We start from the raw sequence: 803,854 nt of genomic DNA on the forward strand, positions 1-803,854 counted from the left end.
GTCCGGTTCGTCGGCGGGCGGCCCGGCGTGTGCGCGCCGCCCGCGTGCGGTCGCCGGCGGCGCGGGCGCCACGGCGTCCTGGTTCTTGCGGGGAGTTCGCATGGGCTCCTCGTTCCGGCTGGGGTGGAGGTGTCGGGCCCCCGGGAGGGGCGGGGGTCAGCGGGTCGGGGTACGGGTGGGGGCGGGGGCGGGGGTCCGGGCGGCGCGGAAACCGGGCGGGGCCACGTCGACGGCGCGTTCGTCGGGTTCGGTGAGGCGTTCGGCGGAGGCGTACGCGGCCCGTTCCCCGGCCGTCGGGGAGAGGGCCACGAAGGCCGAGGTGATGAACAGGTACGAGCCGAGGCCGACCGCGAGCGGGAAGATGAACTGCATGACGGTGGCGCCGGAAAGGGCCTCGGAGGAGGGGGTGACCTCCACGCCGACCGCGAGCATGCCCGTGTAGTGCATGCTGCTGACGGCCGCTCCCATGACGAGGGAGGCGAGCGCGACCGCGATCGGGGCGTGGATGTTGAGGGCCGCCCAGAGCGCCGCCGTCGCGGCGGCGACCGCGATGAGGACCGAGAGGGCGACGAGCAGCGGGTCGTAGTGGACGGTGCCGTGGAGGCGGAGGGCGGCCATGCCCATGTAGTGCATGCTCGCGACGCCGATCCCGGTGGTCAGTCCGCCGATCAGAAGCGATCGCACGCGGTCGCGTCCGTAGCCGACGGCGAACACGCCGACTCCCACGACGCCCATCGCGATGAGGAGGCTGAGGACGGTGAGCGGCACGTCGTAGCGGATGTCGGTGCCGGTGACGCCGAAGCCGAGCATCGCGACGAAGTGCATGGTCCAGATGCCGGTGCCGAGTGCGGAGGCGGCGGTGAGCAGCCAGTTCCGCCGGGAGCGGCCGGTCGCGTCGAGCGCGCGTACGGTGCAGCGCAGCCCGAGGGCGGCGCCGGTGCAGGCCATCGCGTACGACAGCACAGGTGTCAGCCAGCCGAAGGTGGCGTGGTCCAGGTGTCCCATGACTCGGGGACGCTAGTGCGCACGCGGGGGCGCATCGGGGGCGCATTTCGAAAGCTGCTGGAATATGACGGGGAGAAGTTTCAGATCGGTCGTGCGATTTTCGAACGTGGCCGAGAACGTTCACTCCACCGGGTGGGCGATCATGGGCTCATGAGCGACGACCCCACAGACGTACGAGCGTTCTTCGCCACCCGCGCGGCCGGTTGGGACAGCCGTTTCCCCGACGACGGGCCCGCCTACGCCGCCGCCGTCGCCGAGCTGGGCCTGCGGCCCGGCGACGCCGTGCTCGACGCGGGCTGCGGCACGGGCCGCGCGCTGCCCCCGCTGCGCACCGCCGTCGGCCCGGCGGGGAGCGTGATCGGCGCCGACCTCACGCCGGAGATGCTGGCCGAGGCGGTACGGGCCGGGCGGCGCGGCCCCCGGGGCGCCGGGACGCTGCTCCTCGCCGACGTCGGCCGGCTGCCGCTCCGGGACGGCGGTCTCGACGCGGTCTTCGGCGCGGGCCTCGTCTCCCACCTGGCCGATCCGGTCGCCGGCCTGCGCGAACTCGCCCGGGTGGTGCGGCCGGGCGGCCGGCTGGCACTCTTCCACCCCATCGGGCGCGCCGCGCTGGCGGCCCGGCACGGACGGCGGATCACCCCGGACGACCTGCGGGCCGAGCCCCGGCTGCGCCCCGTGCTCGCGGAGGCGGGCTGGCGGCTCGTCTCGTACGTGGACGAGGACGCCCGCTATCTGGCCCTGGCGGTACGGGAGGGCTGACGCGCCACCGCGTCGCCCCCGCCCCGCCGCGCCCCTCGCGTCGCCCGCCCCGTCCCGCTCCGGGGCCATGCGGAGCACTCCCCCGCCCCGACACCCCGTCAGACAGGGTGACTCTTCCGACGATCAGGTGATCACACCTTCCGGCCGAGGAATCCTCCGTCTCGTTCCAGCAGGTCAACCCGGCGAACCGCGGCCGACGCGGCCGCCCCGGGGAAACAGGAGGAAGAGATGGCCCGCTACAGATGGACGGGCGGTGCGGCCCTCGGAGCGATGGTCCTGGGCGTCACCACCGTCACCGGTTTCGCGCCACCGGGCACCGGCGGCGGTTCCGGGACGGCCGCCCACGAGCGCGCGGCACGCGCCGCCGAGGCGGCGGGGGCCTTCAGCCCCGACAGCGGCGAACGCGTGACCAACAAGGGCGCGGCCCGGTCCCGTACGGGACCCGACGGCGACGCGGGGGAGGCTTTTGGCGCCGAGTTCGTCCGTGGCCGGATCGCGCGGGTGATGCCGGCCGCGCTGGCGCCCGTCTGCGGAACCGGCCACGGCCGCGAGGCGACCTTCCCGCTCTTCGGCGACGTGGTCGTCCAGGCCGTGGAGGCCACCCGGAGCACCCTCGGATCCACCCTGGTCTGGCACGGCAGGGTCGCGGGCGCGGCCGACCAGAACGTGGTCCTCACCCTGGACGGCGGCTGCGACAGGACCCCCGGGAACGAGATCCTGAGCGGGCAGTTCATGCTCGGCGGCGACCTCTACGCGATCCGGCCGGTCGGCCCCGGCCGCGTCCTCATCTCCCAGGGCACCCCGCTCACCGACGAGGACGAGGACCGGCCCGCCCTCCCCCCGGCCGCCGCGCGCACCGCCGCCGTGCCCGCACGGGACCGGGCGGAGGACCGGAAGGACACCCCGGCCTCGCGGGCCGCCGCGTGCAAGGGCGGCGCCGGGTACTCCCTGATCGACGTGCTGGTCGGCTACACCCCGGGGGCCCGCACCGAGGCCGGCGGCGACGCCCAGATCAAGTCGCTCGCCGCGCAGGGCGTGGCCCTCGGCAACGACGCCTTCGCCGCCAGCGGCACCAAGGTGCGGCTGCGGCTCGTGGGCACCGCCCTGGTCTCCGTCCCCGCCTCCCTCGACGGCGTCACCAACAACCTGCTGAGCGCGGTCGCGCTCCCCTCGGACGGCGTCGCGGACGCCCTCGCCGCCCAGCGCGACCGGTACGGGGCCGACGTCGTCTCCGTCCTCGCCGCGGGCCGGCGCGCCGGCGGACTCGGCTACACCCCGCCCGACCCCGGCCCCGCCACCGCGCCCTGGGGCTACAACGTCGTCGGCCGGGCCGCCGTCGCCAACTACTCCATGGGCCACGAGATCGGCCACAACATGAGCGCGGACCACGACCGCGTCACCCAGCCCGTGCAGCCCGACAACGGCGCCACCGGCTACTTCCCCGCCAAGGGCGACTGGTCGACCGTGATGGCGTACGAGTCGAGCTGCCGCAAGGCCACCAAGGGCACCTGCACCCGCATCAACCGGTTCGCCAACTCCCACCAGACCTACCGGGGCGAGCCCCTCGGGGTCCCGCTGAGCAAGCCGGACGCCGCCGACACCTCCGACGTGCTCAGCACCACCGGCAAGGCCGTCGCCGCCTACCGGGCCGCCGGGAACTCCGACGCGCTGTGCGCCGTGACCGCCTCGGTCACCCCCAAGGGCGCCGGCACCGTCAGGGCCGCGCAGCCCGGCCCGTACCCCCAGGGCACCCAGTCCACCCACACCGCCGCCGCGGCGAAGGGATACGTCTTCAGCGGCTGGAAGCTGGACGGGAAGGCCGCCAAGGGCGGTGCCGCCGGCTTCCGCGTCCCGGCGGGCGACCACACCCTCGTCGCCGTCTTCAAGAAGGGCACGACCCCCACCTCCAAGGTCACCACCGCCACCAGCGGCCGCGGCACCGTCACCAAGGCCCCGGCCAGGCGCGCCGAACGGGAGGGCGCCGACCTGCTCTACCAGGCCGTCCCCGCCCCCGGCTGGGACTTCGCGGGCTGGCGCCTCGACGGCTCGCACGCCGGGGACGACGACAGCCTCGGCCTCACCGTCGGCGAGGACGACATGCACCTCACCGCGCTCTTCGAGGAGCGGCGCCACGAGCTGAGGGTCGAGCGGCGCGGGCACGGCAGCGTGGACCTCTCGCAGGCCGGCCCGTACTCCGACGGCGACACCGTCACCGCGACCGCCGTGCCCGCGCCCGGGTACGTCTTCACCGACTGGCTGCTCGACGGCGAGCCGTACGGCGGCGACGAGGAGAACGCCAAGGGCGAGACCGCCGTCTCCTTCGAGGAGACCGGCCACACCCTGACGGCGGTCTTCACCCGCGCGCCGGGCCACCCGGACGCGGGGCACGACCCCGGCACGGAGCACGACCCCGACCCGGGCTACGGCTCCGACGCCCGCGCCGGACGCTAGGCGGTCCCGACCGCGCCGCCGGCGGTCCGCGCCGGTGACGGCGGCGCGGTCGGGGCGAGGCCGGGCCGACGTGGGGACGCCCGGGCTCCGGAGACCGGCGCCCTCGCCGCCCGCGTCGTCGGCACCCTCCCGCACGGCGTCGCGCCCCGGACGCCGTACGGTCGCAACGCCCCCTTCTGCCACGGCACTTCACTGTCTACCGTGGAAGTGCCGGGCAGCCGTGCCCGGGGAAAGGCGGACCGCCGTGGCAGGGATAGCGGAACGCGTGCGCAGGCTCCTCCCCTCCTCCCGGCGCGCGGCCGGGACCGACGCCTCCCCGCCCCCGGCCCGCGCCGGGCGGCAGGGCCACAACCTCTTCGAGGCGGCCGCGGTCTACGTGGCCGCCCGCGCCGAGGACGACCACGAGCGGATGGAGGAGGCCGCCACCTGGGTCTCCCCCGGTCAGCTCGGCTTCGGCGTGGACGAACTGGCCTCCCGGGCCCTCCTCGCCCTCGCCCGGGAGCGGAACCAGACCCCCGAGACCGTCGCCCGGGCGCTGCTCGGGGTGCGGAGCCGCTGACGTCCGTCCCGGTGGAACCCTCGACGCGCAGGTTACTCACTGGTTAAGGTGCGCCGACGATCCGATGGGGAGCGAGACGAGGAGGAAGCCGTGACGGCTACGGATCCGGCGGCCGGGGACGACTCGCTGTTCATCCTGACCGCCTGCCTGCTGACGCCCGCGCGCTTCCCGAGCGTGCTCGGCGACGACTACCCGGCGGCCTGCGCCGCGCTCGGCCTCGAACCGTACGAGGAGGGGTACGGGCTCGTCCTCGGCCAGGACGGGGCCGGCGCGCGCTGGACGGTCGTCGTCGACGACGTGTCGCTGGTCGCGGTGGCCATCGCCTCCTGGGACTGCGGCATGGCCTACGACCTCTCCCCCGGCGAGGACTCCGTCGTCGCCGGGCTGCCGGGCTGGCCGCTCGCCGTCGTCACGCAGGCCCCCGGCGTCCCCGACCCGCACGACCCCGAGCCCGAGGAGGGCGACCCGGCGCCGCTGTCGCCGCCCGCCGAGGGCGCGTGGGGCCCCGCCCACCGGCGGCTCGGCGCCGACGAGGTGGCCCTGCGGTGGAACGAGTGGCGTGAGCGGATGGACCCGGCGGACGCCCCCGACCCGGAGTCCCCGGGGTCCGGGACGGCTCCGGAGGCTCCGGAGTCCCCCGGGTCCCCGGCGTCCTCGGGTCCCGATCCGTACGACGGGGTGCGCGCCGCCCTGGAGGAGCTGCGCGGCTATCTGGTGGAGCCGCCGCCGGTGGGCCGGGTGCGGTCGTCCGGCCTCGGCGGCGGGGAGGCGCGGACGATCCGCGCGGACGGGTCCGACTGGTCGCTCGCCGCCCGGACCGACGACATGGCCTTCGTGCTCCTCGACGCCCGTCCGGGCGAGGTGTTCCCGGTCGCCCGGGGCCCCCGCCTGCCCGCCCTCCTCGAAGCGCTCGACGCGCTGGCCGTACGGCCCTCCTAGGGCCGGACCGCGGGCGCCCGGGAGGTCAGACGCGTTCCAGCGGGCGGTGCGGGCCGGCCGGGAGTTCGACGCGGATCGGGTCGCCGGGGCGGACCTCGCCGCCGGTCAGCACGACGCCCATGATCCCGGCCTTGCGGACGATCTCGCCCCGCTCGTCGCGGCCGACGACCTGCTTGAGCAGGCCGTGGCAGAAGTCGTCGATCTGGGCGCAGGGGTTGCGCAGGCCGGTGACCTCGACGACGGCGTCCGCGCCGAGGTGGAGGAGGGCCCCGGTGGGCAGGGCCAGCAGATCGAGGCCGCGGGTGGTGACGTTCTCGCCGAGGTCGCCGGGGGCCACCTCGAACCCGGCGGCGGCGACCTCGTCGAAGAGCTCGCCGTGGATGAGGTGGACCTGGCGGAGGTTGGGCAGGGTGGGGTCCTGGGCGACGCGGGAGCGGTGCTTGACCGTGACGCCGGCGTGGACGTCGCCCTCCACGCCGAGGCCGGCGAGGAGCGTGATGGACGCGCGGTTGGGCTTGGTGAAGGAGTAGGTGCCGTTGCTGCTGACGGTGGTGACGGTGCCGTCGCTCATGCGGGTCCCCCTGGTACGTCGTGACCGAATGCGGGTTCGACCCTACTCCGGGCGTCCGGCGTGCTCCTCGCGGAGGGTGGCGCCCACCTCGTGGAGGTGGCCGAGCGCCTGCCGGTAGGAGTCGACGAAGCCGGTCTCGGTGTACGGGATGCCGAGGGCCCGGCAGTGGGCGCGGACGGCGGGCTGGGCGAGCCGCAGGTGGGGGCGGGGCATGGACGGGAAGAGGTGGTGCTCGACCTGGTAGTTGAGGCCGCCGAGGAACCAGTCGGTGAGGGCGCCGCCGCGGATGTTGCGGGAGGTCAGCACCTGCCGGCGGAGGTGGCCCCAGCTGTCGCCGTCCTCGTGCTCGTCGGGCCGCTCCATGCCCTTGTGGTTGGGGGCGAAGGCCAGGCCCAGGTGGACGCCGAACAGCATCTGGTGGACGAGCGCGAAGACCAGGGCCTGGGCGGGGGCGAGGGCGGTCAGGAGCAGCGCCGCGTACCCGGCGAAGTGGAGGAGGAGCAGGGCGCCTTCGGTGCGGCGCTCGCCCCGGGTGCGGTACGGGCCGTCCTTCGCGAGCAGCGCCCGGACGCCGTACAGCTTGAGCGCGAGGCCCTCCAGGGTGGTCAGCGGGAAGAAGAGCAGGGCCTGGTGGCGGGTGAGGAAGCCGCGCAGGCCGGTGCGGCCCGCGGTCTGGTGCTCGGCGAAGACGAGGACGTCGGCGGCGACGTCCGGGTCCTTGTCGAGGTGGTTGGGGTGGGCGTGGTGGCGGTTGTGCTTGTCGTTCCACCACTCGCGGCTCATGCCGAGGAGGAAATTGGCGTGGACGAGCTGGACGGCCCGGCCGGTCCGGCGGTCCGCGGTGACCTGGGAGTGGCCGGCGTCGTGGGCGGTGAAGGCGGCGCGGGCGGAGAGCAGCGCGAGGGGGACGGCGAGGAGCACGCTCCACCAGACCGGTCCGGCGAGGAGGAGCCCGGCGGCGACGGCGGCGAAGCCGAGGAGGGTGAGGGCGATGTCCCGGGCGTACCAGCCGGGGCGGTGGTCGAGGAGTCCCTGGCCCTTCACCAGGCGCAGGAGCGGGGCGAACTCGCTGCCGCCGCCCCGCGACCGGGAGGCGGGCGCCGGGGCGGGGGCGAGGGCGGTGGCCTGGGACATGGGGCGCTCCGGCTTCTGTGAGAGGTGGGGGCCGCCGTCCTCGGCGGGGTGCGGCGGCGGTCTCCACGGTAGGGAGCGGTGACGGTCCGGAACCATGGCGTCACCACCCGGCCGGGGGCGGGGGCGGGCCGGGGGCAGGGGGTGGGGCGTTCCCCACCCCCCGGCCGGAGCGGCGCTCCTGTGTCGGGCGTCACGTACGGATGTGCGCTTCCGGGGGCCCGGGTGGGGTATGGTCGGCCGCTCCGTCTCGCAGGTAGTCATATGTGGGGAATGTGTTGACGTCGTCGTTCCGCTCCTCCGGCCCCGGTCCCGAACCCTCCGTCCCGCCCGTCCCGGCTCCCGGTGCCACCGCCCCGGCCGCCGTCTTCCTCCCCGCCGACCCGCCCCGGGCCGGCCGGATCGCGCTCTGGTCGCCCGCCGGGGAACCGCTCTCCGGGCCGCCGGGGGCGGCGGAGGACGTGATCACGGTGGTGGACGGCGCGGACCTGCGGGTCGTGTCCGTGCCCGCGCTGCTGCTTCCGGTGCGGGAGGCGCTGCCGTTCCTCGCCCGGGTCCGGCTCTCCGGCGTCGGCGACCCGGCGGCGGCCTTCTGGGGCGGTGCGGCGCTCCTCGCCCTGGACCTCACGGCGCGCGGGCTGCTGCTGCCGGGGGTGACGGCGGCCGGTCACGACGCGTGGCGGGCCGGGCCGTTGGGGCCCGAGGAGCTGGACCGGCTGCGCACGCTCGCCGCGTCGATGCCGCCCACCGCGCACGCCGTGCCGCTGGAGCCCGCCGGCCCCGACGAGGCGGAGGAGCCGCTGCTGCCCGAGCCGGAGGTGCTGCTGCGGGCCTTCCTCGACGCCGTCGCCGACGCCCTCCCCCGTACCCCGGCCGCTCCGATCGCCGCGGGCGGTCCGGCGTTCGCCGCCGAGGAGCCGCGGGCCGTGCCCGAACAGCGGGCGTGGGCCGCCGACCTGGCGGCCGGTCACGACGCGGGCGTACGGCTGTCGCTCCGCCTCGAACTGTCCGGCCCCACCACCGGCGCGGCGGAGGCGCCGGGCTTCCGGGCGGTGCTCCAGCTGCACTCGGCGGCCGATCCGGCGGTGGTCGTGGACGCGGCCGACGCCTGGTCGGGCGCCGGGCCCGCGGCGGTGTCCGGGCCGCGCGCCCGGATGGACGCCCTGCTGGCGCTGCGGCGGGCCGCGCGCGCCTGGCCGCCGCTGGCGCCGCTGCTGACGGCCGCGGTGCCGGACTCCGTGGAGCTGGCCGACGAGGAGATCGTGGAGCTGCTGGGCCCGGCGTCCCGCGCGCTGGCCGCGACCGGCATGCGGGTGCACTGGCCGCGCGAGCTGGCGGACCGGTTCACCGCACGGGCGGTGATCGGGCCGGTGGAGCCGGCCGGGGCGGACGTGCCCGGGGACGGCGCGGCCGGAGGCGTTTCTTTCGCGGGTGCCGAAGAGGGTTCTTTCGCGGGTGCCGGGGACGGTTCCTCCGGGGGTGCCGGGGGCGGGGTGCCGTCGTTCCTGTCCGCCGACGCGCTGCTCGCCTTCAACTGGCGCTTCTCGCTGGGCGACCGGGAGCTGACGCGGGCGGAGCTGGACCGGCTCGCCGAGGCCGGGCGGCCGCTGGTCCGGCTGCGCGACCGGTGGGTGCTGGTCGACCCGGCGGAGGTGCTGCGCGCCCGGGAGCGGCAGGACCGCAAGGTGACGCCGGTCGACGCGCTCGCGGCCGTCCTCACCGGCACCACGGAGGTCGACGGCCGGCCGGTCGAGGTGGTCGCGACCGGCGCCCTGGAGCGGCTGCGCGAGCGGCTGGCCGACCCCGAGGGCGGGATCCGGGAGGTGCCGCAGCCCGCGGCGCTCGCCGCCACCCTGCGCGACTACCAGCTGCGCGGCCTGAACTGGCTGCACCGGATGACCTCGCTCGGCCTCGGCGGCTGCCTCGCCGACGACATGGGCCTGGGCAAGACCATCACCGTCATCGCGCTCCATCTGCACCGGCAGGGCGACCCGGCCACCGCCGGTCCCACCCTGGTCGTCTGCCCGACCTCGCTGATGGGCAACTGGCAGCGGGAGTTCGAGCGGTTCGCGCCCGGCACGCGCGTGCGGCGCTTCCACGCCGCCGCGCGGGACCTCGAAGGGCTCGGGGACGGGGACGTCGTCCTCACCACGTACGGCACCATGCGGCTCGACGCCGAGCGGCTCGCCGAGCGGCCGTGGGGGCTGCTGGTGGCCGACGAGGCCCAGCACGTGAAGAACCCGTACTCGGCGACGGCCCGGCGGCTGCGGACGATCGGGTCCCGCGCGCGCGTGGCGCTGTCCGGGACCCCCGTGGAGAACAACCTCTCCGAGCTGTGGGCGATCCTCGACTGGACGACGCCGGGGCTGCTCGGCGGCCTCGGGGCGTTCCGCCGCCGGTACGCCGCCGCCGTCGAGGGCGGCACCGACCCGGCCGCCGCCGAACGGCTCGGCGCGCTGGTCCGCCCCTTCCTGCTGCGCCGCCGCAAGGCGGACCCGGGCATCGCGCCGGAGCTGCCGCCGAAGACCGAGACCGACCGGGCCGTCTCCCTGACACCGGAACAGGCCGGTCTGTACGAGGCGGTGGTGCGGGAGAACCTGCTGGCCATCGGGGCCGCCGAGGGCATGGCGCGGCGCGGTCTGGTGGTGAAGCTGCTGACCTCGCTGAAGCAGGTCTGCAACCACCCCGCGCAGTACCTGAAGGAGGAACGGCCCCGGATCGCGGGCCGTTCGGGGAAGCTGGAGCTCCTCGACGAGCTGCTCGACACGATCCTCGCCGAGGGCGCGAGCACCCTGGTCTTCACCCAGTACGTGGAGATGGGCCGGCTCCTGGAGGCGCACCTCGCCGCGCGGGGGGTGCGGACGCAGTTCCTGCACGGCGGCACCCCGGTCGCCGCGCGGGAGGAGATGGTCGCCCGCTTCCAGGAGGGCGAGGTGCCGGTCTTCCTGCTGTCGCTGAAGGCGGCGGGGACGGGGCTCAACCTCACCCGGGCCGAGCACGTGGTGCACTACGACCGCTGGTGGAACCCGGCCGTGGAGGCACAGGCGACCGACCGGGCCTACCGGATCGGGCAGACGCGGCCGGTGCAGGTGCACCGGATCGTCGCCGAGGGGACCGTCGAGGACCGGATCGCCGCCCTGCTCGACCGCAAGCGCGAGCTGGCCGACGCGGTGCTGGGAGCGCCGGGCGGCGCCCCGGCGGAACTGACCGAACTGACCGACGCGGAACTGGCGGAGCTGGTCCGGCTGCGCGAGGACGGGGACGACCGATGAGCGGGTACGCGACGGGCCCGGAGGCCGGGGAGCTGACCTTCGCGGCGCTGCCGCCGGTGCGGGGCGGGGCCTTCACCCGGACCTGGTGGGGCCGGGCCTGGCTGAAGGCGCTGGAGGACACGGCGCTCGACGGGCAGCAGGTGAAGGAGGGCCGGCGCCACGCGCGCGCCGGGGCGGTCGGCGCGGTGTCGGTGCGGCCGGGGCGGATCACCGCCGTCGTGCAGGACCGCGACGGCACCGCGTACCGCAGCGACGTGCTGGTGCGGGTCCTCACCGACGAGGAGTGGGACCGGCTGCTCGACCTCGCCGTGGACAGCGCGGGGCACATCGCCGCGCTGCTCGACCACGAGATGCCGCCGCACCTGGTGGAGGACGCGGCGGGGGTCGGCGTGGACCTGCTGCCGGGCATCGGCGACCTCGACCCGGAGTGCGGCTGCGAGGCGTGGGACCACTGTCCGCACACGGCGGCGCTCTGCCACCAGCTGGCGCGGATCCTGGACGAGGACCCGTTCGTGCTGCTCCTGGTGCGGGGGCGGGGGCAGCGGGCCGTGGTGGACGCGCTCCAGGAGCGCAGCGCGGCGCGCGCGGGCGGCGGGGACGCGGCCGGCGGTCCGGCGGACGCCGGGGACGGGGACGGCGGCGGGCCGCGGGGGGTGTCGGCGGCGGAGGCGTACGCGCTGCGGGACATCCTGCCGCCGCTGCCCGCCGTGCCGGTGCCCGCGCCGGGGCCGGGCGAACCTCCGTCGCTGGACACGGAGACGGATCCGGAGCCGGGCGTGGAGCCGGCGGCCCTGGAGTTCCTGGCGGGCGACACGGCGGCCCGCGCCCACCGGCTGCTCGGCGAGCTGCTCGCCGGGCAGCCCGTCTCGCCGGGCGCCTCGGCCGCCGGCCTGACGGTCGGCGAGGACGCGGTGCGGCTGGCGGCGGGCCGGCCGCCGTCGTGGGTGGCGGGCCGGCTCGCCGCCCGGACCGGCCGGTCGCGGGCGGGCCTGGAGGCCGGCGTGCGGGCGTGGCGGTGGGGCGGGGCCGCGGCCCTCGCCGTCCTGGAGGAGTCCTGGACGCCCGGCGAGGAGGCCCTGGCGCGGGCGGCGGCGCGGCTCGCGGAGGCGTGGGAGGACGGCGAGCGGCCGGAGCTGAGGCGGTCGGGGGCGCACTGGACGGCGGTGGCCTCGGGGGCACAGCTGCGGCTCGGCGAGGACGGCCGGTGGTGGCCGTACCGGCGGGGCGCGGACGGCTGGGAGCCGGCGGGTCCGGCGGACCGGGACCCGGCGGCGGCCCTGACGACGGCGACCGCGTGGGACGCCGAGCGGGGGGACTGACCCGCTCCCCTTCCCCGCTTCTCCGGACCCCCTCTCCGGTCCGCTCTTCGGTCCGCTTCTCCGGTCCGCTTTTCGGTCCGGCTTTCCCCGGCGTCGCGCTCGCGCGGCGCCGGGGTTCGTGTGTGCGCTCCCACTCTGATCATTTGATGTCAATTTTCGAACGCATTGGCGTTCTTTTTTGCAAGTGAATTGACCGATAGAACGCTTCCTTCCCTCGCGGTCACATGCCAATGCCTAACTGACTATGCTCCGCAGGTGTGTTGCTCCGCTCACAGCGAGTCATGACCGCTGGGAGCGGGCACCGTCGAGCACGTGTGCGCGACCGGTCGCCGGCCCGTTTTCCCGCCGGTGCGTCGCGCCACTCCAGTCCGCTCCCGTTCCAGACCGTTGAGGGAAGCCGTTGATGGTTCGCGCAGGTTCAACTTCCAGAGCCAGGCCCGGTGCGATGGCTCCGGTGTGGCTGGTGCCGCCGGGGGTACTCGCGGCCCTCTTCGCCATAGGGCTGCTCTTCGCGCCTGCGCAGATACGGACTCCGGTGGCCTGGTACGGCTTCGCGGCGGTCTCCCTCACGGTCGGCAGCACCGCCCTGACCGCGCGCCTGGCGCGGAAGGCCGAGTCCGCCCGGCACGTGCGCACCGTGCAGGCCGCGCAGCAGGCCCATGCGGAGCGCGAGGCCGCGCTCCTCGCCCGTCTCGCCGACCAGCGCACCACCACCGTGTGGATGGCGGAGAAGCTCCTCCCGGCGGCCGTCGCCCGGCTCCAGAAGGGCGACCCGTCCTCGGAGATCCTGCACTCCGTCCGCTTCGGCGACCACCTCGACCCGGGGTTCACCGACGCGCTCAAGGGCGCGCTGCGCACGCTCCTGGAGGCCGTGGAGGCCGAGGAGAACACCCGTGACTCCTCGCAGCGGGCCCTCGTGGCCGTCGCCCGCCGCGTCCAGGCGATCGTGCACCAGCTCGCCAAGGACCTCCGGGAGATGCAGATCGTCCACGGCACGGACCTCGTGCTGGCCCGCGGCCTCCAGGGCGTCGACCACCGCAACGCCCTGATCGGCCGTCTCGCCGCCAGCATCGCCGTCCTCGGCGACGCCCGCCCGGGACGCCAGTGGTCGAAGCCCATCCCGCTCTACGACGTCCTGCGCGGCGCCATGTCGCGCATCGTGGACTACCCGCGGGTGAAGCTCCAGTCGGTCACGGAGGCGGCGGTGATCGGCCCCGGCGCCGAGCCGCTGATCCACCTGCTCGCCGAACTCCTCGACAACGCCACCACCTTCTCCCCGCCCCACACGCCCGTGGAGGTGAGCGCCGTCGAGGTGCCCTCGGGCATCGCGATCGAGATCGAGGACCGCGGCGTCGGCCTCACCGAGGAGGTCCGGGGACGCATCAACCGCGTGATGACGGAGTCGGCCTCCGGCATGTTCCTGGCGGGTCTGGGCGAGGTGACGCAGCTCGGCCTGCCGGTGGTCAGCCGGCTGGCCCGCGAGCACGGCTGCGACGTCGACCTGCGTCCCTCCGCCTACGGAGGCGTACGGGCCGTGATCCTCGTGCCCCGGCGCCTGATCACCACGGTGGAGAAGCCCCTCGTGAGAACCCCCGACCACGGCCGGAAGCGCGCGGCCGGACCGGCCCGCCCCCTGCCCTCGCGCACCGGCAACCCGCCCGTGCCGCCGCAGGCCCCGGTGCCGCCGCCCGCCCCCGTACCGCCGCAGACCCCCGCGGCGCCGCCCGTGCCGTCCTCGCCGCTCCTCCCGTCCCTGGACTCCCTGCCGTCCCTCGACGGCGATCTGGACCCGTTCATCGACGGGAAGACCCTCAACGGGCTGCCGCGCCGCCGCCGTGACTCGCCCGTCCCCACGCCGGTCCTCCGCACCGGCCCCGAGCCCACCCCTCCGCCCCGGACCACCCGTCAGCCCGGTCTGATGTGGGAGGCGTTCAACGGCGACAAGCGCTCGGGCACCACCTCCTCCACCCCGCACAGCCAGCCGTCTGATGAGGTCGAATAACATGCAGCCACTGCCCAACATCGACTGGATGCTCACCGAGCTCGTGGGCGGCGTTCCGCACGTACGGCACGTGGTCGTCCTTTCCGCGGACGGCCTGAGCATCGGCCAGGCCAACACCGCGCCCGACACCGCCGACGCGATCGCGGCCGCCTGCTCCGGCATCCAGAGCCTCGCCCGGGCCATCGCGCAGATGTTCCCGCACGGGAACGGCACGACCCACATGGTCGGCATCGAGGCCGACGGCGGCTACTTCTCCCTGATGGCGGCCGGCCCCGGCGCCTACCTCGCCGTCCTCGCCGACGAGGAGGTGGACGCCGGACTGCTCGGCGACCGCATGCGGACCCTCGTGGTCAGGATCGGCCGGCACATGACCAGTCCGCCCCGTGAAGACGTCGTCCGGCAGGCGATGTGACCTCGGACAACCCGCACCCCCCGGACGGTTCCCGGCCCTGGGACGAGGGCACCCCCGTCCCCTTGTACGTCATCACCGGCGGCGAGGACTCCTCGGCCAAGACCTTCGACCTCGTCACCCTCATCGCGACGAGGTCCCAGCCGGAACCCTCGATGCAGCCCGAACAGGCGGCGATCCTCTCCATGTGCGAGTACCCGCTGTCGGTCGCCGAGGTCTCGGCCTATCTCAGCCTTCCGTTCAGCGTCGTCACCGTGCTGCTGTCCCAGCTCGTCGACGACGAACGCGTGGAGGCCATTGCACCTGTGCCCGTCGCGGCCTTCCCCGACCGCGGCCTATTGGAGGCGGTGATCCATGGACTTCGGAGACTCTGACACGCTCAGGGCAGGCCCGCGCGACACCGACCTGCTGCTGCCCCACGGCGCCCGGGGCGTCAAGGTCGTGATCGTCGGCGGCTTCGGCGTCGGCAAGACGACCATGGTCGGGGCGGTGAGCGAGATCCCGCCCCTGACCACCGAGGAACGCATGACGCAGGCCGGCGTCGGGATCGACCACAATCCCGGCGCGTCGGGCAAGAGCACCACGACCGTCGCGATGGACTTCGGCCGGATCAGCATCAACCAGGAGCTGATCCTGTACCTGTTCGGCACGCCGGGACAGGAGCGCTTCTGGTTCCTGTGGAACGGCATCTTCGAGGGCGCGCTCGGCGCCGTGGTCCTCGTCGACACCCGCAGGATCGAGGTCTGCTTCGAGGTCATCACCCGTCTGGAGGACCGCCGCGTCCCCTTCGTCGTCGCCGTCAACACCTTCCCCGAGGCCCCGCAGTACCCGTTGGATGAATTGCGCACGGCCCTGGCCCTCAGCGACTCCGTCCCCCTCGTCACCTGCGACGCCCGCGACCGGGCGTCCTGCCGGGACGCCCTGCTCTCGCTGATGGTCTACCTGTGCACCCTCGCCGTCCAGGAGACCGTATGACCCTCCCCGCCCACGAGCACGCACTGCCGCAGACCGGACTCGTCCCGCCGCCCGGCTGCCCGGCCCACGCGGCCACCGGGCCCGACGGCACGGCCCGGCTCTACGGCCCCGCCGCGGAGACCGACCCGATGGGGCTGTACGAGGAGCTGCGCGCCGCCCACGGCCCGGTGGCGCCCGTCCTCCTCGACGGCGACGTCCGCGCCTGGCTCGTCCTCGGCTACTCCGAGAACCGCGACGTCGCCACCCGCTCCACCCAGTTCTCCCGCGACCCGCGGGTCTGGCACGGCTGGAGCACCGGCGAGATCGACCCCGCCACCTCCCCGCTGATGCCGATGATCGGCTGGCGTCCCGACTGCGTGTGCGCGGACGGCGAGGAGCACCAGCGGCTGCGCAGCGCGGTCACCGCCTCGCTCGACCAGTTCGACCACCGCGGCATCCGGCGGCGCATCAACCGCTTCGCGCACGAGCTGATCGACACGTTCTGCGAGGCCGGCGAGGCCGAACTGGTCGACCGGTTCACCGAGCACCTGCCGATGCTCACCCTCATCCATCTGCTCGGCATGTCCGACGAGGAGGCGCCGAAGCTCGTCCAGGCGGCCCGGGACCTCTTCAAGGCCACCGAGACCTCGCTCGCGAGCAACGCGTTCGTGGTGCAGAGCCTGGAGCAGCTCGTCCGGGACAGGCGGGTGCTCCCGGGCCCGGACATCGCCTCCGCGCTGATGTCCCACCCGGCGGGCCTCAGCGACGAGGAGGTCGTGCACCACCTGCGGCTGATCCTGCTCGCGGGCTACGAGACCACCGCCAACCTGATGTCGAACGTGCTGCGGATGGTGGTCACCGACCCGCGGTTCCGCGGCTCGCTGGCCGGTGGCCAGATGACGCTGCCGGAGGCGGTGGAGCAGGTCCTGTGGGACGAGCCGCCGCTGATGGTCTGCCCGTCCCGCTACGCCAACGGGGACACCAACCTCGGCGGGCAGCAGATCCGGGCGGGCGACATGCTCCTGCTGGGCCTGGCGGCCGGGAACATGGACCGGGCGGTCCGCCCGGACCCCGACGCGCCCGTGCACCACAACCGCGCGCACCTGTCGTTCAGCGCCGGCAGCCACGAGTGCCCCGGCCAGGACATCGGCCGCATCATCGCCGACACCGGCATCGACATCCTGCTGACCCGGCTGCCGGACATCGTCCTGGCCGTCCCCGAGGAGGACCTGTCCTGGCGCTCCTCGACCTGGGCGCGGCACCTGACGGCGCTGCCCGTCACGTTCGCCCCGCGCGCGCCGCGGACCCACCAGTTCGAGGCGCCGCTGCCGACGGCCCCGGCCCCGCACGCCGTCGGGGTGCCGGCGCCCGCTCCGGAGCCGGAGGCCGCGCCGGCGGCCGTTCCCCCCGGTCCGGCCGGCCGGGCCGGGCGGTCGTGGTGGGAGCGGCTGCTGCGGGCGCTGCGGCTGCGGTAGTCCCGTCATGGCTCGGCGTCGACGCCGAGCCCCACGACCGAGGGGGGCGTCGGCGCGTGTCCGCCGGCGCCCCCTCCGTACCACTGCTCGGCGGGGGCGGCGGGCAGGCGCTGTTCGGGGAAGGCCGGGTCGGCGGGCACGTACCGGGGCGCGCCGGTGTACCAGGCGTGGAGGCCGGAGAGGAAGCTGCACGCCCCGCCCAGCCAGGTGTCCAGTTCGGCTCGCTCCTCGGGGCCCAGTCCGGCCCGGCGGGCCAGGGCGGGGACGTCCTCCTCGCGGAGCTGCTCGAAGTCCCGCATGCGGGAGTTGACGAGGTGGACGGAGGCGGGGACGGCCTCGCGGAGGGGGATCCCCAGGGAGGTGCCGAGGACCACCACGAGGTTGTTGACGTCGTTCTCCTCGTGGACCTCCCGCTCGTAGGAGGCGATGTCGTTCGCGAGGCCCATGACGTCCATGAAAGCGGCGGTCAAGCCGCGGACGGTGCGGCTGCGGCGGATCCGCTCGGGTATTCGGGCGCCCGTGGCGAGTTCCACGGAGTAGGGCGCGGTGTGGGCGGCGAAGCTCTCGCGCCGGAAGGGCGCATAGTCGATCAGGTGGGGGACGCGGCCGGTGCGGCTGTTGGAGAGTTCCTCGACGCCCGCGTCGATGTAGCGGGCCAGGGCCCGGTTGAACTCCTGGCGCCAGTGCGCGAGGCGGGGCGGGAAGAGGTGCCGCTGGAGGTCGGCGATGCCGCGCTCGACGGCGTTCACCGGCTCGGGCAGGCGGGCGTCCTCCTCGGGGCGGAGGAAGGCGTGGAGGCGGGCGGTGAATTCGTGGGCGCCCTGGAGGTCGCTGGTCCGCTTGAAGGAGTGGGCGAAGTAGTCGTCCCAGGCGAGGGCCCAGATGTTGAAGCGGTGGTTGAGGCGGAGGGCCTCGGGCGTGGCGTCGGGGAGGGTCCAGGCGGTGAGCAGGTCCACGGTCATGGCCCGGTACTGCTTCCCGGTCCAGATGGGCTCCTGGCCCGGCCGGTCCTCGACGGCGTCCAGCATGCCCATCTCGCGTGCCCAGGTCTCGCTCTCCGCGCGCAGGCCCGCCAGGTGCGGGTTGACCCGCAGCGGGTGAGGCATCCACAACTCCGGGAGTTCGACCGCGTGCAGACGCATGGTCGCTCCACCTCCTTCTCTCCTCGACGGCCGGTGGACCGTGCCACTGTCACTGACGCCCGACAATTCCCGCCACGTGACGGTGCAAACCTGCCCGCCGGGCCCGGTCCACAACCCCGGGCCCCGGTGGGGTCGGATCACCGTAAACCCTAGTGTCTTGCTGGGAAGTTGTGTTTTCCTGAACTCATGAGCCTGCTCGTGACGCGCCGACACGTGGACTACGTGCGCGTGACGACCATGGCCTGTTCCGGCTGACACCGAGGCCCCGCCCGGCGTTCGCCGCCCCTTCGCCGTACGTCCGCCGTACGCCCGCGGTCCGGAGTTCCCGGGTTCCCCTTCCGGCCTCGTGTGCTGCCCCCCGCGGCCCGTTCCCCGGCGCCGTCCATCTTCAGCAGCAGGAGGAGACGCATGAGCGTCAGCGACGTTCCCGGCACCCGCACCACCGGCGGCCTTACCGCCGAAGACCTTTCCGCACAGGAGGAGTTCGCCGCCCGGTGGGAGGCGTGGCACCGCGAGCGGGACGCCCGGCTGGCCTCCGAGCACGGCTGGCTCACGCTCACCGGCCTGCACTGGCTCTCCGGCGAGCCGCAGTCCGTCCCCGGCGTCCCGGGGCTCTGGTCGACGGGGCCCGAGGGCGTCGTCGTGGAGCTCGGCGCGGAGGAGGAGCTCGTCGTCGGCGGCGTGCCGGTCGGCGGGCGGCACCTCTTCGGCGTCGTCCCGGAGCGCGGCGGCGTCGACGCCGTCTGGGGCGACACGGTGATCGAGGTGGCCAAGCGCGGCGGCCACGACGTGATCCGGCCCCGGCACCCCGGGCATCCGCTGCGGGCCACCTTCACCGGGACGCCCGCCTACGCGCCCGACGCGCGCTGGGTGGTGACGGGCCGTTACGAGCCCTTCGACGTGCCGCGTCCGACGACGGTCGGCGCCTCCGTGGAGGGGCTGCGGCACGTGTACGACGCGCCCGGCCGGGTCGTCTTCCGGCTGGACGGGCGGGAGTTGTCCCTGACCGCGTTCAACGGGCACGAGCCGGGCACCCTCACCGTGCTGTTCACCGACGCGACCTCGGGGGTCACCACCTACGCCGCCAACCGGGCGCTCACGGTGGAGCTGCCCGGCGAGGGCGGGGGCGACGCGGTGGTGCTCGACTTCAACCGGGCCGTCAACCTGCCGTGCGCCTACACGGACTTCGCGACCTGCCCCCTGCCGCCCGCCGAGAACCGGCTGCCCGTCGCGGTCGAGGCCGGCGAGCTGATCCCCCGCGAGCGCGGGCGGGCCGCCTGACGCGGCCCGCCCCGGTCGCCCGCCGCGGTCACCCGGTCGCGGCCTCCTGCGCGGACAGCTCGCCGAGGAGCTTCCAGGTGCGGCTGCGGGCGGCCTCGCCGTCCAGGTCCGTGGCGGTGAAGACCACTTCGGTGGCGCCCGCCTCGCGGTAGCGGCGGACCTCGGCGGCGACGGTCTCCTCGTCGCCGAGGACGGCCAGTTCGGCGGCGCCGGCGGCGCCGGAGAGCTCGATGACGCGCTGGTACGAGGGGATCCGCTCGTAGAGGGCGAGGGCCTCGGCCGCCCGGCTCCGCAGGCCCTCGGGGTCGGCGGTGACCACTCCGGGGACCAGGGCGACGATCCGGGGCGCGGGGCGGCCCGCCGCCCGTGCCGCGGCGGTCACGGCGGGCACGATGTGGTCGGCGAGGGCCCGCGGTCCGGCGAGGAAGGGGAGGATGCCGTCGGCGAGTTCGCCGCTGACCTTGAGGGCCTGCGGTCCCATCGCGGCGACCAGGACCGGCACCGGCGGCTGCGCGCCCGGGACGGCCGCCGGGTACGGGGTGGTCGCGGTGAGCAGTTCGCCGTGGAAGTCGGCCTCGCCGGTCTCCAGGAGGGGCCGCAGGGCGGTGAGGAACTCCCTGAGCAGGCCGATGGGCCGCCGGTACGGCAGGCCGAAGCCGGTCTCGGTCAGGTGCCGGGTGCCGAGGGCGAGACCCAGGTGGTAGCGGCCGCCGGTGGCGGCCTGGGCGGTCTGTGCCTGGCTGGAGACGAGCAGCGGGTGGCGGCCGAAGACGGGGAGGGCGGCCGAGCCGACCTGCAGGCCGGGCACCTCGCGGCCGACGATGGCGGCCAGGGACGGGGAGTCGTACGCGAAGGTCTGGCCGAACCACCCGGAGTGGAGGCCCGCGTCCCTGGCCTCACGGGCGAGTTCCACGGTGGTGTCGAGGGGGAGCTGCCGGGACGTCGAACTGAGAGTCACGCCTAGGGTCATGTAGGTCGCAACGGGCCTCGGGACGGGCGGAATTCCGGCTTCTCGTGAACGGCGTGTGACGGTTCGCGGAGCCGGGGAGGGATGATGGGGGCATGCTGACCCTCGCCGAGGTGGACGCCCTGGCCGACCGCGCGCACGCCGGTCAGACCGACAAGATCGGCGTCCCGTACGTGGAGCACGTCCGGGCCGTCGCCGCCGGGCTGGTGCCGTTCGGTCCCGAACTGGTCATGGCCGGGCTGCTGCACGACGTCGTGGAGGACACGGAGTGGACGGCCGACGGGCTGCGGGCCGCCGGGGTGCCCGAGCGGGTCGTCCGCGCGGTCGAGGCCGTCACGAACGGTCCCGGCCGCTCCTACGAGGAGAAGATCCGGGACATCGCGCGGAACCCCGACGCCACCCTCGTGAAGATCGCCGACAACGCGCACAACAGCCGTGCGGACCGGGCCGCTGCGCTGCCGCCGGACCGGCGGGCCCGGCTCGCCGCCAAGTACCGGACGGCGCGCCGGGTGCTGTGGGCGGCGGCGGACCCCGCGGCCGTCGCGGCGATCCTGCGCGTGGTCAATCCGGAGCTGCTGTCCGAACTGCCGGACGCCGGAACGGACACCGGAGCGGACGCCGGAGGGGACACGGGAACGGATGCCGGAGCGGGGGCCGGAGGGGCGCGGGAGGCGGGAGGGACGGAGGAGGAAGGTCGCTAGAGGTCGCGCGCGGCCGTGGCGCATCGGTTCGCGCGGGCGCGCGCGACGCCCTCCGCACGCCGTTGCGCGCCTCCACACGTCCTCCGTGGGGCTCGACAGGCGAGATGAAGATGTCCACATGACGGAACACGTTTGGCGGCGGACGGGTCCCGCCGTCAGGATGCGGACATGCGCCCCGACCTCATCCGCCGCCGACACGTGGACCTCATGCGTGTCTCCGGGATGCTGTGTCGGTCCTGTCGCCGTACCGCCGCCCGTCACTGACCCCTCCCCCGTCACGGACGACCGTCGCCCTCTCGCGCCACGGTTCCTGACGGGGCGTCCGTGACCGCGCCGACGCCCTCCGCCGCGTCGGCCCGGCGTCGCTCCCCCTCCCGACCCCGTGGGCGCGGCCGTGCGCCGCCGTCCCGCCGGCCCCCTCCGGACGCGTTCCGCCGTCCCCGGGGACCGCCCCGCCGGCGTCCTTCCGCGCCCCTTCTCCTCCGAGGTGTCCCCCGCATGCCCCCGTCCGACCTTCCCGTCCTGCACTGGTTCCTGCCCACCGGCGGGGACGGCCGCGATCCGGGCGGCGTCACCGCCGTCCAGGGCCGTACGGCCGCCGCCACCCGGCGCCGGGCCGACGTCGGCTACCTCGCCCAGGTGGCCCGGGCCGCCGAGCGGGCCGGCTTCGCCAAGCTGCTGACGCCCGTCGGACTGGGCTGCGTCGACCCGTGGGTGCTCACCCCGGCCCTCGCCGCCCTCACCGAACGGATCGGCTTCCTCGTGGCGTTCCGCGCCGGCCTCACGCAGCCGACGCTGATCGCCCAACAGGCCGACACCTTCCGGCGGCTGTACGGCGACCGGATCGCGCTCAACGTCGTCACCGGGGGCGACCCGGCCGAGCAGCGGGCGTACGGCGACCACCTGCCGAAGGACGAGCGGTACGCACGCAGCGGCGAACTGATGCACGTGGTACGGGAGTTGCTGGAGGGTCGGCGGGTCGACACGAGCGGGCCGCACGTGCGGGTGACGGACGCGCGGCTCCACGAGCCGACGCTCACCGCACCGGTGCCCCTCTACTTCGGCGGCGCCTCCCCGGCCGCCGAGGAGGTCGCCGCCCGGCACGCGGACGTGCAGCTGCTGTGGGGCGAGCCCCCGGCCGCCGTCGCCGAACGGATCGCCCGACTGCGGGAGAAGGCCCTCGGGCACGGCCGCGTCCCGCGCTTCGGGCTGCGCCTCCACGTCATCAGCCGCGACACGGCGGACGAGGCGTGGCGCGAGGCCGGCCGGATCCTGGCCGGGCTCGACCCGGAGGCGGTCCGGGCCTCGCAGGAACGGTTCGCCCGGATGGACTCCACCGGGCAGGCCCGGATGACCGCCCTGCACGGCGGTTCGGCCGACCGCCTCACCGTCGCACCGAACCTGTGGGCCGGGATCGGGCTGGTCCGCGAGGGCGCCGGGACCGCGCTGGTCGGCTCGCACGACGAGGTCGCCGCCCGGCTGTGGGAGTACCGCCTGCTGGGCATCGACGAGTTCGTGCTCTCCGGCTATCCGCACCTGGAGGAGGCGTACCGGGTCGGCGAGGAGGTCGCGCCCCGGCTGCGCGCCCTCGCCGAAGCCGCGGCGGCCTCCGGACCCCGCGCGGCGGCGGAGCCCGTACCGGCCGAGGGGGCGGCGGCGTGACGCTCCTCGACGCGCCCCGGAAGGCCGCACCCGCGGCGAAGGCCCGCGCCGCCGCCCGTCCGGCGCGGCGGGGCGGGCAGGTGCTGCGGTGGACCGCGCTGCGGCTGCTGGCCCTGGCGGTGCTGGTCGCCGCCTGGCAGGCGGTGGTCGCGGCCGGGGTCTGGCCCCGGGTCCTCGTCCCGGCCCCGGCCGACGTCTGGCGGGCCCTCGTCCGCGCCTCCACCGTCCACGAGGGGGTACGGGGCGTCAGCGGGCACCTGCTCGCCGAGCACCTGGCGGTGTCCCTGCGGCGGATCGCGACCGGCACCGGCTACGCCGCCCTCGCGGGCGTCCCGCTGGGCCTGCTCATCGGCACCGTCCGTCCGCTGGCGGTCGTCCTGGAGCCGGCCGTCACCTTCCTGCGGACGCTGCCGCCGCTCGCGTACCTCTCGCTGCTCGTCATCTGGTTCGGCATCGACGAGTCGCCCAAGATCTGGCTGCTCGTCATCGCCGCCCTCCCCCCGATCACCGCGGCCACCGCGGCGGCGGTGCGGGGCGTGCCGGGCGACCTCGTCGAGGCGGCCCGCGCGCTGGGCGCCGGGCCGGTGTCCACGCTGTTCTCGGTGCGACTGCCGGCGGCGCTGCCCGAGATCCTGACGGGGGTGCGGATCGCCGTCGGCATCGCGTACACCTCCGTCGTCGCCGCCGAGACGATCAACGGGGTGCCCGGCATCGGCGGCATGATCCGCGACGCCCAGCGCTACAACCAGACCGATCTCGTCGTCGCCGGACTGCTGGCCATCGGGGTCTCCGGCATCGTCCTCGACGCGCTGTTCCGGGGCGTCGAGCGGGCCGCAGTGCCCTGGCGGGGCCGCGCCTGACCGGCGACCGGCCACACCCCCTCCCCCTCCCCCTCCCCCTCCAGCCGTATCCCCACTCACAGCCGAGGAAGTCCCATGTCCCTGCATCCCCGCCGCACCGTCCTGACCGCCGGCACCACCGCGCTGCTCGCCCTCGCCGCGACCGCCTGCGGCTCCGCCACGGCCGACGGGAAGGACCCGGGCAAGGTCCGGGTGCGGATCGCCTACCAGTCCGTCCCCAACGCCGACCTGGTCGTCAAGAACCAGCGGCTCCTGGAGAAGGCGCTGCCGGACGCCGAGGTCCGCTGGGTGCGCTTCGACTCGGGCGGCGACGTGAACACGGCCGTCATCGCGGGCGCGGTGGACCTGGGGCTCGTCGGGTCCAGTCCGGTCACCAAGGGGCTGTCGGCGCCGCTGGACATCCCGTACAAGGTGCTGTGGATCCACGACCTGATCGGCGACAACGAGGCGCTCGTCGCGAAGAAGGAGATCGGTTCGGTGGCGGCGCTGAAGGGCCGGAAGGTGGCCACGCCGTTCGGGTCCACCGCGCACTACTCGCTGCTCGCGGCGCTGGAGGCGGCCGGGCTCGGCGCCTCGGACGTGACGCTGGTCGACCTCCAGCCGCAGGACGCGCTCGCCGCCTGGCAGCGCGGCGACATCGACGCCGCCTACGTGTGGACGCCCAGCCTGACCGAGCTCCGCAAGACCGGGAAGGTGCTGGTCACCAGCCGGGAGATCGGGGCGGCGGGGAAGCCGACCGCCGACCTCGGCGTGGTGACGGACGCCTTCGCCGCCGCGCACCCCGAGGTGGTCGACGCCTGGCTGTCCGCCGAGGACCAGGCCGTGAAGCTGGCGAAGAGCGACCCGGCGAAGGCCGCGCGGGCGATCGGGGCGGAACTGAACCTGACGCCGGAACAGGCCCGCGCCCAGCTCTCGGAGCTGGTGCTGCTCACCGCGAAGGAGCAGCAGGCGCCCGCGTACCTGGGGAAGCCCGGCGCGCCGGGGGCGCTGGCGGGGAACCTGCGGGACGCGGCGGTGTTCCTGCACGGGCAGAAGGCGGTCGACGCGGTGCCCGAGCGGTCCGTCTTCGAGAAGGCGCTCGCGGTCGAGGAGCTGTCCCGTGCCGCCCGCTGACGCCGCCGGGGCGGTGGACTCCGGGGCCGTCGGCACCGGGGCCGGGGACGTCGGAGCTGTCGGCGCCGGGACCGTCGGCGCCGGGGCGGTCGACGTGGAGCTCGTCGGGGTGAGCGTCCGGTACGGCTCGGCGAAGGCGCCGGTGACGGCGGTGGAGGACGTGTCGGTGACGGTGGCGCCGGGCGAGTTCGTCGTCCTGGTCGGGCCGTCCGGATGCGGCAAGACAACCCTGCTGCGGCTGGTCGCGGGCTTCGAACGGCCCGCCGCGGGGACGGTGCGGGTGCACCGCAAGGCCGGGGTGGTCTTCCAGCAGCCGCGGCTCTTCCCGTGGCGGACCGTGGCCGGGAACCTCGGCTTCGCCCTGGCCCGGCACGGGGTGCCGCGCGCGGCGCGGGCCGCGCGCACCGAGGAGCTGCTGGCCCTGGTGGGTCTGCCCGGCATGGGCGGGCGCCGCACCTGGGAGCTGTCGGGCGGTCAGCAGCAGCGGGTGGCGATCGCCCGGGCGCTCGCCGCGGAACCGCAGGTCCTGCTGATGGACGAGCCGTTCGCCGCGCTCGACGCCCTCACCCGGGAGCGCCTCCAGGAGGAGGTCCGCACGCTGGCGGCGGTCACCGGCACGACGGTCGTCTTCGTGACGCACTCCGCCGAGGAGGCCGTCCTCCTCGGCTCGCGGGTCCTGGTGATGGCGGCGGGCCCGGGCCGGGTCGTCGAGGAGCTCGCGGTGCCGCTGCCGCGCGGCCCCGGCGTCGACGTCGCGGCCCTGCGCGGCTCCGCCCGCTTCGCGTCCCTGCGCGCGGACCTGGCACGGGCGACGCGGGAGGCGGCGGCCTGAGCCGGGGGTGCAGGTCGTCGTCGGCCCGGCGTCCGCACGGGGTCCGGCGGGTTCAGGTGTCGGTGCGGCGCAGGGCGAGGAGGGTGACGTCGTCGGAGCGGTGGGGGCCGTCGAGGCGGGTCATCAGGGCGTCGGCGTACGCCTGGAGGCCGCCGTGGTCGCGGACGGCGGGGTGGTCGCGCAGGACCTGCTCGGCGGCGTCGAGGAGGCGGGCGGCGTCCTCGTCGGGGTCGGTGTCGCGGCGTTCGACCAGGCCGTCGGAGTAGAACAGGACGATGTCGTCCGGGGCGAGCGGGGTCTCGGCGGCGGCGTACGACTGGCCGGGGAGGACGCCGAGGGTGAGGCCGGGGCCGCCGGGCGGGGCGGGGAGGAGGGCGGCGCGGCCGGCGCGGAGGAGGACCGGCAGGGGGTGTCCCGCGCAGGTCCAGCGGAGCACGCGGCGTTCGGGGTGGTAGCGGGCGATGACGGCGGTGGCGGTGGATTCGATGCCGTCGTCGCAGGCCATGTCGTTGAGCCAGTGGGTGAGGCTTTCGACGGGGGCGTCGGTGTAGGCGAGTCCGGCGAGGGCGTAGCGGAGCTTGGCCATGAGGGTGACGGCTTCCAGGCCGTGGCCGCGGGCGTCGCCGAGGGCGAGCAGGAGCCGGCCGCCGGGCAGCCGGCGCGCCTTGTACCAGTCTCCGCCGACGCCGGAGCCGGTGGAGTCGGGGCGGTAGACGGCGGCGGTGTCGATGCCGTAGGGGGCGAGGGCGCCCGAGGAGCGGGGCAGGACGGCGTCGCGGAGGGCGCCGGCGAGTTCGCCGAGGGCCTCGGCGCGGGCGCGCTGGCGTCGGGCCTCGGCCCCTGCGGCCTCGGCGAGGGCGCGGCGGCGGGTGTCGTCGGTGATGTCGACGAGGACGGCGCGGACGGCCCAGACGGGTCCGCCGCGGGGCCGGACGGGTTCGGCGACGACCCTGATGACCCGCTCGTGGCTTCCCTTGAGGCGCAGGGCGCACTCGGAACGGCGCTTGCGGAGGAAGACCTCGTAGAGGAGGCGGTAGAGCTCGGGGAGGCTCGCGGGGGCGAGGAGGTCGGCGAGGCCGAGGAGGTCGGCGGGGGCGGGGACGCCGGGGGCGAGGCCGAGGACGTGGCCGAAGCCGAGGGAGGGGGCGACGGTGCCGTCGGCGACGTTCCACTCGGCCCAGCAGGTGCGGACGAGCTTCTGCGCGGCGACGGCCATCCGGACGCGGTGGCCCGGTTCCCAGGTGACGAGGAGGTGGTCGCCGCAGGGGGCCACGACGACGTCGTTGCTCAGCCGGGCCGGGGGGCCTCCGGCCCGGGGGATGAACCACTCCACGATCTCGGGGCCCTGGGGCACCCGTTCGTGGTGGGCGTCGGCGAGCATGCGGGGCAGGCCGGTCTCCTCCAGGACGGGGAAGCGGTCGAAGAGCCGGACCGGGCCGGACCAGCGGGGCACCGACGCGGCCGGGACGTGGGCGCGTGAGTAGGCGACGGCGCGGGTGTTCTGGGTGAGGTAGAGGAAGTCGGTGATGCGGCCGTCCGCGTCCAGGAGGGGCGCGACGAGGAGCGCGGCCATGGGGAGGGCGTCGAGGAGTTCCTGGACGGCGGCGGGAACGGGGGCGGGCGGGACGGGCGCCGGAGCGTCGGAGTCGTGCGGCCGGGGGCGGTGGGTCAGGGCGTAGACCCCGATGCGGTCGCGCTGGGCGGCGAGGAGCTCACGGAGGGCCTGGTGGTCCAGGGCCGCCCGGGAGGGCTGCCCGGCGGAGGCCCGCGGGGCCGGGCCCCGCCCCGCGGAGTCCTGCGCCGCGGAGCCCTGCGCCATGGAGCCCCGCCCCGCGGAGCCCTGCCCCGTGGAAGCCCGGTCGGCGGAGCCCCGGTCGGTGGGGTCCTGTCCGCTGGGGGCGTGCTCCATGGGCGGGCCTTTCCGGGGAGACGGGCGGGGAGGGGAAGGGAGGGCCGTGGGCTCCCCCGCCGGGCCGGAGAGCCGTACCGCAAGGGGATTCCGGCCCGCTGTAGAGACCGAGATCACACTGTAACGTGCACCATATGTCCGAAATATTCGATTCCTCGGAGGCGACCGACCCGGGAGGCGCCGTTCCCGTCCCCCTCGCCGGGACGCACGTCCTCCTCGGCGAACGGGACCCCGGGACCGCCGAGCGGCTCGCCGCGGCCCTGCGCGAGCACGGCGCATCCTCGGTGCACGTGGTCGACTCGCCGGAGGCGTTCCTGCGTGCGGGCGGCGCCCCGCCCGCACCCGTGCGCTTCTGGGACGCGGCCGTGTGGTACAGCGGCTTCGGCGGGGGCGAGGGCTCACTGGGCCCGTTCCTGGAGGAATGGCGGGCCCGGCACCCCGGGATCCCCGTGGTCGTCACCGACGACGCGCCCAGCGCCCGGCTGGCGGTCGCCGCCCTGCGCGGCCGGGCCGCCGACCTGGTCGAGCGCTCCGACCCGGACGGGCTGGCGGTGGCCGTCGCCCGGGCCGTCGCGGAGCGGGCCGACCCGCTCGGCGTCGAGGGCTCCGGACAGGGCTCCCTGCGCATGCTGGTGGTCGGCGCCCACCCCGACGACGTCGAGATCGGCCTGGGCGGCACCATCCACCGCCGGGCGCACAGCGGCTGGGAGGTCACCGTCCTCACCATGTCCGGCGGCGGGAACGGCGGCGACCCCGCGCTGCGCCGGAAGGAGGCGCACCGCGCCGCCGAGGTGCTGGGCGCCCGGCTCCTCATGGAGGACCTGCCGGACGGGTCCATGGCGGACGACCGGAGCACCGTGGAGGCCGTCGAGCGGGTGGTCGCCGAGGTCGCGCCGGACGTGGTCGTCGTCCACTCCGAGAGCGACACCCACCAGGACCACCGGGCCGTGCACCGGGCCACGCTCGTGGCCTGCCGCAAGGTGGCCCGGCTGGCCTGCTACCAGTCGCCCTCCGCGACGGTGGCCTACCGGCCGAACCGGTTCATCGAACTGAGCGAGGTCGACGTGGAGGCCAAGCTCGCCGCCATCGCCGCGCACCACTCGCAGGCCGCGAGCCGCTGGTACCTCGACGAGGACCTGCTGCGCTCCACCGCCCGGTACTGGGGCCGCTTCTCCCAGACCCGCTACGCCGAACCCCTGGAGCTCGTCCATGAACGCAACCCCCTCCTCTTCTGAGCCCGAGCTCTCGCGGCCCCTCGGCCGGCCGCCCCGGGTGCTGGTCACGGGCGCGGGCGGGCCGTCCGGGGTGTGCTTCCTGCGGGCGCTCGACGGGGCGGCCGAGCGGTACGCGGCCGACCTCGACCCCAACGGGGCGGGCCTGTACCTCGTGCCGCGCGCCTACCGGATGCTGCTGCCGCCCGGCGACGCCCCCGGCTACGCCGAGGCCGTGCTGCGGCTGTGCGAGCGGCACGCGATCGACGTCCTGGTGCCGACCGTGGACGTGGAACTGGTGGCGCTGGCCCGCGCGCGGGGTGCCTTCGACGCCGCCGGCGTCCGGGTGCTGGTCTCCCCCGCCGAGGCGCTGGAGAACTGCCTGGACAAGTGGCGGCTCGCCGAGGCGTGCCAGGGGGCGGTACGGCTCCCGGACACGCGGCTCGTCGGTTCCCCGGGGCCCGTCGAGCCGGTGGGCGGCTTCCCCGCTATCGCCAAGCCGCGCAGCGGCTCCGGCTCGCGCGGCATCGTGCTCGTCCGCTCCGCGACCGAGGTCGCCGGGCTCCCGCAGGACGGCACGTACCTCCTCCAGGAGTTCCTGCCGGGCACCGAGTACTCCGTCGACGTGCTCACCGACGGCGACGGCCGGGTCGTGGCCGCGGTGCCGCGCGCCCGGGACAAGACCGACTCCGGCATCGTCGTCGCCGGCCGCGTCCTCGACCTGCCGGAGCTGGCCGGCCTCGCCGAGGACACCGTCCGCACCCTCGGGCTGCGCGGGGTGCTCAACGTGCAGGTCCGCGAGGACCGCTCGGGCAAGGCGGCGCTCCTGGAGGTCAACCCCCGGCCGCCGGGCGGCCTCTCCCTGTCGGTCGCCGCCGGGGTGGACATGCCGCGGTGGGCGGTCGCCGCGCTGCTCGGCGTCCCGCTGCCGGAGCGGATCGCGCACCGCGAGACCGCCGTCGTCCGGCACTGGCAGGACGTGGTGCTCGCCCCGCGCGAGCTGGGCGACCTCGGCGACGTCACCGAGGCCGTCCGGCCGGGCGGCGAGGAGGACCGGGAGGCGGCGGCGTGACCGGCGCGGAGGAGGACGGGCCGGGACCGGGCCCGCTGCGCACCGACCTCCACGCGCACACCGACTTCTCCGACGGGCGCGACCCCCTCGGCGTCGTCGTGAAGGCCGCCGAGGCCGCCGGGCTCACCACGCTCGTCCTCACCGACCACGTCCGCGCCGACACCACCTACCTCCCGGGGTACGTCGCGGCCGTCCGCGCCGCACAGTCCTCGACGCCCGTGCGGCTGGTGTGCGGCGTGGAGGCGAAGATCCTCGACACCGAGGGCCGGATCGACCTGCCCGGGGACCTGACGGGGATCGAGCACGTCGCGCTGGCCGACCACCGCTTCCCGCTGCCCGACGGGCCCGCCCACCCCGACGCCGTACGGGCGCTGCTCGACGAGGGGCGGCTCGCGCCGGACGAGGCGCTGCGGCTGCTGGTCCTCGCGACGGCGCGGGCGGTGGAGCGGGTGCCGGAGGGTCGGACCGCGCACGTGGCGCACCTGTTCAGCGTGCTGCCGAAGACCGGGCTCGACGAGTCCGGGGTCGACGCGGAGCTGCTGGAGCCGCTGGTCCGGGCCTGCCGCGCGCACGGCACCGCCGTCGAGCTGAACGAGAAGTGGCGGTGCCCCTCGGTCCGTACGGCCCGGCTGCTGCACCGGGCCGGGGTGCACCTCGCGGCCGGCAGCGACGCCCACCGGGCCGAGGCGGTCGGCCGCTTCCCCTGGGTGTCCGGGGCGCTCGCCAAGGCCACGACGGAGGCCCCGTGGACGTCCTGAACCAGATCCTCCACGTCGTCGCGACCGTCCTCGTCCTCCTCGGCGCGGTGCCGCTCGTGGTGGCGGTGCTCCAGTTCCTGCTGGTCGGCCTCCAGAGGTTCCGGCACCTGTACGTGGACCGGCCGCCGCACCTGCCGAGGACCGCCGTCCTCATCCCCGCCTGGAACGAGGCGCCGGTCCTCACGGCCTCGGTCGAGGGGCTCCTCGCCATGCGCTATCCGGAGGACCGGCTCCGGGTGGTCGTCGTGGACGACGCCAGCACGGACGGGACCCCCGGGGTGATGCGGGAGCTGACGGCCCGCCACCCGGGCCGGGTCGTGCACCTGCGCCGGGAGGACGGCGGCCAGGGCAAGGCGCACACCCTCAACCACGGCCTCGCCCACGTCCTCGGCGACGACTGGGCCGAGGCCGTGCTCGTCATGGACGCCGACGTCGTCTTCGACCGCGACGCCCTGCTGCGGATGGCCCGCCACCTCGCCGACCCGGAGGTCGGCGCCGTCACCGCGTACATCAAGGAGGGCAGCGGGAAGCAGGGCAACTACCTGACCCGCTACATCGCCTTCGAGTACATCACCGCCCAGGCCGCCGCCCGGCGCGCGCAGAACGTCCTCGGCGTCGTCGCCTGTCTGGCCGGCGGGGCGCAGCTGCACAGCCGGGAGAGCCTGGAGGCGATCGGCGGCCGGATCGACACGACCACCCTGGCCGAGGACACCGTCACCACCTTCGAGACCCAGCTGGCCGGCCGCCGGGTCGTCTTCGACGGGTACGCCACGGTGCTCGCCGAGGAGCCGGGCGACCTGGCCGGGCTGTGGAAGCAGCGGCTGCGCTGGGCGCGGGGCAACCTCCAGGTCAGCCACCGCTACCGGCACCTGTGGTTCCGTCCCTGGAAGCGGCGGGAGGGACACCGGCTCGGATCGGTGTTCTTCGGCCTGATCTGGTACTCGCTCCTGGCGACCCCGGTGCTGCTCACGGTCTGCTCGGCCTCGCTGCTCTACCTCTACTTCACCGACTCCGGCCGCTCGTGGGAGCTCTTCCGCTGGCTGTGGGTGATCAACCTGGTCTGCTACCTGCTGATCATCCTGATGTCGGCGGCCGTCGACGGGAGCACCTTCCGGCGCTGCTGGCGCGAGGCGCTGGTCTATCCCGGGATCGTCTCGGCCCTGATCCTCGTGCTCACCGCCTTCCCCGGGTACTTCCTGCCGCTGCTCGAACGGCACGGGTGGCTCGCGGAGGACGGCTCGCCGCGCCTCCTGATGGTCGTGGTCTACGCCTGGCTGGGCCTGGCCCTCCCGCTCGCCTGGCTCGCGAAGCTCCTCACGGGCACCAGGTTCCGTTTCCTCGCCCCCGTGCTGCTGCACCTGGTGGGGTACGGCTCGCTGCTCGCCGCCTGTCTGGTGGCGGCCTGGGTCCAGGAGCGCAGGAAGAAGGAGCTGAAGTGGGACAAGACGGAGAAGACCGGGAAGGTGGCGGCGGGACGATGACACCGGAGGGCACCGCCCCGGGGACCGGACCCGGCCCCGGTTCCGATTTCGGTTCCGGTCCCGGTTCCGGCTCCGGTTCCGGCTCCGGCTCCGGCTCCGGCGAGGAGCTGCGGCGGCACGTCGAGGAACTGACCGGCGACGACCGGCGGCGGGACCGGCAGCTCTTCTGGACCGAGCTGCTGGTGGTCCTGGTCGTGGCCGCCGCCCTCACGGCCCGCGAGCTCTGGCTCACCTGACCCGCGCCCGGGTCACTCCGGGAGGAACGGATCGGCCCCCAGTGCGGCGAGCGCGAACCAGGCCGTCGTACCGGTGTGCAGACTGGCGTACAGCGTGTCGCCGTCTCCGGTGCGGAGCCCGTCCGAGGAGGCGGCGACGATGCCGTACCCGTCGGCGTTCGGGGCGTGGGCCTGGGCCGCGCGGAGGGTCGCGAGGAACCGGTCGGCCTCCTCCCGGTCTCCGTCGCCGCCCCGGCGGCGGAGGGCCGCCGCCAGGTGGGCGGTGCCCTCGAACCAGACCTTGGAGGTGTCGGCGTCGCTGACCGACACCCCGCTGAAGCCGCCGTCCTCGGCGGCCAGGTGGGTGAGGGCCCAGTCCAGCGATCCGGCGTGCCGGGCGTCGCCGGTCGCCAGGTAGGACCAGCTCTGCGGGTCCTCCGGGACCGGGGAGCGGTTGACGGTGGCGCCGTCGGTGCCGGTGCCGGTCCAGAAGGCGGGGCCGTCCTCGTTCCACAGGGCGTCGAGGAAGCCGGTCGCGACCGCCGCCCGGTCGGCCCACGCCCGGTCCCCCGTGACGTCGGCGAGCCGGCCGAAGAAGGCGGCGACGTCGATGTTGTGCTCGGTGGACTTCCAGGTGAGGGCGGGGCCGGAGGCGGGGAGGCCGCCGGTGTGGCCGGGGATGCCGGTGGCGGAGGCGGTGCGGTCCTGGATCCAGTCGGCCAGCCGCAGCGCACCGGCCCGGTACCGGGCCCCGTCCGTGGCCCGGTGGACGTGGAGGAGGGCCAGACCGGTCCATGCCTGCGCGCCGGTGAAGGAGTCGGCGGCGGCGACGGCCGGCAGTCCGTCCGCCCCGGTGACCTTCCCGGAGGCGTACGACTGGCGGATCCGGCCGTCGCCCGCGGGGTCGCCGTCCTGGAGGGCGAGCAGGGTCCCGGCGAGGGCGCCGGCCCGCCGCAGGTCGGCGTCGGTGCCCCGGGCGCAGTAGGCGATGACGGTGAGGGCGACGTCGTAGGTGAAGGCGACGGTGGAGTGGTGGGTCTCCATCCAGCCGCCGGTGTAGCTGCGCGGCAGTCCCTGCCGGGTGCCGCCCGCCGCCTCGTCGACCCGGCGGTCGAGGAAGGTGTACGCGCGGGCGACCGCCTCCTCCTCATCCACGCCGGTCTCCGCGCCCGGCCCGGCCGGTTCCGCCCGTGCGCAGCCGCCGAGCGCCACCACCGCCGCGCCGCCCGTCAGCGCCGCCGTGAACGCGCGGCGGCTCACCGGTCCGCGCAGGTCCTCCGAAATACCCATGCCCCTTCACTTAGACGATCCTGGCCGGTCCCCGGGCGGGGACACACCGGGACACGCCGGACGTCCGGAAGAGGGAACTTCCGGGTCGGCGGTTCGCGGCCCGGTCGCGGACCGCGCGGGGCCGGAGGCCGAACTCGGCGCGGAAGACCTTGCCGAAGTGGCCGGCGTCGCCCAGGCCCCGGCGGGCCGCGAGGGCGTACGCGGGGAGGCGGGCGAGGGCGGGGTCGACGAGGTTGGTCGACCCGGGAGTGGGGCGGCGTCCTGAGGCCGGGGCCCCGAGGGGGCGGGGGCGGCGGCGGGCCGCGTCCGCCCCCTCGGGGGGGGCTGGGGTGCCGGTCAGGCGCGGCAGCGGAGGAGTTCGAGCGGGGGGTGGGCGCGGAGCTCGGACCAGAACTCCTCGCCGTAGGTGCGCAGTCCCTCCTCGGAGATCGTGAGCGGCACCCATTCCACGTCGCGGAACCCGGCCGCGGCAAGGGATTTCTCGTATGTCTGCCGGCTGGGGACGGCGGTGACGAAGCTGATGGGGCCGGCGTCGAGGAGGGCGGTGATCCGGACCTTCGGGCCCACGCCGTTCTCCTCGCCGACGGGTTCGCAGCGGAAGCCGTAGTCCTCCAGGGAGGCGCAGTCGAAGGCGTAGTCGGGGTTCTGGGCGAAGACGTAGAAGGCGCCGCCGGGGACCAGGTTGCGGTGGATGCTGCGGCACATGCGCTCCAGTTCCTCCACCGTCTCCGCGTAGTTGAGGCACTGGATGCCGAGGGCGATGTCGAACGGCCGGTCCGCGGGCTCCAGTTCGGCGGCGTTCCCGACCTCGTAGCGCACGCCCAGCGGGTCGCGGGCCTCGATGGCGCGCGCGGCGTCGATCATGCCGGAGGAGATGTCGACCCCGAGGACGTCCGTGGCGCCGCGCCGCTTGAACCGGCGGCTGTAGAAGCCGGTTCCGCAGGCGACGTCGAGGACGGACCTGCCGGTGACGTCGCCGACGAGCTCCAGGACGCTGGGCACCTCCGCGTAGCGCATGATCGGCAGGGCCTTGAAGCCCTCGAACGCCTCGCCGATCGCGTCGTACTGCTGCACCGTCATGTGCCGCTCCCTCGTGGGTTCCTGTGCCGGCGGGCGCGCCGGCGCCGGGACGGGGGCGTCCACGGCGCTCGCGGGACGCGGCCGTGACACCGAGTCTGCGCCGCCCGTGTCCGACCGCCGTACGGTCGGATCGTACGAGAAACCGGTCGGTCCTTCTCCATATCGTTCAAGGGAAGCCGCTGTTCAGGCGCCCGGCGTCGAGGACTGCGGTGGGGGCGGGCCCCGGGGAGGGAAGGGGGTCAGCTCGCGTCGAGGGCGCCGACGAGGCTCGCGACCGTCACCGTGTTGAAGACGAAGGCGATGGCCGCGTTCGCCGCGACGGTGCGGCGCATCTCGCGGGAGGTCACGTCCACGTCGGTGGTGCCGAAGGTGGTCATGACGGAGAGCGCGAAGTAGACGTAGTCGGCCCACAGCGGTGGATCGTCGCCGGGGAAGCCGAGGGCGCGCTCGTCCTCCACGAGGTTGTCGGCGTGGAAGGAGACCGCGAAGGCGGTCAGGACGCAGACCCAGGCGGTCGCGACGAGCACGAGGGCCGCCGCGACGCGGACGCCGCCGGAGAGGTGGCTGCCGAGGTGGCCGGGGCGCCAGACCACGGCGACCAGCAGGGCGGCCGTGGCGACGAAGAGGGAGACGCCGGGGCCGGGCGCGCTGCCGAGGAGGTACCGCTGGAGCACCGTGCCCCGCTCCTCGCGCCGGCCGGCCCAGGCGCGGATGTCCGCCGGGTCGGCGGTGGAGAAGGCGGTGAGGGTGACGACCAGGTAGGTGAAGAGGTAGGAGAAGAGCACCAGGACGCCGGCGTCGGCGGTGGAGAGCCCCACGATGTCGTCCGGCAGCAGGAGGAGCAGGGCCGTGACGCAGCCCGCCACGGTGCCGCTCGCCCCCGACCGGGGACGCTCGGACAGCCAGGAACGCACCAGGGGCACCGGGAACCCTCTCGCCGCGACGGTGACGGGCCGACCGGCCGGTCGACCCTTCACAAGCTATGACATTCCGGAACCGGAATCCGGAAGGCCGGGCGAAGGCGGGGCGAAGGGCGGGCGGCGAGCGGCGGGGTGTCAGGCGCCGGGCGTCCGGTCCGTGCCGGGGGCACCGGAGGCGCCGGGCGCCCCCTCCGTCCCGGCCGCGCGGAGGTCCGCGAGGAGTTCGGCCTGTCCGGCGAGGACGCCGGAGAGGATGGCCCGGGCGACCGCGAGGAGGTCCACCACCCGAGGGTCGGTCAGCCTGTAGTGGACGGCCGAGCCCTCGCGGCGGGCGGCGACCAGATCGGCCCGGCGGAGCACGGCGAGCTGCTGCGAGAGGTGCGCGGGCGGGGCGGCGATCTCGGCGAGCAGTTCGGAGACGGCGTGCTCACGCAGGCTCAGCAGTTCCAGGACGCGGATGCGCACGGGGTGGCCGAGCGTCTTGAAGAACTCCGCCTTCAACTGGTAGAGCGGCGCCGTCCTGGACGTGGTCACGGTGCGGTCAGACCTTCTTGACCACGCTCGACTTGAGCTGCATGGGGCCGAAGCCGTCCACCTTGCAGTCGATGTCGTGGCCGTCGACGCCGTTCACGAGCCGGATGTTGCGGACCTTGGTCCCGGCCTTGATGCCGGTGGGGCTCCCCTTGACCTTGAGCGTCTTGACGACGGTGACCGTGTCGCCGTCCGCGAGCACGTTGCCCACGGCGTCCTTGATCACCGGGGCGCCCGCGGGCTCGCCCTCGGCGGCGGCCTCGCCCGACGCGGGCCACTCGTGACCGCATTCGGGGCAGACGAGCAGGGCGCCCATCTCGTAGGCGTAGACGCCGGAGCACTCGGGGCAGGGGGGCAGGTTCTCGTTCACCCCCCGATCTTATGAGCACTATCGTAATTGCAAAAATCGGCAAGTCGCTCCGGAGCGGTCAGGCGGCCCCGACGACGATCAGGACGTCCCCGGCGGACCAGACCCTGACCACGTCCTTCGGGGGGTTGAGCCGGGGCCGGGCGGAGCCGTGGGGGCGGTAGCCGACGGCGCTCGCGCCGTGCCGGGCGGCGGCCGCCACCACCTCGGCGAAGGAGGCCGCGGTACCGGTGCGGACGAAGTCCGCGGCGGGACGGAGCCGGACGCGGACGCCGTCCCCGGTGGGGGCGAAGAGCGTGTCGAACGCCGCCGCCAGCCGGTCGTTCTGGGACACCTGCGCCATGAGCAGGGCGGCGAGCCGGCCCGTGACCAGGAGGTCCGTGCGGGGTCCCGCGGGCGCCAGGGGCCGGTTGCGGGCGTCGGTGAGTTCGGCCACGGCCGGGACGGCGCGCCCCGACTCCCGCTCCCGGGCCCGGAGGTGCAGCAGCGCGACCAGGGTCCGGCCGTCGGGGTCGGCGGGCTCGCCCGGATCCGCCGGAGCGCCGAAGCCCTCCGCGCCACCGGGGCCGCCGAGGTCCCCGGGGCCGCCGGAGACCTCGGGCGCCCCCGGGCCGTCCTCCGGCCCGGCGAGGACGATCACGCGGTCGTACGCCTCCGGTTCCGCCGGTGTGCGGACTCCGTCGCCCCGCACCGCCGTGACCCCGCACCGTGCCAGCCCCTCCACCACCCGCGCGCCCCGGCGGTTCCAGCCCAGGACGAGCACCCGGCGGGGAAGGACCTTGGCCACGGGGACCGGGGCGGGGGCCGGGACCGGGGCCGGAGCGGCGGCCGGGGCCGGAGCCGGGGCCGGAGCGGTGGCCGGGGCCGGGACGGCAGTCGTGACCTGGACCGGGGCCGGGGCGCGGGGCGGAGGCGAGGCTCGGGCCGGCGGCGGTACGCGGGCCGGGGGCGGTGGGAGGACGGTCGCCCGGTGGTCCTCGGCCAGGACGACGAGGGCGTCGTCCGGGGCCAGTTCGGTGTCCGGGGGCGGGTTGAGGTGCGGGGTGCCGTCCGCGCGGACGATCCCGACCGCGCACGCGTCCGGGCAGGCGGCGGACAGCTCGCCGTAGCGGCGGCCCGCGAGCCCCGGGGGGCGGAGGGTGTGGAGTTCGGCGCCCGCGAAGTCCAGGAGGTCCTCCAGGACGAGCGCGAGGCCGGGTTCCAGGACGCACTGGACGAGGAGCCGGGCCGCGAGTTCGTCCACGTCGAGGACGACCGCACCGGGGCCCGCGGCCAGCCGGGCGGTCGGCAGGCGGGCGCCGTCCCGGACCGCCGCGACCACCCGGACCGGGCAGCCCTCCCCCACCGCGGCCCGGAGCGCGAGCAGCACCCTGATCACCTGGGCGTCCGCGCCGGGACCGTCCGGCGGCAGCACGAGCACTGCCTCCGCGGCGGCCGGGGTGACCCGGGCCAGCGCGGCGGGGTCGGCCGGGCGGCCCCGACGGCACAGCAGCCGCACCCGGGCGCGGGGCGGCAGCGCGTCCCGCAACTCCCGCTCCATCTCGGTCTTGTCGCGGTCCGCCAGGACCACGACGGCGCCGCGCCGCCGCTGGGCGTGGGCGGCGAGCAGCTCCGCGACGACCGTGGGCGTCTGCTCGGACCAGCCGAGGACGACGGTGTGGCCGCGCTCGACGACGGTGGTCTGCCCGCGCTCCAGTTCCGCCAGCCGGTCGGTGATGGCGGTGGTGACGAGGCCGACGAGGGTGGAGACGTACAGCAGGGACACCAGGGCGAGGAAGACCGACAGGGCGATCCGCAGCGGGGGGCCGACCTCGCCGCCGAGGCGGAGGGTCTGGCCGACGGTCCGCCAGATCGTGGCCGCCTTGCCCTGGAGGGTGTCGGGGGACCTGGCGTCCGTCCACACCAGGAGGGCGCTGACGGGGGCGACCAGGGCCAGGCAGGCGAGGGCGAGCCAGGCCACGAGGGCCGTCACCCCACGCACCACGGTCCGGTCCACCCAGTACCTGGCCCGGTCGCGTACGCCCGGGGTCGCCGCCCGGGGCCTTCCGGTCCGGCCGGCCGGTCCGGCTTCCGGGCGGGCCCGCCGGGGCGCCCGCCGGGAGGGGACCGTGATCTCGCGCTCCATCCGCACGGCAGCAGGGTGACGGCGGCTCCGCCGCGAAACGCCGCCGACGCCCGCCGTTCATCCTTTCGGGCAGGCGCACGGGAGGCACACGTTCGAGCCGCTGGTCCGCCGTGCGCCGGTCGCGGCGGGTTTGAACGGGCTCCCGGCCGTGCGGGGGCGCCGCTCGGCCGGGAGGCTCAGCTGCGCAGGTACGAGGCCCCGTTGAGGTCCAGGATCGTCCCGGAGGCCCATTCGGCGGCGGGCGAGGCGAGCCAGAGGACGGCCTCGGCGATCTCGTCGGCCTCCGCGACCCGGCCGAAGGGGCTCTGCGCGCGGATCGCCTCGCCGCCGGGGCCCTCCAGGCGGGGCGCGACCCGTTCGGTGGCGAAGAAGCCGGGGGCGACCGAGGCGACGGCGATGCCGTAGGGGGCGAGGGAGACGGCGAGGGACTGGCCGAGCGCGTGGAGGGCGGCCTTGGTCGCACCGTAGGCGGGGTGGTCGGGTTCGCCCCGGAAGGCGCCCCGCGAGCCGATGTTGACGATCCGTCCGCCCGTGCCCCGGTCGATCATGCGGCGGGCCACGAGGTGGCTCAGGTTGGCGGGGGCGAGGAGGTTGACGGCGGTGTGCCGCCGCCAGAGCTCCGCCCACTCCTCGTAGGGGGTCTCCGCGAGCGGGTGGGGGAGGTTGACGGCGGCGTTGTTGACCAGGACGTCGATGCCGCCGAGCGCGTCGGCCGCCGCCGCGACGACCTCGGCCGCCCCCGCGGGGTCCGCGAGGTCGCCGCCGACCAGGACGTGGCCGGTGCCGTCGAGGGAGTCGAGGGTGGTGCGGGCGTCCTCGGCGCGGGTGCCGTGGTGGACGGCGACCCGGTCCCCCCGCGCGGCGAAGGCGCGGGCGACCGCCCGGCCGAGTCCTCGCGAGGCGCCGCTGACGAGGACGCCGCGGCCTGTGTCGGGGAGCTGCACCGGTGTGCCTTCCGGTCGGGGACGTGCCGTACGGTCCGTCATTCTGCCCGCACCGCCGAGGTGATGGATCCCACGGTCCGCCGTACGGCGCGGGAGCGGAATCCGCGCCACCATTTGGAAGGTTTTGTATCGCTACGCGCCCGGTTCTGATCGTCGAGAGTTCCGAACCGATCAAGAACGCCTCTATAGTGCGGTCGTTCCGAACCTCCCCCGTGTGCCTGCCTCTCGAGAGTCCGGTTGATGTCGGCGTCGCCCACCCCGTTCCGCCCTGCCCTGATCGCCTCCCTGCTGACCCTCGCCGCGGGTGGTGCGCTCACCGCCGCCGCGACGAGTGCCGCACCGGCCGAAGTCCGCCCTTCGCTGGGCTGGTTCGCCGCCTGCGGCGTGCTCCTCCTCGCTGCCGCGACCTTCGCCGTCACCTGGTACGCGCGCACCGCGCGCACCCTGGCCAAGCGCGCCGAGCGGCTGGCCGCCCAGGTCGCCTCCCAGGACACCTACGCCGCCCAGCGCCAGGCCGCCGCCGAGCGCGAGGCCGAGGCCCTGAGGCGGCGTCACGAGGCCGAGGCCGCCGCCTCGGCCGCCGCCCACGCGGCCCGCGCCGACGAACTCGTCCGCGCCCAGCGGGCCGAGTCCGAGCGGCTCGCCGCCACCCACGCCGCCGCGGTCGCCGGCCTCGAACAGCGGCTGCGCCGCGCCGAGTCCGCCCGGTCCGCCGCCCTCGCCGCCGCCGCCAACGCGGCCGGCCGCATGCAGGCGCTGGCCACGAGCATGATGGCCGACCTCCGCGAGATGGAGCACCGGCACGCCGCCGAGGACGTGCTCGCCGACCTCCTCCACCTCGACCACCGCACCGCCCAGGCGGGCCGGCTGGCCGACTCCGTCGCCGTCCTCACCGGTGCCCGCTCCGGCCGCCGCTGGGCCCGGCCCATCGTCATGGAGTCGATCCTGCGCGGCGCCATGGGGCGCATCGCCGGCTACCAGCGGGTCCGGCTGCACTCCAAGTGCGAGGCGGCCGTCGCCGGTCACGCCGCCGAGGGCGTCATGCACGCGCTCGCCGAGCTCCTCGACAACGCCGCCAACTTCTCCCCGCCCAGCGCGGAGGTCCACGTCTACGTGGAGGAGGTCCCGGCGGGCATCGTCATCACCGTCGAGGACAGCGGCCTGACCATGAGCGACGTCCAGCTCCGGCGCGCCGAGGCCGCCGTCGACGCGGCCGCGCAGGACCTGGCCGGGCTCTCCGGCACCCGGCTCGGCCTGCACGTGGTCGGGCGGCTGGCCCGCAAGCACAACCTGTCGGTCTCCTTCCGGCCCTCCGCGCGCGGCGGCACCGGGGTCGTCCTGATGATCCCCCAGGAGATCGTCACCCGGGGCGCCGGGACGACCGCCGTGCCGGCCGCCCCCGCCCGGGCCGTGCCCGCCCCCCGTACCGCCCCCGACGCCGCCGTGGCGGCCGCGGCCCCGGCCGCCCCCGAGGGCGGGGACGAGACCTCCGGCGAGGACGCCGGAACCCTGCTGCCGCGCCGCCGGCGCGGACGGACCCTGGCCGCGCACCAGGAGAGCGGCCGCGGCCCGGCCGACCAGAACCGCCCGGCCTCCCCCAGGCCCGGGGAGGCGGCCCGCGCCTCCGCCCGCTTCGGCGGCTTCCACCGCGCCGTGCGCGGCGACGGGAGCCGGACCGGCGAGACCCCCGTCCCCGGGGACGCCGCCGGGTCCGACGCCGCCGCTCCCCCGGCGGGAGAACCGACCACGCCGCCCTCGAACCACCCCCCTTCGGAAGGCAATCCGCGATGACCGGCACGACCACCGACGACAAGCTGAGCTGGCTCCTGGAGGGCCTGCTGGAACGCACCCCGGGAACCCGGCACGCCCTGGTGCTCTCCCGGGACGGCCTCAAGCTCTGCCGCACCTCCGGGCTCTCCGTCGACCAGGCCGACCAGCTCGCCGCGATCTCCGCGGGCATCCAGAGCCTGTCGCACGGCGCGTCCGTGGAGTTCGGCGACGGCACCGGCGGGGTCCGCTCCGCGATGGCCGAGTTCTACGGCGGCATCCTCTTCATCGTGGAGGCCGGTGAGGGCGCCCACCTCGCGCTCGTCGCCGGCGAGGACGCCGACGCCGGACTCGTCGGGCACAACATGACCGAACTGGTCGAGCAGCTGGGCGAACACCTCGTCGCGAGGCCGCGGGGATGAGCAGCCGCGTCAGGCCGGGCCGCGACGACTCCCCCGACCGCCTCTACACCCTGACGGGCGGCCGCAGCGGCACCGGGTCGACCTCCTTCGACGTGGTCACCCTCGTCGTGGCGGAGAGCGACCCGGTGCCCGGCATGCAGTCCGAGCACGCCGCCATCCTGCGCATGTGCCGCTTCCCCACGGCCGTGGTGGAGGTGGCCGCCGGGCTCGGACTGCCCGTGTCGATCACGAAGATCCTCCTGTCCGACCTGCACGACACCGGCCGGATCAGCGCGCGGCACCCCCGCCCCGCCTCGTACCGCCTTCCCGATCACGACATCCTGGAGCAGGTGCTCGTTGGACTCCGCAATCTCTGAGCAGCGCCAGACCCTGAGCAGCACCGCCGACAACGGACTGAAGATCGTCGTCGTCGGCGGCTTCGGGGTCGGCAAGACGACCCTGGTCCGGTCGGTCAGCGAGATCCGTCCGCTGAACACCGAGGAGACCATGTCGCAGGCGGGCGAGGGCATCGACGACACCGTCGGCGTCGCCGCCAAGACGGCCACCACCGTCGCCTTCGACTTCGGCCGCATCTCGCTCGACGCGCACAACGTGCTGTACCTGTTCGGCGCGCCCGGCCAGGAGCGGTTCTGGTTCCTGTGGGACCGGCTGTTCTCCGGGACCCTCGGGGCCGTCGTCCTCGTCGACACCCGCCGGATCGCGGACTCCTGGTACGCCGTCGACCGGCTGGAGCACCACGGCACCCCGTTCGTCGTCGCCTGCAACGACTTCGGCGGCCGGGCGCACACCGCGGCCGAGATCCGCGAGGCCCTCGACCTCGGCGACGAGATCCCGCTGGTGTTCTGCGACGCCCGGTCCCGGGAGTCCAGCAAGCAGGTCCTCATCTCGCTCGTCGAGCACCTGAAGAACGTCGTCGCCGCCGACCCGGAGAACGGTCCGCGGCCCATCCCGGAGCCCGCCCCGTGACCCCTGTCGAGTCCGCCCCCGTCCCGCTGAGCGGCCCCCGCTTCCACACCGACCCCGTCGAGCTGTACCGGCGGATCCGGCGGGACCACGGGGCCGTCGCCCCGGTCGTCCTCGACGGGGACGTGCCGGCCTGGCTCGTCCTCGGCTACCGGGAGCTGCACCAGGTCACCAGCGACCCGGTGCTCTTCTCCCGCGACTCCGACCTGTGGAACCAGTGGGACGCCATCCCCGCCGACTGGCCGCTGCTGCCCATGATCGGCCGCAAGCAGCCGTCGATCCTGTACACGGTCGGCGAGCGGCACCGCGAGCGGGCCGGGGTGATCTCCGCCGCCCTGGAGTCCGTCGACCCCTTCGAACTGCGGCGGCGTGCCGAGCGGTTCGCCGACGAGCTGATCGACGCGGTCTGCGGCGCGGGCTCGTGCGACATCATCGCCGAGTACGCCATGCTGCTCCCGGTCCGGGTCCTCGCCAGCATCTACGGCTTCGCCGACGAGCAGGGCCCGGCGCTGGTCACCGCCATGAACGACATGATCAACGGCGGTCCCGGGGCGCTGGCCGGGCAGCAGCACCTCGCGGAGTCGATGGGGGCGCTGCTCGCCGCCAAGACGGAGGAGCCCGGGGAGGACGTCGCCTCGCGGATGCTCGGCAACACCGCCGGGTTCACCGTCGAAGAGGTCGCCCAGGACCTGATGGTGATGATGGCCGCGGGCCACCAGCCCACCGCCGACTGGATCGGCAACTCGCTGCGGCTGATGCTGACCGACGACCGCTTCGCGGCCTCGCTCTCCGGCGGCCGGCACAGCGTCGGCGAGGCGATGAACGAGGTGCTGTGGGAGGACACGCCCACGCAGAACGTGGCCGGGCGCTGGGCCTCGCGCGACACCAACCTGGGCGGCCGGCACATCGCCCGCGGCGACCTGGTGCTGCTCGGCCTCGCCGCCGCCAACGCCGACCCGCACGTGCGGACCGACGCCGGCGCCCTCACCGGCGGCAACAACGCCCACCTCTCCTTCGGTCACGGCGAGCACCGCTGTCCGTTCCCCGCGCAGGAGGTCGCCGAGACCATCGCGCGGACCGGCATCGAGGTGCTGCTCGACCGGCTGCCGGACGTCGACCTCGCCGTCCCGGAGACCGCCCTGACGCGTCGCCCCTCCCCCTGGCTGCGCGGCCTGACCGCGCTGCCGGTGACGTACACCCCGACCCCCGCCCTTGGAGGGACCGCATGACCTGCCCCATCGACCACACCGCCGCCGAACCCGTGGTCCTCGACCCCTTCGTCACGGACCTCGACGGCGAGGGCGCCCGGCTGCGCGCGGCCGGTCCGCTGGCCCGCGTGGTGCTGCCCGGCGGAGTGCCCTGCTTCGCCGTCACCCGGCACGCCGAGGCCCGCGCGCTGCTCACCGACCCCCGGCTCGTCAAGGACATCGAGCAGTGGGGGGCCTGGCAGCGCGGCGAGATACCGCTCGACTGGCCGCTGATCGGCCTCGCCAACCCGGGCCGGTCGATGCTGACGGTGGACGGCGAGGAGCACCGGCGGCTGCGCACGCTGGTCGCCCAGGCGCTCACCGCGCGCCGGGTGGAGCGGCTGCGGGCCGGCATCGAGGAGCTGACGGCCGGTCTGCTCGACCGGCTCGCCGAGCGTCCTGCGGGCGAGACGGTGGACCTGAAGGCCGAGTTCGCCTACCCGCTGCCGATGAACGTGGTCGGCGAGCTGATGGGCGTGGACGCCGCCGACCACCCGCGGATGAAGGCGCTGTTCGACAAGTTCTTCTCGACGCAGACGCCGCCGGAGGAGGTGCCGCAGATGATGGCGGACCTCGGCGCGCTCTTCGCCGGGATCGTGGCGGGCAAGAAGGAGTCGCCCGGCGACGACCTGACGAGCGCGCTGATCGAGGCGTCCGAGGACGGCGACCGGCTCACCACCGAGGAGATCACCAACACCCTCCAGCTGATGGTGGCGGCCGGTCACGAGACGACCATCAGCCTCATCGTGAACGCCGTGGTCGCCCTGGAGACCCACCCCGAGCAGCGTGCCCTGGTGCTCAAGGGCGAGGTGCCGTGGGAGAACGTGATCGAGGAGACGCTGCGCTGGTCGACGCCGACCTCGCACGTGCTGATCCGCTTCGCGAGCGAGGACATCCAGGTCGGTGACCGGGTGCTGCCGAAGGGCGAGGGGCTGATCGTGTCGCACGGCGCGATCGGCCGGGACGAGGAGCAGCACGGGGAGACGGCGGGCGCGTTCGACGTCACGCGCTCTCCGGTCCGGCACATCGCCTTCGGGCACGGCCCGCACGTCTGCCCGGGTGCGGCGCTCTCCCGTCTGGAGGCGTCGGTGGCGCTGCCCGCGCTGTACGCGCGCTTCCCCGGGCTGCGGCTCGCGGTGCCGCGCGAGGAGCTGCGGAACAAGCCCGTGGTGACCCAGAACGACCTGTTCGAGCTGCCGGTCGTGCTCGGCTGAGTCCGTCTCCGCCGCCCCTTCGCGGGGCGCGCGCCGAAGAAGCCCGTCCCCTGAAGGGGGCGGGCTTCTTCTCGTGCACGGCGACTCGTACACGGCGACTCGTATACGACCGCTCGTATACGACGACGCGGGGCGGTTCCGCGGAATTGCCCGTGTCCGATGCCTTGACGACCTCCGGACGTCACACCTAGCTTGCTCAAGGTCTTTCTGAAAGTTACGGCAAGTTCTTACAACACTCGTGACCCGCCGCCCCGTTGACCGGTACGGCGGACCACGGTCCCCGCACCCGCATCCGCACCCCCACGAGGAGCACGCCCATGAGGTTCGGCCTCCCCCACGCCTCCGGACGGTCCGTGGCCGGTCTGGCGGCCGCCGCGCTGGCGCTCGGCCTGACGACGGCGCTCGGCGCTCCGGCGCAGCCCGCTGCGGCCGCCCCGACCGCGAACGGCGGCAAGAAGGTCACCGCCGTCCTGTTCGAGTGGAACTTCGACTCCATCGCCCGCGAGTGCACGAACACCCTCGGCCCCAAGGGCTACGGCTACGTGCAGGTCTCGCCGCCGCAGGAGCGCATCCAGGGCGGCGCCTGGTGGACCGCGTACCAGCCGGTCAGCTACAAGATCCAGGGTCCGCTGGGCGACCGCACCGCCTTCCGGAACATGGTGGACACCTGTCACCGGGCCGGGGTGAAGGTCATCGCCGACGCGGTGATCAACCACATGACCTCGGGCTCCGGCACCGGCACGGCGGGCACGAACTACAGCAAGTACGACTACCCCGGCTTCTACTCCGACCAGGACTTCCACGGCTGTCGCCGCCCCATCGGGGGCAACTACTCCGACCGCTCCAACATCCAGGACTGCGAGCTCGGCGAAACCGGCCAGCCCTCGCTGGCCGACCTGAACACGGGCAGCGACCACGTCCGCGGGAAGATCGCCGGATACCTCGACGACCTGCTGTCGATGGGCGTCGACGGCTTCCGGGTGGACGCCGTCAAGCACATCGCGGCCGGCGACCTCGCGGCGATCCGCGGCAAGCTGAGCAACCCGAACGTCTACTGGGTCCAGGAGGCCATCCACGGCGCCGGCGAGGCCGTCTCGCCGAGCGAGTACCTGGCCACCGGCGACGTCCAGGAGTTCCGCTACACCACCGACCTCAAGCGGATCTTCAGCAACGAGAAGCTCTCGTACCTGAAGAACTTCGGCGAGGCGTGGGGTTACATGCCCTCGGGCCAGAGCGGCAGCATGGTCGCCAACCACGACACCGAGCGCAACGGCAGCAGCCTCAGCTACAAGGACGGCTCCCGCTACACGCTCGCCAACGTCTTCATGCTCGCCCACCCCTACGGCACCCCCTCCGTCCACTCGGGCTACGAGTTCGGCAACAAGGACGACGGCGCCCCCAACGGGCACGCGGTGAGCGCCTGCTACAGCGGCGGCTGGTCCTGCCAGCACGCCTGGCGCCAGATCGCCAACATGGTCGGCTTCCGCAACGCCACCGAGGGCGCGGGGGTCACCGACTGGTGGGACAACGGCAACAACGCCATCGCGTTCGGCCGCGGGAGCAAGGGCTTCGTCGCCGTCAACCGCGAGGGCGGCGCGATCACCCGGACCTTCCGGACCTCGCTGCCGGCCGGCACCTACTGCGACGTCCAGCACGGCGACCCCACCGCGGACGGCGGCTGCACCGGCACCACGTACGCCGTGGGCTCCGACGGCACGTTCACGGCCACGGTCGGCGCGAACGACGCCGTCGCCCTGTACGTCGGCGCGAGCGGCGGCGAGCAGGGCGGCGGGGGCGACAACACCGCCACCGTCTACTACGGCACCGACAAGAACTGGCCCGCGTACAACCTCCACTACGCGCCCACCGGCGGCCAGTGGACCACCGCCCCCGGCACCGCCCTGGAGCCCGCCTGCGCCGGCTGGGTCAAGAAGACCGTCGCACTGGGCTCGGCCACCGGCCTGAAGGCCGCCTTCAACAACGGCGCCGGCACCTGGGACAACAACGGCAGCGCCAACTACGCCCTGGGCACCGGCGACGTCACCGTCAAGGGCGGCGTCGTCGGCTCCGGCAACCCCTGCGGCGACGGCGGCCAGCAGACCGGGAACGGCGCTTCCTTCTCCGTCACCGCCACCACCGTCCCGGGCCAGAACGTCTACGTGGTCGGCGACGCCGCCGCCCTCGGCGCCTGGTCCCCCGCCGCGGCCCTGAAGCTCGACCCGGCGGCCTACCCGGTGTGGAAGCTGGACCTGGACCTGCCGGCCGGCACCTCCTTCGCGTACAAGTACGTGCGCAAGGACGCCGCGGGGAACGTGACGTGGGAGAGCGGCGCGAACCGCACCGCGACCGTCCCGGCCTCCGGCCGCGTCACCCTCGCGGACACCTGGCGCGGCTGATCCGCGACCGCACCACGGGTGGGACCGGCCGCGCGCCGGTCCCACCTCCGGCGTTCCCGGGATCCGTCCACCCTCCGGCCCCTTTTCCGCAAGACTTTTCTGAAACCACCTGCAAGATCTTGCCGACTTGATCGGCGGACTGCTTAACTCCTCAGCGATCCGCGGCGGTTGCGGACGCCCTTTCCGAGAGGAACAGCCATGAGCAGCGCGTACGACGTCCTCGTCCTGGGAGGGTCGGGGGTCGACACGATCGTCTACGTCCCCGAGCTCCCGCTCCCGTACGCCGACAGCTACATGATCCGGCCCGGCATCGAGACCCGCGCCGGCCAGACCGGCGACTTCGTCGCCCTCGGCCTCAGCTCCCTCGGCCTGCGCACCCACCACATCGACATGATCGGCGACGACCCCTCCGGCGACCTGATCCGCGCCTTCCACCGCGACCGCGCCATCGACTTCACCGAGGTGCTCCTGCCCGGCGGCACCAAGCGCGCCGTCAACCTCGTCGGCCCGGACGGGCGCCGGCTCTCCCTCTACGACGACAGCCGCTCGCACGAGTCCGACCGGCTCCCCGAGGACACCGTCCGCAAGCTGGCCGCCGCCAGCCGGCACGCGCACGTCTCCATCACCTACCCCTGCGCCCACGCCCTCCCGCTGCTCCACGAGGCCGGGCTCACCGTCTCCACCGACCTGCACAACTGGGACGGCGAGAACCCCTACCACGAGGCGTTCGCGTACGGCTCCGACCTGGTCTTCGTCTCCACCACCGCGCTGCCCGACCCGGAGGCCACCATGCGGCGCGTGCTGGAGCGCGGCCGGGCCGAGGCGGTCGTCGCCACCGCCGGGGCCGAGGGCTCCTACCTCCTCACCCGCGGCGCCGACGCCCCCGTCCACGTCCCGGCCGTCACCCCGAACGGCCCGGTCGTCGACTCCAACGGCGCGGGCGACGCCTACGCCTCCGGCTTCCTCTTCGGCCGCCTCGCGGGCGAGTCCTTCGAGCGGTGCGCCCTGTACGGCGCCGTCGCCGGCGCCTACGCCTGCACCGTGCCCGCCACCGGCAGCGACGCCATCGACCGGACCGCCCTGCTCGCCGAGGTCGCCGCCCTGACCGGGGGCGACGCGTGAGTCCGGACACGTACGACGTCCTCGTCCTCGGCGGCGGCGTCGCCGGCTGCGTCCTGGCCGCCCGGCTCAGCGAGGACCCCGGTCGGACGGTCTGCCTCGTCGAGGCCGGGCCCGACCACGGCCCCGACCCGGCCGGCTGGCCCGCCCCGCTGCTCGACGCCCGCGCCCTGCCGCGCGAGGGCATGTGGGAGCGGAAGGTGGCCGTGCACCGCTTCCGGGCCCGGGTCGTCGGCGGCTCCTCCTGCGTCAACGGCTGCTGGAACACCTGGGGTTCGGAGGCGGACCACCGCGAATGGGTCCGCGCGGGCGGGGAGCGCTGGAGCTCCGCCGCCATGGAGCCGTACCGCGCCGCCGCCGTCGACGCCATGGGCCTGCGCGCCGTCCCCGACCGCGAACTCTCCCCCTGGGCACGGGCCGCCGTCGACGCCGCCCGCGAACTCGGCCACAACGAGGCCGACATGGGCCGCACCGGCGCCCCCGGCTACGGCTTCCCGCTGCTCAACGCGCACGACGGCACCCGCTGGAACGCCGCCCTCGCCTACCTCGGCGCCGACGTCCGCGCCCGCCGCAACCTGACGGTCCTGCCGCACGCCGTCGCCGACCGGCTGCTGGTCCGGGGCGACCGGGTCGACGGCGTCGTCGTGCACGCCGACGGCTCCCCCCGCACCCTGCGGGCCGACCGCTACGTCGTCGCCGCCGGGGCCTTCGGCTCCCCCGCGCTGCTGCTCCGCAGCGGCGTCGGCCCGGCGGACGAGCTGCGCGCCCTGGGCATCGCCCCCGTCGCGGACCTGCCCGGCGTGGGCGCGAACCTCAGCGACCAGCCCGGTGTCTTCATTCCGCTCGCGCCCGCTGCGGAGCTCGACGCGGCGCTCGCCGCCAAGGAACGCGACGGCGAACTGTACGTCAGCCGGGTCCTGTTGAGGACGGCGAGCGAGCACGCCCCCGAGGACGGCTGGGACCTGCACGTCCTGCCCTCGGCCGGGCCGCCGCTGTTCGGCTCGCTGCCGCCCGGCCGCTACGAGGCGGGCGTGTCCGCCTTCCTCATGAAGCCGGTCTCCCGGGGCTCCGTCCGGCTCACCTCCGCCGACCCGCTCGCCCCGCTCGCCCTCGACCCCGGCTTCCTCACCGACCCGGAGGGCCGCGACCTGGCGGTGCTCCGCTCCGGCCTGGAGACCGCCCTCCGGCTCGCCCAGGCCCCCGCCCTCAAGGCGCTCGCGAGCCTCCCCGGGGACACCGCCCCGCACCTCCTGGGCGACGACGAGCTGCGCGCCCGCACCGGCACCTACTGGCACCCGGTGGGAACCTGCGCCATGGGCCCCGCCGACGACCCCGCGGCCGTCGTGGACGGCGGGGGCCGGGTCCACGGCCTCGCGAACCTGACGGTGGCCGACGCCTCGGTGCTGCCGACCGTCCCGGCCGCCAACACCCAGCTTCCGGTGCTCGCCACCGCCGAGCTGCTGGCCGCCGCCCTGATCGCCGGCCCCGGCGCACGCCCGGAGGCCCCCGCCACGAAGGAGCGTCCCGCGTGACCGCACACCCCGCCCGGGGCCGACGCCTGGTCTACGGCTGCATGGGCCTCGGCGGCGACTGGGACCCCCTGCCGTACGGCCCCGCCGACGTCGACCGCGCCGAGGCCGCCGTCGAGGCCGCCCTCGACACCGGCATCACCGTCTTCGACCACGCCGACATCTACCGGTACGGCAAGTCCGAGGCCGTCTTCGGCGAGGTCCTGGCGCGCGCCCCGGGCCTGCGCAAGCGGATCGTCCTCCAGTCCAAGTGCGGCATCCGGCTCCCCGAGGCGGGCCGGCCCGGCCACTACGACCTGCGCGGCCCGAGCGTCCTGCGCCGCGTCGAGGAGTCCCTGACCCGGCTGCGCACCGACCGCCTCGACGTCCTCCTGCTGCACCGCCCCGATCCGCTCGCCGACCCCGGGGAGCTGGCCGCCGCGCTCTCCTCCCTCCACCGGCAGGGCCTCGTCGGACGCTTCGGCGTCTCCAACATGAACGCCGCCCAGATCGCCCGCCTCCAGTCCTTCCTCGACGTGCCGCTCGCCGTCGACCAGCTGGAGATGAGCCTGCACAGCCGGGCCTGGGTCGAGGAGGGCGTCCTCGTCAACACCCCTGCGGGGGCCCAGGTCGGCTTCCCCTCCGGCACCGTGGAGTACTGCGCCGAGCGGGGCATCGAGCTCCAGGCCTGGGGCGCCCTCGCCGGCGGACGCTACTCCGACCCCTCCGCCGGCCCGGCCGCCGCGCTCGTCGGCCGGCTCGCCGAGGCCCACGGCACCACCCCGGAGACCGTGGTGCTGTGGTGGCTCCAGCGCCACCCGGCGGGGATCGTGCCGGTGATCGGCACCTCCCGCCCCGAGCGGATCCGCGCCTGCCGCGACGCGGTGGACCGCGCCCCCGGCCTCGGCCACGAGGAGTGGTACGAGCTCTGGACCGCCGCGCGCGGCGCCCCGCTGCCCTGACCGGACCCCCGCCCGCCCCACCCGCGCCCCCGCATCGTCCGCGCACCGGTTCCCCCGTACGGAGAAAGTCTGTGACATCCACCGGCACGCCGCCGACGGGCCCGTTCGAGTCGGCCCGTTTCTACATCACCTTCCGCTGCAACTCGCTGTGCGGCTACTGCAACGTCTGGCAGGACGACAAGTTCAAGGGGTACGAGGAACTCACCCTGGAACAGGGCCGCCGGATCCTCGACGAACTCCACGGACTCGGCGTCCGCTACGTCGACTTCACCGGCGGCGAGCCGGTGCTGCACCCGCACATCGACGGCATCGTGCAGTACGCGAAGAAGCTCGGCATGACCGTCGAGATCACCAGCAACGGCATCCGCTTCGCCAAGCACATCGACGCGATCGTGCCGTACGTCGACACCATGAACGTCTCCCTGGACACCCTCAGGCCCGAGCGCTACCGGGCCATCCGGGGCGTGCCGACGCTCGACCGGGCGCTCGACGTGATCCGCTCCGTGGTGGCCCGCGGCGACGCCGGGCACCTCAAGCTGATCTGCGTGGTGACCCGGGAGAACGCCGACGAGGTGCCCGACCTGCTGCGCTTCGCGCAGGAGAACCGGGTGACCGTCTACTTCTCCACCATGTTCGAGTACTTCGACGAGCAGGACACCGTCCGGGACGTCAACCGCACCGCCCGCAAGCTGAAGCTGGTGGAGCAGAACGGGCGCCCGGCCGGCGGCGGCTGCGCACCGCAGCGGCCCGCGCCCGGCCCCGACGACGGCTCCATACCCGACCGGCTCCTCGAACTGCTGCACGCCCCCTTCGCCCTGGTCAACCTGCACTTCCGCAAGTACGTGGAGACGCAGGACCCCACGGCGCCCACCCAGTGCTACGCCAACAAGCGGATCCTCACGGTCGGTCCGGACGGGCGGCTCGTCCTGCCCTGCTACCACGCCTTCGACAACTCGGTGACGTGGGAGCGGCCGCTGGCGGAGCTGGTGCGCGACGAGGAGTTCCGGCGGGTGCGGGACGAGGAGGTGGGCTTCCGGCCGGAGTGCCGGGGCTGCACCGTCTTCCCCTACGTGGGGCTCTCGTTCAGCTACCGCTTCGACAAGGTCTTCCTCTACCAGGCGATCTCCGAGGAGATCGCCAAGCTGAAGACCCGCTTCGCGAACCCGCTCTTCCCCCGCCTCACCGTCGAACCCGGCCCGCTGCTCGCGGAGTTCGCCGCCCTGGAACGCTTCATCGACGAGGAGCTCCCCTCCCCAGGAGCACCTCTGACGGAGGATCACCTCTACCGCTTCGACGTCACGGACACCGGGGTCCGCACCGACCTCGGCGCCGGGGAGAGCTCCGTCGAGGAGGTCCTGGCCGACCACGCCGACGAGCAGTGCTGGGGCGTCCAGCGCTCCCCGCACACCTGGGTCCGGCTGCTCTACCGCGAACTGCTGCCGCTGCTCGGCACCCTCGCCGACCGCGAGCTGGTCCCCCGGGAGGCGTACGAGGAGCTGGTCGGCCGGGCGTACGCGGTGCAGCTCGCCTGGTGGCGGGCGTACCTCGGCCGGTACTACCGGGGCGGGGCCGCACTGGACACCCGTGACGCCGACGCGACCGTGGCCCGTTTCCTCGGCTCGACGGCGGCCCTGCTGCCCGAGGCCCCCGAGTCCGGCCGGGTCCGGGAGATCCTGCTGCACGCCGGGTGCGTGCTCGCCCTGCCCGCCGGGGAGCTGGCCCCGCTCGCCTCCCGCGCACCGTTCCCCGAGGCGGACCTGCTCGCCAAGCACCTGCTGCTGCTCGCCCCCGGGCAGCGGCTCGCGGACTACGCGGCGCTGCTCCCGGAACCCGCCGCCGCCGTGCTGCGCGGCGAGCCCCGCGCCGCCGGGGACGACGGGCCGCTCGGCCGGCTCCTGGACGCCTCCCCCGGCACGGACCTGCCCGCCCTGATCGACGCGGTGCGCGCGCTGCGCGCCGAGGTCCCGGCGGAGGAGCTCGCCGCGCTGCTCCTGGCCCGCGAGCTGCGCGACCCCGCCCTGGTCCGGCGGCGCGGCGCCGCGCTGCGCGCCCCCGTCCGGCCCGCCGCGGGCGGTGCGGCGTGAGCGCCCGCGAGGCGGGGAGGAGACCCCGCGCCGCGGTCCTCACCGCCGCCGGGGCGCTGGCCGCGGCGCTCGGCCTGGTCGCGGTGTGGGTGCTGGGCCGGGGCGCGCCGGAGGAGGGCCGGGCCGCGGGGCCCGTGCTGCCGCGCCCTGACCACGTGGTCGTCGTGGTCTTCGAGAACAAGGCGTTCGAGGACGTGCTCGGCAGCGGGGAGGCCCCGTACCTGGACTCGCTGGCGAAGGGCGGGGCGACGCTCACCCGCTCGTACGGCCTGACCCACCCCAGCCAGCCCAACTACGTGCAGCTGTTCTCCGGCGGGATGCAGGACGTCCTGGACAACAGCTGCTACGAGCCGGGGTTCAGCTCGGCTCCCAACCTGGCCTCGGAGCTGATCGCCGCGGGGAAGACCTGGGCCAGCTTCAACGAGGGCCTGCCCGCGCGGGGTTCGACCGTCTGCGAGGCCGGCCGCTACGCCCGCAAGCACAACCCGTGGTTCGCGTTCTCCAACGTGCCGCTGGACACGGCGCGGACGATGGACGAGTTCCCGGAGGACTTCTCCGCGCTGCCCGACGTGTCGTTCGTGGTGCCCGACCTCTGCCACGACATGCACGACTGCCCGGTCCGCGCCGGCGACACCTGGCTGAAGGAGCGGCTCGGCGCCTACGCCGCCTGGGCCCGGACCCACGACAGCCTCCTCGTCGTCACCTTCGACGAGGACGACGGACTGACCGGCAACCGCATCGCGACCGTGCTCCACGGCGGGCCGGTGGTGCCGGGCAGCACCTCGGACGAGAAGTACCACCACTACGACCTGCTGCGGACCCTGGGGCGGCTGGCCGGTCTCGACCGGCACCCCGGGCGGGCCGCCGACGCCCGGGAGATCACCGGCGTGTGGGCGGTCTGAGATGTACCTCGCGGACGGCCGGGACCGCCCCGGCCGCGGATCCGCGACGGACGGCACCCGGCCCCCCGGCCGGGTGCCGTCCGTCGTGTGGGCGCTCGGCGCCGTCAGCCTGCTCACCGACGTCTCCGCCGAGATGGTGACGGCGGTGCTGCCGCTCTACCTGGTGGCCGGTCTGGGCCTGTCGCCGCTCGGCGTCGGCCTGGTGGACGGCCTCCAGCACGGCGTCACCGCCCTCGTCCGGGTCCTCGCCGGCCACGCCGGCGACCGGTGGGGGCGGCACAAGGCGGTGGCGGGCGCGGGCTACGCGCTGTCGGCGCTCTGCAAGCCGCTGCTCCTGGCGGCCCAGGGGCTCGCCTCGGTGGGCGCGGTGATCGCGCTCGACCGGATCGGGAAGGGCGTCAGGACCGCCCCGCGCGACGCGCTCATCGCGCTCGCCAGCGCACCGGAGGTGCGGGGCCGCGCCTTCGGGGCGCACCGGGCCCTGGACACCGCCGGGGCGCTCCTCGGACCGCTGCTGGCCTTCGCGGTGCTCCTCGCCGTCCCGGACGGGGCGGCGGGACCGGGGGCGTACGACGCGGTGTTCACGGTCAGCGCCTGCGTGGCCGCCCTGGGGCTGGCGGTGCTGCTGCTCCTCGTGCCGGGCCGGCCGGTGCCGGGGGCGGGGGCGGAGGCCGGGGCGGCCTCGCGGCCCCGGCTCGCGGAGGCGGCCGGGCTGCTGCGGGACCGGCGGCTGCGGCGGCTCGTGGGCCGCGCGCTGTGGCTGGGCGGCTGCACGGTCGGCGACGCCTTCGTGTACCTGATCCTCCAGCGGCGCACGGGGCTCTCGGACGGCGCCTTCGCGCTGCTGCCGCCGGTGACGGCCGCCGTGTTCCTGCTGCTGGCCGCGCCGCTGGGCCGGTGCGCCGACCGGTTCGGCCGGTGGCGGGTCTTCCTCGGCGGGCACGTGGTGCTGCTCGGCGCGTACGGGCTGCTGCTGGGCGGGGCCGGGTCGCCGGTGCTGCTGGTGGTGGTGCCGGTGCTGCACGGCACGTTCTACGCGGCGACCGACGGGGTCCTGATGGCCGCCGCGTCGGCGCTGCTGCCGGCCGGGCTCGGCGGGACGGGGCTCGCGCTCGTCCAGTCGGCGCAGGCGCTCGCCCGGTTCGGGGCCTCGGTGGTCTTCGGCGCCCTGTGGCAGGCGCGGGGAGACCGGTTCGCGCTCGCGGCCGCGGCGGTGGCGCTCGCCCTGGCCGTCGTCGCCGCGGGGCGCCCCGGCCCGGCGGCTCCCGTTCCCCCTGTCCCTCCCGCTCGTGAAGGTGTCCGATGACCCCGATGACCCCGCCGGTCTCCCGCCGCCGTCTCCTCGTCCTGTCCGCCGTCGCGGCGGGGCTCTCCGCCGTGGCGGGCGTGTCGGTGCTGCGCGGGGGCCGGGCCGGTGCGGGCGGCGCGGCCGGGGGGCCTCCGGTCGCGGCGGGGCCGGTGGCGCTGGCCGGCCCGGGCGGGCACCGGATGGTGGCCCGGAACCTGGTGTGGGGGCCGTACCGCGACGCCCTGTCGGTGGTGCCGGCCGACGGCCGGGACGGTCCCCGCACCGCCTCGGAGGTGCGCTGCCTCCGCTTCCACGCGGCGGCGGGGACCGGGGTGTGCCTCCAGGCGGTGCCGGGCGCGACGGGGGTGGGCTACCGGGCGGTGGTGCTCGACGCGGAGCTGCGGGAGGTGGCCCGGCACGCGCTGCCGGGGGTGCCGAGCCGGGCCAGGGTGGCACCGGACGGGCGCCGGGTGGCGTGGACGGTGTTCGTCGGCGGCGACACGTACGCGGACTCCTCCTTCTCCACCCGGACGGCGGTGCTCGACCTGGGGCGGGGCCGGCTGGAGGCGAACCTGGAGGAGTTCGCGGTGGTGCTGGAGGGGCGTCCGTACCGGGCGCCGGACGTGAACGTCTGGGGCGTCACCTTCGGGACCGACCCGGACGTCTTCCACGCCACGCTGGCCACCCGGGGCACGGCGTACCTGGTGCGGGGCGATCTGCGCGCCCGGACGCTGACCACGCTGGCCCGGAACGTGGAGTGCCCGTCGCTGGCGCCCGGCGGGGACCGGATCGTCCACAAGAAGCGGGTGCCGGGGCTGCCCCCGGAGGCACCCTGGCGCCTGTACGCGCGGGACCTGGCCACGGGGGCGGAGCGCCCGCTGGCGGAGACCCGCAGCGTGGACGACCAGGTGGTGTGGGCCGACGCGCGGACCGTGGTGTACGCGCTGCCGGGCGACTTCGGGGCGGACCTGTACGCAGTCCCGGCGGACGGGAGCGGTTCCCCCCGGCTGGTGGCGCGGTCGGCGGTCTCGCCGGCCTTCCTGGACTGACGGCGGACGGCGGCGCCCCCGGACCTCGTGGTCCGGGGGCGCCGCCGTGTTCCCGGCCGGCGCGGGGTCAGCCGGCCGGGGTGGCGGCCGCTCCCGTGCCGGCCTCTCCGGCGACGGTCACTCCGGTGGCGGTCAGGAGCGCGCCCGCGGTGTTGCGCCGGGTCGCGATCAGCTGGCCGCCGAGAGCCTCCGCGACGCGGTCGCGGTCGCGGGGGTCGACGGTGAAGACCTGGCGTCCGATCAGCTCCGGGTGGGCGGCGCGCTGTTCCTCGGTGAGGGCGGAGGGCAGGAGGCGCAGCCACCGGCCCTCGTCGGTGAGGGCGCCGTCCTCCACGGCGATGCCGCCCTCGGGGCCGTACACGAGCTGCTGGCTGGTGGAGTCGGTGGGCTTGACGTCCCAGACGACGGTGGCGGCGTCGAGCAGGCGCGCCTCGGAGCGGGAGAGGTCGAGGTCGGGGGTGGTGCGGATGCTCGGCAGGACGGGGTCGGTGGTGCCGCCCACGAGCCACACCTCCTTGCCGTAGGTGCCGAAGTCCAGGGAGCGGTCGGAGGGGAGGTCCTTCTCGTCGCCGCGGTGGACGATGTAGCTGAGCGAGGTGGCGCCGTCGGCGAGCGGGACCTCGTAGACGGCGCCGTAGGCGTCGGTGCGGACGGGCGCGAGGGGCTTGGACCAGTCCGTGGGCCGGGCGGCGCCGGTCCAGGTGTGCAGCCCCCAGCCGGTGTAGTCGCCGTCGGGCCGGTAGTAGTGGATGACGGCCGTGCGCTCGTCCTGCGGCGGGTAGACGCCGTCGGGGACGGTCTCCGCCTGGCCGTCCTTCCCCTGGTCGATCCAGACCTCGCCGGTGCGGTTCAGCTCGACCGTGCGGGACGGCCCGTCGGGGGCGCCGTCCTTGGTGACGGTGTAGGCCACGGAGGAGGTGCCGGGGGCGACCGGGACCCAGGCGAAGGCACCGTAGGCGTCGCGGCCGGTGAACGCGGCCTCCTTGCCCTCGGCCTTGAGCGTCCAGCCGTCGTAGGCCCCGTCCGCGCGCCGGTAGTGGACGATCGCGTAGGGGCGTTCGAAGGCGCTGGGACGGGCGGGGACGGGCGGCTTGCCGGTGCTGGTGGCGGCGAGGGCGCTCGCGGTGCGGCCCCGGGCGTCGACGACGACGGCCTTGTAGCGGACCGGGGTGCCCTCCGGGACCCCGGCGGGGATGCGGTGGGTGACCTTGTACGGGGCGTGGTCGGCGCTGCCGAGGGTCTGCCAGGGACCGTCCCCGACCTGGGCGGCGAAGACCACCCGGTTCAGCTCGCCCGCCCCGGGGGCGGCGGTGACCTCGACGGTGCCGGTGGCGCCGGCCGGGGGCGCGGCGAGGCGCACGGAGGGCGTGGCGTGCGGGGTGTCGAGGGGGCGGTCGGCCTTGAGGACGACCGAGGAGAGCGCCGGGACGGTGAGCGTGATCCGGCGGTCGGCGCCGCTGCGGACCGGGCGGGCGTCGCCGTGGAGCGGGGCGAAGCGGGCGCGGGAGGTGCCGGTGGTGAAGGTGACGGTCTTCGGGGTGGTGGCGTTGTTGACCGCGACGAGGTACTCGGTGCGGCGGCGCGGGTCGATCCGGGAGGTGGCGTGGACGCCCGCGCCGGCGGTGTCGGTGTGGCGCTGGATCTGGACGCCGTCGCGCAGGGCGGGGTGTTCGCGGGTGAGCTTCGACAGCCGGGCGATGGCCTTGTAGAGCGGGTGCGTGGTGTCGTACGCGTCGGTGGCGTGGGTGCGGTCGGTGCCGAGCTGGTCGTCGTCGAGGTAGTCGGCGACCTTGGAGGCGAAGAGGGTCTGGCGGGCGTCCTTGTCGCCGCCGGCGCCGGTGAAGCCCTGCTCGTCGCCCGCGTAGACCACCGGGTTGCCGCGCGAGAGGAACATCAGCTCGTTGGCGAGGGTGGCGCGGCGGACCAGCTCGGCGTCGGAGGCGTTCGGATTGTCCTGCTTGAGGAAGGTCCCGAAGCGGCCCATGTCGTGGTTGCCGAGGAAGGTGACCTGCTCGTAGGCGTTCGCCTTGTCGGTGGTGTAGCGGTAGTCCTCGGCGAAGACGTCCGCGAGGGCGGAGGCCGGGCGGCCGAGGGAGGCGACGTCCCGGACGGCCTGCTGGAGGGGGAAGTCGAGGGTGGCGTCGAGCCGGCCCTCGGTGACGTAGGGCGCGGTGACGGAGGGGTCGGAGGAGAGGACCTCGCCGAAGATGAGGAAGTCCTCGCGGCCCTGCTTCTTCGCGTACGCGTCGAGGGCGGTGGCCCACTGCGTCCAGAACTCCATGTTGACGTTCTTCACCGTGTCGACGCGGAAGCCGTCGATGTCGAAGTCGCGGACCCAGGTCTGGTAGATCTCGGCCAGGCCGCGGACGACCTCGGGGCGCTCGGTCCACAGGTCGTCGAGACCGGTGTGGTCGCCGTAGAGGCCGCTCTCTCCGACGAAGGTGGAGTCGCCCCGGTTGTGGTACATCGTGGGGTCGTTGAGCCAGGCGGGCTTCTTGGCGTTCCGCTCGGCCTCGGGGACGACGGGGGTGTACGGGAGGCCGTCGGCGTCCACGGCGGCCGGGACGCGGCTGTCGTCGAAGGGGCGGCCGGTGGTGTCGAGGTACGGGTAGGCGCCCTTGCCCCGGTAGGCGTAGCGGTTCTCGCCGGAGCGGACGACGTCGGCGGTGTGGTTGGTGATGACGTCGAAGAAGACCTTCATGCCCTTGGCGTGGGCGGCTTTGATGAGCTTCCTGAGGTCGTCGTTGGTGCCGAAGTGCGGGTCGACCCGGGTGAAGTCGGTGATCCAGTAGCCGTGGTAGCCGGCGCTGGCGGCCTCCCCGACACCCTGCACGGGCTTGTTCTTGAAGATGGGCGCCATCCAGATGGCGGTGGTGCCGAGGCCCTTGATGTAGTCGAGCCGCTGCGTGAGGCCCTTGAGGTCGCCGCCCTGGTAGAAGCCCTTGTCGGTGGGGTCGAAGCCGGTCTCCAGGCGGGTGCCGGTGAGGCCGCCCCGGTCGTTGGACGTGTCGCCGTCGGCGAACCGGTCGGGCAGCACGAAGTAGAACTGCTCGCGGGTGAGGTCGTGCCGGGCGGGCTGGGCGGCGAGCGCCCGGTCCGACGGGGGCTGCGGCGGGGTGCGGTGCCCGGCCGCCGCCGGGGCCGGTCCGGCGACGGCGGTCGCCACGAGGACGACGGCGGTGGCGACGGCGAGCCGGGCGGCCCGGCGCACGGTCCGGCCGGGGGGCGTCAGGGGGGTCTGGTGCACGTCTGGGTCCCTTCCAGAGGAGCAGGTGTCAGTGCGGGGGCTGCTGGACGCCGGTCGCGCCCAGCAGGGCGCCGTCGGCGGCGCGCTGGGTGGCGATCAGCTGTCCCCCGCGGGCCTCGGCGGCTCGGTCGAGGTCGCGGGGGTCGATCGTGAAGGCCCGCCAGTCGGCGTACGCGGGGTGGGCGGCGCGCTGTTCGGCGGTGAGGGCGGAGGGCAGCAGGCGCAGCCACCGGCCCTCGTCGGAGAGGGCTCCGTCGGCGAGGGTGATGCCGCCGGGGCCGTACACGAGCTGCTGGCTGGCGACTCCGGTTCCAATGCCGCGCCAGACGACGGTGGTGGCGTCGAGCCACACGGCGTCCTGGCGGCCGAGGTCGAGCGGGAAGGCCCCGCCGAGGGAGGGCGAGAGGTAGGCGGGGTCGCCGGCGAGGCGCCAGACCTCCTTGCCGTGGAGGGGGAAGACGAGGGCCTCGTCGCCGGGGACGTCCTTCTCCTCCTTCTTGTGGAGGATGTAGCTGAGCGATCCGGCGCCCGGGGAGAGGTCGACCTCGAAGACGAGGCCGAAGGCGTCCTGCCGGACGGGCCGGACGGGTTCGTTCCACTCGGGCGGATGGGCGGCGCCGGTCCAGGCGTGCAGGCCCCAGCCCTCGTAGTCGCCCGCGGGCCTGCGGTAGTGGATGACGGCCTTCGTGGCGTCCTGCGGGGCCTGCGCGTCGGCGGGGCGGGTGGCGTCGACGAGGGCGCTGCCCTCGCGGGTCCACACCTCTCCGGCGGCCGTGGCGTCGAGGGCGCGGGCGGGCCCGTCGGGGACGCCGTCCTTCTCCACGGTGAAGGAGAGGGGGGCGCCGTCCTCGGGCGGGGCGATCCAGGCGAAGGCGCCGTAGGCGTCGCGTCCGGCGAACTCCGCGGTGACGCCGCCGGAGCGCAGGACCAGTCCGTCGTAGTCTCCGTCGGCGCGCCGGTGGTGGACGACGACGTGCTTCCGTTCGGCCTTGGGCCGGGCGGGCGGCGGGGTGGCCCCGGCGGTGGTGGCGGCGAGGGCGCTCGCGGTACGGCGCCGGGGGTCGACGACGACGGCCTTGTAGCGGACCGGGGTGCCCTCCGGTACGCCCGCCGGGATGCGGTGGGTGACCTTGTAGGGGGCGTGGTCGGCGCTGCCGAGGGTCTGCCAGGGACCGTCGCCGACCTGGGCGGCGAAGACGACGCGGTTCAGCGGGTCGCCGGAGACGGCGGCGCCGATCTCCACGGTGCCGGTGGCGCCGGCCGGGGGCGCGGTGAGGCGCACGGAGGGCGCGGCGGCGGTGCGGGGCAGCGGGGTGCGGGCCCGGAGGACGAGGGTGGAGAGGGCGGGGACGGTGACGGTGGCCTTGCCGTCCTTCGCCGTGACGGTGCCCCGGCCCCCGTACAGGGTGCGGAAGGAGGCGGAGTCGACCGGGACGCTGACCGTCTTCGGCTCGGTGGAGCTGTTGGCGGCGACCAGGTACTCGACGCGCTGCCGGGCGTCGGTGCGGGAGGCGGCGTAGACGGAGCCCTCGGCGTAGCGCTCCTGCTGGACGCCGTCGCGCAGGGCGGGGTGTTCACGGGTGAGCTTCGACAGCCGGGCGATGGCCTTGTAGAGCGGGTGCGTGGTGTCGTACGCGTCGGTGGCGTGGGTGCGGTCGGTGCCCAGTTGGTCGTCGTCGAGGTAGTCGGGCACCTTGGAGGCGAAGAGCGTCTGGCGGGCGTCGGAGTCGCCGCCGGCGCCGGTGAAGCCCTGCTCGTCGCCGGAGTAGACCACCGGGTTGCCGCGCGAGAGGAACATCAGCTCGTTGGCGAGGGTCGCCCGGCGGACCAGCTCGGCGTCGGAGGCGCCGGGGTTGTCCTGCTTGAGGAAGGAGCCGATGCGGCCCATGTCGTGGCTGCCGAGGAAGGTGACCTGCTCGTAGGCGTTCGCCTTGTCCGTGGTGTAGCGGTAGTCCTGGCCGAGGACGTGGGAGAGGTCGCCGGCGGGTCCGCCGCGCGAGGCGTAGTTGCGTATCGCGGACTGGAGGGGGAAGTCGAGGGTGGCGTCGAGCCGGCCCTCGGTGACGTAGGGCGCGGTGATGGAGGCGTCGGCGGAGAACGCCTCGGCGAACATGAAGAAGTCCTCGCGGCCCTGCTTCTTCGCGTACGCGTCGAGGGCGGTGGCCCACTGCGTCCAGAACTCCATGTTGACGTTCTTGGCGGTGTCGACGCGGAAGCCGTCGACGCCGAAGTCGCGGACCCAGGTCTCGTAGATCCGCTTCATGCCCTCGACGACCTCGGGGCGCTCGGTCCACAGGTCGTCGTGGCCGAAGAAGTCGCCGTAGAGGCCGCTCTCTCCGACGAAGGTGGAGTCGCCGCGGTTGTGGTACATCGCGGGGTCGTTGAGCCAGGCCGGGACCTTCGCCGTGCCGGTGGCGACGGGGGTGTACGGGAAGGAGTCCGCGTCCACCCCGGGCGTCACGACGGCGTCGTCGAAGGGGCGGCCGTCCTTGTCGAGGTACGGGTAGGCGCCCTTGGGGCGGTAGCCGTACTCCTTCTCGGCGTAGTCGACGGTGTCGGCGGTGTGGTTGGTGATGACGTCGAAGAAGACCTTCATGCCCTTGGCGTGGGCGGCCTCGATGAGCTTCCTGAGGTCGTCGTTGGTGCCGAAGTGCGGGTCGACCCGGGTGAAGTCGGTGATCCAGTAGCCGTGGTAGCCGGCCGAGGACTCCTTGCCGCCGTCGCGGGTCTGGACGGGGATGTTGGTGAAGACGGGCGCCATCCAGAGGGCGGTGGTGCCGAGGCCCTTGATGTAGTCCAGGCGCTGGGTGAGGCCCTTGAGGTCGCCGCCCTGGAAGAACTTCTTGTCGGTGGGGTCGTACCCGGTCGCCAGGCGGTCGCCGGTGAGACCGCCCCGGTCGTTGGCGGGGTCGCCGTCGGCGAACCGGTCGGGCAGCAGCAGGTAGAACTGCTCGCGGGTGAGGTCCTGGCGGGCGGGCTGGGCGGCGAGCGCCCGGTCCGAGGGCGGCGCGGGCGGCGCCGCCCGGCCGGTGGCGAGGGCGGCCGTCGGGGCGGCCGGGACGAGGGCGGTCGCCAGCAGGGCGGCCGCCAGGGACGTGGCGGAGCGCCGGATGAGTCCGGTCACGGATGTACTGCTCCTTCGGAGCGCGTCGGGCGGGGAGGGAGGAGGTCCGGGGAGAGAGGAGGGCCAGGAGGGAGGAAGGCCGGGAGGGAGGAGGGTGCGGGGAGGCCGGTCAGGCGCGCGCGGGGGCGTGCCGGGAGGCGTACCAGCGGACCGTCTCGGCGAGGGCCTCGGCGAAGTCCGCGCGGGGGCGGTAGCCCAGTTCGCGGCGGATGCGGCTGTCGTCGACCGCGTACCGGCGGTCGTGGCCCTTGCGGTCGGCGGCCCGGGCGATCCGCTCGGGTCCGGCGCCGCAGAGGTCGAGCAGGCGGTGGGTCAGCTCCCGGTTGGTGAGGGAGGTGCCGCCGCCGATGTTGTAGATCCGGCCGGGGCGTCCGGCGGTGCGGACCAGTTCGACGGCGGTCACGTGGTCCTCCACGTACAGCCAGTCGCGGATCTGCGTGCCGTCGCCGTACAGGGGCACGTCCTGCCCCGCCAGGAGGGCGGTGACGAAGCGCGGGATCAGCTTCTCCGGGTACTGGCGGGGGCCGAAGTTGTTGGAGCAGCGGGTGACGCGGACGTCCAGGCCGTGGGTGGTGTGGTAGGCGAGCGCCATCAGGTCGGCGGCGGCCTTGGAGGCCGCGTACGGGGAGCTGGGGCGCGGCGGGTCGTCCTCGCGGGCGGCGCCGGTGGCGATCGAGCCGTACACCTCGTCGGTGGAGATCTGGACGAAGGTGCGGACGTGGTGCCGGACGGCGGCGTCGAGGAGGGTCTGGGTGCCGAGGACGTTGGTGCGGACGAAGGGCGAGCCGTCCTCGATGGACCGGTCGACGTGGGATTCGGCGGCGAAGTGGACGAGGTCGTCGTGGCCGGGCACGAGCCGGTCGACGAGGGCCGCGTCGGCGACGTCGCCGCGGACGAGGCGGAGGCGGGGGTCGTCGAGGACCGGGGCCAGGTGGGCGGTGCTGCCCGCGTAGGTGAGGTCGTCGAGCACGGTCACGGAGACGTCGGGCGGGCCGTCGGGGCCGAGGAGGCGCAGGACGTGGGCCGAGCCGATGAAGCCGGCGCCGCCGGTGACGAGGACGCGTCGGGTCATGGGTGGAGGTGCACCTTGCTGTGGTCGCCCAGCACGAGGCGGTGGGCGTACGGGTGTCGGGGGACCGTCACGACGGCGTCACGGCCGATGAAGGAGCGTTCGATGCGGCCGGCCCGGTCGACGTCGGCGCCGTCGAGGAGGACGGACCCCTCGATGGAGCTGTCGTGGACCCGGCAGTTGGCGCCGATCGAGGTGTAGGGGCCGATGACGGCGTCGCTGATGACGGTGCCGGGGCCGATGACGACGGGGCCGGTGATGCGGGAGCCGCGGACGACGGCTCCCTCGTGGAGGCGGACGCGGCCCACGACGGCGCTGTCGGGGTCGATCTTGCCGTCGAGGCGGCCGTCGAGGCGGTCCAGGACGTGCCGGTTGGCCTCCAGCATGTCGTCGACGCTGCCGGTGTCGCGCCACACGGAGGTGGTGACGTCGGCGCGGACGTCGTGCCCGTGGTCGACGAGCCACTGGACGGCGTGGGTGAGTTCCAGCTCGCCGCGGGCCGAGGGTCGGATCGCGGCGACGGCCTCGTGGACGACCGGCCCGAAGGCGTACACGCCGATGAGGGCGAGGTCGCTGCGGGGCCGGTCGGGTTTCTCCTCGACCCGGTGGACCCGGCCGGCCGGGTCGGCCTCGACGACGCCGAAGGCGCTGGGGTCGGGCACGGGCGTGACGAGCAGCCGGGCCGCGGCGGGTTCGGCGGCGGCGCGGGCGGCGAAGTCGGTGACGCCGCCGTCCAGGTAGTTGTCGCCGAGGTGGAGCAGGAAGTCGTCGTCGGCGAGGAAGCCGCGGGCGACGGACACCGCGTGGGCGAGCCCGAGGGGGCTGTCCTGGCGGATGTAGGTGAGGTCGAGTCCGAAGGCGCTCCCGTCGCCCGCGGCGAGGCGGATGTCGTCGGCGTAGGAGCCCACGACGATTCCGGCTTCGCGGACGCCGGCGGCGGCGAGGGACTCCAGGACGTAGAAGAGCACCGGTTTGTTGGCGATCGGGAGGAGCTGCTTGGTCCCCGTGTGGGTGAAGGGGCGCAGTCGGCTGCCGGTTCCGCCGGCCAGGACCAGGGCCTTCACACCGGCTGCCTGGGGTCGGATACGGCCTGCGGGTGTCTGTGCACGGTCCCTCCTCGCGTTCGAGGCATATGTCGGCGGTCGCACCGGCGACTCAAACAGATCCCCGGCACCGACTGCAAGAGATGTCTGAAAGTTTCTGAAATCTCTTGCTGAAAGCCTCCATAAGATGCTTCACTCGCCCCTCGAAACGATCAACCGATCGGTCAACTGACGGGACGACCGCGTCAGTTCGCACGACCCATGGGGGCTCCGGTGACAGGTCACCAGCGAGAAGTCCTGGCCAGAGAGGCACGGCACCGAGCGCCCGGCCAGTCCGAGGAAGCGGCGCTCGCCCGGCGGGTGTTCGCCGAGGGCCGCGGTCCCGTCCTCACCGACCTGGACGGGAACCAGTACCTGGACTTCGCCTCCGGCACGCTCACCCAGTCACTGGGGCACTCCCACCCCGAGGTGGTGGCGGCGCTGACCCGGCAGGCCGGACGGCTGTGGAACGTCCACGACACCGCCACACCCGAACGGGCCGACTTCTTCGACCTGTTGGCCCGCCTGCTGCCCGAACACCTCGACACCTACGCGCTGTTCTCCACCGGCGCCGAGGTGGTGGAGGCCGCGCTGCGGGTCGTGCAGTCCACCGCCCCGCCGGGCCGCAACCGGATCGGGGCGCTGCGCCACGGCTTCCACGGCAAGACCATGGGTGCCCGCATGCTGGTCCACTGGGACGTCGGCCACCAGTCCTTCGCCGGCAACAGCGTGCTGGGCTACGCCCCGTACTGCTACCGCTGCCCACTGGGACTCGAACGCCCCTCGTGCGGCGTCCGCTGCGCCGACCTCGTCATCCGGCACATCACGAGCAAGCCGAACGTCTCCGCGCTCGTCTTCGAACCGGTCCTCGGCGCCGCCGGGGTGATCGTCCCGCCGCCCGGCTACTGGGAGCGGATCTCGGAGTCCTGCCGGGAGAGCGGCGTCCTGCTCGTCGCCGACGAGGTCGCCACCGGCGGCGGCCGCACCGGCGCCTTCCTCGCCTCCGAACTCCTCGGCGTGGAACCGGACCTGGTGACCCTCTCCAAGGGCATGGCCAACGGCTTCCCCTTCGCCGTCCTCGCCGGCCGCCACGACCTGCTGCACCGCCCCGAGGCCGCCCCGCCCGGCGCGTACGCCTCCACCTACGCCGGCAACCCGCTGGGCATCGCCGCCGCCCGCGCCACCCTGGAGGTCGTCGAACGCGACCGGCTGATCGACCGGGTGCGGGTCCTCGGCGACCGGCTCGGCGAGCGGCTCGCCGAACTCCACGACAAGCACGAGGTGCTGGGCGACGTGCGGGGCCTCGGCCTGCTGTACGGACTGGAGTTCGTCCGCGACCGGGAGACCCGCACGCCCGCCCCCGAGATCGCGCGGGCCGTCTACACCACCGCCCTCGACCTCGGGCTGCGCACCGCGGTCGGCGGCCACCTCGTCCGGCTCGCGCCCCCCTTCACCCTGGACGAGCACCTGCTCGACGAGGGCGTCCGGATCCTCGGCGAGGCGATCGGGCGGGTGACCGCGTGATCGTCGCCGAAGGGCTCACCAAGGACTTCCGGATCGCCGAACGGCGGCCCGGCCTGCTCGGCAGCCTCTCCACCCTGCTGACCCGCGAGTACCGCACCGTGCACGCCGTCGACGGCATCTCCTTCGCGCTGCGCGCCGGTTCGAAGACCGCCTACATCGGCGCCAACGGGGCCGGCAAGTCCACCACCATCAAGATGCTCACCGGCATCATGACGCCCACCTCGGGACGCTGCCTGGTGAACGGCGTCGAGCCCTACCGGCACCGGCGGGAGAACGCCCGCGCGATCGGCGTCGTCTTCGGGCAGCGCAGCCAGCTGTGGTGGGACCTGTCGGTGCCCGACTCCTTCCGGATCCTGCGCCGGATCTACGCGATACCCGACGCGGTGTACGAGCGGAACCTCGCCCTCTACCGCGAGCTGCTCGACATCGACGCCCTCGGCACCACCCCCGTGCGCCAGCTGAGCCTGGGCCAGCGGATGCGGGCCGAGATCGCCGCGAGCCTGCTGCACGACCCGAAGGTCGTCTTCTGGGACGAGCCGACGATCGGCCTCGACATGGTCCTCAAGGAGGCGGTCAGGGAACTGGTGAACCGGGCCAACGCCGAACTCGGCACCACCGTCCTGCTCACCAGCCACGACCTCTCCGACATCGCCGCCATCTGCGACGACGCCCTGGTGGTCGACGGCGGGCGGGTCGTCCACGAGGGGACCCTGACCGAACTGCTGGGCCGGGCCGACCGCCGCTCCGTCGTCTTCGACCACCGGGGCGGTCCCGGCCCGCTCGACGCCGCGCGCGGCGTCGAGGCCGGACTGCCGGGCGCCACCGCGACGGTCACCCCGGAGGGCCGGATCCGGGTCGACTACCCGGCCGCCTCCCTCACCTCCCGGCAGGTCCTCGGCTTCCTCCTGGACCGCTTCGAACTGACCGACTGCTACGCCCCCGAACCCGACCTGGAGACCGTGCTCCGCCAGATCTACCGGGGCGGCGTGCCCGCCGCCCGGAACGGCGGCGGCGCGTGAGACGACCGGACCTCCGCCCCGGCGGCTACCTGCCCTTCGCCACCAGCGGACTGCAGTCGCTGCTCCAGTACCGCTCGACCTTCCTCATCACCGGGATCACCGCCGCGGCCGGCGCGGCCGTCACCGTCTTCCTGTGGCGGGCGGTGTACGCCGACGGCTCGGGCCCCGGCCCCGGCGGCTTCACCCCGGCGAGCATCACCACCTACCTGGTGGTGGCGCAGGTCCTCGCGGTGGTGCACACCAACCGGGTGGACGACGAGGTGGCCGCCGAGGTCTACCGCGGCGACATCGCGGTGACGCTGGTCCGGCCGCTCTCCTACCCGCTGGTCCGGTTCGCCGCCTGCCTGCCGGTGATCGGCGCCAACGCCGTCCTGGTCGGGGTGCCGCTCCTCGTCCTCTTCGCCGCCCTCGTGCCGCTGACCGCGCCCCGCCCGGTGGACGTGCTGCTCTTCCTGCCGTCCGCCGCGCTGTCGGTGCTCATCGCCTTCTGCGTCAACCTGCTGACCGGCATGGCGGGCTTCGTCACCACCAACACCTGGGGCGTCCGGATGGCCAAGCAGGGCGTCGTCGCCTTCTTCGCCGGGCAGATGGTGCCGCTGGCCCTGCTCCCCGGGCCGCTGCACGCCCTCGCGATGGTGCTGCCCTTCCGCGCCATGGCCGACGGGCCGCTGACCCTGCTGCTCGGCCGGTACGAGGGGACCGCCGGCGCGGCCGCGGTCCTCGGCCACCAACTCGCCTGGGGTGCCGGGCTCGTGCTGCTGTGCGCGGCGCTCTGGCGGGCCGCCGTCTCCCGGCTGGAGGTGCTCGGCGGATGAACCGCACCCTCGGCGGCCGGCTGCGCCTCGCCCTCTTCCTCGGCGGGGTCGGCCTGCACCGGCTCGCCGCCTACCGGCTCGACTTCCTCCTCGGCTCCGGGGCCTTCCTCGTCCGGGTCGGGCTCCAGACCGTCACGGTGGGCGTGGTCTTCAGCCACGTCCCGGCCGTCGCCGGCTGGTCCTACCACCAGGTGCTCTTCCTCCTCGGCTGCGCGCTGCTGCCGCGCGGCCTCGACCACCTCTTCACCGACCAGCTGTGGGAGCTGAGCCGCAAGCTGATCCAGCGCGGCGAGTTCTACCGCTATCTGATCCGCCCGGTGAACCCGCTCTTCGCCCTGCTGTCCGAGCGCTTCTTCCACCCCGACGGGATCGGCGAACTCCTCGTCGGGCTCGTCCTGGTGCTGTGGAGCGGAGCCGAGCTCGGGCTCGACCCGACCGCCCTCCAGTGGGCGCTGGCCCCCCTGCTCGTGGTGGCCGGAGCGCTGATCCACTTCTCCGTGAAGCTGTTCTTCGCCTCGCTGTCCTTCTGGACGGTGACGAGCATGCCGGCGCTCCAGACCGTCACCCAGGTCTCCGAGTTCGCCGGCTACCCGCTGGACCTCTACCACGCCTCGCTGCGCACCCTCCTGACCTGGGTGCTGCCCTTCGCCTTCACGTCGTACGCCCCCGCCGTCTACCTGCTCCACGACGACACCGGGCTCCTCCGGTGGCTGCCGGCCGTGACCGGCCTTTCCCTCCTCGCCGCGCTGGCGCTGTGGCGCCGCGGCCTGTCCCGCTACGAGATGACCGGGAGTTGACGAACCGCGTGACCAGCGACACCCCTCTGCGCGAACTGCTGCGCGCCGCCGCCTGGCTGCCGGAGGACGGCCGCCGGGCCGACCGGCACGAGGTGGCCGACGAGGCCGACCTCGGCGACGGGCTGCGGCTCGTCGTGACCACCGCGGTCGGCGGCCCGGCGGACGGCCGGAGGTTCCTCGTCCCCGTCCGCGCGGACGCCGACGGCCGCACCGCGGAGGCCCCGGGCACCGAGCTCTTCGACCGGACCTGCGTCCGGCTCGCCGCGGCCGGCGCCCGGATCCCCACCGCGCGCGGCGGGCACGTCGTCTTCCGCGGCTCCGGCCCGGCCCCGCGGACCGTCCGCAGCCGTCCCTTCGACCGCGGCTGGTCCTCGAACTCGCTCTCCCTGCTGGACCTCGACGGCCGCCCCCACCTGCACAAGACGTACCGGAGCCCCGGCCCTGAGGTGCGGGAGCCGGAGCTGCTGCGCCTGCTGGACGGGGGCGGCCACACCCCCCGCTGGTTCGGCGACTACGCGTACGTGCCGCCCGGCGGCGGTCCGCCGCTGCCGCTCGGCGTCGTGTACGCGTACACCCCGGGCACCGGCATGGACGTCCCGCTCCGGGAGAACCTGCGGGCCCTGTGGCCGAAGCTCGCCGCCGGCGCCCCGGCCGGTCCCGGCGCGCTCGACGACCTGGTCCGCGCCCACCTCGCGCCGCTCGCCGGGACGCTCACCGCCGCCCGCGCCTTCCTCGGCTCCTTCCACGAGGAGCTGCGGGTCCGGCTCGGCGGCGGCACCCCGCCGGCCGCGTACCCGGTGGAGCGGGTGCTCGACGCCGCCGGGGCGCGGACCGCCGCCCTGGCCGCCCGGGGCCGGGACGAGGCGGCGCTGCCGGGGCCGGTGCTCGACGCCGCCTTCCGCGCGCTCGACGCGGAGGCCGCACTGCTGCGGGCCGCCTTCGCGGCCCGCGCGGAACCCGTCCCCGCCGGACCGTGCCACGGCGACCTGCACCTGTCGCACCTGCTCACCGACCCGCCCCGGGTCATCGACGTCTCCACCCCCGCCACCGGCCCCGACCAGCCCGGCTGGGAGGAACAGTCGCCGCTGGAGGACCTGGTGGCGCTCGGCCGTGCCCTGGAGTACTTCTCCGCCGACGAGGCCGCCGACCACTCCGCCCGGCTCCTGGGCGTGGACTCCACCCGGACGATGCTCGCCACGCTCGACGGCGGCGCCGGGCTCTCCCCGGCCGAACGGGCCACGGCGCTCCTCGTGTCCGGAGCGGCGGACGCCTGGCGGCGGCGGGTCGCCGCACTGCTCCTCGGCCCCGCCGAAGCGGCCGACGGAGGCGTGGACGGCGAGGGCGCGGCGGACGGCGGGCGCCCGACGGCCGCCGGACACCCTGCGAACGGACGCCCGGCCGACGGGCGCCCGGCCGACGGCGGCGAGGAGCTGCGCCGCCTGCTCCACCTGCGCCGCCTGCTCCACGAACTCGACTACAACTTCGCCCACGCCCGGCCCTACCACGCGGCCATCGACCTGCGCCACGCGCTGCTCCTGGGCCGCACCCCTCCCCTCGCCCGCACTCTCACCACGAGGATCTGACGTGAGTGACGCGACCGACGGACCCCTGCACATCATCGAGACGTACTTCGAGTGCTGCGGATTCGACCACACCTTCCTCCAGGGCGGCACCTCGGTGTACCTCTGGAACCTCTCCCGCGCCTTCGCCCGCCAGGGGCACCGGGTCTCCATCGTCACCCCGGCGCACGGCCGCCTGGACGACCTGCGCCGCCGGCACGCCGTCGAGGACCTCCCCTACGAGGACGTCCACACCCTCCCCCTGGTCCTCGACCCGGAGGTGTGGCGGGGCTTCCCGCCGGAGGTGCCGGTGGAGCTGCGCACCACGGCCCACCGCATCCGGCTGGAGGGCGTCGACCTCTACTTCCTGTCGAACGACTATCTGGACCGGCTGCCGGACACCTTCTACCCGCCGTACGCGGCGAAGGGCAACGACCTCACCTTCTTCAAGCCGCTGGTCTTCCAGGTGGAGAGCGTCCGCTTCCTGCGCGGCTGGTTCGGCGACGAGCGGGCGATCGTCCACGCCCACGAGCCGTACTACCACTACCTGTTGCCCGCCGCGCTCGCCGGGGACCCGCTGAAGAGCGTGGTGACGACGGTGCAGAGCAACATGCCGATCACCAAGAAGGTGTACGGCCCCGAGGTCCGCCGGCTGCTCGCGCTGCTCGGCGCTCCCCCGCTGCCGCCGGAGCCCGCGGCGCCGCCGGCGGGCGTGCGGGAGGCCCAGCGGCAGTACCAGACCCGGACCCATCTGCACTACGAGTACCCGGAGGACCACCTCACGGTCTACGGCCTGGTCGCGGAGCACGCCGACCGGATCGACTTCCTCTGCCCGGGGCAGCGGGACTTCTACAACGGCTTCCAGGACACGCCGTTCGAGGAGCTGTTCGCCGCGCTGCCGGTCGCGGACACCGTCCGGCGCAACGCCCACAAGCAGTTCGTCGGCGGCTGCGCCGTCTCCGACGCCTGGCTGGCGGGCGACCCGGAGGCGGTGGACCGGGCGGCGGTGCTGTCCGGCCTCGGCCTGGACCCGGAGCTGCCCACCTTCTTCCACAACGCCCGGTACGCGGTGCACCACAAGGGGCAGGTCGAACTGTTCCGCGCGGTGGACCGGGTGCTGTCCGAGGGGCTCGCCGCCAACTTCGTGCTGCGCTGCATCTCCGGCACCGGCATCGACGACCCGTACGTCCACGAGGTCGTCGCCCGGCACCGGGGCCGGGTGCACCTGGAGTGGGAACGGGTCGGCGAGGAGCGGGTGTTCGACCTCGCGTCCGCCGCCGACTTCTGCGTCTTCCCGTCCAAGTTCGAGATGGACACCTTCCTCATCGCCCAGGGCGAGGCCATGGCCTGCGGGGCGGTGCCGGTGGCGACCGCCCAGTGGGGGATGGCGCACTTCCGGCACGCCGACGAGGGCGAGGAGCGGACCGGCTTCGCCGTCAACCGCTCCTTCGCCGAGGACGACGCCCTGCTCGTCGACGCCCTCGCCGACCGGCTGCGCCGGGCCGCCCTGCTGTACCGGGAGGACCCCGGCGCGTACCGGAAGCTGTCCGACCGGGCCCGCGCGGTGGCCCGCTCCTTCACCTGGGACCGCTGCGCCGACCTGCACCTGGAGGTCTTCCGGGAGCTGTGGGACGGCACGGAGCCGGAACCGGCCACCGAGGCGGCACTGCGCCACGGCTGGTTCGGCCTGCTGCCGGACGAGGTGCTGGAGGAGCGGCCGGACGAGGTGCTCGCGGCGGCCGTCGCCGCCGGGGACCTCGCCGTCGCCGAGCGGCTGGGGCCGCTCACCGATCCGCTGGCGCTGCGGTTCTACGACGCCGCCTGGGAGCGGGCCGACTTCGCGGTCTGCGAGGAGGCCGCCGCACGCCGGCCCGGTGCGGTGCCGGAGGGGCGCACCGCCCTGCTGCGGGAGCGCTGCCTGCCGGGCGGGGAGGGGCTGGTCTACCGCCTCGGCCACGCCGAGCGGGTCGAGCTGGTCGTCCCGGGTCCCCGGGAGGAGGGCGGCCGGGGCGAGGCCCGGGTCACCGAGTGGACCCGGACCGCCCCCGGCGAGTTCACCGGAGCGGCCCCGGCGGGGGAGCCCGGCGCGCGCCTGCTCCTGACGCTGTCGAACGGCCGGATCGCCTGGGACGAGGTGCGGCATGGCTGAGCGACCCGCCTCCCCGGACGCCGCCCCGGTCCGGGCCGTGCTGCTGGCCGGCGGGCGGGGCGAGCGGATGGGCCGGCTCGGCGCCGGCCGGCTCAAGCCCCTGGTGCCGTACGGCGGGGCGTGCCGGCTGATCGACTTCAGCCTGGCCAACGCCCGCGACTCGGGCCTGGACGAGGTGCTGCTGCTGTCGCAGTACGAGGAGCGGCTCCTCATGGACGACCTGCACACCGTCTGGAACGGCGTCCGGCCCGGTTTCCGCGTCCACTTCGGGCCGTACGACGCCGCCTACCGCGCGGCGGGCCACGACCTGCCCGACGAACTCCCGGAACGGAACTGGCCGTTGGAGCGCGGCACGGCCGACGCCCTGATCCGCAAGGCCGACCACGTCTTCGGCCCGCGCACCCGGCACGTGATGGTGCTCCACGCCGACCACGTGTACCGCTTCGACTACCGGCCCCTGATCCGGCGCCACGTCGAGGAGCGGGCCGCGCTGACCGTCGCCTACCAGCGGATCGACCCGCGGTACGTGCACCTCTTCGGGATGGTCGAGCTCGACCGCGACGGGCGGCTCACCGCCTTCGTGGAGAAGCCCGAACACCCCACGTCCGACCTGGTGTTCGCGGCCTTCTGCGTCTTCGACGCGGACGTGCTGCGGCGGTACCTGGACGCCCTGGACGGGACGGACTGGCAGCACGACATCAGCCGGGACGTCATCCCCGCGATGCTCGCGGCCGGGGAGCGGATCCTCGGCCACCGGGTCGAGGGGCACTGGGAGGACATCGGCACGGTGGAGCGCTACCACCGCGCCCACCTCGCGATGACCCGCCCGGACGCGACCCTGCCGGTGACGGCCCTGCCGCGCACCCTCGCCCCCGGCGTGTCGCGCGGCCTGGTCGACCGGGCGCCGGGGGTCCACCGCTCGGTGGTGCCGCTGGGCCTGGTCAACCGGGGCCTGGTCGAGGAGAGCGTGGTCTTCCCCGGCGCGCGGATCGGGTCCGGGGCCCGGGTGCGGCGCAGCGTGGTGCTGCCCGGCGCCGTGGTGCCCGACGGGGCCGACATCGACTCCGCCGTCGTCCTGGAGGACGGCTTCGTCCAGCACGTCGAACCGCTGCCGTCCGCGGCACGCTGAGGGAGCCCTCATGCACATCGTCAACTTCGCCTACGAATGCGGGGGGTTCGACCCCCGGCTGATGCGCGGCGGACTGTCGCCGCTCGTGTGGAACCTGTCCCGCGAGTACGCGGCGCTGGGCCACCGGGTGTCGATCGTGACCCCCGCCCACGGGCACCTGGAGCGGCTGCGCGCCCTGCACCCGATAGAGGACCTGGACTACCGCGTCGAGCACGAGGTGCCGCTGGTCCTCGACCCGAAGATCTGGCCCGGCCGGCCGGCCGAGCTGTCGCTGGCGCTGACCACCCGGGCGCACCTGCTGCGCCTGGACGGGGTCGACGTCCACTTCCTCTCCGACTCCCACCTCGACCTGCTGCCGGACCGGCTGTACCCGCCGCCGGACTCCGAGGGCCGGGACCTGTCCTTCTTCAAGCCGCTGGCCTTCCAGGTCGCCGGGCTGCGCTTCCTGCGCGACCGGCTCGGCGCCGGGCACGAGGGGGACGCGGAGCCGGCGATCGTGCACGGCTTCGAGCCCTCGTACCACCACCTGGTGCCGCTGGTGCTGCGGGACGACCCGCGCTGGCGGTGCGTCAGCACGGTCGCGGCCAACGCGCCCGTCACGCACAAGGTGTACCGGCCGCAGACCGAGGCGGTGCTGCGGCTCTTCGGGGTCGATCCGCAGCGGATCGGCGCGGGGAGCGGGGAGCCGTTCGCGCTGGACGCCTGGGAGGAGCCGGAGCCGCCGGAGGACTCCCCCACCGCGGCGATGGTCCGGGCGCTGGCCGCGACCCGGCTGCACACCGCCTTCGGCCCCGACCACGTCACCCTCTTCCCCCAGCTCCTCGCCCACGCCGACCTGGTGGACTTCGTCTCGCCCGGTCAGCTCGACCACCACAGCACCCTCGACGGTACGCCGATGGAGCGGTACGTGTCCGGGCTGCCGGTCGCCCGGCTGACGCGGGAGCGGGCGGGCCGGCTCTTCGACGGCGGCTGCGGGATCTCCGACTCCTGGCTGGCGCGCGACCCGGGGTCGGTCGACCGGGCGGCGGTGCTGCGCGGCATGGGCCTGGACCCGGCGCGCCCGGTCTTCTACCACGCCGCCCGGTACGCGGTGCACCACAAGGGCCAGCTGGAGCTGCTCCGGGCGATCGAGGAGGTGCTCGCGGAGGGGATCGAGGCGTCCTTCGTGCTGCGCTGCGCGACGGGCGCGGCCGGTTCCGCGGCGGCGGAGCCCGCCAACGCGCACTTCCAGCGGATCGCGGACGCCCACCCGGACCGGGTGCGGCTCGACTGGTCGCTGGTCGGCGAGGACGAGCTGTTCACCGAGGCGGCGTGCGCGGACTTCTGCGTCTACCCGTCCAAGTTCGAGCTGGACGGCTTCCTGATCGCCCAGGGCGAGGCGATGGCCTGCGGCGCGGTGCCGATCGGCACGGCCCAGCGGACCACCGCCCACTTCGGGCACGCGCTGCCCCACGAGCACCCGGACGCGACCGGGTTCGCGGTGCGCGGTTCCTTCCGCGACGACGACCGGGAGCTGGCCGGGCTGCTCGCCGGCCGGATCCGGGAGGCGGAGCGGATGTTCCGCGAGGCGCCCGGGGAGTACCGGCGGCTGTCGCGGAACGCGGTCCGCACCGCCCGCGGCTTCACCTGGGGGGAGAGCGCCCGCCGCCGGCTGGGCGCCTTCCGGGAGCTGCTGGACGGCACCCCGCGCCGGCTGCCCGCCCGGGACGCCGTGCGGTACGGCTGGTTCGGGCTGCTCGACCCGGCGGAGTGGGCGGAGCACCGCGAGGAGGTGCGGCGGCGGGCCCTGGAGCTGGGCGACGCCGAGGCGTACGGACGGTGCGCGGAGCTCGACGGGGCCGCGTACGAGGCGCTGTTCGCCGCCGCGTACGGGCGGGCGGACTTCGAGCGCTGCGCCGCCCTCGCGCGAGGCGCGGGGCGCGCGGACCTGATGGCGCCGGTCCGGCACCGCTGCCGGGTCGCCCCGGCCGGCGCGGGCGCCGCGCACGCGGTGGAGTACCGCCACCCCGGGCTGACGGGGGTGGACGTGGTCGTGGACGGCGTCGCCCCGGGCCCGGCGGACGCCGGTGACGCGCCGCTGGAGTCGGTGGCCGAGGCGGCCCGCTCGGACGAGCCGGTGCCCGCGGCGGGCACCACCCGGCTCGTCGCGCTGCGCCGCGGCGGCGACGGCGTCTTCCGGGGCGCGGTGCCGGCCGGCGGGACGCGCGGCGGTCTGGTGCTGCGGCTCACCCTGGAGGACGGCAGGACGGCCTGGGACCACGTGCCGGTGCCCGGGGCGCCGCCGTACCGGGTGGTCGCCACCGACCTCGACGGCACCCTGCTCCGGTCCGATCTGACGGTGTCCGGCCGGACCCGGCGGGCCCTGGAGCTGGTGGCCGCGTCGGGCGCCGCGCACCTGGTGGTGACGGGCCGTCCGGCGACGGCGTGCCGCCGGGTCCTGGACTCGCTCGCGTACACCGGTCTGGCGGTGTGCGGGCAGGGCGCGCAGCTGTACGACGCGGGCGCGGACCGGCTGCTGTCGGCCGAGCGGCTCGACACGGAGCTGGCCCGTTCGGTGGTGGCGCGGGTGGAGGAGCTGCTCGGGCCGCTGGAGCTGGGGGTGGTGACCTCGCCGCCGGAGAGCCGCTTCAAGGTCACTCCCGGTTTCGGCGAGCGGGTGCGGCACGGCTGGGACGTGACCGCCGACCGCGCGCTGCTGTGGGACGCGCCGATCGACAAGCTGGTGCTGCACCACCGCACGGTCGGGGACGACGCGCTGGCCGAGGCCGCGCTGCGGCTCTGCGGCGAGGAGGTGACGGTGGTGCACTCGGTGCAGGGCATGGTGGAGGTGCTGCCCCGGGGGATCACCAAGGGCACCGGGGTGGCGCGGGCGCTGGAACTGCTCGGCCGCACCGGGGCGGAGACCGTCGCCTTCGGCGACATGCCCAACGACGTCCCGATGCTGGAGCTGGCCGGGCACGGGGTGGCCGTCGCGGGCGCGCACCCCGCGCTGCGGGCGGTCGCGGACGAGATCGCGCCCGGGCACGAGGAGGACGGGGTGGCGGAGGTCCTGGAGCGGCTCTTCGGAACGCCGGTGGTGCCGTTCGCCCCGGCCGCCTCCGCCCCCGTCTCCCCCGCCGACTCCGCCTCCGTCTCCCCCGCCTCGGCTCCCGACGCCTCCGCCCCCGTGTCCGCCGGGGGAGGTGCCCGGTGAACGATCCGCTGACGGCGCTCGCCGAGGCGCACGGCGTGGCGGTCTCCTACCGCACCGACCGGGGCCTGGAGGTCCCGGTCCCCCGCGACACCCTGGTCGCCGTCCTCGCCGCGTGCGGCGTGGACGGCTCCACGCCGGCCGCCGCCGGGGCCGCGCTGGCGGCCCACCGCGCCGCCCGGGCCCGGCGGCTCGTGCCGCCGTGCGTGGTCGTGGACGGGCCCGGCGGCCCGCTCCCCCGGCTGCCCAGGGGCGCCCGCGCCGAGGTGCGGTGCGCCGACGGGCGGGTGCGCGGCCTGGCGGACGGTCCGCTGCCGGCCGGCCGGCACGCGCTGACGGTGGAGGCGGACGGCCGGCGCGACACGGCGGTGCTGCTCGTCGCCCCGGAGCGGCCGGGCCCCGCCCCGTACTCCTGGGGCTTCCTCGTCCAGCTGTACTTCCTGCTGTCGCGCCGCTCCTGGGGGATGGGCGACCTCGGCGACCTCTCCTCGCTCGTCTCCTGGGCTGGCCGGGAGCTGGGCGCCGACTTCGTCCAGCTGGGACCGCTGCACGCGATGGAGCCGGGGCCGCTGCCCGACCCCTCGCCGTACCGGCCGAGCAGCCGGCGGTTCCCCGACCCGATGCACGTCCGGGTCGAGTCCGTACCGGAGTTCGCGGGGCTCGGGGACGGTCCGCGCGGCCGGGTCCGGCACCTCGCCGACCGGGCGGCGGAGCTCAACGAGTCCGTCCTCGACGGGAGTTCGCTGATCCGGCGCGAGGAGGTGCGGGACCTCAAGCTGCGGGCGCTGCGCGAGGTGTACGAGGTGCCGCGCACCCCGGCGCGGGAGGCCGCGTTCGCCGCGTTCACCGACCGGGAGGGCGCGGACCTCACGGACTTCGCCACCTGGTGCGCGCTGGCCGAGGTGCACGGTCCGGCCTGGCGGTCCTGGCCGGCCGGGCTGCGCGACCCCCGCTCGCCCGAGGTGGCCCGCGCCCGGCGGGTGCTGGCCGCCTCGGTCGGATTCCACCGCTGGCTCGCCTGGATCACCGACGAGCAGCTGGCCGGCGCCCAGCGCGCCGCCCGGGACGCGGGCATGCGGATCGGCCTGGTGCACGACCTCGCGGTGGGCGTGGCCCCGGAGGGGGCGGACGCCTGGGCGCTGCGGCACTGCCTCGCCGAGGGCATGTCGGTGGGCGCCCCGCCGGACGACTTCAACCCCGCCGGGCAGGACTGGAACCAGCCGCCGTGGCGCCCGGACGCGCTGGCCGCCGAGGGGTACCGGCCGCTCGCCGCGCTGCTGCGGTCCGGGCTGCGGCACGCGGGGGCGCTCCGCGTCGACCACGTGATGGGCCTCTTCCGGCTCTGGTGGGTGCCCGAGGGCCGGCCGCCGTCCGAGGGCACCTACGTCCGGTACGACGGCGCGGCGATGCTGGCCGTGCTGGCGGCGGAGGCCGCCGACGCCGGGGCGCTGGTCATCGGCGAGGACCTGGGCACGGTCGAGGCGGGCGTCCGCGAGGCGCTCGCGGACCGGGGCGTGATCGGCACGGCCGTGCAGCGCTTCGAGTACGAGGGCGGCTCCGAGGGCCGGCTGGGGCCGCTCGCCCCGGAGAAGTGGCGGGAGCACTGCCTGGCCACCCTCACCACCCACGACCTGCCGAGCACGGCGGCCTGGCTGAGCGGGGAGCACGTCGACCTGCGCGACCGGCTGGGCCTGCTGACCCGGCCGGTGGCCGAGGAGCGGGCGGAGGCCGCCCGCGAGCGGGACGGCTGGCTGGCCGAGCTGGAGCGGCTCGGGCTGCTGCCGGACCCGGCGGGCGAGGTCGCCGCGCTCCACGCGTACCTGGGCCGGACCCCGGCCCGCATGATCGGGGTCTGGCTGCCGGACCTGACGGGCGACCGGCGGCCGCAGAACCTGCCGGGCACGGCGGGACCCCACCCCAACTGGTGCCTGCCGGTCGCCGACGCGGAGGGACGTCCCGTCCCCCTGGAGGAGCTGACCGGGGCCCCGCTCGCCCACCACCTGGCCGAGGCGTTCGCCGGTCGGCCGGAAGCACACCGAGACACCATCGAGGAGAGGCATGCCTAGCCGGGTTCTTGCTGACGACGAACGCCTGCCGGGCGTCCGGGAGGACGCCGACGGTTTCAGCCTGCTCGCGCCGGACGGCACCGGATACCGGGCGGAACTGATCTCCGGGGTGCTCTCCCCGGAGAACCCCGCGCTCGCGCGTGCGATCGGCGGACGGCGGGTGGTGGCCTTCACCGGGCCGACCGTCGGCGGTCTGTACGGGGAGGCGCTGCGGCGCTACCTGGAGGCGAACCTCGCCCCGGGCACCTGGACGCTGCACACCGTCCCCACCGGGGAGCGGAACAAGACGCTGGCCGCCGCCGAGCGGGTCTGCGCGCTCGCCAAGGCCGACGGGCTCGACCGGCACGGGGTGATGCTCGCCCTCGGCGGCGGAATCGTCGCGGACGTGGTCGGCTTCGCCGCGTCGATGTACGCGCGCGGCATCCGGCACGTCCGGATCAACACCACGCTGGTCGGCCAGGTCGACGTGGGCGTGGGGGTGAAGACCGGGGTCAACGCCCTGCACACGAAGAACATGTTCGGCGCCTACCACCCGTCGCACGCCTCGCTGAGCGACCCCGCCTTCCTCGCCACCCTCCCGGTGCGGGAGGTCCGCTGCGGCCTCGCGGAGATCGTGAAGATGGCGGTGATCCTCGACGAGGAGCTGTTCACCACCCTGGAGCGGTACCCGGACGCCTTCCGGGCGACGGGGGTGCCGACGCCTCCCGAGGTCGAGACGTACGTGCTGCGCACCTCCATGCGGCTGATGATGGAGGAGCTCTGCCCGAACCTGCGGGAGAAGGACCTGGCCCGGCTCGTGGACTTCGGGCACACCTTCAGCCCGGTGATCGAGACGGCGGGCGACCACCGGCTCGAACACGGCGAGGCGGTCGCCGTGGACATGGCGCTCTCGGCCTGCCTGGCGCTGCGGCTCGGCCTGGTCGACGAGGAGTCCTGCGACCGGATCATCGGACTGCTCGCCCGGATCGGGCTGCCCGTCATCGACCCCGACACCTGCACCCCCGAGCTGATGGACCGGGCGCTGCGGGAGTCGTGGGAGCGGCGGGGCCGCCGGCTGCACCTGGTGGTGCCGACGGCGGTGGGCAAGGCGGTCTTCGTCGACGAACTCTCCGACGTGCCGGGCCCGGTGCTGCGCGACGCGCTGGACGACCTCGCCCGGCGCGCGGCCCGCTCGGGCGCCGGGGAGGTGCGGGGATGAGCGGCGGCGCGCGGCCGGTGGTGAACCTCGGGGAGCTGTTCTCCCCGAAGCCGCACGACCACGGCGGGCGGGGCACGATCCTCGCCCACCGGATCCTCTCCCGGGACGGCGGCGGCCCCGGGGCCTCCTTCATCGACCTGGCGGTGCTGCCGCCGGGCACGTCCATCGGCCGCCACCGGCACGGCCGGGACCGGGAGACGTACGTGGTGCTCAGCGGCAGCGGCGTGATGTACCGGGACGGGGCCGAGTTCCGGGTGTCGGCCGGGGACGTGGTGGTGAACGAGCCCTACGGCGAGCACGGGCTGAACAACGACGCGGACGCGGACCTGGCGCTGCTCGTCTTCGAGGAGGAGGTGCCCGATGACGCTCCCGGGCTCTGAGGGCGGCGCCGCGGCCGGCGGGCGGCGGGTCACCGTGATGGACGTCGGCGGGACGACGCTGCGCGTCGGCACCTTCGACACCGCGTCCGGACGCCTCCTGCCGGGCGTCCGGCGGGTCCCCGTGGACGGCATGGCCCGCTTCCCCGGCGCACCGGTCCCGGTGCTCCAGCGGCGGGTGGTGGAACAGATCGCGCGCGAGGCGGAGCGGCAGGACGCGGGCGGGGACGGCCTGTGCGTCGCCTTCGCCGGCCCGGTCGGCCGGGACGGCACGGTGCGGGGCGCGCCGACGGTGTGGGGCGGGGGCGGCGGACCGCTGCCGCTGCGGGAGCTCCTGGAGTCCCTGCTGCCGGTCCCGGTGGTGGTCGTCAACGACCTGACGGCGGCGGCCTGGCGGTACGGGGCGGACTCCCCCGAGCCGTTCTGCCTGCTGACCGTCAGCTCGGGCATCGGCAACAAGGTGTTCCGGGACGGCGGGGTGCTCCTCGACGACGAGGGGCACGGCGGGGAGCTGGGCCACTGGACGTACGACCGCTCGCCGGACGCGCCGCCGTGCGACTGCGGCGGCCGGGGGCACCTCGGGGCGATCGCGTCGGGGCGGGGCGTGCTGGCCGCCGTGCGGCGGGCCGGGCTCGCGGACCGGGCGGGGTACGCGCGCTCGGCGCTGGCCCGGTCCGCCGCCGATCCGGCGGAGGTGGACAATCCGGCGGTCGCCGCGGCCGTCCGGGCCGGGGACCCGTTCGCGACGGAGGTGCTGCGGGGCACGCTGGTGCCGCTGGCGGCGGCGATCGGCGGGGTGTTCGCCTCGATCGGGATCCGCCGGTACGTCCTGATGGGCGGCTTCGCCCTCGCGGTCGGCGAGCGGTACCGCGAACTGCTGGCGGCGGAGCTCGTCCGGCAGGGCTGCTTCGGGCTGACCGACGACCGGGTCCGGGCGATGGTGGTGCTCGGCGCGGACGACGACGACCACGGCCTCATCGGGGCCGGTCTCCTGATGGACCGCCGGCTCGACGCGACAGGAACGGCCACGGCGGGGGTGGCGGCCGGATGAGCGGGGAAGCGGCGGGCGAGGGGCCCGTCCTCGTGGTCGGCAGCGGTTTCGTCGGCTCGGAGATCGCCCGGCGGCTGGCCGGCGCGGGCCGGGCCGTGACGCTGGCCTCGCGCGGCCGGCCGGGCCGTCCGCCCGAGGCGTACGGGGCGCGCTGGACCTCCCTGGACGCCACCGACCCGGCGGCCTGCGCCGAGGTGGTGGCCGGCGTCGGGCCGCGCGCGGTCGTCCTGGTGCACGGCCCCTCGGACGTCACCTGGTGCGAGGCGCATCCGGCGGAGGCGGCCGAGGCGCACGCGGCGGCGACGGCCTCGTTCGCCGCGCTGCCGGGCCTGGACCGGCTGGTGATGATCTCCACGGACAACGTCTTCGACGGCGCCTCTGCCCACCCCGTGGAGGAGACGCCGACGGCCCCGGCGAACGCCTACGGGAGGGCGAAGCGGCGGGCGGAGGAGCTGCTGCTCGCCCGCGCGGTGTCCCCGGCGACGGTGCTGCGGGTCAGCCTCGTGTACGGGCACGAGCCGGCGGACGGCGGGAAGTGGCTGAACTTCTTCGCGTCCTGCGCCCACCGGCTGGTCCGGGGGGAGCCGGTGGAGGCCCCGGACGACCAGTGGACGACGCCCGTCCTGGTGGACGACGTGGCGGCGGTGACCGCGCTGCTGCTCCGCCCCGGCGCGGCGGTGCCGGAGCTGCTGCACCTCGGGGGCCCGGAGCGGGTCTCGCGCGCCGGGTGGGCCCGGGAGGTCGCACGCGCCCTCGGGGTCCCCCCGGAGCTGGTCCGGCCGGTGCCCCGGGCGTCGGGGCGCTACGCCTCCCGGCCGGAGAACACCTGTCTGGCGAGTACGCGGCTGGCGGCGGTGCCGGGCATGGGGGCCGTCCCGCTCCGGGGCGTGGCGGCGGGTGCCGCGGCGCTGGCCCCGGCCTTCCGGACGCCCTGAGGCCCCGTCCGCCGGGCCGTCGCCCGCGCCCCCGTCAGCGGAGGGCGGCGCCGACGGCCCGGTGGACGGCCCGCGCCAGCCGGGCGCCCCAGAGCGAGCGGGGTCCGGCGAAGGGCTCGGCGGGGCCGCCGGGCCGGGGCGCGGGGGCGAGGACGCAGACCGCGTCCGTGGGGGTGCCCGAGCAGTCGTGGCCGGCGTCGAGCAGCGCCTGCACCTTGGCCTCGGTGGCGGTCGCCACCGCGTTGACGAGCGCCGCGTCGGTGAGCGGTGCCGGGACGGTGACGACGATGTTGATCGTGCCGGGCGGCTGGGGCGCGGGGAGGGCGGGGCCGGGGGCGGCCGCCCAGCCGCGCACCTCGATGCCGGCGGTGGCCACCGCGTCGGCTCCGCCGTCGCGGGCCGCGCCCCGCCGGGCGACCTCGGCGGCGGTCATCAGTCCGACGCCGGGTCCGTCGAGCCCGGCCCGGCGGGCCAGCGCCGCGAGGTGCGCCTCGGGGTCGGTGCGGGTGTAGCCGTGCGCGACCTGGACGTTCATCACCCAGTGCCGCTCGCCGAGCCCGCCGCCGAGGACGGCGCTGCTGACGGCCCGCCAGCCGGGTCCGGGCCGCCAGAGCAGGGCGCCGAGCCGCTGCCCGTCCTCGTCCCGTTCCAGAAGCTCCGGAAGCTCCGGAAGGGCCCGTTCCCTCACCACGGTCACAGCAGCGTGCTCCTCGCTCACCCGTACGTCCCCGGTGATCCTACGGGCGGGCCGGGGAGGACTCCGCGGGGGCGGGCGGATCCGGCACGAGGGTGGCCCCGAGGACCAGTCCGACCGCGATGGCGGTGACGACGAGGACGAGTTCCAGCAGGTCGGAGAAGCCGTCGACGACGTGACGGCCGGCCAGGGTGGTGAGCCCGCGCATGCCGAGCGAGCCGACGGTGAGGGTGAAGAAGCCGGGCAGGACGAGGAGCAGCCGGGGCGGCCGCTCCGGCCCCCGGGACAGCAGCGTCGCCGCCGCCGCGAGCGCCACCGCCGCCACGAAGGTGCCGCCGGTCTCCCCGATCAGCCCGGTGGCGGCCGACTGCACCGCCACCGTCAGGTAGACGAGGACCAGCAGGGGCACGAAGAAGCGGCGCGGGATCGCGAAGGCGAGGACGGTGCCGGCGGTGAAGACCGTCCAGGAGGCGAAGAGCACCCAGCGGGGCAGGTCGGCCCCGGCCGCCGCGTCGAAGAGCGCGTGGGTGGAGGTGCCGGTGGCGTACACCCCGAGGAGGACGCCGACGCACAGCTGGACCAGCAGGAAGGCCGCGTACACCAGCCGGACCGCGCCGGTGGTGAGCAGTCCCGCGCCGAGTTCGGCGGCGGCGGCGCTGAGGTAGTCGCCGGGGACGAAGAAGAACAGCGCGGGCAGCATGAGCAGCACCGGACCGCCGTGCGCCGGATCGCCGGCGAACAGCGCGAGCGTGACCACCGACACGGCCGTCGAGGCGACCAGCGGCAGGACCCGGGCCAGGCGCGGGGCCCCGTCGGACGCCACCGCGAGGAGCGCGGCGAGCGCCGCCAGGACGGCGGTGGAGCCGAGCTCGTACCAGGTGGGCTGCATCAGCGAGGCGAAGCCCAGCGAGAAGAGGACGATCCCGAGGAACTTCAGCCACCGGGGGTACGGCGCCGGTGCCGCCTCGATCCGGTCCAGCCGGGCGTTCGCCTCCGCCGGTCCGGCGCGGCCCGCGCACACGTCGGCGACGAGCGGCTTCAGGGCGGCGATCCGGTCGAGCCGGGCCACCTCGGGGACGGCCCGCACGATGACGGTCCGGGCAGGGCCGCCGGGGACGGCGACGGTCAGGGTGGCGGTCTCCGGGACGAGGAGGACGGACACCTCGGCGCCGAGCGCGCGGCCGGTCTCCGTGACCTGGCGCGCGATCAGCTCGGCGCCCTCGCCGGAGGTGCGCAGCAGCAGCCCGGTGAGCCGGGCCAGGAAGCCGGCGATCCGGTCGGCCCGCTCTCCCCCTCCTCCCCCGGCACCGCCGGCCGCCGGCTCCGCCGGGTCCCCCACGGGTCGTGTCACGGCCGCCTCCTCGCGAACAGGGTGACGAACGCTCAGCATCCCCCACCCGCCCGGGCCCGGCACCCGGCACCGGCCTCTGGCACCGCCCGTCACCCGAACGGCTCCACCGCCCTGCGGCGCCGGTCCGGTTCTCGGAGTCTGGTGCAGATCGTGCCGATTCCCCCAGGGAGGGCCCATGGCATCGATGGACGTGCCCGCCGATCTGCCGAAACCCCGCGCCGAGGTGCGCACCACCGCCCCGCCGACGATCACCTGGGTGACGCTGGCCCTCATGACCACCGCCTCGGTGGCCAGCCTGCGCGCCGCGCCGACGATGGCCGTCTACGGACTCGCCTGCGTGTTCCTCTACCTGCTGCCCGCCCTCGTCTTCCTGCTGCCGACGGCCCTGGTCTCCGCCGAACTGGCCTCGGGCTGGTCGGGCGGTGTCTACCGGTGGGTGGCGGAGGGGCTCTCGAAGCCGCTCGGCTTCCTCGCCGTGTGGTGCCAGTTCGCGATGACGATCTTCTACTACCCGAGTCTGCTGGCCTTCGTCGCCTCGACGATCGCCTTCGTGATCGATCCCTCGCTCGCCTCGAACGGCCTCTACACGGCGATCGTCATCATGGTCCTGTACTGGACCGGCGTCTGGGTCTCCTCGCGCGGCACGAAGGCCCTCGCCGGGCTGTCCAGCTGGGGCCTGATCATCGGCACCCTGGTGCCGGGCACCGTCCTCGTCGTGCTCGGCATGGTCTTCCTCGGCCAGGGAAACCCGTCGGCCGCGCCGATGGACGGCAGCCACCTGCTCCCCCAGTGGACCGGCCTCGCGAGCCTCGTGCTGATCGTCAACAACTTCCTGTCGTACTCGGGCATGGAGATGAACGCGGTCCACGTCTCCTCGCTGAAGAACCCGGCCAAGGAGTACCCCAGGTCGATGTTCCTGGCGATGGGCCTGGTCCTGCTGATCTTCATCCTGCCCGCGCTGGCGATCAGCTGGGTCGTCCCGGCCGACCAGCTCAGCCTCACCGCCGGCGTCATGCAGGCGTTCGACGCGTTCTTCTCGTACTTCGGCGTCGGCTGGATGACGCCGATCGCGGCGGTCATGCTGATCTCCGCCTCGCTCGGCGGCATGCTGACCTGGCTGGCCGGCCCGTCGAAGGGCCTGCTGGAGATCTCCCGCAGCGAGGGGTACCTGCCGCCGTTCCTCCAGAAGCTCAACAGGTTCGGCATCCAGCAGAACATCCTCGTCACCCAGGGCGTCGTCACCTCGGTCATCGCCCTCGGCTACGCCCTGATCCCGAACGTCTCCAGCGTCTACTGGATCTTCTCGACCATCACCACGCAGGTCTACCTCATCGTCTACCTGCTGATGTTCGTCGCGGCGATGCGGCTGCGGAAGCTCAAGCCCGACCACCCGCGCGGCTACCGGGCGCCCGCCCTCGGCCTGATCTGCTCGGTCGGCCTGCTCGCCTCGCTCGCGGCGATGTTCATCGGCTTCGTGCCGCCCTCGCAGTTCGGCAGCGGCAGCGTCTGGTCGTACATCCTCATCGTCGGCGGCGGCCTGGTGGTCCTCGGTCTGCTCATCCCCTGGGCCTTCCTGAAGCTGCGCAAGCCCGACTGGCGCACGGCCGAGGCCGCCGCCCCGACCGAGGGGGACCCCGCATGAGCCCGACCCGCTTCGCCTCCGAGCACAAGTGGATCTACTGGGGCGCGATCGTGCTCCTGCTCGGCCTGCTGGTCACCGGCCTGATCCGGTACGGCAGCTTCAAAAGGACCGCGGAGACCTCCGAGAAGGCGGAACGACTCAGCGAGGAGCTGGTCACGGCGGGTTACCCCGCCCCCGACCAGGAGACCGCCGAACGGCTGCTCGGCACCGACGGCGGCCAGGTCTGCGAGTCCCCCGGCAACGCCCTGAAGAAGGCGCTGTACCAGCTCCAGCAGCTGTCCAACGGCGCCACCGGACCCGGCAGCCGCCCGGTCATCGCCGACTCCAAGGCCGTCGAGGTGGAGCGGATCGTGCTCCAGGTGTACTGCCCGGACCAGGTGGACGAGTTCGACGAGGCGGTCGAGGACCTCAGGACCGACGACACCGTCAAGCGCTGACCGGCCGCCCGGGCCCCGGGCCTCAGGGGGCGTCCGGGGCCGTGCGGACCGGGAAGCTGAAGGTGCGGCCCTGTTCCTTCAGCCACGGCAGCACCTCCCGCAGCGCGGTCACGCTCTGCGAGCGGTCGCCGCCGCCGTCGTGGAAGAGGATCGTCGGGCCGTTGGGCAGCTCGCTCTTGACGGTCGCCACGATGGCGGCGGCGCCCGGCCGCTCGAAGTCCTTGGTGTCGACGTTCCACCCGAGCGGCCGCATCCCGGCCGCCGCGGCGATCTTCCGGCTGTCGGGGGTGAACGCCCCGCCCGGGGCCCGGTAGTACTGGACCTCGGTCCCGCCGGACGCCTCCTCGATCATCCTCAGCGCGTCGAGGATCTGCTGCTTCTGGTACGCGACGGGCTTGCGGTCCATCGTCGTGTCGTGGGTCATGGTGTGGTCGCACAGCCGGTGCCCCTCGGCCACCACCCGCTTCACCAGGTCCGGGTGCCGCTTCGCCTGCGGGCCGATCATGCAGAAGACGGCCTTGACGTCGTTCTCCTTCAGGATGTCGAGCATCTGCGGCGTCCAGCGCGGGTCCGGCCCGTCGTCGATGGTGATGTTGACGGCCCGTCCGCCGGCCTCGGCCGCGTGCGCGATGCCCTCCGGCACCCGTACGGTCGGCTTCGCGGGCCGGTCCGGTCCGGTGGTCCCCCGGTCGGGTGTCCGTGCCCCCGCCGCGGCTCCGCCGTCCGACCCGTCCTCGGCCCCCACCAGCGCGGTCGCTCCCCATGCGGCCAGGCTGATGCCGACCGCCGACGCCAACACGGCCACGTGCGCGGTGTACTTGCCCATCCGGCGCATGCGCCCTCCATCCTCGCGTTCCCGATCCGACCCCGCGCCGTACCGACGCGTTCCCGGGGTTGAGGACGATCCGGACCTCGAACAGGTTTCACCCGTTCGGCGGATGTGACAGAGCTACCGTTCGGCACCGATTCCGCTGCTGTTCGGATGGTGCGCCGGACGGGGTTCCGGTGCAGACTGTGCACCACACCTGGTCGAGTTCCCGTCTGGAGGCCGGAAGAGTGAGCGGCGGCAGCGGCGGACGACGCCTGACCGGCAGGGTCTCGGCCGTGCGGACCTCGGCGGTGCACCGGTCCGCGGCGGTCCTCGCCCGGCGGCGGCGCGCCGCGGACGGGGTTCCGCCCCAGCGGCTGGGCGCGGGGGAACGGCTCGCCTGGCTCAACGCCGCGAGCACCCGCATCGGCACCACCCTCGACCTGGAGCTGACCGCCCGGGAGCTGGCCGAGTTCACCGTGCCCGGCTTCGCCGACGGGGCCGCCGTCGACATTTTGGAGAGCGTCCTGCACGGCGAGGAGGGCTCCCGCTGGACCGGCAGCGGCGTCCCCGCGATGCGGGCGGTCGCGCTCTCCGCCGTCGACACCATGTCCACCCTGGAGGCCGTCCCGGTCGGCGAGACGTACGTGCGCGACCAGAAGCGGCACGAGACGCTGCTGCACCGGTACTGCCTGCGGCAGGGCAAGCCGGTCATGGTGACCCGGATGCGCGAGGACGACTTCGACCGGGTCGCCCCCACCGCGAGCGGCGCGGCGAAGATGCGGGCCCTGGGCGTGCACAGCTACCTCGCGGTGCCGCTGATCGCCCGCGGGCTGCTGCTCGGCAGCGCCGACTTCGTGCGGGGCCCCGGCAGCCCGCCGTTCTCCCCCACCGACCTGGCCCTCGCCGAGCAGCTGGTCTCCCGGGCCGCCGTCTTCATCGACAACGCCCGGCTGTACGGCCGGGAGCGCGAGCACGTCGTCACGCTCCAGCGCAGCCTGCTCCCCCGCGGCACCCCGGACACGCCGGGGCTGCGCGTGCACGGCGAGTACGCGCCCTCGGCGACCCGCCACGCGGTGGGCGGCGACTGGTACGACATCATGTCCCTGCCCGGCGGCCGTACGGCCCTGATGGCGGGGGACGTGATGGGCCGCGGGCTGCCCGCCGCCGCCACCATGGGGCGGCTCCGGGCCGTCGCCCGCACCCTGATGACGCTCGACATGGCGCCCGAGCGGGTCCTCGCCCGGCTCGACCTCGCCACCCGCGACCTGGAGGACGACCAGGTCGCCACCTTCCTCTGCGCGGTCTACGACCCGGCGGACTCCCGCTGCACCCTGGCCGGTGCCGGGCACGTGCCGCCGCTGCTGCTGGACGGGCGCGGCGGGGCCGCGTTCGTCGACCTGCCGGCCGGGGCGCCGCTGGGCGCCGGGGTGATCCCGTACGACCCGGTGACGGTGACCGTGCCCGAGGGCGGCGGTCTCGTGCTGTACACCGACGGTCTGGTGAAGGCGCGGGGCGCCGACCTGGAGGACCAGCTCGGCCGGCTGCGGTCGGCGGCCCTGGCGCTGCCGCCCGGCGCGCTGGAGGACGGCGGGCTGATCGCGGCGGCGCCGGCCGGTCCCGGGCGCTTCGACGAGGCGGTGCTCCTGACGGCCCGGGCCGTGCCGCTCGACGAGGGGACCGGGCTGCGGGTGTGGCCGCTGTCCGGCGACGGCAGGGCCGCCTCGGAGGCGCGGCGCCTGGTCACCCGGCAGCTCGCCGAGTGGGGTCTGGACGACCTGGCCGACGTGTGCGAGCTGGTCGTCTCCGAGCTCGTCGGCAACGCCCTGCGGTACGGCAACGGGCCGGGCGAGCTCCGGCTGCTGCGCGGCGAACGGCTGGTCGTCGAGGTGTCGGACACCGGCCCCGACCTGCCCCAGATCCAGCACGCGGACCTCAGCGACGAGGGCGGCCGCGGCCTCCAGCTCGTCAACATGCTCTGCCGCCGCTGGGGCTCCTGCCGCACCCCCGGCGGCAAGGTCGTCTGGGCGGAGCAGAACCTGCCCGCCTGAGCCGGAGGCCGGCGGGGGGAACGGCCCCCGGGCGTCACACGGGGGCCGCAGGGATTCACGCGGGTCCGCCCCGCGCCACACGGTCCCGCCGGGGCGTCACACGGGCCCCGTCGCACGGGCCCACCGGCCGTCGCACGGGCCCACCGGTCGTGACACAGGTCGTCCGGTCGTCACACGGGTCGTCGGGGTGCCACACGGGTCGTCCGGCCCGGCTTCCCGGTGACCTCCGGCCCTGATCCCGGGGGCGGGGGGCCGGGCATCCTGGCCTTCGAAGGCCGTTGCGACCCGCCGCAGGGCGGGAGCCCGACGAAGGAGAGCCATGTCCGCGGACGCGACCGCGACCGCGCGGCGGACCCCCGCCCGGGGTGCCGCGCACCGCTCCGCCCCCGCCTCCGGCCGCGCCGCGCGCCGGGCGGAACTCCGGTACGCCGCCGGGCGGGTGCTGCCCTTCCTGGTGATCGTCCTCGCGACCCTCGCGGACGTGCTGTCCCCGCCGGAGGAACGGTTCGACCGCTTCCTCATCGCCGCCCCCGCGCTCGCGGCGGCCACCTGGACCGCCCGCGCCACGGCGGCGATCGGCGGCCTCGCGATGGTCTCGACCGCCGGCCTCGCCCTCGCCCGCGACGGCTCCCTCCACCCCTCGCTCCTCGCCAACGAGACGGTGCTCGCGGCCGTCACCCTCGCCGCCGCCGTCTCCAGCCGCGTCCGGCAGCGCCGGGAGGCGGAGCTGCGCCAGGTCAGCGCGGTCGCGGAGGCCGTCCAGTCGGCCGTCCAGCGCCCGCTGCCGCCCCGCCTCGGCACGGTCGAGCTGCGGCTGCTGTACGAGGCTTCCGACGCGTGGGCGCACGTCGGCGGCGACTTCTACAAGGCGCTGAAGGTCCGCGACGGCGTCCGGATCATGCTCGGGGACGTCCAGGGCAAGGGCCTGCCCGCGGTGGAGGCGGCGTCGCTGCTGCTCGGCTCGTTCCGCGAGGCCGCCTACACGGCCCCCGACCTCCCCGCGATCGCCCAGCGCCTGGAGGCCAGCATGGCCCGTTACGCGGAGCGGGCCCCGGAGTCGGAGGCGGCCGACCGCTTCTCGACCGTGCTGCTCGCCGAGATCCCCGACGACCGGCCGGTGATCCGGCTGCTGAGCTGCGGCCACCCGGCGCCGGTGGTGCAGCGGGGCGGGGCCGTGGAGACGGTCGAGTTCTCGGCGCCCTCGGTGCCGGTCCACCTGCCGGTGCCGGTCGACGAGCCGTTCACGGTGGAGGAGGTGCCCTTCGGCCCCGGCGACCGGCTGCTGATGTTCACCGACGGGGTCTCCGAGACCCGGGACGCAGACGGCGCCTTCTACCCGCTGGAGCAGCGGCTGCGGGCCTGGGCGGGCGAGTCCGCCGACCGGATCCCCGAGCTGCTGCGCGGGGACCTGGACCGCTTCGGCGCCCGCGGCCTCGACGACGACACCACGGCCCTCCTGGTGGTCCGGGGCGGGCCGGAGGCGGCGGGCCGGGCCGTCCCGTCCCGGCCGCCGTCCGGCTCCGTCCGCGTCTGACCGGGCCGCCGCGTCCGCCGTGCTCAGCCGCCGGGCGTCCAGCCGCGCAGGGTGCCGCCGTCGGCGAGCCGCCCGTCGAGGACGGTGTCCCCCGGCGCGGCCCGCACCGCGAGGACCCGGCCCCGCGCGGTGGCCCGGACGACGCCGGAGACGGTGATCCCGACGACGTGCCGGCTGCCCGCCGCGAGCAGGTAGCGGGTGCCGGAGGGCGCCGTCCAGGGGGTTCCGGCGAGGACGTCCTGCCCGAACCGCCCGCAGGCGGCGGTGTCGGGCACCGAGGCGACGGGGCGGCCGGGCCCGGGGGCGCGGGCCGGCGCCTCCAGGGTGACGTCGGCCCGGCCGGTGCCCTCCCAGGTCTCGGCGCGGGCGCACACCCACAGGGCCCGGCCGGCCCGCTCGGGCAGCTCCTGCGCGGCGAACTCCCAGCGGTTGACCGAGCGGACCCCGGCGTCCCTGAGCGGGCCGAGGAGGCAGCCGGAGCGCGCCCAGGCCGCGAGGCCGAGCGGGCCGGTGGCCTCGCGGGGCTGCCGGGAGGGGAGGCCGGGGGCGGGGAGCGGCGTCCAGGTGAGGTGGGCGGGGCCGAGGCCGCCGAGGTCGGCGACGAGGAAGGCGTGGTCCTCGGCGATCCGGGAGGAGGAGCGCAGCTGGAGCACGGTGGGCACGGCGCATCCGGCCGCGCCGCCGGAGGCGGGCGGCGGCACGGGCGCGGTGACCCCGTCCCGGGCCACGGGCAGCTCCCGGGCGGGGGCGGCCGGAGCGGCCGGGTCCCGCACCCCGGCCTCGGCGATCCAGGGGGCGAGGAGGAAACGGGTGCCCTCGGCGGTGCGGGCGAGGACGACCGAGGCCGCGGTGGTGACGTCTGCGCCGTCCGCGCGGGCCAGGGTGAGCGCGGGGCGGCCGGCGGCCGGTTCGGTGTAGCGGGCGAGCCGCAGGCCGTCGTGGAGCAGCACCACGGCGGCGCCGCCGGTGTCGCCCGCGTACAGCAGGGCGGGGGGCCCGGCCGGGGGCGCGGCGTCGGTGCCGGGGGTGGTCCGCGTGACGGCGGTGCCCCGGGTCCAGGCGGTCAGCGCCCGGCCGAGGAGGGCCGTGTCGCCGGTGCGGGCGCCCCGGGCGGGCCAGGCGGTGAAGTCCACCCGGGAGGTGTCGGCCCAGCGTCCGGAGTCGGTCCGGGTGAGGACCGCCGGGTCGGCGGCGGCCTCGGCGCGGGCCGGGGCGGGCGGGGGCGCGTCCGGGCGGAGCGGACCGGCGGCGACCGGGACGGCGGCGAGGAGGAGGGCCGCCGCGAGGACCGCGGCCCGGCCCCGGCGCCTGCGGCGCAGCAGGTCGGTGGGGCGCAGGTGGACGGTGCAGGGGTCGAACTCGGGGCCGCGGAGCAGGGCGGCGGGGTCGCCGGGGACCGTCGCGCGCAGCCGCTCCGCGGCCGCGAGGGCCCCCTCGGGGTCCGCCGCGCCGGCCCCGGCCAGCAGCGCCGCGGTCTCCCGGGGGGCCAGTCCTTCGAGGACGGTGAGCGCGAGGGCGGCGCGGGTCTCGGGGGTGACGGCGGCGAGGGCCCGGTCGAGGGCCAGTTCGTCGCCGCCGCCGGCCCGGGGGAAGAGCCGCAGTCCGGTGACGCGGGGCAGGACGAGCGCGGCGGGCCGGAGGTCCCGGGCGGCGAGGGCGCGGGCGACGACCCGGGCCCGGAGCCAGGCGTGGGCCTCCTCGCGGGGCGTCCGGGGCGAGGGCACGGGGGCGGCGGCCCGCTGCGGGCGGCCCCGGGGCAGGGCCCGCTGGACGGTGGCGTGGGCGGTGAGCACCCGTCGCTGGCGGCCGAGCGAGGGCGGCAGGACGAGGTGGGCGAGGCGGACGAGGGCCGGATAGTGCTCGACGAGCGCGGCCTCGGCGGCGTCCCGGGAGGGACGCGGGACGGATATGTCGGCGGCCGGGCCGATGCGGGGAGTACGGAGCTGCTGCACGAACCGAGAACGAGCGGGTCCGCCGGAGCGTCACTCCCGGCGTCCCGGCCCGTCCACATCGCGTGCTAAGAAGGCCGGATGACGTTCACACGGGGCCTGCGGGTCCGCCTCGCGGTCGATCTGAGGGTGGCCGGCACGGTCACGGTGGCCGGGGACCCGGCCGGGGAGCCGGAGGCGGTGGCCGGGGCGCTGCTGCTCGGGGAGGGCACGGAGGGGGTCGTGGAGCGGGTCGACGAGCCGGAGGAGCTCCGGCCGGACCCGCGGGCGGCGGAATACGAGCGGCTGGCCTCGCTCCTGGAGTCGTTCGGCGCCCAGATGCCGACGGCGAGCCGGGAGCGCGCCGAGGAGCAGGTGCGGGAGCTGGCGCCGGCGTGGGAGGCGTACCGCGCCCGGCGGCCGGTGGTGACGGCCCGGGTCCGGCTCGACGGCGGTCTGGTCCTGGAGCGGGTGCGGACGGACGTCCTGACCGCGCTGTGAGGCGCCGGACCGGAGCCGGGGACCGGGCACCATACCAGGACGGACCGGTCTCCCCCGTGAAGTTCGAACACTCTCCACAGCCGGGCGAATTCGTACGGTAGTCATGGGGCCAGGGAGGAAACACCTTGGTCTTCAGTCTGATCCGTCGCCGCCCGGCCGTCCCCGCGGGCGCCGCATGCCCCTACCAGGCCGCCGCCGCGGCCCCCGTCCCCGTGCCGCCGTCCCCCGCCGTGCGCGAGCCGGACCGGGTGGACCGCCGGCGGGCGGAGGAGTTCGTCCGGCAGTTCCACGACGAGTGCCCGGGGTCCGGGGACCCGGAGGGCCGGGTCCGCGAGGTGCGGGCCGAGATCGCCCGTACCGGCACCTACGAGCACACGCCCGAGGAGCTGGCCTTCGGCGCCCGGGTCGCCTGGCGCAACGCGGCCCGCTGCATCGGACGGCTCTACTGGAGCAGCCTCGTCGTGCGGGACCTGCGCGGGGTGTCGTCCGCCGACGGGATCGCCGCCGCCTGCGCCGAGCACCTGCGGGTGGCGGGCAACGGCGGGCGGATCCGCCCGGTCCTCACCGTCTTCGCCCCGGACCGCCCCGGCCGCCCGGCGCCCCGGATCGTCAACGACCAGCTGGTCCGGTACGCGGGCCACCGCACCCCCTCGGGCCGCTGGGTCGGCGATCCGCGCGCGGCGGCGGTCACGTCGCTCGCCCGGGAGCTGGGCTGGAAGCGGGAGGAGGAACCCTTCCAGGTGCTGCCGCTGATGGTGCGGGAGCGGCCGGACGCGCGGCCCGAGTGGTACGAGCTGCCGGACGGGGCCGTGCGGGAGGTGGCGCTGCGGCACCCGGAGCACGCGTGGTTCGCCGGGCTCGGACTGCGCTGGTACGCGGTGCCGGCGATCAGCGACATGGTGCTGGAGATCGGCGGGGTGCGGTACCCGGCGGCGCCGTTCAACGGCTGGTACATGGGCACCGAGATCGGCGCCCGGAACCTGGCCGACGGCGACCGGTACGACCTGCTGCCGCTGGTGGCGGAGAAGCTGGGCCTGGACCGCTCCTCGGAGCGGACGCTGTGGCGGGACCGGGCGCTCGTGGAGCTGAACGTGGCGGTGCTGCACTCCTTCCAGGAGGACGGGGTGACGATGGCGGACCACCACACCGAGTCCGAGCGCTTCCTGAAGCACATCGCGCGGGAGCGGCGGCACGGCCGGCCGGTGCCGGCCGACTGGAGCTGGATCGTCCCGCCGCTGTCGGGCGCGGCCACGCCGGTCTTCCACCGCTACTACGACCCGGTCGACCCGTCCCTGCGCCCGGCGTTCGTCCCGCGCCAGGGGTAGAGGCGGGGGCCGGGGTGCGGGCGCGGGAGGCCGGGCGGGCACGGGGCCTCCCGCGCGCCGCCGTCGCGGTCAGTACCGTCCGCCGCCCGCGCGGTTGCCGCGCCCGCCCCTGCGGGGGCGCCTGGACGGACGGGCGGCCGGGTCCGCGGCGCCGCCGGCGGCCTCCGGGGAGGAGAACAGCACGGGGACGCCGGGGCCGCCGGCCGGGGCGGGCGCACTCCGCGGTTCCGGGACCCGCTCGGGTCTCGGCGCCGCGGCGGGGCTCGCCGCCCGCGCCACGATCCGGGCGTGGGTGATCAGCGGGGCGCAGGCCTCGCAGATCTCGGCGAGCGTCCAGACCTCGGCGACGGCCGGGTTGTGGATGAGGACGAGGAGGGTGCGGCCCGCGCACAGGGCGCGGGCCTGGTGGTGGCGGCAGCCGGCTCCGCCGCAGGCGCATCCGGCGTTCGGGCGCGGGGTCGCCAGGCGGGCGTGCGCCCGAACGTGCTCGGCGGCGAAGGCGCGCAGCGCGCGGACGTCCTTGGAGCGCTCGGGCATGCGGCAGCCCGTGGTGGTGCAGCTGACCCGCGCCGAGTGGTCGGGGTGGCCGGTGAGGCGAATCGTCCAGGTCCTGCCTGGCACGCGGGATCCGAGTGGCATGCTCAACGCGCGCAATTCCGTTCGGGAGAGGGGGCGTTCGATCTCTGTTTACCCCGAAGTCGGGGGTGTGACGCGTCCGCCGTCCTCGGGCCGGGCGGTGACGTCCCCCTTCCGGCGGTCCGGCCGGACCGCGCGGGCGGCCAGGACCGCCGATCCGGTGGCGCCGTTCGGCGTACCGCTCGGCGTTCCCGGGCCGGGGCGGGGTCCCGGGCCGGGGGGTCAGAGGGAGGCGAGCAGTCCGTCGAGCGGGGCCGGGACGCGGGCGGGGTCCAGGGCGTCGGTGAGGACGCGGCCGTAGCGGATCTTCCGGCCGGCGGTCGTGCCGAGGAAGCGGCGCATCCTCGGGAGGGGGCCGCGGTCGCGCTGGGCGGGCTGGTTCAGGAAGGTGCGCAGGGCGCGGCCCTCGCCCTCGGCCCGGACCAGCTCCTCGACGCGGTCCACCCCGAGGGCGCGGATCAGCTCGTCCTCCAGGTCGGCGACGCAGACGAAGAAGGCGTCCGGGTCGGCCCCGGCGGCGGCCAGGCCGCGGGCGTAGTGGGCGCGCTCGGCGTCGTCGCAGAGGCCGGTGAGGCGCAGGCCGAGGCCGGGCGGTCCGAGGAGGCGGGCGTGCCGGGCGGCGTTGGTGGCGCCGTACATGGACAGGACGCAGACGCCCTCGGCGGCGAGGTCGCGGCCCCGGCGGGCGGCCAGCGCCTCGACCGCGGCCACGTCGCTGAGCCCTTCGAGGAGCACGACGGTGCGGACGGGGAGGCGGGCGGCGAGGTCGCGCGCGGTGTCGCCGGTGCCGCCCGCCACCCAGGCGGTGACGGCGGTCCGGAAGTCGTCCATGGAGGTCATGGCAGGAGTCTGGGCGGTGTCCGGGCGGGACGGTAGCGGTTTTCCGCCGGGGCGGGACCGGGGCCGTACCCGCGCTCCGGCGCTCCGGCGCTCCGGCGCTCCGGCGCTCCGGCGCTCCGGCGCTCCGGCGCTCCGGCGCTCCGGGGAGTCTCGCCGGTCCCGCGCCGGTCCGGGCGGGGTCAGTAGCGCAGGGCGGTGGCGACCTCGGGGGTGACCTGACCGTCGAGCTTGTGGGTGCTGCGGGCGGTGCCGTCGCCGTCCTTCCCCGCGGGCACGTCGGAGACGGTGACCACGACGGTGTCGAGCAGCTTGCCGCCGTCGTCCTTGTACTCCACCTGGACCGCGAAGGAGCGGGGCTTGTCGTCGGTGTTGTGGACGGTGACCGGGACGGTGGTGCGGCCGTCGCCGTCGGTGGCGGGGGCGCCGAGCTTCACCTCGTCCTCGGCGTCGACGCCGTCCTTGACCTCGGACATCTGCCGCTCGGCCTTCTCCGCCGCCTCGGAGGCGGCCTCCGAGATCCCCTCGGCGGCGGAGGCCACCGCCGACGCGGCCTCGCTGACCGCTCCCGACACGGGGTTGTCACCGTCGTCCGAGCAGGCCGCCGTGCCCGTCAGGACGGCTCCCGCGAGCAGTCCGCCGGCGGCGGCCCGTACCCAGCGTCCGGTCATGTCGTGCTCTCCCTCGGCTCCCGCGTGGTCGTCCGGTCCAGTCAACGGCAGCGTCCGGGTCCCCGCATCCCGGCGGGCGGCGTCCGGTCGCTCAGTGCGGGCCGAGGGCGATGACGGCGATGTCGTCGGCGAGGTGGTGGGTCCAGTCGCGGACGTCGTCGTCGAGGTGCCGGACTAGGCCGTCGGGGGTCCCGGGGCCGGCGGCGGAGAGCCGCTGGGCGAGGGGGTAGAACTCGCCGGTGGAGTTCCGCGCCTCGCTGAGGCCGTCGGTGTGGGTGAGCAGGGTGGAGCCGGGGGCGAGGGCGACCCGGTGGGGGCGTACGGTTCCGGCCGCGTCCAGCAGCCCGAAGCCGAGCGGGAGCACGGCGGGGACGGGCAGCTCGCGGGCCCGGTCCGGACCGACCTCCAGCGGGGCGAGGTGGCCGCAGTTCACCGCCTGGAGGTCCCGGCCGGAGTGCTGGAGCAGCAGGGCGGTGGCGAAGAGCTCCTCGTCGCCGCGGGCGGCGGCGGCCCGCCGGACCTGCCGGTCCAGGCAGGCGGCGACCTCGCCGAGGTCCTCGGTCTCGTGGGCCCGGCTGCGGAAGCAGCCCAGGAGGTCGGTGACGGTCTGGACGGCCTGGAGGCCCTTGCCCCGCACGTCGCCGATGAGGACGCGGGTGCCGTAGGGGGTGTCGAGGGCTTCGAGGAAGTCGCCGCCGATAGCGGTGCCCGCGGTCGCGGGCCGGTACAGGCCCGCGAGGCGGAGGCCGCCGAGGCGGTCCGGGATCGGGTGGAGCACGGCGCGCTGGAGGGCGGCCGCGGTCTCCCGGGTACGGTTCAGCCGTTCGGACTGCTCGCGGCGCGACCAGGCGACGGCTCCGGCGACGGCCCCCACGCAGAGGGCGACGACCACGCTCATGGGCCGGCTGGTGTCGGCGTCGACCATCACGTACTGGAGGACCGAGGTGACGGCCACGACCAGGGCGACGACCGGCCGGCCGAGGGCGAGCGCGGCGGCCGCGACCACGATCGTGCCGACCCACAGCAGCTCGCGGGCCTCGCCGGGGAGCGGCAGGGGGCCGAGGGCGGAGGTGTAGGGCAGGGCCTGGGCGGCGGCGGTGCCGACGAGGATCGCCGCCGGCAGCAGGGCCGCGTGCACGCCGAGGTGGTGCCGGGGGACGGCGGCGAGGTAGCGGGCCATCTGCGGGGCGGCGGCCAGCATGGTGCCGAAGCCGACGAGGGTGACGACGGCGAAGCCGCCGGCCAGGGCGTGCGAGGCGTGGTCGACGAGGGCGTGCAGCAGGGCGAGGCCGAGGGCGGCGAGCGGCAGTCCGAGGGAGGCGCCGGCCAGCGGGGGCACCGGCCGGTGCCGGAGCAGCAGGCAGGCGGCGGCGCCGCCGGCGCCGAAGGCGGACAGCACGAACGCGGCTGCCCGCGCCGGGAGGCCGACGTCGGTGACGAGGGCGGGCACCGCCATCGTGAGGACGACCTGGGTGAAGCCGAGGACGAGGCCCGCGACGAGCGCCCCGGTCCGGACGGCGCCGGGGACGGCCCGGGCCCGGCTGCGCTCGGTGTGGCGCAGGGCGCGGAAGCGGGCGGCGGCGCCGGCGAGGACGGCCGCGGTGAGCAGGGCGCCGACCCGGAGGTCCTGCCAGCCCCACAGCGGGGCGAGCTGGAGGGCGGCGGCCAGGGCGACCGCGCATCCGGCCTGGCAGAGCGTGCGGACCCGGTCGGGCAGTTCCCGCGGGGCGAGCGGACCGGCCTCGGGGAGCAGCCGGCGGACGAGCAGCAGGGCGGCGCCGGCCGCGGCCGCCATGAGGGCGGCGGTGGGGCGCCAGCCGGTGAGGGCGGCGGCGTGCGGGGCGAGGTTGACGGCCAGGACGAAGCCCGCGGACATCGCGGCGAGCCAGCCGCCCATGATCCGGCGGATCCGGCCGGGCAGGGAGACGGTGGTCATGAAGGCGAGGCAGGAGACGAAGACGGCGGCGAGGGCCGCGGCCACGGCGATCCGGCCGAGCACGTAGACGGCGGGGTGCGGGGAGGCGGCGAGCACCAGGGAGGCGAGGCAGAGCGTCCCGAGCGAGGCGGTGAGCACGGTCCGGCGGCCTTTGAGGTCGCCGGCGCGGCCGGTGGCCACGAGGACGCCGATGGCCAGGCAGGCGCCAGTGATCTGGGCGACGGCGTTGCCCCGGGCGGTCACGCCGAGGTCGGTGTGGACGAGCGGCGCGACCGCCGTGTTCATGGCGGGTGCGACGACGTACAGGGCGGCGACCAGGGCCAGGACCAGCCCGATCAGCCGGGGGGAGGCGGCGTGGCCGCTCCCCGGTGCCGGTGCGGCACCCGCCCCGTACGGCGTGGTGGTGCCGGTCATCGACAGGACCTCCTCGTGGTTCCCCCGTGGGCTTCCCCCGACGATGGTCCCAGCGAGATGTGCACCACTTACAGGGACAAAAGTCCCAGAAGGTCATACCGATGGAGCGGCCCGGCTGCCGGAGCACGAGGTCCCCCGGTGCGGCCGGACTCAGTCGCTCCCGGCCGTGATGCGGGCGCAGGCCCGGACCACCGCTCCCAGGTCGTGCTCCTCCTCGTACAGGTCGCGCTGGCGTCGCGCGCCGCCGCCCTTCGCCAGGAGGTCCGTCAGGCCGCGCCGGACCAGGGCGAGGTCCCCGGCGTCCCGCAGCGCCTCCTCGGTGTGGTCGACGAGGGCGCCGAGGACCACGTCGGTGGGGGCCTCCCGCAGGGTGCGGGGGTCCAGGAGGGGGCCGTCGAGCCCGGAGCGGGCGGCCCGCCAGGAGGCGAGGCGCAGCAGGGCCGCGGGCGGTGCGGGGACCGGCTCCCCTTCCTGCCAGGCGCGGGCGGCGGTCTCCACGAGGCCGCGGACGAGGGCGGCGACGAGCACGGTGGTGTCCGCCTCCAGGCAGACGTCGGCGACGCGGACCTCCACGGTCGGATTGGCGGCGGAGAGCCGGGCGTCGAAGTAGACCATCCCGGGGTCGCGCAGGACGCCCGTCGCGACCATGTCGCGCACGCACGCGTGGTAGGCGGCCGCGCTGCCGAAGGGCTCGTACGCCCCGGCGGAGGGCCAGCGGTTCCAGACCCGGCTGCGGTAGCTGCTGTAACCGCTGTCGTGGCCCTGCCAGAAGGGGGAGTTGCCGCTGATCGCGTTGATCGGGGCGAGCCAGCTGCGGATCCGGTCGAGGACGCCGACGCCCTCCTCGTCCGAGGCGACGGCGACGTGGACGTGGCAGCCGCAGGTGAGCTGCTCCTCGGTGGTGAGGGCGAACTGCTCCGCCATCCAGCGGTAGCGGCGCCCGAGGTTCCGCGAGGGCTGGACCGGCAGCGGCGAGGTGGCCAGCGCCGCGACCAGGGCGCCCGCGCCCCGGGCGTGGCGGGCGACCTCGGCCCGCCGGCGGACCAGCTCCTCGCGGACCGCGTCCATGGTGCCGTGCGGCTGGGTCGCGAACTCCACCATCTCCTGGTGGAGCTCCTTCTCCAGCGCTCGGCCCTCCCCGACCGGCTCGGCCGCCGCGGCGGCGAGGACGGCCGGGGCGAGCGCAAGGGGCTCGCCGGTCCGTTCGCTGACGAGCAACAGCTCTTCTTCCACGCCCACTGTGCGTGCCTGCCGGGCCGGTGCGCCGCCGATGACCGGCCGGACGTCCACCTCGGTGCCGCCGAAAGGTTCCATGGGCGGCGCCTTGCCCGGGACGGCGCGTCGTAAACGGCCGGGAGGCCTCCGACCGGGCACTTCCTTCCCCCTCACTCCTGGTGGGGCGCCGCCGCCACCGCGACCGGAGCCGGGGCCGGGCCGACGACGGTCAGGGGTATCCGGACGTTCTCGCAGAAGCGGCGGACCCGGGAGAGCACGCTCAGGGAGGCGGGCGAGGGGTCGGCGGTGGAGAGCTGGACCCGGACGAGCCGGGGCCGGTGCGCGAGGGCCAGGGCCTGGGCCTCCAGATCGGCGGCGGATCGGCTGGTGAGAGCGAGGTCGCCCGGGAGCGACAGGTGAAGGACGCCCTCCTCGAAGGCGTGGCCGATGAGCATGGCCGCCTCCTTCCGTCGTACGCCGTCCCACCGCCGGGGCGGTGGGACGGACGGTTTCCGTCAAGGCGTTGTGCCGGGCACGCTGGCTCCAGGCTGGCAGAAGCGCAGCGTGTCCGCACCCGCACCGCCCGCAGCCCCGGAGCCAGGGGGCTGCGGAAACCCCCTGGTCGGGGCGAGGGGGCCGCCCCGGGACGGCTCGGTCAGCGGGACAGCGTGGGCTCCGGGCCCGCGGTCCGGTCCCGCGGCGCCCCGCCGTCGAGGAAGCCGCCCGACTGGTGCCGCCACAGCTTGGCGTACGCCCCCTCCGCGGCGAGCAGTTCGCGGTGGCTGCCCTGTTCGGCGATCCGGCCCCGGTCGAGGACCACCAGCCGGTCCATGCCGGCGACGGTGCTGAGCCGGTGGGCGACGACGAGCGCGGTGCGGCCCTCCATGAGCCGCCACAGCGCGTCCTGGACGAGGAGTTCGCTCTCGGAGTCGAGGGCGCTGGTCGCCTCGTCGAGGAGGAGGACCGGTGCGTCGCGCAGGATGGCCCGGGCGAGCGCGACCCGCTGCCGCTGTCCGCCGGACAGCTTCACGCCGCGCTCCCCGACGAGGGTGTCGAAGCCCTCGGGCAGCGCGTCGGCGAACTCCGTGACGTGTGCGGCCTCGGCGGCCCGCCGGACCTCGGCCTCGGTGGCGCCGGGCCGGGCGAAGGCGATGTTCTCCCGCAGGCTGCGGTGGAACATGGCGGGGTCCTGCGGCACCGACGCGATGAGCCCGCGCAGGTCGGCCTGGCGCATGCGGCTGATGTCCTGACCCGCGATCAGGATCCGCCCGGCGTCGACGTCGGTCATCCGCAGCAGCAGCCGGGTGAGGGTGGTCTTGCCGCCGCCGGAGCGGCCGACGAACCCGACCTTCGTGCCGGCCGGGATGTCCAGGTCGAGCCCTTCGAAGAGCGGCTTCGCTCCCCGGTGGGCGAAGTGCACCCCTTCGAAGCGGACCGCCCCGGACCGGCTCCGCAGGGGCTCGGGGTCGGACGGGTCGACCACCCGCGGCGGGTCGAGGAGGAGTTCGGTGAACTGGGCGGCCTCCGTCATGGAGCTCTCCAGCCGCCGGTAGATCTGGTTGAACTCGAACATGATGCGGGTGGCGTTGGCGTAGTAGGTGAACGCCACGATGATCGCCTCGACGCCCCGCTCCCCCGCCCCGAGCATCAGCGCGAGCACCAGCCCGAGCACGTTGGTGAGGACGGAGAGCGGTGCGACCAGGGTGTCGATGCGCAGGTTGCCGTAGTCCCAGGAGCGCAGGGTGATCCGGCGCGACTCGGCGGCGCGGGACCGGTGTTCGGCGGCCTCCCGCTCCTCGGCGGCGAAGGAGCGGACGGAGTCCATGTTGGTCAGCACGTCGGCGACGTGCCCCGACACCCGGGCGATGGCCTCCTCCCGTTCGGCGACGATGCGCTGGCGGCGGCGGACGAGCGGCAGCACGCACACGGCGGTGACGGCGATCATCACGAGCAGGCCGGCGACGAGCAGCGGGTCGTACTGCCAGAGGACGACCGAGGCGAACAGCAGGGGGACGAAGCTGCCCATGACCTGGAAGGTCAGGGTGTCGACGAAGTCCTCGAAGCGGGAGGCGAAGCTGATGACCCGCTTGGTGAGGGAGCCGGCGAAGTTGTCGTGGAAGAACGCCGCGTCCTTGGCGAGGAGTTCGTCCATGCCGGTGGCGTAGAGGTGCTCGATGCCGCGCGCGTCGACCCGGTTGAGGCAGTGGAAGCCGGCCCGCCACAGCGCCTCGCCGAGCAGCAGGACGGCGGCGAAGACCAGGGCGTAGGGCAGGAGCGCGTCGAAGGTGACGGCCCCTCCGTCGGCGACCTTGCCGACGAGCTTGGCGACGACGAGCGGGGCGAGGTAGTTGATGCCGATGTTGCCGAGGGCGGGGAGCAGCAGGGCGGGCACCGCGATCCGCCGGAGCCGCAGCAGCTCCCCTCCGTAGTGGCGGATCGCGAGGCGGACGGGGCTCCGGCCCGGTCCGCCGCCGCGTTGTCCTGAGGGTTCCATCATGACCTTCCGTCGTCTCGTGGACACGTAAGGTGACGGAGTGTGGCGCAGCGCGGCCGGGGCGGTCCACGGATTTTCCGGCCCCGGGCCGCCCCGGCGGCCGCCGGCGGGCCCCGGTCAGCCGCGCAGCGCGGCGGTGAAGGCGACGAGTTCGCGCGCGACCCGCTCCGGGTCCTCCCAGTACACGACGTGCCCGGCGCCCTCGTGGACGAGGAACCGGGAGTCGGGGATCGCGTCGAGGATCACCTGCTGGTCCGAACGGGTGAGGAGGGGGTCGCGGTCGCCCCAGACGACGAGGGTGGGGACGAGGATCCCGGTGAGCGTGGCGGCGAGGTCGGTCTCCAGGAGGCCGCGCAGCGTCTCGCGCCACACCCGGGCCGGGACCTTCAGGCTCTCGCCGACCATCGTCTCCAGGAAGCCGGGTGCCACCCCCGCCACGCCGAGCCCCCGGACGAACCCGTCCGCGAAGTCCCGGTCCACGGGGTCCTCCAGCGCCCGGACGGCCTCCCGGAAGCCGGTGACGCCGGGCTTGTCGGCGAGCAGCGCCGGGACGCCCAGCAGGACGAGCCCGGCGATCCGGTCGGGTCGCCGGCCGGCGACGATCCGGGCCTGGACGCCGCCGCTCGACCCGCCGACGAGGACGGCCCGTTCGACGCCGAGGTGGTCGAGGAGGGCGACGAGGTCGTCGGCGAAGTCCTCGGGGAGGTAGCCCTCCGCGGGCTTGTCCGCGTCGCCGTGTCCGCGCTGGGTGGGCGCGTAGGCGTGCAGCGCGGACGGCAGGGCCCGCAGCACCGGTTCGAAGGTCCACCAGGAGTCGGCGTAGCCGTGGACGAGGACCAGCGGGGGACGGTCGCCGGGGCGCCCGGCCTCCGCGTACGGCAGCGTCGGGCGGCCGCCGCCGAGGACGGCGCGGTGCACGGCGACGACGGCCACGGGGCCTCCTCGTCCTCTCGCCTTCCCGGACCACGGACTTTCCCAGCGTAGGGACGCCTTTCCGGCCGTTCAACAGGAACGCCGTCCGCCGGACGGCGGCCTTTCCGGTGAATTCCGCGCGGCCCGGTCCTGCGTGTTCGCGTGGTCCGGGCGACCCCGGTGCGCGACCATACGGACGCCGTCGCGGAAATCCCCGCCGGCGGCCGGAAAGGCCGAGAAAGACCACGCGCGAAGAACACCCAGACAGGAAGAAGGCCGTACGTGACCGGCAGTGAGAGCGAGAACCCCGCAATTCCCTCCCCCAGCCCCGCGCAGACCCGTCCCCGGTCCAACCGGGACTGGTGGCCCGAACAGCTGGACCTGCGGGTACTCCATCGGAACGACCCCCAGTCCGACCCGCTGGACCGGGGCTTCGACTACGCGAAGGAGTTCTCGGGCCTCGACGTCGAGGAGCTGAAGAGGGACGTCGTCGCGCTGATGACGGATTCGCAGGAATGGTGGCCCGCGGACTACGGCCACTACGGCCCGCTCTTCATCCGGATGAGCTGGCACGCGGCGGGCACCTATCGGATCGCCGACGGCCGGGGCGGCGGCGGAAGCGGCGCCCAGCGATTCGCGCCGCTGAACAGCTGGCCGGACAACGCGAGCCTCGACAAGGCGCGCCGGCTCCTGTGGCCGGTCAAGCAGAAGTACGGTCAGAAGATCTCCTGGGCCGACCTTCTGGTTTTCGCGGGGAACTGCGCGATGGAATCCATGGGATTCAAGACCTTCGGATTCGGATTCGGCCGCGAGGACATCTGGGAGCCGGAGGAGATCTTCTGGGGGCCGGAGGACACCTGGCTCGGCGACGAGCGCTACAGCGGCGACCGCGAGCTGAAGGGCCCGCTCGGCGCGGTCCAGATGGGCCTCATCTACGTCAACCCCGAGGGCCCCAACGGCAACCCGGACCCGCTGGCCGCCGCCCGCGACATCCGCGAGACCTTCCGCCGCATGGCGATGAACGACGAGGAGACCGTCGCCCTCATCGTCGGCGGACACACCTTCGGCAAGTGCCACGGGGCCGTGGACCCGCAGTACATCGGCCCGGAGCCGGAGGCCGCCCCGATCGAGCAGCAGGGCCTCGGCTGGAAGAACGCGTCCGGCACCGGCACCGGCGGCGACGCGCTCACCAGCGGCCTGGAGGGCGCCTGGACCGACCACCCCACCAGGTGGGACAACGGCTTCCTCGACAACCTCTTCCGGTACGAGTGGGAGCTGACCACCAGCCCCGCCGGCGCCCGGCAGTGGAAGCCGGTCGACCCGGCGGCCCAGGACACCGTCCCCGACGCGCACGACCCGTCGAAGCGGCACGCCCCGATGATGCTGACGACCGACCTGGCGCTGCGGACGGACCCGGTGTACGAGCCGATCTCCCGCCGCTACCACGAGAACCCCGACCTGCTCGCGGACGCCTACGCCCGCGCCTGGTACAAGCTGCTCCACCGCGACATGGGCCCCCTGTCGCGCTACCTCGGCCCGTGGGTGCCGGAGCCGCAGCTGTGGCAGGACCCGGTGCCGCCGGTCGACCACGACCTGATCGGGGACGAGGACATCGCCGCCCTCAAGGAGCGGATCCTCTCCTCGGGGCGGACCGTGCCCCAACTGGTCACCACCGCCTGGGCGTCGGCGGCGAGCTTCCGCGGCACCGACAAGCGGGGCGGCGCCAACGGCGCGCGGATCAGGCTCGCCCCGCAGAAGGACTGGGCGGTCAACGACCTGCCCGACGTGACGGAGACGATCCGGGTCCTGGACGGCATCCGGGAGGAGTTCGCCGCCGGCCGGAGCGACGGCGTCCGCGTCTCGCTCGCCGACCTGATCGTCCTGGGCGGCTGCGCGGCGGTCGAGCGGGCCGCCCGGGACGCCGGGCACGAGGTGACCGTGCCGTTCACCCCCGGCCGGACGGACGCCGTCCAGGAGCAGACGGACGTGGAGTCCTTCTCGGTCCTCGAACCGCGCGCCGACGGCTTCCGCAACTACCTGCGCCCCGGCGAGAAGCTGTCGCCGGAGACGCTGCTGCTCGACCGGGCGAGCATGCTCACCCTGACGGCGCCGGAGATGACGGCGCTGATCGGCGGCATGCGGGCGCTCGACACCGGGCACGGCGGGGTGCGCCACGGCGTGTTCACCGACCGTCCGGGCACGCTGACCACCGACTTCTTCGTCAACCTGCTCGACATGGGGACGGAGTGGAAGGTCTCGGAGAAGGACGAGAACGTGTACGAGGGCCGGGACCGGGCCACCGGGGAGCGGAAGTGGACGGGCACCGCCGTCGACCTCGTCTTCGGTTCCCACTCCCAGCTGCGGGCCCTGGCGGAGGTGTACGCGTCGAAGGACGCGGACGGGAAGTTCGTCCGTGACTTCGTCGCCGCCTGGTCGAAGGTGATGGAGCTGGACCGCTTCGACCTGCGCTGACCCCGCCCTCCCGCGGACGCGGACCGGCGCCCGGACGGTCGTGCTGCGACCGTCCGGGCGCCGGGGGGGGCACAGGGGACGCCGGAGCCGTACGGGACGCCGGGCGGGGCGGCCCGGGCGGGCGCGGCCCAGGTGGAGACGGCTCAGGTGGAGACGGCGGGGAGCAGGCCGAGCACCGGCGCCGCCTGGTCGGTGAGCTGGTGCAGCTGGTGGAGTTCGCTGACCCGGCTCAGTCCGCCGAGCTGCTCGCGGAAGCCGGGGTAGTCGGCCCTGGCCTCCTCCGTCATGCCGGTGGTGGCGAGGTCGTCCAGTTCGGCGATCGGGCTGATCGGCGGGCCGAGCGGACCGGCGGGGGCGGCGACGGCCTGTGTGGCGGCGCCGCCGAGGCAGGAGAACGCGGCGGCGACGGCGAGGACCGAGGAGATGCGTCGAGGTGAGGTCACACCCTCACAACGGAACGTTCCGCCCTGGGACACGCACCGCTCGCCGCCGTCCTCCGAACGGGCCACGTCCCCGCCCCCGCCCCGCCCCCTCCGTACCCCCGGAAACGCGCTGTAGGCTGTGCGTTCGAACCGAGGCCGACCCGCGTGCGGAGGGCAAGTGACCGAGCTCGTCCGGGGGACGCCGGGACTCGTGCGGGCGGTGAACGACCGGGCCGCGCTCCATCTGCTGCTCCGGCGGGGGCCGCTCACCCGGCCCGAGATCAGCCGGCTGACGGGGCTGTCCAAGCCCACCGCCTCCCAGGTGCTGGCCCGGCTCGAAGGAGCCGGTCTGGTGGTCGGGAACGGGCTGCGGACCGGGATGCCGGGGCGGGTGCCGGAGACGTACCGGGTCAATCCGGCGGCCGGGTACGTCGTCGCCGTGGACGTGACGCCGGAGTGGATCGCGGTGCGGGCCGCCGACATCACCGGGACGGTGCTCGGCGGGACCGAGGTGCCGGCGCCCGCGGGGGCGGGGCGGGAGGCGCTGGTGGAGGGGCTGCGCGCGGCGCTCGCGCGGGTTCCGGTGCCGGCGCCGCCGAGGCGGGTCGTCGTCGGGGTGCAGGGCGCGGTGGACCCGACGACCGGGCGGCTCGCGTACGCCAGCGAGGAGGACATGGCGGCCTGGCTCTTCCCCGACGTGGAGCGGACGCTCGGCGAGGCCCTCGGGCTGCCCGTGCGGATCGAGAACGACGTGAACCTCGCGGCCGTCGCCGAGCGGGCGCACGCGGCGGCCGACTGCCCGGACTTCGTCCTGCTGTGGGCGGACGAGGGGCTGGGCGCGGCCCTGGTCATCGGCGGGCGGCTGCACCGGGGGCACTTCGGCGGCGCGGGCGAGGTGGGCTATCTGCCGCTCCCGGGCGCGCCGACCGCCCGGGAGGCCGGGGACCGCTACGGGCGGCACGGCTACCAGGAGCTGGCGGGCGGGGACGCCGTACGGGAGGTGCTGCGCGCGCACGGCGTGCCGGGCGCGGACTTCGCGGAGGCGGTCGCCGAGGCGGTGCGCCGGGCCGGGGAGACGGAGGACGGCGACGGGAACGGGGAGCGGGACGGGGGTGCGGCGGCCCGGGCGGGGCTCGGACTGGTGGCGGCCCGGCTCGCCACCGGTCTCGCGTCCATCGTGACCGTGGTCGACCCCGGCCTTGTCGTCCTGGCGGGCCGGCTCTGCGCGGCGGGCGGCGAGCCGCTGCGGGCGCTGGTCGAGCGGGAGTTGCGGGTGCTGTCCCATTCGCGGGCCCGGATCCGGCTGTCGTCGGTGACGGGGAACCCGGTCCTCGCCGGGGCGCTCGACCTCGCGCTGACCGCCGCCCGCGAGGAGGTCTTCGGCGGGCCGCCACCGGTCGGTCCCGCCTTCTGAACTCGCCCGGCGGGCAGTCTTCCTGATGCTCCGTCAGCGACGGGGGAACCACCCCCTGCGCTCGGCCGGGGACGGGCCCTGTCCCTGCCAGGGGTTCGCGGGGCCGCTGTGCGGCTGGACGCGCTTGAGGCGGGCGCGCCACGGGCCGTCCGCCATCTCGAACTCGACGACGAGCGGGCCTTCGGTCAGCGGCACCGTCTCGCGCCGCTTGCCGATCTCGTTGACCACGTTCTTCCTGCGCGGGAGGGTGGCGGAGTCCTCGTGCCCGGCCAGTTCGTAGACGTGGACGATGAGGTTGTCGTCGCCCCGGTAGCGGATCGCGAGGTCGGCGACGCCGCCGGTGTGCAGCAGCACGTCGGGGCCCCGGAAGTCCGCCTCCTCCTCGGTGAGCCGCCGCGCGGAGGCGAGCGGCGAGACCTCCATCCGCCACTGCCCCTCGGCCTCCAGCCGGAGCCGCAGCGTGCCGCCGGCGGGGACGGTGGCGAGCACCCGGCCGAAGTAGCGGTCCTCGGTGCTGTTGACCAGGTTGTCCTTCTTCTTGTTGAGCCGGTCGAGGACCCACAGGCCCGTGTACCCGGCGTCCGGGACCTCCAACTGGACGACGACGGGCCCCGGCGGCAGCCCTTCCACCGTGATCACGTCGTTGTCGCGGCCGGTCTCCGTGTACGGCGGGAACACCGGCCCGTACGTCCACGCGTCGCTCTGACTCGGCGTCAGCGGAGCGACGCGGGCGGGGGCTTGGGCTCCGTGTCCGGGCTGCGGCGGACCGTAGCCCGGCCCCGCCGGATACTGCTGCGGTACGGGAGCCGGGACGGGGGCGGGTACGGGGACGGCCCCGGGCGGTGCGAAGGCGACGGGCGCGGCGGGCGCGGGCGGCGGGGCGAAGCCCGGTACGGGCGCGGCGGGTCCGGGAGCCGGGGGCGGCGGCGCGAAGGCCGGGGCCGAGGGCCCGGGAGCCGGGGCGGGGGCCTGGGGCGCGGCGGCGGGAGCGGCGGGGGCCGGGGCGCCCGCGACGTGGACGCCGTGGTCGGTGGCCAGGCCCTCCAGGCCGCTGGCCCAGCCCTGCCCGACCGCACGGAACTTCCAGCCGCCGGCCCTCCGGTAGAGCTCGGCGAGGACCATCGCGGTCTCCCCCGCCGCGTCCGTCACCTCGTAGTGGGCGACGGAGGTGCCGTCGGGGGCGTACGCCTCCACGGAGAGCCCGGTCGCGTCGCGCAGGGCGCCGTGCTCGGCGGAGCCGACGACGAGGACGCGGGCGACGCCCTCCTCGACCGCCGGGAGGGCGACCTCCAGCCACTCGGTGCCCGCCCGGTCCCGGGTCAGCCGGACGGCGCCGGACGGGTGCGCGGTCCGGCCGTGGAAGACCACGTCGGCGTCGCCCCGCACGAGGCCCTGCCCGGTGAGGAGGAGCGCCATGGCGTCCACGCCCCGGCCGCGCACGGCGATCCGCAGCGGCACCGACGGCACGAAGCCGTTGCCCCCCTTGATCAGCGTCGTCATCCCGCCCCGGCCTTCCCCTCGTGTCCCCGCCCCGGTCGATCGAGGAAGATCCTCCGTGACGTGCGCCCCGGGGACAAGTACCCCCGGTGGCCGCGCCGGAGCGGCCACCGGGGGGCAGCTGTGGCGTGCGTCACGTTACGGGAACCGGTCCGGTCCGGCCGGACAGTCCGATGTCATGGAGACGAGTGTGCGTGCCCGAATACGAGCGGGGGACCCCGATGCGTTCGGATCCCTCTTCGACGACTACGCGCGGGCGGTGCACCACCACGCCTTCCGGCTGACGGGCGACTGGTCCACGGCCGAGGACGTGCTGTCGCTGACGTTCCTGGAGGCGTGGCGGCTGCGGGGGTCGGTGGACCCGGACGGCGGGTCCCTGCGGCCGTGGCTGCTGGGGATCGCCACCAACGTCGTGCGCAACACCCGCCGGGCCGCCCGGCGTCACGAGGCGGCCGTGAGCCGCCTGCCGCGGGAGGAGGCGCTGCCGGACTTCGCCGACGACCTGGTCGGCCGGATCGACGACGCCGAGCGGGTCGCGGCGCTGCGGGCGGCGCTCTCCCGGCTGCGGCGTCCCGAGCGCGAGGTGGTCGTCCTCTGCGTCTGGTCGGGCCTGGACTACGCGGGCGCCGCCGAGGCGCTGGGCGTCCCGGTGGGAACCGTGCGGTCGCGGCTCTCCCGTGCCCGCAAGAAGCTCCACAAGTACGCCGGTTCCGGCCCGTCGCCCCGGGACGGGAACCCGGACCACGGCCGCGGACAGACAGACGGTGACCGCGTTTCCGCGGCCCGGCCCACCCACGAGGAGAACCGATGAGCATCGACCCCAAGCGGCCCGAACCGGCCGAACGGGAGGAGCTGGCACGGCTGTTGCCGCTCGCGCCCGAGCGAGAGCTGTCCGGCCGTCACCAGCGGGCGCTCAGGGACCAGTTGCTGCGCGAGTTCCGGCAGGACTCCGCCGGTGGCGCCCGGCCCCGGCTCAAGGTCCGGCACCTGAAGGTCGCGGCCCTCCCGCTGGCCGCGGGCGCCCTGGCCCTCACGCTGGCGACGAGCGGCGTGTTCGGCCAGGAGGGCGGCACCACCGTGTCGGGCACCGGCACCACGGCCGCCCCCGGCGGGAAGGCGCCCGCGACGACGGCCGCCGCCGTGGTCCTCCTGGACCGCATCGCCACCGTCGCCGCGTCCCGGCCCGCGTTCACCGTCCGCGACGACCAGTACGTCTACGTCGCGAGCAAGGTGGCCTGGTCCGTGCAGACCGACGACGACCCCTTGATGCGCCTGGACACGCCCCACAGCCGGAAGGTCTGGTTCTCGGTCGACGGCAGCCGCGCCGGCCTGCTCCACGAGAAGGGCAAGCGGATCCCGCTCGGCGGCGACCTGGACAAGGACGGGAACCCCGTCCCCGGCGACGAGCCGGGCAACCCCTCGCCCAACCTCAACAATCCCACCTACCGCTACCTGGAGACGCTGCCCACCGACCCCGAGGCCCTCCTGGAGAAGATCTACGACGAGACCGCGGGGTCCGGTCCCGGCCCCGACCAGGAGGCGTTCGTGACCATCGGCGACCTGCTGCGCGAGCAGATCGCCCCGCCGGAGGTCAGCGCCGCCCTCTACAAGGCCGCGGCCCTCGTCCCCGGCGTCACGGTCGTGGACGACTCGGTCGACGCGGCCGGCCGGCACGGCGTCGCCGTGGCCCGGGTGCACGCCGGACAGCGCACCGAGTGGATCTTCGACCGGAGGACCCTGGAGTTCCTCGGCGAGCGGGGCGTCATGCTGGAGGACTCCCCGGAGGGCAGGCGGGGCCAGATCACCGCGACCACCGCGATCCTGAAGCGCGGGATCACGGACCGGCCCGGTGAGCTGCCGGCCCGCACCGGCTGATCCCGGTCCCCGGTCCGCGGCAGCCGGCCGCGGACCGGGGCCCTCGCTTGTGCCCCGCCCGGTGCGGGGCACACGCTGGAGGGGGCGGCGGGTCCCCCGGCCGCCCGAGGAGGTGGCGACGGTGCTGCACGACACGGTCCGGGTGAACGCCCCGCTGCGGCAGGTGTACGACCAGTGGACGCGGTTCGAGGAGTTCCCCCGCTTCATGCACGGCGTGGTGGCGGTGGAGCGCACCGGCGCCCGGCACCTGCACTGGCGGACGAACATCGCCGGCGTCCGGCGGGATTTCGACGCGGAGATCGTCGACCAGCTGCCGGACGAGCGGATCGCCTGGCGGTCCGTGGGCGGCGGGGTCCACCAGCGGGGCGTGGTCACCTTCACGCCGGTCGACGCCCGGCACACGCGCGTGCGGCTCGCGATGGAGGTGGAGCCCGAGGGGGTGACGGAGCGGGCCGCCGCCGCGCTCGGCATCGTGTCCGCCCGGGTCTCCGGCGACCTCCAGCGCTTCAAGCACTTCGTCGAGGACCGCCACGCGGCGACCGGGGCGGAACGCGGCCGCATCCGCCCCTCCGAGGCGACCGGCCCGCAGCCCGCCGGGGGCGGCGCCCCGGAGGCCCCCGGGCGCGGCACCCCGCCCGCCTGAGCGCGCCCTCGTACGCCCGCCCGGGCCCCCCGCCCGAGCGCGCCCGGCCGCTCGCCCGAGTGCGCTCCTCACCCACCCGCCCACTTTTGGTTCGACTTTCAACCACATTTCGGGGGATGATGGGGCCGCGCACCGCGGCAGGCGCGGGACGACGGTGAAGGAGCGGACAGTGAGCGACGCCGTGGAGGCATCGGCCGGGCAGCGGATCTTCGTCGACAAGCAGCACCCCGACGCGTACAAGGCCTTCGTCCGGGCGGCCCAGACGGTCCGGGCCGCGACCGACGCCGCCGGGCTGGACCGGATCCTGGTCGAGCTGGTCAACCTGCGCGTGTCCCAGCTCAACGGCTGCGCCTACTGCCTCGACGTGCACACCCGCGCCGCCCTCGCCGCCGGGGAGACCCCCCGCCGCCTGGGCGTGCTCGCCGCCTGGCGGGACACCCTGCTCTTCACCCCGCGCGAGCGGGCCGCCCTCGCCCTCGCCGAGGCCACCACGCACCCCTCCGAGGCGGACGCGCAGGAGCGGGCGTACGCCGAGGCCCGCGGGGTCCTGGACGACACGGAGCTCTCCGCCGTGATCTGGGTCGCCATCACCATCAACGCCTTCAACCGGGTGTCGATCCTCAGCAAGCACCCGGTGCGGGAGGGCTGACGGGAGACCCCGGGAGGCGAACAGGTGAGCGAAGGAGCGGGCGGGAAGCGGGTAAGGTCTCCGGGGCTCCCTCCCGCCCTCTCGCACGACAGGCCCGTCTCCTTGCCCTCCGCCGCCACCCCCACCCCGACCTCCTCCCCCTCCCCCACCACCCCCGCGCCGCCCCGCCGCCGGCTCCCCGGGCCCGACTGGCTGCGCGACCCGAGGGTGTGGCGCACCGAGGTCCTGGCGGGGCTCGTCGTCGCCCTGGCGCTGATCCCCGAGGCCATCGCCTTCTCGGTGATCGCCGGGGTCGATCCGGCGCTCGGCCTCTTCGCCTCCTTCACGATGGCCGTCACCACGGCGGTCGTCGGCGGCCGCCGGGCCATGATCTCGGCCGCCACCGGGGCCGTCGCGCTCGTCATCGCCCCGGTCAACCGCGAGCACGGCGTCGAGTTCCTGATCGCCACGGTGATCCTCGCCGGCGTCTTCCAGATGGTGCTCGGGGCCCTGGGGGTGGCGAAGCTGATGCGGTTCGTCCCGCGGCCGGTCCTGATCGGTTCGGTGAACTCGCTGGCCGCCCTGGTCTTCCTCGCCCAGCTGCCCGAGACCCGGAACGTGCCGGCGGCCGTGTACGGGCTGATCGCCGCCGGGATCGTCCTGCTGGTGCTCCTCCCGAGGGTGACCCGGGTGGTGCCCGCCCCGCTCGTCACGATCACCGCCCTCACGCTGGTCACGGTCGCCGCCGGGATCGCGGTGCCGACCGTCGGCGACCGGGGCGCGCTGCCCTCCGCACTCCCCGTGCCGGGCCTGCCCGACGTCCCCTTCACGGCGGGCACGCTGGCGACGATCGCCCCGTACGCCTTCGCCGTCGCCCTCGTCGGGCTGATGGAGTCGCTGCTCACGGCGAAGCTCGTCGACGACCTCACCGACACCCCGTCGAACAAGACCCGCGAGTCGATCGGCCAGGGCGTCGCGAACGTCGTCACCGGCCTGTTCGGCGGGATGGGCGGCTGTGCGGTGATCGGCCAGACGATGATGAACGTGAAGGTCGCGGGTGCCCGCACCCGGCTCTCCACCTTCCTCTCCGGCGCCTTCCTGATGGTGCTGTGCGTCGTGCTGGGTCCGGTGGTCTCGCGGATCCCGATGGCCGCGCTGGTGGCGGTCATGGTGATGGTGTCGGTCGCGGCCTTCGACTGGGAGTCGGTCGCCCCGCGCACCCTGCGGCGGATGCCGGTCGGGGAGACCGTCGTCATGCTGGTCACCCTGGGCTGCGTGGTGGTCTCCCACAACCTCGCCGTCGGCGTCGTCGTCGGCTCGGTCACCGCCGCGCTCGTCTTCGCCCGGCGGACGGCCCGGCGCGTCACCGTCACCACGGTCGCCGGACCGGACGGGACGAGCGTGCTCCACCGGGTCTCGGGCGAGCTGTTCTTCGCCTCCTCCGAGGCGTTCGCCGACCACTTCGACCCGGCCGGCGACCCGGACCGGGTGGTGATCGACCTGTCGTCCGCCCGCGTGTCGGACACCTCGGCGGTCGCCGCGCTGGACGCCGTCGAGGCGGCGTACCGACGGCACGGCAAGACCGTCGAGATCACCGGCCTCGACCCCGCCGGCGCCGACCTGCGCGACCGCCTCCACGGCTGAGGCACCGGGCCCCGAAGGCCCGCGGGGCCCGCACGCCGGGGGACCTGCCCGCCAGAGGGCCCGTGCGCCTCGGCCGAGCCGCCCCTCAGGAGGTGCGGGCGCGCGCCGTGACGGCCGTCGCCGTGCGGGGCGGAGCCGTGGTCCGCGCCCTCCGGGAGGCGGCCGGACGCGGAGGCGGGCGGCGGCGGTCCAGGTGTCGTCGGTCACGGCGGGACCCGTCGGACCGGCGGGGGCGCCGGCCCGACGGGTCCCGGAGCCTACCGCTCCGCGTCCGGGAGGTCCTGCGGGTACCAGCGGAGTTCGACGGTGTTGCCGTCCGGGTCCTTCACGTAGACGGACTGGGCCGAGCCGCGGGCGCCCCAGCGCGGGACGGGGCCCTCCACGACGTCGAAGGCGCCGGAGTCGAGGACCTCCTGCCAGTCGAGCGGGTCGACGACGAGACAGATGTGGTCCACGTTGGACTCGCCCCGGGGGCGGGAGAACAGGTCGATGACGCTGCCCTCGTCGATCCGGACCGAGGGGAACGGCACCTTCCCGGCCCGCCACTCCTCGACCCGCTCCGGCGCGAGGCCCAGGGGGCCGGTGTAGAAGGCGAGGGCGCGCTCGACGTCGGTGACGTTGAGGACGAGGTGGTCGAAGGCTTTCACGCGCATGCGGTGTCTCCCGTGTTCCCGTTCGATGATGCGGTGCGTACGGGGTGGTGACCCGTGGACGTCCCCGTACGGACACGCCCTCCGCCCCGGCCCCGCGTCGTGGACGCGCCGGCCGGTCCGCACCTCCCCCGTGCGGGTACGTGCCTATCACGGCAGGGTCGCCCCGCCCCAGCGGTTTGCCGGCCCGACGTCAGGTCCCGGCGCGGGGATCGCGCTTCCCGGTCCTGTCCGATGTCTTGTCAGGCGCTCGCCCCGCCCCTATCGTCACCCCGCAGAAAGCGCTTTCTAGCGCTTTCGGTCCAAGGGACGGGACCCCACGACGACACGTCGCGCGCCGCCACGGGGCGGCGCGGACGCCAACGAGAAGGCAGGCGAGCATGGGACGACGCTCCCCCTCCACGCGACTCCGGGCGGCCCTGGCCGCCCTGGCGGTCGCGGCCGCCACCGGCGCGGTCCTGACCGTCCCCGAGGCCACGGCCGCGACCACCGCGGCGGGCGCCACCGGTTACGCGAGCCAGAACGGCGGCACCACCGGCGGCGCCGGCGGGCAGACCGTCCGGGCCACCACCGGCACCGAGATCCACGCGGCCCTCTGCGGCCGCGCCTCCAGCAGCACCCCGCTCACCATCCAGGTGGAGGGGACGATCAACCACGCCAACACCGCCAAGGTGTCGGGGGACAGCTGCAACACCGCCGCGGGCGTCATCGAGCTGAAGCAGATCAGCAACGTGACGATCGTCGGCGTGGGCGCGGGCGCCGTCTTCGACCAGGTCGGCATCCACATCCGCGAGTCGAGCAACATCATCGTCCAGAACGTCACCGTCCGGAACGTCAAGAAGTCCGGATCGCCGACCTCCAACGGCGGCGACGCCATCGGCATGGAGAGCGACGTCCGCAACGTCTGGGTGGACCACGTCACCCTGGAGGCGTCCGGCGGCGAGGCCGAGGGCTTCGACGGCCTCTTCGACATGAAGGACAACACGCAGTACGTCACGCTCTCCTACAGCGTGCTGCGCAACTCCGGGCGCGGCGGCCTGGTCGGCTCCAGCGAGACGGAGCTGAGCAACGGCTTCATCACCTACCACCACAACCTGTACGAGAACATCGACTCGCGCGCGCCCCTGCTGCGCGGCGGCATCGCCCACATGTACGACAACCACTACCGGCGGCTGAACGAGTCGGGCATCAACTCCCGCGCGGGCGCCCGCGCCAAGGTGGAGAACAACTACTTCGAGGACTCCAAGGACGTCCTCGGCACCTTCTACACCGACGCGGCCGGCTACTGGCAGGTCGCCGGGAACGTCTTCGACAACGTGACCTGGTCGCCCAAGGGCACCGACTACAACCCCGCGGGCCCGAACCCGGTCTCCAACACCACCGTGTCCGTCCCCTACGCCTACACCCCGGACAGCGCCTCCTGCGTCCCCGACGTGGTGGCCCGCACGGCCGGCGCGGGCAAGGGCCTGCTGGTCTCGGACGGCTCCTGCACCCCGCAGACGCCGAGCCCGACGCCGACGCCCACCGCCCCCACCACCGCCCCCACGCCCACCCCGACGGCCACCGCCACCCCGCCGTCCGGCACCAACCTCAGCATCGGCGCCGGCGCGGACGGCTCCAGCAAGGCCGACGGGACCAGCTACGGCAACGTCCGCGACGGCAGCCTCGCCACCTACTGGTCGCCGGCCGGCACCACCGGCTCCGTCTCGGTCAAGTGGGGCGCCCCGACGACGATCTCGTCGGTGCGGATCCGCGAGGCCGCCGGGGCGGGCACCGTCACCGGCTGGCGGCTGCTGAACGCCGACACCGGCGCCGTGCTCTCCACCGGGAGCGCGGCCGGCACGGTCTCCTTCCCCGCGACCTCGCTCGCCAAGGTCACCTTCGAGATCACCTCCGCCACCGGCACCCCGCGCGTCGCCGAGTTCGAGACGTACGCGTAGCGGTCCCGGGCGCGTTCAGAAGTCCACCGGGTCGCGGACGAGGGGGCAGGTCATGCAGTGGCCGCCGCCCCGTCCGCGGCCCAGCTCCGCGCCCACGATGGTGATGACCTCGATGCCCGCCTTCCGCAGCAGCGTGTTGGTCTGGGTGTTGCGGTCGTAGGTGAAGACCACGCCCGGCTCCAGGGCGACGGCGTTGTTGCCGCTGTCCCACTGCTGGCGCTCGGAGGCGTAGACGTCGCCGCCGGTCTCGATGACCCGGAGCCCCGGCAGGCCGAGGGCCTTGGCGACGACGTCCGTGAAGGGCGTGTCGCCCTCGTCGGTGATCTCCACTCCCGGGGCCCGGTCGGAGGGGCGCAGCGAGAAGCTGTGGATCGCGTCCACGATCCTCGGGTAGAGGGTGACGACGTCCCGGTCGGCGAAGGTGAAGACGGTGTCGAGGTGCATGGCCGAGCGGAGCCTGGGCATGCCGGCGACGACGACGTGCTCAGCGGCGCCCCGCTCGAAGAGGGCGCGGGCGACCTGGGTGACGGCCTGCCGGGAGGTGCGCTCGCTCATGCCCATGAGGACGACGCCGTTGCCGACGGGCATGATGTCGCCGCCCTCGAAGGTGGCCTGGCCCCAGTCCCGTTCGGGGTCGCCCCACCAGACGGTGGCGTCCCGGTAGTCGGGGTGGAAGGTGTAGACCGCCTTCATCAGCAGGGTCTCGCCGTGCCGGGCGGGCCAGTAGAGCGGGTTCAGGGTGACGCCGCCGTACAGCCAGCAGGTGGTGTCGCGGGTGTAGAGGGTGTTGGGGAGCGGCGGCATCAGGTACTCGCGGGTGCCGGTCGCCTCGCGGGCGAGCGCCACGTACGGCGAGCGGTGCTCCTCGGGCAGGTCGGCGGTGGACAGTCCGCCGATGAGGTACTCGGCGAGTTCCCGGGGCGCGATCGAGTCCAGGAAGGCCCGGGTGCCGTCGATGAGGCCGAGGCCGACCTCGTTGGCGACGATCTTCCGGTCGAGGAGCCAGTCCCTGGCCTCCGGGATCGCCATCGTCTCGGTGAGCAGGTTGTGCAGCTCGACGACCTCGACCCCGCGCTGGACCAGTTTGTTGACGAAGTCGGCGTGGTCGCGCTGGGCGTTCTCCACCCACATGACGTCGTCGAAGAGGAGGTCGTCGGAGTTGGTCGGGGTGAGCCGGCGGTGGGCGAGGCCCGGTGAGCAGACGAGGACCTTGCGGAGCCGGCCGACCTCGGAGTGGACGCCGAGCGGACGGGCGGCCTGAGGGGTTTCGGGGTTCATCGCCGGCCTTTCCTGAGGGGGGCGGGGTGCGGGGGCGTTCACAGTTCGATCCAGCCGGTGGCGAGGGCGACGACGCCGACGGCGGCTCCGGCGACCGAGACGGCGCAGACGACCGCCTCCCGGGGCGAGAAGAGGCGCCGGCCCTGCTCGCGGCGGGCCTTGGCGAAGAGCAGGGTGGCGGGGGCGTAGAGGATGAGGGACACGAGGACGAACTTGAGCCCGGCCGCGTACAGCAGGAAGGCCGTGTAGAGGGTGGCGGCGGCCGCGAAGACGAGTTCGCGGCGGGTGCCCCTCCCTTCCACGCGGTTCTCCCGGGGCCGCAGCGCGATCTTGAGGGCGAAGGCGGCGGCGAGGAGGAAGGGGATGAGGCTGAGGGCGCTGGTCAGGTCGAGGGCGAAGTTGAAGGCGTCGTCGGAGAAGGCGGTGACGACGAGGACGACCTGGCTGAGGGCGGTGGTCATGAGGAGGGCGGGGACGGGGACGTCGTCGGCGGTGGAGCGGCCGAGGAAGCGGGGCATGTCGTCGTCCCGGGCGGCGACGAAGAGGACTTCGGCGGCCATCAGGGTCCAGGCGAGGTAGGCGCCGAGGACGGAGACGACGAGGCCGACGCTGACGAAGACCTTGCCCCAGGTGCCGACGGCCGCCTCCAGGACGCCGGCCATGGAGGGCTGGCGCAGTTCGGCGATCTCGCTCATGGGCAGGATGCCGTACGACACGATGGTGACCGAGGCGAAGACGGCGAAGACGCTGAGGAAGCCCAGGACCGTGGCGCGGCCGACGTCCTCGCGGCGCCTGGCGTGCCGGGAGTAGACGCTGGCGCCCTCGACGCCGAGGAAGACGAAGACGGTGGCGAGCATGGTGCCGCGGACCTGGTCGAAGAGGGAGCCCGCGTAGTCGGCGCCGCCGAAGTTCTCGGCGAAGACGGCGGGCTCGAAGCAGAAGAGGGCGAGGAGGACGAAGACGAGGATGGGCACGATCTTGGCGACCGTGACGATCCGGTTGATCGCCGCCGCCTCCTTGACCCCGCGCCGGACGAGCAGGAAGAAGCCCCACAGGCCGGCCGAGGAGAGGACGAGCGCGAGGGCGGTGTCCCCGTCGCCGAGGGCGGGCACGACGGCGCCGGCCGTGGACATGATGAGGACCCAGTAGGTGACGTTGCCGACGCAGGCGCTGGCCCAGTAGCCGAAGGCGGAGAAGAAGCCGAGGTACTCCCCGAAGCCCGCCTTGGCGTACGCGTACACGCCGGCGTCCAGGTCGGGGCGGCGCACGGCGAGCGCCTGGAAGACGAACGCGAGCGTGAGCATGCCGACGCCGGCGACGGCCCAGGCGATGAGCGCGCCCGCGACGCCGGTCTCCTGGGCGAAGCGCCGGGGCAGCGAGAAGACGCCGGCGCCGACCATGGAGCCGACGACCATCGCGGTGAGGGTGAGCAGGCTGAGCCTGACCGCCGGCGCGGCGCCGGCGGAGCTGGTCGGGGCACTGGGTTCCGCTGCGGTCATGGGCGTACCTCGCCCTCGTCCTCGCGCCGCGGTTCGGCGCGCGGACGAGGGGGCGTCGGGGCGACCCGACTCTAGCCCGGGCCGACACCTTCCGCCCTTTTTGTCCGGTCGTGTCAGGGGGCTCCCGTACCTGCCGGAGCGCCCGGCCCCGTGAACGGGGCCGGGCGCTCGAAGGGGCAGGGGGGTCAGCGGACCGGGGTGGCGTGGGAAGCCTCGAAGGCGGCGAAGGCGGCCTCCTGACGCCATTCGAGGGACGCCTTCGGGCTGCCCTCGACGAGGCGGCGGCAGGCGGTGGAGCGGACCGGGACGCCGGGGCGCTCGCCGCGGCAGGCGGGGACGGTCCGGTAGCCCTCGGCGGTCGGGTTGCCGCGCCACAGGCTCGGGCCGGGGACGAAGGCGTACTCCAGCGAGGCGCGGGCCAGGTCCTTCAGCTCCGGGTACGACAGGCCGTAGGTGCGGGCCGCGTACCGGTATTCGTGGGTGATGTCGATCCGGGACACGCCCGGGTCGTCGGTCGCGAGCACCACCGGCACGCCGTAGGAGCGGTACGTCTCGAAGGGGTGGTCGGCACCGCTCACGCCGAGGATCTGGGCGTTGCTGGTGAAGGGCACCTCGACGGCGACCTCGCGGGCGGCCATGGTGCGGGCGGTGCCCTGCCAGTCGTCCTCGTGGACGAGGTCCACGCCGTGGCCGACGCGCTCGGTGCGGGCCGTGCCGACGGCGTCGGCGATGTGGAAGGCGAGGTCCTCGGGCTTGACCAGGCCGGGCCACAGCTCGCCCGCGTGCAGGGTGACGTGGGCGCGGGGGTGGACGCCGCGGAGGTGGGCGAGCATCCGCATCTGGAGGCGGTAGTTCTTCAGCGAGCTGTCCCAGTCCTCCGGCTGGACCAGGTTGACGGCGACGAAGCGCTCGTCGCGCTCGGCCAGCCACATGCCGAGCGCCATCTGGGTGAAGACCCGCTCGGGGGAGCTGCCGCGCGAGACCTGGGAGATCCAGCGGACGGTGAGGCCGCAGGCGGGCCGCTCGCGCTCGGTGCCGCAGCGGGCCGCCGCGCGGAACTCGGCGTCGCCGGCGTCGGCCTCCTCGATCGCCTCCTTCACCAGGGCGTCGAGCCGGCCGCCGGCCGTGAGCTTCTTGTACAGGGCGTCGAGGTCCGGGTCCCAGCCGACGTCGGCGGCCAGCTTCTTCGCGCCCTCGGACGCCGGGCTGACCATCGTCTCCAGGTAGGACTGGTTCTGCGTGGCGACCTCGTCGGCGAACGAGGCCAGCAGCTTGCCGCGGTGGCGCCACGTCACCTCGCCGAACTTGCCGAAGGTGTCGAAGAAGTGGTCGTGGCCGTTGCCGCCGGCCGGGAAGTCCTGCATGGACCAGGCGCGGACGAGCGCGTCGTGGAAGGCGCGGTCGGTGCGGGCGTCGGCGGCCGGGCGGGTGCCGGGGCCGCAGGGCGGGGCGACCGCGGTCATCGTGGCGGTGTCGACGCAGAGCCCGTCCTCGGCGGCGAGCTCGATCAGGTATTCGGTGGAGACGGCTCCGGAGAGGTGGTTGTGGAGCTCACCGCCCTTGGGCATCGACCGGAAGAACTCCCCGAGGGAGGCGGGCTGTTCGCGTACGGACCGCAGGTAGGCGTCGGTGCGGGCCTCGCCGGGGGTCGGCACCCGGGGCGCGGCGGCGGGCCCGGCGGCCGGGAGGTCCCGGGCGGGGACGCCGGAGGCGGGGAGGGCGGAGGCGGGGAGGGCGGCGCTCAGCGACAGCAGGCCGAGCGCGGCCACGGCGGCCGGGAGGAGGCGGCGCGCGGCGGATCGAGGGGGTGTGGTCACACGGGCATGATCGTGAACTCCCGGCGGTCTCCGGGGCCGATGCCCCGCGCTGCCGGGCCGGACCACCCGACCGAGTGAGCGGATCCTCCTCGAACGAGTGGTCCCTGTCGGCGCGTTCGAGTGCCCCGGAGGCCGGCGGCGGGGTCCGGCCCGTCCGGGGGGCTCGGCTCACAGGCGGCGGAGGGCTCCGGGGGCGCGCAGGTCGGCGAGGGAGGGGTAGCCGTCGACGGCCATGAGCAGGTCCGCCTCGGCGAGGAGGGAGCGGAGGACGTGGACGACGCCGTCCTCGCCGCCGACCGCCAGGCCGTACGCGTACGGGCGGCCGACGCCGACGGCGGTGGCGCCGAGGGCGAGCGCCTTCACGACGTCCGCGCCGGTGCGGACGCCGGAGTCGAAGAGGACCGGCAGTCCTCCGGCGGCCTCGACGACGCCGGGGAGGGCGTCCAGGGCGGGCAGGCCGCCGTCCGCCTGCCGGCCGCCGTGGTTGGAGCAGTACACGGCGTCCACGCCGCCGTCGCGGGCCCGGCGCACGTCCTCGGGGTGGCACAGGCCCTTGAGGATCAGCGGCAGGTCGGTGAGGGAGCGCAGCCACGGCAGGTCGGCCCAGGTGAGGGGGTTGCCGAAGACGCCGACCCATTCGAGGATCGCGGCGCCGGGGTCCTCCTCGGGCGTCTTGGCGAGGCGGGCCCGGAAGACGGGGTCGGAGGTGTAGTTGGCGAGGCAGTGCCCGCGCAGCTGCGGGAAGTTGCTCGTGGCGAGGTCGCGGGGGCGCCAGCCGGTGACCCAGGTGTCGAGGGTGACGACGATCCCCCGGAACCCGGCGGCCTCGGCCCGGCGCACCAGGCTCTCGGCGAGGTCGCGGTCGGTCGGCGTGTACAGCTGGAAGAAGCCGGGGGTGTCGCCGAACTCCGCGGCGACCCGCTCCATCGGGTCCACGCTCAGCGTGGAGGCGACCATGGGGACTCCGGTGCGGCGGGCCGCGCGGGCGGCGGCGAGGTCGCCGTGGCCGTCCTGGGCGCAGAGTCCGAGGACCCCGACCGGTGCCATGAACAGCGGGGAGGGCAGGCGGAGTCCGAAGAGGTCGACGCCGAGGTCCCGCCGGACGGCGCCGACCATCATCCTCGGGACCAGGCCCCACTTCCCGAAGGCGGTGACGTTCGCCCGCTGGGTGGACTCGTCGCCGGCGCCGCCCGCCACGTACGACAGCACGGACGGCGGCAGCGCGGCGGCGGCCCTGGCCTCCAGCTCGGCGTGGCTCATGGGGAGGGAGGGGAGGACGCCGCCGAGTCCGGCGAGGTAGATCTCGTTCTGGTAGTCGCCGTAACGCCCGCCGAACGCGCCGCTCATCGTGGCCCCGCCTTCCCTCGCCGCCTCCGACCGGGCCCGTCCCGGCCGCCGGTGGCGCCCACGGTGCCAGGCCGGGGGCCGCCGCGCCATGGCCGGGCGTGCGGCATATTCCGGTGCGTCCGGGAGGGGGCGGGTGGTGCAATCGCGGGATGCGGACGAACGGCGGACCGGCGGCGGGGGCAGAGGGCGTGGAGACGGTGGTGGACCGGGGGCGGTTCCCGGACGCGGTGACCCCGTGGGACGACGGGGAATGGCGGCGGGAGACGCTGGGCTGGGCCGGGGAGGTCCTGGCGGGGCACGGACTCGCGGAGACCGGTCCGCGCGAGGTGCGGGTGCGCCCGTGGTCGGTCCTGGTCCGCTTCCGCACCGGCGGCGGCGGGCGGGACGCGGTCTGGCTGAAGGCGGGCGCCCCGTCCAACGCCTTCGAGGCGGGGCTCGCGGGGGCGCTCGCCGCGTGGGTGCCGGAGCACGTGATGGCGCCGCTGGCGGTGGACGCGGGGCGGGGCCTGGCGCTGCTGCCCGACGGCGGGCCGCTGTTCCGGGGGCTCCTCGACGAGGGCGCGGCGGGCCCCGGGGCGTGGACGGCGGCGCTCGGACGGTACGCGGAGATGCAGCGGCGGCTCGTCCCGTACGCGGACCGGCTCGGCGGCCTCGGGGTGCCGGGGGCGCGGACCCGGGACCTCCCGGACGCCTTCGACGCGCTCGTCGCCGCCAACCCCCTCTTCGACGCCGACGAGCGCGCCGCGCTGCTGCGGCGAAGGCCGCTCCTCGTCGAGCTGTGCGCCGAGCTCGACGCGTACGGGCTGCCGGACTCGCTCGACCACTGCGACCTGCACGACGGGCAGATCCTCTCCCCGGCGCCCGGCCGCTTCACCTTCTTCGACTGGGGCGACGCCTCCGTGGCGCACCCCTTCGGCAGCCTCCTGGTCCCGTTCCGCGCGGTGCGGGAGCGGTACGGCCCCGGGCACGCGGCGGCGATGGTCGACGCGTACCTGGAGCGGTGGTCCGGGCTCGGCCCGTCGGCGGCGGAGCTGCGGCGGGCCGCGGCCCTGGCGGTCCGGCTGGCGGCGCTGGGGCGGGCGGGCACCTGGTTCCGGCTCTTCCCCGGGACGCCGCTCGCCGACAGCCACGAGTCGAGCGCCTACTGGCTGCGGGAGCTCTTCGCCGGGGAGTGGCCGCCGGTCCTGTGACGGTCACAGGCCGACGTCCCGGGCCCGCAGGTCCTCCAGGGTCTCCCGCCGGACGAGCAGCCGGGCGGCGCCGTCGCGGACGGCGACGACCGGCGGGCGGCCGACCAGGTTGTAGGAGGAGGCCATGGAGAGCTGGTACGCGCCGGAGACGGGCACCGCGAGCAGGTCGCCGGGGCGGGTGTCGGCGGGCAGGGCGACGTCCTCGGCGAGGAGGTCGCCCGCCTCGCAGTGCCGTCCGGCGACCGTGGTGCGGACGGCGGGGGCGGTGGAGCGGCGGCCGGCCAGGCGGGGGGCGTACCGGACCCCGTACAGGGCGGGGCGCGGGTTGTCGCTCATGCCGCCGTCGACGGCGACGAAGGTGCGTTCCGGGGTCGTCTTGACGGCGAGGACGCGGTAGAGGGCGATGCCGGCGGGACCGATGACGGCCCGGCCCGGTTCGACGACGAGGCGGGGGACGGGCAGTCCGGCGGCGGCGCAGTCCTCGGCGAGGGCGGTGCGGAGCCGGCGGGCGAGGGTGGTGGGGTCGAGGACCGGTTCGCCGGGCCGGTGGGCGATGCCGTGGCCGCCGCCGAGGTCGAGCTCCGGCAGGACGGCGCCGTGCGCGTCCCGCAGCCGGGCCATGAGCCCGACGAGCCGGCGCAGCGCGGTCAGATAGGGCTTGACCTCGGTGATCTGGGAGCCGAGGTGGCAGTGCAGGCCGGTGAGTTCCAGTCCCGGCTGGGCGAGGACGCGGGCGGCCGCGTGCTGGGCGTGGCCGTCGCGCAGGGAGAGGCCGAACTTCTGGCCGTCCGTGCCGGTGCGGATCTTGGCGTGGCCGCCGGCGCCGACGCCGGGGGTGACCCGGAGCATGACCTTCTGGTGGCCGCGCGGGCCGACGGCGGCGGCGAGCCGGGCGATCTCGGCGGGGCCGTCGATGACGATCCGGCCGACGCCGAGGCGCAGTGCGGTGTCGAGGTCGGCCGGGGACTTGGCGTTGCCGTGCAGGAGGATCCGCTCGGGCGGGAAGCCCGCGGTGACGGCGAGTTCGAGCTCGCCGGCCGAGCAGACGTCGAGGCCGAGGCCCTCCTCGTCGAGGAGGCGGACGAGGCCGCGGCAGAGGAACGCCTTGGCCGCGTAGTGCACGTCGGCCTCGGCTGCGGGGAAGGCGGCCCGGTAGGTGCGGCAGCGGTCGCGGACCTCGGCCTCGTCCAGGACGTAGACGGGGGTGCCGTGGGCGTCGGCGATGTCGGCGAGCGGCACCCCGGCGAGGAGGACCCGGCCGTCGGGCCCCTCGGCGGCGGTGGCGGGCCAGACGGAGAACTCCCGGGCCCGGTCGGTCGCTTCGGCGGCCGACGGGTCCGTGTCGGGGGCGGTGGTGGTCACGCGGCGGTCTCCCTCGTGGTCGGTCCGGTCCGGCGGGCGCACGGGGTGCCGGGGCGCGGGGCGCCGGGGTACGGGATCGCGGGGACGGGTCCGTCGGGGGCGGGGCCGCGGGTGAAGGGGGCCGTGAGGACGGGGTCGACGGTCAGGGCGTGGACGCCGAGGGGGTGGGCGAGGGCGCGCAGCGCGGGCTCGGAGAGCGGGACCCAGGGCCGGCCGGCGCCGAGGGTGGCGCGGAGGCGTTCGGCGCTGGTGAAGGCGACGGCCGTGCGGCCGCCGACGGGCGTGCGGAAGAGGCGGAGCGTGACGCCGTGGGCTCCCGGCCGGACGGGCACGCAGAGGTGTCCGGCCGGGGCGGGTTCGACGGGTTCCGGGTCGTCGGCGAGCGGGGTGCGGGTCATGGGGTTCCTCCCGGGCGGTCGGCCCCCGCGGTGGTCCGGCGGGGCGCGTCCCCGCAGCCTTTCCCGGCGCGGACCGCCCCGTCCGCCCCCCTGACGCGCTCCTGACGCCGAACCCGCCGACTCTTGACGCGATCGTCACGCGGGGCGCCCGCGGCCGTGCTCCTGTCCGCTCCCGCTCCCGCGGCGTCCGGCCCTTGCGACCGGTTCTCCGGGGCGCTGGGCGTTTACGAGCGCGCGCCGCTCGGCGCGGCCTGGCACTTCGTGTCTCCGTGTCGGCTGCGGACCCGGCCGCGAACCCCTCCTCCACATACCTGGCCGGGGTATAAAAGATCCCTGGCGGTAAGGGTCCCCGGCTCCCCCTCCCGCCGGACCGGTCCGGTGGCACCGCGTGCCGGGCGGGAGGGCAGCGGGACGTCGGCTGGACGGGGGCCCCACGGAGCTGGAAACCTCGGCGATCGAGGACCCGATCACCGGTCCCGTACGTGCGCCGCCGCGAGGGGAGCGTGGCCCGGGCCCGTGGTCGCCGCGTCCTCGAAGGCGCGTCCGCCGCACCCGGGCGCGCCGGAACAGCGAGGAGGAGGACCACCGATGACCGCCGCCCGGGAAGAACGGCTGCCGCTCGACGCCGCGAGCGTCGACAACGCGAGGACGACGCTGCTCCAGCTCCTCGCACGGGCGGGGGTGTACTCCGGCGACGCCGAGGAGCTGATCGCGCTCGTCGAGGCCGGCGCGCTCGCCCTCGCGCACGAGGAGCTGGCCGGCACCGGACGGCAGGCGCCGCCGGGCAGCGGCGAGCCGTACGCCACCGGCTGGCGCGACGGCTCCCGCGCCGTCGCCGAGGGGCTCGCGGGCCTCGCCGACCGGGCGCTGCGGGCCGCCGTCGCCGCCGGGCCCGCCGAGGAGCCGGACGCCCGGCAGCCGGTGGGCCGGATGGAGGTCGAGCGGGCCAAGGTGGCGGTCGTGCCGCTGTACCTCTCCTTCTCCGAGGAGTCGGACCTCGACCCCGAGGTCACCGAGCAGGTGCTCGCGGCCTCGCTCGCGACGATGGACGCCCGGCGGCGGGCCGCCTATCCGGGCCGGCTGACGGAGTTCGCCGGGGACCACCGGTCCCACCTGGAGCGGCTGTACGCCACGTACGGGCCGGGCAGCGCGATCGCGATCCACGGCCGCTACACCCTGGTCCACTCCCCCACGAGCCTCGCCGTCCTGGAGCGGCTCGCCGCGCGGCCGGAGGAGCTGCGGGAGGAGTGGGACGCGGCCGAGCTGCCGCCCGCCTGGCTGGACGGGCTGACCCGCGCCTGGGACGCGACGGCCTGACGGTCCCTCACGGCCCCGGGAGGGGACGGAGCCGTACGGGGTGGGGCCCGGCCGCCGCGTGCCGTTCGGCCCAGGCGGTCACCGCGGCGCGGCAGGCGTGGTCGAGGTGGTGCAGGCCGGACAGGTCCAGCTCGACGGGCCGGTCGCGCGGCAGCGCTTCGAGGACGTCGAGGAGCTTCGGCAGCCGCAGGAAGGTGGCACCGCCGCTGAGCCGGACGCGGAGCAGGGCGGGGTGCCCCGCGTCCTTGGCGCGTTCGGTGTGTTCGGTGCGGTCGGGGCGTTCGGTGTGCTCCGCGTGTTCCCTGTGCTCGGTGCGGTCGGGGTGCTCGGTGCGGTCGGGGTGCTCCGTGTGCTCCACTCGGAGGTGGGACGCCTCCCAGGCGGCCTTCGCGACGGCGAGGGCGAGGCCGGCGAGGACCCCTTCGAGCATGCCGGTGGCGAAGATCGCCGCCGCCGTCACGGCGAGGATCGCGGCCTCGCCCCGGTGCGCCCGCCAGAGCGCGGCGAGCCCGCGGAACGGGATGAGCTTCCAGCCGGCGTGCACGAGGATCCCGGCGAGCGCCGGCAGCGGGACGTACGCGAGCGCCCCGGGCAGCAGCGCGGCGAAGACCAGCAGCCACGCGCCGTGCAGCACCCGGGAGGCGCGGGTGCGGGCGCCGGCCCGGACGTTGGCGGAGCTGCGGACGATCACGGCGGTCAGCGGCAGGGCGCCGAGGAGGCCGCAGACGGTGTTGCCGACGCCCTGCGCGAGCAGTTCGCAGTCGTAGTCGGTGGCCGGGCCGTCGTGCAGCCGGTCGACCGCCGCCGCCCCGAAGAGGGACTCGGCGGAGGCGATGAGCGCGAAGGCGAGGACGGTCCCGAGGACGGCGGGCTCCGCGAGCGCGGCGAAGGCGTCCGGGCCGGGCGGGCGGACCGCGTCCAGGACGCCGCCGACCCGGATCGTCTCCACCGGGAGCCCGCCCAGCGCCGTCACGAGCGCGGCGAGGAGGACGGCGACGAGCGCCCCCGGCAGCGCGGCTGCCCGGCCGGGCAGCCGGGGCCAGCCGACGATCACCAGGACCGTGCCCGCGGCGAGGGCGACGGAGGCGGCGGCGCCCGGTTCGTGGAGCGCCCCGGCGAGCGCGCCGGGCAGTCCGGCCAGCCGCGCGAAGCCGCCGTCCGGGGCGACGGCGCCGGCGGCCGCGTACAGCTGCCCGGCGACGATCACCAGGCCGATACCGGCGAGCATCCCCTCCACGACCGCGAGCGAGATGGCCCGGAACCAGCGGCCCCAGCGCAGCAGGCCCAGCACCGTCTGGACCAGTCCCGCGGCCAGCACGACGACCCCGAGGCCGGCCGCGCCGAAGGTCCGCACCGTCTCCAGGACGAGGACGGTGAGCCCGGCGGCGGGCCCGGAGACCTGGAAGCTGCTGCCGCGCATGGCGCCGGTGACGAGGCCCCGACGATGCCGGTGACGAGGCCGAGTTCCGCGGGGACCCCGGAGGCGACGGCGATGCCGACGCACAGCGGCAGCGCGACGAGGAAGACGACGAGGGAGGCGGCGAAGTCCTGGCGGAGGTGGGGAGGCAGGGAGCGGGGAGGCGGGAGCTGGGGAGGCCGGGGGCGGAGTCTCCGGCGCGGCACGGGAGCGGAGGACGGCATGCTGAGGACCCCTCACGGTGGGATGCGATCGGGTGCAGTGCGGTGCGGTGCGATGGGGCGCAGTGCGGTGCGATGGGAGCGCGGTGCGGTGGGATGGGAGGGCGGTGCGCCGGGGCGCCGGGTGGGGGGAAGCCGAGTGGGGAACGCCGGGCGGGCCGGACCGGGGCGGGGTGACGGAGGGCGTCGGCCTCGGGGTGTTGGCCGCAGGGTAGTGGGGGCGGCGGGCCGGGCCGGCGGGGTGCGCTGCGGGGGCCGGTTTCCGGCCGGAAGCGAGTGGTACGTGACGCGAACCGCCGCCGGAGCGGCGCGGGGGCGCTCCGGCACGGAGGGCGCGTCGGACGCGGGCGCCGCTCACGCGGGCGCCGGAGGGCGCGCGGGGCGCGGGGACGGGCGCACCCGTCGCACGGGGCGGAGACGGGACGGAGGGCTCCGCTCAGCGGTGACGGCGCACCGCTCAGGGCACGCGGACTCGGCGAGCACTCGTACGGGTTCCCCCTTGAGGGTGCGATCGGTCACAGAAGGGGCTGGTGGGGCGGGATCCGGTAGCGCGGAGCACCGGTCCCGCACATAGGGTGGTGGCATGCCCAGAACCTCTCCGGCCCTTGCCCTCGAAGCCCTCCTCGCAGGCAACCGTCGTTTCGTCTCGGGCACGCCCGAGCACCCGAACCAGGACGCCGCCCGCCGCACGGAGCTCGCACCCGGTCAGGACCCGTTCGCCGTCATCCTCGGCTGCTCCGACTCCCGGCTCGCGGCCGAGATCATCTTCGACCGGGGCCTCGGCGACCTGTTCGTCGTCCGCACCGCCGGCCACGTCCTGGGACCCGAGGTCCTGGGCAGCGTGGAGTACGCGACGAGCGTCCTCGGCGCGCGTCTCGTGGTCGTCCTCGGCCACGACTCCTGCGGCGCGGTCGCCGCGGCCCGCGCGGCCGTGGAGGACGGCTTCGCCGCGAGCGGTTTCGTGCGGGACGTCGTGGAGCGGGTGACGCCGAGCATACTGGCGGCCAGGACCGCCGGTCTGACCGAGGACAGCGAGATCATCGACGAGCACATCCGGCACACCGCGGACCTGCTCCTGGACCGCTCCCGGCTGCTGTCCGACCAGGTGGCGGCGGGCGAGATCGCCGTCGTCGGACTCGGCTACGAACTCGCCGGCGGCAGCGCCCGCCTGGTCACCACGCACGGTGTCGTCGCGGAGGAGGGCACCCCGGCGTGACCGCCCGTTTCGACTGCTCCGACCCGGCGGCCCGCGCGGCGGGCCTCGCCGCGGCCGCGGCCGCCGTGCGCCGCGGCGAACTGGTCGTCCTGCCCACCGACACCGTGTACGGGGTCGGCGCGGACGCCTTCGACCCGAAGGCGGTGGCCGCCCTGCTCGCGGCGAAGGGCCGCGGCCGGCACAAGCCCTCCCCCGTCCTGGTCGACTCGGCCGCCGCCCTGGACGCGCTGACGGACGGACTCCCGGACGCGGCGGGCGCGTTGATCGACGCCTTCTGGCCGGGCGGCCTCACCCTCGTGGTCCGGCACCGCGCCTCCCTGGACTGGGACCTGGGCGAGACCGGCGGAACCGTCGCCGTCCGCATGCCCGACCATCCGCTCACCCTGGAACTCCTCGCGGCGACGGGCCCGTTGGCCGTCTCCAGCGCCAACCTCACGGACCGCCCGTCCCCCCAGGACTGCGACGCGGCCCAGGGCATGCTGGGCGACTCCGTGGCGGTCTACCTCGACGGCGGCCGGACCGCGGGCGCCGTCTCGTCCTCGATCGTGGACCTGAGCGGCGAGGTCCCGGTCCTCGTCCGCGACGGCGTCCTGCCGGTGTCCGAACTCCGCGCGCTCGTACCGGACCTGGTCGTCCGCTGACCGCTCTCCCCTCCCGCTCGTTCCGCCCCCGTCGCCGGCACCGGAAATCCGTTGCCCGGCGACGGGGGCGCTGTCTACTGTCGGTGTCCTTCGACGTGTAGCTCAACAGCAGAGCGCCGGGCTCCGGACCCGGAGGGAGCGGGGGCGGCACCCGCCACGTCGGCTCATGAACACGCACGCTGGTCAGCAGCCTCCGACGTCCCCGCCCTCCCCCGTCCCCGTCCCCGTCTCCGTCTCCGGTGCCTACGCCGACCGGCAGCTGGCACGGGCCTTCACGACCGCCCTCGCGCACCCCGATCCGGAGACCCGGCAGCGGGCCCAGGAGCGGATGCGCGGCTGGCGGGAGGTGCTGGCGGGAATGGCCTCCGGCACGCTGCGGATCGGTTCCCGCACACCGGTGGAGGGGCTGCCCGCGTGGGTGACGCCCCAGGTCCTGCACGGCGGTTTCGCCACCGGCGCGGCACGGGCCGGCGGTCCGCTCCGGGAGCACGAGACGGAGGCCGCGCGCCGCGCCGGGGTGCCCGCCGAACGGGCGGCGCTCTTCGCACACCACCTGACCGAGCCGGGGCTCGCCGCCCTGTGGGAGCTGCTCGACTCGGGACGGTACGAGGTGACGGTCCCGGAGGAGGCGGCGCTGCTGACGGTGGCCTGGCTGGTCCGGGCCGGCGAGCCGGAAGCCGCGCTCGAACTCGTCGGCGCGCTCCGGCCGTTCGCGGACCGACTGGGCTTCCTGCCGCGTCCGGCGGACCGGCCCGCGCCGGCGGCCGGCGCGGTCCACCGCCGTACGGTGGGGCAGGTGCGGGCCGCGCTGGCCGGGCGGGGTCCGAACGGCCGGGTGGAGGCGCAACGCGAGGCCCTCGCCGTGTGGCGGCCCTTCGCTGACGAACTGCTCGTCCACTGGCTGGAGTTCACCGGTCCCAAGGGGGTCGTGCGACCGGGCGCGGCGCCGGACGCCGGATGGGTGGCGCGGGGCCGGGCACTGCTCGACCGGTACGAGCGGCTGGCCGCCGAGCACCCGCTGACCGGACGGCACCGGGACCCGAAGGGCAACGAGGGGATCCTGCGCGGGGCGCTCGCCGAGCTGGTGGCCGGACGGGCGCTGGACGCGCGCCGCGCCGGGCTGGTGCGGGTGGCGGTCACGGGGATGGTGCGGAAGCGGGGGCTGCCCGGTTCCGAGCGGCACGCGGCCGTGCGGGACACGCAGGCCGCGCAGGCGGCCCTGCCCGCGCACCACGCGCTGGCGGCGGTGGTCGCCGACCGGCTCGGCGGGCTGCCGCAGGAGAGCGGGACGGTCGAGGTGGCGCCCTTCACGGAGCCGGTGACGGCGGCCGAGGCGCGGCGCGGAGGGCTTCCCGAGGGAGCAGAGGTGCCGCCGTCGCTGCGGCGGCTGGTCGGGTCGGCGCGCAGCGCGCCGCTCGGCGAGCTGGTCGCGACCGGGGTCGTCCCGTCCGCGGAGGCGATGGCGGAGCTGGTGCCCCAGCTGGTCGCGGCCGAACACGCCGCGGTCCACCGGGACCCGGGACTGCGGGAGCTGATGGCGGCGAACTACCGGGCGTTCCGCGACCGGCGGTCGCTGCTGCTGGTCGACCTCGCGCGCCAGGTGCGGCCGGAGGAGCTGCCGTGGGTGCGGGCCGTGGCCCGGCACGCGGCCGGGAACGACAGGACCCGGGCCGCGGCGCGGGCGGCGGCGCGGACCCTGGCGGAGACGGCGGTGGAGCACTTCCCCGGCACCCTGCTCCCCAACCCGCTCGTACGCGAACTCGGCTCCCTGGCACGGGTGTCGGATCTCGGCGCGCCGCTGGTGGAGGAGCTGGCGGCGGACATCTTCATGGGCCGGTTCAGCCCCAAGTTCCTCGCGTCGGCGGGGATCGCGGCCGAACTGCTGGGCGGGGGCTCGCTGTACGAGCGGTACTACGGCGTCGACTACGCGGCGGTGCGGGAGCTGGCCGAGACGGGACGGAGCACGCGGCGGGGCGCGGCGGACGGGGCGCTCTCGGAGTTCGCCCGGCTGTGCCGCACGCGGGCGGGCCGGGGCCCGGGATACGACTCCGTCGCCGGGAACGGCATGGTGATCGAGCAGGCGCAGATCCTCACCACGCACAACCTGGCCGTGCTGGTGCGGGAGTTCGGGGTCGTGCCCGGCGGCGGCTGGGCGGCGGCGGCCCGGCGCGCCTTCGGCACGGTGCACCGGACGACGGAGCGGGCGGGGCGGAGCCCGTACCCCCTGACGGGGCTGAAGGACGCGGCGTACGCGTGGCGGCAGATGGTCTTCCACTTGTCGCTGTGCGGCGAGGAGGAGCGGGCGGAGGTGCTGAAGTGGCTGCCGGGCGAGGCGGCACGGCGCCCGCTGGTCGCGTCCCGGCTTGCGCCCGCGCTGCTGGGCCTGCGGCACGTCGCCGGGGGCGGGACGTTCGACGCGGAGGGCACCGCCCGCGCGGGCCGGGCGCGGCGGCTGACCGGCTGGACGGACGTGGGGCACTGGATGCGGCTCGATCCCTGGAAGTGAGGGTGGGGTCGTGGTGATGGTGGTGGTGGGGTGGTGGTGGTGATGGCGCGGCCGTGCCCCGGCGTCCGGGTGGGACGCCGGGGTGCGGTCGTGGGGGGGGTGACTCCGCCTGGATCCGTGATCCGTCTGGATCCGACATCCGGTATCCGGTATCCGATATCCACGATCTTTGATCCGGGATCCTTTATCCAGGATCCCGGATCCGTTATCCGGGCTCCATGATCCGGGATCCGGGATCCGTGACCTCTGATCCGGGTTACGGAACGAGGCGGAGGAGGCGGTTCGGGGAGCCGCTGCCGGGCGAGGTCACCTTGTTCGGGGTGGCGGCGTTCACCAGGGCGGTGGAGACCTGGGCGGGGGTGGCGGTGGGGTGGCCGGCGAGGTAGACGGCCGCCGCGCCGGCGACGTGCGGGGTGGCCATGGAGGTGCCGGAGATGGTGTTGGTGGCTGTGTCGCCGGTGTTCCAGCCCGCGGTGATGGAGACGCCGGGGGCGAAGAGGTCGAGGACGGCGCCGTAGTTGGACCAGCTCGCCTTCGCGTCGGTGTTGCTCGTGGCGCCGACGGTGAGGGCCTCGGTGACGCGGGCGGGCGAGGAGTTGCGGGCGTTCACGCCGGAGTTGCCGGCGGCGACCGCGTAGGTGACGCCGTCGGCGATCGAGCGCTTGACGGCGTTGTCGAGGGTGGTGGAGGCGCCGCCGCCGAGGGAGAGGTTGGCGACGGCGGGGGCTCCGGCGGCGTGGTGGGCGGTCACCCAGTCGATGCCGGCGACGACGCCCGCGGTGGTGCCGGAGCCGTTGTCGTCGAGGACGCGGACGGCGACGACCTTGGCGGCCTTGGCGACGCCGTAGGTGGAGCCGGCGATGGTGGTGGCGACGTGGGTGCCGTGGCCGTTGCCGTCCTGGGCGATGGTGTCGCCGTCGACGGCGTCGTAGCCGTTGACGGCCCGGCCCCCGAGCTCGGCGTGGCTGACGCGGACGCCGGTGTCGATGACGTAAGCGGTGACTCCGGTGCCCGCGCTGTCGGGGTACGTGTAGGTGCCGGAGAGCGGCAGGTCGGCCTGGTCGATGCGGTCGAGGCCCCAGGGGGCGTTCTGCTGGGTGGCCTCGGCGCGGACGACCTGGTTCTGCTCGACGGTGGCGACGGCCGGGTCGGCGGCGAGGCGGCGGGCGGCCGCGGCGTCGAGGGTGACGGTGTAGCCGTCGAGCGCGGCGCCGAAAGTCTTGCCGACCTTGCCGCCGTAACCGGCTATGAGTCCGCGGCCCTCGGCGGAGCCGGCGGTGAAGCCGGCGTCCTTCCTGAGGGTGACCAGATAGCTGCCGGGGACGGCGTCGGGCGAGCCGGCCGCGAGGACGACGCCCTCGGCGGGGGCGGGGGCGGCCTGCGCGGGGGCCACGGCGAGGCCGGTGGCGAGGGCGGCGACGGTGGCGGCGGAGGCGATCAGCGTCCGGCGGGCGGTGCGGTTCTGCGGGAGTGCCATGGTGAGGGGTTCCTCCTCTTGGCGGCGCGCCCGGTGTCGGGCGGGCACGGTACGTGGGGGTCGCGTGCGGTCGCACGCACCGCCGGGGAGGGGGTCCTCCGTTCGGCGTGAGCAGAAGCCTGTTGCCCACCGGCCGTACGGATCAAGGAAGTTGAATCGTTGTCATGCATCCGACATACAGGAGACACGGAGACTCCCCCGATCCCCTCCCGAACCCTCGCGAACCGCCCCTCCCCCGCCACCGTCACGATCCGGCCGCCACCCCCGAGGACCGGCCACCGAAAGGCGGGAAGGAGCCGGACGGGGAGGCGGAACGGGGACGGGCGAGGGGCGGGACGGGGAGGTGGGACGGGGGCGGGCGCGAGTCCGGCGGCCGGGTTTTGCCATGATCGGGGGATGCGAAGGAAGACCGCGCCCGAGACCGGCGCCCCCGCCCTGTCCCCCTACCAGGAGGGTCTGCGGGCGCGCCTCCTGGCCGCCCCGGTCGTCCCGGCGCCGGAGCCGTGGCGGAACGTGTTCGGCGGCCGCGCAGCCGTCGGCGGGCTCACGGGCATCGGCTTCGGCACGGACTCCGGCACCGGCCACGACCTGGTGACGGTCGTCTCCGGCGCCGGGTACGGCGTCTTCGACGCGGTGACGGGCGAGCGGATCGCGCGGGACCGCGACCCGGAGGACGACGGGCCCGACGGCACGGCCGACCTCTCGTGTCCCGGGATCGGCCCGCTCGCCGGGCGACGGGTGCGGATCGCGGGGCTGTTCGGCGGCGGGGCGCACAGCACGAGCGGCGACGGCTGGACCGTGGACGTCGAGGCTCCCGACTGGCCGAACCACCGGGTCCTGCTCTCGTCCAACGGCGGCGACTGGCACCGGCCGCCGCACACCGAGGGCTGGTGGCACGTCTTCCACTCCACCTGGTCGACGCTGCGCGCCGCCGGCTTCTCCCCTTCCGGGCGGACCCTCGCGGTCGCGACGAGCAGCGACCTCACCCTGTGGACGCGCGACGCCTGACGCAGGGTGCCAGGGCCGGCCCGATCCGCCGCGCGGTCAGCTCGCCGCTTCCACGGCGACGTGGGGCCGCGGCCGGGTCCGCATGCCCCAGCGGGCGAGAGACGGGCCGACGGCGCCCAGCGCCGCGAAGAACAGCGCCAGCAGCAGCCAGCCCGCCGTGCCGAGGCCGAGCACCACCGTGGTGAGGATCGCGGGGGCGAGGGCCTGGCCCGCGCTGAAGCCGAGTCCGAGGACGCCCTGGTACTGGCCCTGGGCGTGGTCGGGGGCGAGGCCGAAGCCCAGGGCGAAGCACGCCGAGGACTCCCAGACCTCTCCCAGGCTGTGGACGAAGATCGCCGCCAGGACCAGTCCCGCCGCCGCCCAGACGGGGGCGTACGCCGCCAGCGCCATCATCGGGCAGCTGACGAGGAAGAGCAGCCCCGCGGTGCGGAACGCCCTGCCGCCGTCGTACGGGGTCTCGATGCGGGAGCCGATCCTCGTCTGCATCAGGACGCAGAAGGCGGAGTTGACCGCGAACAGCGCGGCCACCGTCCAGCGCGGCGATTCGGTGTGCTCGGAGATCCAGATGGGCAGGAGCAGGGAGACCACCGGGTACTGCAGTCCCATGGCTCCGTAGAGGGCGGTGAACACCAGGAACGGGCGGTCCGCGAAGGCGATCCAGCGCCGCTGCCGGGGAGGCGCCGCCAGCACCGGGTAGCGGGGCAGCAGGAGCAGGAGCGCCGCGCACAGGGCGAAGCTCGCCGCGTTGCCGAGGATCAGCGCGACGTAGGCGCCGCGGGTGTCCGCGGCCAGCGCCAGCCCTGCGCCCAGCGTCCCCAGGACGACGCCCAGGTTGACGAAGGTGCGCAGCTTCGCCCGGAACACGGCCGGGCGCTCGCCCCCGACCCGGACCACCAGCGCTCCCCACGCCGCCCCGCCGACCGCCGCGGCGATCTGGTCGACCGTGGCGATGACCGTGAGCGCGGTCCAGCTCTCGACGAGGACGAGGGACGCCATCGACGCCGCCTGGACCACGAGGGCCAGCATCATGATCACGCGGGCGCCGCGCCGGTCGGCGAGATGGCCCCCGGGGATCCCCGCGCACAGGCCGATCAGTCCGGCGATGGTGAGCGCGGCGCCGACCTGTGCCGCGGGCAGGCCCACGACCAGGGTGAAGTAGAGCGCCGACGCCGCGTTGAACAGACCGTTGCCGACCCGGTTGACGAAACTGGCGGCGACCAGCACGCGCTCCGGCCCGTTGTTCCCCGCCATCCGGCCTATTCGGCCCGCCACCCCGTCTTTGATCATGGCCGCAGGCTAACAGCGCCGCGGAACCCGCCAGAGGGGGGCTAGGAGGGCCGCGGCGCCGGTGCCCTCAGAGGACGGCGGCGACCGCCTCGACCTCCACGAGCTGGTCGGGGTAGCCGAGCACGGTGACGCCCATCAGGGTGCTCGGCACGTCGTGCTCGCCGAAGGCGTCCCGGACGACCTGCCAGGCGGCCACCAGGTCGGACCGGGAGGTCGTCGCGACGAGCACGCGGGTGCTGATGACGTCCTCGATCCCGGCCCCCGCGTCCTCCAGGGCCGTCCGCAGGTTCGCGACGCAGGCCGCCGCCTGTCCGGCGACGTCCCCGGCGGCCACGGTGGCGCCGTCGGCGTCGAGCGGACAGGAACCGGCGAGGAAGATCAGCCGGGCTTCGGCCGGCGCGGTCGCCGCGTACGCGTACTCGGCGACGTCGGACAGGGAGGCGGAACGGATGAGGCGGACGGCGCTGGGCACGGGGATCGGTCCTCTCGGCGGCCCCGGTCGGGGGCACGGTCACGGTCACGTCCCCCCGGACCCGGCTCCGGCCGACGGCTCGCATGCCACGGCCGGCGACCTCGGGGAGAACCGGAGAAACCGAAAGAGCCCGGAGAAACTCCGGGAAGTCCGGGGAGAACGCGGAGACCCGGGAAGCCCCGGGGACACCTCACCCTCTCAGGCTTCGCCCGGCGTCTCGACCGCATTTCCGGCGTTCCGGGGCCCGCGCCCGTACCGCACGGGGCCGAGGCCGTCGGGCAGGAGGCGCAGCGCCTCCGCGACGGCCTCGCGTGCCGTGCCGAAGACCGCGCCCCGCTCCGACATCAGCTCCGCCGCCCGGAAGCCGTCGTCGGCGCACCACAGGACCGGCCCCACGACGTCCATGTACGGACGGGTGGCGGAGGAGAAGCGCAGCGCCCAATGGCTGGTGAAGGGGTAGAGCTCACTCAACTCCGTTACGGCCCCGGCCGCTTCGACCAGTTCGCGGTACGCGTGCGCCCAGGGGGTGGCCAGTTCGGCGGCTTCCGTGCGCAGGGCCTGCCACTCGTACGCGACCATGCGCGCGGGGTCGGGCCGGTCCAGTTCGAGGCGGCCGGTGGGGCGGACGAAGGGGGCGGCGGCGTGGACGTCCTCCGGCGGCTCCCCGTCGTGCCACGCGCGCACCGCCCGGGCGACCTCGGCCAGGTCGTCCGTCTCGCCGCGGAGCACGGGCAGTTCCGTGAGCCGTTCGTCGGCGGAGGCCGACCACATCCGTTCGTACTTCCACGCGGAGATGCGGAGCGGCTCCCGGTGGGGCAGCACGCTCCTGACGGACGCGGAGTAGAGCGGTTCGGCGGCCGGCGAGGTCAGCGGTACGCCGTCGAGGGCGCCGGCCGCGACGGCCCGGAGAGCGGCGGCGAGGCTTCCGGCGGCGGCGATCTCGGGGTACAGGGTGGCGGGTTCGGGTGGCTGGGGCATGCCGGGGATTCTGCCCCGGTCCCTCCCCTTCCTCTCGCCCCGGCCCGGCCCGGTCGGATGCCTGATGCCGGGCGCGGGGGTTCAGCCGGTGGCGGCGGGGCCCGTCCGGCCCGGCCAGCGGCGGTGCAGGGCGTCGATGCGGAAGGCGTGGACGTGCCGGCCGCCGGGGCCGGAGCCGGTGGCCGTGTGGGGGTGGCCGGCGGGGAGTTCGGGGTGGGTGTGCTCCAGTTCCTCGGGGTCGCCGCGCGGCCAGAGGCGGGCGGCCGCGCAGGCGGCGGCGAGGGCGACGGCGGTGAGGGCGGCGGCGGAGGCGGCCGGGCCCGCGCGGGAGGCGAGCCAGCCGGCGAGCGGGTAGGTGAGGAGCCAGAAGCCGTGGGAAAGGGAGAAGCGGGCGGCGAAGAGCGCGGGCAGGTCGGCGTCGGCGGCGGACCTGCGCAGCAGCCGCCCGCCGGGGGTCAGGACCGCGGAGGCGGCGGCGCCGAGGCAGCACCAGAGGGCGAGCAGCGCGGGCCAGGCGGCGGCCCGGTGTGCCTCGGCCCAGCCGGAGGCGAGTCCGCAGGTCGAGGCGGCGAGCCCGGCGGCGAGGACGGCGGCGGCGGGCAGCATCAGGGGCCGGTCGCCGGTGCGGCCGAGGAGGCGCGGGAGCAGCAGGGCGGCGGTCATCGAGCCCGCCCCGTACGCGGCGAGGGCGAGCGACACGTCGCCGGGAGGGCGGCCCAGGCCGTCCCGTACGAGGACGACGGTGTCGACGAGGACCATCGCCCCGGCGGCGGCGACCGCCAGGTCGAGGGCGAGGAGGGCGCGCAGCCGCGGGGTGGCGAGGAGGAGGCGGACGCCGGAGGTCCGCCCGGCGGCCGGGCCGGGTCCGGCGTCCGGCGGGAGGCGGAGGGTCAGGACGAGGAGCGCGGAGAGGAGGAACCCGGCGGCGGTGCCGGCGAACAGCCGGTCGTACGGGACGAGGGCGAGGAGCGCGGCGGCGAGGACCGGGCTGACGAGGCTCTCCAGGTCGTAGGCGAGCCGGGAGAGGGCGAGGGCCCGGGTGTAGTCGCGCTCCTCGGGCAGGACGCGCGGGATGACGGCCTGGTAGGCGGGGGTGAAGACGGCGGAGGCCGCCTGGAGCAGCAGCACGAGCGCGTACACCTGCCAGACCCGGTCCACGAAGGGCAGGGCGAGCGCGGCGGCGAACCGGACGAGGTCGGCGCCGACGAGGAGGGTGCGGCGCGGCACGCGGCGGGCGAGCGTCCCGGCGAGCGGCGCCAGGCCGACGTACGCCGTCATCTTGAGCGCGAGGGCGGTGCCGAGGACGGCGGTCGCGTGCGCGCCGGCGAGGTCGTACGCGAGGAGGGCGAGTGCCACGGTCGCCAGGCCGGTGCCGGTGAGGGCGACGGCCTGGGCGAGGAAGAGGTGCCGGTAGGTGCGGTCGCGCAGGACGGACAGCATGGGGACGCCCTCGATCGGCTGCGGGTGCGGGGCTCCACCGTAGCGGACATGTGCACGTGTGCGCACATGTTGATCGGCAGTGGGCGGGAGGGCCGTGGCGGCGGTCCGGTCGCTCAGTCGTGCCAGGGCTCTCCCGTGACCACGTGGTCGGCGCGGTTGAGGGCCTCGACCACCAGCCGCCTCAGGTGTCCGTCCGGCAGTGCGTACACGACCCGACGGCCGTCCTTCCGCGTCTGTACGAGTCCCCCGAGCCGGAGCTTCGCCAGGTGCTGGCTCACCGCCGGGCGCGCGGCTCCGCACGCCGCCGTCAGCGCGCCGACGTCGGCCTCCCCGTGGGTCAGCAGCCACAGCAGGTGCAGCCGGGTCGGGTCGCCGAGCAGCCCGAACACCTCGGCCGCCGCGGCGAGCTCCGCCGGTCCCGGCGTCCGGGGGTGGACGGGGGACACGGGCTGTTCGCGCTGTTCACGTACGGGATCCGCCATGCGCTCCATCGTAGGGAGCGGAGGGAGGAACCACTCCCCTCCACTGATCGTCATGTCCATGGGGACCGCTGGAGAGCCGGTCCCCTTCCGCTCTTCACCACCGAGGTCCGAGGAGATCCATGGCCGACACCCTCAGCTCGCTGGCCGCCCGCGTGCACGAACTGCTGGTGGACCTCATGACCGGCGGCCCCTCCCCGACGGCCCTCGCGGGCTTCCACGACGCCGTCGCGCGCGCCTCGGCGCTCGGCCCCGACGGCGCGTGGCTCGCCGCGACGGCCCTCTCCACCCTCGGCACCCTGGACTGCGTGCAGGGACGGACCGAGCAGGGCCTCCGGAACCTCGACGCGGCGGTGACGGCCGGCTTCAACGACTGCGTGTCGTTCCACGTCCCCCATCTGCGCCCGCTGTACGGCGACCCCCGTTTCCAGGCCCTGTACCGGCGGATGCGCATCACGGCGGCGGACCTCGACGAACTCTTCTGGCTGCACCAGGAGATGCAGGTCATGTCGAGGGAGGCCCAGGACGCGAACGTCGACAGCATCGGCCGCCTCGACACCGGCGTGACGCTGCTCCCGAAGGCGCCCCTGCCGACCCGCGAGCCGGACACCCCCGGCATCCTCTGCACCCGGCTCGAACTCGCCGCGGTGCAGACCGCCCTCCAACAGGCCGCCCTGAAGGCCGACTTCCAGCGCAGCTCCGGCAACACCGCCCTCGGCCTCATCGACGGCCCGTGGGACCTCCCCCGCGCCCGGTACGACGCCCGGCACGCCGACGAACTCGACGAGCGGCGCCAACGGGCGGCCGAGGCACGGGCCTTCGTCGAACGCCCCGGCGCGGACCGGACGCTCGCACCGTGCCCGCCACTGGGCTCGATCACCTACCCGGCCTGAGGGCCCCCTGCCCGGATCCGTCCGCCGGCGGACGGATCCGGGCAGGGGGGCTCGGTGACCGCCGCTCAGGACCCGGACAGGAAGCCCTCTTCGACGCCGGCGAGGACGAACCCGTTCTCGAAGCGCACCCGGTAGGTGGTCCGGACCTCGCCCCCGCCCGCGTGCGCTCCGTACATGACCATCTGCCGACGGAGGTCGTCCATCAGCGCGGCCACGTGCCCCGGGAACCGGCCGGAGCGGAACTGGCTGTCGAACTCGGCGAGTTTCTCCCCGAGCACCCCGCCCTCCTCCCGCGCCGATCCCAGGACGACGCCCCTCAGCCCCTCGGCCAGGAACAGCGGCCCGGCGAACCCCGCCCCGCCCCCGCCCTGGGTGATCGGGACGTCCTCGGTCAGCCGCACCTGCGCACCGGTCTCGTACGGCATGGCGTACCCCCCTTCGCTCGACCTCGCCCGTGACCTCGGTCGCGGCCACGGCGCCGGCCAGCGTAGTCCGGCGCCGGAGGTGCGTCCCCCGATTCGGGAACTCAGGAGACACCAGAGGAACTCGTAGGACCTTGGGGGTACTTGGGGAAGCCCGGCGGTCCTCAGGGGTGCGCAGCCGCGCGTTCCGATGCGCTGCGGAGGACGCAGAACTCGTTGCCCTCGGGGTCGGCGAGGACCGCCCAGCCGGTGCCGTCGGGATCGCGGTGGTCGGCGAGGAAGGTCGCACCGAGGGCCAGCAGCCGTTCCACCTCCTGGTCGCGCGAGGTGTCGGGGCGCAGGCAGAGGTGGAGCCGGTTCTTGTCCCGCTTGGGCTCGGGGACCTGGTTGAAGTAGAGAGCGGGGCCCTCCGCCAGGAGCACCCGGGTCTCCCGGTCGCCCGGCGCGCTGTCCGGGTCCAGCGGGCGGCCGGTCACCCCGCTCCAGAAGAGGGCGAGCCCGTAGGCGTCCGCGCAGTCGACCGCCACGTTCTGGAGCACCGAGACCATGTGCGCCGCCCTTCCTTCTTCCGTCCGCGAAACCACCGAGTCTCGCACACGGAATCCGGCCGGGGAGGACCGTCGGACGGGGGCCGTGCGGGAGATCGTGCGTGCGCGTGGGGGCAGCCGCGCCCGGACCTCGGCTTTCGCCCGGGGACGTCCACGTCTCGGGACGGGTGACCGATCCGTGGACCGCCGTGCGCGGAAGCGGACTCTCGGGTGAGGATGCTGCGGACGGCCAGGGACGTGGCCGGGAGCGAGGAGAGAGACGACGATGACCATCGAGTGGCGCTACACCATCCACCCCGGCCTCGGTGTGCTCTCCCTGGCCGGGTTCCTGGGGCAGGAGGCCGTGGGCCGGTTCCAGGGGGCCGTCGGCTGGGCGCTCGCCCGGGGCACCGGGCCCGTGGTGCTGGACCTGACCGGCCTGCGCGGCTGGTCCGACGGCGGGCGGCTCGCCGTCTCGGAGGCCGCGTCGCGGCTCGCCGCCGAAGGGCGGGGCCTCGAACTCGCCGCCGTGCCGGAGCGCGGCACCCTCGCCCCCGACGGCCGCTTCGTCTGCGACGCCCAGGTGACCATCGCCGTCCACGGCGACCTCGCCGCCGCCCTGGCCGCCCACCGCGACCGCGGCGCCGAGGAACGCGAATGGCGCAGCGACGCCTGGCCGGGGAACGGCTGAGGCCGCGCGAAAACCACTGTCCGATCACCGGGCCCGGTGATAGACACCCCGCGTGGAAAAGAATCCCGAGTTCCCCGAGCTGTTGCGATGGATCGACGAACGGTCGGCCGCCTTCCGCGCCGTGATCGCCGCCGCGCCCGGTCTCGACGCACCAGTGCCGACCTGCCCCGGGTGGACGCTGCTCGACCTGGTGAGGCACCTGGGCGGGGGAGACCGCTTCTGGGCCGCCATCGTCGGCGCGGGACCCTCCGACGCGCCCCCGGCGGAGGCCGTCGCCGCGCGCGCCGCGCTGGAAGTGCCGGGGGAACGCGAGGCCCTGTCGGCCTGGCTGGACGCTTCGACGCGGCTTCTGCTGGACGCCCTGCGCACGGCGGGGCCGGAGAGCGGCTGCTGGACGTGGTGGCCCGCGTCGCAGTCGCCGCAGACCGCCGGCGGCACCGCCCGGCACCGGGTCCAGGAGACCGCGGTGCACACCTACGACGCCCAGCTCGCCCTGGGCGCCCCGCAGCCGCTGCCGGCCGCGCTCGCGCTGGACGGCGTGGAGGAGTTCCTGCTCACCGTCTGCGCGACGCCGAGCGGCTGGCCCCACAGGCCCACGGCCTTCGACTTCCACGCCTCCGAGGGCCGCTCCTGGCGCCTCACCGTCGACGGCGACGGCGCACGCGCCACCCGCGTCCCCGCGCCCGCCGCCGGGACCGGCGAGGCCCCGGACGCGGCCGGCGCCTCCGTGTACGGCACGGCGAGTGAGCTGGTCCTCTACCTGTACGACCGGATCAAGGCCGACTCCTTGCGCGTCGACGGGGACGCGGGGCTGCTCGACCTGCTCCGCGCCTGGGAGCCGGAGGAGAAGTAGGACGGCAGGACGCAGCGGGGGCGGCCGGCCACGCCCCGCCCGGCGGGACACGGTTCTTCGCCGGGTCCGCCGGTCGCGGCACCGGCCCCGGGCCCGCGAAGCGGCCTCGGCCGGCGACCCCGGGGCGGTCACCCCGGGCTGGCCACCTCAGGCTGGCCACCTCAGGGCGATCACCTCAGGACTGTACCGACCCGGCCGTCCGCCGGGAGGAGCCTGCGCATCCGCCCCACCCCCCACGACCACAGCCACGCCACGCCGCGCTCCGCAGGCGACCGGAGACCCGTTGCCGCCGCACGACACCGGACGTGATCCACCACCTGGCCGACAGCAGCCTGGAACGACAGCCCACACCCTCCGGCTCCCCTGGGACCGGCCCCGGACATCACTCCTCCCCCACCCCCCTCATTCACGTACACGAACTTCCCTGTCGAAGATCCCCGAAATTCCCCTCCTCCACCCTCCCTTGCGTTCAGATCCATGAACAACAACCACACACCCGCATCTTGACGTGCCTCCGACACCCGCCCTAGCGTCACCCTCCAGAAAGCGCTTTCTCCGTGTCCGAGCCGCCTCCCCCACCAGGAGACACCGATGCGCACCACACCCCTCGCCCTCAGTCTGGGTCTCGTCGCCGGCACGATCGTCGCGTTGTCGGCGGCGGGGGGCGCCCAGGCCGCCACCGGGCGGTACGAGGCCGAGGTCTCGCCCGCCGTCTGCGACGGCACGATCGACTCCGACTGGTCCGGGTTCTCCGGGAGCGGGTTCTGCAACGGGACCAACGCCGTCGGGGCCCACGTGCAGTTCGCCGTGTCGGCGCCCGCCGCCGGGACGGCGACCCTCACCGTACGGTTCGCCAACGGGACGGCGACCGCCCGGCCCGCCGATGTCGTCGTCAACGGCACGACGGTGGCGGCGGGGGCCTCGTTCGAGTCCACCGGCGTCTGGACCGGGTGGACGTCGAAGACGTTCACCGTGCCCGTCGCCGCCGGGGCCAACACCGTCCGGCTCAGCCCGACGACCGCCGCCGGGCTTCCCAACGTCGACCACGTCGAGCTCACCACCGCCGACGCCCCCGCCCCCGCCGGGCCCGTGCTCTACGTGTCGCCCGCCGGGACCGCGGGCGCCTCCGGCAGCCAGGCCGATCCGACGACGCTGGCCTCCGCGATCACCCGGATCGGCGCGGGCGGCACGATCTACCTGCGCGGCGGGACCTACGACCACGCACAGACGGTGACCGTCGCGCCGGGCAACGACGGCACCGCCGCCGCCCGCAAGACGATCGCCGCCTACCCGGGCGAGACGCCGGTGCTGGACTTCTCGGCGATGGCGGAGTCCTCGTCCAACCGGGGGCTCGCGCTCAACGGGAACTTCTGGCACGTGAAGGGGCTGGTCGTCCAGCGGGCCGGCGACAACGGCATCTACGTCGGCGGCAGCGACAACGTCATCGAGCGCACGGTCACCCGCTTCAACCGCGACACCGGCCTCCAGCTCGGCCGGATCGCCTCCGGCACGCCGCGCGCCCAGTGGCCGGCCCGCAACCTCATGGTGAGCGTCGAGTCGCACGACAACGCCGACGCGGCCGGCGAGAACGCGGACGGCTTCGCCGCCAAGCTGACCACCGGCCCCGGCAACGTCTTCCGGTACGCCGTCGCCCACCACAACATCGACGACGGCTGGGACCTCTACACCAAGCCGGACACGGGCGCCATCGACCCGGTGACGATCGAGAACTCCCTCGCGTACACCAACGGCACGCTCTCCGACGGGACCGTGAACGCCAACGGCGACCGCAACGGCTACAAGCTGGGCGGCGAGTCCATCGCCGTCGACCACGTCGTGCGGCGCAGCATCGCCTACCGCAACGGCAAGCACGGCTTCACGTACAACAGCAACCCGGGTTCGCTGAAGGTCTCCGAGAACATCTCGGTCGACAACGCCCAGCGGAACTACACCTTCGAGGCCGGTACGTCGGTCTTCCGGGGCAACACCTCCTGCCGGAGCACGAGCTCCGGGACCAACGACAAGCTCGTGGGCGACGCCGACGCGTCGAACCAGTTCTGGTCCGGTACGAACGGATCCCGGTGCGCGAACCACTCCGGCGCGCTCGGCTGGTCCTTCGCCTCGAACGGTTCGCTGGCCGTCACCTTCGGGGGCCGTCCCGTCACCTGGTGAGCCGGTGGACCGCGCGCCCGTGCCCGTTCGCTCGGGTGCGGGCGCGCAGTTCCCTGCCGAGGGCGTACGCGGCCCGCAGGTCGTCGCCCTCGTACCCGGCGCCGGCCAGTGCGCGCAGCGCCGGGGAGGCGTTGACGGCCACGGTGTGGCGCAGGACGGAGAAGAGCGGCACGTCGGAGCCGGAGTCCCCGTAGGCCACGCAGGAGTCGCGGTCGAGACCGAGGGCGGTACGGAGGCGGTCGACGGCCGTCACCTTGTCCTCGGGGACGAGGATCCCGGCCGGGTCGGGCGCGGAGCGGAACGGCGGGGGCGGGAAGGCGGAGGCGACCACGTCGTCGACGCCGAGGCCGCGCAGCCGGGTGGCGAAGAAGTCCGGCGACATGGTGACGACGACGGCCCGGTCGCCCCGGCCACGGATGTCCGCGAGGACCTCGGCCAGTCCGCCGATCCAGGGCGCCGCGTCGAAGGTCTCGGCGACGACGGCCGGGGTCAGCTCCCGCCACAGCCCGTACAGGGCTGCGGCGAAGCCGCGGGTGTCGATGGCCCCGGCGGCGAACTCGGCTTCCAGGGAGCGCAGTTCGTCCAGGCAGTCGAGCCGGGCGGCGATCTCCAGGGCCGCCGAGGTGTTCCTCAGCAGCGTGCCGTCCATGTCGAAGACGTGCAGCAGCCGACCGTCCATCGCCCCTCCCCTCCGGGTCCTGATCCCGGTCCGGGTCCGGATGCGGGTGCGGGGGTCAGCGTACGCCGCGGACGAAGAAGACCGACACGGCGCCCGCGAGGGTGATGAGGGCAGCGATGACGTACAGGCCGTCGTAGCCGAGGGCGCCGACGATCGCCGAGGCCAGGAAGGGGGCGAGGATCTGCGGTCCGGCGTTGGCGACGTTGAGGACACCCATGTCGCGGGCCGCGTCGCCGGCGGACGGCAGGACGAGGGTGACGAGGGCGGTGTCGACGGCGAGGTAGGAGCCGAAGGCGAGGCCGATGAGGACCGTGAAGACCAGCATGCCGGTCCAGTCCGGACTGACGACCGGCACCAGCATGGCGACGGCGCACAGCACGGAGGAGACGAAGACCAGCGGTTTGCGGCGGCCCGTCCGGTCGGACAGCACCCCGCCGAGGACGGTGGCGAGGAGGGTGACGCCGGCGTCGATGGGGGCGATGAAGGCGACGGCCTCCTCGGACTCCAGGCCCGCGGGCAGTTCGATGTGGTCCTGGAGGATGTACAGCTGGAAGAGGGAGACCGCGAAGAAGCCCAGCATCATCAGGAAGCGGCCGATGAAGACCCAGCGGAAGTCGGCGGACTCCAGGGTGCGGGCGAAGGCACTGAACCGGCCGCGCGGCGGCTCCGGTTCGGCCCGGGGGCGGCGGTGGTCGCGGACGACCGCGGTGAAGAGGACGGCGGCACCCGCGATGACGGCTCCCATGACGAGGTAGCCGAGGGCGAGGTCGCCGGGGACGAAGAGGGCGGCGGTGGAGATGCCGACGGCGGTGCCGATGGGGGTGCCGATGCCGACCATCGCGGAGGCCAGGCCGCGGCGTTCGACGGGCACGCGGTCGGGGACGACCGCGGTCAGGGCCGCCTGGTAGACGTTCATCATCGCCTGGACGAGGCACCAGCCGATGGTGACGAGGAGGACGCTGCGGGCCTGGCCGAGCAGGGCCAGGGCGCCGAGGGCGGCGAGTCCGCCGCCGAGGATCCACGGGTTGCGCCGCCCCGACCGGTCGGAGAGCACGCCCGCGAGGGGGTTGAAGAGGGTCGCGAAGATCGCCGCGACGCCGGAGACCAGACCGAAGTTGGCGACCTTGTCCGCCGGGTCGACCAGCTCGACCTGGACGGGGAGGAGCACCGCCCCGATGCCCATGTAGACCATGTACATCGCCGCGTTGGCGACGGTCAGCATGGGCATCAGACGCAGCAGGGGACCCTTGCCGATGGGGGCGGTCCCCTCGGAGGCGGTCGTCGGCGGGGCGGTCATGGCGGTGCTCCTTGCAGAGGTGGTGCGGGTGGTGCGGGTGGCGTCGGCGGTCAGCTGCCGAAGCCGAGGCCGAAGCGGTCGAGGGCGCGCAGCCACAGGTCGCGGCGGCCCTCGTTGCGGTCGGACCGGGTGAGCGAGCGCTGGGTGATGCCGATGCCGATCGAGCGGACGGGCTCGGGCGGGAAGGGCAGCGGCTTGCGGCGGACGAGGGCGAGGGAGGTGCGCTCGGTGCGCTCGCCGGCCAGCAGGTCGAGCATCACCTCGGCGCCGAAGCGGGTGGCGCCGACGCCGAGGCCGGTGAAGCCGGCGGCGTACGCGACCTTGCCGTGGTGACTCGTGTCGAAGAAGACACAGAAACGGGTGCTGGTGTCGATGGCCCCGCCCCAGGCGTGACTGAACCGGAGCCCTTCCAGCTGCGGGAAGGTCGTGAAGAAGGTGCGGGCGAGGGTGGCGAAGGTCTCGGGCCGCCGCTCCCGCTCGGCGCTGACGCGGCCGGCATAGTCGTAGACGACGTCGTAGCCGCCCCACAGGATCCGGTTGTCGGCGGAGATCCGCACGTAGTGGAAGTGGTTGGCGGGGTCGGACCAGCCCTGGCGGTTCTTCCAGCCCACGGCGGCGAGCTGTTCCTCGCTCAGCGGCTCCGTCATCAGTGCGTAGTCGTAGACGGGGACCGTGTAGAGGCGGTGGCGGCGCAGCAGCGAGGGGTAGGCGTTGGTGGCGAGGGCGACGCGGCGGGCGGTGACCCGGCCGTAGGGGGTGCGGACGGCGACGACGGCGCCGTGCTCGTCGAGGGAGAGGCCGGGGGTGTGCTCGTGGATGCGGACGCCGAGGCCGAGGCACGCCTGCTTGAGTCCCCAGGCGAGCCTGGCCGGGTTGACCATGGCGGTGTCGCTCTTGTTCCACATGCCGCCGAGGAAGGTCGGGGAGTCGATCTCGGCGCGGACGGCGTCGGCGTCGAGGAGGGCGGTGTCGGCGCCGTACCGGGCGGCGGTCTCGGCCTCCTCGGCGAGCCATTCGACCTGGTGGGGTTCGGTGGCGACGGTGAGGGAGCCGGTGCGTTCCCAGTCGCAGTCGATGCCGTAGCGCCGGACGGCGTCCTCCATGGCCCGGAGGTTCTCGCGGCCGAGGCGTTCGAGGGTGCCGATCTCGTCGGGCCAGCGGTCGAGGCCGTTGCCCAGGCCGTGGGTGAGGCTCGATTCGCAGAAGCCGCCGTTGCGGCCGGACGCCGCGTGGCCGATCTCCTCGCCCTCGATGAGGACGACGTCGGTGGAGGGGTCGCGTTCCTTGGCGACGAGGGCGGTCCACAGGCCGGCGTAGCCGCCGCCGACGACGAGGAGGTCGCAGGTGGTGCCTTCGACGAGGGCGGGTTCGGCCTGGGGGCGGCGGGGATCGTCGAGCCAGAACGGGGCCGGCGCGACGTCCCGCAGCGCGTGCAGGTGGTCCATGGGGATGTCCTTCGGATCGCGGAGGAGCCCGGTCGCGGAGCTCCTTCCGAGGTGCCGCCCATGAGACCCGGCGCCGCGACACAAGGTCAATGGTGTTGACGTAAGGGTCCGTGCGCCCGCCCCGGCCCGCCCCGGAGGGGGGCCGGCCCCCGGCCGCGGCGCGGCGGCCCGGCCGCGGAACGCCCTGATACGGTCCCCGAACCCGAGGGCCGCCGCGAGGGGTCCGACGCCCATGCGGCTGGGGGCCGTCCGACGCCAGGCAGCCGGGGGCCGCCTGGCGTCCACCCGGCCGGGGCTCCCGGCCTGCTCCGGAGCAGGCCGGGAGCCCCGGCCGGACGAGCCGGGAGCGCAGGTCGTGGCGGTGCCGGCCCAGGAGACCCCGGGCGACCGCGCGGGTCGGGGTGGAACGGACGGCGTCCTCGGCGGCACGGCCGAGGGCGCCGCTGAAACCCACCGAGGAGACCCCGGGGCGGTGCCGCACACATGGATGCCGAAGAAGCCCGGCACCAGGGAGCGGGGGCGGGCCTGCGGAGCCGGGGCCGTCCGCCCGGGTGCGGTACGGGAGGGCGGGGCGCGGCGGGCGGGACGGGCAGGGACCCCCCGGAAACAACATTCGGCACTTTCTTGACCGTGGACGAGAAGTTGCCTAGCTTTGGCGCCGCCGGTGCGTGTGCGAGGCGGGGATCCCGCGCCCCGCCCCCGGCGCCCCTCGACTCACGGGAAGGACCCCGTCCATGACTTCTCCCCAGGTGAACCCGGTGGATCTCACCGGCAAGGTCGCCGTCGTCACCGGCAGCGGCCGGGGCCTCGGCCTCGCCTACGCCCGCTCGCTCGCCGCCGCCGGCGCGGCCGTCGTCGTCAACGACGTGGACGCGGAGGCCGCCGAAGCGGCCGTGAAGGAGATCACCGGGGCGGGCGGCCGCGCCGTCGCCGAGGTGGTCCCGGTCGGTTCGGCCGAGGCCGCCGAGGCGCTCGTCGCCCGCGCGGTCGACAGCTTCGGCCGCATCGACACGATGGTCACCAACGCGGGCGTGCTCCGCGACCGCGTGCTGTGGAAGATGACCGACGACGACTTCGACACCGTCGTCCAGGTGCACCTGCGCGGCACCTTCACCTGCGTCCGCGCCGCCGTGGAGCGCATGCGCGCGCAGGGCGACGGCGGCCGGATCGTCGTCGCGGGCTCCCCCGCCGGGCAGCGCGGCAACTTCGGCCAGACCAACTACGCCGCCGCCAAGGCCGGCATCGCCGCCATGGTCCGCACCTGGGCGATGGAGCTGGGCCGCGCGGGCATCACCGCCAACGCCGTCATCCCGGTCGCCGCCACCGCCATGACCAAGACCGTCCCGGTCTTCGCCCCGCACATCGAGGCGCTGGAGCAGGACGGCACCCCCTTCCCGGACAGCCTGCGCAAGGGCGAGGGCTTCGGCACCGCCGAGGACGTCGCCGGCCTGGTCGCCTTCCTCGCCTCGGACGCCTCCGCCGGCGTGACCGGCCAGTGCATCGGCATCGGCGGCGACAAGCTGGCCCTCTGGTCGCACCCGCAGGAGATCGCGGTGGCGTACGCGGACGGCGGCTGGAGCGCGGACGCGATCGCCGCCGCCTGGCCGGTCTCGGTCGGCCGCGCGCCGGAGACCTACGGCATCCCCGCCCCGGTCCTGTGAGCGGCGCCGTGATGGACCTCGACGCGCTCGTCGCCATCGACGTGCACGCCCACGCGGAGGTCTCCGCGAAGGGCGGGGCGTCGCTCTCGGCCGAGCTGGACGCCGCCGCCGGCGCCTACTTCAAGGCGGAGCACCGGCACCCGACGCTCCCGGAGATCGCCGCGTACTACCGCGAGCGGTCGATGGCCTGCGTGGTCTTCACCGTGGACGCGGAGTCCGCCACCGGCACCGTGCCGGTGCCAAACGAGGAGATCGCCGAGGCCGCCGCCGAGAACCCGGACGTGATCATCCCCTTCGCGGGCGTCGACCCCTTCAAGGGCAAGTCGGCGGTCCGTCAGATCCGGCGGCTGGTCGAGGAGTTCGGGGTCAAGGGCTTCAAGTTCCACCCGAACATCCAGGCGTTCCACCCCAACGACCGGATGGCCTATCCGCTGTACGAGGCCATCGAGGACGCGGGCGCGATCGCGGTCTTCCACACCGGGCAGACCGGCATCGGCGCGGGCGCCCCGGGCGGCGGCGGGATCCGGCTGAAGTACTCGAACCCGATGGACGTGGACGACGTCGCCGCCGACTTCCCCTGCATGCGGATCGTCCTCGCCCACCCGTCCTTCCCCTGGCAGGACGAGGCGCTCGCGGTGGCCACCCACAAGCCGAACGTGCACATCGACCTGTCCGGCTGGTCCCCGAAGTACTTCCCGCCGCAGCTCGTCCGCTACGCCGACAGCCTGCTCCAGGACAAGGTCCTCTTCGGCTCGGACTACCCGCTGCTGACCCCGGACCGCTGGCTCGCGGACTTCGCCGCGCTGCCGATCAAGGACGAGGTCCGGCCGAAGATCCTCAAGGAGAACGCGGCCCGGCTGCTCGGCCTCACCACCACCTGAGGGAGAGACCCCATGCGCAACCAGGGCATCGGGTCCTGGCCGGCCCGCCGGGGCCGCAGGACTCCCCGCCGCACCGCCCTCCTCCACGAGGGACGGTCCTTCGACTACGCGGCGCTGCACGAGCGTTCCACCCGGCTCGCCCACGCCCTGCGGGGCGCGGGCGTGGGGCGCGGGGACCGGGTCGCCTTCCTGGGCCCGAACCATCCCGCCCACCTGGAGACGCTGTTCGCCTCCGGGATCCTCGGGGCGGTCTTCGTCCCGCTCAACAACCGCCTCACCGTGGCCGAACTCGCCTTCCAGCTGGCCGACTCCGGCAGCCGGGTGCTGGTGCACGCCCGGCAGCCGGACGGCAAGGCCGCCGAACTGGCCTCGGCCGCAGGCCCCCTGACCCTCCTCTCCGTCGAGGGCGAGGGACCCGGGCAGGGGTACGAGGAGCTGCTCGCGGCCTCCTCCACGGAGGAGATCGACGAGGAGGTGGGACACGACGACGCCTGCCTCATCATGTACACCTCGGGCACCACGGGCCGGGCCAAGGGCGCCGTCCTCACCCACGGCAACATCGTCTGGAACAGCCTCAACGTCGTCGTGGACACCGACGTCGCCGGTGACGAGGTCGCCCTCGTGAGCGCCCCGCTCTTCCACACCGGCTCGCTGAACATGAGCTGCCTTCCGACCCTCCTCAAGGGCGGCACGGTGCTCCTGGAGTCCGCCTTCGAAGCGGAGCGGGCCCTGCGCCTGATCGAACTCCACGGCGTCACGGCGCTGTTCGGCGTCCCCACCATGTACGACGCGATGGCGTCCGCGCCCGGCTGGAAGGAGGCGGACCTGACCAGTCTGCGCCTCCTGCTGTGCGGCGGCGCACCCGTCCCCACCCGCACCGCGCGGACCTTTCTGGAGCGGGGGCTCGCCTTCGTCCAGGGGTACGGCATGACCGAGGCGTCGCCCGGGGCGCTGGTCCTGGACCGCGGCGACTCGGCCCGCAAGGCCGGCTCGGCGGGCGTGCCGCACTTCTTCACCGACGTGCGGGTGATCCGCCCGGACGGCACGGAGACGGCACCCGGCGAGAAGGGCGAGGTCGTGGTCGCCGGACCGAACGTGACCCCGGGCTACTGGAACCTCCCGGAGGCGACCGCCGCGGCCTTCCGCGACGGGGGGCGCTTCCGGTCCGGTGACGTCGCCACCGTCGACGCCGAGGGGTACGTCACGCTCGTCGACCGCCTCAAGGACATGATCATCTCGGGCGGGGAGAACATCTACCCCGCCGAGGTCGAGGACGCGCTGCTGCGGCACCCCGACGTCGCCGAGGCCGCCGTCATCGGCGTCCCCGACGCCCGCTGGGGCGAGGTCGGGCGGGCGGTCGTCGTGCTGCGCCCCGGCACCGCGCCCACCGCCGAGGAGCTCCTCGGTCACCTGGAGGGCCTGCTGGCCCGCTACAAGCTCCCGCGGAGCTTCGTCCTCGTCCCCGAACTGCCCCGCAACGCCACCGGAAAGCTGCTGAAGGGCCCGATCCGGGACCGCTACGGCAGCACCCCCGCCCCCACCGACTGAACCTCCTGGAGAAACCCATGTCCCTCACCGTCCACGGCGTCGACGAGATCCGCGCCCGGGCCGGCGCCGACCTCGGCCACAGCTCCTGGGTCGAGATCGCCCAGTCGCGCGTGAACACCTTCGCCGACGCCACCGACGACCACCAGTGGATCCACGTCGACGAGGAGCGGGCCGCCACCGGCCCGTTCGGCGGCACCATCGCCCACGGCTACCTCACCCTCTCCCTCCTCATCCCCATGTGGAGCGAGCTCCTCCAGGTCGAGGGCGTCTCGATGGCCGTCAACTACGGTCTGAACAAGGTCCGTTTCCCCTCCCCCGTCCGCGTCGGCTCGAAGATCCGCACCCACGGCCGCATCGCCACGGTCGAGGACGTCCGGGGCGGCGTCGAGGTCGTCGTCGACCTCACCGTCGAGATCGACGGCGCCGACAAGCCTGCCTGCGTCGCCCAGGCGGTCTACCGCTTCTACGCCTGATCCCCACCCTCTCCCAGGGGCGGGCGCCCCGCGCAGGCGCCCGCCCCTGAGGCATGCCCGCGCGCCGGGTACGGTTCTCCCGCATCCGGCACGGAGAGGGGAGGGCCATGACGACGAGGCCGGTCGAGGCGGTCGGGCCGCTGGAGCGGGGACTCGCCGTGCTGCGGGCCGTGGTCGCCGGGGAGGGCGGGCGGCGGGGCGTCGGGGAGGTGGCCCGGGAGACGGGGCTCGCGCGGGCGACGGTGGACCGGATCGCGACCACGCTCACCGTCCTCGGGGTGCTGCGGACCGAGGGGCGCGCGCTGCTGCTGGCGCCCGGGGCGGCCGGGCTCGGCAACGCCTATCTGGACTCCTGCGGGCTGCCCGCGCTCCTCGGGCCGCACGCCGCCGCGCTCGCCGAGCGGCTCGACGAGCCGGTGTCGCTGGCCGTGCCCGACGGCGACGGGGTCCGCTTCCTCGCGCAGGCCGACCGGCGGCGGGCCCTGGCCTTCGCCTTCCGGCCCGGGGACCTGCTGCCGGCCGAACGGTGCGCGCCCGGCGCCCTGTTCGCCGCCGAGGACGGCCGTCCGGCCGGGGACGAGGCGTTCGCGGCGCGGGTGCGGGAGGCGCGCGAGCGGGGCGTGGCCGTCGACGACCAGCTGATCGAGCCGGGGCTCGTCTCCGTCGCCCTGCCCGTACGGGACCCGGCGGGGGCCGTCGTGTGCGCGGTGAGCGTCGCCGGGCACACCCGCCGGCGCGACGCGGCCGCCCTGGAGGCGCTGGCCCTGGCGCCGCTGCGGGAGACGGTCGCGGCGATGGAGGCGGCGCTCGCCCTCGGAGCCGTACCGCCGAAAGAGACGCCCGCCCCCGAAACCGTACCGCCGGAAGAGACGCCCTCTCTCGGAGCCGTACCTTCCGGGCAGACGGCGCACGCCCCCGGAGCCGTACCGCCCGAGGAGGGGGCGCGCGGAGACGTCCTGAAGGAGGAGCTGGGGGCCGGGTTCCTGCGGTCGCTGGCCCGGGGGCTCGACGTGCTGCGCGCCTTCGGGGCCGTACGCGGCCCGGCCCGGCTCACCGATCTCGCGCGGCTCGCCGGGCTGCCCCGGGCGACCGCCCGGCGGTCGCTGATCACCCTGTGCCACCTGGGGTACGTGCGGGAGGACCCCGGGGGCTTCGTGCTCCTCCCCCGGGTCCTCGGGCTCGGCCACTCCCTGCTCTCCGCCCTGACCCTGCCCGACATCGCCACCCCGCACCTGGTCCGGCTGGTGCGGACGGTGCGCGAGTCGGCGTCGGTGGCGGTGCTCGACGGGGACGACATCCGCTACGTGGCCCGGGTGGCGGGCAGCCGGCTCCTGCGGATCGACATCGTGGTGGGCACCCGGCTGCCCGCGTACGCCACCTCGATGGGGCGGGTGCTGCTCGGGGCCCTGCCGGAGAACGAGCGGGACGCGCGGCTCGGCCGGATCGTCCCGGAGGCCCTGACGCCCCGGACCCTGACCGGGTCCGGCGCGCTGCGGGAGGCCGTGGCGGCGACCGCGGAGCGGGGGTTCGGCTGGGTGGAGGAGGAGCTGGAGGAGGGGCTGCGGTCGGTCGCGGTGCCGGTCCCGGACGGCACGGGCCGGGTGGTCGCCGCGCTCAACGTCGCCCTCGGCGCGGGCCGTTGCACTCCGGAGGAGAGCCTGGCGGTGCTCCTGCCGCAGCTGCGGGAGACGGCCGGGCGGATCTCGGCGGACCTGGCCGCGGTGGGCCGTCACGCCCCCGTGCCGACGGCGTGACGGGCGCCGCCCCTCGCCGCCCCGAAAGCACGACGGGTCGCCCCCGCGCCGCGCCGAAAGCGTGACGGCCCGTCACTTCCTTTTCGTGTGGCCCTTCTCCGCTCCTCCCCCGGTGTCCGGGTGCAGGGCCTCCAGGGCCGTCAGCATGAGTTCCAGGGCGAAGGGATAGCCGCTGCCCTGCATGTCGGCGGCGAGGAGGGGATAGGTCGCGGCGATGTGCGGGTGGGTCTCGGCGGGGAGTCTGCCGTAGACCTCGCCCCAGACCTCGGTGTCCGCCTCGCCCGCGGCCTCCGGCAGCGCGGCGGCGGCCGCGTCCTGGGCGGCGAAGGCGAGGGCCTGGTCGACGAAGGCGTGGTAGACGCGGACCGCCAGGGGGTCGGGGAAGCCGCCGTCCCGCAGGATGCCGAGGATCTTCTCGACCGCCCGCGTCTCGTGCGGGCGGCCCGTCGTCCGGTGCGCCGCCAGCAGGGCGGCCTGCGGCTGCGCGAGGTAGGAGCGGTGGATGCGCAGGCCCATCGCCCTGAGGTCGGCCCGCCAGTCCCCCGTCGCCTCCCAGCCCTCCTGGGCACGGCCGATGAGTTCGTCGGCGATCGCGAGGAGCAGGGCGTCGGTGTTGCGGAAGTAGCGGTACAGGGCGCTGGGGTCGGCGCCGAGGGCGGCACCGAGCCTCCGCACCGAGAGGGCCTCGGCGCCGTGCTGGGCCACCAGGCGCAGCGCGGTGTCGACGATGAGCCGTTCGGACAGGACGGCGCCCTGCTTGGTCGGCCGGCGACGCTGCCGGCTGCCTTCGGGTACGACACGTGCGGACATGGCCGGGACCTTACGTCAACACCATTGACGTGTAAACGGCGCACCGGCTTCGATGACGCCCGTCACCCGAACGACGGCGCCGGTGCCCTCCGGCCGCCGCAGCCGGTACGACCCCGTCCGACAGCCGCCGCGCGGCGCCCCCGCGCCCCGGCCGGCCGTCGTCCGTCCCGCGCCCTCCGGCGCGACCGCAGCAAGGGAGCCGCGCATGCCCCACGCCGATCTCGTCTTCACCCGAGGCCCCGTCCTCACCCTGGACCCGGCCCGCAGCCGGGCCACCTCCCTCGCCGTCACCGGCGACCGGATCACGGCCGTCGGCCACGACGAGGTGCGCGAACTGATCGGTCCCGGCACCGAGGTGGTCGACCTGACCGGCAAGCTGCTGCTGCCCGGCTTCCAGGACTCCCACATCCACGCGGTGGGCGGCGGCTGCGAGCTCGCCGAGTGCGACCTGACCGAGAGCGTCGACGTCACGGAGTACCTGGAGCGGATCCGCGCCTACGCCGAGGCGCACCCGGACCGGGAGTGGATCACCGGCGGCGGCTGGTCGATGGAGAGCTTCGAGGGCGGCCTGCCGACCCGTCAGCTCCTCGACTCGGTCGTCCCGGACCGTCCGGTCCTGCTGTCCAACCGCGACCACCACGGCGCCTGGGCGAACACCCGGGCCCTGGAGCTGGCCGGCCTCACCGCCACCACCCCGGACCCGGCGGACGGCCGGATCGAGCGGGAGGCCGACGGCACGCCGAGCGGCATGCTCCAGGAGGGTGCGACCGGCCTGGTGGCACGTCTGGTGCCGGACAAGACGCCGGAGGACCGGGTCGCCGGCCTGCTGCGGGCGCAGCGGCTGCTGCACTCGCTGGGCATCACCGGCTGGCAGGACGCCCTGCTCGGCTCCTTCAACGGCATGTCCGACCCGGCGGACGCCTACCGGGCGGCGGCCGGGGACGGCTCGCTGACCGCCCGGGTGACCGGCGCGCTGTGGTGGGACCGTGAGCGCGGCGCCGAGCAGATCCCCGAACTGGTCGCCCGTCGCGAGCAGTTGACCTCGGGCCGGTTCCGGGCCACCTCGGTCAAGATCATGCAGGACGGGATCGCGGAGAACTTCACGGCCGCGATGCTCACCCCGTACCTCGACGGCTGCGGCTGCGCGACCGGCAACACCGGTCTCAGCTTCGTCGACCCGGTGGCGCTGCGCGGCCACGTCGCCGCGCTCGACGCCCTCGACTTCCAGGTGCACTTCCACGCGCTCGGCGACCGCGCCGTGCGCGAGGCGCTGGACGCGGTCGAGGCGGCGGTCGCGGCCAACGGGCGGCGCGGCAACCGCCACCACCTCGCCCACCTCCAGGTCGTCCACCCCGACGACCTGAACCGCTTCGCCGCGCTCGGCGCCATCGCCAACATCCAGCCGCTGTGGGCGGCGCACGAGCCTCAGATGGACGAGCTCACGATCCCCTTCCTCGGCGAGGAGCGGGCGGCCCGGCAGTACCCCTTCGGCTCGCTGCTGCGGGCCGGCGCGACCCTGGCCGCGGGCAGCGACTGGCCGGTCTCCAGCCCGAACCCGCTGGAGGGCGTCCACGTCGCCGTGAACCGGCGCGACCCCGGCTCCCCGGACGAGAAGGTCTTCTATCCGGAGGAGCGCATCGACCTGCTCTCCGCGCTCACCGCGTACACCGCGGGCACCGCTCACGTGAACGGCCACGACGACGCGGGCAGCCTGCTCCCGGGCCACCTCGCCGACCTCGTGGTGCTCGACCGGGACGTCCTGGCCGCCCCGGCGGACGAGATCGCCGAAGCCCGGGTGGAGCGCACGTACGTCGGCGGCGAGCTGGTGTACGAAGCCTGATCCGGCCTTTGGCGTCAGGGGCCCGGCCGCACCGAGGAGGCCCGGACGTCGAGCCTGACCGGTACGAGCGCTCCGCCGGTCTCCCGCAGGCCCCGCTCCAGGACGGCGACGAGGTGGGCGATCCCCGCCTCGGCGACCGCGTCGGGGCGCAGGCTCAGCGTCGTCACCGGAGGTTCGGTGTGCAGGGCGGTCTCGTCCTCGCTGACGCAGACGAGGAGGAGGTCGCCGGGGACGGCGTAGCCGTGCCGGCGGGCCGCGTCCAGGACCAGCGGCGGACTGGCCTCGGCGACCAGCAGCAGGGCGTCGGGGCGGTCGGGGCCGCTCGTCAGGGCGGTCTCGACGGCCCTGATCACCGGCCCGTTGCCGGGCTCGGCGGCCCGTACGGTCCGCTCCGGCACGCCGTGCGCGGCGCACCACGCGCGGTGCGCCTGCGTCACCTCGCGGTGGAAGCGGGTGCTGCTGTCGGGGACGACGAGGACGGGCCGCCGGGCGCCCTGGGCGTGGAAGTGGTCCAGGGCCTGGCCGACGGCGGCCGCCGCGTCGACGTCCACCCAGTGGGCGCCGGGGCGGCCCTCCACGGACCGGTCGCTGAAGACCGGGATGCGGGCGGCCAGCAGGTCCTCGACGATCCGGTCGTCGGCGACGGGGTCGGCGACGACCACGGCGTCCAGGGGCAGCGCCGCCCACTCGCTCTGGAGCGAGCCTGCGGGCAGCAGCACCACCGCGTAGCCGCGCGCGAGCGCGGTGGCGGCGGTGGCCCCGGTGAGGCGGGCGAAGTACGGCGACTCCAGGAAGGTCCAGGGGGTGTCGGCCAGCTCGCCGACCACGTAGCCGATCAGCCGGGCGCGCCCCGCGCGCAGCTGGCGGGCGGTGGCGTTGGGCCGGTAGCCCATGCGGCGCGCGGTCTCCCTGGCCTTCTCCCGGACCTCGGGGGAGAGCCGTCCGGTGCCGTTCAGGGCCGCCGACACGGTGGTCTTGGACAGGCCGGCCTCGCGGGCGACGTCGACGAGGCGGACGCGCGGGACGGCCTGCCCGCCCGGTCCGCCCCGTGCCGCAGGACCGCCCGGTCCGCCCCGCGCACCCGGCCCGGGAGGACGTCGCCGGCCTTCGGTCCCGTCGTGCCCCGCGATGGCCGGGTGATGCTCCGGGGTCGCTCCGTCATGCTCTGAGGCTTCGGTCATGGGGCTGATGCTGCCATCCCTCTGACCATTGGAAAACCGTTCCCGCAAAATTGCCGGAACCCTTGTGCGGGAACGTTCCCGCATCAATACTCGCTCCATCCCCCAGCGCCCGTCACTACACCCGTAAAGGGGTGGGTCTGCATGCGCACGCCCAGATTCATCGCACTCGCCTGTACCGCCGCCGTCGCGGCCTCCCTCACCGCCTGCTCCGGCGCCACCCAGCCCCAGCAGGGCGTCTCCGGCGGAGCCGACTTCAAGGTCTCCCCCACCTCGCCGGCCGCCAAGGGCCCGCTCGACTCCTTCACCTGGTCGCTGTACGCCGAGCCGTACACCCTCGACTACGCCCTCGCGTACGACTACCCGCCGAACACCGTCCTCGCCAACGTCTGCGAGCAGCTGCTGCGGGTCACCCCCGACCTGAAGATCGAGCCCGGCCTCGCGGTGAAGTGGAAGCGGCCCGACGCGCGCACCCTCGTCTACACCCTGCGGCCGGACGTGAGGTTCCACGACGGCACGGTGATGACCGCGGACGACGTCGTCGCCTCGCTCAAACGCCAGATGGACCCGGCCACGGGCTCCCCGTGGGGCTCCGCCTTCAAGGCGGTCGACACCATCGAGAAGACCGGCCCGCTGGAGGTGACGATCCGGCTCGGCAAGGCCGACGCCCTCTTCCACGAGATGCTGGCCGCCTCCCCCGGCACCGTCGTCAGCGCCGCCTCCCTGAAGGAGGAGGGCGAGGACTACGGCACCCCCAAGGGCAAGCTGAACTGCACCGGCCCCTACTCCCTGGAGAGGTGGGCGCAGGGCGACAGCATCACCCTCAAGAAGAACCCCGACTACTGGGACGCCAAGCTCGCCCCGAAGTCCGGGTCCGTGAAGTTCACCTTCGTCGAGGACGCCTCCGCCCGCGCCAACGCCTTCCTCTCCGGCACCGCCGACGGCGGCTACATGGTGCCGTCGAGCTCCTTCGCCCAGCTGCGCGGCAGCGGCAAGGGCTCGCTCCTCTTCGGCCCGAACACCGCCGCCGCCGACCTCGCCGTCACCAATTTCAAGGGCACCCTCGGCGACCTCCGGGTCCGCAGGGCCCTGTCGATGGCGCTCGACCGGAAGAACATCGTCAAGGCCGCGGCCGGCGGCGTCGGCGTGCCCGCCAAGGCCCCCGCCGCACGCGGCGCCTGGTCGCTCGTCCCGGAGAAGACCGCCGCGCTGTACGACACGCTGCCCGAGCCCGCGTACGACGTGGCCAGCGCGAAGAAGCTGATCGAGGAGGCCGGCGCCACCGGCAAGAAGGTCGTCGTCGCGACCAGCTCGATGGCCCCCGAGATCAGCGTCGTCGCCAACGCCGTGCAGGCCGCGGGCCGTCAGATCGGCCTGGAGGTCGAGCTCAAGCCGGTCTCCCCGGACGCGTACAGCAACATCTTCGTCGACCCGGCCGCCCGCGACGGACTCGACCTGATCATCACCAACGGCTACGACAACACGCCGGACCCGCTGGAGTTCTACCAGTACCTGCGCACCGGCGACTTCGGGAACTACGGCAACTGGTCCGAGCCCGAGTACGACCTCGCCTTCGACCGCGCCAACACCGAGTACGACCCCGCCAAGCGGACCGAACTGACCGCCGAGCTCCAGAAGATCGCGCTGCGCGAGCTTCCCGTCATCCCGGTCTACGAGGCGCCGTACTCGGTCTTCCTCGGCAAGCGGATCACCGGCGCGCCGACCGGCATCGCCCAGCTCTACTACCCGTGGGCCGCGACGATCGGGGCCGCGCAGTCATGACCCGCTTCCTCCTCGGCCGGTTCCTCGGCCTGGTGGCGGTGCTGTTCGTGACCTCGGTCGTCGTCTTCGGCACCATCCACCTCGCCCCCGGCGACCCGGTCACCTTCCTCCTGCACGGCCGCCCCGCGTCCCCCGAGACCGTGGCGGCCCTGCGGGCCGAGCACCACCTCGACGACCCGCTCGTGGTCCAGTACGCCACGTGGCTCGGCGGCGTCCTCGGCGGCGACCTCGGCCGCTCCGCCCAGTACCACCAGGACGTCACCGCGCTCCTCGGCTCGCGGCTGCCCGGCACCGCCCTGCTCGTCGGGTACGCGGCGGTCCTCGTCGCCGTCCTCGGCGTCGGCGCCGGCATCCTCGCCGCGCTCCGCCCCGGCCTCCTCGACAAGACCGTGCTCATCGGCACCGGCGTGGCCACCGCCACCCCGTCCTTCGTCACCGCGATCGCGCTCGTCTCGCTCTTCTCGGTGCAGCTCGGCTGGTTCCCCGGGCCGGGCGGCGGGGCCGCCGAGGGACTCGGGCCCCGGCTCCACCAGCTGACCCTGCCGGCCCTCGCGCTCGCCCTCACCTTCGCGGGCCTGCTGGCCCGGGTCACCCGCTCCGCGATGCTCGACGAGATGGGCCGCGAGCACGTCGAGGTGGCCCGCGCCCGGGGCGTCGCGGGACGGACCGTGGTCCGCCGGCACGTGCTGCGCAACTCCCTGGGCCCGGTCGTCACCGTCGGCGGCACCATGCTCGCCGGTCTGCTCATCAGCACCTCCATCGTGGAGACCGCCTTCGACGTGCCCGGCATCGGCTCGCTGCTCGTGCAGTCGGTCACCGCCCAGGACTTCGCCGTCGTCCAGGCGATCACGCTGCTCAGCGTGGCGGCCTTCGTCGTCGTCAACCTCGCGGTCGACCTGCTCGCCCCGCTCATCGACCCCCGTCTCTCCCCCGGGGAAGGCTCCTCATGACCACCACCCTCACCACGGTGCCGCTCCGCAGACCGGGCCTGCGGAGGCTGCGCCTCCTCGGGCAGGGTCCGCTCTTCGCGGTCTCGGTCGCCGTCCTCGTCCTGCTCGTCCTCGTCGCCGCGTGCGCGCCGCTGCTCGCCCCGTACGACCCCGAGGCCCTGGACCTGGGCGCGAGCCTGGTCGGCACCTCCGGCGACCACCTCCTCGGCACCGACCAGTCCGGGCGCGACATCCTGTCCCGGCTGCTGCACGGCGCCCGCACCGGTCTCCTCGGTCCGCTCCTGGTCGTCGGCGTCTCCACCCTGCTCGGCACCCTGCTCGGCGTGGTGGCGGCGTGGCGCGGCGGCTGGGCCGACGCGGTGCTCTCCCGCGCGATGGACCTGGTCTTCTCGATCCCGGGCCTGATGCTGGCGATCCTGCTGGTCGCCGTCACCGGGCCGGGCATGACGGCCCCCGTCGTCGCCATGGCCGTCGCGTACACCCCGTACGTGGGCCGGCTGGTGCGCGGCATCGCGCGCCAGGAGAAGGCCCGGCCGTACATCGAGGCGTACGTGGTGCAGGGCTGGTCCGGCTGGACGGTGTGCGTCCGCCACCTGCTGCCCAACATCGTGCCGACGGTCTTCGCGCAGTCCGCGATGAACTTCGGCTACGCGCTGATGGACCTGGCCGCGCTGTCCTTCCTCGGCTTCGGCGTCCAGCCGCCGACCGCCGACTGGGGCGCCATGATCAACGAGGGCCAGGGCGCCGTCCTCCAGGGCGCGATGCTGCCGGCCCTCGCGCCGTCCGTGTGCATCGTGCTCGCGGTGGTCGCCTTCGGCATCGTCGGCGAGGGCCTCGCCGACCGCATCGCCCGTCGGGAGAAGTAGACGCCATGAACCACTCCACGCCCCCTCCCTCCGCGCGTCCCTCCGCGCCGCCGCCCGTCCTGGAGATCGACGGGCTCGAACTGCGGCTGCCGGCCGGCCGGGCCGCCCGGCCGATCCTCGACGGCGTCAGCCTGACCGTGCGGGCCGGGGAGACCGTCGGCCTGGTCGGCGAGTCCGGCTCCGGCAAGTCCGTGGCCTGCCGCAGCGTCCTCGGCCTGCTCCCCAAGGGCTCCCTGACGGCCGGACAGGTCCGGGTGAACGGCGCCGACGTCCTCACCATGGACCGGGCCCGGCTGGCCGCGCTGCGGGCCCGCGAGGTCGCCATGGTCTTCCAGGACCCGCGGGCCTCCGTCAACCCGCTGCGCCGCGTCGGCGACTTCCTCACCGAAGGGCTGCGGGCCTCCGGGACCCCGGCCGCCGAGGCCACCGCCCGCGCCGGGGAACTCCTCGCCGCCGTCGGCATCCGCGACCCGCGCGGGGCCCTGCGCCGCCACCCGCACCAGTTCTCCGGCGGCATGCTCCAGCGCGTCGTCATCGCCGCCGCGCTCGCCGCCGAACCGGCGCTGCTCGTCGCCGACGAACCGACCACCGCCCTCGACGTCACCACCCAGGCCGAGGTCATCTCGATCCTGGCCCGGCTGCGGGCGGAACGCGGCACCGGCATGCTCTTCGTCACCCACGACCTGGAGCTGGCCTCGGCGATCTGCGACCGGGTGTACGTGATGTACGCGGGCCGGATCGTGGAGACCCGGTCCACCGGCGAGCTGTTCGACCGGCCCCGCCACCCGTACACCGCGGGGCTGCTCGCCTGCACCCCCCGGATCGAGGCCGGCGCGCCCGCGCCCCGCCCGATCCCGGGCCGCCCGGTGTCGCTCGCCGAGGCCCCGCCCGGCTGCGCCTTCGCCGCGCGCTGCGCGCACGCGGTGGCGCGCTGCACCGAGGAGACGCCCGCACTGGCACGGCACGGCGAGGGCCTCGCCGCGTGCCACCGCGCCGACGAAGGGATCCAGCTGTGACCGCCGGGGAGAAGGGCCTCGTCGTCGAGGGGCTGTGCAAGCGGTACGGCGACCACACGGCCGTGGACGGCGTGTCGTTCGTCCTCCCGCCGGGCGGTTCGCTGGCGATCGTCGGCGAGTCCGGCAGCGGCAAGACGACCACGGTCCGTATGCTGGTGGGCCTGGAGCGCGCCGACGGCGGCACGGTCCGCCTCGACGGACACGACCGATCGGCCCGGCCCCGCGGCCGCGAGGAGCGCCTGGCGCGCGCCCGGGCCGTCCAGATGGTCTTCCAGGACCCGTACCTGTCGCTGGACCCGCGGATCACCGTCCGGGGCTGCCTGGACGAGGTGCTGCGGCTGCACACCGCCCTGGACGCGGCGGGGCGCGCGGCCCGGGTCGCCGACCTCCTCGACCGGGTCGGGCTCGGCGCCCGGGAGGCCGACGCGCTGCCGCGCGGCCTCTCCGGCGGCCAGCGGCAGCGCGTCGCCATCGCCCGCGCGCTCGCCGTGGAGCCCCGGGTCCTCGTCCTCGACGAGGCGGTGGCCGCGCTCGACGTGTCGATCCAGGCGCAGATCCTGGACCTGCTGCGGGAGATCCGCCGCGAGGCCGGCATCGGCTACCTCTTCGTCACCCACGACCTGGCGGTGGTGCGGCACGTCGCGGACGACGTCCTCGTGCTCAGGTCGGGCACGGTGGTGGAGTCCGGCCCGGTCGACCGCGTCCTCGGCTCCCCCGAACACCCCTATACCCGGCTCCTGTTGAGCTCCGTTCCCCGGCGGGGCTGGGACCCGGCGGAGGTGACCGGACGGGGGTGACCGGACGGAGGTGACCGGGCGAGGGCGACCGGACGGAGGTGACCGGGCGAGGGCGACCAGCCGGGGTCGGCCGGGCCGATCGGCCGGACGGCCGGACGGGGTGACCGGACGGGCTTGGTCAGGGCGGGCTCGGCCAGGGCGGGCTCGGCCAGGGGCTCACTCCTCCGCGCCCGGCCGGCCCACCGCCCCCGCCGGGTCGGCCGGGCCCGCCACCGTCTCGACGGGCGGGAGGGAGCGGCGCCCTTCCGGGCGGGTGCGGGCGGCGAGTTCCTCCGGGGGCTCCGCCCCGTCGCGCACCGCCGTGACGTACGCCTTCGCCTCGTGCGGGCCGAGGCGGGGAGCCCGTCGGCGCAGATGGCCCATGGCGGCCACGACGCCCCGGGTGCGGGCGAGTTCGCGCACGGAGGCGGCCAGCGGGTCGGGCGGGCGGACGCCCCGGACCTGGACGAGGTACTGCTCCTCCCAGTCCTCGTCGCCGCTCTGGACGGCGGGGACGAAGTGGAGGCTGCCGTCGTGCCGGTCGACCAGGTAGTGGCCGCCGACGAAGCTGCCGCGCGGGCCGCCGCCCCGGGCCTGCTCGGCCGAGCGCCAGAACACGAGCCAGCCGACCGCCCGTTCCTCCACGCGACAGAGGTCGGGCGTGGGCGGGGGCCCCGCCCACCGCCACGTCGGCAGCTCCCGGGCGAGGAAGTCCCCGACGAGTGCGAGCGCGCGTTCCCTGGAGATCACCACCCCATCATCGCCCGCCCGTCCTCACCCCGTCCCCGCCCCCGCCCGCCGTCACCTCCCTCCCCTCCCCCCTTCCCTCCCTTCACCGCCCGCCCGTCACCCGGTGCAGCACGGCCCGGACCGCGCGGTCGACGGCCTCCCGGGACGCTTCCGTGCGGTCGAGGGCCTCGAAGCCGTGCCGCCCCTCGGGCACGTCGACCGTCTCGACGTCCGCCCCGTGCTTCCCCGCGGCGGCGAGGAACTCCTCGACGGTCGCCGCGAACGCCGGGTGTTCGCGGCCCGCGCGGACGAGGACCAGCGGCAGCGCGCCGCTGCCCGCGACCGCCTCCGCGGGCCGGAAGCGGGACTCGACCGCCTCCCAGCCGGGCGGGGCGGCGAGGACCGGGTACGAGAGGGCGAGGCAGCGCAGCCACGGCGGGGGCGCCGCCAGCCAGTGCGCGGCGAGGAGCCCGCCGCCGGAGAAGATCCAGAGCGCGATCCGGTCCGGGTCGACGCGGGGATGGGACCGGAGCTCCTCGACGGCCTCGGCGATGTCGCCGGCGGCGCGGCCGTAGTCGGTCAGGGCGTGCAGCCGGTGGTCGACGACGGCCCCGACGGCGCCGAGTCCGGCGAGGTGGCGGGCGTATCCCCGGTAGAAGGGGGTGTCGCGCGGGGTGGGGACGCGGTCGGCGTCGACGGGACCGCCGTGCACGAAGAGGACGGCGGGGCGGCGCTCCTCGCCGTCCGGGGCGTACACGTCGACGCGTCCGTGCCGCTCGCAGGGGATCTCCCGGGTCGGGAGGAGGAACTCCAGGGTCTCGTAAGAGGGTTGCTCCTCGCCCAGGGTGAGGCGGCGGCCCTCGCCCGCCGCCGCCCGCAGCAGGAGACCGGCGAGTTCGGCCGGGTGGGAGAGCATCGGCCAGTGCCCGGCGGGGAGTTCGAAGAAGGCGTAACCCGGTCCCGCCAGCTTCCGCAGGCTCACGGGGCCGGTGCGGACCATCATCTCGACGGCGTCGAGGTCCGGCCCGTCGGCGGTGCACATCACGGCGGCGGCCGGCACCCGCTCCAGGGCGCCGTCGAGGCGCAGGGGTTCGGTGAGGGTGCGGGCCGGCTGCGGCACCGCCAGCCGGTCGAGCCGGTCGAGGTCCTCGCCGGCGAGTCCTTCGAGGCTCCCCCAGCGGGCCCACTCCCCGCCCCGGGGCGCCGGCAGCGGCGTCGTGTCGTGCCCGAGCCGGGCGCGGACGGTCTCGTCGCGGACCAGGAGCAGGGCGGGGTCCCCGTCCTGGGGCAGCCCGGCGGCGACGTGCACCACGCGCGCCACCCGGTCCGCCCGGCGGCCGGCGGCGGCGAGCACCGGGTGGATGCCGTAGTCGTGCCCGACGAGCACGACGTCCGGCCCGTCGATCCGGTCGACCAGTGCCGTCAGCTCCTCGGCGTGCGTGCCGAGTCCGGCGCCGGGTGCGGCGTCCAGGGTCACCGGGTGCACCTCGGCCCCGGCCGCCCGCAGCCGCTCCGCGACCCCGTCCCACAGCCATCCCCCGGTGAACGCGCCCCCCACCAGAACGAACGCCGTCATCGTCGCCTCCTCGTTCTCCCTCGGCCCCTGCGGCCACCGGCAGGCTAGGAACTCCCCCTGGGGGAGGTTCCACCCCCGGGCCCGTGGTTAGGGTCGGGAGAGCAGAGGAAGGGGGGTTGGGGTGGCGGACGCGGACGGGACCTGGAGCATCGGGGAGCTGGCCGGGCGGGCCGGGGTGACGGTCAAGACGGTGCGGTACTACTCGGACCGGGGGCTGCTCCCGGAGGCGGGCCGCAGCGGCGGCGGGCACCGGCGGTACGGCCCGGGGGCGCTGGCGCGGCTGCGGGAGATCCGGTCGCTGCGCGGCCTGGGGCTCGGGGTGCCGGAGGTGGCGCGGGCGCTGGAGGGCGACGGGCCGCTGGCGGACGTGGTCGCCGGGGAGCTGCGGGACGTCGCGCGGGAGCGGGCGGCCCTGGCGTGGCGGGAGGCGTCGCTGCGGCTCCTGTCGGAGTGCGAGGGGGCCGAGCGGGCCGAGCTGCTGCCCCTGCTGGGGGCGGCGGAGCTGCCGCCCGCGACGGACGCGGTGGTCCGGTTCTGGCGGCGGTCGCTGCCCGTCCGGCTGCCGGGTCCGCTGGTGGCGCGGGTGCTGGACGAGGTGGTTCCGGAGCCGCCCGCCGATCCGTCGCCGGGGGAGGTACGGGGCTTCGCCCGGCTGGGCGCCCTCGTCTCGGACCCCCGCCCCGGCCGGGCGCCGCGCCCGCCGCTGCCGGGCGAGCGGTACCGGGCGGCCGTCCTCTACGAGGGGCTGGCCGAGGCGTACGGCCTGGCGGGCGCGGAGGTGCGGGCGGGACGGCCGCCCGGCGGCCGGGAGGCGCTGGAGTGCTTCGCCGAGGCGTACGCGCGGGCGCTCGGCGAGCGGGACTCGGCCGCCTTCCGGCACCGGCTCACGGGGCTCCTGGAGCGGGAGGAGACGGCGGTGATGGCCCGGTACTGGAAGCTGGCCGCCCCGCTCCTCCCGGCGGACCGGCCCGCCCTCGGGCTCCTGCACCACCACCTCACCCGGGCGCTGGAGGAATCCGGGGCCGGCTGAGGGCGTGCCCGCCCGGACCGTTCGGATCGTGGGCGGCCGACCGTCCGACTGGTGGGCGGGGGGTGGCGGATCTCCGTCGACCCGCCGCGTTTTCACAGGTCAAAGGCGTGCGTGTGCTGTCCGGGGTGGCGCAATGTTGTGGCAACACCATCCGGGGCGGACCGCCGCTACGTTCCCTGCCATGCCCGCCGAACGCACCCCCGCCGCCCTCCCGGTCGCCGCCGCCCGCCGCCGCCGGCTGCGCGCGGACCGGGCGCGGCAGCTCGCCGACCTGCTGCGGCACCAGATCCTGACCGGCGCCTTCCCCCGGGGCGTGCTGCCCCTGGAGGACGCGCTGGCCGCCGACCACCACGCCAGCCGGAACACCGTCCGGCAGGCCCTCGACCTGCTGCGCGGCGAGGGCCTGGTGGAGCGGCAGCCGGGAGTGGGGACGGTGGTCGTCGGCGAGAAGTACCCGCACGGCCTGGACCGGCTCCAGGGGCTCGCCGAGACCCTGCGCGAACACGGCAGGGTCACCAACGAGGTGCGCAACCTCGGCCCGGTGCGGGCGCCCGGCCCGGTGGCCCACCGGCTCGGTCTGCCGGACGGCGCCGACGTGCTGTGCGTCGAGCGGCTGCGGCGGCTGGACGGGCTGCCGCTCTCGCTCGACCTGTCGTACCTGCTGATGGACGTCGGCGGCGAACTCCTCGGCTGCGACCTGGAGAACACGGACGTGTTCCGGCTCCTGGAGGAGCTGACCGGCGGGCCGCTCGGGCACGCCGACATCACCCTGGAGGCGGTGAACGCCGACGCGCACGCGGCGGCCGTGCTCCAGGCCCCGCGCGGCGCGGCGCTGCTGATGCTGGAACGGCTCACGCACCTGCCGTGCGGCCGGCCGGTGGACCTGGAGTTCATCCGCTTCCGCGGCGACCGGATCACCATGAGCGGCGTGCTGCGCCGCTCCCCCTGACGCTTCCCCTGACGCTCCGCACACCCCCTTCCCTCCTTCCCCCTCCCTCTCCCCGGAGTCCGCCATGCCCCTCGTGCCCCAGCGCGCCGACGTGCCCGTGACGATCGACGAGTCCCGCTGCATCGACGGCTGCACCCTCTGCGTCGACATGTGTCCGCTGGACTCCCTCGCGATCCGCGAGGAGGACGGCAAGGCGTACATGCACGTGGACGAGTGCTGGTACTGCGGCCCGTGCGCCGCCCGCTGCCCCACCGGCGCGGTGACCGTCAACATGCCCTACCTGCTGCGGTGAAAGGCACCGAACCCCGATGAAGAAGAAGAGACTCGCGGTCCCGTCGGCGGCGCTGGCCCTGCTGCTCCCGCTGGCCGCGGCCTGCGGCGGCCCGGCGGGCGCGGAGGACGACGGCACCGTCACGGTGACGGTCGGCTACCAGTCGAAGACCATCAACACGGTCACCGCCGGCACCCTGCTGCGCTCCCTCGGCTACTTCGAGGAGGAGCTGGCGGCCCAGGGGAAGAAGGACGGCACCCGCTACCGGGTGGTGTGGCAGGACTACGCGACGGGGGCGCCGATCACCGCCCAGATGACCGCGGGGAAGATCGACATCGGCTCGATGGGCGACTTCCCGCTGCTCCTGAACGCGGCCCGCGGCAAGCAGCTGAAGGAGCCCACCCGGCTCGTGTCGGCGACCGGCTACAACCTGCGCGGCGGCCTCAACACCGTGGTCACGGCCCCCGGTTCGCAGCTTCGGACGCTCGCCGACCTGAAGGGGAAGCGGGTGTCGACGAGCGTCGGGTCCGCTGCCGACGGCACCCTCGTCCGGGCGCTGCGCCGGGCCGGGCTCGATCCGGCGAAGGACGTCCGCAAGCTCAACCAGCAGCCCAGCGTCGGTGCTTCGGCGCTGGCCGCGGGCAGCGCGGACGCGCTGTCGCAGTTCGTCGCCTGGCCCGGCCTGCTGGCCTTCCAGGGGAAGGCGGAGGCGCTGTACGACGGGGCCGAGCTGGACCTGCCGACCTTCCACGGGGTCACCGTCCGCGAGGAGTTCGCCCGCGAGCGGGCCGGGGCCCTGGACGCGTTCCTGCGGGCGCAGCGGCGGGCCACCGACCGGCTGCGGGCCGAGCCGGTGGCGTCGGCGGAGTCGGTGGCGAAGGAGACGGGGCTGCCGGCGGAGGTGGTGTACCTCTACAACGGCGCCCAGGGCATCGCGACCTTCGACCCGGCCCTGCGGCCCGAGCTCCTCGCGGCGCTGGAGGAGGACGTGCCGGTGCTGCGGGAGGCCGGTCTGGTGGAGGACGTCGACGTGGCCGCCTTCGTCGACCCGGCGCCGCTGAAGCGCGCGGTCACCGCCCCGGCGCTGCCGCGGGCGGGCGCGGCGAAGGCGGAGCTGTGGCTGCGCGGACGGTCCGGGACCCTGGCCTTCGCCACGGCCGGGGAGCTGCTGGCGGCGGTGGCGAAGGCCGCGCCGGGGAGCGTCCGGGCGGCGTACGTGCCGGACGCGGTGACCGGGACCCCCTGGTTCGCGGACCGGGCGGTGTGGGTCGGGGACGGCTCCTCGTGGCGGGCCTTCGTGACGCGCGCGGCGGCCGAGCGGTGGGTCGCCGGCCATCCCGGATCCCGGATCGCGGCGTACGCGGACGCGGTGCGGGCGGCGGCCCCGTGAGCGCGGGGACGTCCCTGGGGCGCCGGCTGGTCCGGGCCGGGTCGCTGGCCGCCGCGCTCGGGGCGTGGCAGCTGCTGACCGCGTACGACGTGGAGCTGTGGCTGCGGTTCGCGCAGTTCCCGACGGTCGGCGAGGTGGCCTCGGCGCTCGCCGACCGGGTGGGCACGGCCGCCTACTGGCAGGACCTCGGGCACAGCCTGCGCCGGATCGTGACGGGCTTCCTGCTGGCGGCGGTCCTCGGGGTGGCCGCGGGGACCGCGATCGCCCGCTCGCGGTGGGCGGCCGACCTGCTGGGGCCGCTGGTGGAGGTGGTGCGCCCGGTCCCGGCCATCGCCCTGGTGCCGGTGGCGATCCTGCTGCTGCCGACGAACGAGCAGGGGATCGTCTTCATCACCTGCGCGGCGGCCTTCTTCCCGGTGCTGGTCTCGACCCGGCACGCGGTGCGGGCGCTGAGCCCGGTGTGGGAGGAGGCGGTCCTCACGATGGGCGGCGGACGGGTCCGGGTGCTGTGGTCGGTGGTCCTGCCGGGCGCCCTGCCCGGGGTGTTCGGCGGCCTTTCGGTCGGCGTCGGCGTGGCGTGGATCTGCGTCATCTCCGCCGAGATGATCTCCGGCGAGTACGGGGTCGGCTACCGCACCTGGCAGGACTACACGGTCGTCGACTATCCGGGCGTCTTCGTCGGCATGGCCACCATCGGCGCGCTCGGCCTGCTGACCTCGACGGCGGTCGAGGCGGCCGGCCGCCGGGTGACCTCCTGGCTGCCGCACGCCACCGCCGGGGCCCCGGTCCCGGACGCCGCCCCGCCGGGCGCCCCCGCGCCCCGGCCCGTACCCGTGCCGGAAGCGAAGGCCGCACCGGACGTGGGGACCGCGTCGGAAGCGAAGGCCGCACCGGACGCGAAGGCCGTCCCGGGCGAGGAGCCCGCACCCGCCGCCGGGGGACACCCCGCAGCCGAGAAGGAGTCCGTCGCGTGAGCGTCCCGAAGTCCCCAGCCGCTCCTCCGCGCACCACGCCGCGGCCGGCCGGGCCCGAGGGGGCCGAACTGGCCCTGGAGGGGGCCCTGCTCGGGCATCCCGGCGGGGCCGCGCCGGTCGGCCCGCTGGACCTGCGGGTCGCGGCCGGCGAGGTGCTGGCCGTGGTCGGCCCGTCCGGCTGCGGCAAGACGACCCTGCTGCGGACCCTCGCCGGGCTGCTGCCGCCGCTCTCCGGGCGCGTCCTGCGGGACGGCGTGCCGGTGCGCGGGCCGGGCGCCGACCGGGCGCTGGTCTTCCAGCACGATGCGCTGCTGCCGTGGCGGTCGGTGCGGGCCAACGTGGAACTGCCGCTGGCGATCCGGGGCGTGGACCGGGCCGGGCGCCGGCGGGCCGCCGAGGAGTGGCTGGACCGGGTGGGCCTGGCCGGTCACGCCGCGGCGTGGCCGCACCGGCTGTCGGGCGGCCAGCGGCAGCGGGTGCAGCTGGCCCGGGCGCTCGCGGGCCGGCCGCGCGCGGTGCTGATGGACGAGCCGTTCGGCGCCCTGGACGCGCACACCAGGACCGGGATGCAGGACCTGCTGACCGGCATCCTGCGGGGCAGCGGCGCGACCGTCGTCTTCGTCACCCACGACGTGGACGAGGCCGTCCACCTGGGCGACCGGATCGCCCTGCTGCCGTCGGGCCGGGTGCTCGACGTGCCGCGCCCCCGGGACCGGGCGGCCCACGGCGCGCCGGAGACCCGGGCGCTGCGCCGCCTCGTCCTCGACTCCCTCTGAGCCGCCCCGCCCTCCGTCCCCTCCGCGCCCCCTCCGACTCCCCCTGCCAGAAAGGCCCGTCGTGTCCTCCCCCCTGACCTCCGTCCCCGCGCTCGCCGACGCGCGCGAGCTCTCCTGCGACGTGCTCGTCGTCGGCGGCGGCACCGCCGGCACGATGGCCGCGCTGACCGCCGCCGGGCGCGGCGCCGACGTCCTGCTCCTGGAGAAGGCGCACGTCCGGCACTCCGGCGCGCTGGCCATGGGCATGGACGGGGTGAACAACGCGGTGATCCCCGGCCGGGCGGACCCGGACGACTACGTCGCCGAGATCACCCGCGCCAACGACGGCCTCGTCGACCAGTCGACGGTCCGTCAGACCGCCGTGCGGGGATACGACATGGTGCGGCGCCTGGAGTCGTACGGGGTGAAGTTCGAGAAGGACGAGCACGGGGAGTACGCGGTGCGGCAGGTGCACCGCTCGGGCTCGTACGTGCTGCCGATGCCCGAGGGCAAGGACGTGAAGAAGGTCCTGTACCGGCAGCTGCGGCGGCGGGAGATGCGGGAGCGGATCCGGATCGAGAACCGGGTGATGCCGGTGCGGGTGCTGACCCACCCGGAGGACGGCCGGGCGGTCGGGGTCGCCGGGCTCCACACCCGCACGGGCGAGTTCGTGATCGTCCGGGCGGGCGCGGTGATCCTGGCGACGGGCGCCTGCGGCCGGCTCGGGCTGCCCGCCTCCGGCTACCTCTACGGCACGTACGAGAACCCCACGAACGCGGGCGACGGCTACGCGATGGCCTACCACGCGGGGGCCGCGCTCACCGGCATCGAGTGCTTCCAGATCAACCCGCTGATCAAGGACTACAACGGCCCGGCCTGCGCCTACGTGGCCAATCCGTTCGGTGGCTACCAGGTCAACCGGCACGGCGAGCGGTTCGTCGAGTCGGACTACTGGTCGGGGCGCATGATGGCCGAGTTCGCGGCCGAACTCGCCTCCGACCGGGCGCCGGTCTACCTGAAGCTGAGCCACCTCCCGGAGGAGACGATCGGGGCGGTCGAGTCGATCCTGCACTCGACGGAGCGGCCCACCCGGGGCACCTTCCACGCGGGCCGGGGGCACGACTACCGCACCCACGACGTCGAGATGCACATCTCCGAGATCGGACTGTGCGGCGGTCACTCGGCCTCCGGGGTGCGGGTGGACGCGCACGCCCGCACCACCGTGCCCCGGCTCTACGCGGCGGGCGACCTGGCGTGCGTCCCGCACAACTACATGATCGGGGCGTTCGTCTACGGCGACCTCGCGGGCGAGGACGCGGCGCGGTACCGGGCGTACGAGGGCGAGCTCGACCGGGCGCAGCTGGAGGCGGCGCACGCGCTGGTCTACCGGCCGCTGCTGCACCCGGACGGTCCGCCGCAGCCGCAGGTCGAGTACAAGCTGCGCCGGTTCGTGAACGACTACGTGGCGCCGCCGAAGTCGGGGGCGAAGCTGTCCCTGGCGGTCGAGGCGTTCGAGCGGATGTCGGCGGAGATCGCGGGGATGGGCGGGCGGACCCCGCACGAGCTGATGCGGTGCGCGGAGGTGTCGTTCATCCGGGACTGCGCCGAGATGGCGGCCCGCGCCTCGCTGGCCCGGACGGAGTCCCGGTGGGGGCTGTACCACGAGCGGCTCGACCACCCGGAGCAGGACGACGCGAAGTGGCTGTACCACCTGGACCTGCGCAGGTCGGCCGCCGGGGCGATGGAGTTCACGGCGCGGCCCGTGGAGCCGTACGTGGTGCCGGTGCCGGAGTTCGCGCCGCCGGGCGGCCCGGAGCGGCCGCTGGGCGAGGTGGAGCTGGTGCCGGTCGCGACGGCGGGTCCGCGCGAGGCGCCGCCGACGGCCCGGCCCGCCCCGGAGCCCGCCCCTGCCGCCGCTCCCGCCGCGCCCGCCGGCCCCGGCCCGCGTCTGCTGAGCCTGCTCGCCCTCGTCGAGGAGTCTCCCGAACTGGGCGCCCTGGAGCCGTACTTGACGGACGCCGAGCCCGAGGTGCGGGCGGCGGCGGTGACCGCCCTGGCCGAGACCGTGCCCGCCGGGACGGGCCCCGCGCTGGCCGCCCGGCTGCGGGACGCGGACGCGGCGGTGCGGTCCGCCGCCGCCGGGGCGCTCCGGGAACTGGCGGAGGTCCTGGACGGGGACGGGGAGCTGGGCGCGGGGCTGCGCGCCGCCCTGGACGTGCCCGACGCGGCGGTGCGGGCGGTGGCGCTCGACGTGCTGCGGGCCCGCCGGCTGGGCGACGCCGGGACGTACGCGGCGGCGCTGGCGGACGCGGCGACGGAGGTGCGCCTCCAGGCGGTGCGGGCGCTGGTGTCCGTGGACGCGGTCGGCGCGCTGGCCGGTGCCGCGGCCGATCCGGCGCGCGAGGTGCGGGTGGCGGTGGCCCGGGGGCTCGCGGCGGTGTCCGCACCGGAGCCGGGGCCGCTGGTCCCCCTGCTCGGCGACCCCGACCCGCTGGTGCGGGGCGCGGCCTTCGGGGCGCTCGGCACGGCTGGCTGCCCCGGGCCGCTGGCGAAGCGGGCGGTGGCGGCGCTGGACGACCCGGCGTGGCAGGTGCGGGCGGGCGCGGCGGCGGCGCTGCGGGCGGCCGGTGCGGGGCACGCGGTGCCGGCGCTGGCGAAGGGACTCGCGGACCGGAACGCCGACGTGCGCAAGGCCGCCGTGCTCGCGCTGCTCGGGCACGCCCCGGCGCCGGAGGCGCGGGCCGCGCTGGCGACCGCGGCGGCCGACCCGGACGCCGACGTGCGGGCGTACGCGGCCCGGGGTCTCGCCCCGGCGGCCTCCTGACGCCGAAGGGGCCGGTCGGGTGAAGCCGGGTGTGCCGGGCGGCGGGCCGGGGAAGGCGCGCGAGGTGGCGTCCGGCCGGCGGACGCTCGGTCGAGGAGGTGGTCCGGTGACGGGGCCGACGACGGCACGGGCGCTGGGCGCGCCGTGCTGGCTGAGTCTGGCGGCGCGGGATCTGGGCGCGGCGGAGCGGTTCTACGGCGCGGTGCTGGGCTGGACGTTCCGGCCGGGCGAGCTGGGGACGGGCTCGGCGTACCTGGTGGGCGAGCGGGACGGCACGCCGGTGGCGGGGATCGCCGCGCTGGCGGCCGAGCTGGCGCTGCCGGTGGCGTGGACGGTGTTCTTCGCGGTGGAGGACGCGGACGCGGCGGTGGCGCGGATCCGGGAGCGGGGCGGCACGGTGGGCGTGGGTCCGGTGGCGTATCCCCCGCAGGGTCGGGCGGCGCTGGCCACCGACCGGGACGGGGCCGCGTTCGGGGTGTGGGAGGGGCGGCTGGTGTCCCGCTGGCACGTGGGCGAGCGGGGTGCCCCGGCGTGGGTGGAGCTGCACACCCGCGACGCCTTCGACGCGGCCGTGTTCTACGGCGGGGTGCTGCGCTGGGCGGAGGGCGGCCCGGAGGGGTGCGAGACCTCGTACGAGGAGGACCGGGTGGTGCTGCGCCGCGCGGGGACGGCGGTGGCGCGGCTCGACGGCGGTCCGGTGGAGGCGGCCTCGCCCCGGCCGCAGCTGCGGCCGCGCTGGCTGGTGCGGTTCCGGGTGGCGGACCTGGCGGCCTCGGTGGCGGCGGTGACGGAGCACGGCGGCACCGTGGTGCCGGACGGCGAGTGGGGCGGCGCCCGGAAGCCGGAGGAGGACCGGGTGGTGGTGCGGGATCCGGAGGGGGCGCTGTTCACGCTGGAGGCGGACTAGACGGCACGAGCGGTACGGGTACGGGTGCCGGGTCGGCGGCCTCGTGCCCGTACCGCTCGTGCGGTCGGCGTGCGGGGGTCAGGCGGCGCGGGCGGCCTGCGGGGCGGGGGCCTCGGCGGGGGCGCCCTCGGGAGTGTGCCGGGCCGGGATGAGGGCGGCGACGGCCGCGGCGAGCAGGGCGACGCCCGCGCCGATGAGCATGGCGGCACGGAAGCCGTCCTCGGAGGGCAGCACGTGGCCGCCGAGGGTGGTGGTCATCTGGGCGAGGACGACGCCGATGACGGCGGCGGAGACCGAGGTGCCGATGGACCGCATGAGGGTGTTGAAGCTGTTGGCGGAGGCGGTCTCCTCGGCGGGGACGGAGCCCATGATGAGGGCGGGCATGGCGCCGTAGGCGAGGCCGACGCCGGTGTTGCAGATGAGGGTGACGACGAGGACGCCCCAGGTGGAGCCCATGAGGGCGAGCGAGGAGGCGTAGCCGGCGGAGATGACGAGGGCGCCGACGGAGAGGGTGACCTTGGGGCCGCGGGCGGCGGACAGCTTGGCGCCGAGCGGGGCGAGCGCCATCATCGCGAGGCCCGCCGGGGCCATCCAGAGGCCCATCGCCATCATCGACTGGCCCAGGCCGTAGCCGGTGGCCTCGGGCAGCTGGAGGAGCTGCGGGACGACCAGCGACTGGGCGTACATGGAGAAGCCGACGAGCACCGAGGCGAGGTTGGTGAGCAGGACGACCGGCCGGGCGGTGACGCGGAGGTCGACGAGGGGGTCGCGGGTGCGCAGCTCCCAGAAGCCCCAGGCGAGCAGCACGACGGCGGCGGCGGCGAAGAGGCCGAGGGTGGTGGCGCTGCCCCAGCCCCAGCCGGCGCCCTTGGAGACGGCGAGGAGGAGGGCGACGAGGCCGGCGCCGAGGCCGAGGGCACCGGGCAGGTCGAAGCGGCCGGGGTTCGGGTTGCGGCGGCCGGCGGGGACGAGGCGCCAGATGAGGAGGGTGACGACGGCGCTGAGGGCGGCGGCGACCCAGAAGAGGACGCGCCAGCTGGCGTGCTCGGCGACGGCGGCGGAGAACGGCAGGCCGAGGGCGCCGCCGACGCCCATGGAGGCGCTCATGAGGGCGATGGAGCCGCCGAGCCTCTCGGGCGGCAGGACGTCGCGCAGCAGGCTGATGCCGACCGGGACGACGCCCATGCCGAGGCCCTGGAGGCCGCGGCCGACGATCATCGGGACGACGGAGTCGGCGAGGGCGCAGACGACGGATCCGGCGATCAGCGGGACGGTGGAGGCGAGCAGCACGGTCCGCTTGCCGAGGGTGTCGCCGAGGCGGCCGGCGACGGGGGTGGCGACGGCGGCGGCGAGCAGGGTGGCGGTGATGACCCACGAGGCGTCGGAGGCGCTGGCGTGGAGGAGCCGCGGCAGGTCGCCGATGAGCGGCACCACGAGGGTCTGCATGAGTGCCGCCACGATGCCGGCGAAGGCGAGGACACCGACGACACCTCCGGGGCGTGCGTCGGTCTGGGCGCGGTCCACGGGTCTCTCCCTGGTTCGTGAGGCTGAGGCTTGTGCATGATGCACATAAATTGCATGATGCACAAGTTATGCATGATGCACATCGGATCGCCGCAGGGGAGAATGGCCCCATGGACAAGCCGCTCGTGGACCAGCCTGTGGACCAGCCCGCCGACTCATCCTCCGACCCGTCCGTCGGCCGGTCCGTCGACCCGCCCGTCGGCCCGTCCGTCGACCGCGTCGAGTTCGAGACGATGCTGCTGAGCCGGCACTCGCACCTCCACGCGCCCCGGACCCGGGTCGGCGCCGGCGGGCTCGACCGGAGCGCGTACGTGCTCCTGACCCGGATCCGGATGCACGGGCCGATGTCCATCGGGCAGCTCACCGACGCCTTCGGGCTCGACGCCTCCACCCTCAACCGGCAGACGGCCGCGATGCTGCGGGCCGGGGTCGTGGAGCGCATCCCCGACCCGGAGGGCGGCATCGCCCGCAAGTTCCGCATCACCGCGGAGGGCGAGCGGCGCCTGGAGGCCGACCGCTCCTTCAACGTGGACGGACTGGAGCGGATCATGGAGCACTGGTCCCCCGAGGACGTGGCCGTCTTCGCCGGGTTCCTGGAGCGGTTCAACCGGGACATCGAACGCCTGGAGGGCCGCCCCTGGCCTCGGCCCTGACCCCTCCGGCGCCCCCGGAAGGCCCGGTCCGCTCACCCGTCCGGCCCCGCGGGCTCGCCCCCGGGACCCGGCCCGGCCAGGCTCGTCGGCAGGACGCCCACGAGACGAGGTGCCGCCGATGCCCGCCGCCGCCCGCCTCCGCCGTCGCCTGGCGCTCGCCCCGGCCGCGGCGCTGCTCGCCGGCTGCGCGGCGACCCCGGCGGCCCCCTCCCCCACCACCGGGACCGCCACCGGGGCCGGACGGCTCGTCGTCGCGTACGAGGCGGCCCGGACCCCCGAGGACCGCACGGCCCGCGCCTTCCTGCGCGCGCACCGGGTCCTGGAGGACGCCGCCGCCTACGCGGACGCGAGGATCGCCCTGCCCCGGGACGTACCGCTGCGCGCCGCGAGCTGCGAGGCGCCGAATCCGTACTGGGACGAGGCCGCCGGGCGGATCACCTACTGCTACGGGCTCGTCCCCGAGGCCCGGCGGCTCTTCGCCCGCGCCGGCACCGACGGCACCGGCGGCACCCCGGCCCGGCGGCCCGCCGCCGCCGTCGACGAGGACGTCGTCGGGCTCTCGAACGGCATCCTCTTCCACGAGCTCGGGCACGCCCTCGTCGACCTCTACGACCTGCCCGTCACCGGCCGCGAGGAGGACGCGGTCGACCAGCTCGCCGTCCTGCTCCTCGCCTCCGGCGACGAGCGCCACGCCGGCTACGCGATCTCCACGATCGACGCCTGGGGCGCGCTGTGGAAGGCGGCCGAGGGCGGCGATCCGGGCGTGGCCGCGTACTCCGACGTCCACTCCCTGGACGGGCAGCGCTTCTTCAACTGGGCCTGCTGGCTGTACGGCTCGGACCCCGGACGGTTCGCCGACGCGGTGGACGCCGAGGGCAATCCGGACGGGGTGCTGCCCCGCGACCGCGCCGCGCTCTGCCCGGCCGAGTTCCGGCGCATCGAGTCCTCCTGGCGCACCCTCCTCGCGCCCCATCTGAAGCAGCCCTGAGTCCCACCCCTCGAACCGCTTCGACGCGAACCCTTTACGCGCGCGCCGCACGGCGGTAACTTCCCGCCGACGCAAGAAGTTTCCGCAATTTTCCGAATGCGCTTCCACGGGGGCCGGTCCCCGCTGTCCCCTCCCGGCCCCCGTTCCGGCGCGCGCCCCCGTCTGGAGTCCCCCATGGCCCCCACCCGCATCCGGCCGAGAGCGCGCGCCCTCGCGCTGCTCGGCGTCGCCGCCGGTCTCACCGGCCTGCTGGCCCCTCCCGGCACCGCCGCCTCCCCCGTCGACGCCGTCCCGGCAGCGGCCGTCGCCGACAACACGGCGACGGTCTACTACTGGACGAAGACGAAGAACTGGTCGGCCTACAACCTGCACTACGCGCCCGACGGCGGCTCCTGGACCGCCGTCCCCGGCACCGCGATGGAGGCCGCCTGTACGGACTGGGTGAAGAAGACCGTCACCCTCGGCTCCGCCACCGGCCTCCAGGCCACCTTCAACAACGGCACCGGCACCTGGGACAACAACGGCGGCAAGAACTACGCCCTCGGCACCGGGAACATCACGGTGAAGGACGGCGTCGTCGCCCACTCCGACCCGTGCGCCGGCACCCCGCCCACCGGTTCGAACAAGGCGACGGTGTACTACTCCTCGGCCTCGCTCGGCTGGTCGACGGTGAACGTCCACTACCAGCCGGCCGGCGGCGCGTGGACGGCCGTGCCCGGCCTCGGCATGACGGCCGCCTGCACCGGCTGGTGGAAGCGGGAGCTCGACCTCGGCACCGCCACCTCCCTCAAGGCCGCCTTCAACAACGGCAACGGCACCTGGGACAACAACGGCGGCTCCGACTACGCCATCGGCGCCGGCACCTCCACCGTCCGGGACCGGACGGTGACCGCGAACGCCGCCGACCCCTGCGCCGCCACCCCGCCCGACACCCAGGCGCCCACCGCCCCGGCCCGGGTCACGGCGAGCGCCGACGGCGTCTCCGTGCTGCTCGCCTGGGACGCGGCCACCGACGACCGGGGCGTGGCGAAGTACCAGGTCACCCGTACCGGCGGCACCACCGGTACGGTCGTGACGGACGTCGCCTCGACGGTCTTCTCCGACACGAACCTCGCCGAACGCACCGCGTACACCTACACGGTGAAGGCCGTGGACGGCGCCGGGAACGTCTCGGCCGCCTCCGCGTCCGCCACCGCCACCACCGGCGACAGGCCGGCCGCCCCGGCGAACGGCAAGCCGCTCGGCACCGACCCGCGCAAGGACCCGATCTACTTCGTCCTCACCACCCGCTTCTACGACGGCGACGCCTCCAACAACCGGGGCGGCAGCCAGCACGTGAAGTCGGGCAACGCCGCGAACGACGACCCCATGTTCCGGGGCGACTTCAAGGGCCTGGTCCAGAAGCTCGACTACATCAAGGGCCTCGGCTTCTCCGCCGTCTGGGTCACCCCGGTGGTCCTCAACCGCTCGGACTACGACTACCACGGCTACCACGGCTACGACTTCTACAAGGTGGACCCGCGCCTGGAGTCGGCCGGCGCCTCCTACCAGGACCTGATCGACGCGGCCCACGCCAAGGGCATGAAGATCTACCAGGACGTCGTCTACAACCACTCGTCCCGCTGGGGCGCCAAGGGCCTGTTCACGCCGACCGTGTACGGCGTCCGGGACACCCAGTGGAGCTGGTACTACGACGAGAAGCAGCCCGGCTTCGAGTACGACGGCCTGACCGTCGACACCAAGAGCGGCAAGTCGTACTACAACGGCGACCTGTGGTCGACGGCCGAGCCCGCCGGCAACACCTGCGTCAACTGGGGCAAGCCCACCGGGGGCAAGAGCGCCGAGGGCTACACGGTATACAACTGCCAGTGGCCGAGCCCGACTTCGGGGATGTTCCCGAAGGCGCTCTACCACCAGTGCTGGATCGGCAACTGGGAGGGCGAGGACTCCCGCTCCTGCTGGCTGCACGAGGACCTGGCGGACTTCAACACCGAGAACGCGACCGTCCAGAACTATCTGATCGGCGCCTACAACAAGTACATCGACATGGGCGTGGACGGCTTCCGCGTCGACACCGCCGTGCACGTCCCGCGCACCACCTGGAACCGGCGCTTCCTGCCGGCCATCCACGACCGGGTCGCCCAGCGCCACGGCGCCGAGGCCGCGAAGAACTTCTTCGTCTTCGGCGAGGTCGCGGCCTTCGTCAACGACAAGTGGAACCGCGGCTCGGTCAACCACTCCGCGCAGTTCTACACCTGGAAGGAGCGCAAGGAGTACGACATCGACGACGCCAAGGCCGCCCTGGAGATGTACGACTACGAGCAGCAGCAGGGCACCGGCAACCAGCCCACCTCCACCAACGCCTTCCTGAACGGCAACGCCTACCACGAGCCCGACCACAGCCGCTTCTCCGGCATGAACGTCATCGACATGCGCATGCACATGAACTTCGGTGACGCGTACAACGCCTTCTCCAACGGCAAGGACTCGGACGACAGTTACAACGACGCCACCTACAACGTCGTCTACGTCGACAGCCACGACTACGGGCCGAACAAGTCCAGCGAGCGGTACACCGGCGGCACCGACGCCTGGGCCGAGAACATGTCCCTGATGTGGACCTTCCGAGGCATCCCGACGCTCTACTACGGCTCCGAGATCGAGTTCCAGAAGGGCGCGAAGATCGACTGCGGGCCCACCTGCCCGCTGGCGACCACCGGCCGCGCCTACTACGGCGACCACCTCGCCGGCACCGTCACCGCCTCCGACTTCTCGAAGGTCTCCGGGGCGAGCGGCCAGGTCGCGACCACCCTCCAGCAGCCCCTGGTCAAGCACGTCCAGCGGCTCAACGAGATCCGGCGGGCGATCCCCGCGCTCCAGACGGGCCAGTACTCCACCGAGGGCATCTCGGGCGGCATGGCCTTCAAGCGCCGCTACACCAGCGGCTCGACGGACAGCTTCGCCCTCGTCACCGTCTCGGGCGGCGCCACGTACACCGGCATCCCCAACGGCATCTACACCGACGCCGTCACCGGCGACGTGAAGACCGTCACGGGCGGCACCCTCTCGGTCGGCGCGCCCGGCAAGGGCAACCTGCGGGTGTACGTGCTGAACGGTCCCGGCAGGATCGGCACCGCGGGCCCCTACCTGAAGTAGCCCCGGCTCCGGGCACGCCCCGGAACAGGGCCGCCGCGAGGGGGCGGGTGGAGGGAACCCGCCCCCTTTAGGCATGTTCAAGTCAAGATTTTGTTACGCGAACGGGCTTGTCGGACAGAAGACTTCCTTCCGCGCCGCCCTTCTGGGATCTTGCGTCCACCCCACACATCACAGGGCCCGGCCGGCGCCACCCGCGCCACCGGGTCATCGGAGGACGCATTGTTTTCCCACATATCCGGCCGGACGAGACTCGCGGCGGCCCTTCTCGGCACGGGCCTGGCACTCGCCGGTCCGGTCTCGCTCGCCCAGGCCGCCCCGCTCGACAACGAGCCCCTCTCGGCCTACACCGCGAACGCCCGCGCCGCGCAGCAGGCCCCGGCGGCCCCTGCCGCCTGGGCCGCCGGCACCCGCGCCTACCTGGTGATCACCGCCCCCGGTGACACCACCGCGGTGCGCAACGCGGTGGCCGCCAACGGCGGTTCGGTCTTCTCCTCCTTCGACGCCATCGGCGTCGTCGTCGCCCACTCCACCTCCGCCTCCTTCGCCGCCACCATGCGCGGCGTCGCGGGCGTGCAGAAGGTCGGCGCGACCCGCACCTCGGACGTCCCGGCCGACGCGTACAACCCGGCCCTGCCGTCCAGTCCGTCGCAGGCCGCGGCCCCCTCGACGGAGCCCGTCCGCTCGGACATGACCCAGATCAAGGCCGACCAGGCGTGGGCCGTCAACCAGGGCTCCGCCACCGTCAAGGTCGGCATCCTGGACACCGGCGTCGACGACCAGCACCAGGACCTGGCGCCGAACTTCAACGCCGCCGACTCGGTCTCCTGCGCCTACGGCAAGCCCGACACCCGCGCCGGCGCCTGGCGCGACGTCGACCGGCACGGCACCCACGTGGCCGGCACGGTCGCGGCGGCCAAGAACGGCAAGGGCGCCATCGGCGTGGCCCCGGGCGTGAAGATCTCCTCGGTGCGCATCGCCGAGCCCGGCAGCACCCTGTTCTTCGCGGAGAACACCATCTGCGGCCTCGTGTGGGCCGGCGACCACGGCTTCAAGGTCACCAACAACAGCTACTACACGGACCCGTGGCAGTTCAACTGCCCGAACGACCTCGACCAGGCGGCCATCCTGGAGGGCGTGGGCCGCGCCCAGGCGTACGCCGACGGCAAGGGCTCGCTCCAGGTCGCGGCGGCCGGCAACTCCAACGTCGACCTGGCCAACAAGACCAGCGACACGTCGAGCCCCAACGACTCGACGCCGGTGTCCCGGACGATCACCAACGACTGCCTCGACATCCCGGCCGAGCTGCCGGGCGTGGTGACGGTCGCCGCCAACGGCACCAGCGGCACGTCCAAGGCGTCGTTCTCCAACTACGGCCGTGACGTCATCGAGGTCTCGGCGCCCGGCGAGTCGGTCTACAGCACCGTCCCCGGCGGCACGTACGCCTCGCTGAGCGGCACCTCGATGGCCTCCCCGCACGTGGCGGGCGTGGCCGCACTGCTGGTCAGCGCCAACCCGGCGTACACCCCGGCGGACCTGCGGGCCAAGCTCGGCGAGCAGGCCACCGACCTGGCCTGCCCCTCGGACGCCCGCTGCACCGGCACCACGGCGAAGAACAGCTTCTTCGGCGAGGGCCGGGTGGACGCGCTGAAGGCGGTCGGCGGCTCGACCACGCCGCAGCCCGGGAAGTACTTCGAGAACCTCACCGACGTGACCGTCCCCGACAACACCACCGTCGAGAGCGCGATCACCGTCAGCGGGGTGACCGGCAACGCCCCGGCGACCCTCAAGGTGGGCGTGGACATCAAGCACACCTACATCGGCGACCTCAAGGTCGACCTCGTCGCCCCCGACGGCTCGGTCTACAACCTGCACAACCGGACCGGCAGTTCCACCGACAACATCGTCCAGACGTACACCGTCAACGCCTCCTCCGAGGTGGCGAACGGCGTCTGGAAGCTCCGCGTCGGCGACAACGCGAGCGCGGACACAGGGAAGATCGACGCCTGGAACCTGACCTTCTGATCCCGGCGATCCCCCAGGGGGGCCGGAGCGACCGCGCTCCGGCCCCCCTTCGCGTGTCCGGCGCAGAAATTCCGTACCGGGGGGTAGCCCGCGCGACCCCCTTGCTATACGTTCCGTCTAACAAGCTTGCTAGACGCGACGTCTAACAAGCGAGGGGACGACCACGAGCCGACCGCGTGACCAGAGGAGCCGCAACCATGGCCAGCAGCACCGTCCGCCCGGACGACCACGACCAGGACGACGTCGCCGAGCGGCTCCTGAGGTCCGCCGCCAAGCTCAGCTACGACCCCCTCGTCGAGGTCGACTGGGACGCGCCGCTCGACAAGGACTTCCACGGCCAGAGCCCCGAGTGGAACAGCCTCTACGGCACCGCCTACTGGAACGAGATGACCGAGGAGCAGCGCAAGGAGCTGACCCGCCAGGAGTCCGCCTCCGTCGCCTCCACCGGCATCTGGTTCGAGATGATCCTCCAGCAGCTGGTCCTGCGGGACATCTACCGCACCGACCACACCGACCCCCGCTTCCAGTGGGCGCTCACCGAGATCGCCGACGAGTGCCGCCACTCGATCATGTTCGCCCGCGGCTCCCAGAAGCTCGGCGCCCCCGCCTACCGCCCCAAGCGGTCCGTCATGGAGCTCGGCCGGGTCATGAAGACCGTCGGCTTCGGCGAGGCCGCCTACGCCGGCATCCTCGTCGCCGAGGAGGTCCTCGACGTCATGCAGCGCGACTGGATGCGCGACGAGCGGGTGGTGCCCTTCGTGCGGACCATCAACAACATCCACGTCGTCGAGGAGTCCCGGCACATGAAGTTCGCCCGGGACGAGACCCGCCGCCACCTCGCCCGCGCGAGCCGGGCCCGCCGCCACTTCCAGGCGCTGATCGTCGCCATCGCCGCGTACTACATCATCACCAGCCTGGTGAACCCCGAGGTGTACGTCCGGGCCGGCCTCGACCCCGAGCGCGCCCGCCGCGAGGCCGCCGCCAACGAGCACTACAAGGCCCAGCTGCGGGCCAGCTGCTCCGGCCTCATGGAGTTCCTCGGCGACGTCGGCATGCTGACCCGCCCCGCCGTCTTCTTCTACCAGCGCGCCCACCTCCTCTGACCCCGACGAGCCGAGCCGAGCCGCCGCCATGACCTACGCCATCACCCAGACCTGCTGCTCCGACGCCACCTGCGTCGCCGTCTGCCCGGTCAACTGCATCCACCCGACGCCCGAGGAGCCGGACTTCGGCACCACCGAGATGCTCTACGTCGACCCGAAGAGCTGCATCGACTGCGGCGCCTGCGCCGACGCCTGCCCGGTCGACGCGATCTTCCCCGTCGACCGGCTCACCGAGCCCCTCAAGGCGTACGAGGGGATCAACGCCGCCTACTACGAGGGCCGCGAACCCGCCCCCGTCCTCGCCTCCCCCACCTTCCACCCCTGGGGCGAGCCGTCCTTCACCCGCTCGCTGCCCTCCGACTTCGCCCCCCTCCGGGTCGCCGTCGTCGGCACCGGCCCCGCCGGCATGTACGCCGCCGAGGACCTGCTGCTCCACACCAACGCCGAGGTCACCCTCATCGACCGGCTCCCGGTGGCCGGCGGCCTCGTCCGCTACGGCGTGGCCCCCGACCACCCCGGCACCAAAGGCGCGGGCGACGCCCTCGCCCGCTTCCACACCCACCCCCGGGCCACCGTCCGGCTCGGCGTGGAGATCGGCCGCGACGTCACCGCCGAGGAGCTGGCCGCCCACCACGACGCGGTCGTGTACGCGGTCGGCGCCCCGTCCGACCGGCGCCTCGGCATCCCCGGCGAGGACCTGCCCGGCAGCCTCTCCGCGGCCACCCTCGTCTCCTGGTACAACGCCCACCCGGAGACCGCGCCCGGCTCGGTCGCCCTCGGCACGGCCGAGCGGGTCGTGATCGCCGGCACCGGCAACGTCGCCCTCGACGTGGCCCGGATCCTCGTCGCCGACCCCGCCGCCCTCGCCGCCACCGACATCGCCGACCACGCGCTGGCCGCCCTGCGCGGCTCCCGGGTCCGCGAGGTGGTGCTGCTCGGCCGGCGCGGCCCCGAGGACGCCGCGTACACCGCCTCCGAGCTCCTCGCGCTCGGCCGGCTGCCCGGCGTCGACCTCGTCCTCGACACTCACGACCCGCGGATCGCCGCGGCCGTCGACGCCGCCGCGCCCGGCGACAAGGCCGCGCTCCTCAAGGACGCGGCGCGCGAGGCCGTCGACTGGAGCCGCGGCCCCGGCGCCGGACGGCGCCGGATCGTGCTCCGCTTCCACTCGGCGCCCGAGGAGGCCGTCGGCCCGGACGCGGTCCGCGCCGTCCGCGCCGGGGGCGCCGGCGGAGCGGTCGAGATCCCGGCCGGACTGCTCGTCCGCGCCGTCGGCCACCGGGGCGTCCCGCTGCCGGGCCTGCCCTTCGACGAGGCCACCGGCACCGTCCCGCACACCGCGGGCCGGGTGGACGGCATGACCGGCACCTACGTCGTCGGCTGGATCAAGCGCGGTCCGTCCGGCGGCATCGGCGCCAACCGGAGCTGCGCCGCCGAGACCGTCGGCAGCCTGCTCGCCGACGCCGTCGACGGGCGCCTGACCCGGCCGGCCGGCTCCGCGAAGGCCTTCGGGCGGCTCGTCCGCAGCCGCAGCCGGAGCCTGGTCGACGCCCGCGGACTGGCCGCCATCGACCGCGTCGAACGGGCCCGGGGCGCGGCGGCCGGCCGTCCCCGGGTGAAGCTGGCGACCGTCCCCGAACTGGTCGCGGCGGCCCGCCGCAGCCGGCTGCGCGGCGCCGTGGGCTGACCGGACGGGGTGCGCGGAGAAGACGCACCCGGACGGGGAGGGGCATGCGGGGCGGGCGCGGGGGCACCCGCCCCGTATGACCACCGCCGACAACGGCCGGCACGACGACGGACGGGGGGAGAGTCCCGCGCAGCGGGCCGACCGCCGCTGGAACGAACTCCTCCAGGAACTGCGGGTGGCCCAGACGGGCACCCAGATCCTGTTCGGCTTCCTGGTCGCCGTCGTCTTCCAGCCGCGTTTCGCGGAACTGGGCGCGGTGGACCGGGGGATCTACGTCGTCACGGTGTGTCTGGGAGCGGCGACCACGGGCGCGCTCGTCGCGCCGGTGGCGGTGCACCGGCTGGTGGCCGGGCGCCGGATGAAGCCGGAGGCGGTGTCCTGGGCGGGGCGCCTGACGCTGGTGGGGGTGGTGCTGCTCTACCTGACGATGGTGTCGACGTTCCTGCTGATCATGCGGATGGTGCTGGGCGACGGGCTCGCACTGTGGCTGGTCGCCCTGATGGCGGTGTGGCTGGCGCTCTGCTGGTTCGCCGTGCCGCTGCTCACCCGGCGCAGCGCGAACGGGAACGGCAACGGGCACCACAGGGCCGAGGACGGTTACGGACCGTGGCCGCGCTGAGGGTCCGGCCCGGGACGGCGGGCCGGCGGACGCAGCCGGTACGGCGCGGGGTCAGGCCGCGACGGGGAGCGGGCGGCGCAGCACGATCGCGTTGAGCCCGACGGCGAACGGCGCCGTGTCCGTCAGGGCGAGGCCGAGCACCTGCTCCTCGGGCAGCTCCACGGTGACGTCCACGCAGAACGCGAGGGCGTGCAGGGCGTCGCCCGAGCCCTCGTCCTGGAGGGCGAAGAAGAGGTCGCGGTAGTAGCGGGTGCGGTCCGCGGACTGTTCGTAGAAGGACAGTCCGGGCTGTCCCCGCTGCTCGCCGAGGCCGGTGAAGGCGGCGATCAGCTCCCGCTCCACGGTCCCCCAGAAGCCCGCCTCCGCGCACTCGGGCGGCAGCGCCTGGCGGACCGCCTCCTTCAGCGAGAGCACCATGACGAGCAGCGGGGCGTGCTCCTTGAGCCCCCAGCCGCGCACCATGCGGACGACGGTGGTGTCGGGGACGGCGGCGGCCGCCGCCCGGATCGCCTCGAAGTCGAAGTTGACGGTGGCGGGGGCGATCGCCTCCTGGAAGACCCGGTCCATCGAGCGGGCCTCGTCGAGGTGGGCGGGTGCCACCTCGATCACGGTCCTGAAACTGGCGGCCAAAGGGCGCTCCTGTTCTCGTGGCCCACCGCGGTGGGCGCGTGATCATCAGGAGGAGTATGCCGAGGGGGCCGGTCAGCGGCCGCGGCGGGGCTTCCCGCTCCGGCCGGCGGCGCCGCCGGCCTTGCCCCGGGCGGGCTTCGCGGGCCTGCCCCCGGCGGTCTTCTTCGCGCCGCCGGCCTTCGCACCTCCGGTCTTCGCGCCCTGGGCGGGCTTCTTCGCGGGCTTCGGAGCCGTCTTCCGGCCCTTCTCGGCCTCCGCGCGCCGGCCCCGGGTGCTGTTGACGGTCCGGCCCCGGACGATCCCGATGAACTCCTCCACCAGGTCGGGGGTCTCCTCGGCCTTCGGCCAGGAGAGCGCCACGCGGGACCGGGGGACGCCGGTGATCGTGCGGTAGGTGAGGTCCTTGCGGTGGTGCAGCCGGGCCAGCGACTGCGGGACGACGAGCACGCCGACGCCCGCGGCGACCAGCTCGATCGCGTCGCCGGTGGTCTCGGGCCGCTGGAAGGCCGGCCGGCCGGGCGGCGCCGTCCAGTCGAGGGTGTCGTCCAGCGGGTGCAGGACCAGCTCCTCGGCCAGGTCCGCCGGGGACAGCTCCTCGGCCGCGGCGAACAGGTGGTCCTTGGGCACGACCACCACGGTGGTCTCCTCGTACAGCGGGATCGCGCTCAGGTCCTCGCCGTCGACGGGCAGCCGCAGCAGCGCGGCGTCCACGTCGCCGGAGCGCAGCGCGCCGCAGGACTCGCCGGGGGCGACCTGGACGAGGTCGAGCCGGACGTCCGGCAGCCGTTCGATCCAGACCCGCACCCACTTCGCGGGGGTCACACCGGGCACGTAGGCGAGCCGGAAGGTCGTGGGGGCCGGGGCGGAGTCTGTCACCCGGCCAGGTTACCCGGCGGCGGACGGCCCGTCGGCCCAGGTCGGAGGGCGGCCGTGGTCGGGAGGGGCCCGCGCGCTCGATACCCTGGACCCCATGACGTCGCACCAGAACGCCCAGACGATGAAGCCGGCCACCGCGGCCAAGAAGCTGGGTGTGTACCTCGAGGCCACCCCCGCCGATTTCCAGGAGGGTGTCGTCTCGCGCTCCGAGCTGAACGAACTCCAGGCGAACCCGCCCGCCTGGCTCAAGGAGCTGCGGCAGAACGGCCCGCACCCGCGCCCCGTGGTCGCGGCCAAGCTCGGCATCTCCATCTCCGGCCTCGCCCGGGGCGGGATCACCGACCCGCTGACCACCGAGCAGATCGAGGCCCTGAAGGCCGAGGCGCCGGAGTGGCTGGTCAAGGAGCGCGCCACCCAGTCCGAGGTCCGCAAGGAGACCGTGCGCATCAAGGAGCGCGACGCCCGCCGCGCGGCCGAGCGGGCCGCCCGCGGGCAGGACGCCTGACCGGCGGCTGACCGCGGACCGGCCCGGCGGATCGGTCCGGCCGGCCCGCCCGGGCGGTACCGGCGTGGCGCGGCGCCGGACGCGGGAGGGATCCCCCCATGAATCCCGAGAGCCGCAGGAACCACGAGAGCGCCGGGCGCGAGCGGCCGGTCGTCGCCGCCGTCGACGGCTCCGCGCACAGTCTGCGCGCCCTGTCCTGGGCGCTGGGCGCCGCGGAGGCCCTGGACGTCCCCCTCGTCGTGGCACACGTCCGCTCCGACGCCCTCCAGCTGGGCGCCGCCCGGATCGCCTCGCTGGGCACGGAGCCGGAGCTGCCGGACACGGTCCTGGACGCGGTGCGGACCGTGGTGGAGGACCGGGGCCACGCGGTGCCGGTGCGGTACGCGTCGCTGGACGGGACCGTCACCGAGGCGCTGCCCCGGGCCGCCTCGGACGCCCGGCTGCTGGTGACGGGGTCCCGGGGGCACGGCGGTTTCGCCAGTCTGCTGCTCGGTTCCACCGGCCGGACGCTGGCCGCCCGCTCGCCCTGCCCGCTGGTGGTGGTCCCGCACGAGGCGCGCACCGCCTCCCTGGAGAGCGGGCCGCGGGCCGGGCGGGTGCTGCTCGGGCTGCATCCGGAGGAGACCCCGGACGAGGTGGTGGAGTTCGCCTTCGGGGCCGCGTCGCTGCGCCGGGTCCCGCTGGAGGCGCTGACCGGGCTGCGGCTGCCGCCGAACCCGGCGGCGCTGGCCGCGGCACCCTCCCCGGCCCTCCAGGTGCCGCCGCCGCTGCCGCTCGCGGACGACACGGAGGAGCTGCTCGCGGAGGCGCGCCGGGAACAGGAGGCGCGGCTGCGGCCCTTCGCCGAGCGGTGGCCGGGGGTGGAGCTGACCGGGACGGTGGCGCCGGGGGACGCGGCGGGGCTCCTCGTGGACGGGTCGCGGGAGGCGGCGCTGCTGGTCGTGGGGCGGCACCACCGGCACCGGATCGCGGAGCTCCTGGTGGGGTCGGTGGCGCACGCGGTGCTGCACCACGCGGGGTGCCCGGTGGCGGTGGTGCCGCCGGCCGCCGGGGCGTGAGGGCCGGGCTGTCGGCGCCGGCTGGTAGACAGGGGCCATGAGCCCTCTCCCGTACGCCTCCGATCCCGCCGCCGCCTCCCGCAACACCCGTCCGCCGGTCCCGCGCGCCGCGCTGGGCGCCGGGGTCGTGGTGCTCGACGGGCGGGGCCGGGTGCTGCTCGGCCTCGACCGTTCGGGGGTGTGGGAGCTGCCGGGCGGCGGGGTCGAGCCGGGCGAGTCGATCGAGGAGGCGGCGGCGCGCGAGCTGGCCGAGGAGACCACGCTGGTGGCCGGCGCGGCCGACGTGGAGGTGCTGGGGCTGCTGCTGGACACGGTGACCTCGGCGGAGCTGACCCGGATGACGGCGGCGACGGTGGTGCGGGTCTTCACCGGGACCCCGGCGGTGGCCGAGCCGGAGAAGATCGAGCGCTGGGAGTGGACCGACCCGGAGCGGCTGCCGTCGGCGCTGTTCCTGCCGTCCGCGCAGGTGCTCGGGGTGTGGCGGCCGGGGCTGGCGGTCCCGGAGGCGCCGTTCCACCGGTACGCGCTCCGCCGCGCGGGACGGCCGGGTCGTGACTAGCGTGGGTCACGGACTCCCTGCCGTCACCGACCGGAAGCGAGAGCACGTCATGGCCGCACGACCCGAGGGAACCCCGGTCTGGACCGACGCGATGTTCACCGACGCCGAGGGCGCCAGGACCTTCTACGGCGACGTGCTGGGCTGGACCTTCGGCGAGGCGTCGACGGAGTTCGGCAACTACACCCAGGCGTACAAGGACGGGAAGGCGGTCGCCGCCGTCGTCCCGCCGATGCCCGGCGGCGAGGAGCCGCCGCAGTCCGCCTGGTGCCTCTACCTCGCCTCGGACGACGTGGAGGCCGCCGCGGGGCGGATCCGGGACGCGGGCGGCGAGGTGCTGATGGAGCCGATGCGGGTCGGCGACTTCGGCTCGATGTGCATCGCGCGGGATCCGGCGGGCGTGGTGTTCGGCCTGTGGCAGGCCGGGGTCCACGAGGGCTTCGAGCTGGAGGGGGAGTCCGGCGCGTACGTGTGGGCGGAGGTCTTCACCCGCGATCCGGCGGCGTCCGACGCGTTCTTCACGGCCGTCTTCGGCTACGGCGCGAAGCGGATGGCGGACGACGCGGTCGACTACAAGGTCTTCGACCTGGGCGACGGGCCGGTGCTCGGCCGGATGCGGCTGACGGACGAGGACCTCCCCCCGGAGGTCCCCTCCTACCTCCAGGTCTACTTCGCGGTCGACAACTGCGACCTGGCGGTGACCGCGGCCCGGCGGCTCGGCGGGACCGCCCTGTTCGGGCCGATGGACAGTCCCTTCGGGCGGTTCGCCGCCCTGCGCGACCCGCAGGGCGCGGTGTTCGCGGTGATCGACGTCCGCACCACGGTCGGCGAGATGCCGCCCATGGTCTGACCGCCGGGCTTCACGGACGCTTCACAGTGCCGGAACGCTCACGGCCGCAGGCTGGAGACGATCTCGGCGGTGGAGGCGACCCCGTCCTGGATGGTGGGGGCCATGCTCGTGCCGGCGAGGAAGAAGCCGAGCAGGGCGCAGACCACGGCGTGGGAGACCTTCAGTCCGCCGCTGCGGAGGAAGACCACGGTCAGTACGAGCAGCAGCACCACGACGGAAACGGAAACGACCATCGCCCTCACGTCCTTCTTCTGCCGCACCGGAATTGCGGCGTTCGGCGGACAGTGTGGCGGAATGTACGGTCCGTCCGGGGGAACGGCGGGGCGGCCATCCGGGTGAGACCGGCGCCTCAGCGCCCCGGGGGCCCCTCGGCGGGCAGACAGTCCCGCCATTCGACCGTGCGGTCGCACCAGCGGTTCAGGAGGACCCGGTCGTGGCCGACGGCGAGCAGTCCGGCGCCGGTCTGCTCGCGGTAGGTCTCCACGGCGGCGACGAGGGCGGCGGTCGTGGAGGCGTCGAGCATGGCCGTCATCTCGTCGCAGACCAGCCAGCGGGGCCGGAGGCTGAGCGCGCGGGCGAGGCAGGCGCGCTGGAGCTGGCCGTCGCTGACCGCGTGGGGGCGGCGGGTCAGCAGTTCGGGGGTGAGGCCGACGGCGGGGGCGAGTTCGGCGACCCGGTCGGCCGCCTCGCCCTTGCGGCCGGTGGCGCGCAGCGGTTCCGCGATGAGGTCGGCGAGGGTGAGGCGGGGGTCGGCCGCGGTGCGGGGCTGCTGGAAGACGACGCCGACGGCGGTGCGCAGCGCCCGGGGGGCGCGGTGGCGCCAGGCCGTGACCTCGGTGCCGTCAAGGACGAGCCGTCCGGCGTCGGGCCGGTGCAGCAGGGCGGCGACCCGGGCGAGGGTGGACTTGCCGCAGCCGCTGGGCCCGAGGAGTCCGACGGCCTCACCGGGCGCGACGGTGAGGGAGGCGCCGCGGAAGACCGGCCTGCGGGGCTCGTAGCCGGCGGTGACGGAGGCGAGTTCAAGCACGGGGCCGCTCCGGGTGGTGGCAGGCCACGCCGGCGCGGAGGGCCGGGACGGTGGCGCAGAGGTCGGTGGCGCGCGGGCAGCGCGGGGCGAAGGCGCAGCCCTCGGGCAGGTCGGAGAGTTCCGGCGGCATGCCGGGAATCGGGGTGAACGCCCGCTCGGGCAGGGCGTCGAGGAGGCCCCGGGCGTAGGGGTGGTCGGGGCCGGTGGTGCCGAAGAAGCGGTGGGCGGGGGCGATCTCGACGATCCGGCCCGCGTACATGACGGCCACCCGGTCGGCGATGCGGGCGGCGGCGGTGAGGTCGTGGGTGATAAGGAGCAGGCCGCGGCCGTCGTCGGCGTGCCGGCGCAGTTCGTCGGCGGTGCGCTCGACGAGGTCGCGGTCGAGGCCGGTGGTGGGTTCGTCGGCGAGGAGCAGGGGCGCGTCGCCGATGAGGGCGAGGGCGGTGGCGGCGCGCTGGGCGAGGCCGCCGGAGAGCTCGTGCGGATGGGCGTCGAGGTGGGTGGCGGGGAAGGCGGCGCGGTCCGCGGCCTCCTCGGCGGCCTTCCGCCGCCCGGCCCGCGGGGTCCGGGTGAGGGCCCGGACGGTCTCCTCCAGGTGCGCCCGCACGGTCCGCACCGGGGTGAGGTGCGCGGCCGGGCTCTGCGGCACGAGTCCGACGCGCCGTCCCCGTACGGTGCGGGCGAGGGTCTTCTCGTCGGCGGCGAGCAGGTCGGTCCCGTCGAGCAGGGCGCTGCCGGAGGTCTCGGCGTTCGCCGGGAGCAGTCCGAGGAGCGCCGAGGCGAGCACCGACTTCCCGCAGCCGGACTCCCCGACGAGCGCCAGGCACTCCCCCGCCGCCAGGTCGAAGTCGGCGCCGGTGACGGCGGCGACGGTCCGTCCGCCGCGCAGCCGGAAGCGGACGGTGAGGTCCCGGACGCTGAGCAGCGCGTCCCCGGCCCGCTCGGCGGTGACGGCGTCCAGGGCGCGGGCGACGCGGGCGTTCACAGCATCAGCTCCGATCGGCGGCGGGGGTTCAGTCGGTCGCGCCAGACGCCGGCGAGGCCGGCGAGGGCGAGGGTGGGGACGATGAGGAAGAGGCCGGGGAAGAGGGTGGGCCACCAGTCGCCGGCGAGGAGGGAGGAGCGGGCGGACTGGACGAGGTTGCCGAGGCTGGCCTGGTGGCTGGGGAGGCCGAGGCCGAGGAAGGAGAGGGCGGACTCGTGCCACATGGCGTGCGGGACCATCAGGACGGCGGCGAGGCCGGCCTGCGGGAGGACGGCGGGGAGCAGGTGGCGGGTGGCGACGCGGCGGCGCGAGGCGCCGCCGGAGATGGCCGCCTCGATGTGGGGGCGGGTCCGCAGGGAGAGGACCTCGGAGCGGACGATGCGGGCGGTGGAGAGCCAGTGGGTGACCGCGACGGAGGCGATGACCGGCCAGACGCCGGGGCGGAAGAGGGCGACGACGAAGATGCCGAGGAGCAGGTGCGGCACGGAGGAGAAGGCGTCGACGAGCCGCATCAGGGTGCGGTCGGTCCAGCCGCCGAGGGCACCCGCGGCGGCGCCGACTGCGGTGCCGAGGACGGTGGCGACGAGGGCGGCGACGAGGCCGACGAGCAGGGAGATCCGCAGGCCGTAGACGCAGCGCAGGAGGAGGTCGCGGCCGACGTCGTCGGTGCCGAAGGGGTGTTCCCAGGAGGGCGGGAGGAGCTTGCGCGAGAGGTCGACGGCCTGTTCGTCGAGCTGGACGAGCGGGGGGACGAGGAGGACGGCGAGGACGACGGCGCCGACGACGAGCGCGGAGGTCCACAGCCGGAGGCGGTGGGTGCGGGGGTCAGCCATCGAAGCCCACCCTGGGGTCGGCGAGTCCGTAGAGGAGGTCGGAGAGGAGGTTGCCGAGGAGGACGGCGGCGGTGGCGAGCACGGTGAGCGCGGCGAGCAGCGGGAAGTCGACGGCGGTGGCGGCCTGGACGGTGGCGGCGGCGATGCCGGGCCAGCTGAAGACGGTCTCCACGAGGAGGGCTCCGGTGATGACCTCGGGCACGCGGGAGCCGATGAGGGTGAGCATCGGGAGCATGCCGGAGCGCAGGGCGTGGCCGGTGAGGACGGTCCGTTCGGCGAGGCCGCGGGCGCGGGCGCCGCGCACCGGGTCCTCGTCGAGGGCGTCGCCGACGCCCTGGCGGACGTAGAGGAAGAACCACGGCAGCTGGGAGACGCCGAGGACGAGCGCGGGCAGCACGAGGTGGCGGGCGACCTGGTCGAAGGTGACGGTGTCGCTGGCGGTGTCGGTGAGGCCGCCGGCGGGCAGGACGCCGAGCTTCAGGGCGAAGAACCAGATGGCGAGGAGGCCGAGCCAGAAGGCGGGGGCGGCTTCCAGGGTGTACGCGAGGGCGCTGACGGCCCGGTCGAGGAGGCCGCCGCGGCGGCGGCCGGCGAGGACGCCGAGGAGGGTGCCGAGCGCGATGGCCAGGGCGAAGGCGGTGACGGCGAGGAGGACGGACCAGCCGAGGCGTTCGGTGACGACGTCGGCGACGGGGCGGCGCATCACGGAGGAGTCGCCGAGGTCGCCGGTGACGGCGGCGGTGAGCCAGTCCCACCAGCGGGTGAGGAGGGGCCGGTCGACGCCGAGGTTGTGGCGGAGCTGGTCGAGGTTCTCCTGGGAGGCGGTGAGGCCGGCGGTGCCGGCGTACGCCTTGACGGGGTCGAAGGGGGAGGCTTCGGCGACGGCGAAGACCGCGAGGGTGACGCCGAGGAGGACGGGGACGGCGGCGAGGGCGCGCCGTCCCGTCATCCGGGCCATGGCCCCCCAGGGGAGGCGGCGGCTCACTTCTGGGCGTCCCCGGTCTTCTTCGGCTGCCAGGTCTCGACGTTCCACCAGGGTCCGGCGGCGAGGCCGTGGTCGTGGGGCTCGGTCTGGGTGCTCAGGCCGTCCCAGGAGTCGTTCACGACGTAGAGGTGGTCGATGTGGGTGAGGAAGGTGTAGCCGGGGTCCTTGGCGAGTTCGCGCTGGACGGTGTCGTACGCGGCCTTGCGGCGGGTGTCGTCGGCGGTGCGGCGGCCGTCCTCCAGGGCGCGGTCGACGGTCTTGTTGTCGTACCAGGCCATGTTGTTGAAGCCGTCGCCGGCGAGGGTGGACTTCAGGAGGAGGTACTGGTCGAAGTCGGGGTCGCCGGGCGAGCCGCCGCCGGCGAGGACGGCGTCGGTCTTCATGCGGGGTTCGATGACCTCCCAGGTGCCGGCCTGGGTGGTGATCTCGATGCCGGCCTTCTTGGCGTCGGAGGCGTAGGCGAGGGCGTGGTCCTGGCGGAGCTTGTCGCCGGAGAGGTACCAGAGGGGGAAGGCGGCGCGGACGCCGTTCTTGACGCGGACGCCGTCGGGGCCGGGCTTCCAGCCGGCCTCGTCGAGGATCTTCTGCGCGCCGGCGAGGTCGTGGCGGCGCTCGGTGCCCTCGGCGAACCAGGGGTCGTCGGTGGGGACGGGGCCGTAGGCGGGCTTGCCGGCGCCTTCGAGGATCTTGTCGACCATGGCCCGGCGGTCGACGGCGACGTCGAGGGCGCGGCGGACGGCGGTGTCGCCGGCGACGGGGTTGTGGGTGGGGAGGGTGACGGTGCGGTAGTCGTAGGTCTTGGCCGCGTAGGTCTTCTTCCCCTTGTCGCCGTCGAAGCCGGCGGCGAGGTTGGGCGGCAGGATGGCGCCGTCGAGGTCGCCGGCGCGCAGGCGGGTGGCGCGGACGTCGTCGTCCTTGACGATCGCCATGGTGAACTTCTTGATCGCGGGGGCGCCGTTCCAGTACGTCGGGTTGGCCTCGAAGGTGAGCTTCTCGCCCTTGGACCAGCCGGTGAGGACGTAGGGGCCGGTGCCTATGGGCCTGGTGGTGAAGGCGCCGGTGTTGACGTCCTGCTTCCCCGCGACGTGGGCGGGGGCGATGGCGTGGACGGTGCGCTCGGCGAAGGGCGCGTAGGGGTACTTGAGGTGGAAGACCACGGTGTCGTCGCCGACGGCCTCGACGCTCTTCAGGGCGTCGAGTTCGGTGCGGGAGGGGTTGTTGGTCTTCGGGTCGAGGATCGTCCGGTAGGTGAAGACGACGTCCTCGGCGGTGAAGGGCTCGCCGTCGCTGAAGGTGACGTCGGTGCGGAGGGTGTACGTGTAGGTCAGTCCGCCGTCGCCGACGTGCGGGAGCTTCGCGGCGAGGGCGGGCTTCAGCCTCATGTCGGCGTCGAGGGCGAGGAGGCCGTCGAAGATCTTCGAGTTGCCGTCCTTGCCGTAGCCGAGGAGCGGGCTGAGGGTGTCGGGTTCGTAGGCGATGCCGACGACGGCGGAGTCCTTGGGGCCGGCGGAACCGCCGGGGCCGGCTCCGGGGTTCGTGCAGGCCGCGGTGGCGAGGGCGAGGGCCCCGGTGACGGTCGCGGCGGTCGCGCGGCGGACGGTTCGGGCGGCCATCGTGCCCACACCCCTTTTGAAGATCGTCGGTTGTTGCGAACGACTCGCAATTAAACCGTACGTAAAGGGGTGCGGACACATGGGCCCCTTACTCCGGCGCCCGGGGGCGGTCCGGGGCCGGAGGGCGGAGGCCGGACGGGTCGGGCCGGAGGGGGCCGGCCGGACAGGTCGGACAGTAAGCGTCAGGCGGGGGCGGGCAGCTCCGCCAGGTCGGCGACGACGTCCTGGTGGTGCCCCGCCGTGCCCAGCGCCACCTGATCGGCCTTGGCCCGCTTGAGCGCCAGGTGGGCCGGGTGCTCCCAGGTCATGCCGATCCCGCCGTGCAGCTGCACGCACTCCTCGGCCGCGCGGACGGCGACCCCGGAGCAGTACGCCTGGGCCACGGCCACCGTCAGTTCGGCGTCGGCCGCGCCGGCGGCGAGGGCGTCGGCGGCGGCGCGGGCCGCCGCCCGGGCGCCGACGAGGTCCAGCCAGAGGTGGGCCATCCGATGCTTGAGCGCCTGGAAGGAGCCGACCGGCCGGTTGAACTGGTACCGCTCCCGGGTGTGCCGGACGGTCTCCTCCAGGCACCACTCGGCGAGGCCCAGCTGTTCGGAGGCGAGCAGCCCCGCCCCGGCGAGCAGTCCGCGCCGCACCGCCGCCCGGCTCTCCCCGCCGCCCGCCAGCCGGGTGCCGGCGCTCCCGCCGGCGTCGACGACGGCGAGCGGACGGGTCAGGTCGAGCGGGGTGACGGGGGTGATCACGGCCTCGGCGGCGGGCACGGCGTACAGCCCGTCGGGCCGGGGCACGAGGAGGACGTCGGCGGCTGCCGCGTCGGCGACGGCCCGCACCGGGCCCGTGGCCTCGAAGGCCGTGCGGGGCGCCGTGGTGAGGGGGACCGCCAGGACGGCGGTCCGCTCCCCCGCCGCCATCGCGGCGAGCAGCCCGGCCGCCGGGCCGTCCCCCGGGCCGAGGGCGAGCAGGGTCTCGGTCGCCACCACCGCGCTGGTCAGGTAGGGGGCGGGGGCGACGGCCCGGCCCAGCTCCTCCAGGACCACCGCGGCCTCGCGGTGGCTCGCGCCCTGGCCGCCCAGCTTCTCGGGGACGAGCAGCCCGGCGGCGCCGATGCCGGCGGCGAGCGCCTGCCAGAGGCCGGTGGGGTACGGGTCGCCGGTCTCGATCCGGTCGAGGACCGTCTGGTGCCCGGCCCGGTCGGCGAGCAGGGAGCGGACGGCGTCCCGCAGGGCGTCCTCGGTGTCGGAGTAGAGGAGGTCCGGCTCGTGCCCCCGGAGGGCGTCGGGGCTCCCGGGGCCCTGAAGGCCGTCGGGGCTCGGGGGACTGTCGGGGCCGTGGGGGTTCCGGGGGCTCTCGGGGCTCATCGGGCGAGGTCCTTCCAGGGGACGTCCTTGTCGTTGCGGGGCTCCGGCGGGAGGCCGAGGACCCGCTCGGCGACGATGTTGAGCAGCACCTCGCTGGTGCCGCCCTCGATCGAGTTGCCCTTGGAGCGCAGGTAGCGGTAGCCCGCGTCGCGCCCGGTGAAGTCGACCAGCTCCGGCCGGCGCATGGTCCAGTCCTCGTAGAGCAGGCCCTCGTCGCCGAGGAGTTCGACCTCCAGGCCGCTGATGGCCTGGTTGAGGCGGGCGAAGCCGAGCTTCATGGCGCTGCCCTCGGGGCCGGGCTCGCCGGCGACGAGCTGCTGGCGCAGCCGCTCGCCGGTGAGCCGGGCCACCTCGGCGTCCACCCAGAGGCCGAGGAGGCGGCGGTGGAGGGCGTGGGTGCGCAGGCCGGGGCGGTCGCGCCAGACGGCGGCGGCCTTGCCGATCATGCCGCCCTCGCGGGGGATGCGGGCGCCGCCGATGGAGACCCGCTCGTTCATGAGGGTGGTCTGCGCGACCCGCCAGCCGTCGCCGACCGCGCCGAGGCGGTGGGCGTCGGGGATGCGGACGCCGGTGAGGAAGACCTCGTTGAACTCGGCCTCGCCGGTGATCTGCCGCAGCGGGCGGACCTCGACGCCGGGGTCGGTCATGTCGCAGACGAAGTAGGTGATGCCCCGGTGCTTGGGCAGGCCGGGATCGGTGCGGGCGATGAGGATGGCCCAGCGGGCGGTGTGGGCGCTGGAGGTCCACACCTTCTGTCCGTCCACGATCCAGTCGCCGGTGGCCTCGTCGCGGACCGCGCGGGTGGCGAGGGCGGCGAGGTCGGAGCCGGCGCCGGGCTCGCTGAAGAGCTGGCACCACACCTCCTCGCCGGTCCACAGGGGGCGCAGGAAGCGGGACGCGACCTCGCCGGAGCCGTGGGCGAGGAGGGTGGGGGCGGCCATGCCGAGACCGATGCCGATGCGGCGCGGGTCGTTGTCGGGGGCTCCGGCGGCGGCGAGTTCGGCGTCGACGACGGCCTGGAGGGAGCGGGGGGCGTCGAGTCCGCCGAGGCCCGCCGGGTAGTGGACCCAGGCCAGTCCGGCGTCGAAGCGGGCCCGGAGGAAGTCGGTCCTGCCGGTGGTGGCGGGCGGGTGCGCGGCGAGCAGGGCCCTCGTGCGCTCCCGGAGTTCGGCGGCGTCGGTCATGCGCGGGCTCCTTCCGGGAGGACGACGAGGCGGCCGGTGGTGGTGCCGTCGGCGACGCGCTGGACGGCGTCGGCGGCGCCCGCGAAGGGGACGCGTTCGGCGACGAGCGGCTTGATGCTCCCCTTGGCGGCGAGTTCGGCGAGGGTCTCGTGGCAGCGGAGGACGGCGGCCGGGTCGCGCTGGGCGTAGAGGCCCCAATGGAGGCCCAGGACCGAGTAGTTCTTCACCAGGGCGTGGTTGAGGGCGGGCGCGGGGACGGTGCCGCTCGCGAAGCCGACGACGACGATCCGGCCCTCGAAGGCGACGCACTTGGCGGACTGCTGGTACGCCTCGCCGCCGACCGGGTCGTAGATCACGTCGGCGCCGCGGCCGCCGGTGGCGGCCTTGACGGCGGCGACGACGTCCTCGGCGCGGCGGTCGATCACCAGGTCGCAGCCGAGGGCGCGGGCGACGGCGGCCTTCTCGGGGCCGCCGACCACGCCGATGACGGTGGCGCCCGCGGCCTTGCCGAGCTGGACGGCGGCGCTGCCGACGCCTCCGGCGGCGGCGTGCACGAGGAGGGTCTCGCCCGCCCGGAGGGCGGCGCGCCGGTGGAGGCCGAACCAGCCGGTCTGGTAGCCGATGTGGAGGGCGGCGGCCTCGGCGTCGTCGAGGGCGTCGGGGGCCGGGAGCAGTGCGGCGGCGTCGGCGAGGGCGTGCCCGGCGAAGCCGCCGTGCGGGAGGGCGGCGGTGGCGATGACCCGCCGCCCGTCCTCGGTCTCGCCGCAGATCTCGACGCCGGGGGTGAAGGGCAGCGGCGGCCTGACCTGGTAGTGGCCCCGGCAGAGCAGCGCGTCGGGGAAGTTGACGTTCGCGGCGCGCACCCTGAGCCGGACCTGGCCGGGGCCGGGCTCGGGGACGTCCACCTCCTCGCGGCGCATCACCGCGCCGGGTTCGCCGTTCTCGTGCACTCGCCATGCCTGCATCCGTCGAGCCTCCGTCCGTACCGAGCGGTCGGCCGCATACTAAGCGGTCGCTTGCCTTCGGGGGAACCACTCAGCCGGACTTCTTGGGCCGCGCCCGTACGTGCATCCGCTCGCCCTGCGGCCCGTACAGGCTCAGGAACTCCACCGGCCCGTCGGCGGTCGGCCCGAACCAGTGCGGCACCCGCGTGTCGAACTCGGCCGCCTCGCCCGCGCCGAGCACCACGTCGTGCTCGCCCAGCACCAGCCGCAGCCTCCCCGAGAGCACGTACAGCCACTCGTACCCCTCGTGGACCCGGGGGTCCGGCTGCTCGGACGCCTTCTCCTGGATCACCTTGTACGCCTGGAGGCCGCCGGGCTGGCGGGTGAGCGGGTACATCGTGCGGCCGTGCCGGACGATCGGCCGGGCCCGCACCCGGGGGTCGCCCACCGGCGGGGCGCCGACCAGCTCGTCCAGCGGCACCTGGTGGGCGCGGGCGAGCGGGAGGAGCAGTTCGAGGCTGGGCCTGCGCTGCCCGGACTCCAGGCGGGAGAGGGTCGAGACGGAGATGCCGGTGGCGGCGGAGAGCTCGGCCAGGGTCACCCCCCGGTCGCGGCGGACCCGGCGCAGCCGGGGGCCGACCTCGGTGAGGACGGCGTCGATGCGGTCGTCTTCTGTCATGCCCCCAATGTTGCAGAACCGGCAACTTTCCTTGCGGTGACGGCACGTCCCGGGTGACCCTCGCGGCATGAACGCACCCACAGGAGACAACAACTACGAGGTCGTGGTGATCGGCGGCGGGGCGGCCGGGCTCAGCGCCGCGCTGATCCTCGGCCGGTCCCGGCGCCGCGTCCTGGTCGTCGACGCGGGCGCACCGCGCAACGCGCCCAGCGCCCACATGCAGGGGTACCTCTCGCGGGACGGGATGAGCCCGGCGGAGTTCCTGGCCGCCGGACGGCGCGAGCTCGTCCCGTACGGGGTGGAGGTCCGGACCGGCGAGGTGACGGCGGCGGAGCCGGACGGCGACGGCTTCGCCCTCGCGCTCGCGGACGGCACGGCGCTCACCGCCCGGCGCCTGGTGGTCGCCACCGGGCTCGTCGACGAGCTCCCCCGCGTCGAGGGGCTGGCCGCACGGTGGGGACGGGACGTGCTGCACTGCCCGTACTGCCACGGCTGGGAGGTCCGCGACCGGCCCGCCGGCGTCCTCGCCCATCCGGCGATGCCCGCCCACCAGGCGCTGATGGTCTCGCAGTGGTCCTCCGACGTGACCCTCTTCCTCGACGGAACCGCGCTCGCGGAGGGGGACGCCCGGCTGCTCGCGGCGGCCGGGGTCCGGACCGTGGCGGACCCGGTCGCGGGGATCGCCGTCGAGGACGACCGGCTGACCGGCGTCCGGCTCGCCGACGGCCGGACGGCCGGCTGCGAGGTGGTCTTCGCGGCGGCGACCCGGCTCGTCGCCCGGGACGGGGTGCTGCGCGGACTCGGCGCCGAGCTGTACGAGACCCCGCTCGGTTCCTTCGTGAAGACCGACGGGACGGGCCTCACGAGCGTCCCGGGCGTCTGGGCGGCGGGCAACGTCACCGGCCCGAACGAACAGGTCGTCCACGCGGCGGCCGCGGGCTACCGCGCGGGCACGGCGATCAACGCGGAACTGCTGATGGACGACCTGACGGCGAGGGCGGACGCGGCCGAGGGCCGGACCGGCTGAGCCCGCGCGGCGCCCGGCACTCCGCACCCCGCACCCCGCACCCCGCACCCCGCACCCGGATACCGGTGCGCCGGTCGGATGAACCGCTCCGGCAGCGGTCGCGCCGGGCGGGCGGAGGACCGAGGATCGGCCGTGGTGGCCGGAAGGCGCCGGTACGACGGAAGGACGGCACCAGCACCATGCTCGGTACGCAGTACACCCACGGGTCCCCCTGCTGGATCGACCTCGGCAGCCCGGACCCCGCCGCCGCGGCGGACTTCTACGGCACCGCGCTCGGCTGGGAGTACCGCCCGGCGGGCGGCCCGGAGACCGGCGGCTACGGCTTCTTCCACCAGGACGGCGCCACCGTCGCCGCGCTCGGCCCGCTCACCGAGGACGGCGCCCAAAGCGCCTGGACCGTCTACTTCCGCAGCACGGACGCGGCCACGACCCAGATGGTGACGGCCGCCGAGGGCGGCCGGGTCCGGGTCCGCGCCATGGACGTGATGGACGCGGGCAGGATGGCCGCCCTCACCGACCCGGGCGGCGCCGAGTTCGCCGTCTGGGAGGCGGGCTCCGTGCGCGGCCTCGACCGCACCTCCTCCCCCGGCACCCTGGTGTGGGTGGAGCTGCACACCTCCGACCCTGAGGCCGCGCTCGGCTTCTACGGCTCCCTCTTCGACTGGCGCTCGGCGACGATGGAGGCGCCCGGCATGACCTACCGGGTGGTCTCCACCGCCAGGGGCGACCAGGAGACCGCCGCCTTCGGCGGCGTCGCCGAACTCCGGGGCCCCGGCGAACGGTCCCGCTGGATCCCCTACTTCGAGGTCGCGGACGTCGACGCGACGGCGGAGGCGGTGACCGGGGCGGGCGGCACGGTCCTGCTCCCGGCCGCCGACATCCCGGACGTCGGCCGCCTCGCCTGGTTCGCCGACCCCTTCGGCGCCGAGTTCGCCGTCCTGAGGCCGACGCCGACGGGCTGACGACGCGCCTCCGGCCGCGCCGGCGCGGAGGACCGGACGAGCCGGACGCCGACGTCCGGCTCCACGGACGGAACGCTCCCGGGGCGCCCTCAGCCGTCGGCGCCGCGGCGCGGGGCGAGCGCCGGTTCGGGGGCGGAGGAGCGGAGTTCGGGTTCCAGTCCCTCCTCGGCGGGGTCGGTGCGCCGCAGGCCGGCGTCGGTCCGCCACGTCTCGAAGACGAGGGTGGTCGCCGTGACCACGGCCAGTCCGAGCAGCCAGCCCCCGACGACGTCGCTGACCCAGTGCACGCCCAGGGCGACGCGGGTGAAGCCGACGCCGATCACACTGAGCACCGCCAGGCCCCAGGCCAGGAACCGCCGGGACGGCGGTACCAGCGGGAGCAGGACGAGCAGCAGGACGGCGCAGGAGGTGGTGGCCGTCATGGCGTGCCCGGACGGGAAGGAGAAGCCGGGCGCGTGGGAGACGGGGTCCGGCAGGTGGGGACGCGCCCGCTCCACCATGTTCTTGACCAGCAGACCGGTCAGCCCGCCGGCCGTGGCCGTGACACCGGCCCAGGCCGCCAGCCTCCAGGCCCGGCGGGTCAGGAGCCAGACCACCAGGGCCGCCACCGCCAGCCGCATCGTCACCGGATCCCACACCACACCGGTGAGGAACTCCAGGACGCGCACCACCACCGGCCGGTCGAGGACGGCCCGGTGCATGCCCTCCGCCGCCTCCAGGTCGAGCCGGTGCAGCGGCGGCCACCCGGAGGTGACGAGCACGAGGGCGAGGGCGAAGGGCACCGCCGCCACGGCCGTGGCCGTCACCGACAGCACCAGTCTGCGGCCGAAGGCCGCGTCGGACCCGGCGCGGCGGAACAGGAGTGTCCGGACGGTGCGCTGTGGCATGGCGGCGCAGCCTCCTTCGTGATCGTGGTCGTGGTCGTGGTCTTGATCGGCATCGGGACGGTGACGGGGACGGAACGGGTGGGAGCGTGCGGGCGCGTCAGACTCCCGGGTCGCGGCTGACGGGCTCGCGCGCGCCGGCGCGTACGGCTTCGAGCTGCGCCGCGAAGGAGAGGCCGAGGAAGAGGGCCAGCGAGGTGAGGTACGACCACAGCAGCAGTGACATGACGGCGCTCAGCGGCCCGTACACGCTGGTGAAGGAGCTGCTCGCGCCGACGTACAGGCTCAGGGCCCACGTCGCCGTCAGCCAGAGCAGCAGGTGGACGACGGCGCCGAAGGCGAGCCAGGTGTAACCCGGTTGGTCACGGCGCGGCGAGAGGCGGAAGATCGCGCTGGTGGCCAGCACGGCCAGCAGGATGCCGATCGGCACGCGCAGCAGGCCCCACGCCCGGGTGGCGGCCGGACCGACGCCGTACACCTCGGCGACGGCGTGGGTGAGGTCGGCACCGAGCACGATGAGGACGAAGCTCAGCCCCAGCGGGAGTCCGGCCAGGACGGCCATGACCAGGCCGCGGGAGTACTTGTGCAGGAACGGTCGGTCGCGTTCGTTGCCGTATATGCGGTTGGCGCCCCGCTCGACCTGGCACAGGCCCGTCGTGACGTTCAGGACCGAGAACAGCAGGCCCAGCCACAGGGCGGCCTGCCCGCCGCCGCCCGCCTGCCGGCGGCTCTGGGCGAGCGCCTCGTCGACCATTTCCTGGCTCGGCCCGCTGGTGAGGCGGCTGATCGTCAGTTCGGCGACGCGGCCGATGCCCTCGGTGTGCAGCACGCCCGACAGGCCGATCGCGGCGATGGCCAGCGGCACGATCGACAGGACGGTCTGGAGGGCGAGGGCGCGGGAGTGGCTGAAGCCGTCAGCGTAGCGGAAGCGGACGAAGGAGTCCCGGACCAGCCGCCAGCCGCCGTAGCGGCGCAGCGCGGCCCACGCCTCGTCGCCGGACAGCTCCTCGCCCCGCACGTCGCGTCTCTGCGGTACCCGGGTGGCGGTTCCCATCGTTCTCCTGACGGTGTGGTGGTTCAGCGGTCGGCGGTACGGGAGGCCCGGAGGCGCGGGGGTGCCGGCGCGTCGGCGGGCGGGGGCACGGGGGGCCGGGGCAGCCGGACGCGCAGGGCGGCGGGTTCGACGGCGGCGGTCAGCCGGACGCCGTCGGCGAGGACCTCGCCGTCGATCTCCCGGGCGCGGGGCCGCGTGAAGCGGATGTCGATGCGGCTGGCCGTGAAGTACTCCAGGGCCCCGCCGGCGACGGGACCGTCCGCTGCGGCGGGGGCCCGCCGCAGCGTGCGGCCGGCGATGTGGGCGGCGGCGGCCAGCCAGCCCGCCGGGCCCTGGGGGTCGAACAGGACGAGTTCCAGGCGCCCGCTGTCCGGCCGGGCCCGCGGCAGCAGCCGCAGGCCGCCCTGGAGCTCGCCGACGTTGCCGATGACGGCCATCCGGGCCCGCCGGCGGATCCGGCGGCCCCCGTCGAGCCGCACCGTCAGCCTCGTCCGGGGGTCCGTCAGGTGCCGGGCGCCGGACAGGGCGTACGCGGGCCATCCCAGGCTCGACTTGAGGGCGGGCGAGGCGTCGCGGACCATGGCGGCGTCGAAGCCGGCGCCCGCCATCACCGTGAACAGGGCCGGAGCCAGGCCGTCGCCCCCGACCCGTCCGACGTCGACGGGGAACTCCTCGCCGTCCAGGGCCGCGTCGAGGGCCTGGACGGGGTCGGTGGGGAGGCCCAGGTTGCGGGCGAGGAGGTTGCCGGTGCCGCAGGGCACGAGCACGAACGGGACGCCGGACCCGGCGACCGCCTCGGCGCAGGCGCGGACCGTGCCGTCACCGCCGCAGGCCACGACCAGGGCGGCGCCGCCGGCGGCCTGCTCCTCGGCGAGGTCCCCGCAGGGCCGGTCCGGAGCGGTGAGGATCCACCGCTGTTCGGTGAAGCCGCGTCGCAGGAGCGTGGCCCGGACCCGCGCGGCCGTGCCGTCGGGGCAGGCGTGGGGGTGGCGGACGACCAGGACGCGCCCGCCACCGGAACGTCCCCCGGCGGCCGGCGTGCCGGCCGGGCGGGCGGCCGCCGCACCGGCGGCGGCCGGGGCACGGCGGCCCGCGAGGACGACGGCGCCGATCACGAGGAGCGTGAGGGTGCCGTTGAGCAGGCCGCCCACCACGTCGGAGAGGTGGTGCATGCCCCGGTACATGCGGGAGAGCCCGACCGCGGGCGGCACCAGCAGCAGGACCCCGGCCACGAGGTACCGCAGGCGGCCGCGGGTCCGGACGAGGACGAGGACGGCCAGTCCCCCGTACAGGGCGAGGGAGGCTCCGACGTGCCCCGAGGGGAAGCTGGAGGTGGGCGGGGCGCCGTCCAGCCGCGGGACGTCGGGACGGGCCCGGTCCACGAGGGCCGTGACGAGGAGGAAGACGGCCGACTGCACCGCGACCGATCCGCCCAGGAACAGGGCGTCGGACCGGCGCCGGACCGGCGGCAGGAAGAGCAGCGCGAGAACGCACAGAAGGGTCACGCCGATCACGGCCGGGGTGTTGGCGAGGACGGACAGCCAGTCCGAGATCCGGTCGGCGGCCGGACCGCGGTGCGCGACGAGCGCGCGGACCACCCCGTCCTCCGGCGCGAGGGGCCCGCCGGTCTCGGCCGCGCGGGTGACCAGCAGCCCCGCCGCCACCATCACGGCGGCCTGGACGGCCACCAGGGACAGGATCCTCACGCGTCTCGCGGCCCCGCCGCTGTCGGTCGTCATGGGCCCCTTGTTGCCCGTCGCGGCCCGATGATGCGCCCCGGCTCGGCCCGCCGGTGCCGCACCGTCGGCCGGCCGGGCCGCACGGCCGCGTCCGGCGGTCCGGGGGCGGCCCTCGCTCCCCGCTCACGGGCGAGGGCCGCCAGGGGCGTCGGTGACGTCGCCTCAGGACGCTGCGCGGGGTGGCGCGGTGGACACGACCGGCCGCCCCGCGCGTGAGGGGCGGCCTCAGGCGGGGAGGGGACCCCCCGAGGCCATGCCCGGGAGCGGCAGCCAGGTGACGGGGACGCCGCGCATGAGCAGGACGCAGTCCGGGGTCGCGCTTCCCGGGGGAAAGCGGTCGGGGTCGTCGAAGAACGACGAGGAGACGGAGCTGATCCGGCCGGCTTCCACGTGCCAGGCGTCGGTCCGCAGTTCCATGCCGTCCAGGTGGCGGCCGGAGCGGGTGGCCGAGAACCCCTTCGCCCCGCGCCGGAAGAAACGGGATGCCTCGGCGAGGTCGGCGAAGAGCTCGCTGCCCCGCAGGGCGTCGGCCACCTCGACGGAGACGTCCACCCGGGTGTCGCCGTCCCGGGTTGCCAGCGCGACGCGCAACCGACGGGGCGTCTCGTGCACCTCGAAGTCGGCCCGGCCGTGCTCGCCGGGGAAGACGCGGCCTCCGGCCCAGACGTTGAGCCGCGAGGCGGTGTCACGACGGGGGATGTAGACGCCGGTCTCGACGCCGTCCGGTCCGTCCCACTCGACGGCGATGCGATGGGCCGCGTTCTCGCTCCGCAGGCCGACCGCCCTGGGCGCCCGGACCGGCCGGACCTCGCCCAGGCGCAGCAGGCAGATGCCCGCCACCGCGTGGCCGCGCACCAGTTGCGGGCGCAGGGGGTCGGGGAGCAGGCGTGCCGCGGCGTCCGGGGCGACCCGGTAGTTCACCAGGAGCCGTCGTTCGATGACGCTGGCCAGTCGCGGCTGTCTCATGATTCCTCGCTCCGCGCCCCGGGGCGCCACGCGGTGCGGCGGAGCACGATCTGCTCGGGGCAGACGGCACTGAGGAACCGGCCGACGCCGGTGGCCAGGCGGTCCTGGGCCAGCGTGTAGATGATCCGGTTGCCCTCCCGTCGCTCGGTGACCAGTCCGGCTCCTTTGAGCACGCCGAGGTGCCGCGAGATGGAGGGCGCGCTGATCGCGAACCTGGCGGCGATCTCACCGGCCGCGAGCTCGCCGCCCCTGAGGTCCTCCAGGATCTGGCGTCTCGTCGGATCGGCGAGGGCGCGGAAGACTCCCGCCTCCTGCTGGGCTTCTGTCATTCCTGATGTTTAGCATCTTTGCTAAACATCTAACAAGAGGATTGGATCATGGATCCTCGGCGGTCGGCCGGGGGTTCGCCGGGCGCGCCGGGTCCGGGAGGGCCCGCGGCGCGGCCGGGCCGAGCCCCTCGCTTCGACGCAGTACCGATGCGCGTTGTCCGCACGCAGCGCTTCGCGGACCGTGGAGTGGGCGCGGTCGCCCCGTCGCGCGCACGGAGATGCCGGCCGGCCTCCACGAGGACCGGCCTCCACGAGGAGGGGAGGGAGAACCATGTCGACGCGGTGCAGCGGCTCCCGGGAACGTCCCGTGCCACCGGAGGGGTTCGAGACCCCGGAAGCGGTGTCGGCGACGGGTCCCGGACTGTCCGGAGGCGTCCTCTTCCGCCAGCGGTGGACCGACCTGGTGTTCGTCCACTGGGCGGTGGAGCCCGGTGCCGTCGCCCCTCTGTTCCCCCGGGGGACGCGCCCGGACGTGCTCGACGGAAAGACCTACGTGGGGCTGGTCTTCTTCGGGATGAGGGACCTGGCGTTCTCCCGCGGGCCCGCCCTGCCGTTCGCGGACCGGTTCGAGGAGATCAACGTGCGGCTCTACAGCGTCGACGCCGCCGGCCGGCGCGGGGTCGTGTTCCTCAGCCTGGACTGCGGCCGTCTGCTCCCCGTCGTCGCGGCGAACGGCGCGTTCGGCCTGCCCTACCGCTGGGCCGCCGCCCGCTGCGACCGCTTCGACGAGCGCATCCTCTACTCCGTGCGCCGCAGGGGCCGGCGACGCCCCCGCTCCCGCCTCTGGGCCGCGATCGAAGGACCGGAACGCGGCCCGGACCCGCTGGAGACCTTCCTGACCGCCAGGTGGGGGCTCCACGGCCGGACCCGGGGACGGACCTTCTACTGGCCCCTGCACCACGAGCCGTGGCGGTTCCGCGACGCCGACCTGCTCGACCTGGAGGACGAACTCGTGCGGGCGGCGACGGGCCTGCGGGTCGCCGCGTCCCCGCCGTCCAGCGTGCTGTACTCCCCCGGTCTGCCCGTCCGCTTCGGCCGGCCCCTCCCCCTCCGGTAGGCCACGTGCCGGGCCCGCGGGGCCCGGCACGATCCGGAAAACGCCCCCTAGCCCTCGGGGGCGCTGTCGTCCCGCTCGTAGTTCGCGAGGGCGAGGCCCAGCGCGAAGAAGGTCGGCGCCCACTCTCCGACGAAGATCCCCCACCGGTCGGCGCGTTCCAGGTTCTCGCGCCGGCTGGAGGTGATCCAGGAGGCGAGGGACAGGCCGATCGATCCGACGGCGGCGAGGTAGGCGTGCTCGCTGCGCAGTCCTGCCTCGTGAAGTCGCTTGACGACCATCTCGTACTTCCTCTCGGTCGAGGTGCGGAGCCCCAGCGGGATACGGGAGCCACGACACCGTCTCGAAAAGCGATGAAACGTTCTTGCTTCGGACATTTCGGATGCGACCGCCGACCGGATGCGCCCCCACGGCCGTTGCGGCCGGATGGAGGTACGGGCCCGCCTCCTCCGGCGGCGGACCGAAAAAAGTCACCCGCGAGGTGAAACCGGCGAGCGGCCGGCCGGCGAAGTCCTCCACGACACAGGGTTCGAGACCTTGCTCGAATGCTCGAAGGGATGCTCGCCATGACTTCTCGCTCCGCCGGCGCCACGATGGCCCTGGGCGCCGTCACCCTCCTCACTCTCGCGTCCGGCGCCCCCGCGCTGGCCGCCCAGCAGGCCGACGAGGCCACCGTGTCCGTCCTGCACGCCGTCCCGGGACTCACGGTCGACGTCTACGCCGGCGACAAGGAGCTGCTCCCCGACTTCGCACCCGGGACGCTGACCGACCCCCTCAAGCTGGCCGCGGGGTCCTACGACATCAAGGTCTTCAAGGACGGCGAGGGGCCCGGCGGCACCCCGGCGATCGAGAAGACGGTCGAGGTCCCCGCCGGCGCGAACGCGACCCTGGTCGCGCACCTGACGGCGGACGGCAAGCCGGCCCTCGACGCCTTCGTCAACGACACCTCCAAGGTCCCGGCGGGGAAGGCCCGGCTCACCGTCCGGCACGTCGCCGCCGCACCCGCGGTCGACGTGCGGGCCGACGGCAAGGCCGTCTTCAAGGGGCTGGAGAACCCGAAGGAGGCCAAGGGCGAGGTGGCGGCGGGCACCGTCTCCGCCGACGTCGTCCTCGCGGGCACCGACACCGTCGCCGTCGGACCCGCCACGCTCGACCTCGCCGAGGGCAGCAACACGATCGTGTACGCCTGGGGCAGCGCCGCCGACAAGAACCTCGCGCTGAAGACCCAGACCCTCACCGGCATGCACTCCGCGCCCTCCGGCGTCCCCGCGGGAGAGACGGGGCAGGCGGCCCCCGTCAACGACGCCGCGCAGATCGGCGCGCTCTCCGCGGGCGCCCTGGTGACCCTCGGCGCGGCCGCCGTCCTGCTGCGCCGGCGCACCGACGCCGGCTGACGTCCCCGCACCTCCCGGGCCACCGGCGCCGACCCGACGGCGGCGCCGGTGGCCCGGCGGTCCCCCGGTCACACGCCCCCGGAAAGGCTCCAACGGCATGGGAAGGCCCGCGATGGGACGAAGGCGGTTCCTCGGACTGGTCTCGGCGGTCATCGGTGTGTGTCTGACCGTCCTCCTCGGTCTGACCCTGGCGCGGAACGGTCCCGGGGCGCCGGCCGACTTCGGCGCCGACCCGGTCCGCGCGTCCGCTCCCGCCGCTTCCCCCCGGCCCCCGGGCGGGCGGTCCTCGCACGCTCCGGCCCCGGCCGTCCGCGACCGGGCCGCGGCGATCCCCGCGCCCGTGTCCGTCCGCATCCCCCGACTGCGGCTGGCGGCACCCGTCGAAGCCGTCGGGGTGGCTCCCGACGGCCAGGTGGCCGTGCCCGACGATCCCGCCCGCGCGGGCTGGTACCGCTTCTCCCCCTCCCCCGGCGCCGTCGCGGGATCCTCGGTCGTCGTGGGCCACGTCGACGCCACGGGACGGGGTCTCGGGGTGCTGGCCGCGTTGAGCGAGGTGCGGGAGGGCGACGAGGTCGTGGTGGACCGGCGGGACCGGTCCACCACGACGTACCGCATCACCTCTCGGCGCACCGTCGCCAAGGACGCGCTGGCCGGGTCCGGCGCCTTCCGCCGTGAGGGCCCGCCCGTGCTCACCCTCATCACGTGCGCGGGCCCCTACCTGCCGGAGGCCGGGGGGTACCAGAACAACCTGGTCGTCACGGCCGCGGCGGTGGCGACCGGGTGACGGGGTGCCGGGGCGCCGGGCGGTCACGGGCCGCCCGCGCCACGGCCGTGGCCACGGCGCCGGACGACGACCTCGTCCGGGGCACTCGCGCCGGGGGCGGTCACGGCCGCTTCCACCGGTGGCGCGGGAACGAGCCCCCGGGGTCCACGCGGCACCACCCGCGCCGATCGGTCCCCGCCACTATCTCGGTTGCGCCGGTCCGGATCCACCGGTACCAACGGTGGGGGCCGGCCCCGCCCGGTGATCCCGACGATCAGCGAGCGGCGCCGGCCCCCGAACCGGGACGACGGCCTCGGCGCGCACGGCGTCCGAAGGCAGGACGAAGGACGCTGTGGACAAGACCGAACTGATGGCGAAGGCACCCTCGATCGCGGCCTCCATGGCCGCCGCCGACGTGTCCCCCGGGATCCAGCTGGCCCAGACGCGCTACCGGGCCGCGCTCGTCTCCGGCTGGGGCGTCCCGGCCGGAGCCTCGGTCCTGGAGGTCGGCTGCGGCCAGGGCGACATGACGGCCGCCCTGGCCGAGGCCGTCGGCCCGCGGGGCAGGGTGGTCGCCGTCGACATCGCGGACCCGTCGTACGGCGCCCCGGTCACCCTGGGACAGTCGGCGGAGCACCTCAAGGCGTCGCCGCTGGGCTCCCGCATCGACTTCCGCTTCGGCCTGGACGTCCTCGACGAGGCGGTCGCCTTCCCCGACGACGGCTTCGACCACGTGGTCCTGGCGCACTGCTCCTGGTACTTCGAGTCCCTGGACCGGCTGGGGGCGACCCTCGCCCGGGTCCGCCGCTGGGCACGGAACCTGTGCTACGCCGAGTGGGACCTCACCCCCGGCTCGGCCGAGCAAATGCCCCATCTGCTGGCGGTGCTGATCCAGGGTCAGATCGAGGCGAGCGGATCGCGGGGCGAGGGAAACGTACGCACGCCGTTCTCGCGCGAGAGCCTGCTCCGGGCCCTCCCTGCGGCGGGCTGGGACCCCGCCCCGGCGCAGGCCGTCGACACGACCGCGCTCCAGGACGGCGACTGGGAGGTGGACGCCTGCATGGCACTGCTCGACGACGCGGACCGGATGGCCGGACTGCCGCGGACGGTGAGGGAGCTGGTGCTGAGCCAGGCGGACGTGCTCCGGTCCCTGGCGAAGCGCCGTGGCAACGTGCCGCTGCCGGCCTACTCGCTGACCGCCCGCTGAGCGGACCGCGGCACCGGCACCGGTCCCGGGCCGTGCCCCTCGACCGGTGCGAACGGGGATCGGCCCGGGTCCGGATCCGGCCCGCTCCGGGAGGCGCGGCCTAGCGGGGGAAGACCTCGAAGGTGACCGCCGGGCGGCCGCCGAAGCGGGCGGCGGAGCGGGTCGCGGTCTCGGTGACGAACTCGCGGACATACTCCTCCGGCTTCCGGTCCGTCAGGGCCTCGATGTAGGCGCGGTGGCAGAGCAGCGACTCGATCGCCCGCTCCAGGCCGGGGCCGGCGTCGACGGCGTGGGTGGGGAAGCCGGAGGCGGCGACGGCGACCCACCGGACGCCGTCCCAGGGCGCGAGGCCCTGGTCGGCGAGTTCGGGGAAGATCCAGCGGTTGCCCGCGTCGGACGCCGCGTCGAGGACGGCCCGGCCGACCGCCACGTGGTCGGGGGTGTTGCGGGGCGCGCCCGGCCCGTCGCCCCAGCCGTCGCGGTGGTTGAGGGTGACGACGAGTTCGGGCCGGTGGCGGCGGATCGCGGCGGCGATGTCGCGGCGCAGCGCGGTGCCGTACTCGATGACGCCGTCGCGGTGGTCGAGGAACTCGACGGTGGTGACGCCGACGGCGGCGGCGCTCGCCCGCTGCTCGCGCTCGCGCAGCGGGGCGCAGACGTCCGGGGCGATCGTGTCGATGCCGGCCTCGCCGCGGGTGACCAGGAGGTAGCCGACCTCCTTGCCGGCGTCGGTCCAGCTCGCGACGGCCGCCGCGCAGCCGTACTCCAGGTCGTCGGGGTGGGCGACGACGGCGAGGGCGCGCTGCCAGTCGCCGGGGAGTTCCGGCAGGTCGGTGGCTTCGTTGTCGGTCATGCCCGCAGGATACGGGCCGCGTCGGCGGCGGTCGGGCGGAACGCCCCGGCGAGGATGACGGAGCGCGAGACGTTGCGGGGCCGGTCGGGGTTGAGGCCGCGCCGGTCGGCGAGGGCGACGGCGAGCCGCTGGGCGCGGACCAGGGCGGCGACCGGGTCGACGGCGTCGGCGGTGAACAGGGCGCCGGTGGACTCGACTTCCTCGCGGAGCCCGGCCGGGACGGGACCGACGCACCAGACGAGGCCCGCCCGGTCGCTGACGCTGATGGGACCGTGCCGGTACTCCATCGCCGGGTACGACTCCGTCCACGCGCGGGCCGTCTCGCGGAGTTTGAGGGCCGCCTCGTCGGCGATCCCGACGGTCCAGCCGGTGCCGAGGAAGGTGAACTGGGAGCGCCGCTCCCAGGCGGGCGGGAGCGGTTCGTAGAGGGCGAGTTCGGCGTCGGCCACGGAGGGCGCGAGGTCCACCCCCAGTCCGGCGCGCAGGAGTTGGAGGGCGGTGGTGGCGAACCGGGTCTGGACGACGGAGCGTTCGTCGGCGAAGGAGAGGTCCACGACCCGGTCGGCGAGCCGGGCGGCGGGGCTGCCGGGGACGCCGGTGAGGACGAGGGTGGGCCGCCGTCCGGCGGCGGCCGCCAGCAGGTCGACGACCTCGGTGGTGGTGCCGGAGCGGGTGAGGGCCACGATCCGGTCGTAGCCGCGGCCGAGCGGGGTCGGTTCGGAGGCGGGGAAGGCGTCGGTCTCGCCCGCCCCGAGGGACTCCCGCAGGGCCGCGTAGGAGCGGGCCATCAGGTACGAGGTGCCGCAGCCGACGACGGCGACCCGCTCGCCGGGCCGGGGCAGCCGGTCGGCGAGCCGTCCGGCGAGGGCTGCGGCGCGGCGCCAGCAGTCGGGCTGGCCGGCGATCTCGGCGGTGACGTGTGCGCTCATGGACGAGTTGTAGCGGCCCCCGGCGGGGCCGGACCATGTGCGATCGGAGTCCGGCGCTTGGACTTTCGCGCGCCGGGCCCCGCCGCGTACCGCCGGCCCCCGCCGCGTACCGCCGGGCCCTGCCCCGCCTCCGTACGGGCACCGCCCCCCCCTGTACGGGCACCGCCCCGTCCCCGTGCGGGCTCCGCGTCAGAGTTCGTCGCGGGAGAGGGCGAGGAGCCGGTCGAGGACGCGGGGGCCACCGGCCCGGACGCCGTCGTGCTCGAACTCGTCGGTGACCCAGGTCCGCAGGCCCCGGATCGCGCGGGCGGTCTCCAGGGAGTGGGCGGTGTCCACGTACATGTCGTCGTGGTAGACGGCGGCGGCCACCGGGACCCGGTTGGCGGCCAGCCGCTCGGGGTCGTACAGCGGCGTCCAGTCGTCACGCCGGGCGAGGAGTCCGGCGGTCTCGCGCAGCGGGCGCAGCGCGGGGTCGGTGGTGAAGTGCCAGGGGTGGACGGTCTCGCCGGTGAGCAGGACGGGCGCGCCGGAGGCGAGCGCGCCGGCCGCGTCGAACTCGGGGAAGTCCGCGCGGACCCGTTCGGCGGCCCAGTCGGTGGGGCCCCGGCCCTGGGCGTAGATGGCCTCGTGGAGGAGGGCGTAGAGCGGGTGGCCCGCGTACGAGAGGTGGGCCTGGACCTGTTCCAGGAAGGCGTCGGCGAGTTCCGGTCCGGTGGGGGTCGGCACGAAGGCGCCCTCCAGGAGGTGGTGGAGCTGGTGGGTGCCGTCGCCGGAGCCGAGGAGGATGCCGAGGGACTGGAAGGCCTCGACGGTGAGGAGGCCGCCGCCGGGCAGCACGACCTCGCGCTCCAGGAGGTGGGCGGCGACGGCGCGGACGCGTTCGGCGTCGCGCGGGTAGCGGGCGAAGTGGGCCTCGTTCTTGCGCCGGATCCGGGGGAAGGCGGCCTCGTAGACCTCGTCGGCGGTGGCGTCGAGGGACGGCAGGCCGCCGGTGACCAGGACCCGCTCCAGGCCCTCGGGGGCGGTGGAGAGGTAGTGGACGGCGCAGAAGCCGCCGAAGCTCTGGCCGAGGACGGTCCAGGGGGCGCCGCCGGTGAGCCTGCGGCGGATCAGCTCGCAGTCCCGGACGATGGAGTCGGCGCGGAAGTGCACGAGGTGGTCGGCCTGGGCGGCGGCGTCGCCGCGCAGCGGGAGGGTCTGGCGGTTGGCGGGGGTGGAGCGGCCGGTGCCGCGCTGGTCGAGCAGGAGCACCCGGAACTCGCGGAGGGCCCGGTCGAGCCACGCCTGCCGGCCGATGAAGCGGCGGGCGCCGAAGCCGGGACCGCCCTCCAGGTAGAGCAGCCAGGGCAGCCGCTCGCGCTCGGCGTCGCCCAGTCCGGCGGCGGTGACCTCGCGGGCGTACACCTCGATGAGCTCGCCGTCGGGGCGGTCGTGGTCGAGGGGGACGGGGAAGTGGTGGTCGGTGACGACGACGCCGGGCTGGCGGTAGGTGGTCAACGGTGCTCCTGCGGCTGTTCCTGCTCCGTACTCCCCCAGTGGATCACGGCCCGGCGGCGGTCGGGGTCATCCGGTCTGCATGACCGCGATGACGTTCCCCGCCGGGTCGGTGAACCAGGCGATGCCCCGGGGTCCGCCCTCGCCGGCGTTCCGCACGATGCCCTTCCCGTCGGCGTCGAAGCCGGGGTAGCGCTCGAAGACCGCGCCGCGGGCCGTCAGGTCGTCCACGGCCCGGTCGATGTCCTCGACCTCGAAGTTGAGGATCGTGAAGGAGGCGGGGGCGTGGTCCTCCTTGGGGTAGACGAAGACCCGGGCCCCGCCCGGCAGGGTCAGGAACAGCATCCGCATGTCCCCGGTCCCGGCGTCCTCCACGGTCAGGCCGAGGGCGTAGCCGTAGAAGCGCCGGGCGGCGTCCAGGTCGTCGACCGAGAAACTGCCGTACGCCGTCGTCTCGCCGAACATGGCGTGCTCCCTTCCGGGGCCCCGGGCGCGGGGCCCGCCCTTCCAGGATCCGCCCGCCCGGCGCGGCGCGCACGGGACCGCTCAGGGGGCGATCGGCAGCTGCCGCTTGTGCTCGGTGAGGTCGTAGCGGCGGACGATCGCGGCGCGGGCGGCCTCGGCGACCGGCTTGCCCTCCAGGAAGTCGTCGATGTCGTCGTAGGTGACGCCGAGGGCGTCCTCGTCGGGCTTGCCCGGGTCCAGGGTCTCCAGGTCGGCGGTGGGGACCTTCCAGACCAGTCCGGCCGGGGCGCCGAGCTCGGCGGCGACGGCGCGGACCCGGCGCTTGGTGAGGCCGGTGAGCGGGACGAGGTCGGCGGCGCCGTCGCCGAACTTGGTGAAGAAGCCGGAGACGGCCTCGGCGGCGTGGTCGGTGCCGACGACGAGCCCGTCCCGCGCGCCGGCCACGGCGTACTGGGCGATCATGCGCTGGCGGGCCTTGATGTTGCCGTGCACGAAGTCCTGGTGGTGGGCGTCGCGGAAGGTGACGCCGGCGGCGAGGGTGGCGTCGAGGGCCGCGTCGGAGGCCGCCTTGACGTCGACGGTGAGGACCTCGTCGGCGCGGATGAAGTCGAGGGCGGTCTGCGCGTCGTGCTCGTCGGCCTGGACGCCGTACGGCAGGCGCATGGCGTAGAAGCGGGCCTCGTGGCCGGCGGCGCGGGCGCGCTCGACGGCGAGCTGGCAGAGCCGGCCGGCGGTGGTGGAGTCCACGCCGCCGCTGATGCCGAGGACGAGGGAGCGCAGTCCGGTGGTGGTGAGGCGTTCGGTGAGGAAGGCCACCCGGCGCTCGATCTCGGCGGCCGGGTCGAAGGTCTCGGAGACCTGGAGCTCCCGGGCGATCTGCTGCTGGCGGTCGGTGGGCGCCGGGTCGGTCACGGAAATCTCCTCGTCGGAACGGGTGGGGACGACGGGTCCGACTCTACGGGGTGGCGGGCGGGTCCCGTCGCTCCGGCTCCCGTCCGGGGGCGGGCTCCGGTGCCGGGGCGCAGAGCACTTCGACGCGCTGGACGAGGTTGTTGGCGAAGCCGCCGCGGTTCCAGGGCGCGGTGAGGGGCTGGGTGCGGCCGGTGGCGTCGGTGGCGCGGACGGCGAGGTGGCGCAGGCCGGGGGCGGCGGTCCAGGTGGTGTGCCAGGCGGCCCAGGCCCAGGGGTGGGCGGGGTCGCGGACGACCTCGGCGTCGGTCCAGGCGGCGCCGCCGTCCTCGCTGACCTCGACGCGGACGACGGGGCCGTGTCCCGACCAGGCGCGGCCGGTGAGCGGCACGGGCCCGGGGCGGACGACGCGGGCCCGGGTCATGAAGTCGGGGAAGCCGGGCGGGGCCATGAGGGCGCGGGGCTCGATGAGGGTGACGGGCTCCCCCGCCTCGCCGGGGTCGCGCCGGATCCGGTAGGCGGCGGTCTGCTGGAAGCCGGTGTACGGGGTGGCGGTGAGGGTGATCTCGCGCAGCCACTTCACGTGGGCCATGCCGTACCAGCCGGGGACGACGAGCCGGAGCGGGCTGCCGTGCTGGGGCGGGAGCGGGGCGCCGTTCATGGCGTACGCGACGAGGACGTCCCGGGCGGGGTCGGCGGCGGTGGCGAGGGGCAGGGAGCGGCGGTAGTCCTGCTCGACGCCGCGTTCGACGCCGTGGTCGGCGCCGGTGAAGACGGCCTCCACGGCGTCCTCGGCGGGGCCGGCCTCGGCGAGGAGGGCGGCGAGCGGGACGCCGGTCCACTCGGCGGTGCCGACGGCCTCGACGAGCCAGGGCTGGCTGACGGGGCGGGGGGTGAGGCGGGCGCGGCCGTTCCCGGCGCATTCGAGGGTGACCCGGCGGGTGACGGCGGGCCGGGCGCGCAGGGCGTCGAGGGTGAGGTCGAGCGGGCGCAGGACGCGGCCGCCGAGGGAGAGGTGCCAGCCGTCGGGGTCGGTGTCGGGGATGTCGTAGTGGACGAGGAGGTAGTGCAGGCCGGGCGGGGTGAGGTCGTGGCGGAGGGCTTCCAGCGGGAGTCCGTGGTTGCGGGTGGCGAGGGCCAGTTCGTCCGGGGTGAGGGCCTCGTCGGGGTCCGCGACCCGTGCCGGCGTGCTGAGGGCGGTCAGGTCGCCCGGCGTTCGGTCCATGTCTTCATGGTGCGCCGCCGGACGCTTCGCGGCCTCCGGTGCCGAGGGCGCGGTCGAGGCCGGCCTGGGGGAGGTCGGTGAGGGAGCGGAGGAAGATCTCCTCGTAGACCGGGTCGCCGAGGGCGGCGCGGACGGCGGCGGTGTGGTGGGCGTGGAGGGTGCGCAGGCCGGGGAGGCCGCGGCGGGGCTGGCCGGTGACCCGCCAGTACGCCTCGCCGGTGCCGGAGACGTCGGCGGCGCGTTCGCCGTCGCCGGCGGCGGCGTGGGCGGTGGCGAGGACGTCGAGGCCGAGGGCGACGCCGAGGCTGGCGCCGAGGGCGCGGGTGCCGGCGAGCATGGCGCGCGCGTGGGCCGCGGCGGCGGCCGGGTCGCCCTCCAGGAGGCCGGTGAGGGCGAGCTGGTACTCCAGGGCGGTGCGGGTCCAGTGCTCGTCGAGGCGCTCGCAGTGGGCGCGCAGGGCGAGGGCGTCGGCGCGGGCGTCGGCGAGGAGGCCGAGGCCGGTGAGGGCGAAGACGCGGACGAGCCGGCAGCGGAGGACGGCGGCGGAGTCCGCCGGGCCACCGCGGGCCGAGGCGAGGACGTGGTCGACGACGACGAGGGCGGTGCGGGCGCGGCCGGTGGTGAGGGCGAGGAGGCCGGCGAGGGCGGCGGCGTCGAGGGTGAGGTCGCCGGGGCGGTACGGTTCCGGGCCCGCGTCGGCGGCGCGCAGCGGGTGCTCGGTGTGCCGGGCCTCGCGGGCGCAGCGTTCGCTGACGTCCTGGGCGGGGCCGAGGTCGCCCTGGAGGGCGAGGGTGACGCCGAGGGCCCACAGGGCGCGGGTGCGGGCCCGGCCGCGGGCGTCGCTGAGCAGGAGGGCCTGTTCGAGGCCGTCGCGGGCCTCGCGGAGCCGGCCGCGGCAGGACCAGGCGAAGGCGACGGAGCCGACGAGGTCGAGGGCGGCGTCGGGGTCGGTGCGCAGGAGGCGGTCGAGGGCGGTGCGCAGGTCGGTGTGGTGGGTGTCGACGGCGCGGTACCAGGCGAGCTGGCCGGGGCCGTGCCAGGCGGTCTCGCCGAGCCGGGCGAGGGCGCCGAAGTGGGCGGCGTGGCGGTCGGCGACGGCGGCGGTCTCGCCGAGGCGGTCCAGCCAGTCGGCGCCGTACTCGCGGAGGGTGTCGAGCATCCGGTGGCGGCCGGCGGGGTCGGCGGGGCGGACCACGCTGGCGCGGACGAGTCCGTCGAGGGCGGCGGGCAGGGCGGTCTCGGTGAGCGGTCCGCCGGCGCAGACGGCGGTGACGGAGGCGAGGTCGAAGGGGCCGCGGAAGACGGAGAGCCGGGCCCACAGGAGCCGTTCGAGGGGGCCGGCGAGTTCGTGGCTCCAGCCGATGGCTGCGCGGAGGGTCTGGTGGCGTGCGGGCCAGACGCGTTCGGGGTGGGCGAGGAGGTCGAGGCGGGCGCCGGGCCGGGCGTCGAGGCGGTGGCCGAGCTGGTCGCGGACGGCGGGGGCGCCCTGGAGGCGGATCTGGGCGGCGGCCAGTTCGAGGGCGAGCGGGATGCCTTCGAGGCGGACGCAGATCTCGGCGGCGGGGCCGGTGGCGGGGAGGTCCTCGCCGGCGGCGGTGCGGAGCAGGTCGAGGGCGTCGCCGCCGGTGGGCGGGAGGGGGTCGAGGAAGACGGTGTGCTCGCCGGGGACGCCGAGGGGGCGGCGGGAGGTGGCGAGGACGGTGAGGCCGGGGGCGGCGGCGAGGAGGTCGGCGACGAGCCGGCCGCAGGCGTCGGCGACGTGGTCGCAGCAGTCGAGGACGAGGAGGAGCCGGGTGCCGGCGAGGCGGCGGCGCAGGGCGGTGGTGTCGGTGCCGGGGGTGTGGTCGGCGAGGTCGACGGCGTCGGAGACGAGGGCGACGAGGAGCCGTTCGCCGTCGAGCTGGCCGAGGTCGGTCCACCAGGCGCCGTCGGGGTGGCGGCGGCGGACGTGGTGGGCGGCGCGCAGGGCGAGCCGGGTCTTGCCGACGCCGCCGGTGCCGGTCACGGTGACGAGGCGGTGCTCCGCCAACGCGGCGGACATGCGCTTCAGTTCCGTGCGGCGGCCCACGAAGCCGGGGTTCTCTTCAGGGAGGTGTCCACGCACGGGAGCAGTGTCCCTCATGCGGGCGCCGAAAGCTCCCCGCGGATCCGGTTCGCCGTGCTTCCCGGCCGCGGGGGCCGGGTGCCCGGTCAGTCCCGGCCGGGGGGTGCGTCGGGTCCGGGGGCGGCGAGGTCCTCGACGGCGTCGGCGCCGACGACGGCTCCGGTGGACCTCCGGCCGCGGCGCAGCCGGCGTTCGAGCCGGGAGGCGAGGGTGGTGAGGGCGAGGTTGAGGAGGACGAAGAGGACGGCGACGACGGTGAAGCAGGCGATGGTGTTGGCGCCGTAGTTGGCGCTCATGGGGCGGACGGAGGCGAGGAGTTCGGCGAAGCCGAGCATGGCGCCGCCGAGGGCGGTGTCCTTGACGATGACGACGAGCTGGCTGACGAGGGCGGGCAGCATGGCGGTGACGGACTGGGGCAGGAGGACGTACGCCATGGTCTGGCCCTTGCGCATGCCGATGGCCTTGGCGGCGTCGGTCTGGCCTGCGGGAAGGGCGAGGATGCCGGCGCGGACGACCTCGGCGAGGACGGAGGCGTTGTAGAGGACGAGGCCGGTGACGACGGCGTACAGGGGGCGGGTCTCGGGGCCGACGGCGGTGAACTCGGCGTAGGCGGCGTTGGCGAAGAGCATCAGGATGAGGACGGGGATCGCGCGGAAGAACTCGACGACGGCGCCGGCGGCGGCCCGTGGGAGGCGGTGGTCGGAGAGGCGGGCGATGCCGAGGAGGGCGCCGAGCGGGAGGGCGAGGACCATGGCGAGGGCGGCGGCGACGACGGTGTTCCTGAGGGCGGGCAGGAGGTAGGTCTCCCAGACCCGGGCGTCGGTGAAGAAGGGTTTCCACTTGTCGGCGGTCAGCTGGTCCTTGGCGGCGAGTCCGGCGGTCACCCACCAGACGACGGCGCCGAGGGCGAGCAGGAAGAGCAGGGTCCACAGCAGGTTGCGGCGGCGGGCGCGGGGGCCGGGGACGTCGTAGAGGACGGTGGCGGGCTCGTCCCCGGTGGCGCGCCTCACCGCTTGACCGCCGCTTTCCTGGCGAGCCGCCCGAGGAGGAGGCCGGTGGGGAGGGTGAGGCAGAGGAAGCCGAAGGCGAAGATCGCGGAGATGAGGATCAGCTGGGCCTCGTTCTCGATCATCTCCCGCATGAGCAGGGCGGCTTCGGCGACGCCGATGGCGGCGGCGACGGTGGTGTTCTTGGTGAGGGCGATGAGGACGTTGGCGAGGGGGCCGACGACGGAGCGGAAGGCCTGCGGGAGCACGATGAGCCGCAGGGTCTGGGGGAAGCTGAGGCCGAGGGCGCGGGCGGCCTCGACCTGGCCGAGGGGGACGGTGTTGATGCCGGAGCGCAGGGCCTCGCAGACGAAGGCGCTGGTGTAGGCGGTGAGGCCGAGGACGGCGAGCCGGAAGTTGATGGTGGTGAAGCGGTCGGCGCCGAGGCTGATGCCCAGGGTCTGGAAGAGGCCGAGGGAGGTGAAGACGATGATGACGGTGAGGGGGATGTTGCGGACGATGCCGACGTAGGCGGAGGCGAAGCCCCGCATGAGGGGGACGGGGCCGACGCGCATGGCGGCCAGCAGCGTCCCCCAGAGCAGGGAGCCGAGGGCGGACCAGAAGGTGAGCTGGACCGTCACCCAGAAGGCGCCCAGGAGGTCGTAGCCTTCGAGGAAGTCGAACACGGCGGCCGGCTCACTCGACGACGACGCCGATCTTCGGGGCGGGTTCGTTCCGGTAGCCGGCCGGGCCGAAGTTCTTGTCGACGGCGGCCTGCCAGGAGCCGTCGGCGACCATCTTCTCCAGGGCGGTGTTGATCCTGTCCTTGAGGTCGCTGCCCTTCTGGACGCCGATGCCGTAGTTCTCGTTGCTCAGTTCGAAGCCGCCGAGCTTGAACTCGCCCTTGAACTCGTCCTGGGCGGCGTAGCCGGCGAGGATCGAGTCGTCGGTGGTGAGGGCGTCGATGACGCCGTTCTCCAGGCCGGTCAGGCATTCGGAGTAGCCGCCGTACTCCTGGAGCTGGGCGTCGGGGGCGATCTTCTCCTTGACGTTCTGCGCGGAGGTGGAGCCGGTGACGGAGCAGAGCTTCTTGTCGTTCAGGTCGGAGGGCTTCTTGATGGACTCGTCGTCGGCGCGGATCAGCACGTCCTGGTGGGCGAGGAGGTAGGGGCCGGCGAAGTCGACCTTCTTCGCCCGTTCGTCGTTGATGGAGTAGGAGGCGGCGATGAAGTCGACGTCGCCGCGCTGGAGCATGGCCTCCCGGTCGGCGCTCTTGGCCTCCTTCCACACGATGTCGGACGGGTCGTGGCCGAGCTGTTTCGCGACGTAGGTGGCCACGTCGACGTCGAAGCCGGTGTAGGTGCCGTCGGGGGTCTTGAGGCCGATGCCGGGCTGGTCGAACTTGATGCCGATGGTGATCCGGCCGTCGTCGGAGTGGTCGGCGGGCACGGCGGCGCGGGCGAGCGAGGCGGAGCCGAGGGCGAGGACGACGGCGGTGGCGGAGGCGACGAGGGCCCTGGTGGTCCTGAGCGGGTTCATGTGATCACCCCGTGGGGGCTCGGTGGGATCAGTGGTGGAGGATCTTGGAGAGGAAGTCCCTGGCGCGGTCGCTGCGCGGGTTGCCGAAGAAGTCCTCGGGGGCGGCCTGTTCGACGATCCGGCCGTCGGCCATGAAGACGACCTGGTGGGCGGCGGAGCGGGCGAAGCCCATCTCGTGGGTGACGACGACCATGGTCATGCCGTCGCGGGCGAGATGCCGCATGACCTCCAGGACCTCGTTGATCATCTCGGGGTCGAGGGCGGAGGTCGGTTCGTCGAAGAGCATCACCTTGGGGTCCATGGCGAGGGCGCGCGCGATGGCGACGCGCTGCTGCTGGCCGCCGGAGAGCTGAGCCGGGTACTTGTCGGCCTGGGCGGCGACGCCGACCCGGCCGAGGAGTTCGCGGGCGCGTGCCCCGGCGCTCTTCCGGTCCTTCCCGCGGACCTTGATCTGGCCCAGGGTGACGTTGTCCAGGACGGTCTTGTGGGCGAAGAGGTCGAAGGACTGGAAGACCATGCCGACGTCGGCGCGGAGCCGGGCCAGTTCCCTGCCCTCGGCGGGCAGCGGTCGGCCGTCGAAGCGGATCTCGCCGCCGTCGATGGTCTCCAGGCGGTTGATCGCCCGGCAGAGGGTGGACTTCCCGGAGCCGGAGGGGCCGATGACGACGACGACCTCGCCGCGGTGGACCGTGAGGTCGACGGCCCGGAGGACGTGCAGGGACCCGAAGTGCTTGTCGACCCGGCTCAGGACGACGAGCGCGTCGCCGCCCTCCGGGGCGGGCCCTTCCGGGACGGGCATGTCACCCTCCTGGCTCGCATCCCCTTCGGCCGTTCCTCCTCCGTCTCATGCTCCGCCCCGCGCCGCCCGGACGCACGCCGGGGCGGTGCGGGGCAGGGCCCGTACCGCCCCGGGGGCCGGGTTCAGGAGGTCTCGCGCACGGCGAGGTCGATCAGGTCGCAGACCTCCCGGGGCCGGGAGGCGAGGGAGGCGTGGGAGGCGTCGAGCTCGATCGTCTTCCGGGGGTTCATCCGGGCGGCCATGCGGCGCTCGTTGTCCGGGTGGATCATGCGGTCCTCGGTGGAGACCTGGTACCAGGAGGGCTTGGCCCGCCAGGCGGGGGCGGTGACGGCGTCGCCGAAGGTGGAGCCGAGGGGCGCCTTCTGGGTGACGGCCATGACGAGGGCCTCGTCCGCGCCCAGGTCCTGGGCGAAGCTCTCGCGGAACTTCTCGGGCCTGATCCACAGGTAGCCGTCGGAGTCGGGCGCGATGTTCTCGAAGGCGGCCGGGGGCATCTCCTCGCTGAGCCGGCCGGGGCTCTCGCCGGCGTCCGGGGCGAAGGCCGCGACGTAGACGAGGGCCTTGACGTTCGGGAGGTCGCCGGCCTCGGTGATGACCGCGCCGCCGTACGAGTGGCCGACGAGGACGACGGGACCGTCCGCCTGCCCGATCATCTTGCGGGTGCGTTCGGCGTCGTCCCCGAGGGAGGTGAGGGGGTTCTCGACGGCCCGGATCCTGTCGTGGCCGCGCCTGTGCAGCTCGACGACGACGTTCGCCCAGTGGGCGGCGCCGCCCCAGAAGCCGTGGACGAGGACGATGGTGGGCTTGTCTGCCATGGCGCGCTGCCGTTCTCGCTGGTGGATGTGTGCCCCCGCCCCGGCCGACGCTACGGCCCGCGGGGCGGGGGCGCACCCGCGCGGACTGCGGGCCGGGCGCGGTGGACGGAGACTGGGAGCGGAGACGTACCCACGACGGAGGAGGGTCCGCCATGAGGAGTGCCGCACCCAAGGTCGGCAGCCTGCCCGCGGAGCACCGCGAGCGGCTGATGGCCTTCGCCGAGGACGTCTTCTTCGAGTCCGGGGACCGGCTCTTCGAGGAGCAGCAGCACGCGGACCGGTTCTGGATCGTGAAGACGGGCGCGGTGAACCTGGACGCGAAGGTGCCGGGGCGGGGGGCGCCGGTGATCGAGACCCTGCGCCACGGCGAGCTGGTCGGTCTGTCCTGGCTGTTCCCGCCGTATCTGTGCCAGTCGGGGGCGGAGGCCATGACGCCCGTGCGGGCGCACGAGTTCGACGCGACGGCGGTGCGCGCGATGTGCCACTCGGACCGCGAGTTCGGGTCGGCGGTGTTCTTCTGGGTGGGATCGATCCTGGCGCACCGGCTCCAGGTGACCCGGGTGCGGCTGCTCGACCTGTACGCCCCGCACGGCAGCGGGATCATGGCCTGAGGGCCGCCCGCCGCACGGACGTCGCCCTCGCGCGGCGGGGCCGTACGGTCCGGGCGCGCCGTCCCGCACCGCCGCGCCCCGCACCGCCGCGCCCCGCCCCGCACCGCCGCACCCCGCCCGAGGAGCCCGCACGGTCCGGTCCGACCCGGGCTCCGCGCCGAACGGTCACCGGTCCCCGCGCGGCCCCGGCGGCCGTTCGGCGGGCGCTCGCCCTCGCCCGGTCGCGCGTCCCGGGCCCCGGCGGGCCGTGAGGTGATCTCCGCCGCACCGGGGGCGCGGGCCCCTTCCCGCGGGCCGCCCGGGGGTACGGTGACGGGACCTGGGCGACGGGCGGGAGGCCCCCGATGACAGCACCTGCGGACGCGCGCGAGGCCCTGGCCCTCGTCACGGACGACTTCGCCGAACTCCCCTTCGCCGGGGAGCCGTCGGGCGGTGACGGGCCGCTCGGCTGGACCGGCTACGACCGGGCCCGCGCGGCGGCGGCCACCCGCTCGGGCGAGGCCGAGTCGGTGGTCTGCGGCACCGGCGCGGTGGGGGGCGTGCGGACGGTCCTCGTCTCCTTCGAGTTCGGTTTCCTCGGCGGTTCCATCGGCGAGGAGACCGGCGCCCGGGTGGCGGCGGCCCACGCCCACGCCCGGGAGCACCGGCTGCCGGTGACCGTCCTCCTGGCGACCGGCGGCAGCCGGATGCAGGAGGGGATGCGGGCGCTGCTCCAGCTCCAGCGGCTGGCCGGGGAGTCGGCGCGCACCCGGGCCGCCGGGCTGCCGCAGCTCGCGGTGCTGCGCGATCCGACGACCGGCGGCGGCTGGGCGACCCTGGGGGCGGGTTCCGACGTGGTCCTCGCGCTGCCGGGCGCGCAGGTCGGCTTCGCGGGCTCCCGGGTCCGGCCCGCGGACGCCGACCCGGCCGCGTACACCGCCGGGTCGCAGCTCGCCCACGGGCACGTGGACGCCGTCGTCCGGCCCGAGGAGCTGCGGGCGGTGCTGGGCCGCTGGCTGGGGCTGCTCACGCGGCCCGCCGAGGGTCCGGTCCCGCCGCCGTACGCGCTCGGCGGCACCGCTCCCTCGGCGAGCGGCCGGGAGGCCGTCGCGCGGGCCCGCCGGCCGGAGCGCCCCCGGGCGGACCGGTACCTCGCCGAGGTGTTCACCGAGCGGGCGGAGCTCTCCGGCGACCGCGCGGGCGGCACGGACCCGGGGATGCGCTGTGGCTTCGGCCGGCTGCCGGACGGGCGTACGGCCGCCTACGCCGCGCAGTGCGGGACGGCGACCCGGCCGGCCGGTTTCCGCACCGCCGCCCGGCTGGTGCGGCTCGCGGGCCGGCTCGGCGTCCCGGTGCTGACCCTGATCGACACGCCGGGCGCGGCCAACGACGCGGAGGCGGAGCGGGCGGGCGCCGGGCCGGCCATCGCGGAGCTGTTCGGGGCGGTGGCCGAGGCGCGGGTGCCGGTGACCTCCCTGCTCATCGGGGAGGGCGGTTCGGGCGGGGCGCTGGCCCTCGCGGCGCCCGGGAACACCTGGGCCACCCCGGACGCGTACTTCTCCGTCATCGCGCCCGAGCTGGCCACCGGGATCCTGAAGCGGCCTCCCGAGGAGGCGGACGACCTGGCCGACCGGCTGCGTCCGAGCCCGGAGGACCTGGTCGCCCTCGGGGCCGTACGGGGCGTGGTCGGCGCGCGGCCGGACGGCGCGGGGGCCTGAGCACCCGGGGGTGGCCGGGGCTCAGGGACTCCACCCGCTTCAGTGGCCGAGTTTCCGCTTGAGCTCGGCCTTGTTCATCGTCGACCTGCCGTGCAGGTTGCGGCGCTTGGCCTCGGCGTAGAGCTGGTCGTAGGTCGGGCCCTCGGCTCCGCTGTGCGAGCGCTTCCCGCCGCGCCGCGCGGAGGACATGTCCTCCAGGGAGCTCTTGCTCGCCGTCTTCGACTCGCCCGCCCGGGCCCGTTCCTTGTTGACGGTGCGGGCGGCGATCTCCTCGGCGCGCTCGCGGCTCTCGCCCCGGTCCAGGGCGCTCTCCTTGATGTGCTCGTACTGCCGCTCGCGCTTGGCGTTCGATCCGCGGGGCATCGCGGGCTCCTCTCGGTCGGGTCAGTGGTGGGTGGGATCGTCGGGCGGTGCGGCCGGTCCTGCCGCGTGCCGGCGGGCCCAGCGGACCACCAGGCGCAGCAGCAGGAGCAGGGTGACCACCCAGGCGGCGGCGAAGCCCCAGACCAGGCCGGGGGACGAGGTCGCCACCGCGAGGACGAGCAGGGAGAGCGTCACGGCCCCGAGCGCCGCGGCGGCCGTGGCACGGAGCCACGTGGGCCGCGGGCGCGGCGGCCGGAGGGAGGGCCGGTGTCCGGCCATCCGGCGGGCGAGGCCGGTGTCGGCGCCGAGGTCCTCCTCGATCTCGGCCAGTACGCGCCGCTCGTACGCGGAGAGCCGGGTCTCTTCCATCGCGGCCACCTCCTCCGTCTCCTGGTCCCCCGCCGGGCGGCGGGGTCGTCCTCCGGGGCGGCTACCCGGCCCGGGCGGCTTCAGACGGGCGAGACGCGGCGGCCGGTGCGGCGGTCCGGGGCGGCGGCGGGAAGGCCACCTCGCACCAGACCGTCCGGCCCCGCTCGCGCGGCACCCAGCCCCAGGCCGCGGCGAGCCGCTGGACCAGGTAGAGGCCGTGCCCCGAGGCCCGGCCCGGGTCGTGCCGGGACGCCGGGCAGGGGCCGGCGGAGACGGTGTCGGTGACCTGGATCCAGACGCCGTCCACGGACCGGTCGAGGCGGAGCTCGTACGGGACTCCCCCGCGCCGCACCGCGTGGGCGACCAGTTCGGTGACGAGCAGCAGCACGTCGCCGGCGGCCGTCCTGGCCGCCGGGGTGAGCGGTCCGTACCAGTCCGCGACCGCCCGCGCGCAGAGGTCGCGGAAGGCGCCGGCCGTGCCCGGCCCTCCGCCGAGGACGTACCGCCGGGAGTCCGCCGTGCGGGTCCGCTCTTCTGCCGCCATGGCCTGCTCCTGACCCGGGTCCGGAGAAAAAAACATGAACAAACGGGTCAAAAACGACAAAAGGGGAACTCTTTCCTTGAGGACGCTCAACCGAGGGACCGTGACACCCGCATTCTGCTCCGATCGCGGAGCCGGCCCACCGGAACCGTCGAAAGAAGGGTCATGGCCATCGGACGAGCCGCATACCGTTCCCCCGCGCGGGCCCCCACGCCCCGCGGTCTCCCCGCGTCCGCCGCCGTGCGGCTCCGGGCGCTGGACGGCCTGCCGGAGCCGGAGAACCCCCTCGCGGCCTCCACCGATGACGCCCGCACCCTCTCCGTGGCGCTCTTCGCCCGGCTCCGGGCGCTCGACAAGGGCACCCCGGAGCACGCGTACGTGCGGAACACTCTGGTGGAGCTGAACCTGAGCCTGGTGAAGTTCGGCGCCCGGCGCTTCCGGGGGCGTCCCGAGCCGACCGAGGACATCGTCCAGGTGGGCACCATCGGGCTGATCAAGGCGATCGACCGCTTCGACCCGGACCGGGGCGTCGAGTTCTCCGCCTTCGCGCTGCCGACGATCGTCGGCGAGATGAAGCGGTTCTTCCGGGACACCGGCTGGGCCGTGCGGGTGCCGCGCCGCCTCCAGGAGCTGCGGATCGACCTCGCCAAGGCGTCCGACGCCCTGGAGCAGCAGGCCGGGCACCGGCCGCACCGGGCCGAGCTGGCCGAGCGGCTCGACCTGACCGAGGAGGAGGTCGCCGAGGGCGAGCTCGCCTCCCACGCCTACACCGCCCACTCCCTTGACGCCCCCGTCGGCGGCGGCGAGGACGACGAACGCGCCCCGCGCGGCACCACCGGCCGCCACACCGCCGTCGACGAACCCGCCTACGAGCTGATCGAAGATCTCGACTCGCTGCGGCCGCTGCTCGACCGGCTCGACGAGCGCGACCGGCTGATCCTCTCCCTGCGCTTCGGCGAGGAGCTGACCCAGGCCGAGATCGGCCTGCGGGTGGGCCTCTCCCAGATGCACGTCTCCCGGCTCCTCGCCCGGATCCTGGGCGAGCTCAGGGACGGTCTGCTGGAGGACGGCTCCACGGCGGAGGAGACGGCCGGCTGACCTCCAGCCACACCACCTTGCCCGGCACCCCCGGGCCCCGGTCGGCGGAACCCCAGTCGCTCGCCAGGCGGTCCAGCACCATCAGGCCGTGGCCGCCGGGCAGGGCGGGCGAGCGGGGCGCCATCCGGTGCGGGTGCTCGGGGTTCCGGTCGGACACCTCGACCCGCAGCAGCCCGTCCGCGTGCCGGAGCACGAACTCCTCCGGGCCGCCGCCGTGCAGGCAGGCGTTGGTGACCACCTCCGAGACCATCAGCAGGACGTCGTCGGCGCGCTCGCGGGTCAGGGGGTCCCCCGCGGGGGTCCAGCCCCAGTCGGCGAGGGCCCTGGCGGTGAAGTCGCGGCAGCGGGAGACCGCTCCGGCGCTGCCGTGGAGCAGGAGCCGCCGGATCTGCGCCGGACCTCCGTCGTCCTGGGCCATCCCGTCCTCCCGCACGGCCGGCGGGCCCGTCACGCCCGGTCCCCGGGGCGGGCGCCGCCCGTCCCGTCGGCGGCCAGGGCCTCCTGTACGTCGGCGTATACCCGGAAGACGCGGAAGGCACCGGTGATCTCGAACATCCGGTCCACCGGGGGCCGCAGCCCGGCCAGGTCCAGCTCCCCGCCGGTCTCCACCGCCCGGGCACGGGCCCTGAGCAGCAGGTTCAGACCGGTGGAATCGCAGAAGTCGAGCCCGGAGCAGTCGACGACGATCCGGGGCGCCTCCCCGTGCTTCTCCAGGGCGGTGCGCAGCGGCTCGACCGTGTCGTGGTCGAGTTCCCCCACGGGGGCGACCACGACGGTCTCCGTGCCCCAGGCGGGTTCGACCCGCACCGTGAACCGGTCGCGCCGACCGGGCGGCGGCCCCTCCCCGGACGTTCCCGGGTCCCTGTCCATGCGCACCTCGCCTTCGCCGGGTGAGTCCATTTTGGGTCAGAGCGCCCCGCTCCGCTCTGCGAGGAGGGCGGAAGTCCGCGGGGGCCCGGCCCGGGGGCTCACACGGAGGAGGGGGGCGGGGTCCAGCGGTGCTTGCGGGAGACGCCCGTGCCGACGCCGTACTCCTTCCTGAGGTGCTCGGGGACGGCGTAGTGCATGACCCGGCCCCGGGTGAGGGCGGACAGCTCGAAGACCGAGGTGAGGTGACCGAGCCGGTCGAGGGCCCAGGCGGCGAACGGCGAGGCGTCCTCCACCGACTCCAGGACGCCGAGCAGCGCGGGCAGCGCCTTCACCGCCGTGTCCCAGCGGCTGCGCGGCACGCCCAGCCAGTCGCCGCAGGTGTCGCCGACGAGGTGGCGGATCAGGGCGGAGACGACCGGGTCGAAGAGGGTGCCGGGGACGACCTCCTCGTACAGCTCGATCAGCTGCCGGGTCAGCACGACGCCCTCCTCCGAGGGGCCCATGTGCCGCAGCAGGTACAGGTCGAGGAAGGCCCGGGCCTCGTCGAGGTCCTTCGGCACGGCGGTCTGGTCGACGCCGAGGATCGCACCGACCACCCGCCAGGCGTAGAAGTACGCCTCGGCGCCTTCGACGGACATGTGGACGCCGAGCCGGTGGAGGCTGTCGAGGACGAGCATCGAGAAGAACATCTGCCCGCCGATCATGTCCTCCTGGCAGATCGGCACCCCTTCGGCGGCGGCGTCCCAGCGGTCCGCGCGGACCAGGTGGTGGCGGATGGAGGCGTGCAGGAGGCGGACCTTCTGCGCGGCGGGCACGAACCGGCCGCCGGCCTCGAAGGCGTCGGGCCGCATGAGGTAGGTGGTGAACTGGCCGGTCTCCGCCATGCGTTTGCTCGGGTAGTGCAGTCCGTGGGTGGCGGAGAGCAGCCGGGCCACCGGGGGGACGACGTAACAGGCGGGCATGGAGGCGAAGGAGAGGGCGGTGTTGATGTGGACGTTGTTGTCGGTGAAGAAGAGCCGGGCCCTCTCCATCTCGTTCCAGTCCACCCAGGCGGGCGGGACGGCCGTCGCCTCCAGGTACTCGCGGGCCACCTCGGGGAGCCCGGCGGGGAGTTCCTGCCCGGAGACGGAGACGTACCGCATGAGGGAGTTGAAGAGGCCGACCTCGCCGCGCTCGAAGAGGGTGGCGACGACGGCGTCGGCGAGCGGGTCGCCGTGGTGGCGCAGGGCGTCGAGGGACGCCTCGGTGTACGGGGGCGGGGCGGCGGCCGGAGGGGTGCCGGGTCCGGCGGGCGGGGCGGCGGGGGGCGTGGTCACGAAGGGCGCTCCAGCGGTCAGTGGTGGCGGACGGCCGCGCGGTGGGCCAGGTCCGTGAGGGCGCGGTGGGCGGCGGCGGGCAGGCCGAGTTCGTCGAGGGTGCGGACGGCCTCCTCGACGCGGCCTGCGATCATCCGCTCGACCCGGGCGGGCGCGCCGAGGCCGGCCATGAGGGCGCGCACCTCCCGCAGCGCGTCGTCGTCCGCCGGTCCGTCCCCGCCGAGGACCCGGCGGAGCAGTTCCCGCTGGGCGGGTCCCGCGGCGCGCCAGGTCTCGGCGAGCAGCACGGTGGGCCGGCCGGCGCGGAGGTCGTCGAGGGGCGCCTTGCCGGTGCGGGCGGGGTCGCCGAAGAGGCCGAGGAGGTCGTCCCTGAGCTGGAACGCCTCGCCGAGCGGCAGCCCGTAGCGGGAGAAGCCCTCGCGCAGCGCGGCGGGGGCGCCGGCGAGGAGCCCGCCGAGGAGGAGGGGGTGCTCGACGGTGTACTTGGCGGTCTTGTAGCGGACGACCTTGAGGGAGGTGCCGGTGTCCGGGGGCCCGCCGGTGTGCAGGATCTCCAGGGCCTCGCCGGCGACGAGTTCGCGGGCGAGGGCGGCCCAGAGGGGACGGCCCCGGGAGAGGTACGCGGCGGGCAGTCCGGACTCGGCGTAGAGCCGGCCGGCGAGCGCCATCAGGTGGTCCCCGAGGAGCAGCGCGAGCGCGCGGCCCGTCGCGCGAGGCCCCCGGCGGGGGTGCGGCAGTGCCGCGAAGGCGTGGTGGGCGGTGGGGCGGCCGTGCCGGAGGGGGCTGTCGTCGATGAGGTCGTCGTGGACGACCGCTGCGGCGTGGACCAGCTCCATGGCGGCGGCGGCCCGCATCAGGGCGTCGCTGTCGGGCTGCCCGGCGGCGCGCCAGCCCCAGTAGCAGAAGGCGGCGCGGAGCCGTTTCCCGTGGCGGGCGGCGGCCCGGAGGGCCTCGGCGAGCGGGTCGAGCGCCTCGTCGACGGCGAGGAGCTCGGCGGCCTCCTCGTCGAGGAAACCGGCGAGGACGGCGTCGGTGCGGGCCTTGAACGCCTCCGGCACCCAGACGTCACTCACCGGCGGGGTCCGTCACGACACGGGGGGCCGCCGGGGCGGGGGAATCCGGCGCGGGGGCGGGGGGTGTCGGCGGGGCGGGGTGCGCCGGAGGGACGGGGTGCGCCGTGGGGGCGGGGTGCGCCGTGGGGGCGGGGTGCGCCGTGGGGGCGGTGCGACTCGCCGGGTCGGCGTGCGTCACGGCATCGGCTTCCGCCGCGGCACCGGCGTGCGTCGACGGGGCGGTGTCCGCTGGGGCACCGGCGTGCGTCGACGGGTCGGCGTGCGTCGCGGCACCGGCCTGCGTCGCGGCACCGGCCTGCGTCAGAGGGTCGGCTTCCGCCGTGGCGGAGCGGCGGGCGAGGGCGGCGCGGGCCAGGGCCTCCATGTGGGGCGGGCCGCCGGGGCCGTCCTGGCCGGGGGCGAGGCGGTCGAGGGCGAGCCGGCCGCGGGCGCGGAGGTCGGCGGCGGCCTCCTGGGCGAGGTCGGCGGAGTCGGCGCGGCCGAGGAGGGAGCGGAGCGATCCGGCGGCGGTGCCGATCGAGTCGACGACGAGGTCGGCGAGCCCGGCGACGAGCAACAGGGCCCGCTCCTCGGGGCGTTCGCCTGGGGTCGTGCGGTCTGTCATGCCGGCGGGCTCCTGGGGCGGGAGGCGGGGCGCCCGCTCGGGGCGCGTACCGGGCCAGCATGGACCACGGCCGGGACGCCCCGGCGGTCCGCTCACTCGTTCGGGTGATCATGGGAGGGAGTTCCCTCCGGACGCCTCCGCACCCCTTCCCGAACTTCGCGCTCCCCCGTGAACCGCACGCCCTCCGCCGGACGATCGGCCCCGCACGGCCCGCGTCCCCGGACGATCTCCCCTCCGGCGCGCGTTTCCCCCTCCGGCGCGCGGTTCCGCCTCTGCTCCGACGAGGAGCACCCGGCGCCACCGACCCGGCCGGTTCCGGCCGGGTCGTGCGCGAGCTCTCCGGGCGCCGCGGACCGCGCAGGTCCACTACGCACGGGGAAGCGGTGCGGTCCCCCGTCCGGCGGGCGGACCTCCGCGCCGGTCCCAGGAAGGAGCCGGCGCCCGAGGGGCGGTCCGGAACCTCCCTACGGCACCCAGTGGTTGCCGGAGACCGTGATCATCACCTGGAGCTGGATGCTCGCGGAGAAGTAGCTGTCGGTGCCGATCGGGGTGGCGACCATCTTGTTCCAGAGGGCGTCGAGCCACGCCTGGCTGCCGGAGTCGGTCATGGCGGCGACGGCGAAGGGCGCGAAGAAGGCGGCGTCGCCGTCGGCCGAGAGCGCGGTGCCGTTCAGCTTGTAGCCGTTGACGATCTTGTTGGGGTCGCCGCCGGTCTTCGTCTTGATCCAGCCGTTCAGCTTGCGGGCCGCGGCGAGGGACTTGGCGTCACCGCTGGTGACGGCGTCGTCGGCGATGCGCCAGGGGGTGCGGCAGGCGTTCCACCAGTACTGGCCGTCGTTGGGGTCCTCCAGGACCTGGCCGGGCGCCGGCTTGGGGCTGGTGTTGGTGTCCACCACGAAGTCGGGGAGCAGGCCGGTGCCGGAGGCGTAGCCGGACTGGAGGTTCGCGATCTGCGTCTGGTGGGCGGTGCGGACGGCGTCCCAGGTGGTGTCGCCGGAGGCGGCCCGGAAGGCGCGGAAGTGGTCGACCATCCAGTCCGAGGTGCGGGAGAGCCAGTAGTACTGGTCGCCCGAGCTGGTCCAGTCGCCGAGCTTGAGGAGCTTGGTGGTGGGGTTCACCTCGTCCTTCTTGATGGCGGCGATGTGCTTGAGGGCGAGCGCCTTGTAGTTGTACGTGCCGGCGCTGCCCCACTGCTTGTCGGCGAGGAGCAGGCCGTAGGCCACGTCCATGTCGCCGTCGGTGGCGCCGTCGCCGCCGTTGACGCTGCGACAGTTGACGTCCTGCTCGGCGGCGAGGAGGTCGGGGTTGATCGAGGAGGGGTGGTCGATCTTCCACTTGACCAGGCCGTCGAAGATCTTCTTGGCGTCGGGGTCGGCGCCCGCCATGGTGGCGGCGATGACCATGCCGTAGCCCTGGGCCTCGGCGACGTAGGGGTGGTCGGCGTCGGGCGAGATGACCTGGTACCAGCCGTTGCCGCAGTTCTGCCGGACGAAGGCGGCCTTCCAGCGGTTGTAGTAGTCGACCACCTTCTGGTCGAGGGTCGCCTGGGAGCCAGAGGGCTTGATCGTGCCGGCGGCGTAGGGCTTGAGGTGGCTGCCGAAGGGCACGGCGGGTCCGGTGCCGCCGCCCGTGCCGGTCGGGGCGCCGTAGACCTCGAACTCCCAGAGCGAGTAGCCGTACGGGGTGCCCCGGCCGGTGCCGTACATGCGGACGTACCGGCCGCTGCCGGAGAGCGTCAGGTCGTCGACGGCGCCGTCGCCGGTCGTGGTCGAGTAGACGTCGGTCCAGGTGGAACCGTCCGCAGAGGTCTGGATCCGGTACGTCTTCGCGTAGGCGGCCTCCCAGTTGAGCTTGACCCGGGAGAGGGTGTGGTTCGAGCCGAGGTCGATCCGGAGCCACTGCGGGTCGACGCCCTCCTGGCTGGCCCAGCGGGTGGCGGCGCTGCCGTCCACGGCGAGGGCCGGCTCGAAGCCCGAGCCCTCCACGGACGAGGAGGCGGTGGGCCTGCCCGCGGAGACGAGGCCGTCGGCGGCCTCGGCCTCGGCCCCCGGCAGGACCGTGAGGGGCAGGGCCAGCAGAGCGGCGAGTCCGAGCGGGATGACGCTTCGTCGGCGCATGACAACTCCCATTCTCTTGGGGTCAATCGCTCGTTAGGAAACGTTCCTAACTATCGGCGCGCCGAGCGTAGGGAAGGACGGGGGCCCCGCGCAAGACCTCTGCGGCGGGGCCCGTCGGGCGTGGCGCATTCCGTCCGTTCGCCGGGGACGGCGAGGAGAACGGCGGCGGAAGGCGCGGTGAAGGACGTGACGGAGGACGGTCCGGGGGAAGCTCAGTGAGGGAGCGTCAGGGCCTCGGCGAGGGCCGCGGTGAAGCCGTCCGGGTTGTCGAGCATCATGTTGTGGCCGGCGGCGGGCACCTCCAGGACGGGGACGCCCATCGCCGCCGCCTGCTCCGCCGCCCGGTCCGGCAGGCTCTTCTCCCCCACGAGGAACGCCCGGGGCAGCGTGAGCCCCGCCAGCACGTCGCCGGCCTCCGGGTCGCCGCCCGCGACGAGCGCGACCGCGCTGCGGTGCACGGCCCGGGGGTCGGCGATCCGCAGCCGCGCCGCGTAGTCGGCCCGGTCCGTGACGGCCAGCATCCGCGCGAAGCCGTACCGGACGAAGTCCTCCTCCGGCCTGCTCGCCATCGGCCTGCTGAACGCGCCTCCGCCCGCGTACAGGTTGGGCTCGGCGACCACCAGCCGGGCCACCCGGTCGGGCCGGGCCGCCGCCAGGTGGATGGCGACGGTGCCGCCCATGGAGTGGCCGACGAGGTGGACGCCGGTCAGGTCGAGGTGGTCGAGGAGCTCGGCCACCGCCTCGGCCTGCCCCTCGGGGCGGTAGTCGAAGTCGGCGGGCCGGTCGCTCAGTCCGTGCCCGAGCAGGTCCACCAGGAGGGCGCGGCCGCCGGCCAGTTCGGGGCGGGCGGCGATGTGCGCGAAGTCGGAGGCGGCGGTGCAGCCGAGGCCGTGGACGAAGACCCGTACGGGCCCGTCGCCGGGCAGGTCGATCCACCGCAGGTACGCCTGCCGGCCCTTCAGGAACAGTTCTCTCATGCGGCCACCCTATGAACGGGCGCGCCGGACCCGGAGCGCGGCCGGGAAGAAGCCGGGAGGAGGAGGCGGGGCGGGGGCGGAACGGAGGGGGAGACCGGGGACGGAGGCGGACGGAGAGGAAACGGACGCGGACGGAGAGGGGGCGCGGCCGGCGGTGGGGCGGCTGCGCTACGGTGGCCTTCCATGGCATCGAGCACCGCACTCTGGTCCTTCGCGCTCGTCGTGGGACTCCTCACCCTCACCCCGGGCCTCGACACGGCCCTCATCCTCCGCACGGCCGCGCTCGGCCGCCGCACCCGCGCCTGGGGCGTCGTTCTCGGCATCCAGACCGGCACCCTGATCTGGGGCGCGCTGACCTCGCTCGGCGTGACGGCCCTGCTGACCGCCTCGCACCTCGCGTACGAGGTCCTCCGCTGGGCGGGCGCCGCCTACCTGCTCTGGATGGCCGGGCGGATGCTCGCCTCGACCTTCCGGGGCGACCGTGCCGGGTCCGGCGCCGAGGTGGAGGTCGGCGGCGCCGACACCCTCGCGGGCGGCTGGCGGCAGGGCACCCTGACGAACCTGCTCAACCCCAAGGTGGGCGTCTTCTACGTCGCCGTCCTGCCGCAGTTCATCCCGGCCGGGGCCCCGCACTTCACGATGGGGCTCGCGCTGACCTCCGTGCACGTCGTCCTCGGGATGATCTGGTCGACGGTCCTGATCGCCTCCGCGAGCGCCCTCGGCACGTGGCTGCGGGGCGCCCGCGCGCGCCGAATCCTCGACCGGGTCACGGGGACGGTGATCGGCGCCTTCGCGGTCCGCCTCGCGGTGAGCGACTGACGGACGGCGGGGCCCGGCGCTACTTGTACTCGGCGAGCTGGACGAGGTTGCCGCAGGTGTCGTCGAGGACGGCGGTGGTGACGGGGCCCATCTCCACGGGCGGCTGGGTGAAGCGGACGCCGAGACCGGCCAGGCGGGCGTGCTCGGCGCGCACGTCGTCGACCGCGAAGGAGGCCGCCGGGATGCCGTCGGCCACCAGGGCCGCCTTGTACGGCGGGACGGCCGGGTGGCCGGAGGGCTCCAGGAGCAGTTCGGTGCCCTCCGGGTCCTCCGGCGAGACGACGGTGATCCAGCGGTCCTCGCCGAGCGGGACGTCGTGCTTGGCCGCGAAGCCGAGCACCTCGGTGTAGAAGCGGAGCGCCTTCTCCTGGTCGTCGACGAAGACGCTGGTCAGGTTGATCCTCATGGGGTTTCCTCGGGGGGTGCGGGGGTGAGCCATCGCGTGACGATGTGCTCCAGGGGGCGGGGGTCGAGGTCGTGGAACTTGTAGCGGCCCTCGCGGCGGGCCGTGACCAGTCCGGCGGACTCCAGCACCGCGAGGTGCTGGCTGACCGCCTGCCGGGAGAGGGCGAGACCGTGCCGGGTCGCCAGCCGGGCGCAGATCTCGAAGAGCGACTGCCCGTCGCGCGCGGTCAGCTCGTCGAGGATCACCCGGCGCGTCGGGTCGGCCAGCGCCTTGAACAGATCCCCTTCCATGCCGCCACCATAGGCAAGTCACCGCTTGCCTATCAAGCGGGCGCGCCGACCCGCCCCCCTCCCCCTCCGGCGCCGGTCCGCCCCTTCCCGCCTCTTCCTCCGTCCGGCGCGGGCCCGTTGTCGGACCCCCCGCCTAAGGTGGGTCGGACACCGGTCCCGCCCTGACGAGGGAGAACGCTTTGAGCACGGCCCAGCACGACGGCACGCCTCCGTCCGGCCCGCACCTCGCCGACAGCCACGAGATGATCCGGGTGGTCGGCGCGCGCGAGAACAACCTCAAGGACGTCAGCGTCGAGATCCCCAAGCGCCGGCTGACGGTCTTCACCGGGGTCTCCGGATCCGGCAAGAGCTCGCTGGTCTTCGACACGATCGCCGCCGAGTCCCAGCGGTTGATCAACGAGACGTACAGCGCCTTCGTCCAGGGCTTCATGCCGACGCTGGCGCGCCCCGACGTCGACGTGCTCGACGGCCTGACCACGGCGATCATCGTCGACCAGCAGCGGATGGGGTCCGACCCGCGCTCCACCGTCGGCACCGCCACCGACGCCAACGCGATGCTGCGGATCCTCTTCAGCAGGCTCGGCACCCCGCACATCGGCTCCTCCCGCGCCTTCTCCTTCAACATCCCCTCGGTGAGCGGCGCGGGCGCGGTCACCGTGGAGCGCGGCGGCCGGCAGGTGAAGGAGGCGACCAGCTTCTCCATCACCGGCGGCATGTGCCCCCGTTGCGAGGGACGGGGCCGGGTCTCCGACATCGACCTCTCCCAGCTGTACGACGACACCAAGTCGCTCGACGAGGGCGCGCTCACCATCCCCGGGTACACGGCGGACAGCTGGTACGGGCGGACGTACCGCCTCTCCGGCCTGCTGGACCCGGCGAAGCCGATCCGAGAGTACGGCGCGCGGGAGCTGGACACGCTCCTGTACAAGGAGGCGACCCGGGTCAAGGTCGAGGGGGTCAACGTCACGTACGAGGGCCTGATCCCCAAGCTCCAGAAGTCCTTCCTGGCCAAGAACGTCGAGGCGCTCCAGCCGCACATCCGCGCCTTCGTGGAGCGGGCCACCACCACCCAGGTCTGTCCGGACTGCGACGGCACCCGGCTCAACGAGGGCGCCCGCTCCTCGAAGATCGGCGGGGTGAGCATCGCCGACGCCTGCGCGATGCAGATCAGCGACCTGGCCGCGTGGGTGGCCGGGCTCGACGACCCCTCGGTGGCGCCGCTGCTCGCGTCGCTGCGCGGCACGCTGGACTCCTTCGTGGAGATCGGCCTCGGCTATCTGGCCCTGGACCGCCCGGCGGGCACCCTGTCGGGCGGCGAGGCGCAGCGCGTGAAGATGATCCGCCACCTCGGGTCCTCGCTCACCGACGTCACCTACGTCTTCGACGAGCCGACGGCCGGTCTGCACCCGCACGACATCCAGCGGATGAACGAACTCCTGCTGCGGCTGCGGGACAAGGGCAACACGGTCCTGGTCGTGGAGCACAAGCCGGAGACGATCGCGATCGCGGACCACGTGGTGGACCTCGGGCCCGGGGCGGGCACCGGCGGCGGCACGATCTGCTACGAGGGCACGCTCGACGGGCTGCGCGGCAGCGGCACCGTGACCGGGCGGCACCTGGACGACCGGGCCTCGGTGAAGGACGCGGTCCGGACGCCGGCCGGGGTGCTGCCGATCCGCGGCGCGACCGCCAACAACCTGCGGAAGGTGGACGTCGACCTCCCGCTCGGCGTCCTCGCCGTGATCACCGGCGTCGCCGGTTCCGGCAAGAGCTCGCTGGTGCACGGGTCGATCCCGGCGGACGCCGGGGTGGTCTCGGTCGACCAGACCCCGATCCGCGGCTCGCGGCGCAGCAACCCCGCGACGTACACCGGGCTCCTGGACCCGATCCGGAAGGCCTTCGCCAAGGCCAACGGCGTCAAGCCGGCGCTGTTCAGCGCCAATTCGGAGGGCGCCTGCCCGACCTGCAACGGCGCCGGGGTCACGTACACCGACCTGGCGATGATGGCGGGCGTGGCCACCACCTGCGAGGAGTGCGAGGGCCGGCGGTTCATGGCCTCGGTGCTGGAGTACAAGCTCGGCGGGCGGGACATCAGCGAGGTCCTGGCGATGTCGGTGACCGAGGCGGAGGAGTACTTCGGCGCGGGCGAGGCCCGCACCCCGGCGGCCCACCGCGTCCTGGAGCGGCTGGTGGACGTGGGCCTCGGCTACCTCACCCTGGGCCAGCCGCTCACCACCCTCTCCGGCGGCGAGCGGCAGCGGCTGAAGCTGGCCACGCACATGGGCGACAAGGGCGGCGTGTACGTCCTGGACGAGCCGACCACCGGCCTCCACCTGGCCGACGTGGAGCAGCTCCTGGGCCTGCTCGACCGGCTGGTGGACTCCGGGAAGTCGGTGATCGTGGTCGAGCACCACCAGGCGGTGATGGCGCACGCCGACTGGATCGTGGACCTCGGTCCCGGCGCCGGTCACGACGGCGGCCAGATCGTCTTCGAGGGCACTCCGGCCGAACTGGTCGCCGCCCGCTCGACCCTCACCGGCGAGCACCTGGCGCGGTACGTGGGCGCCTGACACCTGCCGGGCGGGCGGTGTGCGGGCGCCCGGTCAGTCCGTGGCGGGCGCCGCATCGCCGGGCAGCGCCGCGAGCGGCAGCAGGGCCGGCGGGGCGGTGGCCGCCAGGGCCGCCACGGCGGCGCGGGGGCGGTCCGTCCACTCCAGGAGGAGTACGGGCTCCGCTACCGGCGGGCCCGCCTTGAAGCGGGCCTCCGCCCGGACCCAGGCGCGCAGGAGGGCCGGCCCCGGGTCGGGATCCCGGGCCGCCTCCCGCAGCTCCGCCTCCGGGAGCAGGCGGCGCAGGACGGGGAGGGGGCCGGGGCGGCGGGCGGCCGGTTCCACGTCGACGCCGACCCGGCCCGGGCCCGCGGCCGCCGCGACCAGGCCGTCGGCGTGGCTCAGGCTGACGCCGAGACCGGGGTGGCCGGGGAGGCGGGGGCGGCCGTGGCCGTCCCGGCCGCACTCCGGGCAGTGCTGGGCGGGCCCGGCCGCCTCCGGGGGCCGTCCGGTGAGCCGGGCGGCGCAGAGCCTCAGCAGGAGGCGGGCCGCCAGGACGTCGTCGCGGCGGGACGGGACGCGGACGGCGTCGAGGCGGCGGCGCTCCCAGGGGGCGAGGAGGTGCGGTCCGAGACCGGGGCGGTCCAGGACCTCCCGGGTGGTGGCCACGACCGCGAAGGCTCCGGAGGTCACCCGGCGGGCGTGAGGAAGCGCTCCTGGACGCGGCCCAGGGTGCGGAAGTCGTCGATGGTGACCTCCTGGAGGTCGATCGACGTGCCGGAGAGGTCCTCCAGGAGGTCGATGAACTCCAGGAAGTCCATGGAGTCGATGAGCCGGGCCTCGATCAGGTCCTCGTCGGGGTCGATGGGTCCTTCCAGGCCGGGGTTCTTCTCGCGGAGCCAGGCGGCGACACGTTCCACGGGCGGTTCTCCTTGCGGTGCGGATGCGGATGCGGACGACGGTGCGGGGCCGAGCGCGGCCGTGGGTTCGGCCGCGGGGCGGGTGCGTCAGGCGGTGGCGGCGGCGAGGCGGTCGAGGGCCCGCTCGGGGCTGCCGTGGGCGAGGAGCATGGCGTGCACCCAGCGCTCGACGCCGAAGGCGACGCAGGAGCTGTAGGCGGGGCCGTGGCTGCCGGCGCGGATGCCGAGGCGCTCGCCGAAGAAGTTGCGGTGGCGGTTGACGGAGGCGATGGCGGTGCCGTCGGGCGCGCTGTACTCGTGCTTGACGGGATCGAGGGCCATCAGCCGGGCCCGGGAGCCGCCCTTGTCGTAGAAGGGGTCGTCGGCGGTGGCGCGGGTCAGGTCGAGGCCGAGGCGCCCGGCGGTCTCCAGGACGAACTCGCCGCCGCGCTCCAGGTGTTCGACGGCGCCTTCCTTGGTGCCGAGGTAGACGACCTCGCGCATGTGGAAGCCCCAGAGGCGGCGCAGGCCGTCGTAATGGGTCTCGTTGCGGAAGCAGCGGCCGGCGGCGGAGACCCGCAGGCCGTCCTCGCCGACGTCGGCGCCCTCCAGGGAGAGCAGCAGTCCGTAGCAGGTGGCGGAGGGCAGGAGGTAGCCGGTGGGTTCGAGGGGACGGCCGGCGGGGGCCTGTCCGGCGGCCAGGCCGTCGTACGCCTCGGGGGTGAACCGCCCGGCGGAGACGCCGAGATGGGGGAAGTTGCGGAAGTAGTCGAGGCGGGCGAGGCCGTCCGCGGCCAGCAGGGGCGGACCGGTCACCTCGGGGGCGGAGAGCCGGGCGGCGAGCCCGGAGAGCAGCGCGTCGAGACCGCGCAGCAGGGCGGTGTGCGCCGGGTCCAGCGTGATCAGACCGGGACCGGGGCTTCTGAGCCCGGCGAGTCCTTCGGGTCCGGCGGTCGCGGCGGATCCGGTGGCGGGCGGAGTCGTGGCGCTGGGTGTGCTCATGGAACCGTTCCCTCTCGGCGTGGGCGTTCGGTCAAGGGCGTCGGTCGTGCGGGCGCGGGGCGCCCCCGTCCCCGTACCGGTGGAGGCGCGGCGGCGGGCGGGGCCCTGCTCGCGGTCGCCGTCGACCGGGGCGCAGCTGGTCGGGCCGGACCGACCGGTCGAGTCGGTTCCGGCTCTGCGCAGTGGGGACATTAGGCCAGCCTCCCGATGGTTGTCTAGACCATCGATGATGAACAACCTCCATGTCAGGGGCCTGGTTTCGGGCGGATGGCCGACACGCGGGCATACCGGCGGGTCACTTGACACCGGCCATGGTCTACACCAATTCTTTCCCTCGTCCCCGCGGCTCTCCCCCACCGTCGCCAGATCCGCGCCCCGTCCCGCCCGCGCCCCGTCACCCCCACCCCGACGCCCCGCCGCACCGCGTCCGGCACCCGCCGGACGCCCGCGCGGAGCCCTGCCGCGCCCCTCGCCGCGCCGGCGCCCCGCAGCCCCGCACGCCGCCCGAAACCCGTCCGGAGGGACCCATGACGACGACGCCCGCCCCGACCGCCCCCGCCGCCGATCCGGCCCCCGCGCCGCGCCGCCCGCGCGGCCCGTACCTGCACCGCGCGGCCACCGAGCGCCCCTACTTCAGCGACGACGGCGAGTCCTACCTCGCCGCGACGACCCTGCGGGAGCTGAAGAAGACCCGCCCGCTGCGGGTGCTCTCCGAGGAGGACTTCGCGCACTGGCAGACGTACGGCTACGTCATCGTGCGCGAGGCGATCCCGGCCGCCGACGCCCGCCGGCTCCTCGACTTCACCTGGGACTTCCAGGGACTCGACCCGAAGGACCCGGAAGGCTGGTACGCGGACCGGCCGTTCCGCTCCGCCCTCGACCGGCAGCTGCACGTCTACGGCTTCGTCGAGGCCTACCACCACCAGCTGCTCTGGGACAGCCGCCAGTCCCAGCGGGTCTACGACGCCTTCGTCGACGTCTGGGACGCCGAGGAGCTGTGGGTCACCCTCGACCGGCTCAACCTCAACCCGCCCAACGTGCGCAACCGCGACCGGGCCCTCATCGACCCCACCGACCGGGGCTTCGACATCGAGCTGCACTGGGACATCGACACCACCCTCGGCGTCCCCCCGCAGCGCGTCCAGGGCATCATCGCGCTCAACGACACCACCCCGGAGACCGGCGGCTTCCAGTGCTGCCCCGAACTCTTCCGCCGCTTCGAGGAGTGGAAGCTCGGCCAGCCCGGCGACCGCGACCCCATCCGGCCGGACATCGACCGCGCCGAACTCCCCGTCGTCCGACCGGACCTGGCCCCCGGCGACCTCCTCATCTGGAACGGCCTGCTCGCCCACGGCGTGGCCCGCAACACCTCGGCGGACGGCGTCCGCGCGGTCCAGTACCTGTCGATGATGCCCGCCCTGGAGGAGCACGCGAAGCTGCGCCGCTCCCGGGTCGAGTCCTGGCGCCACCTGCGCACCCCGCGCTGGAACCGCACCCTCGTCGGCGACCCCGTGCTGCACGAGTCGAAGCGCTACCCGACCGCCGAACTCTCGCCCCTCGGCAGCAAGCTGCTGGGCCTCACCTCCTGGCACGGGGAGACCGCCGACGCGCCGACCGGGGAGCCCTCGTGCGCCGCGTCTGCCTGACCCTCCCCACCAACCGCGCCTGTACGGCGACGATCGCGGCGGTCGCCGAGGAAGCCGCCTACGGCGCCCGGGAGTTCGGCGTCGAGGTGCACCTGCTCGTGCTGGACTCCTCGGCCCCCGCCGACCTCGCCGCCCACCGGACCGCGGTGGCCGCCCTGCCGCCCGCGCCCGGCGTCGTCGTCCACCACCTCGACGAGGAGCGGCAGCGCGCCTTCCTCCGCGCTGTGGTCACGGCCTCCGGGGCCGCCGAGGCGGACCGGCTGCTCGACCTGATGCTCCCGGCCGGCGTGTCGTACGGCGCCTGCACCAACCGCGCCTTCCTCGTCGCCGAGGCACTGGGCTGCGCGTCGGTGCACCGCCGCGACTCCGACAGCCGCTACCAGCTCCTCGACGGAAAACCGGTCTTCCCCCTCCACCACGAGCTCGCCGTCCTCGGGCGGCGGGCGGCGGACGCGGCGGACGCCGTCACCCGCCGCCGGCTCGACCCCGGCTGCGCGGAGCGGACCGTCGTCCTGGCGGGCGCCTCCTTCATCGGCGAGCCGTCCGTGGACGTCGCGGAGATCCGCGACCTCGACCCGGAGGCGTACGACGAGGTCGTCGGCCTGTCCGTGCCGTCCGGCCACCCGGAGATCTGGCGCCGGAACCTGATCGACGAGGCGTTCCGGGGCGGCGGCACCACGCCGTTCACCACCGACGTCGCCACCCTGACCCTGGTCAGCCCCACCCGCGTCGACATGTGCAACGTCGCCCTCGGCCGCGAGGTCTACGGCCGGGTCCCGCTGCCGCCCGCCACCGACACCATCGGCACCGACTACTTCCTGCTCCACCTCGTCCGCCACGCCCGGCTGCCCGGCGTCCTGCACAACCGGCACATCGTCAACTACTACACGGGTGAGCGCCGTTCGGACGAGGGCTTCCTCGCCTACCAGCTGCGCTTCGCCAAGTACCTGCTCGCCGTCCCCCACCTCGAAGCGGTGTACACGGGCCTCGCCGAGGCCGGGGACGCGCTCCTCGACGCCGGCGGACTCGTGCGGCCGGACGCCGTCGCCGCCCTCCTCCGCGAGAGCGCCCTGATCGACCCGGCCGGCAACGCGGCCCGGCTCGACGTCCTGGACCGCCGCTACCGCTCCCTCGGCGGCCGGTACGCGGCCGCCGCCGACCGGTTCGCCGCGCTGCGGGACCCGCTGCTCGCCGCGGCCCGCTCCGACATGGAGGACTTCGCCCTGCTCGCCGACGCCTGGGGCTCCCTGACCGCGCACGCGAAAGGCACCGCCGTGAACCTCCTCCCGCGCCCCCGGACCGCCCCGGCCGTGACCCCGTGACGGCCGCCGCCACCGGCGTCACGGGCGCCCGCACCCTCACCGTCCGCTACGCGGGCGGCGGTTCCCGCCGGGGCCCCGTCACCATGGGCCAGGCGAACATGATCCGCTGCATCCTGCGGGACGAGCCGGACACCATCAACATCCACGACGTGTGGCCGGTCCCCGGGGGGACGGGGATGGACCGGGCCCTCGACGCCCTCGCGGCGCTCACCGTGCGCCACGAGGCGTTGCGCACCACCTTCCCGGCGACGGGCACCGCCGTCCCCGCCGAGCAGGTCGTCGCCCCCGAGGGCTCCTTCACCGTCACCGTCCTCGACCACGACGAACTCCCCGAGGACACCGACGCGTACGCCGAGGCGGTGGCCCTCGCGGCCCGGGAGACCCGCTTCCGCCTCGACCTCGACTTCCCGCTGCGGCTGCGGATCCTCGCCCTCGCCGGGCGGCCCGTCCGCGTCGCCCTCGCCGCCAGCCACGCCGTCACGGACGGCAGCGCCCTCGGGGTCCTGCGGGACGAATGGCTCGCCCTGCTGGCCGGCGAGACGCTGCCCCCGGTCACCGCGCTCACCCCGCTGGACCTCGCCGCCGAGGAGAACAGTGCGGCCGGACGGCGCAAGTCGGCCGCCTCCCTGGCCCATTGGGAGCGCATCCTGCGCACCGGGCCCCAGGCGATGTTCGCCGAGGACGGCGCCACCGGCACCGACGTCCCCACGCCGGGCCTCGACCTCCGCTCGGCGCGCGGCGCCCGGGCGCTGGCCGCCGCCGCCCGGCGCACCGGCGCCCTCCCCGGCACGGTGCTGCTGACCGCCTGGTGCCTGCTCACCGCCCACCGGACCGGGCAGCCCGTCTGCGTGGCGGCCGTGCCCACCTCCAACCGGTTCCTGCCGAAGCTCGCCCGCTCGGTCTCCACCCTCTCCCAGGACGCCCTGCTCGACCTCGACGTCCGCGCGCCGTCCTTCGACGCGCTGCTCGCCAAGGCGTGGGGCGCCGCGATGAACGCGTACCGGCACAGCCGCTTCGACGCACTCGACCTGTGGGAGCTGATCGGCCGGGTCACCACCGAGCGCGGCAGCCACTTCACCCGCGACGCCGTCTTCAACGACATCAGCGCCCTGCCCAGCACCCTCGCCGGTGCCGCCGCGCGGGACGCGGACGCCCCCGAGCACGAACTCTCCTGGGGCGAGGAGCGGACACTGCCGACCCGGCTCCTCACCTTCGTGTACGAGACGGATCCGGTGCTGCGGCTCGCGGTCTGGGCCGATCCCGCGCTGTTCCCCCGGACGGCGGCCGAGGAACTGGTCACCGGCCTGGTGCGGCTCCTGGAGGCCGTCGCCGAGGCGGACGTGCCGCTCGGCGACCCCGGCCTCCTCGGCGAGGTGACGGGGGTGCGGCCGGTGGCGCGCGGCCCCGAGTGGACGCGGGTGGACGGCTGCTGGGTCTCCCCCGCCGCCGTGGCCGAGGCCCTGGGCGAGGCCCTCGGCGGGCGGCCGGTGGAGGTCGTGGCGGAGGACGGTCCCGGCGGCGGCGCGGACGGCCGGCGGCTGACCGCGTACATCGGCGCCGACGAACGGACCTGGCCGGAGGAGGAACTGACCGACCGTCACGCGCACGCCGCGCTGATGGCCGTCCTTCCCGGGCGTCCCGGGGTGCTGGCCCCGCACCGGTACATGTTCGTCGAGGGCCCGCCGCGGCAGCCCGCCGCGGCGCAGCGGATTCTGAGCGAAGGGACCGGCCGGGGCCGGGAGATGCCACATGACCACCGATGACACCGCCGTGGCGCCCGGGTCCGGGCCGCTGCCCAGCCCGTGGCGGTCGCGTCGCTTCCGGCTGTTCTTCACCGCGCGCAGCGCCTCGCTGCTCGCCGACGGCATGCTGATGGTCTCCATGACCACGTCCGTCCTCGCGGCGGGCTTCGGCGCCACCGGCGTCGGCTACGCGCTCGCCGCCTGGATGACGCCGATCGTGCTGCTCGTCCTCTTCGGCGGGGTGCTCGCCGACCGCTTCACCCCGCAGCTGATGATGGTCGGCGCGGACGGGGTCCGGCTGGTGGCGATGCTCGTCATGGCCGGCCTGTTCGCCGCGGACGGGGTGCGGCTCTGGCAGGTCATGGCCCTCATGGCGGTGAGCGGCGCGGCGACCGCCATGTTCCAGCCGGGGCTCGCGAGCCTCGTGCCGAGGGTCGCCGACGACATCCAGCGGGCCAACGCCCTGTTGCGGATCGCCGAGTCGATGGCCACCCTCATCGGCCCGGGTCTGGCCGGTTTCCTGGTGGCGTACGGGAACCTGGCCGTGTCGTTCGTGGTGATCGCGGTGGCCTACGGCGTCAGCGCGGGCGGCCTGCTCCCGCTGCGGGGGCTCGCCACCGCCCCGGACGAGAGCGGCGAGCCGATGTGGCGGCGGCTCGCCACCGGCTGGCACGAGTTCCGCTCCCGGTCCTGGCTGTGGGGCGTCATCTCGCTGTGGGCGGTGTACGGACTCTTCGTCTTCGGCCCGTCGCTGCCGCTGGGCGCGGCGCTCCTCACCGAGCAGCACGGCTCGACCGGCTACGGCTGGATCGCCTCGGCCGACGGTCTCGGCACCATCGTGGGCGGGCTGCTCGGCATGCGGGTGCGGCCCCGCCGGCCGCTGGTGGCGGGGGTGTGCGCGATGTTCTTCTTCGCACTGAACCCGCTGGCCCCGGCGCTGGGCTGGAACTTCGCCCTCACGGCCGCCACGGGCGTGGTGGCGGGCTGCGGCTTCGCCTTCTGGGGCGTGATGTGGGCGACCAGCGTGCAGTCCCACATCCCGCTGGCGGTGCTGAGCCGGGTCTCCGCGTACGACATCGCCGGTTCGATCATGGTGATCCCGCTGGGCCGGGCCCTGGCCGGTCCCGCGGCGGAGTCCTTCGGCGCGGACCGGGTGCTGCTCTTCTCCTCCGCGGTCTCGTTCGTGCTGCTCGCGGCCATGCTGTGCGTGCCGGCCATCCGCGGCCTGACCCGCCGGGACCACCCCGCGGCGGACGCCCCGGGGACGGATCTCCCGGAGGCGGACCCCTCGGTGGCGGATCCCTCGGCGGCGGGCGCCGGGAAGAAGGGCCGGGGCGGGGAGCCCGCCGCCGTGGAGACGACGGCGGCGCCGTGAGCGCGGGGACCCGGCCGGGCGTCCGTCCGGCCGGGTCCCCGCGCCGTCACTCCCAGTCGTCCCAGGACGGCTCCTGCTCGTCCTCCTCGAAGAAGAGCGGCGCCTCGTCGGATGCGGCCGGGACGGACCGGCCCGCGGGAGCCGCCCGCCGCGAGGCCGGAGCGGAGGCGGGGGCGGAACCGACCGACCGCGCGGCCCGTTCGTCCGCGGCCTCGGCGGCCCGGGCGGGGGCCTGGTCCGCAGCGGCGTCGGAGCCGGCGCCGGCCGTCCCGCCCTGTCCCGCGAACTCGGCCAGGGCCTCCAGCAGGCCCTCCCCGTACTTGGCGAGCTTGGCCTCGCCGACGCCGCCGACCGTGCCGAGCTCGGCCACGCTGCCGGGGAGGGTGGTCGCGATCTCGCGCAGGGTCGCGTCGTGGAAGACGACGTACGCGGGCACGCCCTGCTCCCGCGCGGTCGCGGCCCGCCACGCGCGCAGGGCCTCGAAGACGGGCACGGCGGCGGCGGGGAGGTCGACGGGGACGCGGGCCTTGCCGGACCGGCCACCGCCGCTCTCCTTGCGGGACGCCGGGGCCTTGGCGGCCTCCTTGCGCATCGGGACCTGGCGGCGCCCGCCGAGGACCTCGCCGCTGGCGTCGGTGAGGACGAGGGTGCCGTAGTCGCCCTCCACGGCGAGCAGCCCCAGGGCGAGGAGCTGGCGGACGACGCTCCGCCACTCGGCGGTGCCGAGGTCGGCGCCGATGCCGAAGACCGACAGGGTGTCGTGGTCGAACTGGATGACCTTGGCGGTCTTCTTGCCCTGGAGGATGTCGATGATCTGGCCCGCGCCGAACTTCTGGCGCCGCTCGCGGGCGAGCCGCCACACGGTGGAGAGCAGCTTCTGCGCGGGGACCGTCCCGTCCCAGGACTCGGCGGGGGCCAGGCAGGTGTCGCAGTTCCCACAGGGACCCGACTCCTGGCCGAAGTAGGCGAGGAGCCGGACGCGGCGGCACTCGACGGTCTCGCACAGGGCGAGCATGGCGTCGAGGTGGGCGGCGAGGCCGCGCCGGTGGTTCTCGTCGCCCTCGGAGCCGTCGATCATCTTGCGCTGCTGGACGACGTCCTGGAGGCCGTACGCGAGCCAGGCCGTGGCGGGCTCGCCGTCGCGGCCGGCGCGGCCGGTCTCCTGGTAGTAGCCCTCGACGGACTTGGGCAGGTCGAGGTGGGCGACGAAGCGCACGTCGGGCTTGTCGATGCCCATGCCGAAGGCGATCGTCGCGACGACCACGACGCCGTCCTCGCGCAGGAAGCGCGCCTGGTTGGCGGCGCGCGTGGCCGCGTCCATGCCCGCGTGGTACGGGATCGCGTCGATGCCGTTCTCCGCGAGGAAGGCGGCGGTCTTCTCCACGGAGGAGCGCGACAGGCAGTAGACGACGCCCGCGTCCCCGGCGTGCTCGGCGCGGATGAGGTCGAGGAGCTGCCGGGTCGGGTTGTTCTTGCCGACGATCCGGTACTGGATGTTGGGCCGGTCGAAGCTGGCGACGAAGTGCCTGGCCTCGTCCAGGCCGAGCCGGGTGGCGATCTCGCCGTGAGTGGCCTCGGTGGCCGTCGCGGTCAGCGCGATCCGCGGCACCTTGGGCCAGCGCTCGTGGAGCATGGAGAGCGCGAGGTAGTCGGGGCGGAAGTCGTGGCCCCACTGGGAGACGCAGTGCGCCTCGTCGATCGCGAAGACCGAGACCGTGCCCCGGTCGAGCAGCCGCTGGGCACCCTCGGTGCGGAGCCGCTCGGGCGCCAGGTAGAGCAGGTCGAGCTCGCCGGCGAGGAAGGCCTGCTCGACGGTCTGCCGCTCGTACGGGTCCTGGGTCGAGTTGAGGAAGCCGGCCCGGACGCCGAGGGCGTTGAGCGCGTCCACCTGGTCCTGCATGAGCGCGATCAGCGGCGAGATCACCACGCCCGTGCCGGGCCGCACCAGCGCCGGGATCTGGTAGCACAGCGACTTGCCGCCGCCGGTCGGCATGAGCACGAGGGCGTCGCCGCCGGCCACGACGTGCTCGATGATCTCCGCCTGCTCCCCTCGGAAGGAGCTGTAGCCGAAGACCCGGTGGAGCACCTCCAGGGCGTCGGAGGGACCGTCGGGGCTCGGGCTGGCGGAGGTGTCGGAAGAAGCGTCGATGAGGGCCACCCGAAAAGCCTATCCGCCCGCACCGACGCTCCGGGCCGCCCGCCCGAGCCTGTGGACAACCCCCGGAGCACGAGATTCTTCATACGAATGGACCCGGTGACCGGAAGGGACCGCCCGGCTCCGGTCGGCGGGACGCGGGCACCGGAGCCCCCGCGGTCCTGGATCCCGACCGTCGCGCTCCCGCCCCGACCGTCCCGGCCGCCACGCTCCCCCTCCGGGCCGCCCTGACCGTCGCCCTCCCCGTCCGGCGCGTGCCGGCGTGCGCTCCCTTGTGGCGGGCTCCCCGCCGGTGGAACGATGCCCCGGCACCGGACCACCGACCACTGGAGGGACCACCGTGACCCAGGAGCCCCGCCCCCCGGCCGCCGCCGTGTTCGACGCGCTGGGCGCCGACTACGAGAAGGCGTTCGCCGGTTCCGAGGCGCACCGGCGCTCGCTGGAGTGGCTGCTCGGGCGGCTCGCCCCGGGCTGCCGCGTCCTGGACGTGGGCAGCGGCACGGGCCGGCCCACCGCCGAGGTCCTCGCGGACGCCGGCCACGAGGTGCTGGGCGTCGACGTCTCCCCCGTCATGGTGGAGCTGGCGGCCCGCCAGGTGCGGTCCGCGTCCTTCCGGCTCGCCGACGTCCGCGCGCTGCCCCTCGAAGAGGGCTCGTTCCACGCGGTCTGCGTGTACTTCTCCCTGCTCCAGCTCGACCGGGAGGAGCAGCGGGAGACCGTACGCCGCCTGGCCCGGGCGCTGACGCCGGACGGGTACCTGGTCCTGGCGACCGTGCCGCTGGACGTGGAGGGCGTGGACGCCGTCTTCATGGGCCAGCCGGTGCGCGTGACCAGTTTCGCCACGGCGGACCTCGTGGCCGTGGCGGAGGAGGCCGGCCTCGACGTGCTGGAACACGAGGAGACGCTCTTCACCCCCGCCCACCCGGAGGCCGTACCGGAACCGCACGTCTTCCTGCACTGCCGGCGCCGGCCCCCCGCCGCCTGACCCGCCCCGCCCGGCCCGCCGCGCCACCGGCACCTCCGACCCGGCACTCCTGGCCGGCCGTGGTCTCGGTGACGCTGGGCGTCTTCTCCGTCGTCACCGCCGAGATCCTGCCGATCGGCCTGCTGACCTCGATCGGGTCGAGCTTCACCGTCTCGGACGGCACGGCCGGGCTCATGATGACCATGCCGGGGTTCCTGGCGACGGTCTCGGCCCCCCCCTGGTCACCGCGGCCATCGGGCGCGCCGACCGGCGGCGCGTGCTGGCGGCGCTCGTCCTGCCGCTGGCGCTGGCCGACTTCCTCGCGGCCGCCGCGTCGGACTACTGGCTGGTCCTGGTCTCCCGCGTCCCGGTGGGCGTCACCATCGGGGGCTTCTGGTCCATCGGGGCGGGGCTCGCCGGGCGGCTGGTGCCCGCCGGGTCCGTGGGCCGGGGGGGGGACCACGGAGACCTTCTCCGCGATCCCGCCCGGCTCCGTCCTCGGGGTGCCGCTGGGCACGTACATCGGGGAGGCGGCGGGCTGGCGCACCGCGTTCCTCGCCATGGGCGGCTTCACCCTGGTCGTCCTCGTCCTGCTGCTCCTGGCCGTCTCGCCGCTCCCCTCCGACGGGGCGACGCGCCTCGGCGTCCCCGGCGGGACGCTCCGGAGCACCGGCACCCGCTTCGCCCTGGCGGCGACCCTCCTCGTCACGTCGGCCCACTTCGGCACGTACACCTGCGTCACCCCCTTCCTGGAGCGGGTGACCCACGCGGGCCCCGGCCTCGTCACGCTCTGCCTGCCCGTCCACGGCGCGGCCGGGATCGCCGGCGACTTCCTCGGCGGGGCGGCCGCGGCGCGCCGTCCGAGGGCCGCGTTCGCCACGGCCGCCGCGACGCGACCTCCGGCGCGCCCCTCCTCCTCTCCGTCCTCGGCCGGGAGGACGCGGGGGCGGTGGTCCTGCTGGTCGCCCGGGGCGCCGCCTACGGAGCCCTACCGGTCTGCTCGCAGACCTGGTTCGCCTGGGCCGCCCCCGAGCACCCCGAGGCGGCCTCCGTCCTCTTCACCGCCTCCTTCCAGGCCGCCATCTCCCTGGCCGGAGGGGCCGCCCTGGACCGTTCCTCCCTGCTGGGCGGCGTGACGGCCGTCCTGATGCTGCCGGTGGTCCGGGTCCACCGCTCGCTCGCCCCGTCCGGCCGTCCCGGTCGGACCTGACGCCGGGGACGGCGGTGGGCGCCGGGACGGGGGGCGAAGACGAAGAACTGCCCGACCGCGTCTCCGCACACGGCAGTCGGAGCGCCGCCGCGCCGGGGACGGAGACGCAGGCTCCGGTGCGAACCGTGAGGCTCCGGTGCGTACGGCCGTCGCCTCCGTCCGGCGGCGCCTCGCGTCCCTCGTCCACACCCCCGGCCGCGACCCGGTAACGACCGGCCCCCTTCCGTACCCACAGCGCCCTACCGGAAGGGAACCGGGCGCCCCCGATGCCGTATCGACTCCGGAGGGAGAGGCCCGGATCAGCGCGTCCGTCCCCGCGCCTTGAGCCGGGCCGGAGGGACTTCCGGGGCCGGGAGGCGGTCGCCGTCGTAGCCCTTGACCTCGCCGAAACGGGAGCCGGTCATCCAGTCCTCCCTCGCCACGCGGATCTCCTCGTCCGTGCGGCCGACGAAGTTCCACCACATGACGATCTCCTCCTCGAAGGGTTCGCCGCCGAGGAGCATGAGGCCGGCGTCGGAGGCGGCGCGCAGGGGGAGGGCGGTGCGGCCGCAGCCGAGGTAGAGCATGGAGCCGGGGAGGACGGGGACCCCGTCGACGTGGGCCTCGCCGGACATGGCGAGGACCGCGTACTCGAAGTCCGGGTCGAGGGGGAGTTCGGTCTCGGTCCCGGCGGCGAGGGCGAGGTCCGCGCCGACGATCGGGGTGTACGCGGTGCCCGGCGAGGTCGCTCCGTCGAGGGAGCCGAGGATCACCGTGGCGGTGAGGCCGGGGGCGGTGACCCGGGGCAGGTCGGCGTGGTGCTGGAAGTGCGGTTCGACGTGCCGGTGGGCGTCGGGCAGGGCGACCCACAGCTGGGCGCCGTGGAGGAGGCGGGCGTGCGGGCGGGGGCTCTCCTCGGAGTGGGAGATCGCCCGGCCCGAGGTCATCAGGCCCAGCTCGCGGGGGCGGATGGTCTGGAGGCTGCCGGTGGAGTCGCGGTGCAGGACCTCCCCCTCGTGGAGCCAGCTGACGGTCTGGAGGCCCATGTGGGGGTGGGGCGGGACCTGCATGCCGGGTTCGTCGGCGATGTCGTCGGGGCCGTAGTGGTCGACGAAGACCCAGGCGCCGACCATCCGCCGGCCGAGGTTCGGCAGCAGGCGCCGGACCTCCGTCGACTCGCCGAGCCGGACGTGGCGGGGGCTGAGGAGTTCGCGTACGGGCTCGGCGACGACGAAGCCGCGGCCACCGCACACCGCGAGCTCGGCATGACGGTCGAGGTTGCTCATGGGGGATCGACACCTCTCGGGTGGGGGTCCGGCGGGCGGCTGGGCGTCCGCCGGAATCCGGTGGTGGAATGTTCAACTGATCTTCGGTGTTGACGAGGGCGGACCACCCCACAGGGTGACAGATCCGACACCCCGGAACAGGGAGAGCAAGTGAGCGACACGTACTACGAGTTCGGAACGGCCGCCGACCGCTGGAGCCGGGCGCAGCTGTTCTTCGACGCGAAGGAGTACCAGACCGCCGTCCGCATCCTGCGCGGCCTCGTCGCCGAGCACCCGGACCAGACGGCCCAGCGGCTGCTGCTCGCCCGCGCCTACTACCACTCGGCCCAGCTGAAGCTCGCCGAGACCGAGCTCCGGACCATCCTGGAGCGCGACCCGGTGGAGCACTACGCCCGCCTGATGCTCGGCCGCACCCTGGAGCGCCAGGGCCGGACGGACGAGGCGGGGCCGCATCTGCGGATGGCCGCCGCCATGAGCGGCGACCTGCCGTCCTGACGCGGAACTGATACCCCCACGCGGTATGGTCGGGGTCAGGAGGTCCTGATCATGCCCACACCCCGGCCGAACCGCGGCGAGCGAGCGGGAGGTGCCCTCGCGCACCTCCTGCTCGCCGTCGTGCTCGCGCTCGGGGTGTTCATGATGCACTCCACCGGCCATCCCGAGGACCCGGCCCCCGGCCCGTCCCCGGAAGCGGCCGCCGCGATCGCGCCCCTGGCCGTCACGGCGACGGTGCAAGGGGATGCGCACTCCGCCGTTCCTCACGGCTCCGAGCCGTCCGGCGAAGGACACGCGCCCGGCTCCGGGATGGACATGAGCACGCTCTGCGTGGCCGTTCTCGCGGGCTGGCTGCTCACCGCGCTCGTCCGGGCCGCGCTCCGCCGCCGCCCCGACCGGCTCGTCCCCCTCCTCGCGCGGCTCGCCCCCGCGCTCGGGCCGCACGCCCCGCCGCGCCGTCCTCCCGACCTCGCCCGGCTGTCCGTCCTGCGGATCTAGGCCGTACCCGTCTCGCCGCGGGCCGCTTCACGCTGCCCGTGCGCCCACCGGCACGAGCCCATGACCGTACGTACAGCACCCGAGGAATCACCATGCGTACCTTCCGGAAGCGCGCCCCCCGCGCCCTCGCCCTGACCGGCGCCGTCACCGCGGCCGCCCTGCTCCTCGCCGCCTGCGGCAACGACGACCCCATGAAGGGGATGGACCACGGCGGCAGCCCCGCCTCGTCCTCCGCCGCCGCTTCCGCTTCCGCCGGGGACTTCAACGACGCGGACGTGATGTTCGCGCAGATGATGATCCCCCACCACCAGCAGGCCCTGGAGATGGCGAAGCTGGCCGACGGCCGGGCCGAGGACGCCGACATCAAGAGGATCGTCGCCGCCGTCGAGAAGGCCCAGGACCCCGAGATCCAGAAGATGAAGACCTGGCTGAAGGGCTGGGGCAAGCCCGAGTCTGCCGGCATGGACCACGGCATGACCGGAATGATGTCCGAGCAGGACATGAAGGACCTCGCCGCCGCCAAGGGCAAGGACTTCGACCGCAAGTTCGCCGAGCTCATGATCGCCCACCACAAGGGCGCCGTGGAGATGGCCAGGCAGGAGCAGAAGAACGGCGGCAACGCCGAGGCGAAGGCCCTGGCCGGCGAGGTCGTCCGCGCCCAGGAGGCCGAGATCGCCGAACTGGGGAAGATCCTCGACCGGCTCTGATCCGGCGCATGCCCTGAGAGGGCCCGATCCGCCCTGCGGCGGCTGCCGGCCTGCCTTGTCCTCTGGGGACGGGGCGGGCCGGCCTGGCCCCGGATCCAACATCCAGAACCCTGGATGTTGAAGTTCGGATCCAACATCCAACATCCAACATCCGTGATCCAACATCCGTGATCCGTGATCCCGCATTCGGGATTTTGGATCTCGGAGGTTGGATCCAGCATCCAACCTCCGAGATTCGGCATTCCCTATCCGGGATCCGGGATCCGACCTTCGGGATGTCGGATCCGATCCTCACGCTCTCCTTCCTCGCGCCCCCTTCTGGCGCTCCTTCCCCCTCCCCTCCGGCTCCCTCAGCGAACGAAAGAACAATGACCAAGCTCCGTCTCCCCCGGCCCGCGGCCACCTCCGCCTCCGCCGTCCTCGCCCTCGCTCTCCTCCTGACCGCCTGCTCCCAGAGCACGGACGCGGGCAAGGACGACGGGGAACCGACCTCCGCCCTCACGCACATCCACGGGCTCGGGCTTCTCGGCGAGACCCTGTACGTCGCGACTCATGAGGGGATCCACTCCCCCGGGGAGGGCGGTTCGCCCGTGCTGGTCGGTGAGCGGCGGGACGATTTCATGGGGTTCACCGTCGCGGCGGACGGCACGTTCCTGGCCAGTGGTCATCCCGCGCCGGGGACGGACGGGCCCTCGGACCTCGGGTTGGTCGTCTCCGAGGACGCGGGGCTTACCTGGGAGGTGCGGTCCCTCGGCGGGGAGGTCGACTTCCATGCTCTGGACACGGCGGCCGGCGGGCCGGTCTACGGCTATGACAGCACGAACGGGCGGCTGCGGGTGACGCGGGACCGGGTGGTCTGGGAGGACCGGGCGCGGTTGCGGGCCCTCGACATCGCGGTCTCCCCGGCCGACCCGGACACGGTCCTCGCCACCACCGAGGCCGGCGTCGCCCGCAGCACCGACGGAGGCAGGACCTTCGCGCCAGGGAAGGGGCAGGTTCTCACGCACGTCTCCTGGGGTGCGGCGGACGCGCTCTACGGGGTCTCGCCGGACGGAGTCCTCTTCCGTTCCGGGGACGGTGGTGGCACCTGGGCCCGGGTCGGCTCCGTGCCCGGCGGCGGGCCGCAGGCGCTGACGGCCGTCGGAGCGCGACGGCTGCTCGTGGCCACCGGGGACGGGGTGTACGAGTCGGAGGACGCGGGCCGCACCTTCGAGCGCCGGATGGCGGTGACCGCCGGGGACGACGGGCACTGAGCGGGAAGGGGCGGGGGGAGGGCGGTGCGGGCGGGGCCTCGCGGTTCGCGTCGCGACGACCCCCACCCGTACTGCCGCCCCGGCCTCCACCCGTGCCATCGCCCCCGACCCGGCCCCGCCCGTACCGTCACCCCCGCCCCGCCTCACACCGCGGCGGTCTCCGCCACCACCTCGCCGCCGACGACGACCGTCTCCGCGACCGTGCCGGGGATCTCCTCCGGGGCGATCCGGAGGATGTCGCGGGAGAGGACGACGAAGTCGGCGAGCTTGCCGACGGTGAGCGAGCCGCGTTCGTGCTCCAGGAAGTTGGCGTGGGCGGAGCCCATCGTGTAGCCCTCGACGGCTTCGGTGACGGTGAGGGTCTGGTGCTCCGTCCAGGGGGCGCCGCCGCCGGGCGGGCGGCGGGTGACGGCGGCGTGGATGCCGACCATGGGGTCCATCTCGGCGACGTTCCAGTCGCTGGAGAGGGCGAGGACGGCGCCGGCGTCGCGCAGGTCGCGGAGCGGCCACGCCTTGTGCCAGCGGTCGGGGCCGACGTTCTCGGCCCAGTCCTGGCCGGGACCCGCGATGTCGGGGGCGGCGTGCCGGGGCTGCATGCAGGCGACGACGCCGAGTTCGGCGAAGCGCGGGGTGTCGGCCGGGTCGAGGCATTCGACGTGGACGACCTGGTGGCGGGCGTCGCGCGGGCCGTTGACCGCGCGCGCGTGGGCGATGGCGTCGAGGACGGTGCGGATGCCGCGGTCGCCGGTGGCGTGCACGAAGCACTGGAAGCCGCGCGCGTCGAGGCGGGCGAGCAGGGCGGCGAACTCCTCGGGCGGGTAGAAGGTGTCGCCGCGGTGGTGGGCGCAGCCCGCGTAGGGCTCCAGCAGGGCGGCGGTGCGCGGTTCGACGACGTCGTCGATGTACAGCTTGAGCGGGCCGACGCGGAAGCGGTCGTCGGCGTGTTCCGCGGCGGCCGTCTCGAAGGCGTCCAGGTCGGCGTCGGTGGTGCCGCGCGGATGGAAGAGGGCGGCGACGATCCGGGAGCGGAGCCGTCCCTCCAGGCGCGCGCGGGTGAAGAGGGCGAGGTCGTCGAGGGAGTTCTGGGGTTCGACGACGGTGGTGATGCCGAAGCGGACGGCGTCGTCGAGGCTCTTGGCGAGGCGGCCGTACTGGCGGTCGGGCGAGGCCCAGGGGACGCCGAGGGCGCGCAGCGCGCGGTGCCCGTCGCGGGAGAGGCCCTTGACGGCGAAGTCCTTGACGAAGCCGGTGGGTTCGCCGGTCTCCGGGTCGGTGACGGCGGTGCCGAAGGGCAGGTCGGTGTGGTCGCGGTCGACGCCGAGGGCGCGCAGGGCGGCGGTGTTGAGCCAGGCGGTGTGGACGTCGTAGCTGAGGACGAGGGCTGGGGTGGCGCCGGTGGCGGGGTCGAGGTCGGCGGCGGTGGGCATGCGGCCGCCGGGGATCGCGGAGTAGTCGAAGGCCTCGGCCTCGATCCAGGGGGCGTCGGGGTGGGCGGCGTGCCAGGTCCGCACGCGCGCGTGGATCTCGTCGAGGGTGCGGGCGCCGGCGAGCTGCACGCAGGCGTCGTCGGAGCCGAGCCGGACGTGGTTGTGGGCGTCGATGAAGCCGGGCAGGACGAGGCGGCCCGCGGCGTCGAGGCGGCGGGTGCCGGGTCCGGCCCAGGCGGCGGCGTCCTCGTCGGAGCCGAGCCAGACGATCCGTCCGCCCCGTACGGCCATCGCCTCGGCCTCCGGCAGCGCCGGGTCGACGGTGTGGATGCGGGCGCCGGTGAGGAGCAGGTCGGCGGGTGCGGGGGTGGTGCGGTTCATGCGGGTGCGTTCCTTGTCGTACGGGAGGGGGCGCGGCGGTTGTGGGAGGGGCGGCGGTCGCGAATCGGGCAGCGGTCGCGACGGGACGGGTGGGGCGGGGCGGGGCGGGCCCGGTCAGGCGGCCGGGTGGGGGACGGCGGTGCGGCGGGCCAGGAGGACGTACACGAGTGCGGCGACGGGGGCGCCGAGGAGGGTGAGGTCGGCGCCGCCGAGCGGGGCGACGAGGGGGCCGGTCCAGAGGGCGGAGTCGCAGGTGAGGGCGGAGAAGAGCCCGCCGGCGAGGAGGGCGGCGGCGCCGGCGGGGTGCCAGCCGGCGCGGTACCAGTAGGCGCCCCCGGGGTCGGTGCGGTGGAGGGCGTCGGAGTCGTAGCGGCAGCGGCGCAGCACCATGTCGGCGAGGAAGACGCCGCCCCAGGGGGCGAAGACGATGATCAGGAGGGAGAGGAAGGAGAGGAGCGAGGTGGTGAAGTCGGCGAGGAAGAGGGCGCCGAGGGAGCCCGCGGCGGTGACGGCGGCGCTGACGGCGAGGGCGCGGGCGCGGTTCCAGGGGATGCCGAGGACCTGGAGGTTGAGGCTGGAGGAGTAGAGGGTGATGACGGAGTTGGTGACGGAGCCGCCGAGGACGAGGGCGAGGAAGACCGGGCGGAACCAGCCGGGCAGCAGGCCCTCGGCGCCGGCGACCGCGTCGGTCATGTCCGTCCGCGTGGCGGCGGCGACGCCCGCGACGCCGAGGGCCACGGAGGAGAGGAAGCCGCCGAGGGCGCCGCTGACGGTGACGGCCCGCAGGCTGGTGGTGCGGGGCAGGTAGCGGGTGTAGTCGGCGGGCATCGGCAGGTACGAGAAGGGGCCGGCGAGCATCACGACGAAGGCGAGGCTCCAGCCGGCGGCGCCGGGCCCGGTCGCAGGGGCGGCGGTGTCGGCGCCCGGCACCAGGAGGACGACGAGGACGCCGAAGCCGGCGGCGAGGACGTACGCCATCCAGCGTTCGGCGAACTGGACGGTGGCGTGGCCCCAGAAGGAGATCGCGAAGGTCAGGGCGAGGGTGACGGCGAGGGCCAGGGCGCGGGGCGCGGCTCCGCCGGTCCAGCCGAGGGCGGCGAGGAAGGCTTCCAGGGCGAGGGTGCCGACGACGGTGTTGACGACCGTGTAGCCGATGCTGACGACCCAGTTGAGCGCACCGGCGGGGCGGTTTCCCCGGAGGCCGAAGGCGGCGCGGGAGAGGACGAGGGTGGCGGTGCCGGTGCGGACGCCGCCGAGGCCCGCGGCGCCGATGGCGAGGAAGGAGAGGCCTCCGAGCACGACGACCGCGGTGGCCTGCCAGAAGGAGAGGCCGAAGGAGACGGCGAGGGCGCCGTTGATGACGTAGGTGAAGGTGAGGTTCGAGCCGAACCAGACCCAGAAGACGTCCTTGGCGTCGCCGTGGCGCTCCTCGTCCGGGATGGGGTCGATGCCGTGCTCCTCGACCTGGAAGACCTCGTCCTTGGCGGCGGTCGGCGGTGTCACCGTCTCGTGGTCGAGCACATCGCACTCCTCTTGAATGACGTTCTAACTCCTTGAATGGCATTCAAGATGAGTGACGGGTTCCGGCCACGTCAAGACCCCGGCCGGAATCCGGTTAAGGTCGGAGCCGTACGCGGCGCCGCGCAGGGACGGCGCCGGAGCGAGGGAACGGGGTGCGGCGACGGTGGCAGGGTCGGCACGGCGGCGCGACGGGCACGTCACGCAGGAGCGGATGCTGGAGGAGGCCATGGCGGCGATCGCCGAGGACGGCCTCGCCGCCCTCACCATGTCCGCCCTGGCCGAGCGGCTCGGCACCAGCGGCGGCCACATCCTGTACTACTTCGGCTCCAAGGACCGGCTGCTGCTCGCCGCGCTGCGCTGGAGCGAGTCCGCGCTCGCCGAGGAGCGGCGGGCCCTGCTCGGACGGCGGACCGCCGCCGAGCGGAAGCTCGACGACTTCCTGCGGCTCTACCTGCCGCGCGGGCCGCGCGATCCGCGCTGGACGCTCTGGATCGAACTCTGGGCCAGGACCCCGGGCAACCCCGAACTACAGGAGGCCCAGCGGGAGTTGGACGATGACTGGCAGCGGGACCTGGAGGCGCTGCTCACCGCGGGCGCCGCCCGCGGCCGGTTCGCGCCGCTCGACGCGCCCGCCCGCGCCTCCGAACTCCTCGCCCTCCTCGACGGCTTGAGCACCCGGGTCGTCCTGGGCGAGGGCGCGGGCCCCGACATCCGCCCGGCCCTGGAGGCGGCCCGGGCGGCGGCGTCCCTGCTCGTCCCCCGCGCCTGACGGACACCGGAGCGGACAGCGGGACCCGAGCGGACGTCCGGGCCCGCACGACCGGCGGAACCGGACCGTCACCGAACCCGGCCGCCGCCGAACCCGGCCCGCCCGCCGGTCCGTTCAGCTCTCGTTCCGGCTGCCGTTCCGGCTCTCGCCTCAGCTCTCGTCCCGACTGTCGTCACGACTCTCGCCTCAGCTCTCGTCGCGGTACGCCTCCAGGAGGCGGAGCCAGACCTCGCTGAGCGTGGGGTACGAGGGGACCGCGTGCCACAGGCGGGCGATCGGCACCTCGGCGGTGACGGCGACGGTGGCGGCGTGGAGGAGTTCGCCGACGGCCGGGCCCACGAAGGTGGCGCCGAGCAGGACCTCGCGGTCGAGGTCCACGACGATCCGGGCCCGGCCCTGGTAGCCGTGGGCGTAGAGGCCCGCGCCGGCGACCGAGCGCATGTCGACGTCGACCGCGCGGACCCGGTGTCCGGCCCGTTCGGCCTCGGCCAGGCTCAGGCCGACGGCGGCGGCCTCCGGGTCGGAGAAGACCACCTGCGGGACGGCGCCGTGGTCGGCGGTGGCCGCGTGTCGGCCCCAGGGCGCGGCGTCCGGGAGCGGGCCGCCGGCCGCGCGGGCGGCGATGGCGGCGCCCGCGATCCGCGCCTGGTACTTCCCCTGGTGGGTGAGGAGGGCCCGGTGGTTGACGTCCCCGACGGCGTAGAGCCAGTCGGTGCCGGTCACCAGGAGGCTGTCGTCGACGTCGAACCAGGAGCCGGGTTCCAGGCCCACGGTCTCCAGGCCGATGTCCTCGGTGCGGGGGGCGCGGCCGGTGGCGAAGAGGACCTCGTCGCCCTCGACGGTCTCGCCGCCCTCCAGGACCACGGTGACGGGGCCGCTGCCCCCGTCGCGCACCACCGCCTCCACGGAGACGCCGGTGAGGACGTCGGCGCCGCGCGCCCGCAGGGCCCCGGCGACCCGCTCGCCGACGAAGGGCTCCATCCGCGGGAGCAGCCCGTCGCCCCGTACCAGCATCGTCACGTGGGAGCCGAGGGCGTGCCAGGCCGTGGCCATCTCGACGCCGACGACGCCGCCGCCGACGACGAGCAGGCGGCCGGGCACCCGGTCGGCGCTGGTCGCCTCCCGGCTGGTCCAGGGGCGGGCGCCGGCGAGGCCGGGCAGCGGCGGCAGGACCGCGCGGCTGCCGGTGCAGACGGCGACCGCGTGCCGGGCGGCCAGGACGTGGCGCTCGCCCTCGGGGCCGTCGACGACGACCCGGCGGGGTCCCGCCACGCGCCCGTGCCCGCGGTGGACGCGTACGCCGATCGAGTCCAGCCAGTCCACCTGGCCGTCGTCCTTCCAGTGGCCGACGGTCTCGTCCCGGTGGGCGAAGACGTCCAGGGCGTCCAGCGGGCCGTAGACGGCCTCGCGCAGGCCGGGGACCTTGCGGGCGTCGGAACGGGCGAGGACCGGGCGGAGCAGCGCCTTGCTCGGCATGCAGGCCCAGTAGGAGCACTCGCCGCCGAGCAGCTCGCTCTCCACGATCGCCGCGGTCAGGCCGGCCGCCCGCACCCGGTCGACCACGTTCTCCCCGACCGGTCCCGCTCCCAGGACCACCACGTCGTACGTGTCCTCGTGCTCGTTCGCCCTCGTTCGCGTCATGGGGAACAGTCTGCTGGGTAGGGGCCGGAATAGCGCGGCCCGACAGACCGTTGTGCCGGGCGAGTCCCCAGGGGACCGCGAGGGCACCACCGGAGACCGGAGAGGCGGAAGCATGAGCACCATCGAGCTCACCAAGGACAACTTCGACGAGGTCGTGAGCGGGAACGACTTCGTCCTGATCGACTTCTGGGCTTCCTGGTGCGGACCCTGCCGTCAGTTCGGCCCCGTATACGAGGCGGCGTCCGAGCGACACCAGGACCTGGTCTTCGCCAAGGTCGACACCGAGGCGCAGCAGGAGCTGGCCGCCGCCTTCGAGATCCGCTCGATCCCCACTCTGATGATCGTCCGGGAGAACGTGGCGATCTTCGCGCAGCCGGGCGCGCTGCCCGAGGCCGCGCTGGAGGACGTCATCGGCCAGGCCCGCAAGCTGGACATGGACGAGGTCCACAAGTCCGTCGCCGCGCAGCAGGCGGGCCAGACGGGACAGGCGGAGCAGCCGGGCGAGTGACCCGGCCACCGGCCGACATGTACGCATGAGCGCGTACGCATGAGGGTGAGCCCCCGCTCCGGCGGGGGCTCACCCTCATGCGTACGGACCCCGGCCCGGCGTCAGCGTTCCAGGACCAGGGCCAGGCCCTGACCGACGCCGATGCAGAGGGCGGCGAGGCCGGTGCCGGAGCCGGCGGCGGCGAGCTGGTGGGCGACCGCGCCGGCGAGGCGGGCGCCGGAGGCGCCGAGCGGGTGGCCGAGGGCGATGGCGCCGCCGCGCGGATTGACGACTCCGGGGTCGAGTTCCGGCCACTCGGCGAGGCAGCCGAGGGCCTGCGCGGCGAACGCCTCGTTGAGCTCGAAGGACGTCAGGTCGGCGAAGGAGCGGTCGGCCTTCGCCAGCGCGCGGCGGACCGCCTCGACCGGCCCGAGGCCGAAGAGCTGCGGCTCGATCCCGGTGACGGCGGAGGCGCGGATCCGGGCGAGCGGCTCGCGGCCGGTCTCGCGCAGTCCGTCCTCGTCGACGAGGAGGAGGGCGGCGGCCCCGTCGTTGAGCGGGGAGGCGTTGCCCGCGGTGACGGTGCCGCCGTCGGGCCTGAAGGCCGGCTTGAGGCGGCCCAGCGCCTCCAGGGAGGTGTTCTCGCGGACGCACTCGTCCCGGACGAGCTCCGCGCCCGGGTACGGGACGACCTCGCCGTCGTACAGCCCCTTGGCCCACGCCTCGGCGGCCTTGCGGTGGCTGTCGAGGGCGAAGGCGTCCTGCGCGTCGCGGCCGATGCCGTGGCGGTCGGCGACGAGTTCGGCGCCCTCGCCGAGGGAGACGGTCCACTCGGCGGGCATCCGCGGGTTGGTCATGCGCCAGCCGAGGGTGGTCGAGTGGAGCTGCTGGTGCCCCGCGGGGAAGGCCCTCTCCGGCTTCTGGAGCACCCAGGGGGCGCGGGACATGGACTCGACGCCGCCGGCGACGGCCACGGAGGCGTCGCCGAGGGCGATCGCGCGGGCGGCCTGGATCACGGCCTCCAGGCCGGAGCCGCAGAGCCGGTTCACGGTGACGCCGGGGACGGTGACGGGGAGGCCGGCGAGCAGGACGGCCATCCGGGCCACGTCGCGGTTGTCCTCGCCCGCGCCGTTGGCGTCGCCGAAGTACACGTCGTCGACGCGGGCCGGGTCGAGGTCGGGGGTGCGGTCGACGAGGGCCCTGACGACGTGGGCGGCGAGGTCGTCCGGGCGGACGGCGGCGAGGGCGCCGCCGAACTTCCCGATCGGGGTGCGGACGGCGTCGACGATGTAGACGTCGCGGATGCTCATCGGATCTCTCCCGGGTGACCGGCGGAACGACTCTGTTCGCCTGGTGAAAGATGTTTCGCGCTGCTGCGCGCGCAGAGTCTGGGCCCGCCGGTCCGCCGTGTCAACGCCTGCCCGGGTCGACACCCGCCCGGGTCAATGCCAGCCCGGGTCAACGCCCACCCGGGTCGACACCCGCCCGGGTCAACGCCCGCCGGGCGTGGCTCACGGCGCGGGGGCGTCGCGGACCAGGGCGACGAGGCCGTAGTCGAGCTCCCGGCCGTCCACGAGGAGGGCCTCCACCGTGAGCGTGGCGGGGTCGATGTCGGCGGCGACGCCGTGGCCCTCGTAGCGGGGGTACCCGGACTCGCCGTACCGGCCGGTCCGCTCCACGACCGCGGACCGCACCGCGGTGTCGGCGACCGCGGCCCCGCCCCGGTCCTCGACGTGCGCGGGGACCAGCAGGATCTCGTAACGCTTCGGGTGAGTGCTCATGCACCGACGCTAAGCGCTGGGCCGGGCTCCCGCCGCCCGCCGCCGTCCCCGGCGCGGCGGGCGGCGGGCGCGGGCCACGGGCCGACTGAACTCTCGCCGTGGATCGGCCCGAACCTCACCGCGGGCCCGCTGGAGCCGCGGGTGATCCGCCCCGGGTCAGCTGGACTCGCGCCGGATCACCCGCGAGTCGAGGAGGGAGCGGCCGCCGACCGGGTCGGCGGTGCCGTTCACCGCGCCGTCGACGAGGGCGGCCAGCTCGCCGCCGAGGACCATGTCGATGCGCACGGTGCTCAGCCTGGGGCGGAGCAGCCGGCCGAGGAGCAGGTCGTCGGCGCCGACGACGGCGGTCGCGCCGGGGACGTCCACGCCCGCGTCCTGGAGGGCCCGCATGAGGAGCATGGCGTACTCGTCGTTGTAGCCGAAGACCGCGTCGAGGCCGAGCTCGGGCCAGCGGGCGGCGAGCTCGCCGGCGGACTCCTCGGTGTACGCGAGGGGCAGGGGCACGACGGTGGCGCCGACCGCCCCGGCGGCCGTGCGGGCACCTTCCAGGCGCGGCGCGGAGAACATCTCCAGGCCCGGCTCCTCGGGCACGACGACGCCGATCCGGCGGCGGCCGGTGGCGATCAGGTGCTCGGCGGCGACCCGGCCGACCCGGGGCTGGTCCAGGACGAGGGAGTGGGTGCCCCCGGACGGCCGGGTCCCGACGCTGATCACCGCCTTGACCCCGGAGCGCTTGAGGATGTCCACGGCCGCCGGGGTGACCTCGACCTCCCCGGTCGACACCACGGCGACGGGCCGCAGCTCGGCCCAGGCGCGGGCGGCGTCCTCGGGGTCGAGGCCGATGCTGCCGTACTGGACGACCGTGTAGTCGAGGCGGCGCAGGGCCCACTGGAGGTCGTTGAGGAACCGGCTGTAGAGCGGGCCGACGGGGACGTGGGCGGCGGGCAGGAGCACCATCCGGCTGTGCCCGGCGCGCAGGCTGCGGGCCGCCGCGTGGGGGACGTACCCCAGCTCCTGGGCCGCCTCGCGGACCCGCTTGCGGGTCGGTTCGCTGATGCGGACGGCCGAGGTGTTGTTCAGGACGTAGCTGACGGTGGCCCGGGAGACGCCCGCGAGGCGCGCCACGTCGGCGCTGGTCGGTACGGCACGGGCGGGGGTGCGGTCCCGGGTGCCGTCGGCAGGCTGTTCGATCGACTGACTCATCGCCTCGGCATCTTTCCAGAACAATCCGGCCCGAGGTCTGGCGGATGGCCGGATATGGGTGCTACACAATGCTGACACGAGTCATTGACACGTGTCACTCACCCGAAACATCCACTTACCGCCCCGCACAGGGCGATCTCCCCTGGAGGGCAACGTGGCCCTTTCCTCCCCCGGGACGGGAGCCGGACCGGGCTCCGGATCCGACTTCGGTACGCATACGGGCGCCGGCACGAACACGAGCTCCGGCACGACCGTGGGCTCCGGTACGACCGCAGGCGCCGACACGAGCACAGGCGCTGATACGACCACAGGCGCGGCCACGGACACGGGGGCGGGCCCCGGCTCCCCCGTCGCGCCCCGGCCCACCCGCGGGCTCCTGCCGCTGCTGCTGCTCGGCAACAGCGCGATGTACGCGCTCTACGTCGGTGTGGCGGGCATGCTGCTCGCCCTCCAGATCGAGGCGATCGACCCGGCGGACAAGGTGGCCAACTTCGGTCTCGTCGCTGGCGTGTCCGCGATCTTCGCGACGGTCTTCAACCCGGTGGCGGGGGCGCTCTCCGACCGCTCCGGGCGGCGCAACCCGTGGATCCTGGCGGGTGGCCTGCTCGCCGTGCCGGTGATGCTGCTGCTCGGCAGCGTGCACACGGTCCTGCTGGTCACCATCGCCTGGTGCCTCGGGCAGGCGGTGATGAACGTCTACCAGGCGGCGATCACCTCCGTGGTGCCCGACCGGGTCCCGGTCGCCTCCCGCGGCAAGGCCTCGGCGGCCGTCGGCCTGGGCCTGCCGATCGGCTCCACCCTCGGCGCCCTGGTCGGGGCGGCCTTCTCCGAGGACTACCGCACCGGCTACCTGGTCTTCGGCGCGATCGTCGCGGTCACCTCGGTCGTCTTCACCTCGCTGGCCCGTGAGGAGCGGATGCCGCCCAGGCCGCCGCTGCCGGTGAGGCAGCAGGTCGCCGCCTTCGGCAGCGCGCTGGGGGACCACGACTTCCGCTGGGCGTTCATCGGCCGGGCGCTGCTCGTCCTCGGCTACTTCGCGGTCTCCGGCTTCCAGCTCTACATCCTCAAGGACCACACCGACCTGCCGGCCGGCCTCTCGGCCGAGGAGGCCGTCGCCGTCCTGATGCCGGTCAACTCCGTGGCCATGGTGGTCTCCACGGTCCTCGGCGGCTGGCTGTCCGACCGCTTCGACCGGCGCAAGCTCTTCGTCGGCGCCTCGGCCGCGCTGGCCGCCGTCGCCCTGGTCGTTCCGGCGCTCTCCAGCAGCTGGCCGGCGATGCTCGTCTTCTCGGTCGTCAACGGCCTCGGGTTCGGCTGCTACATGGCCGTCGACACGGCCCTGGTGACGATGGTCCTGCCGGCGGCGGAGGACGCGGCCCGCGACATGGGCGTCCTCAACGTCGCCAACGCCGGCCCCCAGATCGTGGCGCCCTTCGTCGCCTCGGCGGTCGTCTCGATCGGCGGCGGATACACCCCCCTCTTCATCGTCGCGGCCGTCCTGTCGGTCCTGGGCGCGCTCGCCGTCCGGCCGATCCGCTCGGTGCGCTGATCAGGAGGGTCTTCAACCTCCTCCGTGCGCACGGGTTCTGACGTACCGTTCAGTCATGGACGAGTCGATGGACAGCTCGATGGTGGGACTGCTCGGCCGGGTGACCGGGACGATCGGGCCCGGGCTCGTCGGCGAGGTGATCCTGCGGATCCGCGGCGGCGCCGAGCACTTCCTGGCGTACGCGGCCTCGCCGAAGGAGCGGATCGAGGTCGGCTCCCTCGTCACCGTGGTGGAACACCTCCCTCCGCGCACCGTCTATGTCACAGCCGTGTACGGCGTCTGACACGACGTCCGGCACGACCGTTGAGGCCGTGGGCGCCCCGGGCGCACACTCCCTTCACCGGATCCGCACGGCTCCGGTGAAGGGGGACCTTTCCCATGGGCATCGGCATTCTGGCGGGCGCCGTCGTCGGCGCGGTCGTCGTCCTGATCGTCCTGTTCAAGATGATGTGGCGGGTCGCGGAACCCAACGAGGCCCTCATCATCTCCGGTTCCAACCACAAGAACGAGGGCCTCGGCGACGGCATGGGGTTCCGCATCGTGACCGGGCGCGGCACCCTCGTGGTGCCCGGCGTGCAGGCGGTGCGGAAGCTGTCGCTGGACCTCAACGAGACGCAGTTGCAGGTCGAATGCGTCACCCACCAGGGCATTCCGCTCAAGGTCCGGGGCGTGGTGATCTTCAAGGTGGGCGACGACTTCGTGTCGATCGCCAACGCGGCCCGCCGCTTCCTCGACCAGCAGAAGCTGATGAGCGAACGGGTGCACATCGTCTTCGCCGGTCATCTCCGCGCCATCGTCGGCGGGTTGACCGTGGAGGACATGATCCGTGACCGGGAGAAGCTGACCGGGCAGGCGCGTTCGGCCTGTGGCACGGAGATGGAGAAGCTCGGTCTGATCGTCGACTCGCTCCAGATCCACGAGATCGAGGACCCGACCGGCTACATCAAGAACCTCGCCGCCCCGCACGCGGCCGCCGTGCAGCGCGACGCCCGGATCGCGCAGGCGGAGGCCAACCGGCTGGCGACCGAGGCCGAGCAGCAGGCGGCGGCCCGCATGTCGGAGGCCACCCGCGACAGCGAGATCCTCCAGGCCGGCTACCAGGCCGAGCGGGACCAGGCCAGCGCACGGGCCCGGCAGGCCGGTCCGCTGGCCGAGGCCGCCTCCCGCCAGGAGGTGGTGGTCCAGGAGACCCGGGTCGCGGAGCTGGAGGCGCACCGCAAGGAGCAGCAGCTCCAGGCGGACGTCCGCAAGCCGGCCGACGCGCTGGCGTACGAGAGGCGGACGCTGGCGGAGGCCGAGCGCGACGCCCGGATCTCGGCCGCGCAGGCCGAGGCCCGGGAGACGGAGCTGGCCAGCGCGGCGACGGCGACGGCGACCCGGGTCACCGGTGAGGCCGAGGCCGCTGCGGCGCACGCCAAGGGCCTCGCGGTGGCCGAGGCCACGCGGGCGAAGGGCCTGGCCGAGGCCGAGTCGATCAAGGCGAGGGCCGCGGCGCTCGCGGAGAACCAGGAGGCCGTGGTCGCCCAGCAGTTGGCCGAGCGGTGGCCGGAGATCGTCGAGGCCGGCGCGTCCGCCTTCGGGAACGTGGACCAGATGGTCCTCCTGAACGGCGCCGACGGGATGGCGGACATGTTCGCCAAGGCCCTGACGATGGGCGGGACGGGGCTGGGGCTCGCCCGTCAGCTCCTCTCCACGATGGGGCCGAACGGGACCGGCCGGCCCGCCTCCGCGGTGCCGGCCGCCCGGGGCGGGGACGAGGAGGTGACGACGGTCGAGATCACCGTCGGCGACGGCGAGTGACCCCGCGGGCCCCGTACGGCACGCGGGCCGGGCCCGGCACCGTCATGGTGCCGGGCCCGGCCCGTACCCCCGTACCCCGTGCATCCCTCGGGTCCGCGGTCAGTTGTGGCCGAACTTCCGCTCTCTGCGGTGCGACGGCTGCTCGATGACGGACCGCGGCGACTCGGCGGCCGCGGCGGTGCCCTTCTCCTTGGCGGAGGTGGTCTCGCGCGGCTCGTGGCCGCCCGTGCGGGCGCCCTTGTTCACCCGGGTCTGTTTCCTGCCCACGATCGTGCCTCCCGTGCGACGGCTCTCGGACGCGGCCGGGCCGCGTTTCCGTGTCCCTTCAGGCTCGCACGGGAGTACGAAGCACGCATTACGGGACGGAGCGGGCCGTGGGTTCCAGGACCCGGCGGAAGGCGGTGAGGGTCGGGGTGCCGGCGGCCCGGTCGAGGACGGCGAAGACGACCTCGTCGAAGTGGCCGGCGAACCGTCCGTCACCGGTCAGCAGCGCCTTGAAGGCGCCGGCCACCTCGGCCGGGTCGTTGCGGAAGACGCCGCAGCCCCAGGCGCCGAGGACGAGCCTGCGGTACCCCTCGGCGACGGCGGTCTCCAGGACCCGCTCGGCGCGGGAGGCCAGCACGGCGGGCAGCCGGTGGGCCCGGTCGGGGGCCTGCCGGCGGACGACGCCCGCGTTGGGCGCGGGCGAGGTGAGGAAGCCGACGGAGAAGGGGGCGGCGAGCAGGGTGCCGCGGTCGTCGCGGAAGACCGGGACGCCGGGCGAGTGGATCACCCGGTCGGTGTAGAGGGTGTCCCGGTCGGCCCGGTGGTGGGCGTAGTAGTCGGGGGCCCGGAGCAGCGTGGCGTGGAGGGCGGAGGAACGGCACAGGGCCTCCTCCTGGGCCTGGGCGCCGTTGAGGTAGCCGCCGCCGGGGTTGCGGGCGGAGGCGAAGTTCAGGACGGCGACCGGCCGGCCGGGGTCGGCTCCGGTCATCCGGCGGGCGGCGGCGAGGCTGCTCTCGCCGGTGACCTCGATCCGGGCGGCGCCGTCGGTGCCGGGGGTGACGGGGACGGGTTCGGGGCCGTACAGCCGGGTTCCGGCCAGGGCGGCCGCGAGGTCCTCGCGGAGGGAGACGGTCCGCCCGTCGGGGGCGGTGTAGGAACCGGCGGCGACGATCGCCTCGGTCTGCCGCGCGATCTCGCGCAGTCGTGCACTCATGTCCGCAGGATGATCGTTTCGGCCGGTCCCGGACAAACGATTTTTCCTCGGACTCCCCCTTCCCCGCGCCGTTCCCCGCTCCGTCCGCCTCCGGGGGGCGTTTTACGGCCCGCCGGGGGCACAAGGGGCGCATACGGGAGCGCGAAGGCGCCCTTGCACGCCGCCCGGCGGTGGCTTTAGGTGGAAAGCAGCGACTCCCGAACGGTTTCGCGACCAGCACCCGGAGGTGCACGGATGACGCCTGGCGGCACCCCGCGCGGCGGCCCGCCCCTCACCGAAGAGGCGGCGGAGGACCTGTTGCGCTGCATCTGTTTCAAGACCGGCCCGCCCCGGACGGTGGGGGTGGAGCTGGAATGGCTCGTGCACGACCTGCGCGATCCCCGCGAGCCGGTGCCCCCGGCCCGGCTGGGGGCCGCGCTCGACACCGTACGGTCCCTGCCGCTGGTGTCGGCCCTGACCTTCGAACCCGGCGGGCAGCTGGAGCTCAGCTCGCAGCCGGCCGGTTCCCTGATGGAGTGCCTGGACTCCCTCGCCTCCGACCTGACCGCGGTGCGCGGGGTGCTCGGGCCGCTCGGCCTGACGCTGAGCGGGTACGGGGTCGACCCCTGGCACTCGCCCCGCGCGCGGGTCCTGCGCGAGCCCCGGTACGAGGCGATGGAGGTCGCCCTCGGCCGGACCGGTCCCGGCGGCCGGGCCATGATGTGCGAGTCGGCCTCGGTCCAGGTCTGCCTGGACGCCGGCCACGAGGAGCCGGGTCCGCTCGGCTATCTGCGGCGGTGGGAGCTCGCCCACCTCTTCGGCGCGGTGCTGGTGGCGGTCTTCGCCAACTCCCCGCAGCACGGCGGGCGGCGCACCGGCTGGCGCTCCACCCGGCAGGCCCTGTGGGCGGACCTCGACCCCTCGCGGACGCTGGCGCCGCCGCCGGACGGGGAGCCGCGCGCGGAGTGGACCGCGCACGTCCTGGACACTCCGGTGCTCTGCGTGCGGGCCGAGGAGGGCCCGTGGCTGGTGCCGGAGGGGCTGACCTTCCGGGAGTGGCTGCGGACCGGGCTTCCGCGGCCCGCCGACGTGGACGACCTGCGCTATCACCTGACGACGCTGTTCCCGCCGGTCCGGCCGCGCGGCCATCTGGAACTGCGGATGATCGACGCGCAGCCGGGCGCGGACGGCTGGATGGTGCCGGTGGCGGTGACCACGGCCGTCTTCGAGGACGCGGAGGCCGCCGAGGCGGCACACCGGGCGGTACGCCCCCTGGCGGAGCTGGCCGGTCCGGACCCGGCGCCCCGCAACCCGCTGTGGACGCGGGCGGCGCGGGACGGGCTCGCCGACCCGGTGCTGCACGCGGCGGCCCTGGAGATCTTCGCGGCGGTCGGGCCCGCGCTGCGGCGGATCGGCGCGAACGAGCGGGTGCGGCGGGCCGTGGACGCCTTCCGGGAACGGTACGTGGATCCCGGGGGCTGCCCGGCCGACGAACTCCAGGTGACGACCTCATGAGCGGGACGACCGACACGAGCGGGACGACCGGGACGACCGGGACGGCCGGTGCGGGCCCGGTCCGGGACGCGGAGGCGCTGCGGGCCCGGGCACTGGCGGCGCTGACCGCCGCGCGGAGCCGCACCGCCCTCCTCACCGACTGCGTGGGGGACGGTGAACTCACCGCCCAGCACTCGCCGCTGATGTCCCCCCTGGTCTGGGACCTGGCCCACATCGGGAACCAGGAGGAGCAGTGGCTGTGGCGGACGGTCGCGGGCCGGGAGGCGCTGCGGCCCGAGATCGACCCGCTGTACGACGCCTTCGCGCACCCGCGCGCCGAGCGGCCTTCGCTGCCGCTGCTCCCGCCGGCCGAGGCCCGCGCGTACGCCTCCGACGTACGGAACCGGGTGCTGGACGTGCTGGCGGAGGCGCGGCTCGACGGCTCCCCGCTGGTGGACTCCGGGTTCGCCTTCGGGATGATCGCCCAGCACGAACAGCAGCACGACGAGACGATGCTGATCACCCATCAGCTGCGGCGGGGGCCCGCCGTGCTCGACGCTCCCCCGCCGCCGGCGCACCCCTCCGGCCCGCTGCCCGAGGAAGTGCTGGTCCCCGGCGGGCCGTTCACCATGGGCACCTCGGACGAGCCGTGGGCGCTGGACAACGAACGGCCCGCGCACGTCCGCACGGTGCCCGCCTTCCACATCGACGTCCTGCCGGTCACCAACGGCTCCTATCTGGCGTTCATGGCGGACGGCGGCTACACCGACCCGCGCTGGTGGCACCCGGACGGGTGGGCGCAGATCCGCGAACACGGCATCGTGGCACCGTTGTTCTGGCACCAGGAGGGCGGGCGGTGGCTGCGCCGCCGGTTCGGGACGACCGAGCCGGTGCCGGAGGACGAACCGGTGCTGCACGTGAGCTGGTACGAGGCGGACGCGTACGCGCGCTGGGCGGGGCGGCGGCTGCCGACGGAGGCGGAGTGGGAGAAGGCGGCCCGGCACGATCCGGTGGCCGGCCGCTCGCGCCGCTACCCGTGGGGCGACGCCGACCCGGGCCCGGAGCACGCCAACCTGGGCCAGCGGCACCTGCGGCCCGCGCGGGCCGGGAGCTATCCGGCCGGGGCCTCCCCGCTCGGGGTGCGGCAGCTGATCGGCGACGTGTGGGAGTGGACGGCGAGCGACTTCCTGCCCTATCCGGGCTTCCGGGCCTTCCCGTACAAGGAGTACTCGGAGGTGTTCTTCGGGCCCGGGCACAAGGTGCTGCGGGGCGGCTCCTTCGCGGTGGACGCGGTGGCCTGCCGGGGCACCTTCCGCAACTGGGACCTCCCGGTGCGGCGGCAGATCTTCGCGGGCTTCCGCACCGCCCGGTCCGCGGAGCTCGACTGATGTGCCGTCACCTCGCCTACCTGGGCGGCCCGGTGGCGCTCGGGGAGCTGCTCGTACGGCCGCCGCACGCGCTGCTGCGGCAGGCGTGGGCGCCCCGGACGCAGAGCAGCGGAGTGGTGAACGCGGACGGCTTCGGCGTGGGGTGGTACGCGGACGGGGACCCGGTCCCGGCCCGCTACCGCCGCACCGGTCCCATCTGGGGCGACCTGTCCTTCGCCGACCTGGCCCGGGTGGTGCGGAGCGGCGCGGTGCTCGGCGCGGTGCGGGGGGCGACGCTGCCGGGCGCGGACGGGGAGGCCGCGGCGGCGCCGTTCGCCTCGGGGCCGTGGCTCTTCAGCCACAACGGGGCGGTGCCGGGCTGGCCGGGGTCGCTGACCCCGCTGGCGGCGACGCTGCCGGCGGCCGAGCTGCTCGGCCTGGAGGCGCGGACGGACTCGGCGCTGCTGTGGGCGCTCGTGCTGCACCGGCTGCGGGCCGGGCGGGGGCCGGGGGACGCGCTGGCCGGGACGGTCCTGGCCGTGGCGGAGGCCGCCCCCGGGGCGCGGCTCAATCTGCTGCTCACCGACGGCGACCGGGTCGCGGCGACGGCGTGGGGGAACAGCCTGTGGTTTCTGCCGGGTCCCGGCCGGGTGGCCGTGGCCTCCGAACCGTACGACGACGATCCGGACTGGCGGGAGGTGCCCGAGCGCACGCTCGTCACCGCCTGCCGGACGGACGTCGCTCTCACCCCGATCGAGGAGCCGTCCGCGTGAGCGCGTTCCAGCTGACCCGTACCCTCGCCCCGGACGCGGCCGCCGCAGACCTGCGCGCCGACGTGCTGCACGGGCTGACCCGCACGCCCAAGGAGCTGCCGCCGAAGTGGTTCTACGACGCGCGCGGCAGCGAGCTGTTCGACGAGATCACCCGGCTGCCCGAGTACTACCCGACGCGGGCCGAGCGGGAGATCCTGGTCGCGCGGGCACCTGGGATCGCGGCGGCGACCGGTGCCCGGACGCTGGTGGAGCTGGGGTCCGGCTCCTCGGAGAAGACCCGCTTCCTCATCGACGCGCTGCTGCCGGGACTGACCGCGTACGTGCCGGTGGACGTGAGCGAGTCCGCGCTGACCGGGGCGGCCGAGGCGCTGCTCGCCGACCGCCCGGGGCTGCGGGTGCACGCGCTGGTCGCCGACTTCACCCGGGGGATCGAGCTGCCGGACACCCCGGGGCCCCGGCTCGTGGCCTTCCTCGGCGGGACGATCGGGAACCTGCTGCCCCAGGAGCGGCGGTCCTTCCTGGCCTCGGTCCGGGCGATGACGGCGCCCGGTGACGCCTTCCTGCTCGGCACCGACCTGGTCAAGGACGAGGCGACCCTGGTGGCCGCGTACGACGACGAGGCCGGGGTGACGGCGGAGTTCAACAAGAACGTGCTGGCCGTGATCGACCGGGAGCTGGACGCGGACGCGGATCCCGGCGACTTCGAGCACGTGGCCCGGTGGGACCCGGAGCGGGAGTGGATCGAGATGCGGCTGCGGGCCCGGCACGCCCTGACCGTGAAGATCCCGGCCCTCGACCTGGTGGTGCCCTTCGCGGCGGGCGAGGAGGTGCGGACGGAGGTGTCGGCGAAGTTCCGTCAGGAGGGCGTGCGGGCGGAGCTGGCCGACGCGGGGTTCGAGCTGGTGCGGTGGTGGACGGACGAGGAGGGCCGGTTCGCGCTGTCGCTCGCGACGGCGCGGTAGGCGGCGGGGGCCGTGGCCTCCTGCCCGCGGCCGGTGGCCTGCCGCGGGACCGCGGGCCGCCGGAGGCCGGGCCGTCGGAGGCCGGGCCGCCGGAGGCCGGGCCGCCGCGTGGCGGTGGCCCGGGCCTGCCGCGGGGTGGTGAGCGGGGGCGTGGTGGGCTGCTGGACGGCTCGTTGGGCTGCCGCGGCCAGCAGTCTGCGGTCTGGATACTGGATCGCGGATATCGGATCCAGTATTCGGATTTCGGCGGTGAGGCGGGGCACCCGCACGACCCGCCACAGCGACGCGCCGAGCGGGTCCTCCCCCACGTACGCCGCCGCCCCCGTGGGCCGGTAGTCGATCCGTACCGGTCGGACATCGGATCCGGTGTCCACGGCCGCCTGGAAGAAGGCCGGGCGGAACCGCCCGCCGGCCCGGCCGCACCAGGTGGAGCCCTCCGGGAAGACGGTCACCCGGCCGCCGGCCGCGAGCGCCCCCGCGGCCTCGCGCACGGTGCCGGGCAGCCGGCGCAGGCCGTCGCGGTCGAGGAAGAGGGTGCCGCCGTGGGCCGCGAGCGCGCCGAGCACGGGCCAGCCGCGCACCTCCCGCTTGGCGACCATCCGGCCGGGCAGGACGGCGGCGACCACGGGGATGTCGAGCCAGGAGACGTGGTTGGCGACCACGAGCGCGGATCCGGCGCCGGGCGGGGCCCCGGTGACGGTCAGCCGGACGCCGAAGGCACGGACGACCGACCGCGCCCAGAGCCGTGCCAGCCGGAGCCTCCCGGCGGAGGGCAGCAGGGCGGCCGCCGGGAGGAGGGCCACCCCGAGGAGCACGGTCGCGAGCCCGGTCGCCAGGCGGGCGCAGGCCAGCGGCGCGGGCGCGGTCCGCCGGGCGGTCCGGCGGACGGCTTCCGCGTCCGGGTGGGCGGCGCAGCGGCGGCCCGGGACGCAGGGCGCCGTGGGGAGCCACGGCGAGGGGGCCGGGGCCGCGCCGTTCACGCGGCCGGGACGAGCGAGAGGAAGTGGCGCAGGTAGCGCGGGTCGGTCCGGCGCAGGGAGAGCAGGACGTAGAGGTCGGCGACGCCGAAGTCGGGGTCGTGGGCGGGGGCCCCGCAGACCTGGGCGCCGAGCCGGATGTAGCCGCGGAGCAGGGCGGGCAGGGGGGTGCGGCCCTCGGGGCGGGGGACGCCGTCGGAGTTCCACAGCCGGTGCGGGGTGACCCAGTGCTCCTCGGGGGCGAGGTGCTTCGCCTTGACGGTGTCCCAGGTGGCGGCGGCGAGCGCGCCTCCGTCGGCGAGCGGGATCGAGCAGCAGCCGGCCAGCCACTCGTGGCCGGTGCGGGTCATGTAGCGGGCGAGCCCGGCCCAGATGAGGGCGATGACGGCGCCGTTGCGGTGGGCGGGGTGGACGCAGGAGCGGCCGACCTCGACGAGGTCGTGGCGGAGGGGGGCGAGCCGGGTGAGGTCGAACTCGGTCTCGGAGTAGAGGCGGCCCGCGGCGGCGGCCCGGTCGGGCGGCAGGATCCGGTAGGTGCCGACGACCTCGCCGGTGGTCTCCTCGCGGACCAGGAGGTGGTCGCAGTGCTCGTCGAAGGCGTCGGTGTCGAGGCCCGGCTCGGGGCCGTCGAGGCGGGCACCCATCTCGCCGGCGAAGACCAGGTGGCGCAGGCGCTGGGCGGCGCGGACGTCGTCCCGGTCGCGGGCGAGGCCCACGAGGTAGCGGGGGGCGGGCTGTGGGCCGCCGGCCGGGCCGGGCTGCGCGGGGAGCGCGGGCAGCGCGACGGCGGGCTGGATGCCGGCCGGCACGGGGACGGCGGGGGCGGTGGCGTCGGCGAGCGCGTGCGAGGGGGCGGGCATGGCGGTCTCCTCCGGCGTGCGGCGGGTGAGGTTCGGTGCCGGTCCGCGAGCGGTGCGGGCCGGCCCCTCGTTTCTTCCGCCGCCGGCTGGATTCGACATGACCGGCCGGGGGATCGCGGGTGTGGGAAGGCTGAATGCTCCGCGGCGCCCCGCCCCGGGGCGCCCGCGGAGGTGGTCCCGGGACCTACTCGGACAGGGTGTCGGTGATGGCCGCCGAGGCCGTGCGGGCCGCCTTCGCGGCGTCCTTGCCCTCCAGGACGGCGGTCATGAAGGGCTTGATGGGGTTGTCGGCCTCGACGTCGGCCCACTGGGGGGAGTTCGGGGTGGCCCGGCCGTTGGCGGCGCCTGCGGCCATGGCTGCGGTGGCCTCCTGGCCGGAGACGACGGAGGCGAGGCTCTTCTTGTTGGGCACGTAGCCCATGGCCCGGGCGAGTTCCGTCTGCCACTTCTCGCCGGCGAGCGCCTTGGCGACGTCGAGGGCGGCGCCGCGGTCGGGGGCGTTCTCCGGGATGATCAGGTCGGAGCCGCCGGTGAAGACCGCGCAGGGGGTGCCGGCCTTCTTGCCGGGGATGGTGAAGTAGCCCAGCTTGTCCTTGAGGTCGGGGTTGGCCTTGAGGACGGCGGCGACCGCGCTGGGGGTGGCGACGATCTGGGCGACGTCGCCCCGGGCGAAGACCTCGGCCTGCGGCGGGTTCTGCTCGTCGGCGTTCTTCGGGCCGGAGCCGAGGGACTGGAGGTCCTTGTAGAACTGCATGCCGCGCAGGGCGGCGGGACTGTCGAGGGCGCCGGTCCACTGGCCGCCCTTGTCGACGGCGAGTTCGCCGCCCTCGTCCCAGATGAAGCCGGCGAGGGTGTACCAGTCCTGGCCGGCCAGGTAGATGCCCTGGGAGCCCTGCCGGTTGAGCTTCTCGGTGGCCTCCAGCCACTCGGCGCGGGTGGCGGGCGGACCCTCGACGCCGGCCTGGGCGAAGAGGTCCTTGTTGTAGATGACGATGCGGTTGGCGGCGTACCAGGGGATGCCGTACTGGGAGCCGCCGATGCTGCCGGGCTCGGCGAGACCGGGCAGCCAGTCCTCGCTGCCGAGGTCGCGGACGGACTCCAGGGTGAGGTCGAAGAGCTTGTCGGTGTCGGCGTACTGGGCGACCTGGGTGTTGCCGACCTCGATGAGGTCGGGGCCGCCGCCGCCCTGGATGGCCTCGGTGACCTTCTTGCCGATGCCGGTCCAGTCCTGGATGGTGACGTTGAGCTCGACGTCGTCGTGCTCGTTCTCGTACGCCTCGGTGAAGCGGTTGAGGAAGTCCTCGCTGACGCTGTCCCGCATGAGCCACATGTCGACCGTGCGGGTCTGGCCTCCGCCCGGCAGCAGTCCGCATCCCGCCAGGGCGAGTGCGGCGGCCGCGGCCAGCGGACATGCGAGATGGCGGTTCTTCACGGAGGTCACCTTCGGTTCAGCACACGGCGGTGTGACATGGGGGGCTGACCCGACGTGGGGGGACCGAACGGGTTGTTCGCGCGGGTATGTGGCACTGGATTCTGGTCTGGACCAACGAAGTGGTCAAGTCCTTGACCATCTCGTTCCCGGAGCGGGCGGACAATCGGCACCGTTACCCACGGGTACGGGCGAAGGGGGCGGGACCGGCCGCCGCCGTGTCGCGCCGGGCCCCGCCCTGGGGCACGGTGGAGGGAACCCCATCGAGGGCACCGAGAGGAGTCCGGCCCCCATGTCGAACCACACCTATCGCGTCACCGAGATCGTCGGAACGTCCACCGAGGGCGTCGACCAGGCCATCCGCAACGGCATCGACCGTGCCTCGCAGACGCTCCGCGGCCTCGACTGGTTCGAGGTCACCCAGGTGCGCGGCCACCTGGTCGACGGACGGATCGAGCACTACCAGGTCGGCCTGAAGGTCGGCTTCCGGCTGGACGAAGAGGCCTGACCCCGCGGCGGGACCCGACCCGCGCGGGCGGCTCCGCGCGGATCAGGTCCGGCCCTCGCGCTCCTGGGCCTCCCTCAGCTCCTCGGAGGGGGTCGCCCAGCGGGCGCGCACGACCGTGAAGCCGGCCTCCTCGGCGGCGTCGCAGACCAGCACGTCGTCGTCGACCAGCATCCGGACCTCCCGGTCGGCCCCGAGCCGCCGCAGGACCTCCAGCTTCGTCACCCGCGCGGGCCGGAAGTCGCGGGGCCGCCGCATGTGGAGCGTCCCCTCGGGGAGCCCCTGTCCGGCCAGCCAGTCCAGGGTGTCCCGGCGGCAGCGCTCCGGGCGCCCCGTGAGGTAGACCACCTCGCACTCCCCCGCCGCCGACCGGCACAGCGCCACGCCCTCCTCCAGCGGCGGGTCGTCGGGGGCCGCCGCGAAGAAGCCCTCCCAGTCCCGGGGTCTGCGCTCCAGGAAGTGCTGCCGGTGGGCGGTCCCGGCGAGCGTGTTGTCGAGGTCGAAGACGGCCAGCGGCCGGAGGTCACCTGTCACGCGGCCAGCCTAGGAGCCGCCACCGACAGGGCCGCGGGAAATGCCGGGGGCCCCAGGGCGTTGACCCCACATGAGCACTCCGTCCCCGGCCCTCCGCCTCTCGGTCCTCGACCGCTCCCGCATCCGCGAGGGCGAGGAACCCTCCCGGGCCCTGCGCGACACCGTCCGCCTCGCCCGGGAGGCGGAGGCGCTCGGCTACCACCGCTTCTGGGTCTCCGAGCACCACGGCGTGCCCGGAGTGGCCGGGTCCGCGCCGACGGTGCTCGCCGCCGCGGTCGCCGCCGCCACCTCCGCCATCCGCGTGGGGACCGGAGGGGTGATGCTGCCCAACCACCGGCCCCTGGTGGTGGCCGAACAGTTCGGCGTCCTGGAGTCGCTGTTCCCCGGCCGGATCGACATGGGCCTCGGCCGCTCGTCGGGCTTCACCGACGGGGTCCGGCGCGCCCTCGGCCAGGACCGGGCGACGGCCGCCGCCGAGGCCGGGGCGTTCCCGGCGCGGATCGAGGAGCTGCTCGGCTGGTTCACCGGGACCCAGACGTCCCACCCCGGGGTCCGGGCCCGGCCCGCCGAGGGGCTTCGGGTGCCGCCGTTCGTCCTGGCGACGGGCGAGGGCGCCCGGATCGCGGCGGAGGCCGGTCTGCCGCTGGTCGTCGGCGACCTGCGCCACCGCGAGCGGCTGGCCGCCGCCGTGGAGGCGTACCGCTCCGCCTTCCGGCCCTCCGGCTGGGCCCCGGAGCCGTACGTCGTCCTCGCCGGCACGGTCGTGGTCGCCCCGACCGACGCGGAGGCGCGGCGGCTGCTCGTGCCGGAGGCGTGGGCGCTGGCCCACTCCCGCACCCGGGGGGAGTTCCCGCCGCTCCTGCCGCCCGAGCGAGTGGAGGAACTGGTCATGACGGAGCGCCAGCGCGGCCTCTACGAGGACGGCCTCACGGGCCACCTGTACGGCACCGGGGAGCGGGTGGCCGGGGAGCTGGCGCGCGTCGTGCGGGAGACCGGGGCGGACGAGGTCCTGGTGACGACGAGCACGTACGACCGGGAGGCGCTGCTCGGCTCGTACCGCGGGCTGGCGCGGGCGGTGGGACTCGTCCCCAGGAGCGGGGGCGGGGACGCGGGCGGGGTGTCGGAGTCCGTCGCCCCGGGCGGCGGCGGGTGACGAAGCCCGTGCCCCTGGGGTGGCGATGAGCGGCGGAGCCCGTACCCCCCGAGGCGGCGGCAAAAGGGATATTGGATAAAATCTCCGCATGCAGGATCCGGTATCCGCCCTCGACCCCTTCGTCCGCGTCCGCGGCGCCCGCGAGCACAACCTCCGGGGCGTGGACGTCGACATCCCCCGGGACGCCCTCACCGTCTTCACCGGGGTCTCCGGATCCGGGAAGTCCTCCCTCGCCTTCGGGACCGTCTACGCGGAGGCCCAGCGGCGCTACTTCGAGTCCGTCGCGCCCTACGCCCGCCGGCTGATCCACCAGGTCGGCGCGCCGAAGGTCGCCGAGATCACCGGACTGCCCCCGGCCGTCTCCCTCGAACAGCGCCGCGCGGCCCCGAGCGCCCGCTCCTCGGTCGGCACCGTCACGACCCTGTCGAACTCGCTGCGCATGCTCTACTCCCGCGCCGGCGCCTACCCGCCGGGGGCGCCCCGGCTCGACTCCGACGCCTTCTCCCCCAACACGGCGGCGGGCGCCTGCCCGTCCTGCCACGGACTCGGCCGGATCCACGAGACCAGCGAGGAACTCCTCGTCCCCGACCCCGGCCTGTCGATCCGTGAGGGCGCCGTCGCGTCCTGGCCCGGCGCCTGGCAGGGCAAGAACCTGCGGGACGTCCTCGACGCCCTCGGGTACGACGTCGACCGGCCGTGGCGCGAGCTGGATCCGAAGGACCGGGAGTGGATCCTCTTCACCGACGACCAGCCGGTGGTCACCGTGCACCCGGTCCGCGAGGCCGGCCGGATCCAGCGGCCGTACCAGGGCACGTACACCGGTGCGCGCCGGCTCGTGCTGCGGACCTTCTCCGAGTCGAAGAGCCCCGCCCTGCGGGCGAAGGCGGAACGCTTCCTCACCAGCGCCCCCTGCCCGGTCTGCGGCGGGAGCCGGCTGCGGCCCGAGGCGCTGGCCGTCACCTTCTCGGGCCGGACCATCGCCGAACTGGCCGCGCTGCCGCTGACGTCCCTGGCCGGGGTGCTGGCCCCGGCCGCCGTGCCCGGCGGCCCGGAGACCGCCCGGGTGCTCGCCGAGGACCTGCTCGCCCGGATCGCGACCGTCACCGAACTCGGCCTCGGCTACCTCAGCCTGGACCGCACCACCCCCACCCTCTCCAGCGGGGAGCTCCAGCGGCTGCGGCTCGCCACCCAACTCCGCTCCGGCCTCTTCGGCGTCGTGTACGTGCTCGACGAACCGTCCGCCGGTCTCCACCCGGCCGACACCGAGGCCCTGCTGGTGGTCCTCGACCGGCTGAAGGCGGCGGGCAACACGGTCTTCGTCGTCGAGCACCACCTCGACGTCGTCCGGCACGCCGACTGGCTCGTGGACGTCGGCCCGCTCGCCGGGGAGCACGGCGGCCGGGTCCTGCACAGCGGACCGCCCGAACTCCTCGCCCAGGTCGAGGAGTCGGCCACCCGCCGCTTCCTCTTCGACCCGCCGCCCGTGCCCGAGCGGCCCGCCCTCGCCCCGGACCGGTGGCTGCGCACCGGGCCCGTCACCCGGCACAACCTCCGGGGCGTCGAAGCATCCTTCCCCCGGGGCGCGTTCACCGCCGTCACCGGCGTCTCCGGCTCCGGCAAGTCCACCCTCGTCGGCGCGCTCACCGAGCGGGAGGCGGACGGGGGACGGACGGTGACGGTGGATCAGAAGCCGATCGGCCGCACCCCGCGCTCCAACCTCGCCACCTACACCGGCCTGTTCGACGTGGTGCGCAGGCTCTTCGCGGAGACCGGGGAGGCGCGGGCGCGCGGCTACAAGGTGGGACGGTTCTCCTTCAACGTGCCCGGGGGCCGCTGCGAGACCTGCCAGGGCGAGGGGTTCGTCTCGGTGGAGCTGCTGTTCCTGCCGAGCACGTACGCGCCCTGCCCCGACTGCCACGGCGCCCGCTACAACCCGGAGACCCTCCAGGTGCGGCTGCGGGGCCTGACCATCTCCGAAGTCCTCGACCTGACCGTGGAGTCGGCGGCGGGGTTCTTCGCGGACGTCCCGGCCGCGGCCCGCAGCCTGACCACCCTCCTCGACGTCGGCCTCGGCTACCTGCGGCTCGGCCAGCCCGCCACCGAGCTGTCCGGCGGCGAGGCCCAGCGGATCAAACTCGCCTCCGAACTCCAGCGGCCGCGCCGCGCCCACACCCTGTACGTCCTCGACGAGCCGACCACCGGACTGCACCCGGCCGACGCCGAGGTGCTGGTGCGCCAGCTGCGGAGCCTGGTGGACGGCGGCCACACCGTGGTCGTCGTCGAGCACGACATGGACGTGGCCGCCGGGGCCGACTGGGTGATCGACCTCGGCCCCGGCGGCGGCGAGAACGGCGGCCGGATCGTCGCCGAGGGCCCTCCGGGCCGGGTGGCACGGGCGGCGGAGAGCCGCACGGCACCGTATCTGGCGAGGGCCCTGGGCCTGACGGCCGAACCGGGGCCGGGCGGCTGAGAACCCGGTGCCGCCCGGTCCGGTGCGAAAGGCCCTAGCTGCTCCGCCCCGTGGTGGAGCCGAAGCCGAGCCAGGTGTGGCGGTTGTTCCACCAGCACCAGCCGACCTTGGGCGCGCCCTTGCGTTCCTTGCCGTCGCGTCCGGTGCCGTTGCTGATCCAGATGGCCGGGGTGCGGGCGTCGAAGGTGCCGCCGGGCTTGGGCAGGCGGGAGGCGATGGTCATGAAGCACTTGTTGCGCTCCAGGACCTCGGGGCGCTGGAGCAGCCAGTGGATGCCCTCGGTGAGGAGGAGCGGGGTGCGTCCGGCGGCGGTGAGGGCGGGCAGGGCCTCCTCGGGGGACCAGTTGCCCAGGTGGTCGCCCCGGTCGGGGGCGTGGAGCAGGTAGAAGGGGCCTTCGGGGAGTTCGACGCCCTGCGGGGCGAAGGCGTCCACGTCCTCCATGTCGACCACGACGAAGCCGGGCTTGCCCGCGAGGCTGAGCAGCGGGGCGAGGGCCGAGGCGGGGGCGGCGTCGGGGTGGACGGCGAGCAGGGAGCCGGCGGGTGCGCCGGGGGCGGCCTTCTCGGCGAAGGCGCGCAGTTCGCCGGCGTCGATGCCGGTGAGGGCGGGGACGCCGAGGGCGATCAGCCGCTCGGCCTGGTCGGTCAGCGGAGGCAGCGGGAACGGGGCGGGGTCGGTGGCGGCGGACGGCGTGCTGGTGGGCGCGTCGGGCAAGGCTCTCCTCGGTCGGGTCTGCGTCGGCCCGGGAAGAACGGCCCGGGCCGACGCTTTGTTCCCGGCAGCGCGAGGAATCGTCACTTCACCTTGCGCCGGGCCCGCAGCCACTCCTTGTTCATGGCCGCGATCGACGGCAGCGGGATGCCCTTGGGGCAGGCCGTGGCGCACTCGCCGGTGAGCGTGCAGCCGCCGAAGCCCTCGGCGTCCATCTGGGCGACCATGTCGAGGACCCGGGTCTCGCGCTCCGGGGCGCCCTGCGGGAGCACGTTGAGGTGGTTGACCTTGGCGGAGGTGAAGAGCATCGCCGAGCCGTTGGGGCAGGCGGCCACGCACGCGCCGCAGCCGATGCACTCGGCGTGCTCGAAGGCGAAGTCCGCGTCGGCCTTGGGGACGGGGGTGGCGTGGGCCTCGGGGGCCGAGCCGGTGGGGACGCTGACGTAGCCGCCGGACCGGATGATGCGGTCGAAGGCGGAGCGGTCGACGACCAGGTCCTTCACGACGGGGAAGGCGGAGGCCCGCCAGGGCTCGACGTCGATGGTGTCGCCGTCGCGGAAGGAACGCATGTGGAGCTGGCAGGTGGTGGTGCGCTCGGGGCCGTGGGCGTCGCCGTTGATGACGAGGCTGCACGCGCCGCAGATGCCCTCGCGGCAGTCGTGGTCGAAGGCGACGGGGTCCTCGCCGCGCAGGATCAGGTCCTCGTTGAGGGTGTCGAGCATCTCCAGGAACGACATGTCGGGGGAGACGCCGTCCACCTCGTAGGTGGCCATGGCGCCCTCGGCGCCGGCGTTCTTCTGGCGCCAGACGCGCAGGTTGAGCTTCATGCGTAGCTCCGCTGGGTGGGGTGGACGTACTCGAAGGAGAGCTCCTCCTTGTGGAGGACGGGAGCCGTGGGCGTGAACTCCCAGGCGGCGGCGTACGAGAACTCCTCGTCGCGCCGGGCGGCCTCGCCGTCCGGGGTCTGGGACTCCTCGCGGAAGTGGCCGCCGCAGGACTCCGCGCGGTTCAGCGCGTCGAGGCACATCAGTTCGGCGAGTTCGAGGTAGTCGACGATCCGGTTGGCCTTCTCCAGCGACTGGTTGAACTCCTCGCCGGTGCCGGGGACCTTGATGCGGCGCCAGAACTCCTCGCGGATCTCCGGAATCCGGCGGAGCGCGGTGCGCAGGCCCTCCTCGGTGCGGGCCATGCCGCAGAACTCCCACATGACCTCGCCGAGTTCGCGGTGGAAGGAGTCCGGGGTGCGGTCGCCGTCGACGGAGAGGAGGAGGCTGATCCGGTCCTCGGTCTCGGCCAGCACCTCGCGGACGACGGGGTGCTCGTCGGTGAGGGGGTCGGCGTGGGGGTTGCGGGCGAGGTAGTCGTTGATGGTGGCGGGCAGGACGAAGTAGCCGTCGGCGAGGCCCTGCATGAGCGCGGAGGCGCCGAGCCGGTTGGCGCCGTGGTCGGAGAAGTTGGCCTCGCCGATGGCGAAGAGGCCGGGGACGGTGGTCTGGAGGTCGTAGTCGACCCAGAGTCCGCCCATCGTGTAGTGGACGGCCGGGTAGATCCGCATGGGGACCTCGTACGGGTTCTCCGCCGTGATCCGCTCGTACATGTCGAAGAGGTTGCCGTACCTGGCCTCGACGGCGTCGCGGCCCAGCCGCCGGATCGCGTCGGCGAAGTCGAGGTAGACGCCCTGGCCGCCGGGGCCCACTCCCCTGCCCTCGTCGCAGACGTTCTTGGCCGCGCGGGAGGCGATGTCGCGGGGGACGAGGTTGCCGAAGGAGGGGTAGATCCGCTCCAGGTAGTAGTCGCGCTCGTCCTCGGGGATCTCGGCGGCGGGGCGGGTGTCGCCCTGCGCCTTCGGCACCCAGATGCGGCCGTCGTTGCGGAGCGACTCGCTCATCAGGGTCAGCTTGGACTGGTGGTCGCCGGTGCGCGGGATGCAGGTGGGGTGGATCTGGGTGAAGCAGGGGTTGGCGAAGTACGCACCGCGCCGGTGGGCCCGCCAGACGGCGGTGGCGTTGGAGTTCATCGCGTTGGTGGAGAGGTAGAAGACGTTGCCGTAGCCGCCGGTGGCGAGGACGACGGCGTCGGCGTAGTGGGTGGAGATCTCGCCGGTGATCAGGTCGCGGGCGACGATGCCGCGGGCCCGTCCCTCGACGACGATCAGGTCGAGCATCTCGGTGCGGGCGTGCATCTCGACGTTGCCGGCGGCGATCTGCCGGGACAGCGCCTGGTAGGCGCCGAGGAGGAGCTGCTGGCCGGTCTGGCCGCGGGCGTAGAAGGTGCGGGAGACCTGGACGCCGCCGAAGGAACGGGTGTCGAGGAGTCCGCCGTACTCCCGGGCGAAGGGGACGCCCTGGGCGACGCACTGGTCGATGATCTCGACGGAGATCTGGGCGAGGCGGTGGACGTTCGACTCGCGGGCGCGGAAGTCGCCGCCCTTGACGGTGTCGTAGAAGAGGCGGTGGACCGAGTCGCCGTCGTTGCGGTAGTTCTTGGCGGCGTTGATGCCGCCCTGGGCGGCGATGGAGTGGGCGCGGCGCGGCGAGTCCTGGAAGCAGAACTGGACGACGTGATAGCCCTGTTCGGCGAGGGTGGCGCCGGCGGAGCCGCCGGCGAGGCCGGTGCCGACGACGATGATCCGGTGCTTGCGCCGGTTGGCCGGGTTGACCAGCTTCGCCTCGAAGCGGCGGGCGTCCCACCGTTCGGCGATCGGGCCGGCCGGGGCCTTGGTGTCGGCGATCGGCTCGCCGACGGTGAAGTCGAGGTAGCTCATGGTCAGTTCACCACTCCGGTCATGACGCCGACGGGGACGGCGATGAAGCCCGCGGTCAGGGCGAGCGCGAGGACGTTCGCGAGGAGGCGCAGGGCGCGTTCGCGGCGCGCGTTGCCGACGCCGAGGGTCTGCGCGGCGCTCCAGAAGCCGTGCCGGACGTGGAGCCCGACGGCGAGCATCGCGACGATGTAGATCGTGTTGCCGTACCAGGTGGAGAAGGTGTCGATGACGTTCTGGTAGGGCCTGCCCGACTCGAAGCCGGGGTGCACGGTCCCGGTGGTGAGGTCGAGGACGTGCCAGACGATGAAGAGGCCGACGATGATCCCGCCCCAGCGCATGGTGCGGGTGGCGTAGGAGGAACCCTTGCGCCGGTGCACGTAGCGGGTGGGGCGGGCCCTGATGTCGCGGCGGCTGAGCTGGTAGGCGGAGACGGCGTGCGCGCCGACGGCGGCGAGGAGCACGATCCGGGCGAGCCACAGGCCCCACTCGTGGTGCAGGACGGGGGCGCCCATCACGCGCAGCCAGTGCGCGTAGCCGTTGAACTCCTCGGGGCCGAAGAAGACCTTGAGGTTTCCGGCCACGTGCGCGACGAGGTAGGCGAGCATGATCAGGCCGCTCACGGCCATCACGGTCTTCTTGCCGATGGTCGACGACCAGAAGCCGCGGGAGGGGGTGCGGGACGGCGGGCGGGCGGAGGCCGTGCCCTTCACGGACGCCGTGCCTTTCGCGGACGCCGAGCCCTTCGCCGCCGCGCCCTTCGCCGTCGCCGTGTCCTTGCTGGGTGCCAGAGCCATGGAACCGACGCTAGGGCCGAAGGACCCGAGAGGTCCAAGACATGGTCCGGCTGATGTCCATAGGCTGAAGCTATGCCTTTGCCCTAGGCTGGGAACATGCAGTTCCAGCAGCTCCTCTACTTCGTGGCCGTGGCCGAGACCCGTCACTTCACCCGGGCCGCCGAGCGGGTGCACGTCTCGCAGCCCTCGCTCTCCCAGCAGATCAAGGCGCTGGAGCAGGAGCTGGGCGCGGAGCTGTTCAGCCGGGCCCGGGGCAACATCGCCCTCACCGACGCGGGCGAGGCCCTCCTCCCGCTGGCCCGCCGGATCCTCGCCGACACCGAGACGGCCCGCCGGGAGGTGCAGGAGCTGGCACAGCTCAAGCGCGGCCGGGTGCGGCTCGGCGCCACCCCCAGCCTGTGCACCGGGCTCCTCCCCGACGTCCTGCGCGCCTTCCACGACCTGCACCCGGGGATCGAGCTGCTCATCCAGGAGAGCGGCTCGCACGACCTGGTGCGGGAGCTGGCCCGCGGCTCCCTGGACCTGGCGCTCGTCGTCCTGCCGCTGCCCTCGCCGTCACCGGCCCTGACGACGGTGGAGCTGCTGCGGGAGGACCTGGTGGTGGTGTCGGCGGCCTCGGCGCCCGCGCCGCGCCGGCCGGTGCGGATCTCCGACCTCCGCGACCAGCCGCTGGTGATGTTCCGGCACGGCTACGACCTGCGGGAGCTGACGGTCGGCGCCTGCCGGGCGGCCGGTTTCGAGCCGTCCTTCACGGTCGAGGGCGGCGAGCTGGACGCGGTCCTCGGCTTCGTGCGGGCCGGGCTCGGGCTCGCCGTCGTCCCCGCCATGGTCGCCGCCCGCGCCGGCCGCGACCTGCGGGTGACCGCCCTCGCCCGGCCGGGCCTGCGCCGCACGATCGCCCTGGCGCACCGCAGCGACGTCGCCCCGCCCCGGGCCGCGCGCGAGCTCCAGCGGCTGCTGATGGCCTCGCGGCGCGGAAAGCCGGCGCCGGACGCCCCGTGACGGAGCGGGTCAGGGACGGAAAGCCGGGCGCCGGCCCCCGTGACGGAGGAGGTCAGGCGCGAAGGTCCGGGCGCCGGACACCCCGTGACGGACCGGGTCAGGGCTCGATGAGCCCCACCCGGATCGCGTACCGGGTCAGCTCCAGCCGGTCGCGCAGCCCGAGCTTCTGGAGGATGTTGGCCCGGTGCCGCTCCACCGTCTTCGGGCTGATGAAGAGCAGGTCGCCGATCTCCTTGGAGGTGTGTCCCTCGGCGACCAGCTTGAGGATCTCCTCCTCCCGTTCGGTGACCGGCCGCTCGGGCAGCCCCGCGCCGGACCGCGCCCGGTCCAGGTAGCTGCGGATCAGCGCGGTCTCCGCGCCCGGGTAGATGAACGACTCGTCGCGCAGCGCCGCCCGGCACGCCTCGACCAGGTCCCGGTCGGCGACGGACTTCGGCACGTACCCGCTGGCGCCGGCCCGCAGCGCCTCGAAGAAGTACTCCTCGTTGTCGTACATGGTCAGCATCAGGATCCGCAGTCCCGGCCGGAGCCTGGCCAGCTCGCGGGCGGCCTGGAGGCCGGTCATCCGGGGCATCGCGACGTCCAGGACGGCCAGGTCGAGCCCCGCGTCCCGGCGGGCGGCGGCCACGGCCTCCGCCCCGTCCCCCGCCTCCGCGACGACCTCCAGGTCCGGCTCGGCGTCGAGGATGAGCCGGACCCCGCGGCGTACCAGCGCGTGGTCGTCGACGAGGAGGATCCGGGCGGGCGGGCGTACGGGGGAGGTCATCGTTCGTGTCCAGGAGTCGGTACGGGTACGGGCCCCGCGTCGGATGCGGGCACGGCCCCGGGCACGGGCGCAGCACCGGGCGCGGGCACGACCCCCGGCGCGGCCGCCTCCGTCCCGGTCCCGCCCCCCGGGCCCGCGGGGCGCCGGGCCGGCAGGTCGAGGCGCACCTCCGTGCCGCCCGTCTCCCCGGGTCCCACCCGCAGCAGGGCGCCGACGAGCAGGGCGCGCTCCCGCATGCCGCCGATGCCCGCGCCCTCGGCCGCGCCGGCCGTGCCGCGGCCGTCGTCGCGGACGAGGAGCCGGGTGCCGCCGTCCGGCGCCGGGCCGAGGCGCAGCTCGACGTGGGCGGCGCCGGAGTGGCGGGCGGCGTTGGTGAGGCCCTCCTGGGCGACCCGGTAGACGACGAGTTCCGTCGCCGGGTCCAGCGGGGCCGTGCCGGGCGCGAGGTGGGCGGTCACCCGCAGCCGGGCGGTGGAGAGTTCGCCGGCGAGGGAGCGGAGCGCGCTGTGCAGGCCCAGTTCCTCCAGGACCCCGGGGCGCAGCCGCCGGGCGATCCGGCGGATCTCCTCCAGGCTCGCCCGGGTGGTCTCCTGCGCCTGCCGCAGGTCCTCCCTGAGCTCCCGCGGGGCGTGGTCGGCGGTGTGCTTGAGCTGGAGGAGCACGGCGGTGAGGGTCTGGCCCACCTCGTCGTGCAGTTCGCGCGCGATCCGCTGCCGCTCGGCCTCCTGCGCGGTCAGGACGCGGCCGGTGCTGGTGGCCCGCTCGGTCTCCAGGCGGTCGAGCATGGCGTTGTAGGCGGCGGTCAGGTCGGCGATCTCGCCGCGGCCGGTGACCTCGGCGCGGGCGCCGGGCTTGAGGAGGTCGACCGTCGCCATGGCGCGGCCGAGCCGGCCGAGCGGGGCGAGGCCGATCCGCAGCAGCGCCGCGTTGAGGACGAGCATCAGGACGAGGCCGCAGAGGACGACGACGGCCTCGCCGAGGCGGACCGGGGTGGAGACCGTGACGGGCCCCAGGAGGAGACCCGCGGCGAGGGCGAGGACGGCCGCGTTGAGGAGGAGGACCCGTCCGTACAGTGACACCGTCCCGCTCCTCCCGGCTCCGCGCCGAATCCGTTCGTTCCCCCCGTCGACCTGCGCAGGAGCCTACGTCCCCGCCCCATCCTGGGGTCCGGCCGGGGTCCTTGTACATCCGTGCCGGCACCCATGTGCGAAGGCCCCCGGAGATGGCACCATGTTCCGGCCGCGGCCCCGGACCGTCCGCCCGTGCGGAGGGGCACCGGCCTCCTCGCCGCGTGCCTCCGCACCACAGACGACACGAGGAGTCCGGGCCGTGCCCACTTCACGGATGAGCTCGACGCCGCTGCCAGGCATCGGCGTCCAGTACGACCTCACCACCCGGGAACACCGGCACCTGTCGGTGATCGCCCACCGCGACGGCACCCGTACGGTCAACGTCTACCGGTCCGACGACCCCGACGCCTGCCTCCAGTCGCTGCACCTGACGGCCGGGGAGAGCGACGCGCTGGTCGACGCCCTGATGCCCGGCCACCACAGTCCGAACCTGCTGCACACCACCGCGCTGGGGCTCGTCGCCGAACGGATCGAGCTCTCCTCCCAGTCGCACTGGAACGGCCGGACCCTCGGCGAGACCCGGATGCGCACGGAGACCGGCGTCTCGATCGTGGCCGTGCTGCGCCGCGCGGACGCCGTCCCCTCCCCCGGCCCCGGCTTCCGGCTGGCCGGCGGGGACACCCTCATCGTCATCGGTACCCACGAAGGCGTCGACGCCGCCGCCACTATCCTCGGAAGGGAGTGATCGGTGCATTCGTCCGCCGTTTTCCTCATCGAGTTCGGAGCGATCATCCTCGGTCTCGGCCTGCTCGGCCGGATGGCCGGGCGGCTGAAGTTCTCGCCCATACCCCTGTACCTCCTCGCCGGACTGGCCTTCGGCGAAGGGGGGCTGCTACCGCTGGGCGCCAGCGAGGAGTTCGTCGCCATCGGCGCCGAGATCGGCGTCATCCTGCTGCTCCTGATGCTCGGTCTGGAGTACACGGCGACCGATCTGGTCACCAACCTGAAGACGCAGTACCCGGCGGGCCTGGTCGACGGGGCGCTCAACGCGCTGCCCGGCGCGGCGATGGCGCTGCTCCTCGGCTGGGGTCCGGTGGCGGCGGTCGTGCTGGCCGGCGTCACCTGGATCTCCTCGTCCGGGGTGATCGCGAAGGTGCTGGGCGACCTGGGACGGCTCGGCAACCGCGAGACGCCGGTGGTGCTGAGCATCCTGGTCCTGGAGGACCTGGCGATGGCGGTCTACCTGCCGATCGTCACCGCGCTGCTCGCCGGGGCGGGGCTCGCGGCCGGCAGCGCCACCCTCGCGATCGCGCTGGGCGTCGCCGGTCTGGTGCTCTTCGTCGCCGTCCGGTACGGGCGGCTGATCTCCCGCTTCGTCTCCAGCGACGATCCGGAGAAGCTGCTCCTGGTCGTACTGGGCCTCACCCTGCTCGTGGCGGGCATCGCGCAGCAGCTCCAGGTGTCCGCGGCGGTCGGCGCGTTCCTCGTCGGCATCGCGCTGTCCGGGGAGGTCGCCGAGGGCGCGCACAACCTGCTCAGTCCGCTGCGGGACCTGTTCGCCGCCGTCTTCTTCGTCTTCTTCGGGCTGCACACGGACCCGGCGAGCATCCCGCCGGTGCTGCTGCCCGCGCTGGCGCTGGCCGTCGTCACCGCCGGCACGAAGATCGCCACCGGCTACTGGGCGGCGCGGCGCAACGGCGTCTCCGCGAAGGGCTCCTGGCGGGCGGGCGGCACGCTGGTGGCGCGCGGCGAGTTCTCCATCGTCATCGCGGGCCTGGCCGTCTCCGCCGGGATCGAGCCCTCGCTGGGCCCGCTGGCCACCGCGTACGTCCTGATCCTGGTCGTCATCGGGCCGCTGACGGCCCGCTACACGGAGCCGGTCGCGACCTGGCTGACCGCGCGGCGGGCCCGCGCGGCGGAGGGTCCGGGGCCCGCGGAGGAGCGGCTGCCGCTCGCCGAGCCCGTCCGTCACGAGCGCTGAGCGGAGACCGCGAGGGGGGAGCGGTACGGGGGGACGTGCCGGAGCGGCCGATGCCCGTCCTCGGGGACGTCGCCCCGGCGCACCGGATCGCCGCCGAACCGGCCGAGGTGTACCGGCGGGACGTCGTGCTCGCCGCCCCCGGACCGGAGGCCCAGCCGGCCCCGGGCAGGAGGCCCGCCCCCACCGGCGCGGGGGTCCACCCGCCCCCGGGCCGACCACGGGGCCGGGGAGCGAAGGCCGGGGGCCGGTGGCCGGAGGGCCGGTAAATCCGCGTGCGGCCGGGGCGGGCGGGCTGCGAGCATCGCGGGATGGACCCCGTTCTCGCACGCCTGCTCGTCCGGCACACCCTCCGCGTCCCCGTCCCCGCCGGGGAGCGGGGGGACGGCTCCGGTGCCGCCCTGCGGTTCGACGCCGCGCTGCGGACGGCGGGCTTCGCCCTGTCCTCCGCGCTGCTGAGGGAGCTGTCCGGGCGGTCCGCCGAGACCGTCGTCGAGCTGGCCCGATGGGTGCTGCCGGCGGTCCGCGAGCGGGTCGGCGACCACGTGGCGCACAACGCGTACTTCATCGACTTCCCGGCGAACGTCCCCGACACCCGGGAGTTCTGGCTGTCGTGCGTCCTGGAGGCGCTGGAGGACCCGGAGGCCCGGGAGCCGGTCCTGGACCGGCTGAGCGCCGGGGTGCTCGACCTGCTGACGCTCCCCTCCTACGGGCGGTACCGGCACTCGTACGAGGAGCTGCTCGCGGCGCACGAGGAGCTGGTCCCGGCGGCCGGGGACCGGCTGACCGTGCTGCACCCCGGCGGGCCCGCGGAGGAGGAGACCGCCGCGCTGTACGCCGCGCTGGCGGGGTCCGTGACGCCGCTGGGCGAGGAGCACCTGGCCGATCTGGCGGTGCTCGCCGCACACTGCGCGGACGGGCCGCAGCCGGCGGAGATCCCGGTCCGGGAGAACCGGGCCGTGGTCAACGCCGCCCGGCTGCGGGCGGGCGCGGCGCCGCTGCTCGACACCGTCACGGACGTGCTGCGGCTGGCCTGCGCGCTGTCGGGCGGGGACGTGACGCTGCGGGAGCGGACCCGTTTCCGCGCCCTGTCCCGGCCGGTGCGGCGCGTCCTGCTCGCGGGTCTGGACGCCGTGGTGGCGAAGGACCCGGCGAAGGCCGCGGACGTGGGGCCGCACCGGGAGGCGTGGAAGCGGCTCGGGGAGCGGCTGCACCCGCACGAGCACCCGCGGTGGCCGCACGCGGCGGAGGTGTTCGCGGTGGCCCGGGGCGAGCTGCGGGTGCCGTCGCTGGACTCCCGGGCGGAGGCGCTGCTCGCGGACGGCGACGTGCCGGGGGCGGCGGAGCTGCTGGCGTCGGCGGCGCCCGGGCGGCTGTTCCGGGCGCTGGACCGGCTGCTGCGCACGGCGGCGGACGGGGCCGGGCGGGAGGCGGTGCTGGCGGCGGCGGAGCGTGCCGCGCCGCGGGTGGCGGGCCGGGTGGTGCTGTCGCTGCGGGAGCACGCGCAGAACCGGCGGGCCGGAGCGGACGCGGTGCGGCGGGTGTTCGTGAACCGCGCGGGCGCCGCGTGGGTGGCGCCCGACCGGCGCGCGCCGCTGCCGGAGGACGTACGGGAGCGGCTGCTGGCGCTGCTCGACGCGGAGACCCGGCGCAGGCTGCCGGTGCCGGAGCGGCTGCTGGTGGACCCCGACGTCCTGGACGTGGCGCTGCCGCTCAGCGGGCGTGCCTCGACGGGCGGGTTCGGGGTGCTGCCGCGCGGCTCGGTGTCGCCGGTCGACGGCGAGCTGCTGCGGTTCTTCATGTACTGGAAGGAGGCCCGGCGGACCACCGACCTGGATCTGTCGGCGCTGGTACTGGACGAGGAGTACCGGACGGTGTCCTGGCTGTCCTACACGGAGCTGACCGCCGTGGAGGGCGTGCATTCCGGTGACGTCGTCGAAGCGCCGGACGGGGCCTCGGAGTTCATCGAGCTGCGGCTGGGGGCGGTGCGCGGGACGTTCGTCGTGCCGCAGGTGCACGTGTTCTCGGGCGAGGACTTCGAGGAGACGGCGGAGTCGTTCTTCGGGTTCATGCTGCGGGAGGGGGAGCAGGAGGGGCGGCCGTTCGAGCCGCGCACGGTCCGGATGAAGTCGGACCTGCGGGGTCCCGGCCGGGTGGCGCTGCCGCTGGTCTTCCGGCGGGACGCGGAGGGCCGCTGGCACGCGCACTGGCTGCACCTGTGCCTGCGGGGCACGCCGTCGGCGAACCGGGTGGAGGAGCACCGGGTGTCGGTGGCGGTGCTGCTGCGCGGCGCGCTGGGGCGGACTCCGCTGACGGTGCGTCACCTGGTGCGCCTCATGGAGGAGTCGGGGTCGCGGGTGACGGTGTGGGACGGGGGCGCGGTGCCGGCGGGGCCGGTGACGTACCTGGGTCTGGAACGGCCCGAGGGGCTCGCTCCGGGCTCGCGGGTCCTGACCCCGGAAAACCTGCGCGACCTGGTCCCGGCCTGAGTGCTACGGTCTTCCCGGGTCGAGGCCATGAGGGGGCTTCCTTCTCAGGATCCCTTGAAATTAGTCCCTTCGCTCTCCTCGCCCCGCACGGCCGCGGGCCCGGTCCTTCCGAGGACCGGGCCCGCGGCCGTCCGCGCGTTCACACCGCGTCGGCCAGGACCAGCGAGTGGATGCGGTCCGGGGCGCCGGGGCGGGCGTAGTACCAGCCCTGGGCGGTGTCGCAGCCGATCTCGCGGAGGCGTTCGGCCTGGGCGGCGGTCTCCACGCCCTCGACGGTGACGGCGAGTTCGAGGCTGTGGGCCAGGGAGACGATCCCTTCGACGATCTTCAGGTCGACGGGGTCCACCGGGTGCTGCTGCATGCCGCGGGTGAAGGAGCGGTCGAGCTTGAGGACGCTGACCGGGAGGCGGCGCAGGTTGGCCAGGTTGGAGTAGCCGGTGCCGAAGTCGTCGAGGGCGATGTCGACGCCCATCTCGGCGAGTTGGCGCAGGGGCTTGAGGAGGTCCTCGTCGGCGCCGATGAGGGCGGACTCGGTGACCTCCAGGCAGAGCGCGCCGGGGGCGAGTCCGGAGCGCTCCAGGACGTCGACGGTGTCGGCGACCAGCCGGGGGTGGTGGAGCTGGGTCGGCGACAGGTTGACGTTGATGCGGAGCGGGGTGCCGGCGGCGGGGTCGTCGAGCTGCCAGGCGCGGGCCTGCCGGACGGCCTCCTGGAGGACCCAGCGGCCCAGCGGCACGATGAGTCCGGTGTCCTCGGCGAGCGGGATGAAGCGGTCCGGGCCCAGGACGCCGTGCTGGGGGTGGCTCCAGCGGACGAGGGCCTCGGCGCCGTGGACGCTGCCGTCGTCGAGGTGGACGAGCGGCTGGTACTCGATGAAGAACTCGCCGCGCTCCAGGGCGGTCGGCAGGGCCGTGGTGAGGCCGTGCCGGGTGATGGCGCGGGCGTCGGCCTCGGGGTCGGCGAGCTCGAAGCGGTTGCCGCCCGCGGACTTGGCCCGGTACATGGTGATGTCGGCGCTGCGCAGCACCTCGGCGGCGGTGCGCTCGCCGGCCGGGCCCTCGACGACGCCGAGGCTGCCGCGCACGGTGAGTTCGCGGCCGTCGACGCCGATGGGGGCGGCGAGGGCGGCGAGGATGCGGTCGGCGAGCCCGGTGGCGTCCCGGTCGCCGCCGGTGCCGCTGGTGAGGGCGACGAACTCGTCGCCGCCGAGCCGGGCGACCATCTCGCCGGGGCCGGTGGCGCACGCCTGGAGCCGGTCGGCGACCTCCACGAGGAGCCGGTCGCCGACGGAGTGGCCGAGGCTGTCGTTGATGGCCTTGAAGCCGTCGAGGTCGAGGTAGCAGAGGCCGAAGCCGCTCTCCTCGCCTCCGGCGGCGGGGGCGAGGGCCTTCTCCAGGCGCTCGAAGAACAGCGTCCGGTTGGGCAGTCCGGTGAGGGCGTCGTGGGTGGCCTCGTACCGCAGGCGCAGGTGGAGCAGGCGCCGTTCGGTGATGTCCTCCATGAGGGCGAGCTGGTACTGGGGCAGGCCCTGGGCGTCGCGCAGCAGGGAGACGGTGAGGTTGGTCCACAGGACCGTGCCGTCGCCCCGGTAGTACGGCTTCTCCACCCGGTACTGCTCGCGCTCGCCGCGCACCAGCTCCTCGTAGAGCCGCCAGACGTGCGGCCCGTCCTCGGGGTGCACCCACTCGCTGACGTTGCGGCTGCGGACGTGGGCCTCCACGCCGCCGAACATGCGGGTCATCGTGTCGTTGACCTCCACGATGCGGCCGTCGAGGTCGGCGATGCCGATGCCGATGGCGGCGCCGTCGAAGACGGCCCTGAAGCGGCTCTCGGTGGCGTGCAGGGCGATCTCCGCGGCGCTGCGGGCACAGAGCGCGGAGCGGGCGATGGCCTCCTGCTCGACGCGGGTCCGCTCGCGCAGGGCCTGGGCGTAGCCGGTGGCCATGGCGTGCTGGAGGCGGGCGCAGCGGGCCCGCAGTTCCTCGGTGGCGAGCCCGGGGTCCGTACCGCAGTAGAGGACGAGGTACGAGTCGACCACGCCGAGGCTGCGGCCGAGGGCGTCCGGGTCGGTGCAGTGGGCGCCGACCAGTCCGGCCCCGGCCCGCTGGGCGGGGGCGGTGTCGAAGGGCCGGGCGAGCAGCGCGCCGGAGAGCAGCCGGGCGAGCGGCAGCAGGTGGCCCTCGAACTCGGCGCGGGTGAGGGAGGTGGCCGTCACCGGGAAGATGGCCCGGCTCCAGATGGTGACGAACCGCCTGAGTCTGTCCTCCGGCCCGTCGGTCTCCCCGGCGGCCCCGGACGGCTGCGACGGCACCTTCACGCCTTGCGCCCCACACCTGCGAAGCCGGAGAAGGCGTACGGGTCCTCCTCCTCGGCCGGGCTGTCGGGCCGCCACAGGGGCATCGACACGAGGCCGGGCTCGACGAGTTCGGTGCCGTCGAAGAAGCGGGCGATCTCCTCGGGCGAGCGCATCACCAGGGGGCTGCGGGTGGTGCGGTACACCTCGACGGTGCCGCCGGCGCGTTCCTGCTCCACCGGAATGCCCTCGTACGAGGCGTGGGTGACGATCAGGAGGCTGCCGGGGGCGAGGGCGTCGAGGAGTTCGGCGACGGCCTCCCGGGGGCGGTCGGAGTCCTCCAGGAAGTGCAGGACGGCGACGAGCAGCAGGGCGACCGGCCGGTCGAGGTCGAGGAGTCCGGTGACCTCGGGGCTGTGCAGGATGTCGGCAGGCTTGCGGAGGTCGGCGGGGACGACGGCCGCCTGGCCGACGCCCTCCAGGACGGCCCGGCTGTGGGCGACGGCGACGGGGTCGTGGTCGACGTAGACGATCCGGGCGGCGGGGTCGGCGGCGAGGGCGACCTCGTGCACGTTGCCGAAGGTCGGTATGCCGGAGCCGATGTCGAGGAACTGGGTGACGCCGGAGTCGACGGCGTGGCGGACGGCGCGCCGCATGAACGCCCGGTTCGCCTGCATGATCTTGGGGAGACCCGGCAGGAACTCCATGGCCTTGCGGGCCGCTTCCCGGTCCACTTCGAAATTGTGCGAGCCGCCCAGATAGAAGTCGTACATACGGGACACGCTCGGCATCGAAATGTCGATACCCGGCGGAGCCCAGGCGGGACGCTCCATCAATGTCTCCAACAAGTCGCCATGGGGGATGCGGCCCGGTGTTCGCGGCCGTGTTCGAGGTGAGGCTACTGATCGTCCGCCGAGAGAGCGAGTGGAAACGGAAATTCGCGGTCCGTTCTTGGTCACATGCCTTTGGCGCGTGCTGTCGAAACGAAGAGTTCACGCCTTCAGACCGTGCACATTCACGTGCATACGATCGTGCGGCGGCTCTCCGGGCCCTTGTCCGGGGGCACTTCGGCGGTCCGCGGCCCGGTCCGCACCTCGGTGGCCTGCGCGGTCCGGTCGGACCGCCGGTGCAGGATGCCCTGTCGCCCCGGGTCCGCGACAGGGCGACAACCGGACAGTTGTGGCGGGCGGACCCGGGGGCGGGTGTTCCGCGTCCCCGAAGTGCCACTGCGACGGGGATCACTGGGGTCCGCGACAGCAGAACGTCAAGTCCGCGCACCGGAAGAACCCCACCATCCGGGGAATCCGAGCGCATTCGGGCCCCGGTTCGCCGTCCATGTGTTCAAGCTCGTCGGCGTGTCTCTGTTCCGATCACCCTTCACGCGGTCGTTGGCGGCCACCGGACTGGTGTGGCTGCTCACCGCGCCCGCCCCGGCGACCGCCGATTCCTGCGCCCACGCCACGGTCGGACCGGGCGGCTCGCACACCTCGGTCGCGGTCATCGGCCCGGACGCGTGCACACCGCCGCCGAAACCGACCCCGACGAAGCCCCGCCCGACCGAACCCCAGAAGCCCGAACCCACGAAAACCACGAAGCCCACGAAGCCCACGCCGAAGCCTCCGGCGAAGCCGACCCCGCCCCCGCTGCCGAGGCCGCCGGTGATCCCGCCCGGGCCCGTGCCCGTGGTGCCGCCGCCGCCCTCCCCCCTGCGGCCGCCCGCCACCACCCCGGCACCGCGGCCCGTCCCCGTGACACCGGCCCCGACCCCGCCCCCGGCCCCGGCCTCCCCCGCGCCCGGCACCCCGGCGCCCGAGGAGCCGCCGGCCCCCGCGCCGCCGCCCCCGCCCGCCACCACGACGGCGCCGCGGCCGGCGGCCGCGCCCCCGGTGGCGCTCCCGCACTACAAGCGGACGGCCCGGCCCCAGCCGAAGCGCACCTCGTCACCCGTCACCACGATGCTCCTGATCACCGCGCCGGCCGTCATCGCCACCGCGATCCTGCGCCCGCGCTCCCGCTGATCCGGCCCGCACCCTCCCCGAACACCCCACTTGAGGAAGACCGAGGAACCATGTCCGAATGGCTCGTCCTGACCTTGGCGATGGCCGCCGCCTGCGGCGTCGTCCTGGCCATCGTCGTCATCAACCACCGCCGCATCCCCGAGGACGACGACCCCAACGAGACCCCCGACGTCATCGAGTACATGACGATGATGATCGGCGTGATCTACGCGATCGTGCTCGGTCTCGCCATCGCCGGCGTCTGGGAGGGCCGCAGCGCCGCCCAGGAGGTGGTGCGCCAGGAGGCCCAGGCCATGCACGAGATCTCCGAGCGGGTCGAGGTGTACCCGGCGGCGGTGCGCACGCGGATCCGCGCCGACGTCGACGCGTACGTCTCCTACGTCGTCAACCAGGAGTTCGACCACATGGCCGAGCAGGGCTCGACCACCGAGGAGGGCGACGCGCTCCTCGGCAAGGTGCGCCGCAGCGTCACCGACTACGAGCCCGCGAACGACTTCGAGGGGCAGGCGTACCAGCCGCTGGTCGACCAGGTGATGGTCGCCGACGACGCCCGCGGCGCCCGCGGCCAGAGCGCCGGGGAGACCATGCCGGGGGTGGTCTGGTTCGGCCTGATCATCGGGGCGCTGGTCTCGGTGGGGCTGATCTTCACCCTCCAGATCCGGCGCACGGGACGGGAGTTGCTGCTCGCGGGCCTGTACAGCGCGCTGATCGCCTTCCTGCTCTTCCTGATCTGGGACTTCGACGCGCCGTTCGGCCGCGGCCTGGCGGCCACCGCCGCGCCGTTCACCGATCTGTTCCCGCAGGTCACGGGCTGATCGACCGGGCCGTACTGGGCCGGTCGGGGGACATCGGTGCCCCATTCGCGCGTCTGGGATCGCGGCTGTGGTAGTGCGCTCCTAGCGTGGCGGTCAACGAGGTGTACGCAGGCTTCTCGCGGCCAGACCGCCGCGGCCGGCCCTCGGGACCCGGAGGATTCACCATGCGCGCGATACGTGCCGCGTCCACCGCCCTGCTGGGGGCGGCCGCCCTCGCCCTGGCCGCCCCCGTCACCGTCGCCCACGCGGCCGACGGTGCGCCCGCGCCGAACCCGCGGGTGCGGGGCGCGAAGGCCCCGGGCGATTTCGTCGTCTCCCCGTCGCTGGTCAGGGCCGGCGGCCGGGTGACGCTCAGCGCCCCCGGCTGCTCCAGCACGGCGACGGCGACGGCGGGCATCTTCGACACCGTCCAGATCGCGCCGGGTTCGGCGGTCACCGCCACCGTGGACGCGGACGCCAAGCCCGGCGCCGTGTACACGGTGGCGTTCAACTGCTCGGGCGGGGTGCAGGACACCGTGGACCTGACGATCAGCGGGCTCGCGACCCTGACGCCGACGATCGGCGCGACGACGCTGCTGGCCCCGCGCGGGGTCCAGGGCGGTCTCGGCGGTTCGCAGGGCGGGCCGGGAGCGGCCGAACTGGCCGCGGGCACGGCCCTGGTGCTCGTCGCGGCGGCCGGTTCGGCGTACGCGCTCCACCGCCGTGCGGGCTCCCGCCGGCACTGACCGCGTGCGGCCCTCCCGGCCGGGCGTGCGGCGGCGGACAGCCCGCCGCCCCCGGTCCCTTGCGGGACGCGGGGGCGGCGGGCGCGGGGGCCGACCGGGAGGTTCGGCCGGTCAGGCACCCGCGCCGGTCATCCGGCGGCGACGGATCACGAAGAGGCCGCCGCCGAGCGCGGCGGCGGCGACCAGGCTGCCGCCGACGGCCATCTCGGTGGAGCTGGGCTCCAGCGAACCGCCGAGACCGCCCTGGGCGCCGCGGCCCGCGAGCACGCGGAACGGGTGCGTGACGACCTTGGAGTTGTCGCTGCACTTGACGGCCAGGTTGTAGTTGCCGGGGGTGGCGTTGTTGTAGACGCGGGCGATCGCGCTGGACAGGCCGTCGGAGTTGACCGAGAGGTTGGTCTCCGGGAAGGCGTTGGACGTGACGGTGCCGCCGTGGCCGCACCCCTTGGCCGTGATCGTGATCGTCGACCCGGCGTGGACGTCGTAGGGGTTGACGGTGACGTTGACGGGACCGTTGGTGGCGGCGGCGAGGGGCGCGGCCAGGCCGACCGCCGCGAGCGCGGTGGCGGTCACCGCCAGAGTGCGTGCAGCACGCATGGTTGAACCTCCAGTGGAAGACGCCCCGAAGCGGTGCTCCGGGAGATTCGACGAGTACGTCTTCCATGACGAACCATCACAACCTGGACCCCTTCCCGCACCTCGGCGCTGGGCCGGTCCGGTGAGCGCCCGTGTCCGCCGATCGAGTTGTGTCGGCCGTCGGCGCCGCAGGTCAGAGGCGTGCGGGACGATTGTCCGACGAATACTCGGATGGGTCAGCGCTCCGTCACCCGGGGCGACCAGTGGGGCCCGAAGGCCCTCGCCCCGGCGGTTTCTGACGGTGGGTCGGCTCCCGTGCGGGGCTCCGGCCGGGGCCTGCGGGCGCGTCGCCACCCGTCCGGCCGCGCCGGGTTACCCGTTCGGGCCGTCCGGAGCGCGGGAGGACGGGGACGCCCTTACCGTTCACACGTCGCCACGAAGGGAGAACCATGCCCCCGAAGGACTTCCGCGTCCCCGAGCGCAGGAGACGACGACCCTGGGGCGTCCTGGCCCTCGCCATGCTGTCCGGAATCGCGATGATGCGCAACGGCGCGGGCGTCGCGGAGGGGCCGCCCCAACCGGCCGCCGCGGCCCGGCCGGTGGCGCGTCCGGTCGTCGCGCCGCCCGCCGAGGCGTCCTCGGGGGTCCGGCCGCTGCCCTTCGCCCCCGCCTCGCGGATCCGCATCCCGGCGATCGAGGTGGCGGCCCCGCTCATGGACGTGGGGCTCGACGCGGACGGCTGGGTGGCGGCCCCCGACCCGCGGGACGCCAACATGGCCGGCTGGTACCAGAACGGCATCGCGCCCGGCCAGCGCGGCACCTCGGTGATCGTCGGGCACGTCGACAACAAGAGCGGCCCGGCGGTCTTCTACGGGCTCGGCGCCCTGGAGAAGGGCCAGCACGTCGAGGTCGAGCGGTACGACGGCCGGGTGGCGGTCTTCGAGATCTACGGCATCGAGGTGTACTCCAAGCAGGACTTCCCCGGCCCGCAGGTCTACGGGGACACCGGCCACCCGGAGCTGCGGGTGATCACCTGCGGCGGCGGCTACACCAAGGCGGGCGGCTACGACGGCAACGTGGTCGTCTACGCGCGGATGGTCGGCTCCCGCTGAGGCTCCCGCCGGGACGCGCGCGCGGAAGGGCCCCGGGGCGTCCCCGGGGCCCTTCCGCGCGGTCGGCGCGCCCTCAGCGGCGGGGCACGGTGATGCCGTACCCCTCGTCGAGGAGCGCGGGCAGGTAGCGGCGGAGCGCGGCGACGCTCTGGGAGCGGTTCCCGCCGGCGTCGTGCGAGAGGACGACGACGCCGGGCCCCGCGCCGTCGAGGACCCGGCGGACGATGGTGCCGCTGCCGGGCTCGGTCCAGTCCAGGGTGTCCACGGACCAGGCGAAGGGCTCCATGCCGAGGGCGGCGCCGATCTCGAAGGAGTGCCGGTTCCAGGCGCCGTAGGGGGCGCGGTACCAGAGCGGGGCGGTGCCCACGGCGCGCTCCACGATCTCGCTGGTGGAGCCCAGTTCGTCGCGGATGCGGGAGGGGCGCAGCTTCGGGACGAGCGGGTGGGACCAGGAGTGGTTGCCGATCACGTGCCCGTCGTCGGCCATCTCCCTCAGCAGGTCCTGGTTCTCCACCGCCATCTCGCCGCAGACGAAGAACATCGCCCGGCAGTCGTGGCGGCGCAGGGTGGCGAGGATCGCCGGGGTGTAGCGGGGGTCGGGGCCGTCGTCGAAGGTGAGGACCATGGAGCGGCCGACGCCGGTGAGCGAGAGGAAGGGCCGGCTCCGGACCGGGGGCAGGGCGCGGGGGCGTGCGGCGGGGGCGTACGCGGTCATGGGCTGGAGCCGGTACGCGGAGGGGCGCAGCCGGGGCGCGGCGGCCTGCGGTCCCGGGGCGGGGGCCGCGGCGGGGCGCGGGCCCCGGGGGGCGGCGGAGGCCGTGGGGGCGTCGGGGGTGCCGAGCCGGTCGACGGCGAGCGCCCCGGCCGTGACGGTGACTCCGAGGGCGGCGGCGAGGCCCAGCACCGACCTCCGGCCGATGAGCGGCTGATCGTTTTTCATGACCAATGGTTCGTACGGGGAGGGGTGCGGGCCCCTCACCGACACCGGGCCGCCGCCCGATTGCACCCGATGGGCCGATACCCTCGGAAGGTGAGCGAACACCAGCCCCACCGGTTCGAACGCGGCACCGACGGACCCAAGGTGATCATGGCGGGGGTCGACGGCTCGGCCTCGTCCCTGCGGGCGGCGGCCTACGCGGCCGGCCTGGCCCGCCGGCAGCACGCGCTCCTCGCGCTCGTCTACGTGCAGCCGGTGCTGGCGGGCGGCGCGGCGCTGGGCGCCCCGGTCGCCGGCACCACCGGGGAGATCGCCGAGAGCCTGGTCGAGGAGATCCGCACCTCGGCGGAGCGCGTGAAGGGCCTGTGGCAGGTGCGCTGGGAGTTCCACACCTTCCGGGGCGACGCCTACGCGGGGCTGGCGCGCGCGGCGGACGACCTGAAGGCGGACGCCGTGGTGGTGGGCGTCTCGGAGTCGGCGGGGCACCGCTTCGTCGGCTCGGTGGCCGTGCGCCTGGTGAAGGCGGGCCGCTGGCCGGTCACGGTCGTCCCCTGACCGGCCGCCCCGCTTCCCGGGCACCGGCCCGCCCTTCGACCGGTCGCCTCACTTCCCGGCCGTCAGCCCGTCCTCGGCGGCGCCCCGGCCGAGGACGACCTGGCGGATCGTCTCGCGGATGCCGGGGTGGCGGGGGTCGGAGCCGTCGGCGGCGCCGAGGTTCACCACCCGGCCGCGCCCGGTGTCGAACCACTGCGGCACGAACTCGGCCTTCGTCACCTGCCAGCGGGCGCCCTTCGTGCGGGGCGGGACGAAGGTGAAGCGGCCGATGCTGCTCTGGTTGCCCCGGGGGTCGAAGACGCCCTCGTGGTTGATCATGTCGCCGGCGATCTGGTCGCCCATGCCGTAGATCACCCAGGTGCCGTTGACCTTCTCGTACGCCTGCGGCACGTGGGCGTGGGTGCCGACGATCAGGTCGATGTCGGGGCGGCCCCCGGTGGCGGAGGCGGTGAGCGAGCGGGCGAGGGAGAGCTGCCGTTCGTCGGGTTCGGTCTGCCACTCGCTGCCCCAGTGGACGCTGACCACGACGACGTCGGCGCCCGCGGCGCGGGCCGCCCGGGCGTCGGCGATCACCCGGCCCTCGTCGAGGAGGTTCACCGCCCAGGGCCGCCCCTCGGGGAGCGGGTAGCCATTGGTGTCGTAGGTGTAGGCGAGCTGGGCGACGGTGGCGCCGCCCGCCTTGAGCAGGGTGGGCCGGGCGGCCTCGGCGGCGGTGCGGGCCGAGCCCGCGTGCTTCACCCCGGCGGCGTCGAGGGCGTCGAGGGTGCGGCCGAGTCCGGCGGCGCCGTCGTCGAGGGTGTGGTTGGAGGCGGTGGAGCAGGAGTCGTAGCCGGTGGCCCTGAGGGCGGCGGCGACCTCGGGCGGGGACTTGAAGGCGGGGTAGCCGGTGTAGGGCCCGCCGTCCTCCCCGTACACGGTCTCCATGTGGCAGATGGCCAGATCGGCGCGGGAGACGACGGAGCGCGCCCCGGCGAGCATGGGGCGGAAGTCGTAGCCGACGCCTCCCGCGTCCTCGGCGGCCCGGCGGATGATCGAGTCGTGCGGGAGGACGTCGCCGGAGGCCACCAGGGTGAAGCCGGCGGGCCGGGGCGCAGGGGCGGCCGGGCGGGGCGCGGCGGAGCCGCTCGACGGGCCGCCCGGTGCGGGTCCTCCGCCGACGGGGCCGCCCTGGGCACAGGCGGCGACGACGGCGAGCAGGGAGCCGGCGAGGGCGGTGGAGCCGGCGCGGACGATTCTGGCGCGCGCCGGCCTGGTGCCTGCGGTCATGACGACTGCCACCCCGATCATAGGAAGAACATGTGTTCTGCCGAATTGATCCCGTGGGCGGCCCGGGGTCAAGGGACCCGGCCGGGGCCGTGGCCGAACCCCACCGGATCGGACGCACGACCGTCCTTCGCTCGCCGCCCGACCGTTCGGCGTGCCATTCGTCGCTCGTTACGACCGTTCGCCGCAGACCGTTGTCCGTTCCCTGTCCCCTTCCGGCCGGATGCGTTCGGATACGGCGCGGACGACGAACCGCTGAGCGGGCGGGGAAGGGTGGTACTCATGACGACGGCAACGGCGGCGGCGACCGTGACGACCGACGAGCGGACGCTCCAGGAGCTCCAGCGGGAGCACGGGCCCGCCCTGTTCTCCTTCCTCCTGGGGCTGACCTACGGGGACCGCCAGCGCGCCGAGGACCTGGCCCAGGAGACCCTGGTCCGCGCCTGGCTCCACCCCGAGGCCTTCGACGGCTCCTACGCCTCGATCCGGCCGTGGCTCTTCACCGTGGCCCGCCGGCTGGCCATCGACGCCCGCCGCTCCCGGCTGGCCCGGCCCGCCGAGATCGGCGACGGCGTGCTCGCGGTCACCCCGGACCCCTCGGACGCCACCGCGTCGGCCGAGGCGGCGCTCGACGTGCGGGCGGCGGTCCGCGAACTGAGCCCGGAGCACCGGGCTGTGCTGGTCCGGCTCTACTTCCACGGGCTCACCGTCAACGAGGCCGCCGTGGACCTCGGGATCCCGGCCGGCACGGTCAAGTCCCGTTCCCACTACGCCCTTCGGCAGCTCGGCCGCTCGCTGCCGGGCTACCGGCCGCGCCGCGGCGTCGTTGCCGGACCCCGGGCCGCGGCCGCACAATGACGCCGTGACGCTCCCTGACGCCGTGACACCGGCTCCCGCCGTGGCGCTGACCCCCGCCGCCGCCGAGAAGATCCTCGCCGACAACTTCGCCCCCTGGGTGCTCGACCTGGGCCTGACGGTCGACTCCGTCGACGGCCGCGGGGCCGTCCTCCGGCTCCCCTGGTCCGACCGGCTGGCCCGCGAGGGCGGCGGCCTCTCCGGCCAGGCCCTGATGGCCGCCGCCGACACGGCCACGGTGATCGCCGTCTCGGCGGCCCGCGGCGGCTTCGTGCCGATGACGACCGTCCAGCAGTCCACCAGCTTCCAGCGGGCGGTCCTCGACACCGACGTCCTGGTCCGCGCCCGCCTCACCAAGCTCGGCCGGCGGATGGCCTTCGCCGACATCACCCTGACCGCCGAGGGCTCCGACGAACCGGCCGCCCACGCGACCGCCGTCTACGCCCTGCTCGGCTGACGCGCCGCCCCCTCCCCCGGGCTCCCGTCCGGGGAGGACCACGGGGGTCTATGCACTCGATGTATACGCGGTGCGTATAGTCGCGATCATGTCCTCACGACCCCGCACCCCCTCCCTGCCCCGCCTGTTCAAGGCGGTCGTCGTCACCCTGATCGCCGTCGGCGCCTCGCACGTCGTCCTCTCCGACACGCTCCGCTTCTCGCTGGTCGCCCAGGCGTCCTCCGCGCTCGGCGCGCCGACCGGCTACTCCGCCGACCAGGCGTTCACCGCCGCGCTGATGAACACCGCCCTGCTCATGCCGTTCGTGCTGTGGGCCGGGATGCGCCTGGCCGGGGAGCGGTCCCCGGGCGCCATGGTGCTGGTGGGGAGCACCGGGTGGATCGTCACCGTCTGGCGCGGGATCGACGCCCTCGACGACTCCTTCGGCGCGATCCTCCCCCTGCGGTCGCTCGCGCTCGTCGTCGGCGTCACCGCGCTCGCCTCGCTCGTCCGGCGGCGCCCCTCCCCCGCCCCCGCCGCCCCCTCCGCCCCTCGGACCCCACCGGCACCGATCCGGCCGGAGAACGTATCCGAAACCACACCGGCGAGTTGAGCAAAGCGGTCCACGCGGACGCTCCGAGCGGAGGAGGCTCTGCTCCGGGTGCCGAGAACCGAGGGACCCGACGTCCGGGAGAAGGTGGGAGCGTTGCCGCCCGAGAGCACGAACGGCGCCGGCCGCAGGAGCGGCGGCGGTCTGGCCGTACCGATGGCCTGGCTGTGCGCCGAGTACCTGGCCGACCAGTACCTGACCGCCGCCGGGCTCGCCGAGCCCGGCTCGCTGGAGCACCGCGCCTCCCTGCGGGCCCTGGCCCTCACGGTCCACCTGTCCGGGGAGCCCGCGGCCGACGAGTGGCTGCGGCTCACCGTCCACGAGGCGGGCTGGCCCGACTGGGTGGAGGAACGGCTCGCCGCCGAGGCGGCCGAGGACCCCGGCGGGGCCGACCTCGCCCTCGCCCTGGGCGCCTGGCGGGCCCTGCGGGAGACCTGGGTGCACGCCGCCGACCTGGACGGGCCCTCCGCCCCCGGCACGAGCCTCCCGGTGGACGAGGCGTCCCGGACCTGGGTGCCCGCCTGGCGGCTGGGGCTGCCCCTCGCCCACCTCGCCCTGTGGCTCGCCTGATCCGTCACCGCGTCGGCGACGGATGCACCCCCGGACGGTACTTGGGGAAGCGCGCGGTCACCTTCATGCCCGCGCCGACGCCGGTCTCGATGACGAGCGCGTACTCCGCCCCGTACACCTGGCGCAGCCGCTCGTCGACGTTGGACAGGCCGATGCCGGAGCCGCCCGGGTGCTCGCCGCGCAGCACCGCCCGCAGCCGCTCCGGGTCCATGCCCGCGCCGTCGTCCTCGACGGTCACCACCGCCTCCGCTCCGGCGTCCCGCGCGGCGATGGTGACCCGGCAGCCCCGGTCCGTCAGGCCGTGCTTGACCGCGTTCTCCACCAGCGGCTGGAGGCAGAGGAAGGGCAGCGCGACCGGCAGGACCTCCGGGGCGATCTGGAGCGTCACCTTGAGCCGGTCGCCGAAGCGCGCCCCGGCCAGCGCCAAGTACTGCTCGATCGCCCGCAGTTCGTCGGCGAGCTGGGCGAACTCGCCGTGCCTGCGGAAGGAGTAGCGGGTGAAGTCGGCGAACTCCAGGAGCAGGTCGCGGGCCCGCTCCGGGTCGGTGCGGACGAACGAGGCGATGGCGGCGAGGGAGTTGAAGATGAAGTGCGGGGAGATCTGGGCGCGCAGCGCGCGGATCTCCGCCTCCACCACCCGGGTCCGGGAGCGGTCCAGCTCGGCCAGCTCCAGCTGGACCGAGACCCAGCGGGCCACCTCGGTCGCGGCCCGCACCAGCACCGCCGACTCCCGGGAGCCGTAGGCCACCAGCGCGCCGAGCACCCCCTCCTCGCCGGTGAGCGGGGCGGTCACCGCCCAGCGCAGCTCGCAGCCGGGGTCGGCGCAGCCGGTGGGCGCCGAGCGGCTGCGGCCGGTCTCCAGGGTCGCGGCGGCCAGGCCGGGCACGCCCGCGTGGTGGTGCGCCTCGCCGGGCCCGTCCCAGGCGAGGACGGCCGTGCCGTCGGTGAGGCACAGCGCCTCGGTGCCCAGCAGCGAGCGCAGCGGGCGGACCGCCCGTCCCGCGGTCTCCCCGGTGAGCCCGGCGCGCAGCGGCGGGGCGGCCAGCGAGGCGGTGTGCAGGGTGTGGAAGGTGGCCCGCTCCACGGGGGTGCCGAGGTCGGGGTGGGCGGCCCGGCCGCCGCGCCGGGCGGTGAGCCGGCCGAGGACGAAGCCGGCCGTGAGCAGCACGGTGCCCGCGGCGCTCGCCGCGGCCAGGACGATGCCGGTCACCGGCGGGCCCCCCGCTCGGGGACGGGGGCGGTGAACTCCTCCGGCAGGTGCAGCCGGGCGAGGATCGCCGGGGTGCCCGCCGGGACGCTGCGCGGGGTGGCGAGCGAGACCAGGACCATGGTGAGGAAGCCGAGCGGGACGGACCAGACGGCCGGCCAGGCCATCAGGGTGTGCGGCCAGCCCGCCGGGGCGAGTCCGGCCCGGGTCGCCATCACCGCGGCGAGCGCGGAGCCGCCGCCGAGGAGGAGTCCGGCCGCCGCGCCGGGCGGGGTGAGCCGCCGCCACCAGATGCCGAGGACGAGCAGCGGGCAGAAGGAGGAGGCGGAGACGGCGAAGGCGAGCCCGACGGCGTCGGCGACCGGCACCTTGGAGGCGGCGACGCCGACGGCGAGCGGGACGGCGGTGGCCAGCAGGGTCGCGAGCCGGAAGTGCCGGACCGCGCGGGAGGGCAGCACGTCCTGCGCGAGGACGCCGGCGACCGACATGGTGAGTCCCGAGGCGGTGGAGAGGAAGGCGGCGAAGGCCCCGCCCGCGACGAAGGCGCCGAGGAGGTCGCCGAGCGCGCCGCCGGCGATCCGGTCGGGCAGGACGAGCACGGCGGCGTCGGCGGAGCCGGTGAGAGCGAGCTCGGGGGCGTAGATCCGCCCGAGGGCCCCGTAGAGCGCGGGCAGCAGGTAGAAGACGCCGATCAGGCCGAGGACGACGAGGGTGGTGCGGCGGGCGGCCCGCCCGTGCGGGCTGGTGTAGAAGCGGACGGCGACGTGCGGCAGGCCCATGGTGCCGAGGAAGGTGGCGAGGATCAGCCCGTACGTGGCGTACAGCTGGTGTCCGTCACGGCCGCCGGCCAGCGGCTGGGACCAGCCGAGCGGGTCGGCGCCCTCGGCGCGCCGCTCGGGCACCGGGGCGCCCGCCGGGAGGGCGAGGAGGGTGCCGCCCTTCACCTGGTGGGTGCCGGGGGCGAGGGTGACGGCCCGCTCCTCGTACCGGACGGAGTCGACGGTGCCGGTGACGGTGAGGGTCAGCGGGGCGTCGAGCCCGAGACGCACGGTGTCGGCGACCCGGACGGCGGTGTGCTCGCGGAGCACCGCGGGGGCGTCGAAGCGGGCCCGGGGCGCCCCGTCGCCGTACCAGGCGGCGACCAGGAAGAAGGCCGGGACCAGCAGGGCGGTGAGCTTCAGCCAGTACTGGAACGCCTGGACGAAGGTGATGCTGCGCATGCCGCCCGCGGCGACGGTGCCGGTGACGACGAGGGCGACGAGCAGGCCGCCGACCCAGCCGGGGGCACCGGTGAGGATCTCCAGGGTGAGGCCGGCGCCCTGGAGCTGCGGCAGCAGGTAGAGCCAGCCGATCCCGACGACGAGGAGGCTCGCGAGCCGCCGGACCTGCGGGGACTCCAGCCGGGCCTCGGCGAAGTCGGAGAGGGTGTAGGCCCCCGAGCGGCGCAGCGGGGCGGCGACGAGGACCAGCAGGACCAGGTAGCCGGCGGTGTAGCCGACCGGGTACCAGAGCATGGCCGGGCCCTGGACGAGGACGAGGCCCGCGATGCCGAGGAAGGAGGCCGCGGAGAGGTACTCGCCGCTGATGGCGGCGGCGTTGAGCCGGGGCCCGGCGGTCCGGGAGGCCACGTAGAAGTCGGAGGTGGTGCGGGAGACGCGCAGGCCGAGGGCGCCGATGAGGACGGTGGCGAGGACGACGGCGGTGACGGCGACGACCGCGTGGGTCTGGTTCATGCGGGACGGTCCACCGGTCTCAGCGCTCGACGAGGCCGGTGAAGTCGCGCTCGTTGCGCTCGGCCCGGCGGACGTACCAGAGGGCGATCGCCCAGACGACGGGGTAGACGCCGGCGCCGAGCGCGGCCCACACCAGCGCCTCGGGGGCGGGCAGCGCGAGCAGCAGCGGGAGGGTGCCGACGAGCAGGGCGAGCGCGCCGAGGGCGGTGAGGGCGGCGCGGAGCTGGCTGCGCATCAGGGAGCGGACGTAGGTGTGGCCGAGGGTGGTCTGCTCGTCGATCTCGGAGCGGGCGGGCGGGTGCAGGGGCCGGGGCCGCAGGCGCGGCGCGGGCCGGTCGCCGAGGGCGGAGGCGTAGGTGACGGTCTCGCGCCGGGGCCGGCGCGGCTCGGGGTGCTCCGGCATCGGCGTCGCTCTCTGACGGGCCCTGGCGGGCGGGTGGGCCCGTGGAGTGTAAGCGGAAGGGGCCGGGCGCCGGTAGGGGTGTCCGGTCAGCCTCCGGCGCGGCGCATCAGCAGGTCGCGCAGGGGGCGGGCGTGCCGGCGGCTGACCGCGAGGTCGGTGGCGCCGACCCGGACCGAGGTGGTGGTGCCGTCGAGCCGGAGCTCCTCGATGCGGTCGAGGGCGACGAGGTGGCTGCGGTGGATGCGGACGAAGCCCCGGTCCGCCCAGCGCTCCTCCAGGGTGGAGAGCGGGATGCGGACGAGGTGGCTGCCCTGGTCGGTGTGGAGCCGGGCGTAGTCGCCGTGGGCCTCGACGTAGGCGATGTCGTCGACGGCGACGAAGCGGGTGACGCCGCCGAGCTCGACGGCGATCTGCTCGGGCGCGGCGGGGGCCGCGGGCGGGGCGGCGGTGGCGTGCACGAGTTCGTGGACGCGGCGGACGGCCTCGGCGAGCCGTTCGCGGCGGACCGGCTTGAGGACGTAGTCGACGGCCTTGAGGTCGAAGGCGGTGAGCGCGAAGCCCTCGTGGGCGGTGACGAAGACGACGAGCGGCGGGCGGGCGAAGCCGGCGAGCAGCCGGGCCACGTCGAGGCCGGTGAGGCCCGGCATGTGGATGTCGAGGAAGACGACGTCGATCGCCTGCTCGCCGTCGGGGCCGCCGTCCAGCGCCCGCCCGATCCGGCGCAGCGCCGCGGTGGCGTCCCCGGCGCCCTCGGCGGCCTTGACCCGGGGGTCGGCGCGCAGCAGGTAGAGGAGTTCCCCGAGGGCGGGTTCCTCGTCGTCGACGGCGAGTACGCGGAGCATGCGCGGGAGTCTACGGAACCGGGTCCTGGGCGGGCCGGGGCGTGACGGTGAACTCGCACCAGACGCACTTGCCGCCGCCCCGGGGCTCGACGCCCCAGTCGTCGGAGAGCTGGTCGACGAGGAGGAGGCCCCGTCCCGAGACGCCGGCCTCGCCCGCCTCGCGGCGGCGGGGCAGGGCGCTGGAGCGGTCCTCGACCTCGACCCGCAGCCGCCGTTCGGCGCCGGGCAGGATCCGCAGGGTGAGGATGGCCCCGCCGTCGGTGTGCATGAGCGCGTTGGTCATCAGCTCGTCGGCGACGAGTTCGATCTCGTCGGCGCGGTCGCCGGCGCCCCAGGCGCGGACGGCGGCCCGGATCATGTGGCGGGCGGCGCTCAGCGCCTCGGGGTCGCTCTGGGCGACGTGCTGGCGGAAGCGGCCGCCGGTGGGTGCGGGGACGCCGAGGCGGCGCAGCAGCAGGATGGCGACGTCGTCCTCGCCGCCGCGCTCGGCGACGACGTCGCAGAGGTGGTCGGCGAGGTCCTGGAGGTCGGAGGGGCCGCGCCGGACGAGGGACGAGAGCCATTCGAGGCCCTCGTCGAGGTCGGCGCCGGGCTTCTCGACCAGTCCGTCGGTGTAGAGCATGAGGGTCTGGCCGGGGTCGAGTTCGAGGGTGGTGACGGGGTAGTCGAGCCGGCCGAACTCGGCGGAGAGGCCGAGCGGGAGGCCGCCTTCGACGGCGATCCGCCGACACCGGCCGTCCTCCTCGCGGACGAGCGGGTCGACGTGCCCGGCGCGGACGACCTGGACGACGCCGGTGGCCGGGTCGGTCTCGGCGTAGGTGCAGGTGGCGAAGCGGTCGGTGTCGAGTTCGTGGAGGAAGACGGAGGCCCGGGCCATGACGGTGGCCGGGGTGTGGCCCTCGGCGGCGTAGGCGCGCAGCACGATCCGCAGCTGGCCCATGACGGCGGCGGCGTGGGTGTCGTGGCCCTGGACGTCGCCGATGACGGCGCCGACCCGGCCGCCGGGGAGCGGGATGACGTCGTACCAGTCGCCGCCGATGTCCCGGCCGAGGCGGGCGGAGCGGTAGCGGACGGCTATCTGGGCGCCGTCCGCGTCGGGGATCCGGCGGGGCAGCATCGCCTGCTGGAGCCCTTCGGCGAGGTCGTGCTCCTGCTCGTAGAGCATGGCCCGCTGGAGGCTCTGGGCGATGCTGCTGCCGAGGGCGACGAGGAGGGTCCGCTCGTCCTCGCTGAAGCCGGTGCGGTCGCTGTAGAGCAGGCCGAGGGCGCCGATGGGGCGGGCCTGGGCGATGAGCGGCAGGTAGGCGGCGGCGGTGATGCCGAGGCTGCTGATGTGCTGCCACAGGACGGGGAAGGAGGCGGCGAAGTCCTCGGAGGTGTCGATGAAGCGGGGGCGCAGGGTGCGGATGACCTCGCTCATCGGGTAGGGCTCGTCCACCCGGGTGAAGCGGGTGCCCGGGACGAAGGCGCCGTCGGGCCCCTCGGCGACGAGGTGGATGCGGCCGGACTCCAGCAGGCCCATGACGAGGCTGGCGGCGCCGAAGTGCTCCAGGGCGTGCGAGTCGTTGAGGAGGTCGATGACGTCCTGGACGGTGCGGGCGTAGGCGAGGGCCGCGGTGGTGCCCTCGACGACCCCGGCGCGCTGTCTGCGGCCCTCGTCGAGGCCGAGGCGGGCGGCGGACTCGGTGAGTTCGTGGGTGGCGTCCCGGAGGACGCCGATGATCCGCACGGGGCGGCCGGTGGCGTCGCGGTGGACGATGCCCTGGGTGTGGGTCCACTGGTGGGAGCCGTCGCGGCGGCGGATGCGGAAGTAGGCCCCGTACTGGTCGCTGCCGTCCTTGAGGGCCTGGGCCACCAGGGTGTCCAGCTGGCGGCCCTCGTCGGGCAGGACGCGGCTGCCGAGGGTCTCGGGGCGGTCGTCGTACTCGCCGGGCGCGAAGTCGAAGACGTCGAGGGCGGCCTCGTCCATCCGCATGACGCCGGTGGTCAGGTCCCAGTCGAAGCCGCCCATGCGGAAGGCGGCGCCGAACGTGCTGAGGATCGGCGCCGCCGCGCCGCCCGTGGCCGGTGCCGTGTCCGCTCCCCCGCTGCCCGCGCTCATGGGGGCCACGCTAGGGCCGGCGGGGTCCTCGCGCACCACGAAGATCTTCAGCCGGCGAAGGTGTCGGACCCCGGGGGTTCCGGTTCGCCGGGGACCGGACCGGTCGGGTGGCCGCCGTCCGGCGGCGCGTAGGGGTCCGCGTACGGGTCCTCGTACGGCTCGCCGTACGGGTCGGCGCGGGGGTCCGTGTACGGGTCGGTGTACGGGTCCTCGTACGGGTCGGTGTACGGCTCCGAGGGCGCGTCCGGCGTCACGGGCGCGTCCGGCGTCACCGGGGCGTCCGGGGTGGCGGGTCCGTCCGGGACCGCGGGGGTGTCGGGGGCGGCGGGCGTGTCGGGGGCGGCCGGGACGCTGGGCGCCTCGCTGGAGGCGGCGGGCGCGTCCGGCGTCTCCGGCGCGTCCTGGGTCCCCGGCGTGTCCGGCGCGTCCGGGGTTTCCGGCGCGTCCGGAGTCTCCGGCGCGTCCGGGGTGACGGGGTCGCTGAGGGCGCAGGTGGCGGGGTCGCAGTCGGGGACGGTGTCGGGCTTGCGGTCCTGGTCGCCGTCGCTGCCCGTCTTCCGCTCGATCCAGCTGTCGTCGGCGACGTTCACGAGGACGAGGCTGGTGACCACGGTGGTGGTGGGCTTGACCATGATCACGCGGTCGGGGTCGAAGCCGGCCCAGGGGTCGCCCTGGTGGACGGCGCCGGAGACGCTGACGGGCGTGCGGAGGGGGTTGCCGCAGGCGCAGCGGACCCGGGGGGCGCCGTAGGGGTCGACGAGGACGGCGGTGCCGGCCTGGAGGACGGACTGGAAGGCGGCGGCCCGGCCGTCGCGGAAGCCGTGGTTGGTGACGCGGGTGTCGGCGCGCAGCAGGACGGGGGTGAGGTCGCGCAGCCAGTCGGCGACGCCGTTCTCGGGGATGCCGGCGGCCTCGGCGAAGGCGCGGAGCTTGGCGGGTTCGGCGGCGAGGTAGGCGACCTGCTGCTCGACGTCGCAGCTGGCCTCGGCGCGGGTGCCGCCGTAGAGGCCGGGGGCGGAGCCGGTGACCTCGTGGACGCCGGGGGCGCTGGCGGGCTGCGCCGCGGGGCGGGCGCCCGGCAGGGCGCGGAGTCCCGCGCCGCGCGCGGTGGAGGCGGTGAAGGGGTCGGGTCCCTGGTCGGCGACCGGCTGGAGCCGCACCTCGTGGGCGGCGCTCAGGGCGGCCCGGCCCGCTCCGCCGCCGTGCTCGGCGGCGGAGCAGCCGGCGAGGAACAGGGCGGCGCCGAGCGTCGCGGCGAGGGCGGTACGGCCCTGGTGGCGGGCCGTCCCTGGGGCGGGGCGGACGGCGGCGGGGTTGCTCCGCGTCCGGCGCTGCGGTGGGCGCACGTGCTTCTCCCGGTCGTCACGGGTGGGTTCCTCCCGTTCTGTCGCAGGGAGTGGCCGGGGGCAAGCGGAGCGCGTCCGTACGGGCGGACGGGGTGGCGCCGACTCCGGACTTGAACACGTTCAAGAGAGGCCCTACGCTCGGGACCGTCACCGTTGAACACGTTCAAGTCGGGGGTTGGACGCCATGAACACGTTGGACGCCGTCGTGGCTCCGGTCGTGACGATCGGGATGCTCTGGGTCGTGCCGACCGGGCTCGGCCTCGTCGAGGGGCCCCGGCCGCCCGGCTGGGACGCGCTGCGGCGGGCCTGGCCGCTGCTGGCCCTGCCGGGCGCCGTCTCGCTCTGGCTGCCCCGCTCCGGCGCGGCGACCGCGCTCGCCGCCTGCTACGCGCTCGCCACCCTGGCGCTCGCCCTCCTGGCCCCGGCCCGGCTCGCGCTCACGAGGTCGGCGAGGCCCGCCGAGCTCGCCGTCCTCACCGCGCTCGTCTGCCCGTCCGTCGCCGGACTCGCGCTCGTCGCCGAGCGGGCCTCGTACCCGCTCTTCGGCTTCGAGCTCGACCTGCTGGCGCTGACCGTGCCGCACTTCCACTTCGCGGGCTTCGCCGCCGCCCTGGTCGCCGGACTGCTCTGCCGCTCCGCCGGCGGAGGGGTCCTGGCCGGGGCCGCCGCGCTCAGCGTGCCCGCCGGGACCCTGCTGGTGCTCGCCGGGTACTTCGTCGACGACTGGGCCGAACTGGTCGGGGCCGTCGTGCTCACCGCCGGGATGACCGCCGTCGCCGTGCTCACCCTGCGGGAGCGGCGGGACCTCGCCGCCGATCCCGTCACCCGGGCCCTGCTGGGCGTCTCGGCCCTGGTCCTGGCCGTCACCATGGCCCTCGCGCTCTGGTGGGCGCTGGGCGAGGCGACCGGGATCCCGCACCCCACCCTGACCTGGATGGCCGCGACCCACGGCCTCGGCAACGCCCTCGGCTTCGCCGTCTGCTCCCTGCTCGCCCACCGCCGGCTCCGCACCGCGCCCGGCCCCGCCGCCACCACGACCGCCATCCCCCGCACCCTCCCGCGAACGGAGCTCCCGGCATGAGCCGCATCCTCAAGGACCTGGCCCCGCGCCGTACCCTCAGCTACCGCGAGGTCGGGGCCACCCGCACCCCCGGCGCCCTCCCCGCCGGCTACCACCACCTGCGCCACAGCGCCGCCGTCGGCCACGGCCCCGCCGACTTCCGGACCGCCGCCGAGGCCGTCACCACCTGGCGGATGCACCGCGCCACCGGCGCCCGGGTCCGCTCCGCCGCGGACCGCGCGGCCCCCGGCGTCACCCTGGAGGTCGCGCTCGGCATCGGCCCGTTCTCCTACGGCGTGCCCTGCGAGGTGATCTGGCTGCCCGAGGAGGAGCACCGGGGCGGCTTCGGGTACGGCACCCTCACCGGCCACCCGGAGTGCGGCGAGGAGTCCTTCCTCGTGGAGCTGGAGCCCGACGGCACGGTCCGCTTCACGGTGACCGCCTTCAGCCGGCCCGCCGCCTGGTACACCCGGCTCGCCGGGCCGGTCGTCCCCCGCCTCCAGCTCGCCTACGCCCGCCGGCTCGGCACCGTCCTCGCCCGGCTCGTCGCGGAGGGCTGAGCCGGCGCCGATACTGGAGGCGATGGAGTGGTTCACCGCACCGGAGCTGTGGACGGCCCGGACCGTCTTCCAGCGCGGCCTGGCCGTGCTGTACGGCGTGGCCTTCCTGTCGGCCGCCCTCCAGTTCCGGGCGCTCATCGGCGCGCGCGGCATGCTCCCCGTACCGGATTTCCTGCGCCGCACCACCCCGCTCCGCTCGCCCTCGCTCTTCCACTGGCACTACTCCGACCGCCTCTTCGCGGCGGTCGCGTGGACCGGCACCGGCCTCGCCGCGGCGCTCGCCGCCGGGGCGGCGGACGCGGTGCCGCTCGCGGCCGCCATGGCCCTGTGGCTGCTGCTGTGGGGGCTCTACCTGTCGATCGTGAACGTGGGCCAGACCTGGTACGCCTTCGGCTGGGAGTCGCTGCTCCTGGAGACCGGCTTCCTGGCGGTCTTCCTCGGCAACGACGACGTCGCCCCGCCGCTCCTCGTCCTCCTGCTGCTGCGCTGGCTGCTCTTCCGCGTCGAGTTCGGCGCGGGCCTGATCAAGATCCGCGGCGACGCCTGCTGGCGGAGGCTGACCTGTCTGGAGCACCACCACGAGACCCAGCCGATGCCGGGCCCGCTGAGCTGGTTCTTCCACCGGCTCCCCCGCCCCCTGCACCGCGTCGAGGCCGCCGCCAACCACGTCGTCCAGCTCGGCGTGCCCTTCCTCCTGTTCACCCCGCAGCCGGTGGCCTCGATCGCGGCCGGCCTGATGATCGTCACCCAGCTGTGGCTGGTCCTCTCCGGCAACTTCGCCTGGCTCAACTGGCTGACGATCGTCCTCGCCGCCTCCGTCCTCGACCTCACCGCCCTCACCGGCACCCCCGGCGGCAACCCCCGCCCCGACACCCCGCTCTGGTACGCGGCCCTGGTCCTCGCCCTGACGGCCCTGGTCCTCGTCCGCAGCCGCCGCCCGGTCCTCAACCTCCTCTCCCGCCACCAGTCCATGAACCGCTCCTACGACCCCTTCCACCTGGTCAACACCTACGGCGCCTTCGGCACGGTGGGCCGGGTCCGCGACGAGATCGTCGTCGAGGGCACCGCCGACCGGACCCCCGGCCCGGACACCCGGTGGCACGAGTACGGCTTCAAGGGCAAACCCGGCGACCCGCACCGGCTGCCCCGCCAGTTCGCCCCGTACCACCTGCGGCTGGACTGGCTGATGTGGTTCGCGGCGCTCTCGCCCGGCTACGCCCGGGAGTGGTTCGGGCCCTTCGTGGAGCGGCTGCTCGCCGGGGACCGTGACACCCTGCGGCTGTTGGGGCACAACCCCTTCCCGGACGCGCCGCCGGTGCACGTGCGCGCCCGGCTCTACCGGTACCGGTTCTCCACCTGGCGCGAGCTGCGGGACACCGGGGCGTGGTGGCAGCGGCGGCTGGTGCGGGAGTACCTGCCGCCGGTGCGGCTGGGGGACTGAGGCGGACGTGACGGTGCCCCCGTCCGGGAGGGACGGGGGCACCGGGGGCGCAGCGGCCGCAACGGCCGGGGCGACGTCTCGCCTCGGGGCGGCGGTCAGTCGACGCCGGGCAGGATGTGGGGCTCGGCGAGGTCGTCCTCGTAGCCCGCGAGGCGGATCGGGGCCGACCGGGCCCAGACTTCGAGGCTGCCCAGTTCGCCGGTGCGCCGCTGTCGTTCGGAGGGTTCCGACGGTCGCGGTTCCTGCTTCGTCAGTTCGGGTGTCACCGCGCACTCCTTTGTGTCGCGTTCAGATGAGGACGTGGGGCCGGTCGGTCGCGGTGGCGCCGTTCGATCGGGCGGGGCCGCGGCCGAGGTGGGTGGCCAGTCCCCTGGTCGTCCGTGGAGCGGGTGTGGCGCTCCGGTGGCCGACCGTGACCCTCAGAGTAACCAAATGAGCGCGCCCACGCTCTACCGGGCTCAAAAGTGTGACGCGTTCGGGTGACGGAGACCGAAAAGAGCGCCCTCCTGGCGGGAGGGCGCTCTTCATCGGTGCTCCGTGGGGCGCTCTTCAGGCGTGCCGAGGGGGCCTACCACTTGCCGGGGGCGTAGTCCTTCAGGAAGACGCCGTACAGGTCCTCGCCGGCCTCGCCGCGGACCACCGGGTCGTAGACGCGGGCGGCGCCGTCGACCAGGTCGAGCGGGGCGTGGAAGCCCTCCTCGGCGAGGCGCAGCTTGTCGAAGTGCGGGCGCTCGTCGGTGATCCAGCCGGTGTCGACCGAGGTCATGAGGATCTTGTCGGCCTCGAACATCTCCTGGGCGCTGGTCCGGGTCACCATGTTCATGGCGGCCTTCGCCGCGTTGGTGTTCGGGTGTCCGGCGCCCTTGTAGCCGCGGGAGAAGACGCCTTCCATCGCGGAGACGTTGACGACGTACGCCCGGCCGCTCCCCGCCTTCGCGGCGGCCGCGGCCATCGCCGGGCGGAGGGCGCTGATCAGGATGAACGGCGAGGTGTAGTTGCAGAGCTGGGTCTCCAGGAGCTCCACCGGGGAGATCTGGTCGATGGTCTGCACCCAGGTGTTGGAGTCCACCACGTCCGGCAGCAGGCCGCCGGCGTCGATGGCGGTGCCCGCGGTGTACTGCTCCAGGCTCGCGTTGCCCGCGACGAGGGCGAGGTCGGCGACCTTCTGGGCGTCGAGGCCGCTGGTGCCGACGGGCAGCGCGGCGAGGCCGTCGACCGCGCCGGAGTTGAAGGCGCCGATGACGTGGTGGGCGGGCAGCTCGCCGGCCGGCAGCGGGGCGGTCTCGCCGTCGACCAGGGCCGCGTAGGCGGAGGGCAGCCGGCGCACGGTCTGGGTGGCGTTGTTGATCAGGATGTCGAGCGGGCCCGCCTGCGCGACCTGCTCGGCGAGGGCCACGGCCTGGCCGGGGTCGCGCAGGTCGATGCCGACGACCTCCAGGCGGTGGATCCAGTCCGCCGAGTCCTCCATCGCCTTGAAGCGGCGGATGGCGTCCTTCGGGAAGCGGGTGGTGATCGTGGTGTGCGCGCCGTCGCGGAGCAGCCGCAGCGCGATGTACATGCCGATCTTGGCCCGGCCGCCGGTGAGCAGCGCGCGCTTGCCCGCGAGGTCCGCGCGGGCGTCCCGCTTGGCGCGGTTCAGGGCCGCGCAGTCCTGGCAGAGCTGGTGGTAGAAGTAGTCGACCTCGACGTACCGGGTCTTGCAGGTGTAGCAGGACCGGGGGCGCTGGAGTATGCCCGCGATCCGGCCGGCCTCGGTGACGGAGCTGGGCAGGATGCCCTCGGTCTCGTCGTCGATGCGCTGGGCGGAGCCGGTGGCGGTGGCCTCGGTGACGGCCCGGTCGTGGGCGGTCTTCGCGGCCCGGCGCTCCTGGCGGCGGCGCTGCTTGACCGTCCGGTAGATGCCGGCGGTGGCGCGGCGGACGGCGATGGCGTCCGGGTGGTCGACGTCGATCTTGTCGAGTTCGTCGAGCACGCTCAGGCAGACGGCCAGGCGATCGGGGTCGATGCCCGGTCCGTACTCCTGGGTCTCCTCTGTCACCGTCATGGCCTTCGTCGTTCCTCGATCGCTCGCGGGCGGGCGCCACCGGGTCCCCCGGAGAGCGGCCGCCGGGGGTTTTCCGCCGGGTTTTGAAGTGTCAACTTTACGGAGCGGGGGGCCGCCGCTCCAAACCCGTGCGCGGAGGGTGGTCGAACACACAGTCGCCGCAGAGACCGCCGGACGGGCCGCGGTAGTAGAGGCAGCAGGTGGTGCGGCGCAGCGCGGGGCCGGAGAGGGTGCGGGCCAGGTCGGGGTGGTCGAGCAGGCCGCGGACCAGGGCGGCGGCCCGGGCGGCGGCCCGGGCGTCGCCGTGGGCGCGGGCCCGGCGGATCAGCTCGCGCAGGGCCCCGGCGAGGGCGGATCCGGCGTTGCCCCACAGCAGCCGGGAGGAGATCCGCCCGTCCCGGGCGAGGGCGGCGTGCAGCGGGACGAGGTGCGCCTCCTGGACGGCCTCGCGGAGCGCGGCGACGGTGGCGGGGCGGGTGTCCCTCCCGGCCCACCACAGGTCGTCGGGGGCGGACGGGGCGCCGTCCCAGTGCAGGTCGGCGGGGTCGAGGGCGGGGAAACGGCCGTACAGGACGGCGGGGCCGAGCGCCGTCGACCAGAGGCGGGCGGCGAGCCCGAGGTGGGCGACGGAGGCGGCGACCCGCCGCTCGGACGTCCCGAGCCGGCCGGCGACCAGGTCCACGCGTGCGCGGAGGGGCGCGTCGTCGCCCGCGTAGAGCCGGGCGAGGGGGCGGTGGTCGCCGGCGGGCGGCGGGGCGGTCCGCAGCGCGAAGAAACCGTCCAGCGGGGCGGCCGTGCCGTCGTCGGGCTCCACCCTGTTCCCCCCTCGCTCCCCCGCCGGTACGGCTCCGGCGGCGCGGAGCCACCGTATCCCGCGCCCGTACCGGGGATCTTCCGGTCCAAAGTGGACCGCCCGGAGCGGTGATCGGCTCGGAAAGGGGCGCCTCCCCGGGGGACCGGAGCACGTCGAGTACCGCTCCGGGGGTCCGGTTCCTCCGGTTTCCACCCGCTGTGACCTGCGGGTGTGTACGACCGCGGGTGTACGCGGCGGGCGCGTACTGCGTCGGCGGTACCGGATGAGGGGTCCCTGGGCTGACGACGGGAGCGGCCCGGCGCGCGATCGTGGAGGGTATGAGTCCCCTCCTGCTGTCCGTCCTCCTGTCGCTGGTCTCCGCGGTCGCCTACGCGGGCGCGGCGATCGTGCAGGAGCGGGTCGCGGCGACCGCCGCCGGACCGGCCTACGCGCCGCTGCGCAACCCCGTCTGGTGGGGTGCCGTGCTGCTCACCGGGACGGGCGCGGCCCTGCACGTGGTCGCCCTGGCCTACGGGCCGCTCAGCGTGGTGCAGCCGCTGGGCGCCCTCACCATCGTCTTCGCGCTGCCCATGGCCGCCCTCTTCGTACGCCGCCGGGCCGGGCGGCGGGCCTGGCACGGGGCCCTGATGGCCACGGCCGGGCTGGCGGGCCTGCTCGCCGTGACGGACGGCGGCGAGGGCCGCACCCCCGGCGACGGGGAGCGCTGGCTGCTGGCGGGTGCGGCCTTCGCGGTGGTCGCGGCGCTCTTCTCGCTGGCCCGGCTCGCCGGGCGGTCCGCGCTGCGCGGGGTGGCGCTCGCGGCGGCCGCGGGCGTCGCCTTCGGGGTGGCGTCGGTCTTCACCAAGGCGGTCGCCGAGGAGTGGACGGCGAGCGCCCCGCTCGCCGAGTGGGGGCCCGCGCTGGTCCTGTCGGCGCTGGCGGTCACCGGGCTGCTGCTGTCCCAGGCGTCCTACCGGGGCGCCGGGCTGGCGGCCCCGCTGGCCACGGTGACCGTGGTCAACCCGGTGGTGGCCGCCACCGTCGGCCTCACCCTCTTCGGCGAGGGCTTCCGCCACGGGGCCGCGGGCACGGTCGCGGCGCTGGTGTGCGGCGCGGTCGCGGCGGGCGGCCTGGTCGAGCTGACCCTGGACCGGCTGGCCCGTCCCGGGGCGGACGGGCCCTCGGCGTCAGATGGAGACCCCGCGCGCCCTGAGGTAGGCCAGGGGGTCGATGTCGGAGCCGTACCCGGGACCCGTGCGGATCTCGAAGTGGAGGTGCGGTCCCGAGCTGTTGCCGGTCGATCCTGAGCGCCCGATCCGCTGGCCGCCGGTCACCCGCTGGCCCTCGCGGACGGAGAGGGCGGAGAGGTGGGCGTACTGGCTGTAGCGGCCGTCGTCGTGGCGGACGACGATCTGGTAGCCGTACGCGCCGCCCCAGCCGGCCGAGACGATCCGGCCGTCGGAGACCGCCTTCACGGTGGTGCCGGTGGGCACCGGGAAGTCGACGCCGGTGTGGTAGCCGCTGGACCAGGAGGAGCCGGGCTTGCCGTAACGGGTCCCGATGCCGGCGGAGACCGGGGCGGAGTACCGGTCCTCGACGACCGCGACGGGCTTCGGCCTGGGCTTCGGCTTCGCCTGCTGCGTGGGCCTGGGCTGTGGCTTGGGCTTGGTCTGCGGGGCGGGCTTCGGTTCGGTCCTGGTCTGCGGCTCGGACTTCGTCTGGGCCGTGGGCTTCGGCCTGGGGGCGGGCGGCGTCGCGGGCCGGGGCGCCGGGGACTGGGCCGCCCCGGCCGGGGGCCGGGCGGTCGGGTGCGTGCCGGGCTTCGCGGCCGGTTTCGCGGACGGTCGCGCGGACGGCTTGTGGGCGGCCTCGACGGCCGGGGGCGCGTGGGTCGCGGGCGCGCCGGCGGGCGGGGGCTTCGGGGTCGTGGGCCGGGCGGCGGCCGGGGGCTTCGGGGCCGCCGGGCGGGCGTCCGGGCCGGGCGCGGTGCGCGGCGGGGCGGTGATCTTCAGGGTGAGGCGCTGGCCGGGGTGGATCAGGTCCGGGTCGTCCCCGACGACCTTGCGGTTGATCTCGTACAGGCGCTGCCAGCCGCCGCGGACCCGTTCGTCGCGGGCGATCTCGGAGAGCGAGTCGCCGGGCGTGACGGTGTACATCTCGCGGACGGTGGGGACGGTCGTCGGGCCGGGCTTCGCGGCCGGTCCCTGCGGTAAGGCGCGCTGGGCGGGCAGCGAGGTGGTCCGCACGTCGTTCCCGCCGCCTCCGCCTCCCCCGCTCCCGGTGCTTCCGGTGCTTCCCGTGGCGGGGGCGGGGCCGCCGCGGGCGAGCCCGGCGCGGCTGCCGCAGGCGGGCCAGGCGCCGGGGCCCTGCCCCTTGAGGACCCGCTCGGCGACGGCGACCTGCTGGTCCCTGGAGGCCAGGTCGGCGCGGGGCGCGAACTCGCGGCCGCCGTACGCCTCCCAGGTGGACTGGCTGAACTGGAGGCCGCCGAAGTAGCCGTTCCCCGTGTTGATGTGCCAGGTGGAGGAGGACTCGCAGGACGCGACCTTCTCCCAGACGTCCAGCGAGGCCGCCTGGGCGGCGCCCGCGCCGACGAGCGGCAGGGCGATGCCGGCCCCTCCGGCGGTGACGGTGAGCGAAGCGCGGTTGATCCGGCTCGGCTGGTGGCGGCGGTGACGTCCGCGTACGGCCATGGGCCCCCCTAGAACACAGCGACAGCGGTCCAAGTTACGGGGGTCGCACGCTGTGTGACAAGCCGGACGCGGAACTCCGTCGCCGAGACGGACTCCCGTGCGTCACCCGGCCGTTGACGTCCGGGGCGGTCCTGCGGGGCCGGGCTGCGGCTGGGGTTCCGGAGGGGGCACGGGCCCGCCGGGCTGCGGGGGCGCGGGAGGCGGCGGTGCGGGCACCGGGCTCGGCGGCGGGGGCGCGGGCTCCGGCGGCGGCACCGGATTCGGCGGCGGCACCGGCGGGGGCGCGGGCTCCGGAGGCGGGATCGGCGAGGGGGGCAGGGGATCGGGGTACGGAGGACGGGTCATGACGGACCTCCCGGTCGACGGCCCCCCGCTCTCTCCCTCCAGGGTGGCACCGGCGGCGGCGCTCCCGCCCGCGCGCGCCGCCGTACGGGTCATCCGGCGGTCGCGCGCGGGCGGGGCCTCACCACAGTCCGGGAGTGGCGGCCAGCTGCCGCCGGGCCGCCCCGACCACCTCGTCGGAGGGCAGCGGGGCCTCGTCGGGATGGCGCTCGGCCCACTTGGCGGCGTAGGGGCAGAGCGGCACGACGGGAACGCCCTCGCGGGCGGCCATCGCATAGAGCTCGCGGACGAGCGCGCCCGCGATGCCCCGGCCCTCGTGGTCGGCGTCGACGACCGTGTGGACGGCGACGAGGGCGTGCGGCTCCTCGTCGAGGGCGAAGTAGACGATCACGCCGGCGAAGACGCCGTCGACGTGCGCCTCCAGCCGTCCCTCCTGCCGGACGTCGTGGATGGCCGGCTCGGCCGTCTGCCGCTCTGCCATGCGGTGCGCTCCTCGGTCAGACCGGTGCCGGCACCGCGTGCGGCGGACGCACGGTGTCGCTGCCGGGCACGGGCGCCGCGGTGTCGGCGCCCAGTTCCACGATGCGGTTCTCCGCGTCGACGTGCACGACGCGCGGCACGTACGCGCGCGCCTCGGCGTCGTCCATCTGCGCGTAACTGATGAGGATCACCAGGTCCCCGGGATGGACCAGATGGGCGGCGGCGCCGTTGATCCCGACGACGCCCGAGCCCCGCTCCCCCTCGATGACGTAGGTCTCCAGGCGGGCGCCGTTGGTGATGTCGACGATGTGGACGAGCTCGCCGGGCAGCAGATCGGCGGCGTCCAGCAGATCGGCGTCGACGGTGACGGAACCGACGTAGTGCAGGTCCGCCTGGGTGACGGTGGCCCGGTGGATCTTGGACTTGAACAGAGTGCGCAGCACTGTGGACTCCTCTGAGACGGCTCCCTGCCTGCTTCGTGCAGGTCAAGGGCGGCCTCAACCCTACACCGGCGCCCTCGGACGCCTTCGGGGTCCGAGGGCGCGGCATGGCGACCGACCGACTCGGCCGGGCACGGCGGGGATGCGGAATCCGGAGGCGAGCCGGGCGGGGGTGTCACCGCGTCGCGGATGGGCCGGGGCGGGCAGGGCCCGGCGGTCGGGCGTCGCCGTCGGGTACGGGTCTCCCCCGCCGGGCAGCGAGGCGTCCGGCCGGGCGCCGCAGGGTGCGGCGGGGCAGGTCGGTCGACGACGGGCGGACGAGCGCGCGAAGCCCCTGCGCGGGTCGGGCCGGTCACGCTCCGTCCCGCAAGGGCTCCTGACGGGGCTCGGCACCTTTCCGGTCGTCCCCTCCCGCCGGCTCCACCGCCGTGGCTGGATCTTGATGATTGTTAAGATCCGGTCATGGCGGAAAATCATGTGGTGGCCGTGCTGGCGTTCGACGGGATGGCGCCCTTCGAGTTGGGCGTGGTGGTGGAGGTCTTCGGCCTGTCCCGGCCCGAGCTGGGGGACCTGCCCTGGTACGAGCTGCGGGTGTGCGCCGAGGAGCCCGACCGGGACCTGCGGGCGGTCGGGGGGTTCACGGTGCGCGTCGAGCACGGGCTCGACGCGCTGGCCGGGGCGGACACGGTCATCGTGCCGGGGGTGGCCGAAGCCGGGGCGGAGGTCTCGCCCGCCCTGGTCGAAGCGCTGCTGCGGGCCCACGCGCGGGGGGCTCGCCTGGTGTCGATCTGCTCGGGGGCGTTCGCGCTGGCCGCGACCGGTCTGCTGGAAGGCCGACGCGCCACCACCCACTGGCGGTACGCCCGCACGCTTGCCGAACGGCATCCCGGGATCGAGGTCGACCCCGACGTGCTGTACGTCGACAACGGCGACGTCCTCAGCAGCGCGGGCAGCGCGGCCGGCATCGACCTGTGCCTCTACCTGGTCCGGGCCGATCACGGTGCGGCCGTCGCCAACGCGGTGGCGCGCCGCTTCGTCGTCCCTCCGCACCGCGAGGGCGGGCAGGCCCAGTTCATCGAGGCGGCGGTGGGAGACGTCGGCCCCGAGGCCGACGGCGTCGCGCAGAGCATGAACTGGGCGCTGCGCCACCTGCGCACGCCGCTGTCCGTGTCCGCCCTGGCCCGGGCCGCGGGGATGTCGGAACGCTCGTACTTGCGGCACTTCGCCCGCCGCAACGGCGTGAGTCCGATGCGCTGGGTCATCGCCCAGCGGGTGGCGGCCAGCCTGCCGCTGCTCGAGTCCGGCGAGGGCACCGTGGACGAGGTCTCCGCCGCGGTCGGCTTCGACAGCACCGCGACGTACCGGCACCACTTCACCCGCCAGATGCGCACGACGCCGACGGCCTACCGCAAGACGTTCACCCGCGCCCCCGCGCGCCCCTAGGGCCGCTCCGCGCGACTGGCGGGATCTTGGGGACTTCGGGCGTTCACGCCACTCGTGGGACGCGCCCGGGAACCGGAGGATGGAGTCGTCGCCGACCGGGGAAACCCGGCGCGGCTCACCGGAACCCGTCCCGACCAGCGAGAACAAGAGGTGTCCGCCGCATGTCCGCCACCGCTTCCACCGAGATCACCAGTGCCGTCCTGAGCGTGCCCGCCGCCGCTCCGGCCGAGGCCGCCGCCCACTACGCCGCCCGCCTCGCCTTCGAGGCGGACGTCTCCGACGTCCACGCCGACCTGGAGTCCGGCGCACCCGGCGTCGTGGTGGTCGACACCCGCAGCCGTGCCGGCTGGGACCAGGGCCACATCCCCGGCGCCCTCCACATCCCCACCGCGCAGATCGCCGAGCTGGCGCCGCGGCTGATCGACCCGAGCCTGACCGTGGTGACCTACTGCTGGGGCCCCGGCTGCAACGGCGCGACCCGCGCGGCACTGGCCTTCGCCCGGCTGGGCCACCAGGTCAAGGAAATGATCGGCGGCTTCGAGTACTGGGTGCGCGAGGGCTTCGCCTACGACTCCGCCACCGGTGTCGGGCAGCGCCCTGTCGACGACCTGACCGCCCCGCGCTCGGGCATCTCCTGCGCATGCTGAGGAACACCGCACGGCCGGGCGGCGTGATCCGTCCGGCCACCGCGGCAGACCTGCCGGCGGTGGCCCGCCTGTGCGCCGCCCACGCCGCCTTCGAGCGTGCCGAACCCGTCCCCGCCGATCTCGCCACCCGCCTGGAACCCGTGCTGTTCTCGGCACGTCCGAGGGCCTGGTGCCTCGTGGTCGACCACGGAGGCGAACTGATCGGCTACGCCACCTGCTCCCTGGAGTTCTCCACCTGGCAGGCGACCGACCACGTCCACCTGGACTGTCTGTTCGTCACCGAAGCGCACCGGGGAGAGGGGTGGGGGCGCGCCCTGCTCGACGCCGTGAAGGACGCGGCGGCGGCACGCGGAGTCGCCCACGTGGAGTGGCAGACGCCCGACTGGAACACCGACGCCATCCGTTTCTACCACCGCGCGGGAGCCCGGGCCCGGCCCAAGGTCAGGTTCTCGCTCCCCACCCGCCCGGCAGAGACCTGACCCGAGCGCCGGCGGGCGATCACGCCGCCCGGCACCTCGCCGGCATGCGCCACCGAGCGGGCTCCTGGCCGAGCCCGTGGGCGAAGTCCCTTCCGGGAAGGACGTCCCGCCGCCGGAAGGCGGGGACGTCTGCGCCGAGCGCCTGTGCCGCGGTTCGCCGCGGCTCCTACACCAGTTCCAGGAGGCGCTCGCAGGCGTCGGCGCATGCCGTGGCGGCCTGGACGCAGAGACGGCAATGGGCGTGCATCACCTCGTGCTCCCGGCATTCCCGCTCGCAGCGCAGGCAGGCGCTCGTGCAGCTCTGGAGCAGGGCGATCAGGGCGGCGCGGTCGTCGTGACCGCTCTGGCGCAGCAGGGTCGTGGCCGTGAGCGCGCACGTCGACGCGCAGTGCTCGGCGGCCGCCGCGGCTCTGGACAGGGCGGCGGGATCGTCCTCGGAGAGGCAGCCGTCGGCGCAGGCCGTGCAGGCGGCCACGCAGTCCAGCGCCGCCCGCACGGCGCGGGCGAGGGCCCGGCGCCGCGCCTCGGGGGGCGGAGCCGGATGGGCTTCGAGCAGTTCGTCGACGTCGGGCACGGGCGTATCGCTCCTGTCGGGGGGCGGAGGAAGGGGTCATTCGTCGATGACGTGGACGGCGGCCTCCTCGGCGGAGGCCGCGCCGCCGTCCAGGCCGGCGTCCTGGGCTTCCATGGCCGTCCAGTCCTCGCTCCCGGGGTCCTCGTCCGAGGAGACGAGGCGGCCGGCGCGCCGGCCGCCGACCTCGCCGTCCAGGGCCTCTCCGTCGGTGTCCGGGGCGTCGCCGATGCCGTCGCCGTCGGGCACCGTCAGGTCGGGCACTTCCTCGGCCAGGCGTTCGTCGAGGGTCTCGCCCCGCTCCTGCTCCTCGGCGGTCTCGCCGGTGTGACCGGCGCCCCAGGGCCGGTCGGGGGGCGAGTAGCCCGCGTCGTAGGGGTCGTCGAGAGGGCCGTCGAGGGTGTCCCCCGCGTCCAGCAGGCCCTCGTCGTCCTGGGTCTCGCTGCCGTCGGGCTGGTAGACGTCGTCGCCCCGGGCGTCGTTCTCCGTCATGGTGGTCCTTTCTGCCGAGACCCCCGCTCCGTCCGCTCATCGTGGCCGACGCCCCGGGCCCCCGCCACCGGCGGCACCGGGGCCCGGTCCTTCCCGGGGTACGGCTTCCCTCCGCCGTTCAGGTGAGGTCGTCCACCCCGCGCCGGCGGCGATGGGGCGGCGGTCACCGACGGGCAGGTCATGGCTCCCCCGTCCGGTCGGACGGGCTCCAGGACGGGGACGGCGGCAGCGGGAACCGGAAGGCGCCCCGGCCGGTGCCGAGCTGGAGCCAGAGGTGGCCGGGGTGGGTGACCACGCGCAGGGCGAGCTGCGCGCATCCCGGACAGCGGCCGGTGAGACCGGGTTCGGGGCCGTAGACGTGCAGCCCGCCGACCGGGGACGCGGTGCGGCAGTCGGGACACGTCCACCAGGCCGTGGTGGGGTCGAGCGCGAAGACCTGGGCGAGCGGGCCGGCGAGACAGTTGCCGTCGAGGTGGTGGGCAGGGTGCTGGTTCACGGTGGTGTCCCTCGTGGTCGCGGGGGAGGAAGAGGTCGTACGCGCGTGCGCGTGCGGGGTCCGGGCAGCGGCGCGGGCGGCGGCGTCCACCTGGGCCCGTACGTGCGTGCGCGTGGGGCTCAGCCGAAACGTTCGGTGCGGATGGAGCCCGGCGGGTGTCCGCGGGACTGGAGGAGGGCGGTGGCGTGTTCGACGAATCCGGTCGGCCCGCAGACGTAGCAGCGGGTCTCCGGGGACGCGGGCAGGCCCTCCAGGTCGTCGGGGGCGAGGCGGTGGGCCGGGCGGTCCCCGCCCGGTGGTGCCTGGCGCGTGTAGAGGAGGCGGACGTCCTCGGTTCCCGTCGGGTCGGCGAGCTCCTTCGCGTACCAGAGTTCGTCCGGGGCGCGCACCGAGCAGAGCAGCGCGCAGGGATCGCCGGTGGCGCCGGCCGCGCGCCGGGCCCGGAGCATCGCCATGAGGGGGACGACGCCGCAGCCGCCGGCGACGAGGAGCAGCGGGCCCCGGTCCTCCGGAGTCCACACGAACCAGCCGCCCAGCGGTCCCTTGACCTCGACCTCGGCGCCGAGGGGCAGGATCTCGTTCAGGTACGGGGAGACCTCGCCGTCGGGCGCGGTCTGCACGCCCAGTTCGACGGTCTCGCCGGCGGCGGGCGCCGCCAGGGAGTAGCTGCGGACGGCCTGGTAGCCGTCGTCCGCGGTCAGACGGACGTCGAGGTGCTGGCCGGGCCGGTGGCCGGGCCAGCCGGGCACGTCGAAGCGGAGGGTGCGGCCGGTCGTCGTCTGTCCCTCGCGCGAGGTCAGCCGCGCTCTCCACCAGCCGCCCGAGGGGCCCCGGCCGGGCGTCGGGGCGCTCATGCGTCGTTCCAGTAGCGCTGCTCGCGCCAGGGGTCGCCGTAGTCGTGGTAGCCGGCCCGCTCCCAGAACCCCGGCTCGTCCTCGGTGGTGAAGCGCAGGCCCTTCACCCATTTGGCCGACTTCCAGAAGTACAGGTGGGGGATCAGCAGCCGGGCGGGGCCGCCGTGGTCCGGCGACAGCGGATAGCCGTCGAAGGAGTGGACGAGCCAGGCCCTGCCCCCCGTGACGTCCGCACGGGGCAGGTTGGTGGTGTAGCCGTCGAAGGACTCCGCGACGACGAATCCGGCGGAGGTCTCCACCCCGGCGGCCAGGACGTCCAGGGAGACGCCCTCCCACCGGGTGTCGAACTTGGACCACCGCGTCACGCAGTGGATGTCGACGACCGGCTGCTCCTGCGGGAGCGCCCTCATCTCGTCCCACGTCCAGCTCCGGCTCCCGCCGTTCTCGCCGGTGACGGTGAAGGACCAGCGGTCCGTGGGCACGTGCGGGGTGGGCCCGGCGGAGAGCACCGGGAACGACTCCGTGGGGTACTGCCCCGGGGGCAGGCGCTCCACGAGGCTTCGGCTGCCGCGGCCGTGGAAACCGGGGGACAGACTGGCCATCGGGGCTACTCCTCCCGCTCGAAGTCGGCTTCGGCCCGCTCGGCGCCGGGGTACGACCGGGCATGCGCGCAGAGATCGCGGACGAACTCCCGGGCACGGTCGGGCGCGGTGCCGGGGCCGGAGGACGACGGGATCCGGGTCCACGCGTCGTGGGGGTCGTCGGTCATGGTGTCTCCTTGGCGGCCCGGCCGTCGGGCCGGGCTTCGGGACGGGGACGGCTCGCCGGCTCACCGGCTCACCGGCTCACGGCGGGGGCCGGGCCGCGTCGGCACGGCCCGGCCCCCGGGGCCCCGTCCGGGGCGTGGTGCGGTCAGTCGTCGTGGAGGGCGTCGCGCAGGGCGTCGACGGCGAGCTTGCGCGCCACGTTCGCCGCCCGGGTGTCGCGCAGGCTGTCCAGGAGCAGGAAGTCGTGGACCATGCCCGCCACCCGGACCGAGGTCACGTCGACGCCGGCCTCACGGAGCTTGTTGGCGTACTTCTCGCCCTCGTCCCGCAGGACGTCCGCCTCGTCGGTGATGACCAGGGTCGGGGGCAGGCCCCTGAGCTGGTCGAGCGTCGACCGCAGCGGCGAGGCGTAGTGCTGGAGCCGCTCGGCGGGGTCGGTGGTGTACGCGTCCCAGAACCACTTCATGCCGTCGCGGGTGAGGTAGTAGCCCTCCGCGAACTGCAGGTACGACGGCGTGTCGAAGTCCGCGTCGGTCACCGGGTAGAGCAGGACCTGGGCCTTCAGGCCGAGACCGTCCTCGCGCTCCTTGTTCATCAGCGCGAAGACCGCGGACATGCAGCCGCCCACGGACTCGCCGGTGACCGCCACCCGCGAGGTGTCCATGCCGTGGTCCGCGCCGTTCTTCCGCACCCACTGGCCCACCGCGTAGTTCTGCTCCACCTGGGTCGGGTACTTCGCCTCCGGCGCCCGGTCGTACACCGGGAAGACGCCCACCGCGCCCGCTCCCACGACGAGCTCGCGGAAGAGGCGGTCGTGGGTTTTGTCGTCGCCGAAGACCCAGCCGGCCCCGTGGATGTAGACGATGACGGGCAGCGGCCCGGTGACGCCCTTCGGGCGGATGATCCGGGTGCGGACCGTGCCCCACTCACCGGCGTCGACCTCCACCCACTCCTCGTCCACCTCCGGCCGGGACACCCCCTCACCGCTCTGCAGACCGGCCAGGATGTCCCGCCCCTGCTCCGGCGGAACCTCGTAGATCCTCGGATGCGGATCCGTCGCCTCGGCGAGCTCCCTCGCGGCCGGCTCCAGATAGGGCGTGACAGGCGGGGGCAACTGCGTCATGTGCGCTCCAGGCTGTTCGTGGCCCCAGGACGGGGCTCGGCCCCCCTTGGCGATCTCCCCGCACTCCATGGTGCCCGCTCGGGGCGGCGGCGCAAGCCGACGGTCGAACTCGCGTCCGACAGTGAGCCCTTTCCAACCTGGCGTCACCGAAGGGGCGTTGGGCAGACCTACGGAACGGGAAACCCTGGTGGGCGCGGGGGCATACGGTTCGCCCATGCCCTCCGACAGTTCCGCTCCACACCACAGTGCCCCCTGCGGCATCCCCCCTGCCCTGCCCACCTCCGCCAAGCGGGTGATCGCGGGGGCGTCCCTGTGGTGGTCGGCGTCGCCCGTCGCCTTCGTTCTCTCCACCGCCGTCGGCCTCGGCTCGCGCGATCGCGATCCGTTCTGGGAGCTCGTCTCCGTCATGCTGCTGTGGTCGGGCCTCGGCGGCATGGTGGTCGCCCCCGCCGTCGGGCTCCTGGTCGCCTTCCGGTCACGGCAGCGGCCGGCCCGCCGGCGCTTTGCGATCATGGGTGCGGTGTCCCTCGCCGTGTGCGCCCTCGCTCTGCTCTTCTGGGAGTTCGCCATGGAGTGCGCACCCGGCCACGTGTGCTGACAGCGGGCCTTCCTGAGCCGGTTCCGCCGAGCGCGCGTCGGGCGCGTCTGCGCACCAGTGCGCGGCACCGTGGAGGCTTCCGAAACGGCTCCCTGCCTGCTTCGTACAGGTCGAGGGCGGCTCCGCCCCTGCACCGACACCCCCGTCCGGGGCCGGTGGGGAGGATCGCCCCGGTCGGGTCGGACGGCTTCCCGTCCGAGGTGTCGCGCCGCTCCGGGGCCTGGGGGACGCCCGCCCCGTCCTCAGTGGTGGGCGTGGCCGGGGGCCCGCCGGACGCCGACGAGGGCCAGGACGGCGCCGGCCACACAGAGGACTCCTGCGGTCAGGACGGCCGTGTGGACGCCGTTCATGAAGGCGTGGTGGCTGCCTTCGACGATCGCCGACGCGAGCTGCGCGGGCGTGTCGGCGGTGACGGGCGCGACGCCCATGGACACCGCGTCCTTCGCCTCCAGCAGTGCGGTGGCGGCAGGGGCGGGCACTCCTGCGGCGGTGAGTTCGCCGGTGAGGGTGGTGCCGACGCGGCCGGCGATGAGGGACACGAGGACGGAGGTGCCGAGGGCTCCGCCGATCTGGAGGGCGGTGGCCTGGAGCCCGCCGGCGACGCCGGCGTCCCTGACGGGGGCGTTGCCGACGATGGCGTCGGAGGAGGAGGCCATGACCATGCCGACGCCGAGGCCGAGGGCGAGGAACGGCGGCCACATCAGGCCGTAGGCGCTGTGGGCGTCCCAGGCGAGCATGGCGAAGCACGCGACGGCCTGGAGCGCCATGCCGAGGGGCATGGTCAGGCGCGGTCCGTACTTGTCCGTGAGGGCGGCGCCGAGCGGGGAGGCGACGACGGACGCGAGGCTGAGGGGGAGGGTCCGGACGCCCGCCTCGACCGGGGTGAAGCCGCGGACGTTCTGCAGGTAGATCATGACGAAGAAGATCACGCCGAGCAGGACGAAGAAGTTCAGCGCGGTGATGACCGTGCCGATGGTCAGGGCCGGGTTGCGGAACAGGCGCACGGGCAGCAGCGGCGAGGCGACCCGGGTCTGCCACCGGCCGAAGAACACCAGGAGCAGCAGGCCGGCGCCGATGGCGCCGAGGGTGCCGGCGGAGGCCCAGCCCCAGGTCTCCCCCTTGACCACGCCGAAGACGAGCACGAGGAGTCCCAGGGCGAGCAGGACGACGCCGGGCACGTCGAACCTCTCCCGCGCGGCGTGGTCGTTCCGGCTCTGCGGGAGGACGGCCGCGCTGAAGACGAGGGCGATGACGCCGATGGGGGCGTTGACGTAGAAGACGGACTCCCAGCTGACGTGCTGGACGAGGAGTCCGCCGACGATGGGGCCGAGGGCGGTGGAGACCGAGGAGACCATGGCCCAGATGCCGACGGCCATGCCGAACTTCTTCGGCGGGAAGACGGCGCGCAGCAGGCCCAGGGTGTTGGGCATCAGCAGGGCGCCGAAGAAGCCCTGCACGGCCCGGAAGGCGATGACGCCCTCGATGGAACCGGCCAGGCCGATGGCGACCGAGGCCAGGGTGAAGCCGGCCACGCCGACCAGGTAGAAGGTGCGGCGGCCGAAGCGGTCGCCGAGCTTGCCGCCGAGGATGAGGGCGGCGGCGAGGGCGAGGAGGTAGGAGTTGGTGACCCATTGCAGGTCGGAGGTGGAGGCGTGGAGGTCGCGGCCGATCTCGGGATTGGCGATCGAGACGACGGAACCGTCGAGTCCGACCATGAACAGGCCGAAGGCGACGGCGGCCAGGGTCAGCCACGGGTTGGAGCGGCGGTCGCGCGCCTTCGCGGCGGGCGGGGAGTGGGACGGTTCGGCCAGGGTGCCGGCGGGGGCCATGGGTGTGTTCTTTCGTCGTGAGCGTCGCGAGGAGACGCCGGGGCGGCGCACGGCGCCCCCGGGGGGGGCGACCGGCTGTGACCGGCGGGGAGGAAGAAGAAAGGAAGCAGAGACGGCGTGAAGGAGCCGGTGCGCTCATCGGGCACGCCGCGGTCCGGTGGGCACGCCGGGACCCGGGGTCCCGAGGCTCCGAGGCTCCGAGGCTCCGAGGCTCCGAGGCTCCGGAGAAGGGTCAGCGCGCGGTGTGCAGGCGCTCGCCGAGTGCCTGGAGGGACCCCAGGGCGGAGCCGAGGGCGTCGAGTTCGCCGTCGGTCATCGTCCGCAGGGCCTGCGCGGCGCGGTCTCCCATGAGTCGCGTGACCTCGCCGACGCGCTGTCGCGCGGCCGGGGTGAGGTGCAGGTGGGCGATCCGCTTGTCCGCGCCGTCCTGACGGCGTTCGAGGAGCCCCTGCTCGGTGAGCTGGGTGACCAGGGCGCTGACGTTGTTCGGCTTCATCCGCACCGCTTCGGCGGCCTCACGGACCGTGGTGCCGCCGTGGGTCTCGACGTACCGCAGCAGCGCGAGCTGGGCGTCGGAGGGCTTGGGGTGCGGATAGCTCCGGTCGACGTGCCGTTCGAAGGCCCGGGTCAGCGCGGGCAGGCACGCCGCGAGGCCGAGGGCCAGGCGGTCGATGTCCTGGGGGGACGCGCTGTTCGGGGGCACGCGGGGACTTTAGCTATGCAGAAATACCTATGTCAAAGGATTCATTGCCTCGGACAGCTCGGGGAGGGGCCGAGCCGTCCGCACCGGCCCGGTACACGGAGACCCTGCCGCCGCCCCGCGGTGCCCCCTTCCGGCTCCCCCCGTCGGCGGCGGGCCGGGTTCACCCGCCCGGCCGCGCGTGCGGTCGCGGAGACGGGGTACGCGCACGTTCCGGAACGAGCCGGATCGGTACGCGCGCGGAAGGAGACGTCATGTGCCCGGAACCCGGATACAGCCGGACGTCACCGGCCGCGGACGGCGCGGCCGGGGTCCGGCTGCTGCTGGTCCGCCACGCGAAGGCCGTGCGCAAGGACCGGCGGATCGACGACTTCGACCGCGAGCTGAGCGAGCGGGGCAGGGGCGACGCGCCCCGGACCGGGCGGTGGCTCGCGGAATCCGGCCTCGTGCCCGACTTCGTGCTCTGCTCCCCGTCCCTCAGGACCCGCCAGACCTGGCGGCTCGCCGCCGCAGAGCTGGAGGACCCGCCGCCCGTCGTCCACGACGAGCGCCTCTACAAGACGCCGCCCGCCGAGCTGGTCTCCGTCCTGGCCGAGCGGAGCCCCGGTCTTCGCACCGTCGGCCTCGTCGGCCACAACCCGGGGATCCGCGAGCTGGCCGTCGGTCTGTGCGGGAGCGGCCCCCCGGAGCTGCTGGAACGGGTGAGGGCGGGCTTCCCGACCTCGGGCGCGGTGCTGATCGAACTGCCCGGGGGCTGGGAGTCGCCGTCCCCCGGCAGCGGAAGGGTGATCGCCTGCTGGTCACCGGCCGACTGATCCCGCCGCCCGGCCCGCCGAAGGCCGCACGCGCGCCCTCCGATCCCGTCAGAAAGGAAGAATCATGACCCTCTCCTTGGCCGCCGCCTCCGGACTCGCCGCGTCCGGATCATCCTCGCTGTTCCTCATCCTGGTGGGGGTGGTGCTGGTCCTCGTGCTGATCGGCGCCTTCTGGTGGGGTTCGCGACGCGTCGCCCGCAGACGGCGGGACGCCCGTGTCACCCAGCCGCCGCCGGCGGCGGCGGGCCGGGACTCCTGGTCGACCCCGGACGAGGGACCCGAGCGATGAGAAGGGGAGCGCACGCACCGCGGCGGAACGGAGACGGAGGAGGGACCATGGGCGAGCAGAAGCAGCACAGGACGGACGAGGACCCCGCCGGCCGGCCGCGCACCACGCCGGCCGAGGCGCCGGGAGAGAGCGGCGACGAGGAGGCCCGCCGGGAGGCCGACGAGGCGGTGTCCCCCCGGGGCCTCCCCGGCGGCCGGGGCGGGGCCGGCGAGCAGCGGGGGGCCGCCGGCCGTGAGGCCACCGACCAGGAGGGCGCCGGCGGGCACACCGACAAGCACCAGCGCCCCGGGGTGGGACGCGAGGAGCAGACGCACGGACGCGACGGCTGACGGCTTCGTGCCCCCGTACGACTGACGGCGCCGCCCCCGTACGACGGGGGCGGCGCCGCGTCCGGCACCCCCCGCACGCAGGAGCCCCGCGCGGTACGTGGCGCGGGGCTCCTGCGGGGGGCCGCGAGGGCCGGGATGTCAGCGGTGGCGCAGCCTGCCGAAGAGGCGGCGCGCCTGGGCGCGCCTGCGCGGGTCGGCCGCGGCGCGGCGAAGGGACGACGCCGCGCCGCGGCCCTGGGGGCTGCGGGCGAATCGCTTGATGCGGTCCAGCAGTGCGGTCATGGGGTTCTCCTCCGATGTCCGTGTCCTGGCACTCCGTGTTGCCCCGGGAGAACGACTTACACTCCCCCTTTGCTGACGGATCGTCATGACCGTTGCGTGGGGAGGTCGTTCTCGTACGGGAGCGGCGCGTCCAGAGCCGCCGTCCGGGTCCCGTCCACCCCCTGGCCGGCGGGTGCGCTGCCCGGCGAGCCGGTCAGGGCGAGCCCGAGTGCGGCGAGGGTCGCCGCCACCGCCCGCCCCCGGACGGGTCGCCCCGGCCGTGCAGCGGAGGGCGTGGGGGCACGTCCCGCGGTCCGCGGGTCGGCGAGGATCCGGGCGCAGGCGGCGGCGTCCGGACGGGCCCCGGAGGAGCGGTCGGTCATCGCCGCGAGCAGACGGGCGAGCTCCGCCGGGAGACCGGGCGGCAGCGCCGGAGGACGGTCCAGGTGGGCCAGGGCCGCCTCCAGCGGCGTCCCGCCGTACTCCGCCTCGCCCTTGAGGGTTTCGAGCAGTACGAGACCGAGGCTGTACACGTCGGCGGCGGGTCCCGTTCCGCGGCCCAGCGCCTGCTCCGGCGCCATGTAGGAGGCGGTCCCGGCGAGCGCGTCCGCTTCCCCGGAGCCGCCGTCCGCGGCCTCGACGCGGCGGGAGATGCCGAAGTCCGTGAGGAACGGCGTGCCCGACCCGTCCAGGAGGATGTTCGACGGCTTGACGTCGCGGTGGACGACGCCGCGGGCGTGCACGTGGGCGAGGGCCGAGGCCAGGGCGGCCCCCGTCCGGCAGGTCTCCTCGGGCGAGAGGACCCCGCGGGCTATCCGCCGGCTCAGGGTCGTCCCCCGGACGAGCCGCATCACCAGGAACGGCCGCCCGTCGTCGCCGCCCGTGTCGTAGAGGGTCACCAGGCCGGGGTGGTGCATCCGGGCCAGCAGACGAGCCTCCCCGGCACACCGGTCGACGGCCCGGCGGGTGCCCTCCGGCCGGAACAGCTTCACCGCCACGGGGCGGCGCAACCTCAGGTCCAGCGCCTCGTACACGTCCGCCGCGCCGCCCCGGCCCAGGAGGCGGCCGAGCCGGTAGCGCCCGGCGACGGTGCGCGCCGTCCCTGTGGTGTCCGGATGTACGGGCCTCGCTCGGACCTGCATCGGGGGCTCCCTGGGGTGTGGCCGGCCCTCTGCCGACGGCCGGGAATCGAAGTGCGCCGCCCGCCGGTGGGTGTGCGGGGGAGCTGTTCGAGCGCGTGCCCCCTGCGTCCATGAACATCCCCTGGAAGAAAGCGAATCGGCGGACCCGTGGGCTCGACGGCGGGAGGAGCGGGGTCCGGGCGTCTCCGGGGAACGGCGGAATGAAGCCGGGAGACCCGGGTACGCGGACGCTGTCCGGCCCTCAGGGGAGGAGCAACCGGCCATGGGTCCGGGACCGTTCCTCGTGACGATCGCCGTCGGCGCCGTGCTCCTGCCGGCGGCCGGCGGGCAGCCGCGGGGACCCGCTCCGGTCGGCCCGGTCCTGACGGACGACGGCCCGCACGTCCGGCGCCGCGCCCCGCACGAACACAGCGACAGAGGAGTGACAGCAATGACCGAACATCTGTGGTCCTTCAGCACCGAGTCCGGCCATCTGGCGGGCACCGACCTCACCGGGTGGCGCGTCGAGGCGTCCGACGGGCACATCGGCAAGGTGGACAAGCACTCCGACGAGGTGGACGACTCCTACCTGGTCGTCGACACGGGCGTCTGGATCTTCGGCAAGGAGGTGCTCGTCCCGGCGCGGGCGGTGACCCGCGTGGACCTGGAGGAGCAGACCCTCCACCTCGCCCTGTCGAAGGAACAGGTCAAGGACTCGCCCGAGTTCGTCTCCGACAAGCACCTCGCGGACCGTCAGTACCGCGAGGAGATCGACCAGTACTACCGCGCGTCGTGGCGCTTCCCGGGAGGCATGGGCGGCCTGTGACGGGCCCGTCCGCCCCGGTACGCACGACCCCCAGCAGCACGTCCCGACGGGGAGACGGTCCCCGTCCGAGAGAAAGGTGTCGCCATGTCCCAGGTGGAGGAGTCGGTCGAGGTCGCGGTCCCGGTGCGCGCCGCGTACGACCAGTGGACCCAGTTCGAGACGTTCCCCCGCTTCATGGACGGAGTGGAGCGGATCGAGCAGCGCACGGACACGCTCACGCACTGGATCACCGAGATCGGCGGGGTGCGGCGCGAGTTCGACGCCGTCATCACCGAGCAGATCCCCGACGAACGCGTCGCGTGGACGACGGTCGAGGGCGAGGCCCGCCAGGCGGGCGTGGTGACGTTCCACCGCCTCGACGAGAGCCGGACGAAGGTCATGCTCCAGATGGACTTCGCCCCCGAGGGGCTGACGGAACAGGCGGGCGACAAGCTCGGCTTCGTCAAGCGCAAGGTGGCCGGCGACCTCAAGCGGTTCAAGTCGTTCATCGAGGAGCGCGGCGGCCTCCAGACGGGTGGCTGGCGCGGAACGGTCTGAGAACCCTCCGGCACCGGCGCCCCCGGGGACGGGACCCGCTCCCGGTCCCCGCTCCCGTGCCGCGCGTCGGCGCATGCGGCCGCCCCGCCCGGGCCCCTCCCGGTGCGGGGCGGCCGCATGCCCGGCCGTCCCCCGGCGGACCGCGTTCCGGCCCGGAACCGAGGGGCGTGGAACCCTGCCGGCGGGGCAGGCGGGGGGACGAGCGAGGGACATGCTCGCGCCGGCCGATCCACGGTTCCCCCCTTCCCGTGGATCGGCGGCACCCGTGAGTGGCCCGCACCCGTGGGAGGTGCGGGCCACTCCCCTGCCGTCCCGCGCCACCGTGCCGAGGCGTCCTCCCGCACCGCTCCCCCGGTCGTCGCCGCGAGTCCGTACCCGTGCCCGTGCCGCGGAGCGGCGGAGCCTCGGACCAACGGTTCCCGCTCGTCCGAGGGCCGCGACGGTCTTTCCGCCCCGTCGGGGTTTGACCCCGGGAAGAGCGGTAAGCCGAACTCATAGGCCACGGAAGCAGACTGACGGGCGATCGGCCCGAGGAACCCACCAGGAGGTGCTCATGTCGAACCCGGCCCGAGCCCTCGGCCGCGTGGCGCCGTACGCCGCGCCGGTGGGACCGTCCGCCCCCGCGCCGGCCGTCCCCCCGCCGGGTGCCCCCCGTGCACGGCGTCTCCGTGCGCGGCGGCCCGGTGCGGGGACTCCCCGCGGGGACGGGGCCGCGCCCACGGGCTCCGGAGGCCGCAGTCCCGTCCGAGGACCCCAGTGCCCCGGGCCGGAGCGGGGAGGGGCTTGCGTACGCTCCCGCCGCGACACCCCCGGCGCACCGCGCCGACGGGACGGACAGGAGGGGCACGAGGGGCCGGTCGGGCGGACCGGCGGCCCCGCCACCGGAGGCGGTGGCCACGCGCCCCCTCGAACGGCCGGTACGCCGCGGGCCTGACTCCGCACCGTGCCGCGCCGGACGGAAGCCCCCGCACCCGACGGGGGCTTCCGCCGTGAGACGGTGCGCTTCCGCTCCCCACCCGTGTTGTCAAGGAGGATCGATGGACGAACGAGACAGCGGTGCGCCGGAGGACGACCCGAGGGTGCGCCGGCACAGCGACAGGGCGTCGGAGCCGGACCCCGGCACGGACACCGCCACCGGCGGGCACGACGGGCGCGGCGAGTCGGAGAAGGAGCGCGCGGACCGGCGCTGGCAGGAGCTCCTCCAGGAGATCCGGGTGGCCCAGACCGGCGTCCAGATCCTCCTCGGCTTCCTCCTCACCGTGGTGTTCACCCCCCTCTTCCACGAGCTGGAGCAGACCGACAAGACGATCTACCTGGTCACGACCGTCCTGGGATCGCTGGCGACGGGGGCGCTGATCGGCCCCGTCTCCTTCCACCGGATCGTGTCGGGGCGACGGGTCAAGCCCCAGGCCGTCGTCTGGGCCTCCCGGCTCGTCTTCACCGGCCTCCTGCTGCTGCTCGCGACGCTGCTGTCCGCCCTGTTCCTCATCCTGCGCGTGGCGACGCACGACCCGTACGTGCCCTGGCTGGTCTCCGGCGTCCTCGCCTGGTACCTGGTCTGCTGGTTCGCCCTGCCCCTGTGGGTCCGTGTCCGCTACGCCGACCGGAGCTGACCGGAGCTGCCGCAGGACGGCGAAGGAGGGGGCGGCCCGCCACTGGCGGGCCGCCCCCTCCTTCGCGAGGCCGAGCCCCGCGCCTCCGGCGCTTCGGCGCTCAGCGCGCGCCGGAGGGCAGGTTCTCCCTGATCTTGGCGATGGCGAAGCCCCACCCCTGCGACACCGTCGGCTTGCCCGGGACGGCCACCTCCGCCGGGTTGGTCAGCACGTCGAGGAGGACCGGGCCGGGCAGGGCGAGCGCCTTGCGCACGGCCTCGTCCAGTTCGCCCGGTTCGGTGACGCGGATGCCGGTCAGTCCGAGCGCCTCGGCCACCGCGGCGAAGTCGGGGTTGTCCAGCACCGTCCCGAACTCGGGGAGCCCCGCCTGCTCCTGCTCCAGCTTGACCATGCCGAGGCGGCGGTTGTCGAAGACGACGAGCTTCACCGGCAGCCGTTCGGAGCGGATCGTCATCAGGTCGCCGAGGAGCATGCCGAGGCCGCCGTCGCCGCAGAAGGCCACGACCTGCCGGTCGGGGGCCCACAGCTGCGCCCCGATGGCCTGGGGCATGGCGTTGGCCATGGAGCCGAGGTTGTAGGAGCCGATCAGCCGGCGGGTGCCGCGCATCCGCACGAGGCGCGACAGCCACACGGTGGCCATGCCGGTGTCGGAGGTGAAGATCGCGTCGTCGGCGGCGTGGCGGTCGACGGCCGCCGCGAGGGCCTCCGGACGGATGTCCGCCTCCCGGTTGTCGAACATGGCCCGTACGCGGCCGAGCAGCCTCTTGTCGTGGGCGGGGTCGGCGAGGCCGGCCTGCCCCTCCTGCCAGTCCGCGTACCGCTCGCGGGCCCCGTCCAGGTGGTCGCGCGACGCGACGGGCGCCAGCAGCGGCAGCAGGGCCCGCAGCGTCGCGCCCACGTCCCCGGCGAGCCCGACGTCCACCGGGACGCGGCGCCCGAGGTGCTCCTCGCGGGTGTCGATCTGCACGACCCGGCAGTCCTCCGGGTACCAGTCCCGGTAGGGGAAGTCCGTCCCGAGCATGATCAGGGTGTCGCAGGAGTCCATGGCGTGGGCCGCGGCCGGATTGCCGATGAGGCCGGTCTGGCCGACCTCGTACGGGTTGTCGTCCTCGAAGCCCTCCTTGCCCTTCAGGGTCAGCACCATGGGCGCCGAGAGCAGCTCGGCGGCGCGCAGCACCTCCTCGCGGGCCTCCCGGGCGCCGCGGCCGACCAGCAGGGTGACCCGCGAGCCCCGGCCGATCGTCTCTGCCGCCTCGGCGAGCGCCGGGTCGTCGGGGCGCGTGACGGCCGGGCGCGGCAGCGCGAACCGGGTCGGCCGGTCCTCCTCGACCTCCTGGTCGCCGAGGTCGCCGGGGACGGTCAGCACCGCCACGCCCCGTCCGGTCACGGCCGCCCGCACCGCGGACTCCAGCAACCGGGGCATCTGGGAGGGGGAGGTCACGGTGGCCCGGTACACGGCCACGTCCCGGAAGAGGAGGTCGTTGTCGACCTCCTGGAAGTAGTCCCCGCCCATCTCCGACAGCGGCACCTGGCCGCAGATCGCCAGGACCGGCGCGCCGCTCTTGGCCGCGTCGTACAGTCCGTTGAGCAGGTGCACCGAGCCCGGGCCCACCGTGCCCATGCAGACGGCCGGCTCCCCGGAGAGCTGGGCGCGCGCTCCGGCGGCGAAGGCCGCCGCCTCCTCGTGGCGGAAGCCGGTCCAGTCGATGCCCTCGGTGGTCCGGATGGCGTCGGTGATCGGGTTGAGCGCGTCGCCGACCACGCCGAAGACGCGGTCGACGCCGAGCTCCGTGAGCCCGTCGACGATCACCTGTGCGACGGTACGGGACATGGGGTCTCCTTCCTCTGGGGTCGTCGACCGGTTCACCGGAGGGTGAACCGGTCCGGATGGGCCGCCTTCCAGTCGCCTGCCCAGGTGTCCGGAACCGATGCGGGCGACAGGAGCGCTCCGGGTCCGAGCGGCTCGTACAGCTCGGTGTGGGAGCGCACGGCGTCGGGTCCGACCCGGCGCAGCAGCATGCCGGGCTCCAGGTTCCCGGGGCCGTCGGCGCCCATCGCGGCCATGATCTGGAGGGCGCTGCGGACGGTCGCCTCCTGGAAGCGCCGGACCCGCTCCGCCTTGTCCTGGACGTCGAGGGCGCGGGCGCGCCGGGGGTCCTGGGTGGCGACTCCGACGGGGCAGGTGTTGGTGTGGCAGCGCTGGGCCTGGATGCACCCGAGGGCGAACATCATGGCCCGGGCGGAGTTGGTGTAGTCGGCGCCCTGGATGAGCCGCTTGACGATGTCGCTCCCGGTGGCGACCTTGCCGGAGGCGCCGATCCTGATCCGGTCGCGCAGCCCGGTGCCGACGAGGGCCCGGTGCACCGTGGTCAGGCCCTCGGTGAGGGGCAGGCCGACGGCGTCCGCGAACTCCAGCGGGGCGGCGCCCGTACCGCCCTCCGCGCCGTCGACGACGATGAAGTCGGGGGTGAGGTCCTCCTCCAGCATCGCCTTGCAGACGGCGAGGAAGTCGCGGCGCGCGCCCACGCACAGCTTGAAGCCGACCGGCTTGCCGCCGGAGAGCTCCCGCATCCGGCCGAGGAAGCGCACCAGCTCCCGGGGGGTGCGGTAGACGCGGTGGTACGGCGGGGAGATCACCGTGCGGCCCTCGGGGACGCCGCGGACGGCGGCGATCTCCCGGCCCACCTTGGAGCCGGGCAGCACTCCCCCGATGCCGGGCTTCGCACCCTGGCTGATCTTCAGCAGGACGCAGGCGACCTGGTCGAGCGCGGCCTTCTCGGCGAAGAGCCGCGGGTCGAAGCCGCCGTCCTCGGTACGGCAGCCGAAGTAGCCGGTGCCGATCTCCCAGACGAGGTCGCCGCCGGGGGCGAGGTGGTGCTCCGACATGCCGCCCTCGCCGGTGTCGTGGGCGAAGCCGCCGCGCCGGGCGCCCTCGTTCAGGGCGCGGACGGCCGGGGCCGACAGGGAGCCGAAGCTCATGGCCGACACGTTGAGCAGCGCCATGTCGTAGGGCCGGGCGCAATCGGGGCCGCCGATCCGGACCCGGGGCGCCTCGTCCGGCACCGGGCGCGGCGCCATGGAGGGGACGAGGTACTCGGTGCCGGTCCGGTCCAGCTCCAGTTCGGTGCCGAAGGGGTCCTCGGCGTCCGTGCCCTTCGCCCTCTCGTACACGATGGACCGGGTGTCCCGGTCGAAGGGCACGCCGTCGACGTTCCCCTCTACGAAGTACTGCTGCACCTCGGGGCGGATCGCCTCCATCGCGAACCGCAGGTGCCCGAGGACGGGATAGTTGCGCAGGATCGAGTGGCGCCGCTGGACGACGTCGTGCGTCGCGACCGCGGCGAGCAGCAGGGCGGGTCCGGCCGCGCACCACCACCACGGGGACACCAGGACGGCCGCGAGGCCGGTGGCGAGCGCGGCGAGGACGGAACAGACCACGAGCAGTGACGTCACCATGGACGGTCGTCTGTCCCGGACGGGCGCGGTCAAGCACGCGGCCGGGCGGGCCGGACCATGATCCACCAGGTTTAACCGGCGGGACTCCGGCGAGACGGTGCCCATGAGTGCTTCGGAGAACAGCGGCCGGAACCCCGTCCTTCGGACCGGCCCCTACGCCGTCCCGGACCGCCCCGGCCCGACGCGGGTGGACGACCCCGACGTGGACGGGGCGTACGAGCCGGCCGTCCTCGCGGGCCTGCGCCCCCTTCCCGGGGCGTCCCCGGAGACGGCCCCCGGGAGCGGGCCGCGGGCCGTCGTGCGCGCCCACCGGGCGGCGGCGGCCGGTGCCGCGGCCGGGACGGCGGCCGCGCTGGCCCTCGCGTACGGGTGGGGGCGCCGGACCGGGCGCCTGGCCGCACGGCGCGACCTGGGCCCGATGGCGCTGTTCTTCGGGCGCCGCGGCTGAGCGGGCGGCGTCCCCTCCTCCGCACGGGGCCGGCGCGGGCTCGTCCCCGCCGGCCGTGCCCCCCACTTCTCCTTTCCGTCTTTTCCGTCATCCCCTTCATGGAGGTCGACCCACATGGTGCCCCTGCTTCTCGTCCTGCTCCTCGCCCTGCTCCTCTTCGGCGCCGGCTTCGCCGTCAAGGCGCTCTGGTGGATAGCCGTCATCGTGCTCGTCCTGTGGCTGGTGGGCTTCGTGGCCCGGCCGAAGGGCGGCACGGCCCGCTGGTACCGCTGGTAAGCGGGCACGCGGCCGGGCCCGGCACCCTCCCGAGGAGGTGCCGGGCCCGGCCGCGTGCCCGAGGGGCTCAGGCGCTCAGCACCGAGTCGTCCTCGGGGCGGGCGCCCGGCAGGCGGTGGCGGGCCGCGATCAGCGCCGCGTCCACGTCCCGCGTACCGGTGGACACGCACAGCGTGTAGGCGAGGTCGTCCATGCGCCGTCGCACTTCTTCGCCGCCGTTCTCGGCGTTGAGCATCTTGAACGTCTCGTACTGCTCGATGAGCTCGCGCAGGACCGCGGGGTGGGCCATCAGCACGTGCTTCTCCCCTCGTCGTCGGGGCGGGACCGCCCGGTTCGGGGCGCGTGTACCCCGGTCACGGCGCCGCACACCTCCCGTCCCGGGCCCGGGGAGGACGGGTTCCGGCCTGATCAACGGCACCGACCTCCTGCTGTCGATCACGGAGGGGTAATGTCGTCATGATTGCCGTACGGCAACGATCGCGACAGCCGGAGCCGACCCGGGGGAACGGCCGGCCGGCACGCGGCGTGGGCCGGACGGTCCGTGCGCGCACATGGTGGGGAACGAGGATGGGACATGTCTGAGACGACGGCCAGGGGTTCCTCCGGACGGGAACGGTCCGGGTCGGCCGCGGTGGTCGAGCCGGAACTCCGTCAACTGCTGGCCGGGCTCACGGCCGTGCGGGACGGCGACTTCGGCACCCGCCTGCCGGACGAGGCGGACGGGCTGATGGGCGAGATCTCCCGGGTGTTCAACGGGATGGTCGACCAGCTCTCCCTCTTCACCTCCGAGGTGACGCGGGTGGCGCGCGAGGTCGGCACGGAGGGGACGCTCGGCGGGCAGGCCGCCGTGCCCGGCGTCTCCGGCACCTGGGCGGATCTGACGGACTCGGTCAACGCGATGGCCGGCAACCTCACCACCCAGGTCCGTGACATCGCCCACGTGGCGACGGCCGTCGCCAAGGGAGACCTCTCCCAGAAGATCGACGTGGACGCGCGCGGCGAGATCCTGGAGCTGAAGAACACCATCAACACGATGGTCGACCAGCTCTCGGCCTTCGCCGACGAGGTCACGCGCATGGCCCGGGACGTGGGCACCGAGGGAATCCTCGGAGGTCAGGCCGACGTGAAGGGCGTCTCCGGCACCTGGCGCGACCTGACCGACTCCGTCAACTCGATGGCGGGGAACCTCACCGCCCAGGTGCGGGCGATCGCCCACGTCGCCACCGCCGTCGCGGGCGGCGACCTGTCGAAGAAGGTCGACGTGGACGCCCGGGGCGAGATCCTGGAGCTGAAGACGACCATCAACACGATGGTCGACCAGCTCTCGGCCTTCGCCGACGAGGTGACCCGGGTGGCCCGCGAGGTCGGCACCGAGGGCAACCTCGGCGGCCAGGCCACCGTCCGGGGCGCCTCGGGCACCTGGAAGGACCTCACCGACAACGTCAACGTGATGGCCTCCAACCTCACCGGGCAGGTGCGTTCGATCGCCCAGGTCGCCACCGCCGTGGCCCGCGGCGACCTGTCCCGCCGGATCACCGTGGAGGCCAAGGGCGAGGTCGCCGCCCTCGCCGACACCATCAACACGATGGTGGACACCCTGTCCGCCTTCGCCGACGAGGTGACCCGCGTGGCCCGCGAGGTCGGCACCGAGGGCCGGCTCGGCGGCCAGGCCCGGGTGCCGAACGTGGCCGGCACCTGGAAGGACCTCACCGACAACGTCAACTCCATGGCGAACAACCTGACCGGACAGGTCCGGAACATCGCCCAGGTCACGACCGCCGTCGCCAACGGCGACCTGTCGAAGAAGATCGACGTCGACGCCCGGGGCGAGATCCTGGAGCTCAAGACGACCATCAACACGATGGTCGACCAGCTGTCCTCGTTCGCGGCCGAGGTGACCCGGGTGGCCCGCGAGGTCGGCAGCGAGGGCCGGCTCGGCGGCCAGGCCGAGGTCGAGGGGGTCTCCGGCACCTGGAAGCGGCTGACCGAGAACGTCAACGAGCTGGCGGGCAACCTCACCCGGCAGGTTCGCGCCATCGCCGAGGTCGCGAGCGCCGTCGCCGAGGGCGACCTCACCCGCTCGATCACCGTCGAGGCGTCGGGCGAGGTGGCCGAGCTCAAGGACAACATCAACGCCATGGTGGGCTCGCTGCGCGAGACGACGCGGGCCAACCAGGAACAGGACTGGCTCAAGTCCAGTCTGGCCCGGATGTCCGCGCTCATGCAGGGCCACCGCGACCTGGCCGTCGTCGCCGAGCTCGTCATGGACGAACTGACCCCGCTCGTGGGCGCCCAGTACGGCGCGTTCTACCTCGCCGAGGAGGGGGCCGACGGCGTCGAGCTGGGCCTCGTCGGCTCCTACGGGCGTCCCGCCGGCGACCGGGCCCCGGTGCGCTTCCGGCTGGGCGAGTCGCTCGTCGGGCAGGCCGCCCGCAGCCGCCGCACCGTCGCCGCCGAGAACGTCCCCGCGGACTACGTCACGATCTCCTCGGGTCTCGGCAGCACGTCCCGGGGCAGCCTCGTGGTGCTGCCGGTCGTCGTCGAGGAGCAGGTGCTCGGCGTCATCGAGCTGATGTCCTTCAGCCCCTTCACCTCCGTGCACCGGGACTTCCTGGAGCAGCTCATGGAGACCGTCGGCGTCAACCTGAGCACCATCGTCGCCAACGCCCGCACCGACGAACTCCTCGACGAGTCCCAGCGGCTGGCCGGCGAACTCCGCTCGCGCACCGAGGAACTCCAGGTGCGGCAGGAGGAGCTCCAGCGCTCCAACGCCGAGCTGGAGGAGAAGGCGGCCCTGCTCGCCACGCAGAACCGCGACATCGAGGCCAAGAACCTCCAGATCGAGCAGGCCCGGCAGGAGCTGGAGGACCGCGCCCAGCAGCTCGACATGGCCTCCACGTACAAGTCGGAGTTCCTGGCCAACATGAGCCACGAACTGCGCACCCCGCTCAACAGCCTGCTGATCCTGGCCCAGTTGCTGGCCCAGAACCCGACCCGCAACCTCACGGCCAAGCAGGTCGAGTACGCCGGCATCATCCACTCGGCCGGTTCCGACCTGCTCCAGCTGATCAACGACATCCTCGACCTCTCCAAGGTGGAGGCCGGGAAGATGGACCTCAACCCGGAGCGCGTGCCGCTGCGCAGGCTCCTCGACTACGTCGAGGCGACGTTCCGCCCCCTCACCTCGCAGAAGAGCCTCGCCTTCACGGTCTCCACGGCAGCCGGCGTGCCCGTCGACCTCGTCACGGACGACACGCGGCTCCGGCAGGTGCTGCGCAACCTGCTGTCGAACGCGGTCAAGTTCACCGAGCACGGCAGCGTCGAGCTGCGCATCGAACCGGCGTCGGACGGCGAGCTGCCCCCGTCCGTGCACCGCGGCGGCCCCGTCGTGGCCTTCCGCGTCACCGACACCGGCATCGGCATCGCCCCCGAGAACCTGGAGGCCATCTTCGGCGCCTTCCAGCAGGCCGACGGGACGACCAACCGCAAGTACGGGGGCACCGGCCTGGGCCTCTCCATCAGCCGCGAGATCGCCCATCTCCTCGGCGCCGCCCTCACCGTCACCAGCGTGCCGGGCGAGGGCAGCACCTTCACCCTCTACCTCCCCGTCGCCCGCACCGACTTCGCCGAACTGTCCGGATCCGCCGCCCCGCCGGCGGACTCCCCGGCAGGGCTCGCCGTCCCGGCCCCGGCCCCCGGCGGCGCGCTCGCCCTGCCCGGTGCCACGGCCGACCGGCCGACCCGGCGCCTCCTCGTGGTCGAGGACCGTCCGCGCGGCCTCCTCGCCGTGGTGGCCGAGAACGCGGTCGGCCAGCTCGCGGCCGACGGCGGGCACACGGGGCGGACGGACATCGAACTGGTCGCGGTCGTCGGCCCCCAGGAGGCCGCCGCCGCGCTCGCCACCCGGCCGTTCCACTGCGTCGTGCTCGACGTCGACATGGCGAACGGCGACGCCCTGCGCTTCCTGGCCGCCGTGGACGGTGACGAGGCGCTGCGCACCGTCCCCGTCCTCGCCCACAACAACCGCAGGCTCCCCGCCGACGAGGAGGGCGCCCTCCAGGACCTCGCCCGCCGCCGCCCGCTGGAACTCCTCTCCAGCCTCGACGAGTTGCGCGAGCGGATCGCCCTGCACCTGTCCGTGGACCAGCCCGGCGACGTCGTGCCGCTGGTGCGCGGCGACCACTGGGCGCCCGCGCCCCGGGCCGTCGACAGCACCCTGAGCGGCAGGACCGTGCTCGCCGTCGACGACGACGCCCGCAACCTGTACGCCCTCAGCGGCATCCTGGAGCTGCACGGCATCACGGTGCTGCACGCCGAGAACGGGCGGAAGGGCATCGAGACGCTGCTGGCGAACCCGTCCGTCTCCCTCGTCCTGATGGACGTGATGATGCCGGAGATGGACGGCTACACCGCGACCGCGCGGATCAGGGAGCTGCCGCAGTACGCGGACCTGCCCGTGATCGCCGTGACCGCGAAGGCCATGCCGGGCGACCGGGAGAAGAGCATCGCGTCGGGGGCCAGCGACTACGTCACCAAGCCCGTCGACGCCGACGAACTCATCGCCTGCGTCAGCCGCTGGCTCGACGGGGGGACGGCCTCGTGACCACTCCCCCACCCGCCGAGAGCGGCGTCGCGCACCCCGGCGACGGCGTCCCGGCCGTCCCGGACGCCGCGGACGCCTCGGCTGTTCCCGACACCCCGGCCGTCCCGAAGACCCCGGCGGTTCCCGACGCCGCGGACGTCTCGGCCGCCGAGGGCCGACTGGCCGCCACGGTGGAACGGCTGCGGGGCGAGGTGCGGGCCGCGCACGCGGCGGCCGAGGGCCGGGCCCTGATCGAACTCGCCAAGGGGGTCATCGTCGAGCGCCTGGGCTGCGGTCCGACCCAGGCGGCCCGCCAGCTCGCGGAGCTCGCCGACCGGGCCGGGCTGTCCCGGCTGGAGCTTGCCGCGGACATCATCAACCAGGCGGCCCGCGACCGGATGGCCGAGGCGACGGACGAGTTCGTGAGGACGGCGGTCGGCGAGCCTCCGGCCACCGGCGCCTCCACCGGCGCCTCGGTCGCCGTGCGGCTGCGCACGGCGGAGAGCGCGGCGCTCAGCGCCGGCGACACCCAGGCCGTCGCCGAGTCGCTGCTCCGGCACGCCCTCGAACCGCTGGGCGCCGTCGCCGTCGCGATCTGGACCACCGGCCCGGACACCTCGCTGAGCCTGCGCGGCCACGCCGGCTTCGGCCTCGACGAGGCGGCCCGCTGGCACCACGTGCCGCCGGGCGTGACCACCGCGGCCCGCCAGGCGCTCGTCGGCCGCCGGACCGTCCGCTACGCCTCCCTGTCGGCCGCGGGCATCCCCTCGATCGGCCGCGGGCCCCATCCCGACGGCGGCCGGGTCGTCGTCCCCGCCGGGACCGGCGGCCGCATCCACGGCGTCCTGGAGATCTGCTGGCCCGGCCCGCTCGGTCCCCTGCCGCAGGCCGTGGAGCGCCAGATCGAGGCCCTCGCCGAGCTCTGCGCCCACACCCTGGAGACGCTGCCCGAGGCGTCCCCCGACAGCCTCCCGGTGCCCGGCGGGGACGGGGCGACGACGCTGGCCGAACTCTCGGACGGGCTCTACGACCCCGCCCTCGTGCTCACCCCCCACCTGGACGAGACGGGGGCCCTCGTCGACTTCCGCATCCGCCACGCCAACGCGCACTTCCAGGATCCGGCCGGACGGCCCCGCGGCTCGGTCGACGGGGCCCTGCTCCTGGAGGCGTACCCGGCGACGGCGGGCGGCAGCGAACTCTTCGAGCGGATCGAGCGGGTCTACGCCACGGGGGAGCCGTTCCGCGCCCGCCGGGTCCGGCTCACGGCCCTGGTGGACCAGGTGCCGCTCGCCTCCCTCGCCGACATCAGCATCAGCCGGCACGGCGCGAGCGTCCTGTTCATCTGGCGCGTCGAGGACGAGTCGGCGCGCCTCGCCAGCCTCCTCCAGCACGCCCAGCGCCTCGGCCGGGTCGGCGCCTTCGAGGAGGACCTCCTCACCGGCGACATCACCTGGCACGGCCAGCTGTACGAGCTCTTCGGCCGCAGCACGACGGAGCCGCCGGTCGCCCTGCGCGACCTCGCCGGCCTCGCCCACCCCGACGACGCCGACACCATCCGCCGCTTCCTCCAGAAGGTGCTGGAGCAGCGGCGGGTGGGCTCCACCGCCTTCCGCATGCTCCGCCACGACGGCGTCACCCGGCACATCCGGGTGACCGCCGAGCCGGCCCCGGGCAGCGACGGCGGCCTCCAGGCCGTCCGGGGCGCCTATCAGGACATCTCGGCGCAGCACTGGACCGAGGTCGCCCTCACGGCCACCCGGGACCGGCTGGCGGCGACGGAGGAGGCGGCCGAGGAACGCAACCGGCTCACCCTCCAGCTCCAGCACGCGATCATGCCGCCGGCCATGCCGCCGCTCGACGCGCCGGGTCTCGACGTGGCCGTGCGCTACCGGCCCGCGGAGTCCGATTCCCTGGTCGGCGGCGACTGGTACGACGCGGTCGTGCTGCCGTCCAAGAAGGTGCTCCTGTGCGTCGGGGACGTCGCCGGCCACGGCGTGGAGGCCGCCACCGGCATGGTGGTGCTGCGCAACGCCCTCCGCGGCCTGGCCGTCACGGGTGCGGGACCGGGGCAGCTGCTGTCCTGGCTCAACGGCGTCGCCCACCACCTCACCGCCCACGTGACGGCCACCGCCGTCTGCGGCGTGTACGACCCGGAGAGCCGTACGCTGCGCTGGGCCCGCGCGGGACACCTCCCGCCGGTGCTGGTGCGCGGGGAGGAGGCGCTCGACCTGCCGCTCCTGCGCGGGGTGTTGCTGGGAGCCCTCGCGGAGACCGAGTACGAGGAGACGGAACTGCGGCTCGAACCGGGCGACACGGTGCTGATGTACACCGACGGGCTCGTCGAGCGGCGGGACACCGCCGTCCACGATTCCGTCGCCCAGCTGCTCACCGTCGCCCGGCAGCCGTCCGACAGCCTCGAACACCGGCTGGACCAGCTGCTCGCGCGCAGCAAGTCGGACACGGACGACGACACGTGCGTGGTCGGTGTCCAGGTGCTCTGACCCGACCGTCCACCCCGAGACCGGCCCCCCTCACGGAAAGCAGGAGACATGTCCGAGCGTGAACAGAACCTTGATGTCGACGTCGAGATCCGCGACGGCCGCACGGCCGTGCTGACCGTGGCGGGCGAGCTGGACATGGAGACGGCCGACCGGCTCCACGAGCTGCTGGCGGAGCAGTTCGGCCAGGGGCGGCACCGCCTCGTGCTGGACCTGTCCGCCCTCGGCTTCATGGACTCCTCGGGACTGAACGTCCTGATCCAGGCGGTCAACAGGGCGCGGGAGAGCGACGGCGACCTGTACCTCGCCGCGCCGACCCCGGCCGTGCGCCGCATCCTGGAGATCACCGGCGTGATGGCGACCATCCCGCCGCACGACGCCGTGGCCGACGCGCTGGCGGCGGCCGGCGGCAAGAGATAGCGGACGGACGGCCCGGTCCCGTGCACGGGGACCGGGCGCGAGGAAGAGGAAGAGGAAGACCGTGCGCGAGATCGCCGAGATCGAGCAGGCGCTCCGCCGGGCGGCTCCCCACCGGCTCGTGGGAGTCGTCGAGGACGCCCTCAGGGACCACGGGGTGCTGCGGGTGGAGCTCCGCATGGCCGACTACGGCCTGCGGACGCTCCAGCTCGTCGGGCACGTTCCCGGGGCGGAGCCGTCGGTGCCGATCCACGACAGTCCCCAGGGGCGCGCCTTCGGTGCCCAGGAGCCGTACGTGGCCCGGGAGTCCGGGGTGCTCGGGCTCCATCTGCCCGTCACGGTCCGCGGGGACCGGCTGGGGGTGCTGACGGCCGAGCTGCCCCCGCGGGCCGACGTCGGGCCGCTGCTGCCGGGGCTCGCCCAGCTCTGCGAGGCCCTCGGCCACGAGATCCTGGTGGCGGAGCGCGACACGGACCTGTACGTCCTGGCGCGGCGCGCGACCCGGCTCACGCTCGCGGCGGAGATGCAGTGGCAGCTGCTGCCCGGCCGTTCCTGCGTCCGTCCCGAGTTCGCCCTGGCGGCCCATCTGGAGCCCGCCTACGCCATCTTCGGCGACAACTACGACTGGTCGGTCTCGGACGGCCGGCTGACGCTGACGGTCACCAACGGCATGGGAGAGGGCATCGAGGCCGCCCTGCTGACGAACCTCGCGATCAACGCGCTCCGCAACGCCCGCCGGGCCGGTCTCCCGCTGGCGGACCAGGCCGCGCTGGCGGACCAGGCGGTGTACGCCCAGTACGGGGGCAAGTCCTTCGTGTCGGTGCTGCTGCTCGGCTTCGACCTGGCCACGGGCGAGGTGGAGGCCGTGGACGCGGGTTCGCCCCGGCTGTGGCGGCAGCGGGGGCAGGTGGTGGAGGCCGTCGGTTTCGAGGCGCAGTTGCCCCTCGGCATGTTCGAGGACACCGTGTACGTGCCGGAGCGGTTCTCCGTGCGGCCGGGCGACCGGCTGCTGTTCGGGAGCGACGGGGTGTACGCGGCCTCCTCGCCGTCCGGGGAGAGCTACGGGGACCGGGCGCTGGCCCGCGCGCTGCGGGGGACGAGGCTGCTGCCGCCCACGCACGTGCCGCAGGCGGTGCTGCGGGAGCTCGCCGTCCACCACGGTGACGGTCCGCTGGAGGACGACGCCCTGGTCGTCTGCCTCGACTGGCACGGCGCCGCGTCAACAGTTGCCGTGTGACAACTGTATCCTGGGGCAACACCCGGGCGGCGCCCGGAAGAACGCGTCGAACGACCAGAGGTGGCAATGAGGACATGGGGTGTGCGCCCGGCCGGAGCCGGCGTCGCGCGGGGGTCAGGCCGAGCTGACGTCCTTCAGCGGAGTGCGGTGGCCTGACGGGGCGGCCGCCCCGCCCCCTCCCACCGCGTCGTGGAACCCGGTGAGCCCCCGCAGCAGCGCCTTGCGGCTCGTCGGCGACATGTCCGCGATGACCGCGAGCAGGGCTTCCTCGCGCTGGGCCCTGAGGTCCCGCAGGTACGCCTTGCCGTGCGCGGTCAGGTGCAGCTCCAGCTGCCGGCGGCTGACGGGACTGGGCAGCCGCTGCACGAAGCCCAGCGCCTCCAGCCGGTCGCACATGCGGCTCACCGAGGGCGGGGCGGAGCCGAGCAGCTCCCCCAGGGTGCGCAGGCTGATGCCCTCCTCGCGGTCCAGGCTGTACAGGACGCGCAGCTGACTCGCCGAGACGGGTGTCGACGACACCATGTCCCGCCCGCGTTCCCACAGCACCTCCAGCAGCTCGATGAGCTCCCGGGCGGCCTCGGCCGCCCGCTGCGGCTCCCGCGGCGGCGGAGCGGGGTTGCTCGTCATGCCTGCCGGCCCTCCTCGGACGTCCGGGGCCGGGGACAGCGGGCTTGCGACGGACCGGTCATCTCCACATCTCTCCAGAAGGCGGTACGAATCCGGTGGATCGACACGTGACAGTGGAAGGCGCACTGCGCGGGGCGGCACCACACCTCCTCCTGGACTCCCTCCGTACCAGTCTCGCGCAGCTGTACGCCGCGACCTCCGCCGATCTGCTGCTCGTCGACTACGGATGCACGACCCTGCGCCCCGTGGAGCCCGTCCAGGCCCCTGCCGGGATGGCGCACACGCCCGTGGACGCGGGCCCCGCCGGCCGCGTCTTCCGTACCCAGCAACCATATCTTTTCCGTGATGTCGGGCCCACGGCGACCGTTTGCCTGCCCGTCACGGTGCGCGGGGACCGGTTCGGCGTCCTGGTCGTCGGCCTGCCCGCGGACCGGTCGGGGCCGGAAACCACCGCGAGCCTCGCCCGGGTCGCCGAGACCCTCGGCCACGCCCTGCGCGTCGCCGACCGCCACACCGACCTGTACCGCCGCACCCGCAGGGCGCACGCCCTCAGCGTCGCCGGGGAGATGCAGTGGGACACCCTGCCGGGCCGGGCCTGCTCCGGACCCGCCTTCGACCTCCACGCCCACTGGGAGCCCGCCTACACCTCCGGGGGGCACCTGCTCGACTGGAGCGCCACCGAGCGGGACCTGGTGGTCGTCGTCGCCGACGGCACCGGCCCCGGCACCCCGGCCGCCCTGGCGAGCACCCTCGCCCTGATGGCGATCCGCAACGCCCGGCGGGCCGGGCTCGACCTGGTGGCCCAGGCCAGCCTGACCGACCAGGCGCTCTACGGGCAGTACCGCGGCCGGCACCCGCTCTCCGCCCTGCTGCTCCGGATCGACCTGGCCACCGGCGAGGCCGAGGTGGTGGACGCCGGGTCGCCGACGCTCTGGCGCCTCCGCCCCGCCGTGACCGAGCGCATCGACCTGGACCGCCAGCTGCCCCTGGGCATGTTCGAGGACACCGTGTACGCTCCCCAGCGGCTTCGCCTCCTGCCCGGCGACCGGCTGGTCTTCGTCGCCCACGGCGCCGGGGAGCCGACGGCCGGCGGCGGGGACGAGGCACCGGACGGGCCCGTCGCCCAAGCCCTCCACCGCGTGCGCCACCGGAAGGGCGCGGACGTCCCCCGGGTCGTCGTACGGACGCTGCGCGACACCCGCCGTGGCGCGTCGACCCCCGTCCTCGTACTCTGTCTCGACTGGCGCGGCCACGGGGCCGGGTCCCCGGACGGGGGGACCGGGTCGGCATCCCCCTGAGGTGCCGTCCGCCGGAGTGATCCGTCGTGCCCGCGGTGTGGGAACCATGAACAGGGGAAAGGCGGGTACGAGGAACCCAGCCACCGGCCCAGGACGAGGGGAGTACCAGCGCCATGACGGACGCGATCACCGCGGAGCGCGCGGCCCCGGAACCCCTGCTGTCCGCGGGCGTCGTCTACGGCGACGCCTCCCGCGGCGGGGCGATCGCGGCGGCGCGCGCCTTCACGGCCGAGTTCCTGGCGGCCGCCCCGGCCGTGCTGCGCGGACCGGTCGGTGACGAACGCGTCGAACTCGCGCAGCTGGTGGTCAGCGAACTGGTCACCAACGCGATCCGGCACACGGACGGCCCCTGCCGGCTCCTCCTCGAACTGGGCAGCGACGCCCTGGAGATCTCGGTCTTCGACCAGGAGGCCGCCGCGCCCGTGCCCCGCGGACACGACCCCCGCCGCATCGGCCAGCACGGCGTCGAGATCGTCGTCGCCATCTGCGAGAGCCTGACCGTGGAGCCCGCTCCGGAGGGGAAGCGGGTCCGCGCCCGCCTCTCCCTGCCGACCGGGCGCACCGGCCCCGTGGACACGCGGAACGGGCCGACGGGGTGACGCAGCGGCGCCACCTCGCCGGCCCGGGGGACGCGGCACGCCCCCGGGGTCGTCCGGGGGCGTGAACGGCGGGCCGGTCACCCGCGGTCGTCCGCTCGTCGGCGGGACCGGCGTGCCAGGGCCGCCCGCTGGGCCTCGGTCAGGCCGCCCCACACGCCGGACGGCGGGTGCGGCTGCGCCAGGGCCGAGCGCAGGCACGGTTCGCGCACCGGGCAGCGCCTGCAGACCCTCTTGGCCTCCTCCGCCTGCGCGAGCGCGGGGGCGCCGCTCCCCACCGGGAAGAACAGATCGGGGTCGACATCCTGACAGGCCGCGGCCGCACGCCAGCCTTCCATGTGAGCCTCCTGGCACATGAGACGGGAATTCGTGTCCCCGTCCGCCTGACCGTTCGTCCGTCCGTGAAACCCGCGCGGGGCCGCTCCGGAGCTCACCGGGGCCCGCCCCGCGGACCGCGCGGGACGGGCGCGACGCCCCACCACGCCATCGCCACACCGACGCCGAACACCAGGATCAGCAAGACCTGCACGACGGAATCCTTCCGGAAGCGGACCGCGTTCCGGGACCCGCCTGACCCCGAACGCCACGCCGAAACTCCTTCCTCCGTCATGAATCCGGAAGGCCGGGGAACGCGGAAGGGAGGAGCGAGGTCCACACCTGTTCCCGGGGCCGGACCGCCCGCCGAAAAGCGCACACGGAGGAAGTCGAGGGTGTTCTCGGTCGACGTCGGACAGGAGGAGCGGGGCACCATACTGGTGCTCCGGGGCGAGCTGGACTTCGACAGCGCCGTCCAGCTGGACGAGGTGGCGCTCGGAGACCCGGCACACGACACCGCGACGGGGCCCGTCGTGGCCGACCTCGCCGCCCTGACCTTCTGCGACTCCAGCGGCATCAGCGCCCTGCTGAGGCTCCACCGGCGCCTGTCCACCCGGGGCAGGCCCTTCCTGCTCGCCTCCGTACCCCATCCCGTCCGACGGCTGTTCGCCCTGACGGGCCTCGACCAGATCTTCACCGTGCACGCCGACGCGCACGAAGCACTCGCCGCGGGACCGGCCGGACCGGCCCCCGCACCAGGAGCCGGGACACCGGCGCGGCAGAACAGGAAAGAGAGCGCATGAGGCGCGTACCGGGTCAGCACCCCCACCGGCCCGACCCGGCGCAGGCCCCCGGTCGCGCCGCCGTCCATCCCTCGGACGTCGACCTCAGGGTCCTGTTCGGCGAGAGCACCGCCGTCTTCGCCTCCCTCGCCGGCCCCGCGCACCTGGTCGAGAGCGCCAACCCGGCCTTCTTCCGCGCCCTCGGCGCCGGCCCGCGCGTCCGCACCGGCGTGCCCCTCGGACAGCTGCTGCCCGAGCCCGCCGGCCAGGGACTCATCGGACTGCTCGACCGGGTCTACCGGTCGGGGGTCCCCCGCACCGGACGCGACGCCCGGGTCCTCCTCGACGACGGCGCCGAGCCGCGGGAGGCCCTCTTCGACTTCAGCTACGAACCGCGCGTCGACTCCGGCGGCAACGTCACCGGCGTCCGGGTCATCGGGGTCGAGACGACACAGGTCAGGCAGGCCCAGCGGTTCACGGCGGAACACCGCGCCCTGCTGGAGCAGATCGCCCGGCAGGCACCGCTGGACGAAGTCCTGGACGGCATGGCCCGCGCGATGGAGGAACTGTCGCCGGAGGACCTCGTCGTCTCCGTCCTCCTCGCCGACCGGGAGGGCCGGCGCCTCGTCCACGGCGCCGCCCCGAGCCTGCCCGACTTCTACAACCGGGCCGTCGACGGGATCGACATCGCCGAGGGCTCCGGCTCCTGCGGCACCGCCGCGCACCGCCGCGAGACCGTCATCGTCGGGGACATCGCCTCGGACCCCCTGTGGGACGACTTCCGCGACCTGGCGCGGCGGGCCGGCCTGGCCGCCTGCTGGTCCACCCCCGTCCTCGGACGCGACGGCGCCCTCCTGGGCACCTTCGCGATGTACCACCGCACCCCGAAGCTTCCCCAGGCGGCCGACCTGGCCCTCGCCCGCCTCTTCGCCGACACCGCGGCGCTCGCCGTGGAACGGCAGCGGGCCGAGGACGCCCGCAGCGCCGCCGAGGCCCGTGAGCGGGCGGCCCGCGAGGACCTCGCCTTCCTCCTCCAGGCCAGCACCGCCCTCACCGTCGACCTCGACGCCGTCCAGACCCTGGAGCGGCTGGCCGCCTCCTGCGCCCCGCGCCTGGCGCCGCTGTGCGCCGTCGACGTGGTGGAGAACGGGCGCCTGCGCCGCGTCGCCACGGCCGCCCCGGACGAACACCGGCGGCGGGTCCTCGCCTCGCACGCACCGGCCCACGACGGCGACGTCGTCGCCCGGGTCCTCGCGACGCGCGCGAGCGAGGTCGCCCGGCGCGCGCCCGCCGGGCCTGGCCCCTGGCGGGACCTCGGCGTGACGGGCTACCTCTGCATCCCGCTGCTGGACCGGGGCACCGCCTTCGGCACCGTGACGCTGCTCTCCACCGAGGCGGAGCCCTTCGACGGCCACCGCGTGGCCCTCGCCGAGGAACTCGCCCGCCGTGCCGCCTCGGCCGCCCGCAACGCCCGCCAGTACACCCACCGGGTCACCCTCGCCCGGGACCTCCAGGCCGGGCTGCTCATGCCCGAACTCCCCGACGTGCCCGGCGCGGACGTCGCCACCTCCTACCACCCCGCCGGCGAGGGCCTCGACATCGGCGGCGACTTCTACGACGTCTTCCCGCTGGACGACGGACGGTGGGCCTTCCTCCTCGGCGACGTCTGCGGGCGCGGAGCCATCGCCGCCACCACCACCGCCCTCGTCCGCCACACCGCGCGCGCCGTCGCCCCCCTCCTGCCCGGCCCCGAGGAGGTCGTCGCGGCCGTCAACCGGGCCCTCGTCAACCGGCCGGGCAGTCACGGAACCGGCTTCGTCACCCTCGTCTACGGCCGGCTCACCCCCACCGGACACGGACTGGACGTCGAACTGGTGCGGGCCGGCCACACCCTGCCCCTCCACCTCGACGCCCGCCACGGCACCCGTCTCGTCGACGCCCCCGGATCCCTCCTCGGCATCTCCCCCGAGACCGACGTCGTCTCCCGCACCCTCCACCTCGACCCGCACGAGAGCCTGCTGCTCTACACCGACGGCATCACGGAGGCCCGCGACGGCTCGGGCGAGCAGTTCGGGGAGAAACGGCTCGCGGAGGCCGTCGCCGGGACCCCGCCCCGCCCCTCGGCCCAGCAGGTCGTCGACGCCCTCGCCCGCGCCGTGCGCGACTTCACGGGCGGGCAGGACATCGACGACGACCGGGCGGTCCTCGTCCTCACCGCCACCTGAGGACCGCTTCCGGTGAAGCGCCTGTGCGAAAATCGTGGGGATCCTGCGGGGCCGGACGGTAGACGTACCGGAAGAGGGGGGTTCACTTGATGTGCGGAGCCCCCCTGCGCGAGGGTGGGGGGACGAACTGCTGTCGAGTGGGAAGGTGGCGGGCCACGACGCGCGGGCCACGCTTATGACTGTTTTCGAGGACGAGTCCGACCGCTCCCGGGAGACCGCGGACGCGAAGAACCCCTGGTGGCGCGGTTCGCCGCACCCCGCGGTGGTCGCCGACCGGGAGGGCGGCGTCGTGGAGTTCAACGCCGCCGCGGCCGACCTCTTCCCCCGCCTGGGGGTCGGCAAGGGGCTGGACGAGGCCGTCCCGCGGTGGCTCGCCGACGCCCACCGGCGGCTGGCCGGTCCGGTGCGCCCGCCCGCCGCGGCGGCCCCGGCCGGGGCGGGAGCCGCCCCGCTGCGCGGCAGCCACGACGGGAGGCTCCTGAGGGCCCACCCCGCCGAGTCCGGCCACGGCGACGTGGCCTGGTGGCTGGTCGACGACTCCGACCTGACCGCCGCGCAGGACGCCCTGTGCACCGAACGGGAGCGCCACGCGATCCTGGCCGAGGCCTCCACCCAGCTGCTGGCCTCGCTCAACCCCGACCGCTGCCTGGAGAAGGCGGCCCTGCTCGCCGCCGACCACCTCGGCGACGCCGCCCTCGTGATCTCCCCGCCCGGCATGCGGAACCGCTCCACCGTCGTCACCGCCATGGCGGGGGGCTTCGAGCGGACGCAGCTCGCCCTGGACCCGGCCGCCGTGCCCGGCCTCGCCGAAGCGCTCCAGGGCTTCCCGCCGGTGCCCGCCCGCTGGATCGACCCGGCCGCGCTGCCGTCCTGGGCCGTGCCCGAGGGCTTCGGGGGGACCCCCGGGTCCGTCGCCATCGCCCCGCTGCCCGGCCACGGCGTGCCCGCGGGCGCCCTGGTCCTGCTGCGGCGGAGCGGGCGACGGGCCTTCGACACCTCGGAGGAGCACTTCGCCCGGCTGTTCGCCGCCCGCGCCGGCGCCGCCCTCTCGGCCGCGCGCCTCTACGCGGAGCAGGCCCGGGTCACCCGGGCGCTGATCGCCGAACTCCTCCCTCCCCGGCTCCACCACGTCGACGGCGTCGACTTCGCCGGCGGCTACCGCACGTCCCGGGACACCGAGCGGATCGGCGGCGACTTCTACGACGTGCACCCGGGCACCGACGACGGCCGCGACACCCTCGCCGTCCTGGGCGACGTGTGCGGCAAGGGGCTGGACGCCGCCGTGCTCACAGGCAGGATCCGCAGCACCGTGCAGGCCCTGCTGCCCCTCGCCGGCGACCACCAGGACGTCCTGAGGATGCTCAACGGCGCCCTGCTGAACGCCCGGCACACCCGCTTCGCCACCCTGGTCCTGGCCTCGGTGCGGCGCACGGGCGGCCGGGTGCGGCTCCGGCTCACCAGCGCCGGCCACCCCCGTCCGCTCGTCCTGCGGGCCACGGGAGAGGTGGAGGAGGTGGACACCGGCGGGACGCTGGTGGGCGCCCTCCCCGTCGTCACCAGCCGGTCCGCGACCGTGGACCTCTCCCCCGGCGAGACCTGTCTGCTCTACACGGACGGGATCACGGAGGCCCGGGGCGGACCGCTCGGGCCCGCCATGTTCGGCGAGGACCGGCTGCGCTCCGCGCTCTCCGAGTGCGTGGGACTCCCCGCCGAGGCCGTCGTCGAGCGCGTGCAGATGCTCGCCGGGAACTGGGTGGGCGACGGCCCTCACGACGACATGGCGGTCGTCGCCATCACCGCGCCCCACACCACCCATCTGTCCGCGGTGAACGGCCGCACGCGGGGCAGGTACACCGCATGAGCGCGCCCGCCACCGCCCCGACCGACGTCCTCGCCGCCACCCGCCGACGGCTGTGGGCGGCCCTGGAGACGAGGGACGAACAGGCCGCCACCGCCGCCGTCCTCGGCGCCCACGACGCCGGGGTCCCCGCCGAGGACCTCCTCCTCGACGTGATCGGCCCCGTCCAGGCCGAGATCGGCGCGGAATGGGCCGCCGGCCGCATCGGCGTCGCCCAGGAGCACGCCGCCACCGCCATCCAGGACCGGGTCGTCGGAGCCCTCGCCCACCGCACGGCGGACGGGCCCCGGCCGGAGACCGGGGAGGCGCCCCGGCACGTGACCGTCGCCTGCGTCGACGGCGAGTGGCACGCCCTGCCCGCCCGGCTCCTCGCCGAGGTCCTGCGCGGCCGGGGCTTCGTCGTCGACTACCTCGGGGCGCACGTGCCCACCCCCCACCTCATCGCCCACCTGCACCAGACCGGCACGGACGTCGTCGCCCTCTCGTCCTCGCTGCCGGTCCGGCTCCCCACGGCCCACGCCGCCGTCACCGCCGTCCAGGCCATCGGGCTCCCCGTCCTCGTCGGGGGCGCCGCCTTCGGCCCCGACGGCCGCTACGCCCGCCTGCTGGGTGCCGACGGCTGGGCACCGGACGCCCGGGCCGCCGCCCGGCTGCTGGCCGTCGGGCCGCCACGGCCGCGCCCGGCCCGGCTCCCCGTCGACCCGCCCCACCTCGCCGACCAGGAGTACACCCTGGTCACCCGCGCCCGGACCCGGCTGGTCCTCCAGACCCTCCAGGGTCTGGAGGACGCGGTGCCCGCAATGGCCTCGTACACCGACCGGCAGCGGGAGCGGACGGCCGAGGACCTCGCCCACATCGTCGACTTCCTCGGCGCCTCCCTCTACGCCGACGACCCCGAGCTGTTCACCGGCTTCGTCACCTGGACCGCCGGGATCCTCCGGGCCCGCGGCGTCCCGGGCGGCGCCCTGGTCGCCGCCCTCGACCTGCTCGCCGACGCCCAGCGCGACTTCCCCCGCACGCGGGCGCACCTCGTCGCCGGGCGCCGCGCCCTCCTGCCCGTACCCGCCCCACCCTCCCCGGGACCCCACTCGTGACCACCCCCGACCACCTCTTCGGCGTCGAGGCCGACGCCGCGCCCGACGGAATCCTGTACGTGACGCTCGCCGGCGACCTGGCCTGGGAGAGCGCCGACGAACTGCTGGACGCGGTCCGGGCCCGCCTCTCCCCGGGGAACGCCCCGGCGGGCCTCCGCGTCGACTGCGCCGGACTGACCCTCTGCGACTCGACGGGCCTCTCCGCCCTGCTGGCGCTCCACCGGCTCGCCGAGGCCGCGGGCGTTCCGCTGCACCTCGACCGCAGGCCGTCCTTCCTCGACCGGCTGCTGCTGCTCACCGGCACCTACGAGCACCTGACGGGTCGGTCCGAGACCGCGGGACCCGACGCCGACACCCCGAGCGGCACGGTGGAGGGCCCCCGTCCCGGCGGCCCCTGACGGCCTTCACCGAATCGCGACACCATCGACGCATCCGTCACGGCGGTACGAGGTGTAACAGGAACGGGACGGGACAAGCGGACACCGCACCCGCTCGCTGACAGCCCCTCAGCCGGAGGACCTCATGCCCCAGCCCCCCGTCGCACCGCTCCCCGCGCCGCGCGGTCTCGTCAAGCCGATGGCGATGGACCTGTTCACCGCGGACGTGGCGGTGCGGATCGACACCACCGTCGGCTACGACTCCCGCGACCCCCACGCCCTGAGCATCGCCTTCCACCTCCTCGGCGAGGAGCCGGTGGTGTGGCGGATCGACCGCGAGATGCTCCTCGCCGGATCCCTCGGCCCCACCGGCGACGGCGAGGTCCACGTCCGCCCCACCCCCGACGGCGGGCTCCTGCTCCGGCTGGGGCCGGCGGCGCAGTGCGCCGTGGTCCGCTGCGAACAGGAGGCGATCGGCCGCTTCGTGCGCGAGACCTTCGTCCTGGTGCCGCAGGGCACGGAGGAACGCCACCTCGACTGGGGCCCGCTGCTCGCCTCCCTGGGGCACTGACGTGCGGCGGGAAGCGGGGCGCTCAGCCGGGACGGCCGGGGTCGGCCGGACGGAAGCAGGCCGTGACGTCCTTGCCCCGCGGGCAGGGGCGGGTCCGCACGTCGTCGGCGAGGGCGTCGACCAGGAGCAGTCCGCGCCCGCCCAGCGCGCCGTCGTCCGGGCTGCGCTGCTCGGGCACCTTCGGGGAGGCGTCGTGCACGGTGACGTGCAGGCACTCCTCGTCCCAGGTGAGGATCAGCTGCGCGTCGCTGCGGGCGTGCACGTGGGCGTTGGTGACGAGTTCGGAGACCGCCAGCACGACGGAGTCCGCCACGGCGGGGGTGGTACGGTCCCATCCGAGCGCCGTCAGGTGCTCGCGCGTCCAGTCGCGGGCCGTCTTCACGCTGCTGCCCATCGGCAGCGAGCGTGCCCAGCCCACGGCCCTCATCGAGGGATCCTGTGTCATTGCTCTCCTCCTGAGGTTCGGTCAGGGACTCCGTCTGCCCCCGGCACGACGGGAGAAAACCGACCGGAAACTCATGCGGATCCGACAGGTCTGAACGCGAGAAGTCGGGGTAGGCGGCCAGTCTCGGGCCACGCGCGCCCGACGAGGAAAACACGTGAAAGGGGACAGGTGTGACGGTCACCACGATGTCGAAGGCGGGACTCGGGTCCGGGACGCGGACGCTGCCGGAGATCCCGGACACGTCGGCGGTCGCGCCCAGGGACGCGAGGGCCCTGTCGAAGGTCTTCTTCAAGGAGCTCGCGACGCTGGAGGAGGGGACGCACGAGTACCAGTACGCGCGGAACACCCTCATCGAGATGAACATGAGCCTGGTCCGCTACGCCGCGGGGCGCTTCCGGCACCGTGCCGACGAGATGGAGGACATCGTCCAGGTCGGCATGATCGGCCTGATCAAGGCGATCGACCGGTTCGAGCTGTCGCGCGAGGTCGAGTTCACCACCTTCGCCGTCCCCTACATCGTCGGCGAGATCAAGCGGTTCTTCCGGGACACCTCCTGGGCGGTGCACGTTCCCCGCAGGCTCCAGGAGGCGCGCGTGGAGCTGGCCAAGGCGACCGAGGAGCTCAGCACCCGCCTGGGGCGGACGCCGACGGTCAAGGAGCTGGCCGAGCTGATGAGCCTCAGCGAGGAGGAGGTCACCGAGGCCCGGCTGGCCTCCAACGGCTACAACTCCTCGTCGCTCGACGCCGCCCTCAGCGGCGAGGACGAGGACAACGACGCCTCGCTGGCCGACTTCATCGGGACCGAGGACCCCGCCATGGAGCTGGTGGAGGACTTCCACTCGCTGGCCCCGCTCATCGCCGACCTCGACGAGCGCGACCGCCGGATCATCCACATGCGGTTCGTCGAGGAACTGACCCAGGCTCAGATCGGCGAGCGGCTGGGCTGCTCGCAGATGCACGTCTCGCGGCTCCTCTCGCGCACCGTGAAGCGGCTGCGCGAGGGCCTGCTGGGCGCCGGCGTCGACTGATCCGGCCGCTCCGGACGGCTCCGGGGTTCCCGCACCGGACACGCCTCCGGTGCGGGAACCCCGGAGCCGTTCTCGTGCGTGCGGATGCCGGCCCCGGTCCGCGGTCCTCCCGGGAGGGCCGCGGACCGGGGCCTTCAGGCGTCGTCCTGCGGAGCCGGGGCGGGGCCGGGGCCGCCGGGGGTGCGGCGCTCCCTCTGGAGCCGGGCCTCGAAGCGGTGCTCCCGGCCGCCGGACAGGGCCGCGACCGCGGCGCGCTCCAGGCTCCGGAACGGCTCGTAGTAGGTCTCGTTGTAGGAGTCGACGATCTGGTACGTCCAGTGGCCCGGCATGACGTCGCGTCCCAGGATCTCCTTCTCCACCCGCTCCGCCCAGGCGTGGTGCCCGGCCTCCGTGAGGAGCCGGACCGCCCGGTCGAGCTCGAAGTCCGCGGTGCCGGTCAGCTGGTGGAAACCGTACAGGTGGCCCCGGGCGCGCTCCGCGGTCTCCAGTGCCTTGGACAGCGAGCCCAGGGCCTCGACGGTGGTGGCGTCCGGGGCATCGGGGCCGGGGGCGGCCCGGTCGTCGTCGTGGGTGCTCATGGGAGTCTCCTGCCCCGTCGGCGGACCGACATGGGGGTGTCGGTCCGCGTGTCCCCCGGAAGGATGACTTCGGGGCCGGTGGAACCGGGTCAGACGAAGGTCACGGTCACCCGTTCGAAGCCCAGGCCCCGCAGCAGTTCCCGCAGCATCGCGGCGGTGTTCCGTTCCGCCCGGGACGTCAGGTCGGAGGCGCGGGCCGCTTCGCCGATGCGCCGGGCGGCGAGGACGTGGACGGCCTGTTCGCTCGCGGGGTTGTCCGAGAAGAGGTCCCCGAGCCGGTCGAGCAGGCCGCGCTGCTTCGACACGGCGTACGACTTCTCCGGGTCGAGCGCGGGGTCGGCCAGCCGGGCGTGCGGCAGCCGGAGGGTGGCTTCGGTCCGGTCGGCGTCGACGGTCACGGCGCCGTCCCCGAGGCCGCCGAGGTCGACGTACGCGGCGACGCCGCCGGTCGCCACGTACAGGGTGCGGGTGCCCCGGATCGCGTCGGGCAGGAACCGCGCGTCGTGCTCCAGGTCGACCACCACCTGGTAGGTCCCCGCCGCCCCCTCGTACCGGCTCAGGTCCTGGACGGACTTCAGGACGGCGGGACCGGAGCGGTCCCGCGCCTCCGTCCCGAAGACGTCCAGGCCGGGGAGCCGGAGGAACTGCCCGATCAGCATGAGGGCGACGGCGAGCACCAGCAGCACGCCGGCGACGACGCGCCACCGCCCTCGGAGGCGCTGCCGCGAACGGCGGTCCGGTGCGGGGCGGTTGTCCGTTTCTTCTTCTCTCATGGAAGCCGGTTTCCCGAGTCCGCCGCGCGCACACTCAACTCCCCCTCAAATGCGCTCAGTTGTGGCGCCAGGGAAGGTTGTTGCGGAGGTGGGGGCCCTCGGGGGCCGCGGCGCATGCCGCTCCCGGGCGCGGGTACGCGGGGTTCGATCGCACGAGGACGTCCAGGGGAGGAGAAGGCCATGTTCGGCCGAAGGATTCGGGGAAGAGCGCAGAAGGAACGGGACGGCGTCGGCGGGGACGGAGGCGCGGAGAGAGACGTGCGGCGCGTGGACGACGCGGCGCGGGCCGCCGGGAGCCCGGGGACGACGGACCCGGACACCGCCGCGCCCCCCGCCGGGGCCCCGGTCCGGCGCGGGCCGGGCCGCTTCGTGCGGGCGCTCGTCGCCCTCGTCGCCCTCGCCGGCATGGTGGTGTTCGCCGTGGTCCTGGCCCGGCTGACGCTGGAGGCCTCGCCGTCGTCCGTGTCCCTCACCCACGACAACCTGACGCCCGGGCGCTCGATCGAGGCGTACCTCAGCCGGCCCGCCTTCGTGGACACCGTCAAGCAGCTCGGGGGCAACGTCCTCCTCGGCGTCCCCTTCGGGATCCTGCTGCCGCTGTTGTCCCGCAGGGCCCGCGGCTTCCTCCGGGTCGCGCTCCTCACCGCCGCCACCATGCTGTTCGTGGAACTGGTGCAGGGGGCGCTCGTGACGGGCCGCGCCTTCGACGTCGACGACGTCCTCCTCAACACGACGGGCGCGCTGCTCGGGTACGTGGTCGTCGGCCGGCGGCTGGGCCGGGCCGTGCACCCCCGCACCCGTCCCCGCTGGTGGCGGCGTCGGCGTCCGGCCGGCACCTCGGCGTGACGGCCGGGACAAAGGACGCCGACATGGGACCGTCCGGGGCGGGTAACCGCCGGGACATGGCCGAAAGCAGCGTCCCCGGACACCGGATCACCGAACCCCCGACCCCGAGCCCCGACCCCGACCCGTCCGGCGCCGAGGGCGCCGGACCGGGCGCCGCCGTCGAGGAGCGCGCCCCGGATTCGCCCGCCGACCTCCCCGCGTCCTCCTGGCTCGCGGTGCTGAAGGGGTCGGTGCGCGAGTTCACGGACGACGAGCTCATGGACCGCGCGGCGGCGCTGACGTACTACGGCGTCCTGTCGCTCTTCCCCGCACTGCTGGCCCTGGTCTCGCTGCTCGGGATCAGCGGACGGCGGACCACCGACCGGGTGACGGAAAGCCTGCGGGAGCTGGCACCGGGGCCCGCCCGCGACGTCCTGGAACAGGCCCTCCAGGCCCTGAGCGCCAACACCGGCACGGGCGCCCTGATGGCCGGGGTCGGGCTCCTGGTGGCGCTGTGGTCCTCGTCCGGCTACGTCGGCGCCTTCATGCGCTCCGCGAACCGCGTCCACGACGTCCCCGAGGGCCGTCCCCTGTGGAAGCTGCTGCCGGTCCGGCTCGGCATGACGGCGGCGCTCATGGTGACGGCCGCGGCGGGCGCCCTGCTGCTCGTGCTCAGCGGAGACGCGGCGCGCCGGGCCGGGGACGCGCTGGGCGTCGGCGACACCGCCCTGGCCGTCTGGTCGGTGCTCCGCTGGCCCGCCCTCCTCCTGCTCGCCGTGGTCATGATCGCCCTGCTGTACTGGGGCAGCCCGAACGCCAAGGGCCGCGGATGGCGCTGGATCACCCCCGGCAGCGTGCTCGCCCTGCTGATCTGGGCGGCGGCCTCGGCGGGCTTCGCGGTGTACGTCTCCGCGTTCGCCTCGTACAACCGGGTCTACGGCACCATGGCCGGCGTCGTCGTCTTCCTCGTCTGGCTGTGGATCGGCAACCTGGCCGTGCTGCTGGGGCTGGAGTTCGACGCCGAGCTGCTGCGGCGGCGCGCGGTGGCGGGCGGCATGCCGCCGGACCGGGAGCCGTACGTCAGGCCGCGCGACACCCGGGCGTGGAGCGAAGAGGAACGGCGCGAGGCGGGTCTGCCGGACACCGCGCGTCACCGCGGCGCCTGAGGGGCGCGGCGGACACGACCGAGGGCACCGCGACCGCTGTGGCGACCCGCAGCGGCGGTGCCGAGAATGGAAGCACCGGACCGCGTGCCGGACCGGTGCAGCACAGGGATTCAGGTGATCGCAGATGTGTCGGTGGCTCGCGTACCGGGGGACCCCGGTGCTGCTCGAAACGCTCCTCTACCAGCCCGCCCACTCCCTGATCGACCAGAGCCTGCACGCCAAGATGGGCGTGGAGACGACCAACGGCGACGGATTCGGCATCGGCTGGTACTCGGAGCACACCGACACCCCGGCGCTGCTGCGGGAGGTCGGGCCCGCGTGGAGCAACCGCAACCTGCGCGAGCTGGCGGGCCACGTCGCGTCCCCGCTCTTCTTCGCCCACATCAGGGCGTCGACCGGGACCGCCGTGCAGCAGGCGAACTGCCACCCCTTCCGGCGCGGCCGGTGGATGTTCATGCACAACGGCGCCATCGCGGACTTCCCGCGGCTGCGCCGCGACCTGACCCTGCTCGTGGACCCCGCGCTCTACCCGGACATCGAGGGCACGACGGACTCCGAGGTGATGTTCCACCTGGCCCTCACCTACGGTCTCGACGACGACCCGCCCGCGGCCGTCGCCAGGATGGCGGGCGTCGTGGAGCGGGTCGGTCGCGAGCACGGGGTGGAACACCCCCTCCAGATGACGCTCGCCCTCACCGACGGCGAGCGCGTCTGGGTCTTCCGCTACTCCACCGCGCGGGCGTCCCGCTCGCTCTTCTACAGCAGCCGCGTCGACGCCCTGCGCCGCCTCCACCCCGACGTCGCGTTCCTGCGCGGCGTCTCGGAGGAGACCCGCCTCGTCGTCTCCGAGCCCCTGGGAGACCTCCCGGGCGCCTGGAACGAGGTGCCGGAGAACAGCTACGGCGTCGTGCAGCCGGGCCAGGACGAACTCCACCGCTTCGCCCCGGCGGCGGTCTGACCACGGGGCCGGCGGCCGCTCCCGCCGTCCGGAGGACGCCGGGAGGGTGCCTCCCCGGCGACGCACCGGGCCCGGACCCCGCGGGTGTCGCCCGGGGTCCGGGCCCGGATCCGGGTGGACGGTCAGACGCCGGCCGGGGCGGGCTCCGAGGGCTTCGGGAGGTCGATGCGGACCGTCCGGTCGCAGAGGCGCTCCACCTGGGCGGGGTCGTGGGAGACGAGGAGGACCGTGCGGTTGCCGCGGAGGGCGGCGACGGACTCCTCGACCGTGTCGCGGCTGCGTTCGTCCAGGGCGCTGGTCGGTTCGTCCAGCAGCAGGGCGGCCGGTTCGAGGGCCAGGGCCCTGGCCAGGCAGAGGCGCTGGCGCTGGCCGTTGGAGAGGGTCTGGGCCGGGGTGTCCAGGCGGGTGGCGACCTCGTCCCAGAGGCCCGCCTCGCGCAGGGCCCGCTCGGCCCGGTCGCGCAGCTCGGCCTTGGGGGCGCGCATCAGGTGGCGGAGTCCGAAGAGGGCGTTCTCCAGGACGCTGCCGCCGAAGACCACCGGGGTCTGCGGCACCAGGACGACCGTGCTGCGCAGGGCTGCGTCGCCCTTGCCGTACCGGACGGGGCGGCCGAGCACGTCGATCTCGCCCTGCCGGCGGAGCCCGTGGGGCAGCAGGTCGACGAGGGCGCGGAGCACGGTGGACTTGCCGGCGCCGGAGGGGCCGCACAGGCCGGTGGTGGATCCGGCGGCGAGTTCGAAGCTGACGGGTCCGACCAGCCTCTTGGCCCCGTCGAGGATCTGGAGCCCGCGGACGGCGATGACGCTTCCGCCGCCCGCGGGGTCCTCGGGCACGGGGCCGGGGGTCACGTCGTCCATCGTCGTGCTCCTTCGAAGCGGTTGCGCAGCAGGACCGCCAGGGTGAGCAGGCCCGCGGTGATCAGGACCAGGACGAGGGCGCTGCCCCACGCCTGGGCGATCGCCTCGGGGGCGCCCGAGTCCTGCGACAGGGTGAAGATGTGCGTGGGCAGGGCCTGGACCGGGGCGTTCACGACGCCGGTCGGGAAGGCGGGGGCCCCGAAGAACACCGTGGCGGTGAAGATCAGGGGTGCCGTCTCGCCCGCCGCGCGGGCCAGGCCGAGCAGGAGTCCGGTGAGCGTGGCGGGCCAGGTGTAGGGGACGACCACGGAGCGGACGTACTGCGCGCGGGTGAGGCCCAGCGCGAGCGCGGCCTCGGTGGTCTCCGGCGGCATGCCGCGGATCCGGCCGGCGGTGGTGAGGGCGATCACCGGCACGACCACGGGCACCAGGACCACGGCGCCGGCCAGCCAGGAGCGGCCCCAGCCCATGGTGGTGCACAGGAGGACGTAGCCGGCGAGGCCCAGCAGGATGGTGGGCGTGCCGCCGATCGCCACGGTCAGGGTCTCCAGGACGCGGGCGGTCCTCGCGGAGGCGTGCGTGCCGATCACGACGCCCGCCCCGTAGCCCAGCGGCAGCGCGATCACCGCCGTGGTGGCGAGCAGCAGGAGCGTGCCGAGGATCTGGTCGCGGATGCCGCCTCCGGCCGCGCCCTCGGAGGGCGAGAACCAGAAGACGGGGTTGAGCGCCGCTCCGCCGCGCACCAGCAGGATGCCGAGCATGCCGGCGAGGAGCGCGCCCGGCAGCAGGAGCGCTCCGAGCCGTACGGCGGTGGCGGCCCGGTCCTTCGGGACGCGCAGCCACGCCGAGGAGCGCCGCAGGCGCGGGGGGCGCGGGGTCCGGGCCCCGCCGCCCCGGGTGCCCCAGACGGTGGCGGCGGCGACCAGGGCCAGCAGGATGACGCCGAGGCCGCACAGCGCCGCGAAGTACGGTCCGGAGGTTCCGGCGAGCATGGGCTCGGGTCCGGCCAGTTTCGTGGTGAGGGTCTGGCCGGGGCGCGGGAGGGAGTCGAGGAGTTCGCCCGCCGACCGCGGGAGCCGGCCGTCGGCGCGGCCGACCACCATGAAGACCGCGATGGCCTCGCCGAGGGCGCGGGCCAGGCCGAGGAGGACGCCGGCGCGCATGCCGGGGCGGGCCTGGGGCAGGACGGCGGAGCGGACGACCTCACGGCGGGTGAGGCCGAGGGCGTACGCGGCCTCCCGGTAGCGGCCGGGCACGGCCGCCAGGGCGTCCACGCTGACCGCCACGATCGTCGGCATGATCATCACGGCGAGGACGATCCCGGCGGCGAGCAGGCTGTCGCCGCCGGGCACGCCGCCGAGGCCGGCCACGAAGGGGCGGATCACCATGATGCCGATGAGGCCGTAGACGATGGAGGGGACCGCCGCCAGCAGTTCGACGCTCAGGCGCAGCGGTTTCGCGAGGCGGGGCGGCAGGTACTCGGACAGGGCGACGGCCGCCGCCCAGCCGGCGGGGACGGCGAGGACCAGGGCCAGGACGCAGACGACCGCCGATCCGTAGATCATGGCCAGGCCGCCGAAGGCGAGGTTGCCGGGGTTCCAGGTGGCCGAGGTGAGGAGGGCCGGCCAGTCGACGGTGCCGCTCGCGAGGCCCGTGAGCAGATAGCCCAGCAGCACCGCGACGGTGAGCAGGACGGACAGGACGCCGCTGTAGGCCCAGGTCCAGACCCAGCGCGCCCGGCTGCCGCGGCCGCTCCCCCGGGAGGGCCGCGGCACGGCGCGGGGTCCGGGCGCCCGGGCGGGGCGCTCCAGGGTGAGGCCCATGGTCAGAGGCCCATCTGCTCGCGCGTGAGGTAGCCGTGCTTGGGCAGCAGCTTCTGGCCCTCGGCGGAGAGGATGTAGTCGATGTACTGCTTGACGCCGTCCTTCGGCTCACCGTCGGTGATCATGTAGAGGGGCCGGGTCATCGGGTACTTGCCCGAGGCCACGTTCTCCAGGGTGGGGGCGACGCCCTCCAGGGGGACGGCGACCAGGCCGGCGCGTCCCTCGATGAAGCCGGTCGACAGCGGGGCGATGGAGCCGCGGGTGGACTCCAGCTTGTTGCGGGTCTCCAGGTTGCCGCCGACGATCGCGTAGTTGGCGGACTGCGGCGGGGCCGGCGGCTCGCCCTTGCCGTAGAGGAACTTGTCGAGCACCTCGCGGGTGCCGCGGCCGGGCTCCTTGTCGTAGACGAAGACGGGGAGGTCGGGTCCGCCGACCTCCTTCCAGTTGGTGATCCTCCCTTCGAACAGGCCGGCCGCCTGGGCCTTGGTGAGGCCCTTGACCCCTCCGTCGGCGACCTCCTTGGTGATGATGACGCCGACGGCGTCCGCGCCGATCTGCGTGGTGACGAACTTCGCGCCGGGGTGGGCCTTCTGGTCCTTGTCGGACAGGGGCTTGGAGCTCAGCGCGATGTCGATCTGTCCGGTGCCGAGCTGGGAGATGCCGCCGGCGGAGCCGCCCTGGGTGGCGACGGTGATGTTCAGGCCCTCGGCCTTCAGTGCCTCGGCGGCGTCGGACGCGACCGGGGCGACGGTGGTGGAGCCGCTGGCCTGGATGGCGCCCGAGCCGGCCTGCGCGGAGTTCGCGCAGCCGGTCAGGGCGGCGGAGAGGAGCAGGGCGGCGGAGGCGAGGGAGGCGCCGGTGCGGGCGCGGCGTCCGGTGGGACACGGTGTCGTGCCGGGAAGGAAGGACGTGAAAGACATGGCGGTGCCTTTGCGGTGTCGTGGGGTGGGGGATGCCGGGACGGCCGGACGGCGTGCCGGTACGGCCGCACCGTGGCGGTCCGTCCGCCGGGCGGGCGGACGGGTCTCCGGGCGTGCCGGAGGGCTGGTGCGGTGGGAGGGGCGCCGGTGTCGTGCGGACCTGCTGACCCCAGGCCCGGACCGTGCTGCCGGGGGCGAACGCTACCGCCTCCACGCCACCTTGGCGAGGTTTCGCCAGTCGGAATTCATCGACGTCCGGCGATTGAATTTCGAACGACCGCCGGGCCGAAGCGCGCTCCACCGGGCTCCGGCGACGAAATCCGAAGCGCCGGCCCTCCCCTTTCGGCGCGTACCCCCCGTACCGCTGCAACCTGCTCCAAGCGGGACTTGGGGCCGAACGGCACCCCGGCGCAAGCAGCCACAGACACGGGCGAACCGGGGCAGCGGCAGCACACGGCACCGTCTTCCGCGACGGAAGCCCCTCCCCTATTCATCGATCTATTGACATACATCGCTCAACGCTGGCAGGGTTCCGGCCGTCGACCGACAGCGTCGTCATCGATCCGAGGCCCTGACCCGGCCCGCTCCGTCCCCATCACGCCACTTGATCACTCCCTGGGGGGAAGTGTGAGTAGTCCCCGTGTCCTGGTCGCCTCCGCGTTCGAGGCGGAGCTCCAGCCCCTGACGTCCGCGTGCGCCGCAGCAGCACTGCGGCAGCACGGCGCCGACGTCGTCGGCTGGGACGCGCACCTGCTTCCCGACGCGATGCCGGAGGGCCCCTTCGACCTCACGCTCGTCTCCGTCCAGCAGTTCGAGGGCCTGGAGCGCGGCGTCGCCCTGGCCCGGCGGGTGTCGGAGGCGTACGGCACCACCGTCGTCACCTTCGGCCAGTACGCCCAGATGAACCACCGGGAGTTCCTGGAGGTCGCCGACGGCATCGTCATGGAGGAACCCGAGCTCGTCGCCGAGGAGTTGGCACGGCTCGCGGCCGGCACCCTCGCCCTCGGCGAGGTGCCCGCGCTGATGACGCGGAGCGGCATGCGCCCCAAGCCGCCGCGCCGGCGGATCTCCGTCACCAGGCCCGCCCGGGAACTCTTCCCCTCCCTCGTCCACTACCCGGCACACCACTCGCCGTTCGGCCTGATGGGCAACATCGAGGCGTCCCGGGGCTGCCACCACAAGTGCACCTACTGTTCCGTCTACGGCGCCTACGACGGCGGCGTCGCCGCGTACGACGCGGACAGCGTGCTGGCCGACGCGCTCCAGCTGGCGGAGGAGGGGGTGCGCCACTTCTGCTTCATCGACGCCGAGTTCTTCAACTCCCGCACCATCGGCGTGGGCGTGGTCGAGCGGCTGGTGGAGGCCATCGGCCCGATCACCTTCGAGTTCACCACCCGCGTCGACCACGTCCTCGACTACACCAAGGAGCTGGAGAAGCTCGTCTCGCTCGGGCTCCGCCGCGTCACCTGCGCGCTGGAGTTCCCCTCCGACCGCATCCTCCGCATCTTCGACAAGCACATCGACGTCGACCACATGCGGGAGGCGATCGCCGAGGCCGAGCGCATCGGCTTCGAGCTGTACCCCACCTTCATCCCCTTCACCCCGTGGATCGAGTACGAGGAACTCCTCGGCTTCGAGGACTGGCTGGTCGAGACGGGCCTCGCCCGGATCACCGACCCCACGGCCCTCCAGACCCGGCTGCTGCTCTTCAAGGGCTCCCCGCTGCTCTCCTCGCCGTGGATGGAGGACATCGCCACCGTCGACCGCGGCTTCTGGGTGGAGTGGACGCACCCCGACAAGCGCGTCGAGGAGCTCTGGCAGGAGCGCCGGACCGACGCCGAGGACGCGGGCAAGATCCGCTGCTGCGTGAAGTGCTGACCCTCCCGCCCACGAGACAAGGACACTGACATGGGCGGATCGCCCCGCGTCGTCATCTCCACCGGCCAGACGCTCCCCGACATGGACTGGAGCGGCGAACTCGCCGGCCTCACCGACTCCTGGCCGTACCTCGGCCCGACCTGGCTCCGCGCGACGGAGAAGGTGCTCCCCGACGCACAGCCGTGGCACACCCTCGCCCACCGGGCGCGCGGCGAACTCGCCCTCCTGCCCGGCTACGTCCTCACCGCCCCGCCGGTCGTCGACCACGAGCCGCGCACCTACCTCGGCTGGCGGGCGCCGTCCGGGGAGGAGGTGTGCTGCGGCGCCGAGACCGACGCGGCGCGCAGCGCCGAGGTCGACGCGCTCGGCACCGAGCCGTTCTTCCCCACGCTCCTCCTCGGCTCCCCCCTGGGCTACCGCACCGAGGTCGCCTACAACTTCTGGACGCCGACCCTGATGGGCTCCCTCGTCGAGAAGCTGGTCCCCGCCGCCTTCGAGGCCGGCATCCGCTGCATCGTCGCCCCCTGGATCCCCGCCCGGCGCGGCAACGACGCCCTGGTCGACGCGCTCGGCGCGGCCGGCGCGGCCAGCACCTTCTGGGGCTTCGAGGACTTCATGAGCCTCGACGCCCCGGACTGGGAGGGCCACCTCGCCGCCCTGCCGCTCAAGAAGCGGCAGCGCATCAAGGGCGACGTCCGCCGGGCCGAGGCGGCCGGCGTGACCATCGAGCGCGTCGACGGCACCGGCATCCGCCCCTTCGTGGAGCGCATCGCCGAACTCACCTGCCTCAACCGGGAGAAGAACGGTGCGGGCGAGGAGCCCGGCCACATCGCCGGCATCCTCTCCGCGCTGATCGACGAGGGCGCGGACGTCCGCGCCTACCTCGGCCGCAAGGACGGCGCCCTGGTCGCCACCTGCGTCACCATCCGCAAGAACCACCGCCTCTTCCCGAAGTGGGCCGGCTTCGACTACGCCGCGATCGGCGAGCGCAGCGGCATCTACTTCGCGCTCGTCCTCGACGCGCCCGTCCGCGACGCGTACGCCGAGGGGCTGCGCACCGTCGAGTTCGGCGCCGGCGCCCACCAGGCGAAGGCCCTGCGCGGCTGCACCCCGCGCGAGGTCACCACCTCGCTCCTGCTGGCCGACCCGGCGCTCCGGCCCCGCGCGAGCGCCTGGCTCGACGCCTTCGGGAACAGCCGGCGCGTCGCGTTCGGCGCCGCGTCCGCCGCCCCCGCGCAGCCCGCCCCGCTGACCCTGCTCGGCGGTTCCGGCGACAGCGGCTGCTGCGGCTGACCCGCCCCGCTCCACGACAAGGACGAGAAGGACCCCATGATCACCTTCATTCCCCTGACCGGATTCCTCGGGGCGGGCAAGACCACGACCATGACCGCCGCGGCGCTGGCGCTCCAGGCGCAGGGCCGCAAGGTCGCCGTCATCACCAACGACCAGGGCGTCGAACTGGTCGACACCAAGCTGGTGCGCAGCAAGCTGGACAGCGTCGCCGAGGTCACCGGCGGCTGTTTCTGCTGCAAGTTCGAGGACCTCGTCGAGGCCGTCGTCGCGCTCGTCGCCTCGGACGGCGTCGACACGGTCATCGCGGAGGCCGTCGGCAGCTGTACGGACCTCCAGGCCACCGTGGTGCGGCCGCTGCGCCAGTACTACGGCGACGACATGGTCGTCGCGCCCCTGACCACCGTGGTCGACCCGCTGCGCCACCTGGCGTTCGCCCGCGCCGCCGAGCGAGGCGAGCCGGAGTCCGACCTGTCCTACCTCTTCCGCCAGCAGGTCACCGAGGCCGACGTCATCGCCGTGAACAAGCTGGACACCGTGAAGCCGGACCGGGCCGAGGAGCTCCTCGCCACGCTCCGCGCGGGCAACCCCAAGGCGACCGTGGTCGGTTACTCCGCCACCACGGGCGACCGCCTGGAGACCCTGCTCGACGCGTGGCGGGCGCCGGCCGGCAACGAGGACGTCGTCCTCGACATCGACTACGACCGCTACGCCGCCGCCGAGGCCCAGCTCGCCTGGATGAACCAGGAGCTCGACCTCACGGCCACCGGGGACGGCTTCGACGCGACCGCCTGGGCCCGCACCGTGCTGCGTGAACTCTCCGCCTGGGCCGCGGACCACGCGGCCGTGATCGGCCACGCCAAGATCACCGTGGAGACGGCCGACGGGGACTTCGCCAAGCTCAGCCTGACCGAGTCCGGCGCCGAGCCCACCCTCGACCGCGCCGCGGGGGCGACCGCGCCGGCCGGCCGCGCCGTCGTCAACGCCCGGGTGGCCTGCGAGCCCGGCGACCTGGACGCGGCCGTGACCCGGGCGGTGGAGGCGGCCGACCTGGCCGCGTCCGTCACCTCGTCGGCGACCACCCCGGTGTCCTTCAAGCCCTCCTACCCGCGCCCCGTGCACCGCCTCGCCCCCACCGGCGCCTGACCGAGAAGGACCCCCGTCATGAGCGACACCACCACGTCCGGCAGCCTCCAGGAAGAGGTCCGGGAGTACTACCGGGCCAAGGCCGCCGAGGCGGAGACGAGCGGCGCCTGCTGCTCGCCCGACCCGCGGACCTTCGGCCCGGCCGCGTACGACGAGATCGGCCCAGGAACCGCCCCCGACGCCGCCCTCCTCGCCAGCCTCGGCTGCGGCAACCCGAGCGCGGTCGCCGAGCTCCGCGAGGGCGAGACGGTCCTGGACCTGGGCTCCGGCGGCGGCCTCGACGTCATCCTCAGCGCCCGGCGCGTCGGCCCGGACGGACGGGTCTTCGGCCTGGACTTCCTGGAGGAGATGCTCGCCCTCGCCGCCCGCAACGTCGAGGACGCGGAGGTCGAGAACGTCGTCCTCCTCAAGGGGACGATCGAGTCCATCCCGCTGCCGGCCGGCACCGTCGACGTGATCATCTCGAACTGCGTCATCAACCTGTCGCTCAACAAGCCCGCCGTCTTCGCCGAGATGGCCCGCGTCCTCGCCCCCGGCGGCCGGCTCGGCATCAGCGACGTCGTCGCCGAGGACCGGCTCAGCCCCGAGGAGCGGGCCGAGCGCGGCGGACACAGCCAGTGCATCGCCGGCGCCCTGTCCGTGTCCGAGTACCGGGAACTCCTCGACGCGGTCGGCCTGAAGGACGCGGAGGTCGTCTTCACCCAGGAGGCCGCCGACGGCCTGCACGCCGCGATCATCCGCGCCCGCAAGCCCGCCGGCGCCCTCGCCGCCGAGGCCGAGTGCGCCCCGGGCGGCGGCTGCTGCTGACCCGCCGCCGTACGGGGCCCCGGGCTCCGTCGTCGTACGGGGCCCTGAGCTCCGTCGTCGTACGGGCTCCGGCGCCGTACGGGCCTCCGCCGCCGGCGTTCCGGCCGCGGGGGCCCGTACGCGTCCGCGCGGTCGTCCCGCACCACCCCCTGTCCCGTCCCCGGAGGCTGCGTACGCCGTGGTCCGCGAAGGATTCCCATGCCCGAAGCCTCGCTCGACCGGGAGACGGTCGAGGAGTACGCCCGCTGGTTCCGCGCCCTGGCCGACCCCACGCGGATCCGCGTCATGCGGTTCCTGAGCGGGCGGCCGGACCCGGTGCCGGTGGGCGAGATCGTCGCCCACCTCGGGCTCAACCAGTCGACCGTCTCCCACCACCTGAAGATCCTCCACACCGCCCGCTTCCTGACCAGGCGTCGCGCGGGGGCCAGCATCCGGTACGCGGTCAACCCCCGCTGCGTCACGGAGTTCCCCTCCGCCGCCGACATCCTGATCGGCGCGCGGGACCGCTGCGGCGGCGAACGGGACTCCCCCTGACCCGCTCGCCGGCGAGCGTCCCCCACACCTTCAACTATCGATGTCCGGCGATGGATTGAGAGGATGCCGACACCCCGGCGGCGCGGTTGCACCCCTCGGTCCGGAGGTGGACCCCGTTCGGCATCTCGGTGAACGCCTCACGGCGGGCCTCCGACGGGAGATCGTCAAGCGCCTTGCCGAAACAGGGCGCCATCGAATATCATCGATCGATCATGAGCGGTACGATGAATGCCCAGCTGATCGACCGAGAGACTGCCGAGTCCTACGCGACGTGGTTCAAGGCACTCTCCGACCCCACCCGCGTCCAGATCCTGAACCTCCTGGCGCTCGCCTCCGGGCCCATGAGCGTCGGGGAGATCGTGGACCGCATGAACATCGGGCAGTCCACCGTCTCCCACCACCTGAAGCTGCTCGCGGACGTGCGCTTCGTCCTGCGCGAGCGCCAGGGCACCTCGATGCTCTACCAGATCAACGTCGCCTGCGTGGCCTGCTTCCCCAGCGCGGCGGACGCCGTGATGGGCAGGCCCGCGGCCTCCGCCTGACCGCGCCCGCGCACTCCCCCGGAGAACCGGGGAAAGAACCGGCTCCCGGCCGTCACATCCGCCAACGTGACGGCCGGGAGCCGGTGTTCTCGGGGCCCGGCAGGCCGGTTCAGACCGCGCGCTTCGCGTCGATCTCGGCGACGAGGGCCTCGACGAGGGCCCTGATCTCGTCGCGGATCGGACGAACGGCCTCGACGCCCTGGCCGGCCGGGTCATCGAGGACCCAGTCGAGGTACTTCTTCCCGGGGAAGACCGGGCACGCGTCGCCGCAACCCATGGTGATCACGTAGTCGGACGCCTGGACGGCCTCCGTCGTCAGCACCTTCGGCCGCCGGGCGGAGATGTCGACGCCGGCCTCCCGCATCGCCTCGACCGCCGCCGGGTTCACCCGGTCGCCGGGGGCCGATCCGGCGGACCGGACCTCGACGCGGTCGCCGGCCAGGTGGTCCAGGAAGCCCGCGGCCATCTGGGAGCGGCCCGCGTTGTGGACGCAGACGAACAGCACTGAGGCGAGCGGAGCAGGGGACATCGACGCTTCTTCCTTGCGATCCGGAGGTCAGCCCTGACTGGTATCAGCGGCTGATGATGTGACAGTATCAGTCCATGCTGACGTCAGTCGATAGTGATCTGATCCGGGTGCTGGCCGATCCGCTCCGGCTCCGGATCGTGACCCTGCTCGCCCGCGAGACCCTCTGCACCACCCACCTGGTGGAGGAGACCGGCGCCAGGCAGACCAACCTCTCCAACCACCTGAAGGTGCTGCGCGAGGCGGGGGTGGTGGAGACCGAGCCGTGCGGCCGGTTCACCTACTACCGGCTCAGGCCGGACGTCATCGAGCGGCTCGCCGGCCAGTTCGCCGACCTGGCCGCGAGCGCCCGCGCCCACACGGACGCGAAGCGGGCCTGCCCGTGACCACCGCACCCCCCACGACCCCACCTGCGACCCCCTCCATGGACTCCTCCCTCTCCCCCGCTCCCGAGCAATCCACGGTCGTCGGGAAGCTGTCGACGCTCGACCGCTTCCTCGCCGTCTGGATCCTGATCGCCATGGGCCTCGGCCTCGGGCTCGGACGGCTGGTCCCCGGCCTGGGCGACGCGCTCGCGAAGGTCGAGATCGGCGGCATCTCGCTCCCGATCGCCGTCGGCCTGCTGGTCATGATGTACCCGGTGCTCGCGAAGGTCCGCTACGACCGGCTCGACGCCGTCACCGGCGACCGCAGGCTGATGGCCTCCTCCCTGGTGGTCAACTGGGTCCTCGGCCCGGCCGTCATGTTCGCCCTCGCCTGGACCTTCCTTCCCGACCTGCCCGAGTACCGCACCGGACTGATCATCGTCGGCCTGGCCCGCTGCATCGCCATGGTCGTCATCTGGAACGACCTCGCCTGCGGCGACCGCGACGCCGCCGCCGTCCTCGTCGCCCTCAACAGCGTGTTCCAGGTCCTCGCCTTCGGCCTGCTCGGCTGGTTCTACCTCGACGTCCTGCCCGGATGGCTCGGCCTCGGCGAGGGCGAGACGCTCGACATCTCGATGTGGAAGATCGCGCTGAACGTCGTCGTCTTCCTCGGCGTCCCGCTGCTCGCCGGCTTCCTCACCCGCCGCGTCGGCGAGAAGAAGCTGGGCCGCGGGGCGTACGAGTCGAAGTTCCTGCCGAAGCTCGGCCCGTGGGCCCTGTACGGCCTGCTCTTCACGATCGTCGTCCTCTTCGCGCTCCAGGGGAGGACGATCACCTCCCAGCCGCTCGACGTCGCCCGCATCGCCCTGCCGCTCCTCGTCTACTTCGCGGTCATGTGGTTCGGCACCTTCGCACTCGGCAAGGCGATCGGCCTGCCCTACGACCGCACCGCCACCCTCGCGTTCACCGCCGCCGGCAACAACTTCGAACTCGCCATCGCCGTCGCCATCGCCACCTTCGGCGTCACCTCCGGCCAGGCCCTCTCCGGAGTCGTCGGTCCCCTCATCGAGGTCCCCGTCCTGATCGCCCTCGTGCACGTGTCGCTGGCCCGGCGCGGGAGGTTCACCGCCGCCCGCCGGTAGCGCACGTCCCACCCCCACCGGGCGCCCGGCGCCCACCGAGCAGAGGAGAGACGGATGGGCGGGTCCGAGACCGTCGACGTGGTCGTCATCGGCGGAGGGCAGGCCGGGCTCGCCGCCGGCTACCACCTGCGCCGCGCGGGAGCGGACTTCGTGGTCCTGGACGCCGCCCCGGCCCCCGGGGGTGCGTGGCGGCACGTCTGGGAGTCCCTCCGCCTCTTCTCCCCCGCCGCGTACTCCTCCCTGCCCGGCCGCCCCATGCCCCCGCAGCCGGGCGAGACCTACCCGGACGCCGCCCACGTCGTCGACTACCTCACCGCGTACGAACGGCGCTACGACCTCCCCGTCCACCGGCCCGTGCGCGTGGACGGCGTCCACCGCGACGGCCCCCTCCTCCGCGTCGAGACCGGCTCCGGCACCTGGCGGGCCCGCGCGGTCGTCAGCGCCACCGGCACCTGGTCGCGCCCCTTCCTCCCCGCCGTGCCCGGCCGCTCCGACTTCCGCGGCGTCCAGCTGCACACCGTCGAGTACCGGCGGCCCGAGGCCTTCGCGGGACGGAAGGTACTGGTGGTCGGCGGCGGGAACTCCGGCGCACAGATCGCCGCCGACCTCGCCCCCACCGCCGACATGACCTGGGTCACCCTCCGCGAACCCCGCTACCTGCCCGACGACGTCGACGGCCGCGTCCTCTTCGACGTGGCGACCGCCCGCCGGCGCGCCCTCGACGAGGGCCGCGGCGACACCGGCGGCGTCGCGTCGCTGGGCGACGTCGTCGCCGTCCCGCCGGTCCGGGCCGCCCGCGACGCCGGCCTCCTCAAGGCGCTGCCCATGTTCACCCGTCTCACCGCGACCGGCGCGGAATGGCCCGACGGCACCACCGCCGAGGCCGACGCGGTCGTCTGGTGCACGGGCTTCCGCCCGGCCCTGTCCCACCTCGCCCCGCTCGGCCTGCGCGGCCCCCGCGGACACGTCCCCACCGCGGGCACCCGGTCCCTGGACGAACCCCGTCTGCACCTGCTCGGCTACGGCGACTGGACCGGCCCCGCCTCCGCCACCCTCGTCGGCGTCGGCCGCCCGGCCCGCGACGCCGCGCGGCAGATCGCGGATCTGCTCGGCCGTCCCTCCGGCGGGTGAACGGGAAGTGAACTACTGACGGAGATCGCCCCGCGGATTGGCCCGCTCCTCCCGGCGAATCGTAGGATGGCGGGATGGCAACTCCGCTGGTGCGCATACCGATCGAGACCGTGAGCGAGGGCCTCTGCGTACCCGCCTCCCCGGGACCGCTGATCGACCGTGACGAGGTCGAGCTGCTGACGGTCCGGCTGAAGGCGATGGCCGACCAGACCCGCCTCCAGATCCTCCATCTGATCGACCGGTCGCCGACCGGGGAGCTCTGCGTCTGCGACCTGACCGAGTCCCTCGACGTGGCGCAGCCCACGGTCAGCCGCCACCTCAAGATCCTCGCCAACGCCGGGCTGCTGCGCCGCGAACAGCGCGGCACCTGGGCCTGGTTCTCGATCCGCCGGGACGTCCTCCAGGACCTCGGACAGCGGGCCTTCCCGCGCGTCGCGGACAGCGCGTCCACCTGCTCCTGACGGCGGGACCGGCGCGGAGCCCGTACCCGCGAAGCATCGACCGCTTTCGATCGAACCCCACCCGACCACCCGCTCCCCTAGAGGGCTACGGACGCCTCCGGCCTTCATTCATCGATCTATTGACATACATCGCTCGATGCTGGCAGGGTTCCGGCGATCGGCCGCGGTGGCGCCGCACATGCCCGCCGCCACCGGTCCCCCGCCACGCCACACGCCACACGAAGGTTGTCCGCCATGGCCGCCACGCCCGTCCCGCACCCGCCCGCACCCGAGGCACCGGTCCTGCTCCTGATCGGCAGCGGCGACCGCCGCTACCGGGAGTACATCGTGGCCGCCGTCTCCCGGCACTTCCGCCTGTGGCTCCTCGACGCCCACGAGCCGAGCTGGCAACTCCCTTACGTGGAGGGGAGTTCGCTCCTCGACACCAAGGACGTCGACGCGCTGCGCGCCGAGGCGGAGCGGGTCGTGCGGCGGCTGCCGGTGGCCGGGGTGTTCACCTACGACGAGTCCCTGGTGCACGCCGCCGCCCTGCTCGCCGAGGCCCTGGGCCTGCCCGGGAGCGCGCCGGACGCGGTGCTCGCCTGCCGCGACAAGGCGACCACCCGCGCGCGGCTGACCGCCGCCGGCGTGCCGCAGCCCGCCTGCACCCCCGTCTCCACGGCGGCCGAGGCGCGTGCCGCCGCCGACGCGACCGGCTATCCCGTGGTGGTCAAGGCGCGCGGGCTCGCCGGCAGCCTCGGGGTCGTCCGGGCCGACCACGGCGACGCCGTCGAGGCGGCCTTCGCGGCGGCCGGCTCCGCCGACTGGCCGGGCGTGCCCCGCTACGAGGCCGACGTCCTCGTCGAGGAGTACCTCACCGGCCCCGAGATCAGCGTCGACGCGGTCGTCGTCGACGGCGTCTGCACCCCGCTCGTCGTGGCGCGCAAGCAGGTCGGCATGGACCCGTACTTCGAGGAGACCGGCCACACCGTCGACGCCGCCGACCCGCTCCTGCGGGACGCCGGGCTCCTGGAGCAGCTCCAGCACATCCACAAGGCCCTCGGCTTCGAACACGGCGCCACGCACACCGAGTTCAAGCTCACCCCGAAGGGGCCCCGGCTCGTCGAGATCAACGCGCGCCTCGGCGGCGACTTCATCCCCCTCATCGGCATGCTCGCGACCGGCACCGACCCCGCCGTCGCCGCCGCCAGCGTGGCGGCCGGGCTCACTCCCGACACGGCGCCGAAGACCAGGAGGACCGCGGCGATCAGGTTCCTCTACCCGGAGCACGACTGCGAAGCCGTCGAAGTGACCGTGCGCTCCGACCTGTTCGGCCCGACGGTGCACAGCGCGGTCGCGACCGCGGGCCCCGGGACGCGCCTGGCCCTCCCGCCCAAGGCGTACATGAACCGGTACGGCTACGTCATCGCCGTCGGCGAGGAGCACGCCCAGGTGACCGCCGACGCCGACGCAGCCCCCACGCTGATCGAGCTGCGCTCCCGCCCGCTGGCCGACTGACGGCGCCCGGCGGGACGGACCCGCCGGAGCGGCGGGACGGCGGATCGATGCCGGTCACCTCGGTGACCGGCATCCCTCATGTGACGACCGGGCTGCGGCGCTCCACGAGCAGGACGTCCCGCCAGACGCCGTGGTGGCGGCCCACCCGCTCCCGCCGGCCGAGGACGCGGAACCCCACGGAGCCGTGCAGGGCCAGGCTCGCGGTGTTCTCCGGGAAGACGCCCGCCTGGATCGTCCAGATCCCGGCCTTCTCGGTGGAGGCGATCAGCGCCTCCAGGAGCGTGCGCCCCACACCGGCCCCCCGCGCCGCCGGGGAGACGTACACGGAGTGCTCGACCACTCCCGCGTAGGCGGGGCGGGCCGAGACGCGGGACACCGCCGTCCAGCCGACGACCTGCCGCCGCCGGTCGAGCGCCACGTACCGGTGGTCGGGCAAGCGTGAGGCGTCGAACTCGCCCCAGGCCGGGGCGGCCGTCTCGAACGTGGCGTCGCCCTCGTCGATGCCCTGCTGATAGATCGCCAGGACGGCCTGGGCGTGGGCTTCGGTCATCGGGGCGAGCGTGATCTCCTGGGGCGGGGAGGGGAGTTCGGTCATGCGTGGCTCTTTTCTCCGGGGGGATGACGCCGGGTGCGTGCGGGAGCAGGAGCGGGAACGAGTACGGGAAAGGGTACGGCGACGCTCCTGTGGCGTCGGGGGCCGCCACAGGAGCGTCGGTGGGGGGGTGAGGAGGGTGGTTCGGGTGGGGGCCGGCCCGGGGGTGTGGCCGGGGTGCGGGCCGGGGGAAAGCGGTGGACCGGGGGAAGGGCGGCGGGTCAGAGGAGCGGGAGGCAGACGAGGCCGATGCCCACGCTGCCGAGGAGGCCGACGCCGAGGTAGAACGCGAAGACCTTCGCCTTCACGACGCTCTTGACGGCGACCATGGCCGGGATCGTCGTGATGGCGCCGCCGAGGAGGAAGGTGACGCCCGCCGCGGCGACCATGCCCTGGTCGAGGAGGCCCTCGACGACGGGGATGGCGCCGACGCCGTTGAGGTAGAGCGGGACGCTGATGGCCCCGGCGATCAGGACGGAGAGGACTCCGTCCGTGCCGAGGATGCCCGAGACGACGTCGGTGGGCACGTACCGGACGATCACGGCCTCCAGCACGATGGCGAGGAGCAGCCACTTGCCGAGGATCAGCGAGTCGCTGACGATCTCCTTGAGGATCTCGCCGGCCCGGAGCTGCTTGATGTCGCGCCGCACGAGCACGCGCCACGGCGTGCCGTCGTCGTCCGCGTCGCCCTGGGCGGTCCGGGCGGCCGCGGAGCATCCGCCGGACTCCGGGGCGGAGTCCGGTGCCGAACCCTGGAGGGGCTCCTGGGGGGCTCCCCCGCAACCGCCCGCGGACGGGGCGGCAGCGCCGGTGACGGCTCCGCCGCCGACCGTGACGGCGACGGGCTCCTGGACGGCCGCCTTCGCCGCGGAGCACGCGGGCGCGGCGGCGGTCTCCTCCTCCTGCGAGCAGGACTTCGCGGGCTTCTTCTCCTCCGTGGAGTCGAGCAGCGGATCGGCGAACCGGCCGCGCCGTTCGAGCGCCAGGACGATGAGGCCGGCGCCGAAGCTCAGGACCAGGGCGCCGATGAGGCGGGCGGTGGCGATGGGGATGCCGAGCTGCGCGGCGGAGAGCGCGTAGATCTCCGGGTCCATGGAGGGGGACGCGATCCAGAACGACATGACCGCCGAGAGCGGGACGCCGGCCATCAGGAAGCGGCGGATCAAGGGGATCACGGTGAAGGAGCAGAAGGGGCTGAACGCCCCGATGGCCGTGACGACGGCGATGCCGAGGACGCCGCGGCGCCCCTGGGCGAAGCTACGGCGCGCGACCACGTCGATCGACAGTCGCTGCACCGCGATGCCCAGGACGATGGCGAGCAGGAACCACGGGAGGTAGTGCAGCACCTCATCCAGGATGAACAGGCCAAGGGCCCGCAGTTCGTCCACAGGTGAACCTCTCTGAGACGGTGACACGTGAGCGGGCGGCGCCGCGAAGGGGGACGTACGAGGTTCGTGACGGGCCGCACGGGGGGCCAGACGCCCCCTTTATCGAATATCGATGATAGACGATTAATAAGATCTGCCGCAATGGCGTGCACTGGTGGCGGGGCCGCCGGAGGCGAAGAACGAATGAGCCGCCCCGGATCCCAACGCCGGAGGGGGCGCCATCGAATGCCGTCGATCGAGCACGCCGGCCACCCCGGCCCCCGAGGCGCGGGGCCACCTCCGGAGCGCGGCCGGATCAGACCGAGGCGGCCTTGGTCAGGATCGCGCCCATGGCCGCGAGCACGGCGGGCTCGACGCGGTAGTAGACCCAGGTGCCGCGCCGCTCGGACGAGAGGAGCCCGGCCTCCTTCAGCTTCTTCAGGTGGTGGGAGACCGTGGGCTGGGAGACGCCGACGTCGGAGATGTCACAGACGCACGCCTCGCCGTTCCGGTGGGAGGCGACGGCGGAGAAGAGCCGGAGGCGGACCGGGTCGCCGAGCGCCTTGAACATGCGGGCGGTGCGCTCCGCCTCCTCCGCGGTCAGCGGCCGCTCGTCCAGGGGCGGGCAGCAGGGCTCCGCCTCGGACTCCAGTACCGGCAGCAGCTCCGTGTTCGACATGAACCTATTTTGACACATGTCGAACCAACCCCCAAGAGCCTCGCGCGGCAGATCGCCCCCTCCTCTGGATTCGATGTTCATCTATATTGACGACTGTCTCATCGGATGTCACCCTGAGGTGGCAGACATCGATGGACATCGAATCAAGAGGGAATCATCATGAGCGCCGTCTCCACCTCCCCCGCACCGGCCACGGCCGCCGATCTGCCCGTCGTGGTCGTCGGAGCGGGGCCCATCGGTCTGGCCGCGGCCGCGCACCTGCGCGACGCCGCGATCGCCGGGGACCGCGACGCGGCCGGCCGCGTCGAGCTCGTCCTCCCCGAGACGGGGGTCTGCGCGGGCAGCGGCCTCTTCGACACCCCCTGACCCGCCCTTGTCCGCCGACCACTGACGAACACAACCCATACGGAGGAACACGATGTCCCGCATACAGCTCGCCCTGCGCGTTCCCGACCTGGCCGCCTCCGTCGCCTTCTACACCGGGCTCTTCGGTGTCCGGCCCGCCAAACTCCGCGACGGATACGCCAACTTCGCCCTCACGGACCCGCCCCTCAAGCTCGTCCTCATCGAAGGCGCCGAGGGCGAGGACACCCGCCTGGACCACCTCGGCGTGGAGGTCGCCACCACGGAAGCCGTCCGCGCCGCCACCGCCCGGCTGCGCGAGGAGGGCCTCGCGACGACGGAGGAGACCGACACCACCTGCTGCTACGCCCTCCAGGACAAGGTGTGGGTCCACGGACCGGGACGGGAACCGTGGGAGGTGTACGTCGTCAAGGCCGACGCCGACACCCTCGCCAAGCAGCCCGAGCAGCCGGAGAGCACCTGCTGCTGACCCGGCCGGCCTTCCCCTCCCCCGTCCGCCTCCGTTCCGGCGTCAGTCGCGGAGGAGGAAGAAGAGGTGCAGGGGATCGACGCCGGCCTCGGCGAGGAGGGGGCCGAGGTCGCGGCGGGCCTGTTCGTCCTGGGCGGTGGGGCGGGGGGCGCCGCTCTGGAAGGCGGCGAGGGGCGTCGCGGGGGCGAGGATGCGGAAGGCCGTCCACTGCCTGCCCCGCTGGCGGACGAGGAGCGGCCGGTGCCAGGCCATGAAGCAGGGGACTCCCGCGCCCCGCCCCCGGGCGCGGGCGAGCACGGGGCCGGGCCACAGGTCGCCGGGCAGGCCGGCCACCACCGTGACGGCCTTCGCACAGGCCCCCTGCGGGTTGCTGAACTCGCCCGCGAGGTGCCAGACGCCGTCCTCGTAGGTCCCGGGCAGATGGGCGGCGGCCAGGGCGCGGTGCGCCTCGGCGACGGGGTCCGGCACGGAGCGGGCGCGCTCGCCCAGCGCCTCCACGTCGGTCCCGGCGGCCACGGGCGCTCCCCGGCGGCCGGCCGGCAGGCAGAGGTCCGCCGCCCGCTCCGGCAGGGCGCGGGCCACCGCCGTGCGGCCGAGCCGCCAGGCGGCGGCCGCCACCGGGTCCGCCTCCGGGCCCTCGAACTCTCCGTGCAGCCCGAGGAGCGACACGCAGACGGCGATCACCGCGTCGAGCCGTTCCTCCTGGTCCTCGGGGAGGTCGCCGTCCGCCGGACGGTCCACCGCGTGGAGGGCGCCGAGCAGGTCGGCGGTGACGGCGCGCCAGCCGTAGTCGTCCTCGTCCCAGGCGCCCGCGGCGAGCAGGTGCAGGTGGAGGGCGGTGACCAGCAGCGACGTGGGCGGCGACCACGGTCGGACACGGGCGTGGTCGCCCGCCCCCTTCTCGGACGCCAGCCGGTGCGCCAGTCCGCCGATCCACGCACGGGCCTGCTCGCGGGCCTCGTCGGGGAGGACGGCCGGGCCGTCCTCTCCCCCGTGCCCGTCCCCTCTCCCGTCGTCCGCCGCGAGGGGCCCGAAGGCCAGTCGTGTCAGTTCCGGCCCCAGCGTCCACCGGCAGTCGGCCACCGTCGGGAACACCGTGTCCTCGGCGTCGAGTTCGCGCAGCCGGGCGATGTCCTGCTCGAACCGCCGCGCGGTCGCCGGGTCGCCGAACAGGGTCCTGGTCCCGTACTCGCCGGAGAGCGGGGGCGGGGCGTCGGCGGGCCGGTCGGCGGGGAGCCGGTCACGGACGACGGGCGGAGCGGGTGCTGCGAGCGGAGCGGGCGCTGCGGGCGTCCGGGCGGGGGCGGGCGGTTCCCCTTCCGCCGGCCCGGACGCGCGTTCCGCCGGTCCGGACGCGGGCCCGAGCGCGGGGGCGGTGACGGTGGCCAGGACGGCGAGTTCGCAGTTGCGGGCGGGGCCTTCCCCGGTCCCCCGGGCGGCGTCTCCGACGGCGCGGGCGAGCGACTCCGGCGTCAGGCCGGGGCTTCCGGCGAGCCGGTGCCAGACGTCGCCCTCGCGCCACTCGACGAGCGTGCCGTGCGACGATCCGGTCCCGTCGCGGCCTGACGCGTCGCGCAGAACCCCCGGGGTGGTCGTCACCGGCATCAGCCGGTCGCGGAGGAGCTTCGGCGCCTCCCCCGGCGGGTCCATGGAGGCGGCGGGCAGGCGGAGTTCGTCCACCGGGCCGAGGGGGAGCAGGCCGATCAGGGGCCGTCGCAGATTGTGCGCCAGGCGGACGTCCGCGCCCTCCTTCGTCTCCTCGTCGCCGAAGGCGGGCGCCTGGCAGTGGAGTTCGATCAGCAGGTCGGCGACGTGCCGCAGGTGGGCCGCCCACCAGGGGGTCACGGCCACGGCGTCCGGCAGGGCCTCCAGCCAGTCGGCGAGGTCGGCGAGGAGGGGGTGGGACGCCCCTCCGTCCGTGGCGACGACGGTCCACGGCCCGTCCGCGCCCTCCCGGGCCGACCACGCGGGCCCCCCGGGCCCGATGGCGACGCGGCAGGCGTCGTCCCCGAGCAGCAGGACCAGTTCGGGACGGAAGGCGCCGTGGCAGGAGGCGGTGCCGTGGTGGTAGCCGTGCCCGGCCTGCCGGGCCCCGGTCTCCTCGTGCGGGGCGCGCCCGGCGTCCCCCAGGACCGCGACGCGGGCGCCGAGCGCCCGGGCCGCCGGGAAGACGGTGGTCTCCAGGGAGGGGAGGTCAGGGGCGCGGCCGAGGACCAGGAGCTCCCTCAGGGGCGCCTTGTCCGGGCGTTCCCGCCACTCCTCCAGCAGGGAGACCGGTGGGGAGAAGACGCTGTGCACCGTCGCTTTCGCCGTCGCCGTCATGCCGCCACGCCCCGTCTCGTCCCCACCGCTCCGACCAGGATGGGATGCCTCGAATCCGTCCGCACGCCCCCGCCTTCCCCCTCGACCGTCCCGACCCTACATCCGGTACCCGTACGGGAAAGGGCGAGGGGGAAGGCGGAGGACGGGAAGGGGTGCGGGGCGCGGTCGGCGCCCGACAGGAGGACGATCGTTCACGTATATGAATCCGGCGGGAGTGCGGGCTAGGGTGGGGCGGGCCGGACGTGACCGGTCGACATTTCGAACGTGACGACCTGACCAGGCGGTGCGCACATGACCCTGTTCGACATGCCCCTCGACCGGCTGCGGGAGTACCGGAGCGCTTCGGTGGAGCCGGAGGACTTCGACGCCTTCTGGGCGAAGACGCTCGGGGAGGCGCGGGAGCACCCGCTCGACGCGCGGTTCGAGCGGGTCGAAACGGGGCTCGCGACGGTGGAGACGTACGACGTGACGTTCGCCGGGTTCGGCGGCCAGCCCGTGAAGGGCTGGTTCGTCGTCCCGGCGGGGACGGCCGAACCGGTGCCGGCGGTCGTGGAGTTCCTGGGGTACGGCGGCGGGCGCGGGCTCGCGCACTCCCATCTGCTGTGGGCCTCGGCCGGGTTCGCGCACTTCGTGATGGACACCCGTGGCCAGGGCAGCGGTTGGGCGCCGGGCGACACCGCGGACCCGGTGGGCAGCGCCCCCGCGTTCCCGGGGTTCATGACGCGGGGCGTGGAGGATCCGGAGACGTACTACTACCGGCGCCTGTACACGGACGCCGTGCGTGCGGTGGAGGCGGCCCGGTCGCATCCGCTCGCGGACGCGGCCCGCACCGCGGTCACCGGCATCAGCCAGGGCGGCGGCATCACGATCGCCGTCTCGGGGCTGGTGCCGGACCTGGCGGCGGTCTCGCCGGACGTGCCGTTCCTGTGCGACTTCCCGCGCGCGACGACGGTCACGGACCGCACGCCGTACCGGGAGATCGGCAACTACCTGAAGACGCACCGGGGCCGGGTGGAGCGGGTGCGGGAGACCCTGTCCTACTTCGACGGGGTGCACTTCGCGGCCCGGGCGACGGCGCCCGCGCTGTTCTCCACCGCGCTGGAGGACCAGACCTGCCCGCCGTCGACGGTGTTCGCCGCGTTCAACGCGTACGCGCACGAGGACAAGGCGATCGAGGTCTACGACTTCAACGACCACGAGGGCGGCGGCGCCTTCCAGCAGGCCGCGCAGCTGCGCTGGCTCCCGGACCGCCTGCGCGTCCGCTAGCAACCCCCTTCCTTGGTCTGGACCTGTCAGGGGTGGGGCGTCAAGCTGGCGGCATGGACTTGGAGTTGCGGCACCTGAAGACGGTCCGGGCCATCGCCGAGGCGGGCAGCCTCACCCGTGCGGCCACCGCCCTCGGACTGGCGCAGCCCGCCCTGAGCGCCCAGCTGAAGCGGATCGAGCGGGCCCTGGGCGGGGTCCTGTTCGAGCGCGGCAGGGACGGGGTGCGGGCCACCGCCCTGGGCGACCTGGTCCTGGACCGGGCGCGGGTGGTGCTGCCCGCCGTGTGCGAACTCCAGGAGGAGGCCGTGCGGTTCGCCCGGGACGGGGCCGCCGGGCACCGGCTCGGCGGGACCCACGGCCCGCTGCTCGGCGGGCTCGTGGACCGGCTCGCCCGCACCGAGCCGGACGCCCAGGTCACCACGTACACCTCCTGGTCCGAACGGGAGGTGGCCTGCGGGGTGGTGGCCGGGCGGCTCGACTTCGCGCTCGTCGGCGTCTGCGGCGAGAGCTCCCCGCCCGAGGCGGGGCGGCTCGCCTGGACGGAGGTGGCCCGCGACCCGGTGTACGTGATGCTGGCCACCGGCCACCCGCTGGCCTCCCGCCCGCACGTCGCGCTCGCCGAACTCGCCGCCGAGGACTGGACGGACGTGCCGGGCGACGGCTGCTTCGGCGACTGCTTCGCCGCCGCGTGCGTGCGGGCCGGCTTCACCCCGGCCCGGGTGTACGAGACGGACACCGCCTCCTGCGTGCACCTGGTCCAGGTGGGCCGGGCGGTGGGCCTCTGCCGGGCGACCTTCCCGGCGACCCCGGGCATCGTCACCCGTCCCCTGACCGGCTCCCCCCTCCTGTGGCGCCATCTGCTCGGCTGGCACCCCGAGGGCCGCGCGGCGGCCCGCGCCCCCGCCGTCCTCGCCCACGCCCGCGACGCCCACGCGGAGGCCCTGGCCCGCAGCGCGGCCCGGTCGACGGACACCTTCTTCTGACGCGCACTCATGCGGTCTTCCTCGCAAGGTGAGTTCGGGGGCCATAACGCGGGGGGGAGGGGCCAGGTGGAGGCTCCCGCTCCCGGGACGGCGTTCCTACGGTTCTCGGCAGATCCCCCACCGAGAACCGAGGAGACTCCCCATGCTCCGACGACACGCCCGCGCGGCGTGTACCGCGCTGGCCGCCGCCGGGATGGCGCTGGCCGGCCTCCAGGCCGGGTCCGCGACCGCCGCGCAGCCCTCCCCCGGGTCCGCCCCCTCCGTGCAGAGCGCCGCCCGTGCGCTCGGCGCGGACCAGGCGCGGCCCGAGCTGCTCGCCGCGATGGGCCGCGACCTGGGCCTCACCCGCACGCAGGCGGAGCACCGCCTCGTCAACGAGGCGGAGGCCGGCGCCACCGCCGCCCGGCTCCGGCAGCACCTGGGCGGCTCCTTCGCGGGCGCCTGGGTCGCGGGGGCCGAGTCCGGCTCCCTGACCGTGGCCACCACCCGCGCCGCCGACCTCGCCGCGATCCGGGCGGCCGGGGCCGGGGCCGCGCTCGTCCGCCACGACCTGACCGCGCTGGAGCGGGCCCGGACGGCCCTGGACCGGGCGGCGACCGCCGACGCCCCGGTGCGGTACGTCGACGTCCGCGCGAACGTGCTGGTCGTCGAGGAGACCCGGGCCGGCGCGGGGGACCGCCTGGTGGCGGCCGGCGGCGTGCCGCGGGAGCTCGTGCGGATCGTGCGGTCCGCCGGGGCGCCGCGCCCGCTCTACGACCTCCGGGGCGGCGACGCGTACTACATGGGCGGCGGCGGGCGCTGCTCGGTCGGCTTCCCGGTGACCCGGGGCACCACGCAGGGCTTCGCGACGGCCGGCCACTGCGGCCGCGCCGGCCAGTCCACCAGCGGCTTCAACCAGGTCGCGCAGGGCACCTTCCAGGCATCGACCTTCCCCGGCAACGACATGGCCTGGGTCGCGGCGAACACCAACTGGACCTCGACGCCGTACGTGAAGGGCGCCGGTGGCGCGAACGTGCAGGTCACCGGCTCGGTGCTGCAGCCCGTCGGCTCCTCCGTCTGCCGGTCGGGCTCCACCACCGGCTGGCACTGCGGCACCATCCAGCAGCACAACACCAGCGTCACCTACCAGGAGGGCACGGTCTCGGGCGTCACCCGCACGACCGTGTGCGCCGAGCCGGGCGACTCGGGCGGCTCGTACATCTCCGGCAGCCAGGCGCAGGGCGTGACCTCGGGCGGCACGGGCAACTGCTCCAGCGGCGGCACCACCTACTTCCAGCCGCTGAACCCGATCCTGTCCGGCTACGGCCTGACCCTGAAGACCACCGGGTCCGACCCGGGCCCCGGCCCCGGCCCGGGGGAGCCGCAGCCGGGCGGTACGTGGACGGCGGGCAAGGTGTACGCGGCCGGTGACACGGTCACGTACGGCGGTTCGACCTACCGCTGCCTCCAGGGCCACCAGGCCCAGGCCGGCTGGGAGCCGTCGAACGTGCCGGCGCTCTGGCAGCGGATCTGACCGCACCCCGCTCCCTCCGCGTGCGGAGAGCGCCGTCCGCCCCCGCCGGGCGGGCGGCGCCCTCGCGCGTCCCGCTCACCCCCCGGCGGCCTCCTCCGGCGCCTTCCGGGCGTGGAGGGCGTGCGCGCCCAGGGCGAGCGGGGCACTGCCGGCGAGGACGAGGCCGCACTCCCCGAACACCCGGGCGTAGTGGTCGGCGGTGCGCTCCCGGCCCCCGGTGTTGCACAGCATGTGGAGGTCCCACGCGGTGGCGAGGGAGGGGCTGTCGTCGGCCGGCAGGAGGCGTTCGACGACGAGGAGGTCCGCGTCTGCGGGCATGGCGTCGGCGCAGTGCCGCAGGATGGTCCGGCAGCGGTCGTCGTCCCAGTCGTGCAGGACGCGGGAGAGGACGTAGACGTCGGCCCCCTGCGGCACGTCCGCGAAGTCGCCCGGCCGGCAGGAGCACCGGTCGCCGACGCCGAGGGCGGTCAGCCGGGCCCGGGCCGCCGGCAGGACCTGGGGGCGTTCGAGGAGGACGCCGCGCAGGGCGGGGTGGGCGGTCAGGACGCGGCCGAGGAGCTCCCCGGTGCCGCCCGCGACGTCCACGACGGTGCGGGGGCGGCCGGGGGCGGTGGCGGCGGCGGTGAGCACCGGGTGGCCGGGGAGCGGGTCGAAGAGGGGGGCGCTCGACGCCATGGACCGGTCGAAGAGCGCGGCGAGTCCGGGATCGCGGGCGAAGTGGTCGAAGTGGTTCTCGCCGTGGAGGCGGTCGAAGCCGGGCTCCCCGCTGCGCACGGCGTGGGCCAGGTGGGCGAAGGACGCGTAGAAGGGTCCGCCGTACATCAGCGCCAGGGGCCGCATCGAGGCCGGGGCCGCGTCGTCCAGGAGCGCGCCGGTGTCGGTGAGGCGGTAGCCGTCCGGGCCCCGGGAGACCACGCCCAGCCCGGCGAGGTACCGCAGCAGGACGGCGAGGCCCCGCGGGTGGGCGCCGACGGCCCCGGCGAGTTCCGGGACCCGCTTCCCGGCGTGCCGGTCCATGGCCTCCGGGAGGCGGAGCTCCGCGCACGCCGCCAGGGCCTGGGTGGTCCAGGCTCCGGTCAGCAGCCGCAGGAGCGTTTCCGCCGGGCGCGCGGCGTCGGACTGCCGGGGGACGTCGGGCCGGCGAGGGGCGTCGGGCTGCCGCGGGTACCGTGCTGCCGGGGTTCCGGCGAGGTGCTCGGCCAGTACGTCGCGGTGGTCGCCGCCCGCGTACAACTCCACCCGCCGGTAAGGGGTCTTGGTGCCCTCGGGCGCGGTGAGGTAGAAGACGGTGCCGTCCTCGTGCGGGTTGTAGCCGCCGCCGTCCGGGGCAGCGCCGTGCCGGGCGAAGCTCGCGAGCAGTCCCCGCAGCACCAGCGGGTCGGGGTGCTCGACGTCGAAGGCGAGGTGCGCCTCGCGGTCCGCGCCGCGCTCGTCGGCGGCGATCCGGGAGAGTCCGGAGCCGGGCGGCACGCTCAGCGCGAACACCTCGACCGTGCGGCGCTCCTCGGCGGGCCCGCGCACCTCGGGGCGGAGGATCCTCACCTCGAGATCGCCGGGGTGGTGGCCGTGGCGCGCGGCGAGACGGTCGCGGACGACGACGCTGGGCCGCGCGGGCCCGTCGGCGGGCAGGCCGCACGCCGCCAGCTCCGCCCGCAGCGCGCGCTCGTCGGGCGGGAACACCAGGACGGCGGCGTGCGCGAAGCGGCACCGGTCCGTGAGGGCCCGCAGTTCGGGGCCGTCGAGGCCGGGCAGCACGCGCGAGAGGAGCACCGGGGTGTCCTGCTCGCGGACGAAGCGGGCCGCCGCGTCCAGCCGGTCCCGGTCGGCCGGCGCGGGCGTGCTTCTTCCGGGCAGCGCGAAGGAAGGTTCGGAGTGCATGACCTGTCCAGGGAGAGGGTGAAGGAGCTTGGCGAGGAGGGGGAGCGAGGGGTGGTCAGATGCCGGTGTAGTTCTCGGCGAACCAGTTCTGCCGGGCGGCCGAGTGCCGCAGCGAGGCGATGCGGGAGCGGCGCAGGCGCTCCTGGAAGAGGTCCTCGGCCCCGGCGGCCGGGAAGCCGGAAGCGCCCGGCGGGTCCGAGGGGTCCGAGACGTCCGAGGGCTCCGAAGAGCGGTGATCCGCAGGGTGGTTCGGGGGGTCCGAGGGGTCGGCGGTGCCGTGCAGCAGTCGGATCATCCAGTGGGAGAACTCCTGCGCGCGCCAGATGTGGTCCAGGCACCGCTCGGAGTAGCGGTCGAGTCCGCCGGGGTCGCCGTGGACCAGGGCGTCGGCGAGGGCGCCGGCGAGGATCTCCGCCTCCAGCACGGCGAGGTTCGCGCCCTTCGCGGCGGACGGGCTGATCAGCGCGGCGGCGTCGCCGGCCAGGAACAGGGCGCCGTGGCGCAGCGGTTCGAGCACGTCGGAGACGAGGGGGACGACGGCGCGCTGGACGATCCGGCCGCGCCGCAGGGGTCCGTACGCGGGGGCGCGCATGCGCAGGTCGAGCTCGTCCCAGACGCGGTCCTCGCTCCAGTCGCCGGCGCGGGTGCCGCGCGCGCACTGGAGGTAGTAGCGGGTGATGTCGGCGGAGCGGGCCATGTGCCCGGCGAAGCCGCGCGAATGGACGGCGTACCCGACGGCGTCCAGGCTCGGCGGCGCCTCGGCGAGCAGGCCGAGCCAGGACACTCCGTGGTCGCGGTGGTGGCGGCGGACCGCGCCGGGCGGGAGGGAGCGCCGTCCGGCGCCGTGGCGGCCGTCGCAGGCGGCGACGTACCGGGCCCGCCAGCGTCCGGGGCGCCCGTCCCCGTCCCGCACGGCCACCTCGGGCGCCGGTCCGTCCGCGCCGGACACGGTGACGGCCTCGGTGTCGAAGCGGACGCGCCCGCCCGCGCCGAGGAAGTGGGCCAGCAGGTCGGTGACCAGTTCGTGCTGGGGGTAGACGGTGTGGGGTTCGCCGGTGCCGAGCCGCCGGTAGTCCAGGCGGAAGCGGCCGTCCTCGGTGCGGAACTCGCAGACGCCGTGCTCCCGGCCCCGGCGGCTCAGCCCCTCGTCCAGGCCGTGGCGCCGCAGGATCCGCACGGTGTTCGGGGCGAGGAAGCCGGCCCGGGCGCGGTTCTGCACGGCGTCGCGTCCGGCGCGTTCGAGGACGACGCAGTCGACGCCCCGGCGGAGCAGGAGGTTCCCCAGCACGAGGCCGGCCGGGCCCGCTCCGATGATGACCACATCAGCCGATCCACACTCCGTCCGAAAGTCATTACTCTCTGTCACAGAAGTGGATCATAGGCAGGGGGAACCACACGGACGGACCAAGATCACCCGAATGCACCCATGAAAGGGAAAAGGATTCTCCTGGAGAAAACCGCCCGGCCCCGTCCACTCGCCCCGGCCCCGCCCCCGTGTCACCTCGCCCGCCTCCTCTCCGTCGCACCCCTGGACCACCGTCCGGGACGGGCGAAGGGGCCGGGCCGTGACCGGAACAGGGACGAGCGGCAGCGGCGGCGTCCGTGGCGGGGCGGCCTCGCGGTGCTCGAACGCTTCCGCGCGGCGGTCCTAGACGGCGCGGCCCTCCAGGGCCGCCGCGTAGGCGTCGTCGGGGTCGAGGTGGCGGAGTTCCTCGGCGATCAGTTCGGCGGTCGTGCGTACCTTGAGCGCCATGACGCGGCCGGGCTGGCCGGGGATGGCGAGGTGGGCCACCGGGCCCTCGGGGCGGTCGATCCGGATCTCCCCCGCCGGGGTGCCCATCCGGACGGCGGTGACGACCGGGCCCTCCGAGACGATCCGCTCCACCGGGACGCCGAGCCGGAGTTCGAACCAGCGGGCCAGCAACTCGGCGCTGGGGTTGGCCTCCTCCGCCTCCACGGCGGCCGAGACGACGTCCGTCCCGGCCTGGTCGAGGGCGGCGGCCAGCATGGAACGCCAGGGGGTGAGCCGGGTCCAGGCGAGGTCGGTGTCGCCCGGGGCGTACGAGGCGGCCCGGGCGGCCAGCGCGCCGAGCGGGTCCTCGACCGCGTACGTGTCGGTGATCCGCCGCTGGGCGAGGGCGCCGAGCGGGTCCTTGGAGGGGACGGCGGGGGCGTCCACCGGCCACCACACGACCACGGGGGCGTCGGGGAGCAGCAGCGGCAGCACCACCGAGTCGGCGCGGGCGCCGAGTTCGCCGTGGAGGCGGAGCAGCACCGTCTCGCCGGAGCCCGCGTCGGTGCCGAGGCGGACCTCGGCGTCGAGCCGGGTCACGTGGCGTTCGCGGGGCGACAGCGCCCGGCGGCGGATGACCACGAGGGTGCGCGAAGGGTGCTCCTTCGACGCCTCGTTGGCCGCGCGCACGGAGTCGTAGGCGTTCTCCTCGTCGGTGACGATCACCAGGGTGAGGACGACACCAACGGCGGGGGTGCCGACGGCCCTCCGCCCTTCCAGGATCGCCTTGTTGATCGCGCTGGAGTTGGTGTCCGTGAGATCGATCTTCATGGCCCGGCACCCGTCCCTTCCTCTGCGGCGAGCCTAACGCCCCGCACGCGCGCGCGTGCGACTCCCCCCCGGCCCCGGTCCGCCTCCGGTCCGGGAGGCCGGCCGCGGACGGGGGCGGGGCGCACGGGGGTTCAGTGGGTCTCCGGCTCCTCTGCGCCTTCGGCCCCGGTCTCGGCCTCGGCCTCGGCCTCGGTGTGCGGATCGGCCTCGGCTGCCTTCTCGGCCCGCGCCTGGGCCCGGCGGCCGACCACGGCCGCCGCGGCGACCGCCGAGCCGAGGAAGGCGGCGGCCACCACCCAGGGGCGGTCCAGGACGTGCCCGGTGGCGTGGTCCAGGGAGTAGCGGCCGGCGCCGGTGACGCCGATGGCGGCGGCGGTGAAGCCGAGGAACGCCGGGTACTCGTAGCCGCCGCCCTGGGCGAAGAAGCCGGCCGGGGCGTGCACGGAGACGGCGCCCGCCATGGCGCCCGCGGCGGCCGCGCCGGCGGCGGGGGTGGCGAGTCCGAGGGCGAGCAGCACGCCGCCGCCGGCCTCGCCGAGGCCCGCCGCCAGGGCGGACTCGCGGGGCGGGTGGAAGCCCATGGCCTCCATGCCCTGGGCGGTCCCCTCGATGCCTCCGCCGCCGAACCAGCCGAAGAGCTTCTGGGTGCCGTGCGCGGCGAGGACGGCGCCGGTGCCGACCCTCAGCACGAGCAGCCCGAGGTCGCGTCGGTTGGGGTGGGCCATGACGTTCTCCAGGTGCGGGAGGGGACGCGTACCCCTCCACTGTCGCCGCCCGGCCCCTCCGCCGCCGCCCGGGAGGAAGGTCCGATACTCCGGAAGGGTCACGTTTTGCGGCGTTTGCCGGGCGTTGCTTGACTGGGGTGGCCGTTGCCGCACCGGCCGTCCGGGGGCGGCCCGAGGGAAGTGGGTACGCATGACCTCCGAGTCCACCGACACCGCCGCGCTGCGGGAGCGGGTACGGGCACTGATGCCGCGCGCCGAGGAGGACCTGACCGCGCTGGTCGCGATGCGGTCCGTGGCCGATCCGCGGCAGTTCCCGCCCGAGGAGTGCGGCAAGGCCGCCGACTTCCTGGTGCGGGCCTTCACCGGGGCGGGACTGCGGGACGTGCGGCGGGTCACCACCCCGGACGGCACGGACGCGGTGGTCGGGCACGCGCCGGGCCCCGAGGGCGCGCCGACCGTCCTCCTCTACTGCCACTACGACGTGCAGCCGCCGCTGGACGACGACGCCTGGGAGACCCCGCCGTTCGAGCTGACCGCGCGCGACGGGCGCTGGTACGGGCGGGGCGCGGCCGACTGCAAGGGCAACATCGCGATGCACCTGACGGCGCTGCGGGCGCTGGGCGGCGCCGAGGGCGCGGAGTTCCCCGTGCACATCAAGTTCGTGGCGGAGGGCTCGGAGGAGCAGGGCACCGCGGGCCTTGAGCAGCTGGTGCCGCTCCAGCCCGAACTCTTCGAGGCGGAAGCCCTGTTGATCTGCGACACGGGAAACTTCGCGCTCGGCCTGCCCACGACGACGACCTCGCTGCGCGGGCTGGCCAACGTGGTGGTGACGGTGTCCACCCTCAAGGGCGAGATGCACTCCGGCATGTTCGGCGGGCCCGCGCCGGACGCGCTGGCGGCGCTCGTGCGGATGCTGGACAGCCTGCGCGACGAGCACGGCAACACCGCGATCCAGGGGCTGCCGGCGGACGGGCTGTGGGACGGGGTGTCCTATCCGGCCGACCAGTTCCGCGCCGACGCGGGCGTCCTCGACGGGGTGTCGCTGGTCGGCACCGGGTCGGTCGCCGACGAGCTGTGGGCGCGGCCCGCGGTCACCGTCCTCGGCATCGACTGCCCGCCGGTGGTCGGCTCCTCGGCCGCCGTGCAGGCGAAGGTGCGGGCGCGGGTCAGCCTGCGGGTGCCGCCCGGCATGGACGCCGAGGAGGCCCGGAAGGCACTCACCGACCACCTGGTGGCGGTCGCGCCCTGGGGCGCCCGGGTCGAGGTGGAGGCGGAGAGCGCCGGGCAGCCCTTCCGGGCCCGCACCGACGGGCCCGCGTACGCGGCGCTGGGGACGGCGCTGAGCGAGGCGTACGGGAAGGCCATGGTGCAGTCGGGGCAGGGCGGTTCGATCCCGCTGTGCAACGTGCTGGCGGACCGCTTCCCGGACGCGGAGATCGCGCTGATCGGGGTGGAGGAGCCGGGCTGTCTCATCCACGCCCCCAACGAGAGCGTCGACCCCTCCGAGATCGAGCGGATGGCGCTGGCCGAGGCGCTGTTCCTCGGCTCGTACGCCGAGGCGTTCGCGCGCGCCGCCGGTACGTGACGTTCTCCGGCACCCCCGTGACGTGTTCCCGGACCCGTGAGGCGCGCCCCTCCCCCGTGAGGTGTTGCCGGACCGGTGAGGTGTTCCCGGGCCCGTGACGTGTTCCCGAAATTCGAGAGGAGACGGATCCCATGACGCAGACGCATGACAGGCCGCACGACAGGCCGCACGACGGACGGACCGGGAGCGACCTGCCGCCGGGGCCGCTGACGATGCTCGCCGGGGCCGCCTGGCAGGCGCTCCTGATCGCCGGGCTGGTGGCCCTCGTCCTCGGTGTGCTGGTGCTGGTGTGGCCGGGGGCCTCGCTGGTCGCGGCCGGGGTGCTGTTCGGCATCTACCTGCTCTTCAGCGGTGTGATGCAGCTGGTCGCCGCCTTCGGCACGCACGCCAGCACCGGGCTGCGGGTGATGGCCTTCATCAGCGGCGCCCTGTCGATCCTGCTCGGCCTGTTCTGCTTCCGGGGCGCGACGCAGTCGATCCTGCTGCTCGCGCTGTGGATCGGCATCGGCTGGCTCTTCCGGGGCATCACGCAGACGGTGGCGGCGGCCTCGGACCCGGCGATGCCGGCGCGGGGCTGGCAGGTCTTCCTCGGCATCGTCAGCGCCCTCGCCGGAGTGGTGCTGATCGTGTCGCCGCTGGAGTCGGTCGCGGTGCTGACCCTGCTCGGCGGGATCTGGCTGATCGCGGTCGGCGTGGCCGAGATCGTGACCGCCTTCATGGTCCGCTCCCGGGCCAGGAACCTTCCGCCCGGCGCCTGATCCGCCCCACCCGGGCCCGCCCGTCCGGCGCCTGACCCGCCCCCACCCGGCCCGTCCGGCGCCCGGTCCAGCCCGCCCGGCCCGGCCGGCAACCGATCCGCGCCGCCCGGCCCCGTTCCGCCCGACCCGAGCGGCCGGTCCGTGCCGTCCGGTCCGTCCCCGTCGGTCCGTCCCGTCCGGTCCGTCGTCCGCCCGTTCTCCGGGCGGGCGGCGGACCTGCTCGTTCCGTGCGCTAGATTTTGCCGGTCCATGACCGTCGATCGCTCGCGATCACCACTCTCCGGAGCCGGCTTCCCATGACCGACATCGTCAACGGCCTCGGCCGCGCCACCGCCTACGGCGCCCTCGGCGTGGTCCTGCTGATCCTCGGCATCGTCCTGGTGGACGTCCTCACCCCCGGCAAGCTGGGCCGTCAGATATGGGAGGACCGCAACCGCAACGCGGCCGTCCTGCTCAGCTCCGCCCTGCTCGGCATCGGCGGGATCGTCTTCACCTCCATCTGGACCACCTACGACAACTTCGGCAAGGGGCTGCTCTCCACCGCCGCGTTCGGCCTGCTCGGCCTGGTCATGATGGCCGTCGCCTTCCTCGTGGTGGACCTGGTGACGCCCGGCAAGCTGGGGGCCACGCTGGTCGACCCGGAGCCGCACCCGGCGGTGTGGGTGACCGCGTCCTGCAACATCGCCGTCTCCGCGATCGTCTCCGCCTCGATCGCCTGACGCCCTCCCTCCTTCTTCCCGCCGCCCGCTCCGGCCCGGTGCCCGTCCGTTCAGGACGGTCCCGGGCCGGCGGTCGTCCCGGCCGGCTCCACCTCCAGGAAGCGGCGCCCGCGCGGCCCCTTGTAGAGCAGCGCCTCCCAGCCGAGCCGCGCCAGCGCGTCCGCGCAGGCCGTCAGCGCCCCGGGCTCCTCGCGGGCGGCGCCGGAGCCCGGCGGCCCCAGCCACTCGACCACGACGGTGGCCGGCCGCTCCCCCGCCCTCACCCGGTAACCGGCCGCCGTCCGCTCCCCGTCCGCGCCGACCGCCGACGGGGCGAGCCCCGCGGCCTCCAGGGCCAGCGCCACCGCCCGTACCGGCTGCCGGAGCTCCCACGGGGCGGGTACGGCCCCGGGGGCGTCGCCCTGGCCGGTCAGCCGCCGGATCTGCCGCAGCCCTTCGAGGGCGGAGCGCACCTCTCGGGAGCGCTGCTCGGCGTCGCCCGCGAGCGGCGGCCCGTCCCCCGTCGCCGCCTCGAAGGCGCCCTTGCCGGCCGGCTCCCCGCTCACAGCAGCCGCCGGATCTCGCCGCGGACCCGGTAGAAGCCGCCGGCCGCCGGGTGCAGGGCCTCCACCACGAAGCGTGCTCCGGGCTCCCGGATCGCGCGGGGGAACTGCACGTTCCACGCGGGCTCGTAGCCGGGGCTGACCACCCGGACGCGGCTCCGGCCGCCCTCCAGGGCGCACTCGACGACGATCGAGCCGGCCGGGGCCTCGCCCGCCGCACCGACGGACGCCACGGAGGCGACGGCGGAGGCGGTGGTCGCCGGGGTGTACGTGGGCAGCGCGGCGGCCAGCTTGACGTCCCGGGCCACCGGGACGCTGCCCTGCTGGGCGGCCTGGATCGCCGCCTCGCTCGCGTCCACGCAGACCAGCGAGCCGTCGGTGGTGACCAGGTACAGCCGCTCGTCGCGGTACTGCATGGAGAGCGCCGAACCGCCGCCGATGCCCAGCTTCCACAGCCGGGTGCCGTCCTCGGCGAAGCAGTAGACGGAGGAGGCCGAGTCGCCCGCGAAGACGAAGCGGCCGCCGGGCGAGGTGGCGCACGCGTACACCGTCGCGTCGCAGGCGTAGACGGCCTCGACCCGGCCGTCCCGCTTCGCCAGCCGCTGCACCTTGCGGTGGCCCGTGCCCGCGTAGACGGCGGTGTCCTCCTGCCAGCCGAACAGCACCGCGCCGTCGACGGGGGTGTGCCACAGCTCGCCCGAGCCGTCGGCGGCGTACGCGGCGACGCCGTGCGTGTCGCCGTAGTAGACCGCGCGGCCGTCCGCCCGGACCATCCAGGCGTACTCGCCGCGGCCGGAGCGGGACCACTGGTGCTCGTCCTCGTGGTCAATGACGGTGAGCCGGCCGGAGCGGTCGGCCACGTCCAGCACGCCCTCGTGGATGTCGAGCCAGAAGATGTCGACGTCGGCGGCGATGTCGTAGGCGGCGAAGGGCAGCTTGGAGGAGAGGTCGTAGACCTTGCCGTCGTCGCAGCCCGCGTAGATCCAGAAGTCGTCGGCGACCAGGCACTTCACGCCGTCCGGCAGACCGAAGCGGGCCAGCACCTCGCCGCCGTGGTCCAGGGTGAAGACGTCGCCCGCCTGGTTGCCCATCCAGATCCGGTCCTCGTCCACGTGGATCCCGAAGGCGGCGGAGCCGGTGCGGAAGCGCCACAGCACCGGGGCGGCCGCGCGGGCCGTGGAGGGCGCGGAGCCGACCGCGCGGCGGGTGACGGAGCGGGCGGCGCGCCCGCCGGGGACCGCCGCGGCGTAGCCCTTGCGGACCTTCTCGCCGATCTTCTTCGCCGCCGCGGCCCGCGCCTTGTCGGCGGTGGCGAAGGAGGAGCGCTGGGTCTGCCCGGTCGCGCCGATCCGGCCGTAGCGGACGGACACCTCCAGTCCGTCGACGGTCACTTCGTAGAACTTGTGGGCACCGCCGCCGTCCTGCGACAGCTCCAGATAGGTCGTCGTCATGGGGAAAACGCTACGGGCGACCACTGACAACTGCCTCGGTGAGGCCGTGGCCAAGGGACCTAGGTCCCGGGCATTCGGGACCTTCGTCGCGGCATTCCGGACATACACCCCTGTGACGATGGAGCGTGAAGATCATCCGACGCGCCGTCACCTCCGGTACGGCCGGAAGGGCCTCATGACCGAGCGAACCACACGGGCCCTGCCCGTCCGGGTGCACCGGCACGCCGACGGCATAGCCATGGACGACCTCTTCCGCGCCGACCCCTCTCCCGCCCCCGGAACCGGACCCGGCTTCGGCCTCGGCACCGGCCTCGGCGCCGACCGCACCGACGACCCCGACGCCACCGCCGACACCGCCGACACCGCCGCCCGGATCCGCAACGCCTCTCCCCGGCCCCTCCTCGGCGCCGGGGCCCCGCGGCGCCGGAACCCGCCCGCCGAGCCCGACCTGACCGAGCGTCCGGGGCCCGCCGCACCCGGCTGGCTCGCCGTCCTGACCGGCACGGCCGCCCTGGGCACCGCCGCCGCCCTGCTCTGGCGGACCCGCCCGCTGCCCACCGCGCACCCGCACCCCTGGCAGTGGGCCGCGCTCGCCGCCCTCGGCGTCCTCGCCGTGCTCTGCTTCGGCGGGCTCACCCGCGGCCGCACCGGCTCCGCCTGGGTCCTCTCCCTCTTCGGCCGCTACCGGGGCAGCGTGCGCCGCACCGGCCTGACCTGGATCAGCCCCTTCGTGCTGCGCCGCCGGGTCGACGTGCGGCTGCGGCACTGGCGCAGCGAGCCCATCGCCGCGGTGGACGCCGAGGGTTCGGCGCTGCGGGTCGTGGTGCTCGTGGTGTGGTCCGTACGGGACACGGCCCGCGCGCTGTACGCCGTCGACGACCACCTCGACTACCTGCGGGAGCAGGTGGAGGCGGCCACCGCGCGCGTGCTGTCGCAGCTGCCCGCCGACGCCTTCCAGGGCGGGACGCCGACGCTGCGGGACGCGGAGGCGGTCGGCGACGCGCTGACCCGGCTGCTCGCCGCGGAGTGCCGGCCGGTCGGCGTCTTCTCGGCCCAGCCGACCCGCATCGAGTACGCGCCCGAGGTGGCCGCGGCGATGCGCCGCCGCCAGCTCGCGGCGCTGGACGCCCGGCACCGGGACTCGGTGCTCACCGGCGTGATCGACGCCGTCGACGACACCGTGGCCCGGCTGACCTCGCGCGGTCTCGTCGAACTCGACGACTTCGAACGCCAGGCCCTGGTCAAGGACCTGACCGTCGCCTTCTACACCCGGCGGGGCGACCTGCCCCGGCAGGACGGGGAGTGAGGACCGAACCGTGGGGACCATGCGGAAGACACGCGCGGGGGACGCCCCCGACGGCCTGGAGGCGCCCGGCTTCGTCGAGGAGACCCCCGAGGACTGCGGCTGCCCCGGCTGCGCGGCGGGGGCCGTCGCGGCCCGGACGGCGGCCGGGCGGACGGCGCCCTGCGGGGCGTCCCTGCACGGGGTGCGCCGCGCCGTGGTCACGGCCGCCGGACTGGTCGCGCTGACGGCCGCGGGCGCGGCCCCGGCCGCCGCCGAACCCGCCCCGGCGCACGCCGGCCGGGACGGCTCGCGCCACTGGTTCCGCGACGCGGCCGGCGAGTGGCGGTGGACCGGTCACGCGTCCGTCCACCTCCGGCGCACGGGCGGCACGACGGCGCAGGACCGGACCGGGCCCGCGCGGGAGCCGGTGTTCCGGGGACGGCAGGGCTGGGACGCGCGGGACCGGGTCTACTGGTTCCGGTCGGGCGGACACTGGTACTGGACCTCGCACCGCTGGAAGTACGAGCAGCGCACCGGCCGTACGGGGTCCCCCGCCGCGCCTCCCTCGCGGCCCGCCCCGGGCGGCGGGACGGCGGCGCGCGGCTGGACGGCGCCGGTGGAGTCGTACGTCTTCACCGGCGTCTACGGGGAGCGCGGCCCCTGGTCGCGCGGCTACCACACGGGCCAGGACTTCGCGGTGCCGAGCGGGACGCCGGTGCGGTCGGTGGGGCCGGGCCGGGTGGTGCGGGCCGGGTACGCGGGCTCGTACGGCTACGAGGTGGTGGTCCGTCACCCGGACGGCCGCTACACGCAGTACGCCCACCTGTCCCGCGTCGACGTGTCCGCCGGGCAGAGCGTGTCGGGCGGGCAGCGGATCGCGCGCTCGGGGGCGACCGGCCGGGTGACCGGTCCGCACCTGCACTTCGAGGTGCGGACCGGTCCGTCCTTCGGCGCGGACGTGGATCCGCTGGCGTACCTGCGCGGGCACGGCGTCCGGATCTGAACCGTCCGGGCCTCCGCCCCTCCCCGGCCTCCTCAGCCCTCCTTGCCCGCCGGGGCGGGGGTGCCCGCCGCCTTCGGGTTCTCGGTGACCGTGACGCGGCCCTTGCGGAGGGTCGCGAGGCGCGGGGCCCGGCGGGCGAGGGAGCTGTCGTGGGTGACCATCACGAAGGTCAGGCCGCGTTCCCGCCAGAGTCCTTCGAGGAGGTCGGCGATCTCGTCGCGGGTCGTCTCGTCGAGGTTGCCGGTGGGTTCGTCGGCGAGCAGCACCTGGGGGCGCTTGACCAGCGCCCGGGCGATGGCGACGCGCTGCTGCTGGCCGCCGGAGAGCTCGGAGGGCAGGTGGCCGAGGCGCTCGCCGAGGCCGACCGACTCCAGCGCCTCGGCGGCCCGGCGGCGGCGCTCGGCCGCCTTGACGCCGAGCGGGACGAGCGCGGTCTCCACGTTCTCCTGGGCGGTGAGCGTGGGGATGAGGTTGAAGCTCTGGAAGACGAAGCCGATGTACCGGCTGCGGATGGCCGTGAGCCGTCCCTCGGACAGTCCGGCGAGGTCGGTGCCGTCGAGAAACACGCTGCCGGCGGTGGGCCGGTCGAGACCGCCGAGCATCTGGAGCAGGGTCGACTTGCCGCCTCCGGTGGGGCCCTGGATGACGAGGCGGTCGCCCTGCGCGATCTTCAGGTCGATCCCGGCGAGGGCGTCGACTCTCTCCTGGCCGCGCCGGTACTGCTTGGTGACGCCGATGAGTTCGTACATGGGTGGGACTCCTGCGGTACGGGAAGGGGTGGGCGGCTACTCGACGCGGCGCAGCGCGTCGGCGGGGCGCAGCCGGGAGGCGCGCCAGGCGCCGAAGGCACCGGCGACGAGACCGCCGACGAGGGCGAGGAGGACGGCGAGGCCGACGGTGGTGAGGCTGACGGGGGCGGTGAGCGCGATGTCGACGCTGCGGCCGGCGGCGGTGCGCGCCGCGCCGGGCCCGCCGCCGAAGCCCGCGCCGCCGCCCATGCCGCCCATGCCGCCGCGGCCGGTGAACCCGCCGGTGCTCGCGCCGAGTTCGGCGGTGAGGGTGGGGCTGACGGCGGTGACGGCGTAGGCGCCGGCGAGGCCCACGGCGATGCCGAGGACGCCGCCGATGACGCCGTTGACGAGGGCCTCCCCGACGACCTGGCGGGTGACCCGGCCGCTCTTCCAGCCGAGCGCCTTGAGGGTGCCGAACTCGCGGACGCGGCGGCTGACGGCGGCGGAGGTGAGGAGCCCGGCGACGAGGACGGCGGCGAGCAGGACGGCGTACGAGAGCCAGCGGCCGACGCTGGAGGCGAGCCCGGCGGCGGTGTCGAGGGAGCCGGAGACCGTCTGGGAGAGGTCGGCGGAGGTGGTGACGGTGGTGCCGGAGACGTTCTTCTGGATGGCGGTCTTGACGGCGTCGATCTTCGTCGAGTCGGTGGCCCTGACGTAGACGGTGGTGACCTTGCCCGCCGAACCGGAGAGGGTCTGGGCGCGCTTCAGCGGCAGGTACACCTGGGCGGCGGCCTGGCCGCTGTCGGCGGTGGCGATGCCGATGACCTCGAACTTCACGTCCTTGACGGTGAGTTCGTCGCCCACGGCGAGGTCCTTCTGCTGGGCGTAGGCGCTGTCGACCACGACGACGGCCGCGTCGGTCTCGGTGGTCCTGAAGGTGCGGCCGCCGGTGAGCGTGGAGGTGGTGAGGGGGCCGAGGTCGGGGACGGTGACGTCGGTGCCGTAGAGGGTGAAGGAGTCGACGCCGAAGGAGGCGCCGCCCCCGGTGACGGTGTCGCCGGAGCCGCCGCCTCCGGGACCGCCCTGCCCGAAGCCCTGCCCCTGGCCGCCCTGGCCCTGCGTCCGGCCTTCGCCGCGCTGGATCTCGCCGCGCCGGAACTCGCCGTCGATCTTCAGGTCGACGAGGCTGAGGCCGCCCACGGCACGGTCCACGCCGGACTGCTTCGCGACGGTGGCGACGGTGGAGTCGGCGAGGGTCTGGAAGCCCTGGACCATCAGCCGGTCGCTGCTCTGCGCCTCGCCGTCCCCCGGCCCTGGAACTCGAACCGCGGCCGCGTCGGCTGCGCGCCCTCGGCGGGCCGCTCCTGCGCCTTGGTCACCGTGAGGTCCGTGCCGAGCCCGTAGAGGGATTCGAGGACCTTGCCCTGGGCCTGCTTCATGCCCGCCGAGACCGAGGTCACGACGATGACCAGCGCGATGCCGAGCGCCAGGCCGGAGGCGACGACGAGCGCCGCCTTTCTGCGGCGGCGCAGTTCGCGCCGGAGGTAGGTGAAGAACATGGCGCGAAGGTAGGACCGCCGTGTGAGCCCGGGATAAGGCCCGCGTGAGAGCGGGATGAGAGGACGGCGACCTGGGGCGGCGGGGGCGCGGGCGCTCGCGCCCGGCCCCTCGCGCGAGGGGCTCGCGTGAGGGGTCAGGGATGAGGGGTCCGGGAGGAGGCGTCAGGGGTGAGGGGTCTGACGTGAGGGCGGCGCCGGAACGCCTGGGAGCGGGGGCCGGGGGCGGGTGGCCGGGGCCGCTGGGGGTTCCGGCGGCCCCGGGCCGTTCTACGGGGTCAGTTCAGGGCCTTCAGGACCTCGGCGGCGAGGGGGGCGGAGGAGGCGGGGTTCTGGCCGGTGATCAGGTTGCCGTCGACGACGACGTTCGGGGCCCAGGACTCGCCGGCCCGGACGTCGACGCCGGCCTCGCGGAGGCGGGTCTCCAGGAGCCACTTCGCCTTGTCGGCGAGGCCGGCCTGGGTCTCCTCGGCGTCGGTGAAGGCGGCGACGCGACGGCCCGCGAAGGCGTTGGTGCCGTCCTCGCGCACGGCGGCGAGGAGGGCGGCGGGACCGTGGCAGACGACGGCGAGCGGCTTGCCGGAGGCGAGCGCGGCCACGAGCAGGCGGCCGGAGTCGGCGTTCACGGCGAGGTCCTCCATGGGGCCGTGACCGCCGGGGTAGAGGACGGCGTCGTACTCGGCGAGGTCGACGTCCTCCAGACGGATCGGCGTGCGCAGCTGCGCGAAGGCGTCGAGCGCGGCGGTGACGCGCGCGGCGCCCTCGGCCCCGCCGTTGGCCTCGGGGGCGAGGCTGCCCCGGTCGACGGTGGGGACGACGCCGCCGGGGGTGGCGACGACGAGCTCGTGGCCCGCGGCGGTGAACGCCTCGTAGGGGGCGGCGACCTCCTCCGCCCAGAAGCCGGTGGGGTGCTTCGTGCCGTCGGCGAGGGTCCAGTGGTCGGCGCCGGTCAGCACGAAAAGGATCTTCGACATGGGTCTGCGGGGCCTCTCGGTCGGGTGCGGGGCGGCGGGTACGGGCCCCAGGTGCGGGACCGGCTGCCGCCGATGGCTCCGACCGTAGGGGTCGCGACCCATGAGAATCCAATAGGCTCGGACATGTGGACGATAGGAATTCCGATGGGTCGCCGGGAATAGCCGCAGGCCCCGGACCTGGGGCCGGTCCGGGGAACGGGTCGGAAAACGGGGCGGGACCGGAGGCCGGACGGGGAAGCGGTCCGGAAAGCGGGTCGGGGGCAGGGGCCGACACGGCGAACGGTCCGGGGAGCGGGTCGGGGGCGGGGGTCGGTCCGGGGAGCGGGTCGGGGCCGGGGGCCGGCCCCGGGAACGGGCTGCCGGACCTGAATCTGCTGCGGACCTTCCTGGCCGTGTACCGGGCCGGGGCCCTCACCGCGGGCGCCCGCGTCCTGGGCCTGTCGCAGCCGACGGTGACCGCGCAGGTGCGGACGCTGGAGGGGCGGCTCGGCCGGGAGCTGTTCGAGCGCCGGCCGCGCGGAGTGGTGCCGACCCCCTTCGCGGACGACCTGGCGACGCGGATCATGGACCCGCTGGACGCGCTGGTCGCCGCGGCGGGGGCGCCGGACGGCGCACCGGAGGGGGACGGCCCGGCGGAGCCCGTCCATCTGGCGGGCCCGGCCGAGTACCTGTCGCACTCCGTGCTGCCGACGCTGGCCCCGCTGGTGGAGCGGGGGGTGCGGCTGCGGGTCTCCTTCGGCCTCACCGAGGGCCTGCTCGACGAACTGCGGGCGGGACGGCACGACCTGGTGGTGGCGACGGCCCGGCCCCGGGGGCGCAGCCTCGCCTGGCTGCCGCTCTCCGACGAGGAGTTCGTGCTGGTCGGCGCGCCCGCGTGGGCGGAGCGGATCGGCGGCCGGGTCGCCGCCGAGGGCCCGGCCGCGCTGCACGGGGTGCCGCTCGTCGCGTACGCCGAGGACCTGCCGATCCTGCGCCGGTACTGGCGCCACGTCTTCGGCCGGCGGCTGACGGCGGTGCCCGCGGTGACCGTGCCGGACCTGCGGGCCGTGCGGGCGGCGGTGACGGGCGGCGCCGGGGTGAGCGTGCTGCCGCGCTACCTGTGCGCCGCGGAGCTGGCCTCGGGGGCCCTCGTACCGCTGCACCTGCCGGAGGACCCGCCGATCAACACGGGTTTCCTGGTGCAGCGGCCGGGTCCGCCGGCCTCGCCGCACGTGGCGCTGGTCCGGGACCACCTGGTCCGGTGCGGGCGGGAGGCCGGCTGACGCGCCCGGGCCGGCGTCGGCAGGTGACGGTGATCCGGCGGGCGGGGCCGCCGACGCGGACGGTCCCGCCGTACGGGATCACCACCTGCGGATCGGTGTGCCCGAGGTCCACGTCGAGGACGGCCAGGGTGTCCGGGGCGTACGCGTCGAGGGCGCGGAGCACGGCGGCGCGCCGGGCCTCGCGGTGGGTGGCCCGGGCGGCGGCGTCGTTCGGCCGGTCGATGGAACGGGCGCGGGAGGACTTCGGGCGGCCCGGCGGTGGGCGAGAGCACGGCGACCCGGTCACCGGGGCGCGGCTTGGGGGGCGACGAACTCCGTCGCCGCCGTCATCGTCGTTCTTGTCCGCTCCGTCGTCTTCGGCGTCTCCGTCATCTGCGCACCCTGACCGGGGGCCGCCGCGGCCACCCGCCTTTTCCTCGCGGGCCGGCGCCGTCAGCGGGTGTGGGCGAGGGGGTCGGCGAGGATGTCGTGGAGGACGAGGGCGGCGGCGCCCCGGGCGGCGTCCGTGGCCGGGGAGGCGGCGCGCAGCCGGAGGGCGTCGGCGGGCCAGAGGCCGGAGACGACCCGCTCGGCGAGCTCCGCCGTGACGGCGGGGGCCAGCCAGGGCATCAGGCGGGGGTAGATGCCGCCGAGGACGACGGCCTCGGGGTCGAGGAGGTTGACCGCGCCGGAGAGAGCGCGGCCGAGCATCCGGCCGGCCTCGGCGAGCGCCGCGCGTGCCCGGGGGTCCTCGCGTTCGGCGCGGGCCGCGAGGTCGTCCACGTCGGTGGCGTCCGCCGCGCGCAGCAGCGCGGCCTGTCCGGCGTACTGCTCCAGGCAGCCGCGCGAGCCGCAGCGGCAGCGGGGTCCCTCGGCGTCGACGACGAGGTGGCCGATCTCGCCGGCGAAGCCGTGGGCGCCGCGCAGGAGTTCGCCGTGCACGACGACGGCACCGCCGACGCCGGTCTCGCCGGTGAGGTGGAGGAAGGTGCGGGGCGTGCCGGGGGTGCCGAAGCGGAGTTCGGCGAGGGCCGCCATGTTGGCCTCGTTGTCGGAGGCCACCGGGAGCCGGCCGGCGGCGGGCCGCAGCGCGGCCAGGGCGTCGCCGAACAGCTCCTCGGCGGGGACGCCGTGCCAGCCGAGGTTGGGGGCCTGGCGGACCGTGCCGCCGGAGACCAGGCCGGGCAGGGCGAGGGCGGCGCCGGTGGGGTGCAGGCCGAGGGCGGCGGCCTCGGCGAGCGCCTCGGCGGCGACGCCGGCGGCGCGGGCGAGGACCTCGGGGGCGTCGGCGGCGCGGTTGTCGAGGCGTACGGAGCGGCGGATCCGGTCGGCGCCGTTGAGGTCCACGAGGCAGACGGCGACGTATGCCACGTTGATCTCGACGCCGAGCCCCGCGGGGCCGGTCCCGGCCGGTTTGAGGACGGTGCCGGGCCGGCCGGCCTGGCCGCTGAAGGTCTTGCCGGACTCGACCAGGAACCCGAGGTCGAGGAGCTGCTCCACGAGGGAGGAGACGGCGGGCCGGGTGAGGCCGACCCGGGCGGCGACGGCGGCCCGGGTGGTCTCGCCCGCGTCGTGGACGGTCCTGAGGACGAGGCTCAGGTTGTGCCGGCGCACGCCCGACTTGTCGGCCTTGGGTTCCGTGGGCTGGTTCATGGTGAGCGTGAGCCTAGTCGCCCCTTTCGCTCGAACAGAAACGTGTCCGGGGACCGGCCCCCGGGCGCGGAAAAGTTCGGTGACCGAACTCTTTTCGCGTCCTTTCGGCTACGCTGCCGGGCATGACGCTCCTCGCGATCGCCGACGACGCTGCCCCGCGACCACCCATGGCTCCTCCACGGGACCACCGATGACGCTTCCTCGCGACTACCGCGGCCAGACCTGCGCCCTCTCCCGGGCGATGGAGGTCGTCGGCGAGCGCTGGACCCTGCTGATCCTGCGGGACGCCTTCTACGGGGTGCGCAGGTTCGGCGAGTTCGCCGCGCACCTGGCGGTGCCCCGGGCGGTGCTCGCCGACCGGCTGGCCGGGCTCGTCGCGGCGGGGGTCCTGGACCGCCGGCCGGAGCCCGGCACGGGCCGCCGCGAGGCGTACGTCCTCACGGAGAAGGGCCTCGGCCTGTGGCCGGCCGTCCGGGCGCTCACCGACTGGGGCGAGCAGCACGCCCCGGCGCCCGGCGGCCCGCGCCGGCTCTTCCTGCACCACGCCGACGGAGCGCGGGTTGGCCCCGACGGACACTGCTCCGGCTGCGGCACGCCCGTCCCGCCCGGGGACCTCCTGGTCGCCCCGGGGCCGGGGCTCGGCGCCGATGCGGAGGGCGGCGCCGATCCCGGTACCGAAGCCGATCCCGGTACCGTCGTCGATCCCGGTACCGACGTCGATCCCGGTACCGACGTCGATCCGGTGACGGCGGCCCTGGCCCGCCCGCACCGCCTGCTCACCCCCCTGCTCGCCCCCTTGCCCGCCGCGCCGGTCCGGCGCCCCTCGAAGGGAACCCCGTGAAGATCCTGGTCGTCGGCGCCGGTGCCACCGGTGGCTACTTCGGCACGATGCTGGCCCGCTCCGGGCAGGATGTCGCCTTCCTGGTGCGGCCCGGCCGGGCGGCGGCGCTGCGCGAGGGCGGGCTGCGGGTGGCCGGCCGGGACGAGGAGTGGGTGCTCGACGCGCCCCGGCTCGTCACGGCCGGCGAGGAACCCCCGTACGACCCGTACGACCTCGTCCTGCTCGGCGTGAAGTCGACCGCCCTCGGCACGGCCCTGACCGACCTGGCGCCCTTCGTCGCGCCGGGCACGGCGGTGCTGCCGCTGCTCAACGGCATGGCCCACCTCGACGCGCTGGACGCCCGGTTCGGCGCCGGGGCCGTCCTCGGCGGGGTCGCGAAGGTGGTCACGACCCTCGACGACGCGGGCGTCGTCCGGCGCCTCGCGCCACTGGCGCACCTCGCCCTCGGCGAACGGGACGGCGGGGTCTCGCCGCGCGTGGAGGAGATCCGTACGGTCCTGGAGGGCGCCGGGATCGACGCACCCGTGCCCGCGTCGATCGTCACCGCCATGTGGCACAAGTGGGTCTTCATCGCCACGATCGGGGCGGTGACGAGCCTGATGCGCGGCACCGTCGGCGAGGTGTACGACGCGCCCGGCGGCCCGGAGCTGGGCCCCGCGGTCCTGGCGGAGGCGGCGGCGGTGGCCGCGGCGGCCGGACACCCGGTGCCGGAGGAGGAGCGGGCGGCGACCCTCGCGGTCGTCTCGGCACCCGGCTCCCCGCTGGTCCCCTCCCTCTACCGGGACCTGGCGGCGGGCAGGCCGACGGAGGTCGAGCACCTCTTCGGCGACCTGACCGCGCGGGCCCGCGCCCTCGGCGTGCCGACCCCGCTGCTCGACCTCGCCACCCTCCACCTGCGGATCCACCAGCGGCGGATCGACGCCGCCGGGCGCGGTCAGTAGGCTCGGCGGCGCCGGGACGGAAGCAGAGGAGCGACAGAGTGTTCGTCAAGGTGTGCGGGCTCGCCACGACCGCCGACATCGACGTGGCCGCCGGGGCGGGCGCGGACTCGATCGGCCTGGTGATCAGCGGGACCAGCGTCCGCGGACTCGACCGGGCCCGCGTGCCGGCGCTCGTCGCGCACGTGCCGGACGGCGTCGTGTCGGTCCTCGTCGTCAACGACACCCCGGCCGCCGAGGCCGCCCGGATCGCCGCCGACCTCGGCTTCGACGCGCTCCAGCTGCACGGACGCGCCTACGGCCGCCCCGAGTTCGAGGCCGCCGCCGGGATCTTCCCGCACCTGTGGCGGGCGACCGCGCTCGCCGACGGCCCCGACACCCGCGTGGGCGCCCTGGGCGAGGAGATCCTGCTGCTCGACTCCCCCAAGGCCGGCTCCGGCTCCCGCTGGGACCTCTCCCTCCTGGAGACCGCCCGCCCCGAGGGCCGCTGGCTCCTCGCCGGCGGCCTCGCCCCCCACAACGTCGCCGAGGCCATCGCCACCGCCCGCCCCTGGGGCGTCGACGTCTCCAGCGGCGTCGAATCCTCCCCCGGCGTGAAGGACCACGCCCTCGTGCGCGCCTTCGTCAGCGCCGCGAAGGCGACCGCTCAACCTTCCGGCGCCCCCGCTCGTCCCTGAAGGCACAAGCACCACACGCGAAAGACCCAGGGGGCCACCATGGTGGAAGAACTGACCGAGGCAGTCGTACGAGCCGCCGGCGCCGCAGCACGCGGCGTCGCCTCCCTCCTCTCCGTCCCCGAGACCTACTCGGCCGCCGCCGAACTCGCCGCCACCGAGGCCGAACGCCCCCGCGAACGCCCCGCCGACAAGAAGAAGACGGACGACGAGACCGCGAAGAACGGGGAGGACCGCGCGGAGGGCTGAGCCGTGGTCGGCGTCGGAGCCGTCGCCGCCTGCCGCCTGCACGAGTCGCAGGTCGGCGCCGGAATCGTTGCCGCCTGCCGCCGGCGCGAGTCGCAGGTCGGCGGCCCGGCGGATGTCGGTGGACGGTGTGCGGTGGCGGGTGCGGACCGGTGCTCCGTGGCCTGACCTGCCGCGCGAGCAGGGCAGGTGGCCGCCCCGGCCAGGGCCGACCGCCGCCCCGCATCCGTCCGATAATCGGTTGCCTTGTCGGAGGCGTTCCCCAAAGGTGAGGCGGTGACCAAGATCGACGACACGCCTTCCATCGACACGGCCCGCTGGCTGTACCTCTACGAGAACGACTGCCCCGCCCCGGCGGCGGCCGAACTTCCGGCCCTCGTCGCAGAACTGGCCGAGGCCCTCCGCCACCCGGACCCGGACATCCGCGATGGTGCCCCCTACGTGGTGCTGCGCACCTGGATCCGACGGGACGTCATCGACGAGCCGATGCGCGCCCGGCTGGGCACGGTGATGGCCGACCGGTTCGACGACCCCGAGATCCAGGCACGTACCTTCGCCCCGCTCGTGCTCGACATGATCGTCGGCCGCGGCGACTTCGACCCGGCGTGGCTCGCCGCCTTCCGGCGCTGGTTCCCCGCCGAGACGGACCTGCGCGGGTACGACCGCGAACTCGGCTGGCTCCACGCCGTCGCACACGGCGCCGACCTGCTGGGCGCCTTCGGGCTCCACCCGGAGGTCGACCCGAAGGAGGTGCTGGACCTGGCGGCGGAGCGGCTCGTGGCCCCGACCGACGAGATCTTCGCCCAGCAGGAAGACGACCGCCTCGCGCAAGGCATCGCCCGCACGCTGACCCGCCCGGAACTCTCCGAGGCCGAGGCCACCCGCTGGCTGGACGCGATCGAGACGGACTTCGCCGCCGGCCGGCGTGGTGCTCCCACCGTGGCCGCGCACACCTCCAACGCCATGCGCACACTCAGGATGCTGTACCTCCTCGCCGACACCGGCGTCCGGATCCACGGCGCCCCCGCCCCCGTACACCTCCCGCACGCGGAAGGGCTGAAGCGGCGCCTGACGGAGGTACTGGCCCTGGTCTTCCAGGGAGCATGACCGCAGGCGCCGCCGAGGGGTGCCCCTCTCCCAGGCTCCGCCCGGGACCCTGCGGGCGGATGGGCGTCCTGGCGGAGAGGCGCCGGCGGTCCTCCTCATGGAAGATCAGCGCCCCGCCGCCCTGAGGGACGGCCGAGGCTCCGAGGACTGCCCCGGCCCGCCATCCGGCCGTCGCCGGCGTTCGCGGTCACCGTTCGAGGTGGTCGATCAGTTTCGTCTCGCTTCGGTGCAGCCGGGCGCGCTCCTCCGGCGGGAGGGACGCCAGTGCGTCGACGAGGGAACGCGTCCGGGGTACGCGGACCATCGCACCCGAATAGATCCGGCACCCGGAGCACCAGGCCAGGCCGACGCACCGCTCGAACAAGGGGGAATCGGGAGGGTGGAGGCGGAACCGGTACGAGCGGACGGGAGTCCCGCAGGCGGCGCAGAGACGGCGGTCGCCGTCCTCGACCGTGTCCCAGGCCGCGACCTTCGTCCAGTGCCGCCGGCCTGCCGGTGCTCTTCAATTCGTCATGCGCGCCATTGTCCCTGACGGGCGCTACTTGACCAGGTGGAAGTCCGGATGCCGCAGCCATGCCGCCAGGAACTCCGCGTCACCGACGTGCCGGACCCCCCGCCCGCCGTCCCCGGTCTCGTACGGGACTTCCACGACCCTTCCGGGAAGGGCGGCGACCAACGCTCTCGCCCGGTCCGGAGACGCCCCCTCGTCCGTGTCGCCACAGGAGGCGGAGGAGACCAGGACACCGTCGAAGTCGACCAGTGCTTCGAGACGTCGGGCGAGTGCGAGCGCCAGGTGGCCGAGCAGCCGGTGGTTCGCCGGGCCCGAGCAGCCGGCACCGAGCACCAGCCCCTGCACCGGTGACCGGGAGAGGGCCGAGTAGTCCTCGTCCTCCCCCGGCGTCTCCTGGTCCTCCGTCAGGAAGAAGACGCCCACTCCGGTGGGATCCGGCACGGGGAACCCCACGGCCGAACCGTCCTCCACCCAGAAGTCCAGGGTGCCGCCGGCCTTGGCCTCGACCGGTCGGCAGAAGCTCTCCAGCCATGGCACGACGTCGGCCAGGATGTCCTCGAACGCGCGCCGCTCGAAGAGCAACAGTCCCACTGCAGGTCCCGACATGCCGCCCCCGTGTGTGGTGTTCTGGTGCCGCCCGGGTCGGGTGCGCGGTCGGACGCGCGGAGTTCGGGGCGGGTGGACCGTGGATCCAGGATCCAAAATCCCGGATCCAAAATTCCGGACCCTGGATCCAAAGTCTCGGATCTCGGATCCAGAATATTGGATCCAGGATCACGGATCCGACCCCCGAATCCCGACCCCCGGATCCCGGATCCCTGCCCCCCCTGCCCCCGCCCTCAGCCCAACAACCCCTGCCCAGCCGCCGCCAACACCCCCTCCACCCGCCCCCACGTCTCCTCGTCGCGGGCGACGGCCGGAAGGGTCTGACCGGTGCCGGTGCCCCAGGCGGTGGCGAGGGTGACGGGGTTCTGGCCGGTGGCCGCGGCGGCGGCGAGGGCGGCGGCGCCGAGGGCGACGAGTTCGGTGGCGGCGGGGAGGACGAGGGGGCGGCCGGAGAGGCGGCGGACGGTCTCGGTCCAGGTGCGGCCGCGGGCGCCGCCGCCGATGAGGCGGAGGGGGCGGTCGCGGACGGCGGGGTCGGCGGGGTCGAGGCCGCAGGCGGTGAGGAGGCCGTCGAGGGCGCGCAGGAGGGTGAAGGCGGCGCCTTCGTAGGCGGCGCCGAGGAGGGCGCGGGGGTCGGTGGTGTGGCGGAGGCCGGTGACGAGGCCGGAGGCGGCGGGGAGGTCGGGGGTGCGTTCGCCGTCGAGGTAGGGGAGGACGACGGTCTCGCCGCCGGGGAGGGCGTCCTCGCGGTCGAGGCCGAGGAGGCCGGCGAAGCGGTCGACGGCGAGGGTGCAGTTGAGGGTGCAGCCGAGCGGGAGGTACGTGCCGTCGGCGGCGGCGAAGCCGGCGAGGGCGGGGTCGGCGGGGCGGGTGCGGGTGGCGGCGAAGACGGTGCCGGAGGTGCCGAGGCTGACGACGGGGTGGTCGAGGAGGCCGCCGGTGCCGAGGCCGAGGCCGATGGCGGCGGCCATGTTGTCGCCGGTTCCGGCAGCGACGGCGACCGTGCGGGGCAGCCCCAGGGCTTCGGCGGCGGCCGCCGTGAGGCCGCCGACGCGGGTGGCGCCGGTGGGGGCCACCGTGGGCAGGTGGGCGGGGTCGAGGCCGAGGAGGGCGAGGACGTCGGGGTCGTAGGCGCCGTCGGCGGTGGCGTACCAGCAGGTGCCGGAGGCGTCGCCGGGGTCGGTGGCGGCCTCGCCGGAGAGGCGTTCGGTGAGCAGGTCGTGCGGGAGGCGGACGGCGGCGGTGGCCTCGGCGTGGTGGGGTTCGTGCTCGCGCAGCCACTGCCACTTGGCGGCGGTCATGGAGGCGACGGGGACGGAGCCGGTGCGGTCCAGCCAGGCCCCGGGGCCGCCGAGGCGGTCGGTGAGGGCGGCGGCCTGGGGGGCGGAGCGGGTGTCGTTCCAGAGGAGGGCGGGGCGCAGCGGCCGGTGGTCGGCGCCGAGGGCGACGAGGCCGTGCTGCTGGCCGGCGACGGCGATGCCGACGACGTCCTCGGGGTCGATGGCGCCTCCGGGTCCGGTGCCGGCGTCGTGGAGCGCCGCGCGGACGGCGGTGACCAGGGCGGTCCACCACTCCTCGGGGTCGCTCTCGCGGGCGCCGCCGGTGCCGGTGACGGTGTGCGGGGCGCGGCCGGTGCCGAGGACCCGGCCGGTGGCGGTGTCGACGGCGACGGCCTTGGTGGACTGCGTGGAGCTGTCCACACCGATCACGACGGAGCGGCTGACGGGCACGCCCTCACCTCTTCTCGTTCCTGCCGTTCGCCGCCCGGGGCTGGCGTCCCGGGGGCTGGTGGCGTATTAGTTGTCCCGGATTAGTTATCTCAGATAACAAATCCGGCCGCCAGTACCCGCCAGAAGAAGGACCCACCATGTCCGAGCGTTTCTCCCCCTCCCCCGAGGACCGTTTCACCTTCGGCCTCTGGACCGTCGGCTGGCAGGGCCGCGACCCCTTCGGAGACGCGACCCGTCCCGCCCTCGATCCGGTCGAGTCGGTCGAGCGGCTGGCCGCGCTCGGGGCGTACGGCGTCACCTTCCACGACGACGACCTCGTCCCCTTCGGCGCGCCGGAGGCGGAGCGCGAGGCCGTCGTGAAGCGGTTCCGGGACGCCCTCGACCGCACCGGCCTGAAGGTGCCGATGGCCACCACCAACCTCTTCACGCACCCGGTCTTCAAGGACGGCGCCTTCACCGCCAACGACCGGGACGTGCGCCGCTACGCGCTGCGCAAGACGATCCGGAACATCGACCTGGCCGTGGAGCTCGGCGCCACCACCTACGTCGCCTGGGGCGGGCGCGAGGGCGCCGAGTCGGGCGCGGCGAAGGACGTGCGGGTGGCCCTGGACCGCATGAAGGAGGCCTTCGACCTGCTGGGGCAGTACGTCACCGAGCAGGGCTACGACCTGCGCTTCGCCATCGAGCCCAAGCCGAACGAGCCGCGCGGCGACATCCTGCTGCCCACCATCGGCCACGCCCTCGCCTTCATCGAGCGGCTGGAGCGGCCGGAGCTGGTGGGCGTGAACCCGGAGACGGGCCACGAGCAGATGGCCGGGCTGAACTTCCCGCACGGCATCGCGCAGGCGCTGTGGGCGGGCAAGCTCTTCCACATCGACCTCAACGGCCAGTCCGGCATCAAGTACGACCAGGACTTCCGGTTCGGCGCGGGCGACCTGCGCCAGGCGTTCTGGCTGGTGGACCTGCTGGAGTCGGCGGGCTACTCCGGTCCGAAGCACTTCGACTTCAAGCCGGTGCGCACCGACGGCTTCGACGGCGTCTGGGAGTCGGCGAAGAACTGCATGCGCAACTACCTGGTCCTGAGGGAGCGGGCGGCGGAGTTCCGGGCCGACGCGGAGGTCCAGGAGGCGCTCGCGGCCTCCCGGCTGCCCGAGCTGGCCGTGCCGACCGCGCCCGAGGGGCTGGCCGGGCTGCTGGCCGACCCGACCGCGTACGAGACCTTCGACGTGGACGCGGCCGCCGGGCGTTCGATGGCCTTCGAGCGGCTCGACCAGCTCGCCCTGGAGCACCTGCTCGGCGTACGGCGCTGAGCCGGGGGCCCCTCGAAGCCCGGGGCCCGGCTCCCGCCGGAAAAGGGCCGGGGCCCGGGCTCCGAGGGGCGCCGGCGGTCAGCGGGGCACGAGGGTGGAGCGCCGGACGACCAGTTCCGGCTGGAGGACGAGCTGTTCGTGCCGGTGCTCCGCCGCGTCCTCGCCGGTCTCCTCCAGGAGGAGTTCGGCGGCCCGGGCCCCCAGGGTCAGGGCCGGCTGGCGCACGGAGGTGAGCGGTACGGTCGCGGCCGCCGCGAACTCGATGTCGTCGTAGCCGACGATCGCCATGTCCTCCGGGACCCGCACCCCGGCCGCGTACAGCGCCTGGAGGACGCCGAGGGCCAGCAGGTCGTTGGCGCAGAAGACGGCGGTGGGGCGGTCGGCGAGGCCGAGGAGGCGGGAGCCGGCGTCCCGGCCGGAGGCCACGTCGAGCCGGTCCGCCGGGATCTCCCGGAGGGCGCCGGCGGGCAGCCCGGCCTCGGCGAGCGCGAGCAGCGCGCCCTCGCGGCGGTCGCGGACCTGCTGGAGGCGGTCGGGTCCGCTGACGTAGGCGAAGGTGCGGTGGCCGGTGGCGGCGAGGTGGCGGATCGCGAGGGAGCCGCCGGCGACGTCGTCGACGGAGACCGAGCAGCCGCCGCCGTCGCCGCCGACCCGGTCGACCAGGACGTAGGGGATGCCGTGGCGGCGGAAGTCGCGGAGGTTGGCGCCGCTGGGGTCGGCGGGGGTGACGAGGACGCCCCGGACCCGCTGTTCCGCGAAGAGGGAGAGGTAGTCGGCCTCGTCGCCCGGGTTCTGGTCGCTGTTGCAGACCATGACGCCGAGTCCGGCGGCGCGGGCGGCGCGCTCGGCGCCGCGCGCGATGTCGACGAAGAAGGGGTTGCCCATGTCGAGGACGAGGAGCGCCACGATCCGGCTGCGGCCGGCCCGCAGCTGGCGGGCGGACTCGCTGCGCACGTAGCCGAGCCGGTCGATGACCCGGCGGACGTGCTCCAGGGTGGCCGGTGAGACCCGGTCGGGCTGGTTGATCACGTTGGAGACGGTGCCGACGGAGACGCCGGCCTCCCGCGCCACGTCCTTGATCCCGACCGTCCGCGCGGTGCCCGTCACCCGTCCCACCTGCGTCCCACCTGGTCGTCCGTCCTGCCCCGTACCGCCCCGGCCGTCCGGGGCCGCGGTCTGTCGCATCCTATGCGGCTCCGCTCACGCGAGGTGGAAGACCTCGGCCAGCGGGCGCATCGCCTCGTCCGGCCGGCGCCCGTCGAGCTCCTCGAAGAAGCCGACCATCCCGGCCTGCCAGCGGGCGTTGACCTCGGTGGCCTCCATGGCCGCCTTCGCCCGCTCGAAGTCCTCGGTCTCCAGATAGCCGACGAGGAGGCCGTCCTCGCGCAGGAAGAGCGAGTAGTTGCGCCAGCCGGCGGCGGTGAGCGCGTCGCGCATCTCCTGCCAGACCTCGGCGTGGCGGGCCCGGTACTCCTCCGTCCGTCCGGCGCGGACCTTCAGCAGGAAGCAGACCCTCTGCACGGCGGCTCCTCGGATCGCAGAGTCGAATGAAATGTTTCAGATTCCCCTCCACCGGACGCTAGGCCCCTGCCGCTTCCACGGTCAAGAACCTTGACGACACCTTGGTCGCGGACTACGTTCCCTCGCGAATGAATCGATTCATTGAATGCTCTGAACTCACCGAGGTGGACATGCCCGACATCGCCGCCGTGAAGGCCGCCCTCGCCGCCCAGCGGATCGAGACCCCCTCCTGGGGCTACGGGAACTCCGGGACCCGCTTCAAGGTGTTCGCCCGGCCCGGCGTGCCCCGGGACCCGTACGAGAAGCTGGACGACGCCGCCGAGGTCCACGCCCGCACCGGCGCCGCCCCCAGGGTGTCCCTGCACATCCCGTGGGACCGGGTCGACGACTACGCCGCCCTCGCCGCGTACGCGAAGGAGCGCGGCCTGGAACTGGGCGCGATCAACTCCAACACCTTCCAGGACGACGACTACCGGCTCGGCAGCGTCTGCCACCCCGACCCGAAGGTCCGCCGCAAGGCCGTCGACCACCTCCTCGACTGCGTCGACATCATGGACGCGACCGGGTCGAAGGACCTGAAGCTGTGGTTCGCGGACGGCACCAACTACCCGGGCCAGGACGACATCGCCGCCCGCCAGGACCGGCTCGCCGAGTCCCTCGCCGAGGTGTACGCGCGGCTCGGCGACGACCAGCGGATCCTCCTGGAGTACAAGCTCTTCGAGCCCGCCTTCTACGCCACGGACGTGCCGGACTGGGGCACCTCGTACGCCCACTGCCTCAGGCTCGGGCCGAAGGCGCGGGTCGTCGTGGACACCGGGCACCACGCGCCGGGCACCAACATCGAGTTCATCGTCGCCTTCCTGCTCCGCGAGGGGAGGCTCGGCGGCTTCGACTTCAACTCCCGCTTCTACGCCGACGACGACCTGATGGCGGGCGCCGCCGACCCCTTCCAGCTGTTCCGGATCATGCACGAGGTGGTCCGGGGCGGCGGTCTCGACCCGGCCGCGGGCGTGGCCTTCATGCTCGACCAGTGCCACAACGTCGAGGCGAAGGTGCCGGCCGTCATCCGCTCCGTGATGAACGTCCAGGAGGCCACCGCCAAGGCGCTCCTCGTCGACGCCGGCGCGCTCGCCGCCGCCCAGCGGGCCGGTGACGTCCTCGCCGCGAACGCCGTGCTGATGGACGCGTACAACACGGACGTACGCCCCCTGCTGCGCGAACTCCGCGAGGAGCGGGGCCTCGACCCCGACCCCGTCGCCGCCACCCTCCGCTCCGGGCGCCTGGAGCGGATCGCCGCCGAACGCGTCGGCGGCGCCCAGGCCGGCTGGGGCGCGTGACCCCTCCGCCGCCGTCCCCCCTCCCCCGCCCTCCACGAAGGAAGACCGCCATGACATCCGGCCCCCCTCCCGAGGTCGCCGCGCTCCTCGCCCGCGCCCACCGCCTCGGCGCCGACCCGACCGTCACCAACTACGCGGGCGGCAACGCCTCCGCCAAGGGCCGCGCCACCGACCCGGTCACCGGCTCGGACACCGGGCTGATGTGGGTGAAGGGCTCCGGGGGCGACCTCGGCACCCTCACCGAGGACGGCCTCGCCGTCCTCCGCCTCGACCGGCTGCGCGCCCTCGTGGACGTCTACCCGGGGGTGGAGCGGGAGGACGAGATGGTCGCCGCCTTCGACCATTGCCTGTACGGCAAGGGCGGCGCGGCCCCCTCCATCGACACCGCCATGCACGGCCTGGTGGACGCGGCGCACGTGGACCACCTGCACCCCGACGCCGGGATCGCGCTGGCCTGCGCCGCCGACGGCGAGAAGCTGACCGCCGAGTGCTTCGGCGACACCGTGGCCTGGGTGCCGTGGCGGCGGCCCGGTTTCCAGCTCGGCCTGGACATCGCCGCCGTCAAGGCCGCGCACCCGCGGGCCGTCGGCGTGGTCCTCGGCGGGCACGGCATCACCGCCTGGGGCGAGACCTCCGAGGAGTGCGAGCGCAACGCGATGCACATCGTCCGGGGCGCCGCGGCGTTCCTCGCCGAACGCGGCCGCCCCGAGCCCTTCGGACCGGAGACCGAGGGGTACGGGCCGCTGCCCGAGGAGGAGCGCCGGGAGCGGGCCGCCGCCCTCGCCCCGTACGTACGGGCGCTCGCCTCCCAAGGCCGCCCGCAGATCGGCCACTTCACCGACTCCGCGACCGTCCTGGACTTCCTGGCCCGCGCGGAGCACCCGCGCCTGGCCGCCCTGGGCACCTCGTGCCCCGACCACTTCCTGCGCACCAAGGTCCGGCCGCTGGTCCTGGACCTGCCGCCGGCCGCCCCGCTGGACGAGGCCGTGGCCCGGCTGCGGGAGCTGCACGCGGAGTACCGGGAGGAGTACGCCGCCTACTACGCGCGGCACGCCACCGCCGACTCCCCCGCCATGCGCGGCGCCGACCCCGCGATCGTGCTGGTCCCCGGCGTCGGCATGTTCTCCTTCGGCAAGGACAAGCAGACCGCGCGGGTGGCGGGCGAGTTCTACGTCAACGCGATCAACGTGATGCGCGGCGCCGAGGCGGTCTCCTCCTACGCCCCCATCGAGGAGGCGGAGAAGTTCCGCATCGAGTACTGGGAGCTGGAGGAGGCCAAGCTGCGGCGGATGCCGGCGCCCAAGCCGCTCGCCACGCGCGTCGCCCTGGTGACGGGTGCGGGTTCCGGCATCGGCAGGGCCATCGCCCGCCGGCTGGTCGCCGAGGGTGCCTGTGTGGTCGTCGCCGACCTGAACGGCGACAACGCCACCGCCGTGGCCGAGGAGTTGGGCGGTCCGGACAGGGCGGTCGCGGTGACGGTGGACGTGACGGACGAGGAGCAGATCGCCGCCGCGTTCCGGGCCGCCGTCCTCGCCTTCGGCGGCGTCGACCTCGTCGTCAACAACGCCGGCATCTCGATCTCCAAGCCGCTCCTGGAGACCACGGCCCGCGACTGGGACCTCCAGCACGACATCATGGCCCGCGGCTCCTTCCTCGTCTCCCGCGAGGCCGCCCGGGTCATGACCGCGCAGGGCCTCGGCGGCGACATCGTCTACATCGCCTCCAAGAACGCCGTCTTCGCCGGGCCGAACAACATCGCCTACTCCGCCACCAAGGCCGACCAGGCCCACCAGGTGCGCCTCCTCGCAGCCGAGTTGGGCGAGCACGGCATCCGGGTCAACGGCGTCAACCCCGACGGCGTCGTGCGCGGCTCCGGGATCTTCGCCGCCGGCTGGGGCGCCCAGCGCGCCGCCACCTACGGCATCGAGGAGGAGGAGCTCGGCGCGTTCTACGCCCGGCGCACCCTTCTCAAGCGCGAGGTCCTCCCCGAGCACGTCGCCAACGCGGTCTTCGCCCTCACCGGCGGCGACCTCACCCACACCACCGGACTCCACGTCCCCGTCGACGCCGGCGTCGCCGCCGCCTTCCTGCGGTGAGCGGGCGGACGGGCCGTTTCGCGGCGGCCGACCTCGGGGCCACCAGCGGGCGGGTGATCACCGGCCTGGTCGGTCCGGACACCCTGGAGCTGGCCGAGGTCCACCGCTTCCCCAACGTGCCGGTGCGGCTGCCGGACGGGCTGCGCTGGGACGCGCTCGCCCTCTTCCAGGGCATCCTGGACGGGCTGCGGACGGCGGCCCGTCCCGGGCCGGTGGACTCGGTCGGGGTGGACTCCTGGGCCGTGGACTACGGGCTGCTCGACGCGGACGGGGCGCTGCTCGGCGCCCCGTACCACTACCGCGACGGGCGGACCGACGGGGTCGCGGAGGGGGTGTGGGAGCGGGCCGGGGGCGCGACGGAGCTGTACCGGACGACCGGGCTCCAGCACCTGCCGTTCAACACCGTCTTCCAGCTGGCCTCCGCCGCCGGGAGCGCCCAACTGGGTGCGGCGCGGACGCTGTTGCTGATGCCGGACCTGTTCACGCACTGGCTGACGGGGTCGGTGGGCGCGGAGGAGACGAACGCGTCGACGACCGGGCTCCTCGACGTGCGGACCGGCGGCTGGGCCGGGGGGCTGGCCGGCCGGCTGGGGATCGCCCGGGGGCTGCTGCCGCCGCTGCGGTCGCCCGGCGACCCGGCGGGCACGCTGCTGCCGCACGTCGCCGCGTACACGGGACTGCCGGAGGGGACGCCGGTGACGGCGGTCGCCTCGCACGACACGGCCTCGGCGGTGGTGGCGGTGCCCACGACGGAGCCGGACACCGCCTTCGTGTCCTGCGGCACCTGGTCGCTGGCGGGCCTGGAGCTGCCGGGACCGGTGCTGACGGAGGAGGCGCGGGCGGCGAACTTCACCAACGAGCGGGGCGTGGACGGCACCGTCCGGTTCCTGCGGAACGTGATGGGGCTGTGGCTGTGGGAGGAGTGCCGCCGCACCTGGGAGGGGCGGGGACACCCGGTGGACCTGCCGTCGCTGCTCGAACGGGCGGCCGGGGAGCGTCCGTTCGCTTCCCTGATCGATCCGGACGCGCCGGAGTTCCTGGCGCCCGGGGACATGCCGGAGCGGATCGCGGAGTTCTGCCGGCGCACCGGGCAGCCGGTGCCCGGGGGGCCCGCGGCGGTGCTGCGGTGCGTCCTCGAATCACTGGCCGTGGCGCACCGCCGCACCCTGCGGCGGGCCGCCGCCCTCGCCGGGCGGGACCCGCGCCGGATCCACCTGGTGGGCGGCGGGGCCCGGAACGCGCTGCTGTGCCAGTGGACGGCGGACGCGACCGGACTGCCGGTGACGGCGGGCCCGGTGGAGGCGACCGCGCTGGGGAACGTGCTGGTCCAGGCGCGGGCCGCGGGGCTGGTCGGCGACCTGCCCGCCGTGCGTCGCCTGGTCGCCGCGACCCAGCCCCTGCGACACTACGCACCGCGGGGCGACGGCTCCGCCTGGGACCGGGCCGCCGCCCGTCTCGAACCGTCCCCGAGGAACTGCTGATGCGCGTCGCCCTCTTCGTCACCTGCGTCAACGACGCGGTCTTCCCGTCGACCGGGGTGGCCACCGTCCGGCTGCTCGAACGCCTCGGCGTGGAGGTGGACTTCCCCGCCGCGCAGACCTGCTGCGGGCAGCCCCAGTTCAACACCGGCTACCGCGAGGAGACCCGGCCGCTGGTGCGGCGCACGGTCCGCGCCTTCGAGGGGTACGACCACGTGGTCGTCCCGTCGGGTTCGTGCGCGGCGATGGTCCGCCACCACTATCCGGCCTTCGGCCCGGAGGCGGCGGCGCTCGGGCCGCGCACGTACGAGCTGACGGAGTTCCTCGTCGACGTGCTGGGCGTGACGGACGTCGGCGCGTACTTCCCGCACAAGGTCACGTACCACCCGTCCTGTCACGGGCTGCGGATGCTCGGCCTCGGCGAGCGGCCGCGCCGGCTCCTGGAGGCGGTGAAGGGCCTGGAGCTGGTGGAGCTGCCGGGGGCGGAGGAGTGCTGCGGCTTCGGCGGCACCTTCGCGGTGAAGAACCCGGACGTGTCGGCGGCGATGGGCGCGGACAAGATCGCGAACGCGGTCTCGACCGGCGCCGGGGTGCTGTGCGGCGCGGACAACTCCTGCCTGCTGCACGTCGGCGGCATGCTGAGCCGGCAGGGGGCGCCGCTGCGGGCGGTGCACCTGGCGGAGATCCTGGCGAGCACGGAAGAGGAGCCCTTCGCATGAGCGGGATTTTCGTCGGCATGCCGGCCTTCCCGAAGGCCGCGCGCGAGGCCGTGCAGGACGGCACGCTGCGCGCGAACCTGCGGCACGCCACGCACACCATCCGCGACAAGCGGGCGCGGGCGGTGGCGGAGCTGGCGGACTGGGCGGAGCTGCGGGAGGCCGGGAAGCGCATCAAGGACCGGACGCTCCGTCACCTCGACACGTATCTGATCCAGTTGGAGGAGGCGGTGACGGCGGCCGGCGGGACGGTGCACTGGGCGGCGGACGCCGCCGAGGCCAACCGGATCGTCACCGAGCTGGTGAAGGCGACCGGCGAGAGCGAGGTCGTCAAGGTCAAGTCGATGGCCACGCAGGAGATCGGGCTCAACGAGCACCTGGAGGCCGAGGGCATCCGCGCCTACGAGACCGACCTCGCCGAGCTGATCGTGCAGCTCGGCGAGGACCGGCCCTCGCACATCCTGGTCCCGGCCATCCACCGCAACCGGGGCGAGATCCGCGACATCTTCCGCGAGGAGATGGGCAAGTGGGGCCGCCAGGCGCCCGACGGCCTGTCGGACTCCCCCGCCGAGCTGGCGGAGGCGGCCCGGCTGCACCTGCGGGAGAAGTTCCTGCGGGCCAAGGTCGGGATCTCCGGCGCGAACTTCATGGTCGCCGAGACCGGCACCCTCGTCGTCGTCGAGTCCGAGGGCAACGGCCGCATGTGCCTCACCCTCCCCGAGACCCTGATCTCCGTCGTCGGCATCGAGAAGGTCGTCCCCACCTGGCGCGACCTGGAGGTCTTCCTCCAGACCCTCCCCCGCTCCTCCACCGCCGAACGCATGAACCCGTACACGAGCACGTGGACGGGGACGACCGACGGCGACGGCCCGAAGACCTTCCACCTGGTCCTCCTCGACAACGGCCGCACCGACGCCCTCGCCGACGAGGTCGGCCGCCAGGCGCTGCGCTGCATCCGCTGCTCCGCCTGCCTCAACGTCTGCCCGGTGTACGAGCGGGCCGGCGGCCACGCGTACGGCTCCGTCTACCCCGGCCCGATCGGCGCGATCCTCACCCCGCAGCTGCGCGGCACCACCAGCGAGATCGACGCCTCCCTGCCGTACGCGTCCTCCCTGTGCGGCGCCTGCTACGAGGTGTGCCCCGTCGCCATCGACATCCCCGAGGTGCTGGTGCACCTGCGGGAGAAGGTCGCCGGGCAGGGCGGGAAGGGGCACCGGCTGGAGAAGGCGGCGATGAAGGCCGCCGGGTGGGTCCTCGACCGCCCGGACGTCCTCGCGGCCGGCGAACGCCTCGCCTCGAAGACCCGCACGCTGCACCCGAGGAAGCTGCCGGGGCCCGGGGCCCGGCAGTGGACCGGGAGCCGCGACCTGCCCGAGATGCCCGCCGCACCCTTCCGCGACTGGTGGAAGAAGAACCGCACAGGAGACGACGCATGAGCCGGGACTCCCGCGAGCGGATCCTCTCCCGGATCCGGTCCGCCGTCGGCGGCGCCCCCGAGGCGCCGGAGGTGCCCCGCGCGTACCTCTCCCGCCACGCCCCCGAGGACCCGGACGCGGTGCTCGACCTGCTGCACGAGAACCTCGCCGACTACCGGGCCCACGTCCACCGCACCGACGGGGCCGGGCTGCCCGCGCTGATCGGGCGTCTCCTGGAGGAGCGCGGAGCCCGTACGGTCGTGGTGCCGGACGGGCTGCCCGCGCGGTGGCCTGCCGCCTGGGCGGCGGAGCCCGTACCGGACACCGGTCTCACCGCGACGGCCCTGGACGCCGTCGACGCCGTGGTGACGGGGTGCGCGCTCGCGGTCGCCGAGACGGGGACGATCGTCCTCGACGGCGGTCCCGGGCAGGGGCGGCGCGCGCTGACCCTCGTGCCGGACCTGCACGTGTGCGTGGTGCGCGAGGACCAGGTCGTCGCCTCCGTGCCGGAGGCGCTGCCCCGGCTGGATCCGCTGCGGGCGCTGACCTGGATCTCGGGGCCGTCCGCGACCAGCGACATCGAGCTGGACCGGGTCGAGGGCGTGCACGGGCCCCGGACCCTGGAGGTCGTCCTGGTCCGGGGCCCGGTGTAGCGCTCGGCGGGGTCAGGCGGAGTCGCGGACCACCAGTTCCGTGGGGAGGATGACGGTGGCCGGGTCCTCGCCCGCTATCCGGGCCAGGAGGGTGCGGACCATCTCGGCGCTGATCCGGTCCCACGGCTGCCGGATGGTGGTCAGCGGCGGCTGGGAGGAGAGCGCGGCCGGGGAGTCGTCGAAGCCGCCGACGGCGATGTCCTCGGGGACCCGCCTGCCCGTCCGGGCGAGGGCGTCGAGGACGCCCTGGGCCATCAGGTCGGAGGCGACGAAGACGGCGTCGGTGTCGGGGGCCCGCGCCAGGAGGGTGCGGGCGGCCTCGGCGCCGCTGGCGCGGCTGTAGTCGCCGGTGACGACGAGGTCCTCGTCGGCGGGCAGGCCGCACTCGGCGAGGGTCTCGCGGTAGCCGGCGAGCCGTTCGACGCCGCCGGGGGTGTCGAGCGGGCCGGTGACGGTGGCGATGCGGCGGCGCCCGGTGGCGTACAGGTGGCGGACCATCTCGCGGGCGCCGTCGCGGTCGTCGGCGGCGACGTAGCCGATGCGGGTGGTCTGGCCGAGCGGCTTGCCGCAGGCGACGACGGGGACGCCCGCCTCGTGGAGCCGGGCCACGACCGGGTCGCCGGAGTGGCTGGAGACGAGGAGGACGCCGTCGACGTGGCCGGCCTCGATGTAGCGGAGGTTGCGGCGGCGTTCGTCCTCGGTGCCCGCGATCATCAGGATCAGGGGGATGTCGCGGTCGGCGAGGGCCTGGGTGCAGGCGCGCAGGAGGACGTTGAAGTTGGGGTCCTCGAAGAAGCGCTCCTGCGGCTCGGTGAGGAGGAAGGCGACCGAGTCCGACTTGCCGGTGATCAGCGAGCGGGCGTGCCGGTTGACGACGTACCCCGTTCTCCGGATCGCGGCGTCGACGGCCGCCTTCGCGGCGGGGCTGACGTAGTGGCCGCCGTTGAGGACGCGGGAGACGGTGCCCCGGGAGACGCCGGCCTCCCGGGCCACGTCGTGGATGGTGGCGGGGCGGCGCCTGCTCGCTGCTGTGCTCATGCTGTGTGTTTCCCCTCGGTCCCCTGTGCTCAGGACTTTACGGCGCCGGACAGCAGATCGAGGCTCCAGAACCGCTGGATGACGAGGAAGAGCGCGATCAGGGGGACGACGGCGAGCAGGGCGCCGGTGATGACGAGGGTGTAGAGGGCGGGCTGGCTGGCACCCTGCTTGAGGAGGGTGAAGAGGCCGACGGTCATGGGGAACTTCTCGTCGTCGCCGAGCATGATGAACGGCAGCAGGAAGTTGTTCCAGATGGCGACGAACTGGAAGAGGAAGATCGTCACCAGGCCGGGGGCGAGCAGGGGGACGGCGATCCGGCTGAAGATCCGCCACTCGCCCGCGCCGTCGACGCGGCCGGCCTCGACGAGCTCCATCGGGATGGCGGCCTCGGCGTAGATGCGGCCGAGGTAGACGCCGTACGGGGAGAGGATCAGCGGCAGCAGGACGGAGACGTGGCTGTCGGTGAGGTCGGCCTCGGCCATGAGCAGGTACTGCGGGATGGCGAGGATCACCGGGGGCATGAGGACGCCGGTGAGCATGACGTTGAAGAAGAGCTCGCGGCCGCGGAAGCGGTAGACGGCGAGGCCGTAGCCGGCGAAGGCGGAGACCGCGGTCGACAGGAGGGCGCCGAGGCCGGCGTAGAGGACGGAGTTGCCCATCCACTTCCAGTAGATGCCGTCGCGGTAGGCGGTGAGGTCGCCGAGGTTGTCGGCGAAGCCGCTGCCCGGGAGGAAGGTGAAGGTGGAGAAGAGCTCGTCGTCGGCCTTGGTGGCGGCGACGACGACCCAGGCGACGGGGAGCAGGCAGTAGAGGGCGCCGAGGACGAGGGCGGCGGTCGGCAGCAGGGCGGTGCGGCGGGGACGCGGGGGTCCCTGCGGGACGCCGGGGGTGCTGCCGGCGGCCGGGGCGGCCTTGCGGAGCGTCGGGGAGGCGAGCCCGGTCATCGGCTGGCTCCTTGCGTGGTGCGGCGGTTGGAGATCCTGAGGAGGGCGAAGGAGAGCGCGAAGGTGGCGAGGGCCAGGACGACGGCCGTGGCGGAGGCCGCGTGGATGTTCCCGCCGGTGAACGCGTCGTTGTAGACCTTCATCAGGGGGCTCCAGGTGGAGGGGATGCCGTTGGTGAGCGGCTTGAGCGTCATCGGCTCGTTGAAGACCTGGAGGGTGGCGATGATCGAGAAGAAGAAGGTGAGGACCAGGGAGGGCACCACCATCGGGATCTTGATGCGGAGCGCGATCTGGAGCTCGGAGCAGCCGTCGAGCTTGGCCGCCTCGTACACCTCGGCGGGCAGGGCGCGCAGCGCGGTGTAGATGACGATCATGTTGAAGCCGGTGCCGCCCCAGACGGCGATGTTGGACATCGCCAGGTAGAGGGGGCCGCCGTCCATGAGGTCGGGCTGCGGGAGGCCGGCCTTCTCCAGGAGGTGGTGGAAGGGGCTGACGTCGGGGAGGTAGAGGAAGCCCCACAGGACGGCGGCGATGACGCCGGGGACGGCGTACGGGAGGAAGATCGCGAGCCGCGCGAAGGACCGGCCCCGGACGCGCTGGGAGTCGAGCAGCAGCGCGAAGAGGAGCGCGAGGCCGAGCATGACGGGCACGACGATGGCGCCGTAGCCGAGGACCCGCAGGGAGCTGGCGAGGAACTCGGAGTCGGTGAGGGCGGAGGCGTAGTTCTCCAGGCCGGCCCAGACCTCGGACTTGGCGCCCTTGCCGAGGCCCAGCCCCTTGATCTCGACCTTGTGGAAGCTGAGCCAGACCGCGTAGCCGATGGGCAGCGCGAAGAAGAGGAGGAAGAGGACGGCGGCGGGGAGGAGGAAGAAGTAGGGGGCGCTTCGCGCTCGTTCGAGGGCGGTGGTGGGCGACGGGTGGGCGTACGGGGCCGTCCTGGCCCCGTACGCCCGGCGCGCGCCCTTGGGGGGCTGCGTCACTTGGCGACCTCGAAGCCCTGCTTGGTGAGGTCGTTCACCGTGGTGTCCTGGACGGCGGCGAGGGCCTCGCCGAAGGCGGCGGCGGTCTTGGCCTTGGCCGCCTTGCCGAACTCGTCCTTGAAGGCGGTGTAGGCGACGTTGACGTTGGGGCCCCAGGCGGCGGGGGCGGTGGTCTTCGCTATCTCGGCGGCCTCGGTGTAGAAGTCGGGCTGGCCGGCGAAGTAGCCGGGGGCCTTGGCGAGGGCGCCGCTGGTCTGGGCCGCGGTGGCGGCCGGGTAGATGCCGCTCTCCTTGACGAGGGCGGCGAGGGCCTCGGGGTCGGTGTTGAGCCAGGTGGCGAACTGCGCGGCGGCGGCCTTGTGCTTCGAGTCGGTGGTGACGGCGGTGGAGGAGCCGCCCCAGCTGCCGGTGGCGTTCTCGCCCGCGCTCCACTGCGGAAGGGGGGCCATGGCCCACTTGCCCTTGGTGTCGGGGGCGGCGGTGGTGAGGACGCCGGGGGCCCAGACGGCGGAGACCCAGGCGAGCTGTTCGCCGGTGTTGAGGGCGTTGTTCCAGGCGGGGGTGTACATGGGCTGGTTGTCGACGGCGCCCTCGGCGACCAGGCCGCCCCAGAAGTCGGTGACCTTCTTGGTGGCGGCGTCGTCGACGCCGACCTTCCAGGTGTCGCCCTCGAAGGTCCACCACTTGGCGCCGGCCTGCTGGGAGAGGCCGGCGAAGAGGCCGGCGTCGTTGGCGGAGAAGGTGGTGAGGGCCTTCTTCGGGGCCTTCTTCTTGAGGGCGCGGGCGGTCTCGGCGAACTGGTCCCAGGTGGTGGGGACGGTGAGGCCGTACTGCTCGAAGAGGTCCTTGCGGTAGAAGAACATCAGCGGGCCGGAGTCCTGGGGCAGGGCGTAGACGGCGTCGCCGCCGAAGGTGGTCTGCTGCCAGACGCCGGGGGCGAAGTGCTTCTCGGCGCCCTGGACCTCGTCGGAGATGTCGGCGAGGGCGTCGTTGCTGACCAGGGTGGGGAGGGCCTGGTACTCGGCCTGGACGAGGTCCGGGCCCTTGTGGGCCTTGGCGGCCGTGATGATCTTGGTGACGAGGTCGTCGCCGGACGCCTGCTTCTGCACCGTGATCTGGATGTCGGGGTGCTCGGCGTTCCAGAGGGCGGCGACCTTGTCCATGCCGGGCGCCCAAGCCCAGTAGGTGAGCTTCACGGGGCCGCTGTCGGCGCCCGCCTCGCCGTCGGAGGAGCCGCAGGCGGTGAGCGCGGTGGCGCCGAGGAGGACGGCGGTGGCTGCGGCGAGGCTGCGGCGCGTGATCTGGGGCATGGGTGGATCTCCCTGACCGAAAGGGGCCTCTCCTTCGGACGAAGAGGCCGACCATGCATCTGTGAGCGTTCACAGTAGAGAAACGTTCCGGACACTTGTCAATGGTTGTTCCTGTGCGGTTATGTTGCGTTGCCACATCGAAATCTGGTGTGTGAACGTTCCCAGGAACGCACCAGCACGCGCACAGGAGAGACTCATGTCGCCGACGACCCCCAAGGGCCTGACCCGGCTCGCGTTCGGCGGGGACTACAACCCCGAGCAGTGGCCGGAAAGCGTCTGGCAGGAGGACGTACGGCTCATGCAGGAGGCCGGCGTCACCCTGGTGAGCGTCGGGATCTTCTCCTGGGCGCTCTTGGAGCCCGAGCGGGGCCGGTACGACTTCGGCTGGCTCGACCGGGTCCTCGACCTGCTGCACGCACACGGCATCCGGGTCGACCTCGGCACCCCCACGGTCGCCCCGCCCGCCTGGTTCTACCGCGCCCACCCCGAGGCACTGCCCGTCACCGCCGAAGGCGTCCGGCTCGCGTACGGCTCGCGCGGGACGATCTGCCACAGCTCCCCCGCCTACCGCGAGGCTGCCGCCCGGATCACCACCGAACTGGCCCGCCGCTACGCCGGCCACCCCGCGCTCGCCCTCTGGCACGTCCACAACGAGTACGGCGTCCCCGTCAGCGCCTGCTACTGCGACGGCTGCGCCGCGCACTTCCGGCGCTGGCTGGACGGCACGTACGGCTCCGTCGAGGCCGTGAACGAGGCGTGGGGAACCGCCTTCTGGGGCCAGCGGTACGGCTCGTACGAGGAGATCCTGCCGCCCCGCGCCACCGCCACCGTCGGCAACCCGGCCCAGCGGCTCGACTACCGCCGCTTCGCCGACGCCACCCTCCGCGAGAACTTCAGGGCGGAGCGGGACATCCTGCACGAGCTGTCCCCGGGCATCCCGGTCACCACCAACTTCATGACCGCGCTCAGCCAGTGCGACTCCATCGACTACTGGGCCTGGGGCCGCGAGGTCGACCTCGTCACCAACGACCACTACCTGATCACCGACGGCCGGCGCACCCACGTCAACCTCGCCATGGCCGCCGACCTCACCCGCTCCGTCGCCGGCGGCGCGCCCTGGCTGCTCCTGGAGCACTCCACCTCGGGCGTCAACTGGCAGCCCCGCAACCCCGCCAAGCGCCCCGGCGAGATGGCCCGCAACTCCCTCGCCCACGTCGCCCGCGGCTCCGAGGGCGCGATGTTCTTCCAGTGGCGGCAGGGCCGGCGCGGAGCCGAGAAGTTCCACTCGGCGATGGTTCCGCACGGCGGCACCGACACCCGGATCTGGCGCGAGGTCGTCGCCCTCGGCGCGGACCTGGAGGCCCTGGAGGAGATCCGGGGCAGCCGGACCGTGCCCGACGTGGCGATGCTGTGGGACTGGCACTCCTGGTGGGCGCAGTCCCTGGAATGGCGGCCGAACGAGGCGCACGACGCCCGCGAGCGCGCCGACAGCTTCTACGAGGCCCTCTACGACCGGCACCTCACCGTGGACTTCGCCCACCCCGAGGCCGACCTCTCCGCCTACCCGCTGGTCGTCGTGCCCGCGCTCTACCTGATGACGGAGGCCGCGGGGCAGAACCTGCGGGAGTACGTGGAGAACGGCGGCACCCTCGTCGTCTCGTACTTCTCCGGCATCGTCGACGAACACGACGCCGTCCACCCCGGTGCCTACCCGGGCGCCCTGCGGGACGTCCTCGGCCTCACCGTCGACGAGTGGTCGCCGCTCCTGGACCACCAGCGGGTCGGGATCACCGGCCCCGGCGGGGCCGCGCTCACCGGCGACGTGTGGACCGAGTTCGTCCGGCCGCGCGGCGCCGAGACCGTCTGGACGTACGCGGACGGCCCGGCCGCCGGCGGACCCGCCGTCACCCGGCACCGGCTCGGCCGGGGCACCGCCTGGTACGTCTCCACCCGCCTCGACGCGGCCTCGCTGGACGCGATCGTGGCGGCGGCCTCCGAGGACGCCGGAGTGCCCGACCGGGCCGCGCTCCCGCGCGACGTGGAGGTCGTGCGCCGGGCCGGCGCCGACGGCCTGCACCTCTTCGTCCTCAACCACACGGACGCGGAGGCGAAGGTCGCGCTGGACGACCCGGGTACGGAGCTGCTCACCGGAGGTGCGGTGAGCGGGACGCTCGCCGTTCCGGCGGGGGGCGTCCGGGTCGTCCGGCTGGAGGGCTGACGGGCCGGGTCCTGGATCCAAAATTCAGGGCCTAGAAGCCCGGATCCAGAAGGTCGGATCCAAGATCCCGGATCCAAGATCCCGGATCCAGAATCCAAGCTCCGGGATCCGGGATCCCGGAGCTTGGATCCCCGCCCCGGAGCCCCTCTCCCCCATCCTCCCCGGGGGCGGCCCGCACCCGCTGCGCCGCCCCCGGGTGAGCCGCACCACCCCGATCCCCACCCCCGAGGAACAGCGCCACCCGAGCACCACCACTCCCCCGTCCGTCACCGTCGAAGGGACTCGACGATGCGTACCACCAGAGGCCGTTTCCGGCTTCGTTCCGCCGCTCTCGCCGCCGCGCTCGGCGCGGGGCTGTTGCTCGCCCCGCTGCCCGCGCAGCAGGCCGTGGCCGCGAGCACGCTCACCAACACCGGCTTCGAGGCCGACGGCACCGGTACGGCGACGCCGTCCGGCTGGTCGACCTACTCCGCCACCGGGCAGAACGCCGCCTCGTTCACCGAGGCCGGCGGCCGCAGCGGCGGCCATCGGCTCTCGCACTGGTCGTCGTCGGCGTACAAGGTCGAGACGTACCAGTACCTCAGCGGGCTCGCCGACGGCACGTACACGCTGAGCGCCTGGGTGCGTTCCGGCGGCGGGCAGAACGCGGCGTATCTCGCCCTGCGCAACTGCGGGTCCGCCGAGCAGCGCACCGACCTGCCGGTGACCTCCAGCTCCTGGATCCGGGTCGTGACCTCGGTGAAGGTGGCCGGCGGCGGCTGCACCGTCAGCATCAACTCCGATGCCAACGCGGGAAATTGGCTCAACGTGGACGATCTCGCCTTCACCGCGGGTTCGACCGGGCTCAGCGTGAAGGGCGTGGACCTGTCCGCCCTCAAGAAGAACGAGGACTTCGGCGCCGCGTACAAGAACGCCTCGGGAACCGCGGGCGACCCGGTCGCGCTCCTCAAGGGCGCGGGCGCGAACTACGGACGGCTGAAGGTGTGGGTGAACCCGGCCGACGGCTACAACACCAAGGCCCAGGTCCTGGCCACCGCCAAGCGCATCAAGGCGCAGGGCATGAAGCTCCTCGTCGACTTCCACTACTCGGACATCTGGGCCGACCCGGGTGCCCAGACGAAGCCGGCGGCGTGGGCGGGTCACTCGTACGCGCAGCTGAAGACGGACGTGTACAACCACACCTACGACGTCCTCAACGCGCTGAAGGCGCAGGGCACCACGGCCGACATGGTGCAGATCGGCAACGAGATCAACACGGGCATGCTGTGGCCCGAGGGGTCGACGAGCAACTGGACGCAGCTCGCGGGGCTGCTGAAGTCCGGTGTCTCGGCGGCGAAGGCGGTGTCGTCCTCGACGCAGATCGCGCTGCACCTCGCGAACGGCGGCGACAACGCGCTGTACCGCACGTGGTTCGACAACGCCACGGCACAGGGCGTGAGTTACGACGTGATCGCGCTGTCCTTCTACGGCTACTGGCACGGGGCGCTGTCCTCGCTCCAGGCCAATCTGGACGACGTCTCGGCCCGTTACGGCAAGAAGGTGATGGTCGCGGAGACGGCCTACCCCTTCCGTCTGGACAGCAAGGACGCGCACGAGAACATCATCGATCTGCCGTCGGAGCTGGTCTCCGGCTACCCGGCGTCCTCGGCGGGCCAGTCGGCGTGGCTGCGTGACGTGATGAACGTGGTGGAGGCCGTCCCGGGCGGCCGTGGTCTCGGCGTCGTCTACTGGGAGCCGGCCTGGACGGCCGTCACCGGCAACGGCTGGGACCCGACGGACCCGTCGTCGGGCAACGCCTGGGAGAACCAGGCCCTGTTCGACTATGACAGCAGGCTGCTGCCGGCGGCGAACTGGTTCGCGCACCGGTAGGTCGGACCGCGGCCGAAGGGCCGGGTTCCTCGGAGGAGTCCGGCCTTTCCGCGTGTCCTGGGCCACCACTCCGTCAAGGAGCCGTCGTACGCCTCCGCCATGGCCGCGATCCTGCGGGTCTCGGAGATGCCGCCCGCGTGCGAGAGGTCCGGCTGGGCGACGGCGGTGCCGAGCTCGTCGCCGACGGCCCCGCGGATGGAGGCGACCCGGTCGACGCCGCCTCGTACGGGCTGGTCATGGCGGGTTCCTGAGAGGGGTGGCCCCCGGGCCCCGGTGGGGGCGGGTCAGCGGTCGGCGTACGGGGTGGCGGGCAGGCCCGTGACCCCGGGGCGGCAGACGAAGAGGCGGCCGGCGTCGGGCTCGGCGCGGCGGCGCTCCTCGGAGAGACCGTGGGTGGCGGTGGTGATGACGAGGACGTCGAGGTCGGGGCCGGCGAAGGCGCAGCTGGTGACGTGGGAGGCGGGCAGTTCCACGCGCGCGTGGAGGGCGCCGCCGGGGGTGAGGGCGAGGACCTCGGCGCCGCCCCAGACGGCGATCCACACGTTCCCCTCGGCGTCGACGGTGAGGCCGTCGGGGTAGCCGGCGTCGAGGACGGCGAAGGGACGGCGGCCGGAGAGGGCGCCGGTGGCGGGGTCGTAGTCGAAGACGTCGACGCGGCGGGTGGGGCTGTCGGCGTAGTAGAGGAGGGTGCCGTCGGGGCTCCAGCCGAGGCCGTTGGAGATGGTGACGGGCTCGACGAGGGTGGTGAGGCCGTCGCCGTCGAGGCGGTAGAGGGCACCGGCGCCGGGCCGTTCGTCGTAGGCCATGGTGCCGCCGAGGAGGCGGCCCGCGGGGTCGACGGAGGCGTCGTTCATCCGGCGGGGGACGCCGTCGCCGGGGAGGGCGGGCGCCGCGATCTCGGTGGCCTCGGCGGGCGGGCGGCCGTCCTCCAGGCGGGCGAAGGCGGTGCCGGCGGCGACGAGGAGGGCGCCGGAGGCGCAGGGGACGGCCGCGCCCACGGGGCGGTCGAAGCGGAGGGCCGCGGTGGGCGCCAGGTCGGTGCGGCCGTCCTCCCGGGTGAGGGCCGCGCGGTGGACGAGGCCCTCGGTGATGTCCACCCAGAGGAGCTCCTGGCGGGCGGGGTCCCAGACGGGGCCTTCGGGCAGTCGGCCGGGGGCGGGGGTGCAGGGCACGGCCCTGAGCTGGAGCATCGCGGTCTCCTCGGGGAGGACGTCGTGGGCGGCGGATCCTCCGTGGACCGCCGGGAAAAAACTACGGGTTCGTCTAACGGTTGTAAATGTCCATCCCCCCTTCTTCCAACCCTTCGAATAAGATCGGTGGCGACGACCGCGCACCCACGGAGGCAGCAGAGATGATCAGGCGCACCTCGCAGGACATTCGCCGCCTCAACCGCTTCGAGGTGCTGCGCCGCGTCTACGCGGGCCCGGGGGCGATGAGCCGGCAGGACGTCGCGGCCGCCACCGGTCTCTCCTTCGCCACGGTCGCCAACCTCACCGCCGAACTCCTGGAGGCGGGCGTCCTCGTGGAGGCCGGGCACGAGGAGTCCGGCGGCGGGCGCCCCCGCGCCCGGCTCGCCGTGAACGCCGAGCGGGGCGCTCTGATCGGCGTCGACGTCGCCGAGACCTCGGTCCACGCCGAGCTGTTCGACCTGGCCCTGACGGTCCGGCACTCCGTCGAGCGGCCCCTGCCGCCCGGGGACGTCCGGCCCGCCGACGTGGTCGGCCTGCTCGGCGGGGCCGTCGAGGAGCTGCTGGCCGTCTCGGGGACCGACCGCGCGCGGGTCCTCGGCGTGGGGGTGAGCGTGCCGGGCATGGTCGACCGGGAGGGCGGGGTGTCGTCCTTCTCCCCGTACTGGTCCTGGCACGAGGTGCCGCTGCGGGCGCTGCTCGACGAACGGCTCGGGATGCCGCTGTGGCTGGACAATCCGCTGCGGGCCAGCACGGTCGCGGAGATGTGGTTCGGCGCGGGCCGGGAGGTGGACGACCTGGTGGTGCTGACGCTGCGGGCCGGCGTCGGCGCGGGCATCGCGCTCGGCGGACAGCTCCACCGGGGCTTCACCGACAGCGCGGGCGAGTGGGGCCACACCTGCCTCGTCCTCGACGGGCGCCCGTGCACCTGCGGCAACCGGGGGTGCGTGGAGGCGTACGTGTCGCTGCGCGGGATCGCCGGGACCTGGCGCGAACTCGCCCCGGACGACGAGCGGACGGGCGGCCCCGACGACGCGGCGACGGTCGCCGCGCTGGCCCGCGCGGCGGACGCGGGCGATCCGGCCGCCGTCGCCGCCGTGGAGCGCACCGGCCGCTACCTCGGCGCCGCCGTCGCCCAGTTGGTGAACCTGCTCAACCCGCAGGTCGTCGTGGTGGGCAACCAGGTCATGGACCTGCTCGGGGAGCGGCTGCTGCCGGTCGCGTACGAGGCGGTGGGGCGGCATGCGCTCGCGCTGCCGCGCCGGGCGGCGACGCTGCGGCGCAGCGCCGTCCCGCACGACCCGGTGACCCGTGGCGCCGCGACCTTCGCTCTGGAGGGCTTCCTGGAGGACCGGGAGGTCTTCGGCCCGGTCAGCCGGATGCGCAGGGCCGCACGGGGCGGTGGCGGTGCGGGGGCCTGAGCGGAGCGGCGGGAGGAGACGCGGACCGGGGCGCGCGTCCGGGCCAGGGCCGGGGTACGGGGACGGGTACGGGTACGGACCGGGGTACGAGTCCGGCCACGGACCGGGGTACGGGGACGGGTACGGACCGGGGGCCGAGCGGGGGCCCTGGCGTCGGTCCTCCCCCTCCGGGTCAGCGGACCGGGCCGTGGTGGCCGAGGCGGGCGGAGAGGTCGCCGGCGCCGCGGACGGCGAGGGCGGTCAGTTCGTTCTCGCGGGCCTCGTCCCAGCGGACGACGGGGACGGAGATGGAGAGCGCGGCGACGACCCGGCCCGTTCGGTCGCGGACGGGCGCGGCGACGCAGGAGACGTCCGGGTTGGACTCGCGCTGCTCGACGGCGACGCCGAGGACGGCGATCTCGGCGAGCGCGGTCCGCAGGGCGTCCGGGTCGGTGATGCTCCGCGGGGTCATCCCCACCAGCTCGCGGCCGTCGAGGAGTTCGTCGAGCTCGTCGGCGGGGAGCATGGCGAGGAGCATCTTGCCGACGGCCGTGCAGTGGGCGGGGAGCCGCCGGCCGGCCGCCGACACCATCCGTACGGCGTGGGTGGAGTCGACCTTGGCGACGTAGATGACGTCCGCGTCCTCCAGGAGGGCGACGTGGACGGTCTCGCCGCAGGTCTCGGCGATCTCGTGGGCGATCCGCCGGCCCTCCGCCGCGAGGTCGAGCTGCTCGGCGTACCGGCTGCCGAGCTGGTACGTGCGGACGCCGAGGCGGTAGCGGCCGGGCTGCTCCGGCACCGGGACCAGGTAGTTGCGGGCGGTGAGCGTGGAGACCAGTTCGTGGGTCGTGGTGCGGGGCAGTCCGAGCCGACGGGTGATCTCGGGGGCGGAGAGCGTGCCGTCCCCCTGGAGGAAGAGCTCCAGAATGTCGAATGCCCTGGTCACCGCGGGTACGAGTCGCCCCATGGTCCCCCACCCCCTCCTCGCGCCGTTCGATATTTCGCACCACGATCGAAATCGCGGACAGAGACTAGCCGGGCGCCGGGGCGGCGGGCAACGGGCGGCGGCCCGGACGGGCTCCCGTCGGCACCCCGGCGGACCGCCGCCCCCAGCCACGCAGCCTCCAGCCGCGCCGTCCCGGCGGCCGCCGTCCGCGCCCGCGGACGGCCCGCCCCGCCCGGACGTCCCGTCCCCCGCCCCGCCCCTCGTCCCGTCCCGCCCCGTCCCACCGTCGCCCCCAGGGGAGTTCCGCCGTGCGCATCACCCACATCACCACTCATGTCGTCGGCACGCCCTGGCGCAACCTCACCCACGTCCTGGTCCACACCGACGAGGGGCTGACCGGCGTCGGCGAGACCCGGATGCTCGGGCACACCGACGCCCTGCTCGGCTATCTGCGCGAGGCGGAGGCCAACCACGTCGCGGGCTCCGACCCGTTCGCCGTCGAGGACCTCGTGCGCCGCATGAAGTACGGGGACTTCGGGCGGGCCGGGGAGATCGTGATGTCGGGGATCGCCGTGATCGAGACGGCCTGCTGGGACATCAAGGGCAAGGCCCTCGGCGTGCCGGTCTGGCAGCTCCTCGGCGGGCGGGTGACCGACCGGGTCCCCGCGTACGCGAACGGCTGGTACACCGGGGAGCGGACGCCCGAGGCGTACCACGCGGCGGCCCGCGAGGTCGTGGCGCGCGGCTACCGGGCCCTGAAGATCGACCCGTTCGGCGCGGGGCGGCTCGAACTCGACCCGGCCGCCTCGCGGTACGCGGTCTCGCTCATCGAGGCCGTCCGGGACGCGATCGGGCCGGACACGGAGCTGATGGTGGAGATGCACGGCCGCTTCTCCCCGGCCACGGCGATCCGCCTCGCCCGGGACCTCGCCCCCTTCCGGCCCGCCTGGCTGGAGGAGCCGGTGCCGCCGGAGAACCTCAAGGCACTGGCGAAGGTGGCGGGGATGACCGAGCTGCCGATCGCCACCGGGGAGCGGATCCACGACCGGATCGAGTTCCGCGAGCTCTTCGAGTCGCAGGCCGCCGACGTGATCCAGCCGGACGTGGGGCACATCGGCGGCATCCTGGAGGCGCGCAAGCTCGCCGCCACCGCCGAGACCCACTACGTGACCGTCGCCCCGCACAACGTCGGCGGCCCGGTCCTCACCGCCGCCTCCCTCCAGCTCGCCGCCTGCACGCCCAACTTCAGGATCCTGGAGCACTTCAACGACTTCGCGGACGCGGAGATCAAGGAGGTGGTGCGCGGCGCCCCGGAGGTCGATCCGGAGACCGGCTGCTTCACCGTGTCGCACGCCCCCGGCCTCGGGGTGGAGCTGGACGTGGACGCGGCGGCCGAATTCCCGCGGCAGCGGGCCCGCTTCGACCTGTGGGCCGAGGGCTGGGAGAAGAGGCGGCCGAGGTGAGCGGCGACCGCGCCGTGCTCGTCGAACGGCCCGGCGTCCATCGGCTCGTGACCCGTCCGAGGCCCGAACCCGGCCCCGGAGAGGCCCTGGTGCGGGTCGCCGCCGCCGGGATCTGCCTCAGCGACCGGGAGGTGTACGAGGGGCGGCGGGCGCCCGGCTACGCGCGCTATCCGGTGGTGCCGGGACACGAGTGGTCCGGCACCGTGGAGGCGGTCGGCGCGGGCGTGGACCCGGCGCTGCTCGGGCGGCCGTGCGTCGGGGAGGGCTTCCGCTCCTGCGGGTTCTGCGAGCGGTGCCGGTACGGCGAGACGAGCCTGTGCACGGCCGGGTACGCGGAGACCGGCTTCACCGAGCCGGGCGCCTTCGCGGACCGGCTCCTCGTCCCCGCCCGGCTCCTCCACCCGCTGCCCGAGGGGGCGGACCTGCGGGCCGCCGCGCTGCTCGAACCGGCGGCGGTGGTCGCCGCGGCGGTACGGGCCGGGCGGCCGCGCCCCGGGGAGCGGATCGCGGTCGTCGGGGCGGGCACCCTCGGGCTGCTCGCCGTGCAGTGGCTCGCCTCCGCCTCCCCCGCCGAGCTGGCCGTGGTCGACCCGCGCGCGGCGCGGGCGGAGCGGGCCCTCGGCTTCGGCGCGACCCGCGCCCTCGGCCCGGCGGAGGTCCGGGCCGCGCACGGCGGGTTCGACCTGGTGGTGGAGACGGCCGGGGCGCCGACGACGGCGGCCTCGTCGTGCCTGCTGGCCCGCCGGGGCGGCCGGGTGGTGCTCACCGGCATGTTCGCGGAGGGCGCCGCCGGCATCGACCCGGTGCACCTCTCGGTGAGCCAGCTGGAGCTGCGGAGCGTCTTCGGCGCCTCCTCGGCGGCCTGGGCGGACGCCGTCCGGGCCTTCGCGGCCGGCGTCCTGGACCCGGCGCCGCTCGTCACCCACGAGTTCCCGCTCGACCGCTTCGCCGAGGCGCTGGCCCTGGTCGGCGGCGGCGACCCGGCGGTCGGGAAGGTCCTGCTGCGGCCGTGAGTCCCCGAGGGCCGAGCCCTCCGTTCCTCCTGAATCCCTTCGCCACCGGACCACGTCGAAGCGCTTCGATTTCCTCGCGCCGACGGTCTGGACAGGTCAACTCCCCCGCGTTACGGTCTCGCTGGGTCGCCGGAACGATCATCCGGCCGTCTCCGTCGAAGCGATTCACTCCATCACAGTCCTGGCCGCGGGGAGAGCGCATGGTCACGCTTGCCGAGGTCGCCCGGCACGCCGGGGTGTCGGCCAGCACGGTGAGCTACGTCCTCAGCGGGAAGCGGCCCATCTCCGGACCGACCCGGGAGCGGGTCCGGGCCAGCATCGAGCGGCTCGGCTACCAGCCGCACGCGGGGGCGCGGGCGCTCGCCAGCAGCCGGTCGCGGATCATCGCCCTGATGGTGCCGCTGCGCACCGACATGTACGTGCCGGTGATGCTGGAGATCGCGGTCGCCGTCGCCACCACCGCCCGCGCGCACGGCTACGACGTGCTGCTGCTCACCGGCGAGGAGGGTCCTCCGGCGCTGCGCCGGGTCACCGGCAGCGGGCTCGCGGAGGCCGTGATCCTCATGGACGTGCAGCTCGACGACGGGCGGCTGCCGGTGCTGCGCGGGTCCGCGCCCCCGGCGGTGCTCGTCGGGCTGCCCGCCGATCCGGCCGGGCTGAACTGCGTGGACCTGGACTTCGCCGCCGCGGGCGCGCTCTGCGTGGACCACCTCGCCGGGCTCGGGCACCGGGAGATCGCCGTCGTCGGCGGCTCCCCCGGGGTCTACGCCCGGCACACCGGCTTCGCCGAGCGGACGCTGTGCGGGCTGCGCGAGCGGGCCGGGCACCTGGGCGTGGGGCTGCTGCACCGGCCGTGCGACGGCAGTCACGACGCGGTCGCCGGGGTGCTCGCCCGGATCCTCGACGAACGGCCGGGGGTCAGTGCCTTCGTGGTGCAGAACGAGACGGCCGTGGAGCCGCTGCTCGCCCTGCTGCGGCGGACCGGGCGGGCGGTGCCGGAGGACGTGTCGGTGGTCGCGGTCTGCCCCGAGGCGGTGGCCGCCCAGGCGTCGGTGCCGCTCACCTCGGTGGCGATCCCGGCGCAGGAGCTGGGCCGGCGGGCGGTGGAGCGGCTGTTCGCCCGGCTGACCGATCCGGGGGGCCCGGACGCCACCGGGGTGGAGCTGCTCGCCCCGGTGCTGACCGTGCGGGAGAGTTCGGGGCCGCCGCCCGCCCGTCCGGTCACGGGCCGGCGAGCCGGCACTCCGTCCCCGCCCGGAGCGTGAGGCGCCGCCGGAGGCCGGGGGCGCGCAGTTCGACGTCGGCGTCGCGGGCGGGGCGGAGCACCGCCTCGTACTCCCCCGGCGCCCAGTTCAGGTCGAGGCGGGCGCCGAAGCGGGTGCGGACGCCGGTGAGGCGGCCGCGGTCGCAGAGCCCCGGCGGTGGCGCGGGCAGCAGCACGAGCCGGCCGGGGGTGGAGTGGACGAGCGCCTCGATGAGCAGCGCGGGCAGCGCGTGGGCGGCGTCGGCGTTGTAGACGTGCCGCCGCGGGTAGTGCGCGCTCATCAGGGAGGCGTGGAAGAAGTCCCCGGCGAGGACCCGCCGGAGGGCTTCCCCGGTGCGTCCGGCGTCGCCGAGGCGGGCGGCGATCAGGCCCTGGTGGAGGTGGCCGTGGGCGGAGTCGTTCTCGTGGCCGCGCAGGGCGAGGGCGCGGGCGGCGGCGCGGGCCTCGTCGGGGGTGTCGTACGGGGTGATGGCGTCGAGCGGCCAGACGGCGTAGAGGTGGCTGAGGTGCCGGTGGTCGTAGCGGTCCTCCAGGCCGGCTCCGGCCCATTCGGCGAGGGCGCCGTCCGCGTTGACCCGGTGGGGCGGGAGGCGGTCGGCGAGGGCGCGGAGCCGGGCGGCGCGGCCGGCGGGGGCGCGGTCGGCGGCGGCGGTCAGGGCGTGGCGGGCGGCGGCGAGGTCCATGGCGGCGTCGACGGCGACCGGTCCGCCGCCGCCCAGGGGCCGGTTCTCCGGGGAGTAGGAGGGGACGAACACGAGCCGTCCGCCGGGGCCGGTGCGGGTGAGGAAGTCGGTGTAGAAGTCGGCGAGTTCGTCGAGGAGGGCGGTGAGCCGGGGGTCGTGGCGGCCGTCGGCCTCGTCCTGGTGGAGGAGCGGCAGGAGCAGCCAGTCGGCGCCGGCGGTCCACAGGTGGAGGGGGTAGTCGCGGTCGAAGTGGTACGTGTGGCCCGTCGTGCCGTCGGTGTGGGCGGGGGCGACGATGCCGCGGGTGCCGAAGACGGCGCGGGCGTTGTCCCGCCAGTCGGCCGCCTGGCCCTCGATCAGGGCGCGTTGGGCCTCGACGACCTCGGGCAGGTCGGCGGCGACGGCGGAGGCGGTCTGGAGGCCGAGGTTGGCGTCGGTGGTGAAGGCGCCGGACCAGGCGGTGTCCCAGTCGCCGGTCCACAGTCCGCAGAGGCGGGGCGGGAGCATGCCGGAGGCGGAGAGCAGGTGGTGGCGCCCGGCGGCGAAGAGGCGTTCGAGGAGGGCGGGCCCCGCGGGGCGTCCGAGGAGGGCGGAACCGGGCAGGGCGCGGTCCTCGGGGTCGGCGCCGAGGTCGAGGGCGACGCGCCGGTAGGCGGTGCGGTGGAGGGCGGTGTGCCGGTCGAGGAGGCGGGCGTACGCGGCGGCGGGGCCGTCGTCCCCGGCGAGGGCGTACAGGGCGGCGGCCTCCTCGGCGGTCTCCTCCGCGGGGTCGCGGGGGCCTTCGTGGCGGACCGCCCGGGTGAGGAGCAGCAGCCGTCCCGCGCCTTCGGCGCGGACGCCGCGGTCGGTGACGGTGGTGCGGCCCGCGTCGGCGAGGACGAGGGTGACGCCGGTGTGGCCGGGGGTCGGCCCGGGGTGGTCGACGCGCAGGGTGAGGAGGGTGGTGCGGCGGGCGGTGGCGACGCCCCGGCCGGTGCCGAGGCCGGGCGGGGCGCCGTCGAGGCGGTGGTCGAGTTCGAGGTGGACGCGGGGTCCGGGGCAGGTGACGTACTGGACGAGGACGTCGTCGGCGCGGGAGACGAGGACCCGGCTGGTGCGGTCGCCGGAGACGGCGGTGGCGACGCCGGTGGTGAAGTCGACGCTCCGGCGGGTCGCGGGCAGGGGGCGGCCGCTCTCGTCGCGGACGCGGGTGAGGAAGCCGGGGTGGAAGGACGGGACCCGGCGCAGCGGGCGGCCGTCGGTGAAGGTGTCGGCGGCGGTGCGGTCGCCGGCGAGGAGGGCGTCCTGGAGGGCGGGGAGCCGGTCGGCGAGGAGGGGCGGGTCGGTGTCGCCGGGCCGGTGGTGGGGGCGGACGAGGCGGTGGTGGGTGACGATGACCCGGTCGTCGGCGGGGTCGCCGTGGACGAGGGCCCCGTGGCGGCCGTTGCCGGTGAGGAAGGCGTCCTCCCAGCGGGCGGCGGGGGCGGGTTCCCAGGTGCCGTGCACGGGTCCGGTCACGGGTGCTCCTCCAGGACGGCGGCGCCGAAGCGGTCGAGGGTGAGGGTGTCGTCGACGGTGGTGCCGGTGAGCAGGTCGCGGTGGCGGCCCGGGACGGGGACGGTGACCGGTTCGCGGCCGTGGTGGAGCAGGAAGAGCAGGTCGCCGCGGCGGACGGCCTCGACGTCCGGGGGCAGTCCCGGCAGCACGGGGTGGACGCCGGCCTCGGCGGCGGCCCCGGTGAGGAGGGCGCGCAGGGCGTCGGGTCCGGGGAGGGTGGAGAGGTAGCGGGTGCGGCCGTGGCGGAGGACGGCGGGGCGGCCGTCGAGTTCGCCGCCCCGGTAGGAGGCGAGGGTCTCGGCGCCGGGGGCGGGGACGAGTTCCTCGGACCACAGGCTGCCGTGGAAGGTGCCGCAGTCGGCGCGTTCGCCGGGGGCGAGGGGCCACCATTCGTCGATCCGGTCGATGCCGAGGAGGGCGCGGAGGCGGGCGTCGACGCCGCCGGGGCGGACCCGGTCGTCCTGGTCGGCGACGCCGGTGAAGAAGCCGCAGACGAGTCGGCCGCCGCCGGCCGCGTACCGCTCCAGGTTGCCGATCGCGGTGTCGTCGAGGAGGTAGAGGTGGGGGACGACGACGAGGGGGTGGGCGGTGAGGTCGTGGTGGGGGTGGGCGAAGGCGGTGGGCAGGCCGGCGTCCCAGAGGGCGCGGTGCCAGGCGCGGATCAGGTCGCCCTGGTCGAGGTGGGCGGCGAGGGCGCCCTCGTGGCGCTGGGCCCACCAGGAGTGCCAGTCGTGGAGGACGGCGACGCCGCCGGCGGGGAGGCGGCTGCCCGCGGTGCGGGGGCCGAGGCGGGCGAGGTCGGCGCCGGTGCGGACGGTCTCGCGGAAGGCGCGGCCTTCGGGGCCGGAGTGGCCGAGCATGCCGGAGTGGAACTTCTCGGCGCCCTGGCGGGAGGCGCGCCACTGGAAGAAGTGGACGGCGTCGGCGCCGCGGGCGACGGCCTGGAGGGTCCAGAGCCGGTTGAGTCCTTCGGGTTTGGGCCGGTTGACGGGGCGCCAGTTGACGGCGCCGGCGGCCTGCTCCATGACCATCCAGGGGTGGCCGCCGGCCTCGGCGCGGGTGAGGTCGGCGACGAGGGCGTTCTCGTGGGCTCCGGCGCGGGGTTCGGCGGGGTCGGGGTAGACGTCGACGGAGACGACGTCCTCCTCGGCGGCCCAGGCCCAGCCGTCCTGGCCGGACCAGAAGGGCATGAAGTTGGTGGTGACCGGCAGGTGCGGGGTGTGCTTGCGGACGATGTCGCGTTCGGCGCGGTAGCACTCCAGGAGCTGGTCGGAGGTGAAGCGGCGGAAGTCGAGGACGTGGGAGGGGTTGCGCAGGTAGTGGGCGCGGCGCGGGGGCAGGACCTCGGCCCAGGAGCCGTACCGCTGGCCCCAGAAGTCGGTGCCCCAGGCGGTGTTGAGCGCGTCGAGGGTGCCGTGGCGGCGCTGGAGCCAGGTGCGGAAGGCGCGGGCGGCCTCGTCGCCCCAGTCGTGGGTGCAGTACTCGTTGTTGATGTGCCACATCACAAGTGCCGGGTGGTCCTTGTAGCGGGCGGCGAGGTCCTCGGTGAGGGCGGCGGCGTACCGGCGGTAGACGGGGCTGGCGGGGGCGAAGTGCTGGCGGGAGCCCCACCATTCGGTGCGGCCGTCCTCGTCGCGGGGCAGCGTCTCGGGGTGGCGGTGGCCGAGCCAGGGCGGCGGGGAGGAGGTGGGGGTGGCGAGGACGACGTCGACGCCGTGTGCGTGGGTGAGGTCCATGAGCCGGTCGAGCCAGCCGAACTCGCGGGCTCCCGGCTCGGGTTCGAGCCGGGCCCAGGAGAAGACGCCGAGGGTGACGGTGGTGACGCCGGCCCGGCGCATGAGTTCCAGGTCGGCGGTCCAGGTGTCCTCCGGCCACTGTTCGGGGTTCCAGTCGCCGCCGTAGAGGATGCGGGGCGGTCGGCCGGGCGGCCGGGTGAGGTCGTCGAGGCTCGGCATGCGGGTTCTTCCGGTCGTGGTGGTGGCGTCATCCCTTGACGGCGCCGGTGAGCATGCCCTTCTTGAAGTGCTTCTGGACGAAGGGCGAGAGGACGGCGACGGGCAGCAGGGCGAGGACCATGACGGCCATCTGGACGGCGAGCCCGGAGAGGTTCCCGGCCTTGACGGCCTGGCCGAGGCCGACCGGGATCTCCTGTTTCTGGGCGAGCTGGATGAGGACGTTCTGGAGCGGCATCATGTTCTGGTCGTTGAGGTAGATGGAGGCGTTGAACCAGGCGCTCCAGTAGCCGACCGCGTAGAAGAGGGTGATGACGGCGATCACCGCGCGGGAGAGCGGCATCACGATCGTCCACAGGATCCGCAGGTCTCCGGCGCCGTCGATGCGTGCGCTGTCGGTGAGTTCGGGCGAGATGCCCATGAAGAAGGCGCGCAGCACGAGGATGTTGAAGACGCTGACGGCGCTGGGGAGGATCAGTGCCAGGTAGGTGTCGGTGAGGCCGAGGGTCTGCACCAGCAGGTAGGTGGGGATGAGGCCGGCGCCGAAGAACATGGTGCCCATGAGGGTGAAGAGGATGGCGCGGTGGGCGACGGAGCCGGGCCGGGAGAGTCCGTACGCGCAGAGCACCGACACCGTCATGGAGAAGAGGGTGCCGGCGAGGGTGACGCCGAGGCTGACGGCGACGGCGCGGGTGACCTGGCCGCCGCTCAGGAGTTCCCGGTAGGCGATGAGGGTGAGGTCGCGGGGGACGATGACGAGTCCGCCGGCCTCGGTGATCGTCCGTTTGGAGGAGAGGCTGGTGACGACGACGATCCAGAGCGGGAAGAGGACGGCCAGGCAGGCGAGGACGAGGAGGGTGGCCTTGGCGGTGAGTCCGGCGCGGGTGGGTGGTTCCTCCCAGACGGGGCGGGCGGGCGCCGCCCACCAGGAGGGGCGGGCCGCCTCCCGGGCGGGGGGTGCGGGCCGTTCGAGGACGCGCGTGGTCACTTGCGGTACACCCCCTGCTCGCCCATGAGGTGGGCGGCCTTGTTCGCGGTGAGGACGAGGACGAGGCCGACGAGGCCCTTGATGAGGCCGGCCGCGGCGGCGTAGCTGAAGTCCTGGCTGCGCAGTCCGGTCCACCAGACGAAGGTGTCGAGGACTTCGGCGGCGCCGGGTCCGACGGCGTCGCGCTGGAGCAGCAGTTGTTCGAAGCCGACGGTGAGGGCGTCGCCGACGCGGAGCACGAGGAGGAGGGCGACGACGGGGCGGAGCGCCGGGAGGGTGACGTGCCAGGTGCGGCGCCACCGGTCGGCGCCGTCCATGGCGGCGGCCTCGTACAGCGACTGGTCGACGGCGGCGAGCGCGGCGAGGAAGACGATGACGCCCCAGCCGGCGTCCTTCCAGATGCCCTCGGCGGTGACGAGGAACTTGAAGAGGCCGGGGTCGGTCATCAGGTCGAAGCCCTCGTGGCCGCGTTCGCGCAGGGCCTGGGCGATGACGCCGGCGCCGCCGAAGATCTGCTGGAAGACGGTGATGACGATGACCCAGGAGAAGAAGTGCGGCAGGTAGAGCACGGCCTGGACGAAGGCGCGGATCCGGGGCCGGAGCAGGCTGTGCACGAGCAGGGCGAGGGCGATGGGGACGGGGAAGAAGAGGACGAGCTGGAGGAGGAAGAAGACCAGGGTGTTCTCGACGGCGTCCCAGAAGGAGGGGTCGGACAGGACGCGGTCGAACTGGGCGAGGCCGACCCAGGGGGATTCCAGCATGGCGGTGACGCCGTTGGTGGAGACGTACGGGTCGTAGTCCTGGAAGGCGACGACGTTCCCGAGGATGGGGAGGTGGTTGAAGACGAGGACGAGGACGAGGGCGGGGACCGTCATCAGCAGGAGGGTGCGGTCGCGCCGGAGCCGCCGGCCGAGGGGGATCCTCGGCCGGCGGTCGGTGGTGGGGGGCTTCCTCACGGTCAGCCCGCCGCGGAGCCGGTGGTGTCGAGGAGCTTCTTGTACCAGTCGCGGAGCTGGTCGCCGCCCTTGGTCTTCCACTCGGCGACGGCCTGCTGCATGTCGGAGAGCTTCTTGCGGCCGCGGACGATGTCCTTCTCCAGCTGCTCGAAGTCGTTCATGAGGCCGGTCCACCGGCCGGGCTCGGCGACGGTGAGGCCGTAGAAGGAGGACTTGCGGGTGAGGGCGCCCATCCGCTGCTGCCACTCGACCTGGGCCTTGGTGATCTCCGGCATGTCGGGGTGGGCGATGTAGGGGGCGGGGCTGGCGACGAACATCCAGGAGCTGCTGACCTCCTGGTTGCCGGCGTCGGTCTTGACGGGCAGGCCGTCCTTGACCGTGTGGTGGACGCCCTCGACGCCGTAGTCGGTGAGCATGCGTTCCTCGGTGCCGTAGGGGGCGGCGGTGAAGTCGGCGATGGCGAGGGCGTCCTCGATCACCGACTTGGGGGCGCCCTTGCGGACGAAGGACCAGATGTTGGCGGGGTTGGTGGCCCAGAGCTGCGGGGTGCCGCCGGCGTGGCCGGGGATGTCCATGGCGGCCATGGCGAACGTGGGGTTCTGGGCGGCCATCTCGGCGGTCTTGCCGTACCAGTGGGAGAGGTCGTTGTTGTAGATGAGGCACTGGCCGGAGGTGAAGCGGACGCTGGTGTCGCCCTGGTTCTGGGCCTTCTCGTCGGGGTGGACGACGCCGGCGTCGAAGAGCTTGCGGGTCCACTCCAGGGCTTCGAGGTATTCGGGGGTCTCGATGCGGTTGACGAGCTTGCCGTCGACGAGGTGCCAGCCGAGCGCCTTGTCGCTGCCGTTCAGGACGCCGAACATGTTCCAGGCGGTCCAGGTCATGTCGGCGCAGGCCCACACCTTGGCCTTCGCGCTGGTGATCTCCTTGGCGAGGGCGAGGAACTCGTCGGCGCTCTTCGGGAGTTGCCAGCCCTTCGCGTCGAAGACGTCCTTGCGGTAGAAGGGCGCGATGTTGGTGACGTAGGAGGCGGGCATGGGCAGGCCGCGGAGCTTGCCGCCGAAGATGGAGCGCTGCCAGGCGTCGGTGGGGATGGCGGCCAGGTTGGGGTACGCCTTGACCTTGTCGCCGGAGAGGTACGGTCCGAGGTCCTCGAACTTGGCGTCGATGGCGCTGGGGATCTTGCCGCCGAGGTTCCAGCCGGGGACGACGACGAGGTCGGGGATGTCGCTGGAGGCGAGGACGGCGCCGAGCTTCTGGTCGTAGACGTTGCCGTCCTGGTTCTGCCAGGCGGCCTGGACGCCGATGGCCTCGTTCATGGCCTTGTAGTACGGGTTGTCCGGGGCGGGCGGGGTGCCCCAGAAGGGTGCCATGACGGTGAGCGCGCCGCCCTTGCCCTTCTTCTCCGCGACGGAGGGCTTGAGTTCGGCGCTCGGGATGGCGCGGGTGAAGCCGGCGGCGGAGCCGTGGGCCGCGGGGACGTCGGCGGGGACGACCTCACTGGGCACGTACGCGGGGAGGATCTTGGCGGCCTCCTTGCCGCTGGTGGTGCCGTCCTTCCTGCCGGTGTCCCCGTCGGCGCCGCAGGCGGTGAGCAGCGGGGCCCCGCCGGCGATCGCGGCGGCAGCGACGGCGCCGGTGGCGAGGACGCTCCTGCGGCTCGGGGCGGGCTCCCGGCCCGGTTCGGATCCCCGGCCCGGTTCGGTTCTCCGGGAGCCCGTGGAGACGGCGTTCGGCGTCATTGCGTCAACCCTTCATGGCACGCGCCAGGACACACGGCGTCCGAGGGGTCGCCGGCCGGCTGCGGTGGTGGAGGTGGAGCAGGAGCGAGGAGACGAAGCGGAGACTCGGACCAGGAAGGGTCGAAGCGCTTCGATGTTGCTGCGAGGTTAAGTGACGGCCACGGGGGCGGCAAGAGCCGTTCAGGAGTTTCTCGGAGTGACGTACGGGAAGCCGGGATGCCTTCAACTCCTGGGAACAGAAGGGGGAATACCCGAGCAATAAGGGGAAGTTAAGGACCCCGGCACCTTGACACCCACCCGGGAGGGCTTGAGCATCGAAGCGCTTCGAAACTTCCGGCCGCCGTCCGGTGGCCACCGCCCAAGGGACTCGTACGTGACCGCAGACCGGCCGCCCTTCCGTGATCCGGCCCTCCCCGTCGACCAGCGCGCGGCCGACCTCCTCGGCCGCCTCACCCCCGCCGAACGCCTCTCGCTCCTGCACCAGTTCGCCCCCGCCGTCGACCGCCTCGGCCTCGCCGCCTTCCGCACCGGCCAGGAGGCCCTGCACGGCGTCGCCTGGATGGGCCCGGCGACCGTCTTCCCGCAGGCCGTGGGCCTCGGCGCGAGCTGGCACCCCGAGCTGGTCCGCCGGGTCGGCGAGGCCGTCTCCCGCGAGGCGCGGGCGATGCGCGCCGGCGACGACCGGGTCGGCCTCAACGTGTGGGCGCCCACCGTCAACCTGCTGCGCAACCCGCTGTGGGGCCGCGGCGAGGAGGGCTACTCCGAGGATCCCGTGCTCACCTCCGCGATCGCCGTCGCCTTCACCCGCGGCCTGCGCGGCGACCATCCCTCGTACTGGCGCACCGCGCCGGTGCTCAAGCACTGGCTCGCGCACAACAACGAGACCGCCCGCGACACCTCCTCGGCGTCCGTCCGCCCGCGCGTGCTCCACGAGTACGACCTGCGGGCCTTCCGCGGCGCCGTCGAGGCGGGCGCGGTGGCCGGCGTGATGCCCGCGTACAACCTGGTCAACGGCCGCCCCAACCACCTCTCGCCGTACCTGGGGACGGAGCTGCGCACCTGGACGGAGCAGGAGCTGATGGTCTGCTCGGACGCGGGCGCGCCGAGCAACCTCGCCGACTCGCAGGCGTACTTCGCCACCCACGAGGAGGCGGTCGCGGCGGCGCTGCGGGCCGGCGTCGACTCCTTCACCGACCACGGCACCGACAGCTCGGTCACCCTGGGGAGGCTCGAACGCGCCTTCGCACAGGGGCTGTTCACGCAGGAGGACGTGGACCGGGCGGTCCTCAGGCAGCTGACCGTACGGTTCCTGCTCGGCGAGTTCGACCCGGAACTCGACCCGTACGCCAAGGAGGCCGCGTACGACACGGACGAGCACCGCGCGCTGGCCCGCGAGGCGGCGGAGGCGGCGATCGTCCTGCTGCGCAACGAACCGGTCGGCGGGGAAGCCCCGTTGCTGCCGCTGGGCGGGGACGGCGGCGGGCGGATCGCGGTGGTCGGGCTGCTCGCCGACGCTGCCAAGCTGGACTGGTACAGCGGTGCGCTGCTGCACCGCTCCTCCCCGCTGGACGGACTCCGGGAGCGGTTCGGCGCGGACCGGGTGGACTTCGCCGAGGGCGTGGACCGGATCCGGCTGCGGACCGCCGACGGGCGGGCGCTGCGCGCCTGGGAACCGGCGGCGGGCGAGGAGCCAGCGCCCGGCGCCGCGGCGGCGCTCGACCCGGCGCTGCTCGCCGGCCGCACCGACCTGCCGCCGCTCACCGCCGACGCCGAGGGCTCGGTCCTCGACCTGGTCGACTGGGGCGGCGGGGTGCTGACCCTGCGCGCGCCCGGCGGCCGGTACCTGTCGGTGGCCGGGGACGGCCTGCTGCGCGCCTCGGCCGACGAGCCGGGCGGCTGGGTCGTCCAGGAGACGTTCCGCTTCGAGTCCCACGGCGACGGTCACCTCCTTCTGCACCTCGGGACGGGGGGCTACGTCTCTGTCGCCGCCGGGGGCGCGAAGGTTGCCGCCGAGCGCGAGAAAGCCTCGGTGTTCTTCGTGGAGACCGTCGAGCGCGGCGAGGACGCGGTGGCCAGGGCCGCCGCCGGGGCCACCGCGGTGATCGTGGTCGCCGGGAACGACCCGCACGTCAACGGCCGCGAGACCGAGGACCGGACGACGCTGGAACTCCCGCCCCACCAGGACCGCCTGTGGCGGGCCGCGCACGCCGCGAACCCGCGGACGGCCCTCGTCCTCGTCTCCTCCTACCCGTACGCGGTGCCCGACGCGGCGGCGACGCTGCCGGCGCTGCTGTGGACCGCGCACGGCGGGCAGGCGGCGGGCACCGCCCTGGCCCGGGTCCTCGCCGGGGACGTCTCCCCCGCCGGGCGCCTGCCGCAGACCTGGTACGCCTCCGACGCCGACCTGCCGGACCTCCTCGACTACGACGTCATCGGCGGCCGGCAGACCTATCTCTACTTCGACGGGACGCCGCTCTTCCCCTTCGGCCACGGCCTGACCTACACCCGCTTCGGGTACGAGGAGCTGACGGCCGTGGTGGACGCGGAGGAGGTGCGACTGACCTGCACGGTCACCAACACCGGCACGGTCGCCTCGGACGAGGTCGTCCAGGTCTACGCACGGCCCGTCGCCCCCGCCGTGCCCCGCCCCCACCGCGCGCTCGTCGCCCACGAGCGGGTCCACCTCGCGCCGGGCGCCACCGCCGCGCTCTCCTTCGCGGTGCCGCTGTCGGCGCTCGCGTACTGGGACGTGGCGCACGGCCGGTGGGCGGTGGAGCCGGGGGGCCACGAGTTCCTGGCCGGCCCCTCCTCGGCGGACGTCCGCCGGACCGTCCGCGTCGAGCCCGCGGGCGAGGCGCCGGGCCCGCGCCCCGTCCTGGAGGCGGGCCTGGAGGCCGCCGACTACGACGAGCAGACGGGCACGGTCCTCGTCGACCGGTCGAAGACCTCCGGCGACGCGCCGGCCCCGGCCGACCCGGCGACCCCGGGCACCCTCCTCTACCGGTCCTGCGACTTCGGCGACGGGATCACGGAACTGGCGGTGACGGCGGCGGGGTCGGGCGAGGTGACGCTCTATGCCGGTACGGCTCCGAGCCCGCTGGCGCGGCTGGCGGTGGGGCCCACGGACGGCCCGTACGCCTACGTCACCGTGGGGGCGCCCTGCCACCTGCGGGACGTGACGGACCTCCGCGTCGAGCTGCGCGGAAACGTCCGCCTCGCCCGCGTCGACTTCGCCGGCTGACGGCACCTCCCCCGGTCGAGGCCCGGATAGGCTCGCCCGGTCCATGACACGGGGGAGGGACCCACATGATCCACGAGATGTCCGTACGGCGTGCCGCGCTGGTCGCCGCCGCCCTGGCGGCCCTGGCCGTCTCCTGCGGCACGACCCCCGAGCCCGACCGCGCGGCGGCGGGCGCGGGGACGACCGCGACGGCGACCGCCACGCCGGGGGCGCAGGAGACGACGGCCGCCGGACCCACGGCGGAGGCCACGACCGCGCCCACCGCCGCCACCCCCTCGGGCACGCCCGCCGTCCCCGACCCGTCCTCGCCCGCGCCGGTCGAGAAGGTCCGCGACGCCTTCGCCACCCTCCAGGCCACGCTCGACGACTCCTGCGCCACCGACTGCGTCTACTTCCTCACCCGGGTCCACAAGGAGCTCCAGGAGCTGGACATGGCGATGAAGGCCGACCCGAAGGGCCCGGGGCACTTCCCCGAGCCGATCGCGCGGATGGCCGAGCTGAACGAGACGCTGGGCGGCGACAGTTCGTTCGAGAACCTGAAGAAGCACGAGAAGGAGCTCGTCGGCACCCGCGACTTCATCAACACGTGGATGCAGGACCACCCGGACGACTACCGCTGACCAGGGCGAACGCCCCCGCGACGGCGACGAGTCCCGCGCTGAGCAGGAACGGCCCGGTCGGCTCTTCCAGCACCAGCGCCGCCGACGACGGCCCCGCCACGGCACCGGCGTTGAGCGCCGCCGTGGCGTAGGCCCCGGCGAGCGCGGGCGCGCCCGCCGCCTCGTACAGGATCCGGGCGATCAGCGTCCCGCCGAGGGCGAACGCCAGCCCGCCCTGCACGAGGAGCAGGACCAGCAGGGCCGCCGGGCGGTCCGCGAGCGCGGCGAGACCGGCCCACCCGGCGCACAGGAGCGGCCCGCCGATCGCGAGGAGCCGCGCGGAGTGCCGGTCGGCCAGGCGGCCCGCCAGGGCGATCCCGGCGCAGGATCCCGCGCCGAAGAGGACGAGGGCGACGGAGACCCAGGGTGCGGAGAGCCCGGCGGGGCCGGTCACGACCGGGGCGAGGAAGGTGAGGGCGCCGAAGGTCGCGGCGTTCACCAGCGCGGCGAGGACCATGACCCGGACGAGCCGGGGCTCACGCAGCACCCCGAACTCGGCCCGCAGCGAGGCCCGTTCGGGGCGGCTGTCCGGCACGCCCCGCAGGATGCCGAGCGCGGCCGGTACGCAGAGCACCGCGACCGCCCAGAAGGCGGCCCGCCATCCGGCGAGCGTCCCGAGCAGCGCGCCGCCGGGCACCCCGGCGACGGTGGCGGCGGTCGTCCCGCCGAGGAGGACGGCGAGCGCCCGCGCCTTGCGGTCCGCCGGGACCATCGCGGTGGCGGCGGTGAGGGCGAGGGCGAGGAACCCGGCGTTCGCGAGGGCCGCGGCGACGCGCACGGCGAGCAGGACGGGGAAGCTGTCCGTCACGGCGCCGACGACGTGCGCGGCGAGGAAGACCAGCACGGACGCGAGCAGTCCGGCCCGCCCGGACCACCGCCGGGCGAGGACGGCCATGAGCGGCGCGCCGACCACCATCCCGACGGCGAAGGCGGAGGTGAGCGCCCCGGCGGCGCCGACGCTCACCCCCAGGTCGCGGGCGAGGTCCGGCAGCAGGCCGGAGAGCATGAACTCCGAGGTGCCCATGGCGAAGACGGCCAGGGCGAGCAGATAGAGGGGCAGTGGCACGAGGGCTCCGATGTGGGGCGAGAGGAACGGGGGACGTCGTCTCGTCACCACCGTCCGCCCCGGGAGCACACGGGCACACCCGACCGCCGCACGGCACCGGGGCGCCGGGGATCGTCCTCTCCAGGGGATCACCGGCTCAAGGGGCGCGGGCTCTCAGGAAGCGCGGGGGCTCAGGGGCTGACGGCAGGACCGAAAGCCCCCGCCTCTGGATGCCTCGGGGCTGGACATGCCGGGCACGCTACGCCCCCGCCCCGCTCCCCCGCACCCGCTTTTCCCGCGCCCGCACGTCCCTGATCCGCCGCGCCCGGCCGCGCGGCACCGTCTCGTTCGTCATCCCCGGCCCTGGGCCGCGTCCTCCGGAGCCCCCTCGTGGGCGCGTCGGCGTCTCCACCGGCGCTCCGGTGCCGTCGCCCACAGGATCAGGCCCACGAGGCCGTAGATCGCCCCTCCGACGACGGCCACGGGGATGCCCATCATGAGGACGAAGCCCAGGAGGAGCTCTCCCCACGTCGGATCGTCGTCCATCGGGTCCCTTTCCCCTTCCTCGCTGCGTGCCCGTGATGACTCGGCGGGGGCCTGTCCGGTTCCCCGCCCCTGCTCGGGGGTCAGCGGCGTTCGTAGGCGGTGAAGGGCTTGCTCCGGTAGCCGTACGACTCGTAGCGGGCGCCGATGAGGCGGTCCCCGTGGGTGAAGAGGGTGTCCACCGACTCGTCCTCCTCGGGGAAGTCGCGGGCTTCGCGCTGTTCGCCCGTGGCGGCGTCGAGGACGCGGAGGCCGTGGAGGTACGTGACGTCGCCGAAGAGGGGGCTCTCCCGGCGGGAGGTGAGGACGGTGATCTCGCCGTCGTGGGGAAGGATGCGGTAGCCGGCCTCGCCGTCGAGGCGGTCGTCCTCGACGGTGCCGCCCCAGACCGGTTCGCCGGTGGCGAGGTCGAAGGCGGCGAGGCGGGTGGGATTGCCACGGCTGTTCTTCAGCCGGTGGAAGGTCAGGGCGTAGAGCCTGCTGTCGTCCGCCGCCACCGTGAGCCGGTCCTCGCGCCTGATCTCGCCGTAGGAGCCGCTGAAGTCGATCGGCGGGTTGGGGCGGCCGGTGGCGCCGAAGGAGAAGTAGGCCCCGGAGTCGGAGTCGCCCGACGAGGAGGCGGCCACCACCAGGGGGTCGGCGGAGACGAATTCGGCGCGCGCGTCCCAGGGGACGGTGGTCCGGTTCCCGAGGGGGGCGGACCAGAGGAGCGCGCCGGTGGCCGGGGCGAAGGCGGCGGCGAAGAGTTCGGCGTCGCTCGGGACCTTGTCGCCCAGGAGGTGCTCGGTGCCGCCGCAGGCGAGGAGGGCGGCGACCTGGCGCTCGGCCACGGCGGTCGTGCCCGGTACGCAGCCCTTGGGCAGGGCCGCCTTCCAGCGGGTCTTCCCGGTGCGGGTGTCCACGGCCGCCAGGTCGTCCCCCCGGAGGAGCACGGCGAGGCCGGCGCCGGCGGACACCGTGAAGGACTGGAGGCGGCCCGACCAGGAGTCGAGGGCGGGGAGGGCGGTGTGCCAGAGCTCGCGGCCGTCCTCCGTGTCGATCGCGACGACGTCGACGCATCCGTTGTTCTTGGCCGAGCCGGGGGTGCCGTCCCCGTCGCGGGCGAGGACCAGGACCGAGTTGCCGGTGTCGACGGCGGCGTGGCAGATCGCCGAGCGGCCGGGCGGCACGTACTCCCAGTTCCGCTTGCCGGTACGGGCGTCGAACCCGCGCACCGCGTCGAACCGGCTGTGGACCAGCGTGTCGCCGGACAGCCAGGCCCCCCTGTTCGCCTCCTCGGCCTTGGGGTCCGCGGGGGTGTCCCAGGCGACGCCCAGCTCCCCGGGCGCGGAGGAGCACCCGGTGAGGAGCGTGCCGAGGACGGTCAGGGCCGCCACCGCCCCGGCCAGGGTGCGCCCGGCCCGTCCGCGCCGTCCCCTCCGTCCGCCGGCCGGCACGTCGCTCCCCTGCGTGGTCATGTCCGTCTCCCCCGTCCGTGCCGTCCTCGACGGCGATCATCATAGGAGGCCGGTCCGGCGGGCCGGGATCCGCTTCCCCGCGGGCGGGTCCACCGCACCGCCCGGCCTACCGGGGTCGCATCAGGCGCAGGTCCTCGCCCCACGCGTCCAGCACCTCGCCGTGCCCGGCCCGCCGGGCCGCCGCCTCGACCCGGGCGAAGAGACGGCGCTGCGCGGACGTGTCGCCCGTCGCCGCGACGCGGTCCACGGCGTCGAGCAGCGGCCGGGTGTCCCAGCCGGGGAGGGGGAAGCGGGCGAGTTCCCACTCCAGGTACTTGTTGTACGGGCGGGGGCGCCGGTCCAGCGCGAAGAGCGTCTCCAGCAGGAACCCCATGCTGTCGGCGGCGTCGAGCCGGGCCGCGAGGGCGTGTCCGTCGCGGTCGTTCTTCACCGAGCGGTAGAGGGAGTTGGCGTACGCGTCGAGCGCGGCGTCCGCCTCGCGGAATGCCTCGTCGGCGGTGAGCGTCGCCTTGTCGGCGAGGATCCGGGCGATGCCCCCGTCGAGCCGGTCGAGCACGATCCGGGCCCGGGCGAGGGCGTACCGCTCGAAGCCGGGCATCCCGACGGCGCGGAACGCGTCCGAGGAGAGGACGATCAGGTCGAGTTCCGGGGTGCGGTGCCCCGCGAAGCGGGTGAGTTCCGTCGCCGCCCCCTCCGCGAGGACGACGTACAGGTCGTGGTCGGAGTGCTCGGTGGCCATGCCCTCGTGGGCCCGTGAGCCCTTGAGGACGAGGCCGACGACCGCCGGGTCGGCGGTGGCGATCTCCACGAACTCGGCGTAGGAAAGGCGTTCCTGACTGTCCATCTGGTCATTCTCCGCCACCGCCACCGCCACCGCCGCCTCCGCCGGAGAGGGCGCTCGCACCGTACGAGTCGCCCTCGCTCCGGGCGACGGTCTCCCGGAGGGCGCGGCCTCCGAGCAGTCCGGAGCGGGCGGCGAACGCCGGTGCCAGCAGCCGCAGGGCCCGGCGCCCGTGGAGCGCGACGAGGAGTCCGGACTCCTCCGGTCCGGCCGGGGCGTCACCGGGAAGGGGACGCAGCCGGCGCGCCTCCCGCAGCAGCCGGTGCCCGGCCAGCGTCCGCGGCGGGGCGCACAGGACGGCGAGCGCGAGCACGGCCAGGGGCAGCCCCGCCCGGGGAGCCCCCTGCACCGCGACGGCCACGGCCGTGCCGCCCGCCGCGAGGGCCGCCAGACCGGCCGCCGCCAGCCGGACCCGTCCGCATCGCAGGCCGCGCCCGGCCAGTTCGGTGCGCAGCCCCTCCTGGGCCCGCCGCACCGCCGGAGCGGCGGCGGCGTCGGCCACCGACAGCTCCCGCCCGAACACCTGCCACGCGGCCCGGCCCAGCGCCGACGCGTCACGTCCGGGACTCGCGTGCACCACCCGCCGCAGCCGGCCGGCCCGGCCGACGTCGACCACCCCCGCGAGGTGGAGCTCCACGACGGCCACCGCCAGCGCGGCCTTCGGACCGCCCCTCACCCCCGCGACCCCGACCGCCGTCAGCCCTTCCCGCCGCCCCCTGACGGGCAGCCACCGCAGCAGCGCAGCCGCCACGAGCCCGGCCACCGCGCACGCCACACCGATCGTTCCCATCCCGCACCCCCACCGGACGGACTCCAGGACCTCCCCGGCCCTCCTCACGGAACAATGACACGCCCGGACCGTTCTGACCCCCTGCCCGCGACACCCGGCCCCGGGCGGGCGCGCCGGGGCGGCCCGGAGTGTCCGGGTGGTGCGGCACGAGGTGATCTGGAATGCTCCCGACCCCGGCCACCCGGCGGGACCTCCCCCGCCGCCGGCACGCAGAAGGTGAGCGCATCATGCCCGGCGACCGTCTCATGCCGATCCGCAGCGCCGAGTTCCAGGCCATGGCCGAGAGGGTCCTGCGGGTCACCGAGCTCACCTCCCGGCTGAACGTCCTCCCCTTCGAGGACGAGGCGGGCAAGGCGGAGCTGTTCGAGCGGATCCTCGGCAGGCCGCTGCCGGCGAGGACCACCATCTACCCGCCGTTCTACACGGACCACGGCCTGAACCTCGACCTCGCCGAACGCGTCTTCATCAACCAGAACTGCACGTTCCTGGACTACGCCGGGATCCGGATCGCCAAGCGCGTGATGATCGGCCCGAAGGTCACGTTCATCACCAGCGGCCATCCGGTCGACCCCGGGGAACGGCGCCTTTACCTCACCGGCGCGCCCATCGACGTGGCGGAGAACGTGTGGATCGGCGCCGGTGCCACGATCCTGCCCGGCGTCACCATCGGCCGCGACGCCGTGATCGCCGCCGGCGCGGTCGTCGCCGACGACGTCCCCCCGGCGAGCCTGGTGACCGGCGGCAAGGCGACGGTGCGCAGGGAGTGGTGACACCCCGCGGCGGCTGGAACCGCGAACCGGTCGGTGACGGAGACGGCGAACTCCTGGTGATCGCCCACCTGGTCGGCGCGGAACGACCCGGAGGGCCTCCTCTACCGCTCCTTGACCGCGTCGACGAAGGCGGTGAACGCGGCGGCGGAGACGGCGAGGGCGGGGCCGGCCGGGACCTTCGAGTCACGGACGGGGACGATGCCGAGGGCGGGGACGAGGTTGTGGGCGACCTCGACGCAGTTGCCACCGTTGTTGCTGTAAGAGGACTTGAACCAGTGGGGGGAATCGGTGGTCACAGCATGCCCTTTCGTACTTCCTCGATCATGGCGACGGAGTCCGCCGGGGAGAGCGATTCCGCTGCCAGCCGATGGTAGTCCAGAAGCGTGGACGCCACCGTTCCGTTATCCCGCTCCAAATGGCCCTTCGCCTGCGATTCGGCGTAGGCGAGTACGGACCGGTCCGGCAGCGTCACCAGGTTCACGGGAAGGTCGAACGGCCGCCTCTCCCCTATGTCGAACGGCGCCACTTGGAGGACGGTGAGCGGGCGCGTCGCGAACTCCACTAGCTGTTCCAGCTGCGCGGCCATGACCTCGCGCCCGCCGACCACGCGCCGGATACAACTCTCGTCCATCACGACGAAGAGCGCCGGTGGCCTTTGCTGCTCCAGGAGTTGCTGTCGCCCGGCCAGGAACTCCACTCGTTCGGCCGCTTGGCCAGCCGTGATCACTCCGCGGGCGACGGAGCTGGACGCCAGGACCTGTGCGTACTCAGACGTCTGGAGGAGTCCCGGAACGATCCCGATCTCGAACAGGCGCAGCTCCACCGCCCTGCGCTCCTGATGGATGTACTCCGGGAAGCCCTCCAAAAGCACACCGTGCCGTAGCTTCTGCCACTCGCTCTCGTACGACTGTTCCGTTTCCGCGAGGCCGAATGCGACATCAAGGGCTCTTGAGAAGGCGAGAGTTGAAGACCTCCGGCCAGTTTCGACTGCGGAGACGTGCTTGCTGGAGTACCCCGTCCGGACGGCCAACTCCTCCTGTGTCCAGCCCCGCTCTTCCCTCAGCCTGCGCACTCTCGCCCCGTACGCGGCGGCCGGCCCGCCGGCCGGGTCCAGCTCCTTGCGGTTGGCCACAACTCTCCCTCCACATTTCGCACGTTGAAGGCATCTCGACTGTAGGCCACGCTGAGTGCTCCTGGTAGCAGATCGGCTACAGAGAGGAGCCGTCGTGCCCGCAAGCGACCACCCCACCCCCGTTCCGGATCTCGGCACCTACATGGCGGAAGACACCACCGAGGGGACCCCTCGGCTCGGCAAGGTCACCGCCTGGGACGGGGAGCTGGTCCATCTGGAACCGCCCGGCGGAGGGGCTCCGTGGAGCGCCGCGCCGGCCGGTCTGCGGCGGCCGAGCGAGCGGGAGCGCGCGCTGATCCGCGTCCTCACCCGTCCGGTCACGGCGACCCGCTCCGCGGCCCGCGCCCCGCGGACCTTTCCGGAGCCGCCGGTGGTCCTCTCGGTGGAGCCCGTACCGCCCGCCGTGCCGGCGCCCGGGTGCGCGACGTGCGCGCTCGCGGCGGAGCGGGAGCGGCAGCAGCTGCGGGACCGCGACCATTCGGCGGCGGTGGACTCCCGGATCGAGATGCGCGGGCACCCGCACGGACGACCGTGACGACGCCGGTCCACCGGCTGCGCACGCACCCGGGGGCGGAGTGCGAGGTGACCGTGACCGCGCGGTGCATGGACGGCGGGTATACGTGGGAGGCGGAGCCGGCGCCGGCGGAGAGGGCCGTGGGGTGCGAGTCGCACGCGGCGGTCACCGGGCACCGTACGTTCGCCGTGCGCCTGGAGTACATCGCGCTGGTGACGAGCGAGGAGTGAGGGGCGCGGAGCCTTCACGGCGGAGGGCCGGGGTCCGTTCCCGTACGGCCCCGTTCCCGTACGGCCCCGTTCCCGTACGGCCCCGGTCGGCGGGCGCGCAGCACCGTGTGACGGGCGTCGGCCGCCGTCCTCCTCGGCCGGGCGGCTCGTACACTGGCGAAGATGGAGGACCACACGGCCGCCGGGATCGTCGCGCTTCCGGCGCCCGCCCTGCGGGAGTACGTCGACTCGTACGTCGGCTTCGACCTCCGCGGCTTCCCGCCGGGGGTGCACTGCGGGCCGCCGGGCCGCGCGCTCACCGCGGTGATCAGCCTGTCCGAGCCCCTGGAGATGGCTGCGGGCGTCGACGACGGGTCGCCGGTCGCCCGGTTCGGCGGCGTGGCCGGCGGTCTGATGTGCCGGTCCGTCGCGGTCCACCACGACGGGCGCCAGCAAGGCGTCCGGGTGTCGCTGACGCCGCTCGGGGCCCGGGCCGTCTACGGCGTGCCGTCCGCCGAGCTCGCCCACCGACTGGTCCCGCTCGACGAGCTCCTCGGACCGTTCGCCGTCGAGCTGGCCGAGCGGCTCCGGTCGGCGCCGACGTGGGCGGCGCGGTTCGGAGCGCTGGACGCCCTGTTCCTCCGGGCCGTCGGCCGTGGCGCCGGCGGCGACCCCGTGCGCGGGGTGCGTCCCGAGGTGGCCGAGGCGTGGCGCCGCCTCGTGGTCTCGCGGGGGCGCGTCCAGATCGGTGCGGTCGCCGCGGAGCTCGGCTGGAGCCGGCGGTACCTCACCGAGCGGTTCCGCGGCGAGGTGGGCCTGTCACCGAAGAGCCTCGCCCGGGTCCTGCGCTTCGAGTACGCGCACGAACTGGCGGCGGCCCGGGACCCGCTCCCGTGGGGCGAGGTGGCGGCCGTCTCCGGCTACGCGGACCAGGCCCATCTCGTGCGGGACTGGCGGGAGTTCACGGGCCGGTCACCGACGGTCTGGCGCCGCGGCGAAGTCCTCCTCGGAGCCGGGTAGTCGTCGGTCTTCCGTCCGCCCGCCGACCCGTCGCGCCGGTCTCCCTTCCCTTTTCTTCAAGACCGTCCCCTCGCCGCCGTGGACGATCGTCGGCATGAGAATCATCGACGACGCACGCAATGCCATGGACCTGCGGACCACTCCCGTACACCTCGGACTGGGGTCGAGGGCGAAACCCGTCGAGGGCTTCGCCTGGGACCCGGAGGTGCTCCGGGCCTACGGCGCCGCGGTCGCGGCGGACGGCGCCGAGGGCCGGATGGTGATGATCTTCGACGGCGAGGGGGCCGGCGACCACTGGGAGAGCCACCCCGCGGGCGACGAACTGGTCGTGTGCCTCAGCGGGTCCGTGACGGTCACCCGCGACGTGGACGGGGTGACCGACCGCGTCGTGCTCGGGCCGGGCGAGGCCACCATCAACCCGGCCGGGGTGTGGCACGCGGTCGACACGGAGGGGCCGGCGTCCCTCCTGTCCATCACGGCGACCCTCGGCACCGACCACCGTCCGCGGACCGACGCCCGGCCGGCCGGACGCGCCGGCACGCCCGGCCCGGAGGAGGCGCCGTGACGACGCGCGTCGCGTGCCTCGGCGACAGCCTCACCCGCGCGCAGTTCAGCGTCGACTACCTGGACCTCCTCGAACGGCGCCGTCCGCCGGGCGACCTGCGGATCGACCGTTTCGGCGTCAACGGCGACTTCGCCCACAACCTCTTGCAGCGCCTCGACGCCGTCGTCGCGGACCCGCCCGACGTGATCACCGTGCTGATCGGGACCAACGACGCCCGGGCGAGCCTGGACGGCTACCCCGTCGAGCAGGCCGTGAAGCGCAAGAAGCTCCCCGTCCGCCCGTCGGCCGGCTGGTTCCAGGAGTGCCTGGAGGCTGTCGTGGCACGGCTGCGGGCGGAGACCGACGCGGCGATCGGCCTGCTGACGCTGCCGGTGCTCGGACAGCGGCTCGACGGAGCGGCGGCACAGGCGTCGGAGGCGTACAGCCGGATGGTCGCCGAGGTCGCCGCCGGCCACGGGGTGCCCTGCCTCCCGCTCCACGAACGCCAGGTCGAGGAACTGCGCCGGGTGGACCCGCCGCCGGTCCCCTACCGGGAGGTGACGCCCGCGGCGGCCATCGGCGTCCTCGTCGAACACGCGGTGCTGCGCCGCAGCCTCGACGCGATCTCGCGGCGGCGGGGTCTCCTCCTCACGACCGACCACGTCCACCAGAACAGCCGCGGCGCCGCCCTCGTCGCCGAGGTAGTCGACGCCGGTCTGCCGGTCCTGGGCACGTGACCGGTCCCGCGCCTCCGGGCGCGGATCGCGGCTCCCGCCGACGCGCTCGGCGGGGGCCGTCCCCGTGACGAGCCGGGGACGGGCAGGGGGGCGGATCGGGGACGGGCAGGGGCGGACCGGGAACGGCCCGGCACGGGGCCCTTCCCGGTCATGGCCCCGTGCCGGGCCGCCCCACCGGGTCAGTCCCCGTCCGCCACCACGCCTCCGCCGACCAAGAGGGCCGTGGTATAGGGGAGTTCCGTGCCCGTGGCGGTCGCCTCCGGGCCCGTCTCCGTGTGCGTCACCGTGTAGACGGCCGCCGGGGCGCCCTGGTGGTCGGGGACGGTGACGGTGGTCGTCGTGCCGGCGGGGGCGCCGGGGGAGACGAGGAGGGTGAGGCCGTCGGGCCAGTCGGCGTCGGGGCGGCCGGAGGGCGCGGCCAGGGGGAGGACGGCGCCGGGGCGGACGTACAGGGGGAGGCTGTCGGGGGCGTGGGTCTCGCGGCGCCAGCGGGGGCCGGTGACGGTGTCGCCGGTGAGGAGGTGGGTCCAGGTGCCCTCGGGGACGTACACCTCGACCTCGCCGCCGGGGGTCATGACCGGGGCGACGAGCAGGTCGGGGCCGAGCATGTACTGGCGGTCCAGGGTGCGGCAGGCCGGGTCGTCCGGGAATTCGAGGAGCATGGGGCGCATGACGGGGACGCCCGTCTCGTGGGCCTCGGCGGCCGCCGCGTACAGGTACGGCATCAGGCGGTGCTTGAGGCGGGTGAAGCGGCGGGCCGCGCCGACCGCCTCCTCGCCGAACTCCCACGGCACCCGGTAGGAGTCGCTGCCGTGCAGGCGGCTGTGGGAGGAGAGCAGGCCGAAGGCGAGCCAGCGGGTGAAGACCTCCGGGTCGGGGGTGCCCTCGAAGCCGCCGATGTCGTGGCTCCAGAAGCCGAAGCCGCTGAGGGAGAGGGAGAGTCCGCCGCGCAGGGACTCGGCCATGGCTTCGAAGGAGGCCCAGCAGTCGCCGCCCCAGTGCACGGGGAACTGCTGGCCGCCCGCGGTCGCCGAGCGGGCGAAGAGGACGGCTTCACCGGGGCCGCGCTCCTTCTCCAGGAGTTCGAAGACGGTGCGGTTGTAGAGGTGCGTGTAGTGGTTGTGCATGCGCTCGGGGTCGGAGCCGTCGTGCCAGACGACGTCGGTGGGGATCCGCTCGCCGAAGTCGGTCTTGAAGCAGTCGACGCCCTGGGCGAGCAGCGGGCGCAGCTTGTCCTGGAACCAGGCGCGGGCGGCCGGGCTCGTGAAGTCGACGAGGGCCATGCCGGGCTGCCACAGGTCCCACTGCCAGACGTCGCCGTTCGGCCGCTTCACCAGGTGCCCGGCGGCGGCGCCCTCCTCGAAGAGGGCGGACTTCTGGGCGATGTACGGGTTGATCCAGAGGCCGACGCGCAGGCCCCGGGCCTTGAGGCGGGCGAGCATGCCGTCCGGGTCGGGGAAGGTCTCCGGGTCCCAGCGGAAGTCGGACCACTGGTGCTCGCGCATCCAGAAGCAGTCGAAGTGGAAGACGGAGAGCGGGATGTCGCGGGCGGCCATGCCGTCGACGAAGGAGGTGACCGTCGCCTCGTCGTAGGGGGTGGTGAAGGAGGTGGTGAGCCACAGGCCGAAGGACCACGGCGGGGGCAGGGCGGGGCGGCCGGTGAGGGCGGTGTAGCGGCGCAGCACGTCCTTGGGGGTGGGGCCGGCGACGACGAAGTACTCCAGGGACTGGTCCTCGACGCTGAACTGGACCTGTCCGACCGCCTCGGAGCCGACCTCGAAGGAGACCCGGCCGGGATGGTTGACGAAGACGCCGTAGCCGCGCGAGGACAGGTAGAAGGGGACGTTCTTGTAGGCCTGTTCGCTGCTGGTGCCGCCGTCCGCCTGCCAGATGTCGACGCTCTGGCCGTTCTTGGCGAAGGGGGTGAAGCGCTCGCCGAGTCCGTAGACCTGCTCGCCGACGCCGAGGGCGAGCTGGGCGGCCATGTGGTGGGCGCCGTCGGGGGTGGTGACGAAGGCGGTGCCCTTGCGGCCGGCCCGGGTGAGCGGGCGGCCTTCGGCGTCGAGGAAGTCGAGGACCCAGGGCTGCGCCCGGTCGAGGCGGAGGCGGAGCGGGCCGGAGACGAGCTCGACGGCCGTGCCGTCCTCGCGGACCGTCCCCGCGTCCGGGTCGGGGGCGGCGAGCGCGAAGTCGGGGCCCCGGCGGGCCTTGCCCGCGTGGTGGGTGATCCGGACCCCGATCACCCCCTCGGCGGGCGCGTGGCACTCCACCGTGAGCAGGGGCGAGTTGAGGGTGTCGCCGCGGGTCAGGACCCGCTTGACGGAGGCGTACGCGGTGAAGCGGCCGGGCTCCACGCGCAGGTCGCGGACTTCGGTGGCGTACGAGGCGTGCACGCCCTCGCGCATCAGCCAGAAGCCGTCGGTGAACTTCATGGGGGTCCTTGGGGTGGGTGGGGAGGGCCGCGCCGGGAGGGACGGGGGCCCGGCGGGCCGGGGCCGGTCCGGGGAGGGGAGCGGTGCCGGGATCGGGGACGGCACCGCGCCGGGGCGATCACGCCGGACCCCCAATAGTTATCCCAGAAAACAAAACAGGGGAACAGACTCTCCCGCCCCCTTCGGGCGATCGGCCGCAGAAAGCGCTTTCCCTGATCCTGTCCGAAGCATTGACGAAACACGAACGCCCCCTTAGCTTCATGCCCGTTGCACTTCGTACGTCATATATGAGACGCGATACACGAGACGTCGTACGCGAGACGTCATACACGAGATCTGAGAGTGCTCCATGGCCTTCGCCCCCAGCCCCATCCCCTCCCGGACCCAGTACGTCCAGGAGGCGATCAAGCACGACATCCTCACCGGGGGGCTCAGACCCGGGCAGGCCCTCGTGGAAGCCGAACTCGCCGCGCGCTTCGGGGTGTCCAAGACCCCGGTGCGCGAGGCGCTGAAGACCCTCGCGGGCAGCGGACTCGTGGTCATGAGCCAGTACAAGGGCGTCACCGTGCGGATGGTGGACGCGGACATGGCCCGCGCCGTGTACGACGTCCGGCTGCTCCTGGAGCCGGAGGCCGTCCGCCGGGCGGTCGCCTCGGGCGCCCCGCTCGACGAGGCCCGCGAGGCCCTCGCCCGCGCCGCCGGCGCCGAGGACCCGGCCGAGCGCTCCCTGGCCAACCGGGCCTTCCACCGCGCGCTCTACCTCCCCTGCGGCAATCCGCTGCTCGGGCGGATGCTCGACGAGGTGCGCGACCAGGCCGCGCTCGTCTCCACGGTCGCCTGGGCCTCCGTCCCCTCCTGGGACCGGGAGGCCGCCGAGCACGAGGAGATCCTGCGGCTCGCCGCCGCGGGCGACGCCGACGGGGCGCGCCGGGCGGTCCACGCCCACATCGCCTCGTTCGTGGCGCGGGCCTTCCCCGAGAACCCCTGAATCCGCAGATCCGTGAACCTCTGGACCTCCGGATCCCCGAACCCCCTGGACAGTGAGTGACGATGACCTTCGAGACCCTCCGGGCCGCCCTCGCCGACGTCGTGGCCATCCCGGTCACGCCGTTCGCCGAGGACGGCCGGGTGGACTTCGCCGCCCACCGGGCGCTGCTGCGCCGGCTGCTCGACGGCGGGGTGCGCACCCTCACCCCCAACGGCAACACCGGCGAGTTCTACGCCCTCACCCCCGAGGAGCGCCGCGCGGTCACCGAGGCGACCGTCGCGGAGACGGCGGGCCGCGCCACGGTCCTGGTCGGCGTCGGGCACGACGTGCCGACCGCGGTCGAGGCGGCCCGGCACGCCCGGGAGACCGGGGCGCACATGGTGATGGTCCACCAGCCGGTGCACCCGTACGTCTCCGAGAGCGGCTGGGTCGACTACCACCGGGCGATCGCCGAGGCGGTGCCGGAGCTGGGCGTCGTCCCCTACGTCCGCAACCCGCTGCTCGCCGGGGCGCGCCTGGCCGAGCTGGGCGCCGCCTGTCCCAACGTGGTGGGCGTCAAGTACGCGGTGCCGGACGCGGCCCGGTTCGCCGGCTTCGCCCGGGACGCGGGGCTCGACCGCTTCGTGTGGGTGGCCGGGCTCGCGGAGCCGTACGCCCCCTCGTACTTCTCGGCCGGCGCCACCGGTTTCACCTCCGGTCTGGTGAACGTCTCCCCCGCGCTCTCCCTGGAGATGCTCCAGGCCCTGCGGGCCGGGGACCACGGCACCGCGATGAAGGTGTGGGAGCGGATCCGCCGCTTCGAGGAGCTGCGCGCGGCCAACGGCAACGCGGACAACGTGACGGTGGTGAAGGAGGCGCTGGCCTCGCTCGGACTGTGCCGCCGGGACGTCCGGCCGCCGAGCCGCGAACTCCCCCGGGACGAGCGGGCCGAGGTCGCAAAGATCGCGGGCGGGTGGCCGATATGACGGAGGCGCGGGAGGAACTCCCCGGCGGGTCCCCGGAGCCGTACGACCGTCCGGACCACGAGGCGCACGGGGCCCACGACGCGCACGACCGCCCGGACCACGAGGCGTGCGAGCCGTACGACCGCCCCGACCGGCAGCCCCACGAGCTGCGCAGTCACCAGTGGTACGGGACGGAGGGGCTGCGGACCTTCAGCCACCGGGCCCGGACCCGGCAGCTCGGCTACCTGCCCCAGGAGCACCTCGGCAAGCCGGTCATCGCGATCCTCAACACCTGGTCGGACATCAACCCCTGCCACGTGCACCTGCGCGACCGCGCGCAGGCCGTGAAGCGGGGGGTGTGGCAGGCGGGCGGCTTCCCGCTCGAATTCCCGGTGTCCACGCTGTCGGAGACCTTCCAGAAGCCGACGCCGATGCTCTACCGCAACCTCCTCGCCATGGAGACGGAGGAGCTGCTGCGCTCGTACCCGGTGGACGGGGCGGTGCTGATGGGCGGCTGCGACAAGACGACGCCCGCGCTGCTGATGGGCGCGGCCTCGGTGGACCTGCCGACGGTCTTCGTGCCGGCCGGGCCGATGCTGCCGGGGCACTGGCGCGGGGAGACCCTCGGCTCCGGCACCGACATGTGGAAGTACTGGGACGAGCGGCGGGCCGGCACCATCGGCGACTGCGAGATGGCCGAGCTGGAGAACGGGCTCGCCCGCTCCCCCGGCCACTGCATGACGATGGGCACGGCGTCGACGCTGACGGCGGCGGCGGAGACCCTGGGCGTGACCGTGCCGGGCGCCTCCTCGGTGCCGGCGGTGGACTCGGGGCACGACCGGATGGCCGCCGCGTCGGGGCTGCGGATCGTGGAGCTGGTGCGCAAGGACCTCCGGCTCTCCCGGCTGCTGACCCGGGAGGCGTACGAGGACGCGGTCGCCGCCGTCCTGGCGCTCGGCGGCTCGACCAACGCGGTGATCCACCTGATCGCGATGGCCGGCCGGTCGGGCGTGCGGCTGACGCTCGACGACTTCGACCGGATCGCGCGGACGGTGCCGGTGCTCGCGAACCTGCGGCCCGGTGGGAAGTACCTCATGGAGGACTTCCACTTCGCGGGCGGGATGCCCGGCTTCCTCTCCCGGCTCGCGGACGTGCTCCACCTGGACCGGCCCACGGTCTCCCACGCCACCCTGCGCGAACAGCTCGACGGGGCCCTGGTGCACGACGCCGACGTGATCCGGGAGCGGGAGCGGCCGCTGGCCGCCGAGGGCGGGGTCGCGGTGCTGCGGGGCAACCTCTGCCCGGACGGCGCGGTCATCAAGCACGTCGCCATGGAGGAGCGCTTCCTCGAGCACACCGGCCCGGCCGTCGTCTTCGACGACTACCGGACGATGCAGCGGACCATCGACGACCCGGAGCTCGGCATCACCGCCGACCACGTCCTCGTGCTGCGCGGCGCGGGGCCGAAGGGCGGGCCCGGGATGCCGGAGTACGGGATGCTGCCGATCCCCAAGTACCTGCTGGAGCAGGGGGTGCGGGACATGGTCCGGATCTCGGACGCCCGGATGAGCGGGACGAGCTACGGGGCGTGCGTGCTGCACGTGGCGCCGGAATCCCATGTCGGCGGACCCCTTGCCCTGGTCCGCACGGGCGATACGATCACCCTCGACGTCGCGGCCCGCTCCCTCCACCTGCACGTCGAGGACGAGGAGCTGGAGCGCCGCAGGGCCGCGTGGACCCCGCCGCCGGCCCGGTACGAGCGCGGCTACGGCGCGCTGTACATGGAGCAGATCTCCCAGGCCGACACCGGCTGCGACTTCGAGTTCCTGGCCAGGCCGGGGACGACCCCCGAACCGTACGCGGGCTGACCGCCGCCCCTTCCGCCGACCACCGCCCGCGCGGGCCGATCCCCGTCCCGCCCGACCACCGCCCCTCTCGTTCGAGATCTCGAACGCCGTTCGCGAAGCGCTTCGCCCCTTCCGGCGAGCATGATAGAAAGCGCTTTCTAAACGCCTTTCGGACACATCACGAACGCCCGCACCGCCCGCCCGAGAACGGAGCCGCCGTCATGGCCACAGCTGTGACCAAACCGCCCCGAGCCGCCACGGCACGGGGGCGCCGCCGCACGGGAGCGACCCCCCGCCGGCTGCCGTATCTGCTGATCGCCCCCGCGGCCCTGCTGATGCTGGGCTTCATCGCCTACCCCGTGCTGAGCGTCTTCTACTACAGCCTCCAGCACTACAACCCGACCAAACCCTGGCGGAACGGCTTCGCGGGGCTGGACAACTTCACCAAGATCTTCACCGACGACCCGCACTTCTGGGGCACGCTCAGCTTCAGCCTCAAATGGGTCGTGGTGGAGGTGTCGCTCCAGCTCCTCCTCGGGCTCGCGCTCGCCCTCGTCGTCAACCAGACCTTCGCCGGCCGGGCACTGGGCCGCGCCCTGGTCTTCTCGCCGTGGGCCGTCTCGGGCGTGCTCACCTCGGCGATCTGGGTGCTGCTCTACAACTCCCAGACCGGCATCACCCGCTACCTGGCCGACCTCGGCCTCGGCGAGTACGGCACCTCGCCGCTCTCCGACACCGGGACCGTCTTCTGGGCGGCGATCGTCGCGGACCTCTGGCGCGGCGTGCCCTTCTTCGCCATCCTCATCCTCGCCGACCTCCAGTCGATCCCGGGCGACCTGTACGAGGCCGCCGAGGTCGACGGGGCGAGCAGGCTGCGGCAGTTCTTCCACATCACGCTCCCGCACCTCAGGGACGCGATCGTGCTCTCCACGCTGCTGCGCGCGGTGTGGGAGTTCAACAACGTCGACCTGCTCTACACCCTGACCGGCGGCGGACCCGCGGGCGTCACCACGACCCTCCCGCTGTACGTCGCCGAGACCAGCGTCGACGCCCACAACTTCGGTTACGCCTCCGCCCTCACGACGGTGGCGTTCGTGATCCTTCTCTTCTGCTCGATCGTCTATCTGCGCCTGAGCAAGTTCGGAGGCGACAGCAAGTGACCGCCGCAGCCACCCGCACCCGCACCGCGCCGGCCGACGGCGCCGCGCCCCCGGCGGCCCCTCCGGAGGGCCCCGGACCCACCGCCGCCCGCAAGCGGCACCGGGCCTGGGACGAGGTCCCCCGCTGGCAGATCTACCTCCCGCTGGGCGTCTACCTCGTCTTCACCCTGGTCCCCTTCTACTGGATCCTCCTCTTCGCCGTCCGCCCGGCCGGATCGACCTCGCTGCTGCCCTGGCCGATGACGACCGCGCACTTCGAGAAGGTGTGGACGGAACGGTCCTTCGGGGTCTTCTTCCAGAACAGCCTGCTCATCGGCATCGCCGTGCTCGTCAGCACCACGGTGGTCGCGCTGGCCGGCGGCTACGCCCTCGCCCGCTTCGACTTCCGGATCAAGAAGGGCTTCATGCTGGCCCTGCTCTGCTCCCAGTTCGTGCCGGGCGCCCTGCTCCTGGTCCCGCTCTTCCAGATCTTCGCCGAACTGCGGATGATCAACTCCCTCGGCAGCGTCATCATCGCCGAGACCGTCTTCCAGCTCCCGCTGTCGATGATCCTCATCAGCGGCTTCATCAGGAACGTGCCGCCCTCCCTGGAGGAGGCCGCCTGGGTCGACGGATGCAGCCGCTTCACCGCCTTCCGGATCGTCGTGCTCCCGCTGCTGCGGCCCGGACTCGTCGCGGTCGGTTCCTTCGCCTTCGTGCACGCCTGGAACCACTTCCTCTTCGCCCTGATGTTCCTCAGCAGCCAGAGCAAGCAGACCATCCCGGTCGGCCTCAACACCCTCATGGGCGCCGACAGCGTCGACCTCGGCGCGCTCGCCGCGGGCGGCGTCATCGCCGCCGTCCCCGTCGTGATCGTCTTCGCCTTCATCCAGAAGTGGCTCGTCACCGGCTTCAGCGCCGGGGCGGTGAAGGGATGAGCCCCATGTCCGTACGTGATCCCCTGCCCGTCGTCCTCGCGGGCGCCCGCGGCCACGGCCGCAGCCACCTCCTCAACATCCACCGCCTGGAACGCCTCGGCCTGGTCCGCCTCGCCGGCGTCTGCGAGCTGCGGCCGCTCGACGCCGCCGAGCTCGACGGCCTCGGCGACCCCGCCCAGTCCGACGACTTCGAGGCGCTGCTCGCCGCCACCGGCGCGAAGCTGGCGGTGCTCAGCACCCCGATCCAGACCCACACCGACATGACGCTCGCCGCCGCCCGGCACGGCGCGGACGTCCTCCTGGAGAAGCCCCCGGCTCCCTCCTACGCGGAGTTCCGCCGGATGGCCGACGGGGTCGCGGCGGCCGGCGCCGCCTGCCAGATCGGCTTCCAGTCGCTCGGCTCGCACGCCGTCGCCGCCGTCCGCGCGCTGATCGCCGACGGGGCGATCGGCGAGGTCCGGGGCGTCGGCGCGGCCGGCGCCTGGGTCCGCGACGAGGCGTACTTCCGGCGCGCCCCCTGGGCCGGCCGGCGCCGCCTCGACGGCCTCGACGTCGTCGACGGCGCGCTGACCAACCCGCTCGCCCACGCCGTCGCCACCGCCCTCGCGCTCGCCGGGACCACCCGCGCCGAGGACGTGGCCGGCATCGAGACCGAGCTGTACCACGCGAACGACATCGAGTCCGACGACACCTCCGCCGTCCGCGTCACCACCACCGCCGGCTTCCCGGTGACCGTGACCGCGACGCTCTGCGCGGAGCGGACCCGCGAACCGTACGTGGTGGTGCACGGCAGCCGCGGCCGGATCACCTTCTGGTACCGCGAGGACCGGGTGCTGCTCCAGCGGGCCGGGCACGGCCCGGAGGAGACCGTCCACGGCCGCACCGACCTCCTGGAGAACCTGCTCTCCCACGTCGCCGACGGCACCCCGCTGCTGGTCCCGCCGGACGCGACCGGCGCCTTCATGCGGGTCGTCGAGGCGGTCCGCACCGCCCCCGACCCGCTGCCGCTGCCCGCCGCCCACTGGCGGACCGAGCCCGGCGAGAGCGCCGGGCGGCGCGTCGTGGCGGGCGTGGAGGCGCTGGTGGACGCCGGCGCCGAACGGCTCCGGCTCTACTCCGAGCTCGGCGCCCCCTGGGCGTCCCCGGCCCCGGCGGGGGTCCGATGAGCACCGCCACGGCCACCACGGCGCTGCGGGCCGCGGGCCGCACCGTCGCCCACTGCACGACCCGCCCCGCGCTCGCCGCCGACCACTCCCCGCGCCCCTACCTCCACCCGGTGACCACGCTCGCCGGACGGACCGTCACCGAGGTGCTGCCCGAGGACCACGTCCACCACCTGGGCGTCTCCGTCGCCGTCCCGGACGTCGACGGGCGCAACTTCTGGGGCGGCCGGACCTTCGTCCGGGGCCGCGGCCCGGTCGAGCTCGACAACCACGGCGTCCAGCGGCACGACGGCTTCAAGCTGTGCGACCCGGACGGCTTCGTCGAGGAGCTGAGCTGGACCGCCGGCGGGGAGCGGCTGCTCGCCGAGCACCGCACGGTCGCCGCGGTCGCCCTCACCGACACGGCGTGGGCCCTCGACCTGACCTTCTCCGTCGCCAACGTCTCCGGCCGCGACCTGTCGATCGGCAGCCCCGCCACCAACGGGCGCCCGGGCGCCGCCTACGGCGGCTTCTTCTGGCGCGCCCCCAAGGAGGCAGCCCCGCCCGAGGTGTTCGGTCCCGGCGCGGACGGGGAGGAGGCCGTGCACGGCGCCCGTGCCGACTGGGTGGCGATGTGCGGCGACGGCTGGAGCCTGGTCTTCGCCGGGGCGACGGAGACCACCCGGCGCGACCCGTGGTTCGTGCGGGCCGCCGAGTACCCCGGGGTCGGCTCCTCCCTCGCGTACGGGGAGCGGCTCGCGGTCCCGGCCGGCGGGACCTTCGTGCGGCGCGTGGTCACGGTGGTGGCCGACGGGCGGCTCGACCGGGACGCGGCGGCGGCGCTGGTGCGCAGGGCGGTGGCGTCGTGACGCCCGGCCCGCGGATTCCGGAGGTCACCGGCGACCTGGGGGACGGCACGTACCGCAACCCGGTCCTCGCGGCCGACTGGTCGGACCCGGACGTGGTGCGGGTGGGCGGGGACTTCTACCTCACCGCGTCCAGCTTCGGCCGCGCCCCCGGCCTTCCGCTGCTGCACTCCCGCGACCTGGTCAACTGGACGCTCGCCGGACACGCCCTCGAACGGCTCGTCCCCGAGGGGGCGTTCACCGGACCCCGGCACGACCGGGGGGTGTGGGCGCCGTCCCTGCGCCACCACGACGGCCGCTTCTGGATCTTCTGGGGCGACCCCGACCACGGCGTCTTCCAGGTCAACGCGCCTTCTGTCGAAGGGCCTTGGAGCGAGCCTCACCTGGTGAAGGAGGGGCTCGGGCTGATCGACGCCTGTCCGCTGTGGGACGAGGAGACCGGCGAGGCGTATCTGGTGCACGGCTGGGCGAAGTCCCGGGCCGGGTTCAACAACCGGCTGACCGGACACCGGATGCGCCCGGACGGCACCGGCGTCCACGGCGAGGGCCGTACCCTGGTCGACGCCGACCTGATCCCCGGCTGGTTCACCCTGGAGGGCCCCAAGCTGTACCGGCACGAGGGGCGGTTCTGGATCCTCGCCCCGGCCGGCGGGGTCGCCACCGGCTGGCAGGGCGCCTTCCGCGCCGACTCCTTCTTCGGGCCGTACGAGGAGCGGATCGTCCTCTCCCAGGGCGACACCGACGTCAACGGCCCCCACCAGGGCGGCTGGGTGCGCACCGGGGCGGGCGAGGACTGGTTCCTGCACTTCCAGCAGACCGGCGCGCACGGCCGGCTCGTCCACCTCCAGCCGATGCGCTGGGACGCGGACGGCTGGCCGGTCCTGGGCGACGACGGCTCCCCCGTACGCGTCCACCGCAAGCCCGCGCTGCCCCCGGCGCCGGTGTCCCGGCCGGCCGTGGACGACGCCTTCCCCGGCGGCGCCTTCGGGCCACAGTGGCAGTGGACCGCCAACCCCCGCGCGGACTGGGTCCGTTCGCACGGGGGCAAGGGACTGCGGCTGGCCTGCGTCCGTACGGGGCGGGCCGGCGACCTGCGGTCGGTGCCGCACGTCCTGACGCAGCGGCTGCCCGCCGGGGCGCGGACCGTGGAGGTCCGGCTGCGCCTGGAGTCCGACGCGCCCGGGGCGCGGGCCGGTCTGGTCGTGCTCGGCGACGCGTACGCCTGGATCGGCCTGGAGCGCGGCGAGGACGGCGGCGTGCTGCTCGTCCACCGCTTCGCACCGGGCAACGCCGACCGGGAGCGGGACGCGGCCCGCGCCCGCCCCGCGGGCGCCGGGGAGGTGCTGCTGCGGATCGAGGTCACCGCCGACGCCCGCTGCCGCTTCTCCTACGACGCGGGCGCGGGTCCGGTGCGGCTCGGGCCCGAGTTCGCGGCCACCCCCTGGCGGTGGGTGGGCGCCCTGCTCGGCCTGTTCGCCGCCGCGCCGGAGGGCGAAGGGCACGCCGGGACGGGCGTGTTCGACGACTTCCGCACCACGGCCGCCGCCCCCTGAACCGGCGGCCCCGCCGCCGGTCCCGCACCACCCCCCGCACCCCCCTGACTTCCCCACCCCCCTTCCCATCCGCGCACCATCCCCGCACCATCCCAGAGAAGAGAGCCGACGATGACCATCTTCCCCGGCCGGCGCAGAGCCGCCCTCGCCCTCGCCCTCTCCGGCGTCCTCGCGCTGACCGCCACCGCCTGCGGTGACGACGGCAGCGGCGGGGCCGGCGGCGGGGGGACGGAGGGATCGGGCAAGGGCAAGATCACCTTCTGGGACAACAACGGCGGTGTCCGCACCGACGTCTGGAAGGAGATCATCGCCGACTTCGAGAAGGCGAACCCGGACATCGACGTCGAGTACGTCGGCGTCGCCTCCAAGGAGGTGCAGTCCAAGTACGACACCGCCATCCAGGGCGGCGCGCTGCCGGACGTCGGCGGCGTCGGCGCGGCGATGCTCGCCGGGATCGCCGCGCAGGGCGCCCTGGAGCCGCTGGACGAGCGGCTCGAGAAGAGCTCCCTGTTCGGCAAGCTGAACAAGGGCATGGTCGAGTCCGTCAAGGCGGCCGGCGGCCAGGACAAGCTCTTCACCGTCCCGACCTCCGCCAGCAACGGCGTCCTCTACTACCGCACCGACCTCTTCAAGGCGGCGGGCCTCCAGGAGCCGTCGACCTGGTCGGCGTTCTACGCGGCGGCCGACAAGCTCACCCAGAAGGACAAGAACCGCTTCGGCTACACCATCCGCGGCGGCGCGGGCTCCATCGCCCAGGCCCTGGACGCCATGTACGGCCAGAGCGGCATCACCGAGTTCTGGGACGGCGACAGGACCACGGTCAACGACCCGAAGAACGTGGCCGCGCTGGAGAAGTACGTCTCCCTGTTCAAGAAGAACACCCCGGCCGCCGACGTGAACAACGACTTCACCAAGATGGTCGCGCAGTGGGACAGCGGCGAGATCGGCATGCTGAACCACAACCTCGGCTCGTACCAGGACCACGTGAAGGCCCTGGGCACCGAGAAGTTCCGCGGCATACCGAACCCGACGCTCGACAACGGCACCCGCGTGATGGTGTCCAACCCGGTCGACGGCCTCGGCCTCTTCTCCAGCAGCAAGAACAAGGCCGCCGCCTGGAAGTTCATCGAGTTCGCCGCCTCCCACGAGTCCAACTCCAAGTGGAACAAGTCCGCCGGCGCCATCCCCGCCAACACCGAGGCCGCCGGCGACCCGTGGCTCCAGGAGGCCGAGCCCACCAAGCTCGCCGCCGAGGTCCTCTTCAGCGGCAAGGCGTCCATCGTCCAGCTGCCGTACTACCTGCCGGACTGGAACACCATCTCCAAGGCCGACAACGAGGCCAACTTCCAGAAGGTGCTGCTCGGTTCGATGTCCGCGAAGGACTTCGCCGACGACCTCGCCGAGCAGCTGAACGAGGCCCAGGCCGAGTGGAAGCAGCAGCAGAAGTGAGCCTGGGCCGCCGCGAGGCGGTCGCGGCCGGGGCGGGCCTCGCGCTCGCCCTGGCCGCCCGGCCGGCCGCCGCCCGTGCCGAGGCCCCGGCCTCCCGGCTCCCCCGGACCGTCTTCGTCGCCGGGGACTCCACCGCCGCGCAGAAGTACGCCGACGCGGCGCCCGAGACCGGCTGGGGCATGGCCCTGCCGTTCTTCCTGCACCGCGGGGTCGCGGTCGCCAACCACGCGGTCAACGGCCGCTCCACCAAGAGCTTCCTGGACGAGGGCCGACTGGAGCCGATCGCCGCCGCGCTGCGGCCCGGGGACGTGCTGCTCGTCCAGTTCGGCCACAACGACGCGAAGACCGCCGACCCCGCCCGCTACACCGCACCCCGGGGCGCCTACCAGGACAACCTGCGGGTCTTCGTGGAGACCGCCCGCGCCCGGGGCGCGCTGCCGGTGATCGCGACCTCCGTCGAACGGCGCCGCTTCGACGCCGCGGGGAACGCCCAGCGCTCGCTCGGCGACTACCCGGCCGCCGCGCGGGAGGCCGCCGCCCTGTCCGGCGTGCCGCTCCTCGACGTCGAGGCGCTGTCGCTGGCGCTGTGGCAGCGGCTCGGCCCCGAGGCGACGAAGACCTACTTCAACTGGACCGCGACCGAGCAGGACAACACCCACTTCAACCCGCCCGGTGCGATCGAGGTGGCCCGGATCGTGGCCCGCGAACTGCTCCGCACCCGGGTCCTCGCGCCGCGCGAGACCCGCCGGCTCGACGACGGCGTCCCCGCCGACCGGATCACCTGGCCCCCGGCCGATCCTTCCGCATCCTGAGGAGAACCGCGCGTGAACAGAAGCACGAAGCTGGGAGCGGTGGCCGCCGCCGCCCTCGTCCTCACCGTCACCGCCCCCGCCGCCGGCGCCCACTCCGGGCACCGCCCGGACCCGGCCCGCGCCACCCTCCCGGCCGGCGACGGCTGGGCCTCCGAGGGAGCCGGCACCACCGGCGGGGCCGCCGCCGACGCCTCCCGCGTCTTCACCGTCACCACCTGGGCCGAGCTGCGGGCCGCGCTCTCCGTCCCCGGCACCGAGCCGCGCATCGTGAAGGTCGCCGGCACCCTGGACGCCGTCGAGGCCGGCTGCGCCGCCTTCGAGGCGCCCGGCTACGACTTCCAGCGGTACCTCGCCGACTACGACCCCGCCGTGTGGGGGTACGAGAACGAGGTCAGCGGCCCGCAGGAGGAGCTGCGCGCCGCCTCGGCCGCCGCGCAGGGCCGGGCCATCAAGGTCAAGGTGCCCGCCAACACCACCCTGGTGGGCGTGGGCCGGGACGCGGCGATCCTCGGCGGCAGCCTCCAGGTCACCGGCGTCGACAACGTGGTGATCCGCAACCTGAAGCTGGAGAGCCCGCTCGACTGCTTCCCCCAGTGGGACCCGACGGACGGCGCCACCGGCGCCTGGAACTCGGAGTACGACAGCCTGGTCGTGTACGGCTCCACCCACGTCTGGGTCGACCACAACACCTTCACCGACGGCCGGTACCCGGACAGTTCGCTGCCGGAGTACTACGGCGAGGTGTACCAGCAGCACGACGGCGAGCTGGACGTGGTGCGCGGCGCGGACCTCGTCACCGTCTCGTGGAACGTCTTCACCGACCACGACAAGACGCTGATGATCGGCAACAGCGACAGCGCGGGCGCCACCGACCGGGGCAGGCTGCGCGTCACCCTCCACCACAACCTCTTCGACGGCGTGGTGGAGCGGGCGCCGCGGGTCCGCTTCGGCCAGGTCGACGCGTACAACAACCACTTCGTGGTGCCGGACGCGAACTACGTGTACAGCCTGGGCATCGGCCAGGAGTCGCAGCTGTACGCCGAGAAGAACGCCTTCACGCTCGGCCCCGGGGTGCCCGCCGGGCAGATCCTGAAGAAGTGGAAGGACGCGCCCGTCACCACCACCGGCAACCACGTCAACGGGCGCCCGGTCGACCTGCTGGCCGTGCACAACGAGCAGTTCCCGGCGGAGGCGCTGCGCGGCGACGCGGGCTGGACGCCCGTCCTGCGCACCCGGGTGGACCACCCGCGGGCCGTCCCCGCCCTCGTCGACCACCGCGCCGGCGCCGGCCGGCTGCGCTGACCGACCCCCGTCCCCGGGCCGGGGCGGAGCGCGGCACCCCGTCCCGTCGCGCCCGCCCCGGCCCGGTCCCTTCCCCCGTTCCCGCTTCCCCTCCCCCTTCCCTTTCTCTCTTGCGCTCAGCGAAGGAGCATCCGCATGCCCTCGCACCACCCCCGGACGTCCCCCGCCCGCCGCGCACTCCTCGCCGGGGCCGGGGCGGCGCTCGCCGCCCTCGCCCTGCCGGCCGCCCCCGCGCTGGCCTCCGGCCGCCCGGCCGGACCCTTCGGCCGGTACGGCTCGCCCGCCGCGCGGCTCTCCGCGAGGACGCTCTACGTCCACCCCGGCGGCCTCGGCGACCACACCTCCGTCCAGGCCGCCGTGAACGCGGCCTCCGGCACCGGCTGGACGCTGGTCCTCGCCCCGGGGACGTACCGGGAGACCGTCGTGGTGAGCGCCGCCCGGACCGGCATGACCTGGCTCGGGGCGAGCGGGGACGCCAGGGACGTGGTCGTCGTGTACGACAACGCGGCGGGCACCCCGAAGCCGGACGGCTCCGGCACGTACGGCACCAGCGGGTCGGCGACGGTCACCCTCCAGGCGGCGGACTTCACCGCCCACGGGGTCACCTTCGCCAACGACTTCCTCCGCACCGACCTGCCGGGGAACCCGGGCACCCAGGCGGTGGCGCTGAAGGCGCAGGGCGACCGCTCGGCCTTCTTCCACTGCCGCTTCCTGGGCCACCAGGACACGCTGTACGCGGACTCGACGTCCCTGGCGGCCTTCGCCCGGCAGTACTTCGCGCACTGCCACGTGGAGGGGGACGTGGACTTCGTCTTCGGGCGGGCCACGGCGGTCTTCGAGCACTGCCACTTCCGGACCCTGGTCCGCACGGACCTGGCGGGCGCCCCGTACGGCTTCGTCTTCGCGCCCTCGACGGCCCGCGCCAACCCGTACGGCTTCCTCGCCTCCCGCTGCCGGATCAGCAGCGAGGCGCCGGACGGCTTCTACAAGCTGGCCCGCCCGTGGGTGCCCGGCTCCGACCCGACGGCGTGGCCGGCGCTGGTCGTCCGGGAGTCCGTCCTGGGGGCGGGGATCGACGCGGCGGCGCCGTACGCGAACATGCGGGCCGAGCACCCCTGGCAGGACCAGCGCTTCGCCGAGTACCGCAACACGGGCCGGGGCGCGGAGACCCCCGTCCCGGAGAACCGGCCGCAGCTGACCCGCGCGGGGGCCGCCTCCGTCACCCGGGCCGCCTTCCTGGGCGACTGGACGCCCGTGGACCCCGTCCGCTCCTGACCGTCGGTTCAACGGTCAACTGATCATGAATCAACTACATTCATGACGAATCCAGCGTTTTCGCCCTCGATCCGCCGGTTAGTCGCCGGTCGACCGCACCAACGCCTGGAGGGTGAACCATGATCGCCCAGGAACAGATCCCCACGGTGCTGGACCATCCGGTCTACGACACCGAGGGCAAGAAGATCGGCGACGCCAAGCACGTCTTCCTCGACGACTCCACCGGTCGCCCCGAGTGGGTCACCGTCCGGACCGGACTCTTCGGCACGAACGAGTCCTTCATCCCGATCAGGGACGCCTCCCTGGTCCAGGACCACCTGGAGGTCCCCTATCCCAAGGACCGGGTGAAGGGGGCCCCGCACGTCGACGTCGACAGCGGGGGCCACCTCGACGCGAGCGAGGAGAGGCGCCTGTACGAGTACTACGGCATCGCCTGGGACGACGCCTGGCAACGGGCGAACCAGCCCGGCGAGGACGGCTGGGCCCACGGCACGGCCGGCACCGCCGGAACCACGGGAACGGCGGGGGCCGCGGGCACGTCCGGCACCATGGACACGGCGGGCACCGCCGGGATCGCCGGCACCGGACGCACGGCGGGCGCCGCCGACGACGCCATGACCCGGTCCGAGGAGCAGATGCACGTCGGGACCGAGGAGGTCGAGAGCGGCCACGTCCGGCTGCGCAAGTACGTCGTCACCGAAGACGTCCAGGAGACCGTACCGGTCCGCCACGAAGAGGTGCGCGTGGTGCGCGAGCCGATCACGGACGCCAACCGCGACGAGGCCCTGTCCGGCCCCGAGATCACCGAGGCCGAGCACGAGGTGATCCTCCACGAGGAGCGCCCGGTGGTCGAGACCCGGGCCGTCCCCGTCGAGCGGGTCCGGCTGGAGACGGAGGAGGTCGTCGAGGAGGAGACGGTCACCGGCCAGGTGCGCAAGGAGCACATCGAGATCGAGGGGGACGACAACCCCGAGGGACGCGACCGCATGTGACGTCACGTCACCGCAGCCGGGCGGCGAGGCCGCCCGGCTCCGGCGCGCCGGGATCCGGGTCCGGGGCGCTCAGACCAGGAGGTCGACGCAGTCGAGGGCGGTGCCCGCGCTCAGGAAGCCCGTCCCCGTCGAACCGCTGACCACGTTCAGCCGGAGGACGTTGTACTGGGACGGGTCCGTCCGCCACGCGCTCGCGGGGACGCCGTACGTGAAGGTGTGGTTGTTGCCCCGGTACGAGCCGTTGGTGAGGGAGCGGGTGGGGGGCTGGGCGGGCGGCGACGGGATCGCCGAGACCCAGCCGTCGTTGACGGTGACCTGCGGACGCCCGTTGAGGAAGGCGGTGGTGACGCCGATCCGCAGCGTGTGCGCGGCGGCGGCCTGGGCGGCGGTGAGCCGGAAGTAGACCAGGAAGCCGTCGTTGACGTCCTTCCAGAGGTAGCAGGGGACGGCGGCGGAGGGGTCGGCGCCGTCCACGACGACGTTCCCCGTCCAGGCGGCGGCCCGGACGTCGGAGGGGTGGGCGTAGGTCATGAGCCGCGCGTTCTTGAAGCCGGCGGGGGTGCCGTCCCAGTCGCCGAGCCGCCAGACGGCGGGCGCGGTGCTCGGGTCGCCGGTGATCGTGATCGTGTGCAGGGCGGTGGCCGCGCCCGCGGTGACGGTCACCTGGGCGGTGTGCACGGCGAGTTCGCCCTTGTAGACGGTGAGCGTGTACGTGCCGGGCAGCATGCCCCGGCAGGAGTACGCGCCGGTGCCGGCGGCGGCGCGGGTCCAGTACTGGGCGGCGGCGTTGGCGAAGCCGACCGTGTACGGGTGGGCGGGGTCCATGCCCGCCAGGCCGACCCCGGCGACGCGCCCGCGCCCGGCGCTCCCGACCCAGCCGGGGATGCCGAGCCCGTCGGCCCAGGAGGTGTCGTGGGCGCCGGGGAAGAGCGCGGGGTCGGGCGCGGCGCCGTCGGTGAGGGCGAGCACGTACGGCCCCTGGAGCCCGAAGCGCATGGCCTCGGTCTGCGACTGCTCGTAGTGGAGGATCTCGTAGAGGCCGGCGCCGAGTTCGTTGGAGTGGCGGAGCAGCGAACGGTAGAAGGGGCCGCCGGCCGCCTTCTCGTGGTTGGAGCGGACCATCCAGAGGCCGACCGAGCCGGTGGTGTACCCGACGTGGTCGTAGTCCATGACGCGGACGCCGGAGTAGTGCTTGGAGCGGGTCTGCCCGTCCGCGCGCCGCCAGACGTCGCCGGCCTCGATGACCGTGTCGGCGCCCTCGACCCAGGAGTCCGGGCCCTCGTTCGGGAAGACGCCGGGCTTGAGGCGGACGATGAAGCGGGTGGCGGTGAAGGACGTGTCGGCCTTGTCGGTCCACAGGTAGACGTTGTTGAGGCCGGAGCGGACCGCGTAGTAGTGGCGCAGGGTGCCGTGGACGACGGTGACGAGGACGGTGGGGCCGGTCTGCGCGAGGGTGACGGTGGAGGCGCCGAGGCCCGACTCGACGTGGGAGTGCTTGCCGCCGTAGCCCTCGTACTCCTTGCCCCGGTAGAGGATCGAGGTGAGGTCGCCGGTGGCCTTGGAGATCCTGACGACGAGTCCGGCGCCGGTGTCGATCACGTAACTCGTCCCTTCGTCGCTCCAGCCGAAGCCGGCCGCCGCGGCGGGCGCGGCGGCGGTGGCGGCGAGGGCTCCGGCGGCGACGGCCGCACCGAGGACGGTCCTGCGGCGGACGGGGCGGGTGCTCATGGGCGGCTCCTTCGGTGGGTGCGCGTGGGGGGGGCAGCCGTAGGTCGCCGCGGGGCGGGAAAGGGTTGCCCCCTTCGCTCGAAACGTTTCAAGAGAGTTTCCCCGGTATTTGTTATCGATGTTGACTAATGGGGGGCCGGTCCCTACGGTCGACGCAGTTCCATGGAGAAAGCGCTTACTATTCTTCGTTCCCCTGCCGGGAGCGAGGAGGAGGGAGAGCCCATGAGAAGCACCCCGAGACGGGCGGCACGGACCTCGCCGCAGGCGCGGAGGGCCCCGGGGCGGGGCCGGGCCGGCGTCCGGATCGCCCTCGCCGCCGCCGTGGCGGCCGCCCTCACCGCCGTACCGGCCTCGGCGCAGTCCGGGCGGGAACGGCCGTACCCGGACCTGAGCCGGGAGGTCCTCGCGGACGGCGACGGGTGGGCCGCCGCCGACGGCGGCACGACCGGCGGGGCCGCCGCCGCGCCCGCCCGCGTCCACACCGTCCGCACCCGCGCCGAACTCGTCCGCGCCCTCGACGGCGGCAGCTCCGTGCCGAAGGTCATCAGGATCGCGGGCACCATCGACGGCAACGCCGACGACGCCGGCCGCCCGCTCTCCTGCGCCGACTACGCCGACTACGGCTACCGCGTCGAGGAGTACCTCGCCGCCTACGACCCCCGGACCTGGGGTGCGGCCAGGCCGGCGGGGCCGCAGGAGGACGCCCGGCGGGCGTCCGCCGCCCGGCAGGCCGAGCGGATCGTGCTCGCCGTCGGCTCGAACACCACCCTGATCGGCGCCGGGCCGCACGCCGGACTGCGCGGCGTCTCCCTCCAGGTGAAGGACGCCGGGAACGTCATCGTCCGGGACCTCGAACTCACCGACGCCTACGACTGCTTCCCGGTCTGGCAGCCCAACTCAGGCGGCCTGGGCGACTGGAAGAGCGCGTACGACACCCTGTGGCTGCGCGGGGCCCGGAACGTCTGGGTCGATCACGTCACCTTCGGCGACGGACGCCACCCGGACGCCGGCGAACCGACCTACTACGGACGGAACTTCCTCCGCCACGACGGACTCCTCGACATAACCGACGGCTCCGACCTGGTGACCGTGAGCTGGAGCCGCTTCGCCGGCCACGACAAGGCGATCCTGATCGGCAACGGCGACGGGGTCGTCACCGACCGGGGGAAGCTGCGGGTCACCCTCCACCACAACGAGTTCACCGGCATCGTGCAGCGCGCCCCGCGCGTCCGCTTCGGCCAGGTGCACGTCTACAACAACCGGTACGTGGTCCCCGAGGACGCCCACGACTACCGCTACTCGCTGGGCGTCTCCACCGAGTCCGCGATCGTCGCCGAGAACAACTCCTTCACCACCCCCGCGCACGTGGAGGCCGCCGACCTGGTGAAGAGCTGGAACGGCTCCGCCCTCCTGGCACGCGGCAACGTCTTCAACGGCTACCCGGTCGATCTGACGGCCCTCAACAACGCCTACAACTCCGGCAGCGAACGCGACCTGACGGACCGGGTCGGCTGGACACCCGTGCTGCACGGGCCGGTCGAGGACGCCACCGCCGCCGCCCGCTCGGTCGCCCGCCACGCGGGCGCCGGCCGCGCCACCCACTGAATCCCCCTCCCACCCACAGGAGTCCGATCCGTGTCCTCCTCCTCGCGGCCACCCCGCACCGGACGGGCCGGGGCCCGCGCCCTCCTCGCCGGCGCCCTGCTGGCGGCCCTCACCCCCGTCCTCCCCGCCCAGGCGGCCGCCCCGGCCGCCGCCGCCCCCCTCGCCACCATCCGGGCCGAGACCGGTGCCGAGGCCGGATCCGGTGCCGAGACCGGCACCGGAGCCGACACCGGGGCCGACCGCTGGTCCGAGACCGCCCACGGCTTCGCCTCGCTCGCCGGAGGCACCACCGGCGGCGCGGGCGGCGAGGTCGTCACCGTGACGGACGCCGTCGCCCTCGCCCGCTACGCGGCGGCCCCGGAGCCGTACGTCATCCAGGTCTCCGGCGCGCTCACCCTCCAGCCCTTCGGCACCGAGATCACCGTCGCCTCCGACAAGACGATCCTCGGCCTCGGCGACATCGCCGAACTGGTCCACGGCGGGCTGCACCTGAACCCCGGCACCCACAACGTGGTCATCCGCAACCTGACGATCCGCGACACGGCCGTCGAGGGCGACTGGGACTGCAAGAACACCGACTACGACGGCATCCAGATGGACTCGGTCCACCACGTCTGGATCGACCACAACCGCTTCTCGCGGATCTGCGACGGGCAGCTCGACATCCGCAAGGACAGCGAGTACGTCACCGTCTCCTACAACCGCTTCGAGGACAACAACAAGACCTTCGGGATCGGCTGGACCCCGAACGTCCGCACCCAGATCACCGTCGACCACAACCTCTTCGCCCGCACCAAGCAGCGCAACCCCTCCGCCGACAACGCCGCCTACGCCCACCTCTACAACAACCTCCTGACCGCGCAGAACGACCCGGCCGACCCCGTGTGGACGTACGGCAACTGGTCCCGCGGCCGCACCAGGATGGTCATCGAGAACAGCTACTACGAAGACGTGCAGCACCCCTTCCAGGCCGACGAAACCGCCGAACTCGTGCAGCGGGGCTCGATCCTGAGGAACACCAGCGGCCGGCACGACACCCGCGGCGACGCCTTCGACCCGCGCGCCTTCTACGACTACCGGCTCGACCCGGCGTCCGCCGTGCCCGCGCTGGTGCACCGCTTCGCCGGCCCGCAGAAGAAGACCGGGAAGCCCCTTGCCCGCACCGGCGCCCCCTCCGCCTCCGCCCTCGCCGCCGCGGCCGACTGGACCGACGATACCGCCGACGGATTCGCCTCCGTCGACGCCCTCGGCCAGAACGGCACCCACGGCGGCCGGGACGGGCGGACCGTGCTCGCCACCACCCTCGCCGACCTGGAGAAGTACGCCACGGCGGCGGAGCCGTACACCGTCGTCGTCCAGGGGACGATCACGATGGTCCCCAAGGGCCGCGAGATCAAGGTCGCCTCGGACAAGACCATCGTCGGCGCCGGCACCACCGGACACCTCGTCGGAGGCGGCTTCTTCCTCGGCACGGGCGTCCACAACGTGATCATCCGCAACCTGACGATCCGCGACTCCTCCGAGGGGATCTGGAACGACGACGAGCACGACTTCGACGCGATCCAGATGGACGGCGCCCACCACGTCTGGATCGACCACAACACCCTGCGCGACCAGGCCGACGGTCTGATCGACAGCCGCAAGGACACCACCTACGTCACGATCTCCTGGAACCGGCTGAGCGACAACAACAAGACCCTCGGCATCGGCTGGACCCCGAACACCACCGCCGCCCTCACCCTCCATCACAACTGGCTGTACGAGACGCAGCAGCGCAACCCCTCCGCCGACAATGCGGCCCGCGCCCACCTCTACAACAACTACCTCCAGGACGACCCGGCGGGCCCCGTCTCCGTCGCGTACGGCAACTACGCCCGGGGCGCGACCCGGATGGTCCTGGAGAACAGCTACTTCAAGGGGGTGCGGAACCCCGTCACCAAGGACCCGACCGCCGCCCTCGTCCAGCGCGGCAACGTCTTCGACGGCACCTCCGGGCGCAACGAGTCCGGCCCCGACTCCACCGGCGCGGGCGCCTTCGACCCGCGCTCCTCCTACGACTACCGGCTCGACCCCGCCACGGAGGTGCCGGCGCTCGTCACCGCGGGCGCCGGACCGCGCGCCGCGATCGGCGTCCTCGCCCCGACGGTGATCACCGTCGCGCGGGACGGCTCCGGCGACCACACCACCGTGCAGGCGGCCGTCGACGCCGTCCCCGCCGGGAACGCGCTGCCCGTCACCGTCGCCGTGGCCCCCGGCGACTACCGGGAGACCGTCAGGATCCCGCGCACCAAGCGGTTCGTCACCGTGCAGGGCACCGGCCCGAGCCGCCGCGACACCCGGATCGCGTACGACAACGCGGCCGGCACGCCGAAGCCCGACGGCACGGGGACGTACGGCACCAGCGGCAGCGCGACCTTCGCCGTCGAGGCCGACGACACCCGGCTGCGGAACCTGAGCGTGGTCAACTCCTTCGACGAGGCCGCCCACCAGGACCTCTCCGGCCACCAGGCGGTCGCCCTGCGCACCGCCGCCGACCGGATCGACCTGACCGGGCTGATCGTCGAGGGCGACCAGGACACCCTCCAGACGGACTCGGCGTCCCGGGACGTCGTCGGCCGGGTCCGGCTGACCGACTCCTACGTCGCCGGGAACGTCGACTTCCTCTTCGGCCGGGGCACCGTCGTCGTCGACGGCTCGGTCCTCACCCTGCGCAAGCGGTGGGACGGCAGCTCCGCCGGATACGTCACCGCCCCGTCGACCGCCGCCGGCCGCAAGGGCATCCTGATCACCCGGTCGGTGATCGACGGCGACGTGGCGCCGGGCAGCTTCCACCTGGGGCGGCCCTGGCACGCGGGCGGGGACGCCTCCCTCGACCCGCAGACCGTGGTCCGCGACAGCCGGCTCGGCGCGGCCGTCCGCCCGGCGCCCTGGACCGACATGGGCGGCTTCTCCTGGCGGGACGACCGCTTCGCCGAGTACCGCGACCTCGGCCCGGGCTCCGGACCGGCCTCCGCCGACCGCCCGCAACTGACGGACGCGCAGGCCGCCGACCACGAGCCCGCCGACTGGCTGGGCGACTGGACCCCGGCCGGCTGAGCCGGTGCGGGGCCGGTCCCGCACCGGCCGGTCCCGTGCCGTCCCGTCAGCCGAAGCCGCCCCGGAGGGTGGTCCGGGCGCCGCCGGGGGCGGTGAGGACGACGGTGTACGCGTCGGCCGAGGCGTCCCGGATGCCCTCGGCGTGGTTGTACTGGGCGGCGAAGGTGTGCGGGCCCGCCGGGACCGTGCGGCCCGGCTTCAGGGTCCAGCGGTAGACGAGCGCGCCGGACTCCTCCGCGGCCGTGACCGTGAAGTCGTCGGTGGAACGGGTCTGCCAGTGACCGGTGCTGACGATCCCTCCGGTCAGCGCGACCCGCACCTCGACGGCGAGGCCGGTGACCTCGGTCTCCGTGGTCACCGCCAGGTCGCTCTGCGCCCACCAGCGGTTGCTGCCCCGGTCGACGGTGCCGGTCGCGCGGGCCGCCGGACCGGGCACGGCGGGGGCCGGCACGGCCGGGGACGCGGGCCGCTCCCGCAGGGCCGTCACGGCGAGGCCGCCGAGACCGACGGCGGCCACCGCGGTCGCGGCGACGGCGACGGCGGTCGCCGTGGCCGTCCACCGGCGGCCGGTCCGGGTGGCGCGGAAGGGCGCCCGGCCCCGGCGGGCCGGCGGGGCGGCCATCCCGCGTTCGACGCGGGCCAGCATCCGGGCCCGGTCGGGCCGGTGCGCGCGCGCCGCCTCGCGCAGCTCGCCGCGCAGCCGTCTCTCGTCCATCAGCGCCTCCCCGCGGCGAGTTCGGTGGCGGCCCGGCCGCCGAGCAGCTTCTGGAGCTCGGCCATCCCCTTGGCCGTCTGGCTCTTGACCGTGCCGACCGAGACGCCCAGGGCCAGGGCGGTGTCCCGCTCGGAGAGGTCGAAGGCGTGGCGCAGGACGACGCAGGCGCGCTTGCGGAAGGGCAGCGCGCGCAGCGCGGTCCGCACGTCGACGACGGCGGGCACGTCCGGGTCCTCGGTGTGCTCGGGGCGCCGGTCCCAGAAGGCGGCGATCCGGCGGCGCTCGCGGACGGTGCCGCGGATGCGGGTGCGGACGAGGTTGGCGACGACGCCCCGGGCGTAGGCGGCGGGGTGTTCGGCGGCGCGGACCCGGTCCCAGCGGTGCCAGAGGGCGAGCATGGCGTCGGCGGCGAGGTCGTCGGCGGCGTCGGTCTCGCCGGTGAGGAGGTGGGCGAGGCGGGCGAGTTCGGCGTAGTGGCGGTCGAAGAAGTCCCGGAACTCGGCGGCGGCGTCCCCCGTTCCGCCCCCGCCCCGCGTCCCGTGGGCGTCAGACGCGGTCACGGCCGTCCCCCGGTGCGGCGGGCGCGGGCCCGGTGCCGGCCCGGACGGTGAGGCGGGGGGCGAGGAGCTCGGTGCCGCGGGCGGGCTCGCCGCGCAGCCGGGCGACGAGCCGCTCGACGGCGATCCGGCCCATGTCCTGGGCGGGCACGGCGACGGCGGTGAGCGGTACGGAGGCGTGGGCGGCGACCTGGTCGGGGCAGACCGCGACGACGGAGACGTCCTCGGGGACGGCCCGGCCCTGGTGGCGCAGGACGGCGAGGAGCGGTTCCACGGCGGCCTCGTTCTGCACGAGGAGTGCGGTGGTGCCGGGGCGTTCCTCGAAGATCCGGGTGACGGCGGCGGAGACGGCCGCGTAGGTGCCCTCGACGGGCCGGTGGAGCAGGGCGGTGCCGTGCTCCGCGGCGGCGGCGCGGACCCCGGCGAGGGTGCGCTCGGCGTAGCCCGTACCGCGGGCGTAGACGGCGGGGGGTTCGCCGAGGACGGCGACGGCGCGGTGGCCGAGCCCCGCGAGGTGGTCGACGCAGCGGGCCCCGGCGGCGGCGAAGTCGAGGTCCACGCAGTCGAGCCCGGCGGTGTCGGCGGGCAGGCCGATGAGGACGGAGGGCCGCACGGCCTCCTGGAGGCAGGGCAGCCGGGGGTCGTCGAGCTCGACGTCCATGACGATCATGCCGTCGGCGACGGCGCTGCCCTCGACGCGGCGGACGGCCTCGGGCCCCTCCTCCCCGGTGAGCAGCAGCACGTCGTAGCCGTGGGCGCGGGCCGTGGTGGTGACGGCCATGGCGATCTCCATCATCACCGGCACGTAGAGCCCGGTCCGCAGCGGCATCATCAGGGCGAGGATGCTGGTCTGGCCGCCGGCGAGGGCGCGGGCGCCGGCGTGCGGACGGTAGCCGAGCTCGTCGATGGAGTGCTGGATGCGCTCGCGGGTGGCGGTGGAGATGGACCGCTTGCCGCTCAGGACGTAGCTGACGGTGCTGGCGGACACGCCGGCGTGCCGGGCGACGTCGGCGAGGGTGACCACGTGCGCGCTCCTCGACTGGCCCGGGGAGGTTCCGGGAGGGGTGGGGTACCCGTCGACGACAGGGACCCCCGACCCTAAGCGGCCGCTCGTCGGACTGTCCAGGCGGGGTGCGAAGAGTCCAAGGGCCGGGGGGTCGCGCGGGGTTGTGCGGGGGGTGTGCGGCGCGGTGGGATGGAAACCGTCGCGCAAGCGCTTTCTGCGGTGTCCTCCTCCCGCGCATCCCCCGCCTCTCCCTCCATCCCCATCCCCCTCTCCGTTCCCGTTCCCGTTCCCATCCCATTCCCTTCTCCTTCTCCTTCTCCGTTGGGAGCACCATGACCGGCCTGCCCTGGTACACCTCCTTCGCGCCCGAGCGGGGCACCCTGCCGCCGCGCGCCTGGACCGCGGACTCCGACGCCGCCCGGCTCCCGCTCGGCGGCGACTGGGCGTTCCGCCTCTCCCCCGCCGCCGACGCGGCGGACACCTCCTTCGCCGGGCCCGGCTTCGACGCCGGGGACTGGCGGACCGTCACCGTGCCGGGCCACTGGGTGCTCCAGGGGAAGGACGGGGAGTTCGGCGGGCCCGCGTACACCAACGTCGTCTACCCCTTCCCGGTCGATCCGCCGCACGTGCCCGACGAGAACCCGACCGGGGACCACCTGCGCCGGTTCGACCTGCCGGACGGCTGGCCGGACGGCGGCGGGGCGGTGCTCCGCTTCGACGGCGTCGAGTCCTGCGCCCGGGTGTGGCTGAACGGCACCGAGCTGGGCTGGTTCAAGGGGTCCCGGCTGGCGCACGAGTTCGCGGTCGGCCCGCTGCTGCGGGAGCGGGACAACGTGCTCGCGGTCCGCGTCCACCAGTGGTCCTCGGGGTCGTACCTGGAGGACCAGGACCAGTGGTGGATGCCGGGGATCTTCCGGGACGTGACGCTGCTGCACCGCCCGGACGGCGCCCCCGGCGACTTCTTCGTGCACGCCTCGTACGACCACGCCGCCGGCACCGGGGAGCTCCGGGTCGACTGCGACGTGCCCGGCCGGGTCCGGGTGCCGGAGCTGGGCGTCGACGTGGCGGCCGGGGAGTCCGTGACCGTGCCGGTGGAGCCGTGGAGCGCCGAGGTGCCCCGGCTGTACGAGGGCGAGCTGACGGCCGGCGGGGAGCGGATCGGACTGCGGATCGGCTTCCGGTCGGTGTATGTGGAGGACGGCGTCCTGAAGGCGAACGGACGGCGGATCCTCTTCCGGGGCGTGAACCGGCACGAGTTCCACCCGGAGACGGGGCGGGCCCTGGACCTCGGCACCATGCGCGCGGACGTCGAGCTGATGAAGCGTCACAACATCAACGCCGTGCGGACCTCGCACTACCCGCCGCACCCGGCCTTCCTCGACCTGTGCGACGCCTACGGCCTGTGGGTGATCGACGAGGGCGACCTGGAGACCCACGGCTTCGAGGAGCTCGGCTGGCGGGGCAATCCGGTCGACGACGAACGGTGGACGCCCGCGCTGCTCGACCGGGCGGCCCGGCTCGTGGAGCGGGACAAGAACCACCCCTCGGTGGTGCTGTGGTCGCTGGGCAACGAGTGCGGGACGGGCGCGGGGCTCCGCGCGACGGCCCGCTGGATCCGGGACCGGGACCCCTCGCGGCCGGTGCACTACGAGGGCGACCGGTCCTGCCCCGAGGTGGACGTGTACTCCCGGATGTACCCGCCGCACGCCGAGGTCGGGACGATCGGCCGGCGCGAGGACGAGGGCCCGGAGCACCGCCGCGAACTCCCTTTCATCCTCTGCGAGTACGCACACGCGATGGGCAACGGTCCGGGCGGACTCACCGAGTACCAGCGGCTGTTCGAGACGTACGAGCGCTGCCAGGGCGGCTTCGTGTGGGAGTGGATCGACCACGGCCTGGCGCACCCGGTCCACGGATACGGCTACGGCGGCGACTTCGGCGAGGAGCTGCACGACGGGAACTTCGTCTGCGACGGCCTGCTCTTCCCGGACCGCACGCCGTCGCCGGGACTGGTCGAGTACAAGAAGGTGATCGAGCCGGTGCGGATCGCACCCGGCGAGCGGCCCGGCACGGCCCTGGTGAGCAACCTGCACGACGTGGCGGACCTGTCGTCGCTCGCCTTCGTCTGGGAGTTCCTGGCGGACGGGGAGGCGGTGGCGGAGGGCGGTCTCGCCGTGCCGCCGCTGACCGCCGGGGAGCGGGTGGAGGTGGAGCTGCCGCCGGTGCCCGCGCACCCCGCGGGCGCGGAGGCCGTGTGGACGGTACGGGCCGTGCTGGCGGCCGACACGGTGTGGGCGCCCGCCGGGCACGAGGTCGCCTGGGGGCAGCTGCCGGTGTCGGCGCCCCGGCCGCTGCCGGCCGGGTCCGGCGCGGGACCGGTCGCGGACGGCGGCCGGATCCTCCTCGGGCCCGCCGTCCTCGACGCCCGCACGGGCGCGCCGCTCTCGCTCGGCGGGCTGCCGGTGTCGGCCTTCGGGCTCGACGTGTGGCGGGCTCCGACGGACAACGACGAGGGGGCGCCCTGGCAGCCGGACACCCGATGGGGCACGCTCTGGCGGGAGCTGGGCCTGCACCGGATGCAGCACCGCACGGACGCGGTGGCCGTGGACGGCGAAGGGGTGACGGTGCGCAGCCGGGTGGCGCCCGCGGCCCGCGACGTCGGACTGGCCGTCACGTACCGCTGGACCTCGGACGGCACCGGGGTGCGGCTCGGCGTGGACGTGGTGCCCGAGGGCGACTGGCCGGTGCCGCTCCCCCGGCTCGGCGTCCGGCTCGGGCTTCCGGCCGCGCTCGACCGGGCGCAGTGGTACGGCGGCGGCCCCGGCGAGGCGTATCCGGACACCCGCGCGGCGGCCCGCCTCGGGATCTGGGAGTCCACCGTGGCCGGCCTCCAGACGCCGTACGTGCGCCCGCAGGAGAACGGGGCCCGGATCGGCACCCGGTGGCTGGAGCTGACGGGGCCGGACGCGGGCGTACGGGTCGAGGGCGAGCCGTCCTTCTGGTTCACGGCCCGCCGCTGGACGCACGCGGACCTGGACGCCGCCGCGCACCGCCCGGACCTGGTGCCGGGCGACACGCTGTGGCTGAACCTGGACCACGCCCTGCACGGCATCGGCTCCCAGTCCTGCGGCCCGGGCGTCCTGCCGGAGCACCGCCTGGAGGCGGCCCCGGCGTCGTTCTCCCTGTGGTTCACGCCGACGGGCGGCTGAGCCGTGACGGCGGACGGCCGGGTCCCGTGGCTTCGGGACCCGGCCGTCCGGCTTCGGGGAGGGGCGGGCGGTCAGCGCAGGGCGCGCTCCGGGAGGATGCCCCGGGCCCTGAGCTCGGCGGCGACCAGGGCCGCGTACTCGGTGGCGCCGCGGACCGAGGTGTGGGTGTTGTCCCGTTTCTCGGTCGTCAGGTAGAGCGCCTTCGAGCCCTCCGGGCCGAGTTCTTCCACGCGGGCCTTGGTCAGGGCCGTGAGGTCGATCAGCGGGGTGGAGAGGGTGGTGGCGAGGGCGCGGATCTCGGCCGGGTGGTCGACGCCGAGGCCGTTGACGAGCAGGGCGGTGCCGTTGTCGAGAGTGCCGTCCGCGTTGAACCAGCGGCGGACGACGGGGGTGACGAGGACCGGCTCGCCACCCCGGGCCCGTACCCGCTCCACCAGGGTCGTGAGGTTGGCCCGGTAGGTGGCGGCGTCGGTCTGCTTGTCGTTGTGGGCGAGCTGGATCAGGACCGGGTCGCCGGGCCGGATCTCCGTCTCGACCCGGTCGAAGAGGGCCGGGTTCGCGAGGAAGGTGACGGTGCTCTCGCCGGAGTCCGCGTGGTTGGCGACGGCGACGCCGCGCCCCAGGTGGACGGGGAGCCGCTGGCCCCAGCCGGTGTACGGGTCGCCGGGCTGGTCGCAGACGGTGGAGTCGCCGATCAGGAAGAGGCGGGTCGCCGTGGGGGCGGGGGTGACGCGGAGGGCGGCGACGCGCGGGGCGGCGCCGGTGAGCAGGAGGTCGAGGCCGGTGCTTCCGGCGGGGCCGGTGGGCTCGCCCTCGGGGTCGCGGACGTCGACGGTGAAGGAGCGGCGGAGCCGCTCGCCGGCGCCGGTGGGGGTCTCGGCGAGCAGGGCGCGGCGGGTCTCGCCGCTGATCGCGGTCGCTCCGGCGGTGTCGCCGCCGAGGGTGACGGTGACGTCGTACGTGCCGGGCGGGAGGTCGAAGTGGCAGGCGAGGGCGGTGCTCTCGGCGGCCGGGTTGCAGTGGTCGAGGCCCTGGCCGTACGGGGTGTCGGCCTGGGCCGCGGTGGGTGCGGTGGCAGCGAGGAGCGCGAGCAGGCTCGCCGCCAGGACGGTGGTCCTCTTCATCGGAGGTCTCCGGTGGGTCAGTTCGGGAGGTGGTCGCCGACGAGGGCGAGGTTCTGGATGGCGGCGAGGCCGTAGAGGGCGGTGGTGTTGGTGCTGATCCACAGGTGTTCGTAGCCGGGTTCGAGGGCGGCCGGGCCCTGCACGGGCGTCTTGTCCCAGACCATGGCGGAGGTGTAGCCGTCGCTCTTGTCGAACCTGGCCCAGGCCCGCTGGGCGAGCTTGGCGTCGTTCAGCTGGGCGGCGGCGTAGGCGTCCTGGCGGGAGTGGCCCTGGAAGAGGAGGAGGGTACCGAAGTTCTGTCCGTAGCGGGCGGCCTGCTCGGTCTTGGAGGCGTTGAAGTAGCGGCAGTAGTCGAGCCAGGCGTTCTTGAAGGCCGGCATGTCGACGAGGTCGATGAGCTCGGCGCACATCTCCACGAGGCCGAACATGGCGGAGAGGTGGGAGACGCCGACGGCCGGCCGGTCGGCGATCGCGAAGCGGCCGGTGTCGAGGTCGTAGAGGCCGGTGCCCTGGACGAAGCCGTTGGGCTGGGCGGCGATGGTCTCCATCGTGGAGCGCAGCCGGGCCTCGGCCTTGGCGGCCTTGGGGCCGCCGCGCTCCCACTCGGTGAGCCAGCCGGCGGCGAGGCCGCTCCAGTCCGTGCCGAAGCCGACGGAGAGGGCGTGGCGGTCGGGGGTGTAGGGCTCGGTGCGGATCTTGCGGATGGGGTCGAGGACGAGGAAGGTCTCGTCGGAGTCGACCTGGTCGTGCATGAGGTCGCCGACGCGTTCGTCGGCGGTGAGGAAGTAGTAGGGGCGGCGGTAGACGGCGGTGGAGATCCGCTGCTGCTTGGCGCTGTCGGCGAAGTGCTGGACGCCGTGCCGGGTGCCGAGGCCCGCCCACTGCCCGAGGTGGTAGACGTCGACCTCTCCGGTGTGGCGGGTCATGGCCTCGGCGAAGCGGAAGACGTCGGCGCGGCCGGAGCGGAGGTAGGCGTACCAGAGCCAGAGGTCGGGCGAGAGTTCGGAGTTGTCCCAGGCGTAGCCGCCGACGTCGTACCGCCACTGGTGCCGGTCCTCGTCGTAGGTGTGCATGATGTCGCCGTAGTCCCAGAAGCCGTACCAACGGCGCTGCTCGGCCTGGTCCTTGTAGTACGCGAAGAGGTAGTCGAGCCGGTCCTCGATCTTCGCCTTCGCCGGGGTGGAGCGGTCGACGGGCGAGAAGAGGCCGCCGAAGACGCGGGCGCGGACCAGGTCCTCGGGGCTCGCGGCGAGCTGCGGCGGGACGCGGACGGCGGCGGCCTGGGCGACGAGGGCGGCGGCGGTCGGGGTGGCGGCGTTGGCCCAGAACATCAGCTCGCTGGTGCGGGCGATGCCGTAGGGGGTGCCGAAGCCCGGCTCGTGGTCCTCGTAGGTGATGTTGAGGCCCTCCAGCTGCTCCGGGAAGGTGTCCTGGCCCATGCCGTCGTGGTAGAAGCGCAGGTCCATGGGCTGGGCCTCGGGCGACCAGAGCCAGAGGGTGACCTCGGCCTCGTCGCCGGCGGCGCCGCGGATGTCGAGCTGGGCGGGGTGCTTCTGCCAGAAGTCCCGCAGACCGAAGGAGAGTCCGCCGCTCGCACCGCCGACGTATCCGAAGCCGCTCGCGCGGCGGCCGCCGCCCGCGGCGATCCAGCCGTGGCCGGGCCTGGTGCGCTTGCGGAGGGAGAAGCCGTCCGCGGAGAGCTGGGAGAGGGTGTAGTCGCCCCAGGTGGGGATGTACGGGAGGCGGCTGGTGACGCGCTGGTCCCAGGTGGCCGGGTCGGGCAGCTTCTCGCCCTTGACCTGGGCGGCGCGGACGGCGGCGCCGGGGTCGCGGCGCAGTCCCGTGATGCCCCGGACGGCCTCGGTGAGGAAGCCGGAGCCCTCGCCGGCGAGGCGGACGTGCCGGTCGTGGAAGGCGTCGCGCATCGGGACGGTGAAGCGGACGCCGAGGCCGCGGATGAAGTCCTCGTTCTGGTCGCCGTCGTAGGTGATCGTGTGGATCATGCGGAGGGCCTCGGAACCGGCGTAGAAGTAGAGCCGGACCGAGAACGGCAGCCAACTGCGGCTTCCCTTGCGGTGCTTGCCGTCGACGCGGATCACGGCCCGGACGGGTCCGGACTGTTCGACGACGGCGCCGGAGATCTCGCCGTCGAACCGCTCCCACTTGGCGTTGCCCTGGTCGCCGTCGTCCAGGTCGCCCTGCCGCAGCAGCACGAGCCGCCCGTCCGTGGCGATCTTCACGCCGTCGCGGGTGAGGGACTCGACGAGCTTGCCGCCGTCCTTCCGCAGCACGGCGGTGACGGCGCCGGTGTCGACGGTGATCCGGCGGCCGGTCTCGGTGACGGCGACCTCCTTCGCGCCGGCCGCGGGCGCGCCGGGGGCCAGCGAGAAGCGCTCGGCGCCCGCCGCCTCGGGGCCGACCGCGTGGGCGGTCCACTTGAGGGAGCCGTCGGGCCAGCGGGCGGTGGTCCAGGTCTGTACGGGGACGGGGGCGCCGTCCGCGGCGGTGAGCGCGAACTCGCGGTCGGCCGGATGGACCCCCTTGGGCCAGGCGACGCCGAAGGTGGAACCGCCGGCGGCGCCGAGTCCGCCCGGCTCCAGCCAGGAGATGCTCGCGGGCCGCTCCTCCGCGGGCGCCTCGGCGGCGGGCGCGGCCTGCGCCTCGTTCCGCCCGAGCGCCCAGCTGAACTGCGCGGCGGCCCCGGCGACGGCGGCCGCCTTGAGGAGGGAACGGCGGGGTATCGAAGACACGGAAACTCCTTTCGAGGGCATGCCCGTGGCATGCGCGTGGGGAGGGGGAAGGAGCGGAGGGGGAGGGACGACGGCCCAGGGCGCGAAAGGGGCGCAGGGCCCGCCGGGCCGCGAGCCGTGCCGTACGGCCCGCAGGGGACTCGCCGGCCGTACGGATCGCACCGGCCCGTCGACTCGGGGCCCCGCCCGGAAGGCTGGGCGGTCCGGCCCGGGAGGCCGGGAGGTCAGGCCCGGGAGGTCAGGCCGCTCGGGCCGGGGCGGTGGCGGCGGTGCCGGTCGCGCGGTGTTCGACGGCCAGGGCGGCGGCGGTCAGGAGGCCCAGGGCGGGGAGGGCGAGCGGGGCGGAGAACCAGGCCGAGACGGCGACGACCGCGAGGCCGCAGACGACGAGCAGGGAACCGGCCGGGTCCCGCAGGGCGCGGCGGGCCGCCTGCGGGAGCAGGGCCCGCCAGGCCGAGCCCGGCCGCCAGGCGGTGGCCGCCCGGAGCACGGTGACGGTCAGCCAGAGCGCCGCGAGGATCGCGAGGGCCCCGGCCGCCCTGCCGCCGGGCACCGGCAGCGCCCGTACGAGCGCGAGGTCGGCCAGGACCAGGGCGAACGCGGCCCAGAGGCCGAGCCCGGCCGCCCAGCCGCCGCCCCGCAGGGCGGCGCGCAGCTCCGCGGCGAAGGACCGGGCCCCGGTCGCCTCGCCCTCGATCGTGCGCCGCAGGTGCCCCGAGCCGGCGGCGAGCGCCGCCGGCAGGGTGACGAGCGGGAGCGCGGCGACGGCGATCCACACCCCCGTCAGCAGGCACTCGGCGAAGACCGCGAACCGGGCCCGGAAGCGCTCGCCCCTCGGGCGGACCCCGGTCACTTCAGCCCCGAGGTGGCCATGCCGTCGATCAGGTAGCGCTGGAAGGCGAGGAAGAACGCCACCACCGGCAGCAGCGCCACCAGCGACATCGCGATCATGCCGCCGTAGTTGGCGACGCCGTCCTGGTCGACGAACATCTTCAGGCCGAGGGAGACGGTGTACTTCTCGGGTTCGTTGAGGTAGATCAGCGGGCCCATGAAGTCGTTCCAGGCGTTGATGAAGGTGAAGATCGCGCTGGTGATGAGGGCGGGCCGGCACAGCGGCAGGACGATGGACCAGTACGTCCGCAGGTGTCCGCAGCCGTCCAGGCGTGCCGCCTCGTCGAGCTCCCTGGGCAGCCCGCGCATGAACTGGACCATCAGGAAGACGAAGAAGGCGTCCGTGGCGAGGTACTTGCCGAGGAGCAACGGCGTGTAGGTGTTGATTAGTTCGAGCTTCTGGAAGAGCACGTACTGCGGGATGAGCAGCACGTGGTACGGCAGCAGCAGGGTGCCGATCATCAGCGCGAAGAGCAGGTTCCGCCCGGCGAAGTCGATCTTGGCGAAGGCGTAGGCGGCGAACGAGCTGGAGAGCAGCACGCCGATGACCGAACCGACCGCGAGGAAGAGCGAGTTGCCGAAGAAGGTGGAGATGGGGATGTCGGCGATGCCGTCGGCGAGCCGCCGGTAGTTGTCGGTGACGGGGTCGGTGGGGAAGAGGTCCAGGCTGCCGACGATCTCGTCGTTCGGCTTGAAGGAGCCGCCGATCACCCAGACCACCGGGTAGAGCACCACGGCGAGGACGGCGAGGGAGCCGAGGTGCCAGACGAGGGAACCGGTGTTCCACCGGCGCGCCTTGGTGTGGACGAGGCTCATCGGCCCCCCTCCTCGTAGTGCACCCAGCGCCGCTGGGACCAGAACAGGACCGCCGTGACGAGGGCGACGGCGAGCAGCAGCATCCAGGCCATCGCGGAGGCCAGGCCCATCCGGCTGTTCTCGAAGCCCTGGACGTACAGGTAACAGGTATAGACGAGGGTGCCGTCGGCGGGGCCGCAGGCGTTGCCCTGGCTGCCGATGATGTAGGCGGAGCCGAAGATCTGGAAGGAGTGGATGGTCTCCAGGAGCACGTTGAAGAAGAGCACCGGGGAGATCATCGGCAGGGTGATGGACCAGAACCGGCGCCACGGTCCCGCGCCGTCGACCTGCGCGGCCTCGTACAGCTCGCGGGGCACCTGCTTGAGCCCGGCGAGGAAGATCACCATGGGGGCGCCGAACTGCCAGACGGTCAGGGCGATCAGGGCGTAGATGATGCGGTCCGGGTCGCCGATCCAGCCGCCGGGGTCGAAGCCCAGGACCTGCTGCGCCCGGTCGACGGCGGCGCCGTCGGAGAAGAGGGCGCGCCAGACGATGGCGACGGAGACGCTGGCCCCGATGAGCGAGGGGGCGTAGAACGCGGCCCGGTAGAAGCCCTGGCCGCGCCGGCTCTGGTTGAGCAGGAGGGCGACGCCGAGGGCGGCGGCCAGTTTCAGCGGGGTGCCGATGACCACGTACCAGCCGGTGACCTCGACGGAGGTGCGCCAGCGGGCGTCCCCGAACATCTCGGTGAAGTTGTCGAGGCCGATCCAGCGGGGGGCGTCGAAGAGGTTGTAGTCGGTGAAGGCGAAATAGAGCGAGACGGCCATGGGGCCCGCGGTGAGCAGCAGGAAGCCGGCGATCCACGGGGACATGAAGAGGTAGCCGGCGAGGTTCTCGCGGCGGGCGGCGCGGGGCCGGGAGGCGCGGCCCGCGCGGGGCGGGCGCACGCCGCCGGGGGCCGGGGCGGGGGCCCCGGCTCCGGGGCGGGCCGCCTCGGCGGCGGGGGTCGGTACGGTGGTCACGGCGGCGTCCATCAGGAGGAGAGGGCCGTCTTCGCCTCGGTGAAGTACTGCTTCACCGCGTCCTCGACGGTCCGGGTGCCCAGCGACATCTCCTCGGCCAGGCGCAGGAAGGCCGCCTCGCAGACGTCCGCCCCCGCCGGGTGCGGGGTGATGGGCTCCAGGACGCGGCTCTCGACGAGCTGCTTCTCGTAGGCGGCGATCTGCTTGCCGACCGGGTCGGAGGGCACGTAGGCGGCGTTCTGGGCCTCGGTGGCGGGGACGCCCCGGTCGTAGCCCATGATCTTCCCGACCTCGGGGTCGTGGACCATGAAGTCGATGAACTGGGCGACCTCCTTGGGGTGCTTGGTGCGCTTGGAGGCGCTCAGCATGAGGGAGCCGAGGTACTGGCCGGTGCGCTTGCCGTCGGTGGTGGGGATGGGCGCGAGGCCGTAGCGGCTCTTGCCCTCGGCGGTGTAGCGGACGGCGAAGTTGTCCCAGGTGAACTCGGAGCCGGCGAGTTCGGCGGTGACCGCCGACTTGGGCTTGGCCTGGATGGTCTTCTTGGGGTCGGCGTAGACGCCGGACTTCACGCGGGCGGCGGCCTTGGTCCACCAGTCGGTCAGATCGGCCTCGGTGAAGCCGAGTGCGGAGGTGGTGAAGAACGCCTTGCCCTGCTGGCGCAGGTACAGGTCGTACAGGTACATGATCCCGTACGGTCCGGCGTCGCCCGCCCGGCCGGCCGTCTCCTGTACCTTCGCCAGGGCGTCGTGGTACTCGTCCCACGTCCAGCCGGGCTTCGGGGTGACCTTGGCCTTGGCGAGGACGGCCTCGTCGACGACGAGGGCCATCGAGTTGCTGCCGACGGGGACGCCGAGCAGCTTGCCGTCGACCTCGCCGAACTTCTCCAGGCCGGCCCGGAAGCCCTCCAGGCGGAGGTGCCCCTCCTCGACCTGCTCGCGCAGGTCGAGGAGGACGTTCTTGGCGTCGTACTTGCGCAGGAAGCCGATGGCGTTCTGGAAGACGTCGGGCGTGTTGCCGCCGGACGCCTGGGTGTTGAACTTCTTCCAGAAGTCGGCGTACGGCTGGAAGTCGGTCTTGACCTTGATCTTCGGGAACTTCTTCTCGAAGAGGGCGATCGACTGGTTGATCCGCTTGGCGCGGTCGTCGGACCCCCACCAGGTGTACCGGATGGTGACGGTGCCGTCGCCGGCCGAGCCGGAGCCGCCGCCGCAGCCCGCCGCGGTCAGGCCGAGCGCCGCCACCGAGCCACCCGTGATCTTCAGCAGACTCCGACGGTCGACAGTGCCATGAGTACGCACAGTTCGTCCTCCCGCGCGTGATTAGAACGTTTCAGGAAAGCGCTTGCTGGGTCACCGTAGGGTTGCCCGTCAGCCACGTCAACGCTTCGGACAGGATCTTTCGAAGCGCTTCGAACGGCCGCAGCGCGTCTCCGCGATGAAAGGATTCAAAAGGGGCCGGTCAGGCCAGTCGTACGACGTTCCCCGGCAGCGGCTCCGGGACCACCTTCAGCGCCCCGTCCACGAGCTCCGCGCCGGGCACCTCGTGCGGCACCACCCGGCCGGGTTCGGCCAGGGTGTTGCACGCCTCCGGGTCCGGGTCGGCGAGCGCGCCGTGCTCCACCACCCGGTCGAGCCCGAAACCGCGCAGCACCACGTCGAGGGGGAGCGCGCGGGCGGCCTGCGCGGCGAGCCCGCCGCACTCCTCCGCCGCCTTCTGGCCCGGTCTGCCAGGGGCCGTCCGTCTCGTTGCCCAGGCCCAGGCACCCCAGGCGGATTCCGAAGGGGTCCTCGTCACCGTGCTCCGTCCCGAGGTCGGAGAGGGCCGTGCCGCCGGGGTGGTTGGCGTACTCCACCCGGCCCATGGCCTCCGAGATGCCACGGGTGCCGAGGTTCACGGCCGTCATCGGCTCGGCCCGCGGCCCCGGCTTGCACAGGAAACCCATGAACTCGCCCGGCCCGAACCGGTTGGACTCCGTCGTCCGCCACGCCACGTCGAGCCGGCGCGGCCGGTCCTCCACCGGCCCGACGCCGTCCTCCCAGCGGTACCCGGAGACGATGTTGCCGCCCGGGTAGCGCACCGCCGTGACGCCGAGCTCCCGGACCAGGCCGAGGACGTCGGCGCGGAGGCCGTCCGCGTCGGCGGCGGGGCGGCCCGGCTCGTAGACGCCGGTGCAGACGCAGCGCCCCAGGTGCTCGACGAAGGAACCGAAGAGGCGGGGGTCGACGGGGCCGACGGTGAACTCTGGATCGAGGGTGAAGCGGGCGGTGTGCTCGGGGGGTGACACGGTGGATCCTCTCGTTCGAGATATCGACCAACGGCCGCATGTCCGGACGAGAACGTAAGAGGGGGATCGGTGCGGGGTCAATGGATCACCGGGGCGGGCGGGATCGTGGATCCGGTGTCCCGGAGCCTGGATCAGGGATGTTGGATCCGGCATCCAAGATCCAGGATCCGGAAGGTCGGATCTCGGACCCGAGATGTTGGATCCGAGATGTTGGATCCGAGATGTTGGATCCGAGATGTTGGATCCGAGATGTTGGATCCGAGATCCTGCGCTTCGGAGCCTGGAGGTTGGGTCCTGAAGGTTGGATCTCGGAGGTTGGATCCCGGATCCGGCCGTCCGCCGACCGTCGGCCACCGGCCGCCCCCGAAAACCCCGAAGGCCGGGCGGACCCCTAGCGGGGGCCGCCCGGCCTCGTCGTACGCGGAGCCCCTCGCGCGGGGCGGGCTGTTATTCGAGCAGCTCCGCGTACGAGCCCATGGCCAGGGCGATGTCCGCCTGGGCCCAGAACCGGTGGTAGGTGAAGACGGGGGCGGCGCCGCCCGCCAGGTATGCCTCGATCTTCGGCCAGGCCGGGTCGTCCTTGTAGAAGGAGCGGATGGAGGCGAAGGTGGAGGTGTTGTTCACGGTGTCGCCGTTCGGCATGGCGCCGGTCCAGCCGCTCGGTACGTAGACCGGGTCGTCGAAGCGGCTGTAGTCGGCGCGGGTCTCCTCCACGGCGATGCCCAGCGGGTCCTGGTTGTGGTCCCACATGCCGTCGAGGAGGGCCTTGGCGACGCGCTTGGCCTCCGCGTGGCCGGACTTGGCCGCGTAGTAGGTGAGGGTCTTGGCGTAGGCGGCGGCGACGCCGACGTCGTTGGTGTAGTCGGCGACGGTGACGTGCAGGCCGGTGTTGGCGCCGGGGTTCGCCGCGTTCCAGGTGTCGGGTGCGCCGGACCACTGGAGGGTGGACGGGATGCGGAAGGTGCCGTCGGGGTTGATGGTGGTCTTGGACAGCGCCCAGGAGACCCACTTGTCGAGGACGGTCTTCGCCTCGGCGTTGCCGGTCTGCTGGTAGTACTCGGCGACGCGCTCCATGGACCATGCCTGGAAGCCGAACCACTGGTTCGACGCCGGGTCGTGGTAGACGGGCTTCTCGTCGTAGTACATGCCGTGGAAGGTGGGGGTGCCGGCCGGCGGGGTGGCGTAGCGGCCCTGCCAGCTGTTGGTGGCGCCGCCCGCGATGGCGCCCTCGCTGGACTGGAGCCAGCGGTAGAACTCCAGCTGGCGGTCGAGGCTGGTGGCCCAGTCCGCCTGTCCGGTGGCCGACTTGGGCTTGAGCGGGGCGTACTCGCTGAGCGCGTACGCGGCGAGCGGGTTCTGGTAGCCGCTGTGGTTGTGGCTGGAGCCGATCCGCCAGGACCAGCCGGCGGAGGTGTCGACGGCGCCGCCCCAGGCGTAGTACCAGGACATCAGGTAGTGGGCGCTGTCCTTGCCGGTGCCGGCGGGGCAGGCGGTCGGGCCGACGCAGTTCCCGATCTTCTTGAAGTACTTGTCGAACATGGCGTACCGCAGGTAGTCGCCCATCTTGGCGGCCTTGCCGACGGTGGTGGAGACCTGGGAGCCCTTGCCCTGCTCCTTGGCCCAGATGTCGGCCCAGTAGGCGGCCTGGACGGCGCGGGCGTCGGCGTCGGGGGCGTTGGTGTACTTCCACTGCTTGGCGTAGGAGGCGTCCCCGGTGAAGATGTCCAGGTAGCCGTTCTTGCCGCCGTAGGAGAAGTTGTCGCAGGTGGGGTGGGTGACGGTCTCCCAGACGGACTCCTGCGGGCCGCGCTGGAAGGTGTTGATGTACGAGGGGCCGGTCGCCGTCGGTCCTGCGGAGCACTTGCCGGGCTCGTTGCCGAAGCCGTAGACGTTGTCGACGTCCTGGATCCAGTGCATGCCGTAGATGTCGTCGGTGCCGTACGCGCTCTTCAGCTCGGCCGCGATCGGGTCGGATCCGGAGGTGACGCCGGAGTCCAGCTTCGCCGGGTACTGCGAGGGGAGGTCCCACTCGGGGGCGTAGGTGGCCGGCTTCGAGGCGTTGTAGGAGGAGTTCGTGGGCTGGTCGGCGTGGGTCGGGATCATGAATTTCTCCATGGTGTCCCACGCGCCGTTGAACTTGGTCCAGTCACCGGTGATCTTGCCGTACATGGCCTGGAGCCAGATCAGGTAGCTGTACGCCTCCGAGGTCGTCTCGTGCCCGTGGTCGGGGGCCTCGACGATCAGGGTCTCGACGGAGTGGTACGGGATGCCCTCGGGCGAGAAGTAGCCGTTGGCCGGGTTGGTGATCTTCCCGTACAGGTCGAGGAAGCGGGCGTCGTAGGTGGAGTCCGCCGCGAGCTGGGTGGCCTGGACCTCGGCCTTGGCGTGGCCGGGGGCGGTCGCGGTGAAGACGGCGGTGCCGGTGCCGGTGGCGGCCGCGGTGACGGTCACCTTCTGGGCGGTGTTCCAGTTCGCCGGGGTGAAGGTGAGGGTGGCCGGGGAGGCGGTCAGGCCGGTGACGCCGGAGGTGCGGGCGACGGTGACGGTGACGTTCGCGGCCGGGGCCTTCGACAGTTTGAGGTCGAAGGTGCCGGTGGCGCCCTGGCGGACGGCCAGCCGGCCCGGGGTGGCGACGAGGGCCGGTCCCGCGGCCACCGTGATGCCGACGGGGGCGGATTCGCCCGAGGCGCCCTGGCTGTCGTACGCCTTGGCGTAGAGCGAGTGGGCGCCGGCGGGGAGGCCGGACGCGCCGTACGTGAACGGGGCGGTGGTGTCGGTGCCCAGGAGGGTCGTGTCGCTGTAGAACTCGACCTTGTCGACGGTGGCCCCGTCGGCCGCGGCGGCGGTGGCGGCGAGCGGGACGGCGTCGCCCTCGGTGTAGACCGCGCCGGCGGCGGGGCTGGTGAGGACGGCGACCGGCGGCTGGTGGGCGCCGGTGCAGGAGGTGCCGTTGACGGCGAAGCCCACCGGGGCGGCGTTGGTGCCGCTGTAGGTGAACTGGCCGCCCGCCGTGACGGCGGCGCCGGGGGCGACCGTGCCGTTCCAGCCGGCGTTGGTGACGGTGACGTTCTTCCCCGACTGGGTCCAGACGCCGCTCCAGCCGTTGGTGAGCTTCTGGTCACCGGTGTAGGAGTACGTGAGGGTCCAGCCGTTCAGGGCGGCGGAGCCCCGGTTGGTCAGGGTGAGTTCGGCGGTGAAGCCCGAACCCCAGTCGTTCGCCTTGTAGTCGACGCTGCACTGCACGGCGGCGGCCTGCGCGGTGCCGGCTCCGGCTCCGGCGGCCAGCAGGCCGAGGGGGAGCGAGAGCGCCGCGGTCAGGGCGGTGAGGTTCCTGCGTGGGCGTGGTGGTCTCAAGCGTGGCATGCGGGTGGATCTCCTCGCGGCTCGGGAGGTAGGGGGTGTGCGAAGAGCGGGCCGTTCGGGTGGTGCGGGGTCATGCCCGGATGACGCGGAGGTGGTGCGGGGGACGGTGCCCGGTGGTGCGGGGGGCGGGCATGGGGAACAAGCCCTGAACCAGTGGGAGCGCTCCCACTCTGCAAGCGTGACGCAACCACGTCAAGATGTGTGAAGAGTCGAAGGCAAACGACGAGGAATTTGCTCAACTCCTCTTTTGCTTGGCCTGGGTTGCCGCTACGGTCTGCCCCGACCAGTGGGAGCGATTCCATCCAGTCGGCACGCCGCAGAGGCGTGCCCTCGCTGCGAGGACTCGCTCATGCGACATCCCCCACGTCTCACCGCGCTGCTCGCAGGAGCAGCGGTCACGATGGCGAGCAGCGCGCTCGCCGTCGTGGGTACGGCCTCAGGAGCCGCGGCCGCACCCGTCTGCACCGTGGAGTACTCGGTCACCAACCAGTGGACCGGTGGCTTCCAGGGTGCGCTCACCGTCACCAACAACAGCACCGCGCTGAACGGCTGGAGCCTCGGCTTCTCCTTCCCGGCCGGCCAGCAGGTCGGCCAGGGCTGGGGCGGCAAGTGGTCCCAGTCCGGCGCCGCCGTCACCGTGACCAACGAGAGCTGGAACGCCCAGCTCGGCGCCGGCGCGAAGGCGACGACGGGCTTCATCGCCTCGTGGACGGGGACCAACACGGCCCCCGCCGCGTTCACGCTCGGCGGTGTGCCCTGCACCGTGGACGGGCCGACCACCCCGCCCACGACTCCCCCGACCGACCCCCCGACCACACCGCCCACCACTCCCCCGACCACACCACCCACGTCCCCGCCGCCGACGCCCGTCACCGGCGCGCCCGAACTCTCCGTCACCGGGAACAAGTTCACCGACCAGAACGGCGCGGTCCGCCGTCTCCTCGGTGTCAACCGCTCCGGCGGCGAGTTCATGTGCGTCCAGGGCTACGGCATCTGGGACGGTCCGGCCGACGACGCCTCCGTGCGGGCGATCGCCGACTGGAAGGCCAACACGGTCCGCATCCCCCTCAACGAGGAGTGCTGGCTGGGCCTGGACAACGTCAAGCCCGAGTACCGGGGCGCCAACTACGTCGACGCCGTCAAGGACCTCGTGACCAAGGTCCTGGCCCACGGCATGACCCCGGTCGTCGAGCTGCACTGGACGCACGGCCAGTACACCGGCAACTCCGCCGGCTGCGCCGACGTGCACGCCACCTGCCAGAAGCCGATGCCGAGCGCCCAGTACACCCCGGCGTTCTGGACCTCGGTCGCGAACACCTTCAAGAACGACCGGCGGGTCGTCCTCGACCTCTTCAACGAGCCCTATCCGGACCGGGCGACCTCCACCGCGACCCAGGCATGGACCTGCTGGCGCGACGGCGGCACCTGCCCCGGCATCGGGTACGAGGTCGCCGGCATGCAGGACCTGGTGGACGCGGTCCGCGCCACGGGAGCGAAGAACCTCGTCCTCGTGCCCGGCCTCGCGTACTCCAACGACCTCAGCCAGTGGCTCACGTACCGCCCCACGGATCCGGCGGCGAATCTCGCCGCCGCCTGGCACGTCTACAACTTCAACACCTGTGCCGACGAGACGTGCTGGAACAACACCCTCGCCCCCGTGGCCGCCCAAGTGCCCCTCCTCGCGGGCGAGATCGGTGAGAACACCTGCGGACACGCGTTCATCGACCGCGTCATGAAGTGGTTCGACGACCGCGGGCTCTCGTACCTGGGCTGGACCTGGAACACCTGGAACTGCAACTCCGGTCCCGCGCTGATCACTTCGTACGACGGCACCCCCACCGCATTCGGCACCGGGCTGCGCGACCACCTGCGCGCCCTCACCTCCTGAAAGGAACCCCCACTCCCATGAGCCGCACCAGCCGTACCGCCCTCATGGCGGCACTCGGCCTCATCACCGCGACCGGAGCCACCGCGACGGTCTTCGGCACCACGGCCGGCGCAGCCACCCCGGGCTGCAAGGTCGACTACAGCATCACCAACCAGTGGAACACCGGCTTCGGCGCCAACGTCGTCGTCACCAACACCGGTGACCCGACGACCGCGTGGACCCTGGAGTGGACCTACGCCGGGAACCAGCAGGTCACCCAGGGCTGGAACGCCACCATCACCCAGTCCGGCGCCGCCGTCACCGCCAAGAGCCTGTCCTACAACGGCACGCTCGCGACCGGCGGTTCGACCTCCTTCGGCTTCAACGGCTCCTACAGCGGCACCAACGCCGTGCCGGCCGCCTTCAAGCTGAACGGCGTCACCTGCAACACCACCACGCAGCCGACGGACCCGCCGACCACTCCCCCGACCACGCCGCCCACCACCCCGCCCACGACGCCGCCGACCACCCCGCCGGGCCAGAAGGCGGACAACCCGTACGCCGGCGCCAAGGTGTACGTGAACCCCGAGTGGTCCGCGAAGGCGGCGGCGGAGCCCGGCGGCAGCCGGATCTCCAACCAGCCCACCGGCGTCTGGCTGGACCGCATCGCGGCCATCAACGGCGCGAACGGCTCCATGGGCCTGCGCGCCCACCTCGACGAGGCCCTGAAGCAGAAGGGCAGCGGCGAGCTGGTCGTCCAGCTGGTCATCTACAACCTGCCCGGCCGCGACTGTGCCGCGCTCGCCTCCAACGGCGAGCTGGGCCCGACCGAGATCGACAAGTACAAGACGCAGTACATCGACCCGATCGCCGCCATCCTCGGCGACGCGAAGTACGCGGGCCTGCGGATCGTCACCACGGTCGAGATCGACTCGCTGCCGAACCTGGTCACGAACGTCGCCGGGCGTCCCACCGAGACGGCCAACTGCAACGTGATGAAGGAGAACGGCAACTACATCAAGGGCGTCGGCTACGCGCTCAACAAGCTCGGCTCCATCGCCAACGTCTACAACTACGTCGACGCGGGCCACCACGGCTGGCTGGGCTGGGACTCCAACTTCGGTCCCTCCGCCGAGCTGTTCAAGACGGCCGCGACCGCCGAGGGCTCCACGGTCGCCAACGTCCACGGCTTCATCGTGAACACGGCCAACTACAGCGCCCTGAAGGAGGACCACTTCAAGATCGGCGACAGCGTCAACGGGGCCTCCGTGCGCACGTCGAAGTGGATCGACTGGAACCAGTACACCGACGAGCTGTCCTACGCCCAGGCGATGCGCGACAAGCTGGTCGCCCTCGGCTTCGACAGCAAGCTCGGCATGCTCATCGACACCTCCCGCAACGGCTGGGGCGGCACCGCCCGGCCCACCGGCCCGGGTGCGCTGACCAGCGTCGACACCTACGTCAACGGCGGCCGTTACGACCGGCGCATCCACCTCGGCAACTGGTGCAACCAGTCCGGAGCGGGCCTCGGCGAGCGTCCCCAGGCGGCCCCGGCCGCCGGCATCGACGCGTACGTCTGGATGAAGCCCCCGGGCGAGTCCGACGGCGCCTCGAAGGAGATCCCGAACACCGAGGGCAAGGGCTTCGACCGGATGTGCGACCCGACCTACACGGGCAACGCCCGTAACGGCAACAGCATGTCGGGCGCGCTGCCGGACGCCCCGATCTCGGGCCAGTGGTTCTCGGCCCAGTTCCAGGAGCTCATGAAGAACGCGCACCCCGCGCTGTAGGCCCTCCGGGGTGCCGGCGCCGGCCCGGCGGGACCGGCGCCGGCACCCCCACGAGGAAGAACCGGAAGAACAACCGGAAAGAACGCACGAGGCCGGACGGGCCCGGGAACCCCGTCCGGCCTCCTCCCTTTCCCCTTTGCGCCGAGCGGCGTCCATGGCTGCGTCCATGCCTGCGTCATGGCGGCGGCACCAGGGGTGGGGACCGGAACGACGGACGGAACGCGACGGCGGCCGGGCGGGCCGCACGCGTACGGCCGCCGGGGCCGCCGGACGGGCGCCTCCGTGATCCGGCCGGGCGGCCGCGGGGAAGCCCCGGGCCTCAGCAGGACTCCCGGACCACCAGTTCCGTCGGCAGGACGCGCTTCGGGGTGTCCTCCAGGGTGCCGGAGACGTCGTCGAGGAGCATCCGGGCCATGGTGCGGCCCATCTCCTCGATGGGCTGGCGGACGCTGGTGAGCGGGGGGTCCATGAGGCGGGCCACCGGGGAGTCGTCGACGCCGACCAGGGCGACGTCCTCGGGGACGCGGCGGCCGGCCTCGCGCAGCGCCGCGCGGGCGCCCGCCGCCATGACGTCGGAGGCGGCGAAGACGGCGTCCAGTTCCGGGCGGCGTTCCAGCAGGCTGCGCATGGCCGAGCGGCCGCCGTCCTCGGTGAAGTCACCGGCCGCGACGAGGCCCTCGTCGGGGGTGTGGCCCGCCTCGGCGAGGCCGGCGAGGTAGCCGCCGAGCCGGGCCCTGGCCACGTACATGTCCGGGGGGCCGGTGACGGTGGCGATGCGCTGCCGGCCGCGGCCCACCAGGTGGGCGACGGCGGCGCGGCCCGCGCCGATGTTGTCGGAGTCGACGTACGGCACGGGCTCGGCCTCGGAGCGGCGGCCGTTCATGACGACCGGGATGCCGAGTTCGCGGATGCGGTCGGGCAGCGGGTCGTCGCCGTGGACGGAGGCGAGGAGGACGCCGTCGACGCGCTGGGCGGCGAGGTACTGCTCGAAGCGCTGGCGCTCCTGCTCGGTGCGGACCAGGGTGAGCAGGAGCTGTTTGTCGGCCTCGGCGAGCTCGGCGCTGACGCCGCGGATGAGGTCGAGGAAGTAGGGCTCGGCGAAGAGCCGGGCCTCGGCCTCGGGGATGACGAGGGCGATGGCGTCGGTGCGGCTGCCGGCGAGGGCGCGGGCGGCCTGGTTGGGGACGTAGCCCAGTTCGGCGACGGCCCGGGCCACGGCGGCGCGGGTCTGTTCGCTCACGCGCGGGGAGCCGTTGATGACCCGTGAGACGGTGCCCCGGCCGACTCCGGCGCGGGCCGCGACCTGTTCCAGGGTGGGTCTGCTGATCTGCCGTCCGTTCACGCTCGCGGTGCTCCCCTCGTCGGACATCGTGCCGCTCGCCAGGGCCGCGGTGGGGTGGGCCCTCCTGGGTGGAGCGGCCGTGCCGGAGGAAGGGGCCCGCGAGGGGCCGCACCGGGATGGGAGCGCTCCCACCCTAGAGCACCGGCCGCGCGCGGCGCCACGCGCGCGTTCAGGAGATGACGTGAAGACCCGCGTCCCGGCGGGCGGAAACCCGCCGAACACCTTCCGGTAACGAATCCGCCTTCATCTCTTGACACCCCCACCCCCCCGGCGGCAACCTTCCGGCAACGACGTGGGAGCGCTCCCATCAGGGGAAGCCACACAGCCTGCATCAGGTCCCGGCAGGGCCCGCCGAGCCGCGAGCAGTCGGCCGGACCTCTTGGCGCACAAAGAGCACCACCTTGGACGAGGAGAGTGGAATGCGCACTTCCAGCAGCAGACGCGGATACCGCACGGCCGCCGCGGCGGTCGCCGCGGTGGTGACCGGCACGGTCCTGCTCACCGGTTGCGGAAGCGACAAGGACGACGAGGCCGGGAAGGACGGCGGCAAGATCACCCTGCGCGTCGGCACCTTCGGGTCCTTCGGCTACGACAACAAGACCGGCGCGAAGCTGTACGCCGAGTACGAGCGGCTCCACCCGAACATCAAGATCGAGGAGTCGAACGTCTCCGACGGTCAGAAGTACTGGGACACCCTGAAGCTGCGCCTCTCCCAGAACAGCGGCACCGCCGACATCCAGGCCATCGAGGTCGGCTACATCGCCGAGGCGACCGGCCCGACCATGGCCGCCAAGTGGCTGGACGTCGTCAAGGAGGGCGGCGCCGACACCTCCAAGTTCCTCGACTGGAAGGTCAAGCAGGCCACCACCGCCGACGGCAAGGTCATCGGCCTCGGCACCGACATCGGCCCCATGGCGGTCTGTTACAACAAGGACCTCTTCGCCAAGGCCGGACTGCCCACCGACCGCGACGAGGTCGGCAAGCTGTGGAACGGCGACTGGGCGAAGTTCCTCACCGTCGGCGAGACGTACAAGAAGAAGGCGCCCGCCGGCACCGCCTTCCACGACTCCGCCAGCGGTCTGTTCAACGCGGTGCTCTCCAGCGACCCCGTCCAGTACGCGAACTCCAGCGGCCAGCTCGACTGGGAGAACAGCCCCGGCGTGAAGAAGGCCTGGGAGCTCGGCGTCAAGGCCGCCCAGGGCGGACTCACCGCCAAGCTGCGCCAGTTCGACGAGGCGGGCACCTGGAACGCCGCCTTCAAGAACTCCAAGTTCGCCACGGTCGCCTGCCCGTCCTGGATGACCGGCATCATCAAGGACCAGGCCGGTCCCGCCAACCAGGGCAAGTGGGACATCGCCGCACCGCCCGTCGCCGGAAACTGGGGCGGCGCCTTCCTCGCCGTGCCCAAGGCGGGCAAGCACACCAAGGAGGCCGCCGAGCTGGCCGCCTGGCTGACCGCCCCCGAGCAGCACGCCAAGGTCTTCGCGGTGAACGGCAACATCCCGTCCTCGAAGGACACCCTCCTCTCCCCCGCGGTGCAGGACGCCAAGCTGCCGTACTTCGGCGACACCCCGGTGGGCAAGATCTTCTCCTCGGCGGCGGCCGGCATCACCCCCGCCGTCATCAGCCGCTACGACGGCCAGGTGAAGACCTTCCTCACCGACAACGGCATCCTCGACATCGAGCAGCGGGGCACCGACCCGGCCAAGGCATGGGAGAACGTCAAGAAGCTGGTCGACGACAAGATCCAGCAGTAGCGGGGACCGTGCGCCGGCCCGCCGCCACCTGCCGGCGGCGGGCCGGCACCGTCCGCACCACCGCACGCATCGACCTGGAAGGACGCCACCCGTGGCCACCTCCGTACGGGCGACGCAGGACGGCACCCCGCCGCCCGCCGCACCGCCCTCCCCGCCCGCCCCGCACGGCCGGCGCCGCCGCTCCGGCCCGGGCGGCTGGCGCAGCACCCTGTACCGCTGGGACGTCAAGGCGATCCCGTACGTCTTCATCACCCCCTTCTTCCTCACCTTCGCCGCCTTCGGCCTCTTCCCGCTGATCTACACGGGCTGGCTCTCGCTCAACCGGGTCGAGCTCGGCGGCACGCCCGAGTGGAAGGGCCTGGAGAACTACACCGACCTCGCCACCAGCGAGTTCTTCTGGAACGCGCTCCTCAACACCTTCACCATCGGTGTCATCTCGACCGTCCCGCAGCTGCTGATGGCCCTCGGCCTCGCCCACCTGCTGAACTACAAGCTCCGCGGCCGCGGCTTCTTCCGGGTCGCCATCCTCGCCCCGTACGCCACCTCGATCGCGGCGGCGACACTGGTCTTCGCCCAGCTCTTCAACACCGACTACGGGATGATCAACGGCGTCCTCGACTGGGTCGGGATCGGGCCGGTCGACTGGAAGAACTCCAAGTGGCCGGCGCAGATCGCGATCTCCGTCATCGTCACCTGGCGCTGGACCGGCTACAACGCGCTGATCTACCTGGCCGCCATGCAGGCCGTGCCGCAGGACCTCTACGAGGCCGCCTCGCTGGACGGCGCGTCCCGCTGGCGCCAGTTCATCAGCGTCACCATCCCCTCCATCCGGCCGACGATCTTCTTCACGATCATCGTCTCCACCATCGGCGCCACCCAGCTCTTCGGCGAGCCGATGCTCTTCGGCGGCAGCGTCGGCATCAGCGGCGGCAGCGGTCACCAGTTCCAGACCCTGAGCCTCCTGATGTACGAGAAGGGCTGGATCACCGGCGCGCTGGGCTCCGCCTCCGCGATCGCCTGGGTCATGCTGGCGCTCCTGCTGCTCATCGGCGGCATCCAGGCGCTGCTCTCCCGCCGCAACCGCAAGAAGCTGGGGGACTGACCCATGGCCCGCACCCTCGACACCTCCCCGTCCGTCGAGCCCAAGACGCCGGGCGTCCGCCCGGGGCGCCGCCGCTTCCGCCAGACGGCGGGCCGGCAGCACCACGCGGGACCGCTCACCTACGTCCTGCTGATCGTCGCGACGGTGGTCTCGCTCTTCCCGCTGTACTGGAACGTGGTCGCCGCCTCGCACACCGGTGACCGCGTCGTCCAGGCGCCCGCACCGCTGCTGCCCGGCTCCCGTCTGCTCGACAACCTCAGCTTCGCCTGGGACCAGGTCGACATGGGCGAGGCCCTGGTCAACACCACGATCGTGGCGAGCCTGGTGGCCGCCTCCACCGTCCTCTTCTCCACGCTGGCCGGCTTCGCCTTCGCCAAGCTGCCCTTCAAGGGCCGCGGCATGCTGCTCTCCCTGGTCGTCGCCACCATGACGATCCCGCCGCAGCTCAGCGTCATCCCGCTCTACCAGATCATCACCGACCTCGGCTGGTTCGACCAGCTCCAGTCGGTCGTCCTGCCCTCGCTCGTCGCGGCCTTCGGCGTCTTCTTCATGCGCCAGTTCCTCGTGGAGGCGCTGCCCGTCGAGCTGGTCGAGGCGGCCCGGATGGACGGCGCGCACAGCCTGCGCATCATCTGGCACGTGGTCTTCCCGGTGGCCCGCCCGGCCATGGCCGTGCTCGGCATGCTCGTCTTCGTCCAGGCGTGGAACGACTTCTTCTGGCCGTTCATCGCGCTCACCCCGGACGGCAGCCCGACCCTCCAGGTCGCCCTCGCCGGTCTCGGCGCGGGCAACCACACCGTCGACCACGCGATCGTCCTGACCGGCGCGCTGATATCGACCGTGCCGCTGCTGCTGGTCTTCGCCTTCCTGGGCAAGCACATCGTGGGCGGCATCACCGCCGGCGCGGTCAAGAGCTGACCCGCCCCACCCCTCTCCGTACCGCAATTCCCGTCGGCCGTACGGGTCCGCCGCCGTCGCCGGACCCGTACGTGCCGACCCGTACCCCGCGTTGGGAGCGCCCTCCTATGACCGCGTCCGAGACCCGGCCGCTCACCGCCACCCGTTCCTTCCCCTCCGACTTCCTCTGGGGCGCGGCCACCGCCGCCTACCAGATCGAGGGAGCCGCCCGTGAGGACGGCCGCACCCCGTCCATCTGGGACACCTTCTCGCACACCCCCGGCAAGGTCTTCGAGGGCCACACCGGCGACGTCGCCGTCGACCACTACCACCGGTTCCGGGACGACGTCGCGCTCATGGCCGAACTCGGCCTGAACGCCTACCGGTTCTCCGTCTCCTGGTCCCGGGTCCAGCCCACCGGCCGGGGTCCCGCCGTCCAGAAGGGCCTGGACTTCTACCGGTCGCTGGTGGACGAGCTGCTCGCCGCCGGCATCGAGCCGGCCCTCACCCTCTACCACTGGGACCTGCCGCAGGAGCTGGAGGACGCGGGCGGCTGGCCCGAGCGCGCCACGGCCGAGCGGTTCGCCGAGTACGCCGGGATCGTCGCCGACGCCGTCGGCGACCGCGTCAAGCGGTGGACCACGCTCAACGAGCCCTGGTGCAGCGCCTTCCTCGGTTACGGCTCCGGGGTGCACGCCCCCGGCCGGACCGACCCGGTCGCCGCGCTGCGCGCCGCCCACCACCTCAACCTCGGTCACGGCCTCGCCGTCCAGGCGCTGCGCGCGTCCCTGCCGTCGGACCGGCAGATCTCGGTCTCGCTGAACCTGCACGAGGTCCGGGCGCGCGGCAACTCCGCCGAGGACCTGGAGGCGGCCCGCCGGATCGACGCCGTCGGCAACCGCGTCTGGCTCGGCCCGATGCTGGAGGGCGCGTACCCCGAGGACCTGATCGCCGACACCCGGCACCTCACCGACTGGTCCTTCGTCCAGCCCGGCGACACGGCGACGGCGAACCAGCCGCTCGACTTCCTCGCCATCAACTACTACGCGCCCACGCTGGTGGCGCACGTCGCCGAGGGCGAGGAGAAGCCGCAGGACGACGGGCACGGCGACAGCGCCCACTCGCCGTGGCCGGGCGCCGACTCGGTCGCCTTCCACCGCGCGCCCGGCGAGCGGACGGCGATGGGCTGGCCGGTCGACCCGACCGGCCTGTACGACCTGCTGCGCCGGACCGCCGACGCGTACCCGGGCCTGCCGCTGGTGATCAGCGAGAACGGCGCCGCGTACGAGGACACGGTCGGCGACGACGGCGGGGTGCACGACCCCGAGCGCACCGCCTACGTGCACGCGCACCTGGCGGAGGTGCACCGGGCGATGGCCGACGGCATCGACGTCCGGGGCTACTTCCTGTGGTCGCTGCTCGACAACTTCGAGTGGGCGTACGGCTACGCGAAGCGGTTCGGGATGGTGCGGGTGGACTACGACACCCTGGAGCGCACCCCGAAGACCAGTGCCCGCTGGTACTCCCGGGTGGCGCGCTCGGGCGAGCTGCACGCGCCCGACGCGCTCTGACCGAAGGCTCGGGAGCACGGGGAAGGGCCGTGCCGGTGGAACCGGCACGGCCCTCGGTGCTGTCCTGCGGTGGATCAGATGTCGATGACCCGGTAGCCGATGACGTAGACGCCGCCGGAGCCCTCGACGGTGCGCCACTGGGTCTCGGCGCCGACCTCGCTGCCGGTGACGAGGGTGGAGCCGAGCTTGTCGTCGCCGCCGAAGGTGTCCTTGTCCCACAGGGTCAGGGTGCGGGCCTGCTCCCTGCCGAGGATGAGCGCGGCGTTGCCGTTGCCGTCCGCCATGGAGCGGACGTAGCCGGAGCCCATCGTCTGGTAGGTGATGCCGTTGCCGGGCCAGACCTTGACGGCGTTGCCGTTGGCGTCGGTGATCTTGAGGTACGCCTCGTCGTGGTCGCCCTCGCTGTTCTGCTGGCAGTGCAGCTCGAACAGCTCGATCTTCACGTAGTCGATCGGCTCGGCGTGGGCGGTGCCGGCGAAGGCGCCGAGGGTGCCGAGCCCGAGGAGGGCGGTGGCGGCGATGCGTGCGACGCGGTTCTTGCGCATGGTGTGTCTCCCCCGAAGGTGTGCGTTCCGCTGGGTGTCTTCCGTGCCGTTCCCCCGGCACGTCCCTCACTGTGCCGGGTCCGGCCCGCCTCGTTCTACGCGCGTTCCGTTGAACGGAACGCGCGTAGAACGGAGTTGGCGGGCACCCGGTCAGGGGGCCAGCGCGACGGGCGGGACGGCCCGGTGCGGGACGCCTCTGGCCAGGGCGCGGGCCAGCGCGCTCCCGGCGTCGGCGACGGCCTCGGCGAGGGCGTCGAGCCGTCGTCCGGCCGGCACCAGGGCGGTGAGCGCGGCGACGGCCCTGCCGTCCCTGCCTCGGACGGGGAAGGCGGCGCAGCAGACGCCGTCCATCACGTCCTCGCGGTCGAGGACGGCTCCGCCCCGCAGGGGTCCGCGCAGCGCTTGCCCGGCGGCGGTGTCGAGGCGGAAGGCGGTGCCGTCGCGGACCGGCACCAGCGGCTCCAGCTCGCCCGGGGCCGAGGCGACGACGATGGCCTGGTCCTCGCGCAGGACGGCGAGGACGACGCTGGCGCCGGTGGCGGCGCGCAGCCGCTGGACCGGCAGCCGGGCGGCGAGCCGGAGGCCCGGGTGCGGCTCCCACGCCTGGCCGAGGCGGTAGAGCTCGGGTCCGACGCGGTAGCGCGAGCCGCGCCGTTCCACCGCGCCGACGGCGACGAGCTGGTCGAGCAGCCGGTGGGCGCTGCCCTTGGGCACCCCGCAGGCGAGGGCGAGTTCGGTGACGCCCGCCTCGTCGCCGCACCGGCGGAGCGCGTCGAGCAGGGCGAAGGCCCCTTCGAGCACGCCCCGGCCGCGTTCCGGCCGGTCCGGTCCCGCGGTCCGTCGCGGGTCGGCGGCTCTCGGGCTGGTCCCCTGGTCCATGGTGCGTGTCCCCCTCGTTCTTCTCCGCCCGGCCGGTGTCCCCCTTCGGCCCGGCCGCGGGCGCTTCCCCACGATGCCGCAGACCCGGACGAATCACCTAAGGGTTCGGCTCCGGTGCGTCGGGGGCGGGGCACGGCGGAGGGCCGGGCCCGCCGTGAGGGCGGGCCCGGCCCGGTGACCGGCCGCGCAGGGGATCAGACGCGGTCGGCGGCGATCAGCACGTACTGGAAGGAGCCGTCCTTGTACGACTCGATGAACGCCTCTTCGATGCCGGTGACCAGCGACGAGGTGGCGCGCAGCTCCCAGTAGGGCAGCGTGTCGGGCGTCAGGTCGATGACGGCCTGGGGCACCAGGCGGTTGTCGGCCATCGCCTTGAGGTACTCGCGGCGCGAGTGGATGTTGCACTCGAAGTGGGCGTTGATCTGGGAGACCCACTTGGAGGGCTGGCCGTACTTGGGGTTCCAGCAGCCGGTGATGGTGACGTAGCGGCCGCCGACCTTGAGGAAGCGGGAGTGCTCGGCCATCAGGTCGTCGAGGTCGACGTACATGCTGGACTCGTTGTTCCAGGAGGCGGCGATGGAGCCCTTCTCGAACGGGGTGTCGAGCATGTTGCAGACCTGGGCGCGGACGTGGTCGTCGATGCCCAGCTCGCGGGCGCGCCGGTTGCCGAACTCGGCCTGGGTGGAGGAGAGGGTGACGCCCTCGACCTTGCAGCCGAAGCGCTGGTGGGCCATGACGCTCGATCCGCCGCGGCCGCAGCCGGCGTCGACGAGGGTGTCGGCGGCGGTGATCGGGCCGAGGTGGTCGAGGAGGACCTCGGTCTGGGCGGACTCCAGCCGGTGCAGCTCGGCGATGAGCTTCTTCTCGTACTCGCTGTCCTCGGGGGTGCCGAGGGAGGCGTGGTCGACGGCGCCGATGCCGTAGTGGTGGTGGTAGAGGCCGTCCACGTCACCGAGGCGCAGGTTCACGGGCCGGGCCTCGGCGTTCCAGTACCGGGCGATGTCGCCCTGGTACGGGTTGGCCGGGCCGGGGATGAGCGCGGAGGCGTCGGTGGGGGTCAGCTCGGTGGTCACAGAGGAGTCCATTTCTCGCCGGGGTCGGTTACCAGAAGTCGGGCAGGCTGTAGCGGAAGGTGTTGGTCCGGTGCCAGTAGTGGTTGCCGTCGACCCAGGTGGCGACGCCCTTGAGGAAGCGCAGCACGGTGGGGACGGGGAGGGCGGCGGCCAGTTCGGCGGCGGCGGCCTCGAAGGCGTGCATGAGGTCGTTGTGGACCTCGACGGCCTTGAGGTAGGCGTCGCGTTCGGAGAGCTTCTCGCGCTCCGCGAGCACCACCGGCAGGTTCAGGTGGACGCCAGGGCTGGAGAGTTCCTTGGTGTAGGAGTACAGGTCGTTGACGATGGTCGTCGCGTTGCCCGCGAGGGCGATGACCCGTTGCGTCTCCGGCCGGGCGTGGAGGTCCGCCGGCAGTTCGTAGCCGCCGACGGCGTCGGTGATGGTGGGGCAGGGGCGGAAGTTGTTGAACTGGCGCATGGCCAGGTACTCCCACACCTCGGGCATGTGGCCGGTCTCGGCCCAGGCCGCCTCGGCGAGGTAGCCCATGTGGAGCCGGGCCATGTCGTGCCGGAAGCGGTCGGCCTGGGAGGGCGACGCGGCACGGACGAAGTAGTCCATGGCCGAGCGGTAGGCGCGGCGCGGGGCGTCCGCGCCGAGCGAGTCGGCCCACGCGGGGGCGTACTCCGGGACGGTGTGGAGGGGGTCGAGGGCGGTGTGCGCCATGAGGAGGCGTCCGCCGAGGCCGATCGGCGAGCCGCCGTGGTCCTCGCAGTAGCAGTCGTCGACGGCGTTCTCCGCGACCATGAGGCGGGTGGCCAGCATGAGGTGGTCGACGGTGGGGGCGTCGGGGTGGCAGGCCACCATGTAGCGCCCGACGGAGAAGCCGTCGAACTGCCCCTCCCATTCGTCCGGGTAGAGCTGGACCTCGTCCAGGGCCCAGTCCTTGATCCGGCGGCTGACCTCGTCCACCCGGACGGGGTCGGGGTCCGGGATCGGGTGGAAGTAGAGGCCGGGGACGGGTCGGCCCTCCGCCGCCGAGGGGGCGGCGGCCGGTGCGCCGGCCGGGTCGGGCAGGAGGTCCGCCGGCGGGTCCGGTACGGGGGCGGGGCGGGCGAACGAGACGGTGGTGGTGCCGAGTCCGCTGGGTCCGCCGGGGGTCCAGCGGGGTGCGTCCTGGGGCGCGGGGGCGCCGGGGGCCGGGGCGGCCAGGGCGCGGGCGAGGACGTCGGTCCCGAGGCGGGCCGCCGCGGCGGGCAGGCTCGCCGTCAGGGGGGAGGGCCCGGGGTCGGGCATCCGTGGCTCCTTGCGGGGTGGGGTGGGCCGGGGCCGTCGGGCGGGTCCGGCCGGCGGGTGCGGCCGCCGGTTCCGTCCGACGGCGGGGGCCGTGCGGCGGGCGGGTCCGCTCAGTCGCGGCGGCGGGCGATCTGCACGTTCTCCATCACGCCGAGGGCGTCGGGGACGAGGACGGCGGCGGAGTAGTAGGTGGTGACGAGGTAGGACATGATGGCCTGCTCGCTGATGCCCATGAAGCGGACGGACAGGCCGGGCTCGTACTCCTCCGGGATGCCGGTCTGGCGGAGGCCGATGACGCCCTGGTTGTCCTCGCCGGTGCGCATGGCGATGATGGAGCTGGTCTGCTCCTTGGTGATCGGGATCTTGTTGCAGGGCAGGATCGGGACGCCGCGCCAGGCCGGGACGGACTGGCCGCCGAGGTCGACGTGGTCCGGGTAGAGGCCGCGGGCGTTGAACTCGCGCCCGATGGCGGCGATGGTGCGCGGGTGGGCGAGGAAGAGCTTGGTGCCCCGGCGGCGGGAGAGCAGCTCGTCCATGTCGTCCGGGGTGGGCGGGCCGGAGTGGGTCTGGATGCGCTGCTTGAAGTCGGCGTTGTGGAGGAGGCCGAACTCGCGGTTGTTGACGAGCTCGTGCTCCTGGCGCTCGCGCAGGGCCTCGATGGTCAGGCGGAGCTGCTCCTCCGTCTGGTTGTGCGGGCCGTTGTAGAGGTCGGCGACTCGGGTGTGGATCTTCAGGACGGTCTGCGCGACGGAGAGTTCGTACTCGCGCGGCTTGAGCTCGTAGTCCACGAAGGCGCCGGGCAGCACGGCCTCGCCGACGTGGCCGGAGGACATGGCGATCTCGGCCTCGCCGTGCTTGTTCTGCGCCTGCTCGGGGAGGCTGCTGAACGCGTCGATGTGGGCCTGGAGGGCCGGGGAGCCGGCCAGCACGGAGGCGAAGTCGGCGCGGGAGAGGGTGAGGAGGGTGCCGGAGGTCTCGGCGGTGGCCGTGTAGTCCCAGGTGGCGTCGGCGTCGAGCAGCGCGTTCTCGCCGAAGCGGTCGCCGTCGCCGAGGACGGAGACGGCGATGTCTTCGCCGTAGGGGCCCTCGGCGGTCTGGGCGATGCGGCCGTGCGCGAGGAGGTGGATCTCGCCCGCGGCGTTGCCGCGGGTGACGATGACGTCGCCGGCGGAGAAGTCGCGCTGGACGCAGCGGCCGGCGAGCGCGGCGAGCACCTCGTCGTCGTCGAAGCCGCGCAGCAGGGCGAGTTCGCCGAGCTCGCGGGGGATGACGCGGACGGTGGCGCCGTCCTGCACGAACTCCACCCGGCCGTCGCCGACGGTGTAGCTCAGTCGGCGGTTGACCCGGTAGGCGCCGCCCTTGGTCTCCACCCAGGGGAGCATCCGCAGCAGCCAGCGGGAGGTGATCTCCTGCATCTGCGGGGCGGACTTGGTGGTCGAGGCGAGGTTCCGCGCGGCATCGGTGCTGAGGGACTGCTGCGGCGCCGCCGCCTGGGCTTCCGGGCTGGTGTCGACGGTCATCGGACCGGCTCTCCTTAGGAGGGTGGTGACCGGGCACGGCGGCATGCCGGACCGGTCGATGAGGAGGGTGGGGAGGAGGAACGGGCGCTGGTGATCCGGCCGTTCGTCCAGATCCGGGGGAACAGTAACGGTCCGTCAGCGCGTCCCGCCCGGAGAGGCGAGGGCCATTACCTCGATGCGGTGATCTTGTTCGACGGCCGGTTTACCCTTCGAGAGGGCTACTTTCCGCCACCGATCAGGCGCGGAAGGTGACAAGCTGGCCGGTGGAGGCTTCGGGCCCGTCCGGTCGCCCGAACGGACCACGCGCATTCCGGCCAGCTTCACCACGCCCATGCACTCTTGACAACCCGTCCGAGCCGTCACACAAGTCAATCGGGAGCGTCAACCCGGGCTCCCCACGTGTCACGGAAGCCCCGCCCCGCTCCCCCATCCCTCCCCTCTCAGCGGCCAACTCACCTCCTCCGCAGGGCTGTTCGTGGAAGCATGGCAGGGGGGCCGGCAAGGACGGCCACGGGGGACGGGGGGACACATGGGGCCGTGGTGCGCCCGCACGGGGAACGAGGACGTCCGGCGGTGGTCCCGGTGACCCTGCCGCCCGACACCCGCTACTCCAACGCCGACCTCCTCCCCGCGACGAGCCCCGAGTTCCGCTGGCGACGGCGGGACTTCGCGGCGGTCTGGGTCTGCGTCTCGTGGTCCCTGGCCTCCCTGATCCTCGCCGGGATGCCGGGGCGGGAGAGCTTCACCTGGCCGCAGATCCTGCTGATCTGCCTGGTCGCGCAGTTCGTCGTCCTGCTGCCCTCGCTGCTGGTGGAGCACGCGGGCGACCGGTACGGGCTGCCGTTCGCCGTCTTCGCCCGCAGCGCCTTCGGCGTGCGCGGCGCGGCGCTCCCGGCGCTGCTGCGGTTCGCGTCGGCGTGCGTGTGGTTCGCCTTCCAGGCGGACCTCGGGGTGTACGCGATCACGCTGCTCGCCGGGCCGATCGGGATCGGGACCGACACCGGCTCCGGGTTCGACGCCCTCGGTCTGCCCTATCTGGCCTTCCTCGCCCTCCAGCTGTGGATCATCACCCGGGGGCCCCGGGGGCTGCGCAGGTTCGCGGACCGGGCCGCGCCCGTGCTGATGGCGGGGCTGGCGGTGACGTTCCTGTGGGCGGCGGTGAACGGCGACGGGCCGATGCTGCCGGAGCCGGAGCGGGCGGTCGGCTGGGGCGCGGACTTCTGGCTCGCGGCCGCACCCGCCTTCGCCCGGACGACGGCGCTGTTCGCCGCGCTCGGGCTGTGCGTCCCCGATCTGATGCACCTGGGGTCGGGCAGCCGGCGGGAGGGCGGAGGGGAGGGCGGGGACCCGGGCGGAGCACGGACGGCCGTGGGGGTGGTCCTGCCCTTCCTGCTGACGGGGATGTTCCTCTTCACGATGGCGCTGGCGTCCCGGACCTCCTACGACCCTCGCGGGGACGGCTTCCTCACCACGCACGCCCTGGAGGAGATGCCGGGCGGCACGGTGCTGGCCGCCGTGGTCCTGGTCTCCGCCACCCTGTGCAGCAACCTCGCCATGAACCTGGTGCCCGCGGCGTACGACCTGTCGAGCACCGCCCCCTCGCGGATCGGCTTCCGGCTCGGGGCGGTGCTGGCGGCCCTGGCCGGGACGGGGATGCTGTGGTGGGCCCGGAGCAGCGGCAGCGAGTACGAGGTGAGCGCCTGGGCGAACCTGACCGAGGGCTTCTTCGGGACGGTGGCGGGCATCCTCGTCGTCGAGTACTGGATCGTGCGCCGGACCCGGCTGCTCCCGGACGAGCTGTACCGGGCGGGCGGCGCGTACTGGTACGCGGGCGGCTGGAACTGGCGGGCGGCCGTCGCGCTCCTGGTGGGCGGCGTACTGGCGGTGGGCGGTTCGCCGGCCCCGACGGACCAGGGGGGTTCCGGGGAGCCGCTGGTGTCGTTCCTCGCGCCGCTGGACGACTTCGGCTGGGTGGTGGGGATCGTGGTCTCGGGCGGGCTGTACGCGGCGCTGACGCTGCGGGCGCGGGCCGCCGCGGGCGCTTCCCCGGCCGGGTCCGACGCGGCCTGACGGGGTCCGGCGGAGGCCCGTACGGGCGGGCGTCGGGCGTCTGCACAGGCGGGGCGGGGGCAGGACTGGGCCCGCGCGCACAGACTCCGCGGGCGGGCGGCTCCACGATGTCCCTGGCCACGGCCGCGAGGACGCGCGGCCGTACGGACCCGCAGAGGAGTTCCCATGCCCGTCGCCGTACCGGTTCCCCCGCCAGGTCCCGTGCCGGCTTCCGCACCGGTTTCCGCACCTGCTTCCCCGTCCGCCTCCGTCCGCCCCCCGCCGCGAGCGGCCCGACTACCATGAGGCCGGTCGCGGCACGGGGATCTGCGGAGAGGGCGGGGACACGCATGCGTCGGCTCGGGGAGCTGGAGGCGGAGATCATGGACCGCTTCTGGAGGTGGCGGCGCCCGGCCACCGTCCGCGAGGTCGTCGACGACATCAACCGTCATCGCGACGTCGCCTACACCACCGTCACCACGGTGACCGGCATCCTCTTCCACAAGGGCCACCTCACCCGGACCCGCGAGGGCCGGATCTGGCTCTACCGGGCCGCCGCCACCCGCGAGGAGTACGCCGCCGCGCTCATGGAGGACGGGCTCGGCGCCAGTGAGGACCGGACGGCCGCCCTGGCGCACTTCGTGGAGCACCTCGACACCGACGGGCTCGCCGCGCTGCGCACCGCGCTCCGCGAGGCCGACCGGCGGACCGGGGGCTGAACGCGGCTCGCCGCGCGACCCCGGCGCCCGGGGCCCGGACTACGGGGCCGCGCGGCGCAGGGTGCGGACGGCGGGGACGGCGAGGAGGGCGGCGCAGCCGGCCACGCAGGCCGCCGCCGCGAGGAGGAGCAGGTGGTGCGGGGCGGCGAGGGCGGCGGCCGGACCCGCGAGGAGCTGGCCCAGGGCGATGCCGGAGACCGAGCCGGCCAACTCGTAGGCGGTGACGCGGTTCAGGACCTCGGGCGGGGTGTGGGTCTGCACGCTGGTCGCCCACATCACCGACCAGAAGGCGAGGGCGGCGCCGCCGAGGGCGTGGCCGGCCAGCAGCACCGGCAGGTCCGCGCCGAGCGCCACGCAGAGCGGGAGCGCCGTGTAGAGGCCCACCGCCGCCGCGCCGGCGGCGAGCGGACGGGCCGGGCGCAGCCGGAGGGCGAGCAGTCCGCCGAGGACGGTGCCGGCGCCGAGGAAGGAGACCGCGAGGCCGTACGCGTCGGGGCCGAGGCGGGCGCCGATCAGGGCCGCGCCCAGCGGGACCAGCGGGCCGAAGACGAGGACGCCGCAGACCATCCAGACGAGGATGACCGACCACATCCAGGTGCGGGCGCGGAACTCACGCCAGCCCTGGCGCAGGTCGGCGCGGAGCGAACTCCCGCCGGAGCGGCCCGAGTCGGGGGCCGCGGGAGCTGCGGGGGCGATCCTGACCAGGGCCAGGCAGAGGGCGCTGAGCAGGAAGGTGGCGGCGTCGATCGCGTAGACCGCCCCGGCGCCGGTCACGGTGATCAGCAGGCCCGCGAGGGCGGGGCCGAGGAGGTGAGCGAAGGCGTCGGCGACCTTGAGGACGGCGTTGGCCCGCTGCGGTTCGCGGGCGACGAGCGGGACCATCCCGTTCACTCCCGGCAGGAACATCGCGACGGCCGCGCCGGCCAGGGCCGCCATGGCCACCAGCAGCCAGAAGGGCGGCCGGCCGGTGAAGAAGGCGACGGCCAGGGCGCCTTGGGTGCCGACCCGGACGAGGTCGGCGCCGACCATCATCCGGCGGGCGCCGAAGCGGTCGGCGAACACCCCGCCGAACAGGACCAGGAGGACGAAGGTCCCGGTCCAGACGCCGAGGACGAGCCCGACGCCGAGGACGCCGTACAGCGCCCCGACGGCGAGGGCGGTGGCGACGGGCATCATCGCGTCGCCGAGGAGGGAGACCGCGCGGGCGGTGAAGTAGAGGGCGAAGCGCCTTTCCCAGAGCGGGAGTCGGGGCGCCGGAGGGTCCGGGAGGGGGGTCCGCTGTCCGGGCCGGGAACGGTCGGTGGTGGTCACCCGACCGATGCTGGTCCGGACCAGGAGGCCGTCCCAGTGTCCCGAACGACACGATGGGGTACTTTCGCGCCATGACGCCCCGCCCGCAGCCGAAGCCCGGGAAGCTCCCGGTGCCGTCGAAGCCCCCCGCGCCCCCGGAGCCGCACCGGGTGGTGGCGCTGGTCCGGTCCCCGCAGCCGGTCTTCCCGCTGGCCTGCGCGAGCGAGGTCTTCGGGGACCACGGTCCGGCGGTCCCGGTGCGGTACGCCTTCGAGGTGTGCGCCGAGGCCCCCGGGGCCGTCCGCACCGACGCCGGTTACGACATGCTGGTCACCGCGGGCCTGGAGGCGCTGGAGCGGGCCGACACGGTGCTGGTGCCCGGCGGGCGGTGGCCGGCCGGCGAGGAGGTGCCGTCCGCCGTGGTCGCGGCGGTGCGGCGGGCGCACGGCCGCGGGGCCCGGATCGTCGGCGTCTGCGCGGGCGCCTTCGTGCTCGCCGCCGCCGGACTCCTCGACGGGCGGCGGGCCGCCACGCACTGGGAGCGGGCCGCCGAACTGGCCTCCCGCTTCCCCCGGGTCCGGGTCGACCCGGCGGTGCTGTACGTGGACCACGGCGACGTCGCGACGAGCGCGGGCGCCGCGGCGGGCGTGGACCTGTGCCTGCACCTGGTGAGCGCCGACCAGGGCGCCGCGTACGCGACGCGGGTCGCCCGGCGGATGGTGACGCCGCCGCACCGGGAGGGCTGCCAGCTCCAGTACGCCGAACCGCCCGCCGCCGGGCCGGTGTCCGACTCGCTGGCGCCGCTCCTGGACTGGCTGGGCGAGCGGCTGGAGCAGCCGGTCGGCGTCGCCGGCATGGCGGCGCGGGCGGGCGTCTCGCCCCGGACGCTGACCCGTCGCTTCGGCGAGCAGCTGGGGATCAGTCCGGGGCGCTGGCTGCTCGACCGGCGGATCGCCGCCGCCCGGGCCCTGCTGGAGGAGACGGACCTGCCGGTGGAGACCGTCGCGCACCGGGTGGGCCTCTCCTCGGCGGTCAACCTGCGGCGCCGCTTCCACGAGGCCCTGCACACCACTCCGGCCGCCTACCGGCGGGCCTTCCGCGCGGAGCGGGACCGGGCCTGACCGCCCGGTCCCGCCTTTCCTCCCGGGTCCTTTCAGCCCTGGTCGGCGACGTAGGAGGCCATCCAGGCGAGGGCGGCGTTCCAGTTGATGGTGAGTTCGTTGGTGGACCAGGACCGGATGTCGTCGATGTAGCAGAACTGGCCGACGCAGCCCTTCAGTTTCTCCTGGGCGAGGGGGTCCTGGATGCTGGAGTTGGCGCCTCCGGCGAGGGAGCCGGCGGGCGGCCGGGGCGAGGCGGGGTCGAGCTGGCGGGCGTACCAGCGGCTGTGCTGGTTCTGGGCGCTCACCTCGCCGTAGCCGGTGACGTAGGAGACGTTGAGGGCGTTGCGGCCGAGGACGTAGTCCATGGCCTGGACGGCTCCGTCGCGGTACTTCGCGTCGCCGGTGAGGTCGTGGGCGGTGGCCAGGACGACGGCGTTGTTGAGGACCTGGTGGGTGGAGCCCCAGTCGTACCGCTGTCCGGCGGGGGCGTACGGCATGCCGTAGGGGTGGGCCCTGAGGGTGGCGAGGTAGCGGTCGGCGCCGGCGCGGACGGAGCGGCGGACGGCGTCGCGGCCGGGGAGGCGGCTGGGGACGGTGGCGAGGTCGAGGCGGGCGGGGACGGCGGTGCTCGCCCAGTCGAAGGCGACGGGGCCGAAGACGTCGGCGGTGTGGACCGGCGAGGTGAGGACGTGGTCCTTGAACTCCCGCTCCCCGGTGGTGAGGTAGAGCTCGGCGGCGGCCCAGTAGAACTCGTCGGTGACGTTGCCGTCGGGGTAGGCGCCGCCGCCGGTGCCGTCGGCCTCGGAGGCGAGGACGTCGGGGTGGGCGAGGGCGGCGGCCCACGCCTTGCGGGCGGCGGTCAGCGCGGTGGCGGCGAAGCGGCGGTCGTAGGGCTCGTAGAGGCGGGCCGCCTGGGCGGCGGTGGCGGCGAGGTTGAGGGTGGCGGCGGTGGTCGGCGGGTGGAGTTCGCGCTTCTGCGGGTCGGCGGAGGGCAGCAGCGGCAGGCCGGTCCACTGCTCGTCGTGGATCTTGTGGTGGGCCATGCCGGCGAGCGGTTCGCCGTCCGGTACCTGCATCTTGAGCAGGAACTGCAGCTCCCAGCGGGCCTCGTCGAGGATGTCCGGGACCTTGTTGCCGCTCTCGGGGAGGGCGAGGGAGCCGTCGCCGAGCCGGTCGGCGTCGCCGGTGCGGGCGTGGAGGGCGCGCTCGTGGGTGCTGAGGAGCTGCCAGACGGAGATGCCGCCGTTGACGACGTACTTGCCGTGGTCGCCGGCGTCGTACCAGCCGCCGGTGACGTCCAGCGTGTAGTCGCAGACGCCGGGCTGGCAGGGGACGGCGCCGTCGCCCTGGTTGGGCGCGACGTCGACGTGGCCGGCGGCGCGGCCGTAGCCGGGGCGCAGGTCGTCGCGGATCGGGGTGCCGCTGCGCTGGGTGTAGTAGAACTTGGCCGCGTCCAGGCTCAGTTGTTCGTAGGCGGCGGTGCCGATGTCGAAGGGGCGGCTGGTCTCGCCGTCGACGGTCAGGGTGAGGCCGGTGCCGGGGGTGCGGCGGGCACCGAAGTCGATCGAGTGGACGTTCTGGCCGGAGGAGGCGTCCACGCCGCGCGGGACGGTCCGGCCCCGGGCGAGGACGGCGCCGGAGGCGGCGCGGAGCTGCCAGGGGAGGGGGGTGGTCGCCTCGGTGACGAGGGTGGCGTTCTTGGGTCCCCGGGGCAGGTAGGCGATCTGGTTGACCCTCACCCGGGGTCCGGTGTCGGGCTCGTGCTTCTCCGGGGGCACCCCGCCGAGCAGCGAGACGTCGTCGAGGCAGAAGCGCCAGGGGTCGGCGGCGCCGCCGAGCTGGAAGGCGAGCTGGCCCTGGGCGGTGCCGGCCGGCGCGGTGAAGGTGTACGTGTAGGTGTCGCCCGAGACGTCGAGCTGGGGCACGACCTCGTGGTAGGCGTCGTACGGCGGGACCTGGAGGCCCACGACCGCGCGGACGCCGTGCCCGGCGGGGGCGCCCGACGCGCGGAAGGAGACGCGGTACGTCTCGCCCTCGGTGAGCGCGAGGTCGTTCTGGCCGACGGCGGCGTCCCAGCGGTTCACGGTGCCGCCCGGCACGTCGGCGCAGAGTCCGCCGCCGTCCGGTCCGGCGGTGACGCCGCTCGTCCACCAGGACTCGGTGCCGGCGTCGAAGGTGCCGTTCCTGATCCGTTCGACCTCGTCCGCTCCCGCCGGTCCTGCGGGCACCGCGGCGAGTCCCGCCGCCAGCAGGGCCGTCAGGGAGAGCAGGGCGGTTCTGCGTCTGTTCACGTCCGGGCTCCTCGGGGTGGGGGGCGACGCTCCTATGGGAGCGCTCCCATGCGGGTGGTGGACATCCTTGTGGCCGGAACGCGGGGGCGTCAACGGTCCGGACGGGACCAGGCTCTCCCGGCCCGGTTACGGCCAATCGGAGACGGGCGCTCCGGCCGCGCGGACGCCGGGGCCCGAAAACCGTGCGGGGCCTGGGCACCGGGGGCCCTTCCGGCCGCCGCCGTCGCACAGGCATCGCACGGGTGTCACGGCTTCGTCACACTCCTGTCGTCGCCCCATCGAACTCGCGTCCTCCGGCGTGGCCGAAAACTAGGTGCTCCAACCCTGCTCCCCGGGGCCCTCGTTGATCACACCTCACTGACCTCACATACTGCGCTGACCGACAGCGGGCGCCTTCCGCGCCGCTGGCCGGAAACGACCGATCGACATCGTCCCAAGCTCCTGGGGGAGACTTGCGCGCACACGTGCAGAGAGCACGCGCCCTCACCATCGCGGCGGCCACCTCGGTGGCCCTTCTGGCGGGCATGACCGGCCCCGCCGGCGCGATCGCCACGAACGCCACCGGCACCGCGAAGCACACGAAGGACGCGACCGGGGCGGCCGCGTCCGGCGTCGCCCGGGTCGGCGGCGACCGCCGCGTCCCGCTCGTCACCGGCGACCACGTGGTGGTCGACGCCGAGGGCCGGATGGTCCGCTTCGAGGCCGCCGCGGGACGCGAGCACATACCCGTGGAGGTGCGGCGCACCGGCGACCGCACCCTGGTGGTGCCCGCCGACGCGCAGCGCCTGCTCGCCGAAGGCCGCCTCGACCAGCGGCTCTTCGACCTCGGCGTCCTCGCCGACCCGCGGCTGCGGCGCAGCCACGGCTCCGGGCTCAAGCTGATCGTGCGGTACGAGGGGGCCGCGGGCGCCGCGCGGACCCAGCTCCGCTCGGCGGGCGGCGCCGAGGTCCGGCGGACCTTCCCGGCCCTCGGCGCCGACGCCCTCCTCGCCTCCCAGGACGACCTGGCCCGGGTGTGGGAGGCGCTGACCGACCGCCGGAAGGCCGGCGCGCGGACCACCGCGACCGGCATCGGCACGGTCTGGCTGGACGGGGTGCGCGGGGCGAGCCTGGACCGCGGCGTCCGGCAGATCGGCGCCGACCGGGCGTGGGAGTCCGGCTACGACGGCACCGGCGTGAAGATCGCCGTCCTCGACACCGGCGTCGACAGGACCCACGAGGACCTGAGGTCCCGGGTCGTCGGCGAGAAGAACTTCTCCTCCTCCCCCGACGCCGTCGACCGCGTCGGCCACGGCACGCACGTCGCGTCGATCGCCGCGGGTACCGGCGCCCTGTCCGGCGGCCGGTACAAGGGCGTCGCGCCCGGGGCCCAGGTGATCAGCGGGAAGGTCCTCGACGACGAGGGCTTCGGGGACGACTCCGCCGTCCTCGCCGGCATGGAGTGGGCCGTCGCCGAGGGCGCCGACGTGGTCAACCTCAGCCTCGGCAGCAGCGACAGCCCCGGCGTCGACCCGCTGGAGGCCGCCGTCGACCGGCTCTCCGCCGAGAAGGGCGTCCTCTTCGCCGTCGCGGCGGGCAACGAGGGCGAGTCCGGCCCCTCGTCGATCGGCTCGCCCGGCAGCGCGGACGCCGCGCTGACCGTCGGCGCGGTCGACCACGAGGACCGCCTCGCGCCCTTCTCCAGCACCGGGCCCCGGGCCGGCGACGGCGCCGTCAAGCCGGACGTGACCGCCCCCGGCGTCGGCGTCACCGCGGCCGCCGCCCCCGGCAGCGCCCTCGACACCCGCCCCGGCGTCCCGCACCCCGCCCCGGGCTACCTCCAGCTCGACGGCACCTCCATGGCGACCCCGCACGTCGCCGGCGCGGCCGCGCTGCTCAAGCAGCGGCACCCCGACTGGAAGTCCGCCGAGCTGAAGGGCGCGCTGACCGGCTCCGCCGAGGGCGGCGCCCACACCGCCTTCCAGCAGGGCTCGGGCCGCATCCGGGTCGACCGGGCGCTGGAACAGACCGTGATCGCCGAGCCGGTGTCGCTGAACTTCGGCACGGCCCGCTGGCCGCACGCCGACGACCCGACGGTGACGCGGAAGCTCGTCTACCGCAACCTCGGGACGGCCGACGTCACCCTCGACCTGTCGGTGTCCACCCTGGACCCGGCGGGCCGCCCGGGCCCGGCCGGCTTCTTCTCCCTCGGCGCCCCGAAGGTGACCGTGCCCGCCGGCGGCACGGCGGAGGTCGACCTCGTCGCCGACACCCGGCTCGGCGACGCCGACGGCGCCTACTCGGGCCACGTCACCGCGACCGGCGCGGGCCTGTCCGTCCGCACCGCCGCCGTGGCCGTGCGGGAGGCCGAGTCGTACGACCTCACGCTCCGGACGCTGGGCCGCGACGGCGCCGACGCGCAGAACTACACCGCCACCCTGACCGGCGTCTCCGGTCCGGCCGCCGGCTTCCAGCTCCGCGTCGACAGCGAGCCGGGCAGCCGTACGGTCCGCGTGCCCAAGGGCTCGTACACCCTCAACACGGCCGTCTACGAGGACCCTTCGGACTACGCGAAGGGCACCGACTGGATCGCCCGGCCGCGCCTCGACGTCTCCGCCGACACCACCGTCACCGCCGACGCGCGCACCACCGCGCCGGTCGACCTGACCGTGCCCGGCATCGACCGGGCCGACTACGCGGGCACGTACTACGAGCTCGACACCGAGATCGGCCGGGTCGGCAACGGCTGGGTGCTCCGCGGCTTCACCGGTTTCCGGACGGCCCACCAGGGCCCCGCCGTCACCGACGGGTCGCTGCTCCAGACCTGGGACGCGCACTTCCTCAAGGGCGACACCGAGCAGTACGCGGTGGCCTACGGCGGCCCCGTGGAGAAGGTCGCGACCGGCTACACCAAGCACGTGGAGGCCGGCGACCTGGCCACGGTCCGGGTCGGCCTCGGCGCCTCCGCCGCCGGGAAGAAGGCCCTCGCCTCCCCCTACGCCCACCTGCCCGGGGCGCCGGAGGGCAACGGCTTCTCCGCGATGCAGCCGGCGCCGGGCGTCCGCACCTTCCACGTCTCGACCGAGGACGGCGTGGAGTGGCTGACCCGCTTCAACCAGCTGGGCGCGCCCGACGAGTGGGGCTACCCGGCCTTCGAGGGGAGCCACGAGATGGCCCGGCCGAAGCGCTACGAGGCGGGCCGGACGTACCGGGAGGACTTCAACACCGGTGTCGCGGGGCCGCTGCTGGGCGAGGGCATGGGCTTCTTCCGCACCGCGCCCGACCCGGAGACGGGCGAGCAGCGGATCGTCGGCGCGGTGCCGCTGTTCGCCGACGGCAAGGGCCACCCGGGCGCCACGGCGTACACCTCGGCGACGACGACGCTGTACCGCGACGGGGTGAAGGTGGCCGAGAACGGCGACCCGCTGAGCGGCGGGGAGCCCTTCGCGGTCGGCTCCGGCGAGGCCGAGTACCGTCTGGTGACCTCGGTGGAGCGGGCGGCCGACGTGGCCGGGGCGTCCACCCGGGTCGAGACCGGCTTCGCCTTCCGCTCGAAGGAGGTCGCGGACCTCACGGCGCTGCCGGTGTCCACGGTCCGCTTCGCGGCCCCCGTCGACCTCGCCTCGCGCGCCCCGGCGCACGCCTGGGTGACGGTCCCGGTGACCGTGCAGGGCGCGGCCGCCGGTCGCAACCTCAAGTCGCTCTCGGTGTCGGTGAGTTACGACGACGGGAAGACGTGGAAGCCGGTACCGGTCACCGGCGGCCGGATCCTGGTGAAGAACCCGGCGAAGGACGCCGGGATCTCGCTCTCCGCGAAGGTCACGGACAGGCGGGGCAACGTGTCGACGGTGTCCCTCCGGAACGCGTGGCTCGGCAAGTGAGCTGATCCGCACGGGAGTCGCACGACGCACGACCGCCGGGCCGGTGTCACCATGTGGGGTGGTGGCGCCGGTCCGGCGGCTTTCGCGGGCCGGTCAGCCGGAAGCGGTCGTCCGGTCCTCGCGGCCGAACGCCAGGTCGAGCACGCGCCGCCAGTCGACCGCCGGCCGGGGCGGCGCGACGCCCGGCCGGTCGCGCGGGACCACGACCCGCAGGGCGCCCGGCTTCAGGGTGCAGACGACCGGGGTGGGCATCCGCAGGGCCTCGCCGTCGACGGCGACGGGGATCTCGTCCGTACCCTCCGAGGTGACTTCGACGCGGCGGGCGCTCAGGACGCTCAGGCCCGTGGACTGGGCGCCCCGGACGGCCAGGTCGGCGGCCTGGGTCGCGTCCTCCACCCGGACGCCGAGGACGCCCAGTTCGCCGTCGTCCAGACGGGGGCGGCGGGCGCCGCCGATGAGGTCGTCGGGCGAGACGTAGGGGTTGTTGCTGACCAGGACGGCCTGCTGGGCCGTGAGCGCCGTGCCGTCGACGCGGGCGTCGACCCGCTGGACCCGGTCGCCGAAGAGCAGGTCGGGCATGAGGCCGAGGGCGGTGCCGGTCTTGTCCTCGCGGTACTCGGGACGCTGCACGACGTCGGCGTAGACGCCGAAGGAGACGGTGTTGACGAAGGGCCGGCCGGAGACGTCGCCGAGGTCGATGCGGAGTTCCTCGCCGTCGGTGAGCGCGTCCAGGCAGCGCGAGGGGTCGTCGCGGTCGAGGCCGAGGTCCATGGCGAAGTGGTTGCGGGTGCCGGCCGAGATCACCAGGAACGGCAGGCGGTGCTCGGCGGCGACCCCCGCCACCAGCGCCTGGGTGCCGTCGCCGCCCGCGACGCCGAGCAGGTCCGCGCCCTCCCCGACCGCCTCCCGCGCCAGCGCGGCGACGTCGGCGGGGACGGAAGGATCGAGCAGGTACACCCGGGCGCCGAGCTCCTCGGCCCGCTCGACCAGGTGGAAACGGCCGACCTTCCCGTCCCCCGACTTCGGGTTCATGATCAGGAAGGCGTGCCGGGGCCGGGCGGCGGGGACCGCGGGAGTGGTCCGCTCCGGACGCGCCCTGCGCAGCGCCGCCCGCGCGCAGGCCAGCGTCGCGGCCCAGCACAGGACCATGACGAGGGCCGTCAGCCACAGCCCGTCGTACGTGTAGAAGACCAGGACGGCGGCGGGCGCGAGGACCACCAGGAGCGCGCCGAGGAGGCGCACGGCGCCCCGGTGCGCCAGGAACCACCAGACGCCGACGGCGCAGAGGACGACGCCCAGGAGCCCGGCCCCGATGACCGCGAAACCACCCTGGCCCATCGCGATCAGGAGCACGGCCAGCGAGCCGATCGCCGCGAGCACGGCGAGGCGTGCGAGGAGCCGCGCTCCCCGGCCGCTTCCGGAGGCCGATTCCCGCTTCCCGCCCATGACCGCTCCCTCTCCACGCCGCGCGACCCGCGCCCGGCCCCGGGGCACCAGCTTGCCCGCGCGCCCGCCGGAGGGCACTTCGGCGGGGCCGCGCGGGTGAGGTGGAGGCCCGTCCGGGTCAGTTCGGGTTGCGGCGGGGCTTGAGCGGGACGGTGGGGAGCTCGGGGGCGGGGAGGCGGTCGCCGGGGTAGCCGGTGACCGCGCCGAAGCGGTCGGAGGCGGCGGCCCAGTCCTCCCTCGCCTGCCGGATCTCGGCGTCGGTGCGGGCGATGAAGTTCCACCACAACACACCTCGTTACGGCGTCTCCGCAGGTGAAAGCCACATCGAAGCGGCCGAGGTCAGCAAAAGGTCAGCATCGTTCCCACTTCCGACCAGCGCGGCGATACACAGGGCGAGGCCAGCCAGGTTGCCTATCAGCGCCTGCCGGCTTCTACGGGCCTACCGCCAGGGGACCACGCTCGTCTGCGACTGCGCTCGTCCGACACCAGGTCCCCACGGCCCCGAGGGCCCAGAGGGCCCAGAGGGCATCGAGGGCATCGAGGGCATCGAGGGCATCGAGGGGAGGATGTGGGCAAGGGGCCGGCTGTGGAGCGCCGAGGCTGAGCCGAACGGCAGACATCCTGCAAACCGGCGGCGTACGCGCCAGCTGTGTGCCGTCCAGGCCACCCACCGCATTCCCTGCTGCTGCCCCAACGAGTGCAGGTCCTCGCACCCTGACAGGTGCTGCTCGGCGCCGAACTACGCCGCCAGGCCGATGTCCAAGATCTTGGCTGCGCTTCCGATCGACCCAGGCATCAGATGCCTGTAGGTCTTGAAAGTGACCTCGATGCTCTTATGACCCATCCACTCGGCCACGTCGGTAATGGGTATCCCATGGGATAGACAGTTAGAGGCGAAGAAGTGACGGAACCCATAGGGGGTCATCCCTTCCGGGATCTGCACCTTTCCATCGGCCTTAATTCTCCGCCACCGGTTCTGCAGGAAATAAAAAGGGAGGGGCCCAGACGGGTCCTTTGGATTCCTGAGCAGATACCCATCGACAGCCCCGTATTTCTCTACAAAGCCATCGACCGTCGCCTTGACCCTCGCCGGGAGCGGAACATCCCGATACTGCCCCTTTTTCCGATGCTTGAGGGGCGCATAACCTCCTGTCGTCTGATTTACTTGCTCACGCACACGATAGACATCGTCAGCAACGATATTTTTCACGTTAACCGCCAGCGCCTCTCCGTTCCGGAGCCCACACCCGCTCATCATGTCTGCCACGAGCCTGAACACGTCATCGCCGGCGGAGCGGATCTCACGGAGCTCAGCAAGAGAGGGAATGACGGCACGACTGGCGTCACATTGGGGGGGCTTCACACCTTCTAGAGGGCTATCCTCATACAATCCTAGGCGGTGCGCGTCAAGTAGGATCATTTTCAGTTTGTCAAACGCATTCGATTGAGCGGCCAAGCCGACTCCGTTGCGCTCCATGGACCGGATAAACCCCTCTACCACTTTATGGTCGAAGGAATCCATACGCCGACTCGCAAGTGCCGGAAGGAGATGGTGCTGCAGTAGAGACTCGAGGTGACGCACAGAGGAAGGAGAGAGGTGGCGCTGCCCTTCTTTCCACTCCGCAACATATTCCTCAAACCTCATGTCGCCGTACTTTTGAATTCTCTCCAGCTTGCTTTGACCTATACGCCGAGAGTTTTTTGCGTTATAGATCTCGGTAAGGCGATCTATAGCCCTCTTCTGCGTCGGGAAGCCGGATTCTTCGACCTGCCTTCCCGCTGCATTTCGATATCGAATCTTGTACGGGTGCGGACACTTCGGCCAGCCAGACTCGGAGTGGACACACTCCTTGAAGAAGGTCCCCATACCGCGCACTAGCGCCCTGCTCAAGCGGTTACCCCAATCTCATTTTTTCCAGCACCCGAAAGGGTTCACGGCATTCGCCGCTGGTCAGCCCACCGCTTGACCTCATTTACTTCAAACTGGATCTTCGCGTTCCTCCCCGAACCGAATTTGTACCCCCGCAATCCGCACCTAGCCGAGTCGCGATACACCCAGGAAAGTGACATGTTCAAAAATGCAGCCGTCTCACGGGCATCCATGTATCGCCGGTCCATGATTCTCCTTCTCAGTCGATTCAACACAGGTTCGGCTGCGCGTAGCCGACTCAGGAGGTAATGGTCTGCCACCTTCCCCGGTTTCGGAAACCGGGGAAGGTCCGCTATATTGCGCCCAGCGTTCAGCACCCCGTCAGGTCGCGAGGCTGTACCGGCAAACACCACCATGAAGTTGGCGGCGGGACAAGAACCCGTCCTTCGCCAGACGCTCAAGGTCAACCTGGGCTGTCGACGTTGAACAGCCAACAGCCCTCGCTACCTGGCCAGCCGTCACTTCCGGGTGATTCGCCACCCACACAAGGGCCTTCTGGCCGCGCAGCAGAGCCTGCTGCTTCTGGGTAACGACGAAAAGCCCAGCAGCGCAGAGGCAAAGACATAGGGCAGTCGAGACGCTGACGAGGTCGCCCTGCAGCGATGCCGTAACGGCGTTCGTTGCCCCCATCACGAAGAGGACGGGGGCAACGTATCGAAGGCGTCCGAAATGGGTCAGGGGAATCTCCTAAAGGGCTGGGGCCACCAACTGGCGGCCGATAAATCGGAGGTGTGTAGATTGCCATCCGGATGCGCTCTATTCCAGTCCTGTTCCGAGGGTTCCTGTCTGCCGAGAGCGATACCGACTATTGCCCGTTTTCTCCTAACCGTCTGGGGCGATCGCCATGTTCGCCATGTACGTCTCCCTGGCGGTCCGTGAACGTCCCCGGGGCCCGGGGGCGGTCGGCAGGATCGCGGACCGCTGGAGGCCGCTGGCGAGCGGGGAGTGTCTCTACGGATCGTGGACCAGGCGCACGGAACCGCAGGACACCTTGGGCGGCGGTGGGCGGCGTTCCGCGACAACGTGGATCCCTGCGGACTTCCGGCTCTACCTGACTGTAACTCGCAGGTCCTCGCCCCGATCTCACTAAGGGATGTCCCGTATAAGGACGTGAGCTGGGGGGGTTGCCTGACAGTACGGTCGACGCGTGGAGTCGAAGAGGGTGAGCGAGTGCCCGTTGCGCGGGGGCGGTGTGCGTCCTGGCTACCTGGTCGGGCGCCGTCTTGAGCAAGTAGTCGCCTCGTGGTACCTGTACGGCTCAGAGGCTCCGTCCGGCCCGCTGGACGTGTGGCTGATCGACAGCGAAGCGGTCGCCACGCGCATCACGACCGGTTCGGACTGGTGCCTGATCGTGGAGGCATCGGCTCCCTTCGCGGGATACGACATGGCGGAGTCCGGCCGCATCGAGGTGGCGCCGGTCAGCGGCGAGACCCCGTTCGCGGATCACCTCGGCGAGATGGTGCTGGCAGTCAGCGAGGAGAGTGTCCCGGACAGTGGGCGGATCGCTCTGGAGATCACCTTCGACTCCGGCCGTATCCGGTGTGAGACCTGGTCCGGAGATCTCCGCCTGTCCAGCAAGTGATCAACACACCAGCCCCGGCATGAACCGTGTGAGGCTCCCGTCGTGGCTGGTGTGATCACGGCGTCGCAGCCGTCCTGGATAGCCCCGTTCACCGGGTTGAGCCCCCGCTCCTTCGGCACGTTGGTGGCACAGCTGCGGCATGAGGGGGCTGACCCGGTTCGCAGAGGCCGGCCGTGGAGCCTGCCGCTGGAAGACCGGGTGCTGCTGGTCACGGCCTACTGGCGTACCAACTTGACGCTGCGACAGCTCGCCCCACTGTTCGGCGTCTCGAAGTCCGCAGCCAGCCGCATCGTCAGCCACCTCGGCCCCCTGCTCGCGCTCAAGCCCCGCAGGCGATTCCGCAAGAACACCGTCCTCATCGTGGACGGCACCTTGGCCCCCACCCGCGACCACACCATTGCCGAGCGGTCGAAGAACTACCGCTACTCCACCAACCATCAGGTCGTCATCGACGCCGACACCCGACGCGTCGTGATGGTCGGCCAGCCGTTGCCTGGCAACCGCAACGACTGCAAGGCGTGGGAACTGTCCGGAGCCAAGAGCTTGGTCGGCAACACCACCGTGATCGCAGACGGCGGCTACCGCGGCACCGGCCTGGTCATCCCGCACCGTCGAGAACGTGGCCAGACCGAGCTACCGGCGTGGAAGGAAGAGCACAACGCTTCCCACCGCCAGGTCCGCGCCCGTGTCGAGCACGCATTCGCCCGCATGAAGAGCTGGAAGATCCTCCGTGACTGCCGTCTGAAGGCCGACGGCGTTCACCACGCCATGCTCGGCATCGCTCGCGGGACTGTAAATCGTTCGGTGTAACTCCCGATCATGGAGGATGCACCGATGACCAGTGAGAACGTGGCCGAGACCGAGATCAGCGAGGCAGACGGGCCTCAGCCGGCGAAGGCGGTGGACGACCGGCTGATCGACGAGCTGGTGTCCCGGGCCCAGGCCGAGGGAGTGCAGCTGACCGGCGAGGGCGGGCTGCTGCAGCAGCTGACGAAGCGGCTGCTGGAGTCCGCCCTGGAGGGTGAGATCACCGACCATCTCGGCTATGACAAGCACGATCCGGCCGGGAAGAACGGCGGCAACTCCCGCAACGGCACCCGGTCGAAGACCGTGCTGACCGATGTCGGGCCGGTGGAGATATCCGTGCCCCGTGACCGGGACGGCTCGTTCGAGCCGAAGATCGTCAAGAAGCGGCAGAAGCGCCTGACCGGGGTGGACGAGATGGTCATCTCGCTGTCTGCGAAGGGCCTGACCACCGGTGAGGTGCAGGCCCATCTCGCCGAGGTCTATGGCGCCGATGTCTCGCGCCAGACGATCTCCACGATCACCGACAAGGTCCTCGACGGGATGGCCGAGTGGCAGAACCGGCCCCTCGACCCGGTCTATCCGGTGGTGTTCATCGACGCGATCCACGTGAAGATCCGCGACGGAGCCGTCGCCAACCGGCCGATCTATGTGGCTCTGGCCGTCACTGGGGAGGGCCGGCGCGAGATTCTGGGCTTGTGGGCCGGGGACGGCGGTGAGGGCGCCAAGCACTGGATGCACATCCTGACCGAGATCAAGAACCGCGGCGTGAACGACGTCCTCATGCTTGTCTGCGACGGGCTGAAGGGCCTGCCCGACGCGGTCGAGACCGTCTGGCCGAGGACGGTCGTGCAGACCTGCGTGGTCCACCTGCTGCGGAACTCCTTCCGCTATGCAGCCCGCCAGGACTGGGACAAGATCGCCAAACTCCTCAAGCCCGTCTACACCGCCGCGACCGAGGAGGCCGCGCTCGAACGGTTCGCCGAGTTCGCCGACACGTGGGGAAGGAAGTATCCGGCGATCGTCCGGCTCTGGGAGAACGCGTGGGAGGAGTTCACGCCGTTCCTCCGCTTCGACACCGAGATCCGCCGCATCGTCTGCACCACGAACGCGATCGAGTCGGTGAACGCCAGGATCCGGCGGGCGGTCAAGGCCCGCGGACACTTCCCCAACGAGACCGCCGCCCTGAAATGCATCTACATGGCGATCATGTCGCTCGACCCGACCGGCAGGGGGCAGACCCGCTGGACCCTGCGCTGGAAGACCGCTCTGAACGCCTTCGACATCACCTTCGACGGCCGGCTCTCCGCAGTCCGACAGTAACCCCAACCACCCTCGTTACACCGTTCGATTGACAGACCCTCGCTCGCCTCCACAACCTCGCCCTGACCGCGTAGCGGATCTATGTCGATGGTCGATGAGGAGCACGGTCGCGATCACTACGCTGTCAGGAACCTCTGACTCAACCATCGAACCGCCGCCATGGCAGCTGAAGTCGGGAAAGCGGCCGCAGCGCGCTGCGGTGCAGGGCGCCGATCCAGACGTCGGACTCATGGCTGCTGTTCAGCTCGGGCGAGATATGAGCGACCAGGCCCGGTCCGACGAGGAAGTTCGTCGGACCGATGGGCGCCAGGAACGGCCGTAGCGGTACGCGATGCAGGCAGGATTCCAGCTCTGACAGCAACTGCTCGGGCAGATTGCGGAGGAATGCCTTGTACGGGGCGGTCATCGAAGCCTCATACAACGAGAACTGCAGCAGGAACCGGCTTAGTACTCCAGCCATACTTCGCGATCTGGTTCGATGGCCTTCGGGGGCCATGGGCCTCAGCCGGATCGCGGAGGTTGGCGGATGGACGAGCGCACGGTCATGTTGAACGAGCTCGCGCAGGGCCTGCGCCCGATCGGGCAGGGTGTCGAGTGGTTCGAAGCCCTGCCCGCTCAGGACCAGTTCGAGGTCCTTCGGGATCTGGGCGGACATTGCATCCAGGCGCGGGCGACGGTGGAGGACGGGCCCGAGAGCGTGCAGATCGCCGGTATCCGGCCGACCCACACCCCGGCGGTGCTGATCACACGCGGGCAGTTGGCCGGGCAGCTGACAAAGATCATCAATCTGCCGCAGGACGAGCGCGTGAAGGCGTTTCGGCTGCTGGTCGCGCTGCTGGGGGTGGCGGACAAGCGCCGCCGCGAGCGGTTCTGCGCAGACGGATGCACCCATGCCTGGCACCAGCTGGCGGCAGGAGCCGATACGGAAGCGGCCACCGCGTGATCATCAGAGGTTGTGTGGACTTCTGAAGATGGTGCGATGGCCGTGGGCCATAGCGTAGACCCTGCCCGCTGGCGGGCGATGTTCGACCAGGCGATGGCCCGCATCGCGGGCCGGTTCCGCCGAGTGGAACCGAGAGCGACGGCAAGGGCGTTCGTCCTCGGACTGCTGTCCGGTGTCGAACGGAAGAACTGCTGGCAGCTGGCCGAGCAGGCAGGCCATGACCGCCCCGGTGCGATGCAGAGACTGCTTCGAAGCGCACGCTGGGATGCCGACGAGGTGCGCGACGAGGTCCGGTCCTACGTGCTGGACCACCTCGGCGGTGATGGCGTGCTGATCGTGGACGAGACGGGGTTCCTGAAGAAGGGCCTGCGTTCGGCGGGCGTGCAGCGGCAGTACACCGGCACTGCCGGTCGGATCGAGAACGCCCAGGTCGGCGTCTTCCTCGCCTACGCATCGCCGCGAGGACGGGCACTGATCGACCGTCGGCTCTACCTCCCCGAGCACACCTGGTGCCGGGATCCCGATCGCCGGTCGGGCTCCGGGGTCCCCGAGCAGGTGGAGTTCTCCACCAAGCCCCGCCTGGCACTGCAGATGATCGAAGCGGCCCTGGATGCCGGGTGCTCCTCCTCGTGGGTGACCGGCGACGAGGTCTACGGCCAGGACCCACAGCTTCGTTCCGGCCTGGAGGCACGCGGGATCGGCTACGTCCTGGCGGTCGCCTGCACCACCAAGGTACGGATCAACGAGAACCGCACAGTGGTCCAGGCCGACACCCTGGCCGACTCGCTGCCCCGGGACGCCTGGCACCGGCAGAGCGCCGGCGCCGGAGCGAAGGGCCCGCGCTACTACGACTGGGCATGGGTGCAGACCGGAGCCGACAAGAACCGGTGCCTGCTGATCCGCCGCAACCCCGTAACCGACGAACTCGCCTTCTACCTGTGCTGGTCACCAGGCGAGGTTGCCCTGTCCGCGCTGGTGCGCGTCGCCGGGACCAGGTGGTGCATAGAAGAGTGCTTCCAAGCCGCAAAAGGCCAGGTCGGCCTGGATCACTACCAGGTCCGCCACTGGACCTCCTGGCACCGCCACATCACCCTGGCGATGCTCGCGCTGGCCTTCCTCGCCGCTGTCGCCGTCAGCGCGGCGCCCGACCGGAGCACCGACCCGAACCGTCCGGTCCACAGCAGCGATCCGATCGACCTGACCATCCCCGAGATCCGTCACCTCATCGGCAGGCTCTTCAGACCATCGACCACGCCTCCGCACCGCCTTCTGGCCTGGTCAATCTGGCGCAGACTCCACCAGGCACAGGCCAGACGCGCCCACTACCGACGACGACTCACCAGCCACTTGGACACCTAGATCACGAAGTCGCACTGGAGTATTAGCGGCTCCTCCTCGCGGACCGGTGCGTCGTCCTCGGTCAGCCAGACGTCCGGATCGGTGCCGGCAGCGTCGAGCTGCCACGGGATGGACCAGTCCCAGCAGCCCTGATTCTCGATGGCGACGACCAGGCGCTCACCGTGGATGTCGGTCGAGAGCCTTGTGAGCGGTTGGATGGAGTTCTGGCCTCCGAGGATGGCCGGACGCTTCTCGGCGAGACGGTAGAAGTCGGCCAAGGCATAAGGGACGGAGCCGGGTATCGCGATGGTGGTGGGCCGGGTTTCAGTTTGGGCGGGATACCAGCCGGTGACGAAGGATTCCAAGGCCATGCCGGGGTCCGTGCGGACATGGTCGAGCCAGTCCAGGCCGGGCGAAAGGGGCGCAGCTGTTGGCGGCCGAACCGTTTCGAGCAATTCTCGACTCAATGGCGGGTCGATGCGCAGGTGGCAACTGTTGAGTTCGCCGTTGGTCCAGGTGCTTCGCGAGTGGTGGACGGGACCAATGTAGACGGCTAGACCGTCGACCCGGACGAACAAGTGCACCGGCCGGTCCAGATCCGGTTCCGATCCTGCGAACGGCTTTCGACCAGTGAGCCTGGATGCGGCTACTGCAGGCGTAAGACCTCGTAGACGGAACTCCTGGTCGTTCCACACGCCGCCTGCTGCCGGATCGTCTGCTGCATCCCCGATGATCACAACAGCCGCAGCCCCGACCGCGATCGTGGACCTGCCTACGTCGAACACCTTGGGCTCTGCACCCGCGAGATCGAGTGCCACGCTCACGTCTACGGTGGCCGAACGCGTCAGCGACATTCGGCGAGTCTATCCGGGGAACGATCACTGCGGTGCCGGGAAAAGATCTCCAGCGGTCTTGATCGCGGCAGGCCGGACCCACTCGTGAACGCCGGGGAGCAGACATGCTGCAGACTTCCCGGGTGATCGTTCTGCAGCCCGTCCTGGAGGTCTACGCCTCCGACGACTTCACCCTCTGGCCAGTCGCCAAGTCCGCACCGTACGGCTTCCTGCCACTCAGCGGCGCACTCGATCCCGCCGAGGTCGGCACGGCGGTGATGCGTATCGCCGACTGCAACAACATCGATCCCGAGGACGACGGTCGCCCACCACGGCCCGCCGACCTACTCGGGAGCTTCCTGCACGGACTGCTCACCATGGACGACCTTTTCGCATCCGGTGGCCTGCGGATCACCGACACCGCAACCGGCACCACGTTGTTGCCGGGCTGCTGCAATGGGCTGGACGAGAGGCGCGACTGGCTTGAGGTCGTCGACGGCACCGGCTGGGCCTCCTTCGGTCACGACCCATCTCCGCTCGCCGAACGTGACGGCGAAGTCGTCCGGTTGACCGTCGACGCCGAGCACGACAACAGCCCGGTGATGGAGGTACCCGTTACGGACCTGCGTCGCCTGCTCGCCGGCGCAGAGCAAGACCTGATCGACTTCCTCCAGCTGGCCGCTGTCTGGGCCGCTCGGCACATGCCCGCTTACGCCGCTCCGGTCGCCTCCGCCCTCGGCCGTGCTCTAGACCTGCCCGCACCGGTGATCCCGACGAACCCTTAGGGCTGCATGCCGGCGCGCTGCCTCAGGTTCATCGGCAGCGGTCCAGTCAGGAAGCGGCGAGTTGGATCTTTACGGGACAGCCCTTAGAGGTCCCTGATATTCCCCAAGACCGCGTCACAGCAGCCCGCGTGCTGCTGCCCCCTGCCGTCTCCGTTCATTCATCCACTCGGGTGAACGGGTGGCGGCCCGGACCGCGACTCCGCCACGATGCCCTGATGCAGGATGACGAACCGCTGGAGGAGTGGGCTCGCCGGCGCGATGCACGCCAGGCCGCCTCGAAGGGCAGGCGGCGCGCGGTGCCGCTCGGTGACGGCCCTCATCGTGGGGCCCACGTGGACCCCGACGCACCGAGAGCGATCGAGGAGTGGACCGGTACCGAGTGGATGGTCGTCGGCGTCGTCGAGGACTTGGCCGCCGCGAAAGCCTTGTTGTATCCGCCGCCGCCCGTGCAGGAGAAGCCCGCCGAGTGGGACCGGCCTGCCATGGGCAAGGGACGCGGCCGGCACCGGAAGCCGTCCTCGGCTGAGGATCGGGACCAGTAGGTCCGAGGTGTGTCCCGGCCCCGCGCCCCTCGCTCATCTCGAAGCTGCCTTCGATTCCTCCCCTGACCTCGCTCGGCCGCAGCACCTGACCCTCTGATGCGGATAGCTCCGCGTTACGGTCGAAGCGACCTGCACGGCGCCGTTCCGGCGTCCGAGCCATCGCACCGAGGAGACCGACCGTTGGACACCGCCCCCCTGCCCACCGACGGGGACCTGTTCTGGCAGGAGCGCCGGACCTGCTTCCTGACCACCCTCCGGCCCGACGGCTCCCCGCACACGACCCCGGTCGGCGTCACCTACGACCCTGAGACGCGGATCGCCCGCGTCATCACCGACGGCGGCAACAAGAAGGTCCGCAACGTCCGCGCCGCCCTGGCCGCCGGGGGCGAAGCCCGCGTCAACGTGAGCCAGGCCGAAGGCCGGCGCTGGTCCACCCTCGAAGGCACCGCCGTCATCAAGGACGACCCCGCCGCCGTCGCCGACGCCGAGCGCCGCTACACCGAGCGGTACAAGACCCCGCGCGTGAACCCCAACCGGGTCGTCATCGAGATCACCGTCACCCGCGCCCTGGGACCCACCAAGCCTTCCGGCTGGTGACCCCGCCCGGCCTCGGCGCGGGCGCAATATAGGCGAGGATCCCCGGTTTCCGAAACCGGGGATCCTGCGGAGGATGGACGACACCACCGCCACTCCCCCGCCCCTCCGTCGAAAGGCGCCTCCACCACCGAGACCCCCGACCGGTCCAGCGCTACGCCGCGGCGTACGACAGCCGGAACAGCTCCAGCGCCCGCTCCACGTCCTTTTCCGAGCGCAGCTGGACCTCCAGGTCGCCTGTGCCGTGATGGCCCAGTCCCGTCACGTCCCGGGTGAAGCCCGGCACGAGTTCCACCGTGGCCGGCGCGACCTTGAGGTACACCAGCAGCTTGTCCTGCCGTCCAGTGACGCAGGCGAAGTTCCGCAGCCGCTGGTAGGCGTCGTACTGCTTGCGCTCGACCTTCGTCACGCCCTCGCCCAGCCCGAGCAGCACCTCGTCGACCACGGCCGCCAGCTCCGCCATGGCGTCGGTCCGCCGACGCGGTGACGTGCCCCGTCCGCCGCGCAGGCTCTGCCGCCGCGTCCCGCCGCCCTGGGCAGCGATCGACGCGACCGTCTCCAGCGCGATGTGGTGCTCGCCGAGCATGGTGTAGCGCACGAGGTCGATGGACCGCCGGTGCTCGCGCACCGCGTGCAGGTCGTAGCGCGTGAAGCCGCCGGCCACGCAGATCAGCCGGGGCGTGCTCCACAGAACTCCGGCGGCTGCCGCCGGCCCGAGCCGCTCGCGGACCAGGGCCTCGAACTCCTCCCGGTGGTCCATCAGCCAGGCCACGTAGAACAGGCCCTGCGACAGCACGCCGGGGTCGGTCGCCCGCTTGTACTCGACGATCACGGGCGAGCCGTTCTCGTCGAGCCCGAGCGAGTCGATGCGCCCGCCGTGGACGGGGCCGGTGCTGTACTCGGTGGCCAGGAAGCGGACCCCGAGCATGAGCTCCATCGCGCTCTCGACGAGCGCCTGCACATCGGCCTCGGCCTCAGCCAGCCACGGCGTGACTTCGGTCACGCCGTTCGTCGTGTTCCCTGTCAAGTTTTAGTGTTCACGAGCTGCGCCAATGGTCCTGGTTCTGCGCCAGTTGTGAACTGTCTCCTCTGCCGGGGCTCTCGCCTAGTGTCCTCCTTCGGCCGGGGGCCCTCAGCCGCTGGTGTGTGGTGTGGGTTCGACGGGCTGGGGCGTGGCGGCCCAGGAGGCGAGCAAACGCAGTCCTTCTTCGGACGGGGAAGCAGGTTCGGCGGTGTAGATGGTGAGGGTAAGGCCGGGTTCGGCAGCCATCTCCAGCCCCTGATAGGCGAGGGTGAGTTCGCCGACGGCCGGGTGGTGATAGCGCTTGAAGCCGGTGCCGTGGTGGCGGACGTCGTGGGCGCCCCAGCGGGTGCGGAAGGCGTCGCTGCGGGTGGAGAGCTCGCCGACGAGGTCGTGGAGGTCCTTGTCGTGGGGGTCGCGGCCGGCTTCGGTGCGCAGGATGGCGACGGAGATGTCGGCGGCCTGGTCCCAGTCGGGGTAGAAGCGGCGGGCGTCGGGGCTGAGAAAGGTGAAGCGGGCGAGGTTCTGCTGGTTGTGGGGGTCGGCGTAGACGTCGGCGTAGAAGGCGCGGGCGAGCCGGTTGACGGCCAGGAGGTCCATACGGCCGTTGCGGACGAAGGCCGGGCCTTCGGTGACCGCGTCCAGGGTCCATTGGAGGCTCGGATGCGGCTTCCACTGCCGGGCGGCGCGGCGGCGGGGCCGGGCGAGGATGTCGGAGCCGTCGGCGGCCTGGGCAAGGTGGAGCAGGTGGGCGCGTTCGGCGTCGTCGAGCTGCAGGGCGCGGGCGACGGCCTCCAGGACGGTCGGTGAGACGCCGGCGAGGTTGCCGCGTTCCAGCTTGGCGTAGTACTCGACGCTCATGTCGGCCAGGGCCGCGACCTCGCTGCGGCGCAGGCCGGGGACCCGGCGCCGGGGGCCTGCGGGCAGTCCGGCCTGCTCGGGGGTGATCTTCGCTCGCCGCGAGGTGAGGAACTCGCGGACCTCTGCCTGGTTGTCCACACCTCGACGGTACGGCCTGGTCGGCGTCGGAGGGATGTACTGCTGGTACACCCCTTGTCAGTGACTCGCTGCGCACGCGAAGTGCCGGTTACCTGGATGACGTGATGGTTCCTGCCCTGCTCTTCCGGTAGGGCAGGAACGCCGGCACGGGGGCTGTCCTGGACGGTTCGGCCCCTTCTCGTACGTAAGGAAGACCTCTCATGCGCGGCACGATGATCTACGCCCCCGGTGACGTCCGTTTCGAGACCGTGGACGACCCGAAGATCCTCCACCCCACCGACGCGATCATCCGGACGGCCGTGACGTGCGTGTGCGGCTCTGACCTGTGGCCCTACCGGGGTGCGGAGCCGATCGGCGACCCGCACCCGATGGGCCACGAGTACGTCGGGTTCGTGGAGGAGGTCGGCAGCGAGGTCACCTCGGTGCGGCCGGGGCAGTTCGTCGTCGGCTCGTTCGCGACCTCGGACAACACCTGCGCGAACTGCAGGAACGGGTTCCCGTCGAACTGTCTGCACCGCGAGTTCATGTCGACCTGCCAGGCCGAGTACGTCCGCATCCCCAACGCCGGCGGCACCCTGGTCGCTCTCGACGAGACCCCGGACGAGTCGCTGTGGCCGAGCCTGCTGGCCCTCTCGGATGTCATGGGCACCGGCTGGTGGGCGGCGGAGGCCGCCGAGGTGCGGTCCGGCTCGACCGCCGTGGTCGTCGGCGACGGCGCGGTGGGCCTGTCCGGTGTGATCGCGGCGAAGGAGATGGGCGCGGAGCGGATCATCGCCATGTCCCGGCACGAGTCCCGGCAGAAGCTCGCCCTGGCCTTGGGCGCCACCGACATCGTCACCGAGCGCGGCGAGGAGGGCGTCGCCCGGATCAAGGAGATGACCGGCGGCATCGGCGCCGACTCCGTCCTGGAGTGTGTCGGCACCGCCCAGGCCATGAGCCAGGCCCTGCACTCCACCCGCCCCGGCGGCAGCGTCGGCTTCGTCGGCGTCCCCCACGACGTGGCCGTCGACGGGCAGGAGCTGTTCTTCTCCCACGTCGGCCTGCGCGGCGGGCCCGCCCCCGTGCGCCGCTACCTGCCCGACCTGATCGAGCGTGTCCTTTCGGGCCGGATCGACCCGGGCAAGGTCTTCGACCTCACCCTCCCCCTCGCCGAGGTGGCCGAGGGTTACAAGGCCATGGACGAGCGCCGCGCCATCAAGACCCTCCTCGCCCCCTGACCCGTCCCCCGCCCGAAGGAGCGAATCATGCAGATCACCCGCAGCTCGATCGCCACCGTCAAGGGGCCGGTCGACTGGTTCACCGGCGACGTCTACATAGACTCTGTCGCCGCCGCCCCGGCCCCGTCCCGGGTCACCGCGAACCTGGTGCACTTCATGCCCGGCGCCCGCACCCACTGGCACCGCCACCCGCTGGGCCAGACCGTCTTCGTCACCGAGGGCGTCGGCCTGTGCCAGCGCCGCGGCGGACCAGTGGAGGTCATCCGGCCCGGCGACCGGGTGCTGTTCGAGGCCGGCGAGGAGCACTGGCACGGCGCCGCCCCCAACCGGCTGATGGTCCACCTGGCCATCAACGAGGGCGACGCCGACCACGACGTCGTGCACTGGCTGACCCCCGTCACCGACGAGGAGTACGCCGCAGCCCCGCTCACCGACGGCTGACCTCGGCCGACGTCCCGGCCTCGTCTGCCCTCCCTGCACTGCCCGCCCTTTGCCCGGACGACCCCGGAGGCGGCATGCCCGCTCACGTCGCCCTTGAGGAGAATCACCGTGACCACGTTCGCCCTCGTCGGAGCCGGACCGGGCCTGGGCCTGGCGGCCGCCCGCCGCTTCGGCGCCGCCGGCCACCGCGTCGCCCTCGTCTCGCGCAGCATCCAGCACCAGGACAACCTAGTGGCCGAACTGGCCCGGGAGAACGTCCACGCCCGCGGGTTCACCGCCGACGTCCTCGACCCGGACTCCCTCACCGCGGCCCTGCACGAGGCCGCCGAGACGCTGGGCCCGATCGAGATCCTCCAGTTCAGCCCGGTGCCCCGCGGCGACTTCATGAAGGCGGTCCTGGACACCGGCGCCGCCGACCTGGACGACCCGCTGGCCTTCTCCGTCAAGGGCTCGGTGACCTGCGTGAACGCCGTTCTGCCCGGGATGCGGGAGCTGGGCCGGGGCACGCTGCTGTTCGTCAACGGCGCCAGCGCCGTCCGCCCCCACCCCGAGCGGGCCGGGACCTCGATCGCGTTCGCCGCCGAAAGCGCCTACGTCTCGATGCTCCACGACGCCCTTGCCGACGAGAACATCCACGTCGCGCAGCTGATCGTCCCCGGCGCGATCCGCCCGGACGCCGAGCACTCCAGCCCGAAGGCTCTGGCCGAGCGCCTGTACGCCATCCACAGCGAGCGCGGCGCCTTCCGGCAGTACGCCGAGCCGCTGCCCGCATGACCATCCCCAGGATTTCTTTCATGAACTGCGCAGCCCGCCGCCGTCTGCTCCGCGCCGCTCCGGCAGCCGTCCTGCTGCTGGCAGTGACCGCCTGCGCAGGCGACGCGCAGGAAGCCATCCCGGCCGCCCCCTCCTCCGCCTCCGCGTCCCCGGGGCAGCAGGACACCACGGCCCCCACTTCGTCGTCCCCCTCCGAGAAGAGCACCGCCATGGACATCCGGGTCACGCTCGACGGCCGCCCCGTCGAGGCCGCCTTGAACGACAGCCCCGCCGCCCGCGACTTCGCCGCCCTGCTTCCGCTCACCTTGGACCTGGAGGACTTCCACGGCGTCGAGCGGGTCGCCGACCTGCCGCGCAAGCTGGACACCGCCGGTGCCCCCGCACCGGTCGCGGCCCAGGTCGGCGACATCGCTTACTACGCGCCCTGGGGCAACCTGGCCCTCTTCTACCAGGACGGGCCCGCCCCCTCGGCCGACCTGCTCGTCCTCGGCCACCTCGACGTCAGCGCCGACCAGCTCGGCCGGGCGACGCGCATCACCCTCGAAGCCGCCTCCTGACCCCGGCGGCTGCCTTGAATCCCCTAGAGGAAGAGAACCCCCTGTATGCCTTCCGCAGCCAGCACCCGGGCGGGCAAGCTGCCCCTCGTCGTGTGGGTGCTCGCCGCCGGCACGTTCCTGATGGGCACCACCGAGTTCGTCATCGCCGGACTGCTCCCCGAGATCGCCGGTGACCTCGGTGTCAGCGTCTCCCACGCGGGCCTGCTGATCACCGCTTTCGCGATCGGCATGATCGTCGGCGGCCCCGTCATGGCCCTGGCCACCCTGCGCCTGCCCCGGCGCCTGACCCTCGTGGCGGCCCTGGCGGTCTTCGCCCTCGGGCACGTCGCCGCCGCGCTCAGCTCCTCCTTCACCGTGGTCCTGGCGGCCCGGGTGGTGACCGCGCTGGCCACCGGCGCGTTCTGGGCCGTCGGCTTCGTCATCGTCACCGCCGTCGCGGGCCCCGCCCGCGGCACCCGGGCCGTCGGCGTGATGATGGGCGGCCTGACCCTGGCCAACGTTGTGGGGGTGCCGATCGGCTCGTTCGTCGGCCAGTACACCGGCTGGCGCGGCCCCTTCTGGGCCCTGGCTGTCCTCGCGGGACTCGCGGCCGTGTTCGTCGGCCGGTTCATCCCCCGAACGGAGCAGCGGGCCGGGATTTCTGTACGGGCCGAGGTCCGCGCCCTGCGGCAGGGCCGGCTGTGGCTGGCGCTGGCCGCCGCCGTCCTGATCATGGGCGGTGTCCTGGCCACGTACACGTACATCACCCCGCTGCTGACCGACCGCGCCGGCATCCCGGCCGGAGCCGTCCCCCTGGTCCTGATCGTCTTCGGGCTCGGCGCCCTGGGCGGCACCGCCATCGGCGGCCGGCTCGGCGACCGCCGCCCGATGGCCACCACCCTCACCGCCGCGGCGGTCACCGCTCTGGCCCTGCTCCTGCTGATCCCGCTGTCGACCGGGCCCGTCACCGCGGTCGCACTGATCTTCCTCATGGCCTTGGCCGGATTCACCGTCAACCCGGTCGTCACCTCCCTCGCCGTCCGCTTCGCCGGCGACGCCCCCACCCTGACCTCGGCGCTGACCACCTCCGCCTACAACACCGGCATCGCCGCCGGCTCCGCCCTGGCCGGCACCGCGATGAACACCTCCCTCGGCCTGACCGGACCGGCCCTGGTCGGCACTGTCTCCGCCACCCTCACCCTCCTGCCGCTCATCGCCCTCACCCTCACCGGCACCCAGCAGAAGGCCCGGATCGTGGCCCAGCACACCGCCCCGGCCCCCGTACACGACGACACCACCGCACCGCTGCCCACACGGCACTGACCGCCCCCTCGGGTCCTTTGACCACGGCCCGCCCCTCGATGGGAGACGGGTGTGAGTAGTCGGCGTACAGGAAATCCCGGTGAGAACGATCATGGTCGGCTAGCACACCGTTCCGTGGCCTCGCTGAGGTTCACGGAAAGATCGTCGAGCGGGTTCCGGCGCTGGCTACGGTCCGGTCGTGCCGGTGGGGTTTCTGACTGATGAGCAGGCCGAGGCGTACGGAACGTTCACCGAGGTGCCTACGCGCCCGGAGCTGGAGCGGTTCTTCTTCCTCGACGATGACGACCGTGATCTGATCGCGCTGCGTCGTACGGACGCGCACCGGCTGGGCATGGCGGTGCAGATCTGCACGGTCCGCTACGTCGGCCGGTTCCTGGGTGAGGACCCGCTCGCGGTGCCCTGGGAGGCCGTGGAGTACCTGGCCGGTCAGCTCGGCATCGCGGACGCCTCGTGCGTGAAGCGGTACGCCGAGCGGCGCTCGACGGTGTACGAGCACGCGGATGAGATCCAGAGGCGGTTCAAGTACCGGGACTTCGCCGACCGGAAATGGGGCCGGGAGTTCCGCAGCTTCCTGTACGGGCGAGCGTGGACGCACGCCGAGGGGCCGGTGGCGTTGTTCAACCACGCGGTGACGTGGCTGCGGAAGAACCGGGTGCTGCTGCCGGGCGTCTCGGTGCTGGCCCGGCAGGTGTCGGAGGCGCGGACGGCGGCTGAGCGGCGCCTGTACGACGCGGTGGCCAGGGCGACGTACCGGGCCGATGCGGTGCTCGCGCCGGCCTTGGCGGAGCTGCTGGTGGTGCCGGAGGGCAGGCGGGTCTCGGAGCTGGAGCGGCTGCGTACGCCGCCGGTGAAGTCGACGGGCACGGCGATGGTGCGGGCCATGGAGCGGGTGGAGGAGATCTCCGCGTTCGCGCTGGGCCGGGTGAACCTGTCGCGGGTGCCGGTGAACCGGCTGTCCGCGCTGGCCCGGTACGGGCAGCTGAGCAAGGCGCAGACGATCGAGCGGGCGCCGGAGCCGCGGCGGACCGCGCTGCTGACGGCGGTGGTGCGGCAGCTGGAGGCGCAGGCGGTCGATGAAGCGCTGGATCTGTTCGCGGTGCTGATGGCGAACCGGCTGATCAGCCCGGCCCGCCGGGCGTCGGACCGGGAGCGCCTGGCGATGCTGCCGCAGCTGGAGAAGGCGGCCCGGATCCTGGCGAAGGCGTCGAAGATCCTCACCGAGGAGTTGGACCTGGTCGCCGAGCACGAGGCGGACCTGGACGTCGCCGCGCTGTGGGCGGCGGTCGAGGAGGCCGTGCCGCGTACGGCGGTGGCCGGCGCGGTGGCGACCGTCGAGGCCCTGGTGCCCGAGGACGACGGCTCGGCGGAAGCGGCGATGCGGGAGAAGCTGGCCCTGCGCTACAACACCGTGCGCCCGTTCCTGTCCCTGTTGGGCGAGTCGGACGCCCTGGACGCGGCCCCGGCCGGGCGGCGCATCCTCAAGGCCGTGCGGCGTCTGCCCGCGCTCTCCCGGCGCCGGGTCAAGGACCGGCCGCTGCTGCCCCGCGAGGTCGACGCCGAGCTGGTTCCGGCCATGTGGAAGCGCGCGGTGTTCTCCAACGCCAAGCTGCCCCAGGGCGCGGTCGACCGCGACGCGTACGTGGTGTGCGTCCTGGAGCAGCTGCACCGCGCTCTGAACCGGCGCGATGTGTTCGCTGCCCCGTCGAACCGGTGGGCGGACCCGCGCGCCCGGTTGCTGGACGGGCCGCGGTGGGAGGCGATGCGCGCGGACGTGCTCGCGGGCCTGTCCCTGACCGAGGACGCAGACGAGCACCTGGCCCAGCTCGTTCGGGGGCTGGACGCGGCGTGGCGGCAGATGGTCGACCGCCTTCAGGAGGCCGGCGCCGACGCGAAGGTGGAGATCGTCGTCCCGGAGGGCGGGGGACGTGCCCGGCTGTCGGTGGACAAGCTCGGCGCGGTGGGCGAGCCGGAGTCGCTGACCTGGCTCAAGGCCACCACGGAGGCGATGCTCCCGAGGATCGACCTGCCGGACCTGCTGTTCGAGGTCCACTCCTGGACCGGGTTCCTCGACGCCTTCGGGCACGTCTCCGAGCGGTGCACCCGCATGGAGGGCCTGCTCGTCTCCCTGGTCGCGCTGCTGGTGGCGGAGAGCTGCAACATCGGTCTGACCCCGGTCATCGACCCGGAGAACAAGGCGCTGACCCGCTCGCGGCTGTCCCACGTCGACCAGAACTACCTGCGCGCCGACACCATCTTCTCTGAACTAGGGATGCACTCGTATGGCTTCGACAGATGGACATGTAGCGCTGCGTGATCGAAGTCGAACGGCGCGAGTGGAGCTGGGAGCAGGCGTTGACCTGCTCAGAGATGACGGCGATATGCCTGGGGCCCTGTGCTCGTGATCGCCGACCCTACCGATAGCCCGGCTGCCCGGGAGACGGATCCACCGTCCAGAAGCTCTTTCGGCGCTGCCTGCCGCCGAGCGCGACCCAGCGAGCGGTACGCGCCGAAATGCCTCTGAATTTTAGCCAATGAAGTCCCGGTGGAGACGAGCGATGATAGGAGTTTCCAGTGAATCCGTAAGCAGTCTCATTTCGGACGACGTGGAGAGTGAAGAATGCGCAGATTTGCTCGCGTTGCCTGTTCTTCGGCGGTGCTCATGGCCTCGATCGTTCTCGGAACGCCGACCTCGTCTGCGGCTACCTCGCCGCTGGACGCCAGCACGATCACGTTCAGCGGTTCACCTGACGGAACGGTCAAGACCACCCGGAAGGTCAGCGTTCCCGCAGGTGGCGGACTGGGCGTCTACGGCAAGAACACCGACAGCAGCGCGGACCTGTTCCATACCCGGCTCGAATTCGACATCTACAGCGACGATGGCCGGAATGTCACCGACCAGTTCGTGACCGACTACCTCAATATGGGCGAAGTCATCAATCAGCGAGTTCCGGTCTCGAACGCCCACAGCTACTACATTCGGGTCGAATGTAAGGTCATCATCGGCATCGGATATGACGGCTGCGACGGTACTTTCACCATCAGTAGCTGGGCGTAGACCTGTAAGCACACGGTGACCAAAGCGGATGGCTCCGGCCAACAGTCCCATGCGTCTGCGGGGCACCCGGGCTGTACCGCAGAAGGAGGTGAGGTGAAGCACCTTGGCAGCGCGCTTCACCTCACCTCTCCGCTCCTTCACGAGCCCAGGCCGTCTGCGAGGGCTGGGTGGATCGGGTGGCGATCTGGCTGAAGGAGGGCAGGCCGAGGTGGACCACGGTGGATCGGCGGGCGACTTCGGCGTCGAGCTGGTGGAGTTTGTCCTCGGCGGCGGCGAGGCTGACGCTGAGCCCGTCAACTTCGCCGAGCCAGCCTTCGCGCTCGGCTTCGGTGATCCGCGCGATGAGGTTGACCCGGATCTCTTCGAGACGGGGACGCTCGTGCGGGTCGACGCGGAGCATCGCGCACCGGACGCAGGCGTGCTCGTGGACGCACTCGCTGCCGAATGACCGGCCGCAGGTGCCTAGCGAGAGCTTGCGGCGCTCGAAGTGGCCCAGGAACGCCTCCCACTCCTCGCTGGTGGGAACGCGGTATTCCTCGCCGGGCCGCAGACTGCGGCGCCGGGCGATGAACGCCTGGTGAGCGGCGATGGCAGCGCTGGGATAGACGGCGTTGTAGTGCATCGTGGTGTTGATGTCGTCGTGGCCGGCGATGACCTGAGCGATGTGCGGAGGCAGGCCGTTCATGATCGCGTCGGTGATGAACATCCTGCGGAAGTCGTGGGGCTGGTAGTCCAGGAGCTCGCCGGCGGCGTCGGTCAGCTGGGCGGCCTCGATCACCTCGTTGAGCGCCTTGCGGATCGTGTTGACCGACAGGACGTGGTCCTCGCCGTTGACCTGCCACTGGAACAGCAGCGGCATGGGCGGGTTCCAGACCCTCTCGGCCGCGTCGTAGCTGACCACCAGGGGGACGACCCCGCCCGCGCCGCGGATCCGGCAGACGATCGCGCTCAGGACGTCGGCAAGCTCGGGGGTGACCAGCAGGACGCGCTCCTCGTCGGTCTTCGACGGGGTGATCTGCAACAGCGGGACGACCTCGCCGGTCGTGGGCAGCCGGTATTGCAGGATGCTGTGGTGGCTCAGCTCCAGCATCTCCTCGATCCGGATGCCGGTGTGCCGCAGCACCTCGATCGTGGCCCAGGCCCAGAAGGCTCGGTTCTCCGCGGCTTTGAGGTCGATCCGCCGGCCGTCGGGCTGGAGGTAGGCGGTGGTGGTGCGGTGCGGGTCGGCGGCCCAGTTCGAGGTGCGGGCCTTGCGGTAGGTCTCGTCGAGCACGATGAACTCGGCTCCGGCCGGGGCGGCCTCGACGGCGCCGAGGCGGGCCCGAGCGTCCTTGAGGTGCTGGTCGGCGGCGCGGACGAGGGCCGGGAGGTGCGGGAGCCTCTCGCGGGTGCGCTGGTGTGACCAGGACTTTTGCCGCTTCTGGCGCTTCTTGCTGGAGACCGGAGGGAAGGGGCAGCGGACGGCGTGCTGCCCCCAGCGGGCCGGTTCCTCCAGCGCCCACTGGGCCAGGTCGAGGTAGAAGGCCCTCACCGACATCATGAGGGTTGGCGCGTCCTTCCTGGGGACGCTGGCCTCGGTGGCCGTTCCGTTGGGCTGGCGGCGGCGGACGGTCCTGGTGGCCAGGCGCGTCTTCCACGCGTCGGCGACCTCGGGCGCCAGGGCGAGGGAGCTGATGCCGGGGTGGTGTCGCTCCAGGTCGGCCCAAAAGTTGGATGCGAGGACTCGGGACAGGCCCTGGAGGGAGTTGTAGTCCATCGAGGGCTGGCGTTCGGTCAGGTAGTCGACGATGACGTCGCGGACCGGGCGGCAGCGCAGCTGGTAGCGGTCGACCAGGTCGCCGATGCTGACCTGTCCGGTGAAGGTCTCCAGGCGGCTGAGCGAGGCCGGGGCGTCGGGCGGGAACTGTCCGGCTGCTCGCAGCCAGGCGTAGGCCAGCCTCGTGGCGTGGTTCCAGTGTTTGCTGGCGGCCGACCGGATCTCCATGAGGTCGCCGACGGTGCAGTCCTGGATGGTGCCGCCCTTGGTGGCCAGCACCGCGCAGATGACCACGCGGGCGGTGCCGCCCGAGCGGGAGGTCCACTGGTCGGGCGGGACGGCGGCTTCGAGCCGGGCGAAGCCGTCCGGGTCGCGGCCGGCGGACATCGAGAGCATGAAGTGCCGGGAGCGGCGGACCGTGAGCCAGGCCGGGTGCATGCGGATCACGTCCGCGCAGATCAGGGCGAGCATCCCGGCTTTCAGCTCGGGCTCGCGGACGGGCCGCAGGCCGCGGGCGTCGGTCCACCGGATGACCTCGTCGTACCAGGTCTGGTGGTCCGCGGGGCCGGGGCTGGCTCTCCAGCGGGACTGCCAGTTGTTGCCCGGGAACTCCTGGAGCCACTCCAGCAGGCGGCGGGCCCCGCGGAGCCGTGCGGCGAGGGCGCTCTGGGACGCGGGCCGCAGCGGCGGCCGGGCCAGCCGGTCCAGGACCTCCTGCGGCCCGGCGGAGGTGGTCGGCCAGAGGTCGGGGACGGGTCGCGGCGGGAACTTCTCGCGCAGCGCATCCGCAGCGTTGCCCGTGAGGAGGCTGGTGGGCGGTGCCGGACGCGGAACAGCCGGCGCGGTGGTGGATGGGGTCATGCGGGCGGGCCTCCGAACAGGGTGTTCAGCGAGTCCGGGTTGTAGCCAGGGGCGAGCGGAGCGGGCTGGGGTTCCTCGCGTCGCCGGGCGTGGCGGGCGTGGTGGGCGAGCGCGCTCGCGATCACCTCGTCGGCGCTGGGGGTGGTGTAGATCTGCGTGGTGGTCAACCGGGCGTGAGCGAGGACCCACTGCACGTGGGTCAGCGGCATCTCGGGGTCCTCGGCCATCCGGAAAGCAGCTGTGTGCCGGAGGTCGTGGAGGGTCCAGTTGGAGCCCAGCAGCTGGTTGGCCCGGTTGAACATCTGTCGGGCGGCCGGGTAGTTCAGCGGGCGCCAGGGCCGCCGCAGCGTCCACCACAGCGGCTCGTTGCGGCCGTGGGGCGCCCCCTTGGCCCAGATCTCGTGCTGGTAGATCCGCAGCCAGACGAAGGAGTCGGTGGAGGCCGGCAGCAGCTGAACATCGCCGGTGCCCTTACGCGTCACCGAGATCAGCTGTTGGCCCGGCAGTGCGTCACGCTCCACCGAGTCGAGCAGTTCGTCCGCCCGGGCGCCGGTGGAGACCCAGGACGCCAGCAGGGCCCGGTCGCGGTTGGAGCGCAGGCCGGCGAAGATCTCGTTGAACTTGTCGTCCGGGATCCGCTTCGGGATCCGCTTGGGGACCTTGGGGCGGTAGCGGCCGGTGCGGACCGGCGTGAAGACGTCCATCGGGTTGTGGTGCTGATGGGCACGGTTTCCCCGGCGTGAGCGGTCCAGGGGGAACGGGTTGACCAGCACGGTGTCTGTGCCGCGGTCGAGGTGGAAGTCGTAGAAGCCGCGCAGGACCGTCTCGCTGTGCGCGCGGGTGCTGGCCGCGTACTTCCGTCCGGGTGTCGGCTTGCCGGTCACCGGGTTCGGTGTGCCCGGCGCCGGCCGCGGCGCGGGCAACTGCTCGGCCTCCCGACCGGCCTGCCGGTGGCGCCAGTGCACCCGCACCGGCTTGTCGGCCAGCTGCATCCACCGGGCGAAGTCCCGTCCCTCCTCCCGGCTCGCGCGGTCCCAGACGATGCCCACAGCCCACAGGAACCGCCACCACCGCAGCAGGTCCATTCCGTACGACCGCAGCGTCGAAGCGGGGTTCCCAGATGCCTGAAGGTCGGCGAAGTACACCTCCACCGCCTGCACGATCGCGCCGTCGGCGTCGAGCAGCCGGTACGGCTCCCACGCATCACCGGTCTCGGCCAAGCCCCCGACTTCGGGCAGCACGAGCCTCCTCAGATCCCTGCCGGGATCCTCCATGTCCGTCATGCCGGGAAGCTAGCAGACAAGCCGCTGACCTGCGAAAACACCACTTTTAGTTCAGTCAACATGTCGCCGCGGCGAACGCCGCGCTCATCACCGCCCAGTCCCGCATCGAGCTCGCTCAGATGTGGGGCGGCGGCCTGCTCGCCTCCGTCGACGGCCTGCGCTTCGTCGTTCCCGTCAAGAGCATCAACACCGGCCCCTCGCCTAAATATTTTGGGTACAAAAGGGGCGTAACTTGGCTAAATGCTGTCAATGACCAGGTCGCGGGGATCGGCGCGATGGTCGTACGCGGCACCCCGCGCGACAGCCTCTACACGCTGGACACGCTGCTGAACCTGGACGGCGGGGTGAAGCCGGAGATGGTCGCGACCGACAACGCCTCGTACTCCGACATGGCCTTCGGCCTGTACAAGATGCTCGGCTTCCGCTTCGCCCCGCGCTTCCGCGACCTAGTACTGCAACGGTGTTTGCCGTGACTGGTGGCCAGGTCGTTCGTTGGTGTGTTCATGGGTGGGGAACTTGCTGATGCCCGGTCGTGGGCGGGTGAACTGAGGTCTCTGCATGAGCGGTTCGTGCACCGGTTTGCCAGGTCGGAGCCGCGTGAGTCGGCGCTTGCGTATATGCGGGGACTGATCGCTCCGCTGGAGCGGAAGAACGGCTGGACGCTTGCCGAGGAGGCCGGGCATGCGGGCCCGGACCGGCTCCACCGGCTCCTGAACCGGATCGAATGGGACGCGGACGAGGTGCTGGACGACGTGCGCGAGTACGTCGTCGAGTACCTCGGAGACCCAGGTGCGGTGCTGATCGTGGACGACACCGGCTTCCTGAAGAAAGGGGTCCGGTCGGCCGGGGTTCAGCGGCAGTACTCCGGCACGGCCGGCCGGACGGACGGAGAACTGCCAGGTCGGGGTCTTCCTCGCCTATGCCACCGGCCGCGGCCGCACCCTGATCGACCGGCGCCTTTACCTGCCGGCGTCCTGGACCGACGACCGTGAACGGTGCCGGCGGGCCGGTATCGGCGACACGGTTGTCTTCGAGACCAAGGTCGCGATGGCGAGGGCGATGGTCCGCCGGGCGATCGAGGAGAAGATTCCGTTCGGGTGGGTGACCGCGGACGCCGGCTACGGCTACTCGAAAAGCTGGCGGTCCGAGCTGGAGCGGGCGGATGTCTTCCATGTCATGGCCACCACCCGTCACGACACCGTCGTGACCCGCTGGGCCCTGGACCATCCGGTTCACGACCTGTTCCACGACCTGCCCAGACAGAAGTGGAAACGCCGTTCCTGCGGCAACGGGGCCCACGGACCGCGGGTCTTCGACTGGGCCAGGGTCGAGGTGCGGCCCTGGCACCGGGAGGACCGGCGGCACTGGGTGATCGCCCGCCGCAGTGTCCGCCGGCCCGAGGAGATCTCCTACTACATCGCCTACTGCCCCGCCGGCACCACACTTGACCAGCTGATCCATGTCGCCGGCAGCCGGTGGGCGGTCGAGGAGTGCTTCCAGAGCGCGAAGCAGGAGTGCGGCCTGGACGACTACCAGGTCCGCCGCTACCCCGGCTGGCACCGACACATGACTCTGGCCATGGCCGCCCATGCCTGCCTGACCGTGCTGCGGGCCCGCGAACTCGACGCCGGGAAAGCAGAAACGGATCCTCCGGCCTCGTCCCCCTCAGCCTTCCCGAGCTCAGACGCCTGATCCACCGCCTCACCCACCGCCGACCGGTCTCGGTCGACCACGTCCTGCACTGGTCGACCTGGCGCCGCCGACGACAACACCAAGCCCGCATCAGCCACTACAAACAACGCGGCCACACACCCCCATAACCTGGCCACCAGTCACAGCAAACACCGTTGCAGTACTAGTAGTGCTTCGTTAGGTTCTTCGCCTGGTTCTGTTGCGGGGCAGGGGTCGGCCGCAGGTGGTGCAGGTGCCGGTCCAGCACTGCAGCAGGTCCTGGAGGGCGTCGAGGACCTGGTAGAGGGTCAGGCCGGCGTGTGGGCTTTTGGGTCGAGCCGCCGAAGGGTGAGGAAGGCCTGGGCCGCGGTGACGAGAGTGACGTGGTGATGCCAGCCGCGCCAGGTGCGGCCCTCGAAGTGATCCAGGCCCAGGCCGTGCTTGAGCTCGCGGTAGTCGTGTTCGATGCGCCAGCGCATCTTCGCCCAGCGGACCAGGTCGGCGACCGGTGTGGTAGCGGGCAGGTTCGAGATCCAGTAGCCCGTCGGGGTGTCCTGGCCGTGCGGCCACTCGACCAGGAGGGTCCGGGCGGGCAGGACACCGTCCCACCGGTTGCGGCCGCCGCCCGCACTCTGGGCCGCGACCAGGGACCGCTTGCCCGCGGGCCGGATGGTCAGGACGGTGAACCGCGAGGTCATCGGGCCTTTGCTGCCCTGCCGCCAGGTAACCTCGGTGAACTGTCCCGCACCGGTTTCCGCCGCGAGGGCGCTGACGGCTCGGGGCGGGGTGCGGTAGCGGGGCAGGGTCGGTGGCCCGAGCCCGCCATAGGCGGGCCGGTGCGGCTCGGCCTGTTCGGCATGGGCGACTTCCTTGCCGGTCAGCGCGAGGACATAGGACAGCCCGCGTTCCTCCAGGCCGGACCGGAACGGGGTGCTGATGCCGTATCCCGCGTCGGCGACCACCACCGGCGCCTTCAGTTCCCAGCCGGCGAGCGTGTCGAGCATGCCGAGTGCCAGGCGCCATTTCTCCTGGTGGGCAACGGCTTCGTCCGGCACCCCGGCCCGGTGGCAGCGGTCCGGCTCGTCCGTCCATTCCCGCGGCAGATACAACTGCCAGTTCAGCGGGCACGAGCCGGTGTCGGTGGCGGCGTGGACACTGACCGCGACCTGACAGTTCGCCCGTTTCCCTAGCGCTCCGCAGTACTGCCGGGCCACCCCGACCGAAGCGGTGCCGCACTTGGGGAACGACACGTCGTCGATCACCCACACCTCCGGCCGGATCGCCCGGCTTAACCGCTCGGCGATCCGCCGCCGCACCGGCAGCGGATCCCACGGCGACTGGTTCACGAACTGCTGCAGGGCCTGCATGTTGCCGTCCGGCAGCCGCTCGGCCATCGGCTGGATCGACTTCCGCCGCCCGTCCAGCATCAGACCCCGCAGATAACACCCGCCCCACCGCCGCTGATCCCGCCGCGGCAACGAGGCGAACACATCGGCAACGAACTCCGATAACTCACCCCGGAGCCGTTCCACCTCCCCCAATCTCATGACCGGAAGATGCCCATCAACAGGAAAGATCACCCAACGTAACGAAGCACTACTAGGACTTGTCCGGGCGATCTCGGCCATAGGCTGAGTGCGGCACGATCAAGCCGAACAGGGCATGGGGTAGGGGGTAACGGGTTGGGCCGGCAGGAGAGGTATCGCAAGGTATTCAGACCGCTGTTGCGAGCCGGGCTCGAGGTGATACCCGATGCGGTTCCGGGCTCGGCGATACCGCATGTCCTGGGGTACGAACGAGAGCGGGTTTTCGGGTTCTGCCTGGTCGAGTACGAGGACCCGCGATTCGTGGAGCGGCTCAACAAGGCCTGGTACGACCTCGCCACCTCCTCTGGCCTGATCGACGAGAATCGCGAGTTCCTCCTCATGCTGCCCAGGGGAACCTGGACCGCCGTAGAAGACCGTCGGCGGCGCACGATGCACGTCTGGCACCGGGTCCGCCTGCTGGAACGGTGGGACATCATGGGGGCCGGCGCGGCGACGTTCCTCGGCATCCGCGCTGGCCACCCCGGCTTCGCCATGCTGGCCCTGGACAACAGCGTCTGGCTCCTGGCCGACACGTACGAAACGGGTGCGGCCGTGTACGCGGTGCGCGATCCCGCCAACTCTCCAGGGGTCCTGCGCGAGCTGGAGTGGGAGTTGGAGTGGCTCGCTAAGAAGGACGAAGACCTGGAGTTCCGACGTGAAGTCAGCGTTTGGCTGGAGAGCAGGCAACAGCGCTAGACGACAGGTTCGGACATGGTCGGGGAAGAGGCCAACAGTTGCGGTCCGAGTGAGCTCGGGGCAACCGACGCCGAGGTTCTGGACAGGAACGAACGCCCGGCGCCGTGTGGGCGACAGAGGCAGGCCGAGAGCGGTCTCGACCTGCGCCCCGGATCATCAGGTCCGAAGCCAGATGACCACGGCTGCCGCTGTTACGGTGCCAAGGAAGACGTAGCCGCGCTTGTCGTAGCGAGTAGCTATAGCTCGGTACTGCTTCAAGCGGTTGATCGCCCGTTCGACGGTGTTGCGCTTCTTGTACCGCTCCTCGTCGAAGCCCGGTGGCCGTCCGCCGCGTGAACCCTTGCGCTGGCGGGCGGCCTGGCTGTCGGTCTTCTCTGGGATGGTGTGCCGGATACCGCGGCGCCGCAGGTAATCGCGGCAGGGTCCGTTGCTGTAGGCCTTGTCCGCGGCGAGACTGTCCGGCTTCTTGCGGGGCCTGCCCGTCCCAAGCCGGGGGACGCGGATTTTCTCCAGCACCGGCTTGAACTGGGTGCAGTCCGCTCGCTGGCCTGGTGTGACCACCAGGGACAGCGGACGGCAGCGGCCATCCGCACTCAAGTGGAGTTTGGTCGTGAACCCGCCGCGCGAACGGCCCAGGCCCTCACCTCCAGCACCACCTCCGCCAGGCGGGCAACGAGACTCTGCCACGGCGTCTCGTTCTGGTGTTCTGCCGGCACGTCCCCTTTTGAGGAGGGAGGCGGTGGCGGATCGGTGCGCGCGCCGGCGGCATGCTGGTGCGCTCGCACGATGGTGGAGTCGACCGAGATGTCCCAGTCGATCTCACCTGCTGCATCGGCCTCGGCCTGGACCTGCTGGAGCAGGCGTTCCCAGGTTCCGTCGGCCGACCACTGCCGGTGTCGTTCATAGACCGTCTTCCACGGTCCGAACCGTTCGGGCAGGTCACGCCACTGCACGCCGGTCCGCACTCGGTGAAGAATCCCGTCGATCACCTGCCGATGATCCCGCCACCGCCCGCAACGTCGATTGCTGACCGGCAGGAAGGGCCGCAGCCGTTCCCACTCGGCATCACTCAGATCACCCCGCCCCATGTTCACATCAACGATACGAGAACGGACCAGTCACATGATCGCCCGGACAAGTCCTAGTAGTGCTTCGTTACGTTGGGTGATCTTTCCTGTTGATGGGCATCTTCCGGTCATGAGATTGGGGGAGGTGGAACGGCTCCGGGGTGAGTTATCGGAGTTCGTTGCCGATGTGTTCGCCTCGTTGCCGCGGCGGGATCAGCGGCGGTGGGGCGGGTGTTATCTGCGGGGTCTGATGCTGGACGGGCGGCGGAAGTCGATCCAGCCGATGGCCGAGCGGCTGCCGGACGGCAACATGCAGGCCCTGCAGCAGTTCGTGAACCAGTCGCCGTGGGATCCGCTGCCGGTGCGGCGGCGGATCGCCGAGCGGTTAAGCCGGGCGATCCGGCCGGAGGTGTGGGTGATCGACGACGTGTCGTTCCCCAAGTGCGGCACCGCTTCGGTCGGGGTGGCCCGGCAGTACTGCGGAGCGCTAGGGAAACGGGCGAACTGTCAGGTCGCGGTCAGTGTCCACGCCGCCACCGACACCGGCTCGTGCCCGCTGAACTGGCAGTTGTATCTGCCGCGGGAATGGACGGACGAGCCGGACCGCTGCCACCGGGCCGGGGTGCCGGACGAAGCCGTTGCCCACCAGGAGAAATGGCGCCTGGCACTCGGCATGCTCGACACGCTCGCCGGCTGGGAACTGAAGGCGCCGGTGGTGGTCGCCGACGCGGGATACGGCATCAGCACCCCGTTCCGGTCCGGCCTGGAGGAACGCGGGCTGTCCTATGTCCTCGCGCTGACCGGCAAGGAAGTCGCCCATGCCGAACAGGCCGAGCCGCACCGGCCCGCCTATGGCGGGCTCGGGCCACCGACCCTGCCCCGCTACCGCACCCCGCCCCGAGCCGTCAGCGCCCTCGCGGCGGAAACCGGTGCGGGACAGTTCACCGAGGTTACCTGGCGGCAGGGCAGCAAAGGCCCGATGACCTCGCGGTTCACCGTCCTGACCATCCGGCCCGCGGGCAAGCGGTCCCTGGTCGCGGCCCAGAGTGCGGGCGGCGGCCGCAACCGGTGGGACGGTGTCCTGCCCGCCCGGACCCTCCTGGTCGAGTGGCCGCACGGCCAGGACACCCCGACGGGCTACTGGATCTCGAACCTGCCCGCTACCACACCGGTCGCCGACCTGGTCCGCTGGGCGAAGATGCGCTGGCGCATCGAACACGACTACCGCGAGCTCAAGCACGGCCTGGGCCTGGATCACTTCGAGGGCCGCACCTGGCGCGGCTGGCATCACCACGTCACTCTCGTCACCGCGGCCCAGGCCTTCCTCACCCTTCGGCGGCTCGACCCAAAAGCCCACACGCCGGCCTGACCCTCTACCAGGTCCTCGACGCCCTCCAGGACCTGCTGCAGTGCTGGACCGGCACCTGCACCACCTGCGGCCGACCCCTGCCCCGCAACAGAACCAGGCGAAGAACCTAACGAAGCACTACTAGCCGATCAGCGGTTCTGGCGCGCCGACCTGCCCGACGGTGAGGGGCCGGCCGTCGGGTACGGGCCGCTGGAGGCCGTCGCCTGCAACAAGGTGAACCTCAAGAGGATCGCCACGCACTGGCCGGACATGCTCCGCGTCGCCGGGTCGCTCATCACCAACCAGGTCCGGGCCTACGACCTGCTGCGGATGTTCGGCCGCGAGGGCCACCCGACCCCGCTCGGCGCCGCGTTCGCCGAGTACGGGCGGATCGACAAGACCATGCACCTGCTCGCCCTGGTCGACCCGGTCGACGACACTTACCGCCGGCTGATGAACAGGCAGCTCACCGTGCAGGAGTCCCGCCACCGGCTTGCCCGGGCGATCTGCCACGGCGGCCGGGGCCAGATCCGCCAGGCGTACCGCGAGGGCCAGGAGGACCAGCTCGCCGCCCTCGGCTTGGTCCTCAACGCCGTGGTGCTGTGGAACACCCGCTACCTCGACGCGGCCGTCGCCCAGCTCCGAGCCGAGGGCCACGACATCAAGGACGAGGACGTCGCCCGCCTCTCCCCGCTCAAGGACCGGCACATCAACTTCCTGGGCCGCTACCTGTTCAACATCAAGGCCAGCGGCCCCGGTCAGGGCCTGCGCCCGCTGCGGGACCCGGACGCCGTCGAGGACGACGAAGGCGAGGAGTGACTACCTCGCCGCTCTCGCCCTCGCAGGAATCTTCATCTGGGCGGTGAGGTGATCCGCAGGAACGACTCAGCGGTGGCTGCGGCGTCGCGTCGCCTGGGCGCGGATCACGAGGAGTCCTGCTGCTGTGAGTGCGGCGAGGGCGAGGGCGGGGCCGCCGAAGGTGAGGAGGCGTCCGATGGAGTCGGCTGCCGCGTAGCCGGCGCCGGCTTCCGCTGCTGCCCACGCGGGTGCCGCAAGGGCGCTGTAGAGGGCGATGTGGCGGTAGGGGAGTCGGGTGGCTCCGGCGAGGTGGGGGGTGAGGGTGCGCAGGACGGGGACGAAGCGGGAGAGGAGGACGGCCTGGCCGCCGCGTCGGGCCATGAGGGATTCGGCTCGGTGCCAGGCCGGGGCGGGCACGCGGCGGCCGAGGCGGCCGGTGCGTAGGCGGTCTCCGAGGAGTCGTCCGGTGCTGTGGGCGAGGAGGTCTCCCGCGATGGCGGCGATGGTGGAGACGGTGATGACGAGGGGGAGGTCGAGGTGGCCGGTGTGGGCGAGGGCTCCGGCGGTGAGCAGGAGGGCGAGGGTGGGGGCGAGGGTGCCTGCCAGGAGGACGGACTCGGCGAAGACCACGGCGGCGAGCAGTGCGTAGGCTGCCGGTGCGGGGATGTGGGCGAGGGTGTCGGTCAGGAAGTTCATGCCCGTTCTCCGGTGGGGGACAGCGCGGGCCGGGACAGTCGCATGGGGGCGGGGGCGGTGGGGGCGGGCGTGGTGTCCGCGGGGAGGGCGAGCTGCCAGATGTGGGCGGGGGGCAGGTTGCGCAGTACGGTCCAGCGGCCGATGGCGTAGCGGTGGTGGTAGTCGGCGAGGACCTTTTCAACCGCGCGGTGGCGGCGTGCGGCGGTGCGGCCGGCGAGCAGGCGGGCGTGGCGGGTGCCGAGGTAGGCGAAGTAAGTGAGGGTGCCGCCGGGGTGCAGCAGCTCCAGGTAGCGGTCCATGATTTCTGTCACCTGCTCCGGTTCGAAGTTGGTGAAGGGCAGGCCGGAGATGATCGCGTCGTAGTGCACTCCGGTGTTGAGCCGCTCGACGTGGACGGTGTGCACCTGGATGCGGGGGGCGGGGACGGGCGTGTGGGGTGTGGCCTGGGCCAGGTCGCGCAGGGCGGGGGTGAAGTGGGGGTTGGCCTCCACGATGTCCAGGCGGCTGCCGGGGGCCAGGGCGGGGATGAGGGTGCGGGTGACGGCCCCGGTTCCGGCGCCGGCCTCCAGGATGTTCAGCGGCTGTCCGGGCCGGGAGAGCACCGGGTCGGCCAGCGCCCGGGCGAGTCGGCGCCCGCTGGGGGCGATGGCGCCGATGGCGTGCCGGTCACGGAACGCCTCACGCAGGAAGAGTCCCCGGCCGGCGGGACGCGGTGCCGGGGCGGGGCGGGAGTGGGGGGTCGTTTCGTCCATGGCTTCGACGCTACGAACGAGGGCCTGGGTGGTGGATCGGCCGTTCTGCGACGGCGTTCCCCTACGAAAGTAGGGGTGTGTCATCGCTGGTCGTCGGAGGCCGGGGCCGAACCGGTGACCATAGGCTTTCGCCGTGAAGCACAGAGAACGCCCCGCATGGCCCGCCATCGGGCGGTTCGTCACTGTCGTCGGGCTGACGGTCCTGGCGCTGTTCAACCAGTCGCAGGTCTTCGACTCCGGTGACGGCCTGCTGTGGGTACGCAGCGCGGTGCTCGTCGTCTGCGGGTCCTTGCTTCTGCTCGGCCGCAGGCTTCCCTGGCCGATCGCACCCCTGGTGATCACGGCGGCGACGGCCTGGTGGGGTTGGCTGCTGCTCCCTCTGTTCTGCGTGGCGCTCTACGACCTCGCCGTCCGCCGCCGGGCCTGGGTCGCGGTGGGGTGCGCCGCCGTCGCCACCGTGGTCAACCTCCCGGCTCGGCCGAGCGTCTCTCCGGAGGCGCCGGCGCTGGCGAACTCCGTGCTCTTCATGGCCCTGGTGATCTGCGGCGGTCTACTGGTCTCCAGCCACCGCCGGCTGGTGGCCTCGCTGAACGCGCAGGTAGGACATCTACGGACCGAGCAGGAACTGCGGGAGCAGGCCGCGCGGGCGGCCGAGCGGTCTCGGATCGCGGCCGAGATGCACGACGTGCTGGCCCACCGCCTGAGCCTGATCGCCCTGCACACCGGCGTCCTGGCCGCCCGCCGGGAGGCCCTGCCGGACACTGTCGTCGAGCGACTGGGACTGCTGCGTACCGCCTCCACCGAAGCCCTGGCCGATCTGCGGGACGTTCTGGGCGCCCTGCGCGACCCCGACGCGACCGCGCCGCAGACCGTTCCGGCGCCCGCCCTGCGAGACGTACGGGAACTGGTCGAGGAGTCACGCGCCGCCGGGCAGGACATCACCCTCGACATCGAGGGCCTGCCCGAAAACGCCCCCGCCGCCCACCGGCTCGCCGTCTACCGCCTGGTGCAGGAAGCCCTGACCAACGCCCGCAAGCACGCCGCCGGCGCACCGGTCCGCGTCCGCCTCGACTACGGGCCGCCCGCCACCCTCATCGAGGTCACCAACCCACCGGGCACCCCGTCCGCGACTCCGGTCGCCTCCGGGTTCGGCCTCATCGGCCTGCGCGAACGCGTCACCGCGCTCGGCGGCGAACTGCACGCCGGGGCCGGCGGCGCCGGCACCTGGCGGCTGGCCGCCCGCATCCCCCACCCCACCCACAACGAACAGAACGGCCCGCGCTCATGACGTCCACCCCCATCCGCGCCATGATCGTCGACGACGACGCCCTGGTCCGGCTCGGCCTGACCGACCTCCTCGACAACGACCCCGGCATCGAGGTCGTCGCCCAGGCCGCCGACGGCCTGAAGGCCATCGAGCAGGCCACCGCCCACCGCGTCGACGTCGCCCTGGTCGACGTCCGCATGCCCCGCATGGACGGCATCACCGCCACCGCCCGCCTCCGCGCCCTCCCCCACCCCCCGAAGGTGATCACCCTGACCACCTTCGACCTTGACGAATACGTCTACAACGCGCTCGCCGCCGGCGCCGACGGCTTCCTCCTCAAGGACACCGACCCCGCCGAGATCCTGCGCGCCGTCCACCTGGTCGCCGAGGGCTCCGCCATGCTCCACCCGGCCGCCGCACGCCGCCTCATCGACCGCTACCACTCCACCGCCCGCCCCGGCGCCGGCACCGCCGCCGGCCGCCTCGACGCCCTCACCCCCCGCGAACGCGACGTCCTCACCCTGCTCGCCCAAGGCGCCACCAACGCCGACATCGCCACCAGCCTCGGCATGCGCGAAAGCACGGTGAAGGCCCACGTCAGCCGCATCCTCACCGCTCTTGAAGTCACCAACCGCGTCCAGGCCGCCCTCGCCGCCCGCGACGCCGGCCTCGTCACCTGAGCGCCCTGCCTGCTGACCCAGGTCCATCCATCGCTGGAACGGGTGCTGGGGCCACGGTTGCAGCACCCTGCCGTCCTCACGATGCTTCAGCGCACAGATACGCAGGCCGACGGTGGCTGGTCGCCATGTGCGGCCCGGCGGCCGGGCCGCACGACTACGGTCTCCGCACAGAAACGGCCCCGCCATGCTCCGGGTTCACCACTTCCGAGCGGGCGCACCAGGGCGTCAGCGGGTCCGGCCTCTCGCGTCGCGCAGAGACCCGCGGTCCCTGCGCGACGCGAGAAGCCTGCTGCCCAGGCATGCGGCAGTAGCCCCATGGCCGTCTGGGGCGGTCAGTCGTCGAGCGCGTCCATGACCTCGGCGAGGTCAACGAACTTGAAATTGGTGGAGTCGCGGTCGCCGTCACCGGGGGCGTCGTGACCGTCCTGGACGACGAGGAGCCCGTTGGGGTACTTGGAGCCGAGCGGGGCGTTCAGGACCGCCGCGCCGTCGCACTCCTCGGAACCGTCGAGGGTGTCGTCCGCAGCGGCGACCCGGAAGCCGCCCTCGTACTCGTTGGCGTCCTCCAGCTCGCGGTCATAGGCGGCGAAGGTGTTGTCGCCCTGACTGGAGGCGAGGACGTAACCGTCGCCGTCGGGCTCGGTGAGCAGCGTCAGGCCCTCGACGTCCGAGGAGATCCTCGTGCCGCCGAAGCCCGGGTCGGCACCCGCCGCGCACTCCTCGGTCTCCTCGTCGTAGGTGCCGGGGACGCCGTACTCGCGGACCTTGTCGATCAGCTTCGGGGCGCCGGTGAGGTCGGCGCGCATCCGCCAGACGCCGACGTCCTCCTGGCCGGCGTAGAGCATGCCGTTGGCCGGGTCGACGACCATCCCCTCGACCTGCGGCAGTTCACCGGGCTCCGCGCACGGGGACCACGAGGTGCCGTCGGGCAGCTGGAAGGAGGAGGGCAGGTCCAGGGCGCGGACCTTGCGGTACGTGACCTTGCCGCCCACCGCCGGCAGCAGCTCCAGGAGGGCGATGCTGGTGCGCTCGCGACGGCTGACCAGGGCGTAGGACTTCCCGGTCGTCCGGTCCGTCCAGGTCGCCAGGCCGTAGGCGGTCCGCTGCTCGTTGATCTCGGCCTGGTCCTGCGAGAACACCGGCGGCGCGGCCGGGTCGGTGACGTCGCTCAGCGGGCCGCCGGCGCGGTCGCGGTCGATGCGGTAGAAGCGCAGCCGGTCGTTGCCCCGGTCGCTGGTGACGGCCAGATCGGCCTTCCCCGAAGAGAGCCGCAGACCGTGCACCAGGTCCACGTTGTTGAACCGGCCCGGAGCGTCGTCCTCGCCCGCGGCGGGCGGCGCGGCTATCGACTGCACCGGACGCGCGTCCAGGTCGTAGACGCGCAGGCCGCCCTCCTTCGCCGTGGCGACGACGAGACTGCGGCCGGGCGCAGCGGCGTTGCGCCAGATGGCCGGGTCGTCCGCGTCGGCGTTGCCGCCCTCGTCGTCGTCGTGCAGCACCGGCGTCTCCGCCCGGGGCGTCACGGCGGGCAGGGTGTCGGCGTGCACGCGATGCTGGGCCTCGGCGGGCATGGCCAGTGCCGCCGCCGCGAGAGCCGTGGTCACGGTCAGCACTGCTGCTCGGACGATGGTGGAGCGATTCACGCAAGTCTCCTATGCAGGGGGGGTGGTTGGACTCGCGAGAGCCTGGTTCCAGAGAGTGTCGAAACGGCAGCCGCCACCCGGCGGGTAACACGGGGCCCCGGTGTACTCCAGATAAACAAGCATTTGCCGCGTCGGCGCACTCACCCGCGGCTCGGGAGATGAGCGCGCGTCATGTTGCCCGCGCCGGCCAGGGTCCTGGCACCGACGCCCGCACCCTTCCCGTGAACACGGCTGGGGGCAGGCCATGGCAATTCCGTCAGTGCCTTCGTCCGTGCAGAAGGCGGAGTCCCGGACGGAATGTGGAGACGGGCGCCGTCAACCGAGCCGCGCCTGCCTGTCGTCAAACGAACGAATGAAGACAGGGATGGCGAGCGTCCAATGAACCCAGGCTTTCCGGGCCCCACGGCGACACGGATCCAATGAGATCCGATGGCGGCTGATGACAGGGTTTGCTGACAGCTAGGGTCGAATGCGACCACCACCACGGGGAGCGGCATGGCCAACCTGGTCTACAAGAGGGTGTCGACCGACCAGCAGTCGACCGGCCGTCAGAACCTCGTCCTGGACGAGGCAGGGATCGAGGACCCGGTCGTCTTCGAGGAGACCGCGGGCACCTCCAGCCGCCTCCACCCGCTGGAGCGTCCCAAGTTCGCCGAGCTGCTCGCCTACGCGCGGCCGGGCGACACTGTGCACATCTCCGAGATGTTCCGCCTCGTACGCGGCACCGGTCACATTCTCGACGTGCTCGACGTCCTCCACCGCGACCAGGTGGCGCTGCGCATCCACGACGGCGCGTTCTCCGCGATGGACCTCACCGCCCGCCACCCGCGCACCGGCGAGCTGCTGTCCACCGTGAAGTTCATGGTGCAGACCCTCGCCGCCGCCGGCGAACTCCAGCGCGACCTCCAGCGCGAGCTCACGTACGACGGACTGCGCGCCGCCGAGGCCAAGGGCAACAAGGGCGGCCGCCGCCCCGCCGTCCCGGCCGACAAGAGCGACGCCGTCCGCACCGCGTACCTGGAGGGCCGGTCCATCGCCGCCCTCGCCCGTGATCACGGCGTCAGCCGCAGCGCGATCCGCACCGCCGTCGCCGATCTCCTGCCCGAACACACCGCCACCGAGCAGGACACCCCCGCCCCGGAACTGCCGGTCACCCTCGACATGCCGGGCAAGATCGCCGACTTCCTCCGCACCACCGAGCTGGAGCCCGCCGAGCGTGCGGCGCTCGACCAGGGGGTGACCGTACGGCGGGGCCAGGGCTACACCCTGCGCGTCAGTGCCGTCCCCGCCGTGCACCATAGGCTCCTCGCCCGCTGCCAGCCGCTCGACGGCGCCCAGGGCTTCCCGGCGATCCCGGCCCAGCGCAAGGCCCGCCGCGAGTACGAGAACCGGGTCAACGCCCTCACGCCGCCCAGACCATGATCGTTCTCACCGGGATTTCCTGTACGCCAACTACTCACACCCGGACACCGGCACTGCGGTACGGATGCGACGACCTGAGTGCCGCAGGTGGACCGCGTGCGGGGGTCTGAAGCCGGACGGCGGATAGGTGTTCCAGCCCTGTCGGGATGCCCAGGAGAGTGCTGTTAGCGATCGTGACCTGTCAGAGGCCGTACGGGGGCAGTGTGAAGGTGTCGGCTGGCGGTACGAGGAAGCGGTTGAGCGCTTTGGCGACGCGGGGCCGGGAGGCGGCGTACAGGACGGTGTTGAGGGCCCGGATGCCGGCCCGGGTGCGGGGTGAGGCGATGTGAGGAACGCCGGGCGGTAGGTGCTGGGCGCGGGTGATGTAGGGGCGGAGGATGTGCTCGTAGCGGGCGAACGCGTTGCCGTGATGCGCGTGGTGGGCGAGTTCGCCGGCCAGGACGTAGGCGCCGGTGAGGGCGAGGCTGGTGCCCATGCCGCTGAGGGGCGAGGCGCAGTACGCGGCGTCGCCGACGACAGCGATCCGCCCCCGGGACCAGGAAGGCATGCGGACCTGGATGACGGAGTCGAGGAAGAAGTCGTCGGCGGTGTCCATGGCGGTGAGGATGCGTGGGATCTCCCAGCCGGTGCCGGTGAACAGGCGGCGCAGGAGTTGCTTCTGTGCGTCGGGTGCCAGGCGTTCGTCTCCGCGGGGCGGGGAGAGGTAGGACAGGGAGGCGCGGGTGGTGCCCCGGTTGTCGGGGCGCAGGGTCGCCGTGCGTCCTTGGGTGGCGTTGTGCCAGCGGGCCCAGGTGCCGTCCGAGGGCTCGCGGGGGATGGTGAAGTACGCGGTCGTCAGGCCCACGGGGCGGATGTCGGTGGTGTCGCCGAAGATCAGGTCGCGGGTGCGGGAGCGGGCTCCGTCGGCGGCGATGACGAGGTCGAATGCACGGTCCGGCCCGTTGCGGAAGGTGACGTCGACCTTCTTTCCTGTGTCGGACAGTTGTGTGATCTCGTCCCCGAACAGGTACTCGGTGTGTGGGTGGGTGGCCTCGTAGAGGATGCGCGAGAGGTCGGCGCGCAGGATCTCCAGGTCGGCGATCGGTCCCTGGCCGCCGAAGGCGCCGCTGGTGAAGGCGGCTCTGGTGCGGTTCGCCGCGTCGACGAAGCGGATGCCTTCTTCGCGGGTGGCGTGGGCCCGGAGGGTGTGTTCCAGGCCCATCCTGCGGGCGACGTCCCGTCCGGCACCGCGCAGGTCCACGGTCTGTCCGCCCTCCCGCGGGGCGGGGGCCCGCTCGACGAGGGTGGCCTGCATTCCGTGCCGTTTGAGCCAGTGGGCCAGGGCCGGACCGGCGATACCGGCTCCCGCGATCAGCACATTCCGGTGCGTCATGGCGCTCCCTTTCGTTTTCCTGGGCTTCTCCCGCCTCGGGCGGCGGCTCCGGTGCGGTCCCGGCCGGGGCCGCTTGTCGTGCACGGCCCCGGCCGGGGCTCAGATGGCGAGGTGCTGCTTGGTGCCGGAGTCGTCGGCAGTGGTCTCGGGGGTGATGCCGTGCTGCTCGTCTTCGGGGCGGCCCTTCTTGGGCAGCAGGAAGGTGATCGCGAAGAAGACCACCAGCAGGCATGCCTGGACGATCAGCGCGCGGTGGAAGCCGCCGGTGAAGTCACCGGTCTTGGCCTGGGCGAAGAACACCGAGCCGAAGACCGCGACGCCGATGGAGCCGCCGACCGCCTGGACCGCTGTCAGGACGCCGGAGGCGGATCCGATCTCGTCGTCGTCGACCGCGGCCAGGATGAAGCTGAACAGGGCGGCGATCACCATGCCGGCGCCGATGCCCGCCACTGTCGTGCCCGGGACGATGTCCCAGATCGAGAACGAGGCGGAGTCGAGGCCGTCGAGCTCGAACCACAGCACGGCGGCGCCGGCCAGCTGGACCAGCGGTCCGATCTGGAGCACCTTGCGGCCGATCCTGTCGGCGAGGAACGCGCCGCTGATGGCGCCGCCGATCGCGGTTCCCACCGCGAGGGGCAGGTTGCCAAGGCCCGCGTCACCGGCGGTGAAGTGCTGGCCGATCTGGAGGAACAGGGTCAGGACGAGCTGGGTGCCGATGAGTCCGCCGAAGAACAGGGCGATGCCGCCGAGCCCGACGGTGAAGGCGGGCTTGCGCAGCAGGCCGGGGGTCACCAGCGGCTCGCGGCCCGCGGCGGCCGTGCGGCGCTGCTGGAGGGCGAAGAGGGCGAACCCGATCACGGAGGCGGCCATGGACAGCCACGTCCACAGCGGCCAGCCGCTCTCCTGGCCCTGGTTGAGCGGCAGCACCAGCAGAGCGCAGGACGCCACGACCAGGGCGGCGCCGGTCATATCGACCCGGACCGTGTGGTCGCCCGCCTTCTTGGGCACGAATTTCGCGGCGACGATCAGTGCCGCGATGCCGATGGGCAGGTTGATCAGGAAGACCGAGCGCCAGCCCAGGCCGAAGAAGTCGCCCTCGATGAGGAAGCCGCCCAGGACCGGGCCGATGATGCCGCCCAGGCCGAGGACGGGGCCGAAGATCGCGAAGACCTTGGTGAGCTCGGGGCCGGAGAAGTTCTCGCGCAGCAGGCCCAGACCCTGGGGCAGCAGCATCGCTCCGGCGGTGCCCTGCAGCAGGCGGAAGGCGATCAGCGACTCGATGTTCGGCGCGATAGCGCACAGCAGTGATGCAGTGGTGAAGGCCGCGAGTCCGATCAGGAACATCCGGCGCCGGCCGTAACGGTCACCGAGCCGCCCGCCGAGCACCAGACCGGCGCCCAGGGTGAGGGCGTAGCCGCCGATCACCCACTGCAGTCCGACCGAGCCGGCGCCGAGGGACTTCTCCAGGTCCGGTCCGGCGACGTTGACGATCGAGGCGTCCAGGAGATCCATGATCTCCGCGACGATCATCACCGCGAGGATCAGCCACCGCCACCGGTAGGGCTCGGTCGTCTCCTCGGGGGTGGGGGACGGGTCACGCATTCCAGATACCTCCATGGTGAAGTAATTCCATCGTGAAGGTAAAGTGATGGAGGTAGGTTGTCAAAGCGGATGACCGTGCGGACCGTGCGACAGGAGAGAAAGGGCGGAGGCGTGGAGGAAGCAGTGCGTGACGGGGTCGCTCAGCAGCGTGAGCGGCTGATGGAGTCGCTGAGGATCTACGGCGGCCACTACTCCGAGCTCAGCCGGCGCTTCGCCGCCTGGCTGGGCCTGCACTCCACGGACGCGACCGCGGTCCTGGAGATCGCCGCCGCCGAGGAACGCGGCACCCCCCTGTCACCGGCGCGGCTGAGCGAACGGATCTCCCTGTCCACCGGCGCCACCACCGCGCTGCTGAACCGCCTCGAAGCGGCCGGGCACATCACCCGCGCCCGCGAGCACTCCGACCGGCGCATCGTCACATTGCACAGCGGCGAGCACATCCAGGAAAGGGCGGACGAGTTCTTCGGCCCGCTCGCCCACCGCCTCGACGCCGCGATGTCGCCCTACCCACCCCAGTTCCTGGAACAGGTCGAAGCGTTCATTGCCGACCTGAACGCCACCATGGACGGCCACCTCACGGAACAGAACGCAGTGGCACCGCGCTCCCTCCACACTCCCTGATGGACGAACTCCCTGACCGGCTCGCTCCCAGCCGGCTTCGCCGCACCAGCTCACCCTCTTCGCCCGCGCCCCGCCCTACGCACCCGAGGAGCAGCCACCTTCGCGACGGGGCTGACCGGGGCTACTCCTCCTCGTCACCGTTCTCGGGCGCGTCCGGATCACGGAAGGGACGCAGGCCCTGGCCGGGACCGCTGGCAGTGATGTTGAACAGATAGCGGCCCAGGAACCCGCTTCGGCGCTGTCCGGCTGCTCGTCAGGCCGGGGACGTGGCCGGCTCGCCGCTGCGCGGGCCGGGCACCGAAGCCGCCACGGCGGCGACGAGGTCCAGGTGGGAATTCATGTCCAGCTCGAACCGGCCGTACGGGTTCACGTGCGTCCAAAACAGCGGGGACAGGGCCCGCCGGTCGGCGTCGGTGAGCTTCTTCTGCCATTTCTCCTCGGCGAGGATGTCCTGGAGGAGCAGGGTGTTGACGTGCACCAGCGCGGACTGGAGCAGGTGCAGCGCGAGCATCGAGACCTCCTGGGACTCCTTGTCGGAGCCGGTCAGATCACCGTCCTTGCCGTAGAACAGGTCGTGGTTGGCGGAGTTCCAGTTCTCCACGACCTGGAGTCCGTCGTTGATCTCGCGGCGCAGGTCGGCGTCGGCGAGGTAGTCACAGATGAACGCCGTACGTGCCGCCCGGCCGAGTTCCTCGATCGCCCGGTAGGTGGGGTGCTTGGGGCCTCCGCGGGTGAAGCGCCGCAGGACCTGCTCGGCCTCGGCGGTGCCCAGCCGCAGGGCGGTGGTGTACTTCACGATCTGGTCGTACTGCTGGGCGATCAGGTCCCAGTCGATCGTCTTGGTCGACAGCACCGGCGCCAGATGCGGCCAGGTGTCGTCCTCCCCAGCCGCCGGCCGGTACAACCGCGCCGAGCCGACGTTCTTCAACCTGGGGAGCAGGTTGAAGCCGAGCATGTGGGCGAAGGCGAACCCGACGATCGAGGCCCCGTGGGTGTCGGTGTACTGGCGGTCGATCTCCACGTCCGTGCAGTGCCGCAGCACGCCCTCGATCATCGCCGCGACCTCGGAGGCCGAGCAGGACTTGAGCTGGGAGTAGACGCACAGCGACTTCCGCTCGACATGCCAGTAGATCATCACGCCGGGCCCGCGGTAGCGCTGGTGCCACTCGGTCATGAAGTTCGAGGACCAGGACCCGAACTTCTTCGAATCGCTCGCGCAGGCGGTGCCCTCGCCCCACCACGCCTGATCGCGGGCGGCGAAGGTGGCGTTGACCAGGCGGACCAGGGCGGCGCGCAGGTTGGTGCGGTTGACGAACAGGTGCCGCACCCGGCGCAGGACGGCCTCGCTCTCGCCGTGCTTGCCGGTGACCGCGACCCGCTTGATGCCCATGTTCGTGCCCAGCGCGAACAGCACGAGCAGCAGCCGGCGCCGCAGCACCGCCTTCGGGACCGCCTCCCTCGTGGCGACTGAGGCGAACTCGGACGTGAACCCGGTGGCGAACTCGGCCTCCTTGAGGATGTCGATCAGGTCGATGGTGCCCCACCTGCGTTCGATCTCCGCCTTCAGCGCGACGAGGTTCTCCGGCTCTGCCTGCTTGCCCAGCGGCGAGACCTTGATCCACGGCTCGCCGTGCTTGCGGACGATGTCCACGCCGCCCGTGGTGCCCAGCCCCAGCGCGGTGTCGAGCCGGGTCAGGGCCTCCCGCAGCCGCTTCTGAAGGGCCCCGATGAAGGACCCAGGGTCCTGCGGCTGGCGGATCGCGTCGTAGTGGACATCGCGGTTGTCCTCGAAGTCGGGGGGCAGGTCGCCCTCGGGGTTCTGCCACCGGCCCGCGCCCGGGACCCAGATCTCCCGGCGCCGCAGCGCGTCCCGCAGGCTGACCAGCACGCACAGCTCGTACGGGATGCGCTCGACGCGGCCGCGCTCGTCCACCACCGCCTTGCGCCACTCCTCGCGCACCACCCCGGCCAGCGGGATTTTCTCCGACTCGTCGAAGAACGCGCCCTCCTTGGCGATGGGCTGGTCCAGGTACCGCTTCAGCAGGTCGATGGCGTCCATCACCGGCCGGTAAGCGGTGTTGTTGCACTTCAGCTCCAGCGCCCCCAGCAGCGGGGAGAGCATCCGCCGCCAGTGCCCCCGAGTACGACGACCGCAGCACCGTGCGCACCCGGGCCCGGTAGCGGGCCTCGTTCGCCGCGGCCTCCGCCGCCAGGGCCTTCAGCGTGGACTCCCCGGCCACCGGGAAGATCACCTTGCGGACCGTGCCGCCCGGCTCCGCGACTGCGGCCTCCGCCAGTCGCAGCAGGATCCCCTCTTTGCCACGGACCCGCTTGAGATCCTTGGTGAACTCGCTCTCGACCTTCTTCTCCGCCCGCGTGTTGATCCGCTGCACCAGCTGGATGAACAGCTCCACCAGCGAGTCGGTGATCTCCGTCTGCCGCACATGGCACAGCGCGGCCAGCAGCGTATAGCGCACCGGCCCGGCTGCCGCCCGCAGGTCCGAGGGGTACTCCTTCGACGCCCGCGCCCGCCACGCCGCCACCAGCTTCTCCGACACGTCCCCGAACAGCTCCGGCGCCAGCTCCAGCGCACGCACCCGCTGGAGCTTGTTCACCTCCGCCAGCAGACTGTCCAGCCCCAGGGCGCCCGGGTCCGCCTTCAGCTCGGAGAAGAACGACACCCCGCCGCCCGCCGACTCCTCCCCGCCGGCGTCCTCGGCCACCAGGTCGTCCAGCCGGGACCGGGTCGCCGCCGACAGCCGGCCCACCGTGGCCGTACAGAACCGCTCCTCGAAGGTGGTCACCGCCGACCCCACCAGGCGGGCAATGCGTCCCGGCGTCGGCGGCTCCATCCGATCCCCCCGGCAGCGCACGACCACGGCCTCCGCCAGCCGGTCCCGGTTCAGCTCCACCCCACACAGCTCCGCCGCCAGCCACTCGGCGAGCTGGACCTGGTCCTCCGCGGTGCACTCCCGGAACCCGAACGCGCCCCGGATCTCCACCCGGTGCCGCTTGATCGCCCGCCCCGACCAGTCGTATGCGGCCCACTCCTCGGCCGGCACCTTCACCTGCTGGGCTACGTACGACACCGCGGGCACCGGGATCTCCCCGGCATCCTCTGGGAACCGGGCCTCCACCTCGAAGAACTTCAGCAACAACGCAAACCCCAGCCGGTTCGCCCCCGACTTGTTCCGCAGCCGCTCCTGGTCTTCCTCCAGCAGGGTCCAGACCTCGATCAGGTCTTCCGGCTCCCAGTCCTGCCGCACCCCGCGCTCCCTCCGGTCATCGTGACCGGACCAACCTCACGGACCCGCCCCCTCGGCTACCCCAGAAGATCGAAAACCCGGACAAGCACACCCCCGCTTTGCTACAGAGCGCTACTTGTCAATTCGCGGCAGCTTCGGGAGGACAGGGCCAGCACGGCCTGCGTGACGTGGAAGACGCCGAACACGTTGGTCTCGAACTGGTCGCGCAGCTGCTGCTCGCTGACCTCCTCGACCGCGCCGAACTGCCCGTAGCCGGCGTTGTTGACGACTATGTCGAGCCGTCCGAACCTCTCGTGCGCGGCGGACACCGCCTGCCGCACGCCGGCGCGGTCGGTGACCTCCAGGGCCAGCGGCAGCACGGCGTCGCCGTACTTCGCCGCCAGGTCGTCGAGCGTGCCGACGGTGCGGGCGGTGGCGGCGACCCGGTCGCCGCGGCCGAGCGCCGCCTCGGCGAAGGAGCGGCCGAAGCCGCGCGACGCGCCGGTGATGAACCAGACCTTGCTCATGAAAATCCCTTCACGTTCCGAAGGGGAACGCCGGGGGGCAGCGTCCCACCACTCCGACCAGAATACTAGACTCGTCTAAAAATCGACGAGTCCAGCAAGTATGATTCGGTGAGGGAGGATCCATGAGCCTGCGGGAACGCAAGAAACTGGCCGCGTGGCGTGCCATCAGCGAGGCCGCCCTGCGCCTGTTCGAGGAGCAGGGCTTCGAGGCGACCACGATCGAGCAGATCGCGGCCGCCGCCAACGTGTCCCGGGCCACCTTCTTCAACTACTTCGCCAGCAAGGAAGCCGTCGTCTTCGACCAGGACCCCGAAGCCCGCGACCGCTGGCGTGCCCTCCTGGAAGCACGCAGCCCCGGCGAACCGCTGTGGGACTCACTGGCCGCGATCATGATCGAGGTCAACACCGGACTGCGCGACCGCATGCCGCTCATGCGCCGCCTCAAAGCACAGTCCCCGGCCCTCGCCCGGGCCAGCCAGGCATCCGGAGAACAGCTGCGCACCGATCTGCAGACCTGGATCCTGGCCCAGACCCCCGGCGAGGACGCGATGATCGGGATCCTCCAGCTCAACATGGCCCTCGCCGCCGCCGGCACCGCCTACCAGAGCTGGAAGACCGACGAGGACTTCGACACCTACATCCAGCGCCTGCGTACCTGCCTGGACGCCGCCGGCGCCGGCGCCGCGGCCCTCACCACCTGACGAAGCCCTCCCGCACAGTCCGGTTACAGCAGCGTGGGCGTCATCTGCCCGGGCGTGTTTCCGCGGGCCCGGGCCGCAGGACGCTGACGTTGTCCGGCCGGACGCCCGGCCGGATGGAGCGGCCGTGGGTGAGGACGGCAGCGGCGAGGGTAAGGCGGACGACCTGCTGACGGAGCGCGTGGATCTCGGCGTTCTGGTCGGCGACCGTCTGCTTGAGCCTGGTGACGGTCTCCCGCAGGCGCTTTTCGGGCTCCGCTGTCTGGCCGGTCTCGGTACGGACCCGTTCGTAGAAGATGTTCCTCAGGTCGGCGTGCCGCTTCATCAGGGCCATACGGTGGACGCCGGCCTCGATGGCCAGGGCTGCGACGGTCAGGCTGCCGTTGGAGACTGTGGCCTGGCCGGCCAGGAGCCGGTCCATGGCGCTTCGGATACGGGCGCGCTCGTCATGAGGATGCGGATTCATCACAGGTTTCCGGTGTTCTGGGCGGTGGCCTCGTGGGCGTGGGCTGTGTCGCGGAGCCGGTCGGCGTTGGTCCGCAGTCGGCGGGCGATGGGCAGGGGCAGTCGCTGGGCGAGCTGGTCGAGTTCGTCAGCCTTCTCACGGAGCAGGCGGGCGTGAGTATCGGTGCGGACGGTGTTGCCGCAGCCGGGGCGGCAGTCGTACTGGCGGGGTGCGGTGGCTCCGGGGACCGGGTTGCACAGGGCGGTGTCGTGCTGGAAGGCACAGATCAGCAGGGCATCGGGGTTGTCGTAGAGAACGATGCCGTCGCGGGCGAGATAGGCGCGGGCCTTGTGGACGAAGGTCCGCGGGACGATGCGGCCTTCGAAGCGGGAGGTTTGGGCGGCGGCGGTGAGGGACCGGCCGGCGGCGGGGCCGGAGAGGCGTTCGCCGGCGGCGAGCTGGTCGCGCAGCCGGGCGGCGGTGTCGGCGGCGGCCAGGGCGGTCTCGACATCGAGGACAGTGTGGATGCCGCCGCGGCTTCGGGCGCCGTAGCGGCTGGAGGTGCGGGCGTCCAGGACGGTGCGCATGTGGCCGTACTGGACGGCCAGGGCGATCAGGCCGCCGGGGCGGCGGGCGATGTGCCAGGCCAGGGTCCGGCGGAAGCGGCTGACCTTGATGGGGCCGTGGGGGTCGTCGGGGATGTGCTGGCCGGTAAGGCCCTGGGCGGCGGCCTCGTGGTTGACCCAGGCGGTGAAGTCGTTGATCCGCAGGTTCAGGCCCCCGGTCTGCAGGGACCCCCCGGGCCGGCCGCTGTGGTGGGCGGCACTGAAGAGGAGTTCTCCGCCGGGCACCATCTGTTCCAGGACGCGGATGGCGTTGACGACCGGCGTGATGGCCACCCAGGGGACGGCGCGGATCTCGCCGGCGGAGAGGTGATGGCCGTCGGTGTCGGTGACGTTCTTGAAGTGGCGGGAGCGGATCAAGTGCCGACCCGTGGTGTCGTCGGGCTCGGGGTCGGGGCAGCATCCGGAGCGCAGGTTCAAGACCTCCTGGGGACGCATACCGGTCAGGTAGAGGCACACGATGGCAGCGGCTGTGCTGAGGTGGCGCATCAGCTGGGGCACGTCGTGGAAGTCCATGGCCGTACGCCAGGGCCTGCCGTCGAGCGACCCTCGGACGGGAACGCGCATGGGGCAGGGACCGGGTCTCCGCGCCACGAGGTCGCCCAGGCCGTGCTGTTCGGCGAACTGGAGGACCTGCCATCTGCTGGCGCCGGTGACCGCACCGACGTAGGACCTGGCCAGCAGCGGCCGGCCTGTACCCGCGGTGGCCGGCAGCGGGCCGCCGTCACGCACCAGCGGCAGCAGGAACTCTTCCAGTGCGGCCGCGGAGGCCGGGGTTCCCTGGTTGGTGCGGGCGAGACCGAGCAACCGACGGCGTTCGGCCGAGGCGGCGAGGATGTCGCCGGCGAAGTCGTCGACGAACCGCATGGCCCAGATGAGCAGTGGGCCGAGGACCTGCGGGTCGAGGGGCTCGGTGGCGTTCTCGGCCCGGGCGCCGCCGATGGCGGGCAGGAAGTCGTCCACCCCTTCGGTGTCCCACGGCGGGCGGGCGATGCCGGCCGGGGAGGCGGAGAGCCGGTCGAAGGCCCACAGGTCCGTCAGGCGGGCGCAGGTCAGCGCCCCGGTGGCGCGCGAGACCGTGGCCAGGCGCTCGTGGGCGTAGGCCCGCCACAGCGTGTCCGTGCAGCCGGCCAGGTCGGTGATGTTCTGCTGGGCGAGCCAGCGGGCGAGCTTCATCCACTCGGCGCAGGTGGCGTAGAGATCGCCGGCTGAGGTACGGGCCTTGGCCTGCACGCCGCGGGTGTGGAGGTAGGTGGGGCGCAGCCAGCCGTTGATCATCGTCCAGGCGGGCAGCTTCAGCTGACCGCGCAGTGAGGGTGAGCAGTTCTTCCAGTAGATGCGGGGCAGCGCGCTGGCAGGGTTGTCGACGAGCGGGGCGAGCGACCAGACGGGTTCCTGGTAGGTGGAGTTGGGGTGGGTGTTGCCGGGGCTGATCCACTTCGCCAGCACCACCGGGGTTTCCGGCGTGGGCATGGGCAGCGTGTAAGGGTCGTCGTCGGAGCCTTGGGCGGCGGTCATGGCCGGAGGGTTCCCTTCACCAGCAGGTGGACCAGCGTGTGGTCGTCGGTGTCGGCCCGGCTGCTGGCTGTATCCCAGGCGGGCGGGCCGGTCTTGTCGCGCAGGTCGTTCAGGCGGGCGAAGTGCTCTGCCCACCGTGCCTGCCAGACCTCGGCGGGCAGCACGGAGCGCAGACTGCGCAGTCCCTGGTGCAGGTAGGCCAGGCGCGGGTGATGGCCGGGGTGGACGTGAGCGTTGCGGCAGCCCAGGTACAGCAGGAAATCCGCCGCGCAGCCCCCGGCGCCGTCCGGCCAGGGACTGGAGGTTTCGTCCGCGCAGTCGGCGGTGGCGGTCGCGGTGTGGCCGGGATCGGCCGCACCGGTGAGCCGGCCGCCGAACACAGCGGCCCGCGCCTGGGCCAGCGCCTCGCTGGCGCCTTCGGTGAAGACGTCCCGGGATGCGTGCTGGACCTGTTCGTCGGGCAGTACGTACACGCTCTCGGAGGAAGGCGGGCCTGAGCGGGTCGCGATGCGACTTGCTGGGGTAGTTCCGGCGCGCCACCATCAGCCGGTCCGTTCCCGGGGCGAGGACGGCGGCGAGACGGCGGGCGAAGGCGGTGGCCTCCAGCGCCTGGGCGATCAGCCGCCCGGGCGAGCTCGGGCCGGTATCGGCCACGTTCTCCGTCGAGAACCAGCGGCCGCCGCCCTGGCGCCGCTTCTCCACCTGGATCCGGTAGACCGGTGCCGTGCCCGTACCGGCTGACGGCGCCGTGGTCGGTGCGGGCAGACGTTCGTAGACGGACAGGTTCCAGCCGAACCGGTGAGTCAGCAACACGCCGAGGGCAGTGAGCTCCGAGCGGTCCAGATACAGCCGGCCCCAGGTGTCCTCCCAGCTCGTACCGCCCACCACCCTCCGCTCGGAGTTCACTGCACGGTCGTGGTCGGGGAGATGGCCGGTACGGGCCAGGTGGTCGAGAAGCGCACCGAGCCGCGCTTCGCGACTGCCCCGGGGCAGTTCACCGGACCTCCAGCGGTCCAGCAGGAGGGCGTTGTCCCGCACCCGCAGAAGCGCAGCGCGGAACTGCCGTTGCGCGGCCAGCACCACGTGCTGCTGCTCCTGCGCGTCGAAGGCCCGGCGCTTCGAGGGATGGGTGGGCAGACGCCGCAGAAGCTCCTCGGCGACCGGCCCGGCGGCCAGCCGCTCGTCCAGCTTCAACAGCGGCCTGATGTGACGCATGAGGCTGATGCCTCCGCTGGTGGCGATGTTCCGGGCCCGCCACCGCTTGAGCATCGCGGCGGTGAGACCGTCCAGGTCCTCGACCACGTCTGGTTGCTCGGCGACGAAACGGGCGAACGCTCCCAGCGCCGTCCAGTAGGCCGTCGCGGTCTCCAGGCTGTTCCACCGGGCCGACCTGGTAGCGAACAAACGGGCCAGGGAACGCTGCATCGGCTCGGCGACCGGCAGGCCGGCGAAGTCGAACCGGCAGTATGTGTCCTCGCCCGAGGCGATGGTCACCACCAGTTCGTCGGCCGCCAGCGGCTCGGCAGCGCGGTATCCGGCCGGAGGCGTAGCGGCCCGGCGCCCCCGCCTGCTCATCCGTCCGCCCGCCCGGCCAGCAGGATGTCGATGTCCTGGATACCCTGCGACTCGCGGGCAAGGCAGGCGAACACCCCGTCCAGGTCCTCCGCAGGAAGTACCCCAGCGGTGTCGGCGCGTCCTGCGGTCAGGACCGACTCCAGCTCCAGGTGCGCGACCGGGGCAAGGTAATGGCGTTTCGTGGTCTCCACATCGGCGTGTCCGAGCAGGGTCTTCACCAACCACCACGGATCACCGAACAGCATCGCGAAATCCCGGCGGTCCGCCTTCGTCAACCCGAGCCGGGACTCCAGCAGCGTGTTCAGCAGGACCAGCATGTAAAGCGCGTACGAATGCCGGGCGGCCAGCGGCGTCGCGTACGGACTCCGGCCACGAACCTCCGCCAGCCTCAGACCGCGCCCCACCGTCCGCTCCCGGGCGGTGAGCAAAACCTGCTCGCAGCGCTGGTTGGCCTGCCTGAAGATCCCGTTCCACCGCTCCGGCGCCATCGGCAGGCCCTGCTCGGTGAGCCACAACCAGGCCGGCTCCGGTCCGTCCGGGCCGTCGACGAACAGCAACTGCCGCTCCCGCCACCCCAAACGCCCCAGTTCCTGCCGGCCTGCGACACCGTGCCGGTCCACCCACTCCACCACCGGCCTGCGGCCCCGCCTCACTCCCGTGACCAGCCTCAACCCGGCAAGACGCTCGTACCGGCCCTGCTGCTGGGCACGCTGGACGGCCCAGGCGCGCTCCGAGGCGATGTACGCCTCGACCTGCCCGACCGCGTCCACCGTGGCGTAGAAGACCCGGCCCACCTTCGCCCGGGTGACGGCTGCGGCGATCTGCCCGTGGCAGTAGCGGCCATGGCGCAGCCTCTCGACAGGCACCTCGAAGGTGAGCAGCGAGCCGCCCTCCTGGCGCCGCAGACCGGAGCCGAGCAGCAGCTGGACAAAGCTGGTGTTGCGCAGCTCGGTCCTCGACTCCCACCCGGCCGCCGGCAACCCGGGGCCCAGGTGGCCGCGCAGCCCGATGTCCGACCACAAACGCCACGTCCGCGGCGTCAGCCAGAGCACGTTGGAGCTGACAGAGTCCGCGGCCCGGTCCTCGCGCCGTCCGACGTCCACCGGCAGCGGCTCAACCCCCGCCCACCGAAACAGCTTGGTGAACGCGGCCGCCTCCCGGTTCCACTTCGTCCCGCCGATGCGCTGCGGGTTCTCCACCGCCCGGCACCGCCAGTCGCGGTAATCCGCCAGATCCCTGGGGCTCGCCCTTCGCCAGGAAACCCCGCGCGAGGACAGGAAGGTCAGCAGCGGTCGGATGTCCGTCGCGTAGTTCCGCTTCGTCTCCCGCTCCAAGCGCCGGAACGAGTCGGACAGGACGAACTCCAGGAGCCCCGCATCGACGGTACCGTCCGGCCCCACGAACACTGGATCACCAGGCCGAAGACCGATCCGGGCCACCGCTGCCGGCAAGTCCCGAACCCCGAGGACATCCTCATCAGGGAGGACACCCCAGCGGCCCGAATCCGGTACCCACACCACTTGCCACTCGGCCAACCGAAGCCTCCCTGATGCGTGAACTCACAGAATCATCAGGGAAGTCGCGTCGAACAGTTTCAGGTCCAGCCACCCCCACTCAGCAATTGCCGAGCGAAAACGTCGCGGAGGGCCAAGATTATTTCCCGAAAGGCACCCCCGCCCCCGCCGGACAGGACTAGACCGGCATGTGACCTAAAAGGGACATCTAGACCCCCTGGGGCATGCTTGGGACCGCGCCTCTAACGGACTTTCAGATAGGCCGCTGACCTGCGGTAAACGCAGAAAAGAGTGACGGCCTCCGGAGCCGGTGCGGACTCCACCTCCACGGAAAGCCACGCTTTTCACACAGGCGCCCCATCATCACGGAGCGGGCGGGTAGTCCACGATCGCGGCCTCGTACGTCTCCGCGTACACCTTCAGCGCATCCGTCCCGACCGGTCCGCCCAAGACCCCAGCGGAGCTTCGTCGCCGTCCACTCCCACGTACCGACAGTGAGCCTCGGGCAGGGGAACCATCCACTCCGTCGAATCCGGATCGGCCTTCGCCCGATTCGAGCGCGCGGTCACGGCGACCAGCAACGCTGTGGCGTTCTGGCTCAAGGCCGAAGACTGGCGTCGGCCGCTAAACGGTCGAGACCAGTCTTCGGGCTTGCCTGTCCTTCCCGCCGGTCAGTTGATGGTGACCACCCGCTGTGCGGTCATCGTGCGGGAGTCGCGGGCGCTGGCGAAGGTGTAGAGGCCCGGGACGAGCTTCCAGGTGCCGGCGCTCCAGATGGTGAGGTCGTCGGCGGGGATGGTGAAGGTGATGCGCTGGTTGACGCCGGGAGCGAGGGTGATCTTCCGGAAGGCGACGAGGCGGCGCGGTTCCGCCGCTGCCGCGGCCGGGAGGGTCGCGTAGACCTGGACGACGTCGGTGCCCTGGCGGGTGCCGCTGTTGGTGACGGTGACGGAGAGAGTGACCGTCTTCGCGGCGGTGTCGTAGGCGGCTTCCAGAGAGCCGTGGGCGAAGGACGTGTACGACAGGCCGTGCCCGAAGGGGAAGAGGGGCTGCTGCCCCTTGGCGTCGTAGTAGCGGTAGCCGATGGCGGTGCCTTCGTCGTAGGAGACGGTGGCGTTCGCGCCGGGGTAGGTCGCGGTGGTGGTGCCGGGGCCCTGCGCGGCGCTGGCGGGGAAGGTGACGGGGAGTCGGCCTGAGGGGTCGCTGTCACCGAAGAGGACGGCGGCGAGCGCGGTGCCCATGCCGCGGCCGCCGTACCAGGCCTGGATGACGGCTTCGACGTCGCCCAGCCAGGGCATCGCGACCGGGCCGTCGGTGTTCAGGACCACGATGGTACGGGGGTTGGCGGCGGCGACGGCGGTGATGAGCTGGTTCTGGTCCGCGGGGAGGGTGAGCTGCTCGTGGTCCATCGCCTCGCCCGCCATGCGGTTGACGAAGACGATGGCGGCGTCGGCGGTGCGGGCGGCCTGGACCGCTGCCGGGATGAGGGAGGCGGGCTGCCAGCCGAGGGTGAGTCCGCAGGTGGTCTGGCCCATGGCGTCCGGGTCGGCGATGGCGTTGTTGTAGGTGAGTTCGATGGTTGCGGCCTGGCCGGCGGTGAGCTCGATGGTGCCCTGGAGGGGGTAGTCGTGGGTGCCGAGGAAGAAGCGGCGGGTGCCACGGGAGCCGGAGACGACGGTGGTGCCGTTGATCTTGAGGGTGGCGGTGCCGGCGGGCAGGAGGGAGAAGCGGTGCAGGCCGGTGTGGGTCGGGGTGAGGGTGCCGGACCAGGTCGCGGACCAGACGGTGGGAAGGTTCTCGACCGGGGTACTGGTGAAGTCGACGACGGGGTCGGTGCGGGTGGCGACCGGGGTGCCGGTGGGCTGGGCAGAGGCGTAGTAGCGGCCGGTGAGGCCGGCGGTCCCACCGGAGGTGCGCAGGACGGTGGAGGGAACGGTGGTGAGTGGGATGTCACCGATGGTGCCCTGAGCGTGGGTGACGGTGACGGTGCTGCCGGCGCGGGCCTTGATGGCCTGGAGGGGCGTGATCCAGGTGCCGGGGTCGACGTAGGTGGAGCCGGCGACGCCGGTGAGGGCGTCGGGGCCGGCGGGGCCGATGACGGCGAGGGACTTCAGGGTGGCGGGCAGGGGAAGGGCCGCGGCGCGGTTGGCGAGCAGGACGGTGGAGCCGAGGGCCGCCTCGTGGGCGAGGCTCTTGTGTTCGGCGGTGCTGACGTCCTGGGCCGGTGCGGGGAGGGGGTTGTCCACGAGGCCGTTGGCGAACAGGGTGATGAGGATGCGGCGGGCGGCGTCGTTCAGGCGTGCGGCCGGGATGGAGCCGTCGGTGAGTGAGCCGGGGGCCAGCTTGACTCCGCCGGGTCCGAGGCCGGCGAGGTCCATGCCCGCCTTGGCGGCGGCGACCTGGTCGGCGCCGGCCCAGAAGTCGGGGACGGTGTAGCCCTGGAGCCCGAGGTGGTTCTTGACGTCGTCGAAGAGCGCGGGGCTTTCAGTGGCGAAGGTGCCGTTGATCTTCGGGTAGGCCATCATCACCGAGGTGGTGGGGGCCGCGGTGATCACGTGGCGGAAGGGCCTCTGGTAGGTCTCGTGCAGGGCCCGGTCTGACACCAGGGTGTCGGTGAAGAAGCGGTTCACCTCCTGGGTGTAGGCGGCGAAGTGCTTGACGGTGGCGGTGACCTGGCGGCTCTGCATGCCGGTGGTGAGGGCCGCGCCGAGCCGGCCGGCGAGGAGCGGGTCCTCGCCGAGGCTTTCGGCCTGGCGGCCGAAGTGCCAGGTGCGGGTGAGGTCGATGGTGGGGCCGAGGAGGTTGTTGTAGCCCTTGGCACGTCCTTCGGTGCCGATGGCGGTGCCGATGCGGCGGGCCAGGTCCTCGTCGAAGGCCGCGGCCTGCGCGAGGGGGACGGGGAAGGCGGTGACGTTCTGCTCGCCGCGCAGTCCGGCGGAGGCGTCGACCATGGCCAGCGCGGGGATGCCGAGGTGGGCCAGAGAGGCGAAGTCGCATCGGACGAGCGCCTCCTTCTCGGCGGCCGTCATCCGTGCGAGGAGGGCGTCGGCGCGGTCGAAGGCGCGGGGATCGGTGGCGGCGAAGGCCTGAATGGTGGCTCCAGGGGTCAGGGTGGCGACTGCCGCTGTGGCGATGGCGGCGGACAGGAAGGTACGTCGGTTCACGGCGACTCTCCGGACGGTGGGGGCGGAGGGGCTGGCGCCGCAGAATCGACTGCTGCTCTCCAGCCCGTGGGGATACGTCAGGCTGTCAGCACCCTCTCGAAAGCCTTCCCGAGTCCCGCGGGAGCCTCCAGGGATTTCAGGTGCTTCAATCAGCACTTCACGCAAGCCGAAAAATATGACCACGGGCAGCCCCGGTCAACCCGTAGGGTTCTATTAATTCGACGCATGCCCCCTGAGCTGCACAGATACACCGCACATTCAAGAGCATGAAAAATTTAAGCGGCAGCTCTCCGAGGCACCTTCGCGTCACCATGCACATATCGAATAGCCCTCATCGATTGCATGGATGAAGCCGCTCTTTTTTCGTTCCCATACACGCGTTCCCGGCATGGTTGGAAATCCATGCCGGGTACGCTCGAATTTTTGAGGTATCGCTCGCTATTTCGGTGTGATGTCTGAGGAGTAGAGGATGTGCGTGCCTGGGGCGAGCGTGCCGGGTTCGCCTCCGGGCAGGTCGACGACGGCCGTGCAGTTCGCGGGGACGGTGATCTCTGCCTTCATCCCGTCCGCGGTGGCCTCCCAGAACAGGGAGGCGGTGCCGTGCGGGGTCTCGTGGCGGGTGCGTGCCCAGGTGATCCCGCCTCCGGGGCGGGGCCGGAAGACGAGAGTCCGGGCGCCAGGTGCGGTGACTGCGATGCCGCCGACGACCCGGTGGAGCCAGTCGGCGACGGCTCCGAGGGCGTAGTGGTTGAAGGAGGTCATGCCGCCGGGGTTGAGGGTGCCGTCGGGTCGGAGGCTGTCCCAGCGTTCCCAGATGGTGGTGGCGCCCATGGCGACGGTGTAGAGCCAGGAGGGGCAGTCGGTCTGGAGCAGGAGCCGGTAGGCGGTGTCGAGGTGGCCGGTGTCGGTGAGCGCGTCGCAGATGAGGGGGGTGCCGACGAAGCCGGTGGCGATGCGGGCGCCGTCCTGCTCGACGAGCTCGGCCAGGCGGTCGCCGGCGGTCTGGCGTCGGCTCGCGTCCAGGAGGTCGAAGGCGATCGCGAGGGCGTAGGCGGTGGGGCTGTCGCTGGTCAGGCAGCCGTCGGGGCGGACGTACGCGTTCTGGAACGCGGTGGTGATCTCGTCGGCGAGGGTGCCGTAGGCGGTGGCGTCGTCGGTGTGGCCCAGTTCGCGGGCGGCACGGGCGAGGTGGCGTGCGGAGTGGGCGAAGTAGGCGGTGGCGACGAGGTACCGGTCGGTGCGTCCGGCGGCGGGGTCGTCCGGCGGGGCGGCGGGGTCGAGCCAGTCGCCGAGCTGGAAGCCGGTGTCCCAAAGCCGGTTGGGGCCGGCGAGCTTTTCGACGAGGTCGACCCAGCGCTTGCCCATGGGGTAGTGGCGGCGGAGGAGTTCGGGGTCTCCGAAGCGCTGGTAGAGGGCCCAGGGGGTGAGGGTGGCGACGTCGCCCCAGGCGGCTCCGGGCTGGATGGGCGTCCACATCGGTTCGCCGGGAATGACGGGGACGTACCAGGGGATGGTGCCGTCGGGGAGCTGTTCGAGTCCGACGTCGGCGAGCCAGGAGTCGAGCATGCCGGCGCAGTCGTAGAGGAAGCTCGCGGTGGGGGCGAAGACCTGGATGTCCCCGGTCCAGCCGAGGCGTTCGTCGCGCTGGGGGCAGTCGGTGGGTATGTCGACGAAGTTGCCGCGCATGCTCCACAGGACGTTCTCGTGCAGGCGGTTGACCATCGGATCGCTGCACTCGAACCAGCCGGTGCGGCGCATGTCCGTGTGGTACACGCGGGCGGTGACGGCCTGCGGTTCGAGCTCGCCGGGCCATCCGGAGATCTCCGCGTAGCGGAAGCCGTGGAGCGTGAAGCGGGGTTCCCAGGTGCAGGGGCCGGTGCCGGGAAGGACGAGCGTGTCCGTGGAGTGCGCTTCCCGCAGGGGCCGGGTGGCGAGTTCTCCGTCCTGGAGGACCTCCGCGTGCCGGAGGGTGAGGGTGGTGCCCTCGGGCCCGTCGGCGGTGATCCTCAGCCGGCCGACGAGGTTCTGCCCGAAGTCGAGCACGTGACGGCCGTCGGCGGTGCGGGTGACCGAGACCGGGAGGATCTCCTCGGTGCAGCGGACCGGGGGACCTTCGGGGGCGACGAGCGTCCGGGGATCCCGGGTGCCGGTGCGGACGGGGGTCCAGCCGTCGGGCGGTGCCGTCGGGGTGGCCCAGTGGGGGTCGTCGAGGCGGGCGTCGAAGTGTTCGCCCTCGTACAGGCCGCTGGTCAGGATGGGGCCGGGGGCCGCGTGCCAGGAGGCGTCGGTGGCGATGACGGTAGTGGTGCCGTCGGTGTAGGTGATCTCCAGTTGGGCGATGAGCGACTGGTCGGTGCCGTAGATGTTGCGGGTGCCGCCGTCGAAGCCGTACTTCCCGCGGTACCAGCCGTCACCCAGCCAGGCGCCGATGGTGTTGGCGCCGGGCGTGAGGAGGGCGGTGACGTCGTGGGTGCGGTAGCGCAGCCGGTGGGGGTAGACGGTCCAGCCCGGGGCGAGGGTCTCGTCGCCGACGCGGGTGCCGTTGATCTCGGCTTCGTACAGGCCGTGGGCGGTGATGTAGAGGCGGGCGCGCCCGATCGGCTTGTCGTCGGTCCGGAAGTGCCGGCGGACCCGAGCCGGTCGGCGTTCGGCCTCCGGGTCTTCGTCCCAGCCCGCGCCGACGGGGACGGCGGTCCAGTCCTCCGGGGCGAGCAGGCCGGCCTCGACGGTGCTGGGCTCGCTCCACGCGGACGGCTCGCCGTCGTTCGTCGGCCAGGTGCGGACACGGACGACGGCGCGTTCGCGGGAGGCCAGTGGTGCGGCGGGCCAGGCGACGAGGACGTGGTCGGAGCCGGTGACCCGGCCGGTGCGGTGACTGTGGCCCTGGCGTTCGACTTCGATTTCGTAGGCGTGCTGGTCGCCGGCTTCGGCGGCGGGGGTCCAGGACAGCCGGGGGGTGCCGGTTCCGATGCCGAGACCGTCCGTGAGGTGCTCGAAGCGCACCGGGGAGGGCGGGAGGGGCTGCATGGAAGGGGCCTTTCGTGTGCTCGGGCGGTTCGGTGGAGGCGCTGTGTCAGCCCTTGACCGCTCCCGAGGTGAGGCCCTTCATGACCTTCTGGTTGAGGAAGAGGTAGATCACGAGGGTGCCGAAGACGTTGATGCAGATGGCCGCGAACAGGGGGCCGTACTGGGTGGCGCCGAAGTCGCCGGTGAAGTTGAGCAGGCCGACCTGGATGGTGCGCAGGTCCTGGCTGTTGGTGAAGGTCAGCGCGATCAGCAGGTCGTTCCAGATGAAGAAGAACTGGACGAGGCCGACGGTGAGCAGGGCGTTGCGGACCACGGGGATGCTGATGGTCCAGAAGGCGCGCAGGATGCCGGCGCCGTCGAGGGTGGCCGCCTCGAAGAGTTCGCGCGGGACGGTCTTGTAGTAGGTGGCCATCATGAAGACGGTCAGGGGCAGGCCGGTGCCGGTGTAGGTGAGGATGAGCGGCCACAGGGTGCCGGACAGGCCGGTCTGGAAGTAGATGGTGAACAGGGGCAGCAGGATCATCTGCGGGGGGATCATCATGCCGGCGAGGAAGACCAGGAGGGTGAGGCTGCGGCCCTTCCAGACCATGATCTGCAGGGCGAAGCCGGCGGCGGTGCCGAGCAGGAGGATGAGGGCGAGGGCGGGGACGACGGCCAGGAGGCTGTTCTTGACGTAGAGGCCGATGTTGCCGGTGGTCCAGGCTTCGGCGTAGTTGCCCCATTCCCAGGTGGTGGGCAGGCTCCAGGTCGAATTGTTGAGGTAGTCGCTGTTGGACTTGACCGAGGTCAGGAACATCCAGATCAGCGGGTAGACCTCGACGATCAAAAGGATGGTGACGGCGAGGCGGATCCACAGGCGGCCGCCTGCCTTGCGTGCTGCGCGGAGCGGCGGCTGCTTGGCCCGCTTGTGGCCGGCGGTGGCGGTCTTCGGCGCGGTGTCGATGGCCATGGCGTTCAGCTCTCCGTGTTGTCGCGCCGGGAGACGCGGTAGACCGCCAGGCTCACCAGGAGGCAGACGACGGTGAGGAGCAGCGCGATGGTGCTGCCGTAGCCGTACTCGCTGTAGGTGAACGACGACTGGAACATGTACAGGGTCAGCGGGGTGGTTCCGGTGCCGGGTCCGCCGTTGGTGAGGGCGACGACGGAGTCGAAGACCTTGAGGGTGCCGTTGATGCTGAAGATCAGGGACGACAGGAGGACGGGCAGGGAGAGCGGCAGCACGATGTGGCGGATCAGGCGGAGGCCGGAGGCGCCGTCGAGGCGGGCGGATTCGAGGACCTCGTCGGGGATGTCCATGAGGCCGGCGAAGAGCAGGACGGCGTAGAAGCCCATGGAGCGCCAGATGTCCATGATGATCAGGACCCAGAAGGCGCTGCCGGCGCTGCCGAAGAAGTCGATGGACTCCAGGCCGAGGGCGTTGAGGAGGGAGTTGACGGGGCCGGGCTGGGGGGCGACCTGGAAGAGTTTCTGGAAGAGCAGGCCGACGGCGACCGTGGGGAGGATGACGGGGAAGAAGGCCAGGGTGCGGACGAGCGCGGAGGCCTTCTTGAGGAAGAAGACGTAGAGGAGGGCCAGGAGGTAGCCGGCGATGACCTGGCCGGCGGTGACGATCACCGCGTACTTCAGGGTGAACCACAGGGCCTCGTGGACGGCCGGGTCGTCGAGGAGCCGGGTGAAGTTGTCCAGGCCGCTTCCGGTGAACCCTTCGATGGAGTTGCCCTTGGTGAAGGAGTACCCGAGCGACCACACCATCGGGACGAGCATGATCAGGGTGTAGACGAGGAGTGCGGGACCGAGCAGGATCAGGATTGCCCTGCGGTCACCGAGTACGCGGTGCATGAGTGGTGTCCACTTCGTTTCTGGTGAAGGGCCGGGCGGGCGGCGCGCCGGCGGGCGCCCGCCCCGCGGGGTGTCACTGGCTGCCGAGCGCGGCCTGGACGGTCTCCATGAACTTCTGGGGGCTGATGCTGCCGTTGACGAGTCCGGGGGCGCTGGTGTTGCTGAGGGTGGTGGCCTTGGTGCTGAAGAGGGCCTCGAACCACAGGACGTTCTGCTTGGAGCTGCTGATCGTCTTGCGGACGGTGCCGGCGACCTCGCTGGAGTCCTTGACCGGGGTGTTGACCTTGAAGCCGGTGATGGTGCCGTGGTCCTTCAGGGCGGTGCTGCCGAAGTTCTTGGCGATGCAGCTGACCCAGGCGCCGGTCTTGTCGTCGAAGGTCTTCGAGCCGAGGGTGACGGCCAGGCCGATGTTGGAGGGGTACTGGTCGATGGAGCCCTTGCCGCCCTTGACGGCGGGGAAGGGCATGAAGCCGACGTTCTCGGCGCCGATCTTGTTCTGCTTGGGGTCGGCGATGTTGGCCAGGGCCCAGCTGCCCATGTAGAACATGCCGGACTTGCCGGTGAGGAACTGGTTCATCGCGGTGTCGTAGTCGATGGAGCCGACGCCCTTGCCGAAGTAGCCCTTCTTGCCGAGGGCGGCGACCTCTTCGGCGGCCTTGACGTACTCGGGGTCGGTCAGCTGGGCGGTGCCGGCGTCGACCTTGTCGAGGGCGTCGGGGCCGAGGCTGCGGTAGAGGTAGCCGCTGATGAGGCGGGTGAGCGGCCAGCCCTGCGCGCCGGAGGCGGAGAACGGCTGGATGCCCTTGGCGTTCAGCTTCTCCGCGGCGGCCAGCAGCTCGTCCCAGGTGCCGGGGACGGCGATGCCGTTCTCCTGGAAGAGCTTCTTGTTGTAGAAGATCCCCTCGATGTTGTACTCGTACGGCAGCGCCATCAGCTTGCCGCCGTACAGGGCCTTGATCGTGGAGACTGCGGCCGGCTCCAGCTGGTCGAGGACGCCGAGGCGCTCCAGCTCCATCTCGATGTCCGCGACCTTGCCGCCCTTGGCGAGCTGCTTGGTCAGCGCGGGGGCGTTGCCGGCGGCGAACATCGAGGGCAGCGCGTCCTGGCCGGCGAGCAGCTGGAGCTTCTGGTCCAGCTGCGCCTGCGGGATGGTCTCGACCTTGAGCGGAAGGGCGGCGTTCTCGGTCTTGCAGGCGCTCTTGGAGAGCGTGGTCAGTGCCGTGCGCGTGGTCGTGTTCTCGGTGACGCTGAGGTACGTGAAGTCCTTGGGCGCCGCGGAGGTGCCACCGCCGCTGCCACCGCAGGCGGTGACGACGAGGGCCAGGGACAGAACGCCGGCCGAGGCGAGAGCGAAACGGCGGGCGCGGATCGTGCGGTGGGGCACTGGAGACTCCCAGGGATCGTGAGAGAAGAAGGGGCGCTCAGCGGGCGCGAGGAGCGGCGGAGAGACCGGCCGCACAGAGACGGAGTGATGTAGAACGTTCTCCATCTGAACTTGCAACACCATGACGCCATCCCTCTGGCGTCGTCAAGACACAGACGCGTAACATCAGCGTTGCCTAGCCAGATCCGTGGTCTCTCCACAACTCTGGGCGTAGAACGTTGCACCGAGAGTGAGGAGACCGGAGTTCTCATGGTTATGGACAGTTCTTCCAAGAACGCCAAACGGGTGACGATCACCGATGTGGCCCGGCACGCCGGCGTGTCCACCGCCGCCGTGTCCAAGGTCATGCGCAACGCCTACGGCGTGAGTCCGGCCATGCAGGAGCGTGTCCGGGCGGCCATGGCGGAGCTCGGATACCGGCCCCACGCCGCCGCCCGGGGCATGCGGGGACGCACGTACACGATCGGCGTCCTGCTCGACAACGTCCGCAACCCGTTCTTCGCCGACATCCTCGACGGCGTCCACGAGCAGCTGGAGGACAGCGAGTACACGGTCCTCATCGGCGCGGCCGGCTTCGGCGCCGGGGAACAGGCACGTACTGTCCGGGCCATGGTGGACCGTCAGATGGACGGTCTGATCCTCATCGCCCCCGGGACGCCGCGCCCCGAGGTCCTGGCCACGGCCGAGGCCACCCCGACGGTGGTCATCGGCCACCACGACATCTCCGACGTCCACGACTCCGTCGTCGACGCCGACGACCTCGGCGCGGGCCTGGTGGTCGACCACCTTGTCGGACTCGGGCACCGGGACATCGCGCTGGTCTCGGCGGCCGGGAACAAGACCGGCCGCTGGCGACGCCCCCCGGAGATCGTGCTGGCCGACGGCTACCTCCAGGCCATGGAGCGCCACGGACTGGCGGACCACGCCCGCGTGCACCACGCCGCCTACTCCGACGACGGCGGCCACGCGGCGGGCCTCGCCCTGCTCTCCGGCGACGACCGGCCCACGGCGATCCTGACCGGCGCCGATATCGCGGCACTGGGCATCTACCGGGCGGCGGACGACCTGGGCCTGTCCATTCCCGGTGACGTCTCGCTCGTCGGGTACAACAACACCGCCGTCGCCTCCCTCGCCCCGGTCCAGCTCACCAGCGTGGACCAGGCCGGACACACGATGGGCGCGACCGCCGCACGCATGCTGATCGAACGCGTCGAGGGGCGCCGCGACCGGGCCATGCGCACCACGATGACCCCGCGACTGGTCGTACGGCGCAGCAGCGCCGCGCCCGGCGTCCGGTGACCGCAGGTTTCGGGGATGCGTCCTTCGCAGCGTGTCGGAATCAAGGAGGTCGCCCGGACAGCGGGGGTCTCCATCGGAACGGTGTCCAACGTACTCAATCGCCCTGAACTCGTCTCCCCGTCCACCCGGTCCCTGGTCATATCCGTCATCGACTCGCTCGGGTACGTCAGGCTCGCCGGTGCCCGGCAGTTGCGCGGCAGCGCCTCCTCGCAGCTGCTGGCGCTGTACGGCGTGGACGTGGCGGACCCGCGCGACGCGGCCCTCGCCGCCGGGGTAGAGCGGGCGGCCGAGGAGGCGGGACTGGGCGTGCTGATGTGCGGGGGCGGCCGCGAGGCTGGACGAATGCGCCACGATGTCGGGCTGCTCGCCTCTTACCAGGTACGTGGTGTCGTCATCGCTGCCTTCCCCGAAACCGAGCGGGCGGTGGCAGCCTGTATCGAACAGGGGGTGGCCTGTGTAGTAGCCGGTCAGGGCATGGAGGCGGCCGGCATGTGTTCCGTCGCGGTCGACGATCACATCGGCGGCCGGGCGGCCGCGGCGCATCTGCTCGCCCAGGGCCACCGATCCGTCGTGGTCGTCAGCGTGCCGGGATCCGACCCGCTGATGCGCCAGAGGTACCAAGGAGCCATGGAGTGCCTGAACGAGTTCCGCGACGGGGCCTTGCGTGTCACGGAGTTGGCGACCGAGGACGCCTCCGTCGGTGCGGGGCGGGATGCCGGGCAGCGACTTCTCGCGGTGGCTCCCCGGCCGACTGCGGTCCTCTGCTTCCACGACTTGCCGGCCCTCGGCCTCATGCAGGTATTGCACGAGGCCGGCGTACGCGTGCCGCACGATGTCGCTGTGGCCGGGTATGAGGATCTCGCCTTTGCCGCAGCCGCGGCGGTGCCGCTGACCTCGGTCCGCTGGCCTGCCCGCACCCTGGGCATGCGTGCGGGCCGTCTGCTCGTCGAGCACACGGCCCAGGGCACTCACCAACACGTTCACGAGGTGCTGACACCCGAACTGGTCGTGCGCCGTTCCACCCTGAGTACTCCCATGTAACGCCTTGCCCAGTTCACTGCTGCGCGCTTTCGGGCGAGCCGGCGGGAGCGGGACGGCGGGCGGCCAGGAGGAGCGCGGCGGCGAGACCGCCGGCGGTCACTCCCAGAAGAGCGACGGCGGGGGCGAGACCGCCCGCGGGCCCCTTGCCCGCCAGCAGGACGAGGGGGCAGAGGAATTCGCCGAGGAAGAAGGCCGCGGTCCACAGGCCCATGCCGCGGCCCCGGTCGGCGTAGTCCAGCAAGGACATGGCGCGGGTGACCAGCGAGGGCAGGAGCAGGCCGGTGCCGACGCAGTTGACGACGGCTCCGGCGATCAGCAGGGGGAGGCTGTCGGCAAGGCCCATCATCAGGAAGCCGGCCGCGCACAGCGCCAACAGCGCGGGCAGCCGGGGGCGCCGGTCGGGCGTGAAGCGGGTGAACAGGACGGAGCCGAGAACGGTGGCGGCGCTGGCCACCGCGGTGACGGCCCCGATGGCGCTGGTGGAGTCGGTGCCCAGGTCGTCGAGAAGGTAGGCCATCTCGACGGGGACGGTGTAGAAGACGACGGCGCCGAAGACCGTGAGGAGGCAAATACCTGCCATACGGCGGACGGGGAAAGGACTGCGCGGAAGCGCGGCGGCCGCGTCGTCGCGCTTCGCCGGGAGGGGCGTGGGCAGGGTCCGGGCCATGACGGGCGCGAGGAGCAGTCCGACGGCGTAGAGCCAGAAGGGGGCGCGCCAGTCGGCGGCCCCGAGGACTCCGCCGAGAACGAAGAAGAGCGTGGCGGAGGCAGAGGCGCACATGGTCTGCAGGGCGAGGTAGCGGTCGCGCAGGGCGCCGCTGTAGTAGTCGCCGATGAGGGTGGTACAGGCAGTCATGATCGCCGCCTCCGCCACCCCGACCAGGACACGGCTGACCAGGATGGCGTGGAGGGAGTCCAGCCACAGCGGAGCCGTGCCGAAGAGGGCGTAGAGGACGGTGGCGATGATGAGCAGGCGTTTGCGGCCGAGCCGGTCGACGATCATCCCGGCGAAGGGGGCGAGCAGAGCGAGGGAGAGAGCGGGAACGGTGAGCACGACGGGAACCAGCGCCGCGCTTCCCGGCACGTCGGCGAAGTGGTCCTGCATGCGGGGCAGCACGGGTGCGAGGAGCACCGCCCCGAGGACGGGCAGACAGCTGCCGGCCATGAGCACGACGGCGGGAAGACGGCCGGCCGGGGCCGTGCCGTGGTCGTAGTCGTGGGACGGCGGTACGACGGAAGCGGGCATCACAGCGCTCCAGTGCAAGGGGGAAAAGCGAAGACGGTGCCCGGTTGAGGTGGCTGATGGGGGTGGTGCCGAACCGGGGCGGAATGCCCTCGACTATGCGGGGCGATAGCCGTGCTGCCCACCCTTTCCGCCATCCGGTTTGATGATGACTCCTATCCATTGCGTGGATAGGAGTCTGATTCCGCTTCTTGGATCGGCGCTGCGATCAGCAGCGCAAGGGAGAATGTCAAGGCTGGGTTTCGGCGATGCGGCGGCCGACCCTCGCGGCGGTCTCCCGGAGCCAGATGTGGGCGGCATCGTGGGTCTGCACGGGATGCCACCACAGGGCCTCGCGCAGCGGCACGGCCTCGTAGGGCGGCTCGAGGACGCGTACAGCCGCGATGGGAGCGAGCAGCCGCGCGAGGCGGGCCTGCACGAGGGCGATGCGGCGGGTGCCGGCGACGAGCGCGGGCAGGGCGTGGAAGCTGTCGACGGAGACCTCCACGCGCGGTTCGATGCCGAGCATGCCGAGCTGGCGGACGGCGGGGGCGTCGTAGGTGCGCTGGTAGGTGACCCAGGGCAGCCGGGTGAGGTCTTGGCGGGTGAGGCGGTCCTCGACGCTGGGGTGGTCGTCGGCGACGACGAAGACCCAGCGGTCGTCGTAGAGGTCGGTGGCGGGGAAACCGCTGATGACGCCGTGGGGCATCAGCAGCCCGTCGGTGGCGCTGAGCAGGCTCGCGGTGTCGTCGACGACGGTGATCGGGGTGCGGGTGAACCGCAGCCGGATGCCGGGGGCCTCCTCGTGCACGACGCGGGCGAGCTCGACCCCGAAGACGTCGACGGCGTAGTCGGAGGCTATGAGGCGGAACTCGCGGGTCTCGGTGGCCGGGTCGAAGTCGGCCTGGCTGGTGAAGAGGCGTTCCAGCACGTCGTAGGCGGTGGCGGTGCGGTCCAGGAGGACCTGGCCGAGGGCGGTGAGTTCGTACTGGCTCCCCTCTCGGGAGAGCAGTTCGTCGTCGAAGTGGCGGCGCAGCCGGGCCAGCGCGGCGCTCATCGCGGGCTGGCTCAGGCCCACGCGCTGTCCCGCCTTGGTGACGTTGCGCTCTTCGAGGAGGGCACGGAGCGCGACCACGAGGTTGAGATCAAGACGGGCCAGATTCACGAGGCAAACTCCTTTCCGGACCAGTAGACGACCCGCTATTTGCCATACCGATGGCAGTCATCCACACAATCTATTTCCCTGATCGCGGGGGGCGGGTCCAGATTAGTCCCATCGCAATCAGGAGGACATGTCGGTGAAACCTCAATCCGCTTCCGCCCCCTTCGCCGGGCCTTTCGCCCTCGGCACTCTCGCGGCCGCTGACGGCCCCGCCTTCCCCGCCCTCGTCGACAGCGAGGAGCAGGTCCTCGACCTGCGGACGGCCCTGGACGACCCCGCTCTGACGATGCGGGACCTGCTGGAGCGGTGGCCGGCCGTTCTGCCCCGGCTGCGCGCCCTCGTCGCCGATCCCGGGGCCGTCCGGCGCCCGCTGGCGGACTTCCGCGTCCTCGCACCGGTCGAGCCCCGGCAGGTCTTCCAGTCGGGCGCCAACTACCGGCAGCACGTCATCGACCTGCACGTCGCGCACCGGGCCCCGGACGACGAGCGTCCCGAGGAGGAGCGGCGCGCCGAAGCGGCCGAGATCATGGACCGGCGGGCCGCCGAGGACCTGCCGTACGTGTTCATCGGCCTGCCGAGCGCGATCACCGGCCCGTACGACGACGTCACGCTTCCGGCGTGGGCGAAGAAGCCGGACTGGGAGCTGGAGCTGGCCGTGGTGATCGGCCGGCCCGCGTACCAGGTGTCCGCCGAGGAGGCGCTGGAGTACGTCGCGGGCTACACGATCGCCAACGACCTGACCGACCGGGCGACGGTGTTCCGCAGGGACATGCCGCAGATCGGAACGGACTGGCTGCGGAGCAAGAACGCCCCCGGGTTCACCCCGCTGGGCCCGTGGATCGTGCCGACCGAGTCCGTCACCGACACCGGAGACCTGCGGCTGACGCTGAAGCTCAACGGCGAGGTCATGCAGGACGAGTCCACCAAGGACATGATCTTCGACGTCGCCCGGATGGTGTCCTACGCCTCCCAGAGCACACAGCTCCTGCCAGGCGACCTCGTGCTCACCGGCTCCCCCGCGGGCAACGGCATGCACTGGGGCCGACTGCTGCGCGACGGCGACGTCATGGACGCCTCCATCACCGGCCTCGGCGCTCAGCGCACCCGATGTCTCGCGGAGGAGTCGTGAACCGCACCGACCCCGAGGGCGCGATCGCGAAGGCCGCCGAGGAGTGCTCCAACTGGGGCCGCTGGGGCGAGGACGACCGCCTGGGTACCGTGAACTTCCTCGACGACGCCAAGCGGCGCGAGGGCGCCGCGCTCGTACGGCGCGGAGTCAGTTTCTCCCTCTCGCAGCGCTTCGACATCAACGGCCCGCAGAAGGGCTGGCGGCGCAGGACCAACCCCGTCCACACCATGCTGGACACCGGCACGGACGCGGCCCTGGGCAACCAGGGGCTCCCCCACGGCATCGGCGGCGCCGACGACGTGATCGCGATGCCGCTCCAGTGCTCCACCCAGTGGGACGGCCTCGGCCACATCTTCGACCACGGCAAGGCATGGAACGGCCGGCCCGCCGAGCAGGTCGTCACCTCCGACGGCGACCAGGTCACCGGCATCGAGCACATGGCCCCGCACATCGCCGGACGCGCCGTGCTCCTCGACGTCGGCCGCACGGTCGGCGAGGACGGCGAGCTGCCCGACGGGTTCGCGATCACCGAGGAGCACCTGACGGCCACCGCCGAAGCGCACGGGGTCACGGTCGGGCGCGGCGACATCGTCCTCGTCCGCACCGGGCAGCTCGCCCGCGTACGGCGGGACGGCTGGGGCGACTACGCCGGCGGCGCCGCCCCCGGCCTGTCGTTCACCACCGCGTCCTGGCTGCACGACAGCGAGATCGCCGCGATCGCCACCGACACCTGGGGCTTCGAGGTACGGCCCAACGAGTTCGACCACGCCTTCCAGCCGCTCCACCAGGTCGTCATCCCGCACATCGGTCTGCTGATCGGCGAGATGTGGGACTTCGAGGCGCTGGCCGAGGACTGCGCGGCCGACGGCGTGTACGCGTTCTGGCTCACCGCCGCGCCCCTGCCCATCACCGGCGCCGTCGGGTCCCCCGTCAACCCCGTCGCCGTCAAGTAATCCCGGGGCCCACAGCCCGAGGAACAAGGGAGTTCCCCATGAGCACACCCCGCAGAGTCCTGGTCATCGGCGGCGGGGCGGCCGGCAACGCCGCCACGATTTTGCTGCGCCGCGCCGGGATCGACGTCGACCTCGTCGAGGCGAAGGACGACTGGAACGCCACCGCCGGCTCCGGCATCACCCTCCAGGGCAACGCGCTGCGCGTCCTGCGCGAACTCGGCGTCTGGGAGGAGGTGAAGGCGGCCGGCTTCCCCTTCGGTTCGGTCGGCATCACCGCCCCCGACGGCACCGTCCTGCACGTCCAGCGTGACCTGCGCACCGGCGGCGACGACCTGCCCGCCACCGTCGGCATGCAGCGCCCCCGGCTCCAGCAGATCCTGATCGACGCCGTCCGCGCCGCCGGCGCGACCGTCCGCCTGGGCACCACCGCCACGATCCTGGACCAGGACGCCACCGGCGTCACGGTCCGCCTGAGCGACGGCCGCGAGCACCGCTACGACCTGGTGATCGCCGCCGACGGACTCGGCTCCGCCACCCGGGCGCAGATCGGGATCGCCGACAAGCCCGAGCCGACCGGCATGGCGATCTGGCGGGTGGCCGCTCCCCGGCCCGCCGGGGTGCAGCACACCGATCTCGCCTACGGCGGGCCGGCGTTCATCGCCGGCTACTGCCCCACCAGCGACACCACGCTGTACGCGTACGTCGTGGAGAAGAACCGCGACCGCGCCTCCATACCGCCCGAGTCGTACGCCGAGGAGATGGTCCGTCTCGCCTCGGCCTACGGCGGCGCGTGGCCGGAGATCACGGCCACCATCACCGACCCGGCGAAGGTCAACTACACGTGGTTCGACCGGCTGCTCGTCGAAGGGGCCTGGCATCGCGGCCGGGTCGTGCTGGTGGGAGACGCCGCGCACTGCTGCCCGCCCACGATGGCGCAGGGAGCGGCGCTGTCCCTGGAGGACTCCTGGGTCCTGGCCCAGATGCTGATCGCCTCGGACACCTGGGACGACGAGCTGCTGCAGGCCTACTACGAGCGCCGGATCGCGCGGGTCCGCCCGGTCGTGGAGGGCTCGGTCCAGATCGGCCGGTGGCAGCTTGACGGCGTCCGCGACGCCGATGTTCCCGGGCTGATGGCCCGCACCATGACCATGCTCAGGGAGCTGCCGTGACCACGCCGACCGTGGACGTCCACGCCCACGTCCTGCTGCCGCAGATCGAGGCGCTCGTCGCGGGCCTTCCCGGGCACGCCGAGGCCAAGGCGCTCGACGCCCGCCGCAACGGGCCCGACGCGCTCGCGGTCAGCGGCCCCATGGTCCGCGACCGCATCCCGGCCCTGACCGACCCCGCCGTCCGGCTCGCCCGGATGGACACCCAGGGCGTCGACGTCCAGCTCGTGAGCCCCTCGCCGTCGCACTACCACTACTGGGCGGACGCGGACACCGCCGAGAAGGTCTACCGCCTGGCCGACGAGGCGACCGCCGCGCACTGCGCGGCCGCGCCCGACCGGCTCCGCGGCCTGGGCCTGGTTCCGCTCCAACACCCCGAACTGGTCGTCCCCGCCCTGGACCACGCCCTGGAACAGGGGCTCGCCGGAGTGGAGATCTCCAGCCACGCCCCCGGCCGGGAGCTGTCCGATCCGGCCTACGAGCCTCTGTGGGCGCGCGCGGAGGAGACCGGGGCGATCGTGTTCCTGCACCCCTTCGGCTGCACCCTCGACGAACGCCTCGACCGCTGGTACCTGTCCAACACCGTGGGACAGCCCACCGAGAACGCCGTCGCCCTTTCGCACCTGATCTTCTCCGGCGTCCTCGACCGGCACCCCGGACTGAAGATCGTCGCCGCCCACGGAGGCGGCTACCTCCCCACCCACATCGGGCGCAGCGACCACGCCTGGCGGGCCCGGACCGACGCGTCGGCCGGCTGCGCCGAGCTGCCCAGCAGTTACCTGCGGCGTCTGTACTTCGACTCGCTCGTCCACGACCCGCGTGTTCTGCGGGCCCTGGTCGAGGCGGCCGGCGCGGACCGGGTGCTGCTCGGCTCGGACTTCCCCTTCGACATGGGGTCCGACGACCCTGTCGGCGCCCTGCGCGCGGCCGGCCTGCCCGAGGCCGACTTCCACGCCGTCCGCGGCGCCAACGCCGCCGCCCTGCTCGCCCTCTCCCCCGCCTGAGGAGACACCCGTGACGAACAACCGCCTACTCACCCACCTGCGGCACGTCGACCTCGCCGTGCCCGACTACGACAAGCAGCTCGACTTCTACGCCGGCGTGTGGGGCCTGACCAAGGTCGCCGAGGACTCCGGCATCTCCTTCCTCGCCGCCGAGGGCAGCCCCGAGCAGTACGTCGTCCGGCTGCGCAAGGCCGACGAGAAGCGCCTCGACCTCGTCTCCTACGGCGCCGCCTCCCCCGCCGACGTGGACACCCTCGCCGAGCAGCTTCTTGCCGGCGGCGTCCAGCTGATCTCGCAGCCGGGCACCGTCGACACCCCCGGCGGCGGCTACGGCTTCCGCTTCTTCGACGTCGACGGCCGCACCATCGAGGTCTCCGCCGACGTCGCCGTCCGCAAGCACCGCAAGATCGAGGAGAAGGAGGCCATCCCGGTCAAGCTCTCCCACGTCGTCCTCAACTCCCCCGACCTGGACCGCACCCGCGCCTGGTACGAGCGGCACCTCGGCTTCCGCCTGTCCGACACGCTCAGCTCGCCCCACATGGGCGAGGTCATGCACTTCATGCGGATCAGCTCCCAGCACCACTCGATGGCGCTGGCGAAGGGTCCGCACACCTCGCTGCACCACATCTCCTTCGAGATGCGCGGCATCGACGAGTACATGCGCGGCTCGGGCCGGGTCCTGCGGGCCGGCCACACGAAGATCTGGGGGCCGGGGCGGCACATGGCCGGTGACAACACCTTCACCTACTTCCTCGACCCGCACGGCAACACCGTCGAGTACACCACCGAGCTGGAGAACCTCGACGAGGACACCTGGCACCCCCACGTCTACGACTTCTCGCAGCCCGAGGTCACCGACCAGTGGGGCACCGCCAACGCGATGAACGAACTCGTCGCCAAGGAGTCGTTCAACGACCCCGACCGCGGCTGCTTCGTCGCCCCGCCGGTCTGACCCCGGCCGTCCGATCCCCGGGAGCGCGGCGGTCCCTGTCCCGCCCTGACTGTCACCGCAGCGTTCCCGGCCCGGTCCGCGGGACCGGGCCGTCCGAAGAAGGCCGGCAACGGGCCTTCTCTCCGTCCCGGACGGCCCGGCCCCGTGCCCCCTGTCTCTCCATCTGGGAGCCGCACCATGCGCTTCGCCGCTTACGAACACCGGCACCGGAACCGTGTCGCCGTCGTCGAGGACGACGGCACACTGTTCCCGCTGCCCGGAGTCACCTCGCTCACGGACCTGATCCGCGACACCGACGGCCTGCCCGGCCTGCTCGCCGCCGGAGCCGCCGCCCTGGACGTACCGCCCGGACCGCACGTCTCCGAGGTCAGGCTCCTCCCTCCGCTCCAGCCCTCCTCAATCCGGGACTTCGTCACCTTCGAGGAGCACGTCGAAGGCGTGCGCCGCTCCGTCAGCGGCGAGTCCGGGGTGCCCGAGCAGTGGTACGAGGCCCCCACCTACTACTTCACCAACCCGCACGCGGTCTTCGGCCCCCACGACGACGTGCCGATCCCGCCCGGCTCTTCCGTGCTGGACTTCGAGCTGGAGGTGGCGGCGGTCATCGGCCGCGAGGGCCGTGACCTCACCCCGGAGCGGGCGCGGGAGCACATCGTCGGTTACACGGTCTTCAACGACTGGTCGGCGCGGGACCTGCAGTCCGCCGAGATGAAGGTCGGCCTCGGCCCGTGCAAGGGCAAGGACACCGCCACGACGCTGGGCCCGTACCTGGTAACCGCGGATGAACTGGAGCCGTACCGCGACGCCGACGGCTTCCTGCGGCTGGCGCTGACGGCCGAGGTCAACGGCGAGCAGGTCGGCAGCGACCTGCTGTCCAACATGAGCTGGACGTTCGAGGAGATGACCGCCTACGCGTCGCGCGGCACCCGGATCGTCGCCGGCGACGTCCTGGGCTCCGGCACGTGCGGCAACGGCGGCTGCCTGGCCGAGCTGTGGGGCCGCAGCGGCGAGCGGGTCCCGCCGCCGCTGGGGCCCGGCGACACCGTCACGCTCACGGTGGAGGCCCTCGGGTCGCTCACCACCCGCGTGGTCCCGGGCACCGAGCCGGTCGCGCTGCCCAAGGGGCGGCGCCGCGACCGGGAGCGGCCGTGAACGGCGGGCGTCTGGCGGGAAAGGTCGTCGTCGTCACGGGCGCCGCCCGCGGTCAGGGCGCCGCCGAGGTGGCAGCCCTGAAGCGCGAGGGTGCCACGGTCATCGCCACGGACGTGAACAGCGGGGAGGGCGTGCGCCGACTCGACGTCACCCTGGCCGACGACTGGGCCGACCTGGCCGGCCACCTCCGGGAGACCTACGGCGCTGTGCACGGGCTGGTCAACAACGCCGGCATCACCTGGCGTGCCCGGCTGGACGAGGTCACCGCCAAGGACATGAGCTGCGTCCACGCCGTCAACGTCAACGGCCCGCTCCTGGGCATCCAGCACCTCGCCCCGCTGATGCCGCCCGGCTCGTCCGTCGTGAACGTCGGCTCGTCCGCTGCGCTGACCGCCCACTACCCGGTGGCGTACACGACGAGCAAGTGGGCCCTGCGCGGCCTGTCGAAGACCGCCGCCCTGGAACTCGGCCCGCGGGGAATCCGGGTGAACACGATCCACCCCGGGTTCATCGAGACGGAGATGACGGCCTCCGCCGCCCCGGCCTTCCGGGAAGCCAACATCCGCGAGACACCCCTCGGCCGTGTGGGCACGGTCGACGAGGTGACCCCGCTGGTGGTCTTCCTCCTGTGCGACGACTCGTCGTTCATCACCGGCGCGGAGATACCGGTCGACGGCGGTCTCACCTCGCACGGCGGGGTGAAGTCGGTCTCCGACGCGCTGCTCGACGGGGCAGGCCGATGAAGCGGCTGGAGGGCAAGGTCGCCCTGATCTCGGGCACCGCCCGCGGTCTTGGGAAGGCCGCAGCGCTCCACTTCGCCGCCGAGGGCGCCCTGGTCGTCGGCGGAGACCTGCTGCACGACGAGGCGGTGGAGACGCAGCGGCAGATCGGCCGTGAGGGCGGCACCGCGCTCACTCCGGGGCCCTTGGACGTCACCCGGCCGGAGTCCGTCGAGACCTGGGTGGCGGAAGCGGCCGAGGCGTTCGGCGGCGTCGACATCGTCCTCACCAACGCCGGCTCGGTGCGGTTCGGATCCCTGGCCGAGCAGCCCTATGCCGACTACATGATCACCGTACGCTCCGAACTGGACTCGGTGTGGCTCACCGCCCGCGCCGCATGGCCCCATCTGACCCGCAGCCGCGGATGCATCGTCACCATCGGCTCGACGGCCGGAATCAGCGCCTCGCTGTCCAACCATCGCACCGCGCACTCCGCCGCAAAGGGAGGGGTGATCGCCCTGACGCGCCAGCTCGCCGCCGAGGGTTCCGCGCACGGCATCCGCGCCAACTGCATCAGCCCGGGCCTGATCGACACCGAGGGCGCACGCGACAACCTTCTCGCAGAGACCCATCCCCTGCGCCACGCCGCCCGGCACATCCCCCTCGGCCGTCTCGGAACCCCTCAGGACATCGCCCGGGTCGCGGCCTTCCTCGCCTCCGAGGAAGCCTCCTACGTCACCGGCGCTCACCTCGTCGCCGACGGCGGCTGGTCCGCCGTGCTGCCGGGCCCCCTCACCTGAAAGGACACCCGGAACCGTGGACAAGGTCATCCATGACCCCTCCCGCGCCGTCGCCGACATCTCCGACGGCGCCTCGCTCGCCGTCGGCGGGTTCGGCCTCAACGGCATCCCCGAGACCCTGATCCGTGCCCTGCACGCCCAGGGAGCCACCGGCCTCCAGGTCGTCTCCAACAACTGCGGCGTCGACGACCGCGGTCTCGGAATCCTACTGGCGGCCGGTCGCATAGGCCGGGTCACCGGCTCGTACGTCGGCGAGAACAAGGAGTTCGCCCGCCAGTACCTCAGCGGAGAGCTGGAGGTCGAGCTCGTCCCGCAGGGCACCCTCGCCGAGCGCCTGCGCGCCGGCGGCTGCGGCATCCCCGCCTTCTACACCCCCGCCGGTGTCGGCACCCAGGTCGCCGACGGCGGCCTGCCCTGGCGGTACGCGGCCGACGGCAGCGTCGCCCTCCCCTCCCCGGCCAAGGAGACTCGCGTCTACGACGGCCGCCCGCACGTCCTGGAGCACGGCATCACCACCGACTTCGCCCTCGTACGGGCCTGGCGCGGCGACCGGCACGGCAATCTCGTCTTCCGCCGCGCCGCCGCCAACTTCAACCCCCTCGCCGCCATGGCCGGCCGCGTCACCATCGCCGAGGTCGAGGAACTCGTCGAACCCGGCGCCCTCGACCCCGGCCAAGTCCACCTCCCCGGCGTCTTCGTCCAGCGCGTCGTACCCCTCACCCCCGCCCAGGCCGCCGACAAGCAGATCGAGAAGAGGACGGTGCGCGCCTGATGGCCTGGAACCGCAACCAGATGGCCGCCCGGGCCGCCGCCGAACTGACCGACGGCTCGTACGTCAACCTCGGCATCGGCTTGCCGACCCTCATCCCCGCGTACGTCCCGGCCGGCGTGCACGTGGTGCTGCACTCCGAGAACGGCATCCTCGGCACCGGCCCCTACCCCACCGAGGACGAGGTCGACCCCGACCTCATCAACGCGGGCAAGGAGACCGTCACCGTCCTGCCCGGCGCGTCGTTCTTCGACTCCGCCCTGTCCTTCGGCATGATCCGCGGCGGTCACATCGACACCGCCGTCCTCGGCGCCATGCAGGTCTCCGCCACCGGTGACCTGGCCAACTGGATGATCCCCGGCAAGATGGTCAAGGGCATGGGCGGCGCCATGGACCTCGTACACGGCGCACGCAGGGTCATCGTCCTGATGGAGCACACCGCCAAGGACGGCACCCCGAAGATCCTCGACGAGTGCACCCTCCCGCTGACCGGCCGGGCCTGCGTCGAGCGGATCATCACCGACCTCGGCGTCCTCGACGTCACCGCCCACGGCCTCGCCCTGGTGGAGACCGCCCCCGGCGTCACCGTCGAGGACATCCATGCCCGCACCGGGGCACCCGTGCACGTCGGCAGCGCCACAGCTGCCTGTTGACCGCTGCCACGCCCCCGCGGGTCCGCGCGCGGACCCGTGTCGAGGGCCTGCTCCTGCCCCGACCGTCCGTACACCAATGATCCCGACGCAGAACCTCTTGCTTCGGGAGGCGGATCGTTCCCGCCCATCAAGGAGGCACCTGCCCATGACGTCCTCGCCCCTGCACATCGCCGTCGTCGGCGGCGGCATCGGCGGCCTGGCCGCCGCCCTCGCCATGGCCCGCTCCGGTCACCGCGTGACCGTGGTGGAGCGCGCCGCCCGGTTCGGCGAGATCGGCGCCGGCCTCCAGCTCGCCCCGAACGCCTCACTGGCACTGGAGGAACTCGGCGTCCTCGACGCCGTGCGGCGCTCCGCCGTCGCCCCGCCCCAGCTCGTCATGATGGACGCCCTCACCGGCAAGCAGATCACCGCCCTCGACCTACGCGGCGACGCCTACCGCAGCCGCTTCAAGCACCCCTACCTCGTCACCCACCGCACCGACCTGCACGGCGCTCTCCTGGCCGCCGGCGAGGAACACCCCTCGATCACCCTGCACACCGGGCGGACCGTCACCGACGCGGTCCAGACGCCGGCCGAGGTGCGCCTGCACTTCGCCGAGACGTCCGAACGCCTCGCGGCGGACGCCGTGGTGGCCGCCGACGGCCTGCACTCACGGCTCCGGCAGATCCTCGTGGACGACGGCGCCCCCGTCTGCTCGAAGTACGTCGCGTACCGCGGCGCCCTGCCCGTCACCAGCATGACGGGTTCGATGGCGCAGCACGCCACGACGGAGTCGGTCATCGTCTGGGCCGGACCGCGCATGCACCTCGTGCAGTACCCGGTGCGGCGCGGCGAGCTCTACAACCAGGTCGCCGTCTTCGAGAGCGACCACTACGACCCCGACTCCGACGACTGGGGCACCGAGGCCGAGCTGGAGGAGCGGTTCGCCGGTTCCTGTGACGCCGTGCGCGACGCCCTGCCCCTGGTCGCCCGGGACCGGCGCTGGCCCCTGTTCGACCGGCTCCCGATCACGGACTGGGTCCACGGCCGCATCGTGCTGCTGGGCGACGCCGCGCACCCGATGCTGCAGTACCTGGCCCAGGGCGCCTGCCAGGCGCTGGAGGACGCGGTGGCCCTCGGCCGCGCTCTGCGCGACCACGACCGCCCGGAGGACGCGTTCGCGTCGTACGCCGCCCTGCGGACCGAGCGGGCCGCGTCGATCCAGACGAACGCGCGCAGGTTCGGCGAGATCTGCCACCTGGACGGCATGGGCGCCTTCCTGCGCAACCAGCTCCTGGCCGACCGCACCCCCGAGGACTTCGACGACATCGCCTGGGTGTGGACCCCCGCCGGCGACCGCCGGCCCGCACCGACCCCGTGAGCAACCCCCGCGAGGAGACACCATGACCGACGACCCCGCCTACAAGGCCCTCGACGAACTCGGCACAGCACCGCTGTGGCGGTTCTACGGAAACCTGTTCCCCGCCCAGCCCCGCAGCAGGGCCGTCCCCTACCGGTGGAGCTGGAAGGAGCTGCGGCCGCACCTGCTGCACTTCTCGCAGACGCTGTCCCTGGAGGAGGCAGAACGCCGGGTCCTCATGCTCGTCAACCCCGGGCTCACCGACCCGCCCGCCACGGTCAACACCCTCTACGCCGGCCTGCAGATCATCCTGCCCGGCGAGACCGCCCAGGCCCACCGGCACACCTCCAACGCCTTCCGCTTCATCCTGGAGGGCGACGGCGCCTGGACCACCGTCAACGGCGAGCGCGTCTTCATGTCCCCCGGCGACCTGCTGCTCACCCCCGGCTGGCACTGGCACGACCACACCCACGAGGGCGACGCGCCGATGATCTGGCTCGACGCCCTGGACTACCCCCTGGTCAACGCGCTGGAAGCGGGCTTCTACGAGAAGTACCCGCAGCGGCTCCAGCCGGTGACCCGCCCCGACGACGCCGGCAGCCGCCAGTTCCTCCACGGCCGCCTGACCCCCGCCTGGATCACGCCCGACGGGCCGAACTCACCCGTCACCCGCTACACCTGGGCCGAGACCAGCCGGGCCCTGGAGGCTGTCGCGGACACCGCCGAAGGCAGCGACGTCGACGGCATCGTCCTGGAGTACACCAACCCCTGGACCGGCGGCCCCGTCATGCCCACCATCGGCTGCCGGATCCAGCGGCTGCGGCCGGGCTTCGAGGGGGCGGGCCGCCGCCACACCGCTTCCACCATCTTCAGCGTGGCCCGCGGCGAGGGCGCCACCATCGTCGACGGCGAGCGCCTGGACTGGGCCGAGAACGACACCTTCGCCGTCCCGGGCTGGGCCTCCTACCGGCACCTGAACACCTCGAAGTCCGCCAACGCGGTCCTGTTCTCGTACAGCGACGAGCCCGTGATGCGCTCCCTGGGCCTCTACCGCAGCGAGACCGCCGACCCCGGCGCCTGATCGCTCCCCCGCTTCTTCCACACCACCAAGGAGGCCACGATGCGCCTGGCCCTGTTCGACAAGGGACGCCTCGGCATAGTCGACGGCGACACCATCACCGACGTGACCGACCAGGTCACCCGCTCCTCCGCCAGCCCGGCCGGCGTGCTCCAGCAGTACATCGAGACGCTGTCCGACGCCTCCGGCCCGGTGCTCGACCCGGCCGTCGGGCGCCGCGTGGCGCTCGCCGACGTGCAGCTCGAGGCCCCGCTGCCCCGCCCGGGCAAGATCATCGGTGCCCCGGTCAACTACCTGGACCACAAGGCCGAGATGGACTACCCCACGTCCATCGCCGACCTGGGCGTCTTCCTGAAGGCCAACTCCTCCGTGATCGGCCCGGACCAGGACGTCGTCCTGCCCTACTCCGACATCCGCACCGACCAGGAAGGCGAACTGGCCGTCGTCATCGGCCGGACCGCGTCGCACGTCAGCGCCGACGAAGCCCTCGACCACGTCTTCGGCTACACCTGCCTGCTGGACATCACCGTGCGTTCCGGCGAGGACCGGTCCACCCGCAAGTCCTTCGACACCTTCACCCCCATCGGCCCCTGGATCGTCACCGCCGACGAGATCGCCGACCCCGACCGGCTGGACCTGCGCTGCGACGTGGCCGGCGAGACCCGGCAGAACACCAACACCGAGTACCTCATCTTCGGCGTGCGCGAACTGGTCGCCTACGCCTCCTCGGTGATGACCCTGTACCCCGGCGACGTGATAGCCACGGGCACCCCTGCGGGAGTGGGCCCCATCAGCGACGGGGACCGCGTCGTCGTCGAGATCGAGAAGATCGGCCGGCTCGAAGTCGGGGTGGACGGATCCCGGGCCACCCCCTACGCGTCCCGCCCCGGGCACCGCCGCAGCTGACCCGACCACCCCGCGCGGGGCGGTGCCGTACCAGAAAGGTCGGTCCGGCACCGCTCCGCGTAAGTTCGTCCCAACAGGAGCCAAGGATGAGCAGGGCCCTCGACCTGGACCGCTACGCCGGTCACCTGATCCGGCGTGCCGAGCAGGTCCACACCTCGCTCTGGAGCAGGTTCGTCTCCGAGACGGTGACCTCGCAGCAGTTCGCCGTGCTCAACGCGGTGCGGGACAGGGAGGGAATCGACCAGAGCACCGTCGCGCAGCTGACATCGCTTGACAGGTCCACGGCTCACCACATCGTGCGTAGGCTGAGCGACCAGAACCACCTCAGCCGCACGCAGGACCCGGCGGACCGACGGCGGACCCTGCTGGCCCTGACGGACGAGGGAAGGCAACTGCATGCCGCCCTCGCTCCGGCCGCGGAAAGGATCAACGGTGAACTGCTCGCCGTCTTTCCGTACGAGGAGCGAGATGAGGTGATGCGCATCCTTTCCCGTCTCGCCCAGCGCGGGCCCGTGCGGACCGGCGGCACCGCATGACGTGCCGGGGAGAGGGCGAGCAGGATCTGAGATCAGGGCTGCGGGGTGCTCGACCTGCGGACGACGAGCTCCGGCTGGAGCACGATGCCGGTGTGCTGATGGCCGCGCTCCGGGTCCGGCGGCTCGATCTCCTGCAGCAGGAGCCCGGCTGCCAGGCGGCCGATCTCCGCGGCCGGATGGCGCACCGAGGTCAGCGGGATGAGGCTTGCCTCCGCGAACTCGATGTCGTCGTAGCCGATGACGGCGAGGTCGTCCGGGACACGTACGCCCGCGTCGAAGGTCGTCTGCATGACGCCGAGGGCCAAGAGGTCGTTCGTGCAGAAAACAGCCGTGGGCCGGGGTGAGAGGCCGAGGAGTCGTGCTCCGGCGTCCCGGCCGGCGCTGACGTCCAGCTTTTCGGCAGGGATGTCGACGATCGTGTCGATGCCCAGCCCCGCCTCCTCCACCGCGCGGGCAAGCCCCTCACGCCGGTCCCGGACTTGCTGCAGATGGCCGGGGCCGTGCACATATGCGATGCGTCGATGGCCGGCGGCAAGCAGATGCCTGCCCGCCAGACTGCCTCCCAGGACGTCGTCAGCGGCCACTGAACAGGCAGTGCGCGTGTCGACCGCTCGGTCGACGACGACGAAGGGGATGTTCGCGCGCCGCAGCGCTTGCCACGGTTCACCGTCAGATGCGACCGGCGCGAACAGGACACCGCGAAGACGCTGCTCGACGAAGAGCGACAGATAGCCCTGCTCGGCCGCGGCGCTCTCGGCACTGTTGCACACCATCACGCCCAGGCCCGCCTCCGCGGCCACCCGTTCAGTTCCTTGAGCGAGGACGGCGAAGAAGGGGTTGCCAGTGTCCATGACCAGCAGCCCCAGCATGCGGCTGTGGCCCGCGCGGAGCTGCCGCGCCGACTCGCTCCGGACGTATCCCAGCAGGTCGATCGCCGCGTGGACACGGGCACGGATCTCGTGGGAGACGCGCTCGGGCCTGTTCAGGACGTTGGAGACCGTCCCCACGGACACGCCCGCCTGGCGTGCCACGTCCTTGATGCCCACCACTGCTGACCATCCGTTCACGTCGAATCCGTATGCCCGACATCCTAGGCCGACATCACACCTCTTGAGTGAATCCTTTCACATCGGATTACTCACAGCTCCTTGACCATTCATCGGTTCCGTGTTTCGGTATGGATGAAACGATTCACATCGCCGTCGCGTATCGCGCGGCCCTGGTTCCGAGGTTGCCCAATGACTGTCGTACGGGACGCCGCGAAGGCCGCGCTCAAGGCCCAGCGGATCGAGACCCCCTCCTGGGGCTACGGGAACTCCGGCACCCGCTTCAAGGTGTTCGCGCAGCCCGGGGTTCCGAGGACGCCGTGGGAGAAGCTCGATGACGCATCGAAGGTTCACGAGTTCACCGGTGTCGCTCCGGAGGTGTCGCTGCACATCCCGTGGGACCGGGTCGACGACTACGCCGCCCTCGCCGCGTACGCGAAGGAGCGCGGCCTGGAACTGGGCGCGATCAACTCCAACACCTTCCAGGACGACGACTACCGGCTCGGCAGCGTCTGCCACCCCGACCCGAAGGTCCGCCGCAAGGCCGTCGACCACCTCCTCGACTGCGTCGACATCATGGACGCGACCGGGTCGAAGGACCTGAAGCTGTGGTTCGCGGACGGCACCAACTACCCGGGCCAGGACGACATCGCCGCCCGCCAGGACCGGCTCGCCGAGTCCCTCGCCGAGGTGTACGCGCGGCTCGGCGACGACCAGCGGATCCTCCTGGAGTACAAGCTCTTCGAGCCCGCCTTCTACGCCACGGACGTGCCGGACTGGGGCACCTCGTACGCCCACTGCCTCAGGCTCGGGCCGAAGGCGCGGGTCGTCGTGGACACCGGGCACCACGCGCCGGGCACCAACATCGAGTTCATCGTCGCCTTCCTGCTCCGCGAGGGGAGGCTCGGCGGCTTCGACTTCAACTCCCGCTTCTACGCCGACGACGACCTGATGGTCGGCTCCGCCGACCCCTTCCAGCTGTTCCGGATCATGCACGAGGTCGCCAAGAACGGTGGGCTGCGGACCGAGACGAACGTGGCCTTCATGCTCGATCAGTGCCACAACATCGAGGCGAAGATCCCGGCCGTCATCCGCTCCGTGATGAACGTCCAGGAAGCCACTGCCAAGGCCCTCCTCGTCGACCGCGACGCTCTCACCGCCGCCCAGGCCGCCGGTGACGTCCTCGCCGCCAACGCGGTGCTCATGGACGCGTACAACACGGACGTCCGCCCTCTGCTGCGGGAAGTCCGCGAGGAGCAAGGCCTGAACCCCGACCCCGTTGCCGCGTACGCGGCGTCCGGGTGGCAGGAGCGGATCGCCGCCGAGCGCGTCGGCGGCGAGCAGGCCGGCTGGGGCGCCTGAGCGCTCCGCTCCTCCCGCAGGCCCGCCGATCTGAACGGCTCTCGCGCCGAGCAGGCGCCCTCATCTCCTCCTCCGCACGCTTCACACTGAAGGACCGATCTCCCATGGCCACGCATCCCGAAGTCGCAGCCCTCCTCGGTCGCGCACACCGGCTGGGCTCCGACCCCCGCAACACCAATTACGCCGGCGGCAACGCCTCCGCCAAGGGCACCGTCACCGACCCGGTCACCGGCTCCGACACGGAGCTGATGTGGGTGAAGGGCTCCGGGGGCGACCTCGGCACCCTCACCGGGGACGGCCTCGCCATCCTCCGCCTCGACCGGCTGCGGGCCCTGAAGGACGTGTACCCGGGGGTGGAGCGCGAGGACGAGATGGTCGCCGCGTTCGACTACTGCCTTCACGGCAAGGGCGGGGCCGCTCCGTCCATCGACACCGCCATGCACGGCCTGGTGGACGCCGCGCACGTGGACCACCTGCACCCGGACTCGGGTATCGCGCTGGCCTGCGCCGCCGACGGGGAGAAGCTGACGGCGGAGTGCTACGGCGGGAAGGTGGCCTGGGTGCCGTGGCGGCGGCCCGGCTTCCAGCTCGGCCTGGACATCGCGGCGATCAAGGAGGCCCACCCCGAGGCCGTCGGCGTGGTGCTCGGCGGGCACGGCATCACCGCCTGGGGTGCCACCTCCAAGGAGTGCGAGACCAACGCGCTGTGGATGATCCGCACGGCGGAGGCGTTCCTCACCGAGCGGGGCAAGGAGCAGCCGTTCGGCGCCCCGCTGGACGGCTATGCGGCGCTGGACGAGGCTGAACGCCGGGAGCGGGCCGCCGCGCTCGCCCCGGTGATCCGCGCCCTGGCCTCCCAGGACCGTCCCCAGGTCGGGCACTTCACCGACTCCGAGACCGTCCTGGACTTCCTCGCCCACGACCAGCATCCACGTCTGGCGGCCCTGGGCACCTCCTGCCCCGACCACTTCCTGCGCACCAAGGTCCGCCCCCTCCTCCTCGACCTGCCGCCGACCGCACCCCTGGACGAGGCCGTGACCCGGCTCAAGACACTGCACGTCGAGTACCGGCAGGAGTACGCCGCCTACTACGCCCGCCACGCCACCGCCGACTCCCCCGCCCTGCGCGGCGCGGACCCGGCGATCGTCCTCATCCCCGGCGTCGGCATGTTCTCCTTCGGCAAGGACAAGCAGACCGCGCGGGTCGCGGGCGAGTTCTACGTCAACGCGATCAACGTCATGCGCGGCGCCGAGGCGGTCTCCTCCTACGCCCCCATCGAGGAGGCGGAGAAGTTCCGCATCGAGTACTGGGAGCTGGAAGAGGCCAAGCTGCGGCGCATGCCGAAGCCGAAGCCCCTCGCCACACGCGTGGCGCTGGTGACGGGCGCGGGCTCGGGCATCGGCAAGGCCATCGCGCAGCGGCTGGTCGCCGAGGGCGCCTGCGTTGTCGTCGCGGACCTGAACGGTGACAACGCCGCCTCGGTCGCCGAGGAGCTGGGCGGGCCGGACAAGGCGGTGGCGGTCACGGTGGACGTGACCTCCGAGGAGCAGATCAGCGCCGCGTTCCGCGAGGCGGTCCTCGCCTTCGGCGGCGTCGACCTCGTCGTCAACAACGCCGGCATCTCGATCTCCAAGCCCCTGCTGGAAACGACCGCCAAAGACTGGGACCTCCAGCACGCCATCATGGCCCGCGGCTCCTTCCTCGTCTCCCGCGAGGCCGCGAGCGTCATGATCGAACAGGGCCTCGGTGGCGACATCGTCTACATCGCCTCCAAGAACGCCGTCTTCGCAGGGCCGAACAACATCGCCTACTCCGCCACCAAGGCCGACCAGGCCCACCAGGTCCGCCTCCTCGCCGCCGAACTCGGCGAGCACGGCATCCGCGTCAACGGCGTCAACCCCGACGGCGTGGTGCGCGGCTCCGGGATCTTCGCCGCCGGCTGGGGCGCCCAGCGCGCCGCCACCTACGGCATCGAGGAGGAGGAGCTCGGCGCGTTCTACGCCCAGCGGACCCTCCTCAGGCGCGAGGTCCTCCCCGAGCACGTCGCGAACGCGGTCTTCGCCCTCACCGGCGGCGACCTCACCCACACCACCGGCCTGCACGTCCCGGTCGACGCCGGCGTCGCCGCCGCCTTCCTGCGCTGAAGGCCTCTCGACTGCGCCTGGGGGAAGTGACTGACGCACCTGCCCCAGGCGCACCCGCGGACCGGCGGCACGAAGCCGTACGGGAACCGGCCCTGACACCGTGCCCCCGGCGCCGTCGGTCCGCCCTTTCCCTGTCCTTCCCTGACGCCCCATCCGTCGCACAGAGGTATCCACGTGACCACCACTCCCCCGTCCTCCGCCTTCGCGTCCGCGTTCGCCGCGGTCGATCTCGGCGCTACCAGCGGACGGGTGATCGTCGGCCGCGTGGGCCCGGACAACCTCGACCTCACCGAGGTCCACCGCTTCCCCAACACACCCGTGCGGCTGCCGGACGGCCTGCGCTGGGACGTCCTTTCCCTCTTCCAGGGCACCCTCGACGGACTGCGTGAAGCCGCCCGCTCCGGCGGCGTCGCCTCCGTCGGCGTCGACACCTGGGCAGTGGACTACGGCCTCCTCGACGCGGACGGGGCCCTGCTCGGCCATCCGTTCCACTACCGCGACGGCCGGACCGACGGCGCCGCCGCCCGTGTCTGGGCCGAAGTCGGCGCCAAGGAGCTGTACGGCGTCACCGGCCTGCAGCATCTGCCGTTCAACACGGTCTTCCAGATCGCCGCGGGCGCGGACACCGCCCAGCACGATGCCGCCCGCACCCTGCTCCTCGTCCCGGACCTGCTGATCCACTGGCTGACCGGCTCGATCGGAGCCGAGGAGACCAACGCCTCCACCACCGGCCTCTTCGACGCCCGCACCGGTACCTGGTCCAAGGACCTTCTGAGCCGGCTCTCTCTCGACCCTGGTCTTTTCCCGCCGCTTCGCGCCCCCGGCGACCCGGCCGGCACTCTGCTCCCGCACGTCGCCGCGTACACCGGTCTCGACCCGCGCACCCCGGTGACGACGGTCGCCTCACACGACACCGCCTCCGCCGTCGTCGCTGTACCCGCGACCGAGCCGGGCTTCGCCTACATCTCCTGCGGAACCTGGTCGCTGGCTGGGCTCGAACTGGACGCGCCGGTGCTGAGTGAGGAATCCCGGGCGGCGAACTTCACCAACGAGCGCGGCATCGACGGCACGATCCGCTACCTGCGCAACATCATGGGCATGTGGCTCCTGGAGGAGTGCCGGCGCACCTGGGAGAAGGAGAACCTCCCCACGCACATACCCACGCTCCTCGCCGACGCGGCCCGCGCCGAGCCCTTCGCCTCGATCGTCGACCCGGACGCACCGGAGTTCCTCGCTCCCGGCGACATGCCGGCCCGCATCCGGGACTACTGCGCCCGTACCGGGCAGCGTGTTCCCGGCAGCCAGGGCGCGGTGGTGCGCTGCATCCTGGAAAGCCTGGCGCTCGCCCACCGCCGAGCCCTGCGGCAGGCCGCCGAGCTCGCCGGCCGCGACATCACCCGCGTCCACCTCGTCGGCGGCGGTTCACGCAACGACCTGCTCTGCCAGCTCACCGCAGACGCCACCGGCCTGCCCGTCGTCGCCGGCCCCACCGAGGCCACCGCACTGGGCAACATCCTGGTCCAGGCCCGCGCCGCCGGCCTGGTCGGAGACCTCGCCGACATGCGCCGCCTGATCGCCTCCACCCAGCACCTGCGGCACTACACCCCGCGGGGTGACAGCTCCACCTGGCACGCGGCCGCCGCCCGGCTCGACTCTGCCCCGAGGAACCCCTGATGCGTGTCGCTCTCTTCGCCACCTGCGTCAACGACGCGCTCTACCCCTCGACGGCCGTCGCGACCGTCCGGCTCCTCGAACGCCTCGGCGTGGACATCGACTTCCCCGCCGGGCAGACCTGCTGCGGTCAGCCGCAGTACAACACCGGCTACCGGCGGGAGACCGAACCGCTGGTCCGCCGCATGGCCCGGACCTTCGAGGGCTACGACTACGTCGTCACCCCGTCCGGCTCCTGCGTCGCCATGATCCGCGACAACTACCCGCGGATCGGCGGCAAGGCCCGGGCCGAAGGACGCGGAGACACCCTCGCGCAGGCCTCGGACTCCCTGGTTCCCCGGACCTACGAACTGACGGAGTTCCTCGTCGACGTGCTTGACGTGACAGACGTCGGGGCGTATTTCCCGCACAAGGTCACGTACCACCCGTCCTGCCACGGCCTGCGGATGCTCGGCCTGGGCGAGCGCCCCCGTCGGCTGCTGGAGGCGGTGAAGGGCCTGGAACTGGTCGAGCTGCCGGGGGCCGAAGAGTGCTGCGGCTTCGGCGGCACCTTCGCCGTGAAAAACCCCGACGTATCGACCGCCATGGGCGCCGACAAGATTCACAACTCCCTGTCCACCGGCGCCGAGGTCCTGTGCGGCGCCGACAACTCCTGCCTGATGCACCTCGGCGGCATGCTGCGCCGCCAGGACGCCCCGCAGCGAGCCCTGCACCTCGCGGAGATCCTCGCGAGCACGGAAGAGGAGCCCTTCGCATGAGCGGGACCTTCATCGGCATGCCGGCCTTCCCGAAGGCCGCACACGAGGCCGTACGCGATGCCACCCTGCGCGCGAACCTGCGCCACGCCACCCACACCATCCGCGACAAGCGGGCGGTCGCCGTGGCGGAGCTGGCCGACTGGGCAGAGCTCCGCGAAGCGGGCAAGCAGATCAAGACCGAGACCCTGCGCAACCTGGACACCTACCTCGTGCAGCTGGAGGAGGCGGTGACGGCGGCGGGCGGCACCGTGCACTGGGCGGCGGACGCCGCGGAGGCGAACCGGATCGTCACGGAGCTGGTGAAGGCGACCGGCGAGAGCGAGGTCGTCAAGGTCAAGTCGATGGCCACGCAGGAGATCGGGCTCAACGAGGCCCTGGAGGCCGAGGGGATCCGCGCCTACGAGACCGACCTGGCCGAGCTGATCGTGCAGCTCGGCGAGGACCGGCCCTCGCACATCCTGGTCCCGGCGATCCACCGCAACCGGGGCGAGATCCGTGACATCTTCCGCGACACGATGGGGCGTTGGGGGCGTCCCGCGCCGGAGGGGCTCTCCGACTCCCCCGCCGAGCTGGCGGAGGCGGCCCGGCTGCACCTGCGGGAGAAGTTCCTGCGGGCCAAGGTCGGGATCTCCGGAGCGAACTTCATGGTCGCCGAGACCGGCACCCTCGTGGTGGTGGAGTCGGAGGGCAACGGCCGCATGTGCCTCACCCTCCCCGAGACGCTGATCTCGGTCGTCGGCATCGAGAAGGTCGTCCCCACCTGGCGGGACCTGGAGGTCTTCCTCCAGACCCTCCCCCGCTCCTCCACCGCCGAACGCATGAACCCGTACACCAGCACGTGGACGGGGACGACGGACGGCGACGGCCCGAGCGCCTTCCACCTGGTCCTCCTCGACAACGGCCGCACCGACGCCCTCGCCGACGAGGTCGGCCGCCAGGCGCTACGCTGCATCCGCTGCTCCGCCTGCCTCAACGTCTGCCCGGTGTACGAGCGGGCCGGCGGCCACGCCTACGGCTCCGTCTACCCCGGCCCGATCGGCGCGATCCTCACCCCGCAACTGCGCGGCACGACGAGCGAGGTCGACGCCTCGCTGCCGTACGCCTCCTCGCTGTGCGGGGCCTGCTACGACGTCTGCCCGGTCGCCATCGACATCCCCGAAGTCCTCGTCCACCTGCGGGAGAAGGTCGCCGAGGAAGGCGGGAAGGGGCACCGTCTGGAGAAGGCCGCGATCAAGGCATCCACATGGGTCCTGGACCACCCCGGTGTGCTCAGCGCCGGGGAACGCATCGCGTCCGCCACCCGCAAGCTGCACCCGAGGAAGCTGCCCGGACCCGGCGCACGCCAGTGGACCGAGAGCCGCGACCTGCCCGACATGCCCGCCGAACCGTTCCGCGACTGGTGGAAGAAGAACCGCACGTGAAGCAGAACTCCCGCGCACGCGTCCTAGGGCGCATCCGTCAGGCGCTCCTCGACGCCCCGCCCTCCCCGGAACCGGCACGCGACTACCTCACCGCCCACACCCCCGACGATAAGGCCGTGATACTGGACCTCCTTCACGAGAACCTCGCCGACTACCGCGCGAACGTGCACCGGACCACGGAGACCGACCTTCCCGCTCTAGTGGCAGAACTCCTCGACCGGCACGGCGCCCAGACCATCGCGGTGCCCCCCGGCCTGCCCGTCGCTTGGCTGTCCGAAACGACGGCCCAGCAGCACCACGACACGGATTCCCTCCTCACACCGCACGAGCTGGACACCACGCACGCCGTAATCACCAGCTGCGCTCTCGCCATCGCCGAAACCGGCACGATCGTCCTGGACAGCGGCCCCGGCCAAGGCCGCCGCGCCCTCACCCTCGTCCCCGACCTGCACATCTGCGTCGTGCGCGCCAAGGACCAGGTCGTCGGCTCCGTCCCCCAAGCCCTGCCGCGCCTCGACCCGACCCGCCCTCAGACCTGGATCTCCGGCCCCTCCGCAACGAGCGACATCGAACTCGACCGCGTCGAAGGCGTGCACGGACCAAGGCGACTTGATGTTGTGATCGTCACGCGCTGACGAGGCGACGGAACCTTGGCGCGGGGCGTCCGCAGCCTGCTCCCAGCGGGCCGCCAGACTGAGGAGCGGATGGTCAGGCGTAGGGGTTGCGGACAAGGTAGCCGTCGACCCGGCTGATGCAGTCCGAACCGAGGGCGCAGGAGAGTACGAGGCCGAGGTTGTTGGCACGGACCTCGCTGATCCACTGGTCATGCTGGTACTCGTGGTTGATGAGCGCGAGAAGCAGGTGGTTGGCGACGATGGTGAGCTGGGCGAGAGCGCCGACCCGATCCTCAGCGATGCTCCCGGTACGGGTGTGGATGCGTTCGGTGATGGTGTCGCGGAAGGCGGTAAGCCGTTCGACGGTCAGCAGGACGCCGCTGAACTTCTCCGGGTTGGCCGGCCCAGACCATCACCGTGCTCGCCGACACGCTCGCCCGTACCCCCGACGGCCTCGACCTCTTCGACGCCGCTCCGTTCGGCAGCGCGGGCGTGACCACCTATAACGCTGTCCGCAAGGCCGGTGTCAGTCCCAGCGGACGCATTGCCGTCTTCGGGATCGGCGGTTTGGGCCACCTCCCCCTTCAGTTCTCGGCCAAACTCGGGTACGAGACCACCGCCATCGCAAGCTTCGGCGACCGCCCCCGTGCTCAGGGGGTGAGTACGAGACGTCCGCCACTCCCCCAGCGCGGTCACGGGATCCACTGCGCGGGAAAACGGCCATGCCGCGCGCGAGTCAGGCCATGGATCCGGTGTTGGGATTGCCGGGCTTCGCTTAGGGGCAGTTCTTGTGCTTTGACGCGGAGTGGGGGCCGGTGAATGGCGCGCAGGAAGTCGTTGGCAGCGCAGTTGTTGCAGGTGTACCAGGAGCGCCAGAAGGCGAAGGCCGCTGCGGCCAAGCGGGCGGAGGCAGAGCGGGCGCGTCAGGCCCGGGAGGCGGAGCGTATCGCGGCCGCGCGGGCCAGGGAGGATGCCCGCAGGGAGCGTGAGGCTGCGCAGGCGTGGTCGCACACTCAGAAGGAGAAACAGGCGCGGCAGAGTGCCGACGCACGCAGGGCTGAGCAGATCGTGCGGGACCTTGAGAAGCGGAATGCGGCGCGGGCAAAGGAGCTGGAACAGAAGCAACGTGCCGAGGCCCGCGAGAAGGCTGCGGCCGAGCGGCTCGCGAAGCAGGAGGCCGTCGAGGCCATGCGGCGAGAGGCCTCCGAGCGTACGGCCGAGGTGGAGGAGCGACTGAGAATTCTTTCCTCGGTTCTGCATTCACGTCCTGGAGGGCTGCACCAGCTGCGCCTGAAGGCGGAGCAGGTTTTCGGCGAGGGAGATCTCAAGGGATTCACGGTCGGTGTGGAGGAGGCGCTCGGCTCCGTCGGCTATCCGCAGGGGCTCGGCGGGACGCGGCGGGTGGCGTTCGCTCCGGAGTCGCGGGAGCTGGTGGTGGAGGTAGAGCTGCCGGGTCAGGCGGTGGTGCCTTCGGTTGCGCAGTACCGGTTCAAGGCTTCTACTCCCCCGGCGGTGGTTCCGCAGCCGCGCAAGGAGGCGGAGACGAAGGCTCTGTACCGGGACCTGGTGGCGCGGCTCGCATTGCGGGCCATCGATGAGGCTTTCGCTGTGACTCCGCCGGCGCTGGTGGACCAGATCGCGTTCAACGGCAAGGTGCGGGCCAAGGACCGGGCCACGGGGAAGACGATCGAACCGTGCCTGGTCAGTGTGCGTGTCAGCCGGGAAGGGTTCGCGGACCTGGTCCTAGACGAGCCCGAGCTCGATCCGGTCGCCAGTCTGCATCATCTCAACGCGATCATCTCCCAGCACCCCTACGACCTGGAGCCGGTGCGGCCTGTCGTCTCATTCGACCTGTCCCGATACAAGATCGCCCCGGAGCGGGATGTCGTCGCCGGCCTGGACAGCAGGCCTGACCTGGTCGCGATGGACCCGACCGACTTCGAGCACCTGATACGGAGACTGTTCGAGAGAATCGGGCTGAAGTCGTGGGTGACCCAGGCATCGCGGGACGACGGCATCGACGCCGTCGCGGTCAACGAGGAACCGCTGATTGGCGGGCTATGCATCATCCAGGCCAAGCGCACCAAGAACGTCGTGTCCGCCGAGACAGTACGGGCAGTCGCGGGACTCGTCGTCGACAAGGGCGCATCGAAGGGCATCGTGGTCACCACCGCATGGTTCGGCAAGGCCAGCTGGGACTTCGCACCACGCAACCGGGTCGAACTCATCGACGGCCGTCACCTCAAGGCACTGCTCCTGGAACACCTCGGCATCGACGCCCTCATCGGACTGCCCAAGCTGCCGCCCAACTGGCAGGCACGAGACCTGAGCTGACGCCCTCAGGGACGGCTGGGGGCGACGGCACATCGATCACTTCACTGGACCTGGTAACGGCCCTTCACGGGTTGTTTTGAGGACGACTACACCGCGGGAATCTTCCCTGCGGGCGCAGGAGGGAGTTTCGTGGGCGAGGCACGGAAGTACACGTCGGGGACGCATGCGGCGTTGATGTCGCTGTGTCGCGGCTTTTGCTACTGGCCTGGATGCGAGGAGCCGGTCACCCGGTTCGTCGACGGGGAGCACATTCTCAATCTGGAGATCGCGCACATCCGGGCGGTCAGCTCGGGCGGCAAGCGGTTCGATCCGGAGCTGTCGCTGGACGAGAAGAACGCCTTCTCGAACCTGTTGCTGTTGTGCAAGGTCCACCACGTCCGGGTCGACGGCCACGGCAGCGAGCAGTACACGGTGGAGCTGCTGGAGGCGTGGAAGGAGCAGCGGGAGAGTGAGGGGACGGCTCCGCTGCTGGAGCTGCAGGGTCTGACGGAGGAACGGCTGCGGGAGCTGGTGTCGGAGTCGTTCGCGTCGTTCCAGGACGAGACACGCGAGGCTCTGGAAAAGCTCGCGCGGATCGCTCCCGAGGCTGCCGCGACACTTCAGGTCCTGGTGGAGGAGCTTCGCGATCCGCGGGTGCACGGGTTCGGAATCGATCCAGACACGGCGTCGTGGCTGCGGTCCGCTTCCGACGGCCTGGGGCATCTGCAGGACACCGCCCCCCTGCTGTGGAGAACCGCGAGTGCCCTGGGGCATCTACAGGACAGCGCCTCCACCCTGTACGCGGCGGCCGACAGCCTGCGCGGGGCGGAGGACATCGCCAGGGCGGTGCAGGACGGCGCCAGTGAGCTCATGAAGGCAGAGGGTCTCATCGTGCAGCTGAAGCTGGCGGCCGACGAACTCCGAAGGGCCAGAGGCGGGTACTGAGCCGAGTCGTCGTACGCGGTGTGGCGGCCGGCTCGCAGCCCTTCGGGGTCGCCGGCCGCCGTCTGCTCCCCATGGCATGCTCCGCGCCTCAGGTTGAGCAAAGCTCGCCATCCTGACACTCCCCGACGGGCACCGGTGCCTTGAGCGGAGTACTGATCGCCTGCGAGCAGGCGCATCGTGCTGTCGATACGCGCAGGCCGGGTGCTTCGCTCCGAGGCTCTGTGGTCCTTCTCTATTGGGCGGGACCGCACCGCCTCGGAGGTATGAACGTCAGCAGAGGGGGTCATCTGCGACAGGGAGCGGGGCCCTCCTGTGTTCCTAAGATGTCAGTCGGGCGGGCTGTCTGACCGGATTGCATCGTCCATTACGTCTCCGAGCTCCGCTGGTTCGTCTCGAGTGTCCGTACGTGTCGCCACAGGTTCGCATGGCTGCGTTGCGCGTCACGTACCCAGGCAGGAGCAGCGTGCCAGTCGACGGCTACTTCACGCTCTCCCCATGCCACCTGCATGATCGTGCGGTTGCCGGCAAAGCACTCGACGAGGTCGCGGCGCAGGAACAGCATGTGGCCGCGCCAGGGTTTAACCGCACGCACGACCGCGGCGGCTCGGCGTCCGTCCAGGCTCACGAGGTCAACGGTGCCGAGGAGTTGCCGCAGCTTGAACTGGTCGGCGAACTCGTAGGACGGCACGTCGTAGGCCCCGCCGAGCCCAGTCTCCGATGTGCTTTCCCACCCGAATTCCACCGCGAGCTGACCGAACCGGATCCCGTCGTCCTGCCAGTCGCGGCGCAGTGCCCGGTGCGGGACTGCACTGGGATCGTCGTCGTCGAAACGGACGGCCAGTCTGGGACTCCACGGCATCTCAGCAGCCAGGACGTCGCGGATCGTTGGAAGCGAGGGGAAGAATTCGTTCCCCAGATAGGACTGTTCGCTGATGAGCTGTCGTGCGGGTTCCACATCCGCACCGTCGAGCAGGAGGGTGCGGAAGAATCCGAACACGGTACGTCCGGCGAGGCGGTGCTCCAGATACCCCTCGGCCAGGAGCCAGCCGCCTTCCACTTGGTGGATCTCCTGCGGCGACCACAGCGCCTCTGGGAGTTCTACCATTCCCGAGGTCAACCAGCTCCGGCTGTCCGTGCGCTCCTTAGGTGCCCATTCAGGAAGAGGCATAGGGGCCACCGGAGGCACGGTGGGAAACGATGGGTCGATGTCAGGCATCTGCCGTGGAGAGCCCCCGAAGGGGGCCGGTGCGCGGCCAGCATCAACAAGGCGTCCGACCATTTCATGATAGGCGATCCAGCCGTACTTCTTGCCATAACGCTCCACCGGCGCGCGCATGCCGGAGTAGCGGCCGGTTCTCATGACAATGGCCTCTTCGACGGTGCCGAAGTCCGCCTCGCGCCATCCCAACTCCCAGATACGGGCCATGACCTCTGCGCGAGCCTTGCGGTACGCGGGGTGATCGAACTGGTAGTTGTCCCTGCCGTTGATCGCAGCGCCGATGACGTAGTTCTCGAAGTCCATGCCGAAGGTGCGCGCGCACTCTTCAGCGTGAGGGTCGTCGTCGTCCATCTCTGGGGCGGGCGCCGTTGTTGCGAAGGTCAGCGCCAAGGGGTCGACGCCGTCGGGTACAGCGGCCGGGTGAAGGTTGGCAGCGAATTCATACGCTGCGCGGACATACTCGCGCAGTTGCTCGTGCGAGGTGGGTGTGGTGCCGCCGTCGAGGAAGTGGCCACGCAGCTGGTCAAGCCAGGCCTGCAGGGAGTGTTCGAACGGTCCGTCGGGATCCGGCATCTGGTGAACGCTGGCGGCGCCGAATGCGGCTCCCACAAGGCGTTCGGTGATGTAGGGGTCGTCGACGTCGAGCATCCGTGCGACGAGATCGAACATTCGTTTGGGGTGGGGGTGACCGTAGCGCTGGAGTGCTTTCGTCGCCAGGTCGCGTAGGTGCTTGTTCGTGGATGTCAGAAGCCATGCGGTGGCCTGTGCGTCCAGGTCGTCAATCTCGGTGCGGCTGTCGCTGTGGCTCCAGGTGTCGATCGCGCGTTCCAGGTCGGCTGTGAGCTGCTCCGAGGAGTGTCGGACCCATTCGGTCCAGTGGAGGTCTCGTTGCGGGAGGGGCAGGTGGCGCAGGACCCGGTCGAGGAACGTGGCGTTCAGTCGGTGGGGGGGCAGCTCTGCGGACCTCCCACAGGCGGGAGAGGACGTGTCGGCGGCCACTGCCGTCGGGGCGCCTGTGGGCGGCCAGCGGGACGAGTGCGTCGACGGTTTCGTCGTCGAGGAAGCCGGACTCCGTCTCGAGCTCCTGGGCGAGCGTGTCCGAGCGGTGCTCGGCGGGTGCGACGCGCCACAAATGGTGCTTGGTGAATCGCCGCGGGAGCAGGGCGACGAGGCCAACGGTGACGTCTTCGCCGAGTGGGTGGGACTGCTCGCCCCTCAGTGATCGCCATAGCATCGCGTCGGCGAGCTGGTCGTCGACCTGTTCGTAGGTCGTGCGTGCCAGGATCGCGTCGGCGATCAGGTACCCGGCGAAACGGTCGAACAGGAAGCCGCACTCGGTGTCGTCGAATCCCTCGATCTCTTCGCGGAAGAGTACGCCTTCCTCTACGAGGCGTCGGAAGAGGCTCTCGTCCCAGGTCTGCTGGCCGACGTCGAGGATCGCTCGCGCGTCGTCGGACGACAGCTTGCGGACACCTTGTGCCCACATGTGCCTGGCGAGGGCGGCAAGATTGCGTTTGATCTGATCGGCGGGCACCAGGATGCGGGCCGGGTCGTGCTCCAGTCGCTCGGCTACACGGTTGCGGTAGAGCTCGAAAACACCGATCAGGGACTGAGGCAAGGCCTCTGCTCCGACCGTCACCCGGCGCTCGTGGTTCGCTGCCTCGCAGTACATGCGGACGAACAGCGGATTGTGGAAGTTGCCGATGGGAAGCCAGGCGTCCGCTGCGTCAATCCGGTAGTGGTCGAAGTAGACGCGAATGATGTCGGCGACCTCGGGGCGATGCCAAGCGAGGTCGAGGCAGACGGTACCGGCCGGGAGGGCATGCTCAGCCAGCGTATTGCGGAGTGTGACGATCACGGCCACGTAGGGGTAGTCGCTCATTGCCGGCGCTAGTTCGGCGAGGAGCGTTTGCCATTCAGAGGGCCGCTCGGCCTCGTTCAGACCATCGATGATCAGGGGCACTCGGCAGCCGGCGCGGTTGCCAGCCGAATTGAGAGCCTCCAGGAGGTCTTCGAATCGGTCGACTCTCAGACCGGGAACGCGCCGGACGAGGTCGTCGAGTGTCTTCCCAACCCGCAGACCGCTGCCTTGGATGAACAGACCTGCTGTCGGCTGACCTGTCGGCGAAGTCAGCTGCGCGGCGAGGTGCGTCTTACCCTGCCCGGCGGGGGCAACGACAGCGAGCAGCGGTGCTTCGGCACACTTCTGCGCGGTGTGCAGCCATCCGACGATGTCGCGGACGTCTGCGCCGATCCCGGTCACGGCAAGTGCCTCAGGCCGACGCCGATTCCTGAGCTTGATCACCAACCGTCTCAGTGTGCGCGGAGAGGTCGTCGGCGGCTGCTGGCTGGCGAGCCGCTCGCGGACTTCCGAGGGCCGCAGGACGCTTGCGGCGTGGATGATCTCCCGGAGGCCGTCAACGAACCCGTCGAGGTCGTCGGCAGCGGCCATGCCGGCTTCTCGGTCATCGGTGTCGAGGGTGTCCAGGCTGGCGCGCAGTTCCTGGATTCGGGGCCCGATGCTGTCGACATAGTGCTGCAGTGGCAGGAACGCCTGCGGCCGCAGCAAGGCCCGATCAATGGCCCGTTCCACGTGGTGGAGGGTATGGAGCTGCGGTGTCCAGCGGGCTGCGATGGGTGCAACAGAGCGTTTGTGGACGTTGGCGAGCTGGTCTGGTGTGAGGACGAGGTCGTCGAAGAAGGTGGAACGGAGCTCGTCGTGGCCGGAGAGCTCGGCGTCGAAGTTTTCGGTGTACCACTGCCGGATGGTTACCCCGTCCGGGCCGAGGCTGTCGATCCACGTCTCGTCGTCTTTCGCGGGGCGCTGGGGAAGGCAGAGAACGAAGTCGGTGAGATTGTCGACGTACTTGATCGCCTTGGTGACGGAGTCCTCGATCTGCGCCCGTTGGCTCCGGCTGAGCTCGTTCCTGTTGTTGAGGATGAGCCATTTGCAGGACCAGCCCCAGACGCGCCCGGGGTTTCCGAGCTCGCCGGGGTGCTCGACAGGCAGGTAGAACTCGACGCCGGGCTGGTTGCGGCGCTCTCGCAGGGTGCCCAGCGCGCCGTAGCGGCGGGACACGATTGCCCGTGTTAGTGCCTCGAAGGTTTTCTCGACAGCGCCGGGCAGCTTTGCCAGATCAGTCAGATCCACCATCATCCCCATCGCTCGTGTCCGAGGGGGCGGCCGGGTTCGCATCGTCCTCGGAGGCGATCGGGGTCGCATCTTCATCCCAGTTGTGGCGGGAGAAGATCTCGACTTTCGCACCATGGTGGAGCAGCACCTTCAGGAATCCCTGGATCTCGGTGTCGTCTGTCCAGATGCGGATCTTCTCTCCGTCCCGGGTAACCCTGTGATCGAGGGCGTAGGCATCGACGTCGGACCGCCCCATGTCGTAGAGCTGCATGTCGTACAGGGCTTTGCTGATCTCGGGGGGCATGCGCTCATCGCGACTACGCCAGTCGTCGTCGGACCACTCGGCTTCAGCGAGGGCCTCGAGCGCCTTCATACGCTCCGTCACCGCTCTGGCCTCGGCCACGGTCTGGAACTGACCGATCAGAATCAGGTTCATCGAGTGCTCCGATCCGTAGCCGTTCCAGATCCTCATCCTGCCTCCCTCAGTGCCTCTACAGCTTCGATGATGGATTGACCGACAGGTACTCCCATGGACGCGTAGGCGTTGGGGCGTAGTACGCCGGCAGCGTCGACGTGCATGTGCGCGTCGAGGGGGGATTCCTCGGGGATGGCCTCTGCCGTGGGCAGCGCTGCTTCGAAGCCGCTGCGAGAAATTGCGAGCCTGACCTCGGTTGTGACCGTGGTGACCCATTGGACGAGGCGCTCGGCATCACTGTCGCTGATCCCAGGGGTGGTCTTGGTCGGCTGCTCGGGCAGAAGCAAGAGCTCGGATGCGCCGGCCGCGCCGGCGAACTCGGCAAGGCGGTCTAGCTCGCTGACGGTGTCGGCGTTGATGACCGCGTTGATCCCGAAAGGAGCGAGAGAATGGAGCAGCCCGGCTGCTTGAACGAGAGCGGTGAAGGGCCGTCCGCGGAGCCGTTCGTAGGTGGCTCCGACGCCGTCGACTGAAAGGCGGACAAAGTGTACGGACCCTCGCAGGGAGTCGATGAGTGCAGGGGTGAGGCGGTGTCCGTGGGTAGTGAAAGTAACCGGGAGAGATGTGGCCTGGGCGATGTCGGCACAGAGCTGAGGGAACTGTCGGTACGTGGTCGGCTCCCCACCGCCGAAGCCGAGTCCGAGGCACCCTGCGGCATCAAGTTCGACAGCCCACTGCAGCACACGCTCCCTGTCGAGCGAAGCGGCATATTTGGGTGCATAGCAGTATGAGCAACGCAGTTCACAGGCATTCGTGAGCGCTACGGACAGGTACCGAGGGGCTCGAGAAAACTGCTCGACAGGTACAGCCACCTCGTCGAGGAGCACGTTGGTCCCGGACACGCGGTCAAAGAGATGGACGCCCGACGCTGACAAGCGGATCTTACAGGTCACCGACAGCATGATGCACTGCTGCCGGCGGGTTGGGGAGACGATGTAGACATACAGCCCGCCCTAAAGGATGAGGATTCCAGGCTGAGCCGACTAGCCTCTTCCGACGGCTTCCTGCTTCACGGCATCGTGCGGGCACGGATGCTCGTCTTAGCGGCGCTCCCCAGACGTTTGGAGACCCTCTTCCCCATAGTCATAGTCGCCCATGATGCGGCGCGCGAAGGCGCACCATGAGGCTCATCGGCGAGAGTACGGAAGGCAGTGCGACGAGCCCGATGATGTCACCGCGCTGAAGCGGAAGGCTCGACCGGGGCTCGGGCAACGCCTGACGTCGAGCCGAGCCGGCCGGCCGGCCGGCCGGAACAGGCGTACCACCACCTCCTGCCGGGCCTTGAGTCACGCGGGCTACCGCGCCGAGACCGTCATGCCACCAGTCCCTGCTCTACACCCGAGAGCACCTGACGACACGTCAGCGAAGTCAGCAAAAGGTCAGCATTCAGCTGACCAGACCCGCTCGCACACGAGCACACCCTGGAAGCACGCCCGCTGACTGCGCGACTGTGGGAGGGTCTGCGATACGCCCCTCCCGCAGTCGCGGCGACAGCCACAGGCACAGCCGGGCGTCCCTCGTCCCTCCATCGACTCGGCAGAGAAACCGCAGGTCAGCGGCGCGCAGGGTTTTTGCGCGGGGCGATCCGGGCGTTGGGGAGGGCCGGGGCCGGGAGGCGGTCGCCCGGGTAGCCGGCGACCTCGCCGAAGCGGTCGGAGGCCTTCTCCCACTCCTCGCGGGCCTCGACGATGTCCTCGTGGCTGCGGCCGATGAAGTTCCACCACATGACGATCTCCTCCCCGAAGGGCGGGCCGCCGAGGAGGACCGTGCGGGCCCGGCCCGCGGAGGTGTTGACGAGGGTGAGGGTGGCGCGCCCGGGTGCCGTGTAGCCGAGGTCGGCGGGGCGGAGGGCGGCGCCCTCCAGGGTCACGTCGCCCTCGTCGACGAGGAGGCCGTGCTCGAACTCCGGGTCCACCGCGAGGGTCACGGTGGCGCCGGGGTCGAGGAGGACCTCGGCGCCGAGGAGGGGCGTGAAGGTGGGGACCGGAGAGGTGTCGTCGGCCAGGGTGCCGAGGAAGACGCGGAGTTCGGCGCCGTCGACGCGGACCGGGCGGGGGGCGTGGTGGGCGAAGGCGCGCGGGGTGTCGCGGTGGGCGTCGGGGAGGGCGACCCAGAGCTGGACGCCGTGCAGGACGGTGGTGCCGGGGGTGGAGACCTCGGAGTGGGCGATGCCGTGGCCGCCCGTCATGAGGTTGATCTCGCCGGGGCGGACGGCGGCGTGACTGCCGAGGCTGTCGCGGTGCTCGATCTCGCCGCTGAACAGCCAGCTCACGGTCTGGAGCCCGATGTGGGGGTGGGGGGCCACGTCCATGCCGCCGGTCTCGGCGACCGGGTCGGGGCCGTAGTGGTCGGCGAAGCACCAGGCGCCGATCAGCGTGCGGGACCGCTGCGGCAGCGTGCGGCGTACGGTCATGGCGCGCGGGCCGCCCAGCGGGACGTCCCGGGGTGTGAGGATCTCGACCTTCGCGTCGCCCATCTCCGACCCCTCCTCGTTTTAGTTTCAGTTTCAACCATTGTGGGCGACGGTCCGCGCCGCCGCAAGTCCATGATCCACCGGCCGTGCCCGGACCGGTGACCGGGGACGGACCACGGAGGACCCTCGGCCTGCGGCTGTTCCGGCCGGGGGCGGGTAGCCGCCGTACGAAGGCCCCGACAGGGGATCGCCGCGGAGGACCACGACGGAGGGCCCCGGCGGAGGAAGGCGGCGAGGACGATGCGCGGACGCGTCGACGGCAGGACGGCGGACCGGAGCACGGGCTGCCGGCACGCGCTCTCCGACGAGGAGTTCCGGGCGCTGATCCGGGAGGCCAGATCCGAGGCGCGGCGCGGCTTCCTGGGCAGGCCGCCGTCCGGCGAGACCGATTTCTCGCTCCGCACGCAGCACGCCGAGTTCGGCGCGGCGGCCCACTGAGCGGGGCGGTGCGGGCGGAGCGCGATCGGGTGAAGCCGGTGCGGCGGGCGGCCCCGCGTCGCCGGGCCGCCCGCCGCGCGCGGGCAGGGTGGGCCCATGGTGACGGCTTCCGGGAGACGGACGACGACAGGGCCGGGGGACTCGGCGGTGCTCCCCCGCGCGGCCGGGGCGCTGCTGGCCGTCCTCCTGCTGGGCGGGTGCGGGGCCTCCGCGGCCCGCGAGGACGGGGCGGCCGACGCGGGACGGCGGTTCGCCGCCGCGCTCTCCGCCGGGGACTACCGGACCGGCTGCGCGCTGCTCGCCCCCGACACCCGCGAACAGGTCGAGGAGGACGGGCGGACCCCGTGCCGGACCGGGCTGCGCGAGGCCGGCCTGGCGACGGCCGTCCCGGTGCGCGCGGTCGCGGTGTACGGGCAGGAGGCGCAGCTGCGGATGACCGGCGACACCGTCTTCCTGTCGCGGTTCGACGGCGGATGGCTGGTCACGGCCGCCGGGTGCGAGGCGCGCGGCGCGGACGAGCCGTACCGCTGCGCGGTGCAGGGGGGCTGACGGCGTGCGGAGCATGTTCCTCGGGTGCGTGGTGCTGATCCTGGGCGGTCTCGCCTACTTCACGGTGATCGGGGCGATGCACCGGTGAGCGCGGCACGCACGGGCTTCTGGCGGTCCAACAGCCTCACCCTCGTCTTCGGCGGGGCCTTCCTCGTCGTCCTCGCCGCCCAGGCCGTCGCCGGACGGGCCGAGTTCAACGAACAGCTGGCCGTGGCCGGACTCCAGCAGATCGGCTTCGGCGCCTACCTCACCTCCTCCGACTTCGCCGTCGACGTCACGGAGAACTGGCAGTCCGAGTTCCTCCAGTTCTTCCTGTACGTGTACGGGACCGTCCACCTGCTCCAGCGCGGCTCCCCGGAGTCGAAGCCCCTCGACCGGGCGGGCACCGAGAGCGAGCGGGACCAGCGGATGGGCCCGCACGCGGCGCCCGACTCGCCCCGCTGGGCGAGCGCGGGAGGCTGGCGGCAGGCCCTCTACTCCCGCTCGCTGGGCCTGGTCATGGCCGTGTTCTTCCTGCTGTCCTGGTTCGCCCAGTCCGTGGCGGGCGCCGCCGCGTACGACGGCGAGCGGCTGCGGCAGCTCCAGGACCCGATCGGCTGGGGCGCGTACCTCGTCTCGGCGGACTTCTGGAACCGCTCGCTCCAGAACTGGCAGTCGGAGCTCCTCGCCGTCTCCGCGATGGCGGTCCTCTCCGTCTACCTCCGCCAGCGCGGCTCCCCGGAGTCCAAGCCGGTCGGCGCGCCGCACACGTCGACCGGCGTCGAAGGCTGACGTCCCGGCCCCGGGGAGCCGCCGGTCAGTGGGTGCCGTAGCGGCCCACGAGGCCGGCGGGACCGGTCCTCGCGCCGGGGCCGCCGTCCAGCGGGAGCCGGTAGAGGGCGAAGGCGTGGTCGATCACGGGCTGGGCGACGTTCCGGACGCGGACGCCCCCGGCCGTCATGCCGTGCTCGGTGCCGAGGTGGGCGTGGCCGTGGACGGCGAGGTCGGCGCCCTCGGCGTCGATGGCCTCGGCCAGCAGGTAGCTGCCGAGGAAGGGGTGGATCTCCGGGGGTTCGCCCGCGAGGGTGTCCGGCACCGGGGAGAAGTGGGTGAGGGCGACGCGGGCGGCGCAGCCGTGCCGGGCGAGCCCGCCGAGGGCGCCCGCCAGGCTCTCGGCGCTCCGCCGGGTCGTGCGGACGAACGCCTTCATCTCGGGCTCGCCGAACTCTCCCGCGCTGCGCCCGACGAACCCGCCGCAGAAGCCCTTCACCCCCGCGACCCCGACCTTGTGCCCGGCGACCGGCAGGACGACGGAGTCGCCCTCCAGGACGTGGGCGCCCGCGTCGCGGAGCACCCGGGAGACCTCCTCGGGCTCGTCGGAGTGGTGGTCGTGGTTGCCGAGGACGGCGACGACGGGGACGCCGAGCGAGGCGATCTCGCCGGCCACCACCCGGGCCTCGGCGACGGTGCCGTGCCGGGTGAGGTCCCCGGCGAGGAGCAGCACGTCGGCGCAGTCGGGGAGGGCCTCGAAGGCGGGGCGGAGCAGGCCCGCGCAGTCCTCGCCGAGGTGGATGTCGCCGACCGCGGCGACGCGGACGACCGGGCGGGACCCGGCCGGGTCGCCCGGGTCGCCGGCGGGCCGTCCGCTCCGGGAGGGGGCCGGCCGGTCCGGTCCGAGGAGGGTCATGACAGCTCCTCCCCGTGGTCCGGGGCGTCGCAGCCCGCCACGGCGACCTCCGCGCGCACCGCGAACCCGGGGAAGACGGTGCGGGCCAGGCCCAGGATCTCGTCGCGCCGGACGGCGGTGGGGACGGTGCCGGTGAGCAGGACGGCGTTGCCGCGCCGCTCCACCTGGACGCCGAGCTCGGCGTGGCCGTCCTCCGCGAGCCGCTCCCGCAGCAGCGCGACGCGGTACTCGTCCTCGTACGGCTCCGGGTGCTCAGTCACGGTCGTCCGCCCCCTCCCGTGCCGCCGGGCCCCCGGGACCGGGCGCCGGGGTGTGCGGAAGGACGTCGAGGAGGTGCAGGAGATGGAGGAAGGCGACGGCCATCGGGTGGTCACGGGTCTCCTCGCGGACCCGGTCCCAGTCGACCCGCTCGCGCAGGCCGCGCGCCACGGGCAGCAGGGCGCCGTAGTCGCAGTGGTGCTCGGAGAGCGCGGCGAGCCGGCAGATCATGAGGTCCGTGGGGTCGAGCACCGGCAGGTGCACGGAGTCGACCGGCAGGACCCGGGCCCGGTCCAGGAGCTCCCTGGTGACGGCCCGTCCCGCGAGGGAGAAGATCAGGTCGATCTGCTCTCCCCCGCTGCGGGCCTTCACCAGCCAGTCCTCCGGCGGGTCCACGATCTCCATGCCGCGCCCGCGCAGCAGCCGGACGACGGTCTCGGAGTCCTCCGCGAGGAGCGCGAAGTCGGTGTCGTGCTGGAGCCGGACCGGGATGCCGTACGCGTAGGCGGCGACGCTGCCGACGAGGGCGAAGGGGCAGCCGGACGCCTTCAGGACGGAGCCGACCTCCTTGGTGGCCTCCAGGATGGCCTGGGTGTGGTCGGGCGGCAGCGCCTCGGCCGCCCCGCCGTGGTCGTCCCGGGACCGTGTCATAAGGGTCACGACTCCTCCTCCACGGGGGCCAGCAGGGCACTGGAGCCCTGCTCCCAGGCGCTGACGACGGCCTCGCCGAGGGCGTCCTCCAGGAGGACGGTGGCCTCGGCTCCGAAGACGACGTCGGCGGCGAGCTTGGGCTCGTCGGCGAGCAGTCCGCCGACGACCTCGTGCCGGACCAGCTGTTCGTGGACGGCGTCGGCCTCCACGTGCTCGTCGTAGTAGCGGGCGGCGGCCTCGCCGACGCCGCACCGGCGCAGGGCGGCGGCGTGCCAGGACGCGGCCGGCGGGGACGTCGTCTCCAGGACGGCGAAGTGGCCGACGAGGGCGCCCCGGTGGGCCCGGCGGAGGCCGAGCAGCGACATCAGGTTGGTGGGGGCGAGGGCGGCCGCGCCGATGACGGGCAGGTAGTGGCCGTAGCGGGGGTCGAGCCCGAGGGCATCCATCAGGTCGGCGTACAGCCCGGCGTGCACCCGCTCCGGCCGGCCGGCGCCGAACTCGTCGTACAGCACGGTCGCCATGGCCGCCTTGGCCCGGCCGCCGAGCCGGGGCAGCACCCACGCCTGCGGGTCGGACTCGCGGAGCTGGTGCACGGACCGCAGGACGGCGTGCTCCCGCAGGTGCGTCAGGGTGCCGTGGCGGAGCAGGTGGCGGGAGACACCCCGGCCGTCCAGCGGCTCGGTCAGCAGGGCGTCGAAGACCTCGGCGGGCGTCCGGGCGCCCGGGCACCCGTCGCGCAGCGCCTCCTCGAAGCGTTCCTCCAGGAGGGCCCGCCCGCGCAGCAGCTCCGGGTCCCACTCGGCGTCGTCGGGCACGCCGTCGAAGCCCCGGTAGTGGAGTTCGTAGCAGAGGTGCAGGGCCAGCTGCACGTCCTCGCCGTACGGGTCGGCCGCCGCGACCTCGCGGGGCCCGGGCAGCGCGCCGGGGCGTCCGCGGAGCCGGCCGGCGAAGGCGGCGGAGATCTCCCCGCGGGCCGGGGGCAGGACGGGCGCCCGGGGATCCGCGGTGCGCGGGAGGGTGGTCGTCATGGCGTGGTCTCCTCGCTGTCGGAGCTGTCGGAGTCGTCGGAGCTGTCGGAGCTGTGCGAGTTGTCGGAGCTGTCGGAGCTGTCGGTACGGCGGGCGGCCCGGCTGCGACGGCGGTGGCTGGTGTCGCAGAAGGGGTCCCGCAGGCTGCGCCGGCACCGGCAGAGGGCGACGACGGGCCGGTCGCTGCGGCGCACGGTCCCGTCCGGGAGCACGATCTCGACGGGCCCCTCGACCAGCAGGGGGCCCTCCGCGAGGGGCGTGACGCGCGCGCGGGCGGGCGAACGGGCGGGGGCCCCGGGCCCGGAGCCCGCGGACTCCGGACCCGCCGGCTCCGCGTCCGGCCGGGCCGCGGCCTTCGGGTCCGCGGGGCTCATGACGTGCCTCCCGGGGCCGGCGGGCGGGCGAGGGGGCCCGCGTCGATGTGGCGGAGCAGGTCGAGGGGATCGTCGTGGACGAGGACGGCGCCGGCGTCCTCCAGCTCCCGGCGGGTCGTGCCGCCAGTGAGGAGGCCGACGCAGGGGACGCCGGCGCGTGCCGCGGCCTCGACGTCCCACACCGCGTCACCGACGAAGACGGCCTCCTCCGGTTCGGCGCCGACCGTGTCCAGGGCGGCCCGCACCAGGTCGGGGGCGGGTTTGGTGGCGTCCGCGTCGGCGCTGGAGGTGGCCGCGTCGATGACGTCGTCGGCGTCGAGCCGGGCGCGCACGGCGGCGACCTCCTCCTCCGACGCGGAGCTGGCGAGCACGACCCGCCAGCCCCGGGCCGCGGTGGCGCGCAGCAGCGCCGCCGCCCCCTCGAAGGGCTGGAGGGAGTCGTACCAGGTGGCGTAGAGGGTGCCGTGGGCGTCCGAGAGGGCCTCGTCCTCGCCGGTCTCGCGGTCCGGGCCGAGGACGGCGTCGAGGAGCCGGTCGGAGCCCATGCCGATCGCGCGGTGGATCCTGACCATCGGCACGGTGTGGCCGTGTCTGCGCAGGGCCTGCCACCAGGCGAGGGTGTGCAGGTAGGTGGTGTCGACGAGGGTGCCGTCGAGGTCGAACAGGGCCACGCCGCGGGACTGCGGTGCGGGGTGCGGGGTCATCGCGCCTCCCGGTGGCGGTGGGGTGCGGCTGTGCCGGGGCGGTCCTCGGGCTCCGGCACGGGTCGCCTGCCCGGATTCCGCCCTGGCATGCGGACGGAGGACGGGGCGGAGGCGGAGGCCGGGGTGCCGGAGGCCGGAGGAACCGAAGAGGTTACGGAGGCCGTAGAGGCCGTAGAGGCCGTAGAGGCCGTAGAGGCCGTAGAGGCCGTAGAGGCCGTAGAGGCGTCCGACGGGTCCGGTGCCGGGCGGACGGCCCTGATCACCACGAGTTCCTCGGTCCGGGTGCCGGGGGCGACCAGTCCGCGCCGCTCGAACCAGCGGGCCCGCGCCGTCATGACCCGGCCGAACGGCTGGAGGCGGCGGGCGACGACCCTGGCCCGGAGTCCCACCGCGCGCAGGGCGGCGAGGGTGGCGGCGACCCCGCTGAGCGAGGACTGGACGAGCAGCAGCACGCCGCGGGGCGCGAGGACGGCGGGGGCCGCGCGGCAGATCCGGTCGAGGAGGAGCCGGCCGTCGTGCCCGGCGTCCCAGGCGCGGGCGGGGCCGCCGCGGGGCGCCTCCCGTCCGGGGGCGGGGACGTAGGGCGGGTTGGCGGTGACCAGGTCGAAGCGTTCGCCCGCGACCGGCGCGACGAGGTCCCCGCGCACCACGCGGAGCCGGCAGCGGCGCAGGCGCGCGTTGCACCGGGCGGTGGTGACGGCGGCCGCGGCGATGTCGGAGGCGGTCGCCCTCGCGCCCCGGCGGGCCGCGGCGATGGCGAGGACGCCGGTGCCGGTGCACAGGTCGAGGGTGCGGGCGCCGGGCGTCAGGCGCTCGCGGGCGAGGGCCTCCAGGAGCAGGGCCGTGTCGCCCTGGGGCGCGTACACCCCGGGCGGTCGGATCATCCTCATGGGTTTCATCCCGCGCGCTTACCCGGCATGCGGTCCGGCACGCGCGCGCGGACCCGTCCGGGGAGCACGGGCGGAGGGGCGGAGGGGGTGGTGGTTACGGGTTCCGGGCGCGGGTAGCCGCGCGGCGACAGGCCCTCCGGCCGAGGTAGGGAGATGACGGAGATGGTGCACGACACGATCGAGGTGGAGGCCCCGCTGCGCGAGGTCTACGACCAGTGGACGCAGTTCGAGGAGTTCCCCCGTTTCATGGACGGGGTGGAGGAGGTCCGGCAGCTCGACGACCGGCTCTGCCACTGGCGGACCAAGGTCGCGGGGGCGACCCGCGAGTTCGACACCGAGATCGTCGACCAGCTTCCCGACCAGCGCATCGCGTGGCGGACGGTCGGCGGGGACGTGCGGCAGAAGGGCGTCGTCACCTTCGAGAAGGTGGACGAGGCCCGTACCCGGGTCCAGCTCGCCATGGAGGTGGAGGCGTCGGGCATCGCCGACCGGGCCGCGAAGGCGATGGGCGTGGTGGAGAACAGGATCGAGGGCGACCTGCAGCGCTTCAAGCAGTTCATGGAGGAACGCGGCCGGGCGACCGGCGGCTGGCGCGGCAGGCTCCGTCCCGCCGACAGCGCCGGCGGCACCGCGCCGCCCTCCCCCGCCACGCCGTCCCACGACGTGCCGTCCCACGACGTGCCGCCGTACCCCGGCCCCGCGTGACGGGGCCGGCCCGGACACCCGAGGGACGGTGAGCACGATGGACGGCTCAGGCCCAGCCCCCGACGACCTCCTGTCACTGCTGGACGTCTCCCTGCACACGGAGGAACGGGGGCGCATCGGGGTGCCCCTGGAGGACGGGGCCGAGCCGCTGGTCGTCGCGGAGGGCACGGTGGTGAGCCTGGGACTGACCTTCCGGCTCGGCGACGCTGTCGACGGACTGGTCTTCGAGGAGGAGCACACCCGGGACGGCCGGGTGGTCGACCGCACCCGGACCGTGCTCGGCGGCTTCCGGCGCGGCGGCCCGTACGAGGTGTGGCTGCCGCCCCGGCGGCTGCCGATCGGCCGGGCGCACTGCGGTCTCTACCGGGTCGGCGGGCGCCTGACGGACGGCTCGGGCCGGGAGCTGGCCAGGACCGGCCACCGCCTCCGCCTGGTCCACGTGGGCGCGACACCCCCGCCCCGCCCGACGACCCCGCCCCGCCCGGCACCCCCGTCCCGCCCGGCGCCCCTGACTCGTCCGGCCCCCGGCGCCTGATCCGGCCCCGCGGCCGGGGTGGTCTCACCCTCCGGGGGTGCCGGTGCGGGCCCTGCGCAGCAGGTAGGCGCCGGCGGAGGCGACCAGGACCAGCATGCAGGCGATGAACACCAGGCCCGCGCCCTCCAGGCCGAGGGGGTCGGCCAGCAGGCCGACGCCGATGACGGGGATCGAGATGCCCGTGTAGGCGACCACGAAGAGGGACGAGATGACGGCGGCCCGCCGGTCGGGGGGCGAGGCGGCGGCGACGGCGGCGAGCGCGGCCCGGAAGGCGAGGCCCTGCCCGGTGCCGCCCACGAGGGCGGCCAGGACGACGAAGGCGAGCAGGTCGGTGGCGAGGGCGCAGCCGAGGAGGACCAGCCCGGCGAAGAGGACGGCGCAGCCGAGCGGGAGGGAGCGGGCGGGGCCGACCCGACCCGCGGCGACCTGCCCGGCGGTGGAGGCGAAGAAGGCGAGGGCGACGACGAGGCCGGTGACGGCGTGGTTGTCGACGTGCAGGTGGCGGACCAGGAAGGCGGGGCTGACGGAGGTGAAGACGCCGAAGAGGGCGAAGCCCGCGAAGGAGGCGACGGCCGCCGGCACGAAGACGGCCCGGACGCGGGCGGGCAGCGCGGGTTTCCCGGGCCGTACGGCGCGGAGGGGGCGGCGGTCCGCGACCGTCTCGGGCAGCCACTGGAGGACCAGGGCGGAGAGGGCGACGAGGCCGAGGTGGACGGCGAAGGGCAGCAGCAGCGGCTCGGGGGCGTACTCGGCGAGCAGTCCGGCGAGGAGGGGGCCGCAGCCCAGTCCGCCCATGTTGGCGGCCGTGGCGACGAGGGTGGCGCGGGCGGCGCCGCCGGGCGGGGCCAGTTCCATGACGTACGCGGTGGCGGCGCCGGTGAAGAGGCCGGCCGAGAGGCCGGACAGCAGCCGGCCCGCGTACAGCCAGCCCAGGCCCTCGGCGAGGAGGAAGCAGACGGCGCTCGCCGCGGCGAAGCCCAGGCCCCAGCGCAGGGCGGGGCGCCGGCCGAGGGTGTCGGAGGCGTTGCCCGCCAGGAGCAGTACGCCGATGACGCCGAAGGCGTACACCGCGTAGACCACGGTGACGGTGAGTTCGGAGAAGCCGAACTCCTCCTGGTAGAGGGGGTAGAGCGGGGTCGGGAGCGTGGTGCCGGCCATGCACACCGCGAACACCGCTCCGCCGAGCAGACACCGCGTCCATCCGCGTCGATCACCGGGCATGCCGGCGACCGTAACCCGCCCGCCGTCGCCGGCCCGTCCCGCCACGGCCGCGCGCCGGGCCGGCCACACCCCTGGCCGTACGCCGGTGACGGCCGTGCGCCCGGGGGCGGGCGGTGGTCAGGCCGTGTTCAGCCTTCCGCGCCGGGGACCCAGTGGTTGTGCACCTCCAGCACGCGGGGCCCCATCCGTTCTCCGTCGGGCCAGCCGAGGCCCACCGCGACGGGCATCATCTTCTCGGCGAAGACCTGCATCTTCTCCTCCGACTCCCAGACGTCGAAGATCTCCAGGCCGTTGCCGGTGGACACGCAGGCGTGGGTGACGCAGCCGTCGAAGATCTCGGGGGTCTTCTGGAGCTCGGCGTTGAGCGTGTCGTACTGGTCCGTGGTGAGTCCGTCGAGGACGGCGTGGACGAGGATCGCCATGACCCTTCCTCCTCGTGGAGCGACGGTCCGCCCCCTCACCACCAGCACATCACGCCGGGCCCGGTACGGCACCCGCTCCGGGCCCCGCGCGGCGACGTGTCGCAGGCGCCTACAGACCGAGGCCGAGGAGGGCGACCTCCAGCGGGAGCGCCGGGCGCTCCGGCAGCGGCGGCGGCTCCTCGCCCCGGCCCGCGTGGGTGGGGCGCACCGGGCGGAGCGCGGCGAGGCCGTCGGCGGCCCATCCGGCGCCGGTGGCGGGGAGGGAGAGCGTCATCCTCCGGCCGTCGGCCAGGGTCGTCTCCAGCTTGGTCGGGTCGTTCGTCCGCATGGCACCTCGCTCGGGTCGCACACGATGGATCACCGCTTCCGGGAGGAAGGACGCCCGGGCGGGCGGAAAGGTTCCCGGGAGGGATGACCCCCCGGAACGGGACGGGCACCGGCTTCTCCGCGCGCAGGGGCGCCCGGGGCCGGGACGAGGTCCGCTTCCCCCACGACGTCGGGGAGCACGACGTGCCGTGACGCGGCTCCCCTCCGGGTCCGGGTCACCGCGCCGCGCGTGTCCTCCGCCCGGTCCGGTACGGCTCCGACGCAGGGCCCGCACGGACGGCCCGGTCCGCTGCGGCCGGGGGTCCGGCCCGCGCGCCGGGCCCGGACGGCCACCGGCCCGGCGCCCGGCGGGACCCCCGCCCCGGCGGCGCACCGGCCGAACGGCGAGGGCGCGCACGGCGCCGGGGGCGCGGTGCGGGTCAGGGCGTCGGGGCGGCGTCCCCCCGGGGGTCCCCGGTGAACCAGTGGGTGCGGACCGCGTCGGTGGGGCGCGGCTCGCCGAGGGCGTCGAGGCCCCAGGCGGCCAGGGCCTCGACGACGCCGCGGAGTTCGGCCCCGCGCGGGGTGAGCTGGTAGACCGTCGCGTTCGCGGGCGGCTCCAGGCGGCGGCGTTCGACGAGTCCTTCGCCCTCCAGTTGCTTGAGCCGTCCGGCGAGGATGTCGGTGGAGACGCCCGGGAGGTCGGCGTGGAGGTCGGTGTAGCGCCGCGGGCCGCGCAGCAGTTCCCGGACGATCAGCAGGTTCCAGCGCTCCCCCACCGCGTCCAGGGCACGGGCGACGGCGCAGTACTGGTCGTAGCTTCGGCGTGGCATGGTCGCCAGCATAGCCAAAAGGTTGGACTTTCCAAGTGGGAACTTGGTAGAACAAAGCAGCCACAGCGGCACGGATGACGGTGACGGTCGGGAGGCCGCAGATGAAGTTTCGACAGTCCAGCAAGTTGAAGGACGTGTGCTACGAGATCCGTGGCCCGGTGGTCGACCAGGCCAACGCCCTGGAGGAGGCCGGGCACAGCGTGCTGCGGCTGAACACCGGCAATCCGGCGCCGTTCGGCTTCGAGGTGCCGGAGGAGATCCTCCAGGACATCATCCGCAACCTCCCCCGCGCGCACGGCTACAGCGACGCCCGCGGCATCCTGCCCGCCCGGCGCGCGGTGACGCAGTACTACCAGCAGCGGGGCGTCACGGGCGTGACCGTCGACGACGTCTACCTCGGCAACGGCGCCTCCGAACTGATCCAGATGGCCGTGCAGGCGCTGGTGGACGACGGCGACGAGGTGCTGGTCCCGGCTCCCGACTACCCGCTGTGGACGGCCGTGGTGCGGTTCGCCGGCGGCCGGGTGGTCCACTACGCGTGCGACGAGGAGGCGGACTGGTACCCCGACCTCGACGACATCGCCGCGAAGATCACCGACCGCACCAAGGCCATCGTCGTCATCAACCCCAACAACCCGACGGGCGCGGTCTATTCGAAGGAGCTCCTGGAGGGCATCCTCGAACTCGCCCGCCGGCACGGCCTGATGGTGCTCGCCGACGAGATCTACGACAAGATCCTCTACGACGGCACCGAGCACCACTGCATGGCCGCGCTCGCCGACGACGTGGTGACGCTCACCTTCAACGGCCTCTCCAAGTCCTACCGGGTGGCCGGTTACCGCAGCGGCTGGCTGGTGGTCTCCGGGCCGAAGGAGCAGGCGGCCGACTACCTGGAGGGCCTGACCATGCTGGCCGGGATGCGGCTGTGCCCGAACGTGCCGGCGCAGTACGCCGTCCAGGCCGCGCTCGGCGGGCGCCAGTCGATCCAGGACCTCACCCTGCCGACCGGCCGGCTGACCGAGCAGCGCGACGTCGCCTGGCGGGCGCTGAACGAGATCCCGGGCGTGAGCTGCGTCAAGCCCAAGGGCGCGCTGTACCTCTTCGCCCGGCTCGACCCCGACGTCCACAAGATCGTCGACGACGAGCGGCTCGTCCTCGACCTGCTGCTGCGCGAGAAGATCCACCTCGTGCAGGGCACCGGCTTCAACTGGCCCCGCCCCGACCACTTCCGCTTCGTGACGCTGCCCCGGGCCGACGAGCTGGAGACCGCGATCCACCGCATCGGCCGCTTCCTCTCCACCTACCGGCAGTAGCCGGGGCGCCCTCCCGGGGGCGCCCTCCCGGTGGGGGCCTTCCCGGTGGGCGCCCTCCCCGTGGAGCGCCTTCCCGGTGAGCGGGAAACGCCTCCTGCGCGGGGACGGCCCTCCCTGGAAGGCTCCGGTCGCTGAGCTTCCACGCCCGCGACCCGGCCGAGGGGCGGGCCACCGAGGAGGTCGTGACCGATCATGAAGGGCGTATGGACGCTGGCCCGGCTCGCGGACCGGGCGGCACAGGCGTACGGGGACGAGGAGGCCCTGGTCTCCGGCGGGGACCGCTGGAGCTTCCGGGAACTGCGCGACCGCGTGGACCGGGCGGCGCGCGCGGTGGCCGCCCGGGGGGTGCGGCCCGGCGACGCGGTCGCCGTCTGGGCGCCGAACAGCGCCCGGTGGGTGGTGGCCGCGCTCGGCGCGGTCACGGCCGGAGCTGTCCTCGTCCCCGTCAACACCCGCTACCGGGCCGCCGAGACGGCCGACATCCTGCGCCGCTCCCGGGCCCGGCTCCTCTTCACGGAGCACGACTTCCTGGGGACGGACTACCGGGCGCTGCTCGCCGAATCCGGCGAGGAACTCCCGCTCCTGGAGCGGACGGTGGCCCTGCACACGGAGGACTGGGACGCCTTCCTCGCGGGCGCCGCGCGGGTGACCCGGCAGGAGCGGCTCGCCCGCTCCGCCGCCGTCCTCCCCGGCGACCCCGCCGACGTCCTCTTCACCTCCGGAACCACCGGGCGCCCCAAGGGGGTTCCCGCCACCCACGAACAGAACCTCCGGGTGTACGACGCCTGGGCGCGGACGGTCACGCTGCGGCGCGGCGACCGCCACCTCCTGGTCAACCCCTTCTTCCACACCTTCGGCTACAAGGCGGGCGTCCTCGCCTGTCTGCTGCGCGGCGCGACGATCGTGCCCGAACCGGTCTTCGACGCGGGGACCGTCCTGCGGCGGATGGCGGACGAGCGGATCTCCGTCCTCACCGGCGCCCCCACCGTCTTCACCTCGCTGCTGCGCCACCCCGACCGGGAGGCGCACGACCTGGGCGCGATGCGGATGGCGGTGACGGGGGCGGCGAACATCCCGGCGGAGCTCATCGAGCAGATCCGCACCCGCCTCGGCGCCCGCGCGGTCAGCACCGCCTACGGGCTGACCGAGGCCACCGGCGTGGTCGCGATCTGCCCGCCGCACGAGGCGCCCGGCACCCTGGCCCGCACCTCCGGGCCCGCCCTGGAGGGCACCGAGCTGCGGGTGGACGCGCCGCCCGGCGAGCCCGGCGAGATCCTGACCCGCGGCTTCCACGTGATGCGCGGCTACCTCGACGACCCGGCGGCCACGGCCGAGGCGGTGGACGCGGACGGCTGGCTGCGCACCGGGGACGTGGGGGTCCTCGACGCGCGCGGCTTCCTGCGGATCACCGACCGGCTCAAGGACATGTACGTCGTGGGCGGGTTCAACGTCTACCCGGCCGAGGTCGAGCAGGTCCTGCGCGGCCACCCGGACGTCCTGGACGCGGCGGTCGTCGGCGCCCCCGACGGCCGGCTCGGCGAGGTCGGCGTCGCCTACTGCGTCCCGGCGGCCGGCGCCCGGCTCGATCCGGCGGAACTGACCTCGTACACCCGCGAACGGCTCGCCAACTTCAAGGCCCCGCGCGCCTTCCACGCCGTCCCCTCCCTGCCGCACAACGCGGCGGGGAAGGTCGACAAGGGCGTGCTGCGCCGCCGGGCCGCGACCACCACCAGCTGAGGAGAGCAGAAACGTGAACGACGGCACCACCAGCGCCCCGGACGTCGACGTCGTGGTCGTCGGCGCGGGGGTCACCGGACTGTACGCCGTGCACCGGCTGCGCGGGCTCGGCCTGCGGGTGCGCGGTTTCGAGCGCGGCGACGACGTCGGCGGCGTGTGGTTCTGGAACCGCTACCCCGGGGCCCGCTGCGACGTGGAGTCCGTGGACTACTCGTACTCCTTCGACGAGGAGCTCCAGCAGGAGTGGGACTGGAGCGAGAAGTACGCCGCCCAGCCCGAGATCCTGCGCTACCTCGGGCACGTCGCGGACCGCTTCGGCCTGCGCGGCGCCTACTCCTTCGGGACGTCCGTGCGCTCCGCCGAGCTGGACGAGGAGCGGCTGCTCTGGACGGTGCGGACCGACCGGGGCGAGACGGTGACCGCCCGGTTCTGCGTCTTCGCCCTCGGCTGCCTGTCCGCGACCCACGCGCCGGCGATCCCCGGCATGGCGGACTTCGCCGGGACGACGCACCACACGGGGGCGTGGCCGCACGAGGGCGTGGACTTCACCGGGCTGCGCGTCGGCGTGCTCGGGACCGGCTCCTCCGGCATCCAGGCCGTCCCCCTGATCGCCGGGCAGGCGGCGCACCTGACGGTGTTCCAGCGCAGCGCCAACTACAGCGTCCCGGCGGGCAACCGGCCGCTGGACGACGCGGAGCGGGCCCGGCAGAAGGCCGGTTACGCCGAGCGGCGGCGGCTCTCCCGGCTCAGCGGCGGCGGTTCGCCGCACGCCGCGCACCCCGCGCGGACCTTCGAGGTGCCGGAGGAGGAGCGGCGGGCCGCGTTCGAGGAGCGGTGGCGCCTCGGCGGGGTGCTGTACTCGAAGACCTTCCCCGACCAGCTCACCGACCGGGCGGCGAACGCGGCGGCGCGGGCGTTCTGGGAGGAGAAGGTCCGGGCGATGGTGGACGACCCGGCCGTGGCGGACCTGCTGGTGCCCGTCGACCATCCGATCGGCACCAAGCGGATCGTCACCGACTCCGGCTACTACGCGACGTTCAACCGGCCCGACGTGCGGCTGGTCGGGCTGCGGGAGAACCCGGTCGAGCGGATCGAGGCCCGGGGCGTGCGGCTGGCCGACGGCACGCTGGTGGAGCTGGACGCGCTCGTCCTCGCGACCGGCTTCGACGCGATGACCGGCGCCGTGGACCGGATCGAGGTCCGGGGGCGCGGCGGCCGGCCGCTGAAGGAGGCGTGGGCGGCGGGCCCGCGCACGTACCTGGGCCTGGGGACGGACGGCTTCCCCAACCTGTTCCACCTCGCCGGAGCGGGCAGTCCCTCGGTCATGGCCAACGTGGTGCTCTGCGCCGAGCAGCACGTCGACTGGCTGGCCGGCTGCCTGCGGCACCTGGAGGCGCACGGCCACCGGGCGATCGAGGCGCGGGAGGAGGCCGTCGACGGATGGGTCGCCGAGTGCCGGGACCGGGCCGCGGCCACCCTGTTCATGGAGGCGGACTCCTGGTACCTGGGGGCCAACATCCCCGGTAGGCCACGGGTTTTCATGCCGTTCGTCGGCGGCCTCGGCGTGTACGGGGAGATCATCGCGGAGGTGGCGGAGGCCGGGTACGAGGGCTTCGACCTGATCGGCTGAGCGCGACGCGAAGGGCCCCGTTCCACCGGGCGGCGGAGCGGGGCCCTTCGCGTGCGGGCCTTTCGTGCGGGGCCCTTTCGCGTGCGGGGTCAGGAGAGCGCGTCGCGCAGGACCGTGAAGGCGGTCGTGCGGGCGGCCGTCGCCTCGGGGAGGGCGGCGGCCATGGAGAGGAAGCCGTGGAACATCCCCGGGTAGTGGTGGGCCTGGACGGCGACGCCCGCCGAGGCGAGGGCGGCGGCGTACGCCGTCCCGTCGTCGCGGAGCGGGTCGAGGCCGGCGGTGACGACGTGGGCGGGCGGCAGCCCGGCCAGGTCCGCGTGGGCGAGCGGCGCGGCGTAGGGGTGGGTGCGGTCGGCGGGGTCGGGCAGGTAGGCGTCCCAGTACCAGCGCAGGTGGTCGGCGGTGAGGAAGCAGCCCTGGGCGTTCTCGCGGTGCGAGGGCCGGGAGCGCCGGGGGTCGAGCATCGGGTAGTAGAGCGCCTGGAAGGCGAGGCGGGGGCCGCCCCGGTCGCGGGCGAGGAGGGCGAGGACGGTGGCGAGGTGGGCGCCCGCGCTGTCCCCGGCGACGGCGAGCGTCCGGCCCGGGTGGGTCCGCGCCGCCCACAGCAGCGCCGTGTAGGCGTCCTCGGGGGCGGCGGGGAAGGGGTGCTCGGGGGCGCGCCGGTAGTCCACGGAGACGACGGTGGCCCCGGTGGCGGCGGCGACGGCCCGGCAGAAGTCGTCGTGCGAGTCGAGGTCGCAGAGGACGAAGCCGCCGCCGTGGCAGAAGACGACGACCGGGGCGTCCGGGTCGAGGGCGCCCCGGTAGACGCGGACGGGCACCCCGTCGGCGTCCTCGTCGGTGACGGCGGCGACGGGCGGCGGGACGGTCTCGGGCCGGGGGCGGGCGGCGAAGAAGGCCCGGACCTCGGCGATGTCGGTCATCTCCGTGCCGAGCGGCGGGAACTGTGCGGAGATCAGGTCAATGACGGCCCGGACCTCGGGGGTCGGTGGGGTCACGCGTCCGTGTCCTTTCGTTTCGGGGCCGGCATGCGGCCCGCCGACGCGCCGCCGTCGACGGCGAGTTCGGCTCCGGTGAGGTAGGAGGAGTCGTCGGAGGCGAGGAAGGCGACGAGGCGGGCCACCTCCTCGGGCTCCCCCACCCGGCCGAGCGGGGCGGCCGGGTGGGCGGTGGTGCCGAGGTGGGCGGTCATGCCGGTGGCGATGGCGCCGGGGTGGACCGAGTTGACCCGGATGCCGTCCGGGCCGAGTTCGATCGCGGCGGTCTTCGTCAGTCCGCGCAGCCCCCACTTGGCGGCGCCGTAGCCGCCGTGGCCCCAGATGCCCTGGAGGCCGGCCTGCGAGGACATGTTGACGATCGAGCCGCCGCCGGCGGCCCGCATCGCCGGGACGACGGCCCGGATGCCGAGGAAGGGGCCGACGAGGTTGACCCGCAGGAGCGCGTCGAGCCGGGCCGGGTCCTCGTCCTCGATGGGCGACGTGGTGTAGATCGCCGCGTTGTTGACGAGGACGTCGAGGCGGCCGAAGGCGTCGGCGGCGACCGCGGCGGCCGCCCGCCAGGACGCCTCGTCGGTCACGTCGTGGCGGACGAAGCGGGCGGAGTCCCCCAACTCCCGCGCGGCTAGGCGCCCTTCCTCCTCCAGGACGTCGGTGAGGACGACGCGTGCGCCGAGCGCGGCGAACAGCCGTGCCTGGGCCGCGCCGATCCCCCGGGCCGCGCCGGTGACCAGCGCGACCTTCCCGGTCAGGTCCGCGGGCATCAGGGTCCCTCCGGTCCGGTGTCGGCGGGGAGCCGGAACACCGGACCGGTGGTCCAGCCGCCGTCGACGGCGAGCTCCGCGCCGGTGACGTACGAGGCGGCGTCCGAGAGCAGGAAGACGACCGCACGGGCGACCTCCTCCGGCCCTCCGGTCCTTCCCATCGGCGCGCCGGGGAAATCGCCCCGGCCGGTGCCGATGCCGAGGTGGGCGGTCATCGGGGTGTGGATCATGCCGGGGTGGACGGAGTTGACGCGGACGCCCTCGGCGGCGAGTTCCACGGCGGCGGCCTTGGTGAGGCCGCGCACCCCCCACTTGGCCGCGCCGTAGGCGCCGGTCAGGGGCAGGCCCATGAGTCCGGCGGCGGACGAGACGTTGACGATCGCGCCGCCGCCGGCCGCCTGCAGCGCGGGGATCACGGCCCGCATGCCGAGGAAGACGCCGGTGAGGTCGACGTCGAGGACCCGGCGGAAGTCCTCGGGGGGCTGCGCCTCGACGCGGTGGGAACCGCCCGAGATCCCGGCGTTGTTGACGAGTCCGTCGACGCCGCCGAAGGCGTCGGCCGCCGCCGTCACGACGCGGTTCCAGTCGTCCTCGGAGGTGACGTCGTGGCGGAGGAAGCGGGCCGCCCCGCCCAACTCCCTTGCCGTGGAGCGGCCTTCCTCCTCCAGGACGTCGGTGAGCAGCACCCGCGCGCCGGCCGCGACGGCGGCGCGGGCGGCGGCCGCGCCGAGCCCCCGGGCGGCGCCGGTCACGACGACGGTCCTGCCCCGCAGGGCGTCCGGCGGGTGCGCGGCCGTACGGTCCCCCCTCACCGGCCCGCCCCCGTGCCCGCGATGTCGTTGACGGCGATCCAGCTGAAGGTCATCGCGGGGCCGATGGTGGCGCCGGGGCCCGGGTAGGTCTCGCCCATGACGGCGGCGGAGACGTTGCCGGAGGCGTACAGGCCGGGGATGGCGGTGCCGTCCTCGCGCAGCACGCGGGCGGTGGCGTCGGTGACGAGGCCGCCCTTGGTGCCGATGTCGCCGGGGTGGACGGGGACCGCGTGGAAGGGGCCCTTGTCCAGCGGCGCCAGGTTGGGGTTGGGGAGCGTCGGGTCGCCGTAGTAGCGGTCGTAGACGCTGTCGCCGCGGTGGAAGTCCTCGTCGCGGCCGGCGCGGGCGAAGCCGTTGAAGCGGTCGACGGTGGCGCGGAGCCGCTCGGGGGCGGCGCCGATGAGCCGGGCCAGTTCCTCCACCGTGGCGGCCTGTCTGACGAAGCCGCTCTCGCGCCACGCCTTCGGGAACGCCTGCCCGGGGAAGAGTCCGGTGAAGAGGTAGCGGGACCGGGAGGTGGCGTCGAGGATCAGCCAGGACGGTACGGCCCGGGCGCCGCCGCGCGCCTCGTGGGCGTACATCGCGTCGACGAACTCGTGGTAGGGGGCGGCCTCGTTGGCGTACCGCCGGCCCTCGGAGTCGACGATCACCATGCCGGGGATGCCCCGGTCGGCGACGAGGAAGAACGGCCTCCCGTCGGGCGGCACGACGGTCGGCGCGCCCCACACCCGGTCCATCAGGTCGAGGGCGGCGCCGAGGGCGAGGGCCGGTTCGAGGGCGTCGCCGGTCTGGCCCTCGGCGGCGGCGCTCCACGTGGTGGAGGTGGGTCCGGGGAGGTGCTTCTCGCGCAGCGCCTGGTCGTGGGAGAAGCCGCCGGAGGCGAGGACGACGCCGCCGGTGGCGCGGACGGTCGCCTCGCGGCCGCCGCGCGCGATCCGGACTCCGGCGACCCGGCCGTCCTCCTCGACGAGCCCGGTCATGGGGGCGGAGAGCCACAGGTCGCCGCCCAGCCGGTCGAGGGAGTGCCGCAGCCGGGCGACGAGGGCCTCGCCGAGGGAGAGCGACCGTCGGCCGGTGAGCAGGTCCCGGACGGCGCGGGCGCCGACCCTGGCGGCGGTCCGGCGGCCGGCCCGGGTGCGGGCGACCATGTTGAGGTGCCGGAAGTCCTGGGAGGTGATGGTGAGGCCGTACGTGGGGAGGCCGGCGCGGCGCATGGTGGCGCGTTGCTCGGGGCCGAGCCTGCGGAGGTCGAAGACCCGCGGCTCGACGGAACGGCCCCGCGGGTGGCCGCCGAGGCGCTCGGGGTAGTAGTCGGAGTAGCCGTCGGTGTACGTGAAGCGGACGGCGGTCCGGTCGTGGAACTCGCGGACCATGCGGGGCCCGTGGGTGAGGTAGGCGTCCTTGCGGTCGGCGGGGACGCGGTCGCCGACGGTGGCGTCGAGGTAGGCGCGGGCCTTCTCCGGGGTGTCGGCGAGTCCGGCCGCGTCGAGGTGGAGGTTGTTCGGCACCCAGATGGCGCCGCCGGAGAGGGCGGTGGAGCCGCCGTAGCGGTCGGTCTTCTCCACGACGAGCGCGGTGAGGCCGCGCAGCCGGGCGGTGAGGGCGGCGGCCAGGCCGGCGGAGCCGGAGCCGACCACCACCACGTCGTAGGTGTGGTCCCACGGGGTGTCCAACGCGTTCTCCTTGGAAGAGGGGGTCAGCGGCCGGTGACGAGGGCGTCGGTGAGGACGGGGGCGTCGTCGCGGTCGGCGGCGGTGGCGGTCAGCAGGTGGCCGCCGTCGGTGGACCAGAGGCGCAGCCGCAGGGTCTCGCCGGGGAAGAAGACCCCGGCGAAGCGGGTGCGGCAGCCGGTGACCGCGCCGGCGTCGCCGTCGTACAGCCGGTCGGTGACGGCCTTGACGGCCATGCCGAAGGTGCACAGTCCGTGCAGGACGGGCCGGTCGTAGCCGGCTCGGCGGGCGGTCGCGGGGTCGGCGTGCAGCGGGTTCCAGTCGCCGGTGAGCCGGTAGAGCAGGGCCTGCTGGCGGAGGGTGGGGAGTTCCAGGACGAGGTCGGGTGCCCGGTCGGGGGCGGGCGTGCGGCGGGCGGGGCCCCGGTCGCCGCCGAAGCCGCCTCCGCCGCGGACGAAGATCTCGTTGCGCTGGGTGAGGAGGGGTGCGCCGTCCTCGTCGAGGAGGACGGACTCCTGGACGACGACGGCGGCCCGGCCCTTGTCGTGGACGGCGGTGACGCGGGTGACGGCGGTGCCCCGGGCGGCGGCGGGCAGCGGGCGGTGGACGGTGATCTCCTGGCCGCCGTGGAGGACGGAGGCCAGGTCGACGTCGATGCCGGGGTGGTCGAAGACCTGGAAGCCGACGCCTCCGGTGCCGCCCGCGACCACGCCGAAGGTGGGCAGGACGGTGAGGCCCCGCTCGTGTCCCTCGTAGACGTAGCGCAGTTCGCGGGGGTCGGTCTCGCGGGCGCCCGCGCCGAGCGCCAGGTGGTAGAGGCGCACGGCGTGGGCGTCCCAGACGGCGGGGGTCCGCACCGGGGGCGCGGCGACCGCCTTCACGGGGTCGATCGGCATCAGAAGGCCCCGACGGCGTAGCGGCTGCGGTAGTAGAGCAGCGGCCGGCCGTCCTCGCCGGCGTCGAGGGCGAGGACCTGGGCGGTGACCAGGTGGTGGTCGCCCGCCTCGTACACGGAGTGCACCGCGCACTCGACGTGGGCGAGGGCGCCGTCGACGCGGACGGTGCCGTGGGCGCTCTCGTGCCAGGGCACTCCGGCGAACTTGTCGGGGCCGCTGCGGCCGAGGGCGGCGCAGGTGGCGCGCTGGTCCTCGGCGAGGATGTTGACGCAGAAGCGTCCGGCCCCCTCGATCGCCGGCCAGCTGGTGGAGGAGCGGCCCACGGCCAGCATGACGAGCGGCGGGTCGAGGGAGAGGGAGGCGAAGGACTGGCAGGCGAATCCGGCGGGCCTGCCGTCGGCGAGGGCCGCGACGACGGTGATGCCGCTGGCGAAGCGGCCCAGCACGTCCCGGAAGGCGGCGGGGTCGATCAGCCGTTCCACCGGTGGCCCCAGACGCTGTCGGCGGTGATCTCCTTGGCGACCCAGGTGGCCGGGTCCACGACGAGGCCGTCCCAGCCGTACTCGACCTGGAAGCCGCCGGGGGCCTGGGCGTAGAAGGAGACCATGCGGTCGTTGGTGTGGCGGCCGAGGCTGGAGGCGATGGGGACGCCGGCGGCGTGCATGCGGTCGAGGCCGAGGCCGACGTCGTCCAGGGTCTCCAGCTCCACCATGAAGTGGACGATGCCGGGGGGCAGCGCGCCGGGGTAGAGGCCCAGGCTGTGGTGGCGGCGGTTGGGGCTGAGGAAGTGCATCCAGTGGAAGTCGCGCTGTTCGGCGGCGGTCGGCACGGCCTGCGGCGGGAGCTTCATGGAGTCGCGGAGCTGGAAGCCGAGGAGGTCCTCGTAGAAGTCGAGGGCGGCCCCGGTGTCCGGGACGGGCAGGACGACGTGGCCGAGGCCGAGGTCGCCGGTGACGAAGCGGTTGCCGTACGGGGTGGCGAGGGGGGTGTGGTCCTGGGCCTGGCCCCAGTAGAGCTCCAGGGGGTTGCCGCAGGGGTCGGTGAGGTGGAGGAGGCCCTGGACGCGGCGTTCGGCGCACTCGGCGGCGTCGGCGGTCTTCACGGCGACGCCTGCGGCCTCCAGTTCGGCGACGGCGTCGGCGAGGGCTCGGGCGCCGGCGAGCTCCCAGCCGGCGGCGAGGAGCCGGTCGCTCCCGCCGGTGCGGATCTCGATGCGGTACGCGCGGTCGTCGAGGCGCAGCAGGAGGGCGTCGGCGGTGCTGCCGGACGCCTCCGCCATGCCGAGGAGGTCGAGGGTGTAGCGGCGCCACTCGTCGGGGCGGGTGGTCTCCAGGCGCAGGTAGCCGAGAGCGCGGATGTCCATGGGGTGCACCCTTCAGTGCGGGGAGGGATCGGAGTCCCGGTGGGGAAGGGGAAGGGGTGGGGGGCGGGGCTCAGTGGGAGAAGAAGTCGAGGGCGAGGCGGTTGAACTCGTCGGCCCGCTCGGTCTGGGCCCAGTGGCCGCAGTGGGGGAAGACGTGGAGCCGCGCGTCCGGGATGGTCTTCAGGGCGACGAGGGCGCCGTCGAGGGGGTTGACCCGGTCCTCGCGGCCCCAGGTGAGCAGGACCGGCTGGGTGAGCCGGTGGGCCTCGCGCCACAGCATGGCGGCCTCGGCCCACTCGGGGTTGGCGAAGGAGGCGCCCATGCGGGCGGTGCCGAGGCGGGTGTCGGGGTCGGTGGCGGAGGCGAAGCGTTCCTCGACGAGGGCGTCGGTGACGATCGTCCGGTCGTACGCCATCACTTCGAGGAAGGCGCGCATCTGTTCCCGGGTGGGTTCGGCGGCGGCGTTGAAGTCGAAGAGCCGCCGGATGCCCTCGGTGGGGTCGGGGGCGAAGAGGTTGACGGAGACGCCGCCGGGGCCCATGAGGAGGAGCTTTCCGGCCCGTCCGGGGTGGTCGAGGGCGAAGCGGACGGCGGCGCCGCCGCCGAGCGAGTTGCCGACGAAGTGGGCGCGTTCGATGCCGAGTTCGTCCATGAGGGCGGCGACGGCGTGCGCGCTGGCGGTGAAGTAGTCGCGGTCGAGCACGGGTTTGTCGGAGCGGCCGTAGCAGGGCTGGTCGACGAGGAGGGTGCGGAAGCGGCCGGCGAAGACCGGGAGGTTGCCGCCGAAGTTGCTCCAGCCGGAGGCACCGGGGCCGCCGCCGTGCAGCATGATCACGACGGGGGCGCCGGGCCCGCCCTCGGGGCCCGCCTCGTGGTAGTGGAGGGTGAGTCCGGCCGCCTTGGCCGTGCGGGAGGTCGACTCGTAGGTGAGGCCGGTCATCCGGGCACCCCTCTCAGGCCATGGTGTCGTGGACGGGGATGCCGAGCGCGCACTGCCCGTACATGACGAGGGCCCGCTCGGGGTCGTTGGCGGCGTGGCCGCGTCCGGTGTGGGCGTCGCGCCAGGCGCGCTGGACGGGTCCCGGGCCGGTGCGCATGGCGTTGCCGCCGGCGTTCTCCATCAGCAGGTCGACGGCGGCGACGGCGCGTTCGGTGGCGAGGACCTGGTCGCGGCGGGTGCGGACGCGCAGTTCCACGGGGAGTTCCTCGCCGCGCTCCGCGCAGGCGTACAGCTCCCGCATGTTGCGGGTGAGCTGGAGCCAGGCGGCGTCGACGTCGCTCGCGGCGCGGGCGATGCGGACCTGGGCGAAGGGGTCCTCGGCGACCTTCTGGCCGTAGCTGACGCGGAACCTTTCCCGGGTCGCGGCGGCGTAGGACTCGTAGGCGCCCTCCGCGATGCCGACGATCGGAGTGGCGATGGTGGTGGTGAAGACGGCGGCGTACGGGAGGCGGTAGAGGGGTTCGGGGTTGATCTCGTGGCCGGGCACCCGGAGGGCGGTGACCGGGCCGAAGCCGAGGGCGCGGTGCTCGGGGACGAAGGCGTCGTCCACGACGACGTCGTTGCTGCCGGTGCCGCGCAGCCCGACGGTGTCCCACACGTCGTCCACCCGGTAGTCGGCACGGGGCACGAGGAAGGTCCGCATGTCGACGGGGTTGCCGTCGGCGTCGGGGACGAGACAGCCGAGGAGCGCCCAGGAGGCGTGGTCGCAGCCGGAGGAGAAGTGCCAGCGGCCGGAGAGGCGGAAGCCGCCGTCCACGGGCGTCGCCCTGCCGGTGGGGGCGTACGAGGAGGCGATCCGGGTCTTCGGGTCCTCGCCCCACACCTCCTGCTGGGCCCGGGGGTCGTAGAGGGCGACGTGCCAGGGGTGGACGCCGAGGACGGAGGAGACCCAGCCGGTCGAGCCGCACGCCTTGGCGATCTCCTTGACCGCCGTGTAGTGGACCAGCGGGTCGGCCGCGAGGCCGCCGAAGGTCCGGGGCTGGAGCAGCTGGAAGAAGCCGGTGTCCTCCAGTTCCTTGACGGAGGCGTCGGGAACGCGCCGGAGTTCCTCGGCTTCGGCGGCGCGCTCGCGCAGACCGGGGGCGAGGTCACGGATCGCTGCCAGGACGTCTTCGGCCATGGGGCATCCCCTTTTCGGGTCGTCGCGCGGGAAGTGCCAGGACCGTACGACGGGCCGGTGCCGAGTGAAATGCGCGGCTCCCACTGAGCGGGAAGCGGGCCGCCGGGGGGCCTTCGGGGCTTCTCAGGGGCTTCTCAGGGGCGGGGCCGAGGAGGCTGCGGAACCCGCCGGGAGCGCTCCGGGGCTCAGAGCATGGGGTCGCGGACGTCGAGGCCGAGGGCCGTGCGTCCGGCGAGGACGAGGGCCCGCTCGACGTCGTTGGCGGCCTGGCCGCGGCCGGTGCGCAGGTCGCGCCAGGCGCGTCCGAGGACGTCGCCGCCGCTGCGCAGGGGTCCGCCGCCGGCGTCGGCGAGGAGCAGGTCGACGGCGGTGACGGCGCGTTCGGTGGCGAGCGCCTGGTCGCGGCGGACACGGGCGCGCAGGGCGGCGTCCGGGGTGCCGCCGGCCCGGGCGACGGCGTACAGGTCGGTCATGTTGCGCGCGAGCTGGAGGCGGGCGGCGTCGATCTCCGAGGCGGCGCGGGCGATCCGCGCCTGGGCGAAGGGGTCCTCGGCGATCCGCCGGCCGTGCGGGGTGCCGACGGGGACCCGGGCGGCCGTGACGTGGTGTTCGTGGGCGCCCTCGGCGATGCCGACCAGGGCGGTGGAGACGGCGGTGGTGAAGACGGCGGCGTACGGGAGGCGGAAGACGGGTTCGGGGTTGACCTCGTGGCCGGGGCAGCGCAGGGCGGTGACGGGTCCGTAGCCGAGGGTCCGGTGGGCGGGGACGAAGGCGTCGTCCACGACGACGTCGTTGCTGCCGGTGCCGCGCAGCCCGACGGTGTCCCACACGTCGTCCACCCGGTAGTCGGCACGGGGCACGAGGAAGGTCCGCATGTCGACGGGCTCGCCGTCCGGGCCGGTGACGACCCCGCCGAGCAGCGCCCAAGAGGCGTGGTCGCAGCCGGCCGAGAAGTGCCAGCGGCCGGAGAGCCGGAAGCCGCCGTCCACGGCGGTGACGGTGCCGGTGGGGGCGTGCGAGGAGCAGATCAGGGCGGGGCCGGTGCCGGGCTCCGCCCCGCCTCGCACCTCGTCCTGGGCGCGGGCGTCGAGCTGGGCGGCGTACCAGGCGTGGACGCCGAACGCGGCGGCGGTCCAGCCGGTGGAGCCGCACGCCCGGGCGAGCTCGTGGACGGCGGCGTAGAAGACGGCGGGGTCGGCGGCGAGGCCGCCGTGGCGGCGGGGCGCGAGCAGCCGGAAGAAGCCGGTGCCGGCCAGCTCGGCGACGGAGGCGGCGGGGAGGCGCCGCAGCTCCTCGGTCTCGGCGGCGCGCCTTCGCAGGACGGGGGCGAGGGCGCGGACCGCCGCGAGGACGTCCTCGTCGCGCATGCGTGTGCCTCTCGTGCCCGGCCCGCACGGCGGAGTCGCGCGGATGTCCCGGCGTCGAACCTACGCTTTACCGTTCCGAGACGGAACACCCCCTTCCCCCGCCCCTCGGCGCTCTGGCAATCTCCACGCAATCCGGAGAGAGTGGACACACGGCGGGGCCGCGCCCCGCCGTGCCGTCCGTGTGGGAGGTGTGTCAATGACGACGAGCACCGTGGAGCCCGTCGTGGCCGGGGCCGCGCCCCTGTCCCTGCTGGAGAAGGCGGCGAAGGTGCTGAGCGCCTTCCAGAGCGCGGGGCCGAGGCTGACCCTGACCGAGGTCGTGCAGCTCTCGGGCATCCGCCGCTCCTCCGCCCACCGCATCCTCGACCAACTGGTACAGCTGCGCTGGCTGGAGCGGGAGGGCCGGGACTACCGGCTGGGCATGGGGATGCTGGAGCTGGGCGCGATGGCCTCGCACCACAACCGGCTGCGCCGGGCGGCCCTCCCCCATCTGCACGCGCTGCACGAGTCGACGGGCCACCTGGTGCACTTCACGGTCCTCGACGGCTCCGAGGTGGTCTGTCTGGAGCGGATCGGCGGCTCGGACGACTCCGGGGTGCCGTCGCGGGCCGGCGGCCGCCAGCCGGCGTACTGCACGGCGTCGGGGAAGGCGATCCTCGCGTTCGGGGAGGCCGCGGCGGTGGAGCGGGTGATACGCGACGGGCTGCGGCCCCGCACGCCGCGCACGATCACCCGCCCCGAGTCCTTCCGTGCCGAGCTGGCCCTGGTCCGGGAGCGGGGGGTCGCCTTCGACCACGAGGAGGGGCACCGGAACGTGTTCTGCGTGGCGGCGCCGCTGCGCGGGGCGGGCCGGGCGGTCGCGGCGATCTCGGTGTGCGGGCACAACGTCCACCGGGACCTGGAGCGGATCGCACCGCTGGTGCGCGGCTGCGCCCGGTCGGTGTGGCGGTCGATGTTCGGGCCGGGCCGGCAGCCGGAGCGGCAGGTGCGGCCGGCGGGCCCCGGGGACGCGGCGGGGGTGTCGCAGCCGTCGATGGACAACATGATGGCCTGGCTGCGGTTCAGCGACTGGATGTGAGGCGGGAGGGGCCCGGCGAGGAGCGGGGCCCGGGCCCGGGAAACGGGCCCGGGGGTGCCCGCGCGGACGCGGGACGCCCCCTCCGCCGTTCCTCCCTCAGTCGTAGGTGACGCCGACCCGTTCGGTGAGGGCGAGGGCCTGGCAGGCGAGGACGTAGCCGTCGCGGACGTCCCGGGCGTCCAGGACCTCGTTGCGGACCATCTTCACCTCGCCCTCGGTGACCCGGCAGGTGCAGGCGCTGCACGCGCCCTCCCGGCAGGAGTACGGGGCGTCGACGCCGGCCGCGAGGAGCGCGTCGAGGAGCGGGGTGGCGGCCGGCCAGCCGACCGTGCGGGTCTCCCCGTCGAGCTCCACGACGACGGTGCCGCCCGCCGCTTGCGGCACCGGTGCGGGCGGGGGTTCCGGTGTGCCGAAGACGTCGCCGCCCAGGGAGAAGAACCGCTCCCGGTGCACCCGTCCGGCGGGGGCGCCGAGGGAGCGGAGGGCCTGCTCGGCGGCGTCCATGAGCGGGCCGGGCCCGCAGAGGAACGCCTCCCTCCCGGCGTACGGCGCGAGCGCGGCGGCGAGCCGGTCCGCGACGGGCAGGCCCTGGAGCGATTCCAGCCAGTGCAGGACGAGCAGCCGGTCCGGGAAGTCCTCGGCGAGCTCCCGCAGTTCGTCGCGGAAGATGACGGAGCCCTCGTCGCGGTTGGCGTACCAGAGCGCGATCCGTCCCCGGCCGGCCGCCAGGACGGACTTGGCGATCGACAGGACCGGGGTGATGCCGCTGCCCCCGGCGACGAGCAGCAGGTCCCCGTCGAGGGAGCGGGGGGTGAAGGTCCCGGCCGGGGCCAGCACCTCCACCTCGTCGCCGGCCGCCAGGCGGTCGCAGATCCAGTGGGAGCCGTACCCTCCGGCCACCCGCTTGACGGTGACCTTCAGCGGTTCCCCGGTGTGCGGGGAGCTCGCGAGGGAGTAGCAGCGGGCGAGGGACCCGCCGTCCGGGCCGGGCAGCCGCAGGGTGAGGAACTGTCCGGGGAGGTAGGCGAGGCGCCCGGCGCTCTCCGGCGGGACCCGGAAGACCAGGGAGCGGGCGTCGGCCGTCTCCTCGACGACCTCGGCGACGCGGAGCCGGTGGGTGCGCGTCCGGGGGCCGGTCTCCGGCGGCGCCCCGGGGTCAGGCGTCGGTGCGGACATCGTCCACCTCCAGGGTGCCGTCGGCGACCGCGCGGTCGATGCTGCTCCGCAGCGCCCGGCAGGTCCGCAGCCGGGCCGTGGTCCCGCCCCCGCCGCCCGCCCGGTCGCGGAACTCGGCGCAGGAGACGGCCGCTTCGGCGGTCCACTGCACGGAGGTGTGGGCGGGGCTGAACTTCTCGCACAGGACCTGATTGCCGCAGGCCGCGCACTCCACCGGCCGCACGTCAGGACGCCTCTGCGGGGCCGGCCGCGCGGCGGGCCAGGTTCTCGGCGACCTCGGCGTGCCAGGCCTCGTTGGCGCGCCGGGTGTCGACCTCGAACTCGAAGCGGCGGGTCATCTCGTCCTTGACGTCGGCGGCGTCGACGTAGAACTGCTCGTACCAGCGGCGGAGTTGATAGACCGGTCCGTCCTCCTCGGTCAGCAGCGGGTTGTCGATCCGGGTCTTGTTCCGCCAGATCTCCACGTCCTGCTCGAAACCGACGGTGGCGCCCTCGGCGGTCAGGCGGGCGGCGTCGGCGGCCTGTTCGTCGGTCATGCCGGGGAGCCGCTTCACGATCGCCCCGTACTGGAGCAGGAAGCTGTTCTCGTCGATCGGGTAGTGGCAGTTGATGAGGACGATCTCCATCTCCAGGCCGCCGCCGACGTCGCTGTGGAGGTGGTCGATCATGTAGGAGGGGCCGTGATAGGAGGCGTCGGAGCGGAGCCTGCCCGCACTGAGGGTGCCGAGCTCCATGTCGCCGCGGGGACTGCTCTCCATGTACTGGGTGGCGACGTGGCCGTCGAAGACGTTCTTGAAGTACTCGGGGAAGGCGTAGTGGACGTAGTAGAAGTGCGCCATGTCCACGACGTTGTCGACGATCTCCCGGCAGTGGGAGCCTTCGACGCGGAGGGTCTTCCAGGTCCAGTCGCTCCACTCGGCGGCCCCGGGGCCGTGGATTCCCGGGAGTTCGGGGATGGTGACGCCGGGCGGCGGCGGGTTGCCCTCGGGGTCGTTCCAGACGAAGAGCTGCCGGTTCCGCTCCAGGGCGGTCCAGGCACGGGTGCGGGCGCGGGGCGGGACCCGGCGGGCGTACGGGACGCCGGCGCAGCGGCCGTCGCCCGCCCAGCGCCAGTCGTGGAAGGGGCAGGCGACGGCGTCGCCCTTGACGGTGCCCTGGGCGAGGTTGCCGCCCATGTGGGGGCAGTAGGCGTTCAGGACGTGGAGCGCGCCGTCGTCCCGGCCCTGGAAGACCACGAGCCGGGTGCCGAACGCCTCGATCTCGTGCGGCCGTCCGTCCTTGAAGGCGTCGGCGAGGCCGAGGCAGTGCCAGCCCCGGGCGAAGCGCGCGGGTGGCCGGCCGGCGTCGATGACCCTGACCTCGTCGTCGAGTGCAGTCATCTCGTCCCTCCTGGTTTCTGTCGGTCCACTTCCGTGGGTCCGGGGAGGCTAGGCCGCGGCGGCCGGGCGGCGGGAGGACGGTTTCCCGGTGAGCGGGAAAGGCGGAGGGGGCCGGGTGCGTCGCGCACCCGGCCCCCTCGGCCGTACGGCCTCCGGTACGGCTCCAGCGGGTCCTCCGGTACGGCTCCGGCCGGTCCTCCGATACGGCTCCGGCCGGTCCTCCGGTACGGGCTCCGCCCCGCGTGCCCGCTCCGCCCCGTCGCCGCCCCGCGCCCGTACCTCCTCCGTACCGTCCGTCAGCGCGCGCCGTACACCGGCTGCGGGGGTTCGGCGGCGGCGAGGAGGCCGACGACGGCCTCGCCGGCCTCCGCCGGGGTCCAGCGGGCGCCCTTGTCGGCGGTGGGGCCGGGACGCCAGCCCTCCATGACGGTGATGCGCCCGGCCTCCGCCTCGAAGACGCGGCCGGTGACGCCCTCGCCGGCGCCGGAGCCGAGCCAGACGACGAGCGGGGAGACGTTCTCCGGAGCCATCGCGTCGAAGCCGTCGTCCTCGGGGGCGGCCATGGTCTCGGCGAAGGTCCGCTCGGTCATGCGGGTGCGGGCGGCGGGTGCGAGGGCGTTGACCTGGACGCCGTACGGGGCGAGTTCGGCGGAGGCGACGAGGGTGAGGCCGATGATGCCGGCCTTGGCGGCGGCGTAGTTTCCCTGGCCGACGCTGCCGAGGAGCCCGGCGCCGGAGCTGGTGTTGACCACCCGGGCGCGGGGCGTGCGGCCCGCCTTGGCCTCGGCGCGCCAGTGGGCGGCGGCGTGCCTGAGCGGCAGGAAGTGGCCCTTGAGGTGGACGCGCATGACGGCGTCCCAGTCGGCCTCGCCGAGGTTGACGAGCATCCGGTCGCGGAGGAATCCGGCGTTGTTGACGAGGGTGTCGAGGCGGCCGAAGGCGTCGAGGGCGGTGGCGACGAGGGAGGCGGCGCCCTCCTCGGTGGCGATGTCGCCGCCGTGGGCGACGGCCTCGCCGCCGGCCGCCCGGATCTCCTCGGCGACGAGGGAGGCCGGGGCGTCCGGTCCGGGGGTGCCGTCGAGTCCGACGCCGAGGTCGTTGACGACGACCTTCGCGCCCTCGGCGGCGAAGGCGAGGGCGTGGGCCCGGCCGAGGCCGCGGCCCGCCCCGGTGACGACGACGACGCGTCCCGCGCAGAGACCGTTCGCGGGCGGGTTCACGGAGGGGTTCGCGGACAGGTCCGTGGGCGGGTTCGTGGACAGGTCCGTGGGCGGGTTCACGGGCGGGTTCATGGGCGGGTTCCTCGCTTCTCGGTGTGGTTGGCGGTGGCGGCGCCGAGGAAGGCCGGGCGTTCCCCGCCGCCGTGGACGTGGAGGGCGGCGCCGGTGACGTACCGGGCGCGCCCGGAGGCCAGGAAGACGCAGGCGTCGCCGATGTCGGCGGGGTCGGCGAGGCGGCCGAGGGGGACGGTCCGGGCGACGGCGGCGATCCCGTCCTCGTCGCCGTAGTGCAGGTGGGACAGTTCGGTGCGGACCATGCCGAGGACCAGGGTGTTGACCCGGACCAGGGGCGCCCATTCGACGGCCATGGAGCGGGCCAGGTTCTCCAGGCCGGCCTTGGCCGCCCCGTAGGCGGCGCTGCCCGGGGAGGGGCGGGTGCCGCTGACGCTGCCGACCATGGTGATGGAGCCGCCGTCCGGCTGCCGGCGCATCACCTCGTACGCGGCGAGGGAGGCGGTGAGCGGGGCGAGGAGGTTGAGCTCGACGACCCGGGCGTGGAAGGCCGCGTCGCCGTCGCCGAGCAGCCGGAAGGGGGTGCCGCCGGCGTTGTTGACCAGGGAGTCGATCCGTCCGTGGTCGTCCCGGACCCGGCGGAAGAGGGCGTCGGCGGCGTCGGGGTCGCGCAGGTCCGCGGGGAGGAAGCGGGCCGTGCGGCCGGCCGCCTCGACGGGCCGGTCGGGGGGTCTGCGGGCGCAGGTCACCACCTCCGCGCCCGCTTCGAGGAGGGCGCGGGCGATCCCGGCGCCGACGCCCCGGGTGCCGCCGGTCACGACGGCGACGGAGCCGGACAGATCGATGGTCACGGACAAGGGACACCTCCCGCAGCGGGCTCACCGCTGCTATCTTCCACCTAACAAACGTTTGGTGGAAAGGTAGCTGATCTGCTCATGGGTGTCTCCACCTCCGCCCCCGACGAGGGCGTCGCCGTCGTCACCGTCGACTTCCCGCCCGTCAACGCCCTTCCCGTACGGGGCTGGTACGACCTGGCGGCCGCCGTGCGCGCCGCAGGCGCCGACCCGAAGGTCCGCTGCGTGGTCCTGGCCGCCGGGGGCCGCGGCTTCAACGCCGGCGTGGACATCAAGGAGATCCAGCGCGCGGCCGGCCCCGAGGCGATCCTCGGCGCCAACCGCGGCTGTTACGAGGCGTTCGCCGCCGTCTACGACTGCGAGGTCCCCGTGGTCGCCGAGGTCCACGGCTTCTGCCTGGGCGGCGGCATCGGCCTGGCCGGCAACGCGGACGCGATCGTCGCCTCCGACGACGCCGTCTTCGGCCTGCCGGAGCTGGACCGGGGCGCCCTCGGCGCCGCCACGCACCTCGCCCGGCTCGTCCCGCAGCACCTCATGCGGACCCTCTACTACACCTCGCGCACGGTCACCGCCGGGGAACTGCACCGGCACGGCTCGGTGTGGGAGGTCGTCCCCCGGGAGCGGCTGCGCGACGCGTCCCTGGCGCTCGCCCGGGAGATCGCCGCCAAGGACGGGCAGTTGATCCGCCTCGCCAAGGCCGCCATCAACGGCATCGACCCGGTGGACGTCCGGCGCAGCTACCGCTTCGAGCAGGGCTTCACCTTCGAGGCCAACCTCAGCGGCGTCGCGGACCGGGTCCGCGGCACCTTCGGCACGAACCCCGCCACCGACAAGGAGAGTTGAGCCGTGAGCAGGGACAAGACGATGACGGCCGACCAGGTCGTCGCCGAACTCCGCAGCGGGATGACGATCGGCATCGGCGGCTGGGGCTCCCGGCGCAAGCCGATGGCGCTGGTCCGCGCGCTGCTGCGGTCCGACGTCACCGACCTCACCGTCGTCTCGTACGGCGGCCCCGACGTGGGTCTGCTGGCCGCCGCCGGGAGGATCCGCAAGCTCGTCACCGCCTTCGCCACCCTCGACTCGATCCCGCTGGAGCCGCACTTCGGCGCCGCCCGCAGGCGCGGCGACTTCGAACTGGTCGAGCTGGACGAGGCGATGGTGATGTGGGGGCTCACGGCCGCCTCGCACCGGCTGCCGTTCATGCCGGTCCGGGCCGGGATCGCCTCGGACGTGATGACCGTCAACCCCTCGCTGCGGACGGTCACCTCCCCCTACGGCGACCGCGAGGAACTGGTCGCCGTGCCCGCCCTGTCCATGGACGCGGCCCTCGTCCACCTCAACCGCGCCGACGTCCACGGCAACGCCCAGTACCTGGGCCCCGACCCGTACTTCGACGACCTGTTCTGCGAGGCCGCGGAGACCGCGTACGTCTCCTGCGAGCGGATCGTGGAGACCGCGGAGCTGGCCAAGGAGGGCGGGCCGCAGTCGCTGCTGCTCAAGCGGGCCTTCGTCAGCGGGGTCGTGGAGGCCCCGAACGGCGCCCACTTCACCTCCTGCGTCCCCGACCACGACCGGGACGAGGCGTTCCAGCGGCACTACGCCGAGGCCGCCCGCGACCCCGGCGCCTGGCGGGCCTTCACCGAGCGGTTCCTGTCCGGCGACGAGGACGCGTACCAGGCCGCCGTGGCGGCCTTCCACGAGGAGGAGCGGGCATGAGCGGCACGGACGCACGGACGGGATCGGGTACGGGGGCGGGCGACCGGTCCGGTACGGGAGCGGGTACGGGGGCGGGCGCCGGGGCCGGTACGCGGGCCGGCGCCGGGTCCGGCACGGGGACGGGCGCGGGCGGCGGGCCCGGCGCGGGCGCGGCGGTGACCCGCGCCGAGTACTGCGTGGTGGCGTGCGCCGAGGCGTGGCGGGGCGCGGGCGAGGTGCTGGCCAGCCCCATGGGCACCGTCCCCACGATCGGCGCCCGGCTCGCCCGGCTCACCTTCTCCCCCGACCTGCTCCTCACCGACGGCGAGGCGCTGCTGACGGCCGACGTCCCGGCGGTCGGCGCGCCGCCCCGGGTCGTCGAGGGCTGGCTGCCGTACCGCCAGCACCTCGCCCTGGTCACCACCGGGCGGCGGCACGTGATGATGGGCGCCAGCCAGATCGACCGGTACGGCAACCAGAACATCTCCTGCATCGGCGACTGGGAGCGGCCCACCCGCCAGCTCCTCGGCGTCCGCGGCGCCCCCGTCAACACCCTCAACAACCCGACGAGCTACTGGATCCCCAGGCACTCGGCGCGGGTCTTCGTCGAGCGGGTCGACATGGTCTGCGGCGTCGGCCACGACCGGGCCGCCGCGGCCGGACCGGCCGCCACCCGCTACCACCGCATCCCCGAAGTCGTCAGCGACCTGGGCGTCTTCGACTTCGAGACCCCCGACCGCCGCATGCGGCTGCGCTCGCTCCACCCCGGCGTCACCGTCGAACAGGTCCGGGAGGCGACCGGTTTCGCGCTGGTGATCCCCGACGAGGTGCCGTACACCCGCGAGCCGACGGCGGAGGAACTCCGGCTCGTCCGCGAGGAGATCGACCCGAAGGGCCTGCGGGACCGGGAGGTCCGGCCGTGAGCGACGCCACGATCACCACCGCCCTCACCGGACTCGTCGGCGTCCGCCACCCCGTCGTGCAGACCGGCATGGGCTGGGTGGCGGGCCCCCGTCTCGTCTCCGCCACCGCGAACGCGGGCGCGCTCGGCGTCCTCGCCTCCGCGACCATGGGCGTCGAGCAGCTGCGCGGCGCCGTCCGCGAGGTGAAGTCCCGGACGGACGCGCCCTTCGGGGTGAACCTGCGGGCGGACGCGGGGGACGCCGCCGAGCGCGTGGGGGTCATCATCGAGGAGGGGGTGAAGGTCGCCTCCTTCGCCCTCGCCCCCTCCCGCGAGCTCATCGCCCGGCTCAAGGACGCGGGCGTCGTCGTCATCCCCTCCGTCGGCGCCCGGCGGCACGCCGAGAAGGTCGCCGCGTGGGGCGCCGACGCGGTCGTGGTGCAGGGCGGCGAGGGCGGCGGGCACACCGGCAGCGTCGCCACCACCGTGCTCCTCCCCCAGGTGGTGGACGCCGTCGACATCCCGGTGATCGCCGCCGGCGGCTTCCACGACGGGCGCGGGCTGGTCGCCGCGCTCTCCTACGGCGCCGCGGGCGTCGCCATGGGCACCCGCTTCCTGCTCACCTCCGACTCCACCGTCCCCGACGCGGTGAAGGCGCGGTACCTCGGCGCGGCCGTCACCGACGTCACCGTCACCACCGCCGTGGACGGCCTGCCGCACCGGATGCTCCGCACCGAGCTGGTCGACGCCCTGGAGCGCTCCGGCCGGGCCGCGTCGCTGCTGCGGGCGCTCCGGCACGCCGCCGCCTTCCGGCGCGAGTCCGGCACGGGCTGGAACCGGATGGTCCGCGACGGCCTCGCCATGAAGCACGGCAAGGACCTGTCCTGGAGCCAGGTCCTGCTCGCCGCGAACACCCCCATGCTCCTGAAGGCGTCCATGGTCGACGGCCGCACCGACCTGGGCGTGATGGCCTCCGGCCAGGTCGCGGGCCTCATCGAGGACCTGCCCTCCTGCGCGGAGCTGGTCGACCGCGTCATGGCCGAGGCGGCGGCGGTGCTCCGCACGCTGCCGCGCCCGGCCTGACGCCCGGCGGCCCCGCTTTCACCGGCCCCCTCGCGCCGCTCGGCCCGAGGGGGCCTCCCGGGCTTCGGGAGCCCGCGCCGGCCTCCGGCCGGACGGTGGGGGCGCCGCCGCGCCTACAGCCGCTCGATGATCGTCACGTTCGCCTGGCCGCCGCCCTCGCACATCGTCTGGAGGCCGTAGCGGCCTCCGGTGCGCTCCAGTTCGTGGAGGAGGGTGGTGGTCAGCTTGGTGCCGGTGGCGCCGAGGGGGTGGCCGAGGGCGATCGCGCCGCCGTTGACGTTGACCTTCTCCGGGTCCGCGCCGGTCTCCTTGAGCCAGGCGAGGACGACGGGGGCGAACGCCTCGTTGATCTCGACCAGGTCGATGTCGTCCAGGGTCATCCCGGCCTTCTTCAGGGCGTACGCCGTCGCCGGTATCGGTGCGGACAGCATCCGGATCGGGTCCTCGCCGCGGACCGACAGGTGGTGGATCCGGGCGCGGGGGGTCAGCCCGTGCTCGCGGACCGCCCGCTCGCCGGCGAGGAGCAGCGCGGAGGCCCCGTCGGAGACCTGGGAGGAGACGGCGGCGGTGATCCGGCCGCCCTCGACGACCGGCGCCAGGCCCGCCATCTTCTCCAGGCTGGTGTCGCGGCGCGGCCCCTCGTCGGCGGTGACGTCGCCGTAGGGCACGGTCTCGCGGTCGAAGCGGCCCTCGTCGAGGGCGCGGACCGCCCGCCGGTGCGAGCGGAGGGCGAACTCCTCCATGTCCCGGCGGCTGATGTCCCACTTGGTGGCGATGAGTTCGGCGCCGTGGAACTGGTTGACGGGCTGGTCGCCGTAGCGGGCCCGCCAGCCCGCGGAGCCCGCGTACGGGCCCTCGGTCATGCCGAGGGGCGCGGCGGCCTGGCGGCTGGCGAAGGCGATGGGGACCATCGACATGTTCTGGACGCCGCCGGCGACGACGAGGTCCTGGGTGCCGGACAGCACGCCCTGCGCGGCGAAGTGGAGGGCCTGCTGGGAGGAGCCGCACTGGCGGTCGACGGTGACGCCGGGCACCTCCTCGGGGAGGCCCGCGGCGAGCCAGGCCGTGCGGGCGATGTCGCCGGCCTGCGGCCCGACGGTGTCGAGGCAGCCGAAGACGACGTCCTCGACGGCGGCGGGGTCGGCGCCCGCCCGTTCCATCAGCGCCTTGAGCACGTGGGCGCCGAGGTCGGCGGGGTGGACGGCGGAGAGCCCGCCGTTGCGCCTGCCGACCGGGGTGCGGACGGCTTCCACGATGTAGGCCTCGGCCATGGTCACTCCTTGTGCAGAGAGGGGTTCTTCAGGGGCGTACGGCGATCCCGTCGAGGACCATCGACAGGTACTGGCGGGCGATCTCCTCCGGGCTGTGCCGGCCGCCGGGGCGGTACCAGGAGGCGGCGACCCAGACGGTGTCGCGGACGAAGCGGTAGGTGAGCCGGACGTCGAGGTCCGCGCGGAAGACGCCGTCCGCGACCCCCCGCTCCAGCGTCCCCGACCAGGCGCGTTCGAAGCCGAGCCGGGAGTCGGCGAGGTAGCGGAAGCGGGGCAGTGCCGCGAGGTGCCGGGACTCCTTCTGGTAGATGGCGACGGCGGCCCGGTGCCGGTCGATCTCCCGGAAGGACTCCGTCACCAGCGCCTCGATGGTCTCCCGGGGGCCGAGGGAGGCGGCGAGCACGGCGTCGTACCGGCCCCGCAGTTCGTCGAGGAAGGCGCGCAGGATCTCGTCGAGCATCGACTCCTTGGAGTCGAAGTGGTAGTAGAGGCTGCCCGCGAGCAGTCCGGCCGCGTCGGCGATGCGGCGGACGGTAGTGGCGTCGTACCCCTGGGCGGCGAACACCTCGGCGGCCGTGTCCAGGAGTTCGCGGCGCCGCGCGGGAGCCGGTCTCACGGGTGCCGGCTGCTGACGGAGAGGACCTCGCCGGTCAGGTAGGAGGAGTAGTCGCCGGCCAGGAAGACGATGACGTTGGCGATCTCCCACGGTTCGGCGTACCGCCCGAATGCCTCCTGGGAGGTGAGTTCGGCGAGGAGTTCGGGGGTGGTGACCTTCACCAGGTGGGGGTGCATGGCGAGGCTCGGCGAGACGGCGTTGACGCGGACGCCGTACGCGGCGGCTTCGAGCGCGGCGCAGCGGGTGAGTGCCATGACGCCGGCCTTGGCGGCGGCGTAGTGGGCCTGGCCCTTCTGCGCGCGCCAGCCGACGACGGAGGCGTTGTTGACGACGACGCCCCCGGTGCCGGAGTCCCGGAAGCGGCGGAGCGCGGCCCGGGTGCAGCGGAAGGTGCCGCCCAGGGTGACGTCGAGGACCTTGTCCCACTGGGCGTCGGTCATGTCGACGAGGTCCGAAGTGCCTCCGAGGCCCGCGTTGTTGACGACGACGTCGAGCCTCCCGTGCCGTTCCTCGACGAGGTCGAGGAGGGCGGCGACCTGGTTCTCGTCGGTGACGTCGCAGGGCAGGGAGGCGACCCGGTCGGCGCCGAACTCGGCGGCCAGTTCCGCCTCGGACTCCTTGAGGCGGCGGGCGTGGGCGTCGGAGAGGACGACCCGGGCGCCCTCCTCCAGGAAGCGGCGGGCGGTCGCGCCGCCGATGCCGGCTCCGGCGGCGGCGGTGATGACGGCGCCGCGGCCGGCGAGCAGCCCGTGGCCGGGGACGTAGGGGGGCGGGGTGCCCAGGGGGGAGGCGGTCACGGTCGCGGCTCCTTCGGCAGGCCGAGGACGCGCTCGGCGATGATGTTCCGCTGGATCTCGTTGGATCCGGCGTAGATGGTGTCGGAGCGGGAGAAGAGGTAGAGGCGCTGCCAGTCGGTGAGCTCGTACGGCCCGCCCTCGGCGAGCATGCCGCCGGCGCCGCAGACGTCCATGGCGAGTTCGCCCAGCTCGCGGTGCCAGGTGGCCCAGAAGATCTTGCCGATGGAGGCCTCGGGTCCGGGGGCCCCTGCGGCGACGCCGCTCAGCATCCGCAGGGCGTTGAAGCGGATGGTCTCCAGGCCGGTCCAGGCGCGGGCGATGCGGTCGCGGACGAGCGGGTCGGCGGCGGCGCCGTTCGACCGGGCCAGCGCGATGACGGCCTCCAGCTCGCGGCGGAAGCCGACCTGCTGGCCGAGGGTGGAGACGCCGCGTTCGAAGCCGAGGGTCGCCATGGCCACCTTCCAGCCGTCGCCGGGGGCGCCCACGACGTGGGCGGCGTCGGTGCGGGCTCCGTCGAAGAAGACCTCGTTGAATTCGGAGGTGCCGGTGAGCTGGACGATCGGCCGGATCTCCACGCCGGGCGCGCGCAGCGGGACCAGCAGGTAGGAGAGGCCGTGGTGCCGGACGGAGCCGGGTTCGGTGCGGGCGACGACGAAGCACCAGTCGGACTCGTGGGCCTGTGACGTCCAGACCTTCTGTCCGGTGACGACCCAGTCGCCGCCGTCGCGTTCGGCGCGGGTGCGGACGTTCGCGAGGTCGGATCCCGCGTCGGGCTCGGAGTAGCCCTGGCACCACAGTTCGTCGACGGCGACGATCCGGGGCAGGAAGCGCGCCCGCTGGGCGGGGGTGCCGAAGGCGATGAGGGTGGGGCCGAGGAGCTGTTCCCCGATGTGGCCGACGCGCGCGGGGGCGTCGGCGAGGGCGTACTCCTCGTGGAAGGCGACCTGTTCCTCCAGGCTCGCGCCGCGGCCGCCGTACTCCTCCGGCCAGCCGACGCAGGTCCAGCCGTGGGCGGCCATGTGCCGTTCCCAGACGAGGCGTTCGGCGTGCGCCTCGTGCTCGCGCCCGGGTCCGCCGCGGCCCTTGAGAGCCGCGAAATCGCCGGTGAGATGGGAGCGCAGCCAGCTGCGGACCTCTCTGCGGAACTCCTCGACGTTGCTCATGGCCGTACGTTAACCTACCAAACACTTGTTAGGGAAGGAGGGCGGATGTCCGCTGCCCGCACCACCGCACAGGGGCCCCGCACGGGGCCCGGGAACGCCGGAACCGAGGGCTCCGGGGACGGGTCCTCCGGGAAGGGGACCTCCGGAACCGAGGGCTCCGAGGACGGGACCTCCGGAACCGGCGTCTCCGGAACCGGGGGCTCCGAGCCCGTCCGCTACGAGCGGCGGGGCCCCGTCGCCGTCGTCACCATGGACCGGCCCCGCTACCGCAACGCCCAGAACTCCGCGATGACCTACGCCCTGGACCGCGCCTTCTACCGCGCCGCCGCCGACGACGAGGTCAAGGTCGTCGTCCTCGCCGGGGCGGGCGAGCACTTCTCCGCCGGGCACGACATCGGCACCCCCGAACGGGACGCCCACCTGCCGTTCGAGCGCCGGGCAGGGCTCTGGTGGGACCACTCGGACAAGGCGGGCGCCGAGAGCCGCTTCGCCCGCGAGTCCGAGGTCTACCTCGGCATGTGCCGCCGCTGGCGCGAACTCCCCAAGCCCGTCGTCGCGTCGGTGCAGGGCGCCTGCGTCGCCGGCGGACTGATGCTCGCCTGGATCTGCGACCTGATCGTCGCCTCCGAGGACGCCTTCTTCGCCGACCCGGTGGTCCGCATGGGCATCCCCGGCGTCGAGTACTTCGCCCATCCCTGGGTGATGCCGCCGCGGATCGCCAAGGAGTTCCTCTACACCGGCGACCGGATGTCCGCCCGCCGCGCCCACGAGGTCGGCATGGTCAACCACGTCGTCCCGCGCGAGGAACTCACCGACAGGACGATGGAGCTGGCGAACCGGATCGCCGCCATGCCTCGGATGGGCCTCGCCCTGGCCAAGCGCGCGGTCAACCAGGCCGAGGACCTCCAGGGCCTGCACACCGGTATGGACGCGGTCTTCGGACTGCACCACCTCGCGCACGCGCACAACGCCGAGACCGCCCGGGACCCCCTCGGCGGCATGGACGTCCACGCGATGAAGGCGGCGGAATCCTGATGGACCTCGACCACTCCCCCGCGGACGACGCCTTCCGGGCCGAGGCCCGCGCCTGGCTCGCCGCCCACGTGCCCGCCGAACCGCTCCCCTCCCTGGAGACCGGGGAGGGCTTCGCCGCCCACCGCGCCTGGGAGCGGACCCTCGCCGCCGCCGGCTGGTCGGCCGTCTCCTGGCCCCGGGCCTACGGCGGCCGGGACGCCACCGTCCTCCAGTGGCTGGTCTTCGAGGAGGAGTACTACGCGGCCGGCGCCCCCGGCCGGGTGAGCCAGAACGGCATCAACCTCCTCGCCCCCACCCTCTTCGAGCACGGCACCGAGGAGCAGCGCGCCCGCGTGCTGCCCGCCATGGCCTCCGGCGAGGTCATCTGGGCCCAGGCGTGGTCCGAGCCCGAGTCCGGCTCCGACCTCGCGAGCCTGCGCTCCACCGCCGTGCGCACCGACGGCGGCTGGCTGCTCCACGGCCAGAAGACCTGGTCCTCACGGGCCGCCTTCGCCGACCGGGCCTTCGGGCTCTTCCGCAGCGACCCGGGCGCCGCGAAGCCGCACCAGGGGCTGACGTACCTGATGTTCCCGCTCGACGCGGACGGCGTGACCGTGCGCCCGGTGGGCCGGCTCGACGGCAAGCCCGCCTTCGCGGAGCTCTTCCTCGACGGGGTCTTCGTCCCCGACGCGGACGTCATCGGCGAGCCCGGCCAGGGCTGGCGGGTCGCGATGAGCACGGCGGGCAACGAGCGCGGGCTGACCCTGCGCAGCCCTGGCCGCTTCACCGCCGCCGCCGACCGGCTCACCGCCCTGTGGCGGGAGCACGGCGACCCCGCCGACACCGCCCTGCGCGACCGGGTCGCCGACGCCGTCGTCGGCGCCCGCGCCTATCAGCTCTTCACCTGGGCCAACGCCTCCCGGATCGCCGCCGGGGGCACCCTCGGCGCCGAGTCCAGCCTCAACAAGGTCTTCTGGTCGGAGCTCGACATCGCCCTCCACGAGACGGCACTCGACCTCCTCGGCCCTTACGGGGAGCTGGGCGACGAGGCCGACGAGGCCCCGGGGCGAGGGAGTTGGGCGGAGGGCTACACCTTCGCCCTCGCCGGACCCATCTACGCCGGCACCAACGAGATCCAGCGCGACATCATCGCCGAGCGGCTGCTCGGCCTGCCGAAGGGACGCCGGTGATGCGCTTCCTGCCCGACGACGAACACCGCGACCTCGCCCGCACCCTGGACGCCCTGCTCGGCGCGGCCGACACCCCGGCCGCCGCCCGCGCCTGGGCGGCCGGCGACCACGCCCCGGGCCTCGCGCTCTGGTCCCGCCTCGCGGAGACCGGCGTCTTCGCCCTGGCCGTGCCCGAGGAGCACGAGGGAATGGGCCCGCTCCCCGTCGAACTGGCCTTCTCCTTCATCGAACTGGGCCGGCACGCCGTGCCCGGCCCGCTGGTGGAGACGGTGGCGGCGGCGGCCCTCCTCGACCGGCTCGGCCACCCCGGGACGGCCGCCGCCTGGCTGCCGCGCGTGGCCGCGGGCAAGGCGGTCCTGTCCCTGTGCGCGCCGGAGTCCGCCGGCCCGTACGCGCTGGACGCCGACGCCGCCGACGCCGTCCTCGTCGTGGACGGCGACGCCCTGCTCCTCGCGGAGTCCGCCGGCCCCCCGCAGCCCTCCGCCGATCCCGTACGCCGCCTGTCCCGGCCGCTCGGCGGCACGGTCCTGGCGCGCGGCCCCGAGGTGACGGCCGCCGCCGCGCACGCCGCCGGCGTCGCCGCCCTCGCGACGGCGGCGCAGTCCCTCGGCCTCGGCCGGGCCCTGCTCGACCGGACGGTCGCCCACGTCCGCGGGCGCACCCAGTTCGGCGTCCCCATCGGCTCCTTCCAGGCCGTCAAACACCGCCTCGCCGACACCCTCGTCGCCCTGGAGTTCGCGCAACCCCTGCTGTACGCGGCGGCGTTGGCGTGCGCCGCCGGATCCAGAAGCGCCCCGCGCGAGATCGCCGCCGCCAAGGTCGCCGCGGGCGGAGCCGCGTACGCCGCCGCCCGCACGGCCCTCCAGCTCCACGGCGCCATCGGCTACACCGAGGAGCTGGACCTCTCCCTCTGGATCCGCAAGGCCCGCCCCCTCCGCGACGCCTGGGGCACCCCGGCCGCCTGCCGGGCCCGCGTCCTGGCCCCCTGAAGCCCCCGGGTCCCGCCGGGAAGAGAACGGAAGGCACCATGCGACTCGACGAAGAACAAGAGGAACTGCGCGCATCGGTCAGGGCGTTGCTCCGGCGCCACTCCGGTGACGCGGCCTGGCGTCCACTGGCGGGACAGATCGGGGCCGCGGGCCTGGCCGTGCCGGAGGAGTACGGCGGCGCGGGCTGCGGGGCCGTGGAGGTCCACGTGGTGATGGAGGAGCTGGGCCGGGCCCTGAGCCCGGTCCCGTACCTCGGCTCCGCCGTCCTCGCGGTGCGCGCCCTGCTGGCCTCCGGCGACCCGGCGGCCTGCGCCGACCTGCTGCCGGACCTGGCCGCGGGCACCTCGGTGGCGGCCCTGGCCTGGGCGGAGTCCGGCTCCTGGACCCCCGCCGCGATCCGCGCCCGCGCCACCCCCTCCTCCGGCGGCTGGCGCCTGACGGGCACCAAGGACCACGTCCTCGACGGCATCCGCGCCGACGTCCTCCTGGTGGCCGCCCGCACCCCCGCGGGCCCGTCCCTCTTCGCCGTGCGCCCGGACGCCCCCGGCGTCCGCCACGAGGAGACGGTCCCCATGGACACCACCCGCCCCCAGTCCCGTCTCCTCCTCGCCGACGCACCGGCCCGCCTCGTCGGCACCGACGGCGACGCCGCCCGCGTCCTCGCCGAGGTCCTCGACCACGCCTGCACCGCCCTCGCCGCCGAACAGGTCGGCGCGGCGGCGCGATGCCTCGAACTGACGGTGGCGTACGCCGGGCAACGCGTCCAGTTCGGCCGCCCCATCGGCTCCTTCCAGGCCGTCAAACACCGCCTCGCGGACGCCTACGTCCGCGTCGAGTCGGCCCGCTCAGCCGCCCTCGGCGCCGCCTTCGCCGCCGCCGGCCCCACCCCCTCCCCGGACCTGCCCCGCCTCGCCGCCTCGGCCAAGTCGATCTGCTCGGAAGCCTTCTCCGAGGTCGCGGCCGAGACCGTCCAGCTCCACGGCGGCATCGGCATCACCTGGGAACACGACGCCCACCGCTACTTCAAACGCGCCCACGCCACCACCCACCTCTTCGGCCCCCCGCACCACCACCGCACCCGCCTGGCCGACCTCCTGGGCCTGGGCCCCGACCCGGCACCCCACCTGCCCTGACGAACGGAACCCCCTGCGCCGGTTGGTCCCCCGGCGGCCCCGTGGTGTAGAAAGCCCCGTCGCTCCATCATGATCAAGCCACTGGGCTCTCTCATTCGGGGGAATGAAGCAATGACCTCAACTCGCCGTGCCCTCACGGCACTCGCGCTCCTCGCCGCCCTCGGCGGCACCACCGCCTGCGGCCCGGAGGAGACCGCCTCCGCCGGGGCGGCCGGGGACCCCGCCGTCAGCACCTCCGCACCGGCCGCGCCGCCCACCACCGCCTCCGCCACGCCCGACCCCACCACGCCCCCGAGCGGCACGCCGGCCGACGACGTCGACGGCGACGGAAAGGGCGGGGACTGCGGCAACCGCCCGGCCCTGCCCTCCGGCGTCCTCATGGTGAAGGTCACCCTCATGCGCGACGCCGGCGGCTTCGAGGCCGCCGAGGCCGTCCCGCGCTGCACGCCCAACGACTGGATCTACGGCGCCGAGAAGGAAGCCCCCACCAAGCACTACGTCCTCCCCGAGACCGTCGACGCCCGCCTCGCCAACGGCCCCGGCACGTGGAAGAAGGTCGACCACGAACAGCTCGCCCTCCACGTCGACCGCTGCCTCTTCCAGGAGATCGGCGCCCCCACCGACGACTACCCCGAGGTGGAACCCCCCTTCAGCTGCTCCGGCAACGTCTACGAGATCACCCTGGACCCCCGGGGCGCGGTGCGGACGATGAAGGAGATCTGGCACGTCTGACCCCGCCCCGCCGGCCCGTCCGGGACCCGGGTCCCGGACGGGGAATCCGGGAACGCCACTCGGCCGGGGCCCGTATTCGGTTCCATGGGGAGCGGAGTCGTACGAGGGGGAGGAAGCATGCGGACTGTGGTGCGGCCGGCGGTGGTCGCCGGCGTGAGCGCCGTGCTGGCCGGATGGATCTGGGCGGCCGGATCGACCCGGGCGCCGCTGTGGGTGGTGACACTTCCGGCGGTCGGGGCGGTCTGGACGCTGACCCTGTTGCATCACGGTTATCTGACCGGCCGGGAGTGGGCGCACCGGCGACGGCGCCGCGGCAGCCGGGCCCGCCGGGCGGCCTGGGCTCCTCCCGCCGGCGTGCGCCCGCCGATCGACTATCCGAACGTCCTGCGGCGGCCCTCCGGCGGCGCCCCGGTCGACCACCAGGGACGTTATCGGGCCACCGGTGTCCGGCTGGCCGTCCTGCCCCTGCTGGCCGTCCTCTTCCTCACCGCCCACACCGTCTTCCTCCCGGACGGCGGCGCACTCGGCGTCGGGTTCGTCCTCGCCGAGTGCCTGCTGCTCGGTTCCCTCGTGTGGACGGTGTGGACGGAGCAGCACCCGTCCCGGCCCTGGGTCGTCGACCGCGTCCGCGCCGAGTTCTTCCGCCGGGAGATGTTCCTCCTCCTCGCGGGCGTCGGCCCCTACCTGGGCCTGACCGACCAGCAGGCCGCACTGGTCCGGGACGCCCGGCTCGCCCTGCTGGCCGACGCGGGGCCGGCCGCGCTCGACCGGTTCGCCCACCTCGCCGACCAGGACGCGGACGGCGGGGAGCGGGACTGGCGGGACGAGGTGTGGCGCCGGGCGGACGAACCCGCCCTCGCGGCCGGCGGCGACCTCGGGGACCGGATGCGCACCTACCTGGACCACCGCATCCGCCGGCAGCGGCTGTACATGGAACTGGCCGCCGAGAAGTGCGAGCGGTCCGAGGGCGCGCTCGGCCGGACCGTCAAGGGCGTGGTCCTGACCGCCGTCGCGGTCGCCGTCGCGTACGCGGTGCTGCTCGCCGCGGTGCCCGACGGCCACGAGCCGCCGACCGCGACGGTGCTGATCGCGCTCCTCGCCGCCGGCCTGCCCCCGCTGTGCAACTCGGTGCTGGCCGTGCAGAACCTGCTCGCCGGACAGCGGCTGGCCGTCTCCTACCGGGAGGCCCGGCAGGAACTGCTCGGACACGAGAACACGCTGCGCCGGCTGCTCGGGCAGCCCGAGGGGGCCGAACTCGCCCGCTCCTTCCGGGCGCTGGCCATGCGGACCGAGGCGACCCTCACCGAAGAGGTGCGCCGCTGGCGCATCACGGTGGCCAAACCGGAATTCGACGCCGGTTTGTGAAACCTCCCCTCCCACCGGCCCCCGATGGATCACAATCTGCGGTGTGGGGGAAGTCTTCATCAGCCATAGCGCCCGGGGCGACGCCTACGCCCTGGACGTCCTGGAGAAGATCGGGCAGGGGCTGGAGAAGCGGGGCCACCGGCCGCTCGTCGACCAGGCGGCCATCCCGCCCGGCGAGGAGTGGCGGACCGAGGTCATCAAGTGGGTGGCGCGCTGCGACGCGGCCGTGGTCCTGCTCAACGACAAGGCCCTGAAGTCCTCCTGGGTACGCCGCGAGGTCAACGTCCTGATGTGGCGCCGGGCCCTGGGGGCGCCTCTCCTCGTGATCCCCGTCCTCCTGGGCGACCTCACGACCGGCGACGTCAAGGGCGCCGGACTGGAGGAGCTGCGGGCGGTGCAGTTCGCCCGGACCCGACCGGACGCCAAGACCGTCGCCGAGCAAGTACTGGAGCGGTTCGCCGAGTTACCGGACGACCTCGCGGGCAGCGATCCGATGAGGGAATGGATCACCGACCTCGGCGGCTATCTGCAAGAGGCCCGGGCGGACTCGCAGCGGCTGGTCAGAGCCGCGAAGGAGCTGCAGATCGAGGACGCGCACCTGCCCGCCCTCACCGGGCGGCACGACGGTTGCCTCCTCCTGGCGCACCGGCTCCTGGTGGCGCCCCCCGAGCGCATGGCGCGGGCCCTCGGCATTCTCGCCCCCTCGCTGTCCGACCAGACGATCTCGCGCCTCGCCGGATCGCTCAGGTCGACCTGGGTGAACGAGGAGGCGGCGAGGTCCGTGCTGCCTCCTCCAGGCGGCCCGCCCCGCGCGATGACGCTGCTGCTCAACGCCCACTTCCCCGAGACCGCCGGGGACTACGTCCGGCGGGCCACGTTCGGCAACCACGAGGACTACGAAGTGCAGTCGACCGGCGCCCTCCCCCTGGGGGAGGACCGGGTCGGCGAGCGGGCGCGCTCCTGGGAGGACGCGGTGTGGAAGCTGTTCTTCGACGCCGAGGTCCCGGAGGACCGCTGGCTCCCGGACGACGTCGCCGCCCGGACGCACTACCTGATCATCCACGAGCGGCAGTCCCCGGACGAGGACTTCGCCGATGCCGTCGCCCTCCTCCACGGGCTGTTCTCCTGGCTGATCGTCCTGGTGACGACCGGCACCTCGGTCCCCGCCCCCGAGGTCCGGAAACGCTTCGCCAACGCGGTGCTCCTGAAGCCGCTCCTCACCGTCCAGGAGGAGCAGACGGCCCGGATGCGCAACAAGAAGCTCGCCGACCTGCCCGCACGCCTCACCGGAACGTACTAGGAGCCCCCGTGGCGAAACCGATCACGCACGGCCCCGACTCGCGGGACGGCCACGTGTACGACATGCCGGACGACCTCCGGCTGGCCATCGAGGTCGCCCTGGCCGCCGACCGGCCGCTGCTCCTGAGCGGCGACCCCGGCTCGGGCAAGTCGTCGGTGGCCCCGTACTACGCCCGGCTGAAGGGCCTGCGCTACTACGAGCACGTCATCACCGCCCGGACCCAGGCCACCGACCTGCTCTGGACCTTCGACAGCGTGCGCCGGCTGGGCGACGCACAGGCGCACCGCGGCCGGCTGAACGACGGCGACTACGTCGTCCCCGGCGTCCTGTGGTGGGCCCTCGCACCCGAATCGGCGCGCAGCCGGGGCGGTCTCCTCGCGCCTTCCCTCCACCGCGACCCCGCGGAGCGCTTCCACCACCGGCACCACCCGAACGGTGCCGTCGTCCTGATCGACGAGATCGACAAGGCGGACCCCGACCTGCCCAACAGCCTCCTCGTGCCGCTCGCGTCGCACGAGTTCACCGTCGGGGACACCGGTACTCCGGTGCGCCGCGAGGCCGACGCCGGTCCCCCGCTGATCATCATCACCACCAACAACGAGCGCGACCTGCCGCAGGCGTTCCTGCGGCGCTGCGTCACCTTCACCCTGCCCGGCCCGACGCGGGAGAGGCTGGTCAGCATCGCCCGGCTGCACCTCCGGCACGAGAGACGGGGTCTCCCGGAGACCACTCGCGACCTCATCGTCGCGCTCGCCGACGAGCTGATGCGGGTCCGCGCGACCGCGGACCTCGGCCACCAGAGGCTGCCCAGCACCGCCGAGTACCTGGACGCGCTGCGCGCCTGTCTCGCGCTGGGCATCACGCCGGACGACCCGCGGTGGCCCCTGCTGCGCAGCCTGACGCTGGCCAAGCCGGCGGAAGCCGGGCGGTGACCGGTGCGCGGGGAGATCTGGTTCGCCGACGTGCTCCGCGCCCTGGAGGCCGCGGACACGGACGAACAGAGACGAGAAGTCGTCCGCATGCTGGGGTTCGACTCCTCCTCCGTCCTCGCGGGCCCCGTCCCCTCCCCCTCGGGGACGGCGTCTCCCCCGCCCGAACGCTTCTCCCTGCCGTCGCACGATCCGGCTCCCCCGCCCGAGGACGAGCTCCTCGCCCCGCCCCCGGCCGAGGGCCGGGACGAGCCCGACGACGTGCTGACGGGACTGCCCCTGCTCCGGCCCCTGCGGTCCGCCGGCGAGGGGGACACCGTGCCCCGGAGGCCGGTGGAGCCGCTCGCCCGGCCGACCGGTGAGCGCCACCCGCTGCCGCACGAGCCGCTGCTCGTACCGCGCTGGACCCGCGCCATCGTCCGCGCCCTGCTCTCCCGGCCGGTTCCCGAGGGCCCCGTCGACATCGACGGGCTGATCACCGGCATGGCGTGCCGACGTCCCGTCACCCGCCTGCCCCGCCTCCCCGTGCCGACGCTCCGGTACGGCGTCCAGGTGCTGGTCGACCGGGGTGCGGGAATGCAGCCCTTCCGCCGGGACCAGGACGAACTGCTGCACCGCGTCCGGGCGGTGGTCGCCCCGCAGCTGGTGGAGGTCGGCTACTTCTCCGACGTCCCCCAGCGCGGGACGGGGCCCGGCCCCCGGTGGGCCCGGAAGGACTACCGGCCGCCGCGTGCGGGCCGCCGCGTGCTGGTCCTCTCCGACCTGGGGCTGGGCGGCCCGCCCGGCCATCACCGGGGCACCCGTGAGGAGTGGGCGGACTTCGCCGGCCGGGTGCGGCAGGCCGGGTGCGGTGCCGTGGTCCTGTCGCCCTATCCCGTCCACCGGTGGGCGGAGTGGATGCCGAGGGTGCTGCCCCTGGTCTGCTGGGACCGGACGACCCGGCCCGGCCACATCGAAACGAGGCCGGCGTGAGCGGTCCCCCCGACCACCTGCCGCCCGCCCCGCCGAACGGCGCGCTGGAACTGGCCCGGCTGCTCAGCTTCACCACGCGCATCGAGCCCGAGCTCATCCGGGCCGTCCGGCTCCGGTTCCTGCCCCGGCTGGACGCCGGGGCGGAGGCCGACCTCTGGTTCAGCGACTGGGTGGGCGCCCGGACGCCCGAGGCGATCGCCCTGCTCCCGCAGTGCCTGCCCTACCTGCGGGCCGGACTGGCCGAGCGGCTGCGGTCCGAACCGGACCTCGCCGGAGTCCTCGGTCTCGTGAAGACGCACCACCGCGACCTGTCCCCGGCGCTGCTGCTGGAGGAACAGGTCACCTGGCACACGCTGACCGGCGACCTGGACGCCGCCGGCCGGCAGCTCGACCGCGTCCTGCACGCGCTGGTCCGGGAGGAGCGTTCCGGCCTCGCCGGCTGGTTCGCCGAGGCGTGGCACCGGCTGCCGGCCGAGGCCCGGTCGACCCCCACCGCCTGGGGCCTCGCCCACGCCTCCCGGCCCCACGTGCCCGCCTTCGACGCGGAACAGCCGGCGGACCTGGCGCTCGCCGACGTCGCCGCCATCGGCGACGCCGTGGGAGAGGTCCGCCTCGGCGTCCTCCGCGAGGGGGACACCCTGGTACTGGGACGGGTGGGCGGGCGGAACGCCGCGGCCGTGTCCGTCCCGGACACCCGCCCCCGCCTGGTCGAGATCGTCTCCGACACCGGGACGCGGTCGGTGCGGGTGGCCGGGGACGCGGTCGCCGTACGGGTCGAGGTGGGCCACGGGCCGGTGCACCTGCGCACGGGCACGGGGCGGGTCTACCGGATCGAACCCGCGCCGGAGCGGACCGCGCCGGACGTGGACGATCCCCGTATCGCCGACCTGATCCGGAGGCTCCGGGAGGAGGACCCCGGCCGGGCCGCCGCGGAGCTGGCCCCCGTGCTGTCGGACCTGCTCGACCGCTCCCGCACGGAAGAGGACCTCGCCTCCCTGCGCCGGGTGGTACGGCTCAGCAATCAGGTGTCAAAAGCGGGGCACTCACCGGGGGACTTCCCCCTTCTGGGGCTCGTCGCGGCCGAGGCGTACCTGTCGTACGGGATCCTCCAGGAGGACCGCCGGTCGCTCGAACAGGCCCTTCTCGTCAGCGGGCTCGTGCTGGACTCCCCCGGCTTCGCGCAGAACCTGACCGCGCACGCCGTCCGCGGAGCCGCGCTGCGCGGGCTGTTCTCGTACACCGGGGACACCGCCCAGCTCCACCGGGCCCTGGAGGTCGCGGTTCCGGTTCCCGGCAGCTCCGGAACCACCGGTCCGGAGCACCGCAGGCTCGTCGCCGAACTGCTGTCCACCTATGTGACCCTCTACGAGGCGGATCCCGGGAACTCCGTCCTGCGGGACGCGCTGAGCCTGGCCGACCGGGCCTTCGTCACGGCCGAGGACGAGGCGTTCTGGGCGCTCCCCCTGGCCGGCATGCTCCTCGCACGCCACGAGGCGACGGGCGATCCGGCCGTGCTCGAACGGGTCGAGCGCCTCGCGCTGGACGAATGGCCGTCCGACGAACCGAGGGACGCCCGGACCGAGCGTCAACTCCTCCTCTCCCGGCTCTGCCTGGCGCGGTTCCGGGAAAGCTGTTCCCGCGACGATTTCGAGCAGGCCCTGAGGCACGCCCGCTGGGCCGTCTCCCTCGTCCCGCCCCATGCCCGGCTCCGAGGAGTGCGCCCCCGGCTGATGCTGGCGCACGTGCTGCGACTGCGGTTCTCCCTGACGGGTGAGCGTGACGCCCTCGACGAGGCCATCGCCCTCCTCCGGGTGGTGACGGCCGACACGCCCCCCTCGTCGCCCTGGCGCGGGACCGCGCACCACGACCTCGCCCGGTGCCTCGTCGACGGTCACCTCCGGAGCGGGCTGCGGACCGAACTGCAGGAAGCCCGTGCGGCCTGTGCCGCGGTCCTGACCGAGAACAGGGGACGCGGTCCGTCCATGGCCCTCCGGCAGGCGTCACAGGTCCTGGCCGGCGAGTGCCTGCTGCTGGACTACGTGGCGTCCGGGGACCCCGACGTCCTCCAGGAGGCCGTCCTCACGTTCATGACGGGCTGGGAGACACCCTTCCTCCTCGCGCCCCGGTCGCCCTGGTGCCCCATGCCGGAAATCGTCTCCGCCCTGCTGCGGGTGCCGGACCGTGAACCGGAGGGGGGAATGCTGGTCGAGCTGCTCGACGCCTGGGAAGCCGCGGTGCGGGCCTCCGAGGCCGATCTGGGATCCCTGAGGGCGTCCCTGTCGTCCCTCTCCCTCGTCCGGGCCGATCGGCTGTCCCGCCGTCCCGAGCCGTCACGCGTCCACCTGTTCCAGGCGAACGAGGAAATACAGCGCGCGGTCACCTCCGCCGCCCATCCCCTCCTGCGGCTGCGGACCCGACTCTGCCAGACGGAGCTCGCCCTGCTGCTGGGCGACGTCGAGGAGGCGTTCGGCGCTCTGGAGCACGCCACCCGGGACCTGACACCCTTGCTGGTGCTGCCGCCCGCTCCCGCACACCGCGATGCCCTCGCCCTGTGGGAACGGCTGAGCCGCGAGGTCGCGGCCCACGCGATCGGCGCCCGCGAGCCGGGCAGGGCGCTGGCCGTCCTGGAGCGGCGCGGCATCGTCATGACCGAGTACGGTGCGGGCGCGCCGAACGGGCCGCGCCCTCCCGCCGTCACGGAGCTGCGATGGCTGTGGGCGTACCTCCACCTCGGTCTGGACCACGTGTCACGGTCCCGTCGGCGGCGGGAGAGGGTCCTGCGGCTCATGGAAGCGAGCGCCAAGGCCGTTCCGGGAGTCCCCGTCCTCACCGGTTCCACCGCCCCGGAGGTCCTGCACCGGCCGGCCTCGGTGGCGGAGGAGGGCCCCGTCGTCGTCCTCAACGCCGCCGCCCACCGTTGCGACGCCCTCCTGGTGACGCGCCAGGGGGTGTCCGCGCTGCCGCTGGACGTGCGGCTGGAGGACCTGCGGGAGCGCGCCCAGCACTTCCGTTCGGCGAGGCCGCACGACGCGTCGGGCATACGGGCCTCGCTCGGGTGGCTGGCCGAGAGCACGGTGTGGCCGGTCCTCCGGGCGCTCGGTCTCATGCCCCACCGGACCGGCACGCGGTCCCCGGGGTCCTCGAAACGTACGGACCGCGCCGAGGACGAGACCCTGCCGCGCCTCTGGTGGTGCCCCACGGGCCCGTTCAGCGGCCTGCCCCTCCACGCCGCCGGCGGTCCCGAGCGGATGGCCCTGGACCACGCGGTCCACTCGTACGTCCCGAGCCTCCGCACCCTCGCCTCCGCGCGGCACCGCGAACGGCGGACGGACGACGCCGAGCAGCGCATGCTCATCGTGCTGTCCTCCGGGGAACTGCGGTGGGCGAGAGAGGAGGTCGACCGGATCCGGGACATGGTGCCGCACACCCGGGTCCTGGAGGGTTCCGACCTCACCGTGAAGGAGGTCGTCGGCCGTCTGGCCGAGCACACCTACTTCCACTACAGCGGCAGCGCGAGCCGGCGGAACGGCCGGTCGGTGCTCCACATCGCCGAGGGTCTCGGCCGGCAGCACCTGCCGGGCGGCCTCGTCCCGCACGGCGTGCTCGCCTACCTCTCCGCCTGCGACACCACCGGGGACTTCCCCCCGGGGGACGACGGGGGGTGGACGGTCGCCGCGTCGCTGCAATCGGCGGGCTTCCGCCACGTGATCGGCGCACTGGACATGGTGGACGACCGGGCGGCCATGCTGGTCGCGACGGCCTTCTACCGGCGGTTGCGGACGTCCTCCCGGAGGCTGGCTCCCGAGCGTGCGGCGCGTGCGCTGCACGGTGCCCTGCGGGAGGCCCGGCGCGACGGCTTCCTCCTGGAGGTCCTCACCATGGTGCACCTGGGGCCGTGACCCGCACCGGGTCGGCCCGCGTCTCCTCTTCGTCCGGCGCCCCCGTCAGGGGGTCTCCCCGGCGTACTCCACCATGAGCGGGCTCGCCACGAGGCAGCGGGGCACCGCGCCCTGGCCGGAGAGCAGGGCCGTGACGCGGGCGTACCCGAACATCGGGGCGGTGGTGTCGATGTCCTCGCGCCCGGCGTCGAGGGCGCGCAGCAGGTCGCGGATGCCCGTGGCGCTCGGGGCGGGGGCCAGGGGCGAGACCGGCTCCTCGTCGGCCCGGGGGCCGGAGGAGAGCGCCTCGACCACCTGTCCGGCCCTGGTGAGGAAGACGGTGCCGACGCTGTCGCCTCCGACCATCTCGCTCAGCGCGGGGCCTTCGGCGAGCTGGGGCGTCCAGCCCAGCAGGTGCCGGGCGGAGCCGTGCAGCAGCAGTCGGCAGCCGGCGTCCTCACCGGTGCCGGAGGCCGTCCCGGAAACGGTTCCCGAGTCCACGAAGAGCAGCAGGTCCCGGTAGGCCCCGCGGAGCGTGACGCAGCGCATGGGCGCCTCGAACTGCACCCACGTGCCGGGGCGGAGACCGGGGTCCTCGTACCAGAGTGCCGTCTCCTCCAGGTGCTTCTGCACCTGTCGCAGGTGTTTCATCCGCCCCTGTTCGCCGTCGGCCTCCTGCGCGTCCACGTCGACCCCGAAGCCGAACGGCGTGGACAGGCGCACCCCCGCGGTGCGCGGCGCGCGGCGCGGTTCCGGGAGGAACTGCTGCAACTTGCCGGCGGACAGGTAGATGACGTCACGCACTCGGGCCCCCAAGTCCGGTCGCCGGTCCTGCTGGTACGCGACGACCGGTGCCTCCACCATACGGGGCGCAAGGCACCGGACCGGCCTCGATCCGCAGACGGGAGCGGCCCCCGCTCCGGTGGGCCAGCGTGTCACTGGGGGTCGTGGCGGTCACGGCCCCCGGGTTGTTCCTCTCCCGCCACTGCCTGGGCGCGGCATGGGCGGCAGGGAACGGCTCGCCGCGTTCCCCCTGTTGCTGGAGTTCGTCCGGCGCCCGGCGGGCCCCGCGTCACCGCGGTCCGGCGTCAGCGCGTCGCGGTGGCGGCTCGGGTGACGTAGGCGTCGCGGTGGGTCTGGGTGAGGGTGTTGCCGTCCCTGTCGGTGAGTTCGGCGCGGAGGGACACCGTCCGGCCGGGGGCGGGGGTCGTCAGTTCGATGCGGCCGGCGGCCAGGGGGGCCGGGGTCCAGGTGGTGCCGCCGTCCGTCGAGACGGACACGGTCAGCGACCGTACGCCCACCCGGCGGGCCGCGCCCTGCACGGTCACCGCCACGCGGGTGGGGGCGTGGGCGGGGGCGGTGCCGTCGAGGGCGAGGTCGGGGCCGAAGCGTACGGCGCTCAGGGGGAGTTCGGTGGCGGTGGCGGTCGCGGCGGAGGTGAAGGTCCAGGTCGCGGTGACGCTGCCGCGCGGGCGGGTGGCGCTCGCCGTCAGGCGGTAGGAGGCCCGTCCGGCGGGCAGGGTGAACGACGCGTGCCCCGGCGTCTCGCCGCGGCGGGTCGCGAGCAGGGCGCCGTTGCGGTGCAGCGTGACCGTCGAGGCGGTGAACGGGGGCGAGGACGGCACGTGGCCGTCGCCGTCGGCGAGCAGCGGCACGGTCAGGTCCAGGGTGTCGCCGGTGCGCTGGGCGACGGGCCGGGCGCCGGGCGAGGGGTCCAGGGCCGGGCCGTGGACGGGGGTGTCGAAGGTGTGCACCGTGGTGGAGCCGGGCGCGTACGAACGCCCGAGGACGAAGTGGCTGTTGGAGGGGCCCTCCGTCTCGGACGGCACGCTGTACACGAGGTCCCAGGTGCCGCGCTCGGCCGTGAAGTGGAACGTTCCGGTGCTCCCGAACGGCACCGCGAGCGGCACCGCCGGGGAGGGGCCCGGCGACGGCGTGAAGTCGACGAGGCCCGCGCCCGTCCCGGCGCCGGAGGCGGGCACCCCCGCGCGCACCACCAGCGTGGCCAGGTCGCCCGCCGCCGGGCGCCGCACCAGTCCGGTCGGCGCCCGCTCGCCCCGGAAGAGGTAGCCGAGCGCGCAGACGCCGGCCGGGCGCTTCCAGTACGAGTCCGCCCAGGTCCGTACGGCGCCGCGCTCGGTGTCCGGTCCCAGGTGCGCGACGCGCAGGTCGGGCGACCGCGCCATCAGGTTCGCGAACCCGGTGACCCCCTCGTACGTCACCTCGGCGAACAGTCCGGCCTGCTCGAACACGGCGTCGGCGAACGGCGGCCGGACGTCCACCGGGCGCGCGACCCGGGCGTCGAGCACGAGGGTCGTGTCGCGGTCGACGTCCAGCCGGGGCCGGACGAGCCAGTCGTTCCCCCAGTCCTCCTCCCCCACCGGCCTGGTGGAGAAGGTGGAGTCGAGCATGTACCGCCCCGCGGGCACCTGGAGGGTGACGGTGCCGGGCGAGTCCTTCACCTCCCGGCCGCTGCCGGCGTCGGGCCCGGACAGCGCGGTCAGCAGGGTGCGGTAGGCGGTGGTCGGCGCGCCGTCGCGGCCCAGGTGGACGAGGGTCAGGGCGTGGGTCCCGGCGGCGTCGGGGGTGGCGCCCGCGGTGGCGCGGGGGGCGGCGTGGGCCGCGGCGGCCGGGAGGCAGACCGCGGCGGTGCCCGCGGCCGTCACGGCGCCGAGGCCGCGCAGCACGGTGCGGCGCGTCGCCGCGCGGGGGGAGGCATCGGAGGAGGAGGTCGAGGCCGAGGGGGACGAGGATTCCGCGTACACGTTCATGATCTGTACTGGGCCGGGCCCGCCCCGGGTTCCCGTGAGCCGCGTCACACCGCCTCGTACCGCACCCCGCCCCTCCTGGAACGCACCGGTCCCGGCTCCTCCTGGAGGAGCCGGGACCGGTGCGTCGCGAGGGCCTCGGCCGGTGGACCCGGGCGGGCCGGACGGCTCGGCGCTCAGTCGCCGTGGCCGGTGCCTCCGCTGCCGAATCCGCCGCTGGAGATGCCGCCCCACTTGCGCTGCTCCTCACTGGGAGGGGTCTGGGCGGCCTCGCCGCAGTTCCGCAGGTTGTAGGGCATGAGGCGGTGCTGCCCGTCGGTGTGGGGCACCTCGGAGGGCCTGCGGTACTCCGACACCTCACCGGGGTGCCGGTCGGTCACCGGCCGGTGCGGCTGGGTCTCCGGGTCCGGAGGGGGCAGTTCCCGCCGGGAGACCCGTATGCCGAGGGCGAAGGCGCCGATCAGCACGGCGACGACGACCAGACCGCCGACCACCTGGGCGAGGCCGGACTGCCAGACTCCGGCGGCGAGTTGCGGCTCGGCGAGGGCGAGGGTGTACGTGCTCATCGGGGTGTCCTCCATCGTCGGACCGGCGCCCGCGGGCGAGGAACCGGTCGGGAGTGAGTCGGGGAACAGCCGGAAGGCGGCCGGCCGGAGATCCGGGACCGGGAGGGCCTCCGGCGGCCGGTCAGAAGCCGAAGATCCGGAACAGGAAGAAGGAGGCGCCGAGGACGGCACCGAGGACGATGAGGGAGACCCAGACCATCGGGTGTTCCCAGACGCCGCCGTCGGCCCGCTCGGGGTGGGCCGAGGAGGTGCTGCCCTCCACGGGCGGGGTTTCCTCAGGAGGTACGAACGGCACGCTCATGATCGCTCCTTGTGTACGGCGGCCCCACGCCGCCCGTTCTCCACCGTCTCCCCCCGCCCCGGACGGCGCGAGACGCATCGATCGCGCATCGATCTCGCATCGACCGTGCGGGGCGCGGGCCGGGAGCGGGGCCCGGCGGCGCGGCCCCCTCCCTCCTCCCGCGCGCCGCCGCACGTGAGGGGCTGCCCCGGCCCGCGGGCGGCGCTCGGCTCGGAAGCGACGCCCTCGGCGCCTCGCCGCTCACGCTCCAGACGGCCGCAGAGACATCGGACCGCGAGGCGGGGGTCCGGCCGGACCCGGTGGCCACGCACCTCGGCAAGCGCTCGGCCCTCGTGCGGCGGGCGGTCTTCCGGACCTTCGACGAGGTGGCCCGGCACGAGTTCGAGGAGGCGGCGGGCCTCCTCGCCGGCCGCCGCCCGCGCGGACGCCGTCCTCACCACCGCGATTTCCTCGAACGTCTCCACGGCGGCCTGGCTCCGGCCCTGGCGGTCGTCGGGTCACTCGTCGCCGAGGTCCTCGACCGCGGCGGCGACGGCCACGAGCGGATGAAGGGGGCGGAGGAGACCGCCCGGCGCACCGGCCTCTTGTGAGGCGGGCCTCCGCGGCCGGACCACGTCCTCGCGGTGCGCGCGGGGGCGTCTCTCCGCACGAGGCCCTCCACCAGGGCGCGCAGGCGCGTCTCGTCGGCCTGCCGACCGCCGGTGACACGGCGTCCGGCGGTCGGCAGGCCGCGGCGAGGCGGTGGGCGGAGCCGAGCGGGCGAGGGGCCGTCGACGGCTCGAAGGGGTTCGGCCGGAGCCGACCGGCCCGGGCCGCCGCGCGGACGGCGGCGTCCGCTCCGACGACGCCGGAGCGGACCCGGTCGACGGCCCAGGCCGGGTCACCTGACCGTGGCCAGGGGCCGCTCCGCGCGGGCCGCCGCGACCTCGGCGTAGTGCCCGGCCAGGGTCCCCGCCATGGCGGCGGAGGAGAACGTGGTGCGGACCAGCGTCCGGGCCCGCGCGGCCATCTCCGAGGCCGACGCGTCGTCGACGGCGAGCAGGCGGACCAGCCCCTCGCCGAGCGTCTTTGCGCAGGAGGTGTCGATCAGGAGGCCGTTGTGTCCGTCGACGAGGTAGTGGGGCACGCCGCCGCGGAGCGGGCCCGCCGCGAGCAGTCCCGCCTCCATGGCTTCGAGGATCCCGAGGCCGAACTCCTCCTTGGCGCTGGCGCACACGTAGCGCGCGGGGACCCGCCGCGCCGGATCGGCCAGGCCCCGTTCGAGCATCCGGACCTCCGCGTTGGAGAGGGCGGGCAGGAGCACCAGGCGCCGCCGCGCCTCGGGGCAGGCACGGAGTGCGTCCTCGACGCGGGCGCGCACCGCGCGTTCCACGGGGTCGCCGTCGTGCGGGCTGCCGCCGACGAGGACCAGGGCCGCGTGCCGGTGGCATCCGGAGCCGATCCAGGAACGGACCAGGAGGTCCTGCTGCTTGACCGGGTGGAGCCGTCCCACGCTGAGCAGCACCGCCGCGCCGGCGTCCGCGGGCTCCGGGACGGCCGCGACCGCCCGGTCGACCGTCCGGAGGAGCTCCGCGCGCCTGGCCGCCTCCCGAGGGGGCGGCAGGTACGGCGGGATGCCCTCGGGCGGAGCGCTCGGCGCGCCCCCGCCGTCCCGGTCCGCCAGTTGCGGGTAGTACCGCAGCAGTTCCGGCGCGCCGCCGTCCCGGCCCGCGATGCCCACCACGCGGTCGGCGCGTCCCACCAGCCGGTCCGCGACGAACACCCGGTGCAGGTCGTCCCGGAGGGCGGTCCCGTCGGCCGCGGGGGTGTCGTACCGCTCGGTGATCTGCCGGTGCGGGTCCGGGGTCGCCGTGAAGACGACGCGCGTCCCGGCCCTGCGGGCGCCCTCGGCGAGGGCGAGCGAGCCGTCGTCCGCGTAGCGGACGTGCAGGACGTCGACCGGCGCGGCCGACCGGGCGAAGAGCTCGGCGGTCCACCAGGCCATGGCCTCCCGGTGCCTCCCGGACTCGTCGGGGCGGAGCTGGCTCCCGCTGTCCACCGGGATCCTGAGGACCCAGTGGCCCGGGGCACGCCGCCGGAGCAGCACGGGGTCGGCCTCCAGCTCGGGCGTGCAGGCGGTGACGACGGTGAGCACGCGGGCGACGGGGGCGGTGCCCGCGAGGGCGTCTCCGAGGGAGCCGAGGAGGACGCCCAGGCCGCCGCTCATGCCCTCGCCCGGACGGTCGAGCCGCCCCAGCAGCATGGACTGGGCGACGACGACGCCGCGGCGCGGCGCGGCCCGGACCCGGTCGGCCGAGGGGTCCCGGCCCAGCAGCGCGAGGAGCGCGCGCTCGTACGCGTCCCCGGCCGTGCGGACGTCGGGTATGAGGGCCCGCCCGCCGGTCGCGCGGAGGAGCCGCCACGCGGCGTGCCGCGTCCGGCGGCCGGGCGCGGTCGCGGCGGCGCGGAGCTCCGGGCGGGTGAGGGGGCGCAGCCCGGCCGCCGCGGCGAGGTCCAGCATCGCGGCGACCGCCGCCTCCGGAGCGTTCCCGGTCCGGAGACCGGCGCTCAGGGCGGCCTCGGACCTCGTGGGGCCGAACCGCCGGACGACGTCCGGCCACGCGTCGAAGACGGCGCCGCGCGCGTGGTCGCCGTCCTCGAGCAGCCGGACGCACTCGGCCGGCGTCGGGACGCCTCCCGCGCGCACCAGCCTCCTCAGCCGCGCCAGCACGAGGTCACGGGGCGTCGCGAAGACGGCGGGGACCGTCGCGGGGCCGCCTCCCCGGTACTCGGCGCGCACCAGTTCCGCGAGCAGGTGCGGCGTGCCCGGCCAGCCGGGGGAGCCACCGGCCACGGGCGCCCGCCAGTGCGCCGCGCGGACGGCCAGGAACGGCTCGGACGGGTTCTCCCCGGCCGGACGCGGGCCGGCGCGCAGGGGGTGGTGGCCCGCGGGCACCGCGCGGACCCGGGCGGTGTGGGAGCGGTTCATCGCTTCTCCTCGTCGACGACGGTCGGCGGGCAGTTCTTCGCCGGCGGTCCGGGCGGCGGATGCACGGGCGGTGATCCGCCCGCCGGGGGCTGTGAGGACGCCGCCCGGCGGATCACCGCCCGGGGGGAGCGACGGGCCCCCGCCCCCGGCCCGTCCGCCGCTCGCGCATCCGGTCGGCGCGGGAAGGGCGAACCCCTCGGCATGGAGTCATCAGCAGTCGCCCGGGGCCGCCCGCCGCGCGTGGTCGTCGTCAGTCCTCCCTTCGTCTCCCACGCGCAGCCGCTCTCCGTGCTGGCCGGCGCGCTGGCCCGCGAGGGCGCCGACGTGGTCCTCGCGTCCGGCCCGTCCTTCGAGGGCTTCGCGGCCCGCGCGGGCGTAGGGTTCGTACCGCTGACCGTGACACGGAACGCGAACACCGGAGTGGCGCGCAGCACCCGGCAGGCGCCCGGGGAGGCCGAGCGCCTGGAGGAGTTCCTGGACTCCACACGGCGCGGGGCGGTGTCCGCGCTGCTCACGCAGAGCCGTCACCGCGGCCGGGACATGCTGGCCGATCCCGAAGGGACGCTGGCCGCGCTCCGCGCCCTCGACGCGCGGCTGCGTCCGGACTGGTACGTCGTCGACCAGTTGAGCTACCCCGTCACCCTGGCCCTGCACTGCCTGGGCCTGCGCTACGCGACGTTCTGCCCCGGCCATCCCACGTACGTCCCGCCCTCCGAGGACGTGCGGTTCGGCGTGCCCTACGCGTGGCCCCGGGAGATCCGGCCCGGGGAGGACCGGCTGGAAGAGCTCCGGGCGGCGGCGGGAGCCGTGGAGACGGCGTTCACCCGGCGCTTCGCGGAGGTGGCGCGCGTCCACGCCCCGGAGGCCCCGCCCCCGGGCCGCGCCTTCGCGCTGGCCTCCCCGCACGCCGTGGCGTTCGCCTACCCGGAGTTCCCGTGGCTGCCGGACCACCCGGAGAGCGGGCCGTCACTGCTCTACGGAGGGCACTGCGGGCCCGCCGCCGAGCCGGATCCGGGCCCCGGGTGGAAGGAGGTGGTGGGGCGGCTCAGGGCCGGGCACGACCGTCTGGTGCTGATCGCCCTCGGGACGTTCCTCTCCGCCCGTGACGACGTCCTCGCGCTCCTCGTGGAGGGGCTGCGCTCCCGTGTGCCCGGGGCGGCGGCGATCGTGGCGGCGGGCGACCGGGCGGCGGCCCTGTCCGCGCTCGCGGGGCCCGGTGTCCACGTGGAGGCGACCGTGCCGCAGCGGTGGCTGCTGGGGAAGGTGGACGCCATGGTGCACCACGGCGGGAACAACTCCTTCACGGAGTGCCTGGCCTCCGGCACGCCCGCCCTCGTCCTGCCCTTCTCCAGCGACCAGTTCGCCATCGCCCACGACGCCGAGCGGGCCGGTGCCGCCCGGTGCGCCGACCCCTCCCGGCTGGACGGGCGGTCGGCCGGGGAGGCCCTGCGGCGGCTGCTCGACGACCCGCCGCCGGGTGTCGGCCGGTGGTCCCGGTGGGTCCGGCGCCGGGGCCCCGCCTGGACGGCGCGCGGGCTCATCCGGGAGATGTCCGGGGTCGGTGATCCGCGTTCCGCCGCGCCGGCGGCCCCGTGCGTTCGGTGACGACGAGGGCGAGCGTCCTCAGCGCCCTCCTGGTGTGGCTCTTGACCGTGCCGAGCGGCAGCCCCAGGCGCCGCGCGATCTCCGGCTGGGTGAGCCCCAGGTAGTAGGCGAGGAAGAGGATCTCGCGGCGGTCGGCCGGGAGTTCGGCGATGTGGGGGGCGATGCCGAGGCGTTCGACGGCGCGCGCGGCGGCGTCGGGGCTCTCCGGGGCCGGGCCCCGCGCCAGGCGGCGGGCCCCTTCGTGCCGTCGGACCAGGGCCCCCGACGCGTCGGCGGCCTTGTGGGCGGTGATGCCGCGCAGCCACGGCCCCAGGCCGCCGCGGCGGGGACAGTACCTGCGGGAGTGCAGCCAGACGTCCGCGAACACCTGCTGGGCGACGTCCTCCGCGTCGTGGAGGTCGACGCAGCGGTACCGGGCCCACCCGAGGACCCGGGGGTACCAGTCGGTGAAGAGCGCGTCGAAGGTCTCGCGCACGACGTCGCCGTGCGGCGGCCCGTCGCCGCTCCGGTCCTGGCAGTGGGCGCACGCGGGCGTGGGCGGTGTTTCGGGCACCGGTCGTCTCCGGACACATCCGGGGGAAGGGAGGAGGGTCGCGATGCCGACCGCCGTATCGGGTCCCTCGGGACGAGGCGGCGGCGAAGGGGTGCCCGCGGCGCAAGCCGACCACGGACGTCCGCCGGCCGCCACCCGGCGCGGTCCGGACGTGCGCCCCTCCGCCGCCCCGCCCGCTCCGCTCCCCCTCTCCTTCCCTCCGGAGAAGTCCGGCGGGGATCAGGGACGTTGCGCGACGAAGGTGTGCGTGATGCCCGTCTGCCAGCCCGGCAGCGGAAGGCAGCGCACCCGGGTGAACCCCGCGCGCCGCAGCCGGGCGGTGAAGGCGTCCGTCGTGTCGAAGGCGAGCACGCTGCGGTAGAGGTGGCCGTAGAGCTCCGCGTCGCCGTGCAGCCGGGCCCACGGCCTGACGAAGCCGTTCACGACCGCCTTCCAGACGAGCCGGTCGGAGGGCCGTCCGCCGAGGCTGTACTCGTGCACGGCGAGGCGGCCGCCGGGCCGGAGGAGCCGGTGGACGAGGCGCAGCACGGCATCGGGGTCGGCGACGTTGCGCAGGAGGTACGCGGCGAGGACGGCGTCGTACGGTCCGCCGGCCTTGACCTCCTCCATGCTCTCGACCGGGGCGTGGACGAAGGAGACGCGCTCCGGCCACGCCTTGGCCCGGGCGCGCGCGAGCATGCCGGCCGACGCGTCGACGCCGACCACCGTCGCCCGCGGCGCCGCGCGGAGCAGCGCCTCCGTGGACGTGCCGGTTCCGCATCCCAGGTCCAGCAGGGTGAGTCCGGCGCCTCCGCCGGGCAGCCCGAGCCGCCGGGCCGACCGCCGGAGGTGCGCGCGGTATCCGGGGCTGGCGGCCGTCATGAGGTCGTAGGTCGGCGAGGCGTGGTCGAACGCGGCGGCGAGGTCTCCGTCACGCAGCATGGTCGTGGACCTCCCTGGTCCGCGCGGTCCGGGCGTGGTCCTCCCAGGGTTCCCCACCGGGTCCGCCCCGGCCAGCGGACGCGCCGCGGCGCCGGGGACCACCGCCCGCCTGCGTGCGGGAACCCCCCGGTCGGCCCTGTGTCTGCTGCATCCGCGCGCGACCGCGGTACGGAACATGCAGACGCACCGCACTGCCCGACGCACGGCAGCAAGGGAACCCACATGCGCATTCTCGACCCCCGTTCCATCGACAGGGACGTGCCCGCGGCCCTGGACCACGTGATCGACGACCTCCTCGGGCGGCGCCTAGCCGAGGCCCGGGTCGTGGAGGGGACCTTCGCCGCGGACATCGCCGGGCGGGTGGCCGCCTTCGCGGCCGGTGGCGGACGCCGCAGGTCGCAGTTGCTGTGGTGGTCCCTGCGCGCGGCCGGCGGCGGCGCCGACGAGGCCGGGGCGGCCCTGCGGGTGGCGGCCGCCGTGGAGCTCGTCCAGACGTGCGCCCTCATCCACGACGACGTGATGGACGGCTCCCGGCTCCGCAGGGGGAGTCCTTCCGTGCACGTCGCGCTGGACCGCCAGTACGGCGCGGACGGCCCCGACCGGCCGCTCGGGGGCTTCGGCGGTTCCGGCGCGGTCCTCGCGGGCGACCTGGCCCTCGCCTGGGCGGACGACGCGTTCGCGGAGGCGCTCCTGACGACCCCGCACTCCGCCGGTCTCGGCGCGCGGTGGCGGGCGATGCGGACCGAGATGGTCGCCGGGCAGTACCTGGACCTCCAGACGCAGGTCACCGGCTCGCGTTCGGCCGGACGGGCGATGCGGACGGCCGTCCTGAAGACGGCGCGGTACTCCGCCGTGCACCCGCTGCTGCTGGGAGCGCTCCTGGCGGGGGCCGGCGAGCGGACGCTCCGGGGCCTGGGCCGGGCGGGGCTGTGCGCCGGCATCGCCTTCCAGCTGCGGAACGACCTCCAGGGGGTGTTCGGCGATCCGCGGCGCACCGGCAAACCGGCCCTCGAGGACCTGCGGACGGGCAAGGCGACCTACCTCGTGGCCGTGGCGCGGACGCTGTGCGTCCGCGCCGGGGACGCCGAGGGGCTGCGCCTCCTGGACTCCGTGGTCGGCTCCCCCTCCGCCACGGAGCGGGAGCTGTGCCGCGTGGCCGACCTGCTGGAGTCCTGCGGTGCCCGGGCCCACGTCGCCGGGCGCGCGGACCGGCTGTGCGCGCGGGCGGTGCGGACCCTCCGGCAGACGGAGCTGGTGCCGGGCCCGGCCGGGGAGGTGACGCGGCTCCTCCTCGACGCCGGGGGCGGGGGCGCGGAGGCGCGCGCCGGTACGGCGGCGGGCGGCGGGTTCTCCGGGGCGCCGTCCGTGCGCGCGGTGGCCGCGTCGGGAGCGGGCCGATGAGGCGGGTCCGGGGCAGGACGGACCACGTGGTGGTCGTGGGGGCCGGCTTCGCCGGTCTGTCGGCGGCGCTCCACCTGCGGGGCGCCGGCCGGGAGGTGACGCTGGTCGAACGGGATCCCGCACCGGGCGGGCGGGCCGGGCGGCTGGACCTCGGCGGCTTCCGGGTGGACACGGGGCCCACCGTCCTGACGATGCCCGCCCTCCTGGACGAGGCGTTCGCGGCCGTCGGGGACTCGCTGTACGACCGGGTGGAACTCGTACCGCTGCACCCGGCCTACCGGGCGTCGTTCTGGGACGGGAGCCGCGTCGACGTCCACACCGAGGCGGACGCCATGGCCGCGGAGGTGGAGCGGTTCGCCGGGGCCCGCGAGGCCGACGGCTACCTCCGCATGCGCGCCTGGCTGGGCAGGCTGTACGCGGTGCAGGAGCGCCGCTTCATCGACGCGAACTTCGACTCGCCGGCGCAGCTGCTCCACCCGGACCTGGTCCGGCTGGCGGCCCTCGGCGGACTCGGGCGCCTCGACCGGGCGATCGGGTCCTTCCTGTCGGACGAGCGTCTCCGGCGCGTGTTCTCGTTCCAGGCCCTCTACGCGGGCGTCCCCCCGTCGCGGGCGCTGGCCGCCTACGCGGTGATCGCCTACATGGACACCGTGGCCGGGGTGTTCTTCCCGCGCGGCGGCATGCACGCCGTGCCCGCCGCCATGGCGGACGCGGCCCGCCGTTCCGGCGTCGACCTGCGGTTCGGGGAGCGGGTGACGGCCCTGGAACGGTCGGGGGAACGGGTGACGGCGGTCGTGACGGAGGGGGGACGGATCCCGTGCGACGCGGTCGTGCTCACCACGGAACTCCCCCTCGCGTACCGGCTCCTGGGGCGCGCGCCCCGGCGTCCGCTCCGGGCGCGGCACTCCCCCAGCGCGGTGGTCCTGCATGCGGGGACCGACCGCACCTGGCCGGAACTGGCGCACCACACCCTTCTGTTCGGGTCCGCGTGGTCCCGCACCTTCGACGAACTGACCCGAACGGGAGAGCTGATGACCGACCCCTCCCTCCTCGTCACCCGCCCGACGGCCACGGACCCCGCGCTGGCGCCGCCCGGCCGGCACCTCCACTACGTCCTGGCGCCCTGCCCCAACACGGAGATCGGCCCGGGAGCGGCGCACTGGGGCGACCTCGCCCCGGCCTACCGGGACTCGCTCGTCGCGGAGCTGGAGCGGCGCGGACTGGACGGATTCGGCGCGTCGATCGACGAGGAGTGCCTGGTGACCCCGGCCGACTGGGCCGCCAGGGGGCACAGCGCGGGCACCCCGTTCTCCCTCTCGCACACCTTCGCCCAGACGGGGCCGTTCCGTCCGCGGAACCTGGTCCGGGGCACGGAGAACGTCGTGCTCGCGGGCTGCGGGACCACGCCGGGCGTCGGGGTGCCCCCCGTCCTCGTCTCGGGCAAGCTGGCCGCCCGGCGGATCACCGGTGCCCCGCCGGGAGCCGTCCGCCGCGCGGCGCCCGCCGCGGCCGGCCGCCGGGAGGGCTCGTGACGGCACGGGAGCTCGACGCCGCCGGGGTGCGCGACCCGGCGCTGCGGGCGGCCTACGCGGAGTGCCGCAGGCTCAACGCGCGCCACGGCAGGACGTACTTCCTGGCCACGCGCCTCCTGCCGCTGGACCGCCGCAGCGCGGTCCACGCCCTGTACGGTTTCGCGCGGCGCGCGGACGACATCGTGGACGAGACCGCCGCCACGACGCCGCGGGAGCGGGCGGCCGCGCTCGACGCCCTGGAGGCCGAGTGGCACGGGGCCCTGCGCGGCGAGCCCGCCGCCGATCCCGCCGTGGCGGCCGCCGCGCACGCCCGCGGCCGCCTCGGCATCCCGGCGCGGCACTTCGACGACTTCCTCGGGTCGATGCGCAGCGACCTCTTCGTGCGGGAGTACGCGACCTACGACGACCTGCGTGGTTACATGCACGGCTCGGCGGCCGTCATCGGGCTGCAGATGGTGCCGGTCCTCGGCACCGTCGTCCCGAGGGAGCAGGCCGAGCCGTACGCGGCCGCGCTCGGCGTCGCCTTCCAGCTGACGAACTTCCTCCGCGACGTCGGGGAGGACCTGGACCGGGGCCGGGTGTACCTGCCGGCCGACCTCCTCGCCGCGTCCGGCGTGGACCGGGACCTGCTGCGGTGGAGCAGGCTGACCGGACACCGCGACCCGCGCGTCACCGACGCGCTGCGCGCCGCCGCGGACCTCACCCAGGACGTGTACCGCGAGGCGGAGCCCGGCATCGACCTGCTCGACCCGGCGTCGGCGCCGTGCGTGCGCGCGGCCTTCGTCCTGTACCGGGAGATCCTGGCGGTGATCGAGGAGGAGGGGTACGCGGTGCTGCACCGGCGGGCGGTGGTCGGACGGCGGCGGCGGGCGGCGCTCGCGCTGCCCGTCCTCGCGAGGGCGCTGGCCGCGCGCGGCGCGCGCCGCGGGCGCCGCGCGGCCCCGGAGGGCGGTCCCGGCGGAGGGCCGGCGGAGAAGGCCCTCGGGCGGAGCGGGGGCCCCGGACGGAGCGAGGGGACGAGGAGGGACGCGCGGTGAGGAGATCGGCGGGCCGGGACGGCCGGCGCCGGCTGCCCCTGGGCTTCCGGCACGATCCGGTGCCCTGGGAGGAACAGCGGGCGACCTGGCGCCAGGCCCGTCCGGCGGGGATCGCCGCCGGACTGGCACGGGCGACGGCCAGGCCGTCCGGGAACTGGTACGTCGTGGGGGCGAGCGGGGACGTCCGCGCCGACCGGCCGACGGGCAGGACCGTCGCCGGCACGGAGGTGGTGCTCTGGCGCGACGCGGACGGCGAGGTGCGTGCGGGACCGGGCGCCTGCCCCCACCTCGGGGCCGCCCTGGGAGAAGGCGTGGTCCGGTGCGGCACCCTCGTCTGCCGCTGGCACGGTCTGGCCCTGGACGGCTCGCCGACCGCGGGCTGGGAGCCGTGGCCCGCGTACGACGACGGGGTGCTGGTCTGGGTGCGGCTCGACGCGGTCGGCGGCGAGGAGCCGACGGAGCGGCCCGTGGTGCCGCCGAGGCCGCCCGTCGCGGGGGCGGTCGCGGCGGTGTACACCGGCGTGGGCGCCTGCGAGGCCGAGGACGTCGTCGCCAACCGGCTCGACCCGTGGCACGGTTCGTGGCTGCACCCCTACTCGTTCGTGGACCTGGAGGTCCTCTCCGCACCGCCGGACGGCGTCACCGACGAGGAGGACGCGCTGGTGGTCCGGGTGTCGTTCAAGGTGGCGGGCCGCGTGGTGGTGCCGGTGACGGCGGTCTTCACCGCGCCGGAACCCCGGACCGTCACCATGCGCATCGCCGAGGGCGAGGGCGCGGGTTCCGTGGTGGAGACCCACGCCACTCCGCTGACCCCCGCCGGAGCGGCCCGCCCGCGCACCGCCGTGGTGGAGGCCGTCGTGGCGTCATCGGACCGGCGGGGCTTCGGGGCGGCCCGTGCCCTGGCCCCCTTGCTGCGCCCCGCGATGCGGTCGGCGTCGGCGCGCCTGTGGCGGGACGACCTGGCGTACGCGGAGCGCCGCTGGGTGTTGCGGAGCACGGGGCGGTTCCCGGGATAGGGCGTTCCCGGGCGGGGGTTCCCGGGGCGCGGCGCCGACGCGGCGCCCCGGTTCCTCACCCGGCCGGCACGGGGTCCCCGGCCGCCCGGGCGAGGAACCGGAGGACGGCCGAGCGGCCGGCCATGGGCACGGTCCAGAGCGTCTGGCCGCGGAGCCCCCATCTGCGCAGGTGGGCGTTGGCCGCGAGGAAGCCCGTGGTGGCGGCGCGTTCCATGAGGGCCACGGGGTACTCCGTGCGGACCAGGTCCCCGGCGACGGTGACGGTGGGGTCGGGGGTGTGGACCGTGGGGCGGTTCCGGTGTCCCCCGACCTCGAAGAGCGGGCAGTCGGAGCGGAGTTCGTGCCGCTCGTCGAGGATCGCGGCGGCCCTCGTCTCGGGCCAGGCGCGGCGCAGTTGCGCGACCAGTTCGCGGGAGAGCGCTCCGGCACGGGCGGCGGGGTCCACGGCGTAGGCGTGCAGTTCGACCACCGACCCGCCGGTGCGGGCGGCCCAGCGGGCGGCCTCGCCCTCCCAGCGGTCGAGGACGCTGATGTTGTCGAGGGGGCCGAAGCCGCTGGTCCCGAGGAAACCCGGCCGCCGGGGGTCCACGGGCCGGTCGAGCCAGAGCCTGGAGACGAGGAAGGGCGGCGCGGTGCGGAGCGCGCCGATCCTGGCCCGCCAGGGCGCGTCGCACAGCCCGGGGGACGCCCCGGCGATCGCGCGCAGGCCGTCGGTGTCGGTGGCGAGGACGACGGCGTCGGCGTGCCGGGGTCCGTCGTCGGAGAGGACGGTGTGCCCGCCGCCGGGTGCCGGTGCCACTTCCCGGACGCCGGTCCCGGTGAGGATGCGCACGCCGTGGCCGCGCAGGTAGGCGCCGAGGGGGTCCCACAGGGCTTGCGGGTAGGGCTCGTCCGGCACGTCGAAGAGCAGTCCCTCGGAGGAGCCGAGGAAGTAGATGTGGAACATCAGCACCAGTTCGGCGGCGGACAGTTCGCCGGGGTCGGCGAAGAAGCTGCGGGAGAACACCTCGAACGCGAGGTGCTGGGCCGCCGGGGGGAAGCCGATGCCGTGGAGGAAGTCGCGAGCGCTGATGTCGTCGAAGCGCCGGTGGACGTCGGGGGCGCGGACGTCGAGCAGGGGCAGCGCGGCGCGGGCGTCCATGCGGCCGAGGTCGCCCCACCCGAAGCTGGGGCTGAGGGCGACGAAACCGAGCGCGCTCCACGGCGGCGTGCGGGGCACGCGGGCGAAGCTGTCGTACAGGCCGGAGCCGTGCAGCAGCGGGTAGTCCGGGAGGGCGGTGAGCCGGTCGAGGCCCGGGTCGACCCGGCGCAGCAGGCCGCGCAGGTTGTAGTACTGGCGGAAGAAGGCGTGGAAACCGCGGCTCATGGTCACCTCCGAGCCGTCGCCCAGCCGGTCCGCCCACCCCGCGAGGCGCCCGCCCAGGGTGGGTTCCCGTTCGTAGAGGGTGACGTCGACGCCGCGCTCGGCGAGGATCGTGGCGGCCGCGATCCCCGCGATCCCGCCGCCCACGACGGCGCAGGCCGGCCGGTGGCCGGGCGGTGTTCTGGGGCGTCCGTCGTGGGCGGGCACGACGACCGCCCTGCGGTCGCGGCCGCGTGCGGGGGTTCCGTTCCGGCTGGGGCGCATGGCGGGGTCCGCTCTCGTGACGAAGGGGGAGGTTCAGGCCCGGCGGGCGAGGAAGGGCAGTTCCGCGGTGGCGCGGAGCATGGGGAGCACGGGGGTGCGCAGGCCGATGCGGAACTCCTCGGACGGCCGGGTCTCCCCGTCGAGGAACCGCAGGAGCCGTTCGGGAGGGACCTCCTCGAAGAGCCGCGTGAAGAACTCGGGCCCGGAGACCCTGCCGGTGTCGATGCCGCGCAGGAGGACCGCGTCCATGAGAAGCGAACGCCCGGGGTAGGCGGGCGGGGGCAGGGGTTCGCGGCCGGCGTGGAGGAGGGCCGCCACGGCGCGCGTCTGCCGCTGGATCGCCGCGAAGGCGTAGCCGGTGGAGGGCCGCACCGCGCCCCCCGCGGCGCCGATGCGGAAGGTGCTCCGTCCGGCGCGGCGCTCGTACCGGCCGTCCGTCATCGGGATGCGGCCCCTCTCGACGCCGCGCACCTCGAACCCGCCGGTCCCGAGCAGGGAGCCGGCGTAGTGCCGCAGGGCCCGGTCGTACGCCTCGTCGGACAGCGGCTCCCGGCTGAACTCGGTGTACTCGACGAGGGCTTCGTGCCGCGACAGCGGCAGCACGTAGCCGAAGGAGAGCCCCTGCGGGGGCTGCGGGGTGCGGAAGTCCATGAGGTCCACGGTGCCGGGGGCGAAGACGGGGCGTCCGGAACGCAGGAACCATCCCTTGAAGTGCTGGAGCAGGCGGACCCTGCCGGGCGGGAGGGGGGAGGGCGGGCGGGTGTCGAAGACCCAGCGGGCGTGGACGCGCCGCTCGCGGCCGTCGGCGGTGCGGCAGGAGACGGTGGCGCCGCCGGGTCCGTCGGCGATCCCCTCCGCGACGGCCTCGACGCGGTCCAGGCCGGCGAGCCGCGGCCCGACGCCCCGGGCGAACGACTCGGAGGTGAGCATCTTGTAGCGCAGTGCGCCCAGGTCGCACGGGACCGGGCGCCCGTCGGCCCCGTGGAGCCGTACCCGGCGCCAGGAGGCCGTGAGCCAGGCGTCGTACTCCCCGGGCCCCCGCTCCCAGTAGCACCAGGTGCGCGGGAGGGGCCGGAGCGGGCCCGGGGGCGCGTCGACGAGGACGACGGAGGGGGCGGCGGCTCCTCGCGGCGGGCACAGGAGCCGCCAGGCGAGGGACAGTCCCGCCGCCCCCGCTCCGATGATGGCGACGTCGCGGCGCACCGGTCCTGTCTCCTCTCGTCGTCGGGGAAGAAGGGGCGGCGCGCGGGGGCGCGCCGTGGTGAGGGCTGCCCCGCGGGCGGGGCGGTCTACCCTCCGGTGCTCCAGTGGGACCAACGCGCCGCCCTGCGGGCCGGCCCGTCAGGGTGCGAGGCGCCAGTCGGGGTCCCCGCCGTCCTGGCGGGTCGTGCGGAAGTCACGGGGGTCGAGTCCGGCTCCCCGGACCGCGCGCAGGACGTCGGCCGTCCGCGCCGGGTCGAGGCGCGGGGTCCGGGAGAGGACGAAGCCGGAGGTGCGGTCCTCGTCGGTCACCACGGCCCACTCGTACGCGGGTCCCAGGCCCACGACGACGTAGTTGGCCTCGGTGCCGTGCCGGTAGCCGTCCTTGCCGGGGAGGAAGGAGACGTTGAGACGGGCGTTGGTGGCGTCGAGGGGCAGGGCCTCGCCGTTGATCCCGCTCCGGGTGCCCAGCCAGGTCGTGCAGCTGTTGGCCACCGCGACCGTGCCGCGACCGGTCGTGCCGTAGACCGCCTTGACGTTCTTGGCGCACTGGATCTCGAACAGCTGGGGCACGGCGGCGAGTTGCCACCAGGTTCCGGTGTAGCGGGCGAGGTCGACGGTTCCGGCGGCGCGGGCCGGGCCGTCGGGGGCCGCCGTGGCGGTGGGGACGAGTGCCAGGGCGGCGAGGGCCGTGGTGAGCAGGACGGCGGAGAGGCGCTCCGCGGCGGGCGGACGTCGGCGCATGGGCGTGGTGCTCCTTCGAGTCGCTGGTGGGATCCCTTCCGCGCGGGGCGCTCCGGCGGATGCGCCCTCCTCGCGTCCGGGCGCGCCGTTCCGCCTCCGTCGTCACCCGTACGGGGCACGCCGCATCCCTGCCGGGCCGATCGCGGAAGGACCCGTAGCGAACCTTCCGTCCCACCCGAGGAACTCCCGATGTCCGATCAGCACGATCCCGCCCCGTACGACGCCCTGCTGCTGCTCTCCTTCGGCGGCCCGGAGGGCCCGGACGACGTCGTCCCGTTCCTGGAGAACGTGACGCGCGGCCGCGGCATCCCGAAGGAACGGCTGAAGGAGGTGGGACAGCACTACTTCCTCTTCGGCGGCGTCTCCCCGATCAACGGCCACAACCGCGCGCTCCTCGACGCCCTGCGGACCGACTTCACCGCCGCGGGCCTCGACCTGCCGGTCTACTGGGGCAACCGGAACTGGGCCCCCTACCTCACCGACACCCTCCGCAAGATGGTCCACGACGGCCGCCGCCACATCGCCGTCCTCACCACCAGCGCCTACGCCTCCTACTCCGGCTGCCGCCAGTACCGCGAGAACCTCGCCGACGCACTCGCCGCCCTGGAGGCCGAGGGCCTCCCGCTGCCCAGGGTCGACAAGCTCCGCCACTACTTCAACCACCCCGGCTTCGTCGAACCCGTGGTCGAAGGCGTCCTCGCCTCCCTCGCCGACCTCGACGACACCGTCCGCGCCGGCGCCCACCTCGCCTTCACCACCCACTCCATCCCCGACTCCGCCGCCGACTCCTCCGGCCCCGCCGCCGGCCACGGCTCCGGCGGCGCCTACGTCAGACAGCACCTCGACACCGCCAGGACCGTCGCCGACGCCGTCCGCGACAGGACCGGCACCGCCCACCCCTGGAAACTCGTCTACCAGTCCCGCAGCGGCGCCCCCCACATCCCGTGGCTCGAACCCGACATCTGCGACCACCTGGAAGAACTCCACGCCACCGGAGCACCCGCCGCCGTCATGGTCCCCATCGGCTTCGTCTCCGACCACATGGAAGTCCTCTACGACCTCGACACCGAGGCCACCGCCAAGGCCGCCGAACTCGGCCTCCCCGTCCGCCGCTCCGCCACCGTCGGCGCCGACCCCCGCTTCGCCGCCGCCGTCCGCGACCTCCTCCTCGAACGCGCCGCCACCGAACGCGGCACCCCCACCCGACGCTGCGCCCTCGGCACCCTCGGCCCCTCCCACGACCTCTGCCCCATCGACTGCTGCCCCGCCCGCACCGACCACCCCGCCGCCGCCGGCGCCGACAGCCCCTACAGCTGAGGAGCGCCCGGAGTCCCGGGGAGCGCTCCGTGCGGGCTCCCCGGGGCGCCGGCGAGGGGCGCGAGCAGATGCCGTTCGACGGCCGCCGCCGGGTCGGCGCCGGGCGGGAGCTTTGGCGGCGACCCGGTCACGGCCCGGGCGGCGAACCCGCCCTCCAGGTGGGGCAGGCGCACGTCGACGACCCGGACGCCCCGGGACCGCTGCTCCCTGCCGACCACGCCCAGCCAGGCGGCGAGGGCCGTCTTGGCGGCCGCGTAGTCGGCCATGCCCTGCGGGGGCGCGTCCACGACCCGGCCGGTGACGACGGCGACCGCGGCTCCGGCCCCCAGCAGGGGCAGGGCGCCCCTGACCACGGCCATGGGCGCGAGGGCGTTCACGGTCATGAGGTGCTCGGCGGCGGCCTCGTCGACGTCCTCGGCCCGCCCGAAGCCCGCCACTCCGACGGCCACGACGACGCGGTCCAGGAACCCGAGCGAGCGGGCGGCCCACGGGGCGAGGGTTTCGCAGCCGTCGAGGTCGTAGGCGTCGAAGGCGCGGCGGGGGCAGTCGTCCGGCAGGAGCGACCGGTCGGCGAGCCGCTCCGCGTTCCGGCCCGCCAGGGCCACCGCCGCGCCCTGCCGGTGCAGCGCCCGGGCCGCGAGGCCGCCGACCGTCCCCGTCGCTCCCACGACCAGGACCGCGTTCATCGCGGGGGGCCCTGGGGAGCCGCCGGACCGGAGGTGCCGGGAAGCGCCGGGGTCTCGGTGCGGGCGGCGCCGGACGGGAGGGCCGCGGCGGCGAGGCGGCGGCGGCGCGCCAGCGACTCCGCGGCGGCCTCGCGCGGGTGGCGCCGGCGCCAGTAGGGGTTGTCGTGGGACAGCTTGCTGGACACCCGCCCGTACATGCCGAACGTGAGGATCAGCAGCCCCATGAGGAAGCTGAACATCACGTTGGTCATGCCGAAGTCGAGGAAGTTGGCGGGCCGGTCGAGCACGAACAGGTGGTAGAAGCCGCTGAGCAGGAACGCGCCCCCCACGAGCATGTTCACGGTGGAGGCGGTGTTCCCGCCCACGGCCGCGCCGGCCAGGAGGAGGAGTCCGGTCAGCACCGAGATCCAGCTCAGCGCGGTGTTGGTGGTCATCCCGGCGATCCGCTCGCCGGAGGTGTCGAAGGGGCTGAGGGCGTCGGCGAAGCCGAGGCACCCGAACACGATCAGGACGCAGCCGCAGAGCGCGGCGCCCCAGCGGTACACGGTGGCGAGGTGGTGGTCCACGGGAAGTTCGTCTTTGAGCCGCACGGTCGTTTCCCTGTCTGTCCGTGGTTCCGTCCGTCGCCCCGGTCCACCGCCCCACGGGGGCGGGCACCGCACGAACGGACATGTACGGAAGCACCTTTTGCGGTACTTCAATGCCTTTTACGCACGGTGAGAGTGCCCGGATGCACCGGACCGCGCGGCAGCGGAGCGTTCACCCGTCCGCCCCGCCGGGCGGCCCCGTCGCATCCGCGGACCGGCGTGCGGGAGAAGAACCGTCGGAAAACCGCGGCAGAGGGCGAGGAGGTCCCCATGGGCGACGCGGAGCTCCCGCGCCCCCCGGACGGCCCGCGGTCGGCCGGCGAGGGGGCGGCGCCACCGCCGGTGCGCGTCTTCCGGGGCTCCGCACGACCGGCGGGCGACACGGTCCGCCGCCTCGCATGGCCGCGGCGTGGCGCCCCTGTCCCCGCGTCCCCGCTCCGAACGCACCTGCTCACATCGTTTCCGCACCGCACGGTGGTGACTCATGTACGACAGCGATCACGGCATCACCACGGGCGCCGTGGCCCGGCGCCTCGGCGTCTCCCCGACCACCGTGCGCTCCTGGGACCGGCGGTACGGGATCGGCCCCCTCGACCGCGGGGACGGACGGCACCGGCGGTGGACCCCCGCCGACGTGGCGATGCTGGAGGAGATGTGCCGTCTCACGGCGTCCGGCGTCCCGCCCGCCGAGGCGGCGCGGACCGTCCGGCGGGTGCGCGCCTCGCCGGACGCACTCCCCGTGAACCCCGGCGTCCCGGCCTCCGCCGCACCGGACGCCCCCTCCGTGGGGGCCGGACCGGAACCCCCGTCGGCGGCCCGGCGGTCGGGGGCCGGCAGCGGCCTGCCGCTGGGAGACGTGCGGCAGGAGTGCCGCGGGCTGGCGAGGGCCGCCATGCGGCTCGACGCGCCCGCCGTGGAGGAGCTGCTCCGGGCGGCGCTGGCGGAGTACGGCCTCGTCACCTCCTGGGAGGAGATCATGGCGCCGACGCTGCACGCGGTGGGCAAGAAGTGGGAGTCGTCGGACGACCGTTACGTCGAGGTGGAGCACCTGCTCTCCTGGCACGTCTCCACGGCGCTGCGGCGGACGGCCGCCGCCGCGCCCGCGGCCACCTCGCAGGCGCCTCCGGTCGTGCTGGCGTGCGTGCCCTCGGAACAGCACACGCTGCCCCTGGAGGCGCTCGCCGCGGGCCTGGCCGAACGCGGCCTGCCCCTCAGGATGTTCGGCGCGTCCGTGCCCGCCGAAGCCCTGGACGCGGCGGTGCGGCGGTCGGGGCCCGTCGCCGTCGCCCTCTGGTCCCAGGCCCGCTCCACCGCCAACCACGCCCTGGCCCTGCACGTCGCGCGGACGGCGTTCGGGGTGCGGGGGGCGCGCAGCGCGCCCCTGGTCGTCCTCGCGGGCCCGGGCTGGCGCGGCCCGGCGCTCGCGCCCGGCACGGTGCGCCCCGCCGGCCTGCGCGAGGCGCTCGCCGTGATCTCCCGGCTGTACGGGGAGGACGCGGGCGCCGGGTAGCAGGCCGGGCGGGAGCGGGCCGAGCGGCCGGGTCAGGGGCGGTGGCGGAGGGCGCCCGGCCACCAGACGGCGGGGCCGATGTCCCGGACCAGCGCCGGGACGAGGAGCGACCGGACCACGAGGGTGTCGAGCAGGACGCCGAAGGCCACGATGAAGGCGATCTGGACGAGGAAGGCCAGCGGGATGACCCCGAGCGCCGCGAAGGTGGCGGCGAGGACGACGCCCGCCGAGGTGATGACCCCGCCCGTGGCGACCAGGCCGCGCCTCAGGCCCTCGCGGGTGCCGTGCAGTTCCGTCTCCTCGCGGACCCGCGACATCAGGAAGATGTTGTAGTCGACGCCGAGGGCCACGAGGAACACGAAGCCGTACAGGGGCACGGCGGAGTCGGTCCCGGTGAAGCCGAGGAGGTTCTCGAAGACGAGGGCGGAGACGCCCAGGGTGGCGAGGAAGTTGAGCGCGACGGTGGCCACCAGGAGGACGGGCAGCAGCAGCGAGCGCAGCAGGCCGACCAGGATGACCAGGATGATGGCGAGCACGACGGGGACGATGAGCTTCCTGTCCCGCTCGGCCGTGACCTGGGTGTCGTACTTCTGGGCGGTGGTCCCGCCGACGAGGGCGTCGGCCCCGGGGACCTCGTGGAGGGCGGCGCGCAGGGCGACGACGGTGTCCCTGGCGGCGTCGCTGTCCGCGGCGTCCGCGAGGGTGACGTCGATCCGGACGCGGCCGTCGGCGACGAGCGGCCGGTCGGAGCCGGGGGCGGCGAAGAGCGTCGCGGAGTCGACGCCCTCGACGGCCGCGGCGGCCGTCCGCGCCTTCTCGGCGGCGCCGGCGTCGGCGACGACGACGGCGGGGGTGCCCGCACCGCCCGGGAAGTGCTCGCCCAGGCGTTCCTGGGCGGTGACGGAAGGGGCGTCCTTGACGAAGATCTCGTCGAACGGAACGCCCTTGGAGTCGAGCGTGAAGGAGAAGGCGGCGCAGGCGAGGAGCGCGGCGAGGGAGCCGGCCCAGACCTTGCGGGGGGTGCGGTCGACGAGCCCGGCGACCTTGTGCCAGACGGGGTGGGCCGCCTCGCCGTCGGCGGTGGCCTTGGGACGGGCCGGCCAGTACGCGGTGCGGCCGAGCAGCACCAGCACGGCGGGGAGGAAGGTCACGGAGCTCAGCACGGCGCAGACGATGCCGATGGCGCCGACCGGGCCGAGCGCCCGGTTGTTGGTGAGGTCGCTGAACAGCAGGGCGAGCAGGGCGAGCGCGACCGTGGCGGCGCTGGCGGCGATCGGGCCGAAGGACTGCCGGAGCGCGGCGCGCATGGCGGGGACCCGGTCGCCGTCGCGGGCCCCGAGCTCCTCCCGGTAGCGGGCGGCCAGCAGCAGGGCGTAGTCGGTGGCCGCGCCGATGACCAGGATGGACAGGATGCCCTGGACCTGCCCGTCGACCCGTACGACGTCGTGGTCGGCGAGCACGTACACGACGGCGCAGGCCAGGCCGAGGGCGAAGACCGCTCCGAGGATGATCAGCAGCGGCAGCAGGACGCTCCGGTAGACCAGGAGGAGGATCACCAGGACCGTCACCAGCGCGACGACGAGCAGGAGGCCGTCGATGCCGGAGAACGCGTCGCCGAGGTCCGCCTGGGTCGCGGCGGGACCGGCGAGCCACGCCTCGGTCCCCGGTACGGCGGAGACGGCCGCCTCGACCTCGTCCAGGACCGCGGGGAGTTCCTCGCCGAGGTCGGGACGGAGCTGGACGATGCCGCGGAGGGCCTCGCCGTCCTCGGAGGGGAAGGCCGGCGAGGGGGCTCCGACCACGCCCTCGGTGCCCTTCAGGGAGGCCAGGGCACGGCTCGCGTCCGCCTGGACGGCCGGGTCGAGGCGGCCGCCGCCGTCGGCGGTCCAGACGACCAGCGCGGGCAGCGTCTCCTCCTGGCGGAACGCCTCCTGCGCCTTGAGGACCTGGGTCGACTCGGCGCTGCGGGGCAGGAAGGCGGCCTGGTCGTTGGTGGCGACCTCGCCGAGCTTGCCGGCGTACGGGCCGAGCCCTCCCCCGACGGCGAGCCAGACGACGAGCACCAGCAGCGGCAGCAGTCTGCTCGCCCAGCGCGCGGGTGTGGACATGGAGCACTCCCTGAGGATTGTCTCGACAAACAAGCATCTTAATAATCGAGATATATTCAATCACAGGGCGACCGCGGTTCCCCGCGTTCCCCCCGAAGCGGTGCGGACGGTCCCGACACCGCCCCTTCCCCCGACCGGCCCACAGCGGATGCGGATCGGACGCACACGCGAAGGGGACCGTGGGGGCGGCGACTCGACGGCACCGTTCAGGGCTCCGGATGCCCGCGGACCGGGCGGGTCATTCCCGGGGGCCCGGAGCGGTCGAGCAGCTTCTCCTCGATGAGACCGCCCGTGCCCAGCAGGCCGGTCTGCTCGAAGGGCTGCTCCCCCAGGAGCCGGGGAAGCTCGCGGCGGGAGAGCAGGTCCACCGCGACGGGGAAGAACGGCCGCCCGGCCTGGGCGAGCCGGAGCCACGGCGGGGCGTAGACCGAGGCGCGGCGCCGCTCCACCCCCCGCACCAGCCAGGACGCGACGCGCTCCACCGGGTACACGCGGCGGGCGGGGGCGGGCATGTGTCCTCGCAGTTCGCGCAGGACCGCGTGGCGGTCGACGTCCCGGACCATGTCGGTGTCCGTCCAGTGCAGGTACGCCACGCCCACGCCGACCCCCAGATGCGCCACCTCGGCCCGCAGGGAACGCGCGAAGGCCTCGGCGCCCGCCTTGGACGCGCAGTACGCGCTCATCATCGGGGCCGCCCCGAACGCGGCGGTGGAGGCGACCTGGAGGAAGTAGCCCCCGGTGGCCCGCAGCCCCGGCAGGAAGGCGCGCGCGGTGACCGCGCTGCCGACCAGGTTGACCTCCACGACGCGGCGCCAGGTGACGGGGTCCGAGGTCTCGAAGGGGCCGCCCTCCGCGACGCCCGCGTTGGCGATGACGACCGACGGGGCACCGAGGGTCCGCGTCACCTCCTCGGCGGCCCCGTCCATCGCCGCGTCGTCGGTGACGTCGACCTCCACGACGTGGCTCTCGGTGCGGAGCGTCACCGCGACGGCGGCGAGCGTGGCGTGCTCCCGCCCCAGCAGGGCGACGCGCATGCCGCGCGCGGCCAGCAGTCGCGCCAGTTCGGCGCCGAGCCCGCGGGCGGCGCCGGTGACGACCGCGACACGGCCTCCGGGTTCCGGGGAAGGGGGCATGGGGGGCCTCCGGTGAGGAGAGGACGCGACGGGGCCGGCGCCTCGCCGCCTGTCAGAGGAATTCGCCGGACACGGGCGCCCCGGATGCGGGCGACGGCCGCCTCCTCCCCCTGGGGGCCGCGTCCGCCGGCACCCCGGGGCGAATCCCCCGGAGGGCGCACGACGACGGCACGACCGGGCGCCCCCCCGACGAGGCGCGGGGACGGTCGGCGCACGAGGAGGCCGGACCCGTCGCAGGATCGCCTCTCGCCGCACGGCCGCAGCACCGAACAGGCGCCCAGGTTGCCGGTGCCGGGCAGTCGACGCGGACACCGGAGCGTGACAGGCTGCGCGCGGCTCGGAAGCATCGACGCGTGACGGGGGAGCGATGACCGTACTGCCGCGCCAGGAAGACCCGTGGACCGATGGACACATGGTGGTCTGCGGTGACGACGGGCTCGCCCGCCGACTGGCGGCCGAGCTGCGGGAGGTCTACCGGCGGCACGTCGTCCTCGTCGTCCCTCAGGAGCGTGCCGGCGCACCGGGAACGGACCTGCTCGCGGACCGGACGGGGCAGGCGCCCTCCGCCGGACACGGCACCGGAGCGGCTCCGCCGCTCCGGGAGGTGCCCGCCTCCGCCCCGACGCGCGGGGCCCTGCGACGGGCACGGGTGGAATCGGCAGCCGCCCTGGCACTGCTCTACGAGGACGACGAGACGAACCTGCGGGCGGCGCTCGCCGCGCGGAGGCTCAACCCCGGTCTGCGGCTGGTCGTCCGCATGTACAACCGCAAGCTGGGCGACCGGCTGGAGGAACTCCTCGACCAGGCCGTCCTCGTGACCGAACCGGGCGTGGACCGGACCGTCCTGGACGCGTCCACGACGGTGCTGTCCGACGCGGACACCGCCGCGCCGGCGCTCGTCGCCACGGCGATCGCCGACACGAGGAAGGTGGTGCAGGCCGGGGGCCTCCTGCTGCGCGCGGCGGAACGGCCGGCGCCCGGCCGGGGCGAGGTTCCCGACCCGGGGCTGTGCACGCTGGCGCTGCTGTCGTCGAGCACGACCGACCCTGCCGGGTCCGAGGGCTCGGACACGAGCGGCGCGCACGGCCCCGACCTCCTGCCGGACGACCGGGTCGTCCAGGGCTCCCAAGGGCGGGGAACCGTCGTCCTGGAGGCGGTCCGCCGGGCCGGCGCCGCCCTGCCGCCCCGTCGGCTCGCCCGCCGCGGGGCCACCCTCGGCGAGGTGTTCTCCGTCCGCTTGCGGTGGGCGGTCGCCGGCGTCCTCACGGCGGTACTCGCCCTGACCGCCACCACGATCGCGCTCACCGGCGCCGGGCCCGTCGAGGCCGCTCACGTGACCCTGCTCGACCTCTTCTCCATCAACGACCCCGCCCTGGAGGAGCCGGCCACCCGGCAGGTGCTCCAACTGCTGTCCGGACTGGTCGGACTGGCCCTGCTGCCCCTGCTCGTCGCCGGTGGCCTGGAGGCACTGGGCACCTTCCGGGCGGCCGGCGCCCTGCGCCGCCCGCCCCGCGCCCTCTCCGGTCACATCGTGCTGCTGGGCCTCGGCAAGATCGGGGCCCGGGTCCTCGCCCGGCTGCGGGAGCACGACATCCCGGTCGTCTGCGTCGAGCAGGACCCCGACGCCCGCGGCATCTCCCTCGCGCGTGACCTGGGCGTGCCCGTGATCCTCGGCGACGTCACCGAGGACGGCGTCCTCGACGCCGCCCGCGTCCACCGGGCCGACGCCCTGCTCGCCCTCACCAGCTCCGACACCACCAACCTCGAAGCCGTCCTCGCCGCCCGCACCCTCAACGGCGGCCTGCGCACGGTCCTGCGGATCTACGACGACGACTTCGCCACCGCCGTCTACCGCACCCTGCGCTCCGCCCACCCCGACGCCGTCACCCGCAGCCGCAGCGTCTCCCACCTCGCCGCCCCCGCCTTCGCCGGCGCCATGATGGGCCGCCAGATCCTCGGCGCGATCCCCGTCGAACGCAAGGTGCTGCTCTTCGCCGCCCTCCTCGTCGCCGGACACCCCCAGCTCGAAGGCCGCACCGTCGCCGAGTCCTTCCGCCCGAACGCGTGGCGGATCCTCGCCCTCGACACCGCCGACCCCGCCGCCCGCCGCCCCGACCTCGCCTCCACCCCGCTCGACGGAGAACGGTCCGAACTCCTGTGGGACCTCCATCCCGGCTACGTCCTCCAGGCGCGCGACCGCGTCGTCATCGCCGCCACCCGCCACGGGCTCGCCGAACTCCTCGCGACCGGCCCGCAGCCCGCGTCCGAACCGGCCCCCGGATGAGCTGCCCGGCGCCCCGCCGCATCAGGACGTCCCGGCGTAGTCGTGGTCGCCTCCCGGTTCAGTCGACGGGTGAGCGCTCCACGGAGCAACTGGCGGCGCCCGCCTCCGCCCAGCGGTCGGCGACCGGGCCGCGTCGCGCACCCGGTAGCCGAGGAAGACGAGGGTGCCGGTGGCCACGATCGCGGCGACGTTCGTCGCGAACAGGAGTGCGGACTGGTCGGCGTCGTGGTGGCAGTGCACCGTGATCAGCAGTCCGGTGACGGCCGGCGGCGGGACGAGCGAGATGGCGATGGCGACGCCCGGGAGGGTGTCGGAGACGTCGGTCCTGACCAGGGCGAAGGCACCGACCGCTCTCGTGGCCGGGGGGAGGTCTTCCCGACGGGCGCACCGGGAACGGACGGGTCCAAAAGCTCCTCGCCCGGCCCCGAGAACGACCGAGGGCCCGCTTCAGATTGCTCTGAAACAGGCCCTGATCTGCGACTCTTTCGAGTCGGGACGACAGGATTTGAACCTGCGACCCCTTGACCCCCAGTCAAGTGCGCTACCAAGCTGCGCCACGTCCCGGTGCTCGTCGGCGGCGGACTTTCCCCGCGTCGGCGTGCAGGAGAACATTACCCCACTCCGAGGGGGGAGATCACACACCGGGGGACCGGGAGGGCGGGGCGGGCGGAGAATGGCGGGATGAAGGGCGACGAGGCGCGGGACGTACGGGGCGGGCGGGACCGGGACGCCGAGGGGCGGGCGCGGAACGCGCGGCCCCGGGACGGGCTGGGGCGGCCGCTGCCGCACGGGGCGGAGGGGGTGCCCCGGCAGCCCGAGGGGGTCGTGCGGGGGCCTGGCGGGACGGTGCGGGAGGCGCAGCGGCTGCTCGACGCCGGGATGCCGTTCCACGCGCACGAGGTCTTCGAGGACGCCTGGAAGTCGGGGCCCGGCGGCGAGCGGGAGCTGTGGCAGGGGCTCGCGCAGCTCGCGGTCGGCCTCACCCACGCCGCCCGGGGGAACGCCACGGGCGGGGCGCGGCTGCTGCGGCGGGGCGCCGGTCGGATCGGCGGGTACGCGGCAGGGGGCGGGGAGGCGCACGGAATCGACGTCGCCGGGCTCGTGGGGTGGGCCGGCGAGCTGGCGGACCGCGTGGAGGCGGGCGCCTCCAGCGGCGCCGCCCCGCCGGACGCCGCGACCGAGGCGCCCCGCCTGACCTCGGCGCCGTGACCGAAGCACCCCCGCCTGACCTCGGCGCCGCGACCGAAGCACCCCGCGTGACCTAGGCGTCGAGGCCGGGACACCCCGCCTGGGCCCGGCATCACGGCCGAGACACCCCGCCCGGCGCCGCGGTCCGGGCTCCCGGCTGACGCCAGGCCCCCTCCCCTCTCCCCTACCTCCGCTCCCCCGTCAGCCGTTCCCTCAGCACCGTCGTGTGGCTCGTGGCCGGGTCCTTGGTCGCGGTGAGGAGGGTGAGGGTGTGGTGGGCGGCGAGGGCGCGGAGGCGGTCGAGGGCGGTGGCCGCGGCGGGGGCGGCCAGTTCGGTCCCGTAGCGGCGGCGGAACTCCTCGTACGCGCCGTCGGGGCCGTGGAACCAGCGGCGGAGTTCGGTGGAGGGGGTGAGGTCTTTCGGCCATTCGTCGATGCGGGCGTCGGCCTTGGCGAGACCTCGGGGCCAGAGGCGGTCGACGAGGACCCGGATGCCGTCGTCGGGGGACGGGGGGTCGTAGACGCGGCGGACGCGGACGTCGGGGGCGGTGGCGGGCATGGGTCCAGGGTGCGCGCCCCCGGAGCGCGTCACCCGTCGACGCGCAGGACGGGCAGGAGGACGGCGTCGACGAAGGCGCGGGCGGCGGAGGCGTCGGGGAAGCGGTCCTCCAGGAGCCGTTCGATGCGGAGCAGGCCCATGAAGCTGGGGGCGACGAACGCGATGGCGGGGTTGTCGGCGGCGACCTCGCCGCGCTCGACGGCCCGCTGCACGACCGCGTCGATGGCGGCGACCTCGGGGGCGATGACGGTCTCGCGGAGCGCGGTGCGCAGGTCGGGGTGCTGGAGGTAGGCCTGGGCGACGGCCTCCATGAGCTCGGTGTCGCGTTCGTTGCGGGCGGAGGCGATGCGGGCGGCCTCGTGGAGGTCGCCGGCGAGGGTGCCGGTGTCGATGCCGGTGAAGACCGCGCAGCGGCGGGCGGCGAGGGCGGCGGTGACGAGCTGCGGCTTGGTGCCCCACTGGCGGTAGAGGGTGGCCTTGCCGCATTTGGTGCGGGACGCGACGCCCTCCATGGTCACCGCGTCGTAGCCGCCTTCGCGGAGGAGGCAGAGCACCGCCTCGTACAGCTCCGCCTCGCGTTCCGGCGTGATCTTGCTGCGGCGGGCGGCGGCGGTGGCGGCCTGCGTGGACATCGGTTTCCTCCCGGAATCCTCCGGACCTCTCTGCACATACGAGAGTAGGGGGTGCACAATCGAGACGCAAACGTATCGAGACGCTTGCGTCTCGATTGAAACGGATCTAGAGTTCATCCGTTTGTTGCAGATTCGACCGATTGACCTAGGGGCCGTCGGCCGACCGACGTCCAGAGGATTCGAGGACCGCGCCATGGCTACCCGGATACGCGGGACCGGCTGGATCCGAGGGCCGCGCCCCGCCCCCGACGGGGAGGACCGGCGGCCCCCGCTCCTGCGCGAGCTGCTGCTCGTCACCGGCCTCTTCCTCGTCTACAAGTTCGGCCGGCTGCTCGCGAACGGCCACGAGACCCGCGCCTTCGGCAACGCCGAGCGCGTGTGGGACCTCGAACGGGCCCTCCACCTCCCCGGCGAGGGAACGGTCCAGCAGCTCCTGCTGCACGGCGAGGCGCTGATCCGGACCGCGAACACCTACTACGCGGCCGTGCACTTCCCGGCCACGATCGCCTTCCTCGCCTGGCTGTACTGGCGCCGCCCCGCGCACTACGTGTGGTCGCGGCGCGTCCTCGCGCTGGTCACCGGCGCGGCGCTGGCGCTGCACATCCTCGTGCCGCTCGCGCCGCCCCGGCTGCTCGCCCCGGCGGGTCTCGTGGACACGGCGCGGGTCTACGGCCCGTCCGTGTACGGCGCCGTCCCCGAGACGGACTCGATGGCGAACCAGTTCGCCGCGATGCCGTCGCTGCACTTCGGCTGGGCGCTGATGGTCGCGATCGGCCTGATCGCCGCGACCCGCTCGCCGCTGCGCGGGCTGTGGCTGCTGCACCCCGTCCTCACCCTGCTGGTGATCGTCGGCACCGCCAACCACTACTGGCTCGACGCGCTCGCCGCGGCGGTCCTGCTGGGCCTGGCGCTGCTCGTCGTACCGGCCCCCGTCCCCCCGGCCCCGGCCGGGACGCCCACCGTTCCCCGGCAGCGGCCCGCCGCCGCCGACACCGCACCGGCCGGAGCCCCCCGATGACCACCGCCGCCGGCACCGTGCTCGCGGTGCTCCTCTCGCTCGTCTCCTCCGCCGGGTACGCCCTCGCCGCCGTCGCCCAGGCCCGGCTCGCCGCCGCCCCCTCCGCCCCCTCGGGGCGCGGGGCGCTGCGGGCGCTGCTCGCGCGCGGGCAGTGGTGGTGGGCCGTCGGCCTCAACGCCGCCGGGGCCCTCGCCCACGCGGTCGCCCTCCACTACGGCCCCCTGACGCTGGTGCAGCCGCTCGGCGCGCTGACCCTCGTGGCGGCGCTGCCGCTGGGCGCCTACACGGCCCGGCGGCGGGTGACCCGCACCGAGTGGCGGGGCGCGCTGTGGACCCTGGCGGGGCTGGTCGGCCTCGTCGCGGTGACCGGCCCCGCCGCGCCCGGCGAGTCGCTGAGCCTGCGCGAGGCGCTGGCCGTCGCCGCGGCGACGGCGCTGCTGATCGCGGCGCTCGCCGGCGGCCGGCTGCCCGGTGCCGGACGCCGCGCCGGGCGTACGGGGGCGGGCGGCGCGGAGGGAGGCGTACGGGGCGGGGGGCTCGGGCACGCCACCGCCTCCGGGGCGGCGTCCGGCGTCGCGTCGGCCCTCACCCAGACCCTCACCGCCGCCCTGGCGTCGGCCCTGCCGGGCGGGCGACCGGCCTGGTGGCAGACGGCCCTGCTCGCCCTGCTGATATCGGCCTTCGCCATGGGCGGCCTGCTGCTCTCGCAGGCCGCCTACCGGGGCGGGCTCGCCGCCCCGCTCGCGGTGGTGAACCTGGCGAACCCGGCCGCCGCCGCCGTCATCGGCGTGGCCCTCCTCGGCGAGACCTTCCGCGCGGGCGCCTGGGGCTGGCTCGCCGCGGCCGCCGCGTCCCTCGTCGCCGCCCGGGGCGTCGTCCTCCTGACCGCGAGCGCCCCGGCCCCGCCGGAGGCCGTACGGGAAGCGGCCCCACCGGCGGCGACCGCGCCCCCGACCACAGCCACCCCCTCGGCCGCCCCTTCGGCCGAAGGCCCGACGGGCCCTTCTTCGGCCGGGCTCCCCGGACTCCCCGGGGTGCCTTCCCAGGCCCGGCCCGAGGTCGTCCGGGTCCCGGCGGCCTCCGGGCCGCCGGCCGCCGGCCTCTTCCTCCCCGCGCCGGAGGCGGAGCCCGCGCGCTGACCCGGCACGCAGCCGACCCGCACCCGCCCCACCTCGCACCACTCCGGCCCCTCCAGCCCCTCCACCCCCTTTGCGTCACCTTGACGACAACAAGCCTTCCCGCCTATCGTCAAGGTGACACGAAGGGGGTTCTCCCATGGCCGACATCACCCGCCGGGCAGGCTGGCGCCATCTCCGCTCCGCGCCCACCGCCCACATCCGCCACCAGCGGGGCGGCCGGCTCGCGCACGACGGGGCCGGCGTCAGCTTCTGGTTCCGGCCGCGCAGCGCGGCGCTCTCCGAGGTGCCGGTGGACGACCGGGAACTCTCGGTGGCCTTCCACGCCCGGACGGCGGACTTCCAGGACGTGAGCGTGCAGTCCACCGTCACGTACCGGATCGGGGACCCCGAGACCGCCGCCGCCCGGCTCGACTTCTCCATCGACCCCGACACCGGGGCCTGGCGCGGGACCCCGCTGGAGCAGATCGCGACCCTGCTGACCGAGACGGCCCAGCAGCACGCCCTCGACGTGCTCGCCCGCACGCCGCTCGCACAGGCCCTCGTGGACGGGGTGGCGGCGGTGCGGGAGCGGATCAGGGACGGCCTCGCCGCCGAACCCCGGCTGCCCGCGACCGGCATCGAGGTCGTCGCCGTCCGCGTGGTCGCGATCCGGCCCGAGCCCGAGGTCGAGCGCGCCCTGCGCACCCCCGCCCGGGAGCAGATCCAGCAGGAGGCCGACCGGGCCACGTACGAGCGCCGCGCGGTGGCCGTCGAGCGCGAGCGGACGATCGCCGAGAACGAGCTGGCCAGCAAGATCGAGCTGGCCCGGCAGGAGGAGCGGCTCGTCGAGCAGCGCGGCACCAACGCCCGGCGCGAGGCGGAGGAGTCCGCCGCCGCCGACGCGGTGCGGGCCGAGGCCGAGGCCGTGCGGAAGGTGCGGCTGGCGCGGGCCGAGGCGGAGGCCGCGCGCGAGGTCGGCGAGGCCAGGGCCGAGGCGCAGACGGCGTGGCTGCGGGCGCACGCGGCGGCCGACCCGGCCGTCCTGCACGCCCTGGCCCTCACCCGGGCGGCCGAGCAGCTGCCCCGGATCGAGCACCTGACCCTCTCCCCCGACGTCCTCACCGGCCTCCTCGCGAAGCTGGGCGGCGGCAACGGCGGCGGGACGGGGGCGTGAGCCTCGCGCCCCGGGCGGTCCTCGTGCACCGCAGGACGGAGTACGAGGAGCTGCTCGCCCGGCACGGGACGCACGGGCAGGCGGCGTTCTTCCTCGCCGCGCGCGGCCGGTCGGCCGACGAGGTCCGGGAGCGGCACGAGCGCGCACACCGGGCGCTGGCGGCCGTCGCCGGGTCCGTCCCCCTGACGTGGCGGCAGACCCGAGTGGAACGCGCCGATCTGGACCGGTTCCTGTTCGGGCCGGAGGACGTGGTCGTGGTGGTCGGCCAGGACGGGCTGGTCGCCAACACCGCCAAGTACCTCGCCGGACAGCCCGTCGTCGGCATCGACGCCGACCCGGGGCGCAACCCCGGCGTGCTCGTCCGGCACCGGCCCGCGGACGCCCGCCGGCTGCTGCCGCACGCGGCCGGGGCGGGGGCCCCGGCCGACGAGCTCACCATGGTCGCGGCGACCACCGACGACGGGCAGCGGCTGCTCGCGCTGAACGAGGTCTACGTGGGTCCTCCGGGCCACCAGACCGCCCGCTACGTCCTCGGCACGGAGGACCCGGCCGGAGCGGCGGGCCCCTCCGAGACCCAGGCGTCCTCGGGGGTGCTGGCCGGGACCGGGACCGGCGCCACCGGCTGGCTCCGCTCGCTCTGGCAGCAGAGTTCCAGCACGCTCGGGCTGCCCGCGCCGACCGAGCCGCGCCTCGCCTGGTTCGTCCGCGAGGCGTGGCCGTCCCCGGCGACCGGCACCCGGCGCGTCGAAGGGCTCCTCGGCCCCGGGGAGGGCCTCCGGCTCACCGTCGAGTCGGACCGCCTGGTCGCCTTCGGCGACGGCGTCGAGTCCGACGCGCTCGAACTGACCTGGGGCCAGAGCGTCCGCCTCACCGTCGCCGACACCCGTCTCCGCCTGGTGGGCTGACCCGCGCCGGCGGGCCGCACGAGCGAGATCCGGGGGCGGCGGAGGTGGGGCGGGAAGCGGGACCCGGGGGCGTCAGCGGCGAGGGGGGAAGCGGCCGGAAACGATCGGAGGCGCTCCGGGTGGGGGCCCGACAGGCGCTACGGTGGGGCGCTTTGACCGTTTTGACGTAGGACCGCGCACGATCCGCCCGGTGGCCGTACGACTCATGCGACCCGTACGGCCACCGGGCGGCCGGTCCGGCCACGTACCCCCGCAGACCGGCCGCGCCCGTCCCCTCCCCCGCACCGGAAGGAACCCCCGTGACCTCCCTCTCCCCCGGTTCGCTCGTCATCGCCCCCGCCACCCGCGCGGAGTGGGAACTCGTCCGCTCGTGGGCCGCCGAAGAGGGGTGGAACCCCGGACGGGCGGACGGCGACGCCTTCTTCGCGCAGGATCCGGACGGGTTCTTCCTCGGGCGGATCGACGGCGAGCCGGTGTCGGCCGTCTCGGTGGTGACCTACGGGGACGCGTACGCCTTCCTGGGCTTCTACCTCGTCCGGCCCGAACTGCGCGGGCAGGGGCTCGGGCTCGCCACCTGGCGGGCGGGGCTCGCGCACGCGGGCGAGCGGGTGGTGGGGCTCGACGGGGTGCCCGCCCAGCAGGACAACTACCGGCGGTCCGGGTTCACCACCGCCCACCGGACCGCCCGTTTCGTCGGAGAGGTCCCGCCGCCCGAGCGGCCGGTGACCGGCGTGGTGCCGGCCGGGCAGGTCGACCCCGCGCTCCTCGCCGCGTACGACTCCGCCTGCCACCACGCCGAACGGCCCCGTTTCCTCTCCGCCTGGCTCACCACCCCGGGGCACCGCGCCCTGGCCCGGGTCGTGGACGGCCGGGTGACCGGCTACGGCGTCGTCCGCCCCTCGCAGGACGAGGCCCGGGTGGGGCCGCTGTTCGCGGACGGCCCGGCGGACGCGGGGGCGCTGCTCGACGCGCTGGCGGAGGAGGCCCGGGGGTTCGGGGCGCGGTCGGTCGCCGTCGACATGCCGGAGGCGAACCCGGCGGCGGCCCGGCTCGCCGGCGAACGCGGCCTGACCCCGACCTTCGAGACGGCCCGCATGTACACCGGCCCCGTCCGCCCGATCGCCCAGGACCGCGTCTTCGGCGTCACGACCCTCGAACTCGGCTGACGATCCGGCACCCGCGCCGCCCCGGCCGACAGTCCGACGGCCGCCCCACCTCCTTCTCCCGCCCCCTTCCCCCACCCCTGGACCAGACCAACCCACCCCCAAATCCCCCCTCTCCACCCCTCTTCGCCGGTCCCTCGGCGACCCCCTCCCCGCCCCCGAGGGGCGACAAGGGTTTTCCCCGTATCGCGTTCACCTTCCCGTTCCCTACTGTCCTCCGCACCGGCGGATATCATCCCCGCAGCGCACCTGACAGGTGCATGCGGGGAGATCACCGCCGGGGACGGCCTTGACCCGGGCCGTCGGCGCCGGTGGCGGCGCACGGGCCCCCCAGCCCAGGGACCACGGCCGCGACCCCACTTCGCACCGCGACTCCCGCGCCGCCGCCACTGCCCGCAACCACGTCGTGTTTTTCGAAAGGGCCACCCACTTTGAACGGTTCCAGGCGGAGAGTCATATCCGTGGTCGCCACCGCCGCGATCATCGGTGCCGCTGCCACCACCACCGGGGCGTTCGCCGCCGCCCCGGCCGCTCCCACCCCGAAGCCCGCTCCGGCTTCGCAGGCGATGCGGGCGCTGCCCAGCGCCCCGGTCGAGAAGGTCATCGTCACCTACAAGGCGCAGGCCGCGGAGGCCGGTTCCAACGCCGCCGCGAAGACCGACACCGCCGAGAAGGCCGCGAAGACGGGCGAGAAGCTCTCCTTCGAGCGCCGTCTCTCCGGCGGCGGCGCCCTGGTCGACCTGGGCGACTCCGCCTCCCCGCAGGACGTGAACGAGGTCATGGCCGCCTTCCGCGCCGACCCGTCCGTCGCCACCGTCGAGCCGGACGTCCGCGCCTACGCCATGGCCGTGACCCCGAACGACACCGACTACGCCAAGCAGTGGGACCTCTTCGAGGCCACCGGCGGCATGAACGTCCCGACGGCCTGGGACAAGACGACCGGTTCGGGCGTCACCGTCGCCGTCATCGACACCGGCTACGCGGCCCACTCGGACCTGGCGTCCAACGTCGTCGCCGGCTACGACTTCATCTCCACCGCCGCCGACGCCCGCGACGGCAACGGCCGCGACGCCGACTCCAAGGACGAGGGCGACTGGAACGCCACCGCCGGCGAGTGCGGCACCGGCTCCACCGCGTCGAGCTCCTCCTGGCACGGCACCCACGTGGCCGGCACCATCGCCGCGGTCACGAACAACACCAAGGGCATCGCGGGCATCGCGTACAACGCGAAGATCCAGCCCGTGCGCGTGCTCGGCAAGTGCGGCGGCTCGTCCTCCGACATCGCCGACGCCATCACCTGGGCCTCCGGCGGCACCGTGCCGGGCGTCCCGGCGAACCCGACCCCGGCGAAGGTCATCAACCTGAGCCTGGGCGGCGCCAGCGCCTCCTGCCCGAGCGTCTACCAGACCGCGATCAACGGCGCCGTCCAGCGCGGCACCACCGTCGTCGTCGCCGCGGGCAACAGCAACGCCAACACCTCCGGCTTCACGCCGGCGAACTGCTCGAACGTCATCACCGTGGCGTCGACCAACCGCGCCGGCTCCCGGTCGTACTACTCCAACTTCGGCGCCAACGTGGACGTCTCCGCCCCCGGCGGCGAGACCCGCAACGCCACGGACACGCCCGGCACCGTCACCACCCCCGAGAACGCGATCTACTCGACGCTGAACTCGGGCACCACGGTCCAGTCGACCGAGAACTACAAGCCCTACCAGGGCACCTCCATGGCCGCCCCGCACATCGCGGGCCTCGCCGCCCTCCTGAAGTCGGCCAAGAGCACCCTCACCCCGGCCGACATCGAGACGGCGATCAAGAACAACGCCCGCCCGCTGCCCGGCACCTGCACCGGCGGCTGCGGCACCGGCATCGCCGACGCGGCCAAGACCGTGGACGCGGTCACCGGCACCACCCAGCCCGGCACCGTCTTCACCAACTCCACCGACGTGACGATCGCCGACAACGCCACGGTGTCGTCCTCGATCGCCGTCACCGGCCGCACCGGCAACGCCCCCGCCGCCCTCAAGGTCGGCGTGGACATCAAGCACACCTGGCGCGGTGACCTGGTCGTCGACCTGGTCGCTCCCGACGGCACGGTGCGCAACCTGAAGGCTTCCTCCTCCTCGGACAGCGCCGACAACGTCCTCGCGACGTACACGGTCGACGCCTCCAGCGAGGTCGCCAACGGCACCTGGAAGCTCCAGGTCCGCGACGTGGCCACGGGTGACACCGGCTACATCGACTCCTGGAGCCTCACCTTCTGATTCACCGCTCCCCCACGCTCCACCACCCCCCACATCAGCATCTTCGCTGGTCAGCGGCGCCCTCGTGGTCTACACCACGGGGGCGTCGCGGCCGTCGGGGGAGAATTCCCCACCCTCCGTCTGTCCGTATGCCGGACAAGGGGCCTGGACGGAGCCGATCCGCTCCGTATCCTCTGCGCAGGGCTCATGGGCGGGGCCCTCGGGCGGAGGTGACGACCAGGTGACGACGGTTCCGCACGGCCTCCTGCCCGCGCGCGCCCCCGGCGCGGCCGGGCCCCCGGCCCCGGTGGGCCGCGAGGAGCTGCTGGCCCGGCTCGAAGGCGTCCTGCACGCACGCGGCCGGGCCCTGCTGACGGGACCCGCCGGCGTCGGGAAGACCGAGGTCGCGCTGGCCGCCGCCGCCCGGGCCGAGGCCCGCGGCGAGACGGTGCTGTGGCTCGCCGCCCTGCCGGCCGACCGCGCCATCCCCGGCGCCGCCGCGGCCGCGCTCGTCGCCTCGGTGGCGACGACGGTCGTCCCGCCGGCTCCGGACGTCGCGGCGGTCCCCCGCACCGACGCGGCCCCCCTCGCCGTACCGGCCTCGCACGCCGGCCAGTCCCCCGCTGGGGACGGCGCGCCCACCCTCCCCCTCCCCGACGTGCCCGAGGGCCTGACCTCCGGCGTCTTCTCCTCCGGAGTCTTCGACGACCTGCCGGGGCCGCAGCGCACCGCCGTCGCCATGCTCTGCCGCGAGGCGCCGATCCAGCAGGGCGGCTGGGACCCGATCGCGCTTCGCCTGGGCATCGCGCGGATCCTGCGCACGCTGACCCGCCGGGGTCCGGTGCTGCTCGTCGTCGACGGCGCCGAGTTCCTCGACCCCGACAGCACCGACCTGCTCCGCTTCGCCCTCCACCTCGCACCGCCGTCGCTGCGCGTGATCGCGGTCGAGACCCCGGAGCCGTACGGGGACACCTCCCCGGCCGACCGGCCCGAAGCCGGCACCGGCACCCACGGACGGCCGCACGCCGGACACTCCGCGCACCTGTGGGTGCCGTCCGAGGCCGACCTGCTGCTCGTCCCGCCGCTCCAGGCCGACGAGATCGCCGAACTCCTCATCCACCACCGGCTGCCGTCCCGGATGGCGGGCCGCATCCACCGCGCCAGCGGCGGCAACCCCCGGCTCGCGCTCGCCGTCGGCCGCTCCCTCGCCGACGCCCGCACGCCCGTCCACCACGCCGAGGCGCTGACGCTCTCCGGCCGCGCCCGGGACCTCGCCCGGCAGCTCCTGGGCGCCGCGCCCCCGCCGGTCCGGGCCACCCTGCTGCTGGCGGCGCTCGCGCTGCGTCCTTCGGCGACGCTGGTGCGGCGGGCCGGACGGCCCGAGGCGGAGGCGGAGCTCGCGGCGGCCGAACGGGCCGGGCTCGTGTCGCTCGCCGAGGACGGCTCGCTCGTCTTCACCGCCGGACTGCTGCCGTCCACCCTCGTCCACGACGCCTGCTGGGCGGAGCGCAGCGCCGGACACGCGGCGCTCGCCGAGGTCGTGGACGACCCGGTGGAGGCGGTGCGGCACCGGGCGCTGGCCGGCGACCGGCCCGACGAGGAGCTGGCCGCCGAGGTGGCGACGGCGGCGGAGACCGCCCGCCGCCGGGGGAACAACGCGCTCGCCGCCGAACTGGCCCTGCTGGCGGCCGAGTCGACGCCCGGACGGGACGGCGACCGGCGGATCGCGCGCCTCGTGGACGCGGCCGAGGAGGCGGCCAGGGCGGCCCGCGCCGACCTGGCGATGCGGGCCACCACCGACCTGCTCGCCCGGGACGCGTCCCCCGCCGACCGGGTGCGGGCCCGCCTCGCCGTCCTCGACACGGCCGGCCAGGGCCTCACCGACCTCGACGACATGTACGTGCACGCCATGGAGGACTCGGAGGGCGAGACCGCGCTGCGGGCCGCCGTGCAGCTCCGGCTGGCCGTCAAGTACGTGCTGGCGGACGGCGATCCGGAACGCTCCCGGACGGCGGCGATGGAATCCGCCGCGCTGGCCGCGTCGGTGGGCGACCCGCGCACGGCGGCGCAGGCGCTGACCGTGCAGGCGCGCATGGAGCGGGCGCTCGGCACGCCCGACGCGGAGAAGGTCCTCGCCCGGGCCCGGGAGCTGGAGCTGGCGGAGCGCCCGCTCGGCATCCGCAACGCCGCGCAGATCCTGACGATCCGTCACGCCCTCTTCGACGACCGGCTGACCGACGCCCGGGACGAACTGAACGCGCTGCTGCCGCTGGTGCAGCGGCGCGGCTCCGTCGAGGACGCCATCGAGCTCTTCCGCACGCTCTCGGAGATCGAGTCGCGGATCGGCTCCTGCGCGGCGGCCCTGGCGCACGCGGGGCAGTCGCTCGCCCTCACCCTGGAGGCGGGTCTGTCGCCCGGCCCCGCCTGGTACGCGCTGGCGCTCGCCGAGACCGCGGGCGGCAGCCTGGGCCGGGCCGCGAGCTACGCGCGCCGCAGCGTGCAGGCGTCGGAGGAGGAGGGCGACCGGGTCTTCCTCTCCCGCAGCCGGTACGCCCTCGGCCGGGTCCAGCTGGTCAACGGCGACGTGGCGGCGGCCCTGGAGACCCTGCGCCGGGTGCAGGCGGACGAGCGGGCGCAGTCGACGGTCGACCCGTCGATGCTGCGCTGGCACGAGGAGCTGGCGGAGGCGCTGCTCGCGCACGACGCGGTCGAGGAAGCGCTCGCGCTGCTCGCGGAGGTGCGGCCGGTGGCCGAACGGCTCGGCCGGTCCACGGTGTTGCTGGGCTGCGACCGGGCGCAGGCGCTGTGCCTGGCGGCGGAGGGCCGGACGGACGAGGCGGCGGAGCTGCTGACGCGGACGGCCGGCCGCTTCGCGGAGGCGGGGCTGCCGCTGGAGCAGGGCCGGGCGCTGATGGCGCTGGCCCGGGTGGAGCGCAAGCGGCGGCGGCGGTCGGCGGCGCAGGCCGCACTGCACGCGGCGGCCACGGTCTTCGAGCGGGCGGGGGCGGTGCCGTGGCTGGCGCTCGCCACGGAGGCGCCCGCCGGCGAGCTGCCGGGGACGGCGCAGGGCGGCGACGAGGCGCCGACGGCGCTGGCCTCGCTGACGGAGGCGGAGCTGCGGCTGGCCCGCCTGGTGGGCCAGGGCGCCTCGAACCAGGAGGCGGCGGCGAAGCTGTTCCTGAGCGTGAAGACCGTCGAGGCGCGGCTGACCCGCATCTACCAGAAGCTGGACGTGCGGTCCCGCTCCCAGCTGGCGACGGCGCTCCGCCCCTGACCCGGGCGGAGCGCGCCGCGCCCGTCAGCCGCGGTGGACGGTCACGTACGCCCCGCGCGCGGCGCCCCCGGCCGGGGTCCACTCCGCGGTGACCCGGCCGAGGACCTCGCCGTCGGTGTCACCCCCGACCCGCAGCACCCGGTGGAAGCGCAGCACCAGGGGCTCGCCGCCGGACGCGCGGACGCGGACGTCGGTGCGGTCGGCGCCGTCCGAGACCTCCAGCACCTCGACCGCTCCGGCGACGGCCGCCGCCGGGTCGAGGGCGGCGGCGACGGTCGGGTCGGCGGCGTCGCTGACGGACTGCTGCTGCGGGACGGCGCGCCCGGCGAGGAGCGCGTACAACTCGCCGACGAGCACCGGGTCGTGGGCCCCGTCGTAGATCCAGCGGGTGCCGAGCACCCCGTGCTCGGAGGTCCCGATGAGCGCGTCCTCCGCCCCTTCGAGCGGCTTGTCCCGGTACGTCATCGGCACCAGGTACGCGACGGCGTCCGCGCCCTCCCCGTCCGTGACGGCCATGAACTCCACGCCCACTTCGCCCGCGGGGTCGTCGAGCCGGAACCCGCCGGCCCTCACCGGCTCCGGTCCCCGCTCCCCGTCGGCGTACCACGCGCGGGTCGGCAGCCAGGCGGCGAGCAGTTCCAGCTTGGTCGGCCGCATCGTGGTGCGGTGGATCTGGGCCATGGGCGGCTCGCTCCTTACGTCTCCGGACAGGCGACCGCCAACGTAACAGAGCCGTCGGACACGGCGATCAGCCGCCGAGGACGGCCGTCACGGGGCCTTCGGGGCGGACGGTGAGGCCGTAGGCGGTGCGGTCGGGGACGGAGCGGAGGCGGGGGACGGGGCCGGGCAGCAGGTGTTCGAGGAGGGTGACGGTCTCGCGGAGGGCGAACTGGAGGCCGAGGCAGGCACGGGGGCCGAGGCCGAAGGGGAGGTAGGCGCCGGGGTGTCCGGGCCTGCGGCCGGGGGTGGTGAAGCGGGCGGGGTCGAAGTGCTCCGGTTCCGGCCAGAGTTCGGGGTCGCGGTGGGTGAGGTGGGGGCAGACGAGGAGGTCGGTCCCGGCGGGTAGTTCGTGCCCGGCGAGGGTGTCGGCCCCGGGGGCGTGCCGGGGCAGGATCCAGGCGGAGGGGTAGAGGCGCAGGGTCTCGTGGACGAGGGTCTGGACGGCCCGCTGCCGTTCGGGCGAGCCCTCGGGTCCGGCGGCGAGCGCCCGGTCGCGGGCCTCCGGGTGCCGGTCGAGGAGGAGGTACAGCCAGGTCAGGGTGGTGGCGGTGGTCTCGTGTCCGGCCATGAGGAGGGTGACGAGTTCGTCGCGGATCAGCCGGTCGGTGTACTCGGGCCGGGCGCCGCCCGCCTCGACGAGGACGTGCAGCAGGCCGGGGCCCTCCGGTCCGGCGCCGGTGGCCCGGGCGGCGCGGACGGCCCGTTCGGCGACGGCGTCGATGCGGGCGATGTCGGCGGCGACGGCCGCCTGCGCGGCGACCGCGTCCGTGGGCAGGCTCGGCAGCGCGGCCACCACCCCGGCGACGGAGGCGAGTTCGGCCTCGGTGCCGGGGTCCAGCGGATGTCCGGTCAGGGCGCGCCAGACGGTGTCGAGGGCGAAGCGGCGCATCTCGTCACCGAGGTCGAAGACCTCCCCCGTGCGGGCGTACGCCTCCCAGCGGGCGGCGGTCACGCGCGCGGCGGCGGTGATCCGACGCTCGTACCGGCGCATGCCGGTGCCGGTGAACTGGGACTGGAGCAGCCGCCGTTGGCGCTGCCAGGCGTCCCCGGTGGCGGAGAGGACGCCGTCGCCGACGAGGATCCGGGCGCGGTGGGAGCGCTTGACGTACCGGTCGGGGTGGAGGGCCAGGACGTGCCGGACGGCGTCGGGGTCGGTGACGAGGACGGTCGCCCCGCCTCCGGGCCCGGTGCGGAAGGCACCGACCCCGCCGAGCCGTTCCCGGACGAGGGCGAGGAGGTCGACCAGTGCGCCGCCGTCGGCCCGCCACCGCGCGACGAGTCCGGGATCGAGTTCGGGGACGGCCACGGAGCGGCTCCTGTTCGGCGTCCGCACGCCCTGGCGCGCGGGGTGGCGGTGGCACGGTCGTCCCGACCTTAGGGGCGCGACCCCGGTGGGCGACAGCGGCGCTTCGGCCGCGCGGGGCGGCCGTGACGCGAAGTGGACCTTGTTCGGGGCGCGTTCGGATGCCCTCGGGGGCGCACGCGGGGGCGCCCGGTGCGCGTGCGGGCGCGTCCGGTGCGCGTGCGGGGCCTGCCCGGGGTGTGCGTCCTGGCCGTGCGGCGCGCGCGTCCGGGTTCTTCGGCGCGTGCGTGGGGGTGCGGTCCGGGGCGTGTTCCGGCGGGCGGTGCGGGGACGTGCCGCACCGCGCTCGGAGCCGTACGGGATCCGTCCGTTCCGTTGACGCGCCCGCGACCGTAAGGAAGCCTTCCTAACAACCGGATCGTCCGGCCGTCCCCGTCCCGCAGAGGAGACGACCCACCATGCGCAGAGCGATTCCGGGCGCGGCCGCGACGGCCGTCGCCTTCCTGGTCGCCGCCGGGCTGCTGACCCCGTCGGCCCGCGCCGACTCCCCGGCCCTCACCGCCACGGTCGCCCGGGCGAGCGTCTGGAGCAGCGGTTACGGCGCCGACGTGACCGTGACGAACGGCGGGGACGCCCCCGCGAGCGGCTGGACGGTCGAGTTCGACCTGCCGGAGGGCACGGCGGTCAGCAGCCACTGGTCGGCGGTGAAGACCCAGAACGGCCGGCACTACACCTTCACCAACGTCTCCTGGAACGGCACGGTCGCGCCGGGCGCGGCGCAGTCCTTCGGCTTCAACGCGAGCGGCCTCGGCCTCCCGCTCAACTGCACGGTCAACGGCGCCCCTTGCCAGGGCGGCACTCCCACGCCGACCCCCACACCGACCCCCACTCCGACACCCACGCCGAGCCCGACGCCCACGCCCACCGCCACGTCCACGTCCGTCCCGCCCGCCGGGCCCGTCGTCGACGTCGGCACCGCCGCGGAGCTCCGTGCCGCGCTGGCCTCGGCGGAGCCCGGGCAGACGATCCGGCTGGCCCCCGGCGAGTACCGGGGCTCCTTCGTCGCGCAGCGGCCCGGCACGGCGGAGCGGCCGGTGACGCTGACCGGACCGCGCACGGCGGTGCTCGTCAACGACGGGCCGTCCGGCAGCGGCCCGTCCTGCCCTGTCCCCACCGCCGGCTGGGACCCCGGCTACGGCCTGTGGCTGTACCGGGCTCCGTACTGGAACCTGACGGGGTTCACCGTCCGGGACTCCAAGAAGGGCGTGGTCGTCGACGCCTCCCCGCACGTGACGGCGGACGGGCTGTACGTGCACCACGTGGAGGAGGAGGGCGTGCACTTCCGCCGCTCCTCGGCGGACGGCGTGCTCCGCGGCTCGGTGGTCGAGGAGACGGGCCTGGTCCAGCCCGGGTACGGCGAGGGCGTGTACATCGGCTCGGCGGGCTCCAACTGGGGCTGCCACGGCAACGAGGGCGGCGCCGACCGTTCGGACCGGGTGCGGGTGGAGGACAACCGGATCGGCCCGAACGTCGCCGCCGAGGCGATCGACGTCAAGGAGGGCACCTTCGGCGGGATCATCCGCGGCAACACCTTCGACGGGCGCGGGATCAGCGGGCAGAACTCGGCGGACTCGTGGATCGACGTGAAGGGCGTCGACTACCTCATCGAGGACAACACCGGCACCTTCGCCGCGCCGGGCACCTTCGCCAACGGCTACGAGACGCACAACCCGGCCACCACCCCGGCCTTCCCGAACGGCTGCGGCAACGTGTGGCGCGGCAACTCCTCGGACCTGGGCGGGGTCGGCGCGTACGCGATCCGGATCACCTCGACGTCCAAGTGCCCGGGACGGCTCAACGTCGTGCACGCCTCGAACACGGTCCGGGGCGCCACGAGCGGCCTGACCAACATCGCCGTCACCCCGTGAGTCCCCATGGCCCCCGGTCCGGAAGCGTCGGCGGGCGGGTGACGCGCCCGCACGCCGCGCGTCCGGGGCGGACGCCGGGTGACCCGGTCCCGGACGCCGGATGACGCGCCCGGTCGGTACTCCGGCCCTCACGTCCCGGGGAGGGGGCAGCACGCGGGACCCGGCACGTCCGGGCCGTGGCGGGAAAGTCTGAATGGTGGTTCACTCCTTCCATGGCCTACCGCAAGACCCCCGCCGAGGTCCGCCGTCTCGAAGCGGCCCGGGAGCACCTGATCGCCTGCGCCACCTCGGTCGTCGCCGAGGTGGGCTGGTCGCAGGCGTCCGTGACGGCCGTCGCCGACGCCGCCGGGATCGCGGCCGGCTCGGTCTACCAGCACTTCCCCTCCAAGGCGGCGCTCGCCGTGGAGGTCTTCCGGCGCGCCGCCGGGCGCGAGGTGGAGGTGCTCGGCGAGGTCCTGGCCGCGCCCGGCGACCCGGTCGACCGGCTCGGCCGCGGCATCCGGGTCTTCGCCCGCCGCGCCCTGGAGAACCGCGGCCTCGCCCACGCCCTGCTGGCCGCCCCTGCCGAACCCGCCGTCGGCGCCGAACGGCTCGACTTCCGGCGCCGCTACCGCGCGCTCTTCGCCGCGGTGGTCCGCGAGGGGATCGCGGAGGGGGCGCTGCCCGAGCAGGACGGCGAGATCACCGCCGCCGCCCTCACCGGCGCCGTGGGCGAGGTCCTGGTCGACCCGCTCGGCTCCCCCGGCGGCCCCACCACCGAGGCCCTCCTCGACGAACTGACCGCTCTGGCCCTGCGCTGCGCGGGCGCCCCCTGAGCCCCCGCCCCGCCACCCTCCCCGCGTCCGCGCCCTGCCCCTCCCCGCGTCCGCCTCCCGCACCGCTCGCCCCGTCCCGACTCGCCCTCGGAGCAGCCACCGTGACCACCACCGCCGCCACCTCCCCCCTCGCCTCCGCCCCCTCCGCCACGACGCACACCGTCACCAACCAGCCCCCGCCGCTGACCGGCCACGACGCCGCGGCCGACCCGGTGCTGCTCGAAGGCGTCGAGCGGGAGGGCGCCGGATGGCACCTGGAGGACCTGCACCGACTCGGCCGGGTGGTCGGCGGCGAGGAGGCGCAGCACTGGGCGGACCAGGCCAACCGCCACGAGCCCGAACTGCGCACCCACGACCGGTACGGCAACCGGATCGACGAGGTCGAGTTCCACCCGGCCTACCACCGGCTGATGGACCTCTCCGTGGGCGAGGGCCTCGCCGGCGCCGCCTGGGCCGACGGACGGCCCGGCGCCCACGTCGCCCGCGCCGGCGGCTTCATGCTGGCCACGACGCTGGAGGCGGGCCACCTGTGCCCGGTCTCGATGACGTACGCCGTCGTCCCCGCCCTGCGGCACGCCCCCGAACTCGCCGCGGTGTACGAGCCGTTGCTCACCAGCCGGTCGTACGACCCCGGGCTGCGCGCCCCGGCGGGCAAGCGCGGCCTCCTCGCGGGCATGGGCATGACCGAGAAGCAGGGCGGCAGCGACGTCCGCGCCAACACCACCACCGCCACCGAACTCCCGGACGGCACCTGGCGGTTGCGCGGCCACAAGTGGTTCACCAGCGCGCCGATGAACGATCTCTTCCTCGTCCTCGCCCAGGCGCCGGGCGGCCTGTCCTGCTTCCTCGTCCCGCGCGTGCTGCCGGACGGCGGCCGCAACACCTTCCGCATCCAGCGGCTCAAGGACAAGCTCGGCAACCGCTCCAACGCCAGCAGCGAGCCGGAGTTCGACGACACGGTGGCCTGGCTGGTCGGCGCCGAGGGCAAGGGGGTGCGGACCATCATCGACATGGTGACGATGACGCGCCTGGACTGCGTGCTCGGCTCCGCGGGCGGGATCCGCGCCGCCCTCGCCCAGGCCGCCCACCACGCCCGCCACCGCTCCGCCTTCGGCGCCCGGCTGATCGACCAGCCGCTGATGCGGAACGTCCTCGCCGACCTGGCACTGGAGTCGGAGGCCGCCACCACGCTCGGCCTGCGGCTGGCCGGCGCGGCGGACCGCGCCCGGCTCGGCGACGAGGGCGAGCGCGCCTTCCTGCGCCTGGCCACCGCCGTCGGCAAGTACTGGGTGTGCAAGCGACAGCCCGCCGCCGTGGCCGAGGCCCTGGAATGCCTCGGCGGAAACGGTTATGACGAGGCATCAGGCATGCCGCGCATGTACCGCGAGGCCCCGCTCAACAGCATCTGGGAGGGCTCCGGCAACGTCAGCGCCCTGGACCTGCTGCGCGCCCTGGCCCGCGAACCGGAGGCCCTGGAGGCGTTCCGCACCGAGGTCGACGCGGCGGCCGGCGGCGACGCGCGGCTCGACGCCGCCTGGACCGGACTCCAGGGCGAGCTGCGACTCACCGAGGACGCCCCGCTGCGCGCCCGCCGCGTCGCCGAGCGGGCCGCGCTGGTGCTCCAGGGCTCGCTGCTGGTCCGGCACGCGCCGGCGGCGGTGGCCGACGCGTTCTGCGCGTCCCGGCTCGCCGGGGACCAGGGCCTCGCCTTCGGCACCCTCCCGCCGGGCACGGACTTCGCGGGCCTGCTGACCCGCCTCCCGGCCTGACCGGTCAGGCGGTTCCCCCGAAGGCCCCGCCCCCGTCCCGGAAAGTTTTCCGCGGCGGGGGCGAATCCTTTCCGGGACCCGCCGTCTCCTATCCACGTACCGGTCACCCCGACCGGTCCCACCGGAAGGAGACACCATGCTGATCACCGGCCTCGTCGTCGTCGGAGTCCTGCTGACCGGAGCGTGCGCCTGGCACCTGACGCGGCGGTACCGGAGCCGCGCCTGATCCGCACCCGCCCCCGGATCCCGCAGAGTCACGAGGAAGAGCCCATGAACCGCCCCTTCTCCTGGCCGGACGAGCGTCTGGTCAAGGCCGCCCAGGACGGCGACGTCGCCTCGCTCACCACCGTCGTCATGGAATCGCAGCCGCACGTCCGGAAGTTCGCCCTGTCGCTGTGCGCCTCCCCGCAGGACGCCGAGGACGCGGCACAGGAGGCGCTGCTCATCCTCTACCGGAAGATCGGCACCCTGCGGGCCACGGGCGCGCTCGCCTCGTGGATGTTCCGCATCGTGCGCAACGAATGCCTCCGGCAGGTCAGGCTGTTCGTCTCCCGGAGCGAGGAGACGGCGGCGGCCGGACCCGGGGCGGACGCGGAGCCGTCCGCCGAGGAGGCGGTCCTGCACCGGCTGGAGGCCCGGCGGATCGCCGCCGCCGTCGGGGCCCTGCCCCGGGAACAGCGGCAGGTCCTGGTCATGCGGGACGTGCAGGGCCTGCCCGGCAGGACCGTCGCCCGGACGCTCGGCCTGAGCGACGCCGCGATGAAGTCCCGGCTGCACCGGGCCCGCGCGGCCCTCCGCCGCTCCCTGACGGCCCCCGACACCCCGGCCGACCCGGCGGCCGGACACCCGGCCCCCTCCCCCGAAGGAGACCCGCAACCGTGAAGACCCCACCCGCCCTCGACCTCGATCTCGTGAAGCCCTCCCCGGGCTTGGTGAAGTCCTCCCCGGAGCCGGTGAAGCCCTCCCCGGGCCTCGTGAAGTCCTCCCCGGAGAGGCGCGCCGCCCAGGGGCCGGACTTCGCCAGCACGTCCGTCCCGCGCCACCTGGCGCGCGGCGCGATCGGCTTCGGCCTGGTCATCGGCTCGATCGCCCTGGTCCCCGTCGCCGGACCGGCCGCCCTGCTGGCGGCGCCGCTGGCACTGATCGCCTTCCGCGGCTGCCCCACCTGCTGGATGGTCGGCCTGGCCCAGACGATCTCCCGGGGCCGGCTGGAACGCCGGTGCGTGGACGGCGTCTGCACCCTCACCAAGGCACACCCGCACCCGGACCCTGATCCGGACAGCGCGCCCCGGACGTGACCCCCGCCCGCGACCGCCCGTGCCGGACCCGCACCCCGCACGGACGGCGCGGACGGCGCGGACGGCGCGGACGGAAATTCCCCCCGGCTCCACGAGACCGGCTGTTACGCTGGCAGGGACCTTGCACCTTCATCGAGGAGAGCAGCAGACATGGCGGGTGACGACGACATCTCCGGGTGAGATCCGGAGCTGACGGCCACCGGGCGCGCCGAGGAGCGTGCCACCGGAGTGGCCCGTCCCGTCGTACCCCCTTGCCCTTCGTCTGCCCGGGGCGGAGCCCTGTCCGCTCCCCTCCCTCCGAGGTCCCTCCATGTCCCACACCGCTCACGCCACCCTCACCTGCTCGGACCTGTCCTTCTCCTGGCCCGACGACACCCCCGTCTTCCACGAGCTGTCCTTCAGCCTGTCCGCCGGCCGCACCGGCCTGGTCGCGCCCAACGGCTCCGGGAAGAGCACCCTGCTCAAGCTGATCGCCGGCGAGCTGCGGCCCACCGGCGGTTCGGTCTCCGTCGGCGGCACCCTCGGCTACCTGCCGCAGTCCCTCCCCCTGACCGGTGACCTGACCGTCGCCGACGTGCTGGGTGTCGCGGAGGTGATCCGCGCCCTCGACGCCGTCGAGTCCGGCGACGTCGCCGAGGAGCACTTCACCACCATCGGCGACGACTGGGACGTCGAGGAGCGCACCCGTGCCCAGCTCGACCGGCTCGGGCTCGGCTCCCTCGCCCTCGACCGGACGCTGAGCACCCTCAGCGGCGGCCAGGTCGTCTCCCTCGGACTCGCCGCGCAACTCCTCAAGCGGCCCGACGTGCTGCTGCTCGACGAGCCGACGAACAACCTCGACCAGGAGGCCCGGCACAAGCTCTACGACGCGCTGTCGGACTTCGACGGACTGCTCCTGGTGGTCGCCCACGACCGGGCCCTGCTCGGCCTCATGGACGGCATCGCCGAGCTCGGCGCCTCTCGACTGCGCCTGTACGGGGGCGACTTCACCGCCTACGAGGAGGCGGTGCGCGCCGAGCAGGAGGTCGCGGAGAAGAACGTGCGCAGCGCCGAGCAGGACCTGAAGCGGGAGAAGCGGGAGATGCAGCAGGCCCGTGAGCGGGCCGAGCGGCGGGCGAGCAACGCCGCCCGCAACCTCAAGAACGCCGGGCTGCCCCGCATCTTCGCCGGCACCATGAAGCGCGGCGCTCAGGAGTCCGCGGGCCGCGCCGGGCAGACGCACGCGTCCCGGGTCGGCGAGGCCCAGGCCCGTCTCGACGAGGCCGGGCGCGCGCTCCGCGACGAGCAGCGGCTCGTCCTGGACCTGCCGGACACCCAGGTGCCCGCCGGGCGCGACCTCTTCCTCGGCCAGGGGATGCGGGTCCGGCACGGCGGCCGGGAGGTGTTCGCCCCGGGTGGCGTCGACCTGTCCGTGCGGGGCCCCGAGCGCATCGCGCTGACCGGTCCCAACGGCTCGGGAAAGACGACCCTGATGCGGCTGGTCACCGGGGAACTCACCCCGGACGAAGGGGTGGTCAAGCGCGGCGAGGGCCGCATCGCCTATCTGTCGCAGCGCCTGGACCTGCTGGACCTGGACCGTACGGTGGCGGAGAACTTCGCCGACTTCGCGCCCGGCCGCCCGGAGGCGGAGCGGATGAACCTGCTCGCCCGCTTCCTCTTCCGGGGCGCCCGCGCGCACCTGCCCGTCGGCGTCCTGTCCGGCGGCGAGCGCCTGCGGGCCACGCTGGCCTGCGTGCTGTGCGCCGAGCCCGCCCCCCAGCTGCTGCTCCTCGACGAGCCGACGAACAACCTGGACCTGCTCAGCACGGCCCAGCTGGAGAGCGCGCTCGACTCCTACCGGGGCGCGTTCCTCGTCGTCAGCCACGACGAGCGCTTCCTCGCCGAGATCGGGGTGAACCGCTGGCTCCGCCTGGAGGACGGCGTCCTGCGCACCACCGGGGCGCCCGGGGCGTGACCGTCCGCGGGAGCGGGACGCGCCGGCGTCAGGCGACGCGGACCGGCAGCCGGTCCGTCCCGCTCGCGCGCGCGACGCGCCCCGCCTCCCTCTCCAGCGCCCGCAGCGGGAGCCGGGCGGTGCCGGGGAACGGCGTCACCACCAGCTCCCGGCCGAGGACCTCCCACACGCCGACGATCCGGCCCTCCCGCAGGATGACCGGGGAGATCCAGCCGGCGGCGCGGCTCACCGCCGCGCGGTGCTCCTGCGCGAGCACCGCCTCGTCCCGGGTGCCGGGTCCGAGGACGTACTGGTCGAAGCCGCCGAGCAGCCTGATCCCCTCGCAGGGGGCGGTGCCGGCGAGTTCGTCCGCGTGCTCGGTCAGGATCAGGGCCTTGCGGCCCTCGACGTCGACCTCGGTCAGCCGGTCGCCCATGTCCGCGAACCACCTGCGGAGCTGCGGCCTGCTGGTGGCGTTGAGCGACAGCCAGCGGTCGAAGGCGTCCGGCGTGGCGGGGCCGTACGCGCCCAGGTAGGCCGCGATCACCTCGGGGGCGGCCTCGTCGGGTTCGGGCATCGGCCCCCAGGCCGCGCCGAACCGGGAGGCCGGCCCGGTGAAGGTGACCCTGTTGCCCTGGTTCGGGCCGTGGCACAGGACGCCGCGCCAGGCCAGCGGTTTGAGGACGGACCCCCATCCCGACCGCAGCACCCGCTCCATCCCCGCGAACCGCCGGTGGGCGACGAGCCGGGCGACCAGCTCGTCCCGGGTGAGCACCGCCCCGTCGAGGATCTCCGCCACCTCCTCGGTCAGCTCGTCGACCTGCGCCGGGGTGACCCCGGCGGCCCGCGTCCACGACGGCTTGAGCCAGCTCCCCGTGTTCGCCATGAGCGACAGACAGGCGCGCGCGTCCCGGGGCCGCAGCAGATGGAGGGTGCCCCGCATCGCCCAGGTCTTCATCAGCGAGCGCCCGTCGACGTCCCGGTCCACCCCGCCCGGCTCCGGCTTCGCCTGCCGCAGCGCGACGTTGAGCCCGGCGACGCTCCAGACCTGCGCCTGCACCCCGCACAGCCGGCCGACGATCTCACTCGCCCCGGCCTCCCCGAGCGGCTCCAGCAACTGCCGCCGCATCCGCCACGCGAAGACCTGTCCCCACCCGACCTGCACGCCGTCCTCCACCCAACACCCCACGCACCGCACGGAATCGGTAGGCCAACCTACACCGGCCGCACCCCACCCCCCGCGGGAAACGGGAGCCCCTGGAGAACGAGAACGTCCGGGGGCCGTTCCAGATCTCCTCGGAACGGCCCCCGGACGACGACTCCTGCGAGTCGGGACGGCAGGAGGTGAACCCGCGGCTCCTCGGCCCCCGGGAGTGAGGGCCGAGGGCGTTCCGCGGACGTGGCGGACCCGGTCCGGACGCGCACCGTGCTCGTGAAGGCCGGGCGAGCACCGGCGGATTCCGGTGACGGGTCGGCCGTCACAGCGGCGTGACAGGTGATCGGGTGTCCTCGTGGACGGTTCAGCCGGGCCAGGTTCCCGTCAGGCGCCGGACTCCGGTGGCTCCCGCCCGGTCGACGGCCGCCTTGACGATCGCGAAGATCGCGCCTTGCAGGGCGGCGGAGACGAGGACCTCCTGCCAGGTGCGGTTCTCGTCCGTGGCGTTCGGGGCGTCGTCGTCGTGGCCGAGCACCTTCCACGCCTGCTTGAAGGCCGCGCCGGCGAGCAGGCCGCTCGCGGCGCCGAGGGCCGCGCCGAACGGCTTGTAGGCGATCTTCGAGGGTTTCACCGGCGCCTCCGCCCTCGACGCAGGAGCAGGAGGACCGTGAACGCGCCGACCACGGCAAGGAGGGGGACGCGCTTGCCCTTGGCCATGGTCACGGCGGATCCGGCCTTCTCGCGGACCGGCTCCGGGGCCCTCCCGGCGGCGAGGTGCCCGGCTCGGGCCGCGGTCTCCCGGACCTGCGCCGCGGCGTTCGCCGCCTTGTCCAGGACCGGATCCGGGGCCTTGTCCTTGACCAGTCGGGCGGCCTGCGCCGTCTTCTCCCGGATCCGGTCGGTGACGACGGCGGCCTTCTCGGCGGCCTGCTCCTTGATCTCGGCCGCCTTCTCCTTCGCCTGCGCCTTGACGTCGGCCTTGGCCGCCAGCGCCTCCACGGTCATGCCCAGCTCCTCACGGGTGTGCTCGACCTGCTCGCGCAGTTCCTCGGGGGTGGGCGCGGCCTCCCCGTCGCCCTTGGAGGGAGTGCTCATCGGTGTGTCGCCTCCTTGATCTCGGCCAGGTCGGCCCTGACGCTGTCGATGGTCTGTTCCGGCACGGGGGCGCCGGCCTCGGCGATCTGCTTCTTCCCCGCGATGGCCATCACCGCCGCGACGGCCGCCAGCAGGGCGGCGACGATCAGGGCCGAAGCCCACACGGGGAGGAGCAGGGCGAGGGCCGCGATCAGGGCGCCCACCAGAGCCTGCGCGGCCAGGAAGCCGACCAGCCCGGCTCCGCCGAACAGGCCGCCGCCGACGCCGACGCGTCTGCCCTTCCGGGTCATCTCCGCCCGGGCCAGCCGCATCTCCTCGCGGACCAGTTCGGAGATCTGCCGTGACGCCCGGGCGACGAGGTCGCCCACTGATCCCTCGGTGTCGTCAGGGCGCCGTCCGACGGTGCTCATCCACTCTTCACCCTCTCCGTGTCCGTACCCGTCACGTGCCGCGGTGGCCGCACCACGGCCGCCGTTCGTGTCACCTCCGGGGTGCCGTGCCGGCCGGCGGCCCGAAGCGGCACGGTGGTGTCCGATCGGGACCCCGCTTCCCCGTCAGGCCGCGCCTACCCCGCGAACTGCCGTTCACCCGGGCGGGATTTCCGGCCTGCCCCTTCCGTCACGGCCGGCCCGACGAGCGCCGAGGGGGAGACGATGCCCGCCTTGCCCCGGAGCCGCCCGACTGCGCCGCGGGCCCCGCCGGGACCGTCTCCTCCTACAGGTAACGGCGGATGGGGAGCACCGCGGTCTCGCGGGCGCGCTGCAGCAGCGAGCGCCGCTTCCAGCGGCCCGGTCGGATCAGTTCGCTGACCGCGAGGTCCTCGTCGTAGTGCGCGTCGAGCGTGGCGGTGAGCTCGGCGTCCATGACGGCGAGCATGACCTCCTCGTCGTGGTCGAGGGAGCGGCGGTTGAAGTTCGTGGAGCCGATCAGGGACACGACGCCGTCCATGGTGATGACCTTCGCGTGCATCATGGTCGGCTGGTACTGGTGGATGCGGACGCCGGAGGCGATCAGCGCCTCGTAGTGGTGCTGTCCCGCCAGCTGGCACACGCGCTTGTCCGTGTGGGGGCCGGGCAACAGGATCTCGACCGCCACGCCACGCCGGGCCGTCGCGCACAGCAGGTCGACGAAGTAGGTGTCGGGGGCGAAATAGGCGGTCGCCAGACGGAGCCGTTCCTCCGCCGATTCGAGGATCACGCGCATCAGGGTCTGCATGTCCTGCCAGCCGAAGCTGGCCGAGCCGCGGACGACCTGCACGATGGCGTTCCCGCTCGGGCGGTGGCTCACGAACCGGTCGCGCTCGTCGAAGAGTTCCAGATGGCATTCCGCCCAGTTCTGGGCGAAGGCGGCGGCGATGCCGTCCACGGCGGGACCCCGGACCTCGACGTGCGTGTCCCGCCACTCGTCGGGATTGCGCGCGTCACCGCACCATTCCTCGGCGATCCCGACGCCTCCGGTGAAAGCGGTCTGCTCGTCGACCACGAGGACCTTGCGGTGGCAGCGGTGGTTCTGTTTGAGCGGAGAGAGGCTGAGCGGCTTGCGGAACCAGGCGACCTCCACCCCGGCCGCGCTCATCCGGTCCAGCAGGTCCCGCTCTATGACGCGGCTGCCGAAGCCGTCCAGCAGCAGTCTCACGCGTACGCCCGCACGCGCCCGGTCGGACAGTGCCACGGCGAAGCGCCGCGCGATGTCGCCCCGCCAGTAGACGAAGGTCATCATGTCGACGGTGTGGCGGGCACTGTCGATCGCGGCCAGCATCGCGGCGAAGATCTCGTCCCCGTTGCGCAGGGGAAGCACGGCGTTGCCCTCCGTCGCCGCGACGCCGATGAGTCTTTCCAGGCGCCGGCGTATGCGGCGGATCCGTTCGTCCGTGGGGCCGCTGTCGGTGGTGGCTGTCGTCGCACCGCCGAGCGGCGGCTCTCTGTCAGGCATACCGGTAACTCCTCGTTCGGGTCATGGGCGGTCAGGACCATAGTGGACGCCATCGGGAACCAGGGGCGGGGTCCCGACGGCGCGCGGTGAAAGCGGGCAGGCAGGGCGGCACGCGAGCGTCCCGGGACCGGCTCGGTACGGCGCCGAGGACGATCCCGGGGCGGTGCCCCCCACCGGTACCGGTCTGTCCCCCACCACCGGTCGCACACCTGCCCCGGCGCCCGCCGGCGGTGACGCCGTCGGGCACGTCGTGTCGCCGACGGCCCGTTTGCGTCCGGGGCCGTGGGGCACCCGGAGTTCCACGTGTCCCGGCCCCCGATGGACCGGGACGAAGCAGCGTGACCCCGCGGGGGAACGCGAAAGGGGAGAACCGATGCCGACCGGAATCGTCCTGGTCGTCGTCGCGGTCGTGGTCGTGGGGGTCGCCGCCGGCCTGGCGGTGGACCGTCGGCGGCGGGCGCGACTGCGCGACCACGCGGGGCCCGAGTACGCGCGGGTCGTCGCGGCGACCGGCAGCGAACGCGCCGCCGAACGGGAGCTGCACGCCCGCGCCCGGCGCCTCGACCGCCTGGACATCAAGCCCCTGCCGGGTGAGGCGAGGGAGCGGTACACCCGACGGTGGATGCGCGTGCAGGAGGAGTTCGTGGACGCGCCCGAGGCCGCCGTCCAGCACGCCGACGAGCTGGTGACGGAGCTGGTGAGCGACCTCGGCTACCCCGACGAGGGGTTCGAGCAGCGGATGCGCGACCTGTCCGTGCGGCACGGCCGCACGCTGGAGCACTACCGGTCGGCCCTGGAGGTCCACGCGCTGAGCACCTCCCGTGCGGCCACGACCGAACAGATGAGGGGCGCGATGATGGACTACCGCACCCTCTTGGACGACCTGCTCGCCGACGGCGAGCCGACCGGCACCCGCCGGTCCTGACGCGGAGGCAGGAGAGATGCGACACCACGACACGGACGGGCGCGGAACCCGGGCGACGAGCCCGCGACCCCGCACCGACGCGACGGACGAGCGCCCGGAACCCGGGCGAGCGTCGACCCGGCGGGCAGCTCCCGGACACGGGCCCGAACCGCACTCCGTACCCCAGAACCCGCACGCGCCTCAGAACGCCCACGTGCCCCAGGGCCCGCACGCGCCGCAGGACTCGCACGCGCCCCAGTTCCCGCACGTGCCGTCCGCGCCACCCGTGCCCTCCACGTCGCCCGACCCGGCGGCCACCGTCCAGGGCGTCCAGGGCCCCGACGCCACGCCCGCCTCGCGGGTTCCCGAGCGGCACCCGCACGGCGCCGATGCCGGGGAACACCGGCCGGACCGTGTCCGCCCCGTACGACCCGACGACGGCGCGGACGCCGAGGAGGTACCGGACCTCCTCGGCGCCGCGGAGGCAGAGGTCTTCCGGGGGCGCTGGCACGAGGTCCAGGGCCTGTTCGTCGACGACCCCCGCCAGGCCGTGCATGCGGCGGACGTGCTCGTCGGGGACGTGATGAGGACCCTGGCCGACACCTTCGCCCGGCACCGGCACGCCCTGGAGGGGCAGTGGAGCCAGGAACTGGAGGCCGACACGGAGAGTCTGCGCCGTGCGCTGCGCCAGTACCGCGCCCTGTTCCACCGTCTCCTGTCCACCTGATCGCGCCCGGCCCACGACGCCGCCCCGCACCCTGGTCACGAGTCCGGCAGCCTGCACTCTCCCGCCGGAACCGGTGCGCCGCCGCCCGTCGCCCGAAGCGGCTCGCCGCACGGGCGACGGGACGTCGTGCCGAACCCTCCGGCGCTCCCTGAGCCGTGCCGGATCAGAGAAGTTCCTGTGCATACGTTCGAAAAAGGGTGTTTGGCGGCGCCGGATCGGTGCAGACGGAGCTTACGAACATCTCAGGAGAGCAACCGGAGGCGCATCATGGGCATCATCGCGTGGATCATCATCGGCCTGCTGGCCGGCGCGATCGCCAAGGCTCTCATGCCGGGCAGGGACCCCGGCGGCATCATCATCACCATGCTCATCGGCATCGCCGGCGGCCTGCTCGGCGGCTGGCTCGGCAAGGTGATCTTCGGCGTCGACTCCATCGACGGATTCTTCGACCTCTCCACCTGGATCGCCGCCGTCATCGGCTCGATGATCCTTCTCGCCCTCTACCGTCTCCTCGCGGGCGGCCGGCGCCGGCACGCCTGACCCGGCCCCGGGCCGACGCACCCGGAAGGTCCCCCTTCCCGCTCGCGGGCAGGGGGACCTTCCGCGTGTGCGGGGGGGCGACCCGAGCGGCGACGTCCCGGGGGCCGATCGTCGGCCGGGCGGACCAGGCACGCGCTCCCCCGGGCCGTGCGGGCCCGCGCTGTTTCGCGAGCGTGGGCGGGTGTGCGAGGCTGAAGGGACACGAGACCGGCCCGTCCTACGAGCGGCGGCCTTGGGGGATCCGGGAGTTGCCCCCACTCCGGGCACCCGGACCCCACCATCGTCGTGCACCCCCTCTTGCCGAACCGGGGTGTTTCGTCTGTGGTCTCACCAACCCCCGGAAGGGGGCGGATCCCGCATGAACGTCATCACCACCATCACCGGCACCACCGCCCGCGTCACCCCCTACGGAGAGATCGACTTCGACGCCCTGCCCTCGCTGCACGCCGCAGTGGACCGGTTGCCGCCCCTCGTCACCCTCCTGCTGTGGGACCTGGGACACACGCCCTTCACCGACGTGGCCGGTCTGCGCCTGGTGTTCGGCCACGCCCCGGAGAGCAGCCCGCACCGCAGGACGGCGGTGACGAGGCTGCACGACCAGCCCCTTCACCTTCTGCTGCTGGCCGCCGACCTCTTTCCCGCCGCCTACGACATCTCCCGGCTCGTCCCCGACACCCCCGCCGGCCTGATGGGCCCCCGGCCCTGAGCAGCCCCGGGACCGGACTTCCCGACGAGGGCCCCGGAACGGACCGGACCCTGACGGGCGACCCCGCCCCGCCGTGCTCTCAGGCGTCGGTCTCGTGGACGGTGGTGAGCTCGGCGAGGCCCGAGATCGTCAGGACGGGAGTGAGCAGCGGGCGCGCGACGAGTTCGACGCGGTGCGAGTGGGCGAACAGCACGCTCAGGGCGGCGCTGTCGAGGTACTCGACCTCCGTGAGATCGACGACGAGCCGGCCCGCCAGGGCGTCGAGGGAGGCCGCGAGGGCGTCGGCGTTGCTCATGTCGATCTCGCCCACCACCTTCAGGACCGGGGTGCCGTCCGTCCGGCGGCCGGGGGTGAGGGTGAGCGGTGTCGTGGTCATGGGGCGATCCTCGTGCGCATGTCGACGGTGGTCCCGGCCGGCCCGGGGGTGAGGGTGACCTCGTGCATCAGGGCGCGCATGAGGGTCACTCCGCGGCCGCGGTGGGGACGGGACCCGGGATCGGGTCGTTTCCAGCGGCCCGTGTCCTCGACGCTGAGCCGCAGTTCGCTGCCGAGGGCCTCGGCACGCAGGCGCACGGCGCCGCCGGGAGAGTTCCGGTGGCCGTGCTCGATCGCGTTGGCGCACGCCTCCCCGGCCGCGACGAGGACGTTCTGCACCGTCCGCGGAGGCAGGTCGCACCGGCCGAGCCAGCTGCGGAGGGCCCGGCGCACCGTCGCGAGCTGTCCCGATTCCGCGGAGAACGCCACGTCGAGGGGGGCGGGGAGGCGGTGGAGCAGGAGGGCGACGTCGTCGTCGTAGCCGCCCGCCGGAGCCAGCCGGGCCAGGAGGTCGCCGGCGAGGACGTCGAGGTTCGTGTCACGGCCGTCCCGCAGGCCGCGGGCCGCTTCGGCGATGCCGTGGACGAGGGGGACGCGACGGCGTTCGACCAGACCGTCCGTGTAGAGCAGCAGCGTGGCACGGGCCGGCACGGTGCACGTGCCGGTCGGGCGGTCCCTCCCCGGGGCGACGGCGAGGGGGACGGAGCGGCCGTCCTCCAACAGGATCGTGGTGCCGTCCGGGTGGGCGAGGACGCCGGGAGGGTGTCCGGCGCTGGAATAGGTGAGGTTGCCGGTCCTGTCGTCGAGCACGCCGCAGAACACTGTGGTGCACAGCGCGCCGGGAACGTCGACGGCGAAGTGGTCGAGCGCCATGAGGACCCCGGCCGGGTCCGGGTTCCGCAGGAGCAGTGCCCGGCAGGCGCTGCGGAGCTGGCCCATGACCGCGGCGGCTTCGAGTCCGCGGCCGACGCAGTCCCCGACGACGATGCCGATGCGTCCGTCGGGAAGCGGCACGGCGTCGTACCAGTCGCCGCCCACTTCGAGGGGCCGGACGGCCGGTTCGTAGCGCACGGCGAACCCCTCGGGGAGCCGGGAGGGACCGAGTACGGCCCGCTGCAGCGCGAGTGCGGTCTCCCGGTCCCGGTCGATCTGCCGGGCGCGGGTCAGCGCCTGTGCCAGACGGCCCGCCAGCAAGGACAGCAGCAGTCCGTCCTCCTCGGTGAAGGGACGCCGGTGACCGAGGTCGATCCGGAGGACGAGGGGGCCGTCGGGGTGCTCCAGGCGGACGGCGGCGCCGGAGCCGTCCGCGACCGGCGTGAGCGCGGGCCTCCCGCGCAGCCCGGTCAGCAGCAGTCGTTCCTCGGCGGGGAGCCCGTCCCACGTCACCGGCGCCCCCGCCACGGTCAGCTCGGGCCGGTCCCCGTCCGTGAAGACGGCGGCCGTCACCCGGCGCGCGCGCCACAGGCTCCGCAGTTCGTCCAGCGCGTCGGCGAGTGCTTCGGCCGCGCTGCCGGACTCCGACAGACGGGAGCCGAAGGCGGCCAGGGCGCCGTCACGCCGGACGGCCTGGTGCTCGGCGGTGACGTCGCGGAAGGTGCCCACGACGACGCGCCGGCCGGTGTCGGGGTCCTGGACCCGGGCGAGGGCGGCGCTCACCCAGACCCGCCGGCCGTCCCGGTGGGTGAGGGGGACGGTGAAGGAGCCCTTCGTCGTCCGGTCCAAGCGGTCGAAGGACTCCTCGACCTGCCGGCGGGCCTCCGGGTCGAGCTCGGGGTCGGGCCACCACGGAGGGACGGGCGCGTACGGCAGTCCCTCGGGCCCGTGGCCGAGGATGTCGGTGAAGGCGGCGTTGACCTCCACGACGGCGCCCGTCTCGTCGCAGACGAAGAAGCCTTCCTGGAGGGAGTCCACGAGGGCGGTGCGCCAGCGCGCCTGGTGGTTGCGGAGCCGGGCGAGTTCCACGGTGGCGCGCACCCGGGCGAGGAGTTCGACGGCCGCGAAGGGCTTGACGAGGTAGTCGTCGGAGCCCGCCCGCAGACCCTCGACGGAGGCTTCCTGGCCGGCCCGGGCGGAGAGCAGCAGGACGGGGACGGTGGCGGTGCGGGGGTCGGCGCGCAGCGCGGTCACGAGCGCCAGACCGTCCAGGCGGGGCATCATCACGTCGCTGACGACCAGGTCGGGCACCTGGGCGCGGACCGCGGCGAGGGCCGCCTGGCCGTCGGGCACCCCCCGCACCTCGTAACCGGCACCGGACAGCAGACGGGTGAGGTACTCGCGCATGTCCGCGTTGTCGTCGGCGACGAGGACCTTCGCGGCGGCCGCCGCGACGGGTCCTCCCCCCGGCTCGGAGGCGGTCCCGGCACCGGCCCGCGTACCGGCCCCCGCACCGCTGGGGGCCACGGCCGCACCGCTCCCGTCCGGTGCGTCGGCCGGTCCCGGGACCGTCCCTCCGCCGGGCAGCCAGCGCAGTGCCTCCTGGAGGTACGGTTCGGCCGCCCCGCCCCCCTCACCCGGCGGGGCCGCGGGCACCACCGCGTCCGCGGGCAGGTGTGCGGTGCCGAACGGCAGACGGATCGTGAACCGGGTGCCCTCCCCCACCACGGACTCGGCGGTGATGGTGCCGCCGTGCAGTCCGACCAGCTCCCGGACCAGGGCGAGTCCGATTCCGCTGCCCTCACCGGAGCGCGCGCGGGCGTTCTCGACGCGGTGGAAGCGCTCGAACAGCCGGGGGACCTCGTGGGCCGGCACCCCGGTGCCGGTGTCGGTGACCGTCACCACCGCGTCCGTGCGCTCCGAGCGCACGGACACGCCGATCGTTCCCTCGAAGGTGAACTTGAGCGCGTTGGACAGCAGGTTGAGGACCACCTTCTCCCACATGCCGCGGTCCACGTACACCGGGGCTTCCAGAGGGCGGCAGTCGACCACGAGGGCGAGGCCGGCCCTGTCGATGGCGGAACGGAACACTCCGGCCAGGTCGGCGGTGGCCGTGGCGAGGTCCACGGGCTCGTAGCGTCCTGCCAGGCGACCGGCCTCGATCTGGGAGAAGTCGAGCAGGTCGTTGACCAGCCTGCCCATCCGGAGCCCGTTGCGGCGGATGACGTCGAGTTCGTCGCGCACCGCGGGACCGGCGTCCGCCAGACGGGTGCGCAGCTCCTCCACCGGGCCCGTGATCAGGGTCAGCGGGGTCCGGAACTCGTGGCTGATGTTGGAGAAGAAGGCGGTCTTGGCGCGGTCGAGCTCGGCGAGCTCCTCGGCCCGCCGCTGCTGTGCCCGATAGCTGCGCGCACGGGAGATGCCGGCCGCGAGGTGCCCCGCCACGAGTTCGACGAAGCCGCGGTAGTCCTCGTCCAGCGGCCGGTAGCGGTTCAGGGCCGCCACCAGGAAGCCGTACGGTGCGGCGCCCCGGTCCAGCAGGGGCACGACCAGCGCGTGGGTCGGCGGCTCGGGCCAGGCGCCGCCCGGCAGCCCCTCGTGCTCGGGGCCGTCCAGAGGAACCAGGGCGGTCTCCTGCCGGCCGGACGCGCGCGCCGGCCACGGCGCCGACGTGTCGTCGGCCGCCAGCACCTCGGGGGCGGCGGGATGTCCGGCGGCGATGCCGGTGGTCGCCGCCAGCCGGGCCGAGCCGTCCTCCTGGAACAGGTACGTGAGGGTGAACGGCAGGTCCTCGGCGTTGCGCTCCATCTGCCGGCCCGCGAAGACCACCAGTTCCCGCTCGGTCTGCAGGGCGCGGGAGTCCGAGCCCAGGTCCCGGAGCGTGCTCATGCGGCGCTCGGCGATGACGCGGTCGGTCTCCTCGCTGACGACGCACAGCACGCCGACGACCCGTCCGTCGTCGTCGCGCAGCGGACTGTACGAGAAGGTGTGGTAGCTCTCCTCGGGGAACCCGGAGCGCTGCACGAACAGCAGCAGCGCCTCGTCCCACGTGGCACTGCCGGCGAGGACGCTCTCGATCCGTGGACGGACGTCCTCCCAGATCTCCGGCCAGACCTCCCGCACCGGCCGGCCGAGCGCCCACGGGTACTTGCGTCCCAGCGTGTCGCGCCGGTAGGCGGCGTTGCAGAGGAACGTCAGTTCCGGCCCCCACGCCAACCACATCGAGAAGCGGGACGACAGCAGGATGCTCACGGCGGTGCGCAGGCTCTGCGGCCAGTCCTCCGGAGGGCCCAGCGGGGTCGCCGCCCAGTCCACCGCCGCGAGGTCGCGGCCGATCTCCTGGTCGGCGGCGAACACCTCGGGCACCGTCGTCCCCGTCCCGCGGGAGCTCCGGTCCTCACGCTTGACCACTGGCCGCCCTCTCGTTCCCGTGCGGGGGCGTCCCGTTCCGTCCGTGACGGCGGGTCCACGGCCGCGTCGCCCGCGACCACCGGTCCCGCGTCACGGGCCGACACGCCCGCGCCCCACGGAAACCCCTCATGATCCGTAGGATAAGCCTGCCACCGCGCCCACGGACGTGGGCGCCCGGCCCCCGGGGCCGGGGAGCGCACGCCGACCCACGGAATCGCGCGCGGTCGGAGGCCGGTGACACATATTCCGCCGAGCCGTGGAGAGGCGAAGGGTCCAGGGACGACGTCCTGCTCCGCACGCCCGACCGACGCACCGCACGCCCCCAGCCACACAGGAGAACCGGTGGACGACCGCACCCTCACCATCAGCCCCCAGCACCCCGTCCCGGGCGTCACCGTCCTGGTCGTGGAGGGCGAGCTCGACCACCACACCGCCCCGCTCCTCGCCGACTTCCTCGGCGAGGAGGCGTTCGTCCCGGACGCCCGCGTCGTACTCGACCTGGCCGGCCTCGCCTATTGCGACTCCACCGGCGTGACCGTCCTCGTCACCGCCTACCAGAAGGCACATGCGGCGCGGTGCGTCCTGGCGCTCGCCGGACTGAACGACGACCTGTCCCGGGTCTTCGGGATCATGGGCCTGGACCAGGTCTTCACCCTCGTGCCCACGGTCGCGGACGCCCTGGGCCCCGCACGGCCCTGATGGCGGAAGGACCGTGCCACCGGCCCCCCGTCACTCCGAAGGGCCGGTGACGCGGACCGCCATGAGGGCGACGTCGTCCTCCCCGTCGGGCGGGAACGCCGCCAGCAGCCCGTCGCACACCTTCTCCGCGTCGGTCTGCAGCGTGCCCAGAACCTCCGACAACCGCGTCAGCGAGTCGCCGAGGTCCTCGTGGCGGCGCTCGATCAGGCCGTCCGTCGTCATGACGAGTACGGAGCCCGGGGGCGCGGCCACCGGGACCGCCGAGGGCTGCGGGAGCCGCAGCCCGAGAAGGGGCCCGTGTTCCTCGACGAAGCGGACGCTCCCGTCGGGAGTGCGCAGCAGGGGCGGCAGGTGGCCGGCGTTGGCGACGTGCAGCAGCCCCGTCCCGCCGTCGACGAGGACGATGCACAGGGTGAGGGTGAGCTGCGCCTCGACGGCCACGAGGAGGTTCTCGATGCGTTCGAGGATCGCCTGCGGCGAGTGCTCCTCGATCGCGTAGGCGCGCAGGGCGTGGCGGATCTGCCCCATCAGCATCGCCGCGTCGAGGGAGTGGCCGGCCACGTCGCCGACGGCGAGCAGCAGCCCGTCCCGGGTGGGCAGGGCTTCGTAGAAGTCGCCGCCGATCTCCGTGTGCTCGCTGGCGGGCAGGTAGCGCACCGCGAGCTCGGCCAGGGAGGAACGGGGCAGGGTGTCGGGCAGGAAGCTCCGTTGCAGCGTCAGCGCGAGGTCGTGCTCCTCGGTGTAGCTCCGCAGCGCCTCCAGGGCCAGGGCGCACGCCTGGGCCAGTTGGGTGAGCAGCTGCTCGTCGTCCGGTGTGGCGACGGCCTCGGCGGGCACCGCGAGGCAGACCGGAGGGCGTCCCGGCTTCGCCCTGGCGACGCCGACGGCGAGCGTGCCCCCGGGTATCAGGTGGGCCGGGAAGCCCGGCCAGGGCCCGGCCGCGACCCGCAGGAGCCGGGTGCCGGTCCGTTCGCCCAGCCCGTGGTGGGACGGCAGTTCCCGGACGTCGACCTCGCCGGTCTCCACGCCGGGGGACGCCTTCTCGGCCGGCCCCGCCGCGCGGACCGCCGAGGCGGGCTCGCCGTGGGGGGAGATCAGGGCCGCCACCGCCGTCGTCCCCAGCACGGTCGCGGCGCCCTCCGCCGCCGCGCGGGCGACTTCGGTGGCGCTGTCCGCGCTGTAGAGGAGGTGCGTGGCCTCGTTGAGGTGGAGGAGGCGGTCGGCCAGGTGCTCGGCCCGGCGCCGGGCGCGGGCGTAGCGCAGGGCGGCGGTGACCGTGGCGAGGAGTTCGTCCGGGGCGATGGGTTCGGTGAGGTACGCGTCGGCTCCGCGGTTGAGGCCCTGCGTCCGGTCGGTGGCGGTGATCGCCGAGGCGGAGACGTGGATGACGGGGAGGGCCGCCGTGACGGCGTCCGCCTTGATGCGCTCGCAGACGTCGAAGCCGGTCATGTCCGGCAGGCGCACGTCGACGATGGCGACCTCCGGCAGCGGTCCGCCGGACGAGAGCAACGCCAGGGCCTGGGTGCCGTCCTCGGCCTCGACGACCGCGTGCCCCGCCCGCGACAGCGTGGTCCTCAGCACGTAACGGTTCGTGGGGTTGTCGTCGACGATGAGGATGCTCGCCGGCGAGTTGTCGGACGGGGACGGGTCGGGGATCACTCTGTCGTCTTTCCGCTCTCGGCGGGCGCGTCCCCCGCCACCGGGGGAACGGCGGGCACCGGGTCCAGGCCCAGCGCCAGCAGGATGCGCTCCCGGGTGAGGTGGGTCTTGTTCAGCACGGAACGTGCGTGGGTGAGCCGGGTCCGGTCCACCTCGCTGGGGTCGGTGGAGGTCAGCACCACGACCGGGATGCGCGCCGTGAGCGGGTCGCGGGCCAGGACCCCGAGCAGGGTGTAGCCGTCCGGCGCGGGCATGACGAGGTCGATCAGGACCGCGTCCGGCCGACGGCCGCGGATGACGTCGAAGGCCCGCGCACTGACCGGGACCTCGGTGACGTCGTCGGCGATGCGCTCCAGCGTGGGGCGCAGCAGGTCGAGGAACGTCGGGTCGTCGTCCACCACCACGAGGGAGCCGAGCCGGGCGGTGGCTTCGACCGCACGCGGCGCGTCTCCGTCCGCACCCCGCACCTCCCCGGCGGGGGCGTCGAGATGTGCGGGGACGTCCACGCGGACGGTGGTTCCCTGGCCCGGGGCACTGGTCAGGGTGAGGGTGCCCCCGAGGATCGTGGTGAGCCGGCGCGCGTACGGCAGCCCCAGGCCGGTGCCGGGCCGGCCGCGCTGGTGCACGCCGAGAACCTGGTAGAACTCCTCGAACACCCGCTCCTGCTGGTCCAGCGGGATCCCGACGCCCGTATCGGTGGTGGTGAACGCGAACCAGGTCTGCCCGCCCCGCGTCTCGGTCTCGACGGTGAGCCGCACCTCGCCCGTCGTCGTGAACTTCAACCCGTTGGAGAGCACGTTGCGCAGCACGCGGGTCAGCATGACCTCGTCGGTGACGAGCCGGGGGGCATCCGACACGTCGGGGATGTGCAGGCGCACCCCCTCGTGCGCCATGCCGCCGAGCGTCCCGCGGAGCTGATGGAGCAGCGTCCGCAGATCGGTGTCGGCCGGCACGGGCTCCAGCCGCCCCGACTCCGCCTTCGCCACGTCGAGGAGCTCCTCCACGAGGGCGAGGAGGGTGCTGCCGGAGCCGGCTATCAGGGACAGCTGCTGCCGCTGTTCCTCGCTCAGCGGATCGGCACCGGGCGCCATGAGGAGACGCGCCAGGGAGATGACCGAGTTGACCGGGGCGCGCAGCTCGTGGCTCACGTTGGCCCAGAACCTCGTCTTGGCCTCGCTGGCCAGACGCAGCTGCCGGGTCTTGTCCTCCAGCTCGGCGTACAGGGCGACCACGCCCGTGTTCGTCTCCTCCAGCTCCGCGGACAGCTCGCTGTAGAGGGCGACCACTCCTTGGTTGGTCTCCTCCAGCTCCTTGTTCAGCCGCCGCAGCTCCTCCTGCTGGGCCCGTGACTCCTCCAGGGCCCGGAGCAGCTGCCGGTTCTGCGAGCGCAGCTCCTCGCCCATGCTGAGGTCGCCCGAACCGCGGAGCGCCGCGCGGGCCCGCTCGACACGCTGTTCGGGGGGAGTGTTCGTGGAGGGCAGTCGTTGTCCCACCGTCAGGGTGTGCCCTTCGTCCGAGGCACTGTACCGGCTGTGGTCCAGGAGCCGCTGCGCCGCCTGCAGGGTCTCGGCCCCGGGACGACGGTCCCCGCCCCAGGAGAAGGAGGCGAGGACGTGCACCCCATCGGGCTGAGGCGCGGTTCGCAGCCCCACGCGAAGGGCCGGGGATCCCAGCAGGTCACGCCCCACCTCACTCAGTACGGTCACCACGCGGACCAGTTCGTGACCTTCCAGTCCCAAGGCCCTGCACAGCAGCTGTCCCTGTCTGCGGAGTTCAAACACGTCCCTGTCCGCGCTGAGCGGCAGATCGATGAACTCGTGGCTCCCCACGGCCCTCACGAATCGGCCGTCTTGACGACGACGATGCCCGCGTCGTCCCGTCGTACGCCGGCCTGCCCGAGGATCTGCGCGGCGATGAGCGCGGGTCGCCGCCGGAACAGCCCGGGGAAGGAGGCGGGGGACCAGCGGTCGCTCAGCCCGTCGGAGTGGAGGACCAGGACGCCGCTCCGTTCCCAGGGCACCTGGTAGGTCCTCAGGGTCGGCATCTGGTGGCCCACGATCCCGGGGACCGACAGCAGCGCGCTCCGCTTGTCCCCGCTGACCACGCAGGCGCTGATGTTGCCCACTCCGCAGTGCTCGACGGTGCCGCGGGAGCGGTCGGCCCGCGCCACCGCGACCGCCGCGCCGCGGGTCCCCTTCAGCTCGTCGTGCAGCGCCCTCACGATCAGCTCGGGCGGCCTGTGCGCGTTGGTCCTGAAGGCGGCCCGCGCCCGTTCGCCGGCCAGCGCCGCCAGCGGGCCGTGGCCGAGCCCGTCACACATCATGACGGTGACCACGCCCCCGTCGGGCCCCTCGCCGGTGCGCGCGGCCCAGCTGTCCCCGCACACGGTCTCACCGCTGATCGGCCGGGTCAGCCCGGCCACCCACGGTTCGACGTCCGCGAGCGCACCGTCGACCCTGACGGACCAGAACCGGGCGAGCAGTGCCGTGCCGACCCCCGGCACGGAGTGCACGTCGAACGTGTCGGCGCACCGCGCGATGGAGCCCAGGCCCATGCCGAGGGTGCCGCGGCTGGAGACGCCGTCGGCGAGCGCCGCCGAGAGGTCCGGGATCCCGGGACCGCTGTCCAGCGAGAGCAGCTCGACGGCGGCCCGGCCGGGCAGGCGGACGATCCGCAGCGCGAGGGAGCCGTCCTTCGCGTACTTCTGCAGGTTGGTGGCCGCCTCGGTGACGGCGAGCTCCACCTCGGCCACTCGGTCCGCGGACATGCCGACGCGGTGCGCCAGACGCGCGGCCTCACGGCGCGCGACCGCGTCCAGCGCCGCGCCCAGGCGCATCCACACGACGTCCTCGGCCTCGGTCCCGTGACCGTCGGCCACGGGGTTCACCGTGCCCACTTCAGCACCGTCACCGTGGTGCCGACACCGGGCGTCGAATCGAGTTCGAACTCGTCGACGAGCCGGCGGGCACCGCTGAGCCCCAGCCCCATGCCGCTGCCGGACGTCCATCCGTCCGTGAGCGCCAGTTCCGTGTCCGGGATGCCGGGGCCGGTGTCGGCGAAGCGCACCCACACGCCGACCCTGGCCACGTCGCGCACGATCGCCGCCTGGGCGGTGCCCCCGCCGCCGTAGATGAGGGTGTTGCGACCGAGCTCACTGGCGGCGGTGACCAGCTTGGTCTGGTTGACCAGGGAGAGGCCGGCCTGCTGGGCGAGCAGGCGCACCGTCTGGCGGGCCTTCACCACGTCCCCGCTGGCCTGGATCGCCACTTCCTCGCGCGAGGCCTCGTCGGCCGGGTAGTTCCTCACGGGCTCGCCGGAGGTGACACCTGCGCACGACGGAGGTAGCCCAGCCCGAGTTCGAGGTTGAGGGCCGTCCGGACGCCGCCGAGCGACAGTCCGAGCTCCACCAGGGTCATGGCGACCGCGGGCCGCATGCCCACGACGACCGTCTCCGCACCCAGAACACGGGAGATCGCCGCCGTCGTGGCGAGCATCCGCCCCACGAAGGAGTCGACGATCTCCAGGGCGGAGATGTCGATGACCACGCCGCGGGCGGAGGTGGCGACGATCTGCTGGGACAGGTCGTCCTGCAGGTCGAGCACCATCTGGTCCTCCAGGTCGATCTGGATGGACACCAGGAGGATGTCCCCGATCTTCAGGACCGGAACGCGATCGCTCACAGCAGGCCCGCCGCACGCGTCGCGGAGGCCTTGTCGATCTCGACGAGGGCGTGACGCAGGGCGTCCGCCAGGGTGGCCTTGGTCGGGATGTCGCCGAACTCGATGCCGAGCCCCACGATGGTCTGCGCGATCTGCGGCCGGATCCCCGAGATGACGCACTCCGCGCCCATCATGCGCGCCGCGACGACGGTCTTGAGCAGGTGCTGTGCGACCTGGGTGTCCACCGCGGGGACGCCCGTGATGTCGATGATCGCGTGGGCGGAGTTCGAGTCCAGCAGGGCCTGGAGGAGCTTCTCCATGACCACCTGCGTACGGGCGGAGTCCAGGGTGCCCACGAGCGGCACGCCCACGACGCCGTCCCACAGCTTCACGACGGGCGTGGACAGCTCCAGGAGCTGCTGCGACTGCGCGGAGATGATCTCCTCGCGGGTCCGCGCGTACTCCTCCACCGTGAAGAGGCCCAGGTCGTCCAGGAGCCGCGAGAACTGCAGGTAGACGTGGATGTCCTCGACGGACCCGCCGAGCAGGGACTCCAGCACCTCCTTCAGGGCGAACACGCTCACGGCGGTCTCGGTGGGGGTGAAGCCCTGGCGCGCCCTGTTCCGGGAAAGCTCCACCAGGAGACTGCGCACGACCGCGTACTCCGAGCTCCGCCCGGCGAAGCCGCCGGTCGCGAGGGCGTCGACGACGGCGTCGTACAACTCGCTCAGCTCACGGCCCAGCTCCACGGTGCTCAGCCGGCCGTGCAGGGACGCTCCCACGGCCTGCTCCCACTGCGCGATCAACTCGGCGCGGCGTGCCGTGAGCAGTTCCAGCAGCCGCTTTGAATCGCCGCTGTCCATACGCAGTTCCCTCCACGTGTCACCAAGTCAGAACGCTGCCGACCATACGGCACTGTTCAGAGCGCCACTCGAACCCGTCGTCGCGCAGGAATCCGTCCCCCCACGCCCCGACCCGGTGTCCAGCCCCATCGACGGACACCTGCCCCAGGGCGTCCGGCCCACACCCCGACCCGAAACGTGAGAATCGTCACGACGGAGAAGGGCGGGCCCGTCCGCCTCCGGCCCACGCCGGATTCACCCCCGCCGCCCCGGCGGGGCGCCGTCGGCCGTGGGTACGCGCGGTGGCGGGTGGCGAGCGCCGGGGGCCGGCCGACCGGCGGCACGGAGCGAGCGCGGCCGGACGTCCGGTTGCCGCGCGCCGCGTCGACCGGTCCCCAGGAACGACTGAGGGGTCGTACCAGATCCCTCTGGTACGACCCCTCGGTCGACGACTCCTTCGAGTCGGGACGACAGGATTTGAACCTGCGACCCCTTGACCCCCAGTCAAGTGCGCTACCAAGCTGCGCCACGTCCCGGTGCCCGTCTGACCTGGGGTTTCCCCCGGCCCGTCGTGCAAGAGAACCATACCGCACTTCCCCCGGTGGTCACGAACCGCTTTACGGGGGTCACGCGGGGCGTCCGGCGGGGGCACGTTCCGTTCAGAGGGTGGTGCGGAGGGTCATCATGCGGCCGACGAGTTCGGCCGCCGTCGCCTTGACGGTCTCCAGGCCGGCGCGGCCCCAGCGGCGGACGTCGGTGTCGACCACGCAGACCGTGCCGAGGGCCGTGCCGGTGCGGTCGATCAGCGGGGCGCCCAGGTAGGAACGGATGCCGATCTCGTCGACGGCGGGGTTGCCCGCGAAGCGGGGGTAGTCGCGGACGTCCTCCAGGACGAGGGCCTTGCGCCGGACCACGACGTGCGGACAGTAGCCGTGGTCGCGGGGCATGGAGCGGCCGAGGCCGCCGTCGGGGGTGTGGAGGCCGGCGAAGAACTGCCGGGTCTCGTCGATGAAGGTGACCATCGCGTACGGGGCGCCGGTGGTCTCGGCGAGCCGCCGGGCGTACTCGTCGAAGACGGGTTCCGGGCGGTCCCCGAGGCCGAGCGCCCGCAGCCGCAGGACCCGGTCGGGGGCCTCCGTGTCGACGGGGGTCAGGAGGAGGTGGGCGGCCGGGTCGCGGGTCACGGGGTGGCTCCGTAGCTCGGTTCGGCCGGGGACGAGAGCAGGAGGTGCTGGACGAGGGTCAGGAGGGTGCTGACGGCGGAGCTGGAGATGCGGGCGTCGCAGAGCACGATCGGCACCTCCGGACGGAGGGCGAGCGCCTGCCGGATCTCGTCCGAGCCGTAGCGGAAGGCCCCGTCGAACTCGTTGATCGCCACCACGAAGGCCAGGCCCCGGCGTTCGAAGAAGTCGATCGCGGAGAAGCACTGTTCGAGGCGGCGGGTGTCGGCGAGGACGACCGCGCCGAGCGCCCCTTCGGAGAGTTCGTCCCACATGAACCAGAACCGCTCCTGGCCCGGGGTGCCGAAGAGGTAGAGGACGTGGCCGCCTTCGAGGGTGATGCGGCCGAAGTCCATGGCCACGGTGGTCGTGGACTTGTGCTCCACGCCGTCGAGGCTGTCCACGGTGGCGCCGACCGAGGTCAGCAGTTCCTCCGTGCTGAGCGGCGCGATCTCGCTGACCGCTCCGACGAAGGTCGTCTTTCCCACGCCGAAGCCGCCCGCCACCAGGATCTTCAGGGCGGTGGGGAAGGGATCGGCCGTGAAGCCGCCAGGGCGTTCAGAGCCGCTGTCGTAGGCCATCGAGCACTGCCTCCAGCAAGGAACGGTCGGATGGATTGGCGTGGAACCGGGGGGCGCGCGCGGTGAGGGCGCCGCAGTCCACGAGGTCGGAGAGGAGGACCTTGGTGACGACGGCCGGGAGACCGAGGTGCGCCGCGATCTCGGCCACCGAGGTGGGCCCGTCGCACAGCCGGAGGGCCTGGCTGTGCTCGGGGCCCATGTGGGCCTGCGGGGCGGACCCGGTGGCCATCACCAGGGAGAGCAGGTCGAGCGGGGTGGTGGGCCGGGTGCGTCCGCCGCTCACGGTGTAGGGGCGGATCAGCCGGCCGGCCGCGTCGTCGAGCCAGGGCCCTTCGTGCGGAGGGGACGCGTTCACTGAGCGGGGCCGCCCGCCGCCGCGGCCGGCTGTCGGGCGGGCGTCACCAGGTACGGCCGGACGCTCTTGACCAGCATCGCCATCTCGTAACCGAGGACGGCGGCGTCGGCCTCGCGGCCCGCGAGGACGGCCAGGCAGGTGCCGGAGCCCGCGGTGGAGACGAAGAGGAGTGTGGAGTCGAGCTCCACGACCACCTGGCGGACCTCGCCGCCGTCCCCGAACCGGACGCCGGCGCTGCGGCCGAGCGAGTAGAGGCCGGAGGCGAGGGCCGCCATGTGGTCGGCCGCGTCGGGGTCGAGTCCGTGGACGGATCTGACCAGGCCGTCGGAGGAGAGCAGGACCGCGCTGCGGGTGTGGGGCACCCGCTGGACCAGCCCGCTCAGCAGCCAGTCGAGGTCCGAGGAATGGCCGGTCGGCACATTGCTCGCCATCGTGCATCTACTCCTTGTACGCGTCGCCGTGACGCAGCGGTTCCTGGGGGGTGGGCTGGGATTCGGCCAGGCCGATCCCACGCTGGAAGGCGGCCATGAGGCCGGGGTCGTGCAGGGCGAGGTCCTCGTTCTGCCGCTGCTGGGGTTCCTCGCGGAGCTGCGGGACGAGGTGCTCCTGGGCGCGCCGCCGGGGCAGCAGGGGCCGGTCGGCGGGCTGTGCGGGGGGCGCGGGCGCGACCTGTGGGACGAAGTCCCCGAAATCCGTCAGGTCGGTGCCGTGCGCGGGGGTCCGCGGGTACGCGTACGGCTCCGGTTCGGGGAGCGGTACGGGTTCCGGGGCGGGGCCCCCGGCGGACGGCGGGGTCGGGTGCGGGTGCCGCTGCGGCAGCGGGGCGGGGGCCGCGGGCGGCACGGGGGCGGTGAGGATCGCGGGGGTATCGGAGGTCGCGGGGATCTCCGGGGCCGGCGGGAGCGCCGGGGTCTCGGGGGCTTCGGGGAGCCGCTGTTCGGGCGCGGGCTCCGCCGGGTGCCCGGGCGGGAGTTCGTGGGGGCGCTCGTGCGGGGCGCGGCCCTCCGGGTCGGTGCCGAGGAGTCCCTGGGGGAGGACGAGGACGGCCTGGACGCCGCCGTAGATGTTCGCCTGGAGGCGGACGGTGATGCCGTGGCGCCGGGCGAGCGCGGCGACGACGAAGAGGCCGATGCGCCCGTCCTGGAGCAGGTGGGCGACGTTGACCTGGTCGGGGTCGGCGAGCAGGGCGTTCATCTTGTCCTGCTCGGCGGCGGGCATGCCGAGTCCGCGGTCCTCGACCTCGATGGCGAGGCCGGCCGTGACGTACTGCGCGCGCAGCAGCACGCTGGTGTGCGGGGCGGAGAACACCGTGGCGTTCTCGACGAGTTCGGCGAGGAGGTGGATGACGTCGGCGACGGCGTGGCCGCGCAGGGTGCCGTCGATCGGGGGGACCAGCTTGACCCGGGGGTACTGCTCGACCTCCGCGATGGCGGAGCGGAGCACCTCGGTCGTGCTGACCGGGTTCGACCACTGGCGGCGGGAGACGGCACCGCCGAGGACGGCGAGGTTCTCGGCGTGCCGGCGGATGCGGGTGGCCAGGTGGTCGACGTGGAAGAGGCCCTTGAGCAGCTCGGGGTCCTCGGTCTCGTTCTCCAGCTCGTCGAGGATCTGGATCTCGCGGTGGACGAGGGACTGGAGCCGGCGGGCGAGGTTCACGAAGACCTCGACCTTCTGTTCGTCGCCCGCGCTGCCGGAGAACCGGGAGGCCTGGACCACGGCGGCGACGGCGACCTCGTGGGTGTGGGCCAGATCGGCTCCGAGCCGGTCGAACTCGTCCCCGGCGGCCTCGGGGAGGGCGGGCCGCGGGGGCGGCTCCTCCCCCGCGCGCAACTGTTCGACGACGGCGCGCAGTTCGGCCCGGTCCCGGGCGGCTTCGCGGCGGAGGGCGGCGAGGCGGTCGAGGACGGAGCGGGCGGCGCGGTCGGCGCCGAGCGCGGCGGCGGTGACGGAGGCGACGGTGAGGGCGGCGGCTCCGGTGAGCGCGGCCCAGAGGGCGGGGGTCGGGGCGGCTCCGGTGGAGCGGAGCACGAAGAGGAGGGCGGCCGCGCCGCCGAGGGCGACCGCGACGGCGGGCAGGACCGAGGTGCGCAGCAGCTGGGAACGTATGCGGAGCTCGGCGGGGGCCGCCGGTGCGGGCCCGGCCGGGGAGGTCCCGGCGGATGCGGGGCGGCCGCCCGAACGGCCGTGCCGCCCGCCCTCGCGGCGGTCGGACCGCGGTGCGGGTGCGCGAAGTTGTGACATGGGTGTCCTTGGTACGTGCCCGGGAGACCGCCGTACGAGGGGTGTGCAGGAGGACTCGCGGATGGGGGTGTACGGGAGGATCCCGGTGGGGACGGCAGGTTCGGTGACTCTACTGACGATCACCGACCACACACTGTAGTCATCAACCGTTCACGTGCGGTGCTCAGTTGCAAAACTGCCCGCCGAACTGCGGCGTCTGGTAGTGACCTTCGTACGGGCGACCGAGCGGGACCACCCCGACGTTCGCCCGAACGGGTGAAGGTCCTTCAGGCCCTTCTGCTCCGCGCGTGCAGGTGCCCGTCGCGGGGGAAGGCGGGCGGCGCCGCGGGAAGGATCCCGGCGAGGGCGTAGCCGCTCTTCTCCGCCACGCGGCAGGAGGCCGTGTTGTCCACCTGGTGCAGGAGTTCGAGGCGGTCGAGGCCGGCGGGTCCCGCTCCGCCGAAGGCCCAGGCGGTGAGGGCCTCCAGGGCCCGCGGCGCCACGCCCCTGCCGCGCGCGGGGGCCGCCGTCCAGTACCCCACCTCGCCGGTCGGTCCGCCGGGCAGCTTGAGGACGGCGTTCCCCCACAGCGGTCCCTCGCACGCCCCCGGCCCCCCGGGTGCCGCCCCAGGTCCCGCCGCGAGGACCGCGAAGCCGAACCGCGCGCCCGTCTCCCAGCCCCGGCGCTGGTCCTCCACCCACCGCTCCGCCCCGGCCTCGTCCTCGGCGACGGCACCGAGCCGGTGCCTCAACTCGGGGTCCCGGTGCGCCTCGACCAGCGCGGGGACGTCCTCCGCCCGCCAGGGACGGAGGACGAGGGCGGGGGCGGACGCCGTCTCGGGCACGTTCAGGAACACTGTGTCGGCCATCGGGCGATCGTACGTCCGGGGAAGCCCGGGACAGGGGGCGAAGACCGGGCTCCGGAGGCCGGCGCGGATCCCGCGGAAGGCTCGCGGGCCTCGTTCACCCCCGGGTCGGCGCCATCGACGCGGCCGCCGCGGCGGCCCGTTCGAGCTTCGCGCGGTGGGCCGCGCGGGCCTCCTCGTCGATCCGTCCCTCGTGCTCGGCGCGCAGCCCGGTCCGGCCGTCGAGGCCCTCGCGCAGGATGTCGGCGTGCCCGGCGTGCCGGAGGGTCTCGCCGAGGACGTGGACCACGACGGCGAACAGGTTGGTGCGGGAGTGGGGTTCCGGCCACCACGGCACGTGGCCGGGGGCGTCGAGGGGAAGCGCGCCGATCGTCGCGTCCGCGTGCTCCCACGTGCGCCGGTAGAAGCCGGTGATCTGCTCGCGGGTCTCGTCCACGGCCGCCCACCGGTCGCTGCCGTCGGAGTCCTGCCACCGGCACAGCGGTTCCGGGGACGGACGGTCGAAGACCTCGCCGAAGTACCTGGCCTCGACGGTGGCCACGTGCTTGACCAGGCCGAGGAGGTTGGTGCCGGTCGCCGTCAGCGGCCGGCGGACGTCGTACTCGGACAGGCCGTCGAGCTTCCAGAGCAGGGCCTCGCGGTCCCGCCGCAGCCTCCCGTGCAGGTTGTCCTTCGCGAACGAGTCGATCATGCGGTGCGCCTTCCCTGAGGTGGGGTCGTTCGTGCGGTCGATTCCGTCAGGTGTGCCGGAGCGGGGTCCGCGGCCGGGTGCCGGGGGTGGCGCGGCGGGCGTCCTGCGCGGGGCCGGCGGCCGGGGTCGTGCGCCCACCCTCGCCGGGCGCCCGCGCCGCCCGCCAATGATTCGTCGCTGGACGAATCCGGCGGGTGTCCCCCCGTAGCATGGCGGGGTGCTCCGCTTCGAAGTCTCCGTCGACGACCTGCTGCGCAGCCGCTTCGCCCTGTCCCCCGCGCTCGACCTCTGTCTGCTGCTGCGCTCGCTCGCCGGCCTGGACCGGCCGCTGCCGCCGGCCTGGGCGGGCCGGCTCGTGCCGGTCTTCGAACGGCTGCGCCGCGAGACCGAACTCGACGCCTTCCTCGCCCTCCAGACGCCGGAGGGCGGACCGGACTTCGTCGCCCCGCCCCCTCGCGGCCTCGGCCAGACCTGGGCGGACGACCTGGCGTCGATCCGGGCCACCCCGCCGGAGACCGCCCGACCCGCGTGCGCCGCCGCGACCGGTCCTGCCGCCCGTGACCCCCGCGTGCGCACGGTGCTGGACTCGCCGGACGCCGCCTCCCGGATCGCCGGGGCGATGGACCGGGCGTGGCACGAACTGCTCGCGGCGGACTGGCCGCAGCTGCGCGCGGTCTGCGAGCGCGACGTCGTGCACCGGGTGGGGGTGATCGGCGAGCACGGGTGGGCCGCGGCCGTCGAGGGCCTGCACCCGGGCATCGTCTGGCGCGCCGGCGGCATCGAGATCGACTTCTTCCGGGGCGGGACGGTCCGCCTCTCCGGCGACGGCCTCCTGCTGATCCCCTCGGCAGTCGTCGGGCACGTCGCCGCCCACCTGGACGACCCCTGGCCCAGGACCCTGGTCTACCGCGCCCGCGGCACCGCCGCCCTGTGGGGCGAACAGGAGGCCGCCCCCCGCCCGGACGCGCTCACCGCCCTGGTCGGCCGGGCCCGCGCCCGCCTGCTGCTCGCGCTGGACGCCCCCGCCAGCACCAGCCACCTCGCCCGGAGCCTCGCCATGGCCCCCGGCGCGGTGGGCGACCACCTCGCCGTCCTGCGCGGTGCGGGGCTCCTCGTGCGCGCCCGGTCCGGCCGCTCGGTCCTCTACCGGCGTACGCCGCTCGGCGAGGCACTGGTGGCCGGGACGGGCTGAGCGTCCGTCCCGGCCCCGGCGCACCCGGCGCCTCGGACCGGGCCGGCCGGCCACCAGAGGCCCGGCACGCCGTCGACGCGTACCGGTCCACCGTTCCGCTTCCCCTCCCCGAGCGTGCTCCCGTGAACACCCGTCCGACCCGTCGCGGGGCGACCGGATACAGTGCGCGGGACAGCGGCCCGGTCGGGGAGGCAGACGTGACCGACACCAGCGACACCCGTCCCACCGAGGGTGAAACGCCCGTGCGGCGGCAGAGCCTGCCGCACCGCCTGATGCGCTACGTCCCCCTGATCGCCCCCGTCCTCCTGTTCGCCGTGCCCTGCTGGGTGCTCCTGTACGGCGGACAGAACTGGCCGCTGCCCGCCACCTCGATCGGCACCGCCCTGTTCGTCCTCGGTCTCGTCGGGATGCCGTTCGCGATGGCGCGCGGCCATGGACGGCGGCAGCAGGACCGGGCGGCGGTCATCGGCGACACCCTGCTGGGCGCGAGCTGGGTCCTGTTCACGTGGTCCGTCCTGCTCGGCGTCCTCCTGAGGCTCGTCCTGACCGTGGCCGGCGTCGGCGAGGGCCAGGACCGGGCCCGGATCGTCACGTGGGCCGTCCTCGGCGTCACCGCGGTCCTGCTCGGCTGGGGGTACGCCGAGGCCCGCCGCGTGCCCCGCGTGCGCCGGCTGGAGGTGCCCCTCCCCCGGCTGGGCCCCGGCCTCGACGGCTTCCGTGTCGTCCTCGTCACCGACACCCACTACGGCCCGCTGGACCGGGCCCGCTGGTCGGCACGGGTGTGCGAGACGGTGAACACCCTGGAGGCCGACCTGGTCTGCCACACCGGTGACATCGCGGACGGCACGGCCGAACGCCGCCGCGCCCAGGCCGCACCGCTCGGCACCGTGCGAGCCACCCGGGCCCGGGTGTACGTCACCGGCAACCACGAGTACTACAGCGAGGCCCAGGGCTGGGCCGACCTGATGGACGAACTGGGCTGGCAGCCGCTCCGCAACCGCCACCTGCTGCTCGAGAACGGAGGCGACGCCCTCGTGGTCGCCGGCGTGGACGACGTCACCGCCGAGTCCTCCGGTCTCGCGGGCCACCGCGCCCACCTCGCCGGAGCCCTGGACGGCACCGACCCCGACCTGCCCGTGCTGCTCCTGGCGCACCAGCCCGCGTTCGTCGACCGGGCGGCGGCCGCCGGCGTCGACCTCCAGCTCTCCGGCCACACCCACGGCGGCCAGATCTGGCCCTTCCACCACCTGGTCCGCCTCGACCAGCCCGCCCTCGCCGGCCTCAGCCGGCACGGCGCCCGCACCCTCCTCTACACCAGCCGCGGCACCGGCTTCTGGGGCCCGCCCTTCCGCGTCTTCGCCCCCAGCGAGATCACCCTCCTCGTCCTCCGCTCCCCGCGCCCGCCCGCCGCCCCGCAGCACTGAACGGGCCGACGCGTCCGCCGGAGCGGAGCGGGCCGAAGGACTCGCCCCCGGAACGAAGGGCCCGCCACTGGGACGAAGGGGGCCGGCCCAAGCGCAGCCGCCGTGGAGCGGGGGCGTGAGGCGCGATCGTCGCCCCCGTGCCTCCGCGTGCGTCTTCGGCTCGTCCGCCTCGCGTCCCGGGCGCGGGCCCCGGCGGGCAGGGAGCCTTCTCTGAAGTGCGCGGGGCTCCTGTGCCCTTCACCGTGCGCGCGTCGCGCGCGGGGCGGTGCGGGCGACGTGATCACGGCGAACGCCCTCCACCCCGGCTTCATCCTCACCCGGCCGCAGGGGCACCTCGGCGACGACACGATGCGGACGTTCGGGGTGACGGACGGCGGGGGGACCTGACAGCTCCCTCCTTCTCCGAGAACCCCGCCCAAGAGCCGCCACGCAAGGCCATGACCGGGAGCACACGGAGAAATACGAACCCTTGATGAGGCGGACGCGCGTATTCGGCGATTGCATTAGCCAGCGCATGCAAGTATCTTTTCCATACGTAAGGCGCGCTTGCATCCAGATGCGAGTGCTCGTGGGGGCCTCCCGGCCCTCCCCCCACCTCTCGCGAAGGCACCCCCCATGTCGCTCAAGCACATCCTTCCCGGCCGCCTCGGCTTCGGTACCGCCCCGCTCGGCAACATGTTCCGCGCGATCCCCGACGAGGAGGCCGCCGCCACCGTCGAGGCCGCCTGGGACCACGGCATCCGCTTCTACGACACCGCCCCCTTCTACGGCGCCGGACTCGCCGAGGAGCGCCTCGGCCAGGTCCTCGCCGGCAAGCCCCGCGACGCGTACGTCCTGTCCACCAAGGTCGGCCGGGTCGTCCTCGACGAGCACGAGACCGCCGTCCCGGACTTCGGCGAGAAGGGCGGCCTGTTCGAGCACGGCAACCCGAACAAGATCCTCCACGAGTGGACCGCCGACGCCACCGAGCGCTCCATCGAGGGCAGCCTCAAGCGGCTCGGCACCGACCGGCTCGACATCGTCTGGGTCCACGACATCGCGCAGGACTTCCACGGCGACGCCTGGCTCGGCAAGTTCGAGGAGGCCCGCACCGGCGCCTTCCGCGTCCTGTCCCGCCTGCGCGACGAGGGCGTCATCAAGGCGTGGGGCCTCGGCGTCAACAAGACCGAGCCCATCGAGCTGACCCTCGCCCTCGACGAGCCGCAGCCCGACGGCTTCCTCCTCGCCGGCCGCTACACCCTCCTCGACCATGAGCACGCCCTCACCCGCCTGCTCCCCATGGCCCAGGAGCAGAACGTCGACATGGTCGTCGGCGGCCCGTACAGCTCCGGCGTCCTCGCCGGCGGCACCCACTTCGAGTACCAGCAGCCCCCCGCCGAGATCGTCGAGCGCGTCGGGAAGCTGAAGGCCCTGGCGGACAGGCACGGCGTCTCCATCAAGGCCGCCGCCCTGCAGTTCTCCCTCGCCCACCCCGCCTCCGCCGCCGTCATCCCCGGCGCCACCCGGCCCAGCCGCATCGCCGAGGACACCGCCGCCCTGGACGAGAGCGTCCCGGCCGCGTTCTGGACGGACCTGCGCACCGCCGGACTCGTCAGCCCGGCCGCCCCGCTCCCGAACGACGCCTGACCTTCACCTCTCCCCCTCACGCCCCCTCCCCCACAGCATCAGGAGCACCACCATGGCCTCCACCTCCGTCTCCCGCGTCGTCCCCGCCTCCCCCCAGCAGGTCTGGAACCTGATCGGCGGCTTCGACGCCCTCCCGGACTGGCTTCCCTACATCCCCGAGAGCACCGCCCTCGAAGGCGGCCGGGTCCGCCGCCTGACCAACCCCGACGGCGACGTCATCATCGAGCGCCTCGTCGGCTTCGACGAGGCGGAGCGTCACTACAGCTACGCCATCCTCGAAGCGCCGTTCCCCGTCGACGGCTACGTCTCCACCCTCCGCGTCCACACGGTCCCCGGGCACGACGACGCCGCCGAGGTCCAGTGGTCCGGCCGCTTCAACCCCAAGGGCGCCACCGAGCAGGAAGTCGTCGACCTGTTCACCGGTATCTACGCCGACGGCCTCGACGCCCTGCACAAGACCCTCGCCGCCTGAGCCGCCCTGCACCCACGGCCCACCCGTCGCCCGCGGCCCATCCACGTCTCCTCCCAGCCGGAAGCCCCGGGCCGGAGTCGCCCGCGGCGGTGGCGACGAAGACCCCGGCCGCGTTGCGGAGCGCGACCCGTGCCGGGCACCGGTCGTTACGCGAGGACGCTCCGGCCTTCCGGTCGCGGACCGGGACGGGGGCACCGTCCGCGATCCGCAACCGGTCGGCCGCGCCCCGGATTCCGCTTCGGGGGGCGGTGTGCCGTAGCGTGAGCCGAGTAATCGGGTGCGTACTCTCCGTGCCCGGCAGACAGTCGGCATGCCTCTGCCCGCTACCTTGGAGCCGCCGTGAGTTCCGACCGGTACCACTGGGATCGTTCGCACCCGGGCCTGACCCTGCTGCGCGAGGCGATCGAGCCCGTGCGCCGGCAGGTCGTCGGGCACGAGATCTACCGGCGGCTGGACTCCCTGGAGCGGATCCGGACGTTCCAGGAGCGCCACGTGTTCGCCGTGTGGGACTTCATGTCGCTGTTGAAGTGCCTGCAGCGGCGGCTGACCTGTGTGGATCTGCCGTGGGTGCCGAGCGGACCGACTGCGAGCCGGCGGCTGATCAACGAGATCGTGCTGGTCGAGGAGAGCGACGAGCTCGGTGACGGCTACACCAGCCACTTCGAGCTCTACCTCGACGGGATGGTCCGGGCCGGAGCCGACACGGGAGCGGTGGACGGCTTCCTGCGGCTGCTGGGCACCGGGGCCGGGGTCGCCGAGGCGGCGAAGGTGGCCGACGTCCCTTCCGTCTCCGCCGAGTTCATGGCGGTCACCTGGGACATCATCGAGAACGCGCCGGTGCACTGCCAGGCCGCGGCCTTCGCCTTCGGCCGTGAGGACCTGATCCCGGAGATGTTCGAGCAGGTGATCCGGATCGAGGACACGGGCGGCCGGCTGACCGTGTTCAAGGACTATCTGGCGCGGCACATCGAGGTGGACGGCGAGCAGCACACGCCGATGGCCATGCAGATGCTGATCGACCTGTGCGGCGACGACCAGGAACGCTGGAACCAGTGCGCCGACACGGTCCGCCGCGCGCTGTCGGCCCGGGTCGCGCTGTGGGACGGGATCCTCGCGGACTGCGGCGGCTGACACACGAACACCCGCTTCCACAGGGCGACTTCGACGGGCGGCCGTCCTGCGGTACGACTGCCCTTCCCCTGCCTGCGGGGACGAACCGGCAGCGGGCGGGGCCGGCGGACGGTCTCCGCGGCTGCCGCGCGGGGCCCGGCCGCGGACCTTGGTCACCTCGCTCGGGACCGGCCGGGTGCCGGCTCGCGGAGCCCCTTCCCGGGCCCCGGCCGCACGCCGGTGGGCGCGGACGACGGTGGGCACGGACGACGGTGGAATTCCCCCGGCACCGGCCAGCCGGTGCCCGGTGCCCGGCCGGCCCCAGGATGTGGGGCCGGCCGCGGGGTGCCGGGGATGCCCGCGCACCTGTCACCTGGACGGAGTCCGCGCCGTAGGGGTGAGCCGGTGCGGGCCTCCTGCCGGGGGTCACCCGGACGGCACGACGATGACAGGGCGACGCCCGCCGGGCGACGGGCCGGGCATCATCACGCACGTGTCGAGCGTGGTTCACTCGATCCGCAAGGAACAAGGGAGCTTTCGGCGCGTGACCCGTGCGTGGCGCGCATGATCCGGGGAGTCGGCCGTGGACGAGATCGACCGCCACATACTGGGCATCCTCCGCAAGGACGGGCGAGCACCCGTGCCGGAGATCGCACGAGCCGTGGGGCTCTCGGCGGCTCCGTGCGCCCGCCGCATCGAACGCATGGAGAGGGCGGGCGTGATCCGCGGCTACGTCGCGGTCATCGAGGACGGCCGGGCGGGGACGCTCCAGGCGTTCATCGAGATCCGCCTGCTCGGCGCGACCGACAGCGACGAGATCCAGGGCATCTCCGAAAGCATCCCGGAGATCGAGGAGAGCCACAGCATCGCCGGCACCTCCGACGCCCTGCTCAAGCTCCGCGTCCGGGACGTGAAGCACCTTCAGCAGGTGATCAACGCCGTACGCCGGACCGGCAAGGTGGAGGGCACCAAGACCTTCATCATCATGAACACCTGGACACGCGCGACCGAGCAAGCCGTCACCCCGTGACCGCGAGCCGGCATCACGCCCGCGGCCGGTGGCCCACTCGCGTGTCAGGGTGACGGTGTACGCGAGTTGGAAGCGTGAGTGCGGGCCCCGTTCCCGGTGGACGCGGGTGAGGGTCGCCTCGATCGTTCTGACACTGACGGTGACGGTGGTGGTGATGTCGCGGTTGCTCGCTCCGGCGGCGTCGAGTTCGGCGCTCGAAAGACGAAGAAGGAGCCTCGTCAGGGAACGGGCGAGGCTCCTTCGAGTACGTGCTCAAGCAGCCACGAAGCGTGTCCGGACGACAACCGCAGACAATCCCGCTCTGGTCGGCAAGGGCACGAACCCCGGCGTGCACACCGAAGGCTCGCGCCGGGACGGACCGTCCAGAGCACGCAGCACCCGATCACGCTCCTCGGCCGAGAGACGAGCCGGCAGGGCCACGGCCCGGCCCAGCTCGTCCCCGCCCGACGTCACCGATCACCCGCCAGGTCGAGATCACGCTCGGGCTCCTCGGCGGGGGCCGACGCCTGCTTCGGCCGGCGCCACGGACGGGCGATCGGCTGGGACACCCCGCGCCACCACGCCTCCGCGGGCAGCTTGCCCGCCGGCTCGAAGGGCTCGCCGGGCCGGGGGAACGCCGCCGCCTGCCCCGCCTCCTCCGCCGCGTCCTTCGTCCACTCCCCCGGCTCCGCCCACGCGTGCGGCGCCAGGTTGAAGGTGCCCCAGTGGATCGGCAGCAGGACACCACCGGCCCGGCCGCCCTGGAGGTCGAGGTGGGCCCGGACGCCCTCGGCGGGCGTCATGTGGATGTCGGGCAACAACGCGTTACATCGAAATCGTTGAACCGGCCGGCATCACACGGTGCCCCGAGGGACCAAGCGCCCAAGGAGACGACGTATCGGTCCCAGGACCGACCTCTCCAGAGCGGCGCGGGATTCGGCTACGGTCGACGTAGGGGATCGCGTTCACGATCTCTCTCAGATCATGCGCTCAGGCTGCCGTTCCAGGCTCTGAGCTGGCCGCCGTATAGCAACAGGCGCTGCGCCGCTCCCCGCCACATGAGGTGCAATCGGTGACAGGTGCGGGCGTCGCCGCCGGGGCGTGCGGGCCTTCTCTGCAGTGCGTGGAGCGTGGTGGAACAGGGACGGTCTCAGGGGGCCAGAGCTCGTACGGCCAGCCCGAGCCCCACGACGACGACCAGGGCGGAGGTGGCCACCGGTCCGATACGTGAGGCGGTACCTACGAGCCAGCGCAGCCGGGGGCGGTCGCCAGCCTTCTTGATGCGATGTTTGACGTGGAGGAGGAGCATTCCGGCGAGGGCGAGGGTGGCCGCCATGCCGAGGCCGTAGGCGAGGACGAAGAGAATGCCGAAGGCGGTGCGGCCGAGCGCGACTGCTCCGAGGAGGACGACGAGGGCGGAGGGGCTGGGCACGAGTCCGCCGGCGATGCCCATCCCGATCAGGCCTGCTTTCCCGGCAGGACGAGAAGCGTGTGTGTGCTCGGACGGCGCATGCTCGTGCGTTCTGTGCGAGGCAGGGGCCTGGGCTGGAGCGGTGAGGGTGCGCGTGGCGGCAGCAGCGGATTCAGGCGCGCTGGTATGGGGCGCCGTGGAAGGAGCCGGATGGTGGCTTCCCCCGTGCTCGTGTCCGTGCTCGTGAGGGTGGCTGTGCTGGTGATGATGGTGGTGGCTGTGTCCGTGGGAGTGATGGTGGTGGCCGTGGGTGGGCTTGTGGCGGAGGGCTCGGGTCAGAAGCCATAGGCCGATGGCGGTGACGATGAGTCCGCTGGTCAGGCCGAGCCAGGCCAGGATGGTTTCGCCCGCGAGGTGGGTGGCGGTGGGGAGGGCGAGGCCGAGGATCAGGACACCCGCGGTGTGGGTGAGGGTGACGGTCGCGCCGACGGTGACGGCGTCGCGCCGGGTTCCGCGGCGTCCGGCGAGGTAGGCCGCCATGATCGTCTTGCCATGGCCGGGCAGGAGGGCGTGGGAGGCCCCCAGGACGATGGCGAGGAGGAGGGCGAGGAGGCCGACGGGGAGGGTGAGTTCGTGCCGGGAGACGAGGGTGTCGAACCAGTTCGCGATCCGGTTGGCGCTTGTCCCCGCGGGACCGGCTGCAGGTGTGGGGGTGTTGGTGGTGCCGTCGGCGGGGGTGGTGTGCAGTTCGGCGGTGCGCTGGTCCAGTGCTGTGGCGAGGGGATCCGGCGGGTAGCGGCGGAGCTCCTGTGTGGGTGAGGTGGCGGGGAGATCGGTTCCGGTGATGCGCAGTCCGATGCCCTTGGCGGTGATCTCTCGCCACCCGATGCGGGTGGTGTCGTAGCGCGTGTCGACGCTGATGGCGCCGCCGCGCTCCAGTGGGGCGGCGGTGGTGTAGGCGCAGGTGAGTCGGCTGGTCTTGAGTCCTGCTTCGCCGGGCTCCCAGGTGAGCTGCGCGGCCCTGGGGCTCCATCGGGCGGGTCCGGCGGGGGTGCGCAGGGTGAGTCGGTCGGCCAGTGCTGTGCAGGTGGTGCGGGCGTACCGGGCGTTTTCAGCTTCGGTGAGGGTGTTGTTGCGGTCGGCGTCGATGAGAGGGCGCTCTTGGAGTGCGGCGATCTCGGCGCGGTCGACGATGACGGTGGCGTCGATGCGGTCTGGATGCAGGACGAGGCCGGTGTGGTAGTTGACGGTGAAGTTGCCCAGTGGATGGGCCGGTGCGGCCGCTGCGGCGGGGGTGGTCAGGCTGCAGGCAGCGGTGAGCAAGACGGCGGCTGTGACGGCGGTGCGGTGTGCTGGGGTCATGGTTGGGTGCCGATTCGCTGGGACAGGGCACGCGCCTGGGCGGCGTGCAGCGGGTTGAGTGCGGGAGCCTGACCGAGTGCCGACCGCAGGTCGGCGGTGGCGGCCTGGTCGTTGCCCAGGGCGTGGTGGATCGCGGCCCGGTGGTAGTGCCACAGGGCGTTGCGGGTGCCGAGCGCGAGGGCCTGGTCGGCGTGTGCGAGGGCCTCCTCGTTGCGTCCGGCGCGGTGCAGGGCCCACGCGTAGGCGTCATGGACGGCGACGAACGACCTTGTACGCAGGGCCTGCTCGGCCATGGCCACGGCGCGCACGGGATTGCCGTGGTCGGCTTCGAAGAGGATGGCGTCGGTGTCCGGCGAGCCGCCGGCGGAGGTACGCAGGGTGTCCTGTGCCCTGAGCAGGGCGTATGAGGATTCGGCCTGTTCGTCGTGTCCGAGAGCCTGATGCGTCTCGCCGAGGGCGAGCAGGAGGTGCGGCAGGGGTGCGATGTCCGTCGCGTGCTGCCAGTCGGCGCGTGCCTGTTTCGTCTGGCCGAGTGCGGCGAGGGCGCGTGCTCGGGCATCGAGGAGCGCGGGGTCGGCCGGTGCTTTTCGCAGCCCTTGTTCGGCTTCGCTGAGCGCCTGGCGCGCGTCGCCGTCCTCGAGTGCGAGGCCGGACAGGCAGGCGTGGGCGAAGGCGCGCTCGCTGTCGGTGGTGGCCGCGGTCAGGGAACGCCGCATCAGTTCCGCCGCCCGCCCGGTGCTGCCGCGCAGCTCGAACACATAGGAGGCGCGGGCCAGGGAGGCTGCGTCGGGGCGCAGGTCGTTCATCTTCTGCACGGCCCGCTCGGCGTCGCGGTAGTGGCCGAGCTGGGTGTGGGCGTCGGCCAGGACCCCGTACGCGGCCGGGTTGTAGGGGTCGCTGGTGATGGCCTTCTCGGCCCAGGTACGGGCGGCGGTGAACTCGTGGCGGGCGGCGGCGAGTGCGGCCATGCCGGTCTCGGCGCCACTGTTGCCGCCAGGCTGCAAGGAGAGGGAGCGGCGCAGGGCCTTCTCGGCCGCGGCATAAAGGGCGGGGTCAGCGGTAGTGCGGGCCTGCTCGATGCGGGCCATCCCGAGGGCCGTCCAGGTGTTCCAGTCGCCCGGCAGGCGCTCCAGGCGAGCGGTGAGCGCCGCGGCCGGGGCCTCGGGCCGGGCGGCTGTGCCGGTAGGTGCGGAGGCGGGGAAAGGGGGTGTGTTAGGGATGGCGGGTTGGATGAGTACGGCTCCGGCGGCGAACATCGCGGTTCCCAGAGCGAGGGTGACGGCGACTTTCGTCAGTCGGCGTCGGCCGCGGGCGGGCGTGGGCGGGTCAGGGGTCATCGGAGGGTGTCTTCCTGCGTGAGTGACGCGCTCCCGGGGCCGGACCGGGCGTGGTCCGGCCCCGGGAGCCTTGATGGTGCGGTGGCGTCACATCAGGCGCGGTTGCGGCGGCGCATCCGCCATCCGGCCGCCGCGAGCAGGGCTGCTCCCACACCGCCGAGGGAGGCCGCAGACTTTTCCTTGCTCTTGGCCATGCCGGAGGGTCCGCTGTTGACGGACTTGGTGTGGGGCAGGGCCAGGTACGGGAACGAGGTGCCGAACGGGACCTCGTTGGCGTTCACCTTGTCGCCGTCGGCAAGCGCCGGGATGAGCTGTCCGGTCTGGGCGGCGCCTTCGACGGCCTGCAGGGAGATGTCGATGACGTCGTCGGTCAGACGGCGTCCGTTGGGGAACCCGGCCAGGTCGCCGGCGAGGACGCCGTACCGGTTCGGGTTCGAGGCCGGGGGTACGGCCATGTTCAGACGCAGTTCCTCCGCGGGCACGATGCGGCGGAGGTCGGCGTCGCGGTTGAGACGGTGGGCGTTGAGGTCGGCCTGGATCGGCCCGCACGCCTTGCAGATCCCGGTGAGGTAGATCTCGGCGAGGTCGTTACGCGGGGCGGGCGGTGCGGGGACGCCGTAGACCTGCTGGATCAGCTTGGGCAGGATCGGGTCGAGGACCTTGTCGACGACCGGCTGGACGGTGCGGTCCTGGTCGGGGTTGAGGGTGTTGAAGGCGTCCTTGTACTTCAGCGGGACGACGACCTCGTTCACGAGGGGGTTGCCCAGGCGGGAGACCTGCTTCCACTTGTCGCCGTGCCCGGTGCGCGAGTCGGAGACCTGCACGCCCTTGCGGTCGGTGGTCGACCAGATGCCCACGACCGGATTGCGCGACGGGGTGTAGTTCAGCGCCAGGTACTTCTTGGGGATCTGCAGGGCGACGGAGTTGACGTTGTAGCCGGCCAGGGTGTCCTGGCCGCGCTCGGACAGGTTCCCGCCGTAGAGGAGGTCGAAGACCCGCAGGTCGGCGAAGAACGGGTCCTCAGCCTGCCCGGCGAACGCCTTCCCGCCACCCGGGAGACCGCGTACGGCCTGGGCGCGCAGGGAGGCGTAGTTCGGCATCGAGGCGGGGCCGACGCGCGACGGGGCGGCGGGCACGTTGGACAGCAGGGTCCTGCTCGTCTTGCCGCGGGTCTCGATGAGGTCGTAGACCTGTCGGAAGTTCAGGTCCGGGTCGTCCAGGGTGGTCACCTGGCCGGTGTTGTACAGGAACTGGTCGGCCGCGTCGCGGATCTGGTTCTTGAACCGCCAGGTGTAGGTGACGTCGGCGTTGCCGTCACCCGTGTTGTCGATCTTGATGTTGTAGCGGAGGTCCTCGCCGAAGGCGTAGAAGTTCGGGCCGCCGTTGGGCTCCTCGAACGGGATCCAGTTCGCCACCAGGGTCACGGTGTCGGACTTGTCGGGGCTGGTGAACGCGTACACGTCGGTGTTGTCGGCGCGCGGATCACCGGCGATCAGCGGGGCCTCGCGGTGGCTGGAGGCAGAGCTGACGCCGGGGCCGAGGGTGAGGACGGCCATGGCGGTCGCGAGGGCGCCGGAGCCGAGGACGAGCAGGGAGTGGTCCAGCATCCGGCGCCGGCCGGACGCCGTGGAGGTTGCCTTCACGAAGAGGTGCTTCCTTCCCAGCAAGGTGCGTACCAAGCCCGGCCTGATAGGGCGGGCGTCGGTGTCGCTAGGGGGCTTATCGGGTGGCGGTCGGCACCGCGGCGAACGGGGGAGTTCGCACTGCCCGGGCATGGTCAGGAAAGGCAACGGGACTGACCACGTCCAGACACACCATCGCGCAGGGCTGCGCAGGGCGAAGGAAACCACGCCCGGACATCGCCGCGCGCCTGCCCGCCGCCCGCCGCCGACGTGCCCGGGCCCGCGAGGAGCGACAATTGTGCAGGTCAGAGGATTTCTTGTCCCGGCTTCAAGGCGGGCGCGACACGCAGTGCCGCTCTTAGCCCGAATGAGCCAACAACCGCTTGTTGCAACTCAGTTGCAACAGTGCAGCGTTGGTGGTGAGTGTGTCTGTTCAGTTGCCGTTGCCGCGTGGATGACCTCTGGGTCCATAGGGCGAGGGGGTGAGGGTGCTACACGGCGTGGCAGCCGCCGTGTACGCGGGTCGATCGCTGTCACCGGCTCGCCGGCGGCGTGGCGCCGAGGAACCGCTTCTCGCACATCCAGGACCGGACAGAGTCTGTGGCGAAGGAAATCTTCGTTCCCTCGGGCCGGCGCGTGGTCTGTGCGGGCCAGGTGTCCAGGACGGCGGCAAGAGAGCGGGGCAGGGCCTCCTGCCAGCCCAGCAGCCGCAGCCCGCGCACCTCGCTCCCATGACAGCAGATCTCAAGTCCCGCACAGTCAGTGGGCCGCCATGTCTCGTCTCTAGCCACGACCACACCGTCACCACCGGCAGCGTCGCATCCTCCCGTCGGTGGACCGGCGCGCGGCCGGTCCCACCCGGATGGGGCAGCCCGAGGCAGTGCCCTTGGGCCGTGCGGGTGGCCTCCGTCCCTGGCGCCCATCCCCTGCTACGCCGGCGGCGAATTCACCACGAGACCTGGGCCACCTGGGCCCAAGCTCCGATGAAGGAGTGATCATGCGCAACCGGACCGTGACCGCGGCTTCCGCAGTCGTCCTGGCCGCCCTGTGCGCGGCACCCGCGCTGGCGGTGTCCGACACGGCCTCGAAGATGCCGCCCGCCCACGACCACAAGGCCCTGCACGCCATCGGCCTGACCGGCGACCAGCGCCTGGTCGAGTTCGACGTCCACAGGCCCTCCAAGACCTGGTCGCTGGGCAAGATCTCGGGGTTGTCCGGGGACACCAAGCTCGTCGGGATCGACTTCCGCGTCCAGAACGAGAAGCTGTACGGCGTCGGCGACAAGGGCGGCATCTACACCCTGAACACCACCAACGCCAAGGCCATGAAGGTCTCCCAGCTGACCGTGGCCCTGGCCGGCGCGGCGTTCGGCGTGGACTTCAACCCCGCCGCCAACCGGCTGCGGGTCATCTCCGACACCGGGCAGAACCTGCGGCACAACATCGACGACGCGGCCGCCCCGCTGACGACCACCGTCGACGGCACCCTGACGAACCCGACCATGCCGCCGTCGACCGCCATGGGAGTGACCGGAGCCGCCTACACCAACAACGATCTGAACGCGGCGACCGCGACGACGCTGTTCGACCTGGACACGATGGCCGACCGCATCTCCCTGCAGTCCCCGGCCAACGCCGGCACCCTGGCCTCCACCGGCAACCTCGGCGTGGACGCCGCCCTGGACGCCGGATTCGACATCTACTACAACCCGGCCGCCGGCACGAACCACGGCTTCGCCGCCATCGGCAACGGTGGCTCCTACCGCCTCTACGCCGTCGACGTCCTGACCGGCAAGGCCACCGGTGAGGGCGCCTTCCCGGCCAAGTACCAGGTCACCGACCTGGCCCTGCCCATCAACCAGAAGTAGCCCCCGCCCGCAGCCGGCCTGGGCGCGGCACCCTGCCGAGCCCAGGCTCCTGGTACGGCTATCGGCCCAGGGATCATGCCGGTGACCCTGCACCCTTCCGAGGAGGGCTAGTGCAGGGCCACCGTGACGTGCGGACCGTGCGCGAAGCCCTACTTGGGCATGAGGACGGTGTCGATGATGTAGACGTTGGCGTTGGCGGTCTTCACGTTGCCGCAGACCACGTTGGCGGTGTCGTTGACCTTGTAGGACTCGCCGGAGCCGGCGGTGGTGATCATGCCCTTCTGGAGGGTCTCGAAGGAGCCGTTCTCCAGCTGCTTGGGCGTGAGCTTCTGGCCGACGACGTGGTAGGTGAGGATCTTGGTGAGGGTGGCCTTGTCGGCGAGGACCTTGTCGAGGTCGGCCTTCGGGATCTTGGCGAAGGCGTCGTTGGTCGGGGCGAAAACGGTGATGTTCTCGGCGTTGTTGAGGGTGTCGACCAGGCCGGCCTGCTTGACCGCGGTCACGAGGGTGGACAGGGCCGGGTTGTTCGAGGCGGCGGTGGCCACGGGGTCCTTGGCCATGCCGTCGAAGGAGCCCGCGCCCTCCTTCGGCACCCCGGCACAGGCGGGGCCGAAGGGCTGGTCGTCGGTCATCGGCGCCTCGGAGGGGGTGCTCGCCTCCGTCGTCTTCGCGGCGTCCTCGGCACCCGCGCTGGGGGCGGCCTTGGTGTCGCTGCCGGAGTCGGAGCACGCGGCCAGGGAGAAGGGCAGCGCGGCTGCGGCGACGACGGCGATCGCGGTACGGCGGATCTTCATGCTGTTCATGACCAGTTGCTCCTTGGGACTTTCTCTGGGTATCGAGGGGGTTGGTCGTGCTGCCCGGTACGGGCCTTGCGGCCGTCCGGGTGGTCTAGGGGACGGTGACGAAGACGCTGTGCCAGCCGCTCGCTCCGTCGGGGATGGTCCGGGTGCGCTGTTCGGTCTGGGCCTGACCGGTGCCGTCGGTGGCGCGGACGGTGAGGTTGTGTCCGCCGGGGGTGGCGTTCCAGCGGTAGGACCACTGGCGCCAGGTGTCGACGCCTGCCTGTGCGGCGAGGTCGGCGTCCTGCCAGGGCCCGTCGTCGACGCGGATCTGGACGCGGGTGATGCCGCGGTGCTGGGCCCAGGCGACGCCGGCGACGGTGACGGTGCCGGCGGCGGGGCGGGCGAAGGGCTTGGGGGTGTCGATGCGCGCCTGGGTCTTGATCGGCGCCTTGCGGGCCCACTTCCGCTTGACCCAGTACGGGTCGTAGGCGTCGAAGGTGGTGAGTTCGATGTCCTCGATCCACTTGCAGGCAGAGACGTAGCCGTACAGACCAGGGACGAGCATGCGGACGGGGAAGCCGTGGTCGAAGGGGAGCGGCTCGCCGTTCATGCCGACCGCGAGCATCGCGTCGCGGCCGTCCATCACGTCCTCCACCGGGGAGCCGAGCGTCATGCCGTCCACGGAGCGCGCCACCAGCTGATCGGCTTTCCCTCCCCGCGACGGAGGGATCACGCCGGCCTCCTTCAGGAGGTCGGCGAGAGGGACGCCGAGCCAGCGGGCGTTGCCGATATAGGGGCCGCCGACCTCGTTCGAGACGCAGGTCAGGGTGATGTCGCGTTCGATGAGGGGGCGCGCCAGGAGCTGGTCGAGGGTGTAGGTGAGGGGACGGGTGACCCCCTTGCCGTGGATGCGCAGCCGCCAGGTTCCGGCGTCGACCTTGGGCACGGTCAGGGCGGTGTCGACGCGGTAGAAGTCGGCGTTGGGGGTGGTGAAGGCGGTGATGCCGGGCACTTTCAGCTGAACACCGGCCGGGACCGCGGGGGCCGGGGAGGCCGGCTTGGGAAGCACCAGGTTCTCCCGGGAGGCGACGGCGCCCTGGCCTTGCCGGCCGGTGAAGTACCGGCCCAGCGCACCTGCCGAGGTAGCGGCGACGGCGGTCACACCGGCCGCGGCGAGGAACCCGCGCCTGCTCCACCCCCCAGTGCCTGGCTGCCCGTCCGGGGCGTGAACGGGAGCGGCTTTGGTCGCCAGCATGTACAGAGCCACAGCTCCCGCCAGCGCTCCGGCGATCGAGGGCAGTACGTCACCGGTGCCGGTGGAGTCGGGACGGCTGAGAGCCGCGGCAGCGCCGACGATCCCGAACAGCAACACCCCCGCCGCACCGGCGCGTCGGTGCGACAGGGCGAGGATGCCGAGGCCGATGGCGATGAGGGCGAGGATCGCGAGGATCCCCAGTTGGAGAACGATTTTGTCGTTCTCCCCGAACGTGCGGATCGCGAAGTCCTTCACCGGAGCGGGGGTCCGGTCGATCACCGCGCCGCCCACCACCGTCACCGGCCCCGCTGCGGGCCGCACCAGTCCGGCCACCAGCTCGGCCACGGCCAGAGCCGTGAACGCGGCCAGGAGTCCGGCCAGTGCGCCGAAGGCGACGCGGACGAGTTTGCTGCGGAGGCTGCTCACGTTGCTGCATTCGGCATCCTCCGCCCGGCGGATTGGTCCAACCCTCGAAAGAGTGAAATCTCTTGCCGGTGTTGCCTTACAGCGTGGGTGTGGAGGCGGCGGCGCGGCCAGGGGTACGGGTGCGCGGAGCGGAGGCTGTGGCGGGCGGGCGGCGGTCGCCCGGGAGGTGGGTGGGCCACCAGGTGCGGGGGCCGAGGTCGAGGATGAGGGCGGGGACGAGGAAGAGGCGCACGAGGAGGGTGTCGATGAGGACGCCGAGGGCGACGATGCAGCCGATCTGGGCGAGGTAGAGCAGAGGCATCACGGTCAGTGCGGCGAAGGTGGAGGCCAGGATGAGGCCGGCGGCGCTGATAACGCCGCCGGTGGTCACCAGCCCCCGGCGGACCCCCACCGCGGTGCCGTGCCTAGTCGCTTCGGCGCGGATCCGGTGGACGAGGAAGATGTTGTAGTCGACCCCCAGCGCGACGAGGAAGACGAAGGAGAACAGCACCACGGCAGGCTCCGTGACGCTGCTGCCGAACACCAGTTGGAAGAGGAGCGCGGAGGCCCCGAACGCGGTGAACAGGCTGACCCAGGCGGCGGCGACCAGCAGCAGTGGCAGCAGCAGGCAGCGCAGCAGGACGATCAGGACGGCCAGCACCACGGCCAGTGCCAGAGGCATGATCAGCCGATGGCCACGCACCGATGCCTGGTGAAGATCGGCGAGTTGGGCGCTCTGTCCGCCGACCAGTGCCCCGGTCCCGGCCAGCGAGCCGCGCAGCCGGGCCACCGTGTTCCGGGCGGGGGCGCTGTCCGGGCTGTCCGACAGCGTCGCCAGGATCTGCGCCCTCCCACCGGTCTCGGCCGGCGTGGTGGCTGTTGCCGCTACGCCCGGTGTTGAGGCGATCCGGTCGCGGACCTCGGCCGACCGGGCGGCAGGGGCGAGGACGATCAGGGGGCTGGCGGTGCCGGCGGGGAAGTGGCGTACGAGGACGGTGTGCCCGGCAACCGAGGGGGCCTGGGCCGGTAGGGCCTGGTGGAGGGGGACGCCGGTAGGGGCGAGTAGCGGCGCCATAGCCGCTCCGGCGGCGAGGAGGGCGAGGCAGCCGGCCCAGGCCCGGCGCGGCCGGTGCTCGAGCGCCCGGGCCGGCCGTGCCCACCAGTCTCCCGGTGTGCCCGCGTGTGGCCGCAGCACGCGCCGCCCGCACAGTGCCAGTACGGCTGGCAGGAAGGTCAGCGACACGGCGGTGCAGCACGCCATGGCGATCGCCACCGCCGGGCCCAGGGCCCGCTCGGAGGGCAGGTCGCTGAGGACGAGCGTCATCATGGCGCAGGCGATGGTCGCGGCGCTGGCGAGCACGGGCGGCGCGGTGGCGCGGCACGCTGCGGTCATCGCCCGGCGGATGTCCGGCTGTTCGGCGAGTTCCTCGCGGGCGCGGGCGGCCAGGAGGAGGGCGTAGTCGGTGCTGGCACCGACTACCAGGACGAACACGATGCCCTGGGTCTGGCCGTCGATGGACAGCCAGTCCGTCCGGGCCAGTGCGTACAAAACGGCGCAGGCCACCGCGAGGGCCAGGAGAGAACTCACGATCACCAACAGGGGCATGATCACGCTGCGGTAGACCAGCATCAGGATCAACAGGACTCCGCCGAGAGCGACGGCCAGGAGGGTGCCGTCGGTATGCGAGAAGGCTGCGTCGAGGTCTGCTTGAGCGGCCGCGGGTCCTGCCAGGTGCACGCTCGTCCCGCCGACCGAGGCCGCCGCCTTCGCGACGGCGGCCAGGCGGGCGGCCCCGCCGTCGGGTTCGGCGCCGATCACCGCGGTCATGGCGCGGCCGTCTTGGGAAAGCACCGGAGCTCCGGCGGTTCCGGTCAGGCGGACGACGATCTGACGCGCCGCCTGCTGCTGGCGCGCCGTGATCTGTTCGCCCTCCGGGCGGGAAGTCCAGATCACGGCCAGCGGCAGCGCGGCCTGCGCCCCCGCGGGGTTCAGCAGGCGCTCCACCTGGGCCGACTCCGTAGTCTCCCGCAGCGTGACGTCCCCGCCGGCCTGCGCGACCTCGCCGAGACGGACGGTGTAAGGGCCGGCGGCGACCGCCAGGATCAGCCACAGCAGCAACACGATGTACGGCCTTGCACGGTTGAGCCTCAGCACGAAGCCATCCCTCTGTACTGCTGCCGGGGGCGTGCTGCGGGCGCCGGCGGCAGCGGAGCACGGCACCTGATTGCTGTCCTCATCCGCTTCGGCACGGCAGCGGGGCAGGGATGGCAGGCAGCGCTGGAGATCACCTGGACGGCGGCTCGGGACTTTTCCCGGATTCCGGCAATCCATCGCGGCAATCGTCACGAATCGTTACTGAAAGCAGCACTGAATGGCCGGCCGCAGCGTCAGCCACTGGGTTCCCGGACCCTTGGACTGTGACGATGGGTAACCATGCGCGGATTCCACGGCACCATCACAGCCCCACGACGTTCCCCTTCACCCGTTTTCGGTGACGAAGACCACTCACTGCGAGGAATCATCATGGACACCGCCACCGTTCCCTGCGGATGTCCGGTCACGCTGCATCTGCCGCTCCTCTCGGACGAACGCGCGGCCCGCCAGGCCCGCCAAGCCGTGGCACGACTCCTGGAACAGGAGGCGGACGCCTGCCCTCGCGAGGTCGCCGAGGATCTCGTACTGATCGTCTCGGAGTTGGTCGGCAACGCGGTGCTCCACGCCGCCGGACCCTACGCGCTCACCTTGAGCCTGGAACGAGGTCAGGCGGGCATCGCCGTCAGCGACGGGACGGCGGACCTGGCCGGGAGCCATCGAGAAGGGCGGTGCAAGGAGACGGGAGGCCGGGGGCTGAGGATTGTTCGTTCGCTGGGGGCGGACCTCCTCGTCAGCCGCTCCGGCCGGGGCAAGCAGGTCATCGCGGTCCTGACCTGGTAGCCCGGGCGGAGAGGACGTGGTACCGCGGGCGGCTGTGCCGACAGCCGCCCGCGGCCGACCCGCTCGGAGCACACTGCCTTCCGGGCGGATCACCGGTCCGCGCCACCCCGTCTTGAAGGCGGCGGACCGGAGCTCTTCTCGCGGTGCTCGATCAGGCGTTGACGCAGGTGTTGCCGAAGGTCGGGTTCAGCAGCCCGATCACGCTGACGGTGTTACCGCACGCGTTGACCGGGATGTGAACGGGAACCTGCACGAGGTTGCCCGAGCCCACTCCCGGCGAGTGGGCGGCCACGCCCTGGGCACCGGCATCGGCCGATGCCATCGACGCGCCACCGATGACCACCGCACCGGCCGCCAGGGCCACCGCCAGACCATTCCGCACACGAACCATGTGAACTACCTCCCATGAAGGTGCCTCGGCCGAGCAACCCGCGCGGCCGGTGAGGAGAGCGGGAGAACGTCGCTCCGCTCACCTCACGCACCGTCTTCGCCGCCGTCCGCCCTTCGGCTTGGCCCCTGCGCCCGCCTTCCCTCGAACGAGTTACTCGACGATGGCGCGGGTGACGAAGCACCACCCATCCACCCGCCGGTCCGCTACGAAGAATCAACGAAGCACCCACAGGTTTCGCGACCGGGCCGCCGCCGGGCGGCCCGGCACGATCGAGCGACGACACAAGGACCGGCATGCGATGGACGCCCCGCCCCCCGACGGCCGGCCCAGGCCGCCCCTGCGCCTTCTCCCCACGGGCGGAGCGGTGCAGGTGAACCAGCCGCTTCCCTTCGGCGCCGGCCGCAACGGCCGCGCCGCCCCCAGCGACCTCACCGAGACCATGGGCAAGGTGGCGCGCGGTGACAAGCAGGCGTTCTCCGCCCTCTACGACGCACTCGCACCCCTGGTCTTCGGCATCGTCCTCAAAGTGGTGCGCGACCGGGCGCAGTCCGAGGAGGTCGCCCAAGAGGTCATGATCGACCTGTGGCGCCAGGCCGCCCGCTACCGGCCCGACGCCGGCAGCGTGCAGACGTGGGCCGCGACCATCGCCCACCGCCGGGCCGTGGACCGCGTCCGCTCCGCCCAGGCCGCCGCCGACCGCGAGCACGCGCAGGCGGCCCGGGAACACACCACCGCCTTCGACGAGGTCGCCGAACAGGTCGAGACCCGCCTGGAGTCCGAACAGGTACGCCGCTGCCTGCGCGGCCTGACCGAACTCCAGCGCCAAGCCGTGACCCTGGCCTACTACCAGGGGCTGACCTACCGTGAAGTCGCCGAAGCCCTGCGCACGCCTCTTCCCACCATCAAGACACGCATGCGCGACGGGCTCATCCGGCTCCGCGACTGCATGGGGGTGACCACATGAACCACCACACCACCGACGCCCACACCCTCGCCGCCGCCTACGCACTGGGCGCACTCGACGACGACGAACGCAAGGACTTCGACGCCCACCTCCAAACGTGCGAGGCATGCCGCCAGGAAGCAGCCGAGTTCCAGGCGACCACGGCGCGCCTGGCCGCCGCGGTCGCCCAGCCGCCGCCTCCCGGAGCCAAAGCACAGGTCATGGCCGCCGTCGACGGCGTGCGTCAGCTGCCCCCACGCGTCCCCGCCGCCGGTGCGGCACCCGTCCTCGGCGGGATCCTGCGCCGCCGTGCCGTGTCCCTGGCGCTGGCCGCCACTGTGGCCGCCGTCGCACTGGGCGGTGTCGCGGTGTGGCAGACACAGAACGAACAAGAGCTGGAGCAGCAGGCCCGCCAGGCCCAGCAGCAGCTCGACGCGGTCAGTGCCGTCCTGGCGGCCCCGGACGCCCAAACCGTGCACGGCAAGGCCGCCAACGGGGCCCTGACCACCGTCGTCTCCTCCGAGCAGCGGAACCAGGCCGTCTTCACCGCCGCCAACCTGCCGGCGCCCGGCGCCGGGAAGACCTACCAGCTGTGGCTCGACCACGACGGCACGATGCTCCCGGCCGGTCTGATCGACCACGACGGCACCGTCATCCTCGCCGGGAACCCTGCCGACGCGGGCGCCGTCGGCCTCACCCTCGAACCCGACGGAGGATCCCCCCAGCCCACCACCGACCCGCTGCTGCTGATGGCCCTGCCCGCCTGACCGGGCGCTCCGCAACGATCAGCGATCGAGGTACTTCATGGCAAGCATCCCGGAGATCGGGGACATCGTCGGCGACTTCTGCCTGCCCGGCGGACATCTGGACGGCGAAACCTTCCATCGCCGCGACTACACCCTGTGCGAGCAGCGCGGCAAGCCGCTCGTTCTCGTCTTCTACCCCGGCGACAACACACCGGTATGCACCGCACAGCTCTGCTCCTACTCCGACGGCATCGACCAACTCCAGTCCGCCGGTGCCACCGTGTGGGGCATCAGCCCACAAGGGCTCGACAGTCATGAGAAGTTCGCCCGCAACCGCAGGCTGAGCATGCCCCTGCTGTCCGACGAGGAGCGTGTGGTGGCGAAGTCCTTCGGGATCAGCGCACCCCTGATCGGCCTGCGCCGGTCGGTGTTCATCGTCAACGGCCACGGCCGCCTGCACTGGAAGCACGTCACCGCCATAGGCGCCAGCTACCCGCCCGCCGTCACGCTGAGCACGCATCTCGCCGGTCTCACCGGCTGAACCGGCACACCTCTTCGACCGGACCTTCCACCTCGCGGTCACACATCACGCCAATCCGATCGCCCGACTGCTGCGAAGTACGGGTGAAACGCAGCAGTCGGGCGGCGTGTCGAGTGGCGGGAGCGATGGTGGTCGAACAGCGCAAGGCGGCGATCGTGGGCGCCGGCGTGGCGGGCCTGACGGCCGCCTACGTCCTGGCGTCCTCGTACGAGGTCACCCTGTACGAGGCGGACGGGAGGCTCGGCGGCCACGCCCACACCCGTGAGCTGCCCGGCCCCGGCGGTCGGGCACTTGCCGTGGACTCGGGGTTTATCGTCCACAACGAGCGCACCTACCCCACCCTGTTGAGGTTGTTCCGGGAGCTGGAGATCGGCACGCAGGACGCCGAGATGAGCATGTCGGTGCGGTGTGACGGGTGCGGGCTGGAGTACGCGGGTGCCCGGGGCGCTGCGGGACTGTTCGCCTCCCGTGCGGCCCTGCGGGCCCGGTACCTTCGGCTCCTGGCAGAGGTGCCGGTCTTCCACCGGGGTGCCCGGCGGCTGCTCGCGCGGGGGACTCATGCGGGTGTCACCTTCGGGGACTTCCTGCGCGAGGGCGGGTTCTCCCCCTACTTCGTCAGCCACTTCGCCCTGCCGCTCGTCGCCGCCGTGTGGTCCTGCCCGGCCCGCACCGCGCTGGCGTACCCGGCCGCCTACCTGTTCGCTTTCCTGCACCATCACGGTCTGCTGTCGATCACCGGCTCCCCGCAGTGGAAGACCGTCACCGGCGGTTCGTCCGCCTACGTGACTGCCGCTGCCAAACGCGTCCACCGCATCCGCACCTCCAGCCCGGTCGACGCCGTCCGGCGCACGGGCCGAGGCGCCCTCGTCACCACCGGCGACGGCGCCACCGACGCGTACGACGCCGTGGTCATCGCCACGCACCCCGACCAGGCGCTGCGCATGCTCGCGGACCCCACCGCCGACGAGAAGCGGCTCCTGGGCGCCTTCACGTACTCGCGCAACCCCACCGTGCTGCACACCGACACCTCCCTCCTGCCCCGCTCTCCGAAGGCGCGCGCCAGCTGGAACTACCGCATGACCGGCTGCGAGCCCTCCACCGCACCCGTACACGTCAGCTACGACATGGAGCGCCTCCAGCGCCTGCCCGCAGGCTCCGGCTACGTCGTCACGCTGGGCGGTGACACCGGCATCGCCCCGGACCGGGTCGTGGAGCGGATGGTCTACGAGCACCCCGTCTACACGCCCGCGTCGGTCGCGGCGCAGAAGGAACTGCCCCGTCTCAACACCGGTGTGACCGCGTACGCGGGGGCATGGCACGGCTGGGGGTTCCACGAGGACGGCTGCCGCTCCGGTGTCGAGGCAGCCCGGTCCCTGGGGGTGGACTGGTGACCCGCACCGAAGGAGACGTCATATCCGCGGGCCCCCTGGGCGCGGAGCCCGTCGCGGCGCTGTACGACTGCGTGATCACGCACGTCCGCCGCACGCCGCTGCACCACACGCTGCGGCACCGCACCTACCTGTGGTGCGTGGACCTCGACCACCTGCCGGTGCTGCCCCGGCCACTGCGTCCGCTCGCCCGTTTCGACGCCCGCGACCACTTCGCCGGCACCGCCGGCTCCCTCCGCGCCGGGCTCGACGCCTTCCTCGCCGCGCACGACATCGACCTGGGCGGCGGGCGGGTGGTGATGCTGGCGCACGCCCGGGTCTTCGGGTACGTCTTCAACCCGCTGAGCGTGTTCTGGTGCCGCGATGCCTCCGGCGCCCTGGTGTGCGTGGTCGCGGAGGTCCACAACACCTACGGGCAGCGCCACTGCTACCTGCTGCGGACGGACGATGCGGACGAGGCCGTGGCGGACAAAACCTTCTACGTCTCGCCGTTCTTCGCGGTCGACGGCCGCTACCGGATGCGCCTGCCGCTGCCCGGGGAGCGCCTGGCCCTGACCGTCCACCTGGAGAACGACGACGGCAGGGCGTTCACCGCGGTCGTCCGCGGCCGCCGCCGGCCCGCCACCGTGCCCGCGCTGCTGGCCGCGGCCGCGCGCAGACCCTGGTCCACCGCCGCGGTCTCGGCCGGCATCCGCCGCCACGGCGTCCACCTGCTGCTGCGCGGACTCCCCGTGCACCCACGTCCCCGTTCCGCCCCGCAGAAAGGCACGCTGTCGTGACCCGCCCCGCCCTCACCTCCGAAAGCCGCTCCCGGCTCGCCGGCCGCACCCTCGACGTCCCCGAGCAGACGCCGCCGGGCGGCCCCGCGACCGCTGCGCCCCTCAGCCGTGCGGACGTCGACGCCGACCACTGGCCGGACGTGGTCCGGATCCCCTCGGCCGGCCCTGCCCGGACCGCCGTCGCCCGGTACCTGGTGAGCCGGGCCCTGGACAAGTTGTCCCTGACCGGTCCTCCGGCCGGTACGCGTCCTTCGGCGGTGGGCCCGCACCTGACGCTCCACGACTCCGATGCCTTTTACCAGCGCATCGGGCGTGACGGGCTGATCGGCTTCGGCGAGTCCTACCTGGCCGGCGAATGGGACAGCGACGACCTGGCTGGCGTCCTGACCGTCCTCGCCGCCCACGCCGACGAGCTGGTGCCCGCTCCGCTGCGCCGGCTCCGGGGCCTGTGGGTGTCGGCCCGCCCCGTCGCCGACCGGAACACCCGCGACGGGGCCCGCGCCAACATCCAGCGCCACTACGACCTCTCCAACGACCTGTTCGCCACGTTCCTCGACGCCACCTTCACGTACTCGTCGGCGGTCTTCACCGGGTTCCCCGCCCGCTTCGAGTCCCTCGCCTCCGCGCAGCACCGCAAGATCGACAGGCTTCTGGACCTCGCCGGCGTCGGCGAGGGCACCCGGCTGCTGGAGATCGGCACCGGCTGGGGCGAACTCGCCCTGCGGGCCGCCGCCCGCGGCGCGCGAGTCACCACCCTGACCCTCTCCGCCGAGCAGGCGGCCCTGGCCCGCGAGCGGATCGCGGCGGCCGGACTCGCCGACCGGGTGGACGTCCAGCTGCGCGACTACCGCGACGCGGAAGGGCGGTACGACGCCGTGATCAGTGTCGAGATGATCGAAGCGGTCGGCGCGGAGTACTGGCCCGCCTACTTCAGGGCCCTGCGCCGCGCGCTCGCGCCCGGCGGCAGGATCGCCCTGCAGGCCATCACCATGGGCCACCGGCAGATGCTCCACACCGCCGCCACCCACACCTTCATCAGCAAGTACGTCTTCCCCGGCGGTCTGATCCCCTCCCGCGAGGCCATCGCCGCGCACTCGGCCGCCGCCGGTCTGCGCACGGTCGCCGACGACGGCTTCGGCGAGCACTACGCCGAGACCCTGCGCCTGTGGCGGGAACGGTTCGCCGCCCACCGCCCCGCCGTCACCGGCCTCGGCTTCGACCCGGTCTTCCAGCGCATGTGGGAGTTCTACCTCGCCTACTCGGAAGCCGGATTCCGCTCCCGCTACCTCGACGTCCGCCAGCTCCTCCTCACCGAAGGAACCCCCCGATGAAGTCCGCCGCCGACCGACTCGCCCGACTCCTCGGCCACTTCCTCCCGGGGCCGCTCCCCGTGCGCGTCCGGGCCTGGGACGGCAGCCAGACGGGCCCCGCCGACGCGCCCCTGGTGGTCCTCCGCTCGCCCGACGCGCTGCGCCGCCTTGTGTGGCAACCGGGCGAGCTCGGCGTGGCCGAGGCGTACGTCACCGGCGACCTGAACGTCGAGGGCGACCTCGCCGACGCCCTCTCCCGAGCCGGCCGCAGCGTCCGCGACCGGCCCGCGACACGCCCCGGACCCGCGGGCATGGCCGCGGCCACCGCCCTCGCCGTACGCCTCGGTGCCGTCGGTCCGCCCCCGAAGCGGCCCGACGGGCGGGCACGTCTGACCGGTGGTCTGCACAGCGTCGCGCGGGACCGGGCGGGCATCAGCCATCACTACGACCTCTCCAACGACTTCTACGCGCTCCTCCTCGACGAGTCGATGGCGTACTCCTGCGGCTACTGGACCCGGCCCGGCGATCCGGCCTACACCCTGGCCGACGCGCAGCGCGACAAACTCGACCTGATCTGCCGCAAACTCGGCTTGGGCCCCGGGGACCGGCTGCTCGACGTCGGCTGCGGCTGGGGCTCCCTCACCGTCCACGCGGCGCGCGCGCACAAGGCCCGCGTCACCGCGGTCACCCTGTCCCGCGCCCAGCACGAGTTCGTCACCGCGCGGGCCGCACGCGAGGGGGTGTCCGACCTCGTGGACGTCCAGCTGCGGCACTGGCGCGACATCGACGGCGGCGGCTACGACGCGGCCGCGGCCGTCGAGATGGGCGAACACGTCGGCGACGCCGAGTACCCCGCCTTCGCCGCCAAGCTCCACGACGTGCTGCGTCCCGGAGGCCGGCTCCTGATCCAGCAGATGTCCCGCGGCTCCCACGCACCCGGCGGAGGCGCCTTCATCGAGACGTACATCGCCCCCGACATGCACATGCGCCCCGTCGGCCGCACCGTGGACATCCTGGAGACCGCCGGCCTGGAGGCCCGCTCCGTCGAATCGCTCCGCGAGCACTACACGACGACCATCGACGCCTGGCGCTCCACCCTCGAACAGCGCTGGAGCGACGTCGAGGCCCTCGTCGGAACGACCACCGCCCGCGTCTGGCGCCTCTATCTGGCCGGCGCGTCGCTCGCCTTCTCCGAACGCCGCATGGGCGTCGACCAGATCCTCGCCGTACGCCCCACCCGCGAAGGGGCGTCGGCCATGCCGGCGACCCCCGCCGCCTGGTACGCCGAGGAGGGGCCGGCGTGACCGGAACCGACTGGGGCGCCCTCGGCGTCAACCTCGCCGCCGCCGCGGCGACGGCCGGGGCGGTGCTCCTCGCCACCTTCGCGATCGCCGTGCGCCGCGGACTGCACCGCCTCGTCGACATCGCCTGGGGACTCGCCTTCGCCGCCGTCGCCGCCGTCACCTGGCTGCTCTCCGCCGGCCACGGCGACGACGGCCGACGCCTGCTCGTCGCCGCGGCGACCCTCCTGTGGGGGCTGCGGCTGGCCGCCCACATCGCCCACCGCTCCCGCGGACACGGTGAGGACCCCCGCTACACCGCCCTCCTCGACAAGGCGCCCGGAAACCGGACCCTGTACGCGCTGCGCATCGTCTACCTCGGCCAGGCGGCCCTCGTCTGGCTGATCTCCCTCCCCGTCCAGGCCGCCTCCTACAGCTCCGCGCCCCTGGACGCCCTCGCGTACTGCGGGCTCGCGCTGTGGGCGACCGGTCTCGTCTTCGAGGCCGTCGGCGACCACCAGCTGGCCCGCTTCAAGGCGGACCCCGCCAACCGGGGACGGATCATGGACCAGGGCCTGTGGGCCTGGACCCGGCACCCCAACTACTTCGGCGACAGCCTCGTCTGGTGGGGCCTGTACCTCCTCGCCTGCACCGCCTGGCAGCCGGCCCTCGCCGTCCTCGTCTCCCCGGTCCTCATGACCCTGCTCCTCACCATCGGCAGCGGCAAGCGCCTCCTGGAGAAGCACATGGCCCACCGCCCCGGCTACGCCGCGTACACCGCGCGCACCAGCGGCTTCCTCCCCCTGCCACCCCGCAAAGCCGTTCCCGGAAAGCCGGAGCGTATGACATGAGCGGATCCGATCGGAGCAGCGCCTTCCCGGCTCTCCACCTGCCCGAGCCCAGGTTTCTGCCTGCGGCCGGCGCGGTACTGCTGCTGCACGGCGGACGTGCCGACTCCCTCGCACCCCCGTCTGCCCTCAACCTGCCCGACCTGCGGATGAAGGCTTTCGCCCGGGTACTCGGCCAGGACCCCCGCCACGCCGACGTCCTCATCGGTTACGTCCGCTACCGGATGCGCGGCTGGAACGGCGAGCGCGCCGACCCCGTCCACGACACGCGCCGGGCCCTGGCCGAACTCGCCGACCTGGTCGGCCCTCTGCCCGTGGTGCTGCTCGGGCACTCCATGGGCGCCCGGGCCGCGCTGCGCGCCGCCGACGATCCGCACGTCCGTGGCGTCGTGGCACTCGCTCCCTGGTGCCCTCCCGGTGAGCCGGCCACCCACCTGGCGCACCGCACCGTGATCGCCCTCCATGATCCGGCCGACCGGATCACCTCGGCCACCGACACGTGGGCCTACCTCCATCGCGCCGAAGTGGCCGGGGCCCGCGTCCGAGGCATCCGCATGCCCGCCGGCCGCCACGCCATGATCAGCCGCTCGGGTCTCTGGCACAGCCTCGCCGCCCGCAGCACAGCCGAAGCCCTCGGTCTGGATTCCCCGCCCTGTACCTCCGCCCCGGAGACAATGTGGGGGGCAGGACCGCTGGACGCCGCCATGTTCACCCCGTCCGCCGGTGAACGTCACCCGATCCGCCTGCGCCGCAGCCACTGAACGTTTCCCGGACGCCTGCCCCGGCGCCCTTTTGACCGAAGGAACCCCATGTCCCCTGCTCGTTCCGCGCTTCTGCTCGCCGGTCTGATGGCCTCGGCGGGCCTCGCTCACTTTGCCGCGCCCCGGCAGTTCGACGCCATCGTGCCGGGCTCTCTGCCGGGTGGCCCCCGGGCCTGGACCACGGCCAGCGGCGTGGTCGAGCTGGCTCTGGCAGCCGGTCTCGCGCTGCCGGCGACCCGAAGGGCGAGCGCCCACGCGACCGCCCTCTTCTTCGCCGGAGTGTTCCCGGCGAACGTCAAGATGGCCTACGACTGGCGTCACCGCTCGACGACCGCAAAAGCCGTCGCCTACGCGCGGCTTCCCCTCCAGGTTCCGCTGATTCTCTGGGCCCGCCACGCGGGTATGCCGGACGTCAGGCGTGGCCCCGTCGGCGACGACGGGTGAGAAGGAGCACTGAGGTGGCGAGAAGTGTGAGCACTTGGGCGATGACGACGAGATTCTTGTCGGTGAACCAGGCCGGTTCGTACATGCTGGGCAGGGGGCCGAGTTCGCCGATGTCGACGTAGCGATAGAGCAGGAGGGCCGCAAGTCCGCCGGCGGCGACGGTCCAGGCGAAGGCGTCAGCCAGGGGGTGGCGCCAGACAAGGAACAGCAGCGCCGCGAGTGCGGCGGTGGCGGCTTCGATCCTGAAGAGGGTGCCCTGGCTGAGGGTGGCGCTGACGGCGTCGTAGCTTTCGGCGAGACGCGCGTGGAGGTAGGCGTCTGCTGTAAGACCGGCAGCGGCCAGAAGACGGGCAACGGCATGCAGTTTCCGGTGTGTGCTGTTCGACCGCATCGGACCGTGGTGCATGGGATCGCTCCATGGTGAGACGCCGCGCGGCCTGCGCGGGTCAGCGGACGGTGAGGGTGCCGGTCATGGACGGATGGATGCTGCAGACGTAGCGGTACGTGCCGGCAGCGGGCGGTGCGGTGAACGTGGCTGTCTCACCGCCTTTGACGGTGCCGGTATCGAAGGCATCGGCGGCCTTGGCCGTCACGGTGTGGGGAGCGGAGTCCTCGTTCACCACGGACACCCTGGCTCCGGGTGCGACAGCCAGGTCGACCGGCTCGAAACGGAAGTGCTTGATGACGATGCGCTCTTCGCTGACCGATGCGGAGGACGGTGCCGAGGGCGACGGGGAGGTGGGCGCGGGCCCGCCGGAGGAGGAGCAGCCGACGAGGACGATGAGCATGCACAGCCCCGCGATCGTCAGGACCATGTGTGGTGGGCGGGAGCGGAGACGAACGAGCATGGGATTCTCCTGGGTGCGCTGGCGAGACGTCCGACGGGCACAGAGGCCGGATTCTCCGAACGGGGCTCCTCGAACAACCGAGGCGGCGCGCAAACCGGAAGCGGTTGAGGTCTTCAGCTGAGGATGGTGACGGCCTCGGCGTCGAGTAGGCACCGAGGCTGTCGTTCGGGCGGAACGGCTACAGCCCTTACGGCTGTGCCCGTTGGCGTCACCTTCTTGCCGGAGGGCTAGTAGTTGTTGCCCATGGAGGCTCCGGAGTGGCCTTCGATGGTGCCGCAGGTGGCGGGGGCGGTGGCTTCCTGGGGCAGCTTGGGGTCGAGTTCGCTCTTGCCCTTGCCGAAGTCGTACACCCCGTTGCCATTGGGGTCGATGCCGTGCTGAACGACGTGCAGGCGGGTGATGTTGTCGGCGACGGCCTGGGAGACGGCGATCGTCCGCGAGTAGGACAGGTTGCCGTTCTTGTCCGCGACCGGCATCCGGTCGACGGCCAGTCCGCTGGCCTTGGTCGTGTCGCCCTTGGTGGTCAGGGAGATGTTGATGTCCCCGTAGGCGGGCAGTCCCTCGGCGGTGGTGACGATGCCGTCGCCGTTCTTGTCGGCGCTGGCGTCGGGGCAGGTGAAGTCGTGCCCGGTGGTGGAGCCGTGGATGTGCTGGGCGTGGGGCTGGCCGGGGACCAGACCCTGGGCGTTGATCTTCACCGTGAGCTGGCGGCCCTGCAGGGTGAGCTGGGCGGTGCCGCGGGCGCCCGAGTCGTTCAGCTGCCGCAGGTCGACCTTGTAGCTCCGGCCGTGCTGCGTCTGCTGACCTGCGTGGTTGGTGTCATGGGCCAGTGCCGGGGCTGCCACGGCGAGGGTGAGGGCCGCGGGCAGGGCCATGAGGGCGGTCAGACGGGTGGAGCGCTTGACTGTCATCGCGATGCATCCCCTTCCGGGGAGATTTCACCGGCACGAGGCCGGATCGCGTCCGGACGTTCAGTCCCTTTCACCCATCATTCGGTGCGCCCCCGAAGGAGGATTGGGTACTGGTCGCACCACTCTTCACGCGTGAGCGCATCGCAGAGGCTGAACTCACCCCCTTCGCCTTCGCCTGATACAGCCGCACACGTCCAGACGATCAGTGCTGGCCCCGGGGGTCAGGGATGAACGCGCCGACTGTCGTTTCCACGGGCACGGCAGTCAGCACTTCGAGGCCCAGGCGGAGCAGAGGGCGGCCAGCTACTCGGCAGCGCGGCTGTGTGATGCGCGCAGCTCCCATCAGAGCAGGTGGCACCCCCGGCCCCCACGAACCCTGAGGTCAAACCAGTCATCTCCCGTTTGTGTGCATAGCGAACAAACCGTCAGGACAAGAGGTCTGCGGGGCATGTACGACGTAACATGAGAGGGCGAGGTCTCGCCGCATCCCCCGTCGGCGAGACCTCGCCCTCGGACTCGGCCAAGCAGCCGGGCAACTCGCCCCCGACCTCGCCCGCCGCCTGCCGACCCCATAATCACGACTGCAGGAAGCCACCAGGTCACCACATGTCTCCGGGCTGGTTGGACGATGCGGGCTCCAGTGCTCCTCGTTAGCTGTTCCTGGCCCGGGCCCGTTCGACCTGGCGCAACAGCAGGTCGGCGAACTGGATGATTTGGGCCGCCTCGATCGGGTCGGCGAAGTCGACGGTGCGGTGGCTGGAGGGGTTCTTGTAGCGGCCCATGGCGCCGGCGAACAGCGCGGACTCGGCCTCCTGCTCGCCGCCCTCTGCGCCGGCGTCGGCCAGCGGGCCGCCGGGCTTGCCGTTCTGGTGCGGTTGGAACGCCTTGCGCATCAGCGCGACGCCGACGAGGGAGTTGTCGAGCCCAGAGGCGTCGCGGACGGCGACTTCGACGGCCTTCATGGCGGCGAAGCACGCGGTCTCGTAGTCCCCGAGGTCGAAGTTGGTGCGCACCGTCTTCTCCAGGTCCGGATGGAGCGGACCGGCGAGCCGGGTGCGGGCTTCGAACCGGGCCAGGCCCTTCGGGTCCGCCGCCAGCTCCCGGCCGTCACGGGAGAGCCGCCGGAAGTTCTCGGACTGGCGCGGTACTCGGGACAACAGCGCGTGGGCCTCCAGCCAGCTCCACGCGTCGGACAGCCGGTTTGTCAGCAGGTCGACGTCCCTCTCCTCCTGGAAGGCCATGCGGGCACCGCCTATCAGCCCGGCGTACTGAAGATCGCCGCCGCCTTTGGCAAGGTTCTGTAGCAGGAGAAGCGCGGCATCCCGAGTGGGAAGTTTCCGGAGCTGGTCCGCCGGAACCGGCGGCTCGTACGTGAACATGGATGCACGTTACGCGGCAACGCGGACGCCCACTGTCTGATTTCCGACTTCGTCCGGCTCCTCCCCATGGGGCACTGCCGTCCGGCGTCCCGATGCTCATTGCTCGTGCCGGCCTGCAAGGCCAATGCGGCCTCCGACCACGCCCAGGAGCCAGATCAACTCCGTGCCTGGAGGGCGCATCAGGCCGAGCCCGTCAATGGTCAGGCCGCTGAGGAGTCGCGGTCGATCGGTTGCCACGACCAGATGGAGCGGCTCACAGCGTGACCTCCGGCCGTTGCGCTACGGTGCCTTCTGCTGGACGCGCACCGCCACCCGCCGCAGGACGACGCCCACGCCGTCTCCCGCAATCGGCCAAGGCCCTTCGGGGCCCGCGTCGCCCCGACGCCGTTCCTCTGCGTCGACGGGCAGCGTGGGCATGCCCTTCGAGTCCGGAGAAGACCGATGCCGCGTCACCAGAACACCGCCGCCCAGTGTGCCCGGCAAGCCCAGCGCGATACCGGGGGCAAGTACACCGCCGAGCTCCGCAAGACCACCCCGGCCGAAGGCCAGCCCGGGCCGTTCACCCTGGGGAAGTTGCTCACCGCGTGCGGGCCCTCGCCCGACTGGACCGGCCAGCACCCGGTCGTCGACCCCGAACAGGCACCGGAGATGTTCGACTTCACCCCGCTGGGCGAGCCGGTGCCGTACTCGACCGTCATGCTGCTCCTCGGCTTGCTAGCGCCCGCCAGCAGGTCCACCGAGCTGGAGCTGGAGTCCCGTAACGGCTTCCACTCCCTGATCGTGGCGTGCTGCGGCCGCCGCTTCGAGATGGTCCTCACGCAGGACGACTACGCCACCGAGCGGTGCCGCGTCCCGGGCTGCGACTCCGGGCCGGTCTCGGCTCACTCGATCCCCTACTGTGTCCACCGGCACCTCGCCGAGCGTCCTGAGGACGAGCTCGTCGAGATGGCCCGGGCGTGGGGGCACAGCCAGCGTGAGGAGTTCAGTGCCGGTGACCCCGCCGCCGTGGCGCTGGGAAAGGAGGGCGACCGACTGATCGCGGCCGCCGTCGCCCAGGGCGCCTGCTTTCCGGTCAAGACGGCTCTGATCGAAGCGGCCTACGACGAGCCCGAGATGGTCGACGTCGTGTACTGCGGCGAGCAGGCCGTTCATGTGCACTACGCGATGGACACCGAGAACTTCCGGCTGGAACGGGTGGCCCGAGCGGCACACCGCCGCATCCAGAAGCTCGCCAGCGGGCGCTGTGCCTGCGGTGCGGCGCTCCAGATCGGCACGGGCCCAAAGGTGCCGCCGCAGTTCTGCTCGGCAGCGTGCGCCGCCGCAGGGCCGCAGACGCGCGGTGGAAGCGCCCCTGTTATCTGCGGCAAGGCAAGAACGGTGCCCACACTCGTCACACGAGGTGGCCGTGGGTTCGGACGGGCACGTCCAGCCGGTCGCCGACCTCGGCGAGGACGCCCGGGCAGAAGTAGTACCAGCGCAGGCGCGTGATCCCGCCGTCGACGATCTCGGCGCGCAGGACGTCCTCGACCGCCTCGGGGCCACTGCCGTCGGCCGGGGTGGCCCACATCAGGACCAGCGGTTCGCCGTCGAGCTCCCGGACTTCGGCACGCCACCGGACGGAGGACTCCACAACCAGGGTGTGGTGCAGCGAGCCGGCGGCGATCTGCGCCCGTCCGACCTCATGGGCGACGCCGATCACGTCGCTGACCGCGTCCTGGACGAAGAGCTCGGTCAGCCCGTCTAGGTCATACGCGGTGAATGCCGCGGCAAGGGCGTCGAGGGTCTCGCGGTCGGGAGCCGCACGACGGGCGAGCGCAGCTTCCCGCTCCGGATCGGCCAGACGCCCTCGGCCACGGTGCAGTGCGGCCTTGACCGCCCCCTCGGTGGTGCTCAGCATGGCGGCGATCTCCTTCAGCGGCAGGTCGAACACGTCCTTGAGGACGACGGCGGCACGCTCCTGCGGCGCCAGCAGGGTGGCCATCTCCGCGAGCGCATCGCGCACCTCGGCGGGATCGGCGGCGGCAGGGGCGGCCCGCTCCACCGGCTTCACGAGCAGCGGAGCCGGGCGGCGCACCTGGTCGAGGTAGGCGTTGGTTGCGATCCGCACCAGCCACGCCATGGGGCGCTCGACCGGCTGATGGGTCTGTGCCGCCCGCGTGAATGCCCGGGCGAGTGCCTCCTGGGCCAGGTCCTCGGCGTCCCACACGCTGCCGGTCAGGCGCCGGCAGTAGCGGAACAACTCGCCGCGCAGCGGCTCCAGCACGACGAGGAACTCGCGGCGTGCGGCCTGCGCCACCGCCAGCAGAGGCTGCGGCAGTCGGCCGGGGTCGGGGGACAGAGAGGGCTGAGGCATCGCTTCACGGCTCCTTGCAGGGTGAATGGCTGTACACACCGGTACGACGGGACAGCCTTCACGCCAGATACGTAGCCGAAGCGGTGACTTGGCTCACGCCCTCAGCCCCGTGGCGGCACCGGTCACGAGGACGCGTGGCGAGCGCGGCCGGACGCCCCCTCTCGTCCGCGTCGTCGTTGCGGCACCGCCCGCACACCAGCCGTCGCTTCTTGGGCTGCTAGGGAAGCCGTACCTCGTGGGGCAGCGGGGACTCCGTCGGTGAACTTGCGGGGTCGTAGTCGCACTCCGCACGGACCAGCCGCGCGACACGGGCCCTTCTCTGAGCACGGGGCGACCGTCCCGTATACCCAGCAGCCTCCGCACTCGCGTCCTCCGCAGTGACCAACCACATGACCACCATCACTGCCGTCACCCTCACCGGAAGCGTCAGCAACGAAGAGCCTCAACGCTTCAGCTGCACCCGAGTAACCCGATACAGGACGAAAAGGGAGCCTCGCCGCCAAACCGGCGAGGCCCCTCCGGGTTCATGCTCACGAACTTACGATGCATGTTCGGACGACAACCGCGGACGAGGCTGCCCGGGAGGGCAAGGGCACGAACTGCTGGATACTCGCGGAAGGCTTTCTCCGGGACGGACCATCCAGAGCACGCAGCGCACGATCACGCTCGTCAGCCGAGAGACGGGTCAGCAGGGCCACGAGCCTGCCCAGCTCCTCCTCGCCCGACGTCACCGGTCACCAGCCAGGTCGAGATCCCGCTCGGACACCTCGGCAGGAATCTGCGCCGGCTTCGGTCGGCGCCACGGACGGGCGATCGGCCGAGACACCCCGCGCCACCAGGTATCCGCGGGCAGCTTGCCCGCCGGCTCGAACGGCTCACCGGGACGGGGGAACGCCACCGCCTGCCCCGCCTCCTCCGCCGCGTCCTTCGTCCACTCCCCCGGCTCCGCCCACGGGTGCGGAGCCAGGTTGAAGGTGGCCCAGTGGATCGGCAGCATCACACCGGCCGGAGCACCTCCCTGCAGGTCAAGATGGGCCTGAACCCCCTGCGCAGGCGTCATGTGAATGTCTGGCCACGCCCCAGGCATCGGCGTATAGTCCGTGTGGTTCTTGGGCCAGAAGTCCGAGTAGGCGCCGATCTGGATCATGGTGACGTCGAAGGGGCCGTGGGCGGCGCCGATGTCCTCGAAGCCCCGGAAGTAGCCGGTGTCGCCGCTGTGGAAGACGCGGTGGCGGGGGCCCCTGACCGACCAGGAGGCCCAGAGGGTGTGCTGCTGGTTGCGCAGTCCTCGGCCGCAGAAGTGGCGGGCCGGGGTGGCGGTCAGGGTGAGGTCGCCGATCTCGGTGGACTCGTGCCAGTCCAGCTCGCGCAGCCGGGAGGCGGGGACGCCCCAGTGCTCCAGGTGGGCGCCGACGCCGAGCGGGACGGCGAAGAGGGTGTCGGTGCGGGCCAGTGCCTTGATCGTCGGCAGGTCGAGGTGGTCGTAGTGGTCGTGGGAGATCACGACGACGTCGACGGGGCCGAGTGCGGCGAGCGGCGCGGGCACCGGGTGGAGCCGCTTGGGGCCCGCGAAGGCGAAGGGCGAGCAGCGCTCTCCCCAGACCGGGTCGAAGAGGATCCGTACGCCGTCGACCTCGGCGAGCACGCTGGAGTGGCCCAGCCAGGTGATCCGCAGCCCACTGGCCGCCGGGCGGGAGAGGTCGGCGACGGTCGTCGGGTGGACGGGGATCAGGCCGGAGGGGCTCCGGCGCGCGCGGGCCTCCTTCTCGAAGTAGACCCGCGCGAAGTCGGTGGCGGAGCCGGACGGGCTGCGGCGGGCCTGCTCGGGGTTCTGGAAGACGCCGTCGGCGAAGTGCGGCGAGCGGCGGATCCGGGCCAGCCGCTCCCCCGTGGGCTCGGCGCCGAAGGACTCGGGCCGCAGGGTGCGCACCCGGGCCCGCAGCGGGCTGTCGGAGCCGGTACCGGTCACAGGGCCTCCTGGTCTCTGGGGGGGGTCGTTCCATTATGGGCGGCCGGAGGACCGTGCGTCCCGGGCCGCCGCCCGCGGATGGCGGCCCGGGACGTACGGGGAGCGGGCGTCTTCCCCCACGGGAGCATGTGCCTTCCCCACGGGAGCAGGCGTCTTCCCCCTGCGGGGCGGCGTATGCGGGAGGGGACCCCGCTCCCCCGCCCGGCGGCGCGCGCTGCGGTGGCGGGCCCACCCGGCCACCCGGCCACCCGGCCACCCGGCCACCCGGCCACCCGGTGATGATCATGACTCTGTCATGTGCTGTGTAGGCTGCACGGCGTGGTGAGAGTGCGGTTGAGCGTGGCCGAGCGGCGGGCGGAGCTGCTGCGGGCGACCGTCGGGCAGATCGAGGCCCGGGGCGCCACCGCCGTCCGGATCTCCGACGTGGCCGCCGCCCTCGGGGTCAGCAACGCGCTGGTGCTCTACCACTTCTCGACCAAGGAGCAGCTGGTCGCGGCGGCCTTCGCGCACGCGGCGGAGGAGGACCTCGCGCAGCTGCGCCGGATCCTGGGGCGCCGCGCGACGGCGGAGCGGCGGCTGCGCGCCGCCGTCCGCTGGTACGCCCCCACCGGGCAGGCCAAGGGATGGCGGCTGTGGATCGAGGCGTGGGCGGCCGGTCTGCGTGACCCGGAGCTGCGCGGGGTGGCCGCCTCGCTCGACCGGGAGTGGAAGGACGCGCTGACGGCCGTGATCGAGGAGGGGGTCGCAGCCGGCGAGTTCCCCTGTCCCGACCCGTCCGGCGCGGCCTGGCGGCTCACCGCCTGTCTGGACGGGCTCGCCGTCCAGACCACGGTCTACGCGGGCGGCCTGTCCCGCGCCACGATGCTCCGGTGGGCGGACGCGACCCTCGACCGCGAGCTGGGCCTCCCGCCCGCCACGGCCTGAGCCCTCGCCCGCCGGGCGCTGGGCGGAGCCGAGCGGGGCGGAGCCGGGCGGAGTCAGAGCCGAGCGAGGTCAGAGCAGTTCGTAGACGGCCGAGACGGTGACCTGCTCCTCGATCTCGCCGGGGGCCAGCGGGACGCTGGGCTCGTCGGCGGGCATGGACGGCAGCGCGCCGTGGCCGGGCCGCAGCGAGTCGCCCTCGCTGAGCGAGACCAGCCGGCCGAGCCGGTGGCCGCTGAGCCGGGCGTGCTGGGACGCCTTGTCGTACGCGTCCCGGTAGGCGGCCTCGCGGGCCTTGGCGCGCAGCGCGGTCGGGTCGGCCACGTCGAAGACGACCCCGTTGACCCGGCCGGCGTCCCCGGTGGCCTCGTTGACGGCCCCGATGACCTGGCCGGTCCGGTCGAGGTCCCGGACCTTCACGGAGAAGGTCTGGCTCGCCTGGTAGCCGGTCACCTTGGACTCGCCGCCGGTCGTCTGGGTGTAGACGGGGGTGAGGGAGAGGCTGTCGGTGCGGATGTCCCGGTCCTCGATGCCCTCCTCGCGGAGGACCGCGAGGAGCGCCTCGGCGGCGGTGCTCTGCGCCGCCATCGCCTCCTTCGCGGTCGGCTTGGCGACCTCCACGCCCACCGAGAGGATCGCCAGGTCGGGAGCGGCGGAGGCGCTGCCGCTGCCCGTGACGGTGACCGTCGCCGGGGTCTCGGCCCGGGCGGCGGCGCGCGCGGCGGGACGCTCCGGCGTGGCGGCCAGCGCGGGGGTGGCGGTGCCCAGCAGGAGCGCTCCGAGGACGGCGCTGCCGGCGGTGGCGGCGAGCAGCCGGGCGGCGCGGGCGCCGCGGTTCGGGGTGGGTGCGGGGCGGTGCGGCACGGACGGTCCCTTCGACGGTGGGTGCCGGTGGCCCCGGCGGGCACATCCCAGCACCCGGGGCGGCCGCCGTCCGGACGACACTCCTGTCCGGGGCCGCCCTTCACCTCTCCGCACCAGCGGGCGGCCGGTTCAGGTCTGCACGAGGGGCTCGTACGCCTCCGCTCCCAGGCCGAAGGTCCAGGCGACGCCCTCGCGGGCGGTGCGGGTGCGGGGCGGCACGCGGAGCCAGTAGGTGCGGTGGCTGCCGTCCGGCTCCGGCGTCGAGTTGACCACCTCGACCATGACGACGTCCTCGTCGTCGCCGAGCTCGATCCGCCACAGCACGCCCGTCTCGTCGCGGCCCTCGGGGCGGGCCCCTGATTCCTCCAGGTAACGCTCGTAGCCGTGGAACTCCAGCATCACGCGCCGCAGTTCGGCGTTCTCCTCCTCCCGGATCCGCTCCGGGGTCAGGTCGGTGAGCCCGGCGAGGAACTCGGGGGTGACGGGCATGCCGCGCCAGGCGTGGAGGGCGAAGCCGTCGCGGTGGGCGAGCGCGGGGCCGTCACCCCGGTCGAGCCGGCCGGCCTCGTCCCGGTGCAGGGCGACGGGGCGCTCGCAGACGACGACGGCCTTCTCGTACGGCCACCACCAGCCGGCCTGCTGCGCGACGGCCGCGAGTCCGGCGAGCCGGTCGCCGTGCCCGTCGAAGGCGGCGAGCCAGGCGGCGTCCTGCTGTCCGAGGACGGCGTCGCGCAGCAGTTCGCGGCCGGCGGGTTCGGTGAGCGCGCCGGGTTCCTCCCGGTTTCCGAGCACGTCGAGGATCCCGGCTCTGATCCGCTCGGTGAGGGCCCGCGTCGGTTCCCAGAGGCGGGCGCCGGTGGCCTGCCAGTGGGCCGTCCACCCGGCCGGGCCGAGCGCGTCGTGGAGCCGGCGGCGCTCCTCCGCCCAGGGCAGGGTCCGCACCTCCTCCCGCACCGGGCGTCCGCGGTCCGCCAGGCCGGCGACCAGCTCGACCCCGGCGAGCGGCGAGTCCGCCCAGAGCACCCGCTCCGGCGCGGGCAGGCCGGCCGCCCCGTAGGCCCGCCGGATCCCGTCCTCGGCGGCGGCCCGGTCGGCCGGACCGGTGGCCGCCGCGACGGCCCGCCACTTCTCGTACACGTCACCGTCGTTCATCGTCGCGTCCCCCCGCGTGTGCGTCGTCGCCATTCCCGTCCCCGCCATGGTCCTCGTCCCGTCCCGTCTCAGTCCGCCACGATCCGGTAGGCGCCCGGCACGTACTCCCGCTGGCGCACCACCCGGTACCAGCCCTTCGGCAGGACGATCGGCGCGTGCTCCTCGTGCACCAGGCGCCCGCCCTCGGGGAGTTCGAGCAGGAACGGGCCGTACGGCCCCGGCTCCCGCACCAGCCGGCCGGCCCCCGGGACGGCGTGGGCGTGGCCGGTGACCTCGCCGGAGGCCAGCACCAGCCGTCCCCGCGCGTCCCTCGGCTCGCCCCGCGCGTCCCTCGCCCGGGCGGGCACGGCCCGCTCGTCGACGGGCACGATCAGCACGTCCCCCTGCCGGTACATGGCTGTCCCCTTTCCCGTCCGGAGCCCACTGCCCGGACATGGGAACGACGCTAGGGGCCGCCACTGACAACGGGTCCGGACGGGCCCCGCCGGGGGCCGGTGTCGGTGCGGCTTGGTAGAACTCTTGCCGTCAGTCCGTGCGGCCACCGGTCCGTGCGGCCGTCCGTCGTCTGGAGCAGCGCCATGACCATTGGGGTCCACCTGGAGGAGTTCCACGGCCTCCCCGTCCTCGACTTCCCCGACGCCGGGTCGCACGACGAGCTGCCCGACCCGGCGAGCGTGGCCTGGCGGGTGTCGTGCCCGACGTACTGCGACCCGGAGGACGAGCGCTGGGGCCCCGCCTTCGAGCGCTTCCTGAAGACCGTGGACACCAGCCGGGTCCGCGCGCTCGTCGTGGGCGGCTGGGAGGACGCGTACGACACCTCCTCGGCCCCGGCCGTCGCGGCGATCGCCGCGGCGAGCGACCGGCTGACCGCCCTGGAGGCGGTCTTCCTCGGCGACATGACCTTCGAGGACTGCGAGATCTCCTGGATC

The 803,854-nt window shown here is 74.0% G+C and carries 698 protein-coding genes, 3 tRNA genes and 23 pseudogenes (1 of these 724 cut by a window edge); 379 read left to right on the top strand and 345 right to left on the bottom strand.

Annotated elements, in window-relative coordinates; translation table 11 throughout:
- Both IE326_RS35860 and IE326_RS35865 read right to left on the bottom strand, forming a co-directional pair.
- Positions 1-102, bottom strand: partial view of a sensor histidine kinase gene (locus IE326_RS35860; RefSeq protein ID WP_190044564.1) — the 5' end (the start) only. 3,141 nt of this gene lie to the left of the window's left edge; only the first 102 of its 3,243 coding nucleotides appear in the window; it begins with the start codon at positions 100-102; its stop codon lies beyond the left edge, outside the window.
- A 54-nt stretch (positions 103-156) separates the two neighbouring features.
- Positions 157-1,005 carry an MHYT domain-containing protein gene (locus IE326_RS35865; protein ID WP_190044565.1) on the bottom strand — a complete coding sequence of 283 codons (849 nt, stop codon included), beginning with the start codon at positions 1,003-1,005 and terminating at the stop codon, positions 157-159.
- Between the two features lie 150 nt (positions 1,006-1,155).
- On the opposite strand from IE326_RS35865, the gene IE326_RS35870 reads away from it, so the two are divergent.
- The 4 genes from IE326_RS35870 (at position 1,156) to IE326_RS35885 (ending at position 5,713) form a co-directional block, all read left to right on the top strand.
- A complete protein-coding gene (locus IE326_RS35870; RefSeq protein WP_190044566.1) occupies positions 1,156-1,764 on the top strand; it encodes a class I SAM-dependent methyltransferase in 609 nt (202 codons plus the stop codon).
- 228 nt (positions 1,765-1,992) lie between these two features.
- The gene (locus tag IE326_RS35875) at positions 1,993-4,215 is read left to right on the top strand and encodes an InlB B-repeat-containing protein (protein WP_190044567.1); all 2,223 of its coding nucleotides are present in this window, start codon (positions 1,993-1,995) and stop codon (positions 4,213-4,215) included.
- Between the two features lie 265 nt (positions 4,216-4,480).
- The gene (locus tag IE326_RS35880; protein ID WP_229915822.1) at positions 4,481-4,774 is read left to right on the top strand and encodes a hypothetical protein; all 294 of its coding nucleotides are present in this window, start codon (positions 4,481-4,483) and stop codon (positions 4,772-4,774) included.
- A 90-nt stretch (positions 4,775-4,864) separates the two neighbouring features.
- Complete coding sequence (locus IE326_RS35885) at positions 4,865-5,713, top strand: hypothetical protein (protein ID WP_190044568.1); 849 nt, start codon at positions 4,865-4,867, stop codon at positions 5,711-5,713.
- 25 nt (positions 5,714-5,738) lie between these two features.
- Here the strand turns inward: IE326_RS35885 and IE326_RS35890 are convergent, their stop codons facing one another.
- Positions 5,739-6,284 (bottom strand): MOSC domain-containing protein, encoded by a 546-nt coding sequence (locus IE326_RS35890; protein WP_190044569.1) that lies wholly within the window; start codon positions 6,282-6,284, stop codon positions 5,739-5,741.
- A gap of 42 nt (positions 6,285-6,326) precedes the next feature.
- Positions 6,327-7,418: an acyl-CoA desaturase gene (locus tag IE326_RS35895; protein WP_190044570.1), complete on the bottom strand. Its 1,092-nt coding sequence runs from the start codon at positions 7,416-7,418 to the stop codon at positions 6,327-6,329.
- Positions 7,419-7,690: 272 nt separating this feature from the next.
- Between IE326_RS35895 and IE326_RS35900 the strand changes: the two genes are divergently transcribed.
- From IE326_RS35900 to IE326_RS35930, 7 genes are all read left to right on the top strand, one after another.
- The gene (locus IE326_RS35900; RefSeq protein ID WP_373310406.1) at positions 7,691-10,687 is read left to right on the top strand and encodes an SCO1167/SCO6262 family helicase; all 2,997 of its coding nucleotides are present in this window, start codon (positions 7,691-7,693) and stop codon (positions 10,685-10,687) included.
- On the top strand, positions 10,684-12,006 hold the full coding sequence (locus IE326_RS35905) for an SWIM zinc finger family protein (protein WP_190044572.1): 1,323 nt from the start codon (positions 10,684-10,686) through the stop codon (positions 12,004-12,006). Before IE326_RS35900 ends, IE326_RS35905 begins: the two co-directional genes overlap by 4 nt.
- Positions 12,007-12,451: 445 nt before the next feature.
- On the top strand, positions 12,452-14,008 hold the full coding sequence (locus IE326_RS35910) for an ATP-binding protein (RefSeq protein ID WP_170313943.1): 1,557 nt from the start codon (positions 12,452-12,454) through the stop codon (positions 14,006-14,008).
- 1 nt (position 14,009) lies between these two features.
- Positions 14,010-14,420, top strand: a complete 411-nt coding sequence (locus tag IE326_RS35915) for a roadblock/LC7 domain-containing protein (RefSeq protein WP_030761142.1) — start codon at positions 14,010-14,012, stop codon at positions 14,418-14,420.
- A complete protein-coding gene (locus IE326_RS35920; RefSeq protein WP_030761145.1) occupies positions 14,417-14,791 on the top strand; it encodes a DUF742 domain-containing protein in 375 nt (124 codons plus the stop codon). The genes IE326_RS35915 and IE326_RS35920 overlap by 4 nt, the downstream gene beginning before the upstream one ends.
- Entirely contained in the window at positions 14,772-15,392 is a 621-nt protein-coding gene (locus IE326_RS35925; RefSeq protein ID WP_150233905.1) for a GTP-binding protein, read from the top strand. Before IE326_RS35920 ends, IE326_RS35925 begins: the two co-directional genes overlap by 20 nt.
- Positions 15,389-16,846, top strand: coding sequence for a cytochrome P450 (locus tag IE326_RS35930; RefSeq protein ID WP_190044573.1), 1,458 nt, complete (start codon positions 15,389-15,391; stop codon positions 16,844-16,846). Before IE326_RS35925 ends, IE326_RS35930 begins: the two co-directional genes overlap by 4 nt.
- Positions 16,847-16,974: 128 nt before the next feature.
- On the opposite strand, the pseudogene IE326_RS41970 reads toward IE326_RS35930, so the two are convergent.
- Both IE326_RS41970 and IE326_RS35935 read right to left on the bottom strand, forming a co-directional pair.
- A pseudogene (locus IE326_RS41970) lies at positions 16,975-17,085 on the bottom strand (terpene cyclase); the annotation flags it as partial.
- A 63-nt stretch (positions 17,086-17,148) separates the two neighbouring features.
- Positions 17,149-17,988 (bottom strand): annotated as a pseudogene (locus IE326_RS35935) (terpene synthase family protein); the annotation flags it as partial.
- A gap of 408 nt (positions 17,989-18,396) precedes the next feature.
- Here IE326_RS35935 and IE326_RS35940 point away from each other — a divergent pair.
- Positions 18,397-19,269: a DUF1684 domain-containing protein gene (locus IE326_RS35940; RefSeq protein ID WP_190044574.1), complete on the top strand. Its 873-nt coding sequence runs from the start codon at positions 18,397-18,399 to the stop codon at positions 19,267-19,269.
- Positions 19,270-19,297: 28 nt separating this feature from the next.
- On the opposite strand, the gene IE326_RS35945 is transcribed toward IE326_RS35940, so the two are convergent.
- Complete coding sequence (locus tag IE326_RS35945; RefSeq protein ID WP_150233912.1) at positions 19,298-20,239, bottom strand: TIGR03564 family F420-dependent LLM class oxidoreductase; 942 nt, start codon at positions 20,237-20,239, stop codon at positions 19,298-19,300.
- Between the two features lie 92 nt (positions 20,240-20,331).
- Between IE326_RS35945 and IE326_RS35950 the strand changes: the two are divergent.
- From IE326_RS35950 to IE326_RS35970, 5 genes and pseudogenes are all read left to right on the top strand, one after another.
- Positions 20,332-20,826: pseudogene (locus tag IE326_RS35950) on the top strand (HD domain-containing protein); the annotation flags it as partial.
- 609 nt (positions 20,827-21,435) lie between these two features.
- Complete coding sequence (locus IE326_RS35955; protein WP_190044576.1) at positions 21,436-22,599, top strand: LLM class flavin-dependent oxidoreductase; 1,164 nt, start codon at positions 21,436-21,438, stop codon at positions 22,597-22,599.
- Positions 22,596-23,459, top strand: a complete 864-nt coding sequence (locus tag IE326_RS35960) for an ABC transporter permease (protein WP_150233918.1) — start codon at positions 22,596-22,598, stop codon at positions 23,457-23,459. The genes IE326_RS35955 and IE326_RS35960 overlap by 4 nt, the downstream gene beginning before the upstream one ends.
- A 75-nt stretch (positions 23,460-23,534) precedes the next feature.
- Complete coding sequence (locus IE326_RS35965) at positions 23,535-24,572, top strand: taurine ABC transporter substrate-binding protein (RefSeq protein WP_150233920.1); 1,038 nt, start codon at positions 23,535-23,537, stop codon at positions 24,570-24,572.
- 94 nt (positions 24,573-24,666) lie between these two features.
- Positions 24,667-25,404, top strand: a complete 738-nt coding sequence (locus tag IE326_RS35970; RefSeq protein WP_229915896.1) for an ABC transporter ATP-binding protein — start codon at positions 24,667-24,669, stop codon at positions 25,402-25,404.
- Positions 25,405-25,456: 52 nt separating this feature from the next.
- On the opposite strand, the gene IE326_RS35975 is transcribed toward IE326_RS35970, so the two are convergent.
- Positions 25,457-27,313 (bottom strand): PP2C family protein-serine/threonine phosphatase, encoded by a 1,857-nt coding sequence (locus IE326_RS35975; protein WP_268983060.1) that lies wholly within the window; start codon positions 27,311-27,313, stop codon positions 25,457-25,459.
- A gap of 134 nt (positions 27,314-27,447) precedes the next feature.
- Here IE326_RS35975 and IE326_RS35980 point away from each other — a divergent pair, with 134 nt between their 5' ends.
- Genes IE326_RS35980 through IE326_RS36000 form a run of 5 tightly spaced genes read left to right on the top strand, consistent with a single transcriptional unit; the run spans position 27,448 to position 32,071 of the window.
- Positions 27,448-28,548, top strand: coding sequence for a PIG-L deacetylase family protein (locus IE326_RS35980; RefSeq protein ID WP_150233922.1), 1,101 nt, complete (start codon positions 27,448-27,450; stop codon positions 28,546-28,548).
- On the top strand, positions 28,523-29,596 hold the full coding sequence (locus IE326_RS35985) for an ATP-grasp domain-containing protein (protein ID WP_190044577.1): 1,074 nt from the start codon (positions 28,523-28,525) through the stop codon (positions 29,594-29,596). The genes IE326_RS35980 and IE326_RS35985 overlap by 26 nt, the downstream gene beginning before the upstream one ends.
- Positions 29,593-30,354: a PHP domain-containing protein gene (locus IE326_RS35990; RefSeq protein WP_190044578.1), complete on the top strand. Its 762-nt coding sequence runs from the start codon at positions 29,593-29,595 to the stop codon at positions 30,352-30,354. The genes IE326_RS35985 and IE326_RS35990 overlap by 4 nt, the downstream gene beginning before the upstream one ends.
- The gene (locus IE326_RS35995; RefSeq protein ID WP_229915823.1) at positions 30,342-31,835 is read left to right on the top strand and encodes a glycosyltransferase family 2 protein; all 1,494 of its coding nucleotides are present in this window, start codon (positions 30,342-30,344) and stop codon (positions 31,833-31,835) included. The genes IE326_RS35990 and IE326_RS35995 overlap by 13 nt, the downstream gene beginning before the upstream one ends.
- Positions 31,832-32,071 (top strand): hypothetical protein, encoded by a 240-nt coding sequence (locus IE326_RS36000; RefSeq protein WP_190044579.1) that lies wholly within the window; start codon positions 31,832-31,834, stop codon positions 32,069-32,071. The genes IE326_RS35995 and IE326_RS36000 overlap by 4 nt, the downstream gene beginning before the upstream one ends.
- Before the next feature lie 12 nt (positions 32,072-32,083).
- Here IE326_RS36000 and IE326_RS36005 read toward each other — a convergent pair whose 3' ends face one another.
- The 7 genes from IE326_RS36005 to IE326_RS36035 all read right to left on the bottom strand — a co-directional run bounded on the left by IE326_RS36005 (position 32,084) and on the right by IE326_RS36035 (position 39,349).
- A complete protein-coding gene (locus tag IE326_RS36005; protein ID WP_190044580.1) occupies positions 32,084-33,340 on the bottom strand; it encodes a glycoside hydrolase family protein in 1,257 nt (418 codons plus the stop codon).
- Positions 33,341-33,676: 336 nt separating this feature from the next.
- Positions 33,677-34,420, bottom strand: a complete 744-nt coding sequence (locus IE326_RS36010) for a class I SAM-dependent methyltransferase (protein ID WP_190044581.1) — start codon at positions 34,418-34,420, stop codon at positions 33,677-33,679.
- A 239-nt stretch (positions 34,421-34,659) separates the two neighbouring features.
- Positions 34,660-35,334 (bottom strand): DUF1345 domain-containing protein, encoded by a 675-nt coding sequence (locus tag IE326_RS36015; RefSeq protein ID WP_190045019.1) that lies wholly within the window; start codon positions 35,332-35,334, stop codon positions 34,660-34,662.
- Positions 35,335-35,475: 141 nt separating this feature from the next.
- Entirely contained in the window at positions 35,476-35,874 is a 399-nt protein-coding gene (locus tag IE326_RS36020) for an ArsR/SmtB family transcription factor (protein ID WP_190044582.1), read from the bottom strand.
- Positions 35,875-35,881: 7 nt separating this feature from the next.
- Positions 35,882-36,241: a zinc ribbon domain-containing protein YjdM gene (locus IE326_RS36025; protein WP_190044583.1), complete on the bottom strand. Its 360-nt coding sequence runs from the start codon at positions 36,239-36,241 to the stop codon at positions 35,882-35,884.
- Positions 36,242-36,299: 58 nt separating this feature from the next.
- The gene (locus IE326_RS36030; protein ID WP_190045020.1) at positions 36,300-38,363 is read right to left on the bottom strand and encodes a CASTOR/POLLUX-related putative ion channel; all 2,064 of its coding nucleotides are present in this window, start codon (positions 38,361-38,363) and stop codon (positions 36,300-36,302) included.
- A gap of 176 nt (positions 38,364-38,539) precedes the next feature.
- The gene (locus tag IE326_RS36035; protein ID WP_190044584.1) at positions 38,540-39,349 is read right to left on the bottom strand and encodes an SDR family NAD(P)-dependent oxidoreductase; all 810 of its coding nucleotides are present in this window, start codon (positions 39,347-39,349) and stop codon (positions 38,540-38,542) included.
- Positions 39,350-39,547: 198 nt separating this feature from the next.
- Between IE326_RS36035 and IE326_RS36040 the strand changes: the two genes are divergently transcribed.
- The 14 genes from IE326_RS36040 to IE326_RS36105 all read left to right on the top strand — a co-directional run bounded on the left by IE326_RS36040 (position 39,548) and on the right by IE326_RS36105 (position 56,228).
- The gene (locus IE326_RS36040) at positions 39,548-41,098 is read left to right on the top strand and encodes an ATP-binding protein (RefSeq protein WP_190044585.1); all 1,551 of its coding nucleotides are present in this window, start codon (positions 39,548-39,550) and stop codon (positions 41,096-41,098) included.
- The gene (locus IE326_RS36045; protein WP_030760611.1) at positions 41,095-41,496 is read left to right on the top strand and encodes a roadblock/LC7 domain-containing protein; all 402 of its coding nucleotides are present in this window, start codon (positions 41,095-41,097) and stop codon (positions 41,494-41,496) included. Before IE326_RS36040 ends, IE326_RS36045 begins: the two co-directional genes overlap by 4 nt.
- Positions 41,493-41,852 carry a DUF742 domain-containing protein gene (locus IE326_RS36050; RefSeq protein ID WP_150233942.1) on the top strand — a complete coding sequence of 120 codons (360 nt, stop codon included), beginning with the start codon at positions 41,493-41,495 and terminating at the stop codon, positions 41,850-41,852. Before IE326_RS36045 ends, IE326_RS36050 begins: the two co-directional genes overlap by 4 nt.
- Entirely contained in the window at positions 41,833-42,462 is a 630-nt protein-coding gene (locus IE326_RS36055; RefSeq protein ID WP_150233943.1) for a GTP-binding protein, read from the top strand. Before IE326_RS36050 ends, IE326_RS36055 begins: the two co-directional genes overlap by 20 nt.
- Complete coding sequence (locus IE326_RS36060; protein ID WP_150233945.1) at positions 42,459-43,688, top strand: cytochrome P450; 1,230 nt, start codon at positions 42,459-42,461, stop codon at positions 43,686-43,688. The genes IE326_RS36055 and IE326_RS36060 overlap by 4 nt, the downstream gene beginning before the upstream one ends.
- A complete protein-coding gene (locus IE326_RS36065) occupies positions 43,685-44,920 on the top strand; it encodes a cytochrome P450 family protein (protein WP_150233947.1) in 1,236 nt (411 codons plus the stop codon). Before IE326_RS36060 ends, IE326_RS36065 begins: the two co-directional genes overlap by 4 nt.
- A gap of 317 nt (positions 44,921-45,237) precedes the next feature.
- Entirely contained in the window at positions 45,238-47,316 is a 2,079-nt protein-coding gene (locus IE326_RS36070; RefSeq protein WP_190044586.1) for a carbohydrate-binding module family 20 domain-containing protein, read from the top strand.
- Between the two features lie 198 nt (positions 47,317-47,514).
- Positions 47,515-48,438 (top strand): adenosine kinase, encoded by a 924-nt coding sequence (locus IE326_RS36075; RefSeq protein WP_190044587.1) that lies wholly within the window; start codon positions 47,515-47,517, stop codon positions 48,436-48,438.
- Positions 48,435-49,967, top strand: a complete 1,533-nt coding sequence (locus tag IE326_RS36080; protein ID WP_170313945.1) for a GMC family oxidoreductase — start codon at positions 48,435-48,437, stop codon at positions 49,965-49,967. Before IE326_RS36075 ends, IE326_RS36080 begins: the two co-directional genes overlap by 4 nt.
- Positions 49,964-50,905 (top strand): aldo/keto reductase, encoded by a 942-nt coding sequence (locus IE326_RS36085; protein WP_229915825.1) that lies wholly within the window; start codon positions 49,964-49,966, stop codon positions 50,903-50,905. Before IE326_RS36080 ends, IE326_RS36085 begins: the two co-directional genes overlap by 4 nt.
- Positions 50,906-50,976: 71 nt before the next feature.
- Entirely contained in the window at positions 50,977-52,989 is a 2,013-nt protein-coding gene (locus IE326_RS36090; protein WP_190044588.1) for a radical SAM protein, read from the top strand.
- Positions 52,986-53,891, top strand: coding sequence for an alkaline phosphatase family protein (locus IE326_RS36095; RefSeq protein WP_150233955.1), 906 nt, complete (start codon positions 52,986-52,988; stop codon positions 53,889-53,891). Before IE326_RS36090 ends, IE326_RS36095 begins: the two co-directional genes overlap by 4 nt.
- Position 53,892: 1 nt before the next feature.
- On the top strand, positions 53,893-55,197 hold the full coding sequence (locus tag IE326_RS36100; RefSeq protein ID WP_190044589.1) for an MFS transporter: 1,305 nt from the start codon (positions 53,893-53,895) through the stop codon (positions 55,195-55,197).
- Positions 55,194-56,228, top strand: coding sequence for a TolB family protein (locus tag IE326_RS36105; protein ID WP_229915826.1), 1,035 nt, complete (start codon positions 55,194-55,196; stop codon positions 56,226-56,228). The genes IE326_RS36100 and IE326_RS36105 overlap by 4 nt, the downstream gene beginning before the upstream one ends.
- Positions 56,229-56,334: 106 nt before the next feature.
- Here the strand turns inward: IE326_RS36105 and IE326_RS36110 are convergent.
- The 4 genes and pseudogenes from IE326_RS36110 to IE326_RS36125 form a co-directional block, all read right to left on the bottom strand.
- A pseudogene (locus IE326_RS36110) lies at positions 56,335-59,460 on the bottom strand (alpha-amylase family glycosyl hydrolase); the annotation flags it as partial.
- A 58-nt stretch (positions 59,461-59,518) separates the two neighbouring features.
- A pseudogene (locus tag IE326_RS36115) lies at positions 59,519-62,599 on the bottom strand (alpha-amylase family glycosyl hydrolase); the annotation flags it as partial.
- Positions 62,600-62,708: 109 nt separating this feature from the next.
- Positions 62,709-63,671 (bottom strand): dTDP-glucose 4,6-dehydratase, encoded by a 963-nt coding sequence (gene rfbB, locus IE326_RS36120; RefSeq protein WP_190044590.1) that lies wholly within the window; start codon positions 63,669-63,671, stop codon positions 62,709-62,711.
- Positions 63,668-64,732 carry a glucose-1-phosphate thymidylyltransferase gene (locus IE326_RS36125; protein WP_150233959.1) on the bottom strand — a complete coding sequence of 355 codons (1,065 nt, stop codon included), beginning with the start codon at positions 64,730-64,732 and terminating at the stop codon, positions 63,668-63,670. The genes rfbB and IE326_RS36125 overlap by 4 nt, the downstream gene beginning before the upstream one ends.
- A gap of 252 nt (positions 64,733-64,984) precedes the next feature.
- On the opposite strand from IE326_RS36125, the gene IE326_RS36130 reads away from it, so the two are divergent.
- Genes IE326_RS36130 through IE326_RS36195 form a run of 13 tightly spaced genes read left to right on the top strand, consistent with a single transcriptional unit; the run spans position 64,985 to position 82,559 of the window.
- Entirely contained in the window at positions 64,985-66,274 is a 1,290-nt protein-coding gene (locus IE326_RS36130; protein WP_229915827.1) for an aspartate aminotransferase family protein, read from the top strand.
- Positions 66,271-67,293, top strand: a complete 1,023-nt coding sequence (locus IE326_RS36135; protein WP_190044592.1) for an ABC transporter ATP-binding protein — start codon at positions 66,271-66,273, stop codon at positions 67,291-67,293. The genes IE326_RS36130 and IE326_RS36135 overlap by 4 nt, the downstream gene beginning before the upstream one ends.
- Positions 67,290-68,108: an ABC transporter permease gene (locus tag IE326_RS36140; protein ID WP_150233965.1), complete on the top strand. Its 819-nt coding sequence runs from the start codon at positions 67,290-67,292 to the stop codon at positions 68,106-68,108. Before IE326_RS36135 ends, IE326_RS36140 begins: the two co-directional genes overlap by 4 nt.
- The gene (locus tag IE326_RS36145) at positions 68,105-68,905 is read left to right on the top strand and encodes an ABC transporter permease (protein WP_190044593.1); all 801 of its coding nucleotides are present in this window, start codon (positions 68,105-68,107) and stop codon (positions 68,903-68,905) included. Before IE326_RS36140 ends, IE326_RS36145 begins: the two co-directional genes overlap by 4 nt.
- 8 nt (positions 68,906-68,913) lie before the next feature.
- Complete coding sequence (locus IE326_RS36150; RefSeq protein ID WP_190044594.1) at positions 68,914-70,488, top strand: phosphotransferase; 1,575 nt, start codon at positions 68,914-68,916, stop codon at positions 70,486-70,488.
- A gap of 1 nt (position 70,489) precedes the next feature.
- A complete protein-coding gene (locus IE326_RS36155; protein WP_268983061.1) occupies positions 70,490-72,613 on the top strand; it encodes a glycosyltransferase in 2,124 nt (707 codons plus the stop codon).
- Complete coding sequence (locus IE326_RS36160; RefSeq protein WP_190044595.1) at positions 72,606-73,742, top strand: sugar phosphate nucleotidyltransferase; 1,137 nt, start codon at positions 72,606-72,608, stop codon at positions 73,740-73,742. The genes IE326_RS36155 and IE326_RS36160 overlap by 8 nt, the downstream gene beginning before the upstream one ends.
- A gap of 10 nt (positions 73,743-73,752) precedes the next feature.
- Positions 73,753-76,935 carry an HAD-IIB family hydrolase gene (locus tag IE326_RS41775; RefSeq protein ID WP_308440357.1) on the top strand — a complete coding sequence of 1,061 codons (3,183 nt, stop codon included), beginning with the start codon at positions 73,753-73,755 and terminating at the stop codon, positions 76,933-76,935.
- Positions 76,932-78,998 (top strand): 4-alpha-glucanotransferase, encoded by a 2,067-nt coding sequence (gene malQ / locus IE326_RS36175; protein ID WP_190044596.1) that lies wholly within the window; start codon positions 76,932-76,934, stop codon positions 78,996-78,998. Before IE326_RS41775 ends, malQ begins: the two co-directional genes overlap by 4 nt.
- Positions 78,991-80,196: a sedoheptulose 7-phosphate cyclase gene (locus tag IE326_RS36180; RefSeq protein ID WP_190044597.1), complete on the top strand. Its 1,206-nt coding sequence runs from the start codon at positions 78,991-78,993 to the stop codon at positions 80,194-80,196. The genes malQ and IE326_RS36180 overlap by 8 nt, the downstream gene beginning before the upstream one ends.
- Positions 80,193-80,576, top strand: coding sequence for a cupin domain-containing protein (locus IE326_RS36185; protein ID WP_190044598.1), 384 nt, complete (start codon positions 80,193-80,195; stop codon positions 80,574-80,576). Before IE326_RS36180 ends, IE326_RS36185 begins: the two co-directional genes overlap by 4 nt.
- Positions 80,557-81,624: an ROK family protein gene (locus IE326_RS36190; protein WP_190044599.1), complete on the top strand. Its 1,068-nt coding sequence runs from the start codon at positions 80,557-80,559 to the stop codon at positions 81,622-81,624. The genes IE326_RS36185 and IE326_RS36190 overlap by 20 nt, the downstream gene beginning before the upstream one ends.
- Positions 81,621-82,559 (top strand): SDR family oxidoreductase, encoded by a 939-nt coding sequence (locus IE326_RS36195; protein WP_190044600.1) that lies wholly within the window; start codon positions 81,621-81,623, stop codon positions 82,557-82,559. The genes IE326_RS36190 and IE326_RS36195 overlap by 4 nt, the downstream gene beginning before the upstream one ends.
- A 34-nt stretch (positions 82,560-82,593) precedes the next feature.
- On the opposite strand, the gene IE326_RS36200 is transcribed toward IE326_RS36195, so the two are convergent.
- Positions 82,594-83,256, bottom strand: a complete 663-nt coding sequence (locus tag IE326_RS36200; RefSeq protein ID WP_190044601.1) for an adenosylcobinamide amidohydrolase — start codon at positions 83,254-83,256, stop codon at positions 82,594-82,596.
- Between the two features lie 40 nt (positions 83,257-83,296).
- Positions 83,297-84,604, bottom strand: a complete 1,308-nt coding sequence (locus IE326_RS36205) for a threonine/serine exporter family protein (protein ID WP_229915828.1) — start codon at positions 84,602-84,604, stop codon at positions 83,297-83,299.
- 175 nt (positions 84,605-84,779) lie between these two features.
- Here IE326_RS36205 and gadC point away from each other — a divergent pair, with 175 nt between their 5' ends.
- Together gadC and IE326_RS36215 are read left to right on the top strand one after the other, a co-directional pair.
- On the top strand, positions 84,780-86,246 hold the full coding sequence (gene gadC, locus IE326_RS36210) for a glutamate/gamma-aminobutyrate antiporter GadC (RefSeq protein ID WP_150233981.1): 1,467 nt from the start codon (positions 84,780-84,782) through the stop codon (positions 86,244-86,246).
- Positions 86,243-86,683 (top strand): hypothetical protein, encoded by a 441-nt coding sequence (locus IE326_RS36215; protein WP_150233983.1) that lies wholly within the window; start codon positions 86,243-86,245, stop codon positions 86,681-86,683. Before gadC ends, IE326_RS36215 begins: the two co-directional genes overlap by 4 nt.
- Positions 86,684-86,705: 22 nt before the next feature.
- Here the strand turns inward: IE326_RS36215 and IE326_RS36220 are convergent, their stop codons facing one another.
- Complete coding sequence (locus IE326_RS36220; protein ID WP_190044603.1) at positions 86,706-87,518, bottom strand: polysaccharide deacetylase family protein; 813 nt, start codon at positions 87,516-87,518, stop codon at positions 86,706-86,708.
- A gap of 221 nt (positions 87,519-87,739) precedes the next feature.
- Here IE326_RS36220 and IE326_RS36225 point away from each other — a divergent pair, with 221 nt between their 5' ends.
- The gene (locus IE326_RS36225) at positions 87,740-89,542 is read left to right on the top strand and encodes an ATP-binding SpoIIE family protein phosphatase (protein ID WP_150233987.1); all 1,803 of its coding nucleotides are present in this window, start codon (positions 87,740-87,742) and stop codon (positions 89,540-89,542) included.
- 319 nt (positions 89,543-89,861) lie between these two features.
- On the top strand, positions 89,862-91,076 hold the full coding sequence (locus IE326_RS36230) for a PP2C family protein-serine/threonine phosphatase (protein ID WP_190044604.1): 1,215 nt from the start codon (positions 89,862-89,864) through the stop codon (positions 91,074-91,076).
- Between the two features lie 23 nt (positions 91,077-91,099).
- On the opposite strand, the gene IE326_RS36235 is transcribed toward IE326_RS36230, so the two are convergent.
- Positions 91,100-93,028, bottom strand: coding sequence for a hypothetical protein (locus IE326_RS36235; protein WP_229915829.1), 1,929 nt, complete (start codon positions 93,026-93,028; stop codon positions 91,100-91,102).
- Between the two features lie 78 nt (positions 93,029-93,106).
- On the opposite strand from IE326_RS36235, the gene IE326_RS36240 reads away from it, so the two are divergent.
- Positions 93,107-93,505 (top strand): hypothetical protein, encoded by a 399-nt coding sequence (locus tag IE326_RS36240; protein WP_190044605.1) that lies wholly within the window; start codon positions 93,107-93,109, stop codon positions 93,503-93,505.
- A 212-nt stretch (positions 93,506-93,717) separates the two neighbouring features.
- Positions 93,718-94,830 carry a nitric oxide synthase oxygenase gene (locus IE326_RS36245; RefSeq protein ID WP_190045028.1) on the top strand — a complete coding sequence of 371 codons (1,113 nt, stop codon included), beginning with the start codon at positions 93,718-93,720 and terminating at the stop codon, positions 94,828-94,830.
- A gap of 69 nt (positions 94,831-94,899) precedes the next feature.
- Here the strand turns inward: IE326_RS36245 and IE326_RS36250 are convergent, their stop codons facing one another.
- From IE326_RS36250 to IE326_RS36285, 8 genes are all read right to left on the bottom strand, one after another.
- Positions 94,900-95,451, bottom strand: a complete 552-nt coding sequence (locus IE326_RS36250; RefSeq protein ID WP_150233992.1) for a hypothetical protein — start codon at positions 95,449-95,451, stop codon at positions 94,900-94,902.
- Positions 95,452-95,688: 237 nt separating this feature from the next.
- Positions 95,689-96,306, bottom strand: a complete 618-nt coding sequence (locus tag IE326_RS36255) for a TOPRIM nucleotidyl transferase/hydrolase domain-containing protein (protein WP_150233995.1) — start codon at positions 96,304-96,306, stop codon at positions 95,689-95,691.
- Positions 96,307-96,485: 179 nt separating this feature from the next.
- Complete coding sequence (locus tag IE326_RS36260) at positions 96,486-96,974, bottom strand: hypothetical protein (protein WP_150233998.1); 489 nt, start codon at positions 96,972-96,974, stop codon at positions 96,486-96,488.
- Positions 96,975-97,065: 91 nt separating this feature from the next.
- A complete protein-coding gene (locus tag IE326_RS36265; protein WP_190044606.1) occupies positions 97,066-99,324 on the bottom strand; it encodes a SpoIIE family protein phosphatase in 2,259 nt (752 codons plus the stop codon).
- A 150-nt stretch (positions 99,325-99,474) separates the two neighbouring features.
- Positions 99,475-100,638, bottom strand: coding sequence for a glutamate--cysteine ligase (locus IE326_RS36270; protein ID WP_190044607.1), 1,164 nt, complete (start codon positions 100,636-100,638; stop codon positions 99,475-99,477).
- A 71-nt stretch (positions 100,639-100,709) separates the two neighbouring features.
- Entirely contained in the window at positions 100,710-100,994 is a 285-nt protein-coding gene (locus tag IE326_RS36275; protein ID WP_190044608.1) for a hypothetical protein, read from the bottom strand.
- Positions 100,995-101,194: 200 nt separating this feature from the next.
- Positions 101,195-103,033, bottom strand: coding sequence for an ABC transporter ATP-binding protein (locus IE326_RS36280; RefSeq protein WP_190045029.1), 1,839 nt, complete (start codon positions 103,031-103,033; stop codon positions 101,195-101,197).
- A 117-nt stretch (positions 103,034-103,150) separates the two neighbouring features.
- Positions 103,151-103,966 (bottom strand): alpha/beta fold hydrolase, encoded by an 816-nt coding sequence (locus IE326_RS36285; RefSeq protein WP_150234006.1) that lies wholly within the window; start codon positions 103,964-103,966, stop codon positions 103,151-103,153.
- Positions 103,967-104,227: 261 nt separating this feature from the next.
- Here IE326_RS36285 and katG point away from each other — a divergent pair, with 261 nt between their 5' ends.
- On the top strand, positions 104,228-106,417 hold the full coding sequence (katG, locus tag IE326_RS36290; RefSeq protein WP_190044609.1) for a catalase/peroxidase HPI: 2,190 nt from the start codon (positions 104,228-104,230) through the stop codon (positions 106,415-106,417).
- A 143-nt stretch (positions 106,418-106,560) separates the two neighbouring features.
- Here katG and IE326_RS36295 read toward each other — a convergent pair whose 3' ends face one another.
- On the bottom strand, positions 106,561-106,860 hold the full coding sequence (locus tag IE326_RS36295; RefSeq protein ID WP_150234008.1) for a hypothetical protein: 300 nt from the start codon (positions 106,858-106,860) through the stop codon (positions 106,561-106,563).
- 157 nt (positions 106,861-107,017) lie between these two features.
- On the opposite strand from IE326_RS36295, the gene IE326_RS36300 reads away from it, so the two are divergent.
- Positions 107,018-108,253, top strand: coding sequence for an ROK family transcriptional regulator (locus IE326_RS36300; protein ID WP_150234010.1), 1,236 nt, complete (start codon positions 107,018-107,020; stop codon positions 108,251-108,253).
- Positions 108,254-108,286: 33 nt separating this feature from the next.
- Here IE326_RS36300 and IE326_RS41780 read toward each other — a convergent pair whose 3' ends face one another.
- Positions 108,287-109,753, bottom strand: coding sequence for a TerD family protein (locus IE326_RS41780; RefSeq protein WP_190044610.1), 1,467 nt, complete (start codon positions 109,751-109,753; stop codon positions 108,287-108,289).
- 175 nt (positions 109,754-109,928) lie between these two features.
- Here IE326_RS41780 and IE326_RS36310 point away from each other — a divergent pair, with 175 nt between their 5' ends.
- The 5 genes from IE326_RS36310 to IE326_RS36330 all read left to right on the top strand — a co-directional run bounded on the left by IE326_RS36310 (position 109,929) and on the right by IE326_RS36330 (position 114,540).
- Positions 109,929-110,561, top strand: a complete 633-nt coding sequence (locus IE326_RS36310) for an RNA polymerase sigma factor (RefSeq protein ID WP_190044611.1) — start codon at positions 109,929-109,931, stop codon at positions 110,559-110,561.
- A complete protein-coding gene (locus IE326_RS36315) occupies positions 110,558-111,625 on the top strand; it encodes a CU044_5270 family protein (RefSeq protein WP_190044612.1) in 1,068 nt (355 codons plus the stop codon). Before IE326_RS36310 ends, IE326_RS36315 begins: the two co-directional genes overlap by 4 nt.
- A 121-nt stretch (positions 111,626-111,746) precedes the next feature.
- Positions 111,747-112,268 carry an SRPBCC family protein gene (locus tag IE326_RS36320; protein ID WP_229915830.1) on the top strand — a complete coding sequence of 174 codons (522 nt, stop codon included), beginning with the start codon at positions 111,747-111,749 and terminating at the stop codon, positions 112,266-112,268.
- A gap of 169 nt (positions 112,269-112,437) precedes the next feature.
- Positions 112,438-112,917, top strand: a complete 480-nt coding sequence (locus IE326_RS36325) for a carboxymuconolactone decarboxylase family protein (protein WP_170313949.1) — start codon at positions 112,438-112,440, stop codon at positions 112,915-112,917.
- 102 nt (positions 112,918-113,019) lie between these two features.
- Positions 113,020-114,540, top strand: coding sequence for a SulP family inorganic anion transporter (locus IE326_RS36330; protein WP_190044614.1), 1,521 nt, complete (start codon positions 113,020-113,022; stop codon positions 114,538-114,540).
- A 257-nt stretch (positions 114,541-114,797) separates the two neighbouring features.
- On the opposite strand, the gene IE326_RS36335 is transcribed toward IE326_RS36330, so the two are convergent.
- Complete coding sequence (locus IE326_RS36335; protein ID WP_150234021.1) at positions 114,798-115,193, bottom strand: VOC family protein; 396 nt, start codon at positions 115,191-115,193, stop codon at positions 114,798-114,800.
- 377 nt (positions 115,194-115,570) lie between these two features.
- Between IE326_RS36335 and IE326_RS36340 the strand changes: the two genes are divergently transcribed.
- Positions 115,571-117,130, top strand: a complete 1,560-nt coding sequence (locus tag IE326_RS36340; RefSeq protein ID WP_190044615.1) for a pectate lyase family protein — start codon at positions 115,571-115,573, stop codon at positions 117,128-117,130.
- Between the two features lie 15 nt (positions 117,131-117,145).
- On the opposite strand, the gene arcA is transcribed toward IE326_RS36340, so the two are convergent.
- The 4 genes from arcA to IE326_RS36360 all read right to left on the bottom strand — a co-directional run bounded on the left by arcA (position 117,146) and on the right by IE326_RS36360 (position 123,071).
- Positions 117,146-118,408, bottom strand: coding sequence for an arginine deiminase (arcA, locus tag IE326_RS36345; protein ID WP_150234024.1), 1,263 nt, complete (start codon positions 118,406-118,408; stop codon positions 117,146-117,148).
- A gap of 38 nt (positions 118,409-118,446) precedes the next feature.
- Entirely contained in the window at positions 118,447-119,907 is a 1,461-nt protein-coding gene (locus tag IE326_RS36350) for a basic amino acid/polyamine antiporter (RefSeq protein ID WP_190044616.1), read from the bottom strand.
- A 185-nt stretch (positions 119,908-120,092) separates the two neighbouring features.
- A complete protein-coding gene (locus tag IE326_RS36355; protein WP_150234028.1) occupies positions 120,093-121,724 on the bottom strand; it encodes an adenosine deaminase family protein in 1,632 nt (543 codons plus the stop codon).
- A gap of 168 nt (positions 121,725-121,892) precedes the next feature.
- Positions 121,893-123,071 (bottom strand): alpha-hydroxy-acid oxidizing protein, encoded by a 1,179-nt coding sequence (locus tag IE326_RS36360; RefSeq protein WP_190044617.1) that lies wholly within the window; start codon positions 123,069-123,071, stop codon positions 121,893-121,895.
- Between the two features lie 149 nt (positions 123,072-123,220).
- Between IE326_RS36360 and IE326_RS36365 the strand changes: the two genes are divergently transcribed.
- On the top strand, positions 123,221-124,261 hold the full coding sequence (locus IE326_RS36365; protein WP_190044618.1) for an aminoglycoside phosphotransferase family protein: 1,041 nt from the start codon (positions 123,221-123,223) through the stop codon (positions 124,259-124,261).
- A 3-nt stretch (positions 124,262-124,264) separates the two neighbouring features.
- Here the strand turns inward: IE326_RS36365 and lysA are convergent, their stop codons facing one another.
- Both lysA and IE326_RS36375 read right to left on the bottom strand, forming a co-directional pair.
- Positions 124,265-125,623, bottom strand: a complete 1,359-nt coding sequence (gene lysA, locus IE326_RS36370; RefSeq protein ID WP_190044619.1) for a diaminopimelate decarboxylase — start codon at positions 125,621-125,623, stop codon at positions 124,265-124,267.
- Positions 125,620-126,021, bottom strand: a complete 402-nt coding sequence (locus tag IE326_RS36375; RefSeq protein ID WP_229915831.1) for an SAV_915 family protein — start codon at positions 126,019-126,021, stop codon at positions 125,620-125,622. The genes lysA and IE326_RS36375 overlap by 4 nt, the downstream gene beginning before the upstream one ends.
- A 588-nt stretch (positions 126,022-126,609) precedes the next feature.
- Here IE326_RS36375 and IE326_RS36380 point away from each other — a divergent pair.
- Entirely contained in the window at positions 126,610-127,338 is a 729-nt protein-coding gene (locus IE326_RS36380) for a hypothetical protein (protein ID WP_190044620.1), read from the top strand.
- A gap of 7 nt (positions 127,339-127,345) precedes the next feature.
- Here the strand turns inward: IE326_RS36380 and IE326_RS36390 are convergent.
- Positions 127,346-128,979 (bottom strand): annotated as a pseudogene (locus tag IE326_RS36390) (SulP family inorganic anion transporter).
- A gap of 580 nt (positions 128,980-129,559) precedes the next feature.
- Here IE326_RS36390 and IE326_RS36395 point away from each other — a divergent pair.
- The 4 genes from IE326_RS36395 (at position 129,560) to IE326_RS36410 (ending at position 133,339) form a co-directional block, all read left to right on the top strand.
- Positions 129,560-130,192, top strand: a complete 633-nt coding sequence (locus IE326_RS36395) for a carbonic anhydrase (protein WP_150234039.1) — start codon at positions 129,560-129,562, stop codon at positions 130,190-130,192.
- Complete coding sequence (locus IE326_RS36400) at positions 130,189-130,833, top strand: L-threonylcarbamoyladenylate synthase (RefSeq protein ID WP_190044621.1); 645 nt, start codon at positions 130,189-130,191, stop codon at positions 130,831-130,833. Before IE326_RS36395 ends, IE326_RS36400 begins: the two co-directional genes overlap by 4 nt.
- 91 nt (positions 130,834-130,924) lie before the next feature.
- Positions 130,925-130,996 (top strand) — tRNA-Arg (locus tag IE326_RS36405).
- A 3-nt stretch (positions 130,997-130,999) separates the two neighbouring features.
- Positions 131,000-133,339 (top strand): hypothetical protein, encoded by a 2,340-nt coding sequence (locus IE326_RS36410; RefSeq protein ID WP_190044622.1) that lies wholly within the window; start codon positions 131,000-131,002, stop codon positions 133,337-133,339.
- Positions 133,340-133,595: 256 nt separating this feature from the next.
- Here the strand turns inward: IE326_RS36410 and IE326_RS36415 are convergent, their stop codons facing one another.
- Complete coding sequence (locus IE326_RS36415) at positions 133,596-134,816, bottom strand: S8 family peptidase (RefSeq protein ID WP_190044623.1); 1,221 nt, start codon at positions 134,814-134,816, stop codon at positions 133,596-133,598.
- 396 nt (positions 134,817-135,212) lie between these two features.
- On the opposite strand from IE326_RS36415, the gene IE326_RS36420 reads away from it, so the two are divergent.
- Entirely contained in the window at positions 135,213-135,824 is a 612-nt protein-coding gene (locus tag IE326_RS36420; RefSeq protein ID WP_190044624.1) for a hypothetical protein, read from the top strand.
- Between the two features lie 36 nt (positions 135,825-135,860).
- On the opposite strand, the gene IE326_RS36425 is transcribed toward IE326_RS36420, so the two are convergent.
- The 5 genes from IE326_RS36425 to IE326_RS36445 form a co-directional block, all read right to left on the bottom strand.
- A complete protein-coding gene (locus tag IE326_RS36425; RefSeq protein WP_190044625.1) occupies positions 135,861-137,111 on the bottom strand; it encodes an MFS transporter in 1,251 nt (416 codons plus the stop codon).
- Positions 137,112-137,178: 67 nt separating this feature from the next.
- Positions 137,179-137,583 (bottom strand): RidA family protein, encoded by a 405-nt coding sequence (locus IE326_RS36430; protein ID WP_150234050.1) that lies wholly within the window; start codon positions 137,581-137,583, stop codon positions 137,179-137,181.
- Between the two features lie 198 nt (positions 137,584-137,781).
- The gene (locus IE326_RS36435; RefSeq protein WP_190044626.1) at positions 137,782-138,561 is read right to left on the bottom strand and encodes a DUF6193 family natural product biosynthesis protein; all 780 of its coding nucleotides are present in this window, start codon (positions 138,559-138,561) and stop codon (positions 137,782-137,784) included.
- Positions 138,562-138,642: 81 nt separating this feature from the next.
- Entirely contained in the window at positions 138,643-140,001 is a 1,359-nt protein-coding gene (locus IE326_RS36440) for an MFS transporter (protein ID WP_190044627.1), read from the bottom strand.
- Between the two features lie 113 nt (positions 140,002-140,114).
- Complete coding sequence (locus tag IE326_RS36445; RefSeq protein ID WP_150234054.1) at positions 140,115-140,483, bottom strand: ArsR/SmtB family transcription factor; 369 nt, start codon at positions 140,481-140,483, stop codon at positions 140,115-140,117.
- Positions 140,484-140,602: 119 nt separating this feature from the next.
- On the opposite strand from IE326_RS36445, the gene IE326_RS36450 reads away from it, so the two are divergent.
- Positions 140,603-141,373 (top strand): hypothetical protein, encoded by a 771-nt coding sequence (locus IE326_RS36450; protein WP_190044628.1) that lies wholly within the window; start codon positions 140,603-140,605, stop codon positions 141,371-141,373.
- Positions 141,374-141,438: 65 nt separating this feature from the next.
- On the opposite strand, the gene IE326_RS36455 is transcribed toward IE326_RS36450, so the two are convergent.
- Entirely contained in the window at positions 141,439-141,798 is a 360-nt protein-coding gene (locus IE326_RS36455) for a hypothetical protein (protein WP_150234058.1), read from the bottom strand.
- A gap of 161 nt (positions 141,799-141,959) precedes the next feature.
- The gene (locus tag IE326_RS36460; RefSeq protein WP_190044629.1) at positions 141,960-142,343 is read right to left on the bottom strand and encodes a VOC family protein; all 384 of its coding nucleotides are present in this window, start codon (positions 142,341-142,343) and stop codon (positions 141,960-141,962) included.
- Positions 142,344-142,608: 265 nt separating this feature from the next.
- Here IE326_RS36460 and IE326_RS36465 point away from each other — a divergent pair, with 265 nt between their 5' ends.
- The 3 genes from IE326_RS36465 (at position 142,609) to IE326_RS36475 (ending at position 146,038) form a co-directional block, all read left to right on the top strand.
- A complete protein-coding gene (locus tag IE326_RS36465; protein WP_150234062.1) occupies positions 142,609-143,013 on the top strand; it encodes an STAS domain-containing protein in 405 nt (134 codons plus the stop codon).
- Between the two features lie 52 nt (positions 143,014-143,065).
- Positions 143,066-143,866: a maleylpyruvate isomerase family mycothiol-dependent enzyme gene (locus tag IE326_RS36470; protein WP_190044630.1), complete on the top strand. Its 801-nt coding sequence runs from the start codon at positions 143,066-143,068 to the stop codon at positions 143,864-143,866.
- 591 nt (positions 143,867-144,457) lie between these two features.
- Positions 144,458-146,038, top strand: a complete 1,581-nt coding sequence (locus IE326_RS36475; protein WP_190044631.1) for a right-handed parallel beta-helix repeat-containing protein — start codon at positions 144,458-144,460, stop codon at positions 146,036-146,038.
- Here IE326_RS36475 and IE326_RS36480 read toward each other — a convergent pair.
- The 3 genes from IE326_RS36480 to IE326_RS36490 are packed head-to-tail and all read right to left on the bottom strand — an operon-like array spanning position 146,028 to position 149,459.
- Complete coding sequence (locus tag IE326_RS36480; protein WP_190044632.1) at positions 146,028-146,717, bottom strand: HAD family hydrolase; 690 nt, start codon at positions 146,715-146,717, stop codon at positions 146,028-146,030. The genes IE326_RS36475 and IE326_RS36480 overlap by 11 nt on opposite strands.
- A 55-nt stretch (positions 146,718-146,772) precedes the next feature.
- Positions 146,773-148,014 (bottom strand): MFS transporter, encoded by a 1,242-nt coding sequence (locus IE326_RS36485; RefSeq protein WP_190044633.1) that lies wholly within the window; start codon positions 148,012-148,014, stop codon positions 146,773-146,775.
- A 50-nt stretch (positions 148,015-148,064) separates the two neighbouring features.
- Positions 148,065-149,459 carry an NAD(P)/FAD-dependent oxidoreductase gene (locus tag IE326_RS36490; protein ID WP_190044634.1) on the bottom strand — a complete coding sequence of 465 codons (1,395 nt, stop codon included), beginning with the start codon at positions 149,457-149,459 and terminating at the stop codon, positions 148,065-148,067.
- Between the two features lie 749 nt (positions 149,460-150,208).
- Between IE326_RS36490 and IE326_RS36495 the strand changes: the two genes are divergently transcribed.
- The 5 genes from IE326_RS36495 (at position 150,209) to IE326_RS36515 (ending at position 155,776) form a co-directional block, all read left to right on the top strand.
- Positions 150,209-151,120 carry an SDR family NAD(P)-dependent oxidoreductase gene (locus IE326_RS36495; RefSeq protein WP_150236180.1) on the top strand — a complete coding sequence of 304 codons (912 nt, stop codon included), beginning with the start codon at positions 150,209-150,211 and terminating at the stop codon, positions 151,118-151,120.
- An 11-nt stretch (positions 151,121-151,131) separates the two neighbouring features.
- The gene (locus tag IE326_RS36500; RefSeq protein WP_190045031.1) at positions 151,132-152,001 is read left to right on the top strand and encodes an amidohydrolase family protein; all 870 of its coding nucleotides are present in this window, start codon (positions 151,132-151,134) and stop codon (positions 151,999-152,001) included.
- Positions 152,002-152,013: 12 nt separating this feature from the next.
- Positions 152,014-153,549 (top strand): acyl-CoA synthetase, encoded by a 1,536-nt coding sequence (locus tag IE326_RS36505; protein WP_190044635.1) that lies wholly within the window; start codon positions 152,014-152,016, stop codon positions 153,547-153,549.
- A gap of 17 nt (positions 153,550-153,566) precedes the next feature.
- Entirely contained in the window at positions 153,567-154,022 is a 456-nt protein-coding gene (locus tag IE326_RS36510; protein ID WP_190044636.1) for a MaoC family dehydratase, read from the top strand.
- A 107-nt stretch (positions 154,023-154,129) separates the two neighbouring features.
- Positions 154,130-155,776: an IclR family transcriptional regulator domain-containing protein gene (locus IE326_RS36515; RefSeq protein ID WP_190044637.1), complete on the top strand. Its 1,647-nt coding sequence runs from the start codon at positions 154,130-154,132 to the stop codon at positions 155,774-155,776.
- Positions 155,777-155,848: 72 nt separating this feature from the next.
- On the opposite strand, the gene IE326_RS36520 is transcribed toward IE326_RS36515, so the two are convergent.
- Entirely contained in the window at positions 155,849-156,586 is a 738-nt protein-coding gene (locus tag IE326_RS36520) for a TetR/AcrR family transcriptional regulator (RefSeq protein WP_190044638.1), read from the bottom strand.
- A gap of 205 nt (positions 156,587-156,791) precedes the next feature.
- Between IE326_RS36520 and IE326_RS36525 the strand changes: the two genes are divergently transcribed.
- Positions 156,792-158,426, top strand: coding sequence for an amidohydrolase (locus IE326_RS36525; RefSeq protein WP_190044639.1), 1,635 nt, complete (start codon positions 156,792-156,794; stop codon positions 158,424-158,426).
- Positions 158,427-158,440: 14 nt separating this feature from the next.
- Here the strand turns inward: IE326_RS36525 and IE326_RS36530 are convergent, their stop codons facing one another.
- Positions 158,441-159,607: a LacI family DNA-binding transcriptional regulator gene (locus IE326_RS36530; RefSeq protein WP_190044640.1), complete on the bottom strand. Its 1,167-nt coding sequence runs from the start codon at positions 159,605-159,607 to the stop codon at positions 158,441-158,443.
- A 141-nt stretch (positions 159,608-159,748) separates the two neighbouring features.
- Between IE326_RS36530 and IE326_RS36535 the strand changes: the two genes are divergently transcribed.
- The 5 genes from IE326_RS36535 to IE326_RS36555 are packed head-to-tail and all read left to right on the top strand — an operon-like array spanning position 159,749 to position 165,015.
- Positions 159,749-161,386 carry an ABC transporter substrate-binding protein gene (locus IE326_RS36535; RefSeq protein WP_190044641.1) on the top strand — a complete coding sequence of 546 codons (1,638 nt, stop codon included), beginning with the start codon at positions 159,749-159,751 and terminating at the stop codon, positions 161,384-161,386.
- Positions 161,383-162,336, top strand: coding sequence for an ABC transporter permease (locus IE326_RS36540; protein ID WP_190044642.1), 954 nt, complete (start codon positions 161,383-161,385; stop codon positions 162,334-162,336). Before IE326_RS36535 ends, IE326_RS36540 begins: the two co-directional genes overlap by 4 nt.
- Complete coding sequence (locus IE326_RS36545; RefSeq protein WP_150234090.1) at positions 162,333-163,202, top strand: ABC transporter permease; 870 nt, start codon at positions 162,333-162,335, stop codon at positions 163,200-163,202. Before IE326_RS36540 ends, IE326_RS36545 begins: the two co-directional genes overlap by 4 nt.
- Before the next feature lie 5 nt (positions 163,203-163,207).
- Positions 163,208-164,218 (top strand): ABC transporter ATP-binding protein, encoded by a 1,011-nt coding sequence (locus tag IE326_RS36550; protein ID WP_150234093.1) that lies wholly within the window; start codon positions 163,208-163,210, stop codon positions 164,216-164,218.
- Positions 164,215-165,015, top strand: a complete 801-nt coding sequence (locus IE326_RS36555; protein WP_229915833.1) for an ABC transporter ATP-binding protein — start codon at positions 164,215-164,217, stop codon at positions 165,013-165,015. Before IE326_RS36550 ends, IE326_RS36555 begins: the two co-directional genes overlap by 4 nt.
- A gap of 156 nt (positions 165,016-165,171) precedes the next feature.
- On the opposite strand, the gene IE326_RS36560 is transcribed toward IE326_RS36555, so the two are convergent.
- Positions 165,172-165,744 (bottom strand): YrhB domain-containing protein, encoded by a 573-nt coding sequence (locus IE326_RS36560; RefSeq protein ID WP_229915834.1) that lies wholly within the window; start codon positions 165,742-165,744, stop codon positions 165,172-165,174.
- A gap of 82 nt (positions 165,745-165,826) precedes the next feature.
- The gene (locus tag IE326_RS36565) at positions 165,827-167,299 is read right to left on the bottom strand and encodes an alpha/beta fold hydrolase (protein WP_190044644.1); all 1,473 of its coding nucleotides are present in this window, start codon (positions 167,297-167,299) and stop codon (positions 165,827-165,829) included.
- Positions 167,300-167,420: 121 nt separating this feature from the next.
- Here IE326_RS36565 and IE326_RS36570 point away from each other — a divergent pair, with 121 nt between their 5' ends.
- The 8 genes from IE326_RS36570 to IE326_RS36605 all read left to right on the top strand — a co-directional run bounded on the left by IE326_RS36570 (position 167,421) and on the right by IE326_RS36605 (position 176,399).
- On the top strand, positions 167,421-168,329 hold the full coding sequence (locus IE326_RS36570; RefSeq protein ID WP_190044645.1) for a MerR family transcriptional regulator: 909 nt from the start codon (positions 167,421-167,423) through the stop codon (positions 168,327-168,329).
- A 181-nt stretch (positions 168,330-168,510) separates the two neighbouring features.
- Complete coding sequence (locus IE326_RS36575) at positions 168,511-169,278, top strand: GntR family transcriptional regulator (RefSeq protein ID WP_190044646.1); 768 nt, start codon at positions 168,511-168,513, stop codon at positions 169,276-169,278.
- Between the two features lie 64 nt (positions 169,279-169,342).
- Positions 169,343-169,570 (top strand): 4Fe-4S dicluster domain-containing protein, encoded by a 228-nt coding sequence (locus IE326_RS36580; RefSeq protein WP_030497738.1) that lies wholly within the window; start codon positions 169,343-169,345, stop codon positions 169,568-169,570.
- 16 nt (positions 169,571-169,586) lie between these two features.
- Positions 169,587-170,939 (top strand): ABC transporter substrate-binding protein, encoded by a 1,353-nt coding sequence (locus tag IE326_RS36585; protein ID WP_190044647.1) that lies wholly within the window; start codon positions 169,587-169,589, stop codon positions 170,937-170,939.
- The gene (locus tag IE326_RS36590; protein ID WP_190044648.1) at positions 170,936-171,913 is read left to right on the top strand and encodes an ABC transporter permease; all 978 of its coding nucleotides are present in this window, start codon (positions 170,936-170,938) and stop codon (positions 171,911-171,913) included. The genes IE326_RS36585 and IE326_RS36590 overlap by 4 nt, the downstream gene beginning before the upstream one ends.
- Positions 171,910-172,689 (top strand): ABC transporter ATP-binding protein, encoded by a 780-nt coding sequence (locus tag IE326_RS36595; RefSeq protein WP_190044649.1) that lies wholly within the window; start codon positions 171,910-171,912, stop codon positions 172,687-172,689. The genes IE326_RS36590 and IE326_RS36595 overlap by 4 nt, the downstream gene beginning before the upstream one ends.
- Before the next feature lie 61 nt (positions 172,690-172,750).
- Positions 172,751-175,492, top strand: coding sequence for a fumarate reductase/succinate dehydrogenase flavoprotein subunit (locus tag IE326_RS36600; RefSeq protein WP_190044650.1), 2,742 nt, complete (start codon positions 172,751-172,753; stop codon positions 175,490-175,492).
- Between the two features lie 106 nt (positions 175,493-175,598).
- On the top strand, positions 175,599-176,399 hold the full coding sequence (locus IE326_RS36605; RefSeq protein ID WP_190044651.1) for a VOC family protein: 801 nt from the start codon (positions 175,599-175,601) through the stop codon (positions 176,397-176,399).
- 78 nt (positions 176,400-176,477) lie between these two features.
- On the opposite strand, the gene IE326_RS36610 is transcribed toward IE326_RS36605, so the two are convergent.
- On the bottom strand, positions 176,478-177,923 hold the full coding sequence (locus IE326_RS36610; protein ID WP_150234111.1) for an MFS transporter: 1,446 nt from the start codon (positions 177,921-177,923) through the stop codon (positions 176,478-176,480).
- Positions 177,924-178,156: 233 nt separating this feature from the next.
- Between IE326_RS36610 and IE326_RS36615 the strand changes: the two genes are divergently transcribed.
- From IE326_RS36615 to IE326_RS36645, 7 genes are all read left to right on the top strand, one after another.
- The gene (locus tag IE326_RS36615; RefSeq protein ID WP_190045033.1) at positions 178,157-178,576 is read left to right on the top strand and encodes a MarR family winged helix-turn-helix transcriptional regulator; all 420 of its coding nucleotides are present in this window, start codon (positions 178,157-178,159) and stop codon (positions 178,574-178,576) included.
- Positions 178,577-178,694: 118 nt separating this feature from the next.
- On the top strand, positions 178,695-179,564 hold the full coding sequence (locus tag IE326_RS36620) for a DUF4344 domain-containing metallopeptidase (protein WP_190044652.1): 870 nt from the start codon (positions 178,695-178,697) through the stop codon (positions 179,562-179,564).
- Between the two features lie 174 nt (positions 179,565-179,738).
- Positions 179,739-182,720, top strand: coding sequence for a carbohydrate binding domain-containing protein (locus IE326_RS36625; protein WP_190044653.1), 2,982 nt, complete (start codon positions 179,739-179,741; stop codon positions 182,718-182,720).
- A gap of 219 nt (positions 182,721-182,939) precedes the next feature.
- Positions 182,940-184,742: a S8 family serine peptidase gene (locus IE326_RS36630; RefSeq protein ID WP_190044654.1), complete on the top strand. Its 1,803-nt coding sequence runs from the start codon at positions 182,940-182,942 to the stop codon at positions 184,740-184,742.
- Between the two features lie 197 nt (positions 184,743-184,939).
- Positions 184,940-185,845, top strand: a complete 906-nt coding sequence (locus IE326_RS36635; protein ID WP_190044655.1) for an AurF N-oxygenase family protein — start codon at positions 184,940-184,942, stop codon at positions 185,843-185,845.
- A gap of 28 nt (positions 185,846-185,873) precedes the next feature.
- Positions 185,874-187,532 carry an FAD-dependent oxidoreductase gene (locus tag IE326_RS36640; RefSeq protein ID WP_190044656.1) on the top strand — a complete coding sequence of 553 codons (1,659 nt, stop codon included), beginning with the start codon at positions 185,874-185,876 and terminating at the stop codon, positions 187,530-187,532.
- Between the two features lie 76 nt (positions 187,533-187,608).
- Positions 187,609-188,151, top strand: a complete 543-nt coding sequence (locus IE326_RS36645) for a DUF6328 family protein (protein WP_190044657.1) — start codon at positions 187,609-187,611, stop codon at positions 188,149-188,151.
- A gap of 51 nt (positions 188,152-188,202) precedes the next feature.
- Here the strand turns inward: IE326_RS36645 and IE326_RS36650 are convergent, their stop codons facing one another.
- Positions 188,203-188,781, bottom strand: a complete 579-nt coding sequence (locus tag IE326_RS36650; protein ID WP_190044658.1) for a Type-2Aa cytolytic delta-endotoxin — start codon at positions 188,779-188,781, stop codon at positions 188,203-188,205.
- A gap of 72 nt (positions 188,782-188,853) precedes the next feature.
- Positions 188,854-189,657: a LysR substrate-binding domain-containing protein gene (locus IE326_RS36655; RefSeq protein WP_190044659.1), complete on the bottom strand. Its 804-nt coding sequence runs from the start codon at positions 189,655-189,657 to the stop codon at positions 188,854-188,856.
- Between the two features lie 94 nt (positions 189,658-189,751).
- Here IE326_RS36655 and IE326_RS36660 point away from each other — a divergent pair, with 94 nt between their 5' ends.
- The 4 genes from IE326_RS36660 (at position 189,752) to IE326_RS36675 (ending at position 192,626) form a co-directional block, all read left to right on the top strand.
- Positions 189,752-190,162 carry a DUF5997 family protein gene (locus IE326_RS36660; RefSeq protein ID WP_150234125.1) on the top strand — a complete coding sequence of 137 codons (411 nt, stop codon included), beginning with the start codon at positions 189,752-189,754 and terminating at the stop codon, positions 190,160-190,162.
- A 98-nt stretch (positions 190,163-190,260) separates the two neighbouring features.
- On the top strand, positions 190,261-191,220 hold the full coding sequence (locus tag IE326_RS36665) for a universal stress protein (protein WP_190044660.1): 960 nt from the start codon (positions 190,261-190,263) through the stop codon (positions 191,218-191,220).
- Positions 191,221-191,257: 37 nt separating this feature from the next.
- Positions 191,258-191,779 (top strand): NUDIX domain-containing protein, encoded by a 522-nt coding sequence (locus IE326_RS36670; RefSeq protein WP_150234128.1) that lies wholly within the window; start codon positions 191,258-191,260, stop codon positions 191,777-191,779.
- Between the two features lie 49 nt (positions 191,780-191,828).
- Entirely contained in the window at positions 191,829-192,626 is a 798-nt protein-coding gene (locus IE326_RS36675; protein ID WP_150234130.1) for a VOC family protein, read from the top strand.
- A 38-nt stretch (positions 192,627-192,664) separates the two neighbouring features.
- Here IE326_RS36675 and IE326_RS36680 read toward each other — a convergent pair whose 3' ends face one another.
- The 10 genes from IE326_RS36680 to IE326_RS36725 all read right to left on the bottom strand — a co-directional run bounded on the left by IE326_RS36680 (position 192,665) and on the right by IE326_RS36725 (position 202,234).
- Positions 192,665-192,859, bottom strand: coding sequence for a hypothetical protein (locus IE326_RS36680; protein ID WP_190044661.1), 195 nt, complete (start codon positions 192,857-192,859; stop codon positions 192,665-192,667).
- Between the two features lie 116 nt (positions 192,860-192,975).
- Complete coding sequence (locus tag IE326_RS36685; protein WP_190044662.1) at positions 192,976-193,653, bottom strand: ABC transporter ATP-binding protein; 678 nt, start codon at positions 193,651-193,653, stop codon at positions 192,976-192,978.
- Complete coding sequence (locus tag IE326_RS36690; RefSeq protein WP_229915835.1) at positions 193,646-194,638, bottom strand: ABC transporter ATP-binding protein; 993 nt, start codon at positions 194,636-194,638, stop codon at positions 193,646-193,648. Before IE326_RS36690 ends, IE326_RS36685 begins: the two co-directional genes overlap by 8 nt.
- Positions 194,635-195,471, bottom strand: coding sequence for an ABC transporter permease (locus tag IE326_RS36695; RefSeq protein WP_190044664.1), 837 nt, complete (start codon positions 195,469-195,471; stop codon positions 194,635-194,637). Before IE326_RS36695 ends, IE326_RS36690 begins: the two co-directional genes overlap by 4 nt.
- Positions 195,464-196,456: an ABC transporter permease gene (locus IE326_RS36700; protein WP_150234138.1), complete on the bottom strand. Its 993-nt coding sequence runs from the start codon at positions 196,454-196,456 to the stop codon at positions 195,464-195,466. The genes IE326_RS36695 and IE326_RS36700 overlap by 8 nt, the downstream gene beginning before the upstream one ends.
- Positions 196,453-198,069, bottom strand: a complete 1,617-nt coding sequence (locus tag IE326_RS36705) for an ABC transporter substrate-binding protein (RefSeq protein WP_190044665.1) — start codon at positions 198,067-198,069, stop codon at positions 196,453-196,455. The genes IE326_RS36700 and IE326_RS36705 overlap by 4 nt, the downstream gene beginning before the upstream one ends.
- Positions 198,070-198,251: 182 nt before the next feature.
- Positions 198,252-199,427: an acyl-CoA dehydrogenase family protein gene (locus IE326_RS36710; protein ID WP_190044666.1), complete on the bottom strand. Its 1,176-nt coding sequence runs from the start codon at positions 199,425-199,427 to the stop codon at positions 198,252-198,254.
- Complete coding sequence (locus tag IE326_RS36715; RefSeq protein ID WP_190044667.1) at positions 199,424-200,611, bottom strand: acyl-CoA dehydrogenase family protein; 1,188 nt, start codon at positions 200,609-200,611, stop codon at positions 199,424-199,426. Before IE326_RS36715 ends, IE326_RS36710 begins: the two co-directional genes overlap by 4 nt.
- Positions 200,608-201,576 (bottom strand): NADPH:quinone oxidoreductase family protein, encoded by a 969-nt coding sequence (locus tag IE326_RS36720; protein ID WP_190044668.1) that lies wholly within the window; start codon positions 201,574-201,576, stop codon positions 200,608-200,610. Before IE326_RS36720 ends, IE326_RS36715 begins: the two co-directional genes overlap by 4 nt.
- Before the next feature lie 70 nt (positions 201,577-201,646).
- Positions 201,647-202,234 carry a helix-turn-helix domain-containing protein gene (locus IE326_RS36725; protein ID WP_190044669.1) on the bottom strand — a complete coding sequence of 196 codons (588 nt, stop codon included), beginning with the start codon at positions 202,232-202,234 and terminating at the stop codon, positions 201,647-201,649.
- Between the two features lie 67 nt (positions 202,235-202,301).
- Between IE326_RS36725 and IE326_RS36730 the strand changes: the two genes are divergently transcribed.
- Complete coding sequence (locus IE326_RS36730; protein WP_150234149.1) at positions 202,302-203,261, top strand: NAD(P)/FAD-dependent oxidoreductase; 960 nt, start codon at positions 202,302-202,304, stop codon at positions 203,259-203,261.
- A 179-nt stretch (positions 203,262-203,440) separates the two neighbouring features.
- Positions 203,441-204,223 (top strand): VOC family protein, encoded by a 783-nt coding sequence (locus IE326_RS36735; RefSeq protein WP_190044670.1) that lies wholly within the window; start codon positions 203,441-203,443, stop codon positions 204,221-204,223.
- Positions 204,224-204,312: 89 nt separating this feature from the next.
- Here IE326_RS36735 and IE326_RS36740 read toward each other — a convergent pair whose 3' ends face one another.
- From IE326_RS36740 to IE326_RS36760, 5 genes are all read right to left on the bottom strand, one after another.
- A complete protein-coding gene (locus IE326_RS36740; RefSeq protein WP_150234153.1) occupies positions 204,313-205,110 on the bottom strand; it encodes a phosphatase PAP2 family protein in 798 nt (265 codons plus the stop codon).
- Between the two features lie 97 nt (positions 205,111-205,207).
- A complete protein-coding gene (locus tag IE326_RS36745; RefSeq protein WP_190044671.1) occupies positions 205,208-206,161 on the bottom strand; it encodes a YihY/virulence factor BrkB family protein in 954 nt (317 codons plus the stop codon).
- 23 nt (positions 206,162-206,184) lie between these two features.
- Positions 206,185-207,900 carry a bifunctional phosphatase PAP2/diacylglycerol kinase family protein gene (locus IE326_RS36750; protein ID WP_190044672.1) on the bottom strand — a complete coding sequence of 572 codons (1,716 nt, stop codon included), beginning with the start codon at positions 207,898-207,900 and terminating at the stop codon, positions 206,185-206,187.
- 225 nt (positions 207,901-208,125) lie between these two features.
- Positions 208,126-208,866, bottom strand: coding sequence for a DUF2071 domain-containing protein (locus tag IE326_RS36755; RefSeq protein WP_190044673.1), 741 nt, complete (start codon positions 208,864-208,866; stop codon positions 208,126-208,128).
- Positions 208,863-209,195, bottom strand: a complete 333-nt coding sequence (locus IE326_RS36760; protein ID WP_150234160.1) for a metalloregulator ArsR/SmtB family transcription factor — start codon at positions 209,193-209,195, stop codon at positions 208,863-208,865. The genes IE326_RS36755 and IE326_RS36760 overlap by 4 nt, the downstream gene beginning before the upstream one ends.
- Positions 209,196-209,502: 307 nt before the next feature.
- On the opposite strand from IE326_RS36760, the gene IE326_RS36765 reads away from it, so the two are divergent.
- Entirely contained in the window at positions 209,503-210,252 is a 750-nt protein-coding gene (locus tag IE326_RS36765) for a YqjF family protein (RefSeq protein WP_229915836.1), read from the top strand.
- 47 nt (positions 210,253-210,299) lie between these two features.
- Here IE326_RS36765 and IE326_RS36770 read toward each other — a convergent pair whose 3' ends face one another.
- The gene (locus IE326_RS36770) at positions 210,300-210,530 is read right to left on the bottom strand and encodes a hypothetical protein (RefSeq protein ID WP_150234166.1); all 231 of its coding nucleotides are present in this window, start codon (positions 210,528-210,530) and stop codon (positions 210,300-210,302) included.
- A 285-nt stretch (positions 210,531-210,815) separates the two neighbouring features.
- Here IE326_RS36770 and IE326_RS36775 point away from each other — a divergent pair, with 285 nt between their 5' ends.
- The 3 genes from IE326_RS36775 (at position 210,816) to IE326_RS36785 (ending at position 213,613) form a co-directional block, all read left to right on the top strand.
- Positions 210,816-211,643, top strand: a complete 828-nt coding sequence (locus IE326_RS36775) for a DUF4397 domain-containing protein (protein WP_150234168.1) — start codon at positions 210,816-210,818, stop codon at positions 211,641-211,643.
- Between the two features lie 112 nt (positions 211,644-211,755).
- Positions 211,756-212,427: a class F sortase gene (locus IE326_RS36780; RefSeq protein WP_190044674.1), complete on the top strand. Its 672-nt coding sequence runs from the start codon at positions 211,756-211,758 to the stop codon at positions 212,425-212,427.
- 331 nt (positions 212,428-212,758) lie between these two features.
- Entirely contained in the window at positions 212,759-213,613 is an 855-nt protein-coding gene (locus IE326_RS36785; protein ID WP_190044675.1) for a class I SAM-dependent methyltransferase, read from the top strand.
- Positions 213,614-213,713: 100 nt separating this feature from the next.
- On the opposite strand, the gene IE326_RS36790 is transcribed toward IE326_RS36785, so the two are convergent.
- The 12 genes from IE326_RS36790 to IE326_RS36845 form a co-directional block, all read right to left on the bottom strand.
- Entirely contained in the window at positions 213,714-214,466 is a 753-nt protein-coding gene (locus IE326_RS36790; protein WP_150234174.1) for a PIG-L deacetylase family protein, read from the bottom strand.
- On the bottom strand, positions 214,463-215,395 hold the full coding sequence (locus IE326_RS36795; RefSeq protein WP_190044676.1) for an SIS domain-containing protein: 933 nt from the start codon (positions 215,393-215,395) through the stop codon (positions 214,463-214,465). The genes IE326_RS36790 and IE326_RS36795 overlap by 4 nt, the downstream gene beginning before the upstream one ends.
- A gap of 189 nt (positions 215,396-215,584) precedes the next feature.
- Positions 215,585-216,892, bottom strand: a complete 1,308-nt coding sequence (locus IE326_RS36800; protein ID WP_190044677.1) for an alpha/beta fold hydrolase — start codon at positions 216,890-216,892, stop codon at positions 215,585-215,587.
- Between the two features lie 66 nt (positions 216,893-216,958).
- Entirely contained in the window at positions 216,959-217,354 is a 396-nt protein-coding gene (locus IE326_RS36805; RefSeq protein WP_190044678.1) for a VOC family protein, read from the bottom strand.
- Between the two features lie 81 nt (positions 217,355-217,435).
- A complete protein-coding gene (gene nadE / locus IE326_RS36810) occupies positions 217,436-218,266 on the bottom strand; it encodes an NAD(+) synthase (RefSeq protein WP_150234182.1) in 831 nt (276 codons plus the stop codon).
- A gap of 43 nt (positions 218,267-218,309) precedes the next feature.
- Positions 218,310-219,488 (bottom strand): sulfite oxidase, encoded by a 1,179-nt coding sequence (locus IE326_RS36815; RefSeq protein WP_150234184.1) that lies wholly within the window; start codon positions 219,486-219,488, stop codon positions 218,310-218,312.
- A 4-nt stretch (positions 219,489-219,492) separates the two neighbouring features.
- Positions 219,493-221,610: an ATP-binding protein gene (locus IE326_RS36820; protein ID WP_190044679.1), complete on the bottom strand. Its 2,118-nt coding sequence runs from the start codon at positions 221,608-221,610 to the stop codon at positions 219,493-219,495.
- 68 nt (positions 221,611-221,678) lie between these two features.
- Complete coding sequence (locus IE326_RS36825; RefSeq protein WP_190044680.1) at positions 221,679-222,602, bottom strand: amino acid ABC transporter permease; 924 nt, start codon at positions 222,600-222,602, stop codon at positions 221,679-221,681.
- The gene (locus IE326_RS36830) at positions 222,599-223,264 is read right to left on the bottom strand and encodes an amino acid ABC transporter permease (RefSeq protein WP_150234190.1); all 666 of its coding nucleotides are present in this window, start codon (positions 223,262-223,264) and stop codon (positions 222,599-222,601) included. The genes IE326_RS36825 and IE326_RS36830 overlap by 4 nt, the downstream gene beginning before the upstream one ends.
- A 10-nt stretch (positions 223,265-223,274) precedes the next feature.
- The gene (locus IE326_RS36835) at positions 223,275-224,117 is read right to left on the bottom strand and encodes a glutamate ABC transporter substrate-binding protein (RefSeq protein WP_190044681.1); all 843 of its coding nucleotides are present in this window, start codon (positions 224,115-224,117) and stop codon (positions 223,275-223,277) included.
- Between the two features lie 28 nt (positions 224,118-224,145).
- Complete coding sequence (locus tag IE326_RS36840) at positions 224,146-224,916, bottom strand: amino acid ABC transporter ATP-binding protein (RefSeq protein ID WP_190044682.1); 771 nt, start codon at positions 224,914-224,916, stop codon at positions 224,146-224,148.
- Between the two features lie 122 nt (positions 224,917-225,038).
- The gene (locus IE326_RS36845) at positions 225,039-225,731 is read right to left on the bottom strand and encodes an alpha/beta hydrolase (RefSeq protein WP_190044683.1); all 693 of its coding nucleotides are present in this window, start codon (positions 225,729-225,731) and stop codon (positions 225,039-225,041) included.
- Positions 225,732-225,883: 152 nt separating this feature from the next.
- Here IE326_RS36845 and IE326_RS36850 point away from each other — a divergent pair, with 152 nt between their 5' ends.
- Both IE326_RS36850 and IE326_RS36855 read left to right on the top strand, forming a co-directional pair.
- Entirely contained in the window at positions 225,884-226,342 is a 459-nt protein-coding gene (locus IE326_RS36850) for a Crp/Fnr family transcriptional regulator (RefSeq protein WP_150234198.1), read from the top strand.
- Between the two features lie 344 nt (positions 226,343-226,686).
- Entirely contained in the window at positions 226,687-228,039 is a 1,353-nt protein-coding gene (locus tag IE326_RS36855) for a carboxyl transferase domain-containing protein (RefSeq protein ID WP_190044684.1), read from the top strand.
- 39 nt (positions 228,040-228,078) lie between these two features.
- Here the strand turns inward: IE326_RS36855 and IE326_RS36860 are convergent, their stop codons facing one another.
- From IE326_RS36860 to IE326_RS36870, 3 genes are all read right to left on the bottom strand, one after another.
- Positions 228,079-228,402, bottom strand: coding sequence for a plasmid stabilization protein (locus tag IE326_RS36860; protein ID WP_150234202.1), 324 nt, complete (start codon positions 228,400-228,402; stop codon positions 228,079-228,081).
- A gap of 21 nt (positions 228,403-228,423) precedes the next feature.
- Positions 228,424-228,771, bottom strand: coding sequence for a DUF3040 domain-containing protein (locus tag IE326_RS36865; RefSeq protein ID WP_190044685.1), 348 nt, complete (start codon positions 228,769-228,771; stop codon positions 228,424-228,426).
- A 61-nt stretch (positions 228,772-228,832) separates the two neighbouring features.
- On the bottom strand, positions 228,833-229,315 hold the full coding sequence (locus tag IE326_RS36870) for an ATP-binding protein (RefSeq protein WP_190044686.1): 483 nt from the start codon (positions 229,313-229,315) through the stop codon (positions 228,833-228,835).
- 162 nt (positions 229,316-229,477) lie between these two features.
- Here IE326_RS36870 and IE326_RS36875 point away from each other — a divergent pair, with 162 nt between their 5' ends.
- Positions 229,478-230,410, top strand: coding sequence for a SigB/SigF/SigG family RNA polymerase sigma factor (locus tag IE326_RS36875; RefSeq protein ID WP_190044687.1), 933 nt, complete (start codon positions 229,478-229,480; stop codon positions 230,408-230,410).
- Here IE326_RS36875 and IE326_RS36880 read toward each other — a convergent pair.
- The 7 genes from IE326_RS36880 to IE326_RS36910 all read right to left on the bottom strand — a co-directional run bounded on the left by IE326_RS36880 (position 230,358) and on the right by IE326_RS36910 (position 237,367).
- Positions 230,358-230,861, bottom strand: coding sequence for an ATP-binding protein (locus IE326_RS36880; RefSeq protein WP_229915837.1), 504 nt, complete (start codon positions 230,859-230,861; stop codon positions 230,358-230,360). The genes IE326_RS36875 and IE326_RS36880 overlap by 53 nt on opposite strands.
- Positions 230,858-231,280 carry an STAS domain-containing protein gene (locus IE326_RS36885; RefSeq protein ID WP_150234211.1) on the bottom strand — a complete coding sequence of 141 codons (423 nt, stop codon included), beginning with the start codon at positions 231,278-231,280 and terminating at the stop codon, positions 230,858-230,860. The genes IE326_RS36880 and IE326_RS36885 overlap by 4 nt, the downstream gene beginning before the upstream one ends.
- Positions 231,281-231,378: 98 nt before the next feature.
- Positions 231,379-232,506: an oxygenase MpaB family protein gene (locus IE326_RS36890; protein WP_229915903.1), complete on the bottom strand. Its 1,128-nt coding sequence runs from the start codon at positions 232,504-232,506 to the stop codon at positions 231,379-231,381.
- A gap of 107 nt (positions 232,507-232,613) precedes the next feature.
- Complete coding sequence (locus IE326_RS36895; RefSeq protein ID WP_190044689.1) at positions 232,614-233,669, bottom strand: polyprenyl synthetase family protein; 1,056 nt, start codon at positions 233,667-233,669, stop codon at positions 232,614-232,616.
- A complete protein-coding gene (locus IE326_RS41785) occupies positions 233,662-234,273 on the bottom strand; it encodes a hypothetical protein (RefSeq protein ID WP_308440359.1) in 612 nt (203 codons plus the stop codon). The genes IE326_RS36895 and IE326_RS41785 overlap by 8 nt, the downstream gene beginning before the upstream one ends.
- A gap of 464 nt (positions 234,274-234,737) precedes the next feature.
- Entirely contained in the window at positions 234,738-236,390 is a 1,653-nt protein-coding gene (locus tag IE326_RS36905) for a glycosyl hydrolase family 8 (protein WP_190044690.1), read from the bottom strand.
- 212 nt (positions 236,391-236,602) lie between these two features.
- Positions 236,603-237,367 carry an alpha/beta fold hydrolase gene (locus tag IE326_RS36910; protein WP_150234218.1) on the bottom strand — a complete coding sequence of 255 codons (765 nt, stop codon included), beginning with the start codon at positions 237,365-237,367 and terminating at the stop codon, positions 236,603-236,605.
- Between the two features lie 183 nt (positions 237,368-237,550).
- On the opposite strand from IE326_RS36910, the gene IE326_RS36915 reads away from it, so the two are divergent.
- Positions 237,551-238,186: a LysE family translocator gene (locus IE326_RS36915; RefSeq protein WP_190044691.1), complete on the top strand. Its 636-nt coding sequence runs from the start codon at positions 237,551-237,553 to the stop codon at positions 238,184-238,186.
- A 19-nt stretch (positions 238,187-238,205) separates the two neighbouring features.
- Here the strand turns inward: IE326_RS36915 and IE326_RS36920 are convergent, their stop codons facing one another.
- Together IE326_RS36920 and IE326_RS36925 are read right to left on the bottom strand one after the other, a co-directional pair.
- On the bottom strand, positions 238,206-238,592 hold the full coding sequence (locus IE326_RS36920) for a VOC family protein (protein ID WP_150234222.1): 387 nt from the start codon (positions 238,590-238,592) through the stop codon (positions 238,206-238,208).
- Positions 238,589-238,882: an ArsR/SmtB family transcription factor gene (locus tag IE326_RS36925; RefSeq protein WP_150234224.1), complete on the bottom strand. Its 294-nt coding sequence runs from the start codon at positions 238,880-238,882 to the stop codon at positions 238,589-238,591. Before IE326_RS36925 ends, IE326_RS36920 begins: the two co-directional genes overlap by 4 nt.
- 242 nt (positions 238,883-239,124) lie before the next feature.
- Here IE326_RS36925 and IE326_RS36930 point away from each other — a divergent pair, with 242 nt between their 5' ends.
- Entirely contained in the window at positions 239,125-241,452 is a 2,328-nt protein-coding gene (locus tag IE326_RS36930) for an ATP-binding cassette domain-containing protein (protein ID WP_190045035.1), read from the top strand.
- Positions 241,453-241,485: 33 nt separating this feature from the next.
- On the opposite strand, the gene IE326_RS36935 is transcribed toward IE326_RS36930, so the two are convergent.
- The 3 genes from IE326_RS36935 to IE326_RS36945 form a co-directional block, all read right to left on the bottom strand.
- Positions 241,486-242,124 carry a 4'-phosphopantetheinyl transferase family protein gene (locus tag IE326_RS36935; protein WP_190044692.1) on the bottom strand — a complete coding sequence of 213 codons (639 nt, stop codon included), beginning with the start codon at positions 242,122-242,124 and terminating at the stop codon, positions 241,486-241,488.
- A complete protein-coding gene (locus tag IE326_RS36940; RefSeq protein ID WP_150234228.1) occupies positions 242,121-242,351 on the bottom strand; it encodes an acyl carrier protein in 231 nt (76 codons plus the stop codon). Before IE326_RS36940 ends, IE326_RS36935 begins: the two co-directional genes overlap by 4 nt.
- An 87-nt stretch (positions 242,352-242,438) precedes the next feature.
- Positions 242,439-243,332 carry a class-II aminoacyl-tRNA synthetase family protein gene (locus IE326_RS36945; protein WP_190044693.1) on the bottom strand — a complete coding sequence of 298 codons (894 nt, stop codon included), beginning with the start codon at positions 243,330-243,332 and terminating at the stop codon, positions 242,439-242,441.
- Positions 243,333-243,859: 527 nt separating this feature from the next.
- Between IE326_RS36945 and IE326_RS36950 the strand changes: the two genes are divergently transcribed.
- The 4 genes from IE326_RS36950 to IE326_RS36965 are packed head-to-tail and all read left to right on the top strand — an operon-like array spanning position 243,860 to position 249,417.
- Entirely contained in the window at positions 243,860-244,978 is a 1,119-nt protein-coding gene (locus IE326_RS36950) for a phytanoyl-CoA dioxygenase family protein (RefSeq protein WP_150234232.1), read from the top strand.
- Positions 244,960-246,300, top strand: coding sequence for a DUF6271 family protein (locus IE326_RS36955; protein ID WP_229915838.1), 1,341 nt, complete (start codon positions 244,960-244,962; stop codon positions 246,298-246,300). Before IE326_RS36950 ends, IE326_RS36955 begins: the two co-directional genes overlap by 19 nt.
- Positions 246,297-248,063 (top strand): condensation domain-containing protein, encoded by a 1,767-nt coding sequence (locus IE326_RS36960; protein ID WP_229915839.1) that lies wholly within the window; start codon positions 246,297-246,299, stop codon positions 248,061-248,063. The genes IE326_RS36955 and IE326_RS36960 overlap by 4 nt, the downstream gene beginning before the upstream one ends.
- Positions 248,050-249,417, top strand: a complete 1,368-nt coding sequence (locus IE326_RS36965; RefSeq protein ID WP_150234235.1) for an MFS transporter — start codon at positions 248,050-248,052, stop codon at positions 249,415-249,417. Before IE326_RS36960 ends, IE326_RS36965 begins: the two co-directional genes overlap by 14 nt.
- Before the next feature lie 46 nt (positions 249,418-249,463).
- On the opposite strand, the gene recQ is transcribed toward IE326_RS36965, so the two are convergent.
- Positions 249,464-251,575 (bottom strand): DNA helicase RecQ, encoded by a 2,112-nt coding sequence (gene recQ, locus IE326_RS36970; protein WP_190044694.1) that lies wholly within the window; start codon positions 251,573-251,575, stop codon positions 249,464-249,466.
- Positions 251,576-251,912: 337 nt separating this feature from the next.
- On the opposite strand from recQ, the gene IE326_RS36975 reads away from it, so the two are divergent.
- On the top strand, positions 251,913-252,557 hold the full coding sequence (locus IE326_RS36975) for a class I SAM-dependent methyltransferase (protein WP_190044695.1): 645 nt from the start codon (positions 251,913-251,915) through the stop codon (positions 252,555-252,557).
- A pseudogene (locus IE326_RS36980) lies at positions 252,530-253,746 on the top strand (MFS transporter). Before IE326_RS36975 ends, IE326_RS36980 begins: the two are co-directional and overlap by 28 nt.
- 299 nt (positions 253,747-254,045) lie before the next feature.
- Here the strand turns inward: IE326_RS36980 and IE326_RS36985 are convergent.
- Complete coding sequence (locus tag IE326_RS36985; RefSeq protein ID WP_190044696.1) at positions 254,046-255,011, bottom strand: pirin family protein; 966 nt, start codon at positions 255,009-255,011, stop codon at positions 254,046-254,048.
- 150 nt (positions 255,012-255,161) lie between these two features.
- Here IE326_RS36985 and IE326_RS36990 point away from each other — a divergent pair, with 150 nt between their 5' ends.
- From IE326_RS36990 to IE326_RS37005, 4 genes are all read left to right on the top strand, one after another.
- Positions 255,162-255,506 (top strand): tetratricopeptide repeat protein, encoded by a 345-nt coding sequence (locus IE326_RS36990; RefSeq protein WP_150234243.1) that lies wholly within the window; start codon positions 255,162-255,164, stop codon positions 255,504-255,506.
- Positions 255,507-255,557: 51 nt separating this feature from the next.
- Positions 255,558-256,004, top strand: a complete 447-nt coding sequence (locus IE326_RS36995) for a DUF6153 family protein (RefSeq protein WP_190044697.1) — start codon at positions 255,558-255,560, stop codon at positions 256,002-256,004.
- A gap of 92 nt (positions 256,005-256,096) precedes the next feature.
- Positions 256,097-256,711 (top strand): DUF305 domain-containing protein, encoded by a 615-nt coding sequence (locus IE326_RS37000; protein WP_190044698.1) that lies wholly within the window; start codon positions 256,097-256,099, stop codon positions 256,709-256,711.
- 368 nt (positions 256,712-257,079) lie between these two features.
- Positions 257,080-257,964 carry a F510_1955 family glycosylhydrolase gene (locus IE326_RS37005; protein WP_190044699.1) on the top strand — a complete coding sequence of 295 codons (885 nt, stop codon included), beginning with the start codon at positions 257,080-257,082 and terminating at the stop codon, positions 257,962-257,964.
- Between the two features lie 143 nt (positions 257,965-258,107).
- Here IE326_RS37005 and IE326_RS37010 read toward each other — a convergent pair whose 3' ends face one another.
- Together IE326_RS37010 and IE326_RS37015 are read right to left on the bottom strand one after the other, a co-directional pair.
- Complete coding sequence (locus tag IE326_RS37010; protein WP_190044700.1) at positions 258,108-259,772, bottom strand: amidohydrolase; 1,665 nt, start codon at positions 259,770-259,772, stop codon at positions 258,108-258,110.
- Positions 259,773-259,886: 114 nt separating this feature from the next.
- Positions 259,887-261,293, bottom strand: coding sequence for a purine-cytosine permease family protein (locus IE326_RS37015; protein ID WP_190044701.1), 1,407 nt, complete (start codon positions 261,291-261,293; stop codon positions 259,887-259,889).
- 163 nt (positions 261,294-261,456) lie between these two features.
- Here IE326_RS37015 and IE326_RS37020 point away from each other — a divergent pair, with 163 nt between their 5' ends.
- Positions 261,457-262,062, top strand: a complete 606-nt coding sequence (locus IE326_RS37020) for a TetR/AcrR family transcriptional regulator (protein WP_190044702.1) — start codon at positions 261,457-261,459, stop codon at positions 262,060-262,062.
- A gap of 186 nt (positions 262,063-262,248) precedes the next feature.
- Here IE326_RS37020 and IE326_RS37025 read toward each other — a convergent pair whose 3' ends face one another.
- Positions 262,249-263,703, bottom strand: a complete 1,455-nt coding sequence (locus IE326_RS37025) for a dihydrolipoyl dehydrogenase family protein (protein WP_190044703.1) — start codon at positions 263,701-263,703, stop codon at positions 262,249-262,251.
- A 112-nt stretch (positions 263,704-263,815) separates the two neighbouring features.
- Here IE326_RS37025 and trxA point away from each other — a divergent pair, with 112 nt between their 5' ends.
- Complete coding sequence (gene trxA / locus IE326_RS37030) at positions 263,816-264,211, top strand: thioredoxin (RefSeq protein ID WP_190044704.1); 396 nt, start codon at positions 263,816-263,818, stop codon at positions 264,209-264,211.
- A 101-nt stretch (positions 264,212-264,312) separates the two neighbouring features.
- Here trxA and IE326_RS37035 read toward each other — a convergent pair whose 3' ends face one another.
- From IE326_RS37035 to IE326_RS37045, 3 genes are all read right to left on the bottom strand, one after another.
- Positions 264,313-265,500 (bottom strand): thiolase family protein, encoded by a 1,188-nt coding sequence (locus IE326_RS37035; RefSeq protein WP_190044705.1) that lies wholly within the window; start codon positions 265,498-265,500, stop codon positions 264,313-264,315.
- A 201-nt stretch (positions 265,501-265,701) separates the two neighbouring features.
- Positions 265,702-265,971 (bottom strand): hypothetical protein, encoded by a 270-nt coding sequence (locus IE326_RS37040; protein WP_150234260.1) that lies wholly within the window; start codon positions 265,969-265,971, stop codon positions 265,702-265,704.
- A gap of 156 nt (positions 265,972-266,127) precedes the next feature.
- Complete coding sequence (locus tag IE326_RS37045) at positions 266,128-267,174, bottom strand: LacI family DNA-binding transcriptional regulator (protein ID WP_190044706.1); 1,047 nt, start codon at positions 267,172-267,174, stop codon at positions 266,128-266,130.
- A 154-nt stretch (positions 267,175-267,328) separates the two neighbouring features.
- Between IE326_RS37045 and IE326_RS37050 the strand changes: the two genes are divergently transcribed.
- The 3 genes from IE326_RS37050 to IE326_RS37060 all read left to right on the top strand — a co-directional run bounded on the left by IE326_RS37050 (position 267,329) and on the right by IE326_RS37060 (position 270,523).
- Complete coding sequence (locus tag IE326_RS37050; RefSeq protein ID WP_229915840.1) at positions 267,329-268,723, top strand: MFS transporter; 1,395 nt, start codon at positions 267,329-267,331, stop codon at positions 268,721-268,723.
- A gap of 79 nt (positions 268,724-268,802) precedes the next feature.
- Positions 268,803-269,006, top strand: coding sequence for an NfeD C-terminal domain-containing protein (locus tag IE326_RS37055; protein ID WP_150236192.1), 204 nt, complete (start codon positions 268,803-268,805; stop codon positions 269,004-269,006).
- 95 nt (positions 269,007-269,101) lie between these two features.
- Positions 269,102-270,523 (top strand): flotillin family protein, encoded by a 1,422-nt coding sequence (locus IE326_RS37060; protein WP_150234266.1) that lies wholly within the window; start codon positions 269,102-269,104, stop codon positions 270,521-270,523.
- Between the two features lie 99 nt (positions 270,524-270,622).
- Here IE326_RS37060 and IE326_RS37065 read toward each other — a convergent pair whose 3' ends face one another.
- Both IE326_RS37065 and IE326_RS37070 read right to left on the bottom strand, forming a co-directional pair.
- Positions 270,623-270,790, bottom strand: coding sequence for a hypothetical protein (locus IE326_RS37065; RefSeq protein WP_170313954.1), 168 nt, complete (start codon positions 270,788-270,790; stop codon positions 270,623-270,625).
- A gap of 88 nt (positions 270,791-270,878) precedes the next feature.
- Positions 270,879-271,721, bottom strand: coding sequence for a TIGR02452 family protein (locus IE326_RS37070; protein ID WP_190044707.1), 843 nt, complete (start codon positions 271,719-271,721; stop codon positions 270,879-270,881).
- Positions 271,722-271,955: 234 nt separating this feature from the next.
- On the opposite strand from IE326_RS37070, the gene egtA reads away from it, so the two are divergent.
- The 4 genes from egtA to egtD are packed head-to-tail and all read left to right on the top strand — an operon-like array spanning position 271,956 to position 276,296.
- Entirely contained in the window at positions 271,956-273,215 is a 1,260-nt protein-coding gene (egtA, locus tag IE326_RS37075) for an ergothioneine biosynthesis glutamate--cysteine ligase EgtA (protein WP_190044708.1), read from the top strand.
- Complete coding sequence (egtB, locus tag IE326_RS37080; RefSeq protein ID WP_190044709.1) at positions 273,212-274,582, top strand: ergothioneine biosynthesis protein EgtB; 1,371 nt, start codon at positions 273,212-273,214, stop codon at positions 274,580-274,582. Before egtA ends, egtB begins: the two co-directional genes overlap by 4 nt.
- Positions 274,582-275,334: an ergothioneine biosynthesis protein EgtC gene (egtC, locus tag IE326_RS37085; RefSeq protein ID WP_150234274.1), complete on the top strand. Its 753-nt coding sequence runs from the start codon at positions 274,582-274,584 to the stop codon at positions 275,332-275,334. The genes egtB and egtC overlap by 1 nt, the downstream gene beginning before the upstream one ends.
- Complete coding sequence (gene egtD, locus IE326_RS37090; protein ID WP_190044710.1) at positions 275,331-276,296, top strand: L-histidine N(alpha)-methyltransferase; 966 nt, start codon at positions 275,331-275,333, stop codon at positions 276,294-276,296. The genes egtC and egtD overlap by 4 nt, the downstream gene beginning before the upstream one ends.
- On the opposite strand, the gene IE326_RS37095 is transcribed toward egtD, so the two are convergent.
- From IE326_RS37095 to IE326_RS37105, 3 genes are all read right to left on the bottom strand, one after another.
- Positions 276,191-277,276 (bottom strand): lysophospholipid acyltransferase family protein, encoded by a 1,086-nt coding sequence (locus tag IE326_RS37095; protein ID WP_190044711.1) that lies wholly within the window; start codon positions 277,274-277,276, stop codon positions 276,191-276,193. The genes egtD and IE326_RS37095 overlap by 106 nt on opposite strands.
- On the bottom strand, positions 277,273-278,133 hold the full coding sequence (locus tag IE326_RS37100) for a GNAT family N-acetyltransferase (protein ID WP_190044712.1): 861 nt from the start codon (positions 278,131-278,133) through the stop codon (positions 277,273-277,275). Before IE326_RS37100 ends, IE326_RS37095 begins: the two co-directional genes overlap by 4 nt.
- A gap of 184 nt (positions 278,134-278,317) precedes the next feature.
- Positions 278,318-279,565, bottom strand: a complete 1,248-nt coding sequence (locus IE326_RS37105) for an extracellular solute-binding protein (protein ID WP_190044713.1) — start codon at positions 279,563-279,565, stop codon at positions 278,318-278,320.
- Positions 279,566-279,854: 289 nt separating this feature from the next.
- Between IE326_RS37105 and IE326_RS37110 the strand changes: the two genes are divergently transcribed.
- Positions 279,855-280,070, top strand: coding sequence for a dodecin (locus tag IE326_RS37110; protein ID WP_150234285.1), 216 nt, complete (start codon positions 279,855-279,857; stop codon positions 280,068-280,070).
- A 42-nt stretch (positions 280,071-280,112) separates the two neighbouring features.
- On the opposite strand, the gene IE326_RS37115 is transcribed toward IE326_RS37110, so the two are convergent.
- Positions 280,113-280,601: a phosphatase domain-containing protein gene (locus tag IE326_RS37115; protein ID WP_150234287.1), complete on the bottom strand. Its 489-nt coding sequence runs from the start codon at positions 280,599-280,601 to the stop codon at positions 280,113-280,115.
- A 70-nt stretch (positions 280,602-280,671) separates the two neighbouring features.
- Between IE326_RS37115 and IE326_RS37120 the strand changes: the two genes are divergently transcribed.
- The gene (locus tag IE326_RS37120) at positions 280,672-281,754 is read left to right on the top strand and encodes an LLM class flavin-dependent oxidoreductase (protein WP_190044714.1); all 1,083 of its coding nucleotides are present in this window, start codon (positions 280,672-280,674) and stop codon (positions 281,752-281,754) included.
- An 88-nt stretch (positions 281,755-281,842) separates the two neighbouring features.
- A complete protein-coding gene (locus IE326_RS37125) occupies positions 281,843-284,224 on the top strand; it encodes an ATP-binding cassette domain-containing protein (RefSeq protein ID WP_190044715.1) in 2,382 nt (793 codons plus the stop codon).
- 34 nt (positions 284,225-284,258) lie between these two features.
- Here IE326_RS37125 and IE326_RS37130 read toward each other — a convergent pair whose 3' ends face one another.
- The 4 genes from IE326_RS37130 to IE326_RS37145 form a co-directional block, all read right to left on the bottom strand.
- Positions 284,259-284,939: a DUF5701 family protein gene (locus IE326_RS37130; RefSeq protein ID WP_229915841.1), complete on the bottom strand. Its 681-nt coding sequence runs from the start codon at positions 284,937-284,939 to the stop codon at positions 284,259-284,261.
- Between the two features lie 80 nt (positions 284,940-285,019).
- Complete coding sequence (locus IE326_RS37135) at positions 285,020-285,763, bottom strand: succinate dehydrogenase/fumarate reductase iron-sulfur subunit (RefSeq protein ID WP_150234294.1); 744 nt, start codon at positions 285,761-285,763, stop codon at positions 285,020-285,022.
- Positions 285,760-287,700: a fumarate reductase/succinate dehydrogenase flavoprotein subunit gene (locus tag IE326_RS37140; RefSeq protein ID WP_150234296.1), complete on the bottom strand. Its 1,941-nt coding sequence runs from the start codon at positions 287,698-287,700 to the stop codon at positions 285,760-285,762. Before IE326_RS37140 ends, IE326_RS37135 begins: the two co-directional genes overlap by 4 nt.
- 2 nt (positions 287,701-287,702) lie before the next feature.
- Complete coding sequence (locus tag IE326_RS37145; protein ID WP_229915904.1) at positions 287,703-288,326, bottom strand: succinate dehydrogenase; 624 nt, start codon at positions 288,324-288,326, stop codon at positions 287,703-287,705.
- 264 nt (positions 288,327-288,590) lie between these two features.
- Here IE326_RS37145 and IE326_RS37150 point away from each other — a divergent pair, with 264 nt between their 5' ends.
- The gene (locus IE326_RS37150) at positions 288,591-289,496 is read left to right on the top strand and encodes a LysR family transcriptional regulator (protein WP_150234300.1); all 906 of its coding nucleotides are present in this window, start codon (positions 288,591-288,593) and stop codon (positions 289,494-289,496) included.
- A gap of 97 nt (positions 289,497-289,593) precedes the next feature.
- On the opposite strand, the gene IE326_RS37155 is transcribed toward IE326_RS37150, so the two are convergent.
- Positions 289,594-290,262, bottom strand: coding sequence for a response regulator (locus IE326_RS37155; RefSeq protein ID WP_150234302.1), 669 nt, complete (start codon positions 290,260-290,262; stop codon positions 289,594-289,596).
- Positions 290,259-291,341, bottom strand: a complete 1,083-nt coding sequence (locus IE326_RS37160) for a sensor histidine kinase (protein ID WP_190044717.1) — start codon at positions 291,339-291,341, stop codon at positions 290,259-290,261. The genes IE326_RS37155 and IE326_RS37160 overlap by 4 nt, the downstream gene beginning before the upstream one ends.
- Before the next feature lie 265 nt (positions 291,342-291,606).
- Between IE326_RS37160 and IE326_RS37165 the strand changes: the two genes are divergently transcribed.
- Genes IE326_RS37165 through IE326_RS37180 form a run of 4 tightly spaced genes read left to right on the top strand, consistent with a single transcriptional unit; the run spans position 291,607 to position 295,799 of the window.
- Entirely contained in the window at positions 291,607-292,077 is a 471-nt protein-coding gene (locus tag IE326_RS37165; protein WP_150236194.1) for a cation:proton antiporter regulatory subunit, read from the top strand.
- Positions 292,078-292,080: 3 nt separating this feature from the next.
- Positions 292,081-293,313, top strand: a complete 1,233-nt coding sequence (locus IE326_RS37170) for a cation:proton antiporter (protein WP_190044718.1) — start codon at positions 292,081-292,083, stop codon at positions 293,311-293,313.
- 50 nt (positions 293,314-293,363) lie between these two features.
- Positions 293,364-293,579, top strand: coding sequence for a hypothetical protein (locus tag IE326_RS37175; RefSeq protein ID WP_190044719.1), 216 nt, complete (start codon positions 293,364-293,366; stop codon positions 293,577-293,579).
- Positions 293,580-293,621: 42 nt separating this feature from the next.
- On the top strand, positions 293,622-295,799 hold the full coding sequence (locus IE326_RS37180) for a TerD family protein (protein WP_190044720.1): 2,178 nt from the start codon (positions 293,622-293,624) through the stop codon (positions 295,797-295,799).
- Between the two features lie 139 nt (positions 295,800-295,938).
- Here IE326_RS37180 and IE326_RS37185 read toward each other — a convergent pair whose 3' ends face one another.
- The gene (locus IE326_RS37185; protein WP_150234308.1) at positions 295,939-298,116 is read right to left on the bottom strand and encodes a putative bifunctional diguanylate cyclase/phosphodiesterase; all 2,178 of its coding nucleotides are present in this window, start codon (positions 298,114-298,116) and stop codon (positions 295,939-295,941) included.
- The gene (locus tag IE326_RS37190) at positions 298,113-298,925 is read right to left on the bottom strand and encodes an SAM-dependent methyltransferase (protein WP_150234310.1); all 813 of its coding nucleotides are present in this window, start codon (positions 298,923-298,925) and stop codon (positions 298,113-298,115) included. Before IE326_RS37190 ends, IE326_RS37185 begins: the two co-directional genes overlap by 4 nt.
- 522 nt (positions 298,926-299,447) lie before the next feature.
- Here IE326_RS37190 and IE326_RS37195 point away from each other — a divergent pair.
- The 3 genes from IE326_RS37195 (at position 299,448) to IE326_RS37205 (ending at position 301,650) form a co-directional block, all read left to right on the top strand.
- Entirely contained in the window at positions 299,448-300,110 is a 663-nt protein-coding gene (locus IE326_RS37195; protein WP_229915842.1) for a hypothetical protein, read from the top strand.
- A 50-nt stretch (positions 300,111-300,160) separates the two neighbouring features.
- Positions 300,161-300,925, top strand: coding sequence for a bestrophin-like domain (locus tag IE326_RS37200; protein WP_150234312.1), 765 nt, complete (start codon positions 300,161-300,163; stop codon positions 300,923-300,925).
- Positions 300,926-301,089: 164 nt separating this feature from the next.
- Positions 301,090-301,650, top strand: a complete 561-nt coding sequence (locus IE326_RS37205) for a hypothetical protein (RefSeq protein WP_190044721.1) — start codon at positions 301,090-301,092, stop codon at positions 301,648-301,650.
- Positions 301,651-301,761: 111 nt separating this feature from the next.
- On the opposite strand, the gene IE326_RS37210 is transcribed toward IE326_RS37205, so the two are convergent.
- Positions 301,762-302,247, bottom strand: coding sequence for a hypothetical protein (locus IE326_RS37210; RefSeq protein ID WP_150234315.1), 486 nt, complete (start codon positions 302,245-302,247; stop codon positions 301,762-301,764).
- A gap of 428 nt (positions 302,248-302,675) precedes the next feature.
- Between IE326_RS37210 and IE326_RS37215 the strand changes: the two genes are divergently transcribed.
- A complete protein-coding gene (locus IE326_RS37215) occupies positions 302,676-303,338 on the top strand; it encodes a class F sortase (RefSeq protein WP_150234318.1) in 663 nt (220 codons plus the stop codon).
- A 73-nt stretch (positions 303,339-303,411) separates the two neighbouring features.
- Here IE326_RS37215 and IE326_RS37220 read toward each other — a convergent pair whose 3' ends face one another.
- The gene (locus IE326_RS37220) at positions 303,412-304,278 is read right to left on the bottom strand and encodes a polysaccharide deacetylase family protein (RefSeq protein WP_190044722.1); all 867 of its coding nucleotides are present in this window, start codon (positions 304,276-304,278) and stop codon (positions 303,412-303,414) included.
- A 69-nt stretch (positions 304,279-304,347) separates the two neighbouring features.
- Here IE326_RS37220 and IE326_RS37225 point away from each other — a divergent pair, with 69 nt between their 5' ends.
- On the top strand, positions 304,348-304,830 hold the full coding sequence (locus IE326_RS37225) for a universal stress protein (protein WP_373310377.1): 483 nt from the start codon (positions 304,348-304,350) through the stop codon (positions 304,828-304,830).
- A gap of 48 nt (positions 304,831-304,878) precedes the next feature.
- Here the strand turns inward: IE326_RS37225 and IE326_RS37230 are convergent, their stop codons facing one another.
- Complete coding sequence (locus IE326_RS37230; RefSeq protein WP_150234324.1) at positions 304,879-306,096, bottom strand: CapA family protein; 1,218 nt, start codon at positions 306,094-306,096, stop codon at positions 304,879-304,881.
- Between the two features lie 279 nt (positions 306,097-306,375).
- Between IE326_RS37230 and IE326_RS37235 the strand changes: the two genes are divergently transcribed.
- From IE326_RS37235 to IE326_RS37250, 4 genes are all read left to right on the top strand, one after another.
- A complete protein-coding gene (locus tag IE326_RS37235; protein ID WP_150234326.1) occupies positions 306,376-306,951 on the top strand; it encodes a sigma-70 family RNA polymerase sigma factor in 576 nt (191 codons plus the stop codon).
- 40 nt (positions 306,952-306,991) lie between these two features.
- Entirely contained in the window at positions 306,992-307,405 is a 414-nt protein-coding gene (locus IE326_RS37240) for a PaaI family thioesterase (protein WP_190045038.1), read from the top strand.
- 88 nt (positions 307,406-307,493) lie between these two features.
- A complete protein-coding gene (locus IE326_RS37245; protein ID WP_190044723.1) occupies positions 307,494-307,997 on the top strand; it encodes a hypothetical protein in 504 nt (167 codons plus the stop codon).
- Between the two features lie 84 nt (positions 307,998-308,081).
- The gene (locus IE326_RS37250) at positions 308,082-308,564 is read left to right on the top strand and encodes a hypothetical protein (RefSeq protein ID WP_373310407.1); all 483 of its coding nucleotides are present in this window, start codon (positions 308,082-308,084) and stop codon (positions 308,562-308,564) included.
- Between the two features lie 4 nt (positions 308,565-308,568).
- Here the strand turns inward: IE326_RS37250 and IE326_RS37255 are convergent, their stop codons facing one another.
- The 6 genes from IE326_RS37255 to IE326_RS41270 all read right to left on the bottom strand — a co-directional run bounded on the left by IE326_RS37255 (position 308,569) and on the right by IE326_RS41270 (position 316,196).
- Positions 308,569-309,774, bottom strand: coding sequence for a histidine kinase (locus IE326_RS37255; RefSeq protein ID WP_150234331.1), 1,206 nt, complete (start codon positions 309,772-309,774; stop codon positions 308,569-308,571).
- Positions 309,771-311,504, bottom strand: a complete 1,734-nt coding sequence (locus tag IE326_RS37260) for a sodium/solute symporter (protein WP_150234333.1) — start codon at positions 311,502-311,504, stop codon at positions 309,771-309,773. The genes IE326_RS37255 and IE326_RS37260 overlap by 4 nt, the downstream gene beginning before the upstream one ends.
- A gap of 19 nt (positions 311,505-311,523) precedes the next feature.
- Positions 311,524-311,907, bottom strand: coding sequence for a DUF485 domain-containing protein (locus tag IE326_RS37265; protein ID WP_229915843.1), 384 nt, complete (start codon positions 311,905-311,907; stop codon positions 311,524-311,526).
- An 86-nt stretch (positions 311,908-311,993) separates the two neighbouring features.
- Complete coding sequence (locus IE326_RS37270; protein WP_150234335.1) at positions 311,994-312,749, bottom strand: LytR/AlgR family response regulator transcription factor; 756 nt, start codon at positions 312,747-312,749, stop codon at positions 311,994-311,996.
- Between the two features lie 10 nt (positions 312,750-312,759).
- Positions 312,760-314,850: a SpoIIE family protein phosphatase gene (locus IE326_RS37275; RefSeq protein WP_150234337.1), complete on the bottom strand. Its 2,091-nt coding sequence runs from the start codon at positions 314,848-314,850 to the stop codon at positions 312,760-312,762.
- A gap of 47 nt (positions 314,851-314,897) precedes the next feature.
- A complete protein-coding gene (locus tag IE326_RS41270; RefSeq protein ID WP_229915844.1) occupies positions 314,898-316,196 on the bottom strand; it encodes a DUF6777 domain-containing protein in 1,299 nt (432 codons plus the stop codon).
- Positions 316,197-316,380: 184 nt separating this feature from the next.
- Between IE326_RS41270 and IE326_RS37285 the strand changes: the two genes are divergently transcribed.
- From IE326_RS37285 to IE326_RS37295, 3 genes are read left to right on the top strand one after another with little or no spacing between them, the layout of a single operon-like run.
- Positions 316,381-317,277, top strand: a complete 897-nt coding sequence (locus IE326_RS37285; RefSeq protein WP_373310378.1) for a YndJ family protein — start codon at positions 316,381-316,383, stop codon at positions 317,275-317,277.
- The gene (locus IE326_RS37290) at positions 317,274-317,816 is read left to right on the top strand and encodes a DUF1990 domain-containing protein (protein ID WP_190044725.1); all 543 of its coding nucleotides are present in this window, start codon (positions 317,274-317,276) and stop codon (positions 317,814-317,816) included. Before IE326_RS37285 ends, IE326_RS37290 begins: the two co-directional genes overlap by 4 nt.
- Before the next feature lie 22 nt (positions 317,817-317,838).
- On the top strand, positions 317,839-319,257 hold the full coding sequence (locus tag IE326_RS37295) for a lipase maturation factor family protein (protein WP_190044726.1): 1,419 nt from the start codon (positions 317,839-317,841) through the stop codon (positions 319,255-319,257).
- A gap of 95 nt (positions 319,258-319,352) precedes the next feature.
- On the opposite strand, the gene IE326_RS37300 is transcribed toward IE326_RS37295, so the two are convergent.
- From IE326_RS37300 to IE326_RS37310, 3 genes are all read right to left on the bottom strand, one after another.
- Positions 319,353-319,523, bottom strand: coding sequence for a hypothetical protein (locus tag IE326_RS37300; RefSeq protein ID WP_170313956.1), 171 nt, complete (start codon positions 319,521-319,523; stop codon positions 319,353-319,355).
- Positions 319,524-319,825: 302 nt separating this feature from the next.
- Positions 319,826-321,301, bottom strand: coding sequence for an SDR family NAD(P)-dependent oxidoreductase (locus IE326_RS37305; RefSeq protein ID WP_190044727.1), 1,476 nt, complete (start codon positions 321,299-321,301; stop codon positions 319,826-319,828).
- Positions 321,302-321,398: 97 nt separating this feature from the next.
- Positions 321,399-322,115: an IucA/IucC family C-terminal-domain containing protein gene (locus tag IE326_RS37310; RefSeq protein WP_190044728.1), complete on the bottom strand. Its 717-nt coding sequence runs from the start codon at positions 322,113-322,115 to the stop codon at positions 321,399-321,401.
- Positions 322,116-322,432: 317 nt separating this feature from the next.
- Between IE326_RS37310 and IE326_RS37315 the strand changes: the two genes are divergently transcribed.
- The gene (locus tag IE326_RS37315; RefSeq protein WP_190044729.1) at positions 322,433-323,401 is read left to right on the top strand and encodes a DMT family transporter; all 969 of its coding nucleotides are present in this window, start codon (positions 322,433-322,435) and stop codon (positions 323,399-323,401) included.
- On the opposite strand, the gene IE326_RS37320 is transcribed toward IE326_RS37315, so the two are convergent.
- The 3 genes from IE326_RS37320 to panD form a co-directional block, all read right to left on the bottom strand.
- Positions 323,282-324,787, bottom strand: coding sequence for a transglycosylase family protein (locus IE326_RS37320; protein WP_190044730.1), 1,506 nt, complete (start codon positions 324,785-324,787; stop codon positions 323,282-323,284). The genes IE326_RS37315 and IE326_RS37320 overlap by 120 nt on opposite strands.
- Positions 324,788-325,250: 463 nt before the next feature.
- Entirely contained in the window at positions 325,251-325,610 is a 360-nt protein-coding gene (locus tag IE326_RS37325) for a GNAT family N-acetyltransferase (protein ID WP_150234354.1), read from the bottom strand.
- Between the two features lie 16 nt (positions 325,611-325,626).
- A complete protein-coding gene (panD, locus tag IE326_RS37330) occupies positions 325,627-326,052 on the bottom strand; it encodes an aspartate 1-decarboxylase (RefSeq protein WP_030752694.1) in 426 nt (141 codons plus the stop codon).
- A gap of 459 nt (positions 326,053-326,511) precedes the next feature.
- Here panD and IE326_RS37335 point away from each other — a divergent pair, with 459 nt between their 5' ends.
- From IE326_RS37335 to IE326_RS37345, 3 genes are all read left to right on the top strand, one after another.
- Positions 326,512-327,492 (top strand): helix-turn-helix domain-containing protein, encoded by a 981-nt coding sequence (locus tag IE326_RS37335; protein ID WP_190044731.1) that lies wholly within the window; start codon positions 326,512-326,514, stop codon positions 327,490-327,492.
- Between the two features lie 161 nt (positions 327,493-327,653).
- Positions 327,654-328,139, top strand: a complete 486-nt coding sequence (locus IE326_RS37340) for a rhodanese-like domain-containing protein (protein ID WP_150234358.1) — start codon at positions 327,654-327,656, stop codon at positions 328,137-328,139.
- A complete protein-coding gene (locus IE326_RS37345) occupies positions 328,133-328,618 on the top strand; it encodes a GNAT family N-acetyltransferase (protein ID WP_190044732.1) in 486 nt (161 codons plus the stop codon). The genes IE326_RS37340 and IE326_RS37345 overlap by 7 nt, the downstream gene beginning before the upstream one ends.
- 166 nt (positions 328,619-328,784) lie before the next feature.
- Here the strand turns inward: IE326_RS37345 and IE326_RS37350 are convergent, their stop codons facing one another.
- The 7 genes from IE326_RS37350 to IE326_RS37380 form a co-directional block, all read right to left on the bottom strand.
- On the bottom strand, positions 328,785-329,192 hold the full coding sequence (locus IE326_RS37350; protein ID WP_190044733.1) for a four-helix bundle copper-binding protein: 408 nt from the start codon (positions 329,190-329,192) through the stop codon (positions 328,785-328,787).
- Positions 329,193-329,228: 36 nt separating this feature from the next.
- Positions 329,229-329,681 carry a DUF5709 domain-containing protein gene (locus tag IE326_RS37355; RefSeq protein ID WP_150234364.1) on the bottom strand — a complete coding sequence of 151 codons (453 nt, stop codon included), beginning with the start codon at positions 329,679-329,681 and terminating at the stop codon, positions 329,229-329,231.
- A 178-nt stretch (positions 329,682-329,859) separates the two neighbouring features.
- Positions 329,860-330,177 (bottom strand): DUF6510 family protein, encoded by a 318-nt coding sequence (locus tag IE326_RS37360; protein ID WP_190044734.1) that lies wholly within the window; start codon positions 330,175-330,177, stop codon positions 329,860-329,862.
- A gap of 119 nt (positions 330,178-330,296) precedes the next feature.
- The gene (locus IE326_RS37365; RefSeq protein ID WP_190044735.1) at positions 330,297-331,031 is read right to left on the bottom strand and encodes an FAD-binding oxidoreductase; all 735 of its coding nucleotides are present in this window, start codon (positions 331,029-331,031) and stop codon (positions 330,297-330,299) included.
- Entirely contained in the window at positions 331,028-331,633 is a 606-nt protein-coding gene (locus IE326_RS37370; RefSeq protein ID WP_150234370.1) for a sulfite oxidase-like oxidoreductase, read from the bottom strand. The genes IE326_RS37365 and IE326_RS37370 overlap by 4 nt, the downstream gene beginning before the upstream one ends.
- A gap of 5 nt (positions 331,634-331,638) precedes the next feature.
- Entirely contained in the window at positions 331,639-331,800 is a 162-nt protein-coding gene (locus IE326_RS37375) for a hypothetical protein (protein WP_190044736.1), read from the bottom strand.
- A 143-nt stretch (positions 331,801-331,943) separates the two neighbouring features.
- Positions 331,944-332,921, bottom strand: coding sequence for an alpha/beta hydrolase (locus tag IE326_RS37380; protein WP_150234372.1), 978 nt, complete (start codon positions 332,919-332,921; stop codon positions 331,944-331,946).
- Positions 332,922-333,135: 214 nt separating this feature from the next.
- On the opposite strand from IE326_RS37380, the gene IE326_RS37385 reads away from it, so the two are divergent.
- The gene (locus tag IE326_RS37385) at positions 333,136-333,519 is read left to right on the top strand and encodes a hypothetical protein (protein ID WP_190044737.1); all 384 of its coding nucleotides are present in this window, start codon (positions 333,136-333,138) and stop codon (positions 333,517-333,519) included.
- 242 nt (positions 333,520-333,761) lie between these two features.
- Here IE326_RS37385 and IE326_RS37390 read toward each other — a convergent pair whose 3' ends face one another.
- Together IE326_RS37390 and IE326_RS37395 are read right to left on the bottom strand one after the other, a co-directional pair.
- Positions 333,762-335,348 (bottom strand): MFS transporter, encoded by a 1,587-nt coding sequence (locus tag IE326_RS37390; protein ID WP_190044738.1) that lies wholly within the window; start codon positions 335,346-335,348, stop codon positions 333,762-333,764.
- Positions 335,349-335,580: 232 nt separating this feature from the next.
- Positions 335,581-336,051: a MarR family winged helix-turn-helix transcriptional regulator gene (locus tag IE326_RS37395; RefSeq protein WP_190044739.1), complete on the bottom strand. Its 471-nt coding sequence runs from the start codon at positions 336,049-336,051 to the stop codon at positions 335,581-335,583.
- Between the two features lie 251 nt (positions 336,052-336,302).
- Here IE326_RS37395 and IE326_RS37400 point away from each other — a divergent pair, with 251 nt between their 5' ends.
- The 3 genes from IE326_RS37400 (at position 336,303) to IE326_RS37410 (ending at position 337,481) form a co-directional block, all read left to right on the top strand.
- Positions 336,303-336,863: a SixA phosphatase family protein gene (locus IE326_RS37400; protein ID WP_190044740.1), complete on the top strand. Its 561-nt coding sequence runs from the start codon at positions 336,303-336,305 to the stop codon at positions 336,861-336,863.
- Between the two features lie 64 nt (positions 336,864-336,927).
- Positions 336,928-337,152: a DUF6479 family protein gene (locus tag IE326_RS37405; RefSeq protein WP_229915845.1), complete on the top strand. Its 225-nt coding sequence runs from the start codon at positions 336,928-336,930 to the stop codon at positions 337,150-337,152.
- Positions 337,153-337,199: 47 nt separating this feature from the next.
- The gene (locus IE326_RS37410; RefSeq protein WP_190044741.1) at positions 337,200-337,481 is read left to right on the top strand and encodes a hypothetical protein; all 282 of its coding nucleotides are present in this window, start codon (positions 337,200-337,202) and stop codon (positions 337,479-337,481) included.
- 138 nt (positions 337,482-337,619) lie between these two features.
- Here IE326_RS37410 and IE326_RS37415 read toward each other — a convergent pair whose 3' ends face one another.
- Complete coding sequence (locus IE326_RS37415) at positions 337,620-337,763, bottom strand: hypothetical protein (RefSeq protein ID WP_170313958.1); 144 nt, start codon at positions 337,761-337,763, stop codon at positions 337,620-337,622.
- An 83-nt stretch (positions 337,764-337,846) separates the two neighbouring features.
- The gene (locus IE326_RS37420; RefSeq protein WP_190044742.1) at positions 337,847-338,884 is read right to left on the bottom strand and encodes a serine/threonine-protein kinase; all 1,038 of its coding nucleotides are present in this window, start codon (positions 338,882-338,884) and stop codon (positions 337,847-337,849) included.
- A gap of 430 nt (positions 338,885-339,314) precedes the next feature.
- Here IE326_RS37420 and IE326_RS37425 point away from each other — a divergent pair, with 430 nt between their 5' ends.
- The 3 genes from IE326_RS37425 (at position 339,315) to IE326_RS37435 (ending at position 341,839) form a co-directional block, all read left to right on the top strand.
- A complete protein-coding gene (locus tag IE326_RS37425; protein ID WP_150234382.1) occupies positions 339,315-339,689 on the top strand; it encodes a ribosome maturation factor RimM in 375 nt (124 codons plus the stop codon).
- 84 nt (positions 339,690-339,773) lie between these two features.
- Positions 339,774-340,226, top strand: a complete 453-nt coding sequence (locus IE326_RS37430) for an SRPBCC family protein (RefSeq protein WP_150234384.1) — start codon at positions 339,774-339,776, stop codon at positions 340,224-340,226.
- A 1,037-nt stretch (positions 340,227-341,263) separates the two neighbouring features.
- Positions 341,264-341,839 carry a DUF6328 family protein gene (locus IE326_RS37435; protein WP_229915846.1) on the top strand — a complete coding sequence of 192 codons (576 nt, stop codon included), beginning with the start codon at positions 341,264-341,266 and terminating at the stop codon, positions 341,837-341,839.
- Positions 341,840-341,939: 100 nt separating this feature from the next.
- Here the strand turns inward: IE326_RS37435 and IE326_RS37440 are convergent, their stop codons facing one another.
- Positions 341,940-343,670, bottom strand: coding sequence for a thiamine pyrophosphate-dependent enzyme (locus IE326_RS37440; RefSeq protein WP_150234386.1), 1,731 nt, complete (start codon positions 343,668-343,670; stop codon positions 341,940-341,942).
- Positions 343,671-343,702: 32 nt separating this feature from the next.
- A complete protein-coding gene (locus IE326_RS37445; RefSeq protein WP_190044743.1) occupies positions 343,703-345,295 on the bottom strand; it encodes an FMN-binding glutamate synthase family protein in 1,593 nt (530 codons plus the stop codon).
- Positions 345,296-345,398: 103 nt separating this feature from the next.
- On the opposite strand from IE326_RS37445, the gene IE326_RS37450 reads away from it, so the two are divergent.
- Positions 345,399-345,743 carry a hypothetical protein gene (locus tag IE326_RS37450; RefSeq protein ID WP_150234389.1) on the top strand — a complete coding sequence of 115 codons (345 nt, stop codon included), beginning with the start codon at positions 345,399-345,401 and terminating at the stop codon, positions 345,741-345,743.
- A 114-nt stretch (positions 345,744-345,857) separates the two neighbouring features.
- Positions 345,858-346,019, top strand: coding sequence for a DUF5670 family protein (locus IE326_RS37455; RefSeq protein ID WP_150234391.1), 162 nt, complete (start codon positions 345,858-345,860; stop codon positions 346,017-346,019).
- 67 nt (positions 346,020-346,086) lie between these two features.
- Here the strand turns inward: IE326_RS37455 and IE326_RS37460 are convergent, their stop codons facing one another.
- Positions 346,087-346,314: a DUF5133 domain-containing protein gene (locus IE326_RS37460; protein WP_150234393.1), complete on the bottom strand. Its 228-nt coding sequence runs from the start codon at positions 346,312-346,314 to the stop codon at positions 346,087-346,089.
- A gap of 279 nt (positions 346,315-346,593) precedes the next feature.
- Here IE326_RS37460 and IE326_RS37465 point away from each other — a divergent pair, with 279 nt between their 5' ends.
- The 4 genes from IE326_RS37465 (at position 346,594) to IE326_RS37480 (ending at position 354,753) form a co-directional block, all read left to right on the top strand.
- On the top strand, positions 346,594-350,622 hold the full coding sequence (locus IE326_RS37465; RefSeq protein ID WP_190044744.1) for a HAMP domain-containing hybrid sensor histidine kinase/response regulator: 4,029 nt from the start codon (positions 346,594-346,596) through the stop codon (positions 350,620-350,622).
- Entirely contained in the window at positions 350,619-353,102 is a 2,484-nt protein-coding gene (locus IE326_RS37470) for a SpoIIE family protein phosphatase (RefSeq protein ID WP_190044745.1), read from the top strand. The genes IE326_RS37465 and IE326_RS37470 overlap by 4 nt, the downstream gene beginning before the upstream one ends.
- A gap of 48 nt (positions 353,103-353,150) precedes the next feature.
- Positions 353,151-353,519: an STAS domain-containing protein gene (locus IE326_RS37475; protein WP_150234397.1), complete on the top strand. Its 369-nt coding sequence runs from the start codon at positions 353,151-353,153 to the stop codon at positions 353,517-353,519.
- A gap of 61 nt (positions 353,520-353,580) precedes the next feature.
- On the top strand, positions 353,581-354,753 hold the full coding sequence (locus IE326_RS37480; RefSeq protein ID WP_150234399.1) for a PP2C family protein-serine/threonine phosphatase: 1,173 nt from the start codon (positions 353,581-353,583) through the stop codon (positions 354,751-354,753).
- Positions 354,754-354,867: 114 nt separating this feature from the next.
- Here IE326_RS37480 and IE326_RS37485 read toward each other — a convergent pair whose 3' ends face one another.
- Entirely contained in the window at positions 354,868-355,380 is a 513-nt protein-coding gene (locus tag IE326_RS37485; protein WP_150234401.1) for a MarR family winged helix-turn-helix transcriptional regulator, read from the bottom strand.
- A 107-nt stretch (positions 355,381-355,487) separates the two neighbouring features.
- Between IE326_RS37485 and IE326_RS37490 the strand changes: the two genes are divergently transcribed.
- Positions 355,488-356,678: a PP2C family protein-serine/threonine phosphatase gene (locus tag IE326_RS37490; RefSeq protein ID WP_229915847.1), complete on the top strand. Its 1,191-nt coding sequence runs from the start codon at positions 355,488-355,490 to the stop codon at positions 356,676-356,678.
- Positions 356,679-356,791: 113 nt separating this feature from the next.
- A complete protein-coding gene (locus IE326_RS37495) occupies positions 356,792-357,277 on the top strand; it encodes an ATP-binding protein (RefSeq protein ID WP_190044747.1) in 486 nt (161 codons plus the stop codon).
- Positions 357,278-357,354: 77 nt separating this feature from the next.
- Here the strand turns inward: IE326_RS37495 and IE326_RS37500 are convergent, their stop codons facing one another.
- Positions 357,355-357,612: a WhiB family transcriptional regulator gene (locus IE326_RS37500; RefSeq protein ID WP_150234406.1), complete on the bottom strand. Its 258-nt coding sequence runs from the start codon at positions 357,610-357,612 to the stop codon at positions 357,355-357,357.
- A gap of 372 nt (positions 357,613-357,984) precedes the next feature.
- Between IE326_RS37500 and IE326_RS37505 the strand changes: the two genes are divergently transcribed.
- The 6 genes from IE326_RS37505 (at position 357,985) to IE326_RS37530 (ending at position 364,496) form a co-directional block, all read left to right on the top strand.
- A complete protein-coding gene (locus IE326_RS37505; protein ID WP_170313959.1) occupies positions 357,985-358,392 on the top strand; it encodes an STAS domain-containing protein in 408 nt (135 codons plus the stop codon).
- A complete protein-coding gene (locus IE326_RS37510) occupies positions 358,389-360,596 on the top strand; it encodes a SpoIIE family protein phosphatase (protein WP_190044748.1) in 2,208 nt (735 codons plus the stop codon). The genes IE326_RS37505 and IE326_RS37510 overlap by 4 nt, the downstream gene beginning before the upstream one ends.
- 175 nt (positions 360,597-360,771) lie before the next feature.
- Entirely contained in the window at positions 360,772-362,457 is a 1,686-nt protein-coding gene (locus tag IE326_RS37515) for a PP2C family protein-serine/threonine phosphatase (protein ID WP_190044749.1), read from the top strand.
- Positions 362,454-363,548 carry a cobalamin B12-binding domain-containing protein gene (locus tag IE326_RS37520; RefSeq protein ID WP_190044750.1) on the top strand — a complete coding sequence of 365 codons (1,095 nt, stop codon included), beginning with the start codon at positions 362,454-362,456 and terminating at the stop codon, positions 363,546-363,548. The genes IE326_RS37515 and IE326_RS37520 overlap by 4 nt, the downstream gene beginning before the upstream one ends.
- Positions 363,545-363,946, top strand: a complete 402-nt coding sequence (locus IE326_RS37525; protein ID WP_190044751.1) for an STAS domain-containing protein — start codon at positions 363,545-363,547, stop codon at positions 363,944-363,946. Before IE326_RS37520 ends, IE326_RS37525 begins: the two co-directional genes overlap by 4 nt.
- A gap of 124 nt (positions 363,947-364,070) precedes the next feature.
- A complete protein-coding gene (locus IE326_RS37530; protein WP_150234417.1) occupies positions 364,071-364,496 on the top strand; it encodes an SsgA family sporulation/cell division regulator in 426 nt (141 codons plus the stop codon).
- A 22-nt stretch (positions 364,497-364,518) separates the two neighbouring features.
- On the opposite strand, the gene IE326_RS37535 is transcribed toward IE326_RS37530, so the two are convergent.
- Positions 364,519-364,941: an ATP-binding protein gene (locus IE326_RS37535; RefSeq protein ID WP_190044752.1), complete on the bottom strand. Its 423-nt coding sequence runs from the start codon at positions 364,939-364,941 to the stop codon at positions 364,519-364,521.
- A 170-nt stretch (positions 364,942-365,111) separates the two neighbouring features.
- Here IE326_RS37535 and IE326_RS37540 point away from each other — a divergent pair, with 170 nt between their 5' ends.
- Positions 365,112-365,969, top strand: a complete 858-nt coding sequence (locus tag IE326_RS37540) for an RNA polymerase sigma factor SigF (protein WP_373310382.1) — start codon at positions 365,112-365,114, stop codon at positions 365,967-365,969.
- Between the two features lie 134 nt (positions 365,970-366,103).
- On the opposite strand, the gene IE326_RS37545 is transcribed toward IE326_RS37540, so the two are convergent.
- Together IE326_RS37545 and IE326_RS37550 are read right to left on the bottom strand one after the other, a co-directional pair.
- Entirely contained in the window at positions 366,104-366,547 is a 444-nt protein-coding gene (locus IE326_RS37545; RefSeq protein WP_190044753.1) for a hypothetical protein, read from the bottom strand.
- An 89-nt stretch (positions 366,548-366,636) separates the two neighbouring features.
- Positions 366,637-367,320, bottom strand: coding sequence for a DUF4230 domain-containing protein (locus tag IE326_RS37550; protein WP_150234423.1), 684 nt, complete (start codon positions 367,318-367,320; stop codon positions 366,637-366,639).
- A gap of 258 nt (positions 367,321-367,578) precedes the next feature.
- On the opposite strand from IE326_RS37550, the gene IE326_RS37555 reads away from it, so the two are divergent.
- The 3 genes from IE326_RS37555 to IE326_RS37565 all read left to right on the top strand — a co-directional run bounded on the left by IE326_RS37555 (position 367,579) and on the right by IE326_RS37565 (position 370,269).
- The gene (locus IE326_RS37555; protein WP_373310384.1) at positions 367,579-368,166 is read left to right on the top strand and encodes a VanZ family protein; all 588 of its coding nucleotides are present in this window, start codon (positions 367,579-367,581) and stop codon (positions 368,164-368,166) included.
- 56 nt (positions 368,167-368,222) lie between these two features.
- Positions 368,223-369,311, top strand: coding sequence for a YihY/virulence factor BrkB family protein (locus IE326_RS37560; RefSeq protein WP_190044754.1), 1,089 nt, complete (start codon positions 368,223-368,225; stop codon positions 369,309-369,311).
- A 124-nt stretch (positions 369,312-369,435) separates the two neighbouring features.
- Positions 369,436-370,269 carry a class II glutamine amidotransferase gene (locus tag IE326_RS37565; protein ID WP_150234430.1) on the top strand — a complete coding sequence of 278 codons (834 nt, stop codon included), beginning with the start codon at positions 369,436-369,438 and terminating at the stop codon, positions 370,267-370,269.
- Positions 370,270-370,391: 122 nt separating this feature from the next.
- On the opposite strand, the gene IE326_RS37570 is transcribed toward IE326_RS37565, so the two are convergent.
- The 3 genes from IE326_RS37570 to IE326_RS37580 are packed head-to-tail and all read right to left on the bottom strand — an operon-like array spanning position 370,392 to position 373,869.
- On the bottom strand, positions 370,392-371,126 hold the full coding sequence (locus IE326_RS37570; protein ID WP_190044755.1) for an ATP-binding cassette domain-containing protein: 735 nt from the start codon (positions 371,124-371,126) through the stop codon (positions 370,392-370,394).
- A complete protein-coding gene (pstC, locus tag IE326_RS37575) occupies positions 371,114-372,949 on the bottom strand; it encodes a phosphate ABC transporter permease subunit PstC (protein WP_190044756.1) in 1,836 nt (611 codons plus the stop codon). Before pstC ends, IE326_RS37570 begins: the two co-directional genes overlap by 13 nt.
- A gap of 2 nt (positions 372,950-372,951) precedes the next feature.
- Positions 372,952-373,869: a phosphate ABC transporter substrate-binding protein gene (locus tag IE326_RS37580; RefSeq protein WP_190044757.1), complete on the bottom strand. Its 918-nt coding sequence runs from the start codon at positions 373,867-373,869 to the stop codon at positions 372,952-372,954.
- A gap of 627 nt (positions 373,870-374,496) precedes the next feature.
- Here IE326_RS37580 and arsL point away from each other — a divergent pair.
- The 6 genes from arsL (at position 374,497) to IE326_RS37610 (ending at position 380,066) form a co-directional block, all read left to right on the top strand.
- Positions 374,497-375,747 carry an arsinothricin biosynthesis radical SAM protein ArsL gene (arsL, locus tag IE326_RS37585; protein ID WP_190044758.1) on the top strand — a complete coding sequence of 417 codons (1,251 nt, stop codon included), beginning with the start codon at positions 374,497-374,499 and terminating at the stop codon, positions 375,745-375,747.
- Between the two features lie 30 nt (positions 375,748-375,777).
- The gene (locus IE326_RS37590; RefSeq protein ID WP_190044759.1) at positions 375,778-377,040 is read left to right on the top strand and encodes a GNAT family N-acetyltransferase; all 1,263 of its coding nucleotides are present in this window, start codon (positions 375,778-375,780) and stop codon (positions 377,038-377,040) included.
- Positions 377,041-377,076: 36 nt separating this feature from the next.
- Complete coding sequence (locus IE326_RS37595) at positions 377,077-378,183, top strand: GTP-binding protein (RefSeq protein WP_150234441.1); 1,107 nt, start codon at positions 377,077-377,079, stop codon at positions 378,181-378,183.
- An 18-nt stretch (positions 378,184-378,201) separates the two neighbouring features.
- The gene (locus tag IE326_RS37600; protein WP_190044760.1) at positions 378,202-378,990 is read left to right on the top strand and encodes a methyltransferase domain-containing protein; all 789 of its coding nucleotides are present in this window, start codon (positions 378,202-378,204) and stop codon (positions 378,988-378,990) included.
- Between the two features lie 198 nt (positions 378,991-379,188).
- Positions 379,189-379,524 (top strand): ArsR/SmtB family transcription factor, encoded by a 336-nt coding sequence (locus IE326_RS37605; RefSeq protein WP_150234445.1) that lies wholly within the window; start codon positions 379,189-379,191, stop codon positions 379,522-379,524.
- A gap of 212 nt (positions 379,525-379,736) precedes the next feature.
- Positions 379,737-380,066 carry an ArsR/SmtB family transcription factor gene (locus tag IE326_RS37610; protein WP_229915848.1) on the top strand — a complete coding sequence of 110 codons (330 nt, stop codon included), beginning with the start codon at positions 379,737-379,739 and terminating at the stop codon, positions 380,064-380,066.
- 109 nt (positions 380,067-380,175) lie between these two features.
- Here the strand turns inward: IE326_RS37610 and IE326_RS37615 are convergent, their stop codons facing one another.
- Positions 380,176-380,595: an arsenate reductase ArsC gene (locus tag IE326_RS37615; protein ID WP_190044761.1), complete on the bottom strand. Its 420-nt coding sequence runs from the start codon at positions 380,593-380,595 to the stop codon at positions 380,176-380,178.
- A gap of 74 nt (positions 380,596-380,669) precedes the next feature.
- Here IE326_RS37615 and IE326_RS37620 point away from each other — a divergent pair, with 74 nt between their 5' ends.
- The 5 genes from IE326_RS37620 (at position 380,670) to IE326_RS37640 (ending at position 385,188) form a co-directional block, all read left to right on the top strand.
- Complete coding sequence (locus IE326_RS37620) at positions 380,670-380,978, top strand: ArsR/SmtB family transcription factor (RefSeq protein WP_150234448.1); 309 nt, start codon at positions 380,670-380,672, stop codon at positions 380,976-380,978.
- 38 nt (positions 380,979-381,016) lie between these two features.
- Complete coding sequence (gene arsB / locus IE326_RS37625; protein WP_190045042.1) at positions 381,017-382,099, top strand: ACR3 family arsenite efflux transporter; 1,083 nt, start codon at positions 381,017-381,019, stop codon at positions 382,097-382,099.
- Between the two features lie 54 nt (positions 382,100-382,153).
- Complete coding sequence (locus IE326_RS37630; protein WP_190044762.1) at positions 382,154-383,230, top strand: ArsO family NAD(P)H-dependent flavin-containing monooxygenase; 1,077 nt, start codon at positions 382,154-382,156, stop codon at positions 383,228-383,230.
- A gap of 74 nt (positions 383,231-383,304) precedes the next feature.
- A complete protein-coding gene (locus tag IE326_RS37635; protein ID WP_150234453.1) occupies positions 383,305-383,691 on the top strand; it encodes an ArsR/SmtB family transcription factor in 387 nt (128 codons plus the stop codon).
- 234 nt (positions 383,692-383,925) lie between these two features.
- Complete coding sequence (locus IE326_RS37640; RefSeq protein ID WP_190044763.1) at positions 383,926-385,188, top strand: ATP-grasp domain-containing protein; 1,263 nt, start codon at positions 383,926-383,928, stop codon at positions 385,186-385,188.
- A 76-nt stretch (positions 385,189-385,264) separates the two neighbouring features.
- Here IE326_RS37640 and IE326_RS37645 read toward each other — a convergent pair whose 3' ends face one another.
- The 3 genes from IE326_RS37645 to IE326_RS37655 form a co-directional block, all read right to left on the bottom strand.
- On the bottom strand, positions 385,265-385,783 hold the full coding sequence (locus tag IE326_RS37645) for a GNAT family N-acetyltransferase (protein ID WP_190044764.1): 519 nt from the start codon (positions 385,781-385,783) through the stop codon (positions 385,265-385,267).
- A gap of 218 nt (positions 385,784-386,001) precedes the next feature.
- Positions 386,002-387,168: a permease gene (locus IE326_RS37650; protein WP_190044765.1), complete on the bottom strand. Its 1,167-nt coding sequence runs from the start codon at positions 387,166-387,168 to the stop codon at positions 386,002-386,004.
- 295 nt (positions 387,169-387,463) lie between these two features.
- Positions 387,464-387,826: an ArsR/SmtB family transcription factor gene (locus IE326_RS37655; RefSeq protein WP_150234461.1), complete on the bottom strand. Its 363-nt coding sequence runs from the start codon at positions 387,824-387,826 to the stop codon at positions 387,464-387,466.
- A gap of 159 nt (positions 387,827-387,985) precedes the next feature.
- On the opposite strand from IE326_RS37655, the gene IE326_RS37660 reads away from it, so the two are divergent.
- Entirely contained in the window at positions 387,986-388,192 is a 207-nt protein-coding gene (locus IE326_RS37660; protein WP_150234464.1) for a hypothetical protein, read from the top strand.
- Between the two features lie 52 nt (positions 388,193-388,244).
- Positions 388,245-388,658, top strand: a complete 414-nt coding sequence (locus tag IE326_RS37665) for an ArsI/CadI family heavy metal resistance metalloenzyme (RefSeq protein ID WP_190044766.1) — start codon at positions 388,245-388,247, stop codon at positions 388,656-388,658.
- Positions 388,659-388,700: 42 nt separating this feature from the next.
- Here the strand turns inward: IE326_RS37665 and IE326_RS37670 are convergent, their stop codons facing one another.
- On the bottom strand, positions 388,701-390,980 hold the full coding sequence (locus IE326_RS37670; protein WP_190044767.1) for a hypothetical protein: 2,280 nt from the start codon (positions 390,978-390,980) through the stop codon (positions 388,701-388,703).
- Between the two features lie 291 nt (positions 390,981-391,271).
- On the opposite strand from IE326_RS37670, the gene IE326_RS37675 reads away from it, so the two are divergent.
- The 3 genes from IE326_RS37675 (at position 391,272) to IE326_RS37685 (ending at position 394,742) form a co-directional block, all read left to right on the top strand.
- Positions 391,272-392,246: an acetylxylan esterase gene (locus IE326_RS37675; RefSeq protein ID WP_190044768.1), complete on the top strand. Its 975-nt coding sequence runs from the start codon at positions 391,272-391,274 to the stop codon at positions 392,244-392,246.
- Between the two features lie 53 nt (positions 392,247-392,299).
- Positions 392,300-393,229: a LysR family transcriptional regulator gene (locus tag IE326_RS37680; protein ID WP_150234472.1), complete on the top strand. Its 930-nt coding sequence runs from the start codon at positions 392,300-392,302 to the stop codon at positions 393,227-393,229.
- A 142-nt stretch (positions 393,230-393,371) separates the two neighbouring features.
- Positions 393,372-394,742, top strand: a complete 1,371-nt coding sequence (locus IE326_RS37685; RefSeq protein ID WP_190044769.1) for a carbohydrate-binding protein — start codon at positions 393,372-393,374, stop codon at positions 394,740-394,742.
- A gap of 75 nt (positions 394,743-394,817) precedes the next feature.
- On the opposite strand, the gene IE326_RS37690 is transcribed toward IE326_RS37685, so the two are convergent.
- The 4 genes from IE326_RS37690 to IE326_RS37705 all read right to left on the bottom strand — a co-directional run bounded on the left by IE326_RS37690 (position 394,818) and on the right by IE326_RS37705 (position 399,908).
- Positions 394,818-396,620, bottom strand: a complete 1,803-nt coding sequence (locus IE326_RS37690) for a methyltransferase (protein ID WP_190044770.1) — start codon at positions 396,618-396,620, stop codon at positions 394,818-394,820.
- A gap of 55 nt (positions 396,621-396,675) precedes the next feature.
- On the bottom strand, positions 396,676-397,941 hold the full coding sequence (locus IE326_RS37695) for a 4-hydroxybenzoate 3-monooxygenase (RefSeq protein ID WP_190044771.1): 1,266 nt from the start codon (positions 397,939-397,941) through the stop codon (positions 396,676-396,678).
- A gap of 327 nt (positions 397,942-398,268) precedes the next feature.
- Entirely contained in the window at positions 398,269-399,183 is a 915-nt protein-coding gene (gene opcA, locus IE326_RS37700; protein WP_150234479.1) for a glucose-6-phosphate dehydrogenase assembly protein OpcA, read from the bottom strand.
- Between the two features lie 131 nt (positions 399,184-399,314).
- Positions 399,315-399,908, bottom strand: a complete 594-nt coding sequence (locus IE326_RS37705) for a DoxX family protein (protein WP_150234481.1) — start codon at positions 399,906-399,908, stop codon at positions 399,315-399,317.
- Between the two features lie 190 nt (positions 399,909-400,098).
- Between IE326_RS37705 and IE326_RS37710 the strand changes: the two genes are divergently transcribed.
- From IE326_RS37710 to IE326_RS37720, 3 genes are all read left to right on the top strand, one after another.
- Positions 400,099-401,493 carry a dipeptidase gene (locus tag IE326_RS37710; protein ID WP_190044772.1) on the top strand — a complete coding sequence of 465 codons (1,395 nt, stop codon included), beginning with the start codon at positions 400,099-400,101 and terminating at the stop codon, positions 401,491-401,493.
- Positions 401,494-401,624: 131 nt separating this feature from the next.
- Complete coding sequence (locus IE326_RS37715) at positions 401,625-402,251, top strand: HdeD family acid-resistance protein (RefSeq protein ID WP_190044773.1); 627 nt, start codon at positions 401,625-401,627, stop codon at positions 402,249-402,251.
- A 296-nt stretch (positions 402,252-402,547) separates the two neighbouring features.
- Complete coding sequence (locus tag IE326_RS37720) at positions 402,548-402,970, top strand: DUF350 domain-containing protein (RefSeq protein WP_030750989.1); 423 nt, start codon at positions 402,548-402,550, stop codon at positions 402,968-402,970.
- 50 nt (positions 402,971-403,020) lie between these two features.
- Here the strand turns inward: IE326_RS37720 and IE326_RS37725 are convergent, their stop codons facing one another.
- Positions 403,021-403,515 carry a hypothetical protein gene (locus IE326_RS37725; RefSeq protein ID WP_190044774.1) on the bottom strand — a complete coding sequence of 165 codons (495 nt, stop codon included), beginning with the start codon at positions 403,513-403,515 and terminating at the stop codon, positions 403,021-403,023.
- Positions 403,512-404,963 carry a WGR domain-containing protein gene (locus IE326_RS37730; RefSeq protein WP_150234491.1) on the bottom strand — a complete coding sequence of 484 codons (1,452 nt, stop codon included), beginning with the start codon at positions 404,961-404,963 and terminating at the stop codon, positions 403,512-403,514. Before IE326_RS37730 ends, IE326_RS37725 begins: the two co-directional genes overlap by 4 nt.
- 175 nt (positions 404,964-405,138) lie before the next feature.
- Here IE326_RS37730 and IE326_RS37735 point away from each other — a divergent pair, with 175 nt between their 5' ends.
- Both IE326_RS37735 and IE326_RS41975 read left to right on the top strand, forming a co-directional pair.
- A complete protein-coding gene (locus tag IE326_RS37735) occupies positions 405,139-406,269 on the top strand; it encodes an SPFH domain-containing protein (RefSeq protein ID WP_190044775.1) in 1,131 nt (376 codons plus the stop codon).
- Positions 406,270-406,288: 19 nt separating this feature from the next.
- Positions 406,289-407,251, top strand: a complete 963-nt coding sequence (locus IE326_RS41975) for a M23 family metallopeptidase (RefSeq protein WP_190044776.1) — start codon at positions 406,289-406,291, stop codon at positions 407,249-407,251.
- A 32-nt stretch (positions 407,252-407,283) separates the two neighbouring features.
- Here the strand turns inward: IE326_RS41975 and IE326_RS37745 are convergent, their stop codons facing one another.
- The 3 genes and pseudogenes from IE326_RS37745 to IE326_RS37755 all read right to left on the bottom strand — a co-directional run bounded on the left by IE326_RS37745 (position 407,284) and on the right by IE326_RS37755 (position 410,512).
- Complete coding sequence (locus IE326_RS37745) at positions 407,284-408,000, bottom strand: ABC transporter ATP-binding protein (RefSeq protein WP_190044777.1); 717 nt, start codon at positions 407,998-408,000, stop codon at positions 407,284-407,286.
- A gap of 36 nt (positions 408,001-408,036) precedes the next feature.
- Positions 408,037-409,541 (bottom strand): annotated as a pseudogene (locus tag IE326_RS37750) (ABC transporter permease).
- Positions 409,542-409,816: 275 nt separating this feature from the next.
- On the bottom strand, positions 409,817-410,512 hold the full coding sequence (locus IE326_RS37755) for a type 1 glutamine amidotransferase domain-containing protein (RefSeq protein ID WP_150234500.1): 696 nt from the start codon (positions 410,510-410,512) through the stop codon (positions 409,817-409,819).
- Between the two features lie 356 nt (positions 410,513-410,868).
- Here IE326_RS37755 and IE326_RS37760 point away from each other — a divergent pair, with 356 nt between their 5' ends.
- Positions 410,869-411,774 carry a LysR family transcriptional regulator gene (locus tag IE326_RS37760; protein WP_190045043.1) on the top strand — a complete coding sequence of 302 codons (906 nt, stop codon included), beginning with the start codon at positions 410,869-410,871 and terminating at the stop codon, positions 411,772-411,774.
- Positions 411,775-411,796: 22 nt separating this feature from the next.
- Here IE326_RS37760 and IE326_RS41285 read toward each other — a convergent pair.
- Both IE326_RS41285 and IE326_RS37765 read right to left on the bottom strand, forming a co-directional pair.
- Positions 411,797-412,012 (bottom strand): annotated as a pseudogene (locus IE326_RS41285) (LD-carboxypeptidase); the annotation flags it as partial.
- Between the two features lie 194 nt (positions 412,013-412,206).
- Positions 412,207-413,406 carry an ROK family transcriptional regulator gene (locus IE326_RS37765; protein ID WP_190044778.1) on the bottom strand — a complete coding sequence of 400 codons (1,200 nt, stop codon included), beginning with the start codon at positions 413,404-413,406 and terminating at the stop codon, positions 412,207-412,209.
- Positions 413,407-413,596: 190 nt separating this feature from the next.
- On the opposite strand from IE326_RS37765, the gene IE326_RS37770 reads away from it, so the two are divergent.
- The 5 genes from IE326_RS37770 (at position 413,597) to IE326_RS37790 (ending at position 417,212) form a co-directional block, all read left to right on the top strand.
- The gene (locus IE326_RS37770; protein WP_190044779.1) at positions 413,597-414,247 is read left to right on the top strand and encodes a winged helix-turn-helix transcriptional regulator; all 651 of its coding nucleotides are present in this window, start codon (positions 413,597-413,599) and stop codon (positions 414,245-414,247) included.
- A complete protein-coding gene (locus IE326_RS37775; protein ID WP_150234509.1) occupies positions 414,244-415,188 on the top strand; it encodes a ketopantoate reductase family protein in 945 nt (314 codons plus the stop codon). The genes IE326_RS37770 and IE326_RS37775 overlap by 4 nt, the downstream gene beginning before the upstream one ends.
- Positions 415,189-415,226: 38 nt before the next feature.
- Positions 415,227-415,862, top strand: coding sequence for a phosphoribosylanthranilate isomerase (locus tag IE326_RS37780; RefSeq protein ID WP_190044780.1), 636 nt, complete (start codon positions 415,227-415,229; stop codon positions 415,860-415,862).
- Positions 415,863-415,901: 39 nt separating this feature from the next.
- On the top strand, positions 415,902-416,108 hold the full coding sequence (locus IE326_RS37785; RefSeq protein ID WP_190044781.1) for a hypothetical protein: 207 nt from the start codon (positions 415,902-415,904) through the stop codon (positions 416,106-416,108).
- A gap of 273 nt (positions 416,109-416,381) precedes the next feature.
- Entirely contained in the window at positions 416,382-417,212 is an 831-nt protein-coding gene (locus tag IE326_RS37790; RefSeq protein ID WP_229915849.1) for a DUF2785 domain-containing protein, read from the top strand.
- 538 nt (positions 417,213-417,750) lie between these two features.
- Here IE326_RS37790 and IE326_RS37795 read toward each other — a convergent pair.
- Together IE326_RS37795 and xylB are read right to left on the bottom strand one after the other, a co-directional pair.
- Positions 417,751-418,329, bottom strand: a complete 579-nt coding sequence (locus IE326_RS37795; protein ID WP_190044782.1) for a DUF6368 family protein — start codon at positions 418,327-418,329, stop codon at positions 417,751-417,753.
- A 233-nt stretch (positions 418,330-418,562) separates the two neighbouring features.
- Positions 418,563-420,059, bottom strand: a complete 1,497-nt coding sequence (gene xylB, locus IE326_RS37800; RefSeq protein WP_190044783.1) for a xylulokinase — start codon at positions 420,057-420,059, stop codon at positions 418,563-418,565.
- Positions 420,060-420,196: 137 nt separating this feature from the next.
- Here xylB and xylA point away from each other — a divergent pair, with 137 nt between their 5' ends.
- Complete coding sequence (xylA, locus tag IE326_RS37805) at positions 420,197-421,369, top strand: xylose isomerase (RefSeq protein ID WP_150234518.1); 1,173 nt, start codon at positions 420,197-420,199, stop codon at positions 421,367-421,369.
- Between the two features lie 78 nt (positions 421,370-421,447).
- On the opposite strand, the gene IE326_RS37810 is transcribed toward xylA, so the two are convergent.
- Both IE326_RS37810 and IE326_RS37815 read right to left on the bottom strand, forming a co-directional pair.
- On the bottom strand, positions 421,448-422,476 hold the full coding sequence (locus IE326_RS37810; RefSeq protein ID WP_150234520.1) for a LacI family DNA-binding transcriptional regulator: 1,029 nt from the start codon (positions 422,474-422,476) through the stop codon (positions 421,448-421,450).
- Between the two features lie 93 nt (positions 422,477-422,569).
- A complete protein-coding gene (locus tag IE326_RS37815) occupies positions 422,570-422,890 on the bottom strand; it encodes an L-rhamnose mutarotase (RefSeq protein ID WP_190044784.1) in 321 nt (106 codons plus the stop codon).
- 170 nt (positions 422,891-423,060) lie between these two features.
- Here IE326_RS37815 and rhaI (IE326_RS37820) point away from each other — a divergent pair, with 170 nt between their 5' ends.
- From rhaI (IE326_RS37820) to IE326_RS37845, 6 genes are read left to right on the top strand one after another with little or no spacing between them, the layout of a single operon-like run.
- Positions 423,061-424,227, top strand: a complete 1,167-nt coding sequence (gene rhaI / locus IE326_RS37820) for an L-rhamnose isomerase (protein ID WP_150234522.1) — start codon at positions 423,061-423,063, stop codon at positions 424,225-424,227.
- Positions 424,228-424,277: 50 nt separating this feature from the next.
- Positions 424,278-426,323 (top strand): bifunctional aldolase/short-chain dehydrogenase, encoded by a 2,046-nt coding sequence (locus IE326_RS37825; RefSeq protein WP_190044785.1) that lies wholly within the window; start codon positions 424,278-424,280, stop codon positions 426,321-426,323.
- Positions 426,320-427,804, top strand: a complete 1,485-nt coding sequence (locus IE326_RS37830) for a rhamnulokinase (RefSeq protein ID WP_190044786.1) — start codon at positions 426,320-426,322, stop codon at positions 427,802-427,804. Before IE326_RS37825 ends, IE326_RS37830 begins: the two co-directional genes overlap by 4 nt.
- The gene (locus tag IE326_RS37835) at positions 427,804-428,520 is read left to right on the top strand and encodes a (Fe-S)-binding protein (protein ID WP_150234528.1); all 717 of its coding nucleotides are present in this window, start codon (positions 427,804-427,806) and stop codon (positions 428,518-428,520) included. Before IE326_RS37830 ends, IE326_RS37835 begins: the two co-directional genes overlap by 1 nt.
- On the top strand, positions 428,517-429,953 hold the full coding sequence (locus IE326_RS37840) for a LutB/LldF family L-lactate oxidation iron-sulfur protein (RefSeq protein ID WP_190044787.1): 1,437 nt from the start codon (positions 428,517-428,519) through the stop codon (positions 429,951-429,953). Before IE326_RS37835 ends, IE326_RS37840 begins: the two co-directional genes overlap by 4 nt.
- The gene (locus IE326_RS37845) at positions 429,950-430,585 is read left to right on the top strand and encodes a LutC/YkgG family protein (RefSeq protein ID WP_150234532.1); all 636 of its coding nucleotides are present in this window, start codon (positions 429,950-429,952) and stop codon (positions 430,583-430,585) included. The genes IE326_RS37840 and IE326_RS37845 overlap by 4 nt, the downstream gene beginning before the upstream one ends.
- A gap of 12 nt (positions 430,586-430,597) precedes the next feature.
- On the opposite strand, the gene IE326_RS37850 is transcribed toward IE326_RS37845, so the two are convergent.
- Genes IE326_RS37850 through IE326_RS37865 form a run of 4 tightly spaced genes read right to left on the bottom strand, consistent with a single transcriptional unit; the run spans position 430,598 to position 434,857 of the window.
- The gene (locus IE326_RS37850) at positions 430,598-431,623 is read right to left on the bottom strand and encodes a LacI family DNA-binding transcriptional regulator (protein ID WP_150234534.1); all 1,026 of its coding nucleotides are present in this window, start codon (positions 431,621-431,623) and stop codon (positions 430,598-430,600) included.
- Between the two features lie 29 nt (positions 431,624-431,652).
- Positions 431,653-432,567 (bottom strand): carbohydrate ABC transporter permease, encoded by a 915-nt coding sequence (locus tag IE326_RS37855; RefSeq protein WP_150234536.1) that lies wholly within the window; start codon positions 432,565-432,567, stop codon positions 431,653-431,655.
- Positions 432,564-433,547 (bottom strand): carbohydrate ABC transporter permease, encoded by a 984-nt coding sequence (locus tag IE326_RS37860; protein ID WP_150234537.1) that lies wholly within the window; start codon positions 433,545-433,547, stop codon positions 432,564-432,566. Before IE326_RS37860 ends, IE326_RS37855 begins: the two co-directional genes overlap by 4 nt.
- Positions 433,544-434,857, bottom strand: a complete 1,314-nt coding sequence (locus IE326_RS37865; protein WP_190044788.1) for an ABC transporter substrate-binding protein — start codon at positions 434,855-434,857, stop codon at positions 433,544-433,546. Before IE326_RS37865 ends, IE326_RS37860 begins: the two co-directional genes overlap by 4 nt.
- A 196-nt stretch (positions 434,858-435,053) precedes the next feature.
- Here IE326_RS37865 and IE326_RS37870 point away from each other — a divergent pair, with 196 nt between their 5' ends.
- Both IE326_RS37870 and IE326_RS37875 read left to right on the top strand, forming a co-directional pair.
- Positions 435,054-437,075, top strand: a complete 2,022-nt coding sequence (locus IE326_RS37870; RefSeq protein ID WP_190044789.1) for a beta-galactosidase — start codon at positions 435,054-435,056, stop codon at positions 437,073-437,075.
- Between the two features lie 288 nt (positions 437,076-437,363).
- A complete protein-coding gene (locus IE326_RS37875) occupies positions 437,364-438,944 on the top strand; it encodes a glycoside hydrolase family 53 protein (protein ID WP_150234544.1) in 1,581 nt (526 codons plus the stop codon).
- 59 nt (positions 438,945-439,003) lie between these two features.
- Here the strand turns inward: IE326_RS37875 and IE326_RS37880 are convergent.
- A pseudogene (locus IE326_RS37880) lies at positions 439,004-439,114 on the bottom strand (enolase C-terminal domain-like protein); the annotation flags it as partial.
- Between the two features lie 114 nt (positions 439,115-439,228).
- Positions 439,229-440,134 carry an SMP-30/gluconolactonase/LRE family protein gene (locus IE326_RS37885; RefSeq protein WP_190044790.1) on the bottom strand — a complete coding sequence of 302 codons (906 nt, stop codon included), beginning with the start codon at positions 440,132-440,134 and terminating at the stop codon, positions 439,229-439,231.
- A gap of 161 nt (positions 440,135-440,295) precedes the next feature.
- Here IE326_RS37885 and IE326_RS37890 point away from each other — a divergent pair, with 161 nt between their 5' ends.
- The gene (locus IE326_RS37890; protein WP_190044791.1) at positions 440,296-441,552 is read left to right on the top strand and encodes an ROK family transcriptional regulator; all 1,257 of its coding nucleotides are present in this window, start codon (positions 440,296-440,298) and stop codon (positions 441,550-441,552) included.
- A 172-nt stretch (positions 441,553-441,724) separates the two neighbouring features.
- Here IE326_RS37890 and IE326_RS37895 read toward each other — a convergent pair whose 3' ends face one another.
- Complete coding sequence (locus tag IE326_RS37895; protein WP_150234550.1) at positions 441,725-442,498, bottom strand: IclR family transcriptional regulator; 774 nt, start codon at positions 442,496-442,498, stop codon at positions 441,725-441,727.
- 287 nt (positions 442,499-442,785) lie between these two features.
- On the opposite strand from IE326_RS37895, the gene IE326_RS41290 reads away from it, so the two are divergent.
- From IE326_RS41290 to IE326_RS37905, 3 genes are all read left to right on the top strand, one after another.
- Positions 442,786-443,940 carry a mandelate racemase/muconate lactonizing enzyme family protein gene (locus tag IE326_RS41290; RefSeq protein WP_150234552.1) on the top strand — a complete coding sequence of 385 codons (1,155 nt, stop codon included), beginning with the start codon at positions 442,786-442,788 and terminating at the stop codon, positions 443,938-443,940.
- Positions 443,937-444,953 (top strand): zinc-dependent alcohol dehydrogenase, encoded by a 1,017-nt coding sequence (locus IE326_RS41295; protein ID WP_150234554.1) that lies wholly within the window; start codon positions 443,937-443,939, stop codon positions 444,951-444,953. The genes IE326_RS41290 and IE326_RS41295 overlap by 4 nt, the downstream gene beginning before the upstream one ends.
- 200 nt (positions 444,954-445,153) lie before the next feature.
- Complete coding sequence (locus tag IE326_RS37905) at positions 445,154-446,218, top strand: LacI family DNA-binding transcriptional regulator (protein ID WP_190044792.1); 1,065 nt, start codon at positions 445,154-445,156, stop codon at positions 446,216-446,218.
- Here the strand turns inward: IE326_RS37905 and IE326_RS37910 are convergent.
- The 5 genes from IE326_RS37910 to IE326_RS37930 are packed head-to-tail and all read right to left on the bottom strand — an operon-like array spanning position 446,175 to position 454,071.
- Entirely contained in the window at positions 446,175-448,397 is a 2,223-nt protein-coding gene (locus IE326_RS37910; RefSeq protein ID WP_190044793.1) for a glycosyl hydrolase family 95 catalytic domain-containing protein, read from the bottom strand. The two genes, IE326_RS37905 and IE326_RS37910, sit on opposite strands and share 44 nt — an antisense overlap.
- Complete coding sequence (locus tag IE326_RS37915; RefSeq protein ID WP_190044794.1) at positions 448,394-450,391, bottom strand: beta-galactosidase; 1,998 nt, start codon at positions 450,389-450,391, stop codon at positions 448,394-448,396. The genes IE326_RS37910 and IE326_RS37915 overlap by 4 nt, the downstream gene beginning before the upstream one ends.
- Positions 450,392-450,419: 28 nt before the next feature.
- The gene (locus IE326_RS37920) at positions 450,420-451,376 is read right to left on the bottom strand and encodes a carbohydrate ABC transporter permease (protein ID WP_190044795.1); all 957 of its coding nucleotides are present in this window, start codon (positions 451,374-451,376) and stop codon (positions 450,420-450,422) included.
- Positions 451,373-452,413, bottom strand: coding sequence for an ABC transporter permease (locus IE326_RS37925; protein ID WP_373310392.1), 1,041 nt, complete (start codon positions 452,411-452,413; stop codon positions 451,373-451,375). The genes IE326_RS37920 and IE326_RS37925 overlap by 4 nt, the downstream gene beginning before the upstream one ends.
- Positions 452,335-454,071: a type 2 periplasmic-binding domain-containing protein gene (locus tag IE326_RS37930; RefSeq protein WP_190044796.1), complete on the bottom strand. Its 1,737-nt coding sequence runs from the start codon at positions 454,069-454,071 to the stop codon at positions 452,335-452,337. Before IE326_RS37930 ends, IE326_RS37925 begins: the two co-directional genes overlap by 79 nt.
- Before the next feature lie 373 nt (positions 454,072-454,444).
- Between IE326_RS37930 and IE326_RS37935 the strand changes: the two genes are divergently transcribed.
- The gene (locus IE326_RS37935) at positions 454,445-457,312 is read left to right on the top strand and encodes a glycoside hydrolase family 3 C-terminal domain-containing protein (RefSeq protein ID WP_190044797.1); all 2,868 of its coding nucleotides are present in this window, start codon (positions 454,445-454,447) and stop codon (positions 457,310-457,312) included.
- A gap of 65 nt (positions 457,313-457,377) precedes the next feature.
- The gene (locus tag IE326_RS37940) at positions 457,378-457,932 is read left to right on the top strand and encodes a hypothetical protein (protein WP_190044798.1); all 555 of its coding nucleotides are present in this window, start codon (positions 457,378-457,380) and stop codon (positions 457,930-457,932) included.
- Here IE326_RS37940 and IE326_RS37945 read toward each other — a convergent pair.
- From IE326_RS37945 to IE326_RS37965, 5 genes are all read right to left on the bottom strand, one after another.
- Positions 457,892-459,037, bottom strand: a complete 1,146-nt coding sequence (locus IE326_RS37945) for a Cmx/CmrA family chloramphenicol efflux MFS transporter (RefSeq protein ID WP_190044799.1) — start codon at positions 459,035-459,037, stop codon at positions 457,892-457,894. The two genes, IE326_RS37940 and IE326_RS37945, sit on opposite strands and share 41 nt — an antisense overlap.
- 330 nt (positions 459,038-459,367) lie before the next feature.
- Entirely contained in the window at positions 459,368-459,562 is a 195-nt protein-coding gene (locus IE326_RS37950; protein WP_190044800.1) for a hypothetical protein, read from the bottom strand.
- An 80-nt stretch (positions 459,563-459,642) separates the two neighbouring features.
- On the bottom strand, positions 459,643-461,016 hold the full coding sequence (locus tag IE326_RS41680; RefSeq protein ID WP_190044801.1) for an outer membrane protein assembly factor BamB family protein: 1,374 nt from the start codon (positions 461,014-461,016) through the stop codon (positions 459,643-459,645).
- Between the two features lie 106 nt (positions 461,017-461,122).
- Positions 461,123-461,860 carry a hypothetical protein gene (locus IE326_RS37960; protein WP_190044802.1) on the bottom strand — a complete coding sequence of 246 codons (738 nt, stop codon included), beginning with the start codon at positions 461,858-461,860 and terminating at the stop codon, positions 461,123-461,125.
- A gap of 4 nt (positions 461,861-461,864) precedes the next feature.
- Positions 461,865-462,647, bottom strand: coding sequence for a TIGR04222 domain-containing membrane protein (locus IE326_RS37965; RefSeq protein WP_190044803.1), 783 nt, complete (start codon positions 462,645-462,647; stop codon positions 461,865-461,867).
- A 227-nt stretch (positions 462,648-462,874) separates the two neighbouring features.
- On the opposite strand from IE326_RS37965, the gene IE326_RS37970 reads away from it, so the two are divergent.
- On the top strand, positions 462,875-463,417 hold the full coding sequence (locus IE326_RS37970) for a DapH/DapD/GlmU-related protein (protein WP_190044804.1): 543 nt from the start codon (positions 462,875-462,877) through the stop codon (positions 463,415-463,417).
- 101 nt (positions 463,418-463,518) lie between these two features.
- Here the strand turns inward: IE326_RS37970 and IE326_RS37975 are convergent, their stop codons facing one another.
- Complete coding sequence (locus IE326_RS37975; RefSeq protein WP_150234578.1) at positions 463,519-463,713, bottom strand: DUF397 domain-containing protein; 195 nt, start codon at positions 463,711-463,713, stop codon at positions 463,519-463,521.
- On the bottom strand, positions 463,710-464,549 hold the full coding sequence (locus IE326_RS37980) for a helix-turn-helix domain-containing protein (RefSeq protein ID WP_190044805.1): 840 nt from the start codon (positions 464,547-464,549) through the stop codon (positions 463,710-463,712). Before IE326_RS37980 ends, IE326_RS37975 begins: the two co-directional genes overlap by 4 nt.
- Before the next feature lie 94 nt (positions 464,550-464,643).
- Between IE326_RS37980 and IE326_RS37985 the strand changes: the two genes are divergently transcribed.
- The 5 genes from IE326_RS37985 (at position 464,644) to IE326_RS38005 (ending at position 467,573) form a co-directional block, all read left to right on the top strand.
- On the top strand, positions 464,644-465,084 hold the full coding sequence (locus IE326_RS37985) for a hypothetical protein (RefSeq protein ID WP_190044806.1): 441 nt from the start codon (positions 464,644-464,646) through the stop codon (positions 465,082-465,084).
- Positions 465,081-465,293: a hypothetical protein gene (locus IE326_RS37990; protein ID WP_190044807.1), complete on the top strand. Its 213-nt coding sequence runs from the start codon at positions 465,081-465,083 to the stop codon at positions 465,291-465,293. Before IE326_RS37985 ends, IE326_RS37990 begins: the two co-directional genes overlap by 4 nt.
- A 162-nt stretch (positions 465,294-465,455) precedes the next feature.
- A complete protein-coding gene (locus IE326_RS37995; protein ID WP_190044808.1) occupies positions 465,456-466,292 on the top strand; it encodes an AraC family transcriptional regulator in 837 nt (278 codons plus the stop codon).
- Positions 466,293-466,386: 94 nt separating this feature from the next.
- Positions 466,387-466,857 (top strand): cupin domain-containing protein, encoded by a 471-nt coding sequence (locus tag IE326_RS38000; protein WP_150234586.1) that lies wholly within the window; start codon positions 466,387-466,389, stop codon positions 466,855-466,857.
- Complete coding sequence (locus IE326_RS38005) at positions 466,854-467,573, top strand: SGNH/GDSL hydrolase family protein (protein WP_150234588.1); 720 nt, start codon at positions 466,854-466,856, stop codon at positions 467,571-467,573. The genes IE326_RS38000 and IE326_RS38005 overlap by 4 nt, the downstream gene beginning before the upstream one ends.
- A 179-nt stretch (positions 467,574-467,752) precedes the next feature.
- Here IE326_RS38005 and yicI read toward each other — a convergent pair whose 3' ends face one another.
- A complete protein-coding gene (gene yicI / locus IE326_RS38010; protein ID WP_190044809.1) occupies positions 467,753-470,005 on the bottom strand; it encodes an alpha-xylosidase in 2,253 nt (750 codons plus the stop codon).
- Positions 470,006-470,354: 349 nt separating this feature from the next.
- On the opposite strand from yicI, the gene IE326_RS38015 reads away from it, so the two are divergent.
- The 13 genes from IE326_RS38015 (at position 470,355) to IE326_RS38075 (ending at position 485,252) form a co-directional block, all read left to right on the top strand.
- Positions 470,355-470,993 carry a GntR family transcriptional regulator gene (locus tag IE326_RS38015; protein WP_150234592.1) on the top strand — a complete coding sequence of 213 codons (639 nt, stop codon included), beginning with the start codon at positions 470,355-470,357 and terminating at the stop codon, positions 470,991-470,993.
- Positions 470,994-471,055: 62 nt separating this feature from the next.
- Positions 471,056-471,958 carry a dihydrodipicolinate synthase family protein gene (locus tag IE326_RS38020; RefSeq protein ID WP_190044810.1) on the top strand — a complete coding sequence of 301 codons (903 nt, stop codon included), beginning with the start codon at positions 471,056-471,058 and terminating at the stop codon, positions 471,956-471,958.
- On the top strand, positions 471,955-473,805 hold the full coding sequence (araD, locus tag IE326_RS38025) for an L-arabinonate dehydratase (RefSeq protein WP_229915909.1): 1,851 nt from the start codon (positions 471,955-471,957) through the stop codon (positions 473,803-473,805). Before IE326_RS38020 ends, araD begins: the two co-directional genes overlap by 4 nt.
- A 200-nt stretch (positions 473,806-474,005) precedes the next feature.
- Complete coding sequence (locus IE326_RS38030; protein ID WP_150234595.1) at positions 474,006-474,944, top strand: carbohydrate ABC transporter permease; 939 nt, start codon at positions 474,006-474,008, stop codon at positions 474,942-474,944.
- A complete protein-coding gene (locus IE326_RS38035; protein WP_150234597.1) occupies positions 474,941-475,861 on the top strand; it encodes a carbohydrate ABC transporter permease in 921 nt (306 codons plus the stop codon). Before IE326_RS38030 ends, IE326_RS38035 begins: the two co-directional genes overlap by 4 nt.
- Positions 475,862-475,866: 5 nt before the next feature.
- Positions 475,867-477,027: a Gfo/Idh/MocA family protein gene (locus tag IE326_RS38040; RefSeq protein ID WP_190044811.1), complete on the top strand. Its 1,161-nt coding sequence runs from the start codon at positions 475,867-475,869 to the stop codon at positions 477,025-477,027.
- Complete coding sequence (locus tag IE326_RS38045; protein ID WP_190044812.1) at positions 477,024-477,872, top strand: DUF6807 domain-containing protein; 849 nt, start codon at positions 477,024-477,026, stop codon at positions 477,870-477,872. The genes IE326_RS38040 and IE326_RS38045 overlap by 4 nt, the downstream gene beginning before the upstream one ends.
- Entirely contained in the window at positions 477,869-479,422 is a 1,554-nt protein-coding gene (locus IE326_RS38050) for a glycoside hydrolase family 43 protein (RefSeq protein ID WP_229915851.1), read from the top strand. Before IE326_RS38045 ends, IE326_RS38050 begins: the two co-directional genes overlap by 4 nt.
- 111 nt (positions 479,423-479,533) lie before the next feature.
- The gene (locus IE326_RS38055) at positions 479,534-480,871 is read left to right on the top strand and encodes an ABC transporter substrate-binding protein (RefSeq protein WP_150234601.1); all 1,338 of its coding nucleotides are present in this window, start codon (positions 479,534-479,536) and stop codon (positions 480,869-480,871) included.
- The gene (locus IE326_RS38060; protein ID WP_190044813.1) at positions 480,868-481,683 is read left to right on the top strand and encodes a rhamnogalacturonan acetylesterase; all 816 of its coding nucleotides are present in this window, start codon (positions 480,868-480,870) and stop codon (positions 481,681-481,683) included. The genes IE326_RS38055 and IE326_RS38060 overlap by 4 nt, the downstream gene beginning before the upstream one ends.
- 12 nt (positions 481,684-481,695) lie before the next feature.
- Positions 481,696-482,985 (top strand): pectate lyase family protein, encoded by a 1,290-nt coding sequence (locus IE326_RS38065; protein ID WP_190044814.1) that lies wholly within the window; start codon positions 481,696-481,698, stop codon positions 482,983-482,985.
- 135 nt (positions 482,986-483,120) lie between these two features.
- On the top strand, positions 483,121-484,260 hold the full coding sequence (locus tag IE326_RS38070) for a pectinesterase family protein (protein ID WP_190044815.1): 1,140 nt from the start codon (positions 483,121-483,123) through the stop codon (positions 484,258-484,260).
- A 119-nt stretch (positions 484,261-484,379) separates the two neighbouring features.
- A complete protein-coding gene (locus IE326_RS38075; RefSeq protein WP_190044816.1) occupies positions 484,380-485,252 on the top strand; it encodes a DUF2382 domain-containing protein in 873 nt (290 codons plus the stop codon).
- A 69-nt stretch (positions 485,253-485,321) separates the two neighbouring features.
- Here IE326_RS38075 and IE326_RS38080 read toward each other — a convergent pair whose 3' ends face one another.
- On the bottom strand, positions 485,322-486,980 hold the full coding sequence (locus tag IE326_RS38080; protein WP_190044817.1) for a rhamnogalacturonan lyase B N-terminal domain-containing protein: 1,659 nt from the start codon (positions 486,978-486,980) through the stop codon (positions 485,322-485,324).
- Positions 486,981-487,202: 222 nt separating this feature from the next.
- On the opposite strand from IE326_RS38080, the gene IE326_RS38085 reads away from it, so the two are divergent.
- The gene (locus IE326_RS38085; RefSeq protein WP_190044818.1) at positions 487,203-488,585 is read left to right on the top strand and encodes a pectate lyase family protein; all 1,383 of its coding nucleotides are present in this window, start codon (positions 487,203-487,205) and stop codon (positions 488,583-488,585) included.
- A gap of 30 nt (positions 488,586-488,615) precedes the next feature.
- Positions 488,616-491,681: a pectinesterase family protein gene (locus IE326_RS38090; RefSeq protein ID WP_229915852.1), complete on the top strand. Its 3,066-nt coding sequence runs from the start codon at positions 488,616-488,618 to the stop codon at positions 491,679-491,681.
- 46 nt (positions 491,682-491,727) lie between these two features.
- On the opposite strand, the gene IE326_RS38095 is transcribed toward IE326_RS38090, so the two are convergent.
- Genes IE326_RS38095 through IE326_RS38105 form a run of 3 tightly spaced genes read right to left on the bottom strand, consistent with a single transcriptional unit; the run spans position 491,728 to position 493,977 of the window.
- Positions 491,728-492,396 (bottom strand): hypothetical protein, encoded by a 669-nt coding sequence (locus IE326_RS38095; RefSeq protein ID WP_190044819.1) that lies wholly within the window; start codon positions 492,394-492,396, stop codon positions 491,728-491,730.
- Complete coding sequence (locus tag IE326_RS38100; RefSeq protein WP_150234619.1) at positions 492,396-492,956, bottom strand: SigE family RNA polymerase sigma factor; 561 nt, start codon at positions 492,954-492,956, stop codon at positions 492,396-492,398. The genes IE326_RS38095 and IE326_RS38100 overlap by 1 nt, the downstream gene beginning before the upstream one ends.
- The gene (locus IE326_RS38105; RefSeq protein WP_190044820.1) at positions 492,943-493,977 is read right to left on the bottom strand and encodes a LacI family DNA-binding transcriptional regulator; all 1,035 of its coding nucleotides are present in this window, start codon (positions 493,975-493,977) and stop codon (positions 492,943-492,945) included. Before IE326_RS38105 ends, IE326_RS38100 begins: the two co-directional genes overlap by 14 nt.
- Positions 493,978-494,291: 314 nt before the next feature.
- Here IE326_RS38105 and IE326_RS38110 point away from each other — a divergent pair, with 314 nt between their 5' ends.
- Positions 494,292-497,168, top strand: a complete 2,877-nt coding sequence (locus IE326_RS38110; RefSeq protein ID WP_190044821.1) for a glycoside hydrolase family 2 TIM barrel-domain containing protein — start codon at positions 494,292-494,294, stop codon at positions 497,166-497,168.
- A 71-nt stretch (positions 497,169-497,239) separates the two neighbouring features.
- Here IE326_RS38110 and IE326_RS38115 read toward each other — a convergent pair whose 3' ends face one another.
- The 8 genes and pseudogenes from IE326_RS38115 to IE326_RS38150 all read right to left on the bottom strand — a co-directional run bounded on the left by IE326_RS38115 (position 497,240) and on the right by IE326_RS38150 (position 509,397).
- Complete coding sequence (locus IE326_RS38115) at positions 497,240-498,292, bottom strand: rhamnogalacturonan acetylesterase (protein WP_190044822.1); 1,053 nt, start codon at positions 498,290-498,292, stop codon at positions 497,240-497,242.
- A gap of 17 nt (positions 498,293-498,309) precedes the next feature.
- A complete protein-coding gene (locus tag IE326_RS38120) occupies positions 498,310-501,042 on the bottom strand; it encodes an exo-rhamnogalacturonan lyase family protein (RefSeq protein ID WP_190044823.1) in 2,733 nt (910 codons plus the stop codon).
- Between the two features lie 238 nt (positions 501,043-501,280).
- Positions 501,281-501,895 (bottom strand): hypothetical protein, encoded by a 615-nt coding sequence (locus IE326_RS38125; RefSeq protein WP_190044824.1) that lies wholly within the window; start codon positions 501,893-501,895, stop codon positions 501,281-501,283.
- Positions 501,892-502,749 carry a carbohydrate ABC transporter permease gene (locus IE326_RS38130; protein ID WP_150234630.1) on the bottom strand — a complete coding sequence of 286 codons (858 nt, stop codon included), beginning with the start codon at positions 502,747-502,749 and terminating at the stop codon, positions 501,892-501,894. Before IE326_RS38130 ends, IE326_RS38125 begins: the two co-directional genes overlap by 4 nt.
- A complete protein-coding gene (locus tag IE326_RS38135; protein WP_373310394.1) occupies positions 502,746-503,762 on the bottom strand; it encodes a carbohydrate ABC transporter permease in 1,017 nt (338 codons plus the stop codon). Before IE326_RS38135 ends, IE326_RS38130 begins: the two co-directional genes overlap by 4 nt.
- Positions 503,762-505,048 (bottom strand): ABC transporter substrate-binding protein, encoded by a 1,287-nt coding sequence (locus IE326_RS38140; RefSeq protein ID WP_190044826.1) that lies wholly within the window; start codon positions 505,046-505,048, stop codon positions 503,762-503,764. Before IE326_RS38140 ends, IE326_RS38135 begins: the two co-directional genes overlap by 1 nt.
- 160 nt (positions 505,049-505,208) lie before the next feature.
- A pseudogene (locus IE326_RS38145) lies at positions 505,209-506,034 on the bottom strand (alpha-L-arabinofuranosidase family protein).
- Positions 506,035-506,481: 447 nt separating this feature from the next.
- Positions 506,482-509,397, bottom strand: a complete 2,916-nt coding sequence (locus tag IE326_RS38150; protein WP_190044827.1) for a glycoside hydrolase family 48 protein — start codon at positions 509,395-509,397, stop codon at positions 506,482-506,484.
- A gap of 349 nt (positions 509,398-509,746) precedes the next feature.
- On the opposite strand from IE326_RS38150, the gene IE326_RS38155 reads away from it, so the two are divergent.
- Positions 509,747-511,285, top strand: a complete 1,539-nt coding sequence (locus IE326_RS38155) for a cellulase family glycosylhydrolase (RefSeq protein WP_190044828.1) — start codon at positions 509,747-509,749, stop codon at positions 511,283-511,285.
- Between the two features lie 17 nt (positions 511,286-511,302).
- On the top strand, positions 511,303-513,054 hold the full coding sequence (locus tag IE326_RS38160; RefSeq protein ID WP_190044829.1) for a glycoside hydrolase family 6 protein: 1,752 nt from the start codon (positions 511,303-511,305) through the stop codon (positions 513,052-513,054).
- Positions 513,055-513,373: 319 nt separating this feature from the next.
- Here the strand turns inward: IE326_RS38160 and IE326_RS38165 are convergent, their stop codons facing one another.
- The gene (locus IE326_RS38165; RefSeq protein WP_190044830.1) at positions 513,374-514,423 is read right to left on the bottom strand and encodes a LacI family DNA-binding transcriptional regulator; all 1,050 of its coding nucleotides are present in this window, start codon (positions 514,421-514,423) and stop codon (positions 513,374-513,376) included.
- Between the two features lie 392 nt (positions 514,424-514,815).
- On the opposite strand from IE326_RS38165, the gene IE326_RS38170 reads away from it, so the two are divergent.
- From IE326_RS38170 to IE326_RS38185, 4 genes are all read left to right on the top strand, one after another.
- Positions 514,816-516,153 carry an ABC transporter substrate-binding protein gene (locus tag IE326_RS38170; protein ID WP_150234644.1) on the top strand — a complete coding sequence of 446 codons (1,338 nt, stop codon included), beginning with the start codon at positions 514,816-514,818 and terminating at the stop codon, positions 516,151-516,153.
- Positions 516,154-516,244: 91 nt separating this feature from the next.
- Positions 516,245-517,255: a carbohydrate ABC transporter permease gene (locus IE326_RS38175; protein WP_030754445.1), complete on the top strand. Its 1,011-nt coding sequence runs from the start codon at positions 516,245-516,247 to the stop codon at positions 517,253-517,255.
- Between the two features lie 3 nt (positions 517,256-517,258).
- The gene (locus tag IE326_RS38180) at positions 517,259-518,173 is read left to right on the top strand and encodes a carbohydrate ABC transporter permease (protein WP_150234645.1); all 915 of its coding nucleotides are present in this window, start codon (positions 517,259-517,261) and stop codon (positions 518,171-518,173) included.
- 107 nt (positions 518,174-518,280) lie between these two features.
- Complete coding sequence (locus IE326_RS38185; protein WP_190044831.1) at positions 518,281-519,723, top strand: GH1 family beta-glucosidase; 1,443 nt, start codon at positions 518,281-518,283, stop codon at positions 519,721-519,723.
- 74 nt (positions 519,724-519,797) lie between these two features.
- Here IE326_RS38185 and IE326_RS38190 read toward each other — a convergent pair whose 3' ends face one another.
- From IE326_RS38190 to IE326_RS38210, 5 genes are all read right to left on the bottom strand, one after another.
- The gene (locus IE326_RS38190; RefSeq protein ID WP_150234648.1) at positions 519,798-520,268 is read right to left on the bottom strand and encodes a hypothetical protein; all 471 of its coding nucleotides are present in this window, start codon (positions 520,266-520,268) and stop codon (positions 519,798-519,800) included.
- Positions 520,269-520,418: 150 nt separating this feature from the next.
- Positions 520,419-521,147 carry an IclR family transcriptional regulator gene (locus tag IE326_RS38195; RefSeq protein ID WP_150234650.1) on the bottom strand — a complete coding sequence of 243 codons (729 nt, stop codon included), beginning with the start codon at positions 521,145-521,147 and terminating at the stop codon, positions 520,419-520,421.
- Between the two features lie 194 nt (positions 521,148-521,341).
- Positions 521,342-522,220, bottom strand: a complete 879-nt coding sequence (locus tag IE326_RS38200) for a geranyl diphosphate 2-C-methyltransferase (RefSeq protein WP_150234652.1) — start codon at positions 522,218-522,220, stop codon at positions 521,342-521,344.
- A gap of 28 nt (positions 522,221-522,248) precedes the next feature.
- Entirely contained in the window at positions 522,249-523,493 is a 1,245-nt protein-coding gene (locus IE326_RS38205) for a family 2 encapsulin nanocompartment cargo protein terpene cyclase (protein WP_150234654.1), read from the bottom strand.
- 110 nt (positions 523,494-523,603) lie between these two features.
- Positions 523,604-525,013: a family 2B encapsulin nanocompartment shell protein gene (locus tag IE326_RS38210; RefSeq protein ID WP_150234656.1), complete on the bottom strand. Its 1,410-nt coding sequence runs from the start codon at positions 525,011-525,013 to the stop codon at positions 523,604-523,606.
- A 582-nt stretch (positions 525,014-525,595) separates the two neighbouring features.
- Here IE326_RS38210 and IE326_RS38215 point away from each other — a divergent pair.
- Positions 525,596-527,083: a cytosine permease gene (locus tag IE326_RS38215; protein WP_190044832.1), complete on the top strand. Its 1,488-nt coding sequence runs from the start codon at positions 525,596-525,598 to the stop codon at positions 527,081-527,083.
- A gap of 329 nt (positions 527,084-527,412) precedes the next feature.
- Positions 527,413-527,781 carry a BlaI/MecI/CopY family transcriptional regulator gene (locus IE326_RS38220; protein WP_150234659.1) on the top strand — a complete coding sequence of 123 codons (369 nt, stop codon included), beginning with the start codon at positions 527,413-527,415 and terminating at the stop codon, positions 527,779-527,781.
- 39 nt (positions 527,782-527,820) lie between these two features.
- Here IE326_RS38220 and IE326_RS38225 read toward each other — a convergent pair whose 3' ends face one another.
- Entirely contained in the window at positions 527,821-529,092 is a 1,272-nt protein-coding gene (locus tag IE326_RS38225; protein WP_229915854.1) for an MFS transporter, read from the bottom strand.
- Between the two features lie 71 nt (positions 529,093-529,163).
- Here IE326_RS38225 and IE326_RS38230 point away from each other — a divergent pair, with 71 nt between their 5' ends.
- A complete protein-coding gene (locus IE326_RS38230; RefSeq protein ID WP_190044833.1) occupies positions 529,164-530,192 on the top strand; it encodes a GlxA family transcriptional regulator in 1,029 nt (342 codons plus the stop codon).
- Between the two features lie 32 nt (positions 530,193-530,224).
- Here IE326_RS38230 and IE326_RS38235 read toward each other — a convergent pair whose 3' ends face one another.
- Positions 530,225-532,465 (bottom strand): glycoside hydrolase family 9 protein, encoded by a 2,241-nt coding sequence (locus IE326_RS38235; RefSeq protein ID WP_190044834.1) that lies wholly within the window; start codon positions 532,463-532,465, stop codon positions 530,225-530,227.
- Positions 532,466-532,929: 464 nt separating this feature from the next.
- Here IE326_RS38235 and IE326_RS38240 point away from each other — a divergent pair, with 464 nt between their 5' ends.
- Positions 532,930-536,325, top strand: coding sequence for a S8 family peptidase (locus IE326_RS38240; protein WP_190044835.1), 3,396 nt, complete (start codon positions 532,930-532,932; stop codon positions 536,323-536,325).
- A 93-nt stretch (positions 536,326-536,418) separates the two neighbouring features.
- Here IE326_RS38240 and IE326_RS38245 read toward each other — a convergent pair whose 3' ends face one another.
- From IE326_RS38245 to IE326_RS38255, 3 genes and pseudogenes are all read right to left on the bottom strand, one after another.
- Positions 536,419-537,771: a diacylglycerol/lipid kinase family protein gene (locus tag IE326_RS38245; protein WP_190044836.1), complete on the bottom strand. Its 1,353-nt coding sequence runs from the start codon at positions 537,769-537,771 to the stop codon at positions 536,419-536,421.
- Positions 537,772-537,889: 118 nt separating this feature from the next.
- A pseudogene (locus tag IE326_RS38250) lies at positions 537,890-538,060 on the bottom strand (pirin family protein); the annotation flags it as partial.
- A 450-nt stretch (positions 538,061-538,510) separates the two neighbouring features.
- Positions 538,511-539,638 carry a tyrosine-type recombinase/integrase gene (locus IE326_RS38255; RefSeq protein ID WP_190044838.1) on the bottom strand — a complete coding sequence of 376 codons (1,128 nt, stop codon included), beginning with the start codon at positions 539,636-539,638 and terminating at the stop codon, positions 538,511-538,513.
- A 1,210-nt stretch (positions 539,639-540,848) separates the two neighbouring features.
- Here IE326_RS38255 and IE326_RS38260 point away from each other — a divergent pair.
- The 3 genes from IE326_RS38260 to IE326_RS38270 are packed head-to-tail and all read left to right on the top strand — an operon-like array spanning position 540,849 to position 543,410.
- The gene (locus tag IE326_RS38260) at positions 540,849-541,283 is read left to right on the top strand and encodes a hypothetical protein (protein WP_190044839.1); all 435 of its coding nucleotides are present in this window, start codon (positions 540,849-540,851) and stop codon (positions 541,281-541,283) included.
- Between the two features lie 42 nt (positions 541,284-541,325).
- Positions 541,326-542,093, top strand: a complete 768-nt coding sequence (locus tag IE326_RS38265; protein ID WP_190044840.1) for a transposase — start codon at positions 541,326-541,328, stop codon at positions 542,091-542,093.
- A gap of 24 nt (positions 542,094-542,117) precedes the next feature.
- On the top strand, positions 542,118-543,410 hold the full coding sequence (locus IE326_RS38270; RefSeq protein WP_229915230.1) for an IS256 family transposase: 1,293 nt from the start codon (positions 542,118-542,120) through the stop codon (positions 543,408-543,410).
- A 139-nt stretch (positions 543,411-543,549) separates the two neighbouring features.
- On the opposite strand, the gene IE326_RS38275 is transcribed toward IE326_RS38270, so the two are convergent.
- The gene (locus tag IE326_RS38275) at positions 543,550-543,816 is read right to left on the bottom strand and encodes a hypothetical protein (protein WP_190044841.1); all 267 of its coding nucleotides are present in this window, start codon (positions 543,814-543,816) and stop codon (positions 543,550-543,552) included.
- A 120-nt stretch (positions 543,817-543,936) separates the two neighbouring features.
- On the opposite strand from IE326_RS38275, the gene IE326_RS38280 reads away from it, so the two are divergent.
- Both IE326_RS38280 and IE326_RS38285 read left to right on the top strand, forming a co-directional pair.
- A complete protein-coding gene (locus IE326_RS38280; protein WP_190044842.1) occupies positions 543,937-544,353 on the top strand; it encodes a DUF5958 family protein in 417 nt (138 codons plus the stop codon).
- Between the two features lie 93 nt (positions 544,354-544,446).
- Positions 544,447-545,712 carry an IS701 family transposase gene (locus IE326_RS38285; protein ID WP_190045050.1) on the top strand — a complete coding sequence of 422 codons (1,266 nt, stop codon included), beginning with the start codon at positions 544,447-544,449 and terminating at the stop codon, positions 545,710-545,712.
- Here IE326_RS38285 and IE326_RS38290 read toward each other — a convergent pair.
- Positions 545,709-546,545: a hypothetical protein gene (locus tag IE326_RS38290; RefSeq protein WP_190044843.1), complete on the bottom strand. Its 837-nt coding sequence runs from the start codon at positions 546,543-546,545 to the stop codon at positions 545,709-545,711. The genes IE326_RS38285 and IE326_RS38290 overlap by 4 nt on opposite strands.
- A gap of 104 nt (positions 546,546-546,649) precedes the next feature.
- Here IE326_RS38290 and IE326_RS38295 point away from each other — a divergent pair, with 104 nt between their 5' ends.
- The 3 genes from IE326_RS38295 (at position 546,650) to IE326_RS38305 (ending at position 548,448) form a co-directional block, all read left to right on the top strand.
- Complete coding sequence (locus IE326_RS38295) at positions 546,650-547,309, top strand: hypothetical protein (protein WP_190042411.1); 660 nt, start codon at positions 546,650-546,652, stop codon at positions 547,307-547,309.
- A gap of 215 nt (positions 547,310-547,524) precedes the next feature.
- Positions 547,525-547,851 (top strand): DUF6087 family protein, encoded by a 327-nt coding sequence (locus tag IE326_RS38300; protein WP_190044844.1) that lies wholly within the window; start codon positions 547,525-547,527, stop codon positions 547,849-547,851.
- Between the two features lie 180 nt (positions 547,852-548,031).
- The gene (locus IE326_RS38305; RefSeq protein ID WP_229915855.1) at positions 548,032-548,448 is read left to right on the top strand and encodes a TIGR03618 family F420-dependent PPOX class oxidoreductase; all 417 of its coding nucleotides are present in this window, start codon (positions 548,032-548,034) and stop codon (positions 548,446-548,448) included.
- 151 nt (positions 548,449-548,599) lie between these two features.
- On the opposite strand, the gene IE326_RS38310 is transcribed toward IE326_RS38305, so the two are convergent.
- The gene (locus IE326_RS38310; protein ID WP_373310395.1) at positions 548,600-549,448 is read right to left on the bottom strand and encodes a transporter; all 849 of its coding nucleotides are present in this window, start codon (positions 549,446-549,448) and stop codon (positions 548,600-548,602) included.
- A gap of 129 nt (positions 549,449-549,577) precedes the next feature.
- Positions 549,578-550,465, bottom strand: a complete 888-nt coding sequence (locus IE326_RS38315; RefSeq protein WP_190044847.1) for a helix-turn-helix transcriptional regulator — start codon at positions 550,463-550,465, stop codon at positions 549,578-549,580.
- Between the two features lie 200 nt (positions 550,466-550,665).
- On the opposite strand from IE326_RS38315, the gene IE326_RS38320 reads away from it, so the two are divergent.
- The 7 genes and pseudogenes from IE326_RS38320 to IE326_RS38350 all read left to right on the top strand — a co-directional run bounded on the left by IE326_RS38320 (position 550,666) and on the right by IE326_RS38350 (position 557,811).
- Positions 550,666-551,682 carry a zinc-dependent alcohol dehydrogenase family protein gene (locus IE326_RS38320; protein ID WP_190044848.1) on the top strand — a complete coding sequence of 339 codons (1,017 nt, stop codon included), beginning with the start codon at positions 550,666-550,668 and terminating at the stop codon, positions 551,680-551,682.
- A 27-nt stretch (positions 551,683-551,709) separates the two neighbouring features.
- A complete protein-coding gene (locus tag IE326_RS38325) occupies positions 551,710-552,123 on the top strand; it encodes a (R)-mandelonitrile lyase (RefSeq protein ID WP_190044849.1) in 414 nt (137 codons plus the stop codon).
- A gap of 108 nt (positions 552,124-552,231) precedes the next feature.
- Positions 552,232-552,897: an SDR family NAD(P)-dependent oxidoreductase gene (locus IE326_RS38330; RefSeq protein ID WP_190044850.1), complete on the top strand. Its 666-nt coding sequence runs from the start codon at positions 552,232-552,234 to the stop codon at positions 552,895-552,897.
- 20 nt (positions 552,898-552,917) lie between these two features.
- The gene (locus IE326_RS38335; RefSeq protein WP_190044851.1) at positions 552,918-553,454 is read left to right on the top strand and encodes a cyclophilin-like fold protein; all 537 of its coding nucleotides are present in this window, start codon (positions 552,918-552,920) and stop codon (positions 553,452-553,454) included.
- Between the two features lie 45 nt (positions 553,455-553,499).
- Positions 553,500-554,756 carry an MFS transporter gene (locus tag IE326_RS38340; RefSeq protein ID WP_190044852.1) on the top strand — a complete coding sequence of 419 codons (1,257 nt, stop codon included), beginning with the start codon at positions 553,500-553,502 and terminating at the stop codon, positions 554,754-554,756.
- A 178-nt stretch (positions 554,757-554,934) separates the two neighbouring features.
- Positions 554,935-557,010: pseudogene (locus tag IE326_RS38345) on the top strand (DUF4158 domain-containing protein); the annotation flags it as partial.
- Between the two features lie 405 nt (positions 557,011-557,415).
- A complete protein-coding gene (locus IE326_RS38350) occupies positions 557,416-557,811 on the top strand; it encodes a hypothetical protein (RefSeq protein ID WP_229915857.1) in 396 nt (131 codons plus the stop codon).
- A gap of 121 nt (positions 557,812-557,932) precedes the next feature.
- Here the strand turns inward: IE326_RS38350 and IE326_RS38355 are convergent, their stop codons facing one another.
- Positions 557,933-560,428: a tyrosine-type recombinase/integrase gene (locus IE326_RS38355; RefSeq protein ID WP_190044854.1), complete on the bottom strand. Its 2,496-nt coding sequence runs from the start codon at positions 560,426-560,428 to the stop codon at positions 557,933-557,935.
- Positions 560,425-561,711 (bottom strand): tyrosine-type recombinase/integrase, encoded by a 1,287-nt coding sequence (locus IE326_RS38360; protein ID WP_190044855.1) that lies wholly within the window; start codon positions 561,709-561,711, stop codon positions 560,425-560,427. The genes IE326_RS38355 and IE326_RS38360 overlap by 4 nt, the downstream gene beginning before the upstream one ends.
- Before the next feature lie 65 nt (positions 561,712-561,776).
- On the opposite strand from IE326_RS38360, the pseudogene IE326_RS38365 reads away from it, so the two are divergent.
- A pseudogene (locus tag IE326_RS38365) lies at positions 561,777-562,172 on the top strand (Tn3 family transposase); the annotation flags it as partial.
- 42 nt (positions 562,173-562,214) lie between these two features.
- Positions 562,215-563,403 (top strand): annotated as a pseudogene (locus IE326_RS38370) (IS701 family transposase).
- A 287-nt stretch (positions 563,404-563,690) separates the two neighbouring features.
- On the opposite strand, the gene IE326_RS38375 reads toward IE326_RS38370, so the two are convergent.
- Complete coding sequence (locus IE326_RS38375) at positions 563,691-564,929, bottom strand: IS701 family transposase (protein ID WP_190044856.1); 1,239 nt, start codon at positions 564,927-564,929, stop codon at positions 563,691-563,693.
- Positions 564,930-565,229: 300 nt separating this feature from the next.
- Here IE326_RS38375 and IE326_RS38380 point away from each other — a divergent pair, with 300 nt between their 5' ends.
- Positions 565,230-565,664 (top strand): hypothetical protein, encoded by a 435-nt coding sequence (locus tag IE326_RS38380; protein ID WP_229915516.1) that lies wholly within the window; start codon positions 565,230-565,232, stop codon positions 565,662-565,664.
- 156 nt (positions 565,665-565,820) lie between these two features.
- Here the strand turns inward: IE326_RS38380 and IE326_RS38385 are convergent.
- Positions 565,821-566,752, bottom strand: a protein-coding gene (locus IE326_RS38385; RefSeq protein ID WP_190043423.1) for an IS5 family transposase whose coding sequence is annotated in 2 segments (ribosomal slippage) — positions 565,821-566,416 and positions 566,416-566,752 — 933 coding nt in all. Because the reading frame shifts where the segments join, the coding sequence is not laid out codon by codon here.
- Between the two features lie 109 nt (positions 566,753-566,861).
- Here IE326_RS38385 and IE326_RS38390 point away from each other — a divergent pair.
- Positions 566,862-568,100: an IS701 family transposase gene (locus IE326_RS38390; RefSeq protein ID WP_190044856.1), complete on the top strand. Its 1,239-nt coding sequence runs from the start codon at positions 566,862-566,864 to the stop codon at positions 568,098-568,100.
- 105 nt (positions 568,101-568,205) lie between these two features.
- Positions 568,206-568,898 (top strand): annotated as a pseudogene (locus IE326_RS38395) (Tn3 family transposase); the annotation flags it as partial.
- A 66-nt stretch (positions 568,899-568,964) separates the two neighbouring features.
- Here the strand turns inward: IE326_RS38395 and IE326_RS38400 are convergent.
- Positions 568,965-569,573, bottom strand: coding sequence for a DedA family protein (locus IE326_RS38400; RefSeq protein ID WP_190044857.1), 609 nt, complete (start codon positions 569,571-569,573; stop codon positions 568,965-568,967).
- Complete coding sequence (locus tag IE326_RS38405; protein ID WP_190044858.1) at positions 569,570-570,325, bottom strand: class I SAM-dependent methyltransferase; 756 nt, start codon at positions 570,323-570,325, stop codon at positions 569,570-569,572. Before IE326_RS38405 ends, IE326_RS38400 begins: the two co-directional genes overlap by 4 nt.
- 133 nt (positions 570,326-570,458) lie before the next feature.
- Between IE326_RS38405 and IE326_RS38410 the strand changes: the two genes are divergently transcribed.
- Positions 570,459-571,613 carry a sensor histidine kinase gene (locus tag IE326_RS38410; protein ID WP_229915858.1) on the top strand — a complete coding sequence of 385 codons (1,155 nt, stop codon included), beginning with the start codon at positions 570,459-570,461 and terminating at the stop codon, positions 571,611-571,613.
- Entirely contained in the window at positions 571,610-572,272 is a 663-nt protein-coding gene (locus IE326_RS38415) for a response regulator (protein WP_229915859.1), read from the top strand. Before IE326_RS38410 ends, IE326_RS38415 begins: the two co-directional genes overlap by 4 nt.
- 332 nt (positions 572,273-572,604) lie before the next feature.
- Here the strand turns inward: IE326_RS38415 and IE326_RS38420 are convergent, their stop codons facing one another.
- Positions 572,605-573,915: a phytase gene (locus IE326_RS38420; RefSeq protein ID WP_190044859.1), complete on the bottom strand. Its 1,311-nt coding sequence runs from the start codon at positions 573,913-573,915 to the stop codon at positions 572,605-572,607.
- Positions 573,916-574,410: 495 nt separating this feature from the next.
- Here IE326_RS38420 and IE326_RS38425 point away from each other — a divergent pair, with 495 nt between their 5' ends.
- The gene (locus IE326_RS38425) at positions 574,411-575,337 is read left to right on the top strand and encodes a recombinase family protein (RefSeq protein WP_190044860.1); all 927 of its coding nucleotides are present in this window, start codon (positions 574,411-574,413) and stop codon (positions 575,335-575,337) included.
- A gap of 181 nt (positions 575,338-575,518) precedes the next feature.
- Here IE326_RS38425 and IE326_RS38430 read toward each other — a convergent pair whose 3' ends face one another.
- Together IE326_RS38430 and IE326_RS38435 are read right to left on the bottom strand one after the other, a co-directional pair.
- Positions 575,519-576,709: an FAD-dependent monooxygenase gene (locus IE326_RS38430; RefSeq protein ID WP_190044861.1), complete on the bottom strand. Its 1,191-nt coding sequence runs from the start codon at positions 576,707-576,709 to the stop codon at positions 575,519-575,521.
- Between the two features lie 99 nt (positions 576,710-576,808).
- Positions 576,809-578,311 (bottom strand): MFS transporter, encoded by a 1,503-nt coding sequence (locus IE326_RS38435; RefSeq protein WP_190044862.1) that lies wholly within the window; start codon positions 578,309-578,311, stop codon positions 576,809-576,811.
- A gap of 111 nt (positions 578,312-578,422) precedes the next feature.
- Between IE326_RS38435 and IE326_RS38440 the strand changes: the two genes are divergently transcribed.
- Complete coding sequence (locus tag IE326_RS38440; RefSeq protein WP_030758782.1) at positions 578,423-578,932, top strand: MarR family winged helix-turn-helix transcriptional regulator; 510 nt, start codon at positions 578,423-578,425, stop codon at positions 578,930-578,932.
- Positions 578,933-579,185: 253 nt separating this feature from the next.
- On the opposite strand, the gene IE326_RS41305 is transcribed toward IE326_RS38440, so the two are convergent.
- The 3 genes and pseudogenes from IE326_RS41305 to IE326_RS38450 form a co-directional block, all read right to left on the bottom strand.
- Entirely contained in the window at positions 579,186-581,054 is a 1,869-nt protein-coding gene (locus IE326_RS41305) for a Tn3 family transposase (RefSeq protein WP_229915860.1), read from the bottom strand.
- Positions 581,055-581,796: 742 nt separating this feature from the next.
- A pseudogene (locus IE326_RS41310) lies at positions 581,797-582,198 on the bottom strand (DUF4158 domain-containing protein); the annotation flags it as partial.
- A 143-nt stretch (positions 582,199-582,341) separates the two neighbouring features.
- Positions 582,342-582,704: pseudogene (locus IE326_RS38450) on the bottom strand (SDR family NAD(P)-dependent oxidoreductase); the annotation flags it as partial.
- A gap of 122 nt (positions 582,705-582,826) precedes the next feature.
- Between IE326_RS38450 and IE326_RS38455 the strand changes: the two are divergent.
- Positions 582,827-583,405, top strand: coding sequence for a TetR/AcrR family transcriptional regulator (locus tag IE326_RS38455; RefSeq protein WP_190044863.1), 579 nt, complete (start codon positions 582,827-582,829; stop codon positions 583,403-583,405).
- Positions 583,406-583,445: 40 nt separating this feature from the next.
- Here IE326_RS38455 and IE326_RS38460 read toward each other — a convergent pair whose 3' ends face one another.
- The 9 genes from IE326_RS38460 to IE326_RS38500 all read right to left on the bottom strand — a co-directional run bounded on the left by IE326_RS38460 (position 583,446) and on the right by IE326_RS38500 (position 598,491).
- Positions 583,446-583,868 (bottom strand): hypothetical protein, encoded by a 423-nt coding sequence (locus IE326_RS38460; RefSeq protein ID WP_373310398.1) that lies wholly within the window; start codon positions 583,866-583,868, stop codon positions 583,446-583,448.
- A complete protein-coding gene (locus IE326_RS38465) occupies positions 583,868-585,988 on the bottom strand; it encodes an integrase (protein ID WP_190044864.1) in 2,121 nt (706 codons plus the stop codon). The genes IE326_RS38460 and IE326_RS38465 overlap by 1 nt, the downstream gene beginning before the upstream one ends.
- Positions 585,985-586,461 carry a hypothetical protein gene (locus IE326_RS38470; protein ID WP_190044865.1) on the bottom strand — a complete coding sequence of 159 codons (477 nt, stop codon included), beginning with the start codon at positions 586,459-586,461 and terminating at the stop codon, positions 585,985-585,987. The genes IE326_RS38465 and IE326_RS38470 overlap by 4 nt, the downstream gene beginning before the upstream one ends.
- Before the next feature lie 1,098 nt (positions 586,462-587,559).
- The gene (locus tag IE326_RS38475; RefSeq protein ID WP_190044866.1) at positions 587,560-589,098 is read right to left on the bottom strand and encodes a site-specific integrase; all 1,539 of its coding nucleotides are present in this window, start codon (positions 589,096-589,098) and stop codon (positions 587,560-587,562) included.
- A gap of 650 nt (positions 589,099-589,748) precedes the next feature.
- Positions 589,749-592,241 carry a glycoside hydrolase family 3 protein gene (locus IE326_RS38480; RefSeq protein WP_190044867.1) on the bottom strand — a complete coding sequence of 831 codons (2,493 nt, stop codon included), beginning with the start codon at positions 592,239-592,241 and terminating at the stop codon, positions 589,749-589,751.
- 438 nt (positions 592,242-592,679) lie between these two features.
- Entirely contained in the window at positions 592,680-595,268 is a 2,589-nt protein-coding gene (locus tag IE326_RS38485; protein ID WP_190044868.1) for a family 78 glycoside hydrolase catalytic domain, read from the bottom strand.
- 46 nt (positions 595,269-595,314) lie between these two features.
- A complete protein-coding gene (locus IE326_RS38490) occupies positions 595,315-596,217 on the bottom strand; it encodes a carbohydrate ABC transporter permease (RefSeq protein WP_190044869.1) in 903 nt (300 codons plus the stop codon).
- A 5-nt stretch (positions 596,218-596,222) separates the two neighbouring features.
- Complete coding sequence (locus IE326_RS38495; RefSeq protein WP_190044870.1) at positions 596,223-597,107, bottom strand: carbohydrate ABC transporter permease; 885 nt, start codon at positions 597,105-597,107, stop codon at positions 596,223-596,225.
- 73 nt (positions 597,108-597,180) lie between these two features.
- On the bottom strand, positions 597,181-598,491 hold the full coding sequence (locus IE326_RS38500; RefSeq protein ID WP_229915862.1) for an ABC transporter substrate-binding protein: 1,311 nt from the start codon (positions 598,489-598,491) through the stop codon (positions 597,181-597,183).
- A gap of 255 nt (positions 598,492-598,746) precedes the next feature.
- Here IE326_RS38500 and IE326_RS38505 point away from each other — a divergent pair, with 255 nt between their 5' ends.
- On the top strand, positions 598,747-599,790 hold the full coding sequence (locus IE326_RS38505; protein ID WP_190044871.1) for a LacI family DNA-binding transcriptional regulator: 1,044 nt from the start codon (positions 598,747-598,749) through the stop codon (positions 599,788-599,790).
- A 15-nt stretch (positions 599,791-599,805) separates the two neighbouring features.
- The gene (locus IE326_RS38510) at positions 599,806-600,831 is read left to right on the top strand and encodes a LacI family DNA-binding transcriptional regulator (protein WP_190044872.1); all 1,026 of its coding nucleotides are present in this window, start codon (positions 599,806-599,808) and stop codon (positions 600,829-600,831) included.
- A gap of 13 nt (positions 600,832-600,844) precedes the next feature.
- Here the strand turns inward: IE326_RS38510 and IE326_RS38515 are convergent, their stop codons facing one another.
- Together IE326_RS38515 and IE326_RS38520 are read right to left on the bottom strand one after the other, a co-directional pair.
- Positions 600,845-602,077: an MFS transporter gene (locus IE326_RS38515; protein ID WP_190044873.1), complete on the bottom strand. Its 1,233-nt coding sequence runs from the start codon at positions 602,075-602,077 to the stop codon at positions 600,845-600,847.
- Positions 602,078-602,303: 226 nt separating this feature from the next.
- Entirely contained in the window at positions 602,304-603,218 is a 915-nt protein-coding gene (locus IE326_RS38520; protein WP_190044874.1) for a LysR family transcriptional regulator, read from the bottom strand.
- A 127-nt stretch (positions 603,219-603,345) separates the two neighbouring features.
- Between IE326_RS38520 and IE326_RS38525 the strand changes: the two genes are divergently transcribed.
- The 14 genes from IE326_RS38525 (at position 603,346) to IE326_RS38590 (ending at position 616,368) form a co-directional block, all read left to right on the top strand.
- The gene (locus IE326_RS38525) at positions 603,346-604,344 is read left to right on the top strand and encodes a fumarylacetoacetate hydrolase family protein (RefSeq protein WP_190044875.1); all 999 of its coding nucleotides are present in this window, start codon (positions 603,346-603,348) and stop codon (positions 604,342-604,344) included.
- Entirely contained in the window at positions 604,323-605,297 is a 975-nt protein-coding gene (locus IE326_RS38530) for a cyclase family protein (RefSeq protein ID WP_190044876.1), read from the top strand. Before IE326_RS38525 ends, IE326_RS38530 begins: the two co-directional genes overlap by 22 nt.
- 38 nt (positions 605,298-605,335) lie before the next feature.
- Positions 605,336-606,466: an FAD-dependent oxidoreductase gene (locus IE326_RS38535; RefSeq protein ID WP_190044877.1), complete on the top strand. Its 1,131-nt coding sequence runs from the start codon at positions 605,336-605,338 to the stop codon at positions 606,464-606,466.
- On the top strand, positions 606,463-607,467 hold the full coding sequence (locus tag IE326_RS38540) for an amidohydrolase family protein (RefSeq protein ID WP_190044878.1): 1,005 nt from the start codon (positions 606,463-606,465) through the stop codon (positions 607,465-607,467). The genes IE326_RS38535 and IE326_RS38540 overlap by 4 nt, the downstream gene beginning before the upstream one ends.
- A 10-nt stretch (positions 607,468-607,477) precedes the next feature.
- Positions 607,478-608,419: a VOC family protein gene (locus IE326_RS38545; protein WP_190044879.1), complete on the top strand. Its 942-nt coding sequence runs from the start codon at positions 607,478-607,480 to the stop codon at positions 608,417-608,419.
- 177 nt (positions 608,420-608,596) lie between these two features.
- The gene (locus tag IE326_RS38550) at positions 608,597-609,568 is read left to right on the top strand and encodes a fumarylacetoacetate hydrolase family protein (protein ID WP_190044880.1); all 972 of its coding nucleotides are present in this window, start codon (positions 608,597-608,599) and stop codon (positions 609,566-609,568) included.
- On the top strand, positions 609,565-610,311 hold the full coding sequence (locus IE326_RS38555) for an SDR family NAD(P)-dependent oxidoreductase (RefSeq protein WP_190044881.1): 747 nt from the start codon (positions 609,565-609,567) through the stop codon (positions 610,309-610,311). The genes IE326_RS38550 and IE326_RS38555 overlap by 4 nt, the downstream gene beginning before the upstream one ends.
- Complete coding sequence (locus tag IE326_RS38560) at positions 610,308-611,087, top strand: SDR family NAD(P)-dependent oxidoreductase (RefSeq protein WP_190044882.1); 780 nt, start codon at positions 610,308-610,310, stop codon at positions 611,085-611,087. Before IE326_RS38555 ends, IE326_RS38560 begins: the two co-directional genes overlap by 4 nt.
- A 16-nt stretch (positions 611,088-611,103) precedes the next feature.
- Positions 611,104-611,859, top strand: coding sequence for a CoA transferase subunit A (locus tag IE326_RS38565; protein ID WP_190044883.1), 756 nt, complete (start codon positions 611,104-611,106; stop codon positions 611,857-611,859).
- On the top strand, positions 611,859-612,509 hold the full coding sequence (locus tag IE326_RS38570) for a CoA transferase subunit B (protein WP_190044884.1): 651 nt from the start codon (positions 611,859-611,861) through the stop codon (positions 612,507-612,509). The genes IE326_RS38565 and IE326_RS38570 overlap by 1 nt, the downstream gene beginning before the upstream one ends.
- 145 nt (positions 612,510-612,654) lie before the next feature.
- Positions 612,655-613,869 (top strand): FAD-dependent monooxygenase, encoded by a 1,215-nt coding sequence (locus IE326_RS38575; RefSeq protein WP_229915864.1) that lies wholly within the window; start codon positions 612,655-612,657, stop codon positions 613,867-613,869.
- A gap of 22 nt (positions 613,870-613,891) precedes the next feature.
- The gene (locus IE326_RS38580; RefSeq protein ID WP_190044885.1) at positions 613,892-614,929 is read left to right on the top strand and encodes a cupin domain-containing protein; all 1,038 of its coding nucleotides are present in this window, start codon (positions 613,892-613,894) and stop codon (positions 614,927-614,929) included.
- Positions 614,930-614,968: 39 nt separating this feature from the next.
- Positions 614,969-615,832 (top strand): fumarylacetoacetate hydrolase family protein, encoded by an 864-nt coding sequence (locus IE326_RS38585; protein WP_190044886.1) that lies wholly within the window; start codon positions 614,969-614,971, stop codon positions 615,830-615,832.
- 86 nt (positions 615,833-615,918) lie between these two features.
- Positions 615,919-616,368 (top strand): MarR family winged helix-turn-helix transcriptional regulator, encoded by a 450-nt coding sequence (locus tag IE326_RS38590; protein WP_190044887.1) that lies wholly within the window; start codon positions 615,919-615,921, stop codon positions 616,366-616,368.
- A gap of 32 nt (positions 616,369-616,400) precedes the next feature.
- Here IE326_RS38590 and IE326_RS38595 read toward each other — a convergent pair whose 3' ends face one another.
- Positions 616,401-617,414: a LacI family DNA-binding transcriptional regulator gene (locus tag IE326_RS38595; protein ID WP_229915865.1), complete on the bottom strand. Its 1,014-nt coding sequence runs from the start codon at positions 617,412-617,414 to the stop codon at positions 616,401-616,403.
- Between the two features lie 192 nt (positions 617,415-617,606).
- Between IE326_RS38595 and rhaI (IE326_RS38600) the strand changes: the two genes are divergently transcribed.
- The 9 genes from rhaI (IE326_RS38600) (at position 617,607) to IE326_RS38640 (ending at position 628,642) form a co-directional block, all read left to right on the top strand.
- Positions 617,607-618,776, top strand: coding sequence for an L-rhamnose isomerase (gene rhaI, locus IE326_RS38600; RefSeq protein ID WP_190044889.1), 1,170 nt, complete (start codon positions 617,607-617,609; stop codon positions 618,774-618,776).
- A 104-nt stretch (positions 618,777-618,880) separates the two neighbouring features.
- Positions 618,881-620,920: a bifunctional aldolase/short-chain dehydrogenase gene (locus IE326_RS38605; protein WP_190044890.1), complete on the top strand. Its 2,040-nt coding sequence runs from the start codon at positions 618,881-618,883 to the stop codon at positions 620,918-620,920.
- Between the two features lie 174 nt (positions 620,921-621,094).
- Positions 621,095-622,594 carry a rhamnulokinase gene (locus IE326_RS38610; RefSeq protein ID WP_229915866.1) on the top strand — a complete coding sequence of 500 codons (1,500 nt, stop codon included), beginning with the start codon at positions 621,095-621,097 and terminating at the stop codon, positions 622,592-622,594.
- Positions 622,594-623,349 carry a (Fe-S)-binding protein gene (locus tag IE326_RS38615; protein ID WP_190044891.1) on the top strand — a complete coding sequence of 252 codons (756 nt, stop codon included), beginning with the start codon at positions 622,594-622,596 and terminating at the stop codon, positions 623,347-623,349. The genes IE326_RS38610 and IE326_RS38615 overlap by 1 nt, the downstream gene beginning before the upstream one ends.
- Entirely contained in the window at positions 623,346-624,770 is a 1,425-nt protein-coding gene (locus IE326_RS38620) for a LutB/LldF family L-lactate oxidation iron-sulfur protein (RefSeq protein ID WP_190044892.1), read from the top strand. The genes IE326_RS38615 and IE326_RS38620 overlap by 4 nt, the downstream gene beginning before the upstream one ends.
- Positions 624,767-625,405, top strand: coding sequence for a LutC/YkgG family protein (locus IE326_RS38625; protein WP_190044893.1), 639 nt, complete (start codon positions 624,767-624,769; stop codon positions 625,403-625,405). Before IE326_RS38620 ends, IE326_RS38625 begins: the two co-directional genes overlap by 4 nt.
- Positions 625,406-625,595: 190 nt before the next feature.
- Entirely contained in the window at positions 625,596-625,880 is a 285-nt protein-coding gene (locus tag IE326_RS38630) for a hypothetical protein (RefSeq protein WP_190044894.1), read from the top strand.
- A gap of 323 nt (positions 625,881-626,203) precedes the next feature.
- Complete coding sequence (locus tag IE326_RS38635; RefSeq protein ID WP_190044895.1) at positions 626,204-627,718, top strand: restriction endonuclease; 1,515 nt, start codon at positions 626,204-626,206, stop codon at positions 627,716-627,718.
- A gap of 129 nt (positions 627,719-627,847) precedes the next feature.
- The gene (locus IE326_RS38640; protein WP_190044896.1) at positions 627,848-628,642 is read left to right on the top strand and encodes an HNH endonuclease signature motif containing protein; all 795 of its coding nucleotides are present in this window, start codon (positions 627,848-627,850) and stop codon (positions 628,640-628,642) included.
- Between the two features lie 364 nt (positions 628,643-629,006).
- On the opposite strand, the gene IE326_RS38645 is transcribed toward IE326_RS38640, so the two are convergent.
- From IE326_RS38645 to IE326_RS38665, 5 genes are all read right to left on the bottom strand, one after another.
- Positions 629,007-630,530 (bottom strand): hypothetical protein, encoded by a 1,524-nt coding sequence (locus IE326_RS38645; protein WP_190044897.1) that lies wholly within the window; start codon positions 630,528-630,530, stop codon positions 629,007-629,009.
- 109 nt (positions 630,531-630,639) lie between these two features.
- Positions 630,640-633,018: an NACHT domain-containing protein gene (locus IE326_RS38650; RefSeq protein WP_190044898.1), complete on the bottom strand. Its 2,379-nt coding sequence runs from the start codon at positions 633,016-633,018 to the stop codon at positions 630,640-630,642.
- The gene (locus IE326_RS38655; RefSeq protein ID WP_190044899.1) at positions 632,999-633,466 is read right to left on the bottom strand and encodes a DUF6375 family protein; all 468 of its coding nucleotides are present in this window, start codon (positions 633,464-633,466) and stop codon (positions 632,999-633,001) included. The genes IE326_RS38650 and IE326_RS38655 overlap by 20 nt, the downstream gene beginning before the upstream one ends.
- Positions 633,463-634,362: a radical SAM protein gene (locus IE326_RS38660; protein WP_190044900.1), complete on the bottom strand. Its 900-nt coding sequence runs from the start codon at positions 634,360-634,362 to the stop codon at positions 633,463-633,465. The genes IE326_RS38655 and IE326_RS38660 overlap by 4 nt, the downstream gene beginning before the upstream one ends.
- A 659-nt stretch (positions 634,363-635,021) precedes the next feature.
- Positions 635,022-635,945: a pirin family protein gene (locus IE326_RS38665; RefSeq protein WP_190044901.1), complete on the bottom strand. Its 924-nt coding sequence runs from the start codon at positions 635,943-635,945 to the stop codon at positions 635,022-635,024.
- Positions 635,946-636,182: 237 nt separating this feature from the next.
- Between IE326_RS38665 and IE326_RS38670 the strand changes: the two genes are divergently transcribed.
- From IE326_RS38670 to IE326_RS38680, 3 genes are all read left to right on the top strand, one after another.
- Positions 636,183-636,380, top strand: a complete 198-nt coding sequence (locus tag IE326_RS38670) for a hypothetical protein (RefSeq protein ID WP_190044902.1) — start codon at positions 636,183-636,185, stop codon at positions 636,378-636,380.
- Between the two features lie 96 nt (positions 636,381-636,476).
- On the top strand, positions 636,477-636,929 hold the full coding sequence (locus IE326_RS38675; RefSeq protein ID WP_229915867.1) for a hypothetical protein: 453 nt from the start codon (positions 636,477-636,479) through the stop codon (positions 636,927-636,929).
- An 84-nt stretch (positions 636,930-637,013) separates the two neighbouring features.
- Entirely contained in the window at positions 637,014-637,700 is a 687-nt protein-coding gene (locus IE326_RS38680; RefSeq protein WP_150234676.1) for a DUF6766 family protein, read from the top strand.
- A 25-nt stretch (positions 637,701-637,725) separates the two neighbouring features.
- Here the strand turns inward: IE326_RS38680 and IE326_RS38685 are convergent, their stop codons facing one another.
- From IE326_RS38685 to IE326_RS38715, 7 genes are read right to left on the bottom strand one after another with little or no spacing between them, the layout of a single operon-like run.
- Entirely contained in the window at positions 637,726-638,595 is an 870-nt protein-coding gene (locus tag IE326_RS38685) for a metallophosphoesterase family protein (RefSeq protein ID WP_150234678.1), read from the bottom strand.
- Positions 638,592-638,855: a BON domain-containing protein gene (locus IE326_RS38690; RefSeq protein WP_150234680.1), complete on the bottom strand. Its 264-nt coding sequence runs from the start codon at positions 638,853-638,855 to the stop codon at positions 638,592-638,594. Before IE326_RS38690 ends, IE326_RS38685 begins: the two co-directional genes overlap by 4 nt.
- On the bottom strand, positions 638,848-639,504 hold the full coding sequence (locus tag IE326_RS38695) for a nucleotidyltransferase family protein (protein WP_190045056.1): 657 nt from the start codon (positions 639,502-639,504) through the stop codon (positions 638,848-638,850). Before IE326_RS38695 ends, IE326_RS38690 begins: the two co-directional genes overlap by 8 nt.
- A 5-nt stretch (positions 639,505-639,509) precedes the next feature.
- Positions 639,510-640,532, bottom strand: coding sequence for an iron-containing redox enzyme family protein (locus IE326_RS38700; RefSeq protein WP_190044904.1), 1,023 nt, complete (start codon positions 640,530-640,532; stop codon positions 639,510-639,512).
- Positions 640,529-640,906, bottom strand: coding sequence for a CDGSH iron-sulfur domain-containing protein (locus IE326_RS41985; protein WP_190044905.1), 378 nt, complete (start codon positions 640,904-640,906; stop codon positions 640,529-640,531). The genes IE326_RS38700 and IE326_RS41985 overlap by 4 nt, the downstream gene beginning before the upstream one ends.
- Positions 640,903-641,610 carry an HAD family hydrolase gene (locus IE326_RS38710; protein WP_190044906.1) on the bottom strand — a complete coding sequence of 236 codons (708 nt, stop codon included), beginning with the start codon at positions 641,608-641,610 and terminating at the stop codon, positions 640,903-640,905. Before IE326_RS38710 ends, IE326_RS41985 begins: the two co-directional genes overlap by 4 nt.
- A complete protein-coding gene (locus tag IE326_RS38715) occupies positions 641,607-642,500 on the bottom strand; it encodes a HemK2/MTQ2 family protein methyltransferase (protein WP_308440360.1) in 894 nt (297 codons plus the stop codon). The genes IE326_RS38710 and IE326_RS38715 overlap by 4 nt, the downstream gene beginning before the upstream one ends.
- A gap of 153 nt (positions 642,501-642,653) precedes the next feature.
- Here IE326_RS38715 and IE326_RS38720 point away from each other — a divergent pair, with 153 nt between their 5' ends.
- Together IE326_RS38720 and IE326_RS38725 are read left to right on the top strand one after the other, a co-directional pair.
- Positions 642,654-643,205 (top strand): SRPBCC family protein, encoded by a 552-nt coding sequence (locus IE326_RS38720; RefSeq protein ID WP_308440361.1) that lies wholly within the window; start codon positions 642,654-642,656, stop codon positions 643,203-643,205.
- Between the two features lie 37 nt (positions 643,206-643,242).
- A complete protein-coding gene (locus IE326_RS38725; protein ID WP_190044907.1) occupies positions 643,243-643,740 on the top strand; it encodes a hypothetical protein in 498 nt (165 codons plus the stop codon).
- Positions 643,741-643,764: 24 nt separating this feature from the next.
- Here the strand turns inward: IE326_RS38725 and IE326_RS38730 are convergent, their stop codons facing one another.
- The 4 genes and pseudogenes from IE326_RS38730 to IE326_RS38745 form a co-directional block, all read right to left on the bottom strand.
- Complete coding sequence (locus IE326_RS38730) at positions 643,765-644,961, bottom strand: MFS transporter (protein WP_190044908.1); 1,197 nt, start codon at positions 644,959-644,961, stop codon at positions 643,765-643,767.
- Positions 644,962-645,089: 128 nt separating this feature from the next.
- The gene (locus IE326_RS38735; protein WP_150234692.1) at positions 645,090-645,383 is read right to left on the bottom strand and encodes a hypothetical protein; all 294 of its coding nucleotides are present in this window, start codon (positions 645,381-645,383) and stop codon (positions 645,090-645,092) included.
- 109 nt (positions 645,384-645,492) lie between these two features.
- The gene (locus IE326_RS38740) at positions 645,493-645,711 is read right to left on the bottom strand and encodes a hypothetical protein (protein ID WP_150234694.1); all 219 of its coding nucleotides are present in this window, start codon (positions 645,709-645,711) and stop codon (positions 645,493-645,495) included.
- Between the two features lie 457 nt (positions 645,712-646,168).
- Positions 646,169-646,534, bottom strand: a pseudogene (locus IE326_RS38745) (winged helix-turn-helix transcriptional regulator); the annotation flags it as partial.
- Between the two features lie 89 nt (positions 646,535-646,623).
- On the opposite strand from IE326_RS38745, the gene IE326_RS38750 reads away from it, so the two are divergent.
- The 3 genes from IE326_RS38750 (at position 646,624) to IE326_RS38760 (ending at position 651,202) form a co-directional block, all read left to right on the top strand.
- Entirely contained in the window at positions 646,624-647,835 is a 1,212-nt protein-coding gene (locus IE326_RS38750; protein ID WP_150234699.1) for a pyridoxal phosphate-dependent aminotransferase, read from the top strand.
- Positions 647,836-648,027: 192 nt separating this feature from the next.
- Complete coding sequence (locus IE326_RS38755) at positions 648,028-649,572, top strand: FadD3 family acyl-CoA ligase (RefSeq protein ID WP_190044909.1); 1,545 nt, start codon at positions 648,028-648,030, stop codon at positions 649,570-649,572.
- Positions 649,573-649,585: 13 nt separating this feature from the next.
- Positions 649,586-651,202: a flavin-containing monooxygenase gene (locus tag IE326_RS38760; RefSeq protein WP_190044910.1), complete on the top strand. Its 1,617-nt coding sequence runs from the start codon at positions 649,586-649,588 to the stop codon at positions 651,200-651,202.
- A gap of 89 nt (positions 651,203-651,291) precedes the next feature.
- On the opposite strand, the gene IE326_RS38765 is transcribed toward IE326_RS38760, so the two are convergent.
- From IE326_RS38765 to hsaA (IE326_RS38810), 10 genes are all read right to left on the bottom strand, one after another.
- Entirely contained in the window at positions 651,292-652,200 is a 909-nt protein-coding gene (locus IE326_RS38765; protein WP_190044911.1) for an alpha/beta hydrolase, read from the bottom strand.
- The gene (locus IE326_RS38770; protein WP_190044912.1) at positions 652,197-652,961 is read right to left on the bottom strand and encodes a glucose 1-dehydrogenase; all 765 of its coding nucleotides are present in this window, start codon (positions 652,959-652,961) and stop codon (positions 652,197-652,199) included. Before IE326_RS38770 ends, IE326_RS38765 begins: the two co-directional genes overlap by 4 nt.
- On the bottom strand, positions 652,961-653,773 hold the full coding sequence (locus IE326_RS38775; protein WP_190044913.1) for a glucose 1-dehydrogenase: 813 nt from the start codon (positions 653,771-653,773) through the stop codon (positions 652,961-652,963). Before IE326_RS38775 ends, IE326_RS38770 begins: the two co-directional genes overlap by 1 nt.
- A complete protein-coding gene (locus tag IE326_RS38780; protein WP_190044914.1) occupies positions 653,770-655,446 on the bottom strand; it encodes an FAD-dependent oxidoreductase in 1,677 nt (558 codons plus the stop codon). Before IE326_RS38780 ends, IE326_RS38775 begins: the two co-directional genes overlap by 4 nt.
- Positions 655,447-655,469: 23 nt before the next feature.
- Positions 655,470-656,339 carry a MaoC/PaaZ C-terminal domain-containing protein gene (locus tag IE326_RS38785; RefSeq protein WP_190044915.1) on the bottom strand — a complete coding sequence of 290 codons (870 nt, stop codon included), beginning with the start codon at positions 656,337-656,339 and terminating at the stop codon, positions 655,470-655,472.
- Positions 656,339-656,821 (bottom strand): flavin reductase family protein, encoded by a 483-nt coding sequence (locus IE326_RS38790; RefSeq protein ID WP_190044916.1) that lies wholly within the window; start codon positions 656,819-656,821, stop codon positions 656,339-656,341. The genes IE326_RS38785 and IE326_RS38790 overlap by 1 nt, the downstream gene beginning before the upstream one ends.
- A complete protein-coding gene (locus IE326_RS38795; RefSeq protein WP_190044917.1) occupies positions 656,809-657,702 on the bottom strand; it encodes a VOC family protein in 894 nt (297 codons plus the stop codon). Before IE326_RS38795 ends, IE326_RS38790 begins: the two co-directional genes overlap by 13 nt.
- A 70-nt stretch (positions 657,703-657,772) precedes the next feature.
- On the bottom strand, positions 657,773-658,642 hold the full coding sequence (gene hsaD, locus IE326_RS38800) for a 4,5:9,10-diseco-3-hydroxy-5,9,17-trioxoandrosta-1(10),2-diene-4-oate hydrolase (RefSeq protein ID WP_150234718.1): 870 nt from the start codon (positions 658,640-658,642) through the stop codon (positions 657,773-657,775).
- A gap of 13 nt (positions 658,643-658,655) precedes the next feature.
- The gene (hsaA, locus tag IE326_RS38805; RefSeq protein ID WP_190044918.1) at positions 658,656-659,822 is read right to left on the bottom strand and encodes a 3-hydroxy-9,10-secoandrosta-1,3,5(10)-triene-9,17-dione monooxygenase oxygenase subunit; all 1,167 of its coding nucleotides are present in this window, start codon (positions 659,820-659,822) and stop codon (positions 658,656-658,658) included.
- Positions 659,823-660,007: 185 nt separating this feature from the next.
- Positions 660,008-661,189, bottom strand: a complete 1,182-nt coding sequence (gene hsaA / locus IE326_RS38810) for a 3-hydroxy-9,10-secoandrosta-1,3,5(10)-triene-9,17-dione monooxygenase oxygenase subunit (protein ID WP_190044919.1) — start codon at positions 661,187-661,189, stop codon at positions 660,008-660,010.
- 196 nt (positions 661,190-661,385) lie between these two features.
- Between hsaA (IE326_RS38810) and IE326_RS38815 the strand changes: the two genes are divergently transcribed.
- Positions 661,386-662,267, top strand: coding sequence for an IclR family transcriptional regulator (locus IE326_RS38815; protein WP_150234725.1), 882 nt, complete (start codon positions 661,386-661,388; stop codon positions 662,265-662,267).
- A 96-nt stretch (positions 662,268-662,363) separates the two neighbouring features.
- Here IE326_RS38815 and IE326_RS38820 read toward each other — a convergent pair whose 3' ends face one another.
- From IE326_RS38820 to IE326_RS38840, 5 genes are all read right to left on the bottom strand, one after another.
- Positions 662,364-663,443: a ferredoxin--NADP reductase gene (locus IE326_RS38820; RefSeq protein WP_150234727.1), complete on the bottom strand. Its 1,080-nt coding sequence runs from the start codon at positions 663,441-663,443 to the stop codon at positions 662,364-662,366.
- Positions 663,424-663,666 carry a hypothetical protein gene (locus IE326_RS38825; RefSeq protein ID WP_190044920.1) on the bottom strand — a complete coding sequence of 81 codons (243 nt, stop codon included), beginning with the start codon at positions 663,664-663,666 and terminating at the stop codon, positions 663,424-663,426. The genes IE326_RS38820 and IE326_RS38825 overlap by 20 nt, the downstream gene beginning before the upstream one ends.
- A gap of 1 nt (position 663,667) precedes the next feature.
- On the bottom strand, positions 663,668-664,822 hold the full coding sequence (locus IE326_RS38830) for a 3-ketosteroid-9-alpha-monooxygenase, oxygenase component (RefSeq protein WP_190044921.1): 1,155 nt from the start codon (positions 664,820-664,822) through the stop codon (positions 663,668-663,670).
- A gap of 296 nt (positions 664,823-665,118) precedes the next feature.
- Positions 665,119-666,114, bottom strand: a complete 996-nt coding sequence (locus IE326_RS38835; protein ID WP_150234733.1) for an SDR family oxidoreductase — start codon at positions 666,112-666,114, stop codon at positions 665,119-665,121.
- The gene (locus IE326_RS38840; protein ID WP_190044922.1) at positions 666,111-666,911 is read right to left on the bottom strand and encodes an SDR family oxidoreductase; all 801 of its coding nucleotides are present in this window, start codon (positions 666,909-666,911) and stop codon (positions 666,111-666,113) included. The genes IE326_RS38835 and IE326_RS38840 overlap by 4 nt, the downstream gene beginning before the upstream one ends.
- 78 nt (positions 666,912-666,989) lie before the next feature.
- Between IE326_RS38840 and IE326_RS38845 the strand changes: the two genes are divergently transcribed.
- From IE326_RS38845 to IE326_RS38860, 4 genes are read left to right on the top strand one after another with little or no spacing between them, the layout of a single operon-like run.
- The gene (locus IE326_RS38845) at positions 666,990-667,751 is read left to right on the top strand and encodes an enoyl-CoA hydratase family protein (protein WP_190044923.1); all 762 of its coding nucleotides are present in this window, start codon (positions 666,990-666,992) and stop codon (positions 667,749-667,751) included.
- 21 nt (positions 667,752-667,772) lie between these two features.
- A complete protein-coding gene (locus IE326_RS38850) occupies positions 667,773-668,624 on the top strand; it encodes a CoA transferase subunit A (RefSeq protein ID WP_150236215.1) in 852 nt (283 codons plus the stop codon).
- Complete coding sequence (locus tag IE326_RS38855) at positions 668,621-669,526, top strand: CoA-transferase subunit beta (protein WP_229915868.1); 906 nt, start codon at positions 668,621-668,623, stop codon at positions 669,524-669,526. The genes IE326_RS38850 and IE326_RS38855 overlap by 4 nt, the downstream gene beginning before the upstream one ends.
- Before the next feature lie 11 nt (positions 669,527-669,537).
- Positions 669,538-670,587 carry an NAD(P)H-dependent flavin oxidoreductase gene (locus tag IE326_RS38860; RefSeq protein ID WP_190045058.1) on the top strand — a complete coding sequence of 350 codons (1,050 nt, stop codon included), beginning with the start codon at positions 669,538-669,540 and terminating at the stop codon, positions 670,585-670,587.
- Positions 670,588-670,700: 113 nt separating this feature from the next.
- Here the strand turns inward: IE326_RS38860 and IE326_RS38865 are convergent, their stop codons facing one another.
- The 4 genes from IE326_RS38865 to IE326_RS38880 are packed head-to-tail and all read right to left on the bottom strand — an operon-like array spanning position 670,701 to position 674,434.
- Positions 670,701-671,858 (bottom strand): acetyl-CoA C-acetyltransferase, encoded by a 1,158-nt coding sequence (locus IE326_RS38865; RefSeq protein WP_150234739.1) that lies wholly within the window; start codon positions 671,856-671,858, stop codon positions 670,701-670,703.
- Between the two features lie 28 nt (positions 671,859-671,886).
- A complete protein-coding gene (locus IE326_RS38870) occupies positions 671,887-672,474 on the bottom strand; it encodes a TetR/AcrR family transcriptional regulator (protein ID WP_190044924.1) in 588 nt (195 codons plus the stop codon).
- Complete coding sequence (locus IE326_RS38875; RefSeq protein ID WP_190044925.1) at positions 672,471-673,271, bottom strand: SDR family oxidoreductase; 801 nt, start codon at positions 673,269-673,271, stop codon at positions 672,471-672,473. Before IE326_RS38875 ends, IE326_RS38870 begins: the two co-directional genes overlap by 4 nt.
- The gene (locus IE326_RS38880; protein ID WP_190044926.1) at positions 673,268-674,434 is read right to left on the bottom strand and encodes an acyl-CoA dehydrogenase family protein; all 1,167 of its coding nucleotides are present in this window, start codon (positions 674,432-674,434) and stop codon (positions 673,268-673,270) included. Before IE326_RS38880 ends, IE326_RS38875 begins: the two co-directional genes overlap by 4 nt.
- 45 nt (positions 674,435-674,479) lie before the next feature.
- Between IE326_RS38880 and IE326_RS38885 the strand changes: the two genes are divergently transcribed.
- From IE326_RS38885 to IE326_RS38930, 10 genes are all read left to right on the top strand, one after another.
- Positions 674,480-675,469, top strand: coding sequence for an enoyl-CoA hydratase (locus tag IE326_RS38885; RefSeq protein ID WP_229915869.1), 990 nt, complete (start codon positions 674,480-674,482; stop codon positions 675,467-675,469).
- On the top strand, positions 675,469-676,638 hold the full coding sequence (locus tag IE326_RS38890) for an acyl-CoA dehydrogenase family protein (RefSeq protein ID WP_190044927.1): 1,170 nt from the start codon (positions 675,469-675,471) through the stop codon (positions 676,636-676,638). The genes IE326_RS38885 and IE326_RS38890 overlap by 1 nt, the downstream gene beginning before the upstream one ends.
- Positions 676,638-677,627 carry an acyl-CoA dehydrogenase family protein gene (locus tag IE326_RS38895; protein WP_190044928.1) on the top strand — a complete coding sequence of 330 codons (990 nt, stop codon included), beginning with the start codon at positions 676,638-676,640 and terminating at the stop codon, positions 677,625-677,627. The genes IE326_RS38890 and IE326_RS38895 overlap by 1 nt, the downstream gene beginning before the upstream one ends.
- A 38-nt stretch (positions 677,628-677,665) precedes the next feature.
- Entirely contained in the window at positions 677,666-678,760 is a 1,095-nt protein-coding gene (locus IE326_RS38900) for an acyl-CoA dehydrogenase family protein (RefSeq protein WP_150234747.1), read from the top strand.
- A 111-nt stretch (positions 678,761-678,871) separates the two neighbouring features.
- On the top strand, positions 678,872-679,492 hold the full coding sequence (locus IE326_RS38905) for a hypothetical protein (RefSeq protein WP_190044929.1): 621 nt from the start codon (positions 678,872-678,874) through the stop codon (positions 679,490-679,492).
- Positions 679,493-679,609: 117 nt separating this feature from the next.
- Positions 679,610-680,857, top strand: a complete 1,248-nt coding sequence (locus IE326_RS38910; protein ID WP_150234753.1) for a hypothetical protein — start codon at positions 679,610-679,612, stop codon at positions 680,855-680,857.
- 43 nt (positions 680,858-680,900) lie between these two features.
- The gene (locus IE326_RS38915; protein ID WP_190044930.1) at positions 680,901-682,157 is read left to right on the top strand and encodes a toll/interleukin-1 receptor domain-containing protein; all 1,257 of its coding nucleotides are present in this window, start codon (positions 680,901-680,903) and stop codon (positions 682,155-682,157) included.
- Positions 682,158-682,165: 8 nt separating this feature from the next.
- The gene (locus IE326_RS38920) at positions 682,166-683,089 is read left to right on the top strand and encodes an AAA family ATPase (protein ID WP_190044931.1); all 924 of its coding nucleotides are present in this window, start codon (positions 682,166-682,168) and stop codon (positions 683,087-683,089) included.
- Between the two features lie 3 nt (positions 683,090-683,092).
- Entirely contained in the window at positions 683,093-684,058 is a 966-nt protein-coding gene (locus tag IE326_RS38925; protein ID WP_190044932.1) for a hypothetical protein, read from the top strand.
- On the top strand, positions 684,055-687,957 hold the full coding sequence (locus IE326_RS38930) for a CHAT domain-containing protein (protein WP_190044933.1): 3,903 nt from the start codon (positions 684,055-684,057) through the stop codon (positions 687,955-687,957). The genes IE326_RS38925 and IE326_RS38930 overlap by 4 nt, the downstream gene beginning before the upstream one ends.
- A 45-nt stretch (positions 687,958-688,002) precedes the next feature.
- Here the strand turns inward: IE326_RS38930 and IE326_RS38935 are convergent, their stop codons facing one another.
- The 4 genes from IE326_RS38935 to IE326_RS38950 all read right to left on the bottom strand — a co-directional run bounded on the left by IE326_RS38935 (position 688,003) and on the right by IE326_RS38950 (position 691,571).
- The gene (locus tag IE326_RS38935) at positions 688,003-688,740 is read right to left on the bottom strand and encodes an SAVMC3_10250 family protein (protein ID WP_150234766.1); all 738 of its coding nucleotides are present in this window, start codon (positions 688,738-688,740) and stop codon (positions 688,003-688,005) included.
- Positions 688,741-689,024: 284 nt separating this feature from the next.
- Entirely contained in the window at positions 689,025-690,707 is a 1,683-nt protein-coding gene (locus IE326_RS38940; protein WP_190044934.1) for a molybdopterin-binding protein, read from the bottom strand.
- A 173-nt stretch (positions 690,708-690,880) separates the two neighbouring features.
- Entirely contained in the window at positions 690,881-691,270 is a 390-nt protein-coding gene (locus tag IE326_RS38945; protein ID WP_190044935.1) for a DUF6479 family protein, read from the bottom strand.
- Between the two features lie 121 nt (positions 691,271-691,391).
- Positions 691,392-691,571, bottom strand: coding sequence for a DUF6480 family protein (locus tag IE326_RS38950; protein ID WP_030754611.1), 180 nt, complete (start codon positions 691,569-691,571; stop codon positions 691,392-691,394).
- Between the two features lie 299 nt (positions 691,572-691,870).
- On the opposite strand from IE326_RS38950, the gene IE326_RS38955 reads away from it, so the two are divergent.
- Positions 691,871-692,161 (top strand): hypothetical protein, encoded by a 291-nt coding sequence (locus IE326_RS38955; protein WP_190044936.1) that lies wholly within the window; start codon positions 691,871-691,873, stop codon positions 692,159-692,161.
- Positions 692,162-692,451: 290 nt separating this feature from the next.
- Here the strand turns inward: IE326_RS38955 and IE326_RS38960 are convergent, their stop codons facing one another.
- On the bottom strand, positions 692,452-694,539 hold the full coding sequence (locus IE326_RS38960; protein ID WP_190044937.1) for a glycosyltransferase: 2,088 nt from the start codon (positions 694,537-694,539) through the stop codon (positions 692,452-692,454).
- A 201-nt stretch (positions 694,540-694,740) separates the two neighbouring features.
- On the opposite strand from IE326_RS38960, the gene IE326_RS38965 reads away from it, so the two are divergent.
- Complete coding sequence (locus IE326_RS38965) at positions 694,741-696,144, top strand: glycosyltransferase (RefSeq protein WP_190044938.1); 1,404 nt, start codon at positions 694,741-694,743, stop codon at positions 696,142-696,144.
- Here the strand turns inward: IE326_RS38965 and IE326_RS38970 are convergent.
- Together IE326_RS38970 and IE326_RS38975 are read right to left on the bottom strand one after the other, a co-directional pair.
- On the bottom strand, positions 696,077-696,697 hold the full coding sequence (locus IE326_RS38970; RefSeq protein ID WP_190044939.1) for an RNA polymerase sigma factor: 621 nt from the start codon (positions 696,695-696,697) through the stop codon (positions 696,077-696,079). The genes IE326_RS38965 and IE326_RS38970 overlap by 68 nt on opposite strands.
- Positions 696,698-696,916: 219 nt before the next feature.
- Positions 696,917-697,618 (bottom strand): class I SAM-dependent methyltransferase, encoded by a 702-nt coding sequence (locus IE326_RS38975; RefSeq protein ID WP_190044940.1) that lies wholly within the window; start codon positions 697,616-697,618, stop codon positions 696,917-696,919.
- A 222-nt stretch (positions 697,619-697,840) separates the two neighbouring features.
- On the opposite strand from IE326_RS38975, the gene IE326_RS38980 reads away from it, so the two are divergent.
- From IE326_RS38980 to IE326_RS38995, 4 genes are read left to right on the top strand one after another with little or no spacing between them, the layout of a single operon-like run.
- A complete protein-coding gene (locus IE326_RS38980) occupies positions 697,841-699,019 on the top strand; it encodes a polyprenyl synthetase family protein (RefSeq protein WP_190044941.1) in 1,179 nt (392 codons plus the stop codon).
- Positions 699,016-700,551: a phytoene desaturase family protein gene (crtI, locus tag IE326_RS38985; protein ID WP_190044942.1), complete on the top strand. Its 1,536-nt coding sequence runs from the start codon at positions 699,016-699,018 to the stop codon at positions 700,549-700,551. Before IE326_RS38980 ends, crtI begins: the two co-directional genes overlap by 4 nt.
- Positions 700,548-701,588, top strand: coding sequence for a phytoene/squalene synthase family protein (locus IE326_RS38990; protein WP_190044943.1), 1,041 nt, complete (start codon positions 700,548-700,550; stop codon positions 701,586-701,588). The genes crtI and IE326_RS38990 overlap by 4 nt, the downstream gene beginning before the upstream one ends.
- Positions 701,585-702,604, top strand: a complete 1,020-nt coding sequence (locus IE326_RS38995) for a Rieske (2Fe-2S) protein (RefSeq protein WP_190044944.1) — start codon at positions 701,585-701,587, stop codon at positions 702,602-702,604. The genes IE326_RS38990 and IE326_RS38995 overlap by 4 nt, the downstream gene beginning before the upstream one ends.
- 55 nt (positions 702,605-702,659) lie before the next feature.
- Here the strand turns inward: IE326_RS38995 and IE326_RS39000 are convergent, their stop codons facing one another.
- From IE326_RS39000 to IE326_RS39010, 3 genes are all read right to left on the bottom strand, one after another.
- Positions 702,660-704,231, bottom strand: coding sequence for an FAD-dependent oxidoreductase (locus IE326_RS39000; RefSeq protein WP_150234787.1), 1,572 nt, complete (start codon positions 704,229-704,231; stop codon positions 702,660-702,662).
- Between the two features lie 33 nt (positions 704,232-704,264).
- Positions 704,265-705,434 carry a lycopene cyclase family protein gene (locus IE326_RS39005; protein WP_190044945.1) on the bottom strand — a complete coding sequence of 390 codons (1,170 nt, stop codon included), beginning with the start codon at positions 705,432-705,434 and terminating at the stop codon, positions 704,265-704,267.
- Positions 705,435-705,572: 138 nt separating this feature from the next.
- The gene (locus IE326_RS39010) at positions 705,573-706,175 is read right to left on the bottom strand and encodes a lipocalin family protein (protein ID WP_190044946.1); all 603 of its coding nucleotides are present in this window, start codon (positions 706,173-706,175) and stop codon (positions 705,573-705,575) included.
- A gap of 189 nt (positions 706,176-706,364) precedes the next feature.
- On the opposite strand from IE326_RS39010, the gene IE326_RS39015 reads away from it, so the two are divergent.
- Positions 706,365-707,492, top strand: a complete 1,128-nt coding sequence (locus IE326_RS39015; protein WP_190044947.1) for a ferrochelatase — start codon at positions 706,365-706,367, stop codon at positions 707,490-707,492.
- Here IE326_RS39015 and IE326_RS39020 read toward each other — a convergent pair.
- Positions 707,483-708,178, bottom strand: coding sequence for an SDR family NAD(P)-dependent oxidoreductase (locus IE326_RS39020; RefSeq protein WP_190044948.1), 696 nt, complete (start codon positions 708,176-708,178; stop codon positions 707,483-707,485). The two genes, IE326_RS39015 and IE326_RS39020, sit on opposite strands and share 10 nt — an antisense overlap.
- Positions 708,175-708,768, bottom strand: a complete 594-nt coding sequence (locus tag IE326_RS39025) for a DUF4383 domain-containing protein (RefSeq protein ID WP_150234798.1) — start codon at positions 708,766-708,768, stop codon at positions 708,175-708,177. The genes IE326_RS39020 and IE326_RS39025 overlap by 4 nt, the downstream gene beginning before the upstream one ends.
- Positions 708,769-709,249: 481 nt before the next feature.
- Here IE326_RS39025 and IE326_RS39030 point away from each other — a divergent pair, with 481 nt between their 5' ends.
- Positions 709,250-710,275: a MerR family transcriptional regulator gene (locus IE326_RS39030; RefSeq protein WP_190044949.1), complete on the top strand. Its 1,026-nt coding sequence runs from the start codon at positions 709,250-709,252 to the stop codon at positions 710,273-710,275.
- Between the two features lie 32 nt (positions 710,276-710,307).
- Here IE326_RS39030 and IE326_RS39035 read toward each other — a convergent pair whose 3' ends face one another.
- Positions 710,308-712,383, bottom strand: coding sequence for an MMPL family transporter (locus IE326_RS39035; RefSeq protein WP_150234802.1), 2,076 nt, complete (start codon positions 712,381-712,383; stop codon positions 710,308-710,310).
- A 206-nt stretch (positions 712,384-712,589) separates the two neighbouring features.
- Positions 712,590-713,516 (bottom strand): SDR family oxidoreductase, encoded by a 927-nt coding sequence (locus IE326_RS39040; RefSeq protein WP_150234804.1) that lies wholly within the window; start codon positions 713,514-713,516, stop codon positions 712,590-712,592.
- A 367-nt stretch (positions 713,517-713,883) separates the two neighbouring features.
- Between IE326_RS39040 and IE326_RS39045 the strand changes: the two genes are divergently transcribed.
- Complete coding sequence (locus IE326_RS39045) at positions 713,884-715,800, top strand: potassium channel family protein (protein ID WP_229915870.1); 1,917 nt, start codon at positions 713,884-713,886, stop codon at positions 715,798-715,800.
- A 21-nt stretch (positions 715,801-715,821) separates the two neighbouring features.
- Here the strand turns inward: IE326_RS39045 and IE326_RS41325 are convergent.
- Together IE326_RS41325 and IE326_RS39055 are read right to left on the bottom strand one after the other, a co-directional pair.
- Positions 715,822-716,139, bottom strand: a pseudogene (locus tag IE326_RS41325) (DUF389 domain-containing protein); the annotation flags it as partial.
- A gap of 151 nt (positions 716,140-716,290) precedes the next feature.
- A tRNA-Pro gene (locus IE326_RS39055) sits at positions 716,291-716,364 on the bottom strand.
- Between the two features lie 117 nt (positions 716,365-716,481).
- Here IE326_RS39055 and IE326_RS39060 point away from each other — a divergent pair.
- Complete coding sequence (locus IE326_RS39060) at positions 716,482-717,009, top strand: DUF309 domain-containing protein (protein ID WP_190044950.1); 528 nt, start codon at positions 716,482-716,484, stop codon at positions 717,007-717,009.
- A 163-nt stretch (positions 717,010-717,172) separates the two neighbouring features.
- Here the strand turns inward: IE326_RS39060 and IE326_RS39065 are convergent, their stop codons facing one another.
- Both IE326_RS39065 and IE326_RS39070 read right to left on the bottom strand, forming a co-directional pair.
- Positions 717,173-717,547, bottom strand: a complete 375-nt coding sequence (locus tag IE326_RS39065) for a DUF488 domain-containing protein (protein ID WP_150234809.1) — start codon at positions 717,545-717,547, stop codon at positions 717,173-717,175.
- A 29-nt stretch (positions 717,548-717,576) separates the two neighbouring features.
- Positions 717,577-718,179, bottom strand: a complete 603-nt coding sequence (locus IE326_RS39070; protein ID WP_150234811.1) for a TetR/AcrR family transcriptional regulator — start codon at positions 718,177-718,179, stop codon at positions 717,577-717,579.
- Between the two features lie 193 nt (positions 718,180-718,372).
- Here IE326_RS39070 and IE326_RS39075 point away from each other — a divergent pair, with 193 nt between their 5' ends.
- The 7 genes from IE326_RS39075 to IE326_RS39105 all read left to right on the top strand — a co-directional run bounded on the left by IE326_RS39075 (position 718,373) and on the right by IE326_RS39105 (position 729,071).
- Positions 718,373-719,197, top strand: a complete 825-nt coding sequence (locus IE326_RS39075) for a phosphatase PAP2 family protein (protein WP_150234812.1) — start codon at positions 718,373-718,375, stop codon at positions 719,195-719,197.
- Positions 719,194-720,336 (top strand): DMT family transporter, encoded by a 1,143-nt coding sequence (locus IE326_RS39080; protein ID WP_150234814.1) that lies wholly within the window; start codon positions 719,194-719,196, stop codon positions 720,334-720,336. Before IE326_RS39075 ends, IE326_RS39080 begins: the two co-directional genes overlap by 4 nt.
- 136 nt (positions 720,337-720,472) lie before the next feature.
- Positions 720,473-721,489, top strand: a complete 1,017-nt coding sequence (locus IE326_RS39085; RefSeq protein ID WP_150234817.1) for an SPFH domain-containing protein — start codon at positions 720,473-720,475, stop codon at positions 721,487-721,489.
- Positions 721,486-722,394, top strand: a complete 909-nt coding sequence (locus IE326_RS39090; protein WP_190044951.1) for a diacylglycerol kinase catalytic domain-containing protein — start codon at positions 721,486-721,488, stop codon at positions 722,392-722,394. The genes IE326_RS39085 and IE326_RS39090 overlap by 4 nt, the downstream gene beginning before the upstream one ends.
- A 299-nt stretch (positions 722,395-722,693) precedes the next feature.
- Positions 722,694-723,560: a GNAT family N-acetyltransferase gene (locus tag IE326_RS39095; RefSeq protein WP_190044952.1), complete on the top strand. Its 867-nt coding sequence runs from the start codon at positions 722,694-722,696 to the stop codon at positions 723,558-723,560.
- A 458-nt stretch (positions 723,561-724,018) separates the two neighbouring features.
- Positions 724,019-725,818, top strand: coding sequence for a S8 family serine peptidase (locus IE326_RS39100; protein ID WP_190044953.1), 1,800 nt, complete (start codon positions 724,019-724,021; stop codon positions 725,816-725,818).
- A gap of 220 nt (positions 725,819-726,038) precedes the next feature.
- Entirely contained in the window at positions 726,039-729,071 is a 3,033-nt protein-coding gene (locus IE326_RS39105; protein ID WP_190044954.1) for a helix-turn-helix transcriptional regulator, read from the top strand.
- Between the two features lie 24 nt (positions 729,072-729,095).
- On the opposite strand, the gene IE326_RS39110 is transcribed toward IE326_RS39105, so the two are convergent.
- Together IE326_RS39110 and IE326_RS39115 are read right to left on the bottom strand one after the other, a co-directional pair.
- Positions 729,096-729,752, bottom strand: a complete 657-nt coding sequence (locus IE326_RS39110; RefSeq protein ID WP_190044955.1) for a maltokinase N-terminal cap-like domain-containing protein — start codon at positions 729,750-729,752, stop codon at positions 729,096-729,098.
- Between the two features lie 67 nt (positions 729,753-729,819).
- Positions 729,820-731,097 carry a cytochrome P450 gene (locus IE326_RS39115; protein ID WP_229915871.1) on the bottom strand — a complete coding sequence of 426 codons (1,278 nt, stop codon included), beginning with the start codon at positions 731,095-731,097 and terminating at the stop codon, positions 729,820-729,822.
- Positions 731,098-731,552: 455 nt separating this feature from the next.
- Between IE326_RS39115 and IE326_RS39120 the strand changes: the two genes are divergently transcribed.
- The 6 genes from IE326_RS39120 (at position 731,553) to IE326_RS39145 (ending at position 738,858) form a co-directional block, all read left to right on the top strand.
- Positions 731,553-733,022 (top strand): cellulose binding domain-containing protein, encoded by a 1,470-nt coding sequence (locus IE326_RS39120; RefSeq protein WP_190044956.1) that lies wholly within the window; start codon positions 731,553-731,555, stop codon positions 733,020-733,022.
- A 212-nt stretch (positions 733,023-733,234) separates the two neighbouring features.
- Positions 733,235-733,837 (top strand): TetR/AcrR family transcriptional regulator, encoded by a 603-nt coding sequence (locus IE326_RS39125; protein WP_150234831.1) that lies wholly within the window; start codon positions 733,235-733,237, stop codon positions 733,835-733,837.
- A gap of 101 nt (positions 733,838-733,938) precedes the next feature.
- Entirely contained in the window at positions 733,939-735,606 is a 1,668-nt protein-coding gene (locus IE326_RS39130; RefSeq protein ID WP_150234833.1) for an acyl-CoA dehydrogenase family protein, read from the top strand.
- 270 nt (positions 735,607-735,876) lie between these two features.
- A complete protein-coding gene (locus IE326_RS39135; RefSeq protein WP_190044957.1) occupies positions 735,877-736,488 on the top strand; it encodes an RNA polymerase sigma factor in 612 nt (203 codons plus the stop codon).
- A 71-nt stretch (positions 736,489-736,559) separates the two neighbouring features.
- Positions 736,560-736,904, top strand: a complete 345-nt coding sequence (locus tag IE326_RS39140; protein ID WP_373310409.1) for a hypothetical protein — start codon at positions 736,560-736,562, stop codon at positions 736,902-736,904.
- A gap of 310 nt (positions 736,905-737,214) precedes the next feature.
- Positions 737,215-738,858 carry an ABC-F family ATP-binding cassette domain-containing protein gene (locus IE326_RS39145; RefSeq protein WP_150234837.1) on the top strand — a complete coding sequence of 548 codons (1,644 nt, stop codon included), beginning with the start codon at positions 737,215-737,217 and terminating at the stop codon, positions 738,856-738,858.
- A 28-nt stretch (positions 738,859-738,886) separates the two neighbouring features.
- On the opposite strand, the gene IE326_RS39150 is transcribed toward IE326_RS39145, so the two are convergent.
- The 5 genes from IE326_RS39150 to IE326_RS39170 all read right to left on the bottom strand — a co-directional run bounded on the left by IE326_RS39150 (position 738,887) and on the right by IE326_RS39170 (position 743,020).
- A complete protein-coding gene (locus IE326_RS39150; protein WP_190044958.1) occupies positions 738,887-740,002 on the bottom strand; it encodes a winged helix DNA-binding domain-containing protein in 1,116 nt (371 codons plus the stop codon).
- 355 nt (positions 740,003-740,357) lie between these two features.
- Positions 740,358-740,624: a DUF4235 domain-containing protein gene (locus IE326_RS39155; RefSeq protein WP_150234841.1), complete on the bottom strand. Its 267-nt coding sequence runs from the start codon at positions 740,622-740,624 to the stop codon at positions 740,358-740,360.
- Positions 740,621-741,088 carry a DUF3618 domain-containing protein gene (locus IE326_RS39160; RefSeq protein WP_150234843.1) on the bottom strand — a complete coding sequence of 156 codons (468 nt, stop codon included), beginning with the start codon at positions 741,086-741,088 and terminating at the stop codon, positions 740,621-740,623. Before IE326_RS39160 ends, IE326_RS39155 begins: the two co-directional genes overlap by 4 nt.
- Complete coding sequence (locus tag IE326_RS39165; protein ID WP_190044959.1) at positions 741,085-741,498, bottom strand: phage holin family protein; 414 nt, start codon at positions 741,496-741,498, stop codon at positions 741,085-741,087. Before IE326_RS39165 ends, IE326_RS39160 begins: the two co-directional genes overlap by 4 nt.
- A gap of 304 nt (positions 741,499-741,802) precedes the next feature.
- Positions 741,803-743,020 (bottom strand): phospholipase D-like domain-containing protein, encoded by a 1,218-nt coding sequence (locus IE326_RS39170; protein WP_190044960.1) that lies wholly within the window; start codon positions 743,018-743,020, stop codon positions 741,803-741,805.
- A 373-nt stretch (positions 743,021-743,393) separates the two neighbouring features.
- On the opposite strand from IE326_RS39170, the gene IE326_RS39175 reads away from it, so the two are divergent.
- From IE326_RS39175 to IE326_RS39190, 4 genes are all read left to right on the top strand, one after another.
- A complete protein-coding gene (locus IE326_RS39175; protein WP_190044961.1) occupies positions 743,394-743,945 on the top strand; it encodes a hypothetical protein in 552 nt (183 codons plus the stop codon).
- A 193-nt stretch (positions 743,946-744,138) separates the two neighbouring features.
- Entirely contained in the window at positions 744,139-744,651 is a 513-nt protein-coding gene (locus IE326_RS39180; RefSeq protein WP_190044962.1) for a hypothetical protein, read from the top strand.
- Between the two features lie 267 nt (positions 744,652-744,918).
- A complete protein-coding gene (locus IE326_RS39185) occupies positions 744,919-745,191 on the top strand; it encodes a GlsB/YeaQ/YmgE family stress response membrane protein (protein WP_190044963.1) in 273 nt (90 codons plus the stop codon).
- A 358-nt stretch (positions 745,192-745,549) separates the two neighbouring features.
- The gene (locus tag IE326_RS39190) at positions 745,550-745,897 is read left to right on the top strand and encodes an STAS domain-containing protein (RefSeq protein WP_190044964.1); all 348 of its coding nucleotides are present in this window, start codon (positions 745,550-745,552) and stop codon (positions 745,895-745,897) included.
- A 79-nt stretch (positions 745,898-745,976) separates the two neighbouring features.
- Here the strand turns inward: IE326_RS39190 and IE326_RS39195 are convergent, their stop codons facing one another.
- Positions 745,977-746,273 (bottom strand): STAS domain-containing protein, encoded by a 297-nt coding sequence (locus tag IE326_RS39195; protein ID WP_150234858.1) that lies wholly within the window; start codon positions 746,271-746,273, stop codon positions 745,977-745,979.
- Positions 746,270-750,496: a SpoIIE family protein phosphatase gene (locus tag IE326_RS39200; RefSeq protein WP_373310401.1), complete on the bottom strand. Its 4,227-nt coding sequence runs from the start codon at positions 750,494-750,496 to the stop codon at positions 746,270-746,272. The genes IE326_RS39195 and IE326_RS39200 overlap by 4 nt, the downstream gene beginning before the upstream one ends.
- 342 nt (positions 750,497-750,838) lie before the next feature.
- Between IE326_RS39200 and IE326_RS39205 the strand changes: the two genes are divergently transcribed.
- Positions 750,839-751,195: an STAS domain-containing protein gene (locus IE326_RS39205; protein WP_150234860.1), complete on the top strand. Its 357-nt coding sequence runs from the start codon at positions 750,839-750,841 to the stop codon at positions 751,193-751,195.
- A gap of 30 nt (positions 751,196-751,225) precedes the next feature.
- Here the strand turns inward: IE326_RS39205 and IE326_RS39210 are convergent, their stop codons facing one another.
- From IE326_RS39210 to IE326_RS39275, 14 genes are all read right to left on the bottom strand, one after another.
- Positions 751,226-752,851 (bottom strand): fused response regulator/phosphatase, encoded by a 1,626-nt coding sequence (locus tag IE326_RS39210; protein WP_190045063.1) that lies wholly within the window; start codon positions 752,849-752,851, stop codon positions 751,226-751,228.
- A complete protein-coding gene (locus tag IE326_RS39215; protein WP_373310402.1) occupies positions 752,851-754,692 on the bottom strand; it encodes an ATP-binding response regulator in 1,842 nt (613 codons plus the stop codon). Before IE326_RS39215 ends, IE326_RS39210 begins: the two co-directional genes overlap by 1 nt.
- A complete protein-coding gene (locus tag IE326_RS39220) occupies positions 754,689-755,732 on the bottom strand; it encodes an ATP-binding SpoIIE family protein phosphatase (protein WP_229915872.1) in 1,044 nt (347 codons plus the stop codon). The genes IE326_RS39215 and IE326_RS39220 overlap by 4 nt, the downstream gene beginning before the upstream one ends.
- A 5-nt stretch (positions 755,733-755,737) precedes the next feature.
- Positions 755,738-756,160, bottom strand: a complete 423-nt coding sequence (locus tag IE326_RS39225) for an ATP-binding protein (RefSeq protein WP_150234863.1) — start codon at positions 756,158-756,160, stop codon at positions 755,738-755,740.
- Entirely contained in the window at positions 756,157-756,534 is a 378-nt protein-coding gene (locus tag IE326_RS39230; RefSeq protein ID WP_150234865.1) for an STAS domain-containing protein, read from the bottom strand. The genes IE326_RS39225 and IE326_RS39230 overlap by 4 nt, the downstream gene beginning before the upstream one ends.
- Positions 756,531-757,376, bottom strand: coding sequence for an STAS domain-containing protein (locus IE326_RS39235; RefSeq protein WP_190044965.1), 846 nt, complete (start codon positions 757,374-757,376; stop codon positions 756,531-756,533). The genes IE326_RS39230 and IE326_RS39235 overlap by 4 nt, the downstream gene beginning before the upstream one ends.
- Positions 757,377-757,817: 441 nt before the next feature.
- Positions 757,818-757,891: transfer RNA gene (locus IE326_RS39240), tRNA-Pro, on the bottom strand.
- Between the two features lie 123 nt (positions 757,892-758,014).
- The gene (locus IE326_RS39245) at positions 758,015-758,539 is read right to left on the bottom strand and encodes a GAF domain-containing protein (RefSeq protein ID WP_150234870.1); all 525 of its coding nucleotides are present in this window, start codon (positions 758,537-758,539) and stop codon (positions 758,015-758,017) included.
- Positions 758,536-759,156 (bottom strand): GTP-binding protein, encoded by a 621-nt coding sequence (locus IE326_RS39250; protein ID WP_030758810.1) that lies wholly within the window; start codon positions 759,154-759,156, stop codon positions 758,536-758,538. The genes IE326_RS39245 and IE326_RS39250 overlap by 4 nt, the downstream gene beginning before the upstream one ends.
- Positions 759,134-759,511 (bottom strand): DUF742 domain-containing protein, encoded by a 378-nt coding sequence (locus IE326_RS39255; RefSeq protein ID WP_150234872.1) that lies wholly within the window; start codon positions 759,509-759,511, stop codon positions 759,134-759,136. Before IE326_RS39255 ends, IE326_RS39250 begins: the two co-directional genes overlap by 23 nt.
- Positions 759,508-759,942 carry a roadblock/LC7 domain-containing protein gene (locus IE326_RS39260; RefSeq protein ID WP_150234875.1) on the bottom strand — a complete coding sequence of 145 codons (435 nt, stop codon included), beginning with the start codon at positions 759,940-759,942 and terminating at the stop codon, positions 759,508-759,510. Before IE326_RS39260 ends, IE326_RS39255 begins: the two co-directional genes overlap by 4 nt.
- Positions 759,943-759,949: 7 nt before the next feature.
- On the bottom strand, positions 759,950-761,752 hold the full coding sequence (locus tag IE326_RS39265) for a sensor histidine kinase (RefSeq protein ID WP_190044966.1): 1,803 nt from the start codon (positions 761,750-761,752) through the stop codon (positions 759,950-759,952).
- Positions 761,753-762,018: 266 nt separating this feature from the next.
- Positions 762,019-762,600 carry a GNAT family N-acetyltransferase gene (locus IE326_RS39270; protein ID WP_150234879.1) on the bottom strand — a complete coding sequence of 194 codons (582 nt, stop codon included), beginning with the start codon at positions 762,598-762,600 and terminating at the stop codon, positions 762,019-762,021.
- Positions 762,601-762,694: 94 nt separating this feature from the next.
- Entirely contained in the window at positions 762,695-763,288 is a 594-nt protein-coding gene (locus IE326_RS39275) for a DinB family protein (RefSeq protein WP_190044967.1), read from the bottom strand.
- Positions 763,289-763,505: 217 nt separating this feature from the next.
- Between IE326_RS39275 and IE326_RS39280 the strand changes: the two genes are divergently transcribed.
- The 6 genes from IE326_RS39280 to IE326_RS39305 all read left to right on the top strand — a co-directional run bounded on the left by IE326_RS39280 (position 763,506) and on the right by IE326_RS39305 (position 770,142).
- Positions 763,506-764,480 carry an ArsR/SmtB family transcription factor gene (locus IE326_RS39280; protein WP_190044968.1) on the top strand — a complete coding sequence of 325 codons (975 nt, stop codon included), beginning with the start codon at positions 763,506-763,508 and terminating at the stop codon, positions 764,478-764,480.
- A gap of 197 nt (positions 764,481-764,677) precedes the next feature.
- Positions 764,678-765,904, top strand: coding sequence for a metallophosphoesterase (locus IE326_RS39285; protein ID WP_190044969.1), 1,227 nt, complete (start codon positions 764,678-764,680; stop codon positions 765,902-765,904).
- 615 nt (positions 765,905-766,519) lie between these two features.
- Positions 766,520-767,530, top strand: a complete 1,011-nt coding sequence (locus IE326_RS39290; RefSeq protein ID WP_190044970.1) for an aldo/keto reductase — start codon at positions 766,520-766,522, stop codon at positions 767,528-767,530.
- A gap of 52 nt (positions 767,531-767,582) precedes the next feature.
- Positions 767,583-768,002, top strand: coding sequence for an SRPBCC family protein (locus IE326_RS39295; protein ID WP_190044971.1), 420 nt, complete (start codon positions 767,583-767,585; stop codon positions 768,000-768,002).
- 339 nt (positions 768,003-768,341) lie between these two features.
- Positions 768,342-769,133: a DUF3050 domain-containing protein gene (locus tag IE326_RS39300; protein ID WP_190044972.1), complete on the top strand. Its 792-nt coding sequence runs from the start codon at positions 768,342-768,344 to the stop codon at positions 769,131-769,133.
- A gap of 562 nt (positions 769,134-769,695) precedes the next feature.
- Positions 769,696-770,142, top strand: coding sequence for an Lrp/AsnC family transcriptional regulator (locus IE326_RS39305; RefSeq protein ID WP_190044973.1), 447 nt, complete (start codon positions 769,696-769,698; stop codon positions 770,140-770,142).
- A 449-nt stretch (positions 770,143-770,591) separates the two neighbouring features.
- Here the strand turns inward: IE326_RS39305 and IE326_RS39310 are convergent.
- From IE326_RS39310 to IE326_RS39325, 4 genes and pseudogenes are all read right to left on the bottom strand, one after another.
- A pseudogene (locus IE326_RS39310) lies at positions 770,592-770,936 on the bottom strand (MBL fold metallo-hydrolase); the annotation flags it as partial.
- Positions 770,937-771,271: 335 nt separating this feature from the next.
- Positions 771,272-772,894 carry a nickel/cobalt transporter gene (locus IE326_RS39315; protein ID WP_190044974.1) on the bottom strand — a complete coding sequence of 541 codons (1,623 nt, stop codon included), beginning with the start codon at positions 772,892-772,894 and terminating at the stop codon, positions 771,272-771,274.
- Positions 772,891-774,231 carry a tetratricopeptide repeat protein gene (locus IE326_RS39320; RefSeq protein WP_190044975.1) on the bottom strand — a complete coding sequence of 447 codons (1,341 nt, stop codon included), beginning with the start codon at positions 774,229-774,231 and terminating at the stop codon, positions 772,891-772,893. The genes IE326_RS39315 and IE326_RS39320 overlap by 4 nt, the downstream gene beginning before the upstream one ends.
- A gap of 92 nt (positions 774,232-774,323) precedes the next feature.
- Positions 774,324-775,838: a DUF4331 domain-containing protein gene (locus IE326_RS39325; protein WP_190045065.1), complete on the bottom strand. Its 1,515-nt coding sequence runs from the start codon at positions 775,836-775,838 to the stop codon at positions 774,324-774,326.
- Between the two features lie 1,012 nt (positions 775,839-776,850).
- Between IE326_RS39325 and IE326_RS39330 the strand changes: the two genes are divergently transcribed.
- The gene (locus tag IE326_RS39330; RefSeq protein ID WP_190044976.1) at positions 776,851-777,720 is read left to right on the top strand and encodes a DUF4394 domain-containing protein; all 870 of its coding nucleotides are present in this window, start codon (positions 776,851-776,853) and stop codon (positions 777,718-777,720) included.
- Between the two features lie 149 nt (positions 777,721-777,869).
- Here the strand turns inward: IE326_RS39330 and IE326_RS39335 are convergent, their stop codons facing one another.
- The 3 genes from IE326_RS39335 to IE326_RS39345 all read right to left on the bottom strand — a co-directional run bounded on the left by IE326_RS39335 (position 777,870) and on the right by IE326_RS39345 (position 782,284).
- A complete protein-coding gene (locus IE326_RS39335; protein WP_190044977.1) occupies positions 777,870-778,523 on the bottom strand; it encodes a fasciclin domain-containing protein in 654 nt (217 codons plus the stop codon).
- A gap of 85 nt (positions 778,524-778,608) precedes the next feature.
- Entirely contained in the window at positions 778,609-780,183 is a 1,575-nt protein-coding gene (locus IE326_RS39340) for a molybdopterin-dependent oxidoreductase (RefSeq protein WP_189954439.1), read from the bottom strand.
- A 76-nt stretch (positions 780,184-780,259) separates the two neighbouring features.
- The gene (locus tag IE326_RS39345) at positions 780,260-782,284 is read right to left on the bottom strand and encodes an MMPL family transporter (protein WP_229915873.1); all 2,025 of its coding nucleotides are present in this window, start codon (positions 782,282-782,284) and stop codon (positions 780,260-780,262) included.
- A 402-nt stretch (positions 782,285-782,686) separates the two neighbouring features.
- Between IE326_RS39345 and IE326_RS39350 the strand changes: the two genes are divergently transcribed.
- Positions 782,687-783,097, top strand: coding sequence for an ATP-binding protein (locus IE326_RS39350; RefSeq protein WP_170313970.1), 411 nt, complete (start codon positions 782,687-782,689; stop codon positions 783,095-783,097).
- A gap of 151 nt (positions 783,098-783,248) precedes the next feature.
- On the opposite strand, the gene IE326_RS39355 is transcribed toward IE326_RS39350, so the two are convergent.
- Positions 783,249-783,488: a chaplin gene (locus tag IE326_RS39355; RefSeq protein WP_030497993.1), complete on the bottom strand. Its 240-nt coding sequence runs from the start codon at positions 783,486-783,488 to the stop codon at positions 783,249-783,251.
- A 370-nt stretch (positions 783,489-783,858) separates the two neighbouring features.
- Here IE326_RS39355 and sigK point away from each other — a divergent pair, with 370 nt between their 5' ends.
- The 10 genes from sigK to IE326_RS39405 all read left to right on the top strand — a co-directional run bounded on the left by sigK (position 783,859) and on the right by IE326_RS39405 (position 792,528).
- Entirely contained in the window at positions 783,859-784,452 is a 594-nt protein-coding gene (sigK, locus tag IE326_RS39360; protein WP_373305444.1) for an ECF RNA polymerase sigma factor SigK, read from the top strand.
- Positions 784,449-785,198 carry an anti-sigma factor gene (locus IE326_RS39365; RefSeq protein ID WP_190044978.1) on the top strand — a complete coding sequence of 250 codons (750 nt, stop codon included), beginning with the start codon at positions 784,449-784,451 and terminating at the stop codon, positions 785,196-785,198. Before sigK ends, IE326_RS39365 begins: the two co-directional genes overlap by 4 nt.
- A gap of 37 nt (positions 785,199-785,235) precedes the next feature.
- Positions 785,236-785,718: a peroxiredoxin gene (locus tag IE326_RS39370; RefSeq protein WP_189954447.1), complete on the top strand. Its 483-nt coding sequence runs from the start codon at positions 785,236-785,238 to the stop codon at positions 785,716-785,718.
- Between the two features lie 125 nt (positions 785,719-785,843).
- Complete coding sequence (locus IE326_RS39375; RefSeq protein ID WP_190044979.1) at positions 785,844-787,109, top strand: NAD(P)/FAD-dependent oxidoreductase; 1,266 nt, start codon at positions 785,844-785,846, stop codon at positions 787,107-787,109.
- Positions 787,106-787,885 (top strand): DUF1365 domain-containing protein, encoded by a 780-nt coding sequence (locus tag IE326_RS39380; protein WP_229915874.1) that lies wholly within the window; start codon positions 787,106-787,108, stop codon positions 787,883-787,885. Before IE326_RS39375 ends, IE326_RS39380 begins: the two co-directional genes overlap by 4 nt.
- A complete protein-coding gene (locus IE326_RS39385) occupies positions 787,882-789,216 on the top strand; it encodes an SAM-dependent methyltransferase (RefSeq protein ID WP_189954451.1) in 1,335 nt (444 codons plus the stop codon). The genes IE326_RS39380 and IE326_RS39385 overlap by 4 nt, the downstream gene beginning before the upstream one ends.
- Positions 789,213-790,499: a class I SAM-dependent methyltransferase gene (locus tag IE326_RS39390; protein WP_190044981.1), complete on the top strand. Its 1,287-nt coding sequence runs from the start codon at positions 789,213-789,215 to the stop codon at positions 790,497-790,499. Before IE326_RS39385 ends, IE326_RS39390 begins: the two co-directional genes overlap by 4 nt.
- Complete coding sequence (locus IE326_RS39395) at positions 790,496-791,326, top strand: DUF1295 domain-containing protein (RefSeq protein WP_190044982.1); 831 nt, start codon at positions 790,496-790,498, stop codon at positions 791,324-791,326. The genes IE326_RS39390 and IE326_RS39395 overlap by 4 nt, the downstream gene beginning before the upstream one ends.
- Positions 791,323-792,084, top strand: coding sequence for an alpha/beta fold hydrolase (locus IE326_RS39400; RefSeq protein ID WP_190044983.1), 762 nt, complete (start codon positions 791,323-791,325; stop codon positions 792,082-792,084). The genes IE326_RS39395 and IE326_RS39400 overlap by 4 nt, the downstream gene beginning before the upstream one ends.
- 48 nt (positions 792,085-792,132) lie before the next feature.
- Positions 792,133-792,528 (top strand): DoxX family protein, encoded by a 396-nt coding sequence (locus IE326_RS39405; protein ID WP_190044984.1) that lies wholly within the window; start codon positions 792,133-792,135, stop codon positions 792,526-792,528.
- Here IE326_RS39405 and IE326_RS39410 read toward each other — a convergent pair.
- From IE326_RS39410 to IE326_RS39425, 4 genes and pseudogenes are all read right to left on the bottom strand, one after another.
- Positions 792,497-792,934 carry a hypothetical protein gene (locus tag IE326_RS39410; RefSeq protein ID WP_190044985.1) on the bottom strand — a complete coding sequence of 146 codons (438 nt, stop codon included), beginning with the start codon at positions 792,932-792,934 and terminating at the stop codon, positions 792,497-792,499. The genes IE326_RS39405 and IE326_RS39410 overlap by 32 nt on opposite strands.
- Positions 792,935-792,974: 40 nt before the next feature.
- Positions 792,975-793,376, bottom strand: coding sequence for a cupredoxin domain-containing protein (locus tag IE326_RS39415; RefSeq protein ID WP_229915875.1), 402 nt, complete (start codon positions 793,374-793,376; stop codon positions 792,975-792,977).
- Between the two features lie 242 nt (positions 793,377-793,618).
- A pseudogene (locus tag IE326_RS39420) lies at positions 793,619-794,287 on the bottom strand (hypothetical protein); the annotation flags it as partial.
- 650 nt (positions 794,288-794,937) lie between these two features.
- On the bottom strand, positions 794,938-795,528 hold the full coding sequence (locus IE326_RS39425) for a TIGR02391 family protein (RefSeq protein WP_229915876.1): 591 nt from the start codon (positions 795,526-795,528) through the stop codon (positions 794,938-794,940).
- Between the two features lie 579 nt (positions 795,529-796,107).
- Here IE326_RS39425 and IE326_RS39430 point away from each other — a divergent pair.
- A complete protein-coding gene (locus IE326_RS39430) occupies positions 796,108-797,154 on the top strand; it encodes a hypothetical protein (RefSeq protein ID WP_190044988.1) in 1,047 nt (348 codons plus the stop codon).
- Here IE326_RS39430 and IE326_RS39435 read toward each other — a convergent pair.
- Both IE326_RS39435 and IE326_RS39440 read right to left on the bottom strand, forming a co-directional pair.
- The gene (locus IE326_RS39435) at positions 797,057-798,019 is read right to left on the bottom strand and encodes a sigma-70 family RNA polymerase sigma factor (RefSeq protein WP_190044989.1); all 963 of its coding nucleotides are present in this window, start codon (positions 798,017-798,019) and stop codon (positions 797,057-797,059) included. The genes IE326_RS39430 and IE326_RS39435 overlap by 98 nt on opposite strands.
- A 727-nt stretch (positions 798,020-798,746) precedes the next feature.
- Entirely contained in the window at positions 798,747-799,988 is a 1,242-nt protein-coding gene (locus tag IE326_RS39440; RefSeq protein ID WP_190044990.1) for an MBL fold metallo-hydrolase, read from the bottom strand.
- A gap of 318 nt (positions 799,989-800,306) precedes the next feature.
- On the opposite strand from IE326_RS39440, the gene IE326_RS39445 reads away from it, so the two are divergent.
- On the top strand, positions 800,307-800,912 hold the full coding sequence (locus tag IE326_RS39445; protein WP_190044991.1) for a TetR/AcrR family transcriptional regulator: 606 nt from the start codon (positions 800,307-800,309) through the stop codon (positions 800,910-800,912).
- Positions 800,913-800,981: 69 nt separating this feature from the next.
- Here IE326_RS39445 and IE326_RS39450 read toward each other — a convergent pair whose 3' ends face one another.
- The 3 genes from IE326_RS39450 to IE326_RS39460 form a co-directional block, all read right to left on the bottom strand.
- Positions 800,982-801,773, bottom strand: coding sequence for an SIMPL domain-containing protein (locus IE326_RS39450; RefSeq protein ID WP_150234927.1), 792 nt, complete (start codon positions 801,771-801,773; stop codon positions 800,982-800,984).
- A gap of 129 nt (positions 801,774-801,902) precedes the next feature.
- Positions 801,903-802,925 (bottom strand): DUF6745 domain-containing protein, encoded by a 1,023-nt coding sequence (locus IE326_RS39455; RefSeq protein ID WP_190044992.1) that lies wholly within the window; start codon positions 802,923-802,925, stop codon positions 801,903-801,905.
- A 68-nt stretch (positions 802,926-802,993) separates the two neighbouring features.
- Positions 802,994-803,320, bottom strand: coding sequence for a DUF8820 family protein (locus IE326_RS39460; RefSeq protein WP_150234930.1), 327 nt, complete (start codon positions 803,318-803,320; stop codon positions 802,994-802,996).
- Between the two features lie 183 nt (positions 803,321-803,503).
- Here IE326_RS39460 and IE326_RS39465 point away from each other — a divergent pair.
- A pseudogene (locus IE326_RS39465) lies at positions 803,504-803,854 on the top strand (STM4015 family protein); the annotation flags it as partial.

The sequence above is a fragment of the Streptomyces filamentosus genome (assembly GCF_014654895.1).
Lineage (GTDB): Bacteria > Actinomycetota > Actinomycetes > Streptomycetales > Streptomycetaceae > Streptomyces > Streptomyces filamentosus.

Coding starts and splice junctions, on each gene's coding strand:
- IE326_RS36005 (WP_190044580.1), bottom strand. CDS start 33,340: ATGGGTATTTCGGAGGACCTGCGCGGACCGGTGAGCCGCCGCGCGTTC.
- IE326_RS37290 (WP_190044725.1), top strand. CDS start 317,274: ATGAGCCGCATCCTCAAGGACCTGGCCCCGCGCCGTACCCTCAGCTAC.
- IE326_RS38735 (WP_150234692.1), bottom strand. CDS start 645,383: ATGGCGATCCTCGTCCACGCCGTCCTCGACGGACTCACCACGGACCAG.
- IE326_RS39405 (WP_190044984.1), top strand. CDS start 792,133: ATGTCCCCTGCTCGTTCCGCGCTTCTGCTCGCCGGTCTGATGGCCTCG.
- IE326_RS36915 (WP_190044691.1), top strand. CDS start 237,551: ATGGCATCGAGCACCGCACTCTGGTCCTTCGCGCTCGTCGTGGGACTC.
- IE326_RS37595 (WP_150234441.1), top strand. CDS start 377,077: ATGATCACCTTCATTCCCCTGACCGGATTCCTCGGGGCGGGCAAGACC.
- IE326_RS36620 (WP_190044652.1), top strand. CDS start 178,695: ATGCCCGCCGCCGCCCGCCTCCGCCGTCGCCTGGCGCTCGCCCCGGCC.
- IE326_RS36625 (WP_190044653.1), top strand. CDS start 179,739: ATGGCCCCCACCCGCATCCGGCCGAGAGCGCGCGCCCTCGCGCTGCTC.
- IE326_RS37685 (WP_190044769.1), top strand. CDS start 393,372: ATGCTCCGACGACACGCCCGCGCGGCGTGTACCGCGCTGGCCGCCGCC.
- IE326_RS36050 (WP_150233942.1), top strand. CDS start 41,493: ATGAGCAGCCGCGTCAGGCCGGGCCGCGACGACTCCCCCGACCGCCTC.
- IE326_RS39070 (WP_150234811.1), bottom strand. CDS start 718,179: ATGTCCACGCAGGCCGCCACCGCCGCCGCCCGCCGCAGCAAGATCACG.
- IE326_RS37345 (WP_190044732.1), top strand. CDS start 328,133: ATGCTGAGGAACACCGCACGGCCGGGCGGCGTGATCCGTCCGGCCACC.
- IE326_RS37680 (WP_150234472.1), top strand. CDS start 392,300: ATGGACTTGGAGTTGCGGCACCTGAAGACGGTCCGGGCCATCGCCGAG.
- IE326_RS38015 (WP_150234592.1), top strand. CDS start 470,355: ATGGCCTTCGCCCCCAGCCCCATCCCCTCCCGGACCCAGTACGTCCAG.
- IE326_RS38525 (WP_190044875.1), top strand. CDS start 603,346: ATGTCGGTGAAACCTCAATCCGCTTCCGCCCCCTTCGCCGGGCCTTTC.
- hsaA (WP_190044918.1), bottom strand. CDS start 659,822: ATGGCCGAAGACGTCCTGGCAGCGATCCGTGACCTCGCCCCCGGTCTG.
- IE326_RS38110 (WP_190044821.1), top strand. CDS start 494,292: ATGACCGGCCTGCCCTGGTACACCTCCTTCGCGCCCGAGCGGGGCACC.
- IE326_RS38030 (WP_150234595.1), top strand. CDS start 474,006: ATGGCCACAGCTGTGACCAAACCGCCCCGAGCCGCCACGGCACGGGGG.
- IE326_RS38095 (WP_190044819.1), bottom strand. CDS start 492,396: ATGGACGAGAGACGGCTGCGCGGCGAGCTGCGCGAGGCGGCGCGCGCG.
- IE326_RS36920 (WP_150234222.1), bottom strand. CDS start 238,592: ATGAGGATCAACCTGACCAGCGTCTTCGTCGACGACCAGGAGAAGGCG.
- IE326_RS36000 (WP_190044579.1), top strand. CDS start 31,832: ATGACACCGGAGGGCACCGCCCCGGGGACCGGACCCGGCCCCGGTTCC.
- IE326_RS36805 (WP_190044678.1), bottom strand. CDS start 217,354: ATGTTCGGCGAGACGACGGCGTACGGCAGTTTCTCGGTCGACGACCTG.
- IE326_RS38675 (WP_229915867.1), top strand. CDS start 636,477: ATGGTGACGGCTTCCGGGAGACGGACGACGACAGGGCCGGGGGACTCG.
- IE326_RS37485 (WP_150234401.1), bottom strand. CDS start 355,380: ATGACGAGCAACCCCGCTCCGCCGCCGCGGGAGCCGCAGCGGGCGGCC.
- IE326_RS39060 (WP_190044950.1), top strand. CDS start 716,482: ATGAAGGGCGACGAGGCGCGGGACGTACGGGGCGGGCGGGACCGGGAC.
- IE326_RS37275 (WP_150234337.1), bottom strand. CDS start 314,850: ATGAGCGCGGGCAGCGGGGGAGCGGACACGGCACCGGCCACGGGCGGC.
- IE326_RS36010 (WP_190044581.1), bottom strand. CDS start 34,420: ATGACGGTGCAGCAGTACGACGCGATCGGCGAGGCGTTCGAGGGCTTC.
- IE326_RS37770 (WP_190044779.1), top strand. CDS start 413,597: ATGACGCTTCCTCGCGACTACCGCGGCCAGACCTGCGCCCTCTCCCGG.
- IE326_RS37315 (WP_190044729.1), top strand. CDS start 322,433: ATGAGTCCCCTCCTGCTGTCCGTCCTCCTGTCGCTGGTCTCCGCGGTC.
- IE326_RS38185 (WP_190044831.1), top strand. CDS start 518,281: ATGACCGCGTCCGAGACCCGGCCGCTCACCGCCACCCGTTCCTTCCCC.
- IE326_RS38340 (WP_190044852.1), top strand. CDS start 553,500: ATGCCTTCCGCAGCCAGCACCCGGGCGGGCAAGCTGCCCCTCGTCGTG.
- rfbB (WP_190044590.1), bottom strand. CDS start 63,671: ATGACCCGACGCGTCCTCGTCACCGGCGGCGCCGGCTTCATCGGCTCG.
- IE326_RS38045 (WP_190044812.1), top strand. CDS start 477,024: ATGAGCACCGCCACGGCCACCACGGCGCTGCGGGCCGCGGGCCGCACC.
- IE326_RS37110 (WP_150234285.1), top strand. CDS start 279,855: ATGTCGAACCACACCTATCGCGTCACCGAGATCGTCGGAACGTCCACC.
- IE326_RS39330 (WP_190044976.1), top strand. CDS start 776,851: ATGCGCAACCGGACCGTGACCGCGGCTTCCGCAGTCGTCCTGGCCGCC.
- IE326_RS37690 (WP_190044770.1), bottom strand. CDS start 396,620: ATGCACTCCGAACCTTCCTTCGCGCTGCCCGGAAGAAGCACGCCCGCG.
- IE326_RS36365 (WP_190044618.1), top strand. CDS start 123,221: ATGCGGACGAACGGCGGACCGGCGGCGGGGGCAGAGGGCGTGGAGACG.
- IE326_RS37895 (WP_150234550.1), bottom strand. CDS start 442,498: ATGGGGCGACTCGTACCCGCGGTGACCAGGGCATTCGACATTCTGGAG.
- IE326_RS35975 (WP_268983060.1), bottom strand. CDS start 27,313: ATGGAGCACGCCCCCAGCGGACAGGACCCCACCGACCGGGGCTCCGCC.
- IE326_RS36380 (WP_190044620.1), top strand. CDS start 126,610: ATGACCGCCGCCCGGGAAGAACGGCTGCCGCTCGACGCCGCGAGCGTC.
- IE326_RS36335 (WP_150234021.1), bottom strand. CDS start 115,193: ATGCGCGTGAAAGCCTTCGACCACCTCGTCCTCAACGTCACCGACGTC.
- IE326_RS38605 (WP_190044890.1), top strand. CDS start 618,881: ATGGCCACGCATCCCGAAGTCGCAGCCCTCCTCGGTCGCGCACACCGG.
- IE326_RS37450 (WP_150234389.1), top strand. CDS start 345,399: ATGAGTGCTTCGGAGAACAGCGGCCGGAACCCCGTCCTTCGGACCGGC.
- IE326_RS38575 (WP_229915864.1), top strand. CDS start 612,655: ATGACGTCCTCGCCCCTGCACATCGCCGTCGTCGGCGGCGGCATCGGC.
- IE326_RS37285 (WP_373310378.1), top strand. CDS start 316,381: ATGAACACGTTGGACGCCGTCGTGGCTCCGGTCGTGACGATCGGGATG.
- pstC (WP_190044756.1), bottom strand. CDS start 372,949: ATGGGCCTCACCCTGGAGCGCCCCGCCCGGGCGCCCGGACCCCGCGCC.
- IE326_RS37710 (WP_190044772.1), top strand. CDS start 400,099: ATGACCTCCGAGTCCACCGACACCGCCGCGCTGCGGGAGCGGGTACGG.
- IE326_RS38160 (WP_190044829.1), top strand. CDS start 511,303: ATGAGCCGCACCAGCCGTACCGCCCTCATGGCGGCACTCGGCCTCATC.
- IE326_RS38465 (WP_190044864.1), bottom strand. CDS start 585,988: ATGACCGCCGCCCAAGGCTCCGACGACGACCCTTACACGCTGCCCATG.
- IE326_RS38495 (WP_190044870.1), bottom strand. CDS start 597,107: ATGCACCGCGTACTCGGTGACCGCAGGGCAATCCTGATCCTGCTCGGT.
- IE326_RS36575 (WP_190044646.1), top strand. CDS start 168,511: ATGCCCGCCGAACGCACCCCCGCCGCCCTCCCGGTCGCCGCCGCCCGC.
- IE326_RS36485 (WP_190044633.1), bottom strand. CDS start 148,014: ATGACCGCCCCGCCGACGACCGCCTCCGAGGGGACCGCCCCCATCGGC.
- IE326_RS36850 (WP_150234198.1), top strand. CDS start 225,884: ATGAGGAGTGCCGCACCCAAGGTCGGCAGCCTGCCCGCGGAGCACCGC.
- IE326_RS36045 (WP_030760611.1), top strand. CDS start 41,095: ATGACCGGCACGACCACCGACGACAAGCTGAGCTGGCTCCTGGAGGGC.
- IE326_RS36720 (WP_190044668.1), bottom strand. CDS start 201,576: ATGCAGGCATGGCGAGTGCACGAGAACGGCGAACCCGGCGCGGTGATG.
- IE326_RS39415 (WP_229915875.1), bottom strand. CDS start 793,376: ATGCTCGTTCGTCTCCGCTCCCGCCCACCACACATGGTCCTGACGATC.
- IE326_RS36420 (WP_190044624.1), top strand. CDS start 135,213: ATGCGAAGGAAGACCGCGCCCGAGACCGGCGCCCCCGCCCTGTCCCCC.
- IE326_RS37660 (WP_150234464.1), top strand. CDS start 387,986: ATGAGCGCCGTCTCCACCTCCCCCGCACCGGCCACGGCCGCCGATCTG.
- IE326_RS36780 (WP_190044674.1), top strand. CDS start 211,756: ATGGGACGAAGGCGGTTCCTCGGACTGGTCTCGGCGGTCATCGGTGTG.
- IE326_RS37190 (WP_150234310.1), bottom strand. CDS start 298,925: ATGGAGCGTCCCGCCTGGGCTCCGCCGGGTATCGACATTTCGATGCCG.
- IE326_RS38635 (WP_190044895.1), top strand. CDS start 626,204: ATGGCGCGCAGGAAGTCGTTGGCAGCGCAGTTGTTGCAGGTGTACCAG.
- IE326_RS36075 (WP_190044587.1), top strand. CDS start 47,515: ATGAGCAGCGCGTACGACGTCCTCGTCCTGGGAGGGTCGGGGGTCGAC.
- IE326_RS36905 (WP_190044690.1), bottom strand. CDS start 236,390: ATGCGCCGACGAAGCGTCATCCCGCTCGGACTCGCCGCTCTGCTGGCC.
- IE326_RS37045 (WP_190044706.1), bottom strand. CDS start 267,174: ATGAGTCAGTCGATCGAACAGCCTGCCGACGGCACCCGGGACCGCACC.
- IE326_RS37335 (WP_190044731.1), top strand. CDS start 326,512: ATGGCGGAAAATCATGTGGTGGCCGTGCTGGCGTTCGACGGGATGGCG.
- IE326_RS38865 (WP_150234739.1), bottom strand. CDS start 671,858: ATGGCCGAGGCCTACATCGTGGAAGCCGTCCGCACCCCGGTCGGCAGG.
- IE326_RS39195 (WP_150234858.1), bottom strand. CDS start 746,273: ATGACCACGACACCGCTCACCCTCACCCCCGGCCGCCGGACGGACGGC.
- IE326_RS39125 (WP_150234831.1), top strand. CDS start 733,235: ATGGCCTACCGCAAGACCCCCGCCGAGGTCCGCCGTCTCGAAGCGGCC.
- IE326_RS36500 (WP_190045031.1), top strand. CDS start 151,132: ATGGACCTCGACGCGCTCGTCGCCATCGACGTGCACGCCCACGCGGAG.
- IE326_RS39020 (WP_190044948.1), bottom strand. CDS start 708,178: ATGAACGCGGTCCTGGTCGTGGGAGCGACGGGGACGGTCGGCGGCCTC.
- IE326_RS38530 (WP_190044876.1), top strand. CDS start 604,323: ATGTCTCGCGGAGGAGTCGTGAACCGCACCGACCCCGAGGGCGCGATC.
- IE326_RS38580 (WP_190044885.1), top strand. CDS start 613,892: ATGACCGACGACCCCGCCTACAAGGCCCTCGACGAACTCGGCACAGCA.
- IE326_RS36725 (WP_190044669.1), bottom strand. CDS start 202,234: ATGACAGAAGACGACCGCATCGACGCCGTCCTCACCGAGGTCGGCCCC.
- IE326_RS37835 (WP_150234528.1), top strand. CDS start 427,804: ATGCGCGTCGCCCTCTTCGTCACCTGCGTCAACGACGCGGTCTTCCCG.
- IE326_RS37840 (WP_190044787.1), top strand. CDS start 428,517: ATGAGCGGGATTTTCGTCGGCATGCCGGCCTTCCCGAAGGCCGCGCGC.
- araD (WP_229915909.1), top strand. CDS start 471,955: ATGACGGAGGCGCGGGAGGAACTCCCCGGCGGGTCCCCGGAGCCGTAC.
- rhaI (WP_150234522.1), top strand. CDS start 423,061: ATGCCCGACATCGCCGCCGTGAAGGCCGCCCTCGCCGCCCAGCGGATC.
- IE326_RS36065 (WP_150233947.1), top strand. CDS start 43,685: ATGACCTGCCCCATCGACCACACCGCCGCCGAACCCGTGGTCCTCGAC.
- IE326_RS37720 (WP_030750989.1), top strand. CDS start 402,548: ATGACCGACATCGTCAACGGCCTCGGCCGCGCCACCGCCTACGGCGCC.
- IE326_RS38950 (WP_030754611.1), bottom strand. CDS start 691,571: ATGAGCGTGCCGTTCGTACCTCCTGAGGAAACCCCGCCCGTGGAGGGC.
- IE326_RS38135 (WP_373310394.1), bottom strand. CDS start 503,762: ATGGACGCCGCCGTGACCACCGTACCGACCCCCGCCGCCGAGGCGGCC.
- IE326_RS38040 (WP_190044811.1), top strand. CDS start 475,867: ATGTCCGTACGTGATCCCCTGCCCGTCGTCCTCGCGGGCGCCCGCGGC.
- IE326_RS37325 (WP_150234354.1), bottom strand. CDS start 325,610: ATGGCAGAGCGGCAGACGGCCGAGCCGGCCATCCACGACGTCCGGCAG.
- IE326_RS39165 (WP_190044959.1), bottom strand. CDS start 741,498: ATGAGCACCGTCGGACGGCGCCCTGACGACACCGAGGGATCAGTGGGC.
- IE326_RS38535 (WP_190044877.1), top strand. CDS start 605,336: ATGAGCACACCCCGCAGAGTCCTGGTCATCGGCGGCGGGGCGGCCGGC.
- egtB (WP_190044709.1), top strand. CDS start 273,212: ATGAGCGGGACGACCGACACGAGCGGGACGACCGGGACGACCGGGACG.
- egtC (WP_150234274.1), top strand. CDS start 274,582: ATGTGCCGTCACCTCGCCTACCTGGGCGGCCCGGTGGCGCTCGGGGAG.
- IE326_RS36565 (WP_190044644.1), bottom strand. CDS start 167,299: ATGACGGCGTTCGTTCTGGTGGGGGGCGCGTTCACCGGGGGATGGCTG.
- IE326_RS35915 (WP_030761142.1), top strand. CDS start 14,010: ATGCAGCCACTGCCCAACATCGACTGGATGCTCACCGAGCTCGTGGGC.
- trxA (WP_190044704.1), top strand. CDS start 263,816: ATGAGCACCATCGAGCTCACCAAGGACAACTTCGACGAGGTCGTGAGC.
- IE326_RS37005 (WP_190044699.1), top strand. CDS start 257,080: ATGACCAAGCTCCGTCTCCCCCGGCCCGCGGCCACCTCCGCCTCCGCC.
- IE326_RS37235 (WP_150234326.1), top strand. CDS start 306,376: ATGACGACGGCAACGGCGGCGGCGACCGTGACGACCGACGAGCGGACG.
- IE326_RS36735 (WP_190044670.1), top strand. CDS start 203,441: ATGCTCGGTACGCAGTACACCCACGGGTCCCCCTGCTGGATCGACCTC.
- IE326_RS35865 (WP_190044565.1), bottom strand. CDS start 1,005: ATGGGACACCTGGACCACGCCACCTTCGGCTGGCTGACACCTGTGCTG.
- IE326_RS36755 (WP_190044673.1), bottom strand. CDS start 208,866: ATGAGACAGCCGCGACTGGCCAGCGTCATCGAACGACGGCTCCTGGTG.
- IE326_RS38845 (WP_190044923.1), top strand. CDS start 666,990: ATGGGTGTCTCCACCTCCGCCCCCGACGAGGGCGTCGCCGTCGTCACC.
- IE326_RS37705 (WP_150234481.1), bottom strand. CDS start 399,908: ATGGCCCACCCCAACCGACGCGACCTCGGGCTGCTCGTGCTGAGGGTC.
- IE326_RS37305 (WP_190044727.1), bottom strand. CDS start 321,301: ATGACGGTGACAGAGGAGACCCAGGAGTACGGACCGGGCATCGACCCC.
- IE326_RS39045 (WP_229915870.1), top strand. CDS start 713,884: ATGACCGTACTGCCGCGCCAGGAAGACCCGTGGACCGATGGACACATG.
- IE326_RS37500 (WP_150234406.1), bottom strand. CDS start 357,612: ATGGAAGGCTGGCGTGCGGCCGCGGCCTGTCAGGATGTCGACCCCGAT.
- IE326_RS36185 (WP_190044598.1), top strand. CDS start 80,193: ATGAGCGGCGGCGCGCGGCCGGTGGTGAACCTCGGGGAGCTGTTCTCC.
- IE326_RS35925 (WP_150233905.1), top strand. CDS start 14,772: ATGGACTTCGGAGACTCTGACACGCTCAGGGCAGGCCCGCGCGACACC.
- IE326_RS38620 (WP_190044892.1), top strand. CDS start 623,346: ATGAGCGGGACCTTCATCGGCATGCCGGCCTTCCCGAAGGCCGCACAC.
- IE326_RS36450 (WP_190044628.1), top strand. CDS start 140,603: ATGGCCGACACCCTCAGCTCGCTGGCCGCCCGCGTGCACGAACTGCTG.
- gadC (WP_150233981.1), top strand. CDS start 84,780: ATGGCATCGATGGACGTGCCCGCCGATCTGCCGAAACCCCGCGCCGAG.
- IE326_RS36190 (WP_190044599.1), top strand. CDS start 80,557: ATGACGCTCCCGGGCTCTGAGGGCGGCGCCGCGGCCGGCGGGCGGCGG.
- IE326_RS38220 (WP_150234659.1), top strand. CDS start 527,413: ATGCGTCGGCTCGGGGAGCTGGAGGCGGAGATCATGGACCGCTTCTGG.
- IE326_RS37670 (WP_190044767.1), bottom strand. CDS start 390,980: ATGACGGCGACGGCGAAAGCGACGGTGCACAGCGTCTTCTCCCCACCG.
- IE326_RS35910 (WP_170313943.1), top strand. CDS start 12,452: ATGGCTCCGGTGTGGCTGGTGCCGCCGGGGGTACTCGCGGCCCTCTTC.
- IE326_RS37400 (WP_190044740.1), top strand. CDS start 336,303: ATGTGCCCGGAACCCGGATACAGCCGGACGTCACCGGCCGCGGACGGC.
- IE326_RS37645 (WP_190044764.1), bottom strand. CDS start 385,783: ATGACCGAACTCCCCTCCCCGCCCCAGGAGATCACGCTCGCCCCGATG.
- IE326_RS38270 (WP_229915230.1), top strand. CDS start 542,118: ATGACCAGTGAGAACGTGGCCGAGACCGAGATCAGCGAGGCAGACGGG.
- IE326_RS38195 (WP_150234650.1), bottom strand. CDS start 521,147: ATGGACCAGGGGACCAGCCCGAGAGCCGCCGACCCGCGACGGACCGCG.
- IE326_RS37530 (WP_150234417.1), top strand. CDS start 364,071: ATGCCCCAGCCCCCCGTCGCACCGCTCCCCGCGCCGCGCGGTCTCGTC.
- IE326_RS38275 (WP_190044841.1), bottom strand. CDS start 543,816: ATGACCGCCCCGTACAAGGCATTCCTCCGCAATCTGCCCGAGCAGTTG.
- IE326_RS38400 (WP_190044857.1), bottom strand. CDS start 569,573: ATGAACTTCCTGACCGACACCCTCGCCCACATCCCCGCACCGGCAGCC.
- IE326_RS36515 (WP_190044637.1), top strand. CDS start 154,130: ATGACGACGAGGCCGGTCGAGGCGGTCGGGCCGCTGGAGCGGGGACTC.
- IE326_RS36870 (WP_190044686.1), bottom strand. CDS start 229,315: ATGGCGGCAGAAGAGCGGACCCGCACGGCGGACTCCCGGCGGTACGTC.
- IE326_RS38115 (WP_190044822.1), bottom strand. CDS start 498,292: ATGAAGAGGACCACCGTCCTGGCGGCGAGCCTGCTCGCGCTCCTCGCT.
- IE326_RS39170 (WP_190044960.1), bottom strand. CDS start 743,020: ATGCCTGACAGAGAGCCGCCGCTCGGCGGTGCGACGACAGCCACCACC.
- IE326_RS37135 (WP_150234294.1), bottom strand. CDS start 285,763: ATGAAGCTCAACCTGCGCGTCTGGCGCCAGAAGAACGCCGGCGCCGAG.
- IE326_RS39120 (WP_190044956.1), top strand. CDS start 731,553: ATGCGCAGAGCGATTCCGGGCGCGGCCGCGACGGCCGTCGCCTTCCTG.
- IE326_RS36180 (WP_190044597.1), top strand. CDS start 78,991: ATGCCTAGCCGGGTTCTTGCTGACGACGAACGCCTGCCGGGCGTCCGG.
- IE326_RS36275 (WP_190044608.1), bottom strand. CDS start 100,994: ATGCTCATCGGCCACGCCTTCGAGGAGGGCGTCCTTCACCTGTCGCTC.
- IE326_RS36930 (WP_190045035.1), top strand. CDS start 239,125: ATGATCCGGGTGGTCGGCGCGCGCGAGAACAACCTCAAGGACGTCAGC.
- IE326_RS36030 (WP_190045020.1), bottom strand. CDS start 38,363: ATGGAGCGCGAGATCACGGTCCCCTCCCGGCGGGCGCCCCGGCGGGCC.
- IE326_RS38815 (WP_150234725.1), top strand. CDS start 661,386: ATGACGACGAGCACCGTGGAGCCCGTCGTGGCCGGGGCCGCGCCCCTG.
- IE326_RS36995 (WP_190044697.1), top strand. CDS start 255,558: ATGCCCACACCCCGGCCGAACCGCGGCGAGCGAGCGGGAGGTGCCCTC.
- IE326_RS41780 (WP_190044610.1), bottom strand. CDS start 109,753: ATGACGACGCTGATCAAGGGGGGCAACGGCTTCGTGCCGTCGGTGCCG.
- IE326_RS38230 (WP_190044833.1), top strand. CDS start 529,164: ATGACGCCCCGCCCGCAGCCGAAGCCCGGGAAGCTCCCGGTGCCGTCG.
- IE326_RS37930 (WP_190044796.1), bottom strand. CDS start 454,071: ATGACGCCGAACGCCGTCTCCACGGGCTCCCGGAGAACCGAACCGGGC.
- arcA (WP_150234024.1), bottom strand. CDS start 118,408: ATGAACCCCGAAACCCCTCAGGCCGCCCGTCCGCTCGGCGTCCACTCC.
- IE326_RS38650 (WP_190044898.1), bottom strand. CDS start 633,018: ATGATGGTGGATCTGACTGATCTGGCAAAGCTGCCCGGCGCTGTCGAG.
- IE326_RS36230 (WP_190044604.1), top strand. CDS start 89,862: ATGTCCGCGGACGCGACCGCGACCGCGCGGCGGACCCCCGCCCGGGGT.
- IE326_RS35985 (WP_190044577.1), top strand. CDS start 28,523: ATGAACGCAACCCCCTCCTCTTCTGAGCCCGAGCTCTCGCGGCCCCTC.
- IE326_RS38490 (WP_190044869.1), bottom strand. CDS start 596,217: ATGGCCATCGACACCGCGCCGAAGACCGCCACCGCCGGCCACAAGCGG.
- IE326_RS39375 (WP_190044979.1), top strand. CDS start 785,844: ATGGTGGTCGAACAGCGCAAGGCGGCGATCGTGGGCGCCGGCGTGGCG.
- IE326_RS37795 (WP_190044782.1), bottom strand. CDS start 418,329: ATGTCGGGACCTGCAGTGGGACTGTTGCTCTTCGAGCGGCGCGCGTTC.
- IE326_RS37915 (WP_190044794.1), bottom strand. CDS start 450,391: ATGCCGAGCCTCGACGACCTCACCCGGCCGCCCGGCCGACCGCCCCGC.
- IE326_RS39315 (WP_190044974.1), bottom strand. CDS start 772,894: ATGACCCCAGCACACCGCACCGCCGTCACAGCCGCCGTCTTGCTCACC.
- IE326_RS38180 (WP_150234645.1), top strand. CDS start 517,259: ATGGCCCGCACCCTCGACACCTCCCCGTCCGTCGAGCCCAAGACGCCG.
- IE326_RS38590 (WP_190044887.1), top strand. CDS start 615,919: ATGAGCAGGGCCCTCGACCTGGACCGCTACGCCGGTCACCTGATCCGG.
- IE326_RS36660 (WP_150234125.1), top strand. CDS start 189,752: ATGACGTCGCACCAGAACGCCCAGACGATGAAGCCGGCCACCGCGGCC.
- IE326_RS39080 (WP_150234814.1), top strand. CDS start 719,194: ATGACCACCGCCGCCGGCACCGTGCTCGCGGTGCTCCTCTCGCTCGTC.
- IE326_RS37440 (WP_150234386.1), bottom strand. CDS start 343,670: ATGTCCCGTACCGTCGCACAGGTGATCGTCGACGGGCTCACGGAGCTC.
- IE326_RS38000 (WP_150234586.1), top strand. CDS start 466,387: ATGAGAATCATCGACGACGCACGCAATGCCATGGACCTGCGGACCACT.
- IE326_RS38940 (WP_190044934.1), bottom strand. CDS start 690,707: ATGAACGTGTACGCGGAATCCTCGTCCCCCTCGGCCTCGACCTCCTCC.
- IE326_RS36445 (WP_150234054.1), bottom strand. CDS start 140,483: ATGGCGGATCCCGTACGTGAACAGCGCGAACAGCCCGTGTCCCCCGTC.
- IE326_RS36715 (WP_190044667.1), bottom strand. CDS start 200,611: ATGACCGACGCCGCCGAACTCCGGGAGCGCACGAGGGCCCTGCTCGCC.
- IE326_RS38075 (WP_190044816.1), top strand. CDS start 484,380: ATGATCGCCCAGGAACAGATCCCCACGGTGCTGGACCATCCGGTCTAC.
- IE326_RS39250 (WP_030758810.1), bottom strand. CDS start 759,156: ATGGCCTACGACAGCGGCTCTGAACGCCCTGGCGGCTTCACGGCCGAT.
- IE326_RS38375 (WP_190044856.1), bottom strand. CDS start 564,929: ATGAGATTGGGGGAGGTGGAACGGCTCCGGGGTGAGTTATCGGAGTTC.
- IE326_RS38300 (WP_190044844.1), top strand. CDS start 547,525: ATGCAGGATGACGAACCGCTGGAGGAGTGGGCTCGCCGGCGCGATGCA.
- IE326_RS38785 (WP_190044915.1), bottom strand. CDS start 656,339: ATGCCGATCGACCCCGTGAAGGCGGTCGCCGCGCCCCCGGTGCGGACC.
- IE326_RS37070 (WP_190044707.1), bottom strand. CDS start 271,721: ATGAGTGCACGACTGCGCGAGATCGCGCGGCAGACCGAGGCGATCGTC.
- IE326_RS36840 (WP_190044682.1), bottom strand. CDS start 224,916: ATGCCCGTCCCGGAAGGGCCCGCCCCGGAGGGCGGCGACGCGCTCGTC.
- IE326_RS37225 (WP_373310377.1), top strand. CDS start 304,348: ATGGGCCGATACCCTCGGAAGGTGAGCGAACACCAGCCCCACCGGTTC.
- IE326_RS38355 (WP_190044854.1), bottom strand. CDS start 560,428: ATGACCCCATCCACCACCGCGCCGGCTGTTCCGCGTCCGGCACCGCCC.
- IE326_RS37885 (WP_190044790.1), bottom strand. CDS start 440,134: ATGCTCCAGCTCAGGGCCGTGCCCTGCACCCCCGCCCCCGGCCGACTG.
- IE326_RS36865 (WP_190044685.1), bottom strand. CDS start 228,771: ATGGAAGAGACCCGGCTCTCCGCGTACGAGCGGCGCGTACTGGCCGAG.
- IE326_RS38740 (WP_150234694.1), bottom strand. CDS start 645,711: ATGCGGACGAACGACCCGACCAAGCTGGAGACGACCCTGGCCGACGGC.
- IE326_RS36675 (WP_150234130.1), top strand. CDS start 191,829: ATGGCCGCACGACCCGAGGGAACCCCGGTCTGGACCGACGCGATGTTC.
- IE326_RS39365 (WP_190044978.1), top strand. CDS start 784,449: ATGAACCACCACACCACCGACGCCCACACCCTCGCCGCCGCCTACGCA.
- IE326_RS41975 (WP_190044776.1), top strand. CDS start 406,289: ATGCGGAAGACACGCGCGGGGGACGCCCCCGACGGCCTGGAGGCGCCC.
- IE326_RS38905 (WP_190044929.1), top strand. CDS start 678,872: ATGACCTCAACTCGCCGTGCCCTCACGGCACTCGCGCTCCTCGCCGCC.
- IE326_RS36795 (WP_190044676.1), bottom strand. CDS start 215,395: ATGAGCGCACACGTCACCGCCGAGATCGCCGGCCAGCCCGACTGCTGG.
- IE326_RS39270 (WP_150234879.1), bottom strand. CDS start 762,600: ATGGCCGACACAGTGTTCCTGAACGTGCCCGAGACGGCGTCCGCCCCC.
- IE326_RS41785 (WP_308440359.1), bottom strand. CDS start 234,273: ATGACAGACCGCACGACCCCAGGCGAACGCCCCGAGGAGCGGGCCCTG.
- IE326_RS35965 (WP_150233920.1), top strand. CDS start 23,535: ATGTCCCTGCATCCCCGCCGCACCGTCCTGACCGCCGGCACCACCGCG.
- IE326_RS36280 (WP_190045029.1), bottom strand. CDS start 103,033: ATGGAACCCTCAGGACAACGCGGCGGCGGACCGGGCCGGAGCCCCGTC.
- IE326_RS38560 (WP_190044882.1), top strand. CDS start 610,308: ATGAAGCGGCTGGAGGGCAAGGTCGCCCTGATCTCGGGCACCGCCCGC.
- IE326_RS39410 (WP_190044985.1), bottom strand. CDS start 792,934: ATGCACCACGGTCCGATGCGGTCGAACAGCACACACCGGAAACTGCAT.
- IE326_RS37870 (WP_190044789.1), top strand. CDS start 435,054: ATGTCGCCGACGACCCCCAAGGGCCTGACCCGGCTCGCGTTCGGCGGG.
- IE326_RS37165 (WP_150236194.1), top strand. CDS start 291,607: ATGAGCTCGACGCCGCTGCCAGGCATCGGCGTCCAGTACGACCTCACC.
- IE326_RS39175 (WP_190044961.1), top strand. CDS start 743,394: ATGCCGACCGGAATCGTCCTGGTCGTCGTCGCGGTCGTGGTCGTGGGG.
- IE326_RS36535 (WP_190044641.1), top strand. CDS start 159,749: ATGCGCACGCCCAGATTCATCGCACTCGCCTGTACCGCCGCCGTCGCG.
- IE326_RS41985 (WP_190044905.1), bottom strand. CDS start 640,906: ATGAGCCCCGCGGACCCGAAGGCCGCGGCCCGGCCGGACGCGGAGCCG.
- IE326_RS36615 (WP_190045033.1), top strand. CDS start 178,157: ATGCTGCTGAGCCGGCACTCGCACCTCCACGCGCCCCGGACCCGGGTC.
- IE326_RS38835 (WP_150234733.1), bottom strand. CDS start 666,114: ATGAACCCGCCCGTGAACCCGCCCACGGACCTGTCCACGAACCCGCCC.
- IE326_RS37060 (WP_150234266.1), top strand. CDS start 269,102: ATGGGCATCGGCATTCTGGCGGGCGCCGTCGTCGGCGCGGTCGTCGTC.
- IE326_RS38350 (WP_229915857.1), top strand. CDS start 557,416: ATGGCCTCGATCGTTCTCGGAACGCCGACCTCGTCTGCGGCTACCTCG.
- IE326_RS37405 (WP_229915845.1), top strand. CDS start 336,928: ATGACCCTCTCCTTGGCCGCCGCCTCCGGACTCGCCGCGTCCGGATCA.
- IE326_RS38570 (WP_190044884.1), top strand. CDS start 611,859: ATGGCCTGGAACCGCAACCAGATGGCCGCCCGGGCCGCCGCCGAACTG.
- IE326_RS37510 (WP_190044748.1), top strand. CDS start 358,389: ATGAGGCGCGTACCGGGTCAGCACCCCCACCGGCCCGACCCGGCGCAG.
- IE326_RS37055 (WP_150236192.1), top strand. CDS start 268,803: ATGGTGGGACTGCTCGGCCGGGTGACCGGGACGATCGGGCCCGGGCTC.
- IE326_RS38425 (WP_190044860.1), top strand. CDS start 574,411: ATGGCCAACCTGGTCTACAAGAGGGTGTCGACCGACCAGCAGTCGACC.
- IE326_RS36815 (WP_150234184.1), bottom strand. CDS start 219,488: ATGGACCGAACGCCGGGCGACCTGACCGCCCTCAGCACGCCGGCACGG.
- IE326_RS35945 (WP_150233912.1), bottom strand. CDS start 20,239: ATGACCCTAGGCGTGACTCTCAGTTCGACGTCCCGGCAGCTCCCCCTC.
- IE326_RS37570 (WP_190044755.1), bottom strand. CDS start 371,126: ATGGACGACGTGACCCCCGGCCCCGTGCCCGAGGACCCCGCGGGCGGC.
- IE326_RS36310 (WP_190044611.1), top strand. CDS start 109,929: ATGGAGACGAGTGTGCGTGCCCGAATACGAGCGGGGGACCCCGATGCG.
- IE326_RS38155 (WP_190044828.1), top strand. CDS start 509,747: ATGCGACATCCCCCACGTCTCACCGCGCTGCTCGCAGGAGCAGCGGTC.
- IE326_RS37140 (WP_150234296.1), bottom strand. CDS start 287,700: ATGAGCTACCTCGACTTCACCGTCGGCGAGCCGATCGCCGACACCAAG.
- IE326_RS37390 (WP_190044738.1), bottom strand. CDS start 335,348: ATGGCCCCCGCCGGCACCCTGGCCGAACCGTCCCACTCCCCGCCCGCC.
- IE326_RS36530 (WP_190044640.1), bottom strand. CDS start 159,607: ATGACCGAAGCCTCAGAGCATGACGGAGCGACCCCGGAGCATCACCCG.
- IE326_RS39455 (WP_190044992.1), bottom strand. CDS start 802,925: ATGAACGACGGTGACGTGTACGAGAAGTGGCGGGCCGTCGCGGCGGCC.
- IE326_RS41305 (WP_229915860.1), bottom strand. CDS start 581,054: ATGCTCTCCCCGCTGCTGGGGGCGCTGGAGCTGAAGTGCAACAACACC.
- crtI (WP_190044942.1), top strand. CDS start 699,016: ATGAGGCGGGTCCGGGGCAGGACGGACCACGTGGTGGTCGTGGGGGCC.
- IE326_RS39190 (WP_190044964.1), top strand. CDS start 745,550: ATGAACGTCATCACCACCATCACCGGCACCACCGCCCGCGTCACCCCC.
- rhaI (WP_190044889.1), top strand. CDS start 617,607: ATGACTGTCGTACGGGACGCCGCGAAGGCCGCGCTCAAGGCCCAGCGG.
- IE326_RS36845 (WP_190044683.1), bottom strand. CDS start 225,731: ATGGCAGACAAGCCCACCATCGTCCTCGTCCACGGCTTCTGGGGCGGC.
- IE326_RS39235 (WP_190044965.1), bottom strand. CDS start 757,376: ATGGACAGCGGCGATTCAAAGCGGCTGCTGGAACTGCTCACGGCACGC.
- IE326_RS39370 (WP_189954447.1), top strand. CDS start 785,236: ATGGCAAGCATCCCGGAGATCGGGGACATCGTCGGCGACTTCTGCCTG.
- IE326_RS37425 (WP_150234382.1), top strand. CDS start 339,315: ATGACCGAACATCTGTGGTCCTTCAGCACCGAGTCCGGCCATCTGGCG.
- IE326_RS37970 (WP_190044804.1), top strand. CDS start 462,875: ATGCCCGGCGACCGTCTCATGCCGATCCGCAGCGCCGAGTTCCAGGCC.
- IE326_RS35980 (WP_150233922.1), top strand. CDS start 27,448: ATGTCCGAAATATTCGATTCCTCGGAGGCGACCGACCCGGGAGGCGCC.
- IE326_RS37430 (WP_150234384.1), top strand. CDS start 339,774: ATGTCCCAGGTGGAGGAGTCGGTCGAGGTCGCGGTCCCGGTGCGCGCC.
- IE326_RS39400 (WP_190044983.1), top strand. CDS start 791,323: ATGAGCGGATCCGATCGGAGCAGCGCCTTCCCGGCTCTCCACCTGCCC.
- IE326_RS37455 (WP_150234391.1), top strand. CDS start 345,858: ATGGTGCCCCTGCTTCTCGTCCTGCTCCTCGCCCTGCTCCTCTTCGGC.
- IE326_RS36440 (WP_190044627.1), bottom strand. CDS start 140,001: ATGCTGTCCGTCCTGCGCGACCGCACCTACCGGCACCTCTTCCTCGCC.
- IE326_RS38645 (WP_190044897.1), bottom strand. CDS start 630,530: ATGTTCGATCTCGTCGCACGGATGCTCGACGTCGACGACCCCTACATC.
- IE326_RS36490 (WP_190044634.1), bottom strand. CDS start 149,459: ATGGACCACCTGCACGCGCTGCGGGACGTCGCGCCGGCCCCGTTCTGG.
- IE326_RS36760 (WP_150234160.1), bottom strand. CDS start 209,195: ATGACAGAAGCCCAGCAGGAGGCGGGAGTCTTCCGCGCCCTCGCCGAT.
- IE326_RS37655 (WP_150234461.1), bottom strand. CDS start 387,826: ATGTCGAACACGGAGCTGCTGCCGGTACTGGAGTCCGAGGCGGAGCCC.
- IE326_RS39355 (WP_030497993.1), bottom strand. CDS start 783,488: ATGGTTCGTGTGCGGAATGGTCTGGCGGTGGCCCTGGCGGCCGGTGCG.
- IE326_RS37565 (WP_150234430.1), top strand. CDS start 369,436: ATGTGTCGGTGGCTCGCGTACCGGGGGACCCCGGTGCTGCTCGAAACG.
- IE326_RS37340 (WP_150234358.1), top strand. CDS start 327,654: ATGTCCGCCACCGCTTCCACCGAGATCACCAGTGCCGTCCTGAGCGTG.
- IE326_RS37155 (WP_150234302.1), bottom strand. CDS start 290,262: ATGACCTCCCCCGTACGCCCGCCCGCCCGGATCCTCCTCGTCGACGAC.
- IE326_RS39185 (WP_190044963.1), top strand. CDS start 744,919: ATGGGCATCATCGCGTGGATCATCATCGGCCTGCTGGCCGGCGCGATC.
- IE326_RS37520 (WP_190044750.1), top strand. CDS start 362,454: ATGAGCGCGCCCGCCACCGCCCCGACCGACGTCCTCGCCGCCACCCGC.
- IE326_RS37865 (WP_190044788.1), bottom strand. CDS start 434,857: ATGCCCCAGATCACGCGCCGCAGCCTCGCCGCAGCCACCGCCGTCCTC.
- IE326_RS36410 (WP_190044622.1), top strand. CDS start 131,000: ATGAACACGCACGCTGGTCAGCAGCCTCCGACGTCCCCGCCCTCCCCC.
- IE326_RS38715 (WP_308440360.1), bottom strand. CDS start 642,500: ATGAGGATGATCCGACCGCCCGGGGTGTACGCGCCCCAGGGCGACACG.
- IE326_RS37370 (WP_150234370.1), bottom strand. CDS start 331,633: ATGGCCAGTCTGTCCCCCGGTTTCCACGGCCGCGGCAGCCGAAGCCTC.
- IE326_RS39000 (WP_150234787.1), bottom strand. CDS start 704,231: ATGCGCCCCAGCCGGAACGGAACCCCCGCACGCGGCCGCGACCGCAGG.
- IE326_RS36465 (WP_150234062.1), top strand. CDS start 142,609: ATGACCATCGAGTGGCGCTACACCATCCACCCCGGCCTCGGTGTGCTC.
- IE326_RS38750 (WP_150234699.1), top strand. CDS start 646,624: ATGAAGTTTCGACAGTCCAGCAAGTTGAAGGACGTGTGCTACGAGATC.
- IE326_RS36820 (WP_190044679.1), bottom strand. CDS start 221,610: ATGAGGGACACTGCTCCCGTGCGTGGACACCTCCCTGAAGAGAACCCC.
- IE326_RS35905 (WP_190044572.1), top strand. CDS start 10,684: ATGAGCGGGTACGCGACGGGCCCGGAGGCCGGGGAGCTGACCTTCGCG.
- IE326_RS38910 (WP_150234753.1), top strand. CDS start 679,610: ATGCGGACTGTGGTGCGGCCGGCGGTGGTCGCCGGCGTGAGCGCCGTG.
- IE326_RS36855 (WP_190044684.1), top strand. CDS start 226,687: ATGACAGCACCTGCGGACGCGCGCGAGGCCCTGGCCCTCGTCACGGAC.
- IE326_RS35875 (WP_190044567.1), top strand. CDS start 1,993: ATGGCCCGCTACAGATGGACGGGCGGTGCGGCCCTCGGAGCGATGGTC.
- IE326_RS38960 (WP_190044937.1), bottom strand. CDS start 694,539: ATGAACCGCTCCCACACCGCCCGGGTCCGCGCGGTGCCCGCGGGCCAC.
- IE326_RS39135 (WP_190044957.1), top strand. CDS start 735,877: ATGAACCGCCCCTTCTCCTGGCCGGACGAGCGTCTGGTCAAGGCCGCC.
- IE326_RS38360 (WP_190044855.1), bottom strand. CDS start 561,711: ATGACGGACATGGAGGATCCCGGCAGGGATCTGAGGAGGCTCGTGCTG.
- IE326_RS36745 (WP_190044671.1), bottom strand. CDS start 206,161: ATGGGAACCGCCACCCGGGTACCGCAGAGACGCGACGTGCGGGGCGAG.
- IE326_RS37615 (WP_190044761.1), bottom strand. CDS start 380,595: ATGTCCCCTGCTCCGCTCGCCTCAGTGCTGTTCGTCTGCGTCCACAAC.
- IE326_RS37385 (WP_190044737.1), top strand. CDS start 333,136: ATGCCCTCCGACAGTTCCGCTCCACACCACAGTGCCCCCTGCGGCATC.
- IE326_RS37620 (WP_150234448.1), top strand. CDS start 380,670: ATGCTGACGTCAGTCGATAGTGATCTGATCCGGGTGCTGGCCGATCCG.
- IE326_RS38205 (WP_150234654.1), bottom strand. CDS start 523,493: ATGCCCGACCCCGGGCCCTCCCCCCTGACGGCGAGCCTGCCCGCCGCG.
- IE326_RS38415 (WP_229915859.1), top strand. CDS start 571,610: ATGACGTCCACCCCCATCCGCGCCATGATCGTCGACGACGACGCCCTG.
- IE326_RS37550 (WP_150234423.1), bottom strand. CDS start 367,320: ATGAGAGAAGAAGAAACGGACAACCGCCCCGCACCGGACCGCCGTTCG.
- IE326_RS36270 (WP_190044607.1), bottom strand. CDS start 100,638: ATGGAACCTTTCGGCGGCACCGAGGTGGACGTCCGGCCGGTCATCGGC.
- IE326_RS36550 (WP_150234093.1), top strand. CDS start 163,208: ATGAACCACTCCACGCCCCCTCCCTCCGCGCGTCCCTCCGCGCCGCCG.
- IE326_RS36425 (WP_190044625.1), bottom strand. CDS start 137,111: ATGATCAAAGACGGGGTGGCGGGCCGAATAGGCCGGATGGCGGGGAAC.
- IE326_RS37560 (WP_190044754.1), top strand. CDS start 368,223: ATGGCCGAAAGCAGCGTCCCCGGACACCGGATCACCGAACCCCCGACC.
- yicI (WP_190044809.1), bottom strand. CDS start 470,005: ATGAAGTTCACCGACGGCTTCTGGCTGATGCGCGAGGGCGTGCACGCC.
- IE326_RS36240 (WP_190044605.1), top strand. CDS start 93,107: ATGACGTTCACACGGGGCCTGCGGGTCCGCCTCGCGGTCGATCTGAGG.
- IE326_RS36770 (WP_150234166.1), bottom strand. CDS start 210,530: ATGGTCGTCAAGCGACTTCACGAGGCAGGACTGCGCAGCGAGCACGCC.
- IE326_RS36475 (WP_190044631.1), top strand. CDS start 144,458: ATGCGCACCACACCCCTCGCCCTCAGTCTGGGTCTCGTCGCCGGCACG.
- IE326_RS36505 (WP_190044635.1), top strand. CDS start 152,014: ATGCGCAACCAGGGCATCGGGTCCTGGCCGGCCCGCCGGGGCCGCAGG.
- IE326_RS37415 (WP_170313958.1), bottom strand. CDS start 337,763: ATGACCGCACTGCTGGACCGCATCAAGCGATTCGCCCGCAGCCCCCAG.
- IE326_RS39320 (WP_190044975.1), bottom strand. CDS start 774,231: ATGACCCCTGACCCGCCCACGCCCGCCCGCGGCCGACGCCGACTGACG.
- IE326_RS38830 (WP_190044921.1), bottom strand. CDS start 664,822: ATGACTGCACTCGACGACGAGGTCAGGGTCATCGACGCCGGCCGGCCA.
- IE326_RS36460 (WP_190044629.1), bottom strand. CDS start 142,343: ATGGTCTCGGTGCTCCAGAACGTGGCGGTCGACTGCGCGGACGCCTAC.
- IE326_RS37825 (WP_190044785.1), top strand. CDS start 424,278: ATGACATCCGGCCCCCCTCCCGAGGTCGCCGCGCTCCTCGCCCGCGCC.
- IE326_RS37035 (WP_190044705.1), bottom strand. CDS start 265,500: ATGAGCATCCGCGACGTCTACATCGTCGACGCCGTCCGCACCCCGATC.
- IE326_RS38880 (WP_190044926.1), bottom strand. CDS start 674,434: ATGAGCAACGTCGAGGAGTTCCGCAGAGAGGTCCGCAGCTGGCTGCGC.
- IE326_RS36100 (WP_190044589.1), top strand. CDS start 53,893: ATGTACCTCGCGGACGGCCGGGACCGCCCCGGCCGCGGATCCGCGACG.
- IE326_RS39435 (WP_190044989.1), bottom strand. CDS start 798,019: ATGCCTCAGCCCTCTCTGTCCCCCGACCCCGGCCGACTGCCGCAGCCT.
- IE326_RS37200 (WP_150234312.1), top strand. CDS start 300,161: ATGTCCGAATGGCTCGTCCTGACCTTGGCGATGGCCGCCGCCTGCGGC.
- IE326_RS38210 (WP_150234656.1), bottom strand. CDS start 525,013: ATGACCGTCGACACCAGCCCGGAAGCCCAGGCGGCGGCGCCGCAGCAG.
- IE326_RS38655 (WP_190044899.1), bottom strand. CDS start 633,466: ATGAGGATCTGGAACGGCTACGGATCGGAGCACTCGATGAACCTGATT.
- IE326_RS38320 (WP_190044848.1), top strand. CDS start 550,666: ATGCGCGGCACGATGATCTACGCCCCCGGTGACGTCCGTTTCGAGACC.
- IE326_RS37150 (WP_150234300.1), top strand. CDS start 288,591: ATGCAGTTCCAGCAGCTCCTCTACTTCGTGGCCGTGGCCGAGACCCGT.
- IE326_RS37515 (WP_190044749.1), top strand. CDS start 360,772: ATGACTGTTTTCGAGGACGAGTCCGACCGCTCCCGGGAGACCGCGGAC.
- IE326_RS36670 (WP_150234128.1), top strand. CDS start 191,258: ATGAGCCCTCTCCCGTACGCCTCCGATCCCGCCGCCGCCTCCCGCAAC.
- hsaA (WP_190044919.1), bottom strand. CDS start 661,189: ATGCGCGACGAGGACGTCCTCGCGGCGGTCCGCGCCCTCGCCCCCGTC.
- IE326_RS38150 (WP_190044827.1), bottom strand. CDS start 509,397: ATGCCACGCTTGAGACCACCACGCCCACGCAGGAACCTCACCGCCCTG.
- IE326_RS38460 (WP_373310398.1), bottom strand. CDS start 583,868: ATGAATCCGCATCCTCATGACGAGCGCGCCCGTATCCGAAGCGCCATG.
- IE326_RS36360 (WP_190044617.1), bottom strand. CDS start 123,071: ATGAGCGGCGCGTTCGGCGGGCGTTACGGCGACTACCAGAACGAGATC.
- IE326_RS36415 (WP_190044623.1), bottom strand. CDS start 134,816: ATGGCACTCCCGCAGAACCGCACCGCCCGCCGGACGCTGATCGCCTCC.
- IE326_RS37230 (WP_150234324.1), bottom strand. CDS start 306,096: ATGACCGCAGGCACCAGGCCGGCGCGCGCCAGAATCGTCCGCGCCGGC.
- IE326_RS38850 (WP_150236215.1), top strand. CDS start 667,773: ATGACGGCCGACCAGGTCGTCGCCGAACTCCGCAGCGGGATGACGATC.
- IE326_RS37365 (WP_190044735.1), bottom strand. CDS start 331,031: ATGAGCGCCCCGACGCCCGGCCGGGGCCCCTCGGGCGGCTGGTGGAGA.
- IE326_RS36665 (WP_190044660.1), top strand. CDS start 190,261: ATGAATCCCGAGAGCCGCAGGAACCACGAGAGCGCCGGGCGCGAGCGG.
- IE326_RS36925 (WP_150234224.1), bottom strand. CDS start 238,882: ATGGAAGGGGATCTGTTCAAGGCGCTGGCCGACCCGACGCGCCGGGTG.
- IE326_RS35870 (WP_190044566.1), top strand. CDS start 1,156: ATGAGCGACGACCCCACAGACGTACGAGCGTTCTTCGCCACCCGCGCG.
- IE326_RS36680 (WP_190044661.1), bottom strand. CDS start 192,859: ATGGTCGTTTCCGTTTCCGTCGTGGTGCTGCTGCTCGTACTGACCGTG.
- IE326_RS38430 (WP_190044861.1), bottom strand. CDS start 576,709: ATGACGCACCGGAATGTGCTGATCGCGGGAGCCGGTATCGCCGGTCCG.
- IE326_RS37715 (WP_190044773.1), top strand. CDS start 401,625: ATGACGCAGACGCATGACAGGCCGCACGACAGGCCGCACGACGGACGG.
- IE326_RS39030 (WP_190044949.1), top strand. CDS start 709,250: ATGTACGACAGCGATCACGGCATCACCACGGGCGCCGTGGCCCGGCGC.
- IE326_RS37630 (WP_190044762.1), top strand. CDS start 382,154: ATGGGCGGGTCCGAGACCGTCGACGTGGTCGTCATCGGCGGAGGGCAG.
- IE326_RS36585 (WP_190044647.1), top strand. CDS start 169,587: ATGAAGAAGAAGAGACTCGCGGTCCCGTCGGCGGCGCTGGCCCTGCTG.
- IE326_RS37215 (WP_150234318.1), top strand. CDS start 302,676: ATGCCCCCGAAGGACTTCCGCGTCCCCGAGCGCAGGAGACGACGACCC.
- IE326_RS36195 (WP_190044600.1), top strand. CDS start 81,621: ATGAGCGGGGAAGCGGCGGGCGAGGGGCCCGTCCTCGTGGTCGGCAGC.
- IE326_RS39010 (WP_190044946.1), bottom strand. CDS start 706,175: ATGCGCCGACGTCCGCCCGCCGCGGAGCGCCTCTCCGCCGTCCTGCTC.
- IE326_RS37845 (WP_150234532.1), top strand. CDS start 429,950: ATGAGCCGGGACTCCCGCGAGCGGATCCTCTCCCGGATCCGGTCCGCC.
- IE326_RS39260 (WP_150234875.1), bottom strand. CDS start 759,942: ATGGCGAGCAATGTGCCGACCGGCCATTCCTCGGACCTCGACTGGCTG.
- IE326_RS38980 (WP_190044941.1), top strand. CDS start 697,841: ATGCGCATTCTCGACCCCCGTTCCATCGACAGGGACGTGCCCGCGGCC.
- IE326_RS37755 (WP_150234500.1), bottom strand. CDS start 410,512: ATGTCGAAGATCCTTTTCGTGCTGACCGGCGCCGACCACTGGACCCTC.
- IE326_RS37125 (WP_190044715.1), top strand. CDS start 281,843: ATGCAGGATCCGGTATCCGCCCTCGACCCCTTCGTCCGCGTCCGCGGC.
- IE326_RS37960 (WP_190044802.1), bottom strand. CDS start 461,860: ATGGACAGTCAGGAACGCCTTTCCTACGCCGAGTTCGTGGAGATCGCC.
- IE326_RS37465 (WP_190044744.1), top strand. CDS start 346,594: ATGTCTGAGACGACGGCCAGGGGTTCCTCCGGACGGGAACGGTCCGGG.
- IE326_RS36520 (WP_190044638.1), bottom strand. CDS start 156,586: ATGTCCGCACGTGTCGTACCCGAAGGCAGCCGGCAGCGTCGCCGGCCG.
- IE326_RS39275 (WP_190044967.1), bottom strand. CDS start 763,288: ATGATCGACTCGTTCGCGAAGGACAACCTGCACGGGAGGCTGCGGCGG.
- IE326_RS38335 (WP_190044851.1), top strand. CDS start 552,918: ATGAACTGCGCAGCCCGCCGCCGTCTGCTCCGCGCCGCTCCGGCAGCC.
- arsB (WP_190045042.1), top strand. CDS start 381,017: ATGGACTCCTCCCTCTCCCCCGCTCCCGAGCAATCCACGGTCGTCGGG.
- IE326_RS38285 (WP_190045050.1), top strand. CDS start 544,447: ATGGCCCGCATCGCGGGCCGGTTCCGCCGAGTGGAACCGAGAGCGACG.
- IE326_RS38190 (WP_150234648.1), bottom strand. CDS start 520,268: ATGCGCAAGAACCGCGTCGCACGCATCGCCGCCACCGCCCTCCTCGGG.
- IE326_RS37435 (WP_229915846.1), top strand. CDS start 341,264: ATGGACGAACGAGACAGCGGTGCGCCGGAGGACGACCCGAGGGTGCGC.
- IE326_RS38895 (WP_190044928.1), top strand. CDS start 676,638: ATGCGCTTCCTGCCCGACGACGAACACCGCGACCTCGCCCGCACCCTG.
- opcA (WP_150234479.1), bottom strand. CDS start 399,183: ATGAAGATCGATCTCACGGACACCAACTCCAGCGCGATCAACAAGGCG.
- IE326_RS38945 (WP_190044935.1), bottom strand. CDS start 691,270: ATGAGCACGTACACCCTCGCCCTCGCCGAGCCGCAACTCGCCGCCGGA.
- IE326_RS37000 (WP_190044698.1), top strand. CDS start 256,097: ATGCGTACCTTCCGGAAGCGCGCCCCCCGCGCCCTCGCCCTGACCGGC.
- IE326_RS36965 (WP_150234235.1), top strand. CDS start 248,050: ATGACCACCGATGACACCGCCGTGGCGCCCGGGTCCGGGCCGCTGCCC.
- IE326_RS36255 (WP_150233995.1), bottom strand. CDS start 96,306: ATGACCTCCATGGACGACTTCCGGACCGCCGTCACCGCCTGGGTGGCG.
- IE326_RS37445 (WP_190044743.1), bottom strand. CDS start 345,295: ATGGTGACGTCACTGCTCGTGGTCTGTTCCGTCCTCGCCGCGCTCGCC.
- IE326_RS37375 (WP_190044736.1), bottom strand. CDS start 331,800: ATGACCGACGACCCCCACGACGCGTGGACCCGGATCCCGTCGTCCTCC.
- IE326_RS37205 (WP_190044721.1), top strand. CDS start 301,090: ATGCGCGCGATACGTGCCGCGTCCACCGCCCTGCTGGGGGCGGCCGCC.
- IE326_RS39290 (WP_190044970.1), top strand. CDS start 766,520: ATGTCGCTCAAGCACATCCTTCCCGGCCGCCTCGGCTTCGGTACCGCC.
- IE326_RS38885 (WP_229915869.1), top strand. CDS start 674,480: ATGTCCGCTGCCCGCACCACCGCACAGGGGCCCCGCACGGGGCCCGGG.
- IE326_RS36215 (WP_150233983.1), top strand. CDS start 86,243: ATGAGCCCGACCCGCTTCGCCTCCGAGCACAAGTGGATCTACTGGGGC.
- IE326_RS36395 (WP_150234039.1), top strand. CDS start 129,560: ATGCCCAGAACCTCTCCGGCCCTTGCCCTCGAAGCCCTCCTCGCAGGC.
- IE326_RS35930 (WP_190044573.1), top strand. CDS start 15,389: ATGACCCTCCCCGCCCACGAGCACGCACTGCCGCAGACCGGACTCGTC.
- IE326_RS37535 (WP_190044752.1), bottom strand. CDS start 364,941: ATGACACAGGATCCCTCGATGAGGGCCGTGGGCTGGGCACGCTCGCTG.
- IE326_RS38615 (WP_190044891.1), top strand. CDS start 622,594: ATGCGTGTCGCTCTCTTCGCCACCTGCGTCAACGACGCGCTCTACCCC.
- IE326_RS36875 (WP_190044687.1), top strand. CDS start 229,478: ATGGCCATCGGACGAGCCGCATACCGTTCCCCCGCGCGGGCCCCCACG.
- IE326_RS36885 (WP_150234211.1), bottom strand. CDS start 231,280: ATGGACAGGGACCCGGGAACGTCCGGGGAGGGGCCGCCGCCCGGTCGG.
- IE326_RS38710 (WP_190044906.1), bottom strand. CDS start 641,610: ATGACCCCGCACCCCGCACCGCAGTCCCGCGGCGTGGCCCTGTTCGAC.
- IE326_RS39040 (WP_150234804.1), bottom strand. CDS start 713,516: ATGCCCCCTTCCCCGGAACCCGGAGGCCGTGTCGCGGTCGTCACCGGC.
- IE326_RS36540 (WP_190044642.1), top strand. CDS start 161,383: ATGACCCGCTTCCTCCTCGGCCGGTTCCTCGGCCTGGTGGCGGTGCTG.
- IE326_RS36265 (WP_190044606.1), bottom strand. CDS start 99,324: ATGACCGGCACCACCACGCCGTACGGGGCGGGTGCCGCACCGGCACCG.
- IE326_RS38280 (WP_190044842.1), top strand. CDS start 543,937: ATGGACGAGCGCACGGTCATGTTGAACGAGCTCGCGCAGGGCCTGCGC.
- IE326_RS38670 (WP_190044902.1), top strand. CDS start 636,183: ATGCGCGGACGCGTCGACGGCAGGACGGCGGACCGGAGCACGGGCTGC.
- IE326_RS37545 (WP_190044753.1), bottom strand. CDS start 366,547: ATGAGCACCCACGACGACGACCGGGCCGCCCCCGGCCCCGATGCCCCG.
- IE326_RS35940 (WP_190044574.1), top strand. CDS start 18,397: ATGAGCGTCAGCGACGTTCCCGGCACCCGCACCACCGGCGGCCTTACC.
- IE326_RS36580 (WP_030497738.1), top strand. CDS start 169,343: ATGCCCCTCGTGCCCCAGCGCGCCGACGTGCCCGTGACGATCGACGAG.
- IE326_RS39350 (WP_170313970.1), top strand. CDS start 782,687: ATGGACACCGCCACCGTTCCCTGCGGATGTCCGGTCACGCTGCATCTG.
- IE326_RS37635 (WP_150234453.1), top strand. CDS start 383,305: ATGGCAACTCCGCTGGTGCGCATACCGATCGAGACCGTGAGCGAGGGC.
- IE326_RS38795 (WP_190044917.1), bottom strand. CDS start 657,702: ATGGACATCCGCGCTCTCGGCTACCTGCGCCTGGAGACCACCCGCCCC.
- IE326_RS38080 (WP_190044817.1), bottom strand. CDS start 486,980: ATGAGCACCCGCCCCGTCCGCCGCAGGACCGTCCTCGGTGCGGCCGTC.
- IE326_RS38695 (WP_190045056.1), bottom strand. CDS start 639,504: ATGACACGGTCCCGGGACGACCACGGCGGGGCGGCCGAGGCGCTGCCG.
- IE326_RS35895 (WP_190044570.1), bottom strand. CDS start 7,418: ATGTCCCAGGCCACCGCCCTCGCCCCCGCCCCGGCGCCCGCCTCCCGG.
- IE326_RS37175 (WP_190044719.1), top strand. CDS start 293,364: ATGCCCGTCCTCGGGGACGTCGCCCCGGCGCACCGGATCGCCGCCGAA.
- IE326_RS37665 (WP_190044766.1), top strand. CDS start 388,245: ATGTCCCGCATACAGCTCGCCCTGCGCGTTCCCGACCTGGCCGCCTCC.
- IE326_RS38720 (WP_308440361.1), top strand. CDS start 642,654: ATGACGGAGATGGTGCACGACACGATCGAGGTGGAGGCCCCGCTGCGC.
- IE326_RS39425 (WP_229915876.1), bottom strand. CDS start 795,528: ATGGCCTTCCAGGAGGAGAGGGACGTCGACCTGCTGACAAACCGGCTG.
- IE326_RS39460 (WP_150234930.1), bottom strand. CDS start 803,320: ATGTACCGGCAGGGGGACGTGCTGATCGTGCCCGTCGACGAGCGGGCC.
- IE326_RS36315 (WP_190044612.1), top strand. CDS start 110,558: ATGAGCATCGACCCCAAGCGGCCCGAACCGGCCGAACGGGAGGAGCTG.
- IE326_RS38505 (WP_190044871.1), top strand. CDS start 598,747: ATGGACAGTTCTTCCAAGAACGCCAAACGGGTGACGATCACCGATGTG.
- IE326_RS38510 (WP_190044872.1), top strand. CDS start 599,806: ATGCGTCCTTCGCAGCGTGTCGGAATCAAGGAGGTCGCCCGGACAGCG.
- IE326_RS38390 (WP_190044856.1), top strand. CDS start 566,862: ATGAGATTGGGGGAGGTGGAACGGCTCCGGGGTGAGTTATCGGAGTTC.
- IE326_RS36950 (WP_150234232.1), top strand. CDS start 243,860: ATGACGACGACGCCCGCCCCGACCGCCCCCGCCGCCGATCCGGCCCCC.
- IE326_RS38725 (WP_190044907.1), top strand. CDS start 643,243: ATGGACGGCTCAGGCCCAGCCCCCGACGACCTCCTGTCACTGCTGGAC.
- IE326_RS36220 (WP_190044603.1), bottom strand. CDS start 87,518: ATGCGCCGGATGGGCAAGTACACCGCGCACGTGGCCGTGTTGGCGTCG.
- IE326_RS36145 (WP_190044593.1), top strand. CDS start 68,105: ATGAACCGCACCCTCGGCGGCCGGCTGCGCCTCGCCCTCTTCCTCGGC.
- IE326_RS36640 (WP_190044656.1), top strand. CDS start 185,874: ATGACCTACGCCATCACCCAGACCTGCTGCTCCGACGCCACCTGCGTC.
- IE326_RS37495 (WP_190044747.1), top strand. CDS start 356,792: ATGACGGACGCGATCACCGCGGAGCGCGCGGCCCCGGAACCCCTGCTG.
- IE326_RS38730 (WP_190044908.1), bottom strand. CDS start 644,961: ATGCCCGGTGATCGACGCGGATGGACGCGGTGTCTGCTCGGCGGAGCG.
- IE326_RS37320 (WP_190044730.1), bottom strand. CDS start 324,787: ATGGCCGTACGCGGACGTCACCGCCGCCACCAGCCGAGCCGGATCAAC.
- IE326_RS36545 (WP_150234090.1), top strand. CDS start 162,333: ATGACCACCACCCTCACCACGGTGCCGCTCCGCAGACCGGGCCTGCGG.
- IE326_RS38085 (WP_190044818.1), top strand. CDS start 487,203: ATGAGAAGCACCCCGAGACGGGCGGCACGGACCTCGCCGCAGGCGCGG.
- IE326_RS38170 (WP_150234644.1), top strand. CDS start 514,816: ATGCGCACTTCCAGCAGCAGACGCGGATACCGCACGGCCGCCGCGGCG.
- IE326_RS39035 (WP_150234802.1), bottom strand. CDS start 712,383: ATGTCCACACCCGCGCGCTGGGCGAGCAGACTGCTGCCGCTGCTGGTG.
- IE326_RS37965 (WP_190044803.1), bottom strand. CDS start 462,647: ATGGGAACGATCGGTGTGGCGTGCGCGGTGGCCGGGCTCGTGGCGGCT.
- IE326_RS38055 (WP_150234601.1), top strand. CDS start 479,534: ATGACCATCTTCCCCGGCCGGCGCAGAGCCGCCCTCGCCCTCGCCCTC.
- IE326_RS37600 (WP_190044760.1), top strand. CDS start 378,202: ATGAGCGACACCACCACGTCCGGCAGCCTCCAGGAAGAGGTCCGGGAG.
- IE326_RS37270 (WP_150234335.1), bottom strand. CDS start 312,749: ATGCTCCGCGTACTCGCCGTCGACGACGAGGAACCCGCCCTCGGGGAA.
- IE326_RS39390 (WP_190044981.1), top strand. CDS start 789,213: ATGAAGTCCGCCGCCGACCGACTCGCCCGACTCCTCGGCCACTTCCTC.
- IE326_RS38585 (WP_190044886.1), top strand. CDS start 614,969: ATGCGCCTGGCCCTGTTCGACAAGGGACGCCTCGGCATAGTCGACGGC.
- IE326_RS37855 (WP_150234536.1), bottom strand. CDS start 432,567: ATGACCGGGCTCGCCTCCCCGACGCTCCGCAAGGCCGCCCCGGCCGCC.
- IE326_RS37730 (WP_150234491.1), bottom strand. CDS start 404,963: ATGACGACGACCTATCTGGAGCTGTCGCAGGACGGCGGCGGTGCCCAC.
- IE326_RS38900 (WP_150234747.1), top strand. CDS start 677,666: ATGCGACTCGACGAAGAACAAGAGGAACTGCGCGCATCGGTCAGGGCG.
- IE326_RS36480 (WP_190044632.1), bottom strand. CDS start 146,717: ATGGACGGTCGGCTGCTGCACGTCTTCGACATGGACGGCACGCTGCTG.
- IE326_RS39110 (WP_190044955.1), bottom strand. CDS start 729,752: ATGGCCCAGATCCACCGCACCACGATGCGGCCGACCAAGCTGGAACTG.
- IE326_RS36730 (WP_150234149.1), top strand. CDS start 202,302: ATGAACGCACCCACAGGAGACAACAACTACGAGGTCGTGGTGATCGGC.
- IE326_RS36635 (WP_190044655.1), top strand. CDS start 184,940: ATGGCCAGCAGCACCGTCCGCCCGGACGACCACGACCAGGACGACGTC.
- IE326_RS38435 (WP_190044862.1), bottom strand. CDS start 578,311: ATGCGTGACCCGTCCCCCACCCCCGAGGAGACGACCGAGCCCTACCGG.
- IE326_RS37580 (WP_190044757.1), bottom strand. CDS start 373,869: ATGTCTTTCACGTCCTTCCTTCCCGGCACGACACCGTGTCCCACCGGA.
- IE326_RS39085 (WP_150234817.1), top strand. CDS start 720,473: ATGGCCGACATCACCCGCCGGGCAGGCTGGCGCCATCTCCGCTCCGCG.
- IE326_RS39075 (WP_150234812.1), top strand. CDS start 718,373: ATGGCTACCCGGATACGCGGGACCGGCTGGATCCGAGGGCCGCGCCCC.
- IE326_RS38820 (WP_150234727.1), bottom strand. CDS start 663,443: ATGTCCGCACCGACGCCTGACCCCGGGGCGCCGCCGGAGACCGGCCCC.
- IE326_RS36750 (WP_190044672.1), bottom strand. CDS start 207,900: ATGACGACCGACAGCGGCGGGGCCGCGAGACGCGTGAGGATCCTGTCC.
- IE326_RS36525 (WP_190044639.1), top strand. CDS start 156,792: ATGCCCCACGCCGATCTCGTCTTCACCCGAGGCCCCGTCCTCACCCTG.
- IE326_RS38975 (WP_190044940.1), bottom strand. CDS start 697,618: ATGCTGCGTGACGGAGACCTCGCCGCCGCGTTCGACCACGCCTCGCCG.
- IE326_RS37245 (WP_190044723.1), top strand. CDS start 307,494: ATGTCCTCACGACCCCGCACCCCCTCCCTGCCCCGCCTGTTCAAGGCG.
- IE326_RS37890 (WP_190044791.1), top strand. CDS start 440,296: ATGATCAGGCGCACCTCGCAGGACATTCGCCGCCTCAACCGCTTCGAG.
- IE326_RS36260 (WP_150233998.1), bottom strand. CDS start 96,974: ATGACCGGACGCTGGGTACGGGCCGCCGCCGGCGGACTGCTCGCGGGA.
- IE326_RS37675 (WP_190044768.1), top strand. CDS start 391,272: ATGACCCTGTTCGACATGCCCCTCGACCGGCTGCGGGAGTACCGGAGC.
- IE326_RS37295 (WP_190044726.1), top strand. CDS start 317,839: ATGGAGTGGTTCACCGCACCGGAGCTGTGGACGGCCCGGACCGTCTTC.
- IE326_RS39325 (WP_190045065.1), bottom strand. CDS start 775,838: ATGCTGGACCACTCCCTGCTCGTCCTCGGCTCCGGCGCCCTCGCGACC.
- IE326_RS36645 (WP_190044657.1), top strand. CDS start 187,609: ATGACCACCGCCGACAACGGCCGGCACGACGACGGACGGGGGGAGAGT.
- IE326_RS37410 (WP_190044741.1), top strand. CDS start 337,200: ATGGGCGAGCAGAAGCAGCACAGGACGGACGAGGACCCCGCCGGCCGG.
- IE326_RS37590 (WP_190044759.1), top strand. CDS start 375,778: ATGGGCGGATCGCCCCGCGTCGTCATCTCCACCGGCCAGACGCTCCCC.
- IE326_RS38665 (WP_190044901.1), bottom strand. CDS start 635,945: ATGGGCGACGCGAAGGTCGAGATCCTCACACCCCGGGACGTCCCGCTG.
- IE326_RS37145 (WP_229915904.1), bottom strand. CDS start 288,326: ATGGCCGTGAGCGGCCTGATCATGCTCGCCTACCTCGTCGCGCACGTG.
- IE326_RS39295 (WP_190044971.1), top strand. CDS start 767,583: ATGGCCTCCACCTCCGTCTCCCGCGTCGTCCCCGCCTCCCCCCAGCAG.
- IE326_RS37995 (WP_190044808.1), top strand. CDS start 465,456: ATGGAGGACCACACGGCCGCCGGGATCGTCGCGCTTCCGGCGCCCGCC.
- IE326_RS37040 (WP_150234260.1), bottom strand. CDS start 265,971: ATGAGCACTCACCCGAAGCGTTACGAGATCCTGCTGGTCCCCGCGCAC.
- IE326_RS36710 (WP_190044666.1), bottom strand. CDS start 199,427: ATGAGCCCCGAGAGCCCCCGGAACCCCCACGGCCCCGACAGTCCCCCG.
- IE326_RS39265 (WP_190044966.1), bottom strand. CDS start 761,752: ATGTCACAACTTCGCGCACCCGCACCGCGGTCCGACCGCCGCGAGGGC.
- IE326_RS37610 (WP_229915848.1), top strand. CDS start 379,737: ATGAGCGGTACGATGAATGCCCAGCTGATCGACCGAGAGACTGCCGAG.
- IE326_RS36160 (WP_190044595.1), top strand. CDS start 72,606: ATGGCTGAGCGACCCGCCTCCCCGGACGCCGCCCCGGTCCGGGCCGTG.
- IE326_RS36860 (WP_150234202.1), bottom strand. CDS start 228,402: ATGCCCCGCGGATCGAACGCCAAGCGCGAGCGGCAGTACGAGCACATC.
- IE326_RS38245 (WP_190044836.1), bottom strand. CDS start 537,771: ATGGGCGGGAAGCGGGAATCGGCCTCCGGAAGCGGCCGGGGAGCGCGG.
- IE326_RS38855 (WP_229915868.1), top strand. CDS start 668,621: ATGAGCGGCACGGACGCACGGACGGGATCGGGTACGGGGGCGGGCGAC.
- IE326_RS38685 (WP_150234678.1), bottom strand. CDS start 638,595: ATGACCCTCCTCGGACCGGACCGGCCGGCCCCCTCCCGGAGCGGACGG.
- xylA (WP_150234518.1), top strand. CDS start 420,197: ATGTCCGAGCGTTTCTCCCCCTCCCCCGAGGACCGTTTCACCTTCGGC.
- IE326_RS41775 (WP_308440357.1), top strand. CDS start 73,753: ATGCACATCGTCAACTTCGCCTACGAATGCGGGGGGTTCGACCCCCGG.
- IE326_RS38255 (WP_190044838.1), bottom strand. CDS start 539,638: ATGGGGACCTTCTTCAAGGAGTGTGTCCACTCCGAGTCTGGCTGGCCG.
- IE326_RS38165 (WP_190044830.1), bottom strand. CDS start 514,423: ATGTCCGACGAGGGGAGCACCGCGAGCGTGAACGGACGGCAGATCAGC.
- IE326_RS37420 (WP_190044742.1), bottom strand. CDS start 338,884: ATGCAGGTCCGAGCGAGGCCCGTACATCCGGACACCACAGGGACGGCG.
- IE326_RS38770 (WP_190044912.1), bottom strand. CDS start 652,961: ATGCCCGCGGACCTGACCGGGAAGGTCGCGCTGGTCACCGGCGCGGCC.
- hsaD (WP_150234718.1), bottom strand. CDS start 658,642: ATGACCGGCCTCACCTACGAGTCGACCTCCCGCACGGCCAAGGCGGCC.
- IE326_RS38630 (WP_190044894.1), top strand. CDS start 625,596: ATGCTGGTACTCGTGGTTGATGAGCGCGAGAAGCAGGTGGTTGGCGAC.
- IE326_RS36350 (WP_190044616.1), bottom strand. CDS start 119,907: ATGACCGCAGCGGAACCCAGTGCCCCGACCAGCTCCGCCGGCGCCGCG.
- IE326_RS38405 (WP_190044858.1), bottom strand. CDS start 570,325: ATGGACGAAACGACCCCCCACTCCCGCCCCGCCCCGGCACCGCGTCCC.
- IE326_RS37850 (WP_150234534.1), bottom strand. CDS start 431,623: ATGAGCACAGCAGCGAGCAGGCGCCGCCCCGCCACCATCCACGACGTG.
- IE326_RS37220 (WP_190044722.1), bottom strand. CDS start 304,278: ATGAAAAACGATCAGCCGCTCATCGGCCGGAGGTCGGTGCTGGGCCTC.
- IE326_RS38515 (WP_190044873.1), bottom strand. CDS start 602,077: ATGCCCGCTTCCGTCGTACCGCCGTCCCACGACTACGACCACGGCACG.
- IE326_RS36105 (WP_229915826.1), top strand. CDS start 55,194: ATGACCCCGATGACCCCGCCGGTCTCCCGCCGCCGTCTCCTCGTCCTG.
- IE326_RS38020 (WP_190044810.1), top strand. CDS start 471,056: ATGACCTTCGAGACCCTCCGGGCCGCCCTCGCCGACGTCGTGGCCATC.
- IE326_RS36510 (WP_190044636.1), top strand. CDS start 153,567: ATGTCCCTCACCGTCCACGGCGTCGACGAGATCCGCGCCCGGGCCGGC.
- IE326_RS36775 (WP_150234168.1), top strand. CDS start 210,816: ATGACTTCTCGCTCCGCCGGCGCCACGATGGCCCTGGGCGCCGTCACC.
- IE326_RS36835 (WP_190044681.1), bottom strand. CDS start 224,117: ATGAACCCGCTCAGGACCACCAGGGCCCTCGTCGCCTCCGCCACCGCC.
- IE326_RS37950 (WP_190044800.1), bottom strand. CDS start 459,562: ATGGACGACGATCCGACGTGGGGAGAGCTCCTCCTGGGCTTCGTCCTC.
- IE326_RS36705 (WP_190044665.1), bottom strand. CDS start 198,069: ATGGCCGCCCGAACCGTCCGCCGCGCGACCGCCGCGACCGTCACCGGG.
- IE326_RS38700 (WP_190044904.1), bottom strand. CDS start 640,532: ATGACGACCACCCTCCCGCGCACCGCGGATCCCCGGGCGCCCGTCCTG.
- IE326_RS37180 (WP_190044720.1), top strand. CDS start 293,622: ATGGACCCCGTTCTCGCACGCCTGCTCGTCCGGCACACCCTCCGCGTC.
- IE326_RS39160 (WP_150234843.1), bottom strand. CDS start 741,088: ATGAGCACTCCCTCCAAGGGCGACGGGGAGGCCGCGCCCACCCCCGAG.
- IE326_RS37210 (WP_150234315.1), bottom strand. CDS start 302,247: ATGCGTGCTGCACGCACTCTGGCGGTGACCGCCACCGCGCTCGCGGCG.
- IE326_RS41680 (WP_190044801.1), bottom strand. CDS start 461,016: ATGACCACGCAGGGGAGCGACGTGCCGGCCGGCGGACGGAGGGGACGG.
- IE326_RS39430 (WP_190044988.1), top strand. CDS start 796,108: ATGCCGCGTCACCAGAACACCGCCGCCCAGTGTGCCCGGCAAGCCCAG.
- IE326_RS37120 (WP_190044714.1), top strand. CDS start 280,672: ATGAGCACTCCGTCCCCGGCCCTCCGCCTCTCGGTCCTCGACCGCTCC.
- IE326_RS37100 (WP_190044712.1), bottom strand. CDS start 278,133: ATGCCCGCCCCCTCGCACGCGCTCGCCGACGCCACCGCCCCCGCCGTC.
- IE326_RS38130 (WP_150234630.1), bottom strand. CDS start 502,749: ATGAGCCTCGTCCACACCAAGGCGCGCCGGTGGAACACCGGTTCCCTC.
- IE326_RS37735 (WP_190044775.1), top strand. CDS start 405,139: ATGACCGAGCGAACCACACGGGCCCTGCCCGTCCGGGTGCACCGGCAC.
- IE326_RS37475 (WP_150234397.1), top strand. CDS start 353,151: ATGTCCGAGCGTGAACAGAACCTTGATGTCGACGTCGAGATCCGCGAC.
- IE326_RS37785 (WP_190044781.1), top strand. CDS start 415,902: ATGGTGGAAGAACTGACCGAGGCAGTCGTACGAGCCGCCGGCGCCGCA.
- IE326_RS37025 (WP_190044703.1), bottom strand. CDS start 263,703: ATGACGCGAACGAGGGCGAACGAGCACGAGGACACGTACGACGTGGTG.
- IE326_RS37010 (WP_190044700.1), bottom strand. CDS start 259,772: ATGAACCGCACCACCCCCGCACCCGCCGACCTGCTCCTCACCGGCGCC.
- IE326_RS36340 (WP_190044615.1), top strand. CDS start 115,571: ATGGGACGACGCTCCCCCTCCACGCGACTCCGGGCGGCCCTGGCCGCC.
- IE326_RS38890 (WP_190044927.1), top strand. CDS start 675,469: ATGGACCTCGACCACTCCCCCGCGGACGACGCCTTCCGGGCCGAGGCC.
- IE326_RS36985 (WP_190044696.1), bottom strand. CDS start 255,011: ATGAGCAACCTCGACCGTCATGCCGAGCTCGCGGTGTGCGGTGGCCGC.
- IE326_RS37640 (WP_190044763.1), top strand. CDS start 383,926: ATGGCCGCCACGCCCGTCCCGCACCCGCCCGCACCCGAGGCACCGGTC.
- egtA (WP_190044708.1), top strand. CDS start 271,956: ATGACGCCTGGCGGCACCCCGCGCGGCGGCCCGCCCCTCACCGAAGAG.
- IE326_RS37940 (WP_190044798.1), top strand. CDS start 457,378: ATGATCCACGAGATGTCCGTACGGCGTGCCGCGCTGGTCGCCGCCGCC.
- IE326_RS36910 (WP_150234218.1), bottom strand. CDS start 237,367: ATGAGAGAACTGTTCCTGAAGGGCCGGCAGGCGTACCTGCGGTGGATC.
- IE326_RS36435 (WP_190044626.1), bottom strand. CDS start 138,561: ATGCCCCAGCCACCCGAACCCGCCACCCTGTACCCCGAGATCGCCGCC.
- IE326_RS39335 (WP_190044977.1), bottom strand. CDS start 778,523: ATGAACAGCATGAAGATCCGCCGTACCGCGATCGCCGTCGTCGCCGCA.
- IE326_RS37355 (WP_150234364.1), bottom strand. CDS start 329,681: ATGACGGAGAACGACGCCCGGGGCGACGACGTCTACCAGCCCGACGGC.
- IE326_RS39065 (WP_150234809.1), bottom strand. CDS start 717,547: ATGCCCGCCACCGCCCCCGACGTCCGCGTCCGCCGCGTCTACGACCCC.
- IE326_RS37745 (WP_190044777.1), bottom strand. CDS start 408,000: ATGTACGAACTCATCGGCGTCACCAAGCAGTACCGGCGCGGCCAGGAG.
- IE326_RS37380 (WP_150234372.1), bottom strand. CDS start 332,921: ATGACGCAGTTGCCCCCGCCTGTCACGCCCTATCTGGAGCCGGCCGCG.
- IE326_RS36035 (WP_190044584.1), bottom strand. CDS start 39,349: ATGACGGACCGTACGGCACGTCCCCGACCGGAAGGCACACCGGTGCAG.
- IE326_RS39145 (WP_150234837.1), top strand. CDS start 737,215: ATGTCCCACACCGCTCACGCCACCCTCACCTGCTCGGACCTGTCCTTC.
- IE326_RS37260 (WP_150234333.1), bottom strand. CDS start 311,504: ATGAACCAGACCCACGCGGTCGTCGCCGTCACCGCCGTCGTCCTCGCC.
- IE326_RS36070 (WP_190044586.1), top strand. CDS start 45,238: ATGAGGTTCGGCCTCCCCCACGCCTCCGGACGGTCCGTGGCCGGTCTG.
- IE326_RS38755 (WP_190044909.1), top strand. CDS start 648,028: ATGAAGGGCGTATGGACGCTGGCCCGGCTCGCGGACCGGGCGGCACAG.
- IE326_RS36790 (WP_150234174.1), bottom strand. CDS start 214,466: ATGACCGACAACGAAGCCACCGACCTGCCGGAACTCCCCGGCGACTGG.
- IE326_RS38455 (WP_190044863.1), top strand. CDS start 582,827: ATGAGCCTGCGGGAACGCAAGAAACTGGCCGCGTGGCGTGCCATCAGC.
- IE326_RS38295 (WP_190042411.1), top strand. CDS start 546,650: ATGCTGCAGACTTCCCGGGTGATCGTTCTGCAGCCCGTCCTGGAGGTC.
- IE326_RS36740 (WP_150234153.1), bottom strand. CDS start 205,110: ATGCCACAGCGCACCGTCCGGACACTCCTGTTCCGCCGCGCCGGGTCC.
- IE326_RS38550 (WP_190044880.1), top strand. CDS start 608,597: ATGCGCTTCGCCGCTTACGAACACCGGCACCGGAACCGTGTCGCCGTC.
- IE326_RS38070 (WP_190044815.1), top strand. CDS start 483,121: ATGCCCTCGCACCACCCCCGGACGTCCCCCGCCCGCCGCGCACTCCTC.
- IE326_RS38325 (WP_190044849.1), top strand. CDS start 551,710: ATGCAGATCACCCGCAGCTCGATCGCCACCGTCAAGGGGCCGGTCGAC.
- IE326_RS36695 (WP_190044664.1), bottom strand. CDS start 195,471: ATGGCTGACCCCCGCACCCACCGCCTCCGGCTGTGGACCTCCGCGCTC.
- IE326_RS35955 (WP_190044576.1), top strand. CDS start 21,436: ATGCCCCCGTCCGACCTTCCCGTCCTGCACTGGTTCCTGCCCACCGGC.
- IE326_RS37765 (WP_190044778.1), bottom strand. CDS start 413,406: ATGAACCAGCCCACGGAACCCAAGGCCGACAAGTCGGGCGTGCGCCGG.
- IE326_RS38965 (WP_190044938.1), top strand. CDS start 694,741: ATGGAGTCATCAGCAGTCGCCCGGGGCCGCCCGCCGCGCGTGGTCGTC.
- IE326_RS36040 (WP_190044585.1), top strand. CDS start 39,548: ATGTCGGCGTCGCCCACCCCGTTCCGCCCTGCCCTGATCGCCTCCCTG.
- IE326_RS35890 (WP_190044569.1), bottom strand. CDS start 6,284: ATGAGCGACGGCACCGTCACCACCGTCAGCAGCAACGGCACCTACTCC.
- IE326_RS36945 (WP_190044693.1), bottom strand. CDS start 243,332: ATGAGCACACCCAGCGCCACGACTCCGCCCGCCACCGGATCCGCCGCG.
- IE326_RS37605 (WP_150234445.1), top strand. CDS start 379,189: ATGCCCGAAGCCTCGCTCGACCGGGAGACGGTCGAGGAGTACGCCCGC.
- IE326_RS38290 (WP_190044843.1), bottom strand. CDS start 546,545: ATGTCGCTGACGCGTTCGGCCACCGTAGACGTGAGCGTGGCACTCGAT.
- IE326_RS37265 (WP_229915843.1), bottom strand. CDS start 311,907: ATGCCGGAGCACCCCGAGCCGCGCCGGCCCCGGCGCGAGACCGTCACC.
- IE326_RS36375 (WP_229915831.1), bottom strand. CDS start 126,021: ATGACCCGCACCCCGCTCGCCGACGACCCGGAACCCGTCGAACCCGCC.
- IE326_RS38485 (WP_190044868.1), bottom strand. CDS start 595,268: ATGCAGCCCCTCCCGCCCTCCCCGGTGCGCTTCGAGCACCTCACGGAC.
- IE326_RS37875 (WP_150234544.1), top strand. CDS start 437,364: ATGCGTACCACCAGAGGCCGTTTCCGGCTTCGTTCCGCCGCTCTCGCC.
- IE326_RS37905 (WP_190044792.1), top strand. CDS start 445,154: ATGGTCACGCTTGCCGAGGTCGCCCGGCACGCCGGGGTGTCGGCCAGC.
- IE326_RS39015 (WP_190044947.1), top strand. CDS start 706,365: ATGTCCGATCAGCACGATCCCGCCCCGTACGACGCCCTGCTGCTGCTC.
- IE326_RS36455 (WP_150234058.1), bottom strand. CDS start 141,798: ATGCCGTACGAGACCGGTGCGCAGGTGCGGCTGACCGAGGACGTCCCG.